The organism is Tenacibaculum sp. HL-MS23 (genome assembly GCF_032463465.1).
GTDB classification, from domain to species: domain Bacteria; phylum Bacteroidota; class Bacteroidia; order Flavobacteriales; family Flavobacteriaceae; genus Polaribacter; species Polaribacter bernardetii.
This window is the reverse complement of sequence record NZ_CP135989.1, coordinates 230,686-912,500: the sequence shown is the minus strand read 5'-3', so window position 1 is coordinate 912,500 and position 681,815 is coordinate 230,686. Positions and strand designations below refer to the sequence as shown.

General features: G+C 30.6%; 618 protein-coding genes, 2 tRNA genes, 2 rRNA genes, 2 other RNA genes, 10 pseudogenes and 3 riboswitches (2 of these 637 only partly in view). Of the genes and pseudogenes, 304 read left to right on the top strand and 330 right to left on the bottom strand.

Translation table 11 applies throughout. The features are described from left to right. The 24 genes and pseudogenes from RRF68_RS04190 to metF all read left to right on the top strand — a co-directional run. Nucleotides 1–1,943: ribosomal RNA gene (locus tag RRF68_RS04190) — 23S ribosomal RNA — on the top strand; it begins 942 nt to the left of the window's first position. Between the two features lie 100 nt (nucleotides 1,944–2,043). After that, nucleotides 2,044–2,152 (top strand): 5S ribosomal RNA (gene rrf / locus RRF68_RS04185). A gap of 491 nt (nucleotides 2,153–2,643) precedes the next feature. After that, nucleotides 2,644–2,904, top strand: a complete 261-nt coding sequence (locus tag RRF68_RS04180) for a helix-turn-helix domain-containing protein (RefSeq protein ID WP_275316157.1) — start codon at nucleotides 2,644–2,646, stop codon at nucleotides 2,902–2,904. Between the two features lie 82 nt (nucleotides 2,905–2,986). Continuing rightward, the gene (locus tag RRF68_RS04175) at nucleotides 2,987–3,118 is read left to right on the top strand and encodes a hypothetical protein (RefSeq protein WP_255555858.1); all 132 of its coding nucleotides are present in this window, start codon (nucleotides 2,987–2,989) and stop codon (nucleotides 3,116–3,118) included. Nucleotides 3,119–3,284: 166 nt separating this feature from the next. Further along, nucleotides 3,285–3,563: pseudogene (locus tag RRF68_RS04170) on the top strand (IS30 family transposase); the annotation flags it as partial. Nucleotides 3,564–4,062: 499 nt separating this feature from the next. Beyond that, nucleotides 4,063–4,187, top strand: a riboswitch (SAM riboswitch). 122 nt (nucleotides 4,188–4,309) lie between these two features. Then, the gene (locus RRF68_RS04165; protein WP_315945115.1) at nucleotides 4,310–5,584 is read left to right on the top strand and encodes an O-acetylhomoserine aminocarboxypropyltransferase/cysteine synthase family protein; all 1,275 of its coding nucleotides are present in this window, start codon (nucleotides 4,310–4,312) and stop codon (nucleotides 5,582–5,584) included. 88 nt (nucleotides 5,585–5,672) lie between these two features. Continuing rightward, nucleotides 5,673–9,077, top strand: coding sequence for a bifunctional aspartate kinase/homoserine dehydrogenase I (thrA, locus tag RRF68_RS04160; protein WP_315945114.1), 3,405 nt, complete (start codon nucleotides 5,673–5,675; stop codon nucleotides 9,075–9,077). Between the two features lie 64 nt (nucleotides 9,078–9,141). Continuing rightward, nucleotides 9,142–10,308 carry a trans-sulfuration enzyme family protein gene (locus RRF68_RS04155; protein ID WP_315945113.1) on the top strand — a complete coding sequence of 389 codons (1,167 nt, stop codon included), beginning with the start codon at nucleotides 9,142–9,144 and terminating at the stop codon, nucleotides 10,306–10,308. 28 nt (nucleotides 10,309–10,336) lie between these two features. Continuing rightward, on the top strand, nucleotides 10,337–10,744 hold the full coding sequence (locus tag RRF68_RS04150) for an RrF2 family transcriptional regulator (RefSeq protein ID WP_218772275.1): 408 nt from the start codon (nucleotides 10,337–10,339) through the stop codon (nucleotides 10,742–10,744). A gap of 113 nt (nucleotides 10,745–10,857) precedes the next feature. Then, nucleotides 10,858–11,106 carry a DUF2061 domain-containing protein gene (locus tag RRF68_RS04145; RefSeq protein WP_218772276.1) on the top strand — a complete coding sequence of 83 codons (249 nt, stop codon included), beginning with the start codon at nucleotides 10,858–10,860 and terminating at the stop codon, nucleotides 11,104–11,106. Further along, nucleotides 11,106–11,732, top strand: coding sequence for a phosphoadenosine phosphosulfate reductase family protein (locus RRF68_RS04140; protein WP_218772277.1), 627 nt, complete (start codon nucleotides 11,106–11,108; stop codon nucleotides 11,730–11,732). The genes RRF68_RS04145 and RRF68_RS04140 overlap by 1 nt, the downstream gene beginning before the upstream one ends. A 10-nt stretch (nucleotides 11,733–11,742) precedes the next feature. After that, entirely contained in the window at nucleotides 11,743–12,648 is a 906-nt protein-coding gene (gene cysD / locus RRF68_RS04135) for a sulfate adenylyltransferase subunit CysD (RefSeq protein ID WP_315945112.1), read from the top strand. A gap of 104 nt (nucleotides 12,649–12,752) precedes the next feature. Beyond that, nucleotides 12,753–14,000, top strand: a complete 1,248-nt coding sequence (locus RRF68_RS04130; protein ID WP_315945111.1) for a sulfate adenylyltransferase subunit 1 — start codon at nucleotides 12,753–12,755, stop codon at nucleotides 13,998–14,000. 11 nt (nucleotides 14,001–14,011) lie between these two features. Further along, nucleotides 14,012–14,359, top strand: coding sequence for a 4Fe-4S dicluster domain-containing protein (locus RRF68_RS04125; protein WP_315945110.1), 348 nt, complete (start codon nucleotides 14,012–14,014; stop codon nucleotides 14,357–14,359). Between the two features lie 34 nt (nucleotides 14,360–14,393). Then, a complete protein-coding gene (locus tag RRF68_RS04120; RefSeq protein WP_315945109.1) occupies nucleotides 14,394–16,499 on the top strand; it encodes a nitrite reductase in 2,106 nt (701 codons plus the stop codon). Continuing rightward, nucleotides 16,492–17,265 (top strand): uroporphyrinogen-III C-methyltransferase, encoded by a 774-nt coding sequence (cobA, locus tag RRF68_RS04115; protein ID WP_064967288.1) that lies wholly within the window; start codon nucleotides 16,492–16,494, stop codon nucleotides 17,263–17,265. The genes RRF68_RS04120 and cobA overlap by 8 nt, the downstream gene beginning before the upstream one ends. Further along, entirely contained in the window at nucleotides 17,265–17,837 is a 573-nt protein-coding gene (locus RRF68_RS04110; RefSeq protein WP_315945108.1) for a bifunctional precorrin-2 dehydrogenase/sirohydrochlorin ferrochelatase, read from the top strand. The genes cobA and RRF68_RS04110 overlap by 1 nt, the downstream gene beginning before the upstream one ends. A gap of 77 nt (nucleotides 17,838–17,914) precedes the next feature. Further along, nucleotides 17,915–18,970 (top strand): NAD(P)/FAD-dependent oxidoreductase, encoded by a 1,056-nt coding sequence (locus tag RRF68_RS04105; protein ID WP_315945107.1) that lies wholly within the window; start codon nucleotides 17,915–17,917, stop codon nucleotides 18,968–18,970. A gap of 20 nt (nucleotides 18,971–18,990) precedes the next feature. Then, nucleotides 18,991–19,320 carry a 2Fe-2S iron-sulfur cluster-binding protein gene (locus tag RRF68_RS04100; RefSeq protein WP_218772284.1) on the top strand — a complete coding sequence of 110 codons (330 nt, stop codon included), beginning with the start codon at nucleotides 18,991–18,993 and terminating at the stop codon, nucleotides 19,318–19,320. 1 nt (nucleotide 19,321) lies between these two features. Further along, a complete protein-coding gene (gene epsC / locus RRF68_RS04095; protein WP_218772285.1) occupies nucleotides 19,322–20,062 on the top strand; it encodes a serine O-acetyltransferase EpsC in 741 nt (246 codons plus the stop codon). A 3-nt stretch (nucleotides 20,063–20,065) separates the two neighbouring features. Then, nucleotides 20,066–20,956: a cysteine synthase CysM gene (gene cysM / locus RRF68_RS04090; protein WP_275316170.1), complete on the top strand. Its 891-nt coding sequence runs from the start codon at nucleotides 20,066–20,068 to the stop codon at nucleotides 20,954–20,956. Between the two features lie 62 nt (nucleotides 20,957–21,018). After that, nucleotides 21,019–21,139: riboswitch (SAM riboswitch) on the top strand. A 48-nt stretch (nucleotides 21,140–21,187) separates the two neighbouring features. After that, a complete protein-coding gene (locus RRF68_RS04085) occupies nucleotides 21,188–22,180 on the top strand; it encodes a homocysteine S-methyltransferase family protein (protein ID WP_315945106.1) in 993 nt (330 codons plus the stop codon). After that, entirely contained in the window at nucleotides 22,171–24,849 is a 2,679-nt protein-coding gene (metH, locus tag RRF68_RS04080) for a methionine synthase (RefSeq protein ID WP_315945105.1), read from the top strand. The genes RRF68_RS04085 and metH overlap by 10 nt, the downstream gene beginning before the upstream one ends. A 231-nt stretch (nucleotides 24,850–25,080) precedes the next feature. Next, entirely contained in the window at nucleotides 25,081–26,037 is a 957-nt protein-coding gene (gene metF, locus RRF68_RS04075; protein ID WP_315945104.1) for a methylenetetrahydrofolate reductase [NAD(P)H], read from the top strand. 31 nt (nucleotides 26,038–26,068) lie between these two features. On the opposite strand, the gene RRF68_RS04070 is transcribed toward metF, so the two are convergent. From RRF68_RS04070 to RRF68_RS04060, 3 genes are all read right to left on the bottom strand, one after another. After that, on the bottom strand, nucleotides 26,069–27,247 hold the full coding sequence (locus RRF68_RS04070; RefSeq protein ID WP_275316175.1) for an aspartate aminotransferase family protein: 1,179 nt from the start codon (nucleotides 27,245–27,247) through the stop codon (nucleotides 26,069–26,071). A 110-nt stretch (nucleotides 27,248–27,357) separates the two neighbouring features. Continuing rightward, nucleotides 27,358–27,954 carry a hypothetical protein gene (locus tag RRF68_RS04065; RefSeq protein ID WP_315945103.1) on the bottom strand — a complete coding sequence of 199 codons (597 nt, stop codon included), beginning with the start codon at nucleotides 27,952–27,954 and terminating at the stop codon, nucleotides 27,358–27,360. 41 nt (nucleotides 27,955–27,995) lie between these two features. Continuing rightward, nucleotides 27,996–28,910, bottom strand: a complete 915-nt coding sequence (locus RRF68_RS04060; protein WP_315945102.1) for an OstA-like protein — start codon at nucleotides 28,908–28,910, stop codon at nucleotides 27,996–27,998. Nucleotides 28,911–29,046: 136 nt separating this feature from the next. On the opposite strand from RRF68_RS04060, the gene RRF68_RS04055 reads away from it, so the two are divergent. Further along, the gene (locus RRF68_RS04055) at nucleotides 29,047–30,474 is read left to right on the top strand and encodes an aspartate aminotransferase family protein (RefSeq protein ID WP_315945101.1); all 1,428 of its coding nucleotides are present in this window, start codon (nucleotides 29,047–29,049) and stop codon (nucleotides 30,472–30,474) included. Nucleotides 30,475–30,506: 32 nt separating this feature from the next. Here RRF68_RS04055 and RRF68_RS04050 read toward each other — a convergent pair whose 3' ends face one another. The 4 genes from RRF68_RS04050 to RRF68_RS04035 all read right to left on the bottom strand — a co-directional run bounded on the left by RRF68_RS04050 (nucleotide 30,507) and on the right by RRF68_RS04035 (nucleotide 35,123). Continuing rightward, nucleotides 30,507–31,037 (bottom strand): DUF1572 family protein, encoded by a 531-nt coding sequence (locus RRF68_RS04050; protein WP_315945100.1) that lies wholly within the window; start codon nucleotides 31,035–31,037, stop codon nucleotides 30,507–30,509. A 42-nt stretch (nucleotides 31,038–31,079) separates the two neighbouring features. After that, the gene (locus RRF68_RS04045; RefSeq protein WP_315945099.1) at nucleotides 31,080–32,351 is read right to left on the bottom strand and encodes an adenylosuccinate synthase; all 1,272 of its coding nucleotides are present in this window, start codon (nucleotides 32,349–32,351) and stop codon (nucleotides 31,080–31,082) included. Between the two features lie 30 nt (nucleotides 32,352–32,381). After that, nucleotides 32,382–32,831 carry a Fur family transcriptional regulator gene (locus tag RRF68_RS04040; RefSeq protein WP_218772295.1) on the bottom strand — a complete coding sequence of 150 codons (450 nt, stop codon included), beginning with the start codon at nucleotides 32,829–32,831 and terminating at the stop codon, nucleotides 32,382–32,384. A gap of 75 nt (nucleotides 32,832–32,906) precedes the next feature. After that, nucleotides 32,907–35,123 (bottom strand): RelA/SpoT family protein, encoded by a 2,217-nt coding sequence (locus RRF68_RS04035; RefSeq protein WP_315945098.1) that lies wholly within the window; start codon nucleotides 35,121–35,123, stop codon nucleotides 32,907–32,909. Between the two features lie 411 nt (nucleotides 35,124–35,534). On the opposite strand from RRF68_RS04035, the gene RRF68_RS04030 reads away from it, so the two are divergent. The 3 genes from RRF68_RS04030 to RRF68_RS04020 all read left to right on the top strand — a co-directional run bounded on the left by RRF68_RS04030 (nucleotide 35,535) and on the right by RRF68_RS04020 (nucleotide 37,996). Next, complete coding sequence (locus RRF68_RS04030) at nucleotides 35,535–36,095, top strand: RNA polymerase sigma factor (protein WP_218772297.1); 561 nt, start codon at nucleotides 35,535–35,537, stop codon at nucleotides 36,093–36,095. Next, nucleotides 36,082–36,870, top strand: coding sequence for a hypothetical protein (locus RRF68_RS04025; protein WP_315945097.1), 789 nt, complete (start codon nucleotides 36,082–36,084; stop codon nucleotides 36,868–36,870). The genes RRF68_RS04030 and RRF68_RS04025 overlap by 14 nt, the downstream gene beginning before the upstream one ends. A gap of 64 nt (nucleotides 36,871–36,934) precedes the next feature. Continuing rightward, a complete protein-coding gene (locus RRF68_RS04020) occupies nucleotides 36,935–37,996 on the top strand; it encodes a hypothetical protein (RefSeq protein WP_315945096.1) in 1,062 nt (353 codons plus the stop codon). 16 nt (nucleotides 37,997–38,012) lie between these two features. Here RRF68_RS04020 and RRF68_RS04015 read toward each other — a convergent pair whose 3' ends face one another. Continuing rightward, nucleotides 38,013–38,909, bottom strand: coding sequence for a sterol desaturase family protein (locus tag RRF68_RS04015; RefSeq protein WP_315945095.1), 897 nt, complete (start codon nucleotides 38,907–38,909; stop codon nucleotides 38,013–38,015). 122 nt (nucleotides 38,910–39,031) lie between these two features. Here RRF68_RS04015 and rpsF point away from each other — a divergent pair, with 122 nt between their 5' ends. Genes rpsF through rplI form a run of 3 tightly spaced genes read left to right on the top strand, consistent with a single transcriptional unit; the run spans nucleotide 39,032 to nucleotide 40,141 of the window. Further along, on the top strand, nucleotides 39,032–39,373 hold the full coding sequence (gene rpsF / locus RRF68_RS04010) for a 30S ribosomal protein S6 (RefSeq protein ID WP_218772301.1): 342 nt from the start codon (nucleotides 39,032–39,034) through the stop codon (nucleotides 39,371–39,373). A gap of 3 nt (nucleotides 39,374–39,376) precedes the next feature. Beyond that, on the top strand, nucleotides 39,377–39,679 hold the full coding sequence (rpsR, locus tag RRF68_RS04005) for a 30S ribosomal protein S18 (protein ID WP_218772302.1): 303 nt from the start codon (nucleotides 39,377–39,379) through the stop codon (nucleotides 39,677–39,679). Nucleotides 39,680–39,694: 15 nt separating this feature from the next. After that, nucleotides 39,695–40,141, top strand: coding sequence for a 50S ribosomal protein L9 (gene rplI, locus RRF68_RS04000; protein WP_315945094.1), 447 nt, complete (start codon nucleotides 39,695–39,697; stop codon nucleotides 40,139–40,141). Nucleotides 40,142–40,399: 258 nt separating this feature from the next. Here rplI and lysA read toward each other — a convergent pair whose 3' ends face one another. The 4 genes from lysA to RRF68_RS03980 form a co-directional block, all read right to left on the bottom strand. Then, a complete protein-coding gene (gene lysA / locus RRF68_RS03995; RefSeq protein ID WP_315945093.1) occupies nucleotides 40,400–41,605 on the bottom strand; it encodes a diaminopimelate decarboxylase in 1,206 nt (401 codons plus the stop codon). Between the two features lie 501 nt (nucleotides 41,606–42,106). Continuing rightward, nucleotides 42,107–43,345, bottom strand: coding sequence for a peptidase T (gene pepT / locus RRF68_RS03990; protein ID WP_218772305.1), 1,239 nt, complete (start codon nucleotides 43,343–43,345; stop codon nucleotides 42,107–42,109). A gap of 29 nt (nucleotides 43,346–43,374) precedes the next feature. Continuing rightward, nucleotides 43,375–43,929 (bottom strand): hypothetical protein, encoded by a 555-nt coding sequence (locus tag RRF68_RS03985; RefSeq protein WP_315945092.1) that lies wholly within the window; start codon nucleotides 43,927–43,929, stop codon nucleotides 43,375–43,377. A gap of 7 nt (nucleotides 43,930–43,936) precedes the next feature. Continuing rightward, complete coding sequence (locus RRF68_RS03980) at nucleotides 43,937–45,007, bottom strand: DUF3810 domain-containing protein (protein ID WP_315945091.1); 1,071 nt, start codon at nucleotides 45,005–45,007, stop codon at nucleotides 43,937–43,939. A 128-nt stretch (nucleotides 45,008–45,135) separates the two neighbouring features. On the opposite strand from RRF68_RS03980, the gene dnaB reads away from it, so the two are divergent. From dnaB to bshA, 4 genes are all read left to right on the top strand, one after another. Further along, nucleotides 45,136–46,662 (top strand): replicative DNA helicase, encoded by a 1,527-nt coding sequence (dnaB, locus tag RRF68_RS03975; protein ID WP_315945090.1) that lies wholly within the window; start codon nucleotides 45,136–45,138, stop codon nucleotides 46,660–46,662. A 72-nt stretch (nucleotides 46,663–46,734) separates the two neighbouring features. Then, complete coding sequence (locus RRF68_RS03970) at nucleotides 46,735–47,994, top strand: asparagine synthetase B (RefSeq protein WP_315945089.1); 1,260 nt, start codon at nucleotides 46,735–46,737, stop codon at nucleotides 47,992–47,994. Between the two features lie 61 nt (nucleotides 47,995–48,055). Continuing rightward, entirely contained in the window at nucleotides 48,056–48,901 is an 846-nt protein-coding gene (locus RRF68_RS03965; RefSeq protein ID WP_218772310.1) for a transketolase, read from the top strand. A gap of 182 nt (nucleotides 48,902–49,083) precedes the next feature. After that, on the top strand, nucleotides 49,084–50,211 hold the full coding sequence (bshA, locus tag RRF68_RS03960) for an N-acetyl-alpha-D-glucosaminyl L-malate synthase BshA (RefSeq protein ID WP_315945088.1): 1,128 nt from the start codon (nucleotides 49,084–49,086) through the stop codon (nucleotides 50,209–50,211). Between the two features lie 36 nt (nucleotides 50,212–50,247). On the opposite strand, the gene RRF68_RS03955 is transcribed toward bshA, so the two are convergent. Together RRF68_RS03955 and RRF68_RS03950 are read right to left on the bottom strand one after the other, a co-directional pair. Further along, nucleotides 50,248–50,448, bottom strand: coding sequence for a hypothetical protein (locus tag RRF68_RS03955; protein WP_315945087.1), 201 nt, complete (start codon nucleotides 50,446–50,448; stop codon nucleotides 50,248–50,250). Between the two features lie 46 nt (nucleotides 50,449–50,494). After that, nucleotides 50,495–50,971, bottom strand: coding sequence for a hypothetical protein (locus RRF68_RS03950; protein WP_315945355.1), 477 nt, complete (start codon nucleotides 50,969–50,971; stop codon nucleotides 50,495–50,497). 152 nt (nucleotides 50,972–51,123) lie between these two features. Between RRF68_RS03950 and RRF68_RS03945 the strand changes: the two genes are divergently transcribed. Further along, nucleotides 51,124–52,161: an AraC family transcriptional regulator gene (locus RRF68_RS03945; protein WP_315945086.1), complete on the top strand. Its 1,038-nt coding sequence runs from the start codon at nucleotides 51,124–51,126 to the stop codon at nucleotides 52,159–52,161. A 22-nt stretch (nucleotides 52,162–52,183) separates the two neighbouring features. Here the strand turns inward: RRF68_RS03945 and RRF68_RS03940 are convergent, their stop codons facing one another. Next, nucleotides 52,184–52,813, bottom strand: a complete 630-nt coding sequence (locus RRF68_RS03940; protein WP_218772315.1) for an SOS response-associated peptidase family protein — start codon at nucleotides 52,811–52,813, stop codon at nucleotides 52,184–52,186. Nucleotides 52,814–53,126: 313 nt separating this feature from the next. Between RRF68_RS03940 and RRF68_RS03935 the strand changes: the two genes are divergently transcribed. The 4 genes from RRF68_RS03935 to RRF68_RS03920 all read left to right on the top strand — a co-directional run bounded on the left by RRF68_RS03935 (nucleotide 53,127) and on the right by RRF68_RS03920 (nucleotide 55,774). Continuing rightward, nucleotides 53,127–53,288 carry a DUF1328 domain-containing protein gene (locus tag RRF68_RS03935; RefSeq protein WP_275316197.1) on the top strand — a complete coding sequence of 54 codons (162 nt, stop codon included), beginning with the start codon at nucleotides 53,127–53,129 and terminating at the stop codon, nucleotides 53,286–53,288. 264 nt (nucleotides 53,289–53,552) lie between these two features. After that, complete coding sequence (locus RRF68_RS03930; RefSeq protein WP_315945085.1) at nucleotides 53,553–54,101, top strand: hypothetical protein; 549 nt, start codon at nucleotides 53,553–53,555, stop codon at nucleotides 54,099–54,101. Nucleotides 54,102–54,341: 240 nt separating this feature from the next. Beyond that, nucleotides 54,342–54,845 (top strand): Dps family protein, encoded by a 504-nt coding sequence (locus RRF68_RS03925; protein WP_218772318.1) that lies wholly within the window; start codon nucleotides 54,342–54,344, stop codon nucleotides 54,843–54,845. Between the two features lie 59 nt (nucleotides 54,846–54,904). Continuing rightward, nucleotides 54,905–55,774: a mechanosensitive ion channel family protein gene (locus RRF68_RS03920; RefSeq protein ID WP_315945084.1), complete on the top strand. Its 870-nt coding sequence runs from the start codon at nucleotides 54,905–54,907 to the stop codon at nucleotides 55,772–55,774. A 40-nt stretch (nucleotides 55,775–55,814) separates the two neighbouring features. Here RRF68_RS03920 and aroB read toward each other — a convergent pair whose 3' ends face one another. Beyond that, complete coding sequence (aroB, locus tag RRF68_RS03915; protein ID WP_315945083.1) at nucleotides 55,815–56,873, bottom strand: 3-dehydroquinate synthase; 1,059 nt, start codon at nucleotides 56,871–56,873, stop codon at nucleotides 55,815–55,817. Between the two features lie 103 nt (nucleotides 56,874–56,976). Here aroB and RRF68_RS03910 point away from each other — a divergent pair, with 103 nt between their 5' ends. The 14 genes from RRF68_RS03910 (at nucleotide 56,977) to RRF68_RS03845 (ending at nucleotide 71,980) form a co-directional block, all read left to right on the top strand. Beyond that, complete coding sequence (locus RRF68_RS03910) at nucleotides 56,977–58,140, top strand: proline dehydrogenase family protein (RefSeq protein ID WP_315945082.1); 1,164 nt, start codon at nucleotides 56,977–56,979, stop codon at nucleotides 58,138–58,140. After that, nucleotides 58,140–58,442, top strand: coding sequence for an LETM1 domain-containing protein (locus tag RRF68_RS03905; RefSeq protein WP_315945081.1), 303 nt, complete (start codon nucleotides 58,140–58,142; stop codon nucleotides 58,440–58,442). Before RRF68_RS03910 ends, RRF68_RS03905 begins: the two co-directional genes overlap by 1 nt. 67 nt (nucleotides 58,443–58,509) lie before the next feature. Then, entirely contained in the window at nucleotides 58,510–60,282 is a 1,773-nt protein-coding gene (gene typA / locus RRF68_RS03900) for a translational GTPase TypA (RefSeq protein WP_218772323.1), read from the top strand. 298 nt (nucleotides 60,283–60,580) lie between these two features. Further along, nucleotides 60,581–61,438, top strand: coding sequence for an ATP phosphoribosyltransferase (hisG, locus tag RRF68_RS03895; protein ID WP_315945080.1), 858 nt, complete (start codon nucleotides 60,581–60,583; stop codon nucleotides 61,436–61,438). Nucleotides 61,439–61,450: 12 nt separating this feature from the next. Beyond that, nucleotides 61,451–62,737, top strand: a complete 1,287-nt coding sequence (gene hisD, locus RRF68_RS03890) for a histidinol dehydrogenase (RefSeq protein ID WP_275316204.1) — start codon at nucleotides 61,451–61,453, stop codon at nucleotides 62,735–62,737. Then, nucleotides 62,730–63,758 carry a histidinol-phosphate transaminase gene (gene hisC, locus RRF68_RS03885; protein WP_315945079.1) on the top strand — a complete coding sequence of 343 codons (1,029 nt, stop codon included), beginning with the start codon at nucleotides 62,730–62,732 and terminating at the stop codon, nucleotides 63,756–63,758. Before hisD ends, hisC begins: the two co-directional genes overlap by 8 nt. Nucleotides 63,759–63,826: 68 nt before the next feature. Next, nucleotides 63,827–64,960: a bifunctional histidinol-phosphatase/imidazoleglycerol-phosphate dehydratase HisB gene (gene hisB, locus RRF68_RS03880; RefSeq protein ID WP_315945078.1), complete on the top strand. Its 1,134-nt coding sequence runs from the start codon at nucleotides 63,827–63,829 to the stop codon at nucleotides 64,958–64,960. Nucleotides 64,961–64,964: 4 nt separating this feature from the next. Then, the gene (hisH, locus tag RRF68_RS03875; protein ID WP_315945077.1) at nucleotides 64,965–65,546 is read left to right on the top strand and encodes an imidazole glycerol phosphate synthase subunit HisH; all 582 of its coding nucleotides are present in this window, start codon (nucleotides 64,965–64,967) and stop codon (nucleotides 65,544–65,546) included. 10 nt (nucleotides 65,547–65,556) lie between these two features. Next, a complete protein-coding gene (gene hisA / locus RRF68_RS03870; RefSeq protein ID WP_218772329.1) occupies nucleotides 65,557–66,276 on the top strand; it encodes a 1-(5-phosphoribosyl)-5-[(5-phosphoribosylamino)methylideneamino]imidazole-4-carboxamide isomerase in 720 nt (239 codons plus the stop codon). Between the two features lie 79 nt (nucleotides 66,277–66,355). Further along, nucleotides 66,356–67,108, top strand: coding sequence for an imidazole glycerol phosphate synthase subunit HisF (hisF, locus tag RRF68_RS03865; RefSeq protein ID WP_315945076.1), 753 nt, complete (start codon nucleotides 66,356–66,358; stop codon nucleotides 67,106–67,108). Continuing rightward, nucleotides 67,105–67,689, top strand: coding sequence for a bifunctional phosphoribosyl-AMP cyclohydrolase/phosphoribosyl-ATP diphosphatase HisIE (gene hisIE / locus RRF68_RS03860; RefSeq protein WP_315945075.1), 585 nt, complete (start codon nucleotides 67,105–67,107; stop codon nucleotides 67,687–67,689). The genes hisF and hisIE overlap by 4 nt, the downstream gene beginning before the upstream one ends. A 299-nt stretch (nucleotides 67,690–67,988) precedes the next feature. Further along, nucleotides 67,989–69,389, top strand: coding sequence for a fasciclin domain-containing protein (locus RRF68_RS03855; protein ID WP_315945074.1), 1,401 nt, complete (start codon nucleotides 67,989–67,991; stop codon nucleotides 69,387–69,389). Between the two features lie 135 nt (nucleotides 69,390–69,524). Next, nucleotides 69,525–70,676, top strand: coding sequence for a class I SAM-dependent methyltransferase (locus RRF68_RS03850; protein WP_275316214.1), 1,152 nt, complete (start codon nucleotides 69,525–69,527; stop codon nucleotides 70,674–70,676). A gap of 389 nt (nucleotides 70,677–71,065) precedes the next feature. Beyond that, nucleotides 71,066–71,980 carry an EamA family transporter gene (locus RRF68_RS03845; RefSeq protein ID WP_218772334.1) on the top strand — a complete coding sequence of 305 codons (915 nt, stop codon included), beginning with the start codon at nucleotides 71,066–71,068 and terminating at the stop codon, nucleotides 71,978–71,980. Here the strand turns inward: RRF68_RS03845 and RRF68_RS03840 are convergent, their stop codons facing one another. From RRF68_RS03840 to RRF68_RS03785, 12 genes are all read right to left on the bottom strand, one after another. Next, the gene (locus tag RRF68_RS03840; protein WP_218772335.1) at nucleotides 71,981–72,385 is read right to left on the bottom strand and encodes a hypothetical protein; all 405 of its coding nucleotides are present in this window, start codon (nucleotides 72,383–72,385) and stop codon (nucleotides 71,981–71,983) included. It abuts the gene before it with no gap. Between the two features lie 21 nt (nucleotides 72,386–72,406). Next, the gene (locus RRF68_RS03835; RefSeq protein WP_315945073.1) at nucleotides 72,407–73,228 is read right to left on the bottom strand and encodes a DUF1853 family protein; all 822 of its coding nucleotides are present in this window, start codon (nucleotides 73,226–73,228) and stop codon (nucleotides 72,407–72,409) included. Continuing rightward, complete coding sequence (locus tag RRF68_RS03830; RefSeq protein WP_275316220.1) at nucleotides 73,228–73,392, bottom strand: hypothetical protein; 165 nt, start codon at nucleotides 73,390–73,392, stop codon at nucleotides 73,228–73,230. Before RRF68_RS03830 ends, RRF68_RS03835 begins: the two co-directional genes overlap by 1 nt. 21 nt (nucleotides 73,393–73,413) lie before the next feature. Then, nucleotides 73,414–73,917 carry an OmpH family outer membrane protein gene (locus RRF68_RS03825; RefSeq protein WP_218772338.1) on the bottom strand — a complete coding sequence of 168 codons (504 nt, stop codon included), beginning with the start codon at nucleotides 73,915–73,917 and terminating at the stop codon, nucleotides 73,414–73,416. Nucleotides 73,918–73,977: 60 nt separating this feature from the next. Then, a complete protein-coding gene (gene miaA / locus RRF68_RS03820; RefSeq protein ID WP_315945072.1) occupies nucleotides 73,978–74,886 on the bottom strand; it encodes a tRNA (adenosine(37)-N6)-dimethylallyltransferase MiaA in 909 nt (302 codons plus the stop codon). Continuing rightward, complete coding sequence (locus RRF68_RS03815; protein ID WP_218772340.1) at nucleotides 74,887–75,699, bottom strand: ion transporter; 813 nt, start codon at nucleotides 75,697–75,699, stop codon at nucleotides 74,887–74,889. A 31-nt stretch (nucleotides 75,700–75,730) separates the two neighbouring features. Then, complete coding sequence (locus tag RRF68_RS03810; protein ID WP_315945071.1) at nucleotides 75,731–76,828, bottom strand: exonuclease domain-containing protein; 1,098 nt, start codon at nucleotides 76,826–76,828, stop codon at nucleotides 75,731–75,733. Nucleotides 76,829–76,859: 31 nt separating this feature from the next. Further along, entirely contained in the window at nucleotides 76,860–77,525 is a 666-nt protein-coding gene (locus RRF68_RS03805) for a YggS family pyridoxal phosphate-dependent enzyme (RefSeq protein ID WP_315945354.1), read from the bottom strand. 4 nt (nucleotides 77,526–77,529) lie between these two features. Next, nucleotides 77,530–78,768, bottom strand: a complete 1,239-nt coding sequence (locus RRF68_RS03800; protein ID WP_315945070.1) for a DUF1015 domain-containing protein — start codon at nucleotides 78,766–78,768, stop codon at nucleotides 77,530–77,532. Nucleotides 78,769–78,783: 15 nt separating this feature from the next. Next, complete coding sequence (locus tag RRF68_RS03795) at nucleotides 78,784–79,737, bottom strand: NAD(P)-dependent oxidoreductase (RefSeq protein WP_315945069.1); 954 nt, start codon at nucleotides 79,735–79,737, stop codon at nucleotides 78,784–78,786. Between the two features lie 90 nt (nucleotides 79,738–79,827). Next, on the bottom strand, nucleotides 79,828–80,892 hold the full coding sequence (serC, locus tag RRF68_RS03790) for a 3-phosphoserine/phosphohydroxythreonine transaminase (RefSeq protein WP_315945068.1): 1,065 nt from the start codon (nucleotides 80,890–80,892) through the stop codon (nucleotides 79,828–79,830). A gap of 54 nt (nucleotides 80,893–80,946) precedes the next feature. Then, nucleotides 80,947–82,008, bottom strand: coding sequence for an acyl-CoA reductase (locus tag RRF68_RS03785; RefSeq protein ID WP_315945067.1), 1,062 nt, complete (start codon nucleotides 82,006–82,008; stop codon nucleotides 80,947–80,949). A gap of 71 nt (nucleotides 82,009–82,079) precedes the next feature. Here RRF68_RS03785 and RRF68_RS03780 point away from each other — a divergent pair, with 71 nt between their 5' ends. Further along, a complete protein-coding gene (locus RRF68_RS03780; protein WP_218772346.1) occupies nucleotides 82,080–82,430 on the top strand; it encodes a 4Fe-4S dicluster domain-containing protein in 351 nt (116 codons plus the stop codon). 151 nt (nucleotides 82,431–82,581) lie between these two features. Here RRF68_RS03780 and RRF68_RS03775 read toward each other — a convergent pair whose 3' ends face one another. Next, nucleotides 82,582–85,326, bottom strand: a complete 2,745-nt coding sequence (locus tag RRF68_RS03775) for a TonB-dependent receptor (protein WP_315945066.1) — start codon at nucleotides 85,324–85,326, stop codon at nucleotides 82,582–82,584. Nucleotides 85,327–85,490: 164 nt separating this feature from the next. Between RRF68_RS03775 and ychF the strand changes: the two genes are divergently transcribed. Continuing rightward, nucleotides 85,491–86,582: a redox-regulated ATPase YchF gene (gene ychF, locus RRF68_RS03770; RefSeq protein ID WP_315945065.1), complete on the top strand. Its 1,092-nt coding sequence runs from the start codon at nucleotides 85,491–85,493 to the stop codon at nucleotides 86,580–86,582. Nucleotides 86,583–86,799: 217 nt separating this feature from the next. Further along, entirely contained in the window at nucleotides 86,800–87,471 is a 672-nt protein-coding gene (locus RRF68_RS03765) for a DUF2461 domain-containing protein (protein WP_218772349.1), read from the top strand. Here RRF68_RS03765 and RRF68_RS03760 read toward each other — a convergent pair. After that, nucleotides 87,463–88,800: an MATE family efflux transporter gene (locus tag RRF68_RS03760; RefSeq protein ID WP_315945064.1), complete on the bottom strand. Its 1,338-nt coding sequence runs from the start codon at nucleotides 88,798–88,800 to the stop codon at nucleotides 87,463–87,465. The two genes, RRF68_RS03765 and RRF68_RS03760, sit on opposite strands and share 9 nt — an antisense overlap. 101 nt (nucleotides 88,801–88,901) lie before the next feature. Here RRF68_RS03760 and RRF68_RS03755 point away from each other — a divergent pair, with 101 nt between their 5' ends. The 4 genes from RRF68_RS03755 to RRF68_RS03740 are packed head-to-tail and all read left to right on the top strand — an operon-like array spanning nucleotide 88,902 to nucleotide 91,541. Next, a complete protein-coding gene (locus RRF68_RS03755) occupies nucleotides 88,902–89,294 on the top strand; it encodes a thioesterase family protein (RefSeq protein WP_315945063.1) in 393 nt (130 codons plus the stop codon). 31 nt (nucleotides 89,295–89,325) lie between these two features. Continuing rightward, entirely contained in the window at nucleotides 89,326–90,444 is a 1,119-nt protein-coding gene (locus tag RRF68_RS03750; RefSeq protein ID WP_315945062.1) for a DEAD/DEAH box helicase, read from the top strand. Next, on the top strand, nucleotides 90,445–91,065 hold the full coding sequence (locus RRF68_RS03745) for a trimeric intracellular cation channel family protein (protein WP_218772353.1): 621 nt from the start codon (nucleotides 90,445–90,447) through the stop codon (nucleotides 91,063–91,065). It abuts the gene before it with no gap. A gap of 14 nt (nucleotides 91,066–91,079) precedes the next feature. Then, a complete protein-coding gene (locus tag RRF68_RS03740) occupies nucleotides 91,080–91,541 on the top strand; it encodes a MaoC family dehydratase (protein WP_315945061.1) in 462 nt (153 codons plus the stop codon). A gap of 37 nt (nucleotides 91,542–91,578) precedes the next feature. Here RRF68_RS03740 and RRF68_RS03735 read toward each other — a convergent pair whose 3' ends face one another. Both RRF68_RS03735 and RRF68_RS03730 read right to left on the bottom strand, forming a co-directional pair. Continuing rightward, nucleotides 91,579–92,013, bottom strand: a complete 435-nt coding sequence (locus RRF68_RS03735; protein ID WP_315945060.1) for a hypothetical protein — start codon at nucleotides 92,011–92,013, stop codon at nucleotides 91,579–91,581. A 303-nt stretch (nucleotides 92,014–92,316) separates the two neighbouring features. Continuing rightward, nucleotides 92,317–93,528: an RsmB/NOP family class I SAM-dependent RNA methyltransferase gene (locus RRF68_RS03730; RefSeq protein ID WP_315945059.1), complete on the bottom strand. Its 1,212-nt coding sequence runs from the start codon at nucleotides 93,526–93,528 to the stop codon at nucleotides 92,317–92,319. Between the two features lie 61 nt (nucleotides 93,529–93,589). On the opposite strand from RRF68_RS03730, the gene RRF68_RS03725 reads away from it, so the two are divergent. Then, nucleotides 93,590–96,118 carry a DEAD/DEAH box helicase gene (locus RRF68_RS03725; protein WP_315945058.1) on the top strand — a complete coding sequence of 843 codons (2,529 nt, stop codon included), beginning with the start codon at nucleotides 93,590–93,592 and terminating at the stop codon, nucleotides 96,116–96,118. 22 nt (nucleotides 96,119–96,140) lie between these two features. Here RRF68_RS03725 and RRF68_RS03720 read toward each other — a convergent pair whose 3' ends face one another. After that, on the bottom strand, nucleotides 96,141–96,758 hold the full coding sequence (locus RRF68_RS03720) for an HPP family protein (RefSeq protein WP_315945057.1): 618 nt from the start codon (nucleotides 96,756–96,758) through the stop codon (nucleotides 96,141–96,143). Between the two features lie 71 nt (nucleotides 96,759–96,829). Then, nucleotides 96,830–98,041: a TlpA disulfide reductase family protein gene (locus tag RRF68_RS03715; RefSeq protein WP_315945056.1), complete on the bottom strand. Its 1,212-nt coding sequence runs from the start codon at nucleotides 98,039–98,041 to the stop codon at nucleotides 96,830–96,832. A gap of 150 nt (nucleotides 98,042–98,191) precedes the next feature. On the opposite strand from RRF68_RS03715, the gene RRF68_RS03710 reads away from it, so the two are divergent. Then, nucleotides 98,192–98,626, top strand: a complete 435-nt coding sequence (locus tag RRF68_RS03710; RefSeq protein ID WP_218772359.1) for a hypothetical protein — start codon at nucleotides 98,192–98,194, stop codon at nucleotides 98,624–98,626. A gap of 70 nt (nucleotides 98,627–98,696) precedes the next feature. Here RRF68_RS03710 and RRF68_RS03705 read toward each other — a convergent pair whose 3' ends face one another. From RRF68_RS03705 to RRF68_RS03675, 7 genes are all read right to left on the bottom strand, one after another. Next, complete coding sequence (locus tag RRF68_RS03705) at nucleotides 98,697–100,925, bottom strand: M1 family metallopeptidase (protein WP_218772360.1); 2,229 nt, start codon at nucleotides 100,923–100,925, stop codon at nucleotides 98,697–98,699. Between the two features lie 158 nt (nucleotides 100,926–101,083). Further along, complete coding sequence (locus RRF68_RS03700; RefSeq protein WP_315945055.1) at nucleotides 101,084–103,204, bottom strand: M1 family metallopeptidase; 2,121 nt, start codon at nucleotides 103,202–103,204, stop codon at nucleotides 101,084–101,086. A gap of 65 nt (nucleotides 103,205–103,269) precedes the next feature. Further along, complete coding sequence (locus RRF68_RS03695) at nucleotides 103,270–103,761, bottom strand: DUF6702 family protein (protein ID WP_275316249.1); 492 nt, start codon at nucleotides 103,759–103,761, stop codon at nucleotides 103,270–103,272. 33 nt (nucleotides 103,762–103,794) lie between these two features. After that, nucleotides 103,795–104,586 (bottom strand): carboxypeptidase-like regulatory domain-containing protein, encoded by a 792-nt coding sequence (locus RRF68_RS03690; RefSeq protein ID WP_315945054.1) that lies wholly within the window; start codon nucleotides 104,584–104,586, stop codon nucleotides 103,795–103,797. Further along, the gene (locus tag RRF68_RS03685) at nucleotides 104,583–105,404 is read right to left on the bottom strand and encodes a carboxypeptidase-like regulatory domain-containing protein (RefSeq protein ID WP_315945053.1); all 822 of its coding nucleotides are present in this window, start codon (nucleotides 105,402–105,404) and stop codon (nucleotides 104,583–104,585) included. Before RRF68_RS03685 ends, RRF68_RS03690 begins: the two co-directional genes overlap by 4 nt. A 4-nt stretch (nucleotides 105,405–105,408) precedes the next feature. Continuing rightward, nucleotides 105,409–105,723: a hypothetical protein gene (locus RRF68_RS03680; RefSeq protein WP_315945052.1), complete on the bottom strand. Its 315-nt coding sequence runs from the start codon at nucleotides 105,721–105,723 to the stop codon at nucleotides 105,409–105,411. 98 nt (nucleotides 105,724–105,821) lie between these two features. After that, nucleotides 105,822–106,187: a carboxypeptidase-like regulatory domain-containing protein gene (locus RRF68_RS03675; protein ID WP_315945051.1), complete on the bottom strand. Its 366-nt coding sequence runs from the start codon at nucleotides 106,185–106,187 to the stop codon at nucleotides 105,822–105,824. A 70-nt stretch (nucleotides 106,188–106,257) separates the two neighbouring features. Between RRF68_RS03675 and pepE the strand changes: the two genes are divergently transcribed. Next, the gene (gene pepE / locus RRF68_RS03670) at nucleotides 106,258–106,959 is read left to right on the top strand and encodes a dipeptidase PepE (RefSeq protein ID WP_315945050.1); all 702 of its coding nucleotides are present in this window, start codon (nucleotides 106,258–106,260) and stop codon (nucleotides 106,957–106,959) included. 41 nt (nucleotides 106,960–107,000) lie between these two features. Here the strand turns inward: pepE and folD are convergent, their stop codons facing one another. The 6 genes from folD to RRF68_RS03640 all read right to left on the bottom strand — a co-directional run bounded on the left by folD (nucleotide 107,001) and on the right by RRF68_RS03640 (nucleotide 111,945). Then, nucleotides 107,001–107,879 (bottom strand): bifunctional methylenetetrahydrofolate dehydrogenase/methenyltetrahydrofolate cyclohydrolase FolD, encoded by an 879-nt coding sequence (folD, locus tag RRF68_RS03665; protein WP_315945049.1) that lies wholly within the window; start codon nucleotides 107,877–107,879, stop codon nucleotides 107,001–107,003. Between the two features lie 73 nt (nucleotides 107,880–107,952). After that, nucleotides 107,953–109,281 carry a signal recognition particle protein gene (ffh, locus tag RRF68_RS03660; protein ID WP_218772368.1) on the bottom strand — a complete coding sequence of 443 codons (1,329 nt, stop codon included), beginning with the start codon at nucleotides 109,279–109,281 and terminating at the stop codon, nucleotides 107,953–107,955. A 144-nt stretch (nucleotides 109,282–109,425) separates the two neighbouring features. Beyond that, nucleotides 109,426–109,950, bottom strand: a complete 525-nt coding sequence (locus RRF68_RS03655) for a DinB family protein (protein WP_218772369.1) — start codon at nucleotides 109,948–109,950, stop codon at nucleotides 109,426–109,428. A gap of 55 nt (nucleotides 109,951–110,005) precedes the next feature. Next, complete coding sequence (locus RRF68_RS03650) at nucleotides 110,006–110,560, bottom strand: DUF1572 family protein (protein ID WP_315945048.1); 555 nt, start codon at nucleotides 110,558–110,560, stop codon at nucleotides 110,006–110,008. A 48-nt stretch (nucleotides 110,561–110,608) separates the two neighbouring features. Beyond that, complete coding sequence (gene msrB, locus RRF68_RS03645; RefSeq protein WP_275316256.1) at nucleotides 110,609–111,076, bottom strand: peptide-methionine (R)-S-oxide reductase MsrB; 468 nt, start codon at nucleotides 111,074–111,076, stop codon at nucleotides 110,609–110,611. Between the two features lie 2 nt (nucleotides 111,077–111,078). Continuing rightward, a complete protein-coding gene (locus tag RRF68_RS03640; RefSeq protein ID WP_315945047.1) occupies nucleotides 111,079–111,945 on the bottom strand; it encodes an alpha/beta hydrolase in 867 nt (288 codons plus the stop codon). A gap of 127 nt (nucleotides 111,946–112,072) precedes the next feature. Between RRF68_RS03640 and RRF68_RS03635 the strand changes: the two genes are divergently transcribed. Further along, nucleotides 112,073–112,882, top strand: coding sequence for a M48 family metallopeptidase (locus RRF68_RS03635; protein WP_315945046.1), 810 nt, complete (start codon nucleotides 112,073–112,075; stop codon nucleotides 112,880–112,882). A gap of 74 nt (nucleotides 112,883–112,956) precedes the next feature. Then, complete coding sequence (locus tag RRF68_RS03630) at nucleotides 112,957–114,252, top strand: MFS transporter (protein ID WP_315945045.1); 1,296 nt, start codon at nucleotides 112,957–112,959, stop codon at nucleotides 114,250–114,252. 2 nt (nucleotides 114,253–114,254) lie between these two features. On the opposite strand, the gene RRF68_RS03625 is transcribed toward RRF68_RS03630, so the two are convergent. From RRF68_RS03625 to RRF68_RS03600, 6 genes and pseudogenes are all read right to left on the bottom strand, one after another. Beyond that, the gene (locus tag RRF68_RS03625; protein ID WP_315945044.1) at nucleotides 114,255–115,034 is read right to left on the bottom strand and encodes an RluA family pseudouridine synthase; all 780 of its coding nucleotides are present in this window, start codon (nucleotides 115,032–115,034) and stop codon (nucleotides 114,255–114,257) included. Between the two features lie 362 nt (nucleotides 115,035–115,396). Next, a complete protein-coding gene (locus RRF68_RS03620) occupies nucleotides 115,397–115,876 on the bottom strand; it encodes a hypothetical protein (protein ID WP_315945043.1) in 480 nt (159 codons plus the stop codon). 42 nt (nucleotides 115,877–115,918) lie between these two features. Then, nucleotides 115,919–117,691 (bottom strand): AMP-dependent synthetase/ligase, encoded by a 1,773-nt coding sequence (locus RRF68_RS03615; RefSeq protein ID WP_218772376.1) that lies wholly within the window; start codon nucleotides 117,689–117,691, stop codon nucleotides 115,919–115,921. Between the two features lie 73 nt (nucleotides 117,692–117,764). Beyond that, nucleotides 117,765–119,536: pseudogene (locus tag RRF68_RS03610) on the bottom strand (AMP-dependent synthetase/ligase). A gap of 71 nt (nucleotides 119,537–119,607) precedes the next feature. Beyond that, entirely contained in the window at nucleotides 119,608–119,994 is a 387-nt protein-coding gene (locus tag RRF68_RS03605) for a YchJ family protein (RefSeq protein WP_275316263.1), read from the bottom strand. Nucleotides 119,995–120,003: 9 nt separating this feature from the next. Next, a complete protein-coding gene (locus RRF68_RS03600) occupies nucleotides 120,004–120,360 on the bottom strand; it encodes a hypothetical protein (protein WP_315945042.1) in 357 nt (118 codons plus the stop codon). A gap of 246 nt (nucleotides 120,361–120,606) precedes the next feature. Between RRF68_RS03600 and RRF68_RS03595 the strand changes: the two genes are divergently transcribed. From RRF68_RS03595 to RRF68_RS03560, 8 genes are all read left to right on the top strand, one after another. Continuing rightward, nucleotides 120,607–121,020: a response regulator gene (locus tag RRF68_RS03595; RefSeq protein WP_315945041.1), complete on the top strand. Its 414-nt coding sequence runs from the start codon at nucleotides 120,607–120,609 to the stop codon at nucleotides 121,018–121,020. A 2-nt stretch (nucleotides 121,021–121,022) separates the two neighbouring features. Then, nucleotides 121,023–121,565: a heme NO-binding domain-containing protein gene (locus RRF68_RS03590; protein ID WP_218772381.1), complete on the top strand. Its 543-nt coding sequence runs from the start codon at nucleotides 121,023–121,025 to the stop codon at nucleotides 121,563–121,565. A gap of 178 nt (nucleotides 121,566–121,743) precedes the next feature. Beyond that, a complete protein-coding gene (locus RRF68_RS03585; RefSeq protein ID WP_315945040.1) occupies nucleotides 121,744–123,729 on the top strand; it encodes a PAS domain S-box protein in 1,986 nt (661 codons plus the stop codon). Further along, complete coding sequence (locus RRF68_RS03580; protein WP_315945039.1) at nucleotides 123,730–124,875, top strand: FIST signal transduction protein; 1,146 nt, start codon at nucleotides 123,730–123,732, stop codon at nucleotides 124,873–124,875. After that, complete coding sequence (locus tag RRF68_RS03575) at nucleotides 124,875–125,918, top strand: sensor histidine kinase (RefSeq protein ID WP_315945038.1); 1,044 nt, start codon at nucleotides 124,875–124,877, stop codon at nucleotides 125,916–125,918. Before RRF68_RS03580 ends, RRF68_RS03575 begins: the two co-directional genes overlap by 1 nt. A 2-nt stretch (nucleotides 125,919–125,920) precedes the next feature. Next, nucleotides 125,921–126,238, top strand: coding sequence for an Hpt domain-containing protein (locus RRF68_RS03570; protein WP_315945037.1), 318 nt, complete (start codon nucleotides 125,921–125,923; stop codon nucleotides 126,236–126,238). 4 nt (nucleotides 126,239–126,242) lie between these two features. After that, a complete protein-coding gene (locus RRF68_RS03565) occupies nucleotides 126,243–126,959 on the top strand; it encodes a LytTR family DNA-binding domain-containing protein (RefSeq protein ID WP_315945036.1) in 717 nt (238 codons plus the stop codon). Between the two features lie 108 nt (nucleotides 126,960–127,067). After that, a complete protein-coding gene (locus RRF68_RS03560) occupies nucleotides 127,068–129,665 on the top strand; it encodes a DUF6923 family protein (RefSeq protein WP_315945035.1) in 2,598 nt (865 codons plus the stop codon). A 306-nt stretch (nucleotides 129,666–129,971) separates the two neighbouring features. Here the strand turns inward: RRF68_RS03560 and RRF68_RS03555 are convergent, their stop codons facing one another. The 3 genes from RRF68_RS03555 to RRF68_RS03545 form a co-directional block, all read right to left on the bottom strand. Further along, the gene (locus RRF68_RS03555) at nucleotides 129,972–130,517 is read right to left on the bottom strand and encodes a hypothetical protein (RefSeq protein ID WP_315945034.1); all 546 of its coding nucleotides are present in this window, start codon (nucleotides 130,515–130,517) and stop codon (nucleotides 129,972–129,974) included. A 236-nt stretch (nucleotides 130,518–130,753) separates the two neighbouring features. Then, nucleotides 130,754–131,140, bottom strand: coding sequence for a hypothetical protein (locus RRF68_RS03550; RefSeq protein WP_315945033.1), 387 nt, complete (start codon nucleotides 131,138–131,140; stop codon nucleotides 130,754–130,756). A gap of 211 nt (nucleotides 131,141–131,351) precedes the next feature. Next, nucleotides 131,352–133,421 (bottom strand): tetratricopeptide repeat protein, encoded by a 2,070-nt coding sequence (locus RRF68_RS03545; RefSeq protein WP_315945032.1) that lies wholly within the window; start codon nucleotides 133,419–133,421, stop codon nucleotides 131,352–131,354. 141 nt (nucleotides 133,422–133,562) lie between these two features. Here RRF68_RS03545 and RRF68_RS03540 point away from each other — a divergent pair, with 141 nt between their 5' ends. From RRF68_RS03540 to RRF68_RS03530, 3 genes are all read left to right on the top strand, one after another. Continuing rightward, complete coding sequence (locus RRF68_RS03540) at nucleotides 133,563–133,841, top strand: hypothetical protein (RefSeq protein WP_315945031.1); 279 nt, start codon at nucleotides 133,563–133,565, stop codon at nucleotides 133,839–133,841. Nucleotides 133,842–133,862: 21 nt separating this feature from the next. Then, the gene (locus RRF68_RS03535) at nucleotides 133,863–135,116 is read left to right on the top strand and encodes an oligosaccharide flippase family protein (protein ID WP_315945030.1); all 1,254 of its coding nucleotides are present in this window, start codon (nucleotides 133,863–133,865) and stop codon (nucleotides 135,114–135,116) included. 267 nt (nucleotides 135,117–135,383) lie between these two features. Beyond that, nucleotides 135,384–136,601, top strand: coding sequence for a glycosyltransferase (locus RRF68_RS03530; RefSeq protein ID WP_315945029.1), 1,218 nt, complete (start codon nucleotides 135,384–135,386; stop codon nucleotides 136,599–136,601). Here RRF68_RS03530 and RRF68_RS03525 read toward each other — a convergent pair. Genes RRF68_RS03525 through RRF68_RS03515 form a run of 3 tightly spaced genes read right to left on the bottom strand, consistent with a single transcriptional unit; the run spans nucleotide 136,594 to nucleotide 142,398 of the window. Then, nucleotides 136,594–138,105 (bottom strand): glycoside hydrolase family 2 TIM barrel-domain containing protein, encoded by a 1,512-nt coding sequence (locus RRF68_RS03525; protein WP_315945028.1) that lies wholly within the window; start codon nucleotides 138,103–138,105, stop codon nucleotides 136,594–136,596. The two genes, RRF68_RS03530 and RRF68_RS03525, sit on opposite strands and share 8 nt — an antisense overlap. After that, on the bottom strand, nucleotides 138,099–139,274 hold the full coding sequence (locus RRF68_RS03520; RefSeq protein WP_315945027.1) for a hypothetical protein: 1,176 nt from the start codon (nucleotides 139,272–139,274) through the stop codon (nucleotides 138,099–138,101). Before RRF68_RS03520 ends, RRF68_RS03525 begins: the two co-directional genes overlap by 7 nt. Nucleotides 139,275–139,308: 34 nt before the next feature. Beyond that, entirely contained in the window at nucleotides 139,309–142,398 is a 3,090-nt protein-coding gene (locus tag RRF68_RS03515; RefSeq protein WP_315945026.1) for a hypothetical protein, read from the bottom strand. 182 nt (nucleotides 142,399–142,580) lie between these two features. On the opposite strand from RRF68_RS03515, the gene RRF68_RS03510 reads away from it, so the two are divergent. From RRF68_RS03510 to manA, 3 genes are read left to right on the top strand one after another with little or no spacing between them, the layout of a single operon-like run. Next, entirely contained in the window at nucleotides 142,581–143,789 is a 1,209-nt protein-coding gene (locus RRF68_RS03510; RefSeq protein ID WP_218772395.1) for a response regulator, read from the top strand. 2 nt (nucleotides 143,790–143,791) lie between these two features. Continuing rightward, nucleotides 143,792–144,202, top strand: a complete 411-nt coding sequence (locus tag RRF68_RS03505) for a hypothetical protein (RefSeq protein WP_218772396.1) — start codon at nucleotides 143,792–143,794, stop codon at nucleotides 144,200–144,202. A gap of 12 nt (nucleotides 144,203–144,214) precedes the next feature. Continuing rightward, complete coding sequence (gene manA, locus RRF68_RS03500) at nucleotides 144,215–145,444, top strand: mannose-6-phosphate isomerase, class I (RefSeq protein ID WP_315945025.1); 1,230 nt, start codon at nucleotides 144,215–144,217, stop codon at nucleotides 145,442–145,444. A 659-nt stretch (nucleotides 145,445–146,103) separates the two neighbouring features. Here manA and RRF68_RS03495 read toward each other — a convergent pair. The 7 genes from RRF68_RS03495 to mnmE form a co-directional block, all read right to left on the bottom strand. Then, nucleotides 146,104–147,843, bottom strand: coding sequence for an efflux RND transporter periplasmic adaptor subunit (locus tag RRF68_RS03495; RefSeq protein WP_315945024.1), 1,740 nt, complete (start codon nucleotides 147,841–147,843; stop codon nucleotides 146,104–146,106). 1 nt (nucleotide 147,844) lies between these two features. Beyond that, a complete protein-coding gene (locus RRF68_RS03490) occupies nucleotides 147,845–148,582 on the bottom strand; it encodes a heavy-metal-associated domain-containing protein (protein WP_315945023.1) in 738 nt (245 codons plus the stop codon). Between the two features lie 86 nt (nucleotides 148,583–148,668). Beyond that, entirely contained in the window at nucleotides 148,669–148,926 is a 258-nt protein-coding gene (locus RRF68_RS03485; RefSeq protein WP_275316269.1) for a heavy metal-binding domain-containing protein, read from the bottom strand. Between the two features lie 36 nt (nucleotides 148,927–148,962). After that, nucleotides 148,963–150,198: a TolC family protein gene (locus RRF68_RS03480; RefSeq protein ID WP_315945022.1), complete on the bottom strand. Its 1,236-nt coding sequence runs from the start codon at nucleotides 150,196–150,198 to the stop codon at nucleotides 148,963–148,965. Between the two features lie 9 nt (nucleotides 150,199–150,207). Beyond that, nucleotides 150,208–153,990: an efflux RND transporter permease subunit gene (locus RRF68_RS03475; protein WP_315945021.1), complete on the bottom strand. Its 3,783-nt coding sequence runs from the start codon at nucleotides 153,988–153,990 to the stop codon at nucleotides 150,208–150,210. A 108-nt stretch (nucleotides 153,991–154,098) separates the two neighbouring features. After that, nucleotides 154,099–154,512, bottom strand: coding sequence for an HYC_CC_PP family protein (locus tag RRF68_RS03470; protein ID WP_315945020.1), 414 nt, complete (start codon nucleotides 154,510–154,512; stop codon nucleotides 154,099–154,101). Nucleotides 154,513–154,592: 80 nt separating this feature from the next. After that, complete coding sequence (mnmE, locus tag RRF68_RS03465) at nucleotides 154,593–155,987, bottom strand: tRNA uridine-5-carboxymethylaminomethyl(34) synthesis GTPase MnmE (RefSeq protein ID WP_315945019.1); 1,395 nt, start codon at nucleotides 155,985–155,987, stop codon at nucleotides 154,593–154,595. 415 nt (nucleotides 155,988–156,402) lie between these two features. Here mnmE and RRF68_RS03460 point away from each other — a divergent pair, with 415 nt between their 5' ends. Then, nucleotides 156,403–156,567 (top strand): OmpA family protein, encoded by a 165-nt coding sequence (locus RRF68_RS03460; RefSeq protein WP_315945018.1) that lies wholly within the window; start codon nucleotides 156,403–156,405, stop codon nucleotides 156,565–156,567. A 209-nt stretch (nucleotides 156,568–156,776) separates the two neighbouring features. Here the strand turns inward: RRF68_RS03460 and RRF68_RS03455 are convergent, their stop codons facing one another. The 4 genes from RRF68_RS03455 to RRF68_RS03440 all read right to left on the bottom strand — a co-directional run bounded on the left by RRF68_RS03455 (nucleotide 156,777) and on the right by RRF68_RS03440 (nucleotide 159,350). Beyond that, entirely contained in the window at nucleotides 156,777–157,241 is a 465-nt protein-coding gene (locus tag RRF68_RS03455) for a CAP domain-containing protein (protein WP_255555869.1), read from the bottom strand. A 487-nt stretch (nucleotides 157,242–157,728) separates the two neighbouring features. After that, a complete protein-coding gene (locus RRF68_RS03450) occupies nucleotides 157,729–158,223 on the bottom strand; it encodes a CAP domain-containing protein (protein WP_275315690.1) in 495 nt (164 codons plus the stop codon). A gap of 108 nt (nucleotides 158,224–158,331) precedes the next feature. Continuing rightward, nucleotides 158,332–158,769 (bottom strand): DUF4268 domain-containing protein, encoded by a 438-nt coding sequence (locus RRF68_RS03445; protein WP_218772412.1) that lies wholly within the window; start codon nucleotides 158,767–158,769, stop codon nucleotides 158,332–158,334. After that, on the bottom strand, nucleotides 158,769–159,350 hold the full coding sequence (locus tag RRF68_RS03440) for a tRNA-(ms[2]io[6]A)-hydroxylase (protein WP_275315687.1): 582 nt from the start codon (nucleotides 159,348–159,350) through the stop codon (nucleotides 158,769–158,771). The genes RRF68_RS03445 and RRF68_RS03440 overlap by 1 nt, the downstream gene beginning before the upstream one ends. Nucleotides 159,351–159,525: 175 nt before the next feature. Here RRF68_RS03440 and RRF68_RS03435 point away from each other — a divergent pair, with 175 nt between their 5' ends. From RRF68_RS03435 to RRF68_RS03420, 4 genes are all read left to right on the top strand, one after another. After that, complete coding sequence (locus RRF68_RS03435) at nucleotides 159,526–165,021, top strand: alpha-2-macroglobulin family protein (RefSeq protein ID WP_315945017.1); 5,496 nt, start codon at nucleotides 159,526–159,528, stop codon at nucleotides 165,019–165,021. Between the two features lie 82 nt (nucleotides 165,022–165,103). Continuing rightward, nucleotides 165,104–165,319 carry an FUSC family protein gene (locus RRF68_RS03430; protein ID WP_315945016.1) on the top strand — a complete coding sequence of 72 codons (216 nt, stop codon included), beginning with the start codon at nucleotides 165,104–165,106 and terminating at the stop codon, nucleotides 165,317–165,319. Further along, nucleotides 165,320–166,771 (top strand): NAD(P)/FAD-dependent oxidoreductase, encoded by a 1,452-nt coding sequence (locus RRF68_RS03425; protein WP_315945015.1) that lies wholly within the window; start codon nucleotides 165,320–165,322, stop codon nucleotides 166,769–166,771. Between the two features lie 125 nt (nucleotides 166,772–166,896). Next, nucleotides 166,897–167,121 (top strand): hypothetical protein, encoded by a 225-nt coding sequence (locus RRF68_RS03420; RefSeq protein ID WP_218772417.1) that lies wholly within the window; start codon nucleotides 166,897–166,899, stop codon nucleotides 167,119–167,121. A 59-nt stretch (nucleotides 167,122–167,180) separates the two neighbouring features. Here the strand turns inward: RRF68_RS03420 and RRF68_RS03415 are convergent, their stop codons facing one another. From RRF68_RS03415 to RRF68_RS03360, 12 genes are all read right to left on the bottom strand, one after another. After that, the gene (locus RRF68_RS03415) at nucleotides 167,181–167,963 is read right to left on the bottom strand and encodes an alpha/beta fold hydrolase (protein ID WP_275315682.1); all 783 of its coding nucleotides are present in this window, start codon (nucleotides 167,961–167,963) and stop codon (nucleotides 167,181–167,183) included. Between the two features lie 253 nt (nucleotides 167,964–168,216). Next, entirely contained in the window at nucleotides 168,217–168,888 is a 672-nt protein-coding gene (locus tag RRF68_RS03410) for a hypothetical protein (RefSeq protein WP_315945014.1), read from the bottom strand. Between the two features lie 4 nt (nucleotides 168,889–168,892). Beyond that, a complete protein-coding gene (locus tag RRF68_RS03405) occupies nucleotides 168,893–170,638 on the bottom strand; it encodes a PASTA domain-containing protein (RefSeq protein WP_315945013.1) in 1,746 nt (581 codons plus the stop codon). 2 nt (nucleotides 170,639–170,640) lie between these two features. Next, nucleotides 170,641–171,351, bottom strand: coding sequence for a hypothetical protein (locus RRF68_RS03400; RefSeq protein ID WP_315945012.1), 711 nt, complete (start codon nucleotides 171,349–171,351; stop codon nucleotides 170,641–170,643). Nucleotides 171,352–171,363: 12 nt separating this feature from the next. Next, entirely contained in the window at nucleotides 171,364–171,666 is a 303-nt protein-coding gene (locus RRF68_RS03395) for a hypothetical protein (protein WP_315945011.1), read from the bottom strand. A gap of 212 nt (nucleotides 171,667–171,878) precedes the next feature. Then, nucleotides 171,879–172,766 (bottom strand): hypothetical protein, encoded by an 888-nt coding sequence (locus RRF68_RS03390; RefSeq protein WP_315945010.1) that lies wholly within the window; start codon nucleotides 172,764–172,766, stop codon nucleotides 171,879–171,881. A 14-nt stretch (nucleotides 172,767–172,780) separates the two neighbouring features. After that, complete coding sequence (locus tag RRF68_RS03385; RefSeq protein ID WP_218772422.1) at nucleotides 172,781–173,260, bottom strand: hypothetical protein; 480 nt, start codon at nucleotides 173,258–173,260, stop codon at nucleotides 172,781–172,783. A 17-nt stretch (nucleotides 173,261–173,277) separates the two neighbouring features. After that, the gene (locus RRF68_RS03380) at nucleotides 173,278–174,219 is read right to left on the bottom strand and encodes a hypothetical protein (protein ID WP_315945009.1); all 942 of its coding nucleotides are present in this window, start codon (nucleotides 174,217–174,219) and stop codon (nucleotides 173,278–173,280) included. An 11-nt stretch (nucleotides 174,220–174,230) separates the two neighbouring features. Continuing rightward, nucleotides 174,231–174,767, bottom strand: coding sequence for a hypothetical protein (locus RRF68_RS03375; RefSeq protein WP_315945008.1), 537 nt, complete (start codon nucleotides 174,765–174,767; stop codon nucleotides 174,231–174,233). 5 nt (nucleotides 174,768–174,772) lie between these two features. Then, nucleotides 174,773–176,551 (bottom strand): OmpA family protein, encoded by a 1,779-nt coding sequence (locus RRF68_RS03370; RefSeq protein WP_315945007.1) that lies wholly within the window; start codon nucleotides 176,549–176,551, stop codon nucleotides 174,773–174,775. A gap of 19 nt (nucleotides 176,552–176,570) precedes the next feature. Then, nucleotides 176,571–177,116, bottom strand: a complete 546-nt coding sequence (locus RRF68_RS03365) for a hypothetical protein (protein ID WP_315945006.1) — start codon at nucleotides 177,114–177,116, stop codon at nucleotides 176,571–176,573. A 3-nt stretch (nucleotides 177,117–177,119) separates the two neighbouring features. Beyond that, nucleotides 177,120–178,178 (bottom strand): hypothetical protein, encoded by a 1,059-nt coding sequence (locus RRF68_RS03360; protein ID WP_315945005.1) that lies wholly within the window; start codon nucleotides 178,176–178,178, stop codon nucleotides 177,120–177,122. A 238-nt stretch (nucleotides 178,179–178,416) separates the two neighbouring features. On the opposite strand from RRF68_RS03360, the gene RRF68_RS03355 reads away from it, so the two are divergent. The 5 genes from RRF68_RS03355 to RRF68_RS03335 all read left to right on the top strand — a co-directional run bounded on the left by RRF68_RS03355 (nucleotide 178,417) and on the right by RRF68_RS03335 (nucleotide 182,644). Continuing rightward, the gene (locus RRF68_RS03355; protein ID WP_315945004.1) at nucleotides 178,417–179,121 is read left to right on the top strand and encodes a hypothetical protein; all 705 of its coding nucleotides are present in this window, start codon (nucleotides 178,417–178,419) and stop codon (nucleotides 179,119–179,121) included. 9 nt (nucleotides 179,122–179,130) lie between these two features. After that, nucleotides 179,131–179,784 carry a hypothetical protein gene (locus tag RRF68_RS03350; RefSeq protein WP_315945003.1) on the top strand — a complete coding sequence of 218 codons (654 nt, stop codon included), beginning with the start codon at nucleotides 179,131–179,133 and terminating at the stop codon, nucleotides 179,782–179,784. A 50-nt stretch (nucleotides 179,785–179,834) separates the two neighbouring features. After that, on the top strand, nucleotides 179,835–180,539 hold the full coding sequence (locus RRF68_RS03345) for a sensor histidine kinase (protein WP_315945002.1): 705 nt from the start codon (nucleotides 179,835–179,837) through the stop codon (nucleotides 180,537–180,539). Beyond that, on the top strand, nucleotides 180,540–181,175 hold the full coding sequence (locus tag RRF68_RS03340; protein WP_218772431.1) for a response regulator transcription factor: 636 nt from the start codon (nucleotides 180,540–180,542) through the stop codon (nucleotides 181,173–181,175). A gap of 155 nt (nucleotides 181,176–181,330) precedes the next feature. Next, complete coding sequence (locus RRF68_RS03335) at nucleotides 181,331–182,644, top strand: DEAD/DEAH box helicase (protein WP_315945001.1); 1,314 nt, start codon at nucleotides 181,331–181,333, stop codon at nucleotides 182,642–182,644. Nucleotides 182,645–182,696: 52 nt separating this feature from the next. Here RRF68_RS03335 and RRF68_RS03330 read toward each other — a convergent pair whose 3' ends face one another. Then, nucleotides 182,697–183,644, bottom strand: coding sequence for a tRNA-dihydrouridine synthase family protein (locus RRF68_RS03330; RefSeq protein WP_315945000.1), 948 nt, complete (start codon nucleotides 183,642–183,644; stop codon nucleotides 182,697–182,699). An 85-nt stretch (nucleotides 183,645–183,729) separates the two neighbouring features. Between RRF68_RS03330 and pbpC the strand changes: the two genes are divergently transcribed. After that, nucleotides 183,730–186,078, top strand: a complete 2,349-nt coding sequence (gene pbpC / locus RRF68_RS03325) for a penicillin-binding protein 1C (protein WP_410016837.1) — start codon at nucleotides 183,730–183,732, stop codon at nucleotides 186,076–186,078. Nucleotides 186,079–186,166: 88 nt separating this feature from the next. On the opposite strand, the gene RRF68_RS03320 is transcribed toward pbpC, so the two are convergent. Continuing rightward, entirely contained in the window at nucleotides 186,167–188,386 is a 2,220-nt protein-coding gene (locus RRF68_RS03320; RefSeq protein ID WP_315944998.1) for a SulP family inorganic anion transporter, read from the bottom strand. 7 nt (nucleotides 188,387–188,393) lie between these two features. Next, nucleotides 188,394–189,221 carry a universal stress protein gene (locus RRF68_RS03315; RefSeq protein ID WP_315944997.1) on the bottom strand — a complete coding sequence of 276 codons (828 nt, stop codon included), beginning with the start codon at nucleotides 189,219–189,221 and terminating at the stop codon, nucleotides 188,394–188,396. An 81-nt stretch (nucleotides 189,222–189,302) separates the two neighbouring features. On the opposite strand from RRF68_RS03315, the gene RRF68_RS03310 reads away from it, so the two are divergent. Next, nucleotides 189,303–191,126, top strand: a complete 1,824-nt coding sequence (locus tag RRF68_RS03310) for a sodium:proton antiporter (protein WP_315944996.1) — start codon at nucleotides 189,303–189,305, stop codon at nucleotides 191,124–191,126. Here the strand turns inward: RRF68_RS03310 and dnaX are convergent. Then, nucleotides 191,115–192,811: pseudogene (dnaX, locus tag RRF68_RS03305) on the bottom strand (DNA polymerase III subunit gamma/tau). The gene RRF68_RS03310 and the pseudogene dnaX sit on opposite strands and share 12 nt — an antisense overlap. Before the next feature lie 141 nt (nucleotides 192,812–192,952). On the opposite strand from dnaX, the gene msrA reads away from it, so the two are divergent. Beyond that, nucleotides 192,953–193,585, top strand: coding sequence for a peptide-methionine (S)-S-oxide reductase MsrA (gene msrA / locus RRF68_RS03300; protein ID WP_315944995.1), 633 nt, complete (start codon nucleotides 192,953–192,955; stop codon nucleotides 193,583–193,585). Nucleotides 193,586–193,671: 86 nt separating this feature from the next. On the opposite strand, the gene RRF68_RS03295 is transcribed toward msrA, so the two are convergent. From RRF68_RS03295 to RRF68_RS03270, 6 genes are all read right to left on the bottom strand, one after another. Then, nucleotides 193,672–195,933, bottom strand: a complete 2,262-nt coding sequence (locus tag RRF68_RS03295) for a TonB-dependent receptor (protein WP_315944994.1) — start codon at nucleotides 195,931–195,933, stop codon at nucleotides 193,672–193,674. A gap of 53 nt (nucleotides 195,934–195,986) precedes the next feature. After that, nucleotides 195,987–196,307: a hypothetical protein gene (locus tag RRF68_RS03290; RefSeq protein ID WP_315944993.1), complete on the bottom strand. Its 321-nt coding sequence runs from the start codon at nucleotides 196,305–196,307 to the stop codon at nucleotides 195,987–195,989. Between the two features lie 83 nt (nucleotides 196,308–196,390). Further along, nucleotides 196,391–197,170 carry a TerC family protein gene (locus tag RRF68_RS03285; protein WP_315944992.1) on the bottom strand — a complete coding sequence of 260 codons (780 nt, stop codon included), beginning with the start codon at nucleotides 197,168–197,170 and terminating at the stop codon, nucleotides 196,391–196,393. 4 nt (nucleotides 197,171–197,174) lie between these two features. Continuing rightward, entirely contained in the window at nucleotides 197,175–197,540 is a 366-nt protein-coding gene (locus RRF68_RS03280) for a hypothetical protein (protein ID WP_218772443.1), read from the bottom strand. After that, nucleotides 197,540–198,883 (bottom strand): adenylosuccinate lyase, encoded by a 1,344-nt coding sequence (gene purB / locus RRF68_RS03275; protein WP_275315659.1) that lies wholly within the window; start codon nucleotides 198,881–198,883, stop codon nucleotides 197,540–197,542. Before purB ends, RRF68_RS03280 begins: the two co-directional genes overlap by 1 nt. Before the next feature lie 69 nt (nucleotides 198,884–198,952). Then, on the bottom strand, nucleotides 198,953–199,549 hold the full coding sequence (locus tag RRF68_RS03270) for a Crp/Fnr family transcriptional regulator (protein ID WP_315944991.1): 597 nt from the start codon (nucleotides 199,547–199,549) through the stop codon (nucleotides 198,953–198,955). Nucleotides 199,550–199,617: 68 nt separating this feature from the next. Here RRF68_RS03270 and RRF68_RS03265 point away from each other — a divergent pair, with 68 nt between their 5' ends. Further along, nucleotides 199,618–200,016: a group III truncated hemoglobin gene (locus tag RRF68_RS03265; RefSeq protein ID WP_275315657.1), complete on the top strand. Its 399-nt coding sequence runs from the start codon at nucleotides 199,618–199,620 to the stop codon at nucleotides 200,014–200,016. Here the strand turns inward: RRF68_RS03265 and RRF68_RS03260 are convergent. Further along, nucleotides 200,006–200,344, bottom strand: a complete 339-nt coding sequence (locus RRF68_RS03260; protein ID WP_218772447.1) for a hypothetical protein — start codon at nucleotides 200,342–200,344, stop codon at nucleotides 200,006–200,008. The two genes, RRF68_RS03265 and RRF68_RS03260, sit on opposite strands and share 11 nt — an antisense overlap. Before the next feature lie 131 nt (nucleotides 200,345–200,475). Between RRF68_RS03260 and RRF68_RS03255 the strand changes: the two genes are divergently transcribed. The 7 genes from RRF68_RS03255 (at nucleotide 200,476) to RRF68_RS03225 (ending at nucleotide 206,789) form a co-directional block, all read left to right on the top strand. Further along, nucleotides 200,476–202,494: a VWA domain-containing protein gene (locus tag RRF68_RS03255; RefSeq protein WP_315944990.1), complete on the top strand. Its 2,019-nt coding sequence runs from the start codon at nucleotides 200,476–200,478 to the stop codon at nucleotides 202,492–202,494. A gap of 129 nt (nucleotides 202,495–202,623) precedes the next feature. Continuing rightward, complete coding sequence (locus RRF68_RS03250; RefSeq protein ID WP_315944989.1) at nucleotides 202,624–202,806, top strand: CPXCG motif-containing cysteine-rich protein; 183 nt, start codon at nucleotides 202,624–202,626, stop codon at nucleotides 202,804–202,806. A 3-nt stretch (nucleotides 202,807–202,809) separates the two neighbouring features. Next, a complete protein-coding gene (locus tag RRF68_RS03245) occupies nucleotides 202,810–203,196 on the top strand; it encodes an acyl-CoA thioesterase (protein WP_218772449.1) in 387 nt (128 codons plus the stop codon). 48 nt (nucleotides 203,197–203,244) lie between these two features. Continuing rightward, nucleotides 203,245–203,589, top strand: a complete 345-nt coding sequence (locus RRF68_RS03240) for a hypothetical protein (RefSeq protein WP_315944988.1) — start codon at nucleotides 203,245–203,247, stop codon at nucleotides 203,587–203,589. 103 nt (nucleotides 203,590–203,692) lie between these two features. Then, on the top strand, nucleotides 203,693–204,634 hold the full coding sequence (locus RRF68_RS03235) for a TonB-dependent receptor (RefSeq protein ID WP_315944987.1): 942 nt from the start codon (nucleotides 203,693–203,695) through the stop codon (nucleotides 204,632–204,634). 38 nt (nucleotides 204,635–204,672) lie between these two features. Further along, a complete protein-coding gene (locus RRF68_RS03230) occupies nucleotides 204,673–205,845 on the top strand; it encodes a TonB-dependent receptor plug domain-containing protein (RefSeq protein ID WP_315945353.1) in 1,173 nt (390 codons plus the stop codon). 107 nt (nucleotides 205,846–205,952) lie between these two features. Beyond that, complete coding sequence (locus tag RRF68_RS03225) at nucleotides 205,953–206,789, top strand: prohibitin family protein (RefSeq protein ID WP_275315651.1); 837 nt, start codon at nucleotides 205,953–205,955, stop codon at nucleotides 206,787–206,789. Nucleotides 206,790–206,861: 72 nt separating this feature from the next. Here the strand turns inward: RRF68_RS03225 and RRF68_RS03220 are convergent, their stop codons facing one another. Together RRF68_RS03220 and RRF68_RS03215 are read right to left on the bottom strand one after the other, a co-directional pair. Continuing rightward, complete coding sequence (locus RRF68_RS03220) at nucleotides 206,862–208,715, bottom strand: DEAD/DEAH box helicase (RefSeq protein ID WP_315944986.1); 1,854 nt, start codon at nucleotides 208,713–208,715, stop codon at nucleotides 206,862–206,864. Nucleotides 208,716–208,887: 172 nt separating this feature from the next. Then, nucleotides 208,888–210,243, bottom strand: coding sequence for a hypothetical protein (locus RRF68_RS03215; RefSeq protein ID WP_315944985.1), 1,356 nt, complete (start codon nucleotides 210,241–210,243; stop codon nucleotides 208,888–208,890). 180 nt (nucleotides 210,244–210,423) lie between these two features. Here RRF68_RS03215 and RRF68_RS03210 point away from each other — a divergent pair, with 180 nt between their 5' ends. Further along, a complete protein-coding gene (locus RRF68_RS03210; protein ID WP_218772454.1) occupies nucleotides 210,424–212,043 on the top strand; it encodes an ABC-F family ATP-binding cassette domain-containing protein in 1,620 nt (539 codons plus the stop codon). A gap of 56 nt (nucleotides 212,044–212,099) precedes the next feature. On the opposite strand, the gene RRF68_RS03205 is transcribed toward RRF68_RS03210, so the two are convergent. From RRF68_RS03205 to RRF68_RS03195, 3 genes are read right to left on the bottom strand one after another with little or no spacing between them, the layout of a single operon-like run. Then, nucleotides 212,100–212,648 carry an RsmD family RNA methyltransferase gene (locus RRF68_RS03205; RefSeq protein ID WP_218772455.1) on the bottom strand — a complete coding sequence of 183 codons (549 nt, stop codon included), beginning with the start codon at nucleotides 212,646–212,648 and terminating at the stop codon, nucleotides 212,100–212,102. Beyond that, entirely contained in the window at nucleotides 212,648–213,478 is an 831-nt protein-coding gene (locus RRF68_RS03200; protein ID WP_275315646.1) for a DUF3822 family protein, read from the bottom strand. Before RRF68_RS03200 ends, RRF68_RS03205 begins: the two co-directional genes overlap by 1 nt. Continuing rightward, complete coding sequence (locus tag RRF68_RS03195) at nucleotides 213,453–214,187, bottom strand: hypothetical protein (protein WP_218772457.1); 735 nt, start codon at nucleotides 214,185–214,187, stop codon at nucleotides 213,453–213,455. The genes RRF68_RS03200 and RRF68_RS03195 overlap by 26 nt, the downstream gene beginning before the upstream one ends. Before the next feature lie 101 nt (nucleotides 214,188–214,288). On the opposite strand from RRF68_RS03195, the gene RRF68_RS03190 reads away from it, so the two are divergent. The 3 genes from RRF68_RS03190 (at nucleotide 214,289) to RRF68_RS03180 (ending at nucleotide 219,244) form a co-directional block, all read left to right on the top strand. Then, the gene (locus tag RRF68_RS03190) at nucleotides 214,289–215,716 is read left to right on the top strand and encodes an ATP-dependent RecD-like DNA helicase (protein WP_315944984.1); all 1,428 of its coding nucleotides are present in this window, start codon (nucleotides 214,289–214,291) and stop codon (nucleotides 215,714–215,716) included. 422 nt (nucleotides 215,717–216,138) lie between these two features. Beyond that, nucleotides 216,139–216,639 carry an energy transducer TonB gene (locus RRF68_RS03185; RefSeq protein ID WP_315944983.1) on the top strand — a complete coding sequence of 167 codons (501 nt, stop codon included), beginning with the start codon at nucleotides 216,139–216,141 and terminating at the stop codon, nucleotides 216,637–216,639. A gap of 85 nt (nucleotides 216,640–216,724) precedes the next feature. Then, the gene (locus RRF68_RS03180) at nucleotides 216,725–219,244 is read left to right on the top strand and encodes a PIG-L family deacetylase (protein WP_315944982.1); all 2,520 of its coding nucleotides are present in this window, start codon (nucleotides 216,725–216,727) and stop codon (nucleotides 219,242–219,244) included. Nucleotides 219,245–219,397: 153 nt separating this feature from the next. Here RRF68_RS03180 and RRF68_RS03175 read toward each other — a convergent pair whose 3' ends face one another. From RRF68_RS03175 to RRF68_RS03165, 3 genes are read right to left on the bottom strand one after another with little or no spacing between them, the layout of a single operon-like run. After that, complete coding sequence (locus RRF68_RS03175; protein ID WP_315944981.1) at nucleotides 219,398–220,489, bottom strand: M42 family metallopeptidase; 1,092 nt, start codon at nucleotides 220,487–220,489, stop codon at nucleotides 219,398–219,400. Between the two features lie 17 nt (nucleotides 220,490–220,506). Then, complete coding sequence (locus RRF68_RS03170; RefSeq protein WP_218772462.1) at nucleotides 220,507–221,337, bottom strand: lysophospholipid acyltransferase family protein; 831 nt, start codon at nucleotides 221,335–221,337, stop codon at nucleotides 220,507–220,509. A 52-nt stretch (nucleotides 221,338–221,389) separates the two neighbouring features. Next, a complete protein-coding gene (locus RRF68_RS03165; protein WP_315944980.1) occupies nucleotides 221,390–222,019 on the bottom strand; it encodes a CoA pyrophosphatase in 630 nt (209 codons plus the stop codon). 103 nt (nucleotides 222,020–222,122) lie between these two features. Between RRF68_RS03165 and RRF68_RS03160 the strand changes: the two genes are divergently transcribed. Next, a complete protein-coding gene (locus RRF68_RS03160) occupies nucleotides 222,123–222,416 on the top strand; it encodes a hypothetical protein (protein WP_218772464.1) in 294 nt (97 codons plus the stop codon). Nucleotides 222,417–222,483: 67 nt separating this feature from the next. Here RRF68_RS03160 and RRF68_RS03155 read toward each other — a convergent pair whose 3' ends face one another. Continuing rightward, entirely contained in the window at nucleotides 222,484–225,054 is a 2,571-nt protein-coding gene (locus RRF68_RS03155) for an endonuclease (RefSeq protein ID WP_315944979.1), read from the bottom strand. Nucleotides 225,055–225,219: 165 nt separating this feature from the next. Between RRF68_RS03155 and pheT the strand changes: the two genes are divergently transcribed. From pheT to RRF68_RS03140, 3 genes are all read left to right on the top strand, one after another. Further along, the gene (gene pheT / locus RRF68_RS03150) at nucleotides 225,220–227,646 is read left to right on the top strand and encodes a phenylalanine--tRNA ligase subunit beta (protein ID WP_315944978.1); all 2,427 of its coding nucleotides are present in this window, start codon (nucleotides 225,220–225,222) and stop codon (nucleotides 227,644–227,646) included. Between the two features lie 120 nt (nucleotides 227,647–227,766). Continuing rightward, nucleotides 227,767–228,816, top strand: coding sequence for a quinone-dependent dihydroorotate dehydrogenase (locus RRF68_RS03145; protein ID WP_315944977.1), 1,050 nt, complete (start codon nucleotides 227,767–227,769; stop codon nucleotides 228,814–228,816). Nucleotides 228,817–228,867: 51 nt separating this feature from the next. Continuing rightward, nucleotides 228,868–229,482: a LysE family translocator gene (locus tag RRF68_RS03140; RefSeq protein ID WP_218772468.1), complete on the top strand. Its 615-nt coding sequence runs from the start codon at nucleotides 228,868–228,870 to the stop codon at nucleotides 229,480–229,482. Nucleotide 229,483: 1 nt separating this feature from the next. Here the strand turns inward: RRF68_RS03140 and RRF68_RS03135 are convergent, their stop codons facing one another. The 3 genes from RRF68_RS03135 to RRF68_RS03125 all read right to left on the bottom strand — a co-directional run bounded on the left by RRF68_RS03135 (nucleotide 229,484) and on the right by RRF68_RS03125 (nucleotide 231,319). Further along, nucleotides 229,484–230,035: an HNH endonuclease gene (locus tag RRF68_RS03135; RefSeq protein WP_218772469.1), complete on the bottom strand. Its 552-nt coding sequence runs from the start codon at nucleotides 230,033–230,035 to the stop codon at nucleotides 229,484–229,486. Nucleotides 230,036–230,109: 74 nt separating this feature from the next. Continuing rightward, nucleotides 230,110–230,682, bottom strand: coding sequence for a YfiT family bacillithiol transferase (locus RRF68_RS03130; RefSeq protein WP_218773447.1), 573 nt, complete (start codon nucleotides 230,680–230,682; stop codon nucleotides 230,110–230,112). Continuing rightward, nucleotides 230,642–231,319: a hypothetical protein gene (locus RRF68_RS03125; protein ID WP_315944976.1), complete on the bottom strand. Its 678-nt coding sequence runs from the start codon at nucleotides 231,317–231,319 to the stop codon at nucleotides 230,642–230,644. Before RRF68_RS03125 ends, RRF68_RS03130 begins: the two co-directional genes overlap by 41 nt. A 203-nt stretch (nucleotides 231,320–231,522) precedes the next feature. Between RRF68_RS03125 and lon the strand changes: the two genes are divergently transcribed. Next, the gene (gene lon, locus RRF68_RS03120; protein WP_315944975.1) at nucleotides 231,523–233,997 is read left to right on the top strand and encodes an endopeptidase La; all 2,475 of its coding nucleotides are present in this window, start codon (nucleotides 231,523–231,525) and stop codon (nucleotides 233,995–233,997) included. Nucleotides 233,998–234,146: 149 nt separating this feature from the next. On the opposite strand, the gene RRF68_RS03115 is transcribed toward lon, so the two are convergent. The 7 genes from RRF68_RS03115 to RRF68_RS03085 form a co-directional block, all read right to left on the bottom strand. Beyond that, nucleotides 234,147–235,184 (bottom strand): RluA family pseudouridine synthase, encoded by a 1,038-nt coding sequence (locus RRF68_RS03115; RefSeq protein WP_315944974.1) that lies wholly within the window; start codon nucleotides 235,182–235,184, stop codon nucleotides 234,147–234,149. A gap of 152 nt (nucleotides 235,185–235,336) precedes the next feature. Continuing rightward, nucleotides 235,337–235,687: a hypothetical protein gene (locus tag RRF68_RS03110; protein ID WP_315944973.1), complete on the bottom strand. Its 351-nt coding sequence runs from the start codon at nucleotides 235,685–235,687 to the stop codon at nucleotides 235,337–235,339. Between the two features lie 169 nt (nucleotides 235,688–235,856). Beyond that, the gene (locus RRF68_RS03105; protein WP_315944972.1) at nucleotides 235,857–237,374 is read right to left on the bottom strand and encodes a hypothetical protein; all 1,518 of its coding nucleotides are present in this window, start codon (nucleotides 237,372–237,374) and stop codon (nucleotides 235,857–235,859) included. Nucleotides 237,375–237,387: 13 nt separating this feature from the next. Further along, entirely contained in the window at nucleotides 237,388–238,008 is a 621-nt protein-coding gene (locus tag RRF68_RS03100; RefSeq protein ID WP_315944971.1) for an SPOR domain-containing protein, read from the bottom strand. A gap of 51 nt (nucleotides 238,009–238,059) precedes the next feature. Further along, the gene (locus tag RRF68_RS03095) at nucleotides 238,060–240,354 is read right to left on the bottom strand and encodes an FdhF/YdeP family oxidoreductase (protein WP_315944970.1); all 2,295 of its coding nucleotides are present in this window, start codon (nucleotides 240,352–240,354) and stop codon (nucleotides 238,060–238,062) included. Then, nucleotides 240,344–241,147, bottom strand: a complete 804-nt coding sequence (gene fdhD, locus RRF68_RS03090; RefSeq protein WP_315944969.1) for a formate dehydrogenase accessory sulfurtransferase FdhD — start codon at nucleotides 241,145–241,147, stop codon at nucleotides 240,344–240,346. The genes RRF68_RS03095 and fdhD overlap by 11 nt, the downstream gene beginning before the upstream one ends. 135 nt (nucleotides 241,148–241,282) lie before the next feature. After that, a complete protein-coding gene (locus RRF68_RS03085) occupies nucleotides 241,283–242,464 on the bottom strand; it encodes a THUMP-like domain-containing protein (protein WP_315944968.1) in 1,182 nt (393 codons plus the stop codon). A 112-nt stretch (nucleotides 242,465–242,576) separates the two neighbouring features. Between RRF68_RS03085 and RRF68_RS03080 the strand changes: the two genes are divergently transcribed. Further along, nucleotides 242,577–243,485, top strand: a complete 909-nt coding sequence (locus RRF68_RS03080; protein ID WP_275315621.1) for an outer membrane beta-barrel protein — start codon at nucleotides 242,577–242,579, stop codon at nucleotides 243,483–243,485. Between the two features lie 282 nt (nucleotides 243,486–243,767). Here the strand turns inward: RRF68_RS03080 and RRF68_RS03075 are convergent, their stop codons facing one another. The 6 genes from RRF68_RS03075 to RRF68_RS03050 form a co-directional block, all read right to left on the bottom strand. Continuing rightward, complete coding sequence (locus RRF68_RS03075) at nucleotides 243,768–244,679, bottom strand: hypothetical protein (protein WP_315944967.1); 912 nt, start codon at nucleotides 244,677–244,679, stop codon at nucleotides 243,768–243,770. 68 nt (nucleotides 244,680–244,747) lie between these two features. Further along, nucleotides 244,748–245,215 carry a CAP domain-containing protein gene (locus tag RRF68_RS03070; RefSeq protein ID WP_315944966.1) on the bottom strand — a complete coding sequence of 156 codons (468 nt, stop codon included), beginning with the start codon at nucleotides 245,213–245,215 and terminating at the stop codon, nucleotides 244,748–244,750. 40 nt (nucleotides 245,216–245,255) lie between these two features. Then, on the bottom strand, nucleotides 245,256–245,915 hold the full coding sequence (locus RRF68_RS03065; protein WP_315944965.1) for a pyridoxamine 5'-phosphate oxidase family protein: 660 nt from the start codon (nucleotides 245,913–245,915) through the stop codon (nucleotides 245,256–245,258). A 1-nt stretch (nucleotide 245,916) separates the two neighbouring features. Further along, a complete protein-coding gene (locus RRF68_RS03060; RefSeq protein WP_315944964.1) occupies nucleotides 245,917–246,432 on the bottom strand; it encodes a GNAT family N-acetyltransferase in 516 nt (171 codons plus the stop codon). A gap of 3 nt (nucleotides 246,433–246,435) precedes the next feature. Continuing rightward, entirely contained in the window at nucleotides 246,436–246,726 is a 291-nt protein-coding gene (locus RRF68_RS03055) for a DUF1272 domain-containing protein (RefSeq protein ID WP_315944963.1), read from the bottom strand. Beyond that, nucleotides 246,726–247,244, bottom strand: coding sequence for a DinB family protein (locus tag RRF68_RS03050; RefSeq protein WP_315944962.1), 519 nt, complete (start codon nucleotides 247,242–247,244; stop codon nucleotides 246,726–246,728). The genes RRF68_RS03055 and RRF68_RS03050 overlap by 1 nt, the downstream gene beginning before the upstream one ends. A gap of 81 nt (nucleotides 247,245–247,325) precedes the next feature. On the opposite strand from RRF68_RS03050, the gene RRF68_RS03045 reads away from it, so the two are divergent. Then, the gene (locus tag RRF68_RS03045) at nucleotides 247,326–248,804 is read left to right on the top strand and encodes a PLP-dependent aminotransferase family protein (RefSeq protein WP_315944961.1); all 1,479 of its coding nucleotides are present in this window, start codon (nucleotides 247,326–247,328) and stop codon (nucleotides 248,802–248,804) included. Here the strand turns inward: RRF68_RS03045 and prmC are convergent. Together prmC and RRF68_RS03035 are read right to left on the bottom strand one after the other, a co-directional pair. Continuing rightward, entirely contained in the window at nucleotides 248,794–249,762 is a 969-nt protein-coding gene (gene prmC, locus RRF68_RS03040; RefSeq protein ID WP_315944960.1) for a peptide chain release factor N(5)-glutamine methyltransferase, read from the bottom strand. The genes RRF68_RS03045 and prmC overlap by 11 nt on opposite strands. Before the next feature lie 2 nt (nucleotides 249,763–249,764). Continuing rightward, the gene (locus tag RRF68_RS03035; RefSeq protein WP_218772484.1) at nucleotides 249,765–250,265 is read right to left on the bottom strand and encodes a GNAT family N-acetyltransferase; all 501 of its coding nucleotides are present in this window, start codon (nucleotides 250,263–250,265) and stop codon (nucleotides 249,765–249,767) included. 51 nt (nucleotides 250,266–250,316) lie between these two features. Between RRF68_RS03035 and RRF68_RS03030 the strand changes: the two genes are divergently transcribed. The 14 genes from RRF68_RS03030 (at nucleotide 250,317) to RRF68_RS02965 (ending at nucleotide 264,985) form a co-directional block, all read left to right on the top strand. Then, a complete protein-coding gene (locus RRF68_RS03030; RefSeq protein ID WP_315944959.1) occupies nucleotides 250,317–250,778 on the top strand; it encodes an LEA type 2 family protein in 462 nt (153 codons plus the stop codon). Nucleotides 250,779–250,783: 5 nt separating this feature from the next. Beyond that, complete coding sequence (gene ribD / locus RRF68_RS03025) at nucleotides 250,784–251,896, top strand: bifunctional diaminohydroxyphosphoribosylaminopyrimidine deaminase/5-amino-6-(5-phosphoribosylamino)uracil reductase RibD (protein ID WP_315944958.1); 1,113 nt, start codon at nucleotides 250,784–250,786, stop codon at nucleotides 251,894–251,896. Then, complete coding sequence (locus tag RRF68_RS03020) at nucleotides 251,889–252,503, top strand: HAD-IA family hydrolase (protein ID WP_315944957.1); 615 nt, start codon at nucleotides 251,889–251,891, stop codon at nucleotides 252,501–252,503. The genes ribD and RRF68_RS03020 overlap by 8 nt, the downstream gene beginning before the upstream one ends. Then, nucleotides 252,500–253,315, top strand: a complete 816-nt coding sequence (locus tag RRF68_RS03015; protein WP_315944956.1) for an EamA/RhaT family transporter — start codon at nucleotides 252,500–252,502, stop codon at nucleotides 253,313–253,315. Before RRF68_RS03020 ends, RRF68_RS03015 begins: the two co-directional genes overlap by 4 nt. A 46-nt stretch (nucleotides 253,316–253,361) precedes the next feature. Continuing rightward, nucleotides 253,362–253,973, top strand: coding sequence for a YigZ family protein (locus RRF68_RS03010; RefSeq protein ID WP_315944955.1), 612 nt, complete (start codon nucleotides 253,362–253,364; stop codon nucleotides 253,971–253,973). A 26-nt stretch (nucleotides 253,974–253,999) separates the two neighbouring features. After that, nucleotides 254,000–254,866: a YkgJ family cysteine cluster protein gene (locus RRF68_RS03005; protein ID WP_315944954.1), complete on the top strand. Its 867-nt coding sequence runs from the start codon at nucleotides 254,000–254,002 to the stop codon at nucleotides 254,864–254,866. 132 nt (nucleotides 254,867–254,998) lie between these two features. Continuing rightward, nucleotides 254,999–256,567, top strand: a complete 1,569-nt coding sequence (locus RRF68_RS03000; protein ID WP_315944953.1) for a GMC oxidoreductase — start codon at nucleotides 254,999–255,001, stop codon at nucleotides 256,565–256,567. 40 nt (nucleotides 256,568–256,607) lie between these two features. Next, nucleotides 256,608–257,555, top strand: a complete 948-nt coding sequence (locus RRF68_RS02995; RefSeq protein ID WP_315944952.1) for an alpha/beta hydrolase — start codon at nucleotides 256,608–256,610, stop codon at nucleotides 257,553–257,555. 192 nt (nucleotides 257,556–257,747) lie between these two features. Then, nucleotides 257,748–259,523, top strand: a complete 1,776-nt coding sequence (gene rpsA, locus RRF68_RS02990; protein WP_218772493.1) for a 30S ribosomal protein S1 — start codon at nucleotides 257,748–257,750, stop codon at nucleotides 259,521–259,523. Between the two features lie 146 nt (nucleotides 259,524–259,669). Further along, nucleotides 259,670–261,061: a phosphoglucosamine mutase gene (gene glmM, locus RRF68_RS02985; RefSeq protein WP_315944951.1), complete on the top strand. Its 1,392-nt coding sequence runs from the start codon at nucleotides 259,670–259,672 to the stop codon at nucleotides 261,059–261,061. Between the two features lie 188 nt (nucleotides 261,062–261,249). Next, nucleotides 261,250–262,716, top strand: coding sequence for an aminotransferase class V-fold PLP-dependent enzyme (locus RRF68_RS02980; RefSeq protein ID WP_315944950.1), 1,467 nt, complete (start codon nucleotides 261,250–261,252; stop codon nucleotides 262,714–262,716). Between the two features lies 1 nt (nucleotide 262,717). Continuing rightward, complete coding sequence (locus RRF68_RS02975; protein WP_315944949.1) at nucleotides 262,718–263,791, top strand: M14 family metallopeptidase; 1,074 nt, start codon at nucleotides 262,718–262,720, stop codon at nucleotides 263,789–263,791. Nucleotides 263,792–263,852: 61 nt separating this feature from the next. Next, nucleotides 263,853–264,332 carry an Lrp/AsnC family transcriptional regulator gene (locus RRF68_RS02970; RefSeq protein ID WP_218772498.1) on the top strand — a complete coding sequence of 160 codons (480 nt, stop codon included), beginning with the start codon at nucleotides 263,853–263,855 and terminating at the stop codon, nucleotides 264,330–264,332. Between the two features lie 110 nt (nucleotides 264,333–264,442). Beyond that, nucleotides 264,443–264,985, top strand: coding sequence for a PepSY-associated TM helix domain-containing protein (locus RRF68_RS02965; protein ID WP_315944948.1), 543 nt, complete (start codon nucleotides 264,443–264,445; stop codon nucleotides 264,983–264,985). Here the strand turns inward: RRF68_RS02965 and RRF68_RS02960 are convergent. The 12 genes from RRF68_RS02960 to RRF68_RS02905 form a co-directional block, all read right to left on the bottom strand. Then, a complete protein-coding gene (locus tag RRF68_RS02960; RefSeq protein WP_315944947.1) occupies nucleotides 264,982–265,677 on the bottom strand; it encodes a pseudouridine synthase in 696 nt (231 codons plus the stop codon). The genes RRF68_RS02965 and RRF68_RS02960 overlap by 4 nt on opposite strands. Nucleotides 265,678–265,682: 5 nt before the next feature. Then, nucleotides 265,683–266,885 carry a multidrug effflux MFS transporter gene (locus tag RRF68_RS02955; protein WP_315944946.1) on the bottom strand — a complete coding sequence of 401 codons (1,203 nt, stop codon included), beginning with the start codon at nucleotides 266,883–266,885 and terminating at the stop codon, nucleotides 265,683–265,685. Nucleotides 266,886–267,790: 905 nt separating this feature from the next. Next, nucleotides 267,791–268,390, bottom strand: coding sequence for a TetR/AcrR family transcriptional regulator (locus RRF68_RS02950; RefSeq protein WP_315944945.1), 600 nt, complete (start codon nucleotides 268,388–268,390; stop codon nucleotides 267,791–267,793). Between the two features lie 12 nt (nucleotides 268,391–268,402). Beyond that, complete coding sequence (locus RRF68_RS02945; RefSeq protein ID WP_315944944.1) at nucleotides 268,403–269,680, bottom strand: TolC family protein; 1,278 nt, start codon at nucleotides 269,678–269,680, stop codon at nucleotides 268,403–268,405. Between the two features lie 91 nt (nucleotides 269,681–269,771). Continuing rightward, a complete protein-coding gene (locus RRF68_RS02940) occupies nucleotides 269,772–272,972 on the bottom strand; it encodes an efflux RND transporter permease subunit (protein ID WP_315944943.1) in 3,201 nt (1,066 codons plus the stop codon). 25 nt (nucleotides 272,973–272,997) lie between these two features. Continuing rightward, nucleotides 272,998–273,966: an efflux RND transporter periplasmic adaptor subunit gene (locus RRF68_RS02935; protein WP_315944942.1), complete on the bottom strand. Its 969-nt coding sequence runs from the start codon at nucleotides 273,964–273,966 to the stop codon at nucleotides 272,998–273,000. Nucleotides 273,967–274,226: 260 nt separating this feature from the next. Next, complete coding sequence (locus RRF68_RS02930; RefSeq protein WP_315944941.1) at nucleotides 274,227–274,532, bottom strand: AraC family transcriptional regulator; 306 nt, start codon at nucleotides 274,530–274,532, stop codon at nucleotides 274,227–274,229. A 29-nt stretch (nucleotides 274,533–274,561) separates the two neighbouring features. After that, complete coding sequence (locus RRF68_RS02925; RefSeq protein ID WP_315944940.1) at nucleotides 274,562–275,122, bottom strand: hypothetical protein; 561 nt, start codon at nucleotides 275,120–275,122, stop codon at nucleotides 274,562–274,564. A 515-nt stretch (nucleotides 275,123–275,637) separates the two neighbouring features. After that, nucleotides 275,638–276,885 carry an NAD(P)/FAD-dependent oxidoreductase gene (locus RRF68_RS02920; protein ID WP_315944939.1) on the bottom strand — a complete coding sequence of 416 codons (1,248 nt, stop codon included), beginning with the start codon at nucleotides 276,883–276,885 and terminating at the stop codon, nucleotides 275,638–275,640. A gap of 1 nt (nucleotide 276,886) precedes the next feature. After that, nucleotides 276,887–277,897, bottom strand: coding sequence for a 4-hydroxyproline epimerase (locus tag RRF68_RS02915; protein ID WP_315944938.1), 1,011 nt, complete (start codon nucleotides 277,895–277,897; stop codon nucleotides 276,887–276,889). Nucleotides 277,898–277,900: 3 nt separating this feature from the next. Continuing rightward, entirely contained in the window at nucleotides 277,901–279,478 is a 1,578-nt protein-coding gene (locus RRF68_RS02910; RefSeq protein ID WP_315944937.1) for an aldehyde dehydrogenase (NADP(+)), read from the bottom strand. A 195-nt stretch (nucleotides 279,479–279,673) separates the two neighbouring features. After that, nucleotides 279,674–280,630, bottom strand: coding sequence for a dihydrodipicolinate synthase family protein (locus tag RRF68_RS02905; protein WP_315944936.1), 957 nt, complete (start codon nucleotides 280,628–280,630; stop codon nucleotides 279,674–279,676). Between the two features lie 143 nt (nucleotides 280,631–280,773). On the opposite strand from RRF68_RS02905, the gene RRF68_RS02900 reads away from it, so the two are divergent. Further along, complete coding sequence (locus RRF68_RS02900; protein ID WP_315944935.1) at nucleotides 280,774–281,619, top strand: AraC family transcriptional regulator; 846 nt, start codon at nucleotides 280,774–280,776, stop codon at nucleotides 281,617–281,619. 241 nt (nucleotides 281,620–281,860) lie between these two features. On the opposite strand, the gene RRF68_RS02895 is transcribed toward RRF68_RS02900, so the two are convergent. Next, complete coding sequence (locus tag RRF68_RS02895; RefSeq protein ID WP_315944934.1) at nucleotides 281,861–282,460, bottom strand: DUF6642 family protein; 600 nt, start codon at nucleotides 282,458–282,460, stop codon at nucleotides 281,861–281,863. Between the two features lie 101 nt (nucleotides 282,461–282,561). Next, a complete protein-coding gene (locus RRF68_RS02890; RefSeq protein ID WP_218772513.1) occupies nucleotides 282,562–283,185 on the bottom strand; it encodes a MarC family protein in 624 nt (207 codons plus the stop codon). 843 nt (nucleotides 283,186–284,028) lie between these two features. Here RRF68_RS02890 and RRF68_RS02885 point away from each other — a divergent pair. The 4 genes from RRF68_RS02885 (at nucleotide 284,029) to RRF68_RS02870 (ending at nucleotide 287,363) form a co-directional block, all read left to right on the top strand. Next, nucleotides 284,029–284,640: a DEAD/DEAH box helicase gene (locus tag RRF68_RS02885; RefSeq protein ID WP_218772515.1), complete on the top strand. Its 612-nt coding sequence runs from the start codon at nucleotides 284,029–284,031 to the stop codon at nucleotides 284,638–284,640. 69 nt (nucleotides 284,641–284,709) lie between these two features. Then, nucleotides 284,710–285,171 (top strand): GbsR/MarR family transcriptional regulator, encoded by a 462-nt coding sequence (locus RRF68_RS02880; protein ID WP_218772516.1) that lies wholly within the window; start codon nucleotides 284,710–284,712, stop codon nucleotides 285,169–285,171. Nucleotides 285,172–285,247: 76 nt separating this feature from the next. Continuing rightward, complete coding sequence (locus tag RRF68_RS02875; protein WP_315944933.1) at nucleotides 285,248–286,372, top strand: mechanosensitive ion channel family protein; 1,125 nt, start codon at nucleotides 285,248–285,250, stop codon at nucleotides 286,370–286,372. Next, nucleotides 286,365–287,363 (top strand): hypothetical protein, encoded by a 999-nt coding sequence (locus RRF68_RS02870; protein ID WP_315944932.1) that lies wholly within the window; start codon nucleotides 286,365–286,367, stop codon nucleotides 287,361–287,363. Before RRF68_RS02875 ends, RRF68_RS02870 begins: the two co-directional genes overlap by 8 nt. Before the next feature lie 262 nt (nucleotides 287,364–287,625). Here the strand turns inward: RRF68_RS02870 and RRF68_RS02865 are convergent, their stop codons facing one another. The 4 genes from RRF68_RS02865 to RRF68_RS02850 form a co-directional block, all read right to left on the bottom strand. Then, nucleotides 287,626–288,681, bottom strand: coding sequence for an NAD(P)-dependent alcohol dehydrogenase (locus tag RRF68_RS02865; protein WP_275315590.1), 1,056 nt, complete (start codon nucleotides 288,679–288,681; stop codon nucleotides 287,626–287,628). Beyond that, a complete protein-coding gene (locus RRF68_RS02860) occupies nucleotides 288,681–289,109 on the bottom strand; it encodes an OsmC family protein (RefSeq protein ID WP_315944931.1) in 429 nt (142 codons plus the stop codon). The genes RRF68_RS02865 and RRF68_RS02860 overlap by 1 nt, the downstream gene beginning before the upstream one ends. A gap of 26 nt (nucleotides 289,110–289,135) precedes the next feature. Then, nucleotides 289,136–290,230: an alkene reductase gene (locus RRF68_RS02855; RefSeq protein ID WP_315944930.1), complete on the bottom strand. Its 1,095-nt coding sequence runs from the start codon at nucleotides 290,228–290,230 to the stop codon at nucleotides 289,136–289,138. 83 nt (nucleotides 290,231–290,313) lie between these two features. Then, nucleotides 290,314–290,889, bottom strand: a complete 576-nt coding sequence (locus tag RRF68_RS02850; RefSeq protein WP_315944929.1) for a Crp/Fnr family transcriptional regulator — start codon at nucleotides 290,887–290,889, stop codon at nucleotides 290,314–290,316. Between the two features lie 155 nt (nucleotides 290,890–291,044). Between RRF68_RS02850 and RRF68_RS02845 the strand changes: the two genes are divergently transcribed. From RRF68_RS02845 to RRF68_RS02820, 6 genes are read left to right on the top strand one after another with little or no spacing between them, the layout of a single operon-like run. Further along, a complete protein-coding gene (locus RRF68_RS02845; protein WP_275315584.1) occupies nucleotides 291,045–291,419 on the top strand; it encodes a MauE/DoxX family redox-associated membrane protein in 375 nt (124 codons plus the stop codon). Further along, nucleotides 291,412–291,996 (top strand): TetR/AcrR family transcriptional regulator, encoded by a 585-nt coding sequence (locus RRF68_RS02840; RefSeq protein ID WP_315944928.1) that lies wholly within the window; start codon nucleotides 291,412–291,414, stop codon nucleotides 291,994–291,996. The genes RRF68_RS02845 and RRF68_RS02840 overlap by 8 nt, the downstream gene beginning before the upstream one ends. A gap of 1 nt (nucleotide 291,997) precedes the next feature. Then, on the top strand, nucleotides 291,998–292,660 hold the full coding sequence (locus RRF68_RS02835) for an NAD(P)H-binding protein (RefSeq protein WP_315944927.1): 663 nt from the start codon (nucleotides 291,998–292,000) through the stop codon (nucleotides 292,658–292,660). A 3-nt stretch (nucleotides 292,661–292,663) separates the two neighbouring features. Continuing rightward, nucleotides 292,664–293,296, top strand: coding sequence for an NAD(P)H-dependent oxidoreductase (locus RRF68_RS02830; protein ID WP_218772526.1), 633 nt, complete (start codon nucleotides 292,664–292,666; stop codon nucleotides 293,294–293,296). Between the two features lie 46 nt (nucleotides 293,297–293,342). After that, nucleotides 293,343–294,500, top strand: coding sequence for an iron-containing alcohol dehydrogenase (locus RRF68_RS02825; RefSeq protein ID WP_315944926.1), 1,158 nt, complete (start codon nucleotides 293,343–293,345; stop codon nucleotides 294,498–294,500). 10 nt (nucleotides 294,501–294,510) lie between these two features. After that, a complete protein-coding gene (locus RRF68_RS02820; protein WP_218772528.1) occupies nucleotides 294,511–295,317 on the top strand; it encodes a type 1 glutamine amidotransferase domain-containing protein in 807 nt (268 codons plus the stop codon). Nucleotides 295,318–295,384: 67 nt separating this feature from the next. On the opposite strand, the gene RRF68_RS02815 is transcribed toward RRF68_RS02820, so the two are convergent. The 5 genes and pseudogenes from RRF68_RS02815 to RRF68_RS02795 all read right to left on the bottom strand — a co-directional run bounded on the left by RRF68_RS02815 (nucleotide 295,385) and on the right by RRF68_RS02795 (nucleotide 300,287). Next, nucleotides 295,385–296,920 carry an SDR family oxidoreductase gene (locus RRF68_RS02815; RefSeq protein WP_315944925.1) on the bottom strand — a complete coding sequence of 512 codons (1,536 nt, stop codon included), beginning with the start codon at nucleotides 296,918–296,920 and terminating at the stop codon, nucleotides 295,385–295,387. Nucleotides 296,921–297,247: 327 nt separating this feature from the next. Continuing rightward, nucleotides 297,248–297,711, bottom strand: a pseudogene (locus RRF68_RS02810) (cold-shock protein). 248 nt (nucleotides 297,712–297,959) lie between these two features. Next, nucleotides 297,960–298,151: a cold-shock protein gene (locus RRF68_RS02805; RefSeq protein ID WP_218772531.1), complete on the bottom strand. Its 192-nt coding sequence runs from the start codon at nucleotides 298,149–298,151 to the stop codon at nucleotides 297,960–297,962. Between the two features lie 134 nt (nucleotides 298,152–298,285). After that, nucleotides 298,286–299,614 (bottom strand): DEAD/DEAH box helicase, encoded by a 1,329-nt coding sequence (locus RRF68_RS02800; protein ID WP_315944924.1) that lies wholly within the window; start codon nucleotides 299,612–299,614, stop codon nucleotides 298,286–298,288. 121 nt (nucleotides 299,615–299,735) lie between these two features. Next, nucleotides 299,736–300,287, bottom strand: coding sequence for a 1-acyl-sn-glycerol-3-phosphate acyltransferase (locus RRF68_RS02795; protein WP_315944923.1), 552 nt, complete (start codon nucleotides 300,285–300,287; stop codon nucleotides 299,736–299,738). Between the two features lie 103 nt (nucleotides 300,288–300,390). Between RRF68_RS02795 and rmuC the strand changes: the two genes are divergently transcribed. Next, entirely contained in the window at nucleotides 300,391–301,734 is a 1,344-nt protein-coding gene (rmuC, locus tag RRF68_RS02790) for a DNA recombination protein RmuC (RefSeq protein ID WP_315944922.1), read from the top strand. Nucleotides 301,735–301,869: 135 nt separating this feature from the next. Continuing rightward, a complete protein-coding gene (locus RRF68_RS02785; protein ID WP_315944921.1) occupies nucleotides 301,870–302,055 on the top strand; it encodes a CsbD family protein in 186 nt (61 codons plus the stop codon). A gap of 79 nt (nucleotides 302,056–302,134) precedes the next feature. On the opposite strand, the gene glyA is transcribed toward RRF68_RS02785, so the two are convergent. After that, the gene (glyA, locus tag RRF68_RS02780) at nucleotides 302,135–303,409 is read right to left on the bottom strand and encodes a serine hydroxymethyltransferase (protein WP_315944920.1); all 1,275 of its coding nucleotides are present in this window, start codon (nucleotides 303,407–303,409) and stop codon (nucleotides 302,135–302,137) included. Between the two features lie 191 nt (nucleotides 303,410–303,600). Between glyA and fahA the strand changes: the two genes are divergently transcribed. Continuing rightward, a complete protein-coding gene (gene fahA, locus RRF68_RS02775) occupies nucleotides 303,601–304,881 on the top strand; it encodes a fumarylacetoacetase (protein WP_275315573.1) in 1,281 nt (426 codons plus the stop codon). Nucleotides 304,882–304,950: 69 nt separating this feature from the next. Here fahA and RRF68_RS02770 read toward each other — a convergent pair whose 3' ends face one another. Further along, entirely contained in the window at nucleotides 304,951–306,507 is a 1,557-nt protein-coding gene (locus RRF68_RS02770; RefSeq protein WP_275315572.1) for a DEAD/DEAH box helicase, read from the bottom strand. Nucleotides 306,508–306,577: 70 nt separating this feature from the next. Further along, nucleotides 306,578–306,970, bottom strand: a complete 393-nt coding sequence (gene ytxJ, locus RRF68_RS02765) for a bacillithiol system redox-active protein YtxJ (RefSeq protein WP_275315571.1) — start codon at nucleotides 306,968–306,970, stop codon at nucleotides 306,578–306,580. A gap of 153 nt (nucleotides 306,971–307,123) precedes the next feature. Here ytxJ and clpB point away from each other — a divergent pair, with 153 nt between their 5' ends. The 7 genes from clpB (at nucleotide 307,124) to RRF68_RS02730 (ending at nucleotide 314,049) form a co-directional block, all read left to right on the top strand. Then, nucleotides 307,124–309,727 (top strand): ATP-dependent chaperone ClpB, encoded by a 2,604-nt coding sequence (gene clpB / locus RRF68_RS02760; RefSeq protein WP_315944919.1) that lies wholly within the window; start codon nucleotides 307,124–307,126, stop codon nucleotides 309,725–309,727. Between the two features lie 89 nt (nucleotides 309,728–309,816). Then, entirely contained in the window at nucleotides 309,817–310,329 is a 513-nt protein-coding gene (locus RRF68_RS02755) for a phosphoglycerate mutase family protein (RefSeq protein ID WP_315944918.1), read from the top strand. Between the two features lie 59 nt (nucleotides 310,330–310,388). Beyond that, entirely contained in the window at nucleotides 310,389–310,847 is a 459-nt protein-coding gene (gene smpB, locus RRF68_RS02750; RefSeq protein WP_218772541.1) for an SsrA-binding protein SmpB, read from the top strand. After that, entirely contained in the window at nucleotides 310,847–311,740 is an 894-nt protein-coding gene (locus RRF68_RS02745) for a UbiA family prenyltransferase (protein ID WP_315944917.1), read from the top strand. Before smpB ends, RRF68_RS02745 begins: the two co-directional genes overlap by 1 nt. Beyond that, nucleotides 311,730–312,311, top strand: coding sequence for a Maf-like protein (locus RRF68_RS02740; protein WP_275315566.1), 582 nt, complete (start codon nucleotides 311,730–311,732; stop codon nucleotides 312,309–312,311). The genes RRF68_RS02745 and RRF68_RS02740 overlap by 11 nt, the downstream gene beginning before the upstream one ends. 55 nt (nucleotides 312,312–312,366) lie before the next feature. Beyond that, nucleotides 312,367–313,317, top strand: coding sequence for a transketolase family protein (locus RRF68_RS02735; protein ID WP_315944916.1), 951 nt, complete (start codon nucleotides 312,367–312,369; stop codon nucleotides 313,315–313,317). A 117-nt stretch (nucleotides 313,318–313,434) separates the two neighbouring features. After that, nucleotides 313,435–314,049, top strand: coding sequence for a porin family protein (locus tag RRF68_RS02730; protein ID WP_218772545.1), 615 nt, complete (start codon nucleotides 313,435–313,437; stop codon nucleotides 314,047–314,049). A 70-nt stretch (nucleotides 314,050–314,119) separates the two neighbouring features. Here RRF68_RS02730 and RRF68_RS02725 read toward each other — a convergent pair whose 3' ends face one another. Further along, the gene (locus RRF68_RS02725; protein ID WP_315944915.1) at nucleotides 314,120–314,995 is read right to left on the bottom strand and encodes an FKBP-type peptidyl-prolyl cis-trans isomerase; all 876 of its coding nucleotides are present in this window, start codon (nucleotides 314,993–314,995) and stop codon (nucleotides 314,120–314,122) included. Between the two features lie 79 nt (nucleotides 314,996–315,074). Between RRF68_RS02725 and RRF68_RS02720 the strand changes: the two genes are divergently transcribed. Both RRF68_RS02720 and RRF68_RS02715 read left to right on the top strand, forming a co-directional pair. After that, nucleotides 315,075–315,464, top strand: a complete 390-nt coding sequence (locus tag RRF68_RS02720) for an RNA-binding S4 domain-containing protein (RefSeq protein ID WP_218772547.1) — start codon at nucleotides 315,075–315,077, stop codon at nucleotides 315,462–315,464. Between the two features lie 26 nt (nucleotides 315,465–315,490). Beyond that, nucleotides 315,491–315,994, top strand: coding sequence for a phosphoribosyltransferase domain-containing protein (locus tag RRF68_RS02715; RefSeq protein WP_275315561.1), 504 nt, complete (start codon nucleotides 315,491–315,493; stop codon nucleotides 315,992–315,994). On the opposite strand, the gene RRF68_RS02710 is transcribed toward RRF68_RS02715, so the two are convergent. Beyond that, nucleotides 315,986–316,504: a shikimate kinase gene (locus tag RRF68_RS02710; protein WP_315944914.1), complete on the bottom strand. Its 519-nt coding sequence runs from the start codon at nucleotides 316,502–316,504 to the stop codon at nucleotides 315,986–315,988. The genes RRF68_RS02715 and RRF68_RS02710 overlap by 9 nt on opposite strands. A 107-nt stretch (nucleotides 316,505–316,611) precedes the next feature. Between RRF68_RS02710 and RRF68_RS02705 the strand changes: the two genes are divergently transcribed. From RRF68_RS02705 to RRF68_RS02680, 6 genes are all read left to right on the top strand, one after another. Then, nucleotides 316,612–316,684, top strand: a tRNA-Lys gene (locus tag RRF68_RS02705). Nucleotides 316,685–316,722: 38 nt separating this feature from the next. After that, nucleotides 316,723–316,806, top strand: a tRNA-Leu gene (locus RRF68_RS02700). 118 nt (nucleotides 316,807–316,924) lie between these two features. After that, on the top strand, nucleotides 316,925–317,716 hold the full coding sequence (locus RRF68_RS02695; protein WP_275315559.1) for a carboxypeptidase-like regulatory domain-containing protein: 792 nt from the start codon (nucleotides 316,925–316,927) through the stop codon (nucleotides 317,714–317,716). A gap of 100 nt (nucleotides 317,717–317,816) precedes the next feature. Continuing rightward, entirely contained in the window at nucleotides 317,817–321,500 is a 3,684-nt protein-coding gene (gene purL, locus RRF68_RS02690; RefSeq protein ID WP_315944913.1) for a phosphoribosylformylglycinamidine synthase, read from the top strand. 171 nt (nucleotides 321,501–321,671) lie between these two features. Beyond that, on the top strand, nucleotides 321,672–322,481 hold the full coding sequence (locus RRF68_RS02685) for a helix-turn-helix domain-containing protein (protein WP_315944912.1): 810 nt from the start codon (nucleotides 321,672–321,674) through the stop codon (nucleotides 322,479–322,481). Nucleotides 322,482–322,867: 386 nt separating this feature from the next. Continuing rightward, nucleotides 322,868–323,290 carry a hypothetical protein gene (locus RRF68_RS02680; RefSeq protein ID WP_315944911.1) on the top strand — a complete coding sequence of 141 codons (423 nt, stop codon included), beginning with the start codon at nucleotides 322,868–322,870 and terminating at the stop codon, nucleotides 323,288–323,290. A gap of 363 nt (nucleotides 323,291–323,653) precedes the next feature. On the opposite strand, the gene RRF68_RS02675 is transcribed toward RRF68_RS02680, so the two are convergent. The 4 genes from RRF68_RS02675 to RRF68_RS02660 all read right to left on the bottom strand — a co-directional run bounded on the left by RRF68_RS02675 (nucleotide 323,654) and on the right by RRF68_RS02660 (nucleotide 328,891). Further along, nucleotides 323,654–324,415 carry a GIN domain-containing protein gene (locus RRF68_RS02675; RefSeq protein WP_315944910.1) on the bottom strand — a complete coding sequence of 254 codons (762 nt, stop codon included), beginning with the start codon at nucleotides 324,413–324,415 and terminating at the stop codon, nucleotides 323,654–323,656. 1 nt (nucleotide 324,416) lies between these two features. Next, on the bottom strand, nucleotides 324,417–326,843 hold the full coding sequence (locus RRF68_RS02670) for an ABC transporter permease (protein WP_315944909.1): 2,427 nt from the start codon (nucleotides 326,841–326,843) through the stop codon (nucleotides 324,417–324,419). A 16-nt stretch (nucleotides 326,844–326,859) separates the two neighbouring features. Next, nucleotides 326,860–327,561: an ABC transporter ATP-binding protein gene (locus RRF68_RS02665; RefSeq protein WP_315944908.1), complete on the bottom strand. Its 702-nt coding sequence runs from the start codon at nucleotides 327,559–327,561 to the stop codon at nucleotides 326,860–326,862. A gap of 85 nt (nucleotides 327,562–327,646) precedes the next feature. Beyond that, nucleotides 327,647–328,891, bottom strand: a complete 1,245-nt coding sequence (locus tag RRF68_RS02660) for an efflux RND transporter periplasmic adaptor subunit (protein WP_315944907.1) — start codon at nucleotides 328,889–328,891, stop codon at nucleotides 327,647–327,649. A 164-nt stretch (nucleotides 328,892–329,055) separates the two neighbouring features. Here RRF68_RS02660 and RRF68_RS02655 point away from each other — a divergent pair, with 164 nt between their 5' ends. The 3 genes from RRF68_RS02655 (at nucleotide 329,056) to RRF68_RS02645 (ending at nucleotide 332,746) form a co-directional block, all read left to right on the top strand. Beyond that, nucleotides 329,056–330,429: a sigma-54 dependent transcriptional regulator gene (locus tag RRF68_RS02655; protein WP_315944906.1), complete on the top strand. Its 1,374-nt coding sequence runs from the start codon at nucleotides 329,056–329,058 to the stop codon at nucleotides 330,427–330,429. 1 nt (nucleotide 330,430) lies between these two features. Further along, nucleotides 330,431–331,759, top strand: a complete 1,329-nt coding sequence (locus RRF68_RS02650; RefSeq protein WP_315944905.1) for a HAMP domain-containing sensor histidine kinase — start codon at nucleotides 330,431–330,433, stop codon at nucleotides 331,757–331,759. A 579-nt stretch (nucleotides 331,760–332,338) separates the two neighbouring features. After that, nucleotides 332,339–332,746 carry a helix-turn-helix transcriptional regulator gene (locus RRF68_RS02645; protein ID WP_315944904.1) on the top strand — a complete coding sequence of 136 codons (408 nt, stop codon included), beginning with the start codon at nucleotides 332,339–332,341 and terminating at the stop codon, nucleotides 332,744–332,746. Between the two features lie 54 nt (nucleotides 332,747–332,800). Here the strand turns inward: RRF68_RS02645 and fabG are convergent, their stop codons facing one another. The 8 genes from fabG to RRF68_RS02605 form a co-directional block, all read right to left on the bottom strand. Beyond that, on the bottom strand, nucleotides 332,801–333,547 hold the full coding sequence (fabG, locus tag RRF68_RS02640) for a 3-oxoacyl-[acyl-carrier-protein] reductase (RefSeq protein ID WP_315944903.1): 747 nt from the start codon (nucleotides 333,545–333,547) through the stop codon (nucleotides 332,801–332,803). Between the two features lie 118 nt (nucleotides 333,548–333,665). Further along, on the bottom strand, nucleotides 333,666–334,541 hold the full coding sequence (sucD, locus tag RRF68_RS02635) for a succinate--CoA ligase subunit alpha (protein WP_218772562.1): 876 nt from the start codon (nucleotides 334,539–334,541) through the stop codon (nucleotides 333,666–333,668). Nucleotides 334,542–334,606: 65 nt separating this feature from the next. Continuing rightward, entirely contained in the window at nucleotides 334,607–335,533 is a 927-nt protein-coding gene (locus RRF68_RS02630; RefSeq protein WP_315944902.1) for a UDP-3-O-(3-hydroxymyristoyl)glucosamine N-acyltransferase, read from the bottom strand. Between the two features lie 36 nt (nucleotides 335,534–335,569). Beyond that, nucleotides 335,570–336,136, bottom strand: a complete 567-nt coding sequence (gene efp, locus RRF68_RS02625; protein WP_315944901.1) for an elongation factor P — start codon at nucleotides 336,134–336,136, stop codon at nucleotides 335,570–335,572. 64 nt (nucleotides 336,137–336,200) lie between these two features. Beyond that, nucleotides 336,201–336,986: an acyl-ACP--UDP-N-acetylglucosamine O-acyltransferase gene (gene lpxA / locus RRF68_RS02620; RefSeq protein ID WP_315944900.1), complete on the bottom strand. Its 786-nt coding sequence runs from the start codon at nucleotides 336,984–336,986 to the stop codon at nucleotides 336,201–336,203. Between the two features lie 3 nt (nucleotides 336,987–336,989). Further along, entirely contained in the window at nucleotides 336,990–338,381 is a 1,392-nt protein-coding gene (locus RRF68_RS02615) for a bifunctional UDP-3-O-[3-hydroxymyristoyl] N-acetylglucosamine deacetylase/3-hydroxyacyl-ACP dehydratase (protein ID WP_218772566.1), read from the bottom strand. After that, nucleotides 338,374–339,414, bottom strand: coding sequence for a UDP-3-O-(3-hydroxymyristoyl)glucosamine N-acyltransferase (lpxD, locus tag RRF68_RS02610; RefSeq protein WP_315944899.1), 1,041 nt, complete (start codon nucleotides 339,412–339,414; stop codon nucleotides 338,374–338,376). Before lpxD (RRF68_RS02610) ends, RRF68_RS02615 begins: the two co-directional genes overlap by 8 nt. A gap of 56 nt (nucleotides 339,415–339,470) precedes the next feature. After that, the gene (locus RRF68_RS02605; RefSeq protein WP_315944898.1) at nucleotides 339,471–340,709 is read right to left on the bottom strand and encodes an HD domain-containing protein; all 1,239 of its coding nucleotides are present in this window, start codon (nucleotides 340,707–340,709) and stop codon (nucleotides 339,471–339,473) included. A 150-nt stretch (nucleotides 340,710–340,859) separates the two neighbouring features. Here RRF68_RS02605 and RRF68_RS02600 point away from each other — a divergent pair, with 150 nt between their 5' ends. Genes RRF68_RS02600 through RRF68_RS02585 form a run of 4 tightly spaced genes read left to right on the top strand, consistent with a single transcriptional unit; the run spans nucleotide 340,860 to nucleotide 344,472 of the window. Beyond that, on the top strand, nucleotides 340,860–342,407 hold the full coding sequence (locus RRF68_RS02600; RefSeq protein WP_315945352.1) for a bifunctional response regulator/alkaline phosphatase family protein: 1,548 nt from the start codon (nucleotides 340,860–340,862) through the stop codon (nucleotides 342,405–342,407). Between the two features lie 38 nt (nucleotides 342,408–342,445). Beyond that, a complete protein-coding gene (gene tsaE / locus RRF68_RS02595) occupies nucleotides 342,446–342,859 on the top strand; it encodes a tRNA (adenosine(37)-N6)-threonylcarbamoyltransferase complex ATPase subunit type 1 TsaE (RefSeq protein ID WP_315944897.1) in 414 nt (137 codons plus the stop codon). 5 nt (nucleotides 342,860–342,864) lie between these two features. Further along, nucleotides 342,865–344,061 (top strand): alanine dehydrogenase, encoded by a 1,197-nt coding sequence (locus tag RRF68_RS02590; RefSeq protein WP_218772570.1) that lies wholly within the window; start codon nucleotides 342,865–342,867, stop codon nucleotides 344,059–344,061. Nucleotides 344,062–344,100: 39 nt separating this feature from the next. Continuing rightward, nucleotides 344,101–344,472 (top strand): DUF4258 domain-containing protein, encoded by a 372-nt coding sequence (locus RRF68_RS02585; protein ID WP_275315542.1) that lies wholly within the window; start codon nucleotides 344,101–344,103, stop codon nucleotides 344,470–344,472. Here RRF68_RS02585 and RRF68_RS02580 read toward each other — a convergent pair. Together RRF68_RS02580 and RRF68_RS02575 are read right to left on the bottom strand one after the other, a co-directional pair. Next, the gene (locus tag RRF68_RS02580; protein ID WP_315944896.1) at nucleotides 344,469–345,062 is read right to left on the bottom strand and encodes a YdeI/OmpD-associated family protein; all 594 of its coding nucleotides are present in this window, start codon (nucleotides 345,060–345,062) and stop codon (nucleotides 344,469–344,471) included. The two genes, RRF68_RS02585 and RRF68_RS02580, sit on opposite strands and share 4 nt — an antisense overlap. A 12-nt stretch (nucleotides 345,063–345,074) precedes the next feature. After that, on the bottom strand, nucleotides 345,075–347,270 hold the full coding sequence (locus RRF68_RS02575; RefSeq protein WP_315944895.1) for a RecQ family ATP-dependent DNA helicase: 2,196 nt from the start codon (nucleotides 347,268–347,270) through the stop codon (nucleotides 345,075–345,077). Between the two features lie 142 nt (nucleotides 347,271–347,412). On the opposite strand from RRF68_RS02575, the gene RRF68_RS02570 reads away from it, so the two are divergent. The 4 genes from RRF68_RS02570 (at nucleotide 347,413) to lptB (ending at nucleotide 349,559) form a co-directional block, all read left to right on the top strand. After that, complete coding sequence (locus tag RRF68_RS02570) at nucleotides 347,413–347,598, top strand: hypothetical protein (protein WP_218772574.1); 186 nt, start codon at nucleotides 347,413–347,415, stop codon at nucleotides 347,596–347,598. A gap of 1 nt (nucleotide 347,599) precedes the next feature. Further along, a complete protein-coding gene (gene tatC, locus RRF68_RS02565) occupies nucleotides 347,600–348,424 on the top strand; it encodes a twin-arginine translocase subunit TatC (RefSeq protein WP_218772575.1) in 825 nt (274 codons plus the stop codon). Beyond that, nucleotides 348,399–348,746: a carboxymuconolactone decarboxylase family protein gene (locus RRF68_RS02560; protein ID WP_218772576.1), complete on the top strand. Its 348-nt coding sequence runs from the start codon at nucleotides 348,399–348,401 to the stop codon at nucleotides 348,744–348,746. The genes tatC and RRF68_RS02560 overlap by 26 nt, the downstream gene beginning before the upstream one ends. A gap of 78 nt (nucleotides 348,747–348,824) precedes the next feature. After that, the gene (gene lptB, locus RRF68_RS02555) at nucleotides 348,825–349,559 is read left to right on the top strand and encodes an LPS export ABC transporter ATP-binding protein (protein WP_218772577.1); all 735 of its coding nucleotides are present in this window, start codon (nucleotides 348,825–348,827) and stop codon (nucleotides 349,557–349,559) included. A gap of 63 nt (nucleotides 349,560–349,622) precedes the next feature. Here lptB and RRF68_RS02550 read toward each other — a convergent pair whose 3' ends face one another. After that, a complete protein-coding gene (locus tag RRF68_RS02550) occupies nucleotides 349,623–350,348 on the bottom strand; it encodes a CDP-alcohol phosphatidyltransferase family protein (protein ID WP_315944894.1) in 726 nt (241 codons plus the stop codon). 102 nt (nucleotides 350,349–350,450) lie between these two features. Between RRF68_RS02550 and RRF68_RS02545 the strand changes: the two genes are divergently transcribed. Beyond that, on the top strand, nucleotides 350,451–351,428 hold the full coding sequence (locus RRF68_RS02545; protein WP_315944893.1) for a YheT family hydrolase: 978 nt from the start codon (nucleotides 350,451–350,453) through the stop codon (nucleotides 351,426–351,428). Between the two features lie 83 nt (nucleotides 351,429–351,511). Continuing rightward, nucleotides 351,512–352,696 (top strand): DUF4105 domain-containing protein, encoded by a 1,185-nt coding sequence (locus RRF68_RS02540; protein WP_315944892.1) that lies wholly within the window; start codon nucleotides 351,512–351,514, stop codon nucleotides 352,694–352,696. On the opposite strand, the gene aroQ is transcribed toward RRF68_RS02540, so the two are convergent. After that, nucleotides 352,673–353,089, bottom strand: coding sequence for a type II 3-dehydroquinate dehydratase (gene aroQ / locus RRF68_RS02535; protein WP_315944891.1), 417 nt, complete (start codon nucleotides 353,087–353,089; stop codon nucleotides 352,673–352,675). The two genes, RRF68_RS02540 and aroQ, sit on opposite strands and share 24 nt — an antisense overlap. A gap of 98 nt (nucleotides 353,090–353,187) precedes the next feature. Beyond that, complete coding sequence (locus RRF68_RS02530; protein ID WP_315944890.1) at nucleotides 353,188–353,757, bottom strand: outer membrane beta-barrel protein; 570 nt, start codon at nucleotides 353,755–353,757, stop codon at nucleotides 353,188–353,190. A 195-nt stretch (nucleotides 353,758–353,952) separates the two neighbouring features. Between RRF68_RS02530 and RRF68_RS02525 the strand changes: the two genes are divergently transcribed. Then, nucleotides 353,953–354,870 (top strand): tyrosine recombinase, encoded by a 918-nt coding sequence (locus RRF68_RS02525; RefSeq protein WP_315944889.1) that lies wholly within the window; start codon nucleotides 353,953–353,955, stop codon nucleotides 354,868–354,870. A gap of 98 nt (nucleotides 354,871–354,968) precedes the next feature. Here the strand turns inward: RRF68_RS02525 and ffs are convergent. Further along, an RNA gene (gene ffs / locus RRF68_RS02520) (signal recognition particle sRNA small type) lies at nucleotides 354,969–355,067 on the bottom strand. Between the two features lie 173 nt (nucleotides 355,068–355,240). Between ffs and RRF68_RS02515 the strand changes: the two genes are divergently transcribed. The 4 genes from RRF68_RS02515 (at nucleotide 355,241) to RRF68_RS02500 (ending at nucleotide 360,374) form a co-directional block, all read left to right on the top strand. Next, on the top strand, nucleotides 355,241–355,762 hold the full coding sequence (locus RRF68_RS02515) for a DUF4199 domain-containing protein (protein ID WP_315944888.1): 522 nt from the start codon (nucleotides 355,241–355,243) through the stop codon (nucleotides 355,760–355,762). Nucleotides 355,763–355,842: 80 nt separating this feature from the next. Further along, nucleotides 355,843–356,799 (top strand): glycosyltransferase family 2 protein, encoded by a 957-nt coding sequence (locus tag RRF68_RS02510; RefSeq protein ID WP_315944887.1) that lies wholly within the window; start codon nucleotides 355,843–355,845, stop codon nucleotides 356,797–356,799. Nucleotides 356,800–356,831: 32 nt separating this feature from the next. Then, complete coding sequence (locus RRF68_RS02505) at nucleotides 356,832–358,541, top strand: phospho-sugar mutase (protein WP_315944886.1); 1,710 nt, start codon at nucleotides 356,832–356,834, stop codon at nucleotides 358,539–358,541. Beyond that, a complete protein-coding gene (locus RRF68_RS02500) occupies nucleotides 358,542–360,374 on the top strand; it encodes an ABC transporter ATP-binding protein (RefSeq protein WP_315944885.1) in 1,833 nt (610 codons plus the stop codon). Between the two features lie 51 nt (nucleotides 360,375–360,425). Here RRF68_RS02500 and RRF68_RS02495 read toward each other — a convergent pair whose 3' ends face one another. The 4 genes from RRF68_RS02495 to RRF68_RS02480 form a co-directional block, all read right to left on the bottom strand. Next, nucleotides 360,426–361,847: a CCA tRNA nucleotidyltransferase gene (locus RRF68_RS02495; RefSeq protein WP_315944884.1), complete on the bottom strand. Its 1,422-nt coding sequence runs from the start codon at nucleotides 361,845–361,847 to the stop codon at nucleotides 360,426–360,428. A gap of 4 nt (nucleotides 361,848–361,851) precedes the next feature. Then, nucleotides 361,852–362,397: an L-threonylcarbamoyladenylate synthase gene (locus RRF68_RS02490; RefSeq protein WP_315944883.1), complete on the bottom strand. Its 546-nt coding sequence runs from the start codon at nucleotides 362,395–362,397 to the stop codon at nucleotides 361,852–361,854. A gap of 166 nt (nucleotides 362,398–362,563) precedes the next feature. Then, a complete protein-coding gene (locus RRF68_RS02485; protein WP_315944882.1) occupies nucleotides 362,564–363,070 on the bottom strand; it encodes a hypothetical protein in 507 nt (168 codons plus the stop codon). A gap of 8 nt (nucleotides 363,071–363,078) precedes the next feature. Further along, on the bottom strand, nucleotides 363,079–364,026 hold the full coding sequence (locus tag RRF68_RS02480; protein ID WP_315944881.1) for a Stealth CR1 domain-containing protein: 948 nt from the start codon (nucleotides 364,024–364,026) through the stop codon (nucleotides 363,079–363,081). A 269-nt stretch (nucleotides 364,027–364,295) separates the two neighbouring features. Between RRF68_RS02480 and pseB the strand changes: the two genes are divergently transcribed. The 5 genes from pseB to pseI are packed head-to-tail and all read left to right on the top strand — an operon-like array spanning nucleotide 364,296 to nucleotide 369,194. Continuing rightward, nucleotides 364,296–365,327: a UDP-N-acetylglucosamine 4,6-dehydratase (inverting) gene (pseB, locus tag RRF68_RS02475; RefSeq protein WP_218772591.1), complete on the top strand. Its 1,032-nt coding sequence runs from the start codon at nucleotides 364,296–364,298 to the stop codon at nucleotides 365,325–365,327. A gap of 2 nt (nucleotides 365,328–365,329) precedes the next feature. After that, on the top strand, nucleotides 365,330–366,478 hold the full coding sequence (gene pseC, locus RRF68_RS02470) for a UDP-4-amino-4,6-dideoxy-N-acetyl-beta-L-altrosamine transaminase (RefSeq protein WP_218772592.1): 1,149 nt from the start codon (nucleotides 365,330–365,332) through the stop codon (nucleotides 366,476–366,478). Beyond that, nucleotides 366,471–367,166 carry a pseudaminic acid cytidylyltransferase gene (gene pseF, locus RRF68_RS02465; protein ID WP_218772593.1) on the top strand — a complete coding sequence of 232 codons (696 nt, stop codon included), beginning with the start codon at nucleotides 366,471–366,473 and terminating at the stop codon, nucleotides 367,164–367,166. The genes pseC and pseF overlap by 8 nt, the downstream gene beginning before the upstream one ends. Then, the gene (locus RRF68_RS02460; protein WP_218772594.1) at nucleotides 367,156–368,178 is read left to right on the top strand and encodes a GNAT family N-acetyltransferase; all 1,023 of its coding nucleotides are present in this window, start codon (nucleotides 367,156–367,158) and stop codon (nucleotides 368,176–368,178) included. Before pseF ends, RRF68_RS02460 begins: the two co-directional genes overlap by 11 nt. Next, complete coding sequence (gene pseI, locus RRF68_RS02455) at nucleotides 368,175–369,194, top strand: pseudaminic acid synthase (RefSeq protein ID WP_315944880.1); 1,020 nt, start codon at nucleotides 368,175–368,177, stop codon at nucleotides 369,192–369,194. Before RRF68_RS02460 ends, pseI begins: the two co-directional genes overlap by 4 nt. 91 nt (nucleotides 369,195–369,285) lie before the next feature. On the opposite strand, the gene RRF68_RS02450 is transcribed toward pseI, so the two are convergent. Next, nucleotides 369,286–370,299 (bottom strand): hypothetical protein, encoded by a 1,014-nt coding sequence (locus RRF68_RS02450; RefSeq protein WP_315944879.1) that lies wholly within the window; start codon nucleotides 370,297–370,299, stop codon nucleotides 369,286–369,288. A 91-nt stretch (nucleotides 370,300–370,390) separates the two neighbouring features. Continuing rightward, nucleotides 370,391–371,206, bottom strand: coding sequence for a 2,3,4,5-tetrahydropyridine-2,6-dicarboxylate N-succinyltransferase (locus tag RRF68_RS02445; RefSeq protein ID WP_315944878.1), 816 nt, complete (start codon nucleotides 371,204–371,206; stop codon nucleotides 370,391–370,393). A 117-nt stretch (nucleotides 371,207–371,323) separates the two neighbouring features. On the opposite strand from RRF68_RS02445, the gene ruvX reads away from it, so the two are divergent. The 5 genes from ruvX (at nucleotide 371,324) to RRF68_RS02420 (ending at nucleotide 375,057) form a co-directional block, all read left to right on the top strand. Then, complete coding sequence (gene ruvX, locus RRF68_RS02440) at nucleotides 371,324–371,734, top strand: Holliday junction resolvase RuvX (RefSeq protein ID WP_218772598.1); 411 nt, start codon at nucleotides 371,324–371,326, stop codon at nucleotides 371,732–371,734. Between the two features lie 53 nt (nucleotides 371,735–371,787). After that, nucleotides 371,788–372,375 (top strand): peptide deformylase, encoded by a 588-nt coding sequence (gene def / locus RRF68_RS02435; RefSeq protein ID WP_218772599.1) that lies wholly within the window; start codon nucleotides 371,788–371,790, stop codon nucleotides 372,373–372,375. A gap of 28 nt (nucleotides 372,376–372,403) precedes the next feature. After that, the gene (locus RRF68_RS02430; RefSeq protein WP_315944877.1) at nucleotides 372,404–372,826 is read left to right on the top strand and encodes a DUF5606 domain-containing protein; all 423 of its coding nucleotides are present in this window, start codon (nucleotides 372,404–372,406) and stop codon (nucleotides 372,824–372,826) included. A 3-nt stretch (nucleotides 372,827–372,829) separates the two neighbouring features. Next, nucleotides 372,830–373,609 (top strand): nucleoside triphosphate pyrophosphohydrolase, encoded by a 780-nt coding sequence (gene mazG / locus RRF68_RS02425; RefSeq protein WP_315944876.1) that lies wholly within the window; start codon nucleotides 372,830–372,832, stop codon nucleotides 373,607–373,609. A gap of 722 nt (nucleotides 373,610–374,331) precedes the next feature. Continuing rightward, entirely contained in the window at nucleotides 374,332–375,057 is a 726-nt protein-coding gene (locus tag RRF68_RS02420; RefSeq protein ID WP_315944875.1) for an SDR family NAD(P)-dependent oxidoreductase, read from the top strand. Here the strand turns inward: RRF68_RS02420 and priA are convergent. Beyond that, the gene (gene priA / locus RRF68_RS02415) at nucleotides 375,054–377,501 is read right to left on the bottom strand and encodes a primosomal protein N' (protein ID WP_315944874.1); all 2,448 of its coding nucleotides are present in this window, start codon (nucleotides 377,499–377,501) and stop codon (nucleotides 375,054–375,056) included. The genes RRF68_RS02420 and priA overlap by 4 nt on opposite strands. Nucleotides 377,502–377,670: 169 nt before the next feature. Between priA and RRF68_RS02410 the strand changes: the two genes are divergently transcribed. Further along, nucleotides 377,671–378,528 (top strand): alpha/beta hydrolase, encoded by an 858-nt coding sequence (locus RRF68_RS02410; RefSeq protein WP_315944873.1) that lies wholly within the window; start codon nucleotides 377,671–377,673, stop codon nucleotides 378,526–378,528. On the opposite strand, the gene RRF68_RS02405 is transcribed toward RRF68_RS02410, so the two are convergent. Both RRF68_RS02405 and RRF68_RS02400 read right to left on the bottom strand, forming a co-directional pair. After that, nucleotides 378,521–378,739, bottom strand: a complete 219-nt coding sequence (locus tag RRF68_RS02405; RefSeq protein WP_315944872.1) for a VF530 family protein — start codon at nucleotides 378,737–378,739, stop codon at nucleotides 378,521–378,523. The two genes, RRF68_RS02410 and RRF68_RS02405, sit on opposite strands and share 8 nt — an antisense overlap. Before the next feature lie 30 nt (nucleotides 378,740–378,769). Then, nucleotides 378,770–379,315 carry a TlpA disulfide reductase family protein gene (locus RRF68_RS02400; RefSeq protein ID WP_315944871.1) on the bottom strand — a complete coding sequence of 182 codons (546 nt, stop codon included), beginning with the start codon at nucleotides 379,313–379,315 and terminating at the stop codon, nucleotides 378,770–378,772. Nucleotides 379,316–379,453: 138 nt separating this feature from the next. On the opposite strand from RRF68_RS02400, the gene gcvT reads away from it, so the two are divergent. Then, complete coding sequence (gcvT, locus tag RRF68_RS02395; RefSeq protein ID WP_315944870.1) at nucleotides 379,454–380,536, top strand: glycine cleavage system aminomethyltransferase GcvT; 1,083 nt, start codon at nucleotides 379,454–379,456, stop codon at nucleotides 380,534–380,536. Between the two features lie 66 nt (nucleotides 380,537–380,602). On the opposite strand, the gene RRF68_RS02390 is transcribed toward gcvT, so the two are convergent. From RRF68_RS02390 to RRF68_RS02375, 4 genes are read right to left on the bottom strand one after another with little or no spacing between them, the layout of a single operon-like run. Further along, on the bottom strand, nucleotides 380,603–381,715 hold the full coding sequence (locus RRF68_RS02390) for an efflux RND transporter periplasmic adaptor subunit (RefSeq protein WP_218772608.1): 1,113 nt from the start codon (nucleotides 381,713–381,715) through the stop codon (nucleotides 380,603–380,605). Nucleotides 381,716–381,750: 35 nt separating this feature from the next. Beyond that, nucleotides 381,751–382,971, bottom strand: a complete 1,221-nt coding sequence (locus tag RRF68_RS02385) for an ABC transporter permease (protein ID WP_315944869.1) — start codon at nucleotides 382,969–382,971, stop codon at nucleotides 381,751–381,753. Between the two features lie 2 nt (nucleotides 382,972–382,973). Next, the gene (locus tag RRF68_RS02380) at nucleotides 382,974–384,203 is read right to left on the bottom strand and encodes an ABC transporter permease (RefSeq protein ID WP_315944868.1); all 1,230 of its coding nucleotides are present in this window, start codon (nucleotides 384,201–384,203) and stop codon (nucleotides 382,974–382,976) included. 2 nt (nucleotides 384,204–384,205) lie between these two features. Next, complete coding sequence (locus RRF68_RS02375) at nucleotides 384,206–384,895, bottom strand: ABC transporter ATP-binding protein (RefSeq protein ID WP_218772611.1); 690 nt, start codon at nucleotides 384,893–384,895, stop codon at nucleotides 384,206–384,208. Between the two features lie 161 nt (nucleotides 384,896–385,056). Between RRF68_RS02375 and RRF68_RS02370 the strand changes: the two genes are divergently transcribed. Continuing rightward, on the top strand, nucleotides 385,057–385,470 hold the full coding sequence (locus RRF68_RS02370) for a thiol-disulfide oxidoreductase DCC family protein (RefSeq protein WP_218772612.1): 414 nt from the start codon (nucleotides 385,057–385,059) through the stop codon (nucleotides 385,468–385,470). 76 nt (nucleotides 385,471–385,546) lie between these two features. Here the strand turns inward: RRF68_RS02370 and RRF68_RS02365 are convergent, their stop codons facing one another. Next, nucleotides 385,547–387,481: a TonB-dependent receptor plug domain-containing protein gene (locus RRF68_RS02365; RefSeq protein ID WP_315944867.1), complete on the bottom strand. Its 1,935-nt coding sequence runs from the start codon at nucleotides 387,479–387,481 to the stop codon at nucleotides 385,547–385,549. Nucleotides 387,482–387,572: 91 nt separating this feature from the next. After that, a riboswitch (cobalamin riboswitch) is annotated at nucleotides 387,573–387,773 on the bottom strand. A gap of 56 nt (nucleotides 387,774–387,829) precedes the next feature. On the opposite strand from RRF68_RS02365, the gene RRF68_RS02360 reads away from it, so the two are divergent. Continuing rightward, on the top strand, nucleotides 387,830–388,939 hold the full coding sequence (locus RRF68_RS02360) for an ABC transporter substrate-binding protein (RefSeq protein ID WP_315944866.1): 1,110 nt from the start codon (nucleotides 387,830–387,832) through the stop codon (nucleotides 388,937–388,939). Nucleotides 388,940–389,019: 80 nt separating this feature from the next. Here RRF68_RS02360 and RRF68_RS02355 read toward each other — a convergent pair whose 3' ends face one another. The 7 genes from RRF68_RS02355 to RRF68_RS02325 all read right to left on the bottom strand — a co-directional run bounded on the left by RRF68_RS02355 (nucleotide 389,020) and on the right by RRF68_RS02325 (nucleotide 395,705). After that, nucleotides 389,020–389,628 (bottom strand): alpha-ketoglutarate-dependent dioxygenase AlkB family protein, encoded by a 609-nt coding sequence (locus RRF68_RS02355; RefSeq protein WP_315944865.1) that lies wholly within the window; start codon nucleotides 389,626–389,628, stop codon nucleotides 389,020–389,022. Nucleotides 389,629–389,683: 55 nt separating this feature from the next. Further along, the gene (locus RRF68_RS02350; RefSeq protein WP_315944864.1) at nucleotides 389,684–390,862 is read right to left on the bottom strand and encodes a hypothetical protein; all 1,179 of its coding nucleotides are present in this window, start codon (nucleotides 390,860–390,862) and stop codon (nucleotides 389,684–389,686) included. 60 nt (nucleotides 390,863–390,922) lie between these two features. Continuing rightward, a complete protein-coding gene (locus RRF68_RS02345) occupies nucleotides 390,923–393,373 on the bottom strand; it encodes a M1 family metallopeptidase (protein WP_315944863.1) in 2,451 nt (816 codons plus the stop codon). A 118-nt stretch (nucleotides 393,374–393,491) separates the two neighbouring features. After that, complete coding sequence (locus RRF68_RS02340; RefSeq protein ID WP_218772619.1) at nucleotides 393,492–394,088, bottom strand: DUF4252 domain-containing protein; 597 nt, start codon at nucleotides 394,086–394,088, stop codon at nucleotides 393,492–393,494. Nucleotides 394,089–394,164: 76 nt separating this feature from the next. Then, entirely contained in the window at nucleotides 394,165–394,695 is a 531-nt protein-coding gene (locus RRF68_RS02335; RefSeq protein WP_315944862.1) for a DUF4252 domain-containing protein, read from the bottom strand. A gap of 43 nt (nucleotides 394,696–394,738) precedes the next feature. Continuing rightward, nucleotides 394,739–395,209 carry a hypothetical protein gene (locus tag RRF68_RS02330; RefSeq protein WP_315944861.1) on the bottom strand — a complete coding sequence of 157 codons (471 nt, stop codon included), beginning with the start codon at nucleotides 395,207–395,209 and terminating at the stop codon, nucleotides 394,739–394,741. Continuing rightward, complete coding sequence (locus tag RRF68_RS02325) at nucleotides 395,196–395,705, bottom strand: sigma-70 family RNA polymerase sigma factor (RefSeq protein ID WP_315944860.1); 510 nt, start codon at nucleotides 395,703–395,705, stop codon at nucleotides 395,196–395,198. Before RRF68_RS02325 ends, RRF68_RS02330 begins: the two co-directional genes overlap by 14 nt. Before the next feature lie 159 nt (nucleotides 395,706–395,864). Between RRF68_RS02325 and RRF68_RS02320 the strand changes: the two genes are divergently transcribed. Then, nucleotides 395,865–397,319, top strand: a complete 1,455-nt coding sequence (locus tag RRF68_RS02320) for a S41 family peptidase (RefSeq protein WP_315944859.1) — start codon at nucleotides 395,865–395,867, stop codon at nucleotides 397,317–397,319. Nucleotides 397,320–397,429: 110 nt separating this feature from the next. On the opposite strand, the gene RRF68_RS02315 is transcribed toward RRF68_RS02320, so the two are convergent. Together RRF68_RS02315 and RRF68_RS02310 are read right to left on the bottom strand one after the other, a co-directional pair. Next, nucleotides 397,430–398,323 carry a DUF72 domain-containing protein gene (locus tag RRF68_RS02315; protein WP_315944858.1) on the bottom strand — a complete coding sequence of 298 codons (894 nt, stop codon included), beginning with the start codon at nucleotides 398,321–398,323 and terminating at the stop codon, nucleotides 397,430–397,432. Nucleotides 398,324–398,326: 3 nt separating this feature from the next. Beyond that, nucleotides 398,327–399,280: a patatin family protein gene (locus tag RRF68_RS02310; RefSeq protein WP_218772625.1), complete on the bottom strand. Its 954-nt coding sequence runs from the start codon at nucleotides 399,278–399,280 to the stop codon at nucleotides 398,327–398,329. 327 nt (nucleotides 399,281–399,607) lie between these two features. Between RRF68_RS02310 and RRF68_RS02305 the strand changes: the two genes are divergently transcribed. The 9 genes from RRF68_RS02305 to RRF68_RS02265 all read left to right on the top strand — a co-directional run bounded on the left by RRF68_RS02305 (nucleotide 399,608) and on the right by RRF68_RS02265 (nucleotide 413,647). Then, nucleotides 399,608–399,898 carry a hypothetical protein gene (locus RRF68_RS02305; RefSeq protein ID WP_218772626.1) on the top strand — a complete coding sequence of 97 codons (291 nt, stop codon included), beginning with the start codon at nucleotides 399,608–399,610 and terminating at the stop codon, nucleotides 399,896–399,898. A 75-nt stretch (nucleotides 399,899–399,973) separates the two neighbouring features. Next, nucleotides 399,974–400,789 carry a GLPGLI family protein gene (locus tag RRF68_RS02300; RefSeq protein ID WP_218772627.1) on the top strand — a complete coding sequence of 272 codons (816 nt, stop codon included), beginning with the start codon at nucleotides 399,974–399,976 and terminating at the stop codon, nucleotides 400,787–400,789. A 14-nt stretch (nucleotides 400,790–400,803) separates the two neighbouring features. Then, entirely contained in the window at nucleotides 400,804–403,476 is a 2,673-nt protein-coding gene (locus tag RRF68_RS02295; RefSeq protein WP_218772628.1) for a hypothetical protein, read from the top strand. Nucleotides 403,477–403,514: 38 nt separating this feature from the next. Continuing rightward, the gene (locus RRF68_RS02290) at nucleotides 403,515–404,573 is read left to right on the top strand and encodes a WD40/YVTN/BNR-like repeat-containing protein (protein ID WP_275316784.1); all 1,059 of its coding nucleotides are present in this window, start codon (nucleotides 403,515–403,517) and stop codon (nucleotides 404,571–404,573) included. A gap of 77 nt (nucleotides 404,574–404,650) precedes the next feature. Next, nucleotides 404,651–407,587, top strand: a complete 2,937-nt coding sequence (locus RRF68_RS02285; protein ID WP_275316782.1) for an amidohydrolase family protein — start codon at nucleotides 404,651–404,653, stop codon at nucleotides 407,585–407,587. Between the two features lie 19 nt (nucleotides 407,588–407,606). Then, a complete protein-coding gene (locus RRF68_RS02280) occupies nucleotides 407,607–408,905 on the top strand; it encodes an amidohydrolase family protein (RefSeq protein WP_315944857.1) in 1,299 nt (432 codons plus the stop codon). A gap of 202 nt (nucleotides 408,906–409,107) precedes the next feature. Then, the gene (locus RRF68_RS02275; protein ID WP_218772632.1) at nucleotides 409,108–409,899 is read left to right on the top strand and encodes a TrmH family RNA methyltransferase; all 792 of its coding nucleotides are present in this window, start codon (nucleotides 409,108–409,110) and stop codon (nucleotides 409,897–409,899) included. A gap of 99 nt (nucleotides 409,900–409,998) precedes the next feature. Beyond that, nucleotides 409,999–411,252, top strand: coding sequence for a DUF2254 domain-containing protein (locus RRF68_RS02270; RefSeq protein ID WP_315944856.1), 1,254 nt, complete (start codon nucleotides 409,999–410,001; stop codon nucleotides 411,250–411,252). An 85-nt stretch (nucleotides 411,253–411,337) separates the two neighbouring features. After that, entirely contained in the window at nucleotides 411,338–413,647 is a 2,310-nt protein-coding gene (locus tag RRF68_RS02265) for a DNA topoisomerase 3 (RefSeq protein ID WP_315944855.1), read from the top strand. Nucleotides 413,648–414,214: 567 nt separating this feature from the next. On the opposite strand, the gene RRF68_RS02260 is transcribed toward RRF68_RS02265, so the two are convergent. Then, the gene (locus tag RRF68_RS02260; RefSeq protein WP_275316691.1) at nucleotides 414,215–414,889 is read right to left on the bottom strand and encodes a TrmH family RNA methyltransferase; all 675 of its coding nucleotides are present in this window, start codon (nucleotides 414,887–414,889) and stop codon (nucleotides 414,215–414,217) included. Nucleotides 414,890–414,939: 50 nt separating this feature from the next. On the opposite strand from RRF68_RS02260, the gene RRF68_RS02255 reads away from it, so the two are divergent. Next, nucleotides 414,940–415,626: an NAD-dependent deacylase gene (locus RRF68_RS02255; protein WP_315944854.1), complete on the top strand. Its 687-nt coding sequence runs from the start codon at nucleotides 414,940–414,942 to the stop codon at nucleotides 415,624–415,626. Here RRF68_RS02255 and RRF68_RS02250 read toward each other — a convergent pair. The 11 genes from RRF68_RS02250 to RRF68_RS02200 all read right to left on the bottom strand — a co-directional run bounded on the left by RRF68_RS02250 (nucleotide 415,607) and on the right by RRF68_RS02200 (nucleotide 430,434). Next, a complete protein-coding gene (locus RRF68_RS02250) occupies nucleotides 415,607–416,074 on the bottom strand; it encodes a DUF6495 family protein (protein WP_315944853.1) in 468 nt (155 codons plus the stop codon). The genes RRF68_RS02255 and RRF68_RS02250 overlap by 20 nt on opposite strands. Further along, nucleotides 416,064–416,747 (bottom strand): peptidoglycan DD-metalloendopeptidase family protein, encoded by a 684-nt coding sequence (locus tag RRF68_RS02245; RefSeq protein ID WP_315944852.1) that lies wholly within the window; start codon nucleotides 416,745–416,747, stop codon nucleotides 416,064–416,066. The genes RRF68_RS02250 and RRF68_RS02245 overlap by 11 nt, the downstream gene beginning before the upstream one ends. Nucleotides 416,748–416,812: 65 nt before the next feature. Continuing rightward, a complete protein-coding gene (locus RRF68_RS02240) occupies nucleotides 416,813–419,074 on the bottom strand; it encodes an aconitate hydratase (protein WP_218772639.1) in 2,262 nt (753 codons plus the stop codon). Nucleotides 419,075–419,257: 183 nt separating this feature from the next. Further along, a complete protein-coding gene (locus RRF68_RS02235) occupies nucleotides 419,258–422,035 on the bottom strand; it encodes a bifunctional aconitate hydratase 2/2-methylisocitrate dehydratase (protein WP_315944851.1) in 2,778 nt (925 codons plus the stop codon). A gap of 322 nt (nucleotides 422,036–422,357) precedes the next feature. Beyond that, an RNA gene (rnpB, locus tag RRF68_RS02230) (RNase P RNA component class A) lies at nucleotides 422,358–422,666 on the bottom strand. A 233-nt stretch (nucleotides 422,667–422,899) separates the two neighbouring features. Then, on the bottom strand, nucleotides 422,900–424,033 hold the full coding sequence (dnaJ, locus tag RRF68_RS02225; RefSeq protein WP_315944850.1) for a molecular chaperone DnaJ: 1,134 nt from the start codon (nucleotides 424,031–424,033) through the stop codon (nucleotides 422,900–422,902). A gap of 95 nt (nucleotides 424,034–424,128) precedes the next feature. Beyond that, nucleotides 424,129–424,719: a nucleotide exchange factor GrpE gene (locus tag RRF68_RS02220; protein WP_410016836.1), complete on the bottom strand. Its 591-nt coding sequence runs from the start codon at nucleotides 424,717–424,719 to the stop codon at nucleotides 424,129–424,131. Nucleotides 424,720–424,800: 81 nt separating this feature from the next. Continuing rightward, a complete protein-coding gene (locus RRF68_RS02215; protein WP_315944849.1) occupies nucleotides 424,801–426,072 on the bottom strand; it encodes a hypothetical protein in 1,272 nt (423 codons plus the stop codon). Nucleotides 426,073–426,085: 13 nt separating this feature from the next. Next, entirely contained in the window at nucleotides 426,086–427,399 is a 1,314-nt protein-coding gene (gene murA, locus RRF68_RS02210) for a UDP-N-acetylglucosamine 1-carboxyvinyltransferase (protein WP_275316680.1), read from the bottom strand. Continuing rightward, nucleotides 427,400–428,056, bottom strand: coding sequence for a DUF4290 domain-containing protein (locus RRF68_RS02205; RefSeq protein WP_315944848.1), 657 nt, complete (start codon nucleotides 428,054–428,056; stop codon nucleotides 427,400–427,402). 50 nt (nucleotides 428,057–428,106) lie between these two features. Beyond that, complete coding sequence (locus RRF68_RS02200; protein WP_218772646.1) at nucleotides 428,107–430,434, bottom strand: ATP-dependent helicase; 2,328 nt, start codon at nucleotides 430,432–430,434, stop codon at nucleotides 428,107–428,109. 220 nt (nucleotides 430,435–430,654) lie between these two features. Between RRF68_RS02200 and RRF68_RS02195 the strand changes: the two genes are divergently transcribed. The 4 genes and pseudogenes from RRF68_RS02195 to RRF68_RS02175 all read left to right on the top strand — a co-directional run bounded on the left by RRF68_RS02195 (nucleotide 430,655) and on the right by RRF68_RS02175 (nucleotide 432,481). Continuing rightward, nucleotides 430,655–431,269, top strand: a complete 615-nt coding sequence (locus RRF68_RS02195; protein ID WP_315944847.1) for a transcriptional regulator — start codon at nucleotides 430,655–430,657, stop codon at nucleotides 431,267–431,269. Continuing rightward, nucleotides 431,266–431,714, top strand: a pseudogene (locus RRF68_RS02185) (DUF3307 domain-containing protein). The gene RRF68_RS02195 and the pseudogene RRF68_RS02185 overlap by 4 nt, the downstream one beginning before the upstream one ends. Then, nucleotides 431,659–431,979 (top strand): hypothetical protein, encoded by a 321-nt coding sequence (locus RRF68_RS02180; RefSeq protein WP_315944844.1) that lies wholly within the window; start codon nucleotides 431,659–431,661, stop codon nucleotides 431,977–431,979. The pseudogene RRF68_RS02185 and the gene RRF68_RS02180 overlap by 56 nt, the downstream one beginning before the upstream one ends. Beyond that, a complete protein-coding gene (locus RRF68_RS02175; protein WP_275316676.1) occupies nucleotides 431,969–432,481 on the top strand; it encodes a hypothetical protein in 513 nt (170 codons plus the stop codon). Before RRF68_RS02180 ends, RRF68_RS02175 begins: the two co-directional genes overlap by 11 nt. A 1-nt stretch (nucleotide 432,482) precedes the next feature. Here RRF68_RS02175 and RRF68_RS02170 read toward each other — a convergent pair whose 3' ends face one another. The 3 genes from RRF68_RS02170 to RRF68_RS02160 all read right to left on the bottom strand — a co-directional run bounded on the left by RRF68_RS02170 (nucleotide 432,483) and on the right by RRF68_RS02160 (nucleotide 435,161). Continuing rightward, nucleotides 432,483–432,719, bottom strand: a complete 237-nt coding sequence (locus RRF68_RS02170; protein WP_218772650.1) for a hypothetical protein — start codon at nucleotides 432,717–432,719, stop codon at nucleotides 432,483–432,485. Nucleotides 432,720–432,738: 19 nt separating this feature from the next. After that, a complete protein-coding gene (locus RRF68_RS02165) occupies nucleotides 432,739–433,578 on the bottom strand; it encodes a sulfurtransferase (RefSeq protein ID WP_315944843.1) in 840 nt (279 codons plus the stop codon). A 257-nt stretch (nucleotides 433,579–433,835) separates the two neighbouring features. Further along, nucleotides 433,836–435,161, bottom strand: coding sequence for a dicarboxylate/amino acid:cation symporter (locus RRF68_RS02160; protein ID WP_275316673.1), 1,326 nt, complete (start codon nucleotides 435,159–435,161; stop codon nucleotides 433,836–433,838). A gap of 122 nt (nucleotides 435,162–435,283) precedes the next feature. Here RRF68_RS02160 and RRF68_RS02155 point away from each other — a divergent pair, with 122 nt between their 5' ends. The 3 genes from RRF68_RS02155 to RRF68_RS02145 all read left to right on the top strand — a co-directional run bounded on the left by RRF68_RS02155 (nucleotide 435,284) and on the right by RRF68_RS02145 (nucleotide 436,986). Then, nucleotides 435,284–435,931 (top strand): DUF937 domain-containing protein, encoded by a 648-nt coding sequence (locus tag RRF68_RS02155; RefSeq protein WP_315944842.1) that lies wholly within the window; start codon nucleotides 435,284–435,286, stop codon nucleotides 435,929–435,931. 72 nt (nucleotides 435,932–436,003) lie between these two features. Then, nucleotides 436,004–436,309, top strand: coding sequence for a DUF6787 family protein (locus RRF68_RS02150; protein ID WP_315944841.1), 306 nt, complete (start codon nucleotides 436,004–436,006; stop codon nucleotides 436,307–436,309). Nucleotides 436,310–436,533: 224 nt separating this feature from the next. Beyond that, nucleotides 436,534–436,986, top strand: coding sequence for a hypothetical protein (locus tag RRF68_RS02145; protein ID WP_218772655.1), 453 nt, complete (start codon nucleotides 436,534–436,536; stop codon nucleotides 436,984–436,986). 11 nt (nucleotides 436,987–436,997) lie between these two features. Here RRF68_RS02145 and RRF68_RS02140 read toward each other — a convergent pair whose 3' ends face one another. The 4 genes from RRF68_RS02140 to guaB all read right to left on the bottom strand — a co-directional run bounded on the left by RRF68_RS02140 (nucleotide 436,998) and on the right by guaB (nucleotide 444,255). Continuing rightward, nucleotides 436,998–437,852, bottom strand: a complete 855-nt coding sequence (locus RRF68_RS02140) for a mechanosensitive ion channel family protein (protein ID WP_315944840.1) — start codon at nucleotides 437,850–437,852, stop codon at nucleotides 436,998–437,000. Continuing rightward, entirely contained in the window at nucleotides 437,852–440,566 is a 2,715-nt protein-coding gene (locus tag RRF68_RS02135; protein WP_315944839.1) for a DNA gyrase/topoisomerase IV subunit A, read from the bottom strand. The genes RRF68_RS02140 and RRF68_RS02135 overlap by 1 nt, the downstream gene beginning before the upstream one ends. A gap of 240 nt (nucleotides 440,567–440,806) precedes the next feature. Beyond that, nucleotides 440,807–442,666, bottom strand: coding sequence for a DNA topoisomerase IV subunit B (locus RRF68_RS02130; protein ID WP_218772658.1), 1,860 nt, complete (start codon nucleotides 442,664–442,666; stop codon nucleotides 440,807–440,809). Between the two features lie 113 nt (nucleotides 442,667–442,779). Next, nucleotides 442,780–444,255 (bottom strand): IMP dehydrogenase, encoded by a 1,476-nt coding sequence (guaB, locus tag RRF68_RS02125; RefSeq protein WP_218772659.1) that lies wholly within the window; start codon nucleotides 444,253–444,255, stop codon nucleotides 442,780–442,782. Nucleotides 444,256–444,429: 174 nt separating this feature from the next. On the opposite strand from guaB, the gene RRF68_RS02120 reads away from it, so the two are divergent. After that, a complete protein-coding gene (locus RRF68_RS02120) occupies nucleotides 444,430–445,428 on the top strand; it encodes a metal-dependent hydrolase (RefSeq protein ID WP_218772660.1) in 999 nt (332 codons plus the stop codon). Between the two features lie 16 nt (nucleotides 445,429–445,444). Here the strand turns inward: RRF68_RS02120 and RRF68_RS02115 are convergent, their stop codons facing one another. The 8 genes from RRF68_RS02115 to RRF68_RS02080 all read right to left on the bottom strand — a co-directional run bounded on the left by RRF68_RS02115 (nucleotide 445,445) and on the right by RRF68_RS02080 (nucleotide 451,771). Further along, nucleotides 445,445–446,026, bottom strand: a complete 582-nt coding sequence (locus tag RRF68_RS02115; protein ID WP_315944838.1) for a methyltransferase domain-containing protein — start codon at nucleotides 446,024–446,026, stop codon at nucleotides 445,445–445,447. A 35-nt stretch (nucleotides 446,027–446,061) separates the two neighbouring features. Continuing rightward, nucleotides 446,062–446,565: a hypothetical protein gene (locus RRF68_RS02110; RefSeq protein WP_218772662.1), complete on the bottom strand. Its 504-nt coding sequence runs from the start codon at nucleotides 446,563–446,565 to the stop codon at nucleotides 446,062–446,064. Then, nucleotides 446,566–447,102 (bottom strand): FMN-binding protein, encoded by a 537-nt coding sequence (locus tag RRF68_RS02105; RefSeq protein WP_315944837.1) that lies wholly within the window; start codon nucleotides 447,100–447,102, stop codon nucleotides 446,566–446,568. Nucleotides 447,103–447,206: 104 nt separating this feature from the next. Further along, nucleotides 447,207–448,373 carry a porin gene (locus tag RRF68_RS02100; protein ID WP_315944836.1) on the bottom strand — a complete coding sequence of 389 codons (1,167 nt, stop codon included), beginning with the start codon at nucleotides 448,371–448,373 and terminating at the stop codon, nucleotides 447,207–447,209. 156 nt (nucleotides 448,374–448,529) lie between these two features. Next, entirely contained in the window at nucleotides 448,530–449,444 is a 915-nt protein-coding gene (locus RRF68_RS02095) for a 5'-nucleotidase C-terminal domain-containing protein (protein WP_315944835.1), read from the bottom strand. 62 nt (nucleotides 449,445–449,506) lie between these two features. Continuing rightward, nucleotides 449,507–450,070, bottom strand: coding sequence for a metallophosphoesterase (locus RRF68_RS02090; RefSeq protein WP_315944834.1), 564 nt, complete (start codon nucleotides 450,068–450,070; stop codon nucleotides 449,507–449,509). A 33-nt stretch (nucleotides 450,071–450,103) separates the two neighbouring features. Further along, a complete protein-coding gene (locus RRF68_RS02085) occupies nucleotides 450,104–450,850 on the bottom strand; it encodes a hypothetical protein (RefSeq protein ID WP_315944833.1) in 747 nt (248 codons plus the stop codon). A 63-nt stretch (nucleotides 450,851–450,913) separates the two neighbouring features. Continuing rightward, nucleotides 450,914–451,771 (bottom strand): hydroxymethylglutaryl-CoA lyase, encoded by an 858-nt coding sequence (locus RRF68_RS02080; protein ID WP_410016835.1) that lies wholly within the window; start codon nucleotides 451,769–451,771, stop codon nucleotides 450,914–450,916. Between the two features lie 199 nt (nucleotides 451,772–451,970). Here RRF68_RS02080 and RRF68_RS02075 point away from each other — a divergent pair, with 199 nt between their 5' ends. Genes RRF68_RS02075 through RRF68_RS02065 form a run of 3 tightly spaced genes read left to right on the top strand, consistent with a single transcriptional unit; the run spans nucleotide 451,971 to nucleotide 454,114 of the window. Then, nucleotides 451,971–452,537 carry an RNA polymerase sigma factor gene (locus tag RRF68_RS02075; protein ID WP_315944832.1) on the top strand — a complete coding sequence of 189 codons (567 nt, stop codon included), beginning with the start codon at nucleotides 451,971–451,973 and terminating at the stop codon, nucleotides 452,535–452,537. Further along, the gene (locus RRF68_RS02070; RefSeq protein WP_275316658.1) at nucleotides 452,527–453,057 is read left to right on the top strand and encodes a hypothetical protein; all 531 of its coding nucleotides are present in this window, start codon (nucleotides 452,527–452,529) and stop codon (nucleotides 453,055–453,057) included. Before RRF68_RS02075 ends, RRF68_RS02070 begins: the two co-directional genes overlap by 11 nt. Next, nucleotides 453,041–454,114: a hypothetical protein gene (locus RRF68_RS02065; RefSeq protein WP_315944831.1), complete on the top strand. Its 1,074-nt coding sequence runs from the start codon at nucleotides 453,041–453,043 to the stop codon at nucleotides 454,112–454,114. The genes RRF68_RS02070 and RRF68_RS02065 overlap by 17 nt, the downstream gene beginning before the upstream one ends. Here RRF68_RS02065 and RRF68_RS02060 read toward each other — a convergent pair. After that, nucleotides 454,104–454,760: a lysoplasmalogenase family protein gene (locus RRF68_RS02060; protein ID WP_315944830.1), complete on the bottom strand. Its 657-nt coding sequence runs from the start codon at nucleotides 454,758–454,760 to the stop codon at nucleotides 454,104–454,106. The genes RRF68_RS02065 and RRF68_RS02060 overlap by 11 nt on opposite strands. A 50-nt stretch (nucleotides 454,761–454,810) precedes the next feature. Here RRF68_RS02060 and RRF68_RS02055 point away from each other — a divergent pair, with 50 nt between their 5' ends. Further along, nucleotides 454,811–455,539, top strand: a complete 729-nt coding sequence (locus tag RRF68_RS02055; RefSeq protein ID WP_315944829.1) for a head GIN domain-containing protein — start codon at nucleotides 454,811–454,813, stop codon at nucleotides 455,537–455,539. Between the two features lie 72 nt (nucleotides 455,540–455,611). On the opposite strand, the gene RRF68_RS02050 is transcribed toward RRF68_RS02055, so the two are convergent. Next, the gene (locus tag RRF68_RS02050) at nucleotides 455,612–458,251 is read right to left on the bottom strand and encodes a valine--tRNA ligase (protein ID WP_315944828.1); all 2,640 of its coding nucleotides are present in this window, start codon (nucleotides 458,249–458,251) and stop codon (nucleotides 455,612–455,614) included. A 187-nt stretch (nucleotides 458,252–458,438) separates the two neighbouring features. Between RRF68_RS02050 and RRF68_RS02045 the strand changes: the two genes are divergently transcribed. Continuing rightward, a complete protein-coding gene (locus RRF68_RS02045) occupies nucleotides 458,439–458,846 on the top strand; it encodes a DUF1573 domain-containing protein (RefSeq protein WP_275316651.1) in 408 nt (135 codons plus the stop codon). A 51-nt stretch (nucleotides 458,847–458,897) separates the two neighbouring features. On the opposite strand, the gene RRF68_RS02040 is transcribed toward RRF68_RS02045, so the two are convergent. After that, entirely contained in the window at nucleotides 458,898–460,133 is a 1,236-nt protein-coding gene (locus RRF68_RS02040) for an aspartyl protease family protein (RefSeq protein ID WP_315944827.1), read from the bottom strand. A gap of 259 nt (nucleotides 460,134–460,392) precedes the next feature. On the opposite strand from RRF68_RS02040, the gene RRF68_RS02035 reads away from it, so the two are divergent. The 6 genes from RRF68_RS02035 (at nucleotide 460,393) to lipA (ending at nucleotide 465,777) form a co-directional block, all read left to right on the top strand. Continuing rightward, on the top strand, nucleotides 460,393–461,583 hold the full coding sequence (locus tag RRF68_RS02035) for a pyridoxal phosphate-dependent aminotransferase (RefSeq protein WP_315944826.1): 1,191 nt from the start codon (nucleotides 460,393–460,395) through the stop codon (nucleotides 461,581–461,583). A 4-nt stretch (nucleotides 461,584–461,587) separates the two neighbouring features. Then, nucleotides 461,588–462,595: a UDP-N-acetylmuramate dehydrogenase gene (gene murB, locus RRF68_RS02030; protein WP_315944825.1), complete on the top strand. Its 1,008-nt coding sequence runs from the start codon at nucleotides 461,588–461,590 to the stop codon at nucleotides 462,593–462,595. Between the two features lie 85 nt (nucleotides 462,596–462,680). Further along, the gene (locus RRF68_RS02025) at nucleotides 462,681–462,887 is read left to right on the top strand and encodes a membrane or secreted protein (protein ID WP_275316646.1); all 207 of its coding nucleotides are present in this window, start codon (nucleotides 462,681–462,683) and stop codon (nucleotides 462,885–462,887) included. 110 nt (nucleotides 462,888–462,997) lie between these two features. Further along, complete coding sequence (locus RRF68_RS02020) at nucleotides 462,998–463,561, top strand: RNA polymerase sigma factor (RefSeq protein WP_218772678.1); 564 nt, start codon at nucleotides 462,998–463,000, stop codon at nucleotides 463,559–463,561. 85 nt (nucleotides 463,562–463,646) lie between these two features. Continuing rightward, the gene (locus tag RRF68_RS02015) at nucleotides 463,647–464,867 is read left to right on the top strand and encodes an Nramp family divalent metal transporter (RefSeq protein ID WP_315944824.1); all 1,221 of its coding nucleotides are present in this window, start codon (nucleotides 463,647–463,649) and stop codon (nucleotides 464,865–464,867) included. 40 nt (nucleotides 464,868–464,907) lie between these two features. After that, nucleotides 464,908–465,777: a lipoyl synthase gene (lipA, locus tag RRF68_RS02010; protein WP_218772680.1), complete on the top strand. Its 870-nt coding sequence runs from the start codon at nucleotides 464,908–464,910 to the stop codon at nucleotides 465,775–465,777. A gap of 584 nt (nucleotides 465,778–466,361) precedes the next feature. Here lipA and RRF68_RS02005 read toward each other — a convergent pair. Then, a complete protein-coding gene (locus tag RRF68_RS02005; RefSeq protein ID WP_315944823.1) occupies nucleotides 466,362–467,723 on the bottom strand; it encodes a pyridoxal-phosphate dependent enzyme in 1,362 nt (453 codons plus the stop codon). A gap of 979 nt (nucleotides 467,724–468,702) precedes the next feature. Then, on the bottom strand, nucleotides 468,703–469,938 hold the full coding sequence (locus RRF68_RS02000) for an ABC transporter permease (protein ID WP_315944822.1): 1,236 nt from the start codon (nucleotides 469,936–469,938) through the stop codon (nucleotides 468,703–468,705). Between the two features lie 138 nt (nucleotides 469,939–470,076). Here RRF68_RS02000 and RRF68_RS01995 point away from each other — a divergent pair, with 138 nt between their 5' ends. Beyond that, the gene (locus tag RRF68_RS01995) at nucleotides 470,077–471,366 is read left to right on the top strand and encodes a DUF1343 domain-containing protein (protein ID WP_315944821.1); all 1,290 of its coding nucleotides are present in this window, start codon (nucleotides 470,077–470,079) and stop codon (nucleotides 471,364–471,366) included. 143 nt (nucleotides 471,367–471,509) lie between these two features. Beyond that, entirely contained in the window at nucleotides 471,510–472,046 is a 537-nt protein-coding gene (locus RRF68_RS01990) for a hypothetical protein (protein WP_315944820.1), read from the top strand. A gap of 69 nt (nucleotides 472,047–472,115) precedes the next feature. Here RRF68_RS01990 and RRF68_RS01985 read toward each other — a convergent pair. The 4 genes and pseudogenes from RRF68_RS01985 to RRF68_RS01970 form a co-directional block, all read right to left on the bottom strand. After that, a pseudogene (locus RRF68_RS01985) lies at nucleotides 472,116–472,793 on the bottom strand (class I SAM-dependent methyltransferase). Between the two features lie 163 nt (nucleotides 472,794–472,956). Further along, a complete protein-coding gene (locus RRF68_RS01980) occupies nucleotides 472,957–473,355 on the bottom strand; it encodes a heme-binding protein (protein WP_315944819.1) in 399 nt (132 codons plus the stop codon). Nucleotides 473,356–473,430: 75 nt separating this feature from the next. Beyond that, nucleotides 473,431–474,428 (bottom strand): annotated as a pseudogene (locus tag RRF68_RS01975) (PLP-dependent cysteine synthase family protein). A gap of 116 nt (nucleotides 474,429–474,544) precedes the next feature. Next, nucleotides 474,545–476,707: a S9 family peptidase gene (locus tag RRF68_RS01970; RefSeq protein ID WP_410016834.1), complete on the bottom strand. Its 2,163-nt coding sequence runs from the start codon at nucleotides 476,705–476,707 to the stop codon at nucleotides 474,545–474,547. Nucleotides 476,708–476,780: 73 nt separating this feature from the next. Between RRF68_RS01970 and RRF68_RS01965 the strand changes: the two are divergent. The 3 genes and pseudogenes from RRF68_RS01965 (at nucleotide 476,781) to RRF68_RS01955 (ending at nucleotide 477,752) form a co-directional block, all read left to right on the top strand. Then, a pseudogene (locus RRF68_RS01965) lies at nucleotides 476,781–477,103 on the top strand (YbaB/EbfC family nucleoid-associated protein). A gap of 5 nt (nucleotides 477,104–477,108) precedes the next feature. Beyond that, nucleotides 477,109–477,402 (top strand): DUF2752 domain-containing protein, encoded by a 294-nt coding sequence (locus RRF68_RS01960; RefSeq protein ID WP_315944817.1) that lies wholly within the window; start codon nucleotides 477,109–477,111, stop codon nucleotides 477,400–477,402. Nucleotides 477,403–477,419: 17 nt separating this feature from the next. Beyond that, nucleotides 477,420–477,752 carry a CCC motif membrane protein gene (locus RRF68_RS01955; RefSeq protein WP_315944816.1) on the top strand — a complete coding sequence of 111 codons (333 nt, stop codon included), beginning with the start codon at nucleotides 477,420–477,422 and terminating at the stop codon, nucleotides 477,750–477,752. A 32-nt stretch (nucleotides 477,753–477,784) separates the two neighbouring features. On the opposite strand, the gene RRF68_RS01950 is transcribed toward RRF68_RS01955, so the two are convergent. Genes RRF68_RS01950 through RRF68_RS01925 form a run of 6 tightly spaced genes read right to left on the bottom strand, consistent with a single transcriptional unit; the run spans nucleotide 477,785 to nucleotide 483,929 of the window. Further along, entirely contained in the window at nucleotides 477,785–479,116 is a 1,332-nt protein-coding gene (locus RRF68_RS01950) for a DUF58 domain-containing protein (RefSeq protein ID WP_410016850.1), read from the bottom strand. A 2-nt stretch (nucleotides 479,117–479,118) separates the two neighbouring features. Next, complete coding sequence (locus RRF68_RS01945) at nucleotides 479,119–480,120, bottom strand: MoxR family ATPase (protein WP_315944814.1); 1,002 nt, start codon at nucleotides 480,118–480,120, stop codon at nucleotides 479,119–479,121. Between the two features lie 11 nt (nucleotides 480,121–480,131). Further along, nucleotides 480,132–481,364: a DUF4350 domain-containing protein gene (locus RRF68_RS01940; RefSeq protein ID WP_315944813.1), complete on the bottom strand. Its 1,233-nt coding sequence runs from the start codon at nucleotides 481,362–481,364 to the stop codon at nucleotides 480,132–480,134. A gap of 4 nt (nucleotides 481,365–481,368) precedes the next feature. Next, the gene (locus tag RRF68_RS01935; protein WP_315944812.1) at nucleotides 481,369–482,055 is read right to left on the bottom strand and encodes a DUF4129 domain-containing protein; all 687 of its coding nucleotides are present in this window, start codon (nucleotides 482,053–482,055) and stop codon (nucleotides 481,369–481,371) included. A 52-nt stretch (nucleotides 482,056–482,107) separates the two neighbouring features. Then, on the bottom strand, nucleotides 482,108–482,959 hold the full coding sequence (locus RRF68_RS01930; RefSeq protein ID WP_315944811.1) for a hypothetical protein: 852 nt from the start codon (nucleotides 482,957–482,959) through the stop codon (nucleotides 482,108–482,110). Beyond that, nucleotides 482,952–483,929: a stage II sporulation protein M gene (locus RRF68_RS01925; protein WP_315944810.1), complete on the bottom strand. Its 978-nt coding sequence runs from the start codon at nucleotides 483,927–483,929 to the stop codon at nucleotides 482,952–482,954. The genes RRF68_RS01930 and RRF68_RS01925 overlap by 8 nt, the downstream gene beginning before the upstream one ends. 118 nt (nucleotides 483,930–484,047) lie before the next feature. Here RRF68_RS01925 and RRF68_RS01920 point away from each other — a divergent pair, with 118 nt between their 5' ends. Together RRF68_RS01920 and RRF68_RS01915 are read left to right on the top strand one after the other, a co-directional pair. Further along, nucleotides 484,048–484,764: an RDD family protein gene (locus tag RRF68_RS01920; RefSeq protein ID WP_275316620.1), complete on the top strand. Its 717-nt coding sequence runs from the start codon at nucleotides 484,048–484,050 to the stop codon at nucleotides 484,762–484,764. Between the two features lie 295 nt (nucleotides 484,765–485,059). Beyond that, nucleotides 485,060–488,032 (top strand): DEAD/DEAH box helicase, encoded by a 2,973-nt coding sequence (locus tag RRF68_RS01915; RefSeq protein ID WP_315944809.1) that lies wholly within the window; start codon nucleotides 485,060–485,062, stop codon nucleotides 488,030–488,032. A gap of 406 nt (nucleotides 488,033–488,438) precedes the next feature. Here the strand turns inward: RRF68_RS01915 and rocD are convergent, their stop codons facing one another. Then, nucleotides 488,439–489,719: an ornithine--oxo-acid transaminase gene (gene rocD / locus RRF68_RS01910; protein WP_315944808.1), complete on the bottom strand. Its 1,281-nt coding sequence runs from the start codon at nucleotides 489,717–489,719 to the stop codon at nucleotides 488,439–488,441. A gap of 255 nt (nucleotides 489,720–489,974) precedes the next feature. Here rocD and RRF68_RS01905 point away from each other — a divergent pair, with 255 nt between their 5' ends. The 11 genes from RRF68_RS01905 to RRF68_RS01855 all read left to right on the top strand — a co-directional run bounded on the left by RRF68_RS01905 (nucleotide 489,975) and on the right by RRF68_RS01855 (nucleotide 498,222). Next, a complete protein-coding gene (locus tag RRF68_RS01905) occupies nucleotides 489,975–490,451 on the top strand; it encodes a lipocalin family protein (protein ID WP_315944807.1) in 477 nt (158 codons plus the stop codon). A gap of 14 nt (nucleotides 490,452–490,465) precedes the next feature. Beyond that, nucleotides 490,466–491,161: an OmpA family protein gene (locus RRF68_RS01900; protein WP_315944806.1), complete on the top strand. Its 696-nt coding sequence runs from the start codon at nucleotides 490,466–490,468 to the stop codon at nucleotides 491,159–491,161. Nucleotides 491,162–491,266: 105 nt separating this feature from the next. Continuing rightward, complete coding sequence (gene rlmD, locus RRF68_RS01895) at nucleotides 491,267–492,718, top strand: 23S rRNA (uracil(1939)-C(5))-methyltransferase RlmD (RefSeq protein ID WP_315944805.1); 1,452 nt, start codon at nucleotides 491,267–491,269, stop codon at nucleotides 492,716–492,718. A 7-nt stretch (nucleotides 492,719–492,725) separates the two neighbouring features. Continuing rightward, nucleotides 492,726–493,205 carry a DUF6452 family protein gene (locus RRF68_RS01890; RefSeq protein ID WP_315944804.1) on the top strand — a complete coding sequence of 160 codons (480 nt, stop codon included), beginning with the start codon at nucleotides 492,726–492,728 and terminating at the stop codon, nucleotides 493,203–493,205. Continuing rightward, complete coding sequence (locus tag RRF68_RS01885) at nucleotides 493,186–493,884, top strand: DUF6048 family protein (protein ID WP_315944803.1); 699 nt, start codon at nucleotides 493,186–493,188, stop codon at nucleotides 493,882–493,884. Before RRF68_RS01890 ends, RRF68_RS01885 begins: the two co-directional genes overlap by 20 nt. Nucleotides 493,885–493,944: 60 nt before the next feature. Next, entirely contained in the window at nucleotides 493,945–494,892 is a 948-nt protein-coding gene (locus tag RRF68_RS01880) for an isopenicillin N synthase family dioxygenase (RefSeq protein ID WP_315944802.1), read from the top strand. A gap of 4 nt (nucleotides 494,893–494,896) precedes the next feature. Beyond that, on the top strand, nucleotides 494,897–495,220 hold the full coding sequence (locus RRF68_RS01875) for a translation initiation factor (protein WP_218772705.1): 324 nt from the start codon (nucleotides 494,897–494,899) through the stop codon (nucleotides 495,218–495,220). Between the two features lie 146 nt (nucleotides 495,221–495,366). After that, nucleotides 495,367–496,311: a DUF1835 domain-containing protein gene (locus RRF68_RS01870; RefSeq protein ID WP_315944801.1), complete on the top strand. Its 945-nt coding sequence runs from the start codon at nucleotides 495,367–495,369 to the stop codon at nucleotides 496,309–496,311. Further along, the gene (locus RRF68_RS01865; RefSeq protein ID WP_315944800.1) at nucleotides 496,312–497,181 is read left to right on the top strand and encodes a nucleoside phosphorylase; all 870 of its coding nucleotides are present in this window, start codon (nucleotides 496,312–496,314) and stop codon (nucleotides 497,179–497,181) included. It begins immediately after the preceding gene. After that, nucleotides 497,181–498,041, top strand: coding sequence for a substrate-binding domain-containing protein (locus tag RRF68_RS01860; RefSeq protein ID WP_218772707.1), 861 nt, complete (start codon nucleotides 497,181–497,183; stop codon nucleotides 498,039–498,041). The genes RRF68_RS01865 and RRF68_RS01860 overlap by 1 nt, the downstream gene beginning before the upstream one ends. 19 nt (nucleotides 498,042–498,060) lie before the next feature. Then, entirely contained in the window at nucleotides 498,061–498,222 is a 162-nt protein-coding gene (locus RRF68_RS01855; RefSeq protein WP_315944799.1) for a hypothetical protein, read from the top strand. 55 nt (nucleotides 498,223–498,277) lie between these two features. On the opposite strand, the gene RRF68_RS01850 is transcribed toward RRF68_RS01855, so the two are convergent. Then, nucleotides 498,278–498,919 (bottom strand): protein-L-isoaspartate(D-aspartate) O-methyltransferase, encoded by a 642-nt coding sequence (locus RRF68_RS01850; protein WP_218772709.1) that lies wholly within the window; start codon nucleotides 498,917–498,919, stop codon nucleotides 498,278–498,280. Nucleotides 498,920–499,116: 197 nt separating this feature from the next. Between RRF68_RS01850 and RRF68_RS01845 the strand changes: the two genes are divergently transcribed. Together RRF68_RS01845 and RRF68_RS01840 are read left to right on the top strand one after the other, a co-directional pair. Beyond that, nucleotides 499,117–500,082 carry a Gfo/Idh/MocA family oxidoreductase gene (locus RRF68_RS01845; protein WP_315944798.1) on the top strand — a complete coding sequence of 322 codons (966 nt, stop codon included), beginning with the start codon at nucleotides 499,117–499,119 and terminating at the stop codon, nucleotides 500,080–500,082. 14 nt (nucleotides 500,083–500,096) lie between these two features. Next, nucleotides 500,097–500,984 carry a 3-hydroxybutyryl-CoA dehydrogenase gene (locus RRF68_RS01840; protein ID WP_315944797.1) on the top strand — a complete coding sequence of 296 codons (888 nt, stop codon included), beginning with the start codon at nucleotides 500,097–500,099 and terminating at the stop codon, nucleotides 500,982–500,984. A 79-nt stretch (nucleotides 500,985–501,063) separates the two neighbouring features. On the opposite strand, the gene RRF68_RS01835 is transcribed toward RRF68_RS01840, so the two are convergent. The 6 genes from RRF68_RS01835 to RRF68_RS01810 all read right to left on the bottom strand — a co-directional run bounded on the left by RRF68_RS01835 (nucleotide 501,064) and on the right by RRF68_RS01810 (nucleotide 506,667). Then, nucleotides 501,064–501,516 carry a nuclear transport factor 2 family protein gene (locus RRF68_RS01835; RefSeq protein ID WP_315944796.1) on the bottom strand — a complete coding sequence of 151 codons (453 nt, stop codon included), beginning with the start codon at nucleotides 501,514–501,516 and terminating at the stop codon, nucleotides 501,064–501,066. Then, nucleotides 501,516–502,469 carry a MoxR family ATPase gene (locus tag RRF68_RS01830; RefSeq protein WP_315944795.1) on the bottom strand — a complete coding sequence of 318 codons (954 nt, stop codon included), beginning with the start codon at nucleotides 502,467–502,469 and terminating at the stop codon, nucleotides 501,516–501,518. The genes RRF68_RS01835 and RRF68_RS01830 overlap by 1 nt, the downstream gene beginning before the upstream one ends. Before the next feature lie 107 nt (nucleotides 502,470–502,576). Continuing rightward, nucleotides 502,577–503,956, bottom strand: a complete 1,380-nt coding sequence (locus RRF68_RS01825; RefSeq protein WP_315944794.1) for a peptidylprolyl isomerase — start codon at nucleotides 503,954–503,956, stop codon at nucleotides 502,577–502,579. Further along, nucleotides 503,919–504,776: a hypothetical protein gene (locus RRF68_RS01820; RefSeq protein ID WP_275316603.1), complete on the bottom strand. Its 858-nt coding sequence runs from the start codon at nucleotides 504,774–504,776 to the stop codon at nucleotides 503,919–503,921. Before RRF68_RS01820 ends, RRF68_RS01825 begins: the two co-directional genes overlap by 38 nt. 3 nt (nucleotides 504,777–504,779) lie before the next feature. Continuing rightward, nucleotides 504,780–506,384, bottom strand: coding sequence for a peptidylprolyl isomerase (locus tag RRF68_RS01815; protein WP_315944793.1), 1,605 nt, complete (start codon nucleotides 506,382–506,384; stop codon nucleotides 504,780–504,782). Nucleotide 506,385: 1 nt separating this feature from the next. Beyond that, a complete protein-coding gene (locus RRF68_RS01810) occupies nucleotides 506,386–506,667 on the bottom strand; it encodes a DUF493 family protein (RefSeq protein WP_275316599.1) in 282 nt (93 codons plus the stop codon). Between the two features lie 118 nt (nucleotides 506,668–506,785). On the opposite strand from RRF68_RS01810, the gene RRF68_RS01805 reads away from it, so the two are divergent. From RRF68_RS01805 to RRF68_RS01770, 8 genes are all read left to right on the top strand, one after another. Then, nucleotides 506,786–507,316: an AAA family ATPase gene (locus tag RRF68_RS01805; protein WP_218772717.1), complete on the top strand. Its 531-nt coding sequence runs from the start codon at nucleotides 506,786–506,788 to the stop codon at nucleotides 507,314–507,316. Nucleotides 507,317–507,406: 90 nt separating this feature from the next. Beyond that, nucleotides 507,407–509,203 carry a RecQ family ATP-dependent DNA helicase gene (locus RRF68_RS01800; RefSeq protein ID WP_315945384.1) on the top strand — a complete coding sequence of 599 codons (1,797 nt, stop codon included), beginning with the start codon at nucleotides 507,407–507,409 and terminating at the stop codon, nucleotides 509,201–509,203. After that, complete coding sequence (fmt, locus tag RRF68_RS01795) at nucleotides 509,204–510,148, top strand: methionyl-tRNA formyltransferase (protein ID WP_315944792.1); 945 nt, start codon at nucleotides 509,204–509,206, stop codon at nucleotides 510,146–510,148. A 185-nt stretch (nucleotides 510,149–510,333) separates the two neighbouring features. Then, on the top strand, nucleotides 510,334–510,609 hold the full coding sequence (locus RRF68_RS01790; RefSeq protein ID WP_218772720.1) for an HU family DNA-binding protein: 276 nt from the start codon (nucleotides 510,334–510,336) through the stop codon (nucleotides 510,607–510,609). Between the two features lie 119 nt (nucleotides 510,610–510,728). Beyond that, entirely contained in the window at nucleotides 510,729–511,499 is a 771-nt protein-coding gene (locus tag RRF68_RS01785) for a pentapeptide repeat-containing protein (protein ID WP_315944791.1), read from the top strand. A gap of 177 nt (nucleotides 511,500–511,676) precedes the next feature. Further along, nucleotides 511,677–512,252 carry a Crp/Fnr family transcriptional regulator gene (locus RRF68_RS01780; RefSeq protein ID WP_218772722.1) on the top strand — a complete coding sequence of 192 codons (576 nt, stop codon included), beginning with the start codon at nucleotides 511,677–511,679 and terminating at the stop codon, nucleotides 512,250–512,252. A gap of 69 nt (nucleotides 512,253–512,321) precedes the next feature. Next, nucleotides 512,322–513,098 (top strand): SMP-30/gluconolactonase/LRE family protein, encoded by a 777-nt coding sequence (locus RRF68_RS01775; protein ID WP_315944790.1) that lies wholly within the window; start codon nucleotides 512,322–512,324, stop codon nucleotides 513,096–513,098. A gap of 146 nt (nucleotides 513,099–513,244) precedes the next feature. After that, a complete protein-coding gene (locus tag RRF68_RS01770; protein WP_315944789.1) occupies nucleotides 513,245–513,433 on the top strand; it encodes a hypothetical protein in 189 nt (62 codons plus the stop codon). Between the two features lie 173 nt (nucleotides 513,434–513,606). On the opposite strand, the gene RRF68_RS01765 is transcribed toward RRF68_RS01770, so the two are convergent. Continuing rightward, complete coding sequence (locus RRF68_RS01765; RefSeq protein ID WP_218772724.1) at nucleotides 513,607–514,785, bottom strand: class I SAM-dependent RNA methyltransferase; 1,179 nt, start codon at nucleotides 514,783–514,785, stop codon at nucleotides 513,607–513,609. A gap of 112 nt (nucleotides 514,786–514,897) precedes the next feature. Between RRF68_RS01765 and RRF68_RS01760 the strand changes: the two genes are divergently transcribed. Together RRF68_RS01760 and RRF68_RS01755 are read left to right on the top strand one after the other, a co-directional pair. Further along, nucleotides 514,898–515,623 (top strand): class I SAM-dependent methyltransferase, encoded by a 726-nt coding sequence (locus RRF68_RS01760; protein WP_315944788.1) that lies wholly within the window; start codon nucleotides 514,898–514,900, stop codon nucleotides 515,621–515,623. Continuing rightward, nucleotides 515,620–516,297: a ZIP family metal transporter gene (locus RRF68_RS01755; RefSeq protein WP_218772726.1), complete on the top strand. Its 678-nt coding sequence runs from the start codon at nucleotides 515,620–515,622 to the stop codon at nucleotides 516,295–516,297. The genes RRF68_RS01760 and RRF68_RS01755 overlap by 4 nt, the downstream gene beginning before the upstream one ends. Nucleotides 516,298–516,422: 125 nt before the next feature. Here RRF68_RS01755 and RRF68_RS01750 read toward each other — a convergent pair whose 3' ends face one another. The 3 genes from RRF68_RS01750 to RRF68_RS01740 are packed head-to-tail and all read right to left on the bottom strand — an operon-like array spanning nucleotide 516,423 to nucleotide 518,975. Next, complete coding sequence (locus RRF68_RS01750; protein ID WP_218772727.1) at nucleotides 516,423–516,794, bottom strand: cupin domain-containing protein; 372 nt, start codon at nucleotides 516,792–516,794, stop codon at nucleotides 516,423–516,425. A 46-nt stretch (nucleotides 516,795–516,840) separates the two neighbouring features. Next, complete coding sequence (locus tag RRF68_RS01745; protein WP_315944787.1) at nucleotides 516,841–517,401, bottom strand: hypothetical protein; 561 nt, start codon at nucleotides 517,399–517,401, stop codon at nucleotides 516,841–516,843. 50 nt (nucleotides 517,402–517,451) lie between these two features. Beyond that, nucleotides 517,452–518,975 (bottom strand): helicase HerA-like domain-containing protein, encoded by a 1,524-nt coding sequence (locus tag RRF68_RS01740; protein ID WP_315944786.1) that lies wholly within the window; start codon nucleotides 518,973–518,975, stop codon nucleotides 517,452–517,454. Nucleotides 518,976–519,062: 87 nt separating this feature from the next. Here RRF68_RS01740 and RRF68_RS01735 point away from each other — a divergent pair, with 87 nt between their 5' ends. Continuing rightward, the gene (locus tag RRF68_RS01735; protein WP_218772730.1) at nucleotides 519,063–519,695 is read left to right on the top strand and encodes a 7-carboxy-7-deazaguanine synthase QueE; all 633 of its coding nucleotides are present in this window, start codon (nucleotides 519,063–519,065) and stop codon (nucleotides 519,693–519,695) included. 53 nt (nucleotides 519,696–519,748) lie between these two features. Here the strand turns inward: RRF68_RS01735 and RRF68_RS01730 are convergent, their stop codons facing one another. The 11 genes from RRF68_RS01730 to RRF68_RS01680 form a co-directional block, all read right to left on the bottom strand. Beyond that, on the bottom strand, nucleotides 519,749–520,036 hold the full coding sequence (locus RRF68_RS01730; protein ID WP_218772731.1) for a hypothetical protein: 288 nt from the start codon (nucleotides 520,034–520,036) through the stop codon (nucleotides 519,749–519,751). Nucleotides 520,037–520,128: 92 nt separating this feature from the next. Further along, the gene (locus RRF68_RS01725) at nucleotides 520,129–521,082 is read right to left on the bottom strand and encodes an acetyl-CoA carboxylase carboxyltransferase subunit alpha (RefSeq protein WP_218772732.1); all 954 of its coding nucleotides are present in this window, start codon (nucleotides 521,080–521,082) and stop codon (nucleotides 520,129–520,131) included. 89 nt (nucleotides 521,083–521,171) lie between these two features. Next, nucleotides 521,172–522,071, bottom strand: coding sequence for a DMT family transporter (locus tag RRF68_RS01720; protein ID WP_315944785.1), 900 nt, complete (start codon nucleotides 522,069–522,071; stop codon nucleotides 521,172–521,174). Further along, nucleotides 522,058–523,143: an LptF/LptG family permease gene (locus tag RRF68_RS01715; protein WP_315944784.1), complete on the bottom strand. Its 1,086-nt coding sequence runs from the start codon at nucleotides 523,141–523,143 to the stop codon at nucleotides 522,058–522,060. The genes RRF68_RS01720 and RRF68_RS01715 overlap by 14 nt, the downstream gene beginning before the upstream one ends. A 12-nt stretch (nucleotides 523,144–523,155) precedes the next feature. Beyond that, nucleotides 523,156–524,286, bottom strand: a complete 1,131-nt coding sequence (gene tgt / locus RRF68_RS01710) for a tRNA guanosine(34) transglycosylase Tgt (protein WP_218772735.1) — start codon at nucleotides 524,284–524,286, stop codon at nucleotides 523,156–523,158. Nucleotides 524,287–524,398: 112 nt separating this feature from the next. Then, a complete protein-coding gene (gene rluF, locus RRF68_RS01705) occupies nucleotides 524,399–525,298 on the bottom strand; it encodes a 23S rRNA pseudouridine(2604) synthase RluF (protein ID WP_315944783.1) in 900 nt (299 codons plus the stop codon). 65 nt (nucleotides 525,299–525,363) lie between these two features. Beyond that, nucleotides 525,364–526,311, bottom strand: a complete 948-nt coding sequence (locus tag RRF68_RS01700; RefSeq protein ID WP_315944782.1) for a type IX secretion system membrane protein PorP/SprF — start codon at nucleotides 526,309–526,311, stop codon at nucleotides 525,364–525,366. Between the two features lie 2 nt (nucleotides 526,312–526,313). Then, nucleotides 526,314–543,083: a T9SS type B sorting domain-containing protein gene (locus RRF68_RS01695; RefSeq protein WP_315944781.1), complete on the bottom strand. Its 16,770-nt coding sequence runs from the start codon at nucleotides 543,081–543,083 to the stop codon at nucleotides 526,314–526,316. A 26-nt stretch (nucleotides 543,084–543,109) separates the two neighbouring features. Beyond that, nucleotides 543,110–544,783: a hypothetical protein gene (locus tag RRF68_RS01690; RefSeq protein WP_315944780.1), complete on the bottom strand. Its 1,674-nt coding sequence runs from the start codon at nucleotides 544,781–544,783 to the stop codon at nucleotides 543,110–543,112. A 41-nt stretch (nucleotides 544,784–544,824) separates the two neighbouring features. Then, nucleotides 544,825–546,654: a PorP/SprF family type IX secretion system membrane protein gene (locus RRF68_RS01685; RefSeq protein WP_315944779.1), complete on the bottom strand. Its 1,830-nt coding sequence runs from the start codon at nucleotides 546,652–546,654 to the stop codon at nucleotides 544,825–544,827. Nucleotides 546,655–546,663: 9 nt separating this feature from the next. Further along, nucleotides 546,664–548,892, bottom strand: a complete 2,229-nt coding sequence (locus RRF68_RS01680; RefSeq protein WP_315944778.1) for a gliding motility-associated C-terminal domain-containing protein — start codon at nucleotides 548,890–548,892, stop codon at nucleotides 546,664–546,666. Between the two features lie 230 nt (nucleotides 548,893–549,122). Here RRF68_RS01680 and cmk point away from each other — a divergent pair, with 230 nt between their 5' ends. Both cmk and RRF68_RS01670 read left to right on the top strand, forming a co-directional pair. Further along, entirely contained in the window at nucleotides 549,123–549,809 is a 687-nt protein-coding gene (gene cmk, locus RRF68_RS01675) for a (d)CMP kinase (RefSeq protein ID WP_315944777.1), read from the top strand. A gap of 39 nt (nucleotides 549,810–549,848) precedes the next feature. Then, on the top strand, nucleotides 549,849–550,271 hold the full coding sequence (locus RRF68_RS01670; RefSeq protein WP_315944776.1) for a thioredoxin family protein: 423 nt from the start codon (nucleotides 549,849–549,851) through the stop codon (nucleotides 550,269–550,271). Nucleotides 550,272–550,336: 65 nt separating this feature from the next. Here the strand turns inward: RRF68_RS01670 and RRF68_RS01665 are convergent, their stop codons facing one another. Together RRF68_RS01665 and RRF68_RS01660 are read right to left on the bottom strand one after the other, a co-directional pair. Then, nucleotides 550,337–551,377, bottom strand: coding sequence for an RluA family pseudouridine synthase (locus RRF68_RS01665; protein WP_275316699.1), 1,041 nt, complete (start codon nucleotides 551,375–551,377; stop codon nucleotides 550,337–550,339). A gap of 15 nt (nucleotides 551,378–551,392) precedes the next feature. Then, a complete protein-coding gene (locus RRF68_RS01660; RefSeq protein ID WP_315944775.1) occupies nucleotides 551,393–551,968 on the bottom strand; it encodes a PASTA domain-containing protein in 576 nt (191 codons plus the stop codon). A 143-nt stretch (nucleotides 551,969–552,111) separates the two neighbouring features. Here RRF68_RS01660 and RRF68_RS01655 point away from each other — a divergent pair, with 143 nt between their 5' ends. The 6 genes from RRF68_RS01655 to RRF68_RS01630 are packed head-to-tail and all read left to right on the top strand — an operon-like array spanning nucleotide 552,112 to nucleotide 559,211. Next, nucleotides 552,112–553,089, top strand: a complete 978-nt coding sequence (locus tag RRF68_RS01655; RefSeq protein WP_315944774.1) for a D-alanine--D-alanine ligase — start codon at nucleotides 552,112–552,114, stop codon at nucleotides 553,087–553,089. 4 nt (nucleotides 553,090–553,093) lie between these two features. Next, nucleotides 553,094–553,546 carry a pantetheine-phosphate adenylyltransferase gene (coaD, locus tag RRF68_RS01650; protein ID WP_275316703.1) on the top strand — a complete coding sequence of 151 codons (453 nt, stop codon included), beginning with the start codon at nucleotides 553,094–553,096 and terminating at the stop codon, nucleotides 553,544–553,546. Nucleotides 553,547–553,552: 6 nt separating this feature from the next. Further along, nucleotides 553,553–555,298 carry a M14 family metallopeptidase gene (locus RRF68_RS01645; protein ID WP_315944773.1) on the top strand — a complete coding sequence of 582 codons (1,746 nt, stop codon included), beginning with the start codon at nucleotides 553,553–553,555 and terminating at the stop codon, nucleotides 555,296–555,298. Nucleotides 555,299–555,346: 48 nt separating this feature from the next. Next, nucleotides 555,347–555,865 (top strand): RNA polymerase sigma factor, encoded by a 519-nt coding sequence (locus tag RRF68_RS01640; RefSeq protein ID WP_218772748.1) that lies wholly within the window; start codon nucleotides 555,347–555,349, stop codon nucleotides 555,863–555,865. A 60-nt stretch (nucleotides 555,866–555,925) separates the two neighbouring features. Continuing rightward, a complete protein-coding gene (locus RRF68_RS01635) occupies nucleotides 555,926–556,849 on the top strand; it encodes a FecR family protein (protein ID WP_315944772.1) in 924 nt (307 codons plus the stop codon). Nucleotides 556,850–556,880: 31 nt separating this feature from the next. After that, nucleotides 556,881–559,211 carry a TonB-dependent receptor plug domain-containing protein gene (locus RRF68_RS01630; RefSeq protein ID WP_275316710.1) on the top strand — a complete coding sequence of 777 codons (2,331 nt, stop codon included), beginning with the start codon at nucleotides 556,881–556,883 and terminating at the stop codon, nucleotides 559,209–559,211. Nucleotides 559,212–559,241: 30 nt separating this feature from the next. Here the strand turns inward: RRF68_RS01630 and RRF68_RS01625 are convergent, their stop codons facing one another. Then, complete coding sequence (locus tag RRF68_RS01625) at nucleotides 559,242–560,417, bottom strand: GlmU family protein (protein WP_315944771.1); 1,176 nt, start codon at nucleotides 560,415–560,417, stop codon at nucleotides 559,242–559,244. A 114-nt stretch (nucleotides 560,418–560,531) separates the two neighbouring features. Here RRF68_RS01625 and RRF68_RS01620 point away from each other — a divergent pair, with 114 nt between their 5' ends. The 3 genes from RRF68_RS01620 to RRF68_RS01610 are packed head-to-tail and all read left to right on the top strand — an operon-like array spanning nucleotide 560,532 to nucleotide 562,152. After that, the gene (locus tag RRF68_RS01620) at nucleotides 560,532–560,915 is read left to right on the top strand and encodes a 6-phosphogluconate dehydrogenase (protein ID WP_218772752.1); all 384 of its coding nucleotides are present in this window, start codon (nucleotides 560,532–560,534) and stop codon (nucleotides 560,913–560,915) included. Then, on the top strand, nucleotides 560,908–561,456 hold the full coding sequence (locus tag RRF68_RS01615) for an acyl-CoA thioesterase (protein ID WP_315944770.1): 549 nt from the start codon (nucleotides 560,908–560,910) through the stop codon (nucleotides 561,454–561,456). Before RRF68_RS01620 ends, RRF68_RS01615 begins: the two co-directional genes overlap by 8 nt. A gap of 3 nt (nucleotides 561,457–561,459) precedes the next feature. Then, nucleotides 561,460–562,152, top strand: a complete 693-nt coding sequence (locus RRF68_RS01610; protein WP_315944769.1) for a cyclase family protein — start codon at nucleotides 561,460–561,462, stop codon at nucleotides 562,150–562,152. Between the two features lie 57 nt (nucleotides 562,153–562,209). Here RRF68_RS01610 and RRF68_RS01605 read toward each other — a convergent pair whose 3' ends face one another. The 6 genes from RRF68_RS01605 to rpmH all read right to left on the bottom strand — a co-directional run bounded on the left by RRF68_RS01605 (nucleotide 562,210) and on the right by rpmH (nucleotide 571,556). Next, the gene (locus RRF68_RS01605) at nucleotides 562,210–563,532 is read right to left on the bottom strand and encodes a TolC family protein (RefSeq protein ID WP_315944768.1); all 1,323 of its coding nucleotides are present in this window, start codon (nucleotides 563,530–563,532) and stop codon (nucleotides 562,210–562,212) included. Between the two features lie 15 nt (nucleotides 563,533–563,547). Continuing rightward, nucleotides 563,548–566,706 (bottom strand): efflux RND transporter permease subunit, encoded by a 3,159-nt coding sequence (locus RRF68_RS01600; protein WP_315944767.1) that lies wholly within the window; start codon nucleotides 566,704–566,706, stop codon nucleotides 563,548–563,550. A gap of 3 nt (nucleotides 566,707–566,709) precedes the next feature. Then, nucleotides 566,710–567,840, bottom strand: a complete 1,131-nt coding sequence (locus tag RRF68_RS01595; RefSeq protein ID WP_315944766.1) for an efflux RND transporter periplasmic adaptor subunit — start codon at nucleotides 567,838–567,840, stop codon at nucleotides 566,710–566,712. A gap of 11 nt (nucleotides 567,841–567,851) precedes the next feature. Then, the gene (locus tag RRF68_RS01590; protein ID WP_218772758.1) at nucleotides 567,852–568,307 is read right to left on the bottom strand and encodes a MarR family winged helix-turn-helix transcriptional regulator; all 456 of its coding nucleotides are present in this window, start codon (nucleotides 568,305–568,307) and stop codon (nucleotides 567,852–567,854) included. A 129-nt stretch (nucleotides 568,308–568,436) separates the two neighbouring features. Continuing rightward, entirely contained in the window at nucleotides 568,437–571,289 is a 2,853-nt protein-coding gene (carB, locus tag RRF68_RS01585) for a carbamoyl-phosphate synthase large subunit (RefSeq protein ID WP_315944765.1), read from the bottom strand. A gap of 105 nt (nucleotides 571,290–571,394) precedes the next feature. Continuing rightward, nucleotides 571,395–571,556 carry a 50S ribosomal protein L34 gene (gene rpmH, locus RRF68_RS01580; RefSeq protein ID WP_058884776.1) on the bottom strand — a complete coding sequence of 54 codons (162 nt, stop codon included), beginning with the start codon at nucleotides 571,554–571,556 and terminating at the stop codon, nucleotides 571,395–571,397. A 229-nt stretch (nucleotides 571,557–571,785) separates the two neighbouring features. Between rpmH and RRF68_RS01575 the strand changes: the two genes are divergently transcribed. Beyond that, on the top strand, nucleotides 571,786–573,399 hold the full coding sequence (locus tag RRF68_RS01575) for a CTP synthase (protein WP_275316722.1): 1,614 nt from the start codon (nucleotides 571,786–571,788) through the stop codon (nucleotides 573,397–573,399). A gap of 188 nt (nucleotides 573,400–573,587) precedes the next feature. Next, entirely contained in the window at nucleotides 573,588–575,459 is a 1,872-nt protein-coding gene (gene yidC, locus RRF68_RS01570; protein ID WP_315944764.1) for a membrane protein insertase YidC, read from the top strand. A gap of 56 nt (nucleotides 575,460–575,515) precedes the next feature. On the opposite strand, the gene RRF68_RS01565 is transcribed toward yidC, so the two are convergent. Then, the gene (locus RRF68_RS01565) at nucleotides 575,516–576,523 is read right to left on the bottom strand and encodes a N(4)-(beta-N-acetylglucosaminyl)-L-asparaginase (protein ID WP_315944763.1); all 1,008 of its coding nucleotides are present in this window, start codon (nucleotides 576,521–576,523) and stop codon (nucleotides 575,516–575,518) included. A gap of 225 nt (nucleotides 576,524–576,748) precedes the next feature. Here RRF68_RS01565 and RRF68_RS01560 point away from each other — a divergent pair, with 225 nt between their 5' ends. After that, nucleotides 576,749–579,211, top strand: a complete 2,463-nt coding sequence (locus RRF68_RS01560) for a TonB-dependent receptor domain-containing protein (protein ID WP_315944762.1) — start codon at nucleotides 576,749–576,751, stop codon at nucleotides 579,209–579,211. 732 nt (nucleotides 579,212–579,943) lie between these two features. On the opposite strand, the gene RRF68_RS01555 is transcribed toward RRF68_RS01560, so the two are convergent. Beyond that, complete coding sequence (locus RRF68_RS01555) at nucleotides 579,944–580,117, bottom strand: hypothetical protein (protein WP_218772764.1); 174 nt, start codon at nucleotides 580,115–580,117, stop codon at nucleotides 579,944–579,946. Between the two features lie 146 nt (nucleotides 580,118–580,263). Here RRF68_RS01555 and fumC point away from each other — a divergent pair, with 146 nt between their 5' ends. From fumC to RRF68_RS01535, 4 genes are all read left to right on the top strand, one after another. Beyond that, the gene (fumC, locus tag RRF68_RS01550; protein WP_275316032.1) at nucleotides 580,264–581,664 is read left to right on the top strand and encodes a class II fumarate hydratase; all 1,401 of its coding nucleotides are present in this window, start codon (nucleotides 580,264–580,266) and stop codon (nucleotides 581,662–581,664) included. An 85-nt stretch (nucleotides 581,665–581,749) separates the two neighbouring features. Continuing rightward, a complete protein-coding gene (locus tag RRF68_RS01545) occupies nucleotides 581,750–582,223 on the top strand; it encodes a nucleoside deaminase (protein WP_315944761.1) in 474 nt (157 codons plus the stop codon). A gap of 197 nt (nucleotides 582,224–582,420) precedes the next feature. Then, nucleotides 582,421–582,639 carry a hypothetical protein gene (locus tag RRF68_RS01540; RefSeq protein ID WP_315944760.1) on the top strand — a complete coding sequence of 73 codons (219 nt, stop codon included), beginning with the start codon at nucleotides 582,421–582,423 and terminating at the stop codon, nucleotides 582,637–582,639. Continuing rightward, on the top strand, nucleotides 582,639–582,941 hold the full coding sequence (locus RRF68_RS01535; RefSeq protein ID WP_315944759.1) for a type II toxin-antitoxin system RelE/ParE family toxin: 303 nt from the start codon (nucleotides 582,639–582,641) through the stop codon (nucleotides 582,939–582,941). Before RRF68_RS01540 ends, RRF68_RS01535 begins: the two co-directional genes overlap by 1 nt. A 45-nt stretch (nucleotides 582,942–582,986) precedes the next feature. Here the strand turns inward: RRF68_RS01535 and RRF68_RS01530 are convergent, their stop codons facing one another. From RRF68_RS01530 to RRF68_RS01500, 7 genes are all read right to left on the bottom strand, one after another. Beyond that, nucleotides 582,987–583,118 carry a hypothetical protein gene (locus RRF68_RS01530; protein ID WP_315944758.1) on the bottom strand — a complete coding sequence of 44 codons (132 nt, stop codon included), beginning with the start codon at nucleotides 583,116–583,118 and terminating at the stop codon, nucleotides 582,987–582,989. A gap of 38 nt (nucleotides 583,119–583,156) precedes the next feature. Next, nucleotides 583,157–583,984, bottom strand: a complete 828-nt coding sequence (gene lgt / locus RRF68_RS01525) for a prolipoprotein diacylglyceryl transferase (RefSeq protein ID WP_315944757.1) — start codon at nucleotides 583,982–583,984, stop codon at nucleotides 583,157–583,159. Between the two features lie 83 nt (nucleotides 583,985–584,067). Continuing rightward, nucleotides 584,068–584,304 (bottom strand): membrane protein insertion efficiency factor YidD, encoded by a 237-nt coding sequence (yidD, locus tag RRF68_RS01520; protein WP_303557264.1) that lies wholly within the window; start codon nucleotides 584,302–584,304, stop codon nucleotides 584,068–584,070. Then, nucleotides 584,305–585,786: a cysteine--tRNA ligase gene (gene cysS / locus RRF68_RS01515; protein ID WP_315944756.1), complete on the bottom strand. Its 1,482-nt coding sequence runs from the start codon at nucleotides 585,784–585,786 to the stop codon at nucleotides 584,305–584,307. 98 nt (nucleotides 585,787–585,884) lie between these two features. Next, on the bottom strand, nucleotides 585,885–587,357 hold the full coding sequence (locus tag RRF68_RS01510; RefSeq protein ID WP_315944755.1) for a hypothetical protein: 1,473 nt from the start codon (nucleotides 587,355–587,357) through the stop codon (nucleotides 585,885–585,887). Next, nucleotides 587,338–587,892 (bottom strand): hypothetical protein, encoded by a 555-nt coding sequence (locus RRF68_RS01505; protein ID WP_315944754.1) that lies wholly within the window; start codon nucleotides 587,890–587,892, stop codon nucleotides 587,338–587,340. The genes RRF68_RS01510 and RRF68_RS01505 overlap by 20 nt, the downstream gene beginning before the upstream one ends. After that, entirely contained in the window at nucleotides 587,885–588,433 is a 549-nt protein-coding gene (locus tag RRF68_RS01500; protein WP_315944753.1) for a sigma-70 family RNA polymerase sigma factor, read from the bottom strand. The genes RRF68_RS01505 and RRF68_RS01500 overlap by 8 nt, the downstream gene beginning before the upstream one ends. Nucleotides 588,434–588,533: 100 nt before the next feature. Here RRF68_RS01500 and meaB point away from each other — a divergent pair, with 100 nt between their 5' ends. The 7 genes from meaB to katG all read left to right on the top strand — a co-directional run bounded on the left by meaB (nucleotide 588,534) and on the right by katG (nucleotide 596,258). Next, entirely contained in the window at nucleotides 588,534–589,619 is a 1,086-nt protein-coding gene (gene meaB / locus RRF68_RS01495; RefSeq protein ID WP_315944752.1) for a methylmalonyl Co-A mutase-associated GTPase MeaB, read from the top strand. A gap of 59 nt (nucleotides 589,620–589,678) precedes the next feature. Continuing rightward, nucleotides 589,679–590,020, top strand: coding sequence for a tRNA-binding protein (locus RRF68_RS01490; protein ID WP_315944751.1), 342 nt, complete (start codon nucleotides 589,679–589,681; stop codon nucleotides 590,018–590,020). Nucleotides 590,021–590,098: 78 nt separating this feature from the next. Then, on the top strand, nucleotides 590,099–590,815 hold the full coding sequence (locus RRF68_RS01485; protein ID WP_315944750.1) for a hypothetical protein: 717 nt from the start codon (nucleotides 590,099–590,101) through the stop codon (nucleotides 590,813–590,815). A gap of 172 nt (nucleotides 590,816–590,987) precedes the next feature. Next, nucleotides 590,988–591,407 (top strand): hypothetical protein, encoded by a 420-nt coding sequence (locus RRF68_RS01480; RefSeq protein ID WP_315944749.1) that lies wholly within the window; start codon nucleotides 590,988–590,990, stop codon nucleotides 591,405–591,407. 102 nt (nucleotides 591,408–591,509) lie between these two features. After that, on the top strand, nucleotides 591,510–592,742 hold the full coding sequence (gene hutI / locus RRF68_RS01475) for an imidazolonepropionase (RefSeq protein ID WP_315944748.1): 1,233 nt from the start codon (nucleotides 591,510–591,512) through the stop codon (nucleotides 592,740–592,742). Nucleotide 592,743: 1 nt separating this feature from the next. Beyond that, entirely contained in the window at nucleotides 592,744–593,751 is a 1,008-nt protein-coding gene (locus tag RRF68_RS01470) for a formimidoylglutamase (protein ID WP_315944747.1), read from the top strand. 266 nt (nucleotides 593,752–594,017) lie between these two features. Further along, nucleotides 594,018–596,258, top strand: a complete 2,241-nt coding sequence (gene katG, locus RRF68_RS01465) for a catalase/peroxidase HPI (protein WP_410016833.1) — start codon at nucleotides 594,018–594,020, stop codon at nucleotides 596,256–596,258. 83 nt (nucleotides 596,259–596,341) lie between these two features. Here katG and RRF68_RS01460 read toward each other — a convergent pair whose 3' ends face one another. Genes RRF68_RS01460 through RRF68_RS01430 form a run of 7 tightly spaced genes read right to left on the bottom strand, consistent with a single transcriptional unit; the run spans nucleotide 596,342 to nucleotide 600,145 of the window. Further along, a complete protein-coding gene (locus RRF68_RS01460; RefSeq protein WP_315944746.1) occupies nucleotides 596,342–597,097 on the bottom strand; it encodes a LytTR family DNA-binding domain-containing protein in 756 nt (251 codons plus the stop codon). Between the two features lie 12 nt (nucleotides 597,098–597,109). After that, nucleotides 597,110–597,436 (bottom strand): 2TM domain-containing protein, encoded by a 327-nt coding sequence (locus RRF68_RS01455; RefSeq protein WP_218772781.1) that lies wholly within the window; start codon nucleotides 597,434–597,436, stop codon nucleotides 597,110–597,112. Then, nucleotides 597,423–597,737: a 2TM domain-containing protein gene (locus RRF68_RS01450; RefSeq protein ID WP_275316048.1), complete on the bottom strand. Its 315-nt coding sequence runs from the start codon at nucleotides 597,735–597,737 to the stop codon at nucleotides 597,423–597,425. The genes RRF68_RS01455 and RRF68_RS01450 overlap by 14 nt, the downstream gene beginning before the upstream one ends. Before the next feature lie 2 nt (nucleotides 597,738–597,739). Further along, the gene (locus RRF68_RS01445) at nucleotides 597,740–598,060 is read right to left on the bottom strand and encodes a 2TM domain-containing protein (protein ID WP_218772783.1); all 321 of its coding nucleotides are present in this window, start codon (nucleotides 598,058–598,060) and stop codon (nucleotides 597,740–597,742) included. Between the two features lies 1 nt (nucleotide 598,061). Continuing rightward, nucleotides 598,062–598,358 (bottom strand): 2TM domain-containing protein, encoded by a 297-nt coding sequence (locus tag RRF68_RS01440; protein ID WP_315944745.1) that lies wholly within the window; start codon nucleotides 598,356–598,358, stop codon nucleotides 598,062–598,064. Between the two features lies 1 nt (nucleotide 598,359). Beyond that, complete coding sequence (locus tag RRF68_RS01435) at nucleotides 598,360–599,682, bottom strand: 2TM domain-containing protein (RefSeq protein WP_315944744.1); 1,323 nt, start codon at nucleotides 599,680–599,682, stop codon at nucleotides 598,360–598,362. A gap of 46 nt (nucleotides 599,683–599,728) precedes the next feature. Continuing rightward, the gene (locus RRF68_RS01430) at nucleotides 599,729–600,145 is read right to left on the bottom strand and encodes a DUF2141 domain-containing protein (protein WP_218772786.1); all 417 of its coding nucleotides are present in this window, start codon (nucleotides 600,143–600,145) and stop codon (nucleotides 599,729–599,731) included. Between the two features lie 153 nt (nucleotides 600,146–600,298). Between RRF68_RS01430 and RRF68_RS01425 the strand changes: the two genes are divergently transcribed. From RRF68_RS01425 to RRF68_RS01415, 3 genes are all read left to right on the top strand, one after another. Beyond that, nucleotides 600,299–600,793: an RNA polymerase sigma factor gene (locus RRF68_RS01425; protein ID WP_218772787.1), complete on the top strand. Its 495-nt coding sequence runs from the start codon at nucleotides 600,299–600,301 to the stop codon at nucleotides 600,791–600,793. 2 nt (nucleotides 600,794–600,795) lie between these two features. Beyond that, nucleotides 600,796–601,404: a hypothetical protein gene (locus RRF68_RS01420; RefSeq protein ID WP_255554321.1), complete on the top strand. Its 609-nt coding sequence runs from the start codon at nucleotides 600,796–600,798 to the stop codon at nucleotides 601,402–601,404. 92 nt (nucleotides 601,405–601,496) lie between these two features. Further along, entirely contained in the window at nucleotides 601,497–601,979 is a 483-nt protein-coding gene (locus RRF68_RS01415; protein ID WP_315944743.1) for a hypothetical protein, read from the top strand. On the opposite strand, the gene RRF68_RS01410 is transcribed toward RRF68_RS01415, so the two are convergent. After that, nucleotides 601,976–602,995 (bottom strand): GntG family PLP-dependent aldolase, encoded by a 1,020-nt coding sequence (locus tag RRF68_RS01410; RefSeq protein ID WP_315944742.1) that lies wholly within the window; start codon nucleotides 602,993–602,995, stop codon nucleotides 601,976–601,978. The two genes, RRF68_RS01415 and RRF68_RS01410, sit on opposite strands and share 4 nt — an antisense overlap. A 34-nt stretch (nucleotides 602,996–603,029) precedes the next feature. On the opposite strand from RRF68_RS01410, the gene prfB reads away from it, so the two are divergent. After that, nucleotides 603,030–604,127, top strand: a complete 1,098-nt coding sequence (gene prfB, locus RRF68_RS01405) for a peptide chain release factor 2 (protein WP_315944741.1) — start codon at nucleotides 603,030–603,032, stop codon at nucleotides 604,125–604,127. Between the two features lie 66 nt (nucleotides 604,128–604,193). Then, nucleotides 604,194–604,535 (top strand): arsenate reductase (glutaredoxin), encoded by a 342-nt coding sequence (gene arsC, locus RRF68_RS01400; RefSeq protein ID WP_315944740.1) that lies wholly within the window; start codon nucleotides 604,194–604,196, stop codon nucleotides 604,533–604,535. A gap of 333 nt (nucleotides 604,536–604,868) precedes the next feature. On the opposite strand, the gene RRF68_RS01395 is transcribed toward arsC, so the two are convergent. The 14 genes from RRF68_RS01395 to RRF68_RS01330 all read right to left on the bottom strand — a co-directional run bounded on the left by RRF68_RS01395 (nucleotide 604,869) and on the right by RRF68_RS01330 (nucleotide 617,133). After that, entirely contained in the window at nucleotides 604,869–605,825 is a 957-nt protein-coding gene (locus tag RRF68_RS01395; RefSeq protein WP_315944739.1) for a glycosyltransferase, read from the bottom strand. Next, the gene (locus RRF68_RS01390; RefSeq protein ID WP_275316053.1) at nucleotides 605,825–606,604 is read right to left on the bottom strand and encodes a DUF3050 domain-containing protein; all 780 of its coding nucleotides are present in this window, start codon (nucleotides 606,602–606,604) and stop codon (nucleotides 605,825–605,827) included. Before RRF68_RS01390 ends, RRF68_RS01395 begins: the two co-directional genes overlap by 1 nt. A 73-nt stretch (nucleotides 606,605–606,677) precedes the next feature. Further along, the gene (locus RRF68_RS01385) at nucleotides 606,678–607,484 is read right to left on the bottom strand and encodes an enoyl-ACP reductase (protein WP_275316054.1); all 807 of its coding nucleotides are present in this window, start codon (nucleotides 607,482–607,484) and stop codon (nucleotides 606,678–606,680) included. Nucleotides 607,485–607,494: 10 nt separating this feature from the next. After that, complete coding sequence (locus RRF68_RS01380; RefSeq protein ID WP_315944738.1) at nucleotides 607,495–608,010, bottom strand: hypothetical protein; 516 nt, start codon at nucleotides 608,008–608,010, stop codon at nucleotides 607,495–607,497. A 4-nt stretch (nucleotides 608,011–608,014) separates the two neighbouring features. Beyond that, nucleotides 608,015–609,667 carry a DNA repair protein RecN gene (gene recN, locus RRF68_RS01375; protein ID WP_315944737.1) on the bottom strand — a complete coding sequence of 551 codons (1,653 nt, stop codon included), beginning with the start codon at nucleotides 609,665–609,667 and terminating at the stop codon, nucleotides 608,015–608,017. Nucleotides 609,668–609,905: 238 nt separating this feature from the next. Next, nucleotides 609,906–610,796 (bottom strand): DUF4835 family protein, encoded by an 891-nt coding sequence (locus RRF68_RS01370; protein ID WP_315944736.1) that lies wholly within the window; start codon nucleotides 610,794–610,796, stop codon nucleotides 609,906–609,908. 126 nt (nucleotides 610,797–610,922) lie between these two features. Continuing rightward, nucleotides 610,923–612,131 carry a bifunctional phosphopantothenoylcysteine decarboxylase/phosphopantothenate--cysteine ligase CoaBC gene (gene coaBC, locus RRF68_RS01365; protein WP_315944735.1) on the bottom strand — a complete coding sequence of 403 codons (1,209 nt, stop codon included), beginning with the start codon at nucleotides 612,129–612,131 and terminating at the stop codon, nucleotides 610,923–610,925. Between the two features lies 1 nt (nucleotide 612,132). After that, complete coding sequence (locus RRF68_RS01360) at nucleotides 612,133–612,453, bottom strand: DNA-directed RNA polymerase subunit omega (protein WP_218772799.1); 321 nt, start codon at nucleotides 612,451–612,453, stop codon at nucleotides 612,133–612,135. A 3-nt stretch (nucleotides 612,454–612,456) separates the two neighbouring features. Beyond that, nucleotides 612,457–613,278: an outer membrane protein assembly factor BamD gene (locus RRF68_RS01355; protein WP_218772800.1), complete on the bottom strand. Its 822-nt coding sequence runs from the start codon at nucleotides 613,276–613,278 to the stop codon at nucleotides 612,457–612,459. A 121-nt stretch (nucleotides 613,279–613,399) separates the two neighbouring features. Further along, a complete protein-coding gene (locus RRF68_RS01350; protein ID WP_218772801.1) occupies nucleotides 613,400–613,915 on the bottom strand; it encodes a ferritin in 516 nt (171 codons plus the stop codon). A 134-nt stretch (nucleotides 613,916–614,049) separates the two neighbouring features. Next, a complete protein-coding gene (dapA, locus tag RRF68_RS01345; protein WP_315944734.1) occupies nucleotides 614,050–614,925 on the bottom strand; it encodes a 4-hydroxy-tetrahydrodipicolinate synthase in 876 nt (291 codons plus the stop codon). Continuing rightward, nucleotides 614,925–615,437 (bottom strand): DUF6913 domain-containing protein, encoded by a 513-nt coding sequence (locus tag RRF68_RS01340; RefSeq protein WP_218772803.1) that lies wholly within the window; start codon nucleotides 615,435–615,437, stop codon nucleotides 614,925–614,927. The genes dapA and RRF68_RS01340 overlap by 1 nt, the downstream gene beginning before the upstream one ends. Before the next feature lie 28 nt (nucleotides 615,438–615,465). Further along, the gene (locus tag RRF68_RS01335) at nucleotides 615,466–616,539 is read right to left on the bottom strand and encodes an esterase-like activity of phytase family protein (protein ID WP_315944733.1); all 1,074 of its coding nucleotides are present in this window, start codon (nucleotides 616,537–616,539) and stop codon (nucleotides 615,466–615,468) included. Nucleotides 616,540–616,551: 12 nt separating this feature from the next. Then, nucleotides 616,552–617,133 (bottom strand): lysoplasmalogenase, encoded by a 582-nt coding sequence (locus RRF68_RS01330; protein WP_315944732.1) that lies wholly within the window; start codon nucleotides 617,131–617,133, stop codon nucleotides 616,552–616,554. Nucleotides 617,134–617,527: 394 nt separating this feature from the next. Here RRF68_RS01330 and RRF68_RS01325 point away from each other — a divergent pair, with 394 nt between their 5' ends. Further along, nucleotides 617,528–617,902 (top strand): DoxX family membrane protein, encoded by a 375-nt coding sequence (locus tag RRF68_RS01325; RefSeq protein WP_315944731.1) that lies wholly within the window; start codon nucleotides 617,528–617,530, stop codon nucleotides 617,900–617,902. A gap of 62 nt (nucleotides 617,903–617,964) precedes the next feature. Here RRF68_RS01325 and RRF68_RS01320 read toward each other — a convergent pair whose 3' ends face one another. From RRF68_RS01320 to RRF68_RS01290, 7 genes are all read right to left on the bottom strand, one after another. Next, a complete protein-coding gene (locus RRF68_RS01320; RefSeq protein ID WP_315944730.1) occupies nucleotides 617,965–618,639 on the bottom strand; it encodes a lysoplasmalogenase family protein in 675 nt (224 codons plus the stop codon). 6 nt (nucleotides 618,640–618,645) lie between these two features. After that, on the bottom strand, nucleotides 618,646–619,296 hold the full coding sequence (locus RRF68_RS01315) for a lysoplasmalogenase (protein WP_315944729.1): 651 nt from the start codon (nucleotides 619,294–619,296) through the stop codon (nucleotides 618,646–618,648). 46 nt (nucleotides 619,297–619,342) lie between these two features. Beyond that, a complete protein-coding gene (gene ligA / locus RRF68_RS01310; protein WP_315944728.1) occupies nucleotides 619,343–621,340 on the bottom strand; it encodes an NAD-dependent DNA ligase LigA in 1,998 nt (665 codons plus the stop codon). A gap of 24 nt (nucleotides 621,341–621,364) precedes the next feature. Beyond that, the gene (locus RRF68_RS01305; protein WP_315944727.1) at nucleotides 621,365–621,928 is read right to left on the bottom strand and encodes a hypothetical protein; all 564 of its coding nucleotides are present in this window, start codon (nucleotides 621,926–621,928) and stop codon (nucleotides 621,365–621,367) included. 495 nt (nucleotides 621,929–622,423) lie between these two features. Further along, nucleotides 622,424–622,798, bottom strand: coding sequence for a hypothetical protein (locus tag RRF68_RS01300; protein WP_315944726.1), 375 nt, complete (start codon nucleotides 622,796–622,798; stop codon nucleotides 622,424–622,426). Nucleotides 622,799–622,893: 95 nt separating this feature from the next. After that, nucleotides 622,894–624,336: a glyceraldehyde-3-phosphate dehydrogenase gene (locus RRF68_RS01295; protein WP_315944725.1), complete on the bottom strand. Its 1,443-nt coding sequence runs from the start codon at nucleotides 624,334–624,336 to the stop codon at nucleotides 622,894–622,896. A gap of 136 nt (nucleotides 624,337–624,472) precedes the next feature. Next, nucleotides 624,473–625,852, bottom strand: a complete 1,380-nt coding sequence (locus RRF68_RS01290; RefSeq protein ID WP_315944724.1) for a trypsin-like peptidase domain-containing protein — start codon at nucleotides 625,850–625,852, stop codon at nucleotides 624,473–624,475. Between the two features lie 133 nt (nucleotides 625,853–625,985). Here RRF68_RS01290 and dapF point away from each other — a divergent pair, with 133 nt between their 5' ends. Genes dapF through mltG form a run of 3 tightly spaced genes read left to right on the top strand, consistent with a single transcriptional unit; the run spans nucleotide 625,986 to nucleotide 628,301 of the window. Continuing rightward, nucleotides 625,986–626,756, top strand: coding sequence for a diaminopimelate epimerase (dapF, locus tag RRF68_RS01285; RefSeq protein ID WP_315944723.1), 771 nt, complete (start codon nucleotides 625,986–625,988; stop codon nucleotides 626,754–626,756). Then, complete coding sequence (locus RRF68_RS01280; RefSeq protein WP_315944722.1) at nucleotides 626,756–627,280, top strand: GNAT family N-acetyltransferase; 525 nt, start codon at nucleotides 626,756–626,758, stop codon at nucleotides 627,278–627,280. The genes dapF and RRF68_RS01280 overlap by 1 nt, the downstream gene beginning before the upstream one ends. After that, nucleotides 627,273–628,301 carry an endolytic transglycosylase MltG gene (mltG, locus tag RRF68_RS01275; protein WP_315944721.1) on the top strand — a complete coding sequence of 343 codons (1,029 nt, stop codon included), beginning with the start codon at nucleotides 627,273–627,275 and terminating at the stop codon, nucleotides 628,299–628,301. The genes RRF68_RS01280 and mltG overlap by 8 nt, the downstream gene beginning before the upstream one ends. A gap of 9 nt (nucleotides 628,302–628,310) precedes the next feature. Here mltG and RRF68_RS01270 read toward each other — a convergent pair whose 3' ends face one another. From RRF68_RS01270 to RRF68_RS01260, 3 genes are all read right to left on the bottom strand, one after another. After that, the gene (locus RRF68_RS01270; RefSeq protein WP_315944720.1) at nucleotides 628,311–630,977 is read right to left on the bottom strand and encodes a carboxypeptidase-like regulatory domain-containing protein; all 2,667 of its coding nucleotides are present in this window, start codon (nucleotides 630,975–630,977) and stop codon (nucleotides 628,311–628,313) included. Beyond that, the gene (locus RRF68_RS01265) at nucleotides 630,965–631,702 is read right to left on the bottom strand and encodes a GLPGLI family protein (protein WP_218772818.1); all 738 of its coding nucleotides are present in this window, start codon (nucleotides 631,700–631,702) and stop codon (nucleotides 630,965–630,967) included. Before RRF68_RS01265 ends, RRF68_RS01270 begins: the two co-directional genes overlap by 13 nt. Before the next feature lie 66 nt (nucleotides 631,703–631,768). Then, a complete protein-coding gene (locus tag RRF68_RS01260) occupies nucleotides 631,769–632,059 on the bottom strand; it encodes a hypothetical protein (RefSeq protein WP_275316074.1) in 291 nt (96 codons plus the stop codon). A 216-nt stretch (nucleotides 632,060–632,275) separates the two neighbouring features. Between RRF68_RS01260 and RRF68_RS01255 the strand changes: the two genes are divergently transcribed. Then, nucleotides 632,276–632,491 (top strand): helix-turn-helix domain-containing protein, encoded by a 216-nt coding sequence (locus RRF68_RS01255; protein ID WP_218772820.1) that lies wholly within the window; start codon nucleotides 632,276–632,278, stop codon nucleotides 632,489–632,491. A 336-nt stretch (nucleotides 632,492–632,827) separates the two neighbouring features. Continuing rightward, complete coding sequence (locus tag RRF68_RS01250; RefSeq protein ID WP_315945382.1) at nucleotides 632,828–633,418, top strand: peptidoglycan-binding protein LysM; 591 nt, start codon at nucleotides 632,828–632,830, stop codon at nucleotides 633,416–633,418. 48 nt (nucleotides 633,419–633,466) lie between these two features. Here RRF68_RS01250 and RRF68_RS01245 read toward each other — a convergent pair whose 3' ends face one another. The 3 genes from RRF68_RS01245 to dnaA are packed head-to-tail and all read right to left on the bottom strand — an operon-like array spanning nucleotide 633,467 to nucleotide 636,056. After that, nucleotides 633,467–634,174 carry an SAM-dependent methyltransferase gene (locus RRF68_RS01245; protein ID WP_315944719.1) on the bottom strand — a complete coding sequence of 236 codons (708 nt, stop codon included), beginning with the start codon at nucleotides 634,172–634,174 and terminating at the stop codon, nucleotides 633,467–633,469. Beyond that, a complete protein-coding gene (locus RRF68_RS01240; protein WP_315944718.1) occupies nucleotides 634,174–634,629 on the bottom strand; it encodes a low molecular weight protein-tyrosine-phosphatase in 456 nt (151 codons plus the stop codon). Before RRF68_RS01240 ends, RRF68_RS01245 begins: the two co-directional genes overlap by 1 nt. Nucleotides 634,630–634,631: 2 nt before the next feature. Beyond that, a complete protein-coding gene (gene dnaA, locus RRF68_RS01235; RefSeq protein WP_275316077.1) occupies nucleotides 634,632–636,056 on the bottom strand; it encodes a chromosomal replication initiator protein DnaA in 1,425 nt (474 codons plus the stop codon). A gap of 173 nt (nucleotides 636,057–636,229) precedes the next feature. Here dnaA and RRF68_RS01230 point away from each other — a divergent pair, with 173 nt between their 5' ends. The 4 genes from RRF68_RS01230 (at nucleotide 636,230) to secA (ending at nucleotide 641,018) form a co-directional block, all read left to right on the top strand. Continuing rightward, entirely contained in the window at nucleotides 636,230–636,637 is a 408-nt protein-coding gene (locus RRF68_RS01230) for an acyl-CoA thioesterase (RefSeq protein ID WP_218772824.1), read from the top strand. 11 nt (nucleotides 636,638–636,648) lie between these two features. After that, complete coding sequence (locus RRF68_RS01225; RefSeq protein WP_218772825.1) at nucleotides 636,649–637,221, top strand: cob(I)yrinic acid a,c-diamide adenosyltransferase; 573 nt, start codon at nucleotides 636,649–636,651, stop codon at nucleotides 637,219–637,221. Between the two features lie 99 nt (nucleotides 637,222–637,320). Then, entirely contained in the window at nucleotides 637,321–637,542 is a 222-nt protein-coding gene (locus RRF68_RS01220) for a DUF2795 domain-containing protein (RefSeq protein WP_028889331.1), read from the top strand. A 125-nt stretch (nucleotides 637,543–637,667) separates the two neighbouring features. After that, nucleotides 637,668–641,018: a preprotein translocase subunit SecA gene (secA, locus tag RRF68_RS01215; protein WP_315944717.1), complete on the top strand. Its 3,351-nt coding sequence runs from the start codon at nucleotides 637,668–637,670 to the stop codon at nucleotides 641,016–641,018. Nucleotides 641,019–641,074: 56 nt separating this feature from the next. On the opposite strand, the pseudogene ung reads toward secA, so the two are convergent. After that, nucleotides 641,075–641,736: pseudogene (gene ung, locus RRF68_RS01210) on the bottom strand (uracil-DNA glycosylase). A gap of 37 nt (nucleotides 641,737–641,773) precedes the next feature. Here ung and RRF68_RS01205 point away from each other — a divergent pair. The 3 genes from RRF68_RS01205 to RRF68_RS01195 all read left to right on the top strand — a co-directional run bounded on the left by RRF68_RS01205 (nucleotide 641,774) and on the right by RRF68_RS01195 (nucleotide 645,883). Next, complete coding sequence (locus RRF68_RS01205) at nucleotides 641,774–643,981, top strand: endonuclease MutS2 (protein ID WP_315944716.1); 2,208 nt, start codon at nucleotides 641,774–641,776, stop codon at nucleotides 643,979–643,981. A gap of 538 nt (nucleotides 643,982–644,519) precedes the next feature. Further along, complete coding sequence (locus tag RRF68_RS01200; protein WP_315944715.1) at nucleotides 644,520–645,050, top strand: hypothetical protein; 531 nt, start codon at nucleotides 644,520–644,522, stop codon at nucleotides 645,048–645,050. Further along, the gene (locus tag RRF68_RS01195; RefSeq protein ID WP_315944714.1) at nucleotides 645,047–645,883 is read left to right on the top strand and encodes a metallophosphoesterase; all 837 of its coding nucleotides are present in this window, start codon (nucleotides 645,047–645,049) and stop codon (nucleotides 645,881–645,883) included. The genes RRF68_RS01200 and RRF68_RS01195 overlap by 4 nt, the downstream gene beginning before the upstream one ends. A 102-nt stretch (nucleotides 645,884–645,985) precedes the next feature. Here the strand turns inward: RRF68_RS01195 and RRF68_RS01190 are convergent, their stop codons facing one another. After that, nucleotides 645,986–646,210, bottom strand: coding sequence for a hypothetical protein (locus RRF68_RS01190; protein WP_218772832.1), 225 nt, complete (start codon nucleotides 646,208–646,210; stop codon nucleotides 645,986–645,988). A gap of 21 nt (nucleotides 646,211–646,231) precedes the next feature. Beyond that, nucleotides 646,232–647,564 (bottom strand): annotated as a pseudogene (locus tag RRF68_RS01185) (MATE family efflux transporter). A gap of 172 nt (nucleotides 647,565–647,736) precedes the next feature. Here RRF68_RS01185 and tpx point away from each other — a divergent pair. The 6 genes from tpx (at nucleotide 647,737) to ribB (ending at nucleotide 654,444) form a co-directional block, all read left to right on the top strand. Continuing rightward, complete coding sequence (gene tpx / locus RRF68_RS01180) at nucleotides 647,737–648,234, top strand: thiol peroxidase (protein ID WP_315944713.1); 498 nt, start codon at nucleotides 647,737–647,739, stop codon at nucleotides 648,232–648,234. Nucleotides 648,235–648,240: 6 nt separating this feature from the next. Further along, nucleotides 648,241–648,621: a diacylglycerol kinase family protein gene (locus tag RRF68_RS01175; RefSeq protein WP_275316084.1), complete on the top strand. Its 381-nt coding sequence runs from the start codon at nucleotides 648,241–648,243 to the stop codon at nucleotides 648,619–648,621. A gap of 27 nt (nucleotides 648,622–648,648) precedes the next feature. Next, nucleotides 648,649–651,069 (top strand): DNA translocase FtsK, encoded by a 2,421-nt coding sequence (locus RRF68_RS01170; RefSeq protein WP_315944712.1) that lies wholly within the window; start codon nucleotides 648,649–648,651, stop codon nucleotides 651,067–651,069. A 40-nt stretch (nucleotides 651,070–651,109) separates the two neighbouring features. Continuing rightward, on the top strand, nucleotides 651,110–651,763 hold the full coding sequence (locus RRF68_RS01165) for a LolA family protein (protein WP_218772837.1): 654 nt from the start codon (nucleotides 651,110–651,112) through the stop codon (nucleotides 651,761–651,763). Between the two features lie 88 nt (nucleotides 651,764–651,851). Next, nucleotides 651,852–653,324 (top strand): LptF/LptG family permease, encoded by a 1,473-nt coding sequence (locus tag RRF68_RS01160; RefSeq protein ID WP_218772838.1) that lies wholly within the window; start codon nucleotides 651,852–651,854, stop codon nucleotides 653,322–653,324. Further along, nucleotides 653,302–654,444, top strand: coding sequence for a 3,4-dihydroxy-2-butanone-4-phosphate synthase (gene ribB / locus RRF68_RS01155; protein WP_218772839.1), 1,143 nt, complete (start codon nucleotides 653,302–653,304; stop codon nucleotides 654,442–654,444). The genes RRF68_RS01160 and ribB overlap by 23 nt, the downstream gene beginning before the upstream one ends. Before the next feature lie 71 nt (nucleotides 654,445–654,515). Here the strand turns inward: ribB and RRF68_RS01150 are convergent, their stop codons facing one another. The 4 genes from RRF68_RS01150 to RRF68_RS01135 form a co-directional block, all read right to left on the bottom strand. Beyond that, complete coding sequence (locus RRF68_RS01150; RefSeq protein ID WP_315944711.1) at nucleotides 654,516–655,457, bottom strand: NAD(P)H-dependent flavin oxidoreductase; 942 nt, start codon at nucleotides 655,455–655,457, stop codon at nucleotides 654,516–654,518. Nucleotide 655,458: 1 nt separating this feature from the next. Beyond that, nucleotides 655,459–656,259 (bottom strand): hypothetical protein, encoded by an 801-nt coding sequence (locus RRF68_RS01145; RefSeq protein WP_315944710.1) that lies wholly within the window; start codon nucleotides 656,257–656,259, stop codon nucleotides 655,459–655,461. A 32-nt stretch (nucleotides 656,260–656,291) separates the two neighbouring features. Next, nucleotides 656,292–657,479 carry a tRNA 2-thiouridine(34) synthase MnmA gene (mnmA, locus tag RRF68_RS01140; protein WP_315944709.1) on the bottom strand — a complete coding sequence of 396 codons (1,188 nt, stop codon included), beginning with the start codon at nucleotides 657,477–657,479 and terminating at the stop codon, nucleotides 656,292–656,294. Nucleotides 657,480–657,569: 90 nt separating this feature from the next. Beyond that, a complete protein-coding gene (locus RRF68_RS01135) occupies nucleotides 657,570–658,268 on the bottom strand; it encodes a toxin-antitoxin system YwqK family antitoxin (RefSeq protein WP_218772843.1) in 699 nt (232 codons plus the stop codon). Nucleotides 658,269–658,330: 62 nt separating this feature from the next. Between RRF68_RS01135 and RRF68_RS01130 the strand changes: the two genes are divergently transcribed. Both RRF68_RS01130 and RRF68_RS01125 read left to right on the top strand, forming a co-directional pair. Continuing rightward, the gene (locus tag RRF68_RS01130; protein ID WP_315944708.1) at nucleotides 658,331–658,906 is read left to right on the top strand and encodes an adenylosuccinate lyase; all 576 of its coding nucleotides are present in this window, start codon (nucleotides 658,331–658,333) and stop codon (nucleotides 658,904–658,906) included. Between the two features lie 2 nt (nucleotides 658,907–658,908). Beyond that, entirely contained in the window at nucleotides 658,909–659,982 is a 1,074-nt protein-coding gene (locus RRF68_RS01125) for a serine hydrolase domain-containing protein (protein ID WP_315944707.1), read from the top strand. An 8-nt stretch (nucleotides 659,983–659,990) separates the two neighbouring features. Here RRF68_RS01125 and RRF68_RS01120 read toward each other — a convergent pair whose 3' ends face one another. Further along, a complete protein-coding gene (locus RRF68_RS01120; RefSeq protein WP_315944706.1) occupies nucleotides 659,991–660,818 on the bottom strand; it encodes a sterol desaturase family protein in 828 nt (275 codons plus the stop codon). Between the two features lie 35 nt (nucleotides 660,819–660,853). Next, on the bottom strand, nucleotides 660,854–661,381 hold the full coding sequence (locus RRF68_RS01115) for a YkgJ family cysteine cluster protein (RefSeq protein ID WP_315944705.1): 528 nt from the start codon (nucleotides 661,379–661,381) through the stop codon (nucleotides 660,854–660,856). Between the two features lie 177 nt (nucleotides 661,382–661,558). On the opposite strand from RRF68_RS01115, the gene argS reads away from it, so the two are divergent. The 3 genes from argS to RRF68_RS01100 all read left to right on the top strand — a co-directional run bounded on the left by argS (nucleotide 661,559) and on the right by RRF68_RS01100 (nucleotide 665,484). Next, nucleotides 661,559–663,343, top strand: coding sequence for an arginine--tRNA ligase (argS, locus tag RRF68_RS01110; protein ID WP_315944704.1), 1,785 nt, complete (start codon nucleotides 661,559–661,561; stop codon nucleotides 663,341–663,343). Nucleotides 663,344–663,573: 230 nt separating this feature from the next. Beyond that, the gene (gene lpdA, locus RRF68_RS01105) at nucleotides 663,574–664,962 is read left to right on the top strand and encodes a dihydrolipoyl dehydrogenase (protein WP_315944703.1); all 1,389 of its coding nucleotides are present in this window, start codon (nucleotides 663,574–663,576) and stop codon (nucleotides 664,960–664,962) included. A gap of 69 nt (nucleotides 664,963–665,031) precedes the next feature. Then, complete coding sequence (locus tag RRF68_RS01100; protein ID WP_315944702.1) at nucleotides 665,032–665,484, top strand: heavy metal-binding domain-containing protein; 453 nt, start codon at nucleotides 665,032–665,034, stop codon at nucleotides 665,482–665,484. A gap of 55 nt (nucleotides 665,485–665,539) precedes the next feature. Here the strand turns inward: RRF68_RS01100 and RRF68_RS01095 are convergent, their stop codons facing one another. From RRF68_RS01095 to RRF68_RS01040, 12 genes are all read right to left on the bottom strand, one after another. After that, entirely contained in the window at nucleotides 665,540–667,042 is a 1,503-nt protein-coding gene (locus RRF68_RS01095) for a hypothetical protein (protein WP_315944701.1), read from the bottom strand. A 320-nt stretch (nucleotides 667,043–667,362) separates the two neighbouring features. Continuing rightward, complete coding sequence (gene ettA, locus RRF68_RS01090) at nucleotides 667,363–669,054, bottom strand: energy-dependent translational throttle protein EttA (protein ID WP_218772852.1); 1,692 nt, start codon at nucleotides 669,052–669,054, stop codon at nucleotides 667,363–667,365. Between the two features lie 18 nt (nucleotides 669,055–669,072). Next, complete coding sequence (locus RRF68_RS01085) at nucleotides 669,073–669,255, bottom strand: CAL67264 family membrane protein (RefSeq protein ID WP_218772853.1); 183 nt, start codon at nucleotides 669,253–669,255, stop codon at nucleotides 669,073–669,075. Between the two features lie 114 nt (nucleotides 669,256–669,369). Then, nucleotides 669,370–670,356 carry a UDP-3-O-(3-hydroxymyristoyl)glucosamine N-acyltransferase gene (gene lpxD / locus RRF68_RS01080; protein ID WP_315944700.1) on the bottom strand — a complete coding sequence of 329 codons (987 nt, stop codon included), beginning with the start codon at nucleotides 670,354–670,356 and terminating at the stop codon, nucleotides 669,370–669,372. 100 nt (nucleotides 670,357–670,456) lie between these two features. Further along, nucleotides 670,457–672,481 carry an NADPH-dependent 2,4-dienoyl-CoA reductase gene (locus RRF68_RS01075; protein ID WP_315944699.1) on the bottom strand — a complete coding sequence of 675 codons (2,025 nt, stop codon included), beginning with the start codon at nucleotides 672,479–672,481 and terminating at the stop codon, nucleotides 670,457–670,459. Between the two features lie 250 nt (nucleotides 672,482–672,731). Further along, complete coding sequence (locus tag RRF68_RS01070; RefSeq protein ID WP_315944698.1) at nucleotides 672,732–673,442, bottom strand: pirin family protein; 711 nt, start codon at nucleotides 673,440–673,442, stop codon at nucleotides 672,732–672,734. 72 nt (nucleotides 673,443–673,514) lie between these two features. After that, nucleotides 673,515–674,384 (bottom strand): pirin family protein, encoded by an 870-nt coding sequence (locus RRF68_RS01065; RefSeq protein WP_315944697.1) that lies wholly within the window; start codon nucleotides 674,382–674,384, stop codon nucleotides 673,515–673,517. A gap of 85 nt (nucleotides 674,385–674,469) precedes the next feature. Next, nucleotides 674,470–674,907 carry a MarR family winged helix-turn-helix transcriptional regulator gene (locus RRF68_RS01060; RefSeq protein WP_218772858.1) on the bottom strand — a complete coding sequence of 146 codons (438 nt, stop codon included), beginning with the start codon at nucleotides 674,905–674,907 and terminating at the stop codon, nucleotides 674,470–674,472. Nucleotides 674,908–674,939: 32 nt separating this feature from the next. Further along, nucleotides 674,940–675,188 (bottom strand): glutaredoxin family protein, encoded by a 249-nt coding sequence (locus RRF68_RS01055; protein ID WP_315944696.1) that lies wholly within the window; start codon nucleotides 675,186–675,188, stop codon nucleotides 674,940–674,942. Nucleotides 675,189–675,266: 78 nt separating this feature from the next. Continuing rightward, the gene (locus RRF68_RS01050; RefSeq protein WP_315944695.1) at nucleotides 675,267–675,800 is read right to left on the bottom strand and encodes an NAD(P)H-dependent oxidoreductase; all 534 of its coding nucleotides are present in this window, start codon (nucleotides 675,798–675,800) and stop codon (nucleotides 675,267–675,269) included. 2 nt (nucleotides 675,801–675,802) lie between these two features. Next, nucleotides 675,803–676,210, bottom strand: coding sequence for an OsmC family protein (locus tag RRF68_RS01045; RefSeq protein ID WP_315944694.1), 408 nt, complete (start codon nucleotides 676,208–676,210; stop codon nucleotides 675,803–675,805). 79 nt (nucleotides 676,211–676,289) lie between these two features. Then, nucleotides 676,290–676,568: a DoxX family protein gene (locus tag RRF68_RS01040; RefSeq protein ID WP_315944693.1), complete on the bottom strand. Its 279-nt coding sequence runs from the start codon at nucleotides 676,566–676,568 to the stop codon at nucleotides 676,290–676,292. Between the two features lie 116 nt (nucleotides 676,569–676,684). Between RRF68_RS01040 and RRF68_RS01035 the strand changes: the two genes are divergently transcribed. Continuing rightward, nucleotides 676,685–677,155: a GNAT family N-acetyltransferase gene (locus RRF68_RS01035; protein WP_315944692.1), complete on the top strand. Its 471-nt coding sequence runs from the start codon at nucleotides 676,685–676,687 to the stop codon at nucleotides 677,153–677,155. A gap of 74 nt (nucleotides 677,156–677,229) precedes the next feature. Here RRF68_RS01035 and RRF68_RS01030 read toward each other — a convergent pair whose 3' ends face one another. Together RRF68_RS01030 and aceB are read right to left on the bottom strand one after the other, a co-directional pair. Further along, on the bottom strand, nucleotides 677,230–678,852 hold the full coding sequence (locus RRF68_RS01030) for an isocitrate lyase (protein ID WP_315944691.1): 1,623 nt from the start codon (nucleotides 678,850–678,852) through the stop codon (nucleotides 677,230–677,232). A gap of 86 nt (nucleotides 678,853–678,938) precedes the next feature. After that, nucleotides 678,939–680,534 carry a malate synthase A gene (aceB, locus tag RRF68_RS01025; protein WP_315944690.1) on the bottom strand — a complete coding sequence of 532 codons (1,596 nt, stop codon included), beginning with the start codon at nucleotides 680,532–680,534 and terminating at the stop codon, nucleotides 678,939–678,941. Between the two features lie 149 nt (nucleotides 680,535–680,683). Here aceB and RRF68_RS01020 point away from each other — a divergent pair, with 149 nt between their 5' ends. After that, nucleotides 680,684–681,815 carry the 5' portion of a helix-turn-helix domain-containing protein gene (locus RRF68_RS01020; RefSeq protein ID WP_315944689.1) on the top strand. It continues 347 nt past the right edge of the window, so only the first 1,132 of its 1,479 coding nucleotides appear in the window; it begins with the start codon at nucleotides 680,684–680,686; the stop codon falls past the right edge of the window.

The following is a 681,815-nucleotide window of genomic DNA, read 5'->3' as shown; positions in this document are numbered from 1 at the left end:
TCCGAATGCTATAAAATGTTACTCAGCAGTGAGGGCATGGGTGCTAAGGTCCATGTCCGAGAGGGAAAGAACCCAGACCATCAGCTAAGGTCCCCAAATATATGTTAAGTTGAACTAACGAGGTGAAACTGCTTAGACAGCTAGGATGTTGGCTTGGAAGCAGCCATTCATTTAAAGAGTGCGTAACAGCTCACTAGTCGAGCGGTTTTGCATGGATAATAATCGGGCATAAACATATTACCGAAGCTATGGATTTACGTTGAAAGACACGTAAGTGGTAGGGGAGCATTCTATTTGCGCCGAAGGTGTACTGTAAGGTATGCTGGAGCGGATAGAAAAGAAAATGTAGGCATAAGTAACGATAAAGGGGGCGAGAAACCCCCTCACCGAAAGACTAAGGTTTCCTCAGCGATGCTAATCAGCTGAGGGTTAGTCGGGTCCTAAGGCGAATCCGAAGGGAGTAGTCGATGGATAACAGGTTAATATTCCTGTACTTCTTATAATTGCGATGGGGTGACGGAGTATTGAAAGCACCGCGAACTGACGGAATAGTTCGTTGAAACATGTAGGTATTAGGACTGTAGGTAAATCCGCAGATCTAGCTGAAGTGTGATAGTACAACAAATCTTCGGATGCGTTGATAGTGTGCCTAAAAGCTTCCAAGAAAAACCTCTAAGCTTCAGATTATAAGAACCCGTACCGTAAACCGACACAGGTAGTTGGGATGAGAATTCTAAGGTGCTCGAGTGATTCATGGCTAAGGAACTAGGCAAAATCGACCCGTAACTTCGGGAGAAGGGTCGCCCATCTTCGGATGGGCCGCAGTGAAAAGGTCCAGGCGACTGTTTATCAAAAACACAGGGCTTTGCTAAATTGAAAGATGATGTATAAGGCCTGACACCTGCCCGGTGCTGGAAGGTTAAGTGGAGTTGTTAGCCTTTGGCGAAGCAATGAAATGAAGCCCCAGTAAACGGCGGCCGTAACTATAACGGTCCTAAGGTAGCGAAATTCCTTGTCGGGTAAGTTCCGACCTGCACGAATGGTGCAACGATCTGGACACTGTCTCAGCCATGAGCTCGGTGAAATTGTAGTATCGGTGAAGATGCCGATTACCCGCAGCGGGACGAAAAGACCCCGTGAACCTTTACTATAGCTTCGTATTGGTTTTGGATAAGTAATGTGTAGGATAGGTGGGAGACTATGAAGCGGCGTCGCTAGGCGTTGTGGAGTTGTCCTTGAAATACCACCCTTTGCTTATCTAGAGTCTAACTCAGCAATGAGAACAGTGCGTGGTGGGTAGTTTGACTGGGGTGGTCGCCTCCAAAAGAGTAACGGAGGCTTCTAAAGGTTCCCTCAGCACGTTTGGTAACCGTGCGTAGAGTGCAATGGCATAAGGGAGCTTGACTGAGAGACATACAGGTCGATCAGGTACGAAAGTAGAGCATAGTGATCCGGTGGTTCCGCATGGAAGGGCCATCGCTCAAAGGATAAAAGGTACTCCGGGGATAACAGGCTGATCTCCCCCAAGAGCTCACATCGACGGGGGGGTTTGGCACCTCGATGTCGGCTCGTCACATCCTGGGGCTGGAGAAGGTCCCAAGGGTTGGGCTGTTCGCCCATTAAAGTGGCACGCGAGCTGGGTTCAGAACGTCGTGAGACAGTTCGGTCTCTATCTGCTGTGGGCGTTAGAAATTTGAGTGGATTTGACTTTAGTACGAGAGGACCGAGTTGAACTAACCTCTGGTGTATCTGTTGTTCCGCCAGGAGCACTGCAGAGTAGCTACGTTGGGAAGGGATAAGCGCTGAAAGCATATAAGCGCGAAACCCACCACAAGATGAGATTTCTTTAAAGGGTCGTGGAAGATTACCACGTTGATAGGATACAGGTGTAAAGGCAGTAATGTCATAGCCGAGTATTACTAATAACCCATAGGCTTATGTATAGTTCCCGGTCTTCGGGCCGGGACGCAAACTCTTTTGATAATTTACGATATGATTTTACTAATATGTTAACTTATACAGTTGGAATATACTGAAACGATTTAAGGTGATTATCGCAATGGGGCTCACCTCTTTCCATCCCGAACAGAGAAGTTAAGCCCATTTGCGCCGATGGTACTGCCAATGGTGGGAGAGTAGGTCGTTGCCTTTCTTTTAAACCTCAATCTTTATAGATTGAGGTTTTTTTTTACGCGAAATTTAACTAGTTTAGTTATGATGAATTATAAACACACCTACTTAGTTACCTTTTTTTTTGGAGAAATAAAAAACTAAGTTCTCTCTCAACTGTTATTTAAATTTCTTTACAAAAACTGAGATAAATAAGCATAAGTAGAAAGCTGAATTTAAAGCAATAATTACATCTAAATTGATATCTGTTGGAAAAAAAACAATTAGAATTTTAATTAGTATGCGGAATAATAAACTGCTGAATTTATACAAGCTTAGAAACCAAAGAAAAGCGGTTTAAATTATAAATCAAAAAAAATTGGCAAAAATCTAATACCGTACATAATTCATTAAGGTAAAATAGTATTCGAAATTTCCTCCCACTTTTATTATTTTAAGTTAAGGTAAATTACTGCGTTCTTTTGCGTACTCAAGAACTTAACGCAACAAATCTAAATTAATAGATTTGTTATTATGGTACGTAAAAAAAATAACCGACTCACTCTTAAAGAAAGGATTCAAATTGAAACGCTTTTAAAAGAAAATAAGTCTAAATCTTACATCGCTAAAACTCTAAATAGATCTCGTTCTACTATCACTAGAGAAGTTAATAAATGGGTACAAACTGAGAAAGATAAATACTCTACAGAATTAGCTAATTGGAATGCTAAAGACGACTATTTAAACAAAAGAAATACTGATAAAATATCTATTCATAAAAAACTTAGAGTTTAAGTTTTTAAAGGACTTTTATCACAATGGACGCCTGAACAGATTGCAGGAAAAATTAAAACTAGATTTTCCTAATGGCCCAATTATGTCAATATCACATGAATCTATTTATAGATACATTTATACGCAATCTCAAGATCGTTTAAATAAAAAACTAATCAATCTACTTGTACGTAAAAATCACGAAGGAGACCTACTAAAAAGAAAAGAGGAATAGGTAGTAAAATCATCAACCAAGTCAGTATTGATAATAGACCTAAGCATATTGAATTAAGACAAGAAATTGGATATTGGGAAGGAGATTTAATGATTGGTAAAAATCAAAAATGAGCTATTGGAACAATCGTTGAACGTAAATCTAGTTATACTTTAATTGTAAATTAAAAGCTAGAAACTCTAGAGAAGTAGCTAAAATTTTTTCTAAAATTCTTAATAAATTAAACGCTATATTAAAAAAAATGATGACTTACGATAATGGTGTAGAAATGGCAAGGCACGAAAATATAACTCAAAAAATAGGTGTGAAAATCTACTTTGCTCACCCCTATTCTTCCTGGGAAATAGGTACCAACGAAAATACAAATGGACTCATTAGAAGGTACCTGCCAAAAGGAACAGACTTTAATCTAATTAACAAAAAGCAACTCATGATTATTCAATAAAAATTAAACAATAGACCTCGAAAAATTATTGGATATAAAACGCCTAAAGAAATTATAGATTCTGAACTAAAATTTGTAGCTTAGACTCGCTAAATAAACTGCAACGTTTTTTGCGTTAGAACCTTGAATGCAGCTTTTCCTTAACAAAATCATGAGCAAAGCTGTTATTAATAAAGGCAATTACTATCTATATACTTCTTATTTCTGTATTTTATTTTTATCAAAAAACATAATAATATAGCTTTTGATTAAAGTTTGAGTGTCTAGAGTGATAAATTCAAGGCTTTCGACGAGAAATAAATAATAGGAAGTTACCTTTATATATTTTATTTATTGTTATAATTTATATAAAGTATTGTTTTATAGTTTTTTAGGTTTTGTTTTTCTTTTTTATTTTGGAAGATAAAAATATTTTTGAATAAAAAAAGCAAGAAAAGTTAGGATATTAACTTTTTATAATTGAATATTTGCAGACACGAAGTTCAATAACTTATTGACAATGTTATCAAGAAAGGTGGAGGGATTAGACCCTATGAAACCTTAGCAACCCTTTGTTTAAGACAAAGAAGGTGCTAAATTCTACTTAATTTTAAATTCATTTATTTAAAGTTGGATAGATAACTCAAAAAGTAATTATTCATCTATAATTGCTAATATTCTTCATAACATTTTTCTAGTAGGCTCGTCAAAATTTTGGCGCATTTGGCTTTTGGTTTAATTTTTTATTATCTCAAAAAACAAGAAAAATGAGTACACAAAAATTCGCAACTAACGCGTTGCACGCAGGTCATGATGTAAAGCAAACGGCAGGAACAAGAGCAGTTCCTATTTACCAAACAACATCATATGTTTTTAATGATTCAGATCAGGCAGCAAATCTTTTTTCATTAAAAGAATTAGGATTTATTTACACAAGATTAAACAATCCTACAAATAAAATTTTACAAGATCGTTTAGCTTCTTTAGAAGGCGGAACTGGAGCTGTGGTATTTGCATCCGGTACGGCAGCAATTTCAACAGGCTTATTAACCTTATTAAAATCAGGAGATCATATTGTAGCATCAAGTAGTTTATATGGTGGTACTTACAATTTATTAAGTGTTACTCTACCTCGATTAGGTATTATTACAACATTTGTTGATGCTTCAGATCCTGAAAATTTTGCTAAGGCAGTACAGGATAATACAAGAGCTTTTTTTGTAGAATCATTAGGTAATCCGAAGTTAGATGTGTTAGATTTAAAAGCAATTTCTGCACATGCAAAAAAAGCTGAAGTTCCTTTTATAGTTGATAATACAGTAGCTACACCAGCATTGTTGAATCCGATAGAACATGGTGCAAACATTGTAATTCATTCACTTACAAAATATATTGGAGGCCAAGGAAACTCTTTAGGAGGCGCAATTATTGATGCAGGAACTTTTAATTGGGCAAATGGTAAGTTCCCAGAATTTACAGAACCATCGGCAGGCTATCATGGTTTAGTATATCATGAGGCTTTAGGCGCCGCATCTTACACATTTAAATTAATTTTAGAAGGCTTACGAGATTTTGGGGGAGCTTTGAGTCCGACCAATGCATTTAATATTATTCAAGGATTAGAAACCTTAGATATCCGAATAAAAAAGCATAGTGAAAATGCTTTAAATATTGCTGAATGGTTAGAAGAGCAACCAAAAGTAGCTTGGGTAAATTATCCTGGTTTAAAGAGTAGCTCATATAACAAATTAGCAAAAAAATATTTACCAAAAGGACAAAGTGGTATTGTTACATTTGGTGTAAAAGGTGGTTATGAAGCAGCCAAAAAAATAGCAGACAACACCAAAATTTTTTCATTATTAGCAAATATTGGAGATACCAAATCTCTAATTATTCATCCAGCAAGTACAACCCATCAACAATTAAGTACAGAAGCGCAAGTAAGTGCAGGAGTAACGAATGATTTGATTCGTTTATCTGTAGGGTTAGAAAGTGTAGAGGATTTAATAAATGATTTAAAAGAATCTTTTTCAAAAATTTAAAACATAGAGAAATCGAATGTATTGATTCTTGCTTTGAAGGGAAAATATGGTTATGTAAATCATTCGATTTTATATCAAAAAACAAATAATGTTGACAGAGAATTTAGCACATATAAATATTATTGATTTTATTACCGAGAGTGATATTTTACTAAATAAAATACCATTAAGTTATCAGGTTTTTGGTAAAGAATTAGGAACTGCACCTGTGGTATTAATCAATCATGCTTTAACAGGAAATAGCAATGTAGCAGGTTTTAAAAATGGCTGGTGGAAAGATTTAATAGGTCAAAATAAAGCAGTAAATACCAATAAATATTCAGTTTTATGTTTTAACATTCCAGGAAATGGTCATGATAGTTTTTTAATAGAAAATTATAAAGATTTTATAGCAAGAGATATTGCTAAGTTATTTTTAATGGGATTAGAAAAATTAAAAGTTAAACAATTATTTGCTTTAATAGGAGGTTCTTTAGGAGGTGGAATTGCGTGGGAAATGGCTGTTTTACACCCAAAAATAACAAAACATTTAATTCCGATAGCAACCGATTGGAAAGCTACCGATTGGTTAATTGGTAATTGTCATATTCAAGAACAGTTTTTATTAAACTCGAGTAATCCTGTACACGATGCTCGTATGCATGCAATGTTATGTTACAGAACTCCAAAATCTTTTAAAGAACGTTTTTATCGTTCAAAGAATGAAGATTTAAAAGTATTTAATGTAGAAAGTTGGTTGTTACACCATGGTAATAAACTACAAGAACGTTGTCAGTTAGCATCTTATAAATTAATGAATCAATTATTAAAAACAATTGATGTTACTAGAGGTAAAAATGATTCAAGTGTTTTAGAAACAATTGAAGCTGATATTCACATTATTGGAGTAGATTCAGACTTATTCTTTACTGCTGAAGAAAATAGAGAAACTCAAAAAGAGCTAGCTTTAGTACATGCCAACGTTACGTATAATGAAATAAATTCGATTCACGGGCATGATGCTTTTTTAATTGAATATGAGCAGTTAGAAAAAATAATTGCGCCAATATTCAATTTAAACTCAAAAAATAACAAAATGAAAATAATAAAATTTGGCGGGAAATCGCTGTCGAATAAAGGAATTACAAATGTAATTTCGATTATAGAAAAAAAAGTAAACGAGCAAGAAAATATAGCGGTTGTTGTATCAGCAAGAGGAAATGCTACAGATCAATTAGAAGAAATTTTAGAAAAAGCTGCAAAAAATAAACCTTATCAAGATGAACTCGAAACAATGAAATACGAACAATCTCAATTAACACCGTTAGTTGATTTTACTCCTGAATTTTCTCGTTTAGAAAAACTTTTTGAAGGTGTTAGTCTATTAGGGGATTTTAGTCAAAAAATAAAAGATGAAGTTTTAGCACAAGGTGAGTTATTATCAGCCAAAACAGTTTCAGTGCTTTTAAATAAAAAAGGGATAAAAGCCAACGTAACAGATGCTAGAGAACTGTTAATTACGGATGAAAATTTTGGTAATGCACAACCAATTTTAAGCATATCTAAAGAAAATGTAATAAAGCATTTTAAAAAGGATAACCGAGATACTATTAATATTATAACAGGTTTTATTGCATCTAGTTTAAAAGGAGAAACCACTACTTTAGGTAGAAATGGAAGCAATTACACAGCAGCATTATTAGCGAATTATTTAGATGCTGAGGAGTTACAAAATTATACGCATGTTGATGGAATTTTTACTGCAAATCCTGATTTGGTTGCAGATGCAAGGAAAATAGAAGAATTATCATTTACTGAAGCAAATGAGTTAGCAAATTTCGGAGCTAATATTTTACATGCAAAAACTATTATACCGCTTTTAGAAAAAAACATCAATCTTCGAATTTTAAACACGTTTAATCAAGATAATTCAGGAACATTAATCACTGCTAAATCAAAATCAAAAGGCATAAAATCATTATCGGTTTTAGACAATGTAGCATTGCTAAATTTTGAAGGACGAGGTTTGTTGGGGAAAGTAGGTGTAGATGCACGTATTTTTAGAGCCTTAAGTAATAACGGTATTAGTGTAAGTATTATTTCTCAAGGTTCATCAGAAAGAGGTATTGGTTTAGTAATTGATAAAGAAAAGGCAACAGCAGCTGTACAAGCTTTAGAACAAGAGTTTGAAAGCGATTTTTATACCAAAGATGTAAATCAAATTTCAATTAAAGATGATGTCGCTGTAATATCAATTATAGGTCAAGATTTAAGTGAGTTTCATCATCCGTATAATGCGTTGATAAAAAATCAAATTGTACCATTATTGTTTAACAATACAGTTTCAGGAAAAAATGTAAGTTTGGTTGTTAAAAAAGAACAATTACACAAAGCGTTAAATGTAATTCATGGGCAAGTTTTTGGAGTTGCAAAAAAAATAAATATAGCCATATTTGGTAAGGGATTAGTTGGAGGAACTTTAATTAATCAAATTATAAAAAACACCAAATCTATATTAGAAAGAAAAAAAATACAGCTAAATATTTTTGCCATAGCAGGTTCTAAAAAAGTATTGTTAAGTAGTGATGGAGCTGTTGAAAATTGGAAAACAATTTTAAAAAATAACGATGAGGAAACTCATATTGTTGATAGCGTAATAGATTTTGCAAAAAAGCACCATTTAGAAAACTTAATAGCTGTTGATAATACTGCAAGTAGTGAATTTATAGAAAACTATATACCATTAATAGAAAACGGTTTCGATTTAGTTTCTTCTAATAAAATAGCAAATACGGTATCTCATGATTTCTATAAAAAACTACGAAAAAAATTAGAAATTAATAACAAATCATATTTGTACGAAACGAATGTTGGTGCAGGTTTACCTTTAATTGATACCATTAAATTATTGCACGATTCTGGCGAAAATATTACACGTATTAGAGGGGTGTTTTCAGGTTCGTTAAGTTATTTATTTAATAAGTTTTCTTCGGATGAAGTTCCGTTTTCAAACGTATTACAAGAAGCAATTGATAGCGGATTTACAGAGCCAGATCCGAGAGAAGATTTATGTGGTAATGATGTAGCAAGAAAATTATTAATTTTAGCTAGAGAGTTAGATTTAGAAAATGAGTTTGAAGATATTTCTATTAAAAATTTAATTCCAAATGAATTTATAAATATTACTTCTGAAGAATTTTTAGCAAACTTAGATAAATTAAATTTTCATTTTCAAAATGAAAAAGAACTTCAAAAAGAAAACCATGTGTTGCGATATATAGGCGATTTACATGGCGATTTATCAAAAGTAAAAGGAGAATTAGATGTTAAATTAGTGTCGGTACCGGTAGGTTCACCTTTAGGAAGTTTAAAAGGTTCAGATGCTATTTTTGAAATATTTACAGAATCATATGGTGAGCAACCTATTGTAATTCAGGGAGCAGGAGCAGGGGCAGAAGTAACTGCAAGAGGTGTATTTGGTGATATTTTACGATTAGCAAAAATTAATAATTAGACACTAAGCGTCATTTAAATATACTAGATGTTGATTAATCAATATCTATAAAAAATTAACAAATATGAGCAAGAACTTCGAAACCATAGCAATTAGAACACAAACAGAACGTTCACAATATTCAGAACATTCAACACCTTTATATTTAACATCTAGTTTTGTTTTTGATGATGCAGAAGATATGAGAGCATCATTTGCAGAAGAAAAAGAGAAAAATTTATATAGTAGATTCTCAAATCCTAATACTACAGAATTTGTTGATAAAATAGTTGCTATGGAAGGTGCTGAAGCTGGTTATGCTTTCGCAACAGGTATGGCAGCAGTGTTTTCTACATTTGGAGCATTGTTAAATGCAGGAGACCATATTGTTTCATGTCGTTCAGTTTTTGGATCTACTCATAGTTTATTTACCAAATATTTACCAAAATGGAATATTGAAACTAGTTATTTTAATATTACTGAAGTAGATACAATTGAGAGTTTAATTAAACCAAATACTAAAATTTTATATGCTGAAACTCCAACAAATCCAGCAGTTGATATTATTGACTTAGAATTATTAGGTGAGATATCAAAAAAGCATGGTTTGTTATTGGTTATAGATAATTGTTTTGCTACTCCGTACCTACAAAATCCTATTAAGTTTGGAGCTGATATAGTTTTGCACTCAGCAACTAAGTTAATTGATGGACAAGGAAGAGTCTTAGGAGGTGTAGCTGTTGGACGTAAAGATTTAATAAAAGAAATTTATTTGTTTTCAAGAAATACTGGCCCTGCAATGTCACCGTTTAATGCTTGGGTTTTATCAAAAAGTTTAGAAACATTAAGTATTCGAGTAGATAGGCATTGTGAAAATGCTTTAAAAGTAGCCAGCTTTTTAGAAGAACATCCGAAGGTAAATTTAGTAAAATACCCTTTTTTAAAATCACATCCTCAATATGAAATAGCAAAAAAGCAAATGAAATTAGGTGGTAACGTTGTTGCTTTTGAAATTAAAGGAGGTATTACTGCGGGAAGAAATTTCTTAAACGCAATTAAAATATGCTCATTGTCTGCAAACTTAGGTGATACAAGAACAATTGTAACGCACCCAGCATCTACAACACACAGTAAATTAAGTGTTGATGATAGGTTAGAAGTAGGAATTACAGATGGCTTAGTAAGAAGCTCTATCGGTTTAGAAAATGTAGTAGATATTATTAATGATTTAAAACAAGCTTTAGAGAATTAACAATTAAATAAAAGTGTATTTTTGTAGTATGCTTTCTAAAAAAACAAAATACGGCTTAAAAGCGCTAGCATTTATTGCTAGGCAAGAAAAAGGAGATAAAGTCCAAATAGCAACGATCTCTAAGAGCGAAAATATTTCTCATAAATTTTTAGAAAGTATATTACTTACCTTACGAAAAGCTGGATTTTTAGGCGCTAAAAAAGGAAAAGGTGGAGGTTACTATATGTTAAAAGAACCATCAGAAATAAAAATGACTGATGTTATTAGAACTCTAGAAGGACCTATTGCAATGTTACCTTGTGTAAGTTTAAATTACTATGAAAAATGTAGTGATTGTCCTGATGAAGATGCCTGTTCTGTTCATAAATTAATGATTCAGGTTAGAGATAATACATTAAAAGTTCTTCGCAGTAATACACTAGCTGATTTAGTTTAATATACAGAATTAATTTTTAAATAAAAAGTATATGTTCTTTGATATGATAAGGGATATTATATATTTGCAAATAATTACCCTACTAACCCTATAGGCTTAATATTGTTAAAATAATGCTTGAGCAATTTATAAAAGAAAATAGTGATTATAACATTGATAAACTATCTGAAAAACCGATACGAAGTATCGTTAAGTCATTTAGCTGGCGTATTGTGGGAACTATAGACACTGTTTTAATTTCTTGGATAATTACAGGGAAGTTAACAACTGCTTTTTCAATAGGAGCTGTAGAATTAGGAACAAAAATGGTTTTGTATTTCTTTCACGAGAGAATTTGGAACAAAATAAAATGGGGAAAATAATGAGTTTACAAGATGAGTTTAATGTTGAAGAGTTAAACAAAGGATTAGAAAAATTAAGTCCAAAAGAAATTGTAGAATGGGTTTTTGAATTAAATAAAAAAACAATAGTTACTACTAATTTTAGACCTTATGAAGTTGCTCTTTTGCATTTAGTAACTAAAGATAACCCTTCAATTAAAGTTGTTTGGTGTGATACAGGTTATAATACTCCTCAAACATATAAACATGCAGAAGAATTAATTGATAAACTGAGTTTAAATGTTCATTTATATGTGCCAAAACAAACTGTGGCTCATCGTAATATAACTATGGGGCTCCCTTCTGTAGAAGATGAAAATCATGAGAAATTTACAGAGCAAGTAAAGTTAGAACCTTTTAAAAGAGCAATGGCAGAACATCAACCTGAAATATGGTTTACTAATTTACGTAAAGGACAAACAGCTTTTAGAGATAGTATTGGTGTAATTTCATTTAGTAAAGAAGGAGTTTTAAAAGTAAGTCCTTTTTATAACTGGTCAGATAAAGATTTAGATGAGTATTTAAGCGATAATAAGCTTCCAAACGAGTTTAAATATTTTGATCCAACAAAAGTAGAGAGTAACAGAGAATGTGGTTTACATATTTAATAATTTTATTATGAGTACAAAAACAATAAAAGTAGGCCCTTTAGAAAGTGAAGCCATATATATATTTAGAGAAGTAGTTTCTCAGTTTGAAAAACCAGTATTATTATTTTCAGGAGGAAAAGATAGTATAACATTAGTAAGACTTGCTCAAAAAGCATTTTATCCAGCTAAAATCCCGTTTCCTTTAATGCATATAGATACAGGACATAATTTTCCTGAAACAATTGAATTTAGAGATCGTATAGCAAAAGAATTAGGTGTTGAATTAATTGTTAGAAACGTTCAAGACAATATTGATAAAGGAAGAGTAAAAGAAGAAACAGGTAAGTACGCTAGCCGAAACATGCTACAAACCGAAACATTATTAGATGCAATTGAAGAGTTTGGTTTTGATGCATGTATTGGTGGCGCGCGTAGAGATGAAGAAAAAGCAAGAGCAAAAGAACGTATTTTTTCTGTTCGTGATGATTTTGGTCAATGGGATGAAAAAAATCAACGACCAGAATTGTTTGACATGCTAAATGGAAGAATTGATTTAGGACAAAATGTACGTGTTTTTCCTATTTCAAATTGGACAGAACTAGATGTTTGGTCATATATAAAAAGCGAAGAAATTGAAATTCCATCAATTTACTTTGCACATAAAAGAGCTACTTTTTTAAGAGATGGATTAATATGGTCAGCAGAAGACGATGTTGTTTATAGAGATGAAAATGAAGAGGTAGAAGAAAGAATGGTGCGTTTTAGAACTGTTGGAGACATGAGTTGTACAGCAGCTGTACTTTCTGATGCTGTTGATATAAATACAGTTGTAGATGAAATTAAAGTATCAACTATATCAGAGCGAGGTGCTCGTATAGATGATAAACGATCAGAAGCAGCAATGGAGAAACGTAAGCAACAAGGGTATTTTTAAAATTCACTAAAGTGAATTTTCCATTTAACTAAAGCATTTTAGTCTTTAGTAATTTAAATATAGGCAAATAGTAAAATATAGCTATGAGCCAAAAGCATAAAAAAATGAATGTATTAAAAATAGCAACAGCAGGTAGTGTAGATGATGGTAAAAGTACCTTAATCGGACGTATTTTATATGACACTAACTCATTAACAGATGACAAGTTAGAAGCAATTGAAGAAAAAAGTAAGCAAAGAGGTTTTGATTATTTAGATTTTTCACTAGCAACAGATGGTTTAGTTGCAGAAAGAGAACAAGGTATTACGATTGATGTAGCACATATTTATTTTTCGACTCCAAAAACGAGTTTTATTATTGCTGATACTCCAGGGCATATTGAGTATACACGAAATATGGTTACAGGAGCTTCAAACTCACAAGCATCAATTGTGTTAATTGACGCACGTAATGGAGTAATTGAGCAAACTTACCGTCACTTTTTTATAAATACACTATTAAGAGTTGAAAACGTAGTTATAGCTATTAATAAAATGGATTTGGTTGATTTTTCAGAAGAAAAATTTAAGCAAATAAAAAATGAAATTGAATATTTAGCAGGCAAAAGTTCTTATAAAAGTCAAAAATTAACTTTTATACCTATGTCAGCTTTACAAGGAGACAACGTTGTTAAAAAATCAGAAAATACACCTTGGTATAAAGGAGAAACATTATTAGACCATTTAGAAGGTTTAGTTTCTGAAGATTTACAAGAAAAGTCTCAAACACGTTTTCCTATACAAACTGTTATACGACCTAAAACAGATAAATATCATGATTTTAGAGGATATGCAGGTAAAATTTATGGAGGAGATTTAGCTGTAGGAGATTCGGTAACCGTATTACCATCAGCAATAGCATCTAAAATAAAGAGTATTCACTTCTTTGATAAAGAGTATTTAGAAGCTAAAAGAGGAAGTTCGGTAACAATTACTTTAGAAGATAATGTAAATGTAAGTAGAGGTGATATGTTGGTGAAAACAAATGAACAACCAACAGTTGCTAAAGAATTAGATGCAACTATTTGTTGGATGGATAAAGATCCTTTAGAGGCTTCTAATAAGTATTATGTAAAGCATGGAGTAAACGATGTGCAAGCAAAAATCATGTCATTATCATCCATTATAAAAACTGATTTTTCAGGAACAAAAGAAAACCCATCACAATTAACATTAAATGAAATTGGAGATGTAACTTTAAAATTAAGTAAACCATTATTTTTTGATTCTTATGATAAAAATAAAGCAAATGGAACTTTTATTTTAATCAACCCAAAAACAAATAATACAGCCGGAGTTGGCTTTATTAAGTAATTCAGAATAGTATGGCAATTATAATAACCGACGAATGCATCAATTGTGGGGCATGCGAACCAGAATGCCCAAATACAGCTATTTATGAAGGGGCTGAAGATTGGAAATATAGTGAAGGAACTTCATTAACAGGAAGTATAAAGTTAAAAGATGGTATTGAAGTAGATGCAGATAAAACACAAGAAGCTGTATCTGACGAATATTATTTTATAGCACCTGATAAATGTACAGAATGTATAGGGTTTCATGAAGAACCACAATGTGCAGCGGTTTGTCCGGTAGACTGTTGTGTACCTGATGATGACCATGTAGAAACAGAGGAAGAATTATTGGCAAAACAAAAATTCTTACATAATTAAAAAGTAACGCTTACGAGCTTTAAGATATAGAGTAATGCAAAGTTTTAGAACCGAAATAGAAAACCCAATTGTAGAAAAAGATATTCTAGAATTAGAGAGAAAAATCCAACTTTTTAAAGAAGGAAAAATAGACGAAGAACGTTTTAGAAGTTTACGTTTGGCAAGAGGAGTTTACGGTCAGCGTCAATTTGGAGTACAAATGATTCGTATAAAATTACCTTACGGTAAAGTTACTAGCGAACAATTGCATAGAATTTCAGACGTTTCAGATGAGTACTCTCGTGGAAGATTACATATTACTACAAGACAAGATATTCAAATACATCACGTAAGTTTAGATAGAACGCCAGAATTATGGGCGCAATTAGAAAAAGACGATATTACTTTAAGAGAAGCTTGTGGAAATGCAGTAAGAAATATTACAGCATCAGAAACTGCGGGAATCGATGTAAACGAACCTTTTGATGTTTCGCCGTATGCAGATGCTACGTTTAAATTCTTTTTAAGAAACCCAATTTGTCAAGAAATGGGACGTAAATTTAAAATGTCTTTTTCGGGTACAGATGATGATACAGCAATTAGTTTTATTCATGATTTAGGGTTTATTGCAAAAATAAAAACTGAAAACGGAGTTACTAAAAAAGGATTTAAAGTGTTGTTAGGTGGTGGTTTAGGATCGCAACCAAGACATGCTGATGTTATTTACGACTTTTTAGAAGAAGACGTATTAATACCAACAATTGAAGGTGTTTTAAGAATTTTTGATCGATTTGGAGAGCGTGCAAAAAGAGCAAAAGCAAGGTTAAAGTTTTTAGTTAAAGAATTAGGTGTTGAAGCTTTTTTACAATTAGTTTCTGACGAAGTTAATGCTTTAGAGAATAAAACATTTAAGGTAGATACTACCGAGTTTGAACAACCAATTGTTTTTCAAGATATCGAAATTCCTTCAGTAAAAATTGAAGATGAATCAGCGTATAAAAAATGGAAAGAAACCAATGTAATCAAACAAAAACAAGAAGGTTTATTTGCAATAGGGCTTAAAATTCATTTAGGTGATTTTTACACACCAAAAGCACGTTTGTTAGCAGATTTAGTTAAAAAATATGCAGCAAATGAAATTCGTTTAACCTTACGTCAAAACATTTTAATTCGCCATGTAAAAGAAGCATTATTACCATTTTTTTATGTTGAGCTACAAAAATTAGGTTTTGCAAAATCAGGGTATAATTCTACAGCTGATATTACAGCGTGTCCAGGTACTGATACTTGTAATTTAGGAATTTCTAGTAGTACAGGAATTGCTGTTGAGTTAGAAAAAGTATTAGAAGAAGAGTACCCAGCATATTTAAACAATAAAGAAATAGCTATTAAAATTAGTGGATGTATGAATGCATGTGGGCAACATAATATGGCACACATTGGTTTTCAAGGAATGTCTATAAAAGTAGGCGCTTTACAAGCACCAGCATTACAAATTTTAATAGGTGGCGGTATTTTAGGTGATGGAAAAGGGCGTTTTTCTGATAAATTAGTTAAAGTACCAAGTAAAAGAGGTCCAGAAGCATTACGTATTTTATTAAATGATGTAGAGGCAAATCAGCAAGAAAATGAAACCTTTTTAGCGTATTATGATCGTCAAGGAAAAACATATTTTTATGATTTGTTAAAAGGATTATCTGATACATCAAACTTAGCGCCAAGTGATTTTATTGATTGGGGACATTCAGAAAATTATGTAAAAGCAATTGGAGTAGGTGAATGTGCGGGAGTTGTAATTGATTTAATAGCAACACTTTTATTTGAAAGTGAAGAAAAAATTACAAATTCAGAAGAAGCATTAAAGGAAGGTTTATTTTCTGATAGTATTTATCATTCATATACATCTTTGGTTAATACAGCAAAAGCATTATTAATTGCAGAAAATGTAAAAACAAATACACAAGCAGGTATTATTACTAGCTTTCAAGAGCATTTTATAGCTACAGATAAAGTTAGTTTAGAGACCAGTTTTGAAGATTTTGTATATCAAATAAAGAAAGAAGCACCAACAAAAATATTTGCAGAGAGCTATTTAAACGATGCGAAAGCATTTTATAAAAAGATTGATGCTTATAGAAAAACAGCAGTAAGTAATGTATAATAAGATTCCGAAATTAACCGTTGTTGGCGCTGGTCCAGGAGATGTAGATTTAATTACGCTAAAAGCTATTAAAGTTTTAAAAACTGCTGATGTTGTTTTATATGACGCCTTGGTTAATGAAGAGTTATTAGATTTTATAAACCCGAATGCAGAATTAATTTTTGTAGGAAAACGTAGAGGTTGTTATAAATATCAACAAGAACAAATAAATGAGTTGATTGTTGAAAGAGCAAAAACTCATGGGCATGTAGTTCGTTTAAAAGGCGGTGATCCTTTTATTTTTGGAAGAGGTGCAGAAGAAATGGAGTTTGCAGCAGCTTTTAATATAGAAACAGCAATGGTTCCAGGTATTTCATCTTCTTTAGCAGTACCAGCATATCAAAATATACCTGTTACAAAACGTGGAAGCGCAGAAAGTTTTTGGGTAATTACAGGTACAACAAAAGAACATAAACTATCTAACGATGTAGCTTTAGCAGCAAAATCTAAAGCTACAGTAGTGGTGTTAATGGGAATGGGAAAATTAGCTGAAATTGTAGCATTATTTCAAAAAGAAGGTAAAAATGAATTACCAGTAGCTATAATTCAAGACGGAACAACTTCTAGAGAGAAGGTAGGTATTGGAACTGTAGATACTATTTTAGATATTGTAAAAGAAAATGAGCTAAGTAACCCTGCAATTATTGTTTTAGGCGAAGTTGTAAAACATAGAGAAGCTTTAAAAAAGGCAAAAGAAGAATATTCAAGAGAGTTAATAGCTGTATAATGGAACAAAACGAATTATATCCAATTTTTTTAAAAACCAAACAGTTAGAAACACTTATTGTAGGAGGCGGTTTTGTAGCTTTAGAAAAATTAACGTTTTTATTAAAATCAAGTCCGAATTCTAAAGTAACAATGGTTTCTACTTTTTTTAGAGAAGAAACAGAAGCGTTAGCAAATAAGTTTGATATAAAAATGATTAACATTAAATATGATAGCTCTTTTTTAAAAAATAAACACATGGTTATTGCAACAACAGACAATGTTGATGTAAATGTGCAAGTTTATAGAGACTGCAAACAAAGGAATATTTTAGTAAATGTAGCTGATAACCCACCATATTGTGATTTTTTTATGGGAGGTATTGTAACAAAAGGAAATGTGAAAATTGCAATTTCTACCAATGGGAAATCACCAACTACGGCAAAAAGATTACGACAATTCTTTGAAGAAATAATTCCAGAAGACATTAACGAATTAGTTCAGAATTTAAATAAATATAGAAAAACAATTAAAGGGAGTTTTGAAAATAAAGTAGTACAGTTAAATCAATTAACAAAAAGTTTAATAAGTTAAAAGATTACAACTTTTATAAAATAAGAAATAAAAGAGTTAAAGTTCGTTCCTATTTCACAGGGATAATACGATTACCAATGATACATACAGATATATTAATTATAGGAGCAGGTCCTACAGGATTATTTACCGTTTTTGAAGCAGGATTGTTAAAATTAAAATGTCATTTAATAGATGCGTTACCACAAGCAGGTGGGCAGTGTTCAGAAATATACCCTAAAAAACCTATTTATGATATTCCAGCATATCCAGAAATTTTAGCAGGAGATTTAACTGATAAATTAATCGAACAAACAAAACAGTTTAAACCTGGTTTTACTTTAGGAGAAAGAGCAAATACCATTGAAAAACAAGAAGACGGAACTTTTATCGTAACGACAAATAAAGGTACAAAACATCAAGCACCAATAGTCGCTATTGCAGGAGGTTTAGGTAGTTTTGAGCCACGTAAACCACCGATTCCTAATATTGCTGATTTTGAAGATAAAGGAGTTGAGTATATTATTAGAGATCCAGAATTATATAGAGATAAAAAAGTAGTAATATCAGGAGGAGGAGATTCTGCTTTAGACTGGTCAATCTTTTTATCAGACGTAGCATCTGAAGTAACGTTAATTCACCGTAGAAATGAGTTTAGAGGAGCTTTAGATAGTGTAGATACAGTGCAAGAGCTAAAAAACTTAGGAAAGATTAATTTAATAACTCCGGCAGAAGTAAAAGAAATTTTAGGGAATGAACATGTTACTGGTGTTACTGTAGAGAAAAAAGGAGAAGAACCTTTTATTGTTGATACAGATCATTTTATACCATTATTTGGTTTATCACCAAAATTAGGACCTATCTCAAATTGGGGATTGGAGATAGAAAAAAATGCCATCAAGGTTAATAATGCTTTAGACTACCAAACAAATATTCCTGGTATTTATGCTATTGGTGATGTAAATACATATCCAGGAAAATTAAAATTAATTTTATGTGGATTTCATGAGACAACCTTAATGTGTCAGAGTGCTTATAAACGTATTCATCCAGATAAAAAATATGTAATGAAATATACTACTGTAGGTGGAGTTGAAGGTTTTGACGGAACTAAAAAAGAAGCACCAAAAGCAGTTGTAAAAGCGATTCAATAAAACGATTTAATAATAATATAATGTCAGATATCAACATAAAAATAACAGATAGAGAAGGAGTGCTTCACGAAATTTTAGCGCCTACAGATATGGCAATGAATTTAATGGAAGTAATTCGTTCATACGAATTAGCAGAAGAAGGTACTGTTGGTGTTTGTGGTGGTATGGCAATGTGTGCTTCGTGTCAATGTTATGTGAAATCTGAACATGAACTAACAGAAATGGGAGTTGATGAAGATATGATGCTTGCAGAAGCTTTTTATGTAAAAAACAACAGTCGTTTAGGTTGTCAAATTCAAGTGAAGCCAGAATTAGAAGGATTAGAAGTTGAATTAGCACCTGAAATGTAATATGTCATTGAATAATTATACGCTTACTTTAAAAGATACAGTAGAAGAGTTTACAAAGAAATTATTTTACGCACTTTTTGATGAGATTTATTATCAAGAAAATATAAATGAGATAGCGGAATTGTTTTTTAAGATAACAGAAAAGTTACAAGTAAAAGATAGAACTACTATTTGGAGTATATATAAAACAACATTCAAAGAAATAAGACAAAAATTAAATTTAGATGCAATTGCTTTTGAAAAAACAGACCCTGCAGCAAAATGTTTAGCTGAGGTTTATTTAGCATATCCAGGCTTTCATGCGATAGCAGTGTACCGTTTAAGTCATCAATTAGTGAAATTAAACATACCTATTTTACCAAGAATGATGAGTGAGTACACGCATGGGGTAACAGGTACAGATATTCATCCAGGAGCAACTATAGGGGATTCTTTTTTTATAGATCACGCTACTGGAATTGTTATAGGAGAAACTACTTTGATAAAAAATAATGTTAAGATATATCAAGGAGTAACGTTAGGAGGTATTCAAGTTAAAAAGAGTTTAGCAGAAACAAAAAGACACCCTACAATAGAAAATAATGTAACTATTTATGCAAATGCTACTATTTTAGGAGGTGAAGTTGTAATAGGTGAAAATAGTATAATAGGAGCTAATGTATGCGTCACTGAATCAGTGCCACCGAAAAGCTTAGTAATCTATCAATCAGAAAATAAAATTGTTTCACTAGAAGAAAAATAAATTATGAAAGCAAAAAAAATAACCGACTTTGTAGGGAATACACCTTTAATAGAGGTAAGTAATATACTTAGTAAAAAAGGAGTGCGCTTGTTTTTAAAACTAGAAGGCAACAATCCAGGAGGAAGTGTTAAAGATAGGGCTGCTTATAATATGATTTTTGAGGCCTTAAACCGAAGAAATATAAAAAAAGGAGATCATTTAGTAGAAGCAACTAGTGGAAATACAGGAATCGCTTTGGCATTTATATCAAAAGTACTAGGGTTGCATATGACATTGGTAATGCCAGAAAATGCTACAGAAGAACGAATAAAAACAATGAAGGCTTACGGAGCTGAAGTTTTATTAACATCTAAAGAAGAAGGAATCGAAGGAGCTAGAGATTTAGCACAAAAGTTACGATATAAAGAAGGGTACTTTATGTTGAATCAATTTGAAAATAATGATAATTGGAAAGCGCATTATAAAACCACAGGACCAGAAATTTGGAAAGATACTGAAGGGGAGGTAACTCACTTTGTATCAGCTATGGGAACTACAGGAACCATAATGGGAGTTTCTACATATTTAAAAGAACAAAACCCAAATATTCAAATTATTGGAGCACAACCATCTGATGGTTCAAGAATACCAGGAATTAGAAAATGGTCAGAAGAGTATTTGCCAAAGATTTTTGATAGATCAAAAGTTGATGAAATTATTGAGGTAAGTGAAAATCAGGCAAGAAATCAGGCACGTAAATTAGCGAGTCAAGAAGGTGTTTTTGGAGGAATGAGTAGTGGAGGTGCTGTACATGTTGCGCTTCAAGTTGCAGAGAAAATAGAAGAAGGTATTATTGTCGCAATTATCTGTGATATTGGTGACCGATATTTATCTTCTAATTTATATAATTATTAAAAAATGGTATAAAAACAAAAAAAGTTTGTTTATTTGTGCTTTAGTTCATTAATTTAATATGAATGTTATCAAGAAAGGTGGAGGGATTAGACCCTATGAAACCTTAGCAACCCTTTGTGCAAACAAAGAAGGTGCTAAATTCTACTTAAATACTAATTCAACAGTACTTAAGAGAGATAACGGAAAGAACTTTCCTCTTTTCCTGATAACTTCTACAATACAATATCAGGAATGCCAAACATTTATAAAGAAATACAAAAACGTATTCTCGTGCTCGATGGAGCTATGGGAACGATGCTTCAAGCCTATAAATTCACAGAAGCAGATTTTCGTGGAGAGCGTTTTAAAGAATATCTAACACCATTACAAGGAAACAATGATTTATTGTCTATAACACAACCTAAGGCAATTAAAGAAGTACACGCAAAATATTTTGAAGCAGGTGCTGATATTGTAGAAACGAATACCTTCTCAGGAACTACTATTGCAATGGCCGATTATCAAATGGAAGATTTGGTATATGAACTAAATTATGAGTCTGCAAAAATAGCAAAAGAAGTAGCAGATGAGTTTACGGCAAGAGAACCCCGCAAGCCAAGATTCGTAGCAGGTTCAATTGGTCCAACAAATAGAACTGCAAGTATGTCTCCAGATGTTAATGACCCTGGTTATAGAGCGGTTACTTTTGATGAATTACGTATAGCCTATAAACTACAAGTTGAAGCTTTGATAGATGGTGGTGCTGATCTTTTATTAGTAGAAACTGTTTTTGATACATTAAATGCTAAAGCAGCTTTATTTGCAATAGAAGAAGTAAAGGATGAACGTAAAATTGACATTCCAATAATGCTAAGTGGTACGATTACTGATGCCAGTGGCAGAACTTTATCAGGACAAACAGCCGAGGCATTTTTAATTTCGGTATCTCATATCCCGCTATTATCCGTCGGGTTTAATTGTGCATTAGGAGCTAATTTATTACAACCACACTTAGAGGCAATTGCATCAAAAACAGCATTTGCAATTTCTGCGCATCCCAATGCAGGATTACCCAATGCTTTTGGAGAATACGATGAAACTGCAGAAGAAATGGCAGATCAAATTGAAGATTATTTGAAGAAAGGTTTAATCAATATTATAGGTGGATGTTGCGGAACAACACCTGAGCATATTTCTGCAATTGCAGAATTAGCAGCTAAATATCAACCAAGAAAATGCAAATAAAACAAGATAAATATTTAAAACTATCAGGTTTAGAACCTTTAGTTTTAAATGAAAACAGCAATTTTATAAATGTTGGAGAACGTACAAATGTTGCAGGATCACGTAAGTTTTTACGATTGATAAAAGAAGAGCGGTTTGATGAAGCATTAGCCGTTGCAAGACATCAGGTAGAAGGAGGAGCGCAAATTATTGATATTAATTTTGATGATGGTTTAATTGACGGAAAGGAAGCAATGGTTCGTTTTTTAAACTTGATTGCTGCCGAACCAGATATTTGCAGAGTTCCATTAATGATTGATAGTTCGAAATGGGAAATTATTGAAGCAGGTTTACAAGTCGTTCAAGGAAAATGTGTTGTAAACTCTATTTCTTTAAAAGAAGGAGAAGAAAAATTTATTTGGGAAGCAACTCAAATAAAACGTTACGGAGCAGCAGTAATTGTAATGGCATTTGATGAAGTTGGTCAAGCCGATAATTATGAAAGAAGAATTGAAATAGCAGAACGTTCTTATAAAATATTGGTGGAGATTGTCCACTTTGCATCCGAAGATATTATTTTCGATTTAAATATTTTTCCTGTAGCAACTGGGATGGAAGAACATCGAAGAAATGCATTAGATTTTATTGAAGCAACACGTTGGGTTCGAGAAAACTTACCAAATGTAAGTGTAAGTGGAGGAGTAAGTAATGTGTCATTTTCATTTAGAGGAAATAACACGGTAAGAGAAGCAATGCATTCTGTTTTCTTGTATTATGCAATTCAAGCAGGAATGAATATGGGAATTGTAAACCCGGCATTGTTGGAGATTTATGATGATATTCCGAAAGATTTATTAGAACATATTGAAGATGTAGTTTTAGATCGAAGAGATGATGCTACTGAACGTTTATTAGATTTTGCTGAAACGGTAAAAGGCGTTAAAAAACAAAATGAAACAAAATTTTTAGAATGGAGAAGTTTTTCTTTACAAGAAAGAATTACACATTCTTTAGTGAAAGGAATAGATGAATTTATTATTGAAGATGTAGAACAAGCAAGACAAGAATCTGAAAAACCAATTCAGGTAATAGAAGGTCATTTAATGATTGGAATGAATGTGGTTGGAGATTTATTTGGTGCAGGGAAAATGTTTTTACCTCAAGTTGTAAAATCAGCTCGTGTAATGAAAAAAGCGGTAGCGTATTTAAACCCATTTATAGAAGCAGAGAAAGGAGAAAAACAACAAGCTTTAGGTAAAGTTTTAATTGCTACAGTAAAAGGTGATGTGCATGATATTGGTAAAAATATTGTTTCGGTAGTTTTAGGCTGTAATAATTATGAGATTGTAGATTTAGGAGTTATGGTTCCGCCAGAAAAAATTATTGAAGCTGCCAAAAAAGAGAATGTAGATATAATTGGTTTATCTGGCTTAATTACACCTTCGTTAGATGAAATGGTGTATTTAGCAAAAGAAATGGAGCGTCAAGATTTTTCAGTTCCTTTATTAATTGGTGGAGCAACAACATCAAAAGCACATACAGCAGTAAAAATAGATACGCAATATAAAAATGCTGTAGTGCATGTAAATGATGCTTCAAGAGCAGTTACTGTTGTAAGTGATTTATTAAATAAAGAAACAAGTAATGCTTACGTAACGAAATTGAAAAAAGATTATGATGAGTTTCGTGAAAAGTTTTTAAAGAGAGGAAAAGCTAAAGCATATGTTTCTATAGAAGAAGCCCGTACAAGAAAGTTTAAAATAAATTGGGAAACTACATCGATTATAAAGCCTAAAGAATTAGGAATTCAAACATTAGAACAAGTAAGTTTAAAAGTGTTGCTGCCGTTTATTGATTGGAGTCCGTTTTTTAGAAGTTGGGATTTACACGGTAAATATCCAGATATTTTAACTGATGAGGTAGTTGGGGAACAGGCAACGCAATTGTATGAAGATGCGAAAGTGATTTTGGATAAAATAATTACGAAACAATTATTAAAGCCAAAAGCAGTATTTGGGCTGTTTGAAGCAAATACAATTAATGATGATGATATTTCTATTCAGAAAAAAGGGGAAGAAATTGCTGTTTTTAGAACCTTACGTCAACAACTAAAAAAGAGAGAAGGAAAACCAAGTATTGCTTTGTCAGATTTTATAGCACCAAAAGAAGCTGAAAAGCAAGATTATATGGGAACATTTTGTACGGCTATTTTTGGAGCAGACGAACTAGCAAAAACATATAAAGAAAAAGAAGATGATTACAATGCAATTATGGTACAAGCAATTGCAGATCGTTTTGCAGAGGCATTTGCAGAATATTTACACCATAGGGTTAGAACTCAACATTGGGGATATGCAGCTGATGAAACATTATCAAATGATGAATTAATAAAGGAAACTTATAAAGGTATTCGTCCTGCACCAGGTTATCCTGCCTGTCCTGATCATTTAGAAAAAGAAACGATTTGGGATTTATTAAAGGTTGAAGAAAAAATAGGAGTAACACTAACAGAAAGTCTAGCCATGTGGCCCGCAGCAGCAGTTTCAGGATATTATTTTGCAAACGAACAAGCCAAATACTTTGGGTTAGGTAAAATAACTAATGATCAAATACTTGATTTTTCAAATAGAAAAGGTATCTCGTTAGGAAAAGCTAGAAAGTGGCTGCATCCAGTGATAGCTGATAACTAACAAATAACTAAAAATATAAAAACGAGCGTGTTTAATTAACAATAAGTTATAAATTAGATAAGATACAGGCAAAGAAACAGCAGTAATATTGAAGTATAATAAAACTAAAATAAAAACAAATGAAAAAGTATCGTTTAGAAATTAGGTTTGTAGTTCAGTTGCTAATAATGTTTGCAGTATCATTATTTGCGGCATCATTTATATAGTTAAATACGCCTTTATAATAACTTTATGAAGGTAACAGAACATATTAAAAAAGCAAACGGAAAAACATTATTTTCTTTTGAAATAATTCCGCCAAAAAAAGGAAATAATATTCAAGATTTATATAATAATATAGATCCGTTAATGGAATTTAATCCACCTTTTATTGATGTAACAACATCTAGAGAGCAACATTTATATATTGACAAAGGAAACGGATTATTGGATAGAAAAATAACCAGAATGCGACCAGGAACAGTAGGTATTTGTGCGGCAATAAAACACAAATATGATGTTGATACTGTACCGCATGTTTTGTGTGGAGGCTTTACAAAAGAGGAAACTGAGTATTTATTGGTTGATTGTCATTATTTAGGAATAGAGAATGTGATGGCTTTGCGTGGTGATGCGATGAGTCATCAACGATACTTTGAAGCGAGTAAAAATGGCCATCAATATGCAATAGAGTTGGTAAATCAAATTGAAAATTTAAATAAAGGGAAATATCTACACGAAGTAATTGAGGCAAACCACAAAGCAGATTTCTGTATAGGTGTTGCGGGTTACCCCGAAAAACATTTAGAATCACCATCGTTACAAACCGACTTAAAGAGGTTAAGAGAAAAAGTTGATGCAGGTGCTGATTATGTAGTAACTCAAATGTTTTTTAACAATCAAAAATATTTTGAATTTGTAAATGCAGCTAGAGAAATAGGAATTACAGTACCTATTATTCCAGGAATTAAACCAATCTCGGTAAAACGCCATTTACAATTGTTACCACAAGTTTTTAAAATAGATTTACCAGAAATATTAATTAATTCGTTAGATAACTGTAAAAATAACAAAGAGGTTAGGCAAGTTGGTGTAGAATGGTGCATTGAACAATCTAAAGAATTATTAGAAGCCGGAGTGCCGCTATTACATTATTACTCTATGGGTAAAAGTGATAATATCAAGGCAATTGCAAAAGCATTGTTTTAAATATATATAATTTTTAGAAGCGAAAAGTAGTTTAAAGATTATTTAATTCATTTAAAATTAAATCACAACCTTCGTTAATTTCTTCATCAGAAATAGTTAATGGAGGTGTGATTCTAATGGCGCTTCCTTCAAAAAGTAACCAAAATAAAATTAAGCCATTCTCTAAAGAGTTTAAGATAATCTTTGACGCAATTTCAGGAGATTCAACTAATAAGGCCAACATTAATCCACGTCCTCTAATTTCTTTAATAGCAGAATGATTTTTAAACTTATTCCTAATTAATTTTTCTTTTCTTAATGTTTCTTCAATGAGGTTTGTTTCGGTAATTTCCTTTACGGTTGCTAAACTAGCACTAGCAATAATAGGATGTCCACCAAAAGTAGTAATATGCCCTAATTTCGGATTTTCTTTAAGGCAACTCATCACATCAAAAGAAGCAATAAAAGCGCCAATTGGCATTCCGCCGCCTAAACCTTTACCGGCTATAATAATGTCAGGAACAACATTGTAGTTTTCAAATCCCCAAAATTTACCAGTACGCCCGACACCGGTTTGAATTTCATCTAAAATTAATAAAGCCCCAACCTCTTTACAACGTTCTTTTACTTTTGATAAATAATCGTTTTTAGGCACTATAAAACCTGCACCACCTTGAATAGTTTCTAAGATAACACCTGCTGTTTTTGTAGTGATTTTATTTAAATCTATTTCATTATTAAACTCAATAAATTTAACACCAGGAACTAACGGGCGAAAAGCACGGTTTTGTTGTTCTGCTCCACAAACGCTCATAGCTCCTTGGGTATTACCATGATATCCGTTTTTGGCAGCTATTATTTCACTTCTTTCTGTAAAACGTTTTGCTAGTTTTAAAGCTCCTTCAGTTGCTTCTGTTCCTGAATTAACCAAATAAACAGCAGATAAATTTTCAGGTAACGTATTCGCTAAAGCCTTGCAAAGTTCTAACTGAGGTTTCTGAATAAATTCTCCGTACACCATAACATGTGTATAGGAATTTAATTGATTTTTTATAGCGTCGTTAATTTTTGGGTGATTATGACCCAAACTATTTGCGGAAACTCCGGCTACAAAATCTAACATTTTTTTTCCGTTAGCATCGTATATATAACTTCCGTTAGCATGAGAAATTTCAATAGCTAAAGGATGAGGAGTTGTTTGCCCTTGATATTTTAAAAAATCGTTTTTCACTAATTCTTGTTATTTTATTTTTTTTGATTTTAAAGAAGGCTTCAGTTTTACTGATTTTTTCAAATCTTGTCTTTTTACAGTTTCTTTTAAGAACTGATTTTTAGCTTTTTTTACTGCAGAATTATTTTTTTCAGGAGAAGTGATATTAGTCGTTTTATCTTTAATAAAAATGTCTTCAACTGTTTTTGGCTGTTCATCTTCTCGCCAAATAAAACCTTTAAATTTTTTTCTTCAGAAGGGAATTCAGAAGGAGGAAATGTTTTTCCTTCAGATTTTTTAAAGTACTTTGTTTGTATAATTTCGTTATTTTCTAAAGTAAACTCAATATCACTAGCTATTTCTTTTGTTATTGTTTCTAATAGCTGAGATTCATCATTTCTATTATAATACAACGATTCGGCGTTTCCTTTAACAAGCATTGTTCTCAGATCATTTTCTTGAAACTTACCATAAATATTTCGTCCTTTTATTTGATTATAATCATCATCAGATAAGGAATCTTTCTGAATCATAAAGGCGTTTTGTAAGACTCTTAAAGAATCAAGTTTATTTGTTTTTTTATCAGTAATAAAATGAATACTATCACCGGTAATTTGACTTTTACCAGACCATAAAACAGGATTGTTAAACATTCTTGTAAGTCCTGTAGTTTGACTTGTGTGAATAGAATCACATTTTCCTTGTAAATCAGATTTAAATATTTTCACATTCTTGAAAATTCTAACAATTCTTTTATCAGGCTTACCGGTTAGCAAGATTTTATCACCAGCAACATACATCGAATCTTTATCAAGTACAGAAATTGCCACAGCTTTGTTGATGATAAAAAGCGAATCTTTTTTTCATATAATTCGGCATAATTACCTTTGGTAACCATTTTCTGAAGTGTATCAATTACTTTTATACGATTAGTTGCAGAAGCAAAACCTTTGCGTTTATCATAGTATAAACTATCAGCTAATATTGTGCGTTCTTTTAGAAAGAGCTTGGCATTTTTTACGAAATAAGAAATATCAGTATTGGTATCATAAAAACCTCTTTCAGAATAAATTTTAGTACTATCTTTTAAGTTAGTAACCGTACTTGGGCCGTATAAGTATGCTAAATTAGAATTTGTGTAATAATCTAAATGATCAGATTCTAAGTTGTTTTCAGGGTTAACTACGGTAACTTTAGATTTTGCTGTAAATTTTTTATCCTTTAAAAAATAAGTTCCTTTAATACTTTTTAGTGTGTTTTTTTTATCGCGAATTGTTCCTCCGTTAGGATAATACAAAAGTTGATTTACTCTATCGAAATGAAGTGTATCTGTGGTAAGTTTCATTTCTTTATCATTAATTTCAACATTTCCCCAAGATTTTGCTTTTTTAGTATCTCCATTATAAATGGCAAAATCACTATATTGAATAATACTATCACCTTGTTCGATTACAACTTCACCTAAGGCTTTAAAAATATTTTCTTTTTTATAAAGCAATGCTCTTTGGCAATCTAAAGTAGCACCTTCATGTTCCATTTTTACTTTACCTATAAGTATTGTTGCTCCAGGATACTTCTCTTCATCGGCAGTTGCTTGTTGAGTAGAAAGTATTTTTATTTTTTTTGCTTGAGAATAATTAGAAATAGCAAGCAATAAAAAAAATATAAGAAATAAATTTTTCAAAGTAATAATATTTTAGACAACAAAAATAATGAAAAGAACCTGCCATATTTCTTAATAAATCAATAAAATTATAAGAAGAATAAGTGAGTGTCGTTTTTTAATGATTAATTTTGCATAAACATTTAAAAAGAATTTTATGAGCGCCCATTTTGATTTATCTCTAGAAGAAATGAAGTCTTATGGCTATAAAATAGTAGACTTGATTGCTGAACATTGGGATACTCTAGAAGATAAAAAACCAGTTACTTCTGCTTCACGTATAGAAATGGACAATTTATTTTTGCAAGAAGCACCTGATAAAGGTATGAATGCAAACGAGGTTTTAGACTTTGTTATGGAAAACGTAATTCCTAATAGTACCGTTATTTCACACCCAAAAGCATATTCATTTGTGCCAGGACCTAGTAATTTTATTAGCACAATGGCTGATAGTTTAGCAACAGGTTTTAATATATTTTCTGGTGGTTGGGTAGCGTCACCTGCCGCTGCAGAGTTAGAAATTGTAACAATGAACTGGTTGTTAAAAATGTTTAATTTTCCTGTTGAAAAAGGTGGAGGTATTTTTACAAGTGGTGGTTCTATGGCAAATTTAACAGCTTTAGCTACAGCTCGACGTATTAAATGTGGAGATGATTTTTCGAAAGCAGTTATTTATTTATCAGATCAAGCGCATTCGTCTAATATTAAAGCGATTCGTGTTTTAGGATTTAAAAAAGAACAAATTCGAATTTTACCAACAGATATTGAGTTTAGAATAAGCATCAATAAATTAAAAAATGCAATAGCAAAAGATAGGCTAGAAGGTTTACAGCCTTTTTGTTTTATAGCTTCTGCAGGAACCACAAATACAGGAACTGTAGATCCGTTAGATGAACTTGCGGATATTTGTGAGGAAGAAAACTTATGGTTTCATATTGATGGAGCTTACGGAGGAGCAGCAATTTTAGCAAAAAAAGGAGAAAAAGCTTTGCGAGGAATCGAAAGAGCAGATTCGTTAACAGTAGATCCTCATAAATGGTTTTATCAACCTTATGAAATAGGTTGTTTATTAGTTAAAGACTCATCTTGGTTAAGCAGTACTTTTAGCGAAACACCTGAATATTTACGTGATATTGAAGGAAATGAATCTGAAATAAACTTTTATGATTACGGAATTCAATTAACACGTAGGTTTAGAGCTTTAAAATTTTATATGTCTATTAAAACGTATGGTTTAGATACTTTTAAGAAAGCGGTAACTTATAATATTAAGTTAGCAGAAGATGTAGAAAAACAATTAAGAAAAAGCAGAACATGGGAAATTATATCTCCTGCAACTTTGGCTATTATTAATTTTAGATACAATCCTATTGGGTTAAATTTATCAGAAAAAGAAATTGATAATTTGAATCAAGAGATTTCTAAAAGAGTAATGGATTCTAAAGAGGCACTTTTAGTTACTACTATTTTAAACAAACAAGTAGTATTACGTATGTGTTTGATTAACCCGAAAACAACAATTCATGATGTAAATGAAACATTAGCCTTGTGTCATAAATTCGGAGAAGAGATTTTAAAGATATAAATAAAAAGGGAGTTCTTAAAGAGCTCCCTTTTTTATTTTGAATTTTCTTTAAATGCTTGTTTCATGTATTCTTTTGATTTTCCTTTGGCAATAGAAGCTGTTTGCCATTTATCATTTAAAATCATTTTACCTACATAAGTTATCTGACCAATATGATAAGGATAATGAGCAATTTGCCTAGTAATACTTTCTATAAGTTTATGTTTTTTATTTCTGATATAAATAGGTTGCTCGAAATTAGTTTCATTTAACGAATTCAAAGCCGTAAAAAGACAGTCCCATCCGTTTTCCCATTTAGTTAATAATTCATCTTTTGATAAATTTTGAGTTTCAAACTCAGCATCTCTATCTCTAGAATCTTTTTCTCCATCCGAAGTAAAAAAATCGGTCCAACGCGATAACATATTTTCAGAAACATGTATTATAATAGAAGCAATACTATTACTTTCTTCATTATATTTAAATTGCAATTCTTTTTGTTGCAGTTGATCTATAGTTTTATCAGCTACTTCTTTATACGATTTAAATTGTTTGGTTATATTCTGTAAATATTCTTCTATCATAAAGCACAAAAAAAGGAGCTCATAAAGAGCTCCTTTTTAAATTTATCTATTAATTGTTTGTTTTCTATCGGGCCCTACAGATACTACTGTTACCGGAACTCCAGTTTCTTTTTCAATAAAAGCAACATACTCCAATAAGTTTTTAGGTAATTGATCTGCAGCAGTCATTTTAGTTAAATCATCTTTCCATCCTTTAAACTCAGTATAATTTACTGAAATATTTTCAGGTTCGATATTATAAGGTAAGTGTGTTATCTTTTCACCTTTATAGTTATATGATGTACATATTTTTAAGGTATCAAAACCAGAAAGTACATCTCCTTTCATCATCATTAACTTTGTAACACCGTTTACATCAACAGCATATTTTAAAGCAACTAAATCTAACCAACCACATCTTCTAGCACGACCTGTTGTAGCACCAAATTCATGACCAATTCTTGCCATTTCTTCACCATCTTTATCAAATAATTCAGTAGGGAAAGGTCCAGAACCAACACGTGTTGTGTACGCTTTAAATATACCAAATACATCACCAATTCTGTTAGGAGCAATACCTAAACCAGTACAAGCACCAGCGGCAGTTGTGTTTGATGAAGTTACAAACGGATACGTTCCGAAATCGATATCTAATAACGATCCTTGAGCTCCTTCTGCTAAAATTGTTTTACCTTCTTTTATTGCTGAGTTTAAATATTCTTCAGAATCTATAAACTGTAAAGTTCTTAATTTTTCGATACCTAAATCGAATTCAGCTTCTAATTCATCTAAATCATACTCAACCTGAACATTAAAATAATCAAGCATGCTTAAATGCTTTTTTGTTAATGCACGATATTTATCTTTCCAGTTGTCTAATTCTAAATCTCCAACACGCATTCCGTTTCTACCAGTTTTGTCCATATAAGTTGGTCCAATTCCTTTTAAAGTAGATCCTATTTTAGCTTTTCCTTTTGAAGTTTCAGAAGCAGCGTCTAATAAACGGTGAGTTGGTAAAATTAAATGTGCTTTTCTAGAAATTAATAATTTAGAAGTATAATCGATTTTATGAACGTCTAAATTTTCTAATTCTTTTTTAAAGATAACGGGATCAATTACCACACCGTTACCAACTACGTTTAAAGCGGTTTTGTGAAAAATTCCAGAAGGAATTGTGTGTAAAACATGTTTGTTACCATCAAAAATTAAGGTGTGACCAGCATTTGGCCCCCCTTGAAATCGTGCAATAATATCATAGTTTCCTGTTAATACATCTACGATTTTACCTTTTCCCTCGTCTCCCCATTGTAATCCGAGTAATAAATCTACTGCCATTTAGTGTGTTATTAAGTGTGTTTGTTGTTGTTATTTTGTGTTTCGTTTTGTTCCGTAGAAATAAAGAGAGTGGTTGTGAATATCTATATCAAAAACATCTTCAATAGTTTTTTTGATAATTTGAATTCTTGGATCGCAAAATTCTTTTACTTCGCCAGAGTCTGTCATAATTAGATGATCATGATTCTTATCGAAATAACTTTTTTCGTAACGCGCCATTGATTGCCCATCAAATTGATGTTTACGAACCAGTCCACAGTCTAAAAGTAAATCCATCGTATTGTAAAGCGTTGCTCTACTTACACGATAGTTTTTATTTTTCATTTTAATATATAAAGATTCTATATCAAAATGTTCTTCAGCAACATATATTTCCTGTAAAATAGCATAACGCTCTGGCGTTTTACGATGCTTGTTTTCTTCTAAAAAAGTAGTGAAAACTTTTTTTACAATTTCTTGATTTTCGGCTGAATTACTCATTGTTATTTAAAAATTTACGGACGGACAAATTTACAGTTATTTATTGATAAAAAAACAAGGATATTAAAATGATATTTACATTGTATTAACACGCTCTACTTTTTGTACTCCTTCTAGTTTTTTCATACTATCGATTAGCTTATTTAACTGCGCTCTGTTTTTAACACTTAAAGAGAGTTTACCTTCAAACACACCATGATCTCCAGAGATATTAATACTATGAATAAAAACATCCATACTATTAGAAATAAGACGCGTAATGTTGTTCACAATACCTTTATTGTCTATCCCTGATAAAAGTATAACAGCTGTAAACTCTTGCTTGGTAGAATCTATCCATTTTGCAGGCATAATTCTGTATGCATAATTCGACTGTAAAGAAATAGCATTAGGACAGTTATTTTTATGCACTTTTATACCTTCATTTATTGTAACAAAACCAAAAACGGTATCGCCTTGAATAGGAGAGCAGCATTTTGCTAACGTATAATCTAACGTTTGTTCTTCTTTACCAAAAACTAAAGCGTCGTATTTATGGGTAACTTCTTCTTTTTCGGAAATTCCTTTTGATGGATTTCTACGAAAAGTATTTTTAATAAAGCCCATAATAAGGCCACTTCTCTGAGAAACAAACTCTTTTAATTGTGTATTGTCAATAGCACCGTTACCGATTCTAAAAAATAAATCAAAACTCGTTTTTAAACCAAAATAACTAGCAAGTTCGTTGATAACTTTTTCTCCTGAACCTATTTTTAAATGGCGTAATTTTCTTAATAAAATGGCCTTACCTTCTTCTGCAATTATTTTTTCTTCTGCATTTAAGGCCGATTTAATTTTGGTGCGCGCTCTTGCGGTTAAAACAAAATCTAACCAACGTACATTAGGTTTGTTGTTGCTAGCTGTAAGTACTTCAACCTGATCTCCACTTTTTAGAGCATAGCTTAAAGGAACTAATTTTCCGTTTACTTTTGCACCACGACATTTTAAACCAACATCAGTATGTACAGAGAAAGCAAAATCTAACGCAGAAGCGCCTTTTGGTAATGATTTTAAATCACCTTTTGGTGTAAAAACATATATTTCTTTAGCGTACAAATTAAGTTTAAAATCCTCAACAAAATCAACAGCATCTGCACTGTGATTTTCTAAAGTTTCTTTTAATTTATTTAACCAGCCTTCAAGCCCGTTTTCTTGTACTTCTCCTTGTTTGTATTTAAAGTGAGCTGCATAACCTTTTTCGGCTATTTCATCCATTCTTTCAGAACGAACTTGTACTTCAACCCATCTTGCTTGCGGCCCAATAACTGTGATGTGTAATGCTTCATAACCTGTTGATTTAGGTTGAGAAATCCAATCACGTAAACGCGCAGGGTTGGGTTTAAAGAAATCGGTTACGATAGAGTATATCTTCCAAGCATCAAATTTTTCATCATCAGAAGTTGGTTCGTAAATAATACGAATAGCAAATTTATCATATACTTCATCAAAGCTTACGTTTTGTTTTCGCATTTTTCGTCTAATAGAAAAAATGGATTTAAAACGACCTTTAATCTCATATTTAAAACCTTCTTTATCTAAAGCTTCGTTAAGTATGCCTGTAAAGGTGTCAATATATTTTTGTTGTTCTTCTTTACTGTCTTTAATTTTGATTAAAATATCTTTATAAACCTCAGGTTCTGTATATTTTAAACCTAAATCTTCAAGTTCTGTTTTAATATTATACAATCCTAATCGGTGTGCTAAAGGTGCATATATGTATAAAGTTTCAGAAGCTATTTTTACTTGTTTATGAGGCGGCATTGCATCCATTGTTTGCATATTGTGCAAACGATCGGCAATTTTTATTAAAATAACCCGTACATCATCATGCAAGGTTAAAAGCATTTTTCTAAAATTCTCTGCTTGTATCGAGTAATCTTGTTCTTTTTTTAAGCTAGATATTTTTGTAAGCCCACTAACTATACGCGCTATGTTTTCGCCAAATAAGCGCTCCATATCATCAATTGTATAATGTGTGTCTTCAACAACATCATGAAGTAGGGCAGCAGCAATAGAAGTAGCTCCTAAACCAATTTCATAAGCAACAATTTTAGCAACTGCTATTGGATGAAAAATATATGGCTCGCCAGTTTTTCTACGTTGCTCAGAATGTGCTTCTACAGCAATTTCAAACGCTTTACGTATTAGTTTTTTATCCTCTTCGGATAATGTTTGGTAAGTTCCTTTTAATAAATCTTTATATCTGTGGGCTATTTCTTTGTTTTCTTCTTCTATCGTTGCATTATAACTCATACGCTTAAAGCTCTTTTATTAGATGTGTTTCAAAATAAAAATAGTGTAAAGTATTTTACTGAGCAAGTTTTCATCAGAAATGTTTATTATTAATTATTATATGATATTAAAGCTGTTATTTTATTTACTATTTTACTTTTTGTAAGGTGCATAATAACAATAAAAAAGTGGTAAGACTATAATATGTTGAGTGTTTTTCCTCTAACTAGTACAGATTTTAAAAGATATATTTGTAGTGTAATTCAGAGGTAATAAGACCTTATAATATATAAGTCCCCCTGAGGTATCATTCAATATGATATTTGAATCTCCGACTTTTTTATAAAGTCGGAGATTTTTTTTGTTTTCAGGCAACCTTTTTTACAATCTTCTAGTCTTTATATTTGTAGACAAGTAAATAAACAATTTGAGTTGAAAATTATCCAGTTACATAAAAAAGAAGCTGTACTAATAAAAAGAGCAAGCGAGCAAAACAGAGAAGCTCAGCAGTTGTTGTTTGAACAGTATTCGCCTAAAATGTTAGGTGTTTGCAGACAATATGTAAAAGATATACATCATGCGGAAGATTTAATGCTTTCAGGGTTTTTAAAAGTATTTACAAAATTACACACTTTTAAAAATGAAGGAAGTTTTGAAGGCTGGATTCGTAAAATTATAGTTAACACATGTCTTACGTATTTGAGTAAAAAAAATCCTATTCAATTAACAGATGAAGAATTTGTTTTTAATGATGCAGCTACCGAAAGTTTAGAGAATACTTCGGTAGATGATATTCAAAAATTAATAGACAAATTACCTGAAGGATATAAACTAGTTTTTAATTTATATGCTATCGAAGGATACAAGCACTCTGAAATATCAAAAAAATTAAATATTACTGAAGGAACCTCTAAATCGCAATTATTTAAAGCGAGAAAATGGTTGCAAGAAAGTTATATAACAACAAATCAGATTAAAAATGCAGAAAAATAATATAGATACACATTTTGCTGATAAGTTAAAGGATAGAGAAATAAATCCATCAATATCAGCTTGGGAACGTTTGAGTGTTCAGTTAGATAAAGAGCAACAAAAGAAAAAAAGGAAACGATTTATCTATTTAAGTTATGCCGCTAGTATTGCGGTGTTAATTAGTATTGTTTTTTTTTACGAAAGCAATGATAATATTGTGAATATCGAAAAAACAATAGTTAACGCTTCTTTAGATACGCTAAAAATAAAGGATATTAATTTACATGAAATATCGCCAATTGAAGAAGCTATTGTTAATAAAGATAAAACAGTTATAGATAACGAAATTCCATCAAAAATAATTGAAAAACTGGTAGTTAAGAAGTCTAGAAGGGCTACAGAAAGTGTAATTGCAATTCTAGAAAAGATTCCTTTAGATAAAGAAAAAGATGCTTTAATAGATGGGAAAAGAGAAGTTATATCGGTTGTAAATATTCAAAAAAATAAAGTTGTAAGACCAAGAATAAAGGTTAATAGTGATGATTTATTGTTTGCTGTAACGCATTCACAACAAGAAGTAAAAGAATATTACGCTGCCTATAGAATAAAAAGAAAAGATATGTTGGATACGATTCAGAAAGAATTGAGAAGATCTAACTTAAAAATAAACCCTGAAACAATTTTAGCAGAAGTAGAGTACGACATTGAAGAAGCTGATTTTAAGCAAAACTTTATGCAGAAATTTAAATCAAAAATGTCAGATGTAATTGTTGCAATTGCAGATAGAAATAAATAAGCGCTTACCAATTATCGATAATTAAAATTACCCAATTTTACCGTTTAATTTAAAACTTAAAACCATGAAAAGAATACTACTTTTAGTGTTGTTAGTAACAACTATTGCCCAATCTCAAGTAAAAACATTTGAAAACGAAGTGCAAAAAATATCTAGAAAAATAGATAAAATAACAAAAGAACAAAAAGACTCGTTAAAAGTTAAAATAAAAGAAATCAATTTTAAATTAACAGAAAATGAACTAACAAATACTGAAGCTACTTCTTTAAAAAAGGAAGCAGCAGTATATCATGCTTCGCAAATTGAAAAATATGTAAGTTTTCAAGAACAAATATTGCAACAATTAGTACAAGATAAAACTGAAGGAAAAGTTGTAAGTAATGATGATGTTGATGAGAAAAATACCTTTAAAATAGGAGGGGCAACTTTTAAGCTAAGTTTGTCTGAAAAAGAAAAAAAGAAAAGAAAATATAGAAAAAGTAAGAGAACAACAACTCAATTTGTTTTTGCAATGGGTGTAAATAATGTTTTAACAAATAATGAATTTAACTCATTAAATAATTCGGATTATAAGTTTTGGCAATCGCATTTTTATGAAGTTGGTTTTACCTGGAAAACACGAATTTCTAAACAACCCTCAAAAGCATATTTTAAATACGGATTTTCTTTTCTTTGGAATAATTTAAGAGCTGAAAATAATAAGTATCATATTGTAAACGGAAACGAAACGGTTTTAATTGAACATCCAAATAAGTTAAGTGAAAGTAGGTTGCGTCATGTACAAATGACTTTTCCGATGCATTTAGAATTCGATTTATCAAAAAATAAAAAATATGCGGATAATAAAGTTGTTGATAGAACACATAAAGCTGTTCGTATTGGACTAGGAGGTTTCTTTGGTTTTAAATTAGGGACCCGTCAATATTTAGAATACAAAAATGCAGAAGGAGTAAGTGTAGAAGAACTTCAAAAAGCCAGCTTTAATACAAATACTATTAATTACGGATTAAGTGCTTATTTTGCTTATAAAAGTTGCGGATTATACGCAAAATATGATTTGAATCCGTTGTTTAAAAATACGGAAACAAGAAATCTTTCATTAGGATTGCGATTTGATATTAATTAACAAAAAAGGAGAAGTTTTAAGCTTCTCCTTTTTTGTTTTCTTCCCATTCCTGGCGTAAATCACCAGAAAGCGTTCCCGACCCGTCATGTTTCCATCCAGGAGGTTTTAAAAAATATAAAATTCTTTTACCTAAAGATGTTTTACTTGTAAAAACATCTTTTAATAGGTTATACCATTCTAAATATGCTATTTTAATAGGGTTATGGGTATTTATGTTGGTAACCAATCCGTATACAGGTTTTTCAACTTCAGGCTCAAAAGTACCGAAGAGTCTATCCCAAATAATAAAAATTCCAGCATGATTTCTATCTAAATACTGTGGATTCGTAGCGTGATGTACTCTGTGATGGCTAGGTGTATTAAAAACAGCTTCAAACCATTTAGGTAATTTTTTAATAAGCTCGGTATGAATCCAATATTGATATAGTAAGCTAATACTCATTTGTGTTAAAATCATCAACGGATGAAAACCAATAAGCGCCAACGGAGCCCAAAAAATAAAGGTATAAAAGCTCCCAGACCAAGTTTGGCGTAAAGCAGTACTTAAATTATATTTGGTAGAAGAGTGGTGCACTACATGGCTTGCCCAGAACAATCTGCTTTCATGAGCAATTCTATGATTCCAATAATACACAAAATCTTCAGCAAATAATAAGATAATCCACGACCACCATATAAAAGGTATTGTAAACACTCTGTAATTGTATAATAAAGTAAAAATAGCAAATACAACACCTTTGGTAATTAAACCAATAGCTACATTACCTAAACCCATTGTTATAGAAGTAGCGGCATCTTTAAATTCGTAACCTTCTAGCTTAACCTTAACTGTAATTATTACTTCAATAATAACCGTTAGTATAAAGAAAGGTATAGCGTAGTGAATTAAGTTAGGGATATCAGGAATTTGCATGAAATTAGTTTAATTACAATAATACATAAAAAAACACATATTATTTTTAGCAGCAATAGATTGTTTACCCGATGAAAAACAGTATATTTGCAAACTTAAAATAAATTTTAAACAATTTAATTATGAATCATTACGAAACTGTTTTCATTTTGAATCCCGTTTTATCTGAAACTCAGATAAAGGAGACAGTAAAGAAGTTTGAGGACTACTTACTATCTAAAGGTGCAGAAATGATTTCTAAAGAAGATTGGGGCTTAAAAAAATTAGCTTACCCAATTGAAAAGAAAAAAAGTGGATTTTACCACTTATTAGACTACAAAGTAGCTGGAGATGCTATTACTCCTTTTGAATTAGAATTCAGAAGAGACGATAGTGTTATGCGTTATTTAACTGTAAGGTTAGACAAGCATGCTGAAGCGTGGGCTGAAAAAAGAAGAGAACGTGTTAAATCTGCAAAAAAGTAAGAAATGGCGTCAACTACAATAGAACAACAATCAAAAGGAAACAAGCAAGGTGAAGTACGTTACTTAACTCCGCTTGATATCGAAACAAAAAAAGAAGCAAAGTACTGTCGTTTTAAAAAGAACGATATTAAGTACATCGATTATAAAGATGCAGACTTCTTAATGTATTTAGTAAACGCACAAGGTAAAATTTTACCAAGACGTTTAACAGGAACATCATTAAAATATCAACGTAAAGTTGCACAGGCTATTAAAAGAGCTCGTCATTTAGCTTTAATGCCATACGTTGGTGATTTATTAAAATAATAAAGAAGTAGAGACATGGAATTGATATTAAAACAAGACGTGGAAAACTTAGGTTTTAAAGACGATGTTGTAACTGTAAAGAATGGTTATGGTCGTAACAGCCTAATTCCTAAAGGATACGCAATATTAGCTACTTCTTCAGCTAAAAAAGTATTAGCTGAAAACTTAAAGCAACGTGCTTTTAAAGAAGCTAAATTAGTAGAAGATGCTAGTAAAATAGCTGAAACTGTTAAAGGATACGAATTAAAAATTACTTCTAAAGTAGGTTCTGGTGATAAGTTATTTGGTTCAGTAAATAACATTGATGTTGCTGAAGCTTTAGCTAAAGCTGGTACTGTAATTGATAAGAAGTATATCAAAGTTACCGGAGGTAGTGTAAAAAGATTAGGTAAATACAATGCTGCTGTACGTTTACACAGATCTGTAGTTGCTGATATCGTATTTGAAGTTGTTGCTGAATAGTAATACTTTAAAACAATTATAATAAGAAGCCTACTCATTTCGAGTAGGCTTTTTTTATGGTTAAAAAACTATGATAAAAAGAGTTGAATAAATTTAATGCTAAAAAAGGGGATTTACCTACAGTTTTTACTATAGGAATTATTGATATTTGTACTGTAATTAAAGTTAGGGGACTTTATTACAGTACTTTAAAATATAGTCTTTTGAGGGGTTGATTATATTTTAGATAAACTCTGATCTGTTAAGATCAGAGTTTATCTAAAATATAACTTCTTCTTGATTTCTTAGAATATCATCCATAGTTTCTCTTTTTCTAATAACATAATCTTTACCTTTATAAATCATAACTTCTGCAGGCTTAAATCTAGAGTTGTAATTAGATGCCATTGAGTAACAATAAGCACCAGCATTATGGAAACATAAAATATCATCTTCTGATATTTCATTAATACGCCTGTTAGAACCAAAAGTGTCAGTTTCACATATGTAACCAACAATACTATAAAAACGTTCTCTTCCCTTCGGATTAGAGAGATTTTCTATATGGTGATATGCATTGTAAAGCATCGGACGAATTAAATGATTCATTCCGCTGTCAATACCAGCAAAAACAGTAGAAGTTGTTTGTTTAATAACATTAACTTTTGCTAAAAAATAACCAGATTCACTCACCAAATATTTTCCAGGTTCAAACATTAAAGCAATATTTTTGCCATACTCTTTGCAAAACTCATTAAATCTAATAGATAATTTCTCTCCTAACTCAATAATATCAGTTGAAATATCATCTTTTTTGTAAGGGACTTTAAATCCGCTACCAAAATCAATAAAATCAATATTTTTAAATTTTTTGGCTACATCAAATAAAATCTCGGTAGCCCTTAAAAAAGTATCAATATCTAAAATATCAGAACCAGTATGCATATGAATACCATTAATACGCATTCCGGTATTTTCAACAACTCTTTTTATGTGAGGAACTTGGTGAATTGATATTCCGAATTTAGAATCGATATGTCCAACAGAAATATTACTATTTCCACCAGCCATAATATGTGGGTTTATGCGAATACAAACAGGCACTTTTGGGTGTTTTTGTCCAAATAGCTCAAGTATAGATAAATTATCAATATTAATTTGAACGCCTAATTTAGCTACTTCTTCAATTTCTTGTAAAGAAACTCCGTTTGGTGTATAAATTATGTCCTTGGGTTTAAAACCAGCATGTAAACCTAGTTTAACTTCTTGAATAGAAACGGTATCTAGTCCGCTTTTTAATGTATTAAAAACCTTTAAGATATTAACGTTAGATAATGCTTTAACAGCGTAGTTTATCTTTAAATTTTTAACTTTAGAAAAAGCACTTGTAATAGTTTTATATTGATGTATTATTCTTTCGGTATCATATACATAAAGAGGTGATCCGTGCTTTGTTGCTAAATTTATTAATTCTTCTCTATTCATTTTATTAGTTATTAGAAGCACCAAATGTAGAGAAGCAATTTTTTTCAGCAAATTATTTATAAAAAATATACAAATCTAGTTTTTTTGTAAAAAAAAAGGGTTTTATCAGGGGGTAAAAGGTGGTTTTCCTAAAAAAAAATACTAATAAAAATCACATATTTGTAGTGAAATAAAAATAAGGGGATTTATTTCAAATTGAATGATATTTTCTATAAGGGGTGATAATATCATTGTAAGAAAGCTCTAGTGCATAGCATTAGAGCTTTCGCTTTGTATAAGTTATAAGTAGTAAGTAGTAACGTGTGTTGTATTTAAGTGTTTTATATTTAATAAAAGGTGTTTTTCCTTTCATTTATACACAAAAAAAGTGTCATTTTTGTAATGAAATAAAGAATTAAGGGGCTTTATTTCAATCTTTACGATATTTTCTGTAGGGGTAGATAATATCGTAAAAAAAACTCTAGCATTAGCTAGAGTTTTTTGTTTTTTATATACTTAAGTTTATTTAAACTTTACCGATACTTTTTCTGCAATACCAACAATTACTTCGGTAGCTTTTAAAATACTTTCAACAGGTACATATTCGTAACGTCCGTGAAAGTTGTGTCCGCCTGCAAAAATATTCGGGCAAGGTAACCCTTTGTAAGATAATTGAGAACCATCTGTACCACCTCTAATTGGTTTAATTAATGGTTTAATTCCCATTTCATTCATAACCTCTTCAGCAATATCAACAATATGCATAACCGGAGTTACTTTTTCTTTCATATTGTAGTATTGATCTTTAATTTCAATTTCAATTAAGTCTTTACCTAGTTTCGTATTCATTACCGAAACTAAATCTAACATGGCTTGCTTACGATTTTTAAACAACTCCATATCATGATCTCTAATAATATATTGTAAAACTGTTTGCTCAACCTTTCCTTCCATGTGGTGTAAATGGAAAAAACCTTCATAACCAGTCGTTTTTTCAGGTACTTCATTCGCAGGCATTGCGTTGATTAAATCGCTAGCAATTGTCATCGAGTTAATCATTTTTCCTTTTGCATATCCTGGGTGAACTATTTTACCATTTATTGTAATTTTAGCACCAGCTGCATTAAAATTTTCATATTCTAGCTCACCAATCTGACTTCCATCCATGGTGTACGCCCATTTAGCTCCAAATTTTTCAACATCAAACATATGAGCACCTTTACCAACTTCTTCATCCGGAGGAAAACATACTCTAATTTTACCGTGTTTAATTTCTGGGTGCTGAATTAAATATTCCATCGCAGAAACAATTTCGGTAACACCAGCTTTATCATCGGCTCCTAATAGTGTTGTTCCGTCAGTAGTAATGATAGTTTGCCCTTTGTATTGTAACAAGTCATCAAAATAATCAGGAGACAATACAATGTTTTGCTCTTTGTTTAAAATAATGTCTTTTCCGTCGTAATTTTCATGGATTTGTGGTTTTACATTCGCACCAGTAAAATCAGGACTTGTATCTATATGTGCCACAAAACCAATAGTTGGCACTTCGTAATCTAAATTGCTAGGAAGCGTAGCCATTAGGTAACAGTTTTCGTCTAAATCAACGTCTTCCATTCCTATTTCTACCAATTCCTTTTCAAGAACTCTTGCCAAATCCCATTGTTTTTCGGTACTCGGAAAAGCGGGGTTATTTGGGTCACTTTCAGTATCAATAGTTACATATTTTATAAATCGATTGATGATATGTTGTTTGTTCATTGTTGTATTTTTTAGCATTTCAAAAGTAACTAATTCAGTTGTGTTTTGTTAATTAAATTTAGGGCTTTACAAATTCGTTCATCTACTAAAGAATCTCCATAAACTTCGGTTTTAACATGTAAGAAGTTGTCTTCGTTTATTTTAGTAAATGTGTTTAATATATGATACGAATAATTGCCTTTTTTTCCTTCAGCATAACTGTAATAAGAAGGTTTGTTAAGAATATTTACATCATTTGTTTTAATTTCTGATAAGCCCATTTTTTTATTGTCATCCGTAATTTTCTGCTTAAAAGTATTGTCTAAAAAAACAGTTTTATGCACCAAAGTAACATCCATAAGTGTTGTTTTTGTTACACTAATAGTTGTATCGGCAGCATAGATGGATGTTTTAGTATTGTCATAATATAAGTTTACCTTCCAGTTTTCTGGAAACTGTACACTAAACATATTTCTAACGTCTTCACTTTTTTTAAGATTATCATAAAAACTAGTTTCTTTACAAGGAAACTCTTCTTTTAAATCGGGAAATGAATTACAAGAAATCATTAAAATTAACACTAAAACAGTTACGATATTTTTCATTTTTTTTCTATTTCTGATGTTTAAAATAAGCGATTAACAAATCTACTACATAACTGTAAGATTTTATTCCTTTTGATTGATTGTTTGCCTTTAAATAAGAATTATAACCTTTTTTTAAATAAGGCTCAATAGGATTTTCAAATTGTTTCCAATGTAAATAACTATCTCTATAATCTTTGTAAATGCCGATATTTACCGTTTTCTTAATTTCTGATGCCAACTTTTTATCTCGCCTATAAATTTGACCGATACAGTAATTATACGCCATTCTGTATCCAGAATATTTAAAGTATAAATCGTCGTTTTTAATAGCAGCTAAGAACCCAACAAAATTTGCGTCATTTTCTGCAGCCCAACCAATTTGATGCGCCATTTCATGACAAGTGGTTGATGGATATCCGGTTTTAGGAATCATATCATTTATTTGTGCTTCACCTGTAATCGGATTTATATAACCTGCGGTACCGTTATAAGATTGAAACAAACTCACCAAAGAACTTTTTATAGAAGGATTTTTATACGATAACTGCGGATAAATAAAAGCTAAGTTTTTATAGCCATTGGTAGCTAATTGATAAATTTCTTTTTGAGAATAAGGAACGGTAACTTTTACAGAATCATTATTGGTAATTTGTAAATGTATTTTGTTTAATTCTAAAACAATTTGTTGCGTAGTTTCAACCAATTGCTCGGTTGTGTAAGTTGATTGTTGCAAGCCTAAATTTTTAGCCAAAGGCTCGCGAAAATAATTGAATCCCCAAAAGGTATAAAAACAAAAATAAACAATAGATAAAGTCGTTATAAACTTTAGAAGCAACAGGATACTATTTTTAAATCGGTTTTTAATTAATTGATAAATAGCTTTAATGAACAAGAATATCAATAAAAAACCTAAAAAATCACCAAATGAAAAAGGAATCCATCCTAAAATAAAACGAAAAAAATTAGAAATATAAGGATATATTCCTGTGCTATAATATTGCTCTACCCATTGAGGTTTTTGGCTAAAGAAATGCACAAATAATATTTGAAAAGGTAAAGTTAAAGCTATTATAAGCTGTTTTTTATTGTACTGCATAACATCAAAAATAAGAAAGTTAGTACGTTATCAACAAGTTAATAACAGTTTTGTTTACAAAATTTGTGTATAAAGAAAGTTAAAGATAGCTCCTAGAAGTATCAGCTTAAAAAATTACATTTGCAGTTATGGAAAGAACTCAATCTCTTAGAGGAAATAAAACAGACAAGGCTAAAATTATTAGCCTTGAAAAAGGAAAATTACCACCACAAGCTTTAGAATTAGAAGAAGCTGTTTTAGGTGCTATGATGATTGATAAAAAAGGAATCGATGAGATAATTGATATCCTTAAACCTGATTCTTTTTATGATAAAAGACACCAAGAGGTATATGATGCTATTTATACGCTTTTTCAAAATTCAGAACCGATTGATTTACTTTCGGTATCTAATCAGTTAAAGAAAAACGGAAAGTTAGACTTAGCAGGAGGTGATTTTTTCTTAATAGGCTTAACTCAAAAAGTAGCCTCTTCGGCGCATATTGAGTTTCACGCAAGAATTATATTAGAAAAATATATTCAGCGAAAATTAATTACAATTTCGTCTGAAATAATAGAAAGTGCTTACAACGAAACCGTTGATGTTTTTGATTTATTAGACGATGCCGAGGGTAAATTATTCGAAGTAACACAAGGAAACCTTAAGAAAGGGGCTGAAAGAGCCGATTCTTTAGTGCAACAATCTATTAGTAAAATACAAGAGATTTCTGGTAAAGAAGGAATGAGTGGTTTGGCTACCGGGTTTACTAAATTAGATGCCCTAACATCGGGGTGGCAACCATCCGATTTAATAATTATAGCAGCCCGTCCAGGTATGGGAAAAACGGCCTTCGTAATTTCGATGGCTAAAAATATGGCGATTGATTTTAACCACGCCGTAGCAGTATTTTCTTTAGAGATGTCATCAGTACAGTTAATTACGCGTATGATTTCTTCTGAAACAGGGTTAACATCAGAAAAACTACGTAAAGGAAATTTAGAACCACATGAATGGGAACAGCTAAATGTAAAGGTTAAAAGACTTTCTGATGCTCCTATTTTTATTGATGATACTCCGGCACTTTCAATATTTGATTTACGTGCAAAAGCACGTCGTTTAGTATCGCAACACAATGTGAAAATTATTGTAATTGATTATTTACAATTAATGACCGCTGGTGGAGCAGGAGGAAACCGTGAACAAGAAATATCAACTATTTCGCGTAACTTAAAAGCATTAGCAAAAGAATTAAGTATACCGGTTATTGCATTATCTCAGTTATCTCGTGCGGTAGAAACTCGTGGAGGCTCTAAGCGTCCGTTATTATCAGATTTACGTGAATCTGGAGCAATTGAGCAGGATGCAGATATTGTATCGTTTATTTTTAGACCAGAATATTATGGTATGACAGAGTGGGATGATGATGATCATTCACCATGTGAAGGGCAAGGAGAATTTATTGTTGCAAAACACCGTAACGGGGGAATGGATAATATCCGTTTAAAATTTACAGGGCATTTAGCTTTATTCTCAGATTTAGAAGAAGGTATTAGTAGTGAGTTTCAATCGAGTATGAACTCAGGTGCAGAATCTGGATTTAATACTGATGTAGCTTCTAGTAATTTTGCATCACCAGAAGATGCTTTCGGGCCAAGTGATGATGATGTTCCGTTTTAAAACTTAAACAATTTATAAATTATAATAAATACACAATTGCTACTGAGTAATTGTGTATTTTAGTTTTTGATTATGAAGAAAATATTATATCTACTTACTTTTATTCTTTTTTCAAACTCTATTTGGGCATCCTTTATTTATGTTCCGATGAGTAATGAGAATCAGAAAAATCATTTAAAAGCATACGGAATTGTTTATTACGCATTGCAAAATGGGTTAAAAGCAAAATGGTTGTTAAATTACGAAGGAGGTGCTTTTTTAATAGAAAACAATGAATCTGTAGAAAAAGAATGTAAAATACGCGGAGTTTCTTACCAAATAATCTCAGATGCTAAATCAGCATTAATTTTAGAAGAAATTTCATCGCCTTCAAAAAATCAAGAAGCAGTAACTTTAGAAAAAGCGCCCAAAATAGCCGTGTATTCACCAAAAGGTAAAATGCCTTGGGATGACGCTGTAACGATGGTGCTGTCTTATGCTGAAATTCCGTTTGATGTAATTTATGATGAAGAAGTATTAAACGATAAGTTATTACTATATGAATGGTTGCATTTACATCACGAAGATTTTACGGGTCAGTACGGTCGTTTTTACGGTGCTTTTAGAACGGCACCTTGGTATATTCAACAGAAAAAAGATGCCGAAGCACTGGCTAAAAAATTAGGCTACACTAAAGTATCAGAAGAAAAAAGAGCAGTAGCAAAAAAGATTAGAGACTACGTAGTTGGTGGCGGATTTATGTTTGCCATGTGCTCTGCAACCGATAGTTTTGATATTGCCTTGGCTGCAGATGGAGTAGATATTGCAGAAGGAATGTTTGATGGTGATGCTTCAGAACCAAATTATCAATCTAAAATAGATTTTAATAAAAGCTTTGCTTTTAAGGATTTTGAATTGATTCGTAATCCAACAACTTACGAGTTTTCGTCTATTGATATGACTCGTAAACGCAGAATTAAAAAAGAGGTTGATTATTTTACATTAGGAGAGTTCTCAGCAAAATGGGATCAAGTGCCAACCATGTTAACGCAAAATCACACACAATTGGTAAAAGCATTTATGGGACAAACAACTTCTTTTGATCGTAGTACTGTTAAATCTACCGTAATGATTTTAGGAGAAAATAAAACCAACGGAGAAGGTAAATATATTCACGGAACCAAAGGAAAAGGTATGTTTACTTTTTATGGAGGTCATGATCCTGAAGATTATCAGCATAGAGTAGGAGATCCTAAAACGGAGTTAGATTTACATCCAACTTCACCAGGATATCGTTTAATTTTGAATAATGTGTTATTTCCTGCCGCAAAAAAGAAAAAGCAAAAAACTTAAATAAAGTAATTGGCAATTGTTTTCTAAACAGTTACTTTTGCTCATACAAAACAAAACAACAATGCCAACAACACAACAGCTTCAAGATTTTACACAACAAGTTCGTAGAGATATCGTAAGAATGGTACATGCAGTAAATTCAGGGCATCCGGGAGGTTCTTTAGGATGTGCAGAGTTTATAACCTGTTTATACCAAGAAATCATGGATTATTCTACTGATTTTAAAATGGACGGAAATAACGAAGATTTATTTTTTTTATCAAACGGACATATATCGCCAGTTTATTATAGTGTTTTAGCACATAGTGGTTTTTTTCCTGTTGCAGAGTTAGCAACATTTAGAAAATTAGATTCTCGTTTACAAGGGCATCCAACAACACACGAAAACCTACCAGGTATTCGTATAGCATCAGGATCATTAGGACAAGGTATGAGTGTGGCTATTGGTGCTGCGCAAGCAAAGAAGTTAAACGGAGATGATAAAATTGTATACACATTGCATGGTGATGGTGAATTACAAGAAGGTCAGAACTGGGAAGCAGCAATGTATGCATCAGGAAAAAAAGTTGATAATATAATTTCAACTATTGATGTAAATGAAAAACAAATTGACGGTACAACAGATCAAGTACTAGCAATGGGAAGCTTAAAAGCAAAGTTTGAAGCTTTTGGTTGGGATGTATTAGAAGTAAGAGAGGGAAATAACGTGGAAGCTATTTTAAGTGGAATGGCAGATGCAAAATCTCGTACAGGTAAAGGAAAACCAGTTTGTGTGTTATTATACACCGAAATGGGTAACGGTATCGATTTTATGATGAATACACATGCTTGGCACGGTAAAGCTCCAAACGATGAACAATTAGCTTCTTCATTGGCTCAAAACCCTGAAACATTAGGAGACTATTAAAAAAATAAACTCAGAGTTTATATTATAAACGTCATTGCTAGGAAGTATGAAAGTAATCTTAAGTTATAAGATTACTTCACTTCGTTCGTAATGACGTTTTTTTTATGCTTTTATTCACAAAAAAGCGTAAGTAATACCGTAAATTTACGTCTGTAATCTTACTGTAATAATCAAACAAAAATATGAGAATAGGAATTGTATGTTATCCTACATTTGGAGGAAGTGGAGTAGTAGCAACAGAGTTAGGAATGGCACTTGCTGATAAAGGACACGAAGTACATTTTATAACCTATAATCAACCTGTTCGATTAGATTTTTTCTCACACCGTTTACATTTTCATGAAGTAGTTTTAGAAGAATATCCATTATTTCAATATCAGCCTTATGAATTAGCATTGTCTAGTAAAATGGTAGAAGTAGTTGAAAAACATCAACTAGAAGTTTTACACGTTCACTATGCTATTCCACATGCGTATGCCGCATATATGGCAAAAAAAATGTTAGAAGATAAAGGAGTCAATATAAAAGTGGTAACCACTTTACATGGTACAGATATAACTTTAGTAGGAAGTCACCCAACGTATAAAACCGCTGTAGAATTTAGTATTAATAAATCGGATGAAGTTACGGCAGTTTCTAACAGTTTAAAGGAAGATACCTTGCGGTTATTTAATATTGAAAAAGATATTAAAGTAGTTTATAATTTTATTGATGGCGAAAAATATAATAAAGCACATCAAGATGAGTGTAAAAGGATTGCTTTAGCGACACCAGAAGAAAAAATTTTAACGCATGTTAGTAATTTTCGTCCAGTGAAGCGTACCAATGATGTGATTAAAATTTTTAATGAAATTCAAAAAGAAGTACCCTCAAAATTATTAATGGTAGGAGATGGCCCTGAGCGTTTAAAAGCTGAAAAATTAGCAAAAAAACTACACATTGAAGATAAAGTATTATTTATGGGTAACTCTAATGAAGTTGCTAAAATACTATGTTATTCTGATGTTTTTTTATTGCCCTCAGAAACCGAAAGTTTTGGTTTAGCTGCATTAGAAGCTATGGCAGCTGGCACAGCAGTTATTTCAACGAATTGTGGTGGTTTACCAGAAGTAAATATTCATGGTGAAACAGGGTATTTAAGTAATTTAGGTGATGTGGATGATATGGCTAAAAATGCTATTAAAATACTAAAAGATGATGTAGTTTTAAATAAGTTTAAAGAAAATGCTAAAGAACATATTAAGTTATTTTCCTTAGAAAAAATATTACCTATTTATGAGGATATTTACAAAAGTTGCTCCATAAAATAACAAAAAAAAAGCAACACCATGTGTTGCAGTTTTTACTTATTTCTTTTTTACAAAACCAGAAATGACTAGTATAGCTATACCAACAGCTAAAGAAATATAAGCCTTCTTATTGTCTTGAGAGTTAAATTCTGCAATACCAATATCTACTGTTGCTTCAGGCGCTATAACTTTATATACACCGTATGCTGTTAATACCAATCCTGAGATAATTAATAATGTTTTGATAATCTTATCCATAATGTTTTTATTTTAAGGTTAGTTGAGTTAATTATTTTTTTTGTGATTAGAACTGGTATCTGATACCTAAGGCAATATCTAAATCTAAATCATCACTATATTCATTATTTAAACCTAGTTCTGGTCTAATATCTAAAGACATAATTAATGGAATATGAAAATTATATTCGATACCTAAATCACCCGCAACTAAAGCAAAAAAACCATCGTTTCCAGGAGTGTTGTAAGAACCAATACCAGCACCAGCACCTACAAACCAATTAAAGTTACCATCTAACTTGTGTACCCATTGGTATAAACCTACAAGTTTAAAGGCATCAACGTTTTTTGAGTTTCTAAAACCTAAATCAAATTCTAACCGATTATTTTCTTTTAAATAGTGTTGATAAGAAAGCTCTCCACCAAATCCGTCATTATCACCAATTCTAACACCAATGGCGTTTTTTGATATTTGCTGAGCGCTAGCGTTTAACGCTAAAAAAAGAAAGAACTTATAAGTACTATTTTTAAAATTTTCATTTATTTATGTTTTTTATTGTTACAAGACAAAATTACATCATCATTACAAGTGAGTTTAGCTCATATGTTTTTGATGTTTGCTCATACCGAAATAAAAAATTAAACACAATTTAACATATTAATAATAAATAGCTGTAAATTTATACCAAAAAACGAATGAAGACTATAAAAATTACAGCTAATGATACTGCTGGTGCGGTTAAGCAGTTGCACGAAGTAATTGGAGGAACCATGACAGAAAGATGGGGAGAGCATGTTTTAGAGGTTGATAATGAGTTTGCACAAGGAAAAATTACTTTTTTAAGTTTTGAATGGGGAGGAAGTGTATTACAATATGATATTATTTTTTTAGATAATATTACAATAGCTATAGATGCCTCTGAATTTAATCCGATTCATTTTACATATACCACAGAAGGTCATAGCTATCATAGGTTTGAACTAGAAAATAAAAAAAGAAAACTAGAACAATATCAATCGGTTATTATAACAAGTAAAGACGGGGGTTACAATTATAAATATTTTGAAAAGAATGTAAAAATACAAATGCATTTAATTCAAATTAATAGAGTAATGTTTATCAAGAAGAGATTAAATGATGCTTCGGTGTTGAATAAGAAACTATATGAAGTTTTTTATGATAAACAACACGAAAAGGTTTTTGCTTATTTTGGTACCTATAATTTAAAAATGGCGAATCTTATTAAGCAGTATAATGGGATTAAACAAAAAGGAATGATACGCATTTTGATAAAAGAAGGGATCGTATATCAAATTTTATCAGAACATATGCAACAGCATAATAAAGATGAAAAAAGGGATAAGAAACCGAGTACTTCTTTAACAAAAAAAGAAATTAGTTTAGTAAGAAAAGTTGGGCAAAAAATACTTAAAAATGTAGCTGAAGATTATAATGTAGAAGATTTAGCTAATGAAATAGGTTTGCCACAAGCTAAGCTTCAAGAAGGGTTTAAATTACTTTTTTCAAGAACTGTAACAGAGTATGTAAGGCATGTTCGTTTAGAAGAAGCACGTGACTTAATTAACAATACCGATAATAATATTTCGCAAATAGTATATTCAATAGGTTTTTCTAGTAGAAGTTATTTTTCTAAAATTTTTAAAAGAAAATACGGAATTAGCCCTAGCGAGTTTTTAAAAAACAAACAAGAAAGTCAAATAAAAATAAGTTAACAAGTTTTTAAAAAATAGATAGTTAAGATGCTATTATTTGAACATTTAGTTTAGTATCATAAGGATTGTCAATTAAATAATCAATTTCATCAATATCTGTTTCAGAACTAAGCCACATACTTTTAAATATTTTAGGTATTTGTAAAGGCATAACTTCGTAAATATTATTAAAAGAGTTTAATTCTTCAGTGCTTTTTGTGTTTATAACAGAACAGGTTATAAAACCATCGTTTGTTACATTGTATATGCCAGCTAAATAAAAAGGTTCTTGATTGTTTTTCTCTACCAAATAATTTTTAATGGTATTATCTATGACTTTATGGGTATAAAAACCTGTAACGATTAACAAGCACCTTCTAGTTAATAATGCTTCTTTAAATAATATATTTTTTTTGATCTCTAACTTATCTGTGTGCAGTGTATTTTTAATGTTTTGAAATTTACTCCAGTTTTCGGTGTAATTTTGAGGTAATAATCCCCAAATACCTTGGGTAATTATAGTTGGGTTCTCTGTCGTAATAAGACTAACAGTTTGTTCTTTAAGTCCGTTTATTTTTCGCTTAGGCTTATATAAGTAAGGGTATTTAAAAGGTAATTTAGTAAAGTCCTTTATCCGTTCTTTTGTAGCTATGTTAGATAGTTTGTAATTCATTATTGTTGTGTTTAGATTCTTCTAAAAGAAACACAAGGCTATTATTTAGTAAAAGGTGATTTACTTTTCTAAAAAAAAGATATTTAATATGCCCACACGTTTCTTGGTTAATATTTTACATGAACAAATTTAAATATAAGAGTAGAGTATTCTTACTTCAATAGAAACAGTTCTTAGCTCATTTCAATTTTTGAAGATGTTTTTAAATGAGTCAACAATCAAATTAAATGAGTAAAGCGTTATTTAAGCTTATAGGTAATTTTGTAGTGTACAATAGTTGTACTCATTATTATTAACTATAAAACAAAAAAATATGTTACGTTGGACAATCACATTTATTATTATAGCATTAATTGCAGGATTTTTAGGATTTAGTGGAATTGCGGGTGCAGCAACAAGTTTTGCTAAAATTGCTTTCTTTATTTTTATAATTCTTTTTGTTATTTCACTTATTACAGGAAGAAAAAAATTATAATAAATAAAATATACTATTTAAGAATAAACATGGTCTGCATGTTTATTTTTTTGTTTTTATTTTAAGTAAATAATATTCAGGATATGAGCAAAGAATGACTTTAAACGAGCAAAGTAAAATTGATTACTACCAATATCTTTGTAGTGTGAAAAGAGAATAGTAGCAAATTGCTATTTAAAAAGTAAAGAAAGTAAAGAAAGGAAAAAAGGTGTTAAGAAGTGTGCGCTAAGCAAAAAAACACTTGTAATTTAAAATATATTAAAAATGAAAAATTTAATCATAGGTTTATTGTTAGTAGGAGTAATTACCACAGTAAACTCACAGACAGAAGTTGTAAAGACAACAAAAGTTGAAAAATCACAAAAAGTAGGTAAAGACGGTGTTAAATACGACACTAAGGTAAAGGTTGTTACAGAAAAATCGCAAAAAACAAAGTTTGATCCTAATCAGAAAAATAAATTAAATCAAAAAACGGTAGATAGCCCTATTACGATATCTAAAACAATAATGGTTGATAATGATAAAGATCCGTTTTACGATACAAAAACAAAAGTTATATACTTTAAATATAAAGATGTAAAATATGATTTTTTAATCAATCAGGATGATTTATTAATTACTTATAAATTAAAAGATAAAAATATTACATCAGCGAAAGCATTAAAATCAATAAACAATAATTTTTATATTGTTGAGGGAAATGATTTTAACGGAGTAGGGTATTTTAATAAGCACGGCGATTTTATAATAGAATATAAAAACAAAAAGTCAAATAAATTAGAATATGCAATTTTCGAGACATTTAAAATGTAATGTAAGCAATAGAACCTCTTTTTTTATTTAAAAGTTGATTTTATTAAAATAATGAGGTCTCCCCGTATTGTATTTCAATACGAAAATCTCGAAAAGGATGAGTTTTACTCATCCTTTTTTTATGCTTAAAAATTTGAGAAAATGATATGAGCAAGCATCGATATTAAATGAGCAAACAGGCGGTAGCTTAACTACTTACTTTTGTAGGAGAAAAAAATATTAATCTAAAAATAAAACAATATGAGTTATTTAAATATGCAGAATGAAAATGTTTTACCAGTAGCAAAAGAATTAAATCAATTATTAGCAGATTATCATATTTACTATCAAAAATTAAGAAACTTTCATTGGAATATAGTAGGAAAAAATTTCTTTGAACTTCATAATAAATTTGAAGAAATGTATGGCGATGCTAGAATTAAGATAGATGAAATTGCCGAACGCATCTTAACATTACAATACCATCCTATTAGTAGATATAGTAGGTATTTAAAAATTGCAGCAATCTCAGAAGAAAGTCCGTTTCAAACCGATACAGATATGGTTTATATCTTATTAGACGATCATAAGGTTTTATTAGAGCAAATGTCTCTAATTATAAAAAGGGCAGAAGAGGCAGAAGATGAAGGTACGATTGATTTAATGGGAGGTTATATTGCTTCTTTAGAAAAAACTAGTTGGATGTTAAACGCATGGACTAAGAGCACTGTAGAGCAGTTAAAAGAAGATATTGTATTGTCGTAACTACTGTTTATCAACAACAATATAAATCAAAAAAACAAAACTAATAATTAAAGTAAATTATGATAAAATTAAAAAACGCTATTCAAGTATATTGGAATGAATTTATACAACAAGTTCCCAATATTTTTATAGGAATACTTATAATTACAATAGGTTTTTTAATTGCAAACGCCATAGCTAAGGTTTTCAGAAAAACAATTTCTGTAAGGACTAAAGATCCTTTAATGACTAATTTTTTAACAAAAACAGTTAAAGCAGGGTTGGTTATTTTAACGATAATGTTAGCTCTTAGAGCAGCAGGTTTAGGAGGTATAGCAACTGGTTTATTAACAGCAGCAGGTGCAGGTGCTGTAATAATTGGATTCGCCTTTAAAGATATTGGTGAAAATTTTATATCGGGAGTAATTCTATCTTTTAACCGACCGTTTGATGTAAATGATACGGTAATGATTGGTGATATATTCGGAAAAGTAAAAATGATGGAATTTAGGTTTACAAAACTTAAAACTTTTGATGGTAGAGATGTTTACATTCCGAATAGTGATATTATTAAAAAAGCAGTTTATAATTATACAGAAGATGGTTATTATCGATTAGATTTTACCGTAGGTATTGATTATGAAGATGATGTTGATTTAGCAAAAAAAGTAATTATATATTCGGTTGTGAATACTGAAGGTGTAATTAACACAGATGAACACCAGTGTTTTGTTACATTAGATAGTTTAGGGGTGAGTACTGTTAATTTAAAGATTATTTTTTGGACAAAAACTAAAGAGTATAAACGAGCAGCATTAGAGGTTAAAAGTGATGTAATTAAAAATGTTAAAAGAGTAATTAATAAAAATGGCTTAAATATGCCAGCAGATATTACAGAAATTAAATTATATGGGTCTCAAGACAGTATACCAATAACAGTAACTAAATAAAACAAAAAAAGCGCAACTTAAGTTGCGCTTTTTTGTTTTATTATGAGTTATAGTATTCTAAACTTTCAATTATTAATTTATTGGGAACTTTACAGTTTATTTGAAAGTCACCATAGTTTTTTAAGAGCACAAAGTTAATTTCTCCTCCAACATTTTTCTTGTCATGTTTCATTAATCCTGTAATAGAAGAGAAGTCTTCTTCTTTAATTTCAATTTTACCATAAATAGCATGAATTGCTTTTTTAACCTCTTTAAGTTTATCCGAAGGGAAATTTAATATTTTAGAAGAAATATATGTTTCACAAACCATACCAATAGCTATGGCTTCACCATGCGTTAAGTTTTCTTTATTAGGAGTATCTAAAAAGTAAGATTCTATTCCGTGGCCAATGGTGTGTCCCCAATTTAAAACCTTACGTATGTTTTGCTCTGTAGGATCTTCTAAAACAACTTCGTTTTTAATTTCTATAGAGCGGTGTATTAAATCTACAATGTTTAATTCGGCATTATCTTTAATTTCATTAAACAAACGAATATCGTGTGTCATTCCGTATTTAATAATTTCGGCAGTTCCCGACCTAATTTCACGAGCAGAAAGTGTATGTAAATATTCAGGATCTAATAAAACCATTTTAGGATTTGCAAACAAACCAATCTGATTTTTTAAAACACCTAAATCAACTCCAGTTTTACCACCAACAGAAGCATCAACCATGCTTAATAATGTGGTTGGAATGTTAATGAAATCAATTCCTCTTTTAAAAGTAGAAGCAACAAAACCACCTAAATCGGTAATAACGCCACCACCCAAAGTAATTAGTAAGCTTTTTCGGTCTGCACCAAGTTCGGTCATCACATTCCAAACACCAACACAGGTTTCAATATTTTTATGAACTTCGCCAGCATCAATTTGAATTACTTCAATAGTTTTATCGGTTTCTAGTAAAGGCATAAAGCGAGGATAGCAATGAGTAAGCGTGTTATCATCAACTAATATAAAAATAGAAGAGTAATTATTAAAGCGAATTAAATTCGCCAATTCAGTATACGCTTTTTCATTAAAATGAATAGGGTATGTTGCTGCTTTAATAGAAGTCATTTTAATCTTTAATTTACAGCGAAAATAAATAGAAAAATTTAAAATATATCATACAGGTAATTTATATTTGTCTTTACAAATAAAATACTTTAAGACTTCAGTAATGAAACTTTTTAATAATACAGAAACTGCTTTTAAATTAAAATCTGACTCAGAGTTAGAAAGAGCCTATTTTTTATTTAAAATGATACAAAATCAACCAATGGTTCGCATTGGTACAGCAGTAACTAATTTTGCGTTAAAAGCGCACTTGCCTGTTGAGGGGTTAATTCGCTCTACTGTTTTCGATCATTTTTGTGGAGGTGTAACAGAAGATGATTGTTTACCGGTAATTGATAAAATGTTTGAAAAAGGCAATGTTCATAGTGTATTAGATTATTCTGTTGAAGGAAAAGAAGAAGAAGAAAGTTTTGATGATGCACTTAATAAAATTGTAAAGATTATACAGTTTTCTAAAGAAAAAAAATCAATACCTTATGCTGTTTTTAAGCCAACTGGTTTTGGGCGCTTTGCTTTATATCAAAAGTTATCAGAAAAAAAAGCATTAACCGTAGATGAGAAATCTGAATGGATTAGAGTTTTAGAACGTTTTCATACTGTTTGTAAATTAGCCGTAGAAAAAGATGTTCCGTTATTAATAGATGCCGAAGAAAGTTGGATGCAAGATGCTGCAGACGATTTAATTGAGGAATTAATGGAAACGTATAATAAAGACAAGGCAATTGTTTTTAATACATTACAAATGTACCGTCATGATCGTATGGATTATTTACGTAATCTGTATCAAAAAGCGCATCAAAAAGGGTACCACATTGGTATGAAAGTAGTTCGTGGTGCCTACATGGAAAAAGAAAGAGTTAGGGCAGAAGAGAAGGGGTACGATTCACCCATATGTGCCGATAAACAAGCTACAGATATTAATTATAACGAGGCAGTTCGCTTTATGATGGCGCATAAAAATATGGCTATTTTTGCAGGAACTCATAATGAAGAAAGCTCTTGTTTATTGATGGATTTATCTAAAGAATACAACATCGCTGTAAACGATAATCGTATGTGGTTTGGTCAATTATACGGTATGAGCGATCATATTAGCTTTAATTTAGCAGCAGAAGGATACAATGTAGCTAAATATGTTCCTTTCGGGCCTGTAAGAGATGTTATGCCTTACTTAATTCGTAGAGCAGAAGAAAATACATCGGTAGCAGGACAAACATCAAGAGAACTTAACTTGTTAAAAACAGAAAGAAAACGTCGTAAGTTATAATGAGTACTGTAGACGAAATAAAGGAAGCTATTCAAATAAATAAAAAGCGATTAGCACAAGAGCTTCAAGAAAGCAAAGAATTGGTTTTTTTGATTAAAAAATCGATTACCACAAACTTAACAGACGAAGAAAAAGCAAAGGTAAAAGAGCAAACAATAGATATTTGTAAAGCCATACCTGCTTTTACTGTGTTTATGCTTCCTGGAGGCGCATTACTGTTGCCTTTATTAATAAAATTAATTCCGGATATTTTACCAAGTGCTTTTAGAGTAGATGGTGAAGATATAATCGAAAAAAAATAATTCTACAACATTTATATAGTATTCATTTTTAATACACTACTTTTGCAGCTTTAAAAAACGAGCAAGAATGCAACCAATTAGAAATATCGCTATTATAGCACACGTTGATCACGGTAAGACTACCTTGGTAGATAAGATTATAGATCAAGCAAAAGTTTTAGACGATCGTAAAGAACGTACTGATTTATTGTTAGATAATAATGATTTAGAGCGTGAAAGAGGAATTACAATTCTTTCTAAAAACGTATCAGTAAACTATAAAAACACAAAAATCAATGTAATTGATACACCAGGTCACGCCGATTTCGGAGGTGAAGTAGAACGTGTATTAAAAATGGCTGATGGTGTTTTATTATTAGTTGATGCATTTGAAGGGCCAATGCCACAAACTCGTTTTGTATTAGGTAAAGCTTTAGAATTAGGATTAACACCTATCGTAGTTGTTAACAAAGTAGATAAAGAAAACTGTACTCCTGATATCGTTCACGAAAAAGTTTTTGACTTAATGTTTGCTTTAGAAGCTACTGAAGAGCAGTTAGATTTTACTACCATCTACGGTTCTGCAAAGAATAACTGGATGAGTACTGACTGGAAAAACGAAACTGATAATATCGTACCTTTACTAGATGCTGTATTAGAATCTATTCCAGAAACTAAATACAACGAAGGAACTCCACAAATGCAAATTACTTCTTTAGATTTTTCTTCTTTTACTGGAAGAATTGCTATTGGACGTGTTTTTAGAGGAGATTTAGAAGCTGGTAAAGATTACATGTTATGTAAAGCTGACGGTACAACTAAAAAAGTAAGAATTAAAGAACTACACGTATTCGAAGGAATGGGAAAAGTTCAAGTAGATAAAGTTCCTTGTGGAGATATTTGTGCTATTACAGGTATTGACGGATTTGAAATTGGTGATACGATTGCTGATTTAGAAAACCCAGAAGCATTACCAAGAACAGAAATTGACCAACCTACAATGAGTATGTTGTTTACTATTAACAATTCTCCTTTCTTTGGTAAAGAAGGTAAATTTGTAACATCTCGTCACATTCGTGATCGTCTGTTTAAAGAATTAGAAAAGAATTTAGCTTTAAAAGTTGAAACTACAGATTCTGAAGACAAGTTTAACGTATTTGGTCGTGGTGTATTACACTTATCTGTATTGATAGAAACAATGCGTCGTGAAGGATATGAATTACAAGTGGGAAGACCACAAGTAATTATTAAAATGATTGATGGTAAGAAACATGAGCCAATGGAAACATTGTCTATCGATGTACCAGAAGATGTTGCTTCTAAAGCTGTAAACTTAGTTTCTTTACGTAAAGGAGATTTAATGATTATGGAGCCTAAAGGAGATTTACAACACTTAGAGTTTACAATACCTTCTCGTGGATTAATAGGATTAAGAAATAAAATTTTAACAGCAACAGCTGGTCAAGCAATTATTAACCATAGATTTAGTGAGTACGGACCTTATAAAGGAGACTTTACTGAAGAAGTAAAAGGAGCAATTATTTCTGCAGCAACAGGTAAAGCTACAGCATATGCATTAAACCGTTTACAAGATAGAGGTAAATTCTTTATTGATGTTAACCAAGAAATTTATATTGGACAAGTAATTGGGGAAAACAGTAAATCTGATGATATGGCTGTAAACTTAATTAAAGGAAAACAATTAACAAACATGCGTAAATCTGGTACAGATGATGCTATGAAAATTGCTCCAAAAATCGATTTTTCTTTAGAAGAAAATATGGAATACATTAAGGCAGATGAGTACTTGGAAGTTACTCCAGAAAGCTTACGTATGCGTAAAATTGTATTTAAAGCGTAATCTAGCTTTAATTATATAAAAATAAAAACCACCTATTTTAGGTGGTTTTTATTTTTATATAAAAAGCTTGTGTATTTTAAAATAAAGTGAAATATTTGCACTATCAAAAAAAGAACAATGAACTTTATTCAAGCACATCATCATCATCACCATATTTGCACTCAGGCGAACTAAAGATGTATTGAATAAAATCAACATATATTTTAAACCCGTTTGAGTAAATCAAACGGGTTTTTTATTTCCACAAAGGAAATTATCTACACCTTAAGATTTACTCAAATAAATTAACAAAAACAACATGAGTAAATTAAGAATAGCCATTCAAAAATCAGGAAGACTAAATCAAGATTCATTACAACTTTTAAAAGATTGTGGTATTTCTATAGATAATGGTAAAGACCAACTAAAAGCTTCTGCAAGTAACTTTCCGTTAGAAGTTTTTTATTTACGTAACGGAGATATTCCTCAGTATTTAAGAGACGGTGTCGTTGATATTGCAATTATTGGTGAAAATGTACTGATAGAAAAAGGAAATGATTTAGAATTTGTAGAGCGTTTAGGTTTTTCTAAATGCAAGGTTTCTATTGCGGTTCCTAAAGAATCTAGTGCAAACTCTTTAAAAGATTTAAACTTAAAAAGAATTGCAACTTCGTATCCAGAAACGGTTAAAAAATATTTAGCTAAAAATAAAATTGATGCACAATTACACATCATTAATGGTTCTGTAGAAATTGCACCAAATATAGGATTGGCAGACGGAATTTGTGATATCGTTTCAAGCGGATCTACTTTATTTAAAAATGGTTTAAAAGAAATTGAAGTATTATTAACTTCAGAAGCAGTTTTAGCTAATTCACCATTAATTACAGAAGAAAGAAAAGCTATTTTAAATAAATTACAATTCAGAATTCAATCGGTTTTAAAAGGAAAACGTTCTAAATATGTCTTGTTAAATGCGCCAAATGATAAATTAGAAAAAATTATAGATATCTTACCAGGAATGAGGAGTCCAACAGTTTTACCGTTGGCAGAAGAAGGTTGGAGCTCTGTACACTCAGTATTAGATAAAGATGAGTTTTGGGATATTATAGATGAGCTAAAACTTAATGGAGCAGAAGGTATTTTAGTGTGTCCTATAGAGAAAATGGTTGTTTAAAAATTAAGGTAGATGAGAGCAGTAGAATTAAATAAAGATAATTGGGAATCGTTATTAAAAAGACCCACAAAATCTGTTGAAGATATAGCACAAACTGTAGATGATATTTTCAAACAAGTTAAAGAGTCAGGCGACATTGCAGTAAAAAAGTATACAGCCCTTTTTGATGGTGTAAATTTAGAAACATTAGAAGTTAGTTCAGAAGAAATTAAAAATGCCGAAAACTTAGTTTCTAAAGAATTAAAAAATGCTATTCAACAAGCAAAGGCAAATATTGAAATTTTTCATGCTGCTCAAAAAACCGAAAAAATTGCGATAGAAACAACAAAAGGAGTGCAATGTTGGCAAGAAAAAAGGCCTATAGAAAAAGTAGGATTGTACATTCCTGGCGGAACTGCTCCGTTATTTTCTACCGTATTAATGTTAGCAACCCCTGCGAATATTGCAGGTTGTAAAGAAATCATTTTATGTTCTCCTCCGGATAAAAAAGGAGAAATTAATCCTGCTATTTTATACACGGCAGCACTTTGTGGAGTAACTAAAATATATAAAGTTGGTGGTATACAAGCCATAGCTAGTTTTACATTTGGTACAGAAACGATACCAAAAGTATCTAAAGTTTTTGGTCCTGGAAACCAATATGTAACAGTAGCAAAACAATTGGCAACACAATACGGAATTGCAATTGATATGCCAGCTGGTCCTAGTGAATTATTAGTAATGGCGGATGACTCGGCAAATGCCGCATTTGTAGCATCCGATTTATTAAGTCAGGCAGAACACGGAGCAGATAGTCAGGTTGTTTTAGTGTCAGATTCATTAAATTTAATTGCCGAAGTATCAAAAGAAATAGATGCACAACTTCTTAATTTATCAAGAAAAGAAATTACAGAAAAAGCATTAAAAAACACAAAAGTTGTTTTAATTAAAGATGAGTATGAGGCTATTAATTTTGTAAATGATTATGCACCAGAACATTTAATTATAGCAACTAAAAATGATGACTTTTTTATAGACAAAATAGCCAATGCAGGTTCGGTATTTATAGGAAACTATACGCCAGAAAGTGCTGGTGATTATGCTTCAGGAACGAATCATACCTTACCAACAAACGGATTTGCAAAAGCATATTCAGGTGTTAATTTAGATAGTTTTACAAAAAGTATTACGTTTCAAAAAATATCCAAAGAAGGAATACAAAACATTGGTGAAACGATTGAAATAATGGCAGCCGCAGAAGGATTACAGGCTCATAAAAATGCTGTTACATTAAGATTAAAAGATATTGAAAATGTTTAGTTTAGAAAAAATAGTTCGCAAGAACATTCAAAAGTTAAAAGCATATTCATCAGCAAGAGATGAATTTAAAGGGGCAGCAGAGGTTTATTTAGATGCTAATGAAAATCCGTTTGGAACTTTAAACAGATATCCAGATCCGAAGCAAACAAAAATTAAAGAACGTTTATCAACTATAAAAAACGTTGAGAATAATCAGATTTTTATTGGAAACGGTAGTGATGAAGTAATCGATTTAGCATTCAGGATTTTCTGTGAGCCAGGTAAAGATAAAGCGTTAACTTTTTCGCCTACTTATGGTATGTACGATGTATCAGCAAGTATTAATGATGTTGAGTTAATTAAGCAACCTTTGGTAAATGATTTTCAAATAAGCTTAAACCAGTTACAGCCATATTTAGATATGGAGGATGTAAAAATTATATTTATTTGTTCTCCAAACAATCCAACAGGAAATTGTTTTGAGGATGAAACTATTCAGTATATTCTCGATAATTTTAACGGAATGGTAATTGTCGATGAAGCTTATATCGATTTTAGTACAAGAGATTCGTATGCAACACAATTGGCTAATTATCCGAACTTAATTGTAAGTCAGACTTTTAGTAAAGCTTGGGGATTGGCAGGCGCAAGGGTAGGAGTTGCCTATGCAAATTCTAACGTTATAGATTTGTATAATAAAGTAAAGCCACCTTATAATGTTAGTACTTTAAATCAAGAAGCAATTATTGCTTCATTAGATAATATATCTTTGTTCGAAGCGAATAAAAACACAATCATTAACGAAAAAGATCGCTTAATGAATGAGTTTAAGAATATAAAACTTATCAAAAAAATATACCCAACGGAAGCTAATTTTATTTTGATAGAGGTTACCGATGCAAATGCAGTTTATGATACATTGGTAGTTAAAAAAATAATTACGCGTAACAGAAATAGTTTAGTAAACAATTGTTTACGAATAACCGTTGGTAGTAAAGAAGAAAACACACAACTAATTACAGCATTAAAATCAATCATATAATTATTGTCACATTGAGCATAGTCTAGAGATTTTAGTAGAAAATATTGATTTTAATAAAAAGAAAACACATGAAAAAAGTATTATTTATAGATAGAGACGGAACTTTAATTAAAGAACCTGCAGATGAACAAACAGATTCATTCGAAAAATTAGAGTTTTATCCGAAGGTATTTCAAGGATTAAGTAAAATTGCAAATGAGTTAGATTTCGAGTTGGTTTTAGTAACCAATCAAGATGGTTTGGGAACCGAAGTATATCCTGAAAATAGTTTTTGGCCTGTGCACAATTTTGTAATGAAAACTTTAAAAGACGAAGGAATTGTTTTTTCTGAAGAAATTATTGATATCACTTTTGCAAAAGATAATCAGCCAACAAGAAAGCCAAATACAGGTTTATTAACCAAGTTTTTTTCTGAAGAATATGATTTAGCAAATTCATTTGTAATCGGAGATCGTTTAACGGATATTGAATTGGCAAAAAACTTAGGATCAAAAGGAATTTACATCAATGATGAAACTTTTTTAGGAACCGATGAAATTACGGTAAAAAGAAGTGATTTAGACGAATTTATTGCTTTAGAAAGTAGTGATTGGAATGCTATTTATGAGTTTTTAAAATTAGAAGAAAGAACCGATGGTATTGTTAGAAATACAAACGAAACCAAAATTGATATTCAATTAAACCTAGACGGAACAGGAAAAAGTAATATTAGTACAGGAATTGATTTCTTCGATCATATGTTAGATCAAATTGCGCGTCATGGGCAAATGGATTTAGATATTCAGGTTAAAGGAGATTTAGAAGTTGATGAGCACCATACTATTGAAGATACAGCCATTGCATTAGGAGAGGTTTTTAATAAAGCATTAGGTAATAAGTTAGGAATAGAGCGTTACGGATTTTGTTTACCAATGGATGATTGTTTAGCGCAAGTAGCTATTGATTTTGGAGGTAGAAATTGGTTAGTTTGGGAAGCAGATTTTAAAAGAGAAATGGTAGGTAAAATGCCAACAGAAATGTTTTTTCACTTTTTTAAATCATTTACCGATGGTGCAAAATGTAATTTAAATATTAAAGCAGAAGGAACAAACGAGCATCACAAAATAGAGGCAATTTTTAAAGCTTTTGCAAAAGCAATAAAAGTAGCTGTAAAGAGAGATACTAGTAAAATGATTTTACCATCAACCAAAGGAACGCTATAGTATTATGATTGCAATTATAAAATATAATGCCGGTAATATACGATCGGTTCAAAATACACTTAACCGTTTAGGTTATGAAAGTATAATAACTGATAATCCAATAGAAATACAACAAGCTGATAAAGTAATATTTCCGGGTGTTGGTGAAGCAAGTTCGGCAATGGCTTATTTAAAAGAACGTAAATTAGACGAACTTTTAGTATCTCTTACCCAGCCAGTATTGGGTATTTGCTTAGGTTTACAATTAATGTGCGCATCATCAGAAGAAGGCAATACAACATGTTTAGGTATTTTTGATACTGTAACAAAACAGTTTCCTCCTTTAATGAAAGTGCCACACATGGGATGGAATAACTTTTCAGAAATAAAACCATCAAAAATAGTAGAGAATCTAGCTATGAATGAAGATGTATATTATGTGCACGGTTATTATGCTGAAGTTTGTGAAAATACTATTGCAACTTGTGATTATATAAAGCCATTTAGTTCGATTATGCAAAAAGATAATTTTTATGCCATGCAATTTCATCCAGAAAAATCAGCAAGCATCGGTGAAAAATTACTAAAAAACTTTTTAGAATTATAAAATTAAGAAAATGAGAATTATACCTGCCATAGATATTATTGACGGAAAATGTGTACGCTTAACAAAAGGCGATTATGCAACCAAAAAAATATATAACGAAAATCCTGTTGAAGTAGCAAAAGAATTTGAAGATAGCGGAATCGAATATTTACATTTAGTAGATTTAGATGGAGCCAAATCACAACACATTGTAAATTACAAAGTGTTGCAAGAAATTGCTGCCAAAACAAATTTAAAAATCGATTTCGGTGGTGGATTAAAATCAGATGAAGATTTACGAATTGCTTTCGATAACGGTGCAAGTCAGATAACGGGAGGAAGTATCGCTGTTAAAAACCCTGATATTTTTACAGGATGGTTAACAGAATATGGTAGCGATAAAATTATTTTAGGTGCCGATTGTATCAATCGTAAAATTGCTACACACGGATGGTTAGAAACATCAGAAGTAGAGGTGATTGATTTTATCATAAAATATGAGAAATTAGGAATTAAAAATACTATTTGTACGGATGTCGCTAAAGACGGAATGTTACAAGGAGCATCTGTTGAGTTGTACCAAGAAATATTAAGTAAAAGTGGCGTTAACTTAATAGCAAGTGGTGGTGTTGCTAATATTGATGATTTAATACGGTTGAAAGAAATAGGTTGTGAAGGCGCAATTTTAGGTAAAGCGATTTACGAAAATAGAATTTCGTTAAAGCAATTAGAAAATTTTATAATAAAATAATACATCATTATAAGAAAGAATAACGAAGTGATCTTTTAAAGGTTTCTTTTGATTTTAAAAATGATGATAACTATTAAATATGTTAAAAAAAAGAATAATACCTTGTTTAGATATCAAAAACGGTCGCACAGTAAAAGGTGTTAATTTTATTGATATTAAAGACGCAGGTGATCCGATTGAATTGGCTAAGCAATATGTAAAAGATGGTGCTGATGAGTTGGTGTTTTTAGATATTACTGCAACGCTCGAAAACAGAAAAACGTTAGTTGAGTTAGTAGAGAAAATAGCGCAAGAAATAAATATACCTTTTACAGTTGGTGGTGGAATAAGTACGGTTGATGATGCTTTGGCTTTGATAAAAGCAGGTGCAGATAAAGTAAGTATCAATTCATCGGCAGTTAAAAATCCGCAGTTAATAACCGATTTAAAAAATCGTTTTGGAAGTCAGTTTGTAGTAGTTGCTATTGATACCAAAAATGTAAATAATAATTGGAAAGTATTTACAAAAGGAGGAACTCATGAAACTGAGTTAGAAACGGTTGCTTGGGCTAAGGAAGTTGAAAAATTAGGGGCAGGAGAAATTTTATTAACATCAATGAATAACGACGGAACAAAAGCAGGTTTTGCGCTAGATATAACAAATGATGTTAGTAAAGCAATAAATATACCTGTAATAGCATCAGGCGGAGCCGGTAAAGAAATACACTTTAAAGATGTATTTACAAAAACAGAAGCGAGTGCAGGTTTAGCAGCTAGTATTTTTCATTTCGCTGAAATACCAGTGCCAAATCTTAAAGAATATTTAAAAGAACAAAATATACCAGTACGATGAATATAGATTTTACAAAAGGAGACGGGTTAGTTCCTGTAATAATTCAGAATAATACCACATTACAAGTATTAATGTTAGGGTATATGAACGAAGAAGCTTTCTTAAAAACAAAGAAAGAAAATAAAGTAACTTTTTTTAGTAGAAGTAAAAATAGGTTATGGACAAAAGGTGAGGAGTCTGGTAATTTTTTAGAAGTGAACGATATTAAAATCGATTGTGATAACGATACTATTTTAATAAAAGTAATGCCAGCAGGTCCAACTTGTCATAAAGGAACTACTTCTTGTTTTACGGAAGAAACTCCAAAAGGGTTTTTATATGAATTAGAGCGAATTGTTAGCGATCGTATAGATACTGATCATCCAACGTCATATACAAATAAACTATATAAACGAGGAATTAATAAAGTAGCACAGAAAGTAGGAGAAGAAGCGGTAGAATTGGTTATTGAAGCAAAAGATAATGATGCTGATTTATTTAAAAATGAAGCTGCCGATTTATTTTATCATATTGTAATTCTTTTAAAGGCGAAAGGATTTACATTAACAGAAATAGAAGCTGTTTTAAAAGAAAGAAATTAATTAAATTTCTTTTTAAAACATTTTTCATAATAATAATAATAATAATAATTTACCAATACCTTTTAGTTAATTCTAGGAGGTGTTTTTTTTTAACATAAAAATAACGTTTAACTTATTTGTCATTTAGTTAAACATTTGTATATTTGTGTATCACTAATTACTATAAGTATTAAGTGATATTTTTTATATCTAATTTTAATTTGTTTATTAATTTGTAAAATAAGATAAACAAAGTAATTTTATTTCAATAAAAATTATCAAATAACAAACACTAATTATTAATTAAAAAATTATTAAAAATGGTTATTAAAAAATTTAAAAGTATTGCGGCACTTGGTTTATTACTAAGTTTATCATTATTAACATCTTGTAGTGATGACGACGATCCTGTAGTTGTTATTGACAACCCTAAAGACATTATAGAGTTAGCTTCGGCTACTCCGTCATTAAGTATATTAGTTGATGCGGTTGTAAAAGCCGATTTAGTAGATGCTTTAAAAATGAATGGACCTTATACTGTGTTTGCACCAAATAACGATGCTTTTGCTGCGTTATTAGATTCAAACGATGATTGGAGTACTTTAAACGACATTCCTACTGAAACTTTAGCAACAGTATTAAAGTTTCATGTTTTAACATCTAAAGTAACATCAGCAGATCTTTCTGATACTTATGTTAAAACTTTAGCAACAGGACCAAACGATGAAAATTTATCATTACAGGTTGAAACTACTGGAGGTGTAGAGTTTAATGGAGATTCTAAACCTATAACAGTTGATGTTGAAGCAAGTAATGGTGTTGTACATATTATAGATAAAGTAATGTTACCACCAAGTCTTGTAACTTTGGCTTTAAATAATAGCGGACTTACAAGTTTAGTAGCTGCTTTAACAGATACAAGACATACAACAGATTTTGTTTCAGTATTAAATGGTGATGGACCATTCACCGTTTTTGCACCAACAAACGCAGCTTTTCAATCATTATTAGATAGTAATGATTCTTGGAGCTCTTTAGGCGATATTCCTATTGAAACATTAGATTCAGTATTAAGATTTCACGTATTAAGCGGAGCAAACGTACAATCAGCAGGTCTTTCAGATACTTATGTAAATACATTAGCAACAGGACCAAATGATGAGAGCTTATCATTGCAAATAGAAACTACAGGAGGTGTTGAATTCAATGGAGATTCTAAACCTGTAATAGTAGATATTCAAGGAAGTAATGGTGTAGTTCACGTTATTGATAAAGTAATGTTACCAGCAAACATTGTAACTTTAGCTTTAAATAATTCAGGTTTTACAAGTTTAGTAGCTGCCTTAACAGATGATAGACATACAACTGATTTCGTTGCTGTATTAAACGGAGACGGACCTTTTACTGTATTTGCACCAACTAATGCTGCTTTTCAAGCATTATTAGATAGCAATGATGATTGGAACGGTTTAGGAGATGTACCAATTGCAACTTTAGATGCAGTTTTAAAATATCACGTAGTGAACGGAGCAAATGTACAAGCTGATCAGTTATCAGATAATCAAGAAATTACTATGTTATCAGAAGGAATGGTAACTGTAGATTTAACAGATGGGGCTAAATTAGAAACATCAAGCGGTCAATCAGTAGTTATTTCGGTAACAGATGTACAAGGAACAAATGGGGTAATTCATGCTGTTAATAATGTTCTTTTACCGTAATTAAAGATATTTAGTTATTAAATTTAAGAAGGATAATAAACAGCAATGTTTATTATCCTTCTTTTTTTGCATAGAAAAAAGTTTTAGTTAGTCTATTTTACTAATAAACTAATGCTTATTAACTATTTTTGCAATATGAATGAATTTCAACAACTAAGAGATGCGTTAAACGAAAGTGTTTTAGAATCTGAATTTGTAAAACTAACTTTAAGTAAACCTATCAAGAAAAGTGATGGATTGCCAAACGTATATGTTCGTTTGGTAACTATTAAAGGAGCAGAAATGATGCAATTTACCTATCATTATACTACAAATGATAAGGTTAAAAATTATACTATTACCGAAGCATTATCTGAATTAGAAATCTTATTGATGGATAATTTTAGAGCGGCAACTTTATTTACATTATCTAAAGATTTATTGGTTTTTATATCAAAAAAGAAAAAAGTTTCTTATCGTGAAAATGCGGCGAGTTTTAAAAATAAATTGCCCGTAACCCATGATAAACCAAAAGAACGTTTAGCCGAAGCTGGAAGTTATTTACATCATTTAGGAATTACCGATAAAGAAGGTAAGGTGATTCATAAAATGGCCGATAAATACCGTCAAATTAATAAATATTTAGAGATTATTGAAGGTTTATTAAAGTCTACCAAATTACCAAAACATATTAATATTGTTGATATGGGATCGGGTAAAGGCTATTTAACTTTTGCTTTGTATGATTATTTAGTAAATCAAAAAAAATACAGTGCTACAGTTACTGGTATTGAATTGCGTAAAGAATTGGTGGATTATTGTAATGATATAGCCGAAAAATCTGAGTTTAAAAAATTATCGTTTGTAGCTCAGCCAATTCAGGAATATGATAATAATAAAATTGATATTTTAATTGCTTTACATGCTTGTGATACCGCAACAGACGATGCCATTTACAAAGGATTATCAGCTAAAGCTGAATTAATTATTTGTGCACCATGTTGTCATAAACAAATCCGCCAGCAAGTAAAAGGAAAAGAGCAGGAGAGTCCGCTTTTAAAATACGGAATCTTTAAAGAGCGTCAATTCGAAATGGTTACTGATACGATTCGTGCGCTTATTTTAGAAAAAAGTAATTACAATACGAAAGTATTTGAATTTATAAGTAACGAACATACGCGTAAAAATGTAATGTTGGTGGCAAGTAAATCATCTAAAAAGAACGATACTTCTAAAATAGATGATAAAATATCTGGCTTAAAAGAAACATATGCTATAGAAAGTCATTATTTAGAGACACTTATATAAAAGTATTTTGATTGATTAATGTTTATGCAAACCTGAATTTATTTCAGTTTCTCATGGCAATTTAGTTTGAATTAAGAGAATTTGATTCTGAAATAAATTCAGAAAGACGATTTGATATTTATAGAATATACTTTGATATATTTCAAACAAAAGATCACCACTATTGGTGATTTTTTTGTTTTTAAAAATCTCACATGTTTTAATAAAATAACTAGAAGTATAGAACTTAGCCATAATTTAATAAGCAGTCTAGCCCCGATTGTAGCATTTGTTTGAGCTCCTCGCAGAGAGCGAGTGCGAAAAGCGGGAAATAGCTTCTGAAAAAATATATTTTAATCCACTTTTATAAATTACAATTATAGTATTTTTACTTTATAAACTAAGTAAGTATGAAAAACTCCAAATTATTAATTATTGCAGCATTTTTTTCGATATATATTATATGGGGATCTACTTATTTATTTAATAAAATTGCGGTAACCGAATTGTCTCCCTTATTTTTGGCTTCTATTCGATTTTTAGTGGCAGGTGTGTTGATTATGATCATTGCTACATTGTTAAAAATATCAATAAAAATAAACAAAACACAACTTTTAAATTCAGCAATAGCAGGTTTTTTGTTTCTAGTATATGGAAACGGAGTTTTTGTATGGGCTTTAAAATATGTTGATACAGGTTTTGCTGCATTATTAGCATCAACACAACCATTGTTTGTGCTTTTCTTATTGCGTTTAATAGATGGTAAAAAAATGCAACGAAAATCAGTAATCGGAGTGTTATTTGGTTTAGCGGGAATGTATTTATTGGTAAGTCAGAAAGAAATTACAACTTCTGAAGGTGGTGTTTTAGGTATTTTTATGATCTTAACCTGTGTGTTAAGTTGGAGCTACGGAAGTGTTTTTGTATCGAAAGCAGATTTACCAAAAAATTACTTGGTTGCTACGGGATATCAAATGTTAATAGCAGGAACTATATTAGTAATATCAAGTTTAATTTTTAAAGAAACGTGGGTTTCGCCATTAAATTGGGCTAGTAAAACACAAGGAGCGATGCTGTTCTTGGTTATTTTTGGAGGTATTGTTGCTTTTACAGCTTTTAATTATCTTTTAAAATCGGTATCACCAGAAAAAGTAGCAACATCCGCTTATGTAAATCCGATAATAGCCTTGTTTTTAGGTTGGAGTTTGTTAGATGAGCAACTTACCGAACAATCGGTAATAGCATCTGTAATTTTATTAACAGGTGTTTATTTTATTACATCTAGAAAAAGATTGGTAAAAACTGTCGCAAGAAAAGGATCATAGTTAAACCCCTTCGCCATTCACAAAAATAACTTGAGATCCAAACTCATGAAAAATCGTTAAGCCAGCTTCTTTTTTCCCTAAACTTTTAGGAGAGAAAAGAATATTGAATTTTATTTTATTCTCTGTTAGATAGGTGCCTTCTGCAATTCCCTGAATTGTAAATTCACTAGCATTTTTTCCTCGGATTTTTATATCGGTAACTTTTATTTTATAAGGACATGTATTATAAATTTCGAATTCAATAATTTTAGTTGTAAAAACAGCTGTTTCTAAAATATTGTAACCTTGTGAGATTTTATCGAATTCTATGCATGATGCGCTTTTAACTTCATCTTCAACACAGGAAGAAAATGCGAAAATAAAAAGTACTGAAAGGGTAAATGATACGGTTTTTATTATTTTCATAATTTATTTTTCTAGGTGATGTCAAAAATCCCACCAAACAACAAAAAACTTCATGATTTTACCGTTCGGGTGTTTTATCCAGCATAAAGGTGCTCTTTTTTCTTCAAGAAAAGAGTTAGCTTTTTCAGTATAAAGATTAAAATTAAGCCAATCAATATTTGTATGTGGTTTAACCAACCAATCGTGTTTATTCGGAATGTGAAATTTACATTCCTTAAATTGTTCGAGTTCTTTTAACGTTGCATAAAACCCAATAATACAGTCATTATTTATTAGAGGAAACTTGTTTCCATATTCTTTTAAAGGAACAAATAACTGGGCTTTAAAATAGAGTTGCTGATCAATTTCGTTAGTAACTAAATTTAGTTTATCTAAATAAGTTTCGCATTGTTTAGAGTAGAGTAGTGGTAATTGTTTTTCTTTAAGTTTGGTTAGTTTTTGTATTAATGAATCTTTTCTATTAGGTCCTATCCAATGTTCAATTTCTGTATTACCAACAGTATTGTCATATAAATAAAATTTGTAAACAATTTCTACATGTATTGGTTTTTCATTTTTATATAAAATACAATCTAACTCGCCTAAAGTTAATTTTTCTTGTTGAATTTGAATGTTTTCTACAATAATTTTAATTGATGTATCTTGTTGTAGCTCATAAGAAACAAAACGTTCTACTAATTTTCCTAAGCGTAAATTTTGGGTAATTACAGCGTTAAAAATAGTTATTTTATTTGGGTTTATTTCAAATTGGTCAAAATCAAAAACACCTTTTCCATGCCATAGAAAAGGTGTTTGTAAAAATCCTTCGTATTGTAATTGTAAGTTTTTAGATTTTTTATCCATTAAAAAGAAATAGGATTATTCTTAATTTTATTAGCAATAAGAAAGCCTATCCCAGCACCAATTAAGATTCCGGAAATAAAATTAATAATTTCAATTTTTAGCATCAATTGCATTATCATTCCAATAAATATTAATGCGAGTCCTATAATTTCTTTTTTATTCATAATGCTTTTGAAAAGTCAAAATTATTCTTTGATACCTAATTTATCTAAAACTAATTGAGTGATGTCAAAATTTTCATCAACATAACCAAATTCATTCCCATCAGTAGTTAAAACTTGAGTATAACCATTTTCTTTAGCAACTTCGCTAATAACTTCACTTAGTTTTTTATATAACGGTCGCATATATTCTTCTCTTTGTAATTGCATCATTTTTGTACCGTTAACACGAAATTTTTGTAAATCTTGTTCTAAAGAAATTAGTTCTTGATATTTTGTTTTTTTATCAGCTTCACTTAATGTTTTTTGAGTCTCACTAAAGGTTTGAGATTTCGTTTGATACTCAGTAGCTTTTATGCTAAAAGAAGAATCTAATTTTTTACCAGAATTTTCTACTCTTCGTAAAACATTTTTCATTTGTGGCATTTTACCAATAATTAAGTTACTATTTACAGTACCTAATTTAGTTTGAGAAAATGTTACTGTAGATAAAAGAATTGCAGCTAAAAATATAATATTTGATTTCATTTTTTTTTGATGTTTTTGACAAATATAAAAAAGTGAACGAGCTAAGTGCTTTAAAATTTGTTAAAATTGATTTTTAATAGCTGTTACAATTGTTTCGAGGTCAGATTGATAATCAAACCAAACGATTTCTTTATCTTTTCTAAACCAAGTTCCTTGTCGTTTTGCAAAACGACGAGTATTTTTTTTAATTTCTTCAATAGCAAATTCTTTGGTAAAATTACCATCTAAATATTCAAATAATTCTCTATATCCAACCGTTTTTAAAGCATTTAATTTTTTATGAGGATACATTGTTTTAGCTTCTTCTAATAAACCAGTATCCATCATCATATCAACACGTTTATTAATACGATCGTACATAATTTGTCTATCGGCATTTAATCCAATTTTTATGGATTTAAAATTACGAGGAGCTTTTGGTTTGTTTTTAAAAGAACTGTATGTTTTACCTGTGCCGATACAAATTTCTAAAGCACGCATAACACGATGTGGGTTATCAATAGCTATCGAATTATACGTTTCAATATCTAGTGCTTTCAATTTATTTTGAAGTGGTTCTATTCCGTTTTCTTCTAATTCTTTAGTAAGATTTATTCTTATTGATGGATCAACTTCAGGGAAATAATCTAATCCTTTTAAAACAGTATCAACATATAATCCACTACCGCCAACCATTATTTGAATAGGATTTTTTAAGAATAATTCATCTAACTTACTTAAAGTATCTTTCTCAAATTCACCAACAGAATAGTCCTCGAAAATGCTTTTATTCTGAATAAAATGATGTTGCGCAGCAGCCAATTCATCAGAGTCAGGTACCGCAGTACCGATTGTCATTTCTTTAAAAAACTGACGTGAATCACACGAAATAATATCGCAATTAAAATGCTGTGCTAATTTTATACTAAGAGCAGTTTTACCAATAGCTGTAGCGCCAACAATGGTTATTAATATATTTTTTTTAGACATTTAATTAAGTTTTGTTCCGCAGTTATAACAAAATTCGGCATCATCTTTATGTCCGGTAGTTGAACAATCAGGGCATTTTTTTGAATCAGACAAAGCTTGTTTTCTTGCCATTTCTGAACTTACAATTCCTGTAGGAATCGCAATAATAGCGTATCCGATAATAACAGTAATACTTGCGATTAATTGACCTAAAGCAGTTTGCGGAGCAATGTCTCCGTAACCAACAGTCGTTAATGTTACGATAGACCAATATATGCTTCTAGGAATACTAGTAAAACCATTTTCAGCACCTTCTATAAAGTACATTACAGCACCTAAAATAATGCAAACAATAAGAACAAAATATAAGAATACTCCTATTTTAGCTTTACTTGCATTTAAAGATTTTATAAGTTGATTAGATTCTCCTACGTATCTCGAAACCTTAAGAATTCGAAAAATTCGTAGCAATCTAAACGCTCTTAGCGCGACTAAACTATGTGAACCTATTAAAAATAGTGATAAATATTTAGGTATGGTAGATAAAAAATCAACAACGCCATAAAAACTAAAAATATATTTTGATGGTTTTTTAATGGATATTATTCTAGCAAAATATTCTATGGTAAATAAAAAGGTAATAACCCACTCAGCAGTATTTAAAAAATCATGATATTTATTATCAAAGCTCTCAATACTTTCAAGCATTACTAATAAGATACTAATTAAAATAGCAAATAGTAACACGATGTCAAACAACTTACCAGCTGGAGTATCTGTTCCGTAAATTACATCATGTAATTTGTCTTTCCAGTTTTTCGTTTTGTTTTCCAAAAAAAAATATTTTTATGATGTTTTAACAATATTACAAATTATTTTCTATTTGTAATCTTACTATTTTAGACACTTTATTTTTTAGTAAATAATTTTTAATAATTGTTTTGGCTAAATCGGCACTTTCTATAGGAGTAAGCATTGATTTTAATATACTTAAATTATTTTCTTGAAAAGCTAAGTTGGTATACGTATATCCTAAAACGATGTTGTTTTCTATTAAAATGACAGCATGTTCTTCTGGGCCCCTTCCTTTATCTACAATTAATAAATTATCATGATTAAAATTCTTATCAGCATTTTTTCGTTTGCGAATAACGTTAAACTTAGGTTTTAACCTTGTAAGCTCTAAATGATATTTTAAACGAGTAAAAAGTACATTACCGGTTTCTTCATAGCTAACATCGTTAACTCTTTTTAATATTTTCTTAGCTTTAGGAGTTTCTTTTAAAAATAGTTTATTTGTTTCTTGTTTGATGTTTTTTCCTCTACCAATAAATATAATAGTACCTTGTTCATTATGCACGTAAAACACACCTTGTTTTTCAGGTAGCTTATCTAATATCTTTATAAGACGTTGCTTTTCTTGCCTATTATCAGCATATTTTATTGATTGTTGAATAATACTTTTATGAACATCTTTTTCTAACAATAATTTAAATAATTGTATCGTTGCTAAAGCATCTCCGTTAGCTCTGTGTCTATCGGACATAGGAATGCCAACAAAACGACATAATTTTCCTAAACTGTGGGAAGGAGATTCTGGAATTAATTTTTTACTAAGTGCTACTGTACAAAGTGTATTTCTCTTAAAATCATAGCCTAAACGTTTAAATTCTAGACGTAAAATACGATAATCAAAATTAGCGTTGTGAGCAATAATAGTACACCCTTCAGTTATCTCTATAATTCGTTTTGCCACCTCGTAAAACTTTGGTGCATTTCGAAGCATTTTATTATTTATACCTGTTAATTTAACAACAAATTCTTGAATATCCCTTTCTGGATTTACTAAACTAATAAACTGATCGACTATTTGGTGTCCATCAAATTTATGAATAGCAATTTCAGTCATTCCTTCTTCATTAAATTTACCCCCTGTTGTTTCAATATCTAATATTGCGTACAATTCTTTTTCTTTTTAGCTGATTAATGTAAATCTAAACAATATAATTTCGAACTCCAAAAATAGCACTACCAATTCTTACCATATTACTACCATTTTCGATAGCTAATTGATAGTCACCGCTCATTCCCATTGATAACGTAGATAGTTTTGAGTTTTTATTTTGCCTTTCAGTAAAAAATGTAGCTAACGATGAAAATTCCTCTTGTAATTGCTCCTGATTATCTGTAAAAGTAGCCATTCCCATAAAGCCAACAACCTTTATATTTTGTAACTCTGAAAATTCTTCTGATGAAATAACTTCATCAATCTCTAAAAAGGACAAACCAAACTTGGTATCTTCTTTTGCAATACGAGCCTGAAGTAAGCAGTTAATTACACGATTGTGTTTTTTAGCTTGTTTGTTAATTTCTGTCAAGGTTTTTAAACTATCTACACCGTGAATTAAATCAACAAAATGCGCCATGTACTTTACTTTGTTGCGTTGTAAATGCCCAATCATATGCCATTTAATGTCTTTTGGTAAAGCATCAAACTTTGTTACCATTTCCTGAATTTTGTTTTCACCAAATACACGCTGACCTGCATCGTATGCTTCTTGAAGGTCGGTAATAGGTTTGGTTTTAGAAACCGCAACTAAGGTTACATTTTCGGGAATAGTATTTTTTATTTCTTGAAGATTTTCTTTAATTTCTGTCATCATATCAAAATTCATAAATAGTTAAAGCACTTCTCAGTTTAGGTTCGATATAAGTGGTTTTAGGTGGCATTAACATATCCGCATCTACAATTTCTTTTAGTTCGTTTATTGTGGTTGGTAACATACCGAAAGAAACTTTAAAATCGCCACTATCAACTTTAGTTTTCAACTCTAAACTGTCTGATTTATCTTGCGAATACATTATTTTTGATGCGTTTCTTATATCTTTAATTCCTAAAATCGGATTTAAAATGGTTTGATACAAAATTTGAGCATCTAATTTACTTAAAGCATCTGTAAATTTATAAACAGATTTTCGCAAGTGTAAAGCATAAAACTCCCCATTTAAATACATGCTAAATTGATGCTTTTCTTTTGGCCTATATAATTCCTGACCTCTGTTTTCTATTCTAAAAAAGGTGTCTAATTCAATTAAAAACTCATCAACAGCTAAGCCGTTTAAATCTTTTATAAATCGATTAAATTCATAAATACTTAATTGGCTTTCGGGTAACAAGTAGCTCATGAAGAAATTATATTTTTCGTTACCTGTATGTTTCGAATTTTCTTTTGCCAAGTTTTTTGCAAGTAAACAAGCAGAAGTAGAGCGATGATGGCCATCGGCAATATATAAAGTGTTTACTTGTGAAAAAGCATTAGAAATTTGTGCAACATCTTTTTCATCATCTATAATCCATAATAAATGTGAATCCTTATCTGTTGTAGAAAATTCGTATTCAGCCCTGTTTTTACGATACTTTTCAATAATACTATTAATAGTATCATCATCAGGATACGTTAAAAGCACAGGTTCTGCATTAAACCCAGTGTTTTTTAAGTAGTTTTCAAATAATAATTCTCTTTCTCTTAAAGTGCCTTCGTGTTTTTTAATGGTATTGTTGTGGTAATCTTCTACAGAAGTTGCAGCTATAATTCCGCAAAAAGAATTGGTTGGTGTTATTTTTTGATAAATATAAAAACCAGGGTTCTTATCTTTTGTAAAAATACCATCTTCTTTAAATTCTAAATAACGATTGTGCACCAATTTAAAGCGTTGATCACCAGTAATATCTTGTTTATGATATTTATACCCAGGATTTACAACATGTAAAAATGAAAAAGGATTAAAAGCTAACTTAGCATTTAACATGTCTGGAGGATAAACTTCATATGATTTAGAAGATACCATGGCAACTTTATCTCGAGTTGCTCGTACTGCTTTAAATGGTTTTACAATTGCCATTAATAATTTTAGTTTTTAGTGTAAAGAATTAATAATTTTATCTGCCAACTCTGTACCTATTTTATGCTGTGCTTCTATAGTATATGAAGCAATATTAGGACTTAAAGAAAGTTCAGGATTCATTAATAACTGAATCTCTGGATTTGGTTGATTTTCGAAAGTATCTAAACCTGCATACTTCACTTTACCACTTTCTATAGCGTTAATTAAGGCAACCTCATCTACCAACCCGCCTTGAGCGACATTAATAAAACCAACTCCGTCTTTCATCTTTTCAAATTCTTTAACTCCGATTAGATGCTTTTCTTGAGCAGATAAATGTAAGCTGATAAAATGTGCTTCTTTTAATAACTCATCAGAACTTAACATATCAATTTGAATATCAATAATTTCACCGTTAAAAAACTCCACCGGAATTGTTATTGTATTATCGAAGTTAACATCAAAGGCAACCACTTTCATTCCAAGTCCTAAAGCGAGTTTAGCTACTTGTTGTCCTGCAGCATTCATACCAATAATACCCAATGTTTTACCACGTAATTCGGTTCCGTTAGAAAATTGAGATTTTAAAGCATTAAAACTTACATCGCCTTCTAAAGGCATTTCTCTGTTGGCTTGATGTAAATAACGAGCCATTCCTAATAAATGTGCAAAAACCAATTCGGCAACAGCATTGGCACTAGCATCAGAAATATTTACAACTTGTAAACCAGCTTCTTCAGCATATATAACATCTACGTTGTCGTTATTTGTACTTGCGTTTGCAATTAACTTTAAGGTCGGACAATTATCTATAAGTTCAGCATGTATTTCTGTAGTGTTTTTAATAATGATGGCATTAATTTCTTCATCATTGATAAAACTATCTAATTGCTCTTGGGCAACTTTGGTAACTATTACTTCAAATCCTGCATTTTCTAAAGTAGCTTTTCCACTTTCTGAGATTCCGTCGTTTGCTAATATTTTCATTCTTACTTTTATAATGTCATTGCGAGGAATAAAATGATGTGGCAATCTTTATAAATAGATTCCTTCACTTTGTTCGGAATGACGTTTGTATTATGCTTTTCGTTCTAATTCTTGCATTACATCTACCAATGCTTGCACACTATATAATGGCAATGCATTGTACATACTTGCTCTGTAACCACCAACACTTCTGTGGCCGTCTAAACCATTAATATTGGCTTCTTTCCATAGGGTGTTAAATGTTTCTTTTAAATTGTTATCTGTTAAAGAAAAAGTAGCGTTCATATGGCTTCTGTCTTCTTTAACAACAGCTCCTTTAAATAAAGGGTTTCTATCTATTTCACTATATAAAAGTGCTGATTTTTGATTGTTTACTTTTTCTATAAACTCAATTCCGCCTAAATCTTTCAACCACTCTAAAGTAAGCATTGATGTATACACCGCAAAAACAGGAGGTGTGTTAAACATGCTATCTTTATCAATAAAAGTTTGGTAATTTAGCATTGATGGAATCTCGCGTGTTACTTTGCCTAAAATAGCTTCTTTTATAATTACCAAAGTTGTTCCGGCAGGACCCATGTTTTTTTGGGCACCAGCATAAATCAAATCAAACTTAGAAAAATCTAATTGACGCGAAAATATATCAGAACTCATATCACAAATTAACGGAACATTAGTTTCCGGAAAACTTTTTATTTGCGATCCGTAAATTGTATTGTTACTCGTACAATGAAAATAATCTACATCTGTAGGAATTTCATATCCTTTAGGTATGTAATTAAAGTTTTTATCTTCGGATGAAGCTACCTCAACCAATTCGCCAAATAATTTTGCTTCTTTAATAGCTTTGCTACTCCAAGTACCGGTATTTAAATACGCGGCTTTTTTGTTTAGTAAATTGTAAGCAGTCATTAAAAATTGATTGCTTGCACCGCCTTGTAAAAATAGCGCTTTGTAACCTTTGTTTTCTAAGCCTAATAATTCTAAAGCTAAACTTCGTGCGTTTTCAATAACAGCAACAAAGGGTTTACTTCTGTGCGATATTTCTAACAACGATAAATTATCATCATTAAAGTTTATAATAGCTTCAGAAGCTTTTTGTAACACTTCTTCTGGTAAAATACACGGACCTGCACTAAAGTTATGTTTTTTCATTATTTAGTAGTGTTTTGTTAGCACAAAGGTGCGAAATTTATAAGGAGTTTATCTTTAAATTTTTGATAAAAATTCTAAGGTATTTACGCCATCAGCATAATCCCATAACTGCGGATTTTGTGTTTCGCCAAATGCAATTTCTCCTTCCATAAAATTATTTGCAACGATACACTGTGTTTTTTCTTCGTCTTGCTTTAATTTTGTTTTTAAATCATCTGCATTGTCGTAATATTCATAAAAAACAGAAGCAATAGGAGAGGCATAGCTTTCATCTTCCTTAATCATTAAAAACCCGTTTTCTAAAATATCGAACTCGCTCATTAAATACACCGCTTTGTTGTAATCGTAATTATTGGCATATTTTGCATTGTTGATAATTTCTTGTTTGTTAAACATTCCCGTAAAAAAAGGATCGAAATTATAATCTTTAGGAACATATAATTTTGATACCGAACGACAACCTAATCCGAAGTAACAAAATACATCATTACTTAAATTTTCAAAATCTTGTGCCGTTTCGTTTCCTGTTAAAACAGCAACCGAATTTCTGCTTTTTCTAATAATACTAGGTTTATCTTTAAAATAATATTCGAAATAACGCGCCGTATTATTACTTCCTGTAGCTATTACAGCATCAAAGCCAGTTAACTTTTGTTCCGTAAATGTAATTTTACCTTTTAATTCTGGCTGAACGTATTCTAAATACTTCGCTAAAAAAGGCAATAAGTTTTTATCGTTAGAAGATTGTTTAACTAAAACCGAATGCCCAGAAATTAAAACAGATAGGAAATCATGAAATCCGACTAGCGGAATATTTCCTGCCATAATAACGGCAACTTGTTTGATGTCATTTTTACCTAAATTTTCGTTAGCAACCCATTGTTGAATATTTTCGTTTGTTAAGGCTTTAGACCAACTTTCGGTAGCAAACAATAAGTTTTCTTTGGTAAACCAAGTATTTTTTTCTCCTGCTATTTTTAATTGATGTTTAAATCCGTCAAAAAACAAATCATTGAATTGGATATCGTTTTTTTGAGCAGTTTCTTTTTGAGTAAACTGGCTTAAAAATTTCCCTAATTCTACAAAAGCTGAAATTCTATTTTGGATTGTATCCATTTATTTTGTTTCTAAGTTAATTTGGAACTATTTTTGCGATTGCAAAGTTACAAAACTGAAACAGATTAATTATGGCAATTATTATAACAGATGAATGTATAAATTGTGGTGCATGTGAACCAGAATGTCCGAATACAGCAATTTATGAAGGAGCTGATGATTGGAAATATGCAGACGGAACAGATTTAACTGGAAATGTGGTTTTACCAAATGGTAAAAAAGCAAATGCAGATGAAACTCAAGAGCCTATTTCTGATGAAATTTACTATATTGTTGCAGACAAGTGTACCGAATGTAAAGGTTTTCATGAAGAGCCTCAATGTGCGGCAGTTTGTCCTGTAGATTGTTGTGTGCCTGATGATGATAACGTTGAAACTGAAGAAGCATTGTTAGGTAAGCAGAAGTTTATGCATAACGAATAACAATTATTTTAGAAATAAAAAAAATCCTGAGTTTTACCTCAGGATTTTTTTTATGATTAATTAGTAATAAAATTAGATGTTTTAAAATAAGAAAGCCGAAAATCATAAAAATTTCGGCTTTCTATCAAATAATTATAAAAAACGTGTAATATTAAAATTGATAATTCACTGATAAATTAAACATAGTTCCTAATTGACTAAAATGTGAACCATCATAAGTTGTTATAGCATAACGATTGTTAAATGTTATAGCGTTAGCTTCATTTTGAATTTGTGTTAAACCAGAACTAGTGATTGTTGTATCATCAATAATTGATTGACCGTTTGCATTTTCAGCTTTAAACTCCCATTCAGGGATAACATTAAGTATGTTGTTTACGTTTAGAGCGATACTAATCTTATCGGTGAACCTATAATTAATAGCTAAATCAGTAACAATTTTAGGTATAAACTCTGTTCTTAAATCATCACTCATAAACTTTTGTTTAAATGTAGTTTTCCCGAAGTATGTATTGTTTAAAGAAAAGTCCCATTTGTTAACATTATAGTTTGTTCCTAAAATCCATTTTGTTTTTGGTCTAGAAGTAAACATTAAAGCTAAATTAGCTCTATCTAGTACATCTTGTCCGTCAAATTGTGGTAAATCGCTTGTCCTTTCATTTTCTATCGTGTAGTTACCAGATAAATTAAAACCTAGTTTCCCTGCACCTAATTCAATTCTATTAAAACTAGCAACAAAGTCTAAACCAGATGTGGTAGTACTAAATCCGTTTACAAAAAATTGATTATTATTTATAGGGTTGGTATAAACGATTCTGTCATCAACATCAATTTTATAATAATCTACAGTAAAAGATACGTTTCTCATAGGTTTAGCTCCAAAACCAACGGTAACGTTTGTAGATTCTTCTGGTCTTAGTTTAGGAATACCTAAAGCTTTAGCTGTTGGCGATACGTTGTTAACCAAACCATTAATTTCGATACCTCCATCATCAGCAAAAGAATATTGAGCCTTTTCAGTATAAATTTGATGTAATGTAGGTGCTCTAAATCCTGTAGAAACAGACCCTCTTATAGTGTATTTATCATCAGCAAATTTATAACGAGAACTTATTTTCCAAACAAAAGTACTACCAAAATCAGAATAATTTTCGGCTCTAGCGGTACCGCTTATCAAGAAATCTTTATTAATATCCCAATCTAAACTGGCATATCCACCTAAGTTATAGCGATTAAAGCTACCTGAATTTATAGGGTTGTTTCCTGCAAATGAATCAGAACCACCACCTTCATATGAAGCTGCACTTCCTGCAATAATTTCAAATACTTCTGATCTAAATTCAGAACCGAAAGCTATAGATACATTATCTGATAATATTCTAGAAATATCTATGTTACCTACAACATGATTAAAGGCAGTTCCTCCTGGATTGAAAGATGTAGGACTGTTTTCTCTGTATTTATTGTTGTTAAAAGTAACCTCACCTGGATCTACTTGACCATTATCATTTGCATCATCCCAAGCAGGCTCTGTAAGAGTGTAAGAGCTATTATGAGAGTTGTTTACAGCATAAGATTGCTTGTTACCTCCAAAAGTTACACTAATGTCACTATTCCAACCGTTTTTCTTTGCTTTAAATCCTAAAGTAGCATTAAAATCATTTAATACACCTTCAAAAGTAGGTACATATCCGTCAAAACCACCCGCGTTTGTTGGATGACTTCCTGGAAATAAATCTGCTAAATATGGTTCTGTTACTACCGATTTCCAATACGGAGTTCTATAATTAGCAAAGCTATTTACGTTCTTATAAACGTATGCAGCATTAAAATATAGATTACTGTTTTCTGTTAAGTCATAACCACCATTAATTAAAAATTTAGAAGCAGTAGTTTCAGGAGCACCATTTATATTATTAGCGTCAGGGTTTCTTGATAAAAACTCTCTTACATCAGCTATGTCTGCTCCAAACTCCACTGCTTCACCTTCAGCGCTAACCATTCCTGGTCTATTTGCCAAGGTTGTTTTAGAGAAATCAACTGTGTAATTAATAAAACCTTTACCCGAATCACCAATTGAAGTTCCGTTATTAACACTAACTCCCACCATTTCACCATCACCTTCAGAAGTAATACCTGCTCTAAAAGTTGCAGAACCACCGTTGTAATTATCTTTTAAGATAACATTCATAACACCAGCAATAGCGTCAGATCCATACTGTGCAGAAGCACCATCACGAAGTATTTGAATAGATTTTATTGCATCAGTAGGTATCGCAGAAATATCGGCACCAGTTTCTCCACGTCCAGGAGAATCTTGTGTATACAATAAAGCACTTAAGTTTTTACGTTTACCATTAATTAGTATTAACGTTCTACTTGGTCCCATATTTCTAATTTCATACGGATCTAATAAAGAAGTAGCATCATTAACAGGTGTTTGTACTGTATTAAATGAAGGTATTTTGTATTGTAGCGCTTTATCGAAAGTAGCTTGACCTGTAGATTGTAGATCTTTTGATGAAACGATATCGATAGGTAAAGCACTCGTAGTATTACTTCTTGTAGGTGTTCTAGAACCTGTTATAACTACTTCGTCTAATTCTAAACCTTCTTTAAGAACAATATTAAAATTAGTTTTTCCATTAACAGCTATTTCTTGAGTTTCAAAACCAGAAAAACTAATAATAAGCGTTGCGTTTGTATCTACACTTAAACTAAATTTACCATCTAAATCGGAAGAACCACCATTGGTAGTTCCTTTTTCTAGAATATTAGCGCCTGGTAATGGCGCGTTACTTGTATCTTTAATTGTTCCTTTAATTTGTATTTGAGCACTTAAAAAGTGCACACTGGCAAACATAAATACAATAAATAAAAGTGTTTTTTTTCTCATAATTTTTAATTTAGGTTAGTTAAATTTTCTTAAATGTAGTAAAAATCAATTGATTATGGTTTTTTATTTTAATTTTTAATGTTTTTTATTGAAAAAATTAATGATTGATTATAAAAACCAAAATAGTATATTTGCAAACGCAAAATTTTCAATAAAAGAACAGAATGAAAGCAGGAATTGTAGGGTTACCAAACGTAGGAAAATCAACGTTATTTAATTGTTTATCTAATGCAAAAGCGCAAAGTGCTAACTTTCCTTTTTGTACTATCGAACCTAATGTAGGTGTTGTAAATGTACCAGATCCTAGAATTCAGGTTTTAGAAGGTATGGTCAACCCAGAAAGGGTAATGCCTGCAACAGTAGAAATTGTTGATATTGCCGGTTTGGTAAAAGGAGCAAGTAAAGGAGAAGGATTAGGAAATCAATTCTTAGCAAACATTCGTGAAACAGATGCAATTATTCATGTTTTACGTTGTTTCGATAACGAAAATATTATTCATGTTGATGCTTCTGTAGATCCTATTAGAGATAAGGAAACGATTGATATAGAATTACAATTAAAAGATTTAGAAACTGTTCAGAAGCGTTTAGAGCGTGTAAAAAGAACCGCTAAAACTGGTAATAAAGAAGCTCAAATAGAATTAGAAATTCTATTAAGAGTTGAAGAAACTTTATTGAGAGGAGTTTCAGTAAGAGCTATAGAGTTTTCAGAAAAAGATCAAGAAATTGTTCAATCATTACAATTTATTACTGCAAAGCCAGTATTATATGTATGTAATGTTGATGAAGGTGCTGCTGTGAATGGTAACGATTATGTTACTAAAGTAAGAGAAGCTGTAAAAGACGAAAATGCCGAAGTAATTGTTTTAGCTGTAGGTACAGAAGCAGATATTACTGAGTTAGACGATTACGAAGAGCGTGAAATGTTTTTAGCTGATATGGGTTTAAAAGAAGCAGGAGCTTCTGTTTTAATTAGAGCAGCATACAAATTATTAAACTTACAAACGTATTTTACCGTTGGTGTAAAAGAAGTAAGAGCTTGGACGATTAATATTGGTGATACTGCACCACAAGCAGCCGGAGTAATTCACACCGATTTCGAAAAAGGGTTTATCCGTGCCGAAGTAACCAAATACGAAGATTACACAACTTTAGGCGGTGAGCAAAAAGTAAAAGAAGCAGGTAAATTAGGTATCGAAGGTAAAGAGTACATCGTGCAAGATGGTGATATTATGAATTTTAGATTTAACGTTTAAAATAATTATTAGGGCGTTCGAGCGGGCTTTCACTACTCGCTTTTTTTATTGTATTCTCGATAATAATTTGCGAAAAAGCAAATTCACTCGAATTGACAATAAAAAAGAGCTCAAACAAACCGTTCAATCCCTAACGCAAAAGAACAAAATATATAAACGCTGTCGATTTTTTCTACAGCGTTTTTTTGTACCTTTCAAACTGTAAAAAATAACATGTATGCAATTAGAAAAATCAACGCTTCAATTTTTAAAAGATTTAAAAGAAAATAACAATCGCGATTGGTTTGCAGCTCAAAAAGATGCTTTTAAAGAAATACAAGATCATGCAAAAGATTTTTACGCACACATAAGAGAAGATTTAGAAAAACACGACGAAATAGACAAGTTTAAGCTCTTCAGAATATATCGAGATGTTCGTTTTTCGAAAGATAAAACACCTTATAAACCTCATTTTGCAGGTTCTTTTTCTAGAAAAGGAAAACATTTACGTGGAGGTTATTACTTACGTATTCGTCCGGGAGAAAGTTTTTTAGCTGGCGGATTTTGGGAACCTAATAAAGAAGATTTATTACGTATACGAAAAGAAATAGAAATGGATGCTGCTGATTTTAGAGACATTTTAAAAGATCCAGAATTTGTAAAGAACTTTGGAGCTAGTTTTGAAGGAGCGGAACTAAAATCTGCACCAAGAGGATTCGATAAAAACCATCCAGATATCGACTTACTACGAAAAAAAGGATTTATTGCAGTTCGTAATTTTACAGATAAAGAGGTATTATCTAAAGATTTTTTATCCGAAGTAAATATTTCTTTTAAAGCTTTACGTCCGTTTTTTAACTTAATGAGCGATGTGTTAACTACAAATTTAAACGGAGAAAGCTTAATTTAAACTGCGTTTAATTTCTCTGTTTAAATATAAGTAAGTAACCAATGTAGCTAATACATCAGCAATTGGAAAAGACATCCAAACACCATTTATACCAAAAAATTTAGGTAGAATATATACTAACGGAATTAAGAAAAAACCTTGTTTTAATAATGTTAACAATAAAGCAGGTAAAGCTTTTCCTGCTGCTTGAAAATAAGCCGAACCTATGAGTTGAATTGTAATTACAGGGGTAGCTAAAAATGTTATAATTAAAGCATTAGAAGTAAGTTTAATCAATTTATCATCATCAGTAAAAAGGCTTACGAGTTCGGTAGGAAAAATCATTATTACTATGAAAATTAGTGTAGCTATTGCCGAACCAAAAGTTATCGCAATTTTTATAGACTCTTTAACTCTTGTAGTATTGTTTGCACCATAATTAAACCCTGCAATAGGCAAAAAACCTTGCGTTACTCCTAATACAGGAAAGAGAGAAAATAGCATTACTCGGTTGATTATTCCATATACTGCAATTGATATTTCTCCGCCATATTTAAATAAGGTATAATTTAAAATAATTATTAAAAGACTAATGGTTCCTTGTCTAATAATGGTAATTCCGCCCAGGGCAATAATTTCTTTTAAAATAGAGAAATCAATAATAAAAAATTTTGGAATAATTTTTAACTCAGTATTTTTAGATAAGAAGAACCATAATATAAATAATCCACTTACAGCGTATGAGAATGAAGTTGCTAACCCGGCACCATACATTCCTAAATTCATGAACTTTATAAAAATAACGTCTAAAAGAATATTAATAACAGCTGGGAAAATTAAAGTAAGCATGGCATAATTAGGTTTTCCAACGGCTCTTACCACAGGATTTCCCATCATTGCAAAAGCTAAAAAAGGTACTCCCCAAAGAATAACATTAAAATAATCGGTAGCAGGAGTTAATATTTCTCCTTTAGCCCCAAATAACTGTAAAAGAGGAAAGCCAAAAAAGATTCCTATGGCTACAAATAATACAGATAAGAAAACAGTTAAACTAATTTGATTACCAAATACTTTAAAAGCTTTAGAGGTATCACCTTTACCTAAAGCTCTTGAAATAATAGAACTACCACCAATACCAATTCCCATTCCGATAGATGAAATTAAAAAAGCGATCGGCAAAACAACGGTAATGGCAGCAATTGCCATTACACTAATCCAACGACCAACGAAAATAGTGTCGACAATCATGTTTAATGACATTACTAAAATTCCTATAGAAGCAGGTATTGCTTGCTTTAAAAGAAGTTTACTAATCTTTTCGGTACCAAAGTTACTTGTAGTTTTATTCATACTTAGTTTTCAATCTTCGAAGATCAGCAATAAAATGATATAGATATAAAATCGAGGGTATATTTAAGTAATAATTAACATCATTGGCGTAGTTTTGTGAAATGAATTTTCATGAAAAAAAATACATTGCTACTGCAAATGAAATAGATGAGTATAATCATGTTAATAATGTGGTGTATGTAAAGTGGATGCAAGAAGTATCTGCAGATCATTGGACGCTGTTAATAAAAGATATACCAAAACCAGATTATGTTTGGTTTGTAATTCGCCATGAAATAGATTACAAACAACAAGGTGCTTTAGGAGATGAAATTACCGTTAAAACGTGGGTTGGTGAAACAGCAGGAATAAAATCTGTTCGTCATTTCGAAATGCGAAGAGGAGCAACTCTTTTAGTGAAGTCGCAAACTACATTTTGTCTTTTAGACGCAAAAACACAAAAGCCCAAAAGAGTCACTAAAGAAATAACAAACTTACTTTTAGGGAAAAAATAAAGCAATATCTTTGCATTTATAAATAAAGAGAATGACAACATTTACAGCATTAGGAATACGAAAAGAATATGTTCAGGGATTAAAGGAGTTAGGAATAACAACACCTACTGAAGTACAAGAACAAGCAATACCTTATTTATTACAAAACGATGCTGATTTTATTGGGTTGGCTCAAACAGGTACGGGTAAAACTGCTGCTTATGGTTTGCCCGCTTTACATAAGATAGATACATCAAAAGACACAATTCAGGCGTTAATATTATCGCCTACAAGAGAGTTGGTGCAACAAATAAAAAAACAATTATTTAAGTTTACAAAATATGTAGATGGTAAGATTTTTATAGAAGCTGTTTATGGTGGAGAAAAAATTGACCGTCAGATTAACAATCTAAAAAGAACTACACATGTAGTAGTAGCAACTCCAGGTCGTTTAATTGATTTGATAGAAAGAGGTGAAGTTGATTTAAAAGATATTAACACCTTGGTGCTTGATGAAGCTGATGAAATGTTGAGTATGGGATTTAAATTAGATATAAACCGTATTTTAAAATATACTTCAGGTACAAGAAAAACATGGTTGTTCTCGGCAACAATGCCAGATGAAATAAGAAATATTATTAAAAAATATATGGATGCTTCAGCAAAACAGGTTGAAGTGAATAAAAACTCTTTGGTAAACGCAAACATAACGCATCAGTTTGTACAAACTACAATTCCAGAAAAAGTAGATGTAATTGTTAAGTTTTTAGAAAAAAGAAATGCTGAAAGGGGAATTATTTTTGCTAGAACAAAAGCAGGAGCTCAAAAATTAACGAAAGAGTTAAAAGAAGAAGGTTTTTCTGTAGAAGCTTTAGAGGGAGATATGCAACAAAGAGATCGTGAAAAAGTAATGCGTGCTTTTAAAAATGAAAATCTTCAGATTTTAGTATCAACAGATGTTGCTGCAAGAGGAATTGATGTACATAATTTAGGATTTGTTGTGCACCATCAATTACCAGAACAAATTGAATATTACACACACAGAAGTGGTAGAACTGCAAGAGCAGGTAAAAAAGGAGTTTCTTTAGTCTTAATTCTTAACAATGAAAGAAATAATATAAAAGAGGTAGAAAGAACTTTACAAATACGAATTTCTGAAATAAAGATATAAGTGGATATTATTTACGCTCTTGATATTGCAGGGACATTTGCTTTTGCCATAAGTGGCTCACTAGTTGCAATGAAAAAAAACTTTGATTTATTCGGAGTTATTATCATTGCTTTTGTTACCGCAGTAGGTGGTGGTATGATGCGAGATGTTTTAATTAATGCACATCCAATAAATTGGATTGGTGATATTAATTATATCTGGACAATTTTAATAGCTGTAGCTGTTACATTTTTATTTAGAAGTAAAATTGCACCGCTAAGAAAAACCATGTTTCTATTCGATACTATTGGTATAAGTGTGTTTACATTATTAGGATTAGAGAAAGGATTAGCATACGATTTACACCCCTTTATAGCATTGGTTATGGGAATGGTTTCAGCTGTTTTTGGTGGAGTAATAAGAGATGTGCTTACCCGAAAAGTACCGTTAATTTTTAAAAAAGAAATATATGCTTCCGCTTGTTTAGCCGGCGGTGTGGTATATCTTATTTTGGGCAATTTTAATATAAATGAAGATCTTCATTTTATAATACCAGCAATTGTAATTTTTGTAATAAGAACTATTGCTGTAAAATATGAATTAGAGTTGCCAAAAGTAAAAGACGATGTTTATGGTAAGTAAATAATAGTATTGATATGAGTAAATTGGTTTTTGAAAATTTAGCAGCATTACATAGTTTAGAAGGAAAAACATTACCAGTAGGAACTTGGTTTACGGTTACCCAAAAAATGATTAATGATTTTGCTAATGCTACTTTAGATAAACAATGGATTCATGTTGATGAAGAAAAAGCAGCTAAACATTCTCCTACAGGAACTACGATGGCTCACGGATTTATGTCTGTTGCCATGCTGTCGGAGTTAATATCAGATTTAATAGAAATAAAAAGCGTTAAAATGGGCTTGAATTACGGATTAAATAGAGTCCGTTTTCCGAATTCTGTCCCAGTAAATAGTCAATTACGATTGATAAGTACTTTAAAACAAATTGAAGATTTTCCTAATGGAAAAAAATTAACGTTCAATTGCTTAATAGAAATAAAAGGGCAAGAAAAGCCAGCTTGTGTGGCTGAATTTATTTTTGTTTTAATAGAATAAAAAAGCTGTCTAAGAAGACAGCTTTAGTTTTTAAATATTAAGAAAGCCAACCTTTGGTTTCACACTTTTTAGTGTGCCACAGTACAAAAAAGGCAAATCCGATAACCATAAAAGGCATTATTAAAACACCAGCACCATACACTTCCATAGCTCCACTCATAAATACGTTGTATGTCATTTGTATAACAATAGCTATTAGAGAAATTAAGAATATAGGTTTTGCGATTTTTTTACGTAGTAATAAAAATACACTTCCAAGAAAACCACCAAAAACAGCAAGGGCAAAAGCAGCCATAACCCAAGATGGAGTGTTTTGCGCCATTTCTAATACTTTTTCATCAGGATACATTGCTTTAAAAGTAGCGGTATTATAAGCTTGCTGTAGGTATTGATTGACACCCATTGCGTTCCATAATAATGAAATTACACCAATAACCCAAAATAAGGTATTTGGTTTTTTTGAATTTGTCATAAGTTTAAAAATTTAGTTAGTTGCCTCTAAAATAAGTATAAACGAACGTATATGAAAATTTATAAAAGTGGCGAGTGTTGCTTTAAGCAAAAATAAGTAATCTTAAAAAAGTGTTAAAGTAAAGTTTTGGTGTAACGATATAAGAACTGTACCGTCATATAAGTGTAATTACATAACTATTCGTTTTGTATTACGTTAGTTTTTAATAGTTGATTGAAAAAGGCTCGTGATTTAAAAATCATGAGCCTTTTGAATTTTATGAAAAACATCATTCTAAAATAAAATAGAAATGATGTTGAAATATTATTTTCTAACTAATTGCGCCATGTAAAATCCGTCGAAACCAAATTTATGAGCCAGTACTTTATTATCTTTTACAAGTGAAAAATCTTTACCATCTTCAGAAGCTAAAAATATTTTTACTTGATCTTGATTTTCAGAAGGTAATACAGAACAAGTAGCGTACACTAATTTACCTCCTGGTTTTACCATTCTAGAATATCGTTGTAAAACATCTTGCTGAATTTCTTTAATGTTGTCAATAAATTCAGGTTGTAATTTCCATTTACTATCAGGATTTCTACGCAAAACACCTAAACCAGAACAAGGAGCATCAATTAAAACTCTATCAGCTTTACCATATAGTTTTTTAATTACTTTGGTAGAATCAATTACTTTTAAATCGATATTACTAATACCATTTCTACGCGCTCTAACTTTTAATTTTTTCAATTTACTTTCGTAAATATCCATGGCAACAATTTGCCCTTTGTTTTTCATTAAAGCAGCTAAATGTAATGTTTTACCACCGGCACCGGCACAAGTATCAATTACTTTCATACCTGGTTCAACATCTAAATAAGCAGCTACTAATTGAGAAGAAGCATCTTGTACCTCAAAGAAACCTTTATGAAAAGCTTCTGTTTTAAAAACATTAGCACGTTCTACTAAACGTAAAGCATCATCACAACCATCAATAAATTCGGTTTCAATACCTTCTTGTTTTAAATCGTTTTGCAAGTGTTCTTTAGTTACGTTTAAAGTATTTGTACGTAAAATAACATCAGCTCGTTTATTTAAAGCTGCAATTTCTTTTGTCCAAATATCTTCACCTAATTCTTTAACACCTAATTCATCAATCCAATCAGGAATAGATTCTCTGTATTTTCTAGTTTGTGAAAGCTCATCAAAACGACCTTTAATTCTTCTTGTTGGAGTTTCTTCAATTTGATTCCAATCTGGTAATTTAATACCTCTTAATACACACCAAACCACTAGTAAACGCCATAAGTCGGGTCTAGAATATGGAGTTTTTACATCGGCGATTTCACCGTATAAACGTTTCCAACGTACAATATCATAAATAGTTTCAGCAACAAATTTTCTATCTCGTGCTCCCCATCTTTTATCTCTTTTCAATGCCTTTTCAACAGCTTTATCTGCATATACGTCGTCGTTAAAAACGTCACGTAAACTATCAATCACTGCGTAAACTAAATTTCTATGTAATCTCATTTGGTGAATTTAAGAGTGCAAAGATAGTTGATTTTAATGTCTTTTTGTATTTTCGTATTTAATGAATTTAAATCATCCTGTAACATACATAAAAGGCGTTAGTGTAGCCCGAGCAGAATTGTTGTATACCGAGTTAGGTGTAAGAACGTGCAATGACTTACTGTACCTTTTTCCGTTTCGCTATATTGATAAAACTCAGTTTTATACCATAAAAGAATTGTCGCAAAATACTGCTGAGGTTCAGGTGGTTGGTAAGATTACGAGTGTTAAAGAAGTTAAGCAAAAAAGAGGAAGTAGGTTAGTGGCAACATTTTCTGACGCTACGGGTTCGATAGATTTAGTTTGGTTTAAAGGCGCAAAATGGATAAAGGATAGTTTAAAAACGGATGTTCCGTATGTAATTTACGGAAAATTAAATTGGTATAATAATGTTGCAAACATGCCGCATCCAGAAATGGAAACGGTAAAAGAGTATAAAAGTAAGTTGCAAACGTCTATGCAGCCTGTATATCCATCCACAGAAAAATTAAGTAATAAAGGAATTAGTAATAAAGTTTTAAGAGGTTTTATTCAGAATTTATTTCAGCAAGTATTCGGGCAAATAGAAGAATCGCTACCAACCTATTTAATTGATGAAAATCAGTTGTTAGGAAAAAAAGATTCTTTGTTAAATATCCACTTTCCTAAAAGTCAAGAATTATTAGCAAAAGCTCAATATCGCTTAAAATTTGAAGAATTATTTTTTATTCAATTACAGTTACTGCAAAAAAAACTCATCCGTAAATCAAAAATTAAAGGCTATGTTTTTGAGAAAGTAGGAGAGGAATTTACTAATTTTTATAAAAATAATTTACCTTTTGAATTAACCAATGCTCAGAAAAGAGTTTTAAAAGAAATAAGAAAAGACATTGGTTCTGGTGCGCACATGAATCGTTTATTGCAAGGTGATGTTGGTTCTGGTAAAACAATTGTAGCTTTATTAACCATGTTAATTGCAATTGATAACGGTTACCAAGCAACAATAATGGCGCCGACCGAAATTTTGGCAACGCAACATTATCACGGAATAGTTGAGTTATTAGAAGGAACAACGATAAAAGTTGAATTACTTACAGGATCTAGTAAAATAAAAAAACGTCGTGAAATTCACACAGGTTTAGAAAACGGATCTGTGCATATTTTAATAGGAACGCATGCCATTTTAGAAGATAAAGTACAGTTTAAGAATTTAGGTATTTCAATTATTGATGAACAACATCGTTTTGGAGTAGCACAACGCTCTAAATTATGGGAGAAAAACCCGATAACTGCAATTTCTGAAGAAAAAGGAAAAGCAGTTCGTGAAAAATATCTAGAAACACATCCTTCGGAATATAAATTATTAAAAGAGATTGCGTTAAAGCGTAAAAATAAAACAACCAAAGAAGAAAGAGCTTTATGGGAAGTTTTAAGCACTAAAAAAAATACTTTTAAATTCAGAAGATATTATATTATTGATGAGTTTATGGTCGATTTTATATGTTTAGAGAAGAAGTTAATTGTAGAGGTTGATGGGAAATACCATGTTACACCCGAACAGATAGAAGCTGCTAACTTAAGAACCACAATTTTAAATGAATTTGGGTATCAAATTATTCGATTAAGCGAAAAAGAAATTATAGAAGATTTAGAAAGCGTTATATCAAAGCTAGAAACTAGTTTAAAAAATCTTCCTTCGGTAAGAGTTGATAAATCTGTGCCACCGCATGTTTTGGTAATGACCGCAACACCAATTCCGAGAACATTGGCAATGTCGGTTTATGGAGATTTAGATATTTCGGTAATTGATGAATTGCCTCCTGGTCGTAAAGAAATTAAAACAGTACATCGTTATGACAGTAACCGTTTAAGTGTTTTTAAGTTTTTAAAGGATGAAATAAATAAAGGGCGTCAAGCTTACGTGGTTTACCCTTTAATTCAAGAATCTGAAGCGATGGATTATAAAGATTTAATGGATGGTTACGAGAGTATTGTTCGTGATTTTCCGTCTCCAAAATATCAAATTAGTATTGTGCATGGGCAAATGAAGCCTGCGGATAAAGAATACGAAATGAATCGTTTTGTAAAAGGAGAAACTCAAATAATGGTTGCAACTACAGTAATTGAGGTTGGTGTAAATGTACCAAATGCATCGGTAATGGTTATTGAAAGCGCCGAACGTTTTGGGTTGAGTCAATTACACCAGTTACGAGGTAGAGTAGGGCGTGGTGCAGAACAGAGTTATTGTATTTTATTATCGAGTTTTAAATTATCTTCTGATAGTAAAACTCGTTTGCAAACTATGGTTGAAACTACTGATGGGTTTAAAATTGCAGAGGTAGATTTAAAACTCCGTGGTCCTGGTAATATTATGGGTACGCAACAAAGTGGCGTCTTAAACCTTAAAATTGCAGACGTTGTAAAAGACGGCGCTATTTTGCACAAAGCACGACAAACAGCTAGTCGTGTTTTAGAGGAAGATGCAACTATTTCTAAGCCTAAAAATGCTAGTTTATTAAAAGTATATAGTCAAATACAGAAAAAAAACGGACTTTGGAGTAATATTAGTTAGCCGTTTTCATGTTCAAGATATTTTATTTCTGATTTTTAGAAAGTTTTTTACTTTTAAATACTCTTGTTAATCTACTATTTGTTGGGTATTGTCGGTGTTTTGTCATGTTATTAAAAACAAGTGCGGTGATAAATAATATTAAAGTACCTGTTAATACTGGAGAAAAAACATAAAAATACCCCAAACTCTTTATTTTTTCTGTACCAATAACAGCAATAAGAGCTGTTGCGCCGCCAGGCGGATGTAAGGTTTTTGTAATCTGCATAATTACAATAGAACTCGCAACGGCAAGTGGAGCTGTAATCCATATTATATCAGGGCAAAATTTAAATACGGTTACACCAATGAAAGCAGAAATTATTTGGCCACCAATAAAATTAAGTGGTTGCGCAAGCGGACTTTGTATAGCGCCAAAAATAAGCACACTAGCAGCTCCAAAAGATCCTATTAAAAGAATATTTTCTAGTCGAGGTAAATAAGAAGCTTGAATAAAGGCTATTAATCCGATTCCAAAAAAAGCACCGATAAAAGACCAAAATTGCTCTTTAAAGTCAATTAATGTTTCTTTATAAATGATATATTTTGAAATCCTTGCATTTCTCTTTATTTTTTGACCTAATATTTTACTTTTTTTAGTCACTATTTTAAAATTATTTTTGATACGTTAAACAACTGGAACTTATATTAAATAATAGCATTGTTATCTAAGGTTTATTCTTTTACTAAAGTGTCTATAAAGCTCTTAAATTCATTTTTAAAATCAATGTATTTTTGTCCGGTAGCTGGTCCGTTAAAACCTGTATGTATTTTACGTACTTTACCTTTTTTATCAATAAAAACAGTTGTTGGGTAAGAAAGTATATGGTTTAACATTGGCAATTTTTCAGCAGCCTCTTTTTTATTAACACCTTTGTATTGGGCTAATAAAATAGGGTAGGTTATTTTTAATCGGGTTTTTAATCGATTAATCTTTTCAAAGGCTTTTTCAGGAGTTTTATCTATTTCGAAGGCGAGTGCTACGAATTGTATAGCTGTGTTTGAATTCTTTTTTAAATAATCTACATAATACATCGTTTCATCTAAACAGTTAGGACACCAAGTACCCATAATTTGTACTAAAGTAACCTTATTTTTAAAAAGTTCATCAGAATAAGAAACCAATTTACCAGATTCATCAGGGAAAGAAAAATTGAAACTATTGTAACCTTTGTTCAAAGTAGTAAGAGTATTCTCACTTGGTAATTCATAATTTGTATTTAATTTAGCAGTAAATGATTCTTTCCAATGGTTTCCAGAGTAAAAAACACCAGTTAGCGTTGAGTCAGTTACTTTGGCGGTAAATAAGAAAGCATGCGCACCATCAAAAGTAGATAATTTTAAGGAGTCACCATTTACGATACCTTCTAAATAACGATAATCACCAGTAGTTGTTCTAAAAGTACCAACGACTTTGTTTTTATTTTGAGAAAATATTCCTTTTGCAATATAACGGTCTTCTTTTTTATTAGGACTAAAAATTGTTTGCCAGTTTCCTGTAATATTATATAGTGGTTTTTTAGTTGTTTTAAATCTAGATGTATTTTTGGTTGTAGCATTAAATAAAACAGACCTGTTTAAAGAGGGTTTTACAAAATAACCTTTTAATGACTTGTCATCAGAAATTTTAGCTACAATATAACCTTCAAAAACGGGAGTTTGTATATAAATAGAATCATTTTTATAGGTGATTTCATCTACAATAATAACTTCATCTGCGTTATATATTTCAATTAAATTATTAGATTTAACTTTAAATTGAAACGGAATTTCTTGATTATCTTGTATTTTTAAGCTTGCTCTATAAGTTGTTAATTCTAATAAGTTATCTTGTTTTTTACAAGAAGAAAGACATAAAAGTATAGTAGCAAAGGCAAGTATTTTCATTTTAATAGTCATGTAAAAATGCATTTAACTTTCTTTTTTTTAATGAAGGGGAATATTTCAAAAAAAGAATATAATTTTTTATTTAATAAAACGTTATTTTGTTTAATTATAATCAAATATATTTATATCAAACTTTAAACTCTAATATTTATGAAAAAACTATTTTTTTTAGCAACATTCTTTGTTTCTGTTGCATCGTATTCTCAAATTGAATTTATAGAAACCGCAAGAGTAGAAATTGTGGGTAGGGTTGAATTTGTTTACCTAGAGAAGTTAGGTGATGAAGCATATAATTTATTTTATAAAAATATAAATAACCCTATAAACGAGTATGTTTCATTTACGTTTAAAAATGTAGATAATGATGCTGATAAATTGCATGCAATAATGGTTAGAGGTTTTGAAGAGGCTGCAGGTAGTAAATATCAAATAAAAGCAAATGGAGACGTTGTTTACTTAAAGTACGAACGACATGAAGGTGAAATTAAGCTGCAAATTGAACAATATGTAAGTAGAGAACCAGATGTTTTAACAGAATCTAAATTGTTAACATTAGATGAAATTAACAAGTTATTTAAAAAATAACGAATATTGAATGTATATAAAAAACCCGCTATCATAGCGGGTTTTTTTGATATATAAACGAAAGTAAATATTATTTTTTTACTTTATTTTTAAATTTATCAAACTTGTTAGCTGTTTTCTTTGGCCAGCTATTGTTAGATGTATCAACATCTGCAGTTTCAAAATCAGGATCTACAGTAATATTTGTAACTTCTTTAGCAGAAGAAAATACTCTATATACTTTTGCGTCATCGTTCATCCAAATTTGTGCAGGAAAAGTTTCACGCTTTTTAGTTCCATCAGCATATGTTAATTCAACTATAATTGGCATTGCTAAACCTCCTGGCTTTTCAAATTCAACTTGATACATAAACTTAGGAACTTCTTTTAACTTAGCTTTTTCATCGCTAGATAAAGTATTTAAATGCTTTTCTAAAACTGAAGAATTAGCATCTTCTTTATTAGTTGTTAAAAACATTAATTCCCCTAAGTTGTTAAAATACTGTGGGTATTTTTTAATTAAACCAGCTGTTCTTTCATTTGGCTTATCAGTTAAATACATTGGCTTAACTTCTTTAATTCCGATATCAGTATAGTCAGTTGTATAAAACCATCCTCTCCAGAACCAGTCTAAATCCATTCCAGATGCATCTTCCATTGTTCTAAAGAAATCAGCAGGAGTTGGGTGTTTAAACATCCATCTTTTAGAGTAAGTTCTAAAAGCGTAGTCAAATAATTCTGGTCCCATAATAGTTTTACGTAACATATATAAACCAGCAGCTGGCTTAGAGTATGCATTTGGTCCGAATTGTTTTACATAATCTCCTTGAGACATAATAGGAGAGATATTACTTTGATCTCCGCCCATATATCTTGTAATATCTTTTGCTGGGTTTGAAGCAAATAATACTGGATCATATACGTCTTCAGCTAAAATTTCAACAAAAGAATTTAAACCTTCATCCATCCAAGTCCACTGACGTTCGTCAGAATTTACAATCATTGGAAAAAAGTTATGTCCAACTTCGTGAACAATAACACCAATCATTCCTTTTTTAGTTCTGTCAGAATAAGTTCCATCAGGATTTGGTCTACCAAAGTTGAAACAAATCATAGGATATTCCATACCTTGTCTTTCTGAGTGTACAGAAACAGCTTTAGAATAAGGGTAATCGAATGTTAATTTAGAATATTCGATAAGTGTTGTAGCAACGGCTCTTGTAGAGTGCTCTTCCCATAAAGGATTTCCTTCTTTAGGATATAAAGAAGTAGCCATAACTGTTTTACCATTAATATTTGTTGCCATAGCGTCCCAAATATATTTTCTTGAAGAAGCAAAAGCATAATCACGTACACTGTTTGCTTTATAGTGCCAAGTTTTTGTTTTTGTAGCACGACCTTTTTCTGTTTCTTCAGCTTCAGCTTGTGTAACAATCATTACAGGGTTTGCAAACGATTTTCTAGCTTTTTCTAAACGGTTACGTTGTTCTTTAGTTAAAACATCTTTTTCGTTTTGTAACTCACCAGTAGCTTCCATAATATGATCTGCAGGAACTGTAATTTTAACATCGTAATCTCCAAATTCTAAAGCAAATTCAGAACGACCCCAAAACTGCATGTTCTGCCATCCTTCTACGTTATCATAAACTGCTAAACGTGGAAAAAACTGTGCTATTGTATAGTTTTTATTTCCATCAGGAAATGTTTCTAATCCAGAACGACCTCCGTCTGCATTAATATCGTTGATTAAATAGTTCCACTTAATTTTAAATTTAAATACTTCACCAGAAGCCAAAGGCGTTGGTAAATTAATACGCATCATAGTACGATTAATTGTATGAGGTAAATCTCTACCATCTTCATACTTAACAGCTTCAATTTTGTATCCAAAATCTTTAGCTTCATCCATATTACTGCTTACAAACTGCTTTGGTGTTTGAAAACCACTAGCTCCTTTAGATTGTGCTAACGGAGTTTTAGAGTCTGGTGCACGCATATTTTGATCTAACTGAACCCATAAATATTCTAAAGCATCTTTAGAATTGTTATGATATGTAATGGTTTCATTACCATAAATTCTATCATTTTGCTCGTCTAAACGAATGTCCATTACATAATCAACTTTTTGTTGTGTGTATTGGTGTCCAGGAGCTCCAGAAGCAGTTCTTTGGTCGTTTGGAGTTGCTAATACGTCTTTTAGTTGACGGAATTTGTTTTGATCGGTATGACCTTTTTGAGGCTCTTTTTTGGGTGTTTCTTGTGCAAATATTGATGCAGAAACAAAAAGGGCTGAAAGTAATAGCGTAGCGTATTTTTTCATTTTTTGTTTGATTTAGTTAAAAATATGCGGGAAGTTACTAAATTTTGAGAAGTAGAAAACAGTGTTTGTTAAAATTTTAACAAACCTTTATACAATTTAGGTGCAAAAAAAAGCGGTACAATTATCTTGTACCGCTTTTAACTTTAAATATGTTTATTTTAACCTTTAACCTTATTCTTAAATTTATCGAATTTAGTTGTTGTTTTTTTAGGCCAACTATTGTTAGATGTATCTACATCTGCAGTTTCTAAATCAGGATCGATTGTAATATTTTGTACTTCTTTTGATGAAGAAAATACTTTTGTTACTTCCTTATCATTGTACCTCCAAATTTGTGCAGGATATGTTTTCTTTTCTTTTGTTCCGTCTTTATAAGTAAACTCAACAATAATAGGCATTACTAAACCACCTGGTTTGTTATAAGTAATTTCATAATGATATTTACTTTGTTTTTTAGTAAAACCTAAACCATTAGAAGTGTCTTCTGTAAAATTAACAGAATCATCTTCATTTGTAGTTGTATAAAATTTCTTTACTTCTTTTACACCAATATCAGTAACATCGGTTGAGTAAAACCATCCTCTCCAAAACCAATCTAAATCCATTGCCGAAGCATCTTCCATAGATCTAAAGAAATCAGCAGGAGTAGGGTGTTTAAATTTCCATCTTTTAGAATAGGTTGCAAACGCATGGTCAAATAATTCTTTTCCCATAATGGTTTCTCTTAAAATCCATAAGGCAGTTGCAGGTTTACCGTAAGCGTTGTTACCAAAACTATATACATTATCTCCTTTAGACATAATTGGTGCAATTCTGGCTTGATCTCCGCTCATATATTTTACAATATTCTTCGGATATCCTCTTGTTATAGGAAAGTCTTTGTCGTAATCTAATTCAGCTAACATTTCCATGTAAGAGTTTAAACCTTCATCCATCCATGTCCATTGGCGTTCATCAGAATTTACAATCATCGGAAAAAAGTTATGTCCAACTTCATGAATTGTAACTTTTACCATTCTATATTTTACTCTATCTGAATAACCTCCATCAGCAAGATCTGGTCTTCCTGGATTGAAACAAATCTGCGGATATTCCATTCCCATTTGTCCGTCAACAGAAATTGCCTTGTGATACGGATAATCAAATGTATATCTCGAATATGTTTTTAACGTTTGTGCTACAGCTCTTGTAGAATGATCTCCGTATAACGGATTTGCTTCTTTAGAGTATAAAGATTCAGCCATTACTGTTTTACCATTAATATCAACAGCCATTGCATCGAAAATAAATTTTCTTGAAGTTGCAAAAGCATAATCTCTTACATTGGTCGCTTTAAATTTCCAAGTTTTTGTTTTTTTAGAACGTCCTTGTTCAATTTTTTCAGCTTCTTTCTGAGTTCTAATAATAACAGGCTTGTCGAAAGTTTTTCTAGCGGTTTCTATTCTCTTTAATTCCGTTTTAGAAAAAACATCTTTTTTGTTTAGTAAAACACCAGTTGCGCCTAACATATGATCTGCAGGAACAGTAATATTTACATTAAAATCTCCAAATTCTAAAGCAAATTCACTTCTTCCCCAAAACTGATCATTTTGCCAGCCTTCAACATTATCATACACACATAATCTTGGGTAAAATTGTGCAATTACATAATTGTTATTATTGTCTTCAGGAAAATGTTCGTAACCAGATCTACCACCTTGAGTTCTGTGATTATTGATATAATACCACCAATTAATATTAAACTTAAATGTATCGCCAGAAGCTAATGGTTGCGGTAAATTAATACGCATCATTGTTTGGTTAATGGTGTGTGATAATTTTGTTCCGTCTGCGTTGGTAACATTTGTAATTTTGAATCCACCATCAAAAGGCTTTTCAGGAAAAGCTCTGTCATAAAAACGTTTAGGCAATTTTTTACGAATTTTAGTTGGAGCAATATCTGGAGTTTTAGAATCTGCTGCACGCATATTTTGATCTAACTGCACCCATAAATAAGTTAATTCATCTGTAGAATTATTATGGTAGGTAATTGTTTCGTTACCTGTAATACTTTGTTTATCGTCATTCAATACGATATCCATTGTATAATCAACTTTTTGTTGTGTGTATTTTATTCCAGGAGCTCCTGAAGCCGTACGTTGACTATTTGGTGTTGGTAATTCTTGTTTTAATTGTCTGAATTTGTTTTGATTCGTATGTCCTTCTTTAGTAATTTGCTGAGCAAAAACAGTTGCTATGGCAAAAAAAATAGAGAAAACGAATAAAATATTTTTTTTCATTCTATATGTAAATTATTTAATAGTTTTTAAAAGTAATAATTAGTAATTGGTATTGTTAAAGAATGTTAAAATTTTAACAAACCTTTATCATTTTTTTTATCTAAAAATAAACTTTTTCGAACTTTTTTGATGGAAGTTTTAATTAAGTTTTGCTGTTCAGGAAAATGATTTATTAATACATCGTTTTGTATTTCGATGGCTTTTATATTGGTAATGTTTTCAATTTCTAAATAAAAATAAACAATATCACCATCGTATTCTTTACCGATAAAACGATAGGTTACATTAGTGTCGTTTATTTTAACTCTAAAATGTTTTTGTAAATAATTAAAGAAAAGTTCATCAACTTTTTTAAACTCATCTTTTGTAGTTAATTGTAAATCTACGTTGTAGTCTTTATTAATGGCATTTTCTATATCATCAATAAAAACATTCATAATCATTTGAACAGATTGTGTTTTTTCTTTGTATTCAATTTCTGTTAAAGAAATATAGTATTTGTGAACACTAAAAGAGAATAGTGGAAGGATAAATAATAGTATAAATATTTTTTTCATAACTTTTTAAAGACCAATTATTGCGCCAAATTACTAATTATAATTGTTTGAATGTAGTTTTTTAAAGGCTTCGGATTTCTTTTTTAAAAATAGAATCATATTTATGTTACCTGAATTATAAATCTGATTAAAATTTTCATCAGAAGTACAAAAATAAATAAACTTGTAAACGTCTGATTCTTTGATGTTATACTCCTTTACAATATGTTTAGAATACGTGTTTTTTAATTTTTTTACTTTTACCTCTAAAGTTTCAATAGATTTAAGTTTTCGGAGTTTAGTTATCCTTCCGGAAATACTATTAATGATATAATCTAAAGAAACAGAGGTTAAGCCTATCGGATGACTTCCTCCCATTGCAGTATGTAATTTTCTTTCGGCAGGCGTCATTATTCTAGAGCCAGCATAAGGAAGTTTTAATGTTTCTGCATTTATTTCTTTTGTAGAGGTAATATTTTTACTGTCTGAACTTAAATACCCTAAAAGATTATTTTTTTTTAAGGCAACTTCATCTAATTCATACAATGTTTTCTCTAACTCAAAGCTGTTTTTTTGTATTCCGAAATGCTTAATTTTCACAATAAAAACAGCTGTTTTATAACCCATAAAAGATATTTGCAAAGAATCGTTTACTTTTGCTAAAACTCTAAATTCGCCATTTTCATTGGTAAAAGTACCTTGTTTAGAATTTAAGTTAACAACATGCGCGTTATAAACACCGCCAATCTTATCTTTTACATCAGCATACAAGAATTTTCGATTTTCCTGAGATTGTGTTTTTAAAAAAGAAATTAATATAATAAAAAAGACTAACCGTTTATTCATTCGGGTGAATTTATAATTTTTAAATAACTTATACTTTCTTGTTGCAATATTTTTAACATTTCTAAGACTTTGCCATCTTTATATAGTCCTTCTATATTTAAGGAATTACAGTAAGCTAAAAAGTGGTGATATTTTTCTTTTGGAATTTTTAATTCATCAAAAAAGAATTTTTCACCAAACTGAGAAATTAACATGTTAGGAAAATTCTCTTTATATTTAATTTCTTTTCGAACTCTTCTTTTTTCTGCAGCATATTTATCGGGACCAGAATTAAAACCACCACCTACACCAGCAAATTTAGCTGTAGGATCCGTTTGTTTTTGCATGTTTGGCGCTTTAGAACGGTCTATAGCATCAACGGTAGTACTAACCACTTTTTCAAAATCTATCATCGAAAAATCTAAAGCACTTTTAGATTTGTCTTTTCCAATATCTTTAGGTGTTTTTTTTGCATCAACACCTAATGAGCCTATTAAATCATGTTTTTTTAATATAATTTCATCAAGCTCAAGAACCTCTTTTTCTAAAATAATTTCATTCTTAAATAAGCCGAAATTCTTAATTTTCACCTTAAAAAAGGTTGTTTTATAGCCAACAAACGATATTTGTAAGGAATCATTAACTTTTGCTAAGATCCTAAACTCACCTTCTTCATTAGTATAAGTTCCTTGGTTTGTTTTTAGATTAATTATATGTGCGTTAGATACTGCTCCGATTTTATCTTTTATCGTAGCATATATAAATTTTCGATTTTCTTGAGCAAAGATTTTAAAAGAAATAGTAAAAAAAAATAAAAGTAAGAGTAGTTGTTTTTTCATAGATTTATTTTTGAGTAACCCGAGTGTTTTCTTTATGTAAAAGATACGGAGAGTTTTTACTATTATCCAATAAAACTGTAGTAAGTTCTAAAAATTTATCTTTTCTATATAAATTGATAATACCTTTTGAGATGCAAAATTCTAAAAACGGATTGATGTTTTCTTTTGTTATTTTCAGCTGATAAATAAAGAAGCTATCTGTAAAATGCTTTCTTATTTTAATGATATTTTCATCTTCGATCTTTAATTTTTTAAAAACCTTTTTTTGTTTTGTATTACCGTTCAAAGCATTCACGAGTCCACCTAAATTAACAGACAAACCTGAGTTAATAGCTACCGTTTTTTTACCTTTAATCTGTTGGTTTTTAGCGTACGGTAACTTTAATGTTTGGGCATTAACAATTGGGCCTTTGTATATTAGTATGTCTTTGTCAACTTCAAAAATACCTTTCTTTTTTTAAGAACAATTTCATCTAACATATAAGTTTTACTATCTAAATGAATGTTAATCTGTTGCAATCTTAAATCATCCTCTGTAATAAGGTGTTCTTTATATTCGAAGTTTACGTGAGAAATTATTAAAACATCACCTTTTGCAGCAAGAATTTCAAAACGACCTTTTTTATCAGAAACCGAACCGATATCTAATTTAGAATTGATAATATGTACGTCTTCCAAAGCTAAACTATCTAAATAAATAGTTCCGGAAACAATTTTAGCATTGTTTTGAGCAACGATAATTAATGAAGTTAAGTAGCATATAAAAAATAAAAACTTTCTCATTTTACAAAGAAACTACCTACTTGTCTTAAAAATGTTTTAAAAGGATGGTAATTTTTTGTTAATTTGAGGTATGAAAAAACTTATTATAGCTAGTACATCAACGATTCACGGAAGCGGATATTTAGAATATATATTACCAACGCTAACTACTTTCTTTAAAGAAGCGAATACTATTTTATTTATTCCTTATGCAAGGCCTGGCGGAATAAGTTACGACGAGTATACCGCTATTGCTAAAAAAGCTTTTGCTACGATTGCTAAAAAAGTAAAAGGTATTCATGAGTTCGAGAATCCGAAGGAAGCATTAAAACAAGCGGATGGGATTTTTACAGGTGGAGGAAATACTTTTGAACTGGTAAATCAATTATATAAAAACGATGTAATAAGCGCTTTAAAAGAAGTTGTAGAGAACGGAACGCCCTATTTAGGAACCAGTGCCGGAAGTAATATTTGCGGAGTAACGATGATGAATACCAACGATATGCCAATTGTATATCCGCCAAGTTTTAAAACGTTAGAATTTATTCCGTTTAATATAAATGCACATTATTTAGATCCTATTGAAAATTCTACGCATATGGGAGAAACCCGTGAAACAAGAATAAAGGAGTATCATGTATTTAATATGACTTCAGTTTTAGGTTTGCGAGAAGGAAGTTGGTTAGAAGTAAATGGAGATTCGATTGTTTTAAAAGGGAGTTTATCTGCTCGATTATTTCAAAAAGATAAGATGCCTGTTGAATTGGCAACAAATAAAGAAATAAAAATTTAGCCAAAAAAAACTCCAAACATTTGTTTGGAGTTTTTTACTTGTTATAAATCATTTCGTTTACAAGCGAGTAATGTGTTTTTTAGTAACATGGCAATAGTCATTGGACCTACGCCACCAGGAACTGGTGTTATAAATGCTGATTTTTCAGATACTTCATTAAAAGCAACATCACCAACTAAACGAAAACCTCGTTTTTTAGAAGAGTCAGCAACACGGGTAATTCCAACATCAATAACAGTAACATTATCCTTAACCATATCGGCTTTTAAAAATTCAGGAATACCTAAAGCAGCAATAATAATATCAGCTTGTAAAGTAATTTCTTTTAAGTTTTTGGTTCTACTATGTGTTAAAGTAACAGTTGCGTTACCTATTTTTCTTTTCTGAGCCAATAAAATACTCATTGGGCTACCTACAATATGACTACGACCAATAACGACAACATTCTTCCCGCTAGTTTCAACATTATAGCGATCTAACAATTCTAAAATTCCAAAAGGCGTAGCAGAAATAAACGTAGGTAAGTTTAAGGCCATTTTACCAACATTTGTTGGGTGAAATCCGTCTACATCTTTATCCGGATTTACGGCCATTAATACTTTTTGTTCATCAATATGATCGGGTAGTGGTAACTGTACAATAAAACCATCAATATCATTATCGATATTTAAAATGGCAATTTCATTAAGTAATTCTTCTTCGGTTGTTTCTTCAGAAAGTCTAATTAAAGAAGATTCAAAACCTACACGGTCACATGCTTTTACCTTTGCGTTAACGTAGGTTAAACTAGCGCCATCGTTACCAACAATAATGGCTGCTAAATGAGGTGTTTTTTTATCTTGATTCTTTAAATCTAATACCTCAAGAGCAATTTCTTCTTTAATATCTGCGGATGTTTTTTTACCGTCTAGTAAAATCATTGTGTTGTTGTGTTGTAGTGATTGTTAAACTTATATGTAAAAAAAGAGAAGCCACAGCAGCTTCTCTTTTATATTATTTCATTCCTTTCATCATTTGCATCATTTTTCTTCCGCCACCACCTTGCATCATTTTCATCATTTTGCTCATCTGATTGAACTGCTTCATTAACTGGTTTATTTCTTGAACAGAGGTACCAGAACCTTTTGCTATTCTTTTCTTACGACTTGCGTTTATGGAAGAAGGTGTACTTCTTTCTAGCGGAGTCATAGATTGTATAATTGCTTCGATACCTGTAAAAGCATCGTCTTCTATTTCAACATCTTTTAGGGCTTTTCCTGCACCAGGAATCATACCTACAAGATCTTTCATGCTACCCATTTTTTTGATTTGTTGTATTTGACTTAAAAAGTCATCAAAACCAAATTGATCTTTAGCAATTTTCTTTTGTAATTTTCTAGCTTCATCTTCATCGTATTGTTCTTGAGCACGTTCTACTAAAGAGATAACGTCTCCCATACCCAAAATACGATCTGCCATACGATCTGGATAGAATACATCAATTGCATCCATCTTTTCACCAGTACCAATAAACTTAATTGGTTTATTTACGACCGATTTTATCGATAAAGCAGCTCCACCACGTGTATCACCATCTAATTTGGTTAATACAACACCATCGAAGTTTAAAATATCATTAAAGGCTTTTGCAGTATTTACAGCATCTTGCCCTGTCATAGCATCTACAACAAATAATGTTTCTTGCGGATTAACAGCTTTGTGAATGTTAGAAATTTCATTCATCATTTCTTCATCAACAGCTAAACGACCGGCAGTATCAATAATAACTACATTCTTACCGTTTGCTTTTGCATGCTTAATAGCATTTAAAGAAATTTCAACAGGATTTTTATTTTCTACTTCAGCATATACATCAACACCAATTTGTTCTCCAACAACTTGTAACTGATTAATAGCGGCAGGACGATACACATCACAACCTACTAATAATACTTCTTTAGATTTTTTAGTTTTTAAGAAGTTAGCCAATTTACCAGAAAAGGTAGTTTTACCAGATCCTTGTAAACCAGACATTAAAATTACACTAAGAGAGCCGCCTAAGTTAACACCAACAGTATCACCTCCCATTAATTCAGTAAGTTCGTCTTTAACTAACTTTACCATTAATTGGCCAGGGTTTAACGTAGTTAATACGTCTTGACCTATCGCTTTTTTCTGAACTCTTTTTGTAAAATCTTTAGCTATCTTAAAGTTAACATCGGCATCCAATAAAGCTCTACGAACTTCCTTTAGCGTTTCTGCAACATTAACTTCAGTAATTTTTCCGTGTCCTTTAAGCGTGTGTAACGCTTTATCTAACTTTTCACTTAAATTATTAAACATGTATCGGCTTCATTTTTAGAGGCACAAATATAGTAATTAGACTTTAGATGTTAGACTTTAGATGCTAGATTTTTAGTCTTTTTTTAAGAAAAATAGATGATAAATAAAATTAAGTAATTTTTCAAGAAGGTTAAAAATTAAAAACTAATGCTTCTCTTTTAAAATAGTAGTGTGATGCTCGGTATGATAACCAGTCCACATAATAATTTCTCTAATTGGCATTTTACCCATTAATGGATGAGGAAGAATTAGGGAATTTAAATCTTTGTTTTTCCAACGTTTCGTTTTGTGTTGTAGTTTTTTATTTTGTACTTGAAGAGTTGCTAATAATTGGTTAAATTTAATTTTTGAAGGTGTTTTTATTTCAATATTAAATTTCCTGGCTCTTTCTTGATTTTTAGAAAGCTTCTCTTGATAGCGTTTTGCAACTTCATCATAAGAACGAACTTCTCTGTTTGAACTTCCGAATTTATATTTTAATAAAAATTTAGGATAACTCAATGCATTATTTACTTGCTTTATTGAAGCTACTAAATGAACAATGTGTTGTCCGGTAGTCCATTTTCCTTCAGGACCCTTTTCATAAGAATCTTCAGGTTGTTTATGTATCCAATTAAATAATTCTTGATGTTTATCCTCTAATAAAGAAATTATAGTTTCTTTTTCCATTATAAAATAGTTTTTTTGCAAACCTGAAATTTATTCAAGTAAACGGATTTGTTTTTCATAAATCGTCTGTAAAATGTTTACGAGATTTTTCTTTACTAAACTTTTCAGCATTATATTCTTTAGAGTTTCCTTTTGCTACAGATAAAGATTTCCAATCATCTCCAGCTGATAATTTACCTAAAAAAACGATTTGACCTACGTGATACGAATAGTGACATAATTGTCTATTTATGGCTTCAGTTATACTATGACCTTGGTTTCTGATATAAACTATAGTATCAGAATTTTCTTTAGTTATAGTATTTAGTGCGTTAAATAAACATTGCCAACCCATTTCCCAACAAGCGATTACTTCTTCTTGTGAGGTAAAAGAATTTATAAATTCATCATCTCGGTTACGCCATTCTTTTTCTCCATCTTCTGTTAAAAAACAGGTCCAACGAGAACGCATATTGCCTGATATATGTTTTACAATAATAGCTATAGAACTGTCTTCTTTATTTTGTTTCCAGAAAAACTGATCACGATTTAATTGCGCAAATGTTTTATCTCCTAAAAGTTTATAATATTCAAACTGTTTTATTGCACTTGGTAAGTAAGATGCATCCATAAAAAAAGAGCTGATTATATCAGCTCTAATGTACTATTTTTAATTGAATTATTTTTTAGGGATAAAATTTAGTGCAGCGCCATTAATACAATGACGAATGCCTGTTGTTTTTGTTGGGCCATCATTAAATGCATGTCCTAAATGACCGCCACAAGTATTGCATTTTAACTCGGTACGTGCATGACCTATTTTATAATCAACATCTAATTCAACATTTTTTTCTATCGCCCTATCAAAAGCAGGCCAACCAGAACGAGAATCATACTTGTTTTTAGATTTATACAGAGGTGTATTGCAAGCGGCGCAAACATATAACCCTTTTTTATAATTATTATTTAATGAGCTAGAGTTTTGACGTTCTGTACCAGCCTCTCTAAGAACGTAATATTGTATTGGTGTTAAAATACTTTTCCATTCTTTAGCTGTTTTTGAAACTTTATATGTTTTTTTGTCTTGAGCAATCCCCGAACAATTAACAAAAGTTATTAAAAATAAAGCTATTATACTATTTTTCATAATTACTGAATAATAAAATCAACAATATCAGAAGTTACCTTTTTGTTACGAAGTATTTTAGTGTGACCTAAGCCTTTGGTGATTAAAAGTTTTCCTTCTTTTGTATTTTGACGAATATTTATTGCGCAACTTACAGGAACATCGCCATCATTAGAATCATGAACTATTAAAACAGGAATGTTTATATTTTTAGCAACAATACTCGATGAATGAAGATCTATGTCTGTATTCCATTGTTTATCAAAAATGCTTTTCATTTTAGAAGCAACAACCGACTTTACTTTTAAGTTTTTAGTAAAGTTTAAAATAACGTCAGAAATTTTATCAGCAGCACCAACAGTTACCAACTTATTAATTTTAAAATTATCAGCCACACTGTTGTATAAACACATACCACCAAAAGAATGCCCTACGGCAGCATCAAAAGGTCCAAAGTGATTGTCTATTTCGGTAATGGTGTCTAAAAAATCGGGCATCATCGTTGTTTTTCCTTCAGAGTTACCGTGAGCAGGACCATCAAAAGAGATAACCATATATCCTTTTTCTAAAAGTTTATCAGCAATCATAAATAATTGTGTGCTTCTTCCAGCCCAACCGTGTACTAGTAAAACTTTCTTTTTAGAATATCCATAAGATAGTATTTCTACTTTTTTAGAAATATTAGGTATGGTTATTGTTTTCTTTTGTGCGCTTTTTAGCATTACTTTTTCTCTTTTAGGAATAGTAAATTTTATAGGAGTGCTAAATAACTTTATGCCAAACTTAGCAGTTAAACTAGTTGAGAAAAACTGAGTGGTTTTTGCTGCTAATATAATTGGTTTAGGAATATTTAAACTAGGAGGAAATAATATTGAATTTTTAAAATTCATGTAAATAATTTTTAAGATAAAGATAGAATTTGTAAATTTAAACATACAAATTGTTTACTACTTTTGTGACACTATTTTTTAGTGTGTCTTAATTAAAACAATCAAAAATAAATAAAAACAATAATAAATGAAAAGAATTATAGCCTTAGGAATTGTTGCAATATTTTTAATACAATGTAGTACAGTGCCTATTACAGGAAGAAAACGACTTAACTTTGTGAGTGATGCAGAAGTGTTACCTGCTAGTTTTGCACAATATAAAGGGTTTTTAGAAGAAAATAAATTATCTAAAGACGTTTCTAAATCTAATCAAATTAAAAGAGTAGGTAAAAATATTTCGGAAGCTGTAGATCGTTTCATGAGAGCAAACGGAATGAAATCTGAAGCAGATTCCTATAAGTGGGAGTTTAATTTAGTAGAAGATAAAACTGTAAATGCTTGGTGTTTACCAGGAGGTAAAGTTGTTTTTTATACAGGTATCTTACCAATTTGTGCTAACGAAGACGGTATTGCTGCGGTTATGGGGCACGAAGTAGCACATGCTTTTGCAAAGCATGGTCAAGAACGTATGTCTACTGGGCAATTACAACAATTAGGTGGTGCAGCAGTAGCTTTAGGTACTAGAAATAGTAAAAATTCAGCTATTTTTAATACAGCTTATGGTTTGGGAACTCAAGTAGGTGTAATGTTGCCTTTTAGTAGAAGTCACGAAACAGAAGCAGATAAATTAGGTTTAGTGTTTATGTTAATGGCGGGTTATAATGGTTCGGAAGCTGCCGAGGTTTGGGTTAGGATGAGTCAACGAACAAAAGGACAAAAAGCTCCGGCAGAATTTATGAGCACACACCCTTCTAATCAAACACGTATTAATACACTTAGATCGTATTTACCAGAAGCAAAAAAATTAGCAGCAAAATTTAATGTACCTGGAAAATAATTAGAGAGTAAATTATATTATATTGCAAACCGTTCATTTTATGAGCGGTTTTTTTATTATAAGATATTAGATATATGTATAAAAGAGGAGATAAGAAATTAATTAATGCATGGGCATTTTACGATTGGGCAAACTCAGTATACTCTTTAGTAATTAGTACTGCTGTTTTTCCTTTGTACTATAGTGCTATAACAAAAGGTAAAACAGTTCGTTTTTTAGGAATGGATTGGGAGCACCCAGATAGCTTGTACAGTTATGCATTGTCATTTTCTTTTTTAGTAGTAGCATTTATTTCTCCAATTTTATCAGGAATCGCTGATTATACAGGAAGTAAGAAAAAATTCATGAAATTTTTCTGTTGGATGGGAGGTTTATCTGTAATTGCATTGTATTTCTTTGAAGGCGTAGATACGGTTTGGATCGGTATCTGGTTTACCATTTTAGCAAGTATCGGTTTTTGGGCAAGTTGGGTTTTTTATAATGCATATTTACCAGAAATAGCTTTGCCAGAACAACAAGATAGAGCGAGTGCAAAAGGTTTTATCTATGGATATATTGGTTCAGTTGTTTTATTGATAATAAATTTAGGAATGATTATGTTTCCTGAAACATTAGGAATCACATCTGGTATGGCATCTCGACTTTCTTTCGTGATGGTTGGTATTTGGTGGATTGGTTTTGCCCAAATAACCTTTCGCCGTTTACCAGGAGATATTTATAATAAACAACCTGATAATGATTATATATGGAAAGGCTATAGAGAGCTTAAAATTGTATTTAAAGAAGTTTTAAATTATCCTACTTTAAAACGATTTTTATTAGCTTTTTTCTTTTTGAGTATTGGTGTGCAAACCATCATTTTAATGGCGGCTATTTTTGGGTCATCAGAATTAGGCTTAGAATCAACAAATATGATTGCTACCATATTACTAGTGCAAGTTGTAGCTATTTTCGGAGCCTTAATTTTTTCTAGATTTTCAGATAAGTACGGAAATTTTAAAGCCTTAAAATTGACGATTGCTATATGGATGCTTGTTTGCTTTTTTGCATTTTCATTAGATAAATCTCAAGAAAATGTGGCGCTATATTTTTACGGATTAGGAGGTATGTTGGGGTTGGTACAAGGAGCTATACAGTCGCTAACACGATCTACGTATTCTAAATTATTACCAGAAACAGAAGACCACGCAACGTATTTTAGTTTTTATGATGTAACAGAAAAAATAGCAATTGTTTTAGGAACTTCTGTTTACGGAGCGTTATATGCAATTACCGATTCTATGCAATGGTCAGTTTTATGTTTAGCTATTTTCTTTTTAATATCATTCATTATTTTAAGCACGCTAAAGAGAACTAAATACGTAGCCTAAATTTAAAATGGAGCAGGAGAAGTAAATTGTACTTCTTTTTTACTGATAGGATGCCTAAAGCTTAAGTTTTCTGCGTGTAAATATAACCTGTTAGCTTTTGTTCCATATAAATCATCACCTACAATAGGTATGTTTAAGCCTAACTGATGTGCTGCATGTACTCGTAACTGATGTGTGCGACCTGTAATAGGGTAAAAATATACTTTTGTTTTGTTGTCTATAACTTCAATAACTTCCCATTTGGTAAGTGCTTTTTTACCATGTTCATAACATACTAATTGTTTAGGTCTATCATCTAAATCAACTCTTAGCGGTAAGTTTATTTCACCGTTTTTTTTATATAAAGAGCCATGTAATAAAGCAACATAGCGTTTTTTTATAGTTCTGTTGATGAACTGCGCTTGTAGATTTTTATGAATAATTTCGTTTTTAGCGATCAATAAAATGCCGGAAGTAGACATGTCTAAGCGATGAACAATCAATGGGCCGGTAGCATTTGGATATTTCTTTTTAATTCGACTATACACCGAGTCTTTAACTTCTTTTCCTGCTACAGATAATAATTCGTGTGGTTTGTTGATTACAAGCAGATACTCATCTTCAAATATAACCTCTATTTCTTTTTTTACTTGAAACTGCGCTATTAGCGGATTGTCATCAACAGTTAATCCTTGTAACATATGGTGTAAGATAGGTTTACATTTACCGGTACATGCCGAATAATAATGTTGGTGTTTTCGAACAGCATTAGCCGACGGTTTTCCCCACCAAAACTCTGCCATACAAATAGGAGTGAGGTTGTTTAAGAAAGCATATTGTAATAATTTCGGAGCACAACAATCACCAGCACCGGCAGGAATATTTTGAGATGAACCTTTAAAAATAGTTAGTAAATTCTCTTTTTCATTTTTAGCATTTAAGAATTGGTATTGTTTAAATATTTCTTGTTGACCAGCTACAGAAAGTTCTTTTCGTTGTTGTTTTAGTTGCTGTATTTGTAATAAGTAATTATTGTATTCTTCTTGCAGAGAAGCTATTTGAGTGTTTAAATAAACTTCATATTCACGTAAATAAAACTCCTCATTAATATTAAGTTGATTGTCTTGTTTAGACAGCTCTTTTCTTAATTTTCGGCGTGCTTTAATTACTTTTTTTCTTCACTTAAAAGAGTTTCATTTCTAGAAACCCTTTTTAAATATGATTTTTTTATTGTTAAATAATCAATATTACTTTCTAGTTCAGAAAGTTGAAGATTAATTTGATTGTTTTTCTCTTCTGTTTTTAAGAACTCTCCGTTTTCAACTAAAACATCGTATACCGGTGGTACGAATTTTTTATGATGAGTAGTTTCTGCAATTTTACCTGAAAAAGCAGCTAAATAGCCTATTTCTCCATCATTTTTTTTAACGACCAATACGCCAAACATTTTACCCAAAGCATCTTTGCTATTCGGGTTTTTTAATCCAAAATTATGATTAAAATCTGTTTGATTTTCTAAATATTCTTGCAGTTCTTTAGCCGCTGTTTTAGCTAAAGAATGTGGTGTGTAGTTGTGCGGGTAATCAAAGTTTTTAGGTAGTGATACTTTACCTACTTCAGCAATAAAAGAGATGAATTTATTCATGATAAAAAGAAAAAAGTGTTGCTTTCACAACACTTTATAAAGTTAAGATCTATATATTTTATCGTATAAATCTTTATAAATTTCTTTGATAATTTTACGTTTCATTTTCATAGTAGGAGTAAGGTGTCCTCCATCTATAGACCATTCTTCAGCGGTTAATTCAAATCGCTTAATAGCTTCCCATTTTCCAAATTTAGAATTACAAAGCGTAACTTCTTCTTGAATACGATCAATTACTTTTGGATTATTTATTAAATCGGTATTATTTTCGAATTTAAGATTATGTCTTTTTGCCCATTCTTTTACAAAAATAAAATTAGGCTGAATTAAAGCTGCCGGCATTTTTTCTCCTTCACCAATAACCATAACCTGTTCTATGAAACGAGATTGTTTTAATTCACCTTCTAATAATGGCGGAACAACATATTTCCCTCCAGAAGTTTTAAACATTTCTTTAGTACGGCCAGTAATTGTTAAGAACCCATCTTTATCTAGTTCTCCTTTATCACCTGTATAGAAATAACCATCTTTTAATACTTCTGCTGTTTTTTCAGCATCTTTATAATACCCTAACATTACATTAGGTCCTTTTACTAAAATTTCACCAGTTTCAGCAAGTTTTAATTCTAATCCGTCAATTAATTTACCTACAGTACCTGCTCTAAATCCGCCATTTCTAACGTCATTTACAGAGATAACAGGAGAGGTTTCGGTAAGACCATAACCTTCCATAACCGGCATTCCTGCAGCAGCAAATATTCTTGTTAAACGCGGTTGTAAAGCGGCAGAACCAGAAACCATTAATTTTAACTCACCACCTAAGGCTGCTTGCCATTTAGAGAAAATTAATTTACGCGCAACACTTAATTGTTTTTCATACCACCATCCGTTAGCTCCATATGGTTCGTATTTTAAACCTAAATCGATAGCCCAAAAGAATAATGCTTTTTTAATTCCTGATAAATCAGCTCCTTTAGCATAAATCTTATCATAAATTTTTTCATACAGTCTAGGAACTGCAGTCATTACATGTGGTTTAATTTCTTGCGCATTTTCACTTAGTTTATCAATTCCTTCTGCAAAATAGATAGAAACACCACAGTATTGATATAAATACAATATCATGCGTTCAAAAATATGACAGATAGGTAAAAAACTTAATCCGCGTTCTTTTCCATATAATAGAGGAACTCTCTTTTCGCTAGCTAAAACATTAGAAACAATGTTTCCGTGAGAAAGCATAACTCCTTTTGGTCTTCCAGTAGTACCAGAGGTGTAGATTAAGGTTGCTAAACTATCAGAAGTAACTGCATTTTTACGTGCTTCAACTTCGTTCTGATTACTTGTATCTTTACCTAATTCTAAAATTTCTTTCCAACTTTTTTCATTAGCAATGTCATCAAAAGTAAAAATCCCTTTTAATTTAGTGTTCCCTTTAATTTGATTTAATTTTTCTAAGACAACTTCATCAGAAACAAAGCAATAAATAGCCTCAGAGTGATTTAAAACATATTCGTAATCTTCTTTCGAAATAGTAGGATAGATAGGTACATTTTGTGCACCTGTTTGTAAAATACCTATATCACATATGTTCCATTCCGTACGGTTGTTTGTAGATATTACAGCTATCTTATCATTTGGTTGTATGCCTAAACGCAATAAACCTCTACTAATGGTGTTTGCTTTATCTATATATTCATTTGTAGATATTGATTCCCATTTACCATTGTATTTGGTTGTAAGAGCTTTTTCTAAATTATAGGTTTCTTGTTGATAATAAGGGAAATCAAAAAGACGGGTAATTTTAATCGACATAAAGTTAATGTTTTTGCGCCTTGCAAAATAGGAAAAATACCCCGATTGCACAAGTTTAAGCTTAGTGGTTGATTTATTGAGAATTATATATTTTATTATATAAATTTTTGTATTTATCTAAGATAATTTTCCGTCTCATTTTCAATGTAGGAGTTAAATGACCAGCATTAACAGTCCATTCATCACTAGTTATTTCGAAGCGTTTTATTTGTTCCCATTTACCAGATTTTTTATTGTAGTAATCAATTTCTCTTTGAATTCGGTCAATTAATTTTTGATTGATAGCTACATCATTAAGTATATAACTGTGTCTTTTTGCCCATTCGTTTACAAAATCAAAAGAAACTTGTATTAGAGCAGCAGGCATTTTTTCACTTTCTCCAATTATCATAACTTGCTCTATAAAACGAGATTTTTTTAATTCGCTTTCCAATACAGCAGGGGCAATATATTTACCGCCCGAGGTTTTAAAAATTTCTTTTTTTCTATCAGTAATTTTTAAAAAACCATCATCGTCTATTTCTCCAATATCACCGGTATGTAGATATCCGTTTTTAATAGTTTCGTTTGTTTGCGTATCGTTTTTATAATAGCCCATCATAATGTTAGGGCCTTTAACTAAAATTTCACCATCTGCCGCAATTTTTATACTAACATCTTTAATTGCTTTACCAACAGTAGCTATTTTAAAACCTTTATTACGCATATCTGTTACAGAAACAGCGGGTGACGTTTCTGTCATTCCGTAGCCTTCAAAAACAGGTATACCTGCGGCAGTAAACGTTTTTATTAAACGAGGTTGCATTGGTGCGCTTCCGGCAAGCATAAAATCTAATTTTCCTCCTAAAGCTTCTTTCCATTTAGAAAAAATAAGTTTGCGAGCTATTTTTAATTGAAATTCATACCACCATCCGTTTTCTTTATACGGTTTGTATTGCTCTGCCAATTTCAAAGACCAAAAGAATAAACGTTTTTTTAAACCAGTTAAATTACTTCCTTTATCAACAATTTTATCAAAAACTTTTTCTAATAACCTAGGCACTACAGCCATAAAATTAGGTTGTACTTCTTTTAGGTTTTCTCCGATTTTATCGATGCTTTCGGCAAAATAAATTTCAAATCCCATGTATTGGCAATAGTAAGAAGCTGCTCTTTCGAAAATATGGGAAATAGGAAGGTAGCTAATAGCTCTTTTTTTATGTTCATGTAAATCTAGTGATTCGGCTACTGCAAAAATATTACTAACTACATTTTCATGAGAGAGCATAACACCTTTAGGCGTGCCTGTTGTACCTGATGTATATATTATTGTAGCTAAATCTGTGGCTTTTACCAAATCTTTTTTTTGTTAATAAGGTTTTGGTTCTCTTCATTTTTTCCTAAAGATAAAAAAGAGTTCCAGCTATAATCTGTAGCGATATCTTCGAACGTAAAAACTTTTTTAAGTTGTGTTTGATCTTGAACTGCAAGTACTTTTTCATATAAATCATTATCAGAAACAAAACAATAAATACTATCTGAATGATTTAAAACATATGCATAGTCCTTTTCAGAAAAAGTTGGGTAAAGCGGCACATTAATAGCCCCTATTTGTAATATACCAATATCTAAAATATGCCATTTTGGTTGATTGGTATTGGTAATAACTGCTATTTTATCTCCAGGCTTTATTCCTAAGTTTAATAAAGCGCTACTAACGGTGTTTGCATTTTTAATGTAATCTTTTGTTGATGTATTAATCCAAGTATTCTTTTCTTTTGAAACAAAGCATTTTTCTTGTGGATATTGGCTAAGTTGATAATAAGGAAAGTCGAAAAGACGTGTTACCTGTATTGGTTTATGCATATAAATTAGTTTGGCATAAATCTATAAAAAATAAGTTTAAAAAAACAAGTTGTTTTTATTAGTTAGCTATTTTAATCTGCTTTAAAATATACCCAATGATTATTTTCTTTACAAAAAGAAGAGTTTTCATATATTACATCAATTTTAGCATTTTCTATAAAAAAGGCTTTAAACTCAACTGTTCCAGTTAAATCTTTTTTTGTTCCTTTTGTAGTGTTTAACACTTCTAATTTAATCCACTCAACAGATTTTGTCCATTGTAAAATTTCTTTATTTTCTTTGTCAGAAGGTCGAATACTTGAGTGGTGACTTTTTTTTAAGTAGTTAATATCAGCCAATACAAAAGCACTGTATCTCGATCGCATTAATACCTCAGCAGTTAAGACGGTTTGGATGTTTTGATGTGCTTTTTCACAGCAATCACTATATTTTTTAGACGGATTACAAGGGCATTGCATAATAAAAAATTAATTTAAAAGTTCATTTTCTTTTATTCTAAAACAACGTTCTTTACCTAAATATAAAGGATTACCATGTTTTTCAGACCAAAAACCATCTAAAATATCTTTAGAGATACAGCGATAAACAACAACACCTTTATAAATGTTTTTATCAGCTCCTTTATATTTAAAATTAATAGCTAATATATTATCATTAAAAAATCCGGTTCCAATTTGGGATTGCTCATCATTAATAAGCCACTTCGCAATAATACGATTATTAACATCTAAACTTAAAGATAATACACCTTTGTATGAGTGTTCTTCGGCATCTTGATTGTTACCAATAATAGTATAATCTCCAACTAAATCTTGAATCGTCATTTTTCTTTAATAAAGGGTAAAATTACTCTATTTATATAGAGAATAAAAAAGGTTAGAAAGAAGATTAACATATTTTACTTTTTTTAAAAGTATTTATCTCTTTATTAATAAACTTAACCGAAATAAAAAACTATTCATCTATACTTAAAAGTCTTTCATCGATGGATAAGATTAGTTAAACAAATCAAATTATTAATCTTTAAAAAAAAAGGTATTTTTATCTCATAAATTCTTATCCCATAAATTTTGAAAAAAAGACTAAATATTTTACTTATTGAAGATAACATTATTGAAATAATGAAAATGAAAAGAACTAATTCATCCTTAGAACTTAAGCATGATATTAGTGAAGCAAAAAATGGAGAAGAAGCACTTGATATTTTAGAAGAAAAAAGTAGTTTGCCTGATTTAATTTTACTAGATTTAAACATGCCAAAAATTAACGGTATAGAACTTTTAACAATATTAAAAAATAACGATGATTTAAAACATATTCCAACAGTGATTCTAACAACCTCAGATAATCAGAAAGATTTAGAAGAATGTTATAGAATTGGAGTTTCTGGTTATATTTTAAAACCTTTAAAATATGAAGATTATGTTAATAAAATAGAAACAGTTTTATCTTATTGGAGTATAAATGAATTAAAAAAATATTAAATATGAAAGGCATAGTTTTTACTGAGTTTTTAGATTTAGTAGAGGATAAGTTTGGTTTAGAGATGGTGGATAAAATCATTTCTCAATCTACATTAGAATCTGAAGGTATATATACATCAATAGGAACTTATAGCTTTTCTGAAATGTTACAATTACTGCAACATTTAAGTAGAAACACTTCAATCTCTATAGATGATTTGTTGCTAGTATATGCAGAACACTTTTTTAATGTTATAGAAAAGAGTTATCCAGGGCTTTTAGCAACATATAGAGACCCTATAGAAATGCTAGCTTCTATTGAAAATCATATCCATATAGAAGTAAAGAAGATTTATCCTGAAGCAGAATTACCTACTTTTATTATTGAAGAGAGAACAGAAAATTCATTAATTATGATTTATAAATCGAGTAGGGCTATGCATCATTTTGGACTTGGATTAATGAATAAAACTTTTGATCATTTTAATTCTAAAGCAAGTATTATTTTAGAAAAAATTAGAGAAGATGGAACGGAAGTGAAATTTATCATAAAAAAAATTGAATAATAAATTTTGCTTATATTTAATTTTAAAAAATAGGTTAAGACCTTTTTAGTAAGTGTATGTATTATATTATTAGTGTTTTATGATTTTATTTATTTATATTAATTGTTTTTTATAAATTTGATTAAAACGATAAATTATTAATAAAAAGGAAAATTTTCTAATTTAATTATACAACATTATGTGTCCCTCCACTAAAATAGATATACTTCAACGTGCTTTAAAAAGAGAAAAAAAAGCTAGGAAAATTGCTGAGAAAATATTAGAAGACAAATCAAGAGAATTATATTCAATGTCCGAAGAATTAAAAGACAGCAATATAAAACTTGCAGAATTATTAGAAGATAAGTCGTTACAACTTAAAGGGGTTTTTGAAAACATAAATGATTCTTATTTAATAATGGACTTAGCTGGAAATGTTCTTAAAATGAACAATGCAGCGATCGAATTTTTTGGTTATGATATTTCAAAAGAAAAATTAAGCGTAATAAACTTAATATACCCTGAAGATAATGTTTATGCTTTTCAATCTTTTAGTCAATTATATCAAACTGGATCTTTTTCAAACTATACAGCTAGAATTTTAACGAAAGAAAAAGAAGTCAAATGGGTTCAGATAAACGCCAGTTTAATATACGATAAAATAGGAAAAAAAATTGCAGCTCAAGGAATTGTTCGAGATATTACAAAACAAATAACTTCCGAAGAAAAACTTTTAGAATATAATAATAGACTATCGGCACTTGTATTGAACCTTAATAGTGGTATTGTTTTAGAGGATGAAAACAGAAAAATAGTCTTATCTAATAAAAAATTTTGTAAATTGTTTAAAATAGATTCCCAGCCTGATGATCTAATAGGCATGGATTGTAAGTTGGCATCAGAACAGAATAAAGTTTTATTTAAACATTCGTCTGATTTTGTGCGAAGAATGGATGATGTAGTCGAAGCTAAGATTCCTGTTTATAGAGAACAACTAGAAATGATTGACGGTAAGATTCTTGAACGAAATTACACGCCAATAATTGTTGATAGTAAAATTAAAGGTTATTTGTGGACATTTACAGATATTACTTTAGAAAAAAAATACAATTTAAGTTTAGAGTCTGAAAAAGAGAAGTATAGTAATATTATAGCTAATATGAACTTAGGATTAGTGGAAATCAATAGAGATAATCAGATTACTATGATAAACCAACGTTTTATTGAAATGTCAGGTTATAATGAAGAAGAGTTAATAGGTAAAGTTGCACATGATATTTTTAATGATAACGATAATTCTAATTTTATTGACAATGAAAAAGAAAAACGTATTAAAGAAGTATCTAGTTTTTATGAATTTAAAACAAAGAATAAAAAAGGAGAAACTAAATATTGGCATGTAAGTGCAGCACCAAATTATAACCTCCTTGGAGAGAATGTAGGAACTATAGCATTAGGTTTAGATATTACTAAAACTAAAAAGTTACAATTACAAAAAGAACAAATTTTAAAAGAATTAGAAAAAAGTAATAATCAACTACATGAATATGCACATATAGTTTCTCATGATTTAAAATCTCCATTAAGAAGTATTGATGCTTTAGTTTCTTGGATTAAAACAGATAATAACGGTAAGTTTGATGAAACAACACTTGAGAATTTTAACTTAATAAGTACTACATTAGAAACAATGGAAAAGTTAATTTCTAATGTTTTGGAATATTCAAGTGCAGGTTCAATTACAAAAGAAAAGGAAGACGTAGATTTAAATATTACTTTAAATGATTTAAAAAAGATATTATTTATACCAAAAAACATATCTGTTACTATATTAAAAAAATTACCGATAATTAAGGGGGATAAAACGAAGTTTCAGCAGTTATTTCAGAATTTTATTAGTAATGCTATTAAGTTTTGTGATAAAGAAATTGGAATTATAGAGGTTGATTACCAGGAAAATAAAAATTTTCATCAATTTTCGATTAAAGATAACGGTATAGGAATAGAAAAAAAATATCATGATAAAATTTTTCAAGTATTTCATTCATTAAATAAAAGAGAAGATTCTACAGGTATTGGTTTATCTATAGTTAGAAAAATAATTGATTTACATGAAGGAGATGTTTGGCTAGAGAGTAAACTTAATAAGGGAACTACTTTTTACTTTACTATAAAAAAAAACTAAATGAAAACAGTACAACTTAAAAGAAAAAATAATTCTGTTTGGAAATATTTATCAGAAGAACTAAAACTTAAAGAACCTTTAGTTTTAGTTTTTGGAAATAGATTTTTATTAGAGAGCGAAACAATTTATGATGAGATAAGAGCTATTTTTAAAGATGGTCATATTGTGTTTGGTTCTTCTTGTGGAGATATTTCTTCAGAATCTATTGATGAAAATACTATAACCATAACCGCTATAGAGTTTGAAAAAAGTAGTTTTGTAATTAAGACGACTAATTTTTTAAAACCAGGTTTAGATCAAAAAATAGATAGTTTTGCAGTAGGGAAAGAGCTAATTAGTCAATTTTCTGAAAAAGAATTAAAACATGTATTTGTTCTTTCGGAAGGAAGTTTTATTAATGGTAGTCAATTAACAAAAGGAATGAATTTGGCTACAAATGATAACTTTTTAATTACAGGTGCTTTATGTGGTGATGATGCAAGGTTTGAAAAAACGATATCGTCTTATAACGAGAATCCAAAACAGGGAGAAATAGTTGCTATTGGTTTATATGGTGAATCTTTAGAAGTAACTTTTTCTATTAATGGTGGTTGGACTCCTTTTGGACCAGAAAGAACAGTAACAAAATCTAAAGGAAATATTTTATACGAATTGGATAACTTATTTGCGCTAGATTTATATAAAAAATACTTAGGTGAAAAGTCAAAAGAATTACCAGGAGCTGCCTTATTATATCCACTGAAAGTAAAATCTACAAACGATAAACAATCTATTGTAAGAACAATTTTAAATATTAATGAAGAGGATAATTCAATGATATTGGCAGGAGATATTTTAGAAAATTCTAAAGTACAATTAATGATGACTAATTTAGATAGTATTGTTAATGCTGCAGAATTAGCAGCAATAAATGCAAATGAATTTAGAAAAAATAAACCAGAACTTGCGATTTTAGTTAGCTGTATTGGTAGAAAATTAGTGTTAGATCAAAGAATAGAAGAAGAAGTAGAGGAGGTAATAGAAGTTATCGGTGATCAAACTACTTTTTGTGGATTGTATTCTTATGGTGAGATAGCTCCGTTTAATGGAGAAAATAATTGTCAATTACATAATCAAACAATGACAGTAACACTAATTAGCGAATAATGAATTCACTTTTAAAAAGACAAATTAGAAAGTATTTAGCTGAAGAATTATTATCAGATAAAAAGTTAGAAACTTTTTTAGATGCTATAGATAAATCTTACAAGACATCAGAGAATCAATTTGCAATGTTGCAAAGAGCTACAGCAATAAGTTCTGAAGAGCTTTTTGATGCAAATCAAAAATTAAAGGAAGAAACTAATTCTCAAAGAAAAGTTATAGAAAAGCTTAAAAATGTAATTGATACTCTTAAGTTTTATGATCTAGAACAAGATAAGCCTATAGAAAATTCAGATTTATTAAAACTTGTTGATTTTATTGATAATCAAACTAAAGAGATTATAAAAATAAATCAACAAAAGGACTCACTCTTAAAAAGCTTAGAACAGCAAAATCAAGAGTTAAATGATTATACACATATGATTTCTCATGATTTAAAAACACCAATACAAAATATAGAAGCGTTATCGGTTTGGCTTAAAGAAGATTCAGGAAAAGTATTAGATAGTGAAGGAAAAGAAAGAATAGAGCTAATAAGAGAAAATACTCAAAAAATTGATACTTTAGTAAAAGCTATTCATACGTATTCTACAATTGACAGAGAAAAGCAAAAGCGATCTAATTTAGATTTAGATAAATTATTAAAAACTATTTTAAAAGAATTTAATTTATCTGAAAATATAAATGTTCATATTCCAGAAAAATTACCAAACATAAAGGGTGATAAAAATATAATGGAACAATTGTTTACTAATTTAATAGACAATTCCATTAAATTTAATGGTAAAGAAAATAAAAAAATAGAGATAGGTTATTCTGATGAAAAGATTTTTTGGAAATTTTATGTAAAAGATAATGGTAAGGGTATTGATAAAAAATATTTCCAGAAAGTATTTGTAGCTTTTTCCAAGCTTGAGAATGATTACAAATCTGCTGGAATAGGCTTATCTATTGCTAAAAAAATTGTTGATGTTTATAAAGGAGATATTTGGATAGAATCTGAATTAAATGAAGGATCTACTTTTTATTTTACACTTAAAAAATAATTATGGAAAAACCAAATTTAGAATATGTACATAAGTTAGCTAATGGAGACGAATCTGTAAGGAAAATGCTTTTAGATGTCATAAAAACAGAATTTCCAGAAGAGAAAAAAGATTATTACAACAGTTTAAAAAATAACGATTATAAAAAAATAGAAGAAAATGTTCATCGACTTAAACATAAAATTAGTATTTTAGGTCTTGAAAAAAGTTATAAAATAGCTAATGAATTTGAACATAATCTTAGAGAGCTTAATATAGATAAGGCTGAAGATTTTGATAAAATATTAATAGGTATTTCAGCGTACTTGAAAACTATTTAAAATTATGAATTGTATTATTGTAGATGATGAAAAAATGGCAAGAGTTATAATTAAAACTCTTTGTGATAAAATAGACTATTTAGAAGTCGTTGATGAATTTTCTAATGCGATAGATGCTATTAAATTTTTGAATTCTAATGAAGTAGATCTTATTTTTTTAGATATTCATATGCCAGGTTTTAATGGTTTAGATTTTATAAAAACTCTTAAAAACCCTCCCAGAATAATTTTAACTACTTCTGATTCTAAATTTGCTATTGAAGCTTTTGAGTATGACTTTATAGTAGATTATTTATTGAAACCCGTTGAGCTACCAAGATTTGAAAAAGCGATTAAGAGAGCTCAAAAACATGAGAGTAGAAGAGGTTCAGAAAAAGAATCGATCTCAAAAAAAGTAGATTTAGAAATCGAAAACGATTTTTATGTTAATATAGATAGGCGTCTTATAAAGATTGATTTACCAAGTATTTACCTTGTTGAAGCTAAAGGAGATTATATTCATATAAAAACCGAAGATAAAAATTATATAGTACATTCTACCTTAAAAAAGATAGAAGAAAAATTACCAGATTCTTTATTTTTAAAAGTACATCGTTCATATATTATTAATCTTAAAAAAATTATTGATATTGAAGATAATAGTGTACTTATAAAAAGAGATGTAATTCCGGTAAGTCGTTCTAATAGATCAGAATTAATGAAACGATTAAATCTATTATAATATTCATCTATACTTAATAGGCATTTCATCTACACTAAATTTGTAAATACCGAATATTAAAAATAAAGTCTTAATTAGTACATAGTTTCGTAGTATAATTTTTTTATTATGACTCAAAAAACTACATTACAAGGCAAGCTTATCTTACTATTTTTATTAATATTTTCTCTTACAAATACTGCACAAAACACCCCTTTTAATTGTGTTTACGATGCATATTTGTTTCAATATAACGATGTGTACTCTATAGATTTAGCTTCAGGTAATTCATACCTTGTAGCTGAAGACATTACCCCAGGAAGTATAAATGCAGCAGCTTATAACCCTGCAGATGGTTTTATTTGGGGTTCATTAAGTACGCCTGAAAAAACAATAGTACGAATAGGAGAAGATTTTTTAACAACCTCTTTTTATATTGATGAATTACCTAGTAATAATAGATATGTTGGAGATATAAGCTCTGAAGGAGTTTATTATTTAAAAGGAGGTGGAACAACCTTTTATAAGATAGATGTAGATCCTGCTTCAGCAACATACACTCAACACATATCAACAGAAACATTATCACAGAATATAAATATTCATGATTGGGCTTTTAACGCAGTAGATGGAAATTTATATGCAGTAGAGAAAAATTCAAATGTTTTATATCGAATTAATCCAAGAACAAATATTGTAGAATCATTAGGAGAAGTACCAATCTTATCAGGATTGAATTATACATATGGAGCTGTTTATTTTGATCTTTCAGGTCGTTTTTATGTATCAGCAAATCAAACAGGTACTATATATGTAATTCAGAGTGTTCAAGATGTAAATACTGCAGATGATATGGATTCAAACTTATTTGCTTTTGGACCATCGAGTGCTAGTAATGACGGTGCGCGTTGTCCGACAGCCCCAGTCGCTCAAGAGATTTGTGATAATGGAATAGATGATGATGGTGATGGATTAATTGATTGTGAAGATCCTTCATGTTCTGGTTATGGAAAATGTGATGTTATTTTACCACCAACTTCAGGAGGAAATGATGGAGGTTTAGAAAGTAATAGTAGATTATCAGAACAAATAAATAAGCGAAACTATAATCGTACAAAAATCAATTATAAGTTTAATCGTAGCAAGGCAAAAAGAGTTGCAAAATCTAACGACTATAGAAGAAAAAAAGGACTTGGTTTTGAGTTAAAAGATTTCATTCCTTTAGAAGTTATAGAAGAAGATGAAACAATAGAATCTACACCTACAGATTTAGTCGCAATAACAAATGCAACAGATATTTACGCTGTAGATTATATGAAAAGCGGAACAGCTGTAGCATCAATTATAGCCTTAAAAACTGAAAATGGAGTATATGAACACACTAAATATATTTGTGATCGTTTGCTTGGAGCTCAACTAATTTCTGTATCAACCATAGAGATAAACGGACAGCAGTTTATTAAATCATTAATTAGAAATGCAGACAATACGGTAGAGTTTGTATTAAGTCTTTCAGCTAAAATAGTAAACAACGAAGCCAATTTCTCAATAGAAAGCCACTGGAATTTAGATAAATACCAATTAGGTGTTACTTTTTATAATTTTCAAATATGGTCAAACTCTTTAGATGATTTATATTTATTAGGAAAAGAAGTAGTGAATTTATTAGCTATAGAGAAGCCAATATTAGCTTATGAATTATCAACACCACCTACAGTATTTGTAAGAAAAGGAAAGTATAATAACGGATCATTAGATTTACAAATTGTAAACACAAATAAAAGTAATAATGTAAATTTTGATGCTGGTTTTAGAGTTACAGAAACAAGTGATTTTAATAAAACAAATTTAACAATAGATTTAAATGAAAGTTATATAACACATTTACAAGTACCAACCGGTAACTTATTTGATATTGGTTTTAGAATTGGTGATGGTGTAGCTACTCCAGATGACTTATTCATGTCAGATGGACCTTGGGGAGTAGATGATTCTCAAACATCAACCGAAGTAATAAATTATAACATATCACCTAACAACTTTACATTTGAGGATAATGATTTTCCTATAGAAAGAAATGTTCAACTATCAGCAACAACAAGTACTTACTTTGCAGCTTACAGAGCTTTAACACCACGTTTTAAAGCGGTAGATTTATCAGATTATAGTAGTTTTAAACTAAAAGCAAAAGGAACCGGTAATTTAGAAGTTACGTTTGTAAAGAAAAGTATTTCTTCATGGGAACAACAACATAAAGCGACAATAGTATTAAAAGATTCTTTAGTAAATTATGTAATACCTTTTAAAGAATTTATCTCATCAAGTGGAAATGAATTAGTATTAAACGATGTAGTAACAATTGTGTTTACTATGGCTTCTGAAGGAGGTACTGTTGTAACTAAAGAAATGAATTTATTAGACATTCGTTTTTCTAAAGAAGAGAAGTTTGAAGAAGTAGTGGAAGATATTGAATACAATGTTGTTACACTAGCACCAAACCCTATGACTGTACAAACTAGTTTTTACTTTAATGCAAAGGAAGAAGAAAATTTAAAATTTGTAGTATATGATCAATTAGGTAAATTGGTATATCAAACTAATTTTAAAGCAGTAATAGGTAAAAATAAACTAATTTTAAATAGAGAATCGTTACAAGTAGGGTTGTATTTCTGTAAAATATTAAGTGATAAATTAATTTATAGACATGTTAAGTTATTGGTGAATTAAAATAAGAAATTAGTTTATTTGTATTAGAGAAGGTATATTATAAGTAGTTATACTTTCCATGAAAAAAAACATATATATTTCCCTATAATATAAAACTATTAAGAGCAAAAGAATTAACTTTTGCTCTTATCTTTGTCTGGTTACTCTTCAAGAAGTAATCTTGATTTTTTCATCTTCTCTAAATTTTTTTATATGATTTGTTGCGTTTTTAAGTACTAAATTAAGTAAATAAAAAAGGAATAGAAAATCACCAAAAATTTTCGTAAGTAGGCTAGTACTAGCAATAAATTATATAGACTGTTAGGGCTATGTTATTTTTAGATGTTTAGGAAGTCTATTATACCATTTTATAGTACTATAACAAGCTTTATGCATAAAGTTATTTAATTGTTGTAAGTCTTTTTCATTACATTCTATTCCTTTTTCTTCGAAATTTGATTTTGCGTGAACAATTCCATTTCTAGTTGAGTACAAAACATTTCCTATATGATTTACAACTTTATCCTGAATTTCTTTCTTTGTTTTGTATTCTAATTCAAGTATTTTTATTTCTTTTCTTATTGCTATAGGTAAATCACTATAAATATCAATAAGGTCGAACGTGTTATTAATTAAAGATTTAACTAGTTCTTTATCTCGAATACTTTTCTCATAGTTTTTCGTTAAATCAAATATAGAAGCTATATAACTAGCATTTAAAAATGAAGCGTTAGAAGAGTCTAATTTTTTACGCATAGCATCAAATGCATCTATTTTCGAATATAAAGGAGCGAAATATTCAAAAATTTTATAGTATGTCAAAAATTTTAAATCATCACTTATAGCCTGATTAGCTTTGATGAATAAATCCATAGCTGGAGTATAGTCTTCAGTTAATACCGAGCTATAATTTTCTATTTGTTCATTAAGTTTTTTAGGGTCAAATTCTTGAGGTTTCTTAAATGTTGAAAAACTAAAAGCAATTTTATATTTATGTGATAACTCGAATAAATACGATTTAATTTAGTCTCTTCATCATCAGTTAAACGACTCTTTTTGTCCTTATAACGAACTTCAACAGCTAAATTACTAGAACAAGGAGGATGATGCTAATTATGCTCTTCTTTTTCTGTTGCAGCAATTCCAATTAATAAAGGTTCTGATTTAATATCTAAACATATCCCATGTTTAGTTTCTGAATATAAAAAAAGGCCTAAATAAACTATTGGAGAAATTTCGCTTGTAGTAATAACTCTTTGAGTTATAGTATCGGTTGTAACTTTGTTATAATCATGTATTTTTAAACTATCCAGTTCATCAAAATAATAGACTAAATGTTCTACTTCTACTTCTACTTCTTTTTCATTTGGAAAAGGAAAATTAGTATATAAAAAATCTTCGTTTATTTGATCTTTTAAAGGTTTAACTTTATGTTTTCTTTGCAATAGATTAAAACCTTTCTTTAATATTTCAATTTCTTTTTCAGTAAGTTTCATTTTTTTTTATGTAGGCTAACGTGTTAAGAATATGGTTTCGTTTTAATGAATTATATTCAGCGTTAGCGAAGTTCGTCTTTTCTAATAAAAAACCAAGAGGGAATTAGCTGTTTTTAGCTCTAAGTATAATCGTTTTTTTATTCTTTTTGTGTTTTTAGAATCTGTAGCAGCTTGTAAATTTGTAAGTGATTAAGAGCAAAAATTACTTCTTTTACTTTTGCCTTTTAAAGAAAGGTTTCTTTAAAAAGTACCATTTAAAACGCAAGCCAATTTCTGTAAAAGTAAAACCTGCTGCAGTTGCAGAAGCGATATTACTTTGTGTACCATAAATATTTAACAAGCTACGCTCAGAGAATTTATAACCTAATTTTCCTTGTATTCTATAAGTACTCTGTTTTTTATCATCTTCAATAAATTGATAACCAGTTGCAGCAGTTAATTCATAAAACCATTCTTTATTTTTAGCAATAGCTTCATCTTTTATAATATTAACGAAAATTTCTGCAGCATTAAATCTACTAGGGCTAAAATAAATTAAAGGAACTTGATTTTTAAAAGAGATGTTTTGGTAATTAAAACCTGCTTTTAAAGAAGGCTTTTCTAATATATTATAATACAAAGAAGTAAAAAGAAGGTTTCGTGTATTATCATCATTCTGAGAAGTATAATAATATTGTGTATACCAACCTAAATTAAAATTTGTATTTAAACTATAGTTTATTAAAAAATTGTTCTGAACAATTTCTCTATCTAACAAGTCAGCATTAAAATTTTGAATTTCTCTCTTATAACCTAATTCTAAATTTTGAAGTTTAAAAGGCTTTATATTTAATGATACATCTGCTAGTAATTGCTTATAATTTTTGGTCTCAGTATTTGAAGCGGTAATACCTAAACTACTTTTAAAAGTTACGTTATTTAATAATTGATACGATATTCCAATTAAAAAATTATTAGAGTTAGCACTTACGTTACTAACAGAGTTAGCTGTAGTTCTATAATTATAACTACCAAGTAATTTAAGTTTTGTTGTAAACGAAAATTCTGAATTTGCAGAGAATAAATAGGCTTCATTTTTACCGTTATCAAAAGAGTAAGAAGCTTTAGTTTCAACAAAAGGAGTAAAAGTTCTGTCTAATTTTTTTATAAAATTAGTAGCATCTTTTTGATTTTTATAAAAGATTAATGTGTTTTTAGCACTCTTATAAGCATTATCAAAATAACCAGCAGCTTTTAAGGCATTGGCTTTACCTAAATTACCATCAAAAGAAGCGCTATCTTTTTTTAAGATTAAATTATAATCATCAATACTTTTTTTAAAGTCACTTTTGTAAATATTTAATGTTGCTCTTAATGATAATGTCCAGTTTTCTGGAGTTTTATTGTTTGATGTTAAAGAGTCGATTTCTTTTTTTGCTAAAGAATACTTCTTGTTCCAAATTAAAGCCTGTATAAAGCGTTCTCTTGTTCTATCTCTAATATTATTAGGTGTAGCTTCATTTAAAAGAGAAACTGCGTTTTTACTAACAATTAAAGCTTCTTTATTATCACTATTTAGATGATGTGCTAAAGAAATTCCGTTTAAAGAGGTTAATTTATTTTCAGGGTTTTCTCCAATAATTTTATAAGTCTTTTTAGCTTTAGCTATTTGGTTTGATATTAAGTATAGGTTCGCTAAATTGAGTAAAGTTTCTTTGTCGTTTTTAAAATCTTTAAAATTTTCTTTTAAAATTTTCTCAGCTTCTAGGTAATTCTGGTTATTAACTTTATTATTAGCTAAACCTAAACGCATATACTTTTTAGAAATTAAGGCATTTGGATTTTTAGGTATAACAATCAACGCTTGATTAACATAATCAATTGCTTGGTCATATTTTTTTAAATTAGATAAGGTATTTGCATATCCTAAAAGAGTAGGGAAACTTTTAGCATCTTCTTTTAGTAGGTTTTTATAATATTTTTCAGCTTCTACATATTTTTTATCCCAAAGTAAAGATTCAGCATAATTTAATTTTACTTCAAAATCTGTAGGAAAATCTTTTAAAAGAGCTGTAAATAATTTTACTGCTTTATAAGCATTTCCGCTTAAGCCAACAGCTCTACCATAGCAAATACGTGCTGTTTTATTGGTGGGGTATGATTTTAAAGTTGTTTTAAAGAAAGTTTCTGCTTGTTTATATTTTCCTGTTTCTAAAAAAGTAAAACCGTCTTTCATATCCTGAGAATACATAGTGGTAGTGATAAGGAAGAGTAGCAAAAGGATAGTATTTTTAATTTTCATATAGCTTTTTTTTGTTATTTGCAAGTTACGGAATAGCATTCATCATTGGACTAAAGAAAATTGCTTTTCATCGATAATAGATACTTTTCTAGTGCCTACAACGAGATATTTGTATCATTATTAATTATTAAAACATAAATTATGGCTTTACAGATCTCACAGAAAAACGGAAACTTTTTTTTAAACGGAAAATTAAATAGCACAACATCTAGATTTTTTATTATCTATTTTGAACATAATATTGAACAACTTGAAAGCGTAACTATAAATATTGATAAAGTAAATGAAATTAGTAGAGATGGCTTAGAAGCAATAAGTACACTAACGGCAATTGCTTTAAGAAACGATAAGTTATTTTCAGTTACAGGTTATGGTTGTAAAGAAATTTATGATGATTTTAATCAAATGAATGTAGCGTAATAGCTTAAAAAGAATAAGAAGATGATAGCAATTTTAAAACAAGTAAAGCAAAGAATTTCGTCAGAGCAATTATTTATGATAAGTGTTTTGCTTGTAAATGGTGGTAATTATTTATATAATTTATTATTGGGTAGAATTTTAGGACCAGATAAGTTCGCAGATGCTGCTATTATGATAACTTTTTTATTAGTACTTTCATTTATAGCAATGACTTTTCAATTGGTTACGGCGAAATTTTCTGTAACCTTTGAAGGCTTAGTTTTTAAAAAATTTATATCAAAAATCTATAAAAATGCTTTTATTACAAGTATATTTTTAGGATTAATAATTGTTATTTATTCTAAAGAACTACAAGAGTTTTTTAGAACAACTTCTTCTAGTATGTTTATAGTATTTGGTGTAGGAGTTCCTCTTTATTTTTTAATGAGCGTAAATAGAGGCGTTTTTCAAGGAAAGAAACAATTAACAGCTTTATCAATTACTTATCAATTAGAAATGGTAAGCCGTTTATTAATCACATTTAGTTTGTTATATTTCTTTAATATTGAATCTTCTATATTAATAGCTATAGGTATTTTAGGGTCTTTTATTTTTGGACTAATTCCTTTTAAGTTTAAAAATATATCTTTTTCAAATAGTATTTCTTTAGATAGCAATCATAAAAAAATGGTTCGTAATTTTTTTATAATTACAGCATTTTATGAGCTAACACAAATTATTATAAATAATAGCGATATATTATTAGTAAAACATTATTTCGAGTCTTATGAAGCTGGTTTATATGCTTCTCTAGCATTAATAGGTAGAGTAGTTTATTTTATAGCTTGGATGTTTGTAATGTTGTTATTACCAACTGTTGTTAAATTAAAAAAAGAAGGGAAACCTACTTTACCAATTTTATTAAAATATGTTGGTTATATTGCTATTATCGCTGTTTCAATTATAATAGGATGTTTTATTTTTCCAAAACAAATTATAACTATTTTATTTGGTAGCGATTATTTTGAAATAGCTCCTTTATTATGGAAATACGCACTGGCTACTGGTATCTTTGCAATCTCAAATATTTTTGCATATTACTATCTTTCTTTAGATAAATATATTCCTGTTATTATTTCAGGTGTATTTGGAATCTTACAAATAGTATTTATTGTTTTATTTCATGAAACTCTAGAGCAAATTGTACATATGCAAATACTAGCAATGGTAATATTGTTATTGGTACAATTATTATATTTCTTTTTTACAAATTTTAATGATCTACTTAAAAAGTAGATCATTAAAATTTTCCTACTCTATAACACTATCAAATAGTATTACTTACTTTATTCTATGTACTTCTTTAATTTAGTACTTAAATGTATAAATAGACACATCATTACTATTTATATATTTTCTGTTTAACGAACGTTAAATGGGCATGTAAAATACAAAACTAAAGCTTTACTCATTTGGTCTATAGTTAATTGTTGTTCAGCGCAATGAGTCTTTTTTTCTTCTTCTTTTACCCGAGATTTGAACTATAATTAAACTTAAAAGATCATGAAATTAGCAATTGTAACATCATACCCGCCAAGTAAAGTAACTTTAAATGAATATGCATATCATTTAGTTAAAAGTTTTAGACAGAATGAAAAAGTAACTGAATTAGTTTTATTAACAGATGAAACTCCTGAAGGAAAAGAAATTAATTTTACAGAAAATGGATGTAAAGTTACAGTGAAAGAATGTTGGAGGTTTAATAGTTATGCAAACGTTATAAATGTTGTAAGAGCAATTAATATAGTAAGGCCAGACGCAATATTATTTAATTTACAATTTATGAAGTTTGGAGATAAAAAAGTGGCAGCAGCTTTAGGTTTATTTTTACCTTTAATTTGTAAATTAAAGCAAATCCCTACAATTGTACTATTACATAATATTTTAGAACAAACAGATTTAGAATGCGCTGGTTTCACATCAAGTAAATTTCTACAAAAAGCATATTATTTTATAGGAACAAGTCTAACAAAGCTAATTTTAAAAGCAGATTTAGTAGCTGTTACTATGGATAAATATGTAACAACTTTACAAGAAAAATATAAAGTGAATAATATAAAAATGATTCCTCATGGAACTTTTGAGATCCCTAAAAAACCATCTCATATATTAGCGAAGGGACCTTTAAAAATAATGACTTTTGGTAAGTTTGGTACTTATAAAAAAGTAGAACCTATGATTGAGGCTGTAGAAAAAATTAGAGCATCAACAGGTTTAAACTTAGAAATAGTGATTGCAGGAACGGATAACCCTAATGTTCCAGGGTATTTAGCTTCTGTAAAAGAAAAGTATAAAAATGTTTCTCAAATTACTTTTACTGGTTATGTAGAAGAATGTGAGGTAGAACCGTTATTTAATGAAAGTGCTGTTGTTGTATTTCCTTATACTTCTACAACAGGTAGTTCTGGTGTTTTGCATCAGGCAGGTAGTTATGGTAAAGCAGTGGTAATGCCTAACTTAGGTGATTTAGCTACTTTAGTTAAGGATGAAGGCTATAGAGGTGAGTTTTTTGAACCAGAAAATGTAGCCAGTTTAGCAGATGCAATTGAAGCTATTGTTATAAATGATGCATATAGAATAGCATTGGGAGAAGCAAACTATAAAGCTGCGACAGCATTTCCAATGGAAAGAATCACAAACATGTATTTAAATAAATTTCAAGAAATTATATTTAACAAAGAAGCATCTGAAAGTATATTTTCAGACTCTTTATCTATTTAGAAATAAACTTAAATGCTGGCTTTGTATTTCCTTTCTTATCTATAAAACCAAATTTCTTTTGGGGATTTTTTCTCCAAGGAAGATTTCCAACGACATTTTTAGGAACTTTTTCGAAATCATATAAAGTCCAAGACATAAATTGCAAGTTATTCGCTTCAATTAATTCTTGGGCTTTTTTATGGTAATTAGCTTGGTCTTCTTTGGAGCTGCCAAAGGGTTTCCAAAAACCACTATAAGAAGAAATTCCAAACTCTTGCATTACTAAATGCTTGTTAGGTGTTTTTTTTCTTAGTTTTTCTACAGATGTTGTTAAATTAGCTAAATCTTCATAATAATGGAAGGATATAAAATCAACTTTATCTTTTAAAATTAAGGCACTTTGTGTATCAGACCAACCAATGGTAACAGGATGTTTCGAGTCTATAGATTTTACTAAGCTTATCATATTGTCTAACCATGCTGTAACTATTTTTTTACCCCTAGATTTAAAATCTAAATTTGGTTCGTTTTTAATATCCCAAGCAAGTAATGCACTATGGTCTTTTACAGCAGTAATAATTGTTGCAGCATGTTGTTGATTCAAAGTCCAATCTAATACTGAATAATTACCATAAAAATCAAACAATGTTAGTACCACTTTTAAGTTATTTACATTTGCTACATCTAATGTTTGTTTTAGTTTAATTAGTTTTTCTTTTTTTACTATTGCCTTTCCAAAGTCTTCATACTGTATAAAAATACGAACCGAATTTAAACCAGCTTCTTTAATAATTTTAAAATCCTTGTTAATAGTATCTTTATTAAAAGCGTTTCCAAACATATTCCAAGGAGTATCTTGTGGGTAATAATTTATCCCTTTTATGTGTAAGCTATCTGTAGCAATGGGTTTTTTATTAACGTTATACCTTTCATTGTTTTCTTTTACTAAATGTCTAATACGCCAAAAACCATCTTCTAATAGGAATACAATTTTGTAAGTGGCTTGTTCAGTAGTTTCAGTAATAAGTTTATTGTTTTTTAAAATACGTTTGTATTCAATATTAGTATCTGTTATTACTGCTAATTGGCCGTCTTCACTAAAAAAATCTAAAGTAGGTTGATGTTCTAAAGTAGTAGCATCAATAGTAGTTTGTTGTTTTTTATTAATAGCTATAATATCATACAAGTTTTGGCGTGAATTATCTGTATAATAATCTTCAATACCAATAGTTGTATTTGTTTTGTTCGCAATATGTCTTACATACCAAGCATTTAAATAGTCACGTTCTAAATTTTTTAGATTTTCTGCGTCCATTAGCCTGCCTTCATTTAGTAAAGGAGTCCATTTAATATTGGGAGTATATAATATTTCTTTTGCAATTTCGGTATGTAGCATCGTACTTCTATCAGCACCTGTATTTAAGTAACTAAATAATGCGCTAATACCAGCTATAATGGTAGCTATAATCATAATATATGAAGCTATTAAAATGGAACGAATTATGTTTCTATTAAGACCTACCATAGTGTTTTTGTTTTAAACTTTTTTTCTAAGCCAGCGATTACAATTTTTATAGTGTAGGTATCTTTTTTGTAAGCAGCAGTATTCAAATTAAAATTAACAAACCCTTTATAAGAAGTTTTTATTTCAGAATTTAATAGTACATTATTTTTATATACAAACAAACGAACCTCGAGTCCATCAGGTATGATTTGTTTCATAAAACTTTGTAAAGGTCCTATTGTGATGAGTCTATTATTTTTAGAGAAATCAACTTCAAAATCTTTTAAAACTTGCTCGTATTCAATGGTAATAGTATTACTTTCTGCCATACCTTCTACATAAGCTTTTACCCTCCAGGTTGTTTTACAATCAGGATGAATCATTTTAGCGGTAGCAATACCTTTAATGGTCGTTCCAAATGTTTTTAAAATGTTTCCTTTTTTATTTCTGATGAAAAAATTAACAAAGGTACCGTCACTTACAATATTATTATAAGTGTCTTTTATAACAGAAGAATAAAAAGTAGTGATTTGATTTCCGTCAGCATACGAATGATGTCTTTCTGCAGTAATTTTAAAATCACTAGGATTAGCAGGATATACAATAACGGTAAACTCTTTAGAGTTTTCATCTAAACATTCAGAAGAGACTAATATACGTCCACTTTTTAGTGGAGAATATAAATTTTTATGTGAAATTAAGTTTTTAATATGAATAGGTTCTTCTTTTTGCTGATTTAAAAATTGGTATTTAGTAGTAACTAAAGTTTTTTCAGCTAAAGGATTATCTAAAGAGTCAGTAGGTATAATAATAAGCATACTATAATCTTTTCTACCAGCTTCAATACTTGGTGGTCCAACATAAGTCTCCATAGTCGCTACTTTCTGTATAGGTTTAACGATTAGTTTTCCTGTAAGTGAGGTTCCGTTTAATTCCCAATATATAACCCCTCTTTTTTTAGATATAGTTTTAGGTATAACATAGCAGAGTAACTTGTTTTTTAAAATAGGTTCAATAAGTACCGTACCATAACTATTAGTACAATATAAAAAAGGTTTAACAGTTTCTGATGTTGAAAACTTTAGGATAATAGTATTTCCTGCTTGAAAATTAGTAGTGGTAGTAATTAGTTTTATTTCAGAAGGTATTTCTGTTTCTTGTAGCAGTGAAAAGGATGATAAAAGTATCAACCCTAAAAAAAAAGGTATGTATGTTTAATATTCATTAATTCGGATTACCAATATAGGTGTTTATTTCAATATTTATGTACTTAAAATATGAGTGTTGTATTATTTGTAGTTCTTTAGAAGTGTGCTTTTTTATTCTTTTACCTACTATTTTATTAGCTATTGTTTCATTAGGCAAACCATTTACGAAAACATTCTTCATATCTGTATAAATAGTTTTAATAGAATCACAAGCTAATATACTGTACTCAAAAGGTTGTTTTCGTTGTTGTCGAACACCTTCTTTAACAAATAGATGATCAACCCAAAGTAAGTCTTTATTTTCGTTGTAATAACTAACCAAAAGTTGAGGTACTGTTATTTCTTGTAAACCACTGTTAAAAATAGTTCCATTAATACTTTTTTCTTGTACTTCAATATCGCTTAAAACACTATTTTTATATAAATCAGATCCAGAAACATTTCCAGCAATATGTAAATTGAATTTGGTTGGTTGTTCTTCAAAAGCAATTGGCGTAAATTCATCAGGGTTAAAAGTTTTTGGAATAGAATCTTTGGTGTTAGACCAGGCAATACCTTCAAAATTAATTTTGAAAGAACTTGTTTCTTTTGGCATTAATTTATGTTTAACATGGTATTTCGCATCATAGGTTGCTAGTTGTTTATTAGCATCGTTATACAAGGTTCCTTTTAAAACAACATCAGCAGGAACATTGTCTATGTTTTGTATTTCTCCAATAATAGCGTAGTGCTGTTTAAATTTAATGAGTTTAGCAGATAGTACTTCTAAAACAGGTTGCTTTAATACATCTTCATGTAATGTTTGTTCAGTAGTAATACGTCTTCTACCTTGGTTAAAATAACTGGTAGTATTATTGGCATACAATTGATCAGGAGGTAAATCATTATTTAATTCTAATGGTTGTATATACCATTTACCTTTCTCTTTTATGAGATACTTGTATTCGTTCTTATTAATTTTTTCAAGAGGTGTAATCCAATCAGTGGCAACTTTTAAAGTAGCAGAACTATCTGTTTTATGAAGTATTGTAGTTACAATAGCGTTTAGCTTTGCATAACTACTTAATAAACCATCGGTAACAGAGGTTTCTAGCATAAATTGTGTAATAGTTACTTCGCTATTCGGATCTATTAAATTATAAGCTTTTTCAAACTCTTTAAAATCTAACGCGTCATAATATGCCATAATAGCATTTTCAGGACTTCTATGGGAATCATTTTTTACGTAAAATTCGTAAAAACCGTAGCCTAAAATAATTACCAAAATAATAACCCAAATATGAGTTACTTTTAAAAGCCCTTTAGAGAATTTTGTGTAGTTATTTTGGAATTTTAAAAACTCAGGAGCTTTCTTAAACCTAGATTTTAAAGTATTTACCCACAACATTTGTATGTTTAAAACAAAAGCAATAAGTACGGTTATAAAAGGCATTAATCCCCAAAGAATTTTTTGCCATTTATTTACGTCTTCTTTTGGTAAAATAGAAGAGAGGGGAGGTATGTTTAAACGCTCCCAAACCATAATTCCGTTTTCTAATTGTCGCAAGCGTTGCCATCCACAAAAGTATAGGATTGGATCGTAAAATTTATCATTAGAAAATATGTATTTTAAATTATATTTAGCAGGAGTTGTTAAAAATTGCTGTAAAGAACCAATACCTGCAACACCTTTAAATTTTGAGTTTTCTAAACGTTCAATAGGTCGTGTAGTTAGCTCTGGTAATCGTCTTGCAGAATGATAGTTTCCATCTACAGATAAACCATTGGTTAAAGTGCTTAACCAAGCCATTTGATCACCAAATCCTAAAGTTAAGAACCTCCACTTATCATGATCGTCTTGATTTAAGAAGTTAACAATGGGAAGCATTTTTATTTTTTGAGGTTGTGACGGTCTAAAGTATCCTAAACTCATTGTAAAAATAGCCATTAATACAAATAAACCTGCTAAAATGCCACCAATAATACGATGATATATTGCACCGAATTTAGCTTGAATCATTGTTTTTAAATCACCATTTACAAACCGAAAAGTAAATTCACCTAATAAAGGTAATGCCATAATAGATGCCCATAAAGTAAAGCGATCTAAAGTTAAAATATTAAAAGCGGTTTCTCCTAAAACCATTCTAGGAATTGGGGTTGTACCACCTGTACCTAAAACAACACAAATGGTAAAAGATAAACCAAAAAATAAATATCGCTTACTATAATATCTATAAAAAAAATAAGGTAAAAGAATTAATAATATCCCCCATGGTATAGTAAAAAAGACTAGCCCAGATGAGGTTATTTCTAAAAAGTTATCACGAGATCCATGCGGAATAGGTACTTGCGTAATTGGGTTTTTTTTAGAATTGATCCAATAAGGGAGTAAACAGCCTATAATAATAACTAAAGAGAGGCCTCCAAAACCAATCATACGTTTAAAGAGCTTTGCAAAATATTTTAAAAAAAGCCTAAATCGTACTGCTTTCATGGTTTTAACCTCCTCTTTACAAGCATCCATAATAACCAAACCAATTAAAGGGAAAATGAAAAAGATCATCCCAAATATTGGTGTTACATGGTGTGAGGTAACTGTTACTGAAATTAAAGAAAGCGAAGTAGCCAAGTACCAATATTTACCAGTTTTTAACCATAAATAAATTTCAGGTAAGGCATGCATTAATACGGAAATACCAATAATACTTGGTAATTGACCAAAAATATGCAGGGTTTCTATAAATGAAGAGGAAAATACAGCTAATACTGCTGCATAACCAGCAGACTTTCTATGTGCGGTTATTAACAATGAAAACCGATATACTCCTGTAATAAACAAAATAATAGCAATAAGTGCTACGGTAAACATTCCAAACTTTAAGCCACCAAAAAAAGACAATAAAGCTATTGATTGATGCACTAAAGGAGGATAACTCATTACTGTAAAACCTGTGTACCATTTGTAGTTCCATGGCTCAAACCAGCTATTGGCATAATGATCTGCAAAAAATAAATGAATTAAGGCATCATAGGTAGTTTCTAAAGTAAAAAAAATACTGCTTCCATGAAAAGCAATAGCTAACAGTATGGCAGTAATTAAATATTTATTAGAAGTTTCTTTCATAAAATAAAACACTTTTTTTCAATAATGTAAATATATATATATTAAATGATGGTTTATATTTTATTTAACAGAAGTAAACATCCGCTCGTCTAAACAAAACATCCCCTAAAGGGGGTAACTTACTTTTTAATAGTTAGTTGCGCTATTTTTGAAATGTAATTAAGCAATAAAAACTATCAATTATGAAAGTATTAGCAATAGATGATCAAAAATTAGTTTTAATCCCTTTAGAAAATAGATTAAAAAAACTAGGGTATGAAGTTATTACAGAATCTAATGCGTTAAAAGGAATAGCCTTGTATAATTCTTTTCAACCAGACTTAGTAATTGTAGATATTAACATGCCTCTAGTTTCTGGAATGGAAGTAGTAAAACATGTAAGAAAAGTGAAAAAATCTTCTACACCTATTATGATTTTGTCTGGGAATACTGATGATCAAATAATAACTGAAGGTTTTGAATTAGGTATTAATGATTATATGAAAAAACCTTTAAGTTTAAGTGAGGTTTGTGCTAGAGTAAAAAGGTTAATAGGGGTTCCGGAAACAACTAATAAAGCTGTGAAATATGATAGGGTAATTATACAACAAAGATGTGTTGGTGTAGTAATACCTTGTTATAACGAAGAGAAAAGATTGTTAAGTAAAGAGTTTACAAATTTTATTGATAAAAATTCAGGGTATCATTTATGTTTTGTAAACGACGGAAGTAAAGACAAAACTTTAGAAGTATTAAATAGGCTGAGAAAAGGAAGAGAAGACTTTATAACAGTATACAATTGTGAAAAGAATGGAGGAAAGGCTGAAGCCGTAAGACAAGGAATGTTATATATGGCTAAGCAAGAAGATTTAGATTATATCGGTTTTTTAGATGCAGATTTATCTACAGACCTAACAGATTTCGATGATTTAGTTTCAACCATAGAAAACTCTGAATATAAAATAGTAAGTGGCTCAAGAATGAGTAGGATGGGAGCAAATATTACAAAAGAATCAGCAAGAAAGATAATAAGTTTAACAATAAACTTTGTTATTAGAAAAATTCTTTCAATGGATTTTAATGATACACAGTGTGGAGCTAAAATTTTTAAGAAAGATATTATTGAAATCTCATTTGGAAAGAAATTTATAACACAATGGATATTTGATGTAGAAATTTTTAGAAGGATAACACTTCATTTTGGATTAAAGAGAGCAAAAGAAATATTATGTGAGCAACCATTAAAAAGATGGATTCATGCTGATGGTTCTAAATTATCTATGAAAGATTCAGTAAAAATAATAGGGCAATTAGGTAAAATAGCATGGTTTTATAATAAAACAAAAAGTAATAAGAATAATTCAGTTACAAAGACATCAATAAAACTGAATCAATCTTTATCTCAAGTATAAATATGAAGAAAGGAATAATCATAATTTTTAATAAAAGTGATATTAATATTTTAAAAACTTCTTTTTTAAAATCATTTATTAATCAAGGAATAAAAATATTATTAATTAACAATGGTAATCATCAAGCAATAATTGAACTTTTATGTGCATTGAAAGAATATTCAAAAAAAGACATTTCAATTTTAACTTTGAGAAAAGAGAAAAAAGCAATGTTAGCTGTAAAGGCAGGTGTACGTTTTTTATCAACAATAAATAATATTGGTTTAATTATACATACAAAACCAATGAGTATGTTAAATATCAGTTTTATAAATAAAATATTAAATATATCAGAAAAGGATTTATTTAATAAAAAAGAAGAAAGAGTATTACTAAGAAGAGTGTATTCGATTAACGAAATAATTAACTGTTAAAAAATAAATGTTATGATTACTCTAGACCAAACTTTTAAGAATGTTTTTTTAATAGAAGGAAAAGTACAAAATTATGATTGGGGTGGAAAAAAGTTTATCCCAAACTTAATTAGTAAAAAGAAAAGCATGGCTACCTATGCTGAGTATTGGTTAGGAGCGCATTTAAAAGCTCCTTCAACTATTAGAACTAAAAGAGGAAATTTTTCTTTAGATTTCTTTTTAAAACAAAAGCCAATTGAATTTTTAGGATTAAGAGTCGCAAATACTTTCGGTAAATTACCTTATTTATTTAAAGTGTTAGATGTAAATAAAATGCTATCTATACAAGTACACCCAACTAAAAAAGCAGCAGAAATAGGGTTTGATCTTGAAAATAAAAGAGGTGTTGCTTTAACAGCAAAAAACAGAAATTATAAAGATAGAAATCATAAGCCAGAAGTAATGGTAGCTTTAAGTGATTTCTGGTTGTTACACGGTTTCTTACAAAGAGGTAAATTGATAAGAAATTTAAAAGAAACAAGTGAATTAAACTTTTTGTTAGATACTTTTAAAGAAAATAATTATTTTGAGTTATATAAAATGGTTATGGAGTTTTCTCAAGAACGTGTAAATACAATTTTAAAACCATTGGCAGAAAGAATTTTACCAAAATTTTTAAATAATGAGTTAGAAAAAACATCTCCTGAGTATTGGGCAGCAAAAGCATTAGTTAATAAAAGTTCTAAAAACATTGATAGAGGAATATTTTCTATTTATTTTTTTAATATTGTAAACTTATCTAAAGGAGAAGCTGTTTTTCAAGACGCAGGTCTTCCTCATGCTTATTTAGAAGGGAAAAACATAGAGTTAATGGCTAATTCTGATAATGTATTAAGAGGAGGTTTAACAAGCAAGTACATTGATGTTGAAGAGCTTTTAAAGAATACAAAATTTGAAGAGACAATACCTAATGTTCTATATGGGGTTAAAAACTATGCAAATAATGAACTAGTTTATAGAACAAAAGCAAAGGATTTTAAACTAAGTAAAATTGAATTAGCAAAAGATTTAAAATACAAATCAAAATCAAAATCTGTAGAAATATTAATAATTTTAGAAGGATCAGCTACTGTAATACAAAACCTTAACCGTATAAATATAGATAAAGGACAATCAATTTTAATAAAAGCAAATACGAATTATAAAATAATCTCATCTAAAGGGGTAGAAATATACAAAGCAAGTGTGCCGGAACAAAAATAGTTTCAAAATTTCACTTAATATGAAATTTCATAGTTTTTTAAGAAAAAAATGTTTCTCCTCTATTTTTTTTAATACAAATATTGTTGTAAAATTATAGGTGTATTCCTTATAATAGGGTGTGTTAACTTGTGTTTAAAACTATATTAATACTTTATCTTAAAATAAATAAAAGAACTTAATTTAGTTTTATTGATATTAGTTTAAGCTAGCTGCTTTTGCAATTTATTAGATTAACAAATATGATTTGTAACTTTGTCGTTTAAAAATAGTAGATTATTATAAAATAAATAAAGTACTTATTTTATTAAGAGAGCTCTGATTACAACCTTGAATTATTTTTGTCTTGTAAACTGTAAGTATAAACTTTATATTTAGTTTATGCTTCTTAGTCTCACAATTTTATAAAAGCAAAATAATAAAAAAATATCATTTTTTTATTTGTTAAGGTTATATGCAGATGAAATATATAATTTTAATATATCTTATTTGGCTTGCCATTAATATTGGAGTAATAAAGTTTTAAATTCTTTACTCATCTATTATTTAGTTTATAAGTTTGTAACTTATTGATCTATCGCTATACTGAAAAAAAGGTGTATTAGTAGTGGGGGGAGAAAAGTAAGCATTTTTATTACAATTTTTATTTCAAAAGTAGTAAATTATTCAATCACCTTTTTTACGCTACCACATTTAAGCATGGCATCACCAAAATATGGATTTAGTACTTTTTCTTCCTTACTTAACCAATAGGCTCCTTTATCACTATTTGCCATCGGACAAAATTGACTATAGACTTTCTCGTTTATTCCAAAAGTTTCAATAGCACTTATTAAGTATAACGATAAATGGTTAAAGTGACTTCTTTGTTCTTTTATATCGGCGGCTTTAAAAATTGAACTAAGTGCTGCTTTAATTTCTTTATCAAAAAACATCCATTTTAAATGTGTATCGTTTGTTTTCAATAATTTCATATCAACCTTGGTTAGATTAGCTATCGTCTTTTTTGTAGCTTCAGTAGCAGTAGTAACATTCTCTTTAATTAAAGCGTCTTTTAGTTCGATATAATTATTAAAAACAACTTTTAATTGTTCTTGAAATTCAACAGCAACTTTAAGTCGCACCTTTTTTGTGGTATTTAACGGTGCTGTTTTATGATGCTTTTCATGGTCAGTAGCTTTTTTATTCATCATCGATTTTTTGCCTTGTAACTGCGCAGAAGCGTCAACAGTAAAAGTACCATTGGTTACAATTTCGTCACCATGTACAAGTCCGTCAATAACCTCATATTTTTCGCCTAATTGTTTACCAATTGTAATTTCTTTCATTTCAAAAATTGGTTTATTAGGATTTGTTTTTAAATAGGCAACAGAGCGTTCTCCTGTCCATAATACTGCCGATGTAGGAATCATTAAAAGTTGTTTCTTTTTAGAGGTTGCACTCTTAATATTTCCTTCAACAAACATTCCTGTTTTAAACTCTCGATTTTTGTTATTTAAAACTACTCGAAGTTTAACTGTTCTTGTCCTAGCGTTTAATGTAGGGTCTATAAAAGCTACTTTATTTTTATTCTTTTTATTTGGATAAGCATTGGTGGTAACCGTAATATCTTGCCCTTTTTTAAATAACGAGATTTCATTCTCATACACATCAAATAAAGCCCAAACGGTATTTAAGTTTGTTATTTTTAATAAAGCTTGCCCTTGTTTAACATAGTCGCCTTGTGCTACTAGTTTTTCAGACACAGTACCTGAAGCGTTTGCATATATAGGAAGATTCTTTGCTACTTTTTGCGATGTTTCAATTTGATTAATTTGATTTTCAGAAATTTTCCAAAGTTTTAATTTATTACGCACAGCTTTATACAATTCAGGTTGTGATTCTTTTAGTGTTGAAGCTGTTATTAACTCTTGTTGGGCTGCAAATAATTCAGGTGAATAAATAGTAGCTAATAGTTGTCCTTTTTTTACTTCTTCTCCTATTGAGCTAATATTTAAACGTTCTATTCTTCCTGAAAAATAACTCGCTTGTATTACGTTTGCATCTTCATTTTCGCTAATCTTTCCTGTTAACTTATAGGTAGCGACTTCATTAGAATTATTACCAACAACTGATGTTTGAATATTTGCCAATGCCATAGCGTTTTTAGTTAATTTAAACGCATCAGCATTTAAACCTTCGGCACTTTTTTCAGCAGGAATTAAATCCATACCACAAATAGGACAGTCGCCAGCTTCAGGCTTCATAATTTGTGGATGCATAGAGCAGGTCCACTGTTGATTAATGCCTTTCTTTAATTCTGAATTTTGTTCGGTTTTATCATTAGAGGAACCGCCAAAAAGCAGCCATCCTAAAAGTAACCCAAAGGCTAAAATTGTACTATAAATTAAATACTTCTTCATTTTAAAATATATTTAAGAGCATTAATAAAGTCATTACAATCATAATTGTATTTTCTATAAATGTTGCTTCTGTCATCGGCAACTTTAAAGCGGTTCCTAAACAAGCACATTGTATTGATTTTTTATCTAATAATGTTTTTGTTACTCCAATTGTTGTTATTCCTAGCACAACAAGCGTAATGATTAAGGCGATGTTTACTTCAAATCGCATCAAGAGCATTAAACCTAAAGCTGTTTCAATAAAAGGATAAATCCATCCATAAATAGGAATGCGTTTTGCTAAAGGATCATACATTTTAAAAGATTCTGGAAATCCTTTTAAATCTAACATTTTAAAAAAGCTAAATACAATGTAAAATAAACCCATAAAATCGAGCATAAATTCACTCCAGCTCCAATTTTTATAATGTAATAATACACTAGCAACGGTTATATAAAACAAGATAAGTAACAGTGGTTTTAGTTGTTGAAGTTTCGTTTTTTCTCCTTCAGTTGTAAAGCTTGAAGGTTGAGAAGAAACTAAGGTTTTTTTATCTGCTTTCATAGAAATAGCATATTTAGAAGGCAATGCTTTTTGCAATTCGTCTAAAGCTATATGACTACTCATACTAACATCTACTTCTCCTTTTTCAAGATTAACAACAGCTGATGTTACTTTTTCTAAAGCGCTTAAATTTTTTTCAACAGACGCTTTGCAGCCGTCACAAGTCATTTTAGATACTTTATATGTGTGCTTCATTTTTATTAATTTTAAAATTCAATATAAACTATAGGTAAAATCTAGCAACATTATGTTTAATACGATGTTGCTAGAGATAATATTAATTAATGCTTGTGCTCGTTAGCATTATGTTCTTCTTTTTTTACGTAATCCATTCCGCATTTAGGGCATTCACCTTCCATTTCGCTTCCGCTACCTTCACAATGCATCGGGCAAACATACGCAGATGTATGTTCTTTTCCTTTCTTTGCTACTTCTTCGGTTTCGTTAGTTTTAGTTTCTTTTTTTGCGTCTTTACAAGATACAGTTGTTAGCATAATACCTAATACGAATACTCCTAAAATTGTTTTTATTGTTTTCATTTTAAATTGATTTTATAGTTAATAAATAATAGAATTTTAATTGGTTAAATAGTTAATAATAGTAGTTTGTAAATAATATTTTTTGATAGATGTTATTTGATTCATTTGAAACTTTAATTGTAATTCTTGAATGTCTAAAACATCTTTAAAATTAATTGTTCCCGTTTCGTAGCTTCTTACTAAAATCGTTTCAGCATTTTTAGCTTGTTTTAAGTTTTTAGTTTGTGTTTTATGACTAATTCTTGCAGAGATTCTATCCTTTAAAGCTTTGTCTAAAATTGTTTCTAAACTATTGAACCGTTCTTGTTTTTGAGTCGCTACTTCTTGTTGTTGCAGCTTATTTTGCTTGCTTTTTGATTTGTATTTCTTGTTGAAAATCGGAATAGAAATAGAAACCATTGGCATAATAATATCTTTTCCGTTATCATTAAAGTTCATTTCCGAGCGCTTTTCAACATTTATATAATCCAAACCAAAACCAATCATCGGACTGCTTTCTTTTTGATTCAGTAATTCCGATTTTTCTATAGATTGATACAACTTATCATACTTTAATAACTCAGGATGTAATGCTAAATTATCAGAATCTATTTCAAAATCTTCAGAAGGGAAATTCAATTTATTTATAACATTAATTTTAATCGCTTTATCCTGATTTAATAGTTTATTAAATTTAGTTTGTTCAGCCAAAAATTGTTGATCTAAGATTTCTAATAATTGTTGCATTTCATTCTGACGCATTTGCAATCGCAATACATCAACCACAGATGCTTTACCAACTTCAACAGATGTTAAAGCTAATGTTTCGTAGGTTTTAAGCAGTTTAATGTTTTCAATTAAAATTGACTGTTTTGCCTTATTTGCGTATAAAGTATAATAGGATTGCGAAACCGAAGAAATTAGTCTTCTTTTAGCTATTACAATATCTTCAAATTTAACATCAGCCAAAGTACTTACATAATTTTCTCTTACTGTAATGCTTCCAAACCAAGGTAACATTTGTTTTGCAGAAATCTTAAAACGTTGTGCTCCTGTTCTTGTTTCTGGCTCACTTATAAAATAACCAACACCAAACTCAGTATTAGGTATTGTATTTACTTCATTTACTTTTTCGGAAGCAATAGAATATTGCAATTCAAACTTTCTAATTTCTGGATTATTATCTAAAGCTTTATTGATATAAGTTTCTAATTCTTGACTTTGAGTGTTTAGAACAAAGAAAAAAGAACCAAGAAGTAAGACAGTTTTGTATATAATGGATATATTTTTCATGGTATATTTTTAATCTATTTTAGAAACTCTTTTTTTCTTTAATCTCTTTAATTTTAGTTCTTCTCTCCAGCTATATAAAACAGGAACAATAAAATACGAGGTAACATCAATTACCATTCCTCCAAAAATAGGAATTGCCATAGGTATCATAATATCACTTCCTTTTCCTGTGGATGTTAATACAGGTAATAATGCCAAAATGGTAGTTACGGTAGTCATTAAACACGGACGAATACGTTTTTCGGCAGCATGCAAAGCAGCAATTCTAATACTTTTTTTATCAGCAGGTTTCTCACGCTGAAAAGTTTGTGTTAGATAGGTTGCCATCACCACACCATCATCTGTAGCAATACCAAATAAAGCAATAAAACCTACCCAAACAGCCACACTTAAATTAATGGTTTTCATATTGAAAAGCTCCCGCATATTCTCGCCAAAGAGATTAAAATTAAAAAACCAATCTTGGCCATATAACCAAATCATAATAAAACCACCTGCAAAAGCAACGGTAATTCCTGTAAACACCATTAATGATGTGGTTACAGATTTAAACTGAAAATAGAGGATTAAAAAGATAATGGCTAATGCTAATGGAACCACCACAGATAATGTTTTCTCTGCCCGTAACTGATTCTCATAAGTTCCTGTAAATTTATAACTGATCCCTTTTGGAACCGTTAATTCTCCTGAGTCGATTTTTTGTTGAAATAGAGCTTGTGCATTTTCAACAACAGCTACTTCTGCAAAACCATCTATTTTATCAAACAAAACATAACCGACTAAAAAAGTATCTTCACTTTTAATAACTTGCGGGCCTTGCTCATAACGAATCGTAGCCAATTCGCTTAAAGGAAACGGATTACCTTTTTCTACAGGAATATAAATATCTTTTATATTTTCGGGATTACCACGTAGCTCTCTAGGGTAGCGAACACGAACTGCATAACGCTCTCTGCCTTCAACTGTTTGTGTTAAAGCCATACCACCAATGGCAACTTTTAAGACGCTTTGTACATCTTCAATAGAAATTCCGTAACGCGCTATTTTTTCTCTGTTGATATCAATTAATAAATAAGGTTTACCAACAATTCTATCTGCAAAAACAGCTTCCACTTTAACACCTTCAGATTGTTTTAAAAGACTTTCTAGCTGCAAGCCAAAAGCTTCAATTTGCTTTAAATCTTGTCCTTTTACTTTAATTCCCATAGGTGCTCGCATACCAGTTTGTAGCATGACTAATCGCGTTTCTATAGGTTGTAGTTTAGGCGCAGAAGTAACTCCTGGTAATTGGGTAACTCTTACAATTTCATTCCAAATATCATCTGGATTCTTAATTTCTGGTCGCCAATTACGATAGTATTCTCCATTAGTATCTTCGATAAGTTGATCGTTTGTCACATTGAGTGCAGTCGAGATATTTGTCGCTTTCTTCTCGACTGCGATCGAACTGATAGCTAGATTTTTATTATGAACTAATTTCCCGTCTTTCAATTCAAAAAAACCATCATTATTTACTTTATAACGCTGTCTTTTTCCTTTGGCATTTCGCATGTATTCTGATTTATACTGAATCACGTTTTCATACATCGATAAAGGAGCCGGATCTAAAGCAGATGCTGTTCTACCTGCTTTTCCTACTACAGTTTTAATTTCTGGAATGGTAGCAACAGCCATGTCTAATTGTTGCAATACACGTTTATTTTCTTCTACACCAGAATGAGGTAAAGAAGTAGGCATCAGTAAAAAAGAACCTTCATTTAAAGAAGGCATAAATTCTTTACCTGTATTATTCATTATCCAAGCTCCTGAAATAAGAACGGTTGTTGGAATGATTAAAAAAAGTAGTTTGTTAGCTAAAGCCCACCTTAATATTTGTTCGTAATAGATTCTTAAAACAGAAAATACGCCTAAAATTCCGAAGCAAATAATAGCAACAAAGACTAGGTTAATTAAAATGCTACGATTAAAACCTAAAGGTCTCCAATATGCTGCAAGCAGAAACACAATAGCAGCCGAAGAAATTATGATGTTTGTAAGGTTAACTTTTTTTGTATCTAATTTTCTTAGAACACCAAGTAAACCTATGACTCCGAAAGCAATTACAGCAATACCTAGCCAATTACCACTTATAATAACTACAAGTCCTGCAATAATTAATGCTCCATTTATAATATGTTTAAACGAATTTTTAAGTGTTGTTTTTCTGAATAAATACGCTGCAAATGGCGGAATCAAAAACAAAGCAATTACTAAAGAAGCTGCTAAAGCCATTGTTTTTGTAAAAGCTAAAGGTCTAAAAAGTTTTCCTTCGGCACCAATCATTGTAAATACTGGTACAAAACTTATAATGGTTGTTAAAACAGCAGTTAAGATAGCGCCTGAAACTTCTGATGTAGCATTATAAGCTACTTCGTTTATTGTATATGTTGTACCGTCTTTACGAAGACATAATTTTTTATCGTCGAGATGACGAATCATATTTTCGGCAAGTATGACGCCGACATCTACCATCGTTCCAATAGCAATTGCAATACCTGATAATGCCACAATATTAGCATCAACATTAAATAGTTTCATGGTAATAAAAACCATTAAAATAGCAACAGGCAATAATCCAGAAATTAATAAAGAGGCTCTTAAATTAAAAACCATCACAATAATTACTAAAATGGTAATCAATATTTCTAATATTAAAGCTTCGTTAAGGGTATCTAAGGTTTCTTCAATAAGTTCAGTTCGGTCGTAAAAAGGAACTACTGTTAATTGAGAGGTGCGTCCGTCTGCCAATACTTTAGTAGGCAAACCACCTTTAAGTTCTGTAATTTTTTCTTTTACATTGGTAATTACTTCCATCGGATTAGCTCCGTATCTAGCTACTACAACACCTCCAACAACTTCTGCACCTTCTTTATCTAATAAACCTCTTCTTGTTGCTGGACCTAAAGAGACTTTAGCAATGTCTTTAATTTTAATAGCGGTATATTCTTCGGATGTTACCACTGCATTTTCTATATCTTCAACGGATTTTACGTATCCTAAACCGCGAACTAAATATTCTACTTTATTGATTTCTAAAGTCTGTGCGCCAATATCTTGATTGCTACTTTTAACAGCTTTTACAACTTGATTTAAGCCAATATTGTATTGACGCATTAATTCTGGGTTTACATCAATTTGGTATTCCTGAACATAGCCTCCAATAGAAGCAACTTCTGAAACACCAATTGCAGATGATAAGGCATATTTAACATAGTAATCTTGTATACTTCTAAGTTCGTGTAAATCCCAACCACCGGTAACATTACCTTTTTCATCACGACCTTCTAGCGTATACCAATAAATCTGACCTAGTCCTGTGGCATCAGGTCCTAATGCAGGGTTTACGCCATCTGGTAATAAATTATTTGGTAGTGAATTTAGTTTTTCTAAAATTCGACTGCGGCTCCAGTAAAACTCAATGTCTTCTTCAAAAATAATATAGATACTCGAGAAGCCAAACATAGACGAGCTACGAATGGTTTTTACGCCAGGAATACCGAGTAGGGAAGTGGTTAAAGGGTAGGTAATTTGATCTTCAATATCTTGAGGAGATCGACCATCCCATTTGGTAAATACAATTTGTTGATTTTCACCAATATCAGGAATCGCATCTACAGCAACAGGATTACTTGGTAAAAAACTAATATTCCAATTAAACGGTGCGTTTACAGTCCCCCAACCTATAAAAAGAATTAGTAATAATACTGCTACGAGTTTATTTTCTATTAGAAACTTAATGCTTTTATTTAGCATACACTTAATATTTAAAACAATTAGATAATGGTATTTATAAGAATACCGAATACAAGAAATTATCCTAATGATAAAATCATAGGACAATGCAGTTTATTGTTTTAAAAATTAAATTAAGTACGTCTCGTCTAATTTAAATAACTCTTTTGTGACGAGTGGTGGTTTGTATGTTTTAAAAGGAGAAATGTTATTATTAAACCCTTTAAAAAGGTTAATGTATGTATATAAAAAAGAAGTAATAAATTGCTGTTGCTCAAAGCTAAGAGAGTTAAAAGATGCTTGTAAGTTATCTTTACCTTCAAAAGCAATTTGTTTATCGTTACAACAATTTTTCTTTGTAATAGAGCATTCTTTAATAGGTGCTTTTTGCATTTTCATTCCGCATGTTTTTGCTTTGCGAAATAATGCAGTATCGACTAAAGTATCGCCACAAAAGTGCATATCTATAATAAACGACATTGTAGATAGTAAGACTACCAAAGCCATTAAAAAAGATATTGTTTTATGGAGAATTTTTTTCATATGAATAACAAAGATACTAAACGTTTAGTAAATAGTATATTAATAAAAATGTAAAGGTAAATAGTGAAAAAATATAGTTGTTATTTCCCGATACAGAAGTTACCAAATATATGCCCTAAAATATCTTTGTCGACATCATACTCACCTGTTATGTTACCTAAATGACGCAAGCATTCACGAATATCTATAGAAAATAAATCGGTAGAAATTTCTAAATCGATTCCTTGTTGCACAGAAGTAATAGCGGTTAAAGCATTATTTAAAGCTTCGAAATGACGAGAGTTGGTAACAATAGTTTCATTATTACTCAAGGCACCTGTATTAACTAAAGAAGTTAATTCGGCTTTTAATTCATCGATACCTGTTTTTTGTTTTGCAGAAAGTAAAATTAGGTTTTCAATTTCTGATTTTAGAACAGCAGAATCATGACAAGACAAGGTGTCAATTTTATTAGCAATTACTAATAAACGTTTGTTAGGAAAACGTTTTTGTATCGTTTCTATTTCTTGTAAAAATTCTTCACTAGAATAAGAAAATTTATTAGAATCGATTAAAAAGATAATTAATTGTGCATTTTCTGCTTTTTCGTATGCTTTTTTAATTCCTATATTTTCAACAATATCTTCAGTTTCTCTAATTCCTGCAGTATCTATAAAACGAAAAGCAACACCGTCTATAATTAATTCGTCTTCAATAGCATCACGCGTAGTACCAGCAATATCAGATACAATGGCTTTTTCTTCGTTTAAAAGTGTGTTTAGTAAAGTTGATTTACCAACATTTGGTTCTCCTATAATTGCTACGGGAATTCCGTTTTTCATAGCATTTCCAAAAGCAAAAGAATCGATTAATCGCTTTAAAACAAAAGTGATTTTAGCAACTAATTGCTTAAATTTGGTTCTATCAGCAAATTCAACATCTTCACCAGAAAAATCTAATTCTAGTTCTATTAAAGCAGCAAAATCTAATAATTGTACACGTAGTTCTTTTAATTCATTGGTAATTCCGCCACGCATTTGTTGAATAGCCATTTGATGACTTGCTGCAGAGTTTGATGCAATTACATCTGCTACAGCTTCCGCTTGCGATAAATCCATTTTTCCGTTTAAGAAAGCACGCATTGTAAACTCACCATTATCTGCCATTCTACAGCCATTTTTTAAAAATAACTGAATGATTTCTTGCTGAATAAAAACAGATCCGTGGCACGAAATTTCTACTACATTTTCACCAGTATAAGAACGTGGGTTTTTAAAAACAGAGACTAAAACTTCATCTAAGACAGTTGTATTATTAACAATGTGGCCTAAATGAATGGTATGTGTTTTCTGATTCAATAATGACTTTTTATTGGTTACAGATTTAAAAAAACTATCGACAATAGTAATAGCATTTTCTCCTGATAGTCTAATAACAGCAATAGCTCCAACACCAGATGGAGTTGCCATAGCAATAATTGTATCGTTTTGAATCATATTACAAAATTACCGATTAACAATTAAAATATATCATTTATTGGAGAGGATTTTTTTTCCTATAACGTCTAAGGGGAAAATCCCCTATTTTGGTTTTTAGTTTTATAAGAATAAAAATATACATTACTTTTGATACAACTATTTTAAGAACATAAAAATGGTAAGCCTCTAAGAATAATACTATCCCTAAATAGTTTTTTATTCTTTCCTCTAAAAACTTAGTAATGTATAATAGCGCAATTTATTGTGTTATATGTAGTATACATAACCCTTTATTGTATTTCCCTTTATTCCCAATTGTAGAAATTAACTTGGTAATTCAACTTCCAGGGTTAAAATTTTAGATTATTAAAAATAAAAATTATTGGAAAAATTATTGCTTTTTTATGTATCTGTGTATGTTTTTTTTTAATTAATGTACAAGATTCAAATTCTTCAGAGCTTAAGGTTAAAAATTGTAAAACTGAACTTAAAGCTAAAAATAATAGAAGCACATACAGATAGTAGAGGTAGTGATAGATATAATGAAGTATTATCTGATAAACGCGCAAAAGCAGCAAGAGATCATATTATTTCGTGAGCCATTACTTCTAATAGAATACAAAGCGCTATTGGTTACGGAGAAAAAAATATAGTTAATAAATGTAAAAATGACATAACTTGTACAGAAGAGGAACATCAGAAGATTATGCGCTCGAAGTTTATCATATTAAACAACTCTAAATAAAAAAAATAATCCCTAAGTTTAAAAATTAAAACTTAGGGATTATTAATTAATATACAAACAAATTATTTTTTCACGAAAATGTTAGTAAAATACCATTTTCCATCAGTATTTTTCTCTGCGGTAACCTCAAAGTGTGTATAATCACCTTCTATATTTTTTTTGTGACTTTCACTATCTAGCCAGGCTTTTACTACAGATTCAGCATAACAGTATCCATAAGCAACATTTTCACCTACACCTTTTGCATCGGTATTTTGAATTAAAAAATTCATGCGTTTTTGAAAAAATTTATGTGAAATCTCATTATTATCTACCATATAATTAGTATGGTCAGTAGTTTGACTTTTTATAATCTTTAATTTACTCAAAAGAGAATAACCATTTAAAACTCTGTAGTCATTAATTAGGTTTAAAATATCTAATTCAATTGGTTTTTCGACAAAAGAGATAGGTATTTCAGAATTGTTTTCTAATTTTTCGATATCATTGTTTGAAGTGCATGATGTTAAAAAAAGTGTATAGAACACTATTAATAACTTTAGGTAGGTTTTATTCATTTCTCAGGGGGGTTAGAGGGTTAATAAATACTTCTCTAAATTAATTAAAATTATTGAAAAATAAAAGCTAAACACCTGAATATAAGTATAAAGGGTGTTTTTCCTGAGTTGAATAGGCTGTTATGTTAAATATTCTTATTCGTAAAAAAATGAATAATCTTGTTTTCTAATTAAAGGTCTAAAGAAAAATTTAATGAAGGTATTTTTGGTTCAGACATTTAGAATTATAATAATTTTTATATTATCTAATGTAAAACTATAGTGATAAGTTAATTGAAGTAAAAGTTACTTAAGAATAATTAGTAATTAAGTGTATGAGTGATGTAGAATGTTCGGAAGAATAACATTCAGAAAACAGAGGTTCGAAGTTTATCATATTAAATAACTTTAAATAAAAAAAATAATCCCTAAGTTTAAAAATTAAAACTTAGGGATTAATAATTAATATACAAACAAATTATTTTTTCACGAAAATGTTAGTAAAATACCATTTTCCATCAGTATTTTTCTCTGCGGTAACCTCAAAGTGTGTATAATCGCCTTCTATATTTTTTTTGTGACCATCGCTCTTTAACCATGCGTTAACTACAGATTCGGCAGAAGAATATCCATAAGCAACATTTTCACCAACACTTGTAGCATTGGTATTTTTGTTTAAAAAATCTTTACGTTGATAAAAAAGATCATGAGAGATCTTATCATTATCTATCATATAATTAGTATGACTACTTGTTTGGGTTTTAATTACTTCTAACTTATTTAAAAGTGAGTAACCATTTGCAACCCTATAATCATTAACAAGGTTTAAGATATTTAATTCGATAGTTTTTTCAGTAAAAGTGATAGCTGTTTCAGAATTGTTTTCAGCTAGTTCGATTTCGTTGTTTGAAGAACAAGAAGTTATAATTAGTGAACATAACACTATTAATAACCTTAGGGGGTGGTTATACATTACTTAGGGGGTTTAGGGGTTTAATATAAACACTGCAAATGTACACTAAATCAATAAAAATAAAAATTTAAATTACTGATTATGAGTATAAAGGGTGTTTTTCCTATGTTAAATAGCTTGTCTTATAAAGTCTTCGTATTCATAAAAAAATAATTCAAATTGATTCATTTTTTCTACATAAAACTCAAAACAATCTCTCCAAGTATCTTTATTGTGTATGCTAAATTTTTTATCAAAAGGAACATATATACGACGGATAATTTTTCGATTATCTAATTCGAAATTATCGTGATAAATTACTTCTGGTAAATATTCTGTTTCTAAAATGGTTTTTAACGATAATAATTGATCGTATAATAACTCGTTAGCAACTTCATCTAAATGTTCAAAATCTAAACAAACAGACGCTTTTTTTCGATCTGCCTGAAATTTAAAAGCAAATCCTTTTATTTTAGTGTTGTATAACAGCCATTTTCTTGGGAATGATTTTCCGAAGCTTGTCCAAAATTCTTTACGTAATTGTGCTGATTCTTCTTTACTAAACATTACCCGTGTATTTTAGCGCTATTACCGCGATTTCTCATCATTTCAGCTTCAAAAGCAACCAAAGTTTCCCATTTTTCATCAACAATCTTTCTGTCTTGATATTTACGCGCAAAACCTAAAAAAACAGTATAATGATTGGCTTCAGAAATCATTAATTCTTTGTAGAACTTAGCCAACTCTTCATCTTCCATATTTTCAGAAAAAACTTTAAAACGCTCACAGCTTCTTGCCTCAATTAAAGCGGCAATTAATAAGCGTTGTACAAGTGCGTTGGTTCTGTCTTTTGTTTTTGTAAAGAATTTTTGTAGTTGAATAGCATAATCGTTTTTTTGCTCTCTTCCTAAAACCATTCCGCGTTTTACCATAAAATCATGAACCATTTTAAAATGTTCCATTTCTTCAATAGCAATTTCACTCATACTTTGTACAAGTTCGGTTTCTTCAGAATAATTTATAATTATAGAAACAGCGTTTGAAGCCGCTTTTTGCTCTAAAAAAGCATGATCTGTTAATATTTGCTGTAAGTTATCTTTAGCAATATCAGCCCAAGAGGTTTTAGTTTCGAATTGTAATCCTAACATAATCTAAATTCATTTTTCGTTTGCAAAACTAACGATTATTAAATTTAAGAAAGTATTAGTACTCTTTTTTTTACTTAAAATAAGTACTGTTTTATTATTTAGGTATTTGATTATTAAAAAAGGAATAGAAATATATAAAAATGTTAACTTTGAGGGATTTCAAAAATATTTTGCTATGAAAAAAAATATAAAACTAATTATTTTAGTTTTACTGGTGTTTATTGGTAATGCTTGTAAGAAAAATACAAATAAAGAAAGCGATGTAAACGCTTACAATGAGTATGTTACTGTTTTTCCAGAAAAACTAATTTCTGTTACTCCAAAACTCGATTTTCTTTTAAAAAAGCATATAAAAGATGCCAGGGTTACTAATGATTTAATTACAATTACACCAAATATTAAAGGATCGGTAACATTAAATAATAATGTGGTTTCCTTTGTGCCGAATGAAAAATTAGAAAGCAATAAAGAATATAAAATAACACTTCATTTATCAAAGTTATATGATGATATTGATGTTGCTTTAAAAGATTTTAGCGTCGAAGTAAAAACAAAAGAGTTGTTTTTTAATGTGGCTTTACAATCGCCAACAGTATATAGTAAAGATTGGTATTTTGTAGAAGGAGTTTTAACGGCAAGTGATGTTGTTGAAAAAGAAAAATTATCAGAAATAGTAAAGATAAATTATAAAGGGAGCAAAGCAAAAGTAAAGTTTCAAACCTTCGAGAAATTAGCTTCTAAAGTATATTTTAAAATAGATAGTTTACAACGATTTGTTGAAGATGAAAACTTAAAAGTATCTTGGATTGGTGATGCTATAAAATCTACTTCAAAAGGAGAGCGAGAGATAACAATTACAGGAAAAAATAATTTTAAAGTTTTAAATGTAGAAGTAGCCAATACCGATAAACAACGAATAGAGATTAGTTTTTCTGACCCAATAAAAAAATCACAAGATTTAAAAGGTTTAATTCAGTTTGCAGATACTCAAAAAAGAAAATTCACCTATAAAATCACCAACAATATAGTAACTATTTATCCGCAATCATCTTTTAAGGATAAGGTAAATATCGAAATATTTAAAGGAATAAAAAATGCCGAAAACTATGTTTTAAAAAAATCATATAGTAAAACATTACATTTTCAGCAATTAAAACCTTCGGTAAGCTTTATTAAAAGCGGAACGATATTGCCAAATTCAAAAAATCTTAAAATTAATTTTAATGCAGTTAATTTAAAAGCTATTGATGTAACAGTATTTAAAATATATAAGGAAAATGTATTGCAGTTTTTGCAAAACAATAATTTAGGTAACCAAGGTAATTTGCGCTATGTTGGGCGTCCTAAAGCTAAATACACGGTAAATCTTACTAATCAGGGAGTGGATTTAACTAAAGAAAACGCTTTTGCGATAGATTTGGCTGAAGTTTTAACAATTGAAGACGGAGCAATGTATCGAGTTGATTTTTCTTTCAACCAAAAATATTCTAATTATTCATGTGATGAAACTACTAATAATAGTACAATAGTTTATGGTAAAAAAGAAATAGATACCAAACAGTACGACAATCCTAATTACTATAATAACGACTATTATAGTTATCGATGGAATGAAAGAGATAATCCATGCTCAACTTCTTACTATTATAATAAAAATAAAAGCACCAATATTTTAGCTACAAATTTAGGAGCAATTGTAAAAAAAGGGAATAACAACACAACTTTTATTGCGGTAACTAATTTAGTAACAACCGAAGCGGTTTCTGATGCTAATGTAACGCTATATAATTTACAACAACAACCTATTGTAAATGTAAAAACAGATAAAGATGGAATTGCTAATTTCGAAGGAATTAAAAATGCTTTTTTTGCCGTAGTTATCAAAGATAAAAACACAACTTACATTAAATTGAATGATGGAAACGCACTTTCTATGAGTAAGTTTGATGTTTCTGGAACAAAATTACAAAAAGGAATTAAAGGATATATTTATGGCGAACGTGGTGTTTGGCGACCAGGTGATCAATTATTTTTAACTTTTGTGTTGAATGATAATGCGAATCCGATACCAGAAAACCACCCTATTAAATTTGAGTTGTTAAATCCGCAGGGAAAAATTATAGAAAGAAAAGTACTTTTTAAGAATACGAATAATGTGTATGCATATGCTCCAAAAACTAATCAGGATGCAATTACCGGAAATTGGAAATTAAGAGTAAGCGTTGGTGGCGCCGTTTTTAATAAAACACTTAAAATAGAAACAATAAAACCAAACCGTTTAAAGATAAAATTAAAAACAGCAGCAGACTTTATAAAAGCCGATACACCAATTGAAGGAGATGTGGATGTAAAATGGTTACACGGAGCAATTGCTAGAGATTTGAAATTAGACATTAATGGGAAATTTACGCAATCGAAAACAGAATTTTCAAAATTCAAAAACTATAATTTTGATGATGTTACGCGTAGGTTTGGTACAGAAGAATTTAAAGTATTAAAAGGAACTTTAAATAACGAAGGAAAAACAAGCTTCTCTGTAAAACCAAGGTTAGATAAAAAAGCTCCTGGAATGCTAAAAGCTAGTTTCATAACCAAAGTTTATGAAAATGGTGGCGATTTTAGTACCGATGTTTTTTCTAGAAAAGTATCTCCATATAAAACTTATGTAGGGTTATTAAATGCAGCTGAACAACAATCTAAAAATTATTTGTTTACAGATGAGAAATACACCTTTAATGTTGCAACAGTTACTGAAAACGGAGTAGGAGTTGCCAACGATTTAGAAGTAAAAGTTTATAAATTATCATGGCGTTGGTGGTGGAGTACTGCGGATAACGGACTCTCTAATTACGATGGTACGCGCCATCATCAAACGTATAAAACACTACAAGTAAAAACAAACGCTAGTGGTAAAGGTTCGTTCGATTTAAAAATAAGTGAAAATGATTGGGGACGTTACCTTATAAAAGTAACCGATAAGAAAAGTAAACACATTACTTCTAATATTGCTTATTTCGATTGGCCATCTTGGTACGGAAAGAAAAAAGGAAGTCAAGATAAAACGAATGCCACGATGTTGGTTTTTACTACAGATAAAGAATCGTATGAAGTAAATGAAACAGCTACGGTAAAATTCCCTTCTTCTGAAGGAGCAAGAGCTTTAATTACAATTGAAAACGGAACCGAAGTATTAAATCACTTTTGGGTAACAACAACAGCAAAACAAACGGAATTTAAATTCCCAGTATTGGCAAATTATACACCCAACGTATTTGTAAATATTTCGTTATTACAAAAACACAGTCAAACAGCAAACGATTTACCAATTCGTATGTACGGTTCTATACCCATGTTGGTAAACGATCCTGCAACGAAATTAGCACCTGAAATTCAGTTAGCAGACGAGTTAAGACCTGAATCAATCGCTAATATTAAAGTAAAAGAGAAAAACGGAAAAGCAATGACCTATACAATTGCTTTGGTTGATGATGGATTGTTAGATTTAACACGTTTTAAAACTCCAAATCCTTGGAATACCTTTTACGCACGTCAATCATTAGGTGTAAAAACTTGGGATGTTTTTGATGATGTAATTGGCGCCTATGGCGGAAAAGTAAACCAAATATTAAGTATTGGTGGTGATGAAGCCGAAGCTGGAAGTAAAAATAAAAAAGCCAATCGTTTTAAACCGATGGTAACCTATTTAGGACCGTTTAACTTAGCAAAAGGAGCTACAAAAGAGCATCAAATTAAAATACCTAAATATGTTGGTTCTGTAAGAGCGATGGTGGTAGCAACGGATGCTAAAAATGATGCCTACGGTAGTGATGAAAAAACTGCTTTTGTACGAAAACCCGTAATGATTTTAGCATCATTACCACGTAAAATTACACCACAGGAAACCGTTACACTTCCTGTAACTGTATTTGCGATGTTACCTTCAGTAAAAAAGGTGAAAGTTACAGTACAACCAAACGAATCGTTTACAATTGTAGGCGATAAGACTCAAACTTTATCATTTAATGAACCAGATGAAAAGATGGCTTATTTCACCTTAAAAGTAAATGATTTTAAAGGAATAGGTAAAGTAAAGATTGATGCCGTTTCTGGTCGTGAAAAAGCATCCTACGAAGTAGAAATAGATGTTTTAAATCCGAATCCTGTAACCACAGAAGTAAAAGATTTAGTGTTAAAATCAAACGAAAAAAAGGAGCTTAATTTTAACACCTTTGGCACAAAAGGTACTAATACAGCAAGTATCGAATTATCTACATTGCCACCAATGAACTTTACCAAACGTATGGGATATTTAATTCAATATCCACACGGTTGTGTAGAACAAACAACTTCTAGTGCTTTTCCGCAGTTATATTTAGCAGAAATTTTTGAATTATCCGAAGAAAAAAAACAAGATATAGAGCGAAATATAAAAGCTACAATTCAGCGTTTATCTGATTTTCAGGTATTAAATGGCGGATTGTCTTATTGGCAAGGAAACGGTAGTGCAAACAGTTGGGGAACTTCATATGCAGGTCATTTTATGATTGAAGCAGCTAAAAAAGGATATGCTTTACCAATAGGGTTTAAATCGAAATGGATAGGTTACCAAAAACAACAAGCACGTAATTGGCGAAATAATTCAACCTATTATAACAATGCCTTATCACAAGCATACAGATTGTATACATTAAGTTTGGCAAACAGTGCAGATATCGCTTCAATGAATCGTTTACGAGAAACAAAAGGAATTTCTAATGAAGCAAAAATGCGATTGGCAAGTGCCTATGCATTAATTGGTAAACAGTCGATAGCCCAAGGAATTTTAAATGGTTTAACAGCGAATGATTATAGTAAAAGGCGCTATTCTAATTACGGATCTGAAACTCGTAATAAAGCCATGGCATTAGCTACTTATACATTATTAAAGGAAGAAACAAAAGCCATTAAGTTAGCGAAAGAAATCGCTGAAAGTTTATCTAGCAATAAATGGATGAGTACACAAACAACTGCTTATAGTTTATTAGCGATGAGTAAATATGCGCTTCAAAATGGTGGAAGTACAGGAATTAATGCGAGTTATACTTTAAATGAAAATTCAAAAAATATTGAAATATCAAAAGCATTGTATGCTGAAGATATTGAAGATATCACCAAAGAAAACACTTTTAAAGTAACGAATAAAAATAGCGGAGTACTTTATGTACGTATTTTTAATAAAGGAATTTTACCTGTCGGAGAAGAAAAAGTATTTCAGAATAATTTAGAAACAACAATTATTTATAAAACAAAGGATGGTAATCGTATAAGGCCTGATAATTTATCGCAAGGAAAAAATTTTGTAGCAGAAGTTACAGTGAAAAATACTACGAATGATAACGTAGAAAACGTAGCATTAACACAGTTTATTCCTTCAGGTTGGGAAATTATAAATACTCGTTTTACTGACTTCGGAAATAATACGACATCATCTCAAGTAGATTTTACTGATATTCGTGATGCTAGTATTAGTAACTATTTTACACTTAAAAAGTATGAGAGTAAAACGTTTAGAGTGCTGTTAAATGCATCGTATTTAGGAACCTATTATTTACCAGGCGTGCAAGTAGAGGCTATGTATGATAATGATTATATAGCCAGAACAAAAGGCGAATGGATTAAAGTAGTGAAGTAGAGATTATATATAATTTGAGAAATGAAACTGATAGAGCATAGAAGTATAATTAAGACTTCTATACAAATTAAAATACTCAAAAATGAAAGATAAAGAGCCATCAGAATTCACCGCTAAAGAATTCTTAGAAGCAGGTAAGAAGTTAAAATATAATTTAATAATCAATGCTGCACTTATTGGTTTTTTAATAGGTATAATAATTTATAGCGTAATAAAAAATAGCGTAGGGTTTTTAATGTTAATTCCGTTATTCTTAGCTTATAAATTAATTAAGAATTCCCAGAAAAATAAAAAATAATTGAACACAGATAAAAACGAAAAATCAAGTTTTACAATTTGTATAGAATGCCAAGGATTAGGTAAAAAAAACAAAAGAATACGTAAAAATGTAAAACTTCGTTATCAAGCAGCATCAGTTGCTTATGAAAAATCAGACAAGCTAGGTACCGCTCCTGTTCGTCCTAAAGCGGTACAATATTCTTGCTTAAAATGTAATGGCTCAGGATTATTAGAAGCCGATAAGCATCCTATTGCAGATACAGAAAATTACCCTCACGTAGCTATTATTGGTGGAGGTATTGGTGGTGTAGCTCTTGCTGTGGCGTGTTTACATCGTCAAATTCCGTTTACACTTTATGAACGTGATGATAGTTTTAATTCGAGATCACAAGGTTACGGGCTCACATTGCAACAAGCAAGTAATGCAATTAAAGGCTTGGGTATTTTTAAGTTGAATGAAGGAGTTGTTTCAACAAAGCATGTAGTTCACAATTCAGAAGGAAAAGTAATCGGAGAATGGGGTATGAGAAAGTGGATGAATTCTGATGCTAAAACTTCCCAGAAACGAACAAATGTACATATCGCACGACAATCTTTACGGCTCCAATTATTAGAGCAATTAGGAGATCATAAATCTGTAAAATGGGGACATCAATTAATTAATTTTAATGATTCTGATAATGAATTTATTGAATTGAACTTTCAGGTTGATGGAAAAATAAAAAAAGCAAAGGCAGATTTAGTAGTTGGTGCTGACGGAATTCGTAGTTCGGTTCGTAAGCTTTTAATAGGTGATGATATTACGCCGCTGCGTTACTTAGGTTGTATTGTAATATTAGGTATTTGTCCTTTAAAAGATATTAAGAATATTGATAGCTCTTTGTTAGATTCTGCTACTGTATTTCAAACAGCGAATGGTAATGAACGAATTTATATGATGCCATTTACATCAGATGCTATTATGTGGCAACTTAGTTTTCCGATGTCAGAAGAAGCTGCAAAACAATTAAGCGAAAAAGGGCCTAAAGCTCTTAAAGAAGAAGCTTGTAGCAGAACTCCGTGGCACAATCCTATTCCACAAATTTTAGAAGCTACTGATGAAAATAATATTTCGGGATATCCGGTATATGATAGAGAATTATTAAAACCAGATTTATTATCCGAAGAAAAAAAAGTAACACTAATTGGTGATGCAGCACATCCTATGAGTCCGTTTAAAGGACAAGGAGCGAATCAGGCTTTATTAGATGCCTTGGCATTGGCTAGAGGAATATCTAAAGGATGTAGGCCTTTATCAGAATGGAGAAAAATTGGAATTAGAGAAAGCGTATTAACAGCTTTTGAAACAGAAATGTTGGCGCGTAGTGCACCAAAAGTAAAAGGGTCTGCAGAGGCTGTAAAATTTTTACATTCAGATGCTGTACTTCAAGAAGCAAATGAACCGAGAGGTCGTCCTTTAAATAGAAAATAACACAAGTATTATTATGATTAAAGAGGTTTTTAGTTTTTGAGTTAAAAGTAATCCTCACTAAATAAAAGAAGAAGAACGATACGAGGTAATTCTATTCAACTATATTGCATTCATAAACTATTATCATGAAATTAAATTTATTGTCTTGTGATGCTCAAAGGCCAGATAAAAGAGCAATAGCTAATTGTATTGCTGAGGTATCATTTAATATTGATGCGTCTTTAGCAAATGAACTTACAAGTATTCTTTTAGAAGGAGATGCAGTTGATATTGAAATTGAAGATAAAAATTCAGGTTCTGCTTTAAGAATTTTACGAAAACTAAATATAGATTACGAAATTTTAGATTAAACTGTTGTACAAGTCGAAAAGGTCTTCAATTCATTTTTAACTACCAGTTTGAATAACTTTTAAGATATCGAATTTATATATGTGATCGTTTTTTTATTAAAAACTGCAGCACGTTCTACATTAACCACATGACCACATTCTTTTAAAATAACCAAAGAAGCATTTACATGTTTTTCAACCACATTTTTTATAGAAGGTAAAAATAAATGATCTTCGTCCCCCATAATATACAGCGTAGGTATTTTTAGATCTTTCATTCTAAATAATCGCAATAACGGATTAATTTCGGATGTTAATTTAAACCAACGTAAAAACTCTTTTTGATATAGTTTTTTTGCTTCGTTAACGAATAATAAGCGAGAATTTTTGTGATTTTTTTTAGGCATTATTATAAAAGCAAAAAGCTTATATAACAACATATATGGTACAATTGATTTAAATAAATTACCTACAAAAATTAAAAAACGAGAGCGTAAATTAAATTTAATAATTGCGCCTCCCATAATCATACTACTCACTAAACTAGGTTTCTTTTCAGCTAAATTTCGTATTAAAATTGTACCCAAAGAAATACCTACAAAATGCGATTTTTTTATTTTTAGATAATCAATAACTTCTAAAATATCTTCTGTAATAGCATCAAAAGTATATTTTTTATTAAAAGTAGATTTTATAACAGATTTACTATCTCCATGACCACGTAAATCTAAAATTAAAACATTAAAGTGTTTTTTAAAATCACGAACTTGTTTGTACCAAATAGCACTACTACCACCAGCACCATGTATAAATGTAACCCATTGGGTAGAAACAGCATGTTCGTAAGAATAGTAGTTTAACAAACCTTTAATTTTTTTTAATCCGAGCAAAAATAATTTAATTTATCAACTTAAGTTGTTAAATTTTTTAAGTAATTCATAAAAACGACTAAAAAGAGGTACAATTTTAAAATATTAACAACTAATAAGTAGGGTTTTAGGCTTAATTTAATTAGCGCAACTAAATATAATTATTTTTAAAATATGAAATAATAGGTATAAAAAATATTTTATTTTTTATACCTATTATATACAATTCTTATATAAAAATATTTTTTTATATACTCAAAACAATAACATCCTCGGCACGTATTACTTGAGTACTACCAGGAATATAAGTAGGCTTTTGTTCAGAAAAAGTCGATTCATTTTTTAACTCACTTTCTTTTGTGTTTTCACCAAAAGCATAATTTAAATTGTATTCACTTAATAGAGTTTTTATTTCACCAAAAGTTCTCTTTTCATTTGTTGTTTTCCCTTCGTTGTCTGTAATCGTTTTTTCTATTAGGTTAGGTAAAAAACGAATAATTTGAGTATCAGTAGGAGGAACAGGAACAATATCAAATTGAATTTCTGCACTTGCATTTAAATTCATATTGTATTTATTCGTATTTGTTGCATTTACAGGAGTAGCATACATTTTAGTACGAAAAGCTTGTCCGCCATTTAAAATACTAGACGATTGTTGTGATAAGGATAAAGATATTTTAGCTTTTGCAGTGGTTTTTGGAATCGTGTAAAATGTAGGTTGATAACCTATTTCACGCAATAATTTTAAAGAAGCTTCAGAATTATCTGGATTTGTATTGTAAATTTCTAAGGTTTGTCTTAAAGAACCTTTATCTAATGCTGCTTGTGCTTCGCCAACGCCTTCGCCAATTGAAGCAATAAAATCTCCTAAAGGTGCAGCAAAAGCATCTTTTAAATAATCATTTGAATTGTTTGACATGGTTTTAGTTTTTTAATGGTTTTGCAAAAATTACAATCACTTCTTGTCCTTGAATTAATTCTGATTCTGCTCCTGGTATTTGTTTAATTGCTTGTCCTTCTATAAAATTTGGATTATCAGTTGGCTGGTAAATAACGTCTAATTTTAATCCGTAATTTGTAATGATTTTTCTAGCAGCTGTTTCTGTAAGACCAATAATATTTGGAACATTATTTTGATATTTTACACTTGTTGTATTCGGAACAACATCAATACTAATATTGCTAATTGCAGCGGCATTTATATCTTTAGCAGATTCAAAATCAACCAAACCAAATAATGTTCCTTCTGGACCTTTTTCTATAGTAGCCTTTAAGTTTAAAGAAATGTTTGCCATTTTAAATCTGGACGTATCCATTTCCGCATCCGCTACAGCAATGTCATTTATAATACTACTATATACTTTTTTAGCATCTAATTTATTCGGGTTTTCAGCATCAACAAAACTTTGTATTTCTGTTACTTTAGTTTGTAGTTTTGTGATTTCACTTTCTTTTACGGAAGTGTTTTGAGCAAGTGCGACAATTTCACTGTTTTTTTCAGAAACAATTTGTTGTGATGTTTTTACTTTTTCAACTAAATCATCAATAGAATTTTGCTGTGTTTGTAAGGCGTTTTTTGTTTTTTCAACTTCAAAAATAATTGCTTTATTTTCTTGTTCAAGTTTGTTTTTTGTTTGTTGTAAATTTTTAACTTCGTTTGTTTTTTCTAATAAAAACTCTTTAAGTTTATTAATTTCAATAGAGTCATTGTTTAATTTAGATAACGCATCTTTAAGAAGGTTTATTTCTTGATTTTTCTCTTCTAAATACTGCTTAAGGATAGTTGTTTTTTCTTCATATTCCGTTACTGATTTTTCTAATTCTGTAATACGAACAGTTAATTCATCATTTATTATTGAAGAAGATTTTAAGATTTCTAATCGTTCTTGTAAAATTGAAACCTGTTCGTCTTGATTGTTTAGTTTCACTAATAATTGTTCAACTTCACTCGTTTTATCTTCCAATTTTTTTATAAGTTGATTAAATTCTTCTGAATTATCGTCTTTAGAAGAGTCATTCAACTGTTCTTTTAAATTAGTAATTTCATTAAGACTATTTTCTAAAGATTGTTTTAATAACGCTTCTGTTTCTTCATGTTCATCTAAATGCATCTTAAGTTCTTTAAGCTGGCTATCAAATTTTTCATTGATTTTTTTTACATTAACTTCTTGTAGCTTGGTTAATGAAGTAAGGCTTTTATTCTCTTCTTGTAACTTAAAAAACTCTTTTTGAAAATGATGTAAATAAATAGGAGAAGCAATAATAGTACTCGCACCTCTTTTAGTGATTAAAGAATCATCCAAAAGCCATAATTTATTAAAGTCAATTACTATTTCTAAATTTTCTTCATCAAAAAGTATTGATGGAGCTTCTGAAAGAATTAGCGTTTCTTTCTCATTAGATTTTGCAATTCTAAACATAGGTAAACTACCTTCACTCATACAATCACGTACAAGTCGGGTAATAACTTCTTCTTTAGCAAGTCTTACTGGAATTTCATAAGCATGCGATAGTAGTCCTTTTTTGGTTTCAATTCCCATCACAAGTTTTTCCCATTTTCTGTTTTTAATATCTAAAAATTCAATATCTATTGAATAGGATTTTAAAGCGGTATTATTAGCAGCTAATAAGTCACATTTAAAAAGTAAAGAGCGGTATTTAGTAGCCATAATTAGTGTTTTTGAATTGAAATTTTAGTAAAAACTGTACCTATATTGATATCTATTTGTATGGTGTTTTTAGCATCATAATCTGTAGTATCTATTTGAATTGTATTTATTGCAAGTCCGTTAACATCGGTAGTAACCTCTCCTTGTTTTACAAAGTTGGTATTGTGGTTTAAAACACTGTTTGTATTTAATAAAATAGTTTTATCTCTATTATAATTAAACTCTACCAAAGCACCTGGAATTTTTTCACCAGCAGAATTAAAAACAGCCACTTCAATATCATAAATATTTGAAATATTGGTTTGTTTAGGAATTGCCTCAATAATTAATTGAGGTAAACCGTCATTAGGCATAACAGCTACAAAACGACCAGAAATACTACTTGTTATTTTGTCAGTTTCAGCTGTGCTACTTGTTTTGCTTGCCGGACGATACGTCATCATTGGAGCTGGAGAATACGGCATTTCTGCCATTGCATATTTTCCATAACTACTACTACTTTGGTCGTAAGTTCCGTCTGCTGTTGAAGAAGTCTCTAATTCGGTTTCTACTTGTAAGGTGAAATCTAAATAAGGTAAGGTATATAATGTATTAGGACGACCATATTCATCATAAGGAGCAGCATTACGAAGTTGATGTTGTGCTTCATTTAAACTCTCTGATATTCCGAGTAATATTTCTTTTAAGGTGATGGATGTGTTTTGTGTGCTCATTTGGTATGTAAATTATAATGAAAATGGATCTTTTTTTGATGCTGATTTCTTTTTCGTAGGAAGCTCATCTGCAAATTCTTTGATCTTTTTTGCAGCAGAAAAAATTTCTGAGACATTGATAGTATCAAAGCTTTTAGACTCTTTTTCTTCCTTTTTTGTAAAAATTTTATCTAAAGAATTTAAAGTCATTAATACATCTTGTTTCTTTTCAGGGTTTTTTAATAGACCAGTTTTATTAAAAAGATTGTCAACAGTTTTAATCGTTTTAGTAGTTTTCTCCAAATACTTTTTTGTGGTGTTGTAAAAATCATTCACTTTATTTAAGTTTTCATTTAAAGCATTTGTGTCTTTGTTATTCGTTTTAATAGCTGGTAACGGATTTTTAAATCCGTTTTCTTTTTGTTGCGCTATAGTTTTAATAAATGCTGTTCTTTTTGAATCTATTCTATTAAAAGTATCTTGTGTCTTTTTACCAGCTTTAACAATTTTACTAACTGTTTCAGTGGTGGTAGAAAAAGTTTTATTTTCTAAAACATCTTTTTTATTATCAGTTTTTTTTCTTTTTTATCAAGAGTATCAGAAAGTAAACTACTTATTTTATGTAAGCCTAGAGAAGCATCATGAGTTATCGTAATTACTTTTTTAATTGTTTTAGCGGCAGTATCTATTGTGTTCGTTGTTTTTTTTATTCCTTCGGATACTTTTATTTTTCTTTTGTTAATTTGAACAAGTTTATCAGAGAATTTTGTGATGTTTTTATCTACTTCTTTACTTGTTTTAGAAGTAGTATTTAATATGTTGTTTGTTTTTTTTAACCCTTTTGACGTTTTTGTTTTCTTGCTGTTTATTTGTACAAATTTTTCAGAAAGTGTCGTTATATTTTTAGCTGTTTTTTTTGTTTTTTCAAAATTTTCAAGAACAGTTTTGGGTTGTTTTTTTTTGATAAACCGTTTTTCTATATTTTTCTTTTTAGGAAGTAAACTAGGAATTTTATTTTGTGTTTTTCTAGTAGTATCTACACTAAAAAAGTTTTTCTCTTTTTTATTCCAATTGATGTTCTCTTGAGCGCTACTTTTTCTTTTTTTAAGAAGTTTATTTTTCTTTTCTTCTTCTTTTTTAGCGTCTTTTCTTTTTTGATAAACAGATTTTATCTCACTATCATATTGTTTCTTGGAAGAAGAATGCTCTGCTGTTTTACCAGTAAGAGCATTCATATTTTGTTCTAGTTCTTTTTGCTCCTCTAATAAGCTTTTTAAATTAATATTAGATGCAGCAATATCGTCTAATGATTGTTCATCATTAGTAACATTAGGTTGTATTAAATCAGATAGAGAGAAGTCTTCGTTTTCTTCTTCCTTTACTTGTTTTTTAGTAGTAACCTCTTGTTTTAAAAGCTGTTTCCAATGTTTAGCCATTTTAAGGAGTTTTTTTAAATTAAATCATTTCTTTTGTCTTCTAGTTCAGCTGCTATCATCGCACGTAAACGTTGTTCAAATACAGGCGGATTTGGTACAGCTACTAGCTTTGTTCGTAGCATGGAACTACCTTCTGCTGAGTATTGATATTTTTGTGAATAACTAGCAGAAACAGAAGCACTCACTGCAACAAAACCAACACTAGCACCAGCACTTACAGAAACTGAAGCACCAAACTCTTTGGTTTGACTCATAGAAACAGACATTTTCATCTCTAGAACAGTATCTACATATTGATAAAATGTAGGTGTAAAACCAAGGGAAAGCAAACTATATTCTTCGCCTCCCATATCCACTTTTGTATCTACCAACTCTTTCGCCAACTCCATAGATACTTTATCTAAGGCGCGTTGTGCTTGAGCGATTCCGACACCAAGTGTTTTTACCATTTCTGGTAAAGGTGCATTTAAAATTTCTCTAGTAATGCTTCCCATTTTAATGTGGTATTAATTTAAGATTCAGCTTCTTGTCGCGCAATTTCCATTTGTTGTTGGATACGTTCTTCTAAAATTGCTGGTGGTGGAATAGGAACTAATTTTGTTTGCAGTATGCTAGAACCTTCTGCTGAATAACTATATTTTTGAGAAAAACCAGCATTTACCTGTGTAGTTGTTACTGTTTTATTTGCTTTTAATCCTTTACGCCAACTAAAACCGATACTTCTATCTTTACTTTCTGATTTACTATCAACCGAAAAAGAAGAAGATCCTTCTCTGGTAAATTTGATAGAAATACTAACACGTATCATCGTATCTACAAACTGATAAAATGTAGGAGAAAATCCTAATTCTAACATAGATAAACGTTGTGGTAACATTACTTCACGTGTACCTAAACCTGGTTTAACCATTTTTCTACCAGGAACTGGTGTTGGAGGAGCAGTTGAAGTCGCTGGTACACCGTCTAATAAAGTATATACCTCGCCAATATACTTATACCATTTAATAGAACTAATATTGGTTTGATCTCTATAATATACTTCTGTGTTTCTTTGGTCATCAGGCGTAAATATTACGGTTTTATCGGATACAGCAGGAAGCTTATTTACATCTACAACTTCTTTGTCGTAACCAGCTTCGGTGTCATTACCAAGTTTAGCATCGATAGCTGCTCTATATGCTTGATCAGTATTAGAGTTATACAATTCTACAGCATCTCTTAATTGTACCTTTTCTTTACCAAAGAATACACGACTATCTTTAAAATTTATAAATTCTTCTCCATTCAATTCTTCTTTTACAGCTTTAAGTCCGCCCATCATTTCAGCAACCTCAATAGAGTTAGAGTCTAATGCCATTTGTGCTTCGGCTATAGAAAAAGCCATTTGTCGAATCATGTCGCCCATCGGAACGTCCAATAATTCTTGTCCTATACTAGGATTTTTTCTAAACATATTTTTTGTTTTTATTTGTCTTTTGTTATTGTTGATTTTAAAATTTCATAATAAATATCTGGTGCAGGTAGTGATACAATTTTTGCAGCTATAGATGAAGATGCTTCTGCAGAAACAGAAAATTTACGTGCATAATGAGCAGAAATAGCAATGCCAAACATTTGGGTTTCTGTATTATCATTATTCGCACTAAAATTATTATTAGCATTACTAGCACTTCCACTTGTTGCATTATTTGAACTAGAGCTGTTCCCATAATTTAAACTTAATAAACCGCCATAACTTTCAGATTCTGCAACAGAAAACTCCATTTTTACTTCAAAAGAAGCTTCTGTAAAAGCATAAAAAGTAGGAGCAAACCCAAGGCTAATTAAATTATAATCTTCATCACCTACAGCTATTTTAATCGTTGCCATTTCGTTTGCTAAGCGAATAGAATTGGCATCTAAAGCAGCTTGTGCATTCGCAATAGAAGCGCCTAGTTTCTCTAACATAAATGGTAGAGGAGCATTGGTAATTTGTTGTATAACTTGTGGTACTGCGCTCATAATTTCTAGCTTCCAGAAGTTGTGTTACCAGTTAAAGATTGAATATAGTTTTCTAAACCAGTTGGCGGTGGAACAGAAATCATACGAGCAGAAACGGAAGCATTTCCTTCTACAGATACACCAAACTGACGGGCATAACGCACATCTAAAGAACCGCTCCAAGCAGATACTTTAGGATCTTTAATACTTTTTAAATCTGATTTTGCAAAGTATTTACTGTTAATTACTTTATGTATATTTAAAGTATCGTTATTGTTAGTAGAGTTTTGTGCATTCGAAGATTTATCTTCTATAGTAGTTTCTTCATTATTATTAGAAAATATGGTGTATTCTATCTTTGCATCTTTTCTTAGAAGATAAACAACATCACCGGAAATTTGAGAATAGAATTTAGTACTATTATCGAGCTTTGTTTTTATTTCGGAAAGGCTCTTTACTGTTTCATTTAAAGAGGCATCACTGCCAGATTCGATAATAAATTTTTTAGTAATATTAACCGTTGTTTTTGCGTATTTTTGCACTATTCCTGAGTTGGTTATAGACCAATCTGCTACAATTGCGACAGATTGCGTATTACTAAAATCGCCACCTTCTACAAAAATGTATTCGTTTCCGTTGGTATCAATATCAATTACTGCTTTTCTATAATCAGGATTATTTTGATTATCACCAACATTCGTTTTAGCATTTAGCTCTCCTTCAGAATTAATTTCGATTATTTGAGATTCATTAACACCTAAAGTGATTAAGTAATTCTTAATAGTGTTGGCCCTTTTTAAACCAAGATCTTCGTTAAATTTATCACCACTAACACTATCTGTGTGCCCAGCAATTTTAATTGTAACATCGGTGTCATGAATCATAATAAAAGCTAAAGCTCTTAATTTGTCTTTAAGAGATTCTGTATTATTAGGACTTGTTCCTTTGTTGTAACTAAAATCTAGCGCGTGGTGTTTTGAAAAATCAAAGTATATATTTAATGCATCGTTGTCTTTTAATCCAAATTTAAAAGTGCTATTAACAATAACATTTAAATTATCTGCTAGGTTTGATTTATCTAACAAGATAGTAGAAGCGGCATTAGTACCTTTAATTTTAATACTAACATTAGTATAGTTTTTAAATTTAATAATACCAGTATCTTCCTTATAATAATCTAGTAAAGACAACATTCCAAACCCATTATAGTTATGCGTTTTTACCTCATTGGTATTGTCTGTACTAACAATGTCTTTTGTTTCAATTATTTTAGAATCTACACGTTGTACTTCAGAGTCAGAAGATAAGTTTTCAGCAGTTTCCTCTAATCTATCAATACTGCCTGTTTCTTTACTTGTATTTACAGTACTTTGGTTTACCTTTAGTGTATGCTCATTAGATGCTGTTGTCCAATATTTTCGGCTACTTTTAAATTCCTTGTACTTTTCTTCCTGATAATTGTTTTCAACTTCTTGAATACTTACATCTGTATATCCCTTCTTTTTAGTAGAGTCATATTCTAAACTAAAATCAATTTCTAGTTCTTCTTGAACCGTCATTTTTAAATTGATTGAAGCAGAAACATCTGCATATTCAAAGGCATAAAAAGCCGGTTGAAACCCGAGTTCTAATAATGACTTACCGCCAACTTCGACTTCAGAGAGTCTCGTAATTTGTTTAACGGAGTTTGTGTCTAAACGCTCTTGTGCGTCTGCAATACCAAGTGCTAGTCCCGTTACAATACTTCCAACGTCTACGTTTTGAAGTATTTTGGCGCCTTGGTCAAGTGTTTTAATGTCTGCCATATTTAATTGTTTTTAATGGTTAAAAAGGAGAAATTCCCTCGGGTAAATCCATGGCTATTTTTGGATTTACAGATTCTTTTCTCACTATAAAATAATTGTGTTTTTTCTGTAATCGGGTAACTTGATCTTTATTGATCTTATAACCTCTTAAAAGCCAGTTTAACAATTCATCAGTTATAGGATGTTTGCCTTTTCCTATTTCTTTTTGTGCCTTTATTAGTAATGTTTTGGCTTCTTCTTGCTCTTCTTTAAGTATATGCTGAATGGCTTGTCGCTCGCTAACAAAAGCATTGTGTTTTTTTACCAACATATTTGTTTCTTTATCAGCTAAAAAAGCTCTATAGTTTTCACAAAAAGAAATTACCTCGTCATACGAACCTAATTGCTCTAGAGATTCCATAACACATTGACTATAGTGTTGAAAAAACAATTCGCTATCTTTTTGTGTTTGGGTTAAGCGTAAAGCTTCTTTATAGTGTCGTAAAGCCTCTTTATAGTTTTTGTCTAGCGCATGCATTTTACCACGTTCAGCAATTCTGAAATGCAACATTTTTTTATTTTCCATAATTTAAATGATTGTTGGTTCGCAGTTTAATAGTATTAACTGTGCATATAAGTAATTGGCAATTAAATCAGGAATTTCAGTACTACTTTCCCACTCACTAGTGTTTTCTTTAAAAGAGTTTACCTCTATAAATTGTGCTAATACGTTTTTAACGGCTGTATGTTCTTTAATTTCCTTTATCACTAATTTTCTAGTTGTCTTAAAATTGTTTTCTACAGAAAATTGAAGTCCCAATCCTTCACAATTTTTTATGATATCTTTTGCTGATTTATGACTTACACGTTCAAAAAGTGTAATAGGTAAATGTTCCTTTAACTCTGGAAGAATAGCATCAGGCATTCCAATTTTTTCAGTTAAAAAAGAAGTATGCTCTTTATTATTGATATCAAATGAAGTTAAATGAATGTTTATTAACTGATGTGTTTGGTTGATAACACGGATTGTTTTTTTAGATTGATGTTCTCTCCAAATAGTACTGCTTTCGGCATAACTAAGATTTTTTATAATAACTGTTCCGTCTTTTAAAGTTTGTATTGGTTGCTTAATTTTAGCTATAAGTCTTTTTAAATCACTTTTAGGAAAATCATTGTTAATATATATTGTAAACACATCTTTTCTAGGATTAGAATAACATACTAAAGCATCTATACGCCCTTGAAGTGCAATTGCGGTAGCTTCAGAAACACCACCTAATACAATACCTGGTTGTGCCAATAACATGTTTAATGATTCTGATGGTTTGCAACCTAAAAATTCCGATAGTTGATTAATTACTTTAGGTAGTTTTAAAATATCTTCAAAATAAATACTGATTTCTACTTGTTCTTTTACAAGATTTATTTTTTCTTTTTCATCAGTGATTTGTACCTCTAAACCAAGTTTAGATAATGTTGAAGCAGCTTTTTTAGCTAAGTCTAAATCTATTTTTTGAAACAGTACAGAAGGAGCATTGTAGAGCATCTTTAAAATAAACTCTTGTGGCATCTTAAAAGAGTCTGCTAATAATTTTGACACACTAGGATTTGCAGTTCCAATAGAATTGATAATTACAGTATTTTCCATTTAATATATTTTTGGTTACTATTTATACGACAGTTATGTACTGTTTTGTTTTACAAATTTTAAAATATATACATGGTTTTTAGACGTGTGATTAACGTAAATAGCTATATAAACCAACCTGAGATTTTAGGGTTGTTTAACCTTCTCAACTTAGGTTGTATAATTTTGAAGGGAATTTGAAGAAAATTGTTTCTTTGTAGCTGAATAAAGTATATTTAACGCTTAAAACTAACAAACCATGATTACACCTTTATTATTAGCAATTACAGTTATTGCTTTCGGAATTTATATTTATAAATTTCCTCCAACCAAACCATCTAGACCTTCTGAACCAGGTAATTCTATTTGTATGAATTATGCTGATGAAAAGACAAGTGAATTGAGTAGAGCTTTAGTACATGAAATGGTACATGGATATAGAAAAAACCAACTAGCAAAAATTAATGCTGGATCAGAACTTAATGATGCGCATTCTATTTGGTTTGATTTAGAAACGCTTAAAAAATTCATTTATCATCTAGAAATTAGTGCACAAAACAATGATGTATCAAGTAAAGAATTAGGTTTACGTATTTATTACTCTCGTTATCCGTTAGCAAATACCTGGTCAAGTACCTATCCCGATTTAGTAGGACATGTGGATCCTGCTTATCAAGAGCACCATACCCTAGTAATGATACCAACCATAAAAACACAAGGTAAAAATGGTGTGATTGATATGGATTTTAACCCTTTAGTTAAAGAGACTTACGAAAATGGTTTAGACAAGATTGAAGGAGATATAAATCCTAAAATTAGAATACCTGCTCTTTCTGGAATAGATAAAACAGCTAATTATGGTTCTTCTAATTTAAAAACAGCTACAAAGGCCCGAAGTATAGTTGCTCAAAACCATGGAAGTTTAATACCACCAAAAGATAATTCTGGAGAAGGGGTTGCTTAATCTTAAAATATGCCTGAATACTATATAATATTAAAAAAAATACTACTAGGTGCAGAGTTTATTGCTGCCCTAGTGGGATTTATCTATTTTTTTAAGTTAAAAAATAATTATTGGAAGTGGTTTTCTATTTACCTAATATTCATTTTTATTCAAGAATATTTTTGGTTTATTAGATCATCTAGTTTTTTTGTAAAAAAAGAAGATTATTATGCATTTTTAGGTATTCCTCTGCAATACATATTTCTATACTGGTTATATGCATTCAAATCTTTAAAAAAAAGAAAATTATTCTACGTATTATCTTTTATATATCTATTTACTTATATTCCTTTTCAAATATTTTTAAAAAAAATTAATGTAGTTTATTCGATAAACTTAACTACAGGTACAATCTTACTCTTATTTTTGATTGTTTTAGAGTTTATCGAACAAATTAAAAATGACGATATACTCAAGTTTAAAGAAAATAAAATGTTTTATATAAATATAGGAGTACTCTTCTCTTATATAGGAACTTATCCTTTTTTTGCATTCTATGATTATCTTTTAAAAGATGAGTATGCAAATATTTGGAATATTTATTTTTTATATTTTTTAATAACCACTTCTATTATGTATTTACTATTTACAGCTTCTTTTATATGGGGAAAACACAAATCATAATAACACTAATAATCTTTAATCTCATCTTTATTGCTTTTATAGGGGCGATAGTGGTATTTATTAGAGAATATAAAAAGAAAAAGAAAGCACATTTACTGCAAATATCTACTATTGATGAAACGCATAAAGAAGAATTACTAGAAACTCAACTAGAAATTCAAACTCAGACCATGCAGTATATTGGGCAAGAAATTCATGATAATATTGGTCAGAAATTAACATTGGCTAGTATATATACGCAACAGCTAATTTTTGAAAATAAGGCTCCGGCAGTAAACGAAACTATTGAAGGGATTAATGATATTATAAATCAGTCTTTACAGGAACTTCGACAATTATCAAAATCATTGACAGACGATTCTATTAAAAACAATACTCTTTCATATTTAATCGAAAAGGAATGTGAAAAAATTAATGATTTAAAAAAATGGAATGTTCATTTTTCAAGTACTATTGAAATGGAATTACAATCGTATCAAATTAAAAGTATTCTGTTTAGAATTACCCAAGAGTTTTTACAGAATAGCATGAAACACGCAGCCTGTGAAAATATTTTTGTTGCTTTAAAAACAACTAGTAACGCTATCAAGTTTACTTTACAAGATGATGGTATTGGTTTTAATTCTAAAACCATAAAACCTGATGGTATCGGTCTTAAAAATATAAAAAAGAGAACAGAATTAGTCGGTGGAAAAATGAAATTAGAAAGTCAAGAAAATAAAGGAACGAAATTAATTATAGAAATCCCCATTTAAATGAAAAAGACAATTGTTATTGTTGACGATCATGTTTTAATAGCCAAAGCATTGAGTAATATTATTTCAAATTTTGAAGGATTTGAAGTACTATATGTATGTGAAAATGGTGTAGATTTTCAAAATAAAATAAAAACAAAAGGGATTCCTGACATCGTTTTATTAGATATAAGTATGCCTATTATGGATGGTTTTGAAACTGCGAAGTGGATTAAAGAAACACATGCTACTATTTTAATTATGGCTTTGAGTATGCAAGATGATGAGTCGAGCTTAATTAAAATGATTAAAAATGGCGCAAAAGGATACCTCTTGAAAAATGTATATCCTACTGATTTGGAAAAAGCGTTGAAAGGGTTGATTGAAAAAGGACGTTTTTTTCCTGAATGGGCTTCTAGCAAAATATTTGCGAGTATTGGCAATGACTCTAACAATGAAAAAATAAAATTGTCTGATCGTGAGATAGAATTTTTGAAATATTCAGTTACTGAGATGAACTATAGAGAAATTTCAGAAAAGATGTTTTGCAGCCCAAGAACTGTCGAAAATTACAGAGATAGCTTATTTGAAAAATTAGAATTAAAATCGAGAGTGGGTTTAGCGGTCTATGCTTTAAAAAATGGATTTACCGAGTGATTGATATGTGTTGTTTTTATAATGTGTTATATATAGTTTTAATTCAGTTGATGAAGCTGAAATATCTTTTTATAGATTAGCTCTATTATTTTTAAAAGCTGTAAAAGACTACTTATCTTTGCAGTCGATAAAAACTTCATAGATATTTAAATATTATGGCAATGACAATGAAAACACAAGAAGATATTTTAGCAAAATTAAATATTTATGAGTTAAATGAAATGCAACAAAAAGCTATTTCGGTAATTGATACGAATGCAAATACGGTTATACTTTCACCAACAGGGACAGGAAAAACCTTAGGTTTTTTATTACCTGCGTTAAAATTAATAGATTTTGAAAATAAAGAAATTCAAACTTTAATTTTAGTACCATCAAGAGAATTAGCAATTCAAATAGAGCAGGTAATTCGTGAAATGGGAACTGGGTTAAAAGTAAACGCAGTGTATGGTGGTCGTTCGATGACGAAAGATAAAACCGAATTAAAACATATACCAAGTATTTTAATTGGTACACCAGGAAGAATTTTAGATCATTTTGCAAATGAACGCTTTTCTAAAGACAGTATAAAAACTTTAATTTTAGATGAGTTTGATAAATCGTTAGAAGTAGGTTTTGAATCTGAAATGAGAGGTATTATAAATCAATTACCAAATCTTAAAAAACGTATTTTAACATCAGCAACGCAAGAAACTGAAATTCCTGCATTTGTAGGTTTACATAAACCTACAGTATTAAATTACTTGACAGGAAAAAAATCTAGGCAATTAACTTTAAAAACAGTTGTTTCTCCTATCAAAAACAAAAACCAAACATTGGTTAATTTGTTACAACATATAGGAAATCATCAAGGGATTATTTTTTGTAATTTAAAAGATAGTATCAGTCACGTAAGTGAATTCTTAACAAAAAATAAAATAGCACATAGTTGTTTTTCTGGAGGGATGGAACAAAGAGATCGTGAACGTTCATTAATTAAATTCAGAAATGGTACAAGTCAAGTTTTAATTGCAACCGATTTGGCTGCAAGAGGAATTGACATTCCTGAAATGAAATATATTATTCATTATGAATTACCAGAAAGAATAGAGGAGTTTACACATAGAAATGGTAGAACGGCAAGAGTAAATGCAAAAGGAACGGCATATATTTTAAAATGGCAAAAAGAAAGTTTGCCAGAATTTCTTGCTAATATTCCAAATACAGATATTTCTCAGAAAGAAAAATTAAAAGGGCATTATTGGGAAACTTTATTTATTTCTGGAGGTAGAAAAGATAAAATATCAAAAGGAGATATTGCTGGTTTATTCTTTAAAAAAGGAAACTTAACCAAAGAGCAATTAGGAGTTATTGAGTTAAAGCAAGATTGTGCTTTTATAGCAGTGCCTGTAAGTGAAGCAAAAAAGTTAATTGAAGAACTAAATAATACTCGTTTAAAGAATAAAAAAGTGCGTATTACTTTAGCTTAGTCTAAATAGATAAAATAAAAAGGGTATTTACAAATTGTAAATACCCTTTTTATTATTTTTCGCTACTCAAAATTTCTTTAACAGCTGCTTGATATTTTTTAGGATTGGTAGCTTTTTTAATTTTCTTATATGTTTTGCGAGGATCTGAAAAAGACTTAGAAAAGTATTCCCAAAACCCTAACATTTTCATTTTTATAGGTGTTGGTCCAGATAAAGCAGCATCATATTGATGGTATATTTCATCATGAAACTCACCAAAACGTTGCCATCTATCTTTCGGATATTCGGTTGTGTTATCTTTAATCATTTGTGGTAAAAACGGATCGCCAATTAAACCACGACCAATCATAAAGTGCGTAATACTCGGGAAACGTTCTTGCATCGCTTTAAATCCGGCCACAGAAGTAATATCTCCGTTGTAATATAGTTGATGTTTAGATACGTCGATACATTTCTGAAATGCATCTAAATCAACGCCACCTTTGTATAATTGTTTTCCTATTCGAGCATGAATAGCAACATTTTTAAGCGGATATTTCTCTAAAATAGGGAAGGAGTGTAATATTTCTTCGCTGTTTTCATAACCCATTCGCATTTTCATAGAAACCAAAATGTCGGTTTCGTTATGGGCTTTATGTAAAACTTCATCAATTCTAGCAGGATTACAAATCAAACCAGATCCCATTCCCGATTTTGTAACCATTGGGTATGGACAACCTAAGTTCCAATTCAATTCTTTATAACCTAAACTTTGCACGTACTTTGCAACAAACAAAAACTCATCAGGATCGTTTGTAATTACTTGCGGTATTACAGTTAAGGTATGATTGTTTTCGGGTAATAAATCACGTTCATAACTCGATTTAATCTTCATTTTTCCGTTTAAACGGATATATGGCGCGTAATAAGTATCAATACCACCAAAGTATTTATGCTGTGCATTTCTAAAACGAAAATCGGTAAAGCCTTGTAAAGGTGATGAAAGTAAAGTAAAACTCATAGTATGTAATAAGCTGCAAATATAACTTACTTATCCTTCATATTTTAAAGTTAAACTTTATACTTTTGAAATAGATAAATTGTTAATGAAAAGTGTTTTAAACTTCTTAAAAAAGCATAAAATAAAGGCAATCATTATATTTTTTTTAATGATTGCATACTATTATTGTTTGCCTGAAAAACTATTTGTAACTCCAACAGCTACTGTTGTTACTGCAAAAAATAACGAGTTGTTAGGTGCTGTGATTGCTAAGGATGGGCAATGGCGTTTTCCTGAATTAGATTCCGTTCCAATAAAATTCGAACAATGTATTTTACAGTTTGAAGATGCACATTTTTATAAACACTTCGGATTTAATCCAATATCCATAGGAAAAGCGTTTCTAGAAAACATAAAAGCTAAAAAGGTGATTCGTGGCGGAAGTACACTTACGCAACAAGTAATTCGATTATCACGCAAAAATAAAGGACGCTCTTATCAAGAGAAAATAATAGAATTGGTTTTGGCAACGCGATTAGAATTTCGATTATCAAAGAAATCAATTTTAAACTTATATGCTTCTCACGCTCCTTTTGGTGGTAATGTGGTAGGCTTAGAAATGGCATCTTGGCGGTATTTCGGTTTGCAACCACATCAATTATCATGGGCAGAAACAGCAACCTTAGCAGTTTTACCAAACGCTCCTTCGTTAATTTACCCGGGTAAAAATCAACAAAAGCTAAAAGAAAAGCGTAACCGATTACTTAAAAAATTATATCAAGAAACCATTATTGATAAAATTACTTTTGAGCTATCATTATTAGAAGAACTCCCACAAAAACCATATGCTTTACCAACTTTAGCAACACATTTTGTACAAGAAGTAGCAAATAAACACGAAGGAAAACACCTACAAAGTTCTATTGATGTTCATTTACAAACACAAGTAAATAACTTAGTAAAACAACATTATTTACGTCAAAAACAAAACGAAGTTTTTAACATAGCGGTTTTAGTTTTAGATGTTAAAACCAGAAAAGTACTAAGCTATGTAGGAAATTCACCAACAGATAAAGCGCATCAGAAAGATGTAAATAACGTGGTTTCTGCAAGAAGTACAGGAAGTACTTTAAAGCCATTTTTGTACGCGCAAATGTTACAATCGGGAGCAATTTTACCAACACAATTAGTGGCAGATGTACCTACCGAAATAGCAGGATACACACCTAAGAATTTCGATTTAACTTTTGATGGAGCTGTGCCAGCAAACCAAGCTTTAACACGTTCGTTAAATATTCCTGCGGTTCGAATGTTACAATCATACGGATTAGAGAAATTTAGAGCAGATTTAAAAGAATATTCGATTCGAGATATTAATAAATCGGCCGATTATTATGGTTTGTCATTAATTTTAGGTGGCGCAGAAGCTAGCTTGTGGGATTTATGTAAAACTTTTGCAAGTTATGCCGGAGTTATAAATCATTATGAAGAAATAAAACATAAGTATTATTCGAATGAATTTACGGAACCTAGTTATATACAATCTGATAAAATAACTTTTGGAAACGTTCAAGAAAATGAAACTCATATAGATGCCGGCGTAGCTTTTACAACCTTAAACACGCTAACTGAAGTTAACAGGCCATTTACCGACCAGGCTTGGAAGTATTTTGATTCGTCTCAAAAAATAGGATGGAAAACAGGTACAAGTTTTGGTAATAAAGATGCTTGGGCAATTGGTACGACTCCTAAATATGTCGTTGGAGTTTGGATTGGTAATTCAGACGGAGAAGGAAGACCCGATTTAACAGGTGTTGGTAGTGCGGCACCCTTGATGTTTAATGTATTTGATGTGTTACCAAAATCAGATTGGTTTTTAGAGCCTTATGAGGCTTTGGTAGAAGAAAGTATTTGTGAAAAAAGCGGCTATTTGGCATTGCCTATTTGTAAATCTGTTAAAAAAAGAATACCCAAAAACGGAGTGAGAGCAAGGCCGTGTCCGTATCACCAACAAATTACTGTTGACGCTTCAGAAAAGTTTCAGGTGAATTCTAATTGTGAGTCGATTACAAATATGAAAACGAAAACATGGTTTGTATTACCTCCTTTAATGGCACATTATTACCAACAAAAAAACGCAAGTTATAGTGTATTACCAAACTATCGAAATGATTGTAATAAGGAACAAAATAATATGATGGATTTTGTGTTTCCAACAAAATACCGATCTAAAATATCGTTAACCAAAGGATTAAATAATAAAGTAAATCCTGTAATATTAAAAGTTACTCATGCCAATGCAAATGCTGTTTTGTATTGGTATTTAAACGATGTTTTTATAGGTAAAACTTCTCAATATCACGAACAAGCGATAACTCCGAAAAGTGGTAATCACAAAATTATTGTGATTGATAATTTAGGAAACGAGAAAACCCGATTTTTAGAAATATTATAAATTAATTATCAGAAGCTATTTCCCGCTTTACGCACTCGCTCTCTGCGAGGAGCTCAAACAAATACTGCAATCGGGGCTAGGAATTTTATTAATATATAGAAAGTGCTATTTTTTTATCACAAACCGTTTTTTTCAATCGAACTCCAAAATCAGCCAGTGTCTTAATTTCTTTAATTCCAGCTAATCGTTCTCTACCAATAATTAATAAACCTTTTTTATTTCCTTCAATGTGATAGTATTTATTGCTTTCAAAAAAAAGTACAAGTTCATCTGTAAAAAACTTCTTTATTTCAGTAGCATTCTTTCCAGAGAGATAAAATCGTTTAGAAAAATCAGGGTGATTAGCGATGTTAATATCTTTAAAACCTGCAAAATGGTATATATATTCGAAAATGCCTTCTTTATCTAACGTAAATTCAGGTGTGTATTTTTCAATATCAATATACATCATGGTTACCTTAATTACTTGTTTGGCAATAAGTTCACCTTCAGAGAATTCAACATCAAATAAAGAACAGTTTTCATTTGATAATATATTTGATACTTTACTTATTTTTCGGGTTTTAAAATACCCAAAATGCGGAATTTTAGTAACTTCTTCTTCAGGAGTGGCTTCGTATTTCCAGCCTAGTTCTGTGCAAATATTTTGTAAAGATTTTTGTCTTTTTGTTAAAGTATTAGAATTGGTGTTTTCTTCCACTTGAACAGGATTATTTTTACGTAAAGCAAACGGGTGTTCACTTCCTGTTTTATATCCATCTAAACCAATAACTTCAAAATGACCGCCTTTTCTATTAAAGCTTTCTGCGTAATTATTAAGATTTTCCATAACAGAATGATCTATAAAGTCACACAAAGAAAAATCGATAATAGCATCTTCATTTTCTGGTATTTGATCTAGTTTAGCTTTTAGTTTTGTGAAATTTAAAAAGCTAGAAAAATTCTCGACAGAAACATAATATTTGTCATCTTCCTTAAACATTAAAACATTAGGTTTTAATACGTTTTTAATGAAAAACATTAAGTTTTTATTAATAATAACGTGAATAACAAATGTTATAAATATACCTGCTAAAATACCCGTAATTAAACTTGTTGTGATAGTAGTTAATAAGGTTACTAAAAATATAATTAATTGTTCTTTACCTATTTTAAATACTTTTTTAATGTTTTCTGGTGATGCTAATTTATAACCTGTATATACTAAAATAGCAGCTAATGCAGGTAAAGGAATTTTCCGTAATTCTGATGCGAAAAGTAAAATAAAAATAACAAGAAATGCTGCGTGAAAAAAGTTAGCAGAACGGTTACTTCCTTTATTATTTACATTTACCGAGCTACGAGCTATTACTGTTACGACATTTAATCCTCCTAAAAAACCACTAATTACAGTAGCTAATCCTAAAGCTCGAATGTCTTTATTAACATTAGAACGTCGTTTTAAGGTGTCTAATTTATCAACAGCTTTAATACTTAATAAACTTTCTATACTAGCAATTAAAGTAATAGCAATTACTGCATTCATAAATTCAAAACTATATGCTTTGCTAAAATCGGGAAAAGCGAAGTTAGATAAAACATCTTCAGGTAAATTAATTAAGAGACTTTTATCTATTGGGTACGCCGATGGAGATACCAAATCGTAGTAATAATACATACCCACACTTAAAACAACAATCCACATTGGTGCTGGTATTAACTGAAAATATTTATTACGTATTTTACTATAAAAAATCATAATAAGTAAACTAATAACACCTACAGATCCTGCGTAAAAAACACTAGAATCATCAGTCTGAATTAAGTTTATGATTCCTTTAGGCATTTGTATCAACAAGTCTACAATACTTCCTTTAGCATCTAAATTACCGAGCATTACATGTATTTGTTTGGCAAAAATACCAATACCAATAGCAGCTAACATTCCTTGAATTGCAGATGAAGGAAAAAAATCACCTAATGATCCCATCCTAAGAAATCCGAGAATTACCATAATAATACCCGAAAAAACAATGGCAGCTAGGGTATATAAATAACCTTGTTGCATATCGCCAGCACCTAATGTTGTTATTGCAGCTAATACAACAACAACTAAACCGTTACCAGGTCCAGTAATAGTAACATTGGCACCTCCTAAAAGGGCAACAACAACGCCACCCACAATTGCAGCAATAGCTCCAGAAATTGGTGGTGCACCAGAAGCTAGCGCTAAACCAAAACCTAAAGGTAATGCTATTAATGACACTACAAAACCAGCAAATATATTTTGCGGTATTTCACTTAAAAATGTTTTAAAACCTTTTCCCATTTACTTTTTACTTAACAATTAAAACATCGGTTGGTAATTCTGATAAAATATATTCTAAATCATGCGGAAATATCCTATCTAGAATCCCTGTCTTTTTAGGAGCACTCATAACCAATATATCTGCTCTTTTTACTTTAGCATAATGACCTATAGAATATCCTCTACGACCAAAAATACTTTGTGTTTTAACCGAAATATCACTAGTGTCAATGCATTTAAGCATTTTATTAACGCGTTCATCTTCGCGTTTTTGCATTTGTTCTTTTAAGTCAGTTGCTTTACGTAGCGAAATATCATCACTAACCTTTACGTTTAATTCAGCTTGACTAATTTCTTCAACGATAGTAACTCTTTTACATCCTAAGTTTTTAGATAAATTAAAAGCAGCTTTGATTGTTTCTTCCGTTTTATCATCTTGTAAACCACTAACAACAATGTGTTTACAAGGTATTCTTATTGTTGATGGTTTTATAAGTAAGAATACAGAGCATGGTGCTTTACGAGTTAACTCTCTAGCAATAGAACCTACATAATACTTGTATAGTTTTTCTTTTTGAAGTGCACCTAATATTAATAAATCAACACTTTCTTGTTTTGTTGTTTTTAAAATAACATCAACAGGTTTACCTTCTTGCCAAATTACTTTTAATGGATATTTTAATTCAGGAGCATCTTTTAATAATTCATGCAATTGCTTTTCTTTTTCGTTAGTTTTTTGACCAACATGAACTCCAATTAACTGAGCATTAAACATATTTGATAAACGAATTGTTTCAAATAAGTTTGCTTTTAAATTTGGAGAGAAAGCAATACCAATAAGTATATTTTTTATCAAAGTATAAAAATTTAAAACGCTCGAAGATATAATTTTCTTGTTGTTTAAAAAATATTACTTTTACACAAAACAGAATATTAGATGATAGAATTAGCAGGAATTGTAATACTAGGGATTTTAGCGCAATGGTTTGCTTGGAAATTTAAAATTCCGGCTATATTACCTTTAATATTAATAGGGTTATTTGTAGGGCCAATTGCTGCCGAATTTTTTAATGAAGATGGAAGTAAGTGGATTGAGCCTATTTGGAATGGTACAAAAGGACTTTTTCCAGGCGAAGCACTGTATTATTTTGTTTCTTTAGCCATAAGTATTATTCTTTTTGAAGGAGGTTTAACGCTTCGTAGAGATGAAATTAAAAATATTGGCCCCGTAATTACCAAATTAATAACTCTAGGATCGAGTATTACTTTTTTTGGTGCGGGTATCATAGCGCATTATCTTTTTAATTTGAGTTGGGAACTATCTTTTCTGTTTTCAGGATTAATAATTGTAACAGGTCCGACTGTAATTACGCCTATTTTAAGAAATATACCGTTAAAAAAAGACGTATCAGCAGTTTTAAAATGGGAAGGGATTTTAATAGACCCAATTGGAGCTTTAGTAGCTGTATTGGTTTTTGAGTTTATAAGTGTTGGTGGTGGAGCAGGATTTACACAAACAGCTTTGTTAGAGTTTTTAAAGATTATTTTATTTGGTTCTACCTTCGGATTTACCTTTGCACATGCCTTAATATTTATTTTCAACAAAAAATGGGTACCACATTACTTATTAAATGTAGTTTCTTTATCAACAGTTCTTTTAGTATTTGTATTATCTGAGTTGTTTGCTCATGAATCAGGTCTTTTAGCTGTTGTAGTTATGGGTATGGTTTTAGGTAATAGTAAATTAAAAAACTTAAAAGATATACTATACTTTAAAGAATCATTAAGTGTTTTATTAATTTCAATGCTATTTATTCTTTTAGCTGCTAATATGGACATTAAAGAGTTAATGTTATTATATAGATGGGAAACAGCACTTCTTTTTGCATTAATAGTTTTCGTTATAAGACCATTAGCTGTATTTATAAGTACTTATAAATCGAATTTAAAAACCAACGAGAAACTTTTTATAAGTTGGGTTGGTCCAAGAGGTATTGTTGCAGCAGGAATCGCTTCTTTATTTGGTAGTAAATTGATTAAATTAGGTGTTGAAGGAGCCGAATACATAACGCCACTTGTTTTTATGGTTGTTTTAGGAACCGTATTATTAAATGCAACTACGGCAAGATTATTTGCGAAAGTAATAGGTGTTTTCTTAAAGCGATCTAATGCAATTATAATTATAGGAGCATCAGATTTAGCACGCCTTATAGGTGTTTATTTAAAGAATAATAATAGAAGGGTTGTTTTGATTGACTCTAATAAGGACAATATAGATAAAGCTAAAAAACAAGGCTTAGAATCTTTTGAAGTTAATGTTTATGATGATGCATTAAGTAATAATATAGAGTTAAATGATGTTGGATATTTATTAGCTATAACAGGTAGTGATTCTATAAATAAATATGCAATATCTAATTTTTCACCAATTTTTGGAGAGCAAGGTGCTTATCGTTTAGTAAGTTCTCAAGAAGTGCTTACAAATGAATATGAGGATAAAGATCAGTTATTTACTATTAAAGATGATTATTTAAGTTTAATGGAAGCGGTAAGAGAGTTTCCTGAAATTCATGAAACACAAATTAATTCTATAGAGGAATATAAGGAGAAGATTACTGAAATTTACTCAGAGGTAAAATCAATACCGGTTTTTGTTAAAAACAATAGCAACGAAATTTTATTAATTGCTGAATTTGAGAAAAATGTAACGGTAATAGAAGATTGGAAACTAGTTTATATAGGTAAAGACTTAAAGATCTAACCCAAAGGTGGTCTTTAGTTTTTCTATAAACGGATTTTTTTCTTTTAACTTCTCATATTTTTCTTGAGGAGTGTAAGCGAATTTTTTCTCAACAGTTTCATTGACGATAACATCTATTTGAATACCGTAATTATTTAATTTTTCACGTAAAAACCGTGTTAGTTTAGATTTACCACGTTCTAATTGGGTTTTCATTAAGTCGTTAGGTAAAGAAAATATAATTGTAAAAGGTTTTCCTAATTGCGGCTCACCTGAAGCTAATATAGCAGCGATACTGCGTTCACCAAGCTCTTGTAGTTTGAAATAATATTTTTTCCAAGCATCTTTTAACTCTTCATGAGTAAAAGGTGTTCTTGGATGGTTTTCATAGCTTTCATCATCATCTGAAACAACTTTAATTTCCTTTTTCTGATGAATACTTTTTAAAGATAAAGCTGAAGCCCGACGCTTTATATTCTTTAAGACAGGTTTTTTTGGTAGTTGAGCTGTTGCTTTAACAACAACTTTTTCTACTTCAACTTTATTAAGAACTTTAGCCGTTGGTGCTACTTTGGTTTTCTTCACAACAGGTGATAAAGAAGTAAAAAAGGTAGCAGGAATTATGTAGTTGTTAGATTTTTTTTTGCTCCATCAAAATTGATAGAGGCTATTTGCATTAAAGTTAATTCTACCAGCAGTCGTTGGTTTTTACTGCCTCTATATTTTAAATCGCAATCGTTAGCTTTATCAATAGCAGGCATTAAGAACTGCATATTCGCTTTTTTAGCTTGCTCTAAATATTTCTTTTTAGTAGTATCGCCAACTTCTAATAAAGGTATGGTGGCAACATCTTTGGCAACTAATAAATCTCTAAAGTGTGATGCTAATCCGTTTATAAAATGATGCCCTTCAAAGCCTTTACCTAAAACTTGGTTAAAAGCCATTAAGACTTGCGGAATTTTATTTTCTAATAATAAATCAGTGATGTTAAAATACACATCATAATCTAATACATTTAAGTTTTGAGTAACTGCTTCACGAGTTAAATTACTTCCCGAGAAACTAACAACTCTATCGAAAATAGATAAAGCATCTCGCATTGCTCCGTCTGCTTTTTGAGCAATTACATGCAAAGCATCATCATCTGCAGTAATATTTTCTTTAACACAAATTGTTTTTAAATACTCTTTTGCATCTAAAACACCAATACGCTTAAAATCGAAAATCTGACAACGAGATAATATCGTGGGTATAATTTTATGTTTTTCGGTAGTTGCTAAAATAAAAATAGCATGTGCCGGTGGCTCTTCTAAAGTCTTTAAAAAAGCATTAAAGGCAGCTTGAGAAAGCATGTGAACTTCATCAATAATATATACTTTATACTTTCCTGTTTGTGGCGGAATACGGACTTGATCGGTTAAATTACGAATATCATCAACTGAGTTATTTGAAGCCGCATCTAATTCGAAAATATTAAAAGCAAAATCTTCATCATCAGTAGTCGCATCTTCTTGGTTAATACGTTTAGCTAATATACGTGCGCACGATGTTTTACCAACACCACGAGGTCCAGTAAAAAGTAGTGCTTGTGCTAAATGGTCATTTCTTATAGCATTTTCTAACGTATTTGTTATGGCTTGTTGCCCAACTACGTCTTCAAAAACTTGAGGACGATATTTACGTGCCGATACTATAAAATGCTCCATTAATCTTTACTTTTTATGCTAACAAAAATAGAAAAACAGCTTACAATTCACAAACTATTTTCTTAATGAAAACCTAAAGTTGTAAACAATTGTAAAAAGTTGTTTTTTTATCCGACCAACTGCATATAAGAGATGAAAATCATGAAATTTACAAATCGTACAGCTTTAGTTATTGCACTTTTATTATTGTTTATTTTTACTAATTTTACTACCAATAAGTTTGATTTAAATACAAAAACCGTAAATACTACCAAAGTAGCTTATTTTGCAAGCGGTTGTTTTTGGTGTGTAGAAGCAATTTTTGAAAGTGTAAGAGGAGTAGAGGATGTTGTTTCTGGCTATGCAGGAGGTTTTACTAAAAACCCGACGTATGAAAGTAGTAATACTGGCAGAACAGGTCATGCAGAAGCAGTTGCGGTATATTACAATCCAAATAAAATAAGTTTTAAAACATTGGTTGATGTTTATTTTGGCTCACATAATCCTACTACAAAAAATGGACAATATCCAGATTATGGTTCTCAATATAGATCTATAGCTTTTTATGCTGATGCTGCTGAAAAGGAAATTATCAATAAAAAAATTGATAAACTAAATAGCGAAGTTTATAATGGAAAAATAGTAACAGAGGTTAAAAAAATAGATGCGTTTTATGTAGCGGAAGCATATCATCAAAATTTCGAAAAATTACACCCTCGACATCCTTATATTCAAAATATATCTGTACCAAGGTTAAATAGATTTAAAAAGAGGTTTCCTGAATTGATTAAATAAACAAAATTAGAGGTAAAAATTGTTAGGTTGAAGTTTGTTTATATAAAAAATGTCCCCAATATTTATATTGGGGACATTTGATTTATTTAAATAGTAAAGTTAATACCCAAAACAATATTTCTACCAGCGTTTAAAATTCCATCGGATTTTAAACGAGATAAATGACTAATATATTCTTTGTCTAATAAATTATTTACAGTAATTGAAGTTGTAAAGGTGTATTTGTTAATTAAAATATTTCCACCAAAACCTATATTAACCAAGTTGTAAGCTGGTGTTTCAGTTTCAAAAGAACTGATGTTTTTTTGCTCAAAAAATGAATGCATACTTAAAGATGTATATCCGTTTTGCAACCATTTATTACTAGAAAACTCTGTTCTTAGTGTGTTTTTTAAAATATTTGCAGGAATTAAAGGTAAATAATCACCGTTGTTTTGTTTACCAACTACGGTTTCAAAACTACTTTCTAAATGCAACCAATCTAAAGGGTGAGGATGTAAATGAAATCCGAATTCACCACCATATAATTTAGCATTTTCTTGTAAATAAGTGTATACAGGTGCTTCATCTTCAATTTCACCTGTTGGTGATAGGTATATATAATCATTTAATTTATTATAAAAGCCGTTAGCGAAAACTTCAAAATGTTCTGATTTGTAATCAAAAGAAATATCAAATTGTAAATTTCTTTCATTTATAAGATTGTTATTTCCTTCTTCAAATCGATTAGTTCCGTGGTGTACACCATTTGAGGTTAATTCAGCTAAATTCGGAGCCCTAAATCCGTTAGCAACATTAAAACGAGAACTTATAGCATCAAAAAACCTTGTTTTTAAACCAAAAGAAGCAGTAAAACTATTAAATGATTTATCTATAGGATTAAAAACATGAACTTCATCTTCGTGTTGAATTTCATGTTTTTCGGTTTTTATTAAGCGATTATCAAAACGAATTCCTCCTTGTAATCGAATGTTATTATTTAATTCAAAATTAGCGGTAGTAAAAACACCAAAATCATTAATTATTGCATTAGGAATTAATAACTCCTCACCAAAATTAGTATTCGTTTGATGCAATCCTTGTGTACCTAGAAGAAGCTCAAATTTCCCCATTTTAGGAAAATGATATTTAGCAGCATAACTAAATGTTTTTAATTTCATGTTCAGTGCAGCTTCGCCACCTTCATGCTCCTCATGTTCTTCTTCATTTTCAGTTTCATCATGCTCTTCATGTTCTTCAAATTCTTTTCTACTATTAATGGTATAACCTAAATCGATATCTAATTTTGAAGTATTAAAAAACAAATGGTTATGTAAACTAATAATATGATTATCAATATCTTGATAAGGAGTTTCTAAGTGAGTTTCATTTGTTTGTTCTCCAATACCTTCAGTTAATCCTAATTTAGAATTATTAAAATTATAACGAACTTCTGAAGAGAAGTTTTTTTCGTGAAAACCAACACCTAATTTTAAATCTTTTTCTTTAAAACGAGTATTTGTTACTTTATATAAAGGTGTTTTATAATCAGAATGCATAGCATAGGTTCCTCTAGCTAAAAACTGGAAGTTTTTAAGAGAAGACTTAATTCCTAAAGAAGTATTACTTCCTAATGTATTACTGAAGTAACGTTGGTTAATATTAATTTTCGTACTGTTTTCTGAAGCAAATTTCTCTGGTTGAATATATAAAACACCTCCCAAAGCATCTGAACCATATAATAGTGATGCAGGACCTTTAATAACTTCTATTCCTTCGATACCGGCATCGTTTATACCCAAACCGTGTTCTCCACCAAATTGTTGATTTTCTAAACGAATACCTTGTGTATACACTAAAACTCGATTACCACTTAAACCTCTAATAACAGGCTTACCTATAGAGGCTCCAGTAGATATTTGTGAAACCCCTGCAATGCTAGTAATTCCTTCAGATAGAGTAGTAGCACCTGTTTTATGTAACGCTCTTGCAGATAAGCGTTCGACTTTCATTACATTTTCTGATTGTAATTTGTTAAAAGGAGTAGAAATAATTATTTCATCAATCTTAAAAACAGCTTCTTCTAATAAAGGATTAAATGTTAAATTTTTATTATTGAAAACAAACTCTTTCGTAACACTTCTAAAACCTAAATAAGTGTAGTTAATAATTACTTTTCCGTTTGGTATGTTTTGTAAAGAGTAGTTTCCTTCAGTATCCGAAATTGTTCCTTTATGAAGCTGTTCTGAATAAATTTCAACACCTAATAAAGGAGTATCGTTTTTGTCAACTATTTTACCTGATAAACTATTTTGCGCGTATATGCTTAATGTTCCTATTGATAATAGGAAGAATATTATTTTTCTCATTGATTATATTTTACTGTGAAATACTAAGTGCTGTTTTTACTAAAACAGGATGATTAAGCAGTAAAATAAGGTGGACCTCTAGTGAGTTTTTTATCAACATATACAACCGAAATTACTTGTGGTTGTTCATTGTATGTTGTTTTATAAAAATGTTGTGGTATTACAGCATAGTTTGAAGCTGTAGTATAAGAAAAAACTTGAAGTTGATAATGTAATAAAGAACAATCTAACTCTTTTTCATGAAAATGATGATCGTTTATAGAAGTACAAACAGCATGCTCATGATTTTCTAAAGTATGTGCTAATTGTATTACAGATGGTATTAGTAATACAAATAAGCTTAAAAGGGCTATATGTTTTTTAAAACGTAACAAAATATGGTTGCAAATGTATAAAAATTTAAATAGCCAGTAGTGTTATAACTACTGGCTATTTAAGATAAATTCTTAATTTTTTGTTAAGACTTCTTTTTCCCGCCTCTTATTCGCATGTTAAGCATTTCTACACCTAAAGAAAATGCAATAGCAAAGTACAAGTATCCTTTAGGAATAATACCTACCGTTTGGCCGAAAATTTCGGCGTGTGATAAATGTGCTCCTTCTGCAATTAGCATAAAAGCTATTAAAATTAAAAAGGCTAAACCTAACATTTGTATTGTTGGATGTTGATTTACAAATTTACCAACAGGATTTGCAAACAACATCATAATTAACATCGATAATATAACTGAAAAAATCATAATAAGCATTGCTCCTTCAACACCATTTGTCATTCCGACTGCTGTTAAAATAGAATCGAAAGAGAAAACTATATTTATTAAAGTTATTTGTAAGATAGCTTGTTTCATAGTATAGCCTTTTTTGGGCTTACCATCTAAATCATCTTCTTCATGACCTTCAACTTTATGATGTATTTCTTGTGTACTTTTGTATAATAGAAAAAGTCCACCTATAAATAAAATTAAGCTTTGCCCAGTAATACCAGCTTTAAACCATGATAAATCTATATGGAAAAAAGGTGCTTTCATTGCTATTAAATAAGAAATACCAAATAACAATATAATTCGTAAAACCATAGCTAATATCAGCCCTATATTAGTTGCTTTCTTTCGTTTGCTTTCAGGTAGCTTATTAGATGCTATAGAAATAAATATAATATTATCGATACCTAAAACAATTTCTAAAAAAGTTAAGGTTAATAATGCAATCCAAGTGTCTGGTTGTAAGAATATTTCCATTTTTTTATTTTATATATATGGTTCCTTTTTGTTTGTAATTTGAATAACCAATTTTTACAGTAAAATCGTAAGAGTTTTCTCTTACTTTATTGATTTGAACAAACATTGGATCTTTTTGTAAATCATTTTTTGGATTGATGTAACGCAACGTATAAAAAAAGTTATTCTTCCATTTTATAGAAAGAGTATCTATTTCATTGCCATATTTGCTAATTTGGATACTATCTTTTCTAATAATAGTTTCTTTAACAAAATCATCTGTAGCCTTAATTTCAAAAACTCCTTTTTTAAAACGCAATGAATTTCCTTCTTTTTCAGGAGTACAAGAAAACACTAAAAAAGTGACTAAAAAACTAAGTAAATACTTCATTAAATTCCGGTGTAATTAGCAGGTGTAATTGCTTTTAATTCTTCTTTAATTTCAACAGAAACTTCTAAAGTATCAATAAAATTAGCAATTGATTGTTTGTTTATTTTTTCGTTGGTACGTGTTAATCCTTTTAAAGCTTCATAAGGATTTGGATATGCTTCACGACGTAATATTGTTTGAATAGCTTCGGCTACAACAGCCCAATTATTTTCTAAATCTTCAGCAAACTTAGCTTCATTTAATAATAATTTATTCAATCCTTTTAAAGTAGCACCAAAGGCAATTAATGTATGACCAAAAGGAACACCTACGTTACGTAAAACCGTACTGTCTGTTAAATCTCGTTGTAATCTAGATATTGGCAGTTTTGCTGATAAATGCTCGAAAATAGCATTTGCAATTCCTAAGTTTCCTTCAGAATTTTCAAAATCAATCGGATTTACTTTGTGTGGCATTGCTGATGAACCAACTTCGCCTTCTTTTATTTTTTGTTTAAAATAATCGTTAGAAACGTATGTCCAAATATCACGATCTAAATCAATTAAAATAGTATTTACACGTTTTAAACCATCATATAAAGCAGCCATATGATCATAATGCTCTATTTGAGTTGTTGGAAAAGAATGATGCAAACCTAAAATATCTTCCACAAAATGGGTTCCAAAGTTTTTCCAGTCGATATCTTTATACGCAACTTTGTGTGCATTAAAATTACCTGTAGCTCCACCAAATTTAGCAGCATGAGGTGTGTGTTGTATGTGTATTGCTTGGTTGTTAATACGCTCTACAAAAACAAAAAACTCTTTTCCTAAACGAGTAGGAGAAGCTGGTTGCCCATGTGTACGTGCTAACATTGGTATATGATCCCATTCTTCGGCTAAATCTGCTAATTTAGATACTAAACCATCTAAAGCAGGATAATACACTTCTTCCATTGCATCTTTAATAGATAACGGAATAGCAGTGTTATTAATATCCTGAGAGGTTAATCCAAAGTGGATAAATTCTTTGTATTTCTGTAAATCTAAAGCATCAAATTTTTCTTTAATAAAATATTCAACCGCTTTTACATCATGATTTGTAACCGCTTCAATATCTTTTATTTTTAAAGCATCTTCGGTAGAGAAATCTTCATATATCTTACGCAAATCAGCATATAACTCATTATTAAAGTCAGCTAATTGTGGTAAAGGAATTTCACATAAAGCAATAAAATACTCTATTTCTACTTTTACTCGATATTTTATTAAAGCTTCTTCAGAAAAATAGTTGGCTAAATTGGCAACTTTATTACGGTATCTACCATCAATAGGAGAGATGGCATTTAATTGTGTTAAGTTCATGTTGTGTTGTGTTGTAAGCTACAAAAATAGAGAATACTTATTTTATTTACGGCTATTGCTAGAGGAATTTTAACGATAAACTTTTCGTTTTACTATTTTAAGTTGTTTATCCTTCTCTAATGATTTAATTACTCGAATTACAGTTTCTACTCGCAAACCTAAAATATCTGCTATTTGTTGGCGTGTATAGTCAACTTTAAAAGTAAAATCACCTGTTGTTTTATAAACATCATTTTTTAAATAATCTATAAAACGAAGTACTCTATGTGCAGGTTCTTGACTAGAAATTTCTGATGCTATAATTGCTTTGTAATACAATCTTTTAGCTAAGCTTTGCGTTATTTTTAAGTGAATTAAAGGGTTTTCTTGCAGTAATTTAAATAATTGTTCTTTAGAAATAATTAATATTATACTTTCGGAAATAGCTTCTGCACTAGCAGGATATTTTACATCAATAAATAAAGGTGGTTCACCAAAACTTTGGCCTTTATAAAAAATACCTTGAATAAATTCTTTTCCGGCATCATTATAATTGTTCATTTTTACAATGCCACTACTAATTTGATAATAATTAAAGGCTGTGTTATTCTCAGTAAAAATAACCTCTCCTTTTTTATAGTCTTTATAATGTGCGTTAAAATTGCGTAAAAGTTCTTCTGGTATCATTATGATTTAAGTCATAAATTGCAAGTGTATAAAGATATACTTTTGCTGTGAATAAAAATGTTTTTTAGATGGATAAAAAAGAAATAGAAAATAGAGAAGATGTGTATTTATTGGTATCAACTTTTTACAATAAAATTAAAAAAGATGATTTTATAGGACCTATTTTTTTAGAGTCAATTCCCCAAGAAAAATGGGAGCCTCACTTGCAAAAGTTAACTGATTTTTGGGAAACAAACCTTTTTTTTGTTAGGAAATTTAAAGGAAATCCGATGAAAGCACATAAGGATTTAGATCGTAATTTTAATCATACTATTTCTCAAGAGCATTTTGGTAGATGGTTGCAATTGTGGTTCGAAACTTTAGATGCTCTTTTTGTAGGAACCAAAGCAAACGAAGCAAAAGAAAGAGCAAGGAATATTGCATCGATGCTCTTTTTTAGAATGTTTGACGCGAAACCTAAAGTATAAGCTGATAAATTATCAGCGCTATATTTGCTAAAACAGCAAAAAAGAATGACCAAACTACTGTTTTTAAAGAACGCTGACTTATAGCTACAGCATTTGCGCCCATAGCAGAAATACAAGTAATTACCAAAGCAAATAAATTTACTTCTCCATGAACAGCCAATGCTGCAGAAAAAGAAGCAATCATACTACTAGCCATTAATAAAACTATTGAAATTACAAAAGCGTTGCTTTCTTCTTGTGCGATTTTACTATTTATAACACTTATAAAATTAAATTTAGAAAACTTAAAAGTTGTGTTGTTTACGAATAATTGTTCTGTTGTTACCATGCCTAATTTATTTTATTACAAAGTTACATGCCAATTGGTTATTTGTTTTATGACCTAAATCATAAAGTAAAAAGAAGTTTGATTCATTTTATTTGATAGTTTTTTTATCTTCACAATCTAAAATACTTTTGTTGGAAACTAGAACCCTTATTTATATTATCATCGCAATTTTGTTAAGCATTGCTATTGCTTTTTTTCAATATTTCTACAAAGCGAAAAATAATTCTAAAATAAATATCTTACTGTTTTTTTTAAAAGCAACGAGTTTTTTTTTATTGATTTTATTATTTATAAATCCCCAAATAGAAACGATAGAAAAAGTAAATAATAAACCTATTTTATCTGTTTTGGCTGATAATTCACTTTCTATAAAATATTTTAAAGAGGATAAAAAAGTAGCATCTATTTTAAAAAAAATACAAGAATATAAAGAAATACAAGATAAATTTAATATTCAGCTTTTTTCTTTTGGAGCTAAAATTGCTGTTTTAGATAGTTTGTCTTTTTCAGAAACTCAAACAGATATTTCACAAGCAATAAAATCGGTTAACGAATTAAATAAAAATACTTTAAATGCAAGTATTTTAATTAGTGATGGAAATCAAACTACGGGTAATGATTATGAATATATAAATGCTAAAAGTAAAATATATCCAATCGTAGTTGGTGATACCACTTTGTATCAAGATTTACAAATATCACAGTTAAACGTTAATAAATATAGTTATATAAAAAATAAATTTCCTGTAGAAGCCATGCTTTATTATGAAGGAAAGGAAAAAGTAAGTGCAACTTTTTCAATTTCTAATGGCGGAAAAAAAGTGTTTTCAAAAAGACTTCAATTTTCTCCTTCAAATCCTGTACAAACGGTTTTAACAAATTTAACTTCGGATAAAAAAGGAATTCAATATTATAGTAGCGCAATTAGTAAAATAGAAAACGAGAAAAACACCAAAAATAATTACCAAAAATTTTCGGTAGAAGTTATAGATGAGCAAACGAAAGTATTGGTTTTAAGCTCGTTTTTACACCCTGATTTAGGTGCTATAAAAAAAGCAATAGAAAGTAATAAGCAACGCAAAGTAACAATTGCTTTAATTAATGATAAAAAAATCAATTATGCTGATTATCAGTTTTTTGTTTTTTATCAACCTAATAGTTATTTTAAAAAAGTATTCGAGAAAATTCCGTCGAATTATTTAATTATTTCAGGAACAAAAACAGATTGGAGATTTTTAAATACACAGCAATTAGGATTTACCAAAGAAGCAATTAATCAAACAGAAAATTATTTAGCGATTTATAACACCGATTTTTTAACTTTTTTACAAAAGGATATTGGTTTTAACGAATTTCCGCCTTTGCGAGATAAATTCGGAACAGTTGACTTAACAAATGATGCTCAAACATTACTGTATCAAAAATTTGCGGGAGTAGAAACTAAACAACCATTATTAACAACGATTGAAAAAAACGATAAAAAGCATGCTGTTTTATTTGGTGAAGGAATTTGGAAATGGAGAGCTGCTAGTTTTTTAAAAGAACAAAACTTTGAAACGTTTGATGCTTTTTTAGGAAATTTAGTGCAGTATTTAGCATCAAATAAAAAAAGAAAAAGATTAGAGGTTAAAAGCGAGAATTTATACACCGCAAATACGCCAATAAATATATCGGCTTTTTATGTTGATAAAAATTATAAGTTTGATAATAGAGCTTCGTTAGAATTAACAGTAACAAATACTAAAACAAAGAGTAAGAAGGTAATTCCGTTTTCGTTAATAAATAATTCATATCAAGTATCGGTAGAAGGTCTTTTAGCAGGTGAATATTCATATAAAGTTTCGGTAGCAAATCAGAATATAAATAGCTTTGGTAAATTTAAAATAACCGATTATCAAATAGAAGAACAGTTTACAAATGCAAATCATAAAAAACTAAATTCATTAGCTGTAAAAACGAAAGGAAAATTATTTTATACTGATAAAATAGAAAATTTACTACGAGAATTAACAACAGATACTTCTTATTATACTGTTCAGAAATCTAGTACTAAAAATCAAAATTTAATAGATTGGAAATGGGTGTTGTTTTTAACCATTACTTTATTCTCTTTAGAATGGTTTATCAGAAAATATTATGGTAAAATTTAAAAAACAAATAGGTTTTATTCGTTTAAAGAGTAATAGTTTCTGAACTTTGTAAAAAGTTATCAAAAAAGATTTTTTTTTAAAAATGTTTTTAGATAACGTATAGAAAACAATATGAAAAACGAACTTTAAATGACTTTAGAACATTTTTTTCAATGCCCATATTGTTGGGGAACAATTTCTATGATTTTAGATGCAAGTGCTTCTCAAACCTATATAGAAGATTGCGAAACTTGTTGTAATCCAATACAGTTAACAATTCATTTTGAAAATAATAACCTAACCGCTTTTGAAGCGATTAACATAGAACAATAAAATATGAAATTTCATACAAGAAAGTGGATAAAGCCAGAAGATTTAAATCCTAACGGAACTTTATTTGGAGGCCGTTTATTACAATGGATTGACGAAGAGGTAGCTTTATATGCTATTATTCAATTAGAAATTCCTAAAACGGTAACAAAATTTATGTCAGAAATAGATTTTGTAAGCTCAGCAAAACAAGGAGATATTATCGAAATTGGTATAGAAGTTGAAAAATTTGGTAACTCTTCTATTACCTTAAACTGTGAAGTGCGTAATAAAATTACTCACAAAACAATTATAGCAATCGACAAAATTATAATGGTTAGTTTAGATGATGCTGGAAACCCTTTTGCACATGGAAAGACAAAAGTAGAGTATGCTAAAGACAGGTTAAAATAATAAACCTGTCTATTTTTTTTATACTTTTGTATTTCATAAGTCTATGATTTGAAAAATATTATCATTCTTATATTAATAGTATTGTTGTTTGTGCCACCGGTGCAAGCTCATGCTGATGCTGTGATTTTGGATGATAATAATGCAACAGAAGTTCATGTTGATATAATGGATGAAGCACATTTAAATAAGCATCATCAAAATGATACAGACGAAGAAAAAAATACAGAACACCACCATCACTGTGTTTCTTTAGTAATATCCAGTGCTATAATTAATTCGGAATTTAAAATTCGGTTTATTAAATATTTTCAAGTAAAAAAGAAAAATCACTTCCACAAAGTTCTAAATACATCTGGCTATTTAGATCAACTTTTTCAGCCTCCTAGAGTTTAATTAATTATATTTTTTTTCAATTTTATTGAAAAAAACACATCTTTTTACATAAAAAGATGTCTAACTACACACCTACAATTATAATTAATTAAATCATTTAAAAATGATAAAAAATATAGTTTTAACCATATCTCTATGGTTATTTGCGATAAATATAATCGCGCAGAATTCAATTACGATTAAAGTAACTTCAGATGAAAAAGATCCTTTGCCAGGAGCTTCAGTATTTATAAAAAACACAAAAATAGGTAGCGAAACTAATTTAGATGGATTAGCAACTATAAATAATATTCCCTCAGGTAAGCAAACATTTATAATATCTTTTATAAGTTTTACAACAGTAGAGAAGGTAATTCAATTCCCAACCTTAAACAAACAACTAACTATCCAACTTCATGAAGATGAAGAGTCTTTAGAGGAAGTTGTAATTCAGTCTACAAGGAGTAAACGAAGTATTGCTGAATTACCAACACGTATTGAAGTTATTTCATCAGAAGAACTAGGGGAAAAAGCAATTATGAACTCGGCAAATATAGCTATGGTTCTGCGTGAAAGTACAGGAATACAAATGCAACAAACTTCGGCCAACTCCGCAAACCAATCTATAAGAATACAAGGGCTGGATGGACGTTTTACGCAGTTGTTAAAAGATGGATTTCCGCTGTTTGGAGGTTTTTCAAGCGGATTGAGCATTATGCAAATTCCACCTTTAGATTTAAAACAAGTTGAAATAATAAAAGGAAGCTCATCTACATTATATGGTGGTGGAGCAATTGCAGGTTTGGTTAATTTAGTGTCAAAAAAACCAACGCTATTACCAGAAATTAGTTTAATGTTCGATCAAACTTCTCGCAACGGAAGTACTTTAAATGCTTTTTATAGTCAACGATTTGATAAATTTGGACTTTCATTATACGGCTCTGCTAATCATCAAAATGCTACGGATGTAAATAATGATCATTTTACTGATATACCCAAAGTAAGAAGTGTTAGCTTTAATCCTTCTTTTTTTATTATCCAAATGAAAAAGAACAATTACGGTTAAGTTTAAACGCATCAGTTGAAAAAAGAACCGGAGGAGATATTGACGCTATAGACAATAATACTTCACCTGAACATAACTTCTTTGAAGAAAATAAAACACAACGTTATGCATCTCAATTAACATATAGCAATGATATTTCTGAAGATAAAACACTAACATTTAAAAATAGTATAAGTTATTTTAAACGTGATTTAAGTTTACCTACATTTCAATTTGATGGAAGTCAAATAGCAACGTTTACAGAAGGAACGTACAATTTATATAAGGATAAATCTGATTGGGTTTTTGGAGGTAATATTATCACCGAAAATTTTAAAGAAGATAAACCTATAAATATAGATCGTACTTATAATCAATTTACCTTTGGTGGTTTTGCTCAAAATAATTGGAAGTTTACTGAGAACATGACTTTAGAAAGTGGTCTTAGAGCTGATTATAATAATAACTACGGAACTTTTGTATTACCTCGATTATCATTATTTATAAAATATAATGATGCTGTTTCAAGTAGAATAGGGGGAGGATTAGGTTATAAAATACCAACTATTTTTACCGAAGATGCTGAGTTGCGTTCATATCAAAATGTAATGCCAATAAACGTTATTGATTTTAAAGCAGAAACCTCTATAGGTTTTAATGCTGATGTGAATTATAAAACCAGAATATTTAATGATAATATTTCAATGTCATTTAATCAATTAGTTTTTTATACTCAGTTAAAAAACTCGCTTTTATTACAACAAACCGGAATTAATTATGAGTTTGTAAATGCTACAAGTACGTTAAATAGTTATGGAGCAGAAACTAATTTAAAGTTTAAATACAGAGATTTTATACTGTTTACAAATTACGCATATAATAATGTAGAATTGAATGATACACAAAAAGCATTAACACCCAAACATAGTATTGGTAGTGTTTTAATGTATGAAGTACACGATAAATGGCGAATTGGTTATGAAGCGTATTATAAAAGTTCACAGTTACGAAATGATTTAACTGCTACACCAAATTACTGGACAATGGGGTTTATGGTAATGCGTACTTTTGGGAAAGTTAGTTTATATACAAATTTTGAGAATTTTACAGATACCAAACAGCAAAATTATCAATCAATGGTAAAGCCTCCACATAACAATCCAACTTTTACTGATATTTGGGCACCTACAGATGGATTTGTTTTTAATACAGGGATTTTAATTAAATTATAAAAAATACGAATCACAATTACCAAAAACAGAGTTATCAGACTATATTAAGGTAATTGTGATTAATTCTGTACATTTGAACATAATAATTATAAATTTTAATCATAGAAATGAGTAACAATAGACAATTAGATTTACAATTACCAAAAGGCGGTATTCTTTTAGGTGTTTTAGCAGTAATCGTAATTATTGCTTTTACAAAAGCAACCGTAACTATTAAATCAGGTCAAGCAGGTGTTTTGTATAGAACTTTTGGAGGTGGAGTAGTAACAGACGAACCAGCAATGGGAGAGGGGTTTCAGTTTGTATCACCTTGGAACAAAGTTTTTATTTACGAAGTACGTCAGCAAGAAATTTTTGAAAAAATGCAAGTATTATCTTCAAACGGATTAGAAATTCAATTGGAAGCTTCTGCTTGGTTTCAACCTCAATCTGAGAAAATAGGTTCACTACATCAAGAAAAAGGGGAGAACTATATTTCTAGAGTTATACAACCAGCTATTCGTTCGGCAGCTCGTAGTGTTGTTGGTCGTTATACACCAGAACAATTATATTCTAGTAAAAGAGATGTAATTCAAACAGAAATTTTTGAAGAAACCAAAAAGATTTTAGACAAACAGTATATTCAATTAAACGAAGTTTTGGTAAGAGATGTAACATTACCTCCTACAATTAAAACAGCTATTGAGCGTAAGTTAAAGCAAGAACAAGAATCTTTAGAATATGAGTTTAGGTTAGTTACTGCACAAAAAGAAGCGGAAAAGCAAATTATTGAAGCAAAAGGTAAAGCTGATGCAAATAAGATTTTAAGTGCTTCTTTAACGGATAAAATCTTACAAGATAAAGGTATTGAAGCTACTTTAAAGCTATCTCAGTCAACAAACAGTAAAGTGGTATTGATTGGAGCAGGTAAAAGCGGAATGCCAATTATTTTAGGAAATCAATAAATTTCATTAAAACTTAAGTAAAAAAAAGCAACTCATTTATGAGTTGCTTTTTTAATATATAAGATTCTTTGCTTAGTCTCTTTTACGCTTTCTACCAAAACCAGCAGAAGCATTACCGTCACCACTGCTTCTTCTAGGAGAAGAACTACTATCGCTACTGCGTCTTCTAGAGTCGCTTCTGTTAGAAGATTCACCTCTACTAGAATCACTTCTTCTACCAGAACTTCTTGGCCCTCTATCATTTCCACCGCTTCTTCTTTTTCCGCTGAATCCACCACCGCCACCGCGAGGTTTTCTTCCGCCTCCACCGCCACCGCGATTAGATTTAGTAATTTCAATGTTTACAGTACGTCCGTTAAAGTCAGCGTCATTTGCTCCAAAAGCATCTAACGTTTCTTTTTCAAAGTTTTTATCAATTTCAAAGAAAGAAAAAGTATCTAAAATATCAATCGCTCCGATTTCAATTTTATCTGCAATTTTTTGATCGTTTATTAATCCGATTAATGCAGCAGGGTTTAATTTATCTTTTCTACCTAAGTTGATAAAGAAACGAGTCATGTTTTCATCATTAGATCTAGCTCTTGAACTATCTCTGTTTGATACATCGTTTAAATCGTCAGACTTGTTGTAGTAAGATAAAAATTTATTGAATTCTAATGAAACGAATTTCTGAACTAATTCTTCTCTAGATAAATCTTCTAATTTTTCATAGATACTAGGTAAGAATTCTTCAATTTGTTCCGTATTAACTTCAGTAGCTTTAACCTTTTCAATTAAGTGCATTAATTGATTTTGGCAAATTTCTTTACCTGTAGGTACTTTTTTAGATTCAAATTTCTTTTTGATGATACGCTCAATAGAACGTAATCTACCTTTCTCTTTGTTATTTACTAATACTACAGAAATACCTTTACTACCAGCTCTACCTGTTCTACCACTACGGTGATTGTAGTTTTCTATTTGGTCTGGTAATTTATGGTTAATAACGTGTGTTAAATCGTTAACATCAATTCCACGAGCAGCAACATCAGTTGCAACTAAAATTTGGATAGTTTTCTTACGGAATTTACCCATAACGCTATCTCTTTGTTGTTGAGATAAATCTCCATGTAAAGAATCTGCGCTATAACCATCTTTTATTAAGTTATTGGCTACTTCTTGTGTTTCTCTTCTTGTTCTACAGAAAATAATTGCGTAAATATCAGTATTTACATCTGCAATTCTTTTTAATGCTTGGTATCGAGTTCTTTCGTTTACTACATAGTATTCGTGAGTAACGTTATCTGAACCTTGATTTTTTTCTCCTGATGTAATTTCAACAGGATTATCCATATAATTTCTAGCAATAGCTTCTACTTCTCTAGGAAAAGTTGCTGAAAATAATAAAGTTTGTTTTGTTTCAGGAGTTGCGTCTAATACTTTATCAAGTTCGTCTTTGAACCCCATGTTAAGCATTTCATCAGCTTCATCTAAAACTAACCATTTTACGTTTCCTAATCTTAAAGCTCTACGATTTATTAAATCGACAGTCCTACCAGGCGTTCCCACAACTATTTGTGCACCTCTTTTTAAACCTCTAATTTGCTCTTCGATATTAGAACCACCATACACAGTAACCACTTTTAAATCTGGTATGTATTTAGCGAATTCTTTAATGTTGTTTCCTATCTGAACTGCAAGTTCACGAGTAGGAGATAAGATAATAGCTTGTGTGTTTTTATCTGAGTAGTCTATTTGCTCGATAATTGGTAAACTAAAAGCAGCTGTTTTTCCTGTACCTGTTTGGGCGAATGCTTTTAAATCTGCCGTAGATGAAATAATTTGTGGAATTGCTTTTTCTTGAATTACAGTAGGCTTTTCGTAACCTAAATCTGTTAATGCTTTGTTGATAGGCTCTTTTAAACCTAAATCTAAAAATGTTGACATATATACGTCTGTGTTCTTTTTAGATTCACAGACGCCAGTATCTGTAAACCTGATTCTTAATTTGGACAATAGATTATATGGCTAATAATCTGGTAGTTAATAATCTAAATTTCATTTTATTTCGAAAATAAAATCCCGCAAAGGTATGATAAATTAAATAGATTATAGAAGATTATTTGTTTTTTTGTAAATTACCGACTTCTACATTAATTCTTTTTGATGATAAACTAGTGTATCCGTTTGTTATAATACCTTTACTATCAATTAAAACAACACGCGGAAACTTGCTAGTAGAAAACTCACACAAGCTGCTTTTTTTGGGTAATGTGTATTGGTGTTTAATATCTATGTTTTTGGTATATCTTTTAGATGATGTACATAAATTAACTACAACAAAATTAACATCTGGGTTGTTTCTTATAAGGTAATTAGTACGAGAAGCAATCCATTCATCAGATGCATGTTTGTAGTCTTTAAATAAAATAACAGTATTCTTGTCACTTACTATTTTAGAAATATTCTTTTCTTCTCCTTTAGCGTTCACTAAACTAAAAGAAGGTAATTTATCACCTGTGTTTAATAATTTTAGATCGTTAATTAAGCGTTGTACATTTTTTTTCTGATCAATACTTGTATTTAATTTAAAGAAAGTAAAAAATGCTTGGTCGTTATTTTTTTGACTAGGCTCTTTAAAAAAGCGACGCATAACGGTGTTATATAGTAACTTGTTTTTTATTTCTTCTGAAGTAATATTTGCGTCTATGCTATAAAGTAAGTCAACAGTAAAGTTTTCTGATTTTTCTTTCTTAAGATATACATCATTGTATAACTTATCCATCATATATTTATAATATGGTTCGTAAAAAATTAAAGAGTCTTTCTTAGTGTTGATGTTATTGCGATAATCAAAATAAGAATCAATTAAAGGAATAGACTTTTTATTATTATAATTATAAATAGCATATTCTTCTAAATTGGTATAAATAGGATACAGCATCGTAATGTTTAGTATTTCTAAAAAATCACTAGAAACATCATCTGTATTGTTTTTGTATGTGTTAATAATATTCTCCTTAACTCTTTTTATAGAATCTGCTTTTTTTATAAAATTTTCTTGTGTAAGGTTCTGATGTTTAGAAAAATATTTATCATCTATTTCTGTTTGCAAAAACGATTCTATTAAGATGTTATTTCTTTCTGCGTTTTTACCGCTAAAAACAAGCGACTCATCAAAGCTCCAAGTATTTAACCTAAAAAGCAAACTGTCATTAGCCTCTAGATATACATATTGATGTTCTGGCCCGTGACCAAACATGTATAATCCATCTTTAAACTTTTTAAAAGTGCCTAAAAAGCTATTGTCTTTTTTCAAATAAATAGTGTCGTTAAAACCATAATTATCAGATAAAGTTACATAGCTAGATTTTGGGTTTATAATCTTCCCTCCAAAATAAGTGTTTTTTGGGGTTTCCGATTCATTACAACCAATGAATAAAATTAATATAAAAGGTATTAAATACTTAATCATATCTTGTTTTTCTCTTTATAAAGAAATAATGCTCAAAAATAAACATCTCTGTATAATCTAGTTGTTAATTAGCTGTTAAAAGAATTAAAAGCGCCAAAAGTATGATGTTAAATTTATCCTTGCAAATTCTTTTTAAGTCAGTATATTTTATACTTTTGCAGCCAATTTAAAAAGTCATAAATGTTATCAGTATCTAATTTATCAGTTCAGTTTGGTAAGCGTATTTTATTTGATGAAGTAAACACAAAGTTTACTCAAGGAAATTGCTACGGTGTTATCGGAGCAAACGGAGCAGGGAAATCTACTTTTTTAAAGATAATATCAGGAGTGCAAGAACCAACATCTGGTCAGGTTCATTTAGAATCAGGTAAAAGAATGTCGGTTTTAACTCAAGATCACTATGCTTTTGATGAGTATACTACTTTAGAAGCTGTTTTAATGGGGAATAAAGAGTTGCATAAAATTAAGACAGAAATAGATGCTTTATATGCAGATTATACTGATGAAAATGCAGAAAAAATAGGGGAGTTACAAGTTCGTTTTGAAGAAATGGATGGTTGGAATGCCGATGCTGCTGCTGCAACTTTATTATCGAATTTAGGTATTAAAGAAGAAGATCATTATACTTTATTGGCAGATTTAGAATCTAAAAAGAAAGTACGTATCTTATTAGCTCAAGCATTATTTGGGAATCCTGATGTGCTGATAATGGATGAACCTACCAACGATTTAGATTTTGAAACAATTGCTTGGTTAGAAAATTTTTTAGCTAATTTTGATAATACGGTAATCGTTGTATCGCATGACCGTCACTTTTTAGATGCTGTTTGTACACATATTTCTGATATTGATTTTGCAAAAATAAATCACTTTTCTGGTAACTATACTTTCTGGTATGAATCTAGTCAGTTAGCAGCGAAACAAAGAGCACAACAAAATAAAAAGGCAGAAGATAAGAAGAAGGAATTAGAAGAATTTATTCGTCGTTTTTCTGCAAACATGGCAAAATCTAAACAAGCTACTTCTCGTAAGAAGATGATAGATAAGTTAAATGTTGATGAAATTAAACCTTCTAGTCGTCGCTACCCAGCTATTATATTTGATAGAGATAGAGAGGCAGGAGATCAGATATTAAATATAGAAGGATTAACTAAAAACTTTGAAGGAAGTCCATTATTTGCCAATGTTGACATTAACTTAAACAAAGGAGATAAAGTTGCAATTATTTCAAAGAATTCTAAAGCAGTATCTACTTTTTATGAAATTATTTCAGGAAATGAAGAAGCAGACTCAGGAAAGTATAATTGGGGAGTAACAACGACACAATCTTATTTGCCAGCAGATAATTCATCATTTTTTCAAAACGGCGAATTAGATTTAGTAGATTGGTTACGTCAGTATGCACAGACAGAAGAGGAAAGAGAAGAAGTGTTTTTAAGAGGGTTTTTAGGTAAAATGATTTTTTCAGGAGAGGAAGCATTAAAGAAAAGTAATGTGCTTTCTGGAGGAGAAAAAGTTCGTTGTATGTTATCTCGTATGATGATGACAAGAGCTAATATTCTTTTATTAGATGAACCAACAAACCACTTAGATTTAGAATCTATTCAATCATTAAACAACTCTTTAATTAACTTTAAAGGAACCATATTGTTTTCTACTCATGATCACGAGTTTGCACAAACAGTAGCAAACCGAGTTATTGAAATAACACCAAAAGGAGTGATTGATAAATATGCAACTTTCGATGATTATTTATCTGATCCTAAGGTTAAGGAATTAAGAAAGAAAATGTATTCTTAATAGGTATATTATCACATAAAAAAGGAAGCTAATTAATTAGCTTCCTTTTTTTATGTTTACTCTTCTGTTTCTGTTTCAAAAAAACTAAAAACATTACCACCGTAACGTTTGTCGTAACTATGTTTTGGATGTTTTGTTAAATCGGTATGTTTAGAGTGTTCTATAATTAAAGTTCCTTCTTCACTTAAAAGTTGACGATCAAAAACAAGATCAGCAATTTTTAAAAACTGCTCTTCTTCAAAGTCATATGGAGGATCTGCAAAAATAACATCCGATTTTATAGTTGTTTTTTCTAAAAACTTATATACATCGCTTTTGTAGGTGCTTATATCAAAATCTAGCTCTTTAGCGGTTTCGTTAATGAATTTTATACAGCCAAAATGAGCATCAACAGCGTGTATTGTTAAGGTTCCGCGAGAAGCAAACTCATAACTGATATTACCAGTACCTGCAAAAAGATCTAATACAGCAATACTATCAAAATAATAATTGTTGTTTAAGATGTTAAATAACGATTCTTTAGCCATGTCGGTCGTAGGACGAACAGGTAATTTTTTCGGAGCAGAAAGTCGTCTGCTTTTATACTTTCCTGATATAATTCTCATTAGTGTACTAAGATGAAATTAGAATGATTAGAAAACTCTTCACTATCTGTAAAAAAGTTTAAGATAGGTTTTAAAAAATGAATATTACGTACGTAATTAAAGGTAATCGTATAAAGGTCAGACTGTTTTTCAATATTACCTAAGAAAGTTAATTGAAATTTATCAGGATCCATTTGTAATTGTTCTGCTACAAATAAAATGTAATATAAAAAATCTTCTTTTGTAGCGTAAGAAAATGAATTATGTAAAATTAAAATGCCTTGCTGGCAAACAACAATATCTAATTGATTAGGAGATACGTGTACGAAAAATTGTTTTTCAGAATCTTCTTTAGAGTAGTTTAATAACTTATCTATTAAAATAGTTGAGTGATGTTTGTATTCGAATTCTCCGAAATTTTGAAACAGATAATTATTGATGTTTACATAAGGAATGTATACCGTATTGGCTTCCATCATATCTAAAGCATCATATGTAATAAAATCTGTTGTTAAGGTTTTAACGGTGTATTTTAAATAAGATTCTAAACAGCTTCTATCAAAATATTCGTTGGGTACAAGTGTTGCTAAGTTATTTTGATGAATAGCAAATACACTTTTAAAGTCTTGCTGTAAATCTTTATCAGTAGCAAAAATACTAATAACTTTATCTAATAAATATTCAGGAGAAGTCAATGAAGCCTCAAATATATATTCGGTAAATAAAATTGTTTCTCTTGTATCTGAATTAGAGATACAAAAAGAAAATCCATCCAAACTAAATTGGATGGATAGATTTTTATTTTGCGTTATTACGCTAGTTTTTTTAGTCTTCTTTAACAACGGCTTCACCTTTATCGTAAGAAGGAGGCCAGTTACCACCAGTAGTTACTTCGTCTAAAGAACCAACAGAAACATAAGCTCCTTTAATTTGATCCGTTTCTAAAGCTTCTAATTCTTGTTTCACTAAAGAAGTACTCATACCTTTTAAGATAGCTGTTTTATCTGCTTTAACTTCAAAAACAGGAACTAATAATCCGGCAACTTTTTCAACTTCACCAGTAGCTATTTCAAACTGCTTGTCTGTTCCAGGAACATTAAACATACCTTTATAGTCTTCACCTTCAAAATATTTTGCTACAGGTTCGTACCCTATAGTATCAACTTGTTTTTTAGAAACAGTAATAAAAATACCACCACCTCTATCAACTTTCTCTTCGATGTTTTTAGTTTCAATTAAAGCTAATTGACCGTTTTCAATAAAGTTAATTAAAGAATCTTTACTGTTAGTATAAGTTCTATAAACCTCTTTATATTTAACTTCAGCATCACGAATTAATTTTAAATTCTTAATAACCTTAGCAAAACGTACTTCTTTTTCTTTAGCAAAATGAATAGGTTCCATGATACCTCCATAAATTTTAACCACTAAGAGAACAGTAGCTGCTAATAATAAAATAGAGACTAACCATCTCATTTTCAATGGCACAAACTTAACTATAATTACAGCTAAAAGAATTGCAACTACAACAGCTGCTAAAATCATTAATAATAAATTCATTTTTTTTGTTTTAATATATGATATACGCAAATCTACAATTTTTTTTCAATCATGAAAATTTTTATCTATAAATACATTTATCTTTGGCTATTATTTAAAATATGATAGAATCAGCACCTAAGTTTTATAAAGAAATTCTCGAGAAATTTCCGTACCAACCTACTCAGAAGCAAAATGAGTTATTAGATAAGTTAACAGACTTTTTGTTTGACACTAATAGCAACGCCTTGTTTTTATTAAAAGGATATGCCGGTACGGGTAAAACAACGATAATTAGTACCGTAGTTAATAATTTATGGAAAGCCGGTAAAAAGGCTGTTCTTTTAGCACCTACAGGTAGGGCAGCAAAAGTAATTTCTGGTTACTCTAAAAAGCAAGCCTTTACAATACACAAAAAAATTTACTTTCCTAAAAAAGAAGGTAATGGCGGTGTTAGCTTTGTGATGCAACCTAATAAGCATATTAACACGGTTTTTATAGTTGATGAAGCTTCAATGATATCAGATGCTCGTCAAAACTCTAAACTGTTTGAAAACGGCTCTTTATTAGATGATTTAATATCTTTTGTGTACTCAGGTAAAAACTGTAAAATTGTTTTTATAGGAGATACAGCACAGTTGCCACCGGTTAAATTAACAATGAGTCCTGCTTTAGAGGCAGATAAACTTTCTTTTGATTTTAATAAAGATGTTACCGAAATTGAGTTAGATGAAGTAGTGCGTCAGCAACAAAATTCAGGAATATTAGCTAATGCAACTGATTTACGTTTATTAATACAAAATAATGTTACCGACTTTAAGTTTGATATAAATTATCTAGATATCATCAGGCTAGAAGACAGTTACGACATACAGGATGCTATTACACAGGCCTACGATGGTGATATTGGGGTAGAAGATACCGCTTTTATTGTGCGCTCAAATAAAAGAGCTAATCAATACAACGATCAAATTAGAACTAAAATCCGTGGTCAAGAAAATGAGATTTCTACAGGAGATTATGTAATGATTGTTAAGAACAATTACTTTTGGTTAAAAGACTCTTCTTCCGCAGGTTTTATAGCAAATGGTGATATCTGTGAAGTGATGCGAATTACTGATATAAAAGAATTATACGGATTTAAATTTGCTGAAGTAGAGGTTCGTATGATTGATTATCCTGATATGAGTCCTTTTGAAACAGTATTGCTTTTAGATACGCTTTCTAGTGAAAGTCCTTCTTTAAGCTATGATGAATCAAATAAGTTATATCAAGCTGTAAAAGAAGATTTTGCTGATGAAAAATCGAAATATAAGCAGTTTATGGGCGTAAAAAATAATAAATACTTTAATGCACTTCAGGTAAAGTTTTCTTACGCGATGACTTGTCATAAATCACAAGGTGGACAATGGAATACCGTTTTTATTGAGCAGCCTTATTTGCCTGACGGACCAAGTGTTGAGTATTTACGTTGGTTATATACTGCAGTTACCAGAGCGCAAGATAAATTATATTTAATAGGCTTTAAAGACGATTGCTTTTTAGAGTAAATAATTGTTTTTTAATAAAATACGCTTTAAATCATTAAAAAAGGTTTTCATCTATACATATAGGGTCGTTTATCGAAAAACAAACTGAAGATGCTTATGTTATTGATACATTTATAATATATGAATGTAAATTTTTTAGCATGAAAAATATAACATTAGCATTATTAGTCTTTTTTACTCAAGTAGTTATCGCTCAGTAAGTTTGTGAAGACAAAGTTGAGTCGAACTACGTAGATTTAAATAGTATATCTGTAAAAAAATGTGAAAACAAATCATCTAGAGCTGTTATTCAAAACTCAGAAACAACATCAAAAACATTTAGCAAAAGATATTTAAAGAAAAGAAGATCTAGTAATAGGGTAAAAAATCCATTAAATAAAACAATACTTAAGGTAGCTAAAAGTGAAATAGAAAATCTTGCAATGCTAATTAATGAGCCTAAAGTTATTTCTAATAAAGAAAAGTTAATTAGAAACAGTGTGAAAAGTATAGCTTTAGTTGCGAATAAAGTTAATAACGAGTTAATTCAATCAGAATTGAAAGTTAAAGAAGATATTAACTTAACTAATTTTAAAAGAACAGTTTCTTTTGCGGAAGTATCAAATGTACCTTCATTTCCAATGCCAAATAATAATATTTCTTTTAATCAAAGAATGGCTGAACATATTAAAGTTCAATTAAAATACCCAGAACAAGCATTAGTAAATAATATTGAAGGCTCTGTTCTAGTTAATTTTGTAATTAATACTAGCGGAGAAGTAATAAACATTAAAGCTTCAAGTAATGAAATAAGTAATAATATTTTAGAAAAAGAAGCTATCAGGATCATAAAAACACTTCCAAAGTTTATACCAGGAAAACATAATGGTAAAAAAGTGAATGTTTCTTATGGATTTTCTATACTTTTTTCAATGGACTATTAAATTATAATTTTTGCATACAATTAACATATTATAAATTTTTTTAGTACTAAAAAAAGTACATTTGTTGTTCAATTAAATCTTTATAATGTTTAAAAGAGCACTTTCTATTATTGGTATTTTTTGTATTTCAACGACAATAAATGCTCAAAAACCTCAAAAATTAAATTCTAATCAGATTTTTGAGAAAATTCAAAAATTAAACTTTTTAGGTTCTGCATTATATATTGCAGCGCATCCAGATGATGAAAATACCCGTTTAATCGCTTATTTATCAAACCATGAAAAAGCAAGAACAGGTTATTTATCATTAACTCGTGGTGATGGAGGTCAGAATTTAATTGGCTCAGAAATGAGAGAATTATTAGGCGTAATTCGTACGCAAGAGTTATTAGCAGCCAGAAGAGTCGACGGAGGAGAACAGCGTTTTACTAGAGCTAACGATTTTGGGTATTCTAAACATCCAGATGAAACTTTAAAAATCTGGAACAAAGATAAAGTGTTGTCAGATGTAGTTTGGGCTATCCGTAAATTTAAACCCGATGTAATTATCAACCGCTTTAATCATAGAACACCAGGTACCACACATGGTCATCATACTTCATCGGCAATGTTAAGTATGGAAGCTTTTGATTTAGCAAATGATAAAACAAAATATGCTAGTCAGCTTAAAAATACCAGTATTTGGCAACCACAACGCTTATTTTTTAACACTTCTTGGTGGTTTTATGGTAGTCAAGAAAAGTTCGATAAAGCAGATAAAAGCAAGATGCTAAGTTTTGATATTGGTGCTTATTATCCTTTAAAAGGCTTATCAAACAACGAACTAGCATCTATGGCTAGTAGCCAACACTTATGTCAAGGTTTTGGTCGTTTAACAACTCGTGGAAGTCAAACCGAATATGTTGAATTTCTAAAAGGTGATTTTCCGAAGGATAAAAAAGATATTTTTTCTGGTATAAATACTACGTGGAACAGAGTAGAAGGCGGAGGCGAAATTGGTGATATTTTATATGAAATTGAAAAGAATTTCGATTTTGTAAATCCTTCAAAGCATTTACCTGAATTAATGAAAGCTTATAAGTTGGTTCAGAACTTAAAAGATGCACATTGGAAAAACATAAAAACAACAGAATTACAAGAGGTAATTAAAGCTAGTGCAGGTTTGTATTTAGAAGCTTCTGCAAACAAATCTAGCACCACATCAAATAGTAATTTTGAAGTTAATTTTGAAGCGTTAAATAGAAGTGTTAATTCAATAGAATTGGTATCTATTAAAACATTACCTAACGAAAATATAATTGCTAAAAATTTAGCATTAGCACCCAATGTAAAGCAAAATTTTAAAGAAAATATTGCGATTAAAAACATTGGTTATTCATCTCCTTATTGGTTAACAAAACCATGGGATTTAGGAATGTATACTGTTGATGACAAAAAACTAATAGGAAATCCGGAAAGCGAAAGACCTATTAACATCGTTTATAATTTGATTATTGAAAATGAACCGATATCATTTAAAATTCCGGTTGTTTACAGGTATTCTAAAAGCGATAAAGGCGAAATTTATGAACCTTTTGAGGTGTTGCCTAAAGTAACGACTAAATTAAAAAGTAAGGTTATTATTTTTTCTGATGATGTTTCTCAAAAAGTGTCTTTAGAGGTTCGTTCTGGAGATAAAAATGTAATAGGAAGTGTTTCTTTACAGGTTCCTAATGGGTGGCAGGTTTCTCCTAAAATGGCTAATTTTAATATCGAACAAAAAGGAGATAAACAAATAGTAGATTTTAAAGTTACGCCACCAAAAAATCAATCAGAAGGAGTTTTAAAGGCAATAGCAACAATTGGTAACGAAACATATAGTAAAGAGTTAACCGAAATTAATTACGATCACATTCCTAAACAATCTATTTTATTACCATCACAAGCAAAGCTTGTTCGTTTAAACATTAAAAAAAGAGGAGATAAAATAGGCTATATTCAAGGCTCAGGAGATGCAATTCCAGAGAGTTTACGTCAAATAGGGTATGAGGTAACAGAAATAAATCCTAAAGATATAAATGATAAAAATTTACAAGATTTTGATGCTATTGTTGTAGGAATTCGTGCATATAATACCTTGCCAGAATTACAGTTTAAGCAAAAATATTTGCTAGAATTTGTAAAGAACGGAGGAAATATGATTGTACAGTATAACACGAATAGAAGGGTAGATGTAAAGGCACCTTTTGAGTTGAAATTATCGAGAGATAGGGTAACAGATGAAAATGCAGCAGTTACTCTGTTATCTAAAGATCACTCGATTTTAAACTATCCGAATAAAGTTACTGAAGCTGATTTTAAAGGTTGGGTTCAAGAACGTGGATTGTATTTTCCGAATCAATGGAGTAAAGAGTACACTCCGATATTATCAATGAATGATAAAGGAGAAACAGCTAAAGAAGGTAGTTTATTAATTGCTAAATACGGAAAAGGAAATTATATATACACCGGCTTAAGTTTCTTTAGAGAATTACCTGTAGGAGTTTCAGGAGCGTATAAATTATTTGCAAATATGTTATCTGTAGGTAAAGGAAATGAAGTTAAACAAAAAGAAATGAAGCTGTAAAATAGTATAGTTATACAACTATAAAAAACCTCGAAAACATATTGTTTTCGAGGTTTTTTTTGATATAAAGATGTCATTCCGATGAAGTATGAAGAAGGAGTCTCTTTTTTGAAGTAGAGATTGCTTCGCTACGTTCGCAATAAAACTTATAGCTTATTTAAAATATGAAAAATCTTCTCCGTCTTCAATTTTTAATAAACTTTCGTAAATCATTTTAATTACATTTTCAACATCATCTCTATGAACCATTTCAACCGTTGTATGCATATAACGTAATGGTAAAGAAATTAACGCAGAAGCGACACCACCGTTACTGTATGCAAAAGCATCGGTATCTGTGCCGGTAGCTCTTGATAATGCAGAACGTTGAAAAGGAATATTGTTAGCCTCAGCAGCATCAATAATCAAATCACGTAACTTTTGTTGCACAGCAGGAGCATAAGCAATTACCGGTCCTTTTCCTATTTCTAAAAGTCCCGCTTTCTTTTCCTCGATCATAGGTGTAGTCGTATCGTGGGTAACATCAGTAACGATTGCTACATTTGGCTTGATTGTTTGAGCAATCATTTCAGCACCACGTAAACCTATTTCTTCTTGTACAGAGTTTGTAATGTATAATCCGAAAGGTAATTCCTTTTTGTTTTCTTTTAATAAACGAGCAACTTCAGCAATCATGAATCCACCCATTCTGTTATCTAAAGCACGACACACAAATTTGTCTCCATTTAAAATATGAAATTCATCTGGATATGTAATTACACAACCAACATGCACTCCTAATTTTTCAACTTCTTTTTTAGTAGCACAACCTGTATCTATAAAAATATTGTCAGGCTTTGGAGCTTCTTCATTTGCTTTATTACGAGTATGAATTGCTGGCCATCCAAAAACACCTTTTACAATGCCGTTTTTAGTATGAATATTAACAATTTTACTTGGTGCTATTTGATGATCTGAACCACCGTTACGAATCACGTAAATTAATCCGTCATCAGAAATATAGTTTACATACCATGAGATTTCATCAGCATGTCCTTCAATAACTACTTTGTATTTAGCATCTGGATTAATTACTCCAACAGCCGACCCGTAAGTATCTGTAATAAATTCATCAACATAAGGCTTAAGGTAATTCATCCAAATTTTCTGTCCTTCCCATTCATATCCAGTTGGAGCAGCGTTATTTAAATATTTTGCTAAGAAATCGATTGACTTCTCATTTAAGATTGATTTATTTTTAGTCATAAATTGTAATGTTATAATTATTCCTCTTCTTCTTTGTAAGAGTCAGCTCCCCAAAAACGTCGTTTTTCACGGTATTCTTGCTCTTGTTTAATTTGTTCTGGAGTTAGTACTTTTAAAAATGATGGATGCTGTTCTATAGCATATTCTATTTTTTCAACAATACTAGCTACATCTTCAGTTTCATGATCAAACTTTAAAGGCTCTTTTATAACCATTGATTGTAAAACATTTCGTTTTTTAATTAACAATCCTTTTTTATCAAAAGAACGTCTAAAACCATCTATTACAATAGGAACAACAATTGGGTTGTACGTTTTTATAATATGAGCTGTACCGCGTCTAATAGGTTTAAAAGGCGTTGTTGTTCCTTGCGGAAAAGTAATAACCCAACCATCGTCTAAGGCTTTACCTATGTTTGAAATATCAGACATTTTTACCTGTCTCTTAACATCTTTTCCTTCACTTCTCCAGGTTCTTTCTACAGAAACTGAACCTACATATGCAAATATTTTAGGAAGTATACCAGATCTCATAGTTTCACCTGCAGCAACATAATATAAGTTTAATTTAGGGTTCCATAAATAACCTACGTTTCTAATATTATCATCACGCCCTTTTAAAGCAGCATTAAATACATGAAACATAGAAGCTACATCCGCAAAGTAAGTTTGATGGTTAGAAATGAATAATACATTCTTGTCAGGAAGATTCCGAAGAATATCCATTCCTTCAATTTGTAAATTATTAAATTTACGATAACGACCATGAGAAATAACGCCTAAAACTTGTATTAGAAAGCGTTTTATGAATAAAATATGTCCGAATGGATTCCTTTTAAATAAAGGCATTTGTGATTATTTTTTTAGTGTAAGAGCTAAATTACAAAAGAAATAGAAAACATTACTGTTTAAATAAATCTTTAATTTCTGAAAGCATCATTGCTGTAGCTCCCCAAACGATATAATCATTTAATTTAAAGCACGGTACGTCTATGTTTTTCATATATGAAGTTTCCATTTCAATAGAGCTTAAATTATTTTCATCTAATAAATCGCTCATTAAAACTTCAATAATACCTTCAACCTCGTAGTTAGGTGTAAAAAGTGGTTGTTTTTTGGTTATGCCAATAAACGGAGCAACTAGAAAATTACTAGGAGGTATATAAGAATCAGAAAGTTGCTTTACAATTTTTATATCATCAGAAATAACACCTACTTCTTCGAATGTTTCCCTTAAAGCAGTTGCTTTAAAGTTGATGTCATCTTTATCTGTTTTACCCCCCGGAAAACTTATTTGAGCCGAATGTTTTCCTTTATATTTTGCTCTTTGTGTTAATAAAAACCGTGTTTCATTATTTTTATCAGGATAAAACAATGCCAAAACAGCAGCTCTTTTTGGCTTTTTACTGTCTATTAATTCTTGAGGAAATTGTGTTCTTAACTCTGGAGCAAGTTTAAGTTGAGAAGCCAAGCCTCCTAAAGGTTTGTTCTTAAATTCTTCTAATTGACTTATGAAATCAGAGAAAATCATTCGTTTTTAGTATTTTAGAGCAAACATATTAATTTACAGAGTTAAAAATCAAAAATTTTGGCTTGAATTTTGATTTGTTACAAAAAGAATTAATTTTTAATAAATGGATAAAAAAAATAAATATAAAAACTTAGGGCTAAGTTTATTGTTTGATGCAATAGGACTTGTATCATATATAATACCTGGTGTAGGTGAATTACTAGATGTGGTATGGGCGCCGATTGCTGCGTATTTAATGACTAAAATGTATAAAGGAGGTAAAGGTAAAATTGCAGCAGGTGTTACTCTGGTAGAAGAAGCAATGCCTGGTTTAGATGTGATACCAACTTTTACACTTATGTGGTTGTTTACATATGTATTTGCTTCTGATAAATCTAAAAGTACAATCGATATTTAGAACCTGTATTTTTTAAGCATAAAAAAGGGAAGCATTTAGCTTCCCTTTTTCTTATAATTTGATATCGTTATTTTTTAATAAACTTTTTAGTAAAAGCTCTTTGTCCGTCATTAATTTCAAGAATATACATTCCGTTTTCTAAATTAGAAACATTAATAGTTGAATGATTTACTTTTCCGTTTAAAACTTTTTGACCAATAACATTAACAATTGTATAATTAGCATCTCTATTATCTGCCATTCCAATTTTTAAATAATTAGTAGTTGGGTTTGGAGAAAGAATAGCATTAAAAACAGCAGTTTCATTACCTAATTTTGCTTCAGCAATTACATTCGTATTGTATCCACCTTTTGCACTTACTCCAATATTTACAGAGTAGTCTTCAACTTCTCCATAACCAAAAGTTTCACAAGCAGTAGGAGTAGCATCCCATTTCATGGCAACACGCATTCTTGTTTTTCCTGTTAAAGCTGAAGTAGGTACTGTAAAACTTGCAGATAAATTAGCTGAGCTAGAAGATGATCCACTAACTACCTCTTCATTGCTTTCAAATATACCGTTTTTGTTAAAATCAATCCATACTTTCCAAAACTCAGTATAAGAAGAGCCTGAAAAACCTGCACTAATAATTATAGTATTGTTTCCGTAAGGTAAATTACCTGTTTGAGATGTAAAATCACCATAACCATTATTAGAAGAAGAAGCGTTTGAAATTCCGCCTATAGCAACATTATCAATATATTCATAGCTTGAATTATTACCTTTAGAAGCGCAGTAATTAACCACAACACTTTTAGTGGTTACACCAATAGTATTACTTGATGTAGAAATATTACCAGCAGCATCTTTAGCTTTTACATAAAAAGTGTAATTCGTAGCAGCTGTTAAACCACTAACTGAATAATTTGTAGTTGTTACTGTAGCTATTTTAGCTGAGCCTTTATAAACATCATAACCTGTCACAGCAGTATTGTCTGTAGCAGCATTCCAATTTAAGTTTACAAAGGTTTCTGTTATGTTACTAGCCGTTAAGTTACTTGGAGTAGAAGGAGCAGCAGTGTCAACAGGTGGAGTTCCTCCATCAATTGTATGATTTCCTAAACCATTAAAAGTATCTTTCGAAAGGATATTCCACTCAGATGTAGTATAGCTTGCATTAGGAGAAGAAATTGTTGATTTTCTCTGTAATGTTTTGTCTTGTGCAAATGTTGATGAGCTATTAGGGTTTCCTATTAAATCGATAAGTGAGCTTCCTTTAAATAAACCAATAGCATCGTTTCCGTTAAAAGAACTAACACTAGTTTCTGTTAATTGTGCTTTGTTTTTAATAGTTGTAGAAGCATTGTTGTTTGCAACTACATATACATTTCCGTTTTCTAATTGTCCGCTTAAGGTTACAGTGTTTGTCCATCCGCCACCGTTAGAAGCTTTCTTTAGAGAATAGCCAGCTAAATTAATAGTTGTACCGGTGAAATTCGCAATTTCTAAGGCTTTGTTGTTAGAAGAACCTTCAACGTATTCAGAAATTAATAAATCAGAAGCAGAGCCTCCAGAAGTGTTCCCTGCACTTGTAGTAATATTTACAGTAGAACTAGATGCTGAAACATTACTAGCTGCATCTCTTGCTTTTACAGAAAAACTATAGTTAGTAGTAGCATTTAAACCTGTTACATTGTACGAATTAGCAGTGCTTGTAGCTATTTTAGTAGTTCCTTTATAAATGTCATAACCAGTAACAGCAACATTGTCGGTAGCAATAGACCAAGATAAATCTGTTGATGTTTCCGTAATATTTGAAGCAGTTAAGTTAGTAGGAGTTGTTGGTGCTTGTGTGTCAGAAGAACCGCCACCGTTACCAAATTTATCTTCTGCTTGTGGACCTCCCCAAATTTGAGTTGCAAAAGCAGGATTATCGATAAACGGATTTCTATTTCCTTGTATTCCTTGTAATATAGGGTTTCTTTGTGTTTCAAAACTAGATACAGGGTCTTCAGCATTCCATTGTAATAATAATTGAATCATATTATTGTCAGAAGAACTTGCAGAACCAATAGCAACGTTACTAGGTAAACATTGGTTTCCGTAACGTACGTACATATACAACATCATACGAGCAACATCTCCTTTCCACTCATCACCAGGATACCAACCACCGTTAGAATCACCTGCATTACCAGATCCTGCTGCAAATTTTTTACTACTTCTTTGTGAGTTAAAAGAAATATCCGCAGGTCTTAAATGGTGTACATCTGCTCCAGCCCCTGAAGTTCCTAAATTAGGATTCCCTAATGATTTCGGATATACGTGCTCTCTGTTCCATTGCGTTCCAGCAGAACCACCGTTAGCATCTTTGCTACGAGTTCTGTCTGTGACATAGTTTCCGTCAGAGTCATTATAACCATAAATTAAAACAACATTACTGTTGTTTGCAGCGTCTAAATCAGATTGTTTTAGAGCGTCCCAAACACCTGGTGAATAGGATAAATTAACAGCATGTGTGCTAATAATTTTTGTAGCTAAAGCATCTTTTAAAGCTGTGCTACTTTGGTTCAAGTTAACATCGTTATAATAACTAGGTACTTGAGAAAATACTGAAAGAGATGCAATCAGTAAAAAGAAGGGTAGTAATTTTTTCATGTAAATTGAGTTGTGTTAAGTTATGGGGGAGTGCAAAAAAACAATTATTCTGAGAAATAAATGTTATCAAATAGTTAACAATCAGCGGTGTAAATAGTGTTAAGAAGGACTGTTATTTTTCCTTTTATTTTCCTTAAATTTGCCTGCTCAAATTAGAGATTGATTATGAAGATATCATACAATTGGTTAAGACAATTTTTACAAACCGACTGGAAAGCTGAAAAAACAGGAGAACTATTAACAGATTTAGGTCTAGAGGTAGAAGGAATAGAAAAAGTAGAGAGTATTAAGGGTAGCTTAAAGGGCATCGTTGTTGGTGAAGTAAAAACATGTGTTAAGCATCCCAACGCAGATAAACTAAAAATTACTACGGTAGATTTAGGTGACGGTAATCCAGTACAAATAGTTTGTGGTGCACCAAATGTAGCTGCTGGTCAGAAAGTGCCTGTTGCTACGGTAGGAACAACCTTGTATGATGAAAAAGGCGAAGGCTTTAAAATAAAAAAAGGTAAAATAAGAGGAGAAGAAAGCCACGGAATGATCTGTGCCGAAGACGAGTTAGGTTTAGGTAACAGTCATGAAGGAATTATGGTTTTAGATGCCGCTTTAGCTTCAGGAACACCTTGTTCAGAAGTTTTTAATATCGAAACAGATTATGTTTTCGAAATAGGCTTAACGCCAAACCGTGCAGACGCAATGAGCCACTTTGGTGTTGCTCGTGATTTACGTGCAGGTTTAATGCATCAAGGAACAAATTTAGAGCTAATTTCACCTTCTGTATCAGATTTTCGTGTAGATGAACGTACACACAAGATTGATATCGAAATTGAAGATAAAAATTTAGTACCTCGTTATTGCGGAATTACAATTACCGATATTGAGGTTAAAGAATCTCCAGAATGGATTCAGAATAGATTAAAAGCTATTGGTATTGTACCTAAAAACAATATTGTAGATATTACAAATTATGTTTTACATGAGTTAGGGCAACCTTTACATGCTTTTGATGCTAATAAAATTAGAGGGAATAAAGTTATTGTTAAAACCTTAGCGGCAGGAACGAAGTTTAAGACGTTAGATGAAGTAGAAAGAACGTTAGATGCTGATGATATTATGATTTGTGATGCAGATGATAATCCATTATGTTTAGGTGGAGTTTTCGGCGGATTAAAATCTGGAGTAACAGAACATACTACAGCGATTTTCTTAGAAAGCGCTTACTTTAATCCGGTTTCTGTTCGTAAAACAGCAAAACGTCACGCATTAAATACAGATGCTTCTTTCCGTTTCGAAAGAGGAATCGATATCAATTCAACAAAATACGCTTTAAAGCGTGCTGCTTTATTAATTGAAGAGTACGCTGGTGGAAAAATGTCTTCGGATGTTTTAGATTTTTATCCAGAGAAAATAGAAGATTTCGAAGTGTTTTTATCTTTCGAAAACACGTATAAATTAATAGGTCAAGAAATTCCTAAAGAAACGATTAAAAATATTTTAGCTTCTTTAGAAATTAAAATAAACAGTGTAACTGAAGGAGGTTTAGGTTTAACAATACCTTCTTACCGAGTAGATGTTCAGCGTGAAGCTGATATTATTGAAGAAATTTTAAGAGTTTACGGTTACAATAACATCGAGTTTTCTCATAAATTAAATACTTCTATTTCATTTGATAACGATAAAGAAGTTAAGGTAGAAAACATTGTTGCAAACCAATTAAGTTCATTAGGATTTAACGAAACGATGGCAAATTCTTTAACAAAAGCAGATTATATTGCTTTGTCTGAGAATTTAAAGGAAGAACATAATGTAGAAATGTTAAATCCGTTAAGTAACGACTTAAAGGTAATGCGACAATCATTATTGTTTAGTGGTTTAGAATCGGTTTCTTATAATATCAACAGAAAAAATAACGCATTAAAATTTTATGAGTTTGGTAAAACATATCATAAATACGAAAGTGGTTATCAGGAAGACAAGCATTTAACGTTGTTTGTTACCGGGAACAGAACGAAAGATAGTTGGAAAATAGCAACTGAAGCTTCTGATTTCTTTTATTTAAAAGGAATTGTAACGAACTTATTAAGTAGATTAGGACTTGATAATTTAAAAACATCACCTATTAAAACAGATGTGTTTTCTGAAGGTGTAGTATTAAGTTTAGGAAAAACTAAGCTAGTTGAATTCGGAGTTATAAAAAGAGCTGTTTTAAAAGAATTTTCTATTAAACAAGAAGTTTTATTTGCTGATTTTAATTGGGAAAACATTTTAAGCTTAGCTGGTAATAAGAAAATTAAAGTATCTGATTTAGCTAAGTTTCCATCAGTAAAGCGTGATTTAGCGTTGTTATTAGATGATAAAATAGAGTTTAAAGAAATTTACAACCTTGCTTTTCAATCAGAAAAGAAATTATTAAAAGAAGTAGATTTATTTGATGTTTATGAAGGTGATAAATTACCTGAAGGTAAAAAATCATATGCTGTTAGTTTTGTTTTACAAGATGAAAATAAAACATTAGCAGATAAACAGATTGATAAAATAATGCAAAAATTACAGCTAACATTCGAAAAGAATTTAGAAGCTGTTTTAAGATAATTCAAAAGCTCCAATTTTTATTGGGGCTTTTTTTAATTTAAATGTCTCCTCGAGCGCAGTCGAGAGGTTATTTTTTAAACAATAATTAAGGTCTCGACTGCGCTCGACCTGATAAGAAGTATGTACAAATTAATCATCCGTCCGATTTTCTTTCTTTTTGATCCAGAAAAGATTCATTATTTTACTTTTTCATTGGTGAAATTCATGACAAAAATTCCTTTTGTAGCTTCAATATTCAGAAGTTTATATCAGGTGAATGATAAAAAATTAGAACGTAATTTATTCGGATTAACTTTTAAAAAACCTGTTGGTTTAGCTGCTGGATTTGATAAAAATGCGGTTTTATATAATGAATTAGCAAACTTCGGATTTGGTTTTGTAGAAATAGGAACCGTAACACCAAAAGGGCAAGCAGGAAATCCGAAGAAAAGATTATTCCGTTTAAAAGATGATCAAGGAATTATCAACCGAATGGGATTTAATAATGAAGGATTAGCTATTGCAATTGAACAATTAAAAAAGAATAAAGGTAAAATTATCATTGGAGGTAACATCGGTAAAAATACCGATACAGCTCCAGAAAACTATACGTCAGATTACTTAGAGTGTTTTAAAGGACTGCATCCGTATGTAGATTATTTTGTGTTGAATGTAAGTTGCCCTAATGTTGGGAGTCATGCAAAACTAGATGATGTTGAATACTTATATGAGTTAATTACTGAGGTTCAGAAATTAAATAAGGAGCTTTCAGTGTCAGGTCGAGCGAAGTCGAGACCTATTCTTTTAAAAATAGCTCCAGATTTAAATAACCAACAATTAGATGAAATAATTGAATTGGTTGCTAAAACTAAAATAGATGGAGTTATTGCCTCAAACACATCAGTAAATAGAGATAATTTAAAGGTTTCTAAAGAACGATTATTAGAAATTGGTAATGGTGGTGTTAGCGGTCAACCGGTTAAAGAAAGAAGTACGAAAGTAATTAAATACCTAGCAGATAAATCTAACAAAGCATTTCCTATAATCGGGGTAGGAGGTATTCATTCTGAAAAAGATGCTTTAGATAAAATAAATGCTGGTGCAGATTTAGTACAAATCTATACTGGGTTTATCTATGAAGGACCGAGTTTGGTAAAGCGAATCAATAAAGCTATTTTAGATCAATCTTAAATTAACTTTTTACTGAATTAATTTCAGTAGTTTTTTATATTTATTTAATTAATGATTGAAACTCTTATTTCGTTTGTTTTAGCTACGGCTACTTTAGCTTTTTCACCAGGGCCAGATAATATTTTTGTACTAACACAAAGTATTGTGCATGGTAAAAAATATGGTTTAGCAACAGTTGTTGGTTTAATGACGGGTTGTATTATTCATACTACTTTGGTTGCTTTTGGCGTTTCGGAGGTTATAAAGCAAAATCCGAATTTATTTTTTATTATCAAATTATTCGGAGCCTTGTATTTGCTGTATATTGCATACCAAGTTTATAAAAGTGATGCTAAAATTGCGTTTTCAACAGATAATGTAGTTAAGAAATCTACTTTCGAATTGTTTAAAAAAGGTTTTTGGATGAATGTTTTAAACCCGAAAGTTACTATTTTCTTTTTGGCATTTTTCCCTCAGTTTTTGTTTTCAAAAACGATTTCTACGGTAATTCAGTTTTATGTTTTAGGCGGCTTATTTATACTTACTTCTTTTGTAATATTTTCTACAATTGCTATTTTGGCAGGAACAATATCAACATCAATAAAAAAGAACGCCCAAATAGGAGTGTTCCTAAAATGGGCGCAAATTGTAGTTTTTATAGCTATTGCTATCTTAATTTTATTATAAGTTAATCTTCAGTAACGTATCCCCAATTTTCACCAGTTTTAATTCTATGTAATTGCATTTCTGAAACACCAAATTGTTTCGCAATCATTTTTAAACGAGTCTTTCTGTTTGGGTCGTTTAGCTTACGCTTAAGTAATTTAACTCTAGTTTCAGTAAGTTTTGCAGTTCTGGGTTTATGAACTTTATTTACATATTCGGGATTGGTATATTGATGTACCTCTTTTTCCCTTTTTGTAGCCCATTTAAGGTTTTCAATCCTATTGTCTTTTTTATCATAATTTAAATGAATCACATACAATTCATCCTCTTTACGGGGTAAAAAACATTCTGCTACGAGTTTATGAACATACCTACTGGTATTTTTTCCATTTACTCGTTGTTTTAATGGTAAGTTCTGGTAACCGTTTATAAAATATTCGTTTACAAGGAACTCTTCTTCTTTTTTACAGTTGATAATTCTACCGTAATTAGAGATTTTAAATTTTTCTTTTTCAGAGATTTTATCATCAAATACTATTTCTTTCCACCTTTCATTTCTGTAGCTTCGTATCATATTTTTTAATATTTTATCTGAACTTAAATAATAAATAGCACTTTATTATTTAGTGTAAAAATACATAATTTGTTTTACAACCACTTTTTTATAAGTAATAACTGATTTATGTGTTGGTAATGATGGTTGCAATGCCATGCATAAATACCTATATTTTCTTTTAAACTTACTTTTTCATTTCCATCAGGATGAATGAAACACTTATTTAAATCATCATCAGTTAATCCTTTTAAAAGATACACCCATTTAGCGTGTAAAGCTTTTAATGAATTTAAAGATAACTGAATAGGGGCAGTTTTAGAATCGAATAATTCTGCCCAACGCGCTTCATAATACGTTTTAATAACAGGTTCTTCTTCTGTTAACGCCCATTTAAAACGAGTGTATGAATTATGATGACTGTCTGCACAATGATGAATAACTTGCCTAACAGACCAACCACCATCTCTGTATAAAGTATTTAATTGTTCTTCGGATAAATTTTTAACAAGAAGCTCTAATTTAGCAGGAAACTCTTCTAAAATAATAATCCATTCGTTAATTTTTTCTGAAGAAATTACGGTAGGAATATCAGGTTTTCCGATCGGATATTTTAGTCTTTCCAAATTAGTTAGTTTTAGTAAGTTTTTTATACGCCCTTTTTGCATTGCCATTTTCAGGGTTTATATCCAACGCTTTTTTATAAAACTCAATTGCTTTAATAGTATCTAATTTTTTTAAATAAGCATCACCTGTACTGTCGTAAGTATTAGAACTAGTAGGGTATAAAGCAATGTTAATTTTAAAAATTTCAATTGCTTGCTCATATTTATCTTCTCTTAAATATTGATAACCCAAACTATTAAAAGTATGTTCTCTAATTATAGGATTTAAACTGTCTTTTTCTTTAATTTTTTCATAACCAACTAGCGCAGCGTTATAATCTCCTTGTGCAAAATGTTCTTTAGGTGTTTTTTCACCATCATTTAATTTGTTAAAAACATATACATTATCATTATGTTCTCGTTTTTTCGCTAATTCAATATTATCTTTATCTGTATGAAAAATTAATTTTTCATTTAATTCGCTTGCATAAAAAGTACTATCGTTAATTTTTAAAGGAACCAATTTCTGATTACGCCATGCTAAAAGTAATTCGCCCTCTTTAAAGTTAACCTCTATAATTTCATCAGCATTAAAAAAATAACGGCCCGTAGCATTTTTAATAAATTTATCTGAGTTTTTATTCGTTGTACAGCTTGTTATTAGTAAAATAAAAGCAATAAAAATTAGTTTAGTTTTCATTTTTTGGTTAGTTTTTGTAAAAATATATTAATATAACGACTCAGCTTGTAATTAGTTACAAGTAATATAAGTTTTACTTGGCATAACAATTGACTTATATAATCGAGCGAAATAGTGCATATGTTTATAGTGTACTGTTTATCAAATAATTAAAAGTTAAAAAGTGCGTTTGGTATTGTTGCTAACAATATATAAATGTCACTATGACATATATACAAGATATGAGTAAATCAAAAATTATACATTTAGACAATTTGTCGCTTCAAGAAGCTTTTAATGAAGATTCAGAATTGATTCCTTTATTAACTCCTGAAGATGAAGAAATAATAAATAAAGAAAAAGTACCTGAAGAACTGCCAATTTTACCGTTAAGAAATACGGTGTTATTTCCTGGTGTTGTAATTCCTATTACAGCGGGTAGAGATAAATCTATTCAGTTAATAAAAGATGCAAACAAAGGAGATAAAGTAATTGGTGTTGTTGCTCAGAAAGATGGCGATGTAGAAAACCCTGGTTTAAATGATATTCATAAAACCGGAGTTGTAGCACAGATTTTACGTGTTCTTAAAATGCCTGATGGTAACACAACAGTTATCATTCAAGGAAAAAAACGTTTTGAGATTGATGAAATTACGCAAGAAGAACCATACTTAAAAGCAAGAGTTAAGGAAGCAATAGATGATAAAGAGGTTGATGACGAAAAAGAGTTTGAGGCAATTATAGAATCTATAAAAGAATTAGCATTAGAGGTTATTAAAGAAAACCCAATGTTACCTTCTGAAGCTTCTTTTGCTATTAAAAACATAAAATCTAACTCGTTTTTGGTGAACTTTATTTCATCAAACATGGATTTAAGTGTTGCTAAGAAACAAGTGTTACTTGAAAAAGATAACTTAAAAGAACGCGCTTTATTAACGTTAAAAAATTTAGACAAAGAACTTCAGAAATTACAATTGCGTAATGATATTCAGTCTAAAACACGTTCTGATTTAGATCAGCAACAGCGTGAATATTATTTACATCAGCAGTTAAAAACCATTCAAGATGAATTAGGTGGTGTTTCTCATGATCAGGAATTAGATCAAATGAGAATAAAGGCTAAAACAAAAAAATGGAATAAAGAGGTTGCTGAGACATTTGAAAAGGAATTGAATCGCTTAAAGCGAATGAATCCTCAAATGGCAGAATATGGTGTGCAACGTAACTATTTAGAGTTAATGTTAGATTTACCTTGGGGAGAATATTCTAAAGATAAATTTGATTTAAAAAGAGGACAAAAAATATTAGATCGAGATCATTTTGGTTTAGAAAAAGTAAAAGAACGTATTATAGAACATTTAGCTGTTTTAAAATTACGTGGAGATATGAAGTCGCCTATTATTTGTTTGTACGGTCCTCCTGGAGTAGGTAAAACATCTTTAGGTAAATCGGTAGCGGAAGCCTTAGGTAGAAAATACGTGCGTATGTCTTTAGGTGGTTTACGTGATGAAGCAGAGATTCGCGGGCACCGTAAAACCTATATTGGAGCCATGCCAGGACGTTTAATTCAGAATATTAAAAAATCTGGAACTTCAAATCCTGTATTTGTTTTAGATGAAATTGATAAATTAAGTCAAAGTAGTCAAGGAGACCCTTCTTCTGCTATGTTAGAAGTTTTAGACCCTGAGCAAAACACCGAGTTTTATGATAATTATCTAGAAGTAGGTTACGATCTTTCTAAAGTGCTATTTATTGCAACGGCTAATAACTTAGGTCAAATTCCATGGGCATTACGTGATCGTATGGAGATTATCAATGTTACGGGTTATACGATTGAAGAAAAAATTGAAATTGCTAAAAAATATTTACTTCCAAAACAGTTAAAAGAGCATGGGTTAACACCGGAACATTTAACGGCTGGAAAAAAACAATTAGAAAAGATTGTTGCAGGTTATACACGTGAATCAGGTGTGCGTGGTTTAGAAAAACAAGTTGCTAAAATAGTTCGTTTTGCGGCGAAATCAATAGCGATGGAAGAGGAGTATAGCATTGCTTTATCAGACTTAGATATCGAAACTATTTTAGGTCCTGCTCGTCTAGAAAGAGGTAAGTACGAAAATAATGATGTTGCAGGTGTAGTTACTGGTTTAGCGTGGACAAGTGTTGGTGGAGATATTTTATTTATAGAATCTATTTTATCAAAAGGAAAAGGTAACCTTTCTATTACAGGTAATTTAGGTAAAGTGATGAAGGAATCAGCTACAATTGCGATGAAATACATCAAGGCAAACGCTGAAAAATTCGGAATTAAACAAGAAATTTTAGAAAAATACGACGTACATATTCACGTGCCAGAAGGTGCAACGCCAAAAGATGGGCCAAGTGCAGGTATTACTATGTTAACTTCATTAATGTCGGTATATACACAGCGTAAAGTGAAAAATAAACTAGCCATGACAGGTGAAATTACACTTCGTGGAAAAGTATTGCCAGTAGGTGGAATTAAAGAAAAAATATTAGCAGCAAAACGCGCCAATATTAAAGAGCTTATTTTGTGTGTCGAGAATAAAAGAGACATCGAAGAAATAAAAGAAAGTTACTTAAAGGGATTAACATTCCATTACGTAAACGAAATGAGCGAGGTAATCGATATTGCGCTTACCAAGCAAAAAGTAAAAGACGCTAAGAAATTAGTGTAAATTCAAAAGCCTCTCAGTAAATCGAGAGGCTTTTTTTATTCTTAATTCTGTCAGAAGCTAATTCCAGCTTTCCGCACTCGCTCTCTGCGAGGAGCTCAAACAAATGCTACAATCTGGGCTAAACTATTTTATAAAGTTTTAGTGAAAGCTTAAAAATCCGCTTTTTTATGAAATTTCATTTTCTCCTTAGTAATAGGATGTGCAAACTCTAAAGTATCTGAATGTAAATACAAACGGTCAGATTTTTTTCCATACAAGTCATCACCTATAATTGGTGTGTTTAATCCTAAACTATGAGAAGCATGCATTCGTAATTGATGTGTTCGACCAGAAATAGGGTAGAAGTGTACCTTTGTTTTTCCGTTTTTCCTTTCAATAACCTCCCATTTAGTTTTTGCAGGTTTTCCGTGTTCATAACATACCAATTGTCTTGGTCTGTCATCTAAATCTACACGAAGTGGTAAATTAATTATCCCTTTATTTTCGGTAATAATTCCATCTAATAAAGCCGTGTATCTTTTTTTAACCGTTTTATTAATAAACTGACTTTGTATAATTTTATGAGCATTTTTGTTTTTAGCTAAAACTAATAAACCAGAAGTAGCCATATCTAAACGATGTACAATAATGGGACCCGAAACACCTTTAATCTGTTGTTTAATGCGAGAATAAACCGAATCTTGAATATGAATTCCAGGAACCGATAAAAAGTCATTAGGCTTATAAATAATGATTAACTCATCATCTTCAAAAACAATTTCTAGTTTCTTTCCAACAGCAGGATTTTCTAATAACGGATTCGTATCCATTTCAATTCCGTCTAGCATATGTGTTAAAATAGGTTTGCATTTTCCTTGGCAAGCCGGATAAAATTGTTGGTGTTTCCTTACTTCTTTATTTGGCGGTTTCCCCCACCAAAATTCTGCCATTGCAATAGGTTTTAAGTCGTGTAAAAAAGCATATTGTAATAATTTTGGAGCAGCGCATTCACCAGTTCCTGCTGGAATATTTTGTATAGAAACATTCGTAAATAACTCCCCTAAATTTTTAACCTCTTTTTTTGAATTTAAAAATTGATATTGTTTTGATATATAAACCTGTAAAGCTGTGGATTTAGTTTTACGTTTTTCTTTTAGTAACGTTTTTTGATTGGTAAAAATAAATAGTTTTTCTTTAATAGGTTTCAAAGTATGTTCCCAAAAGCGAGTTACATTATTTAGGTAATGTTTGGCATCTAAACTCTCTTTACTTAAAATATTTTTTAAAGTTTCATAATCTTCTGTTGATAACTCGGTAAATGCTTTTTCTCTTTTTAATTTACGAGCAATTTTAGCTTTTTTTAAAGCTTCTTTTTTTCTGTAATATCATCAGCCGCCTTGTTAGTTTCTTGTTCGTAAAGAGTACGTAATTTTAAATACTCAGCAGTATTCTCTAAACGATCTAATTCAATACTTATATTCCTTAAAGTTTCTTTTTCTTTTAAGAAAAACGAATCTTTAGTAAGCATATCGTAAACAGGTGGAACGAACTTTTTGTGCTTGTTTTTTTCGCCTAACTTACCAGAAACAGCAGTTATGTAGCCGATTTCATTTTGTTGATTTTGTACGACTAAAACTCCAAACATTTTTCCTGAAATAGCTCCTTTTTTGGAGTTATCTAACCCGAAATTATGTTCGAAATCTGTTTGCACACTCAAATAATTTTGCACTTCTTTTGAAGCTAACTTGCACAACGAATGAGGTTCGTAATAAAACGGAAAAGTAAACTTTTTAGGAAGCTTTATTTCGGTTATAGAAGTCGAAAAATATTGAAAATATGCTTGCAAAATAGATAAAAGTAATAGTTAGGTTTTGGTGTAATTATTTAACGCTTAAAAAAGAAAAGTTATAACTAACACCAAAGTTTAAATAAGTACTACTTAATTTACCACCTCGTGCTTTAACGTATCCTAATCCACCACGTATATTTAATTTATTTGTTAGTTTGTAATTTAGTCCCATACTTGGTTTTACAATTAAACCCTGTCCTGTACTAATTCCACCACCACCGGCAGCTCCACCTAAAAGTTGGCCAAAGATTGAAGTTGTATTGTTAAAAAAAGTATTTGATTGTACTCCTAAACCAACAATACCTTCAGCATAAGCACCAGCATCACCAAAATTAGCGAATGATGTTTGTCCGGATCCATAAATATACTTATTAAAGAAAAAGTTTATTTGCAAAGAAATTTGATGCATGTTCTGAGTAAATCCACCATTATTATCTCTTGCAGCACTTAAATACAAATCTTGTTTTATAATTGTTTCTAAACCTTTAAATTTTCCACTTTTATATTTGTCATTTCCAGAAACACCATCTTTATCTATATAATATTTTAAACCAAAGCCTAAAGTAGATGCTTTAAAGTGTGAATCAGGCGACATTAAATATCCTTTGTTAATTGAAGCATAAATATTATCAAATAATTTTTGTTCGATAGAAATATCAGGATAAATTAAAAATCCACCTTTGGTATCAACACCACCGCCACCGCCAGCACCAACACCAAACTTAGCTAAGATATTTGTACGGTTTTTATTCATTGATAAATGATATCCACCTCCTAAAAGAACATCCATATATCCAGCTCTAATTCCGTGGTAGGCACCGTCAGCTTTTACAAAAAAGAAGATGTTTTTATTAAGATATGAGTTTAATTCAAAACCAGCTAAACGTATTGTTTTATCTTTATAAGAACCTTTTGTTACAGATAAATTATTTAGATGTACTAGTAAAGAAATTTTATTAGCAGGAGTATCCCAAGAACTATTATTTAGCGCATCAAAAGAAAAAGAATTTTCACGCTCTTTAAAACTTGTTGTTTTAAAAGATAAAGGAATTTGAATAGCTACATTAAATTGACTGCGATTAATGGTTCCTCCATCAAAAAAATCGACATAACTATAACCTGCAGTTGTAGAGAAATGTTTAAAATCATATCCTAAGTTAAAATGAGGTAAAATAAAAGCACCACCACCGTCAGGAGCTGCAGCTCCGCCACCTCCGCCAAAATGAAATCCGGCATCTATAAATAATTTATCGGTTATTTTATGTTGAATACCAGCATTGATTCCTAAAGTAAAAAAACCACCACGAATTCCGCCAACAGCACCATAAATACCTACACCAACATAACTCCACTTATTGGGTTTTAAATTATAATGAACTCCTGTGAAATCCATATTTTTCTCGTTATCGGGCATTTTAATAGATAAAAAATCTAGTTGTCCGAAGCCAATTTGAGTTTCTTGCTGAGGAATTTCAGTTTGAGCGTATAAAAAGTAAACACTCAAGGTAAAACATACCATGAGTGCTTTTTTACTAATTTTAAATAGCATTTATATATTGTTTTTAAGGGTGTATTTTTTGACGTTCTCCATTAATATATGAAGCAACAAAAGCATCTTTGAAGCCTATTTTTATTAATTCTTTTCTTAACGATTTAGCTTCGCTTAAAGAATCAAATAAACCTATAGAATATTTAAAGTATCCATCATTTATAGTAACGGTTGAAGGTATTGTTGAAGTAGAAATTAAAGCGTGCTTCTTTTTAGAGAAAACACCAATTTGAACAGAATAAATTGTTTTGTCGCTTGTATTATCTATAACAGAATCGATAGTTTCATTTAAATTATTTTCATCAGTAGTAGAACTGTTGTTTCTCGCGGCTCTAGCATTTGCTCTAACAATACTGTCTAACACTCTTATATTTTCACTTTTTCTTATAGCAGTTTCATCTTCAGATGAAGTATAAGGAACTCCGCCATTATTGGTGTAAAAATAATAAGTAGCTCCTAAGGCAGCTCCAAGCATTAGACCTAATATAATAGGCAATATCATAGATCCTTTTTTAGCGGAAGTAAGTGCTTCTTTTGTTTCTTCTAATTCGCTTTCTGCTTCTTCTCTTTTAAGCTTAGCATTATCTAAGTCTTCTTGCATTAATTGAAACTTATCTTCTTCTATAAAAGGCATAATTGTAGGTTGATTTTTGTTAAAATATTTTACTAAAGTACAAATCTTTTTTTAGTCTTGTTTTTTAACGGTTATAATCACAGTTTTTGATGCCGGTGTATGGCTAATTCTCGCTTTACTTTTTAGAGGAACTAATACGTTTGCTTCAGGAAAATAAGTTGCAGTACATTGTTTAGGTATGCTGTACGGAATTACTAAAAATCCGTTTGCCTTTCTTTCTTCTCCTTTAAAATGACTAGTTAAATCTACTTTGTCTAATTTTTTTAGACCATGATTTTTCATATCGTCAGGATTCATAAAAATAACTCTTCGTTCATTTAAAATTCCGCGGTAACGATCATTCAAACCATAAATAGTAGTATTGTATTGATCGTGTGTACGAATGGTCATCATCATAAATTGATTTTCATCTAGAGCAATATCCGAAGGTGAATTTGTAGAAAAATTTGCTTTTCCAGTTAAAGTAGGAGAGAAGTTGTTTTCGCGTGCATTATTGGGTAAGTAAAAACCTCCTTTTACACGAACTCTTTCATTGTAGCTATCAAAACCGTCTATAGTGGCTTCTATTTTAGTGCGAATTAAATCGTAATTGGTAATTAATTTACTCCATTGAACCTTAGTATTCTTCAATGTAGCGGTAGCAATACCTGCAACAATAGCGGGCTCACTTAATAAATGTTTAGAAGCAGGCGTTAAATGTCCGTTTGACTGATGTACAACGCCCATCGAATTTTCTACAGTAATAAACTGTTCTCCGCTTTTTTGATTATCCTTTTCGGAACGACCTAAACAAGGAAGAATTAATGCTTGTTTACCATGAATTAAGTGACTACGATTTAATTTTGTTGATATTTGTACTGTTAAATCACAGTTTTTTAAAGCTTCAGCTGTATATACGGTATCTGGAGTTGCAGAGATAAAATTACCTCCCATTCCTATAAAAACACTAGCTTTTTTCTGATGCATAGCCTCAATAGCTGCGACAACGTCATAACCATGTTTACGTGGGGCATTGAATTGAAATTCCTTTTCTAAATTGTCTAAAAAACCATTTTTAGGCTTTTCCCATATTCCCATTGTTCGATCTCCTTGCACGTTAGAGTGCCCTCTTACTGGGCAAGTACCAGCACCTTTTTTACCGATGCTTCCTTTTAATAATAGTAAATTAACAACTTCACGAATATTATCTACTGCATTTTTATGTTGTGTTAATCCCATTGCCCAACAAATAATAATTTTATCATTACTGATAATCATATCTGCAGCCTCTTTAATTACTTCTAAAGGTAGGCCTGTTTGGGGTAATAATTCTTCTATTGAATATTTATCTAAATCGACTAGAAATTGCTCTAAGCCGTGTGTTTTTTCTTTTATAAATTGATGGTTAAAAACATCTCCCGATTTTTCCTCCTCAGTTTTCATCATCTTTAAGATGATTTTTAACAAGGCAACATCTCCGTTAATTTTTACTTGTAAAAACAAGTCAGTTAACTTATCACCAGCTCCAAACCATTTTAAAGGATTTTGCGGATCTACATAATTCATTAATCCAACTTCAGGCAACGGATTTATCGTCATTATTTTTCCGCCATTCTTTTTAGTATCTTTTAATGCGGTTAGCATTCTAGGATGATTTGTTCCTGGATTCTGACCTATAACAATCACTAAATCAGCATGATTAAAGTCATCTAAAGTAACAGAACCTTTACCAATTCCTAGTGTTTCTGAAAGTCCGCTACCGCTACTTTCGTGACACATATTAGAGCAATCTGGTAAGTTATTGGTACCAAACTGACGTACAAATAGCTGATATAAAAAAGCAGCTTCATTACTTGTTCTACCTGAAGTGTAAAAGATTGCTTCATCAGGAGAATTTAAGTTGTTTAACTCACTCCCAATAAGATTAAAAGCTTCTTGCCAAGAAATTTCTTCATAATTATCAGCTCCTTCTTTCAAAATCATTGGATGAGTGATTCGTCCACTTTTACCAATTTCATAATCAGACCATTCAGACATTTCTTGCACAGAATGTGTTGCGAAAAATAACGGAGATACTCTATTCGTTGTAGCTTCTTCAGCAACTGCTTTTGCACCGTTTTCGCAATATTCCGCTAAAAAAGCTCTTTTCTGATCTGGATCTGGCCAGGCACAGCCCGGGCAATCAAAACCATTAATTTGATTGATGTTTTTAAGAAGGCTAATTCCTTTTACTACACCTGTTTCTGAAAAAACATGACTTAAAGCTGATTGTATAGCTTTTGTACCTACTGCCTTTTTAGGAATATCTATAAGTTCAATACCAGTTAATTTTTCAGGTGGTTGTTCTTGTATTTTTTTATCGCTCATAATTTATATATTGAGGATTAGCGTAAACTGTCATTCTATTATTTCTACTAAAACCTATTAGGCAAATGCCAAATTCTTTCGCAAAATCAACGGCTAAAGAAGAGCAGGCAGAAACTGCTATAATAATAGGGATTTTAGCAAAAAAAGCCTTCGAAACAATCTCGTACGAAACGCGACCGCTTACTAGCATATAGCTTACTTCTTTTATTTTATTTTTATTAATTAAATCGCCAATACATTTATCAACTGCGTTATGACGACCAATATCTTCTTTGATAGTTAAGAGTTCCTTTTTTTTATCGAATAAAGCACAAGCATGACTTCCTCCTGTGTTTTTAAATAAAAACTGTAAATCATTCATTTTTAAAAACATATCAAATGTTACATCAATTGATTCATTATGTTTATTATTAAGAGGCTCATCACTTGTTTTTAGATCTTTTAACTCTTTTTTTCCGCAAATTCCACAAGATGAAACTGATAAAAGTGTTCGTTTATTAAGGTAGCCTTTTCTTAATTTTTCCTTTGGAATACTAACATTTAAGATGGCCGAAAAATCATTATTTATTTCAATAATATCTATCTTTAATTCATCATTGCTTTTATAAATGTCTTCTGCGTACAAAAGTCCTCTTATAAGCTCGTTATCGTCTCCTGGAGTTCTCATAACTACAGTATAAGACTCATTGTTTATGTTGATCTGAAGTGGTGCTTCAATCACCAAATTATCATCCACCTTTAAAGAGGAGTTTTCTGATAATTTTATAGATTGATATGTGCTTGCTTGTTTCATGTTATAAACAAAAGTACTTAAAAGTAAATGAACTGAAAAGCCTTAGTGAATAGCAAAAATTTTAAAGATATTCTTCAATACTATAAGATAAAAGCCATCTAATAAAAACGAATATTTAAGGAGAGAGGCTTTATTTTACGAAGTTTTAGTGCAATTGACTACAATTAACTCATTGTTACTATTTGTTGTGAAAAATAGATAAGAATCTCCACCATCTTTAAGCTTTGTTTCGACTCTTATTTGTGCCACGGTTTTAGGGAAGTTTCGTGTGGTGATATTTGCTTTTAAAATAGTTAATTTTTTTTTCAATTTCTTTTTATTGTAAGGATAAACCTCTTCTATTTTAAATGTCCTTCCAGGGAAATTAAGTATTAATTCTTCGGATGTATATAAATGTGAATGTTGATGTAGTTTTTTAACATCATACTGATTTGTTATTTCATTAAATCCGCCTGACTTTAAAATTGCAGCATTAGGTTCGTATAGATAATTAGCTGGTAAAGAGTATGTTGTTTTGTGTTCTTTTGCGAATTTAAAATCAAAGCACTGAACACTGTTTTTCAGTGCGTTATGTGTTTTTATCTCTATTTTAGCTTTAGTATCTTTTTTTAGTAGGAAAAGTAATTCTTTTACTTCATTATTTACAGCAACAATATGAATTTCTTTTACAAATTTTAACTCATTTAATGTTGCTGTTATATCTAACATTGGTGAGTTTTTAATTAAGATAGTATCTGATTTTGTAAATAGAAAATCAATATTTTCAGGTACATTAGGTAAGCAATCTTTTAATAAAAACACCTTTCCTTTTATGTCGCTTCTACGAGAAGGATCAATATAAATACAATCGAATTTTTCGGTTGTTTTTTTTAGGAAATCTAATCCGTTATCAGCAACTGTTTGAACGTTTTTAATCGATAATTGATTGTAGTTATAAGTTACAATTTCTGATAATTCTTCATTGATTTCTGCGTGTGTAACTTTATCAAATATTTTAGAAAAATAAAAAGCATCAACTCCAAAACCTCCTGTTATGTCAATTAAGTTTTTACCAGAAACTAAGCTCGCTTTATATTTAGCACTTACTTCAGAAGATGTTTGTTCAATACTAATTTTTACTGGATAATAGATGTTCTTTGTAGCAAACCAATGTGGTAATTTGTTCTTAGATTTTTGTTTACCAATAATTTGATTTGATAATTCCTGTATTGATATATTCTCAAACGGACTTCCTTTCAAAATCAGCTTTGTGATATCAGAATTCAAGTTTATATTAATAAATTCTTGGACCTTTTTATCTAAAATATTGGTATTCAATAGCTTTGTTTTTTGAATAACAAAATTATGATATTTTTATCGATTTTATAAGGTAAATACAGCCTAGTATCCATTTTTATTTTTACTTTTATAATCTAAAATAGAAATAAATATGAATAGAATTATTTTATCTGTGATCGTTTTTTTAACGTCACTTGCTGTTAATGCACAGTTTTATGTATCTGCAAGTAATGGTTACTCTTTTGAGGCTGCAGGAGTACAATTTGGAACTAAAACAACTACTAGTGGTGTAGAGAATACTTATGGTAGTTATGGTGAAGGTTCACATTTTCAATTAAGAACAGGTTATTTTTTTAATAAGAGCTGGGGTATTGAAGTTGCTGGAGGTTATTTGAATGGAGCAGACCAATCTATGTTACTTGTTGATGTTCCTAATCAGCCGTTTGTAGATGTAAAAGCTAGAGGTAGAGCTTTTGGATTATCTGTTTCTACTGTTTACAATATCACTGAAAACTTTTATGGTAGAGCTGGTATTTTAACAAAGGTTGGTGGTAAAACAGAACTAGTTGGAAAAGTTAGAGCAGAATTGCCTGCTGCTATCTTAAACCCGGCTGCCCCTGCAGGAGCAACTGTACCTTTAAATATGGATTTTACTAGAGATTTTAAAGGTAAATTTCCTATCGGGTTTATTGGAGCTATAGGTTATAAGCATGCAATAACAAAAAATTTAGAGTTGTTTGGAGAAGTTGAATACTTAGGTATTAGTGTAACTAGAGATGTTTCTGAGATTGGAGATTTTACTGCTACTATAGCAGGACAACCTGCTACAAGAGCACAGTTATTACAAACAGTAGGAGGAAACCCTGCTTTATTACAAAGTTTTGGAACTCTTCTTCCATTAATTAATGATAAAATTTCTTACGAAGATTCGTTAACTTTAGCGGAGTATGCAGATGCTCAAACAAATCCTTTAGCAAGAAAGCAATTGGCAGAAAATGCGCCATATTCTTCTTGGGGATTAAACATTGGTATCACATATATTTTCGGAAAAAGAAAATAAGAAAATGTATTTCTTTAAAAAAAAGAGTGACTGAAAAGTCACTCTTTTTTGCTTATAATAACTATTTGTTTCTATTTTTAAACTCCCTTTTTTTTCTACTGAACGCTATGTAACTAAGAAGGTTTCTTTTTTTTGTAATTCAATCTTGTTAATTAGTAGTTAATCCGTTCATTTTCTTAAAAACAAATCAGTTTTACATTTATGAATATAATTTCTCCTTAAAATTGGTAAATTATAATTTTAAGAATTTATTTTTTCTAAGATAATTTTTTGATACTATAATTACACTGCTTTTTGATTGATTAATTTTTGAATTCCTTTCGCTAATTCATCGGCAGCTTTCGGATTGTTTCTAAACCATAATTCGGGCTCTATGAGCTCTAATTCTGCAAGCGCTAAGTTATTATTGTTATCTGTAAAAACATCAACCCTGGCGTAAATAGGAAGCTCATTACATGCTTTTATGGCTTTTTCAGCAAAGTTAATTTCTGGTTGCGTAGGAGTGTAGTTGTGTACAGAACCTCCAAAATCATCTTGAACTCTAAAATCTCCTTTTTTAGCAATTTTTAAAACAGCATGTGTAAATTTACCGTTTATTAGGATTAATGAAATTTCACCTTTTTTAACGATGTTATGTTGAAAGGGCTGTAATATTAACGCTTCTTTAGCTATTAGTTTCTTAAAAATAGTTTCATGGTCAGGAGTATTTTGAGGATTTATTCGGTAAGTATGTCTTCCACCACCAGAAACACAAGGTTTTAATACAAACTCATTAAGCTGATGTTTTGTAGCTAATTCTTGTAAACTACTTTTTTCTGTAGTTTCAACAAAGTAAGATTCGCAAATAGGAACTTCTTTTTTCTGTAAATCTTGTAAATAATGTTTATCAATATTCCAACGAATTATAGCTTCTGAATTTAGTAAAATGGTTTGTTTAGAAACGTTGTTTAACCATTTAGAAAACTCATCATATCGATCAAAATAATCCCAGGTAGTTCTAAATAAAATATATTTAGTTGTAGACCAATTAAAAGTAGCGTCATACCAAGAAAGACGACCAACTTTTAAGCCTATTTTTTCTAAAGCAACTTTTACATAGTTGTCTTCATCCAATACATTTTTTGAATAAATATCAACTTTTGTAGGATTTAAATACCTGCTTTCTGTAAGGATTATAACATCATAAATTTTCATGGAGGAAATTTACAATAATTTATGATGTTATTTTATTGTTTATAGTATAATCACCTAAATTATATGCTTTATTTGCTATAAAATAACTGCGTAAAATAATAGTTGTTCTTAGTATCTTTTTTAATTCCGATACCGGTGTGCGTGTAATCACCTTCAATATTTTCTCTATGACCAGGGCTGTTTAACCAACCTGTAACAACTTCTTGGGCATTTCTTTGACGCGAAGCAACATTTTCTCCGAATGCAACGGCATTCACAACTTTTCTAACTTCAATGAATCTTGCATCAAAGTTATCGTGACTTATCTTGTTTTCATCAATCATATATTGCGTATGCTCTAAGGCTATTTCTGCTATCTGATCATTAAAAGTAAGTGTGTTTTTACCAATACTACTTCTGTGTTCATTTATTAATTTATGAACTTCTTGAGTAATTGTATTGTTTTCGGTAATATCAATATCGCTCATAGAACTTTCACTACAAGAAATAAATATTAAGGAAGAAAATAAAATTAAAAGATATTTTTTTGAATACATGTTTTGGGGGATTAAGGTTTTAGAAAATTAAAGGACAAACTTACTGTTTATTTTGTTGATAATAATCTAACACATGTTTAGGAATTTCAACGCCTTCTTTTAATTTATCGTCAGAAATAGGAAATTCAGCAATTTGTTTTATAGGTACTACGCCTGCCCAAATTGGCAAGTCGTAATCCTCAGGTTCATCAACTACACCAGTATCTCTAACTTTTGCAGAGGCGGTTTCGATAGTAAATTCTAACACTAAAGTTCTATCTAATTCTTTTTGATGCATTGGTCTTATTGAGTCCCATTGGTTTGGTACCATTTGATCTACAATCCACTTTAAAATCTGCGTTTTTTCAGCATCTTTTTCAATTTTATTTAAGCTTCCGAAAAGGGTTACCGAACGATAATTTACAGAATGATGTAAGCCAGAACGCGCCAAAACTAATCCGTCTAAATGCATAACTGTTATTGATGTTTTTCCGCTTTCTAATATCGATAATAACATTCTGTTCGCAGTTGAACCATGAATATAAATTTTATCATCTCTTCTGGTATATGCCATCGGAATTGTAATAGGATTACCATCATAAATGTAGCCAACATAGCATAAAAAACCTGCATCTAAAATAGTATTAATCTTTTCTACATCATAGGTTGCTCTGTTTGCTCCGCGCTTTACTCTATTTAATTTTGATTGTTCGTATTCCATGTTAAATTTCTTTTGATAAAACGTAATTATCGTATTCTTTTCCGTTTACATTAAAGTTTAATTCTCCAATGTTTTTAAACTCATTTCTATTGTAAAACCGAATACCTCTTTCATTTTTAATATATACAGAAAGCCATATTACAGTAGCATTTTTTTCTTTGACTTTATCAATAATAAAATCTAAAAAGGGTTGCCCGATTTTTAAGGGTAAAAACTGATTTAAAATATAAATTCTTTCTAATCTTGCGCTACTATTCCCTGTTTTGTCTTCAAACGGATAATTTAATACCACTTTAGAAAAACCAACAGGTAAATCATCAACATAAGCGATATGAAACAGATTATTTTTGTCTTCTAATTCTTCTATTATTTTTTTGATAGAAAAAGCATTCGCACAATAAGCTAATAAATCATTTTTATCGTCTATAAAGTGACCATGAGACTCTGTATAAGTAATTCTACCTAATAAGGCTATAACTTCAGTATCTGAAGTTGTTGCTAATTTAAACGTAATCATCAATTATCTATTTTCAGGTTTTATCTCTCTAAATTTATCAGCATTAAATTTCGCTTTTTCTAAATCTTTTGGATCATATATTCTTTTTGTTGAAATAGGATACTTTGCTATCATTTCTGATGTTCTTATAGGACGCTCTACAAAATTACCAGCACAACTAGGACATACATTTTCGAATATCTCTATAGCGCATGTTTTGCAATAAGTACACTCGAAAGAGCAAATCATGGCTTCATTAGAATTGCTAGGTAAATCTTTATTGCAGTGCTCGCAATTAGGTCTTATTTCTAACATTATAAATAGCGTTCTTTAATAATATCAATATGCCAAACACTGTGCCCTAATAAAATAAAAGCACACGCTCTTGCAGATACAGGTGAGTTACTAGCGGTTCCTAAATTGATTAAATTTTCATCAGAAATACTATTAATTAAATTCATAGAATACATACGTGAAACAGTAAACTCTTCCAATAATTCATCCATAGATTTATCGTTTGCTCCTGATGGATCTATATAAATATCTTGATCGAATCCAGCCATAGCCGTAGTGTCTTTTCTTGCAATTCGTAAAAAACGGTACATAAAGATGCGTTCGGTATCAATAATATGTTGTAAAAGCTCTTTGATTGTCCATTTTTCAGGTTGATAGCGGTATTCTAATTTATCTTTAGGTACAGATGAAAAAAAATCGATTACCATTTTCTTGTCTTCTTCAAAACCTGTCATTAAATCTATCGAATCTGCTACTTTATCTAAATATCTTTTGTAATACGCATCATGTTCATTCGATTGTATGTTTTGTTTTGTCATTTTTTTAATGTTTTATTGTTCAAAAATAATATATTTATGGATTGTTATAATCATCCAGAAAAGATATAATAAGTAGTCCAGATGTTTCCGTATAAAACCAGTTTTAAGATAGATAGAAAAGGTTCTCAATCTTTGTACTTACAATTGTCTAATCAGTTTATTCAATTGATAAAAGAACAAAAATTAAAACCTAAAACCAAACTTCCAGGAAGTAGAAGTTTAGCGGAGTTGTTAAACGTGCATAGAAAAACGGTTGTTGCTTGTTATGAGGAGTTAATGTTACAGGGTTGGGTAGAAAGTATTGCTAAAAAAGGAACTTTTGTGCATAGTAATTTACCTTTATTGCAACAAACAGCGTTTTCTAAATTAGGTTTTAATGCTGAAGAAACACAAACTAGTTTTTCTTTCTACAAAAATAATGCGTTTCAAAATTTCTCTAAAAAGAAAGATGAAGCTATGCTATCTCTTAATGACGGTGTTTCTGACGGGAGATTAACACCAATAGATGAAATTGTAAGAGCTTATAGAAGAATTGCAGCTAAAAAAAATGTGTACAAACATTTGGGGTATAACTCAGTTTACGGAAGTGATAAATTAAGAGAAGTTTTAGTTACTTATTTAAATGAAACAAGAGGATTACAAATAGCCAAAGAGCATATTTTAATAACTCGCGGAAGTCAGATGGGAATTTGGTTATCATCTCAATTATTATTAAAAGAGCAAGATATTATTGTAGTTGGAGAAACAAATTATGCTTCTGCGAATGCTACTTTTTCTGGTCAGAAAGCTACGGTAATAACTATTTTGGTTGATGAAAACGGAATTATAACCGATGAGATTGAAACTATTTGTAAAAAGCAACAAATTAAAGCGGTATATGTAACTTCTCATCATCATCATCCAACAACGGTAACATTATCTGCTGAAAGAAGAATTCATTTATTAAATCTCTCAAAACAATATAATTTTGCAATTATTGAAGATGATTATGACTATGATTTTAACTACAATCATGCGCCAATTTTGCCTTTAAAAAGTCACGATGTAAATAAAAACGTAATTTATATTGGTTCGGTTTGTAAAACGGTGGCGCCTGTTTTTAGAGTTGGTTACTTAATAGCGTCTAAGGAGTTTGTAGATGAAGCTGCAAATCGCAGAAAAATAGTGGATAGGCAAGGAGATGAGTTGTTAGAATTAACATTTGCTGATTTTATAAAATCGGGTGATTTAGATAGACATATTAGAAAAGTAATGAAAGTTTATAAGCAGCGAAGAGACTTGTTTTGTTACTTGTTATACAAAGAATTAGGTGGCTTTTTTAAGTTTGAGAAACCAAAAGGAGGGATGGCTGTTTGGGTAATTTTAAATCAAAAATATTCGTGGAAACAAGTTACAAAAGAGGCTTTAAAACACCAATTAGAAATTGGCGATTATTCTCGCTATGAAGCTGTAAATACAAATCACAATGCGATTAGAATTGGTTTTGCAAGTTATAATGAAGAAGAGATTTACGAATTAATTGCTAAATTAAAAACAACAATGTTAGCGCTTAAAAACTAGCTTTTATCATTCGGTCGTTACCAGAAAAATCCTTTTTTAGTTCAATGTTATTAAAACCTTTGTCTTTTAACATTTTTACGGTTTCTTTTCCTAAATATTGATTGATTTCAAAAAATAATAGTCCGTTTTCTGATAAATGAAGCTTTGCTAAATCGGCTATTTTATCATAGAATATTAACGGATTATTGTCATCAACAAATAAAGCTAAATGTGGTTCGTTTTCTAAAACATTATTTTTAATCTCTGCTTTTTCTAATTCACGAACATACGGCGGATTGGAAACAATAATATCTAATTTTACGTCAATCTGAGAAGTGTGCGACGAAGTAATCTCATTCTTAGTAAAAGATTGCTTCATTTTATTCGCAATAACATTTAAGTTTTCAGTCTTTAAAATATCAACTTCAAAAAAATCAATTTCAACTGAATTTAGTTTCGCATTTTCTTTAGCAGTAATTAAAGCTTCTTTAGATACATCAATCGCTGAAATTATTGCATTTGATAACTGCTGTTTTAATGAAATAGGAATACAACCAGTTCCGGTTCCAATATCTAACAGGGTTAAAGATTTCTCGACTGCGCTCGAAGTGACATTCAAAGATTTTGCAACATTTTTGCTTTCCAACTTTGTAACTTCATTGATAATCCATTCTACCAATTCTTCGGTTTCTGGTCTTGGAATTAAAGTGTTTTTATTCACTAAAAAAGGCAATCCGTAAAATTCGGTATTTCCTAGTATATACTGAATAGGCTCTTCCTTTTGTAATCTTTTTATCGCTTTATTAAAAAATGCTAAAACATCCGAAGGAATATTAAAATCTGCTTTTAAAACGGAATCAATTCGTTGAAATCCCAATTTTTCTTCAATCAATAAAAAGAAAAAAGAAGTTATTTCTGTTTCCGGATATATTGCTGATAATTCTTCTGTAAAATATGTTTTGAATTCTTTTAAAATCATTTTTAAGCCTTAATTAAATCTTTTAACATCCAAACATTACAAGAAAAATGACCTGTATTTCCCATAGGAGCCTCTAAATTAACAAATCCGTTTTTGGCATACAAAGCTCTTGCAGCATCCATATAAGGCATGGTTTCTAAATAACATTGCTTATATTTTTCTTCTTTTGCTTTAGATAAACAATAATTAATTAGCTTGCTTCCTAAACCTTTTCCTCTTGCTATTGGCAAAAAATACATTTTTTGTAGTTCACAAATAGTCTCTTCAAAATCAGGTAAACCAGCAAAACCAACACCGCCAACTATTTTATTTTGATGTTCTATTACAAAATAAGCTGTTTTTTCTTTTTGATACGTTTCAAACATCTCATCAGTTGCTTTATCTTCATAAGCGGTACCAACTTTAGGTGCGCCAAATTCAGTTAAAACAGTTCTAATAACGCTCGCTATTTGTTGATTGTCACTAGGTTTAATTTCTCGGATAATAAAATCAGAAGGAGTCATAGGAATACCTTATTTTTGCTTTGCAAATTACCTAAAAAAATAAGAATCGAGATGAAGAAATTGGGGTTTTTTATAGTTGTTTTATTTATTGTGAGTTGTTCTATAAAAGAGAAACCAATATTTATAAAAATAGATAATATTAAAATTTTATCTATTTCTTCAGATACAATTCGATTACAAGCGAAAGCTTTCTTTAAAAACCCCAATGATATTGGTGGAAAAATAGCAACAGACGAAATTAAAGTAATCGTAAATGGCGAAGAAGTGGCTCAGGTTTCATCTGATGAGTTTGAAGTTCCTGCTCGCAACGAATTTAATATTCCGTTGCAAGTTGTAATTCCTGCTAAAAAGATATTTGGAGATACTAAAAACGGAATTTTAGGAGGTTTGATTAATTCAATTTTAAATAAAAGTGTAAAAGTGCAGTTTAAGGGAGACTTACGTTATACCATATTTGGTTTTTCAGATGTATATCCGATTGATAAAACGGAAGATATTAAAATAAAATTCTAGTTTTTTTGAAGCACGAAAATTACATACAACGTTGTTTACAATTAGCCAAAAATGGTATTGGTACTGCACGTCCAAATCCGTCAGTTGGAGCTGTTATCGTTTATAATGATAAAATTATAGGTGAAGGATATACAAGTGCTTATGGTGGTAATCATGCAGAAGTAAATGCCATAAATTCGGTTGTAAATAAAGAGTTATTAAAAGAAGCAACTATTTACGTAACGTTAGAGCCTTGTGCGCATTTTGGTAAAACACCGCCTTGTGCCGATTTAATCGTAAAACATAAAATACCCAATGTTGTAATTGGTTGTGTTGATACAAATAGTTTGGTTGCCGGTAAAGGAATTGAGCGTTTAAAAAAAGCAGGAATCAATGTAATTGTTGGTGTTTTAGAAGCAGAATGCAAACAACATCATAAACGTTTTTTTACTGTTCAGAATAAAAAACGACCTTATATAATATTAAAATGGGCCGAAACTTCGGATGGTTTTGTGGCGCCGTTTCGTCATTACGAGCAAAGCGAAGTAACCTCTAAATCGATAAAGAGATTGCCTCAGCAAAAAAACTTGCTTCACAATGACGCTAAACCAGTTTGGATTTCTAACGAATACTCAAAACAGCTAGTTCATAAATGGCGAAGTGAAGAACATGCTATTTTAGTTGGTACAAATACTGTAATTGCAGACAATCCGTCATTAACAGTACGCAGTTGGTCGGGAAATAATCCGATTCGAATTGTAATAGATAAAAACTTACGAATCCCTAAAAATGCCACAGTATTCGATGAGAAAGTAAAAACGATTGTTTTAACGAATAACGAAAATATTCGTCATTGCGAACAGGCTGAAGCAATCTCATACGAACACTTAGATTTTTCATCCCGCGTAGCGGAACAAATATGTGATGTATTGCAAAAGCACAATATTCAATCTGTAATTATTGAAGGAGGCACACAAACACTACAAACTTTTATTAATGCGCATCTTTGGGATGAAGCAAAAGTATTTATAGGAAAGACAACCTTTAAAAGTGGAGTAGTAGCTCCGGTTTTAAAAGGAGAATTAAAGAAAGAGGAAAACATCGAAGGCGATGTATTAAAGACATATATAAATGATTAAAAACATAATTTTCGATTTTGGTGATATCTTTATCAATTTAGATAAAGAAGCAACTTATAAAGAATTAGCAAAACTGGGCGTAACCAATATTTCTGAAGACATGATTGTAACTTATCATAAATATGAAATGGGTTTAATTTCTACGGATGAGTTTGTTAATTTTTATAAAACTAAATTTCCGCAGTTAAGTCGTGAAAGTTTAGTGAATGCTTGGAATGCTATTTTATTAGATTTTCCGAAACGCAGATTAGCTTTTTTAAAAGAATTAGCAGGGTCTAATAAATACAGGTTATTTTTATTAAGTAATACAAACGATTTACATATATCTTGGATTCAGAATAATTGGGGAACTGAATTGTATAATGAATTTAAAAGCTGCTTTGAGCAGTTTTATTTATCGCATGAAATAAACTTCAGGAAACCAAACGCAAATATTTATGAATTTGTATTGAGTGAAAATAACTTAAAAGCATCAGAAACTATTTTTGTAGATGACTTAAAAGAAAATACTGAGGCAGCTAAAGAATTAGGAATGCAAGTTTGGAATTTAATTCCGGGAAAAGAAGATGTGGTTGATTTATTAAAAAGAAAAGAATTTTTAGTTTGATTTATTTAGTTTTAAGCGTTTTAGTTTCTAGTTTAATATTTGTAATTTTTAAACTGTTTGATGTTTTTAAAATAAACACTTCACAAGCCATTGTTGTAAATTATATTATTGCATTGTCTTTTGGATTGTTTACATCAAATGTTCCTTTGTCAATTACACAAATACCCCAACAACCTTGGTTTTTAGGTGCTTTTTGTTTAGGGTTTTTATTTATTGCAATATTTAATGTGATGGGAATCACGGCTCAAAAAAACGGACTTTCTGTTGCTTCGGTAGCAGGTAAAATGTCGGTAGTTATACCTATTGTAGCTGGCGTTTTTATGTATAACGAAAGTGTTGGTATTATAAAATTTATCGGAATATTAATGGCGTTAGTCGCTGTTTATTTATCTTCTGCTAAAAGTGATATTTCTCCTGTAAAATTTAAGAATTTAATATACCCCTTATTATTATTTATAGGCTCGGGAACTATTGATGCTGGTTTAAAATATACTGAAACTACTTATGTATCAGAAGGAGCAGTGCCAATGTTTTTAGCCACTATTTTTGGTTGTGCATTTTTATTGGGCTGTCTTTTTATGATTGTACAAATCATAAAAGGGAATTTTAAATTTCAATGGAAAAATATTTTAGGCGGAATTGTTTTAGGAATTCCAAATTATTACTCGATGGAATTTTTATTAAAAGCATTACAAACCGAAGGATTAGAAAGTTCAACCTTATTCACTATAAACAATGTTTCTATAGTTATTTTAACCACTGTTTTTGCATTGGTTTTCTTTAAAGAAAAATTGATCAAAAAAATTGGATAGGAATAGGATTGGCTGTAATTAGTATTTTATTAGTAGCTTCGGCGTAATGATTGAGATAAAAGACACCTACAAAACGATTGATGTTGCTTCTGAAGAAACATTATTTAAAGACAGAAATAGTAAGTTTTTTGGCTATGCTTTTCCTGTTTTTACAGAAAACGATGTTAAAGAAGCTATAGAAAGTTTAAAAAAGAAACACCATTCGGCACGCCATTTTTGTTATGCTTGGCAATTCGGCACAGAAACAATTCGTTTTAGAGCCAATGATGATGGTGAACCTAGTAATTCTGCCGGAATGCCTATTTACGGACAAATACAAGCTTTTGATGTTACCAATATTTTAATTGTTTCTGTACGTTATTTCGGTGGTACAAAATTAGGAGTAGGAGGTTTGATAAATGCTTATAGAACTTCAGCTCAGTTAGCTTTAGAGATTTCCAATATCAAAGAAAAAACCATAGATATTCAGTATCAATTAACTTTTGATTACGATATGATGAATAAGGTACAACGCGTGGTTAAAGAACGAAATCTAAATATTATAGCTCAAACATTAGAAATGGATTGCCAATACACTATTTCTGTTCGTAAAAAAGAGGCACAAATGATATTCGATATTTTTGATAACCTTTTTAAGGTTACAATTAAAGAATTGTAGTTACATATAAATCACCATAATTTAAAATGCAAATAACCAAACTTACTACTAACAGTGTATTACCGCTTACGTGTTCTCGATCGGGAACTTGTTGTTTTGGTAAAGATGTAATGCTTAATCCTTGGGAATTATTTTGTTTTAGTAAAGAAAAGAAAACGACTCCGAAAGAGTTTAGAGATTTACATACTAAATTTGGCGGAATTCAACTGCTTTTTAATGGTAAGCAAGATAAAAAAGGTCAACATGCGTGTAGTTTATATTTAGATAATGCTGGATGTAGCGTTCACGAAGGTCGTCCATTGGCTTGTCGTTTATATCCGCTAGGTCGCCAGGTGCAATTTGATAAAGCAGCATATATTTATGAAGGAAAGCAATTTCCTTGTCTAAAGGACTGTGCTGAAGTTTTAGATTTACCAAAATTGAGTGTTGGTGATTATCTTAAAGGTCAAAAAGCTGATAAATTTGAAAAAGCTTTAGATGAATATTTAATAGTGATGCAAAATATTGCTGATATTGGCTTCGAATTACTTTTAGATACTGGTTTAGCTGTGTCTGGAGACACTAAAACACTAGCTTTATGGAGAGAAACAGGAATCGAAACACATGAATTATCAGCAAATAGAATAGGTGAGGAGTGGTTAGATTGTTTAATGGTGCCTGAAATAACTATTGATACTGAAAATCCTATATCATTCGCAAAAAAACACAATGAATTATTACTTCAAAAAGCACAAGAAGAATTTGGTGCTATACAAACATTAGAAGAACTTCATAAAGCATCCGTTCTACTAATTGCAGTAGCATTGCATTTATCTAGAGGTTTAGGAGCTGATACTAAAGGGATTTCTGAACATTGGATAGAAATAGCAAAAAGTCATGGAGCTAAAGAATAGACTTACTTTACATTACCTATTTATAAAATGTATAACTGAATAAAATACAGTTTGATTCTTATCATAAAATCTTATAACTTGGCATTCTAACAATATCTGAAATAAAATAAGAGATATTTAAATAATGAACGTGTGTATTTAGAAAAAGAATACGATTATATTATTATTGGTAGTGGTTTTGGTGGTTCGGTAAGTGCTTTACGATTATCAGAAAAAGGATATAAGGTTTTAGTGGTTGAAAAAGGAAAATGGTTTAAAGCTAAAGATTTCCCTAAAACAAACTGGAATTTCAAAAAGTGGCTTTGGATGCCAAGGTTACGTTTCTTCGGTATCATGAAATTATCCATTTTTAAACATGTAGCAATACTTTCTGGTACTGGTGTTGGTGGTGGTTCTTTGGTCTATGCCAATACACTACCTGTTCCTAAATCAACTTTTTTTAAAACCGGTAGTTGGAGTAACTTAAAAGATTGGGAAACTGAATTAGCACCTTATTATAAAGAAGCATTGCGAATGCTTGGAGCAGCAAAAAACCCGCAATTCTTTGATGGAGATATAGGTCTTAAAAAAGTAGCCGAAAAATTAGGGATGGAGGATAAGTTTGACGCTCCGGATGTTGCTGTGTATTTTGGCGAAGAAAATGTAACTAAAGAAGATCCTTATTTTAATGGTAAAGGTCCAGAAAGAACAGGATGTAATTTCTGTGGTGCTTGTATGACAGGTTGTAGAAATAATTCTAAAAATACTTTAGATAAAAACTACTTGTACCTAGCTCAAAAATTGGGTGCAGAAATCATAGCAGAAAACGAAGTTTATGATGTTATTCCTGCAACTTTAAGTGATGGAAATACAGGTTATGAAGTAGCTATAAAAACTAGTACTAAATTATTTACTAAAAAAAGAAAAATTAAAAGTAAAGGTGTGATTTTTTCAGGCGGAGTGATGGGGACAGTTAAACTTTTACTAAAATTAAAAATGAATTCATTACCTAATATTTCTGACAGGTTAGGTCAAGATATAAGAACAAATAACGAAACTTTGGTAAGTGTTTCTAGTCTCGAAAAAGACAAGAATTATTCAAAAGGAGTAGCAATCGGTAGTATTTTAGATACTGATGAGAATTCTCACCTAGAAATTGTTAGATATGCAGAAGGTTCTAATGCATGGAAGTTTTTGCATTTACCATATGTTACAAACACAAATGTTTTTGCTCGTATCGCTATGATATTTGTGTCTTTAGTAAAATCGCCTATTAAATATTTTAAAATTTATTTTGCTAATAGCTGGGCAAAGAAAACGGTGGTACTGCTTTTTATGCAAACTTTAGATAGTACGCTTCGATTTAAAAGAAATATTTTTGGTTTCATGACTTCAACAGTAAGCACAGGTAAAAAGCCAACTCCGTTTATTAAGGAGTCTCGCAAGTTGGTAGAAGAATATAGCAAGGCTGTAAATGGCGTAAGCACTTCGTTTGCCTTAGAAACCTTGGCAGGAATTCCGTCAACAGCACATGTTTTGGGAGGTGCGGTAATGAGCGAAAATCCGTCAGAAGGTGTTATCAATAAAAATAATCAAGTTTTTGGTTATAATGATCTTTATATTATTGATGGATCTATGATTTCAGCAAATCCGGGAGTGAATCCATCATTGTCAATTACAGCAATAGCTGAGCATGCAATGGATCAAATTCCGAAAAAATAAATTTTAATTAAAAAACCGGGCTAACATCCAAATTTACGTAATGAAATACTTTATCAAAATTATTAAAATTGCTTTAACTTTTATTTTATTGATTGTTATAGGAATAATCTTTTTATATGGGCATAGAGATATACCTTTAAATGAATTGAAAGAAAAATATGCAAACGAAGCTTCTTCGTTTATTTCTGTAAACGGAATGGATGTCCATTACCGTGATGAAGGAAATAAAAATGATTCAATTCCAATTTTACTTATTCACGGTACAGGATCAAGTTTACACACTTTTGATGCTTGGACGGATACTTTAAAGAAAACAAAAAGAGTATTAAGAATGGATCTTCCTGCGTACGGATTAACAGGACCATTTCCTGATCGTAATTATTCGATGACCAATTACACTAATTTTGTAGCTAGCTTTTTAAAAAAGTTAGCTATTGAAAAATGTATTATAGCAGGTAATTCTTTAGGCGGACAAATAGCTTGGAATTTTGCGGTAAAAGAACCATCGATGGTGTCAAAGTTAATTTTAATTGATGCTGCAGGATATCCTATGGAATCTAAAAGTGTTCCTGTTGCTTTTAAAATAGCTCAAACACCTGTTCTTAGCAAGCTACTTACGTATATAACGCCTCGTTTTGTAGTGAAATCGAGTGTAGAGAATGTGTATTATGATACATCTAAAGTAACCGATTCTTTAGTAGATCGCTATTTTGACCTTACCTTAAGAGAAGGGAATCGTCAGGCTTTTGTAGATCGTTTTAATATGAAATCACCTGCAAGTTCGTATGCTAAAATTAAAACAATCAAGCAACCAACATTGATACTTTGGGGAGCAGAAGATTTTTTAATTCCTTTAAAAAATGCGTATCAATTTCAAAAAGACTTACCTAATAATAGTTTAGTAATCTTAAAAGAAGTTGGGCATACTCCTATGGAAGAAAGTCCTACAGAAAGTTTAACGTCTGTATTGAATTTTATAAACGAGTAGTAATATTTCTTAGTCAACTTACTTAAAACCAAAACCTTTATAGGTTATTTAAATAAAACTTCGTAAATTTGCACTCCTTTTTACAATAACAGATTTATAAAAGGAACGAGAAAATAAAATTTATATAAATTTCTCTTGGCGTTAGTGTTGTTAAGAATCTGGCTAACAAAAAGATACAAAGTATTATTCAGAATGTCTGAAGAAACAAAAACAACTGCAGAAGCAGTTACAGTAAATCCAGCAGAATTTTTAGCAACATTTAACTGGCATAAATACGAAGAAGGTATTGATGAAGTTGATGAATCTAAATTACAAGAATTCGAAAAAGCCTTAGAAGGTACAGTAGGTTTTGTAAACGAACGTGATGTAATTGAAGGTAAAGTTACAAGAATTACTGATAGAGATGCAATTATCGATATCAACTCTAAGTCAGAGGGAGTAATTTCTTTAAACGAATTCCGTTACAATCCAGGTTTAGCTGTTGGTGATTCTGTAGAGGTATTAGTTGACAAAAGAGAAGATGCTTCTGGTCAATTAGTGTTATCTCACAAAAAAGCACGTGTAATTAAAGCATGGGAACGTGTTAATAATGCACATGAAACTGGTGAAATCGTTAACGGTTTTGTTAAGTGTAGAACTCGTGGAGGTATGATCGTTGATGTATTTGGTATTGAAGCATTCTTACCAGGTTCTCAAATTGACGTGAAGCCTATTAGAGATTACGATCAGTATGTAGAGAAAACTATGGAATTCAAAGTTGTGAAAATCAACCACGAATTTAAGAACGTAGTAGTATCTCATAAAGCGTTAATCGAAGCAGATTTAGAAGATCAGAAAAAAGAAATCATCGGTCAATTAGAAAAAGGACAAGTATTAGAAGGTGTTGTTAAAAACATTACTTCTTATGGTGTCTTTGTTGATTTAGGTGGTGTTGACGGATTAGTACATATTACTGATTTATCTTGGTCTCGTATCAACCACCCGAATGAGGTTGTTGAATTAGATCAGAAATTAAATGTTGTAATTTTAGACTTTGACGATAACAAATCTAGAATCCAATTAGGATTAAAACAATTATCTGCTCATCCTTGGGAAGCTTTAAATACTGAATTAGCAGTAGGTGATAAAGTAAAAGGTAAGGTTGTTGTTTTAGCTGATTACGGTGCATTCGTAGAGGTTGAAGAAGGTGTTGAAGGATTAATTCACGTTTCTGAAATGTCTTGGTCTACACACTTACGTTCTGCGCAAGATTTCGTAAAAGTTGGTGATGAAGTAGAAGCTCAAATCTTAACATTAGATCGTGAAGATCGTAAGATGTCTTTAGGTATGAAGCAATTACACCCAGATCCATGGACAGATATTACAACTAAATATCCTGTAAACTCAACTCATACTGGTACTGTGCGTAACTACACTAACTTTGGTGTATTCGTAGAATTAGAAGAGGGAATTGACGGATTAGTGTATATCTCTGATTTATCTTGGACTAAGAAAATTAAGCACCCATCAGATTTTGTAACTGTTGGTGATAAATTAGAAGTTCAAGTATTAGAATTAGATGTAGAAAACCGTAAGTTAAACTTAGGTCACAAGCAAACTCAAGATAATCCTTGGGATGCTCATGAAGCTACGTATACAATCGGATCTACTCACGAAGGTTCTATTAAAGAGAAGAATGATAAAGGTGCAACTGTAGTATTTGCAGATGGTATCGAAGCATTCGCTCCAACTCGTTTCTTAGAAAAAGAAGACGGTTCTAAATTAGAAAAAGGTGATGCTGTAAAGTTCATCGTTACTGAATTTAGTAAAGAATACCGTAGAATTGTTGTTTCTCATACTTCTCTTTTCAAAGAAGAAGAAAAGAAAAACATCAAGGCTGCTGCTAAAAAAGCTGCTGACGTAGAAAAAACTACTTTAGGAGATATTGGTGGATTAGCTGAATTAAAAAGAAAAATGGAAGGAAAATAATCTCCTGAAATCATAAATTTTAAAACCGCTACGCAAGTAGTGGTTTTTTTATGCGCTTTATGTAACTTATGTTACAGTTAAACCTCTTTTGAAGTGTTAGTATTTTCTTAAATACTAGTATATTTGTGATTAAAATAAAAAGAAAGATGACACTTATAAAATCTATATCAGGAATTAGAGGAACAATAGGAGGAAACACTGGTGAAAACCTTACTCCGGTTGATGCTGTAAAATTTGCTGCTGCATACGGAGCATTTATTCAAAAAAGAAATCCGAGTGCAAAGGAGATTAAAGTTGTTATAGGAAGAGATGCTCGTATTTCTGGTAAAATGATTAGTAATTTAGTAGCAAATACTTTAGTAGGTTTAGGTATTAATGTAATTGATTTAGGATTATCTACAACACCAACCGTTGAAGTTGCTGTTCCGTTAGAAAAAGCAGAAGGAGGAATTATTTTAACCGCTTCTCATAATCCGAAGCAATGGAATGCTTTAAAGTTATTAAATGAGAAAGGAGAGTTTTTAAATGGTGCTGATGGAGAAGAAATCTTGCGATTAGCAGATAGTGAAGATTTTACTTTTGCTGAAGTTGATGATTTAGGTACCTACAAGAAAAATAAAAAATACTTAAAAAAACATATCAAAGAAGTTATAAAATTAGATTTAGTAGATGTAAAAGCTATTAAAAAAGCCAAGTTTAAAGTTGTTGTTGACGGAGTTAATTCTACCGGAGGAATTTTTATTCCCGCTTTGTTAAAAGAGTTAGGCGTTAAGTGTATAGAATTATACTGTGAACCAAACGGACAATTTCCTCATAACCCTGAACCTTTAAAAGAGAACTTAACTGATATTTCTAAATTAGTAGTTAAGAAAAAAGCTGATTTAGGTATTGTTGTTGATCCTGATGTTGATCGTTTAGCATTAATATCTGAAGACGGTTCTATGTTTGGTGAAGAATATACTTTAGTAGCTTGTGCAGATTATGTATTAGGAAGATTAGGAGGCGGAAATACGGTTTCTAACTTATCATCATCAAGAGCATTGCGTGATGTTACCGAAAAACATGGCGGCACGTACACTGCTTCTGCAGTAGGAGAAGTAAATGTAGTACAAATGATGAAGGATACCGATACTGTTATAGGTGGTGAAGGTAATGGAGGTATCATTTACCCAGCTTCTCATTATGGTCGTGATTCATTAGTTGGTGTTGCGTTATTTTTATCGCACTTAGCACATAAAAAAATGTCTTGTAAAGAATTAAGAGATTCTTATCCTGGTTACTTTATGAGTAAAAATAAAATACAATTAACACCTCAAATCGATGTTGATAAAATTTTAGAAACAATGGCTTCTAAATATAAAGACGAAGATGTGAATACAATTGATGGAGTGAAAATTGATTTTGATACAGAATGGGTGCACTTACGTAAATCGAATACCGAACCTATTGTTAGAATTTATACAGAAAGTACAAGTCAAGAAAATGCAGACACACTTGCAGAGCGATTTATAACAGAAATAGAACAAATAATAAAATAAAAATCACCTATATAGTGTGGTTTTAAAATATAATATTAAAGTTTTTACTTCTTTGAAAACACTATTTTAATAGGAGGTAAGTTTAGACTTTAAATAAACAAAAGTTACAAATTAGTTAATATTATAAACCGTTTAGGCTAACTCTTAGTAGAACTCTAATTTTAGACCATAAAAACAATATTAAAATTATGAATTTAGAACAATATTTTGCTAAGTTTAAAAAAAACATTGTTGGCATCAATCAAACATATACATCTCCTTATGGAGAACAAAAAATGTTATATACTGATTGGACTGCTAGTGGTAGATTATATAGACCTATAGAAGAAAAGTTATTAAATGAATTTGGCCCATTTGTAGCAAATACACATACAGAAACATCTACTTCAGGAGCCGCTATGACATTAGCTTATCATGAAGCTAGAAATATAATTAAGCGTCATGTAAATGCTTCAAAAGATGATGTATTAATTACTGAAGGATCAGGAATGACGGGTGTTGTAAATAAATTTCAACGTATTTTAGGTTTAAAGGTTTCTGAAAACTTAAAAGAGCATACAGAAATACCTGAAGAAAAACGTCCGATTGTTTTTGTAAGTCATATGGAGCACCACTCTAACCAAACATCATGGATAGAAACAATAGCTGATGTAGCTGTTGTACCTTGTAACAAAGAAGGCCTTATATGCTTAGAAATGTTTGAGGAAATCATAAAAGAGTATATAGATAGGCCTATAAAAATTGCATCGATTATTGCAGGTTCTAATGTAACAGGTATTAAAACAGATTATCATAAAGTAGCTTCATTAATTCATAAATATGGAGGTTTATGTTTTGTTGATTTTGCTTGTTCGGCGCCTTATGTTGATATAAATATGCATCCAGAAAATGAAGATGAGTATTTAGATGCTGTTTTCTTTTCTCCTCATAAATTTTTAGGAGGACCAGGAAGTTCTGGAGTATTGATTTTTAATAAAAAATTATATAAAAACATGATTCCTGATAATCCAGGTGGTGGAACTGTTAGCTACACCAATCCTTGGGGAGGACATGATTATTTTGATGATGTTGAAACACGAGAAGATGGTGGAACTCCAGCTTTTTTACAAACGATTAAAATAGCATTGTCTATTCAGTTAAAAAATCAGATGGGAACTGATAAGATGAAACAACGTGAAGATGAAATAAACCCTATTATTTTTAATTGTTTAGAAAACTTAGAGGGTGTAAAAATTTTAGCGCCTAATACTAAAGATCGATTGAGTATTTTTTCTTTTTACTATGAAAAATACCATTTCAATTTAGTGGTTAAATTATTAAACGATCGTTTCGGAATTCAAACAAGAGGAGGTTGTTCTTGTGCCGGTACTTATGGTCACTTTTTATTAAATGTAGATTTAGATAAATCAAACAAAATAAAAGATCAAATATTAGAAGGTTGTAATACTGATAAACCAGGTTGGGTACGTTTGTCTGTACACCCTACAATTACAGATACCGAAATACAATTTATTTGTAATTCATTAAAAACCTTAACTGAAAATATAGAAGAATGGTCTAAAGATTATATGTATGATATGGTTAAAAATGATTATATCCATGCTACAACCGAGCCTATAGAAAAAGAATTAATTGCAGATTGGTTTACTTTATAATATGAATCTTTTAGACGCTACATTTTTAGAAGAACATTATTCTGAAATTAAAGAAGAAAGAATATCAGGAAGACATATAACACTTAATGATATTAAGCCTCTTTTTGATGGCTTAGATAAAAATATCGAACATAAAATTATAGGTAAATCTGAAGTAGGTAAGGATATTTATCAATTAAAATTAGGATCCGGTAAAAGAAAAATACTTGTATGGAGCCAAATGCATGGTAATGAAAGTACAGGTACTAAAGCAGTGTTCGATTTTTTAAATTTCATAAAACTACACTCAAAAAATAAAATAGTCACAGCAGTTTTAAAGAACTGTACTATAAAAATTATACCGATGTTAAATCCTGATGGAGCAGAGGTATATACGCGTGTTAATGCGAATGGAATCGATTTAAACAGAGATGCTGTTGCTTTGCATGCTAAAGAAAGTAAGTTATTACGTAGCATATTAGATAGGTTTAAACCAGATTTTTGTTTTAACCTTCATGATCAGAGAACTATTTTTGGGGTAGAGGGAACCAAAAACCCGGCTACTATTTCATTTTTAGCTCCTTCAGAAGAAGAAAGTCGCAAAATTACAAAAGGTCGTAAAGAAACTATGAATGTTATAGTCTCTATGAATGGCTTACTTCAAAAAATAATTCCAAATTATATAGGTCGTTATACTGATGAGTTTTATCCGACAGCAACGGGAGATAATTTTCAGAAATTAGGACATAACACTATTTTAATAGAAGGAGGTCATTATCCGAATGATTACGAACGAGAAATCGTAAGAAAATATAATTTCTTTGCTATTTTACAAGGAATATATCATATTTCAGTTACTAAAAACTTCGAAAATCACTTAGATTATTTATCTATTCCAAACAATATCAAGAACTTCTATGATGTTATTTATAGGTCAAAAAATAATCAAAAAGATGTAGCATATCAGTATGTAGAGAAATTAGAAAATAGTAAATTTGCACTGGATTTAATTAAAGAAAAAGAAGGCGATTTATCTTCATATTTGGGTCATAAGGAATTCAAAGAAAAAGATATAAATCTAAATATTTCTCAGTAAAAGTCTTTTTTAAATAGAAAAAAATCATATTTTAGCAATATTACTTGAATAAAACAGAAAAATGAAAAAGTTTGTATTAGATGAGATTGATCATCAAATTTTAGATATTTTAATTGAAAATGCGCGTACTCCTTTTACCGACATTGCAAAAAAGTTATTAGTATCAGCTGGTACTATTCACGTGCGTGTTAAAAAGATGGAAGATGAAGGTATTATTCAAGGTTCAACACTAACTTTGAACTACGATAAAATGGGATATACTTTTATAGCTCATGTAGGTGTATATTTAGAAAAAACATCTATGACTCAGCATGTTTTAGATAGTTTGCGTTTAATACCAAACGTAACTGTTGCTTATGTTACTGCTGGTAAATACAATATTTTTTGTAAAGTAAGAGCTAAAAGCACTAATGATGCAAAAGACATTATTTATAAAATAGATGATATTAGTGGAGTAAACCGAACAGAAACTATGATTTCTTTAGAAGAAAGCATTAATGACAAGAAACGTTTAATGCACGCTATTTTTCAGGAAATTTAAAAACTTACATATTAAATTAAAAAGGTTGACATAATTGTCAACCTTTTTTTGTTTATAAATATTATTTAAAGTTAATTCTGATATATTTGTTTTTTTTTAAAATCAATTTAATGAAAGTAACAAATCGTAGTTTACATAGAGACTTTGCCTATTTTTATGTAGGTTTAATTATCGCTTTTTCTTTTTCGGGAATTATATTAAACCATAGAGGAGATTGGTATCCGATGGATTATACCTACGAAAACAAAGAAGTAGCTATTACTTTGCCAAAAGATTCTAAAAATATAACCAAAGAGTTTCTTATAGATGCTACTAAAGATTTTAATTTAAAATATGATGGTCATAGAGTAAGAGATAATATACTTAGAGTATATTATAAGAATAATACCATTTTAGATGTTGATATGAAATCTGGTATTGGTAGTTTAGAATTTAAACGAAAAGTGCCAATAATTGGTCATGCTATGTATTTACATAAATCGACAAATAATTTTTGGATATGGTATTCTGATATTTTTGGTGCAGCAATGTTATTAATCGCTATTACTGGTATTTTAATCCTTGCAGGTAAAAACGGATTTTCTAAAAGAGGGTGGAAGCTAGCGCTATTAGGTATGATTTTTCCACTATTATTTTTAATACTGTTTTCTTAAATACTCCAATTAAAACGTTTAAAAACGATATTCCAGTCATTTGGTAAATCAGCCTTTATTAGTTGTTTTTTGTTAGAAAAAGGGTGTATAAACTCTAAGGAATAGGCATGTAAGAATAAGTTTTCACAGTTAAAATTATCAATAAACATTACATTATGATTCTTGTCACCATATTTCGGATCACCAATAAGTGGATGGCTAATTTTATTCATATGAATACGCAACTGATGTAATCTTCCTGTGGTAGGTTTCATCTCTACTAAGCTATATCGAGAACTATCGTAAGGTTTTACAGGAATATCTACAATTACATTCGTAACCGTTTTTAAATGTGTTTCTGCCTCTTTATAAACGTCAGAATCTCTTCCTTTTACAGGAGAATCAATCACTTTACTTTCTGGAGAATGCCCTCTTACAATTCCGTAATATGTTTTTTGAATCTCGTTATTTGTAAATAACTCCTGAAACTTAGAAACATGTTTGGTTTCTTTAGCTAATAAAATGATTCCTGAAGTTTTTCTATCTAATCGATGTATCGGATAAAATTTATGACCGAATTGATTAAATAATAATTGCAATAAAGAATCTTCATCAGAAACATTTCTAGAATGATGCGCATGATGTACAACTACATTATTAGGTTTGGCAACACAAAGTACATAATCGTCTTCAAAAAGAATAGTAAGGCTCATAAAGTTTAATTATTTGTAATTTTTAACTTCGTAAAGTTCAATAATAATAACGATAAAATTCCGCAAATTAAAAAACCTACAAACAAAGGCAGGGTAGTGGTTTCGACATATTTTCCAATAAGGGTAGCAATAGGAACTGCCATAATTGTAGATACGAATCCGTTTATTGCAGCTCCAACACCTGCAATATGACCAACAGGTTGCATTGCTAAAGCTCTTAAATTTCCGAAGAGAAAACCGATAGAGAAAAACTGTATGGCAAAAAAAGGTATTAATACAGTAATACTAGGATTTTCTTTTCCATAAAATAAGACGATATAAATAATTGGAATTAAAGTAAAAACAATTAAAAAAGTAGAAATTAATTTTAACATTCCGAACTTCATTACAAAAGTTCCGTTTAAAAAAGTTGCAAATCCTACCGAAATAGCTAAACCTGCAAATATGTATGGAAATTCATTTGCTAAATCATATTGTACTTGAAAAATACGTTGTGAAGCACTTAAATACACCATAAAAGAACCTGTTATAAACCCAGATATTAAGGTAAATACAACGGCTTGTTTATGTTTTAAAAATTCCTTTGTTCCTTCAATAAAAAGACTAAAAGACAAGGTTGTTCTGTTTTCTTTTTTTAATGTTTCTGGCTGGCGCTTCCATAACCAAATCATAACAATAAAGCCATATATTAATTGACTATAAAATATAAATTTCCAACCGTAAGCATCTAACATCAACTTACCAATAGCAGGCGCTACAACAGGAACTAGGATGAAAATAACCACTATAAAAGACATTATTTTGGCCATATAATTACCTTCAAAACTATCTCTTACCATAGCAATACTAATTGTTCTCGGAGCAGATAAACCAATACCTTGTAATATTCTACCAAAAACCATCATTTCTATACTTGTAGCGCTGATACATATAAAGCTAGCAATAACAAAAACGATGAAACCAAAATATATTACAGGTTTTCTTCCTAAACTATCTGAGATTGGTCCCGAAATTAACTGGCCAAAACCCAATCCTAAAAAAATCATGGTTACCAGTAACTGATTATCGTCTGAGTTTTGTGGTATATTAATACTAATTCCTATTTGCTCTAAAGCAGGTAATAATGCATCAATAGATAATGCTACTAATGACATTAAGGCTGCCATTAAACCAATAAACTCTAATCTAGATTTTTTATGTTTTTGCATTCGGCAAAAATAGGATGTTTATTTTGAGTAGTAATATTTAATATATCTTTATTATAAAATAATCTATTTAACATAATATTAATTATAGTACAAATGTTCATTGTGTTGTTTAAGCAGTTGTTTCTATTTGATAGCTATAATGTAGTATTATGTAAAATATCCCAGAAGCATTCGTTTTCATAAGAATAATTGGAACTTGGGTCATTAAACAAATAAGCGGTTTGCTTCGCAGAGTTTTTAAAACATTTGTATCTATAATTTGTTGTTATGTAAAATAGCCGCTACCAAGCGCTCGATTGTTTTATAAAATCAAATTGCTCTGGCAATTTATTTTACACACAATTATCCATCGCTTGCCAACGCCAAAATAAAAGCTAACCTTTTTGCTCTTATTAAAAATCGCGTATTCGATAAAATGTACGTTATAAAAAATTTTACGAGATTCTCGTGGATTGCCACAAGAGTATAAAATTTTCCCTTGCTCAATTCCTTGCTTAAAAATTTCTATACACTTGTTATATGTAGAATTTCAATTAATCTTTTTTTCTTTTTTTCATTATCTTTTGTCTTGAAACAAAAGAAACAAAAATTCAAGGCTGCATAAACTTTTGGAAACAATTTACGGCTTATTCGCTATATTTTAGACTATTTGGCGTTAAGAAAATGTACAGTGTACATTTTTAGGCAAATACGATTTGAAACGAGGTTTTAGTTAAGAGTTGTATCCAAATTCAATCATCCACAGGATAATTCCATTTGTATAGCCTAAAATATGGACGCTCACTTCACCTTATTGTTTTACCAAAATTTTCTGAGGCCATTTTACAACGCATCATCTGGGTAAAAACTCGTTTTATCAATAATTTATTAGATATTTAATATGTAGAGAATATTGAACTATAAGCTTAAACTGTTTGCAACTGATTTAAAACTTCCAAGCCTTGTATAGAAACGATTCTATGCATAAACAGTGAATTTAAAAAACAAACGGCATTTTTATTAGTTTGCGCATCAAAGGACAAATCTGAAGTAAAAATAATTTTAGAAATATTGTTGAAAGATGAGCAGATTTCTTGATTGTTAATCTCCTTTTTATAAAGGCCTTCCGATATACCTTTTTGAATATTACGATATATAAAAGGAATAATAATATCGTCTTTATAACTAAATATCTCCATGTACTTATTCGGGTAGTATTTTTTTAATTCGCGACCATAAACTGGAGAAATTAAAAAGGATATCCCATTTACATATTTAAAAAACGAGTGCAGCTCTTCTAAAGCATTGCGAGATGACGCACTCGTTTTTTTTATAATTGCTATTAATTCTTCCACTTGTAATTTAATAGTCTGATTTAATAAATCACTCTTGTTTTTGTAATGCTTGTAAATGGTTTTTTTAGACACCCCGCACTTATTCGCAATATCATCCATACTGATATTTTGAATACCAAAGCTAAAAAACAACTCTTGAGACACTTTTAAAATGTGATTTTTTACTTGCATTATAAAATCGTTTTATTTTATTTCACCAATAGCTTTTTTATAGTTTGCTTGACTTATTAGCTGTAATGCCTTTGCATCAATAACCTCAGAATAGGCTTGTTGCCAAAGCACTTGTGCTTCTAAAACATCTTTACCTACAACGGTTCCTGCATCAAATCGATCTTGATGTAAGCGTAAGTTTTCATCGGCTTGTTCCAAAGATTTTTTCGTGATTTCTACACGCTTAATGGCTTGTTGTAATTCTAAATACGCGTTTTCTATTTGAATTAAAATTAACTCTTGCGTGTCTTCTAATTCTAATTTTTTAGCTTCAGTTTTAAAATTTTGCTCTTTTACTTTTTGCTTTCTACTTCCCCAATCAAATACTGGAATATTAACGTTTAACATGCCATAGTAAGAAGTGAAATCGTTACTTGCATCTGTAAAGTTAATTTGATCTCCTGCAGCATATAATCCGCTAACGTTAAATGAAATTGTTGGTTTTCTATCTGCTTCTAACACTTTGGCTTGTAAGCTTTCAATTTCCACAGCATTATGTAGCATTTTAATTTCTGGTCGTTTTGCTACAGCTTCATTTGCGTTTACTTTATCTGTTAGAATAGGGTTATCATCTGTAGTATCTCTCACTTCAAAATTGGAATTTTCAAGACCAATTAACTGTGCCATTCTCAATTTTAAAATGGATAGATTATCGTTTGCTGTTATTAAATCTAATGCTGCTTGATTGAGTTGTACTTGCACTTGAAGCACATCGTTTTTATAAATTAATCCAGCATCAAAAGCGTTGGTTAAATCTTGTAATAAAGCCGTTAAAAGTGCTTGGTATTTGGTTGCTAAATCTACTTTAGAGGTAACATTAATAATTTGCCAATAGGTGGTTTCTACGTCTAAAATAACTTCTGCTTCGGTTAATTCCTTTTGGGAACTGTATAAATCTACAGCTGTAGCACTCATTTTTTTAGCTGTGTTTATTTTTCCTCCAGCATAAATAACTTGGGTAACACCTAAAGATGCAGAGGCTTGATTTTCTGGTAATAATACACTTAATGGTTCACCAACATGAATACCCATTACGCTTCCATCTATAAAGGGTTTATCAGATGCATAAGCAGATGCTTTTGCTGCCTTTGCTGCTTCTATATTTTGTGTTGCTCGTTTTGTGTTTTTATTATTGGTTTTAGCCAAGGTTTTAGCTTGTTCTAAAGTCAAAATCTGCTCTTGAGCTTGAATGCTTTGCAAAGTGAAAGCCAAAACAAACGCAAAGGACAATATAAATTTATATGTTTTCATTATGTTAATTATAAAATAACTATAGTGCTACCACTTCTCGTTTAGGGAATCCATTGCTATTAATCAGTGGAAGCAGTAGCGTATAGTTTTGTTATTTTAATCGTTTTTTTAATTTGTGTTTTAGGATGTCTATTTTTCTAGTTGTTCTGCTTTTCTTTGGTTTGTAAAGAATAGGTTCAAAAGTTTGGGCATTTGGATGTGGATGCACTTCTTTAACTGCTTCAATTTTCACAAATTTGTAATACAGAATAGGTACAATAAATAAGGTCATGACCATAGAAACTAATAAACCAACAGCTAAAACACTACCTAAAGGAGCCCAAAGTGGAGATTTTCCTGCAATCATTGGTACTACTCCAATTGCTGCTGCGCAAGAGGTTAAGAAAATAGGACGCATACGTCTTTTTCCTGCTGCTTTTGCTGCTTCTAATTTGTTATAACCATGTTCTAGAATCAATTCATCTGCATAATCCACTAGTATAATTCCGTTTCTAACTACAATACCAATCAAACTAATAATTCCCATAAATGCTGTAAATCCGAAAGGGTTTCCTGTAAGGTATAATCCTAAAAATGCACCTAATAAACTCAACGGAAACGTTGCTAAAACGATTAATACTTTTACAAAGTTTTTAAACTGAAATAACAACACTAAAAAGATAAGCATGATGCTAATTCCCATTGATGCTCCCATTCCAGGACCAGTTTCATTAATACTTTCAAATTCTCCTCCATAATTAATACTGATGCCATCAGGAAGATTTAAAGCTTCTATTTGAGGCATAATTTCTGCTTGAATAGTAGCTGCTTTAATTCCCATTTGCGCTTCTGATCTTACGGTAAGTGTACGTAACCCATTTCTATGTGCAATAATTCCTGTATGCCATTCTGGAGAAATAGTTGCGACTTCTCTTAAAGGTACTTTGGTTCCTAATGCGGTAGAAATGTTTAAACTTCCTAATTCATCTAAGTTTTTTCTATCATTTTCATCATATCGCAATAAAATATCAATAGGTTTATCACCTTCATAAATGGTGCTTACAGGAAACCCTTTTAATCCAGCGCCTAAAGTTTGCGACACGTTGGTATTAGTCACACCTAACCTATTGGCAACATCATCTTTTAATGCTACTGTTGCTCCTAAATAATCATCTTGGTAGGTTGTTCTTATCCAGTTTGTACCTTCCGTATTTCTAAGAATGTCTTCAATTTTTACAGCAACTTCTTTTTGCACATTCATATCTTCTCCAACAATTCTAACTTCAACAGATGCAGGTGCTTCATTTAAAGATAGCTGACGAATTCTTATATAACCATCTGGTACAAAGTTTTTGAATTTCTTTAGATATTCCTGAGCCAATTCGGTTGTTGCATCTTTACCTGTTGTGGTAATAAAAATTTGAGCAAAGTTTTTACGCGGAAATTCTGGCGCGTAGGTAGAATGAAAACGTGGTGAACTTGTACCTACAAAACTGGCCACACCTACTACTCTATCTTCTCCTTCAATTGCTGCTTCTACACGTTGTACAACTGCTTCGGTTTGTTCTAAACTTCCGCCATTTGGCAACCAAACTTCAATATTAAATTGATTTCTTTCTGCTATAGGAAATAATTCTTGCTCTAATTGTGAAGCGACTCCGAAACCTAAGAAAATAGAAAGAAGACCAATTACCATTGTTAAATTTGGACTTTTAAAACAACGATCTAACATACTATTGAATACATTTTGTAAACGATCTAGCATGCTATCTTTTTTCTTTTCCTCTTCTCTTGAATCTTTCTTTAAACCCTTTTTAATGAAGATATAACATAAATAAGGTGTTAGTAAAAGTGCTACTAGTAAGGACGCAAATAAAGCTACTGCTACAGCAACTGGTAAAGCTTGAATAAATTCTTTGGTTATTCCGTTTAAGAAAAATGCCAATGGTAAAAACGAGCAAATAATAGCCATAGTCGCTGTAAAAACAGGAACCATTAACTGCGTTGCACTTTGCCAACCAGCAGTCCAAGGGTCTTCACCTTCATCTAGTTTTTCAACGTAATTATCTACTACCACAATGGCATCATCTACCACCATACCAAGTACAATAATTAAGGCAGCAAGCGTTACTTGATGAATTTCAATTCCCATCATGTTTAAAACACCAAACGTGATAAAAATAGACACAGGAGCAGCAACAGCAGATACTATTGCAAAACGAAATGGAAGTAAAATAATAACAACCATAATTACAGCTAGAATAGCGATAGCGAATTCTAACATAAAGTGACTAATACTTTCTTGTACAACTTCTGGCTGATTCACGATGGTTTGTACATGGACATCGTCTGGTAATTCTTGTTCTATATTATGTAAAGCAACTTCTACTTTTTCTCCAAATTGTACAATATTGTTTCCTGGTTGCATTTCTATTGCAATCATGGTTACTTTATCGTCTCCAACTTTTATAAAACTTGTTGTTTCTTCATAACGACGTTCAATATTTGCAACATCTTTTAATCGTACAATTTTTCCTTCTGGTGTACTGTACACAATTTGATTACCTAAATCGGTAACATTTTTATATTGATTTTTTGCAAAAACGGATACTTCTGAATTTTCTAAGGTAATTCCGCCTGCATAATCTGTATTGTTTTGCATCTGAATCACTTGCGCAATACTTGAAAAATCAAAACCATATTGTCTTAATTTTTCATCTTTAACAGTGACATAGATCTGTTCTTTTTGTCCGCCATATCTTTTAATTTTAGATGTTTCCGGAATGGTTTTCAATCCATCTTCTAACTTATCCAAGTATGTTTCAAGCTCAGCATAACTTCTATTTGGAGCCGAAACAGTAATCATTTGCGATACAACATCTCCAAAATCACTATTCACTATTGGTCCAACCATGCCTTTTGGTGTGGCAAAACTTTGCGGAAATGTGGTCATTAATCCGCGTTGTAGTGTAGACCAAAACTCATCGGTGTTTTTAACGTTTTCGTTTAACTCAACTGTAATAACCACTTGACCTTCAGAAGTGTCCGAAAATGTTTTTGCTTTTCTAATCTCTTCAAAACCAAACAAATATTGTTCTAATGGGTCTGTTAATTGTCGTTCTACTTGTAACTCGTCTGCACCAGGAAATGCTGCAATAACTAATCCCTTACGTACTGTAATTTGAGGATCTTCACTACGTGCCATTGTTGCTAGCGAGTAAATTCCTAAAATCATAAGAATTGCAGTAAGCACAAGTGTTACCTGATGATATTTCATAGAAGCCTCTATGAAATTTATTTTCACTTTTTTCATTTCTTAAATATCTTTTCAGTTAGAATTAGATGGCAATCGCTTGTCCTTCTTTTACATTTTTTTGTCCTTCAACAAGCACTTTGTCACCTACTTTTAACCCTGAAGTCACGATAATATCATTGTTTTTAAAACCTCCAACTTCCACTCTTTTTTTGATTGCTTTTCCGTTTTTAGCAACAAATACATAAAGAATATCATTAGCATCTCTAATCACAGAAACCGAAGGGATTGTAATAACTTCCACAGGATTTCCTGTGTTGATTTCGATAGTGCTTATCATTCCTGGTAGCAATTCATTATTCGTATTATCTAAGCGAACTTTTACATTAAATGTTCTAGTAAGCGCATCTGCACTAGGATTTAAAATATCTATTTTCCCTGGGAAAGATTTGTTTAATGATGCAATAGAAATGGTTGCTTCCGTACCAATTTTAAGTTTAGAAATTTCAGACTCTGTTATAGATGCTTTAGCATATACTTTATCTGTTTTCATTAAGGTAAACGCAGGAATACTTGGTGCAGCAGTTGCGCCAACTTCTGTAATTTTAGCGGTAATTATACCTGTAAAAGGTGCATATAATTTAGTGTCTGACAAGTTTTTACCAGCCATACTTTTATTCGCTTTTGCTTGCGCAACAGCTACTTTTGCGGTAATAAAATCGCGTTCTGGTAAGCTTCCTTTTTTATATAGACCGTTTAATCTGTTAAAATTATCATTGTCTTGTTCTAAACTTGCTTCAGCAATGTAAAAGGCATTTTGGTACGTAGTTGCATCTATAGATGCTAATAATTGTCCTTTTTTAACACGTTGACCTTCTTCTACAGCAACATGAGACACACGTCCTTGAACTGCAAAACCTATAGAAACAATGTTGTCTGCTTCAATAGTTCCGCTATAATTTAGTATTTCGTTTTCTGAGGTGGTTTTTATCTCTAAAACAGTTGCTTTTTGAATGGCTTCGTTTGTTTTAGTTTCTTTTTTTCGCTGGAACAACTTGCTAATATTAGAACAAGAACAGTTGCAGTAATTAAATGTTTCATAGGTATCCTTTATTTGTGTAATTTTTGTTTAGTTATTTTTACACTGCAAAATTGCTTCTAAAAGCGCTATTACAAAAGGTCTATAAAATGAACAAATTGGTCTAAAACAGTTATTTTTAAAATAGAATAATTCTAAAAAGAAAAGAATTCTGTAGTTTATAGAACTAATTAAGAATATTTTTAGTCTAAAAACGTTATTAAAATGATGACTATTTAGTGTGCTTTTCGGAAAGCGGTTGGAGATAAACCTGTATGTTTTTTGAAGAATTTACCAAAGAAAGATTGATCGCTAAATTGTAGATTTTCTGCTATTTCAGAAATACTTAAAATGGGATTATTTAGTAATAATTTAGCTTCTAAAATTACAGCTTCATCTATTAATTGATTGGCTGTTTTACCTGAAACTTCTTTTAATACTTTAGATAAATAACCCGATGTAATACAAAGTACATCTGCATAAAATTGAACGCTTCTTTCACTCTTAAAATTTTCATTTAAAAGGTCTAAAAAGCGAATCATTAAATCTTCTTGCCTGGACAAACTAGCCTCTAAATCAGGGAATTCTCTTTTGTAAATAGAAGCATAATGGTATAATAATAATTTAAAAGAAGATTGTAACAACTCTTCTTTATAGGCTTTTTTTCTAATGAAAAGCGTTGGTTTCGCTCTAAAATTTTTGATAAAAATACTGCTGAATCCATTTCTTCATCAGATAATTTTAATTTAGGAATATTGTTTCCTGTAAAAAACTCAAAAGCATCGTGATCTTCTTTTTTGAATCCGTTACTTAGAATAAAATCTACTGTAAAACTTACAGAAATTATACTTATTTCTGGACTCATTTCACGAATATGTGCTACCACTTGTGGCTTTGCAACCATAACTTCGTTTTTTTTAAGTGTATGAGTAATTAAGTTAAGTTGTAAGGTTAAACTACCTGAAACTAGCAGAAACAAGCAATAACTATCTGTTCTAAAAGGATAGCTAATTGGAATTTTTTCGAATCTATTTTGAGAAATATGCACATGTAAACCATCACCTTGATCCGAATCTCCAAGGATTTCAATAAGCTCACTTATGGTATGGTTTATTATAGAGGTTTCTTTCAATAGAATAATAGTAATTATAACACTTCAAATATACCATATATTTTAGGTTTGTTTTTATAATAATTAGGAACTAAAATTGACTTTAATTAAAAATAAATCCATTATACACATATTATGCTTCCCTCCTACGTCGTCGCATAAAAAGTGCTCCATTAACATTGTAGAAGAAAATTTTTAGAATAAATTTTTTGAAGAAACTGTAGCAATAACTTTCGCTTTTAACCAAAGCTCAAGTTACATAACACGGAACATTATAGTACAGGTGTATTGTTTAGTATTTATGATTTATCCATTTGATAGCTATAATGTAGTATAATTTAAAATATCCCAGAAACATTTGTTTTCATAAGAATAATTGGAACATGGGTCATTAAACTAATAAGTGGTTTGCATCGCAGCGTTTATAAAACAATTGTAGCTATAATTAGACATTATGTAAAATTGCCGCTCGCAAACGCTCGATTGCTTTTTAAGAATTTTTAAACCAAATAAACATTTTTAAGTCAATACTCATATTAAAATTTTCTATCAGGATTAAATGGGCTTAAATCTAAAGTAGTCTTTTTTTCTGAAATTATTTCGGAAACTAACTTCCCTGTTGCTGGCCCCAAACTCCAACCCATCATCGAATGTCCTGTTGCAATTGTTAAATTATTACATTTAGAAGATTTACCAATATAAGGTAAACCATCTGGAGAGCATGGCCTTAATCCACAAGTTGCAGACTCTTTTTCTTCTTCAGAAATATTCAAATTGTTATAATAATTCTTAGCTGCATTGGCAATAGTTTGCACCCTAATTGGATTAATATTATGATTGATTCCTGCGATTTCCATCGTGCCAGCAAAACGTGTAAATCCTTGCATTGGTGTAACTGCTACTTTTGCTTCGCATAGTATTGCGGGAATTGTAATTCCTGTTTCTCTGTTTACATTAATTCTGTATCCTTTTCCAGCTTGTATTGGAATTTGTAATCCCAGTTTTTTAGTCAATAAAGGGCTCCAACTTCCTGCTGCTAAAACAACTTCATCAGCTTTTAATTCTTGTTTGTTTGTTATTATTTTTGAAACTTTTCCGTTTATTACTTCAATATCTTTTACGTGTTCATCAGCAAAAAATATAACCCCTTTTATCTTTAAATACTTTATCATTTCAGGCATAAAATCTGTCGGAGTCATATGTGCATCCGAATCAAAATAAATAGCGCCTTTAATATTTAGGTTTGCATTTGGCTCTAGAACATCAACTTCTTTTTTTGTTAAATTTTTAACACCTAAACCTTCTTCAATTCCGCGTTTACCAATCTCCCATTCTGCTTCACCAACTTTATCTGATTGATAGCACATTAATAAACCTTTACGTTCATAGTGAAAATTAAATGTGTTAGATGCTTTAATGTCTTCGTATAAATCTCTACTTAAAATATTAATAGCTTTAATTACGGGAATTGCTTTTTTTACTTTAGACGCAGTAGCAGATTTTTTAAACGCCCAAGTCCATTTAAAAAAATTTACATTTAAACGAGGCTTTATATAAAAAGGACTCGTTGGATTAAGCATCCACTTAATTCCTTTATTAATCATTCCTGGAGCTGCTAACGGAATAAAATGGCTAGGCGTTATATAACCAGCATTAACATAGGATGCACCGCTAGAGAAATTAGATTTATCAATTATAGTTACTTGATGGCCTTCTTCTAAAAGATAATAAGCTGTACTTAAACCTATTATTCCTCCACCAATTATTATGACGTTTTTTTTCATATTAAATTACTTGGAAACCATGTGCATAAGGATCATCTTGATCGTCGATGGTAATTGTATTGTGCCCAAAAACTTTTGCCCAGCCTTGAATGCTTGGTATTATGGCTAATTTATTATCTAAAATGGTTTCTTTATCAACACGGCCTATAAATTTACTGCCAATAAAGCTTTCGTGTATAAATGCTTCTCCTAGTCTTAATTTTCCTTTGGCATACAATTGTGCTAACCTTGCAGAAGTACCAGTTCCACAAGGGCTTCTATCTATAGCTTTATCTCCATAAAAAACAGCATTTCTTCCTGATGATGTTGGGTCTATAGGGTTACCCGTCCACAGCATATGTGTTACATTTTTTATAGTTTTATTTTCTGGATGCACAAATTGATTAGGATATTTTTCGTTAATTCTATCACGTACTATTTGAGAATATTGAATAATCTTTGACGCTGTAAAATCATGAACACCAGAGAAGTTTTCCTGAGGATCTACTATGGCATAATAATTCCCGCCATAAGCAACATCAAACGTAATATTTCCTAACTCTGGACAATTTATTGTTAGCTCTTGAGCAGCTAAATAACTTTTTACATTAGTAAGTTTTACCCATTCAACCTTATTGTTTACTTGCTTGTATTCAATTTCTACTAAACCTGCAGGTGCTTCCATTTTAATTTTTCCTGGAATTTTAGGTTGTATTAAACCCTCTTCAATTGCAACTGTAATAGTACCAATTGTACCATGTCCACACATTGGTAAGTAGCCTGACGTTTCAATAAATAAAATAGCAAAGTCATTGTCTGAACTATCTGGTGGATACAGGATGCTACCACTCATCATATCATGTCCTCGAGGCTCAAACATTAGTCCCTTTCTTATCCAATCGAATTCTTTTAAAAAATAAAGTCGTTTTTCGCTTATGGTATTTCCAATTAATTTTGGGCCTCCACTTTTTATAACCCTAACAGGGTTTCCGCAAGTATGAGCATCTATACAAACAAATGTGTGCTTACTCATTTCTTATTTTTTTGCTCTTAATCCATCTATAACTCTAAAAATATTAGAAGGATTATCGTTTTTTAATTCATTTGGCAATAAATCATTTGGCCAATCTTGATAACTAAACGGACGTACCCAACGTTTTATAGAACCAACACCCACTGCTGTAAATCTACTATCTGTAGATGCAGGATAAGGACCTCCATGAACCATAGATTCGCAAACCTCTACTCCTGTTGGAACGCTATTAAAAATAATACGTCCTACTCTATTTTGTAGTGCAGCAATTACTGCTGGATAGTTAGCAACTTCATTTTCATCGGAAATTACAGTTCCTGTTAATTGCCCTTCTAAACTAGTAATAATCACTTCTAATTCTTCTACGTTTTTACATTGAACAATCATAGAAAAAGGTCCGAAAACTTCTAAATGTAATGCTGAGTTTTCTAAAAATGTTTTTCCATCGACAGTAACAATAGTTTGTGCTGCATAATTATTTTGAACCTCTGATGTATAGTTTGCTGTTACGGTAACGTTATCTTGCGACACTACTTTTTCTTTATTACTTATGTATCCTTTTTTAATATTTGGATGCAACATACACGACGGATTTATTTTAGTAATCTCTTCCGAGACATTATTTATAAAGCCTGTTAAATCATCGCTTTTAATACCTAATAATAATCCAGGATTTGTACAAAATTGACCTGTTCCTAAGGTAATAGAACTAGCATATGTTTTAGCAATGTCTGCTTGTCTGTTTTTTAGTGCTTCTGGTAAAATTATAACAGGATTGATACTTCCCATTTCTGCAAAAACAGGAATTGGTTCTGTTCTTTTTGAAGCTAAATCTAGTAAGGCTCTACCTCCGTTGATGCTTCCTGTAAAACCAACAGCTTTTACTTTTGGGTGTGCCACTAATTGTTGTCCAACTTCTATTCCACTAGAATTTAAGTTAGAAAAAACACCATTTGGCATTCCTGTTTTTTTAGCTGCTTTAACAATAGCAGAAGCTACCAACTCTCCTGTGCCAGCATGCATTGGATGCGATTTTACAATTACTGGGCAACCTGAGGCTAAAGCTGCTGCTGTGTCTCCTCCTGCTGTAGAATAGGCTAAAGGAAAATTACTTGCGCCAAAAACGACAACAGGACCTAAAGGAATTAACATTTTTCTAATATCGGGTTTTGGTATTGGCTTTCTATTAGGTAGTGCGGTATCTATGGTTGCTTCAACCCAAGATCCTTCTGCTACTAAATTTGCAAAACTTCGTAATTGTCCAATTGTTCTTCCTCTTTCTCCTTTTGCTCTTCCTTCTGGCAAACCTGATTCTAAGCAATACGTTTTTATTAAGACATCGTCTAAGGCTAAAATTTCCTCTGCAATTGCGTTTAAAAATTCGGCTTTTTTAATTCCAGAAACAGTTCTAAGTTCTTTAAAAGCTTTTGCTGCTAAATTTACGGCGTCATCAATTTCTTGAGCTGTTGCTTCTGTAAAAACAGTAGCATTCTCTATATTTAATTCCGGATTAAAGGTTTTGTATGTTTTGGTTCCGTTGGCAGATAATTGATTGCCAATAAAGTTTTTTCCTGATATCATTTTTACTTATTTTTTAAATATTTTTTCATTTTTATTGATTTATAAACTACTTTTTTGATTCTAGGTATTTTATCAATAATAGCTTTAGATGAAAATTTTTGTCATAATCATCTCTGAATATGTAAACGTTTTAAAATATCTATATTCTAGCTTCTTTAAAAACAAAGTTTTCTCTTTTTTGAATATTTAAAAATCTTAACCTACTAAATCCAGAACTTCAAGTCTTTCTTTTGCCAGAATATATCTTACACGGACATCATCAATTTGCTGTTGCGTTAATTTCTTACCAAAAGTACGAAGCCCTCCAGCAATATCATTATGATGAATTCCCATAGCAAGCTTAAGATACTCCATAAGCAGTGGCTGTGCATCTAGATACGATAATGGATTTAAAGCCTGAGAAATTTTGTATGCCTCAGTCCATTCTCCATTTAAAACATACTCCTGCATTGTTACACTTGCTTTTGGGAATATAGTACCTACACCTGTAATGCCACCACTTGCTCCAGCAAGACCTGCATATACAGTTAATGTGTCTACTCCAGCTAAAATTTTTAAACCTTTGTTCTCTAACATTAGGGTTTCAATAATGGAAACATCTATAGTAGATATTTTAAGAGCAGTTACCTTAGGAAGAACAGAAATTTTTTTAAGAAGTTCTGTTGAGAGCGCATGATAACCAGCTGCATCAGGATTGTTATAAGGCATAATTGTTACGCCTACATCTTTTGCAGTTGCTTCAGAAAGTGCATAGTACTCATACATTTCTTTTTCAGAAGGAACCGCCTTAGTTTTTGGTGGCATAACCATAACTGTATCAACTCCAACTGTTGAAAGTCCTTCAACAATTTTAGCAAGTTCTTCCTTAGTTTCTGCTGCTGCTCCACTAATCAACGGGACATGATATTCTTTAGCAACCTCAGAAAGAGATTTAAGTAAGCAAAGACGCTGCTTCGTGCTAAGGTAACTATTCTCACCCAGAGTTCCAGAACCGACAAGTCCGCTCATTCTACTTCCGCCCTTTCCTTGAGTTTTTAAAATACCTGCCGCCTGTTTTTGCGTTGCATCAAGGTCAATTTCAAGAGAACCAGATTTTGATTCTTTCAACCATGTAAACACAGCAGGCATTACGCCGTTCCATTGTATACTCATAATTCCATTTTTAATGTTGTAAAATTAAAGAGTTAACAAATACTAAAATAAGATTAAATTACCCACTTTAGATACTATATTATCCTTAATAGTACATATTTTTGTATTATTGAGTAATTTTAAATTAAAATAAAATATTTAAAATGAAAGTTTTACCATTTAAAATTCCAAAACCAGAAAATAGTTTCTTAATTTATCAAGAAGATATAGAGGTTGTTTTTTATGATAAATTACATCAACATGATGAAATTCAGATTAGTTTTATTGAAAGAGGAAAAGGTACTTTATTAGTTGGTGATAAAGTTTCTAGCTATTTTGAAAATGATATTTTTATTATTGGAAGTAATTTACCACATGCATTTAAAAGTGATAAGAATACTGAAGACACCTCTAAAATGTTGAGTATTTTTTTTACAACATCTTCATTTGGTGATTCTTTTTTTGAATTAAATGAACTAGCAGAGATAAAAAAATTTTTATCTAAAACTTTACAAGGTTTAGTAATTAAAACACATAAAAATGAAATTATAAAAAACTTTATAAAACTAAAAGATGCTTCTAAATTAGAACGTTTTATCTTGTTTTTAGAGGTGCTGAAAATTTTTTCTAATGCAAAATCAGCTCCTCTTTCAATGTTTGTATACGATAAAAAATATTCTGATATTGAAGGAAAAAGGATGCGAAATGTATTTGATTTTACATTAGAAAACGCGTGTCAAAATATAACTTTAGATGATATTGCAAGCGTTGCGAATATGACAAAAAATGCGTTTTGCAAATATTTTAAAAAACGAACAAATAAAACGTTTGTTCGTTTTTTAATTGAACTACGGATTGAAAATGCTTGTAAATTATTAAGTACTAACAAGGATTTATCGATTAACGACATTGCTTTTAAATCTGGATTTAATAACATTTCTAACTTTAACAGACAATTTAAAATGATAAAACACATGACCCCTAACACGTTTAGGAATACTAACCTTTAATGTATTATACTATTATTTTTTAATTGATATTTGACATGAATGATAATATAATTATAAGTGATTTTTTTGGTTCTACCAGAATTGAATAAGTTACTGGCTTAAATTTACATTCCACACACCTCCTATTCCCTTTCAGAAAAGAGTGTTGCATTAATTGAATAGAGAAATATTAGAGAAGAAACAAAATATTACAGTACAAGTTTTATGTAATCTGATAAATGTAAATCACATAATATTTATTTTAATAATATAACCTAAAATCAAGTAATTTACATGCTCTGTAATGTTTTTGATGTAATTCTTCTACAACATCTAACATATTATCATCTTCTTGAAATAAGTTAAAAAAAACTTTATCTAAGTTTGAACTAGAAACACCATTAAACTCATTGCCATAACCAGAAATACCTCTTGCGCCTGTGATATCTAAAAAATATTGAGCTTCTTCTTCATCTAAGTTTAAAACCTTAGCATTTGAAAAATGTAGAATTTTTCCTTTTAATCTTCCTTCAAAAATTTCTGCAATTTCTTGTAGGCTATAATAATAGTTATTTAAACAAATACTATTTTCTTCTCCTTTCATTACCATGTAAATTACTTCATAATCTTTAAAATTATGATCATCTAAAACTAATGTATTTAAGCTAGCTTCTAAACTTTCAATGGTATCGCATGTTTTATAAATACTAGCTATTCCGTATTGTAAAGTCAATTGCTCTATATTTTTTTGAGCTTCCGTAATTTTTTTGGTTTCTATATTGTCAACACCTTCCAAACAGTATACAAAATAATCTCCTTCTGTAAATTTTTCTTGGGATAATTGTTGGTTTTTCTTTAACAAATTTCAATTTTTATAAAAGATAAATAAAGTACAAAATTAGTATAACTTTTTTGTTTTTAAAACGATTTTATAAAGTTACAAAGTAATCTATTTGTTGTAATCTATTTTGAAATTAAATCAAAAGATAATTTTATTCCTTGTATAATCATTCCGGTTCCAATAATAGCTATTATTAATCCCATTATTTTACCTATTACAGAAATAACATTATTACCCACTACTTTAACGATTAAGTCACTTAATTTAAAAGTAAAATAAGTTAATAAGCTCATAAATCCAAAAATAGCAATTACTAGAAATAATTGTAAAGATTCTGCTTTAGATACAAAATTCATTGCCGTTACAATAGTTCCTGGTCCTGCTAAAATGGGTATTGCAAGTGGTGAAACAGCTATGTTTTCATCTATATCAATATTGTCAATGGTTTTTACATTAGATTGCTTTGATTGTAGCATATCAAAACCAATAAAAAATATTAAAATACCTCCCGTTATTTTAAATGCAGGAATACTAATATTAAATAATTCAAAAATATATTTACCTAAAAGAATAAATACCGTTACAATAATAAATGCCGTTATATTAGCCCTTTTATTAATATCTAATTTTGTTTTCTTGTCCGCTCCTTGCGTTAAAGACAAAAAAACGGTCATGTTAGATATTGGATTTGTCATCGCAAAAAAGGCCGTAAATACGGTAATTGAAAACGTAATTATATTGTCCATGAATTGTCAATTTTAATGTTGCAAGAACTTGATTTACTTCTATTCTACCAAAGTATTTTTACTTTTTTTTGAATAGTTATAAGTTTTAAATATATCCTAAATTAGAATTAATAAAGCTCTTTTTAATATAAAGATATACTCATATTATTAAGTACTAAAGTGTACTTAAGTATTAGTTCTTTATTTCTTCGGGTGAATATGATACTGCAGTTTTAGTATACTTTAATTATGAGATGTACCCTAAAAACAAATCTGAATATGATATAGTTTTATCAAAATTATGGACGCTATAAATATAACAAATTTGATGTGAAACTGTTTTTAAAATCACTTATTATCAATATTATATATGGTTGATAACTAAATTAATGTAGAATAACTTTACAATAATAATTATTACAGAAATGGACAGAAGAGAGTTGTTTGAAAAAAGATCAAAGATTAAAATTAATGATGAAATATCTTTTTGCCCGAAAATTGTTACAATGGAATTGATTGGAAGAAAATGGAAAAGTGTCAAATTGCCTCATTTAATTGATAAGAAAAAGCATTATAACGAATTTCGAAAAGAAATTCTTGGTATTTTAATTAAATAACTTGTAAGTATTGATAATTTTCAAGTAAAAATAAGAATATTATGAGTAAAAGATATATTTAAAATAAACTTAATAAAATGAAATTAATATAAAAAGTGCTATAATGATATTTCTTAATTGATTTACTACTATTGTACAGTTTTTAACCCTTAAATTATATTTCTTTGAAAATATATTCACATTTATTTAATTGTATATTTGCGGTTATTAAAAACACTAACCAAACTAGTTATCCTTTTTATTTCCTATGCCTTTTAAAAAATTACAATCTGATATAAAAGAGAAATTAGAATCTCTTGAAATAACAACTCCTACTCCTTTTCAAAAAGCGAGTATTCCTGTAATAAAAAGTGGTGCAAATACTTATTGTACTGCTCCAGAAGGTAGCGGAAAAACAACAACACTGATATTAACAACATTACATAAGTTAAAATTTGAAGCCATTGGTACTGCACCAAGAGCAATAGTTTTAGTAGAAAATAACGAAAAGGCAACTGAAGTATACAACGCTTTTTTAAAATACACTAGATATCATGAATTTCGAGTGTATTTAGGTGACGAGAAGTTACATATTGATGTATTAAAATCAGAAATATTTGAAGGGATTGATGTGCTAATTGCTACTCCTAAAATTGTAAATAAATTACTTTTATTAGAGGGGTTAAGCACTTCGCAATTAAAAATATTTAACATACATGATGCTGATTTTTTAGTTAATAACGCTTCTTACACAACTCTTATGTCAATTACTCAGAGTGTAAATAAATGTCAGTTTGTAATTTATTCAGAAAAAATGCCTCCTATTCTAAAGCGTTTAGAATCTTATTTTATGCAATATGCTAAGACAGTTTCGATATAAAAATCTTTAGTTTTAAGTATATTAAAGTAACAGAAACAACTATTAAAAAATTTAATTTTACCTCTCTACATGAAAAATAAATTAACAGAAAAGCAGAAAGAACTTATAGAAAGTTTTGGTGTCGTTCAGGAAGGTATGGGACTTTCACCTGCATCTGCTCGTGTTGATGCATTACTTATTGTGGCCGACACTCATGAGTTAACTTTTGATGAAGTTAGAGAAAATTTAGAATTAAGTAAAAGTGCAACTAGTAATGCTATTAATAATTTATTAATGTTAAAGCGTATTGGTTATAAAACAAAACCAGGAGATAGAAAAAGATACTTTCACACTAAATTAGGGCAATGGAAAAACTCTTTTAAAGATAGTATTAATGCACTTACAAGTTATAATGATGTTGTCCTTCAGATTCTTAGTAATAGAACTAGCAAGACACCTGAATTTAACTCACAATTGAAAGACTTTACCCAATTTATTGAGTATTATCAAAAAGAAAGTATTAAATTGATTGAAAATTGGAAAAACGAATAGTTTTTTTTGATAAAATTGGTTCTTTTAATACTGAACAAATGAAATAAATAAAACTAAAAAAAATAAATAAGTATAAATGATAGAATTTTGGACAGCCAATAAAAGAGTAATTATATATGTGTTAATAGTGATTTGCGTAGTTTTAATTTTGCGTTTTTTCACGAAGTTATTTCATAACATCTTAGAAAAAAGATCAAGAAAAAAACATCCAAACGAAACCCCTGAAACAATTCAATTAACTCGAAAAATATTAAATTCTCTTTGGTTAGTTTTAGGTATTATGGCATTAGTCTTTATTTTTATCGATAAAGAAAATTATAAAGTATTTGCTCAAAAATTTTACATAGTATTTTATATAGGAATCGTAGCTGTAGCTACTATAACCACAGCTTCATTAACGCAAACATGGTTTAAACGTTCTATTGCTATAAAAATTAAGACTAATGAAGATCCTACGAGTTATAAATTTTTAAGTTACATCTCTTTTTTTAGTATCTATTTTATAGGAATTGTATTGGCAATACTTGTTTTTCCTTCCTTACGTGGTATTGCCCAAACTGCTGTAGGTGGTGCTGGTGTAATTGCTGTGATTGCTGGTGTGGCATCTCAAGAAGCTTTAGCTAATTTGGTTGGAGGAGTTTTTATAATCACTTTTAAACCTTTTAAAATTGGCGATATTATAAAACTAGATGAAACTATGGTAGGTAAAGTTACAGACATTACTTTACGCCATACAATTATTAGGAATTATGAAAACAAAATGATTGTTATTCCTAATTCTGTAATTAACAAAGAGAAGTTGGTTAACTACGATTTAGGTGAACGAATGTGTTGCCAATGGATAGAAATAGGTATTTCATACGATAGTGATATTGATTTAGCAAAACATATTATTAGAGAAGAATGCGAAAGTCATCCTAATATATTAGATCATCGTAGTGAGTTAGATAAGTATAACAATGAAAAAAAGGTTGTTGTGCGTGTTATTAATTTAGGAGATTCTGCTATAACTATAAGAGCTTGGGCTTGGGCTGCAAGTTTTGATGATGCTTTTAGAATGAAATGTGATTTATACGAAAGTATAAAAAAACGTTTTGATAATGAAGGTGTTCAAATTCCTTTTCCGCATACTACAATGGTATTTAAAGATCAACAGATAAATAAATTTAATAGAAATATAAGAACCCTTAATAATGAATAAATTTAAAATAGTTATAACTCTTTTTTTTATAACGTCGATTGTTAACGCTCAAGAAAAAAACGAATCATTTCAGAAAGAAACAGCTATTAGTGTAAAAGAAAAATTTCCGAGTGCTCGATTATTTAATTTTGAATATGGTCAATCGTTATCTCGTGACTTTAATTCGGAGTTGTTAGGTGTAGATTTTAATGATGCAAAAATAAAATCACAACAAACATTTAAAGCCTCTGCTAACATTCCTTTACATAGATCAAAAAATAGAAAATGGGCGGTTACAGGTTCTTTAAATTATCAATTAAATTCTTTTGAGTTTGAGGATATCAATGAAGCTAACGAACCTATATTCGAGCAAAACGGAACTGTAAATTTCCATAATTTCTCTACGGCAATAAGTTCTACTTATTTCTCTTCATTATTCAAAAAACCAGTAATTTATAATGCCTCATTAATTGTTGATGGGAATGAGAAAGGTTTAGAACGTATTAAAGGTTTAGTAGGCTTGTCTTTTATATTAAAGAGAACACAACGTACAACGATGACTTTGGGTGCAATTGTTTTTGTTGATCCAACATCTCAAATACCTTTTTTCCCTACTTTTTCATACAATCATAAATTTAAAAACTCTAAGTGGGAGTTAGATTTTATATTGCCTCAACGTTTATTATTTAGAAGGTTTGTAGGTAAAAACGGTCGATTTTCTATAGGTAGTACCTTTGGTGGTAATGGTTTTTATGTGAATATAGAAAACAACCCTACTTATACTGAAACTTTTGAATACAGCCAGTTAGAAATAAAATCTGGAGTTATGTACGAACACCGATTTAATAATTTTCTTATAGGTACTTTTCAAGGAGGTTTACAAAACTTTATAAGCAATCAATTAACTGAAAAAGGAGCATCTTCTAAAGACTATATTTATAAAAATACACAAGATGCTACAGGTTATTTTAACGTAGGTATCTCAATAGATCCTTTCGCTAAGAAAAAATAACATCAATTAAAAGTCCCCGCAAGTCCCCTGTTTTTAAACAGTGTTAATTTACTCTATGTTTTAGGGTTTAATTGGCACTGTTTTCGTTTTCTTATAATATGTATACCATCAAGATAACTAATAAAATAGTAGTAAAATAGATCTTGTTGTTATCTACTACAAAACGCATAAAAAAAAGGTGCAAAACAGCTGTTTGTACCTTTTCTTTAATAAAAAACAACATTTAAAATAATTTTAAATGTTGTTTTTATGTATAATAGTTTTATTTAAGTGATTTCATATCAATTACAAACCTATATTTAACATCGTTTTTAGTAACACGATCATAAGCTGTATTAATTTCTTGCATGTTTATAAGCTCAATATCACTAGTAATATTATGTTTACCACAAAAATCTAACATTTCTTGTGTTTCTTTAATACCACCAATTAAAGAACCCGCAATACGCTTACGTCCCATAATAATACTTCCTCCATTAAATGGTTTTAAAGGCTCTACTGCACCAACTAATACCATTGTTGCATCAATTTTAAGTAAACCTAAATAAGGGTCCATTTCATGACCAACAGGAATGGTGTTTAAGATAAAATCAAAACTTCCCTGATGTTTTTTCATGTCATCTGCATCTTTAGATACTAAAACTTCATGAGCTCCTAGCCTTTTAGCATCTTTACCTTTTTCTGGCGATGTGGTAATCATAACAACGTGAGCTCCTAATGCATTCGCAAACTTAACTCCCATATGGCCTAAGCCACCTAAACCGATTACACCTACTTTATCGCCTTCTTTCACTTTCCAATGCGCTAATGGCGACCACGTAGTAACTCCTGCACACAATAAAGGCGCTGTTGCTGCTTCATCTAAGTTTTCTGGTATACGAAGTACAAATTTCTCATCTACAACTACAGATGTTGAATAACCTCCATATGTTTGAGCACCTTCTATATGTTTATCAGGACTATTATATGTCCAAGTACTTCCTTTTTCACAAAACTGCTCTAAATCTTGCTCACAAGACGCACATGTTTGACAAGAATCTACCAAACAACCTACACCTACTAAATCACCTACTTTATAATTGCTTACATCGCCACCAATTTCTGTTACACGACCAATAATTTCATGGCCAGGTACTACAGGATAGTTAGATCCTTTCCAATCATTTCTTGCAGTATGTATATCACTATGGCAAACACCACAATAGGTAATGTCTATCTTCACATCTCCTACTCCTACTGCTCGCCTATTTATATCTAAAGGTTTTAAATCTTCTGTTGGTGCTGTTGCACCATATGCTTTTACTATTGTTGTTGCCATTATTGCGCGTTTTTTAAAGTGATTTTTAATTCGATGTTTGTATTTAATAATTTAGATATAGGACACACTTCTTTTGCTTTATGTGCTATTTGCTGAAACTGTTCTGCATCTATATTTGGTACATCTCCTTCTAAATTTAAAGTAATTTTTGTTATTGCTCCATCTTCAAAACTCACTGTAGCATCAACATTTAAATTTGTTGCTGTAAAATCAGCTTCGTTTAATAAAAAACTCAATTGCATAGCAAAACAACCAGCGTGGGCTGCTCCTATCAATTCTTCAGGGTTCGTTCCTTTTTCTCCATTTTCAAAACGTGTTTGAAATGAATATTGTGTTTTATCTAAAACATTACTTCCTGTTGTAATACTTCCTTTTCCCTCTTTTCCACTTCCTTTCCATTCTGCATTTGCTTTTCTTGTAAATTTCATAATATATGTGTTTTAGGTTAAATTATTTATTTTGAAGCTTTAGGGTAATCTGTATACCCTTTTGCTCCGGTAGTATAAAATGTATCTTCATTCCATGTTGCTAATTCCAAATTGTTTTCAAAACGTTCTACTAAATCAGGATTAGAGATAAATGGTTTTCCGTAAGCTACTAAATCCGCAAGACCTTCCTCAATGATTTTATTTCCTTTTTCTTGATCAAAAGCTGAATTAATCATTAAGGTACCGTTATACAAAGGTCTAAAGTGTTTTGCTATTTCAGTAACAGCATGTTTAACTTCAGATACATCTGTAAAAGGTTCTGAAAGATGAATGTATGCTAAGTTGTAATCATTTAATTTCTTAATAATATATTCAAAAGTTGGAATTGTATCTCCATCCATAGTCATTCCGAATAAACCATTTAATGAAGGATTAAAGCGTGCTCCTATTTTTTCTTGGGGAATCACTTCTTTTACAGCATCTAGTACTTCAAAAAAGAAACGAGCTCTGTTCTCTATAGTTCCTCCATAATTATCTGTTCTTTTATTAGAGGTTCCGTTAAAAAATTGATGAAATAAATAACCGTTAGATGAGTGTATTTCTACACCATCAAAACCAGCTTTAACAGCATTAGCCGCTGCATTTTTAAAATCTTGAATTGTTTCTTTAATATCTTCAACAGTCATTTCCTTAGGCGTAACAGTATCTTTAAAACCTTCTGGAGTATATGATTTTGAGTTAGGGTTTATTGCTGATGCTGATAAAGGTAATTTATCATTATGAAAATCAGGATGCGACATTCTACCAACATGCCATAATTGAATGAATATTTTTCCTCCTTTATCATGTACACGTTTAGTTACTTTCTTCCAACCTTCAACTTGTTCATCAGAATGGATTCCTGCTGTATGAATATATCCCACCGCTTTGGTAGATACTTGAGAACCTTCTGTAATAATTAATCCAGCAGAAGCACGTTGCTCATAATATAAACCATGTAAATCATCCGTTGGTATATTACCACTATTGTCTGCTCTACTACGCGTCATGGGTGCCATGACAACTCGGTTTGCTAGGTTAATATTTTTATTATATGCCGTTAATAGGTGTTGTTTGTTCATGTATTTTGCTTGTTTTAACAATAAAAAACAAAGCTACGACACATAATTATCAATCTCATTGATATAGATCAATTGAGATATAATTAACTTTTTATTTGTTGCCTTACACGACTTAAATTTTCTGGAGAAACACCTAAATAATTGGCAATATCATAATTAGGAACTCTATCTTCTATTTTGGGGTACGAAGTACAGAATTCAAGATATCGCTCTTGCGTGTTCTTTTCTAAAGTTGATAATATTCGTTTGCGTTGAGATATAAAAGCTTGAGTTGTTAAGATTCTGAAATAACGCTCAAAAATAGGAGCTTTGTCATAAATATTTTGAAGACTATCATAATTAATAGCCAACAATTCAGAATCTTCAATAGCTTCTATATATAATTTTGAAGGTATTTTATTATAAAAAGCATCAAAATCGCCAACCCACCAGTTTTCTATAGCAAACTGAATTATATGGCTACTCCCTTTATCATCTAAATAATAAGCTTTTAAACAACCTTTAATAACAAAAAACTCATGTTTAACACTTGTACCTGGTTTTAATAAGAATTGACCTTTAGATATTGATACTTTATTTAAAGCCTCATTAAACCTTTCTAAATCTAATTTTGTAGGAGTTATATGATCTTGAATGTGTTTTAGAATAGATTGATACATACTGCAAAGATGCATATTTTAATAATCAAACTTCTTTTAAGTTTAGTATTATTTATGAATGATTAGATCTTGTTTATAGTAGTATAAATAAATACTATATATGAAAAATGAATGTTCATTCTTTTTTTATATCTTTGTACCATCAAAAGAAAACAATGAAACATATCTGGAATTTTTTACGCATATTATTAGCTATATTTATAGTATATGCTGGTATACAACATTTTATTAAACCTGATTTTTTTAACGCATTTGTGCCTGATTTTTTAATATACAAATCAACAATTATATACGTATCAGGTATTATAGAAATCGTTCTAGGTGTACTGTTATTAATTCCTAAATATACACGTGTTGCAGCAAGCGGAATATTAATTTTAATGTTGCTTTTTTTACCAATACATATTTGGGATGTTATTACAGATACTCCTGCAATTGGTAGTCATGAAGCAGCTTTAATAAGATTACCAATGCAATTTGTTTTGATAGCACTAGCTTATAAATTTAGAAAAACAAACAACAATGGCTAAACTCCAAAAAAGTATAGATAAAAGAAACGCACTTGTTAAAGCCACAATTGAATTGGTAAATAACAATGGATTTCATGCTACACCAATGAGCAAAATAGCTAAAATGGCTAAAGTTTCTCCGGCAACAATCTATTTATATTTCCAAAACAAACAAGATTTAGTAAATCAAACATATATAGAGGTTAAAGCTAAATATACAGATTATGCTTTTGAAACTTATGATGAAAATACATCTGTAGAACTTGGATTTGAAGTTATTTGGAAACGTATTGCTGATTTTAAATTAAAAGATCCTGAAAACTCAATGTTTTTAGCACAATGTGATAATACACCAATGATTGATGAACCAAGTAGACAAGAAGGTATAAAACACCTACAACCCCTACTCGACTTATGGAATCGCGGAAAAAGTGAAGGTATTATAAAACCAATGTCAGATTATATATTATATGCATATGCCATAAACCCTTTATCATTTTTAGTGATTTCTCAGAAACGAGGTGTATTTACACTAGATAAAACACATATTGAAGAAGCTTATCAATCGGCTTGGAATAGTATAAAAGTATGTAAGTAATATGAAAAAAACAGCCATTATATTAGGTGCAACTGGGTTAACTGGTTCTAATTTATTGACGAAATTAATCAACGATAATCGTTATGAGAACATCAAATTGTTTTCAAGATCTAAAATTGATGGATTACCAACAAAAGTAACTCAGTATATAGGTGATCTTTTAAAACTAGAAGATTTTAAAGCAGATTTTACTGCGGATGAAGTGTTTTGTTGTATTGGTACAACTGCAAAAAAAACACCTGATAAAAATTTATATAAAAAGATAGACCATGGTATTCCTGTAGCTGCTGCTAAATTGGCAAAAGAAAATAAAATTACCACCTTTTTAGTTGTTTCGGCAATGGGAGCAAATAAAAAAAGTAGTGTGTTTTATAATAAGACAAAAGGAGAAATGGAAAATGATGTTTTACTTCAAAATATCGAAAAAACTATCATTTTAAGACCTTCTTTAATTGGTGGCGAACGAAAAGAACGCAGAATATTAGAGCAAATAGGCTTAAGTGTTTTTAAAATTATACAACCATTATTTGTAGGTAAATTAAAGAATTATAAAATAATTGATGCTGATAATATTGCCCAAGCAATGGTACAGTTAGCAAATAATAAAAATCATATCGAAGTAATTATTACTTCAAACCAAATAATAAAACTTTCAAAAAAATAAAATATGGAATTATTAGACAAATTAAATTGGAGATATGCTGCTAAAGCAATGAATGGCGAAAAAGTAGCAGAAGATAAAATAGAACGCATTTTAGAAGCTGCTCGTTTGGCTGCAACATCAAGCGGATTACAACCTTTTGAGATTTTTGTAGTTAAAAATCAAGAAATCAAAGAACAAATAAAACCAATTGCATGGAATCAATCTGTAATTACAGACTGTTCTCATTTACTAGTTTTTGCTGCTTGGGATACTTATACCGTAGATAGAATTAATTATATGTTCGACTTAACAAATGAAATTCGTGGTTTTAAGAATGAAGGTTGGGAAAACTACCGTCAAATGTTATTAGGTATGTATCCACAAAAAGATGAAGAAGAAAACTTTAATCACGCTGCTAAACAAGCATATATAGCCTTTTCTCATGCTATTATAGCTGCAGCTTATGAAGGTGTAGATGCAACACCTTTAGAAGGTTTTGAGCCAGATGCCGTAGATAAAATTTTAGGTTTACGTGAAAAAGGTTTACGTAGTGCTGTTTTATTACCATTAGGATATAGAAAAGAAAATGAAGATTGGTTGGTTAACTTAGTAAAAGTTAGAAAACCTATGACAGATTTAGTTACTGTAATAGAATAATAGTTATTAGTACTCTAAATGAATTATTAATTAAAAAAAGAAAAAAATGAATAATTTTGAATTTAAAAATCCTACCAAAATTATTTTTGGAAGGGACACTATAAAAGAAATCGCACAAGAAATACCAAGTAACGCAAAAGTATTATTGCTTTATGGAGGTGGTAGTATTAAGAAAAACGGAATTTACGACCAAGTAAAAACTGCTTTAGCAAATGTAGATGTTACTGAGTTTGGAGGTATACCTGCAAACCCAGAGTATGCAACATTAATGGATGCTTTAAAGGTTATTAAAGAAGAAAAAATCACCTATTTATTAGCTGTTGGTGGTGGTTCTGTTATTGATGGAACTAAATTTTTATCTGCAGCAGCAGTATATGAAGGCGAAACTCCTTGGGATATTTTAACTAAAAATATTAGAACAGAAAACGGAATGCCATTTGGTACCGTTTTAACCTTACCAGCAACAGGATCAGAAATGAATTCTGGAGCCGTTATTACAAGAGCAGAAACTAAAGAGAAGTTAGCAATGGGCGGACCTGGTTTATTTCCAGTGTTTTCAATATTAGATCCACAGGTTATCACTTCAATTCCAGAACGTCAATTAGCAAACGGATTAACAGATGCCTTTACACACGTTTTAGAGCAATATATGACATATCCTATTGGCGCTTTATTACAAGATCGTTTTGCTGAAAGTATTTTACAAACATTAGTAGAAGTAGCACCAACAGTTTTAAAAGATCCTACAAATTACCAAGCAGCATCTAATTTTATGTGGAGCTGTACAATGGCATTAAACGGATTAATACAAAAAGGAGTTCCTGGAGATTGGGCAATACATATGATGGGCCATGAATTAACGGCTTTATTTGGTATTGATCACGCTCGTACTTTAGCTATAATTACACCAAGTCATTACAAGTATAATTTTGAAGCTAAAAAAGAAAAATTAGCGCAATATGGTGAGCGAATTTGGAATATCACTGAAGGAACTACAGATGATAAAGCATATGCTGCTATAGAAAAAACAACTGCTTTTTTCCATGAATTAGGTATTGATACAAAATTATCTGATTACACGAAAGATTATGAAGGTACTGCAGAAGAAGTTGCGAAACGTTTTGCAGAGCGTGGATGGAAATTAGGAGAAAGACAAGCCTTAATGCCAGAAGATGCTGAAAAAATAGTTAAAATGGCTTATTAATTTTTATAAAATGAAAATATTACAAACACTAGCGTTAACGCTTACTATAATTACAGCGTCGAGTTGTAAAGAAGCTAAAAAAGATACGACTTCTAAAGAAGTATCAAAAGAAATAACGTCACTAAAAAAAGATAAAAAAATGAAAGTATTATTTGTATTAACATCTCACGATAAATTAGGAGAAACAGGGAAAAAAACAGGATTTTGGGTTGAAGAATTTGCAAGCCCATATTACTCATTATTAGATAAAGGTGCAGAAATTACTATAGCAACTCCAAAAGGAGGAGCTGCTCCAATAGATCCAAGTAGTGATTCACCTGATGCAGCTACAGAAGCTACAGATCGTTTTAACAAAGATGATGAGGCTAAAGCTAGAATTGCAAATACAAACAAGTTATCTGACATTAATGCAGACGATTTTGATGCTGTATTTTATCCAGGTGGACACGGACCATTATGGGATTTAGCTACTGATGCAACTTCAATTGCTTTAATAGAAAAGTTTAATAGTCAAGATAAGCCAGTAGCATTTGTATGTCACGCTCCTGCTGCTTTAAAAAATGTTAAAAATGCAGATGGTACTTTTTTAGTAAATGGTAAAAAAGTAACAGGTTTTACAAATACTGAAGAAGCTGCTGTTGGATTAACAGATGTTGTTCCTTTCTTAGTAGAAGACATGTTAAGTGAAAATGGAGGAATATACTCTAAAAAAGATGATTGGGCTGCTTATGTAATTCAAGATGGTAATTTAATTACAGGGCAAAACCCGGCATCTTCCGAATTGGTTGCAGAAAAATTATTACAAAGCTTAAAATAATTTAAATTAAGTGTATAAAAAAAGGCTGTCATTAAAATGACAGCCTTTTTTTATGAAAATATTTTTTTTACCAATCAATAGGGAAATAATCTTTTAAGAATTTTCCAGACCAATGTTTACCCGTATTAATTCCGTCAATTAACGGATCCATAACTCTTGCGGCACCATCAACAATATCTAATGGTGGTTGAAAATCATGAACTTCAACTTTCTTTTTAGATAATTCAGCCGGATCTTCATCTGTAACCCAACCTGTATCTACGGCATTCATATAAATACCTGATTTTGCAAACGTAGATGCCGAAGTATGTGTTAGCATATTTAAAGCGGCTTTTGCCATATTGGTATGTGGGTGCCTTTCTTCCTTTTTAAAGCGATGAAATTTACCCTCCATAGCAGAAACATTTATTATATGCTTTTTACCTGTATTTTCTTTCATCATTAAGTTAGACAAACGATTGCATAAAACAAATGGTGCAACAGCATTTACCAGCTGTACCTCTACCATTTCGGTTGTTTCAATTTCACCCAACTTTAAACGCCAACTATTAGTTTTTCTTAAATCTACTTGTTGTAAATCGGCATCTAATTCCCCTTCAGGAAAAACTTCTGATGTTTGCAAAGAATTATCAAAACTATACGGTATTTGAGATAATTCAGCAGAATTACGGAGTCCTATTCCAGGCTCTGGTCCGTGCCAAGTAACAGGTAAAACATTATTTTTATCAGTCTTAGAAGGACCAATACTTAAACTCGATAATTCTTCTAAGCAACTTTCATGATCTTTTAATAATCTTTGCGCTAACTTTGGAAGCTTATCTACTGGTAATTTTTCATTTTCCATTAAATGGAAATAAAAACCTGACGGTCTCCTTACTGTTTGAGCTGCATTGTTTATTAAAATATCTAATCGATTATATTTCTGTTCTATATAATTACAAAAAATTTCTACACTTGGAATATGTCTTAAATCAAGACCATGAATATGCAAACGATCACTCCAATCCTTATAATCTTCTTCTTTAGAAAATCGGATAGCAGAATCTGCCGGAAAACGTGTAGTAGCTACAACTGTTGCGCCCGAACGCAATAACATTAAAGTAATATGATAACCGATTTTTAAACGCGAACCTGTAATTACAGCTACCTGGTCTTTTAAGTTTGTAGTTTGAAAACGTTTGGCATAATTTAAATCACCACAATCTTTACACATTGTATCGTAAAAATGATGCAGTTTTGTATACATAGTTTTACAAACGTAACAGTTCCTAGGAGATTCTAGCTCTAAAGTATCTTCATTTATAGCTGCAGCTCCTAATAATTTAGGCGCCACAAATAATGCTGCTTCACGAGCAGAACGAATCCCTGTAGTTTTTCTAGCGTGTGTATCTTTCGCTATCATTTTACGTTTCGCTGCCTTTTTAGCATCTTTTCTTCGGCGTTCAAATTCGGCACGATTTGGCCTAGATAATTCACCGGCAGCTTTAAATAATGCTACTCTTTGCTCTTCTGGTAATTCAAAAAGTTGGTTTGTATCTTCCAATAATTGCTGTAAAGTCGAAATACAAGAAGCGATGTCTATATTCGGTTTTTCTTCACTCATAAACGAATTATTTATTTTTATTTTAGAAGTTTTGGTTCCTTTTATTATAAAATTATTCTGAAACAGCTTCAGAATAATTCTTTTATCTCTTATAGTTACAGATTAAAAATTAAAATCTTTGCTATATATTTATCTCAGGGCGCGAAATTACCTCTTTTAAATGAATTTTTTTTATCTATTAGAGAATAAAAACACTTCTAAACAATCATTTAATAATACTAAAAGCAAAAAATGAGATTTACCATATAGGTAAATCTCATTTTATATTTATAATAACTCTTAAGAAAAGCTATTATCATTAAAGTATGGTATAAAACTAAGTATTGATTATTTAACCAATGTTACTTTGACTGCATTCATACCTTTCATACCTTTTTCAAGTTCGAAGCTTACTTTATCGTTTTCAGAAATTTCATCAATAATACCACTTACGTGTGTAAAATATTTTTCTTGATCTGCAGAATCGATAATAAATCCAAACCCTTTAGATGAATCGAAAAAAGAAACTGTTCCTTTTCTAACGGGATCAAAAGCTTCTCTATCGCCTTCTAAAGTTTTAGGAACACTTACTTGAATGTCCTCTAAACTGATTTCTTCTATTACCTGATCAGGATCAGGAGGCGTAGCGCTTAAATTCCCATAAGCATCTGTATATGCAAATTCAATTCCAGTTGGTCCATTTTCCCTTATGTCAGCTTTACGAGCTTCCATTTTTTTCTTTTATCTTCACGTTTTTTTAAACGCTTTTTCTCTTTTTCATTCTTATTAAATGATTGCTGAGATTTTGCCATAAGATTAATTAATATATAATTTTATTACTATTTGTGATTTGGAGTATTGATAAGTACTTTTTAGGGTGTTATCATAATCGCCCCAATATAACCCTAAATTACGTATTTTTTTTGATTTTTTTGATTTTTTTAATTAAATTTTCTTTTATACCTTAATTTAAGAGAAATTTTAATATATCAAATTACTTTATAAGAAAAGAAAAAGTCCATCAAAGAATGATGGACTTTTAAAACTTAAAGTATATTTTTTAGATAACTTTTACGTTAACCGCATTTGGTCCTTTGTTTCCTTCTTCTAAATCAAATTCTACTTCGTCTCCTTCGCGAATTTCATCGATTAAACCTGAAACGTGTACGAAATGATCTTTTGTTACTCCTTCTTCAGTGATGAAACCAAATCCTTTAGTGTCATTGAAAAATTTTACTATTCCTTTACTCATTGTAATGTAATTAAATTTATAATACTTATCTGTTTGCAAAGATGGTACCATATTTTTGATAAAATAGATATTATTTGATTTATTTTTTTAAAAAATAAATATTGTATTTTAAAGCAGTAATTACTTTTCTAAAATCACTTTCTTTTTTTATCTTTTTCTACTTTTGTAGTATTAGATTGTGATAAATAATTAGCTAATATTTTATCAACTAACTCTTCTTTAGTTAAATGATGAAAGATAGTTTTTATTTTGGCTTTAAAATCTTCTGAAACGTTACGGTTAGGCTTGGTTTTAAATATTTTATTAGCCCATATTAAACCATTATTTTCTTCAATACTTTTAGCATCCGCCTTTTTAAATGGTTTAAAACTAATGCCTAGTTCCTTTTCAAAATCAGCAATATCTTTTACTTCTTCTTGTTGTAATATAGTTAAAGAAAGTCCGGTTGCTCCTGCCCTAGCTGTTCTACCACTTCTATGTACATAGGCATCATAAGTGTCTGGTAGATGGTAATTTACTACATACGAAACTTCTTTTACATCAATACCACGAGCTGCTAAATCGGTAGCAACTAATATATCTATATGTCCTTCTCTAAATTGCCCCATAATTCGATCACGAATTCCTTGGGTTAAACTACCGTGAATGGCTCCTGAAGAAAATTTATTTATAGCTAAATTCTTAGCTAATTTATTAACTGCTGCTTTAGTTTTACAGAAAATAATACCTCGCTGACCAATTTTTGAATTTAAAAAGTGAAGTAGTACTTCCAATTTTTCTATAGGTTCTACTACAACATATTGATGATCGATACCTTGGTGACCAACTGTTGTCATGTCTGCTTCAACTTTAATTACATGTTTTGACATATAATTTTGCACCAATTGTTTTATTGTACCAGGCATTGTTGCGGTAAACAATAATGTTCTTCTCGATTTCGGAATTTCCTTAATAATACTATCCAATCCTTCTTTTAAAGCACTTACCATTTCATCTGCTTCATCTAAAATAAAATGCGTAATGTGCTTAACATCTATCGCATTTCTTTTTATTAAATCAGCCAAACGACCAGGTGTTGCTACAACAATATGTGTATCAGATTGTAAACGTTCTATTTGTGGTTTGATAGGTATTCCTCCACAAACTGCTGCGATTGATATTTTTGGACTATTAGCAGAAAATGACGTAAGATTATTATATATCTGTTGTCCTAATTCTCTCGTAGGAGCAAGCACAATTGCTTGTACTTTAGGTGAAGTTACATCTATTAATTGTAATAAAGGTAAACCAAAAGAAGCTGTTTTACCTGTTCCGGTTTTTGCCAATACAACTACATCTTCTTTTTGATTTAGTATTACAGGAATCGCCTTTTCCTGTACATCTGTTGGTACAGAAATTTGTAATTGGGCTAAACTTTGTTGTAATTCTGCATTAATTCCTAAATCTGAAAACTGTTTTGGCATAAAATATTTTTTATGCAAAGATAATCACACTTATAAGAAATACTATCAATTAATATTCTTATTCCTTTTTTTCAGGTAACTACTTATAAATAGTCTTATTTCTAAAAATAAAAACCTGCTTTTAAAGCAGGTTTTTGTTATTAAAAAGTTCTGGTTTTGCACCTTTAATGTCTTTATAAAAGGCATAAAAATGAGCAAAATCAGATTTTATATCATCCGTTACATAAAACGGTTTTGATAACTTTACTTGTTTGTTTTCAAAATCGAAACCAAGCATTACAATTGGTACATTAGCACCTTTAGCGATGTAATAAAATCCTGTTTTCCATTTATCTACATATTGCCTTGTACCTTCAGGAGAAATTGCGAGTCTGAATTCTTCTTTTGAGTTAAAAACGTCAATAATTGCATCTACAACGTTTGAGCTTTTAGTTCTGTCTATCGGTGCTCCACCTAAAGCTCTAAAGAAAAAGCCAAAAGGAGGTTTGAATAATGATTTTTTGCCTACAAAATTAAGTTTGGTTTTTGTGATGTTTCTAGAGAATAAACCTACATAAAAGTCTTCCCAACTAGTATGTGGTGCTCCTATTAGTACGTATTTTTTAAGTTCTTTCGGAAACTCTCCGTTAAACTTCCATCCTAAAATTTTTGTAAATATAAATTTAGATATCATCTATTAATTATAAAGTTCAAAATTACGCTTTTCTGTATGAAATTCAAACAAAATTAACCAATCTTACGTTATATTTGTTAGCATATAAACTTACGAAATTCTAATGGATACTTCTCTTTTAATTGGCATTACTGCCTTGTGTACCTTAATTTTTGGTTTTGTTATCGGTTATCTTTTATCAAAATTAAAAGTTAAACAACAGTTAGCAGATTTAGAAAAAAAAATAACAACTCAACAAATAAATTCTTCTAATTTAGAAATTCAAAAAACTGAGATCCAAGGTCGTTTTACTGATAAAGAAAAAGAAACTGTAGAAATCCGTAGAGAAAAAGAATTCTTAAATATTGAATTAGCTAGAAAAAATGAAGAATTAAAAAACCTTCAAATAAAGCTTAACGAAAACAAAATTGAAGTAGAAAAACTACAAGATAAATTTACCAAAGAGTTTGAAAACTTAGCTAATAAAATTTTAGATGAGAAGTCAAGTAAATTTACTGAGCAGAATAAAGAAAATATTAAAAACATCTTACATCCGCTTCAAGAAAAAATAAAAACTTTTGAAGACAAAGTAGATAAAACACATAAAGAAAGTATTGATTATCACTCAGCTTTACGTCAGCAAATTGTTGGTTTAAAAGAGTTGAATTTACAAATGAGTAAAGAAACTATCAATTTAACAAAAGCTTTAAAAGGGGATAATAAAATTCAAGGAAACTGGGGAGAATTAGTTTTAGAGCGTGTTTTAGAAAAATCTGGTTTAGAAAAAGACAGAGAATATTTTGTACAACAGTCTTTTACAAATGATGAAGGCAAACGTGTTTTACCCGATGTTGTGATTCATTTACCTGATAACAAAAAAATGATTGTCGACTCTAAAGTTTCACTAACTGCTTACGAACAATATGTAAATACAGATGATGATTTAGAGAAAGAACGTTTTTTAACAGCACATATTAATTCTTTAAAAAGACATGTAACACAGTTATCCGAAAAAAAATATGAAGATATTTATAAAATTGAATCTCCAGATTTTGTATTACTTTTTATACCTGTCGAACCGGCATTTGCTATTGCCTTAAATCAGGACAATTCATTGTATAATAAAGCATTTGAAAAAAATATTGTTATAGTTACGCCAACTACGTTATTAGCTACTTTACGTACAATTGATACCATGTGGAACAACGAAAAACAACAGCGAAATGCATTAGAAATAGCCAGACAAGCAGGCGCTTTATATGATAAATTTGATGGATTATTACAGGATTTAATCGGAATAGGAAAAAAAATAGATGCCTCTAAAGATGATTACAACGCTGCAATGAACAAGTTGGTAGATGGCCGTGGTAATCTTATAACTAGTGTTGAAAAATTGAAAAAAATGGGCGCAAAAGCTAAAAAAGCATTACCAGAAAATATTATTGAAAGAGCCCAGGAAAAAGAATAATTATTTTTTTAAAAATTACTATTTTATTTTAAATGGGTTAAAACTTATATTATTACCGTTAACACATATTCTTTTATCATTTTAAATTTGAAGTATTAATAATCAGTACTGTTTTAGTACCTAAAAATAACTATTATGAATTCAGATACAAACGAAGGAAAGTGGAAACAAATAAAAGGAGAGTTTAAAGAAAAAGTAGGTGAAGTAACAAACGATAAATCAACCCAAGCTGAAGGTTCTTTAGATAAAGTAATTGGTCAGATTCAAGAAAAATATGGCGAAAGTCGTGAAACTATTGAAAAAGAAATAAAAAGTTGGTAATACCTCTTATATTTCATTCAAACAAAAAAGCATCAAGTAATTACTTGATGCTTTTTTACGTTTAATTATATTATTAATATTACATTACGAATAACCTTTTATCGTGCATTAAATCGTATACCTTCTCTCCTACTTGCTTTAAAACGTCTTCGTTTCCTACATTTGTTAACGCCTCGTCTATTAAATCTACAACAGTTTGCATGTCTTCTTCAACCAAACCACGCGTAGTTATAGCTGCTGTACCAACACGAATACCAGAAGTTACAAACGGACTCTGAGTATCGAAAGGAACCATGTTTTTATTTACTGTAATATCTGCTTTACCTAATGTATCTTCACCCTCTTTACCTGTAAGGTTCTTATTACGTAAATCAATTAACATACAATGGTTGTCTGTTCCTCCAGAAATAATGTCGTATCCTTTAGCAACAAAAGCTTTCGCCATTGCACTAGCATTTTCTTTTACTTGTAATTGATATTCTAAAAACTCGTCAGTTAATGCTTCACCAAAAGCAATTGCTTTTGCTGCGATAACATGCTCTAATGGTCCACCTTGATTTCCTGGGAAAACCGCAGAGTTTATCAATGTAGACATTTTCTTTAATTTTCCTGATTTTAATTTTAATCCAAACGGATTTTCAAAATCTTTACCAATCATAATCATTCCACCACGCGGCCCACGTAACGTTTTGTGCGTTGTTGTTGTAACAATATGACAATGTGGTAAAGGATCAGATAAAATTCCTTTTGCTATTAAACCTGCCGGATGAGAGATGTCTGCCATTAAAATAGCACCAACACTATCAGCAATTTCCCTAAATTTTTCAAAATCCATATCACGAGAATATGCCGAAGCTCCTGCAATGATTAATTTTGGTTTATGTTCTTTTGCTTGCTGCTCTAAATGATTATAATCAATTTTTCCTGTAGCTTTATCTACACCATAAAAAACAGGATTGTATAATTTACCTGAAAAATTTACAGGAGAACCGTGAGTTAAATGTCCTCCATGCGATAAATCGAAACCTAAAATAGTATCTCCAGGATTTAAACAAGTAGCAAAAACAGCTGTATTTGCTTGTGAACCAGAATGTGGTTGCACATTTACATATTCAGCGCCAAATAATTCTTTAGCTCTATCAATTGCAATTTGCTCTACAATATCTACCACTTCACATCCACCGTAATAACGTTTACCAGGATATCCTTCGGCATATTTATTAGTTAAAATAGAACCTTGCGCTTGCATTACTTGTTCGCTCACAAAGTTTTCAGAAGCAATCAACTCTAAACCATTTAGCTGACGTTCTTTCTCTTCTTGAATTAAATCGAATATTTGATGATCTTTTTGCATCTTGTGTGTTGTTAAATAAGTAACCAAAAGTACTAATTTTATTAATTAATTTTTATGCAATTCTTATCTTATTTTAAACAGAAATTAACTTCTTAATTATTTCTATAAAATTTATAAATTCTTATGCTGATATTGGTTTTAATTGAAAAAAATATGTAGGTTTGATTCTAAAATTAAACACAACTACTTCGATGAAAATAACTGCAAATAATCCTAATAGAAAATCTTGGTTAAATGTTGAAAAAAACTCTGATTTTCCTATTCAAAATATTCCTTTCGGAGTATTTATTACGAAAGATGATATTATAACAATTGGTACAAGAATTGGTGATTTTGCTATTGATTTAGGAGCTTTACATCAATTGGGATATTTTGAAGGGATTCCTTTAACAGATGATATTTTTTTACAAGACACATTAAATGACTTTATTGCTGACGGACGTAAAACATGGCGTTTAGTTCGTAATAGAATTGCTGATATTTTTGATGTTACTAACGGCAAATTACGTGACAAGGCAGATCATAAAGACAAGATAATTTTTAGAATGGAAGAAGTTGAAATGCAACTTCCTGTGGCTGTTGGTGATTATACCGATTTTTATGCAAGTAAAGAACATGCTACCAATGTTGGTTCTTTATTCCGTGATCCTGAAAATGCATTATTACCTAACTGGCTTCATATACCTATTGGTTACCACGGTAGAAGTTCTTCTATTATTCCTTCTGGAACACCTGTACGTCGTCCTATCGGACAACAACGTCCTAGTGAAGGAAGCGATACTCCAAATTTTGGACCTTCAAAATTATTAGATTTTGAATTAGAAATGGCGTTTATTACAACGGTAGCCAACGATTTAGGAGATAGAATTCCTATTGAAGATGCTGATGAATATATTTTTGGATTGGTTTTATTTAATGACTGGTCTGCTCGTGATATTCAGGCTTGGGAATATGTGCCTTTAGGGCCATTCTTAGGTAAGAGTTTTGCGTCAACGATTTCTCCTTGGATTGTTACTTTAGATGCTTTAGAGCCTTTTAGAGTTGATAACCCGAAACAAGTACACGAACCTTTACCGTATTTAAAGAAAGAAGGTAAAGATAGTTTAGATATTAATTTACAAATGGCTATTAAGCCAGAAGGTAAAGAAGAAACAGTAGTTTGTAATTCAAACTTTAAATATATGTACTGGACAATGGCGCAGCAATTAGCACACCATACCGTAAACGGATGTCCGGTAAATGCTGGTGATATGATGGGTTCAGGTACAATTTCTGGACCGACAAAAGACAGTTTTGGTTCTATGTTAGAATTAACTTGGAGAGGTCAAAACCCAATAAAAATGAATGATGGTTCTGAACGTAAATTCATAAACGATCATGATACAGTTATTATGAGAGGTTATTCTCAAAATGATGATGTTCGTATCGGTTTTGGTGAATGTACTGGTAAAATTTTACCTGCAATCGAATAATAAATAAGACATAAATATTAAGTATAAAAAAGCCATTTCGTTTGAAATGGCTTTTTTTATATCTGTTTTTTATTCTTCTTCCGGTGGTGGATGCCCAAAAATATCTTCATATATTTCATCGAAATTAGAACGTAAATGAGAGTTTAATTTCTTTCTATAATCATCTTGTAACCAGTCAATAAAATTGTGAGTGCTTTTACATATACATTTAGAGTATCTGTGAATTCTATCATCTATCTCTCCACCTAGTTTTTTTGCTAAAATTAAAGCATCAAAAACATCTTCACTATTTTCTACACAAATTTTACCATGGTGTTCAATCGATTTTTCTAATACTTTCTTAGATGATTGACCTGCTTGAATAGTATCGATATATACTTTTTTCACATCAAAATATATATCTTCTGATTTAGAAAACTCTTCCCTAACATCAGCAGGTAATTCATATCTAAACTCACTTTCTATATCTTCATCAGACAATAAATTATCTAGATAAAAATTTGGAGCCCTAAACATTTTATGCCAATCTAAATCTGCTCCCCAAGGTCCAAAACGATGAAAATTGTTACCTAAATCAATAACATTAAAATCATTTTTACCTTTTAAGATACGAGATCCTCTACCAATCATCTGGTAATAAAGTGTTAATGATTTAGTAGCTCTGTTTAAAATAATAGATTTTACAGTAGGCTCATCAAAACCTGTAGTTAAAATACTTACAGACGTGATTATTGCATTTGGAGTTTTATGAAACCATTTTAATATAAAATCACGCTCCTTTTTTGTGTTCGTGTTATCTAAATGTGCAATAGGATATCCTGCTTTTTTAAACGTATCATATACGTGAAGCGATGTGTTAATTCCGTTATTAAAGATTAACGTTTTAGTACCTTTTGCACGTTCTTCGTAAGCTTGTAAAAGCTTCGATAACATGTCTGTATTAGTATATAAATCTTCAGAAGATTTTACGGTATAATCTCCGTTTGCTCCTATTTCTAAAGATGTTAAACCTACATTGTAAGAAAATACATTCGCTCTTGCTAAATATTCGTTTTGTATTAAAGTACCAATACTTTCACCAGCAATTAAATCATCATAATTGTCTTTCATTGGTAGCTTAATATTCGAACTTAAAGGCGTTGCTGTAACACCCAATACGAATGACTTATCGAAAAACTTAAATAACTTGGTGAATGAGTTATAATGCGCTTCATCAATAATAACCAAACCAACATCCGAAATATCTAACATATCGTCATTTAAACGATTGTTTAATGTTTCAACCATTGCAACAAAGCAGTCGTACTTATCTTGATCATCTAAATCAGCCTTACTATCAATAATTTTATTACCAACACCAAACTCTCCAAGCATTTTTGCAGTTTGCTTGCATAATTCAATACGGTGTGTCATTATTAACACCTTTTTATTGTAATGCTTTATAAACTGACGGGTAATTTCTGAAAAAATTACAGTCTTACCTCCTCCTGTTGGTAATTGATATAATAGGTGATAATTTTCAGGGGCATTTTCAAAACTTTTAAAAATTTTAAACAATGCTTCTTTTTGATAATCGTATAAATTTTTTCCTTTGGTTTCTTGTGTAGTTGTAATATCGTTGCTCAATTTTGTGCTTTTTTGTAAAAAGCAAAAATACGACGTATTTAAAGAAGTTTTGTTAAAAACAGGAACTATTTTAGAACTTTCTTAAATCGATTTGGGCAATTTCGTAGTGAGAAGCATGTGCAACTACCTCTTCGTTTTTAACAACTAACAACTGAGGAGATTCGTGTAAAACTTGAAACTCATACCCTATTTCGCTAGATATTTCTCGGTACGATAACAAATCTAAATAATAGATTTTAAAATCTTTTAAACTCTCATCAAAACTACTTACAAACCTTTTAATTACCATACTACTTATACCACATCTTGTTGAATGTTTAAAAATAGCAACGGCTTCTTTTTTAGATTGAGCCTTAATTTCTTTAAGTTGTTCTATTGATGTTAAAGGAATCCATTTTATAAAAGATTCTTGCTTTTGTTCTTTTTCTTCTTTATTTCCAAAAATTGAATTTAATATTCCCATAATTATTTTTTTAACGTAGTCGATATCTTATATTAAAACTTTCAAGTTGCCAAAAAGTCAGTAAAAAAAAGAACTTAAGTGACTTTTTGTCTTTCTTTTCTCACCGAAATCAAATGGTATTACTTTTGATTTACAAATGAAAAAATAAATGATATGAATATAAACAATTATACAATAAAATCACAAGAAACCATACAACAAGCACAACAATTAGCGCAAAGTAATGGTAATCAGCAAATAGAAAATGAGCATATTTTTAAAGCCTTATTTACGGTTGATGAAAACGTGTTACCATTTATACTAAAGAAACTCAATATTAATATTAATGTTGTGTTACAAATTTTAGAGAAACAGTTAGAGAGTTTTTCTAAAGTTTCGGGAGGTGATTTAATGCTTTCTCGTGAAGCAAATAAAACACTAAATGAAGCAGCTATCATTGCACAAAAAATGGAAGATGAGTATGTTTCTATAGAACATTTAATTTTAGCTATTTTTAAATCTAAAAGTCAAATTTCTCAAGTTTTAAAAGATCAGGGAGTTACCGAAAAAAGTTTAAAAGCAGCTATTGATGAATTAAGAAACGGAGAAAGAGTTACTTCTCAAAGTGCAGAAGAAACTTATAATTCTTTAAATAAATATGCTAACAATTTAAATAAATTAGCACAAGACGGTAAATTAGATCCTGTAATTGGTCGTGACGAAGAAATTCGCCGTTTATTACAGATATTATCACGTAGAACAAAAAATAACCCCATTTTAGTAGGTGAACCGGGAACTGGTAAAACAGCAATTGCCGAAGGTTTAGCACATCGAATTATTCGTGGTGATGTTCCTGAAAATTTAAAGAATAAAATTATTTACTCTTTAGATATGGGGGCTTTAATTGCCGGAGCAAAGTTTAAAGGAGAGTTTGAAGAGCGCTTAAAATCTGTTGTAAAGGAAGTAACAACATCCGAAGGAGATATTGTTCTTTTTATAGATGAAATTCACACCTTAGTTGGTGCTGGTGGTGGACAAGGCGCTATGGATGCTGCCAACATTTTAAAACCTGCTTTGGCTCGTGGTGAATTACGTGCAATTGGTGCCACTACCCTAGATGAATATCAAAAGTATTTTGAAAAAGACAAAGCATTAGAACGTCGTTTTCAAAAAGTTATGGTTGATGAACCAGATACAGAAAGCGCTATTTCTATTTTGCGAGGAATTAAAGACAAATACGAAACACACCATAAAGTACGTATTAAAGATGATGCTATTATTGGTGCTGTAGAATTATCGCAACGTTATATCACTAATCGATTCTTACCAGACAAAGCTATTGACTTGATGGATGAAGCGGCTGCGAAATTACGAATGGAAATAAACTCTAAACCAGAAAATTTAGATGTTTTAGATCGTAAAATAATGCAGTTAGAAATTGAAATAGAAGCTATTAAACGTGAAAATGATGAAGTTAAATTAAAATCTTTAAATGCAGATATAGCTAATTTTAAAGAAGAACGCAACGAAATTAATGCTAAATGGCAATCAGAAAAAGCTGTTGTAGATGCTGTTCAGCAATTAAAAACTGATATTGAAAATTACAAATTAGAGGCTGATAAAGCAGAGCGCAATGGAGATTATGGTAAGGTTGCAGAATTACGTTATGGTAAAATTAAAGAAGCACAAGTGTTGCTTGAAACACAGCAAGAAATATTAGAAAACCAAAGTGAAAATGCTTTAATTAAAGAAGAAGTTACTTATGCTGATATTGCAGAGGTTGTAGCAAAGTGGACAGGTGTTCCGGTTACTAAAATGTTACAATCTGAGCGTGAAAAATTATTAAAATTAGAAGATGAGCTACACAAACGAGTTGTTGGACAAGAAGAAGCTATTGAAGCTGTTGCAGATGCCGTTCGTCGCTCTAGAACAGGATTGCAGAACCCGAATAAACCTTTAGGAAGTTTCTTGTTTTTAGGAACTACCGGAGTTGGTAAAACTGAACTTGCAAAAGCATTAGCAACATATTTATTTGATGATGAAAACGCTATGACAAGGATAGATATGAGCGAATATCAAGAGCGTCATTCTGTAAGCCGTTTAGTTGGTGCTCCTCCTGGTTATGTTGGTTATGACGAAGGTGGTCAGTTAACTGAAGCTGTTCGTAGAAAACCGTATTCTGTTGTACTGTTAGATGAAATTGAAAAAGCACACCCTGATACGTTTAATATTTTGTTACAAGTTTTAGATGAAGGTAGATTAACAGATAATAAAGGACGAGTTGCTGATTTTAAAAACACCATTATTATCATGACGTCTAATATGGGAAGTGAAATTATTCAAGAAAAATTTGAGAATTTTAAAGGTGATATTCACACCACAATGGATTTAGCAAAAACAGAAGTTTTAGGTTTACTAAAACAAACTGTGCGTCCTGAATTTATTAATAGAATTGATGATATAACCTTGTTTACACCGTTATCAAAAGAAGATATTATACAAATTGTAGAAATACAATTAAACAATGTTAAAAAAATGATAGCGTTACAAAACATCACTTTTGATGCAACAAACGAAGCTATTGCTTATTTAGCTGTTAAAGGATATCAGCCCGAATTCGGAGCAAGACCTGTAAAACGTGTAATTCAAAAAGAAGTGTTAAATCAATTATCTAAAGAGATTTTAGCAGGAAATGTAACTACAGATAGCATTATTTTATTAGATGCTTTTGATAATAAACTAGTTTTTAGAAATCAATCTGATTTAATAGAAAATTAGAAGTTTGTTTATTATAGTTGATTGAAAGCGGTGTTTGAAAAAACACCGCTTTTTATTTTTAATTATATTCGCATCATAAATAACTTATCATGAAAAAATATCTTTTAATTTTTACTGCTACTCTTGGTTTATTATCATCTTGCGCACTAGAAGAAACCAATACAACTTATTACTTAATTCGTCACGCAGAAAAAGACAGAACAGATAAGTCGAATAAGAATCCTAATTTAAATAAAAAAGGAAAAGAACGTGCTAAAAAATGGAGCGAATACTTTAAAGATATCAATTTAAATGCAGTCTATTCTACAAATTACAACAGAACCATACAAACTGCAAAACCTACAGCAGATAGCAAGAAACTAGATATTATAAATTACGATCCTAGCAATATGTTTTCTAAAGATTTTGAAAAAGAAACGACAGGAAAAACAGTTTTAATTGTTGGTCATAGTAATACTACTCCGCAGTTTGCAAATAAGATTATAAAATCAGAAGTTTACGAATCGATGGACGACAATGATAATGCTAGTTTATTTATAATTTCATTAAAAAAATCATTCAGAAACAAAACTACATCTATCAAGAAGATAACAGTTGATTAGTCTGTAAAAAACAAAACTAATACTTTATATTTGTTATTAAAATACATGAATAACAGCTGATGCAGAAAAAGATAAACATACAAAATAAAAAAGCTCGTTTTGAATACGAGATCATAGATAAATATACTGCCGGAATTCAACTTACAGGTACAGAGATAAAATCGATACGACATAGTAAAGCTCGAATAACTGAAAGTTTTTGTGAATTTAATGAGCAAGGAGAACTTTTTATTATCAACATGTATATTGAAGAATATTCTTTTGGTAATCATTTCAATCACAAAACAACGAGTGAACGTCGTTTGTTATTAAACAAAAACGAGTTAAAAAAGTTAGAAAGAGAAGTTGAAGCTAAAGGAAACACGATTGTGCCTTTAAAACTTTTTATAAATGATAAAGGTTGGGCTAAATTAGATATTGCTTTGGCTAGAGGTAAAAAGACGCATGACAAGCGCCAAACAATGAAAGATAGAGATAGTAAAAGAGATTTAGCTAGAATTAAAAAAGATTTTAATTAATGACTATTCTTAACACCATATTAAATATTATACAATGGAAAAGATTATTATACTTTTCTTTTATTATTTTTTTAGCTAAATTTTGTTTTTTATTTGGTTTCGGTTTTGAAACTATTTTGTCATTTTTTGATCTACTTCTCTTTACAGTTTCATGTACACTTTTATATGCCTCAACCTATTTATTATCTTTTTATTACCATAACAAAACTAAAAGAAAAGATTTTAAAAAAATAGAATTAACCTCATTTTTGTTTGTTTTTACAGCTATAATATTAGGTGTTTATTTTTCATTTAAAATCGATAATTTATATTTTTCTATTGTTTTTTTTATAATTTCATTGTTGGTATTTACGTATTCTAAATACTCAAAAGAAAACTCTTTTACTCGTTATTTAGTAAAATCTTTTGCCATCCCCATAACTGTTATTTTTGTTTTGTGGTTAGATGAACCTGTTAATCTTAATAACACACAATGGAATTTATTTTTTAAACTTCAACTGATAATTGTTGTTTATATACTACTATCTTTTTTAAATACTTTAACAGAAGAAATTATAAAAGGCATAAAAAATATAAATAAGGATAACATAAAAAAACTTAAAACATTACCGATTCTTTTAGGCAGAAAAAGAGCTAAACGGATTGCATTAGCCATGATGTTTACTTCTGCTCTTTTAATAACTTATTTAGCTTTATATTTTATAAAAATAAAATTCTTATTCTTTGCTGTGATTTTATTTAATTGGCTTCCTAGAGTATACTTAATCTATTCTTTAATAAAATCATCAACAAATAAAGACTATAAGCTTTTATTAAAAAAAATGAGGTATTTGCACTTTTTTGGTTTGTTAGGTATAGTTTCAATTGCTTATTATTTTAAATATGTTATCTAAAAAAATATCAAATTACAATATAATTTTGGCTTCAAATTCACCCAGAAGACAAGAGTTAATAAAAGACTTAGATGTTCCTTTTACAATAAAAATAAAGGAAGTTGAAGAGGTTTATCCTTCTCATTTAAAAGAACATGAGATTACAGATTTTCTTTCTGACTTAAAATCGACACCTTTTAAAAGTGAGTTATCTGAAAAAGATCTTTTAATAACTTCTGATACTATTGTGTGGTCTAACGACAAAGCACTTGGCAAACCTAAAGATTACGCAGATGCTTTTAAAATGCTAAAAGAATTATCTAACAACACACATAAAGTTATTACTTCTATATGCATTACCAATAAAAAGTTTAAAAAAGTAATAAACGATACTACAACTGTTACCTTTAAGCACCTGACGGATGATGAAATAGCTTACTATATTAATACTTATAAACCTTTTGACAAGGCAGGAGCATACGGAATTCAAGAATGGATTGGTAAAATAGCAATTACTAAAATCGAAGGAAGTTATTTTAATGTTATGGGGTTTCCTGTTCATAAACTTTATAAAGAATTATCAAATTTGTAAGATTATTTTTTTTTAAAAGATTATTTTTGACACATACAACACACAATATATACTAATGAAAAAATATACATATACCGAGAAAAAGGATACCCGATCTGGATTTGGTGATGGTTTAACTGAATTAGGAAAAACAAACCCTAATGTAGTTGCACTATGTGCAGATTTAACAGGGTCTTTAAAAATGGGAGACTTTAAAGATAATCACCCAGAACGTTTCTTTCAAATAGGAATTGCTGAAGCTAATATGATTGGTATTGCTGCAGGCTTAACTATAGGAGGTAAAATTCCGTTTACAGGAACTTTTGCAAACTTCTCTACAGGTCGTGTTTACGATCAAATTCGTCAATCTGTAGCTTATTCAGATAAAAATGTAAAAATTTGTGCATCACATGCAGGATTAACATTAGGTGAAGACGGTGCAACACATCAAATATTAGAAGATATTGGTTTGATGAAAATGCTGCCAGGTATGACTGTTATAAACACTTGTGATTATAGTCAAACTAAAGCTGCAACACTTGCTATTGCTGATTATGAAGGGCCTGTGTATTTACGTTTTGGAAGACCAAAAGTACCCGTTTTTATGACTGATGAGCCTTTTGAAATAGGAAAAGGTATAAAATTAACTGAAGGAAATGATGTAACAATCGTTGCTACAGGTCATTTAGTTTGGGAAGCTTTACAAGCAGCTGAGCAATTAGAAGAAAAAGGTATTTCTGCGGAAGTAATAAATATTCATACAATTAAACCTTTAGATGAAGATATTATATTAAAATCTATCGCAAAAACAGGTTGTATTGTAACCGCAGAAGAGCATAATAAATATGGAGGTTTAGGTGAAAGTGTAGCACGTTGTTTAGCTACCAATACTCCTACTCCACAAGAATTTGTAGCTGTAAACGATAGTTTTGGTGAATCTGCAACTCCAGATCAATTAATGGAGAAGTATGGTTTAAATGATAAAGCCATAATTAAAGCTGTAAAAAAGGTTATTTCTAGAAAATAATTTTTATTATTCAATAACACCAAAGCATCATTTATAAAAATGATGCTTTTTTCTTTTGCTAAACTCAATAATTTTAAAATTAATAAGTTTTATATACTATACTAAAAATCAATAAATATGAAAAAAGTAATTCTAGTAGTATTCCTTTTAATAGGAACACAATTAACTCAAGCTCAAATACAAGGAGGTGTCAAAGGAGGTATTAATTACAATTCAGATTCTTTCTCTGACGTAAAAGATGATGTTTTTGAAGGTGCAGAGAGTAAAACAGGTTTTCATGCAGGTGCATGGTTGCGTTTTAATCTACCGCTAACAGGTTTATATTTAAGACCAGAAATTGTATATACCCAATTAAGCAACAAGGTAATTTATAAACAAAATACAGGAAGTATTCAGAATAGAACTACTACCTATGAATTTCAAAAAATAGACATACCTGTTTTAGTTGGAATGAAGTTTTTAAAAGTAGCACATGTATTTGCAGGACCTTCTTTTCAATATATTTTAGATTCTGATTTTGATATTGCTGATTTAAAGCAGGTAGATTCTGATGGTTTTTCTGTTGGTGTTCAGTTTGGTGCTGGTATTGAATTAGGTAAATTAGGTTTAGACGTTCGTTGGGAAAGATCTCTATCTGATACTGAAGCTAATTTTGTTGATTCTAGTGTTGGAGATGTAAATTTTGATACTCGTGTAAATCAAATAATTGTAGGTCTTTCTTACAGATTTTAAAATGTAGAATAAGTATAAAAAAACCGAAGCTTAAAAGCTTCGGTTTTTTTATACTATATAATTAAAATTATTATCTAATATCTCTATTTAAATAATCTGGAACAGTTGGTTTATTTGGGTCACTAAAATCATTTCTAGGATCTCCATCACCGTTAGCATCTTCATCTTTTGTTAATTTACCATCTCCATCATCATCTTCATCTAAGTAGTTTGGTCTTCCGTTACCATCCGTATCATCATTTCTAGGGTCTCCATCACCATCAATATCTTCATTTATAGAAGAAACATTGTCTTGATCATCATCTGTACCTTCTACAAAATCCCACAATTCAATAGTAAACATTAAATTTGAGTTAGCTGAAATACTAGGTCTTGTTACATTTCTATATCCTAAACCTGAAGGTATAAATAATATACCTCTACCTCCTTTATCAAAGTTTATCTGCTCTCCATCTTGAGTGATATTATTACCACCTTTAAAATGAACAAAACTATATGTCCAACCTCTTATTACCTGACTTAAAGATAACCATGTAGTATTTGCATCGAAATTAGAGCTTATACTATTTGCATTTAAAATTCTTTGACCGCTATACTTTGCGTACACAGAATCCATTACTGAAGGGAAACCTTTATCAATATTTGGTTCTCCTACATTTTTTATATAATAATAAAGTGTATAATCAACATCGCTTTCTGTAACCTCTTTAGTTTCTAGTTTAGTATCGTCAAATAAAGAAACTTGGTTGTCATCTATAACCTTAACTATATCTAAATCACTATCATAATAATTGTTTTTTAAAAACTTAACCAATGAATCATTGTCAATAATAGCTTGTGCTTCGTGGTCAAAATTATCAACAAAAGAGTTGTTATTATCGCTTCCACAAGAATATAAAACTGCGGCAACAGCTACAGTGTAAAATAAGTGCTTAAATTTTATCATTTAATTCTGAAATTTTAACCTGCAATTTACCATTTTTATACCTTTGTAAAAAACAAAAAGATAAAATTTAACTTTTTATATGAGAATAGATAAATATTTATGGTGTATTCGCTTTTTTAAAACACGTAGTATCGCTACAGATACTTGTAAAAAAGGACATATTAAAATTAATGGAACCAACTTAAAACCGTCTAAAGAGATATTCGGAAATGAAGAAATAACCATTCGTAAAAATCAAATTAATTACAAAATAAAGGTTTTAGATATACCGACAAGTCGAGTTGGTGCAAAATTGGTTGATTTATATAGAAAAGATTTAACTCCAAAGGAAGAATTTGAAAAAACAGCCTTGTTAAAATATTCTAAAGATTATTATCGTAAAAAAGGAGCTGGAAGACCTACTAAAAAAGATCGTAGAGATATAGATGATTATAGTACAGATTCTGAAGAAAATGATATTAATTTGTAATATATTTAACCTTTAAAATAAATAGCATGACAGTATCTGATAATATTATACTAGATAATTTAGAAGTTGAACAAAAAATTCGTCGTATTGCTTTTCAAATTTATGAAAGCAATAGTAACGAAAAAGAAATTATAATTGCTGGAATCGTTGATAACGGCTATTTATTTGCTGAAAAAATATATACAATTTTATCAGAAATTTCACCTTTAAAAATTCAGTTGTGTAAGGTTTTTATTGATAAGAAAAATCCTATTAAGGCAATAACAACTTCTTTAACTAAAGATGAGTATAAAAACAAGTCTTTGGTTTTGGTTGACGATGTTTTAAACTCAGGCACCACATTAATATATGCTGTAAAACATTTTTTAGAGGTTCCTTTAAAGCGCTTTAAAACAGCTGTGTTGGTAAATAGAAATCATAAAAAATATCCTGTAAAAGCAGATTTTAAAGGTATTTCACTCTCTACCTCTATTAAAGAGCATGTAGTGGTAGAATTTAATAAAAACAAAACGCTTGTTTATTTAACGTAATAAAGCATTTAATTCTGTAACAATTATATCTGTTTTTTTATCATCTACAGTTATTTTATAATTTGATTGATTATAAAAATAACTTCTTTCAAATAAGTGTTTCGCTACAAATTCTGCTAACTCATCGTTTTTTAGTCTAGCAACTAAAGGTCTTTGACTTTTCTCAGTTATTAACCTTGTTGCAATTGTAGTGATACTAGCTTTTAAATAAACCGCAACAGTATTTATAGAGTCTTTTATAACATCCATATTACTTGCATAACAAGGCGTACCACCACCTAATGCTAAAATAATATCATTTTTTAAGGTTAGAATCTCTTTTAAATATAGATGCTCTTGTTTTCTGAAATAGATTTCACCTTTTGTTTCAAAAATTTCTGAAACAGACATTTCCTCCTTTTCTTCTATATAATTGTCTAAATCAATAAAAGAAAAGTTCTTTTTTTCTGCCAATAATCTACCAATTGTAGATTTACCACTCGTCATATACCCTACTAATACTATTTTCATAAACTAATAATTAAGCTGTTACAAATATCCGTAAAAAATATCATAAAAAAGTTTTTTAGATTTAAAGAACAGTTGTATATTTGCAACCGCTTTCGGAAGGAAGCAATGACCTGGTAGCTCAGTTGGTAGAGCATCTCCCTTTTAAGGAGAGGGTCCTGGGTTCGAGCCCCAGCCCGGTCACAAAAAAGTTAAGCATCTGCTTAACTTTTTTAGTTTACGCACGTATGGCGGAATTGGTAGACGCGCAGGCTTGAGGGGCTTGTGTTCGTAAGAACGTGCAAGTTCGACTCTTGTTACGTGCACACATAAAACTATAAATATTTTAAAAATATTTATAGTTTTTATTTTTAGCTGATGTTTGTGATGTTCATTTCACAATTTATTAACTAGTTTAAGTTCAATTATTCTTATTTTTACCACATGCAAAAAAAATACTTATCTCTTATAGTACTAATACTTATATCAAGTATTGGTTACTCACAAAGTCAAAAACTAAAAGGTCAGGTTATTGACGCTGATACTCAAAAACCATTAAGTGCAGCACATATTTTAAATTTAAACACCGTTACTGGTACAATTACAAACGAAAAAGGAATTTTCGAATTAACATCAAAAGCAAACGACACTGTTTTAGTTTCGTTTATTGGGTTTTCTTCTATAAAATTAAAAGTAACAAATGACCTTTTAAAAGGAAATGAAGTTGTTATTTCATTAAGAGAGAAACCTGAAGAAGTTAAAGAGGTTGTAATTAAATCTACAGAACTTATAGGGGTTTTAGAAGTGGATGTTAAACAGGTTCCTAAAGATCGTTTTTCTAGAATTCACATAAATGGATTGCCACAAACTTATGAAATAGGAAAACCACAAAAAATATCATCTCCGATAGCTAAATTGTTAAATCCTGTTGATTTGGTTTATAACCTCTTCGGAAAAAAACCAAAGCAACTTAAAAAGCTTAAAAAGTTAAAAAAAGAAGACGATTTACGTAAAATGCTTGCTGGTAAGTTTGATAGAGAAGTAATGATGGAATATCTAGAAATGGATAGACAAGAATTAAATAAATTACTTACAGATTGTGATTATTCAGAATATTTTATAAAAAAAGCAAGTGATCTTCAAATGATTGAAGCTGTGTTAAACTGCTACGAAAACTACAAAACACAAAAGAAAGGTAAAATAGAAATAGATAGAATACCTGAAAACAGGAATTAATAAAAAAAAGCAGCAAGAAATTGCTGCTTTTTTTATGCTTTTATTTCAATCAAAATAAGTAAATTTACAGCTTAACAACACACACAAATACGACAACACAATGATTCATTTCTTTGGAAACGTTAGCAGCAAAATATTTGCTGTTCAAACAACAAAAGAATTATCTACAGAAACTATTTCAAAACTTACCTGGTTATTTGGCAACCAATCTAAAATAAATACGACGTCTCTCGACGTCTTTTTTGTTGGTCCACGTGCCGCTATGATTACACCTTGGAGCACCAATGCTGTAGAAATAACACAAAACATGGGTATTTCTGATATCATCAGAATAGAAGAATTTGAAGTGGTTTTAGAAGATTTTTCTGATTTCGACCCAATGATTTCTCAAAAATATAACGGTTTAAATCAAGATATTTTTACGATTGATATTCAACCAGAACCTATTTTAAATGTTGAGGACATTGCGGCTTATAATAAACAAGAAGGATTAGCTTTAAGCACTGAAGAGGTTGAATATTTAGAAAGTGTTGCTACTAAAATAGGAAGAAAATTAACCGATTCTGAAGTTTTTGGATTCTCTCAAGTAAATTCAGAACACTGTCGTCATAAAATATTTAACGGAACTTTCGTTATCGATGGCGAAGAGATGCCTACTTCCCTATTCAAATTAATAAAAGAAACATCAAAAAAATTTCCTAACGATATTGTTTCGGCATATAAAGATAATGTTGCTTTTGTAAAAGGTCCTAAAGTTGAGCAATTTGCACCAAAAACAGCAGACAAACCAGATTTTTACGAAACAAAAGAATTTGATTCTGTAATTTCAATAAAAGCAGAAACACATAATTTCCCTACAACGGTTGAGCCTTTTAATGGCGCTGCAACAGGTTCTGGAGGAGAAATTAGAGATAGATTGGCAGGAGGAAAAGGTTCTTTACCTTTAGCTGGTACTGCAGTTTATATGACCTCTTACTCTAGATTAGAAGAAAATAGATATTGGGAAAATAAATTTGAAGCTAGAGATTGGTTGTACCAAACTCCGATGGATATTTTAATAAAAGCTTCTAATGGAGCATCTGATTTTGGAAATAAATTCGGACAACCATTAATTACGGGTTCTGTTTTAACTTTCGAGCATGAAGAAAATGCTGCTTCTAGCGATGCTAAACCTAGAAAACTAGGTTTTGATAAAGTGATTATGCAAGCTGGTGGAATTGGTTATGGAAAAGCTGAGCAAGCATTAAAAGACACACCAAATGAAGGCGATAAAATAGTTATTCTTGGTGGTGAAAATTATCGAATTGGTATGGGAGGCGCTGCAGTTTCGTCTGCAGACACTGGAGAATTTGCTAGTGGAATCGAATTAAACGCAGTACAGCGCTCTAATCCGGAAATGCAAAAACGTGCAGCAAATGCTGTTCGAGGAATGGTAGAAAGTGAAGAGAATTTTATTGTTTCTATTCATGATCATGGTGCTGGTGGACATTTAAATTGTTTATCAGAATTAGTAGAAGATACTGGTGGTAAAATCAATCTAGATAAATTACCTGTTGGAGATCCTACTTTATCAGCAAAAGAAATTATCGGAAACGAATCTCAAGAACGTATGGGATTAGTAATTGCCGAAAAACATATAGATACTTTACAGAAAATTGCAGAACGTGAGCGTTCTCCAATATATACTGTTGGAGAAGTTACAGGAAACGATCGTTTTACTTTTGAATCTGAAACTACTGGCGAAAAACCAATGGATTTAGCTTTAGAAGATATGTTTGGATCTTCTCCTAAAACCGTTTTAACTGATAAAACAATTGTAAGAAATTACAAGAATTCAAGATATAAAACTAAAAATTTACAAATCTATTTAGAACAAGTTTTACAACTTGAGGCTGTAGCTTGTAAAGATTGGTTAACCAACAAAGTAGATCGTTGTGTTGGTGGTAAAGTTGCCAAACAACAATGTGTTGGTCCGTTACAAATTCCGTTAAATAATGTAGGTGTTATGGCCCTAGATTATAAAGGGAAAGAAGGCGTTGCTACTTCTATTGGCCACTCGCCTATTTCGGGATTAATTCACCCAGAAGCAGGAAGTAGAAATTCTATTACCGAATCTTTAACCAACCTTATTTGGGCACCTTTAAAAAATAATTTAGCTTCGGTTTCTTTATCTGCAAATTGGATGTGGCCTTGTAAAAATGAAGGTGAAGATGCACGTTTATATAAAGCGGTTAAAGCAATTTCAGAGTTTTCTATTGATTTAGGAATCAATGTTCCTACAGGAAAAGATTCTTTATCAATGAAACAGAAATATAAAGACGGAGAAGTAATTTCCCCTGGAACTGTTATTATTTCTGCTGCCGGTAACTGTAGTGAAATAACTAAAGTTGTTGAGCCTCTTTTAAAAGTTGATGGCGGAAATATTTATTATATCAATATTTCTCAAGATGAATTTAAATTAGGAGGAAGTTCTTTTAACCAAGTATTAAATACCATTGGTAATGAAGCTCCGGATGTAAAAAATTCAGCTTTTGTAAAAAATACGTTTAATACGATTCAAGATTTAATTAAAGCTGATAAAATTTCAGCAGGGCACGATGTTGCTTCTGGTGGATTGATTACAACTTTATTAGAAATGTGTTTTGCGGATGTTAATTTAGGTGCCGATTTTGATATTTCTGCTTTAAATGAAGAAGATTCTATTAAAGTATTATTCTCTGAAAATAGCGGAATTGTTTTTCAAGCTGATACTTCAGTAGAACCTATTTTATCAGAAAATAATATTGAGTTCTTTACAATCGGAACAGCTAATGACTCAGGAAAAGTAACTATTAAAAACAACGAAGACAATTTCTCTTTTGATGTTACTGAAATGAGAGATGTTTGGTATAAGACTTCTTATTTATTAGATAAAAGACAAACTGCAAATGGTTTAGCGAAAAACCGTTTTGACAACTACAAAAAGCAACCTTTACAATACACCTTCCCTACTCATTTTACAGGTAAACTACCTGTCACTTCGAGCGAAATTGCGAAACCAAAAGCAGCCATCATCCGTGAAAAAGGATCTAATTCTGAGCGCGAAATGGCAAATGCTATGTATTTAGCTGGTTTTGATGTAAAAGATGTACATATGACCGATTTAATCTCAGGTCGTGAAACCTTAGAAGATATTCAGTTTATTGGAGCCGTTGGTGGTTTTTCTAATTCAGATGTTTTAGGTTCTGCTAAAGGTTGGGCCGGTGCTTTTAAGTACAACGAGAAAGCAAATACTGCTTTAAAGAATTTCTTTAAACGTGAAGATACTTTATCTGTAGGAATTTGTAATGGAGCACAATTATGGATGGAATTAGATTTAATAAATCCAGATCATAAAGTACACGGTAAATTAGTGCATAACGATTCTAAAAAACACGAAAGTTCTTTTACATCTGTTAAAATTCAAGAAAATAATTCGGTAATGCTATCATCTTTAGCAGGAACAGAATTAGGTGTTTGGATTTCTCATGGAGAAGGAAAATTTAACTTACCAGAACCTGAAGAAAATTACAATATTGTTGCCAAATACGGTTATGAAGGCTATCCTAACAACCCTAATGGTTCTGATTTTAACACAGCTATGTTATCTGATAAATCAGGAAGACATTTAGTAACAATGCCTCATATTGAACGCTCTACTTTTCAGTGGAACTGGGCTAATTATCCAGAAAACAGAAAAGATGAAGTTTCACCTTGGTTAGAAGCTTTTGTAAATGCTCGAACTTGGATAGAAGGCTCTAAATAAAACATAAAAAAATCACTTAACTTTTGTAAAAAAAACAACTCTTTATCATAAGAAGATAAAGAGTTGTTTTTTTTACAATAAATTAATTGTTGATTTATACATAGTTTTAGTGATGTATAGAATTTAACATTATTTTTTTGAGAAAATATTATATTTAACAAAAAATGTTAAATGGAATTTAAATATATAGATGAAAAAGATTCTAGAGGATTACTTAACAACATGTTTATTATTACCTATAAAAATGAAAATTTACCTTTTAAATCTAAAATAATACCAACTGGTTTTCCATCTATAACTTATATTTTTGGAGAGGAACAAAAAGCCATTCATAAAGATAAATCTGTTAATTTTAATGGACTTATTATTTGTGGACAATTTAACTCAACATATTCTTATCATGTCAATTCTGCTGCTAAAAATATAGGGTTTAATCTACATCCTACTGCTTTATATAAAATTTTAGGTACTGACATTTCTATTTTTAAGAATAAACTTATTAATTTAAAAAAAATAAATAAAGAGTTGTCTGAAAAGTTTACGTTTATATTTTTAAAAAATGAGCACAATTATATAAACCTTATAAATGAGAGTAAGAATTTAATAAATAACTTAGATTTATATATAGATAGAGATGTTGAGAAAGTTGATGTAGCCATTGAGTATATATTAGAAAAAGAAGGAATGCTGCAGGTAATTGATTTATTAAAAATCGTGACACTTTCTCAAAAATCTTTAGAAACAAAATTTAAAAAAGTTATAGGTTTAACCCCTGGGAAATATATTAGATTAACACGTTTTATAAAATTAATGCGCAGATACGAATGTAAAGAAATTGAGATTAATGATCTTATATATATGTATAATTATTACGATCACTCTCATTTTATTAAAGATTTTAAATTGTTTATGTCAGAATCACCAAAAGAGTATTTTAAAAATGAATATCCATTAATAAAAGCCTACTCAAAAGATTTATAATTACGATTATTTACAATAATAAACTTCAAAAACGTTTTATCTTAGTAATATCATACAAGGTTAATATATTTGGGTAATATATTAAAAATTAGGGGTAAAAAGGCGAAATTATATTTCGTCTTTTTTTAATCTGTTAAAACAGGTGTTTTGTAACAATTGTTACAAAACACCTGTTTAACAAACTGTATATTGTACTTGTTATTAATCAAATTTTGAAGGGTTAGATTAATAGTTATTATGTAAAAGGTAGAAGACACATTTTTTAATGTGTCTTCTTTATTTAATCTTCAGTTATTATTTGTGCATCTTCAATAATAATTTCTTTTTTAATTTTTACATTATCTTTATATCTTATATTAGATTCTTACTATAAAATTATAAATATTATGAAAAAATTACTACAATTTTTACTTATAGGAATTTTAGCATCAAGCTGTTCAGAAGATAACAATGATAATTTAATTAAATGTGATTTTGAAACATTAATAAGTAAAGAACAATATCAAAATGCAATGTCAGATCAACTGGATATAAATAGTTTAAGCATTAATGATGACTGTTTAAAAATTAATTTTAGTTCGGCGGGTTGCAATGGAAACACTTGGGTATTAAAATTTATTGATTCAGAAAACATTATGGAATCAAATCCACCTCAAAGAAATTTAAAATTATTATTTAAAAATAACGAATTATGTGAAGCCTACATCACAAAAGAGTTAGCATTTGATATTTCTAATTTAAAAGTAGATGGCAATAAAGTACAATTGAATATAGTTAATTTAGAAAAAAATATTTTATATGAATATTAAGATTTTAAATTGTAAAAACTTATTATTTTACTTTTTTATTCTAATTAAAGATAATAATAAAATCACTCTCTTTTTTCTAATATGATTATTTACAGTTTTAACCCCAATTTACCTTTACATTCGTGACATATATATAGTAGGCTTACTTTTTTTTTGAAAAATCTAGTTAGCAATTAGTGGTAAAAATGCGAAATAAGATTTCGCTTTTTTTTGTACTCTTAAAAAGTATTCTGTAACATTTGTTACAAAACACCTGTTTAATAAACTGTATATTGTACTTGTTATTAGTCAAATTTTGAAGGGTTAGATTAATAGTTTTTATGTAAAAGGTAGAAGACACATTTTTTAATGTGTCTTCTTTATTTAATCTGCAGTTATTATTTGCGTATTTCCTATAATAATTCCTTTTTTTAAGTCAGCTTTTCCTCTATATGTTATAATTGATTCACCATAAGAACTTACTTTAATTCTATCAGACACATTAAGCTGATAACTCCCCTCACCATAAGCTGTTAGTTTAATTTCTTTAGATTTTATATTACTTGCTATGATTTTACTAGATCCATAAGCTGTTATTTTCTGTTTATCAATAATACCTTTTTTAATGTTAAGGTAACTTTCTCCGTAAATAGTAATTTTTAAATCATCTACTTTAATCTTATCAACTGTAACTTCTGATTTACCATATATTCTTAAATTACATTTTGATTGACTCAAAGAGTTTTTAAAATTTATTTTTTCTTCTCCTCTTAATGAAAATATTTCAACATCTGCATAGATTATAACTATTTTAACTACTGTGTTTTTATAAATAGGTTTCTTTATCTTATAATTTTTATACTTAACTTTTTTGTTTTTAGTAACAGTTTTAGCTCCTTTTAAATACACTTGAAGTGTTTTTGAGTTAATTTCATATTGAAATTTCTCTATAGGTACGTTAATATTTTTAATAGTAATACTAGGAACATCACCTTTTATAAAAACAGTTTCTATATGAGGACTAACAATTATTTTATTAAAGTTGTCATTTAACGGTATAAATTTATCTTGTCCAAAAGTTATATTTACTATTAATGAAGTGATTAATAGAAGTAATATTTTAAGTTTATAATTTACAAACATCATATTATTCGAATTTTAAATATTTAATTAAATCAATTTTCGTTGCTTTATAAGCCTTAAAACCTACGACAGAGAACACTAATACAATCAAAATAATTGGCGTTATTATGTATGGTAGTATTGGCATATCTATTCTATAAACAAAATTCTGTAACCAGTTTTGCATAAAGTAATAAGCAATAGGAACTAGTATTACTGAAGAGGTTATTACAATTTTTAAAAAATTTTGTAATAACTGAATCATAATTTCATGTACTGATGCGCCTAATGTTTTACGAATCGCCACTTCTTTTAATCGTTGCTGAATTGTTAAGGTTGCCAAAGCAAATAATCCTAACAAAGAAATTAAAATTACGAATAAAGAAAGTACTAAAAAGAGTGTTTGTTGTTTCTGATATTTTTTATATGTTTTCGCGAATTTCTTATCTAAAAACTCATATGAAAAAGGATACTTTGCATCTATATTTTGTTTCCAATATGTTTCTATTTCGCTAATAGATTCATCAATATTATTAGGTTTAATTTTAAATTGAATTGCAGGAATCCAGCTATGCGTAAACTCTAAACCGTGCCAAGGAACTAAAAACATAGGTGCTATTTTAGAATCAAAACCATCAAAATGATAATCCTTAATCATACCTATTACTTCAAAGGAATTTGATTTATCTTCATCTTCAAGCCAACCTAAAGCTAATTTCTCTCCTAAAGGATTGTTATAAATATTTAATGCTTTAGCTGCTGTTTCATTTATTATAATTTTGTTGGTTTTATCTGTCGCTTTCTCATCAGAAAAGTTTCTACCTTTTACCAATTTAATTTTAGCAAAATCTATGTAATTATAATCTACAACGTTTGATGCTGTATTTAAACTTCTGTCGTTTATTTTATGGCTCAATCCCGTACCGTTTACATAGCCTTCTCCAGGAACGAACATACTTGCTGTTACAGCAATAATGTTTTCTTTTTTAGATAAAACTTCTTTTGCCAATTTATATTTTTTATATTTATTAGGCATACTATAAACATCTACAGAAAGTACTTGTTCTTTATCAAAACCTAACTCTTTCTCCATCATATAGTTAATTTGATTACCTACGATTAACATGCTAATAATAAAAAAACCAGAAATTAAAAACTGTAAACCTAGCATCATATTTCTTGCTAAGTTTCCTTTTTTACTTTTAGAAATACTTCCTTTTAAAACTTCAACAGCCTTAAAGTTAGAAAGGTATATTGCAGGAATACTACCCACAAAAAGAGATACAAATATTGCTGTAAAAAATAACGTTATTAATGAATTTGAATGTAAAATTGAAATTTCAGTTTCAATAAATTCATTAAAAAATGGTAATGATAACTCTACTATTACCAAAGCAAAAAGGAACGATATAAATCCTTGTAAAACAATTTCTAATATATATTGAAAAAGCAAATGCTTTTTAGATAAACCAAGTGTTTTCTTTACTCCTACTTCTTTAGCTCTTTGACTAGCTGTAGCTACAGATAAATTGATGAAATTTACACAAGAAATAACAATTAAAAGAATAGATAAACCTAATAAAACCATCAATAGTTGATAATTCCCTGTTCCACTTGGTCCTGCTCTTTTTGCGGTATTATGCAAATATAACGTATCTAATTTGTCTAAAAGCACTGTTGGAATTCCGTATTTTTTATCAAACTCTGGTATTGTCATTCCATGACTTTCAACCTCAGGTCTATAGGCTTTTTCAATAATAACTTGATTCATTTTTTGTTGTAAATCTTCTAAATCTGTTCCTTTAGTAATTCTACAAAAAACTTCATTATTATGATTTCCCCAATTAACTTCAAACGCTTCATCAAACTGAATTAAAACTTCAGGTTCGTGATGTGAATTCTTTGGAATTACATATACACAACTTACAACATAATTTTCTCCATCAATTTTTACCGTATTACCTATCGCTTTATCTCCTTTAAAAATTCTTTCCGCATATGCTTTTGATAATGCTATATTCTTTCTTGTTTCAGTAAATTTCTGAGAAGATCCTGCAATAATTTCAAAAGGGAAAAAGTCAAAAAACTGAGGTTCTGTAAATATTGTTTTATCATTAAATTCAAACCCATCTTTGTACTGAATCACTTTACTTCTGTAAAATGGTTTTACCATTACAGATGCTGTTACTTCTGGTAATTCTTTTGGAAATGTTAAATACATTCCTGCATTTACAGTATACCAAACTTCATCATTTTTAGCTTGTTTTAAATTTACTCGGTAAACATCATCCTTATTAGGATTCCACTGATTATAACTTTTCTCTTCGTTTAAGTACAATAAAACAGTTAATAAACCAGCCAACCCTAATGTTAAACCACTAATATTAATAATTGTGTTTAACCAATTCTTTTTACTATTCCTAAAGAATATTTTTAACCATATTTGATACATAAATTTTCTTTTTTTATTAGTTTATTAAAACATCTACTTTATGCTCATTCTTTTTCACAGAAACTACCTCTCCATCTTTTAACGTAATTACTCTAGATGAAAATTGTGCATCGTAAGATGAGTGTGTAACCATAACAATTGTAGCTCCCGAAGCATGTAGTTCTGTTAATAATTCCATCACATCATTACCACTTTTACTATCTAAATTACCCGTTGGTTCATCGGCTAAAATTAATTTAGGATTCGTAACTAATGCTCTAGATACTGCTACTCTTTGCTGCTGACCACCAGACAATTGTAATGGAAAGTGTTTTGCTCTATGTGCAATACCAATTCGTTCTAAAATTTCTGTAACTCTAATTTTTCTTTCGGATGCTTTTACCTTATTATAAATTAAAGGAAGTTCTACATTTTCGTATACCGTTAACTCATCAATAAGATTAAAATTCTGAAAAACAAAACCAATATTTGCTTTTCGCAAGCTTGATCTTTCTTTTTCATTAAACTTTGCCACTTCTGTTTCATCAAATAAATAGCTCCCTTCATTTGGCGCATCTAACAAACCAATAATGTTTAATAAAGTTGATTTACCACAACCCGATGCTCCCATAATTGAAACAAATTCCCCTTTTTTCACTTCTAAACTCAACTTATTTAAAGCTGTTGTTTCTACTTCTTCTGTTCTATAAACCTTTACTAAATCTGTTATTTTTATCATTTTAATATGTTTTTAAATTTTTATTTAATAGTTCTCGACTGCACTCGAACTGACATTAACTTTATTGCTTTACAACTTTTAAACCCTAAAGTATGTTTACCTCTTCCATCTTTTTAAAATCATCATAACTAGAAGTAATTACTTTATCCCCTGCCTTTAAACCTTCTATAACTTCATAATAAAAAGGATTTTCTCTACCAATCTTAATGTTTCTTTTTACTGCTTTATTATCAGAATCTAAAACAAAAACCCATTTACCATTTGTACTTTGATAAAACAATCCTTTAGGTATTAATAAAGCTTTTGTTCTGCCCGATAAAAACACTTTACTTTTTAAAGACATACCTCTTTTTATATTCTTTGATAAAGTATCCTTCTCAAATAATAATTCTACTTTAAATTGTCCATTTTTTACTTCTGGGTAAATTTTAGATAGCTCTATTTGATAGTTTTCAGCATTTACAGAAACACTTCCTTTAATTCCTCTTTTAAGTTTAGAAATATAGTATTCATCAACATTTGCTACTAATTTATAACCGTTTAAAACATCCATCTTTCCGATTGCTTGTCCTTGATTGTAGTTTTCGCCTAATATTGGATTAAAAGAAGATAACAAACCATCTACCGGCGCTTTTACAGTAAAATTCTCCTTGTTTTTACGTAATAATTCTAAGCTTTTCTCCATATTATCTAACGATGAATTTATACTTATTAATTGTAAATCTCTGCTTCTTTTTTCTTCTGAAACGCTTATCTTAATTACGCCATTCCTATCTTTTTGATACGAGTGTTCTTGAGCAGATTTTTCATAATCATTTTTTGCTACAACGCCTTTCTCGAATAATTTTTTATCTAAATCGTATTGACGTTTTGCATTTCTAAAATCATTATTAATACTCAATAATTGTTGATCTAAACTTAATTGTTGATTTTTAATACTTACTCGTAAATTTCTTAAATTATTAATCTGCTCGATCATTGCTGTTTCTTGCGTTAAATAATTTAATTCAGCATTCGGATTGTAGACTTTTAATAAAGGCGTTCCTTTTTTAATCATTTGTCCGCTTTCTACAAAAATTTCAGAAACAGAACCACCCTGAATAACATTCACTAAAACAGAAGTTTTTGGTTTAACCGTACTATTAAATAAAATAACATCTTCAAAATCTCCTCGAGTAACTTCTCTAATACTTAAACTATCTTTTTTAATGTTAACTTGTTTTTTACGTGTTAAATTCATTAAAATAACACTCATTAATAAGACGATTGGAATTCCCCATATTAGCATCTTTTTAGTTGTTTTGTTTTTAGTTTGTATCTGCTTATCCATTATAATTTGTCTTCGTTTGGCATAGTTAATTCCATAAATATGCCATTAGAGAACATACAAATAAAATACTCATTGCTAGGTATTTATGTTTTTTATTGATTTTACAGGTGTTCAAAATCGAACATTTTTTTGTTCATATTCAAACAATTGACTAACTATGTAATATGAGAAAAAAAGAAGCAACCATATTGATAGTAGATGATGATGATGACATTTTATTTTCTGCCAGAATAAGTTTAAAGAAATATTTTACCGAAATTATAACAGCTAATAATCCGAAGAAAATAAGTAATCATTTAACTTCTTCAACCAATATAGATGTTGTTTTGTTAGACATGAATTACCGTATTGGTTATGAAGATGGTAAAGAAGGTTTGTATTGGCTAAAGCATATTAAAAAAGTTAGTCCGGAAACTACCGTGCTTTTAATGACAGCTTTTGGTAGTGTTAATTTAGCTGTTGATGCGATTAAAAAAGGAGCTACTGATTTTATATTAAAACCTTGGAACACTGAGAAGTTATACGGAATTGTAAATTCGGGAATAGAATTATCGCGTTCTAAACGAAAAACAACACAATTAGAAACCGTACAAAAATTAAACGATAAAGATTTTCATCAACAAACTGAACACATTATTGGTACTTCGCCAGCAATGAAATCAGCCGTTAGTTTGGCTCAAAAAGTAGCGCCTACAGATGCTACTATTTTAATTTTAGGGGAAAACGGAACAGGTAAATACGTATTTGCAAAAGAAATACATTTAAAATCTGAAAGAAAAAACCATCCTTTTATTCATGTCGATTTAGGTTCTTTAAATGAAAATTTATTTGAAAGTGAGTTATTTGGTTATACTAAAGGAGCTTTTACGGATGCTCATAAAGATACAATTGGTAGATTTGAATTAGCAAAAGGCGGTACTATTTTTTTAGATGAAATAGGTAACCTCCCACTCCACTTACAATCTAAATTATTAACGGTTGTTCAGAACAGAAAGATAACACGTTTAGGCGAAGGTAAAGAACGCGCCATTGATGTACGTATTATTTGTGCTACAAATGCTAATGTTCATAAAATGGTAGAAGAGCAATTGTTTCGTCAAGATTTGTTGTTTAGAATAAATACCATCGAATTAAACTTACCGCCGCTTCGAGATCGTGTTGGTGATGTTGAGTTACTTGCGAATCATTTTTTGAAGAAACTAAACCAGAAATATCGAAAAAAAATAAAGGGATTTACTACACAAGCCATCGGTGGATTAAAAAAATACCATTGGCCTGGAAATATTAGAGAAATAGAACATATTGTAGAACGTGCAGTAATTATAACAGATAACACTGAAATTCAATTAGAAGATTTACATTTTTCAACTAAAAAACTAGAAGCTACATTGGCTAATAGTTTAAACTTAGAAGAAACTGAAAAGTTATTAATAGAACAAGCTTTACAAAAACACCAAGGTAATATTTCTCGTGCAGCAAAAGATTTAGGTTTAACCCGTGCTGCATTGTATAGACGCCTAGAAAAACATCAATTATAAAATGGGAAAACCTCAATTTATTCAAATTCTTATTAGAGTTTTACTATTGATAGCAAACGGAATTCTAGTTTTTTTCACCTATTTAAACGGATACTCAATTAACGCTATTGGGTTTTCTTTTTTGTTTATTTTTCAACTATTTTTATTTTTTGATTATTTAAAACAACTGTTTGCTGATATCGAAAAATCGATAGACTGTTTATTACATGATGATTATTCGAATACTTTTTCATCTAAAAAAAGAGAAAATCCGTTACATAACAAAACTGCTTTATTATTAGAAAAAAACCGAAAGAAAAGTCTTTTAAAAACTTCTGAAGCGTTAATTCTTACCAATATTATAGAAAGTTTAAGTACAGGTGTTCTTATTTTAAGAAAAGACACGAATCTACAAATTGAAGTATTTCAAATTAATAAAGCGTTTACCGAATTTTTAAAAATACCTAAGTTTTATAATTGGAATTTATTAAAAAATAAAATTGGAAACCTCGTTAACTTTATAGCTAAATGGGAAGAAGTTAAACATACTATTAGTATTGATGTAAACGATATAAAAGAAAGTTTTTTCTTAAAAACCTCGGTTACACAAACCAATCAATATGAGTATTTAATTATTTCATTAGAAACTATTCAGCAATTAATTGATAAAAAAGAAAAAGAAGCTTGGTATAAATTAATGAATGTAATGTCTCACGAAATAATTAATACCATTACTCCTATTAGTAGTTTAGCCGAAAATTTAGATTCACTTTTACAAGAAGATCAAACTGATGAAGAAACAATACAAGAGTTATCGCAAGGATTGCAAATAATTAAACGTCGCTCATACCATTTAACATCCTTTGTAGATACTTATAGAAAGTTAGCTGAATTGCCTTTGCCGCAAAAAGCAGAAGTAGATCTTACTAAAATTATTAAAAATACTTTAGCGCTTTTTCAACAAGAATTTTTATCTCAAAAAATACATATAGAGTTCGATATTTCTAAAAAGATAATTATAAATGCTGATAAACAACAAATAGAACAAGTACTTATAAATTTACTATCTAATTGTTTGTATGCTTTAGTGGCTATTGAAAATCCAAAAATCACAATTAAATTACATCAAGAAAATAACCGAATAAACTTATCTGTTATAGATAACGGTATTGGTATTTCTAATGATATTAAAGACAACATCTTTATTCCATATTTTACAACCCGAAAAGACGGTTCTGGAATTGGCTTAACTTTAAGTAAAAGTATTATGGAAGCTCACAACGGAACAATTCGGTTTGTATCACATACAAATGAGACTTGTTTTAAGTTAACTTTTATAAACATCAAGTAATTTACAATTGTAAACTGCTTATTTATTGATAATTAATTTTATATAATCCAATGGGTATTTATTTGTAAACTAAAATACATTAGTGATATTTACAATTGTAATTAAGAGAGACAACCTTATTATCATGCTATTTTAGGTATATATATCTTAAATGCGGTGGTTTATCTCTTAATTGACGTATAACACTTGTATATATAGCATAACTCTTCTTTAAACCTCTTAAAACCTGCACACTTATCGATTTATAAGAGCTATAATTCTATTTATAGGTTATTACACAGCCATCTTTTACATGAATAATTAAATTATTTACATATGTAAACAAGTGTTTATGTAAAGTTAGGTGTTTACAAATGTGCTTAATGGATTCTTCAGTAACACCTACCTAATCCATGGAAACTATTGAAAATCTCTATATAACACTATTAAGTAGTTGTTTTTTAGTGATTTAACGTGTTTTACCTAGAGTTTTAATGAAGCATAATAGAGTATATTAACTTGTTCTATTAAATTTTTACATCAATTTACAAATGTGTATCTTTACAATTCATCTATGTAATTTACAATTGTAACCTATTTATGGATTTACTTACTCGATTAAAAAAAATAATAGCTCATTACGATTTAACATCGTCAACTTTTGCGGATACTATAGAAGTGCCACGCTCTAGCATATCTCACCTTTTGTCGGGCAGAAACAAACCTAGTTTAGATTTTGTTATGAAAGTGGTTGATAAATTTCCAGAAGTAGACTTGTACTGGTTGTTATATAATGAAGGATCTTTTCCTAAAAAAGAAAAAGCTATTGAAAAATCAACAGTAAATAGTAAAGACGAAAAAGAAGCACCTTCTCTATTTTCTAAAAATACGGTATCCGAAGAAGAACCTGCAATTAATTCAAATACGCAATTCTCAGCAAGCACTAAAAAACTACGAAAAGTTGTTCTTTTATATACTGACGGAAGTTTTGAAGAGTTTAACCAATAAAAAAAGCAGCAATTTTAAATTGCTGCTTTTTCAGTATTATTATAATATATATTACTATGTTAACATTCCTCCATCTACAGATAAAGTTTGTCCTGTAATATAAGAACTCATATCAGAAGCTAAAAATACGCAAGCGTTTGCAATATCTTTTGGCGATCCACCTCTTTTTAAAGGGATTTCATTACGCCATCCTTCAACTACTTTTTCATCTAATTTAGCCGTCATTTCAGTTTCAATAAATCCAGGAGCAACTACGTTACTTCTAATATTTCTTGAACCTAACTCTAATGCTACAGATTTAGAAAACCCTAAAATACCAGCTTTTGATGCTGCATAATTTGCCTGACCTGCATTACCTTTTAATCCAACTACAGAACTCATGTTTATAATAGAACCTGAACGTTGTTTCATCATCGGACGAATAACTGCTTTGGTTAAATTAAAAACCGATTTTAAATTTACTTCAATTACTTTATCAAAATCTGTTTCAGAAATACGCATCAACAAATTATCTTTAGTAATACCAGCGTTATTTACTAATACATCAATCGTTTTAAATTCTTCTAAAACATTTTTTGCTAATTCTTGTGCCGCATCAAAATCTGCAGCATTCGATTGGTATCCTTTTGCTTTTACACCTAAATCTGTTAATTCATTTTCTAAAGCAGTTGCTGCTTCAACTGAAGAACTATAAGTAAATGCAATGTTACACCCTTGATTTGCAAATTCTAAAGCAATTCCTCTTCCGATTCCTCTTGTTGCTCCAGTAATTATTGCTGTTTTATTTTCTAAAAGTTTCATTTATTAGTTGTTTTTGATAAGTCAAATATAAAAATAAAAATCCTGCTAAAGAATACTCTTTAACAGGATTTTTAAGAAATATATTTTAAAACTTTAAAGTTTTTTTTATACTGATATATTATTTAGATAACACTTTTGCTACCATTTCACCAATCTTAGCTGGAGATTCAACAACATGAACTCCGTTTTCTGCTAAAATTTTCATTTTTGCTTGAGCAGTATCATCATCACCACCTACAATTGCACCTGCATGCCCCATTGTTCTACCAGCTGGTGCAGTTTGCCCTGCGATAAAACCAATAACTGGCTTACGGTTACCGTCAGCTTTAATCCAACGAGCAGCTTCTGCTTCTAAGTTTCCACCGATTTCACCAATCATAACGATTGCTTCAGTTTCATCATCGTTCATTAATAACTCAACAGCTTCTTTTGTTGTAGTTCCAATAATAGGGTCTCCACCAATACCAATTGCAGTAGTAATACCAAAACCTTGTTTTACAACTTGGTCAGCAGCTTCATATGTTAAAGTTCCTGATTTAGAAACGATACCTACTTTACCTTTTTTGAAGATAAAACCTGGCATAATACCAACTTTAGCTTCATCTGGAGTAATAACTCCTGGACAGTTAGGACCAACTAAAGTACAGTCTAACTGATCGATATAAGCTTTAACTTTTACCATATCAGCAGTAGGAATTCCTTCAGTAATACAAATAATTACTTTAATTCCTGCTTCAGCAGACTCCATAATAGCATCAGCAGCAAATGCTGGTGGTACAAAAATAATAGAAGTATCTGCTCCTACTTTTTGCACAGCTTCATCAACTGTATTAAAAACTGGTTTACCGATATGCTCTTGACCTCCTTTACCTGGTGTTACACCTCCTACGACATTTGTACCGTAATCGATCATTTGACCAGCGTGAAAAGTACCTTCACTACCTGTAAATCCTTGAACTATAATTTTTGAATCTTTATTTACTAAAACACTCATTGGTATATTTTTATTTAATTTTAAGCTTCACAAAAATAGTTTTTTGTAATCGATTTGTAAAGCTTTTATTTCTTTTTTTGTTCTCTAAGCAGATGTTTAATTCCTGCTAACTCTTTTAACTTTTCTCTTGATTCTGAAATTGGTGTACCAAAATACGATTTCCCTCCTGCTACAGATTTCGTAACCCCTGTTTGACCTAGAATAACAGCGCCTTTACCAATAGTAATTCCGCTATTGGTTCCTACTTGCCCCCAAATAGTAACTTCATCTTCAATAATAACACAACCCGCAATACCTGTTTGAGATGCGATTAAACATTTTTTACCGATAACCGTGTCATGACCAACATGTACTTGATTATCAATTTTTGTTCCTGCACCAATTGTAGTATCGCCTGTTACACCTTTATCTATCGTGCAAGAAGCTCCTAAATCTACATTATCCTCTAAAACAACTCTTCCTCCTGAAATTAATTTATCAAATCCTTCTGGTCTGTTTTTATAATAAAAAGCATCAGCTCCTAAAACAGTATTTGCATGAATTGTTACATTATTACCTATAACTGTATTACTATAAATAGTAACATTAGGATGAATTACACAGTTTTTACCTATAGAAACAGCATCTCCAATAAAAACATTTGGTTGAATAATTGTTCCTTCTCCTATAATTGCACTATCAGAAATACTTTCTTTTGATGCTATAAACGGATTAAAATGTTTGGTGATTTTATTAAAATCACGAAAAGGATCATCAGATATTAATAAAGATTTTCCTTCAGGGCAAGCTACTTCTTTATTGATTAAAATAGTGGTTGCCGCCGAGTTTAATGCTTTATCATAATATTTAGGATGATCTACAAAAACAATATCACCATGTTCTACAACATGAATTTCATTAATTCCTTTTACAGGAAAATTTTTATTACCTACAAACTCAACCTTTAATAAGGTTGCTATTTGTGCTAAGGTTTGTGTTTGTTTAAATTTCATTATAAAAAGAAATTCCCGCAAAAGCGGGAATTGTTATTATTCTTTAACTCTTTCTTGGTATGTTCCTTTGGTAGTTTCTACCTTTATTTTATCTCCTTCATTAATAAATAATGGTACATTTACAATTGCTCCCGACTCCATTGTTGCAGGTTTTGTAGCATTTGTAGCTGTGTTACCTTTTACACCTGGTTCTGTATGTGTAACTTCTAAAATTACACTTGCAGGCATATCTACAGATAAAGGCATATCGTCTTCAGAATTAATGATAATAGTTACCACTTCTCCTTCTTTCATTAAATCAGGTGAATCTAAAGCACTTTTCTCTAAGGTAATTTGAGTATAGTCTTCTTGATTCATAAAATGAAACGTTTCACCTTCTTTATATAAATATTGAAACTTATGCGTTTCAACTCTAACATCGTCAATTTTTCTTCCTGACGGAAATGTATTATCAACTACTTTACCGTTTGTTACACTTTTTAACTTTGTTCTTACAAAAGCAGGTCCTTTTCCTGGTTTAACATGTAAAAATTCAACAACTTTATAAATGTCGTTGTTGTATCTCATGCATAATCCGTTTTTAATATCTGATGTTGTAGCCATTCTTTAGTTTATTTTTATGTTGAAATAATTATTTACTAATTTTTCAACTATTTAATTTTTATGCTTAATTTGATTTAAAATATCCTTTCATAATTCCACGATGCGAATCTTTTATAAACTGAATAATTTCATCACGTTCAGAAGTTGCCTCCATTTCTGCTTCAATTATATCAATCGCTTGTGAGTAATTATAATTTTGCTGGAATAATATTCTATAAATATCTTGAATTTCCCTGATTTTCTCTATCGCATATCCTCTTCTACGTAAACCTACAGAATTAATACCTACGTATGATAACGGTTCACGAGCCGCTTTTACATATGGCGGAACATCTTTACGAACCAAAGATCCTCCGGTTACAAAAGCATGATTACCTACTGATGCAAATTGGTGTACTGCAACCATACCAGCTAATACTACATTATCACCAATAGTAACATGACCTGCTAAAGTAGTATTATTAGAAAAAATACAATTTTCACCAACATAACAATCGTGTGCAATATGGCAATATGCCATTATTAAACAATTGTCTCCAATAACAGTTTTCATTCTATCAGATGTACCTCTATTTATGGTAACACATTCTCTTATCGTTACATTGTCACCAATTTCCACGGTTGTTTCTTCTTCCGCAAATTTTAAATCTTGGGGAATAGCAGAAATTACTGCTCCCGGAAAAATTCTGCAATTTTTACCGATACGAGCTCCTTCCATAATGGTTACATTAGATCCTATCCATGTTCCTGAACCAATTTCTACATTAGAGTGTATGGTTGTAAAAGGTTCTATCACTACATTTCGAGCAATTTTAGCTTGTGGATGTACGTATGCAAGTGGTTGATTCATAAACTATTGTTTTTTTGCTATTTGTGCCATTAATTCTGCTTCTGCTACAACTTTTCCGTTTGCATAAGCATACGCTTGCATATGACAAATACCTCTTCTAATAGGTGTTATCAATTCACATTTAAAAGTTAAAGTATCCCCTGGCAACACTTTTTGTTTAAACTTAACATTATTCATTTTCATGAAATATGTTAAATAATTTTCTGGATCTGGGACTGTATTTAATACTAATACACCACCACATTGAGCCATTGCTTCTACTTGTAAAACTCCTGGCATTACTGGTGCTCCTGGAAAATGACCAACAAAGAAATTTTCATTCATTGTTACATTTTTCATACCAACCACATGTTTATCTGATAACTCTAAAATTCTATCAATTAATAAAAATGGTGGTCTGTGAGGCAAAACATCCATTATTTGGTGAATATCCATTAATGGAGGCTGATTCAAGTCATATTTAGGAACGTTATTACGTTTCTCTAATTTAATGATTTTGGCTAGTTTCTTAGCAAAAACAGTGTTCACTAAATGGCCTGGTTTATTAGCTATAACTTTACCTCTAATACGAGTACCAACTAATGCTAAATCTCCAATTACGTCTAATAATTTATGACGTGCTGCTTCGTTTGCCCAATGTAATTCTAGATTATCTAAAATTCCGTTAGACTGTATTTTTATATCTTCTTTATTAAAAGCTTTCTTTAATTTTTCAGTAGTACTTGCAGATAATTCTTTATCAACATATACAATTGCATTATTTAAATCACCTCCTTTAATAAGGTTATGCTCTAATAACATTTCTATTTCATGTAAAAAACTAAAAGTTCTTGCTGCTGAAATATGTTCTTTAAAGTCTGAAATTTTATCTAAGGTTGCATTTTGAGTTCCTAAAATTTTAGTACCAAAATCAACCATTGTAGTTACTTGATACTCATCAGAAGGCATTAAGATAATTTCACTACCTGTAGCTTCATCCTTGTATGAAATAATTTCTTTTACAACATATTCTTCAATCGGTGCATCTTGCTCTACAATTACTGCTTCTTCTAATGCTTTAATAAAAAACTTTGAAGAACCATCCATAATTGGAGGCTCTGAAGCATCAATCTCAATAATTAAATTATCGATATCTAAACCTACAGCTGCCGCTAAAACATGCTCTGATGTTTGAATTTGCACACCTTTATTCTCAATGTTTGTTCCTCTTTGAGTATTGGTTACATATTCTGCTTTTGCTTGTATTATAGGTGAACCTTCTAAATCAACTCTTACAAATGCAAATCCATGATTTATTGGAGCTGGTTTAAACACCATTGTTACTTCATTACCTGTATGCAATCCTACACCAGATAATGTAATTTCGTTTTGTATTGTTTTTTGTTGCTTACTCATTTTTTATTTTTTGAGCATTTAACTCTTTTTCAATTTTATATACTGTTGATGCTAGCTTTGGTAAATTTTTAAAATTAACGTATGATTTACTATAATCTGAATATCCAAATGCTGGTGTTCCTTGAACTACATCATTATCTTTTATACTTTTACCTATTCCTGATTGTGCTTGTATTCGTACATTATTACCTATTGTAATATGTCCAACAATACCAACCTGACCACCAATCATGCAACTCTCACCTATTTTTGCAGACCCTGCAATACCGGTTTGAGATGCTATTACGGTATTTTTACCTATTTCTACATTATGAGCAACCTGTATCTGATTGTCTAACTTAACTCCTTTTCTAATAATTGTAGCCCCTAATGTAGCTCTATCTATTGTTGAGTTTGCTCCGATATCAACATTATCTTCAATAATAACATTTCCTATTTGAGGTATCGTTGTATATTCACCGCTTTCGGTAGGTGCAAATCCAAATCCGTCTGAACCAATAACACTTCCAGAATGAATTTTACAATTCGATCCTATTTCAGTTTCTGAATAAATTTTTACTCCTGCAAAAATAGTCGTGTTATCTCCTATTTTTGTATTGTCTCCTATATAAGAATTCGGGTAAATTTTTACATTTTTTCCTAAAACAACGTTTTCTCCTATGTAAGCAAAGGCTCCGATGTATTCATTTTCTCCTACAGATGCAGAATCAGCTATGAAATGCGGATTTTCTCTACCTTGTTTATTGTTTTTAACTTCATTATAAAACTCTAATAATTTAGAAAATGACGCATAAGCATCATCAACCTTAATTAAGGTTGTAGTTATTTCACTTTCTAATTCAAAGTTCTTGTTTACTATTGCGATACTTGCATTAGTAGTATATATGTATGAATTATATTTAGGATTAGATAAAAAAGTAAGAGAACCTTCTGTACCTTCTTCTATCTTCGATAATTTAGATACTTCTGCGTTAGAATCACCTACAATTTCTCCTTCTAATATACCCGCTATTTGTTCTGCTGTAAATTTCATTGAATGCAAAAGTAATTATTTTTGTTTAATTACCTCTAGTTAGAATTACTTAACAATTAAATTAAACTAGTTTTTTTAGGATAACATAAATAGTATTTTATAACTGGTTTAGATAAAGCCTTTAAATTTAGTTGATCAGAAGCTTTTGCGATATCTTTTAATTTGCCTTTTTTTGTGTAAATTTTTATAGGTTTATTAGTGTTATATGCTTGATGTTTTATTTTACTTGATAAAACAAAATAATTTAAATCCTCTTTCTCAATACCTTTATTTTCTGAAATCTTTTTATAAATTTCATTTTTATACTTTTCTGTAAAAGGTTCATCTTGCATTTCAATCTTTAAAAGATTTCTATGAATAATCATTTTTGCTAAAGAAGAAAGTACAAAATCTTCATGATGCACCCATTCTTTTATTGCCGACATTACATCATAATCATCTAACTCCGAAAATATTTTTAATGTTTTATTGGTAAAATTACTTTCGGTTATTGGGTTGTATAAAAAATGTTTTAAGGCACTTCCTGCAGGTAAATCAACTCCTTTTGTAGCTAATTCTTTGGCTCTTTTTAATACGTTTACTAGCGTGTTTTCGGCAACCAAACCTGTTTTATGCAAATAAACTTGCCAGTACATTAAACGACGCGCAATAATAAATTTTTCGACAGAATAAATTCCTTTTTGCTCTATAACTAATTCATCATTTACAACATTCATCATTGCAATTAAACGATCTGAAGAAATATTACCTTCGGTAACTCCTGTATAAAAACTATCTCTTTTTAAATAATCTAATCGATCAATATCTAATTGACTTGATATTAACTGATATAAAAACTCTCTGTGATATTTTCCTTCAAAAATTTGAATAGCCAAACTTAATTGTCCATCAAATTCATCATTTAAAACTCTCATAAATTTTAATGAAATCTCCTCGTGTGAAACGCCATTAACAATACTATGTTCTAAAGCATGAGAAAAAGCACCGTGACCAATATCATGTAATAAAATAGCTACATACAAAGCATTTGCCTCTTCATCCGAAATAGCTACATTTTTATTCCTTAATATGTATACTGCTTTTTGCATTAAATGCATACAGCCAATTGCGTGGTGAAAGCGCGTATGATTAGCACCGGGATACACCATACTAGATAACCCCATTTGTGTAACCCTTCTTAATCGTTGAAAATAAGGATGCTCTATAATATCAAATATTAAAGAATTTGGAATGGTTATAAAGCCGTAAATAGGATCGTTTATAATCTTTAATTTGTTCGTTTTCTGACTGTTCAAAATATCTTAATATTTCAATTTTAAACAAAAGAATCATAATTTATCTACAAAACCAAATTAACAAAAGCTTTATTAACGTATTTTTAGCTTTTAGATGTACAACAAATACATTTAAGAGCGTTAATTTAGTATAAAGACATGAAAATTATGATGAGAAATATAGATATACTTTGGGTTGATGATGAAATAGATTTATTAAAACCACACATTTTGTTTTTAGAAAAGAAAAATTATGTGGTAACAACATCTACAAATGGCGCTGATGCAATAGATTTAGTTGATGAACAAAATTTCGATATTGTTTTTTTAGATGAAAATATGCCAGGAATCACTGGTTTAGAAACACTGGCTGCCATCAAACAAAAAAACGCAAATCTTCCTGTGGTGATGATTACCAAAAGTGAAGAAGAATATATAATGGAAGAAGCTATAGGATCTAAAATAGCAGATTATTTAATAAAACCTGTAAATCCGAATCAGATATTATTAAGCTTAAAGAAAAACTTAGATCATTCTCGTTTAATCTCCGAAAAAACCACTTCTAATTATCAACAAGAGTTCAGAAAAATATCGATGGATTTAGCCATGGTAAATTCTTATGAAGAATGGGCAGAGTTATATAAAAAATTAGTGCATTGGGAATTAGAGTTAGAGAATATTAATGATACCGGAATGCTAGAGATTTTAGAATCTCAGAAATCAGAAGCGAATTCACAGTTTTTTAAATTCATCAAAAAAAATTATCAAAATTGGCTTACTAGTGATGATAAACCCACTTTTTCTCACACATTATTTAAAGACTATGTAGTTCCTTCGCTATCAAAAGAGCAAGGAGTATTATTGGTTGTTATTGATAATCTTCGTTACGATCAATATCGCGTTTTAGAGCCTTTTATCAATAATTACTATAAAAAAGAAGAGGAACATTCTTATTATAGTATTTTACCTACAGCAACACAATATGCTCGTAATGCTATTTTTTCTGGATTGATGCCTTCTGAAATGGAAAAAAAACATCCTGATTTTTGGAGAAATGACACAGATGAAGGTGGGAAAAACTTATTTGAGCCAGATTTTTTAGATGCTCAAATAAAAAGATTAAAATTAAACATTAAACACGAATATTATAAAATTGTATCACTTAAAAGTGGTAAAGAATTAGCAGATAACTATAACGGTACAAAACAAAATGATTTAACAGTGGTTGTTTATAATTTTGTTGACATGTTATCGCATGCTAAAACAGAAATGGAAGTTATTAAAGAGCTTGCTGGTGATGACAAGGCATATAGATCGTTGTCTGTTAGTTGGTTTAAAAACTCTCCTTTATATGATATTATTCAGAAAGCACAAAAACTGGGTCAAAAACTAATTATTACTACCGATCATGGTACTATAAATGCTAAAAACCCGACAAAAGTAGTTGGTGACAAAAACATCAGTTCTAATTTACGTTACAAAACAGGTAGGAGCTTAAGTTATGAAGACAAAGATGTGTTTGCTGTTAAGAATCCCAAAGATATCTTTTTACCTAGTATTGCTATAAATAGCCCGTTTATTTTTGCCAAAGAAGATTTGTTTTTTGCCTATCCTAATAATTATAATCATTTTGTAAAGTACTTTAAAAACACTTATCAGCATGGCGGTGTATCATTAGAAGAAGTAATTATTCCATGTGCTATATATAGTCCTAAATAATTTTATAAATATATTATAGTTTTCTATTTTTGCTTGCTATGAACAAAAATTATTCTTTAAACGAATTAACCCTAATAGCTGAAGACATTGTTAAAAATGCTCAGAATAAAGTATTGCTTTTTTATGGTGATATGGGTGTTGGTAAAACAACTTTAATAAAAGAAATTTGCAAAGTTTTGGGTGTCGAAGATGCTGCGCACTCACCTACTTTCTCTCTGGTAAACGAGTATCAAACAACTAATAGTGATATTGTTTATCATTTTGATTTTTATCGCATCGAACACGAAGAAGAAGCTTACGATATGGGCGTTGAAGATTATTTATATAGCAGTAATTGGTGCCTAATTGAATGGCCTGAAAATGTTAAAAATTTACTACCTTTAGATGCTGTTACTGTAAAAATTAATCTTTTAGAGAACGGTCAACGTAATATCCAACTAACAAACAACTAGTAATAATGAGTTCTATTTCGCCTTTTACCAAAGAGCAATTAATGCCACAACCCGAAATGCTTGAAATAAAAAGACAAAAAGGCGAATTATTTATCGGTTTACCTAAAGAAACGCATTTTGAAGAAAAACGTATTAGTTTATCTCCCGATGCTGTTTCTGCCTTAGTTGAAAACGGCCATAGAGTTGTTGTTGAAGCTGGCGCTGGTGATGGCGCCAATTATAGTGATAAAGAATATTCTGATGCTGGTGCTAAAATAGCCTACAATACAAAAGAAGCTTTTGGGTGTACTATTGTTTTAAAAGTAGCTCCTCCTTCTTTAGAGGAAATTAAAATGTTAAATCCGCAAACAGTTTTAATATCTGCATTGCAGCTCAAAACTCAAGATAAAAAATACTTTGAAGCTTTAGCTAATAAACGAATCACTGCTGTAGCTTTTGATTATATAAAAGACGAACACGGAGTGTACCCAATCGTAAAATCATTAAGTGAAATTGCGGGGATTGCTTCTATGCATATCGCAGCCGAATTAATGACAACATCTAACGGTGGTAACGGTTTATTATTAGGAAATATTGGTGGTGTTCCTCCTAGTGATGTAGTAATTTTAGGAGCAGGTACTGTTGGTGAGTTCGCTGCACGTTCTGCTATCGGATTAGGAGCTCGTGTAAAGGTTTTTGATAATTCTATTACCAAATTAAGGAAATTACAACACTGTTTGCAATCTCCAATATACACCTCTACTGTTCAGCCCAAAACATTAACTAAAGCTTTAATGCGCTGTGATGTTGTTGTTGGTGCTATTAGAGGTAAAGAGCGCTCTCCTGTAATTGTTACAGAACACATGATTGAACAAATGAAAGATGGAGCCGTTATTGTTGATGTAAGTATTGATTGTGGTGGCTGTTTTGAAACTTCAAAAATTACTACACACAGTAAACCTACTTTTACACAACATGGTGTAATTCATTATTGTGTACCAAACATTCCTTCGCGATATGCACGTACTGCTTCGGTTTCTATTAGTAATATATTTACTCCATACCTATTGAATATTGCAGAAGAAGGCGGATTTGAAAATGCGGCTCGTTTTGATAGAAGTTTACGTAACGGAATGTATTTTTATCACGGAATTCTAACAAATAAAACGGTAGCTGATTGGTTTGACTTGCCTTATAGAGATATTAATTTATTGATTTTATAACCTGTTTTTTTCTTACTTTTGCGATCACAAAATTTTACTATGCAATTTTTAAAACGTTTTGGTTATTATGCAATCGGATTAGGTTTCGGTTCTTTAATTGTCTTATTTATTTGGAAGGGTAAAGATGTTTCTTTTGATTATGGAATGGATGCGCGTACCTTAAAAACAATTCGTATTAGAAAAAGATTGCTTTCTGATAAAGCAGTACAGGTTTTAACAAATTCTGCTATTGATACTGCAACTGTTTCTGCTATTTTAAAGAATGGAGATGTTGATTTCGGTAAAAGTAAACCTCGTATAAAACCTTGTCCTGAGTACTTTATTACGGGAAAAGATAGCTTAAAACATATCGATTTATATGTTATTAGATGTGATTCTACCACAACTATTGATAAGATTACAATAAACTAGCAGTTTTTATATTTATCATGAAGTCCCATTCCTTTTAGAATCATAGGTGTAATTTTATCTAACCTTTTATACTTCGTTGTTTCTCGTTTTGCTTCAGAAATATAATTTGCATACTCTCTTTTTTTACTAAGTGAAAAATTAGCAAAACACGCTCTTAAAGCATCATCATCATCTAATGCCATTTGCAATTCAGTTGGAATTATTAACGGTTTAGTGTTTTTAATTGGTTTAAATTCTTTTCCGTTTTCAGAATTCTTAATAGCTTCTAATACATATTCCTTCACTAAAACTACATCAATTTTGTTTAATGCACAAAACTGCCATTGACGCATCGCATGTGTTTTTTCTTCTTGCGCATTTTTCAATACTTTTTTATCATCATTTAAAAACATTCCTTGAAAAAACCAAAGTCCACAATAATTTTTAAAAGCAGACAAACCCACAATGTTTTTATTTTTATAAACATAAACTGGAGCTCCCCATTTAATAGTTTCTTCTAATGATAATTCTAATAAAACAGAACGCAAGAGCTTTAACTCTTGCGTCCATTTATTTTTAGCGGTAATATAATCTAGTACTTTGGTATTCATTAGTAGATTATTTTAATTTGCTATTTCACTTGTAAATTTAATACGCATTAAACGCAATTCATCTTCGTCATAATCACCATCAAATTCATCTAATGCCTCTTGAATTTTATCTGTTTCAGATTCCATAAAATAATCATGTATTTCTTCTTGCTGATCTTCATCTAACAAGTCTTCAACGGCATAATCTATATTTAATTTAGTTCCAGAAAACACAATTGCTTCCATTTCTTTTAACAACTCTGCCATGCTTAGCCCTTTTGATTTAGAAATATCCTCTAAAGGTAATTTTCTATCTGTATTTTGAATAATAAAAAGCTTTAATCCAGAATTTACACCTATACTCTTAACGATTAAATCATCAGGGCGCATAATATCATTTTCGGCAACATAACTTGTAATAAGTTTTACAAAATCTTTACCGAATTTCTTAGATTTACCTTCTCCTACACCGTGAACTTTAGACAATTCTTCTAATGTTATTGGGTATTTTAAAGCCATATCATTTAAAGACGGATCTTGAAAAACTGCAAAAGGAGGCACTCCTAAACGCTTACCTACACTTTTACGTAAATCTTTTAACATAGCGACCAATTTAGCATCTACACCACCTGCTGATTTTTGATTTGCAATAATTATTCCTGCATCATCTGTAGCATACACATGATTTTCAGTCATCATAAAAGAGGTTGGATTTTTTATAAATTCCTTTCCTTTTTTGGTTAACTTTAAAACGCCGTATTGTTCAATTTCTTTCTTAATTAAATCTACCACCAATATCTGGCGGATTAACGCCATCCAATAATGATTGTTTTTATCTTTTCCGATTCCGAAAAAAGGTTGTGCCGTTGTTTTATGTGATTTTAATAATGCATTTTGCGAACCTATTATTGTATTCACAACCTCTTTAGGCTTATACATTTCGTTAGTATCCCTAATTACAGATAATAATGTTTTTACTTCTTCTTTTGCTTCGTGTTGCTTTTTTGGATTTCTCATATTGTCATCCATTTCTGCTCCTTCTCCGTTTACTGCATCAAACTCTTCGCCAAAATAATGCAATATGTATTTACGTCTGTTCATAGACGTTTCTGCATAACCAACAACTTCTTGCAGTAATGCATGACCAACTTCCTGTTCTGCTACAGGTTTGTTTGCCATAAACTTCTCTAGTTTTTCTATGTCCTTATATGAGTAAAAAGTTAAACAATACCCTTCTCCTCCATCACGCCCTGCACGACCAGTTTCTTGGTAATAACTTTCTAAACTTTTAGGAATATCATGGTGAATAACGTAACGAACATCTGGCTTATCAATTCCCATACCAAAGGCAATTGTCGCCACAATAACATCACAATCTTCCATCAAAAACATATCTTGATGTCTTGCTCTTTTTTTGGCATCTAATCCGGCATGATAAGGAAGTGCATTAATACCGTTTACTTGTAAAACTTGCGCAATTTCTTCAACTTTTTTACGACTTAAACAGTATATAATTCCTGTTTTACCAATTCGTTGTTTTATAAAACGAATAATATCTTTTTCTACATCTTTAGTCTTTGGTCTAACTTCATAAAATAAATTGGCTCTATTAAACGACGCTTTAAAAACGTTTGCATCACTCATTCCTAAAGTTTTAAGAATATCTTCTTGTACTTTTTCTGTTGCTGTAGCTGTTAAACCAATAATAGGTACATTATCAATTTGCTTTATAATTGTACGTAAGTTTCGGTATTCTGGTCTAAAATCATGACCCCATTCCGAAATACAATGAGCTTCATCAATTGCTACAAAAGAGATTGTTTGGCTCCTTAAAAACTCAGCATATTCTTCTTTTACCAAAGATTCAGGCGCAACATATAAAAGTTTTGTTATGCCGTTTTCAATATCTGATTTTACTTGTGCTACTTCCGATTTGTTTAATGAAGAGTTTAGTACATGGGCAATTCCATGTTCTTCAGAAATCCCTCTAATAGCATCTACTTGATTTTTCATCAAAGCTATTAAAGGAGAAACAACTATTGCTGTTCCTTCTTTCATTAATGCTGGCAACTGATAGCAAAGAGATTTCCCTCCGCCAGTAGGCATTATTACGAATGTATTTTCGTTGTTTAAAATACTCTTAACAACTTTTTCTTGTAGACCTTTAAATTGGTTAAAACCAAATATTTTTTTTAATGATCCATATAACTCCGACTGCTCTATATTCATCTCCTAATATCAAAAATTAAAAATGCAAACCAATTTACAAAAAAACTTTACACTAACTAGGTAAATTTTATTTTTATTAAAAAGTTTTCTTCTTAAATATTCTTATTTTTACACTCTATAAATTACTAAAAACTTTTTTAACTTGAAAGACGCAAACGCAATTCTCTCAACAGCAAAAGAAACCATACTTTTAGAAAGTAATGCTATTGCTAATTTAGCAAAATTATTAGATAGTTCGTTTGTTGATGCTGTAAATTTTATTTTCAATTTAAATAATAGTGATGAGTATCATTATTTACATAATTTAATAAAAGAAGATATATTTTAAAATGGCTGTAAAAGAAATGTCTTTTTTAGACCACCTCGAAGAATTAAGATGGCATTTGGTAAGAAGTTTTGCGGCAATTTTTATTGTTGCTGTTCTTATTTTTGCTAATATTAATTTTGTTTTTAACGAAATTTTATTAGCGCATTTAAAACCAGATTTTGCTACTTATCAATTTTTCTGTAATGTATTTACAGCTATAGGTATTGATAGTAGCTTTTGTACTATAAATTTTAAACAAACCCTACAAGCTTTAAACCCTACACAACAATTGATGACCGGTATTTGGTCTTCTTTAATTCTAGGATTTGTAGTTTCTTTTCCTTATATATTATGGGAGTTCTGGCGATTTATAGCTCCCGGATTACATAGCGCTGAAAGAAAAAAATCAAGAGGTTTTATTTTCACTTCTTCATTTTTATTCTTTTTAGGAATCCTTTTTAGTTATTATATTATTTTACCAATGTCTGTATATTTCTTTTACAACTTTGAAATATCTAATGTTATTGAAAATAATTTTAAACTAGAAGCCTATATCGGTTTAATAACAAATACCTTGTTAGGGGTAGCTATCTTTTTCGAACTACCTGTTGTTATCTTTTTTCTAACTAAAATAGGATTGATAACACCTGAATTTTTACGTAAATATCGTAAACACGCATTAGTTGTAGTTTTAGTATTATCAGCAATTATAACACCGCCAGACGTTGCTAGTCAAGTAATCGTTTCGGTTCCAATAATGATACTATATGAAATAAGTATTCATGTATCACAATATGTCTTAAAAAAACAAAATAAAAAGAATGTCTCAAAAAGTCCAAGAGTTTAACGACTACCGTGCTAAAATGAATGATAAAATTTTAGCGGGTGATAATAAAATTATCAAACGTATTTTTAATTTAGATACAAACGCATTTAAAGAAGGTCATTTACCAACAAAAACTAAAGAGTTACTAGGTTTAGTAGCATCTGCAGTTTTACGTTGCGATGATTGTATTGCCTATCATTTAGAAACTGCTCATAAAAACGGAGTAACAAAAGAAGAAATGATGGAAACTATGGGTATTGCTACTTTGGTTGGTGGAACCATTTTAATTCCGCATTTACGACGTGCGGTTGAATTTTGGGAATCATTAGAAGAGAATAGTTAACAAATAATTAAGCTATCAATTTATAGTTTTTCTGTATTTTAGTACAATCATTTATCAAAAAAAAGCAATTAATAATCAATGAAATTAAGAGCAGATAACATACAAAAGCTTTATGGCAGTAGAAAGGTTGTAAAAGGTATTTCGTTAGAAGTAGAACAAGGAGAAATCATTGGTTTATTAGGGCCAAACGGAGCCGGTAAAACAACTTCTTTTTACATGATTGTTGGAATGGTAAAACCAAATTTTGGTAACATTTATTTAGATGATGAAGAAATCACTGATGATGCAATGTATAAACGTGCTCAAAAAGGAATTGGGTATTTAGCGCAAGAAGCGTCTGTTTTTAGAAAATTATCTGTAGAAGATAACATCATGTCGGTTTTAGAATTTACTAATAGATCTAAATCAGAAAGAAAAAAACGTTTAGAAGAATTAATTGATGAATTTAGTTTAGATCATGTTCGTAAAAACCGCGGAGATTTACTTTCTGGTGGTGAACGTCGTAGAACAGAAATTGCACGTTGTTTAGCTTCTGACCCGAAGTTTATTTTATTAGATGAACCTTTTGCGGGTGTAGATCCTATTGCGGTAGAAGATATTCAGGGAATTGTGGCTAAGCTTAAAACAAAAAACATTGGTATTTTAATTACCGATCATGATGTGCAAGCTACACTAGCAATTACCGATAGAACTTACTTAATGTATAACGGAAGTATTTTAAAAGAAGGAACTCCCGAAGAATTAGCAGAAGATGAAACTGTACGTCGCGTTTATCTTGGTAAAGATTTCGAACTAAAAAAGAAAAAGTTTTAACGTTAAAACCTACAAAAAAAGGAGCTTAATAGCTCCTTTTTTTGTTCTATATTTAATTATAAATTACGCTTTCTTTAAATTATTAAACATTGATAATCCTACGTATAATAATATTATTAAAGGCACTGCCACAAATTTAATAACTATTAAAAGTATAATAGACAGTGCTAAAAAGATATATTTTAATGCATTTTCTTTAAATCCGAAGCTTTTAAATTTTAAAGCAAACAACGGGATTTCAGCATTCATTAAAAAAGTTAATAATACTGTTACTGTTATCAAAAAGTATTGATTCGTTATTAAATCAATAAAAAAAGATTGATTAGAAAACTCAACTATTAACGGTAAAGAAATCACTAATAATGTCATTGCAGGTGTTGGTAAACCAATAAAAGAATCAGACTGTCTTGTATCAATATTAAAATTAGCCAATCTATAACATGCTCCTAAAGTTAATAACAAACCTATATATGGCAAATTACTACCATTGCCATCTGTTGCAAAATAACTTACTTCATTAACTCCTAAGCTACTAATTAAAAGCTGCAACATTACAATACCTGGCACTACTCCACTTGTTACCATATCAGCCAAGCTATCTAATTGCTTACCTAATTCACCCTGTACATTTAACATTCTAGCTACAAAACCATCAAAAAAATCAAATACAATTCCTGCTGTTACCAAAACAGCGGTTCCTACAAAATCGCCTTTAAGAGCAAAGATTATAGCAATTGTACCACTTAGTAAATTCCCTAATGTTAATAAGTTCGGAATATGTTTTTTCATCGATTTTTAATATTTAGAGCGAAAATAAGAAATCATTTTATCAGTTTTACATTTTACTATTTTTTTATCATATTTGTAAACACTTGCTATAATTCGAAAACCATGCCTATTCTTACTACTGATTTTAATCCGAGTCTTCCTTTTAAAAGTGCACATTTTAACACAATGTATCGCCCTTTGTTTATGAAGGATACAATTAAGTACCAACGAAAAAGATTGATCACTTGGGATGCCGATTTTATAGATTTAGATTTTTCTTGTATCGGTTCTAAAACATTAGTGCTGTTAATTCATGGTTTAGAAGGAAGTGCACAATCTAATTATATGATTACAACCGCTAATCATTTAAATGAGACTGGTTTTGACACTGTTTGTATGAACCTGCGCAGTTGTAGTGGTGAAGATAACCTTATATTACAAACCTATCATAGCGGAAAAACAGACGATGTAGATTTTATTATTAAACACCTTACAGCCAATTATAATTACGAAAATATAATTATTGTAGGTTTTAGTCTTGGTGGAAATTTAACTTTAAAATATTTAGGTGAATACAATGATATTCCTACTGAAGTTAAAGGCGGAATTGCGGTTTCTGTTCCTATTGATTTAACAAGTTCTCAAGCGGAGTTATTGAAACTAAAAAACAAAATTTATTTAAACGAATTTATAAAGTCTATAAAACTTAAAATGCTTGAAAAAGCAGAAAAGTTTCCCGAATTTAATTTAAATAAAGCTTTATTATTTAAAGCAACAAAATTTCGTCATTTAGAAAAACAATATACAGTGCCTGTCTTCGGATTTAAAAGCTCTGAAGATTATTGGATAAAAGCAAGTGCTAAACCTTATATACCCAAGATAAAAGTACCTTCTTTATTAATAAACTCATTAGATGACAGCTTTTTATCAAAAGAATGTTATCCTTTTGAGGAAGCTAAAAACTCAACTATTTTTCATTTATTAACTCCAAATTACGGTGGCCACGTAGGTTTTATAAGTTCATTTAATGATACAGATAGTAGATGGATAGAAAATAATATTGTTAAATTTATACAAGAAAATTTAGGCATTACTTCTTAAAGATAATAGCCCTAATAAATAGTATTTCTTTAATCTTTATTAAGATATTTGTATTACTAATAATTCCTTTTCAGATTCAAGTTATGATAAAAAAAATCACTTCAATTCTTCTATTATTATTTTGTACGAATGCTATTTTCTCGCAAATAGTTGCCGCAAAGAGCTTGTCTGAATTTTCGCACATTAGTATCATAACATCTGGCCCTGGAGAGGTTTTATATGAAAAGTTTGGTCATACCGCAATACGAGTTAAAGATCCTGCTACGCAACTAGATTTAATTTATAATTACGGAATTTTCGATTTTGATAATCCTACTTTTTATGTTGATTTCACAAAAGGATACATGAAATACAAATTGGTTAAATATCCGTTTTATTTAGCTTTAAAAAGCAGTCAACAAGATAAACGTTGGGTTAAAGAGCAAATTTTAAACTTAACTCAAAATCAGAAGAATGATTTTTTTAGTATTTTAGAAACAAATGCACTACCTAAAAATGCAGGTTATTTATACGATCCTTATTTTGACAATTGCGCTACCAAGCCTCGTGATATTATTAAAGAAGTTTTGGGTGATAATTTAATTTTTAAAGATGATTTTGTTGCTGAAAATTTATCTTTAAGACAATTAATGAATAAAGAAATTCATCAAAACACTTGGGGAAGCTTAGGTATTAATGTTGCTTTAGGAAACAGATTAGATAAAATTGCTACTGCAAGCGAATATTTATATTTACCTGATTATGTTTTTGAAGCTTTAAATTATGCTAAGGTTTTAAAAGAAGGTAAAGAAGATAATTTAGTCTTAAAAACAATTATTTTATTAGATTTTGAAGAGAAAGAATCAAAAAGAGATGCTGTTAGTCCGTTTTTAATAATTTTACTACTTTCTTTATTTGGCTTATTTATCACCTATAAAGATTACAAAAACAAAAAAAGAACTAAATGGTTAGATTTTTCTTTGTTTTTTACAACAGGAATCATCGGGCTATTAATTGTGTATTTATGGTTTTTCACCAACCACACTACCGCTCCCAATAATTTTAATTTTTTATGGGCTTTTTTTCCAAACTTACTTATTGCTTTCTTTTTGCTAAAGAAAACCACTCCAAAATGGATTGCCAAGTATTGTTTAGCACTACTCGCTTTTTTAGCAATAACAACTATTATTTGGATTACTAAAACTCAATTATTCTCTTTCACCTTAATTCCTTTATTAATTTTACTAGGAATTAGATATTGGTTTTTACAAAAAACTCTGAATAGCTAATTCATAACTCTGTAAACCAAAACCTGTAATTACTCCTTTTGCACTGGGAGCAATATAACTTACATGGCGAAAATCTTCGCGAGAATGCACGTTAGAAATATGTACTTCTATAACCGGAGTTTCAATACCTTTTACAGCATCAGCAATACCAACAGATGTATGTGTATAAGCCGCAGCATTTAAAATAACACCATCATAATTAAAACCTACTTCATGTAGTTTATCAATAATTTCACCTTCTATATTAGACTGATAATAAACTATCTTAACTGATTTGTACTTTTTTTGCAACTCTTTAAAAAAGTCTTCAAAAGAATTTGAACCATAAATTTCAGGCTCACGCTTACCTAACAAATTTAAGTTTGGTCCGTTTATGATAATTAGTTTTTTCATTGTATCATTTTTCAGAAAAGTAAAAGTAAGTTTTTAATTTTTAAGCATAAAAAAAGGAAGCAATTTCTTGCTTCCTTTTTTTATAATTATTCTACTAATTAAAACTTGTAAGTTAATCCAAATTGGATAGTAGATAAGTTTAAGTTTAAACCAAAAGAATTAACAGATTCAGCTCCATCAACATCTACTTTAGAACTAGCATAAGATAAAGCTCCAACTGAAGCTCTTAATGCGATAGATTCAGAAACGAAATAATTAATTCCTGGTGCAATAGCAATACCAAAAGTATTACGATCTGCTTGTTCAACACCTGCAACTTCACTTCCTTCAGAAACATAAGATAATCCAGCTCCTAAAATGAAAGAAAAATCATTTTCAGGTGTGAAAAAATAATTAGCTCCTAAGTTTACTCCAAAAGCATTTGTTTCTGTAGCACCAGTATCAGAACCACCAATAGTTAACCCTAATTCTAAAGCAATGTTATCGCTTACAAAATAACCAACAGAAGGAGAGAAAGTATATGCATCTGCTTCATCAACTGTGTTATACCCAACTGTACCAGAGATATATAAATCTTGTTTAGCAAAACCTCCTTTTGCTTTTTCTTCTTGTGCATTAGCTGTAAATCCTGCAGCTACCATTGCAATAACTAGTAATACTTTTTTCATAATTTAAATTTTTTAGTGTTTATTAATTTGTCCGACAAAAATATTTCTTTTTTTAAGACAGGCAAATTTTTTTTTAAAAAAAAACTAAATTCATCTACTTTATCAATGTAACTATATAGTTTTTAAATGCTTATTTTTAATTTTTTGTTTACTAATTTTACCGTAAAATATAATAGCTCATCAAGAAAAAATCTAATGAACTGGCAGCAAGCAACATCTGATTACACAAACTATTTAAAAATAGAAAGAGGACTTTCTAAAAACTCTATTGATAGTTATAATAGAGATGTAAAAAAACTAGTTTCGTTTCTTGCTGTGCTTAAAAATAAAAGTTCACCTATATATATAACTTCAGATATTATTCAGGAATTTATATACGACGCAAGTAAAAGTATCAACTCGAAAAGCCAAGCACGTTTAATTTCTGGTTTGCGAAGTTTCTTTGATTATTTAATTTTTGAAGACTATCGCCAAGACAACCCTACCGATTTAATTGAGAGTCCGAATATTACGCGCAAGCTTCCTGATACTTTAGAAAAACAAGAAGTTGATAACTTAATTGCTGCGATTGATTTAAGTCATCCGCAGGGAGAAAGAAACAAAACCATTATAGAAACCATTTTTAGTTGTGGTTTGCGTGTAAGCGAATTAATCAACCTACAATTATCTGATTTATTTTTTAATGACGGTTACATCCGTGTTTTAGGAAAAGGAAATAAATTCCGTTTTGTCCCCATACATCATACTACCATAAAACGTTTAAATTTTTATATAGATGAGATTCGTTCTAAAATTAATCCGAAGAAAGAAGAAGAGGATATCGTTTTTTTAAACAGGCGAGGAAAACGGCTAACACGTCAAATGATTTTTATTATACTAAAGGATTTGGCTATAAAAACCAATCTAAAAAAGAGTATCGGTCCGCATACATTACGCCACTCTTTTGCAACTTATTTATTAAAAAACGGAGCAGATTTACGAGTTATACAACAACTATTAGGACATGAAAGTATTACAACAACCGAAATTTATGTGCATTTAGATACTAGTTATTTAAAAGAAGTAGTAGAATTACATCACCCAAGAAGTGATATTAATATAAATGATAAATAAAAAAGAGAATTGTTTTTTGCATTTAGATAATAAACGCTGAGAAAGCAGTAATGCCAAAAACAATTATGCCCTTTATTTAAAAAAATAAAGGGCATAAAAAAAGGCAAGCTACCTACATCACACTGCTACAACCTAATACCCTTGCTGCGTTCCCGCCCTGGGGGATTCAAAGGGAGCTAGTTGTGTAGGACTTGCCGATGCAAATCTACAGCCTTTTTTGATAAAAACAATGAAAAAAAAACGCTTTTTTTTGTAACATTTTTAACTCTTTGAATACTAATACATTGTTGAGAATCTTTTTTTTCAAAGAACTCGATTCGAAAACAAAATAATATATTTGTTAAACTAACTAAAAATCAATTACACAAACATGGAAAATCAAGCTAACAGTAAAAACATTATTTTAAATTACGGATTATACTTAGGTTTAATCGGAATATTTATTCATTTAGTATTTTATGCAACAGGTAACTTAATTTCATTAGGCTGGTTAACTGGTATTTTAGGTTTTGTAGCAATGATTACCTTGATTGTTTTAGGTATTAAAAAGTTTAAAACAGATAATGGAGGTTTTTTAAGTTTCGGACAAGCTTTAAAGGTTGGTGTAGGAATTGCAGCATTTAGTGCTGTAATTAGCGTTGTTTATACCTTAATTTTCACAAATTTTATAGAACCAGGATTTCAAGACCAAGTAATGGAAATTCAAAAACAAGCTTGGATGGATGCTGGTATGAATGATGAGCAAATAGAAGCTTCGGAAGAAATGGCTAAAAAGTTCGGAGGTCCAGCTATTACTATTCCTATAACCATAGTAATGTCTGCTTTTTTTGGTTTTATCATTTCAGCTATTGGTGGTGCTATTATGAAAAAAACAGAAGAAGATCAATATTAAGAATACTTTAAAAAGGTAAAGTCATAAAGTTCACTAAAGACTTTGTAACTTTACCTTTTTTAATTATTGCACAAAACACTATGGATATATCGGTAGTAATACCACTTCTTAACGAAGAAGAATCTTTACTAGAATTACACAATTGGATTGCAAAAGTTATGCAATCCAATACTTATTTATATGAAATTATATTTATTGATGATGGTAGCACTGATACTTCTTGGCGAGTAATTGAGCAATTATCAGCAAAAAACAACTCGGTAAAAGGAATTCGTTTTCAACGTAACTATGGTAAATCACAAGCTTTAGATGCTGGTTTTGGTTTAGCAAAAGGAAATGTTGTTATTACTATGGATGCCGATTTACAAGACAGCCCTGATGAAATACCTGAATTATACGATTTAATTATTGCCGAAAATTTCGATTTAATTTCTGGTTGGAAAAAGAAACGTTATGATAATGTTGTAACCAAAAACATACCATCAAAACTATTTAATTGGGCAGCTCGTAAAACATCTAGTTTAGAGTTAAATGATTTTAACTGCGGATTAAAAGCCTATAAAAACGAAGTAATAAAAACAGTAAAAGTAAGTGGCGAAATGCATCGTTACATTCCTGTTTTAGCAAAAAACGAAGGTTTTAATAATATTGGCGAAAAAGTAGTGCAGCATCAAGCACGAAAATACGGCGTTACAAAATTTGGAATGGATCGTTTTGTAAACGGATTTTTAGATTTAATTACCATTTCATTTTTATCGAAGTTCGGAAAACGACCAATGCACTTTTTTGGTCTTTGGGGAAGCTTAATGTTTATCTTCGGCTTCTTTGCTGCTTTTTTTATCGGAATTATGAAAATATACCGTTTATCTACAGGTATAAAAACCATTTTGGTAACCAATAATCCTTGGTTTTATATTGCTTTAACTTCTATGATTTTAGGAACCTTATTGTTCTTGGCAGGTTTTTTAGGAGAATTAATTATTAAAAGTAATACGCAACAAAAGCACTACAAGATTAAAGAAAAAATAAACTTTTAAAACGCGTATCTTTGTACGTTTTAACTTGACACATGAAAGAGATTTTAAACAAAGCAAAATTATGGTTATCTGATACATTCGATTCAGAAACTAGAAAAGAAATTCAACAACTAATCGACACTAATTCTGACGATTTAGCAGATCGATTTTATAAGAACTTAGAATTCGGTACAGGCGGAATGCGCGGTATTGTTGGCGCAGGAGTCAACCGAATAAACAAATATACTTTAGGTAAAGCAACACAAGGTTTAAGTAATTATTTACATCAAACGTATCCTAACAAAGAAATAAAAGTTGCCATTGGTTACGATTGTCGCCACGATAGTAAATGGTTAGCTAAAGTAGTTGCTGATGTATTTTCAGCAAATAATATTAATGTATTTCTTTTTGAAGATCTACGCCCTACTCCCGAATTATCTTTTGCCGTGAATCATTTAGGTTGCGATGTTGGTATCGTATTAACAGCATCACATAACCCACCAGAATATAACGGTTATAAAGTATATTGGTCTGACGGAGGACAAATTGTACCACCACAAGACACAGGCATTATTGATGAAGTAAATTCTTTAGCTTATACCGATGTTCATTTTAATGCCAATGAAGATTTAATTTCAACTATCGGTAATGAAGTTGATGAAGCTTTTTGGCAAGCATCGATTAAAAACGGAACCTTTGATGTAAAAGGTCGTAAAGATTTAAAAATTGTTTTCACCAATTTACACGGAACGGCCATTAAGTTAATTCCCGAAGTTTTAAAACGTGCTGGTTATACACAAGTTCATATTGTAGCCGAACAAGCAGAACCTAACGGAAGTTTCCCTACCGTAAAATCGCCAAACCCTGAAGAACCAGCTGCTTTAAAAATGGCGGTTGATTTAGCCAATGAAGTTGATGCGGATATCGTTTTAGGAACAGATCCAGATTCTGATAGAATTGGTATTGCTGTGCGTGATTTAGAAGGTAACATGAAATTATTAAACGGAAATCAGACTATGAGTATGATGACCGATTTTTTAATTAATGATTGGAAAAATAAAGGCAAATTAAACGGAAAACAGTTTGTAGGTTCTACCATCGTTTCTACGAATTTAGTAAACGAAATTGCAACTTCTTACGGTGTAGAAACTAAAGTTGGTTTAACCGGTTTTAAGTGGATTGCTAAAATGATTAAAGACTACCCTGAATTAGATTTTATTGGTGGTGGTGAAGAAAGTTTTGGCTATATGGTTGGTGATTTTGTTCGCGATAAAGATGCGGTTACCTCTGCCCTATTGGCTTGTGAAATAGCTTCAAATGCAAAAGCAAATAATAGTTCTTTTTATGAAGAATTGTTGGCATTATATACACGTCATCATTTTTATAAAGAACATTTAATTTCTATTGTTAAAAAAGGAATGGACGGTGCGCAACAAATCAAACAAATGATGGTTGATTTACGTAAGAATCCGTTTACTGAAATAGACAATGCTAAAGTGGAATACTTATACGATTATCAATCATCTATAAAAAAGAATTTAATTACAGGTGAAGAAACGGTTATGGATATTCCGAAATCTAATGTATTGATTTATCAAACTACAGATGGAACTAAAATGGCAGCTCGTCCTAGCGGAACAGAACCTAAAATTAAGTTTTATTTTAGTGTAAAATCAAAATTAGATACTGTAGAAAATGCCGTAACTATTGAAAAAGCATTAGATGTAAAAATTCAACGAATTATAAAAGAATTAAATTTGTAAATGACCTATTTAAAACGTTTTTTTAAATACGCAAAACCGTATAAATCATTAGGAATATTAAGTATTATTCTTAATATTTTGTATGCTTTATTTACTACGCTATCATACATTATATTAATGCCTACTTTAAATATACTATTTGGAGAAACACCTAAAGTATATTTAAAACCTATTTATAAGGGGTTTAGTGAATCATTAAACAAAGACTATCTAAGTGATTTATTAAATTACTTCGTTACTTACACTAATGAAAATTATGGACAAGAAACAACGTTACTATATGTAGTAATAGCTGTAGTTGCAGTTTTCTTGCTAAAGAATTTGTTTGGTTACCTAGGGCAATTAGCAATGGTTTTTCTAAAAAACAACGTGTTAAAAGACCTAAGAACAACTATTTACAACAAAATAATAACGCTCCCATTGGCCTTTTTCTCAAATCAAAACAAAGGAGATATTATAGCTCGTAGTACCAATGATGTTAATACAATTAACAATTCATACCTTAATTTGATTATAACTTTTATTAGAGAACCATTAAATATTGTTTTTACGTTATTTTTTATGATTTCAACAAGCTGGGAATTATCTATTTTTATTTTTACTTTCATTCCTATTTCTGGTTTAGCTATCTCATTTATAAGTAAAAAAATAAAACAACAGTCTGGTCAAATTTCTCATAAGATTGGTGGTCTTTTAAGTATTCTAGAAGAAAGTATTTCTGGTTTAAAAATTATCAAAGCATTTAACGCTGAACAATTATTTTCTTCAAAGTTTAATACTCAAACAGAAGACATTCGCTTATTGTCTAATAAAATGAGTAAAAAAGAAACGCTAGCAAGCCCTATGAGCGAATTTTTAGGTGTAATTACCATTGCTGGCCTTCTTTGGTATGGTGGTAAAATGGTTTTGATTGATGAAACCTTATTGGGAGGAACTTTTATCGGTTTTATGGCTGCTGCATATAATATACTTACGCCTGCTAAGGCTATGGCAAAGGCTAATAATAATATTAAAATAGGAAATGCTGCGGCACAAAGAATATTTGAAGTTATAGATACTGAGAATGAATTAACAGATATTAATAACGCTAAAGAATTAACTGAATTTAATAATACGGTTGAATTTAAGAATATCTCTTTTATGTATGATGACACATATGTATTAGAAGATTTTTCATTAACAATACCTAAAGGTAAAACAGTAGCATTGGTTGGGCAATCTGGAAGTGGAAAATCTACACTTGCAAATTTAATTACTCGTTTTTACGATGTTAACAAAGGTGATATTCTTATAGACGGAAATAACATAAAAAATATTTCTAAAAAATCGTTAAGAGGTTTAACTGGTATTGTTGCTCAAGATTCAACCTTGTTTAATGATACTATCGCTAATAATATTAAATTAAGTAAACCATCTGCTACAGAAAAAGAAATTGAAGATGCCGCCATAATAGCAAATGCTGAAGAATTTATTAAAGATTTACCACTAAAATATAATACAATAATAGGAGATCGCGGTAGCTCACTTTCAGGAGGACAACAACAAAGAATTGCAATTGCCAGAGCTGTTTTAAAAAATCCGCCTATAATGATTCTAGATGAAGCAACATCTGCTTTAGATACAGAATCTGAGCAATTAGTTCAGGTTGCTTTAGAAAAAATGATGAAAAATAGAACTTCTTTAATAATTGCGCATCGATTATCAACAATTCAAAAAGCTGATAATATTGTTGTAATGAAAAAAGGAAGAATTGTAGAACAAGGTAAACATGAGGAATTACTTGCCAAGAAAGGAGAGTATTTTAAACTTGTTACAATGCAATCATTAACATAAATAAAAAAGGGAAGTTTTTAAAAACTTCCCTTTTTTATTACTTATAACTTCTTAATTATTTTCTAAACCTAACTTCTTACCTTTTTCTATCATATATTGATAACAGGCTTCGTATTCATTAGGAATTTCACCCTCTAAAATAGCTTCTTTTATGGCTTCTTTAATCTGACCTATCTCTCTACATGGATTTAAATTAAAGGCTTTCATAATTTCTTCTCCCGTAATAGGTGGTTGGAAATTACGAACTTTATCACGCTCTTCTACTTCTTTAATTTTTTCACGAACAAGTTCGAAGTTTTTATGATAGCGCGTAAACTTCTTTGAGTTTTTAGTTGTTATATCAGCTTCACATAACGTCATTAAGCTATCTACATCTTCACCTGCATCAAAAACTAATCTTCTTACAGCCGAATCTGTTACATCACTTGCCAACACAATTGGTCGAGAACTTAACATGACCATTTTCTGAACAAATTTCATTTTGTTATTCAATGGCATTTTTAAGCGTTTAAATAATTTAAAAACCATTTTAGAACCTACAAATTCATGTGCATGAAACGTCCAACCTTGTTTTTTATGATAACGTTTTGTTGGTGCTTTACCAATATCGTGCAATAAAGCAGCCCAGCGAAGCCAAACATCTTCAGTATTTTCTGATATATTATCAACCACTTCTAAAGTATGATAAAAATTATCTTTATGCTTTTGACCTTCTACCTCTTCTACTCCTTTTAATGCTGTTAATTCAGGAATAATTCGCTCTAAAAGTTCTGTTTGTTCTAATAGTAAAAATCCTACAGAAGGTTTAGACGATTCTAATATTTTATTTAATTCAACAATTATTCGTTCTTTCGTAATAATATTTATTCTTTTTGAATTCTTAGCAATGGCACTTAAAGATTCTGCTTCAATTACAAAGTTTAATTGAGAAGCAAAGCGAATAGCACGCATCATACGCAACGGATCATCAGAATAAGTGATATCAGGATCTAAAGGTGTTTTAATTATTTTAGCTTCTAAATCTGATATTCCATCAAAAGGATCTAATAAAAGTCCAAATGATTCTTTATTTAAGCTCAAAGCCAAAGCATTTATAGTAAAATCACGCCTGTTTTGATCATCTTTAAGTGTGCCCGGTATTACTTCAGGATTTCTACTATCTTCTGTATAAGACTCTTTACGAGCGCCTACAAATTCTATTTCAACATCTTGAAAACGTAACATTGCTGTTCCGTATGTCTTAAAAATCTGAACTTTTGGTTTATTTGGTAATAGAGAAGCTACTTTTTCTGCTAACTCAATTCCGCTACCAACAGCAACGACATCTATATCTTTTGCAGTACCTCTTTGTAAAATAAAATCTCGTACAAAACCACCAATCACATAACTTTCTAGTTGTAATTCTTCGGCTGCTTTACTTATATATTGAAATATTTCAGCAGAAATTGCTTCTTTAAAATATTGTTCTTGCATCTAATTATTCTCTTATCACAATAACATAATCGCCTTCTATTTTTAAAATAGTAGATGATTTTTCTGTTATCTTATCTCCATGCAAATCTACTACATAATCTACACTCTGTAAAATAGCTTTGCTTATTTCTGAAAATGATTTTGGAGTAGGTTCTCCACTAATATTTGCTGAAGTAGATACAATTGGCTTACCAAATTCCTTTATTAACTCTAAACAAAAACCATCTTGAGGAATTCTAATAGCTATAGTATTATCAGACGCTATTGTATTTTTTGCTAAGTTTTTTGGATTTTTATAGATAATTGTTGTCGGTTTCTCTAAACTGTTTAGAACCTCTATTGCTTTTTCAGGAATTTCGTCAAGATACTTCCTTAACATTTCTATAGAATCTACTAATATGATTAAACTTTTAGACTCTTCTCTCTTTTTTAATTGATATATTTTTTTAACAGCCTCTTCATTTGTAGCATCACAACCTAAACCCCAAACAGTATCTGTTGGGTAGAGGATTGTTTTACCTTGCTTTAAGGTATTTATAATTTTATTCATAAAAAATAATTATTATTCTAATAATCGACTTCCCATATTATCTCTAACAATTTGTTTACAGGGAGCGCATATTTTACAAGGTTTAATAACGGAATTATGACAAAACCATGTCTTTTTCATTATATCTATAAAATTCTCTTCCTCTGCAATTTTCTGCATATCAGATTTAGTAATATTGTAAATTGGAAACCTCATTCTTCCAAATATTTTTTTTAAAAAAATCTTTTTCATTAGGGTTTAATACGGCATATTTACCTATTTTATTACAGTCTTTTAAAATTGTTCTTCCTTTTAAAAATAAAAAATCATTACTATGAACAGATAACTCTAAATTTTTAATTTTTAACGCTAAACAAGATAACCAATAGTATTGTGTTCCTAAATGTTTTCTTTTTTTTAGAACTTTGTAAGAAATTTTTTGGATTAAATTAAATTTTATTTCATTTTTATCTATAACAATCAAATCTAGAATTCTACCTTTATTTTCTCCCAATCTATTTATAATCTCATTAGATAATAATTTGATAGTTTCAATTTCTTTATATCTAGAAAATCTACTATTATCTAAAACATAAAATGGTTGTACTAAAGCACCTTTTTCAACTAACTTATAAACTCTAAATGTTGAATCCCATCCACTTGTCCATAACACATTCTCAACATTTTTATCCATATCACCTTTTATTTTATAATATACTTATCTTCTAACCAACTTATTAAGTAAGTTAATTTATTTTTAGGACGCTGATCTAAACTTTGCATGTTTAAAAATAATTTATTCTTTTTTTTACCTAGAATATTTAATTTATACTTCGCCCAAAAAAAAGGTTTACATTTATGTATATAAATTAATTTATAATCACTTTTTAAAGTACATGTATTATTTTTTATTTCAATATGATTTGCAAGTCCTTGAGCGGTAAACTGAGTTACATCCCTAAACTTATGCCTAACATTAGCAATTTCAATACTACGATTCTCTTTAAAGAATTTTTTAAACGTTGATTTTCTTAACGGTGCGGGAATATGTTGAAATCTATAAAATTTTTTTTCAAACCCTACTATTTCTGCTGATTTTTGCTGTGCTCTTTTATGCTTAGGCTTCATTTTATCCGAATCTGGGAATATTTTTTTATGAAGTTTTTCTTCTTCAAATTTTATCCATTTACCTCTTATTATAGGTTTTCCATTAATAAAATAATCAGAAACTTTAGTTTTTTTAAGCAGAAACATATCATCATTTAAATAAATAAAATGCTCAGCCAAACCTGGTATATTATACAATTTAGCTTCTATAGGTCTGTTAGAGAATACAGGTAAAAATTTACTATCTTCTTTAAAAATATCTTTATGATCTATTATAAAAACTTTTTCATAAGTACCTTCTTTTTTAAATTTAATAAAATTTGGAACCTGATTATCTGTTACTATAAATATATTTCTAATAAAACTTGCATATTTTAAAATAGAATTGACAGCATACTTTATTTCTTCAACTTGATCAAGACGTGTTCGAAACTCCTTATTACTAATTACACTTTTATCTTTTAGATATGGTAACATTTTTTGTTGATGCTTTGCATCTTTGCCATCAACCCAGGTTATAACAGCATCAATAGGATAGCTCATGAATTTTAATGAAATTTAAATTAGGTGCTTTAAACACAGTCCTAAACTGTGCATAAAATTACCTAGAAAAAAATATATCTTTCTTTTTGTAAATCTTTTATCATTTTATCTTTATAAAGATAAAATTTTACATTTTTTTTCTGACAAATTTACCATAATTTATGCCATACAAAAATTCCTTTTACTATTTATTAAATAGAAGATACATAAAAGTTATAAAATATGTATTTTTACAAACTATCATATTTATATTTTGAATCAAAAATTTTATGCTAAACTTAAATAACCAATCTATTTTAATTACTGGTGGTACAGGATCATTTGGTAAAATGTTTACTAAATTAATTTTAAGTAGATTTCCAGCTGTAAAACGTCTTGTAATATTATCTAGAGATGAACAAAAACATTTTCAGATGGCTCAGGAATTTCCTGAAACAGAATACCCACAAATTCGCTATTTTATAGGAGATGTAAGAGATGTAAAAAGATTAGAAAGCGCTTTTGAAGATATAGATATTATCATTCATGCTGCAGCTATGAAACATGTTCATTTAGCAGAATACAACCCAATGGAATGTATTAAAACTAATATTAATGGTGCTGAAAATGTTATTGATGCTGCGTTAAAATGTGGTGTTAAAAATGTTGTTGCCTTGTCAACAGATAAAGCTGCAGCTCCCATAAACTTATATGGAGCAACAAAATTAACTTCAGATAAATTATTTATTGCTGCTAACAATATTAAAGGAAAAAGAGATATTAAGTTTTCAGTAGTTAGGTATGGTAATGTAATGGGATCAAATGGTTCTGTTATGCCTTTTTTCTTAAATAAAAAGAAAAGTGGATCAACTTTTCTACCTATTACAGATGCTGACATGACTCGTTTTAACATATCGTTACAGGACGGATGTGAAATGGTTTTTTATGCTATTGAAAAAGCTTGGGGAGGAGAAGTTTTTGTTCCTAAAATACCTTCTTATAATATCGTAGATGTAGCAACAGCTATTGCTCCTGAATTAGAGCAGAAAATTGTAGGAATACGACCTGGTGAAAAATTACACGAAGAAATGATTACTTCATCTGACTCTTTTACTACATTAGATTTAGGAAAATATTACGCTATTTTACCTCAAAACTCTCCTTACTCTTCTTATACTTTAGATGAATATAAAAAGGCTTTTAATGGTACAAATGTGCCAAAAGGTTTCTCTTACGATTCAAATAACAATACAGAATGGGAAACTATAGAGAGCTTAAGAGAATTGGTTAAAGAACATGTAGATCCTAACTTTAATATATAATAATGGTTTTTAAAATTCCTTATGGACGACAAAACATACAACAAGATGATATTGATGCCGTTGTAACAACTTTACAAGCGGACTTTTTAACTCAAGGGCCAAAAGTTAAAGAATTTGAAGAAAAGTTTGCTACTTATGTAGGTTCTAAATATGCTTTAGCTGTAAATAACGCTACTTCTGGTTTACATTTATCAGTTTTAGCGATGGGTTTAAAAAAAGGAGATCGCGTTATTACAACACCTATAACATTTGCTGCGTCCGCAAATTGTGTCCGTTTTGCGAATGGTGAAGTATGGTTTGCAGATATTGATCCTGACACTTATTTATTATCAATAGAAAGTGTGCGTAAATTAATTGAAAGTAAGCCTAAAGGATTCTTTAAAGGAATAATTCCTGTTGACTTTGCTGGTTTACCTGTTAATCTTCAAGACTTCAAAAAGTTAGCAGATAAGTATGATTTATGGCTTATTGAAGATGCCTGTCATGCTCCTGGTGCTTATTTTAAAGACACTAACAATACAATACAAAAGTGCGGAAATGGGAACTATGCTAATATAGGTGTATTTTCATTTCATCCTGTAAAACATATTGCTTGTGGTGAGGGTGGAATGTTAACTACAAATTCAGAAGAAACCTATAAAAAATTATCTTTACTTAGAACTCACGGAATTACCAAAGAAAACATGACAGAAAATCATGGTGATTGGTTTTACGAAATGCAAGAGTTGGGTTTTAATTATAGATTAACTGATTTTCAGTCAGCTTTAGGAATTACTCAGTTAGCGAAAAATGAAGCTGGTGTAATTCGTAGAAATGAAATCTCAGATACTTATAAAAAAGCTTTTCAAGGAAAAATTAAATTCCAAGAATTACCAAATAAAAGCTATAATGCACATCACCTATTTATTATTGAAGTAGATAAGAGAAAAGAATTATACGATTTCTTAAGAAGTCATTCTATTTTTGCTCAAATACATTATATACCAGTTCACAAATTACCTTACTATCAAAATATCGATTATAGTACTGCTAATTTATCAAATGCTGAAAATTATTATTCAAGGTGTATTAGTCTACCTATGTTTCCTAGTTTAACCAATAAGGAACAACAATTTGTAATCGATAAAGTTTTAGAATTTATTAATGAGTAGAATTGCTATTATACCTGCACGTGGCGGAAGTAAACGGATTCCTAAGAAAAATATTAAAACCTTTTTAGGAGAACCTATTATTGCATATTCAATAGAAGCTGCTATAAATAGTAATTTATTTGATGAAGTTATTGTTTCTACTGATGACGATGAAATTGCAAAAATAGCGAAGCAATACGGAGCAACAATACCTTTTAAAAGAAGTAAAAAAAATTCTAATGATTTTGCAACTACATTTGATGTAATTAACGAAGTTTTAAACTGGTATAAAAAAGAAAATACTTTTATAGAAACAGCATGTTGTATTTATGCAACAGCTCCTTTTGTAACGAGTGACTTATTAATAAATGCACATCAACAATTAGTAGCTAATAATTTTGATACTGTTTTTCCTGCAATCCGCTTCGGTTTCCCTATACAAAGAGCTTTAAAAGTTTTAGATGAGAACGGTAAAATGGAAATGTTTCAACCAGAACATTTAAATAGTAGGTCACAAGATTTAGAAGTAGCTTACCACGATGTGGGACAGTTTTACTTTTTTAAACCAGAAACAGCTTTAGAAAAAGGAAAATTATGGACTGACAATTCAGGAATTATTGAAATAAATGAATTAAATGCCCAAGATATTGACACAGAAACAGATTGGAAATTGGCAGAAATAAAATATCAACTTGCTCTTGAAAAATAAAAAAAACAATTACATCATTTTAGAAAATAACTCTTTTATAAAAGATGATTTTTCTATTGTTCCTATCCGTTTTGAAGACAAAAACAAGATAATGGAATGGCGTAATGAACAAATGTATCATTTACGACAAGCAAAAAAACTTACGGAAGAGGATCAAGATTATTATTTTAAAAACATAGTTTCAAAACTATTTGAAGAAGTAAAACCAAATCAGATTTTATTTTCTTATTTAAAAGGTAATCAATGTATAGGTTATGGTGGTTTAGTTCATATTAATTGGATTGATAAAAATGCAGAGATCTCATTTATAATGGACACCTCTTTAGAAAAAGAGTCTTTTAATTTCCACTGGAAAACTTATTTAGAACTCATTGAAAAAGTTGCTTTTGATGAATTAAATTTCCATAAGGTATTTACATATGCTTTTGACTTAAGACCCAATTTATACAATGCTTTACAAGAAAGTAACTATCGTAAAGAGGCTGTTTTAAAAGATCACTGTTTTTATGATAATGAGTTTAAAGATGTAATTATTCATTCTAAGATAAATTATAAAATAGATATTAGAAAGGTCAATAAAAATGATGTTCGCTTATTATTTGATTGGTCTAACGACACTTTAACTCGTCAAAATTCTTATCAATCAAAAGAAATTAGTTTTTCAGAGCACAAAAAATGGTTTACGAACAAAATTAAAGACAATAACTCTCTTTTATTAATAGGAATCAAAAATAATCAATCTGTTGGTTTAATTCGATTTGATATAATGGAAGAAAATAGTACCATAGGAATTACTCTTGATAAAAATTTTAGAGGCAAAAAATTAGCTCAAATATTATTAATTGAAGCTGCAAAAAAATACTTTAAAGAATTTAAAAAGCCTATTTTGGCTTACATAAAAAAAGAAAATGTTGCTTCTGTAAAGTCTTTTGAAAAAGCAGGATACAACTACTATAAACAAGAAAAAATCAACAACATAGACAGTTATGTTTATAAATTAGAAAAGAGATGATTCCATCAGATAAATGTTTTATAATAGCTGAATTATCAGCAAACCATAACGGAAGTAAAGAAATTGCCATAGAAACTATTAAAGCAGCTAAAAGAGCTGGTGCAGATGCTATTAAATTTCAAACATATACTGCCGATACCATTACTTTAGATTCTAAAAAAAACGATTTCAAATTAAAACAAGGTACCATTTGGGACGGAATGTTTTTGCATGATTTATATCAACAAGCATATACTCCTTGGGAATGGTTTGAAGATTTATATAAAGTAGCTAGAGAGGAAGGTCTTATTGTTTTTTCTTCTCCTTTTGACAAAACTGCAGTAGATTTATTAGAATCTTTAGATAACCCAATTTATAAAATAGCTTCATTCGAAATTACTGATATTCCATTAATTGAATATGCTGCAAGAACAATGAAACCTATTATCATTTCTACAGGAATTGCAACAGATGAAGATATTCAGTTAGCAGTTGATACGTGTAGAAATATTGGAAATAATGATATTACATTATTAAAATGCACTTCTTCTTACCCTGCTCCTATTGAAGAAGCTAATTTGGTAATGATAAAAGATTTAAAAGAACGTTTTAATGTGAAATCTGGACTTTCTGATCATACTATGGGAATTGTAACCCCTGTTGTTGCTGTTACCTTAGGAGCTACAGTCATTGAAAAACATTTTATATTAAATAAAGAAATTGGAGGACCAGATGCTTCTTTTTCATTAGATGAAACCGAATTTACTCAAATGGTAGAAGCTGTTAGATCAGCCGAAAAAGCTAGTGGAGAAATTAGTTATCAGCTAACTGACAAGATGAAAAGTGGTAGAGAATTTTCTCGCTCTTTATATATTACTTCAGATGTAAAAAAAGGAGATATTCTTTCTGAAGAAAATATTCGTTCTGTTAGGCCAGGTTTCGGATTGCATCCAAAATATTACAATGAAATTTTAGGTAAAAAATTTAATAATGATTTTGAAAAAGGAACAGCTTTAAACAAAAAATGTTTCCAATAAATTAATCTAATTTTTAATATAAAAAATAAAACCATTTTTCATTTTAAAATTATGAAAGATGGTTTTATTTTTGTTATAAAGATTGTAATTTCTAATAATTTAATCTGTTATAATTAATATATTTTTCTTGATACTTATAAACATCTATTATCACTTTCTTTTTATTTTCAATAATTTTAGAGTCATCGAAGTTAAAAAAGTCTATCTCTGATTCTTTATATATACCTTTTAAAATAATTAAAGCAGTACTAATAGTACCAGTAACATGCGTTGGAAATTCATTATTTAACAAGAAGTCTAACTCTATATTAAACTTATTTCTTCGAATGTTAAAATTAAGCTCCTTTTCTAAAGTCTTTAATTCCTTACTATCTTCTCTTTTATGAGGAACATATACAATCTCTTTATCTTTATAAAATTCTGAAATCCTTTTTAAAGTCGTAAAATAATCTTCAAAAAGTAAAATTTTACTATCCACAACAGCTGTTCCTATAAGATAGACTTTATTGCTATTCTCTTTTTTAGAATTATTTTTTAACGAATGTAACCAAGTAAAATTATTCTGAACATATTCATTATTTTCATAATCAGGTAAATTATAGAACGTGAAGAAATTAACGTCGGTTACATCCTCATCAATTTTTATCTTATTTGAAGCATAAATTTTTTGAACTAAATCATATTTAAATCCAACTTTATTTTTCCCTTTAAATAAAGAAAATCGCTTCGTTAAATTTCCTGTATTTTTATATTCCTTTGCAATAGCAATAGTCGCGGCACCATCGTCTAAAATATATAGTTTTTCATAATTTAGATTATTAACAAAATAAGATGCTATTGGAAATGCACGAGTGAATAAATATTTATACTTTTCTTTATTCAGTTTCTTAACTAATTTAAGCCAAGAAATTCCGTAAGAAGTCTTTTTTTTAGTTCTTATTATATTATTCCAGCCTTCCGATTTTTTTATTAAAAAATTTATTGTGCTATCTTGTCTTCTATCAGATTTAATTATTAGTAAAGTATCAATTACCCCGAATTGTTTCCGTGCCTCAATTGCTCCTAACATTTCAAGCGACGTTCTTATAAAAAAAATAGATTTCATTTTATGAATTAAATTCCCTCTTCTAAATGTTAATTAATTTTGCAACCATAATATTTATCTGAAATAAATATGTAAAGCTATTTGTTTAAAATTACACCGCTACATCATACTCCCTAAGAGCATCATTTAACGAAGTTTTTTTATTAGTACTTTCTTTACGCTTACCAATTATTAGAGCACAAGGAACTTGATATTCTCCTGCTGCAAATTTTTTGGTATAACTACCTGGAATTACTACTGAGCGAGCAGGAACTACACCTTTCATTTCGACAGGTTCATCACCAGTAACATCAATAATTTTAGTACTCATTGTCAATACAACGTTTGCTCCTAAAACAGCTTCCTTTTCAACTCTAACTCCTTCAACAACAATACAACGAGAACCTATAAAAGCGCCATCTTCTATAATTACTGGTGCTGCTTGTAAAGGCTCTAAAACTCCTCCAATACCTACTCCACCTGATAAATGTACATTTTTACCAATTTGTGCACAAGAACCTACTGTTGCCCATGTATCCACCATTGTACCTTCATCTACATAAGCACCAATATTTACATAACTTGGCATTAAAATAGTTCCTGCAGAAATATAAGCACCGTGTCTTGCAACTGCATTTGGAACAACTCTTATTCCTCTTTCTTTATAATTTCTTTTTAACGGAATTTTATCATGATACTCAAAAATACCAGCTTCCAAAGTTTCCATTTTTTGAATAGGGAAATATAACACAACCGCTTTTTTAACCCATTCATTTACTTGCCACCCATTATCAGTTGGTTTTGCTACACGTAACTCACCAGCATCTAATAAATCAACAACTTTTCTAATCGCATTAATCGTGTTTTCTTCTTTTAATAAATCACGGTCATTCCATGCTTTTTCTATAATATCTTGTAATTCTGTCATTTCTATAATTTTCTACAAATATAAAACCTCTAATTCAATATAATGCGAAGATACATTTTTTAAACAGATGCTTGTAGCATGTTTAAAATCTGTATTTTTGCATAAAAACAAACTAGTTTGGGAAGAGTTTTAGCCATAGATTTCGGAAAAAAAAGAACAGGTATTGCTGTTACTGATGAATTGCAAATTATTGCCTCAGGGTTAACAACTATCAGTACCAAAGAGTTAATTCCTTTTTTAAAAGAATATATTAAAAAAGAAAATGTTGAGTTATTTATTATCGGAAAGCCAAAACAAATGGACAATTCTGATAGTGAAAGTGAAGCTTTGATTTTACCTTTTTTACAGAAACTAGCAAAAGCGATCCCTACTATTTCAATAAAAAGAGAAGATGAACGTTTTACTTCTAAAATGGCTTTTCAAACAATGATTGATAGCGGTTTGAATAAAAAACAACGTCAGAACAAAGCTTTAGTAGACGAAATAAGCGCTACAATCATTTTACAGTCGTATTTGTACAACAAATAATTTTATAGACAAACGATTCTTTGTATTTTCGCAATCCTTAAAAAATTTAAAAAATGATTTTACCCATTGTTGCTTACGGAGATCCCGTATTACGTAAAGTAGGAAAAGAGATCGATAAAGAGTATCCGCAGTTAGAAAAACTAATTGCCGATATGAAAGAAACAATGTATAATGCACAAGGTGTAGGTTTAGCCGCTCCGCAAATAGGAAAAGACATTCGTTTGTTTTTAATTGATGCTTCTCCTTTCGCAGATGATGAAGATTTATCAGAAGAAGACAGAAAAGTTTTAGAAACCTTTAATCGCGTTTTTATAAATGCAAAAATAATTAAAGAAGAAGGTGAAGAATGGGCTTTTAGCGAAGGTTGTTTAAGTATTCCTGATGTTCGTGAAGATGTTTTTCGTCAAGAAACAATAACGATTGAGTATCAAGATGAAAACTTCGAAAAGCACACTGAAGTTTTAGGCGGTTTAGCTGCCCGTGTTTTTCAGCATGAATACGATCATATTGATGGTGTTTTATTCACCGACAAACTTTCTTCATTAAAAAAGAGGTTGATCAAAAAGAAATTAGAAAACATATCAAAAGGAAAAGTACAAGCTGGTTACAGAATGCGTTTCCCTAATGCCAAAAGAAAATAGTCTATCAAGACATTAAAAATATTATAATATGGAATTTAATAAAATTATTGCAGTTACTGGTAAACCAGGATTATTTCAAATCTTATCTCAAACAAAAACAGGGGTAATCGTAAGATCTATTGTAGATGGAAAGCGTTTTCCTATTACAGCAACACACAATGTTAGTTTATTAGAAAACATTGCAATTTATACATACGAAGAAGAAGTGCCTTTAGCTGTTGTACTTAAAAACATGGCTGATAAAGAAGATGGTAAAGAAGGAATTTCTCACAAAGAAAGTAATGCTAAATTAACGGCTTATTTTAGTGAAATTTTACCAGGTTATGACGAAGAACGTGTATATGCTTCTAACATTAAAAAAGTAATTCAATGGTATAATACTTTAGCGCAGTCTGATTTTGACTTTAGTTCTTTAGATAAAGTAGCAACTACCGAAGAAGAAGAAAAATAAATCATGAATACTCGTAAGCAGCAATTAGACGCCTTTAACCGTTTGTTAGATATTATGGATGAACTTCGTGAGAAGTGTCCGTGGGATAAAAAACAAACCTTAGAAAGTCTCCGTCATTTAACTATTGAAGAAACTTACGAACTAGGAGATGCTATTCTAGACAATGATTTACAAGAAATAAAAAAAGAATTAGGCGATGTGTTATTACACATCGTCTTTTATGCTAAAATAGGTAGCGAAAAACAAGCTTTTGATATTGCTGATGTTGCCAATTCTATTTCTGATAAATTAATTCACCGCCACCCACATATTTATGGTGATGTTGAAGTTAAAAATGAAGAAGAAGTAAAACAGAATTGGGAAAAACTAAAATTAAAAGAAGGTAAAACTTCGGTTTTAGAAGGAGTTCCTAAAAGTTTACCTGCGTTGGTAAAAGCAAGTCGTATTCAAGAAAAAGTTGCTGGTGTTGGCTTTGATTGGGAAGAACCACAACAAGTTTGGAAAAAGGTACAAGAAGAAATAGCTGAGCTAAACGAAGAAATAAAAGCAAATAATCAAGAAAACATCGAAAAAGAATTTGGAGATGTGTTATTTTCTATGATTAACTACGCGCGTTTTATTAAAGTGAATCCCGAAAATGCTTTAGAAAAAACGAATAAGAAATTTATCAATCGTTTTCAATATTTAGAAGCAGCAGCTAAAAAAGAAGGCAAAGAACTTTCAGACATGACTTTAGGTGAAATGGATGTGCATTGGGAAAATTCGAAAGAATTTTTCAGATAACACTTTGTCATTTCGAACAAAGTAAAGGAATCTGTAAATTGATGAAAAAGATTACTTCGTCACACTTCCTCGTAATGACATATAAATTTCGTCATGGCGAACGAAGTGAAGCAATCTGTAAATTGATGAAAAAGATTACTTCATCATACTTCCTCGTAATGACGTATAGAATTCGTCATTACGAACAAAGTGAAGCAATCTCTATTTCAACAAAATAAACTTTCTTAAACTTCTCTCTTTAAGCTTTTCTAGTTAAAAGATTACTTCGTCATACTTCCTCGTAATGACATATAAATTTCGTCATTGCGAACGAAGTGAAGCAATCTGTAAATTGATGAAAAAGAATACTTCATCATACTTTCTCGTAATGACATATAAAATTCGTCATTTGAACGTAGTGAAGCAATCTCTATTTCAACAAAATAAACTTTCTTAAACTTCTCTTTAAGCTTTTCTAGTTAAAAGATTACTTCGTCATACTTCCTCGTAATGACGTATAGAATTCGTCATTGCAAACAAAGTGAAGTAATCTGTAAATTAATAAAAAAGAATACTTCATCATACTTTCTCGTAATGACATATAAAATTCGTCATTTGAACGTAGTGAAGCAATCTCTCTATCAACAAAATAAACTTTCTTAAGCTACTATTTAATCTTTTGATGTGATACATTACTTCACCATTTTTCCTCATAATAATATTTCATTTTGTATTTTTACTTTATGGATATAATTATTATTACAGGTGGTAGCAAAGGAATCGGAAAAGCATTGGCTAATAAATATGCTACAGAAAACTACAAAGTATATTCTTTGGCTAGAACATCTTCTGATTTAGAAAATGTCACTAATATCACTGTAGATTTGTCTGACCTTAAAAAAACAGAAAATACTTTTAATGCTCTTTTAAATGAACTTCTTAACTTTAAAATCACCTCTATTACTTTAATTAATAATGCAGGTCGTTTAGGTAAAATATCTAATCTAGAAAATTTAAAACCTATCGATATTTCCAAAACAATTCAGTTAAATACTACTACTCCAATTATACTATCTAGCCTATTTATCAAAATAACAGAACAATTAAGTTGTAAAAAACAGATTATTAATATTTCTTCCGGAGCTGCGAAAAGTCCATATCAAGGTTGGTCTATTTACTGCACGTCAAAAGCTGCAATTGACATGATGACTAAAGCTATTGCTACGGAACAAATTGAAGTAGAAAATGGTGTAAAATGTAATGCTATATATCCTGGCGTTGTAGATACCAATATGCAATCTGAAATTAGAAATACTAATAAAGCTGACTTTAATAGCTTACAACGTTTTGTTGATTTAAAAGAAAATAACGAATTATATACGCCTGAATTTGTAGCTGAAACTATTTACAAAGTAGATACCGAAAACCAATTAAAAAGCGGAGATATTGTTGATATTAGAGATTTTTAATAAGCATCTACATCAATAATAAAGCGGATAGGTCTAAAATCTTTTATACCTTCAAATGTGTTTCTCACCTTTTGCAGCTGTTCTTTTGTTTTTGCTAACGATTGTTTCGGCGGAATTTTTATAATTAAAATCTTAATATACAAATTACGAACACGAGAAACTGCCGGAGCTGTTGGACCCAATACGTTATCCTGAAAAACAATTTGTAATGATTTTGCTAACCAGTTTACGCCGTTTTCTACACGATTGTAATCTTTGTGTTTTAACGTAATTTTTATCAATCGAAAATATGGCGGATATTGAAATTGCCAACGTTCTTGTAGTTGTTCCTTATACATTTCTGTATAATTTGTGGTAGAAACTTGCTGTAAAATTTGATGATACGGGTTATAAGTTTGTATCGCCACCTTACCTTGTTTTTTACTTCGTCCTGCCCTACCCGATACTTGTACCATTAATTGATAAGCTCTTTCGTGTGCTCTAAAATCTGGGAAATTCAACATCGAATCGGCACTTAAAACGCCTACTAACGATACGTTTTCAAAATCTAATCCTTTCGATAACATTTGTGTACCAACTAAAATATCAATTTCCTGGGCCTCAAAAGCACCAATTATTTTTTGATATCCATATTTACCACGTGTCGTATCTAAATCCATTCTTCCGATTTTATACTTCGGAAAAAGTTCTTTTAATTCTAATTCAATCTGTTCGGTTCCAAAACCTTTCGTGTCTAGAGTTGCGCTACCACAAGCACCGCAACTATTTGGCATTGAACGTTGATAGTGGCAGTAATGACATTTTAATTCTCGGCGGAATTTATGAAACGTTAGACTTACATCACAATTAGGACATTCGGGAGAAACACCACAGGTTGTACACTCTACAACAGGTGAAAATCCACGTCGGTTTTGAAATAAAATCACCTGTTCTTTTTCTTCTAACGCCTCCGTAATCATTTTTAACAATCGGTCAGAAAAATGACCTTTCATTTCCTTTTTTCGATGTTTTTCTTTTACATCAATCAACTCAATTTTTGGTAATTGAATATTCCCAAAACGTCTTGTTAATTCTACAAAACCATACTTATTTTGTTTCGCGTTATAATAACTCTCTAAAGACGGCGTTGCAGAGCCTAACAATACTTTTGCTTTATGTAAATGACCTAAAACTACCGCTGCATCACGTGCATTATAACGTGGCGAAGGCTCGAATTGTTTGTACGAACTTTCGTGTTCTTCATCAACAACTATTAACCCTAAGTTAGAAAAAGGTAAAAACCCTGATGATCTTGCACCTAATATTATTTGTGCTTTCGGCTTATTCTCTAACACGTTATTCCAAACTTCTACCCTTTCATTCATAGAGTATTTTGAGTGGAATACTGATATAAAGCTTCCAAAATAACGCTGTAAACGCGTAATTATTTGTGTTGTTAAAGCTATTTCGGGTAATAAAAACAATACTTGCTTGCCTTCCGCTATAACCTCTTTTATCAGTTTTACATATATTTCTGTTTTCCCTGAACCGGTAACTCCGTGTAAAAGCGTTACATTCTGAGTTTCAAAAGAGGTTTTTATTTCATTAAAAGATTGCTGCTGAAATTCGTTCAGTTCTTTTATTTCATTGGTTTCACCTTTAAAATTAATTCGATCTGTTTGAATTTCATAAAACTCGAAAATCTCTTTATCCACCAATGCTTTTAAAACTGCTGATGAAGTGCCCGATTTATCTTCTAATTCCTTACTCTTTATTGGTTTTTTAGAAACTGATAATTGAAAATAAGTAAGTACAGCTTCTCGTTGTTTTTTTGCTCTAGAAAGCTCTTCTAACAAACTCTGCAAAGCTTCGTTTGAAGTATATTTCGAATTTAAACGAACATACTTGACTAATTTCGGTTTATATGTTTCGTAAATTTCCTCTTTAATAAAAGCGGCTTCTTTGTTTATCAATCCATCGATAATTGGCAAAACTGTTTTCTTACCTAAAATATCTGCTACCTGGTGAATAGTTATTTGCGAATGATGCTGTAGTGCTTCAAAAATTAAAAACTCTGAATCTGTTAAACTTGTTTCATCAGTAAAAGTTTCGTTTTTGTAAATAATCGTTTCACTTTCCAATAAAAAAGCAGATGGTAATGCTGCTCTGTAAACATCTCCTAAAGAACACATATAATAACTAGAAATCCATTCCCAATGTTTTAATTGACGCTCCGTTACAATAGGTTTTTCATCTAAAATTTGATGAATGTCTTTTGCCTCGTATAATTCTGGTGCATTTTGATGAATGTTAAACACCAAAGCAGTGTAAATTTTACTTTTACCAAAAGAAACAGCTACTCGCATTCCTTTTTTCAGGAATGAAAACTCTGCCTCATTTACCGAATATGTAAATGTTTTTTTTAACGGAATTGGTAATATGACGTCGATGAAATATGGTGTCACTTCGAGTAATTTTATGATTGAAATGAATAAAGTTATATCGAGAAGTTTTTTTTCAGTTCTCTATATAATTTTAATTTTCTCTTATCTGTTCAAATAAATTTTACTCGAACTGACAAAATCAAAACTACACAAAAATCACTACATTGTAAACAGAAAAATAAAGGTATTTATGACTTCATTAGAATGGAAAGCAAAAGGAAATATTATTAGAGTTAATAATCGAGATGTTTTTGTTATTGATGAAGGAAATCATGATAATACATTAATCATTTTACATGGATACCCAACATCTTCTTTCGATTATTATAAAGCGTTGCCTTATTTAACTAAAAAATATCGAGTGATTATTCACGATCATTTAGGCTTTGGTTTTTCAGACAAACCTTTAAATTATTCGTATTCTTTAATTGAACAAGCCGATATCGCTTTACTTTTATGGAAAAAACTAGCTTTACAAAACATAACTCTATTAGCACACGATTACGGAACAAGTGTTGCTACTGAAATTATTGCACGCACCAATATGAATCAAGCAAATATTACGATAGATAAATTGATTTTATGTAACGGAAGCATGCATATTGAATTGGCTAAGCTAAGAACGATTCAGAAATTATTAAAAAATAAAATTACAGGAAAATGGGTTGCTAAATTGGCGAATCAAGCTCTTTTTAATCGAAATATAAAGAATATATATTTTGATCCATCAAAAATACAACAGGAAGAACTTAATGAAATGTGGTTTCAAATTAATTATAACAACGGAAGAAATGTTATTCATTTATTAAGTAATTATATAAACGAACGTTACTTTTTTTGGCATCGTTGGATAGGGGCTTTAACACAAACTAAAGTTGAAACTAAAATTGTGTGGGCTACTCACGACCCTATTGCTGTAAAAGCCATCGCCGAACAATTACACAAAGAAATACCGAATAACAAATTGCATTGGTTAGAAAGCACAGGACATTTCCCTATGTTAGAAAAACCAAAAGAATGGAGTGAATTGGTGTTACAATCTAACTAATGTACTCTAGATATAGTTTTTCAACCTTCGTTCTTGCCCAAGGAGTAGTTCTTAAAAACTTTAAACCAGATTTGTAAGTAGGATTATTTTTAAACGCATTTATCTTTAAAATTTCACCTAACTCTTCCCAACCATATTCTAAATATAATTCTTCTAGCATGGTGGCTAATTTTATTCCGTGAAGCGGATTATTTGGTTGTTCTTGACTCATAATATATTTAAAAACACAAAAGTAAAGTTTCTACTTGATTAATTCGTCTAATAATTCTCTAACTTTAGCACTATTCCAATTTGCTGGCCCTTTTTTATCGGTAATAATGTTTCCTTTTTTATCAATAATAAAAGTAGCAGGAATCGAATTACTTTTTAATTGCCCGGGAACTTTACTCAAGGTATTATAAGTAGGTAAATTATAACTATTTTTAATGTAAAAATCATCAATAACAGTCCAGTTTTCATTACTTACAAAAACAAAGGTTACTTTGTCTTTATAATCATCATATAATTTTTGAATACTTGGCATTTCTGCAATACAAGGAGGACACCAAGTTGCCCAAAAATTTATGAAGACAACCTTATTTTTGGTTTCATTAAAATCAATATTCGCCGTATTTAATCCTTTTAAGTTCCAGTTATAATCCGTTAATTTTTCTTGCTTATCATCAGTAATAACCGAAGGCGAAAAAGAAATCAACCGTATAAAATATACTTTCGTTGGCGGATATAACAATAAACCGATTATAATTACAAATACAATATTAGAAATCGTTTTTTTACTAAACTTCATTACTACTTATTTAAAGCTTATCAAATGTACTACTCTTCTTGATAATTTACTTCTTAAAATATTAAATTGAATGACACTATTTGTTTGTCATATTTTCGATATTTTAGCAGTACTTTTTATAAAACAAACAACTTTAAAATGAAAAATACTGCATTAACACATATTCATGAAGCTTTAGGCGCTAAAATAGTTCCGTTTGCGGGTTACAACATGCCTGTACAATACGAGGGTGTAAATATAGAACACGAAACCGTAAGAAAAGGTGTGGGTGTTTTTGATGTAAGTCACATGGGTGAATTTTTCTTAAAAGGAGAAAATGCTTTGGCTTTAATTCAGAAAATAGCCTCTAATGACGCTTCTAAATTAGTTCCTGGAAAAGCACAATATAGTTGTATGCCAAATGCAGATGGAGGAATAGTAGATGATTTAATCATTTACATGATTGCCAAGAACGAATATATGCTAGTAGTAAATGCTTCTAATATTGAAAAAGATTGGAACTGGATTTCTAAACACAACGATTTAAAAGTTGAAATGGAAGATCGTTCTGATGATTGGTCTTTATTAGCTATTCAAGGTCCAAAAGCTGTTGAAGCTATGCAATCGTTAACTTCAGTAAACTTATCTACTATTAAGTTTTATACTTTCGAAATTACTGATTTTGCAGGAATTCCAAACGTAGTTGTATCAGCAACAGGTTACACTGGTTCTGGCGGATTTGAAATTTATGTTAAAAACAAAGATGTAGAACAACTTTGGAAAAAAGTTTTTGAAGCTGGTGCTAAATGGGATATTAAACCTATTGGTTTAGCAGCTCGTGACACTTTACGCTTAGAAATGGGATATTGTCTATATGGTAATGATATTGATGATACTACTTCTCCTTTAGAAGCTGGTTTAGGTTGGATAACCAAGTTTACCAAAGACTTTGTAAATGCTGAAGCTTTAAAAGCACAAAAAGAAGCCGGTGTTACTAAAAAATTAGTAGCCTTTGAATTAACAGAACGCGGTGTTCCTCGTCATGATTATGAAATAGTTGATGCTGATGGAAATAATATAGGTAGAGTTACCTCTGGTACAATGAGTCCTTCTTTAGGAATAGGAATTGGCTTAGGATATGTAACGAAAGAACTTTCTAAAGTAGATTCTGAAATTTTTATTCAGGTTCGTAAAAAACAAATTCCTGCAAAGGTGGTTAAATTACCTTTTTACAAAGGATAGTTTTAAATAAATAGCATAAAAAAAGCAACTCAAATGAGTTGCTTTTTTTATAGGAAGTAACTACTATTAATTCTTTCCGTTTTTAGATTCTTCTTTAGAAACTTTATTCCATATTTTAATTTCATCGGTTGCTGTAACTCCCTCTAAAACTTCAACATTTACTCCGTCAGATAATCCTAACTTAACATCTTTCTTTTCATATTCTTGATCACCAGTTTTAATTTCGATATATGGCTTTTCAGTTTTTCTGTCGAATTGTAATAATGCTTCTTTAATAGATAAAACACTATCTCTTCTAGCTAAAACAATTTCGGCATTTGCACTATAACCTGCTCTAATAAAGTGAGAATCATCTAAAGTTACATCTGCTTTAATTTTAAATTGAACTGCTCCTCCTTCATCTGTTCCTTTTGGAGCGATAAAGTTTAATACTGCTGGGAATTTTTTATCTTCAATAGCACCTAAAGCTACTTCAATTTTTGTTCCTTTTACTAATTTACCAACTTCTGATTCATCAACCTGACCTTCAAAAATCATTTTAGTCATATCTGCAATACGAGCAATCGTAGTACCGGCGTTAAAATCGTTTGTTTGTGTTACTTGATATCCTTTTTTAACAGGAATCTCTACAATCATACCATCAGTAGTAGCTCTAATACTTGTGTTTGCTGCACTTCCTAAACCTGATGTGGTACCTTTTTTAATGATATCCATATCTGATTGTGCATTTGCTAAGTTTTGCTTTGAATTGTTAAAACTTAATTCAGAGTTTTCAAATTGTTGACGAGATATTACTCCCTTATTAAAAAGACTCTTATCTCTATCAAACTGATTTTTAGCATTATTAAATGACAATTTTGCATTTTTAACAATACCATTTGCTCTGTTTAAAGAAGCAACGTTTGGCACTACTCTTACAGTTGCAATTAAATCTCCTGACTTAACAATTGCACCTTCTATAACGGCTATTTTATCAATAATTCCTGCAATTTGAGGTTTTATTTCAACCTCTTCTAAAGGAACTACTTTACCTGTAGCAACACTCTTTTTAACAATTGTAGCTTTAAAAGCTTTTTCTGTTTTATACTCTATTGGTGAAGCGCTATTCTTCTTTCCAAACCATATTAACACTAGTACTAATGCTAACGCAATTCCGCCAAAGATGATTACTTTTTTCATTTTTATCTATTTATATTCTTGTTAATTGATTTTTTTTATTCTTCTCTTAATGCTTCAATTGGCTGTATAACTGTAGCCATGTATGCTGGTATAAATCCTATAAATGTACCTAGTATTATTAAAACTGCATATGCAATTAATACGATTGGTATGTTTACTGTTGGATTTGTTAAAATATCTGCTTTATCAATTAGCATTAAAATTAAACCACCTGCAATGATACCTAATGATCCTGCTAATAATGTTAAGAAAATTGATTCTAATATAATTTGCTGACGAATCATAATAGGTGTTGCACCTAATGCTCTTCGAATACCAATTTCTTTTGTACGTTCCTTAACTGTAATTAATAAAATATTACCAATCGCAAATACTCCTGCAATTAATGTTGCAATACCAACGAACCAAGTTAAAAACTGCATTCCTGTTAAAAAACCTGTTACTTTGGCTATTTCTTTTCCCAAATTAAAGCCGTTAAAAGCACGGCTATCATCAGGGTGAATTTTGTGAATACTTTTTAATAACCCTTTAACATCTGTTTCTACTTGTTCGATATCAAAACCTTCTTTACCGGTTATCATCATCCATTGAAACTTGTTACCCGAATTGTAAACCAAGCGGAAAGTGCTAAACGGAATATGTACAGTGTTACCTCTTCCTCCTATTCTACCTGGCTTGTATACGCCAATAACTTTATAACCAATATTGTTTACTTTTAAATAAGTACCTAAAACTTCTTCATCCTTATCAAATAACTGCTCGTAAACATCGTCGCTAATTACACAAACTTTTTTATTTTCGTTAATATCATTCTGATTGATAAAACGACCTTCAATTAAGTTTTTCTTTTGAACTTTATCTAATAACGGGTAATCTCCGAAAATAGTTAGATTTGCTGTTTTTATTCCGTTTACTACCAAACCTCCGGTAGCATTTCTTGGCACAACAAATTCTATACCTTTAACTTCGGTTTTAATTTTTTCAACATCGCTTGTTGTTAATTGTATTTGCCTACCTTCCTGAAAACCTTTAAAAGCTTTTGATGTTCTACCACCAGCCATAAAAACACTGTTGGTTGCAAAATCACCAAACATACTATTAAAACCATTTTCAATTCCTTTGGCAGCTCCTAACAATCCTACAAGAAGTAGAATTCCCCAAAAGGCTCCAAAAATTGTAATTGCAGTTCTGGTTTTATTTTTACGAATACTTTCGTAAATTTCTTGCCATACATCTTTATCAAATAGAAATTTCATAATTAATCTGCTCTTAAGGCTACTATTGGTTTAATTTGTGCTGCTTTTTTTGCTGGTAAATAACCTGCAATCACTCCTGCTAATATCAATGTTATGGTAGCTCCCACTACAACTGGTTTCGATACCCCTGGATTTAGAATAAAATATTGTTCTAAACTTGGTCCGGTAATTTCTAAAATACCTACTCCTATTACCAATCCTAAATATCCTGCCAAAGCGGTTATTAAAATAGATTCTAACATAATCATTGTTATAATAGAACTAGGTTTTGCTCCTATGGCTTTTCTAATTCCTAGTTCTTTAGTACGTTCTTTTACAACGTATACCATAATGTTACTTATACCTACAACACCAGCAATTAGAGTTCCTAAACCAATTATTAAAATTAAAATACCTAAACCAACCATCATACTAGATACTTCTTTGTTATCAGATGCATAATTGTTGACTCTAATTCCCCTTTGATCGTTAGGATCTATTTCGTGTTTTTTCTTTAATTCACGAAGCATTTTGTTTCCGAACGCAATAGCCTCATCAATACTTAATTTTGGGTTGTACGTTAATCCGAAGTCGCCAATATGATCGTTATTACCATAAATTTGCTGCATAGTAGTAAATGGTGTGTAAATATAACGCTCATCACTATCGCCTCCTGGATCAGAAAAAACACCGATAACTTTATACATTATTCCGCCAATATTTAATTGCTTACCAAAAGCACTTAATTGACCGAATAAATCTTTTTCAACCATACGACCGATAACAATTACTTTCGATCTTTCGTTTAAATCTCTAAAGTTTAAAAAACGTCCTTCTGTTATTTCGGCTGATTCTAATATGTCATATTGCGGATATACACCTCTAATGGTATAATTGTCTTCTTCCGTTTTATAAATAACTTTTGAGCTTCTTTGTATACGCGGACTAATCATTTGAATTTTATCAGAATACTCTTCCTTTAAAAAATCAAAATCATCATTTTTAAATTGAATTCTTCGTCCAACCTGGTGTCCTTTATATGCTTTAGTTGTGCTGTTTGAACTGATGTAAATTGAATTAATTGCATCTGAAGCAAACTGTTCTTTAAAAGTGTTTTGAAGTCCGTTACCAATACCAAAAAGTAAGGTAAATAGTAAAATTGCAAAGGCAACCGTAAAACCCGATAATATAGATCGTAGTTTATTTTTGCTGATGCTTTGAAAAATTTCTCTCCAAGTATCTATATCAAACATAATTAAATTGCTTTTGCTTTGGTGTATTCATCACTTATAATCACACCGTCTTTTAAACGTACAATTCTATTAGTTTGTTCTGCAACTTCCTCTTCGTGTGTAATTACAAAAACAGTCATTCCTTCATCATTAATTTCTTGTAATAAACCCATTACAGAATCTGTTGTAGATGAATCTAATGCTCCTGTTGGTTCATCGGCTAAAACCACCTTTGGTTTTGTAGCTAAAGCTCTTGCAATAGCAACACGTTGTTTCTGACCTCCCGAAAGCTCGTTTGGTAAATGGTGTGCCCAATCTTTTAAACCTACTTTTTCTAGGTAACTTAATGCAATTTCTAAACGTTCTTTTCTAGCAACTCCTTTATAATATAAAGGTAAAGCAACGTTTTCTAATGCTGTTTTGTATGATATTAAGTTAAATGATTGAAAAATGAATCCTAAGAACTTATTACGTAAGATTGCTGCTTTTTTCTCATTTAAATTTTCAATTAATTCTCCGTTTAAATAATACTTACCTTCATCGTGCGTATCTAATAAACCTACAATGTTTAGTAAAGTTGATTTTCCTGATCCTGAAGACCCCATAATCGAAACAAATTCACCTTCTTTAATGTGTAAATCTAATCCTTTTAAAACATGAAGTGAGTCTTTACCTATTGGATAGGATTTGTGTAGGTTTTCTATTCGAATCATTGCTTGGTTAATTTTATAAAAATCTAAATTAAATACTGATAATTAGCTTATTACTAATTTTATGTTAAATCATTATTTACTTTCTTACAAGACGCCTAATTTTGAATTATGTTACAAAATATTATATTATTTTTAAATTTAATTATAAAAAATACACGTAAATGATTGATTTACCAAAGGATAAGGAGATAATTTTATTTGACGGAGTTTGTAATTTTTGCAATAATACAGTTCTATGGATTATTCGTTTTGATAAAAAAAACAAATTTGTATTTGCTTCTTTACAATCTGATATTGGAAAAAAAATAACAAATCATTTGGGTATAGATACTTTAAAAATTGATGCTATTATTTTATATGCACCAAATATTTCTTATGAGATTAAATCTACTGCTGCTCTAAAAATTATGAATAAGTTTGGTGGTTTTTGGAAACTTACACAAGTTTTCTTATTTATACCTGAAGGTATACGAAATATCGTCTATGATTTTATCGCTAAAAACAGGTATAATTGGTTTGGTAAAAAAGATGCATGTATGATTCCCTCTAAAAATATCCGTGACAAATTCTTATAAAAAAAATCCTACCAATTAAGGTAGGATTTTTTCTTCTTTTTCTTTTCACTATTTACTATGCAATTCTCCCTCTTTATTAAAACTGTAAACGAACTCCCAGTTTATAATTCCTTCCTCTTGTGTTGTATCCTAAAATCTCTTCATAATCTTCATTTAATAAATTAGAAACAGATCCAAAGAAAGTAACTTTATTATTTAATAATTTATGGTTGATGTTAAAATCTACCAAGTTGTAACTTGGTAAAATAACATTTTCTCCCGCTGCTCCGAAACTACCATATCTATCAAATCTAATTCTATCTCCTACATTTTTGTAAACTAATGACATAAATGTGTTTTTAATAAGGTTTGTCTCTATAGCCGCAACAATTTTATGATTTGGAATGTAATCATCAAAATGCTCTGTAGCAACCATATCTGTATAAGTATAGTTCGCTGTTAATTTTAAATTTTTTATCGGCTTTACCTCTAAAGCAGTTTCAATTCCATTTCCTTTTTTATCTGTATTATAATATTTAAATGTTGTATAATCAAATTCAATAGCGTCGTTTTCTGTTCTATCAAAGTAAACAGCAGAAAATTTAACAATTCCTTTATATGCAGCTTCAAAACCTACTTCAATAGTCTTACTATCTTCTGGTTTTAAATCTAAGTTACCACTAGAAGAATATAATTGGTATAAACTAGGCGCTATAAAAGCAGTACCGTATGACGCTAAAGCTTTTATCTTATATGCTCTATCTTTAAATAAGTTGTATGAAACATTACCATCATATACAAAGTGATTATCATACACACTATGCATATTTAACCTACCACCAACATTTACATTAAATCCGTAATCTGAAATATAAACTACAGATGCGTAAGGATCAACTGTATTAAAATTAGCTACATTTTTAGTTATTGTAGAAAATGGTGTTTTTGTATAATTCTTATTTTCTTGATAATTAACTCCTGCGATTACTTGTAGTTTATTGTCTAAAAATGAATATTTATTAACAAGATCAATGTTTAAACCTGTACCTTCATAAATAGAAGTATCATTTGTATTTGAAAAAGAATTAAACTGTAACAAATCTCTTGTAATTTCATTAAAAGATGCTAGAGCATACAATTCACCTCCATTATATTTAAAACTTGGTTTTACACCGTAACGAACTTGTGAATATTCCCATTTATTAATTGAATTATCACTGTAAGCTCCTGCATCAAATTCAGAATCAAAAGCATCGTAATTTAAAAAAGCATCTATTTTAACAGCTTTTGTAATTTGGTAGCCTAGCTTAAATAACCCATTTCTTCCATAATAAGCATCATCTTCAAATTTTGCAGCAGTATTACTTCTTGCTGATGACATTCCTTGTGTACCGGTTAAATTAAAGTATGCTAAATAACTAACATCTCCTAAAGTACCGTTAATACTTACGTTTTGATTTCTATCATTTGCGCGTAAACTTTTAGAGTTGCTTGAATTATTAGTTCCGAAACTTGCTTCGTATGTTGCAGAAATATCGTTCTTAGATGATTTTTTTAAAATAATATTAATTACACCTGTTGCTGCACCTGTACCATATAAAGATGATGCTGCTCCTTTTAAAACTTCTATTTTTTCAATTTGATTAAGAGATAATAATCTTAAATCATAAACCTGATTGATACCTGAGGCATCAGATACTGGTACACCATCTATTAAAATTAAAACTTGTCTACTTCTACCTCCTCTAATATAAACATTACGTACACTTCCTCTATTAGTGTTTGCTCCATTAATCTCAATACCTGGTAAATTATTTAATAACTCAACAACAGTTCTTCCTGCGTTGTTTTCAATGTCTTTTTTAGTTATTTTATAAATAACTTTACCTGTATGCTCTTTTTTTAATTCAAATTTAGTTGCTGTAACTACAACTTCATCTAAGTTTTCAGTTTTTTCTTGCTCTTGTGCAATAATTTTTGTGCTTGCAAATAACGACGCAATAGCACCAACAATTAGTAATTGTTTGTTCATTTTTAATGATTTAATTTTTACAATTAATCAGGTAAATTTTTTGTACAGTACAGAATAGCAATAAGTACAGTAACCTTTATCCCGAAAGTTTTTACTTTTTTTTGATTTTGGCAGGTCTCCTGACTTACGTCTTGTAACTTACCTTCCCATTTTTTAAAAAAAACAGTGGTAAAAGTTATAGTTACAAGCTTTATAGCTTACAGTTGCGGGAACAGTTTTGGATTTTAACCAAATTCCCTTTTAATTTCTTTAAGAAGATTTCTTAAAGAAAACCAAATTCGCGGCAAATGTAGTTTAAAAATTGGTATTACAAAATAGTTTTGTATCCTTGTTGCAAAAATAAAAGCCATGAAAATTACTCTTTTAAGAAAATCACTTTTTATCGTTGTATGTATTTTAATAACACAATGTAAATCAAAAGAAAAAGAACAAGTAATAGAGAGTAAAAGTATTATATCACATGCTTTAGGTTTCGATTTGGTTAAAGAAAATAATCAAACCACATTGATTATTAAAACTCCGTATCCAAAATCTAAAGAAACATTTACCTATCGTTTAGGTAATGATAATGCTGATATAAAAACTCCAATAAATGAAATAGTCGTTACTTCAACTACTCACATTCCTATATTAGAATTATTAAACAAAGAAAAAACCTTAATCGGTTTTCCACATACCAAATATGTTTCTTCAGAAAAAACAAGAGTTTTAATTGATAGTGGCTACGTAAGAGAATTAGGTAAAGAACAATCTTTAAACACCGAAATTTTAATAGATATTAAACCTGATTTAGTTGTTGGTTTTTCGATGGGAAAAACAAATAAAACATTAAATACCATAAAAAATGCAGGAATCCCAGTTATTATAAATGGTGATTGGCTGGAAGAAACACCGCTTGGTAGAGCAGAATGGATTAAAGTTTTTGGAGCTTTGTATAACGAAAATAAAAAAGCTGATAGTATTTTTAATGCCATAAAAAAGAATTATTTAGAAGCTATTGATATTGCCAAAAAAGCAACGAACAAACCAACAATACTTTCTGGCGCTATTATGAGTAAAGATATTTGGAATTTACCTGCCGGAGAAAGTTTTGTTGCTCAGTATTTAAAAGATGCTAACCTTAATTATTTATGGAAAAACACAAAAGGAAAAGGGAGTTTATCACTAAGTTTTGAAAGTATTTTAGATAAAGGTAAAAATGCTGATTTTTGGATTGCCCCAGGTTATTTCACTTCTAAAGAGCAAATGTTAAACAGCAATAAACACTACGCCGAATTCAAGGCTTTTAAAAATGACCGTATTTATTCTCCTGCTTTGAAAAAAGGAAAAACAGGTGGTGTTTTATACTTTGAACTAGCTCCCACCCGACCTGATTTAGTTTTAAAAGATGTTATAAAAATTACTCACCCGGAACTATTACCTGCCTATAAATTAACCTTTTTCGAAAAAATGAAATAAGTTTAGATTTTTTTTTAATGTAAAAGCTGATAATTATCTAACGTAAAACACAAAAAATAGCACTTATTGATAACCAAATATTACTTATCAATAGTTCGGAAAGTTAAATTAATTCGTGGTCGGTGTATTATTTTTGTTGGAGGTAAACGGTGTAGCCAATGTGTTTGCGTTTCATCTTTCATTACTAATAAAGATCCATGTTCTAACACTTTATAAACGGTTTCTTTGGTTTCTTTATGTTTAAAACCAAACTTTCGCTCGGCACCTAAACTTAAAGAAGCAATAGCTCCTTGTTCTTTTAAATCCTTTTCTCCATCACTATGCCAAGTCATTCCTTCAGATCCGTCGTGGTATAAATTGAGCAAACAAGAATTGTAAGTTTCGTTTGTTTCTTTTTCTACTAATTCCTTTAATTCTAGCAATTCTTTTGTAAAAAGTAATGCTGTTTTTGTGCTGTTAGAATAAGAGTATTCGAAAGGTTTTTCTGCATACCAAGCTACTTTTCTTTTGGTAAAAATTTGCTTCCCGAATATAATAGCTTCATCATTTTTCCATTCTATGCAATCTAATAGCCTATTATAATAAGCTTCCGCTTTTATGTTAGATAAAACTAGTCCGTAGTAATTTACAGTCCCGTCTTTGGGAAGTAAGTTTTCAGGCAAATCATTAAATTGTGAGAATAAATCCATCGATTATAAAAATAAAAAACTCCCGTTTAAAACAGGAGTTTTCATAATGTTTATTTTAATTTCTAAACTTATTACGCGAAATAATATGCTTTAACCTCTCCTTTAAATCCGTTCCTGTATCGTATACCATTTGTTCATTTGAAGGAAAATGGACCGATTTTAACTTTGTTAAATTAAAAAAAGATTTATCTAAAGCTCTTCTATCACCATCATAATTAGCATAACTATGTTCGAAAATAAATTCGCTTTCAATAGGAAAACTTTCTATTAATTGATCAGTAGAATTATTATAAAACTTAACAACCCCCATTACTTTGCTGCTCTTAGATTGCGTAAAACGGTATAATTTACATCTAATATTTTTAAAATTATCAACCTTAATTTTATTACCTAAACTATCTTTAACGTAAACACCTTTAGTGTTTTTTAAATACTTAAAACCATCTTTTAGTTGTTTCTCTTTTATAATTTCTTTTTCATGAATTTGTTCAGGAGAGATATCAATTCTTCTAAGATTAAGTTCTAAATCAAAATCGTAGTTAATTTGTTTGTTTTTTCTAGAATGATAAACCGTCCATAAATCATCTAAACCATAAGTATCCATTGCCAATAAATCATTTTCTAATCTTCTTGGTATTATTTGATTGGTTTCATTACTTACTGATAAAAAAACATAATCGGTTCCTTTAACATGAGCTTCTTCTATTAATTTTCTGGTGTTTTTATAATTCGAATTAATCTTATCTAAGTGCTGTAATTCATTAAAAGCGCTTCTATAATTCATTTTGTTACGACGACCTTCTTTTAAGAATGCTACTCCGTTTTTATATAAAAAATCAGAATAATTTTCTTTAGACTGAATAATATTATTGTCGTAATTCGTTAATTTAAAACGTGCTTTTTTTAAAGGCAATAAAGGTTTTATCTTTTCTTGTCTGTTATTTAAACGATTATATAAATCATAAATAGTTTTTAAGTTTTCAGCATTGTTTTCCTTCTTTAAAAAGGCAATTTTAGATAGATCTCTATCACTTGCTTTTTTAAAAGCATTTTGTAACATTACAACATAAGGCTGGTTTTTTTCTTTAAACTTATCTTTAGCCAAGTTTTTAATAGATAATGCTATTGCTTTATCGTAATCTCCTGAATTAATTGCTTTTTCAGTTGTTTTAATGCTACTACAAGAAATTGCAACAAAAGCTATAAAGATTAACTGTAAGGTAATTTTTTTCATGTATTTCAGTTTGTTTAGAGTAGGCAATTATAATGCCAATATATTTATTTTTTTATCTATTTACTCTAATAATTTTGCCATTGCTAATTTAACAATTTCAATGTTGTTATTTTTGTTTGGTTGGTTTTCTGTCTTTTGTTTTTGCACTACTTGACGTAACAAATTTATACCTACTTTATCGAAATTGTATTGTTTGTACTGAATTCCTTTCGAAACAATATCATCCGTTAAGTTTTTAATAGCAGCTGTATTATTACTTTTTGCTATTTTTTCATAAGCCTTTTTATACAAGGTTTGTATTTTTTTATTCTGACTTAAATACATACCTGACATTACATTGCTTGCTATAAAAGTTAATTCATCATCATCATTTTCTTCTAAATAAATGCGTGTTAAAGGCGTTGCAATAATCTTTTTAACCGCATCAGGTAAAGTTTTAGATTTTGCAATAGCCAACGTTTTATCTACATAATACATTCCTACTAACGACTTTCCTAAAACAGCATACGACTTACTTGTTAAACCTTTCTCAAAAACAGCTTTTAACTCAGGATCTGTTAATTTACCTAAGGTTTCTATCGCTGCTGCTTGTACAAGTGTTTTAGAATCGTTGTTTGCTATTTGCTTTATTGTTTCTATCTCTCTTCTTTTAGAATTCTTGTTTACCAAATTAATGTTTTCTAACGCTAATATTCTAATTTTATAAAACTCATCATTCATTGCATTGGCAATCGCATCAAAAGCTTTGGTATCGTCTTGCTGTCTTTTTGCAACTTCTAACAAAGCTTCTTTTTTATGCATATAACTCTCTGCATATTTTAATTGATGAATATAATCACTCAATATTTTATTTTCAATTACGTCACATAACAAAACACCGTTAGCATTTACCTGAATTAAATCTGGCTGTTTTCTATACGGAAAAGTAAAAGAAGCCTCTTTGCTTTCTACAAAAACAGTATGTCTTGTTCGTTTACTACCTTCAAAGACATCTATCGCAAAAGGGAATTTAAACTCGTTCTCTTGATTCTGAATAATATTTACAGTAACCGTTTTTCTTAATTTATTAAAATCATAAGATATTTCTAACTGCGGATGTCCACTATTAAAGTACCATTGATTAAAAAACCAATTTAAATCTTTTCCACTAACTTTTTCGAAAGCCAATCGTAATTGATGCGCTTCACCAGTACCGTATTTATTTGTAGTTAAATAATTGTTTAAACCTGCATAAAAAGCTTCATTTCCTAAATAATTTCGCAACATATGTAAAATTGCGCCACCTTTGTTATAACTAATCGCATCAAACATATCTTCTTTGTCTTGGTAGTTAAAACGCACTAAATGTTTATCAAAATTCTGACCGTTTTTATACCCTTCAATATCTTCTAGTAAATGAGCATCTGCATCATTTTTTCCATATTTATATTCACGCCATAAATATTCGCTGTAGTTTGCAAAACTTTCATTCACGGTAAGATTACTCCAACTCTCTGCGGTTACTAAATCGCCAAACCAATGATGAAAAGCTTCGTGAGCAATTGTATTTTCTTGTATGTTTTCATCAATTAATTGCCCTGGCATTTGGTAGGCATTTTCTCCGTGAATAACAGCGGTAGTATTTTCCATAGCGCCACTTACATAATCACGCCCAACAATTTGCGCATATTTATTCCAAGGATATTCGATACCAGTAATTTTAGAGAAAAAAGCTAACATTTCTGGTGTTTTACCAAAAATTTCCTTCGCATAAGGAGCGTATTCTTTTTCTACATAATAATCTACCGGAATATTTTTATACGTATCCTTAACAATCTCATACTCTCCTACTCCCATAAAAAATAGATACGGTGCATGTTTTTGTGTGAAATTCCAATAATCGGTTCTTGTTCCGTTTGTATTAGTTATTTGACTTTCTAACTTACCATTAGAAAGTGTTACATACTTATTAGGAACAGTAATATAGATTTCTTGTGATGTTTTCTGATTTGGAGCATCTATTGTTGGAAACCAACAACTACTTGCTTCGGTTTCACCTTGTGTCCAAATTTGTGTTGGTTTGTTTTTATCCAAACCAGTTGGATTTATAAAATACAATCCTTTGGCTGATGTAATCGCTGCACTCCCTTTTTGTTGTACTTTCTCTGGACGAGCTGTATATTTTATATAAATGGTAAATTCTTCATTTCGTTTATATATGCGAGGTAAATCGATTATCAACTTATAATTATCGTAATTATAGTCTAACACTTTAGCATTCATTGTTATTTTATGAATAACCATTGCTTTAGCATCTAACGTTAATTTACCTGTTTCATAAAAATGAGGTTTTACTGTTAGCCATGTTTCCCCATTCAGTTGTTTTTCTTTAAAGTTAAAATCAACCTTTAATTTTGTGTGAATTAAATCGTGAATTTTATCTTTTTCTCCTCGATACGTATTCTCTACTTGCGCAAAAAAGGATACCGTAAAAAGTGCAACTATTAGTGTAAGGGTTTTTTGAAACTTCATAAATACTTTCGTTTGAGCATCAAAAATAAGCAAATCTATTGGGAGGCTTGTTAATGAGTCGTTAAAAAGAAAAAGCCATCAATAAATTGATGGCTTTTAGTTATTTTATACTAGTTTTTTAGTTAGAAGCTTCTACTGTATCTTCTTCAGTAACTTGCTTTTTATTTTTCATTGGTATTGTATTTCCTAACAGCGCTTTAAACTTACTTAAATCTAAATCACCACCATCTACTTTTGCTTTCTGCATCATCTGCATAATCTTACCAGGATTCATATTGTCACCTAAAATACGTGCAATACCTACTCCCATTTCTTTACCATAACCAAAGGCAATAATTTCATCTACAGCATCAGTTTCACCTGAATAATAGATTGTAGCATGCATACCATCTTTTTTAAAGTTGATTAATTTTTTATAATCAGATCCTTTTAAAATATCTTTTAACTTTCCTTTTTCCTCTTCATAAGTTGCTTCATCAGCATCTTTATAAGGTAAACCCGTTAAGTTTACTTTGCGAATGCTTTCGAATGCTTTTTTATCTTCTTCGGATGCTTTATCCATACTTAACTGTAGTATGCTCGCAGGAACATCTAAAGTTATAAATCCTTTTTTATCTTGACTGTCTACTAAATAACTTTGCAATGAAGCTTCTTTTTTACATGAAACTGTTACAAATGAGATTGCTAGTAATGAATATATAAATAGTTTTTTCATTGTATTTTTTATTTTTGAATTGGTTAAAAAAATAGGGTTAAAAAATTTATTTCTTAACCCTATATTAAAGAAAGTATTACTTGCTACTAACTTTTACTTTTACATTATTATCTTTCGAAAATGTTTCTGCTAGTTTCGACATTTTATTAATATCGATAGTTCCTGTTAAAGAAACAATAACCGATTCTACTCCACCTTTTTTAGATCCTTTATCTTTTACGAACATTAAAACTTCACTAACAAAATCTTTGTTTTTTGTAGTTCTAACGTAAATTTTAACTCTAGAATCCTTGTCTTTGATACGCATTAATTCGGTTAAATTACTTTTACTTACAGCAGATTTTACCATGTTTTCCATTTGCGAAGCAATACTTGCATTTTCTGTAGTAAATATTTTTAATTCATTTAATTCTTTAATCAAATTAAAAACTTCAACAGCTTCATTATCTCCAGAACCTACGTTAAATTTCGATAGCATTTCAAAAGCATCTTTGTTTACAACTACTGATGAGACGTCGTCTATATCTTCTAACTTATCAAATATTGATTGTCCGAAACTTAAGTTTGCCGTGAATACGAATGCGAATATTATAATTATTTTTTTCATGATTGTTTTAATTTATAAAGTACTTGGTTTTACTTTTTTGTTATTAATTTACTGTGTTTATTACTTTGTTTACTGTTTTTTCGTAGGTATTTAAGTATTGTAAAGCATCAGTTCCTTTGTTTAAGTTGTTTGAAACCGCATATAATGCGTCGTTTCCTTTGTTTAAATTGACTGAAAGCAGTTGCAACGCTTCTGTTACTTGCGCAAACTTTTTTCTTTGCTGATGTTCTTGGTACTTTTCATTACCTACAAATACACTAAATAGTAAGACTACTGACGCTGCTACCGATAACCATTTCCAGTTCTTCTTAGGTTTCTCAGGTTTTAACTGAATGGTTTTGGTAAACGTTTCGTGTTTACTTTGTTTAAAATATCCAAACAACATACTGTACTCTTGCAAATGTGGCGCCACGTTAGGCGACGTAAAATACTCTTGTAGTATTTGCTCTTCTTGCAAAGTAGTTTCTGCGTTTAGGTATTTTTCTACTAATTTATCTATGTTAGCTAACTCCATAGTTGTGTTTTTTTATTAATTCTTCTCTAATTGTTTTTCTTGCTCTTGATAAGGCTACTCTAACAGCAGTTGGTTTCATGTCTACCATTTTACATATCTCATCAAAATTATATTGCTCTACATCTCTTAATTGAATAATTGTTTTTTGTTGTTCTGGTAATTTATCAATCAATTTGTGTACTAAATTTACACTGTCATTATGTTCTACTTTCTTATCTAAAGAAGTTTCTTTTTCTTTATAATTACTATGAACCAATGTTAAATTACTTGCCTGCTTTGATTTTAAACGATCATAACAATAATTTTTTGTCATCGTCATAGCAAATGCTTCTACATTTTTATAGTCTGACAATTTTTCTTTGTTCCTCCATAATTTAAAAACCAGTTCTTGTGTAGCGTCTTCAGCTTCTTCGGTAGAAACTAAAAGTCTTTTTGCCAAACGAAAGACCTTGTCTTTAAATGGTAGTACAACTTTTAAAAAGTCTGATTGATTCATGGTTTAGTTAGTTAGTTTTGTAAACTTAGTATTAAAACACCGTCTTAACAATCAGGTTTACATAACTACGACGAGGTAGTTGTAAGTTTGTTACATCAAAATCTAAAAAAATAATATTAATCATTAAATTGCGTTGATATTAAAGCTAATATATTCCTTATGAAAATACTTAAAGCCTCTCTTATTGTTTTTTTACTACTATCAATAGTATCTTGTAGTGAAAAAGATGACACTCCTACTGATGTTCAAATTCAGAATTTTGTTTGGAAAGGATTAAACGCATATTATTTATGGCAAAGTGATGTTCCTGATTTATCAGACAGGCGTTTTAATAACGACCAAGAATTATATAGTTATTTATCTGAAGCAGGAAGTCCGGAAAATTTATTTAACAATTTATTGTTTTTACCAAACGAATACCCAAAAGACCCGAACAGAACTTATTCTTGGATTGTTGATGATTATATAGCCTTAGAAGAATCTTTTGAAGGTACACGCCAAACAACCGGAATGAAAGTAAGAGGAGCCGATTTTGAAGATGGTTCTAATAATTACTATGTGTATGTGTACGATGTTGTAAAAAATTCTGATGCAGAAACGAAAGGTGTTGTTAGAGGAATGTTAATTACCGAAGTAAACGGAACCTCTTTAACAAGAGCTAATGTAAATTCGCTGTTTAGTGCAGCTTCTTTTACGGTAACATTAGCCGATTATAATGCTGGGAATCCTGTTAGCAACGGAACAACCATCTCGTTAACTAGAGCTACAATAACAGAAAACCCAATTAAAGAAGCTAAAGTAATTGTTAATGGAGCCAATACCATCGGTTATATAATGTACAACCAATTTTCTCGTGATTTTGATGGCGAATTAAATGCGGAGTTTGCCAAGTTTAAATCACCACTTATTACCGATTTAGTAATCGATTTACGATACAACGGTGGTGGTTCTGTGCAAACAGCTGTATATTTAGGAAGCATGGTTACTGGTCAGTTTAAAGACCAATTATATGCTAAAGAAGTATGGAATAGCAAAGTGTTAGCAGCAATAAATCCTGAGTTTTTAATTAATAACTTTACAGATAAAATTTTAAATAAAGACAGTAATGGTAATGTGGTTTTAGACGAAGCTATTAACAGTTTAAATTTAAACACCATCTATTTTATTGTTTCTGAAAACACAGCTTCGGCATCAGAACTTATTATAAATGCGCTTTCTCCTTATATTGATGTAAAGTTAATAGGCGTACAAACTTACGGGAAACATGTAGGTTCTATTACCTTATACGACTCTGAGGATTTTAGAAGAAATGGCCCTAATTTTAAAACAAATCATGCTTATGCAATGCAGCCAATTGTTTTAGAAATTCAGAATGTAGATGGAGAAAATAAACCTGATGGATTTATTCCTGAAGTGACTATGGAAGAAGACCCAGGTAATTTGGGTGTAATTGGTGATCCTACCGAACCTTTACTAGAAAGAGCTATTCAATATATAACAACGGGTGCTAAAGGAGTTTCTTCAACTAAAAAAAGAAATACCAACTTTACGCCGCAGTGGAATTCTAACATGAAATACAGTGATTATAACAATATGTATATCAATTTAAAATAAATCAACTTCGTCAATCTGAACTTGTTTCAGGTTCTCATCTTAACATATATTATTATTATTATAAGTTTTTAAATAATTGAAAAATCCAGCTTTAAAGCTGGATTTTTATTTTACAACAAGCTCATTTGTTGTTGCGTATTTTCATTCGGAACTTTTAAATTTGTTCCTAATTCTTTGTTTAATTTTTTAATAAAATAAGCTCCTAACAAAGGCGATTCTAATTCTATATTCTGATGAATAAAAAAATGTATCTTCTTTAACCCTAAATCGTTCCATTCTTTTAATCGAATTACCCAAGCATCTAAACGTTCATAATCCGACGGATGATTTGCGCCTACAAATCGTATAAAAGCTTCGTTATTTGTCAATCTCATATGCAACATGTCTCGCCTACCAGCAGTGTCAACTAATATATTTGCGATATTATTTTCTTGTAATAATTGCGTAAACTCATCAAAAACTGTGGTCTTTAAAAACCATTCTTCATGCCTAACTTCTATCGCTAACGGAATTGCTTTAGGCCAACTAATTACAAAATTTTTAAGTGCTTTAAAGTTTTCTGGTCCAAAATCAGCATGCATTTGTAAAAAAATAGTTCCTAGCCTATCTTGTAAATGTGCTGAATTATCTAAAAAAGAGTTTACAAAATCTTGAGTGCCTTGCAAGCGTTTAAAATGACTAATATCTTGTGTTAGCTTCGGAAAAAACTTAAATCCTTTAGGTGTTTTTAATTTCCACTTTTCAAACTGTTCTGCAGAGAAAAGACGGTAAAATGTAGCATTTAATTCAATTGAATTAAACTGTTTCGAATAATACCCTAATTCATCTTTTGTTCCCTTCGGATAAAATCCTTTTAAGTCGGCTTTATTCCATTTAGCACAACCTACATATATATTAGACTTTTCTACATCATCAAAAGAATTTAATAATTTTATTGTTCTCTCGTGAGTGCAGGGCAATGAAAAATCTACTAACTCTGGCAACTCTACTTTTCCGAACTGCATATTTTATCTATTTTCTAAACCCTCTTCTATTTCTTGATTCTCTACCATTTCTGGTCTAAATTGACTCATTTTTTCATCGTCTAGTCTTTTTGCATACAGATAACCTGATGTCCACCATTTTTTCATTTTTTCTTTATCAAAAACCAATGAATTTGTTGTTAAAACTGTTGGCGTGTAATATAAATTAAGCTTCACATCATTATGCTTTGCTGATAACTTACCTATGGTAATATTATGTCTTTCTACATTTTCGAGCATAAAATCAAAAACATCTAACATTAACGAAAACGGATTTTTAGCATGCATTCTATTAATTTGCGTAACCTCTGTTTCTAGAATAATAGCATCTATTTCTTTGGCTCCTCTTAAAATTGCTTCTCTAATTGGTACTAAACTACCAAAACCTCCATCTGCATATTGGCAACTGTTTTTTTCTAACAAACTCATAAAAGGTACATAATTACACGAACCCCAAATCCAATCACAAAAATCATCATAACTACATTCAGAAATAGCTTTGTATTCTATTTGATTTGCTGTTAAGTTAGACACTGTTACGACAACTTCTTTGTTGTTTTTTCGAATTTCTTCATACATTTCTCGCGTAACATTCTTCTTTATAAGTTTTCGCAAATTTTTACTCTCTCCAAAAGTTTTTCTGCCGTTTAAAAAATTCCAAAAAGTATTTATGTGGCGAATAGAAATAACTTTTTCTCCATGAACTTTTGTTATTTTAAAAGGGCTGTTACTAAAAATAGAATTCTGATTTACATTGGTATATAATTCTTTTAAAGCGTCTAGTTTTTTTAAAGCTAAGTGAGAAACCATTAAACTTCCTGTAGAGGTTCCTAAAAACAAATCATAATCATTTTTCTTTTCTTTCATCAAAAACTCAACTACACCGCCTGCAAATGCTCCTTTGCTTCCACCTCCAGAAATTACCAATGCTTTTTTCATATAATTGATTTGATTTTATCTATTTTTAGTTTTGTAAAAATAGATAATATTATTCAGTAGAAGATATTTATAAAAAATAACATTTTATTTTGCTTTTTGAGTTTTTTTTTTTTTTTAGATTTGAAAACTTTTAAATAGAATCTGATCAATTCTGACTTAAAAATTGCCGGTAGAAAAAGAATGTATATATAAATTGCGACCATTCTTTTTTAAATTATTCTAGATACACTTATACTTTAGAAAAACGTTTTTCTAAAGTATAAATATTGTTTTAAATGCAATAAATGTTGCATATAAATTTATTAACTAATTTAAAAAACACAAATAATGAAAAAAATAATATTTACTTTAGCTTTTATGCTAGTTAGCTCTATAACTTTTGCTAACAATTCTGTAAAAAAAGAAGAAATTAAAACTGTTAAGGTTGAGTTAATGAATAACAAACAAGCAGACATGTGGATGTCTACTTGTACTAGAACTGTTACTAATAGTGATACAGGTGAATCTTACACAGTTAGCGGTCTTGGTTTTGGTAGTTCACGAGCATCAGCTAGAGCTAATTGTCATTCTAATTCACTAAAAGTAGCTAATGATTTAGTAAGCGAATTAGGGAATTAATAATTAAAAAAATGTTAGGGAGGTATAAGGTTATTTAAAACCTAACCTCCTTTTTTTTATAAAACTAAAATTATTATGATAAAAAAAATATTTGCATTATGTCTTATTATAGTTGGTATTAATTCTATCTATTCACAACAAGATTCTATAAGTGTATATCAAATACAATACGAAAGAACATTGAATCTAGATCATCTATACAATCCTTTAGTAGCTACTTATGAATATACCAAATTTATTGAATATAATAAATCAATTTACAAGAAAAAAAGTAATGTTAAAAAATCAAATTCCTCTTTAGTAAAAGAAAAAGATAATGATTCTCCTATATTTTTTAATTTATCAGGCAAGAATGTTGGTACCGTTTTTAAAAATTATGGTAAAAATGAATTTTTCTACAAGCACCAGATAATAAATAAACCCTTTGTTGTTAAAGACAGTTTAACTATTTTTAATTGGGCTATTAAGAATAAAAAGAAAGAAATTTTAGGTTTTAGTTGTCAATTGGCTTCTATGGATTTTAGAGGAAGAAAATACGAAGCTTGGTTTAGCACAGAACTTCCTGTTGGAGGCCCTTGGAAATATGATGGTTTACCTGGTATGATTTTGGAGCTTAAATCTACCGATAATTTTATAGCCTTTAAAACTATTAGTATTAAAAATAATAAAATTAAGTTAGGCGCATTAAAGAATCCTTTTAAAACAAAAAAAACACTTACTTGGGATCAATTTAAGGCGTTATATAAGAAAAAAGCTCTCGAACTTTTCACCTACCAAACAGACAAACATCATCTAGGTACAGAAAGCTCTAGGGGTGGTATTGAAATGTACATAAGTGAAGATGATAGAGAATATAATAAAGCTTTAAAAGCACATCAAAAGAAACAATAAATTACTTATTAAAATTGAGTACAAAAGATAAAATTACGTTTATTCTGTTTCTTACTTTTTTTGGTTTAAAATTTAGTTATTCCCAAATAATAAAAGGTACAATTTCAAACATTAAAGGAAACCCTTTAACTGCTAATATTCTAATAAAAACACCTAATAATATTGAAACTATTAGTGAATTTATTTTAGTTAATAAGGGTAAATTTTCTTATCAATTAAAGAAGAAATATAATACTACTGGTGTAGTTTTAGAAGTTACTGCTGCAGGTTATACTCCTTATGAAAAAATTATAAAACCTTCAGAGTTTAAAAAAATTATAAATTTAAAATTTATATTACTAGAACAAAAAATTGAAAAACTTGATGAAGTTGTTATTGAAGCTAAAAAAAAGTTTACAATTAAAAAAGACACCGTTACTTATAAAGTAGCAGCATATAAAGATGGTACAGAAAGAAAAGTAGAAGATTTATTAAAAAACTTACCTGGTGTAGAGATAAATGATAGCAATGGCATCATTAAATATAAAGGAAAAACTATTGAAACGGTTACTATTGAAGGAGATAATTTATTTGATTACAATTACAGTATTGGTACTAAAAATATTAATATAGATTTAGTTAAAGAAATTGAAGCTATAGAGAATTACTCTGAAAACAGTTTACTTAAAGGTATTGAAAACAGCAATAAGGTTGTTTTAAACCTGAAATTAAAAGAAAACAAAACAGATTATTCACTAAGTACCGATTTAGGAATTGGAGATTTTCCTGACTCAAAAAAAACTCCGTTAGATGTCTCTGCTAATTTATTAGGTATCAATAAAAAACACAAATCATTTGCCATAGTAGCATACAATAATATTGGAGAAAATGCATCCCCTTTTAATTACTTTAATAATCAACTAAATTTAGAGCAAATTAAAGAGCTTAAGTATTTAGCTGAAAAAATAATACCCGAATTAACTTTACTACAAGTTACAAACAACAATTTATCTAATATAAATAATCAGTTTTTTGGTAACTTAAATAGCATTTATAGTTTTTCTAATAAAATAAAAGCTAAAGTAAATTTATATTCTATTTCGGATAAAATTGAAAGTAGTCAATTTTCAGAAAGCAACATAGAAATTAATAATCAAGTTTTCAATACTTTTGATAATCAATTTATTCAAAAAAGACCTGTACAATATAGAGGAGATATTGAATTAAAATATAACACTTCAAAATCATCATTATTAAAATATGATATCAGCATAAGAGATGAAGTTATTAATAATAACAAAACTATATTCTCTAACCAAAGTGATGACTTTCTTTCATATTCAAAATTCAAAAACATATTTCTTAAACAAAACCTAGAATACACTAAAAAAATATCTGATAAAAAAGTATTGCAATTAAATTTAGTAAATACAATAAATACTGTTGATCAAAAGTTAAACATTGAACCTTCTGTTTTTAACAGAAACGAATATGAAAAAGATATTCAAAATCTTAATTCAAAAAAAAGGCATACTTCTTTTAAAGCCATTTTACTTGGTAAAAAAAACAATAATAAGTACACGTTTTCAGTAGGAACTAACTTAATAAATCAAAATCTTAATTCTAATTTATTTAGTCAAAACAGTACACAAAATTTATCTATTGCAAATAGTTTAAATAATGTAAACTATACAAAAAATGAAATTTACAATCATGCTTCGTACAGTTTTAAGTTAGGAAAAACATCTATAACACCCAATTACTCCTTAAAATATTTATATCAAAATTTAAACGAAAATAACACATCATTAAATTCTGGAATAGTTGTCTTTGAACCTTCAATTAATATTAGATATAAAATAGATAGAACATCTTCATTAAGTTTAAATTCGGGGTTAAACAAAGATACTTCAGTTATGAAATATTTATTTTCTAATCAAATATTAATAGATAATAGAATTGTAAAAAATAACATCCCAAATATATCTTTACAGAATAACCAAGCATTTAATTTATTCTATTCAAAAAATGATTTATTTAATCAATTTCAATTATATATAGGTGCAAATTATATAAAACAAAAAGGAAACTTTTTTAATAATACTTCCATAAACGAAAATGCTACTAAAACTACAAACTTCTTTCTACCTGAAAGCACCGAAAATATTGCTTTAAATTTTAATGTTTCTAAGTTGATACCTGCTTTAAAAACTAATTTTAAAATTACTTCAGCTTATTCTATTTTTAATTATAAAAATATCATTAATAATTCAGAACTTAGAAATAATAAAAGTAAGTTTTCAACCAATAGTCTTTTTTTTAAAACAGCATTTTATATACCTATAAATATAGAAAACAAGACTACATATGTGCTGCAAGAAAATAAAAGTACCAATAATATCTTTTTAAATAAATCTTTAGAAAATAAACTAAAATTAATTTTTAAACCATCTAAAGAAATTTCTGGTTCAATTTCTTATAATTATTTTATACCTTCTTTTAAAGATAAAAAAAATAATTACTCATTTTTAAATTCTAAAATATCTTTTAGACCCAAAAATAAAAATTGGCAATTTAGTTTATCTGGTGTTAACCTCTTAAACGAACAGTTTTATACTCAAAAAAATACTACTGATATTTCCAGTGACACTTTTCGTTTAAATATACTTGAAAGACACTTTTTATTTAATTTTTCATACTCTTTTTAAAGTCATTTAATTAAATTAGTGATCTTAAAACTACAAAAATGAATCGATTATTTGCCTTTTTTCTATTAACTGCCTTAACAATTTCTTGCAAAAAAGAAAACTTACCCAGAACCCTAAAAAAAATAAATATCACCGAGTTTAAAAGAGATAGCGCAAGTATTAGAGCTATTTATCCAATAAATAAAACTAGTTTGTATTACGCTAGTTCAAATGGTGTGATTGGTTTTACCAAAAGCAATGGAGACAAGTGGGGTGAAAATTCTTTTATTAATATTAAAGATAATGACACCCTTATTCCTAATTTTAGAAGTATTACTTATAACGGAACTGCTGTTTTTGCGTTAAGTATTGGCAACCCTGCATTATTATATAAATTAGATAACACTAAAAAACAAACCACTTTAGTTTACAAAGAAGTGCATGACAAAGTATTTTACGATAGCATGAAATTCTTTGCCGATGGTAAACACGGTATCGCAGTTGGTGATCCTACCGAAAATTGTGCTTCTATTATTTTAACTTCGGATGGTGGAAATACTTGGAACAAATTATCTTGTGAGAACTTACCTATTTTTGAAGAAGGTGAAGCTTTTTTTGCTGCAAGTAACACCAATATAAAAATTATAAATAATACCGTTTGGATTGCTTCTGGAGGCACTAAAGCAAGAATTTTAAAATCTACTGACTACGGAAATACTTGGCAAATTTATGATACACCTATAATTCAAGGTAACGGGCCACAAGGAATTTATTCTATCGATTTTTATGATGAATTAAACGGTATTGCCATTGGAGGTAATTATGCAAAACCAAACGACAACTGTGCCAACAAAGCCATTACTTCTGATGGTGGAAAAACTTGGACGTTAGTTGCCGATAATCAAAACCCTAATTATAAAAGTTGTGTGCAATATGTACCTGATACTAATGGTAAAGAAATTTTTGCCGTAGGTAAAACCGGAATTTCATTTTCTAATGATGGCGGACATACTTGGACGGAAGTAAGCAGTGATTCTTATTATACCATTAAATTTGTTGACAAAAATACAGCATGGTTGTCTGGCGATCAAAAAATTGGAAAGCTAGTCTTAAAGTAATCTTAATTATTTGTTAAAACGTTATTTGCTCATTATTAAATAAATATCTTTATCACATAAATCAACTTAATTAATCAATGAAAAAAGTACTCATTCTACTCTTATTTCTTTGTGTATCAATAGTACATGCACAAGAATACTTTCCAAGTAATACAGGAGTTAAAACATCAAAAAATAAATTATATGCATTTACTAATGCAAAAATTTATGTAAGTCCAACCAACATTATAAAAAAAGGAACACTACTAATTAAAGACGGTAAAGTTTTAGAAATAGGTAAATCTGTTGCCATTCCTAAAGGAACTGAAACCGTTAATTTAAATGGTAAAACTATTTACCCTTCTTTTATTGATGTGTATTCTGATTTTGGAATAAAAGCACCTAAAAGAGAAGGTGGTCGCGGACAAGGACCACAATATGATGCTAGTAGAAAAGGATACTATTGGAACGATCATATTAGACCTGACGTAAATTCTTTTAACGATTTTAAATTCGATACTAAAAAAGCCAAAGAATTATTAAACTTAGGTTTTGGTACTGTAAATACGCATTTAGAAGATGGAATTATGCAAGGTAACGGAGTTTTAGTAGCTTTAAACCCTGCTACTTCTGATGCCTATCGTATTTTAAATAAGCAATCTGCTAATTACCTTTCTTTTAGTAAAAGTAATAAAACACGTCAGTCTTACCCTACATCGCGTATGGGAGCCATGGCGTTGTTAAGACAAACGTATTTAGATGCCGCTTGGTATGCTAAAGGAAATATAGAAAATACTGATTTAGCTTTACAAGCTTTAAATGATAAAAAAGATCTTCCTCAAATATTTAGAGCAGGTAATTATTTAGATGATTTACGTGCAGATAAAGTAGGTGATGAATTCGGAATTCAATATACAATTGTAGGTGGTGGTAACGAATACGAACGTATCAATGCTATTAAAAACACCAACGCTACTTTTATTATTCCTATCAATTTCAGAAAAGCATACGATGTAAGTAATGCTTTTTTAGCGGATAAAATTGAGTTAAGCGATATGCGTAAATGGAATCAAGAGCCTGCAAATCCTGCAGCACTTGCTAAAAATAATGTTCCCTTTGCATTAACTACTTATAAGTTAAAAAAAGCTACTGACTTTACAGCTAATTTACAAAAGGCTATAAAGTTTGGTTTAGACAAAACAACTGCCCTAGAAGCTTTAACAAGTATTCCTGCTAAAATTCTACAAAACGATAAAATAGGAAACTTAAACAAAGGTAGCTTTGCTAACTTTTTAATTACTTCTGGTGATATTTTTGATAAAAACACAACGCTTTATGAAAACTGGGTACAAGGAGATAAAAATGTAGTAAACGATATTACTATTAAAAATATTTCTGGTGAATATACTTTAGCTGTAAATGGAGAAACATATAAAATGTCTATCAGCGGAAAAGGAACTAAGCAAAAAGCTACTATAAAAAAGGATGCTAAAAAAATTAGTTCTAAGTTTTCATTTGTAGATAATTGGGTGAAAATTACTTTAAGAGATGGTGATAATTTTTCTCGTTTGTCAGGATTTGTTGATCATAAAAACCTAAACGGAACTGCGATTAATAATAGCGGAAACGAAACTAATTGGACAGCTACTTTCAACTCTAAAAAAGATGAGAAAAAAGATGAGAAAAAGGAAAAGAAAACTACTGTAGTTGCTGTTTCTTATCCTAATATAGGGTTTGGAAATTATACTAAACCACAACAACAAACTATTTTAATTAAAAACGCAACAGTCTGGACTTCAGAAAACAATGAAGTTTTAACAAATACGGATGTTTTAATTAAAGATGGTAAAATTTCTCAGATAGGAAAAAATCTTTCAAATCACGGTGCTAAAACTATCGACGGAACTGGTAAATTCTTAACTGCTGGTATTATTGACGAACATTCGCATATTGCAACTTCTGCAGTAAACGAATCTGGCCACAACTCTACTGCCGAAGTAACAATTGAAGATGTTGTAGATCCTGATGATATTAATATTTACAGAAACATTGCTGGTGGAGTTACTTCTATTCAAATTTTACACGGCTCTGCAAATCCAATTGGTGGTCGCTCTGCCATTATCAAGTTAAAATGGGGAGAAGAAGCTGATGGATTAATCTATAAAAATACGCCTAAATTCATCAAATTTGCTTTAGGTGAAAATGTAAAACAAGCGAATTGGGGAGATACTCAAACAGTTCGTTTTCCACAGACACGTATGGGAGTTGAACAGGTTTATATCGATTATTTTCAAAGAGCAAAAGAATACGATACTAAAAAGAAAAACGGACAACCATATCGTAAAGATATTGAGTTAGAAACATTGGCTGAAATTATAAATAAAGAACGTTTTATTTCATGTCACTCTTATGTGCAGTCTGAAATTAATATGTTAATGAAAGTTGCTGAAAAGTTCAATTTTAACATCAACACTTTTACACATATTTTAGAAGGTTATAAAGTTGCTGATAAAATGAAAGAGCACGGCGCTGGTGGTTCTACATTTGCAGATTGGTGGGCTTATAAATACGAAGTTAACGATGCAATTCCTTACAATGCTGCAATTATGCACAACCAAGGAATTACAGTTGCTATTAATTCTGATGATGCAGAAATGTCTCGTCGTTTAAATCAAGAAGCTGCTAAATTAATTAAATATGGTGGTTTATCTGAACAAGAAGCTTGGGCTACAGTTACCATAAATCCTGCAAAATTATTACACTTAAACGACCGTACAGGTAGTATTAAAGTTGGTAAAGATGCAGATGTTGTTTTATGGAGCGGTAACCCGTTATCAATTTATTCTAAAGCAGAAAATACCATTATTGATGGTGCGCTTTATTTTGATATTAAAAAGGATAAAGAAAAACGTGCAGTTATAAAAAATGAGCGTTCGAAACTGATTAATATGATGCTAAAAGAAAAATTAAAAGGCGCTAAAACACAAGCTCCTGTTAAGAAAGCTAAAAAATTATTTCACTGTGATACAGAATAAGAACTTAAAAATAATAAACATGAAATTTAAAATAATATATAGTTTAGTTTGTTTCTTATTCTTAGGAAATATACTAGCACAACAAACACCTGCGCCCAAACAAACGCAAGATTATAGCATTGAAGGTGCCACCGCTCATTTAGGAAACGGAAAAGTTATCGAAAATTCTTTAATCATGTTTTCTAACGGAAAAATTTCTTTCGTTGGTAGTGCAATGATGAAAATTGCTAGAAGAGGAACAGTAATTAATGCTAAAGGAAAACATGTATATCCTGGGTTTATTGCAGCAAACACTTCTTTAGGTTTGGCAGAAATAGATGCCGTAAGAGCTACAAGAGATTTTGATGAAGTAGGTTCTATGCTACCACATATTCGTAGTATTATAGCATATAATACCGAAAGTAAAGTAATTGAATCTATGCGTCCGAACGGAGTTTTAATGGCGCAAATTACGCCTCGTGGTGGTGTTATTTCAGGAACATCATCTATCGTACAATTTGATGCTTGGAACTGGGAAGATGCTGCTTTAAAAACAGACGATGGTATTCATATGAATTGGCCAAGTAATTTTAGCAACGGTCGTTGGTGGTTAGGTGAAGAACCTGGCTTAAAACCAAATAAAGATTATGCAAAAAATATAGCTCAAATAACTAGCTATATCAATAATGCAAAAGCATATTTGGTTGGTGATAAAGCTGCTAAAATTTTACCTTACGAGGCATTGCAAGGAGTTTTAAACGGATCTCAAAAAATGTTTGTTCACGTGAGTGGTCAAAAAGCGATTACTGATGCCGTTACTACTTTAAAAAAGATTGGAATCAATAACTTAGTAATAGTCCACGGACAAGAAGCTGAAAAGGTTGCAGATTTACTAAAAGAAAATAATATTCCGGTAATTTTAGAACGCGCACACCGTTTACCTAGTGCCGAGGATGAAGATTATGATTTACCTTATCGTGCTGCTAAAATATTATCAGACGCTGGTATTTTAATTGGTTTAGGTATGGAAGGTGACATGGAGCGCATGAGTGCTCGTAACATTCCGTTTTACGCAGGTACATACGCTGCTTACGGATTAGGAAAAGAAAAAGCTTTACAGTTAATTACTCAAAACAATGCTAAGATTTTAGGTGTTGATGATAAAGTAGGAACTTTAGAAGTTGGTAAGGATGCTACGTTATTTATATCTGAAGGTGATGCTTTAGATATGCGAACAAATATTTTAAACGAAGCTTTTATACAGGGCCGAAAAATTAGTTTAGAATCACACCAAACAAAACTTTGGAAACGTTATTCTAATAAATATAAAAATCAATAATAAAATTAGTATTTTAAGAAACGTCATTCCGAGCAACGTGAAGGAATCTTTAAGTTATGAGCTCCTAATTTTAAGAGTACTTCGAAATTAAAAATTTCACGTAACGACGTTATATATCAATATTATAATAGCTTTTTAATTCAATTATAAATTGTATTATAAATACTATCAAAAATACCCTTAATTGGGTATTTTTGTATTTATGAAACAGATTAGCAGCATACAGAATCCTTATATTAAAGATTTATTAAAACTTCAAGATAAATCTCGCGAGCGAAAAAAGAAAGGATTGTTTTTAGTTGAAGGGCAACGTGAAATATCTTTAGTTGTTGGCGGTGGTTATGAAATAGAAACTATTTTATTTGTTCCGAATATGTTCTCTAACGAAAATTTAGATAAGCTGTTAAAACATACTACAAACTGTATAGAAATCACCAAAGAAATTTATCAAAAAATAGCCTATCGAGATACTACCGAAGGTGTAGTTGCTGTTGTTAAGTCTAAAACATTTAATTTAAAAACGATTCAATTTAATACCACTACTCCACTTGTTTTAGTTTTAGAAGGCATTGAAAAACCAGGTAATATTGGTGCTATGTTGCGTACTGCTGATGCTGCAAATGTAGATGCTGTTTTTATAGCAAATCCAAAAACCGATTTATTTAATCCTAACATTGTACGCTCTAGTGTTGGTTGCTTGTTTACCAATCAGATTGGCATAGGAACATCCGAAGAAATTATTGAATTTTTACAACAGTATAAAATTAATATTTACAGTGCTACGCTTCAAAATTCTAACGAATATCACAAAAATGACTATACCAAACCAACTGCTTTAGTTGTAGGAACCGAAGCAACCGGATTAACACAAATTTGGAGAGATAAAGCAACGCAAAACATCAATATACCAATGCAAGGTCAAATAGATTCTATGAACGTTTCTGTGGCCGCGGCTATTTTAACTTTCGAAGCTAAAAGACAACGTGGGTTTTAGTCTATCTGTATCTAAAACATTTTTTTCTGTAAATTAGCTATTTAGTTAAAATGAAATGATAGCTTAAAATTACTTCTTGTTTAATTAAAAAATTATTTGATGAAAAAAAAAGTAATTATTTATTATAATAAAATCCGTCAGCAACTATGGTTTAGACCGCTTTTATTCTGTTTATTTTCAGTTTTTGGGGCACTCTTAGCACATCAAATAGATGGTTTTGGAATTAGCAAACATGTTCCTAGTATAGACACAGACTCTATAAAAGGGCTTTTAGATACCATATCTTCAAGTATGTTGGTAATTTCTATATTTGCTGTAACATCTATGCTATCTGCATTTTCATCAGCAAGTAGCACGGCAACTCCAAGGTCTTTTAAAATTGTAGTTACAGATGATGTTTCTCAAAATGCTCTATCCGTTTTTATCGGAGCCTTTATATTTAGTATAGTTGCTACTATAGCTCTTGATAATGGGTATTATCAAAAAGCAGGTAGGTTTTTACTTTTTTTATTAACCTTAATATTATTTACTGTTGTTATTTTAACATTTTTACGATGGGTAGATAAAATTTCAAGATTAGGTCGTTTAGAGCACACAATACAACAAATAGAAACGGTAGCTTCTAAAGCTATAGCAACTTATATTAAATACCCAAATCTAAAAGCTAATCCCATTAAAAAAAAATTTAATAAGGCTAATGCTATATGCGGAAACACAATTGGTTATATACAACACATTAATATAGAAGTATTACAAGAATTGGCTGAAGAAAAAAAAATAAAAATTCAACTAAATTGTTTACCAGGAAAATTTATTAATAAAAACTTTGTTGTTGCTTATGTTAGTAGCGAGACTGATATAGAAATTAAAGAAATACAACAAAGTATTAATAGTGCGATTCATGTAGGTCATAATAGGTTGTATGAAGATGATCCTAGATTAGGATTTACCTCTTTAACCGAAATTGCAAGTAGAGCTTTATCACCAGGGATAAATGACCCTGGCACAGCAATACAAATTATTGGTTGCCATGAGAGGCTCTTTTTTTTATGGCAACAAAAAGCTCAAGAAGAAGAACAAGAACATGAAGTTACATATAATCGTGTTGAAGTGCCCCAAATAGCTATCGCTGATTTTTTTGATGATGCTTTTAGACCAATTGCAAGAGACGGTGCTAATAATATTGAGGTTATGCTAAGATTACAAAAAACCTTTAAATCAATTGCAACCATTGATAATGATAAATTCAAAAAAAATGCTTTAAAAAATTCTGAGGACGCATATAATAGAGCTGAAAAGGCTATTGAGTTTAATAATGATTTAATTTTATTACGAAAAAAGTGTTTATTTTAAAATAAATCATCAATTAACATATTCCAAAATTACTATCTACACGAACCAATTTATTTTAGTAATTTCGAATTTCTAAATAGCGTTAATGAAAGTCTGTATTGCCGAAAAGCCGAGTGTAGCTCGCGAAATTGCTAATATATTAGGAGCCAATACCAAACGAGATGGTTATTTCGAAGGTAATGGTTATGCGGTTACCTATACTTTCGGACATTTATGCACACTTTTAGAACCTAAAGACTACAAACCGCATTGGAAAAGTTGGGATTTAAATAACTTACCCATGCTTCCCGAACGTTTTAACACCAAAGTAACCAACGATGGTGGTATAAAAAAACAGTTCAACATTGTTAAATCGTTATTTGAAAGAGCTGATGTTGTTATAAACTGTGGAGATGCTGGTACAGAAGGAGAACTCATACAACGTTGGGTAATAAACCAAGCAAATTATAAAGGTGAAGTACAACGCTTATGGATTTCTTCACTAACTGAAGAAGCTATTAGAGAAGGTTTTAATAATTTAAAACCAGCCGAACAGTATGATAATTTATACTACGCAGGTTTTTCTCGTGCCATTGGCGATTGGTTATTAGGTTTAAATGCAACACGATTATACACCGTTAAATTCGGGGGTTATAAACAAGTATTGTCGGTTGGTAGAGTGCAAACCCCTACCCTAGCGATGTTGGTGAATCGTTTTAAAGAAATTCAACATTTTAAACCACAACCTTATTGGGAACTACAAACTTTATATCGCGAAACACTTTTTAGTTACGAAGAAGGGCGTTTTTTAAAGAAAGAAGAAGGTCAGGTTTTTGCTGATAAAGTAAAAGAAAGCGATTTCGAAATTACTTCGGTTACCAAAAAGAAAGGAAAAGAATACGCACCTAAATTATTCGATTTAACAGGTTTACAGGTATATTGTAATAATAAATTTGGCTTTTCTGCGGATGAAACCCTAAAAATGGTTCAGAAGCTTTATGAAATGAAAGTTGTTACCTATCCAAGGGTTGATACTACTTTTTTACCTAACGATGTCTACCCAAAAGTAGCAGGTATTTTAGGTAAGCTTACAAATTACAGTCAGTTAACAAAACCTTTATTAGGACAGAAAATAAAGAAATCTAAAAAGGTTTTTGACGATAAAAAAGTAACCGATCACCACGCTATTATTCCTACCGGAATTCAGAATAATTTACAGTACAATCAACAACAAGTGTATGATATTATTACACGTCGTTTTATTGCTGTTTTTTATCCAGAAAGTGATGTTTCTAACACTTCGGTAATTGGTGAAGTTGATAAAATAGCTTTTAAAACAAGCGGAAAAGAAATAGTATCCAAAGGATGGCGTGTTGTTTTTGAGCACGGAAACGATACTAAAAAAACAGAAGCAAACACCTTACCTACTTTTGTAAAAGGTGAAAAAGGACCACATGAACCTAGCTTTTTAGAAAAAGAAACCAAACCGCCACGTAATTATACTGAAGCAAGTTTATTACGTGCTATGGAAACTGCGGGAAAGCAGGTTGATGATGATGAAATGCGAGAATTGATGAAAGAAAACGGAATTGGTCGTCCGTCTACTCGTGCAAGTATTATAGAAACTTTATTTAGAAGAAAATATATAGAACGTCAAAAAAAATTAGTGATTCCTACCCAAACAGGAATCGATTTAATTGATTTAATTGACAATGAATTATTAAAATCTGCCGAATTAACCGGTCGTTGGGAAAAACGTTTAAAAGAAATTGAACGAGGAGAATTTAATGCCGGAACTTTCATAAACAACATGAAAAAAATGGTAGACGAATTAGTGTACGAAGTCCGTTCTAGCACTAAAACAAAACGACTGTCTTCAGAAAATGAAGCTCCGAAACCAAAACCAAAAAAGGCAGCATCTAAGAAAAAATCAGTAGTATCTAAAGAATGCCCGAAATGTAAAAAAGGTCAGTTATTAAAAGGAAGTACCGCCTACGGATGTTCTGGTTATAAAAGCGGATGTGACTTTAAATTACCTTTTAGTTTTATGGATAAAAAAATATCTGAGAATCAATTAATTCGCTTGATTGACAAAGGATGTACTACTAATTTAAAAGGGTTTAAGCACGGCAACGATAAAGTTGAAGGATTGGTTCGTTTTGATGCTAATTTCAATTTAAAACTAGAACAAAAACAAACGTCGGTTAAAGCGCAATCGAAAACAACCGAAGTTTCTGAAACAATTATTTGTCCGAAATGTAAAAAAGGAACTGTTTTAAAAGGAAAATCTGCTTACGGATGTTCTCTTTACAAAAATGGTTGTGATTTTGTATTTACTTTTGATAACATTAAAAAAATAGCCAACGGACAAACGTTAACTAAAGAGTTGGTTTTAAAAATTATAAGTTCTAGTTAAATTAAATGTCATTACGAGTGAAAAACGAACGAAGGAATCTCTTCTCTTAACAGTAAGGTTGCTTCATTTTATTCGCAATGACAAAACATTAGAACACTAAATATACTATTTAACTTCATTACTAGTGAAGAATGAACGAAGTAACCTCTTACTTCTTTTAATAAGATTACTTCATTTTATTCGCAATGACAAAACATTAGAACACTAAATATACTATTTAACTTCATTACGAGTGAAAAACGAACGAAGTAATCTCTTACAATAAGATTGCTTCATTTTATTCGCAATGACAAAGCATTAAAACATTAAACTTACTATTTAACGTCATTACGAGAGAAGAATGAACGAAGTAATCTCTTACTGCTTACTAATTTCTTACTTCTTTTAATAAGATTGCTTCATTTTATTCGCAATGACGAAACATAAAAACACTAAACTTACTATTTAACGTCATTACGAGAGAAGAATGAACGAAGTAATCTCTTACAATAAGATTGCTTCATTTTATTCGCAATGACGTACACTCTATTATAAGAAACTGAAAAAAAAATAGGTTAACGGATGTATTTATTTACTAAGTTCTTTCTGATAATATTCAATTAACTTATCAGGGTTTTTAATGGTGTTTTTTATCCATTCAAAATACAACTCTTTCTTTTCTGCATCACTTAATTGCCAATCGATATTTGTCTTCTTTAAACGAGAAGTTACCTCATTTAAAGTAATTGCTGCTGCAACCGATATATTTAAACTTTCGGTAAAACCAACCATCGGTATTTTTAAAAATCCGTCAGCTTCTTGTTTAATATAATCTGAAATTCCGTCTTTTTCGGCTCCAAAAACAAAAGCAGATTTTTTAGTAACATCAAAATCAGCCAAAACACACGAATCGGTATGCGGCGTAGTACCAATTATCTGATATCCTTTCGCTCGTAAATCTTCTAAACAAGCTTTGGTATTATCGCCATCTTCTTTAAAACGGTTAATATTTAACCATTTCTGACTTCCTTTTGCCACATGACGAGAAACTTTATTGGTAAACCTATTTTCAATCGCATACACATCTTGTACTCCAAAAATATCGCAACTTCTCACCACCGCACTTGCATTATGAGGTTGGTAAATATCTTCTAAAACAACTGTAAAATGGCGTGTTCGCTCATTTAACACCCTATTAAATGTTTCTTTTCTTTTATCCGTAATAAAACCTTCTAAATATGCAAATAATCCTTCGTCAATCATAGTACAAACATACTAAAATTTCATATTTTTAAGGAGTAAAAATTTTACTGATGAAAAAACGAGTAGTAATATTAACAGGTGCTGGAATTAGTGCCGAAAGCGGAATAAAAACTTTTAGAGATGCTGATGGTTTATGGGAAGGTCATGATATTTATGAAGTTGCCACACCTGAAGGTTTTTATAAAAACCCTGAATTAGTACTCGATTTTTACAATCAACGAAGAAGACAATTACTAAATGTTTCTCCTAATGAAGCTCATTATAATCTCGCTAAACTAGAAAAAAATTACCATGTTGATATTATTACTCAGAATGTAGACGATTTGCATGAACGCGCCAAAAGCAAAAACGTTTTACATTTACATGGAGAATTGCGAAAAGCAAGAAGTACTACCAATAAAAACTTGGTTTATAACTGCTCAAAAGATATTGTTTTAGGTGATATTTGTGAAGATAAATCACAATTAAGACCGCATATTGTTTGGTTTGGTGAAGATGTGCCAATGCTTGACAAAGCAATTGAAATTACATTAAAAGCTGATATTTTAGTAATAATTGGAACTTCAATGCAAGTATATCCTGCGGCTAGTTTGATTGATTATATCTCAGATAAAACACCTGTTTATTTTATAGATCCAAAACCTGTTGTAAACAAAAACGCCTTTAGTAATTTAACAATTATTAAAGACGTTGCTAGTTTAGGAACTGAAAAGTTACTTACGATGTTAGCTTGTTAAAATATGTAAATAGCTCGCCTTTAGAAATAGTACTTCCTTTTTCTATCAAATCAAAAACTTCAGCGTTTCTTTCTTGTTCGTATTTTTTGGTTCCTGTAAAAAATTCTATTTTTTCGTCATTAGGGTTTTTCATCAACCATTCAAAACCTTCTTGCTCTAATAAATTTATTTCTTTATCAATTTTAATAACAATACGATGAATTTCTTCTTCATCACATTTAAATAAGTTTACCACTTTTGGGGAAAAATGTTCTAAATGTCTTGTTTTAGTAAGCACGTCATCCCAAACAACATCACTAAAAACATTCATTTCATCCTCAGCCACTTTAGGTTTCTCTTCTTTTAATTCTTTCCACTCTTTAGCATCAATGCTTTGAGAGGCTAAAAAACGAGCGAATTCTTCATGCAATCCTTCAAATTGTTCTTTGGTAAGTTGTCTATACTTCATTTGGCAATTTTAATAATAAATTAGGGTTTGGACAATTATTTTTATAAAAGTCTAACGTTTTTATAGATGAAACTCCCGGATAGTCACCTAGGTTACCTTCCATATCAATTATCAGTTGAAAATGTAAATGAGGAGCATAATCTCCGTTTATTGAGTTATCACCTAACATTGCTATTTTTTCACCTTGTAATACTTTATCTCCAACACTTAAGTTGTTTAGTGAATCTTCTGATAAATGACCATAAAGTGAATAAAAAACACAATTATCAGCAGTGTGTTTTAAAATGATGGTTGGCCCGTAATCACCGTGATTTGTGTTATTTTTAAAACTATGTATTTCACCATCTAAAACCGCTAAAACAGCAGTATTAGCATCGCACCATAAATCGATACCTAAATGAATATTTCGCTGATTTTCTTTGGATTGTTTATTAAAATATTCACTTCTATTGTAAATATCTCTAGTCTCTAAATATCCTCCAAAAGCAACTTCTTTATCATTTTCTTTAAGATAATTATTGATATAAACTTCCCATTCATCTGAAGAAGCAACATCAAAGGTTAAATCTTTATTTGAGCTCGCTATTGAGATAGGAATATATTTGGTAATTGGTATTTCTTTATCAATTACAAATAATGGTTTTTTTGAAATATTTTTGAGTGCTTGTATCATTTGACAAAAATAAAAAACTCCAGATAAAATCTAGAGTTCTTTTATATTAATTAGTTAGGCCTACTCTAAGCGTTTTGCTTTTTAATTAAGTTTAAAGCAGAACCTTCATTATACCATTCTATTTGCCCTTGATTGTACGTATGATTTGCCATAACTACATCTTTAGAACCATCAGCATGAACAACTTCAATCGTTAAAGGTTTATTAGGTGCAAAATCTTTTAAATCAACAAAATTAAAAATGTCATCTTCTTGAATTAAATCATAATCAGATTCAATAGCAAACGTTAAACCTAACATTCCTTGTTTTTTAAGATTGGTTTCATGAATACGCGCAAAAGATTTTACAATAACCGCTGCAACACCTAAATGACGTGGCTCCATAGCTGCGTGTTCTCTTGATGAACCTTCACCGTAATTATGATCTCCTACTACAATAGATTCTATTCCTGCTGCTTTGTATGCTCTAGCTACATCTGGTACACCACCAAATTCTCCTGTTAATTGATTTTTAACAAAATTTGTTTTCTTACCAAAAGCGTTTACGGCACCAATTAAGCAGTTGTTAGAAATATTATCTAAATGTCCACGGTAACGTAACCATGGCCCTGCCATAGAAATATGATCTGTAGTACATTTACCAAATGCCTTTATTAAAAGTTTAGCCCCTTTTATATTATTTCCTAAAGGTTTAAAAGGTGTTAATAACTGTAAACGTTCAGAGCTCGGATTCACTGAAATTTTCACAGCACTTCCATCTTTTAAAGGTTCTTCATAACCAGAATCTATAACATCAAATCCTAAAGGAGGCAACTCAATACCTTTTGGTTCATCTAATTTTATTTCTTCACCATCTTCATTAATCAAAGTATCGTTCATTGGATCGAAATCTAAACGACCTGAAATTGCAATAGCAGCAACCATTTCTGGCGATCCTACAAATGCATGTGTATTTGGGTTTCCGTCTGCACGCTTAGAAAAGTTTCTATTAAATGAATGTACAATTGTATTTTTTTCTTCGCCTTTTCTATCACTTCTGTCCCATTGCCCAATACATGGTCCACAGGCATTCGTAAAAATAGTAGCATCTAAATCTTCAAATATTTTTAAAACGCCATCACGTTCAGCAGTAAAACGAATTTGCTCTGAACCAGGGTTGATTCCAAAATCAGATTTCGGTTTAATCTTTTTATCTACCGCTTGTTTTGCGATGGATGCAGCTCTCGTTAAATCTTCATAAGAAGAATTTGTACAAGAACCTATAAGTCCCCAATCTACTTTAATTGGCCAACCATTTTCTTTTGCTTTTGCTCCTAACTCACCAACTGGCGTTGCTAAATCTGGTGTAAAAGGTCCGTTTAAATGTGGACGTAGCGTACTTAAATCAATTTCAATAACTTGGTCAAAATATTCTTCTGGATTTGCATATACTTCTTCATCACCTGTTAAATATTCTTTTACTTTGTTCGCTTCATCGGCAACATCACTTCTATCGGTAGCACGTAAATAACGCTCCATTGATTTATCATAACCAAAAGTAGAAGTCGTAGCACCAATCTCTGCTCCCATATTACAAATGGTTCCTTTTCCGGTACAAGATAAGTTCCTTGCTCCTTCTCCAAAATATTCAACTATAGCTCCTGTACCTCCTTTTACAGTTAGAATACCAGCTACTTTAAGAATAACATCTTTAGCAGACGTCCATCCATTTAAGCTACCTGTTAATTTTACTCCTATAAGTTTCGGGAATTTAAGTTCCCAAGCCATTCCTGCCATTACATCAACTGCATCTGCTCCACCTACACCAATTGCTACCATTCCTAAACCACCTGCATTTACGGTGTGAGAATCAGTACCAATCATCATACCTCCTGGAAAGGCATAATTTTCTAAAACAACTTGATGAATAATTCCTGCTCCTGGTTTCCAAAAACCAATACCATATTTATTAGAAACTGATGCTAAGAAATCAAAAACTTCACTACTTGTTTTGTTTGCGCGTTTTAAATCTACTGCAGCTCCTTGTTTTGCTTGAATCAAATGATCACAATGTACTGTTGTTGGTACAGCTACTTTTGGTTTTCCGGCTTGCATAAATTGTAATAAAGCCATTTGTGCTGTAGCATCTTGACACGCAATTCTATCTGGTGCAAAATTGACATAATCTTTACCTCTTTGAAATGCTTTGTTAGAAGTTTCATCCCAAAGGTGAGCGTATAAAATCTTTTCTGAAAGTGTTAACGGTTTACCTACAATTTCTTTAGCTTTTTCTACACGCTCAGCCATTGTAGCATAAACCTTCTTTATCATTTCTATATCAAATGCCATACTTTTTTTTTAAAAATTTATTGTTGTAATATACAAAATACAGCATCAATTTAAAAGTAGTTATCATATTATAGATTGATTCTAAAATAAGTTTTTTATATATCTTTTAACATTTTAACTAAGGCACAAAAAAAAGCCTGAATATATAATTCAGGCTTTTAACAATATATAATAAGTTTATATTTATCTAACTAACTGCTTTGTAGAAGGTTTAAACTTAGTTAGAACAATACCATCCACAGCTGCTTCATATTCTGCCATAGTTGGAGTTCTTCCTAAAATTGTAGATAAAACTACTACTGGAGTTGATGATAATAAAGATTCTCCTTTCTTCTCTCCTGAATCTTTTACAACTCTACCTTGAAATAAACGTGTTGATGTTGCCATAACTGTATCTCCAGGAGCTGCTTTTTCTTGGTTACCCATACATAGGTTACAACCAGGACGCTCTAAATACAACATGTTTTCATATCCTGTACGTGCGACTCCTTTTGGTGCGTTATCGTCGAATTCAAAACCTGAGTATTTTTGCAATACTTCCCAGTCTCCTTCTGCTTTTAACTCATCAACAATATTGTAAGTAGGAGGTGCAACTATTAAAGGTGCTTTAAATTCTACTTTACCATGTTGCGCTTCTACATTTTTCAACATTTGAGCTAATATTTTCATATCACCTTTGTGAACCATACAAGATCCTACGAAACCTAAATCTACTTTTTTAGTTCCACCGTAAAATGATAATGGTCTAATATTATCGTGTGTATAACGCTTAGAAACATCATCGTTATTAACATCAGGATCCGCAATCATTGGTTCAGCTATTTCATCTAAATCGATAACTACCTCTGCATGATACTTCGCGTTTGCATCTGGTCTTAAAGATGGTTTAATACCTGTTTTAAGCTCTACAATTCTAGTTTCTGCTTTATCAACAAGACCTTTAAGTACTTGCTTTGCATTGTCCATTCCTTTATCAATCATGATTTGGATACGACCTTTTGCTATCTCTAATGATTCAATTAAAGTATCATCTTCAGAGATACAGATAGATGCTTTTGCTTTCATCTCTGCTGTCCAATCTGTAAATGTAAAAGCTTCATCGGCAGTTAATGTTCCAATATGAACCTCAATGATTCTTCCTTGGAAAACATTTTCACCACCAAACTGCTTTAACATTTGAGCTTGTGTAGCATGAACTACATCACGGAAATCCATATAAGATTTCATTTGTCCTTTAAAAGTAACTTTTACAGACTGTGGAATTGGCATTGAGGCTTCACCTGTAGCTAATGCTAAAGCAACTGTTCCTGAATCGGCTCCGAATGCAACACCTTTAGACATACGTGTGTGAGAATCTCCACCAATAATAATGTCCCAATCACCAACTGTAATATCATTTAATACTTTATGAATAACATCCGTCATAGGAAAATATTTTCCTTTAGGATCACGACCAGTAATTAAACCAAAGTCGTTCATGAAACTCATTAATCTTGGTATGTTTGCTTTCGATTTATCATCCCAAACTGAAGCCGTATGACAACCAGATTGGTAAGCGCCATCTACAATTGGAGAAATAGTCGTTGCAGCCATCATCTCTAATTCTTGAGAAGTCATTAAACCTGTAGTATCTTGCGACCCTACAATATTAACTTCTACACGAACATCAGATCCTGCATGTAATGTTTTACCTGGTGTAGTTCCTACTGCATTCTTATTGAATATTTTTTCAACAGCTGTTAAACCTTGTCCTTCAATAGAAATCTCTTTTGATGGCGCATAAACAGGTATAACATCAATGTTTAATACTTTTGAAGCAAACGTTTGTAATTTTTTACCAAAAACAACAGCATAAGAACCACCTGCTTTCATAAACTCCATTTTTTGTGGTGTAAATGCAGCAGAAATATCTTTTAACTCTTTATCGCCGTTGTATAATTTTTTCTCTTTTGTATTAATAGTAAGTACGGTTCCTGTTGCAACAGAATACTCTTCTTTTAATACAGGGTCTCCGTTTTCATCACGAATTGTGTTTCCTTCTGCATCTTTTTGTTGTACCCAGTTTTTAAGGTCTAAACCAATACCGCCAGTTACACCAACAGTTGTTAAAAAGATAGGAGAAATTCCGTTTGTTCCCGCAATTGCCGGAGCAATATTTATAAATGGTACATAAGGACTCGATTTAATACCTGTCCATAATGCTACGTTGTTTACACCAGACATTCTTGATGATCCAACTCCCATTGTTCCTTTTTCTGCAATTAACATCACCCTTTTATCAGGATGTTGTGCTTGTACTGCTTTTAATTCGTTCTGTTGTTCTATGTTATGTTCAAATAAACACTGACCGTGTAATTCACGATCTGAACGAGAGTGTGCATCACCACCTGGAGATAATAAATCTGTTGAGATATCACCTACTCCTGCGATAAAAGTTACAACCTCTATTTTTTCATCTATTTCTGGTAATTTTGTAAAAAACTCTGCTTTTGCATAGCTTTCAATAAGCTCTTTTGCAATAGTGTTTCCTAGTTTAAAAGCCTCTTCTATACGAGCAGTATCTGCCTCATATAAAAACACTTGTGTTTTTAACACATCAGAAGCTTGTTTTGCCAAAACTACATCATTTCCTAAAGCTAAATCTAATAACACTTCTACAGAAGGTCCACCTTTCATATGAGATAACTGTTCGAAAGCAAAAGCTGTTGAAATTTCTTCAACTACAGATTCTCCTAAAATAATTTCTTTTAAAAATTTAGCTTTTACACCAGCAGCACTTGTAGTTCCTGGTAAAACGTTATATATAAAAAAGTTAAGAGAATCTTCTCTAAACTCATTATTTAAATCTTTAATTTGATTAATTATTTTACCCACCAATTCTGCACCGTCGATTGGTTTTGGATGAAGTCCTTGTGTTTTTCTCTCTTCTATCTCTTTTATATACTCTATATAAATACTCATTCTAAAGGTTTTTTTAAAACATTAAACACCTAATTACAATCTTTTAATTGTATTTATTCTCTTTTGGAGTTTTATACAAACACTCTTAATTATCTAAATATTAAAAGTAAAATTGTGCAATTTTAGTTGAGCAAAAGTACTGCTTTCATCTCAATTTTAAAAAATAAACACATAACTAGGTGAATTACTAAGCAAATAATAATTTATATTTCAAAAAAGAAGAAATCAACAATAAAAAAGACTTAAAATGTTAATATATTATCAAATTAACAATTTAAAACCATTGAGAAATTAGTAAATCAATGGTTATAATTAATAAAAATAAAAAAGCAGACCTATAAGCTGGATTCTGTTCCTTATAAATAAGGCTCTTATCATTTCTCTAGTTTTACAATTACTCGTAAAATCAATCTGCCTACCCCTTAGAATCGCGCGAGTAGCGCTCGAGCTCTAATGTACATGACATTGCACCGCATAGAGTTTACCTGGTTTCACTACAGCCTTACCTGTACATACTTTCTGCTGCACTTGTCCTCGGTTTGCACCGGACGGGTGTTATCCGCTATGCTACTCTTTGGTGTCCAGACTTTCCTACTTATACTAAATACAAGTCGATAAGATGGTCTGCTTCAATATTTTTATAAAATTTGCTATTTTCATAAAAAAACCCACTCAATAAATTGAGTGGGAAAATTGCTATGAAAAAGAAAAAGTGTTTAGAACGTCTTCTAAACGACTACAAATATAGTGCAGTTTTTTAATTAAAAAAAATATTTTACATAAAAATTAACATAGTTTTAATTTTTACAAAAAAACCACTCAAAATTTGAGTGGTTTTTTTAATTATACAACGAAAAAATAGGTTTAAGAGAACATATCTTTTACTTTGTCAAAAAATGACTTATCTGATTTTTGCGGTCTTGGGCTAAAATTTTCATCGGTTACCATTTTGTCAAAGAAACCACGCTGTTCTTTTGTTAATTCTTGTGGTGTCCAAACATTAATATGTATTAAGAAATCACCTGTACCATAACGCTCAATGCTTGGTAAACCTTTTCCTTTTAACCTTAATATTTTACCTGATTGAGTTCCTGCATCAATCTTTATTTTTACTTTCCCTGTTACTGTTTCAACTTCTTTAGAAACTCCTAAAACTGCTTCAGAAAAATTAATATATAAATCGTAATGAATATTACTTCCCTCTCGCTTTAATGTTTCGTGTTGAATCTCTTCTATTAAAACTAATAAATCACCTGGAATAGAGTTTTTACCTGGCGCTTCATTTCCTTTTCCTCCTACTTTTAATTGAACTCCTTCTGTAACTCCTTCTGGAATATTTATTGAAACAGTTTCTTCTTTAACAATTAAACCTTGCGCATCTGATCCGCTTGGTTTACTGTTAAGCATTTCTCCTGCTCCTTGACATGTACCACAAGTAGTTGCTGTTTGCATTCTACCTAAAATAGTATTGGTAACTCGCATTTGCTGTCCACTACCATTACATGTTGTACATGTTTTATAAGTAACACCGTCTGCCTGAACTTTTCTACGAACCTTTACCTTCTTCTCTACTCCGTTTGCGATCTCTTCTAAAGTAAGTTTTACTCGAATTCGCATATTAGACCCTTTAACTCTGGCTTGTCGTTGCCCTCTGCCGCCGCCGAAACCACCAAAGCCGCCTCCGCCACCACCGAAGATATCTCCGAATTGACTGAATATATCATCCATATCCATTCCGCCGCCGCCAAAGCCGCCACCGCCACCTTGTGGACCATCAAAAGCTGCATGACCATATTGGTCGTAACGTGCTTTTTTATTGTCATCACTTAATATTTCATAAGCCTCGGCACATAGTTTAAATTTTTCTTCGGCTGTTTTGTCATCCGGGTTTTTATCTGGATGATATTTTATCGCCATTTTACGATATCCTTTTTTTATATCTGCTTGCGACGCCGATTTTGAAATGCCTAATACTTCGTAGTAATCTTGTTTTGCCATTTTATTCTATTCTAGAATTGCTTATTAAATAAAGCAATTTTTAAAAATTATTCTTATACATGCACAAAGCTATTGCTTTGATATTAAAATCATTTTTATGCTTGTCCAACCACCACTTTTGGGTGGCGAATAATTTTATCTCCTAATTTATATCCTGTTTCTATACAATCAATAACTTTTCCTTTTAAATCATCTGAAGGAGCTGGAATTTGTGTAATTGCTTGGTGTACTTCTGCATCAAAAACATCTCCTTGCTTTACTTCAATAGCTGTTAAACCTTTTTGCTCTAAAGTTTTTGTTAACTTTTGATAAATTAACAATACTCCTTTGCGTAATTCTTCTGCTTCTTTATCATCACCTGCATGTGTCAAAGCACGCTCAAAATCATCTAAAATTGGCAGTAAAACTGTCATTACTTCCTGTCCCGCAGTTTTATAAAGCTCTACACGTTCTTTAGAAGTACGCTTTTTATAGTTTTCGAACTCAGCAAACAAACGTAAATGTTTATCTTTTTCAGTTGCTAATAACTCTTCAGTAGTTGGTTCTACCTTCTCTACAACCTCTTCTACTTCTTGTTTTTCTTGTGTTTCATCAATTGGCGCATTATCAATAGCGTCTTTTAACTCGTCTTCTTTTGTATATTGATCTTTACTCATTGTAAATCGTTTCTTTAAATTCTTCAGCATAATTTTATCAATAATATTGCCAATAAAAAAATCGTGTCATGTTGACACGATTTTTATTTTAATTTTGTTGCTTTATCTTTTTTAAAAAAGTTTTCCTTCTTCAACACCGTCAATTGTCACATACGGTATATATTCTCCTTTAATTAATTTAAAAATAATAGTTTTACCATTTTCAAGTTTTATAGAATGTTTACTATTGCAGTTATATATATATTTTAATTTACCATCAATAAAGATTTTGGCAGTAGGACTTTCTCCTTCATCCAAAGAAATAACTCCAGAATTAGGATTTGAAATTAAAACAAATCTTTGTATAAAAATCTTTGAAAACTCTGTTTTTGTATTACCTAAGTCAAATACACCTTTTTCATTAATCTCTATTTCGTATACATATCTACCATCTTTAGTAATAGTATGTTTTTTTTGTTTTAAATTTTCTTCGACATATTTAAGTCTTTTTGCGTAATCTGAATAACCTTTATTAAAAACATCAAAGAATCCTGAATTTTTTTTTGCTATTCTTGAATACTCTGTTGCCTTTTCTATATCTCCTTTTATTATACTTGCTGTAGCTAAATTAGTATAAATTACTTTTAATTTTCTTTTTTGCTTTAATTTTTTACCATAGTCAATATCTAATTGTTTTTTCCAATAAGCTATTGATTTATCTATGATATCTATAGACTTAGTTTTTTTAATTTCTTCTATTAGCGGCTTAGAAACTTCATTAAATTCCTTTGCTTTTCCTTTTTTTGCTTTTCTAAATTCTCCAAAAAACAATTCTATTTCCGTTTTACCTGTAAATAACACTCCTATTTTACTATCAATATAACTTTGTACTACACTTGTTAAGATCATAGCTTTGGTTTTATTTCTATAAAACCTATTTTTTGTAGGAAACATACTTGAATTAGTAACAATAGATTGTATTCTTTTTGTTTCATTATGAACCAATTTATTATCGTCAATAATTATCATGAGATTCATTGTTCCTCGAAGCTCAACTCCTTTCTCTACAAATTCTAATTGATTTCCTATAAAACCTACAACAATTTGAATGTCACCGTTCTTTTCTACTGACTTTAATCCTTTGATTGTTAAACCATTTGTAAGAGATTGTAAATTCGGGTAATCTAAATAATTATCGGGCTTTTTCTCGTCTTCTTTATATTCATGATTCCAATAATTACCATCATCTTGAATTTCGTAACTAAATGTTTTTAAGTTTTTAAAAAATTCTGGTTGGTTAAATATCAATTCAAACTTCTTTGATTTAAACAAAGTGTTTTGAGAAAAAATATTCGAAAATGCAAATAGCAGGGTTAAAAACAATAAATTATTAATCTTTTTCATTTTTTTATTTATATTAATCTTCTATTCTTTCAATTTTGGCTCCGATAGATTTTAAACGAGCTTCTATATTTTCGTATCCTCTATCAATTTGTTCAATATTATTAATAATACTGGTTCCTTTTGCTGATAAAGCTGCTATTAATAAAGAGATTCCTGCACGAATATCTGGTGAAGTCATTTTTGTTGCTTTTAACATCGATTTAAAATCATGACCAATTACAGTTGCTCTATGCGGATCACATAAAATTACTTTTGCGCCCATATCAATCAATTTATCAACAAAAAACAAACGACTTTCAAACATCTTTTGGTGGATTAATACCGTTCCTTTTGCCTGAGTTGCAATAACTAATACAATACTTAACAAATCTGGTGTAAATCCTGGCCAAGGTGCATCTGCAACTGTTAAAACAGATCCGTCAATATAATTCTGAATTTCATAACTATCTTGTGCCGGAATGTAAATATCGTCTCCTTTTTTCTCTAATTTAATTCCTAACTTACCAAATACACTTGGTATTTGTCCTAGGTTTTTCCAACTAACATCTTTTATGGTTAATTCAGATCGTGTCATTGCTGCCACACCAATCCAACTACCAATTTCAATCATATCAGGTAATACTCTATGCTCGCATCCTCCTAAAGAAGTTACTCCTTCAATAGTTAATAAATTAGAGCCTACTCCTGTAATTTTAGCTCCCATAGAATTCAACATTTTAGATAATTGTTGAATATATGGCTCACAAGCTGCATTGTATATAGTTGTAGTTCCTTTGGCCAAAACTGCTGCCATAATAATATTAGCAGTTCCTGTTACCGAAGCTTCGTCTAAAAGCATATCGGTACCAACCAATCCATCTTCTGCTTCAACACCGTAAAAGTATTCTTCTTTATTGTAACGAAATTTAGCCCCAAGGTTAATAAAACCTTCGAAGTGTGTATCTAAACGACGACGACCAATTTTATCGCCTCCCGGACGTGGAATATATCCTTTTCCGAAACGCGCTAATAACGGACCAACTATCATTATTGATCCTCTTAATGAACTTCCGTCTCTTTTAAACTCAGGTGATTCTAAATATTGTAGATTAATATTATCTGCCTGAAAACTATATGAATTACTTCCTAACTTTTCTATTTTAACTCCTAATTCTCCTAAAATAAAAATTAGTTTATTTACATCAATAATATCAGGAATATTATTAATTACTACTTTTTCGGCAGTTAATAATACTGCACATATAATTTGTAATGCTTCGTTTTTTGCTCCTTGAGGTGTTATTACTCCGCTAAGTTTGTGACCTCCTTCAATTTTAAATGATGCCATTTATTTTTTTCTGTGTTTATTATTACTGTAATTCGTTTTTCCTTTAGGAGAATTTTTATGATTTGTCTTACCCTGTTGAGTAGTACGTTTTCTTAATAAGTTTTTACTTTCTGCTAACTTTTCTGTAGTTTCTCTTAAGTCTATTTTTTTATCTGATAAATTATATAAATGGTTAAAAATAACAACATCATCAACGGTATCTTTATTCCAATTTAAATAGCATTTTTTCATGTGATTAGCAATCGTAAAAACCAATGCTTCTCTTTTTTCACCTTCTTCCCAAGTCAATGCAATATTTATCATGGTTTGAATATTGTTACCGTAATAACGGTATCTTGAAGCAGATTTTGGATAATCCATCTTTTCTGGCTTCTCTGTCAATTCTTCTTTAGATGGAGTTTCGTATGGTGAATCTGCATCTAATTTAAAATCAGCAATTATATGTAACTGATCCCAAAGTTTGTGCTTAAAATCTGGCACATCACGTAAATGAGGCTGTAAATTTCCCATTACATCTACAATCGCTTTTGCCATTGTATTTCTTTCCTCTTTTGTTTCTAAAGCGATGCAGTGATTTATTAATTTTTGTATATGTCTTCCGTATTCCGGAATTATTAAGTGGTCTCTTTCTGAATTGTACTCTAAATCAAACGTCATTTCTCTATATTTTATATATGCAAAATAGGTAATTATTGCGAATTACATAGTTATCCGATTACCTTTAATTTTGCGAATTGTAATAATAATTTCTTTTTCCCTACGGTACCAAACTTAATTTCTGCCTTTTTATTGGGTCCTTTCCCTTCTAAAGCAACTACCTCACCTGTTCCAAAACGGTTGTGTTCTACAAAATTACCAACCACTATTTCACCATCAAATAAATTGATTGCAGAACTAACATCTGATACCTTTTTCATTTTACTTTTTGGCGGTATAATATTTGGTTTTTCTTTTTTTGCTAAAAACTCTTTTCGTTGTTTTTGAATTGGTTTTTGAAAACGGATATTCTTAGGAGTATCATCATCAAACATACTTGCATCAATAAATCTATTCGCTAATGCTACTGGCACTTTAGGTGCTAAATGCTCTACAAATTTATCATCAATTTCTTCTAAGAAACGACTTGGTTCGCCGTCTGTTAATTTTCCCCAGCGGTAACGTGTTTGTGCATACGTTAAGTAAGCTACTTTTTCTGCTCGTGTTAAGGCTACATAAAATAAACGACGCTCTTCTTCTAGCTCACTACGTGTATTCATGCTCATTCCAGAAGGAAACAAACCTTCTTCTAAACCAACAATGTATACATATTGATATTCTAATCCTTTTGATAAGTGAATGGTCATTAATGAAACCATTGGTGTATCGTCACTTTCACTATCAAAATCTGTTGCTAAGGCTACATCTTCTAAGAAAATAGGCAATGAAGCATCTTCGCCTGTTTCAATTCTATCTGTTATAAAGTCTTTTATTCCGTTTAATAATTCCTGAACGTTTTCAACTTTATTTACACCTTCTGGTGTACCATCTTTTTGTAAATCTTTTACTAATTGTGTTTGCTTTACTACCAAATCGGCAATTTCGAAAGCATTCATCTTTTGAGCGTCTATTTGAAAACGCTGAATCATTCTAGTAAAATTAGCTAGCTTGGTTTTGGTACCTGAATTTATTTTTAAATCAACTTTATCTAAATTTAATAAAATATCGAAAATTGATTTTTTATAGTGATTTGCTGCTATCGCTAATTTATCAATCGTTGTAGCACCAATTCCTCGTGCTGGATAATTAATAATTCTCTTTAAAGCTTCTTCATCATTCGGATTTATTAGCATACGTAAATACGATAATAAATCTTTTATTTCTTTACGTTGATAAAATGAAATACCTCCGTAAATCTTGTACTTAATATCTTTTTTTCGCAAAGCATCTTCCATTGCTCTAGATTGTGCATTGGTACGATATAAAATAGCAAAAGAATCACTTGTTAATTGATGATTCATTTTGTTTTCCCAAATAGATTGCGCTACGAAACGCCCTTCTTCTCCGTCAGAAATTGTTCGCATTACTTTAATGCTTTCTCCAGGGTCATTTGCTGTCCAAACTTCCTTATCTAACTTCGTTTTATTTTTATCAATTACACTATTGGCAGCTTCAACAATATTACTTGTTGATCGGTAATTTTGCTCTAATTTAAAAGTCTTAACATCCGGATAATCTTTTTGAAAATTCAAGATGTTGTTTATGTTTGCTCCACGGAAACTATAAATACTTTGCGAATCATCACCAACTACACAAATATTCTGAAAACGATCTGCTAATGCTCTAACAATTAAATATTGTGAATGATTTGTATCCTGATACTCATCAACCATTATATATTTAAAACGACTTTGGTACTTTGCTAAAACTTCAGGAAAACGCGTTAATAATTCATTGGTTCTTAACAACAAATCATCAAAATCCATTGCTCCTGCCTTAAAGCATCTTTCTACATAAGCTTTATAAATTTCACCTACTTTTGGCCTGCTTGCTTCTAGGTCTGCCTCTTGTAAATCTGAATTATTAAAATATGCTCTAACAGTTATTAAGCTGTTTTTAAACGAAGATATTCTGCTTAAAATCTGCTTTGGTTTATAGCGATCTTTATCTAATTTCATTTCTCTAATGATCGTAGATATCAACCTAACAGAATCTTGTGTATCGTAAATTGTAAAGTTAGAAGGATAGCCTAAACGATCTGCTTCTGATCGTAAAATACGAGAAAAAACAGAGTGAAAAGTTCCCATCCATAAATTCTTTGCTTCGCTGTAACCAACAACACCTCCAATACGCTCTTTCATTTCACGAGCTGCCTTATTTGTAAAGGTTAGCGATAAAATATTAAAAGAATCTACTCCTTCTTTCATTAAATGCGCTATTCTATAGGTTAAAACTCTGGTTTTACCCGATCCGGCTCCTGCGATAATTATCATTGGGCCATCTTTTTGTAAAACGGCTGCTCTTTGTGGTTCGTTAAGTTGCTCTAAGTAAGTATTCAATAGAAAAAATTTGAAATAATTTTTAAAACGGAAATTTAACCATTCTTTTAGGTTATATAAAGAATGTAACCTTTTTTTTATTCACAATTTTTATTCCCTTAAAAGCGGATAAAACAACATATTTGCTTTAGAGCAAATAAATAACAATATCTGCTTATTTACAGATATTTTTGGTCAATTATAAATATTTAAGTATTTTTAAGACTTATAAAAAACATTAATGACAAGTATTTTAACAGGAGACATTGTAAAATCTAGGAAATCCGACAGTAGTGTTTGGCTAGAAAAGCTAAAAACTATTCTTAATAAATTCGGAAAACAACCTATTGATTGGGAAATTTTTAGAGGCGATAGTTTTCAACTAGAGGTTCCTATAGAAAAGGCTCTTTATGTTGCTTTTTTATTAAAAGCTCAGCTAAAACAGGTAGATAATATTGATGTTAGAATTGGTATTGGTATTGGCAGTAAAGATTCTAAAAATTTACATATTACAGAAGCCAATGGAGAAGCTTATGTTAACTCAGGTGAAGTTTTTGACAGTTTGGTAAAAAAACAATTAATTGCAATAAAAACTCCTTGGTTAGCGTTAAATGAAGAACTTAACTTAGCTTTAGAGTTGGCTTTATTGACTATGAATAGTTGGACAAAAAATTCAGCTGAAGTATTTCAATTATCAATAGAAAACCCGTTATTAACTCAAAGTGAAATTGGAAAAAAAATAGGCATCACACAAAGTAATATTAGTGAACGACAAAAACGTGCTGGTTATGATGCCATTACCAAATTAGAAAAAAGATACAGAGAATTAATTCAACAAAAAACAACTTTATTATGATCTTATTCTTAAAGTTTTTAATTGCTCATTTTTTAGGTGATTTTATTTTTCAATCAGAAAAATGGGTAAAAAATAAAGAGAAAAAAAGATTAAATCTAAAAAACTATACTTACATATTGCAGTTCATTTATTATTGTTATTAATAATGGTGAGCTTTAGTTTAAAATATATTTTAGGCATACTTTTTATCACTACAACTCACTATTTAATTGATTTAAGTAAATTATATTTACAGCATAAAAAGAACAAAACTTGGCTGTTTTTTATAGATCAGTTTTTACATATTTTAATGTTAGCCTTGGTAACTTATTGGTATTTCCCTTATCGATTTAATATTGATTTTCTTTTTTTCTCTAAAAGCACTTTTACTGATATCTTGTTTGATTTTTGTGAGTTTTGTTGCATCTATAATTATACAAACGATAATATCGCAATGGAGTCCTGAAAAAGAATTTAAAAAAGAAGATGACTCTTTGGCTAAAGCAGGAAAATATATCGGAATTTTAGAACGTTTATTAATATTTACGTTCATTGTTATCGGACAATGGGCAGGTGTTGGGTTTTTATTAGCTGCAAAATCTATTTTCCGTTTTGGAGATTTAACTTCAGCTAAAGATAGAAAACTAACAGAATACATTTTAATCGGAACTTTATTAAGTTTTGGATTGGCAATTTTAACAGGACTTGTATATTCGCATTATGGAAGATAAAATTATTGAAGGATTCGCATACGCTTTACCAGCAATGGTAACAGGCTTTGTAGCCTATTTTATATTAGGCGCATTTATTAAACAAGATAACAACGAAAAAAAATTTAATGCTTTAGTTGATAAAAAACGTGAAAGCTTACCTATTAAACTGCAAGCTTACGAGCGCTTACTTTTGTTTTGCGAGCGCATAAACCCTACAAAATTATTGGTAAGAGTAATTCCTATTGGAGAAGATACTAACAGTTATGTGCAATTATTAATTGCTAATATCGAACAAGAATACGAGCATAATATGGTACAACAATTATATGTATCGGAAGATAGTTGGAAAGCAATAGTGGCTGCAAAACTAACAATCATCGCTAAGCTTCGTAAAACATCAGAAACAGCAAAAACGGCAAAAGATTTACGCGAAAATATATTAATTGATTATGCTCAGAATGAGAACCCAACACAAACATCAATTGCATATTTAAAACAAGAAGTTAAGAAATTGATTTAAATTATTTTTTATCCCTAACTATTATAAAATAAATTACATACAACCAGCCAAAAATACCGTGAATAAAGGAGTATAAAACTGATTTATTTCTATCCCAAGAAATAACAACAGCGATAACACTTCCTAAACCTATTCCGTTTTTAACGATTGTTTTATTTATAACAGCTTCTGATCCTTCATGTGCAAAAGTTTCAACAGCAACTAACAACAACATAAACACTAATATTTTTCTTTTCATAATTTATTTTTAAAAAAAATTATTTCTCAACTGGCAAGGCTAAAGTACTCGCCCATTCCGTCCATGAACCATCATATACGGAATAATTTGTATTGCCTGCTAATTCATTTCCTAATGCTAAAATACAGGCTGTAATACCTGATCCGCATGAAAAAATAACGGTTTCTTTCTTCGGATTTAATGCTGAGAAAATTTCTTGTAATTTTTCTTTAGATTTCATCTTACCATCAAGCTGTAATTCGGAATGTGGTAAACTTTTAGAATTCGGAATATGACCACCTCTTAAATCTTTTCTAGGCTCTGGCAATATTGCATCGAAGCGTCCTTTAGAACGCGCATCAAAAATATGTTTCTTATTCTTTGACGCTATCAATACATCTTTAGTAGTGCTTAAGTAGTTAATTTTAAAATATGCCTTAAAATTACCTTTTAATAGTTGTTTGTTTTTATAAGTCTCTATTGGAAATTCCGCTTCTTGCCAAGCAGGTAATCCGCCATTTAAAACAGCTACGTTTTCAAAACCAAACAGTTTAAATAACCACCAAGCTCGTGGTGAAGAATACACGCCTAAATCATCATAAATAATTATACAACTATCTTTATTGACTCCCAGTTTTTGAATCTCTTTTTCAAAATGCTCTTTTGTCGGAATTGTATTCGGAAACTCACCTTCTTTATTTAAGAAAACACTTTTTAAATCGAACAAAACTGAATTTATAATTTGCTCTTTACTATCTACTTTATTTTCTTGAGTGCCTACCTTGTAAATACTTACATCAAAAATAATTAAATTATCTGCTTTTATATTTTCAAATAACCAATGAACTGAAACAAGCGGACTCGGAATTGTAATTTTCATTTATCTCTTTTTAAAAATCAATTTATAAACTTAAAAAACATCAATGTTAAAATATACATTGATGTTTTTATTCTATTGTTCACTTTTGGTGATTTTTTTGTCAATTCGAGTGAGTTTTACGATTGAAATGAGCAAAACTTATATCGAGAATTAAAGCTGTTACTTCTAAATTAGTTCTCGATACTATTTTTTTTATCAAAAATCACTCGAACTGACATTACAAAAGTCTTTTTTAACTCAAAAATAACATTCATTTTTTATTTTACATCATCATAATTATCGTCCCAATTTTTAGGTTTAGGATCGTGTAATTTACCTACAGATTTTGCAACAACCATAGAAACAGTTGCATCACCTGTAACATTAATAGTAGTACGTAACATATCTAATGGTCTGTCTACAGCAAAAATTAATGCTAAAGCCACCGGATACAAATCTTTAGGGAAACCAATAGATTCTAACACAATAACCAACATTACCATTCCAGCCCCAGGAACAGCGGCGCTACCTATAGATGCTAACAAAGCCGTTAAAACAATTGCCATTTGATTTGCAAAGCCTAAACCTTCTGGCCATAAAACTTGCATTACAAATACTGCCGCTACTGCTTGGTATAAACTTGTTCCGTCCATATTTATAGTTGCACCTACTGGCAACACAAAACTAGATACTTCTTTATCTACACCAATATGTTCCTCAACACGCTCCATCGTAACGGGTAACGTTGCCGCACTCGAACTTGTAGAAAAAGCTAATAATTGCGCTGGACTTAATTGTTTTAAAACCCAAAAAGGATTTTTCTTTGTATAAACACTTACTAAAACTGAATAGAAAACAATCATTAACAATAAGCCTAAAACTACAACTCCGGCATATTTTAATAAAGCAAGTAAAATATCAGGATCACCAGAAGTAACCACAACATTTGCCAATAAAGCAAAAACAGCAAACGGAGAAATTAACATTATAAGGTCTACCATTTTTAAAATAGCTTCATTTAATGAATCGAAAAAATTCTTTAAAGGTTTTGCTTTCTTTTCACCTATTAATAACATTGATATTCCTAAGAAAATAGTAAAGAATATTACTTGTAACATTGCTTTATTATTACTCATCGCACTGACTGCATTATCTGGTACCATATCTACTACAAACTGTAAAGGACCGCTACTTTGTTGCCTTGTTGCTTCGGTTATTTTAGCTGTTACTCCAGAACTTTTTGCGTACGTATTTGTTAGCTTATCTACTGTTTCTGGAGATATTCCGTCTCCTGGCTGAATCACATTTACCAATACCAAACCAATTGTAATTGCAACTACAGTAGTACCAATATATATAAGCATAGTTCTTACACCAATACTTTTAAATTTAGAAATATCTTTTAAATCTGAAATTCCTTTAATTAATGAAGCTACAATTAACGGTACAGCTATTAATTTTAATAATTTCACAAAAATAGTTCCTAATGGCTTTATCCAGTCCTCTATAAAACTATTCCAGCCAAATTGCAATGCTAAAAATCCGAATAAGATTCCTAGAACCATTCCTATTAAAATTTTCCAATGTAACGCCAGTTTTTTCATCTAATTGATTTAAATTTTTAAAGGCTGTAAGATAAAATAAATATTTAAAAAATGTGACCATAAATACGTAACTTGTGTCTTAATTACCAATAACTAATTACAAACCTTATAACAACATTAAAATGGCAGGAATTTTAGACTTATTAAACAGCGACTTAGGTAAATCAATTATATCAGGAGTGGCAGGTTCTACAGGGCAAGACACTAACAAAACAAGCAGTGTTTTAACTATGGCTTTACCTGTTTTAATGAAAGCAATGCAACGCAATACTGCAACCCAACAAGGAGCTGAAGGATTAATGGGTGCTTTAAATAAACACGACGGTAGTATTTTGGATAATTTAGGCGGTTTATTTAATGGCGGTGTAAATGCTGATGTTTTGCAAGATGGAGGTAATATTTTAAAACACGTTTTAGGAAACAAACAACAAGGTGTAGAAAAAATCATTGGGCAAAAAGCTGGAATAGATGCAGAGTCTGTTGCTAATATCTTAAAAACAGCCGCGCCAATTTTAATGGGAGTTTTAGGTAAACAATCTCGTCAAGATAATGTAAACAAATCAAGTGATTTAGGTGGGTTATTAGGTGGATTACTTGGAGGTAGCTCTGCTGACAAAGAGCAAAGTTTTTTAGAGCAAATTTTAGATGCAGATGGTGATGGTAGTATTGTTGATGATATTGCTGGTATGGTTTTAGGCGGTGCCGATCAAAAAAAATCTGATGGAGGATTACTTGGAGGATTATTAGGTGGTATTTTTGGAAAAAAATAAATTTTACATTTATATAATATCAAAAAGGGTAAACATTTGTTTGCCCTTTTTCTTTTAATTACTTTTGCCGCCATGGAAAAATTGAAACAACGTTGGGGTTTAAATACTACTTGGGATGTAATAGCTGTATTAATTGTATTTTCTATTAACGGTTCGTTAGCCTCATGGGTTGCAAAACCTATTACTGCCTTTTTTGGACTTTCTCCTGAAACTACTTCGCCTTGGTTGTATTGGCCTTTACGTATTCTACTTATTTTTCCTGTTTACCAAACTACATTGCCTTTAGTAGGTTGGTTATTTGGGCAATTTAAATTCTTTTGGGCTTTTGAAAAGAAGTTTTTAAGTCGTTTAGGCTTAGGGTTTCTTTTTAAAAAATAATCCTTATTTCGATTAAGAATAAAAATTATACTTCTTTATTTTATTTCTAATATTTATTTTAAATTAATCACACTTAAAGCTACAGGTATTCATACTATTCTTTTTATTACTTTTTTTGTATGTTTATAGTTCATATCATAAGTTAATATTAAAAGTTCTGGCAGTCTTTTTTATCAAAAAAACACTTAATATTTATTTAAATTAGAATCACTAAAAAATAATCTATGAAAACTTATAAATATATAATTCTATTCTTAATAACTTCATTGTTAAACTCATGTGCTTTAAAACCAATAACTTCTCAATATACTTTTGTAGAAACAGGTTTAAATAAAGTAACGCTTGATAAATTAGGTAACGGAACAGTATTAATTTATAACGGCGCGGATATTTTACATAAAATAGATAACACTGCCAGATTAAATGTTTGGATAAACGATAAAGCATTAGGGCAGATTAGACCTAAAGAATATGTTATAATTAACCTAAAAAAAGGAGATTATACCTTTAAGGCTTTACATATTGATGTTCTTAAAATGAAAAGCATACATGATGTGAAAATTAGCGAAAACACAAAAATCATAAAAATTAAACCTAACATTACATCTAACAGGCTAACGATTACAAATGAGCTACCTAAAAAATTTGAAAAATATAAATACGTAGTAAAAAGATAACTAAAAACTCATTATACCTTTACTACTTTATAAATAGGTATCGGCAAAGCTACACCTTCAGCTAAAAATCGTTTATGAACTGCTTCTTTTAAAGCACATTTAGTTTTAAATTCCTGAAACGGTTCATTCAACCAAACATAAGCCCTTAAATGTATATGATCTGTATACACATCAATTACTCGAACATCTACTTGATCTGTATTAATAATTACTTGTTCTGGCGTTCTAAAATCAATTACTGTAGGAAGTTTAATCGCTTCTTCTTGTATAATTCTTCTCGCTAAATCGATATCTGCCTTTAAACCTAGTTTAAAATTATTAAAACTTAATACATGAGAATCTTCAATCGTATGGTTTAAAACTGAATCGGTACTTATTACAGAATTCGGTATAATTAATCGCTTATTTTCAAAATTATTAATTACCGTATGTCGCAACGTAATATCTTCAACAATACCAACTCTAGTATCATCTAACCTAATATAATCTCCAACACGAAAAGGTTTAAAAACAACAATAAATGCACCTGCTATTAAGTTTGATAAGGCGGCTTGAGCAGCAAAACCTATAATTGCAGCTAATATACCTGCTCCCGAAAAAATTAAAGTAGCTTTACTTCTAAAAGCTGGTACGGTCATAATAATATATATGATACCGAAAAGCCCTAGAAAAAACTTTACCGAATTACGCAAAAAAAGAATACTCGTCTTTCCATAACGATCTATTTTTCTGCGTTTTATTATCTGAACAATGATATAACGTATAATTCTAGATAATACCCAAGCAACAAAAACAACTATTAATACATACCCTAAAATTCCAAAAAAAGAATCTAAGTTAAAATGATATTTAAATAACTTATCCATTAAAATAATGCTGTTTGACTATCATCGTCTTCTTCAGTTTGCTTTTTCTTTTTTTGAAGCGCTCTTTCTAATGCTTTTTTTGCTTTATCTTCTTTAGAGTTTACAAACTCTTTTGGCGCTATTTCTTCGATATCAAGAGGTAAACTTTCTTCAGTTATCTCTTCCTCTTCGTTTACTTCAATATCTTCAACTTTTTCTTCTTCAGGCTCTTCGTATGGTAATGAATCTAATAAGTTAACCGTACGTATTTTATCTGTTGTTAATTGATTTCCTTGTGCCTTAATACCTTTTACGGCTATAAAATCTTCAAAATTTATATCAATCTTATCCAAACTACGCTTAGAGAATAATACCTCAGCCATTGGGCGATAATCTGTAGAAACAATTTCTAATTTCGATTTTTCTGTTTCTGATATAAATAATTCTTCTTTATCAGTAGTATCAATTAAAAAACGCTTAACATAATAACGCTCTTTTTCTCCATCGAAATAAATAGCTGAAATAGGTTTGTTAGGTTTCCATTTTTCTAACACAATCATGTCATTTTCAAAATGCATTGTTAGCTCTGGAGATACCGCTTTTATTTTACCTGATTGTGTTGCTATTAAAATTTTATCTTCTGCTCTAAACTCTCCTAATAACTCCCCTCTATCATCAACATTTAAACGCTGTACAGCATCATCAAACCATATTTTTCGTGGTTTTAAAGTAGATACTCCTGCTGATTTAAAATCAATTTTTCTAATAGCAAATTTAGTTATTTGATTACCACGAACTGCTCTACCTTTTATTGCTAAGTCAGAGAAATCTATATCCCATTTTAATTTTTTTATACTACCAACTGCTCGAAGATTTATAGTAACAACCTCAGCTTCACCATTAGGATTTGCTGAAAAGTATAACATTTTTGAACCTTTATTCCCTGCTGTTAAATCATATTCTTTATCGCGCGTTACACTTGTTACGTTAAAACGTTTCATATAACTCGGTCCTTTTGCACCATCTTTATACATCATGTTATAAACCGTACGCTTGTCTTTCTTTTTAAAGATTGCAATGTGAATAATATCTTTACCTACAAAAGTTTTAGCTGCCACTTTGGTAACAATCATTTTACCATCGCTTTTAAAGATAATTATATCATCAATATCGGCACATTCTGTAACGTATTCATCTTTTTTAAGTGAAGTACCAACAAAACCTTCCTCTCTATTTACATAAAGTTTTGTATTTCGCATTACTACTTTCGTAGCGATGATATCATCAAAAATTCTGATTTCAGTTTTACGCTCACGACCTTTACCGTATTTTGTTTTTAGGTTTTTAAAGTAGTTAATAGCAAACTCTATTAAATTATTTAAGTAATTCTTTACTTCAGCTATTTTCTCCTCTAAACTTTCTATATGCTGTTTGGCTTTGTCAATATCAAATTTAGAGATTTTCTTAATTCTGATTTCCGTTAAACGAACAATATCTTCTTCTGTTATTGCCCTTTTTAAATGTTTTATATGAGGCTGTAAACCTTTATCAATTGCCTCAATTACACCTTGCCAAGTTTCTACCTCTTCAATATCACGGTAAATTCTATTTTCAATAAAAATTCGTTCTAAGGATGCAAAATGCCATTGCTCTTGCAATTCGTTTAACTGAATTTCTAATTCACGCTTAAGTAAATTTACTGTTAAATCTGTAGAGTGTTTTAGCATTTCAGAAACCCCAACAAATACAGGTTTGTTATCTTCAATAGTACAAGATAGAGGTGAAATTGAATTTTCACAATTCGTAAATGCGTATAAAGCGTCTATGGTTTTATCTGGTGATATTCCTGTTGGTAAATGCACTAAAATTTCTACATTGGCAGCAGTATTATCTTCAATTTTCTTAATCTTTATTTTCCCTTTTTCATTTGCTTTTAAAATACTATCGATTAAAGTTGTAGTAGTCGTTGCAAACGGAATTTCGGAAATCACTAAGGTCTTTTTATCTAATTGAGATATTTTTGCTCTTACTCTAACTTTTCCTCCTCGTACCCCATCGTTATAATTAGTAAAATCTGCAATTCCCCCTGTTAAAAAATCGGGAACAATTGTAAAACTTCTTCCTTTTAAATATTTGATTGAAGCATCAATCAATTCATTAAAATTATGTGGTAATATTTTTGTTGATAAACCAACTGCAATTCCCTCTGCTCCTTGTGCTAATAGTAAAGGAAACTTTACTGGTAAATCTATAGGTTCTTTTCTTCTACCATCATACGACATTTTCCATTCTGTTGTTTTCGGATTAAAAACAACATCTAAAGCGAATTTCGATAAACGAGCTTCTATATAACGAGAAGCCGCTGCGCGGTCTCCTGTTAAAATATTACCCCAGTTTCCTTGCATATCAATCAATAACTCTTTCTGACCAATTTGCACCATCGCATCTGCTATAGAAGCATCTCCGTGTGGATGGTACTGCATGGTATGCCCAACAATATTTGCTACTTTATTATAACGCCCATCATCTAAGTCTTTCATAGAATGCATTATTCTACGCTGTACTGGTTTTAATCCGTCTTCAAGCGACGGAACAGCTCTTTCTAAAATTACATACGAAGCATAATCTAAAAACCATTCTTTATACATTCCGGTAACTTTCGTTATCGTTTCTGTATTTTCTATTGGTTGATTCAGCTCTTCGTCGTGCTCGTAATTATTATTTTCTTCACTCATTGAATAATGGGTATTCTTTTAAGAGTTATTGTTTTTTTTATTGAGGATAAAAATGATAGCAAAAACTACTGATGCTACTAACATATTTATATAATGCTTGCTATTAATCTCCCAGCTTAAGTTATCAAAATCAACATTTAACAAATTGATAAAAAAGATGGTAAAAGCTATAATTAGATATATTCTTGCTCTTCTTTCTTTATTCATTATTACTATTATAAAACACTTAAAACTTAGTTATTAAACTTCTTCCTCAACAACATCTAATTCAACTTTTAAATTCTCGATGATAAATTTTTGCCTGTCTGGAGTGTTCTTCCCCATATAAAATTCTAGCATTTGCTCTATCGACATTTCTTTATCTAACATAACAGGATCTAAACGAATATCATCACCAATAAAATGAACAAATTCGTTTGGTGAAATTTCCCCTAATCCTTTAAATCGAGTTATTTCTGGTTTTCCTCTTAACTTCTCTATTGCTTCTCGCTTTTCTTCTTCTGAATAACAGTAATAAGTATCTTTTTTATTACGAACTCTAAACAACGGAGTTTCTAATATATATAAATGACCTTCTTTTATTACTTCAGGGAAAAATTGTAAAAAAAACGTGATTAATAATAAACGAATGTGCATACCATCAACATCGGCATCAGTTGCAATTACAATATTGTTGTAACGTAAATCTTGTAAACCGTCTTCTATATTTAAAGCTGCTTGTAGTAAATTAAACTCTTCATTCTCATATACAATCTTCTTACTCAATCCGTATGAATTTAAAGGCTTCCCTTTTAAACTAAAAACGGCTTGCGTATTTACGTTTCTAGATTTTGTAATAGATCCAGATGCTGAATCTCCCTCGGTAATGAACAGCGTAGACTCTAAATAATTATCCTTTTTAATATCACCTAAATGCACTCTACAGTCACGTAATTTCTTATTATGTAAACTTGATTTTTTTGCTCTGTCTTTAGCTAATTTTCGTATTCCTGATAACTCTTTACGTTCTTTTTCTGCTTGTATAATTTTACGTTGGAGCTTATCAGCCGTATCTACATTTTTATGTAAATAATTATCTAATTTCGTTTTTAAAAAGTCGTTTATATACGTTCTTACAGTTGGCAATTCGCCTCCCATATCTGTAGAACCCAATTTTGTTTTTGTTTGACTTTCAAAAACAGGCTCCATCACTTTAATTGCAATGGCTGATATGATTGATTTACGAATATCCGAAGCTTCAAAATTCTTACCATAAAACTCACGAATGGTTTTAACAATAGCTTCTCTAAATGCTGCTTGATGCGTACCTCCTTGCGTAGTATGCTGTCCGTTTACAAACGAATGGTATTCTTCTGAATATTGCGTTTTACTGTGTGTGATAGCAACTTCTATATCATCTCCTTTTAAATGGATAATCGGATACAACATATCATCTTGACTGTTGTTATCTTCTAATAAATCTTTCAATCCATTTTCTGAAACATATTTTTCGCCGTTAAAAACAATCGTTAAACCTGTGTTTAAATACACATAGTTTTTAAGCATTTTAGCAACGTACTCGTTTCTGAATTTATAATTTTTAAAAATAGCTTCATCAGGTACAAAAGATACTTTTGTTCCTTTTCTGCGAGAGGTTTCTTCTAAAAACTCTTGATCGGTTAAATTTCCTTGTGAAAATTCTGCTGCTGCAGATTTACCATCTCTTGAAGATTCTACTCTAAAAAACGAAGACAGTGCATTTACGGCTTTTGTACCTACACCATTTAAACCAACCGATTTTTTAAATGCTTTAGAATCGTACTTTCCTCCCGTATTCATTTTAGAAACTACGTCTACTACCTTTCCTAACGGAATACCACGACCATAATCTCTTACAATAACTTTATTACCTTGAATAGAAATTTCGATGGTTTTACCGGCTCCCATCACATATTCGTCAATAGAGTTGTCTAAAACTTCTTTTACCAAAATATAAATTCCGTCATCAGCAGAAGAACCATCTCCTAATTTACCAATGTACATTCCCGGTCGCATACGAATGTGTTCTTTCCAATCGAGCGAGCGTATATTATCTTCGGTATATTTTGTTTCTTGAGCCATATAAATTGAGGAAATTGAAGTCTTTGCTAAAGTAGTATTTACTCTTTAAAAAACAAAAAACTCTGTTGAATTAGTTTTCAACAGAGTTTGATATTTATGGATTCTAAATAATATTATCTTCTACTATAATTAGGCGCTTCTTTAGTTATTGCTACATCATGTGGATGACTTTCATTTATTCCGCTAGAAGTAATACGTACAAACTTACCTGTATCTTTTAATGTTTCTATATTATTAGAACCACAGTATCCCATACCTGCTCGTAAACCACCAACAAATTGATGAATACTTTCTTCTAAATCTCCTTTATAAGGTACACGACCAACAATACCCTCTGGCACTAACTTTTTTATATCATCTTCTACATCCTGAAAATAACGATCTTTAGAACCTTGTTTCATTGCTTCAACAGATCCCATTCCACGGTATGATTTGAACTTACGACCTTCATAAATGATGGTTTCACCTGGAGATTCTTTTGTTCCTGCTAATAAAGATCCTAACATTACACAATCTGCACCTGCTGCAATTGCTTTAGGAATATCACCTGTATAGCGAATTCCTCCATCAGCAATTACTGGAACTCCAGAGCCTTTTATAGCTGCTGCAACTTCTAATACTGCAGAAAACTGAGGAAAACCTACGCCTGCAACTACACGGGTTGTACAAATAGAACCTGGACCGATACCTACTTTTACTGCATCAGCACCTGCCTCAACTAAATATTTAGCAGCCTCTGCCGTTGCAATATTACCTACAATAACATCTAGTTCAGGAAACTTTGCTTTTACTTCTTTTAAAACAGTAACCACGCCTTTTGTATGTCCGTGAGCCGTATCAATAATAACCGCATCTACACCTGCTTTTACTAAAGCTTCTGCTCTATCAACAGCATCTGCAGTAACACCTAATGCAGCTGCAACGCGTAAACGTCCGTAAGTATCTTTATTTGCTATTGGTTTTTGAGTAACTTTTGTAATATCTCTAAAAGTAATTAACCCTGATAGTTTATAATTATCATCTACAATTAATAATTTTTCAATTTTATTTTCTTGTAAAATGCTTTCAGCTGATTTTAATGAAGTTCCTACTGCTGCGGTAACCAAATTTTCTTTGGTCATTACTTCAACAATAGCTCTGTCATTTTTATGCTCAAAACGTAAATCACGGTTGGTAACAATTCCTTTTAAAATTCCGTTATCATCAACAACTGGAATTCCGCCAATACTATGTTCTTTCATTAACATTTTAGCATCTAAAACTACGGCTGTTAATGGTAACGTAACTGGATCGATAATCATTCCGCTTTCTGCACGTTTTACCTTACGAACTTCTTGAGCTTGTTGCTCGATAGTCATATTTTTATGTAAAACACCTATTCCTCCTTCTCTAGCCATAGCAATTGCCATAGCTGATTCGGTAACAGTATCCATCGCTGCAGAAACTATAGGAACGTTTATTGTTATGTTTTTTGTGAATTTTGTTTGAATAGAAACTTCTCTTGGAAGTATTTCTGAATAAGCTGGTATTAATAAAACGTCATCGTACGTTAAACCTTCGCCTACTATTTTTGATTCGTGAGCTTGCATGTGCAATTAATTTAGTGTGTTATTAATTAATTACATGCAAATATACTACAAATAACGGCAACTCAATTTTAAATTAAAGTTAATAAAAATCACTTGTTTACAATTATATTATACAACTAGATTAAATAAAGTTTTCCATATTTTATAATAAACATAACTTATTTTTGTTGCTATATGGATTCACTTACTCAAATAATATTAGGTGCCGCTGTTGGCGAAGCTGTTTTAGGAAAAAAAATTGGCAATAAGGCCTTGTTTTATGGTGCCATAGCAGGAACTATTCCTGATTTAGACGTGCTTGCTTCTTATTTTACTGATACAGTTACAGCACTCTCTATTCATCGTGGATTTACACATTCTATACTATTTTCTATACTCTTCGCTCCTATTTTTGGGTGGTTAGTTTCTCGATATGAGAAATACAAGAATTTTAAAGGTTGGTCTTGGTTGTTTTTCTGGGCTTTTATTACACACCCTATTTTAGATGCTCACACCACTTGGGGAACGCAGTTTTTTTGGCCTTTTGATATTCGGCTAGCATTTAAAACTATATTTGTTATCGATCCGCTTTACACAATGCCTTTTTTAATCTTTTTAATTTTAGCTATAAGACAAAAAAGAACATCAAGAAAACGTTACATTTATAACACCATTGGTTTAGTGGTAAGCTCTTCTTATTTAGTCCTTACATTTTTTTTTAAATGGATTGCTTTCAATCAATTTGAAGCTGCTTTAAAAAATCAAAATATATCCTATTTAGAATTAGATACTAGGCCTTCGCCAATGAATACTGTTCTTTGGAGCGCTAATGTAGCAACAGAAAATGCTTATCTATTAGCCAATTACTCATTTTTTGATACACAACCTATTACTTTTAATTCTTATCCTAAAAATCATCATTTATTAGGAAAAATAGCTGATAATATAAAAATAAAACAAATGATTGCTATTTCTGAAGGTTGGTATACGATTACAAAAAAGGATAAAAATCTTTATTATAATGACTTACGATTTGGACTTTTAAGTTTGGCGCCAAATTCTCAAAACTTTGTTTTTAAATATAAAATTATAGAAGATCGCTTAGGTAATATTCTTTTAAAAGAAGAACCTAAAGATAAAAGAGATGGGAAAAAATTACTATCAGAATTATGGATACGTTTAAAAGGAAATTAAATATGATATTTAAAAACTACTTTTTGTGAAGCATAACAAACAACTCCATACCTTTTCTATTATGATACGAATTATAGCAAGACTCCATTTTTGTTATTTTAAAATAAGGTTTAAAGTAAGATAAATATTCTTGTTTATTTCCACCAAAAGGCGGATGATCTTCATTTAGTTTTGCATCAAATAACAAACCAACTAACTTTCCGTTTTCATTCAATAAATCATTCATTTTTAAAGCATATTTCACACGTAAAATCGGATCTATGGCACAAAAGAAAGTTTGTTCGATTATCAAATCAAATGTAAAATTTATATCAAAAAAATTAGCATTAATTAATTGTGATGAAGGAAATTTTGGAACTCTTTTCTTCAGGTTATCTAAAGGCTCTTTAGATATATCAACTACAGAAACATTTTTAAATCCGTTTTTAAAAAGATATTCTGCTTCATAAGAATTTCCTCCTCCAGGAATTAAAATTTTTAGTTCTTTGTTTTCTAGTTGATCAAAATAAGCTTTTAAAGGTGGAGAAATAGCACCTAAATCCCAACCAATTTTATTGGACTTATATTTATTTCCCCAAAAATTTGCAGATAAATCCATTTATTGAATATCTTGTTTTAGAAATAAGGTACACTTTATTCTAAAGTCAACTTCTTTTTTGATATAATTTGACTAAAAATCATTAAAACTGCTGTTCCGAAAGAAAGCGTCATCAGTAAACCTGAAATCATAATAATATATTTCATCCAAGTAATACCTGTCCACATTAAATAAATACCACCAAAAGTACAAATGATTGATATAAAAGGTTCAATCATTAAAAATAATTTTAATTTTTTATTGATACTTGTTGTAGATACAATTACAGCCAATAAAAAGAAAATTACCGAAAGCGATAAAATATGATTGTGTACTGTTGTTTTTATTTCTCCTGCGGATTTTTTAAACTTCATTGTGGTAGCCTCTTCAACATCTTCGTTTCCTAGATAACGTTCTTCTATTCCTGTTGGATTAGAATTTGTTGTATCTCTAACAAATGATATTCCGCCAAAAAAACCAATACTTAAAGTGCATATAAAAGCTAGTATTAATAATTTTATTTCTTTCGGAAATTGATGAATTAGACCGTGAATTTGCATTTACAATACTTTATTTTGATGAAGGATTTCTAAATTTTGAAGGAAAGTATTAACTGCAATTGTCATTGAAGAAGCCGAAATTGTTGCTCCTGATATTGCTATAATATCTTTTTCGTATTTTAAAGTATCTTTTGATGTTTTACCTATAAATTGTTTTAACCAACGCTTACTACCTATTTCGCCACCATAATCTTCGCGGTATATTAATATCTTCGTTTTTATTACAATTAATTCTTTATCTAATAAAACCAAATAGTCAAACTCATCAGTTTTACTTGGTGCTTTATCAATAAAAGCAAATCCTAAAACTTTATCACCAATTGTAATCTTTAGCAGGTTTTCTTCGGTAATTTTCCCTTTCAACTTATTGCTAACTACTTCTGGAACAATAACTTTACTCAACGAAAACTCATCAACATTAAATGTTTTTTTAATTTCTTTTTCAACTTTTTTCTGTAAATTTTTAGGCATACTAAAAGACAACAGCCCTAAAGAAGTAACGATACATAAGAAAAGTACTACAAAACGATTTTTCATACCGCAAAAATAATTAGAATTAGTCTAAATAAAAAACAAAAACCGAACCAAATTTTAAAAAATTGGTTCGATCTCTACAAATAATAACAAACTTTTAATTTTAATTAGAACCAAACACCAAAACCTAAGTTTAATTGTTTGATTGTTTGACTACCGTCAACTGCATTATTTTTAAATTGGTAATCTGCCTTAAATGCAGCTCCTGGTGCTACCTTATATGTTAAACCAAATGTCCACTCATCACGATCATAAGCTAAGTTTTCAGCTAAACCACCATCTGTAGCTGCATGTGTATTATAATCCTCATATCTAGCGAATGCGATTAACTGTTGCTTTTTATCTTGAGCTAATAAATTATAAGCTGTTTCTAAATACCAACCTTGTAATGCACTTCCTAAATCAGAACCGTAATAAGCATTATATTCTTCACTATCTGTTACATTTGCATGAATAAACTGACCTCTTGCTGAAAAACGTTTGTATGCATAACGAGCATCTAAACCAACCATTGCAATACCAACATCTGACCCTTCAATATCTTCAACAGCCTTTTCTGATTGTGTTCTACCAAAGTATCCTGATAAACCTAGACGTAAGCCTGGTAATCCGTAATAATCTACTTTACCTGAAAAATTCACATTATTCATCATAGATTCAGCACCTTTCTGACGTCCGTTACGAAATCCGTTACTACCTCCTAAATATTTACCATCATTATCAGAAGTAAATCCGTTAAAAACATATGCTTGGTAACGTAAAGACGCTTCATCCCATCTACCAGAAACTCCTAAACCAATTTCTCTCCATGTTGTAGGTACAATCGATTTATCCATACTTGGTCTTTCAACTCCGTTAAAAGTAGTTGGTTCATGGTATTCATTGACAATACCCATTGGCACTAGCATTAAACCTGCTCTTAAGTTAATATTATCTGTTAAAGTATATTGTAAAAAAGCTTGTTCTATGTATACTTCTTTTACGTGTTCAAATTCAATTTCTGTAACAAACTGTGTTCTTTCGTTAAATTTATAACCAAATAACATTACAACTCTGTGCACGTCTAATTTTGCATTTTCTCCTGTAGCTCTATTATAATGAGCCTCTGCATAACCTCCTACAGTTAATCCTTTTTGACTTAAATTAGAAGACAAAATACGCTGTGCAGCATTCTGTTGACTTTGTGGGTTTGTAGGAATACTATCTTGCGGAGCTGATTGTGCTGTTGCGAATAATGATGCAGTTAGTAACACTGCAAAAAATACTTTTTTCATCTTTATTTAGATTAACTTTAAATAATTAATTGTTTTACGGGTGCAAATGTAAAAGAGTTAATCAATTTAACAAAGCTTATTAAGATTTATTTTAAATAAACTTTAACATATTATTTAAAATAAATCTTAATAATTTAAAAATCAAAAAGTTATTGTTTAGTTATTTTTCAAGTAAGTAATAATGGCTTTACGAATATCAAAGCTTAATTCACTTTCTTTTTGTTTATAAACCGAAATAACATCTGGATTTTTATCAGATAAACCAGGAATATCTAATCCTCTTAATAAATAATCTGAAAAAGCTACTGTATATACTTTATCTAAATTTATAGGTTCATTAGCTATTTGCCAACTCTCATCTACTTTATTTGCATTGTAACGCTGTAAATAAGCACCAGTACCTGCGGCATTAAAACCGTAATCTAAAACTTCTTTTAGTAAGTTTCCTTTAATTTCAACTTTTAAAACAGCTCCACCATAAGGTAAAACTCTAAAAATATCTATAACATTTATCTCCCCTTCTAAAACATCATCAATACGAACAGAACCTCCGTTTACTAAAGCACAATCTACTTTGTTATCATAAGCAAAACTCATTGCTTTTGTAATAATTTGCCCCATATTAGTTTGCACACTTCTTATAGCTGTTTCTGTTGCATCTAAGGGCGTTTTTGCCTTATAAACTACTTCATACGGATTTGGTACTATATCTTGAATTTTGTTCTTTAAAATCCCTTGCCATTTAGTTACAATCTCTCCGACGTTTTTATCTGCTGGAATTTGATCGTTAATCTCTTTTAATTCTGATTTTAATTCAACTTTTTTTGTTTCTGGGTCATATTCAAATCTATGAATGTAAGCTGTTTTTGCATTTGCATCTGCCTTTGCAATAATTACATCCTCTACATGTTCGTAAGTATTAGTATGCTCATGTCCACCCATTATTAAGGGAATATTAGGAAACATTTCTGCTACTTTTTTGTCTTGCTCTAATGTTAAATGCGTTAAACCTATAACAACATCAACTTTATCTTTTATATCATTATAAGCTCTTTGTATTTCTTCATACATATCTCCATAAAACACATAACCTTTCGGGTTTGACGGAATACAAGCGCTTATAAAACCTACTTTTAATTTTGTACCATCTTCATTATCAAACTCTTTAATAAAAGAATCTTTAAGGTTTTCTTTTTTTCTTTGATAACTTTATGGAAATAAGAGTGTTCTCCATCTTTATTATGCAATACATTTGATGAAATCCAATCGAAATTACTTTCATTTAATCGTTCTTGTAAACTAGTATAACTTAAATCTAACTCATGATTACCAAAAGCAACAAGATCGAAATTCATCGCATTCATTACTTCAACCATTTGCTTACCCCTTACTCGAGAACCATCAACTTTCATGGTTCCTATTAATGAAGGATTCAAGAAATCTCCTGCCAAAACAAGCATGGTATTTTTATTTTCTTTTAATAAATTTTGATGTACGGTTTCTACTCTAGCCATTCCTCCGAACTTTCCTCCCTGAATAGGTGCTATTTCATAAACATCGTTTAATTGCAGTATATTAAAGTAAGTTTTTCCTGCTTCTTTTTTAAATTGATGAGCAGCATTGGTGTTTTTATTAGAAGTACAACCTATTATAAAAATTGTTAGTGTAACTATAAATAGAATTTTAACTTGTTTCATTGTGTGTTTTTTAATGAAGCAAATTTACATATTCTAATGAAGATATTTACGGGTATTTTGTCTAATCATTTTTCTATATGCTACCAATTCTGGAAATTGATAAAAGAAGTTTATTTTTTTGTGTGCAGTTGTTTTTGGTCTTCTAATTTTAGATCTTAAAACAAAGGCAGTCCAACTTTCTACAATATCCTCTTCAGGGCTTTCGGCTGCATAATCAGTTAAAAACTCCGAGCGGTTATTATTGTATAAATCATATAGTTTTTCGACACAGTTTGCTTCTGTAAAGCAATATTCTTTCTGAATTGTATCCCAGCGGGTTAATAAATTACCTTTCCAAAATAAGTTTACAAACTTATTTATATAACTATCCTTGTACGCCTCGCCTTCTAGCGTTAAATACAACTCACCTTCTTGTTGTTCTTGTTTTTTTGTTGGTCTTATTTGAGTTTTATTCAGTGTTAATAAATGACCAAATTCATGAACCATCGTATAAATAGATTCATGTAATCTTTTTTTATCTCTAGATTTTAAGTTAACATCTTTAACATCTATTTCTAACTGCCATTTATCATTTCTAGAATTTAAAGAAACCAATGCTCCGGTTTTTTCATCAACACCATCAGTCATTAAAACAATTCTTCTTACAAACCTTGTTGTTAACTCTTGTGGAAAAATTCTATAAAACTCTTTCCAATAATCGTTTGCTAAATCATTTTTATTGGACCTATTTTTTATCAATTCTCCGTTTCGAATTTGCCATACTCCTACCCTTTTATCCATTTGAGATTGACAAAATGATGAGAAAAGCAGAAAAAGTATGATAAATTTAAACTTCATATTTTATTAAAAAACTTCAAGTGCTTTGTTGTAAGCACTTTCAAAACTCATTGGTTTTATATTTGTTGTTACTTTATTTGCAGTAAAATATGACAATAATTTTTCAGTTGGCATATTACCTGTTAAATCGTCTTTTGCCATTGGGCAGCCTCCATAACCTTTAATAGCACCATCAAAACGATGACATCCTGCTTTAAAAGCGGCATCTACTTTTTCATGCCATTTTGTTGGTGTTGTATGTAAATGAGCACCAAATTCTATTTGCGGGTAACTAGGTATTAGATTTGAAAATAAATAATCTATGTCCTTAGGCGTTGAGCTACCAACGGTGTCTGATAATGATAAAATTTTAACACCTAAATTAGATAATTTCTCCGTCCACTCTCCAACAATTTCAACACTCCAAGGGTCTCCATAAGGATTACCGAAACCCATTGATAAATACGCTACAACTTCTTTATTAGTTCTATTTGCTATTGCTAATACTTCTTTTAACGTATCTATTGATTGTTCTATTGTTTTGTGCGTATTTCGCATTTGAAAGTTTTCTGATATCGAAAAAGGATATCCTAAATAATCTATCTCCTCAAACTGCGAAGCATCATTAGCACCTCTAACATTGGCTACAATTGCCAACAACTTACTTGTTGTTGTTGATAAATCTAGTTTTGATAAAACCTCGGCAGTATCTCTCATTTGAGGAATTGCTTTTGGTGATACAAAACTTCCAAAATCTATAGTATCAAATCCAACTTTTAAAAGTGAATTGATATACTTTGCCTTTGCTTCTGTAGGAATAAAATGACTTTTAATTCCTTGCATTGCATCTCGCGGACATTCTATAATTTTTATACTGTCAATCATTATGCCAAATATACATATTTTGATTCGGTTTATTAAACCTCATTTTTCTTTAACATATTAAAAATTACAAGAAATATATTTTACTCAATTACAGATTATTACTAGTTTTATTGTATGATTTTTAGAATAAAATTTTATTTTTATCAAAATAACTGTCACAATTCAAAAACCAAATTGTCTCTAGTATAGAGTGATTTCATTGGAGTCTAAAAAAACACATATCAACCAACTAATCGAGCGCTGTAAAAAAAGCGATAGCAATGCACAAATGCAAGTGTACAATGCCTATTATAAAGCAATGTACAATAGTGCTTATCGTATTTTAAAAGACGAGTTTGAGGCTGAAGATTTAATTCAGGAAGCATTTTTAACTGCTTTTACTAAATTAAATACTTTTAAAGGTGAAGTTGCTTTTGGGGCTTGGTTAAAAAGAATTGTAGTAAATAAAAGTCTTACTCAATTAAAAAAAAATAACCGATACGAAGAAGTTAAGATGGATGTAATTCCTGATTATGAAGTTGAAGAAACGCCAATTAATTATAATTCATTAGATGTAAAACAGGTAATGAAGAGTTTACAAAACCTAAAAGAGAATTACCGAATTGTGTTAACTTTAAATTTAATTGAAGGTTATGATTATGAAGAAATCTCTGAAATTTTAAATTATACGAACGAAAATGTACGTACCACAATATCGAGAGCAAAAAAGAAATTAAAGCAAGTATTACTCGCTAATACTAATAAAAAACAAGCATATGGAGGATAAATTACATCAGTTTTTTGATGAGAATGATTTCGATATATTCGAACCTCATTCTGGTCATTCAGATCGTTTTCAAAGAAAAATTGAAACTCATAAAAAACAACAAAAACCACCTATTTTTTGGATTAGCATTGCTGCATCTATCGTACTAATTTTAGGTTTTCATATTGGTAATAGCCAACAACAAAACAGTTACGATCTTGCAGATGTTTCACCCAAAATGGCAGAAGCACAAAGTTTTTTTGTATCAACAATAAATCAAGAATTAAAAGAACTAGAGCAATATAGAAATATTGAAACTGAAACTATTATTGAAGATTCTTTAAATGAAATTGAAGAACTAGAAGACCATTATAAATCACTTGTTAAAGAATTAACTAAAAACGAAAATAAGCGTCAGGTTATTCAAAAAATGATTGGTAATTATCAACAAAGATTAAATGTATTAGAAAGACTTTTATTACAATTAGAGCAACAAAAAAACCCTGCAAAATTAGAACTCATAGATGATGAAATCATATAAACTTATATTCCTTTTTATTCTTTTACCAATTATAATGTTGGCTAATGATAAAAAACACGAAAAAAGTAAAACGATAAGTAAAGATTTTATCGTTAATAAAAATGCAACCTTATATATTAATAACAAATACGGTAATATAAACGTAGTAACTTGGGATGAAAATCGTATTGAAATTGAGGTTAAAATAACTGTAAAAGGAAACGATTTAAGTAGTGTTGACAAAAAACTTAATTCGATAAACGTTCTTTTCGAAGCTTCTAAAGATCTAGTGGAAGCTAGGACTAAGATAGAAACGATTAAATCTAATTGGTTATGGGGAAATAATGATAATATTAACTATAAAATTAATTATTTTATAAAAATGCCCATTACCAATAATGCCGATTTAAATAATAAATATGGTGCTATAGAATTAGATAAACTTAAAGGGAAGGCTAATTTAAATTGTGATTACGGAAACATAAATGTAGATCAGTTATTGAATGATTCGAATACTATTAATCTTGATTATTGTGGTAGTTCTGAAATTAACTTCATAAAGTCTGGGAGTATCAATATTGATTATTCTAAACTAAAAATAGATAAATCTGAAACGTTAAATGTGAATGCTGATTATTCTACTGTTAAAATAGGAAATACTGAGAATTTAAACTTTAATAGCGATTATGGTAGTATTTCTGTAAATGATGTTAAAAATATTTCTGGTAGTTCTGATTACGCCGGAATATCAATCGGAACATTAAGAAAAAAACTTAAAATTAATACAGAATTTGGAGGTATTAAAGTAGAAAACATCATGAAAGGCTTTGAAGAAATTATAATAGATGGTAGCTATGCTGGTATTAAACTAGGTACTAGAAAAGATAATAATTTTAACTTCACTATTGATTTAGATTATGCAGGTTTTAATTACCCTGAAAGCAAGGTTGAGTTATATAAAAGTATCAAAAAACATACATCAAAATATTACGAAGGTGTTTATGGGAACGATAATTCTAAATCAACCATTAATATAAAATCTAAATATGGAGGAGTTTCTTTAAAAACTAAAGACTAGATTTTTTATCTATCATTGATAAACAAATTAAATATCTTGCTATGTAATACATTATAGTGTAAACTATTACAAGAAGAATATGGTAATCTAAAAATTTATTAAAAGCTATTAAAATATCAGCAATGACAATTAGTAAAATACCAAATAAAAAGAACATATTCTTTTTATTCATTGCCTTTAAGTAATTAAAAAAAGACAGTCCTATCATTATTGCAGAAGTTATTCCCATTAAAAAAAAAGGCAATGATATTTCTTGAATATAAGGTTTTAACAAAACAAAAATCGTTATAAATAAAAGCAAACTTGGTATTAAATATGTTAATAAAATTTTAACCGAAGTATTAAACAATGCTTTTCTTGCAAGAATTATATATAAGAATCTATTTATTAATAATAATAAAATTCCAAACATCATAAAATCATCATCGAAGATTAAAAATGCATCAGAAGCAATAGAATTCATTAATATGAATACATAAAAATAATTTATTTTTTTAGAAGAGCTTAAATATAAAAATGACAAAAACATCAACGAAAAAACCTTGATAACCATCTCTGTAATTGATTTATCTATATCAATAAAAAATAAAGATAGCAAACATGCTGAAAAATAAACTAAGCTGTATGCTTTAAAACTTCTTGACATATTTTTATAAAAACTTAAAAGTAACTAATTATAACTCAAAAAACAATAAAATGAAAAAACAACTTTTTACAATTATTATAGTCCTATTATCAGTATCTATCAATGCACAAAGTTGGTGGAGTTCTAAAAAAGTTAAAGGAAATGGAAACGTTATCACAAAAACCAGAACAATCAAAAACTTTGACAAAGTAAGTATTGGTGGCTCTTTTGAAGTAAATTTAGTAGACGGTAATGAGGGGGAAATAATGCTTGAAGGAGAAGAAAACATATTACCATACATTGAAACAACTGTAAAAAACGGAAAATTAAATGTTCAATTTAAAGAAAACACAAATATTAAAACCACTGAACGATTAGTTGTAACAATTCCTTTTGAAAGCATTCACGCTGTTTCACTGGGCGGTTCTGGTAATATAAACGTCAAAAAACGTATAAAATCAGATGAAGCATCATTTAACATTGGTGGTTCTGGTAATATTACGGCTAATGTTGATGCCAATACCGTAAAAACATCAATTGGTGGCTCTGGTAATATTAAATTAAAAGGAAATACTGATAACTTTAAATGCTCTATCGCTGGATCAGGAAGTGTAAATGCTTATGAATTAGATACAAATAGTTTAAAAGCAAGCATTGCCGGATCTGGAAGTGTACAAACCACCGTTTCTTCTAAAATAAAAGCAAGCATTGTTGGCTCTGGAAGTGTTTATTATAAAGGAAATCCTAAAAACATTGATACAAGTTCAATTGGTTCTGGTGATGTAATTGATAAAAACTAATCTGTAATTTATTTATAAAAAAAACCGCAAAGCATGCAGCTTTGCGGTTTTTTATTTTTTACTAAATATGTTTTAACTTAAACTAGCTAAACTCGCTTTAATCGTTTTTATTTTTGCCAATGAATCAGCTTCTTTTTTTCGTTCGATAACAATTACTTGCTCTGGTGCATTGCTCACAAAACGCTCATTAGATAATTTTTTCTGAACTCCAAATAAAAATCCTTCAGCTCTTTTTAACTCAGCTTTTAACTTAATTATCTCAGCTTCTACATCGATATTCTCTAAAGATATCGGTACAAAATACTCGTTCGATTTTACTCTAAACGAAGCAGCTCCTTCAACCTTATCTGTTACATAATTAATTATAGAAGCGTTTGTTAACTTCTGTATTATTGCATCAAAATCAGTAGTATATTTTTCATTATTTACAACCGATAATTCCACTGCTTCTTTAAACGAAATATTTTTATCTTTTCTTATCGTTCTAATTCCCGAAATAATTTCTGTTGCAAAATCAAAATTATCAACTAAATCGTCATTTACAGTTTCTAACTTCGGATATAAAGCGATTACTAAAGCCTCTTCTGGAGTTCTTTCAGTAATATGTTGCCAAATTTCTTCTGTTAAGAATGGCATAAACGGATGTAATATTTTTAAGTTATTTTCTAAAACTTCTATTACCTCTGCATATGTTTTAGCATCAATTGGTTGCTGATAACCTGGCTTTACAATTTCTAATAACCACGAAGAAAAATCATCTGTAATTAGTTTATAAATAGCCATTAATGCGTCCGATAAACGGTATTTAGAAAAATGATCTTCTATTTCTACTAATGCTTTTTGAAACTTAGCTTCGTACCATTCTAAACCTATCTTAGCTGTTTCTGGTTGCGCTAAACTAGCATCTATTTCCCAACCTTTTATCAAACGGAAAGTATTCCAAATTTTATTAGAAAACCCTTTTCCTTGCTGACATAAGTCTTCATCAAACATTAAATCGTTACCTGCAGCAGAGCTTAATAATAAACCAACTCTTACTCCGTCTGCTCCGTACTCATCTATAAGTTTTAAAGCATCAGGTGAATTACCTAATGATTTAGACATTTTACGACGTTGTTTATCTCGCACTAAACCTGTTAAATAAACATTCTCAAACGGACGTTCATCTTTATATTCGTAACCTGCAACAATCATACGTGCAACCCAAAAGAATAAAATATCTGGTCCGGTAACTAAATCGTTTGTTGGATAGTAATATTTAATCTCTTCGTTCTCTGGATTATTAATTCCGTCAAAAACACTCATTGGCCATAACCAAGAAGAAAACCAAGTATCTAAAGCATCTTCATCTTGTCTTAAGTCAGATACTGACAGCGAAGTATTCTTAGTTCTGTCTTGTGCTAATTTCACAGCTTCTTCAATAGTTGTTGCAACTACAAAATCTTCTTTTCCGTCACCATAGAAATAAGCAGGAATTTGCTGTCCCCACCATAATTGACGTGAAATATTCCAATCACGCACATTTTCCATCCAATGACGGTAAGTATTTTCGAATTTCTTCGGATATAAAGTAACCTCACTATCTTCTCCTAAAACAGCTTCAATAGCAGGTTTTGCTAAATCTTCCATCTTTAAAAACCATTGATCCGATAATCTTGGTTCAATAACAGCTTTTGTTCTTTCTGATGTTCCTACTTTATTCGTGTGAACTTCAGTTTTCACTAAAACACCTTTTTCTTCTAATTCTTTTACAATAGCTGTACGCGCTACAAAACGATCTTGTCCTTTATAATGTAATCCGAAAGAATTTAAAGACGCATCATCATTAAAAATATCAATTACTTCTAATTTATGCTTATCTCCAAGAACTTTATCATTTTCGTCGTGTGCAGGCGTAACTTTTAAACAACCTGTTCCGAATTCAACATCTACATATTCATCTTCAATAATCGGAATTACTCTTCCGCAAAGCGGAACAATTGCTTTTTTACCTTTTAAATGTGTAAAACGCTCATCGTTTGGATTGATACAAATAGCGGTATCTCCAAAAATAGTTTCCGGACGCGTTGTTGCAATCGTTAATTTATCTTCAGATCCTTCTATTTGATATTCTAAATAATAAAGGTTTCCTTGTTTTTCTATATGAATAACTTCTTCGTCAGAAAGTGTTGTTTTAGCCTCAGGATCCCAATTTACCATTCTGTAACCACGGTAAATTAATCCTTTATTGTATAAATCAACAAAAACTTTAATAACAGATTCAGACAACGCCGGATCCATTGTAAAAGCAGTTCGTTCCCAATCACAAGATGCTCCTAATTTTTTTAATTGATCAAGAATAATTCCTCCATATTCATTTTTCCATTCCCAAGCATGCGCTAAAAACTCTTCACGAGTTAAATCATTTTTATCAATTCCTTGCTCTTTTAACTTAGCAACAACCTTTGCTTCGGTAGCAATAGATGCGTGGTCTGTACCAGGAACCCAACAAGCATTTTTACCTTGTAAACGTGCACGACGAATTAACACATCTTGAATTGTATTGTTCAACATATGCCCCATGTGCAACACTCCTGTAACGTTTGGCGGCGGAATTACAATTGTATATGGCTCTCTATCATCTACTTCAGAATGAAAGTAATTATGCTTCATCCAGTAGTCATACCACTTACCTTCTACTTCTTTAGAATTATATTTTGATGGAATATTCATCTGTTTTTTATATCTTTATAACCAAATTAGTAAGCTTTGTGCTTTTTTGGCATTATTTTTGAAATTCAATTAAGCAAAAATACAACTATCTCTGAGGTACAGAAAATAAGATGTAGATTTTTTTAAAACTAAAAAAATAACCCTAAATTTGTGGTGCTTTTAAGCCCCTAAATTAAATTTATCAATTATGAAAACAATTTTATCAATTATTGCTGTTTGTTTTATCACATTAACAGTAAGCGCTCAAGAATTTAAATTTGAAACTGAAACTATAGACTACGGTAAAGTAGGTCTTGGTTCTGAAGGAACACGTACTTTTGAGTTTACGAACGTAGGTGATGCTCCTTTAATTATTAAAGATATTAAGTCTACTTGTGGATGTACTGTTCCTAAAAAACCTGAAGCACCAATTATGCCAGGACAAAAAGGACAAATTGAAGTTTCTTATGACACTAAAAGAGCAGGTGGTTTTTCTAAAGCTATTACTGTAATCTCTAATGCTAAGAAATCAAGAACAATGCTTAAAATTAAGGGGTTTATTTCTAAAGATGTAGTTCCTGTAAAAACAAAGACAATAATGAGTGATAGTGAATAAACTATCCTTTTAAATATAAAAAAAGCGTCAATTTTTAAATTGACGCTTTTTTTATATCCTTTTTTCTAATCTAAATTCGAAATTTGAATTCACTCCTAACCTTTCTATTTTCATCTTTATCTTTCTATTAGGCTTTGTTTGAAAGATATGTAAAATCTCACTTAACTCAAACTCATAAGCTTTTTTACCATTTATAGACTTTATAACGTCACCTCTTAAAAGACCAATTCTTTCAGCTGGAGACCCCTTTACAACTCTATCTATTTTATACTTCGACTTAAATATATAATAATAAGTATCTACAAATGAAATAATATTATTTTTATTCGATTGATTATTCCCATAAGAATCCATCAATTTTGTTTTTCTTTTTTGTTTTACTAATTCTTGGCCGGCATAAATTAAATGTAAACCACTCATATTATAATAAAAACCATCTTTTAATGATGCACTCTTTTTTAACGTAACTGTTTTATTCGGATAATCTATCCAAATTTTAAATCGCTTTAAAATATTACCACCTATACTTCCATTTCTTTCTTTAAATTGACGTGCACTAAAAGTTGATGTAGCGTCTAAAAAAGAAACTGTAGGTTTATTTATTAAAAACTTACCTAAAGAAACATGAGGTATTTTACTCCTGTTTCCATAAATAGTTCCGCTAATTCCTTCTCCTAAAATATCTTTAAAGTGTTTTATTGGAGTCTTAATAACTTCTTTAGTATCTTCAAACAACCACATAGCGTCCGTACCTCCTGTATCTATCAATAACTTTACAGCTATCTCTCTATTTTTTATAGTATCAATTCTTGCTTTAACATCTATGTATGGTTTGTTTCTATAAAATTGTAATGGAAAAATTTCACATTTTCTACATTTAGATTTCTTATAGGTTTTCGGATTATAAAAAGTAACTCTTTTGCTATTGTAATTAATTTTAACAATAACATCTTTTAATAAATCGTAACCTATAATACCATGAATAGTCGTTCCCATTTTTGCTGATAAACTAAAGGCATCATTTAAAACAACATATAACTCTTGGTTTGAACTTAAGATGTTTTTAACTCTAAAATCATTTCCTTTAGATAATAAAGCTTCTACTGGTTCTCCGCTTCCCAAACCTCTTATCGATACTTTTTCTACATTATTTAAACCAACACTATCCTTTTCAGATAAATTAAATAAAATGGTTTTATTTACACCTGTATCTAAAATAAAAGATAATTTATGTCCGTTTATTTCTAAGGGAATAATGATTAAATTATTTATTAATTTAAATGACAATTCTTGCTTATTCTTGTTCAGCCCATAAAACTGAAACTTAGCTTGAGAATAAAGAGAGTAACAAAAAAAAGAACCGATAATAAAAAGTATATATTTTTTCAAACAGAAGGGTATTAATGATTAATCTTAAATATACAATCTTCAATTTATAATTTTATTGTTTTATGATTTTTTTAACCTTTAACTTTCATGCACTACTAGTTCTTTAAATGAAAAATAATTCGCAAATTTGCTTTTTAAACAACTAATTCTATTTACAATGCCACATATTTCTAGAAAAGGAAGCATTATGCCTCAATCACCAATTCGTAAATTGGTACCTTTTGCTGAAGCTGCCAAAAAAAACGGAACTAAAGTTTTTCATTTAAACATTGGTCAACCCGATATAAACACGCCTCAAGTTGCACTTGACGCTGTTAAAAACAATACTATTAAAGTATTATCATATGCCCGCTCTGAAGGTTCTGACGAATACAGAACCAAATTAGCGAATTATTATGCTAAAAATGATATTCATGTTAATGCTAATAATATTGTAGCTACAACTGGTGGTTCTGAAGCTTTATTATTTACTATAGGTAGTATTACAGACCCAGGTGATGAGATTATTATACCAGAACCTTTTTATGCCAATTATAACGGATTTTCTACTGCATCTGGAGTAACAGTTGTTCCTGTTATATCTAAAATAGAAAACAACTTTGCTTTACCGGCTATTGAAGATTTCGAGAAATTGATTACTTCAAAAACAAAAGCAATTTTAATTTGTAACCCAGGAAACCCAACAGGATATTTATACAGCAAAGAAGAAATCGAAAAATTAAAGCAAATTGTATTAAAACACGATTTATTTTTAATTGCTGATGAAGTATATCGCGAGTTTACCTACGATGGTGTAAAACACAACTCTATAATGTCTTTAGATGGCTTAGAGCAGAACGCTATTATGATCGATTCTGTTTCTAAACGTTATAGTATGTGTGGCGCAAGAATTGGTTGTATCGTTTCTAAAAACGAAGAGTTTATTAGCACAGCTATCAAGTTTGCTCAGGCACGTTTAAGTCCGCCTACTTATGCTTTATTAGCTAGTGAAGCAGCTTTAGAAACTCCTCAAATTTATTTTGATGAAGTTATTGAAGAATATCAAGATCGTAGAAATACTTTAATCTCTGAACTTCAAAAAATAGAAGGAGTAAAAGTAGCCAATCCTAAAGGTGCATTTTACTGTGTTGCGGAATTACCTGTAGCCGATACTGATAAGTTTTCACAATGGTTGTTAGAAGATTTTAATCATAATAACGAAACCATTATGGTAGCGCCTGCAAGCGGATTTTATTCAACCGAAGGAGAAGGTAAAAACCAAGTTCGTATCGCTTATGTATTAAATAAAACAGATTTAATACGTTCTGTAGAAATTTTAAAAATTGCTTTAAAGCAATACAATAAATAATTTATTGAACATTCAAGAAAACATATCTTTAAAAGAATACAATACGTTTGGTATTAATGTAAATGCCAAACGTTTTGTTTCTATTGATTCTTTTTATAGTCTACAGCAGCTTTTAAAAATTGAAAAAGATGTTTTTTTAATATCTGGCGGAAGCAACATGTTGCTAACTAAAGATATTGATAAGCTTGTTGTACACATTAATATGAAAGGAATTTCTATTGATAGAGAAAGCAACAATGAAATTTACCTAACCGTAAATGCTGGTGAAAATTGGCATGAATTTGTATTATGGTGTGTTTCTCAAAACTATGGAGGTCTTGAAAACTTATCTCTAATTCCTGGTAATGTAGGTACTTGTCCTATTCAAAATATTGGCGCATACGGTGTAGAAGTAAAAGATACAATTACACGTGTAGAAGCTATTGAAATACAAACAGGAAAATTAATTGAGTTTTCGAATACTGAATGTGAATTTGGATATCGAAATTCTATTTTTAAAAACATCCAAAAAGGAAAATACATAATTACTGCTGTTAGTTTTAAACTTACTAAAAACCAGCATAAACTGAACTCCACTTACGGAGCTATTGAAACGGAATTATCTTTAAAAAATATTAAAAATCCGACTATTAAAGATATTTCTGATGCAATTATTACTATTCGTCAATCAAAATTACCAGACCCTAAAAAAATAGGTAATAGCGGTAGTTTTTTTAAAAACCCCGTAATATCTAGAGCTCATTTTCTAAATTTAAAAGAAGAGTTTCCCGAAATTCCAAATTACCCAATATCTAAAGATACTGTAAAAGTACCTGCAGGCTGGTTAATTGAAAAAAGCGGATTTAAAGGAAAACGTTTTGGTGCATATGGTGTACATGAAAAACAAGCGTTAGTACTTGTTAATTACGGAGGCGCAACTGGTGGCGAAATTTATGAATTAGCTCAAAAAATTCAGAGTACTATTAAAAATAAATTCTCTATAGATTTAGAAATTGAAGTAAATATTATTTAATTAAATCAGTTACTTTAAAATTATTTTTACAAAGCAATTCTCTAAAAAAGGGAATTCGTATCTTTGCAATACTAAATTATATAAAATGAAACTACTCTTTGTTACTATCGGATTATTGGCCATAGCTTTTGCAGGAATTGCTATAAAAATTTGGGCAAAAAAAGACGGAGAGTTTGCTGGTACTTGTGCTAGTCAAAATCCTATGCTTAACGAGAGTGGTGAAGCTTGTGGGTTTTGCGGAAAAACACCTGATCAGTTTGATACTTGTGCAGAGCCCGAACACAAAGATTAAATAAATTATTCTACTATTGTCCTTACAGCTTTTTTTAGCTTAAACATAACATTTTTTTGGTATTGCGCTAAATGATTAAATTTATCAAATACAATTTCTAAACCTATATATTGGAAATAAATAAAGACAAAGTTTTAAAAAACATTCAGCTAGCTAAAGAAGGTAATCAAATTTCTTTTAATTTTTTGTTGGATACCTTTTGGAGCTCTGTATACCATTATCAATTGTCTAAAATAAAAAATGACAATGATGCTGAAGATATTACTATTCGTACTTTTTCTAAAGCTTTTGATAAAATAACTACTTTTAATGAAGCCTATGAATTTAAAACGTGGTTGATTAGTATTTCTAAAAACGTATATATTGATTCTTTAAGAAAGAAAAAAACATCTCTTTTAACAGAAACAACTAAAGAACAAGAAGAAGCTGCTTTTCGAATTATAGACAACGCACCTTCTCCTGAAGATAAAATTATTACAGAACAAAATTTAGCAAAACTTTTAAGAGATATAAAAAAGTTAAAACCAAAATACCAAGAGGTTATAAATTTGCGTTTTTTTCAAGAACTTAGTTATAAAGAAATCTCTGAGAATATTGGTGAACCTATTAACAACGTAAAGGTTAAATTACTGAGAGCTAAAAAATTATTAGCTGAAATAATAAAGAAGTCTTAACTTACCATAATTTTAGTTTTCAAATTATATAAAAATATAATCTCTACTAAAAAGACTTTTACAAAAATATCCCCAGCATCTTTACATGAAAAAATCTATTTTAAACACACTTGGTCCAGGATTTTTATTTGCTGGTGCAGCTATAGGTGTGTCTCACTTAGTACAATCAACAAGAGCTGGTGCCGATTTTGGTTTTGGATTACTTTGGGCATTGTTAATTGTAAATATTTTTAAATATCCTTTCTTTCAGTATGGTCCGCGTTATGCCGCTGCTACAGGCGAAACTCTTTTAGATGGTTATAAAAAATTAGGTAAAAGTGTTTTAATCAGTTATTACATTTTAAATTTTGCGACTATGTTTACCATTCAAACAGCAGTTACAATTGTTACTGCTAGTTTGGCTTCTACTATTTTTGGTTTTACCAACGACCTCGTAGTATGGTCTGTAATAATAACGGGGATTAGTATTATTATTTTAGGAATAGGAAAATATAAACTGCTTGATAATTTAATAAAATATATTATAATTATACTAATCATAAGTACCATTATTGCAGTAAACGTAGCTTTATTTAGTACACAAAAAGGATTTAATTTTCAACAAATAATACCAAGTGGAACGGCACAAATTACCTTTTTAATTGCTTTTTTAGGTTGGATGCCTGCCCCTTTAGATGTTTCTATTTGGCATTCTTTATGGACTGTAGAAAAAAGCAAAACAACATTTGAGCAAATTAAACCAAAACATGCTATTTTCGATTTTAATGTAGGTTACATTGCAACATTCTTTTTAGGAGTTTGTTTTGTGATGCTTGGCGCATTTGTTATGTATCAATCAGGAGAATCTTTTTCTAGCAAAGGAACTATTTTTGCTTCACAACTAATAAACTTATACACTAAAAACTTAGGTGAATACTCTTATTTATTTATAGGTATTGCAGCCTTTACAACCATGTTCAGCACTACTTTAACAACTTTAGATGCATCACCAAGAGCCATGGCAAAAACATCAAACTTGTTATTTAACAAAAAAATTAAGCTCAGTTATTGGTTTTGGTTAGTTTTATTAGCTTCTGGTACTTTTATCATATTAAAATACTTTTTAGCAGACATGGGCTTTTTAGTTAAAGTAGCCACTGTTTTATCTTTTTTAACAGCACCTTTTTATGCTATTTTAAATTACATGCTTATTACCAGTAAACATACACCTAAGAAAAATCAACCAAAATTATCTTTACGCATTTTAAGTATTGTCGGTATCATTTTTTTAGTGGGATTTAGTATTTGGTTTTTAGCTAATTTATAACGCTTTTTCTTCGTAAATTTGCTTTTCAATTTTTATTACAATGGCAAACGAATCTGTAACATTACCAGAAAGAGTAAAAAAACCAAAATGGTTACGTGTAAAATTACCTGTAGGTAAAAAATATACGGAATTAAGAAGTTTAGTGGACAAGTATAAATTGAATACAATTTGTGCTAGTGGAAGCTGTCCGAACATGGGAGAATGTTGGGGAGAAGGAACGGCTACTTTTATGATTTTAGGAAATATATGTACTCGTTCTTGTGGTTTTTGTGGTGTAAAAACCGGTAGACCAGAAACTGTTGAATGGGATGAGCCTGAAAAAGTAGCACGCTCAATTAAATTAATGAGTATTAAGCATGCTGTTTTAACCTCGGTAGATAGAGACGATTTAAAAGATGGTGGTTCTATTATTTGGGCAGAAACTGTAAATGCTATTCGTAGAGCAAATCCGAATACAACTTTAGAAACATTAATTCCTGATTTTCAAGGAAACGAAAAACAAATCGACAGAATCATAGAGGTTGCTCCTGAAGTAGTTTCTCATAATGTAGAAACTGTTCGTAGATTAACGCGTGAAGTTCGTATACAAGCAAAATACGATCGTAGTTTAAGTGTTTTAAAATATTTAAAAGATAACGGAATGCGAACTAAATCTGGAATTATGCTAGGTTTAGGGGAAACCGAAGAGGAGGTTATTCAAACCATGAAAGATTTACGTGGTGTAGGTTTAGATGTAATTACTATTGGGCAATATTTACAACCTAGTAAAAAACACTTACCTCTTAAAGAATTTATTACTCCAGAGCAGTTTAAAAAATATGAAACTTTAGGTTTAGAAATGGGTTTTATGTATGTAGAAAGTGGTCCTTTAGTAAGATCTTCTTATAAGGCGCACAAACATGCTAGCTAACTTTAATGATTCCTTAACATTTTAACTTTTTAAAGTTAAAAAAATGTCAAATATTTAAAATTTAAAGAATTTACTTAGTTTTATATTTACTTTTGCAGAGTACTTATTAAACAAGTATATGAAAAGAGCCTTGTAAACTGTTTTCATTGTGTAAATTATTTGAATTAATTGATTAATAAAATTCCATTCGTATGAATGGAATTTTTGTTTTTATGACTTTTTTATTACAACTATTACTCCTTTTCATAAAGTTTTATTTTTTCTTCAACAATATATAAGCTAACAACCCCAAAGCTAATTACTAATAAATCAATACTTAATTGATTTAGTTAACACATCAACACATTTACTGTCGTTTTTTAAACATATCGTAATACTAAAAGGCTAAAATGTTAATTAATAATAAAAACAGCATTTTTTAGATACAAAAATTACGAAAAACACTTTATGGCACAATACTTGTAAAAGAGTATTTGAAGACAGCTTTGTAAACTGTTTTCATTGTGTAAATTATTTGAATTATTTGAAAAACAAAAATCCCACTCGTATGAGTGGGATTTCGTTGTTATAAAAACAACGTAATATTAAATAGCGTTTATAATATCGTATTTAGTAATAATATGATGTTTACCATTTTCTAAATCGACTAATACAGCTTGATTTTCTTTTGTTATTAACTTAGAAACCTCATCTACAGAAGCTGTTAATTTTACAATAGGATACATTGCTTCCATTACTTCTTTTATAGGCGTATCTGCAATATTTTTATCCTCTATATAAGCATGTAATAAAACTGATTCATCTAAAGAACCTACAATACCTTTTGAATCACTTACCGGAATTTGTGATATTTTAAAATCACGCATTCTTTCAATAGCATGAGAAACCAATTCTTCTGTTTGTACCGTTATTAAAGGCTTATCAATATGTGACTGTATTAAATCTTTTGCGGTAGCCACTTCTTTTTCTTCTAAGAAACCACGCTCACGCATCCAATCATCATTAAACATCTTTCCTACATACCTCGTTCCGTGATCATGAAATATAACAACCACTACATCATCTTTCTTAAAATGATCTTTTAATTGTAACATTCCTTTTATTGCCGAACCTGCTGAGTTACCAACAAAGATTCCTTCTTCTTTTGCTATTTTACGAGTATAAACCGCAGCATCTTTATCTGTAACCTTTGTAAAGCCATCAATTACTGAAAAATCTACATTTTTTGGTAATATATCTTCTCCGATTCCTTCAGTGATGTACGGATAAATCTCATTCTCATCAAAAATACCTGTTTCATGGTACTTTTTAAATACAGAACCATAAGTATCAATACCCCAAACTTTCACATTCGGATTTTTTTCTTTTAAATACTTAGCTGTTCCAGAAATTGTTCCTCCTGTTCCTACTCCAACCACTAAATGCGTAATTTTACCTTCAGTTTGTTCCCAAATTTCTGGTCCTGTTTGCTCGTAATGTGCTATTGCATTACTTGGATTGTCATATTGATTAACATACCAAGAGTTAGGAGTTTCTGATCCTAAACGTTTAGATACTGAATAATACGAACGTGGATCTGTAGGTTCTACATCGGTAGGACAAACAACAACTTCAGCTCCTACTGCTCGTAAAATATCCATCTTTTCTTTAGATTGCTTATCAGAAAGAACAAAAATACATTTGTAGCCTTTTATAATTGCTGCTAAAGCTAACCCCATACCAGTATTTCCCGAAGTTCCTTCAATAATAGTTCCTCCTGGCTTTAAGCGTCCGTCTGCTTCTGCATCTTCAATCATTTTTAACGCCATTCTATCTTTTATAGAGTTTCCTGGGTTAAAGGTTTCTACTTTAGCTAAAACTAAAGCATCTATTTCTTTTGTTACAGAGTTTAACTGAACTAATGGCGTGTTACCTATAGTTTCTAATATGTTTTTTGCGTATTTCATTTCTTAATTTTACAGCTGCAAAGGTAATTTCTTTTTGGGCGTTCCACAAGTGTCGTGCTTTTCATTACTCGCTTTTTTTAGTTTTGTTCTCGATACCAATTTGTTCATCCTTCACAAATTAACTTCAATTAAAAATAAAAAAGAGCTCAAACAGACCATTCAATCACTAACGCAGCATATTTGCTAAGGTTTGTTTATCAATAAAAATCTATAGTTATATTTATTCTTACTAAAATAGTTCTCGATACTTTTTTATTCCGCTTTCCTTCATAAAAACACTCGAACTGACATCAATCCTTAAAACACCATTATTTATTCGCAATACAAGATTGAAGACCATCTTTTTGTAAAGACATTATGTTTTTACTCTTTGTTATTCTATCTATTGTTACTTCGAGTGATTTCGATGCAAGAGAAATTGTATCGAGAAATAATTGTTATTGAAATAGTTCTCGATACTTTTTTATTCCGCTTTGCTTCATAAAAACACTCGAACTGACATCAATCCTTAAAACACCATTATTTATTCGCAATACAAGATTGAAGACCATCTTTTTGTAAAGACATTATGTTTTTACTCTTTGTTATTCTATCTATTGTTACTTCGAGTGATTTCGATGCAAGAGAAATTGTATCGAGAAATAATTGTTATTGAAATAGTTCTCGATACTTTTTTATTCCGCTTTGCTTCATAAAAACACTCGAACTGACATCGTGCGTTAAAAAATCAGTATTTATAAGAAAAAAATATTTTAATGAGAATCATAAGTTTTAATTCTTCTTTATTCTTTCTATTGTCACTTCGAGTGATTTAGATGTAAGAAAATCTAAACGAAAAAGTAATTAGCTATAACTCCATAAATATGTTTAGCCCCGATTGTAGCATTTGTTTGAGCTCCTCGCAGAGAGCGAGTGCGAAAAGCGGGAAACAGCTTCTAAAAAAATGTTTTAAAATAAATGCGTCTATTAAAAATCGTTTTTAAGCAAACTTAATGGATTTTGAAGGCTGTATTTTTGTGATGATGTAAGACGGAATAATAAGCATTAAGAAACACAGTAAAAGCGTTCCTAAGCTCAATAGAATTATTGCCCAGAAGCTAATACTGACAGGTATTGTTGCTACTGAATATGTTTCGGGATCTAAGCTGATAACTTTAAAATATTTTTGAATTAATAAGATTGAAATTCCTATTAAATTCCCCCAAAACAATCCTTTTAAAATTAAATAAGAGGCATTGTATAAAAATATTTTCTGAATACTAAAACTAGCACTTCCTAAGGCCTTTAAAACACCTACCATTTGCACTCTCTCTAATATTAAAACTAACAGCGCTGTTATCATGTTAATACCCGCTATTAAAATCATAATGCCGATAATAAACCACACATTATTATCAAAAAGTTTAATCCATTCGAAAATTAAAGGATAATTTTCGACAATCGTTGTGCTGTTTAACGTTGATCCTATCGTACTATATATTTCATTACCTTTTGCTGTTAGTTGATTAAAATCATCAATTAACACTTCAAATCCGCCTATCTGATCATCGCTCCATCTATTAATTTGACGCACCTCTCTAATATCACCAATTAACATTGTTTTATCAAACTGCTGAAAACCTGTATTGTAAATGCCCACAATAATTGGCTTACGCATTTTATATTTTAGCCTACTTTTTTCTGCACTAAATAAGGTTTGTATCGTGTCGTTTAATTTAAAATGCAATCGGTTTGCAATAGATTCTGAAATTAATATTTCTTTATTTCTATTTTGATTAAAGTTTGGTAATCGTCCTTGGGTTAAATATTCTTTAAAAAACGTAAAATCGTAATCAGAAGAAACACCTTTAAAAACAATCGCTTCAAAATCGGTAGGCGTTCTAATAATACCACCAATATTACCAAAAACCTGAACGTTTTTAATACCTTCTATATTTTTAAATTCAGGGTAAAAATCTTGATTTATACTTATAGGAACTGTAGATATATCAGAATTATTAGTATCGTAATTTACAATTTGAATGTGACCTTTAAAACCGGTCATTTTATCACTTATTTTATTTTGAAAACCAGCCGCTATTGATACTGCTATTAACATAATAGCAATACCTAAAGTAATAGCAATCGTAGCAATTTTAATTATTGGCGATGAAATACTACTTTTATACTCCTTACCTGCAATGATTCGTTTGGCTATAAATAATTCGAAATTCAAAAGTTCTCTTTTTTAACGGTATCAAAAGTAATTAATTATAACTTAACTGATATTACGAAACACCTGATTTTAAATTATCTCCTCTTTTTCTTATAATAAGATTTTTAATGGTAATTTTATATTTTAATACTCTTTTAGATGAAAAACAATTTTAGTTACCTTATTTTATTTTTATTCACAGTTAGTTTTCTATTTACAGCATGTGCTAAACAGCAAAAATCAGCGAGTACAAAAACTGAAGAAATTACTAAAATAGAGACTCCATTAAAAATTGGTGCCGACAGAATAAATTTATATCTAAATAAGTTAAAAGGTAAGAGTGTTGCTATTGTAGCCAATCAAACATCTGTTTTAACAGTATCACAAAGAGCTGAAGTAGCGCCAAATGTGATGGGCAGTAAACTAGTACAGCATCATTTAGTAGATTATTTACACACGTATAACAATATTAATGTGAAAAAAGTTTTTGCTCCCGAACATGGTTTTCGTGGTAAAGCAGACGCGGGTGAAACTGTTGTGGATGGTATTGATACTAAAACGCAATTACCTATTATCTCTTTATATGGAAAAAACAAAAAACCTTCACCAGAGCAATTAAAAAATATTGATGTGGTGGTTTTTGATATTCAAGATGTTGGTGCACGTTTTTACACTTATATATCTTCACTACATTACGTTATGGAAGCTTGTGCTGAACAAGGCATTGAAGTTATTTTACTAGACAGACCAAATCCGAACGGACATTATATAGACGGGCCAACATTAGAAGCGAAACATAAAAGCTTTGTGGGCATGCATCCTGTACCTGTTGTGTACGGAATGACTATTGGTGAATACGGACAAATGATTAATGGTGAAAAATGGCTGAAAGACGGAATTCAATGTGATTTAACGGTTGTTCCTTTAAGTAATTATACTCATGACACCCAATATAGTTTACCTATAAAGCCATCACCAAATTTACCGAATGATAAAAGTATAAACCTATACCCTAGTTTGTGTTTATTTGAGGGAACAAATGTTTCAGTTGGTCGCGGTACTGAAATGCAGTTTCAAGTTGTTGGTTCGCCGTTATTCTCTTTAAAAAATGATTTTTCGTTTACACCCAATCCAAATTTTGGAAGCAAATATCCGAAGCATCAAAACAATGTTTGTTACGGTTATACTTTAACAGACAACGAGCGCTTAAATACAATCGATTTAAAATGGCTGCTTACTTTTTATAAAGATTATAGTGGTTTTAAAAATGCACAAGGTTATCCTTATAAAGAATCTTTTTTTAATACTTTTTTTACCAATCTTGCAGGTACAGAAAAACTACAACAACAAATTGAGCAAGGTTTAACTGAAGAAGAAATTAAAGCCACTTGGACTGATGATCTTGAAAGCTTTAAAATTATTAGAGAAAAATATTTAATTTACAAATAATTACCTTTAAAAAAAGCTAATTCAATTTTTGATATATTTGATTTACTACTATGAAAAAAACTATACTTTTAATATTATTTTTCAACACTTTTCTATCTTTTTCACAGCATTATAAATTTAATATTCTAACCAAATATAAATCTATGAATGGGTTTTATAAAGAAAAAAGTATTTATTCTAATAAAGAAAACAACTACTACTTTTTAAATATAGACAAAATTAACAATAAAATATCTGCCGAAATTTTAGATTTAAAAAGATCAAGAAAACACCGTTTTAGAGTAATTGAAAATATAAGTTCTCTTAATGAAAAATCTTATCAATTTGTTTTTTTAAAAAGTATAAAATTTAAAATACATGAACCTTTAAAAGGATATCGTCATAAATTTAGTATTATTTCAAAAGATAGTATATCAAAGGTTGTTAAAATGTCATTAGTAAATAAAAAAGGTAAGGTTATTAATAATGCAGAACTTAAAATAAAAAACTATCCTTTTAATTTATTTCCTGTTTTTAGATATATCTGCCTTCATCCTTTTGAGTTTTCTCAAAACACATATTTTAATGGAACAGGAATAGTTGAAAGCTATACTCAATACAATAAAAAAAATAAAGAAAATGTTCATATATATCTTGACTTTTTTGAGGAAGTAAACATGAGTATTACTGTGCCCCTATAAGAAAATCTATTTTTATAATTTTTAAAAAGGCTCTTCAGAACATTTAATTTAAAATTAACTGAATATGCATTAAAAAACTCTAAAGAGTTTTGTTTTAATAATACCTTTTTTATTATCTAAAACAACAGTTACTAACTCCTTTTCTGACGCTACTTTAAAGTTAAATGGAGACTCTAATAGGTTCAATCCGCTTTGTTTTTTAAGCCTAATACCTTGCCCTGAAATAATATCTTTATTCGGAATAAAATCTCCTTCTGGTAGATGCTCTGTTAAAATAACATATTTAAAGTTACTTAACTTTTTAACAACATTTTGCACTTCATTGTTTGATAAATGCTGTAACACTTGTCTTACAATAACACAATCGGCATATGGTAAATTATCTACCGCAATATCTAAACACTGAAATTCTAAATTAGTTTACTTAAACCTTTCTTTATTGTAAGTAATAAGATCTGATACAATATCTACAGCAATGTATTTTTTAGCGTATTGCATTAATTGTTTACCTATATTAAAATCACCACAACCCAAATCACATACTGTTATTGGGTCTTTAAAAGAAGTTAAAAATGAAGTTACAGCATCTATATAAGGAATAACAATATTAGATTGATGAGAACCATCTCCAGAGTAAAACTCGGCATTATTAGTCCCCCAAAGTTTCATTTCATAAACCTGGTCCATCGCCTTTTTAGTTGGCCAAGGGGTTTTATTCTTTTTTAATGATTTTTCTTTATTATTCATAAAATAGATACACAATTATACAAATGTACTTCTTTAAAAAGAAGACCTATTATTTTCATTTTAGATTTTCTGCCGTTATCATAAAAATGCTTTTTTTAGATGCTATTTTTTTACAAAAAAAGGGATAGCCATGGCTATCCCTTTCTATCCTGTAATTTATTTTTTAAATAGCGTTTGCTCCTGCGTCTGCAACTATATGATCATTTTCTACTGAACTTCCGCTAACTCCTAATGCTCCGATAATAGTACCATCAGCATCTTTAACAGGTACACCACCTGGAAATGTAATTAATCCGTTATTAGAGTGCTCAATATTATATAAAGGAGCTCCTGGTTGAGATAGTTCACCAATAATTCCTGTATTCATATCAAAGAAACGAGCTGTTTTTGCTTTTTTAATAGAAATATCTAAAGATCCTAACCAAGCGCCATCCATACGTGCAAATGCTACTAAATTTGCACCTGCATCTACAACTGCAATGTTCATTTTAGTATCAATTGCTACTGATTTAGATTTTGCTGCTGCTATAATTTTTTCTGCTTGTTCTAATGTAATATTCATATTTTTTAATTTTTAGTGTATTAGTATATACAACAAAGCTAAACTAATTTTATTGTTAATTGGTTATTGAAAATTCTATCCTAAAAAACCTTGCTCCATCATCCAACTATCTGAATAAATTTTATCCATATAACGTATTCCGTGATCTGGTAAAATAACGACTACAAAACTATCTTTATCAAATAAACCTTTGGTAGCGTATTGCGCTGTTGCCTGTATTACTGCACCAGAAGTATAACCACAAAATAAACCTTCTGCTTTTATTAATTCGCGTGATTTTAAGGCTGCATTTTTATCTGATACTTTTTCATACACATCAACCACGTCAAAATCGGTAGCTCCTGGTACTAAATTTTTACCTAGTCCTTCAATTTTATATGGTGCAATTTCATTCTCATCAAACGTTCCCGTTTCATGGTATTTTTTTATTACAGACCCAATGGCATCAACTCCTAAAACCTGAATTTTTTTATTCTTTTCTTTTAAAAAACGTCCTGTACCAGAGATGGTTCCTCCAGTACCACTAGCCACAACTATATGAGTGACTTTACCTTCCGTTTGCTTCCAAATTTCTGGGCCTGTAGTTTTATAATGCGCTTCAATATTTAATTCATTAAAATATTGATTGATGTAAATAGAACCTGGATTTTCTTTATGTAATTTTTTGGCTACTTCATAATAAGAACGAGCATCGTCCGCAGCAACGTTTGCCGGGCAAACATGCACCTCAGCACCCATTGTTTTTAAGACATCAATTTTATTTTGAGATGATTTATCGCTAACAGCTAAAATACATTTGTACCCTTTTACCAAAGCGATCATAGCTAAACTAAACCCTGTATTACCAGAAGTAGTTTCTACAATAGTATCGCCTGATTTAAGAATTCCTTTTTTTCTGCATTTTCAACAATATGCAATGCAATTCTATCTTTTGCAGACTGCCCAGGATTAAAAGCTTCTACTTTTGCGTAAAAACTACCAGGTAAATCTTTTGTTATTCTATTTAACTTAATTAGAGGTGTTTGCCCAACCAATTCTAATATGTTATTGGCAATATGTTGATTTCTATCCATTTTTGTCTAATAAAAAAACGTCATTACATGAATAAATGACGAAGTAATCTTAAGTTATGAGATTGCTTCTTTACTCTTGTAATGACGCTTACACTCAATTGAGCGCAAAAATATAATTATTTTTCTAACTTACCTTCTAACATTAAAAAGAAGCTATATTCTTCTGCTGTTTCTTTTAAAGCATCAAATCTACCAGAAGCACCTCCATGACCAGCTTCCATATTCGTATGCATAAACAACATATTATCATCTGTTTTTACATCTCTTAATTTTGCTATCCATTTTGCAGGCTCCCAATACTGTACTTGACTATCGTGTAAACCTGTTGTGATTAACATATTCGGATATTTTTGAGCCTTAACTTGATCGTAAGGAGAATATGATTTTATATAATCGTAATATTCTTTATCATTCGGATTTCCCCATTCGTCGTACTCACCTGTTGTTAACGGAATCGTATCATCTATCATCGTAGAAATTACATCTACAAAAGGCACAGCTGCTATAATACCGTTGTACAATTCTGGATTCATATTCACAATAGATCCCATTAACAATCCACCTGCAGATCCGCCCATGGCGTATAAATGTTCTGATGAAGTATATCCTTGATCTATTAAATATTTAGAGCAATCAACAAAATCGTTAAATGTATTTTTCTTATTCAACATTTTACCATCTTCATACCATTCACGACCTAAATATTCGCTTCCTCTAATATGTGCCAAAGCATATACAAAACCTCTATCTAACAAACTTAAACGAGTTGTTGAGAATCCGTCTGAAATAGTATATCCGTAAGATCCATAAGCATATTGTAAAATCGGAGTATCTTTTGTTAACTTGGTATCTTTATGATGTACGATTGATAATGCTACTTTTTTACCATCACGAGCAGTAACCCAAATTCGTTTACTTACATAATTATCTTTATCAAACTTACCTCCTAAAACCTCTTGCTCTTTTTTAATTTCTTTTGATTTATCTTTCATATTAAAATCAACGACCGAGCTAGGAGTTGTCATCGAATTGTATGAATAACGAATAATATCGGTATCAAATTCAGGATTTCCATAAACTCCTGCTGAATATGTTTCCTCATCAAAAGGTAAATAATAATCTGCTGTATCGTCCCAACGTTTAATACGTATTTTATTTAATCCGTTATTTCTTTCTTCTAAAACGATATAGTCTTTAAAAATTGAAAAATCTTCGAATAATGTATCTTCTCTATGCGGAATTACATCAACCCAATTTTCTTTTTCCGTTTTATTTTCTGGAGTTTTCATCAACTTAAAGTTAGTTGCTCCGTCTTTATTGGTTTTAATATAAAAATGATCTTCGTAATGGGCAATGTCATATTCTAAATCGCGCTCACGAGGCTGAATCATTCTTAATTCTTCCTTCGGATTATCAGCATTTAAAACTTGATATTCTGTGGAAACAGTACTATAAGAACCTACTACAATATATTTTTTAGATTTAGTTTTGGTTACAAAAGCACCAAAAGTTTCATCCTTTTCTTCAAAAACTAATTCATCTAATGCAGAATCTGATCCTAAAACATGCTTGTATATTTTTGATGATCTTAAAGTTACAGGATCTTTTTTAGCATAAAACAATGTTTTATTATCGTTTGCCCAAACACTTCCTCCTGTAGTATTTTCTATAATATCTTTATATAGTTTACCTGTTTCTAAATTTTTTATTCTGATAAAATACTGACGACGACTTACCGTATCTGTAGCAAAAGCTGCCAATGTATTATCTGGCGATACACTTAATCCACCTAACTGAAAATAATCGAAACCTTTAGCTTCGGTATTTACGTTAAACATAATTTCTTCTGCTGCCTCTAGGTTATCCTTCTTACGGCTATAAATAGGATATTGTTGTCCTTTTTCATAACGTGTTATATAAAAATATCCGTTGCTTTTATAAGGTACCGATTCGTCATCTTCTTTTATACGCCCTTTCATTTCTTCAAATAACTGCCCCTGAAACTCTTTTGTTTCTTTGGTACGCTCTTCGTAATAAGCATTCTCAGCATTTAAGTAATCGTATACTTTTTGAGTTTGTTCATCTTTAACATCCGCGTTTTTTTGCGCATCTGTTAAACGCATCCAAAAGTAATCATCAGTACGTATGTCTCCATGTTTTTCTAAAGTTGTTGCTTGCTTTTCAGCAACTGGAGCTATAATATCTTTCTTCATTTCTTGTTTTTTGCAGGAAGCAAAAATAAGACTAAAAGCTATAGCAGGTAGCATTAATTTTTTCATTTTTATTTAGTTTGGTTAATTTCTTTGTGAAAATACTATTTTTGCTATAAATAAATTATAAAATAAAGAATAGATGTTTGGAGATATTTCGGGAATGATGGGTAAATTAAAAGATGCTCAAAAAAAGTAGAAGAAACTAAAAAACGTTTAAATACGGTTTTAATTGATGAAACTACTGCCAACGAAAGCTTAAAAATTACAGTAACTGCTAATAGCGAAATAAAATCAATTTCGATTGACGAATCTCTATTAGAAGATAAAGAAGAGTTAGAAGATTATTTAATTTTAACATTAAACAAGGCTTTAAAAAGAGCGCGTGATATTAACGAACACGAACTAGCGATTGCGGCCAAAGACGGAATGCCAAATATTCCTGGAATGGATATGTTTAAATAAATAAGATGTATTTACAGTTAGAAGAATATATGTTGCCTTGTTTAAACAAAAAACTCTTTGGGGTTGATTGCTTAGGTTGTGGCATACAACGTGCTTTAAGTTTATTAATTCATGGCGAATTTATTGCCGCTTTTAAAATGTATCCTGCTATTTATACGTTGTTATTATTTGCTGGGCTTGTTGCTGTAAATTTCTTTTATAAAGTTAAAAACGGGCAAAAATTTATACTTATTTTAGCTGTTATTAATGTAATTATTATTGTGATAAGCTACTTTATAAAAATGAATCAACTAATTTAAATTTTATCAAAAAAACTATGGAAAGACAAAAATTACCCAATGCTACAACTTCATTAGTTCTCGGAATATGTTCGATAATAACTTGTTGTTGTTATGGAATCATCGGATTACCTCTAGGAATAGGTGCTTTTATTACAGGACAAAAAGCTATAAAATTAAACAATCAAAATCCTGACACATATGAAGGGGTTAATAATGCTAATATTGGTAAAATATTAGGTATTGTTGGTATTATTTTTAACTTGGTTGTAATAGCTGTAATCATTTATGCGTTGTACTTAGTCGGATGGGATGCTTTAAGTAACCCGGAATTAATGCAAGAACGAATGAATGAATTACAAAATAGATAAACATAAAAAAGCGACCAAATTGGTCGCTTTTTTTATATCATTCCTTTTGCCTTAAACTCTAAATACTTGTTAATTACGTTTACAGATAATTGCTGTGGTTTCGTTAAAATAGCATGTATGCTATTCCGTTCTAATTCTTTTACAATTAGTCTTTTTTCGTACGTATATTTCTCGGCTATTGTTTTATGATAAATACTTTGTAAGTCTTCTGAGTTTTCTTTTACCAAACTATCTAACTCAGTATTTTCAAAGAAAACCGTAACTAATAAATGTTTTTTAGCGATTGCTTTTAAATACGGAAGCTGTCTTTTTAAGGCTGATATATGTTCGAAATTTGTATATAAAATCAATAAACTTCGTTGGTTAATTTTTCTTTTAATCGTTGCATATAATAAAGCAAAATTAGCATCAGTAAAGTCGGTTGTAATATTATACAACTCCTCGTTAATTACCGATAAATTTGTTTTTTTATTACTCGCTGCTATAATTTTTTCTACATTTTTAGAAAACGTAAGCATTCCTGCTTTGTCGTTTTTTAACAAGGCTATATTAGAAAAAGCCAACGCCGAATTTATTGCATAATCTAATAAACTCAATCCTTCAAAAGGCATTTTCATAACACGCCCTAAATCGATGATAGAATAAATAGGTTGCGATTTTTCATCTTGATATTGATTTACCATCAAGGCGCCTCTTTTAGCGGTTGCTTTCCAATTTACATTTCGCACATCATCTCCCGGAATGTAATTTTTAATTTGCTCAAATTCCATTGTTTGTCCGATACGTCGGATTTTTTTCATTCCGAATTCCGTTAAGTTATTGTGCATCGCCAAAAACTCGTATTTCTTCATCTGAATATAAGACGGATACACTTTTACTTCTTTATCGTCTGAAAAAGTATATCTTCTAGAAAATAGTTGCAAAGTAGATACAACAAAAACATGTACATTTCCGAATTTATAAGCGCCTCTTTCTACTGGACGAACACTATACGTAAACGTTGATTTCTCTGCGGATTGAAGTGTTGTTTTGTAATCGAAATCTCTCTTTTGAAACTGCGTTGGCAATTCATCTATCACAGCAATAAAAACCTGAAACGGATAGTTATTTTCTAAGGTAATTGCAATTTCATTTTCATCAGAATTTGATAATTTATCTGAAACTACGCGCTTTGATGAAAATCCGTTTTTAAATCGATATAAAATAGCTAAATCGATACACATCGTTATTAAAAACAACCATACTAATACCCATGTTACATTGTAAATAACAGGAAACCAAAACGACAGTAAAAATAATGCCGAAAGCACGCTTATATAACTAAAAAAGCGGCTGTGAATGTATATGGATTTAAAGAATTTAATCACTATCTCGGAACTTCTACAGATTGAACAATCATCTCAATAACCTTATCTGTTGTCATCCCTTCCATTTCACGTTCTGGAGTTAACATAATTCGATGACGCAATACCGGATAAATACTCTTTTTCACATCTTCAGGAATCACAAAATCACGTCCGTTTATGGCTGCAAAAGCTTTCGAAGCCATTAAAACAGCAATACTTGCTCTTGGTGAACCTCCTAAATATAAATGTGTATTGTTACGTGTATTAGAAATTAATTGCGCAATGTATTTTATAATTTTTTCTTCTACCAATACCTCAAAAACCTTGCTTCTGTATTCTAATAAATCCGTTTCTGTTAAAACAGGTTCAATTTTAGATTGTGGCAATGCTCCTTTTCTGTCATTATGAGCAGTGATAATTTTTATTTCTTCTTCTAGATTCGGGTATCCAACATTTATCTTGAATAAAAAGCGGTCTAACTGTGCTTCTGGCAATGCGTATGTTCCCTCCTGCTCTATAGGATTTTGTGTTGCTAAAACCATAAATGGCGGATTCATAATATAACGTTCACCATCCATCGTAATTTGCTTTTCTTCCATCACCTCAAACAATGCTGCTTGCGTTTTTGCAGGCGCTCTGTTTATTTCATCAATCAATACAATATTAGAAAAAATTGGCCCTTTTTTAAATTCGAAATTTGATGTTTTCATATTTAAAATAGACGTTCCCAATACATCCGAAGGCATTAAATCGGGTGTAAACTGAATTCTACTAAAATCGGTTGCTATTGTTTTTGCTAATAATTTTGCGGTTACTGTTTTTGCTACACCCGGTACCCCTTCAATCAATACATGTCCGTCTGCCAACAACGAAACCAATAACAGTTCTATAAACTCTTCTTGACCAACAATTACTTTCGCTAATTGCTCTTTTATTTTACCAACTGCTTCTTTTAATTTTGATAAATCTATTCTGTTTGAAAATAGTTCGTTTTCTTCTGCTGGAGTATTTTCCGTATTCATGCTTTTATTTTTTATGCTTTAAACTCTTCAATTGCTTTATTTAAAGCAATCAACTCTTCTTGAGAAATCTTATTTTTAGCTTTTATACTATCAATATTTTTAAATAATTCCTCAACTTTTTCTAATGAATTACCACTTCTACTTGCTAGTTTATTATAAAAAATAGCATCAATTTTTAAAGTTGATAATCGATGTGTAATTCTTATATATTCTAAAAAGTAATTTATTTTATGTGTAGCTATATTTTTATGATCTGATTTTTCATAATACATATTAGCAATCGTACCCGTAAATGCTAATGTCTGATTTTTTAAAGGCGTGATTACAGGAATAAATCGCTGATTTCTTTTTCCTTTAAAAATCACAAAAAACAACACGCCTATTAACGCCATATAATACGCCCATTTAAGATGCTTAGAACTTAAAATGTAGTGCATTGGTGAAGAAATTCCGCTTTTTCCTGTTTTGTAATACGCATCCCAAAGAATTGTATCGTTAATACTAGAACTAGCCTTTTGTACTTCTGAACTATTATTGTTATTAACATTTAAATACGATAAAACACTTGCTACATAGTTATAATTAGTATCTAAAAGCATGTTGTAGTTGGTAAATGCCTGCGGAAATGTATGCAAGTAAAAAGTACCTTTTCCGAATTTGGTTTTAATAAAATTTGGTTTACGACTTACAACAGAATCTTTTTCATTTTTGATTAATAGCTCGCCTAAAACAGTTGTTTTTAATGTATCTATTTTAGAAAAATATGCTTTCGAGAAATCTCTATCGAAATGGTATTCGCTAGTATCTAAATTTTTATTTACGAGTTTTTGGTATACTTTTTCTTCAAAAGCTGTAGTACTTAATTGTTTTGTTTTAACATTAAGTGTGTCAATATGTATACCATTGGTCGCTATAAAAACATCGTTTCCTTTTTCTACAAAGTTTAGTAATTCGTTAAACTCCTCTTTACCAAAATTTAGCTTTCCATCAACAAAAAAATAAGTCCCTTTATTGGTGGAGTCTTTTAAAAATAAATAGGGAGATTGATATACATCTCGAATTTTTTTATCAGCAAATAATGCTGGCATTTGTTTATGCAACACATAGGTTCCATACGGAATTTTATGTTTCGCATCATAACTCGGAAACCAATTAATTTCTTTTGGTTTTATCGACTCGATATATACAATACCAAGCAGTATAAATACCAATAAACCAATATATACTTTTAGTTTTTTATCCAACTTATTAAATTTTAGCAATCACTTTTTTAAAGTTCGTTTCTGCTTTTAAAAACTTTTCTTTATCAATTAAAAACTCGCCATACCAAACATAATCGTATAAATGGGTTAGTGTTTCAAACTCTTTATGCAAGCTTTCATTTGTGGCTAATTCTTTTATATAATCTTCATTTGTTTTTTCTTGCTGCCAAGAAATATGTTCTTTTTCTGATAATTTTTTCAGTAACAATAAATAGTAGTAACGCGTTGCTAATTTAAAATTACCATTGGTTATTGCTGTTTTAATTAACGTAGGTAAATCCTTTTCTTTAATTAACGATTCTTCATCAGATAAGTTTACAATAGATTGTGCTTTTTTACCATCAATAATATTACGTACATTTACCTTTAAGAAAAATTTAATGATTAAAAACAATACTAAACCTGCAATTGCATAAGGTAAAACGTTTAAAATCCATTTTAAAAAACCCACGGCTGGCGAAATATCATCAAAAAGATAAGACAATACTTTTTTGATTGTTCGTTTAAACCAATTCCAAGCTTTTTCTAAAATAGTAGGTTCGTGTTTTTCTACAACATATATAAAAGCATCTTGCTTTTTATAAGCTTCAATTTTTTTGTTGTCGAATTTTTTCTGCTCGATAAATTCAGTGTCGAATTGAACTGTTTTCTCTTCAGGTGTTTGTGCAAACATCTGAAGAGAAAATAGTAAGAATAGTATGTTAAAGATGAGTTGTTTCAAAATATTATTGACCTAAACTATCAATTGTTTCAATGGTTCCTGTTAAATTTTTCTGTTCGTTAATATCAAAATATAAAAACACGTTAGTTACTAAAGTGATAGCATAAAACATTAATTGCCCTACGATAGAAATTAAATTTAGTAACAAGTAAATAGGATCACTAAATAAGCCAAATATAGCAGTTGGATCTTCATTGCTCATTCCTATTCCCATTTGTATAATTTGATATATAGCTGCTGGTATTTGAAAAATATAACCTAAAACTCCTACTAAAAGTGCTACCACAAAAACAACTCCGAAAGTTTCCCAAAAATGTCCGCTTACAAAACTAAAACATTTACCGATTGTACCAGTTGCTGATTCATTTTGAAAAACTAAAATCGACGCTCCTAAAGATAAGACCGTCCAAGTATAAAACATCGGAAAAACACATAACATTACACTAATAAAAAGTATAATTCCAGATAAGAAACCAAACCCCATAAAAGACCAAAAACGTTCTTTGGTATTGCGTGAAATTTCTTCTTGATCTACAGCTCCGTTATTATCAATATATGATTTTATATAGTGCATACCTGCTAAATTGATAAATACAAATGCTACTAAATATGCAACCATCATTATTAAAATAGCAGCAAACATTCCTATAGCTCCACTTGCATCTTCAGACATTAATGACGACATAGACATCATATAATATATCATTGCTACTACTGCTATTAAAATAGGAATTGCTGCTGTTTTTAAGATTGTTAAAAAGAATTGTTTTCCTTCTAATCGTATAAACTTAAAAGCATCGGTAATAATAGCGCCTAAATCTCTTTCTTTTTTAAATTGTATGTATTCTTTATTCATAAGTTGGTTGATTGATAATTGATTTTTTATGTAGTTGAATTGGGTATATTACGTAGTAAAATATAATACTTGCTAAGGATGTTAAAATAATAGTGATTGCTAGCCAATCTGGCATTTCGGTATGGCGCGTTACAAAACCTTCTAAAAATCCGGCGATAATAAAAAACGGAATCGTACTTACCATAATTTTTAATCCGTCTTTCATACTTCGTTTAAAAGATTCTAATCGAGAATAGGTTTCTGGAAATAACAATCCGTTTCCTAGCACCAAGCCTGCACAACCAGCAATTACAATTACTGATATTTCTATGGTACCGTGAATCCAAATTGTACGAGACGATTCCCATAGCAATCCTTTTTCATAAAAGAAATACAAAAACGAACCTAACATAATACCGTTTTGCATCATTATATATAAAGTTCCTACAGAAAACAGCATTCCTAAAACAAAAGCAAACATGGCTACTTTTATATTATTTATGGTTATGCCAATAAACATATCTACTTCGTTGGCTTTTTTATACACTGCCATCGGGTCTCCTTTTTCAATATTCTCTAACGTCATATTTACATAACTGTCTCCTAAAATAAGGCGAACGAAATCAACATCATTAGCAGAAGAAAAAGCACCAACCAAACTGAAAAAAGCGAATACACCAAAAGCTATGAATAACTGTTTTTGATGTTTGTAAAACGACAACGGAAACTCAGTTTTAAAAAAACTGATGAACCTATTTTTACTTTCTTTTTTAGTTTTATAAATTTTTTGATGCGCTACAGATCCTATCGAATTTAAATACACTACTGTATTTCCGTTCGGATAAAAGGTTTTGGCATAACTTAAATCGTCCGTCAGCTCAACATATAAGTCAGATAATTTATCTGGAGAAAGGCTTGTTTTCTTATACAAAGCATCTTCAAACAATTGCCACTTCTCTTTATTTTTTTTTACAAAGGCAGCTTCTCTCATTCAGAAAAAAAATTATAGCAAATTTTATGAGAAACGTCTCTAATCATAGAATATTTTTATCTTCGCTAAACTAAAAAAAGTTGAAAGAACTATCAATAAAAAATTGAAAAACTAATTCATGGATAATTTTCAAATAGAAACTGCTCAAAATATTTCAATAAATCAAAATGTAGCACATATTACTACCCGAATTGGTTCTTACTTAATAGACGCTTTATTTATTGCTGGTTATTACATTATCCTGTTTTTTATAATGGCAATGTTAAATATGGCTCCTAGTATGGAATACATGAGCATATATATGCTATTAGGATTACCTGCTTTTTTTTACAGTTTACTTTTTGAAGTTTTAATGAACGGACAAACACCTGGTAAATATTTTAATAGCACCAGAGTTGTAAAAATAGACGGATCTAAACCAACATTTGGCAGCTATTTAATACGCTGGTTATTGCGTATTGTAGATTTTACTTTAGCTGGTGGATCTGTTGCTGTTTTAACCATTCTTTTAAACGGAAAAGGGCAACGTTTAGGTGATTTAGCTGCATCAACTACCGTTATTTCTGAAAAGAAAAGAATTACTTTAAAAGATACTATCGCAAATGATGTTGACGATAATTACGCACCTGTTTACTCACAGGTTACTTTACTTTCCGATAGCGATATTCACACCATCAAAAAAGTGTACAACAACGCTAAAAGAAAAAGGAACCATCAAGTAATCATGAAATTACATATAAAAGTTAAGGAGTTAACGAATATTACTACTGATCAAAACCCGATGGATTTTATAGATACCGTTATTAAAGATTATCATTATTACGCGCAACAGTAAATAGAATTTTACTATTAGATAAAAGTATTCAACTTTACTTCATTTACTGTCAGGTCGAGCGCAGTCGAAACCTATTTTTTTTTTAAGAACCTGTAATTTCTCGACTGCACTCGAACAAATAATTTAGGCGTTCTTCAGCTTTAAAAAACAATTTGTTATTTCATTAAATACGAATCAGTTAAAAACTTGTTGATTTTTTGGTTGATAAAAAGACAAAGGCAAGTCTTTTTCAAGTTGATAATTATACTACTTTCGCCTTCCTTATCAATCTATAAATTCAGGATTTATTCAGCGCATGGAAAACGAAAAAAACTGGTTACAATATTACAAAAACAGCTTATCTGATAGTGAAAACCTAGCTATTGATATTTCTAAAATCAAGAATTTATTTCACCAACAATCTTCAGACTTAAGCAATGCGCTTATCAATACGAAACAAGCAAATGAATTACTAGATGTAGAAGAACGACGTATTAATCGTTTAAAAGGAATCACCAAAAAAGATAGTAATAAGTGGTATAAAGTTGAAGAAACCAAAATACTTATTTCTCCTTTTCATTTAGAATACCAAACGGATAATCTTAAATTTAAGCAACGTCACATTCATCCTTTTTGGATTGTTGCCGTTGTAAATCGCTCAGGGCAATTATCGGCTCCTAAAGAATTGTTTCCTTTAATTGTTCGTAATTATTTAACGCCAGTTGCCGATGTTAAAAATGATTTTATTTTTTCTGAAATAGACACTATTTTAGATGCCAAAGAACTTGAATCTCCAGAAACTGAATATGAAGAAGACGTTGTTTCGTGGGGGGAATATTGGGATTATATAAATGATATTTTTTCGGCAATAACCAACAGTAATTTAAATAACTATCAAGCAGAAAGATATAACACACAATATCAACTTACTTATTTTGCCATCAGTTCTAAAATTTCAACAGCAAAGAGTATTCTGTTTTTATATGAAAACTTGCTGAAGAACGAAGAAGAATTACCAATTTTATCAAAAATAATAGATCCTACTGCAAAAAAAAGAATAGAAGCTGTTACCGATACTGGTTTTTTAAATTACAATCATTTGCATTTAGGTCAAATGTCTAATGAGTTCCCGTTATCTGTAAGTCAGCGTAAAACGCTGCTCTCTTATTTAACCGCCGAAGAAAATGCAGTTACTGCAGTAAACGGACCTCCAGGAACCGGAAAAACAACACTTTTACAAAGTTTAGTAGCAACCGAATTTGTAAAAGCGGCAATTGCAGGGCAAGATGCTCCTGTAATTTTAGCTTGCTCTAACAATAATCAAGCAGTTACCAATATTATTGATAGTTTTGTTAATTCTGAAAGCTCGATGGAAGAATTAGCAGCGCGTTGGATTCCTGATTTTAACGGATACGCAACCTATTTGCCTTCTAACTCTAAAAGTGAAAAAGCCTTAAAAAATATCAATTTCTTAAAAGGAAATATGTTTGGTAATGAAGGCACTTTATGCAATCTAGAAGATGAAAAATACCTAAACGAAGCCGAATATTACTTTTTAACAAACTATTGCAATTATTTTAATGCAGAAACAAATTCTTTAGAAGATGTCTGCGATGCATTACAAAACGAGATCATTACCATTGAAGATACATTAATTGACGGAGTTCAGTTTTCTGCCGATTATATAACTTCAATCAATTACATTAATAACATTCTTTTAAACGAAACAGATTATATTCAAAAAGACGCTTTTAAAATAGGTAGTCTTAAAGAATGGCGAACTATACTTACCAATTTAAAATCAGCCACAAAACAAGCCGATTTTATTGATCAAGTAAAAAAATATTTTAAAACTGATATTGCTGAAAACAGTCAGGAACATATTTTTAAAATCACTGAAGAAACCATTGCTAGTAACGAAAAAACAATTGCTTTTATTAAAGAATGCATCGCTAATTTAAATTTAGCGCTACAAGCAAATCTTAAATTGAGAAATTGGAAAGCAGAAAACAAAATTAAAGGATTTCCTTTTGTATCAGAAGAACAAATGTGGACCAATGAATATGAAAAAATAAGTTCTAAAGACAATTCGCAACGTTTTTTTTATGATGAGATTGATATGGAATTACGTCATAAAGCTTTTTTATTAGCAGTTCATTATTGGGAAGCGCGTTGGTTATTAGCTACAAAAGATGCCTTTGAAAATAATACCGAAAAAGGAACAGGAGAAAATGCTATTAAGAATAAATGGAAGCGCAGAGCAATGTTAACACCTTGTTTTGTGGCTACTTTTTATATGGCACCGAGTCATTTTTTATACAGTCAATTTCAAGGAGAAGATGAAAACGGAAAACCTATTTTCGAATATCTTCCTTTATACAATTTTTTAGATCTTTTAATTATTGATGAAGCTGGTCAGGTAACTCCCGAAGTTAGTATCCCTGTATTTTCATTGGCTCAAAAAGCTTTTGTGATAGGCGATTTAAAGCAAATTGAACCTATTTGGTCTATTCCTCAAAAAATTGACGTTGGTAATTTAACAAGTTTAAACATGCTTCAAAATGAAAATGATGAAGATTATTTAACAAAAATGGGCTTTTTAGCATCGAGTGGTAGTATTATGAAAATGGCGCAAAATGCCTGTGAATTCGAAACACCTTTAGCTACTGAAAAAGAACAAGGATTGGTGTTATTAGAACACCGAAGATGTAACGATGAAATTATTAGTTTTTGTAACGAACTTGCTTACAACGGTATTTTAAAACCTATGAAAGGAAAAGCTAAAGACACTCAAGTTTTCCCATCAATGATGGCGTACCATGTAGAAGGCTTTAGTGAACGTAAATTTAACAGTCGTTGCAATATAAACGAAGTAAAAGCCATTATCACCTGGTTACAACAAAATAAAGAAAAGATACAAGAAGCCTATAATATTGAAACTATCGAAAGTGTTTTAGGTATTATCACGCCATTTGCAAGTCAGAAAGGCGAATTATCTAAAGCTTTAACCGAAGCTGGTTTTAAGGTAAATAACATTAAGCTAGGTACCGTACATGCTCTACAAGGCGCTGAACGAAACATTATATTGTTCAGTTCTGTATATTCTAACGAAGATGAAGGCACTATGTTTTTTGAAAAAGACAACAAGCCAAACATGTTAAATGTGGCCGTTTCTAGAGCCAAAGAAAGTTTTATTTTATTTGGTGATACCCAAATTTTTGATGAAACGAAAAACACTCCTTCTGGTATTTTAAAAAAGCATTTAAACGTGTACGAAATGGAGAAGTAATATTTAAGAACCTGTTTAAATTTCATTTAAAAACATTTTATAGCTGAAAACCGAATCCGTCTAACTGAATTTATTTCAGTTTCGCATCCTGATTTACCTTAGCTTAGCTTATTTATTAACTTTATGCGATGCTGAAATAAATTCAGCATGACGTTTGAATATTAAAAAAACACTTTAATTAAAGTTTAAACAGACTATAAAGCTCTTATATTTTTTTTGAAGCCATTTCCCGCTTTCCGTGCTCGCTCTCTGCGAGGAGCTCAAACAAACACTACAATCGGGGCTAAGTCTATTTATTCAGTTTTGTCTTTAATTATAAGACCTATTTTATCCTTTAGAAAACAAGAACACAAAAAAAGGAACGATCAAAATCGTTCCTTTTTTATATTTTTAAGATTCTAAAAAATTATTTTTTAAAATCAGAAATTGTTGTCTTAATAATATCGATACACTCCATTAATTGCCTTTCCGTCATTACTAAAGGTGGCGCAAAACGAATAATATTTCCGTGTGTTGGTTTTGCTAATAAACCGTTATCACGTAATTTCATACAAATATCCCAAGCAGTAGAGCTATCTTCAGTATCGTTAATTAAAATAGCGTTTAACAACCCTTTACCTCTTACCGATTTTACTAAATCATTACCTTTTGCAAACTCAGACAATTCTGTTCTAAAAATTTCACCTAAAACATATGCTTTCTCCGCTAGATTTTCTTCCTGAACTACTTCTAAGGCAGCAATAGCAACAGCCGCTGCAACTGGGTTACCACCAAATGTAGACCCATGATTTCCTGGTTTAATAACATTCATAATGTTATCGTTTGCTAAAACAGCAGAAACTGGATAAGCGCCTCCTGAAAGTGCTTTCCCTAAAATTAAAATATCCGCTTTTATTTCTGGTTCACCAGAACAATTTTTATCTCCACATGAACAATTACCACAAGTAGCCAATAAACGACCTGTTCTTGCAATTCCTGTTTGTACTTCATCAGCAATAAAAAGCACATTATGCTTAACACATAATGCTTTTGCTGCTGCTAAATATCCTTCGGTTGGCACATATACACCTGCTTCACCTTGAATTGGCTCTACTAAGAAACCTGCAATATTTTTATCACTTTCTAAAACTTCTTCTAAAGCTTTTAAGTTATCATATTCTATTTTAATAAACCCATCTGTGTAAGGTCCAAAGTTCTTACGCGCTACAGGGTCATTAGAAAAAGAGATGATAGTTGTTGTACGCCCGTGAAAGTTATTTTCACAAACTACTATTTGTGCATCATTTTCATTAATACCTTTTACTTCATATGCCCACTTTCTACATAATTTCAAAGCAGTTTCTACCGCTTCTGCACCTGTATTCATTGGCAATAATTTATCGAAACCAAAAAGTTCGGTAGCAAATTTTTCATATTTACCTAACATGTCGTTATAAAATGCACGAGAAGTTAAGGTTAATGTTTTTGCTTGCTCTACCATTGCTCCAACAATTCTTGGATGACAATGTCCTTGGTTTACTGCAGAATATGCAGATAAGAAGTCGTAATACTTTTTACCTTCAACATCCCATACATGTACACCTTCACCTTTACTAAGTACTACTGGTAACGGGTGGTAGTTATGTGCTCCGTATTTACTCTCTAATTCAATCGCTTGTTGCGAAGTTAATTGGTCTAAAACAGCCATTTTTAAAATAATTTTTAATTCATAAAAAACTATTCCTGTTCTACCTTTATTCTTTCAATAGTATTGTATAACCTTATATTTATAAACTTTGAAAAAGCAGCGTGGGAAAGAAATCATCCCTAAAAAACAAAACTATTAAATTTTAGCGACTTTACAAGAATCAAAGTATCTTAAATGAGTTAAAGTTAATTTTAGATGAATCACTGATAACAATAAAGTAGCTTTAAATTTGTAACATATTTAAAAACACAGAACATGAAAAAAATTTTAACAATTTTAGTAGCTTCAGTGCTATTTATTAGCTGTAAATCTACTTCAGTCGTAAATACTAAGTTAGATGGAAAAACGGAGCGAATGCTTAAAGGAGATTGGATAATGACTTCAGTTAACTTTCCTGGTTCAGACTATTTAAAAGTAAATTCATTTAATATAGAAGATTCTAAATGTTTTATTGGCAGTAACTGGAGCTTTGTTTCTAATAACAATAAAGGTCAAATGAGTCTTAATAATCCAGCTACTTCTTGTAGAGAATTTAATTCTCCAATAACTTGGTATATTAATAAAAGTGGTGAATTTGTTTTAAAAATAATTAATGACCACAAGTCAAAAAAAGTTAACACTGGTTTTGTGTTAAGTATTAATAATGTAACAGAAACAAGTTTCGATTTAGTTGATAAAATTAATGTCGCTAGCGAGATTAAAAACATAACATATTCATTTCAAAGAAAGTAATTAAAAAACATATTATGAAAAAAACAATTATATACAGTTTATTCGCATTAGTTATAGCTAGTAGTACAATTACATCTTGTAATTCAATCAAAAATGCTAACAACACTCAAAAAGGAGCGGCTATAGGTACAACAGCAGGTGCTCTTTTAGGTGCTGTTCTTGGTAATAATGTAGGAAACGGAAAAAACTCTGAATTAGGAGCCGTATTAGGTGGTGTTATTGGTGGAGTTGCAGGTGGAGTTATCGGTAACAAAATGGATAAGCAAGCACGTGAAATTGAAGAAGCATTACCTGGTGCTGAAGTAGAAAGAGTTGGTGAGGGTATTATGTTAACTTTAGGTGAAAATTCGGTTAGATTTAACACAAATCAATCTACTTTAACTACAACGGCTAAAGCGAACCTAAATAAATTAGTACCTGTTTTTAACAACTATAAAAACACAAACATTGTTATTTATGGTTATACAGATATTACTGGTAAAGCAGAATATAACCAAGCGCTTTCTGCAAGAAGAGCTAGCTCTGTAAAAAACTATTTATCGCAAATGGGAATTGACATCACAAGATTCGAAACAAAAGGTTTAGGTATTCAAGACCCTATTGCTTCTAACGAAACATCTGAAGGTAGAAGTAAAAACAGACGTGTAGAGTTTGCTATTTTAGCAAATGAAAAAATGGTTAAAGAAGCCAAAAAAGAAGCAGGAAATTAAACAACATATTTCTTTCATAAAAAAGACTACTCAAATGAGTAGTCTTTTTTGTATCAACAAACCATATCTTTTCATAATTTTGCAATCCATAAATTATAGTTTACAATGCCACGTAGAGAACGAAATAAGTTTGTTAAAAAAAATCAAGTTTTAGAATTAAAAATTGAAGATTATGCCTTCGGCGGAAAAGGAATTGCGAGAATTCATTCTGAAGAAGGAAGCTTTGTTGTTTTTGTTCCTAACACATTACCAGGGCAATTAGTAAAAGCTCAAATTGGTAAATCGAGTAAAAAATATGCCGAAGCAAAATTAATTGATGTTTTAGAACCTTCTGAAAATGAAGTTGAAGTTCCGTTTCAAGACATTCCTGGTGCTCCGTATATTCAATTACCAATCGATTTACAACATCAATATAAAAAAGAAAGCACCTTATCCTTATTTCAAAGAATAGGGAAAGTTGAAAATATTGAGGACTTGTTTGATGAATTTATTACTTCACCAAATGTATTTCATTATCGAAATAAAATGGAGTATGGTTTTTCGGCTATTGGTTACGACAGAGAAAATAAAACAGATGCTGACTTTTTTACCTTAGGATTTAAACGTCGCGGTGTTTGGTGGATGGGAGATAATTTAGATAAAGATTCTGGATTATTTGACGCTCAAGTTGAGGATAATTTAAAGGTAATTCGAGAATACTGTGAAAAAACCGGTTTAGCTCCTTGGCACGGCCCAAAAAAAGAAGGTTTCTTTAGGTATTTTGTAGTTCGTAAATCTTACAAAACAAACGAGTTATTATTTAATTTAGTAACCACATCTTACGACTTACCTAAATTTGATATGCAAGCGTTTGTTGCATTGTTAAAAGATATTTTTGGTGATCGTTTAGCCGGTTTATTACATACTATAAATGATGAAGTTGGTGATAGAACAATTGCTACATCTGGAAGTATAGAATTGGTTACAGGAAAAGATAAAATTGTAGAAGAATTATTAGGTTTAAATTTTGAAATTAGTATGAAAAGCTTCTTTCAAACAAACCCTAAATCTGCCGAAAAATTATACACAAAAGTTGTTGATTATGCTTTAGAAAATAAAGAGGCTATAGACAATACTGTGGTAATGGATCTTTTTTGTGGTACCGGAACTATTGGTCAAATTTTAGCATCAAGAAGCGAAAATGCAAAAATAGTTGGTGTAGATATTGTTGCATCTGCAATTGAAGATGCTAAGAAAAATGCAAAGCGAAACAACATAGAAGGTTTACAATTTTATGCTGCCGATGTTGGTAAATTCTTAAAAGAACACCCACAATATCAGAATAAAATTAGAACAATTATCTTAGATCCAGCTCGTGCAGGTATTGCTCCGAAAACATTAACCAAAATCATCAACTTAAATGCAGATAGAATGGTTTATGTATCTTGTAACCCAGCAACGCAAGCACGTGATACGGAACAACTAATGCAGGCAGGTTACTTTATTAAAAAAATTAGTTTAGTAGATCAGTTTCCGCATACAGCACATATAGAAACCGTTGTTTTATTTGAAAAATAAATCTTAAATGAAAAAATACCTCTTTATTATATTTATTTGTTTGATAGGAATTTCATCTTGTGAAAAGGATGATTTCTGTGTTCAAGATTCTATAACACCTAATTTAGTTTTACGCTTTTATGATAAAGACGATGTATTTCAACTAAAACAAGTGGAACGTTTTTCTATAATAGCCCAAGGAAAAACAGACAGCCTTTTTACAAATAGAACTACAGATAGTATTGCTATTCCGTTAAATTCTTTATCTGAAGAAACTGTTTACACACTTAAAATGAATAATATTGATGGTAGTAAAGCTACAAACCAAACAGCAACACTTACTATAAAATATGATTCTGAAGATGATTATATTTCTCGTTCTTGTGGTTTTAGAGTTGTATTTAAAGATGTAAATCTAGAACACACAGGTTGGATAAATAATTTATCTACTTCAACAATTTCAAATATTAATAATCAAACAAACGCGCATGTACAAGTATATTATTAGTCTCTGTTTGATTGTTATTTATGCAAATGGGTATTCACAAAAAAAAGAAATATCAGAAGCGAAAAAAGATAGTATAACATATAAAACTGGTTACGGATTACGTTTAGGTGTTGATATTAGCCGACCTGTATTAGCAATCGTTGATAAAAGTTATAGCGGGTTAGAATTAGTAGCTGATTATCGTGTTTCTAAAAAATGGTATCTAGCTACCGAGCTTGGCTATGAAGAGGAAATAACCTTTGAAGACTTTACTAAATCAACATCAAAAGGAAGCTTTATAAGACTTGGTGCAAATTTTAATGCCTACCAAAACTGGTTAGACATGAATAACGAAATTTATGTAGGTATGCGTTATGGTTTTGCTCTTTTCGATCAGACTTTAAACAGCTATCAATCAAATGTAGGAAGCACTTATTTTCCGTCTAACACTATTGAAACTCCTATTACAGAAACAGGTTTAACTGCTCATTGGACTGAATTTCAATTAGGTATAAAGGTTGAGACTTTTAAAAATTTATTTTTAAGCGCAGGCTTTTCTTATAAAATAATGCTAAGTTTAGATGATCAGAAGAACTTTAAAACCTTGTATGCTCCAGGTTTTAATCGCGTATTCGAAAGCAATACTGGTTTTGGCTTCAATTACACAATCTCATATTTAATACCTTTTGTTAATAAGTAATTTTAGAGCTTACAGTTGATTTCATTAACTTTACACTCTGAATAATTAAACTTATTAACAATGAATAAAATTCCAAGCGTAAATTTAGCAGACTTTTTATCTGATGATAAAAGCAGAAAACAAAAATTCATCAATGAAATTGGTGACGCTTATGAGAATATAGGGTTTGTGGCTTTAAAAGGTCATTTCTTAGACGATGAATTAGTTGATAATTTATATACTGAAATAAAAAACTTTTTCGACTTACCTACAAAAGTAAAAGAAAAGTATGAAATTCCAGGTATTGGCGGCCAAAGAGGTTATGTATCTTTTGGTAAAGAAAGTGCTAAAGGAAAAAAAGAAGGAGATTTAAAAGAATTCTGGCATTTTGGACAATATGTAGATGCTGCTTCTAAATATGCAAACGAATATCCTGATAATGTAACGGTTGAGGAACTTGCAAAATTTAACGAAGTAGGTAAACAAACCTATCAAATGTTAGAAAAAACAGCAAAATACGTGTTACGTTCTTTAGCATTACACTTAGATTTAGAAGAAACTTACTTTGATGAGTATATAAAGAATGGGAATAGTATTTTACGCCCTATCCACTATCCTCCTATTCAATCAGAGCCTAAAGGAGCTGAAAGAGCTGCTGCCCATGGAGACATTAATTTAATTACTTTATTAATGGGTGCTCAAGGAAAAGGATTACAAGTTCAAAATCATAAAGGAGATTGGATTGATGCTGTTGCACAACCTGATGAATTAATGATAAATGTTGGCGATATGCTATCACGTCACAGTAACAATAAATTAAAATCGACTATTCACCGAGTTACCAATCCGCCAAAAGAATCTTGGGGAACTTCTCGATACTCAATTCCGTTTTTTATGCACCCTATTTCTGAAATGAAATTAGATGTTTTAGAAAATTGTATCGACGAAAACAACCCGAAGAAATTTGATGATATTACTGCTGGTGAATTTTTAGATGAGCGTTTACGTGAATTAGGGTTGAAAAAATAGTACAATGGATTTACACGATCAATTAAAAAATTTATTTCCAGAACATAAAGAAACGGAAGTAAAAAAAGAAGAGAAATCAGAAATTTGGTTACAAGAGGATCCAATACTTTGTAAATATGAGAAACGCAAAGGAAAACCTATTACAATTTTAGATGGTTATACTGGTGCTACGAAAGATTTTAAAAAATTAGCAAAAGAAATTAAAACAACGCTAAGTGTTGGTGGCAGTTTTAAAGACGATAAAATAATTATTCAGGGAGATTATCGTGATAAAATAATGCAAATTTTAAAAGATAAAGGCTTTAATGTAAAACGCGTTGGAGGTTAAAAGCAAAAAAAAGTCAAGAATTTAAATTCTTGACTTTTTTGCTTTTATATTAGCTAAGTATTAAAAAATCAACCAATTAACAATAACGTTATCAAATGAGCGTTATTATATAGAAAATTAAATACTCAACTAAAATCCCATTAAATATGATTTCCCCTAAATTACATATTACAAACGGAGACTTTACTACTAAAAGACTTGAAGAATTAAACTTTGAAGGTAAAGTTATTACATGGCGAGAAATGCTATGTGAAGGAAAAACTACTGCCGATGTTGGTAGTGAAAGTTTCTGGAAAATACGTTTCGAGTTTCTAAAAACATCTTATAAAGTTTCAAAACAAAAGTTTATCGATAATACTTTAAAAGAATATCGCAACCTTTGTAACGAAAAAGCTCAAGACGAAATTATACTCTGGTTTGAGCATGATTTATTTTGTCAAGTAAACATGCTTGCTGTAATTAGCTGGTTAAAACATTACCGAAAAGGACGACAAATATCATTAGTTTGTAGCGGAAAAATAAATACTCAAAAAAAGTTAGTAAGCTTATCAGAACTCTCAAAAAATCAACTACAAGAACACTATAAAAACAAGATTACCTTAACGAAAGATGACATTGAATATGCCGATTATATTTGGCAATTATATTGTTCTGATAGTCCGTTACAGTTAGAAAACATTTATAAACTCGACAAAAATAATACTTTTAGCTACTTAGAAGAAGCCATAAAAAACCATTTACTTCGCTTTCCATCAATTGAAAATGGTTTAAATCATATTGAAAATAGTATTTTAAAAACGGCAAACAACAATCAATTTGAAAGTAAAACACAATTGGTTAACAAGCTATTAATCAACCAAGAAAACTACGGATTTGCCGATTCTCAATATTTTAATAAAATTGATCAATTAAAAAACATGTTCACTTCTTTTAATCCTATTAAACTAAGTAAAATAGGTAAAAAAGTATTGCATCAACAAACAAATTATTATGGCAAAATACGTTCTGATTTTTCGTATCTTGGCGGGGCTAAAAAATACAGCTACTTATATGTAAACACTACAAATAAGCTGCTAAAAATCACATCATAAATGAATATTCAAAATTCTGAGCTTATCTTAAATCCTGATGGAAGCATATATCATCTAAATTTAAGACCAGAACACCTAGCTAACGATATTATTTTTGTTGGCGATCAATATCGTGTAGATAAAGTTTCACAACATTTTGACACCATTGAGTTTACAACTCAAAAACGTGAATTTAAAACAACTACAGGAACCTATAAAGGAAAACGCTTAACCGTGGTTTCTACCGGAATTGGTCCTGATAATATTGATATTGTTTTAAATGAATTAGATGCTTTGGTTAACATCGATTTAAAAACACGTAAAATAAAAGAAACACATACGCAATTAAATATTACACGTATCGGAACTTCGGGCTCTTTACAAGCTGATATTCCTGTAAATAGTTTCTTATTAAGTTCTCATGCGATCGATTTAAACGGAATGTTGTTATCATATCAAACAGCAGAAATAGCGCATCCAGAAATTGAGCAAGCTTTTATTGCGCAAACTAACTGGAGCACTAAAAAATCATATCCACTGGTTGTTTCAAACGGAAAAAGCTTAGAAGATAAATTAATGTCTGGTATCGTTTTTAAAGGAATCACAGCTACCGCTGGAGGTTTTTATGGGCCACAAGGTCGTATTTTACGTTTACCTTTACAAGATGGAGATTTAAATAGAAAAATAGATAGCTTTAACCATAATGAAAACAGAATTACCAATTTAGAAATGGAAACTTCTGCTATTTATGGTCTATCAAAATTATTAGGCCATAATGCGGCCTCTATGAATGCTATAATTGCAAACAGAGCTAATGGTACTTTTAGTGAAGACCCTGGTAAAGTGGTGGCCGATTTAATTACATATACATTAGATAAATTAGTAGGATAATGCTAAACTTAAAAGTAGGTGGTGTACCAGAACACTTTAATTATCCTTGGTATATTACTTTAAAAAATAAAGAATTTACAAACCAAGGTATTAATTTACGTTGGCAAGATTTTCCTGGTGGTACAGGGCAAATGTGCAAAGCCCTACGCTCTGGCGAAGTAGATATTGCTATTGTATTAACCGAAGGAATTATTAAAGATATCATTAATGGTAATCCTTCTAAAATAACACAAACCTTTGTTAAGAGTCCTTTAATATGGGGAATTCATGTTGGTGATAAATCAAAATTTAAAAAAATAGCTGATTTAGAAAATGCCACTGTAGCAATTAGCCGTTTTGGATCTGGTTCTCATTTAATGGCAATCGTAAACGCACACAATAACGGTTGGGATATTGATAACCTAAAGTTTAAAGTTGTTGGCGACCTACAAGGTGGTATTAATGCACTAACGAAGGGAGATGCAGATTACTTTATGTGGGAGCATTTTACCACAAAGCCGTTAGTAGATAACAATACTTTTAGACGCCTAGGAGATTGCCCTACACCTTGGCCATGTTTTGTAGTGGCAGTTCGCAACGAAGTTTTAGAAAATAATTTTGAAGAAGTTAAAAATGTTTTAAATATCATTAATAATTGTACTGATGATTTTAAAGACATTCATAATATAGATGAAACTTTGGCACACAGATACGAACAGAAGATAGAAGACATTCAAGAATGGTTATCTATAACCGAATGGAATGACGGTAAACCTATCTCTGAAGATTTAATTACCCAAATACAAAATAAAATGATTGGGTTTAACGTTATTGATTCGAAGAAAGACTCTGGTGAGTTAATTAGAAATATGTATATTTGATTTTTATAAAACAACAAAAATGAAAAAAGTAGTATTTATTGCAATTTGTGTCGTTAGTTTAATAGGTTTTTCTTCTTGCGGAAGTACAAATCCTTGTGGTTTAGCAAAAAATAATCAAACAAAACAAAACCAACATCAATCGGAAATTATTGTTGCCGATGCAACAGAAATAGCTGAGTAACTTGGTGTTTCTTTTTATTCAAATTCAATAAATCCGCTTTTCTTAGGCGGATTTTTTAGTTTTTTTCTTCTAACATTGGTACGAATTTAAAATCACCCAATTCATATTTCTCAAATTCTTTTGGTGATTTTCTTACAAATAAAGTCATTATTTGCTCTTTATCTCCCACGGGAATCAACAACTTACCTCCTACTTTTATTTGTCCTAATAAAGCTTTTGGCACAAACGGAGCTCCTGCTGTAACAATAATTTGATCAAAAAGAGCCTCTTCTGGCAATCCTTTATAACCGTCACCAAAAATAAATCGTTTTGGACGATATCCTATTTTAGGTAAAAATCTTGACGTTCTTTTAAACAACTCATGTTGTCGTTCTATGGTAAAAACCTCTGCCTTTAACTCTAATAAAACAGCTGTTTGATACCCTGATCCTGTTCCTATTTCTAAAACTTTATCTCCTGGTTTTATTTTTAAAACCTGAGACTGAAATGCAACTGTATAAGGATGAGAAATTGTTTGATCTGCAGCAATAGGAAATGCTTTATTTTGATATGCGTGTGCCTCGAAACTGCTATCTATAAAAAGATGTCTCGGTATTTTTCGTATGGCGTTTAACACGTTTTCATCTTCAATCCCCTTTGTTTGTAAAACAATAGCTAATTGATTTCTAAGTCCTTGGTGTTTGGTAGTATCTATCACAAATGGTAAAATTTCAACAATTCAAAAATAGTAATAAATCTGTATAAAAGTGTATCTTTGTTTGCATTGCTTTTCTAGTGAAAACAGAAAAGCAAAATAGGTTAAAAACAATGGCATTTATAGATTAAATTGTTAAGTAATCTTCTTGTAAGAACTACTTCTTTTATTAAAAATGACCATACAAAATTAAACATACTATGTTAAAAGCTGGAGTTTTAGGTGCAGGTCATTTAGGTAAAATTCACTTGCGTTTGTTACAACAATCCGAAAAATATGAATTGGTAGGATTTTACGATTCTTATACTGAAAATGCTAAAAAAGTAGCAAAAGAATTTGGATATAAATTATTTGACTCTGTTGATGAGTTAATAGATGCTGTAGATGTTGTAGACATTGTTACACCAACATTATCTCACTTTGATTGTGCCAAACAAGCAATTGAAAAAGGAAAACACATTTTTATTGAAAAACCAATTACAAACACTTTACAAGAAGCTGAAGCTATTAGAACTTTAGCTAGTCAAAACCATATTCGTGGTCAAGTTGGTCATGTAGAGCGTTTCAACCCTGCTTTTACTGCTGTAAAAGATATGATAGACACACCAATGTTTATCGAAACACATAGATTAGCCGAATTTAATCCTAGAGGAACTGATGTACCTGTTGTTTTGGATTTAATGATTCATGATATTGATATTATTTTATCCGTAGTAAAGTCTAAAGTAAAAAAAGTACATGCAAGCGGAGTTTCAGTTATTTCTGACACGCCAGATATTGCCAATGCTCGTATTGAGTTTGAAAATGGATGTGTTGCAAACTTAACTTCTAGTAGAATTTCGATGAAAAACATGCGTAAAAGTCGCTTTTTTCAAAAGGATGCCTATATTTCTGTCGATTTCTTAGAAAAAAAATCAGAAGTCGTTAAAATGAAAGATGTTCCTAAAAATCCTGATGAATTTGCAATGATACTTCAAAATGCTGAAGGAGTTAAAAAACAAATTTATTTTGATAATCCTGAGGTCGTTGAAAACAATGCTATTTTAGACGAGTTAGAATCATTTGCTGATGCAATAAACAATAACACAACACCAATCGTATCATTAAGTCAAGGAACCGAAGCTTTACGTGTTGCTCATATGATTATTGATTGCTTTAAAAAATAATAAAACACAAAAAAATGAAAAATATCGCTGTAATTGGAGCAGGAACTATGGGTAACGGAATTGCGCATACATTTGCTCAATTTGGATACAACGTTCAACTTATTGATATATCGCAAGCTGCCTTAGACAAAGGTTTAGCAACTATTACTAAGAATTTAGATAGAATGGTTGTTAAAGAAAAAATATCTGAAGAAGATAAAAATACAACTTTAGGTAACATCTCTACCTATACATCTATTAAAGAAGGTGTTCAATACGCTAGTTTAGTTGTTGAAGCTGCTACTGAAAATGTAGATTTAAAATTAAAAATATTTAAAAACTTAGATGAAGTTTGTCCTGAAGATACCATTTTGGCTACCAATACTTCTTCTATTTCTATCACACAAATCGCTGCAGTTACTAATAGACCCGAGAAAGTAATTGGAATGCATTTCATGAATCCGGTGCCAATCATGAAATTGGTTGAAATTATTAGAGGCTATAATACTACGGATGAAGTAATGAATTTTACGGTTGATTTAACTAAAAAAATAGGTAAAATACCTGTTGAAGTAAATGATTACCCTGGCTTTGTAGCCAACCGTATTTTAATGCCAATGATTAACGAATCTATCGAAACATTATACAACGGTGTTGCTGGTGTTGCTGAAATTGATACGGTAATGAAATTAGGTATGGCGCACCCAATGGGACCTTTACAATTAGCTGACTTTATTGGATTAGATGTTTGTTTGTCGATTTTAAACGTAATGTACGACGGATTTAAAAATCCTAAATATGCTCCTTGTCCTTTACTAGTAAACATGGTAAATGCTGGTAAATTAGGAAGTAAATCTGGTGAAGGTTTTTACGATTATAGCGAAAGTAGAAAAGCTGAAAAAGTAGCAAAGATGTTTTCATAAAAAATATTTTTGCGTCATAAAAAAGAGGCAATTTCAATTGAAATTGCCTCTTTTTTTGATTTTTAAAGTATTTAACTTCTTAACACGAAGTATCTGCTATAATTTTCCATTCACCATTTATCTTTTTAAAAATAATCATAAACACTCCGTTTGCATTGCCTACTTTTCTTGTTAAGTGATATGCTCCCATTACAAAATAAGCATCGTTATTTATCTTTGAAATATCATTAACTTTAAACTTAAGCTCGCCGGAATGGTCTTTTGTTGGGTATCCTTTTTTATAATTCGCTAAGGTTTTATCCCAGCCAAAAGTAATTCCATTACTTCCGTAAAACTTTAAAGAATCACTTTTCCAATACCCTTGCATAAAACCTTCTAAATCGTGATTAGACCACGCTTCTTCTTGAGTTTTCATTATTGCTAAAATCTCTTTTTTCTCTATTTCTTCTGATACATTAACTGTAACTACTTCTCTTTTACAAGAAATTATTATAGCTAAAAACAACACACTAAATACAAGTAATTTCTTCATTAAAATAATGATTTAATAATTTCTTTAATTGTGATTCCTTCAGCTTCCGCCTTATAATTTTTAACGATTCTGTGTGATAATATCGGAATAGCAACTGCTTGAACATCTTCAATATCTGGAGAGAATTTTCCGTTTATCGCTGCATGCGCTTTTGCTGCTAAAATTAAGTTTTGTGAAGCTCTTGGTCCTGCACCCCAATCGATATATTTTTTAATTAGTTCTGTTGATTTATCTGATTTCGGACGTGTTTTTCCGACTAATCCAACTGCATATTCTACTACATTATCAGCTACAGGTATTCTTCTAATCAACTTTTGCAATTCTATAATTTCTTGTGATGATAAAATTGAAGTTACCTTTTGGCTAATTGTTGATGTGGTGCTTTTTACAACTTCAACCTCTTCTTCAAATGTTGGATATTCTAAATGAATAGAAAACATAAACCTATCTAACTGTGCTTCTGGTAAAGGATACGTTCCTTCTTGTTCAATAGGGTTTTGTGTCGCTAACACAAAAAAAGGTAAATCTAGCTTGTAATGATTACCCGAAATAGTAACCGATTTTTCTTGCATTGCTTCTAACAAAGCTGCTTGTGTTTTAGGTGGCGTACGGTTAATTTCATCCGCTAGAATAATATTAGAAAAAATGGGTCCTTTTATAAATTTAAACTGACGGTTTTCATCTAAAATTTCACTTCCTAAAATATCCGAAGGCATTAAATCGGGTGTAAACTGAATACGGCTAAATTGCAAACCTAATACATCAGAAATGGTATTTACTAGCAAAGTTTTTGCTAAACCGGGCACTCCTATTAAAAGAGAATGACCTCCGCAAAGAACAGACAATAAGGTATAATTTACAGCCTCTTGCTGCCCAATTATAACCTTACCTATTTCTTGTTGTAATTGACTAAACTTTTTTACTAAATTGTTTACAGCAGTAACGTCTGACATGAATTAAATTTTAAATGTTCTTTTTCAAAAAATCTTAATTTACAAACTATTATAAAATAAGATTCCCGCTTAACGCGGGAATCACAATATACTAAAATTATTAGTTCTTATTTGTTTTCTTTTTTCCAATCTTTTTCGAAAGTACAATCTTTATAATCGCTTCCTAATTTTATATACGTTTCTTGAATTTTCTCTTTAGTCCACTTTGCTATTGTTTCTTCTTTTTTCTTTGCTAATGCAAACTGTTGCATTCTTACATAATCTTCTACAAGGTCGGCTGTATGTGTTTCCGTTTTATCTTTCAATAAGATTACTTTATACATTTTTTCACCTTCACGAGTTTCATCGTAAAAAACATCAGACAAATCTCTTTTATTAAGTTCACTAATTCTACCAAATAAATCTGGTGCCATTCTTGTTAACTCAAAAGTAGTTTCTTGTGTATATGGGTTTATTAACAAACCTCCATTATTTTTTGTTTCCTCTTCTTCTGAATACTCTTTTACAGCTTCTTCAAAAGTTATCGTACCATCTTTTACATCTTTAACAATCTTTTCGATAGCTTGTTTTGTTTCATTTAATTTAGCATCAGAAATTTCTGGTTGCATTAATATATGAGAAACATCACGACCATTACCTCTTATTTTATTTAATAAAACAATATGGTATCCGAAAGGAGATTTAAATGGCTCTGAAATTTGACCTTCTTCTAATGAAAAAGCTACTTCTTTAAATTCTTTTACAAAACCAGTTTCTTTTGTAATTACTCCCATATTACCGCTATTTTGTGCAGCACTAGGATCGTCTGAATTTATAATTGCTTTTAACTTAAAACTTGCGCCTCCTTCAACTTGTTTTTTAATTTCATTAAGCTTGTTAATAATACGTTCGATTTCTTCTTTAGTTGGTTCTGCTTTTAAAACTAATTGAGCTATCTCTACCTCTGCTGGTATTTCTGGTAATTCTTCTTTATCTGCCAATCCTTTAAAATAAACTCGTATTTCTTCTGGAGTAACATCAATATCTTGCGTAATTTTTTGCTGTTCTTTTTCGATAAGAAGATTTTCTTTTTGTACTCTTTCCAATTCTTTCTTTAAATCTTCAATATCATTAAAACCATATGCTTTAACCACTTTTTCTTCACTACCATACTCATTAGTAAAGTAAGCTATACTTCTTGCTACTTTACTATCAATATCTGATTGCGTAACAACAACACTATCAATAACTGCATGATGGGCAAGCAATTTTTGTTCCATTAAGTCTTCTAACATTTCACAATTAGAAATCGTAATCTTACCCTCGCTTCTTTGCTCAACTTCTTGCTTAAATTTATCTATATCCGAATCTAAAACAATATTTTTACCAATAACTACTGCTACGCCATCTATTTTAGTTTCTTGTGCATTTATGGCACCTAAACTAGCTAAGAAAAAGGTAAATAAAATACTAGTATTCTTTAAAGTTTTTGTTTTGAATTGCATCATTTATCAACGTTTTTTCTATCTCTCTAATTAATTCTAATTTTCGTTTGTGTAAAATTATTTGTTTTATCCTCGGACTTACAAATAACAAAGGTGCTGTTGCATTTTTTGGCAACATATTTTTTACAGCGACCAAATATACTCCTAAACTATCTTCTTTTTGTATGTATTTAGATATTTTTAACAGTTTTTGATCAGTTTTTGACTCAAGAGCCGGAACTTTTTTCTGTAAATAAGAAAATGGTACCCAAGTTGAATCTTGTAGCCTATAAGATTTAAAGTTTAATAAATATCTTTCTAAATCTTCTCGCTCTACTTCATCTGAAGATTTAAAGTTTTTTATGGTTTCTTCTTTATCTAAAAAATCTTTACCAAAATGAATATACTCAAATTGCAAAAGTTCTTCGCTTAACTTGAAGTTTTCTTTATTTTTTTGATAATACAACTCTATTTCTTCTTGATTTACAACCGTATCTAATTGCTGTTTTATTAAACGCTCTTTGTAGCCATTTATATATAAACTCTTCTTATAATTATTTACTAATTTTTCTATCTTACCACTATTAACACCAGATATATTTTCTTCTGCTTTTGCTAGTAATAATTCTTTCTTTGCCCAAGAATTTATAAGGCCTTTTATGATTACCATACTATCTTTTTTGGTAATACCTTTGGGAATTAAATCAGCAATATCTTTCTTGTAAAGGTTTTTATTATAAACGGTAGCAATAGGCCTATGCTGTTCTACTCTTTTAGTTTTTAAACTAAAAAAATCACATGAAACAACAAGTATTATTATTAATAAAAGGATTATTTTCTTCACTTTTTATTGATTGTATATTTTTTTAAACTTTTGTAATTCTTTTTCTTTTATTTCTATTTTATTTTTTTCTCGTAGCTCTTTTACCCAGTCTGCTTCTAGCTGTTTTTGATAATCAGTAATTACATATCCTCTTACTTCAGTAAATGATTTGTTTTTATATTTTGATTTATTTAATTTATAAAACGCTTTTAAACCAATAGTATCATTTAAAGATGTATTCCATATTTTTTCTTGTAATAATTCAAACAAAAGCAATCCTTCTTTGTATTCTAAAAAAGCCTGCTTAAACTCAGGTTTTGTATTTAATAAATCATTTTTAAAATATGTTAATACCTCGCTATCTTTATAATCTTGGTACCCCCTTTTAATTGGTGTACTTTTATTCTTTTTACGATAATTATAAAACGACTTTTGATATATTTTCTTTTTATTAATCGTGAATAAAACACTGTTCAGGTTATCTTGATTAATTTCATCATTTTCTGACACTAAAAAAACAGCTAATGCTTTTTCTGACTCTTTAATTTTGTACTCTTTCTTCAACCTACTTAAAACTACTTGTTTTGATAAAGTTGCTCTACTAGAGTTTCTAACTTTTTTAGTTAACTCCTCTTTTAGTTCATCAAAAGAACCTAGAGGATGATTTTTTATGAGCTTAACAATATGCCATCCAAATTTGGTTTTAAAAGGTTTTGTATAATCGCCTAATTTTTTAATTTCTAAAACCTTGTTTTCAAAAACGGACACCATATCACCTGTACCAAACCTAGGTAAATTCCCTCCTAAAAAAGCAGTTGCATTGTCTTCAGAGTATTTTTTAGCAACCACATTAAAAGAACTACCAAATTTAAGTTTTTTATAAAGTGAATCTATCTTTTCTTTACTATTACTTGAATTTTTGACCAAAATATGAGCAACATCAAACGATCCTTTAGAAAGTCTCTTCCCAGTAACTTTTAAAATATGGTAGCCGTATTTTGTTTTAAAAGGCTTAGAAACTTGATTTAAGGGAGTTTTATAAGCCGCTTCCTCAAACGGGTACAACATTGAAAATACAGAAAAATAACCTAAATCACCTCCATTAATCTTAACCGATGGATCTTCTGAAACTTCTTTTGCTACTTTCTCAAAAGAATCTCCGTTTAAAATCCTATTTCTAACTTCTTCAATTCTTTTATAAAGCATTAGTGTATCAAATTTGATACCATTTTTAGGAAACTTAATTAATATATGGCTTGCTTTAACTTCATTTATTTTACGATAATACGCGTCTTTTATTAGTTTTGATAAAAACGCTTCATCTAGTAAATAAGGAGCTATTAACTGATTTTTATAAACTTCTAATTCCCTTTTGTAACTTTTTAAAGTATCTAATTTTAAAATATAAGCTTCCTTAACTTTTAGCTTATAATTAATATATAGCTTTAGGTAACTATCTATATTTTTAGATTCTTTATCAACTATAATTCCTAAGTTTTTTTCATAGACTTGTTTAAATTCCGAAACCATTACTGGCGAATTATTTATACTAAACAATTCTTTGTCTTTTTGAGCAAAAGAATTGTTAATTATAACCAAAACGAAAAAAAACGAAAAAAACTTACTCATTTTATAATGAAATTATCCCCTTTATAACATCTGCTTTTTTATAATACGCAATTACTTCCTCTGCGCTTTTTACATTTAAAAAAATAGAAAGACTGTTGTATTTACCTGTTTTAGATTTTTTTGTTTCAATAACAGCACCTCCTTTATTAAATAAATTCTTTACCTCTTCTACCTGATTTCCATCTGTTGGCACAATAAATTTATATAAATATTTACTAGGAAATGTTGTTGTATCTTCTAACTGACCTTTTAACTTGATATAAAATGCTTCTCTATCTGACATATTGCTTTATTAAACTTTTTCTGATAATAATTATCGTGTATATAAGATAATCTTAAAAATGAATGACAAAATTACACTATTTATTACATTTATAATTTGAAACTTATATTTTTGCACCATGCAACAAAAAATAGTTTTAATAGGAGGACCCGGAACAGGCAAATCTTCAATTTTAAGAGAGTTTATAAAACGTGGGTATCATTGTATGCCAGAAATTTCGAGAGAAGTTACCTTAAAAGCTCAAAAAGAAGGAATAGATCAATTGTTTTTAGAACAGCCTTTACTTTTTAGTCAAATGCTATTAGAAGGTAGAGAACAGCAATATTTAGAAGCTGAAAAATGCCCAAATGATATTGTGTTTTTCGACAGAGGAATTCCTGATGTACATGCGTATATGAATTATTTAGCAAGTGAGTATCCGCCTATCTATAAAGAAAAAAGCAATAAATACTTATATACAAAAGTGTTTATGTGTGCCCCTTGGGAGAAAATTTATAAATCGGACAACGAGCGCTACGAAACCTACGAACAGGCTGTAGAGATTGATACCTATTTAAAAGAAGCATATCAAGAAATAGGATATGAAATTATAGATGTTCCTTTTGATACCATAAAAAAACGCTGCGATTTTATTTTACAATCGTTATAAAACGATGTATGAAGAATCTACAAACATATTAAAACATTACTGGGGTCACAGTTCTTTTAGAGCTCCTCAGCAAGAAATTATAGCTGCCGTATTAGAAAAAAAGATACCATCACTTTATTACCCACAGGTGGTGGTAAATCTATTTGTTTTCAAATTCCCGCTTTAATAAATGATGGTGTTTGTATTGTTATTTCGCCATTAATAGCATTAATGCAAGACCAAGTAGAAAGTCTTGTTGCTAAAGGCATAAAAGCTACCGTAATTCCTTCGGGAAGCTCCCAAGATGATATTATTACACTATTTGATAATATCCGTTTCGGAAAAACAAAATTTTTATATGTTTCTCCCGAACGTTTACAATCTCGCTTTATTCAAGAAAAAATAAAGCAATTAGATGTAAATTTAATTGCAATTGATGAAGCTCATTGTATTTCTGAGTGGGGACACGATTTTCGCCCTTCTTATCAACATATTGCTATTTTAAAAGAACTACACCCAACAACAAATATTATTGCTTTAACTGCAACAGCTACCAAAAAAGTTATAGATGATATTATAGTTTCTTTAGGCATAGAAAATCCTACGGTTTTTAAGAAATCTTTTTACAGAGAAAATCTAGCGTATCAAATTTTTAAGACGGATGATAAACTCCGTAAACTGCACCAGATTTTTACTAAAACCAAAGCACCAGCAATTGTTTATGTAAACTCTAGAGTTAAAACTAAAGAAATCTGTGCTTATTTAAATGCTAACGGTTTTAAAAGTACTTTTTACCACGGCGGATTAACAAGTTTAGAAAAACAACTTTCTTTTGATAGTTGGATGACCGAAAAAACACCAATTATTGTTGCTACAAATGCTTTTGGTATGGGAATAGACAAACCAAATGTTCGGGTTGTTATTCATTTAAACCTTCCTGCATCTATAGAGAATTATATTCAAGAAGCCGGTCGTGGCGGACGAGACGGCAACAAAGCCTTTTCGGTTGTTTTAACAAATGATAATGGCATTAAACTTAGTAAAGATTTATTAGAGAAATCGCTACCTGTTATTGAAGAGATAAAATTGGTGCATCGAAAGTTATATCAACACTTTCAAATTGCCAAAGGAGAAATTATCGAAACTGCTTTCGATTTTAATTTTTTAGAATTTTGCAATAAATACAAGTTAATTCCCAATAAAACCTACAACGCTTTACAAATATTAAATAGTAACGGAATCATAGAATTGAATTCTAATTTCCAACAAAAATCTACCATTCAATTTTCTGTTTCAAGCAAACAAGTTTTATTATATTCTCAGAAAAATCCGTCTTCAAAAAACTTTGTCCAAACATTATTGCGTTTGTATGGTGGTGTTTTTGAAAATCTGGTGAAAATTGATGAGTTTTATATCGCTAAAAAAGTAGGCGTTACTTCTTGGCACGTTATTGAAGAGTTAGAACGAATGGCTGAAAAAGAAATGCTTGAATACAACAAAGCAACCAATAACTCAGAATTATTTTTTCTGTATCCTAGAGAAGACGATACAACCGTAAACCGTGTTTCTAAAAACATCAGTTTATATTTAGCTCAGAAAAAGCAAAAAAATGATGATTTACTAGAGTTCATTAAAAACAATGAAGTTTGCAGAAGTGTACAGTTATTACATTACTTTAATGAAACGACTAGCAAAGAGTGCGGTATTTGCGATGTTTGCTTACAAAAAAAACAAACTTTTACTATAGAACCACTTGCTATTCTTAATTTATTAAAAAACCATAAAGCCTTAACAGTTTACGAAATCAGTACACATCTAAACGAAAAAGAAGCAAACATTTTAATACTTTTGCGTACGCTATTATCCGAAGAAAAAATAAACGTTACTAACAATAAATACTTTTTATAAATGAGAGATTTACGCATTGTTTTTATGGGAACACCCGATTTTGCGGTGACCATTTTACAACACCTTATCGAAAATGATTATAATGTAGTTGGCGTAATTACAGCTGCAGATAAACCTGCTGGTAGAGGTCGTAAGCTAAATCAATCTGCTGTAAAAAAATATGCGCTGTCTCAAAACCTGCCAATTCTTCAACCAACAAATTTAAAAAATGTAGAATTTCAGGATGCTTTAAAAGATTGGAGCGCTAATTTACAAATAGTGGTTGCTTTTAGAATGTTACCAAAAGCTGTTTGGGCAATGCCTGAATACGGTACCTTTAACTTACACGCTTCTTTATTACCAGAATACCGTGGAGCTGCACCAATTAATTGGGCACTTATGAATGGAGAAACCAAAACTGGGGTTACTACTTTTTTTATTGATGATAAAATTGACACTGGTGAAATTATCTTACAAAAAGATATAACTATTAAAGACGATGAAATTGTTGGTGAGTTACACGACCGATTAATGCATTTAGGTGCTGATTTGGTTGCTGAAACATTAGATTTAATTGCTACCGGAGATGTAAACACCAGAAAACAGCCTGAATTAGAAGAAAAACCTGCTCATAAACTGTATCCAGATAATTGTAAAATAGATTGGTCTAAATCTTTAAACGATATTTACAATCATGTTCGCGGGTTAAACCCATACCCTGCTGCCTGGACAACTATAAAGAATGGAGATGAAGAAATTTCTGCTAAAATATATGATGTAACAAAAGAATTTTCTGAACATAAATTTATATATGGCGCTATTATTACATCTAAAAAGGAATTAAAGGTTGCAGTAAAAGACGGTTTTCTTATTGTTGATCAAATTAAAATTTCAGGTAAAAAATTAATGGATGCTAAGAGTTTATTAAACGGTTTTCAATTCGATAAAGAAGCAAAAGCGCTGTAACCCTTTATTTATAAGGTTTTGCTATTTTATAGTAAAAAGTAATCATGGTTATTAACAATTTCACTCTACTTATTAACAAATAAGCCTTTTTTCAGGGTCAAAACTTGCACGGTACCGCATTCCTACTATATTTGTTGAGCTATTTAGCGAAAAACAAAAATTAATTTTTAAAACTTATTAAGATTATGAACAAATCAGATTTAATCGATGCAATGGCTGCTGACGCAGGAATTTCTAAAGCTAATGCTAAAGCTGCATTAGACTCTTTAACTTCTAACGTTACTAAGTCTTTAAAGTCAGGTAACAAAGTTGCATTAGTTGGATGGGGAACTTGGTCTGTTTCTGAAAGAGCTGCTAGAACTGGTAGAAACCCTCAGACAGGAAAAGAAATTCAAATTGCTGCTAAAAATGTAGTAAAGTTTAAAGCGGGTGCTGGTTTAAGTGATTCAGTAAACAACTAAGACTTTTCTCAAAAACATATTTAAAACAGCATTTAGGCAACTAAATGCTGTTTTTCTTTGCAATAGTGTCACAAACAAAAAAAAGCTTTGTCTATTAAGTATAACACAAAAACAAAAAAATGAAAAATACAATTACATTCATTGCCGTTTTATTATGCTTAACTACTTATGCCCAAAAAACAGTAAATGCTTCGGATATTATTAGAGATGTTAAAAATGGTAAATCAGTAACTATTTCTAACGCGACTATAAAAGGAGTGTTAGACTTTACTTTTATGGATGAGGCTTTGCCTAAATTACCAAAAAGAAAAAGCTGGTGGAATAACGGAGGTTCTAATACCATAGAAAAACAAATTACTAATAAGGTATCTTTTGTTAACTGTACTTTTAATGATGATGTATTAGCATACATTCCTGATGAAAAAAGTGGTTATACTTTTATCGCTAATTTTGAAGATGAAGTAATATTTAAAGACTGTACTTTTAAACAAAAAGCCATGTTTAAATATTCTGATTTTGAAAGAAATACAGATTTTTCAAACACAAAATTTAATAATGACTCTACTTTTAAATATGCAAAATTCGAGAGAGAAATTTCCTTTGAAAACATTTTCTTTGATGAACCTGCAACCTTTAAATATGCCGATTTTAAAAAACATGTAAGTTTTGCGAATGCTGTTTTTAATGAAAGTGCTATTTTTAAATATACCGAATTTAATAACGGTGTTTCTTTTAAAAATGTAAAATTCGAAGAAGATCTAAACATAAAATATGCTAAAGTATCTGGTGATTTTAATATTACGAATATGAATGTAGCCTATGATATCGATTCTAAATACACTAAAATAAACGGACTAAGCTTTAGTAAATACTTATTAAAAAATAAATAATCTTTTTTCTTCACCTTATTTAACAAATCAGTAAAAACTCACAATGTATATTGTGAGTTTTTACTGATTTGTTTTTAAACTTAGTTTGATTCGTATCTCTATTTCTAATAAATTTGTTTATAATTGATTTAATTTATAAAAAAGAACTCTTATAATTAAAGTTATTTTCCATTAAAAATGAACGAACTGAGTATAATATTAAAAGAATTAATTGAATTAACAGAAAGTGAATGGCGTGAATTTTCTAAACAATTAAAAAGGAAAGAATATAAAGCGAAAGCCATATTAATTGAAGAAGGAAATACGGCAGAGTCTTTATACTTTATTCAATCGGGATTATTTAGAACATATAAAAATTTAGATATAAAAGATATTACTACTTATTTCGCTTGTGACAATCAATTTATAACGGTTTTTAATAGTTTTATAAATCAAACAACTTCATCAGAAATTTTAGAAGTTCTTGAAGATAGCATAATTTATGAAATATCATTTGATAGCTTGACTCAGTTATATAAAAAATCTTCAAAATTTGAAAAATTCGGTAGGATTTTAGCGGAAAAAAATCATCTTTGTGCCTTAGAAAGAACTTTAACAATGCAGACTAAATCTGCAAAAAAAAGATATTTAGATTTTTTAAAAAATTACAACAAAAAAATTACAAGTAGAGTTCCTCAATACCAAATTGCGAGTTTCCTTGGTATAGCACCTGAGTCTTTAAGTAGGATTAGAAAAGAAATTTTCATTTCATAACAAATGTCAATATATAAATATTAAAACCTGTTGTTACTTTGTTTTTTATAAATTAAAAAAACAAACACAATGAAATTATCAAAAAAAGTAAAAATATCAATCATTACAATATTTATCTTCTTCTCTATATTTATTACTAATGTATTATACAATTCCTGGTCACTTAATCCTTTAGCATGGTCACCACCAACAATCTCAAAACTAGATGGATTACTGGCAGAAAATGAATTATTAAGTACAACAAAACGGATTGAATTAAATGGCTGGTTTGGACCAGAAGACATTGCAATAGATAATCAAGGAAATTTGTATTGCGGAGTACATATTTCTAAAACAGATTTCACAGATGGCCGCATTTTAAAAATCGATACGTCTGGAAAAGTTACCGTATTTGCGAATTCAGAATCTTGGGTTACAGGTATGCATTTTGATAGTAATCAAAATCTAATCGCTGGCGACTTAGAAAGAGGTTTAATAAGTATAGACCAAAATGGCAATATTAAAACTTTGGCAAGTGAAGATGAAAACGGCAACAAATTCTTAATACCAAATGACGTTGATATTGCTAGTGATGGAGTTATTTATTTTACAAATACATCCTCAAAATTAAACTTTAGTAACAAACATATTTGGAAATTATTAATGGAGGTTAGACCAGACGGAGGCCTTTATAGTTACGACCCAAAAACAAAACGTGTAAAGACGTTAATTGATGGGACATATTTTGGAAACGGAGTTGCTGTTTCTCAAAATGATGAGTTTGTATTAATGGTTGATTTAGCAAAATATAGAGTACGTAGATACTGGCTTAAAGGAGAAAAAAAGGAACTACTGATATATTTATAGATAATTTAAACGGCTTTCCTAATGGAATTTCTAGAAGTAAAGATGGTAGTTTTTGGCTTGGTTTTTCAACTAAAAGAGATGAATCACTAGATAAAATACATCCGAAACCATTAATTAAAAAAATCGTTTATGGACTTCCATCTTTTATGCAGCCTAAAACAATACCTTATGGAATGTTAATGCACTTAAATAGTAATGGTGAAATAATAAAAACATATTACGATACAACTGGAAAATTTGTAGCGGAAGCAACTTCTGTCGAAGAACACAATGGTTATCTTTACCTTGGTGGAGATGTATCTGGTCATATTGGAAAATATAAACTAGAAAAATAACTTTAGACTAAGAAGATATAAAACTAGATACTTTAGCATATTTCTATAAATTACTATGGATTCTTTGTTCTATTAAACAAAAAACCAAGTTAATAATTGTCATGGATGATCTTGACGATTATTAATTTTTAAACAACAAAAAATCCGCTGAAATTTTTCAGCGGATTTTTTTATTATGCCTCGATATCAGATTCGAAATCATTCTTAATTCTTTTACTTCCTTCATAAAGTTCATACTTTACAAAACGACAATCTAAATCGGCATTTTTAAGCGGTATTCTCTTTGATGTTCTTAACCCTACATGTTTTAAAGCAAGCATATCCGAAGTAATTAACCAAGCTGTAGAATCGTGGTAATTATGCTTTAAGGTATCTCCTATCTTTCTATAAAACTCTTCTACATCAATATTTAAACGTTCACCATAAGGTGGATTAAATAAAATAGTTGTTTTACCAAATACTTCTTTCTTAGAGTTAAAAAAGTTTACGTGGTGTATACCTATAAACTCGTCTAAATTTGCATTTATTATATTTTGCTTCGCCTTGCTAACTGCAGACGGAGCTTTATCAAATCCCATTATTTTAAAATGAGAACTTGTAATTTTCTTTAACAAAGCATCTTGAATTACAAAAAATAAATCTTCATCGTAATCTTTCCAGTTTTCAAAAGCAAAATGCTTACGATTAATGTTTGCTGGTATATTATTAGCAACCATAGCTGCTTCAATTAAAATCGTACCTGAACCACACATTGGGTCGATAAAATTCTCTTCTCCTTTATAACCAGATAACAATACCAAACCAGCCGCTAACACTTCGTTAATTGGTGCAATGTTGGTAGCACTTCTGTACCCTCTTTTGTGTAGTGAATCTCCTGATGAATCTAAAGAAATTGTTAACCATTCATTATGAATATGAATGTGAATTTTAACATCCGGGTGCTTTAAATCTACATTCGGACGCTTTTTGTACTTGCTCATAAAATAATCAGCAATTGCATCCTTCGATTTTAAACTAATATAATGTGAGTTTGTTGTAAAATTCTTCGAATTTACTACTGCTCCAATAGCAAAAGTTCCGTCAACATCAATATATTTATCCCATTTTACACGCTGAATTGCCTCGTATAAATCTTCTTCATCAAAAATTTTACTCTTTTTAATCGGTTTTAAAATACGAATAGCCGTACGCAAAGCTATATTTGCTTTGTACATAAAACCTGTATCGCCTTTAAAAGTAACATTACGTATTCCTTCCTTAACATCCTGACCACCAAGCTTTCTTAGTTCATCTGCTAAAACTCCTTCTAAACCTGCCATTGTAACAGCAGTCATTTTAAAATCTTTTTCCATGTAATTGTAAAATTTCACTGCAAAAGTACAGCTTATTTTGGGTTGATGTGAATCTTTTCTTGTTTCAATCTAAAAAACGTAAGATTTGTGTACTTTTGCAGACCTTATAATTATGAAAACAACAGACTGGTTTACTTCTTGGTTCGATACTTCTTACTATCACACATTATATAAACATAGAAATGATGCCGATGCGCAGTTTTTTATGCGAAACATTACATCTTTTTTAAAATTACCTAAAACGAGTCATATTGCTGATTTACCTTGCGGTAAAGGACGACACTCAGTATACTTAAATTCTTTAGGCTATAAAGTAACTGGTGGTGATTTAAGTGGTAATAGTATTGCCTATGCTAAAAAATTTGAAAACGAGTCGCTTAATTTTGAAGTTTGGGACATGCGTGATCCTATAGAACACAAATACGATGCTATTTTTAACTTATTTACAAGTTTTGGTTATTTTGAGGATGACAATGAAGATATTGCTATTTTAAAAAGCATCAAAAACGGCTTAAAAGAAAATGGTGTATTTGTTTTAGATTTTTTAAACGTCGAAAAAGTTAAAGATTCTTTAGTTGCTAAAGAAGTTAAAACAATTGATGGTATTGAATTTCATATTAAAAGAGAAATTAAAGATGGTTTTATCTTAAAACACATTTCTTTTATTGCCGATGACCAACAACATTCATATACAGAGCAGGTAAAGTTTTTAACCTTAGATAAGATGGAAACCTATTTTAAAAAAGCAGGTTTAAACATAAAACATGTTTTTGGTGATTATAGCTTAAATGAATTTGATAAAAATACTTCTGATAGATTAATATTAATTGGAGAATGAGTTACATATTATTAATAATTGCTGTTTTATTAGGATCTTTACTTGTTTTATTTTTAAAACCAAACAATCAATTAGTTAGACTTTTGTTAGCCTTTAGTGGTGCTTATTTACTGTCGGTTACTATATTACACCTACTTCCTGAAGTTTATACACATACAAGCAATGCTAAGAAAATCGGAATCTTAATTTTAATCGGAATTATTATACAATCGGTTTTAGAATCGTTTTCTAAAGGTGCCGAACATGGTCATATTCATGTACATTCTGATTCATCTAAGTTTCCTTGGTTACTTTTTGTGAGTTTATGTATTCATGCTTTTTCTGAAGGATTGCCAATACATCATGCTGGCGACAATTTGCTTTGGGCAATTATTGTACATAAAATTCCTATTGCCATTGTTTTAACAACTTTCTTTTTACAGACAAACTATAGCAAAAAAACAATTGTTTTATTTTTAAGTCTTTTCGCTTTAATGAGTCCTTTAGGCGTATTAGTTTCAGATAAAGTGCCTTTTTTCATTGAATATCACACAGAAATAACGGCTTTAATTATTGGTGTTTTTCTTCATATTTCAACAATTATACTTTTTGAAAGTTCAGAAAATCACAAATTCAATTTTAAAAAATTTACTGCAATTCTTTTAGGAATTGTATTAACAATACTTACGCTTTAATATTTTTAAATAGTGCATATAAAAAAACATCAAATTGAAACAAATTCAATTTGATGTTTTTTTTGATTTAAGAAGTACTTTTATTATCAAATAAATTGAACGTAAAAAATCTCCTTTAAATTATACTATTCCTCTTCTCTATTCACCAAATCGATAGAAAAAGCAGGCATACAAACGGCTAAATACTCACATGATTCGTTAAATGGGTTTGAATATTGAACTCGTACTCCTTTTTCTATTTTAATCGACTCTCCTGCTTCTAAAACAATTATTTCATCGTTAATGATAAATTGTTTTTTACCTTTTATAATATAAGTATATTCCTCAAATTCTGGTGTTTGAAAAGGCTCACTCCAACCTACTGGTGCAACCATATGAGCTATACTTACTTTTTTATTTTTATCTGTCGCATTTCCAAAATGCTCTTCTATTAACTTTCCATCTGTAGTAGGTACTACAAACGGTTTTCTTTGAATTGTATATTTTTTATTCATCATATAAAAATTAAAAAGCCGAAACAATTGTTTCGACTTTTTTTATGTTTTAGTTAAACCAAATGGTTAATGATTTTATTTTAGCTAAATCAGGAATTTGCTCTATACTTACTTTTTGCGTGCTAAAGTCTTTTAAGCCTAAGTCTTCTTTATCTAATGCTATTGTTGCATTTAAATCGTCTATAAATAAGGTAGCTGACAAAAATGATGATTCAACTTTACTTATCGTATTATTAGCGTTAATTTCTTGAAATGAAGAGCCAATATTTAAACCCGTTTTGGTTTTAAAACGATTATCATAAATTTCGATACTTTTTATAGTTGATAAAGAATCTAATTGTTCATTTGGTATAATCGTTAACAAATGCTTACCTCCTTTTTCGAAGATTTCATATTTATCATCTTCTTGATAAAAATTATTTCCCTTAGCTCCTTCGCTTAATATTTTTACTACAGAATCGTTTTTAAAAATCCCTTCTATTTCCTGCATTGTTGTTTTTGTGGTTAATTCACCTACTTTCCCTTTAGAAACATCGTATTTATTGTTTCCACATTGTATAAATACAACTGAAATTAATGCGATTACTAGGGGTTTAATTAAGTTTTTCATTTATTTATTTGGTTTGTTATTATTAAAAACGGTTTTATATGCTATTTGTTTTATTTTAATACTTTTTTTAATATTCCGAAAACACTGCGAATAAATGTAGCACTGGTTAGTACTTTTACAATCGGGTTTTGTCGTGTGCTCCTACTTCTTGTCGCTGAAGATCTTCTGCTTGTTTTTGCTCTTTCTTCTTTAAGCACTTCTGCTGTTTTCTCCTTATTTATTTTTTCAATCTTCTCATTTAACAACTCGTAAGCACTTTCTCTATCAACAGTATCATTATACTTAGGTATCAATCTCGAATTGTCTAATACCTGCTTAATTTCTTTATCTGTAAGCACATCCATTCTGCTCATAGGAGCACGCAGCATAGTTCGTGCTAACGGAGTCGGAATTCCTTTTTCATTTAAAACAGATACTAACGCCTCTCCTATTCCTAATTGTGTTAATACTTTTTTGGTGTCATAATAATCAGAATCTGGATAGTTTTCTGCTGCTAACTTAATAGCCTTTCTGTCTTTTGCCGTAAAAGCTCGTAAAGCATGCTGAATTTTCATTCCCAATTGCGCCAAAACATCTTCTGGCACATCTTTAGGATTTTGCGTTACAAAGTACAAACCTATTCCTTTCGATCTAATTAATTTTACAATACTTTCTATTTGATTTAACAATGCTTTTGATGCTTCTTCAAAAACCAAATGCGCTTCATCAATAAATATAATTAATTCAGGTCTGTCACTATCTCCTTGTTCAGGAAACGATTCATATACTTCTGCTAATAACTGCATCATAAACGTTGAAAACAATTTAGGTTTATCTTGAATATCTGTTAATCTTAAAACTGATATTAACCCACGACCATTTTCATCAATGCGTGTTAGATCATCTACTTCAAATGATTTTTCTCCAAAAAACAAATCACCACCTTGTTGCTCAATTTCTATAATCTTTCTAAGAATAGCACCGGTACTTGCGGTAGAAATTCGGCCATATTCAGCCTGAATTTCTTCTTTTCCTTCATTCGTTACAAATTGAAGAATTTTCTTAAAATCTTTTAAATCTAATAATGGTAATTTATTATCATCACAATATTTAAATATAATTGCTACAATTCCCGATTGCGTATCTGTTAAATCTAAAATACGCGATAATAAAACCGGGCCAAATTCAGATACCGTTGCTCGTAAACGCACTCCGTTTTGTTCTGATATTGATAAAATTTCTATCGGGAACTTCGTAGCGTTAAAAGGAATACCAATTTTCTCATGACGCTCGTCTATTTTCGCATGACCAGGACTCGGTTGAGCCAATCCACTTAAATCACCTTTTACATCCATTAACAATACCGGAATTCCTTTGTCAGACATGTTTTCTGCTAACACTTGTAATGTTTTTGTTTTACCTGTACCTGTGGCTCCTGCAATTAAACCATGGCGATTTAAGGTTTTTAACGGAATATTTACCAATGCATTCGTTATGGTTTCTTCACCCAACATACCAGCGCCTAAAGTGATAAAATCTCCTTTGCTTTTATAGCCTTCAGTTATATATTTAAAAAACGCTTCGGATTTACTCATGTTGATTTGGTTCTTTTTATTGATAAAACACGTAAAAGTAACAAAAATCATCCATAAAATTTTAATGTTGACTATCTTTGCATCCTTATGTTGAAAAAAGAAGTACAAGAGTTAATAGATAAAGGTGAAATGCTTCCGTTAATGGAAGAATTTTATACAATACAAGGTGAAGGGTCTCATACAGGTACTGCTGCTTATTTTATTAGAATAGGTGGTTGTGATGTTGGTTGCCATTGGTGTGACGTGAAAGAAAGTTGGGATGCTAATTTGCACCCACCAACAAAAACAGATCTGATTGTTACCAATGCCCAAAAATGGGCTAAAACAGTAGTAATTACTGGAGGAGAGCCATTAATGTGGAGTTTAGATTATATTACCAAACAACTTCAGGACAAAGGGATGAAAACACATATTGAAACTTCTGGTGCCTATGCTTTTTCTGGAGTTTGGGACTGGTTTTGCTTATCTCCTAAAAAAACAAAATTACCCACAAAAGAGTGCTACAAAGAAGCTGATGAATTGAAAATGATCATTCACAATAAAAATGATTTTCAATTTGCTGAAGAACAAGCTGAAAAAGTTGGCAAAAAATGTCAACTCTTTTTACAACCAGAATGGAGTAAAAAAGAACAAATGACTCCTTTAATTGTAGATTATGTAATGAAAAACCCAAAATGGCGTGTTTCTTTACAAACCCATAAATATTTAAATATACCATAATAAAAAAAGCAACCAAATTTGGTTGCTTTTTTATTTATACTATCATTACAGTATTAGTCCCACCTATTATAAACTACATTAATATGATCAACCATATCTCTCATGATATAAAAAAACCCTGGTTGTTCTGTTTCTATATAGCATACTTCAGTTCTCCAATTATCTTCGTCAATAGCTCTACAAGCATATTTTGTAAAAATAACTTCTTCGTTTTCACAATTAAGTTCTTTTAAAGCTTTTCTTATAATTGTTTGTGCATAATCTTCACTCCATCCATTAAAACAGTTTGGATGACTTTCAAAAGTATCTTCTAAAAATGTTATTGTTTGTGTGTCTCTCATTATACTATATTGTTTTTATAACCGAAATTACTAAATTTCATAAAAAAACCTCATCTTAAAGACGAGGTTTTTTTATGAAATATGTAATAAGATTATTCTTTGTAAACACCCATATTAGCGTATTTATCCATACGTTGAGCTACTAAATCAGTATCATTTAAGTCTTTCAGTTCATCAAAAGCGCTTATAATTTGTTCCTGTACTGCTAAAAAAGCAGCTTCTCTATTAGAATGTGCACCACCTAAAGGCTCTTCAATAATTCCGTCAATTAATTTTAATCGCTTCATATCATCACCTGTTAATTTTAATGCTTCAGCCGCTTGCTCTTTATACTCCCAACTACGCCATAAAATAGACGAGCATGATTCTGGTGAAATTACGGTATACCATGTGTTTTCCATCATATATACTTTATCTCCTACTCCAATACCAATTGCTCCTCCAGATGCTCCTTCACCAATAACAATCGTTATAATAGGCGTTTTAAGACGAGTCATTTCAAGAATGTTACGTGCAATAGCTTCTCCTTGTCCACGTTCTTCAGCTTCTAAACCTGGGTATGCCCCTGGAGTATCTAATAAAGTAACTACAGGAATACCAAACTTTTCTGCCATTTTCATTAAACGCAAAGCTTTACGGTATCCTTCTGGATTTGCCATTCCGAAGTTACGATACTGACGTGTTTTTGTGTTGTATCCTTTTTGTTGCCCAATAAACATAAACGATTGATCGCCTATTTTACCTAAGCCACCAATCATGGCTTTATCGTCTTTTACATTACGATCACCGTGTAACTCCATAAAAGTATTACCACAAATAGCATTGATATAATCTAATGTATATGGGCGATTTGGATGACGTGATAATTGTACACGCTGCCAAGGCGATAAATTTTTGTATATATCTTTTTTTGCTTTTTCTAATTTTCTTTCTATCTTCTTACAGGTTGCTGTAACATCTACATCACTTTCTTTTCCTATATCAAAACATTTTGCCAATTGATCTTCTAACTCTTTTATTGGCAATTCAAAATCTAAATATTCCATTATATATAGTTTGATTTTATATTAGTCGTTTGTAAAGGCAAACATACTAAAAAATTGTAAATTTTAGCTTTTTCCCTTTTTTAATAATACTATTTTTTACTGAACTTGCTTTTTATGAAGTTGGTATTTTTTAAAACACCGTTTAATAAAACTACGAAAAGCACAATAAATGCTCCGTAATAAAACTCAGTACTCATTTGTTCTTTTTCTCCGAATATAATCAACGCTAAAATAATAGCATACACAGGCTCTAAGTTAATCGTTAACATTACGGTATACGGCGTTAAGTATTTCATTACTTGTACAGATGCGATAAAAGCATAGGCCGTACAAAAACTACTTAATATGATTAGATACAACCAATCATTTGTTGATATTTGAAAAAATTCAATCGAAAATTTTTGTGTAAATAATAAGTATAAAGTTATCCCTAAAGCACCAAACATTAATTGATAAAAAGAGATAATATTTGCATCGTATTTTTTGATAAACAAGCCGTTTAAAACAGCAAATAAGGCTGATAAAAAGGCTGAAATTAATGCATAAATAATTCCTAAAGTATATTGACTTTGAAAATTAAAGATAATATATAGCCCAGCAATTACCAATATGCCTAATAAAATTTCGATTGCTTTTATTTTTCTTTTAAAAAAAACAGGTTCAATTAATGACGCAAAGAAAGCTCCTGTACTCATCGTTACTAAAGCGACCGATACATTTGATACTTTTATAGCTTTAAAGAAGGTAACCCAATGCAATGCTATAATTACACCTGATATTGCAAATTTTAACAATCCTATTTTATCTACTTTAAATGATTTTCTACGGGTTATAAAATAGAGTGCTATAAACACTACTGCAAGCGACATTCTAAACCAAACTAACGGTATCGCATCTACAGATATTAATGCGCCTAGTATCGCTGTAAACCCCCAAATAAAAACAATAAAATGTAGGTGTAGGTAGTTTTTTAATTTATTTCCTTCCATTAATGTATAAGTAAATTGCATAAGCTCCAAATACCATATTTGGTACCCATACATTTAATAAAGCATTTGCGCCTGCTACTCCTCCTAAAACCTCTGCTACTTTTAAGAAAAAAACGTACACAAACATTACTGAGATTCCTAAGGCTAAGTTTAAGCCAATTCCTCCTCGTTTTTTCTTGTACGCTAAAGCAACTGCTATTAAAGTTAAAATATAACATGCCACTGGTAAACTGGTACGTTTATACAATTCTACCAAATAAACATTTAAGTTCTTAGCACCTCTACTTTTAGAAATTTCAATAAATTTAATCAATTCTGGAGATCTCATTTCTTGCGCTAAAATATTTTTATAATTAAAGTCTTTAGGTGTGAAAGCAAAAGTGGTATCTAGAGAAGTCCCTGAAAATATACTATCTCTATCTTTAAATATTTTTCTTATTTTCCAATTATAAAGTTTAAAAACACTGTCTTTTTCTTTCCAATTGATATTATCTGCTGTTAGCTGCTGTTTTAATTGAATTCCGTCATAAATCTCCGTAGAAAAATTATACCCTGAATTTCTTTTTAAATCAAAGCGCTGAAGGTATACATAAGTACTATCATTTAACTGTAAGCTAAATTCTTTAATGCTTTTATCTGCATACTTTTTTTTCTTTAAATACTTTTTTTCGAACGCTTTTCTAACCTTACTACTTGTAGGTACAAAAAAATGATTCATAGATAAAGCTACAAAACAAACTATCGTTGCTCCCATAAAATAAGGGAATAAAAAACGAGTAAATGATACTTGAGAACCATTTACAGCTACAATTTCTGTGTTATTTGCTAATCGCGATGTAAATAAAATTACGCCTATAAATAATGCCAAAGGCATAAATGTATTGGCATAATAGATAATAAAATTCACATAATAATCAACTGCTACCTCATAAAAAGTTAAGTTTTCATCACGTAAAAATTTATCTATTTTTTCTGCAATATCAATAGCTACCGCAATAGGTATTAGTATTAATAAAGTAAACAAAAATGTTACTAAGTAGCGCTTTAATATGTACCAATCAAGTATTTTCAAAAAACTAGTTTTTTATAAACGATTGTCCATTTGTTTTACCATTTTATCTTTCCACTCTGTAAAGTCTCCAGCTAAAATGTGTTTTCTTGCTTCTCTTGTTAACCATAAATAGAATCCTAAATTATGAATAGACGCTATTTGTTTACCTAACATTTCTTTTGCTGCAAAAAGGTGACGTAAGTATGCCTTCGAGTACATGGTATCTACCCAAGTAATTCCCATTTCATCAATAGGAGAAAAATCTTGTTCCCACTTTTTATTTTTAATATTTATAGAGCCGTGTGCAGTAAATAACATCCCATTACGTGCATTACGTGTTGGCATTACACAATCGAACATATCGATACCTAAGGCTATGTTTTCTAAAATATTAATAGGAGTTCCTACCCCCATTAAATAACGTGGTTTGTCTTCAGGTAAAATAGCCGTTACTATTTCTGTCATTGCGTATAATTCCTCTGCTGGTTCACCTACAGAAAGACCACCAATAGCATTTCCTTGTGCTCCTACAGACGCTATATATTCAGCAGATTGTTTTCGTAAATCTTTATAAGTACTTCCTTGTACAATAGGAAAAAACGTTTGTTCGTATCCGTACTTAAAAGGTAATTTTTCTAAATGATTTACACATCTTTTCAACCATCTATGCGTCATATGCATAGAGCGTTTTGCGTAATTATAATCACAAGGATATGGAGTACACTCATCAAATGCCATAATAATATCGGCACCAATGGTACGTTGAGTTTCCATCACATTTTCTGGAGTAAAGAAATGTGTAGATCCGTCAATATGACTTTTAAACTTAACTCCTTCTTCGTTAATTTTTCTTCTTCCAGAAAGCGAATACACTTGATATCCACCACTATCAGTTAAAATATTACGATCCCAATTCATAAACTTATGCAAACCTCCTGCGGCTTCTAAAGTTTCTAATTTAGGGCGTAAATATAAGTGATAGGTATTTCCTAAAATTATATCTGGATTGATCTCGTTTTTTAACTCTGATTGATGCACACCTTTTACAGTACCTACTGTACCTACAGGCATGAATATTGGAGTTTCTATTGTTCCGTGATCGGTTGTAATAACACCTGCTCGTGCTTTACTTTTTGGGTCGGTTGTTTTTAAGTCGAATTGCATAAGTGACAAAGATACGCTTATTTAAGAATTGGAAAAGTAAATAAAATCATAATAATTAGTAAGTAGCTGGCTGTTGCGTAAATTTTATATTTCATGCCTACAACTACCTTCTTTATAAAGGCCTTTTATTTACGTTTACGTCCAAATTTTTGGTTAGAATTTCTTTTTGATTTTGGTGAATTTTTTCTAAAAGCAGCACTTTTTTTATTAAAATCGTCTTGCTTTTGTACTTCCTTCTTTTTTGGTTGTTTTGGCTTTTTTTCTCAACAACTGTAGATGCTTCTTCTGTTTTAGAAGAACTAGCAATCATTTCGTTGATTTCTTTCATCTCATCACTTGTTAATTCTCGCCAATCACCAGGTTTTAGTTTATCTAAAGAAACATTCATAATACGTTCGCGTTTTAACTTCGTTACTTCGTATTCTAAATATTCACACATTCGTCGTATTTGACGATTTAAACCTTGGGTTAAAATAATTTGAAAGGTAAAATCATTTATTTTCTTCACCTTACATTTTTGAGTTACGGTTCCTAAAATAGGAATTCCATTACCCATTCTTGCGATAAAATCATCCGTTATCTGTTTATCAACCGTAACAATGTATTCTTTTTCGTGGTTGTTTCCTGCGCGTAAAATTTTATTAACGATATCACCATCATTGGTTAAAAATATTAACCCTTCAGAGGGTTTATCTAAACGTCCAATAGGAAATAATCTTTCTGGATGGCCTACAAATTTTACAATGTTCTTTTTTTCTTTACTATCGGTCGTACAAACAATACCTACTGGTTTGTTTAATGCGATGTAAAGTGTAGTAGGTTTTGGTTCTAATAAACGACCATCTACATGTACTTTATCTCCTTCAAAAACTCTATTACCTAATTGAGCAACATTTTTATTGATGGTTACTCTACCCGCTGCAATAAATTTTTCGGCATCCCTACGAGAACAAATCCCCGTACTGCTTATAAATTTATTAAGATTTGTTGATACTTTATTCTTGTTTTCCATTACTGCAAAGAAAAAGAAAATCCCCAAGTTTTAGCTTGAGGATCTTACTATATTATTTTGTTTTTTTAAAAAATCATCATTTTCTGCGTACAACGTGCTAAACTAGGTCTTCTATCGTAATCAAAACCAAGTGTGATCATGTGTGTACCATAATTAAAATCTTGTGTTTTATTTACATTAACACTAAAACCGTAAGACATATATAAGTTGTTCTTTTTTAAACCTATTAACGGTGCTATTGCATTAGGTTCAAAAAATTGATCATTTAAGAATGTATAACTTAAACCTGCCCAAACATACCCGTCATTAATACCTTTTCTTACTTTTACATTCATATCGGTTCTCGATCTTTTATCAGCTTCGTAGTATTCAACAAAAATAGACGGTTCTATCTCTACCATATTGCTAATTCTTGCCAATACATACGATGTATATAATGTAAATCTTCGTAAAGATTCTGGTTCGTTGGTAGCAAAGTTTTCTATTTTTTTATTTAACAGATTATTTGCGTTTACACTCACACTAAATCGTTCGTAACGGTATAACATACCTACATCAAAATTAGAGTTTGTAAGTGTTCTATTAGGCACTGTTTCTCCTGAATTATTTTCTGAAGTATCGATACCAAATTGAACAAAATTATAGCTTAAACCAAATGATAAAAAACTATCATGAAAATTACTTAATGTTAAGTGACTTGCCAATGATAACTTCACTCCTTTCTGAGAAGTAAATCCGTTTTTATCATTAAAAATAGTAATACCACCACCAAAACGATCTGCTAAACGCGCTTCAACCACTAACGATTGTGTATCTGGAGCTCCATCAACACCAACCCATTGGCTTACACCATTTAATCGTACTTGTAACCCACTTCCAATACCTGCATAACTTGGCGATATTAAAAAAGGATTATCTGCCATATGACTTATATATTGAGGTAAATTTACCTCTTGAGCTACTAATTTGACACTACAAATTAGGATACTTATTATTATTAATATCTTTCTCATTTTTATCTATATAATGTAAAGTGTCCCATTAACTTTTTCTCTTCTCCTGATAATTCATTAAAGTAAATAGTATACCAGTAATCTCCTGCTGGTAATGGTTTACCTTCATAAGTACCGTCCCATCCTTGCACAACACCTTGATAATTAACAATCTTACGAGCATATCTATCAAAAATATATACTTTTATATTATGATACGGTTCTACTTCTAATGGATACCAGAAGTCGTTTGTTCCATCACCATCTGGCGTAAATAAATTTAACACCGTAATAGTTACATAAACGCCTCTTATCGTAATTGTTACTTGACAACCTCTTGCATCGGTTACAGTTATGGTGTAATCTTTAGTTTGTAGAATTGTAAATTCGTTTTCCTCTCCGTAATCTACTCCATCAACTGTAAAGTTATAAGGAGGTAAACCAAAGTTTACATTTGCTATTAACTTATTTTTTTGTGAATCGTCAATAAACATCGTTAATGCTTGAATATCTTCAATGTCTATCGAATCACTTGAGCTTTGAGCACAACTTGATATTGTGTTTGTTGCTGTAACCGTATAACCGTTACCTGCAGCTACATCAACAAATTCACCTGTTGTATTTGTTGCAACAGCGCTACCTGCACCATCATATAACGTATAAGACATGTTATTCTTATATTGATCGGCAACAATTGCAACAATAATATTTCCTACCGGACAGGTATACTCCCAATCTACTGTTAAATCAAGGTCTATAGCTTCATCTGTTGTAATGGCTGGTAAAGCTACTGAAGGACATCCGCCACCACTATCTCTTACACTAATTACATATACAGTATCATCTTCAATACCTTCTGCCGCACCTAAACTAATTGTACCTGTATTATATGGCGCTGCAATTTCAACATTATTAATACTAATAAAGTATGGTTGTGTTCCTCCTTGTACATCAACAGTAATTATTGGTGAAGGATCATTTAAACACGTTTGTTGCGTTACGCTGTTTAAACCTATTTGTAATGCATCTGGTTCAGTTATAACAACTTCAATTGGTGGTACAATTGTACATCCTATAACATCTTTTATGGTTACATAATAGGTTGCTGCTGGTAAATTTTCGAACACACCGTTTGTTACAAACTTATCTGCTGGATATAGCGGATTTGCTGGTACCGAAATAATGTTATATTCATAACCTCCATTACCCTCAAAACCTTGTGCTGTAATAATACCTGTGCTACCTCCAAAACATGTTACATTTTGGGTTGCTACTGCTGTACCCGTTAATGCTATTGGTTCTGCTATGGTATACTCACCCGTTACAGTGCTACAAACTTCACCTGCTGCATTGGTACTTCTTACATTAATTTTATACGTACCAACTCCTAAACCTGTAAATGAATTATCACTTTGCCACGTTCTTATTTCAACATCATTTTCATCTACTAATTGATATTCATAGTTTCCAAATCCGTCTTGAGCATTCGCTATTAATACGCCATTTGCGTCACCATTACACGTAATAAATGCCGATGAAACATCTAAGGTTGCTGTTACATCTGTATAAGGATTAACTCTTACCGTTATGGCATCAGAAATACATGCTTCGTTATCTCTTACATATATTTGGTGTTCTCCTGCAGGAAGATCAAACCTATGGTTTGGTGCCGCATTAGCAGCTATAAAATTAATACCATCTGTACTAAATTCATAAGGTCCTGTTCCGCCAGTTCCTGAAACTTCTACAACTGCTTCTGCTCTGTTACAAGTAATAACCTCTATAATATCTGCTGATGCTACTACTTCTGTAGGATCTACAATATCAATAGGTCCAACTCTACCGTCACAAGAATAACCATCTGCTACTAATACATAATACCCAATACCTGCTGGTAAATTAGTGAACGTATTTGATGATTGACTTGCTGTTCTTGTTCCGTCAGGGTATTCTAAGATATACGTGTATGACAATAAAGGGGTTCCTGCTTGTAATTGACCTCCAACTGCATCAACCGAAATGGTTGCTGTACTTTCATCAATACAAACATTTGGTGTTACTGTAAAAGCACCCGTTATTGGTATACCATCCTCTAAAGTAAAAGTGATTGCTTCTATACAATTATTAGCATCTCTTACTGTTGCAGTATAATCACCTGCTGTTAAGCCTGTAATTACTGAATTATTATCGAAAGTCTGAATAGTATTTCCTGTTGTATTGTTTACTAACTGATATTCATAAACTCCCCAACCACCTGATGCAGTTAAACTAACTTGACCAGAATCTGATGGCGTACATTTTATGTACGTTAATTCTTCTGACAATGCTAAATCAATAGTTGGTTGTACAATTTCGAAAGGGTTTGATTCTGGTGAACAGAATGGTGTATCAATCATTGAAATTGTTACATAATAATTACCTGCAGCTAAACCTGTAATGGTTGTTGCTGTAGTTCCTACTCCTGCTCCTGTAATACCAGTGGTTACACCACCAACATTAAACACTTCATATGTGTAATCTCCACTATATGGTGATGTTGGACTAAAGCTTACATCTACACTTGCTGTACCATTAAAACATGCACGCTGAATGTTATTAATAATTAAATCGAATACTGGGGCATCATTTACGGTATAAAATTCTGTAAACACACAATTTGTATCGGTATTTTCTACTTCTATTCTGTAAACTCCTGTTGGTAATAAGGTAACAAAATCACCATCAACTATTCTTGTTTCTAATAATGTATTTGATGTATTATTATATAACCTGTATTCAACATTAGTTATTGATAATGTACTTGTATAAGTTGCTACAATATCTTCACCTTCATCACAATCAATCGCTCTGTCTGCAGTAATCGTTACTGTTGTTATTCTTGCGAAAGGAGCAATAGTTCTTGTTGCTGAGTCAGCACAGTTGTTGCTATCGAAAACTGTTACGGTTACCTCACCGCCTGCTTCGTTTGTTATTGTAAAGTTAAACACACCACTGTCTTGCGTTATATCATCTGATGTATCTGCTGGGGTATTGTTATCATATACAAATATTGCTCTAACAAAATCACCCGTACCACCTGCTCCTGTTGTATCAACAGATATGGTTGCATTGTTTGTAGTATTTGTTCCTACAGCACAATCAAAATCTGTTACGGTAACTGCTCCTGAAATATCAATAATTGGATTTTCATTTACAGTTTCAGTTACATCAAAAGTACAACCATTAGCACCTGTTGCGGTTATAATGTAAGTATCTGCTGGTAAACCTTCAAACGTATTTGTTGTTGCATCAAAAGTACCAACGTTAGGTGAAATTGTATAAGTTAATGGCGAAATACCATTATCTATAGCTGTTACTCGTATCGCTCCGTTTGATGCACCGTTACAAATATTATCTGTAATTACTGATGCTGTAAAACTTGGTAATGTAGCAGCTTCAATCTCAATTGTTCTTGTTACATCACAACTTGGATTTGCTCCAGTATCTATAACTGTTACCGTATACGTTCCTACTACTGTTGGATTAAAAGTTAACGGACTTGTAAAAGCAGTTCCTGCTGCTACTGTAGCACTTGGTCCTATAATTTCATACGTATAACTTCCTGAACCTGATGTTACTTCTATTACAACTTCTGCTGCCGTTGGTGCATTACATGTTAAGTTCTTGGTTTCATCTAAAGTGAAAATTAAATCTTCACTTATTATTACATCTATTGGGGCTTGTTGTGCACATCCGTTTGAATCGGTTACACTTACCGTATACGTATCTGCAGTTAAATTATTAAACGTATGCGTAGTTGTTGCAATTACACCTGTGTTTGCAATTTCTGTTCCGCCACTGTTGGTTAATACATAGGTATAACTTCCCGTTCCGCCTGCTGCTGTTACTAAAATACTTCCATCTAAATTCGTATCACAAGCATTATCTGTATCAACTGCTGTAAAACTTACTGCAATTGGATCGGCAACTTCTACATTTACTGATGTTCCTTCACAATCGTTTACATCTCGTACTCGTATCGTATAATTTCCTGCTGCTAAACCTGTAAACACATTGTTTGTTCCGTTGGTTGCAAAATCATAACCTACTATTGCTACATTAGTTGCTGAATCTTCTAATTGATACGTGTATCCGCCAAAACCGTCTGCTCCTGTTGCTGTAATTGTTGCATCAGAATCTCCTGTACAACTCACCTCTTTAGTTACAACTCCTGTTACTGCTAAAATAGCCGTTGGCTCATTTATTGTAAACTGATTTGTTTGTTCTGAACAGAAAGGTGTATTTACCATCGTTATTACTACATAGTAAGTTCCTGCTGATAAACCTGTAATTGTTTGTGTAGCTCCTCCATTTACTGGAACTCCTCCGCTTGTAATTCCCGTTGTAGTAGTATCTTGATTAAATACTTCGTAATTATAAACATCCGTAGCTCCGTTAAAAGGAGTACTTGCATCAAAACTAATATCGATACTTCCACCTGCAATTCCGAAACAAGTTGCTTGCGGGTTGTTTGCAATTACCGTAAAGTCTGGTGCTGTATCTACCGTATATGTTTTTGTAAACACACAACCTGTTACTGGGTGTGTTGCTGTTATCGTATACGAACCTGTTGGTAAGTCTGTAAATGTTAATGCTGGATCTGTTCCTGCTGCTACTGTTTCTGATGTTGGACCTACATATGCTGCTGGAGCATTTGTAATATCATAAATAACACCGTCAATATTTGTACTTGTTTTTACTTCAATATTTTCTCCGTCTTGACAATCGATATCTTTTACTGAATCGATAGCAATATCTGTAATAGGATCAAAAGCATTGATTACCGTTGATGTTGATACTGCTTCACAATTAGCACTATCTACAATACGTACATAATAACTACCGCCCGCAACATCGCTTATTGAAAATACATGTGTTGTTCCTGTTACTGTTACAGTATTTATTAAAACATCATCTGCTGTATTTGATAAGTTATCTACTGAATTATTTCCACTAACATCATGATACAGTTCTACTGTTGAATATACAGTTGTTCCGCCTGAAACTCCTGATCCATCTAATGCATTAATGCTTAACGTAGCGTTGTTTACATCATTTGCTGTAGTACAACCAAACTGAACTGGCGTTGGTGCGTTTACTGTTAATAATTGGTTATCTTCTACTAAAATACCTGGTTCATCAGTTGAACAACCATTATCTCCTGTAACAGTTACCGTATAGGTTCCGGCTGGTACATTGATAAATGAGTTGCTTGCCGCATCCCAGCTAGCTAATCCCGCACCTAAAGCTGGTAAATCTGTTTTAACAATACTGTATGTTAATGGCGTTAACCCTGCAGTTACAGCAACTGCTATACTTCCGTTGGCTCCACCATTACATGTTGCATCTGTTACAGCTGTTGTGAATGCTGGTAGTAATCCTTCTGCAATCTCAATTGTTCTTGTTACATCACAACTTGGATTTGCTCCAGTATCTATAACTGTTACCGTATACGTTCCTACTACTGTTGGGTTGAATATATCTCCACTTGTTAGGGTTGTTCCTGCTGGAATTGCCGTAAAACCTATTGGACCTGTGACTTCGTATGTATACGGTCCTGTACCTGAAGCAATGTTTATAACAACATCTGCATCTGTTGGTGCATTACATGTTAAGTTCTTGGTTTCGGTTAACGTGAAAATTAAATCTTCATTTATAATAACATCTGCCGGTGCTGGTGCAATACATCCGTTTGAATCGGTTACACTTACCGTGTATGTTTCTGCTGATAAATTACTAAAAGTATAAGGTGTAGTCGTTGTTAAACCTGAATTTGCTACTTCTGTTCCACCACTATTCGTTAATACATAGGTATAACTTCCGGTTCCGCCTCCTGCGGTTACTTCAATACTTCCGCCAACTGTTGTATCACATGAATTATCTATATGAGTAGTTGTTGCGGTTACTGGTGTTGGATCAGGAACAACTACATCTGCTGATATTCCTTCACAATCGTTTACATCTCGTACTCGTATCGTATAATTTCCTGCTGCTAAGCCTGTAAACACATTGTTTGTTCCGTTGGTTGCAAAATCGTAACCTGCTACAATAGTTCCTACTGGTGATTCTAACTGATACGTGTATCCGCCAAAACCATCTGCTCCGGTTGCTGTAATTGTTGCATCGGCAATTCCTGTACAACTTACTCCTGGATTTACAACTCCTGCTACTGAAATTGCTGCCGTAGGCTGATTGATTGTAAACTGATTCGTTGGCTCTGTACAGAAAGGTGTATCAGTCATTGTAATTTCTACATAATATGTACCAGCTAATAAACCTGTAATAGTTTCGGTTGTTACTCCGCTTATTCCTGTTCCTGTAATTGGAATTGCTAAAGAATTTCCTGAAGTATCTAAAACTTCATAGTCATAAACTCCTCCATAAGTTGTACTTGCATCAAAACTAATATCGATACTTCCACCTGCAATTCCGAAACAGGTTGCTTGCGGATTGTTTGCGATTACCGTAAACGTTGGTGGATTACCTACCGTATACTCTTTCGTAAACACACAACCTGTTAATGGGTGTGTTGCCGTTATCGTGTACGTTCCTGTTGGTAAATCTGTAAATGTTGCTGGGTCTGTTCCTAATACTACTGTTTCACTTGTTGACCCTAAATATCCTGCTGGGGCATTTGTAATATCATAAATTACTCCATCAATATCAGTACTTGTTTTTACTGAGATATTTTCTCCGTCTTGACAATCGATACCTTTTACTGAATTGATATCAATATCTGTAATAGGATCAAAAGCATCTATAACAGTTGATGCTGATACTGCTTCACAATTTGCACTATCTACAATACGTACATAATAACTGCCGCCCGCAACATCGCTTATTGAAAATTCATAAACTGGTAATGTTACCGTTACGGTGTTTACTAAAACATCGTCTGCTGTATTTGATAAGTTATCTGCTGGATTATCTCCATTAACATCATGGTACAATTCTACGGTTGAATAAGATAAACTTCCTCCTCCTACATCAGAAGCTGTATCAATACTTAACGTAGCATTGTTTACATCGTTACCTGTTGTACATCCAAACTGAACTGCTGTTGGTGCAGTTACTGTTAATGGGTCGTTATCATCTACAATAATACCTGTTTCATCAGTTGAACAACCATTATCTCCTGTAACAGTTACTGTATAGGTTCCGGCTGGCACGTTGATAAATGAATTGCTTGCTGCATCCCATGTTGCTTGTCCTGCCACTAATCCTGAACCTACTGTTTGAACTATACTATATGTTAACGGCGTTAATCCTGCGGTTACAGCAACTGCGATACTTCCGTTGGCTCCACCATTACAGGTTGCATCAACTACTGCTGTGGTAAAGGCTGGTTCAACTGCTGGTGCAACGGTAAATACTTTTGTATTGGTACAACCCTCTACAGTATCTGTAATCGTTATAGTGTATTCATCTGCAATTGCAGTGCTAAATACAAATGGTGTAGCTGGTAAAGCTGTAACTGCTGGAACAACATTTCCACTTACAGCACCATTTATTTCATAGGTATAAGATCCACTACCTGTTACATTCTCTATTCTGTAGGTTGCTTCTGTTGGTGCAGGATCACAAGTTAAGTTTTTAGTTAAATTAACTTCGTATTCTAAATCTGGTTGAATATCTACATTTGTATCAACCGTACAGCCGTTAGCATCTCTTACTGTAATTACATGGTTTCCTGGTGTTAAGTTTTGTGCAATAAATTCTGCATAACCTGAACCACCATCTAAAGCAATTACGCTGCTAAATGTTCCGCCATCTACAGAGAATTGATAAGGCCCTGTACCACTATTTACTCTTACTGTAATTGTTTTGTTTGCATCACAGCTATTAGGCTCGGTATATATAATTACTGGTGGTTGACTTACTGTTAAATCTACCGGACCAACTGTTGTTGCACAACTATTACCATTACTATCTGTAATTGTTACAGTAATATTTGTAACATCTAAAGTTGTATCTGTTACATCTGCGTACCCAAACTCAATAGTGTTTCCTACTACAGTTGCATTTGCGATGGTAAAATTATTGGCTGTTGCAACTGTATATGTATAAGGAGCAGTTCCTCCTGTAACATTATCAAGCCTTACAACTCCGTTTGTACTACAAGTTATATTACTTACTACCGATAAATCTGCAGATATAGGTTGTGTTTCTATAATTTCTATATCTCCACTTGCCCACTGACATGCAGTTGGTGCACCTGCATCAACTTCAATTACTACGAAATATAAACCAGATGATAAACCATCTAACCCACCGGCTCCTGTTACCGAACCGTCTAAAGTAAACGGATATGTTATTGGTGTTGTTAATGTACCATTAATACCTATAATTGGGCTATCTGTTATACCATCGTATAATTGCCAATTTACATCTTCACCTGCTAAAACACCATCTGTATCTTCTATTTCAAAAGACAAAGACCCGTTATTAGCTGCACTACAAGCTTGACTTGATGCTGTTGGTGTGATATTTACATCAAAATTAGAATCCGGAAAAATAACAGGGATATCAGGATCATTTGTTTGGATACAATTTGTATTTGTATCTCTTACATAAAATAAATAATTTAATCCTGGAATAATATCAGTAAAAACATATCTTCTAAAATCAGAATTAGGATTTGTTGAGTCTAAATCAATTGGCCCTGGTTGAATAGCCCCATACCAAGTATTTGTATTTATAGGGTCATCAGTACTAATTCCAAACTCAAAAGGTCCATTTCCTCCTTGCGCTACAACTTCTACTGTATAACCAGCTACACAATCTCCACCAGGAGTAACATCAACAACAATACCTGCTACCTGAAAAGGCATCACAAAAATACCATTGTCTAACTGGCAACGTGTTGCTCCACCATCAACAATCCTTATTGATGGGTAATAAGTTTGACCTTGAACTAAACCTCTAACACTATATAAATTATCTCCAGCTACAACTGAAGTTGCTAATGATGACATAGCAGTCCAAGTAGCTCCGTTATCTAAAGAATATTCTAATGTATAAGGTGTGTAATCTGCTAATGTTAAACTTCCAAAATTAAATTCAAAACCAGTATTAGCAGGATCTGCAACAAGACAATTAGGTGGCAAAACAGGCTCTATATTTATTACTATAGGCGTAGGATCTACCAATTCAATTGCTGGTGTTATGGTATCTGTACACCCTAAGGCATCTGTAATTGAAATTGTATAACTTTCTGCAGGTAAATTATTAAAACTAAAATTGCTTCCTGAAAAGTTAGAAATAGTTTCTACTAAAACAGCTGCGCTATTTGTAATGGTAATTGTATATGGCGCTTGCCCTGTATTGGCTGTTATAACACCATCTATACTACCAGTATTTCCGTTACATTGTGGTTGGTTTGGGGTAGCTGTAATTGCTACTGGTGTTATTTCATTTACAATAACATCTTGTATTATATATTCACAGCCAGCATCGTCTTGCACATACACATCGTATGTACCTGCATCTCCTGCCGCAAATACAATAGGGTTTGTTGCTGAAAATGTTCCTGCAGCATTACCATCTGGCACTGCTGAGAACACATACGTACCAGAACCACCTGTTGGGTTTACTAGTATTTGACCGTCTGCGCAACTTATATCTGTTGGTGTTGCAGAGGCAACTAAAGCATCGTTTATAGTAACGTTAGCAGTTTCTGTACAACCAGCAATATCTCTAATAGTTACCGTGTAGGCAATACTAGATAAACCTGTAATACTAAATGTTATAGCATTGGCTGGTGCAAATGGCGTAAAGTTAGTACCGTCTAAACTGTATTCGTAAGTTCCGTTACCATTAGAAACATCTAAATCTATAATTCCGTTAGCCCCGTCGTAACATTGTGGAGTTGCCGTAAATACAATTGTTTGCCTTGGTGGTACATTTACCAATACTGGATCTGATGTACAACCTTCTGCATCTGTGGCTACTACCCAATAATTGCCTGCGGTATCAATATCTGTAAAAGGTGCGCCTGTTTGAGTTAAAACTCCTGGTGCGCCTGCATTATCATCAAACAATTCGTAGGTATAAGGGCCTCCATTTCCACCTGATGTTGTTGGTGTTATGGTAATTGTTGCTCCGTCTAATGTAGGATCAGCATCACACGTAATTTGTTTGGTTACTGTTGCTGCTACATTTATTACTGATGGATCTGATAAAGTTACCGGTGCTAATGCAGTATTACAATCTGTAGTTGCTCCTGTTGGTCTTACTACAATATTGTATGTATTATCTTCTAAATTTGGAATTGTAAATGGATTTGTTGCTGCTGGATTCCAATTTGTTCCTCCATCTAATGAATACTCAAAGCTTGTTGGTGCTACTGATGGAAATGCTGCTGTTATTTCAATACTTCCGTTAGTATCATCAATACAAACAGGATTCGATTGGTCGGTTACTTGTGCTGTAAACTCTTGATTGTCTAAAATTGTAATATTATCAACCGTTGTTGTACAACTACTTCCGTAATCAATACTAACCGCATAAGTTCCATCCGATAAATCACTAAAAATCCCAGTAGTATTGGTTGTTCCTCCTCCTAAAGTATAATTATACGTTCCTGGTGCTGCTGGTGTTACTTGTGTTAATGTAATTGTTCCTGTACCATCACATGCATAGGTAACTGCACTACTAAAAGTTGGCTCCTCTGGTAATGGTGCAATGGTAATATTTGGCGTTACTGTATAACTACAGCTATTTGCATCTGTTATTGTTACCGTATATGTTCCGTCCGTTAAGTCTTCAAATATATGATCAAAAGTTACCATGTCTGTTGTAAATGTTGTAGCAGTAGTTCCATCACTTAATGTATACGTATATGGTGCTGTTCCTCCTGTTACATTTTCTACTGTAATTTCTCCTAATTGAGCACACGTATAATCTTGCGATTGCGCTGCTGTCCCTGACAATGCATTTGGTGCAGCAATTGTAATTTCTGCTGTATCTGAACATCCATTAACATCCGTGGTTACAATATCATAGGTTCCGTCAACTAAACCATTAAAAGAAACGCTAACATCTGATGATGTACTTGATGTTTGTGAAGTACCTGGTGCTCCTCGTAAGGTTATGGTGGTTGTATAATCTGCTGTTCCGTTACTGATAGCAATACTTACCGAACCTGTGTCTCCACTACAATCTGGTTGTGTTGGTGTAGCTACTATCGTAGGATCTGCTATTTTGGTAATGGTTATTTCTTGCGTAAATTCACAACTTGGTGTTCCTGTTCCGTTTTGATCACGTACATAAACATCATAAGTTCCAGCAGTAATTGTTGTTGGCGCTGTTGCACTAAAATCTCCTGAAACAACTGCTGCTCCTGCTGTTACAACTGCATACACATAATTACCATCGCCTCCGCTTGCGGCCATATTAATGGTTCCGTTATTACAAGTTTCATTTGTTGTGGTTACAACTGCTGTTAATTGAGGATTAATTACGGTTCCTGTTACTGTTGCCGTACAATTAAAACCATCTGTTACAGTTACATCGTACGTACCGTCTGTTAAACCAGTAAATATGTTTGATGTTTGCGTAGTTGTTCCCCCATCTAAACTATATAAATAGTTACCGTTTCCTGTTAAAATAGTGACTGTTAGCGTACCGTTATTGCTAGTCGCATTATAACAAACTTCTGGCGTTACAGTGAATGTTACAAGTATTGCATCTGGTACATTTACCATAACTGGATCTGATGTACAACCTCGTGCATCTGTAGCTACTACCCAATAATCGCCCGAAGTATCAATATCGGTAAATGGTGCGCCTGTTTGAACTGGTGGTGCAGTTGCTGTTGCATTGTCAAATAATTCATAAGAATAGGCTCCTACGTTTCCTCCGGATGTTGTTCCGGTAATACTGATCGTTGCTCCATCTAATGTAGGGTCTGCATCACACGTAATTAGTTTCGTTACTGTTGCTGCTACATTTATTACTGATGGATTTGATAAATCTTCATTCAACGATACATTACACGCTGCTGGTGAACTATTATCTGGTCGTACCGATATATTATGGGTTCCAGCTGCTAAATTTGGTATTGTAAACGGATTTGTTGCTGCTGGATTCCAAGTTGTTCCTCCATTTAATGAATACTCAAAACTTGTTGGTGTTACTGATGGAAATGCTGCTGTTATCTCAATACTTCCGTTACTATCTCCTATACAAACTGGGTTTGTTAAGTCTGTAATTGCTGCGGTAAACTCTTGATTCGCTAATACATCAATATTTGTTGCATCAACCGTACAACTACTTCCGTAATCTACTGTTACCGTATAATTACCTACTGGTACATTTGTAAAAATATTTGCATTTGCTCCAGTTTGTACAACTGGTGTTCCTGTATTTAATGTGTATGTATAAGAAGCATCAAAAGGATCTACAGTAATTATTCCTTCTCCCTCACAATCATACGCTACAGAACTGGTTAAAGTTGGTGCTGTTGGTAATGGTGCAATGGTAATATCTGGTGTTACCGTAAAACTACAGCTATTTGCATCGCTTATTGTTACCGTATATGTTCCCTCTGTTAAGCCAGTAAATGTATAATTATCATTTGATGTTGTTTCAGTAGTTGTCGTTGTTCCATCACTTAATGTATACGTGTAATCTCCTGTTCCTCCTGTAACATTTTCTACTGTGATTTCTCCTGGTTGTCCACATATATATGTTTGTGACAACCTTGAATCACCATCAAGAGCATTTGGTGCCGTAATTGTTATCGTTGAAGCTGCCGTTGCACATCCATTAACATCCGTGGTTACAATATCATAGGTTCCGTTTGCTAAATTATTAAATGTAATATTTGTTCCTACTGCTGGTCCTGATGTTTGTGCTGGTGCTCCAGCTCCTTGTAAGGTAATTGTAGTCGTATAATCTGCAGTACCATCACTTATTACAACTACTGCTGATCCTTCACCTCCACTACAATCTGGTTGGGTTTCGGTAACTACTATTGTTGGATCTGCTATTCTGGTAATGGTTACATCTTCTGTATATTCACAAAATCCTGCTGCACCGTTTTGATCTCTTACACTTACCGTATAAGAACCCGCGGCAACATCAATTGGACTTGTTGTACTTGTTATTACTGAACCTACTGTTGGAGCAATTGGTGTTACTACATATTGGTAATTACCATCTCCTCCTGTTGGTGTAATTGATATTTGACCTAAAGCGTTACACGTTTGGTTTGTTGTTGCAACGGTAGCATCTATTGGTGCGTTTATTGTTGCAGCTATTGACGGTATTGTACATCCCAATCCGTCTTGAACGGTTACATTATAAGTACCTTCTGTTAAATTAGAAAACACAAATTGATTTGGTGTTGCTGGATTTGGTGTTTCCCAAGTAGCTCCGTTATCTAAACTAAATAAATAATCATCGTTTCCACCTGTTACATTTACGGTTAAAGTACCATTATTACCATCGTAACATGTTTCTGGTGTTACAGTAAACTCAACCGTGTCTGGTTCTTGTATAGATACATTTACTGGGACACAATTATTTCTTGCAATGGTAATTTGAACATCATCAATAAAATTACCTACAGACCTTCCTCCTGCTGCAGATAAAGCATCAAAAGCTATAACTGTGGTTGATTGCCCAACTGGTACTGTATATGTACCATTATATTCACCCCATGCTGTATTGCCGTCAGACATTGTTTCTACTACAGCAGCTGTTGCTAAATCATCTCCAATTTTAACAGTTGCTACATCTGTTCCATTTCTACCTCTATGTGCTACCGACCAAGTAATTACATCCCCAGGCTGTGTACAATATTCTTGAAATAAAGAACCTGGATTTCTTGCATTTAATTCAGCAAATTGATTACCATCATGGGCAGGCACTCCTAAAAATCCACTTTGCCAAAGTTCAATAAAATTTGATGGGTCATTAGTATCCCAACCTGGCACGTCATCTTCATTTATAAACTGAAAATTTGGTGCTGGTGGCCTATTAATTAAAGGTTGCTCGAAACTACCGTTTTCGAATAAATTTGAAGTACAACCACATTCGTTACAGTTTCTACTATCACGAATCATTACTATGTAGTCTGTTACTCTTCCTGGTACATCATTAAATATATTAGATGATTGCCATGTAGCACCATCATCTATACTAAATTCATAAGGTGGTACCCCACCCGAAGCTGTTGCTATAATGGTTCCTGATGGTGGACCAGAACATGTTGGCTGCTGATCTACGGCTGCTGTTAATGTTAACTCGTCTGGCTGTGTGATTGTTACATCTCCTAAATCTATTACACAAGTTGTTCCGCCATCTACTTCTCTAATAAAAACATCATAAGTACCCGCTGCTAAACCTACAACTCTGTAAGGGTTGTCTGCTGTAAAAGACCAAGTTGTTCCGCCATCAACTGAATATTCAAAACTAGTACCTATTACATTACTTGCTCCTATAGTAATACTACCATTATCAGAACCAAAACATTCACTATCTGAAGTTGCTCTTATATCTCCAGAAAAAGCATTTCCTCCTGCAACAGTTACAGGAATATCTGTTCTACAATTTCCGAAATAATTTACTCTTACTGAGTGTGCTCCTACTGCTACCTCAGTAAAAACGTTTGCATTTGCACCTGTTTGTACTACTGTACCGTCTAAGGTATAGGTGTATGAAGCATCAAATGGAGTTATTGTTATACTTCCTTCTCCTTCACAATTATATACTACAGTTTGATTAAATGTTGGTGCACCCGGAATTGGGTCTATAACCACATCGGCTAAATCTCTTGGACATCCGTTAGCATCTTCTACTCTAATATTATAGGTTCCTGCTGCTAAATTAATTACTGGATTACTTGTTGCCGGGTCATAAGTTGCATCTGTATCTAATTTATAATAAAAAGTATACGCTCCTGTACCCCCTGTTGGATCTGTAAAACTTATAGTACCTTGTATCGTATTACCGTTAGCATCACAACTATGATCGGTATGTGTTGTGCTACCACCTGTTAATGCAGCTGGTTCTTGAATTTCAATATTTTCGATATCATATATACATTGATATCCTGTTTTAGATGCTCTAACCCTTACTGTATAAGATGGGTTTGCTGCAAGGTTAGAAAACACCCCTGTTGCGTTCCAATTAGCACCTGCATCTATGCTGTATTCAAATGTGTACCCTAAATCTGCACCATTAATACTTACCGCTATTTGTCCGTCCGTTAAACCATTACACGAAATATCGGTTGTATTGGTTGTAAATTGAACTTCAGGTTCTACAACAACTGTAGTTGTTGCTGTTGTAGCACAGTTATTACTATCTGTTACTTCGAAAACATAGGTTCCTTCATTTCCGTTTGCTACATTATACGTTGATCCTGTAATAGCTACAGGCGTTGTTACTGAAGCAGGAGCTGAAATAAGTGAAATATTATAAGTTAAACCTGGTAATAAGGTTCCTCCTCCTGGGGTTAACGTAATAATACCATCAGAAGATCCATCCACACATGAAATATTTTTTGTGGTGGTTGCTGTTAAAGTAACTGGTGGTGGTTTATTTATGATACGTGTTTCTTGCGCTGTACAACCATCTACTGTAGTTACTGTGATTACAAAAGTACCACCATCGTTAAAATCATAGGTTTGACTACTGTTTGCTATAAAACCACCTGAACTAGCTGCGGAAACTCCATCTCTTGTAATTTCATAAGAATACTCCCCTGGAACGCCACTAATACTTGCTGTTATTTGTATAACGTCATCTGAACAATCAGGAACTACTTCTGTTACGTTTAATTGGATCGGTGGCGATTGAATGTTAATATTTTCTTGTGTGTACGTACATGAACCGGCTGGCGCACCTATTAAACGTATTGATAAATCATAATCTCCAGCAGCCGCTATTGAAAAAGTAGCATTTGTAGAAAATGGTTCATTAAAACCTCCTGGGCCTGTTAAACTGTATTCGTAACCATCAGGAACATTTGTAATTGCTATACTACCTGGTGTATTACAAACAATATCTTGCGTAGTTATTGTTGGGTTTAACGTAGCCTTATATATATTAAAATAATAGGTTTGTGGACATCGACCATCGTATAATACCTCTAAACGGTATTCACCTTCAGTATCAAAATTCTTATCTAATTCTGCACCAATATTTGTCCATGCACAATCTGTATCTATATTAGCACATCCTTCTACTGCTTCAACAGTACAAGTAGCTACATCATCTAATTTAAACCAATTAACTGTAGTTGAACCTGTAAATGGTAAGTTTATATCTACAGAGCTATTAATTCCACATAAATAAATTTCTGATAATTCAAACCCATTACATTCCGGTAAAACTTGTGATGCAAAAGGTGCTAAAGGATTTGGTTCATCATTAAAACTAACAACATTTACTGTTTCGGTTGCATCAATACAACCTACTGGTGCTATTTTAGTTACAATATATCTTCCTGCTTGTGTTACTGTTAACGTTTGCGCTGTTCCGATAACAACACCTGGATTACTTGCTTCTTCCCAAGAATAAGTAGCAAAACCATTACCTGCAACAATATCTATACTTGCACCACAAAGCACTTCTGATCTTTCGAAAGTACAACCAGAGGTGTCAACCAAAAAGTTTGAAGTACCTGCAATTCCAAAATCACAATCATCAACTCCTGCAAAACTTGGTTCATTATCAATAAGAACACCTCCTCTAATTCCTAGGTAACTAGCAAACGCTTGATTTTCTATTTCATTAGAACACACATCTCGTAAATCATTACAGTCTGAAACTACCTGAACACGTATATCAATTTCATGTAAATCCCCCCTTCTAAAACCATACTATCAGGTACTGAGAATTCTAATTCTGCTCTAAAACCGTTACCAACAGCTGGCGGGTCATAGGCCACAATAGTTACCCCGGCTGGTAAATCTATATTAAAACGAGTACCATCTGGAGCAACAGATCCATTAGGTGCGGCTACTTCTAATAAATCAACATTCTTAGGCAACCTATCTGTAATAATAGTATTTGTAGCATCATCTGTACCTACATTTTGAAATGTAATCTTATAATACAATTCTGATCCCAAACCTACAGGAGTTCCTGATATTTCTAAACCACCTGGGTCTGTTATTGTTTTTAAAAGTTGTACTTCGGGCTGTATTATTTCTACCGCTAATGCATTTAAAAAAGGATAGTAAACATCTCCTGTTGTTGTAAAACGAACATTTGCAGATGTTTGACCGTTAGTAATAACACTATTATCAGGATTATTTAACTCGTATAAATCAACATCAAAACCTAGAGAATTTTCACTATCAGGTGTACGTGTAGTTACAAAACTATCATATCTACTAATAGATCCATTAAAAAAATTATTTGCTGGGTTTAAGTTTGTTGTAGATTGGTCTCTGTAAATACCTGTTGGCACTGTATTATCTTGGATTTGAAACCTATCTCCTCCAATACCTCTATCTCCTTCTAAAGCGGCTGCCAGTACACTTGCTCTAACTGGTGCTGGATCAGCTGGGTCTGGCCCAACAGGGATAGTTGTAAAACCTGAATATGTTAAATCTACATTATTACTTCCATCAATTTCAGCATAACCATCAAAAACAGCTATATTTTTACTAGATTCTGTTTCATTTTGATAGACAATAACCATTGTCCATCCCGCAGAACTACCATTACCACCTTGACCTGTTGTTGCTATAATATTGGCGGCAACATATGTACCATTATGCCCATCAGGGTTTGCGGGTGTACTTAAACCTTGAACTAAAGCTGTGATATCTTTATTAAAAATGTACGTGTATCCGTCATCCACTAACACCTCTCTTGTATTAGTTGGACTAGAAGGATCTGCTGTTATATTTTGATAACTACCACCTGGCAGCCTAAATTTCATTGTATTATAATCATCTCTTCTATCATCTGAGTCTGTATTGCTCCATGATTCATAAGGATAAACTGATGCCCAATATAAACCAGCATAAACGACCCTAGAACAAGCTGGTAAGTTTAATTCATCTGAACTAGAAGAAAAAGTATCATCATTGCTATCTCCATCTTCATCTACAAAACCATCAACATCAATGTATTGCATGTTAAGACTACCATTTTGTGTATATCCATCATAAGGCGAGTTAGATGAATATTCGGCACAGCCACCCCACCAATATGTTCTTACACAAACACGCGCATTTACTATATTATTAGCTACGAAGGTAATGTTACCCTTTATATTTATACCTCCTACTGTACCATCGGGATTTATAATACGTTGATCTAAACTATTAGCTCTTGCTTGAAACTTATTTTTAGCAATTAAAGATTGTTTAATTGTTTTATATTCTAAAGCTTCGTTTAACGCTTTTTTTTCTGAAGAAAAGTCTTTCTCTTGCGAAAAAGTGGCATTCGTTAGAAATAAAATTAATATTATAAGTATTTTTTTCATCATCTTTTCTCGGGGATTAATTGCTGTGGGGGCTTACAAATTAATTATTTTATACGTACTATCGTTTTACGATCGTAAAACGAACCGTTTAAATTATTATTATACAACTTAATAGCTTCTTCTCTTGTTTCTGTTTTTGCTATATATGTATGCATATATCCAGTTGTAGGATTTATAAAGTATCCTGCTTCTATACCGTCATTTCTTAATTCATCAACATTTCTGTCAGCTAATGCTTTATTACCATTTACATAAACTTGTAAATAGTATCCTGGTGCAACTCCTTGCATGTTAGACATGGTTCTTACTCTTGCTTTAGGTTGTGTTTTAGGTTCTTTGTAACTCTCGCCACTTGTACCTATGGTTAATTTAACCACATAAACTACATCCTTACCGCTTTTCTTTATTACTATTGATGATTTATCATTTTTATCATCACTCTCGAACATTCGCGTTTTATCTGTCAGCTCTTCTACTTTTTCAACGGCATCTTCTTCTTTTGCAAACCTATCTATATATACATAATAATATTTTTCGTTTGGTTCGAAAATATATTTTGCTTCAACATCTGATCTTTTCCATTTATCAATTAAAGGAAAAACATTTTCTTTATTCTTATACCTATCAGAAACAATATAATACATAGTACCTCCACCGCCACTACCTGCAGTTGTAATAGTACTTTGTCTCCATGGTTTATCTGATCTTCTTCTAAGTGACGTATCTTTTTCTTCTACCTTATTTTCTACAGGTGTTGGTACTATTACTTTTTGTGGAGCTGGTTGATTCTTTAATAAGCGTAAAACCTCATCAACTTTTTTATTTAAAATATCTATAGAGTCTTGCGCTGTTTGAATTTCATCTGATAAATCGTTATGCTCTTCGTTTTTATACTCTTTTTTAGGCGCTCTTTCTGGTAATGTTACATTTACATTACCCGATCTTCTTGTTGGTCTTTCTCTTGTATATGATTTTTTACCAAAATTATAAATCAACCCTATTTCGTTGGTTGCCGCAAAAGTACTTTTCTCATAACTAAAACCAACGGCTAGTTTATCTGAAATATTCACACCTATTCCTGCAGAGATTCCATAGGTTTTATCGTAACCTGCTTTTACCCAACCTGCTTTTGGTAAATCTAAGATTACATTACCTCCAACACTAAATTCATTTTCTCCTGGCTTTCTTGCCATTACTAATGTTCTTAAATCTGCTCCTTCTAAAATACCTGAAGCATAGGTAAACTCATATGAATACATTGCGTGTGCAGAAAATGTTTTTTCTCCAAAAGAAGTAGCCGTTTCGCTAGTCTTTAAATTAAAATCTACTAAATTCTCAAAAAACACTCCAACATCAAACTTACCAAACGATAAGGTAACTGCTGGTTGTAACATTACTAACGGTACATCCTGAAAGTTTGCTACTTGCGGATCTGGTACTGTTGAATTTACCTTTACAGCATCTGCACTTCTTCGGCTATATAAAAAATTGAATCCGAAAGTTAAATCCAAGTTTTCATTTAACTTTAATCGTTGTGCGTAGTTTATTAAGGCTCCAAAATCTTTAAACACGCCTACTTCTTGTTGATAAATAGCAACACCTGCGCCTACATTTTCTCGCATTTTGCCAGAATAGGTCCCAACATATAATCTTGGGTTGTCTTCAAAATCTACATTACTATTACGTACAATAGCAGTCATCTCTGTTTTACTTTCTCGCAAAGCCGAAAAAGTAGGAACCGTTAAAAAGCGGTTAAACTTCATAAAATTCCTTGAAGTAAAACTATTGTATTGCTGTGCATCATCAGACAATTGTGCTTCTACTGAAAACACACTTACTAATAACGCGATACATAATGTAATTTTTTTTATCATCTTAAATCTTTAATCTAATACAGATATTGTTCCTGCTTTAATTAATACATCTTCTTTTATAATTTTATAATAGAAGATTTTTTGATTACCTAAACTTTCTAATGGCCAATCATTTTTATAATCGGTTGTATTTAAAATTTCTTTTCCACTCGAATCATACAATTGTATTACTACAGATGGTTGAAATGCGTATTTGTTTGATAATTGCCAAGTATCGTTTATTCCGTCTTCATTAGGTGTAACAATATTAGGCACTATAACCTGATCATCTTGCTCAACTACTTCAATAGTAAGTATTACACTACAAGCACCTACTGAAGCTTCCACAGTATAAAAACCTAATGTAGTTACATCTAAAGTTTCGTTTGTTGATAGAACAGTTCCGGCAGTATCTTCACCCAAATGCCAAACATAAGATTCAGCCCCCGATGCTGTTACAGTTACTGTTTGCCCCTGTATAAGCACTACTTTTTCTGAAGGTGTAACCATTACTACCGATTCATCAAACAATACAACATTAATAGGTGCGTATGTTTTTTCACAACCAAATCCTGTTATTTTTAATGTATATTCACCAATTTCTGTAACAGCAAAATCTGTAACATCAGTTGCTGTTGCCTTAGTATCATCGTCTTTAAACCATTCGTAGGTATAACCTGCAACTAAAACATCTATTGTATATATGATATTGCCACCTGGGCATAATGAATTAGAAGATGATGTTGAGGTAATTTCTGGATCTTCAACAATAAGTTTTATAGCTAACTCATTAGAGTCTGTAGTTAATGTTCCTACACCTACTTGCAAGGTATAAACTCCATTATCTTGATAAGAACCAACATTATAGGTGGTTTCTGTAGCACCTGTAACAGCTACTCCATCTTTTTTCCATTGATAATTTAACATATCTATCTGATCAGCAGACAAATCATATTGCTCATCGTCCTGACCTATAGCTGTAACACCTACAATACTTAAATCGGTTGTAACCGTATTACACTCTTCATATGCTGTTTCGGCTCTAATAGTTACATCGAACGATTTTACAGCGATTAACTCATATTTTTCCGAATCGACGATAAGATTACACGTAGTAGCCGAAGTTTTGGTTACACGTGCAAAATACTCCCCTGAAGCTCTAGCGCTAACACACAACTGATTTGCAGACGCCCCCATTGAACTATCATCTTTATACCATTGAATAGTAGCTGAAGTAGCATCATGTGTTATACAAAGCTCTCTTGTTTCGTCTGGCAGAATAATTGTTTTTAAAGCACCTATGGTATTTACATTAAAATCGGCTGTTGTTTGTTGTGCTAATACAACATCATTAGATTTTACTTCACAATCACCTAATTTTACTATTAAATGATAGGTTCCAAACTGACCCGCTGTTGGTGTTGTGTACGTATTTGAATTAGATGTTTGTTTTAAAACATCATCTTGATACCATTCGTAGGTATAATTTGTATTGTTTGAACTAGCCGTAAACGTATGCGCTTCATCTCCACAAATCTCAACAGTAGCCGTACCTGTTATTTGCGCGTCTGAATTGCTGATTCCAATTGCATTAATAAATCTTGATTTTGGTCCTCCACAACTTCCGTAGTCAATCACCACAAAATAAGTTCCTGCTTGTGTTATTGTAAAAGTGGGGTCTTGGGTTGTTGCCACCAACGTATCGGTAGAGCCAACTCTTCTAAACCATTGATATTCACCAATAATTGTTGTTGTTAGCGATACTTCTTTGCTTTCGCCATTACACAATGCGAAATCTTCGTCATTATTAATTCCTAATTCCGAATCGACTACCATATCATGGTAAGCTTCAAAAAAAACTGACTCAGAGGTCATTTCTGGAGAAGTTGTACGAATTCTTATTTTATAATTTTTACCAAAAGTGCCATCTGGCAATTGTATTGTTGTGCTAATATTAAATGCCTGATTAAAATTATTAGCTGCTGTACTCTCTAATCTCCTTAATTCCTTCACTAAAGAAGCGTCTGCAAAGCTTCCGTCGACATCAGAAAGCTCTATAAAAAAAACATTCTCATCATCAAAAACACTACCACTAAAAGAAAAATCGACAGGAAAATCTGTTGCTCCAGAAGTATCACATGCAGAGCCACCACCTGCAATAACAGGGGTATTTAATGTTTGTGCTAACATTGTATTGCATTGAATACAAATAAGTAACATACCTAAAAGTATTTGTATGCTTCTAGTTATTTTGTTCATTTATAGAGGTACTTAAGGGGCGCTAAAAATACACTTTTTTAAAAAAAAAGCAGCATTAACACGATAATATTATAAGTGAATATATAAAAACTATATTAAACGAACAACTAAAGGCATAAAACTAAGGTAAAACACTTATTTACAAGCTCTTTAAACTTGTCTTAATTTTGAAGTTATTGACCTAAAAAAATAGATTTCTAATGTATATTTGTATTTTATCTTTATCATTTATGAAACAAAAAATCACCATTGCCATCGACGGATTTTCATCTACAGGAAAAAGCACTATCGCAAAGCAACTTGCAAAAAATTTAGGCTATATTTATGTAGATACTGGTGCTATGTACAGAGCCGTTACTTTGTATGCAATGCAACAAAATTACATTTCAGATTCGCACTTTAATCCGGAAGAATTGGTTACAAATTTATATAAAATCTCACTCTCTTTTAAGTTTAATGAAGAACTTGGTTTTGCAGAAATGTATTTAAATAATACTAACGTTGAAGCCACTATTAGAACCATTGAGGTTTCTCGTTTAGTTAGTAAAGTAGCCACTATTTCTGAAGTTAGAAAGAAACTCGTAAGCGAACAACAAGAAATGGGAAAAAATAAAGGTATTGTAATGGATGGACGTGATATTGGTACGGTTGTTTTTAAAAATGCTGAATTAAAATTATTTATGACTGCCTCTGCCGATAAACGAGCTACACGTCGTTATAAAGAATTATTAGATCGTGGTGATAAGGTTAATTATGCCGAAATATTACACAATGTTCAAGAACGTGATCGTATTGATTCTACCAGAGAAGATTCACCTCTTGTTCGCGCCGATGATGCTATAGAATTTGATAATTCTGATATGGGCTTGAAAGAGCAGTTTGATAGAATTATGAGTTTAGTTAACATGCGACTATAATAATTTACCTATTTTTATAGAAAAATAAATTCTATGAAAATGAAAAAAATTATTTTAACCATTGCTTTTTTCACTTGTCTTCAATCTTTTTCTCAGGATATTGATTGGCAAACAGATATTGACAGCGCTATAATGTACGGCAAAGAAAACAATAAAGATGTTTTTATATATTTAGGAGAAAAAAAATGTGTGCCTTGCAGAGCTGTTCAGAAATACGCATATGACACTAAAAAATTTCAAGATTTTTCTAAAAAATTTGTAATGGTAAAAGTTTACAACGATTTAGATAAAAGTAAAAAAGAAGCACTCGCCTATTTTAATAAAGCAAAAAAACGATTTAACACAAAAATGGTTCCTCGTTTTATTTTAATACGCAACGAAAAAGAAATTGCTAACTTTTTTGCTTATGTAAAATCACCCGAAGATTTAATTGATAAAATTACTCCTTATCTAAAAAAATAATTTTCTTAAACCGAAAACAAAAAAACCAGCTTCATGAAGCTGGTTTTTTTGTTTTATAATATATTTTAGACTTGTTCTTCGTGTTTCGAATTCTCTGAATAGGTTCTCCATTTTGCCAAACACGCTTCAATATCTGCAGGTATTTCTGTATTAAATCGCATAAACTCTCCTGTTGTAGGATGCGTAAAACCTAATGTCTTTGCATGTAACGCCTGCCTTGGCAATACTTTAAAGCAGTTATTTACAAATTGCTTGTATTTTGTAAACGTTGTACCTTTTAAAATGTCATTACCTCCATAACGCTCATCATTAAAAAGTGTATGACCTACGTATTTAAAGTGCGCTCTAATTTGGTGAGTTCTTCCAGTTTCTAATTTACATTGCACTAAAGTTACATACGTAAGACGTTCTAAAACTTTGTAATGCGTAACTGCATGCTTACCATAATCTCCGTCAGGAAAAACAGCCATTTGCAAACGGTTATTAAAACTACGACCTATGTTTCCTTCTATAGTTCCTTCGTCTTCTTTTACATCTCCCCAAACCAATGCGTAATACAAACGCTCTGTAGTTCTATCAAAAAATTGCTTAGATAAATGTGCCATTGCAAACTCTGTTTTTGCAACTACTAACAACCCGCTTGTATCTTTATCAATTCTATGAACCAAACCAGGTCGCTCATTAGAGTTTGTTGGTAAGTTTTCTATATGATGAATTAATCCGTTAACCAAAGTCCCAGAGTAATTACCGTGCCCTGGATGAACCACCATTCCTGCTGGTTTATTTACAACCATAACAGTATCATCTTCATAGACGATATCGATAGGAATATCTTCTGCAACCAATAAGTTTTCAGCTGGCGGATACGCTAAAACCACACGTACAACGTCTCTAGGCTTTACCTTATGATTGGGTTTAACAATCTCATCATTAACTAAAACATTTCCTGCTTTTGCTGCTTGCTGAATCTTATTTCGTGTTGAACCCTCAATAAAGTTCATTAAAAATTTATCTACTCTTAAAGGCTCTTGTCCTTCAGTTGCTACAAACCTATGGTGTTCGTATAAATCGTCGTTTTCTATTGCTAAATTTGCGTCTTCCTGCATGAATCAATTTTATAATTAGTTACCATCACCTAAAATAAGGTTGATCGTGGTTTTTTTTGGTAATTTTGTTCCTGGTGTAATTCTTTTTCCTTCGTGCTTTAATCCTCTAACAACATCTTTTCCTATATCTCTTACATAAGTAACATCTCTTCCTACAATAAAACCTTGAGATTGTAAATGTGTCGTTGCTTGCCTTTTTGTTCTTCCGTTTAAATCAGGAATTATAACATCTCTGTATTTAGATGGATTTAAAGTTAAGTATATTTTACGGTTTTCTTTTACGAAATCTCCTACTTCAGGATCTTGTTCTATAACCGATTTTTTTGGATATGCAGGATTATATGTTGCACTATCAATTATAATAAAATCTAAATTAAGTGTTTCTAATTTTTTCTCAACCTCTTCTAAAGACATTTCATGCAAATTAGGCACTTGTATTTTTTGATTATGGTTCGTTGTGGTTCCAAGCCACCATTGCAGCACAAAAACAACTATAAACAACGAAGCAATCGCTATTCCTATTTGAATAAAGAAGGTTTTACTTTTTAAAAATTGAAATAAATTTTTAAGCTTTTCAGAAAAATTACTCATATTATTTTTTTGTAAGGTGGCGCAAATTTACAGTAAAAATATTACTATTTTTAATTCATTAACTCTTAAACGAGTTTTTTTGGTAAGTTTGTATAAACTTAGACAAACAATTTTACATTATAAAACAATTCAAAAGCAGTAAAGTGAAAAAAAACATAGCTATTATTATGGGAGGATATTCTTCTGAAGTAGAAATATCTTTAAAAAGTGGTTCGGTTGTTTACAAGCATCTTGATAAAGAAAAATATACGGCTCACAAAATTCATGTTTTAAAAAACAAATGGGTTTTGGTTGATGAAGAAAATAATGAATATCCTATAAATAAACATGATTTTTCTGCGGATGTAAATGGCCATAAAATTGTTTTTGATTGTGTTTTTAATGCAATACATGGTATGCCTGGTGAAAACGGACTCATACTAGCTTATTTCGATTTAATCGGATTAAAACACACCTCTGCTCCTTTTTATCAAATGGCTTTAACCTTTAATAAACGAGATACTTTAAGTGTTATTAAAGAATATGGTATTGCTACAGCAATTTCGGTATATTTAAATAAAGGCGACCACATAAATATTGATGAAATTATTACCAAAGTTGGCTTACCTTGTTTTGTAAAACCAAACAATGCAGGCTCTAGCTACGGTATTTCTAAAGTTCATACGAAGGCTGAATTAATTCCCGCATTAGAAGTTGCTTATAAAGAAGATTCTGAAATTTTAATAGAAAGTTTTTTAAACGGAACAGAAGTTTCTGTTGGTGTAATTCAATACGAAGGAAAAACCAAAGTTTTACCAATCACAGAAATTGTTTCAGAAAATGATTTCTTTGATTATGAAGCTAAATACGAAGGTAAATCACAAGAAATTACACCTGCACGAATTTCTAAATCACAAGAAAAAAACGTTACCGAAGTAGCAAAACGCGTGTATGAAATTTTAAATATGAAAGGTTTTACTCGTGCCGAGTATATTTTTATAAATGATAAACCTCATTTCTTAGAAATAAATACCGTACCAGGATTAACGGAAGCAAGTATTTTACCGCAACAAGCAAGTTGTGCAGGCATCTCTTTAACAGCACTATTTGGCAACGCTATAGAAACAGCATTAAAAAACTAAACTTATGAAAAAAGCAGTTTTTCCAGGATCTTTCGATCCGATTACATTAGGACATGTAGATATTATTGAACGTGGTGTTACCTTGTTTGACGAATTGGTTATTGCCATTGGTATAAATGCCGATAAAAATTACATGTTTTCTTTAGAGGAACGCAAACGTTTTATTGAAGAAACTTTTAAAGATCAGCCTAAAATTAAGGTAGTTACTTATAGCGGCTTAACTGTAAACTTTTGTAAAGAACAGAATGCTGAGTTTATTTTAAGGGGTTTAAGAAATCCTGGTGATTTTGAGTTTGAAAAAGCCATCGCGCATACCAACCGTAAACTTTCAGAAATAGAAACCGTTTTTTTACTAACATCTTCTGGTAAAAGCTATATATCATCCTCTATTGTACGTGATGTTATTAGAAATAATGGTGATTATACAGGCTTAGTTCCCAGTACTGTAAAAAATTAAATTTTAATGAAAAAACTACTTATTCTACTTTGTTTAATTGCTTTCTTCGGATGTAAAAAAGAGCGCATCAATACGGATGATTTTACAACACTTTTCGAAAAATCAAACGGAACAGAAACTCCAGAATATAAAGACGTTATTTCTTTTTATGAAGATTTAGCGGAAACCTACACTGAAATATCTTTATTTGAAATAGGCAAAACAGATTCTGGAAAACCGTTACATTTAGTAGTTTTTAATTCAGACGGAAAAACGACTTTAAAAAACATAAAAGATTCGTCTAAAAGCAAAATACTTATTAATAACGGAATTCATCCCGGAGAATCCGACGGAATAGATGCTTCTATGTTGCTTTTAAGAGATATCGTTCAGAATGATTCTTTAAAAAAATTGTATAAAAATTCTTTAATTTCTGTAATTCCTGTATATAATATCGGTGGCGCTTTAAATCGCAACTCACATACTAGAGCCAACCAAAACGGACCGAAAGAATACGGATTTAGAGGAAATGCTCGTAACTACGATTTAAATCGCGATTTTATAAAACAAGACACTAAAAATGCCGCTGCTTTTGCAGAAATTTTTCATTTAATAAATCCCGATGTTTTTATAGATAATCATGTAAGTAATGGTGCCGATTATCAATACGCGATTACACATTTATTTACACAACACAATAAACTAGGTGGTAAACTTGGTGCTTTTTTAGAAACAGAAATGCGCCCGTTTATAGAAAATTCTTTATCAGAAAAACAAATTCCCATTACTCCATATGTAAACGTTTGGGGAAATACTCCCGAAAAAGGATGGTCGCAGTTTTACGACTCGCCAAGATATTCTACCGGATATACAACCTTATTTAACACTTTAGGTTTAATGGTAGAAACACACATGTTAAAACCATATAAAATTCGCGTTGAGCAAACCTATGAATTGTTATTTTCTACATTAGATTTCACGGAGAAAAACACTCTTAAAATTAAAGATTTACGTAAAAAAAATCTTAAAGATATTTTAAGTAAAAAAACATACCCTATAACTTTTCAAGTTGATAAAAACAATCCAAGTTCTTTAGATTTCAAAGGCTATGAAGGTTCTTATATAGATAGTGAAGTAACCAACGGAAAAAGGTTATTTTATGACAAAAGTAAACCATATACTAAAAAAGTAACCTATTACAACAACTTTAAAAGCACCAAAGAAATAACAATACCCAAAGCATATATAGTACAAAAAGGTTGGCATAAAATTGTTAAAAGACTACAGCAAAATAAAATAGCTTTTACACGTTTTAAAAAAGACACACTTCTAACATTAGAAACACAACATATAACAAATTTTGACACTCGCAAAACAGCCTACGAAGGACATTATCTACACTATAACACTTCTGTAGCAAAAGAAACTAAACCTGTTAAAATTAAAAAAGGAGATATTTATATTTCTACGCAACAAGAAGGTCTTAGATATATTATTGAAACATTAGAAGCCGAGGCTACCGACTCTTTTTTTAACTGGAACTTCTTTGATACCATTTTACAGCAAAAAGAAGGTTTTTCTGCCTATGTTTTTGAAGATGCTGCGGCTATATTTTTAAAAGAAAATCCGTTAGTAAAAGAAGCGTTGATGGATAAAATAAATAACGACACCCTTTTTGCAAAAAACACCTATGCACAATTATACTATGTGTACAAGAAAACACCTCATTATGAAGAGGCGCATATGAAATTACCTATTTATAAAAAATACTAACTTAGCTCCCCTATTTTACGGCTTTGTTTGTATTAGAAAAATAACCCAATGAGTAAAGACCTTTTAAAATCTGTTTGTGAGCAAAAAAATTTCGAAGAAATTTTTAACAAACACTCTCAAACCCTAAGAAACTACATATATTATAAATGTGGTAACACTCAGCAGGCAGAAGATATTGTTCAGGAATCTTACATAAAACTTTGGGATAATTGCTCTAAAATAATCTTTGAAAAAGCGAAATCCTTTTTATATACTGTTGCCAACAATCGTTTTTTTAATGAAGTAGCACATAAAAAAGTGGTATTAGAACATCAAAGAAGAAGTATTTCTACAGATAAAACTAACGAAACTCCACAATTTATTTTAGAAGAGGAAGAGTTTTATCAAAAGTTAAAAAAAGTAATCGCCGATTTACCTGAAAAACAACGAGAGGTTTTTCTTTTAAGTAGAATCGACAAGAAAAAATATGCTGAAATTGCTGAAATTGTAGGTATTTCTGTAAAAGCAGTAGAAAAAAGAATGAGCAAAGCGTTGCTGATTATCAAAGAAAAAATTGGTAAAATATAATAAAAAGGTAGGGTAATTAGTAAATTAATTGTTCTTAATATAAATAGCAAGAAAACGAAAATGAAACAAGAATATAACGATGAAACATTTTTAGCTCGATGGATTGCGAATGATTTGTCGTCGGATGAATTAAATAAATTTAAAGACTCTGAGGATTATCATCAATATAAAAAAATTAATGATGCTTCTCAATTACTAAAAGCTCCTCATTATAATAAAGAGACTGTTTTAAATAAAATAAAAGAAGAAAAAAGTACGAAAAAGAAATCTAAAAAGGTTTTTAAACTTTCGCCTTCATGGATGTATAGTGCAGCTGCTTCAATTATTTTATTGTTAACTGTATTTTACATCAATAAAAATAATACCAGTAATTTTTCATCTGCATATGGTGAACAAATAATAATTAAATTGCCTGACAATTCTACAGCTTATCTTTCACCTGGTGCTAGTTTAGAATTCGATAAAAAGAATTGGAGCGAAAAAAGAGATTTATTTTTAACAGGTGAAGCGTATTTTGAAGTTGAAAGAGGAAAATCATTTACTGTTAATAGCAAACAAGGTAAAGTGGTCGTATTAGGTACTAAGTTTACTGTAAATACTTCAAATAACTTTTTTGAAGTTCAGTGTTTTGAAGGAAAAGTAAAAGCTACCTCTAAAAACAATAGCCAAGCTATTTTAACAAAAGGAAAGGCGTTTAGAGTTTATGATAATAAGAACGAAAATTGGGAATTTTCTAAAGAGAAACCATCTTGGTTAAAAGGAGAAAGTAACTTTAACAATGCTCCTTTACATAAAGTTATCTTAACACTAGAAAAGCGATACAATTTAAAATTTAATACTAATAAAATAGATGTAAACAGACGCTTTACTGGTGCTTTTACAAATAATGATGTTAATATCGCCTTAAAAACTGTTTTTGCTCCTATGAAAATTTCATTTAAATTAGCAGAAAATAGCTCGGTTGTGTTAACCTCTGATGAATAAAAAATTAAGTATTCTTTTTATATGCTTAACAATGTCTGTTTTTTCTCAAGAAAAAATAGACATTGCTTTTTTTGATGCGCCTATGTTAGACGTTTTAAAAAAAACAGAAACTGATTATAAAATAAAGTTCTCTTTTGACTCTGATATTACGAAAGGAATTCTATTTTCTTTTTCTAAAAAAGCATGTATTCTTGAAAATTTAATTGATGAAATAGAAGTACAAACTATCCTTAAATTCAATAAAATAGATGAACGATACTATTTTATTACTGTTCAAGAGCTCGAAAAAAACTTTAATGTTTTAAAAGAAATCTCAGTAAAAAACTATATTACCTCTGGTATCAATCAAAACAAACACGGTTCTATAGCCATTATACCTAAAAAATTAGGCTTGCTTCCGGGGTTAACAGAACCCGATGTTTTAGAAACCTTAAAAATTATACCAGGTGTACAAAGTCCTAACGAAACAGCTTCTGGTATTTACATAAGAGGTGGAACTCCTGATCAGAACTTAATTTTATGGGACGGAATAAAAATGTATTATTCAGGCCATTTCTTCGGAACACTTTCTGCTTTTAATCCTTATACAACAAGAGAAATCACCCTATCTAAAAGCGGAACACAAGCAAGGTACGGCAATAAAATATCTGGCGTTATAGATATAAAAACAGAAGATGATATTCCTGAGCAAACAACTGGTGGATTTGGTTTTAACATGACACACGCTGATGCCTACATTAGAGTACCTTTAACTAAAAAAATAGCGATTACTACTTCGTTTAGACGCTCTTTTACTGATCTAATTAACACCTTTACTTTTAATAAATTATCAGACAGAGTATTTCAAACTTTCGATGCAAATCAAGAGAGAAACATTATAAACAATAACATTCCTTTTGTTAGAGATAATCATTTTTATTTTGCCGATTATTCTGCAAAAATAATTTTAAAACCATCTGTTAACGAAACTTTATCCGTAAGCTTTTTATACACTCAAAATAAGTTATCTAACAGCTTTAAAATACCTATTTATAAAGATATTTATTTAGATGATTTAAACATTAAGAATAATGGTTTGAGTTTTTTATGGAATAAAAGTTTCACTCCGAAATTAAAACAAGAATTAAAACTTTATTATTCTCATTTTAACCTAAACTATAAAGGTAATTACAATTATATTGATGATTATTTAATTAGGAAATCTATCAAAAAGAATTCAGTTAAAGATATAGGTTTTTCATACAGTCTAAATTATAAAACAAATAACAATACGAACCTTTTATTTGGTTACGATTTTCTTTCTAACAAAACGAAATACAGTTTAGAGTACCAAGCTGATATTAATAATGAAAATATAATAAATTCAATAAAAGAAGATGAAGGTACCAATAAAACTCATTCTCTTTTTACAGAATATATTTACGATACCAATAGTTGGAAAATAAATGCAGGTATACGTTTTAATTACTTTAATAAAATTAATAAATCGGTTATAGAACCGAGATTATATATAGAAAAAAGCATTACTTACGACCTTAGTTTTAAAGCTTCCTTAGAACAAAAAAATCAAACATTAGGCCAAATAGTAGAGTTTCAAACATCTAGCTTAGGGTTCGATCTAGAGAATGAAATTTGGGCGCAAGTAAATGATGATGATATTCCTCTTCAAAAAAGTTTTCAGGTTTCATCAGGTTTCCTTTACAATAAAAACAGATGGAAAGTAGATATTGAAACTTATTTTAAAAATGTAAATGGAATGACTTCTCAAACAAGAGGCTATAATGATCAAACGACTGATTTCTCTAAAGGAACAGGTAAGATATTTGGTATAGATATACTTGTTAATAAAAAATTTAATAATTACAGAACATGGATTAACTATTCATACTCTAAAAATCAATTCAAATTTTTAGATCTAGAAAATAAATTTTTCCCTTCTAACCACGATATTACAAATTATTTCTCTTGGTCTCATGCCTTTAAGTTTAATAATTATGAGTTTTCATTAGGTTGGATTCACAGAACAGGTAATGCATACACTCCTATTTCTAATTTTATTATTGATGCAAACACAGGATCACCTATTATTATTTTAGATACCGACAATATCAATTCAGAACGTTTACCTAAATACCATCGCTTAGATGCGTCTGTTACATACTCGTTTAATTTTTCTGATAAATGGAAAGGTAAACTTGGTTTTTCTATTCTAAACATCTACAACCAAAAGAATATAATTAATAGATCATATACTGCTGTTCCATTTATTAATAATACTAATGAAATTGATTACCGACTAGAAACGGTAGATAAGCGCTCGTTAGGTGTAACACCTAATTTAGTTTTTAGAGTTAGTTTCTAAAAAAAGCCTCACAATATTGTGAGGCTTTTTTTAATAATTTCTATTCTTTTTTGTTTCTTCAAATACGTGTTCTAGAATTTTTTTCTCTTTTTCATCAAATTCTATATTACGTCTTTTCATTACAACTTCTGCAACTTCAAAAACTTTTGATGTTTTATATTCTGTAAAACCTGATGCGCCTCCCCAACTAAAAGATGGTACAAAATTTCTTGGAAAACCACTACCAAATATATTTGCAGAAACGCCTACAACTGTTCCTGTATTAAACATAGTGTTTATGCCACATTTAGAATGATCTCCCATCATTAAGCCACAAAACTGTAAGCCTGTTTTTGCAAAACGCCCAGTTTCATAACTCCATAATTTTACTTCTGCGTAGTTGTTTTTTAAATTAGAATTGTTTGTATCAGCTCCTAAATTACACCATTCTCCTAGTACAGAGTTCCCTAAAAAACCATCATGTCCTTTACTAGAATATCCCATTAAAACTGAATTACTAACCTCTCCTCCTACTTTACAATGCGGACCTAAAGTAGTTGCCCCGTATATTTTTGCTCCTAATTTTAATACTGAATTTTCACACATTGCTAATGCGCCTCTAACAACAACACCTTCCATTACCTCAGCATCTTTACCTATGTAAATTGGTCCTGTAGAAGCGTTTAAAATAGCATAAGTTAGCTTTGCTCCCTCTTCTATAAAAATATCTTTTCTATTTATACAACTAACTGTTTCAGGTATTGGTTCTGAATCTCTTCCATCTGTAATTAAATCAAAATCACTTCTAATTGCTTTATCATTTAATGAAAAAATATCCCAAGTATTTTTTATTTGAATAATTTCTTCATCAAACTCGATTTGCTCATAAGATGAAAAATCTACCTCTTCTTGTGAATCAAACGTATAAAAAGCAATCACATCTTCTCCTTTAAAAATAGCTTGATTTTTCGTTAAGCTTTTAACCATTTCAATTAATGGTTTCGTTGGTAAAAATGAAGCGTTTAACAAAACATTTTCTTCCATTTCAACCATCGGGTATTTTTCTTCTAAATACGCTTCAGTTACTGTAGTTGTAGTTAAACCTAAGTGTTTTTCCCATTTTTCTCTAATGGTTAAAATACCAACTCTAATATCGGCAACAGGCTTTGTGTATGTAAATGGTAATAATGCGTTACGTACATCACCATCAAATAAAATATAGTTCATTGTATTTCTTTTTTGAAGATAGACAAACTTACTACTTTCCTTTCATTTTTTAAGTCTAAAATTTAACATTACTTTTGTTCTAAACAAACCTCTAAAGGTTTTAACTTCTAAGCAATGAAAAAGATTTTAGCTTTAATTATTAGTGGTATTTTATTAGTCGCTAGTTTATATTACGCTTTTATATATTATGTACCTTATAGTGAAGGTGTTCGTTCTGGCGAACTAATAAAAATTAGTAATAAAGGAATGTTTATAAAAACATGGGAAGGAGAAATTAGCCAAGGTATTTCTGGCGCGCAAATTTTTTCTTTTTCTGTTGAAGATCAAGCAGAAACGGTAATTGCCGATTTGCAAAAATTTCAAGGTCGTTATGTAAAGGTTACTTATAAAGAACGTTACGATTCTTACTTTTGGCTAGGCGATACAAAATATTTTATAACTAAAGTAGAAGAAGAAGTTTCTCCACATTTTAGAGGCTTAAAACCAGCAAATGAATAACAAAAAACATAAATACGTAAAAGAGACTTATATTACAATTTCTGAGTTAATGCTGCCTTCACATGCTAATTTTAGTGGTAAAATTCATGGAGGATATATTTTGTCTTTATTAGATCAAATAGCCTTTGCTTGTGCTTCTAAACATTCTGGTGAATATTGTGTTACTGCCTCGGTAGACACGGTAGATTTTTTAAGTCCGATTGAAGTTGGCGAATTAGTTACCATGAAAGCCTCTGTAAATTATACCGGAAGAACTTCTATGGTAATTGGTATTCGTGTGGATGCTGAAAATATTAGAACAGGAAAAAAGAAGCACTGCAATTCATCTTATTTTACAATGGTTGCAAAAGACAGTGAAGGAAAAAGTATTGAAGTTCCGGGTTTAATTGTAAAAAATGATATTGAGGTTGGTAGATTTTTAAAAGCCATAAAACGTATTGAAATGAAGAACAAACGTAAAGATGAATTTGATAGTGAAAACTTTGTACCTAACAATTACATTAACTATTTAGAAAAATACAACGTAAAAATTGAATTATAGTTTATGCCTGAAATTATAGATTTAAGTCAGGAAATTTTTGAAGGAATGCCAGTTTATAAGAGCCTTCCTCAAGTAAAAATGTCTGTTCATAATACACATGAAGAGTGGGATAACATTAAAAACCCAACAACCGAAACTCCCGCTGTTTATAAGTTAGAAATGTGCGAACATACCGGCACTCATGTGGATGCTTTAAATCATATGGCCGCAGAATATAAAGACGAATCTATAGACACAATGCCACTTTCTATGTTTTATACAGAAGGGATTTGCTTAGATTTTTCACATAAAAAACTACAAGAGTTAATCACTACTAAAGAAGTTAAATTGGCTTTGATCAAAAGCAACCAAACCATAAATAAAGGAGATACCGTTTTATTATATACCGATCATTATCGTAAATATTTTAATACTGATAATTGGGGCAAAGGACCTGGAATTACAGCCGAATGTGCTCGTTGGTTAGGAGAACAAAAAATAGCCGCTTTTGGTGTTGAAACCATGTCGCCAGGTGTTCCAAGAATTTCTAATAGAGAAGTACATCATATTTGTGGAGAATTAAAATTCACGCATTATGAGAATATGATTAATTTATATAAATTGATAAACAGAGGTCGATTTCGATTTATAGGTCTTCCTTTAAAAATAAGAGGCGGCACAGGCTCTCCCGTAAGAGCTGTTGCAATCTTTGAATAAAAAAATCCGAAGTTAACTAACTTCGGATTTTTTTCTATTTATGCTAAAATTCTATTTCTAGAAATTCTTATTATCTAATAAAGTTCCTGCTAATTGTAGCAATTGCAATTCAGCATTTTTTGCAGTGTACTTCGCATTACTTACACTTAATTCAGCATTAATTAAATTTACTTGAGCCTGACGAAAATCTATAGAAGTAACTTGCCCTAGTTTATAACGCTCATCAGTTCTATCAAAATTAAGCTTATTCGTAATTACATTCTTTTCTTGAACTTGTAATGAAAACAAGGCATTTTGATAAGTTTCCCAAGCATTATTTACATTTCTTTCTAATAACTCTTCTTGTTGCTCCTTTTGAATTTCTTGTGTTTCTAAAGCTATTTTAGCATTGGTTACATTCGTTTTTGTACGTCCACCATCAAAAAGATTCCAAGACAAGTTTAATCCTGCATTTAATCCTTTTCTGGTGTTAGAAATCGGACTAAAAGCATTCGTGGCATCGTTGTTACTTTTATTCCAAGCATACGAACTTGTTAAGCCTACATTTGGCATCCAACCAGCTTTATTAATCTTAATATCTAACTGTCGGAGTTCAATATTCTTTTTTGATTGGAGTAAAGTCGCATTATTAGCTTTTGCCTTTGCTAACACGTCCATTAAATTCAAATCAATCGCGTAAGTAACATCAGTACTTACATCAATAGAAGTATTTACATTTCGCCCTAATACAACGTTTAAATCTCTTTTTGCGTTGGCTAATTGTCTTTTTACACCTAAATAGGTAATGCTATCATTATTTACATCAACCTCAGCGTTTAAAACATCTAACTTTGTATTTTGTCCGTACTCAAAACTATACACAGCTCTTTTTAATCGGTTTTTAGAAATGCTTAGCGTTTCTTTTTGTGTTGTTTCATTTTCAGTTAATCTTCCTACCTCGTAGTATGCCAAAAACAGCGTAGTTAATGTATTTTCAATTATTTGTCGGGCTTGTAATTCGGTTAAATTATAAGATTCTTTTAAGCGTTTAAACGTGTTTTGTCTGTTAAAGCCATTAAAAATAGTATAATTTAACCCTACAGATGCGTTGTATGCCTTAGATTCTGCTCCTGTAACTGAATTTACTGTACCATCCTGAAACTCATTATCTGTATCATTACTACTATAGGTAGCTCCTGCATTTCCAACTACTGTTGGTAAATAACCGCTATTATAAATACTCTTATTATTTTTAGCTGTTGCTAAGTTGTTTTTAGTAACTCGTATATCGTAGTTATTCTCTAGCGTAACTTCTACCGCTTTTTCTTTCGTTAGTAGTTCTTGTCCGTAAAAAGAAATATTTACAAACAGAAATCCAATAATTAAATAAGTTGTTTTCATCTTTATATTCTTTTACTATGCTTCTTCAGCTTTTTCAGATTCCATTTCTTTAATAGCTCTTTCTACCGATTCTCTATTTGGTTTTTTACCTTCCCATAACCACAATGTATATACTTTAGAGTAATTAGCGATTGATAATAAAACTGGTAAAGTTAATAAGGTTAAAAAAGTAGCTATCATAATTCCGTATGCAATAGATATTGCCATCGGAATTAAAAATTGTGCTTGACGACTTGTTTCTAAAATTAAAGGCGCTAAACCAGCAACTGTAGTTATAGTCGTTAAAAATATAGCTCTGAATCTAGATTTTCCTGCAGCGAATATTGCTTCATCAAAACTCATTCCTTCTTTTAAATAGCTATTAAATTTACTAATCAACACCAAGCCATCATTTACCATAATACCTACTAAAGCAATGATTCCTAGAAGTGATAATATATTTACAGCAAAACCATGAAACCAATGCCCCCATGCAACACCAATTAAACTAAATGGTACCATAATTAACAACATAAATGGTTGTCCGTAAGATCTAAATGTAAATACGATTACAATATAAATTAGCAATAAAATTACAGGTCCTACCAATGCTGCTGAACTCGAAACTTTTGCTGCTTCTCTATTCTGCCCTTCGTACAATGCAGTTACAGATGGATATTTAGCTTTAATTTGAGGCATTATCCTTGCTTTAATATCATCTAAAACATCTGTAGCACTTCCTTGAGCATCTTTCATATCAGCATCTACTTTTATTTCACGTTGCCCTTCTATGTGATTTATAGATATTTCTCCTCGCTCTATTTTATAAGTCGCTATTTCCGATAACGGAACTCTACTACCTGTAGGAGTAGAAATTCGCATATCGTCTAAATTTTTAATCGACGAACGTTCATTTTTATCATAACGAACCCAAACTTTTATTTCGTCTTGTCCCCTTTGAAAACGCTGTGCTTGTCTACCAAAAAAACCACTTCTTATTTGCGACATTACCTCATTTAAATTCAAACCTAGTAAATACGCATTGTCTTTTAACTGAATGTTGATTTCTTTGATTCCCTGTGGATCGTTATCTGTAACATCTTTTAAATTCTGATTTTTACTTAATTCTGATTTTAATTCGGTTTTAGCCGCTTTTAACTCAGCGATGTTGTTACTTAATAATGACACTGAAACCGGACTTCCACCAAAATTACCTCCCGAACCAAAAGTTAACGATTCTACGCCGTAAATCTCTCCAACTCTTTTACGTATTTCATTTGTAATTTCTCTCGAGCCAAAAGTTCTTGTTTCCCCTGGTAATAAATTTATTCTTAAGGATGCTTTTGCCGATCCTGGTCCTATTTGTTTTAAAATATTTTCAACAACTGGCTCATCTGTAATTGCATATTTCTCTGTAAATTCTTTTTCAACTTCCCATGTTTTTGCTTCAATTACAGAAATAATACTATCCGTAATTTTTTCGTTAGTTCCTTGCGGCATGGTTAAATTTACAGATACTCTATCACTCGCTATCGACGGAAAAAAAGTTCCTTTTATGATTCCTCCTTGAAATGCACCGATGGTAATTACAAATAAAGCAACCGGAATTATCAGTCCGAAGAACTTATTATCTAAAACAAATCGCAATGCTGGTGCATATAATTTATCTCGCATAAAATCCATAAAATCTTCGGCATATTTATTAAATGCATACAATTTCTGATTTCTATCTAATGCTTTTGAATGTGCAACGTGTGCAGGCAAAATAATTAAAGCTTCTACCAACGAAAGAATTAAGGTAAGTGCAACTACGGTAGCTACTTCTCCAAAAAACTCTCCTATATTTCCTTCTAAGAAAAAGAATACTGAAAAGGCTAAAACTGTAGTGGTAATTGCCGATATAATTGGCGGAACAACTTCCATCGTACCATCAATGGCAGCTCTAATAGGGTTTTTCCCCATTTCATAATGATGGTAAATATTTTCAGCAATTACAATTCCGTCATCTACCAAAATACCAATAACGATAATCATCCCAAATAATGATAATACGTTAATGGTAATATTAAAGTATCCTGCCAACATAAACATTCCGAAAAATGCTACTGGTAATCCTGCTGCTACCCAAAATGCCAATCTAGGACGTAAAAAAAGCGATAAAAATAACATTACCAACAACATTCCTTGCCATGCGTTTTTAAACAATAACTCGGTACGCTGATTTAATGTGATTGATGAATCTCTTGTAATTTCAATCCTTATATTGTCATGTTCTTTATTAAACTTGGCTATATATTCATTTATTTTTTTAGCTGAAGTTAATAAATCTTCATTATTGGTATTACTTACCTGAATTCTTACCGCTAAGTTTCCGTTGTAAAAATTTCTATTCGGTGTTTCATTCCAAATATCTTTTACCGTTGCAACCTCTTTTAATCTGATTATTGTTCCGGAAGCATCTGCTTTTACAACCAAATTATCTAGCTCATCACCATAATAAGAGCGATTTTTTGCTCGGATTAAATACTCTTCTGCAACTGTTTTTACAGAACCTCCTGAGGTTAATATATTTGCCGTAGAAACTGCTCTTGCAACATCATCAAATGTTAAATCATATGCTCTTAAATCATTTTCTTTAACAGCTATTTCAATTTCTTCTGCTGGATACCCTGAAACAGAAATCTGAGAAATTCCGTCTATTCTACGGATATCATTTTCTATATCTCTTGCGATATTTTTTAATGATTTTAAAGGGATTTTATCTCCTGTAACCACAAAACTAATCGTTTCTGCAATGTTTTCTATTTTAGCAACCACCGCAGGTTCCATTCCTGATGGAAAGTTAGGTACTTTATCTACCGCGTTTTTAACATCAGCTAAAACTACATTAATATCATAACCTTTTAATATTTCTACTGAAATACTAGCTGAGTTTTCTGATGATGTAGATGTTACTCGATCTACACCTACCAATCCTTTTAAATTGTCTTCAATTTTCAAAACCACTCCTTCTTCCATCTCTTGCGGAGAAGCTCCTGGATATGCTACATTTATATTGATAAATTTAGCATCCGTTAGTGGAAAAAATGATGATTTTAAAGAAGAAAAACCAAAGGTTCCTAATACGACAAAGGCAATAATAATGATATTTACCGCCACTGGATATTTTATAAAATATGCAATTACTTTTTTCATATCTTATTTTTTTGCAGCGTTAGTTGTTTCTGAAAATATCTTAACAGGCATACCTACATAAGCACCTGCAACCGGTTTATTAATTAATTGAGCACCATTTTGCAATCCTTTTATAACCACCGTATTTTCATTAAAATGTACTGGATTGATATTTATCATATCTAAAACGTTATTCTTTACAACATACACCGCTTTATTTTCAACCAATAGTTTTCTATTTATCTCAATAGCTTCTGTCATTGTTTTTACAGGTACGTTTGCTTCTAAATACATACCTTCTCTTAACTCTTTTCCTTTTACCTCGATAAAAACTTGAACTGTTTGTGTAGCTTGATTTAATTTCCCGTTAATTCGGGCAACTTTACCTGACCACATTTTATTCTTTTCTAAATTTTGAAGTTCCACCGTTTTACCAACTTTTAAAATATCAGCAAAGCTTCCGTTTACAGACAAAGCCAATTCAAAAACTGAAGTATCTATAAATTCACCCATTTTCTGACCAACCCTTACCAAAGTTCCATTAGTAACCAAAGCTTCTGTAACTACACCACTAAAAGGAGCTCTAAGATTGTATTTTCCTAACCTCGACTCTAAATTTTTAACATTATAATACGTTGTATATATATTCTTACCAGTTACGAAATACTTCTCTTTGTCTGAGTTTGCCTCAGGAAGTGGTTGTACTGTTTTATTTATATCATAGTTTTTTAAATAGGTATTCCATTTTTCAAAAGAATTTGGATAGTCTAGTCGTAAATCTGGCATAATAGAAGCTATTAAATTTTGTAATGAGCTCCTTTGAGATTGAATTGAAGCATAAAACTCTTGACTATTAATATGCAATAATGTTTGTCCTTTGCTATATGATATACCGGCTTTAAATGGTTTTGATGTAGGTTTTAAAATTCCTTGCACCTCCGAATAAATATCCACTTTATTCTTAGCTTGCAAATTCCCGTTTGCAATAATATTTATAGCAACATCACCATTTTTAACTTCTTTTACAAAAACAGTTTTTTCTACCTTTGTAACTTTCTGTACAGGAAGTTCCTTACTGTCTTTTAAAATATTGGAGATTATAAATGACAATCCGAGTACTACGACTCCTGCTCCTACAATAATTAGTTTTCTCATGGTTTATTTGTTTAGCTGTTACTACAACTTTTAGCTGATTTTATATTTAAGTTTTCTTGTATTTTTTTAATCACATTAATTGTTTGTGCAATTTCTTCTTCTGATATATTTTCTTGTAATGAGGTTACAAATTGCGCCATTATAGGCAAGGTTTCTTTAAATAAAACATCACCCTTTTTAGTGATATAAATATTATTAATACGTCTATCTAATTTAGAGGGAATTCTAGCAACTAAACCTTTCTTTTCCATCGTATTTACTAATCGCGTTAGCGATGTTTTATCTCTACCTGTTAAAAAAGCTAATTCCTGTTGTGGTACTCCGTTTTTTTCTTGTACTTTTTTTAAGAATACCCATTGTATTTTTGTCAATGAAATATTATGTTCAAAAAACAAGTCATGAACATGGTTTTCAATCATTTTGGTCGTTTTTCCTAACCAAGGAGCTAATGTATTTTCAATACCCATACATATTCATTAATTGCTGCGAAATTACTAGAAACAAGTATTTTAGTTGCATATACAACAGGTTAATTTTTTGTTAAAAAAAAGCCTATCAATAAATATTGATAGGCCCTTAATAAATATGTTTAAAATCTACTTTGTCAAGTACATTTTACGTCTTGAATATAAATCGTAAAATTGATCGTCTTTTAAATCATCAATAAATAAAATACTTTCTCCGGTTGATTTCATTTCTGGTCCTAACTGCTTATTAACATTCGGAAACTTATTAAATGAAAATACAGGTTGCTTTATCGCATAACCTTCTAACTGCGGATTAAAAGTAAAGTCCGTTACTTTTTTCTCTCCTAACATTACCTTGGTAGCATAGTTTACATACGGTTCTTTATAGGCTTTCGCAATAAAAGGAACTGTACGAGATGCACGCGGATTTGCCTCTATAATATAAACAATATCGTTTTTAATTGCAAACTGAACGTTTATTAAACCAACTGTTTTAAGCTCTAAAGCAATTGTTTTTGTGTGATCTTTTATTTGTTGTAATACTAAATCACCCAAGTTAAACACTGGCAAAGTTGCATTAGAATCTCCAGAGTGCACTCCACAAGGCTCAATATGCTCCATTATTCCGATAATCTGCACGTTTTCACCGTCACAAATTGCATCTGCTTCTGCTTCAATTGCTCCATCTAAATAATGATCTAATAATAATTTATTACCAGGCATTCTTCTTAATAAATCTACAACATGCTCTATTAATTCTTCTTTATTGATAACAATTTTCATTCCTTGCCCACCTAAAACATAAGATGGTCTTACTAGGATCGGAAAGTCCAATTTATCTGCTAAAGCTAAGGCCTCATCTGCAGTTTCTGCTATCCCGAATTCTGGATACGGAATATTATTATTTTTTAATAAGTCAGAAAAACTCCCCCTATCTTCTGCTAAATCTAAAGCTTCGAAAGAAGTTCCTAGTATTTTAACACCATATTTGGTTAATTTCTCTGCTAACTTTAAAGCAGTTTGCCCACCTAACTGAACAATAACTCCTTCTGGTTTTTCATGTTTAATGATATCATAAATATGCTCCCAAAAAACAGGCTCGAAGTATAATTTATCTGCCGTATCAAAATCGGTAGAAACCGTTTCTGGATTACAGTTAATCATAATCGTTTCGTAACCACATTCGGCTGCAGCTAAAATTCCGTGCACACAACAGTAATCAAATTCAATTCCTTGCCCTATTCGGTTTGGTCCTGAACCTAAAACTATAATTTTCTTTTTTGGTGTAACTTCACTTTCATTTGCGATTATCGTAACGCCTTCTTTGGTTACAATATCACTTTCGAAAGTTGAATAATAATACGGAGTTTTTGCTTTGAATTCAGCAGCACAAGTATCTACTAACTTATAAACTCTATTAATATTTAACTCTTCTCTCTTTTTATATACTTCACTTTCTAAACATCGTAGCATATGTGCAATCTGACGATCTCCATATCCTTTCTGCTTTGCTTCTAATAACAAATCTCTATCAAGCGTATCAACACTGTATTTAGAAATTTCTTTTTCTATTTCGTGTAATTCTTCATATTGCTTTAAGAACCAAATATCAATCTGCGTAATTTCGTGGATTTTACTCAACGGAATTCCCATTTTAATGGCATCATAAATAATAAAAACACGATCCCAAGAAGCATGTGTTAACTTCTCTATAATTTCTTCGTAATTTTTATTTTCTTTTCCATCAGCACCTAAACCATTACGTTTAATCTCTAATGATTGAGTTGCTTTGTGCAATGCTTCTTGAAACGAACGTCCAATTCCCATTACTTCACCTACAGATTTCATTTGTAACCCTAAAGTTCTGTCAGAACCTTCGAATTTATCGAAATTCCAACGTGGAATCTTTACGATTACATAATCTAATGTTGGCTCAAATAAAGCAGAAGTAGATTTTGTAATTTGATTATCTAACTCATCTAAATGATATCCTAATGCTAACTTCGCTGCAATTTTTGCAATTGGGTAACCAGTTGCTTTACTCGCTAAAGCGGATGAACGTGATACACGTGGGTTAATTTCAATTGCTATTATATCTTCCTTTTCATCAGGAGAAATCGCAAACTGCACATTACATCCACCTGCAAAATCACCAATATTACGCATCATATGAATTGCCATATCACGCATTTTTTGAAAAGTTTTATCAGAAAGTGTCATTGCAGGAGCTACGGTAATAGAATCTCCTGTATGAATTCCAATAGGATCCATATTTTCAATAGAACATATAATAACTACATTATCATTTGCATCTCTTAATAACTCTAACTCATATTCTTTCCAACCGATAAGTGCTTTATCAATCATTACCTCATGAATAGGAGAAACTTCTAATCCACGAGTTAACAAAGCATCAAAATCTTCTTCTTTATATACAAAAGACGCTCCTTCACCACCTAAAGTAAAAGATGCTCTAATAATTAAAGGAAAACCAAACTCTTGTGCTATCTCTTTTCCTTTTAAGAAAGAGGTTGCTGTAGCTTGTGGTGCCATCGGAACTCCAATATCTAGCATTAAGTTTCTAAACTTCTCACGATCTTCGGTAATATTAATAGCATCAATATTAACTCCTATAATCTCTACACCAAAATCTTCCCAAATTCCTTTTTCATCAGCTTCAATACATAAATTCAACGCTGTTTGACCACCCATTGTTGGTAAAACGGCATCAATTTGCGGATGCTCTTTTAAAATTTTTATTATTGACTTTGTGTTTAAAGGCAAGAGATATACATGATCGGCCATTGTTGGGTCGGTCATGATTGTTGCAGGATTTGAATTGATTAAAACAGTTTCAATTCCGTCTTCACGTAAAGAACGTAAAGCTTGTGTTCCAGAATAATCAAACTCACAGGCTTGTCCAATAACAATTGGTCCCGATCCGATTATTAAAATAGATTTAAGGTTTTGATTTTTAGGCATTTTGTTTGTTGTGTTGTGTTGTTGACAAAAATAAAAAATGTTTATATACAAAAAAAGGTGTTACTAAAAAATAGTAACACCTAATATATTAATGATAATTAATCATTATTTTTTTGGTCTTGGAGCTGAAGATACACTTAAGTTCTTTCTTCCCTTTGCTCTTCTTCTTGCTAGTACTTTACGTCCGTTAGCAGATGCCATTCTTTCTCTGAAACCGTGTTTGTTTCTTCTTTTTCTTTTCGATGGTTGGTAAGTTCTTTTCGGCATTATTTATATTTTTAAAAATGGTCTTTAATTATACGTTGCTTTTATGAAATTCCGTCTGCTAAAAGCGTGGGCAAATATACAACAGTTTTTTTGTTTAACAAATACTAGTTTTACTTTTTTCTAATATTTTTTCACTTGGCAAAAATAGTGAAATTTTATATATATTTTATCACTTTTTTATTTGTTCGAATAGTTAGACTTCTTACTTTTGCCCAAACCTAACAACACCATGAACAACACTAAATACGTTTTTGTAACAGGAGGCGTAACTTCATCACTAGGAAAAGGGATTATTGCCGCATCTTTAGCTAAGCTATTACAGCAAAGAGGTTTCTCTGTAACCATCCAAAAATTAGACCCATATATAAATATCGACCCAGGAACATTAAACCCGTATGAACACGGTGAATGTTATGTTACTGATGATGGTGCTGAAACAGATTTAGATCTTGGGCACTACGAGCGATTTTTAAACATACCAACCTCTCAAGCGAATAATGTTACTACTGGTAGAATATATCAATCTGTAATAAATAAAGAGCGTAAAGGAGAATTTTTAGGAAAAACTGTTCAAATAATTCCGCATATTACAGATGAAATTAAGCACCGAGTCCAAATTTTAGGAAATACAGGAGATTATGATATTGTGATTACTGAAATTGGTGGAACCGTGGGTGATATTGAATCACTACCCTATATAGAAGCTGTTCGCCAATTACAATGGGAATTAGGAAATGACAACGTTATTGTTGTTCACTTAACACTAGTACCTTACTTAGCTGCTGCGGGTGAATTAAAAACAAAACCTACACAGCATTCTGTAAAAACATTAATGCAAAGTGGTATTAGCCCTGATATTTTAGTGTGTCGTTCTGAACACGAGATTAGCGATACTATTAAAAATAAGCTAGCTTTATTTTGTAATGTTAAAAAACAAGATGTAATTCAGTCTTTAGATGCTGAAACTATTTATGATGTTCCAAACCTAATGTTTAAAGAAGGTTTAGATTATGTGGTTTTAGATAAATTAAACTTATCTACTCGTAAGCAACCTAAATTAAAAGCATGGAATCAGTTTTTAGAACGTCATAAGAACCCTACTTCTACCATAGAAATTGGTTTGGTAGGTAAATATGTTGAATTACACGATTCTTATAAATCGATTACCGAGTCTTTTATTCATGCCGGTGCTACCAACAAAACAAAAGTAAATGTACGTTGGGTTCATTCTGAAGAATTGACTCCTGAAAATGCGCCTTCAAAGTTAGCCGGATTAAATGGTGTTTTAGTAGCACCTGGTTTTGGAGATCGAGGAACTGAAGGTAAAATAGCTGCTGTACAATATGTTCGTGAAAATAATATTCCTTTTTTAGGAATTTGTTTAGGGATGCAAATGGCTGTTATTGAATACTCACGTAACGTTTTAGGTTTAAAAGAAGCAGAATCTACCGAAATGAATAAAGATACTGCACATCCTGTTATTAACTTAATGGAAACTCAAAAAGACGTTACTCAAAAAGGAGGAACCATGCGTTTAGGTGCTTGGGATTGTGAAATCATCGAAGATTCTAAAGTATTTAAAGCCTATAAATCGAAATTAATTAGTGAGCGCCATCGTCATAGATTTGAATATAACAACGATTATAAAGAACAATTAGAGAATGCTGGAATGAAAGCTACAGGAACCAACCCTAAAACAGGCTTGGTAGAAATAGTTGAAATCCCTACACATCCTTGGTTTGTTGGTGTACAATATCACCCAGAATATAAAAGTACGGTGTTAAATCCACATCCACTATTTGTGAGTTTTATAAAAGCAGCTTTACAGCAATCAAAAAAATAAATTTAAAATCCTGTAATTTTTAGTTACAGGATTTTTTTTATTAAAACGGAATACTATTTGAACTATTAATCTTATCAAAATTAATCACAGTAAAACCTCATAAAATATATAAGGTTTCGCTACATTTGTCGGGTTTTTCAATAATGAGAAAAACAAAAAATGACAAGTTGACATTATAATTCATATCAATGGAACAAAAAAAATTTGATTTAAATTCCTTTATAGGAATGCTTTTATTAGGAGGAATATTACTATGGTGGATGAACACTCGTGAGCCAGAAGTAACTCCTGAAACAACGAAAACAGAACAAGTTTCTGAAACAGCAACTACTCAAAACAATTTAGCAGAAACAACTGTCTTAAATGACTCTTTACAGCAAATTGCTTTAAAAAACAAATTAGGTGCTTTTGCATACGGAGCTTCAACTAGTAAAAAGGGAAGTACTTCTATAGAGAACGACCTTGTTAAATTAACTATTGATAATAAAGGTGGACAAATTACTGAAGCTTTAATTAAAAACTTTAAAACATACGATTCACTTCCTTTATATTTAGTAAAAGATAATAATGCATCTTTTAATATTAATTTCGGAACAACCGATAACCGTATTTTAAACACTAAAGATTTATTATTTACGCCTACTTTAACTAAAAACGGAGATACTCAAATACTTTCTATGAAACTGAAAGTGTCTGAAACTAAATTTTTAGAATATCGTTATGAAATTAAAAAAGACGATTACCGTGTAGCTTTTGCTGTTCGTTCTCAAGGGTTAAATTCAGTAATAAACAGCTCTCAAGCAATTAATTTAGATTGGAGTTTAAAAGGTTTTAGACATGAAAAAAGTTTAAAAACCGAAAACATGTACTCTTACTATTATTATAAAGCGGATGATGAAGTTGATTATTTACAAATGAACGACGATGAAACGGTTAGTGATGTAAATTGGGTTGCTTATAAACAACATTTCTTTTCTTCAATTTTATCTTCTGATACACCTTTTAACGACGCTAGTTTAAAATCTGTTGATTTTGATGGCGAAGAAAAAGATAGTGTTTTCACAAAATCATATGGTTTAAAAACGCCTTTAGCATTAACTAACGGAGAGTTAAATTATAATATGCAATGGTTTTACGGACCAACAGATTATAATTTATTAGAGTCTTATGAAGGTACTGGTTTAGATGAGATTTCAGATTTAGGTTGGGGAATTTTCGGATTCTTAAACCGTACTGTATTCTACCCTGTATTTAACCTGTTAAAAGGATTTATTGGTAACTTCGGATTGATTATTATATTAATGACAATTGTTGTTCGTATTATCATGTCTCCAGTACTTTATAAATCGTATTTATCGAGTGCAAAAATGAAAGTGATTCGTCCAGAAATGGAAGAAATCAACAAAAAATATCCTGGTAAAGAAAATGCAATGAAACGTCAGCAAGAAACAATGGCGGTGCAACGAAAAGCTGGTGTAAACATGATGTCGGGTTGTATTCCTGCATTAATGCAAATGCCTGTATTCTTTGCTTTATTTAAGTTTTTCCCTACCAATATAGAGTTCAGACAAAAAAGCTTCTTATGGGCGAATGATTTATCATCATATGATTTAATTTATCAATTACCTTTTAATATTCCTTTTTACGGAAACCATATAAGTTTATTTCCAATATTAGCTTCGGTTGCTATTTTCTTTTACATGAGAATGAACCAAAGTCAGCAAGCAAATATGCAAGCTCCTACGCAAGAAGGAATGCCTGATATGCAAAAAATGATGAAGTATATGATCTACTTCTCTCCTATTATGATGTTGTTTTTCTTTAACAACTATGCAAGTGGATTAAGTTTATACTACTTTATATCTAACTTATTAACCATCATTATTATGTTAATTATTAAGCATTACGTAATTGATGAAGATAAGATTCATGCAAAGATTGAAGAAAACAAAAAGAAGCCTGAAAAAGCTAAAAGTAAGTTCCGTGAGCGTTTAGATAATGCTATGAAACAAGCACAAGAACAACAAGCTGCTCAGCAAAAAGCAAAAAAGAAAAAATAAGCAAAAAGTATTGTTTAGAAATAAAAAAAACCGAAACTTAACAGTTTCGGTTTTTTTTATGCTTTCTGTTTATTAAAATAATCTGATTTAATATTTTTATTTTCACCCTCCTTATACAAGTTATAACTAAACCATTCGTGAATTGAGTAAGCACCCGTTTCTCCTTGTTTATTCACAGCAATATAACCTACCTGAAAATTCTTAAAATCTTTCCCTTGTTTATTTACAATTCTACCAATAGCAATTTCGCAGGCTTCTTGTGGCGATTTTCCTTGTCGCATTAATTCAACTATTAAAAAACTACCTACCGTTTTTAATACTTCCTCTCCTAAACCAGTAGCCGAAGCTCCTCCTATTTCATTATCAACAAACAATCCACCACCAATAATTGGAGAATCTCCCACTCTACCAGCCATTTTATATGCCAATCCACTTGTGGTACAAGCACCAGAAATATCTCCGTTTTTATCAATCGCTAACAGACCAATAGTATCGTGATTTTCTATATTGATAATTGGCTTGTATTCCGATTTCACTTTCCACTGTTCCCAAGCTTTCTTAGAAGAATCCGTTAACAAGTCTTCTCTTTCAAATCCTTTAGAAACGGCAAACTGCTCTGCTCCTTCTGCCACTAACATTACATGTGGCGTATCTTCCATTACTTTTCTTGCTACAGAAATTACATGCTTTATATTTTTAACACCTAAAACTGCTCCGTAATTCCCTTTTTCATCCATAATGCAGGCATCTAAAGTTACATTTCCTTCTCTATCAGGTAGCCCACCTTTCCCTACAGATTGTCCTTTTTCATTTGCTTCTTCAATTCTACAACCTTGTTCAACAGCGTCTAATGCTGCCCCTCCGTTTTGCAAAATTTTGGCTGCAGTTTCAACCGCCAATGGCGTATTCCATGTTGCAATTACTACTGGTCGTATAGGCTGTAAAACCGTTGTAGAACCTCTTTTTTCTTTAACCGTTTTATTACACGCTATAATGGTTGATGACACAGCTACTAAACCTAAACTAGTAACAGATAATCGTTCTATAAACTTTCTACGCTTCATTACTCTTTTATTAAAAAATTAAAATTGATTATTATAATTAAACCTTATAAATTAATTACAATGTCACCAATTAAAATAAGCCTTATTTTTTCTTGCTCCTAATCTACAAATTTTACATTTTACCTTGATTTTAACTTTAGGTTTTATTTAACAATCCTTTAACTAAGCAAGATTAAACCTTTAAAGAACTTCGCAGTCTTATCTCTTTACACAATAAACTACTCAATGAAAAAAATAACATTTCTTTTTGCATTACTAATCGCTCTTTCTGCATTTGCACAAAAACCTACTCGTAAAAAAAATTCTAAAGTTACCTTAACAGGTAAAGTTATAGAAGCCAGTTCTAAACAACCTTTAGAGTATGCTACTTTAGTATTAACTCATCTTCAAAACAAACAAGTTTCTGGAGGAATTACAGATTTAAACGGAAATTTTTCTATTACAGTTCCTTCTGGGGAGTATGCTTTAAAAGTGGAGTTTATAGGGTTTAAAACTAAAAACCTTCAACAAAGACAAATAACAGAAAACATCAACTTAGGTACAATTACGCTTTCTGAAGATGCAGAAACCTTAGATGAAGTAGAAATTATTGCCGAAAAATCTACCGTAGAAATACGTTTAGATAAAAAAATATATAATGTTGGTAAAGATATGACTGTAAAAGGTGGTTCAGCTTCTGATGTATTAGACAATGTTCCCTCTGTTAATGTAGATGCACAAGGAGCGGTTAGTTTACGTGGTAGTGAAAACGTACGTATTTTAATTGACGGAAAACCATCCGCTCTTGTTGGCTTAACAGGTACAGATGCTTTAAGAAATCTTCCTGCTGATGCTATTGAAAAGGTAGAAGTAATTACCTCGCCATCGGCACGTTATGATGCTGAAGGAACTGCAGGTATTTTAAATATTATTCTAAGAAAAGGTAAAATAACCGGTTTTAATGGTTCTGTAAACCTTACCGCTGGTAATCCAGATATGTTACGAGTTGCTCCAAACCTGAATTACCGAACAAAGAAAATTAACTTATTTTCTAATCTTGGTTATTCGTACAGAAAAGGTCCTGGTAATTCACAAACCGAGTTTTCTTATTTAACAAACGGCGTTTTAGACAGCACACAAACCGAGGACAGAACCTTTGATAGAAAAAACAAAAACTTCAATGCTTCAATTGGTTTAGAATATTACATTAACGATAACAGCTCTATTACAGGTAATTTTGTATATAGAAAATCTGAAGGAAATGATATTGCAACCAACCTAACAGACAGGTTTTTATTTAACGACCCTAATCAGGTTTTACTTGAAGAAATTAGAGTCGAAAACGAAGATGAAGATGGAGTAGACAAGCAATACTCTATAAATTATACTAACAGGTTAAATGATAATGGTGAGAAATTAACGATCGATTTACAATACGGAGACAGTAATGAAACCGAAAATTCACCTATTAGTGTAAACGGAATTCCGTCTGAAGACAATTCACAAATCACTAGCTCTAAAGAAAAGTTAGTTCAGGTAGATTATGTGTTACCAATCGGAGAAAACAGTCAGTTTGAAGCTGGACACAAAGCTACTTATCAAGATTTAAATTCAGATTTTAGAGTAAATATTTTAGACCCTAATATAGATTTTAACCCTTCTAACGATTTAACTTTTAAGCAAAACGTATATGCCTTTTACACTCAGTATGGTAGTAAAATAAATAAGTTTTCATACCTTTTAGGTTTACGTGCTGAAATTACAGATATCGATATCGATTTACAATCAGACACACAAAATAAAAATTCAGACAAAAATTATACAGAATGGTTTCCTACTGTAAACCTTGGTTACGAATTAAACGACAATGAAAATGTAACTTTAGGATATAGCAGGCGTTTAAGAAGACCACGTCACTGGTTTTTAAACCCTTTTGAAAGCCGAAGTTCTGCGACAAGTGTGTTTAGAGGAAATCCTGATTTAAACCCAACATTTACCAGTTCTTTCGATTTAGGTTATAACACTAAAATCAGAAAATTTAATTTAGGAGCTTCTATATATTATCAAATTTCTACCGATAAAATTGAGAGAGTTTCAATAATCGAAGAAAGAAACGGAACCAATGTATTTGTTAGTCAGCCTTTAAATTTAAATAGCGAAGATCGTTACGGGTTTGAATTTACAAGTAATTACAATCCAACAAAAAAGGTGCGTTTATCTGCTAGTTTCAACTACTTTAAGTTTAACACAGATGCTTTTTCATACACTTACACAGCGCAAGACAATTCGCAAGTTACTACCAATCTAGCAGAAGTAAACCAAGACAGTTGGTTTGCCCGTTTTAATGCACGTATAACGTTACCTGCTAAGATAGATTGGCAAACACGTATTATGTACCGTGGCCCACAAACAAATGCACAAAGCGACAGAGAAGGTATGTTTATGGCAAACCTAGCATTTAGTAAAGACATCTTAAAAGACAAAGCATCGGTTGTTTTAAATGTAAGTGATTTATTTAACTCACGTAAACGAGAAAGTACTACATATTATGGCGGTAGAGAAAATCCTTCAACAATTTCAAATGGAGAATTTCAGTGGAGAGAGCGTCAAATTTCATTAAGTTTTACATATCGTTTTAATCAGAAGAAAAAAAGAGAAAGACCTGAAGGTGGTGGTCAAGAAAATGGTGGAGGAGATTTTAACGGCTAAAATTTGGGCGTTCGAGCGGGCTTTCATTACTCGCTTTTTAGTTAGTATGTTCTATAAACACACAAACTAAAAGAGCTCAAGCAAACCATTCAATCCCTAACGCGATTATCTAATATATACCAAAAAGCTCGTTCTTATTCAACGAGCTTTTTTATTTCTTATATTTTAAAAAAAACATACATATAATGGCTACACGTCATTGCGAGAAACGAAGCAATATCTCCCATACAAAAAGCATAAATGTGTTAAGGATTGCAGAGACATCCTTTTTTTAAACTTTATAAATCTCCGTCATTGCGAGGAACGAGGCAATCTACACTATTCTTAAACTGTTATAGTTTACTTAACAATAAACATAATAGATACCCGTCATTTCTAGAAACGAAGCAATATCCCCATACAAAAAGCACAAATGCGTTAAGGATTGCAGTGGCATCCTTTTTTAAAGCTTAATATTATCCGTCATTGCGAGGAACGAAGCAATCTCTTCCTCATAAAAAGTACACGCGTTAAGGATTGCAGTGGTATCCTTTTTTAAAGCTTAATAGAATATGCGTCATTGCAAGGAACGAAGCAAACTCATCAAATTCTTAGACTGCCATAGTTAATTAAAAAGTAAACCTTGCTTTTGTAACCATAAAAAAGATATAATGAAAAACCTGTTTAAACTCCCAAAAACAAAAAAAGCTCGTTCAAATACATGAACGAGCTTATTTTATATCAATTTAAAAACTACTTACCTTCAGCAGCTTTTTTTGCTTCTCTCTTTAACTTTATATTTTCCCAGATTGTTCCACCAATCCAATATGGAACTACAAATGTTAATAAGAAAATTAACAACCAAAATCCGGTTGTAAAAATAAACATGAATAATACCAATCCTGAAAATTCTGAAAAATCTAACATTTGTTTCCTATTAATAATTGTTGTGCGACAAAATTATAACTATTTTTCTTTGAAAGCAATAAAATCTGATAAAAATCACCTACTAAAACTATTAGAATTTGTAATTTTGACTATCGTTAATTTATATTCTTTTAAATCATTTTAAAATGACAAAGTACAGAATCGAAAAAGACACAATGGGAAATGTTGAAGTTCCTGCTGATAAATATTGGGGAGCACAAACAGAACGCTCTCGTAACAACTTTAAAATAGGTGCTGCTGGCTCTATGCCATTAGAAATAGTATATGGTTTTGCATACCTTAAAAAAGCTGCTGCCTATACAAATGCTGAATTAGGTGTTTTAACTGATGAAAAAAGAGATTTAATTGCACAAGTTTGTGACGAAATCTTAACAGGTAAACACGACAATCAATTTCCGTTAGTAATCTGGCAAACAGGTTCTGGTACACAATCTAACATGAACTGTAACGAGGTAATCGCTAACAGGGCTCATGAAATTGCTGGGAAAATAATTGGTGAAGGCGAAAAAACTATTCAACCAAATGATGATGTAAACAAATCACAATCATCAAACGACACCTTTCCTACAGGTATGCACATTGCTGCTTACAAGAAAATTGTAGAAGTAACCATTCCTGGTGTAGAGCAATTACGTGATACTTTACAAGCAAAATCAGAAGCTTTTAAGGATGTTGTAAAAATTGGACGTACGCACTTAATGGATGCTACTCCCCTAACCTTAGGGCAAGAATTTTCTGGTTATGTTGCACAATTAAACTTTGGTTTAAAAGCATTAAGAAACTCTTTAGAGCATTTATCGCAATTGGCTTTAGGAGGAACTGCAGTAGGAACGGGTTTAAACACACCTGCTGGTTACGACGTATTAGTGGCAAAATATATTGCTGAATTTACAGGTTTACCATTTATTACTGCTGAAAATAAATTTGAAGCTTTAGCTGCTCATGATGCATTTGTTGAAACACACGGATCTTTAAAGCAATTAGCGGTTTCTATTAATAAAATAGCAAACGATATTCGTATGATGGCTTCAGGGCCACGTTCTGGAATTGGTGAATTAATTATTCCTGCAAACGAACCAGGTTCTTCTATTATGCCAGGAAAAGTAAATCCAACCCAAGCAGAAGCAATCACAATGGTTTGTGCACAAGTTATGGGTAACGATGTTGCTGTAACTGTTGGTGGTACGCAAGGACATTACGAATTAAATGTATTTAAACCAATGATGGCAGCTAACGTATTACAGTCTGCTCAGTTAATTGGAGATGCTTGTGTATCTTTCGATGTAAATTGTGCTGCTGGTATTGAACCAAATCACGATAGAATTACAGAGTTGGTAAACAATTCTTTAATGCTAGTTACTGCTTTAAATACTAAAATAGGATATTATAAAGCTGCAGAAATTGCAAACACAGCACACGCAAATGGTACAACTTTAAAAGTTGAAGCAGTACGTTTAGGCTATGTAACACCTGAAGAATATGATGAATGGGTAAAACCTGAAAACATGACTGGTGGATTAAAATAAAAACTTACTTTTGTAAACTGAAAAAGCTGCATTATGTGCAGCTTTTTTTTAGCGATAGTAAATAATCATATTAAAAGAAATGAAGATGAACAAACACGAAGAATATATGAGCGAAGCTGTAAAAGCAGCTTTAAAAGGAATGAGCAATAACGAAGGCGGACCATTTGGTTGTATCGTTGTAAAAGACGGTGAAATTGTTGGTCGTGGTAATAATAAAGTTACTTCTACAAACGATCCTACTGCACATGCTGAAGTTACCGCTATTAGAGATGCCTGTAAAAATTTAGGCTCTTTTCAATTAGATGGTTGTATCGTTTATACTTCTTGCGAACCTTGCCCTATGTGTTTAGGTGCAATTTATTGGGCAAGACCAGATAAAGTATACTACGGAAGTAACCAACAAGATGCTGCTAATATTGGATTTGATGACGAGTTTATTTATAAAGAAATTCCGTTACCATATGAAGAACGTAGCATTCCGTTTGAACAAGTAGGGAGAAAAATTGCCTTAGAGCCATTTGAAAAATGGAGCGAAAAGCAAGATAAAATAGAATACTAGCAATAAAAAATCCCAAATTAACCTTTGGGATTTTTTTATGTCTTTTATTTACTTGAACATCTATTAATCTAAAAATAGATCCATTAGTTTTTTGGCTTAATTTATTAAAATGAAATTATCTTTTTAATCCCTCATACTAAGAGCCCCTTAAATGAATGAAACTCTTTTTTGTATATTTGTTTACTAATTAAATAATCATGGATATTCAATCAACAAAAATAGAATTAATAAAAACTATTTTAGCTATAGAAAATAGTGATTTAATCCAAAAATTAGCAGATTTTATTAATAAAGAAGAAGTTGATTTTTGGAATGAGTTAAGTATTTCTGAACAAAATGAAATTAAAAAAGGAATTAATGAGCTTGATGGTGGAAAAAGAATCTCATACAATTCATTCTTGAAGAAAATATCTTAATGAAAGTATTTTTATCTGAATTAGCTGAAAATAAACTTTTAAGATTATCTGAATATCTTTTAGAAAAATGGAATCTAAAAACTCGTGATAAATTTATTGAAAAACTAACAGAAAAAATTGAGCAAATTTCCTTACAACCTGAAAGTTGCCCTAAATCTGCAGAGTTTAAAGGCTTATATAAATGTGTTGTAACAAAACAAACAACTTTTTACTATCGAATTTCAACAGAGTTAAAAGAAATTGAAGTTATCACAGTTTTTGATACAAGACAACATCCTAATAGCTTGCAAAAAGACTTTTAATAGTCAATTTCGGAAGTTCAGTAAAAAATATAATATTTTTAAACTCTATTTAATTATATCTAACCTACAAACTACCAACACAACATATAACACAACATCTAACACAACATCTAACACAACATCTAACACAACATCTAACACAACATCTAACACAACATCTAACACAAAAAGCTCCAAGTTTATACTTGGAGCTTTTTTTGTTTCTAAAATCTAACTTATTTCGTTTTTCTAAACATCAACCAAAAACCGATTAAAACAAGTGGTATACTTAATACTTGCCCAGTGTTTAGTGAGTTAAATACCCAATCTTCTCTTCCGTCTACTTGTGCTTTCTTTAAAAACTCTATAAAGAAACGCAACGACCATAAAACCACCATAAACAATCCGAATAAAAACCCTGATTGGTTCTTTTTATCTGTTTTCCAATAAAAATGCCACAACGCAAAGAACAATGCTAAATAACTAAATGCTTCATATAATTGTGTTGGATGACACGGTACGGTTTCTCCAGCTCTTTTAAAGATAACCCCAAAACTGCTTCCTGTTGGTTTTCCATAAATTTCTGAATTAAAAAAGTTCCCTAAACGGATAAAAAATCCTGCTAAGGCAACCATAATCCCTAATCTATCTAAAATAAACAGCCATGGTTTGTTTAAATGTTTTTTTGCATAAAAATATAAAGCTACAGGAATACCAATTGCTGCACCATGACTTGCAAAACCAGTAAATCCTGTAAATTTCCAAGAACCATCTGCCATCTCCTTCATTGGTAAAAATATTTCTAACAAATGATTTTGATAATAATCCCAGCTATAAAAGAAAACATCTCCTAATCTCATTCCTACTAGCATTGCTACAAACACATACATGAATAAAGGATCTAGTTTTTCAACAGGAATATTATCATTTATATAAATTTTCTTCATTAAACGAAGTCCCAATACAAAGGCTGCGATAAACATTAAACTGTACCAACGAATACCTAGACTACCAATTTTTATAATTTCAGGATCTAAATCCCATACTATAGATAAAAAATTCATTTATTCTTATTTAATTTGTCCCTCCGAACATAACAAAGTAAACTAACAAAAGAGTACTTCGTCATTCTTCTTCGTAATGACGATTATTTTTTCTTCTTTTCAGGCACTGGATCGTAACCACTCCCACCCCATGGATGACAGCTAAAGATTCTTTTTGTTGCCAACCAACCGCCATAAAACAATCCGTGTTTTTGCAATGCTTCAATTGTGTAACTAGAGCATGTTGGCGAATACCTGCATGTTGCTGGTGTAAATGGTGAAATGGCTGTTTGATAAAATCGCACCAATAGTATAAACGGATATGTGAGTATTTTTTTCAATTAATTAACAGAAAAACTCGTTCCTTCTTTTCCGTCTTTTAGCTGAATTCCTAATGCTAATAATCTATCGCGAATTTCATCAGAAAGTGCCCAATTTTTATCTTCTCGTGCTTCTTTTCGCATTTGAATAAGCATCTCTACTACTCCGCTTAATTTATCAGAATTATTTCCTTCAGAAACTTCGTTTATCAATCCTAAAACATCAAAAACAAACGCTTTCATTGTTACTATTAGCTCTTCTAAATCATCCGAAGTTAAACTAGCGTTTTGTTCTTTTATCTGATTTACAATTTTAACGGCTTCAAATAAATGAGAAATTAATACAGGTGTATTAAAATCGTCGTTCATGGCTGCATAACATTCTGTCTTCCATTTCTGAACATCGAAAGTTGAAGTGTTTCCTGCTTCAATCTTATCTAAGTAATTTACAGCATCCATTAATTTGGTATGTCCTTTTTCTGATGCTTCTAAAGCTTCGCCAGAAAAATCAAGAATACTTCTGTAGTTCGCTTGCATATTAAAGAAACGTACCACACTTGCTGAAAATGCTTTTGGTAATATTTCATTTTCCCCAGATAAAATTTCGTTTGGCAAAATAAAATTACCTGTTGATTTTGCCATTTTCTGGCTATTTAACAACAACATATTGGTATGCATCCAGTAATTTACTGGAGTGACACCACTACAAGTTTGTGATTGTGCTATTTCACATTCGTGATGTGGAAATTTTAAATCCATTCCTCCACCATGAATATCAAATTGCTCTCCTAAGTATTTTGTACTCATTACCGAACATTCTAAATGCCAACCCGGAAAACCATCACTCCAAGGAGAAGGCCAACGCATAATATGACGCTCATCGGCTTTTTTCCAAAGGGCAAAATCTTGTGGATTTTTCTTATCCGACTGTCCGTCTAAGGTTCTTGTATTATGAATAGCATCTTCTATTTTTCTACCAGAAAGGATTCCGTAATTACCAGTTTCGTTGTACTTTAAAACATCAAAATATACTGATCCGTTTACTTCGTACGCCAACCCTTTTTCCATGATTTCTTTAATCATTTCAATTTGTTCAACAATATGACCTGTTGCCGTAGGCTCGATACTTGGCGGTAAAAAATTGTAATTTTTTAAAACATCATGAAAGTCTACAGTATACTTCTGCACCACTTCCATTGGTTCGATTTCTTCTAAACGTGCTTTTTTAGAAATTCTATCTTCTCCTTCATCTGCATCATTTTCTAAATGCCCAGCATCGGTAATATTACGCACATAACGCACTTTATAACCTAAATGTAATAAATAACGATATACCACATCAAAAAACATAAATGTACGTACGTTTCCTAAATGGGCATTGCTATATACGGTAGGACCACAAACGTACATACCTACATATCCGTCGTTTACAGTTTTAAAAGGCTCTTTAGTTTTTGATAAAGAGTTGTATACTTTTAATTGATTTTCTTTATATAATTTCATCGAAAAAGTGGCTATTTACAGATGCTAAAGATAGGCACTTTATAAGGAATAATGAAATGGAATTTTAGTGAAGTTTTAGTTAAAATATAACTCGAAAATTATTTAATTTCTAAATTACCATAACTACCTGAAACACTTATTATATTATTTTTAGGGGCATTTTTGGTAATTAAATTTACTCTTTTGTTTTCTAGTCTAATTTTATTCACTTGGTACTTAAAATTACTTTTTGTATCTCTTAAATTCAATATAGCATCTGAATTATTCAGGTTTAATGTAAAGCTACCAAAATCTGAATGAAAATCATTTACAGTTAACACACCAAATTTATTAATTATCTCCACGTTTTTATTTAACATATCTATAATTAATTTTGATGAATTAGTATTTAATGTCGAATTAGCAACCGATGCTATATAAGCATCGGTTACATTATTTAAAAATAATTTAGTAGTATTTAATGAGTTTATTGTTACTGGCGAATATGATATATTTAATTCTCCTCCATCTAAAGTATCTGCATTAAAAGTACCGTAACTAACTTTTCCCGAAGCTTTTGTTTTTGGTAATTTCACTTTACAATGACGTGTATTTAAATCGAAGGTTGCATTTTTAGGCACTTTAACATTTATTTTCTTGGTTACTTTTACTTTTTTTCCGTTTACAGTAACTGTTCCTGATTTATTCAAAAAAACAAAATCTAATTTGGTGTTTTTAAGTGATTCCTGCGCTTTCCTTAATGCTTCTTTAACTTCTTTCGAGTATTCTTTTTCTGATAAACGAGATTTCTGTAACATCTCTATAGCATTTTTACGAGCTTTATTTCTAGATTTCTCAGCCATAGCTCTATGTTTACTCGCCGTTTCTCTGCTTTTCAGCATCGTTAAACGACTTTTTCTCATTGTTTCTTTACTTTTTTTAATACTCTCTTTAAACTTCTTATATTTTTCACTTTTCTTAAACTTCTCCCATTCTTTTTTTGACTTTATAGTAATACCGTTAACACCATCTTTCCACTGAAAAAAATAATTCTCACCATCTTTGGCATACTTATCAAAATCGAACTCCATATAATCTAAATCAGATACTATTTCTTCAAAGTTGATTTCAGGGATTTCAATCTCCGACATATCGGGCATTTCTGGTAATTCAGGCATCTCTGGCAATACAATAACATTCGATCCATTAGTATTATAATGATAAACGTTAGCGTTATTGTTTTTTGACGAATTAAAAAATATTATATCATCCGTATTTAAAGAATGAAAACTATTGCTTTTAGCATTAATTTGCACTTTACTTTTATTACCTAAAGCTTCAAATTTCCAGTTTTCAAAATACTTTTTAGCTTCAGCTTTATCTAATCCTTCTATTTCTATAACAGCCTCTACAGAAACTTCATTTTTATTCCACGTAGTTACATTTACATCCGCATTAGATGCATTAATATTAACGATTACATCTTTATTTGTTTTAAAGTTTTCGCTAAATTTCTTATCGTATTTCTGAGCAAACACAACACTTGTTGCGAGTAATAAAAAAGTACTTATTTTAAATTGTTTGAATGTCATTTTGAATTGGATTTTTAAGTTCATTTAATTGTTTTTGCATACGCTTTAACAGCTGTAAACGCAATTGCAGGTTCCCAATCAATGCATTGATCGTATTATCGTTAATTCCTTTTTTATTGAGCTCTTCGGTTAACGATTTATATTCGTTGGTTAGCTCGCCTATTTTAGCAAAATAACCATCAAAAAAGTCTTTAGTATCATCAGTTAATTCTAACTGACTTAGTTCGTAGTTTATCGTATTTATATAATACGATTCTATTGTTTTTAATTCTGGCGAAATAGTACCTAAACTAATAGTATTTGGGGTGTTATTAATTGGTGTATTTATATTTTCTGACGGATAAAATGTTATTCCTAACCCTAAGGATATTACAATTGATGCTGCTGCATATAACCATTGAAATGATTTTTTTCCTGATGATTTATCATGCAATTCGTCCATCATTTTTTGTTGAAAACGTTGCCTATGATTTGTTGATAACTTTGCGTTATCTTCACTATTATTTTTTAATATTTCTCTAATATCTTTAGACATTATATACTGCTTTTAATTGTTCTTGCACTTTCTTTTTACCTCTTAACAAATGAGTTCTAGATGTTGATTCTGAAATTCCTAATATTTCGGAAATTTCACCATGATCATAACCTTCTAGCAAAAACAAGGTTAGTACTACGCTGTATTTATCTTTTAATTTTTGAATGCAGTTTATAATTTCTTGGTATGAAATAACGGTTTCCACCTCCCAATTATCATCTGCTGTTATTTTTGTAGTTTCTTCATTTATTGCAACAAACTCAAGCTTTTTCTTTTTTAACCAATCAATACTTTGATTAATTACAATACGTTTTAACCAAGCTCCGAATGCTACTTCCTCTTTATACATTTTCATATTTTTAAAAGCCTTTATAAAAGCTTCTTGCATAATATCTTCTGCTATAAATGTATCTTTCACATAACGATTTGCAACAGTAAGCATCGCTTCGCAATACAAATCATACAACTGCATTTGTGCTTTTGCATCGTTGTTTTTACACGCATTTATAATTGATTGATGTAACTGTTTGGTTGACTTCATTATTGATTTCTTATACTAAAGACGATACTTTTTAAGCTTCGTTGCATTTTGCTGAATTTTTATTTCTAAATTTACCTTATTATTTCGTTTTTACTAAAATATGGCTAATATCAACAAATCTGCTCTTTCTGAAAAAGATGGCGTTTCTCAACCAGAAACGACCAGTAAATCTGCTGCTGAAAAAATAAAAATAAGTAGAAGAAAAAAGGCTGACACTCCTAAATATATTCGTGAAATACTAGCAGGAAGTATTCCTTTTTTAAGCAGAGCAATTACTTTGGTTGAAAGCACCAATGCAAAACATCAACAACAAGCTAATGAAATTTTAGAAGCTTGTTTACCACACTCAAACAAATCGGTAAGAATTGGTATTACGGGTGTTCCTGGAGTTGGAAAAAGTACATTTATTGAGGCTTTTGGTAAGCACTTAACTTCGTTAGGTAAAAAAGTAGCTGTTTTAGCTGTAGACCCAAGTAGCTCTATTAATAGAGGTAGTATTTTGGGAGATAAAACTCGAATGGAAGAATTGGTTACCGATAAAAATGCATTTATAAGACCTTCTCCGTCGGGAACTTCTTTAGGTGGTGTTGCGCAAAAAACACGTGAATCTATTATTTTATGTGAAGCCGCTGGTTTTGATACTATTATTATAGAAACCGTTGGCGTTGGGCAGTCTGAAACTGCCGTACATTCTATGACCGATTTCTTTTTATTATTAAAACTTGCCGGTGCAGGTGACGAATTACAAGGTATTAAACGAGGAATTATAGAAATGGCTGATGCCATTGTTATTAATAAAGCAGATAGTGGTAACGAGAAAAATGCAAAAATTGCAAAAGTTGAGTTCAACAGAGCACTACATTTATATCCACCAAAAGATAGTGGTTGGCAACCTAAAGTTTTATTAGCAAGTGCGCTACATAATAAAGGTATTGCTGACGTTTATAAAATGATTAACGAATATATAACCTCAGCAATTAATACTTTTTATTTTCAACAAAAAAGAAATGATCAAAATAAATACTGGTTATTAGAAACAATCAATCAGCAGTTAAAAAGTAATTTTTATAACAATTCTGAAATAAAAATTTTACTAAAAGAAGAGTTTAAAAAGTTAGAAAACGGAAAAACAACGCCATTTACTGCTGCCAATAGATTGCTAAATAAAAACTATGAAAACCCATAATGGGTGTTTGGTTAAAATGCTACCTGTAATAATAAATATTTTTAAACTCCTTAACATTTATGAATGACAATACTTTAACTTGGGATGATTTTATAAAAGTAGAAATGCGCGTAGGAACAATACTTACTGCCGAAGTTTTTAAACAAGTAAAAAAACCTGCTTATAAAATGCAAATAGATTTTGGCGAATTTGGTATAAAAAAAACTTCTGCTCAAATTACAAAACTATACGCTCCAGAAGAATTAATAGGCAACCAAATAGTAGCTGTTATTAACTTTCCTAAAAAACAAATTGCCAACATAATGAGCGAATGTTTGGTATTAGGTGCTGTTGGCGAACAGCATGAAATAACGCTTATTTCTCCGGATAGGAAAATTAAAAACGGAACACGAATTGGGTAGATTTAATTCTTTATATTACTTACCTATAATTTTACCTAACCTTTTTAATATATTCTCTAACCATTAATAAAAAAAGCCATGAAAAAAACGTTTACTTTAATTACTATTTTAATTTATTTATTACCTCAAAATGTAAAAGCTCAAAATAATGGAGCAATAGCTGCTGCTGGTGCGCTAGTTACTATTGGTGCCGGGATTGCCGCTGTTAAACAAATGGAGGAAAGAGCTGAGTTAACAGCTACACAATGGGTTTTATCAAACAACCCTGAGCTAACAAGTTTCTCTTTAAAAACACTTTCTTTTGACGGTAAAAAACTAAAAGACATGTCGTTAACCTCTGTTATCACATATAAAATTCAAGAATTTACACCTACAGACAAGCCTGAACTAGATGGCAAAAAACAGGTTCTTTTTGGTTTTACTAGTCAAGGATGGATTAGTCAAAATGGAATTAATTTTGATAAAGTAAGATGGTTTTTAATTGATGAAGAGGAATGGATGAACATGATGGTATCTTATGTTAAGGTTTCTTCAAGTGAAAACAATGAAGAAACTCTTGTTAACACTTTAAAAAATGGTAAAGTTGTAAATAAAGGTGTAAAAGTAAAAAGCAAACTAGTTATTCCTTTTTATAAATTAAAAGGAGACATGTATGTTGTTACTGATTATTCTAATGATATGAAGTTAGTATACAATGAACGATCTCTTGGTATATTACTAAAAGAAACAAGGAATCTTGTACAAATGGGAAGAGGTGACATTATTGAAATACATGATTTCTTTTTTGAAAAATAAGAATTACATCTAGTTATCTTTTTTAAATACCAACACTTTTTACTGTGTTTTTCAATACCGTATTCAAATATAATTTAGAGACAATAAATAATAACATATTTTAGAACTTAAAGAGGTTTAACATATGTTATTTACTCTAAAACGAAAATTATACATAAAAAGAACCAACATTATGACAATAAACAACACTACAATTACAAAGGGATTTATTATTGCCGGATTAATGAACACAACAGTCCTTATTTTTTCGAAATTTTTCACGAATACTGTTATTAACGAAGCTGATCCGGTCGTAATGTCTAATTTCGGACTTTTAATGATACTTATTTGGGGATTGGCATATATGAGTATCGCAAAAAATTACTCCAAAGTAAAATGGTTAGTAGGTGTTTTTGCTATTGAAAAATTTATTTATGGTTGTATTTGGATAAATTGGGTACTTAACAATACCATTTCTAATGTTTTTGAAAAAGACCTAATGGCAGGTGCTTTCTTTGCTATTTACGGAGTAAATGATTGGTTATTTTTCATCTTTTTTACTACCGTATTTATTCGTTTATTAAAAGAAAAAACACACCTTTTAAAAAACTAAAGACATCTGTATTTTATGGTTGTTTAAAAGTATTCTCATTTAAAAACTATAGCTTTTATTGTTTTTACCGTAAGTTTGTGTAACAAATTTCATAAAACGATAATGACAACATTATTCATAAACATCAAAGAATTAATTCAGGTTAGAGAAGCTAATATTAAGAAAGTTTCTGGAAAAAAAATGAGTATTTTACCTACTTTAAAAAATGCTTTTCTATTAATTAAAGATGATAGAATTCTGGATTTTGGTACAATGAATAATTTATCTGCTAAAGCAGATAAAACTATCGATTGCACGGGTAAAATGATTCTTCCTACTTGGTGCGACTCTCACACTCACATTGTATATGCTGGTAACAGAGAACAAGAATTTGTTGACAGAATTAACGGATTAACTTATGAGGAAATAGCAAATAATGGTGGCGGAATTTTAAATTCAGCCAAGAAACTTCAAGAAACTTCAATAGAAGATTTGTATGAGCAATCAGCAGTTCGATTAGAAGAGGTTATGAAACTTGGTACTGGCGCTGTTGAAATTAAATCTGGCTATGGATTAACTGTTAATGCTGAATTAAAAATGTTACGCGTTATTAAAAGGTTACGCGAAAACTACAACTTACCCATCAAAGCTACATTTTTAGGAGCACACGCTTTTCCAAAAGAATACAAAGATGATAAAAATGGTTACATCGATTTAATTATTAATGAAATGTTACCCAAAATAGCTAAAGAAAAATTGGCTGATTTTATAGATGTTTTTTGTGAAACCGGTTATTTTTCGGTAAAAGATACAGATAGAATTTTAGAAGCGGGTAAAAAGCACGGATTAATACCAAAAGTACACGTGAACCAGTTTACAACTATAGGCGGAGTTCAGGTAAGTGTAAAACACAATGCTTTATCTGTAGATCATTTAGAGGTTATGAGTACAGATGATATTTATGCCTTAAAAGGAACAAGTACAATGCCTGTAGCATTACCGTCTTGTTCTTATTTTTTAAGTATTCCGTACACTCCAGCTAGAGATATTATAAATGCAGGATTACCACTAGCTTTGGCAACTGATTTCAATCCAGGTTCTACACCTTCTGGTAATATGAATTTTGTAGTTGCTACTGCTTGTATTAAAATGAAAATGACACCCGAAGAAGCTATAAATGCAGCTACTATAAATGGTGCTTATGCTATGAATTTATCTGATGAAGTTGGAAGTATTACAAAAGGTAAAAAAGCTAATATTATCGTTACAAAAGAAATTTTAAGTTACGGTGCTATTCCTTACAACTTTGGTTCTGTATTAATTGATACGGTATTTATTAACGGTAAATCAATTTAATATGTTACAGTTATTTACGCAAAAAAACATTAATGATTTTGTAAATCCTCGTGAAGGAGAAACAAAATTAGGGCAATCCGTACAAGTAATTTCTACTCTTGATAATATTAAAAACGCTACTGCTAAATTTGTTGTTATTGGTGTACCAGAAGATATTGGTGTAAAAATGAATTACGGTAATGGTGGCGCACATACTGCTTTTACACCTGCTTTAAAATCGTTTTTAAATACCCAAGAGAATCAATTTATTAACGGAAAAGATATTCTTGTTTTAGGCTATTTAGACTTTTTAAATGAGGTTTTAAATTTTGATGGATCTGATAGAGAAAAAGGAGATTTGCTTGTAAAAGCGATTGATAAAGAATTATCATCTGTTATTAAGATAATTATTGAAGTTGATAAAATTCCGATTGTAATTGGTGGCGGGCATAATAACGCTTACGGAAATTTAAAAGGTTTATCCGAAGGAAAAAAACAACCTATTAATGTTATTAATTTAGATGCACATACCGATTTACGTCGTTTAGAAGAACGTCATAGCGGCAACGGATTTTCGTATGCTATAGAACATCAATATTTAGAAAAATATTTTATGTTTGGCTTACACGAAAACTACACTCCGCAATATGTTTTCGATTATATTCATAGCAACACAAACATTGATTATAATACTTATGAAGAATTACAAGTTTACAAATCAATTCCGTTTGAAAATGAGTTGTTGCGTGCTAAAAACTTTATTCAAAAAAAGTCTTTTGGTATTGAGATTGACTTAGATTGTATCCAAAATTTTCCTAGTAGCGCTATGACTCCCTCTGGATTCACATCGCAACAAACTAGAGAGTTTGTACATCATTTTGCTAAAAATAAAAATGCAAGTTATATTCATATTTGTGAAGGTTCGCCCACTATTATTCAAGACCCTTCGGCTATAAATCAAGTTGGTAAATTTATTAGTTATTTAATTTCTGATTTTATAAAAGCAAAGCAATCGTTGCTTGTTAAATAATTAGAGTTTATTTTCTTATAATTTCTCTAAATAACAAACAGTATTTTATATTTATCTGTTTAATCTTTACATCTTCGTACACACTTTCTTTGTTTTTTTTATTTTTTTAAAACCTCTAACAAAAGCTTATACTAATGAAAATAAACTTTACTATAAAATAACTCTATAATTAAATAAATTATTACACTGACTAATAAAGCTTTATAAATAATAGTTTATTAAATTTGGGTATCAATAATATATTAACTTCATAAATACTTTCATAGATGGAAAAAGAAAACGATTCAAACTCATTAAATAATGAAAGCAAATGCCCCATGCATAAAGAACAAAAAGAAAGTGTTAAAGTTACATCTTCTGGTAAATGCCCAATAATGCATGGAGGTAATACAACTACAAAATCAGCTGTTACCGATTGGTGGCCTAACGCACTAAATCTTGATATTTTACATCAACATGATACAAAGACAAATCCTTTAGGAGAAGATTTTAACTATCATGAAGAACTAAAAAAATTAGATATAGAGTCATTAAAAAAAGATATGCATACGTTAATGACAGATAGCCAAGAATGGTGGCCTGCAGATTGGGGTCATTACGGAGGTTTATTTATCCGTTTATCTTGGCACTCTGCTGGTTCTTACCGAATATCTGATGGTCGTGGTGGCGGTGGATCTGGTAACCAACGTTTTGCTCCTTTAAATTCTTGGCCAGATAATGCTAGTTTAGACAAAGCAAGACGATTGTTATGGCCTATCAAGAAAAAATATGGTAATAAAATTAGCTGGGCCGATTTAATTATTTTGGCAGGTACTATTGCTTATGAAAACATGGGTTTAAAAACTTTTGGTTTTAGTTTTGGCCGTGAAGACATTTGGCAACCAGAAAAAGATACCTATTGGGGAGCAGAAAAAGAATGGCTAGCACCAAGTGATGAACGCTATGAAAATGTAGATGAACCCAAAACGATGGAAAATCCTTTAGCTGCTGTACAAATGGGATTAATTTATGTAAACCCTGAAGGTGTTAATGGAAAACCAGATCCTTTAAAAACAGCCGCCCACGTACGTGAAACATTCGCACGTATGGCAATGAATGATGAAGAAACAGTTGCTTTAACAGCTGGGGGGCATACTGTTGGTAAAACACATGGTAATGGTGATGCTAGTATTTTAGGCCCAGATCCTGAAAGTGCAAATGTAGAAGAACAAGGTTTTGGTTGGCACAACCCAAACAAATCAGGAAAAGGTCGTTATACGGTAACAAGTGGTTTGGAAGGAGCCTGGACTACACACCCTACAAAATGGGATGATGGTTTTTTTCAAATGCTGTTTAATCATGAATGGAAATCTGTTAAAAGTCCTGCTGGTGCTTGGCAATGGGAACCTGTAACTATTAAAAAAGAAGATAAACCAAAAGATATTGATGATGCTACTATTCGTCATAATCCAATGATGACCGATGCAGATATGGCTATGAAAGTAGATCCTATTTACAAGGAGATCTCTTTGAAATTCATGAAAGATCAAAAATACTTTTCCGAAACATTTGCACGTGCTTGGTTTAAACTAACACACAGAGATATGGGGCCTAGCGCAAATTATTTTGGTACAGACTTACCTAAAGAAGACATGCTTTGGCAAGACCCAATTCCCGCAGGAAATACTAATTATGATGTAAATGCTGTAAAGAAAAAAATTGAGGAATCAGGTTTAACTATTTCAGAAATGGTAACGACTGCTTGGGATAGCGCTCGTACATTTAGACAATCAGATAAAAGAGGTGGTGCTAACGGTGCACGTATTCGTTTAGCTCCTCAAAAAGATTGGGAAGGAAATGAGCCAAAACGTTTGGCTCGTGTATTAGCTGTTTTAGAACCTATTGCTTCTCAGTTTAATATTAGCATCGCTGATATTATTGTTTTAGCAGGAAATATTGGTGTAGAAAAAGCTGCTAAAGCTGCAAGTTTTAACAAAACTGTTCCTTTCTCACCAGGTCGCGGAGATGCTACTGATGAAATGACAGATGTAGATTCTTTTGAGCCTTTAGAGCCTTTAGCTGACGGATATCGTAACTGGAGTAAAAAAAATTATGTCGTAAGCCCTGAAGAGTTGATGCTGGATAAAACACAACTAATGGGTTTAACTGCACCAGAAATGACAGTTCTTGTAGGTGGTATGCGAATGTTAGATGCAAATTACAACAATACAAAACATGGTGTTTTTACTGATACTGTTGGGAAATTAACGAATGATTTCTTCGTAAACTTAACAGACATGAGTTATACATGGAAACCTATCGCTGATAATTTATATGAAATTTGTGATAGAAAAACAGGTAAAGTTATTTGGACAGCCACTCGTATGGATCTTGTTTTTGGTTCTAATTCTATTCTTAGATCATATGCTGAGGTTTATGCACAAGATGATAATAAAGAAAAATTTGTTAACGACTTTATAAAAGCTTGGACTAAAGTAATGAATGCTGATAGGTTTGACTTAAAATAAAAACAACCTCTTTTTAATAAATACAGTAGCTCACATTATGCTTAACTCTTAGCTAATGTGAGTTACTTTTTATAACTAATTTTTTAATCAATCCAATTTTTAAATTCCTTTACACGCTCTCTGCTTACTATTATTTCGGCATCAGTATAAGAATGTAATACTAATTGCAAGCGTGAGTTTGTATATGAAACAATATCTTTTATGGCATTTATATGCACAATAAAAGTTCTATTTACTCTAAAAAAATGTTCTGGATTTAATTGCTCTTGCCAATGCTCTAATGAATCGTCTATTAAATAATTTCGATTAGAGTTTGTGTGTATATAAGTTGCTTTATTTTCTGAATAAAAACACTCTATTTCATCAATATGTATGATCTTTATATGCTGGCCAATCTTAATTGTAAATCGTTTTTTAAATTTTCTATCAACCGGATTTATCAGTAGTTTACGAATATCATCAATATTAACTTTTACTTCAGATTTTTGGGTTTGATTTTCTTTAAATTTATCTACTGCAACCTTTAGTTCGTCTTCATCGAGGGGTTTTAATAAATAATCAATTGAATTTAATTTAAATGCTTTTAATGCATATTCATCGTAAGCTGTTGTAAAAATAATGGCCGATTTAACCTCAACTTCTTCAAAAATCTCAAAAGATAACCCGTCTGATAATTGAATATCTAAAAAAATTAAATCTGGATGTTTATTGTTTTGAAACCAATTAATAGATTCTTCTACAGAATGCAACATCGTTTTTACTTCTATTTCTAATACAGACAACATTCTGTTTAACCGTCTTGCTGCTGGCTTTTCATCTTCAATAATAATAACATTCATAGTTCTTATTTATTATTTTTCATCCATGTATTCTTTTATTTTTCGCTCTTCCCAGTTTTTACTAAACAGGTTTTGTTTGCTATACACTTTTACACCGTGTAGTACCAAAATAATTCCCCACCACAAGAAAAAACGATAATTATCTATATCAAAAAAAGCTTCTTTAAATGAATCACCTAATTTAATATCTTTATAAATTCGGCGTGCTATAAAAAACAAATTTACAAGTATATATACAGATAAATGTTTGTAAAATTGTTTAAGTTCTTCAACTTTTTTTTGAGCTACTAGGTATTTTTCTGAGTAATTATTAGTTTCCATAATTTTATTTTTTTTCATTCATAAACTCCTTTACTTTTTTGTTTTCCCAGGCATCAAAAAAAGTTATTTTACTTTTAAAAACATACAAACCGTGAATTAAAACACCAAAAGCCCATAATAAAGAGTTTATCCACATATTAGCTCGTATCCACTTTAAAGTTCCTGCATTATGAATATGGTTTTCAAAAAAACTAAATATTGTATTCGAAAAAACCGCTAATACAACCATCATAATTACAAATATTTGCAAATGGTTATAAAAATTCTTGATCCTTTTTACTTTTTTTTCTGCTTGTAAATAATTTGTTTCCGATTCCATAATTAAAATTTATTATCGTCCATATATTGTTCTATCTTTTTTTTCTCCCAATCTTTTCCGAAGAATAAATTAGAACCAAAAACTCCTAACCAATGAAAAAACAATCCTATTCCCCAAAACAACCAAGTAGAATACGTGCCAAAATGCGTAACCGCTTCTATAAAATTATAGGTACCATCGTTCATTAAGCCGAATACAATAACTGCTGATATGAAAATATTTATAACAATAAAAACTGCTAGATGAATATAAAATCCTTTAATTTTTTCTACTCGCTTTTTTGCAAGTATGTATTTTTGCTCTTCAGAATAATCTCTTTCCATCTTATTTATAGTTTTTATCTTCGTTCATTAATTCTTTAATCTTTCGTTCTTCCCAGTTTTTTGTTAAACCTGTTTTGTTAAACACAAAAACATTTAACCAATGGCAAAAAAGACCTGTTCCCCACCCTAATGCAGAAAACCAAAACCAATGAAAATGTGGTTCGAATTTTAAGTTTACAAAAATTATTACAGGTATAATAATACAGTATATTGCTAAGTGTGTATAAAACCCTTTAATTTTTTTTACTCTTTTTTTTGCTTGTGTATACTTTTGCTCTGCTATATATTTATCTTCCATCTTACTTATAATTTTTATCGTCCTTCATCATTTCTTTAATCTTACGCTCTTCCCAATTTTTTCCTAAGAAAATATTGTAATTATTTACTTCTAAAAAATGAAACGTTAAGCCTACTCCCCATCCAAAAATCGGAAACCAAAACCAATGAAAACCTGGTGAAAATCTTAAATTTATAAATATTAAAAAAGGAATTACAATACAGTAAGAGGCTAAGTTTTGATAAAATTCTTTTAATTTCTCTACCTTTTCTACAGCTCTTACATACTTGCTGTTTTCTATATTTTTTGAATTGTATGACATATTATTTGTTTTTGTTAACAGCGGTAAACTCACTGTAAATGTTTTATTATTATTTTTAATTTCTACCCGTTCATCAGTTATTAAACCATAACGATCTGCAATATTTCTTAACCCTACTTTTGTGCTTTTACCTATTGCTTCTTTAGGATTAACCGTATTTTGAATTTGTAAAAAACCATCTTCTTCAAAAATGTGAATTTGTAAAGGTTTTTTTGATGAAACTACATTGTGCTTTACTGCATTTTCGAGTAATAATTGTAAAGACAATGGCACTATTTTTAAATCTGAGTTACTTACCGTGGTTGGAATATTAAATTGCACAGCATCTTCAAATCGCATTTGTAACAACTCCATATATGTTTTTGCAAACCTTAATTCTTCTTCTAACGGAATTAATTCTTTATTTCGCTGCTCTAAAACATAACGATATACTTTTGATAATTTGGTGGTAAACCTTTCTGCTTGCTTTGGATTTTCGCCTATTAAAGAGGTTAAAACGTTTAAACTATTAAATAAAAAATGCGGATCTAACTGACTTTTTAAAGTTTCAAACTTTGCGCTTTCTGTTTTCGCTACAATTTCGTGTTGAGTAGTTTCTTGTTTTAACGAAGCTTTCCAATTAATCATAAAACTACGTGCATGAAAAAAGCTTGCAATTCCTAAAGAAATTATAATAGCAAATAAATGAGACCAAAATAACTTCCCATCAAAAAAACCAGAAAAATCATGCTTAAAAATTAGTACATATTGTATGTAATGAATTAATAAAACCGCTATAATAGTGTAACAAATGGTTGCAATTACTCCAGCCCAAACTCTTTCGTTCGTTTGTGTAGCCCAGTTCCATCTAGTATTTAAATAATTATTAATTATTCCGTTTCCTAAGCCCAATATAAAAGAATACATTGCTGAAAACAAAAATACAACTGCAGCTCCTTTAATAGTAAATTGCTGATTTATAATTGTAAAAATTACACCAAAAATGATCGTAAGTTTTAAACAAACTAAAAAATCTTTTTTCAAACTTATAAATGTATTGGATGTATATTTTTCCATTGCTATCTTATTACTAAAATTTAATTTTTAAAGATACATTTTTATCTGCAACCGTAAATTTTGCTTGCTCATATTGTGGCGGCCCATATGGATTAATTACATTGTTTGATGAACCGTAATCTTCTAATGGCATTCCGTTCGATTTAAAATCCATTTTACCATTATTATTTTTATCGTGAAAACAAATAACAGCATATTCTCCTAATGGTACGTCTTTAAAAACAACCGTACTTTTACCTTCTTTTATTATCGTTGATGCTGCTTTTATTGGTTTTTTCCTGAAATTGTCTTTAGTATATAAAGCATAACTTATTTTACCTAAGTCTGAAGTCGCATTTACAACTGTTACTTGTATTTCTTTATTCTGAGCTGTTAATTCGGCCACTATAAAGAGTTGAATTAATATTAATGTTGTAGTTAAGAATTTCATGATTCTTCTTTTTTATTGGTTAATTACACTACAAATATGCTGCTGATCTATCGTTTTTAAAACTAAAAACAACTGAACTGTATTTTTTTTAGGATGAACTGTAACAATTCGTATTTTTGAGCTACTTATAACCAATCAACCATACTAAACTTAGTGAATAAAGAGTTAGAAAATAAATTTTTATCTGATTTTGAAGCCAATCAAAACATTGTGCATAAAATTTGTAGGCTTTATACTACAAACCAAGATGCTCATAACGATTTGTTTCAGGAGGTAACAATTCAACTATGGAAAAACTACAGTAAGTTTAGAGGAGATGCTAAATTTAGTACATGGATGTATCGAGTGGCTTTAAACACCGCAATTTCTTTATACAGAAAATCTACTAGAACTGTAAAAACACAAGATATTACCGACTATGCTTTTAAAATTAAAGCCGTTGACTATGATGAAACAGAAGAATTACAATTAAAAGCACTTTACAATGCCATTAGAAAATTAAATGACATTGACAAAGCACTAATATTTTTATATCTAGAAGATAAACCTTACAAAGAGATATCTGTAACTTTAGGTATTAGTGAAGTAAATGCTCGTGTGAAGATGAACAGAGCAAAGGATAAATTAAAAAAAGTATTAAACCCATAATAATGGATTTAGATAAATATAAAAAAGCATGGGATAACCAGCCTCAAGAAACAGATACGGTTTCTAAAGTTGATATCTATAAAATGGCACATTCAAGATCATCATCAATAGTAAAATGGATTTTTATTATTGGAGTATTAGAGTTTATACTCTTAAACTCCATGTATTTTTTCGTTGATATGGATGAAGCCAATAAGGAATATGAAAAAATAGGTTTAGGTCAATTTGTTTTTTATTCTCAAATAGTAGCTTACATCATATTGTTTTATTTTTTGATGAAGTTTTACTTAAATTATAAACGTATATCAGTTACAGACTCTACCAAAGAATTAATGACAAAAATTGTAAATACGAGAAAAACAGTTAAGTATTACGTTTTGTTTAACTTATCGTATTTATTTGTAATTGCTGTTGCTGTTGCTGTTGCAACTGTTAAATCTCATCCAGAGTTTACCAATTCAAAAATGCTAGTTTTTATTGCTGTTACAGCTATTATGTCTTTAATAATGTTAGTATTACTTTGGTTATTTTACCAGTTAATTTACGGTATTCTATTACGTAAATTAAACAAAAATCATAAAGAGTTATCTAAACTAGAAGACTTGAATTAAGTACTTAAAAAAGAGATTGTTTCATTACAATCTCTTTTTCATTTTAACCAATTAAATTTCTTATTTTTACGCGAACTATATTAAATACTTTCATGAAAAAATTTATTACTCTTTCTTTATTTTTATTATCAATAAGTTTATTCTCTCAAGAATCTGATTTTTGGAACAACACACGTTTTGGTGGTAGTTTTGGTTTTAGTTTTGGTAGCAATACGACTACTCTTTCTATATCGCCAAGCGCCGTTTATGATTTTAACGAAGAGTTTTCTTTTGGTGGTAGTATCGGTTACCTATACAATAAAAGTAGTGACTATAGTGCAAATATGTATTCTGCAAGTGTTATTGCTTTATATAGACCAATACCTCAAATAGAATTTTCTGGTGAGCTTTTACAATCTTATGTTAGTAAAAAAATTGGTACCGTTAAAGATAACTATAGCTATCCTTCTTTAAATATTGGGGCAGCTTATATTACTGGTAAAGTTACTTTTGGTGTTCAGTACGATGTATTATATAAAGAAGATAAAAGCATTTATGCAAATGCTTTCTCTCCTTTTATTAGAATCTTTTTCTAAAAACTTTTAAGTTCTTTTAGTAAAATAGTCAGCATTTCATTTGTTAAATTTAAATGCGTAACAATTCGTATTTTCCCTTCCCCCATCGAGATTAATAAAATACCTTTTGATGCCATTTTATTGATAAAATCCATCGGATCAATATTATCATCTACATAAAAGATAATAATATTAGTTTCAATAGGTTCTACTTTTGTAACATAAGAACATCCTTCTAAAACAGTTCCTATCTGTTGCGCTTTTTGATGATCCTCTGCTAAACGATTTACATTATTATCTAACGCATAAATTGCTGCAGCTGCTAAAAAACCAGCTTGTCGCATTCCCCCACCAAATAATTTACGCACACGTAAAGCTTTTTCCATATCCTTTTTACTTCCTATTAAAATAGAACCTACAGGAGCTCCTAATCCTTTAGACAAACAAATAGAAATCGTATCAAATAATTCGCCATACTGAGCAGGAGTTTCGTTTTTAGCCACTAAAGCATTAAATAAACGCGCGCCATCTAAATGAAAAGCTAATTCATTCTTTTTAGCTACTTTCTGAATCTTTTTTAATTCTTCAAAATCCCAACAAGCACCTCCTCCTTTATTTGTGGTGTTTTCTATACAAACCAAACGACTGTATGGTGCATGAATATCTGCTCTTCCTGATACGGCTTCTTTTAATTGGTTTGCGGTAAACATACCTCTATGCCCATCGATTAAATGAGAGGTTACTCCTGAGTTAAAAGCGGCTCCACCACCTTCATAATTATACACATGTGCCCATTTATCACAAAACATTCTATCGCCAGGTTGTGTATGAATTTTAATAGCTGTTTGATTTGCCATTGTTCCCGAAGGGAAAAACAAAGCAGCCTCCATATTAAAAAGTTTAGCAACCTTTTCTTGCAATGCGTTTACCGTCGGATCAGCACCAAAAACATCATCACCAACTTCTGCATTCATCATTGCCTTCATCATTAATTTTGTTGGCTTGGTAACAGTATCGCTTATTAAGTTTATTTCCATTTTTATCTACGATTTTAAAATGTATTTTTGTTGTATGATTACACACGAACAGCTTAAAAATATTACTGAACGAATTGGCAAGTTAAAAGGATATTTAGAGATTGACAAGAAGTTGATTGAAATTAATAATGAAGAAGAAAAAACTGTTAATCCTGATTTTTGGAACAATCCTAAAGAAGCCGAAGTTTTAATGAAATCGCTCCGTTTTAAAAAGAAATGGGTAAGCGATTACAATTCGGTTATTTCAATGAATGATGATCTTACTGTTTTATATGATTTTTATAAAGAAGATGCTGTTGATGAAACCGAAGTAATAGAACAGTTTGAAAAAACGGCTGCATTTTTAGAAGATATTGAGTTTAAAAATATGCTTTCTGAAGAAGGTGATAATTTAAGTGCAACCATTCAAATTACTGCTGGTGCTGGTGGTACCGAAAGTTGTGATTGGGTAGAAATGTTAATGCGTATGTACACCATGTGGGCAGAAAAGCAAGGTTTTAAATTAAAAACACTTAATTACCAAGCCGGTGATGTTGCCGGTGTAAAAACAGTTACTATTGAGTTTGATGGTGATTATGCCTTCGGATGGTTAAAAGGTGAAAATGGTGTACATCGATTGGTTCGTATTTCTCCTTTTGATAGTAACGGAAAACGACACACCACATTCGGCTCTGTATATGTGTTTCCTGTTGCTGATGATACCATTGAAATAGAAATAAATCCTGCTGATATCGAAATTGTTACAGCACGTTCTAGTGGTGCTGGTGGACAAAATGTAAACAAAGTGGAAACCAAGGTTCAGTTGACTCATAAACCAAGCGGAATTCAAATTCAGTGTTCAAACTCGCGTTCGCAACACGATAACAGAGCCACCGCTTTAAAAATGTTAAAATCGCAATTGTATGAAATTGAATTGCAAAAACGTTTGGCTACAAGAGAAAATATTGAAGCAGGTAAGCTAAAGACTGAATGGGGAAGTCAAATTCGTAATTACGTAATGCATCCTTATAAATTAGTAAAAGATGTGCGTACAGGACACGAAACGGGAAATGTAGATGCGGTGATGGACGGAAACATAAATCCGTTTTTAAAATCGTATTTAATGTTAAACGGACAAAAAGATAACTCATAAAATAGTTCTCGATATAATTTTCTCATAAAATCGAAAATCACTCGAACTGACAAAAATTTAATAAAAATGATAAAAATATTTCATAATAACAGATGTAGTAAATCGCGTAGCGGATTAGAAATTTTAGAAAATTCAGGTAAGGAATTTGAACTTATAAAATACTTAGAGAATATTCCTACAGAGACCGAATTAAAAACGATTATTAACTTATTAAACATCACTCCTATTCAATTAGTTCGTAAGAATGAAAAAGTTTGGAAAGAAGAGTTTAAAGGAAAAGAATTGTCTGATGCTGAAATTATACAAGCCATGATTGCTAATCCTAAACTAATAGAACGTCCTATTGTTATTAATGGAGATAAAGCTGTTATTGGGCGCCCACCAGAAAGTATTTTAGATATTATTTAATATCAGCTTCATTGTTAACCAAGCGAAGTAGTCTCTTTTTTATGAAGCAAAATTACTTCGTCATTCTTTCTTGTAATGACGAAGTAATCATCGTCTGTCTGAACTTTTTATCTAGCTTTATAGTTACCCCAGATAAACTCAAAATGATGTAGTAAATTCTGATCGTCATTGCGAACGAAGTGAAGCAATCTCTTTTTGAGAGGTAAGATTACTTCGTCATTCTTCCTCGTAATGACGATACATTTCCCGTCAAGCTAAACTTGTTTCAGCTTGACATCATGATTAATTGTCAACCTTTATGGGGTTCCGAAATAAATTCGGAATGACGTAATTTTATTTTTCAGGAAAAAACTTTGATTCTAAAAAACCCAAACCGTAACCAATAAACTGTGTAAAAGAAGTGATAATACTTAAAAAAGCTACTTTTATATTTTTATTCTCAATTAATGCATCTATAAACAGTAGCGTAAAGTAAAATCCGTAGAAAGCAATAAAATACCAATAGCCAAAAATTGCAAAAAGAGCACTCATATCAAATCCGATAATAAATAAACTCGGAAACCAATACGTGATTTTAGCTGTTTCTGGATACTTTTTATTTAAAATTGGCCTTGCTGTTCCGAATGAATAAATTTGTTTAAAAAACTGAAGTATCGTGCTTCTACGTTTATGATATACAAAGGCTTTTTCAATTAACTGTGTTTCTAATCCGTTTTCCCATAAACGAAATGTTAAATCGATATCTTCACCGGTTTTCATTTTAGAGAACCCATTTGTTTTTCCGAAAGCTTTCCGCGATAAACCTAAATTAAAACTTCGTGGCTGAAACTTACCAACACCTTTTTTCTTACCTCTAATTCCGCCTGTAGTTAAAACCGACGTCATCGAATAATTAATTGCTTTCTGTAAATCGGTAAAACTTTTATGCGCGGCATCTGGACCACCAAAAGCATCTGTAAAATTATTTTCTAAGGCTTTTTTTACTTCTGATACATATTGAGGCGGAACGATAACGTCACTATCTAAAATTATAAAGTAGTTTCCGGTAGCTTGTTGCATTCCGTAATTCCTACTTGCTCCTGCTCCGCTATTTTCTTTAAAAAAATATTTTAAATCAAGTTGATTTTTATATTTCTCTACAATATTCTCCGACGAATCTTCTGAGCCATCTTCTACAATAACAACTTCAAAATTATCAGAAAAATCTTGTTTTGTAAGACTTTCTAACAATTCATCTATTTCTTGCGGACGATTGTAAACCGGAATTATTACGGAGAAATTTAGTTTCATTAGTTCACAGTATTGTATATTATTTGCCTTGATATTCCGTCCCAAAGATTAATTCTTTTCCTTAAAGATTCTTTAGCATAATATAAAACATCATTCCACTTTTGTGCATCATTACCGCATAATTCTTCTATCATCCTTAAAGATAATGGCCCATGTTCGTCTCCATCTAACTCTATATGTCTTTTTAAATAATAGGTTAGTTTATTGTAGTTTAAAGTTGAGTTATCTTCTGTATTCTTAATAATTTCTAAAAACATATCCGGAATCACATCTTCTCTTCCAAAAGTAAAACTAGCCGCTATAATATGAGGTTCTTGAGTGTTAATTACGTTAAAAGAAAATGACACAAACTCCTTTACTTCTTTTAAAACTAAACACTTGTTTAAAGATTCATCAATAGTATTATGCTCTATAATGCTATTTATAAAACTAGCTATTTCAACTGTACTTGCTTCTGCTTGCTTCATAGCATCAATATACATTTCGAAATGACTTTTAGGTTCTCCTAATTCATTTACATCTGTTTCTTCCCCTAAAACTATTTCATTAATAAATCTTGCTGTTTTAGGATTTACTACAGGAAGCCAAGGCAAGGTAGTACATGTTAATTTTTCTTGTAAAGCTTTTAACAACGACATAAAATCCCATACCGCAAAAACATGTGACTCCATAAATATCTTTACATCCTCTATCGTTTTTAAGGATGTATATAAAGTATGCTCTTTTAACTGTTTTCTTAAAGGAGCCAACTCTTTTTCAATATCTAAAATTGTATTCATTTTAATAATTTTATCAATAAAAAATGCAAATCTAACGACTTGCATTTTTTATTCTTTATCACTTTACCTAATATTACTCAAATTTTTCCATTACGGCTTCACTCACTCCCATATTAGAGAATCCGCCATCATGAAATAAATTCTGTAAAGTTACTTTTTTAGTTAAATCAGAAAACATCGAAATCGTATAATCTGCACATTCTAATGCGGTTGCATTACCTAGTGGAGACATTTTTTCGGCGTATGAAATAAATCCGTCAAACCCTTTTACTCCTTGTCCAGCAGTAGTTGGTGTTGGTGATTGAGAAATCGTATTAACACGAACTTTTTGGTCACGACCAAAGAAGTATCCAAAACTACGAGCAATCGACTCTAAATAAGCTTTATTGTCTGCCATATCGTTATAATCAGGAAAAACTCTTTGCGCCGCCATGTAGGTTAACGCAACAATGCTCCCCCATTCATTCATAGCTTCTTTGTTGTATAAAACATTCATTACTTTGTGAAAAGACACCGCAGAAACATCCCAACCTTTGGTAGTAAAATCATATTTAGAATCGGTATAATGACGTCCTTTACGAACATTTACCGACATACCGATTGAGTGTAAAACGAAATCGATTTTACCTCCTAAAATTTCCATAGACTTTTCAACTAAATTTGTTAAATCTTCCATAGAAGTAGCATCAGCAGGTATAATTTCTGATCCTGTTTTGGCTGCTAATTCTTTAATATTCCCCATACGCATTGCAATCGGTGCATTGGTTAATACAAACTCTGCTCCTTCTTCATGTGCACGTTCAGCTACTTTCCAAGCAATAGAGTTTTCATCTAATGCGCCAAAAATAATTCCTTTTTTACCTTTTAATAAATTGTACATAATTATATGTTTAATCGTTAATAAGTTTTAACTTTTGTAAAATACTCATTTTACTTTTAACCCTATTTACAGATGCATATACTTCATCTATAAACTGGTTATTAATAGCTGATTTTACAGATAGTTTATATTGTTTAAAAGCATTCATTAATTCCCCTTTTAACTCATATGCTTGTCCCATTTTATTATAAATAGTTCCCTTGTCTGCAATATTATTATCAATTGCTTTTTTCCCGAAAACTAGCATTTCATCAAAAAGATTCATTTCTATAAGTAAATAGGCATAATTCGTATAAACTCCTTGATGATTTGAAGCGAATTTTATAGCCAATTCTAAGTGGTTTTTGGCTTTTGGATGATTGTTAAATTTCACACTGTACAACCAACCTAAATGATTATGTGCCCTACCGTAATCTGGATATTCATTTAATAAATCTCTTAAAACTTCTTTTGCTTCAATAATTTTATTTTCTTCTATTAATTGATCTGCTTCAAAAAATAAATTTTCTGCATTGTCTTCGCTCATAATTTTAATTCAATAACTCTTTGGCGTGTGTTAAAGCGCTTTCAGAAATGTCTTTTCCGCTTAACATTTCTGCTATTTCTATTACTCTTTCATCATTAGACAACAACTTTAAATTAGATGTTGTAACGCCTTTTTCTTCGCCTTTATAAACTTTATAATGCTGTAATCCTTTCGCTGCTATTTGTGGTAAATGTGTAATAGTAATTACCTGCATACTTGTACTCATATCTTGCATTATTTTTGCTATTTTGTTTGAAACTTCACCTGAAACTCCAGTATCTATTTCGTCAAAAATAATGGTTGGTAATTGTATGTTTTCTGATAATATTTTTTTGATTGATAACATTATTCTAGATAATTCTCCTCCAGAAGCTACTTTTTTAAGCTCTCCGAAATTACCACCTTTATTTGCAGAGAATAAAAAATCTAATACATCTTTTCCGTTTGTAAAATACTCTTTTGATGCTGTTATTTTTATAGAAAAACGTGCATTTGGCATCCCTAATTCTGTTAACAAAAACTCTAAGGCTTTTTGTAATTTCGGAATTGCCTTGTTTCTAGATTTTGTTATCATTACTGCAACTTCATCTAGCTTTTTAGAAACTTCATTTATCTCAGCATTTTTTGCTTCAATTAACGTTCCTGCATTGGCTACTTGGGATACTTTTTCTGATAATGTTTCGTGGATAGCCTGTAAATCTTTAATCGAATCTACCGAGTGTTTTTTCTGAAGGTTGTAAATTAATTGCAATCTATCATTTAATTCTTCTATTTCATTCGGATTAAAATCTACCGCTTCATTCTCATTTTCTAGTTCAGCAACAACATCATCTAACTCTAATTTAATACTTGTAACTCTGTTAGAAATTTCTTCATATTTTTTAGAATATCCTTTTATTTTTTGCAAACTATTTTCTAGCGAATACAATAAATTTTGTAATCCTATTTCTTCATTTACTGATATCTCTAAAGATTCTGATAAACTCAGTTTTATTTCTTCTATGTTATTTAATCGCTCTAATTTTTCTTCTAAGGCTTCTTGCTCATCACTTTTTAAATTTGCTTCTTCTAACTCGTTAAATAAATGCAAATTATACTCATGCTGTTCGTTGGATTTTTCAGTTTCTTGCTGAAGAATTTTAAGCTCTTTATTTAATGCTGAATACTTTTTTAACCCTCTTTTATAAGATGCTATTTTTGGTTGGTTTTTAGCCAAGGCGTCTAGCACAGAAAACTGAAAACTAACATCGGAAAGTTGTGATGTTTGATGTTGAGAGTGAATATCAATCAGTTTTGTTTTTAAAGCTGTTAAAACCGATAAGTTTACAGGTGTATCATTTACAAAAGCTCTCGACTTACCAGAAGGAAGAATTTCTCTTCGAATAATCGTTTCGGTTTCATAATCTACATCTAGTTTTTCGAATAAACGTTGTAAATCATAACCTTCAACAGCAAATTTAGCTTCAATAACACACTTTTTTTCAGTGTTTTTTAAAGATGATAAATCTGCACGGTTTCCCATTACCAAGCCCAAGGCTCCTAATAAAATGGATTTCCCTGCTCCGGTTTCACCTGTTATGATTGATAAACCTTTTGTAAAATCAATCGATAACTGATTGATTAACGCGTAATTATGTATGGATAATTGTATAAGCAAATTCTATTCTTTAAAAGAATAAAAATACAAATTTTGATTGAATTATAGCACTTTAAAAAGAACGGAAGTTTATTGTTTTTTTCTTCTTGAGAATACGTTATCAATTATAATTGATAAAAGCACAAAAGCTAGTAAAAAACTTCTTGTTTTACCCAAGCCATTATTTATAATTCCAGTTGAAATCACATATAAGATACTAATTGAAAGAACTGTTATAGAAACTATTCTAGTTTTTAACCTACTTAATTTTCTTCCACTTACCTTTATAGGTAGGTGCTATTTTCGATAAAACACTTAACATTTGCTGTGTGTTTTTAGTAGGCTTCCCGTCAGAAAAAACACTTGCTATTTCATCACTTTTTGCATCTAAAAAAACACGTACCATATAATTGCCTATTGCTATATTGTATAGCTTATCTAACGCTATTACATTTTTCTCTATAGTTTCTTTAGCAACTTCTTTAGTATTTAAGAAGTTATCAAATCCGTTTCTATGATAATCGTAATAAATAGTACGCAACGAACTAAATTTAGATGACAATAAATTATCTATCAACGCAAAACGGTTTTGTTTTCCTACTTGATTTTGCCAACCTAATTCGCCATTAGATTGTGCTTGTAAGATTACATTTTCTGCTGCTTTCAGGTAATCTGTTCCTCCTTTTAAAGCAAACGTATCTGCATCTACACCAATAATTGTATATGCATAAAAAGCAATGATTGATATTAAATTTGATTCGTAAGTATTAGGGTTAAAATTTAACGGATCAAATTCGTTGTAACGAAAATTAAAATTAGTATCATTAAGGTTTAATACAGGTGTTGCATAGCTAGAACCGTAAACAGGTCTTGTAGATTGTACCTGAATACTTGCTCTAAAATTATTGCCATTTTGCTCGTTTACAATAATTGTAAAAGCGCAATTAATACGTTCTTGTTGTTTAAAACTTTTGTTTGTCCACTGTTTTTCATTAATAAATTCAGTTAATGATTTTTCAAGGGTTTCATAAACCTGCTTATTACTACTCTGAACTTTATCTGTATTTATAGTAACTAAAGCATTAAGCTCTTGCGACTGTATTGTAAAACCTGATGATAAAATAAAAACTAAAAAGAAAAACTTACGCATTTAATATAATTTTATTTGTCAGTTCGAGTACAGTAGATATCTATTAAATCTTTCGATAAACTGCGTTTATATCTTCAAAGTAAAACATTCTACCTTTCAATAATACTCGAGAAGACGATCGTTATTTTAACTAACTTTGTTTATAATCTCGTTTATAATATCTACCGCTACTGCTTTTTTAGATTTTAACTCGAATGATTTCTCATTGAATTCTGCATCAATAACCGTAATTTTATTTGTATCAGTTGCAAAACCTGCCCCTTTATCTTGCAGTGAATTTAAGATAATTAAATCTAAATTCTTTTTTACTATTTTGCCTTTAGCATTTTCTACTTCATTTTCTGTTTCTAAAGCAAAACCGACTAATAACTGATTCTTTTTAGCTTCGCCTAAAGATTTTAAAATATCTTTTGTAGGTTCTAACTCTATTACTAACGATGAATCTTTCTTTTTTATTTTCTGTGTAGCCACATTTTTTGGTCGATAATCTGCTACAGCTGCCGATAAAATAGCAATATCTGCTTCACCGTAATATTTATGACAAGCATTATACATTTCTTCTGCAGATTTCACATCAACTCTATGAATAAAAGAATGATTTACTTTTTGATGTGATGGCCCTGAAATTAAAAAAACTTCGGCTCCTAAATTAGCAGCTGCTTTTGCTATTTCAAATCCCATTTTACCTGAAGAATGATTTCCTATAAAACGAACAGGATCAATTGCCTCATAAGTTGGACCTGCAGTGAGTAATATTTTTTTTCCTCGAAGTGGTAATTTAGAAACAATATCTTTTTCTATAAAAGAAACAATATCTTCTGGCTCTGCCATACGACCTTCTCCAACCAATCCGCTTGCTAATTCACCTGAAGTAGCTGGAATTAATATATTTCCAAAGTCTTGTAAACTATCTAGACTCTTTTTAGTTGATGGGTGTTGATACATATCTAAATCCATTGCTGGTGCAAAATAAACTGGACATTTTGCTGATAAATATGTTGCTAACAATAAATTATCACAAGTACCGTTTGTCATTTTAGACAAGGTATTTGCGGTGGCAGGAGCAACAATCATAACATCTGCCCAAAGACCTAAATCAACATGATTGTTCCATAACTCGTTTTCATCTTCTTTTTCGTAAAAAGTAGAATGAACCGGGTTTTTAGATAATGTGGAAAGTGTAAGTGGAGTAATAAAATCTTTAGACGCAGGAGTCATTACTACCGTAACTTCTGCGCCAGATTTTATAAATAAACGAACTAAGTTCGCTGTTTTGTACGCGGCAATACCAGCGGTAACACCAAGTAATACTTTTTTACCGCTTAATACAGACATATTATTCTACGTCTGGAGTTCTGTGATATACTTTACCGTTTAGCCATTCGTCTAATGCTATAGCATGAGGCTTTGGCAAACGCTCGTAAAATTTAGAAACTTCAATTTGTTCTTTGTTTTCAAACACTTCTTCTAAGCTATCGTTATAAGTAGCAAACTCATCTAACTTATCAACCAATTCTTTCTTTAAATCAGAATTAATTTGATTCGCTCTTTTTGCTATGATAGAAATAGCTTCGTAAATGTTTTCTGTTGGAGCTTCGATAGCTTCTTTGTTATAAGTAATAGTACTTAATGCCGCTTTCGTTTCTTTATAATCCATTTTTTAACTTTTAACTAATTGTTCTTGTTCCTTGTTTAATGTTGCTAACATTTCATTTGAATCTCCCATAAATTTAGATTTAGGGAAGCTTCTCTTTAGCTTATCATACGCTTTTATAGCCGCTTTAATTCTTTCAGCTTTTCTACGTTGCGTACTTTTTAACACAAAATCATGTGCTGCTTTTAAACGAAAATATAATGCTTCTTCTTTATATTTAGTTCCTAAATAATCAGATAACAAATTATCGAAAGCAACAATTGCTGCTCTGTAATTTCTAGAATCATAAGCAGCTGTTTTGTAATATGTTTTTGCAATTTCAAATGCTTTTTTCTCTAATTTATTACGCAACTCAGCATAATACTTATTTGCTTCGTCTAATTTATCAGAATCTGGATATCTATCAATAAATCCTTGAAAAGATTCTAAGGCTTTATTTGTATCTGTAGGGTCTAAACTAAAACTTGGCGCTGCTTTATAGTAACTTAATGCTGATAAAAAAGCTGCTTCTTCTCTTTTAGAACTTTTAGGATAATTTCTTGTAAATCTATTAAAGTAATACCCTGCTATACTATAGTTTTTCTCATTAAAATTAGATTGAGAAACCATAAATTGTATACGTTCCATTTGTGGTTTACCACGAAATGAAGGTGTTACTTTCTCGAACAAACGTAAGGCTTTACTGTACTTTTGTGTTTCGTACATTTTTACGGCCATTTTGTATTGCTCCTCAACACTTCCCTTATTTAAGGTTTTGTGATATGAACTACAAGATTGTAACATTATTAGTGCTACAACTAAATACGCTAAATTTTTAATTTTTTGCATTTGGCAAAATTAGTGATTAATTATGGATTATTAAAACGTTTTTTAACTCTAAGTAGAGTATTGCAATAAACCATAAAATCTGTTATAATAACAGGTATAAATACCTAAATGTTTGTTAATCTTATTCAGCAGTGTTAGCAGCACCTTGCGCCACTATTTGCTTTATATCATTATCAAATAAATATAAACCTCCTTTATCATCGCCAATTAAATTAATTTTATCTAAAATATTTCTTGCCAAGGCTTCTTCTTCTATTTGTTCAGATACATACCATTGCAAGAAGTTATGTGTTGCATAATCTCTTTCTTGTAACGTAATATGCACCAAATCATTAATAGATTCTGAAACCATTACTTCGTGATCAAATAAGGTTTGAAACATATCTTTAAAAGAACCAAATTCTGCTGGTGGCGCTGCTAAGTCAGAAACTCGTGCATGCCCGCCTCTTTCATTTACAAACTTTACCATCTTTAACATGTGCATACGCTCTTCGTCTGAATGTGCATACATAAATTGAGAAACTCCTTCAAAACCTTGAGTTTCTGCCCAACATGCCATTGATAAATATATTTGTGATGACTCTGCTTCTACTTTTATTTGCTTATTTAAAGCAGCTTCTATTGACTTTGATAACATATTTTTACTTTTTTGAAATTATATTTCTTACCATAACTTAATTTAGATAAGAAAACTATTAAACAAAGATGCTAAAAAAAGACTACAATTAAAACACTGTAGCCTCTTATAAATGATATTTTTGTTTAGACAAATTATAGATTGTCTATAAAATCAGATATTTTTGTTTGTAATTCTTCCGTTGCTTTTACTAATGGTAAACGAACCTCATCTATACAAATTCCTTGTTTCATTAATACTGATTTAATTCCTGCAGGGTTATTCTCTTCGAAGATATAGTTTACAATATCCATTAATTGATAATGAATTTTGTACGCTTTTTTATTTTCTCCTACCAAACCTAACTGAATCATCTTTGAAAACTCTTTTGGCAATCCTTGTCCTATAACAGATATTACTCCTGCTCCACCAGCTAAAACAACTCCTAAAGCTAAATCATCATCACCCGAAATAATTAAAAAATCTTCTGGTTTATCTTTTAACAATTCTAAATATTGTTGCTGACTTCCTGCTGCTTCTTTAACACCTATTATATTTTTAAAATCATTTGCTAATCTTAAAATAGTAGCCGGTTCCATATTTTTAGCAGTTCTACCAGGCACATTATATAAAATAATTGGCTTAGTGCTTACTGCAGAAATAGCTTTAAAATGCTGATAAAAACCTTCTTGTGTTGGTTTACTGTAATATGGCGCTACCGATAAAATAGCATCGATATTAGATAAATCTAAAGAATTTAATTCGTCTATAACTGTTTGTGTGTTATTACTACCAACACCTAAAACTAAAGGTAACACACCGTTGTTTTCACTTACAATTACTTTAATTATATCTTCTTTTTCTTTTACTGTAATAGTTCCACTTTCTGCCGTGGTTCCATTAATAACTAAGTAATTTGTACCGTTATCGATATTAAATTTCACTAACTTTTTAAGTGCGTTAAAATCTACACTTAAATCTTCGTTAAAAGGGGTTACTAAAGCGACTCCTGTACCAACAAATTTTTGCATTATATTTTATTTAATATTGTTAAATATTTTTTTAATTCCTGATTTAAAACAGCCTCATTTAATCCTTTATCAGAAATAACAAGATCATACAACCTATCATCAATTCCTGCAAAACCTGTTTTTAGAGATGCTTTAGATAACAAAGTTATTATATTGGTATATAAATTTGGCGTTTTTACGTAGTTAATAAGTAAATCATAATCGTTTTTAACGAAGTTTTTTAAATTGTCTGATTTTAAACTCGCTTTATAGCCAAAATCATTATCTGTAAAAAATTTAGAAGATGTTTCTTGTTTCTTTGAATATTCTCTAAAAATTAATACAACAATATTCTCTTTCTTAAATGGTAATTTATTTATCAAATTAGCCACCATTACATTTTCTAAAGATTCATTATCTAGTAAAATTACCACCTTGCTTACTTTGTTGGCATTATAAATCTTTGTTGTATTTTTTACAATACTATTATCGTAAATTTTCTGAATAGATTTTTGTTTAAGTTTACTTATCATCTTTAATAATTACTACTGCTAAAGTACATTATTTCTCTTCAATTTCTAGTAATAAAAACTGATTGAGTTGCTTGCCATATATTTGAAAATTATCATCCGATACCAAAATTAAAGATCGGTTTCCGTTTGATAGTACCGGACCAAAAGTAATTCCTTCAATATTATCAATAATTTTATCTGTTAATACTTCTTTAATATCTGTAAAATCGAATAATAATTCTTTTTTAAGAGTAATATACTTTTCTTCTTTTAAAGATTGAAGTGTTAATGTATTTGTTGTTTTTTCGTTAATGGTTGCTTTAAAAATCCTAACCGTATTACCAAAAGACCCATAACCACTTTGATAAATTCTTTCTACAACGAAAAAACTATTTTCGGTATATTCTAAAATAGCTGTTACACCATTTAGGTTCACCTTTCCTTTTGCTGGTTTGTCTATTTTTTCTAATTGATAAGTAAATTGCTTTGTTGCTGATGTTGTTTTCTTATCAAAATAAGTAATTCTTATGGGCGATTGTGTTTCGTAAAATGTTGACTCCTCTCCGTCTGCTTCAAGTGGGGCTTCCATAGCTACCCAAAAACCTTTTTTATCGTAACTTTTCGAAGAACCTTCAAAAGTTCCGTTGTGCTTTGGTTTTGCTTTAGAACCAGCATAGAAATATGCCGGAATTTTAGCACTTTCTATAAACTTACCTAAACTATCTATCTTAAAAACACTAGGATTTTTACCCTTATTTATTGACCCTTCGCTTACCAAATTAATTTGATGGTTTTCAACGAAAACAGATTCTATATCTAATATGTTATTTTTATAAAACTGACTTGTAGTGTCTATTTGAGTTATAGTCTTAAAATCTACTGATTTTATTGAATCGTTTTTCACAAATATGTTCCCTATTAAAACTCTAGGATTCTTGGCATCATCAACAACCATGTAATATTGGTTATTATTAAAGTCAATTCCTGAAATACCGCCTATTATTGTATTTTTAAACCTCAATGAGTCTTTAACTACAAATTCATTTAAAAATTTTAACGACACTCTTTCTGGCTTACATGCTGCACTACAAAATACAACAAGTAAAATTATTATTTTTCTCATTTTTATAAAATATCACTTTATAGCCTCTACATATTTATCTTTTAATATAATTGCTCTTACTATTAAATATTGAGCTGTTATATATAACAGGATTACAAAAAAGTCAAGTATTTTACTGTACTCATTATAAATATTTAAAACAATAAAACCATCTGAAATTACAAAAAAAGTTGCACTTAATAGCAAAAGAAAATTGGCTTTTGTTTTTTGTTTTTGATAATTTATAAAAGCAACTGATCCGAAGATTGATATTACTAATCCGAACTCTACTACCGGAACCAACATATCTTTTAAATTATCATAAACAACATACATTATAGCTAGAAAATATAATATATATGGTATTAACGAAAATACTATTCTTGTAAAGGATATATTCTTTATAAAATCTATTGTCAGTTTTATATACAGCACATGTGTAACTAAAAAACATGCAATACCAAATACAAAATATTTTTTTTGATCTAATAAAAGAACATCACCTAAAAATGCAAAAAACAAACCTGCCACTAACCATAAATTAACTTTTCTAATAGAAAGAAAGTATATAGCTATAAGTGAAAGCATCAACAATGGCTTAAATATAATTTCCATTGTTTTATTTTGAATTATCACAGCAAATATATCTGCAACTGAAACAATAAAAAACAACATCAACAATACTAACAGTATCCTTTTTCTTATCATGTTTTATAGAATTTTATAAAAAAACAACTCTAAATTTCACTTTTTATCAATAACAATATACATTGATTTTCTTTAAAAAGACGGCAAAAATAAGAAGTTTTTTCTTGTTAATACACTTTATTATAGCTCCTATATTCAATTTAATTAACTCCCTATGATATAGTCTCTCTAGAATATTATTATTAATTTTTACTACAAATCAAACTCAAATATTAAGGGTATAATAACTTCAAAAAAAAGAGTTTTTATATAAATGTAAGGCGTTAAAATACTGACCGTCTATAACATAAACTTAATATAAATGAAAAAATATTTTCCTTTTTTATTAAAACTACTTATTAGTATTATTATGATACAAACATTGTTTTTTAAGTTTACCGGTGCACAAGAGAGTATTGAGTTATTTACCAAGTTAGCTGTTAAAAATGAAGCTTTTATGAGAATAATAACTGGCATATTAGAGTTTGTCGCCGTTGTATTACTATTTACACCTAAACACTTATGGTTAGGTGCTGTATTAACAATAGGTTTAATGAGCGGAGCAATTAGTGCTCATTTAACAAAGCTAGGTATTGAACATAATAATGATGGCGGGATTTTATTTATAAGCGCTACAGTAACTCTTTTTTCTGCAATTATACTAATATTTGTAAACAGAAAAAAAATCCTTCAATAAGGGATTTCTCATAACTTATACATACTCAAACCTTAAAAAAGAAGACATCTAATTTTTAACAATTATTGTTTTATTGCTTTTTTATTTTTATCAGTAAATCCTGTATAAATAACATAATAAGAAAACCAATACAGCAACTCCGCTAAAAACAAATAATATGATTTTTTTTCATCGAGTAAATCAATTGCATACACCGAATCTGAAGCAATACTCATAAAAAAACCTAAAAGAAGTAAAAAATTAGCTTTGTTCATTTTGTATAAAAAATTAGCAAAAGCTAATGCGCCTAAAGAAAACGCTGTAAAACCATAAACAAGAACTACTATATAACCTATATCTCTTTCTGCCTCTCCATAAATCATTAAAAATAGTAGTATAAAAAAAGCTAAAAACAACAAGATATACAAAGGCACTAAACCTCTTTCTTTAGGTTTTATATAACTTATTATTAGCTTTATAAATAGCAAGTGCTCTATAAAGAATAAAACTACTGCTAACAAGTAAAACTCTTTAAAAGTGCTAAAAACACTTCCTAATATCGTTAAAACAAAAGCTATTACTACTAAAATATCTTTCTTTTTAACTTTTAACACATAGAGAGTACCTAGAAAAATTACTGGTAAGGATATTAAAAATGGCTTTAAAATATCTATCCCCATAAAAACTACATATAAATATATTGCGGAAACAATAAAAAAAAATGTTCTTAATATAAGCTCAATAACTCTGGGAGACATTTACATCTATTTTAAAATTAACGCTTTACATATAAAATATTGAGATACAATATACAAAACAACTATTAAAAAATCTAAGAAATATATTGGACTGTAAAAGTTATTTAAAGCAATTAAACTATCGGATACTATAAACAAGATAGCACCTAGCAATAACCATAAATTTGCTAATGATTTTTCTTGTTGATAATTTAACAAAGCACAAGTACCAAAACCTGAAATTGCAATTCCGTATATAATTACAGGAACTAACATTTCTCCTAAATTATCTTTTATTAAATACAATACTCCCAAAAACAACAGCACAAAAATCACCGCTGCTTTTAATATTTTAACAATAGATTTTTTTGCTAAAAATTTAGAAATCATTTTTATGTACAAAACATGTGCTATTAAAAAAGAAGCCAATCCGAATACAAAATAATTTGTTTTATCTAATAAAAATACATCACCCCAAAATGAAAAAAACAATGCTGAAACCAACCAGAAATTAGGTTTCTTAACAGATAGTAAATAAACTATTACCAAGGTTGTCATTAGTAAAGGTTTAAAAATCATTTCTAAACTTTTATCCTGAATTATCACCGCATACACATCTATAATAACTACTAATAAAAAAATAATGGATGCAATCGTTATTTTAATCTGTTTTGTCATATTACAATATGAGTTTGAGTAAATTTATGTTTTTAAAAATATTTTCTTAATTAATCATATTGATAAAATCTTGCTCAGAAATAATAGAAACACCTAAACTTTCTGCTTTCGCTAATTTACTTGGTCCCATATTATCTCCAGCAACAATAAAACTTGTTTTTTTAGAGATTGATGAACTTACTTTTCCGCCGTTATCTTCAATAGCTTTTTTAAGTTGATTTCTACTCATTTGATGAAAAACACCAGAAACCACAAATACTTTTTCAGCAAGTTTATCTGTCTGACCTTCTAAACTTTCTGCAGAAACCTCTAACTGAACTCCGTGAGTTTTTAACCTATTAATTAATTGAATATTTTCTAAATTGTTTGAAAAATCGATAATACTTTGGGCTATTCTACTTCCTATTTCATCTACAGAAATTAGCGTTTCTAAATCGGCCGCTAATAAATTATCTATCGTCTTAAAATGCTTTGCTAGTTTTTTTGCTACAGTTTCTCCCACAAAGCGAATTCCTAAAGCAAACAGTACTTTTTCAAACGGAATTTCTTTTGACTTCTCAATTCCTGCTATCATATTTCTAGCAGACTTTTCAGCCATTCTCTCTAACGGAATTACCTGATCAACTGTTAAATCATATAAATCAGCATAACTCTCAATCAATCCTTCTTTACGCAATAAATCGACCGTTTCTCCTCCTAAACCATCTATATCCATGGCTTTTCTACTGATGTAATGTTGAATTCTTCCTGTAATTTGTGGTGCACACCCAAACTCATTCGGACAGTAATGTTTTGCGTCACCTTCATTTCTTATAAGTTCGGTATTACATTCTGGGCAATTGGTTGCATATTTTGTAGGTTCAGAATCATCAGGTCTTTTTGATACATCTACTGCTATAATTTTCGGAATAATCTCACCTCCTTTTTCTACAAAAACAGTATCATTTATTCGAATATCTAATTTTTCAATCTGATCAGCATTATGTAACGAAGCTCTTTTCACTACAGTTCCTGCTAATTGCACAGGTTTTAAATTTGCTACTGGCGTTATAGCTCCTGTTCGGCCTACCTGATACGTTATTTCTTCTAAAACTGTTGATACCTGTTCTGCTTTAAACTTATAAGCTATTGCCCAGCGCGGTGCTTTTGCCGTATACCCAAGTTCTTCTTGTTGTTGTAAATTATTAACTTTAATTACAACTCCGTCTGTTTCATATGGCAAATCATGTCTTTTAACATCCCAGTCATTTACAAAATCAAAAACAGCATCGATAGTTTTTGCTAGTGTAATTGTTTCTGGCACTTTAAAACCTACTTTTCGAGCATTCTCTAAATTCTCATAATGTGTTTTATATTTACGTTCTTCTGTAACTACTTGATACAACAAACAATCTAATGGGCGTTTTGCAACCTCAGCACTGTCTTGCAATTTTAAACTTCCACTTGCTGTATTTCTAGGATTTTTATATTCTTCTTCTCCATTTACAACTCTTGCTTCATTCATTTTACGGAATCCTTCAAGAGGTAAGATGATTTCTCCACGCATCTGAAAATCAGCAAGAAAATCACCATTAAGTGTTAACGGGATTGATTTTATAGTACGAATATTAGTGGTTACATCATCTCCCTGAAAACCATCTCCGCGTGTTACCGCTTTTACAAACTGACCTTTTTCATAGGTTAAATTTATAGATGCGCCATCGTATTTAAGCTCGCATGTATATTCAATATCATCAGAGCCTAACATTTTTTGAATGCGCTTTTCCCAGTCTTGTAAATCTTCTTTAGAATAAGAATTATCTAAAGAATACATTCTGTTTTTATGAGTAATAGTTTCGAAATTTTTAGTGATTTCTCCCCCTACTCTCTGCGTTGGTGAATTTGAATTAAAAAATTGTGGATTATCTAACTCTAACTTCTCTAACTCTTTCAGTTTTATATCGAAATCATAATCTGAAATAGTTGCATTATCTAACACATAATAATTATAATTGTGCAGATTTAGTTCATCGCGAAGCGATTGTATTTGTTGTTGAATTGTCATTAAAATAGTAGGACTAACAATATATTATTTTTTTACTGTACCTGTTAAAAACTGAATTCCTTTTGATATTGGATTCCCAGAAGAACGACGAAAAGAAACTATTTGACCAACGTGCCAAGTTGCATCCGATATTGGTCCGTTTAAAGTGTTCCAAAACGGAAATTCTTTTTCTCCAAATATAATTTTATATTGTGATACATCTTTGCTTACTCTTAAAATATCACTTGCATCTTTTAAATTTTCTAACGTCTTTTTACGTTTCTCTGTAAATGTCATTTCTGGTTGTTTTTCTCCATTCGGTTTCTTTAACATCGCATTTAAAGTAACCTGAGATAAGCCTAAAATATGATCTATTGTTTCTATTGAACTTCTTGATTCTTTATTTGGCTTAAAATCCAAATCTTTAACTGTTAATCCTTCTGTTGCCCAATAATAACGAAAACCTAATCCGTCTATGATTCTACTAGCAACTGCTCCTGCAGTATATTCCGTTGCTGCTTCCGGAATCTCGTAATATGGTAATCTTGTTTGCGCATTAGTTGTTGCAATCATTAATATTATTAAAATAGAAGGAAAAAATAATTTCATATCTTTAATTTTAAAGCTAATTTAAGAAAAAGTTTTGGGTATTAATCGTCAATAACAAAAGTTGTGTAGTTGTTTAAAATAGAAATCACTAATACATATACAAGTAGTAATATGTGCAATTGATTTTTAACTCAATCACTAAAAAAACACAAACAAAAAAGCATCACCTAAAATAAGTGATGCTTTTTTAAAATTTTCCATATTGATTAATCCCCCAATTTATCAATATGATTTCCCCTGTGTATTATACTACAAATATGCAACGAAAAAACGCTTTACAAAAACACTTTTGTATAGATGGTATCATTTTATGTATAGATTGTTTTCACTACTACATAAAACCTTCAGTAATATAATTTATTCTTAAAAATAAAGTTAATAAATTTAATTATTTACAATTAAAAACCAAAATTTAAAATACATACTAATTTTTTAACAAAAAAAAGACTAAAGCTTTCGCTTTAGTCTTTTTTTTAATATATGATGCTTTATATATTATTTTCTTAATTTCATCGAGTAAACGATATCTCCTTGTGTTGCAGAAAACAAAAGCTCTTTGTCATTTAATAGCTTAATTTTTAAACCATCAATTAAACTTTCATCTCCTTCTAATTTAATAGATTTGGTAGCTTCTACAAACTTCCAATTACCATTCTTTTCATCATCACTCATTACAACTTGGTACTTACCATCTTTGTGAAAAACCATCCAACTGTTATCATCTGAATAATTTTGAATTTCATCACCGATTTGTACTGATTCAACCTGCCATTTACCTGACGTTAAAAAATCTAGTTCATTAATTTCTTGCGAAAAAGATGTTGTTACGACACTTAGCAACAACAAAAGCATAGGGAATACTTTTCTCATAATTTGGGGAATTAGGGGTTATAATCCTCAAATATAACAAAATAGGTCGAAACAAAAAATATTTCAACCTATTTTAGTAAATTTATTATACTATGTTAATAATAGGTATAACGTCTAACTTTTGCGATATGCTTTGCTAAACGCATTACTTGATGAGAATATCCGTATTCATTATCATACCAAACATATATTACAATTGTATTACCATCTGCAATAGTTGCTTTACTATCAAAAATTGAAGGAGCTGTTGTACCAACTATATCTGATGATACTAATTCATTATTCATAGAATATTGAATTTGCTCTACTAAATCACCTTCTAAAGCATACTGCTTCATTATTGCATTTACAGCCTCTACAGTAGTATTAGAATTTAACTGTAAGTTTAAAATAGCTAAAGATCCGTTTGGTACTGGTACACGAATGGCACTTGATGTTAATTTACCTTCTAAAGCTGGTAATGCTTTTGCAACAGCCTTACCTGCTCCAGTTTCTGTAATTACCATATTTAAAGCTGCTGCTCTACCTCTACGGTATTTACTATGCATGTTATCTACTAAGTTCTGATCGTTAGTATAGGCATGAATGGTTTCTAAATGACCTTTTTTAATTCCGAAGTTATCTTCTAATACTTTTAATACTGGTGTAATAGCATTGGTTGTACATGAGGCTGCAGAGAAAATATCTATATTATCAGGGTTGTTTTCGGCATGATTTACTCCGTGTACGATATTCGGAATTCCTTTACCTGGCGCAGTTAATAATACTTTACTTGCTCCTTTTGGTACTAAATGACGACTTAATGCTTCTTTATCTTTAAATGCACCTGTGTTGTCTATAATTAATGCATCGTTGATTCCGTATTTAGTATAATCGATATCTTCTGGTTTCCCCGCAGATATCATATAAACCGTAGTTCCATTAATAATTAACGCATTGTTATCTGCATCAACCTGAACAGTTCCTAAGAAATCTCCGTGAACTGAATCTATACTTAATAAGGATGCTCTTTTTTCTAATACAGCTTCGTTAATTTCTCCACGAGTAACAACTGCTCTTAATCTTAATTGAGAACCTTTACCCATTTTACTCATTAACTCACGTGCTAATAAACGACCGATACGACCAAAACCATATAAAACAACATCTTTTGGCTGAATCTCTTCTGCCCCTGTAGCGTCTTTTAATTGATTTTGTACAAAAGCTAATTTATCTGCATTGTTATCATCTTGTAAATGATATTCATATGCTAATTTACCGATATCTAATTTTGATGCTGGTAAATCGATAGATTGTATTGCTTTTGCTATTTCTAAAGCATCGTTTATAGAAATTGGTTTTGCTACGAATTCTCTAGCATAATCTATTAAATTTAAAACCTCACTAGCTCTTTTATCTACTAACGGATTTCTAAATAATACTAATTCTATAGATTTATCGTACCATAAATCATTAACGATATTAATAAACTCAACCGTAGCTCGTCTTACTTGTGCTTGACTTACTACTTCTTTTTCGTAATTTGTTATTGTTGACATAGTTGTGTGTTAACTAAATTTTTAAAAATTTGCTGTAAAAATAGGGATTTCAAACGGTTTCATAAATAGTTTCACCAAAGAAAAATGTCGCTGAAAAATAATTTTCAACGACATTTGTACCTTTTATTAAAATATTTTAAAATCGAAAATATTCTTTTTTTCCTTCAGGACTCATCAACTCTAGTATCATTTGTTGATTACCTGTATAAGCATCTAAAACAGTAACAGCTTCAGAAGCATTGGTTATTTCTTTGCCGTTTATTTTTGTCAAAATATAACCTGCACCTATTTTGTAGTATAAAAAACCTTTATTATTGGCGCCTGTAATTTTAGCTCCTCCAGTTATTGCATGTTTTTTTCTTTCTTTTTTTGATAAATCTTTTAATTGTACTCCGAATGAATATGATGTAAACGTATTTTTCTTAGCCAACTTAACAGTTTTCATTAAATCTTCGCCATTTCTTGTAATCGTTAAGTTTACATATTCACCAGGTCTTTTTGCGGTTAATTGTCCTTTTAAATCAGAAAACTTAGTTATTTTAATATTATTAACTTTTGTTATAATATCTCCTTCTAACAAGCCTGCTTTTATTGCTTCACTATTACTTTCTATTTCGCCTATTTTAACACCTTCAATATCTTTTATTGAATTATCAACGCTAATACCAATTATTGCCTCTTGTACAGATCCGAATTCTAACAAATCATCTACTACTTTTTTAGCAATGTTAGATGGCACCGCAAAAGAATACCCAATAAAAGAACCTGTTTTAGATGATATCGCTGTGTTTATTCCTATTAATTCTCCTCTAGTATTTACTAAAGCTCCACCACTATTACCAGGATTTACGGCTGCATCTGTTTGAATAAAAGCTTCAATATTTCTATTCCCATCTAAATCACGTCCTTTTGCACTTACAATACCTGCTGTAACTGTTGATGTTAAATTATAAGGATTTCCTACTGCTAAAACCCATTCTCCTATTTTTGCATTATCTGAATTACCAAAAGGTAAATATGGTAAATCCTCGTCAGAATCTACTTTTAACAAAGCAATGTCATTACTTTTATCAGTTCCTACTAAAACAGCTTTTAACTTTTTACGATTGTTTAAGGTAATTTCAATTTCACTAGCCCTATCTATTACGTGATTATTAGTTACAATATATCCGTCAGGAGAAATTATAACACCACTCCCCGTTCCTACTTGCTCATATTTACGTGTACCGCTTCGTCCGAAAAGTTGCGCATATGGATTCTGCTGTGTTCTTACCGCTGTATTTTTAACATGCACTACTGCATGCACTGTTTTATCTGCCGCTTCGGTAAAATCAGTAGGACTTAATTCCGAATTAATGACTGTTGATGGATAGTTTGCTGGTATTGTTTTTAATGGTGATTGTATTTCGCTCACCTGAATTATTTCTTGCGGATTCTCAATTATCATCTTATATCCTGCAAGTGTAATTACGCCTCCTAAAATGGCGATTCCTAATGTTTTAATTGTTTTTTTCATTTGCTTACAAAATTTATCTATTCAAATATAATATTTTAACATTTTCAAAAAAGTTGTTTAACGTTGTTTTAACGGATTTTAACCGCTATTTAACACATTTTAATTCATTAGAAATCTTGTATATTTGCTTCTTATGAATTTAGTTTTTTACAAATACCAAGGAACAGGTAACGACTTTGTTATAGTCGATAACCGCACAAAAATATTTCCGAAAAATAACATTGCTTTTATTAATAAACTATGTAATAGAAATTTTGGAATTGGTGCCGATGGCGTGATTTTAATTGAAAATCACAACACAACCGATTTTAGAATGATTTATTTTAATGCAGATGGAAGCGAAACTATGTGTGGAAATGGCGGAAGATGTGCCGTTGCCTTTGCTAAAAAACTAAACATTATTGATCGTAAAACAACCTTTACTGCTTTTGATGGTGCACATTATGCCGAAATTGACAATGGCATTATTTCATTACACATGGTAAACGTAAACGAAATCAACATAAAAAAAGACGCTGTTTATGCATTTACAGGCACACAACATCATGTAGAGATAGTTGAATCCTTAGATAATTACCCTGTTTTTGAAAACGGGAAAAAAATAAGATATAGTTACGATTCTCCTGGTGCTAACGTTAATTTCACACAACAAATAAACAACAATACTTTTAGGGTTAGAACCTATGAAAAAGGTGTGGAAAATGAAACTTTAGCCTGCGGAACAGGCGTTACAGCAGTTGCTATTGCAATGCACGCTACTAAAAGAACAACTGAAACTTTAATTAAACTACCTGTAGAAGGCGGTTTATTAGAAGTTAGTTTTGATGAAGAAAACGGAAATTACACAAATATTTTTCTAAAAGGACCTGCCCTTTTTGTCTTTAAAGGCGAAATTGAATTGTAATGAATACATTAAAAGGTACACATATAAATTTAAGAGCGCTTGAACCCTATGATTTGGAGTTTCTATTTCAAATAGAAAACAATGAATCTTTTTGGGAAATTAGCCATACGCAAGCACCGTTTTCTAAATTTATTCTAAAGCAATATTTAGAAAATGCCCATTTAGATATATATGAAGCTAAACAATTACGCTTAGTTATTGAAAATAATACCTCGTTGAATGCTATCGGAATGATTGATCTTTTTGATTTTAACCCGCAGCATAAAAGAGCCGGCATCGGAATTTTAATTCACCCTGATTATCAACAAAACGGATTTGCTTCTGAAGCTTTGCAGCTATTAATTAATTATTGCTTTATACACTTACAAATACATCAGCTATATGCAAATATTACTGCTGACAATAAAAATAGTATCCGTCTTTTTACAAAACACAATTTTAAAGAAATCGGTGTTAAAAAAGATTGGATTCTAAGCAACAATATATATAAAGACGAAATTTTATTTCAATTGATAAATGAATAAGAAAATAATATACATAGCTATTGCCATTATATTTTTAATTGGCGGAATTATTAGTTTTAATTTTTATCAGAAAATATTTGGCAATGCGGTTACTAAAAGCGGGGCTATTTATATAAAATCTGATGATACTTTTGATGGATTAAAAAAACAGCTCTCTAATTACATCAATAAACCTGAAAACTTTATTTGGGTTGCCGAAAAGAAAAAATTTACAAAACCGAAAGGCGGAAAATACATTCTTAAAAAAGGAATGAGTTTAAACGATGTAGTAAACTTATTGAGGAGCGGAAACCAGACTCCGATAAAATTATCTTTTAACAATCAAGATTCATTAGAAAAACTGGCAGGTAGAATTGCAGAACAAATTGAAACTGACTCCATTTCTTTAGTAAAAGTAATGAGAGAGAATGACTTTTTAGTGAAAAATGGTTTCAATCAAAAAAATGCGTTAGGTATGTATATTCCTAATAGTTATGAATTTTATTGGAACACCTCTGCTGAAAAATTCCGCAGTAAAATGCTTATTGAATACAATCGCTTTTGGAATACAGCAAGATTAGCTAAAGCTAAAAAACTAAACTTATCAAAAAAGGAAGTTATTACCTTGGCTTCTATCGTACAGAAAGAAACTGCGCAAAAAAGCGAACGCCCAATTGTAGCTGGTTTGTATTTAAACAGGTTAAGAGATGGTTGGCCTTTACAGGCAGACCCAACAGTTATATATGCGATTAAACAACTTAAAGGTGATGACTTTATTGTAAAACGTGTACTTAATAACGATCTTAAAATTAAATCGCCTTATAATACGTATCAAAATACAGGTTTACCGCCATCATTAATTGCAATGCCAGATGTATCATCAATAGATGCAGTTTTAAACTACAAAAAACATGGTTACTATTATATGTGTGCAAGTGTAGATAATATTGGTTTTCATGATTTTGCAAGTTCTTTAGCACAACACAACAGAAACGCGGCTAAATACCAAAGATGGATTACACAACGTGGAATAAATAGGTAAGTTTATTCTTTAGAACCTATATTCCAAACCTATTAGTATAGATTTTGGCAGCAGATTGTATTCTGTTGTCGAAGTTCCAATATCGCTTATATTAGAATCTCTGAACTGCTTTACATTAAACAAATTCTTACCAACTAACTCCATTGTTAATTTATTTTTAATTAACGTGTAAGTGCTTTCAAAATCTAAAAAAGTATACCTATTATTTACTTTTAAATTTCCAAAAGAATAGTGTTCTAATTTTATTTTAGAATTAAGACTTTTGTTAAATGCAAAGGATAAATCTAAAAAGCTAACATTATCTACAAAAGAATTATTTTCTATAATTTTTATTTGAATATCTTTCCATTCTGACCCTATATGGTAATTAAAAAAACCTCGAAAACTAGAACGTAATTCAAAACCATAATTATAATTCTTTGTTATTATTTCTCTTAAACTAGAATTATTAATTGTGTTTTTATATTCACTCTTAACATAACCAGTTTTTAGTTTTAAAATTGAATTAATAAACTTAAAATAGTAGTCTGCATTTGCTACAATTCCTATTAACTTTCTATCTTTAATTAAAACTTTATTTACTTGAACGTAATTTTGACTTAAATTAATATCTGAGGAAAAAAAATCATGATTTACATTATAAAACATTGAAATGTTAGCAAAAAAACGATCACTCCAATTACCTAAATTATAGTTAAACCTTAAGTTAGATGTGCTCAATTGATTTAATTCATTGATTCCTCTTGAAAAAGATCGAAAATCAGTTAGTAAATAATTACTATAAACATCTATTATACTTGTATTTGTTTTATTATAAGAATAATAAGATGAAATTTTATTTCTATCATTTATAGCCCAACTAACCCCTATCTTAGGGTTTATAAAAAAAGGTTTTTGTTCTTTTGTAGTATTTTCATTTTTTAGAAAATTAAGAATTTGATGAAAATTTAATTCTCCCAAAAATTTAATTTTTTTAAGCTTATAAAGATATTTACTCTTAAGATACAAATCATTTACCCTATAAATAGTTTTATTTTGATATCCAACAGGCGTACTTATAACATTAGTATTCTCTAGTAAAGACAAATTAGATGTAAGCTCATCTCCTCTAAACTTATTACCTAATTGTAATTCTAATAAACTCCCATTTTTTTTTCTATTTAATAAATGAGCACTCACACCTGCAAATTGCATATAGTTCGCACTATATTGTTTTACATTGTTAACTTTATCGGTGTTTACAAATAAATCACTAAACAAAAATCTATCTACTTTGTAATTTTGAGGTGTTTCTTCATTTATTAATCTCCCTGTTAATAACAACACCTTTTTGTCATCTAATTTATGAGTATAGGTTATTTTTTGATCAAACAGTTTATTTTTAGATTTTACTCCTTCAATTGTTGTATCACCATTAAACACTAAATTGGAAACGCTATTAAAATCTCCTTGATTATACTTTAGAGAAGATACCAACATTTTATTTTTAGATATATTATAATTTATATCCAGTTTACCAAAAGCGATGTTATTCTTTTTTGTTAGCTTATAATTTTCTTTATTATCAAAACTAATATTATCTAAATCAACAATCTCTAGGCTGTTTTTAGTAAAACCAACAATATCACTATTAAAAAAACCTAAAGCTTTTATCTTTAGTTTATCTGAAGGATTAAAAATTACATTTAATGATAGTAACTTTGCATTATTAAAATTTGTACGATTTTTATTAAAGCTTAAATTTATATTTGATAATTCTAATAAACTTGTTGCTTTTTGATCATCTCCAATACTACCAGGTTCATCTAATCTATACGGATTTATTAACTCTTGTACATCACCTACCGCATCATATCCTAAATTATTTAAATTGGTAAGAAAATAATACTTATTCTTCTTTCCAAAATTCATTAAATTCCCCTTGAAATGATAAAAATTATTATTACCAATACTTGCTTTAGAATTACCAAACCAAATTCTTTTTGAATTTTTATCTAGTTTTAAATTTAAAGCAACTTTATCACTATCTTCTATACCTTTTAATAAACGATTATTAGAATATTTTTTTAGTATCTCTACTTCTTTTATAACATAAGAAGGCATGTTTTTAGATAATATCTTGTAACCTTTTTCAAAGAAATCATCACCATCTACCATTAATTTTTCTATCTCCCTATCTCCTACTTTTATAGTTCCTTCACTATCTACAGTAAGCCCGGGAATTTTCTTTAATAAATCCTCTACAGAATATTCACTTCCATCTATAAAAGATGACACATTAAAGAGTATTGTATCTTTTTTAACAATAATTGAACGTTTACTTTTTACAATTACTTCATCTAATGTTATTTTATTATCCTCAAGAACAACCTTTTTTTCAATAACTACTAGCTTATTATCAACAAGTAAATCAATAGTTAATTCTTTATAAGGCAACGAGGAAAATGTTAAAGAATAATGTCCCTTTTTAACTTTATCAAAATAAAAATATCCTTTTTCATTTGAATAACAATAAGACACAATACTTTTAGTGTTTTTATCTTTTAAAATAACAGCAACACTATTAATATTTTCTTTACGGCTATTCTTTATATATCCATGAATTTTAGATTGAGAGAACAAACTATTAGCAAATACCAATAAATAAACTGTAAAAAATAAATTTATTTTTCCCATTCATATACTAATTCAAGGTCATTTCTATCATTTTTAGGTATTGTAACAATTGCATCTTTTGGTAATAAACTCATAAGTTTAGCCCTCATTATTTTCGAATTCTCTTCTTCAATTTTAATAAGTTTTCTTAAGGATACTCTTTTAACTTTTTTGTAAGGAACTTCAATTTTTTTTACACCTGGATATTTAATTTTACTTGCTCTCCATTTAAAAGTATTCGTTACATCTTTTATTTCTAGAATTAAACCTGGTAAACCATTAAATTTCCATGGACCAAAAGAAAAAGGTAATTTTATAGAGTACCATGCTTTATAATCTCTACCTCTAAAATTAACTGTTGCTTTATTACAATTATAGTTAGCTATTTTTTTTGTTTCTGTATAATCTATTTTCCAATTCATTTTTGGAATTTCTTCAACTATTTCATAAATAGTTTTTTTTCTTATATCATAACTAATAAGTGTATTGTTTTTTTTATTGGTTAATCTATAAATATCAATTCTATCTCCACCTATAGTAATCTCATTAGAAGAAGTTATTCTTGCCTTGTTACCTGTATTTAATTTTTCTAAAAAAGTTTTAAATATGGCTTTCTCATTATCACAATTTAATACTGCAATTGTTTCATTATATCTAGAATTATCATAAAAATCATACTCAACAGTAATCTTATTTTGTTGTGAAAACCCTAATAAAGGCATAAGTAATAGTAAAATAAATTTCATTTTTTTCTTATTAAATAAAAGGTTTTACATGTTTTTTAATACATGCAAAACCTTTAAAATTAATTATTACTGTAATGCATCTAACAAGTCTGACAATAGCTGCTTACAATCTGCTGCCGTCTCTGTTTTCACAGTAATATTAACTACAGTTTGTCCTGTTTGATTATTCTTAATATGAATACTACAGTCACCACTAACTTCATCATAACTTATAGTAGAAATTGTTTTAACATCTTTTTTTACAAAGTTTTCTACTTTAAATGACTCAATATTGTTATCATTCATTTTTTCTAAACCTGTTGCATTCGCTGTAACAAAAGCACCTAAAAATAGTGCTGTTAAAAATACTTTTTTCATAATTTTTAATTAATCTATGAAATATTTATAGTCAACCATAGCATATTGACTAAATTGCAATGTTTTTCAAAACTATACATTTAAAAAACTGACACAAAAATATTCCTACTCCTTTTGCGACTAATGGTTAACCCTATTTTAAAATAGGGTTAACCATTAGTCGCAAAAGCTATTTTTATAATAATAATAATAATATCTTTAGCACAAAAAAAGAGCATGAAAAAGTCTACAGAAATTGAACTTTCTTTAATTCTTATAAAGTTAAAAGAAGAAAGATTAAAAACGGGGATGTCGCAAGTGGATTTTGGAGAAAAAATTGGTTTAAGTCAAAACGCATACTATAAATTAGAAACTGGAAAAACGAAACTTGATATGTATCGTTTTTTAGCTATCTGTAAAATTTTAGATATTGAGCCTAAATCTTTTTTCTAATGTACTATATAACTAACACTATATCTGTGCAAGCTTTGAAAAAATTGGTTTTCATGATTTTGCAAGCTCTTTAGCTCAACATAACAGAAATGCTGCTAAATACCAAAGGAGGATTACACAACGTGGAATTGTTAGGTAATTTTAACAAAATTTTATTCTCAGTAAAACATCAAAAAAAACATAAATAAGATAATATAATTATCATTTCATTGATTTTTAAACAACAAAAACATCCATAATCGGAGATATTCACATTTTACAACAACCTTAACATATTGATTGCTAATGATTTACATTAATTAGTGTACATTTGCATCGCTAAACAGAAAGTAACTAATTATCAAGTATTTAGTATTTTTATTAATAGGTTTTGTAGCGCTCGTTAGTTTTACAACTCCAAAAGTTAAAAAAGATAAAACAACACCTAAACCAAAGAAAACAGCATATTATGCTGATAACTTTAATATTCCTTTCTTGGTTAAAGATTTTGTTGGCTTTAAAGAAGCTTTAGCTTTTAAAGAATCACAAGGAAAATACCGAGTTGTAAACAAACTAGGCTATTTAGGTAAATACCAATTTGGAAGAGAAACCTTAAAAAGGTTTAGAATTTACAATACGCAAAACTTCTTAAAAACTCCTGAATTACAAGAAAAGTCATTCGTGGCTTACTGTAAAGTAAATAAATGGATTTTAAGAAAAGACATTAGAAGAAGTGTAGGTAAAACTATTAATGGTACTAAAATTACCGAATCTGGTATTTTAGCTGCAGCACATTTAAGTGGTGCTGGTAACGTTAAAAAATACTTGCGATCAAACGGTGTTTTTAGATTTAACGATGCATTTGGAACATCTATAAAATCTTACATGAAAAAATTCGCCGGTTATGATGTTTCTAACATCAAACCTAATAAAAAAGCGCGCGTTTAAAACGTTAAAAAACATAAAAAAATCGCATCTTAGTAAGATGCGATTTTTTTATGTTTTATGAAGTATAAAAATGGTAGGTCGTTTGTGTAAATCGGTTTTTATATTTTTCCATTCATTAACCGTATGTGTTTTTATATATTCTGATGGTAATGTTATATCACACGCTACACACACCCTTGTTTCAGGAGATAAAATTGTACGCAAATCATCTAACATCTTTTCATTACGATAAGGTGTTTCTATAAAAATTTGAGATTGATTTTTATCTCTAGAAATTTTTTCTAGTTCTTTTATTGCTCTTTTTCTATCCGATTTATCGATAGGTAAATAACCGTTAAAAGCAAAGTTCTGCCCATTCATACCAGAACCCATCATTGCCATTAATATTGACGAAGGTCCTACTAAAGGCACTACCTGAACACCTCTTTCGTGTGCCAATTTTACAATACTTGCGCCAGGATCTGCAACCGCAGGAACACCTGCATCTGATAGTAAACCAATTGAAATTCCTTTATCACAAATATCTAAATAATTTCGAATTTCAATATCGTTAGAATATTTATCTAACAATAATAACTCTAAAGAAGGTTGTGCTTTATTTGGTGTAATTCTTTTTATAAATCTTCTTGCAGATTTTTCATTTTCTACAATAAAATGGTCAAGATGTTCTATTACTTTTTTAACTGATATAGGCATCACCTCTAATGGTTCGGTTTCGCCTAAAGTTGTTGGTATTAAGTATAATTTCCCTTTCATTAGTTCTCTAATTTTGAAGCAATAATTTCACAGGCTTCATCTAACATTTTATATACATTTTCAAAACCTTGATTACCTCCGTAATATGGGTCTGGAACATTTCTGCTTTCTGTTGGATATTGCTCGTTTAAAATCATTTTTACTTTTTGAGCATCTTCATTATCATCAATTATCGAAAGAATATTGTGATAATTACTTTCATCCATTGCATAAATTAAATCAAATTCCTTAAAATCTGATATCACAAATTTTCTTGAGCGTTGGTTTGTTATATCTATTCCGTATTTTTTAGCTACTTCAATAGATCTTTCATCTGGTAATTCACCAACATGATAACCAGCAGTACCAGCAGAATCAACTTTAAAAAATTCGCTTGATAATTTTGATTGTAAAATACCTTCGGCTAATGGCGAACGACAAATATTCCCCAAACAAACCATTAGTATTTTTTTCATAATTACAAGGTTAACTTTTTGGTTAAATCTTCCACGTATTTTTTAAATTGCTTATCTGTTTCTGTTAAATTATCTACAGTTTTACAAGCATGTAATACGGTAGCGTGATCTCTTTTACCAATCTGACTTCCAATACTTGCTAATGAAGATTTGGTCATACGTTTTGCAAAAAACATCGCTAACTGACGTGCTTGAACAATGTGCCTTTTACGTGTTTTAGATTGTAAAGTAGCAACATCCATATCGAAATACTTCGATACTACTTTTTGAATATAATCGATAGAAACTTCTTTCTTTGTATTCTTAACAAATTTATCAACAATTTCTTTTGCTAATTCAACCGTAAATTCTTTTCTATTAAAAGAAGCTTGTGCTATCATCGAAATAATAACACCTTCTAATTCACGAACATTAGATTTTATATTCTTTGCTATATATTCTACAATTTCTTCTGGCATTTCAACACCATCTCTATATAATTTATTTTGAAGAATAGAAACACGTGTTTCAAAATCTGGTGCTTGTAATTCAGCTGATAATCCCCATTTAAAACGAGATAATAAACGCTGCTCTATGTCTTGCATATCTACAGGCGCTTTATCAGAAGTTAAAATTACTTGCTTTCCATTTTGATGTAAATGATTAAAAATATGAAAGAATACATCTTGTGTACCTGTTTTTCCTGATAAGAACTGAACATCATCAATAATTAAAACATCAACCATTTGATAAAAATGAATAAAATCATTTCTAGTATTCGACTTTACAGAATCGATAAATTGTTGAGTAAATTTTTCTGAAGAAATATATAAAACTGTTTTATCAGCATATTTGTCTTTTATCTCTACTCCTATAGCGTGTGCTAAATGTGTTTTACCTAAACCAACTCCTCCGTAAATTAATAACGGATTAAATGATGTTCCTCCTGGTTTATTAGCTACTGCCATACCAGCAGATCTTGCCAATCGGTTAGCATCACCTTCTACAAAATTATTAAAATTATAATTCGGATTTAATTGAGATTCTATTTTTACCTTTTGTAACCCAGGAATAATAAAAGGATTTTTTAATTCTCTTTTAGATTCTAAAGGAACTGTTACTTTTTGAGGTTTTAACGGGTTACGGTTTGAACTCGGTATTTTTACTGTTTGAGGGCTATTACTACTATACGTATTTTCCATACGTACATCGTAAATTAATTTGGCCTCGCTCCCTAACTCTCTTACTAAAGCTACTCTTAATAATTTAATATAATGCTCTTCTAGCCATTCGTAAAAAAATTTACTAGGCACCTGAATTGTAAGAGCTTCCCCGGCCAATTTTGTTGGCTTAATAGGCTCAAACCAAGTTTTATATGCTTGGGGCTTAATGTTGTCCTTTATAAAAGACAAGCATTCATTCCAAACTGAATCAGCAGTTTTAGTCATTTGGGTTAAAAACAATTTTAGTTGTTAATTTTTATTCGATTTCTGGGGGCTACAGGTATACCTGTTTGAGCGAACAAAAGTGTGAATAAAATTCAGTATAAAAAAATCAATCTCCTATTGATTCTTAACTATTTTTTACGTAACGTTATTGCATCTTAAAAACAAAATATAATTTGTTAAAAAACAAAACTACAATCCGTGTTCGATATTCAGAGACTGACCAAATGGGAGTGGTATATCACGGTAATTACGCACAATACTTCGAGATCGGCCGCACAGAACTACTGCGTTCTACAGGTGTTACATACAAATATATGGAAAAAAATGGGGTAATGCTGCCAGTTATTTCATTATCCTGTAATTTTAAAAAATCAGCCGTATATGACGATCAAATAACAATTACAACTGTTATAAAAAAAACACCTTCTGTTAAAATAGAATTTGACTACGAAATTACCAATCAAGACAATCAATTAATTTGCACTGGCAACACTATTTTAGCTTTTATAAATATGAATACAAAAAAACCAATGCGTTGCCCTAAATATATTTTAGAAAAACTAACTTTACCAAAACAATAATAAAAAGCATAATGAAAATATATACTAAAACTGGCGATAAAGGAACTACAGCTCTTTTTGGTGGAACTAGAGTTCCTAAACACCATTTACGAATTGAAAGCTATGGTACTGTAGATGAATTAAATTCATATATAGGTTTAATAAGAGACAAAAATACAGATGACTTATTAAGAAACTCACTTTCTAAAATTCAAAGTGAATTATTTACACTTGGTGCAATGCTTGCAACTCCGCCAGAAAAAGAAACCTTAAAAAATGGTAAAGAGCGTTTAAATATACATAAAATAACAGCTGCTTCTATTCAGTTTTTAGAAGATCAGATGGATTTCATGAACAAGAGCTTACCGCAAATGACTCATTTTATTTTACCAGGAGGACACGAAACTGTGTCATTCTGTCACATAGCACGTTGTGTTTGTAGAAGAGCAGAGCGCTTATCAGTAGCTTTAAATGAAGAAGAAGAAATTAACAGTGCTGTTTTAATGTATTTAAACCGACTTTCTGACTACCTTTTTGTACTGGCACGAAAGTTGTCCCAAGACTTAAACGCAGAGGAGGTTAAATGGATTCCTGAAAAACTGTAACTAAGTTCTTTTTTTATTGATTTCACATTTTTTTAAAAAAACTTGACTTTCTCCAAAAAAAAATTATTTTTGCGAGAATCTTACTAAAAAGACAAATAAATGTATTGGACACTTGAACTAGCATCATATTTAGCAGATGCACCTTGGCCTGCAACTAAAGACGAACTAATTGATTACGCTATTCGTACTGGAGCGCCTTTAGAAGTCGTTGAAAATTTACAAGATATTGAAGATGAAGGAGATTCATACGATTCGATAATTGAAATTTGGCCAGACTATCCGACTGAAGAAGATTATCTTTGGAACGAAGACGAATACTAAAAATACAATCACAAAAAGTCTCTAATATAAGAGGCTTTTTTTTTGCTTACTTTTAAGCATAAACACAACTATATAATTAACGCTATTAACCAAAAGTTAACTAGCTATAAAACAATATTTTACAAATGAGCGTTTTAAATTCGATTCTAAAACTTTTTGTTGGTGATAAACAACAAAAAGACCTAAAATCTCTACAACCGATTGTTGAGAAAGTACTATCTTTCGAAAATTCATTAAATAATTTATCTAACGATGAGTTACGAGCAAAAACAATCGAATTTAAATCGAAGATAAAAGAAGCTACAAAATCTTTTACTGAAACGATAGCAACGTTAGAAGAAGAAGCTTTAACTGCTGATATTGATCGTCAGGAAGAAATATATACTGAAGTTGATAAATTAAAAGACGAATCTTACCAAACATCTGAAGCTGTTTTATTAGATATTATGGCAGAAGCTTTTGCTGTAGTTAAAGAAACTGCTAAGCGTTTTACTAATAATGATAAACTAGAGGTAGCAGCAACTGCTTTCGACAGAGAATTATCTGCCACTAGAGAACATATTACTTTAGATAACGACAAAGCTTATTGGGCAAGCTCATGGGATGCTGCAGGTAAAGAAGTTACTTGGGACATGATTCATTACGACGTGCAATTAATTGGTGGATCTGTTTTACACAATGGTAAAATTGCAGAAATGATGACTGGTGAAGGTAAAACACTTGTATCTACCCTACCTGTGTTCTTAAATGCCTTAACAGGTAACGGTGTGCATGTAGTAACTGTAAATGATTACTTAGCAAAACGTGACCGTGCTTGGATGGCGCCAATTTTCGAATTTCATGGTTTAAGCACCGATTGTATCGACTTTCACCAACCTAATTCAGAAGAACGTAGAAAAGCTTATAATGCCGATATTACATACGGTACCAACAATGAGTTTGGTTTCGATTACTTACGTGATAATATGGCTAGCTCTAAAAACGATTTAGTACAAAGAGCACCTAACTACGCAATTATTGATGAAGTAGATTCTGTTTTAGTTGATGATGCTCGTACACCCTTAATTATTTCTGGTCCTGTGCCACAAGGTGATCGTCATGAATTTAACGAATTAAAACCATTAGTAGCCGATTTAGTTTCACTACAAAATAAATATTTAGTTGGTGTTTTAGCAGAAGCTAAAGCATTGCTAAAAGAAGGAAACACAAAAGATGGTGGTTTTTTATTATTAAGAGTTTACCGTGGTCTTCCTAAAAACAAAGCATTAATTAAGTTTTTATCACAAGAAGGAATCAAGCAAATTCTTCAAAAAACAGAAAACTTTTATATGCAAGACAATAATAAGTTGATGCCAGAGGTTGATACTGAATTATGGTTTACTGTAGAAGAAAAAAATAATCAAATTGATTTAACGGATAGAGGTATTGCTCATTTGTCAGAAAAAACAACTAACGATACATTTTTTGTTTTACCAGACATCAGTGTTATTGTTGGTCAAATTGATAATAGTGACGATTCTCCTGAAGCCAAAGCGAATAAAAAAGAAGAATTATATCGCGATTTTAGCGTAAAAAGCGAACGTATACACACAATGAATCAGCTTTTAAAAGCATATACTGTTTTTGAAAAAGATGTTGAATATGTTGTAATGGACAATAAAGTAATGATTGTTGATGAGCAAACCGGTCGTATTATGGACGGTCGTCGTTACTCTGACGGATTACACCAAGCATTAGAAGCTAAAGAAAATGTAAATATCGAAGATGCAACACAAACCTTTGCAACCGTTACTTTACAAAACTACTTTAGAATGTATCGCAAGTTATCTGGTATGACAGGTACCGCGATTACAGAAGCTGGTGAGTTTTGGGAAATCTATAAATTAGATGTTGTAGAGATTCCAACAAACAGACCTATTCAAAGAGATGATAAAGAAGATTTAGTTTACAAAACTACGCGCGAAAAATACAACGCTGTTATTGATGATGTTGTACAATTATCAAACCAAGGTCGCCCAGTTCTTATCGGAACAACTTCTGTAGAAATATCGGAATTATTAGGTAGAATGTTACAAATGCGTAAGATTCCGCATAACATATTAAATGCAAAATTACATAAACGTGAAGCTGATGTTGTTGCCGAAGCAGGTAATGCTGGTGTAGTAACCATCGCAACAAACATGGCAGGTCGTGGTACCGATATTAAATTATCAAAAGAAGTAAAAGAAGCTGGTGGTTTGGCAATTGTTGGTACAGAGCGTCATGATTCTCGTCGTGTAGACCGTCAGTTACGTGGTCGTGCAGGGCGTCAAGGTGATGTTGGTTCTACACAGTTTTATGTTGCTTTAGATGACAACTTAATGCGTTTATTTGGTTCTGATAGAATTGCTAAAATGATGGATAGAATGGGCTTAAAAGAAGGTGAAGTAATTCAGCATTCTATGATTTCTAAATCTATTGAAAGAGCGCAAAAGAAAGTAGAAGAAAATAACTTTGGTATTCGTAAGCGTTTACTTGAGTATGATGATATTATGAATGCACAACGTGAGTTTGTTTACAAACGCCGTCGTCATGCATTAGATGGTCAGCGTTTACAGATTGATATTGCAAATATGATTTATGATACTTGTAGCTCAATTGTAAAGCAAAACAAAATGAATAGTGATTATAAGAACTTCGAGTTCGAATTAATTCGTTTTTCATCAATGACCTCTCCTTTCTCTGAAGAAGAATTTAATAAACTAACTGAAGAAGAGTTAACAGATAAATTATATGTTATTGTTTCTGCTCATTATAAAAATGATACAGAAAGACATGCAGATAATGCTTTCCCGGTAATTAAAAATGTTTTTGAAACAGAAGGTGATCGTTACGAACGTATTGTGGTTCCTTTTACTGATGGTGTAAAAACATTACAAGTTGTAACCAACTTAAAAGAAGCTTACGAATCTGAAGGAAAATCATTAGTAAACGATTTCGAAAAAAATATTACGCTATCTATTATTGATGAAAACTGGAAAGATCACTTACGTAAAATGGATGAGTTAAAGCAAACCGTTCAGAACGCTACGTATGAACAAAAAGATCCTTTATTAGTTTATAAGTTTGAAGCTTTCGAATTATTCCAAGCAACTGTTGACAAGATTAACAAAGAGGTTTTATCTTTCTTATTTAAAGGTCAGTTGCCAAGTCAAGATGCATCACAAGTATCAGAAGCTACTGAACAAAAAAGAGAACAATTAGATACTCATAAAGACGAGGTTCAAAACTCTTCTCAGCAAGCAATGAACAGAGCTCGTAATCAGCAAACTCAAGAAGAACAAGTTATTGAAACTGTAGTTCGTGAGCAACCAAAAATTGGTCGTAACGAAAAAGTTACTATTAAAAATGTAATGTCTGGCGAAGAAAAAGATGTTAAATATAAACAAGCAATACCTTTATTAGAAAAAGGAACTTGGGTGTTATATAACAAATAAGCAGTCTTAATTTTATAATAAAAAAGCTTGGTAATTAAATTACCAAGCTTTTTCTTTTACCATTTTATTTCATTGCAATCCTTGCTCCTCAGAAAATCATTTGTTTTAGAGAAATGACCACTACCAAACCAACCTCGCCAAGCTCCTAATGGCGATGGATGTGGAGCTTTAAAAATTGTATGCTTTTCTAAGTTAATAACGCCTCCTTTTTTTCTGCAAATTTTCCCCAAAGTAAAAACACAACATTTTCTTTTTCTTCGGATATTTTTCTAATAACAACATCGGTAAACTCTTCCCAGCCTTGTTGCTGATGACTTCCTGCCTCACCTTCTCTTACCGTTAAAGTAGCATTTAGTAACAAAACCCCTTGTGTAGCCCAGCGAGACAAATCTCCAGAAACAGCAGACGGAATACCAACATCAGTTTCTACTTCTTTAAAAATATTCTTTAATGACGGCGGATGCTTAATTCCGTCTTTAACAGAAAAACACAATCCGTTTGCCTGCCCCTTTCCATGATATGGATCTTGTCCTATAATTACAACCTTTAAATCATCAAAAGAACAATAATTAAAAGCTGCAAAAACAGCTTCTTTATACGGGAAACAGATGTGATTATCATATTGATTATCAACAAAACTAGTTAATTTTTTAAAATATGGCTTTTCAAACTCAGTTTGTAAAATATTTTTCCAGCTATCACTAATATTTAGTTGCATTGTTTGTTATTTTTGTATCCGTTTCAAATATACTATTTTGACTAAAAACATTTCAGAAAAGACACTTCAAGATTTAGAATTCACAACCGTTTTAGAACAAGTTGCAGAACATTGTATTACAAATTTAGGTAAAGAAAAAACACTTGTTGTTCAGCCAATATCAAACAAAAGAAAATTATTTTTCGAATTAAATTTAGTAAACGAATATTTGTCTTCTTTTGAAAACGAGAACAGACTTCCTAATCACTTTTTTGAAGATATTACAGAAGAAACTAAACGATTAGCCATAGAAAATAGTTTTTTAGAAACAGAAGCTTTTTTAAGAGTTGCAACAGTTACAGAAACTGTAAACGAAATGAAAAAGTTTTTAATAAAATTTAAAACCTACTACCCTACTTTATTTAAGCTAAGTGATCAAATAGAACTTACTACTTTCGTTTCTGATAGTATAAAAGAAATAATTACCTCTTATGGTAAAGTTGCAGATAACGCTTCGCCTGCTTTAAAGCAAATACGTAAAGATATTAATAACGTTCGCGGAAAAATATCTGAAAGTTTTACACATGCTTTAAGTAGAAATATAGCCAATGGTTATTTAGATGATATTAAAGAAACTATTATAGATAATCAGCGTGTTTTAGCTGTTACAGCAATGCATCGTCGCAAAATAAAAGGTAGTTTATTAGGTGCTTCTAAATCGGGTAACATTGTTTATATAGCGCCACAAGCTACCTTGGCTTATAGTAGAGAATTACAAAATTTAATTTATGAAGAAAAGCAAGAGGTTGTTAAAATATTAAGAGCCTTAGCTAGTAAAATTCATCCTTTTACACCTTTACTAAAGGAATATATTGTCTTTTTAACACATTTAGATACGGTTGCTGCTAAAGCAAAATATGCGAAAAGCATTAACGGATTATTGCCTAAAATTACCAAAGAGAAAAAGATTCTTTTTAAAGATGCTTATCACCCTGTGTTATGGAAAAAGAATAAAGATCAGAATAAAAAAACATTTCCTCAAACTATTCAGTTAGATGAGAAACAACAAATTATTGTTATTTCGGGTCCCAATGCTGGTGGAAAAAGTATCACTTTAAAAACAATTGGTTTATTACAGTTGATGCTACAAAGCGGATTATTGATTCCTGTTCACGAGCGAAGTGAAACTACGTTATTCAACACTATATTAACGGATATTGGAGATAATCAATCCATAGAAAATCAACTAAGTACTTATAGTTATCGCTTAAAAAATATGCGTTCATTTTTGAAAAAATGCGACGATAACACATTGTTTTTAATTGATGAATTTGGTACTGGTTCTGATCCTGAATTAGGAGGTGCCTTGGCGGAAATTTTCTTAGAAGAATTTTACGAAAGAAAAGCATTCGGAATTATTACAACGCATTATGCTAATTTAAAGGTTTTGGCTAACGAACTAGATAATATTACTAATGCAAACATGCAGTTTGATGAACGTACTTTAGAGCCTTTATATAAATTATTTATAGGACAAGCAGGTAGTTCTTTTACTTTTGAAGTTGCTCAGAAAAACGGAATTCCGTACAGCTTAATCAACAGAGCTAAAAAAAGAGTAGAAACTGAGAAAATTAGACTGGATAAAACTATTTCTAAGCTTCAGAAAGAACGCAATCGTTTACAAAAAACTTCCGACAGTTTGGTTAAACAAAAATCTAAAGGACAAGAACATATTGACAGTTTACAGGAAAAAGAGCAAAAAATACAAAGCAAACTTTCTGGTTTTCAAGAGTTGTACGATAACAATCAACGAATGCTTACCTTGGGAAGAAAGACAAACGAATTACTTAATAAGTATTTTCAAACCAACAATAAAAAGGAATTATCTACCGAGTTTTTTAAATGGGTTGCTGCAGAAAACACAAAACGCATAAAAAAAGCACCACTTAAAAAGTTAACAAAATTAGAAAAAAAACAAGATAAAATTACTACTCAGAAGCAACAAGAAGCTATAAAAAAAGTAGAAAAAGAAGTGCTTCAAAAAGTAGTAAAAGTTAGAGCTGAAAAGAAAGAAGAAGCTAAAAAAATAGCAATCGAAAAAGCTGCTTACGTTTACTGTGTAAATGACCGCGTTAGATTAATTGATGGAAACTCTGTTGGAACAATTGATAAAATTGAAAAGAAAACTGTTTTTATCAATTATGGTTTATTTACAACCAAAGCAAAACTAGAACAGTTAGAATTGGTAGAACGTGCTAAAAAATAGGTAATCTTATCTTAATTTATTATTAAAAATAAGCGGACTTTGCGAATTCATTTTTTTGATGAATTAAAACCATCTATACCACTAAAGTTATCATCAAACAAAAATAAAATTATTCAAAAGTTAAAAAAAAACATAAACTATTAACCTTAACTAAATTTACTAATATATTAATTCGAGGAAATCAAATACATGATTCTATTACTAAAAAAAATCTATGAAATATTTGTTAAACTTAACAAATTCTTAAAATATACTTACTATATTATTAGCGAGGTTTCACTAATTATGATTACAATGTATAAAAATACTTGGAACACAAAAAAAATACAATACAATAAAAAGAGTAAATTAAAACATTCACTAACAACATTGATAATCATAATTATCATTAATAGTATGAATGCACAATTAGAACTCGAATCCTTTTATAGATATTGGTGAAAATAATGTATCAGAAGGTGTATATATAAAAAATGCCTATAGAGGTAATTATCAGTATAAAAAATATAATATTGAAACTGGAATACAATTTGACTTAATGAGTAGTAATCCAAACACACTTACCGGGATTGATATCATAGGTTCTAGAAAATTTTTAATAAAAAACTTTTCTTTTGGCGTTAAAGGTTTTTTTATGCTAAATAGATTTTCAGATTTAATGTATGAAACCAATTACGGAATACGATTAGAAACAAGAAAATTTAAACATATCCTTTTTGAAATTGGTACAAATTTTAAAACGTATGCAATAAATGCAAAAGCCAGAAAAGAATATAACATTGATAAATCGAATAGCAAATTACATGAAAATTATATCGTAATGTACTTAGTTACTGCTTTCCTTAAAACTCATGATAGTGATTGGAATGTTGGTTTCTCTGTTACTAATTTTGATTATTATGCAATTGATCAATTAGTTCATCCTCGTATTAATTTACAAATGAAGTATAAACTAAAACCTAATCTAACTTTATATCTTGACTCATGGTATAGGCGTTCGGGTATTTTTAATATCAGTGCTAATCATTTTGGTTATTTTTTTAGAGGAGGTATAAAATGGAAAATATGAAAATAAAAATATTATTACTTTGTCTATTATTCTCTCTATTGTCTTGTGATGATAATGAATTCCGTGGTTTTTTCACCTCTTACGAAGATGCAAATAAACGTTTTGAGCAATCTCTTAACTGGAATGAGCAGTTTGGGTATTCTGAATTAAATTTAGATAAAAACACGTATGCGCTACATTTAATGGGAGATTCTCATATTGGCGGAATAAAAGGTATAGATGCTTTCTTTAAAGAAGCAATAGATAAGGAAGCCACCGCTGCTGTATTATTAGGCGATTTAACATCTGGGCGTAAAGATGATTATGATTTTTTTGCAGAACACATTCCTTCAAAAGATTTGCTAATGTACTATCCTATTGCAGGAAATCATGACTTATATTATGATGGTTGGAAAAGTTTTTATTCTTTATTTGGCTCATCGTCTTATTACTTTGTTGTAAATACTCCAGCTGCAAGCGATCTTTTTATTTGTTTAGATACTGGTGGAGGAACTTTAGGTGACAAACAACTTAAATGGTTTAAAAAACTTTTAGAAGCGAAAAGAAAAGATTACAGATACTGTAATGTATTTACTCATAACAGTCTATTTCGCTTAGATTCAAAATCTAATTTACCACTTATAGGTGAAGAGGTGCAAGTTTTATTAGACTTATTTATAAGACATCGTGTAGATGTGGTAGCTACCGGTCATGACCACAAGAAAAATACTGCTATTTTGGGTAATACAACTCACATTGTCGTAGATGACTTGAAAGATGATAATAAAACCCCAAATTATTTAAAACTAAATTTTACAGAAGAAAAAATTGATTATAATTTTATTAACCTTTAATTATTTCGTCTTAACCTGATTACAAAAAAATTGCTTGCTAAATCTTTTAAAATTAGATTGAGCAAGCAATCTATATTGGAGAATAAGTTTTTAGAAAGAAACTTACTCTAAGCCTTCCATTTCTTTATCATAAAACTCTCCTGCCTTATCCATTAAACCGGCTAATTCGGTAGTAATATCCTCTTCTGTTTCCCCTGTTAAATCTTCAAACCATTCTACTTCATCATCTTTTAAATTGATTAAAAAACGTGGAAATTCTGTATGCAAGACAAAAATATCTTCTGGATGATTACTATTATCTGCTAATAAAAATTTAGGTAAATTCATAAAAAACGTATTATTTATATTTTATTTATCCCCAATAACGGAGTTTCTTTCAATCAATTTTAAAGTTAATCTGTTAAATCTAATAAAAAGTAAAACAGATGCTGTTGTTAAACCTGCTAATAAACCTAACCAAATACCAAAACTACCATAAGTTTCTTCAGTTCCTAAAAAATAACTGATAGGAAAACCTACAATCCAATACGATATAAAAGTAATTATTGTTGGTATTTTAACATCTTGTAACCCTCTTAATGCTCCTAATATTACAACCTGAATACTATCTGATATTTGAAAAATAGCTGCCGCAATTAATAAATTTGCTGCAATCTTCATTACTTCCATATTATCCGCATAGTTTTCAGCATCACTTAAATCTACATATAAATTAGGTAGCGATTTGTGAAATAGGTAAAAAATGGTTGCGAAACCTATTGCTAATATAATTCCTAACAAAAAGATAGAAAAGGCGATTCTTCTAAGGGCTATAAAGTTTTTTAATCCTTTTTGATTTCCTACTCTAATCATAGAGGCAACTCCTAATCCCATAGCGACCATAAATGTCATTGAAGACAAATTTAAGGCTATTTGATTTGCTGCTTGAGCATTTTTACCTAACAATCCGCTTAACCAAATGGCTGCTGTAAAAATAGCTACTTCAAAAAACATTTGCATAGCACTTGGTGCTCCTAAGTTTATTATTTTACGAAGTATTAATTTATCGAGTACAAATAATTTGATATTAGTTACCAATAGCTTCGAGCGTTCTTTTCTTTTTTAAAATCCACCAAAGGTGAAATACCATTACAAATCTAGATAACAAGGTTCCGTATGCAGCACCTACAATTCCCATTTCTGGAAAGCCGAATTTCCCGAAAATCAACAAGTAATTTAAAACTACATTTATAACATTCGCTAAAATTGTAGCATACATTGGGTAACGTGTCATAGACAAACCATCACTAAATTGTTTGAATGCCTGAAAAACAATCATCGGAATTAAAGAAAAAGCAACCAAATCTAAATACGGAATTGCTAATTCAACAACTTCAACAGGTTGTTTCATTAAATACATTAAAGGTTTTGATAAGAAAACCAATAGAAACATTAAAATACCTATAGTGGTACATAAAAACAAACCGTGTTTGAAGGTAGCTTTTGCTTCTTTAAAATTGTTAGAAGAATCTGCTTCTGCAATTAGTGGTGTAATTGCTGTAGAAAATCCGATTCCTAAAGACATAGCAATAAACATAAAACTGTTTCCTAAAGAAACAGCTGCTAACTCGGCCGTTCCTAATTGCCCTACCATAATATTATCTACAAAACTTACAAAAGTATGCCCTAACATTCCTAACATTACTGGGGCTGCAAGCTTTAGGTTGTATTTAAATTCTGATGTGTATTGTTGTAAGTTCAAAAGGTATTGTATTTCAAAATGCGAAGATAACTTTTTTAACAGTCCGCTATCTTTATCTTCTTCATTTTTTAATTAATTTAATTACCTTTGATTTTTATAAAATAAACAGAAAATGGCGACAATAACACTAAAAGGGAATTCAATAAACACAACCGGTAATTTACCAGAAAACGGTAGTAAAGCAACTGACTTTTCTTTAGTTGCAACCGATTTATCAATTAAAAAATTAGCTGATTTTTCAGGTAGCAGATTAATTTTAAATATTTTTCCTAGTGTAGATACAGGTACATGTGCTGCATCTGTTAGAGAATTCAATAAAAAAGTTGCAGGTTTAGACAATACAAAAGTTTTATGTATTTCTAGAGATTTACCTTTTGCACAAGGTCGTTTTTGTGGCGCTGAAGGAATTGAAAACGTAATTATGTTATCTGATTTTGCTACTGGAAAATTTGGTAAAGACTATGGTTTAGAAATTACAAATGGTCCTTTAGCAAACTTACACTCTCGTTGTATTGTTATAATTAACGAAGAAGGAAACGTTGTATATACAGAACAAGTAAGTGAGGTTGTTGATGAACCAAATTACGAAACAGCTTTAAAAGCTTTATAATATTTTATGAAAAATCCTAATGACGGTTTTATTAAAGGAAGGTTGCGTAGTATGACCTTTGCTTTAAAAGGAATGTGGTTATTAATTACTACTGAAGATAGTATTAAAGCACAACTTTTTTTTGGCTTTATTGCTACTGTTTTAGGTTTTTGTTTTAACATTTCTATGAATGAATGGATGCTTCAAACTTTAGTTATCGGAATGGTTTTAGTAGCAGAAGCTTTAAATACTGCTGTTGAAAAAGTAGCTGATTTTGTGCATCCTGATTATCATGAAAAAATAGGTTTTATAAAAGATATTGCAGCTGGCGCACCCGCTTTTGCAGCCTTTACCTCATTGATTATTGCAGGTATAATTTATCTTCCTAAAATAATAGCTATCTTGTAACGTTCAATTTATTTCTAACCTAAATACATGGCAAAAAAAAAGACAACCACTCAAAAGAAACAACCTAAAAGTAATTCGTTAAAAAAAGTATATTCCTTTTTTTCTAACAAACACAACCAAACTATTTTAGGTGCTTTTTTGGTGCTTTTTTCAATATTTTTAACTGTTGCATTTATCTCTTTTTTCTTCTCTTGGCAAGAAGATCAAAGTGCTTTATCACAGTTCTCTAATAAAGCAATTCCTACTAAAAATCTATTAGGTAAAATAGGAGCTAAACTAAGCAACTTCTTTATTTATAAGGGCTTTGGTTTAGGTGCTTTTATTATACCTGTTACGCTATTTTTAACGGGAGCAAGAATCTTACTTCAAACCAATTTAAAAAGAATCATAATTTCATGGAATTGGGGTTTATTAATAATGCTTTGGTTATCTATATCATTAGGTTTTGTTGAGAAAAAAAATGCCCTTTTATCTGGTGTTATTGGTTTTGAATTAAATGAATACTTACAAACATTTTTAGGAAAAACAGGGTTAAGCATTTTATTATTTTTCTTTTTGATTGCTTATTTAATTATTCGTTTTAGCATAACTCCTGAAAAAATAAGTGAGAAAGTAAAAGCTGCTAAAGAAAATAAAATAGTAGATACAGCAATCGTTAATCAAGATATTGTTAAAGAACCTCTTAAAGCGAAAGCTACAGAACCAAAGTCTGGATTTGAATTATCTGTAGAAAACTTGCAACCTACTATATCTAAACATTCGGGTGTAAAAACTGCTACGGAACCAAAAGAGGAAGAAATTACTTTAAATGTAGCTTTAAAAAGTGAACCTTCAGTAAAAGTATCCGAAGAAACAAAAAAAGAGATTGAGATTGCTATTGAACAAAATTCTGAAGAAAAAAGTGTTGCTGAAAACTTATCTGATAAATTAGTTAAAGATTTTGGTGAATTTGATCCTACATTAGATTTAGGAAACTTCAAATTCCCAACCTTTAATTTATTAAAAGAATATAACGAAACTATTTCTATAGATCCGGAAGAACTTGAGGCTAACAAAAACCGAATTGTAGAAACACTTAAGAACTATAAAATTGGTATTGAACAAATTAAAGCAACTGTAGGGCCAACAATTACATTATATGAAATTGTTCCTGAAGCCGGTATTCGAATTTCGAAAATAAAGAATTTAGAAGATGATATTGCCTTATCTCTTTCTGCTTTAGGTATTCGTATCATCGCTCCTATTCCTGGTAAAGGGACTATTGGTATTGAGGTGCCGAATAAAAAATCGACGATTGTTTCTATGCATTCTGTTATTGCATCAAAGAAATTTCAAGAATCTCAAATGGAGCTTCCTATTGCTTTGGGTAAAACAATTTCTAATGAAACCTTTGTTGTCGATTTAGCTAAAATGCCACACTTGTTAATGGCAGGTGCAACAGGTCAAGGAAAGTCAGTTGGTTTAAATGCTGTTTTAACTTCTTTATTGTACAAAAAACACCCTGCAGAGGTTAAGTTTGTTTTAGTAGATCCGAAGAAAGTAGAATTAACATTGTTTAATAAAATTGAACGTCATTATTTGGCTAAATTACCTGATAGTGAAGAGGCTATTATTACAGACACTGCCAAAGTTGTAAACACATTGAACTCTTTATGTATAGAGATGGACAACCGTTACGACTTGCTTAAGAACGCCATGGTTCGTAATATTAAAGAATACAATACGAAATTTAAAGCACGTAAGTTAAATCCGAATGACGGACATCAATTTTTACCATATATCGTTTTGGTAATTGATGAATTTGCTGATTTAATTATGACTGCTGGTAAGGAGGTAGAAACACCAATTGCTCGTTTAGCACAATTAGCACGTGCCATAGGAATTCATTTAATTGTGGCTACACAAAGACCTTCTGTAAATGTAATTACAGGTATTATTAAAGCAAATTTCCCTGCAAGAATAGCGTTTAGAGTAACTTCTAAAATAGATTCTAGAACAATTTTAGATGCTGGTGGAGCAGATCAATTAATTGGTCGTGGAGATTTATTATATACCGCAGGAAATGACTTAAACCGAATTCAGTGTGCTTTTGTTGATACGCCTGAAGTTGAAAAAATAACAGACTTTATTGGCTCACAGCGTGCATATCCTGATGCCCATTTACTACCTGAATATGTAGGTGAAGAAGGTGGCACAAATGTTGATATAGACATTGAAGACAGGGATAAATTGTTTAAAAGTGCTGCCGAAGTTATTGTTACAGCACAACAAGGTTCGGCATCTTTATTGCAACGTAAATTAAAATTAGGATACAATAGAGCTGGTAGAATAATAGATCAACTAGAAGCTGCTGGTATTGTGGGACCTTTTGAAGGAAGCAAAGCTAGGCAAGTTCTAGTTCCTGATTTTGTTGCTTTAGAACAATTACTAGAAAACGAAAAAAATTAATAGTTATAAAAATATTCCCGTAACGGAAAAAAGATATAAAATGAGAAAACTAGCATTATTATTTATTGGATTATTTATTAGTGTAACCACCATTGGTCAAAACACTTCTACGCAGGCTAAACAGTTGTTAGATGAAGTTTCTAGCAAAATGGGCGCTTACAATAACATGCTTATTGGTTTTAACTCTTCTTTAATAAATAAAGAAGCTGGTATAACAAACGATCCTCCTATACGTGGAGTAATTACACTATCTGGCGAAAAATACAATTTAGATTATTTGGGAAATAACTTTGTTTTTGATGGTAGAAAATTAGTTGTAATCAATAAAGAAGAAAAAGAAGTAAATATATCTAATGGAGATTTAGAAGAAGAAGACGGATTTATTTATCCATCTAAACTATTAACTTTTTATAAAGAAGGCTATACTTTTTCTATGGGAAAACTAGAAAACAACAACGGCCGTAAAGTACAGTTTGTAAACCTAACGCCTATTGATAGTAATTCTGATATTATAAAAGTTCAATTAGGTATAGATGCAAAAACAAAGCATATTTATAAATTAGTTCAAATAGGTTCCAACGGAGCTGAAACAACTTTTACAATAACTAAGTTTAAAAGTAATCAACCTATTTCTAAAAATCTATTTTCATTCGATAAAGAAAAGTTCCTAAAACAAGGATACTTTATCGATTAAACTCAAAGTATAAATTTTGTTAATGATTGTAAAAATCATTAACAAAATTTATACTCTTTTATTCATCTAACCCACTACCTTTGCTACTGTGAAAACATTAGACAAATATATTTTAAAAAGCTTCTTACAGCCTTTTTTCGCAACATTCTTAATAATACTATTCGTATTAGTAATGCAAGCTCTATGGCTTGCTTTTGATAATTTTGCAGGTAAAGGAATTAGCCTTGTTATTATCTTAAAATTTCTTTGGTACACAATGCTACTTATGGCACCGCAAGCTTTACCTATTGGAGTTTTACTTTCTTCTATTATGACTTTAGGAGGCTTATCTGAAAACTATGAGTTTGCAGCGGCAAAATCCGCTGGTATTTCGTTACCTAGAATGGTGCGACCTTTAATGTTTTTAACTATTTTTTTAAGTGCTGTAAACTTTGTGTTTTTAAACAATGTATATCCGTATGCAATGTTAAAACAACTAAACATGAAGGTAAATATTAAGAAGAAACAACCTGCAATTGCTCTAGTCGCTGGAAGTTTTAATACCGAATTACCAAACTTTCAAATTAAATTTGAAGAAAAGTATGGTGAAGAAAACAACCTTCTTAAACAAGTAATGATTTATGATTTATCTGCTAAAAAAGGAAATAATAAAATTATAACAGCGAAAAGAGGAAGAATAATTTCTGAAGAAGGAAGCAGATATATGACTCTAATTTTAGAAGAGGGATATTATTTTGAGCATCATATTAGTAACGGTATGACATTTAAGGAAAAGCAAAAAATGCCTGCTTCTCATGCTTATTTTGATGAATACACTATTAATATAGACATCTCTTCTTTTAGTGAAGATGATATTGGTGAAGAAAAATACACAAGGCAATACAACATGTTAAGTTTAGCACAACTTAAAGATACGCTGCCTACCCTAAAAAAAAACTATGACGCTTTTATTACTAGTCGATCTAAAAATTTATTTTTAAGTATTGATATTGAAGATTTACATTCATATCCAGACTCTTTAGTTAATAAAGAACTTTCGTCTGATATACTTAAAAATTTTGAGGTTAGAGAAAAACAAAATATAATAAATACTGCAAACTCGAAAATTAAACGTAGCTTAAATAATTATAAATCCAGTAAAGAAACACTAAAAAGAAGAAGAAAATATCTTAACTTATATGATATTGAATTTTACAACAGAGTTGCTTTTTCACTTTCTTGCCTATTACTTTTCTTTATAGGGGCACCATTAGGTTCTATCATACGAAAAGGAGGAATGGGGTTACCCATGATTTTAGCCATTGGTATATATGTTCTTTATTTTTTTACAAATACTTTTGGACGAAACCTAGCTGAAGAAAGCTCTGTAACAGCTATAACAGGCTCTTGGCTAAGTGTATTTTTAATGCTACCTTTGGCTATAACATTAACGATTAGAGCAAGTAAAGACAAAGGTTTGTTCGATTTTAAAACCTTTATCAGTCCGCTTGTCAATTTATTTAAAAACCTATTCTCTAAAAAGAGAAAACAACATAACAATGACAACACAAACAGCAACTAAAATTCAATTACATACAATTGAAGAGGCCATACAAGATATTAGAGACGGAAAAGTTATAATTGTTGTAGACGATGAAGATCGCGAAAATGAAGGTGATTTTTTAGCTGCGGCCGAAAAAATTACTCCAGAGATGGTTAACTTCATGGCAACACACGGTAGAGGTTTAATTTGTACACCACTTACCGAAGATCGTTGTAAAGAACTGGAGTTAAATATGATGGTTAACAACAATACAGATCCTTTAGAAACTGCTTTCACCGTTTCTGTAGATTTAAGAGGAAAAGGTGTTACTACCGGTATTTCTGCTGCCGATAGATCTAAAACAATTAAAGCTCTAGTTGATGCTGATACGAAACCTTTCGATCTTGCTCGTCCAGGACATATTTTTCCTTTAAAAGCAAAAAACGGAGGTGTTTTAAGAAGAACCGGTCATACCGAAGCTGCAATTGATTTTGCACGTTTAGCCGGTTTAAAACCAGCAGGTGTTATTGTAGAAATCATGAATGAAGATGGTACGATGGCTCGTTTACCGCAGCTATTAAAAGTAGCCAAAAAATTCGACCTAAAAATTGTTTCTATTGAAGATTTAGTGGCGTACAGAATGGAACATGATTCTTTAATTGAAAAGAAAGAGGATTTTAATATACAAACTCGTTTTGGTGATTTTCGTTTAAGAGCTTATCAACAAACTACCAATAAACAAATCCATATCGCTTTAACGAAAGGTAATTGGACAAAAGATGATGCTGTGTTAACTCGAATTAATTCAACTTTAATTAACAATGATATTCTTGGTACTCTAACCAACAATGCTGACAAAAAACTAGATCAAATGTTTAATGTCATTAATGAAGAAGGTAAAGGTGCTATTGTTTTTATCAATCAAGAAAATCAAGCTTTAAACTTATTAAACCGTTTAAGAGGTTTAAAAGACAACCAAGCTAATGGTGAAATGAAGGCTCCTAATGTTGTGATGGATAACAAAGATTTTGGTATTGGAGCACAAATATTACACGATTTACACTTGCATAAATTACGTTTAGTTTCTAACACAAAACAAACCAAACGTGTTGGTATGATTGGTTACGGATTAGAAATTGTAGATTATGTAAATTACTAAAACATGCATTTTATAAAATAAAAAAAGGAAGCTCTAGAGCTTCCTTTTTTTATTTTTATAAATTTAACTAATTATAAATTGTTTATTGATAATTTAATCTCTTCGTATTCTGTCACTATCTCTTCGATAACCTCTTTAGCTGACTTTATTTCATTTATAATTCCTGCTATTTGTCCAATTTCTAATTCTCCATCTTCTAAATCACCTTCAAACATTCCTTTTTTGGCTCTTGCACGTCCTAATAATTCTTTTATATCATCTAATGATGGATTATTAGCGTACAACTCCTCAACCTGATTGAAAAACTTGTTTTTAACCAAACGAACTGGTGCTAATTCCTTTAATGTTAATTGTGTTCCTCCATCTTTTACGTCAACAATTGTTTTCTTAAAGTTATCGTGTGCTGAAGACTCTATAGTTGCCGCAAAACGACTACCAATTTGTACGCCGTCTGCTCCTAAAACCATCGCTGCTAACATTCCTCTACCCGATCCTATTCCTCCTGCAGAAATCACAGGTATTTTAACTTCTTGCTTTACCATTGGTATTAAGGTAAGCGTAGTAGTTTCTTCGCGTCCGTTATGTCCACCAGCTTCAAAACCTTCACAAACCACAGCATCTACTCCAGCAGCTTCGGCTTTTAAAGCAAACTTTACAGAACTTACAACATGTACAACCGTAATTCCTTTTTCTTTTAAATAAGAAGTCCACGTTTTAGGATTCCCTGCGGATGTAAAAACGATTTTAACACCTTCTTCAATAATAATATCCATGATTTTTTCAATATCAGGATATAACATTGGTACATTTACACCAAAAGGTTTATCTGTTGCTTTTTTACATTTTTGAATATGTTCACGTAAAACATCTGGATACATAGATCCTGCACCGATTAAACCTAATCCACCAGCATTAGAAACAGCTGATGCTAATTTCCATCCAGAAACCCAAATCATTCCTCCTTGAATAATTGGGTATTTTATATTAAATAGTTGTGTGATTTTATTTTGCATTTTAACCTCTAAAGTTTAATGGTTGAGAAAAATTAAATGGAATTTTTCTATTTAAATGTGTTGCAGGAGCCCAACCTTCCATATTTTCAAAAAAAGCGGTGATTTGTTTCTTTAATTTATTAGGAAGTTTCTCATCTATAGTAACATCTCTAATCTTTCCATCAACGTCTATTACATAATAAACGTTTACTTTTCCTTTAACTTTAAAATCAATACTTCTTGTTAACTTTTTTAGTTTATCAATATATTTTTTATTTCCACCTTTAAATGTTGGTTTTTTAATCTTAAAATCATCATATTTAAAATCAATTTTATTTCCTTGCAAATTATAGAAAGTAGACTTTAATAGGGAATCATTCTTAAAAACACCTCTACTGGCAATTGTTCCATTATAATGATATAATTTCCAAACCCCTTCTTTATTTCCTTTTAAATATAAGGCTTCTATATTCTTATTTCCATTGTCAAACCAACGTGTTTCTTTTCCATGTTTTTCTCCTTTATTATTGTAATATAATAAAGAAGTCATTTTTCCATACCTGTTAAAATTAACCGACTCGCCAATCTTATTTTTTTTATCTTTTGATTTATAATAGGTATAATTATATAACTTTCCGCTTCTTCTAAATTTTCTAACAAACCACAAAGAATCTGATTTCTTTGTTATTATTTCAAAAGATCTAGCTATCTCCTTATCCTTTGTTATCTTTCCTTTTTTATCTAAATAATTAACAATAGAATCTTTTTGAGAATACCCTTTAAAACTCACTAATAAGATTAATAATAGCAATACTTTTTTCATATCTTTTTCTTTTATTTTTTTTATGATTTTCTTTAAGAAATAACTCCAGAGCCAAGTAATTCTTCATTTGCATACCAAGCTACAAATTGCCCTTCTTGAATAGCAGATTGCTTGTTTTCAAACTCAACATACAATCCATTTTCTACTTTATGAAGCATTGCTTTTTCTAATTTCTGACGGTAGCGAATTCTAGCTTCAACTTTCAAGGTTTCGCCTATTTTTAAAGCTAAATCTTCACGAACCCAATGTAACTCTTCATTAGATACAAATAATACATTACGATATAAACCTTGGTGATTTTTACCTTCACCTGTATAAATTACATTTTCGTTCACATCAGTTTCAATAACATACAAAGCTTCTTTGGTTCCTCCTACATTTAAACCTTTACGTTGTCCTTTTGTAAAATAGTGCGCTCCTTGATGTTTACCAACTGTTTTTCCGTTCTCTTTGTTATAAGAGAATTTTGTTGAAAAATAACTTAGCTCAGCTTCTTTGTTTTCAAACTTCGGAATTGGACGCGTATATTGTTCAAAATCTGAAGGAATTTGTACAATTACTCCTTCTTTAGGTTCTAATTTTTGTTGTAAAAAATCAGGTAAACGAACTTTACCTATAAAGCATAATCCCTGAGAATCTTTTTTATCCGCAGTAATTAAATCTGCTTTTTTAGCTATTTCTCTTACTTCTGGCTTTGTTAATTCACCAATAGGAAACATTGCTTTAGATAATTGTTCTTGCGATAATTGGCATAAAAAATATGACTGATCTTTATTATTGTCTTTTCCTCCTAAAAGTTTATAAATAGGCTTACCATCAATAACTTCTTCATCTTTTCTACAATAATGACCGGTTGCCACATAATCGGCACCAAGACTTAAAGCAATGTCCATAAAAACATCAAACTTAATTTCTCGGTTACATAAAACATCCGGATTTGGTGTACGTCCTTTTTCGTATTCATTAAACATATAATCTACAATACGTTCTTTGTATTGATCGCTTAAATCTACTGTTTGAAAAGGAATTCCTAATTTATCTGCAACAATCATTGCATCATTGCTATCTTCTAACCAAGGGCATTCATCAGATATAGTTACCGAATCATCATGCCAGTTTTTCATAAACAAACCAATTACTTCGTACCCTTGTTCTTTTAATAAATAAGCGGTTACACTACTATCTACACCTCCCGAAAGTCCTACTACTACTCTTTTCATTCTTTACTTTTATGAGCTACAAATTTACGAATAAGTTTCTGTTTATATAATGGATAAAACCAATAGAATCATCAATTTAATTGATAACTATTAATTCTTATTTTTTAAGTCAGATAGTTTTTCTTTTTTCCTTTTATCAACAATTTCACCGTCCATATAAAACTCCCACTTACCTACTCTTTTTCCGTTTTTATAGACTCCCTTTTCTTTTATAACTCCTTTTAAATCAAAATACTTACCTTCACCTTCTAACATTCCGTTTACATAAAATACCTCTTCTATTAAAATTGCAGAATCAGTATACGTTTTAGAAACTCCATCTTTTTCACCTTGCTTATAAAATGTTTCTTGTGTTAGATTTCCGTTAGGGTAATAATTTTTAAGATTTCCATCTAGTTTTCCATCTTTATATTCTTCCTCTGAAAAAATTTTCCCGTTAGAAAAATAATAAACCCATTTACCAATACGCTTTTTACCTATCATTTTACCCTCGCTTTTTAGTTTACCTAGTTGATTGTAAAATTTAACATCTGCTGTATCATTAACAAACGTTTTTATAATTGTTGGTATGGTAGATGATGTGATATTGTAAAATTTAAAAACCCCTATTTCTTTTCCGTTTTTAAAAGTACCTGAATATCGAATTTTCCCATTATCATAATTCTTTTTCCAAACCCCAGTTCTTTTTCCGTTCACATCTAATTTATTTAATTTCTGAGCTTCTACAGAAACCACAAAAAAAACTGATAATAAAAGTACTGTTGAAAATATCCTCTTTATATTTAGCATTGATAATTTTTTTACTTAATTTGATGATTTACTAAAACCAAAAATACACAAACCGTACCAATATGAGTATTGATTTTTTAATTTCTGTTTTAAATGATATGAAAAATCCTGCTAGGGTAAACAGAAATAAGGCTGCTAATATTGTACTGGCACAACCAAATTTAATAAAACAATTAGTTGATTTAACTTTTGATGTAAATAATAAAATATCTATTAAGGCCGCTTGGGTGTTGGAATGGATTTGTACGCATCACGGAATTGAATATATACATCCTTACGTTACTAATTTTGTTGATAATATATCGAGAGTATATTATGATAGTGCTGTGCGACCTTGTGCTAAAATTTGTGAACATTTGGCAAACGCATATACTTCTAAAAAGGAAAACGAAACACAAATTATAGTAACACAAAAGCATATAGATACAATTATTGAAGTCGGCTTTGATTGGTTGATTACCGATCAAAAAATAGCGGTACGTGCTTATACTATGAATTTTTTATATTTATTCGGATTACAAAAAGATTGGGTCCATACCGAATTACAACACTTAATAAGCACTAAAATTATTCATGAAAGTAAAGGTTGTAAAGCTCGTGGAAAATATATTTTAGATTTGATAAACAAAATTGAATAACTATGAAATTATCTGTTAAACTACTATTATTTGTGGTTTCGTTTTCTTTTAGCATATCAAATGCTCAACTAAAAAAACAAATAACTACTGCAACAAATATTACTAAAAAACTTATACTTAATCAAAATATACCCGGGCTTAGTATAACAATTGCAAAAAAGGGTGTTAATATTTGGTCTCAAGGTTTTGGTTATGCTGATTTAGAAAATAAAAAGAAGGTCTCTTCAAACTCTACACTATTTAGAGTTGCTAGTATATCTAAAACTATAACATCAATCGGTTTAGCCAAACTTATTGACCTAAATAAAATAAAACTTAACGAGAGTTTGTACAAATATGCTCCCTATTTCCCTCGAAAAAAATATGACTTTACACTCAGGCAAATTGGAGGACATATGGCCGGAATTAGACATTATAATGGAAATGAGTTTTTAATCAACAAAAAAATGTCGATAACAAAAGGATTAGATGTATTTAAAAACTCAGCCCTTTTGTTTAAACCAGGGACTAGATTTAAATACAGTACTTATGGCTTTAATTTATTAAGCGTTGTTATACAAGAATCTTCAAATAATGATTTTTTTGAGTTCATGTATAAAGAAATTTTTAATCCTTTAAAAATGAATCATACTTTTGCAGAATCTGCAAATTATAAAGTTAATAACCTTACAAATTTTTACATAAAACGAAGAGATAAAGTTATTATAGGTCCAAAAGTAAACAATCTATATAAAGCTGCTGGTGGTGGTTTTTTATCAACATCAGAAGATTTGGTTTTGTTAGGATCTGAATTTATCAATCCCAAAATAATAAGTAAAAAATCTTTACTAGAAATAACAACATCTAACAAAACAAACGACGGTAAAAAAACTAATTACGGGATTGGAATTAGTATTTCAAAAACAAAAAACAATTCTCTAAAGCTAAGTCATTCTGGTGGCGGAATTGGAGCTTCTTCTTACTTATTAATTTATCCGGAAGAAGAAATAACAATCGCTATTCTTACCAATTTAACAAATGTAAAAATGAATACTTATATAAAAAACTTAGAAACTATTTTTGTAGACGGTAATTAGTTTTACTGTTATAAGTTAGCTGGTTTTCTATAACCTGCAAAAGGTTGTTTTAATAACTCTTTTAAACTGGCATTTTTTTCAGCATCTGGAAAAGTATCTACTCCGTATACAATTTTCTCTCTATCGAATTCCATATATGTTCCGAATAAGCGATCCCAAATAGAAAAAATATTCCCGTAATTAGAATCGGTATAAGGCAACATATTATGATGATGAATCTTATGCATATCAGGTGATACAATAATATAACTCAATATTTTATCAAGCTTTTTAGGCATCTTAATATTGGCGTGTGTTAACTGTGTAAATATTAACGATATTGATTGATATAACATTATAATTGCTATTGGAGTTCCTACCAAGAAAACACCAACCAAAGTAAAACTAAAACGAATTACACTTTCTAAAGGATGATGACGGTTCGCCGTAGTTGTATCCACCTCATGATCGGTATGATGTACCAAATGCACCATCCAAAGTTTTGGAATCTTATGTTCGGTTAAATGTGCTAAATATGCTCCGAAAAAATCTAAAAACAATACGCCTAAAACTACATATAGCCATAAAGGAATTTCTGGCAACCAATTAATCAATCCGAAATTATTTACTTGTACCCAGTCTGCAGTTTTTAGCAACAAAAAAGCAAGCGCAAAATTAATTACAATGGTAGTTGCTGTAAAAAACAAATTAGGAAAAGCGTGTTTCCACTTACTATATTTAAATCCAAATAAAGGAATCGCTCCTTCTAATAACCAGAAAAAAGTAATTCCGCCAACTAAAATTAAACTTCGATGACTAGACGGTATCGTCTCAAAATAATGAATAAGGGTTTCCAATGTTAAAATATTTTTCTAAAAATAAGAAAAAAATACTAACCTAATCTTTTTATTTTCTCGTTAGATCTAACTGGTAAACGTTTTTTAAGTTCTTCAACAATTCTATATGTTGCAGGGCAAATAGCTGTATTTGCTACTGTTAAATCTGCTATTTGAATAAATTTCTTACGATTTGTATGCGGATATTCTGAACATGCTTTCGGACGCACATCATAAATAAAACATGAATTATCACTTTCATCTAAAAATGAACAGGGCGCTGTTTTTAACACCATAAAATTATCAGAATCACGCTCTAAATATTGCGCTTCAAAATCACGAACCTTCATTTTTAAATGCTTAGAAATACGCTCTGTATCTTTATCAGTGAAAATCGGACTTGTAGTTTTACAACAATTACCACAATCTAAACAATCTGTTTTTGCAAATTCCTTCTCATGTATATCTTGTACTACAACATCAAAATTTTTAGGTACTCGCTTTTTTATGGTGGCAAAGTATTTTTTATTTTGCTTTTCTACGTCTGCTGCTAACTTTTCTAAATTCTCTAAATCTTTATCCATAATTTTTATTTTAAGAAGAAGTTTCGATACTGTTAATTAACAAATAATTACCTGAAATAATATTCAGAAATATTAAAGACAAAACTTACTGCAAAACTAACCATATAAATTGTTATAATCAGTTTAAATATCATCCAAATAAATTATGTAATTTTGCACTTCAATTTTCAACAACTAATGAGCATACAAACCTTAATAGAAACCAAAGTAAAAGAAGGATTTTTAGCCTTATATAATATTGAAATTCCTACAGTAGAATTTCAAGCAACTCGTAAAGATTTTGAAGGAGATATCACCGTGGTGGTTTTTCCTCTTTTAAGGTATAAAAAAGGAAACCCTGTTCAGATAGGTAACGATTTAGGTGCTTATTTAGTTGAAAACGTTACTGAAATTACTAATTTTAATGTGGTAAAAGGTTTCTTAAACTTAGTAATTGAAAATAGTTTTTATACTGATTTCTTTAATAAAATAGCTACAGATACTACTTACGGATTTGTTTCGCCTTCGGCGGATGATTCTTCTCGTATGGTTGAATATTCATCACCTAATACAAACAAACCTTTACATTTAGGTCATGTACGTAATGTATTATTAGGGTATTCTGTTGCTGAAATTTTAAAAGCATCAGGTAAAAAAGTATACAAAACACAAATTATAAACGATCGCGGAATTCATATTTGTAAATCGATGTTAGCTTGGGAAAAATTCGGAAACGGAGAAACTCCTGAGTCTACCGGATTAAAAGGTGATAAATTAGTTGGTAATTACTACGTAAAATTCGATCAAGAATATAAAAAAGAAATAGCAACTTTAGTTACTTCAGGAATTTCTGAAGATGATGCTAAAAAACAAGCACCTTTATTTATTGAAGCACAGCAAATGTTGCGTAAATGGGAAGCTGGAGATAAACAAGTAGTTGACTTGTGGAAAGAAATGAACAGTTGGGTTTATGAAGGATTTGATGTTACTTATAAAAGTATTGGAGTAGATTTTGACAAGTTATACTACGAAAGTAACACCTATTTATTGGGTAAAGATGTTATTGATGAAGGCTTAAAAAGTGGCGTTTTCTTTAAAAAAGAAGATGGTTCTGTTTGGTGTGATTTAACTGACGAGGGTTTAGACGAAAAACTAGTATTGCGTTCTGACGGAACAGCAGTTTACATGACACAAGATATTGGTACTGCTATACAACGTTCTAAAGACATGCCTGATGTTGGCGGAATGGTATACACTGTTGGTAACGAACAAGATTATCACTTTAAAGTATTGTTCTTAATCTTAAAAAAATTAGGATACTCTTGGGCAGAACAGTTACATCATTTAAGTTACGGAATGGTTGATTTACCTTCTGGAAAAATGAAATCTCGTGAAGGAACTGTTGTAGATGCTGATGACTTGATGGATGAAATGACTGGAACAGCAAGAACTATTTCGCAAGAATTAGGAAAGTTAGAAGGGTATTCTAACGAAGAAAAAGAAGAGTTATATAGAATTATAGGTTTAGGTGCTTTAAAATATTTTATTTTAAAAGTAGATCCTAAAAAGCGTATTTTGTTTGACCCAAAAGCATCGGTAGATTTTCAAGGAAATACAGGACCTTTTATTCAATATACGTATGCTAGAATTCAATCTATTTTAAGAAAAGCAGATTTCGACTACAATGTCATATCGAGCGCAGCCGGGATAGAATTACACCCTAAAGAAAAAGAATTAATAAAACAATTAGAGTTATATCCTGAAATAATTCAGCAAGCAGCAAAAAATTATTCACCTGCAGTAATTGCTAATTACACGTATGAATTAGTAAAAGAATTCAATTCTTTTTACCAAAACGTACACATTTTAGGAGAAGAGAATCAAGATAAAAAAGTATTTAGAGTTCAGTTATCTAAAAAGGTAGCCGATACTATAAAATCAGCATTTAACTTATTAGGAATTCAGGTTCCTGAAAGAATGTAGATAATTAACAAGTACACGCGTTAGGGATTGAACGGTGTGTTTGAGCTCTTTTTAGTTGTCAGTTCGAGTAAATTTATGAAGAATGAATAAATTTGTATCGAGAACAAAACTAAAAAAGCGAGTAGTGAAAGCCCGCTCGAACGCCAAAATTCTCGAAATGATTTTGAAAAGAAAATCACTCGAAGTGACATAAATAAAAAGAATAAACAAACAACAATAAAAACATACACATGAAATACGACGTATTAATAATAGGAAGTGGTCCTGGAGGATATGTAACTGCAATTAGAGCATCTCAATTAGGATTTAAAGTTGGAGTAATTGAAAAAGAAAGCTTAGGTGGAATTTGCTTAAACTGGGGATGTATTCCTACCAAAGCATTGTTAAAATCTGCACAAGTTTACGATTACTTAAAACATGTTGATCAATATGGTTTAAAGGCAGAAGCAATCGATAAAGATTTCGAAGCTGTTATTAAACGTAGTCGTAGTGTTGCTGAAGGTATGAGTAAAGGTGTTTCTTTTTTAATGAAGAAAAACAAAATTGATATTATTAACGGTTTTGGTAAAATTAAAACTGGTAAAAAAGTTGATGTTACTGCTGAAGATGGATCTGTAACTGAATATAGCGCTGATAATATTATTATCGCTACTGGTGCTCGCTCTAGAGTATTACCTAATTTACCACAAGATGGTAAAAAAGTAATTGGATATCGTGAAGCAATGAGCTTACCAAGCCAACCAAAATCTATGATAGTTGTAGGTTCTGGTGCTATTGGTGTTGAATTTGCGCATTTTTACAACTCAATGGGAACTGAGGTTACTGTTGTAGAGTTTATGCCAAATATTGTTCCTGTTGAAGATAAAGATGTTTCTAAGCAAATGGAACGTTCTTTCAAAAAAGCTGGAATTAAAGTAATGACTAGTTCTTCTGTAGAATCTGTTGATACTTCTGGTGATGGTGTAAAAGCTATTGTAAAAACCAAAAAAGGAGAAGTAACTTTAGAGGCAGATATTTTATTATCGGCTGTTGGAATTAAAACGAATATTGAAAACATCGGTTTAGAAGATGTTGGAATTATAACTGATAGAGATAAAATTTTAGTAAACGACTGGTACCAAACTAACATTCCTGGTTATTATGCTATTGGAGATGTTACTCCTGGACCTGCATTAGCACACGTTGCTTCTGCCGAAGGAATTACTTTGGTTGAAAAATTAGCTGGTGTACATACTGAAGCTATCGATTACGGAAACATTCCTGGTTGTACATACGCTACTCCAGAAATTGCTTCTGTTGGATTCACAGAAGAGCAAGCAAAAGAAGCTGGTTACGAATTAAAAGTTGGTAAATTTCCTTTCTCTGCCTCTGGTAAAGCTACTGCAGCTGGAACTCCTGATGGTTTTGTAAAAGTAATTTTTGATGCTAAGTATGGTGAATGGTTAGGTTGCCATATGATTGGTGCTGGTGTTACCGATATGATTGCTGAAGCTGTTTTAGGCCGTAAATTAGAAACTACAGGTCATGAAGTATTAAAAACTATCCACCCACACCCAACAATGAGTGAAGCAGTGATGGAAGCTGTTGCTGATGCTTATGATGAAGTAATTCACTTATAAAACTCTTAAAGTTTATATAAATGAAACCTCTCCTATTTATTAGGCGAGGTTTTTTTTTTATCTTTGAGGATGAAAAAATTGATCCCTATATTCGCATTGTTAGTAGTATGTTTTTATTCTTGTAAAACGGAAGAAAAAAAAGCTGCTACACATCCTTTAAACGTTCCTTTTAACGAACGTCCTGTTCCTGTACTTCCAAGCATGAATAATTCCGCTACTAATGTTGTAGGTGGTGCACATTATATATGCCCTAAGAAATGTAAAGGAGGAAGCTCAAGCGCTCAAGGTTCTTGCCCGGTTTGTAACACAGCGCTTGCTCATAACCAAGCTTTTCATAACACACCACAAACACCCGTTACAACACCAATATCTACTCCTGTAGCACCAACAGCTGCCGGACCAAACGCTGCTGGCCAATACCACTATACTTGTGCTAATGGATGTGCAGGAGGTGGAGATGCCGCTGGTAAATGTAATAGTTGTGCTGGAGATTTAGCACATAACGCTGCTTTTCATAGTTAGAAAGAAAAAATATAAGTTTACACTGCTTAAACCTCACTTAATTGGTGAGGTTTTTTTATAGTAAAATTTTCTTCAAAGACTCTTTAATATTCTCCCATAAAAAGTTCCAAAAAGAACGAGTTTTATTTCGCTCAAGTTTTAAAATTTTTACTTTTTCTATACCATCTTTAGAGGAGTTTTTCACTATTAAACTAGTAATCCAAGACACTAATTTTTTTATTTGTCTATCTTTATTTAATACTTTTACTTTTAATCCTTTATACTGAATTGCAAAATCTCCATTAGACTCAGTATCATTTCCATAGAGATTAAAAAATAATTTTGAAATTTCTCCATCTAACTCTACATTTAAATTTGGTTTTATAAATGAATTTATTTTATCTGAATACACTGCTCCTAACTTTCCTTTAATTTGAAAAGCATCATTTAAACTACCTACATTAAACCTCCAATCAATTTCTAAAGGAGATGTATTCATAAAACTACAGTTTATTATTACTTTAGTTGTAGGAAAACTATCTTTTACTTTTATGTTTAATAAGTTACTTATAGTTGCATTTATTTTATGAAAACTAATAAGTCCGGCTTTTCTTTCAACATCCGCTAACTCTTCATATACAATTTTACTATTACTAATTTTTACCGTGTCTAATTTAAGTTCAAACGGCAACTCTCGTAAACTTTTACTGTATAAGTCTTTTCGTTCATTTGCATCCTCTAAAACTGTTCCATTTAAGTATACATTAAAATCACCTTCATCTATAAATAACTGTTTTGCTTCAAAAAATAATTTCTCTTTATTAATAACTTTTAATTCAGGGATATTAATTTTTTTTATAAAAAGACTTAATAAGTCTGTTTCATAAGCAACATGGTATATATAATTTTTTCTAGATTTTAACGGTACTATTTCTAGACTATCAATTGTAAGTTTTGAATTTTCAAAAGATAAATTACCTATTTTAAAAGCTTGCGTTTCTGAAGTTTTTCTTTCAAAATTATTTACAGACACAAACATTTCTTTATACAAAAAAGGAATAGCGTTTTTTAGAGATGCATCATATTTAACTTCCGTAACTTTTAATACAACTTCCTCTACTTTAAGAAAATTATTCTTTAAATCAATAACATCTACTTTTAAACCATTTACTTCTACAGCACCTATTTCTATTTCTGTCGCATTCGTTTTAGTACTGCCTTTTGTTGATTTATTTACAATATCTTTTAATAGTTTTCCTTGAAGTTCTAATGTATTTAACTGTACTAAATCTGCTGATATTTTTTTGTTTTTAAAATATGAGTAATATGAAAAACCTTTTAATAATACACTTTCTACTTCTACCTCTAAACTATCCTTTTTAATTACAATATTGTTTACTGATACATTACCAAACAATACATTTGTTGATACATTACCTGTAAATGTAATTTTATTTTCAATCGATTTTTTTAAAAGAAATTTTTCTACCTTAGTTGATATATAAAAATTTACTCCTATTAATAATAGTAATAAAACACTTAAAATCTTTATACTATTTTGATACTTTTTCTTTATCATTTTTAACAAAACTATTTTAAAATATTAAATAGAGCACTTACTCTTAGTTTAAAACCTTTAGCAACAATACAAAACACACTTCTTAAATGTTAAAAATAAACACTATTTATAAACTTTTTATGTATTTGTAATAAATATTATTGTTTTTTGGCACATTTATTGCAATTAACAATTCTTTAACATAAAACACAAACTATGAAAAACTATCTACTAAACAGTTTTTATTATTGGTGGGAGAATTGTTAAATGAAAAGGAAAGAAAAAACTCGAAGTATGCTAGCTTCGAGTTTTTGTTTTTTATAATAAAATATAGTAAGTAATTATCTAATTAGCTTTCTATATTTAATACGTTTCGGCATTAAATCTCCACCTAAACGTTTCTTCTTATTTTCTTCATATTCAGAGAAACCTCCTTCAAAGAAATATACTTCACTGTTTCCTTCAAAAGCTAAAATGTGTGTACAAATTCTATCTAAAAACCATCTATCGTGACTAATAACAACCGCACAACCTGCAAAATTTTCCAAACCTTCTTCTAAGGCTCTTAATGTATTTACATCTAAATCGTTTGTTGGCTCATCTAATAATAAAACGTTTCCTTCTTCTTTTAAAGTCATCGCTAAATGCAAACGATTACGCTCACCACCAGAAAGTGTAGAAACCTTTTTATTTTGCTCACTTCCACCGAAATTAAAACGACTTAAATAAGCTCTAGAATTTACTTGCTTACCGCCCATCATTACTAAATCTTGACCTTCAGAAAAGTTTTCCCAAATAGATTTATCTTGATCGATATTAGAGTGTGCCTGATCTACATAAGCAATCTTAGCTGTTTCACCTACTTTAAAGTTTCCGCCATCAGGAGTTTCTTCTCCCATAATCATTTTAAAAATGGTGGTTTTACCAGCACCGTTTGGTCCAATAATTCCAACAATTCCAGCTTGCGGAAGATTAAATTCTAAATTATCATATAATAATTTATCTCCAAACGCTTTCGAAACTCCACTCGCTTCAATTACATTGGTTCCTAAACGAGGTCCGTTAGGAATGTAGATTTCTAATTTCTCATCAGTTTGTTTCTGATCTTGACTCATCAATTTATCATAGTTCTTCAAACGTGCTTTTTGCTTTGTTTGACGACCTTTTGCTCCTTGACGAACCCATTCTAATTCTCGTTCTAATGTTTTTTGACGCTTAGAAGCTGTTTTGCTTTCTTGTGCCATTCTTGAAGATTTTTGATCTAACCAAGAAGAGTAATTCCCTTTCCAAGGAATTCCTTCACCTCTGTCTAATTCTAAAATCCAACCTGCAACATTGTCTAAGAAATATCTATCGTGCGTTACCGCAATTACAGTTCCTTTATATTGTGCTAAATGATGCTCTAACCAGTGAACAGATTCTGCATCTAAGTGGTTTGTTGGTTCATCTAACAATAAAATTTCAGGTTCTTGTAATAAAAGTCTACATAAAGCAACTCTTCTTCTTTCCCCTCCTGATAAGTTTTTAATTGGTGTATCACCATCTGGAGTACGTAAAGCATCCATAGCGATTTCTAACTTCGTATCTAACTCCCAAGCATTCGAAGCATCAATTTTATCTTGAAGCTCTGCTTGTTGCGCCATTAACTTATCCATCTTATCAGCATCAGAATACACTTCTTCTAAACCAAACATATCGTTGATTTTATTGTATTCTTCTAAAATAGCCACCGTTTCAGCAACTCCCTCTTTTACGATTTCGATAACAGTTTTACTATCATCTAACTTTGGTTCTTGCTCTAAGTAACCAACTTTATATCCCGGTGAAAAAGTTACATCTCCTTGGAAGTTTTTCTCTACTCCTGCGATGATTTTTAATAAGGTAGATTTACCCGATCCATTCAAACCTAAAATACCAATTTTGGCTCCGTAGAAGAAGCTTAAATAAATATCTTTTAAAACTTGTTTATTAGTACTTTGATAGGTCTTTGAAACCTTATTCATTGAAAAAATGACCTTCTTATCGTCTGACATTTTATTGTTTTTTATTAATTAAACTCTTCCTTTTAATGCATTAAAAACCCATGCATTTGCAAAGAAACCTAAACCTACTGCTGCAAATCCATAGCCAGCTACTTCATCATATCTAAAAGCCCCTAAACCTACTAGTAAAAGACCTATTAAAATCATTATAAACGTTGCCCAAGCTAGGACAGTATTTTTATTCATTGCCATAATTTACTCTTTATAAAAAATGTGAACTGCAAATATCGACATTTATTTTCTCTTTAAATAATTCGCATAAAAAAATCTTACCAGAAGTAAGATTTTTAAAAGTAAATTTATTTTTTAACTTCTTGCTAACTTACGTAAAGCAACCCATTGTTTCATCATTTCACGAGCATCTGTTGCAGGATAACCAACTACTGTTTTTCCTGCGGCAACATCTGCAATAACTCCTGATCCTGCTCCTACCTTTGCACCTGAATGAATTGTTGTATGATCTTTTATTGAAGCACTTCCTCCAATAACAACGCCATCACCTAATGTTACCGAACCTGCTAAACCGCTATTTCCTGCCATAATGCAAAATTTACCTAACACAGAGTTATGACCGATTTGCACTAAATTATCAATCTTACATCCATCTCCTAATATAGTAGAACTAAACTTACCTCTATCTACACAAGAATTTGCTCCTATTTCTACTTGATTTCCGATAATAACATTTCCTATATGTGGAATCTTAGTTAAACCTTTTTCACTTGGTCTGTAACCAAATCCATCTGCTCCAATACTCAAATTTGCGTGAAAAATACAATCATTACCAATTACACTTCGCTCTCTGATTACGGTACCCGACCAAACGATTGTATTACTACCAATAGTAGTATCATCAAAAACTGAAACATTCGGATACAAAATAACGCCTTCTGATATAACCACATTTTTACCAACATATGTGTTAGCACCAATCTTACAACCTGCAGCAATTTTTGCTGTTTTATCAATTACTGCCGTTGGATGAATATCAGTTTCAAAATGAGGACCATCTTCTTGAAATACTTCTAATAATGTTGCCATTGCTAGATCCGCATTTGTTACTTTTATAAATGCTTTATCAACTCCTGGTTCAATTTCTATTTTAGCATCAATAATTGCGGCACTAGCGTTAGAACTATCCCATAAACGAGCAAATTTCTTATTTCCAATAAAAGTAATTTGACCTTTTTTTGCTTTTTCAATTTGCTCTGGAGCGGTAATTTCTTCGGAACAATCTCCGATTAATTCCCCCTTTAATAATGAGTTAATTTCTTTTATTGTGAATGATTTCATGTTTGTTTTTTCTGATTAGTTTGCTAAAAATACTGTTTAATTATGCAACAAAAAAATCCTACTTGATGTAGGATTCTTAATATTTTAATTTTACTTGTAGCTATATTTCTGCAGCCAACCTACTTCCTTGATTTATAGCTCTTTTAGCATCTAACTCTGATGCGAAATCTGCACCTCCAATTACATGGGTTTTTATTCCTTTGGCTTCTAGAGGCTCTAGTAATTCTTTTAACGGAACTTGACCTGCACAAATAATTACATGATCAACTGCTAATACTTTTTGTTCTTCATTTTGAGTGTAATGCAATCCTTCATCATCAATCTTAGTGTATTGCACTTCATTAATAAATTGTACTTTTTTCTTTTTTAAAGTTGCACGATGAATCCAACCTGTTGTTTTTCCAAGATTTGCACCAAACTTACCCTTACTTCGTTTGAACATAAAAATTTCTCTTGGTGATGGATGTATTGCTGCTTTAACACCTTCTATTCCACTTCTTGCGGTAAGAGTTTTATCGATTCCCCATTCTTTTAACCAAGCATCAATATTTAAAGCAGTGCTTTCTCCTTCGTGTGCTAAGTATTCTGATACATCAAACCCAATTCCTCCTGCACCAATAACGGCAACTCTTTTGCCTACTGATTTTTTTAATTTAACGACATCAATATAACTTAATACTTTCTCATGATCAATTCCGTTAATTTTTAACTCTCTAGGTTTTATTCCTGTTGCAATTACAACCTCATCAAAATTACCTTTTGCTAAATCATCTGCAGATACCCTTGTATTTAATTTTACAGTTACATTATGCAGTTCTAATTGCTTATTAAAATAACGGATTGTTTCATAAAACTCTTCTTTACCCGGAATTTGTTTTGCGATATTAAACTGACCTCCAGTTTCTTTATCAGCATCAAAAAGTGTAACCTCATGCCCTCTTTGAGCAGCAATGGTTGACGCTGCCAAACCTGCAGGACCTGCTCCAACAACTGCGATTGTTTTCTTTGTTTCTGCTGGATTATAATTGAATTCTGTTTCATGACAAGCTCTCGGATTTACCAAACAGCTAGCTACTTTTTTCTGAAAAGCATGATCTAAACACGCTTGATTACAAGCAATACAGGTATTTATTTCATCATCCTTTTCTTCTCTCGCTTTATTTACCCATTCAGGATCTGCTAAAAACGGACGTGCCATAGAAACCATATCTGCATGTCCTTCTGCTAATACTTTCTCTGCCGTTTCTGGCATGTTTATACGGTTAGAAGTTATCAACGGAATTGATAATTCTTCTTTCATTTTTTGTGTTACCCAAGTAAACGCTGCTCTTGGTACCGATGTTGCAATGGTAGGAATTCGTGCTTCGTGCCAACCAATACCTGTATTTATTATAGTGGCTCCTGCTTTTTCAATCTCTTTACCTAACTGAACAACTTCTTCCCATGAACTTCCTTGTTCTACCAAATCTAACATTGATAATCGGTAAATGATAATAAAATTTTCACCTACACTTTTACGAATTTTCTCAACGATTTCAACTGCTAAACGAATTCTGTTCTCGTAACTACCTCCATAGTTATCGGTTCTTTTATTGGTTCTTTTTACAATAAATTGATTAATTAAATAACCTTCTGAACCCATAATTTCTACTCCGTCATAACCAGCTTCTTGTGATAGTTTTGCACAGTTCACAAAATCTTTAACCGTTCTTCGAATTCCTGATTGTTTTAAAGCAAACGGTTTAAACGGATTAATTGGTGCTTGTATTTTTGACGGTGCTACTGTTACTGGGTGATAGCCATAACGACCTGAGTGTAAAATTTGCATGCAAATTTTACCACCTTCTTTATGCACTGCATCTGTAACTACTTTATGTTCTCTTGCATGTTTTTTTGTGCTCATTCGAGCAGAAAATGGCGCTGTCCAACCTTGAATATTTGGTGATATTCCACCTGTAATAATTAATCCTACTCCTCCTCTAGCACGTTCTGCATAATATGCTGCAATTCTCTCAGTTCCGTTTTTTTCTTCCTCTAAACCAGTGTGCATAGATCCCATTAAAATTCGATTTTTTAAGATTGTAAAACCTAAATCTAATGGCTCAAATATATGTTTGTATTTCATGAATTGAATGTTTAAAAGTATTATGCATGCATAATACTTTGCAATATATGTTTATTTTTTGAACTTAAAAAGTAAAACAACTAATTACAAAATCATAAAATATTAATAAATAAATCCTATCATATTAAGATCTGTTAAGGAAGATAAATTATAACGGATATATTAAACTAATATATTTATACCTCTTTTCTTCTGCTAAAGAGATCTTAAAAGAGAACTAAGGTTTTTGAATAAATAAATTCAATTATTATTACATATTCATGGGTACATCAATAACCAATAATTTACTGTTTTTGTTACCAGTAATAGTTACGACATCTACATCATAAATACCTATTGCATCTCTTGTTTCTAGCGTGTCATTTTCTATATCAATAGATCCGCCTATTAAGAAAAAATAAGCTGCATTTTTTAATTCATAGGTAACTTCTATACCTTTATCTAAATCAATCATTGCTATATATCCTTGTTGATTTATAGGTAAAGAGTTTGCTATTTGCTTATTTCTTGGCGATACTAATGTTTGAAATTTATTTTTTCTTCCGGAAGCATCAAACATTTTTTGATTGTAACATGGTGTTACATTTTCTATTTCTGGAATGATCCAAAGTTGTAAAAAATTAACTTCATCTGTTTTACTATCATTAAATTCAGAATGTGTTACTCCTGTTCCAGCACTCATCACCTGCACTTCTCCTACTTCTATCGAACGCTTGTTATTCATACTATCTTTATGAGACAATGCACCTGAAATTGGAATAGAAATAATCTCCATGTTCTTATGAGGATGCGTACCAAAGCCCATTTTTGGTTGTACAATATCATCATTTAAAACACGGAGCATTCCGAAATTCATTCTTTCAAAATCCTGATAACTTCCAAAACTAAACGTGTGATTAGACTTTAACCAACCATGATCTGCATAACCTCTAGAGGCTGCTTTGTGAATTATTTTTTTCATCGTTTTAAATATTTATCGCGTTCATAAAGTATATAATGGTGTTTGTTTGAACCAAAAGTATTTTCTAAAATATTAATATAAATAACCCATCTTTCCTTTTTGATAATCACGCATAGCTTCCATAATTTCGGTTTGCGTGTTCATTACATAAGGTCCGTATTGCGTTATTTTTTCTTTAATAGGCGCTCCTGAAAGTACCAACAAGTTGGATGTGCCTTTTGCTTCAATTTTTATTAAGTTTCCGTCTTTATTAAAAACAACCATTTGTATTTCTCCTTTTTTTAATATTGTTGATTCATTTATCAGAATTTCCCCATCTAATAAATAAACTAACGACTGATGATCTTCAGGAATATTAATTTCTACACTTCCTGATTCTTTAGCTTTTAACGTAAAAACATTCACTGCTGTTTGCGTTTTTATCAAACCTTTTTTACTAGCCTGCTCTCCGGCAATAACTTTTAACTGAATAGTTTCATCATCGTTTTCAATTACAGGGATATATTCACTTTTTAAATGTTGATAATTAGCTGGCATCATTTTTTTTGACGCTGGTAAGTTTAACCACAATTGGATTCCTTCTAAATCACCTCCTTTTTTAATAAATTCTTTTGATGGTCCTTCTCCATGAATTATTCCTCTTCCAGCCGTTGTCCATTGTACATCTCTCGCTTTTACAATCATTTCATTTCCTAAAGAATCTCTATGTAATTGCTCGCCTTTAAATAACAATGTAATTGGTTCAAAACCACGATGTGGATGCGGTGGTAAATCAAACGGATTGTTAAATTCACTAATTGCATACGGTCCGTAATGGTGTAATAATAAAAAAGGATCTACATTTTCGATCCCTTCTGTTGGTAATGGTTGTCGCAGTTTTATTGGCCCCATGTTAACTAAAGGACTCGCTACTTTATGTTGTATTGTTTTTAGTTTCTTCATTTTATATTGATTTAACACTAAATAATCTCCATGGAAAATACTTTTGCATAATTATTCAATTTCAATATATTAACTACTAAATATATTATCTTATTTTATCTAATAAATCACTTAGTTGAGCAGCTTCTTTTTCGGTTAAATTACCTAAATAATCTAAATTTAATGACTTATCAATTGTAGTTAATAATTCTAATCCTTGTTTAGAAATATTAATATAAACTACCCTCCTGTCATGTTCACAACGAATTCTTTCTATAAATTTTTTTTCGCATAACTTATCCATTAAACGAGTTGCGTTAGGAGCACGCTCTATCATTCGGTCTTTAATAACCTGTACTTTTATAGCTTCTCCTGCTCCTCGTAAAATTCTTAGAATATTAAATTGCTGCGGTGAAATTCCGTAAGGTTTAAAAAATTCATTTTCGTTACTACTTAACCAATTTGCAGTATATTTAATATTTATTAATGCTTTTACTTTATTACTTGGAAATTTAGATTTTATGTCTTTAGAAATATCTCCCATTTTTAATTAATCGTAATTAGTATAAAGTCAGCTTAACCTTTTAGGCTAGCTTCCTTTAATATTTTATTAAAATCATCAGAAGTTGGTGTTAAATACACCTCATCATTAATAAATAATGTTGGGTATTTTAAAACGCCATCATATAATTCTTTTGTATGCTGTTTGGCTTTTTCATCAGTTGTAACATCCTTATATTCAAATGGAATATCTGCCATTCGTAAATAGTTTTTAAAAGCTACCGTGTGGGCGTGTCCTTTTCTTCCGTATATAACAATCTTCATTTTTTATTTCTTTAATTAATACAAATTTACACAAAAACACTTTTAAATTCCAAGGGATATAAAATCAGTTCACGTAATTTATAACAATGATTTTTTAAATATTAAAACAGCTTTTTCTAATTGATGTTTTAAAGCTTCATCAATAATAGTATTCTCTTTAAAATTATCAAAGAAACTAGGTAAAGAGAAATCTGCAACTATGTTTCCACCCAAATGTGGAAATCCGTTTTTAGCTATTGATAAAGCAGATGCTCCACCTCTTGCTCCTGGAGATGCTGCCATTAATAACATCGGAATGTTATTCCATAATTTCGAATTAATACGAGACATCCAATCATACATATTTTTAAATGCCACGGTAAAATTCCCATTATGTTCTGCTAATGATAAGATAATTCCGTCTGCATCTTGAATTAAATCAAAAAACTTCTGAGCATTCTTCGGTATTCCATTTACATTCTCTTCATCGATTCCATACACAGGTAAACTAAAATTATTTAAATCTAAGACATTTATTTCTGCCCCATCAACTAAACTAGCAGCATAAATTGCTAATTCTTTATTAATTGATTTCTTACTATTGCTTCCTGCAAATGCTATTATTTTTTTCATTCTTATATTATTTTTGATGTTATAGGAGTTGCTCCTTTTACCATTTTAGCAACAGGGCATTTCGCTGCCATTTCTAACAACTTAATTCTTTGCGACTCTGTAACTTCTTTTTCAAAAGATATTTCTTCTGTTAGTGTTTTTTTAATTCCCTCGGATGTTAACTCTTCTTTCTGAGTTACATTAACAGTTATTTTACCAACATCCCATTTTTTACGCTCTGCATACATTCGTAATGTAATTGAGACACAGCTTCCAATTGCTGTTAATAAATACTCTACAGGCGTTGGTCCTTTATCATTACCTCCTTTATTAGTTGGCACATCAATTACCGCCTTATAATTTCGCATAGTTGCCTCTGCAAAATAATTATTAGTTGTTAATATGGTTTCTGATGATACTTTACTTGCCATTTATCTTTATATTTTTTTACTGTATACGTACGAAATAATTAATAAAATCATTGCAACCAATGCTGCTGTTTGCTCACCATCACCAATCATAACATGTGCAAAAAAAGCAAGTATAAATGCAAAGAAAAAAACCTGCGTACGCCCATTCTTTAATTGTTTTATTTGTTACAAACCAAATAGCAACTAGGCCTAATATTTTTGCAGCTGCATACGGATAAATAATATATGTTGGGTATCCGAAGTTTGTAAACATCTGCATTACTGCTTCATGATTAAACAAATACATTCCTGCAGAAAACAACATTAATAATGATAATAAACCTGTTGCTACATAATATATAATTTTATTTTTTTTCATTTTTATATGTTTAAAACCTTACACAAAGATACTAAATTATATTTTATTTTCCATGGATATTAATTTCAAGGTAAATTTCAACATTTTAAAACAATAGTATTTTATACTTTTGTAAAATGAATACAATAGAAATAGAAAATTTTAAAACTCAATATTCTGCTCATTTTTATGACCTGAATATAGAATGGCTGAAAACCTTTTTTTATGTTGAACCTTTTGATGAAGAGGTTTTAAGCAACCCTACTAAATACATCATTAATAAAGGCGGACATATATTTTTTGCAAAATTAAATGATGAAATTGTTGGTACAGTTGCCTTAATGCCTAAAGGAACTAATTTCGAGTTAACGAAAATGGCCGTTTCACCAAAACACAGAGGTTTTAAAATCGGACAAAAATTAATGCAGCATTGTATAAATTTTGCTAAAACTGATTTACAGTTAATCAACTTAATTTTATATTCTAACACCGCCTTAGAAAACGCTATTTACATCTATAAAAAATATGGGTTTATAGAAATTCCTGTTGAAGAAAATTGCCCATACGAACGTTGTAATATTAAAATGGAACTACATCTAAATAATTAAAAAACTCCAGCTTTCGCTGGAGTTTTCACTTCAAAATAAAATATACAATTAACTAATTATACACTTTTAGTTGATTAAACGGCTATTTTAATTTTTCTTTTTTCTACTTGATTTACTTCAAACTGATTTGACGTGTTTTTCTCACCCCCAGCTTTTAAAGCATTATCACCTGCAAAAAAGGTTTTATGATCATCACCCAAGTTAGATCCTGCCATTCTTTGATGCTTCACACACGAAACTCCTTTTCTTATTTCCTGTCTTTGCACACCTTTTACATACGCTAACATACCGTCCTCTCCAAAATAACCTTCCGTTAAATTATTCATATGAAGCGCTGTTGTATGGTATGTTGGTAACGTTATTAAATGATGAAAAACACCTGCTTTACGTGCACTATCTGCTTGAAAAGTTCTAATTTTTTCATCCGCTATTCTACATAATTCAGAACCATCATATGTAACATCCATTAAATTATTTTTATCATATAAAGACATATCTTTCCCTTCTATAAACATTGCATCGTATACTTGATTACGAAAGTTTAAGGTCCAATTAAAAGAAGGCGAATTATTATATACTAATTTGGCATTAGGTATAACTTCTTTTACCTTATTAACCATATTTGCAATTTGCCCTACATGCGGAGTTGGCGTTTCAATCCATAATAAATCGGCACCATTCTGTAAACTCGTAATACAATCTAACACAACTCTATCAATATTAGAACCTTCCTTAAATTTATACAATCCGTTAGCCAATCTTACCGGACGCACTAATTTTCCGTTTCTCTTCAATAAAACATCATCCTCTTTAGCTTTATCAATTGCAATTTCTTCTGCTTCTACAAAAGCTAAATATTGCGATGCTAAATCTCCAGGTTCTTGACTTACTGGTAATTTCTGAGTTAAACCTGCGCCTTCAGAATCGGTACGCGCCACTATAATTCCGTCTTCTACGCCTAACTCTAAAAAGGCATATCTAATTGCATTTAACTTTGCTATAAAATCTTCGTGAGGAACCGTTACTTTTCCGTCTTGATGTCCACATTGTTTTGCATCAGAAACTTGATTTTCAATTTGAATAGCACAAGCACCAGCTTCAATCATTTTTTTAGCCAAAAGATACGTTGCTTCTTCGTTACCAAAACCTGCATCAATATCTGCGATAATTGGCACAATATGAGTTTCAAAATTGTCTATTTGATCTTGTACATCTTCACCATTTTCTAACCTTCTAAATAAATCATTTAACTCAATTGCATCTGCTTGACGTAGAAAATCATAAATCTCGCTAATTAATGAAGAAACAGCTGTTTTTTCGTGCATTGATTGATCAGGAAGTGGTCCAAATTCAGATCGTAACGCTGCTACCATCCAACCCGATAAATACAAATATCTTTTATTAGTTGTTTGATGATGTTTTTTTACTGCTATCATTTTTTGCTGCGCCACAAATCCGTGCCAACAACCTAAAGATTGGGTATATTTTGATGAATCTGCATCATATTCAGCCATATCTTTTCTCATGATACCTGCTGTATATTTAGCAATTTCTAAACCTGTTTTAAAACGATTTTGTGTAATCATTCTAGCTGCATTTTCAGAAGTAATAGCATCCCAAGTACTACCGTATTTTTTCTTAAGAGATTTTACGGTTTCTAGTGCCGAATTATAACTTCCTTGCGCTAAATTTTTCATAAGTTTGTTTTTTAATTATTGAAGTTTTCTAGATTTTGATAATTCCGTCTCGCAAACTATTGCCGTAGTTGCGAGACACTTTTTTTTTATATGTGTTTGTATGCCGAAAGCGTTAAAAACTCTTTGTATTCTTTTGATACAACTAATTCATCAAACAGCTCAATTGCTAGTGTAAATTTTCCATTTGTAAAATTACTTTCGCCTACTAAATTTTTAATTTTTTCTAACTCTTCTTTCTTTAATGATTGATACATCGAAAGATTAAAATTCCTACCATCTTCAATCTTTACATTACGATGTAACCACAACCAAACCTGAGTTCTTGAAATTTCTGCAGTAGCAGCATCTTCCATTAAATTATACAAAGCTGCCGCTCCGTTTCCGCGCAACCAACTTTCGATATATAAGACCCCAACATTTATATTTTTTCTAATTCCCTCTTCAGTAATAGTTCCTTTTGGCATTTCAACTAAGTCAGCTTCAGAAATTTTTACATCATCTCTAGAAACATGAATTTGGTTTTTCATAGTCATATTTTCATTAAAAACATCCATTGCTATTTTTACCAAGCCAGGATGTGCAACCCACGTACCATCATGACCGTTCTTTACTTCTTGCTCCTTATCTGCAAATACTTTTGCAAAAGCAGCGTCATTAGCTTTTTCATCATTTTTAATCGGAATTTGCGCTGCCATACCTCCCATTGCATGTACTTTTCGTTTATGACATGTTTGAATTACTCGTAAAGAATACGCTTCCATAAACGGAGTTTTCATTGTTACCTGATCTCTATTCGGAACCATAAAATTTCTGTGATTTCTAAACTTTTTGATATATGAGAAAATATAATCCCAACGACCACAGTTTAAACCAGCCATATGATCTTTTAACTCATATATAATTTCATCCAACTGAAAACTAGCCGTAATTGTTTCAATCAACACCGTTGCTTTTATTGTTTTCTGCGGAATATTTAAATAGTCTTGCGCAAAGACAAAAACATCATTCCACCAACGAGCTTCTTTATAATGTTCTAATTTTGGTAAGTAAAAGTAAGTTGCTGATTTTTGCTCTTGTAAGGTTTTAATATTATGAAAAAAATACAATCCGAAATCAACCAAAGAACCAGACATTTCTTCTCCGTTTATAACAAAATGTTTTTCATTTAAATGCAATCCTCTTGGTCTTACTAATAACGTTGCAGTTTGATTATTTAATGAATATGTTTTATTTTTTTTCTCATTATAAAACGAGATTGTTTTATTGTTTGCGTCTCTTAAGTTAATCTGACCTTCTAAATTATTTGAGATATTAGGAGAATTACTATCTTCAAAATCTGCCATAAAAGTTTTAGCACCAGAATTTAATGCATTAATAACCATTTTACGATCTACCGGTCCAGTAATCTCAACTCTTCTATCTAATAAATCGTGCGGCAATTCTGCACAAACCCAATCACCTTCTCTAATAGTTTTTGTTTCTGAAGGAAAAGAAGGATAATTACCCATATTAAAATAAGCCTGATCAATTTCTCTTTCCTCTAATAATTGTAATCGCTTTTTGTTGAATTCTTCATGAAGATTAGTTAAAAACAGTTTTGCCCCATCTGTTAAAACACTTTTATAATTAGCCTCATTAAAACCTACATATTGAATTCCTTTTACTAAAACATCCTGACTCATAACCACTTATTTTTTTAATTGATAATTCAATGATATAAAAAATAAATGAAAACAAATAGCGAACGTTCGCTAAATAACTAAAATATTCTAATTTTTATTAATTCGCTAATTTTAATACCTTTGAATTGCGAATCTTTTAATTTTAAATTTTGGAAGAAGAATATATTAGACTTGTTTTTGGATTAAAACTAAAACAAATACGTACAGACAAAAAACTATCCCTTTTCGGGCTAGCTAAACTTACCGGTTTATCAAAATCTTATTTAAACGAGATTGAAAAGGGGAAGAAATATCCTAAAACAGATAAAATTGTTATTCTTTCAGAAAAGTTAGAAGTTGCTTATGATCATTTAGTTTCTTTAAAACTTGATAAAAATCTTGCTCCTATTGGTGAGATTTTACAATCTAAAATTTTAAAAGAAATTCCGTTAGATTTATTCGGGATTAAAGAAAGCAACTTAATAGATATTGTAGCAAATGCTCCAGCTAAAGTAAATGCTTTTATTAGTACGATTATAAAAATATCTCAAAACTATAATTTAACTCGAGAAAATTTCTTCTTAGCGTCATTACGCTCTTACCAAGAGGCGCATAATAATTATTTTGAAGATATAGAAAACAATGTTGTCACTTTTGCCAAAGCATACCACATAAACCTAAACAAACCTATTAACTCTAAAGATTTAGAAGATATTTTAGTTAGCGAATATGGTTATACTATTAATAACGAGGAACTTTCTAAGCATCGAAAATTATCAGAATTAAGAACTATTTACATCCCCAAAAACAAAACATTACTCATTTACGACACTGTAAACGAAGCTCAAAAAACATTCATATACGCCAAAGAAGTAGCGTACAACTATTTAAATATAGAGAATAGACTTTATACTTTTCCTTGGATAAAGTTCGAGAGTTTCGATCAGGTTTTAAACAATTTTATAGCTTCTTATTTTGCTGGTGCTTTAATAATTCCGAAAGAAAATCTTATTAAAAACTTAACTCATTTTTTCTCATTAAAAGAATGGCAACCGTTACAGTTACATAAAATAACCAAAAACTATAATTGCTCTGACGAAACGTTTTATCAGCGATTAACTAATATTTTACCGAAGCATTTTAATATAAAAAATTTATTCTTTTTACGGTTTACACATAAAGAAAACTCAGAGTTTTTTAAACTATCTAAAGAACTACATATTACACAGCAACAAGCACCACATGCCAATAGAAACAACGAACATTATTGCAGAAGATGGCTTTCTATAGAAACAATAAAAG

Coding starts and splice junctions, on each gene's coding strand:
- guaB (WP_218772659.1), bottom strand. CDS start 444,255: ATGCAAGCTCACGAATCAAAAATAGTAGGCGAAGGTTTAACGTACGAT.
- RRF68_RS03125 (WP_315944976.1), bottom strand. CDS start 231,319: ATGAAAACTAAACTAATTTTTATTGCTTTTATTTTACTAATAACAAGC.
- RRF68_RS01490 (WP_315944751.1), top strand. CDS start 589,679: ATGAATGACAATACTTTAACTTGGGATGATTTTATAAAAGTAGAAATG.
- lysA (WP_315945093.1), bottom strand. CDS start 41,605: ATGAATAGAGAAGAATTAATAAATTTAGCAACAAAGCACGGATCACCT.
- RRF68_RS01660 (WP_315944775.1), bottom strand. CDS start 551,968: ATGAGTAATTTTTCTGAAAAGCTTAAAAATTTATTTCAATTTTTAAAA.
- RRF68_RS03605 (WP_275316263.1), bottom strand. CDS start 119,994: ATGCAATGCCCTTGTAATCCGTCTAAAAAATATAGTGATTGCTGTGAA.
- RRF68_RS02850 (WP_315944929.1), bottom strand. CDS start 290,889: ATGTATCAATCTATTCTAAAACACATTCAAGATCATATAACTCCTACA.
- RRF68_RS01390 (WP_275316053.1), bottom strand. CDS start 606,604: ATGAATACAATTTTAGATATTGAAAAAGAGTTGGCTCCTTTAAGAAAA.
- RRF68_RS01135 (WP_218772843.1), bottom strand. CDS start 658,268: ATGCTAAATATAAAGAGGATATTTTCAACAGTACTTTTATTATCAGTT.
- RRF68_RS03920 (WP_315945084.1), top strand. CDS start 54,905: ATGATAAAATTAAAAAACGCTATTCAAGTATATTGGAATGAATTTATA.
- RRF68_RS03285 (WP_315944992.1), bottom strand. CDS start 197,170: ATGGAAATATTCTTACAACCAGACACTTGGATTGCATTATTAACCTTA.
- RRF68_RS03855 (WP_315945074.1), top strand. CDS start 67,989: ATGGTTATTAAAAAATTTAAAAGTATTGCGGCACTTGGTTTATTACTA.
- RRF68_RS01920 (WP_275316620.1), top strand. CDS start 484,048: ATGGATAATTTTCAAATAGAAACTGCTCAAAATATTTCAATAAATCAA.
- RRF68_RS02340 (WP_218772619.1), bottom strand. CDS start 394,088: ATGAAAAAACTATTTATATATTCATTACTAGCAATCTCATTTGTAACA.
- RRF68_RS01970 (WP_410016834.1), bottom strand. CDS start 476,707: ATGAAAAAATTAATGCTACCTGCTATAGCTTTTAGTCTTATTTTTGCT.
- RRF68_RS03470 (WP_315945020.1), bottom strand. CDS start 154,512: ATGAAAAAAATTCTCCATAAAACAATATCTTTTTTAATGGCTTTGGTA.
- RRF68_RS01415 (WP_315944743.1), top strand. CDS start 601,497: ATGAAAAAATTTATTACTCTTTCTTTATTTTTATTATCAATAAGTTTA.
- RRF68_RS01860 (WP_218772707.1), top strand. CDS start 497,181: ATGCTAAACTTAAAAGTAGGTGGTGTACCAGAACACTTTAATTATCCT.
- ribB (WP_218772839.1), top strand. CDS start 653,302: ATGACAACACAAACAGCAACTAAAATTCAATTACATACAATTGAAGAG.
- RRF68_RS03075 (WP_315944967.1), bottom strand. CDS start 244,679: ATGAAAATTTATGATGTTATAATCCTTACAGAAAGCAGGTATTTAAAT.
- RRF68_RS01055 (WP_315944696.1), bottom strand. CDS start 675,188: ATGAAGATTGTTATATACGGAAGAAAAGGACACGCCCACACGGTAGCT.
- RRF68_RS03365 (WP_315945006.1), bottom strand. CDS start 177,116: ATGGAAAATAAAAAAATGTTGCATTTCAGAATTGCTGAACGTGGTAAA.
- RRF68_RS01565 (WP_315944763.1), bottom strand. CDS start 576,523: ATGAAGCGTAGAAAGTTTATAGAACGATTATCTGTTACTAGTTTAGGT.
- RRF68_RS03805 (WP_315945354.1), bottom strand. CDS start 77,525: ATGACAGAAATTAAAGAAAATCTTCAAGAAATAAAAAATACTATTCCC.
- RRF68_RS03685 (WP_315945053.1), bottom strand. CDS start 105,404: ATGAAAAAACAACTACTCTTACTTTTATTTTTTTTTACTATTTCTTTT.
- RRF68_RS03535 (WP_315945030.1), top strand. CDS start 133,863: ATGATAGCAATTTTAAAACAAGTAAAGCAAAGAATTTCGTCAGAGCAA.
- RRF68_RS02255 (WP_315944854.1), top strand. CDS start 414,940: ATGAAAAAACGAGTAGTAATATTAACAGGTGCTGGAATTAGTGCCGAA.
- RRF68_RS02345 (WP_315944863.1), bottom strand. CDS start 393,373: ATGAAGTTTCAAAAAACCCTTACACTAATAGTTGCACTTTTTACGGTA.
- RRF68_RS02875 (WP_315944933.1), top strand. CDS start 285,248: ATGATAGAATTTTGGACAGCCAATAAAAGAGTAATTATATATGTGTTA.
- fmt (WP_315944792.1), top strand. CDS start 509,204: ATGAGAGATTTACGCATTGTTTTTATGGGAACACCCGATTTTGCGGTG.
- RRF68_RS03360 (WP_315945005.1), bottom strand. CDS start 178,178: ATGGAAAATACTGTAATTATCAATTCTATTGGAACTGCAAATCCTAGT.
- rplI (WP_315945094.1), top strand. CDS start 39,695: ATGGAATTGATATTAAAACAAGACGTGGAAAACTTAGGTTTTAAAGAC.
- RRF68_RS03210 (WP_218772454.1), top strand. CDS start 210,424: ATGTTATCAGTATCTAATTTATCAGTTCAGTTTGGTAAGCGTATTTTA.
- RRF68_RS03185 (WP_315944983.1), top strand. CDS start 216,139: ATGCTAATTAATGAGCCTAAAGTTATTTCTAATAAAGAAAAGTTAATT.
- RRF68_RS02145 (WP_218772655.1), top strand. CDS start 436,534: ATGAAAACTTATAAATATATAATTCTATTCTTAATAACTTCATTGTTA.
- RRF68_RS01670 (WP_315944776.1), top strand. CDS start 549,849: ATGAAAAAAATTATTTTAACCATTGCTTTTTTCACTTGTCTTCAATCT.
- RRF68_RS01035 (WP_315944692.1), top strand. CDS start 676,685: ATGAATACAATAGAAATAGAAAATTTTAAAACTCAATATTCTGCTCAT.
- RRF68_RS03035 (WP_218772484.1), bottom strand. CDS start 250,265: ATGACTCCTTCTGATTTTATTATCCGAGAAATTAAACCTAGTGACAAT.
- RRF68_RS01635 (WP_315944772.1), top strand. CDS start 555,926: ATGAAACAAGAATATAACGATGAAACATTTTTAGCTCGATGGATTGCG.
- RRF68_RS01685 (WP_315944779.1), bottom strand. CDS start 546,654: ATGATAAAAAAAATTACATTATGTATCGCGTTATTAGTAAGTGTGTTT.
- RRF68_RS03225 (WP_275315651.1), top strand. CDS start 205,953: ATGAGTAACAATAGACAATTAGATTTACAATTACCAAAAGGCGGTATT.
- RRF68_RS02135 (WP_315944839.1), bottom strand. CDS start 440,566: ATGAGTGAAGAAAATAATAATTACGAGCACGACGAAGAGCTGAATCAA.
- RRF68_RS04165 (WP_315945115.1), top strand. CDS start 4,310: ATGAGTACACAAAAATTCGCAACTAACGCGTTGCACGCAGGTCATGAT.
- RRF68_RS01730 (WP_218772731.1), bottom strand. CDS start 520,036: ATGAGAGACACACAAACAATAACATTTTTAGAAGATACTTTTGAAAGT.
- RRF68_RS01740 (WP_315944786.1), bottom strand. CDS start 518,975: ATGAGTAAATCCGAAGCGTTTTTTAAATATATAACTGAAGGCTATAAA.
- RRF68_RS01810 (WP_275316599.1), bottom strand. CDS start 506,667: ATGTCAGATAGAGAAGCATTTTATATCAAGTTAAAAGGTCAGTTAGAA.
- RRF68_RS01500 (WP_315944753.1), bottom strand. CDS start 588,433: ATGAAGTCAACCAAACAGTTACATCAATCAATTATAAATGCGTGTAAA.
- metF (WP_315945104.1), top strand. CDS start 25,081: ATGAAGGTAACAGAACATATTAAAAAAGCAAACGGAAAAACATTATTT.
- RRF68_RS01430 (WP_218772786.1), bottom strand. CDS start 600,145: ATGAAATTCTTAACTACAACATTAATATTAATTCAACTCTTTATAGTG.
- RRF68_RS02670 (WP_315944909.1), bottom strand. CDS start 326,843: ATGTATCAAATATGGTTAAAAATATTCTTTAGGAATAGTAAAAAGAAT.
- RRF68_RS01045 (WP_315944694.1), bottom strand. CDS start 676,210: ATGGCAAGTAAAGTATCATCAGAAACCATATTAACAACTAATAATTAT.
- RRF68_RS04025 (WP_315945097.1), top strand. CDS start 36,082: ATGCAGAAAAATAATATAGATACACATTTTGCTGATAAGTTAAAGGAT.
- prfB (WP_315944741.1), top strand. CDS start 603,030: ATGATTACACACGAACAGCTTAAAAATATTACTGAACGAATTGGCAAG.
- RRF68_RS02305 (WP_218772626.1), top strand. CDS start 399,608: ATGAAAAAAATAATATTTACTTTAGCTTTTATGCTAGTTAGCTCTATA.
- RRF68_RS01870 (WP_315944801.1), top strand. CDS start 495,367: ATGATTTCCCCTAAATTACATATTACAAACGGAGACTTTACTACTAAA.
- RRF68_RS01865 (WP_315944800.1), top strand. CDS start 496,312: ATGAATATTCAAAATTCTGAGCTTATCTTAAATCCTGATGGAAGCATA.
- RRF68_RS01830 (WP_315944795.1), bottom strand. CDS start 502,469: ATGTCAGACGTTACTGCTGTAAACAATTTAGTAAAAAAGTTTAGTCAA.
- RRF68_RS02245 (WP_315944852.1), bottom strand. CDS start 416,747: ATGATACAAGCACTCAAAAATATTTCAAAAAAACCATTATTTGTAATT.
- sucD (WP_218772562.1), bottom strand. CDS start 334,541: ATGAGTGTTTTAGTAAATAAAGATTCAAAAATTATAGTTCAAGGATTT.
- RRF68_RS02485 (WP_315944882.1), bottom strand. CDS start 363,070: ATGGATAAAAATGTTGAGAATGTGTTATGGACAAGTGGATGGGATTCA.
- RRF68_RS03010 (WP_315944955.1), top strand. CDS start 253,362: ATGATTGAGATAAAAGACACCTACAAAACGATTGATGTTGCTTCTGAA.
- RRF68_RS01290 (WP_315944724.1), bottom strand. CDS start 625,852: ATGAAAAAAACAATTAAAACATTAGGAATCGCCATTTTAGGAGGCGTA.
- RRF68_RS02685 (WP_315944912.1), top strand. CDS start 321,672: ATGGAATTTAAATATATAGATGAAAAAGATTCTAGAGGATTACTTAAC.
- serC (WP_315945068.1), bottom strand. CDS start 80,892: ATGAAAAAACATAACTTTAGTGCAGGTCCGTGTATTTTACCAGAAGAA.
- RRF68_RS01540 (WP_315944760.1), top strand. CDS start 582,421: ATGGATATTCAATCAACAAAAATAGAATTAATAAAAACTATTTTAGCT.
- RRF68_RS01825 (WP_315944794.1), bottom strand. CDS start 503,956: ATGATGCAATTCAAAACAAAAACTTTAAAGAATACTAGTATTTTATTT.
- RRF68_RS01170 (WP_315944712.1), top strand. CDS start 648,649: ATGGCAAAAAAAAAGACAACCACTCAAAAGAAACAACCTAAAAGTAAT.
- RRF68_RS01225 (WP_218772825.1), top strand. CDS start 636,649: ATGAAAATATATACTAAAACTGGCGATAAAGGAACTACAGCTCTTTTT.
- RRF68_RS03175 (WP_315944981.1), bottom strand. CDS start 220,489: ATGACTAAAAATAAATCAATCTTAAATGAGAAGTCAATCGATTTCTTA.
- RRF68_RS03080 (WP_275315621.1), top strand. CDS start 242,577: ATGAATAGAATTATTTTATCTGTGATCGTTTTTTTAACGTCACTTGCT.
- pseC (WP_218772592.1), top strand. CDS start 365,330: ATGGTTTTTAAAATTCCTTATGGACGACAAAACATACAACAAGATGAT.
- RRF68_RS03095 (WP_315944970.1), bottom strand. CDS start 240,354: ATGAGCGATAAAAAAATACAAGAACAACCACCTGAAAAATTAACTGGT.
- RRF68_RS01855 (WP_315944799.1), top strand. CDS start 498,061: ATGAAAAAAGTAGTATTTATTGCAATTTGTGTCGTTAGTTTAATAGGT.
- coaBC (WP_315944735.1), bottom strand. CDS start 612,131: ATGTCTGTATTAAGCGGTAAAAAAGTATTACTTGGTGTTACCGCTGGT.
- RRF68_RS02250 (WP_315944853.1), bottom strand. CDS start 416,074: ATGAAGTATAGACAACTTACCAAAGAACAATTTGAAGGATTGCATGAA.
- RRF68_RS02150 (WP_315944841.1), top strand. CDS start 436,004: ATGGAAAAATTGAAACAACGTTGGGGTTTAAATACTACTTGGGATGTA.
- lon (WP_315944975.1), top strand. CDS start 231,523: ATGACATATATACAAGATATGAGTAAATCAAAAATTATACATTTAGAC.
- RRF68_RS03730 (WP_315945059.1), bottom strand. CDS start 93,528: ATGAGATTACATAGAAATTTAGTTTACGCAGTGATTGATAGTTTACGT.
- RRF68_RS01805 (WP_218772717.1), top strand. CDS start 506,786: ATGCAACAAAAAATAGTTTTAATAGGAGGACCCGGAACAGGCAAATCT.
- RRF68_RS02155 (WP_315944842.1), top strand. CDS start 435,284: ATGGCAGGAATTTTAGACTTATTAAACAGCGACTTAGGTAAATCAATT.
- RRF68_RS01890 (WP_315944804.1), top strand. CDS start 492,726: ATGAAAAAATACCTCTTTATTATATTTATTTGTTTGATAGGAATTTCA.
- RRF68_RS02380 (WP_315944868.1), bottom strand. CDS start 384,203: ATGTTTGATATAGATACTTGGAGAGAAATTTTTCAAAGCATCAGCAAA.
- RRF68_RS02025 (WP_275316646.1), top strand. CDS start 462,681: ATGAAACTACTCTTTGTTACTATCGGATTATTGGCCATAGCTTTTGCA.
- cysD (WP_315945112.1), top strand. CDS start 11,743: ATGAGTACAAAAACAATAAAAGTAGGCCCTTTAGAAAGTGAAGCCATA.
- hisH (WP_315945077.1), top strand. CDS start 64,965: ATGATTGCAATTATAAAATATAATGCCGGTAATATACGATCGGTTCAA.
- RRF68_RS01305 (WP_315944727.1), bottom strand. CDS start 621,928: ATGAAATTATTTTTTCCTTCTATTTTAATAATATTAATGATTGCAACA.
- tpx (WP_315944713.1), top strand. CDS start 647,737: ATGGCGACAATAACACTAAAAGGGAATTCAATAAACACAACCGGTAAT.
- RRF68_RS01700 (WP_315944782.1), bottom strand. CDS start 526,311: ATGAGAAAGATATTAATAATAATAAGTATCCTAATTTGTAGTGTCAAA.
- RRF68_RS02065 (WP_315944831.1), top strand. CDS start 453,041: ATGATGAAATCATATAAACTTATATTCCTTTTTATTCTTTTACCAATT.
- RRF68_RS03935 (WP_275316197.1), top strand. CDS start 53,127: ATGTTACGTTGGACAATCACATTTATTATTATAGCATTAATTGCAGGA.
- RRF68_RS03970 (WP_315945089.1), top strand. CDS start 46,735: ATGAAGAAAATATTATATCTACTTACTTTTATTCTTTTTTCAAACTCT.
- RRF68_RS03045 (WP_315944961.1), top strand. CDS start 247,326: ATGTTTCCGTATAAAACCAGTTTTAAGATAGATAGAAAAGGTTCTCAA.
- RRF68_RS03140 (WP_218772468.1), top strand. CDS start 228,868: ATGATTGAAACTCTTATTTCGTTTGTTTTAGCTACGGCTACTTTAGCT.
- RRF68_RS01995 (WP_315944821.1), top strand. CDS start 470,077: ATGAAAAACAATTTTAGTTACCTTATTTTATTTTTATTCACAGTTAGT.
- RRF68_RS02650 (WP_315944905.1), top strand. CDS start 330,431: ATGGGAAAACCTCAATTTATTCAAATTCTTATTAGAGTTTTACTATTG.
- hisF (WP_315945076.1), top strand. CDS start 66,356: ATGTTAAAAAAAAGAATAATACCTTGTTTAGATATCAAAAACGGTCGC.
- RRF68_RS02365 (WP_315944867.1), bottom strand. CDS start 387,481: ATGAACAAACAATTACTAATTGTTGGTGCTATTGCGTCGTTATTTGCA.
- RRF68_RS02215 (WP_315944849.1), bottom strand. CDS start 426,072: ATGAAAAAGATTAATAATTTATTGTTTTTAACCCTGCTATTTGCATTT.
- RRF68_RS01125 (WP_315944707.1), top strand. CDS start 658,909: ATGAAATTATCTGTTAAACTACTATTATTTGTGGTTTCGTTTTCTTTT.
- tatC (WP_218772575.1), top strand. CDS start 347,600: ATGGCTGTAAAAGAAATGTCTTTTTTAGACCACCTCGAAGAATTAAGA.
- manA (WP_315945025.1), top strand. CDS start 144,215: ATGATTACTCTAGACCAAACTTTTAAGAATGTTTTTTTAATAGAAGGA.
- RRF68_RS03475 (WP_315945021.1), bottom strand. CDS start 153,990: ATGCTAAATAAAAGCATTAAGTTTCTAATAGAAAATAAACTCGTAGCA.
- RRF68_RS02335 (WP_315944862.1), bottom strand. CDS start 394,695: ATGAAAAAAATAATTATAATATTCGCATTCGTATTCACGGCAAACTTA.
- RRF68_RS03540 (WP_315945031.1), top strand. CDS start 133,563: ATGGCTTTACAGATCTCACAGAAAAACGGAAACTTTTTTTTAAACGGA.
- RRF68_RS03460 (WP_315945018.1), top strand. CDS start 156,403: ATGTACAAGATTCAAATTCTTCAGAGCTTAAGGTTAAAAATTGTAAAA.
- RRF68_RS02830 (WP_218772526.1), top strand. CDS start 292,664: ATGGAATTATTAGACAAATTAAATTGGAGATATGCTGCTAAAGCAATG.
- msrB (WP_275316256.1), bottom strand. CDS start 111,076: ATGAAAAATAGTATAATAGCTTTATTTTTAATAACTTTTGTTAATTGT.
- RRF68_RS03980 (WP_315945091.1), bottom strand. CDS start 45,007: ATGCAGTACAATAAAAAACAGCTTATAATAGCTTTAACTTTACCTTTT.
- rocD (WP_315944808.1), bottom strand. CDS start 489,719: ATGGCTGTTTTAGACCAATTAACTTCGCAACAAGCGATTGAATTAGAG.
- RRF68_RS02580 (WP_315944896.1), bottom strand. CDS start 345,062: ATGAATACCAAAGTACTAGATTATATTACCGCTAAAAATAAATGGACG.
- RRF68_RS03160 (WP_218772464.1), top strand. CDS start 222,123: ATGGATAAAAAAAATAAATATAAAAACTTAGGGCTAAGTTTATTGTTT.
- RRF68_RS03445 (WP_218772412.1), bottom strand. CDS start 158,769: ATGTTTAGTAAAGAAGAATCAGCACAATTACGTAAAGAATTTTGGACA.
- RRF68_RS01945 (WP_315944814.1), bottom strand. CDS start 480,120: ATGAATACGGAAAATACTCCAGCAGAAGAAAACGAACTATTTTCAAAC.
- mnmA (WP_315944709.1), bottom strand. CDS start 657,479: ATGAAAAGAGTAGTAGTAGGACTTTCGGGAGGTGTAGATAGTAGTGTA.
- RRF68_RS01195 (WP_315944714.1), top strand. CDS start 645,047: ATGAAAATAAAAATATTATTACTTTGTCTATTATTCTCTCTATTGTCT.
- glmM (WP_315944951.1), top strand. CDS start 259,670: ATGACACTTATAAAATCTATATCAGGAATTAGAGGAACAATAGGAGGA.
- RRF68_RS02900 (WP_315944935.1), top strand. CDS start 280,774: ATGAAAGTTTTACCATTTAAAATTCCAAAACCAGAAAATAGTTTCTTA.
- RRF68_RS02695 (WP_275315559.1), top strand. CDS start 316,925: ATGCAAAAAAAATACTTATCTCTTATAGTACTAATACTTATATCAAGT.
- prmC (WP_315944960.1), bottom strand. CDS start 249,762: ATGATTTTAAAAGAATTCAAAACATATTTTACAGAAGAATTATCAGCA.
- mltG (WP_315944721.1), top strand. CDS start 627,273: ATGAATAAGAAAATAATATACATAGCTATTGCCATTATATTTTTAATT.
- fumC (WP_275316032.1), top strand. CDS start 580,264: ATGACAAAGTACAGAATCGAAAAAGACACAATGGGAAATGTTGAAGTT.
- RRF68_RS02205 (WP_315944848.1), bottom strand. CDS start 428,056: ATGACGTTTGATTTAGAGTACAATTCAGAAAGAGACCACTTAATAATT.
- RRF68_RS02285 (WP_275316782.1), top strand. CDS start 404,651: ATGAAAAAAGTACTCATTCTACTCTTATTTCTTTGTGTATCAATAGTA.
- RRF68_RS01095 (WP_315944701.1), bottom strand. CDS start 667,042: ATGATAAAGAAAAAGTATCAAAATAGTATAAAGATTTTAAGTGTTTTA.
- RRF68_RS02725 (WP_315944915.1), bottom strand. CDS start 314,995: ATGATAAAATTTAAGCACTTATTTTACACTGTAGCTGTTGCCGCAGTT.
- RRF68_RS01260 (WP_275316074.1), bottom strand. CDS start 632,059: ATGAAAAAAGTATTTTTAACAGCACTATTTTTAGGTGCTTTTGTTACA.
- RRF68_RS02160 (WP_275316673.1), bottom strand. CDS start 435,161: ATGAAAAAACTGGCGTTACATTGGAAAATTTTAATAGGAATGGTTCTA.
- cmk (WP_315944777.1), top strand. CDS start 549,123: ATGAAACAAAAAATCACCATTGCCATCGACGGATTTTCATCTACAGGA.
- carB (WP_315944765.1), bottom strand. CDS start 571,289: ATGCCTAAAAATCAAAACCTTAAATCTATTTTAATAATCGGATCGGGA.
- rpsR (WP_218772302.1), top strand. CDS start 39,377: ATGGCGTCAACTACAATAGAACAACAATCAAAAGGAAACAAGCAAGGT.
- RRF68_RS01265 (WP_218772818.1), bottom strand. CDS start 631,702: ATGAAATTTATTTTACTATTACTTATGCCTTTATTAGGGTTTTCACAA.
- RRF68_RS03330 (WP_315945000.1), bottom strand. CDS start 183,644: ATGAGTTTTACTTTACTTTCATCACCTTTACAAGGCTTTACCGATTTT.
- RRF68_RS02645 (WP_315944904.1), top strand. CDS start 332,339: ATGGATTTACTTACTCGATTAAAAAAAATAATAGCTCATTACGATTTA.
- RRF68_RS02795 (WP_315944923.1), bottom strand. CDS start 300,287: ATGATATCTAAATTTATATTTACAAAAATTTTAGGATGGAAGTTTAAC.
- RRF68_RS03430 (WP_315945016.1), top strand. CDS start 165,104: ATGAAAGATAAAGAGCCATCAGAATTCACCGCTAAAGAATTCTTAGAA.
- RRF68_RS03655 (WP_218772369.1), bottom strand. CDS start 109,950: ATGGAAAAAGAAACTATAATTTCTTTATTAGAGGATAAACATCAAGAA.
- RRF68_RS02355 (WP_315944865.1), bottom strand. CDS start 389,628: ATGGATTTATTCTCACAATTTAATGATTTGCCTGAAAACTTACTTCCC.
- RRF68_RS02270 (WP_315944856.1), top strand. CDS start 409,999: ATGAAAAAAAAAGTAATTATTTATTATAATAAAATCCGTCAGCAACTA.
- RRF68_RS01605 (WP_315944768.1), bottom strand. CDS start 563,532: ATGAAAACAACTTATTTAATTATTGGATTTCTGTTTGTAAATATTTCT.
- RRF68_RS01480 (WP_315944749.1), top strand. CDS start 590,988: ATGACAATAAACAACACTACAATTACAAAGGGATTTATTATTGCCGGA.
- RRF68_RS02880 (WP_218772516.1), top strand. CDS start 284,710: ATGAAAAATAAATTAACAGAAAAGCAGAAAGAACTTATAGAAAGTTTT.
- RRF68_RS02940 (WP_315944943.1), bottom strand. CDS start 272,972: ATGAAAAAAGTGAAAATAAATTTCATAGAGGCTTCTATGAAATATCAT.
- lpxD (WP_315944700.1), bottom strand. CDS start 670,356: ATGAAATCATTCACAATAAAAGAAATTAACTCATTATTAAAGGGGGAA.
- RRF68_RS01270 (WP_315944720.1), bottom strand. CDS start 630,977: ATGGGAAAAATAAATTTATTTTTTACAGTTTATTTATTGGTATTTGCT.
- RRF68_RS02920 (WP_315944939.1), bottom strand. CDS start 276,885: ATGAAAAAAAACGTCATAATAATTGGTGGAGGAATAATAGGTTTAAGT.
- RRF68_RS01885 (WP_315944803.1), top strand. CDS start 493,186: ATGTACAAGTATATTATTAGTCTCTGTTTGATTGTTATTTATGCAAAT.
- RRF68_RS02675 (WP_315944910.1), bottom strand. CDS start 324,415: ATGATGTTTGTAAATTATAAACTTAAAATATTACTTCTATTAATCACT.
- RRF68_RS02175 (WP_275316676.1), top strand. CDS start 431,969: ATGGAAGATAAAATTATTGAAGGATTCGCATACGCTTTACCAGCAATG.
- RRF68_RS04055 (WP_315945101.1), top strand. CDS start 29,047: ATGAGCGCCCATTTTGATTTATCTCTAGAAGAAATGAAGTCTTATGGC.
- RRF68_RS03270 (WP_315944991.1), bottom strand. CDS start 199,549: ATGATACCAGAAGAACTTTTACGCAATTTTAACGCACATTATAAAGAC.
- RRF68_RS02350 (WP_315944864.1), bottom strand. CDS start 390,862: ATGAAAAAAATTACCTTACAGTTAATCTTTATAGCTTTTGTTGCAATT.
- hutI (WP_315944748.1), top strand. CDS start 591,510: ATGACAACATTATTCATAAACATCAAAGAATTAATTCAGGTTAGAGAA.
- RRF68_RS03650 (WP_315945048.1), bottom strand. CDS start 110,560: ATGGATGCATCTTACTTACCAAGTGCAATAAAACAGTTTGAATATTAT.
- RRF68_RS01595 (WP_315944766.1), bottom strand. CDS start 567,840: ATGAGAAAACTAATTATTGTAGGAGCAGGAGTCGTAGTACTCGGATTG.
- RRF68_RS03925 (WP_218772318.1), top strand. CDS start 54,342: ATGAGTTATTTAAATATGCAGAATGAAAATGTTTTACCAGTAGCAAAA.
- RRF68_RS02315 (WP_315944858.1), bottom strand. CDS start 398,323: ATGCAGTTCGGAAAAGTAGAGTTGCCAGAGTTAGTAGATTTTTCATTG.
- RRF68_RS03055 (WP_315944963.1), bottom strand. CDS start 246,726: ATGTTAGAAATAAGACCTAATTGCGAGCACTGCAATAAAGATTTACCT.
- RRF68_RS02865 (WP_275315590.1), bottom strand. CDS start 288,681: ATGGCAACAACAATAGTAAAAGCATATGGTGCAACAGCACCAACAGAA.
- bshA (WP_315945088.1), top strand. CDS start 49,084: ATGAGAATAGGAATTGTATGTTATCCTACATTTGGAGGAAGTGGAGTA.
- RRF68_RS01410 (WP_315944742.1), bottom strand. CDS start 602,995: ATGGAAATAAACTTAATAAGCGATACTGTTACCAAGCCAACAAAATTA.
- RRF68_RS02060 (WP_315944830.1), bottom strand. CDS start 454,760: ATGTCAAGAAGTTTTAAAGCATACAGCTTAGTTTATTTTTCAGCATGT.
- RRF68_RS03145 (WP_315944977.1), top strand. CDS start 227,767: ATGTACAAATTAATCATCCGTCCGATTTTCTTTCTTTTTGATCCAGAA.
- RRF68_RS03775 (WP_315945066.1), bottom strand. CDS start 85,326: ATGAGAAAAAAAACACTTTTATTTATTGTATTTATGTTTGCCAGTGTG.
- rluF (WP_315944783.1), bottom strand. CDS start 525,298: ATGGAAAACAAGAATAAAGTATCAACAAATCTTAATAAATTTATAAGC.
- RRF68_RS01930 (WP_315944811.1), bottom strand. CDS start 482,959: ATGAATAAAGAATACATACAATTTAAAAAAGAAAGAGATTTAGGCGCT.
- gcvT (WP_315944870.1), top strand. CDS start 379,454: ATGAAAAATACTGCATTAACACATATTCATGAAGCTTTAGGCGCTAAA.
- RRF68_RS01835 (WP_315944796.1), bottom strand. CDS start 501,516: ATGAAGAAATTACTTGTATTTAGTGTGTTGTTTTTAGCTATAATAATT.
- RRF68_RS03440 (WP_275315687.1), bottom strand. CDS start 159,350: ATGTTAGGATTACAATTCGAAACTAAAACCTCTTGGGCTGATATTGCT.
- RRF68_RS01070 (WP_315944698.1), bottom strand. CDS start 673,442: ATGAAAAAAATAATTCACAAAGCAGCCTCTAGAGGTTATGCAGATCAT.
- RRF68_RS03420 (WP_218772417.1), top strand. CDS start 166,897: ATGAAATTAAATTTATTGTCTTGTGATGCTCAAAGGCCAGATAAAAGA.
- RRF68_RS03310 (WP_315944996.1), top strand. CDS start 189,303: ATGATAGAATTAGCAGGAATTGTAATACTAGGGATTTTAGCGCAATGG.
- RRF68_RS02385 (WP_315944869.1), bottom strand. CDS start 382,971: ATGAAATTTCTATTTGATAAAGATGTATGGCAAGAAATTTACGAAAGT.
- RRF68_RS03700 (WP_315945055.1), bottom strand. CDS start 103,204: ATGAAAAAAAATATTTTATTCGTTTTCTCTATTTTTTTTGCCATAGCA.
- RRF68_RS03750 (WP_315945062.1), top strand. CDS start 89,326: ATGACAACATTTACAGCATTAGGAATACGAAAAGAATATGTTCAGGGA.
- RRF68_RS01445 (WP_218772783.1), bottom strand. CDS start 598,060: ATGGAAAGAGATTATTCTGAAGAGCAAAAATACATACTTGCAAAAAAG.
- RRF68_RS02975 (WP_315944949.1), top strand. CDS start 262,718: ATGAATCTTTTAGACGCTACATTTTTAGAAGAACATTATTCTGAAATT.
- RRF68_RS03765 (WP_218772349.1), top strand. CDS start 86,800: ATGCAATTAGAAAAATCAACGCTTCAATTTTTAAAAGATTTAAAAGAA.
- RRF68_RS02070 (WP_275316658.1), top strand. CDS start 452,527: ATGGAGGATAAATTACATCAGTTTTTTGATGAGAATGATTTCGATATA.
- aceB (WP_315944690.1), bottom strand. CDS start 680,534: ATGAGTCAGGATGTTTTAGTAAAAGGAATTCAATATGTAGGTTTTAAT.
- glyA (WP_315944920.1), bottom strand. CDS start 303,409: ATGCAAAAAGATCATCAAATATTCGATTTAATTCAAGAAGAGAAAGAA.
- RRF68_RS03910 (WP_315945082.1), top strand. CDS start 56,977: ATGAAACTTTTTAATAATACAGAAACTGCTTTTAAATTAAAATCTGAC.
- RRF68_RS02590 (WP_218772570.1), top strand. CDS start 342,865: ATGAGTTCTATTTCGCCTTTTACCAAAGAGCAATTAATGCCACAACCC.
- RRF68_RS02505 (WP_315944886.1), top strand. CDS start 356,832: ATGAAAGAGATTTTAAACAAAGCAAAATTATGGTTATCTGATACATTC.
- RRF68_RS03785 (WP_315945067.1), bottom strand. CDS start 82,008: ATGGATACAATCCAAAATAGAATTTCAGCTTTTGTAGAATTAGGGAAA.
- RRF68_RS03030 (WP_315944959.1), top strand. CDS start 250,317: ATGAAGAAATTGGGGTTTTTTATAGTTGTTTTATTTATTGTGAGTTGT.
- mnmE (WP_315945019.1), bottom strand. CDS start 155,987: ATGATTCAAAACGATACAATTATTGCTATGGCAACTCCATCTGGTGTT.
- RRF68_RS01075 (WP_315944699.1), bottom strand. CDS start 672,481: ATGAAATACAAACATATATTTGAGCCATTAGATTTAGGTTTTACAATC.
- RRF68_RS02195 (WP_315944847.1), top strand. CDS start 430,655: ATGACAAGTATTTTAACAGGAGACATTGTAAAATCTAGGAAATCCGAC.
- RRF68_RS02845 (WP_275315584.1), top strand. CDS start 291,045: ATGAAACATATCTGGAATTTTTTACGCATATTATTAGCTATATTTATA.
- RRF68_RS01165 (WP_218772837.1), top strand. CDS start 651,110: ATGAGAAAACTAGCATTATTATTTATTGGATTATTTATTAGTGTAACC.
- RRF68_RS02110 (WP_218772662.1), bottom strand. CDS start 446,565: ATGCAAATTCACGGTCTAATTCATCAATTTCCGAAAGAAATAAAATTA.
- RRF68_RS03795 (WP_315945069.1), bottom strand. CDS start 79,737: ATGAAAATATTAGCAAACGACGGAATCTCAGAAAGTGGAAAAGCTACT.
- RRF68_RS02165 (WP_315944843.1), bottom strand. CDS start 433,578: ATGAAAATTACAATTCCGAGTCCGCTTGTTTCAGTTCATTGGTTATTT.
- RRF68_RS02965 (WP_315944948.1), top strand. CDS start 264,443: ATGAAAGTAACAAATCGTAGTTTACATAGAGACTTTGCCTATTTTTAT.
- RRF68_RS01280 (WP_315944722.1), top strand. CDS start 626,756: ATGAATACATTAAAAGGTACACATATAAATTTAAGAGCGCTTGAACCC.
- fabG (WP_315944903.1), bottom strand. CDS start 333,547: ATGAAACTTTTAGAAAATAAAACAGCAATAATTACTGGAGCAACAAGA.
- rpsF (WP_218772301.1), top strand. CDS start 39,032: ATGAATCATTACGAAACTGTTTTCATTTTGAATCCCGTTTTATCTGAA.
- RRF68_RS02085 (WP_315944833.1), bottom strand. CDS start 450,850: ATGGATAAAAGGGTAGGAGTATGGCAAATTCGAAACGGAGAATTGATA.
- lgt (WP_315944757.1), bottom strand. CDS start 583,984: ATGAATTTTTTATCTATAGTATGGGATTTAGATCCTGAAATTATAAAA.
- ettA (WP_218772852.1), bottom strand. CDS start 669,054: ATGTCAGACGATAAGAAGGTCATTTTTTCAATGAATAAGGTTTCAAAG.
- RRF68_RS03380 (WP_315945009.1), bottom strand. CDS start 174,219: ATGTTTAGAAAAAATCCTAGTATAGGACAAGAATTATTGGACGTTCCG.
- RRF68_RS01725 (WP_218772732.1), bottom strand. CDS start 521,082: ATGGAATATTTAGATTTTGAATTGCCAATAAAAGAGTTAGAAGATCAA.
- RRF68_RS01370 (WP_315944736.1), bottom strand. CDS start 610,796: ATGCGTAAGTTTTTCTTTTTAGTTTTTATTTTATCATCAGGTTTTACA.
- RRF68_RS03695 (WP_275316249.1), bottom strand. CDS start 103,761: ATGAAAAAAATATTTATACTATTATTTATCCTTCCACTATTCTCTTTT.
- RRF68_RS02840 (WP_315944928.1), top strand. CDS start 291,412: ATGGCTAAACTCCAAAAAAGTATAGATAAAAGAAACGCACTTGTTAAA.
- RRF68_RS03190 (WP_315944984.1), top strand. CDS start 214,289: ATGATAGAATCAGCACCTAAGTTTTATAAAGAAATTCTCGAGAAATTT.
- aroQ (WP_315944891.1), bottom strand. CDS start 353,089: ATGAAAAAACTAATTATCATAAACGGACCAAACTTAAATTTGTTAGGT.
- RRF68_RS03690 (WP_315945054.1), bottom strand. CDS start 104,586: ATGAATAAACGGTTAGTCTTTTTTATTATATTAATTTCTTTTTTAAAA.
- RRF68_RS03830 (WP_275316220.1), bottom strand. CDS start 73,392: ATGAATAAAAAAGAAATTATAGGACTCGCATTAATATTTATTGGAATG.
- RRF68_RS03245 (WP_218772449.1), top strand. CDS start 202,810: ATGAAATTTCATACAAGAAAGTGGATAAAGCCAGAAGATTTAAATCCT.
- RRF68_RS04105 (WP_315945107.1), top strand. CDS start 17,915: ATGATACATACAGATATATTAATTATAGGAGCAGGTCCTACAGGATTA.
- thrA (WP_315945114.1), top strand. CDS start 5,673: ATGTTGACAGAGAATTTAGCACATATAAATATTATTGATTTTATTACC.
- RRF68_RS03725 (WP_315945058.1), top strand. CDS start 93,590: ATGAATTTAAATCATCCTGTAACATACATAAAAGGCGTTAGTGTAGCC.
- RRF68_RS03945 (WP_315945086.1), top strand. CDS start 51,124: ATGAAGACTATAAAAATTACAGCTAATGATACTGCTGGTGCGGTTAAG.
- RRF68_RS03005 (WP_315944954.1), top strand. CDS start 254,000: ATGCAAATAACCAAACTTACTACTAACAGTGTATTACCGCTTACGTGT.
- RRF68_RS01750 (WP_218772727.1), bottom strand. CDS start 516,794: ATGATGAATAAAAAATATACAATTCAAAGAAAACCGTTTGTAGTACCT.
- RRF68_RS04100 (WP_218772284.1), top strand. CDS start 18,991: ATGTCAGATATCAACATAAAAATAACAGATAGAGAAGGAGTGCTTCAC.
- RRF68_RS01555 (WP_218772764.1), bottom strand. CDS start 580,117: ATGTTAGATTTTTCAGAATTTTCAGGATTGGTATTATTCATGTTTATT.
- RRF68_RS01935 (WP_315944812.1), bottom strand. CDS start 482,055: ATGTTTGCACAAACACCTGAAGAGAAAACAGTTCAATTCGACACTGAA.
- RRF68_RS03265 (WP_275315657.1), top strand. CDS start 199,618: ATGGATAAAAAAGAAATAGAAAATAGAGAAGATGTGTATTTATTGGTA.
- RRF68_RS03155 (WP_315944979.1), bottom strand. CDS start 225,054: ATGAAAAAATTACTACCCTTCTTTTTACTGATTGCATCTCTTTCAGTA.
- RRF68_RS01200 (WP_315944715.1), top strand. CDS start 644,520: ATGAGTAGTAATCCAAACACACTTACCGGGATTGATATCATAGGTTCT.
- RRF68_RS01130 (WP_315944708.1), top strand. CDS start 658,331: ATGAGTATTGATTTTTTAATTTCTGTTTTAAATGATATGAAAAATCCT.
- RRF68_RS03710 (WP_218772359.1), top strand. CDS start 98,192: ATGAAAAAACTATTTTTTTTAGCAACATTCTTTGTTTCTGTTGCATCG.
- RRF68_RS02330 (WP_315944861.1), bottom strand. CDS start 395,209: ATGGAGTTAGCTAACATAGATAAATTAGTAGAAAAATACCTAAACGCA.
- RRF68_RS04035 (WP_315945098.1), bottom strand. CDS start 35,123: ATGAGTTATAATGCAACGATAGAAGAAGAAAACAAAGAAATAGCCCAC.
- RRF68_RS01880 (WP_315944802.1), top strand. CDS start 493,945: ATGAATAAAATTCCAAGCGTAAATTTAGCAGACTTTTTATCTGATGAT.
- meaB (WP_315944752.1), top strand. CDS start 588,534: ATGGCTAATATCAACAAATCTGCTCTTTCTGAAAAAGATGGCGTTTCT.
- RRF68_RS02970 (WP_218772498.1), top strand. CDS start 263,853: ATGAAAAAGTTTGTATTAGATGAGATTGATCATCAAATTTTAGATATT.
- RRF68_RS01255 (WP_218772820.1), top strand. CDS start 632,276: ATGAAAAAGTCTACAGAAATTGAACTTTCTTTAATTCTTATAAAGTTA.
- RRF68_RS03060 (WP_315944964.1), bottom strand. CDS start 246,432: ATGATTACGTTTAAATTAGCAACAACTTCAGATACTGAAGTTATAGCC.
- RRF68_RS01990 (WP_315944820.1), top strand. CDS start 471,510: ATGAATGGGTTTTATAAAGAAAAAAGTATTTATTCTAATAAAGAAAAC.
- RRF68_RS03555 (WP_315945034.1), bottom strand. CDS start 130,517: ATGGATTTATTCATCAAAGCTAATCAGGCTATAAGTGATGATTTAAAA.
- RRF68_RS01380 (WP_315944738.1), bottom strand. CDS start 608,010: ATGAGCGAAGACAATGCAGAAAATTTATTTTTTGAAGCAGATCAATTA.
- RRF68_RS02300 (WP_218772627.1), top strand. CDS start 399,974: ATGATAAAAAAAATATTTGCATTATGTCTTATTATAGTTGGTATTAAT.
- pheT (WP_315944978.1), top strand. CDS start 225,220: ATGAAGATATCATACAATTGGTTAAGACAATTTTTACAAACCGACTGG.
- RRF68_RS03220 (WP_315944986.1), bottom strand. CDS start 208,715: ATGTCAACATTTTTAGATTTAGGTTTAAAAGAGCCTATCAACAAAGCA.
- purL (WP_315944913.1), top strand. CDS start 317,817: ATGATTCATTTCTTTGGAAACGTTAGCAGCAAAATATTTGCTGTTCAA.
- RRF68_RS03320 (WP_315944998.1), bottom strand. CDS start 188,386: ATGGGAAAAGGTTTTAAAACATTTTTAAGTGAAATACCGCAAAATATA.
- RRF68_RS04050 (WP_315945100.1), bottom strand. CDS start 31,037: ATGATAGAAGAATATTTACAGAATATAACCAAACAATTTAAATCGTAT.
- RRF68_RS01875 (WP_218772705.1), top strand. CDS start 494,897: ATGGATTTACACGATCAATTAAAAAATTTATTTCCAGAACATAAAGAA.
- dnaB (WP_315945090.1), top strand. CDS start 45,136: ATGGAAAGAACTCAATCTCTTAGAGGAAATAAAACAGACAAGGCTAAA.
- RRF68_RS04155 (WP_315945113.1), top strand. CDS start 9,142: ATGAGCAAGAACTTCGAAACCATAGCAATTAGAACACAAACAGAACGT.
- RRF68_RS03135 (WP_218772469.1), bottom strand. CDS start 230,035: ATGATACGAAGCTACAGAAATGAAAGGTGGAAAGAAATAGTATTTGAT.
- hisIE (WP_315945075.1), top strand. CDS start 67,105: ATGAATATAGATTTTACAAAAGGAGACGGGTTAGTTCCTGTAATAATT.
- RRF68_RS01295 (WP_315944725.1), bottom strand. CDS start 624,336: ATGTCAACAATAACAAATTACGAAAAAGAAGTAGTAAGTCAAGCACAA.
- RRF68_RS02390 (WP_218772608.1), bottom strand. CDS start 381,715: ATGAAAAAAGTAATCATCTTTGGCGGAATTGCGTTAGCATTAGTACTA.
- RRF68_RS02870 (WP_315944932.1), top strand. CDS start 286,365: ATGAATAAATTTAAAATAGTTATAACTCTTTTTTTTATAACGTCGATT.
- RRF68_RS01065 (WP_315944697.1), bottom strand. CDS start 674,384: ATGAAGAAACTAAAAACAATACAACATAAAGTAGCGAGTCCTTTAGTT.
- typA (WP_218772323.1), top strand. CDS start 58,510: ATGCAACCAATTAGAAATATCGCTATTATAGCACACGTTGATCACGGT.
- RRF68_RS03715 (WP_315945056.1), bottom strand. CDS start 98,041: ATGAAAATACTTGCCTTTGCTACTATACTTTTATGTCTTTCTTCTTGT.
- RRF68_RS02320 (WP_315944859.1), top strand. CDS start 395,865: ATGAAAATACTTAAAGCCTCTCTTATTGTTTTTTTACTACTATCAATA.
- RRF68_RS01620 (WP_218772752.1), top strand. CDS start 560,532: ATGAAAAAGATTTTAGCTTTAATTATTAGTGGTATTTTATTAGTCGCT.
- folD (WP_315945049.1), bottom strand. CDS start 107,879: ATGATTTTACTAGACGGTAAAAAAACATCCGCAGATATTAAAGAAGAA.
- RRF68_RS04125 (WP_315945110.1), top strand. CDS start 14,012: ATGGCAATTATAATAACCGACGAATGCATCAATTGTGGGGCATGCGAA.
- rlmD (WP_315944805.1), top strand. CDS start 491,267: ATGCCACGTAGAGAACGAAATAAGTTTGTTAAAAAAAATCAAGTTTTA.
- dnaA (WP_275316077.1), bottom strand. CDS start 636,056: ATGACTAAAACTGCTGATTCAGTTTGGAATGAATGCTTGTCTTTTATA.
- RRF68_RS03825 (WP_218772338.1), bottom strand. CDS start 73,917: ATGAAATCAAATATTATATTTTTAGCTGCAATTCTTTTATCTACAGTA.
- RRF68_RS03350 (WP_315945003.1), top strand. CDS start 179,131: ATGCCTGAATACTATATAATATTAAAAAAAATACTACTAGGTGCAGAG.
- RRF68_RS02915 (WP_315944938.1), bottom strand. CDS start 277,897: ATGAGTAAGCACACATTTGTTTGTATAGATGCTCATACTTGCGGAAAC.
- RRF68_RS03615 (WP_218772376.1), bottom strand. CDS start 117,691: ATGTCGATTAAAATTACCCGTCTTTTTGATTTCCCTTATTATCAACAA.
- RRF68_RS03100 (WP_315944971.1), bottom strand. CDS start 238,008: ATGCCTTTTATAGAAGAAGATAAGTTTCAATTAATGCAAGAAGACTTA.
- RRF68_RS02480 (WP_315944881.1), bottom strand. CDS start 364,026: ATGAGCTATCCTATTGATGCTGTTATAACCTGGGTTGATGGCAAAGAT.
- RRF68_RS02710 (WP_315944914.1), bottom strand. CDS start 316,504: ATGAAAATAGTATTAGTAGGGTATATGACGAGTGGTAAATCTACAATT.
- ytxJ (WP_275315571.1), bottom strand. CDS start 306,970: ATGGGAATATTAAATTCAATTTTTGGAAATAAAGAAGAAAAAGAACAA.
- RRF68_RS01060 (WP_218772858.1), bottom strand. CDS start 674,907: ATGGGAGATATTTCTAAAGACATAAAATCTAAATTTCCAAGTAATAAA.
- RRF68_RS03295 (WP_315944994.1), bottom strand. CDS start 195,933: ATGAGAAAAATAATATTCTTCCTATTATCAATAGGAACATTAAGCATA.
- RRF68_RS03180 (WP_315944982.1), top strand. CDS start 216,725: ATGTTTAAAAGAGCACTTTCTATTATTGGTATTTTTTGTATTTCAACG.
- RRF68_RS03705 (WP_218772360.1), bottom strand. CDS start 100,925: ATGAAAAAATACGCTACGCTATTACTTTCAGCCCTTTTTGTTTCTGCA.
- RRF68_RS03515 (WP_315945026.1), bottom strand. CDS start 142,398: ATGAAAGAAACTTCTAATAAATATTTAATTACTGCCATACTGTTAGCT.
- RRF68_RS03495 (WP_315945024.1), bottom strand. CDS start 147,843: ATGAAGAAGTATTTAATTTATAGTACAATTTTAGCCTTTGGGTTACTT.
- hisC (WP_315945079.1), top strand. CDS start 62,730: ATGTTTAGTTTAGAAAAAATAGTTCGCAAGAACATTCAAAAGTTAAAA.
- RRF68_RS02400 (WP_315944871.1), bottom strand. CDS start 379,315: ATGAAGTTTAGTAAAAAAACGATTTCTAATATTGTATTTGTAATTATA.
- hisA (WP_218772329.1), top strand. CDS start 65,557: ATGAGAATTATACCTGCCATAGATATTATTGACGGAAAATGTGTACGC.
- RRF68_RS01960 (WP_315944817.1), top strand. CDS start 477,109: ATGTATTTACAGTTAGAAGAATATATGTTGCCTTGTTTAAACAAAAAA.
- RRF68_RS01330 (WP_315944732.1), bottom strand. CDS start 617,133: ATGGAAATTATATTTAAGCCATTGTTGATGCTTTCACTTATAGCTATA.
- argS (WP_315944704.1), top strand. CDS start 661,559: ATGAGCATACAAACCTTAATAGAAACCAAAGTAAAAGAAGGATTTTTA.
- pbpC (WP_410016837.1), top strand. CDS start 183,730: ATGAAAAGTGTTTTAAACTTCTTAAAAAAGCATAAAATAAAGGCAATC.
- RRF68_RS01900 (WP_315944806.1), top strand. CDS start 490,466: ATGAAAAAAACAATTATATACAGTTTATTCGCATTAGTTATAGCTAGT.
- RRF68_RS02615 (WP_218772566.1), bottom strand. CDS start 338,381: ATGAGTAAGCAACAAAAAACAATACAAAACGAAATTACATTATCTGGT.
- RRF68_RS01625 (WP_315944771.1), bottom strand. CDS start 560,417: ATGAACTATATTTTATTTGATGGTGATGTACGTAACGCATTATTACCA.
- ychF (WP_315945065.1), top strand. CDS start 85,491: ATGAAAGCAGGAATTGTAGGGTTACCAAACGTAGGAAAATCAACGTTA.
- RRF68_RS01645 (WP_315944773.1), top strand. CDS start 553,553: ATGAAAAAACTACTTATTCTACTTTGTTTAATTGCTTTCTTCGGATGT.
- RRF68_RS03235 (WP_315944987.1), top strand. CDS start 203,693: ATGATAAAAAATATAGTTTTAACCATATCTCTATGGTTATTTGCGATA.
- RRF68_RS01680 (WP_315944778.1), bottom strand. CDS start 548,892: ATGAACAAAATAACTAGAAGCATACAAATACTTTTAGGTATGTTACTT.
- RRF68_RS03565 (WP_315945036.1), top strand. CDS start 126,243: ATGAATTGTATTATTGTAGATGATGAAAAAATGGCAAGAGTTATAATT.
- RRF68_RS03985 (WP_315945092.1), bottom strand. CDS start 43,929: ATGAAAAATATCGTAACTGTTTTAGTGTTAATTTTAATGATTTCTTGT.
- RRF68_RS03400 (WP_315945012.1), bottom strand. CDS start 171,351: ATGAGCACACAAAACACATCCATCACCTTAAAAGAAATATTACTCGGA.
- RRF68_RS02540 (WP_315944892.1), top strand. CDS start 351,512: ATGATAAAAAAAATCACTTCAATTCTTCTATTATTATTTTGTACGAAT.
- RRF68_RS02360 (WP_315944866.1), top strand. CDS start 387,830: ATGAAAATTACTCTTTTAAGAAAATCACTTTTTATCGTTGTATGTATT.
- RRF68_RS03170 (WP_218772462.1), bottom strand. CDS start 221,337: ATGCCTTTATTTAAAAGGAATCCATTCGGACATATTTTATTCATAAAA.
- RRF68_RS02655 (WP_315944906.1), top strand. CDS start 329,056: ATGAGAAAAAAAGAAGCAACCATATTGATAGTAGATGATGATGATGAC.
- cysS (WP_315944756.1), bottom strand. CDS start 585,786: ATGAAATTATATAAAGAAAATCAATTAAAAGTATACAACTCTTTATCA.
- RRF68_RS01735 (WP_218772730.1), top strand. CDS start 519,063: ATGTTGAAAAAAGAAGTACAAGAGTTAATAGATAAAGGTGAAATGCTT.
- yidC (WP_315944764.1), top strand. CDS start 573,588: ATGGAACAAAAAAAATTTGATTTAAATTCCTTTATAGGAATGCTTTTA.
- RRF68_RS01485 (WP_315944750.1), top strand. CDS start 590,099: ATGAAAAAAACGTTTACTTTAATTACTATTTTAATTTATTTATTACCT.
- RRF68_RS03195 (WP_218772457.1), bottom strand. CDS start 214,187: ATGAATTTATTATTAATGATTTTAGCAGCTGTTGTAGTTGCAATTCTT.
- RRF68_RS03955 (WP_315945087.1), bottom strand. CDS start 50,448: ATGGATAAGATTATCAAAACATTATTAATTATCTCAGGATTGGTATTA.
- pepE (WP_315945050.1), top strand. CDS start 106,258: ATGAAAAAACTTATTATAGCTAGTACATCAACGATTCACGGAAGCGGA.
- RRF68_RS01510 (WP_315944755.1), bottom strand. CDS start 587,357: ATGACATTCAAACAATTTAAAATAAGTACTTTTTTATTACTCGCAACA.
- RRF68_RS01470 (WP_315944747.1), top strand. CDS start 592,744: ATGTTACAGTTATTTACGCAAAAAAACATTAATGATTTTGTAAATCCT.
- murA (WP_275316680.1), bottom strand. CDS start 427,399: ATGGCATCATTTAAAATTGAAGGAGGTCACAAACTTAGCGGAGTAATA.
- RRF68_RS03755 (WP_315945063.1), top strand. CDS start 88,902: ATGAATTTTCATGAAAAAAAATACATTGCTACTGCAAATGAAATAGAT.
- RRF68_RS01335 (WP_315944733.1), bottom strand. CDS start 616,539: ATGAGAAAAATAATAATTTTACTTGTTGTATTTTGTAGTGCAGCATGT.
- RRF68_RS01915 (WP_315944809.1), top strand. CDS start 485,060: ATGGAAAACGAAAAAAACTGGTTACAATATTACAAAAACAGCTTATCT.
- rmuC (WP_315944922.1), top strand. CDS start 300,391: ATGGATACTTCTCTTTTAATTGGCATTACTGCCTTGTGTACCTTAATT.
- RRF68_RS03800 (WP_315945070.1), bottom strand. CDS start 78,768: ATGGCAATTGTAAAACCATTTAAAGCAGTACGAGCAACTCGAGATAAA.
- RRF68_RS02665 (WP_315944908.1), bottom strand. CDS start 327,561: ATGATAAAAATAACAGATTTAGTAAAGGTTTATAGAACAGAAGAAGTA.
- RRF68_RS03480 (WP_315945022.1), bottom strand. CDS start 150,198: ATGAAAAATATATCCATTATATACAAAACTGTCTTACTTCTTGGTTCT.
- hisD (WP_275316204.1), top strand. CDS start 61,451: ATGAGAGCAGTAGAATTAAATAAAGATAATTGGGAATCGTTATTAAAA.
- dnaJ (WP_315944850.1), bottom strand. CDS start 424,033: ATGGCAAAACAAGATTACTACGAAGTATTAGGCATTTCAAAATCGGCG.
- RRF68_RS02445 (WP_315944878.1), bottom strand. CDS start 371,206: ATGACAGAATTACAAGATATTATAGAAAAAGCATGGAATGACCGTGAT.
- RRF68_RS02910 (WP_315944937.1), bottom strand. CDS start 279,478: ATGATATCAGGAAAAAACTTTATTGGCAATCAATTATCTGCCAACGGA.
- RRF68_RS03940 (WP_218772315.1), bottom strand. CDS start 52,813: ATGAATTACAAACTATCTAACATAGCTACAAAAGAACGGATAAAGGAC.
- RRF68_RS03530 (WP_315945029.1), top strand. CDS start 135,384: ATGAAATTAGCAATTGTAACATCATACCCGCCAAGTAAAGTAACTTTA.
- RRF68_RS02980 (WP_315944950.1), top strand. CDS start 261,250: ATGAATTTAGAACAATATTTTGCTAAGTTTAAAAAAAACATTGTTGGC.
- epsC (WP_218772285.1), top strand. CDS start 19,322: ATGTCATTGAATAATTATACGCTTACTTTAAAAGATACAGTAGAAGAG.
- RRF68_RS02680 (WP_315944911.1), top strand. CDS start 322,868: ATGAAAAAATTACTACAATTTTTACTTATAGGAATTTTAGCATCAAGC.
- RRF68_RS04150 (WP_218772275.1), top strand. CDS start 10,337: ATGCTTTCTAAAAAAACAAAATACGGCTTAAAAGCGCTAGCATTTATT.
- RRF68_RS04110 (WP_315945108.1), top strand. CDS start 17,265: ATGGAACAAAACGAATTATATCCAATTTTTTTAAAAACCAAACAGTTA.
- RRF68_RS03620 (WP_315945043.1), bottom strand. CDS start 115,876: ATGAATAAATTCATCTCTTTTATTGCTGAAGTAGGTAAAGTATCACTA.
- RRF68_RS03930 (WP_315945085.1), top strand. CDS start 53,553: ATGAAAAATTTAATCATAGGTTTATTGTTAGTAGGAGTAATTACCACA.
- RRF68_RS02815 (WP_315944925.1), bottom strand. CDS start 296,920: ATGAGTGAAGAAAAACCGAATATAGACATCGCTTCTTGTATTTCGACT.
- RRF68_RS04020 (WP_315945096.1), top strand. CDS start 36,935: ATGAAAAGAATACTACTTTTAGTGTTGTTAGTAACAACTATTGCCCAA.
- RRF68_RS03405 (WP_315945013.1), bottom strand. CDS start 170,638: ATGGCTACTAAATACCGCTCTTTACTTTTTAAATGTGACTTATTAGCT.
- RRF68_RS02530 (WP_315944890.1), bottom strand. CDS start 353,757: ATGAAAAAAGTATTACTAGTTATTGCAATGGTAGCTGCAGGATTTACA.
- RRF68_RS02055 (WP_315944829.1), top strand. CDS start 454,811: ATGAAAAAACAACTTTTTACAATTATTATAGTCCTATTATCAGTATCT.
- RRF68_RS02260 (WP_275316691.1), bottom strand. CDS start 414,889: ATGATTGACGAAGGATTATTTGCATATTTAGAAGGTTTTATTACGGAT.
- RRF68_RS02265 (WP_315944855.1), top strand. CDS start 411,338: ATGAAAGTCTGTATTGCCGAAAAGCCGAGTGTAGCTCGCGAAATTGCT.
- pseB (WP_218772591.1), top strand. CDS start 364,296: ATGCTAAACTTAAATAACCAATCTATTTTAATTACTGGTGGTACAGGA.
- RRF68_RS02375 (WP_218772611.1), bottom strand. CDS start 384,895: ATGATTCGAATAGAAAACCTACACAAATCCTATCCAATAGGTAAAGAC.
- RRF68_RS03130 (WP_218773447.1), bottom strand. CDS start 230,682: ATGCAAAAAGGGCGTATAAAAAACTTACTAAAACTAACTAATTTGGAA.
- lptB (WP_218772577.1), top strand. CDS start 348,825: ATGAAATTAAGAGCAGATAACATACAAAAGCTTTATGGCAGTAGAAAG.
- RRF68_RS01610 (WP_315944769.1), top strand. CDS start 561,460: ATGCCTGAAATTATAGATTTAAGTCAGGAAATTTTTGAAGGAATGCCA.
- RRF68_RS02950 (WP_315944945.1), bottom strand. CDS start 268,390: ATGCAAGTAAAAAATCACATTTTAAAAGTGTCTCAAGAGTTGTTTTTT.
- msrA (WP_315944995.1), top strand. CDS start 192,953: ATGAAATTTACAAATCGTACAGCTTTAGTTATTGCACTTTTATTATTG.
- RRF68_RS02855 (WP_315944930.1), bottom strand. CDS start 290,230: ATGAACAAACAACACCTATTAACGGCATATAATAAAAATATTAACCTA.
- RRF68_RS01395 (WP_315944739.1), bottom strand. CDS start 605,825: ATGAAACTAAATTTCTCCGTAATAATTCCGGTTTACAATCGTCCGCAA.
- RRF68_RS01785 (WP_315944791.1), top strand. CDS start 510,729: ATGAAAAATACAATTACATTCATTGCCGTTTTATTATGCTTAACTACT.
- RRF68_RS01300 (WP_315944726.1), bottom strand. CDS start 622,798: ATGAGAAAAGTATTCCCTATGCTTTTGTTGTTGCTAAGTGTCGTAACA.
- RRF68_RS03740 (WP_315945061.1), top strand. CDS start 91,080: ATGAGTAAATTGGTTTTTGAAAATTTAGCAGCATTACATAGTTTAGAA.
- RRF68_RS02015 (WP_315944824.1), top strand. CDS start 463,647: ATGAAAAAATCTATTTTAAACACACTTGGTCCAGGATTTTTATTTGCT.
- RRF68_RS03510 (WP_218772395.1), top strand. CDS start 142,581: ATGAAAGTATTAGCAATAGATGATCAAAAATTAGTTTTAATCCCTTTA.
- RRF68_RS01040 (WP_315944693.1), bottom strand. CDS start 676,568: ATGAAAAAAAATAAAATTATATATTATGTAGCAACAGGTTTATTATCA.
- RRF68_RS01765 (WP_218772724.1), bottom strand. CDS start 514,785: ATGGAAAAAGATTTTAAAATGACTGCTGTTACAATGGCAGGTTTAGAA.
- ligA (WP_315944728.1), bottom strand. CDS start 621,340: ATGACAATTCAACAACAAATACAATCGCTTCGCGATGAACTAAATCTG.
- coaD (WP_275316703.1), top strand. CDS start 553,094: ATGAAAAAAGCAGTTTTTCCAGGATCTTTCGATCCGATTACATTAGGA.
- RRF68_RS02630 (WP_315944902.1), bottom strand. CDS start 335,533: ATGAAATTTAAACAAACACAAACCTTAGCACAAATAGCAACCTTATTA.
- RRF68_RS01590 (WP_218772758.1), bottom strand. CDS start 568,307: ATGGGTATTGAAAATACATTAGCTCCTTGGTTAGGAAAAACGACCAAA.
- RRF68_RS04120 (WP_315945109.1), top strand. CDS start 14,394: ATGCAAAGTTTTAGAACCGAAATAGAAAACCCAATTGTAGAAAAAGAT.
- RRF68_RS02410 (WP_315944873.1), top strand. CDS start 377,671: ATGACTTCATTAGAATGGAAAGCAAAAGGAAATATTATTAGAGTTAAT.
- RRF68_RS02450 (WP_315944879.1), bottom strand. CDS start 370,299: ATGAAATCTATTTTTTTTATAAGAACGTCGCTTGAAATGTTAGGAGCA.
- fdhD (WP_315944969.1), bottom strand. CDS start 241,147: ATGAAACAAGCAAGCACATATCAATCTATAAAATTATCAGAAAACTCC.
- lpdA (WP_315944703.1), top strand. CDS start 663,574: ATGAAATACGACGTATTAATAATAGGAAGTGGTCCTGGAGGATATGTA.
- RRF68_RS02885 (WP_218772515.1), top strand. CDS start 284,029: ATGCCTTTTAAAAAATTACAATCTGATATAAAAGAGAAATTAGAATCT.
- RRF68_RS03630 (WP_315945045.1), top strand. CDS start 112,957: ATGTATAAAAGAGGAGATAAGAAATTAATTAATGCATGGGCATTTTAC.
- RRF68_RS03570 (WP_315945037.1), top strand. CDS start 125,921: ATGGAAAAACCAAATTTAGAATATGTACATAAGTTAGCTAATGGAGAC.
- RRF68_RS02740 (WP_275315566.1), top strand. CDS start 311,730: ATGTTATCTAAAAAAATATCAAATTACAATATAATTTTGGCTTCAAAT.
- RRF68_RS02755 (WP_315944918.1), top strand. CDS start 309,817: ATGAAAAAATATCTTTTAATTTTTACTGCTACTCTTGGTTTATTATCA.
- RRF68_RS03490 (WP_315945023.1), bottom strand. CDS start 148,582: ATGAAGCACACATATAAAGTATCTAAAATGACTTGTGACGGCTGCAAA.
- mazG (WP_315944876.1), top strand. CDS start 372,830: ATGAATACTCGTAAGCAGCAATTAGACGCCTTTAACCGTTTGTTAGAT.
- RRF68_RS02960 (WP_315944947.1), bottom strand. CDS start 265,677: ATGAGCCTTACTATTCTTTTTGAAGACGATTATGTACTTTGTGTTGCC.
- RRF68_RS01615 (WP_315944770.1), top strand. CDS start 560,908: ATGAATAACAAAAAACATAAATACGTAAAAGAGACTTATATTACAATT.
- RRF68_RS01340 (WP_218772803.1), bottom strand. CDS start 615,437: ATGATAAGTAAACTTAAACAAAAATCTATTCAGAAAATTTACGATAAT.
- RRF68_RS02600 (WP_315945352.1), top strand. CDS start 340,860: ATGAGAAATATAGATATACTTTGGGTTGATGATGAAATAGATTTATTA.
- RRF68_RS03545 (WP_315945032.1), bottom strand. CDS start 133,421: ATGAAAATTAAAAATACTATCCTTTTGCTACTCTTCCTTATCACTACC.
- lpxA (WP_315944900.1), bottom strand. CDS start 336,986: ATGAATCAACCACTTGCATACGTACATCCACAAGCTAAAATTGCTCGA.
- RRF68_RS02370 (WP_218772612.1), top strand. CDS start 385,057: ATGATTGATTTACCAAAGGATAAGGAGATAATTTTATTTGACGGAGTT.
- RRF68_RS04180 (WP_275316157.1), top strand. CDS start 2,644: ATGGTACGTAAAAAAAATAACCGACTCACTCTTAAAGAAAGGATTCAA.
- pepT (WP_218772305.1), bottom strand. CDS start 43,345: ATGAACAAACAACATATCATCAATCGATTTATAAAATATGTAACTATT.
- smpB (WP_218772541.1), top strand. CDS start 310,389: ATGCAGAAAAAGATAAACATACAAAATAAAAAAGCTCGTTTTGAATAC.
- RRF68_RS01245 (WP_315944719.1), bottom strand. CDS start 634,174: ATGAAAGGGAAATTATACTTAATACCAACAACTTTAGGCGAAACCGAA.
- RRF68_RS03205 (WP_218772455.1), bottom strand. CDS start 212,648: ATGAGAATTATATCAGGAAAGTATAAAAGCAGACGACTTTCTGCTCCG.
- RRF68_RS01100 (WP_315944702.1), top strand. CDS start 665,032: ATGAAAAAATTGATCCCTATATTCGCATTGTTAGTAGTATGTTTTTAT.
- RRF68_RS02575 (WP_315944895.1), bottom strand. CDS start 347,270: ATGAATATAGAGCAGTCGGAGTTATATGGATCATTAAAAAAAATATTT.
- RRF68_RS03410 (WP_315945014.1), bottom strand. CDS start 168,888: ATGTCAAACAATTCAAATGATTATTTAAAAGATGCTTTTGCTGCACCT.
- RRF68_RS03840 (WP_218772335.1), bottom strand. CDS start 72,385: ATGAAAATAATAAAAACCGTATCATTTACCCTTTCAGTACTTTTTATT.
- RRF68_RS01815 (WP_315944793.1), bottom strand. CDS start 506,384: ATGAGTAAGTTTTTTTCGTTTTTTTTCGTTTTGGTTATAATTAACAAT.
- RRF68_RS02945 (WP_315944944.1), bottom strand. CDS start 269,680: ATGAAAACATATAAATTTATATTGTCCTTTGCGTTTGTTTTGGCTTTC.
- RRF68_RS02825 (WP_315944926.1), top strand. CDS start 293,343: ATGAATAATTTTGAATTTAAAAATCCTACCAAAATTATTTTTGGAAGG.
- RRF68_RS01600 (WP_315944767.1), bottom strand. CDS start 566,706: ATGAAAAAAGTAATTGCATATTTTATAAAATATCCAGTGGCGGTAAAT.
- RRF68_RS02430 (WP_315944877.1), top strand. CDS start 372,404: ATGGAATTTAATAAAATTATTGCAGTTACTGGTAAACCAGGATTATTT.
- RRF68_RS01925 (WP_315944810.1), bottom strand. CDS start 483,929: ATGAGAGAAGCTGCCTTTGTAAAAAAAAATAAAGAGAAGTGGCAATTG.
- RRF68_RS01560 (WP_315944762.1), top strand. CDS start 576,749: ATGAAAAAAATAACATTTCTTTTTGCATTACTAATCGCTCTTTCTGCA.
- arsC (WP_315944740.1), top strand. CDS start 604,194: ATGATAAAAATATTTCATAATAACAGATGTAGTAAATCGCGTAGCGGA.
- RRF68_RS01440 (WP_315944745.1), bottom strand. CDS start 598,358: ATGGAAGATAAATATATAGCAGAGCAAAAGTATACACAAGCAAAAAAA.
- RRF68_RS02860 (WP_315944931.1), bottom strand. CDS start 289,109: ATGAAATTTACAAGAAAAGCAAATGCAGAATGGAAAGGAAGTGGAAAA.
- RRF68_RS03485 (WP_275316269.1), bottom strand. CDS start 148,926: ATGAAAACAATAAAAACAATTTTAGGAGTATTCGTATTAGGTATTATG.
- RRF68_RS04130 (WP_315945111.1), top strand. CDS start 12,753: ATGAATGTATTAAAAATAGCAACAGCAGGTAGTGTAGATGATGGTAAA.
- RRF68_RS03905 (WP_315945081.1), top strand. CDS start 58,140: ATGAGTACTGTAGACGAAATAAAGGAAGCTATTCAAATAAATAAAAAG.
- RRF68_RS02805 (WP_218772531.1), bottom strand. CDS start 298,151: ATGAGTAAAGGAATAGTAAAATTTTTCAATGACACTAAAGGATTTGGT.
- RRF68_RS02240 (WP_218772639.1), bottom strand. CDS start 419,074: ATGGCATTTGATATAGAAATGATAAAGAAGGTTTATGCTACAATGGCT.
- RRF68_RS01385 (WP_275316054.1), bottom strand. CDS start 607,484: ATGTACAATTTATTAAAAGGTAAAAAAGGAATTATTTTTGGCGCATTA.
- RRF68_RS03625 (WP_315945044.1), bottom strand. CDS start 115,034: ATGGCAGAGTTTTGGTGGGGAAAACCGTCGGCTAATGCTGTTCGAAAA.
- clpB (WP_315944919.1), top strand. CDS start 307,124: ATGAATATAAACAATTATACAATAAAATCACAAGAAACCATACAACAA.
- RRF68_RS02820 (WP_218772528.1), top strand. CDS start 294,511: ATGAAAATATTACAAACACTAGCGTTAACGCTTACTATAATTACAGCG.
- RRF68_RS03560 (WP_315945035.1), top strand. CDS start 127,068: ATGACTCAAAAAACTACATTACAAGGCAAGCTTATCTTACTATTTTTA.
- RRF68_RS01460 (WP_315944746.1), bottom strand. CDS start 597,097: ATGAATGTTATTATTATTGAAGATGAAAAGCCAGCAGCAAGACGGTTA.
- RRF68_RS03165 (WP_315944980.1), bottom strand. CDS start 222,019: ATGATTTTCTCTGATTTCATAAGTCAATTAGAAGAATTTAAGAACAAA.
- RRF68_RS01690 (WP_315944780.1), bottom strand. CDS start 544,783: ATGATGAAAAAAATACTTATAATATTAATTTTATTTCTAACGAATGCC.
- RRF68_RS04175 (WP_255555858.1), top strand. CDS start 2,987: ATGTCAATATCACATGAATCTATTTATAGATACATTTATACGCAATCT.
- RRF68_RS01790 (WP_218772720.1), top strand. CDS start 510,334: ATGAACAAATCAGATTTAATCGATGCAATGGCTGCTGACGCAGGAATT.
- RRF68_RS02735 (WP_315944916.1), top strand. CDS start 312,367: ATGAAAAAATATACATATACCGAGAAAAAGGATACCCGATCTGGATTT.
- RRF68_RS03550 (WP_315945033.1), bottom strand. CDS start 131,140: ATGAAACTTACTGAAAAAGAAATTGAAATATTAAAGAAAGGTTTTAAT.
- RRF68_RS04085 (WP_315945106.1), top strand. CDS start 21,188: ATGCCAAACATTTATAAAGAAATACAAAAACGTATTCTCGTGCTCGAT.
- RRF68_RS01325 (WP_315944731.1), top strand. CDS start 617,528: ATGAAAAAATATTTTCCTTTTTTATTAAAACTACTTATTAGTATTATT.
- hisB (WP_315945078.1), top strand. CDS start 63,827: ATGAAAAAAGTATTATTTATAGATAGAGACGGAACTTTAATTAAAGAA.
- fahA (WP_275315573.1), top strand. CDS start 303,601: ATGAAAATAACTGCAAATAATCCTAATAGAAAATCTTGGTTAAATGTT.
- RRF68_RS03675 (WP_315945051.1), bottom strand. CDS start 106,187: ATGAGAAAGTTTTTATTTTTTATATGCTACTTAACTTCATTAATTATC.
- dapA (WP_315944734.1), bottom strand. CDS start 614,925: ATGCAAAAATTTGTTGGTACAGGAGTCGCTTTAGTAACCCCTTTTAAC.
- RRF68_RS01745 (WP_315944787.1), bottom strand. CDS start 517,401: ATGAAAAACTTAATTAAACCCCTAGTAATCGCATTAATTTCAGTTGTA.
- tgt (WP_218772735.1), bottom strand. CDS start 524,286: ATGCAATTCGACTTAAAAACAACCGACCCAAAAAGTAAAGCACGAGCA.
- RRF68_RS01770 (WP_315944789.1), top strand. CDS start 513,245: ATGCAGCCTAAAACAATACCTTATGGAATGTTAATGCACTTAAATAGT.
- RRF68_RS01755 (WP_218772726.1), top strand. CDS start 515,620: ATGAGTTACATATTATTAATAATTGCTGTTTTATTAGGATCTTTACTT.
- RRF68_RS01640 (WP_218772748.1), top strand. CDS start 555,347: ATGAGTAAAGACCTTTTAAAATCTGTTTGTGAGCAAAAAAATTTCGAA.
- RRF68_RS01455 (WP_218772781.1), bottom strand. CDS start 597,436: ATGAAAAAAAATAAAATTATGGAAACTAATAATTACTCAGAAAAATAC.
- RRF68_RS01190 (WP_218772832.1), bottom strand. CDS start 646,210: ATGAATTTACCTAAATTTTTATTAGCAGATAATAGTAATCATCCAGAA.
- RRF68_RS02095 (WP_315944835.1), bottom strand. CDS start 449,444: ATGTATGAAGAAATACAAAGAGCTTATAATGATATAAAAGATAAAGTT.
- RRF68_RS01840 (WP_315944797.1), top strand. CDS start 500,097: ATGAAAAATATCGCTGTAATTGGAGCAGGAACTATGGGTAACGGAATT.
- RRF68_RS02905 (WP_315944936.1), bottom strand. CDS start 280,630: ATGAGTATACAATGGAACGGCGTAATGCCTGCTGTGTTTACATGGTTG.
- RRF68_RS03340 (WP_218772431.1), top strand. CDS start 180,540: ATGAAAAAGACAATTGTTATTGTTGACGATCATGTTTTAATAGCCAAA.
- pseF (WP_218772593.1), top strand. CDS start 366,471: ATGAGTAGAATTGCTATTATACCTGCACGTGGCGGAAGTAAACGGATT.
- RRF68_RS03585 (WP_315945040.1), top strand. CDS start 121,744: ATGTGTCCCTCCACTAAAATAGATATACTTCAACGTGCTTTAAAAAGA.
- RRF68_RS02275 (WP_218772632.1), top strand. CDS start 409,108: ATGAAACAGATTAGCAGCATACAGAATCCTTATATTAAAGATTTATTA.
- RRF68_RS03590 (WP_218772381.1), top strand. CDS start 121,023: ATGAAAGGCATAGTTTTTACTGAGTTTTTAGATTTAGTAGAGGATAAG.
- miaA (WP_315945072.1), bottom strand. CDS start 74,886: ATGTCTAAAAAAAATATATTAATAACCATTGTTGGCGCTACAGCTATT.
- hisG (WP_315945080.1), top strand. CDS start 60,581: ATGAGTAAATTAAGAATAGCCATTCAAAAATCAGGAAGACTAAATCAA.
- RRF68_RS01720 (WP_315944785.1), bottom strand. CDS start 522,071: ATGGAAGGAAATAAATTAAAAAACTACCTACACCTACATTTTATTGTT.
- RRF68_RS03600 (WP_315945042.1), bottom strand. CDS start 120,360: ATGACGATTCAAGATTTAGTTGGAGATTATACTATTATTGGTAACAAT.
- RRF68_RS01150 (WP_315944711.1), bottom strand. CDS start 655,457: ATGCAAAATAAAATCACACAACTATTTAATATAAAATACCCAATTATT.
- RRF68_RS03280 (WP_218772443.1), bottom strand. CDS start 197,540: ATGAAGTATTTACTTAGTTTTTTAGTCACTTTTTTAGTGTTTTCTTGT.
- RRF68_RS02120 (WP_218772660.1), top strand. CDS start 444,430: ATGGATTCACTTACTCAAATAATATTAGGTGCCGCTGTTGGCGAAGCT.
- RRF68_RS02405 (WP_315944872.1), bottom strand. CDS start 378,739: ATGAGTCAAGAACAACCAAATAATCCGCTTCACGGAATAAAATTAGCC.
- RRF68_RS03335 (WP_315945001.1), top strand. CDS start 181,331: ATGGCAATGACAATGAAAACACAAGAAGATATTTTAGCAAAATTAAAT.
- RRF68_RS03845 (WP_218772334.1), top strand. CDS start 71,066: ATGAAAAACTCCAAATTATTAATTATTGCAGCATTTTTTTCGATATAT.
- RRF68_RS01085 (WP_218772853.1), bottom strand. CDS start 669,255: ATGGCAATGAATAAAAATACTGTCCTAGCTTGGGCAACGTTTATAATG.
- RRF68_RS02280 (WP_315944857.1), top strand. CDS start 407,607: ATGAAATTTAAAATAATATATAGTTTAGTTTGTTTCTTATTCTTAGGA.
- RRF68_RS01845 (WP_315944798.1), top strand. CDS start 499,117: ATGTTAAAAGCTGGAGTTTTAGGTGCAGGTCATTTAGGTAAAATTCAC.
- RRF68_RS02720 (WP_218772547.1), top strand. CDS start 315,075: ATGAGAATAGATAAATATTTATGGTGTATTCGCTTTTTTAAAACACGT.
- aroB (WP_315945083.1), bottom strand. CDS start 56,873: ATGACTTCTATTAAAGCAGCAACATACCCTATTCATTTTAATGAAAAA.
- RRF68_RS01665 (WP_275316699.1), bottom strand. CDS start 551,377: ATGCAGGAAGACGCAAATTTAGCAATAGAAAACGACGATTTATACGAA.
- rpmH (WP_058884776.1), bottom strand. CDS start 571,556: ATGCCGAAAAGAACTTACCAACCATCGAAAAGAAAAAGAAGAAACAAA.
- ffh (WP_218772368.1), bottom strand. CDS start 109,281: ATGTTTAATAATTTAAGTGAAAAGTTAGATAAAGCGTTACACACGCTT.
- RRF68_RS03505 (WP_218772396.1), top strand. CDS start 143,792: ATGAAGAAAGGAATAATCATAATTTTTAATAAAAGTGATATTAATATT.
- RRF68_RS03050 (WP_315944962.1), bottom strand. CDS start 247,244: ATGACAAAACAAAACATACAATCGAATGAACATGATGCGTATTACAAA.
- RRF68_RS02170 (WP_218772650.1), bottom strand. CDS start 432,719: ATGAAAAGAAAAATATTAGTGTTTATGTTGTTGTTAGTTGCTGTTGAA.
- RRF68_RS03780 (WP_218772346.1), top strand. CDS start 82,080: ATGGCAATTATTATAACAGATGAATGTATAAATTGTGGTGCATGTGAA.
- RRF68_RS02130 (WP_218772658.1), bottom strand. CDS start 442,666: ATGGCTCAAGAAACAAAATATACCGAAGATAATATACGCTCGCTCGAT.
- RRF68_RS03575 (WP_315945038.1), top strand. CDS start 124,875: ATGAATTCACTTTTAAAAAGACAAATTAGAAAGTATTTAGCTGAAGAA.
- RRF68_RS03355 (WP_315945004.1), top strand. CDS start 178,417: ATGATTACACCTTTATTATTAGCAATTACAGTTATTGCTTTCGGAATT.
- cysM (WP_275316170.1), top strand. CDS start 20,066: ATGAAAGCAAAAAAAATAACCGACTTTGTAGGGAATACACCTTTAATA.
- RRF68_RS02325 (WP_315944860.1), bottom strand. CDS start 395,705: ATGAATCAATCAGACTTTTTAAAAGTTGTACTACCATTTAAAGACAAG.
- RRF68_RS03435 (WP_315945017.1), top strand. CDS start 159,526: ATGAAAAAAAATATAAAACTAATTATTTTAGTTTTACTGGTGTTTATT.
- RRF68_RS02495 (WP_315944884.1), bottom strand. CDS start 361,847: ATGCAAGAACAATATTTTAAAGAAGCAATTTCTGCTGAAATATTTCAA.
- RRF68_RS01360 (WP_218772799.1), bottom strand. CDS start 612,453: ATGGATTATAAAGAAACGAAAGCGGCATTAAGTACTATTACTTATAAC.
- RRF68_RS02080 (WP_410016835.1), bottom strand. CDS start 451,771: ATGATTGACAGTATAAAAATTATAGAATGTCCGCGAGATGCAATGCAA.
- RRF68_RS03760 (WP_315945064.1), bottom strand. CDS start 88,800: ATGAATAAAACTACAAGTAACTTTGGTACCGAAAAGATTAGTAAACTT.
- RRF68_RS03105 (WP_315944972.1), bottom strand. CDS start 237,374: ATGCTATTTAAAATTAGTAAAAAAGCACTCATGGTATGTTTTACCTTG.
- RRF68_RS02550 (WP_315944894.1), bottom strand. CDS start 350,348: ATGAAAAAACATATTCCGAACTTATTAACATTAGGGAATTTACTAAGT.
- RRF68_RS02310 (WP_218772625.1), bottom strand. CDS start 399,280: ATGAAAAAAGCATTGGTAATTTCTGGAGGTGGAAGCAAAGGAGCATTT.
- def (WP_218772599.1), top strand. CDS start 371,788: ATGATTTTACCCATTGTTGCTTACGGAGATCCCGTATTACGTAAAGTA.
- RRF68_RS02050 (WP_315944828.1), bottom strand. CDS start 458,251: ATGAATATTCCATCAAAATATAATTCTAAAGAAGTAGAAGGTAAGTGG.
- metH (WP_315945105.1), top strand. CDS start 22,171: ATGCAAATAAAACAAGATAAATATTTAAAACTATCAGGTTTAGAACCT.
- pseI (WP_315944880.1), top strand. CDS start 368,175: ATGATTCCATCAGATAAATGTTTTATAATAGCTGAATTATCAGCAAAC.
- RRF68_RS01505 (WP_315944754.1), bottom strand. CDS start 587,892: ATGTCTAAAGATATTAGAGAAATATTAAAAAATAATAGTGAAGATAAC.
- RRF68_RS01955 (WP_315944816.1), top strand. CDS start 477,420: ATGGAAAGACAAAAATTACCCAATGCTACAACTTCATTAGTTCTCGGA.
- RRF68_RS02730 (WP_218772545.1), top strand. CDS start 313,435: ATGAAAAAAGTAATTCTAGTAGTATTCCTTTTAATAGGAACACAATTA.
- katG (WP_410016833.1), top strand. CDS start 594,018: ATGGAAAAAGAAAACGATTCAAACTCATTAAATAATGAAAGCAAATGC.
- RRF68_RS03635 (WP_315945046.1), top strand. CDS start 112,073: ATGAAAAGAATTATAGCCTTAGGAATTGTTGCAATATTTTTAATACAA.
- RRF68_RS01630 (WP_275316710.1), top strand. CDS start 556,881: ATGTCTGTTTTTTCTCAAGAAAAAATAGACATTGCTTTTTTTGATGCG.
- RRF68_RS03215 (WP_315944985.1), bottom strand. CDS start 210,243: ATGATTAAGTATTTAATACCTTTTATATTAATTTTATTCATTGGTTGT.
- secA (WP_315944717.1), top strand. CDS start 637,668: ATGAGCGTTTTAAATTCGATTCTAAAACTTTTTGTTGGTGATAAACAA.
- dapF (WP_315944723.1), top strand. CDS start 625,986: ATGAATTTAGTTTTTTACAAATACCAAGGAACAGGTAACGACTTTGTT.
- RRF68_RS03965 (WP_218772310.1), top strand. CDS start 48,056: ATGCCAACAACACAACAGCTTCAAGATTTTACACAACAAGTTCGTAGA.
- RRF68_RS02560 (WP_218772576.1), top strand. CDS start 348,399: ATGTCTCAAAAAGTCCAAGAGTTTAACGACTACCGTGCTAAAATGAAT.
- cobA (WP_064967288.1), top strand. CDS start 16,492: ATGTATAATAAGATTCCGAAATTAACCGTTGTTGGCGCTGGTCCAGGA.
- RRF68_RS02515 (WP_315944888.1), top strand. CDS start 355,241: ATGGAAAATCAAGCTAACAGTAAAAACATTATTTTAAATTACGGATTA.
- RRF68_RS02745 (WP_315944917.1), top strand. CDS start 310,847: ATGACTATTCTTAACACCATATTAAATATTATACAATGGAAAAGATTA.
- RRF68_RS02090 (WP_315944834.1), bottom strand. CDS start 450,070: ATGAAACAAGTTAAAATTCTATTTATAGTTACACTAACAATTTTTATA.
- RRF68_RS01355 (WP_218772800.1), bottom strand. CDS start 613,278: ATGCAAAAAATTAAAAATTTAGCGTATTTAGTTGTAGCACTAATAATG.
- RRF68_RS02500 (WP_315944885.1), top strand. CDS start 358,542: ATGACCTATTTAAAACGTTTTTTTAAATACGCAAAACCGTATAAATCA.
- lipA (WP_218772680.1), top strand. CDS start 464,908: ATGGCAAACGAATCTGTAACATTACCAGAAAGAGTAAAAAAACCAAAA.
- RRF68_RS03450 (WP_275315690.1), bottom strand. CDS start 158,223: ATGTATAACCACCCCCTAAGGTTATTAATAGTGTTATGTTCACTAATT.
- RRF68_RS02995 (WP_315944952.1), top strand. CDS start 256,608: ATGAAATACTTTATCAAAATTATTAAAATTGCTTTAACTTTTATTTTA.
- RRF68_RS04045 (WP_315945099.1), bottom strand. CDS start 32,351: ATGGCAGTAGATTTATTACTCGGATTACAATGGGGAGACGAGGGAAAA.
- RRF68_RS01320 (WP_315944730.1), bottom strand. CDS start 618,639: ATGTCTCCCAGAGTTATTGAGCTTATATTAAGAACATTTTTTTTTATT.
- efp (WP_315944901.1), bottom strand. CDS start 336,136: ATGGCTACAACATCAGATATTAAAAACGGATTATGCATGAGATACAAC.
- RRF68_RS03580 (WP_315945039.1), top strand. CDS start 123,730: ATGAAAACAGTACAACTTAAAAGAAAAAATAATTCTGTTTGGAAATAT.
- RRF68_RS03735 (WP_315945060.1), bottom strand. CDS start 92,013: ATGACAAATTCAAAAAAACCAAATACCTTATTTTGGGTTATTGGTGTA.
- RRF68_RS01315 (WP_315944729.1), bottom strand. CDS start 619,296: ATGACAAAACAGATTAAAATAACGATTGCATCCATTATTTTTTTATTA.
- RRF68_RS01115 (WP_315944705.1), bottom strand. CDS start 661,381: ATGGATAAAGATTTAGAGAATTTAGAAAAGTTAGCAGCAGACGTAGAA.
- RRF68_RS03260 (WP_218772447.1), bottom strand. CDS start 200,344: ATGGTAACAACAGAACAATTATTCGTAAACAACACAACTTTTAAGTTT.
- RRF68_RS01905 (WP_315944807.1), top strand. CDS start 489,975: ATGAAAAAAATTTTAACAATTTTAGTAGCTTCAGTGCTATTTATTAGC.
- RRF68_RS02785 (WP_315944921.1), top strand. CDS start 301,870: ATGAATTCAGATACAAACGAAGGAAAGTGGAAACAAATAAAAGGAGAG.
- RRF68_RS01220 (WP_028889331.1), top strand. CDS start 637,321: ATGTATTGGACACTTGAACTAGCATCATATTTAGCAGATGCACCTTGG.
- RRF68_RS03370 (WP_315945007.1), bottom strand. CDS start 176,551: ATGGCAGACATTAAAACACTTGACCAAGGCGCCAAAATACTTCAAAAC.
- RRF68_RS02235 (WP_315944851.1), bottom strand. CDS start 422,035: ATGAGTATTTATATAGAGTATATAAAAGAGATAGAAGAGAGAAAAACA.
- RRF68_RS02490 (WP_315944883.1), bottom strand. CDS start 362,397: ATGAATAAAATTATAAATACCTTAAAGCAAGGTAAAACAATCCTCTAC.
- RRF68_RS02290 (WP_275316784.1), top strand. CDS start 403,515: ATGAATCGATTATTTGCCTTTTTTCTATTAACTGCCTTAACAATTTCT.
- RRF68_RS02525 (WP_315944889.1), top strand. CDS start 353,953: ATGAACTGGCAGCAAGCAACATCTGATTACACAAACTATTTAAAAATA.
- RRF68_RS02930 (WP_315944941.1), bottom strand. CDS start 274,532: ATGATTCGCTTTTTAGACCTTTTAAATGAAAATTTTAAGAGTGAAAGA.
- RRF68_RS03065 (WP_315944965.1), bottom strand. CDS start 245,915: ATGGAATACGAACAATCAAAATTAAATAGAGTAAAGCGCGGAGCAAAC.
- RRF68_RS03070 (WP_315944966.1), bottom strand. CDS start 245,215: ATGTATTCAAAAAAATATCTTTTAATTTTATTTTCTTCCTTAATATTT.
- RRF68_RS01030 (WP_315944691.1), bottom strand. CDS start 678,852: ATGAAAAATTTAGCGCAAGGAAGTTATAATTCGGCACTAGAAACCGTA.
- RRF68_RS02420 (WP_315944875.1), top strand. CDS start 374,332: ATGGATATAATTATTATTACAGGTGGTAGCAAAGGAATCGGAAAAGCA.
- RRF68_RS02660 (WP_315944907.1), bottom strand. CDS start 328,891: ATGGATAAGCAGATACAAACTAAAAACAAAACAACTAAAAAGATGCTA.
- RRF68_RS02890 (WP_218772513.1), bottom strand. CDS start 283,185: ATGGACAATATAATTACGTTTTCAATTACCGTATTTACGGCCTTTTTT.
- tsaE (WP_315944897.1), top strand. CDS start 342,446: ATGAACAAAAATTATTCTTTAAACGAATTAACCCTAATAGCTGAAGAC.
- RRF68_RS01145 (WP_315944710.1), bottom strand. CDS start 656,259: ATGAAAAAAGTATTGCTATTATTAATCTTATTAGTGAGTTTTAAAGGG.
- RRF68_RS02005 (WP_315944823.1), bottom strand. CDS start 467,723: ATGAAATACGCAAAAAACATATTAGAAACTATAGGTAACACGCCATTA.
- RRF68_RS02105 (WP_315944837.1), bottom strand. CDS start 447,102: ATGAAAAATCGTTTTGTAGTACTTTTCTTATGTATCGTTACTTCTTTA.
- RRF68_RS02220 (WP_410016836.1), bottom strand. CDS start 424,719: ATGCTGAAGAATTTAAAGAAACGATTTACAATGAGTAAAGATCAATAT.
- RRF68_RS01545 (WP_315944761.1), top strand. CDS start 581,750: ATGAACAAACACGAAGAATATATGAGCGAAGCTGTAAAAGCAGCTTTA.
- RRF68_RS02510 (WP_315944887.1), top strand. CDS start 355,843: ATGGATATATCGGTAGTAATACCACTTCTTAACGAAGAAGAATCTTTA.
- RRF68_RS03640 (WP_315945047.1), bottom strand. CDS start 111,945: ATGAATTTTAAAAATTCAATATTATTTCCTCCTAGTTTAAATATTCCT.
- RRF68_RS04145 (WP_218772276.1), top strand. CDS start 10,858: ATGCTTGAGCAATTTATAAAAGAAAATAGTGATTATAACATTGATAAA.
- RRF68_RS02585 (WP_275315542.1), top strand. CDS start 344,101: ATGCAATTTTTAAAACGTTTTGGTTATTATGCAATCGGATTAGGTTTC.
- RRF68_RS01775 (WP_315944790.1), top strand. CDS start 512,322: ATGAAATTATCAAAAAAAGTAAAAATATCAATCATTACAATATTTATC.
- RRF68_RS03020 (WP_315944957.1), top strand. CDS start 251,889: ATGATTAAAAACATAATTTTCGATTTTGGTGATATCTTTATCAATTTA.
- RRF68_RS02035 (WP_315944826.1), top strand. CDS start 460,393: ATGCCACATATTTCTAGAAAAGGAAGCATTATGCCTCAATCACCAATT.
- RRF68_RS02140 (WP_315944840.1), bottom strand. CDS start 437,852: ATGGATAAGTTATTTAAATATCATTTTAACTTAGATTCTTTTTTTGGA.
- RRF68_RS03250 (WP_315944989.1), top strand. CDS start 202,624: ATGACTTTAGAACATTTTTTTCAATGCCCATATTGTTGGGGAACAATT.
- RRF68_RS02045 (WP_275316651.1), top strand. CDS start 458,439: ATGAAAACAATTTTATCAATTATTGCTGTTTGTTTTATCACATTAACA.
- RRF68_RS03525 (WP_315945028.1), bottom strand. CDS start 138,105: ATGGTAGGTCTTAATAGAAACATAATTCGTTCCATTTTAATAGCTTCA.
- RRF68_RS02715 (WP_275315561.1), top strand. CDS start 315,491: ATGACAGTATCTGATAATATTATACTAGATAATTTAGAAGTTGAACAA.
- RRF68_RS01535 (WP_315944759.1), top strand. CDS start 582,639: ATGAAAGTATTTTTATCTGAATTAGCTGAAAATAAACTTTTAAGATTA.
- RRF68_RS02835 (WP_315944927.1), top strand. CDS start 291,998: ATGAAAAAAACAGCCATTATATTAGGTGCAACTGGGTTAACTGGTTCT.
- RRF68_RS01050 (WP_315944695.1), bottom strand. CDS start 675,800: ATGAAAAAAATAATAGCATTTGCAGGAAGCAATAGTAAGAAATCAATT.
- RRF68_RS02100 (WP_315944836.1), bottom strand. CDS start 448,373: ATGAAAAAAGTATTTTTTGCAGTGTTACTAACTGCATCATTATTCGCA.
- RRF68_RS03835 (WP_315945073.1), bottom strand. CDS start 73,228: ATGGATAAAAAATCTAAAAACTTACAATTACAATACGAAGGATTTTTA.
- RRF68_RS04140 (WP_218772277.1), top strand. CDS start 11,106: ATGAGTTTACAAGATGAGTTTAATGTTGAAGAGTTAAACAAAGGATTA.
- rpsA (WP_218772493.1), top strand. CDS start 257,748: ATGTCTGAAGAAACAAAAACAACTGCAGAAGCAGTTACAGTAAATCCA.
- RRF68_RS04015 (WP_315945095.1), bottom strand. CDS start 38,909: ATGCAAATTCCTGATATCCCTAACTTAATTCACTACGCTATACCTTTC.
- RRF68_RS03375 (WP_315945008.1), bottom strand. CDS start 174,767: ATGAGCGCAGTACCACAAGTTATACAACAAATTACCAATGCTCCTCTA.
- RRF68_RS01780 (WP_218772722.1), top strand. CDS start 511,677: ATGAACGAACTGAGTATAATATTAAAAGAATTAATTGAATTAACAGAA.
- RRF68_RS02800 (WP_315944924.1), bottom strand. CDS start 299,614: ATGCCAAAACAGTTTTCAGATTTAGGAATTAATGCAGAATTACAACAA.
- purB (WP_275315659.1), bottom strand. CDS start 198,883: ATGAACTTAACACAATTAAATGCCATCTCTCCTATTGATGGTAGATAC.
- RRF68_RS01350 (WP_218772801.1), bottom strand. CDS start 613,915: ATGTTATCAAAGTCAATAGAAGCTGCTTTAAATAAGCAAATAAAAGTA.
- RRF68_RS02955 (WP_315944946.1), bottom strand. CDS start 266,885: ATGCAAAAACATAAAAAATCTAGATTAGAGTTTATTGGTTTAATGGCA.
- RRF68_RS02545 (WP_315944893.1), top strand. CDS start 350,451: ATGCCTATTCTTACTACTGATTTTAATCCGAGTCTTCCTTTTAAAAGT.
- RRF68_RS03850 (WP_275316214.1), top strand. CDS start 69,525: ATGAATGAATTTCAACAACTAAGAGATGCGTTAAACGAAAGTGTTTTA.
- RRF68_RS02115 (WP_315944838.1), bottom strand. CDS start 446,026: ATGGATTTATCTGCAAATTTTTGGGGAAATAAATATAAGTCCAATAAA.
- RRF68_RS01450 (WP_275316048.1), bottom strand. CDS start 597,737: ATGGAATCGGAAACAAATTATTTACAAGCAGAAAAAAAAGTAAAAAGG.
- RRF68_RS04040 (WP_218772295.1), bottom strand. CDS start 32,831: ATGAGTAATTCAGCCGAAAATCAAGAAATTGTAAAAAAAGTTTTCACT.
- RRF68_RS01980 (WP_315944819.1), bottom strand. CDS start 473,355: ATGAATATTACATTAGAACAAGCAGAAAAAATTATAGCAGCAGCAAAA.
- RRF68_RS01760 (WP_315944788.1), top strand. CDS start 514,898: ATGAAAACAACAGACTGGTTTACTTCTTGGTTCGATACTTCTTACTAT.
- RRF68_RS01420 (WP_255554321.1), top strand. CDS start 600,796: ATGGATTTAGATAAATATAAAAAAGCATGGGATAACCAGCCTCAAGAA.
- RRF68_RS01175 (WP_275316084.1), top strand. CDS start 648,241: ATGAAAAATCCTAATGACGGTTTTATTAAAGGAAGGTTGCGTAGTATG.
- lpxD (WP_315944899.1), bottom strand. CDS start 339,414: ATGAAATTTACAGCAGAACAAATAGCGGGTATATTAGAAGGAGAAATT.
- RRF68_RS03385 (WP_218772422.1), bottom strand. CDS start 173,260: ATGGGAAGCATTACTAGAGAAATTTTAAATGCACCTTTACCAGAAATG.
- RRF68_RS03390 (WP_315945010.1), bottom strand. CDS start 172,766: ATGGCTAAACATTGGAAACAGCTTTTAAAACAAGAGGTTACTACTAAA.
- RRF68_RS01575 (WP_275316722.1), top strand. CDS start 571,786: ATGAACAACACTAAATACGTTTTTGTAACAGGAGGCGTAACTTCATCA.
- RRF68_RS01240 (WP_315944718.1), bottom strand. CDS start 634,629: ATGAAAAAAATACTAATGGTTTGTTTGGGGAATATTTGTCGTTCGCCA.